We start from the raw sequence: 920,020 nt of genomic DNA, 5'->3' as shown, positions 1-920,020 counted from the left end.
GAGGGACGCGACGAGGTAGCCGATCAGAAGGGCCACCAGGGAGATGAGGAGGCCGGTTTCGAGACTCATGACGTCGAGTCAACGTCGCGGGATCGCCGTTCCCGCTGCCCTTGATGAGGCCTTGACCGGTCTTGATGCGATCTTGACGGTTCGTCGCGCGGGCTTGACGGTTCGCCGCGCAGGGCGGTGCCCGTGTGCTGGACCGGCGGGAGCGCGTCGCATGTCCCGTCCTACGCTGGACGCCGTGCCTGTGACCGCTGACGACGTCGACGCTGCCTACGCACCTGTCTCCCAGGTCGCCGTCCGGACCCCGCTCGAACGCGACCGGCGTCTCGCCGAACGGACCCGCGCCGACGTCTGGCTCAAGCGCGAGGACCTTCAGGTCGTCCGCTCGTACAAGCTGCGCGGCGCCTTCCACATGATCTCCCGTCTGGACCCGGAGGAACGCGAGCGTGGCCTCGTCGCCGCCAGCGCGGGGAACCACGCGCAGGGCGTCGCGTACGCCGCCCGGGCGCTCGGGACCTTCGCCCGCATCTACCTCCCGCGCACCACGCCGCGGCAGAAGCGCGACCGGATCGCGACCCTCGGCGGCGACGCGGTCGAGGTCATCGTCGGCGGCGAGACGTACGACGCGGCGAGCGCGACGGCGCTCGAGGACTCCTCGCTCACCGGCGCCACGGTCGTCCCCGCGTTCGACCACCCGGACGTGATCGCGGGGCAGGGCACCGTGGTGCGCGAGGCCTGCGAGCAGCTCGCGGAGCAGCACCCTGGCTCCGTCCCCGACGTGGTCGTGGTCCCGGTCGGGGGCGGCGGCCTGGTCGCGGGCGTGGCGGCGTGGCTCGCCGCGCGCCACCCCGAGACGCGTGTCGTGGGTGTGGAGCCGTCGGGCGCGGCGAGCATGGCGGCAGCGATGGCGCGCGGCGGTCCGGTGACGCTGGACGAGGTGGACGCGTTCGTCGACGGCGCCGCGGTCCGTCGCGTGGGGGACCACCCGTACGAGGTCCTCGCGGAGCTGGCGCGTGCCGGGCGTCCGGTGGAGCTGGTCAGCGTCGACGCCGGCATGGTCAGCGAGGAGATGCTCGACCTGTTCGAGGTCGACGGCGTCATCGCGGAGCCTGCGGGGGCGCTCGCCGCGGCGGCCCTGCGGCTGCCGGGCCTCGTGAGCCCGGGGGAGTCCGTGGTCGCGATCGTGTCGGGCGGCAACCACGACGTGAGCCGCTACGCCGAGGTGATCGAGCGGGCGCTCGTCTCGCGCGGCGTGAAGCACTACTGGCTGGTGGAGTTCCCGCAGGAACCGGGCGCGCTGCGGCGCTTCCTCGACGAGGTGCTCGGCCCGGAGGACGACATCACGCTCTTCGAGTACGTCAAGCGGCACAACCGCGAGACCGGACCGGCGCTGGTCGGCATCGAGCTCGGGTCGCCTGAGGGACTGGGCGGCCTCGTCGCCCGGCTGGCGGACTCGCCGTTGCGCGCCAAGAAGCTGTCCCCGGACGACCCCGCGTTCCAGTTCCTCGTCTGAGGCGCGAGGGAAGGGCGCCGCCGGCGCCACACCGCGTAGCCTCATCGGGCACCGTCTCGCGTCTCCGGGTGACCCGGAGACGCCAGTTGGTGACCCGGGTCAGATGTCGGTGACCGCGGTCAGCAGGAAGACCGAGTCCACGACCGCCTTCACGGAGTGCCGTTCGCGGGGGACCGCCGCGAGCATCCCGGTCTCCAGCGCGATCGTGCCGGACTCGCCCACGATCTCGATCGACCCCTTGAGCACGAGCACGCTCGCGGCCGGCGGCGCGTCGTGCTCGGAGAGCTCCGCGCCCTCGGCAAGCCCGAGCACGCTCTGGCGCAGCGGGCCGTCCTGCAGGACCAGCTCCGCGCTGCGTCCGTGCGGCGCCGAGCTCGCGGCATCGGCGTACTCCTCGGTGAGCGCAGCGACGTCACGCATGGCGAACCTCCGTCTCCCGAACGAGCCTCGGTGCCGCGAGCGTAACCGCCCTCGACGCGCTCCGCTCGCCCGATCGTCGGAGGGCGTCTGCTTCCGGTCGCGCACCCGTCACGGTCGCCCTACGTTGGGGCGCGAGGAGGCTGCGATGACCGAGACCACCCGCGAAGGACGAGCCCGCTCACGGCGCACGCGTGCCGGAGGGGGGACCGACGGGCCCGCCTCGGAGGCGTTGCTGGCCCTCGGCGACTTCTTCACGCGCTGGGACGAGAGCGCCGACCGTCGAGCCGTCTACCGCGAGGGCGGCAGACGCGGCGACGTGTTCTACCGCGACCGGTGGAGCCACGACAAGGTCGTCCGGTCCACCCACGGGGTGAACTGCACGGGCTCGTGCTCGTGGAAGGTGTACGTCAAGGACGGCATCATCACGTGGGAGGCGCAGCAGACCGACTACCCGAGCACGGGACCCGACCGGCCGGAGTACGAGCCCCGCGGCTGTCCGCGCGGTGCCGCCTTCTCCTGGTACACGTACTCCCCGACCCGCGTCCGCTACCCGTACGGACGCGGCGTGCTGATCGAGATGTACCGCGAGGCCAAGAAGCGCCTCGGCGATCCCGTCCTGGCGTTCGCGGAGATCGCCGCCGACCCGGAGAAGCGGCGGCGCTACCAGCAGGCGCGCGGCAAGGGCGGCCTCGTCCGGATCTCGTGGGACGAGGCGATCGAGATCGCGGCGGCCGCGCACGTGAACACGATCAAGACCTACGGCCCGGACCGCTGTGCCGGGTTCTCCCCGATCCCGGCGATGTCGATGGTGTCGCACTGCGTCGGCACCCGGTTCATCCAGCTCATCGGCGGCGTGATGACGTCGTTCTACGACTGGTACGCCGACCTGCCGGTGGCGAGCCCGCAGGTCTTCGGCGACCAGACCGACGTGCCGGAGTCCGGCGACTGGTGGGACGCCTCGTACCTGCTCATGTGGGGCTCCAACGTCCCCGTCACCCGCACGCCGGATGCGCACTGGATGGCCGAGGCGCGCTACCGCGGCACCAAGGTCGTCACGGTCTCGCCCGACTACGCCGACAACACGAAGTTCGCCGACGAGTGGATGCCCGCCCAGGCCGGGACGGACGCGGCGCTGGCGATGGCGATGGGCCACGTGATGCTCAAGGAGTACTACCTCGAGCGTCAGGTGCCGTTCTTCACCGACTACGTCAAGCAGTACACCGACCTTCCGTTCCTCGTCCGGCTCAAGCAGAGCGACGACGGTGCGTGGGTGCCGGAGACCTTCCTGACCGAGGCGGACCTGGTCCCGACGGGATCGACCGGCGAGGCGTCGCAGAACGCGGAGTGGAAGACCGTCGTCCTCGACACCCGGACGAACGACGCCGCCGTCCCGAACGGCTCGATGGGCTTCCGGTACGGCGATGCGGGCGAGGGTCGGTGGAACCTCGACCTCGGCGACATCGAGCCGGCGCTGTCGGTCATCGGGCCGGACGCCCAGCCCGGCGAGGTGCTGATGCCGGCCTTCGACGCGCCGGACGGGTCGGGCAGCGTGATCCGGCGCGGCATCCCGGTGCGCCAGGTCGGCGGTCACACGGTCACGACCGTCCTCGACCTCCTCCTCGCGCAGTACGGCGTCGGGCGCGACGGTCTCCCCGGCGAGTGGCCGAGCGGGTACGACGACGCATCCTCGCCGTACACGCCGGCGTGGCAGGAGGAGATCACCTCGGTCCCCGCGGCGCAGTGCATCCGCATCGCGCGCGAGCTGGCGCGCAACTCCGAGGAGTCCGGCGGACGGTCGATGATCATCCTCGGTGCGGGCGTGTGCCAGTGGTTCCACGGCGACGTGACGTACCGCGCGATCCTCACGCTGCTCATGCTCACCGGGGCGATGGGCCGCAACGGAGGCGGCTGGGCGCACTACGTCGGCCAGGAGAAGTGCCGCCCGATCACCGGCTGGATCTCCCTGGCCAACGCGTTGGACTGGACGCGGCCGCCGCGCACCATGACCGGAACCTCGTACTGGTACATGCACACCGGGCAGTGGCGTTCCGACGGCTCCCGCCAGGACGTGCTGACCTCGCCGCTCGCGGAGGGCCACCTCGAGGGCCTCCACACCGCCGACGTGATCGCGAAGTCGGCGCGGATGGGCTGGATGCCGTTCTACCCGCAGTTCGACCGCAACCCGCTCGACCTCGCCGACGAGGCGACGGCGGCGACCGCCGACGGCGCCGCGAAGGACGCCGGCGCGTGGATCGCCGACCGGCTCCAGGACGGCAGCCTCAACGCGGCGATCGACGACGTCGACGCCCCGCAGAACTGGCCGCGCACGCTGGTGCTCTGGCGCTCGAACCTCTTCGGCTCCTCGGCGAAGGGCAACGAGTACTTCCTCGAGTACCTCCTGGGCACGCAGTCGAACGTCGACGCGCCCGACGCGCCCGAGCCGCCGCGGACGATCCGCTGGCGCGACGAGGCGCCGCGGGGCAAGCTCGACCTCCTCGTGTCGGCGGACTTCCGGATGACGTCGACGACGCTGCTCAGCGACATCGTCTTCCCGGCGGCCACCTGGTACGAGAAGTACGACCTGTCCTCGACCGACATGCACCCGTACGTCCACGCGTTCACCCCGGCGATCGACCCGCCGTGGGAGGCGCGCAGCGACTACGACATGTTCACGGCGCTCGCCCGCAAGCTGTCCGAGCTCGCCACGACGCACCTCGGCACGCGCAAGGACCTCGTGACCGTGCCGCTCCAGCACGACACGCCGGGCGAGATCGCGCAGCCCGGCGGCCGCAGCCTCGACTGGCGCGAGGGGCAGACCGACCCGGTCGCCGGCAAGACGATGCCCGTGGTGGCAGTCGTCGAGCGCGACTACACCGCGATCGCGGACAAGCTCGCGACCATCGGCCCGAAGGCCGAGGACCTCGGGTTCACGGTCAAGAACATCACGTACGACCTCAAGGACGCGGTCGCCTCGCTCGCCGCCAAGCACGGCGTGATGGGGTCGGGCGCTGCGGCCGGCCGGCCGGCGATCGACACCGACGCGCGGCTCGCCGAGGCGATCCTCACCTTCTCCGGGACCACCAACGGCCACCTCGCCGTGCAGGGCTTCCGCGACCTCGAGCGGCGGACCGGGCGCCGCCTCGTCGACCTCGCCGAGGGTGCGGAGGAGAAGCAGATCACCTTCTCCATGACGCAGGACTCGCCGCAGCCCGTCATCACCTCGCCGGAGTGGTCGGGCTCGGAGACCGGCGGGCGACGCTATGCGCCGTTCACGGTCAACATCGAGCGTCTCAAGCCGTTCCACACGCTGACCGGGCGGATGCACTTCTACCTCGACCACGCGTGGATGCGCGACTACGGCGAGCAGCTGCCGACGTACCGGCCGCCGCTGGACATGCACCGCATGTACGGCGACGCGCGGCTGGGTCCCGACGCGTCCTCGCCCAGCGGCTCGGACCACTCGACCGACGGAGGGGACGCGCTCCAGATCGCCGTCCGCTACCTCACGCCGCACAACAAGTGGTCGATCCACTCCGAGTACCAGGACAACCTGCTGATGCTCTCCCTCTCGCGCGGCGGACCGACCGTGTGGATGAGCGTCGCCGACGCGGAGAAGATCGCCGTCGCGGACAACGACTGGGTGGAGTGCGACAACGCCAACGGCGTCTTCGTCGGGCGCGCGATCGTGAGCCACCGGATGCCCGAGGGCGTCGTCTACGTGCACCACGCGCAGGAGCGCACCATCGACGTCCCGAAGTCGCAGAAGACCGGCCGGCGCGGAGGCATCCACAACTCCGTCACGCGCCTGCTGGTCAAGCCGACCCACCTCATCGGCGGGTACGCGCAGCTGTCGTACACGTTCAACTACCTCGGCCCGACCGGCAACCAGCGCGACATCGTCTGCACGGTGCGCAAGCGGACCGCGCCGGTGACGTACTGACCGAGCACGAGCGGGAGGAGCATCGATGAAGGTCATGGCCCAGGTCGCGATGGTGATGAACCTCGACAAGTGCATCGGCTGCCACACCTGCTCGGTGACGTGCAAGCAGGCGTGGACCAACCGTGCCGGCGTCGAGTACGTGTGGTTCAACAACGTCGAGACGCGTCCCGGGCAGGGGTATCCGCGTCGCTACGAGGACCAGGAGAAGTGGCGCGGCGGCTGGGTACGCAACCGTCGTGGGCGCATCTCGCTGCGGACGGGCAGCCGCGGGCGCCGCCTGCTCAGCATCTTCGCGAGCCCGGTCCAGCCGGAGCTGGCCGACTACTACGAGCCGTGGACGTACGACTACGAGAACCTGACCCGCGCCCCGCTCGGCGACGACTTCCCGGTTGCGCGGCCGAAGTCGCTCATCACCGGCGACGACATGGCGATCACGTGGTCGGCGAACTGGGACGACAACCTCGGCGGTGGCCCCGACGCGATCGCCCAGGACCCCATCGTGGAGAAGGTCCGGCGCGAGTCGGAGGACAAGATCCGCACCGACCTCGAGCGGACCTTCATGTTCTACCTGCCCCGCATCTGCGAGCACTGCCTCAACCCGTCGTGCATGGCGTCCTGCCCGAGCGGTGCGATCTACAAGCGGTCCGAGGACGGCATCGTGCTCGTCGACCAGGACCGCTGCCGCGGCTGGCGGCAGTGCATCACCGGCTGCCCGTACAAGAAGATCTACTTCAACCACAAGTCGGGCAAGGCCGAGAAGTGCACGTTCTGCTACCCGCGCGTGGAGGTCGGGATCCCGACGGTCTGCGCGGAGACGTGCGTCGGGCGCCTGCGCTACATCGGGGTCTTCCTGTACGACGCCGACCGGGTCACCGAGGCGGCGTCGGTCGAGGACGACAAGGACCTGTACGAGGCGCAGCTCGACCTGATGCTCGACCCGGAGGACCCGCGGGTGGTCGCGGAGGCGCGGGCGCAGGGCATCCCCGAGGACTGGATCACGGGGGCACAGCGCTCGCCGGTGTACGCGCTGGCCAAGAAGTACCGGGTCGCGCTGCCGCTGCACCCGGAGTACCGGACGATGCCGATGGTCTGGTACGTCCCGCCGCTGTCGCCGATCGTGGACCTGCTCGCGGACCAGGGCCACGACGCCGAGGACACCGGCACGTTGTTCGGGGCGATCGAGGCGCTGCGGATCCCGGTGGAGTACCTCGCCGAGCTGTTCACCGCGGGAGACACCGACATCGTCACCGACGTGCTGCGCAAGCTCGCCGCGATGCGGTCGTACATGCGCGGTCTCAACCTCGGCAAGGAGCCGGACGGGTCGATCCCGGCGTCGGTCGGGATGTCGGAGGAGGCCATGTACGCGATGTACCGGCTGATGGCGCTCGCGAAGTACGACGAGCGCTACGTGATCCCGACCGCGCACACCGAGCAGGCGCACGACCTCGAGGAGATGGGCTGCTCCCTGGACTTCGACGAAGGACCCGGCATGTACGAGTCCGGGCCGGTCGGCGAGGCGAGCGGACGGCCGGTGCCGGTCGCGGTCGAGACCTTCCACGCGCTCAAGCAGCGGCAGGAGTCGGACACGATCGCGGCACCGGACCCGCAGAGCAGCGGTCAGGTGAACCTGCTCAACTGGGACGCGCGCGGTGCACCGGAAGGTCTGTTCCCGCCGGAGCGAGGGGCGCGGTCATGAAGCGGGACGCCCGGGTCGTGCACCGTGCGGCGGCCATCCTTCTCGCCTACCCGTCGCCCGCGACGTACGAGCGTCTCCCGCTGATTCGCGCCGCCCTTCAGGAGGGTCTCGATACGAATCCCGGTGGTCGAGTAGGGCGAGGAACGTCGTCGACCACCGGTGGTCGAGTAGGGCGAGGAACGAGCCCGTATCGAGACCTCCTCGCCTTCGTCGACGCGGCCGGACGCACGCCGGTCGACGCGCTGGCCCGCCGCTACGTCGAGGTGTTCGACCTCGACCGCAAGCACCCGCTCTACCTCTCGTACTTCACCGACGGCGACACCCGGCGCCGCGGAGAGGTCCTCGCCGCCTTCAAGAAGGCCTACCGAGACTCGGGCCTGGTCGTGGACACGCACGGCGAGCTCCCGGACTACCTGCCGATGGTCCTCGAGCTCGCCGCCCACGACCCGGGCCGGGGCGGCGAGCTGCTCGAGCGCTATCGCCCGAGCGTCGAGCTGCTGAGGCTGGCGCTGGAGGACGCGGACACACGGACGCCGACGCCGTGGGTGCACGTGCTGCGCGGCGTGTGCGCGACGTACGACGGGCCGGGACCGACCGACCGGGCGGCCGCGATGGCGATGGCGGGGCCGCCGACGGAGACGGTCGGCCTCGACGCGTACGACCCGCGGCTGCTGCCGTTGGATCTCGATACGTCCTCCGCCAGCGCTTCGGGCTACTCGATCACCGGACACGGGAGGGCGCGATGAGCACGGTGCTCTGGGGCGTGATCCCGTACCTCGTCCTCGCCGTCTTCGTCGGCGGCCTGATCTGGCGCTACCGCTACGACCAGTTCGGCTGGACCACCCGCTCGTCGCAGCTGTACGAGTCGCGGCTGCTGCGGATCGCGTCCCCGCTGTTCCACTTCGGCATCCTCGTCGTGGTCATCGGACACGTCGTCGGTCTGCTGATCCCCGAGTCGTGGACGGACGCGATGGGCGTCAGCGAGCACACCTACCACGTCATGGCGCTCTCGCTCGGCGCCGTCGCGGGCGTCGCGACGCTGCTCGGCGTCGCGCTGCTGATCTATCGCCGGCGCAAGACCGGGCCGGTGTTCATGGCGACCACCAAGAACGACAAGACGATGTACGTCGTGCTGGTCGCGGCCATCGTCGCCGGACTCGCGACCACGGTCGTGAGCGTCTTCGACACCGACGTGACCAACTACCGGGAGACGGTCTCGCCGTGGTTCCGGAGCCTGTTCGTCCTGCAGCCCGACGTCGACGCGATGGCGGCCGCGTCCACGTCGTTCCAGGTGCACGCGCTCGTCGGCCTCGCGCTGTTCGCGATCTGGCCGTTCTCGCGCCTCGTGCACGCGTTCACCGCGCCGCTGCACTACCTGTTCCGTCCGTACATCGTCTACCGCAGCCGCGACGACGTCCCCGCCACCCGCGCCCCGCGGCCCGGCTGGGACCCGGTCGGCACGCGGGACCGCGACCGCTGAGGCAGGGGGCACCATGACCGCCGCGACCGAACTTCCCGCGCTTCCGAAAGCCGCCCAGACCCGCAACCTGATCCTCGCGACGTGGGCGTTCGCGATCAGCTTCTGGGCGTGGAACCTCATCGGCCCGCTCGCGGCGCGCTACGCCGTCGAGATGGACCTGTCCGCGACGCAGAAGTCGTTCGTGGTCGCGGTGCCCGTCATCGTCGGCGCGCTCGGCCGGATCGTCGCCGGCACGCTGACCGACAAGTACGGCGGACGGCTGATGTTCACCGTGCTCCTCGTGCTCTCGTCGCCGTTCGTCGTGCTGGTCGCCGTCGCGGGCAACGCCGACTCGTACCAGATGCTCGTCGTGTTCGGCTTCTTCCTCGGCATCGCGGGCACGACCTTCGCGGTCGGCATCCCGATGGTGAAGGCGTGGTACGAGAAGCCGCGTCAGGGCTTCGCGACCGGCCTGTTCGGTGCGGGCATGGGCGGCACCGCGCTGTCGTCGTTCTTCACGCCGCGCTTCGTGGACTGGTTCGGCTACACGGCAACGCACGTCATCATCGCCGTCGCGCTCCTCGTGACGGCCGCCGTGTGCTGGATGCTGATGAGCGACTCGCCCCGTTGGACGCCGTCCACGCAGCCGGCGACGCCGAAGCTGGTCTCGGCCATGAAGGAGCCCGTGACCTGGCAGATGGCCCTGCTGTACGCGATCACGTTCGGCGGGTTCGTCGCGTTCTCGACCTACCTGCCGACCTACCTCGGCGACGTGCTCACCTACGGGTACGACCTCAAGGAGGCGGGCGAGCGGACCGCCGGGTTCGCCATCGCCGCCGTGATCGCGCGGCCGATCGGCGGGACGCTGTCGGACAAGGTCGGCCCGAGGCTCGTGACGCTCGTGTCGTTGGCCGGCACGTCGGTGATGGCGGTCGTGCTGGCGCTGCGGCCGGAGCCGGAGCTGCCGGCGGGTCTGGCGTTCGTGCTGATGGCGGCGTTCCTCGGGCTCGGGGCCGGGTCGGTGTTCGCGTGGGTGGCGCAGCGCGCGCCGGCGGACAAGACCGGAGCGGTCACGGGCATCGTCGGTGCGGCCGGTGGTCTCGGTGGGTTCTTCCCGCCGCTGGTCATGGGCGCGACGTACAACGAGGAGGACCACACCTACACGATCGGTCTGCTCCTGCTCTGCGTCACGGCCGCGCTCGTCTTCCTCTACACGCTCATCGGCCTGCGGGAGCGCCCCGGTGGCCGCCGCCGGAAGGCCTAGGCGACGGCGAGGTCGGCGCTGCGGGTGCGCTCGAGGATCACCCGGGTGATGAGGTCGGGCGCGTCGATCATCGGGACGTGGCCGCAGTCGGGGAGCGACACGTGGGTCGCGTCCGGGAGCCTGCGGCGGGCCTCCTCGGCCTGGGACGGGACGAGGATGCGGTCCTTCGTCCCCCACGCCACGGTCGTCGGGACGACCGGGCGCGCGCGGTAGTGGTAGCGCGTCCCGGCGCGCAGCACGCGGCCGAACGCCGTGCAGTCGCGCAGGGCGAAGGTGTCGCCGAGGAAGTCGTCGGCGTCGATCCGGCCCGGGTGCGCGAACAGGGTCGACATCGCGGCCGCCCGCGACCATCGGCGGGTCGCGATGCGGCGGACGACCGGCTCGGGGGCGCCCGAGGTCGCCTTGAGACCCAGCAGCAGCGCGAACGCCCGAGCGCGCCCGGGCTCGGTCCAGAAGCCGGCGGGCGAGAGCGCCGTCGCCGTCCGGACGGTCCCGCGGGCGGCGAGCTCGAGGGCGATCGCGCCGCCGAGGGAGTTGCCGACGACGTGCGGCCGGTCGAGCCCGAGCTCGCTGAAGAACGTCTCGAGCGCCTCGGCGAAGTCGTCCATGCCGTCGCGCCGCCCCTTCGCGAGGGCGGGCGACGCCCCGAAGCCGGGCAGGTCGAGGGAGACGACGTCGTGGGTCTCGGCGAGCCGGGTCGCGACCGGGCGCCACGCCTCCTTGCGGTGGCCGATCCCGTGGACGAGGACCACGGTCTCCCCGGTCCCCTTGCGGCTGTAGACGATCTCGCTCACGTCGGGCTCCTGTCAGGATCCATGTGACATCGGTCATGTCACGGTCTGGATCGTAACGCACGCCGGCGGCAGTCGGCGGGATCGGCGTGCAAGCCCTGGGGACAAGTCGGACAAACGCCGTTAATCTGCGAAGGCAGCGACCTCTCGGACACGGAAGCAGGCTCGGATGCTCCCCCGCCCTCGCGTCACCCTCGCCGTCGTCGTCGCCCTGTCCTTCCTCGCGCTCGCCACCTTCGGGGGTCCCGCCGGCGCGGCCGCCACCGCGTACGCGACGTGGGGCCCGTTCGAGGGCACCGCGAACGCCTACCGCACGACCGTCCAAATGTCCGGCGTCGGATTTCCCGCAGCGGCGATGACGTCGGACTCGCGGGCCGGGACGGTCGGGGTCGCGAGCTCGGCCTTCTTCAACGCCGCGACGCCGCTCGGTCAGCAGTACGGGTCGAGCCAGGGCTCCTCGTACGTCGTCCTCCGTCCGCGCGCGGACAACGCCACGGCGCCCTCGGTCACGACCTACGCGTTCGAGAGCCCGACGCCGGCGCAGCAGTGGGGCTTCGCGCTCAGCGACATCGACGCCGACGCGGTGACGGTCGGTGCGGTGGTCCAGACGGCGACCGGCGTCCGCGAGGCGACCGGTGCCGAGCTCGGCTTCCAGGGCGCGTTCAACCTCTGCTCGTTCGGCACGCCTCGCCCCAGCGGCTGCACCGCGAGCATCGCCGACGTGCCGACCTGGGACCCGGCCACGCGTACGCTCACCGGCAACCTCCAGGCGCTCGACACGGTCGGGGCGTCGGGCTGGTTCCAGCCGACCGTACGGATCCGGGCGCTCACCCTGACCTTCACCCAGCGCGCCGGGCTCCCGGCGTACCAGACCTGGTTCGTCAACCGCACCCACGCGCTCGCCGGCTCGGTGACCGACGTGTCGACCGGCGGAGGGGCGTGCCCGGTCGGCGGGGCGGTGGTGCGGCTGGTTGACCAGAACGGGCGCGCCGTCGCGACGACGAGTGCGGCCGCCGACGGGACGTACGCATTCGGAGAGGTCGCCTCGCAGGTCGGCTACCGCGTGATCGTCGAGCCGCCCGGCGGGTGCGCGGTCGTCGGCCCGGTCGAGCAGGTCGCCGACGCGAGCCAGGACGTCGTCGTGCCCGCGTTCGGGGTGCGCGAGATCATCCCGTTCCCGGTGTCCGGCCGGGTCACCGACGACGACGGCCGACCGCTCGCCGGCGTCACGGTCACCCTCGACGGCCCCGACGGCGCGACCGCCACGACGACCGACGGCGACGGGCGCTACCTCTTCGACGACAACCCGATCGGCGATGGCTACGTCGTGAGCGTGCAACCGCCGCCCGGATACACGGGGACGACCGAGCGTCCGTCGTTCGCGGTCGACGACGCGCCGGTGACCGGGCAGGACTTCGTGCTGCAGGCGCCGTCGTCGGTCGGCGGGACCGTCACCGGCGGGGGGCAGGGGTTGCCCGGAGTCGTCGTGACGCTCGACCTGGGGGACGGGAGCGCGCCGCGCACCACGGTGTCCGGCGCCGACGGGTCGTACACGTTCGAGGGAGTCCCGGCCGGGGACGGATACGCGATCTCCGTGCAGCCGCCTGAGGGGTACGACGCCGAGTCGCCGATCACCGGGGTGGCTGTCGGCGGCGCCGACGTGACGGGGCATGACTTCGCGCTCACGAGGCCGGGTGCGCTCGGGGGACAGGTGACCGGCGGCGACGGGCCGCAGCCCGGCGTCACGGTCGTGGTCGACGGGCCGGGTCAGCCGGTGTCGCTGCTCACCGACGAGGACGGTGGCTACTACCTGGGCGACCTGTCACCCGGGACGTACACGATCGAGGTCACGCCACCCGGCGGCTACGAGGTGGTGGGCGAGGCGACGCGGACGGTGACGACCACCGACGCCGGCGAGGTCGTCGGTGGTCAGGACTTCGCGGTCAGGGTCCTGGCTACGCCGCCGACGTCCCCGCCCACGTCGGAGCCGACGACCGGTCTGACGACGGCTCCGACCGTCGCGGCCGGCGGCGGCTCGGCCGATGACGATGCGGACGACGACGCGGCTGCCGGTGACGGGCCGGGTGGCCTCCCCGACACCGGGGGTTCGGCGCTGCTCTCGCTGGTCGTGGGTGCGCTCCTGGCCGCGACCGGCGGCACCGTGCTGTGGGTCGGACGCGGGCGGCGGGGCGGCCCGGCTTGACAACCCTGACAGTACTGCTGTCACAATCGCGGGGTGACCCACACCACTGAGTCGTCCCCGGACCGCGGAGCCGCGAAGGGCCCGCTCGCCGGTGTCCGCGTCGTGGAGCTCGCCGGGATCGGTCCCGGTCCGTTCGCCGCGATGCTCCTCGCCGACCTCGGCGCCGACGTCGTTCGCGTCGACCGCGTGGCCCCGGGTGGGCTCCAGGTGATCCCGCAGGACCGCGACCTGCTCGCGCGCGGCCGGCGCTCGGTCGCGATCGACCTCAAGCGTCCTGAGGGCGTCGCCGTCCTTCTTGACCTGGTGGAGCGGGCCGACGTGCTCATCGAGGGCTTCCGGCCCGGCGTCACCGAGCGGCTCGGGTTCGGGCCCGACGTCTGCCTCGCGCGCAACCCGCGTCTCGTCTACGGCCGCATGACCGGGTGGGGCCAGGACGGTCCGCTCGCTCCGAGCGCGGGCCACGACGTCAACTACGTGTCGGTCGCCGGAGCACTGGACCCGATCGGCCGGGCGGGCGGTCCGCCGCAGATCCCGCTGAACCTGCTCGGCGACTTCGCCGGCGGCTCGCTCTACCTCGTGGTCGGCATCCTCTCCGCCCTGCTCGAGGCGCGGACGTCCGGCCAGGGGCAGGTGGTGGACGCGGCGATCGTCGACGGCGCGGCCCACCTCCTCACGATGATCACCAACCTCCAGCAGGTCGGCGCGTGGAGCGACGCGCGCGGCACCAACCTTCTCGACAGCGGGGCGCCGTTCTACGACGTCTACGAGACCTCCGACGGGCGATGGATGTCGGTCGGCGCGCTCGAGCCGCAGTTCTACGCCGAGATGGAGCGTCTGCTCGAGCTGGGGGACCTTCCCGACCGCAACGACCCGCGGGCCTGGCCCGAGCTGCGGGCGCGGCTCGCGGCCCGGTTCGCCGAGCGGACCCAGGCCGAGTGGGCGGAGGTGTTCGAGGGGACCGACGCCTGCGTGGCCCCGGTCGTCCCGATGCGCGAGGCGCCGAAGCACCCCCACCTCGCGGCGCGCGGCACGTACGTCGAGCACGACGGCGTCGTCCAGGCGGCGCCGGCGCCCCGCTTCTCCCGGACCCCGGCCGCCCTCGGCCGTACCCCCGCCAAGCCCGGCACCCACACCCGCGAGGCCCTCGCCGCCTGGGGCATCGGCGACGTCGACGCCCTCGTCGCCTCCGGTGCCGTCGTGCAGACCGAGGAACCCTCGCCGGTCGAGTAGACCGAGGAACCCTCGCCGGTCGAGTAGGGCGAGGAACGAGCCCGTATCGAGACCCTCAACCCAGGAGCCCGCAGTGCAGCGCAACATCTTCACCCAGGAGCACGATGACTTCCGGGAGGCCTTCCGGACGTTCGTCGCCAAGGAGATCAAGCCGTACCACGACCAGTGGGAGATCGACGGCATCGTCTCCCGCGACATGTGGCTCGCCGCGGGCCGCCAGGGCTTCCTCGGCTTCATGATGCCGGAGGAGTACGGCGGCGGCGGGGTCAGCGACTTCCGCTACCACGCGATCATCGAGGAGGAGCTGGCGCACGCGCACGCGACGGGGGTCGGCTTCGCGCTGCACAACGACCTGGTCTCCGGCTACCTGCTGTCGTACGCGACGGAGGAGCAGAAGGCGCGCTGGCTGCCGGCGTTCTGCACCGGCGAGACGATCACCGCGATCGCCATGACCGAGCCGGGCACGGGATCCGACCTGCAGTCCATCGCGACCACCGCGATCGACCAGGGCGACCACTACCTCGTCAACGGGCAGAAGACGTTCATCTCCAACGGAATCCTCGCCGACCTCGTGATCGTCGCCGTGAAGACCGACCCGTCGGCGGGGGCGCGCGGCGTCTCGCTCCTCGTGCTCGAGCGCGGGATGGAGGGCTTCGAGCGCGGACGCAACCTCGACAAGCTCGGCCTCAAGGCGCAGGACACCGCTGAGCTGTTCTTCACCGACGTCAAGGTGCCGAAGGAGAACCTCCTCGGCGAGGAGGGCAAGGGCTTCATCTACCTGATGGAGAAGCTGCCGCAGGAGCGTCTGACGATCTCCGTCACCGCCGCCGCGGCGTGCCGGGCGGTCATCGACCTGACGCTCGCGTACGTCAAGGAGCGCAAGGCGTTCGGCCGCCCGATCGGCTCGTTCCAGAACAGCCGCTTCGTGCTCGCCGAGCTCGAGACCGAGGCACAGATCGCGCAGGTCTTCGTCGACCGCTCGATCATGGAGCTCAACGCGGGCACGCTCTCGGTCTCCGATGCCGCGATGGGCAAGTGGTGGACGACCGAGCTGCAGAAGAAGACCGTCGACAAGTGCCTGCAGCTGTTCGGCGGCTACGGCTTCATGTCGGAGTACCCGATCTCCAAGGCGTACGCGGACACCCGCATCCAGACCATCTACGGCGGGACGACCGAGATCATGAAGGAGATCATCGGGCGCACGATGGGGATCTGACTCCGGGCCGTACGGCGGTGGTGGCGGCTAGACCCCGGCGGGAACCTGCGGGTGGTTCACGACCACGAGGCTGGTCCGCGCGTGCCGCAGCAGCTCCTGGCTCGCCGACTCCTCGACGAGCGCGCCGAGGTCGCCGGTGGTGCGCGGCGGCCCGATGACGAGGGCGCGTGCGGCCAGCGCGTTCGCGTACTCGGCGACCATGCGTCCCGCGGCACCGTGCCCCGGTGCGTGCAGCAGCACGTGCCCGACGGCGGGGACGCCCGACGCGGCCAGCTGCTCGAGGTGCTCGCGCACGACGGCCTCGGCTGCCGGCAGCTCCTCGGTGTCCGTGGCGCCGTCCGGCGTGATCGCGGACTCCTGCGCGTGGACGACGTGCACCGTGCGGCCGTAGCGCTGCGCGAGCCGTCCCGCCGCAGCGGTCACCTCCGCCGCAAGGGGCGTGCCGTCGATCGCGGCCACGAGGACGCCGTCGGTGTCCGCCTGCAGGCTGGCCGCCTGCGCGACGACGTGGTCGCGCGGGGCTGCGGGCGCAGCGACGTCGACCGCGTGCGGCTCCGCCTGTGCGGCCTCCGCGGCGTTGAGCGCCTGGTGGGCGGTGGCAAGGATGCCGATGCCGATCACGACGACGACCGCGGCGACGTAGAACGGCACGTGCATGTCGAAGCGCTCGACGAGCTTCCCGGCGAAGAACGGGGCGAGGCCGCCGCCGATGAAGCGGACGAACCCGTACGCGGCCGAGGCGATCGGGCGCTCGACGGGCGAGATCGTCATGACGGCCTGCGTGGTGACGGTGTTGTTGACGCCGATCACGACGCCGGTCGCGATGACGGCGACGATGAGGACAGTCCGCTGCTCGACGAACAGGCCGATGAGCAGGACGAGGACGCCGAAGACGGCGAGGTTGGCGTAGAGCGTGCGGGCGATCCCGAAGCGCGCCTGCAGCCGCGGGGCACCCACCACGGAGAAGAACGCGACCAGGAGACCCCAGCCGAAGAACACGAAGCCGAGCTCGATCGCGCCGAGCTCCATCGGGTACGGCGTGTAGCCGAGCACGGTGAAGAACGCCCAGTTGTAGCAGAGCGCGGTCAGCGAGAGCGTGAGCAGCCCGCGGTGCCGCAGCGCGAGCAGCGGCGCGACGAGGGAGGTCTTCTCCGCGGGCTTCGGGGTGGGCTCCACGAGCACGACGGTCGCGATCAGCGCGATCGCCATCAGCGCCGAGACGCCGTAGAACGGTCCCTTCCAGCTGACCTCGCCGAGCAGGCCGCCGATCAGCGGGCCGACCGCGATGCCGAGACCGAGCGCCGCCTCGTACAGGATGATCGCGCCGGCGAACCCGCCGGACGCCGACGCCACGATCACCGCCAGCGACGTCGCGATGAAGAGCGCGTTGCCGACGCCCCAACCGGCCCGGAATCCGACGATCTGGCCGACGGTGTCCGACGAGCCGGCGAGCGCGGCGAACACCACGACGATCACGAGGCCCGCGATCAGGGTCTTCTTGGCGCCGATGCGGCTCGACACCCAGCCGGTGAAGAGCATGGCGATCGCGGTCACCACGAGGTAGCTGGTGAACAGCAGGGACACCTGGCTCGGCGTCGCCTGCAGGTCCTCGGCGATCACGGGCAGGATCGGGTCGACCAGACCGATCCCCATGAACGACACGACGCAGGCGAACGCGACGGCCCACACCGCCTTGGGCTGCTTGAACGGGCTCGCGACCGCGGTCGCAGAGGGGGACGTCACGAACGCTTCCTTCTTTCGGGGGACGGCGCAGCCGTGAGGGGCTGGGCGTCGGGGGACGGGACGACGAGGCGGGTCAGGGCCTCGAACGCCGGACGGGCGTCGGCCAGCGCCTGCTGGTCGGCGGGGGAGAGGTCGGCCAGGAGCGCGCTGAGGAGCTCGGTGCGGGTGGTGCGCCGGTTCGACAGCCACGCGGAGCCGTCGTCGGTGATCGCGACGAGCACGGCGCGGCCGTCCTCGGGGTCGGCCTCGCGGCGGACGAGCCCGGACCTCTCGAGTCGGGTGACCAGCTGGGTCATCGCGGGCTGGGTGACACCCTCGGCGGCGGCGAGACGGGTCAGTCGTGCCGGGCCGGAGCGCTGGAGCGTCGCCAAGGTGCCGACGGCGGTCAGGGACAGGCCGGACGGAGCGAGGTGGCGCAGCAGGCTGGTGAGCCGTTCGAGCGCGACGGCGAGGTCGCGCGCAGCCGCAGATTCCATAAGGACGTTATATCACTTGCTTATGCAGTTCCGGAATCGCCGCCCGCCGAGGTCGCCCGGCGGGCCCGGACCCGACAGGATGGCCGCATGAGCGAGTCACCACAGAAGACCGGGACGATCGTGGTCGGCAGCGACGGGTCCGCCGGGGCCCGCCGAGCCCTCCACTGGGCGATGACCGAGGCCGACCTGCGGGGCGCCGCCGTCCAGGTCGTCGTGACGGTCGACCCCGAGAAGTCGTCCGTCGAGACGATCGCCGAGGGTGAGCGCATCGCCGCCGAGACGGCCGAGGCAGCCGCGCTGCACGACGGCGCCGCGGAGGTGACCGTCGGCGTCCACGAGGGCCTGCCGGTCGACGTCCTGCTGTCGGTCGCCGCGGGCGCACAGATGATCGTCGTGGGCAGCCACGGCACGTCGTCGATCAAGCACAACGCTCTCGGCGCGGTCAGCGACGTCCTCGCGCGCACGGCTCCGTGCCCCGTCGTGATCCTCCCGATGGGGGCCGCCTGACCTCGATCACTCCGGGCGGCGCCTCCGCAGGATCGTGAGCCCGGCGGCGAGCAGGGCCAGCGCCAGGAACGCCATCCAGGACGAGACCGGGCTGCCGGTGCCGGGCAGGTCCGACCCGCCCTCGTCGTCCGATGCCGCGGCGGCGTCGAAGCGGTTGGTCACCACGACCTCGACCGGCTCGTCCGCCGCGCCGACGGTGACCGACCCCGGGTCGATCGTCGTCCGCTCGGCGCCGCCCGCGTCGGTCTCGGTCACCACGCACTCCGCACCCACGGGCAGGTCGTCGTACGTCGCGGTGAGCCGGTCGGGCCGCTTGAGCGTCCGGTCGGCGCCCCCGGGCACCTCGATCTCCTCGTCCTCGCCGTCCACCTCGCGGGTGCAGGCGAGCGACACGGTGAACGCCTTGCCGCCGCGCTCGTCGGCGCCGGGCCCGGTGATCCGCTTCTCGACGACCAGCCCGCCGACGTCGAACGTGTTGGTCACCGTCACCGCGACCGGCTCCTCGGCGTCGTCGGTGATCGTGACGGCGCCGCTCGGGTCGACGGTCGAGCTCGTCGCGCCGCCGGTCGCGGTCTCGGTCACGACGCAGTCCGCCCCCACCGGGAGGGCGTCGACCGTCCACGACGGGTCGGCGCCGCTCAGCGTGTGCGTGCCGTCGAAGACGGTCGTCGGGTCGGCGTCGTCGTACGTGCACTCCAGCCGCACCTCGAAGTCGCCGCCGCCCCACCGGTCGGCCCCGTCCCCGGTGATCTCCTTGGTGACGGTGATCGCCCCGATCGGCATCGTGTTGGTGTAGCCGACGAGCGTGGCGGTCGTGCCGCCTCCGACCAGCGTGAAGGTGCCGCTCGCGGTGTCGGTCTGGTCCTCCGGCGCCACGATGGCGCCGTCCTGGGTCACCTCGACCGCCGTCCCGGTCGCGGACCCCGCGCCGGTCTCCTCGACGGCGCACTCGGTCCCGACCGGGAGACCGGTGAACTCCTTCGTCTGCCCCTGCGTCAGGGTGAACGCCCGATCGGCCTCTGGCAGGACCTCCTCGCCGAGGAAGGTGCAGGTCGCCGTGAACGTGAACTCCGTCGTGTACGTGATCGGCTCGCCCTCGGCGTCGGTGGCGCCGTCGACGGCCTTCGAGACGGTGAAGCCCGTGGCGTCGTACGTGTTCGTCACGGTGATCTCTGCCCGTGGCAGGACGACCGGAGGTCCGGCCGAGAAGATCGGGATCGTGACGGGGCCGCCGAGGTCGACCTCCGTCGCGCCCGAGGCGGCCTCGCTCTCGACCTGGCACTCCGAGTCCTCGGGGATCGGAGCGAGGAAGACGGGGCTCCCGTCGCCGGGGAGGGTCACGACCCCGCCGTTCGGGAGGGCGACGTTGCCGCCGGCGCGGGTGCACACCACCGTCACCTCGAAGTCGTCCGGTGCGAACTGGGCGGCGTCCCCCTCGACGGCCTTGTTGAGCACCAGCCAACCCGGGGCGTAGATGTTGATCCCGCGCAGCACGACCGGCCCGGTCGTCTCGTCGCCGACCGTGAACGTGCTCGGGGTGACCGTCCAGAAGATCGGCGTCGGGGTCCGGACGGTCTCCTCGACCGCGCAGGTGGAGCCCGTCGGGATGCCCTCCCACGTCACGGTCTCGGGGTCGCCGTCGGCGTAGTCGATGGTGCGGGTGTCGCCGCCGGGGATCTCCACCGCGACCGTCTCCCCGTCGACGACCCGGGTGCACGCGATCGTGAACTCGAAGTGGCCGACCTCCCGGACGTTCTCGAGGTCGTTCGCCGCGCCGTACAGCTCCTTGGTGAGAGACACCGAGCCGACGGTGAAGGTGTTCGTGACCGTCACCAGCGCCGGGTCGTCGACGTCGTCGCCGACGGTGAACGTGCCGTTCTCGATCGCGACGTCGGTCGCCCCGGCGTTCTGCGGCTCGGTCACCGTGCAGTCGGCGCCGGTCGGGAGGTTCGTGACCTCCCAGGTCAGGTCGTCGGGCGGCGTCAGCGTGTGCGTCGCGTCGTAGACCGTCGTCGGGTCGGCGTTGTCGAGCGTGCAGACCAGACGCACCTCGAACGGCCCGTCGCCCCACTGGTCGGCGCCGTCGCCGGTGATCTCCTTGGTGAGCGTCATCGCGCCGACGGTGTAGGTGTTGGTCACGGCGACGGCGTTCACGTGGACCCCGTCGTCGTCCGGAGCCAGGGTGAACTCGCCCGACGTTCCGTCGGTCGGTTCGCCCGGCGCTCCCGGCTGCGTGACGACCATCGACGTCGAGGCCGACCCGCCCGTGCCTGTCTCCTCGACGGTGCAGTCCGCCCCGGCGGGCAGCTCGTCGAAGACCTTCTCCTCGCCGTCGTCGAGGCTGAACGTCCGGTCGGCCTCCGGCACGACCTCCTGGCCGTTGAAGAGGCACGACGCGGTGAAGTCGTACGTCGCGTCGTAGACGATCGGGTTGCCGTCCTGGTCGACCGCCCCGCCGTTCTCGACGGCCTTCGAGACGGAGAAGCCGGCCACGGCATAGGTGTTGGTCGCGGTGATCTGCGCGAGCTCGACCGTCTCGGGGAACGCCGGGTCGACGACGTCGTCACGGTCGGTCTGGTCGTTCAACGCCGTGATCGAGCCGGAGGTGCCGTCGGTCCCCGGCGGGTCGTACGTGACCGTGGCGCCCTGCGCGATCGGCTCCTCGGTGAGCGTGCAGTCGGCGTACAGGGGCAGGTTGATCGTCTGGCCGCTGTTGTACGTGACCAGGGTGCCGTCGGCCTGCAGCGTCACCAGGCTCGCGTCATTGCCGTCGGAGTCGACCAGCGGCACGGTCTCCGGCCCGGAGACGCAGCGCACCCGGAACGTGTAGGCGTCGGGGTACGTGACTCCGGGCAGGTCCGCGCCCTCCACCTGCTTCTGCAGCGCGAGCTTGCCGATCGCCGTCGCGACGCCGACGCGGGTGGGCTCGACGACGGGGCTGACGATCGTCTGGTTCCCCGTCACGCCCTGCGTGCCGGACGCGACGGAGTTCCACGCGATCGGGAACTCGCCGTTCACCCCGTTGTCGACCGCCCATGCGGTCCGGGTGTCGAGCGTGAGGTGGATGGCGCTGCCCGGAGCGAGGCCGGTGCCGTCCTCGTCGTAGGTGATCACGAACTTCACGGCGGAGGCCCCGGTCAGCTCGGCCTCGGTGGTGTCGTCCGTCACCTCCGTCCACGCCCGGCCGTTGACCTCGTCGTAGCAGGGGTCGGTGGTCGGGATGCCGCCCGGCGTCGTCTCGTTGAGGATGTCGGCCGCGTTGCACGCCGATGACGGCGTGTCCATGAGGTAGTACCACGTGACGGACTTGGCCAGCTCGTCCACCTCGTCGAGGTTGCTGGTGGGGTTGCCGACGATGGTCGTCTCCCACTCCGACCCGCGCGGCGTACCGGTGATCACGCCGACGTCGCCGTAGCGCGGGAAGCTGTCGATGCCGGCGATCACGTGCGCCGGGACGTTGCCGGCGTTCTGCGCCGAGTACTGCCAGCGCTCGATGCCGCCCGGTCGGGTGATCGGCACGCACGGACTGCGGTAGTAGCCGTTCTGGCCGTTCGGGCTCTCGCACGTCTCCGGCGCGCCCGTCCCGGTGACGAGACGGCCGAGGTCGTCGTAGTTCGGGTCGCCCTCGGCGGCTCCGGCGACGCCCGCGCCGACGCCCTTCACCGACTTCTGGACCACGAGCGGGCTCGCGGCCCGGGGAGTCGTGTGCGTGGTGGCGGTGCAGTCGTCGACGACCTCGCTCGTGGAGGAGATGGTCTGGTTCGTCGTGTACTGGCAGGTGTCGAACGGACGGTCGCTGGTCGCGGTGACGCTGTTGCCGACCGAGGTGCCTGGCGGAAGCCCGGGCCGGAACTGCAGCGGGGCGCGGACGGTGAGCGTGTCGCCGGGCTCGAAGACGAAGCCGTCGGGCACCGTGATGCTCAGCAGGCCCGTCTGCTCGTTCAGGCTCGCCGAGAAGCCCGCGGTCGACTTCGGGGTGCCGTCGGCGCCGACGAGGGTGAAGGAGTAGGCAGGCACGGGCTCGCCGGAGGCGTCTCGCGGCTCGACCAGCAGGGATCCCTGGGCGTCGGTCGCGATCTGGTCGGAGAGCTCCAGGCCGGTCATCGGCCACTGCCCGGTGTTCTGGAACAGCAGGACGTACGGGATCGACTGCGCGGGGACGTACGACGGCGGGTCGGTGTCGCTGCCGTTGCCGGGAGCCTTCGTCACCCTGATCTCGTTCGGCAGGTGCCGCAGCAGCGTGGTCGCGGTGGCGTCGTCGTCGGCCGTCCAGACCGTCCCGTCGGGGTTGAGCCACGTGCCCTCGGCGTGCACGTCGACCGTGTCGGTGGTCTGACCCTGGACGGTCTCGCCGGGAGCCGTCTCCATGCCGGGTCGGGTGGAGGGGACCGGGGTGTCGTCGCCGCCGTCGGGCCCGATCCGCAGCGTGTCGCGCTGCGTCGCCCCGAAGCTGACGACGAGTCGCGGGTTGTTGGGGCGCTCCCACTGCGTGCCGTCCTCGTTGCGCGCGGAGATCCGGAGACCACGCACGTCGTCGGCGGCGACGCCGCTCGGCAGCGTCGGGGTGATCGCGCCGCCCGCCCCGGACTGCACCCAGTCGCCCTCGACCCAGCACGCGGTGAGGTCGGTGGCGCCGTTGCACAGGGCGACCGGCGCGCCGGACCCGTCGAGCTCGTACGTCACGCCGACCAGCGCGTCGACCTTGAGCTGGCGGATCGGGAACTGCAGCTCGAGGGGAGCGAAGGAGTCGAAGTCGAAGGCGTTCCAGAACGTCTCCGTCGTGTCGGTGAGGGTCATCTCCTCCGTGCGGACCGTCCCGGTCGGCTGGCCGCTGAGCGTGACGAGGTACTGGTTCGGCTCGTCCTCGTACCGCTCGGCCGGGGCGATGGTCTTGCCCGGCAGCACGCCGTACGTCGGCTCGGCGAGCGTGAACCCGTCGGTCGCCTGGTCGGTGACCGTGTCGTGCGGGTTGCTGCCCGTGACCCCGGCGACGTTCGGGATCTGCGTCGAGGAGGGGGTCGGCGGTTGCCCGGTCACGCGGTTGGTCACGCGGAGCTGGAAGACGAGCTCGACGTCGGCGGTCGCCTGGGACTCGATGAGCCCGGTGTGCACGACCGAGATGCCGGTGACGTCCGCGAGCTCGTCGGGGGTGAGTGCCTGGGCCGCGGCCACCGAGTACGCCGTCGGGGTCGCGCTCCAGTCGCGGTAGAGGAGCACCACGGTCTCGGTCGCGCCGGCGGGCGTGGTGATCTCACCGATCTCGTAGAGGTTGAGCGTCTGGAACGGCTCGGGCTGCAGCGCAGGGCTCGCGCTCGGGTCGTCGATGCGCAGCGTGCGGAGCTTGGACACGCTGTCGTTCGTCGCGCTGAGGTCGGCGGTGATGAGGGGGTAGTCCGTCTGCGGCGTGTCCACCGGAGGGATGCCGAGGACCTCCTGGTCGAACGTCTTGGTGATGTCGACGTTCACCGGCTCGTCGACGATGAGGATGTCGGCGAAGTCCGTGGTCGAGCGCTCCTCGTCGCCACTGATCATCGTGCCGTCGACGGTGTTGCGGACGAGCCCGGCCTGGTCCGTGTTGTAGGTGTAGTCGTGCGTGTCGCCGAGCACGGCCTGCGTGGGGTCCGAGCGCAGCTGCTGGCGGAGCTGGAAGGTCAGGTCGAGCGGACGGTCGTTGCCCGCGGTCCGGGCGACGCCGGTGCCGACCTGCGGGTCGGTGGGGCTCGTGATGCGCTCGGCCCGGGTGGGGCTCTCCTCGTACGTGATCCGGACGCCGATCGTGGTCGCGCGCTGCTCGTCGGACAGCGTGTAGCCGCCGAACTGGCCGTCGCAGCCGTTCGCGCAGGCGTCGTCGGTGATGTCCACCCAGCCGATCCCGTCGACGTAGAGCTCCACCGACGCGATGGCGTCGAAGGTCATCATCGGGTCGGTGGCCGCCGTGATCGGCTCGATCCGGTACAGGTCCCACGCGTCGAACAGCGACGTCGCCACGTTCTGCGGATCGGTCGCCGGGTCGGTGATCACGTACTGGTCGGCGGGGAAGAGGTTGGTCCCCCAGGAGATCCGTGCGGTCCGCTGGTCGTCGGACAGCGACGGGACGGTGGCGCCGGTCTGCTGCGGCGTGCCGTCGACCAGCCAGCCCTTGTCGATGGTGTCGGGTCCCGGGCCCGGCGGGACGGGGTTGATGACGACGTCGTCGTCGGCGGTCGCGTTGTCGGTGGGATCGACGGCGTTGGGGTTGTGGACCTCGCTGCCGGCCTCGTTGCCGACCGTGATCGGGTCGCCCTCGGGGTCCGGGACGGCGGGGCCGGTCCCGTCCCGCAGCTCCTCACGGAGCTCCACGTTCTGGTAGGTGATGACGTTGAAGCCCGGCGGGAGGAGCTCCCCCTCCTTCGGGGTGAAGGTGTAGCGGATGCCCTGGATCGCGTCCTGCTCGTCGGCCGTCGGCGTGTACGTCCAGGTCGCGGGACCCTCGACCGGCCCGGCGAGCGGAACCCACTCCGTACCGTTCCAGTACTCGACCGTCATGTCGGCGTTCGCGGGGACGTCGGTCGGTCCGAACGAGGTGACGTCGAAGTGGTTCCAGAAATCGCTCGGCACGGCGGACGGGTTGGGCGGGTCGGTGATCTGGAGGTACTCCGAGCCGGTCGTCGAGGGTTCCTTGTCCGCGCACGTGCCGCAGACCTGGCCACTGATGTTGACCGTCGTCCCCGCCCCGGGGACGCCGGGGAGCTCGCCGTTGCCGATGTTCTTGGTGACGTCGGTGGTGACGCGCAGCGGGTCACGGGTGAGGTCGGCGTCGTCGGTGACGACGTCGCTCTCCTCGCCGTTGGACGCGGTGACCTGGGAGGAAGCGGTGTTGGTGGTGGTCACGGACTCGTCGCCCGGCAGCGGGTCGGCGGTCACGGTGAAGGGGAGGTTCGCGTACGCGTTGGCGTCGATGGGCCCGGTGAACGTGATCGTGTAGCCGCTGACGCGGTGGCCCTCGGTCGGACCCGGGATCGTGTCGACGTCGGTGGAGGTCTTCGGGCCCTCGGTGAACCCGTCGTCGTAGGTGTACTGGATCGAGACCCCGGTGGCGGCCACCGGCCACTCGACCCCGTCGGTGAACCCCGTGAAGGTGATCCCCTGCGCGACGAAGTCGGGAGTCCCGGCGGCCGGGTCGGTGATGACCATCTCGGTGACAGGGGTGCTTCCGTTCGTCACGCGGACGGTCGCGGTGGTCGACTGGCCCGGCGTCAGGTGGTCCACCGCGTACGACTTGTCGACCGCGACGCTCGGCGGGTTGCGCTCGAGGACGACGGTGTCGTCGTCGGTGACCGGGGTCGAGGAGTCGTCGCCGAGGTTCACCTGGGACGACGCGGTGTTGGAGACCGTCTCGGTCGTGCCTGGAGGGATGTCGGTGACGTTGTCGCGTGTCTCCGTGTCGAGGACGATCGCCGCCTGGCCGTCCTCCGGGGTGATCGGGACGGTGCCTCCGTCGGCGCTGAACGTGAACCGCAGGCCGTGCACCTCGGCGAGGTCGACGCCGGCCAGGAGCTCGTTCGGGTCGTCGGGGATCGGCGTCGTCGCGGTCCCCGTGTGCCAGACGCCGTCGGCGTCCTGCCAGTCGACCTGGACCGTGTCGGCTCCGGCGGGCGGGGTGATGCTCGCGATGCCCGTGAGCTCGAGGTACTCGAACGGGTCCGCCGCGCCGTCGGCCGGGTCCTGGACGACGAGCTCGTCGACGGCCGCGTTGGACGTGTTGGCGCCGCCGATCTCGAACTGGACCGACTGGCCGGGCACGGCGGGGATCGGCGTGTCCGGCGTGAGGTTCTTCGTGACGGTGGAGTCGAGGACGAGGGGAACCTCGAGGGTGACGTCGGCGCTGTCGGTCTTGGTCTCGGCGTTGTCCGCGGTGACGGTGGCGGTGTTCGTCAGGGTGCCGGCGTCGTCGAACGTGGCGTCCTCGGGGACCATCACACTGACGACGATCTGCACGGTCTGGCCGGTCGGGAGGCCCGTGAGGCCCGAGCCGGTGTCGCCGGTGAAGTCGACCGTGAAGCCGTTGTCGCCGTCGAGGGTGACGTCGCTCGGGGCGGGGCCGACGACGACCACCGGCTCGGGGTTCGACGGGTCGAGGACCAGCGGCGCGGGGAGCGTGTCGGTGACCTGCGCGGCGTCGCAGCCGCTGCCGACGGTGTTGGAGCACCCGACGGTGAGCGTGTAGCTGAAGGTGTCGCCGGGTTGGAAGGGGCCGGGCTGGCTCGCCGACTTGCTGAGGGTGAGGAAGCCGTCGCCGTCAGCGGCGGCCGGGCTCGTCGACAGGAGCCCTCCGAGAAGAAGCACTCCGAACAGCAGCGTGATGAGCTTCCGTCGGCGCGTGCGACCGGCCGTCTGCCCCGTCGAGCGATGCATCCCCTACCCCCGTGTGCGCGGTCCACCGCCGTCCGGGCACGACGGTGTCGGCCCTGCGACCCTATCGGCGATTTCTGCCCCCAGCGACCAGGAAATCCGGTTCGTCCTCGCGGGGCACCCGCCGTCGGCGCGGGTCTAAGGTGCCGACATGGTCCAGGCACATTCCGAGCGCCTCTCCGTCGAGCAGCTCGCTGAGCGCGTCGGCATGAGCGTCCGCACGATCCGGTTCTACGCCGGACGCGGGCTGATCCCTCCGCCGGTGCGCGAGGGGCGCAACGGCTTCTACGGCGCCGACCACCTCGCGCGCCTCGAGCTGGTGCGCGAGCTGCAGGCGCACGGCTTCACGCTGTCGGCGATCGAGGGCTACCTCGAGCGGTTGCCGGAGGCGGCGAGCCCGGGCGACGTCGCCCTGCAGCGCACCATGCTCGCGCCCTGGTTGTCCGACCTTCCGGAGACGGCGGAGCGGGCGACGCTCGAGGCCCGTGCGGGCAGGCCGCTGTCGGACGACGACATCGAGCTCCTCGTCGCGCTGAGGGTCGTCGAGCCGACCCCGGACGAGGACGTCTTCCGCGTCTCGCCCGCCCACCTCTCGATCGGGATCGAGCTGATGGACCTCGGGCTGCCGCTCGACGGCGCGGTCGAGGCCGAGCGCATCTTCGAGACGCACGCGCGGGCGATCGCGGAGGAGCTCACCGAGGTCTTCCGGGTCAAGGTGCTCCCGCACTACCGGGCGAGCGGCGAGTCGTCGGAGGCGATCGCGGCGATGGTCGAGCGCTTCAAGCCGCTCACGGTCCAGGCGCTCGTGACGGCCTACGAGAGCGCGGTGAACGAGACCAAGCGCGAGATCGTACGACGGCGGACGTAGGGTTGCGTTCGGAAACCGTCAGGTCTGTTCGTAACTGAGGAGCCGTCATGCCCGCTTCACCCCGCAGCGCCACGTCGGGCAGCAGGGTGTCGGCCACCACCGCCGTACCCGCCTGGTTCTCCGAGGCGCTCGCCACGCCGTACCAGCGCCACGACCTCGAGGTCGAGGGCGCGCGCATCGCGTACCGGACGTGGGGCAAGGTCGGGGACCCGGTCGTCGTGCTGGTGCACGGCGGGGCCGCGCACGCCGGCTGGTGGGACCACGTCGCGCCGTTCCTCGCGACCTCGCACCGCGTGGTCGCGCTGGACCTCTCGGGACACGGCGACTCCGACTGGCGGCGGGCGTACGACCTCTCGCTCTTCGCGCGCGAGGTGGTCGCGGTCGCCGAGGCGGAGACGGTGGGCGGGACCGGGCCCGCCGAGATGATGCCTGCCGTGATCGGGCACAGCATGGGCGGCTTCGTCACCCTCACCGCCGCGCGCGAGCACGGGGCGCGGCTCTCCGGCGCCTGCGCGATCGACTCGCCGGTCCAGCAGATGTCGCCCGAGACGCGGGCGTGGAAGGAGTCCGGGCGGCACGTCCCCGGCAACAAGGTCTACCCCAGCTGGGAGGCGGTCGTGGGCCGCTTCCGCACCCTGCCGCCGGACGACGCCTCGCTCCCGTACGTGCGCGAGCACGTCGCCGCCGCGTCGGTGCACGAGGTCGAGGGCGGGTGGACCTGGAAGTTCGACCCGCACGTGTTCCTCAGTGCGCAGATGGAGCCCGACGACGTCGCGGAGACCGACTGCCCGACGGCGTTGGTGCGCGGGGAGCGCGGGATGGCGACCACCGACATCACGACGACGGTGGCCGCGCGGCTCGGCGGCCACGTCCCGGTCACGGTGATCCCGGACGCCGGGCACCACATCATGCTCGACCAGCCGGTCGCCCTGATCTCGGCGCTCCAGGCACTGGTCGGGGAGTGGTTCCGCCGCTGAGGCGTACGCCCCTGGCTGGCGCGGGAGGCCGGGTGACACCGTGACAGTGGTGCTGTCATAGTGGTGTGAGTATCATTGACACAGTCGTTACTCGTAAGTAACTTCTTTCGGGCGGTTCCCGCTGGGGACAGCCACCGCCCGTGAACGGTTATTTAGCCGGGTCGTCAACGAATCGAAGGACCGCCATGACTGAGGCATTCATCTACGACGCGATCCGCACCCCCCGCGGGCGCGGCAAGAAGACCGGATCCCTGCACGAGGTGAAGCCCATCAGCCTCGTGACCGGGCTCCTCGAGGAGGTCCAGAAGCGCAACCCGACGCTGGACCCGGCGCAGGTCGAGGACGTCGTCCTGGGCTGCGTGACGCCGATCGGCGACCAGGGTGCCGACATCGCCAAGACCGCCGCGCTCGCCGCCGGTCTCCCCGACACCGTCGCCGGTGTCCAGCTCAACCGCTTCTGCGCGTCGGGCCTCGAGGCTGTCAACCAGGCCGCCCAGCGCGTCCGCTCCGGCTGGGAGGACCTGATCCTCGCCGGCGGCGTCGAGTCGATGAGCCGCGTCCCGATGGCGGCCGACGGCGGCGCCTGGGCGATGGACCCGGCCACCGCGTTCGCCACCGACTTCGTCCCGCAGGGCATCGGTGCCGACCTGATCGCGACCATCGAGGGCTTCAGTCGCACCGACGTCGACACCTACGCCGCCGAGTCGCAGGCGCGTGCCGCCAAGGCGATCGCCAACGGCTACTTCGCGAAGTCGGTCATCCCGGTCCAGGACGTCAACGGCCTCACGATCCTCGACCACGACGAGTTCGTGCGTCCCGGCACGACCGCCGAGTCGCTGTCCTCGCTGGCGCCGTCGTTCGAGGCGATCGGCAACTTCGGCGGGTTCGACGCCGTCGCGCTCGAGAAGTACACGCAGGTCGAGAGGATCAACCACGTCCACCACGCCGGCAACAGCTCCGGCATCGTCGACGGCGCCGCTATCGTCGTGATCGGCAACGAGGAGGCCGGCAAGCGCAACGGGCTCACCCCGCGCGCCCGGATCCTCGCCACCGCCGTCTCGGGCTCCGAGCCGACGATCATGCTCACCGGCCCGGCGCCGGCGACCCGCAAGGCCCTGGCCAAGGCCGGGCTCGAGGCGAGCGACATCGACCTGTACGAGATGAACGAGGCGTTCGCCGCGGTCGTGCTCCGCTTCATGAAGGACATGTCCGTCCCGCACGACATCGTCAACGTCAACGGCGGCGCGATCGCGCTCGGCCACCCCCTCGGCGCCACCGGCGCGATGATCCTCGGCACCGTCGTCGACGAGCTCGAGCGTCGCGACCAGCGCTACGGCGTCGCCACGCTGTGCGTCGGCGGCGGCATGGGCATCGCCACCGTCGTCGAGCGTCTCTGACCTCGCCCACCGACTCACATCTCAACGGAGCAGATCCCCATGACTGAGAACACTGCGACCTCGGCGGTCGAGGCCGTTCGCTACGAGCGCGGCGAGGACGGCATCGTCACCCTGGTGCTCGACGACCCGACCCAGAGCGCCAACACGATGAACGAGGCCTACCAGGCGTCGATGGCCACGGCCGTCGAGCGGCTGGTCGCCGAGAAGGACGACATCACGGGTGTCGTCGTCACCAGCGCCAAGAGCACCTTCTTCGCCGGCGGCGACCTCAAGCTGATGACCCAGATGACCCCGGCCGACGCGCCGGTGGTCTTCGAGAACGTCGAGGCGATGAAGGCGACGCTGCGCCGGCTCGAGACGCTCGGCAAGCCGGTCGTCGCCGCGATCAACGGCGCCGCCCTCGGTGGCGGCCTCGAGATCGCGCTCGCGACGCACCACCGCGTCGCCGTCGACGGCCGCTACGAGATCGGCCTGCCCGAGGTCACCCTCGGCCTCCTCCCGGCCGGTGGCGGCGTCACCCGCACCGTCCGGATGTTCGGCCTGCAGAAGGCCCTCATGGAGGTCCTCCTCCAGGGCCCGCGCATGAAGCCGGCGGTCGCGCTCGACAAGGGCCTGATCGACCACGTCGTCGCGACCCAGGAGGAGCTCGTCCCCGCCGCCAAGGCGTGGATCGAGGCCCACAAGGACGACGCCGAGGCGTTCACGCAGCCGTGGGACAAGAAGGGCTACCGGATGCCCGGCGGCACCCCGTCGTCCCCGAAGCTCGCGCAGTTCCTCCCGGCGTTCCCGTCCAACCTGCGCAAGCAGACCAAGGGTGCGCCCTACAAGGCGCCGCGCAACATCATGTCCGCGGCCGTCGAGGGTGCGCAGGTCGACTTCGACACCGCCTCGCGGATCGAGTCGCGCTACTTCATCGACCTGGTCACGGGTCAGCAGTTCAAGAACATGACGCAGGCGTTCTTCTTCGACCTCGGCGCCATCAACGCGGGCGGATCGCGCCCGGCGGGTGTCCCGAAGTCCAAGGCCAGCAAGCTGGCCGTCCTCGGCGCGGGCATGATGGGCGCCGGCATCGCGTACGTCTCGGCCCGTGCGGGCATCGAGGTCGTGCTCAAGGACGTCTCGCTCGAGGCGGCCGAGCGCGGCAAGGCCTACAGCACCACGCTCCTCGACAAGCAGGTCGAGAAGGGGCGTCTGACCCCGGAGAAGCGCGACGAGGTGCTCGCGCGCATCCACCCGACCGCCGACTACGGCGACCTCGAGGGCGTCGACTTCGTGGTCGAGGCCGTCTTCGAGTCCGTCGATCTCAAGAAGCAGGTCTTCGCCGACCTCGAGAAGGTCGTCAACGCCGACGCGCTGCTCGGTTCGAACACCTCGACGCTGCCGATCACCACCCTCGCCGAGGGCGTGTCGCGGCCGGAGGACTTCGTCGGAGTCCACTTCTTCAGCCCGGTCGACAAGATGCCGCTCGTGGAGCTCATCGTCGGGGAGAAGACGTCGGACGAGGCGCTCGCGCGTGCACTCGACTACGTGCAGCAGATCAAGAAGACGCCGATCGTCGTCAACGACAGCCGCGGCTTCTTCACCAGCCGCGTCATCGGCACCTTCGTCAACGAGGGTCTGGCGATGCTCGCCGAGGGCGTCCACCCGGTCACGATCGAGCGGGCGACCACCCAGGCGGGCTTCCCGGCGCCGGTGCTCCAGCTGTCGGACGAGCTCAACCTCGAGCTCATGACGAAGATCCGCAACGAGACAAAGGCCGCCGTCGAGGCGACGGGCGCGACGTACGTGCCGCACCCGGCCGAGGCCGTCATCGACACGATGATCGCCGAGGGCCGCTCGGGTCGCCTCAAGGGCGCGGGCTTCTACGACTACGCCGACGGCAAGCGCACCGGCCTGTGGGCGGGGCTCCAGTCGACGTTCCCGACCTCGGAGTCGCAGCCGCCGCTGGCCGACCTGAAGGAGCGGCTCACGTTCATCATGAGCCTCGAGACGGTGAAGTGCTTCGACGAGGGTGTCCTGCGCACCGTCGCCGACGCCAACATCGGCTCGATCTTCGGCATCGGGTTCCCGGCGCAGGAGGGTGGCGTCATCCAGTACATCAACGGCTACGAGTCCGCTGCGGGCGAGATCGGCGTCCAGGCGTTCGTCGAGCGCGCGCAGGAGCTGGCCAAGGTGTACGGCGAGCGCTTCAACCCGCCGGCATCGCTGCTCGAGAAGGCTGCGAAGGGCGAGACCTACGCCTGATCTCGCAGGCGAGGCCTGACGACAGCTCAGGGCCCCGGGACCGCACGGTCCCGGGGCCCTCGTGCGTCCGGCGGCGCCCGGCCAGCCGCAGAGTCACGGTTTGGCCGTTTGGTATACCGTTTCGTCATGACCGCCGAACCCTTCCGTCCGCTGCGTGACGACGTCCGTACGGCCATCCGCGAGCGCATCGTCAACGGCGACTACGCACCGGGGACCCGCCTGGTCGAGCGCACCATCGCCGGGGACCTCGGGGTGTCGCGCGTCCCCGTCCGGGAGGCGCTGCACTCGCTGGTCCGCGAGGGGTTCGCCGTCGACCGCGCGACGCGGGGCATCGCCGTCCGGCGGTACGACGCCGCGCAGATCGCCGAGCTCGCCCAGGTGGGCGGCGCACTCGAGGCGGTCCTCGTCCGCCGGCTCGCGACCTCGACACGACCCTCCGACCTGGACCCGGTGCGCACGGTCCTCGACGAGGCGGCCGACGCACTGCGCCGCGACGACCACGACGCCGCTGTCTCCACCAACGCCCGCTTCCACGAGGCGCTCGTCGCGGTGGGCCGCGGCAGCATCGTCAGCGAGGTGCTCGACGGGCTCACCGAGCGTCGCCGCTGGCTGCTGCGCCAGCACACCGATCCCGCGGTGGTGCAGCGCGAGCACGCGGAGCTGTACGACGCGCTCGCCGCCGCGGACGTCGAGCGGGCCGTCGCGCTGATCGAGGCCCACGCCCGTGAGTCGGTGGTGCGGGCCGTGTCCGCGGTGGACCAGGGCGACGCGGAGGACCAGGGCGACGCGGAGGACACGCGATGACGCGCACCTTCGCCGGGCTCGTCGCCGCCCTCGCAGTGGTCCTCAGCGGCTGCTCCGCCGCCGGGCCCGACGCCGGGTCCGACGCTGAGCGGTCGGCGAGCCGCTCGCCCGCCACCACCGCCGTACCCGCTCCGACGACGCCGCCGTCGCCGAGCCCGACCGCTACCGCGACCACGGAGGACCCGTTCGTGAACCTTTCCCAGGACGAGCTCGACGCCCGCCTGCTCGCCGCCGCGTGGAAGAACGACGTGGCCGCCGCCCGGCGGCTGATCGACGCGGGTGCGGACGTGAACGCCAAGGACGACACCGTCCAGAGCGCGTACCTCGTCGCGACCAGCGAGGGCTACCTGCGGCTTCTCGACCTGACGCTGCGCCACGGGGCCGACGTCGCGAGCCTCGACTCGTACCGCGGCACCGGTCTCATCCGTGCGGCCGAGCGTGGTCACGCCGCCGTCGTCGGGAGGCTGGTGCAGGAGGACATCGCGCTCGACCACGTCAACCGGCTCGGATGGGTGGCGCTGCACGAGGCGCTGATCTTCGCGAAGGCCGAGCGTGCGGACGACTACGTCGACACCGTACGCGTGCTGGTCGCCGCCGGCGCCGACGTGACCGTCCCGTCGCGCAAGGACGGGGTGACGCCGCTCGCGCACGCCCGCTCCGCCGGGCTCGACGCGCAGGCAGGGCTGCTGCGCAGGGCGGCCGCGGCCGAGCGGGTGACCAGGGCCGAGGCCGACGCGCGCCTGCTCCGTGCAGCCGAGCGCGGCGACCCCGACGGCGTGGCCCTCGCCCTGCGCGCGGGAGCCGACCTCGAGGCGCGCAACGCCGACCGCCAGACCGCCCTCCTGCTCGCGGCGGCCCACGACCGGACCGCCGTCGCGCGGCTCCTCGTCGCCCTCGGCGCCGACCCGGACGCCCTCGACGGCCGCCACGACACGCCGTGGTTGGTGACCGGTGTGACGGGAAGCGTCGAGATGCTCGAGATCCTCCTCCCGGCCGGTCCGGACCTCACGATCAAGAACCGCTTCGGCGGGCTCTCGCCGATCCCGGCGTCCGAGCGGGGGCACGTCGACTACGTACGCCGCGTCGTCCGCACCGACGTCGACCTCGACCACGTCAACGACCTCGGGTGGACGGCGCTGCTCGAGGCGGTGATCCTCGGCGACGGCTCGCGGCCGTACCAGCAGATCGTCCGCACGCTCGTCGACGCCGGGGTCGACACGTCGATCGCCGACCACGACGGTCGTACGGCGCTGGAGCACGCGCGCTCGCGCGGCTTCGACGCGATCGCCCGCACGCTGGAGGCTGCCGCCCGCTGACAGCGGACGCCGTCCGGGTTGCGGAGGCGCGCAGGGCGTGCGTTTGATCGAACATGGCCGACTCGTTCACCTCGCAGATCTTCCGGCGCATGCCGGTAGGTCGGCAGCCGCACACCGAGGAGGGCCTCAAGCGCACGATCGGGCTGGTCCAGCTCGTGGGCTTCGGGGTGGGCGCGACGGTCGGCACCGGCATCTTCTTCGTGCTGACGACGGCCGTACCCGACGCCGGGCCGGCCGTCGTCGTCTCGTTCGTGATCGCGGCGGTCACGGCCGGGCTGACCGCACTCTGCTACGCCGAGCTCGCGGGGAGCGTGCCCGTCTCCGGCTCGTCGTACTCGTACGCCTACGCGACGCTCGGCGAGGTCGTCGCGATGATCGTCGCGGCCTGCCTGCTGCTGGAGTACGGGGTGTCGGCGTCTGCGGTCGCCGTCGGCTGGTCGGAGTACCTCAACCAGCTGCTCGACAACCTCTTCGGCGTGCAGATCCCGCACGACCTGTCGTACGCGCCGGAGGCCGGCGGCATCGTCAACCTGCCGGCGATGATCTTGGTCGCGCTGTGCGCGCTGCTGCTGATCCGGGGCGCGAGCGAGTCGGCGGTCGTCAACACGGTCATGGTCGCGATCAAGGTCGGCGTCCTCGTGCTGTTCGTCGTGATCGCTGCCACCGGCTGGAACACCGACAACCTCGCCGACTTCGCGCCGTTCGGCCTGGCCGGGATCCAGGCGGCGTCGGCGACGATCTTCTTCTCCTACATCGGGCTCGACGCGGTGTCGACCGCCGGGGACGAGGTGAAGGACCCGGCGCGCACCATGCCGCGGGCGATCATCCTGTCGCTGATCATCGTCTCGACGCTGTACGTCGCGGTGGCGCTCACCGCGGTCGCGGCCCAGCCCTGGGAGGACTTCGAGGGGCAGCAGGCCGGGCTCGCCCAGATCCTCGAGAACGTCACCGGGTCCACGTGGCCGAGCACGGTCCTCGCGGCGGGCGCCGTCGTCTCGATCTTCAGCATCACGCTCGTGGTGCTGTACGGGCAGACGCGCATCCTCTTCACGATGGGGCGCGACCGGATGCTGCCGCCGATCTTCGCGCGGGTGAACCCGCGGACCCTGACACCGGTCCCGAACACGATCATCGTCGCCACCGTGGTCGCGCTCATCGCCGGCTTCGTGCCGCTGGAGTGGCTGCTGGACACGGTGAGCATCGGGACGCTGGTGGCGTTCATGGTGGTCGCCGCGGGCGTCATCATCCTGCGTCGTCGCGCGCCGGACCTCGAGCGCAGCTTCAAGGTGCCGCTCTACCCGGTGCTGCCGCTGCTGTCGATCGCCGCCTGCATCTACGTGATCACCGGGCTCGAGCTCGTGACGTGGCTGGTGTTCCTCGCGTGGGTGGCGGTCGCACTGGCGTTCTACTTCTCGTACGGGTTCAAGCACTCGACGCTGCGGCGCCCGACGGGCGAGGACGAGGCGGTCGTGCCGTGACGGTGCTGGTGGGGATCGGCCCCGACGGGCGCGGAGCGAACGCGGTGCACCTCGCGGGCCGTGTGGCGGTGTCGACGGGGGAGGACCTCGTGCTCTGCTGCGTGGTCGCGGACGCCTGGGGACGGGGTTCCCCGGCGGCGGGCGCCGACGCGGACTGGCGGCGGCACCTCGAGTCCATGGCGCAGGAGGCGGTGGTCGGGGCGCGCGAGAGCCTGCCGCCCGCGGTGGACGCGAGCGTCGTCTTCCGCGCGGCCCGCTCCACCCCGCGGGCGCTGGTCGAGGAGGCCGAGCGGGTCGGGGCCACGATGCTCGTGATCGGGTCGGCCGGTGACGCCCGGATGGGCCACGTCGCCCTCGGCAGCGTCGCGAACTGGCTGCTCCACCGTTCTCCCGTCCCGGTGCTGATCGCGCCGCGCGCCTTCTGGTCGGAGTGGAGCGACCGGGTCGAGCGGCTCGTGCTCGCGGTCGACACGGACGAAGGCGTCGACTCCGCGGTCGCCGAGACGTCCGCCCTCGCGAAGCGCGCGCAGGTCGGTGTCGCGGTGGTCACCTTCGGCGTACGACGTCTGCCGGCGTTCCCGGACGGCGGCGGGCGCCGCGCCGACGACGACGTCTTCCAGGCCTGGTTGGAGCGCATCGACGCCGTCCACGACCGCGCCGCCGACCGGCTGGCGCGCGACGGCGTCGAGGTCACCGAGCGCATCGTCGCGGTCGGCGACTCGTGGCGCGGAGCGGTCGACAAGGTGCACTGGCTCGAGGGCGACCTGCTCGTGCTGGGGTCGAGCCGGGAAGGCCCGCTGCGGCGGATCTTCCTCGGCTCGAACGCCCCGCGGATCATGTCGCAGGTGCCGGTGTCGGTCGTGACGCTGCCCCGACGCTGAGCCCCCCCGCCCCCGCATCCCGCCCCGCCCCGCATCCCGCCCCCCGCATCCCGCCCCGCGATTTGACGCGTTGTCCACCTTTCCGGGTGCGGAATCGGTGGATAAGGCGTCAAATCGCGGGGGCGGGGGCGGGGGCGGGTGCGGGTGCAGGTCAGGCGCGGCCGCTCAGGCCGTGGCGGAACCGGGCGCGACGGGCGGCGCGGCGCGTCCCGTCGTCGGCGGCCCACAGCGTGGCGAGCTCCTCCTCGACCACCGCAGCGACCCGGCGGCAGAACGCCTCGGGCTCCTCCGCGGCGTCCGGCACCTCGGCGACGACCCGGTCGACCACGCCTTCGTCGGTCAGCGCCGCCGCGCCGACGCCCTGCGCACGCGCCATCTCGGCCGCGCGGTCGGGCGTCCGGTGCACGATCGCGCTCGCGCCCTCCGGCGGCAGCGGCGACAACCACGCATGCTGAGCGGCCACGACCCGGTCGGCCGGCAGCAGCGCGAGGGCGCCACCGCCGGTCCCCTGGCCGAGCAGCACGGTCAGCGTCGGGACCGGGAGCGTCACCATATCGGCGAGCGAGCGGGCGATCTCGCCGGCGAGGCCGCCCTGCTCCGCGTCCACCGACAGCGCCGCGCCGGGCGTGTCGATCACGCTGACGAGCGGGAGCCCGAGCTCGGCGGCGAGCCGCATCCCGCGCCGCGCCTCACGCAGAGCGTCGGGCCCGAGCGGGCGTACCGTCGTCTGCTCGCGGCGGTCCTGGCCGAGCAGCACCGCCGGCGCGTCGCCGAAGCGGACGAGGGCGAGGACCAGACCGTGCCCCGCCTCGCCCTGCCCGGTGCCGTTGAGCGGGACGACGTCCTCGGCACCGTTGCGGAGCAGTGCGCGGACGCCGGGACGCTCGTCGCGACGCGACGCCTGCACCGCCTCCCACGCGTCCGCCGGGGGAGCAGGCGTCTCCTCGTCCGCGGCGGGATCGGGGAACTCCGGCGGCACCGCGGCGACCTCGCGTCCGGGCCGCGGCGACTGCAGCACACGAAGCGCGCGGTCGACGATGTCGGCGAGCTCCTCCGGCGGCAGGACCGCGTCGACGATCCCGTGCGCGTACAGGTTCTCCGCCGTCTGGACGCCCTCGGGGAACGCCTCCCCGTACAGCGCCTCGTAGACCCGTGGTCCGAGGAACCCGAGCAGCGCGCCCGGCTCCGCGACCGTGATGTGGCCGAGGGACCCCCACGACGCCATCACGCCGCCCGTCGTCGGGTTGCGGAGGTAGACGAGGTAGGGGAGGCCCGCGTCCTTGTGCGCGCAGATCGCGGCGGTGATCTGCACCATCCGGACGAACGCCGGCGTGCCCTCCTGCATGCGGGTGCCGCCGGAGACCGGCGCCGCGAGCAGCGGAAGGCGCTCGGCCGTCGCACGCTCGACCGCGACCGTGAGGCGCTCGGCCGCGTCCACGCCGATCGACCCGGCGAGAAACCCGAACTCCCCGACCAGGACGGCGACCCGGCGACCCCGGATCGTGCCCTCCCCGGTCAGGACGGCCTCGTCGGTGCCCGCACGCTCCTCGGCGCGGGCCAGGTCGGCCGCGTACGCCTCGTCGACCGCGCCGCGAACGACCGGGGCGTCCCACGAGCGGAACGAGCCGGGGTCGAGGACGAGGTCGATCAGCGCGCGGGCGCCGAGACGTCGGCTCATGAGGGCGCCTCGTCGGCCTCGCGGGCGTCCAGCCACGCCGCGACGGATGCGTTGTGCTGCCCGAGGCGCGGGGGCGCGAGGTGCTTCTCCCGCGCACCGGCGTACGCGTTGTCGTCGAGGCGCAGCGTCGGCCCGGGCAGCTGCACGGAGCCGAGGCTCTCGTGCTCGACGTCGATGAGCAAACCCTGCGAGACCGTCTGGTCCCACGTGTAGACGTCGTCGAGCGTGCGCACCTTGCCGGCGGGGACGCCCGCGTCGGCCAGCTTCGCCAGCCAGACCTCGGCGCCCTCGGACGCGAACCGCTCCTCGATCAGCGCGGTCAGCTCCTCGCGGCGGCGGACGCGGTCGGGGTTCGTCGCGTACGGCGCCGCGGCCGGGTCGAGCCCGATCAGCGGGGCGAACCGCGCCCACAGCCCCTCGCTGCCCACCGCGATCTGCACCGGCGAGTCGGCGGTGCGGAAGAGGCCGTACGGCGCGATCGACGGGTGGTGGTTGCCCATACCGCGCGGGACCTCGCCCGCGACCGTCCAGCGCGTGCCCTGGAACGCGTGCACTCCGACGATGCTGGCGAGGAGGCTCGTGCGCACCACGCGGCCGCGGCCGGTCGTGTTCCGCTCGTGCAGCGCGGCGACGACCCCGTACGCGGCGTTCATGCCGGCGAGCAGGTCGCCGATCGGGACACCGACCTTCGTGGGCTCCTCGGGCGACGGCCCGGTGATGCTCATCAGCCCGGCCTCGCCCTGCGCGATCTGGTCGTACCCGGCGCGTCCGCCCTCGGGACCGTCGTGCCCGAAGCCGGTGATCGAGCAGATCACGAGGCGCGGGTTGAGCTCGTGGAGGCGCTCCTCGGAGAAGCCGAGGCGGGTGAGGACGCCGGGACGGAAGTTCTCCAGCAGGACGTCGGCCTGCCGCACGAGCCGGGTCAGGAGCTCCTTGCCCTCGTCGCTCTTGAGGTCGGCGGTGACCGACTCCTTGTTGCGGTTGCACGAGAGGAAGTAGGTCGACTCCTCGTCGCCCGGCTCGCCCACGAACGGCGGGCCCCAGCCACGGGTGTCGTCGCCGGTCGGCGACTCCACCTTGATGACGCGGGCGCCGAGGTCGCCGAGCATCATCGCGGCGTGCGGGCCGGCGAGGGCACGGGTGAGGTCGAGGACGACGATGTCGGACAGCATGCGGTGCTCCTGGTCTCGCGGATAGGGCGGGTACGGCGGTGGCCGCGGGTCGTCGGGTCAGGGACGGTGGGCGACGGTGAGCTCCCACGTCTGGGTGAACCAGACACCATCCTCGCGCTGCTCCGCGCGAAAGCCGGTGGGGGTGCCTCCGGCGAGCTCGTCGGCGAAGGCCGCGCGGACGCGTGCGGCCCGTTCGGGAGGGGTGACGGCCTGCTCGAGCCAGGGTTCGAGCGGTCGCGTGTAGGTGCGCTGCTCGGTCCGGTCCACCGCGGCCCCGAGCTCCCGCAGGACCTCCGCGGCCTCGCCGAGGACCGGCGCGCGCAGGTGGGAGTCGTCGCGCCAGGTCTCGATCGCGTCCTGCCGCGCCGCGGTCGCGGGCTCGCGGGAGGTAGCGAGGTCGTGGACGACGATGCGGCCGCCGGGTCGGCACGCGTCGACCAGTGCGCGGAGGAGGGCACGAGGATCCGGGACGTGGTGCAGGGAGAAGCGGGTGACCGCGACGTCGATGCTCGCGGGCGGCACGACGGGCGTGGTCGCGTCGCCGAGCACGAAGGCGACGTTGTCGAGACCGGCTGCGTCGGCCGCGGAGCGTCCCTGCGCGACCATGGCCGGCGTCGCGTCGACGCAGATGACGTCGGCGACGTACGGGGCGAGCGCGCGCCCGACCAGACCCGTTCCGGCCGCGAGGTCGAGGCAGCGGTCGGTGGTACGGGGTGCGGCCGCCTCGACGATCCAGTCGAGCGCGGAGGTGAACGCGGCGTTGAGCGACGGCTCCTCGAAGGTCGTCGCCTGGGCGGTGAAGGACGCCCGGAGGCGGGCGGCGTGGTCGCCGCCCGCCTCGCGGGAGTGGTCGGATCCGGTCACGGGGTCGCCCTGCGCATCGGGTCGGGTCGCGTCACGCGCTCGGCAGGACGAGGACCGCCCAGGTGACGATCGGAGCCACGACGACGATCGACATGCCCCACTGCATGAGGCGCTTGAACACCATCTCGCGGTCGGACTCGTCGGAGTTCGCGACGATCAGCGCGCCGTTGGTCGAGAAGGGGCTGCAGTCGACCACCGAGCTCGAGATCGCGAGCGCGGTGATGAGTCCGATCGCGCTGACCTGGTCGGTGAGCAGGAACGGGACGGCGAGCGGGATGAGCGCGCCGATGATGCCGGTGGTGGAGGCGAAGGCGGACACGACGGCGCCGATGAAGCAGATCAGCAGAGCAGCGACGAGCGGTGCGCCCACGTCGGCGACGCGGTCGCCGAGCCAGGTGACGACGCCGTGGTTCTGCAGGAGGTTCACGTAGGTGACGATGCCGCCCACGAGGAGGATCGTGCCCCAGCTGATCTTCTCGACGGCGCCGCGTGCCGACGGCGGGAAGAGCAGCGTCAGCACGACGGCCACGGTCAGCGCCGTGAAGCCGACGTCCAGGTCGAACGCCAGCGCGCCGATGATCAGCGCGACCAGGCCGAGCAGCGTCGTGGAGCGCTCGAGGTTGAGGCGGGTGTCGTCGTCGCCGGTCGCGTCGGGCCCGTCGGCGCGGCCGAGGCCGTGCTCGACGACGGCGCCGGGCGTGCCCGACACCCCGCCGCGCGTCGCCTGGGCGCTGACGGCGTCGGCGGTCGCGCCGATCTCGGCGAGGGCGCGCTCGTCCTTGCCGCGCTGGATCAGCTCGCGGCCGCCGAAGACGACGTAGGTGATCGCGGCGACGACGAACGCGGCGAACAGGGCGGCGAAGAAGAGGATCGTCGGGCTGCCGTCGAGGTCGTTGGAGTCGACGACGCCGTTGGTGATGCTGCCGAAGATGCCGATCGGCGAGAAGCTGCCGCCGGTCGCGCCCTGGACGACCATCATGCCCATCATCACGGGGTGGATCCGGTAGCGGTGCGCGAAGCCCATCGCGACCGGCGCGACGATCGCGACCGCGGCGGGGCTGACCGCACCGATGCCGGTGACGATGGCGCAGACGAAGAACATCGCCCACGGGACGAGCGCGACGCGTCCTCGTACGGCCCGGACCGCGCCGTGGACGATCCAGTCGACGGTGCCGTTGTTCTTCGCCAGCGCGAAGAGGTAGGTGACGCCGACCAGGATGACGAAGAGGTCGCCCGGGAAGCCGGCGATGATCGCGTCCGTGTCGTCGCCGAACACGCTCAGGCCGACGATGAACGCGGCGACCAGTGCCAGCGCGCCCATGTTGATGCTGCGGACGGTCGCGATCAGGAAGACCAGCGCGAGCGCCGCCAGCGCGATGATTTCGGTGGACACGGGGTCCCCTCCCAGGTGAGCTTCGTCATGTGGTCCAGGCCACAGGTTCAGTGGCCTAGCCTCTGGTCCAGTGGCCCAAATGTCAAGTACGCTCCCTCCATGAGCAAGGCGGACGGCCGCAACGGGCCCGGCCCGGTGGCGCGGCCACGGTTGTACGAGCACCTTGCCCAGCACATCTCGGACTTCATCGAGGCGCAGGGTCTGGTGGCCGGTGACCGGCTCCCTCCGGAGCGACAGCTCGCCCGCGATCTCGGGGTCAGTCGGGCGACGCTGGCGCAGGCCCTCGCTGCCCTGGAGATTCAGGGCAGGGTCGAGGTCCGCCACGGCGTCGGGGCGCTCGTGCGGCAGGCGCCGACCGGCGCCCAGGACCTGTCCGGGCGGATCGCGGCGCACCCGCTCGCGGAGGTCGCCGCGGCCCGTGAGGCGGTGATGACGGGCATCGCGCGAGCCGCTGCCGGGCATCCGCAGAAGGCGATGCGGATCGCGATGCTCGCCGACGACGGCACCGTGCCGACGTTCGACGAGGTGTGGCGGTGCGTCCGCAAGCTGGCCGGCAACAGCCTGCTCGGGGAGCTCGAGGACCTGCTCGCGGTGCAGTGCCCCGACCCGCAGGAGTCGCCGCGCCTGCGTGCACGTCTCGACGACCTCGCGGCGGCGGTGGTCCGCGGTGACGCCGACGCTGCGGCGCACGCGTGCATCGGCCTTCTCTCCGAAGGCGCGGCTCCCGCCCCGCGTGACCCGTCGGACGAGGCGTTCACGGCCTGAGGCGAGCTCGCGGGTGACCGCCCTCGAGCCGGACGTCGGCGAGTGATCCTGCCGGTCAGGAGGAGCCGCGGAGCACGAGGCTCGTGGGCAGCACGACGCTGCGCGCCTCCGGCGCGTCGGGGTCGGCGAGATAGGCGAGCAGCATCTCCGCCATCTCGCTGCCCAGCCGCTCGACCGGCTGGTTGACCGTCGTGAGCGGCGGGTCGCTCACCGCCGCCATCGGCGAGTCGTCGAACCCGACCACCGCGACCGACTCCGGCACGGGGCGGCCCGCCTCGCGCAGCGCACGGAGCGCCCCGAGCGCCATCGGGTCCGACGCCACGAACGCGGCGTCGAGGTCCGGGCGCTCGGCGAGCAGCCGGCGCATCTCCTGCCAGCCGCCGAGCTCGGTGAAGTCACCGGTCCGGACCAGGCCCGGGTCGTACGCGACCCCGGCCGCGGCGAGCGCCTCCCGATAGCCCTGGAGCCGGTCGCGTCCGGCCTGCATGTCCGGCGGACCCGCGATGGTGGCGACCGTCCGGCGGCCCCGCTCGAGGAGGTGAGCCACGGCGGCGCGTGCCCCGCCGACGTTGTCGACGTCCACCCAGCTCTCGCCCCCGTCGCTCGGCGGGCGGCCGCCGTACACCATCGTGAGCCCCCGCTCGCGCAGCCGCTGCGGGAGGTCGTCGCCCTCGTGCTGCGAGAGCAGGAGCGCACCGTCGACGTGCTGCGGGCTCAGGTAGGTCGCCGGCTCGTCGCGTCGCTCGCTGGGCCCGTGGACGAGCACGAGCACCAGCTGGCGGTCGCGCTCGTCCATCACCCGCGAGATGCCCCGCACGACGCCCGCGAAGAAGGGCTCGCTGAACAGCCGCTCCTCCGGCTCGGAGATCACCAGCGCGATCGCCCCGGTGCGGCGGGTCACGAGCGAGCGTGCGGCCTGGTTGGGGACGTAGCCCAGCTCGGCGACCGCCTTCATCACCGCGTCGCGCGTCTGCGGAGCGACCGACGGCGACCCGTTGATCACGCGCGACGCCGTCCCGCGTCCGACGCCGGCGAGCGCTGCGACCTGCTCGAGCGTCGGGCGCTTCGGCGTACCGTCCGCCCGACCACCCGTCATGCGCCCAGTATCCCGCCCCCGTGGCCCATCCCGCTGCGGTGCGCGTCCAGAAGGTTGGCGTACCAGCGTGCGCTGGCCTTCGGGGTACGCCGCTGCGTCGCGTAGTCGACGTGCACCAGGCCAAAGCGCTTCTCGTAGCCGTACGCCCACTCGAAGTTGTCCATCAGCGACCACGCGAAGTAGCCCCGCACGTCGACCCCGTCGGCGATCAGCCGCCCGGCCGCGTCGAGGTGGTCGCGCAGGTACGCCAGCCGCTCGGCGTCGTGCACGGTGCCGTCGTCCTCGACCACGTCGACGTACGCCGACCCGTTCTCGGTGAGGAAGATCGGGACGGCGGGGTACTCGTCGTGCACCCTCCGCACCACGTCGTACAGGCCCTCGGGGTCGACCTCCCACCCCATCGCCGTGACCGGCAGGCCGCGCGAGAGGAAGTCGACGCCCGACGACCCCGGGTACGCGGCCGGTGCGACCACGTGGCGCGTGTAGTAGTTGATGCCGAGGAAGTCCAGCGGCGCCGCGATGATGTCGGTGTCCCCGTCGAGGACGAACTCGAGCGCGCTCGTCGACCGCACGTCCTCGACCACGTCGGTCGGGTAGCCGCGCCCGAACACCGGGTCGAGGAACCAGCGGTTGGACAGGCCGTCGATGCGGCGGACGGCGTCGTCGTACGCCGCGCGGTCCGGGCCGTCGTACGACGCGGGCACGGCCGGCGAGGTCGGGTAGAGGTTCAGCGTGATGCCGAACGGCACCGACGGCGCGGCCGCGCGGACCGACTCCGCCGCCAGCCCGTGCCCGAGCAGGAGGTGGTGCGACGCAGCGAGCGCGGCCGCACCGTCGCGGCGCCCCGGGGCGTGCGCACCGTTGCCGTAGCCGAGGAACGACGAGCACCACGGCTCGTTGAGCGTGATCAGCCCGCGCAGCCGGTCGCCGAGGGCGTCGGCGACGATCCCGGCGTACTCGGCGAAGCGGTACGCGGTGTCGCGGACCGGCCACCCGCCGGCGCGCTCGAGCTCGATGGGCAGGTCCCAGTGGTACAGCGTGGCCCACGGCGCGATGCCGTTCTCGAGCAGCGTGTCGACGAGGCGGTCGTAGAAGGCCAGTCCCGCGGCGTTGACCGGCCCGGCGCCGCCGGGCTGCACGCGGGGCCACGCGATCGAGAAGCGGTAGGCCCCCATGCCCAGGTCGCGCATCAGCGCGACGTCGGACGGCATCCGGCGGTAGTGGTCGCACGCGACCTCGCCCGTGTCGCCGTCGTGCACGCGTCCCGGCTCGGCGGAGAACACGTCCCAGATCGACGGTGTCCTGCCGTCCTCGGCGACCGCCCCTTCGATCTGGTACGCCGCCGTGGCGACGCCGAACGTGAAGCTCGGGGGGAACGCCGTGGCCAGCGTGGTGATCGGATCGGTGACGAGGTCCGTCATCCCTTGACTCCACCTTCCATGATGCCGCCGACGATGCGGCGGCCGAACAGGACGAAAACGAGGACCAGCGGCACGGTGGCGAGCAGCGTGCCCGCCATGACCAGCGCCTGGTCGGTGTAGTAGCCGCCGGACAGCCGCGACAGCGCCACCTGGACGGTCGGGTTCTCCGGGGCGAGCGTGAGGTAGGGCCACATGAAGTCGTTCCAGCGCTCCATGAAGGTGAGCAGGCCGAGCACCGCGATCGCGGGCCGCAGCGCGGGGAAGATGACCTGGAAGAAGATCCGCAGCGTCGACGCGCCGTCGACCCGGGCGGCCTCGATCATCTCGTCGGGGATCGCCTGGCTGATGTACTGGCGCATGAAGAAGACGCCGAAGCCGGTCACGAGGAACGGCAGGACGGCCGACCACAGGGTGCCGGCGAGACCGAGCCAGCCCATCAGCATGTAGAGCGGGACGAGGCCGAGCTGGACCGGCACCATCATCGTGCCGATCACCGCGAGCAGGAAGATGTTCTTGCCGCGGAAGCGCAGCTTCGCGAACGCGAACCCGGCCAGCGCCGACAGCGTCACCACGCTGATCGTGGCCACCAGCGAGACCATCAGCGAGTTGACCAGCGACTGGGCGAAGACGACGTCGGGGTTCTCGAAGACCCGCTTGACGTTGTCGTTGAGCTCGCTGCCCGGGGTGAGCGGCGGCGGGTTGGAGGTGATGTCGCTGTTGGGGCGCGAGGCCATCACGACCATGTAGTAGAGCGGTGCCGCCGACGCGAGCACGACGAACGTGAGCGTCAGGTAGGTCAGCGGCGACACGCGACGCAGGCGCGACCGCCGACGCCGGGGCGCGGGCTCCGGATCGTCGGGGATCTGCAGCACGGGCGCGGTCGAGGTCATGGGTGTGGTCATCGAGGGCTCCTCAGTCGACCGAGCGGATGCGGCGTACGAGCAGGGAGTTCACCAGCGACACCACGACGATGACCGCGAACAGGATCCACGCGACGGTCGCGGCGTAGCCGAACCGCTGACCCGTGAACGCCTGCTCGACGACGTACATCGCGCTGGTCTGGAACTGCCGCATGTCGCCACCGGTGATCGCGTTGGCGCCGGGGTTGAACAGCAGCGGCTCGGTGAAGAGCTGGATCCCGCCGATGGTCGACACCGTGACGACGAACATCAGCGTGGGGCGCAGCATCGGGATCGTGATCGACCAGAACTGCCGCGCGGACGACGCGCCGTCGAGGCGTGCGGACTCGTACAGGTCCTTCGGCACGGCCTGGAGCGCGGCGAGCAGGATGAGCGCGTTGTAACCGGTCCAGCGCCAGTCGACCATGGTCGCGATCGCGATCCAGGACGGCAGCCGCTCCTGGTTCCAGGCGATCGGCTCGACGCCGACCAGGCCGATGAGCCAGTTGACGATCCCGAAGTCGCGGGAGAACGCCATCGTGAAGATGATCCCCACGGCCGCGACCGAGGTCGCGCACGGGATGATCACGCCGACGCGCCAGAAGGTGATCGCGCGGAGGCTGGAGTTGAGGACCTGCGCGAGCCCGAGCGCGACCAGCAGCTGCGGGACGGTGGCGATCACGAAGATCGCGAACGTGTTGAGCAGGCTGTTCCAGAAGTAGTCGTCGCTGAGGAGCTCGCTGTAGTTGGCGAAGCCCACCCAGCCCTCGTTGCCGCCGAGCAGGCTCCAGTCGTGCAGCGAGACCCAGAGCGTGTAGCCGAGGGGAAAGAGCCCGAAGACACCGAAGAGCAGGAAGAACGGGGCGATGAACAGGTACGGCGCGCCGTGGATGTCGATCCGGGCGAGCCGGTCACGCAGGTGCATGAGGGCTCCTGGGTCCGAGCGGATGGGTGGTCTCGTGGTGCCCGCGCCGCGGTAGGGGTCGCGGCGCGGGCACCACGGGCTGGGGTGAGGGTCAGCCGGCGGCCTTCTCGGCGTCGCTCACCGCGACGTCCCATCCCTCGGCGGAGCTGCGCTGGCCGTTCTCCACCGAACGCATCGCGTTCTCGACGGCGTCACGCACGGGCTGGTTCTTGGCGCCGAGGAAGACCGGCTCGAGGTTCGCGGCACCGGCCACGAAGAGCTGGCCCACCGGCGCGTCGTTGAAGTACGGGTTCGTCGCCTGCTGCAGCGCGGGATCCTCGTACAGGTTCGGGTTGGACGGCAGGTTGCCGACCGCGTTGAAGGCCGCGAGCTGGCCGTCGGCGCTGCTCAGGAACTTGATGAGCTCGATGGCGATGTCCTGGTTCTTGCTCGCCGCGGGCACGGCCAGCCAGGAGCCGCCCCAGTTGCCGCTGCCGCCGGGGACGGTCGCGATGTCCCACTTGCCGGCGTTCTCCTCGCCCGCCTGGTCCTTGATGTAGCCGGTCATCCACGCCGGGCACGCGATCGTCGCGAAGTCGCCGTTCTTGAAGCCGGCGTTCCACTCCGGCGAGAAGGACTTGAGCTCGGCAGAGATCCCCTTCTCGTCCATCTCGAGCGACTTGTCCCAGGCGTCCTTCACCGCGGGGTTGCTCTCGATGATCAGGTTGTTGTCCCGGTCGAAGTACGTCTCGTCCGCCGACTGCATCAGGATCGAGTTGTACGTGTTGGTGGCGGAGTCGATGAACTTCGCCTTGCCGTCGCCGATGCCCTCCTGGAACTTCTCGCCGGTCGCGATGAAGTCGTCCCACGTCGGCCACAGCGCGGCCACGGCCTCGCGGTCGGTGGGGAGGCCCGCCTTCTCGAAGAGGTCGCGGCGGTAGCACATCGCGAGACCGCCGACGTCGGTCCCGAGGCCGATGGTGGTCGAGCCGTCGGCCGTCGTGGCGCCCTCGAACTTCCAGGGGAGGAACTGGTCCTTGAGGTCGTTGGCCCCGTGGTCCTGGAGGTTGACGAACTTGTCGGCGCTGGCGAGGAAGTTGACCGCCTGGCCCTCCTCGATCGCGACGACGTCGCCGGCGCCGGACCCGGCGGCGATGCGCTGGGTCAGCTGGGTGTTGTACTTGCCGAGGTCGCCCTCGGCCGTCTCGACGATCTTGACGCCCGGGTGCTCCTTCTCGAACTGCTTGTACAGATCGGTGTACCCGAACTTGCCGAAGAGGTTCACGCGGAGCGTGACGTCCTCTCCGGAGTCGCTGCCGGAGTCGTCCCCGCCGCAGGCGGCGAGCGATGACATCGCGATGAGCGCTGCTGCCGCGGCCAGCAAGCGCGAACGGCGTGTGTATGACACGGTGACCCTCTCCTTCGCCGCTCCCGCCTGTGGGAGCGCTCCCACGAACTGTGGCGGCCGTCACAGACGTTGGTCAAGAGCGATTGGGAGCGCTCCCACGAGTCGTTACACAAACGTAACCGCAGGAGTCGGGTGCCTGAAGCGCGGGTTGCCGCCGTCGGAGGTAAGCGACCGCTCGGTACGCTCTGCCGCATGAGCGTCAGCACAGGAGACCGAGTCCTCGTCACCGGAGCGGCCTCCGGCCTCGGGCTCGCCCTCGTCACCCAGCTGCTCGACCGTGGGTGCCGCGTCCTCGCGACCGACGTCCACACCGACCTCCCCGCGAGCATCTCCGCCCTGCACGGCGACCTGACCTACCAGCCGCTCGACGTGCGCACAGACGCCGACTGGGCTCGCGCGCTGACGTGGGTGCAGGAGACCTGGAAGGGGATCGACGTCGTCGTGAACAACGCCGGCGTCGCCGCCGGCGGACGCATCGACCTCACCACCACCGACGAGTGGGAGTGGATCACCGAGATCAACCTCCTCGGCGTCGCGCGCGGGTGCCGGACCTTCGCGCCGCTGCTCAAGGCGCAGCGTTCGGGCACCCTCGTCAACACCGCGTCGGCCGCCGGGCTGGTGCACCCGCCACGGATGAGCGAGTACAACGCGGTGAAGGCCGGCGTCGTCGCCCTCAGCGAGACGCTGCGGTGGGAGCTCGAACCGTACGGCGTCGGCGTCTCCGTGATCTGCCCGTCCTTCTTCCGCACCAACCTCGCCGACTCGATCCGCAGCGCCGACCCCGACGCGAGCGCGTCCGCGCGGCAGCTGATCGACGGCTCCCGGCGCAGTGCGGACACCGTCGCCGCGGAGGTCCTGCGCCAGCTCGACGCCGGGAAGCACGTGATCCTCCCGGACCGCGACGCACGCGTGGCGTACGCGACGAAGCGGTTCGCCCCGTGGCTCTACCGCGCCGCGATGCTGCGCACGGCGCGCAAGGCGGCGGCCGACGAGGAGGCACGCGGCGGAGCGCGGACCCAGGGCGCACGGGTCGCGCGATGAGCGCGATCCACCTCGTGCGCCACGGCCAGGCGTCGTTCGGCTCCGACGACTACGATCAGCTGTCGGAGCGCGGGTACGCCCAGGCGAGCGCGCTCGGGCAGTCGTGGGAGGCGTCCGGGTTCCTGCCGACGCACGCCGTCGCCGGGTCGATGAAGCGGCACGCGCAGACGGCGATCGCCGCGCTCGACGCCGCCGGTCCGTCGGACGGCTACGACGTCGACAACGGCTGGGACGAGTTCCCGCACGAGTCCGTGGTCGAGGCGTACGCCCCCGGGCGGGCCGCCTCGGTGACCGACCCGAAGGAGTTCCAGCGGCTCTTCGTCGCGGCGGTCGCCCGCTGGATCAGCGGCGAGCACGACGACGACTACCCCGAGCCGTACACGCACTTCACCGGCCGCGTCCTCGCGGCGTTCGACCGCCTCTCCACCTCGCTGGGGCGCGGCGAGAGCGCGGTCGTGTTCACCTCGGGCGGTCCGCTGGCGATCGTCGCGGCGCACGTCCTCGCGGGCGACGCCGAGACGTGGACCCCGCAGGCGCAGGCGCTGTGGCCGCGGCTCAACACGGTCGCGATCAACGCCGGCGTCACCACGCTCATCACCGGCTCGTCCGGACGGACGCTCGTCTCGTTCAACGAGCACACGCACCTCCCGCACGACCTCGTCACGTATCGCTGACCTCTCGCCAGGAGCCCCTATGCGCAAGACGATCCTCATCACCGGTGCGAGCTCGGGCCTGGGCGCCGGCATGGCCCGCGTCTGGGCCGCCAAGGGCCACGACCTCGCGCTGACCGCCCGGCGCGTCGACCGGCTCGAGGCGCTCAAGGCCGAGCTCGAGGCGGCGCACCCGTCGATCCGCGTCGTCGTCCACGCGCTCGACGTGACCGACCACGACCAGGTCTTCACGGTGTTCAAGACGGCGGCGAGCGAGCTCGGCGGCCTGGACCGCGTGGTCGTGAACGCCGGGCTGGGCAAGGGCGGACGCATCGGCACCGGCAGGTTCGCCGCCAACCGCGAGACCGCCGAGACCAACTTCGTCGCCGCGCTCGCGCAGTGCGAGGCGGCGATGGAGCACTTCTACGAGCGCCGGTCCGGCCACCTCGTGGTCGTGTCCTCGATGTCGGCGATGCGCGGCATGCCGAGCTCGATGACGACGTACGCCGCCACCAAGGCCGGCCTCGCGCACCTCGCGGAGGGGATCCGCTCCGACCTCGTCAACCGCAAGGGGCACGACATCGCGGTGACGACCGTCTTCCCCGGCTACATCGCCTCGGAGATGAACGACCAGGTCGAGCAGAAGCCGAAGGGCATGGTCGACACCGAGACCGGGTCGCGCGCCCTGGTCGCGGCGATCGACAGCGAGAAGCCCGAGCGGATCGTGCCGTCGTGGCCGTGGCGCCCGCTCGCCTTCGTCATGCGGCACGCTCCGCTCGGCCTCGTGCGTCGCATGGTGTGACCGGCAACGGGTACCGCTCCGGGCGACCGATCCGAGGAGGTCCCGTGCGTGCCACGCTGCTCAACTGCTCCCTCAAGGCGTCGCCCGAACCGTCCAACACCCAGGTCCTCGCGGACGTGGTGGTGTCGGCGATGGAGGGGTGGGGCGTCCGCACCACCAGCTACCGGCTGGCCGACCTCGATCTCGCGCACGGCGTCGAGACCGACATGGGCGAGGGTGACGACTGGCCGCGGGTGCACGGGTCGATCACGTCCAGCGAGATCCTCGTCTTCGCGACGCCGACGTGGGTCGGGCACCCCAGCTCGTACGCGCAGCAGGCGCTCGAGCGGCTCGACGCGATGATCTCCGAGACCGACGACGACGGGAAGCCCGTCGCGTACGACCGGGTGGCCGGCGTCGTCGTCACCGGCAACGAGGACGGTGCCCACCACGTCATCTCCGAGATCGCCGGGGCGCTGGGCGACATCGGCTTCACGGTGCCGGGCCAGGCGTGGACGTACTGGAACCGCGGTCCTGGGCCGGGCCCCAGCTTCACCGAGACCGACGAGGGCCACGAGTGGTCGCAGACGACCGGGGTGACGATGGCGGCGAACCTCGTCGCCGTCGCCAAGGCGCTCGCCGCCTCGCCCATGTCGGCACCCCCGTCCAGCGGTTGAGCCGCGTGCTTCGATGGCTCCATGACGACCGAGAACCCCGACCCGTCCGACCAGTCCGCCCGCGCCATCGCCGCCGCGCAGGAGCTCGGCCTCGAGCACACCGTCACCCGCCACGGCCGCGTGCGGTCGCTCGAGGAGGCGGCCGCAGCCCGGGGGATCGAGCCGCGCGCACTCGTCAAGACGCTGGTCGTGCGCGTGCGCGACGGCGACTACCGGTTCGTCATGGTGCCGGGAGACCGTGAGTTCTCGTGGCCGAAGCTGCGCGCGCTGCTCGAGGTCAACCGCGTCTCGATGCCGGACGCCGAGACGGCGAAGGCGGTGACCGGCTACGAGCGCGGCACCATCACCCCGCTCGGCAGCACCAACGCCTGGCCGGTCGTGATGGACACCGGGATCACCGGCACGATCTCCATCGGCGGGGGAGGGCACGGTGTCGGGATCACCGTCGACGCCGACGCGCTCGCCGACGCCGTCGGGGCGACCCGGGCCGAGATCAGCGAGGCTCCGGCCTGAGCCGACGGTGTGAAGTCATGAGTTAACAGCGTCGATACGTCGTGTCCTGCTCGGGTGACACGACGGAAACCTGTGCTCCTTAGGCTCCGCGACATCCCGACGTCGCCGAACCGCACACAGGAGCCCCGATGACCCGTCGTACCCCCCTCGCCGGAACCGGCCGCATGGACCGGCGCCGCTTCCTCCAGCTCACCGGACTCGCGGGCCTGGCGGTGGGCGCCGCTCCTCTGCTCGCTGCCTGCGGCAGCGACGACGAGGCCAGCGCGGACGGCCTGAAGAAGGTCGCCATGCAGCTGTCGTGGATCAAGAACGTGGAGTTCGCCGGCGAGTACATGGCGATCGAGAAGGGCTACTGGAAGGACGCTGGTCTCGACGTCGAGCTCCTGGCGGGCGGCGCTGCCGGTACGGGCACCGAGGCGGGGCTCGACACCGGCAAGGTCTGGGTCGGCACCTCGACCCCGGACTTCGCCTCGCCGGCGATCCTCAAGGGCCTGGAGGCGAAGACGATCGCCGCGACGTACCAGCGCAGCCCGTTCTGCATCGTCTCCGGAGCGGACAGCCCGATCGCGACGCCGGAGGACATGGTCGGCAAGAAGATCGGCGTGCAGGACACCAACACCCTCGTCTTCGACGCGCTGCTCGCCGCCAACGGCCTGTCGCGCGACGACATGGACATCGTCTCCGTGCAGTTCGACCCCACGCCGCTGGCCAAGGGCGAGGTGGACGGTTGGGTCGCCTACATCACCAACGAGCCGCTGTCGCTGGCCGCCAACGGCTTCGCGAACTCGACCTTCCTGTTCGCCGACCACGGGCTCCCGCTCGTCGGCGAGTCGATCCTCATCAGCCAGCAGGCGATCGACGAGGAGCGCGACCTCGTCAAGGGCTACCTCCTCGGCCTCATCAAGGGCTGGAAGGACGCGATCGCCGACCACGACGCGGCCGCGAAGCTGGCGGTCGAGAAGTACGGCAAGGACCTCGACCTCGACCTCGCCAACCAGGTCGACTACAACATCGCGCAGTCCAAGCTCATCCAGAGCGACGAGACGGCCGCCAACGGGATCCTCACGATCAGCGACGAGAAGATCGCCCAGAACATCGCCGCGCTCGCCAGCGCGGAGATCGAGATCGCGGCGGAGGACCTCTTCGACATGTCGCTGATCCGCGAGGTCTACGACGAGAACCCGGACCTGGTCTGACGTGGACGCCACCACCACCTCCCTCGGCACGGGCGTCAACCTGCAGGGGCTGACGAAGACGTTCTCGATGGGGCGCCGCAAGGTCGAGGCCCTGGCCGAGGTCGACCTCAGGACCGACTCGGGGCAGTTCCTCTCCCTCCTCGGCCCGTCCGGGTGCGGCAAGTCGACGATCCTGCGCATCCTCGCGGGACTGGAGTCCCCGACGACCGGCACTGCGCTGGTCAACGGGCAGTCGCCGCGCGAGCTCGTGCGCGGCCACGAGCTCGGCATCGCCTTCCAGGACGCCGCGCTCCTGCCGTGGCGGTCGGTCGTGGCCAACATCAGGCTGCCGCTGCAGGTGGCCGGCATCAAGCCGGACGACGCGCTGATCCGTGACCTCGTGAGCCTCGTCGGCCTCGAGGGCTTCGAGAAGGCGAAGCCGGCCCAGCTCTCCGGCGGCATGCGCCAGCGCGTGTCCATCGCGCGGGCCCTCGTGGTGAAGCCGTCGGTCCTGCTGCTCGACGAGCCGTTCGGCGCCCTGGACGACATGACGCGCCAGCGACTCAACATCGAGCTGCTGCGCATCTGGACCGAGAAGCCGGCGACGACGCTGATGGTGACCCACGGGATCTCCGAGGCCGTGTTCCTCTCCGACGTGGTGGCGGTGATGAGCCCGCGCCCCGGCCGGATCGTGGAGGTGGTGCCGATCGACCTGCCGCGCCCCCGCACCCCGGAGCTGCTCCGTACGCCCGAGTTCCACGCCTACACCGACCGCCTGTCGGCGCTGCTGTTCGGGCACGACGGCGCGACCTCGGGGGAGCACGCACCGCGGCACGCCGCGAGCGGGGTCGGCGCCTGATGCGGACGGTGCCCAAGCCGGTCGCCGGTGCCGTCGGCGTCCTTGCCGTGATCGCGCTGTGGGCGCTCGCCGGGGTCACGGAGGTCGCCGGAGGCGCCATCCCGACGCCCTGGACCGTCCTCGCGTCGGTGCTCGAGGACGGCTGGGAGGTGTACGGGCCGAACGTCACGGTGACCGCGCAGAGCGCGCTGCAGGGATTCCTGTGGGGCAACGTCCTGGCGATCGCGCTGGCCGTCCTCGTCGTGCTCGTCCCGCCGGTCGAGGGTGTCGCGACGCAGCTCGCGATCATCTCCTACTGCACCCCGATCCTCGCACTGGGTCCGATCGTGCTGGTCATGTTCGGCGGCCGCGCGCCGTCGGTGTTCCTGGCGGCGATCTCGGTCTTCTTCACGACGATGGTGGGCACGCTCGGCGGGTTCCGGTCGGCCGACCGTGCGTCGCTCGACCTCGTCCGCTCCTACGGCGGAGGGCGGTGGCAGCAGTTCCGCCGGATCCAGGTCACGTCGTCGCTCCCGAGCGTCTTCGCGGCGCTCAAGATCGCCGCGCCCGCAGCGGTGCTCGGGACGATCCTCGGCGAGTACCTCGGCGGGATCGACTCCGGCATCGGCGTCGCGCTCACCGCCGCCCAGCAGAACTCGAACATCCCCCGCACCTGGGGCTACGCGCTCGCGGCCGGGCTGCTCGCCGGGGTCGGCTATCTGGTCGTGTCCTGGATCGGCCGCGTCGTCGCCCCGTGGTCGGTGGGCGCCCAGACGAGGAGTGCACGATGACCGTCGTCCGCCCGCTGGTCCGCACCGTCGGACCGATCCTGCTCGCCGGCCTCGTCGTCGTCGTGCTGTGGATGCTGTTCCTGGCCGCGTTCCCGGAGATCGGCCCGCGGGTGGGCCAGACGCCGCAGGCCGTCTGGGACTACCTGTTCGCCGGCGAGAACGCCGCCGCCAACCGGGAGCTCGTCCTCGGTGACCTCGCGATCACGCTGCGCGACGCCGGCTGGGGGTTCGCGGCCGGCATGGCCGCGGCGTTGGTGATGGCGGCGCTCTTCGTCCTCGCGCCGGTGGTCGAGCAGGCGACGATGCCGGTCGCGATGATCCTGCGGTCCGTGCCGCTGGTGGCGATGACCCCCGTGATCGCGCTCGTCTTCGGGCGGGGACAGCTCGGCGTCGCCGTCCTCGGCGGGATCGTCGTGTTCTTCCCCGCGCTCGTGACGATCGTCCTCGGACTGCGCTCGGCCTCGCGCCAGTCGCTCGACGTGGTCGCCGCGTACGGCGGCAGCCGGTGGACCGCCCTGCGTACGGTCGCCGTGCCGTCGGCGACGCCGTCGATCTTCGCCGCGGCGCGCCTCTCGGTCCCCGCGGCCCTGATCGGTGCCCTGGTCGCCGAGTGGCTCGCGAGCGGCGAGGGCCTCGGGTCGAGCATGATCAAGGCGATCCCCGCCTACGCGTACGACCAGCTCTGGGCCAGCATCGTGGTCGTCACCGCGACGTCGATCGTGCTGTACGCGGTGGTGAGCGCGTTCGAGTCGGTCGCGCTCGTGCGGTTCGGTCAGGTCACGGCGTAGCGCCGGGGTCCCCGAGCGCCTCGACCGGCCGGCCCGTGGGTTCGTCGGCCTCGTCGGCCCGCGCCGTACCCTCACCCCGGGACGGAGCGTCGGCACCGCCGGACCCGACCTGGGCGACCAGCGCGTCCACCGTCGCGCGGGGGAAGCCCGCCAGGCCCGCGAACGCCGAGAGCGGCACCTGCGCCGCCATCGCCTGCCCGGCCGCCGTCGGCTCATCCTCGGTACCGCCGAACGCCTTCGCGAGCAGCGGGCCGCCCACCGGGTCGTCGCTCCACTCGGCGAGCGTCGACTCGGCCGACAGCGGGGTCCGGATCTCCGTCCCGCCCACCGTGACCGTGACGCTGCGCCGCAGGTCGGCCGACGACGCGCCGATCGACACGATGAACGTGCCGGGCTCGACCACCCACCGTCGCAGGGTCGGGTGCCAGTAGGCGAAGGCACGCGCGTCGAGCTCCACCGTGACCCGCTCCGAGGCGGTCGGGTCGAGCGTGACGCGCGCGAAGCCCTTCAGCTCCCGCTCGGGTCGGGCCACCGGGGCGTCGAGGTCGGACACGTACACCTGGACGATCTCGGTCCCGCGGCGCGCGCCGGTGTTGGTCACGGTGACGGACACGGTCGCGCGCACGTCGTCGCCCTCGCCGGAGACCTCGACGGAGAGGTCGCCCTGGGCGAACGTCGTGTAGCCGAGCCCGTGCCCGAACGCGTACGCCGGGGGGACCCGCCTGACGTCGTAGTAGCGGTAGCCGACGAAGACGCCCTCGCCGTAGCGCGAGTGCCCGAGGTGGCCGGGGAAGTCGAGGTACGCGGGGGTGTCCTCGAGCCGGAACGGGATGGTCTCCGCGAGCCGGCCGGTCGGCTCGGCACGCCCGAGCAGGATGTCGGCCGCGGCCGAGCCCGCCGCCTGCCCTCCGAGCCACATCTCCAGCAGCGCCGGCACCTCGCGGGACCACGCGACCGGCGTGACGATGCCGCCGTTGGCGAGCACGACCACGACGCGCGGGTTGGCCGACGCCAGCTCCTGCACCAGCTCCTGCTGCGCGGGCGGGAGGTCGAGGTGCGTGCGGTCGTAGCCCTCGGACTCGTAGCTGTCGGGGAGACCCAGGAAGCACACGACGACGCGGTCGCCGTGAGCCGCCTCGACGGCGGCCGCGCGCAGCGTGCGGTCCTCCTCGGGCGTGCCGTCGAGGGTGTAGCCCGGCTCGAAGGCGAGCTCCGTGCCCGCCGCCTCGCGCAGCGCGTCCAGGGGGACGTCCACGCGGGTCGGGTTGACGCGCGAGGACCCGGAGCCCTGGTAGCGCGGGGTGCGGGCGAGCTCGCCGACGACCAGGATCGAGCCTGCGTCGGCGATCGGCAGGACCGGGACGCCACCGACCCGCTCGTTCTTCAGCAGCACGGCCCCGGCCGTCGCGGCCTCGCGGGCGAGCTCGTGATGGGTGAGGTGGTCGTCGGCGGAGGCCGCGTCGTCATGGTCAGGGTCGCCCCTGTCGGCGGGGGCCGCGGCGTGCGCGCGCTCGACCAGCGCCAGCACCCGGCGTACGGACTCGTCGAGAACCTGCTCGTCGAGCGACCCGGAGCGTACGGCGTCCACGACCGCGTCGTCGTCCCCGAACGGCGGCATCGCCAGATCCGTCCCGCCGCGCAGCGCGGCGGCGCGATCGTGGACGGCGCCCCAGTCGGAGACGACCACGCCCTCGAACCCCCAGGTGTCGCGCAGCACCTCGCGCAGCAGCCAGGCGTTCTCGGTGGCGTAGGTGCCGTTGATCCGGTTGTACGACGCCATCACCGTCCAGGGGTCGCCGGCGGTGACCACCCGCTCGAACGCCGCGAGGTAGATCTCGTGCAGCGTGCGCTCGTCGACGTCGGCGGAGACCCGCATCCGGTCGGTCTCGGCGTTGTTGGCGGCGAAGTGCTTCACGGAGGCGCCGACACCTTCGGACTGCAGCCCGCGCACGAACGCGAGACCGAGCTCGCCCGACAGGTGGGGGTCCTCGGAGAGGTACTCGAAGTTGCGCCCGCACAGCGGCGACCGCTTGATGTTGACCCCCGGGGCGAGCACGACGGAGACGCCCTCGGCGCGCGCCTCACGCGCGATCGCGGCGGCGACGCGCTCGACGAGGTCGGTGTCCCAGGACGAGCCGAGCGAGGTCGCCGTGGGGAAGCACGTCGCCGGCACGCTGGAGCTCAGCCCCATCGACAGGCCGGGCTCGCCCGCCTGCTTGCGCAGACCGGTCGGCCCGTCGGCCATCATGATGCTCGCGATGCCCGCGTCCTCGACCGGCTGCGTGTGCCAGAAGTCGCTGCCCGAGGTCAGCGATGCCTTCTGCTCCAGCGTCAGACGTGACACCACGTCGTCGTCCGGTCGGTCTTCCTCGGTCATCCTGCCCCCGCTCCCTCGTACCGGTCCCGACACCGGCTCTGGGGAGCGTAACCAGGGGAGCGGTCAGCCGCAGGTCAGGTGCCGCTTTCGGTCACGAGTGCTGCGGTCACGAGTGCTGCGGTCACGAGTGCTGCGGTCACGAGTGCCGCGGTCACCAGCGGTTGCGCGCCTCCTCGGCCCAGCCGACGAGCCCGTCGAGCGTGAGCGTCGTCCCGTCGTCGCCGCGGGCGGTGCCCGACCAGGTCCCGAACGCCTGGTGCGTGGCGTTGCCGAGCACCACGAGCTCGGTCCGCGCGACGCGGACGTGCTCGGGGTGGAAGGTGGCGTCGACGCCGTCGCCGGTGACGCGCCAGGGCGCCGTCGCATCCGCGGTGTCGTACGCCCAGTGGAGCGTGGCGCCGATCTTGTGCACGGTCCCGTCGACCACGATCGCGTTCTCCGTCGCGCCCGTCCCGTCGGTCCACCGGCCGCCGAGCTGGACCGCGTTGCCGCCCGGTCCGGATCCGGCGCCCCAGTTCCAGGTCATCCGGTACGGCCAGACGCCGCGCCCGTGGTCCAGGACGGCGTACGCGTCGGTGATCGGGTACGCGGTGCCGTCCAGGCTCAGCGTGCCCGTCACCGGCCGGGCGAGGTCCTTGACCGTGTACTGGAAGCGGCGCGCGCTCCACGGCACGACCACGCCCATCGACTCGTGACCGGACGGCTGCTCGACGGTGAGCGACAGCGTGGCGCGCGGCGTCGTCGCGCGGATCGTGGTCGTTCCGCGCGTGCCGTCGTCGGGCTGCCGGATGTCGACCACGAAGTCCTTCGCCGCCGCGGCCACCCGTCCCGTTCCGGCCCGGTCCGGCAGGGCGACACCGCGGCCGGCGACGACCGTCACGTCCGTGCGCCACTCCGTGCCGCTCGCGCGGTCGAGCACGTAGATCCCGTGGACGGCGGCGTAGTCCAACGACGACACCTGGACGCCGATCACGTGGGTGGGCGAGACGATCCCCCAGTACTCCCACCGCTTCGTACGCCCCCAGCCGCGCAGGTTCGCCCGGTGCAGCGGCTGCCGGGTCCAGCCGACGGCATCCGGGTTCAGCCGCCCGGACGGGAGGCAGAGGTCGACAGGCTCGGTGATCTCGCGCTCGACGGACTCGCTCGCAGACATGGCGTCACGGTAGTGGCCGCCACATTGCGGTCGCCTCGGGCGTCGGCGCTGTGGTCGACTGGGCGCGTGCAGGACGAGACGCGTTCCCGGGTCGAGGCCCTGGGGTGCGGTGTTCGGTGGGGCTGGCGAGGACAGGGCCTCGGCGGTCGTCGCCGTCCCCCACGCGGCGTTCCTCGGGGACGAGCGAGGCGTGCTGTGCGTGGTCCGGGACGCGGTCGTCCACGTCACGGCTCCGCCGCACCTCGTCGACCGGGTCCGTCGGTGGGCTCCTTCGGTCTCCGCGGTCCAGGACGCGGGCTGGTGGTCCGAGCACCTCCCAGGCTGGTCCGTGGTCGGGCCGGCGGTCCACTCGTTCGCCGACCGGGTGGAGCCGGTGGCGTCTGCGCGGATCGACGTGACCGTCCGACCCGCGCAGCCGGGCGAGCTCCGACGTCTGCGGGACGCCGTCTCGGAGCCCGAGTGGGTCGAGTCGGGCTTCGCCGGCGACGTGGAGCAGGCATGGGTCGCGCTCGACCCCGGCGGGCGTCCGCTCGCCGCCGCCAACCTCACGCGCTTCGCCGGCATGGACGCCGACGTCGGCGTCCTGGCCGACCCCGCCGCTCGCGGCCGTGGGGTCGCTGTGGTCGTCGCCGCGACGGCCGCCCGCGACGCCGTGCGCCAGCACGGCCTCGTCCGCTGGAGGGCGCTCGCCAGCAATGTCGCGTCGCGACGCCTCGCTCACCGGCTCGGGTTCGAGGACGACGCTGTCGAGGTGGTCGTACGACCACCGAGATGACCGACAGCAGCCCCGGTCCCGTCAGTAGCCGACGGTGAACCGCTCGCGGTAGTGGGTCGGGCTGGCGATCTCGTCGACGAACGCCTGCGCGTAGTCAGGCCCCGAGATCGACGAGGTGCCGTCCGGCTCGGTGAGCAGGACGTCGCCGCCGAGGCGGTAGCTGCCGCGGGCCGGCACGTCCGCGAGGCGGCCGAACAGCGCCGACGGGCTGACGTAGAACCAGTTGACGTCCTCGGTGGTGCGGGTGAGCGCGTCGAGCACCTGGTAGCCAGCGCGCGCCTCGGGCTTCCACGCCTCCTGGAAGTCTGGGGTCTCCATGAGGATCGGACCGTCGGGGGCGACCCGCAGGGAGCCGGCGCCGCCGACGAAGCCGAGGCGCCGCTGGTGCCGGGCGACGGCCGCGGCGAGTCCGGGGACCGCCTCGACGAGGTCGCGGTCGTCGGTGTGGAAGGGGACCGCGACCACGACGACGTCGGCGTCGCGGGCCAGCCCGTCGACGAACTCTGCGTCGTACAGGTCCCCGTCGCGGGTGGTCTGGTGGTCGGCTGGTCCGATGGAGGCGGTGTCCCGGGCGGCGGCGATGACGTCGTACCCGCGCGCCAGCGCCTCGGACGCGATCGCGCCTCCGGCGAACCCCGTTGCTCCGATCACGGCGATGGTGGTCATGCGGCCACGCTATGCCGAGGTGACAACCTCCACCCGGTCACCCACGTGGAGCGTCCCCGCGCCGGTGGGGAGCATCCGCACGCCGAACCACGTGACGCCGTCCCACTTGCGTCGCTGCGCCAGCGTCCGGATCGGCTCCTTGCCGCGCTCGAGCGTGACCGGGTCGATCGTGGTGATCGCGCACCGGTCGCAGAGCTCGGTGAAGCGCAGCTCGACCTCGCCGAGGCGGACCGACCGCCACCCGTCCTCGACGAACGGGACGAGGTCACCGTCCACCACGATGTTGGGGCGGAACCGGCTCATCGCGAGCGGAGCGGGCTCGGGACCGTCGGCGACCCAGGCGTTGAGCTGGTCGAGCGAGGCGGTGGTCGTGAGGAGGATCGGAGCGGCGTCCGCGAGCGAGAGAACATCCCCCGGCAGACCTCCGTGCGACGCCGACACCGTGCGGTCGCGCGGCTCCTGCTGCCACACCAGCCGTACGTCGGTGCCGAGGACCACGGTCAGCCAGGCGGCCGCGGCCGGGCCGGCGTACGTCAGCTCCGGCTGCCGCGTGATGCCGACCCGCACCTGCACGCCGTCGACCGGCGCCGGCACCTCGAGGGTGGGATGTCCCGGTGCGCTCAGTCGGAGGCCGTCCGCGGTCGGGACGGCGCGGACGCCGAGGACCCTTCGGTGCCGGAGCGGGTCGATCTTGGCGCCCGTCGGGTCGACGACGAGCCAGCGGCGGTCGCCGGTCAGGCCCCACGGCTCGACGGCCGCCCGCTCGACGTCGAGGGCAGCGGTCGACTTGACCGGGTAGAGGTGCAGGGACGCGATGCGCATCGGGCCAGGGTAGAGGTGGCCGTCCGGCGTGGGCGATGCGTTATCCCGCCGACGGACGATGCGCGTCTCACAGAAAAAGACAGGGTTGACTGTTTGTTAGTTCGGAGCACATGATGGCGGTGTGACCGCGACCACCCGCACGACCCAAGGGGAGCGCAGCCGGCTGATGCGCCAGCGCCTCCTGGAGGCGACCGTCGAGTCGCTCGTCGAGCTCGGCTGGTCCGGGACGAGCACGACCGTCGTCTCGCAGCGCGCCGGCGTCTCCCGTGGAGCACAGCTGCACCACTTCCCGAGCAAGCAGGCCCTCGTCATCGCCGCCGTCGAGCACCTCACCGAGCGCCGTCGCGACGAGATGGCGACGTCGGTCGCCAACCTCCCGCAGGAGGGGAGGACCCGTGCGGTGCTCGACGCGCTGGCGGCGCAGTTCGTCTCGCCCGTGTTCTTCGCCGCGCTCGAGCTCTGGGTCGCCGCCCGCACCGACGAGGAGCTGCGCGACGCCGTCGCCCCGCTCGAGCGCCGGATCGGCCGCGAGACCCACGCCTATGCGGTGGAGCTCCTCGGCATCGACGAGGGCCGCGGCCGCAACCGCCAGCTCGTTCAGGCCACCCTCGACCTCGTGCGCGGCCTCGGCCTGGCCGCCTCGCTCAGCGACGACACCGCGCGTCGCACCTCGATCCTCGACACCTGGGCCGTCACCCTCGACACCGAGCTGGAGCGCTGAATGAGCACTGAACCGTCCACCACGACCCCGTCGCGCGACGAGGTCCTCGAGTCCGTCCTGACCGACCTCGACGACGAGAGCCGCCAGCTCGAGGCGCTGGTCGCCGACCTCGACGCCGAGGGCTGGGCGCGCCCCACCCCTGCGGAGGGCTGGTCGATCGCCCACCAGGTCGCGCACCTGCACTGGACCGACGAGGCGTCACAGGCGGCGATCGCGGGAGGGGACGCGTTCGGGCAGCTGATGAAGGCGGCGGCCGCGAACCCGACCGGCTACATCGACGAGGAGACCGAGCGGCTGGTGGCGCTCGGACCCGAGGCGCTGCTCGCGGCGTGGCGCGAGGGGCGGGCCCGCCTCGCCGACGCGCTGCGCGCCGTGCCGCAGGGCGACAAGATCGCGTGGTTCGGACCGCCGATGAGTCCCGCCTCGATGGCGACCGCACGCCTGATGGAGACCTGGGCGCACGGCCGCGACGTCGCCGAGGCGCTCGGCGTCGAGCTCCCGCGGACCGGACGTGCCAAGCACGTCGCCTACCTCGGCTTCCGCACCCGCGGGTTCGCCTACCTGGTGCGCGGCCGCGAGGTCCCGGCAGCCCCTGTGCGCGTCGAGCTGACCGGCCCTGACGGCGACACGTGGGCGTGGGGTCCCGAGGACGCCGCCGACCGCGTGACCGGCGACGGCTACGACTTCGCGCTCCTCGCCACCCGACGCCGGGTCCGCGGCGACGTCGACGTGACGGCCGACGGCGCGGCGGCCGACGAGTGGCTCGACATCGTGCAGGCGTTCGCCGGTCTCCCCGGACCCGACCCGAAGCCGCTCTCCGAGCGCGGAGGCGCCGCATGATCAGGATCGGCAACTGCTCCGGCTTCTACGGTGACCGCCTCGCCGCGATGCGCGAGATGCTCACCGAGGGCGAGCTCGACTACCTGACCGGCGACTACCTCGCCGAGCTGACCATGCTCATCCTGGGCCGCGACCTCATGAAGGACCCGTCGCTCGGCTACGCCAAGACCTTCGTGCGCCAGATGACCGAGTGCATGGGCTACGCGAAGGAGCGCGGCGTCCGCATCGTCACCAACGCCGGCGGCCTCAACCCGGCCGGACTCGCGGCCAAGCTGCGCGAGATCGCCGCCGACCAGGGTGTCGACGTCGTCGTGGCTCACGTCGAGGGCGACGACCTGCGCACGCGAGCGGGCGACCTCGGCCTCGTCGGCCACGGCGGCCAGGTGCCCATCACCGCCAACGCCTACCTCGGCGCGTTCGGCATCGCCGCGGCGCTCGAGTCCGGCGCGGACATCGTCGTCACGGGACGGGTCACCGACGCCTCGGTCGTCGTCGGGCCCGCGATCCACGCCTTCGGGTGGAGCCGCGAGGACTACGACGCGCTCGCCGGCGCCGTCGTCGCCGGCCACGTCGTGGAGTGCGGCGCCCAGGCGACCGGCGGCAACTTCGCCGGGTTCGCCGACCTCGACCCCAAGCTCCTCCTGCACGCCGGCTTCCCGATCGCGGAGGTCTCGGCGGACGGCAGCAGCGTCATCACCAAGCACGAGGGCACCGGGGGCGTCGTCACGGTCGACACGGTCACCGCGCAGCTCGTGTACGAGATCGGCGGGCCCGCGTACGCCGGACCGGACGTCGTCGCGCACCTCGACACGGTCGTCCTCACGCAGGACGCCCCGGACCGGGTCGCGATCACCGGGGTCCGCGGGTCCGCTCCGCCGGAGACGACGAAGGTCGCGCTCAACTCCTTCGGCGGGTTCCGCAACAGCGTCGAGCTGGTCCTCACGGGGCTCGACATCGAGGCCAAGGCGGCGCTGGTCCGGGCCCAGGTGGAGGACGCGCTCGCCGGCTCGCCCGCAGGGCTGCCCGCCGAGATCACCTGGCAGCTGGACCGGACCGACGTGCCGGACCCCGACTCGCAGGCGCGCGCGACCGCGCTCCTGCGGTGCCACGTGAAGGATCCGTCTCCGGACCCCGTCGGTCGCGCGTTCTCGTCCGCGGCTGTGGAGCTTGCTCTCGCGTCGTACCCCGGCTTCACGGTCACCCGGCCGCCGGCGGCCGGGACGCCGTACGGCGTGTATACCGCGGGCTACGTCGCGCAGGAGCTCGTGCCGCACACGGTCGTGCTCGCGGACGGGACGCGGATCGAGATCCCGGCGCCGGCGACGTTCGCGGGGGAGGGGGGTCTCGATACGCCCTCCGCTGGCGCTCCGGGCTACTCGACCAGCGAGAGGGCGACCAGCGAGGGGGTGGACGTCGCGCTCGGGCGGGTCCTCCACGCCCGCTCGGGCGACAAGGGCGGCGACGCCAACGTCGGGGTGTGGGTGCGCAGCGACCTCCCGGATCCCGAGGCGGCGTACGCGTGGCTGCTCGGCTACCTCGACGATGCGCGCGTCCGCACGCTGCTGCCGGAGGCGGCCGAGCTCGACCTCGAGATCCACCCGCTGCCCAACCTGCGTGCCGTCAACGTCGTGCTGCACCGCTTCCTCGGCGACGGGGTCGCGGCCTCGACCCGCTTCGACCCGCAGGCGAAGGCCCTCGGCGAGTGGCTGCGCGCCCGCGTGGCCGAGGTCCCGTCGGCCATCCTTCCCACCCACGCCGAGGAGCCGTCATGACGGGCCCGTACGACGCGTGGTCGACGCCCGAGCGCAAGGCGCTGCGGGAGTCCGCGACCCGCTTCACCCGCACGGAGATCGTGCCGCACCTCGCCGAGTGGGAGGACGCCGGCGAGATCCCGCGCGAGCTGCACAAGCGCGCCGCGGCCGCGGGCCTGCTCGGCATCGGCTTCCCGGAGGACGTCGGAGGGGAGGGCGGCGACACCCTCGACATCTCCGTCGTGACCGAGGCGATCATCGAGGCGGGCGGCTCGTCCGGTCTGATCGCTGCGCTCTACACCCACGGCATCGCTCTGCCGCACATCGTCTCGGCGCACCGCGCGAACCCGACCGACCGGAGCGCGGCGCTCGTCGAGCGCTACGTCCGGCCGACGCTGGCAGGGGAGACCATCGGTTCCCTCGGCGTCACCGAGCCCGGCGGTGGCTCCGACGTCGCCAACCTGCGCACGCGTGCGGTCCGTGACGGCGACGGCGACGACGGCGCGTACGTCGTCAACGGCGCGAAGACCTTCATCACCTCCGGGGTGCGCGCGGATTTCGTCACGACCGCGGTCCGCACCGGCGGCGAGGGGTTCGGCGGCATCTCGCTCCTCGTCGTCGACAAGGGCACGCCCGGCTTCACGGTCGCACGCCCGCTGCGCAAGATGGGCTGGCACTGCTCCGACACCGCCGAGCTCGCGTTCGACGACGTCCGCGTCCCGGCCACGAACCTGGTCGGTGACGAGGGCGCCGGGTTCGTGCTGGTGATGCAGCAGTTCGTCAACGAGCGCCTGAGCCTGGCCGTCCAGGCGTACGCGACGGCACAACGGTCCCTCGACCTCGCGGTGGCGTACGCGAAGGACCGGGAGACCTTCGGTCGTCCGCTCGCGAGCCGGCAGGTCATCCGGCACAAGCTCGTGGAGATGCATCGCGCGACCGTGACGGCACGGGCGTACACGCGCCAGGTGGTCGAGCGCGCCGCGGCGGCGTCCGCGGGCGCGGAGGGCATCGACCCGATCCGCCTCGCAGCCGATGCGGCCGTCGCGAAGAACGACGCCGTGGCGGCCTGCGACTTCGTCGTGGACGAGGCCGTGCAGATCCACGGCGGCCACGGCTACATGCGCGAGTCGGAGGTCGAGAGGCACTACCGCGACGCGCGCATCCTCGGCATCGGCGGCGGGGCGACGGAGGTCATGAACGACCTCATCGCCAAGGTCCTGGGGTTCTGAGGACAGGGGACGAGCCATGGTCGCGACGTACACCGAGCCCTCCGACGGCGACTGGGCCGACGTGCGCGCTGCCCGCATGCAGCGGCAGCGCCTCGTCGGCGACCGCTTCGCGGCTCCGGTGGACGTCGTCGCCTCGATCGGTGCGGTCCAGGCGCAGGAGTACGTCGACGCCGGGTGGGCGCTGGCCCAGCGCAGCGACGGCGACGTCACCGCGGCCGAGGTCGAGGCGCGCGTCGCGGACGGCTCGATCCTGCGGACGCACGTGCTCCGACCCACCTGGCACTTCGTCCGCCCCGCCGACGCGCGCTGGATGCTGGAGCTGACCGGGCCGCGCATCATCCGGTCGATGGCGTCGGCGTGGCGCGCGACCGGCCTCGACGAGCCCGCCGAGCGCGCCCGGGTCATCGAGGCGGTCGCCGACGCGCTCGCGGACGGGGACCACCTCACGCGCAAGGACCTGGCCGAGCGGCTCGAGCAGCGCGGGGTGGACACCACCAAGCGCATCAGCTTCATCACGCTCGCCGCCGAGCTGGACCGGGTCGCGATCAGCGGCGCGCCCCAGGGCAAGCAGCAGACCTTCGCCGCCTTCGACGACCGCGTCCCCGCGTCGGACCCGCTGGACCGGGACGAGGCGGTCGCTCGGCTCGCGGAGCGCTACCTGCGGGGCCACGGCCCGGCCACCGCGCACGACCTCGCCTGGTGGGGCGGCATCACCGTCGGTGACGCGCGCCGCGGGTACGACGCGTGCGGCGCGGCGTCGTACGAGCGGGAGGGGCTGACGTACTGGGACGTGGGTCTCGATACGCCCTCGCCCAGGGGCTCGGACTACTCGACCACCGGGGGCGGCTCCTCGACCACCGGGGAGGGCGGGGGGTTGGGCAGCCACCTGCTCCCGCCGTACGACGAGTACCTCATCGCCTACAAGAACCGGCAGGTCGTCGACGCCAGCGAGGACTTCGAGCGCGAGCCGATCGAGGGCCTCTTCTTCTGGGGCCTCGCGGTCGACGACGGTCGTGTCGTCGGCGGCTGGAAGTGGACCCGCCCGACCCGCAAGGCCGACCCCGTCGTCGTCACCCTGACGCTCCTGACCTCTCTGACCCGCCTCGCCCGCGAACGCTTCGCGCGCGAGGCCGAACGCTTCTCCCACTACCTCGGCACCCCTGTCGAGCTGACCCTGGAGGGACCTGCATGACCACGACCGCGGCCGATGCCGCAGCGACCAATCGCGAGGCTCCACCGACCAATCGCGAAGCGATGCTCGCCAAGATCGACGACCTCGCCGAGCAGCACGCGAAGGCGCTGGCCGGCGGCGGCGACAAGTACGTCGCGCGCCACCACAAGCGCGGCAAGCTGCTCGCGCGCGAGCGCATCGAGCTGCTCCTCGACGAGGGTGCGCCCTTCCTCGAGCTCTCGACGCTCGCTGCGTGGGGGACCGACTTCCCGGTCGGTGGCTCGATCGTCACCGGCATCGGCGTGGTCGAGGGCGTCGAGTGCATGATCATCGCCAACGACCCGACGGTGAAGGGCGGCTCGAGCAACCCGCTCACCGTCAAGAAGGGCCTCCGCGCGGCGCAGATCGCCGCCGAGAACCGGCTCCCGACGATCAACCTCGTCGAGTCCGGCGGCGCCGACCTGCCGACGCAGAAGGACATCTTCATCCCCGGCGGCGCGACCTTCCGCAACATCACGCGCGCGAGCGCGGCCCGGGTGCCGACCGTCGCGCTGGTGTTCGGCAACTCGACCGCCGGCGGGGCGTACGTCCCCGGCATGAGCGACTACGTCGTCATGGTGAAGGAGGGCGCGAAGGTCTTCCTCGGCGGACCGCCGCTGGTGAAGATGGCGACCGGCGAGGAGTCCGACGACGAGTCCCTCGGCGGCGCCGAGATGCACGCGCGGACGTCCGGGCTCGCGGACTACCTCGCGGTCGACGAGTACGACGCGATCCGCCTCGGCCGCCAGATCGTGCGGCGGCTCAACTGGCGCAAGCACGGCCCGGTCCCCGCCGCCGACTACGCAGAGCCGGTGCTCGATGTCGAGGACCTGCTCGACATCGTGCCGACCGACCTCAAGGTGCCGTTCGACCCGCGCGAGGTGATCGCCCGCCTGGTCGATGGCAGTGAGTTCGACGAGTTCAAGCCGCTGTACGGCACCTCGCTCGTCACCGGCTTCGCCCAGCTGCACGGCTACCCGATCGGCATCCTCGCCAACGCCCAAGGCGTGCTGTTCAGCGAGGAGTCGCAGAAGGCGACCCAGTTCATCCAGCTGGCGAACCAGACCGACACGCCGCTGCTGTTCCTGCACAACACGACCGGCTACATGGTCGGCGCGGAGTACGAGCAGGGCGGCATCATCAAGCACGGCGCCCAGATGATCAACGCCGTCTCCAACTCGACGGTCCCGCACATCTCCGTCGTCATCGGCGCCTCGTACGGCGCCGGGCACTACGGCATGAGCGGGCGCGCGTACGACCCGCGCTTCATGTTCAGCTGGCCCAACGCGAAGTCCGCGGTGATGGGCCCGGCCCAGCTCGCCGGCGTGATCTCGATCGTCGCCCGCGGCGCCGCCGAGGCCAAGGGCATGCCGTACGACGAGGACGGCGACAAGCAGATGCGCGCCTTCATCGAGAAGCAGATCGAGGAGCAGTCGCTGGCGTACTTCACGTCCGGCCTGCTCTACGACGACGGCGTGATCGACCCGCGCGACACCCGCACCGTGCTCGGCATCTGCCTCAGCGCGATCGCGAACGCGCCGATCGAAGGGGCCCGTGGCTACGGGGTGTTCCGACTGTGAGCGTTTCGACAGGCTCGACCAACGGAGGCGGCATGATCCAGAAGGTCCTGGTGGCGAACCGGGGCGAGATCGCCCGGCGCGTGTTCGCGACGTGCCGAGCGCTCGGCATCGCGACGGTAGCGGTGCACTCCGACGCCGACGCGGACGCCCCGTTCGTCCGCGACGCCGACGCCGCCGTACGCCTGCCGGGCAACGCGCCCGGCGAGACGTACCTGCGAGGCGACCTCGTCATCGCGGCGGCGCTGGCGACCGGTGCGGACGCGATCCACCCCGGCTACGGCTTCCTCTCGGAGAACGCGGGCTTCGCCGCGCAGGTGCGCGCGGCGGGCCTGACGTGGATCGGACCCGACCCCGAGGCCATCGAGGCGATGGGCTCGAAGGTGCGGTCCAAGGAGCTGATGGCACAGTGTGGTGGCCCGGTCGCGGGGCTTCTGGACCCCGACCGGATGAAGGCCACGGACCTCCCGCTCGTCGTGAAGGCGTCGTCGGGCGGCGGCGGGCGCGGTATGCGGGTCGTCCGCGACCTCGACGCGCTGCCCGCGGCGATGGAGCAGGCGGCCGCCGAGGCGGGCTCCGCCTTCGGTGACACGACGGTCTTCGTGGAGCACTACCTGGAGCACGCCCGCCACGTCGAGGTCCAGGTGATGGCCGACGCGCACGGGACGTGCTGGGTCCTCGGCGACCGTGACTGCTCGCTCCAGCGCCGGCACCAGAAGGTCGTCGAGGAGGCGCCGGCCCCCGGTCTGTCGGAGGCCACGCGCACCGCGTTGCACGACGCGGCTCGGGCGCTGGTGAAGCAGGTCGGTTACCTCGGAGCCGGGACCGTCGAATTCCTCGTCGAGGAACGAGACGAGCGTGGGGAGAGCGTCGAGGAACGAGACGAGCAGCACGCGCTGATCTCCTTCCTCGAGATGAACACGCGGCTCCAGGTCGAGCACCCCGTCACCGAGGCCGTCACCGGTCTCGACCTCGTGGCGCTGCAGATCGCGGTCGCCGAGGGGCGGACCCTTCAGGAGGCCGCCGCGCTGTCCGAGCCGCCCGCGCCGCGGGGTCACGCGATCGAGGTCCGTCTGTACGCCGAGGACGCCGCGGACGACTTCGCGCCGCAGACCGGGACGGTCCGGGCGTTCGAGGTGCCGGGTGCGGAGGCGCGCTTCGCAGGACCTGCGTCGTACGGTCTCCGGCTGGACTCGGGCGTCGAGCCGGGCAGCGAGGTCGGCATCCACTACGACGCGATGCTCGCGAAGCTGGTCGCGTACGGTCCCGACCGTGCGTCGGCGATCCGGATGCTCCGCGGCGCGATCGAACGGACCCGACTCCACGGTGTGACCACCAACCTCGACCTGCTCGGCGGCATCCTCGGTGCCCCCGAGTTCGCCTCCGGCGAGCTGAGCACGCTGCTGCTCGAGGGGCGGATCGACGCATGGTCCGCGCCGCGGGCGGACGCCTCGGCCGTCGCCGACTACGCCACCGCGGCCGCGCTCGCCTCCGCGACCGCGGCTGCTCAGGGCGCGCGCGTCCTGTCGCGGATCCCTGCCGGCTTCCGCAACGTCGCGAGCCAGCCGCACACGGCGACGTACCAGGTGCGCGGCGAGGACGTCGTCGTCGCGTACGACGCGGTGGGCGGACGCCTCGTCCCGCGCGCCGGTGCGGGGACCGTCGACGCTGATGGCGGGGAGAGCGCTGCGCCGGTCGCGGCGACCGTCACCGCGGACCGCGTGGTTCTCGAGCGCGACGGGGTCGCCCGGACGTACGCCGTCGCGGTCGGGGCGGGTGTCGTCGACGTCGACGGGCCGTCCGGTCCGCTCGACCTCACGGTCGTCCCGCGCTTCACCGACCCCGCCGACCAGGTCGCTGCCGGGTCGCTGCTCGCGCCGATGCCGGGATCCGTCGTCTCGGTCGCGGTCGAGCAGGGCCGGGCGGTCGCGCAGGGCGACGTGGTCGTCGTCCTGGAGGCGATGAAGATGCAGCACACCATCACGGCGCCGACCGACGGCGTCGTCACCGAGCTCGCGGTGTCCGCGGGTTCCCAGGTCGAGTCGGGCGCGGTGCTGGCCGTGATCGCCGCGGCTGACGAGAGCGAAGGCGCCCCCGCCGGAGGAGAAGAGTGATGACTGAGAGCAACGCGCCGTTCAGCGAGTCCGAGGAGCGCCGCGCGCTCCGCAAGGCGGTCGCCGAGCTCGGCCGCAAGTACGGGCGCGACTACTTCAACGCCGCCTATCGCGAGGGCCGCAAGACGACCGAGCTGTGGGAGGAGGCCGGCAAGCTCGGCTACCTCGGCGTCGCGGTGCCCGAGGAGTACGGGGGTGGTGGCGGCGAGATCGGCGACCTCGCGGCCGTCTGCGAGGAGCTGGCCGCGGCGGGCTGCCCGCTGCTGCTGATGGTGGTCTCGCCCGCGATCGTCGGCACGATCATCGCCCAGTACGGGACGGAGGAGCAGAAGCAGCGCTGGCTGCCGGGCCTGGCCGACGGCACGAGCACGTTCGCGTTCTCGATCACCGAGCCGGACGCGGGCTCGAACTCGCACAGGATCATCACCACCGCCCACCGCGAGGAGGACGGCGGCTGGCGCCTGACCGGTGGCAAGACGTTCATCTCCGGTGTCGACGAGGCGAGCCATGTCCTCGTCGTCGCCCGCACCGCGGACCACAAGACGGGCAACCTCAAGCCGGCGCTCTTCCTCGTGCCGACCGACACCCCCGGCTTCACCTGGCAGGAGATCCCGATGGGGATCGTCAGCCCGGAGAAGCAGTTCACGCTGTTCTTCGACGACGTCCGCCTCCCGCACGACGCGCTGATCGGCAGCGAGGACGCCGGCATCGAGCAGCTCTTCGCCGGCCTGAACCCCGAGCGGATCATGGCGGCGTCCTTCGCGACCGGCACCGCGCGTCTCGCCCTCGAGCTCGCCACGGCGTACGCCAAGGACCGGCAGGTCTGGAAGACGCCGATCGGCGCCCACCAGGCGATCGCCCACCCGCTCGCGCAGACGCACATCGAGATCGAGCTGGCGCGTCTGATGACGCAGAAGGCAGCCGCGCTCTACGCCGCCGGCGACCACATGGGCGCCGGGGAGGCCGCCAACATGGCGAAGTACGCGGCGGGGGAGGTCGTCTGCGCGGCCGTCGACCGCGCGATCCAGACGCACGGCGGCAACGGTCTCGCGGAGGAGTACGGACTGGTGCAGATGCTGGCCGGCTCGCGGCTCTCGCGGATCGCGCCGGTGAGCCGTGAGATGGTGCTGAACTTCGTCGCTCAGTTCTCGCTCGGCCTCCCGAAGTCGTACTGACCGCGATGCAGACGATCCTGCTGATGAAGGGACTCCACCCATGACCGAGCTCGTCCACCTCGAGGTCGCCGACCAGGTCGCGACGATCACGCTGGACAGCCAGCACAACCGCAACGCCCTCTCGGCGCAGCTCGTCGGTGAGCTCGTCGGGCACCTGGAGACCGCCGCCGCGGATCCCGACGTCCTGGCGGTCGTGATCGCGGCTGCGGGACGCGTGTTCTGCTCGGGCGCCGACCTCGCGGAAGCTGCCGGGGGAGGGATGGTCGAGGGCGCGAAGGGCCTGGTCGCCCTGCAGCGCCTGATCGTGACCCTGCCGAAGCCGGTCGTCGTGCGCCTCCACGGGCCCGTCCGCGCGGGCGGGCTCGGGATCGTGGGGGCCGCCGACGTGGTGGTCTGCGCGGACGACGTCACCTTCGCCTTCACCGAGGTGCGGCTCGCGCTGGCGCCGGCGGTGATCTCGCTGACGACGCTCGCGCGGATGACGCCGCGGGCGGCGTCGCGGACCTTCCTCACCGGAGAGACGTTCTCCGCCGCCGACGCCGTCGCGTACGGGCTGGTGACGGAGGCCGTGCCGGCGGAGCAGCTCGATGCGGCGCTGGCGGGGGTGCTCGACGGTCTCCGCAAGGCGTATCCGCAGGGCCTTCGCGAGACCAAGGCCCTGCTCAACGCCGAGCTCGTGGAGCGGATCGACGCGCTCGGCGACGAGGTTGCCGAGCAGTCCGGCCGGCTGTTCGGGTCGGACGAGGCACGGGCGGCGATGCTGGCGTTCCTCAACCGCAAGAAGGCCTGACGCCCTAACGCACGCCGGGCACGACCGGTCCCCCGTCCGGTCGTGCCCGGCGCGCGTGCGTCCAGGGTGCACTGCCCCGTCACGCGGCGCGGGCACCTTGCTCGCGCTGCGACGACTCGCGCATGGCGCGCCTGATCTCGCGGAGCTGGCGCTTCATGAGCAGCCGACGGAACCCGCGCTCGCGGTCATCGGGCTGGCCGAGGCGCGTCCCCAGCTGGGTGCGGAGCACGACCTGACCGGTGACGGGGTCGCGTTGAGCCTGGAGCTTGCCCGCATGCACGAGGTGATGGCAGCGGGGACAGAGCCCGAGCAGGTCGTCGAGGTCGGTGCGCCCGAAGTCGCGGTGCCACCAGTCGAGGTGGTGCATCTCGAGATGGGTGTTGTGACAGCCCGGGTTGGCGCAGCGGCCCTCTTGGCGATGCTTCACGGCGATCCGTTGTCGCTCGGTCGCGAGGCGTTGCGTGCGGCCGACGTTGAGGACGTCGGCACTCCTGCGCGGGCCGGCCGTGCGGATCAGCTGCTCGTCGAGCGTTGCCAGTGCGGCACCCTCGGTCCGTGCGGCTGAGCCCTCGCCCACCTCGACCTCGCCCTCGCTGAGCACCGGAGTCACGTCGGCGTCGCAGAGCAGGCTGCCGAGCAGGGTGTCGGGGATGGTGCCCCAGCCGTAGAGCCGTGCCGGAGCGGCACCCGGGACGTCCTGCAGGCGCTCGAGGTCGACGGTTACGTAGAGCTGCGGGCGGAATCCCTTGCGTGTCGGCAGCCCGTGCTCCAGCACGTGGGTGAGGAGCCGATCGAGGTTGGTGACGCGGCGCTCTGACGGCGATCGGGTGTCGTCGCGATCGCTGGGCGCACCGAGGTGGTCCACGACGGCCTTGAGCCTGGCGCCCGTGAGCACGTCGAGGAAGCCGGTCACCGCGTAGCCGTCGCCGACCTTCGAGACCTGCAGGTCGCGGCGCTCCATGCCGCGGATGTAGGCCGCGTCGAGCTCCTCGGGATGGACGGCCTCGAGGAACTCGCGGATCTCCGCCTTGAGCGCGGCCGGCTCGCCGCGCTCCGCGACGTCCACGAGGTAGTCCTCGACCGCAGGGATCACCCCAGGGGCGGCCTTCTTGAGGCCGGCACTGAACTCGTACACGTGGGCGGGCCGGATCCGCCCGGCCCGCAACGCCTCGAACACGCGGGGCAGGGCCGTGAGCGTCCGGCCGGTGGTGACGAGGCGCCCGGCCTCGCTCGCGTCCATCCGTAGCTCGCGCCGCGCCCACGCCTTCGCATTCGGCGCGCCGGCCTCCTCGGGGCCACCGGCATCGGCGAACGCGGCCAGCGCCCGGGCCTTCACCCCCTCGAGCAGCGACTGAGCCTCCTCCACGGCGACGAGGAGCTCCGCCTGCTGCGCGGTCGTCGCGAGCTCGCACGGAGCGTCGACGACTGCGTGCACTGCCAGCCGCAGGTCGTCGACGCATCCGCTCTCGAACATAGATGGAGTCTATTAGAACGTTTGTACGAAGGTCAAGGGTCTACGATCGCGCTGTGCACGAGCTCTCCCGACGTCGCCTGCTCACGCTTCTCGGGCTGCCTGTCACGGGCGCGCTGGCCGGGTGCGTCGGTCGCGGCTGGGACTCCCCGGGCGAGGCGGTCCTCACGATCGCCACCGGCAACCCCGGCGGCGTCTTCGTACGGTACGGCCGCGCCCTGACGACGGTGATCGGGCGGGACCTGGACGGCGTACGTGCCCGCACGCGGACGACCAACGCCTCCCTCGAGAACCTCCGCCTGGTCGCCGACGGCACCTGCGACGTCGGCTTCTCGCTCGGCGACGCGGCCGCCGACGCCGTGCGCGCGCCCGCCGACGCCGTGCGCGCGGGCGCCTCGACCGCGGGCGCCACCACCCCCGACCTGGTCGCGCTCACCCGCATGTACGACAGCTTCGTCCACCTCGTCGTCCCGGCATCCTCGCCGTACCACCGCGTCTCCGACCTCGCCGGCGCCCGCATCGGCGTCGGCGCGCAGGGCTCCGGGACCCGCGTGATCGCGACCCGCGTGCTCGACGTCCACGACGTCCGCGCGCCAGGGGCCACCTTCGTCGACGCCGCTCTCGAGGCCTCGGCAGGGGCACTCCGGGCCGGCCGGCTCGACGCGTTCTTCTTCGTCAGCGGGCTGCCCAACCAGGCGATCGCCGGGCTGGCCCGCGACACTCCGGTACGCCTCCTCGACCTGGGCGACGTGGTCGAGCCGATGGTCGCCGCCTACGGACCCCAGTACGTCCGCGCACCGATCCCGCCGTCGGCGTACGGGTTGAGCGAGGCGGTGAGCACGCTCAGCGTCAAGAACTACCTCGTCGCGAACCCGGGGTTGGACGAGCGGCTCGCCTACGCGCTGACGCGCCTGCTCTTCGAGCGGCAGGACGAGATCGAGCGCCTCGAGCCGGGAGTGGGGCAGCCGACGCTCGGTGCGGCGATCTTCACCGCGCCGCTGGAGCTCCACGCCGGCGCGCTGCGCTACTACCGCGAGCGGGGGTCCTGAAGCCGACACGGACCTCGAACCCTCCACCCGGCGGGCACCCCACCTCGAAGGACCCGCCGACCTGCACCACGTGCGCCCGGACGATGGCGAGCCCGAGGCCGGTCCCGTGGACGTTCTGGTGCTGCGCGCCGCGGAAGAACCGTGCCCCGACCTTGTCCAGGTCCGCCTCGCGTACGCCCTCGCCGTGATCGCGCACGCGGACCTCGACCGCGTCCGCCGCGACGACCACCTCGACCTCGACCGGCGACGACGGCGCGAACTTCGTGGCGTTGTCGAGGACCGCGTCGAGCACGACGTCGACGACCTCGGCGGTGGCGAGGGCGAGCGCGTGGTCCGGGCCCCGGACGTCGAGGTCGGTGATCGCCGCCTCCCAGATCCGGCAGCGGGTCCGGACCGCGTCCGCCACGTCGACCTCCACGAGCGGAGGCGGGTCCGCGCCGATCTGTCCGAGGTCGAGCAGCGAGTCGACGATCCGGGTGAGCCGGTCGGCCTCGGCGAGGACCAGGTCGAGCTGCGCCGCGTCTCCGGGGGCGGCGTCGGCGCTCAGCGTCTCGACCCGCAGGCGCAGCGCGGTCAGCGGGTTGCCGAGCTGGTGCGACGCGTCGGCCACGAGGTCGCTCTGCCGCCGCTGGGCGACCTGGACGTGGTCGGCCATGTCGTTGAACGAGCCCGCGAGCTGTCGCAGCTCGGGCGGTCCGGCACTCGCCGGCACGCGGGTCGAGAGGTCGCCGTGCGCGACCCGGCGGGCGGCGTCGTCGAGGTCGTGGACCGGTCGCAGGATCCACCGGACGAGCGGCACCGCCACCCCCGCCGCGGCGACGAGCAGCACGGCGAGGCCGGCCACGACCAGCAGCGCGAGACGCGTCGCCACGTCGTCGCGCACCGCCTCCGTCGGGGTCTCCATCACCACCGCGCCGAGGACGTGCGCGTCCCGGCCGATCGGCGACGCGAGCACGAACGTGTCCGCCGACCAGGGCCACAGCGGGGCGGGCTTCTCCGCGCTGTTGCCCGCCAGTGCGCGCGTGACGGGACGGGGGACGGACGCCGGGTCGAGGTCGCCCGCCGATGCCGCGACCGTACGACGGTCCGCGTCGACCACGACCAGGCGCGCGCCGTGCACCTCCTCGTACCGGTCGAGCTCGGCGCGCAGCGACGCCACGGACCCGGTCTCGATCGCGGTCGACGCGACGACCGCGAACCGGTTCAGGTCGGCCTGCCGGGTGACGAACAGCTCTTGTGTCCGGTCGGAGGCGTACGTGCCGATCAGCGGCACGATGAGCGCGGCGAGCAGCACCGAGAGCGCGAGCAGGGAGAGGACCAGCAGCCGCTGACGCACTGCGTCACCTCGCCGCGCGGAGGCGGTAGCCGGTGCCGCGGACGGTCTCGACGAGGTCCGCAGCCCCGAGCTTGGCGCGGAGGTTCGCGACGTGGACGTCCACCGTCCTCGAGCCGCCGACCCACGTCGTCTGCCAGATCCGCTCCATGAGCGCCGCGCGCGACACGACGTGCCCGGCGTTCTGGGCGAGGACGAGCAGCAGGGCGAACTCCTTCGGGGCCAGGTCCAGCGGCGCGTCGGCGTACGAGGCACGCTGCTCGTCGGGATCCAGGACGAGGGATCCGACGCGTACGGCGGTGGCGACCGGCGCCTTCCCGTACCTCCGCATCACCGCGTCGATGCGGGCGAGCAGCACCTGTGTGCTGTACGGCTTGGTGACGTAGTCGTCGACCCCGGACTGGAGCGCCGCCACGACCGACGCGTCCGCGCGCCGTGCCGTGACCGCGATGATCGGGACCGTGCTCGTCTCGCGGATGCGGCGGCACAGCGTGAGGCCGTCGGAGTCCGGCAGCCCCATGTCGAGCAGGACCAGCGTGGCGTCGCCGTGCTTGCGCCAGCCCTCCTCGGCGTCGGCGGCACGGTCGACCGCGAGACCGACGCGTCGCAGCGCGGCGCCGAGCGCGCCGGCGACCGCGTCGTCGTCCTCGACGAGCAGCACTCGCACGGACAGGCCTCCCGGGGGATGTCGAGCGGGGGACGTCAAGTCTGTGTAAAGGCTGGCGTTCGCCCACCCGGATGTGACGTGGCTCACGGTTACGTTACCCGCCATGCCCAGGGCAACCAGCGACACCCCGGTCGACCAGACCGACCTCGACCACCTCGCGGCCGAGTACGACGAGGAGCGGCCCTCGCGGCGCCTGTCGCCCGGCTGGGAGCGCCTGATCACGCTGTGGTGCTTCGTCGTGGCGCTGTTCGTGCTGCGGCAGGTCTTCTTCCCCCTGCGCGAGGGCAACCAGTTCTACCTCGTGGTCTTCCTCGGGGTCACGCTCCCGCTCGCGTTCCTCCTCTACCGCGGCCGGGCGCGACGTCGTACCGACGGCGGTGACGACCCGGGCCCGTTCGACTGGCTGCTCGCCCTGGCGGCGCTCGTCGTCGGCCTCTACCCCGTCCTCCCGCTGCCCGCGTGGGAGCAGGGCGGCGGCGGGTTCAGCGCGTTCCTCGACCGCCAGGGCGCGCTCGGCACGATCGACGTCGTCGCCGGCGTGCTCCTGCTGCTCCTCGTGCTCGAGGCCACGCGGCGTACGACGGGGTGGGTGCTGCCGGTCGTGTGCGTGGCGTTCCTCGCCTACGCCTACTACGGCGGCTTCCTCCCGATCGAGTGGGCGATCTCCCACCGCGGCGAGGACATCGACCAGATCGTCAACGCGCTCTACAACGAGGCCAGCGGGTTCTTCGGGGTGCCGCTCGACGTCGCGGCGACGTACATCGTGCTGTTCACGATCTACGGCGCCGTGCTCGACAAGATGGGCGCCGGACGGTTCTTCGTGGAGTTCAGCTTCTCGCTGTTCCGGAAGTCGGGCACCGCGCCGGGTCGTACGGTCGCGACGTCGGGCTTCCTGCTCGGCACCGTGTCCGGGTCAGGGACGGCCACCGCGGTGACGCTCGGGTCGTTCGCGTGGCCCATCCTCAAGCGTGCCGGCTACCCGCGCGAGGCCGCCGGCGGCATGCTCGCGGCGTCCGGGATCGGGGCGATCCTCTCGCCGCCGACCCTCGGCGCTGCGGCGTTCATCATCGCGGAGTACCTCGGCGTCTCGTACCTGCAGGTCCTCGGCTGGGCGCTCGTCCCGACGCTGCTCTACTACCTCGGCATCTTCCTCGCCGTCGAGATCGACGCGCGCCGTTTCGGGGCGCGGCGGGTCGACGTCGACGTGAACAGCCCGTGGGCGCTGCTCGGTCGCTTCGGCTACCACTTCGTGAGCCTGGGCGTGATCGTCGTCTTCCTCGCGATGGACGTGCCTCCCTTCAAGGCGGTCGTGTACGCGACGGCGGTGGCCGCGGTCTTCGGCCTGCTCGAGGCCGCCCTGTCGCGGCGCCGGTTCGTCGGGAGCATCGACGAGCGCCCCGAGGACGCTGAGCGCCTGCCGCTGGGGGAGTCGCTGCGCGACTACGTCTCGCGGCTGTACGTCGCGCTCGCGACCGGCATCCGCGCCGCCGTCCCGGTCATCGCGGTGTGCGCCGCCGCCGGGGTCATCACGTCGACGATCGCGAAGACCGGCCTCGGCCAGGTCCTGTCGTCGCTGCTCGTCGACGCCGCCGACGCGCTCGCGCCCAACCACGCGACGCTCGTGGTGCTGAGCGCGCTGTTCTCCGCGGTCGCGATCATCGTCCTCGGCCTCGCGGTCCCCGTGACGGCGTCGTTCATCCTGAGCTGGATCATCATCGGCCCGGCCCTGATCAGCCTCGGCGCCGACGGCCCCGAGGTCGCGATGTTCATCTTCTACTACGCGGTGCTCTCCGAGGTGTCGCCGCCGACCGCGCTCGCGGCCGTCGCGTCCGCGGCGATCACGGGCGGCAAGGTCATCGCGACGATGTGGCAGGCGTGCAAGTACACGCTGCCCGCGTTCCTCGCGCCGATGGCGTTCATCATGACCGACAACGGCGCGCACCTCCTCGGTCGCGGCTCGCTGGTCGACGTCGTCTGGACGACCGTCGTGTGCGGTCTCGCGGTGGCCGCGCTGGCCGTCGCGACGTCGGGCTGGATGTTCGGCCCCACCCGCCGGGCCGAGCGCCTGCTGTGCCTGCCCGCCGCGCTGCTGCTGCTCTACCTCGTCCCGGTGTCGATCGGCATCGGTCTCGCCCTCCTCGCCGCCGCCGTTGCCGTCCACCTGGCCGGCCGGCGGGGTGCCACGACCCCTCCCGCCCCGTCCGCACCGATCACCCAGGAGTGAAGCACCCATGAGACAGACCCGTACCCTGCTCGCCGCCGGCGCCCTGACGGCCTCCCTCGCGCTCGCCGCGTGCGGCGGGCAGCAGGACAACGACCAGGCCGGAGGGGACGCCGACAGCTGCGACGCCGGCTCCGGCCGCATCGGCATCGCGACCGGCAACTCGACCGGCGTCTACTACGTCGTCGGAGGCGGCCTCGCGAAGCTCATCAGCGACGAGACCGACCTCAAGGCCACCGCCGCCGAGACCGGGGCGTCGGTGCAGAACGTCCAGCAGCTCGTCGCCGGCGACTACGACCTCGCCTTCTCCCTGGCCGACACGGCCGCCGACGCCGTGGCCGGCACGGGGTCCTTCACGGAGAAGCAGGAGGTGTCCTCGATCGGGCGCATCTACCCGAACTACACGCAGGTCGTCGTCCGTACCGACGCAGGCATCTCGTCGATCGCGGACTTCGAGGGCAAGCGGATCTCCACCGGCTCCCCGAAGTCGGGCACCGAGGTCATCGCGCAGCGGCTCATCGAGGCCGCGGGCCTCTCCCAGGACGACGTGTCCGCGCAGCGCCTCGACCTCACCAAGACCGTCGACGGGATGAAGGACGGCTCGATCGACGGGCTGGTGTGGTCCGGCGGGCTCCCGACGCCGGCGATCACCGACCTCTTCACGTCGATGGGCGACAAGGTGACCTTCCTCGACATCACGCCGGAGCTGCCGGCACTGCAGGAGATCAACCCCGTGTACGAGGAGGCGACGATCCCGGCCGCCACGTACGAGCTGGACGCGGACGTGCCGACCATCGCGGTCCCGAACGTGCTGCTCGCCCGCAACGACATGGCCGACAACGTCGCGTGCGCGTTGACGACCCTCGTCTTCGAGGACACCGACGCGCTGGTCGCGGTGCACCCGGCGGCGAAGGACATCCGCATCGAGGACGCCGCGTCGTCCGACCCTGTCCCCGTCCACCCGGGGTCGCAGCGGGCGATCGACGACCTGCAGTAGCGCGGTCCCGGTGGTCGGGTGGTCGGGTAGCCCGAGCGCCTGGGCGAGGGCGTCGCGAGGCGAGGGTCTCGATACGCGGCCTCGGCTAGCGCCTCGGCCGCTGCTCGACCACCGGGTGCCCGGGCCACCAGGCGGCGCCTCACACTGGGTCCGTGAACCTTCGTACGGCCACCGCAGCCGACGCCGACGACCTGACCGCGTGCGAGGAGGCGGCGTACGGCACGGGGCTGGCGCACGTGTTCGGCGACCTGCCCTGGCCGGAGGCCGAGATCAGGCGCCGATGGGTCCGTGAGCTCGGCGAGGACGGTGTGACGACGCTCGTCGCCGACGCGGCGGACGGCGGTCTCCTCGGGTTCGTGACGTACGACGCGCAGGTCCTGCGGCACCTCGGCGTCGTCCCCGAGCACTGGGGCGACGGACTCGCCGACGTGCTCCACGACGAGGTCCTCGCGCGCCACGGCGGACGACCGCTCCGTCTCTGGGTCCTCGAGGAGAACGCGCGGGCGCGCCGCTTCTACCTGCGGCGCGGCTGGCACCTCGACGGGCGGCGCGAGACCAGCGAGTGGCCGCCGTTCCCCGTGCAGGTCGGCTGCTCGCGAGACGGGGTCACCGCCTCGGCGACGCACAGCCACCTCTTCCGCGGGGCCGTCGTGGAGGTCCACGTCGGTCCTGCGGTCGCTGCGCGCGACCTCGACCGGATCGGCATCAGCTTCGCCGACGGCTCGTACGCGGAGGCGTCGCTGCTCGAGGACGGCCGTCGAGCGCAGGTGCTCGCGGTCGCCGCTTACGAGACCGCGTCGGGGACGGCGATCCCGCCCTCGATGTGGGTGGTGCGGGGCGAAGAGGCGGGCCAGAGCGAGCGCCGGCTCCGGGTGGGTTCGCGTCTCGGTGAGTGAAACGGCGTGGCATCGGTCACGCCACTGAGCCGCGATCGCTGTGTTTCCAGGGTGTTTCGGGGATCACGCGGATCTCGCATGGTGAGATCCCTGGTCACCATGCGAAACCGCCACGCAGTCTCGAAGACGGGCAAACATCCCCGAAACGTCACTCAAGGAGCACACCCATGTCCGAGCAGGTTCCCCAGGTCGCGCCGCCGAAGTCGCGCAAGGGGGTGTGGATCGTCGCCGCCGTCGTGGCCCTGGCCGTCGTCGTCGGCATCGTCCTCGCCGTCCGCGGAGGCGACGACGCGAGCGGCGCGACGAAGGTCCGCCTCGGCGTCGTCGGTGCCAGCGACCCGTACTGGAAGACGTTCAAGGACGAGGCCGCCAAGGAGGACATCGACGTCGAGGTCGTCGACTTCTCCGACTACGCGCAGCCGAACCCCTCGGTCAGCGAGGGCGAGATCGACATCAACCAGTTCCAGCACATCATCTACCTCGCCGACTACAACGTGAAGAACGACGACGACCTCTACCCGATCGGGTCGACGGCGATCTACCCGCTCGGCCTCTACTCGCAGAAGGTCGACGCGGTCGAGGACATCAAGGCCGGTGACACGGTCGTGGTGCCCGACGACGACACCAACCAGGCGCGCGCCCTGCTGCTGCTCCAGTCCTCCGGCCTGATCTCGCTGAAGGACGGCGGCAGCCCGTTCTCCACGCTGAACGACGTCGAGGACGGCTCGAAGGTCAAGGTCCAGGCGATCAAGGCCGACCTCACCCCGACCTCGCTGCCGGACGTGGCCGCGGCCGTGATCAACAACGACTTCGTCGAGAAGGCCGGGCTGAAGTTCTCCGACGCCCTCGTCACCGACGACGCGACCGATCCGAAGGCGCAGCCGTACGTCAACATCTTCGCCGTCCGCGCCGAGGACAAGGACGACGCGACCTACCGCAAGCTGGTCGAGATCTACCAGAACAGCCAGCCGGTCATCGACGGCGTCCAGGAGGTCTCGGGGAACACCGCGGAGATCGTGAAGATCCCCGACACCGACCTCGAGAAGACCCTCGAGGGCGTCGAGTCGCAGATCCAGGGGCAGTAGCCCGCATGGCTCTCGTCGAGCTGCGCGACGTCTCGAAGGTGTTCCCGGCCGCGTCGCGCCACGGCAGTCCCGTGCGCGCGATCGACGGCGTCGACCTCGACGTCGAGGCCGGGGACATCTACGGGATCGTCGGATACTCCGGAGCCGGCAAGTCCACCCTGATCCGTCTCGTGAACGCGCTGGAGACAGCGACCTCCGGGTCGATCACGGTGGACGGCACGGAGATCACGGGGCTGCCCGAGCGTCGGCTCCAGCAGGTCCGCCGGGGGATCGGGATGATCTTCCAGCAGTTCAACCTGCTGCGTTCCCGGACGGTCTACGGCAACGTCGCGTACCCCTTGGAGGTCGCCGGCGTCCCGAAGGCCGAGGCGCACGAGCGCATCGCCGAGCTGCTCCAGTTCGTCGGCCTCGCGGAGAAGGCGCACACCTACACCGACCAGCTCTCCGGTGGTCAGAAGCAGCGTGTCGGGATCGCCCGTGCGCTGGCGACCTCGCCGAAGCTCCTCCTCGCCGACGAGTCCACCAGCGCGCTCGACCCGGAGACGACCCAGGAGGTGCTCGCGCTGCTGCGCCGCGTCAACGAGGAGCTGGGTCTCACGATCATGGTGATCACCCACGAGATGGAGGTCGTGAAGTCGATCGCCAACAAGGTGGCCGTGATGGAGGACGGACGCATCGTCGAGCGCGGGTCGGTCTTCGACGTCTTCTCCGACCCGCAGCAGCCGGTCACGCGCCGGTTCGTGTCGACGATCGTGGACGACGTGCCGGACGCCGAGACCCTCGCGCGGCTGCGCGCCGTACATCCCGGACGGTTCGTCCGGCTCGCGTTCCGTGACCCCGCCGTCCGTCAGGCCGAGGTCTTCGCCGAGCTGATCCGCCGCGACGTCACGTTCGAGCTGGTCCACGGCGGGATGGAGGACGTCGGCGGTCGTACCTTCGGCAACCTCACGCTCTCCCTGCGGGGGAGCGACGCCGACGTCGACGCGGCGCTGCACGCGATCGGAGCACGGCTCGAGACGCGGGAGCTGCGATGACGGCCACGCTCGACTCCACCACCGGCGCGGTGCTCGCCGCCGACACCCAGATGGGCGAGCTGTGGCCGCTCTTCTGGGAGGCGACGTGGCAGACGCTCTACATCGTCGTCATCGCGCTCGTCCTCGGCGGCATCGTCGGGATGGTGCTCGGCATGGCGCTGTACGTGACGCGCCCCTCGGGCCTCTATCCCAACAGGGTCGCGAGCGTCGTCCTCAACGTGCTGGTGAACTTCTTCCGCCCGATCCCGTTCGTCATCCTCATCGCCGCGCTGCAGCCCTTGGCGCGGCTGGTGGTGGGGATCGGGATCGGCAACCGGGCGATCATCTTCGCGATGACGTTCGCGGCGGCGTTCGGGATCTCGCGCATCGTCGAGCAGAACCTCGTCACCGTCGACCCCGGCGTCATCGAGGCCGCGCGGTCGATGGGCGCGAGCCGGCTCCGGATCATCCGGACCGTCCTCGTCCCCGAGGCGCTCGGTCCGCTCATCCTCGGCTACACGTTCGCCTTCGTCGCGGTCGTCGACATGTCCGCGATCGCCGGCGTCATCGGTGGCGGCGGGCTCGGCAACTTCGCCCTGCAGTACGGCTACCGACAGTTCGACACCGTCGTCACCTGGACTGCGGTGATCATGATCGTGATCATCGTGCAGGTGGTGCAGTTCGGAGGGAACTACCTCGCTCGCAAGGTGCTCCGGCGCTGACCCCCGCAGGACGACGAAGGGCCCGGCACGTGCGTGACGTGCCGGGCCCTTCGTACGTTCACTTGCTGGGTTCGATGTTGCAGTCGATCTTCGGGTTGGCGCCCACGTAGTTGAGCGGACCGGCGAGGATCGTCACGGCGATCGTGCTGACCTTGGCGCAGTTGGCGTCCGAGCCGCGGAAGTATCCGCGCTGGGCTGCCGCGAGCGCGCCGATGACGAGCCAGACGACGACGATGACGGTCACGACCTGGCGGGTGGACGCTTTGCGGGACGTGCGAACCATGAGGCCTCCTGGGAGACGGTCCGCCGCGGGGTCGGCGGACAAGGCGTCACGCTAGCGAGGCTCGCGCCGCCGCGCAGATTGCGAGATCAGCCGCGAGCCTGCAGCCCGGAAGGGGCGAGGCGTGCGGCACGGGCGGTCGGGTCGACGAGGGCACGGTAGGTGGTGCGCACCTTCAGCGCCTTCACGTCGTAGCGGCCGCCGTCCCCGGTCGCGATCCCCCAGGCGATCCACCCGTTGCGGTCCACGTAGCGCCGGAGGCTCGTGCCCGAGGCGGAGAACACGGTGCGGGTGCCGTACTTCGCCGACAGGCGACGCGTGCGGCTGATGTCGTCCAGCGAAGCCGTGAGGCCGTAGCCGATCGCGAAGTTCTTGCGGGCCTTCGTGTGGCCTGCACCGACCGCCGTGATCGTGAACGACCGGTAGTCGTAGACGTCCGTCATGCGGGCCGAGAAGTAGGCCTCGGTGATCGAACGAGCGCCCTTGCGGGTGCACTTGTGGTTGCTCGAGACCGAGATCGACTGCTTCCACGCCTTGCCCTTGCGGGCGGGCTTGACGATCTTGCCGCACTTGCCGACGTAGGAGTCCCAGAGGAAGCCGCGAGGGGAGATGGTCTCGCTCACCGTACGGGTCACCAGCCGCTTCGCGGACACGACGACGTTGCGCGTGGGGCTGTAGCCGACGAGCCCGTCGGCGTCGACGAAGCGGGTCCGCACGCGGTACGTGCCCTTCGGCAGGATCGCGCCCGCGCTGGTGCGGCCGGTCCAGCGAGCGCTGCGCGCGGTGCTCGTCCAGACCACGGCACCCGAGCCGTTGAGGACCTGGAGCGCGGAGGTCGTCGTGACCTCGCTCGTCACGCCGGGGCTGGTCAGCGTGACGGCGTCACCGTAGCCGTCGGTCCACGGGAAGACCGTGCCGGCGGAGACGGTCGGAGCCGAGGTCGCGCGCGGGGCGACCAGGTTCACGCGAACCGTCGCCGTGTCGATGCCCGCACCGTCACCCTCGAGCGTCGCGACGTAGCTCCCGTCGGGAACCGCGGTGCCGGCCGTGCTCCGGCCGTCCCAGCTCGCGGCGACGTCGCCAGGCACGAGCGGGAGGGTGAGGTCGAGCGTCCGGTGCGTGACCTCGGTGGACTGCTGGTTGCGGACCGACAGCGCCACGGACCCCGCGGCGGGTGCGGGATCGGGGACCGTGAACGTGAGGGTCGCCGTCTTTCCGGGCGTGATGACCGCGGGAGTCGCCGTGCCGGCGTGGGCGGCGGGCGTCGCCACGAACGGCACCAGCGCAAGGGCGAGGACAGGGAACAGGGAGCGACGCATGGGGGATACCTCGGCGGGGTCGTGCTCGCCGGGGTTGGCGTGCGGCGTCAGCGTACGTTGCGGTCCACGTCCCTGGAACGGTGTTGTCCGAACCGTGACCTGACGAGGGGCGGGGCCTGCCCGAGCAGGTCCCCGCCCCTCACCGGTGAGGCGGCTCGGCGGTCACCGCTTGACGGTCACCGTCCTCACAGCGGACGTGCTCGCGCCGTAGCGCACGTCGCCGCTGTAGACGACCTTCACGCGCAGCTTCCTCGCGTCGGGCGCCTTGTAGGTGACGGTGACGGTCCCCTTCTTCGAGACGGTGAGGCGCACGGTCTTGACGACCTTGTACGACCCGCTGCCCTTCTTGACGTACACCTTCACCGTGCCGGTCGGCTGCGTCCCGGCGACGGCGCCGCGCACCGAGGCCCTGATCGTCAGCTTCTTGCCGCGCTTGACCGACCCCTTGCTGGAGACGGCAGTGGTGGTCGCCTTCTTCGCGATCCGCAGCGTCGCCGTCGCGGTGGCGCTGGGCGCGACCTCGTCGGTGCCGAGGAAGGTCGCCCGGACCGGGTACGTCCCCGGGACGAGCGTCGCGGGCAGCGTGAACGTCGCCTTGCCCGCCCGTGCCGTCAGACGCGCGGTCGTGCTGCCGTAGCGGACCTCCACCGGTCCGGTGGCGGCGCCGGCGACCGCGACCGTGCCGGTGACCCGCGACCCGAAGGTGCTCCGGGTCGCCGACAGCGTCAGCGCGACCGTCGACCTGCCCTTCTCGAGGGTCAGCGTCGTCGTCTCGGAGACCGACGCGTCGGTCGTCGCGGTGGCGGCGTACGACGCGGCGAGGGCGTGCGTCCCCGCCTTGAGGCCGGCGACCTTCAGCGTCGCCGCACCCTCGACGACGTCCGCCGTCCCGAGCGTCGTGGCGCCGTCGGTGAAGGTCACCGTCCCCGAGGTCGCTCCCGACACCGTCGCAGTCAGGGTGACGGGCTGGTTGACCGACGGCAGAGCCGGATCGATCGTCAGCGTCGTCGCGGTGGTGGCGAGGACCGTGAGGTCTGCGGCCGCGGTGCGCAGCGAGCCCGCGCCCTCGGCCGTCACGGTCACCGGACCGGTCGCCGCGTCGGCCGGGACGACCAGGTCGTACGAGACGGCGCCGGTGGCGTCGGCCACCACGTCGGCGACGCGGGCGTCGTCGAGCGTGATCGCGACCGACTCCCCGGCACGGAAGCCGGCTGCGCTCAGCGTCGTGGTCTCGCCGGGACCCGGCGTCGCGTCGCTGACCGTCAGGTCCTGCACGGTGCCGCGTGCGGCGAGCTCGGCGCAGGCGTCACCCGGCGTCCCGACCGCCGGCAGCGGCGTGGCCGAGCCGGTGAGGCCGTCGTCCTCGCGGACCGTCAACCAGTCGAGTGCGCCGGTGCCCATCACGCCGTTGCCGGTGTTGGTGACGCTGACCCGGAAGTCGACGTTCGCCGCCGCGGACGGGTCCGCGTCGCCGTACGTCGGGCCGGACACGACCTTGCACACCTCGCCCGGGGCGAAGGTCACCTTCTGCATCGCGCGGCCGACCTTCGACGTGGCGCTGGCCGTGCCGAGCACCGAGGCGTAGGCGACGACGGGCTCGTCCGACGGGCGGTCGAGCGCGACCGCGACGTCGACGGTTCCCGGACCGCTGCCCTCGTCGACGCGCTGGGCGCCGACGTTCACCGACGAGCGGGTCTTCGACTCGGGGTTGCCGAGCGAGGGCGACTCGAGGGCGAGGTCGGACAGGAGCACCGCGCCGGCGGTCTCCGTGCCGGCGCCGAGGCGGACCTCGCGCAGGTCGGAGACATCGATGCCCAGGCCCTCCAGCGGCAGGTTCACCTGCTGCAGCACGATCTTGCCGAGCATGGCGGCACCGGTGCCCGTGCTGATCGGCATCCGCTGCAGCGCGAGCGGGTTGAGCTCGGAGACCTTCTTCGTCACGGCCTTGCCGGATCCGTCGACCAGGGTGATCGTCAGGTCGGTGGACGCGGCGACCGACTCGTCGGCGGCCACCTTGAGCGACAGGCGCTGGTGCGCCGAGGCGTCACGCGCCGCGCGCGGGACGGTGATGCGGACCTCGCCCGTGGCGCTGGTCCACGAGAGCTTGGCCATCGGCGACGACGGCGCGTCCTCGCCCCAGCGCATCGCGGCCCAGTGCGGGATCTGAGCGCTGGCGAGCGCCGTGGTCGCGCAGCCCGGGAGCTGCTGCGAGACCGGGCGGCCCGACTGGCTCGCGCAGACCGCGATCGACGCCGTGCCGTACGGACGCAGGCCGTTGCCGGCCTCGGTGAAGGTCTCGACGTCCTGGCGCGACGACGGGGCCTGGACGGCGGTCGTGCGGATGTCCTTGCCCACGAGGTCGCCGGCCACGGCACCGGTGCCGTCGAAGATCGGCAGGAACTCCTTCTCCTCGCCCTGCGTCAGGCGGAAGAACCCGGCGACGAGCGCGGTCCCCACGTCGTACTGGTCGGCGGCCGAGAGGCGGATGCTCGTGCCGGCCACCGAGGCGTCCGTGCCGCAGACCGGATCGGTCGTGCGGCTCCAGTCGTCGGAGACGGAGTACGGGTAGCGACCGGGCGTCCAGACGGTGTTGAAGAAGTTGTGGTCGGCGCCCATGACCCAGACGGCCGAGCGCAGCACGTCGTCGTCGAACGCGTAGCGCGAGTCGTCGAACATGTGCTGGCCCTGCTGGTTGGAGACGTCGCCGTCGCAGTAGGGGAGCAGCGTCATCATCGTGACGTCGGGGATCGTGAACCGGTTGAAGTCGACCGGGGCGAGCGGCAGGACGGACCTGATCGCCCACGGCTCGTCCAGAGCGGCGTTGAGCACCGCCGCCGAGGCGACGCCCTCGCCGCCGCGCGAGTGGCCCATCAGACCGATGGAGGAGAAGTCGAAGCGGCCCACGAGGTCCTTCGCGGCGAGCGAGCCCTCGTGCGCGGTGTCGAGCATGGCGTCGTCGGTCTCGGCGAGCGCCTGGTCGAGGGTGACGTCACGGTCGAGCGCGTCGTCGTGCAGGGAGATCTGCTTGCCCTCGTTCGCCTCCTTGAGCAGCGACAGGGTGTCGAGCGTCAGCTGGCCCCGGGTGAGCTGGCCGTAGTCGATCGACAGCTGGTTGTCGTTGGCGTTGATCGCGTTGGCCGAGATCGACACCACCGCGTAGCCGTGGCTGGCGAGGACGCGGGCCGCGTCGTCGTACCCCTGGTAGCTCGGGATGCGGACCTGGTTCGGACCGCACGGCCAGCGGAGCGGGTTGGCGGTGCCCTGCGAGCAGGAGGTGTGGCGGCCGTGCATGAAGATCACGACCGGTCGGGACCCGCCCGTACGGGGCAGGTAGACCTTGCCGCGCACCTCGCCGCGGATGCCGCCGATCGAGACCAGGTCGATGGACTGGTCGCCGAAGTCGTAGATGTCCTCGTCCCACGCGTACGTGCCGAGCGCCGCCGGGTCGTCCGCGATCTCGGTCTGCTCGTCGGTGGCGTCCGGCGCGGCGGCGACGGCCTGGCGGCTGTCTGCCGTGTCCTCCAGGTCGGCGCTCTCGACGCTCGACCAGCCAGGCTCCAGCGTCGTCGCGCTCAGCACGGACCTGTCGGAAGTGATGGCGGTGAGGGTGCTGCCATCGGCGGACTCCGCCGCCAGCCCGATGCTGTGACCGTCGGCCTCGATGGTCGGCGCGTCCGACTTGATGGGGAGCGGTTCGTCGAGCTCGACGGTGACCTCGTACGCGCCGCCGAGGTCGGTGACCGACCAGCCGTCGCCGGACCGCAGCGGTCCGTCCTCGGCCTGGGCGGGGAGGGGGACGGCGACGACGGCGCTCAAGGCGAGACCCGTGGCCACCAGGCCGTGCGTGAGGCGGCGGCCCAGGATGCTGCTTCTCAAGGGTGACTCCAGTTCGGCGTCTGGAAGGGCAGACGCTGACCGCGAGGAGCGCAGGTTCGGCTCCACGCGGCGACGCTAAAAGTCCCCAGGGCATGAATTGAGACGACGGGATGTCAGGAAAGTTAAACCGGTGTCCGGTTTCGGTCAGCCGCGCGTCGGTGTGACGTTCCCGACGCCGTCGATATCTTGCATCGCAGATTCCGATTTAAGTAGCGTCGAGCCATGCAGCTCGCGCAGTTCACCGATCTGGGACTCCGGATCGTGATGCGCCTGGCGGTCCTTCCCGCCGGCGAGACGATGCGCACGCAGGACGTCGCCGACCAGATGGCCGTCTCCGCCACCCACTCCGCCAAGGTCGTCGCCCGGCTCGCCGCGCTCGGCGTGGTCGAGACGCGCCGTGGGCGCACGGGTGGGCTCGCGCTCAGCGACGAGGGCCGCGCCGCCTCCGTCGGATGGCTCGCGCGCCAGCTCGAGGGCGAGGGCGAGGTCGTCGACTGCGAGGGCGGCGTGCCCTGCCCGCTGCGCGACGCCTGCCGGCTCCGCGGCCTGCTCAAGCAGGCGCGCGAAGCGTTCTTCACCACCCTCGACGGACACACGGTGGCCGAGATCGCCGGCCACCCGACGGGATCCGTCCTCCTCACGTTGGCGGCGCCATGACCGCGCCGCCACCGGCACGCCACGGCACATCCGCCGTGCCGTCCGACCAGTCGTCGTCCCCCAGGAAGGGAGCACCCATGCTGTCCGCCGCCTCCACCGAGGTCGTCCGCGCCACCCTGCCCGTCGTCGGCGGGGCCATCGGTGAGATCACCCCGATCTTCTACCGACGGATGTTCGCCGCCCACCCCGAGCTGCTGCGCGACGTCTTCAACCGCGGCAACCAGGCGCAGGGCGACCAGCAGCGGGCGCTGGCCGGCGCGATCGCCGCCTACGCGACCGTCCTCGTCGACCCCGACGCCCCGCCGCCGTCGGTCCTGATGTCGCGGATCGCGAACAAGCACGCCTCGCTCGGCATCCTCCCCGAGCAGTACGGGATCGTCCACGAGCACCTGTTCGCCGCGATCGTGGAGGTTCTCGGGGAGGCCGTCACGCCCGAGGTCGCCGCCGCGTGGGACGAGGTCTACTGGCACATGGCCCACGCGCTGATCGCCGCGGAGCGCGACCTGTACGAGGCGGCCGGCGTCGAGAGCGGGGACGTGTGGCGCGAGCTGGTGGTCGCCGACCGACAGCTCGTCTCCACCGATACGGTCGCCTTCACGCTCGCGGCCAACGACGGTTCCGCCCTCCCGGGCTTCCTCCCCGGCCAGTACGTGTCGGTCCAGGTGGAGCTGCCCGACGGCGCGCACCAGATCCGGCAGTACAGCCTGTCCACCGCCCCCAGTGCCGGAGCGTGGCGGATCGGCGTACGACGCATCCCGGCGCTCGCCCCCGACGGCACCCCGCAGCCGGCGGGCGAGGTGTCCAACCACCTGTACGACAACGTGTTCGAGGGCGACCGTGTGCGGGTGTCGCTGCCGTTCGGCGACCTGACCCTCGACGAGTCGAGCGACCCGCTGGTCCTGGTCTCGGCCGGCATCGGCGTGACGCCGATCCTCGGGATGCTCGACCACCTGGCCACCGAGCGCGTCGAGCGCCGCGTCGAGGTCATCCACGCCGACCGCACCCCGGCACGGCACGCGCACCGCGCGGAGCTGACCGCGCTCGTGGAGCGTATCCCCGGCGCCACGCTGCACACCTGGTACGAGGACCTCGGGACGCGCCCGGCGCAGGACCGGGTCCGTGCCGGCCGGGTGGACCTCGAGACCGTGGAGGTGCCGGCCGGCGCGACCGCGTACCTGTGCGGCCCCTTGCCGTTCATGCTCGGCGTCCGCGACGCGCTGGTCGCTCGGGACGTGTCGGCGGACCGGATCCACTACGAGGTGTTCGGACCGGACACCTGGATCCCGTCGGCGTCCTGACCGGCGTTCGGCTCAGTCGAGCCCGGTAAGCTTCGCCAGCAGGTACGGCTCGGTGCCGGCGAGCCCGACCGAGTAGAAGAGGCACACCTGGTCGTGCGAGGTCCGCCCTGCCGCGGCGCCGTCGAGGACCGCCCCCAGCTCGTGGAGGTGGTCCTCGACGCGCGTCCCGACGACCGTGCTCGGCGGGTCGTACCCGAGCGCCTGCGCGCGCGAGTCGGTCACGACGACGTCCGCGGACTCCAGCACGTCCGACCCGATCTCGTGCCGCCCCGTCTGCTTGGGTCCGAGGGTGGCGACGTACGCACCTGGGCTGAGCCAGTCGTAGGCGATCACCGGGGAGCGGCTCGGCGTCGCGCACACCACGAGGTCGGCGCCGTCGACCGCCTCGCGCGCCGACGTCACGGCGACGCAGTCGAGGCCGAGCTGCTCGCGGGCGCGCCGGGCGAACCCGGCACGGTGTCCCTGGTCGCGCGCGAACACCCGGACCTCGGCGAGGTCGCGGACGGCGTCGATCGCCCACAGCTGTGTCCACGCCTGCGTCCCGGCGCCGATCAGCGCGAGCCGGGAGGCGTCGGGGTTGGCGAGGACGTCCGCGGCGGCGCCGCCGATCGCGCCGGTGCGCCGCGGGCCGAGCTCCGCGCCGATCGCGACCGCGTGGACCCGCCCGGCCTCCGCGTCGTGGACCACGACCACCTGCTCCGCGGCCACCAGTCCGAACGTGTCGTACGCGCGGTAGCCGTACCAGGAGCCGTCGAGGTGGCCGGCGGTGACGACCAGCGCGCCGGCGCCGATGTCGGCGGCTACCCGGGCGGGCGCCTGCAGGTCGCCGCGGTGCGCCGCCACGGCAGCCTCCTTCATCCACCGCACCGCGTCGCGGGGCCGCAGGGTCGCGAGGACGGCGGTGTCGGTCAGCAGCTCGACCATGGGTCCAGCCTCGCAGAACCCGTGCCGAGGTGGGCTGCGCCACGGTGAGGCGGTCCTCGCCGAGATGCCCGTGGGAATGCGGAGGGGCCCGGATAGAATTGTGTGTTCTGTCCCGTGTGTCGTTTCGAGGAGCTCCGTGTCGGACCAAGCCAACCCGCCGTCGGCCGAGCAGCGAGAGATCGCTGACGAGCAGGCGTACGTCGACGTCGTCTACGGGCGTCTCGAGGAGTCGACCAAGGCGGCGCAGGCCCTCGCGCGCGAGGGCTACGCGCGCGGCCACGTCGGCCACGAGGGCGGGCTCGTCGAGCGCGACGCCATGGTCTACCAGGCGTCCAAGCGGATCGCGGCGCTCAACGCGGCGCACGAGGGCCTGGTGTTCGGCCGGCTCGACCTGACCGACGGCGACCGGCGCTACATCGGCCGGATCGGGGTGCGCGACGCCGAGCGCGAGGTGCTCCTCATCGACTGGCGCGCCCCCGCTGCCTCGGTCTTCTACCAGGCGACGGCGCAGGACCCCGCGGGAGTCGTCCGCCGCCGCGTCCTCCGAAGCCGTGGCTCGACCGTCGTCGGTGTCGAGGACGAGCTGCTCGACGGCGACAACGCTCCCGCCGACATGGTCGTCGTCGGTGAGGGTGCGCTGCTGGCGAGCCTCAGCCGGGCCCGCGACGCCTCGATGCACTCCGTCGTCGCGACCATCCAGAAGGAGCAGGACGAGGCGATCCGGGCTCCCAGCCGCGGCGCCACGACGATCGGCGGCGGCCCCGGCACCGGCAAGACGGTCGTCGCGCTGCACCGCGCCGCGTACCTGCTGTACGTCGACCGTCGCCGCTTCGAGTCCGGCGGCGTCCTCGTCGTCGGTCCGTCCGGCGTCTTCATGAACTACATCGAGCGCGTGCTCCCCAGCCTCGGCGAGACCTCGGTGACCCTGCGCTCGCTGGGCGAGGTCGTCGACGGCGTCTCCGGCACGCGCCACGACCCGCCGGCGGTGGCGGCCGTGAAGGGGTCCGCCCGGATGCTCCAGGTGCTGGCCCGTGCCGCCCGCAGCGCGCAGCCCGGCGAGCCGACGTCGTTCCGCTACTTCTACCGCGACGACGTGCTGCGCCTCGACGCCGCCGCGCTCGACCGGCTGCGGCGCCAGCTCCTCTCGGGCCAGCAGCGCAACCGTGCGTACGGCAAGGTCCAGCAGGTCCTGCTCGACGCGCTGTGGGCGCAGGTCCAGGGCGAGCGGGCGCTGGAGAAGGAGCGCGACGAGTTCGACAAGGTGCTCACCACCGACGACGCGTTCCTCGACTTCGCCGCCGCGTGGTGGCCGCCGCTCGACGCGGTCGAGGTCTGGGAGTCGCTCGGCGACGCCGAGACGCTGCGCCGCAACGCCGAGGGCGTGCTCAAGCGCGCCGAGATCGACCTGCTCGCCACCTCGTGGCGCGGGGCCGACGGCACCCCGTCGATCGAGGACGTGCCGTTGATCGACGAGCTGCGCTACCTGCTGGGCGAGGTGCCGCCGGAAGACGCCGACGACGACCCGTACGACGTCAAGCAGCTCATGTCGTTCGAGCGCGAGGACGCCGCCGTACGACGCCAGCGGGCGACGCAGTCCATCGAGGACGACTCGTACGCGCACGTGCTCGTCGACGAGGCGCAGGACCTGTCACCGATGCAGTGGCGCATGCTGGGACGTCGCGGCAAGTACGCCAGCTGGACCATCGTCGGTGACCCGGCGCAGTCCTCCTGGCCGTACCCGGACGAGGCGGCCGAGGCGCGCGCCGCCGCGCTCGACGGCAAGGACGAGCACTACTTCCGGCTGTCGACCAACTACCGCAACTCGGCCGAGATCTACGACCTCGCGGCGGACGTCGCGCGGGTCGCGATCCCCGGCGCGGACACCCCGGACGCCGTGCGGCGGACGGGGGAGGAGCCGCGCCACGAGGTCGTCGAGCGCGACCGCCTGTGGGCGTCGGTCCGCGGCGGGGTCCACGACCTCGCGGGGCGCGTCGAGGGCACGATCGCGGTCGTCGTCCCGGCCGACCGGCGCGACGAGGCGACCGCGGAGCTGGCCGAGGAGCTGCACGACCTCGACCGCCTGCGCGTGCTCGACGGGCTCGACACCAAGGGCCTCGAGTTCGATGCCGTGCTGGTCGTGGAGCCGGACGAGGTCGTGGCCGAGGCGGAGGCGGGGTGGCGCACGCTGTACGTCGTGCTGACCCGCGCGACCCAGCTGCTGCTCACGGTCGGCGCGAGCCGCGACTGGCTGGACCGCGTCGAGGCCTGACCCCGGGTCACTCTCTGGCGTCTCCGGGTCACTCCGGTACGCCGGCGGCGAGCTGGGCGCCCCAGGCGCGGGCGCGCTCGAGCTCGCCGTCCGCGAGCGGTCCCTCGTACCCGTGCACCCCGAAGGTCTTCGGCTTCGCCGCCGGCTCGAAGCCCTGGCTGACGAGCCGCTTGAGCGCCTTCTTGGCCGCAGAGCCAGGGAGGCGGGGTGAGACCGTGCGCGTGTCGAACGTCGCGACGCTCACCGCGTTGCGGGGGAACGGCAGCCCGGCGATCCACTCGCGGATCCCGCTGTCGGGGATCCTCGCCGCACCGCGGTCGCGTGCGGACTCCCGGGTCGCCGCCTTGGACATCCCGAAGGCGTGGGTCGGTCCGCCGACCACGAGCAGGTCGGCCTCCGGGTCGAGCGACGTCTGCGCGGACGCCGGCTGCACCGTCACCGCGTCCGGGCCGAGGCGCGACGCGACCCCGTCCGCGATCGCCCGGGCGACGGACTCGGTGTTGCCCCAGATCGACTCGTAGACCACCTGCACACGCGCCACCGCGACCACCCCCGGCCCACGCTACGCGGGCGTGGGCCGGGGGGCTCGTCAGCTGAAGATGCCGAGCTCGCGGATCGAGATCCCGTACTGCGTCGCGCGCGCGACCCCCTGCACCCGCACGTAGCGGGCCGAGGTCGTCGGCACCCGCACCGTGTCCGACCCGCCGTTGGACGCCTCGACGGTCGCCGCAGTGGTCCACGTCGTGCCGTCGAGCGAGGTCTGGACCCGGTAGCGCGACGCGTACGCGTCCTCCCAGTCGATCGTCACCCGCGAGACCTGCCGCGCCGTCGCGAGGTCGACCTGGAACCACTCGTCGTCGTGGCCCCACCGGCTCGCCCAGCGCGTCGAGAGGGAGCCGTCGACCGCGCGCGGCGGCTTGAGCGTGCCGAGCAGCGTCCACTCGGTCGAGCTCGCCGTCGCCGTCGCGCCTCGGGCGAGATTGAGACCCGGTGCCCACGACGCGCTGGCGGCCCACGTGTCGAGGTACGACTGTGCCCCGGCCATCAGGTCGTCGGTGATCGCCGACCCCGCCGTGCGGCGAAGACTCTCGATCCAGTCGGGGACCATGCCGTAGTGCGCGACGCCGTCGGTGTTGTAGTCCCACACGCGCTGACCCGTACGCTGCCGCTCGAGCACCGCGCCGCCGTCGACGGAGGTGAACGGGTACGTGATCTTCTGGCTGTCGTTCGTCGGCGGTGCGGGCGTCCCGCCGAAGCCGTTCATGTCCGTCCCGTAGCCGTAGCCGACGCCGTACTTCTGGCGCAGCGCGCGCGTCGCCTGCCAGTCGGCGACGTACTCCCCGACCGAGTGGCCGTACTGGGTCGCGAAGCCGCCGAGCTGGTAGAGCCGCTCGGTGGACGTGCCGGCCAGCCAGCTGTGGCTCGACAGCGCGCCCGGGTAGCCGGCTGCCTCCATGACCTCGAAGGCCCGGTCCGCGGACTTCGCGCTCATGTGGTCGAGCTCGACCATCATGTTGCGCTGCATCATGCCCTTGAGCGCGTACTCGCCGAGGTCGCTCAGCCCGCGAGGGTTGCAGTGCGGGCCCGTCGGGTACACCGGCAGCATGGCAGGCAGCCCGGGGATGATCGAGAGCTCCTTCGGGATCACGCCGCCGATCACCGTGTTGTCCGGTGTCTGCCCCGGCTTGCAGGGCTGCGGGTTCCACCAGGTGCCCGTGGTGAGGAACTGGCCGACGTTGACGATGAGGCCCGTCGTGCCCTCGTCGTAGCGCACGCCGCACAGCGCGTTGTCGAACTTGTGGCAGAGGAACATGCTGCTGACGCCGAGGCTCTTGAGCTCGTCGAGCCCGCGGTCGATGTCGCCCTTGTCGCACTGGGCGACGCCGAGCACCTGCTTGCACCCGAACGGCTCGGACACCTCCACGCCGAGCACGACGGCGAGCTTGCCCTGCTCGACGACGCTGCGCGCCTGCTGCGGCGTGGTGACGACGCGGAACCAGCCCTTGCCCGCGCCGCCGTACTGGCGGTCGACGTAGTCCTGGAGCGCGTACGTCTTGCGGGCCTCGCGGCGTACCGCGTCCATGTCGTCGCACGGCGCTTCGTTCGGTCCGGCCACCACGCCGAGGATCGTGCAGAGCCCGGTGTTGGAGACGAGGTCGTTGACCATGATGCGCTGGCCGCCGCGCCACGCCCGCTCGACCCACTTGTAGTACATCTGCTGGTGCGTGAAGGACGAGTACGACGGCCACTCCGGGAACGTCGGCCATCCCGTGGTGTCGTGGCTGTCGAGCGGACCGGCGCCCTTGGCGGAGTTGGTGAGGTTCTCCAGCAACGAGACGCCGTGGCCGTCGCAGTCCTTCAGCGCGTCGGCGATGCCCTGCTCGCTGAACGTCGCGCCGCAGACCGCGTGCCCGCCGAAGCCCTCGTCGGAGAACATGTGGGTGTGCGCGTCGACGTAGCCGCGCACGTCGCCGTTCGCGGCGGTCCCGCGGAACGGCTCGCCCGTCACGTTGACCTCGGACTCGACCGCCGGCGGGTCGGTGGGCTCCCACCAGCCGCCCTGCGCCGACGCCGACGTCCCGACCAGACCGAGGGCCAGCGCGAACGCTGCCCCGACGGCCGTCCCTGCCATCCGTCTCGCCCGACGTGGCCGTCGGTCTTCGCTGCTCCGCATGTGTCCGCCCCTCACTCGGTGTGCAACTGCGCTTCACGAATGTTAGGTGCGTCACATCTTGGGCGCCAGTCCAAGTTGCACGGGTGTCCGAGATCCGCCGCGCCGCGGTGCGCCGTACCGAAGATCACGACACGGCCACCCCCGCGCCACCCACCGGTGCGACAGACTGAACGCGATGCCTGCGAACGTCGAGACCCCCGCGACCGCCGACCGCCCGACCGAGACCGCGCGCCGCCGTCGGCGCGGCTGGCTGCCCGTCCTCCTGCTCGTGGTCGTCGGCCTCGTCGTCTCCGGCACGGTCGCGCTGGTGACGTTCACGAACTCGCACCGGACCGCCGTGGTCGGAGCGCACACCGCGATCGTCACGCCGACCTTCGACGGGCACGCCACGCTCGACTTCGGGTCGGTCCTGCCGCGCATCCGGATGCCCGTCGACACTCCGCTGTCGGTCGGCGTGACGATCGACATCGGTGACACCGAGGCCGACAGCCTGGACGAGGTCGTCGCCCGCGACGCCGTGATCGCGTCCCAGCCGCAGGCGGAGATCGACCAGATCACGGCGGTCGTCCGCGACATCGCGATCGCGTCGGTGCTGCGCGGGCTCGGTGCCGGTCTCGCCGTGGTCCTGATGCTGGTGGCCGGCTGGATGCTGGTCGGGCGGCGCCGTCGCCAGGAGGTCGCGGCTCGGGTCCGCAGCGCCGTACGCCACCGCACCATCCCGCACGGCCCCCTCCGGTCGATGACCGCGTTCGGTCTGGTGGCCGTCCTCGCGCTGATCCTGCTGACCTGGCCCGAGCCGGCCGAGGAGGCCGTCGACGAGGCACGCTGGCGCCCGCTCGAGGAGGTCTATCCCGAGATCCCGGACGACCTCGACCTCGACGACGTCCAGATCTCCTCCGGGTCCGCGACCGACGCCAGCCAGGCCATCGTCGAGTCGGCCATCACGACGTACGACACCTCGGTGAAGTTCTACGGCGCGATGGCGGACCGGGTCCCCGAGGTCGCCGACCAGCTCCGCCAGCCCGAGGACGGCGAGATCGTCGCCGTGCTGGTCGCCGACCGCCACGACAACATCGGCATGGACAAGGTCGTCCGCGCGGTCGCCGACGAGGTCGACGCGTCGCTGCTCATCGACGCCGGCGACGACACCTCGACGGGCGGCTCGTGGGAAGGGTTCAGCATCCGGTCGCTCGCCCAGCAGTTCGGCGACATGCCCGTCGTCGCCGTCGCCGGGAACCACGACGAGGGCGACTTCGTCGCCGAGCAGATGAAGAAGGAAGGCTTCACCGTCCTCGACGGGAAACCGGTCGACGTCGAGGGCATCCGGTTCCTCGGCTACAGCGACCCGCGCAGCTCCGGCCTGACAGCGGGATGGAGCCAGGGGTCGACGTCGATCAAGAAGCAGGGCGAGGAGCTGACCGACACCGCGTGCGAGGACGGTGACGTGAGCACGGTCGTCGTCCACAGCCCGACGACGGGCGAGCAGGTCGCCGGAGCGGGCTGCGTCGATCTCGTGCTCTCCGGCCACCTGCACGTGCAGCGCGGTCCGACGGTCGTCACGGCGGAGGACGGACGGCGGACGGTGACGTTCACGAACGCGAGCACGGGCGGGGCGGCGTTCGCGTTCGCGCTGGGCAGCAAGCTCCGCCGGCAAGCGCAGACGACCCTCATCACCTACCGCGACGGCCGCCCGGTCGGGCTGCAGCCGGTGAACTTCAACCCCGACGGCAGCATCGGCGTCGAGGCCTTCGTGCCGATCGACGTCGCGTCGGAGCCCACGACGCCGACGTCGCCCACGTCGCCGACGACGGAGCCGACGACCGCGGCCACGTCCGAGCCGACGCGGTGACGCCCCAGGGGACGACCCGGGGTCGTCTCCGTGGACTCACCGATGGGCACGGCCGGTGCGCCCGGAGGAGTGTGGGGCCATGACTTCGTTCGTGGCACCCGGACCGCGCCAGCCGCTGGTCGTCGGACCGGCGATCGTGGCACCGCTGCTTCTCCTCCTCGCCGGCCTGCTCCGCGTCGCCGACCGCGTCGACGGTTCGTACGGCGGGGGTGCCGCGTGGGACCTCGGCCACGCGATGCTGCTCTTCGCGTTCCTCCTGCTGGGGGTGCTCGTCGTCGGGCTGGGGCGAGTCGTGGACCGGCGCCGCTCGCCCGCCGCCGTCGCTGCCCTCATCGCCGCCGGGACAGGCGGCGCCGCGGCCACCTCATGGGTGGTGCTCGGCGAGCTCTATCCCTCGGTCGCCTCCGTGACACCGGCGTCGGGTGCGGTGCTCCAGCTCGGGCTGCTGCTCCTGGTGGTGGCGGTCGTGAGCCTGCTCGTGCTGCTCGTGGAGCGGCGCGCGCTGCCCGGCTGGAGCCCGGTCGTGGTCGTCGCCGCAGCGGTGGTCGCCACGATCGACCTGGATCTCACCCCGTTCGCGGCGGCCCTGGTGCTCGTCGGCCTGGCCCCGTTGACCGACCTGCGGCTCCCGCTTCCGGCCCGTCCTCCGTTCGTCCGGGGATGAGACGCGCGCCGGGCGCGGCCACGGGTGCGCTACGCTCTCGCCCATGACCGCACGGACCACGCTCGGTTGGTGGCGCCACCTCTAGGTGGCGTCTCGTGCAGATCCCAGACCCGCCTCCTCGGCCGCGTCTGGTGAGCCCGTCGGCCGACGAACCCCAAGGACCGACGATGCCCCTTCTTCCTGGCGCGGCGCCCGATGCCGCCGCAGCGCTCGAGCACCTGCTGACGCTCCCGTCGTACGCGATCATCCGCGTCCGCGACTCCGACCGCGTCGTGCTGCTCGGCGGGACGCGGACCGACGTCGACTCGCTGCTCGAGGTGCCGCTGGCCGAGCCGCAGGCCGGTGCACCGGCCACCTTCGACTCCCTCGTCCTCGTGCCGTACCGGCAGGTGCGCGAGCGCGGCTTCGAGGCGCACGACGACGGCACACCGCTGTCGGTGATCGCGGCCGAGACGTCGCTCGAGGTGGCCCTGGACGACCTGCTCGCCGCCCTGCCCGACGGCGAGGTGGCGCTGGCCGACAAGGGCGGGTTCGAGACCGACGACGCGACGTACGCGGAGATGGTCCGGACCGTGATCGACTCCGAGATCGGTCAGGGCGAGGGGGCCAACCTCGTCATCGGCCGGCACTACCGTGCGCGCCTGGCCGACTGGGGCCCGACCGGGGCGCTGACCGTGCTGCGCCGCCTGCTCGAGCGCGAGCGGGGCGCGCACTGGACGTTCGTCATCTTCACCGGCGAGCGCTACCTCATCGGGGCGAGCCCGGAGCGGCACGTGAGCGTGGACGCCGGTCAGGTGCGGATGAACCCCATCTCCGGCACGTTCCGCCTCCGCGGCCTGGACACGCAGGCCGACCGCAAGCGAGAGCTGCTGCGCTTCCTCGACGACGAGAAGGAGATCTACGAGCTCTTCATGGTCGTCGACGAGGAGCTGAAGATGATGTGCGACATCTGCAGCGAGGGCGGCATGGTGCTCGGGCCGTACCTCAAGCCGATGACGCACCTCGTCCACACCGAGTACCTCCTCGCGGGGCGGACCCACCGCGACGTCCGCGAGGTCCTGCGCGACTCGATGTTCGCGGCGACGGTGACGGGGAGCCCGGTCGAGAACGCGTGCCGGCTGATCAAGAAGTACGAGGCGCAGGGCCGCGGCTACTACGCCGCTGCCGCCGCGCTGCTCGGCCGCGACGCCGAGGGACGTCCGACCGCCGACTCGCCGATCCTGATCCGTACGGCCGACGTCGACCTCGACGGCAACCTCAAGGTCACCGCCGGGGCGACGCTCGTCCGCGACTCCGACCCGCACTACGAGACGGCGGAGACCCACGCGAAGGCGGCGGGCGTGCTGAGCGCCTTCGGGCTCGTCCCGGCGGCGCCCGCCCCGACCGAGGGGTTCGACGCGTTCGCGCACGACGACGAGGTGCTGATCGCGCTCGGGTCCCGCAATCAGCGGCTCAGCCAGTTCTGGCTGTCGGACCAGTCGGGGGCCGTCCCCGTGGACGCGCTGGCCGGCAAGCGCGCGGTGGTCCTCGACAACGAGGACGACTTCGTCAACATGCTCTCCCACGTGCTGGGCGTGCTCGGGATCAGCACCGACGTCGTGCGGCACGAGGACTACGCGGGGCTCGCGACGTTCGAGGGCTTCGACCTCGTCGTCGTCGGGCCCGGTCCGGGCGACCCGCGAGACCTCGAGGACGCCAAGATCGCGACCGTGCGCCGGGCCGTCGACGACCTGCTCGCCGCGGACCGTCCGTTCCTCGCCGTCTGCCTGGGCCACCAGGTGCTGTGCGGCGCGCTCGGGCTCGACCTCGCGTACAAGGACATCGTGTTCCAGGGCACCCAGTCCGCCCTGCCGCTGCGTGGCCGCACGGAGACCGTCGGGTTCTACAACACCTTCGTCGCGCGGGAGCCGGCGTCGGGGCTGCCGTCGCGGGTGAGCGTGGAGGTCGACGCGGAGACGGGGGACGTCCACACGGTCTCGGGACCGGGTTTCCGCGGCATCCAGTTCCACGCGGAGTCGATCCTGACCCAGCACGGCGACCGCGTCATCGGCGAGCTCGTCGAGGAGCTGCTCGCCTGAGCCGCGTCACGGCACTCGCAGCCGTGCCCAGACCCCGGCGTGGTCGGTGCCGTCGACGACGAACGTCCCGGCGTCGCGCGGGGGCGCCCCGCGGCTGAGCACGTGGTCGAGCGCGACGAACGGCGGCACGACGAGACGCCCCCGCGGCCACGTCGGGGCGAGCCTCGGCCCGGCCGCGTCCACCGCGTCGACGAGGTCGTCGGTCAGCCGCCGGAACACCGGGTGCGCCGTCGACGCGTTGAAGTCGCCGGCGAGCACCAGCGGGACCTCCGGCGGCTGGGCCCGCGCCCACACCCGGAGGTCGTCGAGCTGACCACGCCAGGCGGAGGCGCCGCCCAGGACGGGAGGCCACGGGTGGGCCGCGCGCACGCGCACGGTGCGGCCGGCGAGGGAGATGTCGGCGGCAGGCTGCTCGAACGCGTACGCCCCGGGCTCGGGCGGCTCGACGACCGGGACGATCGGGTGGCCGGTGAGGATCATCGAGCCGGTGACCGGGTTGTCACGCGCGGCGTGCGACCGGTACGGGAGGACCTCCACCATGCCGGCCTCGTCCAGGCGCGCGAGGTAGTCCGCGTTCACCTCGAGCAGCACGAGGACGTCCACGCGGCGGTCCCGCGCGACGCGGACGACCGCGTCCGGGTCGGCCCCGCCGTAGTCGGCGTTGAGCGAGGCCACGACGAGCTCCCGCCCCGGGGTGTCGGCCTGCGCGGCGCCCCCGGAGGCCGTCAGGTCCACCGCCGCGACGTACGCCGCCAGCGCCACCGCGGGGACGTACCAGGCCAGCACGCGCCACCGTCGCGCCAGCAGGACCACGACCAGCGCGACGGCGGTCAGCGCGACCCACAGGGGCGCGAGGGCCTGCACGACCGGGACCGTCCCGCGTGCGGCGACGTCGAGCCACCGTGCCGCCAGAGCCACGGCGAGCCCGACCGGGACGAGCCGGCCGAGGACCCGCAGGACGGTGCGCACGGACACAGTGTGCCGCGCGGAGCGCCCCCGTGGACATGGAAGGGGGCCGTACGCGCGGTGTCGCGCGTACGGCCCTCGGCCGGGGGAGGGTCTGGGTCAGGAACCCAGCGAACCGCCGTCGGAGTCGAGCGTGACGTCGGTCGTCTTCTGCTCGCCACCGCGGGTGTAGGTCAGCTTGACCTTGTCACCGGGCTGGTAGCCGCGGATGGTGGCGACCAGCGCGTCGGAGGACGCGATCGCCTGGTCGTCGATGCGGACGATCACGTCGCCGGCCTCGAGACCCGCCTTGCCGGCGGCGCTGCCGTCGGTGACCGACTTGACCTCGGCGCCGATGGTGGTCATCCCGTCCGACTCGACCGCGTCGGCGACGGTCACGCCGATGCGGGCGTGCTCGACCGTCTTGCCGTCGACCAGCTGCGAGGCGACGTTCTTGGCGAGGTCGACCGGGATCGCGAACCCGAGGCCGATCGACCCCGACTCGCTGCCGCCGCTGGTGCGGATCGCGCTGTTGATGCCGATCACGGCGCCGTTGGCGTCGACGAGCGGCCCGCCGGAGTTGCCCGGGTTGATCGCGGCGTCGGTCTGGATCGCCGGGAAGACGTTGCTCGTCTCGGCCGACTCGCCGGCCTGGACCGGGCGGTTGAGCGCCGAGATGATGCCGGAGGTCACGGTGCTCTCCAGCCCGTACGGCGAGCCGATCGCGATGACCTCCTGGCCGACCCGCAGGTCCGCCGAGCTGCCGAGCGTGGCGGGCTTGAGGCCGCTCTTGCCCTCGGCCTTGACGACCGCGAGGTCGGTCACCGGGTCGCGACCGACGATCGAGGCACGCGCGATCGAGCCGTCGCTGAACGAGACCGTGATCTCGCCGCCGTCGGCTGCCGCCTCGACCACGTGGTTGTTGGTGAGGATCTCGCCGTCGCTGCTGATGATGATGCCGGTGCCGCTGCCGCTGGCCTGCGAACCCTTGACGTTGAGCTGCACGGTCGAGGGGAGGACGGTCTGGGCGACCTTCTCGATCTGGCCCTCGGGGAGGCTGCTGGTCGAGGCGTTCGACGCAGGGTCGAGCGACGACTGCGTGCTGGTCGGGGTGCTGTCGTCGTTCAGCGCGTTGTAGCCGGCGGCACCGCCGACGCCGCCGACCAGGCCGGCCACGAGCGCACCGGTCACGACGGCGGCGGCGAACCCGCCGCCCCGGCGCTTCTTCTGCGGCGGCGTGACCGACTGCGGCGTGAAGCCGAAGGGGTAGGCCTGGGTGTGCTCGCTCGGGCTGTCCTGGGCGGTGCCGGCGGCCGAGCCGTAGCGGTGCGTGTACGCCGAGCCGGCGGGATATCCCGTGCTGCTCGGCGCCGCGTAGGTGGGAGTGGGCTGCGGCGCCGACTGCGGAGCCGGACCCATGGGGTCTGACGGACGGGACTCATCGTTCATGTGCACCAGCATGGCGGGCCCGACTTAGAGGGCGCTGAGACCGGACTAGGAGCCGAGGAAGAGCTGTCTATGGATTGGCTGAGGACGCCGGCGCGCCCTCGGCACGGTGGCCCGGGATCCGCAACGTCATCAGCGCGCCGCCGTTCGGTCCGCGCGACGCGGTCACCGTCCCGCCGTGGCGCTGGGCGGCCTGGGCGACGATCGCGAGGCCGAGTCCGGAGCCGGGCAGGCGGCGGGCGTCGCGCGAGCGGTAGAAGCGGTCGAACACGTGCGGGAGGTCCTCGTCGCTGATCCCTGGCCCCGCGTCCTGGACCGACAGCACCCCGTCGCGCAGCCGCACCTCGACCTCGCCGAGCGGCGGGCTCCACTTCGCGGCGTTGTCGAGCAGGTTGGTCACGGCCCGCTCCAGTGCGCGCGACTCCCCGATCACGATCCACGGCTCCGCGACCACCTCGAACGCCACCCCGGGGGCGCGCCGCTGGACGCGGTCGACGGCGGTCTCGACGACCTCGGCGAGGTCGATCGGCTCGGGGTCGGGCTCGCCCGCGTCGCGCGCCAGCTCGACGAGGTCGCCGACCAGCGTGGTCAGCTCGTCGAGCTGCGCCCGAACGTCGCCGATCAGCTCCAGGCGCGCCTGGCTCGACATCCCGCCGCGCGTCTCGGCCTGGCCGAGCAGCTCGATGTTGGTCTTGAGCGAGGTCAGCGGCGTCCGCAGCTCGTGGCCGGCGTCGGCGACCAGCTGGCGCTGCCGCTCCTGCGACGCGTTGAGCGCGACCATCATCTGGTTGTAGGCGACGGTGAGGCGTGCGAGGTCGTCGTGGCCGTAGACCGCGATCGGGCGCAGCTCCTCGGTGCGGGCCACCTGCTCGACCGCGGTGGTGAGGCGGCGTACCGGTCGCAGACCGCCGGTCGCGACGACCGAGCCGAGCAGTCCGGCGACGAGCACGCCGAAGCCGCTCACCGCCCACAGCACGACCTTCAGCCGAGACAGCGCGGCCTCCACGTTGGCCATCGACTGCCCGACGACCAGTGCCTTGCCGGGCGCGGCGTTGACGGCGACGACGCGGTAGTCGGTGCCGTCGATGTTCGCCGTGCGGAGCGAGTGCGAGGACTCCCCGGCGGCGACCGCCTTCTCCTCGGGACCGATGAACGCCTCGAGCCCGGGGTACGACTGGCCGGCGTAGATCACGGCCATCTGGACGTCCGCGGCGACCAGCGCGGACTGGGGGAGACCCTCGATCTCCCACTCGGTCCCGATGCCGGCGCGGACCGCCGCGGCGGCACGCAGCTTGAGGTTGTCGTCCAGGCTCGAGGTGAACTCCGACTCGACGCTCACGTAGATGATCGCGCTGACGAACGCGAGGGTGACGCCGACGGCGGCGGTGGTCAGGAGCGAGACGCGGGTCGCCAGGGAGACGCGCTGGGCGTGCTCGCGCAGCCAGCGGCGCCACGAACGGGTATGGGCGGCAGCCTCCATCACGCGGACCCGGTCACGGCGCCGTCTCGCGCAGGACGTAGCCGACCCCGCGGACGGTGTGCAGCAGGCGCGGCTCACCGTCGGCCTCGAGCTTGCGCCGGACGTAGCCGACGTAGACCTCGAGCGAGTTCGCCGTCGTGGGGAAGTCGAAGCCCCAGACCTCCTCGAGGATGAACGAGCGCTCGAGGACGCGCTTGGGCCGCTCCATGAAGAGCTCGAGCAGCGCGAACTCGGTGCGGGTGAGCGAGATGTGGCGCTCGCCCCGGGTGACCTCGCGGGTCGCGGTGTTCATGGTCAGGTCGGCGAACTCGAGGACGACCTCCTCCTCGTCCTCGGCGGTCGCCCGGGTCGCGCGTCGCAGCAGCGCCCGCAACCGGGCGAGGAGCTCGGCGAGGGCGAACGGCTTGGTGAGGTAGTCGTCCGCGCCGGCGTCGAGGCCGTCGACGCGCTCGTCGACGGCGTCCTTCGCGGTGAGCACGAGGATCGGGACGTCGTTGCCCGCGGCCCGCAGCGCGCGGGTGGCCTCGAGCCCGTCGAGGCGCGGCATCATCACGTCCATCACGATCGCGTCGGGGCCGATCATCGGCACGCGCGCGAGCGCCTCGGCGCCGTCGGAGGCGACGTCGACGTCGTAGCCGTTGAACTCCAACGACCGCCGGAGCGAGTCACGGACCGCCCGGTCGTCGTCCACCACGAGGATGCGCATGGGGACAGGGTGCCAGGTTCGACCCAGCAGCACCCGGTATCGGGAGCCTCACCCCGCCCGCTCGGCCCGCTGCTGCTCGCCCGCGAGGAGGTGCTCGGCCGCCGCGCTCGCGCGGGCGCCGTAGCCGCCGCCGAAGAGCGCCGCGTGCACGAGGAGCGGGTGGAGCTGGTGCAGCGGGACCCGCTCGTGCCACCCGTCGGCGAGCGGCGCGACCTCGTCGTAGGCGTCGAGGATGCGCTGCAGGTGCTGGATGCCGAAGAGGGAGAGCATCGCGAGGTCGGTCTCGCGGTGGCCCCCGTGCGCCGCCGGGTCGATGAGGAAGGCGCGGTCCTCGGTCGACCACACGACGTTGCCCGACCACAGGTCGCCGTGGAGACGCGCGGGCGGCTCCGTCGGACCTGCCAGGTCGTCGAGCCGGCGCACGACCTCCTCGACGGGTGCCGCCTCCTCGGGCGTCATCGCACCGCGGTCGACCGCGACCTTGAGGTAGGGCAGGACGCGGCGGGTCGCGTAGAACTCCGTCCACGTCGTCGCCGGCTTGTTGGGCAGCGGCGCGAGCCCGATGTAGCCGTCACGGGGGTAGCCGAACTCGTCGGCGCCCGCGCGGTGCGTCGCGGCGAGGGCGCGTCCGAGCTGCTCCGCCGCGTCGGCGGTCGCCTTGCCGGGCTCCACCCAGGAGACGACCAGGCAGTCCTCCGAGACGCCGAGCACCTCGGGCACCGGCGCGCCGCCGTCGGCGAGCCACTGCAGCCCTTCCGCCTCGGAGGTGTAGAAGTCGTGCGGAGCGTGGGGTCGGGTCTTCATGACCGCGCTGCGGCCGTCGGTCAGCCGCAACCGCGTGGCGGTGTTGGTGTCGCCTCCGGCGACGGGTGTGGTCGCGACGACCGCCACTCCCAGCAGTGCCTCGGCCTTCGCTGCGATGCCCCCCATGCGCGCCATGTGCCGACGTTACACACGACGGGGCGTCACTGCCGTCTATCTGGCGAGCTCGGTGACCAGCTCAGGGGCGTTGGCCACGATGGCGTCGGAGGTGCGCTCGATCAGCCGCAGGACGTGCTCGAACCCCTCGGGCCCCCCGTACCAGGGATCGGGGACCTCGTCGTCGCCCGGTGTCGACACCGGGTCGAAGGACCGGAACATCTGCACCTTGCTGCGGTCCTGGGGCGTCCGCGCGAGTGCCCGGACGTCGTCGAAGTTGGACTCGTCCATGGTGAGGATCAGGTCGTGGTCGTCGAACCAGTCGCCGGTCACCTGCCGAGCCCGGTGGCGTGACGGGTCGTAGCCGTGCTCGGTGAGGATCGCCGCGGCCCGCGGGTCCATCGGCTCCCCGCGGTGCCAGTCTCCGGTCCCGCCGGAGTCGACGACGACGGCGTCGCTCAGACCGGCGTCGGCGAGCTTCTGCTCCAGGACCACGTCGGCCATCGGGGAGCGGCAGATGTTGCCCAGGCAGACGACGGCGACGCGCAACGGGTGCTCGGGTGCGGACGGGGTCATGCGATCACCGTAGCCGCGGTGCGTCAGTCCGTGTCCACGAACAGGCGCAGCGCCATGTTGACCAGCGAGATCACGATCGAGCCCCACAGCGCGACCCAGAAGCCGTCGACGTGGAACTCGATCGGCAGGACGTCGGTGACCCATGCGGTGAAGAGCAGCAGGAGCGCGTTGATGACGACCAGCAGGATGCCCAGCGTCAGCACGATGAACGGGATCGAGATGAGCTTGACGATGCGCCCGACGGTCAGGTTGATCGCCGTGAAGACGGCGGCGATGACGAGCAGCGTGCCGGCCTTCTCCCAGCCGTCCTGACCGGCGTCACCGACGCTGATGCCGGCGAAGATCCAGGCCGCGACCGCGATCGCGGCGGCGTTGCACAACCAGGTGAGCACGAGCTTCATGCGCCCATCCAAGCAGACCGGCGGTCACGCTCAGCCTGCCACCTCGGGCACCCGTGCGGGCTCGACGGGACGCGACGCCTGAGCGAGCGCGATGCCGGCGACGACCAGGAGGCCGCCGAGCACCTGCACGGCGTCCAGGGACTCGCCGAACCAAGCCCACCCGAGCGCGGCGGCACCCACCGGCTCGAGCGTCGCCACCATCGTGACGACCGTGGCCGGGAGGTGCTGGAGCGCGCTGAGCTCCATGAAGAACGGTGTGAGCGTCCCGAGCACGACCACCCAGGCGACGGCGGCCCACAGCGGAACCTCGTACGCGTCGAGGGCGCCGAGCAGGTTCGCCGGAGCGGTGAGGTCGGGTGTCGTCCAGACCGGGCTCACGACGTTCATCACCAGCGCGGCGAACGTGAAGGCCCACACCATGACGCGCACCGGGTCGGTGTCGCGCACGCCCTGCTCGCCGACGAGGAAGTAGCACGCGAAGCACACCGCGGCGCCGAGCCCGGCGAGCATGCCGAGCCCGTCGAACGCGAGCCCGCTGGCGATCTGCGCGACGAGCGCCAGGCCCGCCAGGGTCATCGCGACGGCGAGCCACATCGTGCGGCGCACGTGCTGCTTCTGCACGAACCGCGCCCACAGGACGACGAGCACGGGCGCGAGGTACTCGAGCAGCAGCGCCATCCCGACCGGGATGCGGTCGATCGCGATGTTGTAGGTCCACTGCACGCCCGCCACCCCGACGATCCCGAGCAGGAGGAGCAGCGCGAGCTCACGGCCGCGGGGCACGCGCAGCGCGCTGCGGTCGGCCACCAGGGCGAACGCGACGAAGAGCAGCGCCGAGCCGGTGGTCCGCAGCGTCGTCAGGAGCGCCGGGTCGATCCCGGCCCGCATCACGACCCGGGAGACCCCGGCGTTGACGATGAAGAAGCACGCACCGCCGACGACGAGGGCGTACCCGAGACCCACCTTCGACTCCGCTCGTGCCACCCAGGGATGCTCTCACGCGCGGTCGCGCCGGAGGTCAGGCCGGGTGTGCCGACGAGGTCCACACGGTCGCGCCTCCGCGTGCGGTCGACGCGGTGAACGTGCCGGTGTCCGTCTCCCGGACGGGGACCCCCGCCTTGCGGGCCGACCTCGTCAGCCGGTCGCGGAAGTCGAGCCACGCCGCGCCGTCCGGAGCGCCCTCGCGGTCGGGCGCCGTCAGGGCCGCGAAGGCGAGCTCGCCGGCAGGCGTACGCACCCAGCCTGCGGAGGCGTCGTACTCGCCGAAGCCGGTCAGCAGCGACCACCGTCCAGGACCGAGCGGCCTGCTCACCGTCCTGCTCGCGACGTCGTCCACGAGCGACGCGGCCGTCGTGGCGTCGGTCTCGAAGACAAGTCCGGTGCCCAGCGCCTGCTCACGGGTGCGGGCGAGGCCCCGACGTCGCCACGTCCGCAGGAGCACGAGGGCGACCAGGGCCACGAGACCGATGAGGATCGTCGGGTCGGGCACAGGAGCTCCTCGGGCGTGGGTCGGCGGCCGCTCGCGACGCTAGCACCGAGGCCGTGGCAGCGACGGCCCTCGTCTGGCTAGGGTGCGGCCATGGGAGAACCCCGCATCCGAGAAGCCCTCGACGGCGTGCCGGACTACCGTCCCGGTCGCCCGCCGAGCACCACCGACGGCCGTGTGCCGTACAAGCTGTCGAGCAACGAGAACCCGTACCCTCCGCTGCCCGGCGTTCTGGACGCTGTCGACGCCGCCGCACGGCACGTCAACCGCTACCCGGACATGGGCGCGGTCGCGCTGTACGAGGCGCTGGCGCACCACCACGCGGTGCCGACGACCGACCTGGCCGCGGCCACGGGATCGGTCGCCGTGCTCTACCACCTGCTGCAGGCGACGTGCGAGCCCGGCGACGAGGTCGTGTACGCGTGGCGGTCCTTCGAGGCGTACCCGATCGCGGTCAGGCTGGTGGGCGCGACGCCCGTCGAGGTACCGCTCACCATGACCGCCGAGCACGACCTCGACGCGATGCTCGCCGCGATCACCCCGCGCACCCGGGTCGTGCTCGTGTGCACGCCCAACAACCCGACCGGGCCCGCCGTCCCGCCGGGCGCGCTGGCGTCGTTCGTCGCCGCCGTGCCGGACGACGTGCTGGTGGTCGTCGACGAGGCGTACGCGGAGTTCGTCCGGCACGCGCCCGGCGTCGAGGGGCTGGCCGCGCTCGAGCACTACCGCGCCCGCGGCAACGTCGTCGTGCTGCGGACGTTCTCCAAGGCCTACGGCCTGGCCGGCCTGCGGGTCGGCTACGCGGTCGCGCCCGCGCGGATCGCGTCCGCGGTCCGCAAGGTGGCGCTGCCGTTCGGTGTCTCCGACCTCGCGCAGGCGGCCGCGGTGGCGTCCTTGGCGGCGGAGAAGGAGCTGCTCGAGCGCGTCGACGCCGTGGTGGCGGAGCGCGAGCGGACGGTGCAGGCGGTGCGCGCCGCCGGCTGGTCCGTACCCGACACCCAGGCGAACTTCTTCTGGCTGCCGGCGGGCGAGCGGACGCTCGAGGTGGCGGAGGCGTTCGGGCGGGACGGGCTCGCGGTGCGTCCCTTCCCCGGGGACGGCATCCGGATCACGATCGGGGAGCCGGACGCGAACGACCGCGTCGTCGCGGTGCTGCGGCGGACGTCGGCGACCGGGTAGCGGGACCGCCCGGCTGCTATTGCCCGGCGGTCAGCTCGCCCAGTCGGGCTCGAAGCGTGCCTCGATCGCGTCGAGCTGGCCGCGGGAGCAGGAGACGCAGATCCGGTACGCGGTGCCGCGCGCCTTCTCGTACGTCCAGGAGTAGGCGTCGGTGTCGGAGACGGAGGAAGCGCAGGTCGTACAGGTAGCCATGTCTCAGTCTGGGCCGCCGGTGTGACGTCCGTACGCCGTTCGTGCGAACGGCGTGTTGCGAGATCCTCTCGCGCGGCCCCGGCGGGCTCAGCGCATGTCGAGGGGCTGTGCGGTGGACTCGAGCACGCTGAGCCAGAGGTCGCCGTCGGGGGAGACGGAGTGCCGGCGCTCGATCACCAGCGGGATCGGCACGTGCACGAAGCGGTGGCGCCGGCGGCCGACGACCATGTCGGTCCGGCCGGCCATCGCCGCGTGCACCGCCACCTGGGCCAGCCGCGCGCAGTAGACGGAGTCCGAGGCGTCGGCGGGGACGGCGCGGATGCCGTAGCCGGGCTCGAGGAACTTGAGCGTGAGCGGCTCGCCGCGGTCGCGGAAGTCGGCCTCGATGGCTTCGCGCACGATCGTGGCGATGTCGCCGAGGCGGCTGTTGCCCGACGCGTCGGACTTGCCCGTGGCGTCCACGTGCTCCTGGCCGGCGCCCTCGGCGAGCACGATGACCGCGCTGCCGTGCTCCTTCACCCGCCGCTCGAGCGAGCGCAGCAGCCCGTTCTCGCCGTCGATGCTGAACGGCACCTCGGGGATGAGCACGAAGTCGGCGTCGTGGTTGGCGAGCGCCGAGTAGCAGGCGATGAACCCGGCGTGCCTCCCCATCACCTTGACGAGCCCGACCCCGTTCTCGGCCGACTCGGCCTCCACGTGCGCCGCGGTGATCGCCTTGGCCGCCTCGGCGAACGCGGTGGCGAAGCCGAAGCTCTGCCCGATGTGGGGGATGTCGTTGTCGATGGTCTTCGGGACCCCGACGACGCCGATCTCGAGGCCGCGAGCGGCGATCTCCTCGACGATCCGGTGCGCGCCGTGCATCGAGCCGTCACCGCCGATCACGATGAGGGCGTTGATCTCCAGCTCGACCAGGCGGTCCACGATCACGACGGGGTCCTGCGCGCCGCGCGAGGTGCCGAGGATCGTGCCGCCGCGCTCGTTGATGGAGCCGACGAGACCCGGGGTGAGCGTCACGGGCTCGAACCCCAGCTCGGGCACCAGCCCCGCGTAGCCGTTGCGGAACCCGGTGACGCGGGTGACGCCGTAGTGCGTGTAGAGCTCCAGCGTTACCGCGCGGATCACGTCGTTGAGGCCGGGGCAGAGTCCCCCGCACGTGACGACGCCGACGTGCGTGGTCGCCGGGTCGTGGAAGATGCGGGCGCGCGGTCCGCCCGGCTCGAAGGAGGGCCACCGCTCGACCGGCTCGCCGCGCTGCTCCAGGAGGGAGATCGTGTCGTCGTACAGGACGCGGTCGTCCTCGGAGACGTAGTACTCGTTGGTCTTGCGTCCCGCGACGTACGACCCGAGCGGGGAGTCGTACCGGGAGGGGCCGAGCGAGGAGACCTGGAGGTCGGCGAGCGTGGTCACAGCACGAGCGTAGGCAACGCGGGCCCGCTCACGCCTCCTCGTGCGGGGCGGCGAGACTGGTCGATCTGCGGCGTCCGGCGGCGAGACGTCGGTCACACTGCCATCGTCTATGCGGCATCGACGTGCACTTTGTTATCCTTCTGACGGTCTTGGTTTCTACCTTGTGCATTATGTTGTTTCTCAGGAAAAAATGGATCTCTCGCTTCTCGCCGGCTTCGCCGGACTCTGCGTCCTCCTCGCCCTGACCCCTGGCCCGGACACGTTCCTCGTCCTGCGGTTCAGCCTCGGCGGCACGCGCACCGGGCTCGCCGCGGCCGCCGGGTCCGCGACCGGCTCGCTGCTGTGGGCGCTCGCCGTCGCGGCGGGCCTCGCGACGCTGCTCGAGCAGTCCGCCGAGGCGTACCGCGTGGTGAAGATCGCCGGCGGGCTCTACCTGCTGTGGCTCGGGGTCCGGGCACTGGTGCGACGGGGCAGGGGGATCGGCGAGGTCGAGGGCGCGTACGGCGTGCGAGCCGGCGCCGCCCTGCGAGCGGGCCTGCTCTCCAACGTGCTGAACCCGAAGGTGGGGCTGTTCTTCGTCGCGGTCGTGCCGCAGTTCCTGCCCGGTCACCACGCGACGCTCGGCGCCACGCTGCTGCTGGGGGTCATCTTCGCCGCGGTCGGGCTGGTCTACTTCGCCCTGATCGCCGTCGTGGCGGGGCGCGCCGTCGAGTGGCTCCACCGCCCGCGGGTCGAGCGTGCGATCGACCGCGGGACCGCCGGCATCATCGCGACGCTCGGCGTGTCCACGCTGGTGTCCGCGGCGCGCTGATCCGCGGCCGTCAGGGCCCGATCGGGTGCGGCTCCTCGCGGACGACGTCGCGCGGGTCCTTGTCGTCGCGCAGCCCCTGGTAGCGGGGATGACGCAGGCGCCCCGCGCCCGTCCACTCGCTGAAGCCGATCTGGGCGACGAGCTGCGGCTCCACCCAGTGGGTCTGCGCGGCCGACGTCCGGCTGGAGCGACGGATCTCGTCGGCCGACTCGGCGAAGGGGTTGTCCTTGCGTGCGAGCGGAGCGAGCAGGGACCCGAGGTGCGCGAGCGTCTTCTCGTCGAACCCGGTGCCGACCTTGCCGGCGTACCGGAGGGTGTCGCCCTCGTAGTAGCCGAGCAGCAGCGCGCCGAGCCCGCTGCGTGCACCCTGGGGATCGGTCCAGCCGCCGACGACGAGCTCCTGGCCGCGGACGACCTTGAGCTTCAGCCAGTCCGGTGAGCGGCGGCCCGCCTGGTAGGTCGACGCGGCCCGCTTGGCCATGACGCCCTCCCAGCCGACCTTCTCCGCCTGGGCGAACATCTCCGTCCCCGCACCGACCACGTGCTCGCTGAGCCGGATCGCGGACGAGAAGGCGTACGCGTCGCGCAACGCGTCCTTGCGCGCGGTGAGCGGGAGCCGCTGCAGGTCGTGCCCGTCGTAGCGGGGGAGGTCGAAGACGAAGTACGCGAGCGTGACGCCGGCGTTGGCGATGGTGCGGGGGTCGGTGACGTGCATCCGCTTCTGCAGGTCCTCGAAGCTCGTCTGGTCCCCGCGCATCGCGCAGAGCTCGCCGTCGACGACCCAGTCCTTGGCGGAGTCGAACGGGCGCAGCGCCTCGATGATCTCGGGATAGCTGACGCTCACGTCGAGGTGGTTGCGGGTCCAGAGGCGGACCTCGCCGTCCTCGCGGATCGCCATCAGCCGCTCGCCGTCGAGCTTGCGCTCGTACACCCAGGCGGGGTCGTCGAAGCGACGCGAGGTGAGCGTCGCGAGCATCGGGGGGATCCAGAGGGCCGGCACGGGTCGACCGTACGCCGAATCGGGGCGCAGGAACCTGACTCGTGCCTCTTGACCGGGAGGAGTCCGGAGCGGAAGCCTGGGGCCACACAAATGTGGAACGCTGTTCCACCAATTCCCCTGGAGGATCCCCGTGCGCCTGAGACGTGCCGCCCACCTCGCCCTCGTCGCCGCCCTCACCGGCAGTGTCCTGTCGGTGCTCCCGAGCTCCGCCACCGCGACCGACACCCCCGAGATCGCCCACTACTCCAGCCAGGTCGTCAACGACGGCGCCGACGTCTACTACCCCGCAGGCGTGCAGGGCGAGCTGCCGGTCGCGCTGCTGATGCAGGGCGCCAAGGTCCACCGCATGTACTACGCCGCGTACGCCCGGGCGGTCGCCGCGTACGGCTTCGTCGTGGTCGTGCCGAACCACAAGCGGCTCGTCTTCTTCGACAGCAACTACTACCCGTCGCAGAAGATGCCGGCCGAGGCGATCGGCTGGATGGCCGACGAGAACGTCGACGCGAGCTCGCCGCTGGCGGGCCACATCGACACCGACACCCTGGTCCTGCTCGGTCACTCCTTCGGCGGTGCCGCGGCGCTGGGCGTCGCCGAGGAGAGCTGTGGGATCCCGTTCTGCACGACGCTCGGCTACTCGCTGCCCGACGAGGTCAAGGCGGCGTCGCTGTACGGCACCAACAACAAGTCGCCGCTGTTCGGCACCTCGGCGAGCATGGACAACCAGATCCCGGTCCAGCTCGTCCAGGGCACGGTCGACGGCGCCGCGCTCCCGGCCGACGCCGAGACGTCGTACGCCAAGCTCGAGAACGGCCCCAAGCAGATCGTGCGGGTCGGGGGCGCCAACCACTACGGCATCACCGACGTGCAGAGCCCGGCGGGGGCCGAGGCGGAGTCCAGCGCTCAGACGCTCAGCCAGGCCGCCAGCATCGCGACCAGCGCGCGGTGGGCGGCGCTGTTCCTCAAGGCCCAGCTGGGCGACGCCGCTGCCGCCGACTACGTGTACTCGACCGGCGACGCGGCCGACCCCGGCGTGACGGTCACCAGCGCGACGTCCTGACGTCGTGATCGCGGTCCCGGGGTCCGGAGGAGCGCCGCAGGCGTCCCTCCCGACCCTGGGGCCCGGTGCTAGCCTGGCTCCACGGTGTGAGCCCGCTCACACCCGGTGGTGCGTACGCCCAACTACCGTCCGGGTTGCGCTCCACGACTCACATCCGCCGGCGCGGTGACCCCGGGCCGCCGAACGCGAGGAGTGGCCCATGGCCGATCTTGTCGACCCCCCGCTCGTCCAGCTGCTCACCCCCGAGGGAGAGCGTGTCGAGCACCCCGACTACCACTTCGACGGCGACGACGAGATGATCGCGGGCCTCTACCGCGACCTCGTGCTCACCCGGCGGATCGACACCGAGGCCACCGCGCTCCAGCGCCACGGCGAGCTCGGCATCTGGGCCTCGCTCCTGGGCCAGGAGGCCGCGCAGATCGGCTCCGGCCGAGCCCTCGCCCCGCAGGACTTCGTCTTCCCGACCTACCGCGAGCACGGCGTCGCGTGGTGCCGCGACGTCGACCCGATCGCGCTGCTGCGCCTCTTCCGCGGCACCGACCAGGGCACCTGGGACCCCGACGAGCACAACTTCGGCCTCTACACGATCGTCATCGGCGCGCAGACGCTGCACGCGACCGGGTACGCGATGGGCATCCAGCGCGACGGCGCCGTCGGGACCGGCGAGGCCGGCCGGGACTCCGCGGTGGTGGCGTACTTCGGCGACGGTGCCACGAGCCAGGGCGACGTCAACGAGTCGTTCGTGTACGCCGCCGTCATGAACGCGCCCGTCGTGTTCTTCTGCCAGAACAACCAGTGGGCGATCTCCGAGCCCACCACCCGTCAGACCCGGGTGCCGCTCTACCAGCGTGCGGCCGGCTTCGGCTTCCCCGGCGTCCGCGTCGACGGCAACGACGTCCTCGCCGTCCACGCCGTCACCCGCGAGGCGCTGCAGCGTGCCCGCGAGGGCAGCGGGCCGAGCCTCGTGGAGGCGTTCACCTACCGGATGGGCGCGCACACGACGACCGACGACCCGACGCGCTATCGCCACTCCGACGAGGTCGAGCGCTGGAAGCTGCGCGACCCGCTCGAGCGCGTCCGCGCCTACCTCCGCCGCGTGCACGCCGTCGACGAGCAGTTCTTCGCCGACGTCGAGGCCGAGGCCGACGCCCTCGGGGAGGGGCTGCGGGCGCAGGTCCGCGCGCTGCCCGATCCCGACCCCGCCACCCTCTTCGCGCAGGTGTTCGTCGAGCAGACCGACGAGATCGCCGCGGAGCAGGAGGAGTTCCGCTCCTGGTCGCAGTCGCTCGAGACGGAGGTGGCCCGATGAGCACGTCGACGATGACGATGGCCAAGGCGCTGAACGCAGGCCTGCGCCGTGCGATGGACGACGACGCGAAGGTCGTCCTGATGGGCGAGGACATCGGCCGGCTCGGCGGCGTCTTCCGGATCACCGACGGTCTCCAGAAGGACTTCGGCGAGGACCGGGTGATCGACACGCCGCTCGCCGAGTCCGGGATCCTCGGCACCGCGGTCGGCCTCGCGCTGCGCGGCTACCGGCCCGTGGTCGAGATCCAGTTCGACGGCTTCGTCTACCCGGCGTACGACCAGATCGTGAGCCAGGTCGCGAAGTACCGCTACCGCTCGGGCGGCCGAGTGTCGATGCCGATCGTCATCCGGATCCCGTTCGGCGGCGGCATCGGTGCCGTCGAGCACCACTCCGAGAGCCCCGAGGCGCAGTTCGCGCACACCCCGGGCCTCAAGGTCGTGGCGTGCTCCAACCCGCGCGACGCCTACTGGATGATCCAGCAGGCCGTGGCCTCGCCCGACCCTGTCGTCTTCCTCGAGCCGAAGCGCCTCTACCACTCGACCAAGGCGGAGATCGACGTCGAGGCGACGCCGCCGGCGCTGTTCTCCTCGCAGGTCGTGCGACCGGGCGCGTCGGCGACCGTCCTCGCGTACGGCCCGTCGGTGGCCGTCGCCATGGGTGCGGCGGAGGCGGGGGTCGCCGACGGGCTCGATCTCGAGGTCATCGACCTGCGGACCCTGTCGCCGCTCGACATGGCGCCCGTCCACGCGTCGGTCCGCAAGACCGGGCGCGCGGTCGTCGTGCACGAGGCGCACCGCAACCTCGGGATGGGCGCCGAGCTCGCCGCCCGGATCAGCGAGGAGTGCTTCTACTCGCTGGAGGCGCCGGTGCTCCGGGTCGGCGGCTACGACACGCCGTACCCTCCGAGCCGCGTCGAGGAGGCGTGGCTGCCCGACCTCGACCAGGTGCTCGACGCCGTCGACCGCAGCCTGGCGTGGTGAGGACGATGACGACCCACGAGTACAGGCTTCCCGATCCCGGCGAGGGGCTGACGGAGGCCGAGATCGTCTCCTGGCACGTCGCGGTCGGCGACACGGTCAAGGTGAACGACATCGTGTGCGAGGTCGAGACCGCCAAGTCGATCGTCGAGCTGCCGACGCCGTACGCGGGGACGGTCACCGCGCTGCTCGTCGCCGAAGGCGAGACCGTCGCGGTCGGGACGCCGATCATCGCGGTGTCGGAGGGTGCGGACGCCTCCGCGCCGGCCGACGTCTCCCCGGAGACCGCCGCGCCGCCCCCGGCGGAGGAGCGTGCCGAGACCGGTGCGGAGCTTCCGGACGCCGCGGAGCCGGCGCCGGTGGCGACGCTCGTCGGGTACGGCCCGCGCGAGCGCCAGTCGGTCCGCCGACGTCGTCGGTCGGCCCCCGCGGCGACGCAGTCCGAACCGGCGCAGCCCGAGCCGGTGCAGCCGGAGCCGGTGCAGCCGGAGCCGGTGCAGCCCGAACCGACGCAGCCCGCGGCCACCGTCCGTACGCTCGCCAAGCCGCCCGTCCGCAAGCTCGCCAAGGACCTCGGCATCGACCTCCGCCAGGTGCCGCCGGGCGACGGCGGGGTGGTGCGGCGCCCCGACGTCGAGGCGTACGCGCGGCGGATCTCGACGCCCGGAGCCGCGCCCGAGACCGCGTCCGCAGCCGAGACGGTGGCGGCACCCGCAGCCGCGTCCGGTACGGGCGGCGGACGCGAGACCCGCGTCCCCGTCAAGGGGGTCCGCAAGGCGACGGCCGAGGCCATGGTCGCGTCGGCGTTCACGGCGCCGCACGTCACCGAGTGGCTGACCGTCGACGTGTCGCGCTCGATGGAGCTGCTGGAGCGGATGCGCGACGACCGCGCACTGGCCGACGTCAAGCTCTCGCCGCTGCTGCTCGTCGTGCGCGCCGTCTGCCTGGCGCTGCGTCGTACGCCGGAGATGAACGCGACCTTCGACGAGGAGCGGCAGGAGATCGTGCTCAAGCACGACGTCCACCTCGGCATCGCGGCCGCGACGCCTCGGGGCCTGCTGGTCCCCGTCGTGCGCGATGCCGACCGCCGCCCGATGCCCGAGCTCGCGGCGGAGATCGGCGAGGTCGTCCGGGTCGCACGCGAGGGCAAGACGCAGCCGGCCGACCTGGCCGGCGGGACGTTCAGCATCACGAACGTCGGCGTCTTCGGCGTGGACGCGGGCACCCCGATCCTCGTCCCGGGTCAGACCGGGATCCTCGCGGTCGGGGCGATCAACCGTCGGCCCTGGGTCGTCGACGAGGAGGTCGTGCCGCGCTGGGTGACGACGCTCGCGGTGTCCTTCGACCACCGGGTCGTCGACGGCGAGCAGGGGTCGCGGTTCCTCGCCGACGTCGGCGCGCTCCTGGAGGATCCGGCCCGCGCCCTGACCGTCTGACCCCGCACCCGCCACCCGGCCGTGGCGCATCCGTACCGACGTCGATGCGCCACGGCGGTGGCGGAATTGCGTCAATCCCCGGGAATCGCTCACAGCACCGTCGCCGGATCGTTACGTTTCGGCTGATGACCGGTGCCGGGGGGCGAAGGGGTGATCCGGTGACAGGTGAGTCGCGAGAGGTCAGCGCTTACGAGCGCGTCGGCTGGCTCCTGCGCCAGTGGCGGCTGATGTCGGCCGACACCGACCTGCGCAAGCTTCAGCCGTACGCGGAGGTCCTCGCGCAGCACGGCCACCGGGCCGACGCGTCGCGCGTGAGTCGGTGGGAGTCCGGTCGCCTGCGTGTGCCCGAGGCCGTCCTGCGGTCGTACGAGGAGATCCTGGGCCTGCCGCGCGCCGGGCTGGCGGCGACCTGCGAGGGGTTGGCGCGGTCCTGGGGCGCGCGTCCGCCGGCCCGCACCGTCGACGTCTCGGACGCGGCGCTGTCGGAGGCGTTCGCGACGGTGCAGGGCGCCTGCGTCGAGGGCGTCGACTGGTTCGAGTGGGCCGGCTGCGTGGCTGCGGCGGACCCGCTCGACGACCGCTACCTCGCGCTGCTGGACCCGCTCATCACCCGCCTGGTCAGCGAGGCGTCCCGGGCGAACGGGCTCGCGCTCGTCACCCGGTACGAGGCGCTGCGTCGCCTGATCGAGGCCCCGCTGCACCAGTCGCGCGTGATGCGGGCCGTGGGGGCGCAGGTGATCGACCCGCACGCCCAGGCCACCCTGGTGCCCGTCGTGCTCATCGCCGACGTCCGCGCCGAGAAGGCCGTCAACACGCTGATCTCGCTGCTGGGCCAGCCGTCGGCGCAGCTCCAGCTCGGAGCGACGTGGGGGCTGCACCGCAAGCTCAGCCGGCACGAGGTCACGCCCGCGTCGATGGCGGCGCTCGAGGCGCAGCTTGCCCAGATCCTCTTCGACGGGACCAACGAGAGCGCGCTGCTCAAGATCGTGCCGCTGCTCGACGTGCTCCCCAGCCAGACCGCCGACCGGCTCAGACGGCTCCGTCCGCAGCTCTTCCCGTCCCGCCCGCGGGGAGTGTCGGGTTCGGCGACCAGCCGCGCGACGATGCTCGCGACGGCGGTACGTGGCGCCACCGCCCGCATCGAGTCGTTCACGGGGCGCGAGGTCGACCCGGTCGGGCGCGCGATCATCGAGGACGCCTACAGCGCGACCAGCCACGACGTGCGGCACCAGTCCGCGCTGGTGCTCGCGCGCAGCCCGTACGCCGCCGCGCTGGGGGAGGTGCTCATCGAGCAGACCCAGCCCAACCGGTGCTTCGAGGGCGCACCCGGAGTGCTTCCGTACGTCGTCAGCAAGGCCGAGCGCGATGCGCTGATCACCCGCCTCGGTCTCGCCGGTGCCGACGTCCGGCAGACGCTGATCGCGCTCGCCCACGTGCCGGGCGGTCCGGTGCCGGGTGTCGCGGACCTGCTCGACCACGACGACCTCAGCATCGCGCACGCCGCGCTCTTCGCCGCCGGGATGCAGCAGGACCCGGTGCTCGAACGCGTGGCGAAGGATCGCCGGCGCGCTCCCGCGATGCGCAACGGCGCACGCTGGTGGCTCGACCACGGCGGCCGCGTCGACGACGTCCGGGTGGTCTGACCCATCCCGCAGCCCGGCCGTGAGAGGTTGTGGCTGTGTCGTTGAGATTTGCGCTCCTCGCTGCCCTCCTGGAGGGTGACGCGTCCGGCTACGAGCTGAGCAAGGTGTTCGACGTGTCGTCGGCGAACTTCTGGAGCTCGACCCCTCAGCAGCTCTACCGCGAGCTCGAGCGCCTGGAGGCCGACGGTCTGGTGGACGTCGAGGTCGTGCCGCAGGAGCGCCGTCCGACCAAGAAGGTCCTGTCGCTCAATGCCGCCGGCCGCGCGGCGCTGCACGCGTTCGCGAGCGCGCCCGCCAAGCCGCCGGCGATGCGCGTCGAGCTGATGGTCAAGGTGCAGGCCGCCGACGTCGCCGACCTCGATGCGCTGATCGCGTCCGTCGACGAGCTCGCCGTGGGGTCGCGGGCCAAGGTGCGTCTGTTCGAGCGGCTCCGCGACCGCATGCTCGGTGGCCGCGGCGAGGAGGAGTACCTGCGCGACGCGGAGCGTGTGGGACCGTACCTGACGCTCGAGCGCGGGCTGGCGTTCGAGCGGGCGAACGTCGCCTGGGCGGAGCGGGTCCACGCCGTGCTCGCGGCCCGGCGCGACGCCGGCGCCTGACCGGTCCGCCTCGCGGGTCACCACGCGAGGCGGAAGAACACCAGCCAGTCGCGCAACGGCGGGGGAAGCGCGTAGTAGGGCTCCACCTCCACGAAGCCGAGCCTGCGGTAGAGCGCCATCGCCTCCCCCTGGCGCACGCTCGTGTCGAGGTACATCGCGCGGTAGCCGGCCGAGCGCGCCTGCGCGACGACCGCTTCGCCGAGCGCCGTGCCGACGCCGCGGTGCCGGCCTGCGGGGTCGACGAACATGCGCTTCATCTCGCAGGTCGCGTCGGCGAGGCGGCGCGACGCGACGCATCCGAGCGCGCGGTCGTCCTCCCAGGCGAGCAGCAGGGACCCGTCCGGCTCCGCGTACGCCCCGGGCAGCCCGGCGAGCTCGCGCTCGAACGCCGCGTCGTCGAAGTAGGCGTCGATCAGGTCGCGGTCGTCGACGTGCCGCTCGCGGTGCCACGACACGAAGGCGCGGAAGAGCCGACGGGCCTCGTCGAGGTCCGCCGGGGTCGTCGCCGCACGCACGTCCACGGGCCCATCATCACCGGGGCAGGGGTGCCGTGGCATCATGTATGCAACATGTGTGCATCACCCGCTCCTGACCTGCCCGCGCCCGTCGCGCCCGCACCCGCCCGGACCTCGGCGACGGAGCGGACGTACGCGACCCTCAAGCGCGCCATCCTCGTCGGCGAGCTTCCGGGCGGTGAGGAGCTCGGCGAGGTCGCGCTGGCCGAGCGGCTGGGCTGCTCGCGTACGCCGGTCCGCGAGGCCCTGCTGCGCCTGCAGACCGAGGGGCTGGTGCGGATCTACCCGAAGCGGGGCGCCATCGTCCTCCCGGTGACCAGCGCCGAGGCGGAGTCCGTATGGGAGGCGCGCGCGCTCGTCGAGCAGTGGGCGGCGCCGCGCGCGTTCTCCGCCGGCACCCGGATCCGTCCGGAGCTCGACGCGCTCGTCGACGCCGCGGAGCAGCACCGTGCCGACGACGACCTCGCCTCGTTCACCGAGGTCGACCGCCGCTTCCACGAGGTCGTCGTCGACGCTGCCGGCAACCCGCACGTCACGCGCTTCTACCGGAGCCTGCGCGAGCGGCAGATGATGGTCAACGCCACGGCGATGGGCATGTCACCCGAGCGCATGGACTCGGCGGTGCGCGACCACCGGGAGCTCGCGCGGTTGATCGCGGGCGACGACCTGTACGCGTTCCTCGCGGCGAGCGACGCGCACCTCGCGACCAGCCGTCACTCGGTGCTGGGCTCCGCCGGAGCCTCGGCGTGATCGCGCGCGTCTCGCGCCGCCTCGGCCTGCGGCGCAACGCGTACGCGGTGTGGTTCGTCGCGCTGTCGGTCTACGTCCTCGCCGTGTTCCACCGCTCGTCGCTCGCGGTCGCGGGCCTGGACGCGACCGAGCGGTTCGGCATCGGCGCGGCGCAGCTCTCGACGTTCACCGTGCTGCAGCTGGTCGTCTACGCGGGGATGCAGATCCCGGTCGGCCTCGCGCTGGACCGGTTCGGGCCGCGGGCGGTCATCCTCACCGGCGTCCTCACGCTCAGCGGGGCGCAGATCGCGTTCGCCTTCGCCACGTCGTACCCGCTCGCGCTGGCGGCACGCGTCGCGGTCGGAGCCGGAGACGCGATGGTGTTCGTGTGCGTCCTGCGCCTGGTGGCCAACTGGTTCGCGCCGCGGCGGGTGCCTCTCATGACCCAGCTCACCGGGCTGAGCGGGCAGCTCGGCATGATCCTCGCCGCGGTGCCGATGACGTGGGCGCTGCACCACCTCGGCTGGACCCGGGCCTACCTGGTCACGGCCGTCGTCGGCCTCGTCCTCGCGGTGGCCCTCGCCTCCGTCGTCCACGACCGCCCCGGCATGCGCCGCCACCTCGGCCCCCCGCTGGAGCTGCGCGGTCTGCTCGGCCGGATCCGCGACGCCTGGGGCGACGAGGGCACGCGGCTCGGGTTCTGGACGCACTTCTCGACGCAGTTCAGCGGGACGGTCCTCGGCATCCTCTGGGGCTACCCGTTCTTCGTCCGAGGTCAGCACGCGAGCCCGGCGTTCGCTGCGTTCCTGCTCACGCTCCTCACCCTGGCGACGATGGCGACGGGGCCGTTCCTCGCCTGGCTCACGGCCCACCGGCCGTACCACCGGTCGTCGACCACGCTGGCGATCATGGCCGGGATCGCGACGGTCTGGGCCGCGGTGCTGCTGTGGCCGGGTGACGCCCCGTCGTGGCTGCTGGTCCTCATGGTGGTCGTCACCGCCGTCGGTGGTCCGGCGTCGATGGTCGGCTTCGACTTCGTCCGGACGCTGGGGAGCGCGGAACGGGCGGGTCTCGCGACCGCGCTGGTCAACACCGGCGGTTTCATCGCCTCGCTCTGCACGATGCTCGCCGTCGGCGTGGTGCTCGACGTGCTGACGCCGGCGGGGTCGGACGCCTACACGTCCAGTGCGTTCACCTGGGCGATGGCGGTCCAGGTCGTGCCGTGGGCTCTCGGCGCCGTGATGATCGTGCGCCACCGTCGCGCGATCCGGCGCCGGCTCGCGGCGACGGCGCCCGAGGTCCTCGAGGCGATGCGTCGCGGGGAGTCCGTCAGCGTCTGAGCGCCGTCGTGGACGCCGCGCGCGCGGGCCCCTCGCTCAGCCGACCTGCTTGGTCATCATGGCGGCCTTCTTGCCGTCGGGCTGGTCGAGCCGTCCGACCTCGGCGTAGCCGCGCGACGCGTGGAAGGTCAGCGACGGCTCGTTGCGCGGCTCGACGTAGACCTCCAGCGCCATCAGCTCGTGCGCCCGCGCGCGCTCCTCGAGAACGTTGTAGAGGAGCGTCGCGACCCCTCTGCGCCGGAACGCGGGAGCCACCACGACGCGGTCGAGGTAGACGAAGTCGTCGTACTCCTCGCCGAACCAGCGGTAGTTGATGCTGTCGTACGCCGTGCCGGGCGCGATGGTCAGCGCGAAGCCGGACAGCGCGCCGTCGCCGTCCTGAGCGACCACCGCCTGGTCGGTGTAGCCCAGGATCTCCTCGAGGCGCTCCAGGGTCAGGGTCGCGACGCCCTCGAGCGCGCCCTGGTTGAGGGCGAGCACGGCGTCGAGGTCGGCGTCGTCGATCCGGCGTACCAGCATGGGCGGAGCCTAACCGCTGGTGAGGGCACGCGGGAGGTGATCGGCAGGACTCAGGCGACGCGGAAGGTGATCCCCGCCGCCGCCTCCGACGCCGCCCAGAGCGCGGCCGCGAGCTCGGGGTCACGAGCGAGCTCCGTCATCCCCACCGGCCGCGGACGGCCGCGCAGCTGGCGGAAGCCCGACGGGCCGACGTACGCCCCGCCCTCGAGGGTCGGGTCGGTCGCCGCCCGCTCGATCGGCCAGGCCCCGGCGGCCGCGGACTGCCCGACAGCACGGCTGACCTGGTGGACGACGACGCCCTGGAAGCTCCGGCCGCCGAGCTGGAGCCCGGACTGCTGCAGGTGGGTCAGGGCGTAGCCGGGGTGGGCGGCGACGCTCGTCACGTCGACGCCGGCGGCGCGGGTGCGCCGGTCGAGCTCGCGCATGAAGAGGAGGTTCGCGAGCTTGGACTGCGCGTACGCCCTCCACCGGTCGTAGCGCGGGAGCGGCGCACCGGCCTGGAGCGAGCGCAGGTCGATCGTGCGGGCGAACGAGTGCATGAGCGACGACACGGAGACGACCCGCGCGCGGCTCGTGACCAGCACCGGCCACAGCTGCGCGGTGAGTGCGAAGTGCCCGAGGTGGTTGGTCGCCATCTGCAGCTCGAACCCCTGCGCGGAGGTGCGGAACGGCGCCGCCATGATGCCGGCGTTGTTGACCAGCACGTCCACGCGCCCCGCGCGCTGGGTGATCTCGGCCGCCGCCGACGCCACGGAGTCGAGGTCGGCGAGGTCCAGCCGCACGCCGATCGCTCGGGCGTCGTGGACGCCGTGCCGCAGGGACGTCAGCGCCTGCTCGACCCGGTCGAGGTCGCGCCCGGCGGCCACGATGGTGGCGCCGTGGTGGGCGAGCTGGTACGCCGCCTCGGCGCCGAGGCCCCCGGTGATGCCGGTGATCACGACCGTCTTCCCGTGGAGGTCGCCGATGTCGGCCGTGCTCCAGGAGGGTCCCGCAGGCGGCGGGGTCACGGCGTGACCGCGATCTCGGCGAGCAGGTCGCCCACCAGGGTGGAGTCGCCGGTCCAGGTCACCGCGAGCGGACGCAGCGCCTCGCGACCGGCCACCAGCTCGACGAACGTCTCGGTCGCCATGCTCACGCGTGCCGTCGGATCCGCGGTCTCGCCGTCGTGGAGGCGCCCGCGTCCGTCGTCCCCGACCTCGACCGAGACCGTGCGTGCGACCGGGCCGGTGAGCTCGAGGACGAGCACGGTGCCCGGCTCCGCCTTCAGCTTCTTCGCCAGCACGAACGGGATCGCCAGGAGGAACCCGCTGACGACGAGGGGCCCCGTACGACCGTCGTACCCGCCCGGGAGGTCCACGGCCGTGCGGATGTCCTGCTCGTGGACGAAGACGTCGATCATGCGGTTGCGCAGGAGCAGCTCGTTGCTCCAGCCGATCCCGCCGGGGGTCACGTCGGCGGTGGCCCGCGGGTCCTCGGGGAGGGTCTCGAGCGCCTTGCGGCGGGCGGCGACCGCCTCGCGGAGCTCCTCCAGCAGCTCGGTGCGCGAGGCGTCGTCGCGCTGGCGCACGCCCGCCTCGGTGTACGCCGACTCCACCTCGCTGCCGTCCACCGTGAGCTCGGTCGGTGCTCCTCGGCCGGTGCCGGCGAGCTCGGACTCGAGAGCGGCGAGGTGGGCGACGACGTCGCGGACGGTCCAGTCGGGGCAGCCCGTCGGCGCGTGCCAGGCGTCGTCGGTCAGCGCGTCGAGGAGCGCCAGGGTCCGGTCGGCCGACTCGGCCCAGGCATCGACGTACAGCGAGAGATCCATGCGCGGAAGCCTAGGGGACTCCCTCGCCCGCGGTGGACTCCCGTCATGGTGAAATCACGCCGCGGCGTGGTCCTCCCGGTTGCTACGTTCGCGGCATCCCCCTCTCGTGCGGGGAGGCGGACGACATGGTGCGACGAGGCCTGGCTGCGCTGGCGCTGGGGCTGCTGCTCCTCGCGGGCTGCGGCGACGACGAGGGCGGCGGCGGAGACGGCGGCAACGGCGGTTCCGACAACGGCAACACCAACGGCGGCAACGGCGGCAACGGCAACGGCAACGGCAACGGCAACGGTGGCAACGGCAACGGTGCCCCGGGCTCCCCGGTCGACGTCCCGAGCATCCCCGACCCCGGCGTGCCGATCGACGACGTCCGCGACGGGATCATCGGCGTCTGGGCGGACGCGTGCGGCGGCGAGGTGTGCGTCGAGCTCGAGTGGGAGGACGGCACCTGCTTCCAGGGCTTCGACCCCTCCGATGGCCAGGTCGACCGGGGCTCCACGGTCGTCGTGAGGGCGGACGACTCGTGCGGCGGCGAGGAGACGGAGGAGACCGAGGAGACCGAGACGCCGGAGGAGACCGACGGCGGCGACGGCGAGACCTCCGATGGCAGCACCGGAGACTGATGCCGACGAGGGGAGCGCGACCCTCGACGTCTCGCGCCTGACCCGGATCCTCGCCGGCGTCGTCGCTCCGGCGACCGTGCTGACCGGCCTCCTGTTCTTCTTCGGCTGGTCGCGCGCGACCGCGCTCTTCGGCGTCTTCGGGCTCAATCCGACGGTGCTCGGTCTGAGCACCACCGACTACCTCGTCGGGGCGCAGGACGGGCTCTTCCTCCCGCTCGCCGTCGTCGCGCTCCTCGCCCTGGTCGGCAGCTGGTGCGTCACGGTGCTGCCCGGCCCGTTCCGCCGGCTGCTCGCCCAGCCGTGGCTGCCGCCGCTCACGGTCGTCGTCGGGGTCCTCCTGGTGGCCGAAGGGGTGCTGGGGCTGTTCGGAGCCTCGGTGCTCGACGGGGTCGCGGTGGCACCGCTCTGCCTCATCGCGGGCGTCCTCCTGCTCGCGGCGGTGGTCCGCGCCAAGGCCCCGCACCGGACCGTCGCCGAGCGCCGTGCCCGCGCCGTGGAGCTGGTGGCCGTCTTCGTCGTCGTCGCCCTCGGCCTGTTCTGGGCGGTGGCGGACTACTCGTCGGCGGTCGGGCGGCAGCGGGCGGACGAGATCGTGGACGGCCTGGGCACGTCCTCCTCGGCAGTGCTGTACAGCGCTCAGAGCCTCGGGATCCCGGCCGACGAGGTCGACGTCACGGTCTGCACCTCCGCGGACCCGGCGTACCGGATCCGTTACGCCGGGCTCTTCCTCCTCCTCCAGGCCGGCGACCAGTACGTCTTCCTGCCGCAGTCGTGGACGTACGACGCGGGCAGCGCGTACGTCGTCCCGCGCTCCGACGCCGTGCGCCTCGACTTCCGTCCCGCTGACGCGGCCGACGCCCCGCTCGGGGCGTGCTGAGGCGCGGCGGCGCTGGGTGTACGCGGCTAAGGCCGCGGTGTGGACTCCCGGCCGATCAGGCGCTCCAGCAGACGCGGATCGCTCGGCCAGGCCTCGAGGAGGGTCGCCCGGGGGATGCTCCGTGCGGCGTACCGCATCAGCAGGACGACGGCGACCACGTCGTCGAGCGGTCCGATGACCGGCAGGAACTCCGGCAGCAGATCGATCGGTGAGAGCACCCAGAGGACGGCGACCAGCAGCGCGACCTTGGCCCGCCGCGGGACGTCGGGGTGCCGGCGCAACCTCCGGGCCGCCGTCACGCACGCCGGGAGGAACTCCGCGATCTGCCGCAGCAGCCCGTCGGGGAGCCGGGACGCGAAGAGCACCATCGCGAGGCAGCTGAGCGCCCACAGCGCCAGCGCGATCCCCGCCACGAGGAGCAGCTTCTCCACGTCGAAACCGTAGCGCGCAGACCCGCCCGAGCGGTCGGTCGCCGCGGGTGCGACGGGCATGCCTAGGCTCGGAGGGTGAGCGAGAAGCGTCGCGCCCGGGTGAGGGCGCCGGAGCTGGTGGGTCGAGGCTGGCTGAACACCGGTGGGGAGGAGCTCGGGCTGGCGTCCCTCCGCGGCCGGTTCGTCGTCCTGGACTTCTGGACCTCGGGCTGCATCAACTGCCTGCACGTGCTCGACGAGATGCGTCCGCTGGAGGAGAAGTACGCCGACGCGCTGGTCGTCGTGAGCGTCCACTCGCCGAAGTTCACCCACGAGGCGGACGTCGCCGCGCTGACCTCCGCGGTCGCACGCAACGGCATCACGCACCCGGTGCTCGACGATCCCGCCCTCACGACCTGGCAGGCCTACACCGCCCGCGCCTGGCCGACCCTGGTCGTGATCGACCCCGAGGGCTACGTCGTCGCGCAGTACGCGGGCGAGGGGCACGTCCACGCGATCGACGCGCTGCTCGCGTCCCTGCTGCCGGAGTACGAGGAGCGCGGGACGCTGACCCGCGGGCGCTCGCCGTACGTCGCCCCCGTCCCCGAGCCGGGGGACCTCCGCTTCCCGGCGACGGCGATCCGCCTCCCGTCGGGGTCGCTGCTCGTCGCGGACGCGGGGAGCGGGAGCCTGGTCGAGCTGGACGGCGAGGTCGTGGTCCGCCGGTACGCCGGGTTCCGTGAGCCCAACGGGCTGGTGCTCCTCCCGGGCGCGGTGCGGGACGAGGTCGCGTACGACGTGGTCGTCGCGGACACGCTCGCGCACCAGCTGGTCGGCCTGCGCCTCACCGACGGGGCGACCCGGGTGCTCGCCGGCGACGGGCGGCAGTGGATGCAGGGTGACGGAACCGCGTCGCTGTCGTCGCCGTGGGACGTCGTGTGGTGGCGCGACCAGGTGTGGATCGCGATGGCGGGGATCCACCAGCTCTGGACGTACGACCCGCGCTCCGGTGCCGTCGAGGTCGTCGCCGGGACGACGAACGAGGGGCTGGTCGACGGGCCGCTGCCCGAGGCGTGGTTCTCCCAGCCGTCGCGGCTCGCGCCCGACGGCGACACCCTGTGGCTCGCGGACCCGGAGGCGAGCGCGCTGCGGCGCGTCGTCGAGCGCGACGGGGCGCTGGCGGTGGAGACGCTCGTCGGGCGGGGGCTGTTCGACTTCGGGTTCGTCGACGGGCCGGCGGCGTCCGCCCTGCTGCAGCACCCGCTGGGTCTCGCGGTCCTGCCCGATGCCTCCGTCGCGATCGCCGACACCTACAACGGCGCCGTACGCCGCTACGACCCCGTCGCGGACGCCGTGAGCACCCTCGCCACCGGACTCGCGGAACCGTCGGGCCTGCTCCTCGACGCGAAGGACGGCGTGCTGCTCGTCGTCGAGTCCGCCGCGCACCGCATCACCCGCGTACCCCTCGGTGCGTCGGCGCAGGCCAGCGGCGCGAGCCACACGACGGGCCGGCCGACGACGGAGGTCCGGTCGGGCGAGGTCGAGCTGGCGATCGCGTTCACGCCGCCGCCCGGGCAGCACCTCGACGAGCGGTACGGCCCGGCGACCCGTCTCGTGGTGACCTCCACGCCGCCGGCGCTGATCCGCGAGGGGGAGGGGCGCGGTGCCGGACTGGTCCGCCGTCTGGTCCTGGACCCCGCGGTCGGTGACGGCGTGCTCCACGTGGCGGCGATGGCGGCGTCCTGCGACGACGACGGCGGCGTCGGTGCCGCGTGCCACGTCCACCAGCAGGACTGGGGCGTGCCGGTGCGGCTCACGCCCGACGGCGCGGCGCGGATCGACCTTCCGCTCGGCGGGACGACCTAGCGGCGACGGAGCAGCCGCACGACGAGCGCGCCTCCACCGCCGAGGACGAGTCCGCCGCCGCCCGCGAGCGCCGCCGCGACGAACGCGGCGACCACCCAGCCGGTGGCTCCGCGCACGCTCGTCCCCCACGCCTGCACCGCCACCGTGCCCGGGCGGGTCTCGCAGTGCACGACGAGGTCGTCCCCGCGGTACGGCCCGAGGTCCACGGCGTCGAGGGCCGCCACGAGGTGCCAGTCGTCCAGCCGGGCCTGGGTGGTCCGGAAGGTCTGCAACGGGATGCCGAGCGTGGCGTCCGGAACCTCGTCGTCGCGGTCGGCGATCGCCCAGCAGGTCACCCCGAGCGCCTCGCCGGGGAAGGTGCCGCCCTGGTCGTCGTCGAGCTCGACCCACACCGCGAGGCTCCCGACGAGGGGCGCGCTCACCTCGCCGTCCTCGGGGAGCTCGGTCGGGAACACCCGGGTCAGGAGCAGCGCGCCCAGGACCACGAGTACCAGCGCCACGGCGATGCCGATCCCGGCGACCGCCGCGGCCTGCGGGTCAGGCGCGCCGCGGTCGGCGCAGGAACCACACGAGCAGCGCGGCCAGCGCCCCGGCGACGACACCGCCGACCCCGAACCCGAGCGCGCCGAGCGACAGGGCGAGGACGCCGAGCACCTGCGGCTGCTTGCCGGTGCCCCACGTGGCGTCGGCCAGTCCTGCGTCGGTCGCGTCGCAGGAGAGCGTCGCCGGGACACCGACCCAGTCGCTCGTCGAGTCGCGTGCCGACAGGGCGACCAGGTGCCAGCCGTCGAGCGCCGCGGACTGGTTGCGCAGGGCGGGGACCTCGATGACCGGGCCTCCCTGCGGGACGACGTCGCACGCCACCCCGAGGTCCTCGCCGGTGCTCCCCGAGGGCACGTCGGCGCGGACCCACACGGCGAAGCGGTTCTCGGTCAGCGTGAGCGTGCCGTCGTCGGGGAGCGGGGTCACCTCCGCGTCGCGTGCCACGCCGGCCGCGGCGAGGCCGAGGAGGACCGCGCCCACGATCCCGACCGCAGCCAGCACGGCACCGACGGCGTACCAGCCGCGCGAGGGCCTGCGTCGTCGCCGCGGTCCGCTGGTCAGGTCGGCAGCCATGGCGCGAGCGTATCCGGCGCGCGGGTGGGGGGAACGAGGGAACCCGGACGGCCGTGGTGGACTCTTCAGGGTGTGAGCGGAGGAGAGGCGAGTCCCGGGCACCGGTCGGACCGGGCGCTGTGGGAGGACCTGCGGCACGGCAGCGAGCAGGCCTTCGCGGCGCTGTTCACCCGGCACGGCGACGCGGTCTACAACTTCGCGTTCCGCCGGGTGGCGTGCTGGGCGACGGCCGACGACGTCACGCAGGCGACGTTCCTCGCCCTGTGGCGGCGGGCGCGCGAGGGCCGGGTCGAGGAGCTGCGCCGGGACTCGGCGCGGGCGGTCCTGCTCACGATGGCCGGGCACGAGTGCGCGAACGCGGTGCGGGGCCGCAACCGGCTCGCCGCGCTCGTGCTCCGGCTGCCCGTGGAGAGCCACCAGCGCGACCACGCCGAGCAGGTCGACGCCGAGATCGACAGCGAGCGGCGCATGCGGAGCATCCGTGGCCTCGTCGACCGTCTCCCGGCCGGGCAGCGTGCGGTCGTGGAGATGGTCTGGTGGTCCGGCTGCTCGTTGCAGGACACCGCCGACGCGCTCGGCGTCCCCGTCGGGACCGTCAAGTCCCGCCTGGCCCGCGCACGGACCCGGCTGGGCGAGGCAGCCAAACCCGTCGTACGAGAGGAGCTGGCATGACGATCACCCTGCCCCCGGAGCGAGAGCTGGTCGACAAGGAGGAGCGGATCGCCCGGATCCTCGCCGACGACCGAGCACGGCGACGGCAGGCCGCTTCCCGGCGCTGGATCGCTCCGCTCGCGGCGTCGGCCGCCGCCGCCACGGTCATCGGGCTGAGTCTCGGGTACGGCGACGCCGGGGACGGTCCGTCGCCCGTGCCGCCCGTCCCCGACGCGGCAGCGACACCGGCGCCCGACGGGCCGCCCGACGTCGACCTGTGGCTCCGCTCGCTCGGGCCCGCTCGCGCGGCGGCCCTGGCCAACCGGTGCATGGCGCAGATCGGTCGGGACGTCACGATCGAGCCTGCGGAGGTGCTGTCGGCGCAGGTCCTGCGCGCAGCGACCGGGCGCGGCACCGTCACGGTCGTGGTCGCCGACGACGCGACGACCGGGGTGCGGGTCGGCTGCGAGGCGGCCGGGTTCGGCGCCGGGTCGGCCGACGTCCTCTCCGGCGGTGTCATGGGTGGTCCCGGGACCAAGTCGACCGAGAACCGCACCGACGCGACGCACCCGGCGATCCCGACCGACGGGCCGGGCGGCTACTCGCGGGACCGGGTGCACGTGACGAGCAGCGCCACCTACCAGGTGGACGACCGCGTCGCGCGCGTCCGCGTCCGCTACGTCGTCGACGACGTCCCAGGGCCGTGGTACGTCGCGCGGGCCGACTCCGGGTGGGTCCATCCGGCGGCGATGGTGACGACCGCGCAGCTCGAGGGCGCGCACCGGCTGGTCCTCGAGACGCAGGTCCTCGACGCGGACGGCCGGCTGCTGGACGCGCCGGGTGACCAGCTCGGCGGTGGTGGGATCTCGCCGAGCCCGGGGAAGACGCGGCGGGAGGACCGCGCGGCGGACCTGTGCTGGCTCGCGACGGCGGAGCCCGGCCCCTCCACCTGCGTGCCCTGACCCAGGAGCATGCAGGAACGCACGAGGCGTTCCGACCCGGATGTGGTCGGAACGCCTCGTGGTCCTGCGTCAGGTCTGCGTCAGCTCAGAACGCGGCCTCGTCGAGGTCCATCACGTCGAGGTCGGTCGCCTCGGCGATGGCCTTCTCGGCGGCAAGCTTCGGCAGCACCTGGCGGGCGAAGAACTGCGCCGCCGCGATCTTGCCCTCGTAGAAGTGCTTGTCCGCCTCCGAGACGTCGCCCTCGAGCGCCTTGAGCGCGACCTCCGCGCCGCGCAGCAGCAGCCACGCGCACACGACGTCGCCGAGCGCCATGAGGAGGCGGGTGCTGTTGAGCCCGACCTTGTAGACGTTCTTCGGGTCGCCGCCGTCGGCCGGGTTGGCCGACATCATCTGACCGAAGACCGCGCCGAGGATGCCCTGCGCGTCCTCGAGCCCCTTGCCGAGCAGCTCGCGCTCGACCTTCAGGCGGCCGTTGCCCGCCTCGGAGCCGATGAACGCCTGGATCTCCTGCGCGACGTGCGCGATCGCCTGGCCCTGGTCCTTCACGATCTTGCGGAAGAAGAGGTCCTGGCCCTGGATCGCGGTCGTGCCCTCGTACAGGGTGTCGATCTTGGCGTCGCGGACGTACTGCTCGATCGGGTAGTCCTGGAGGAAGCCCGAGCCGCCGAAGGTCTGCAGCGACTCGGTGCCCAGCAGCACCCACGAGCGCTCCGAGCCGTAGCCCTTGACGATCGGGAGCAGCAGGTCGTTCACCCGCTCGGCGAGCTTGTCCTCCTCGCCCGCGGCCTCGGCCTGCATGACGCGGTCCTGCCAGCTCGCGGTGTAGAGGACGAGCGAGCGCAGCGCCTCCGCGAACGCCTTCTGCGTCATGAGCGAGCGGCGCACGTCCGGGTGGTGCGTGATGGTCACGCGCGGCGCGTCCTTGGCCGGGTTCAGCATGTCGGCGCCCTGGACGCGCTCACGCGCGTAGTCGAGGGCGTTGAGGTAGCCGGTCGACAGCGTCGCGATGGCCTTGGTGCCGACGAGCATGCGGGCGTTCTCGATGACCTGGAACATCTGCGCGATGCCGTCGTGGACCTCGCCGAGGAGCCAGCCCTTGGCGGGCGCGCCGTTGCCGACCGACGAGTCGCCGAAGGTCACCTCGCAGGTCGTCGAGACCTTGATGCCCATCTTCTTCTCGACGTTGGTGACGTAGGCGCCGTTGCGGGTGCCGTCGAGCTCGCCGGTCTCGAGGTCGAAGCCGTACTTGGGGACGATGAAGAGCGAGAGGCCCTTGGTGCCGGGGCCGCCGGCGCCCTCGACGCCGACCGGACGCGCGAGCACCAGGTGGATGATGTTCTCGCTCATGTCGTGCTCGGCCGAGGTGATGAAGCGCTTGACGCCCTCGATGTGCCAGGTGCCGTCCTCCTGGAGGTACGCCTTGGTGCGGCCGGCACCCACGTCGGAGCCGGCGTCAGGCTCGGTGAGGACCATGGTGGCGCCCCACTTGCGGTCCACCATGTGCTGGCCGATCCGCTTGTCCCGCTCCGTGCCGTTGCGGTGCACGATGTAGCCGAAGTTGGGACCGGCGGAGTACATCCACACCGGCGGGTTGGCGCCGAGCACCAGCTCCGCCGTGGACCACACGAGCGACGCGGGCGCGGGCTGGCCCCCCATCTCGACCGGCAGCTGGAGGCGGAACCACTCCGAGTCCATCCAGGTCTTGTAGCTCTTCGCGAAGCCGGCGGGCATCGTCACCGTGCAGGCTTCGGGGTCGTAGACCGGGGGAGTGCGGTCGGCCTCGGCGAACGACTCGGCGAGGTCCTCGCGGGCCATGCGGTCGATCTCGCTCAGGATGCTCTTGGCGGTGTCGACGTCGAGGTCCTCGAAGAGGCCCTTCCCGAGAACTTCGTCGCGGCCGAAGACCTCGAACAGGTTGAACTCGATGTCGCGAAGGTTGCTCTTGTAGTGGCTCACGGCGACATGTCCTCAATCGTTTCGTGCTGCCTCGCGCGTGCAGCGGATTACCAGCGAGTAATAACAGTGTCCTACTCGCGGGTAACCGACGCAAGCCCGGGGCGCCCAACTCGAGTTGATGTACGAATCTGGGAGACTTCCCTCATGCGGGTCTCCACCAAGTCCGACTACGCCCTCCGGGGCCTCATCGAGATCACCAGCCGTGACGACGCCTCCCCGGTGTCCGCCGAGGAGATCGGGCGCAAGCAGGAGATTCCGCACGGCTTCCTCCAGGCGATCCTGGCCGACCTGCGGCGTGCGGGGATCGTGGTGAGCCAGCGTGGTCAGTCCGGTGGCTGGCGCCTCGCGCGCCCGGCGACCGACATCACCGTCGCCGACGTCATCCGAGCGGTCGACGGCCCCCTCGTCAGCGTGTACGGCCTGCGGCCGGAGGCCGTCTCCTACACGGGGTCGGCGGAGGTGCTCCAGCACGTGTGGATCGCCGCTCGGGCCAGCCTGCGCGACGTCTTCGAGTCCGTCACGATCCAGCATCTCGCCGACGGTGTCCTGCCCGACGCGATCGAGGCGATGACCGAGGACGACGACGCCTGGCAGCCGCACTGACCTCAGGCGCCCGTCAGCCGGTCAGTGCTCGACCTGGCCGCCGTCCTCGAGTGCTGCGACGACGGCGCCCTGCGTGCGGGTGCGCTCACGTCCGAGCAGCGCTCGGGTGACGAGCAGCGACGACGTCACGAGCCCCATCGCGAGAAGGGCGAGCTGCATCGGGATCGCGCGGAACCCGAGCAGCGAGAGCGTGCCGAGCCACGCGACGGCCAGGGCGAGGTTGGCCGCGACGATGCGGACGACGAGCACGGGGACCTCCTCGGGGGGAAGGATCGTCCCAAGCCTAGTAGTGGCCTTCTGTGGCCTGGGTCTCGGGGCGGCTACGGTGCTCCCATGGCCCCCGTGAACCCCTGGCGCGACGCGCTGAACACCCTCGGCAGCACCTTCATGACGTCGGCGATGATCCGGTCGACGTCCAAGGAGGTCGGCATGCCGTCGTCGGCCCTCTACTTCCGTGGACGGGTCGGCGTCCTCGGGGACGTCTCGACCGACGCGGCGTACGACGTGCTGGGCATCTTCCCCCGCCGCGTGGTCGACCTGATCTGGGAGCGGAGTGCGGAGACGGCGGCCGAGACGGCGGCAGACGCCTACCTCGACGTCTGTCGACGGTGGGGCCGCGAGAACCTCGTGGACGACGAGGCGGCCGGTCGCGCGGCGACGCTGCTCGAGCAGGTGCTGGACGAGGTCGACCTGCCGCCGATGCTCCTCGCGCAGGCCTGGCAGCGCGCGGACCGCCCCGACGACGTCCCCGCTCGGCTCGCCCAGGCGACGATGGCGGTCCGCGAGGTCCGTGGCGGCCAGTACTTCGCCGCCCTCGGGCTCGTCGGGCTCTCGGTGCCGTCCGCGATGCTGGTCGACCCGGGCGCGGGCCCGAAGCGGATGGCGCAGCTCGGCTGGAACGAGGACGAGATCGCCGAGGCGAGGCTGCGGCACCGCCCGAGCGACGCGGGTCGCTGGCGCGACGCCGAGAGCGCGCTCGACGGGGCGTTCGTCGGTCTCCTCGGAGACGTCCTCGGCGAGGAGGGCGTCACCGCGCTCGCCGAGGCGCTCCTCGCGGTCGAGCGCGTCGAGACAGACTGACGCCCCTCCATCCGGGGGGGACGGAGGGACGTCAGCCCTTCGACCGGAGACCGGTCAGGTCGCGATCACCGGGCTGCCGCGTGACCGCCGTACGGCGAGGACTTCGGCGCGGAGAACGCCTTCGCCTTGGCGGCGTCGGACTTCTTCGCCGCGAGGCTGCCGTCGGGGTAGAGCCCCGTCCTCGACTTCGTCAGCGTGAGCGTCGCGTGCGCGGCGGCGTCGCCGAGCTCGTTCAGGGACTTCACGCTGAGGTTGGTGATCGTGTCGCACGCCTGGTGGTAGCACGGGTCGTACGCCTCACCGGCCGTGCCGCCGTAGACCTCGGCCTGCTCCTCGGTCTTGATCCCCTCGGCTCCGGAGAACAGTCCGCCCGCGGGGATGCCGGCCTCGATGAACGGTCCGTAGTCGGAGCGTCCGTCGAAGTCGGTCGGCTCGCTGGCCAGACCCTGGCTCTCGAAGTAGTCGGTGAAGATCGTCTCGATCACGTCGGATCCGGGCGGGCCGGACTCGCCGCCGTCGGAGCCGTCGCCGTCGTAGACGAACCGGACGTAGTTCGGCGAGCCGATCATGTCGAAGTTGAGGTTCGCGTAGAGCTTCGACCGCTGGTTGTCGGTCAGCGAGGCGACGTAGTGCTCGGAACCGAGCAGACCTGACTCCTCGGCGCCCCAGAACGCGAAGCGCACGGGTCGCGTGAGCTTCTTCGTGAGCTTCAGGTCGGCCATCTTCTGGGCGATCGTGAGGATGCCCGCCGTGCCGCTGCCGTTGTCGTTGATGCCCGGGCCCGCGGCGACGGAGTCGAGGTGCGCCCCGACCACGACGACCTCGTCCTTGTTCTTGACCTTCTTGAGGTCCTTCGGGGAGAGGTTCGCGATGACGTTCCACGTCGTACGGTCGGGATCGTTCTCGACGTCGGTCGTCACGCGCAGCGTGACGGGGCCGGTCTCGAGCTGCTCGATGATGGCGACCGCGTCGGCGTACGAGAGTCCGACGACGGGGATCGGCTTCTCGCCGCCGAGCGTGCCGATGGTCAGGTCCGTACGACCGGGGTTGCCCTCGTTGAAGATGATGAGCGCGTCGTAGCCGGCGGCCACCGCGTTGTCGGCCTTGACGGCGAAGTCGCATCCGCCGCGCTGGACGAGCGCGATCGCGTCCTCGGCGGGTGCCGGGTCGAAGTCGCCGGGCTCGCAGCCTGCGGTGCTGCTGGGCTCCGGGGTGGCCGGGATGACGTTGTTGTTCGCCGGGACCACGACACCGGTGACGTCACCGTCGCCGGAGTAGTCGAAGACGTCGGTCGCGTAGTCGGTCGGCGTCGGCGAGACCTGCGAGAGCGTCGGGTCGGACAGCGAGTGGAAGAACGGGAAGCTGAACGCCTGCTTCGTGACCTGGTAGCCCGAACGGCGGAGCTGCTTGGTGACGTAGTCGACGGACGCCTCGTAGCCGGGGAGCCCGGACGCACGTGTGCCGTCGTTCTGGTTGGCGATGACCTGGAGTGCGCGGGCGTGCTTGAGCATGCCGTTGACCGTGACCGCGTTGCGGAGCTTGGTCGTGTTGACGTCGTCGATGGCCGCTGCGGGTGTGGCGGTGATGACCATGGTGGTGGCTACCACTGCTCCCAGGGCTCCGGTGAGTGCTTTTCGCACCTCGGACCTCCTCGTTGAGTCGTGTCGGACCCGCCTCAACCTAGGCGTGTCGACCCCGGGAGCGACAGGGCTGATGCGTGAAAAACCGGGACCGGAGGCGGATTGACGTGGGCTCGCCGTGTGGCCGACGAGGCCCCCTGACGGATCGGCGCCACGGACGCATGAGCCGCGCGCGAGTGGGGATGAGGCGGCGCCGACATGACGAAGGGCCCCGGAGTCCGGGGCCCTTCGCGTGCGGAGCGGGCGACGGGAATCGAACCCGCACTATCAGCTTGGGAAGCTGATGTTCTGCCATTGAACTACGCCCGCGAGGCGTCGCCGCCGTAGCGACGCGGACCACTCTATACGAGGGCCTCAGCCGACCGTCACGTGGACGTGGTCGTAGTGGTTGGCCGTGGTCGACCCCCGGTCCTCCATCGAGCGCCACCCCTCGGAACCACGCTGCGTGGTCCAGATCTTCTGGGCCCAGATGACCTCGGTCACGCCGAGGTCGCCGGCGTTGGCCCGGACGAAGTCGGCGATCGCGTCGCCGGTCGAGCCGGACACCATGATGTCGAGCGCGTGGCCGGTGCCGTGCTCGCCGCCGTCACCCGAACGCACGCCGCCGTACGACGTGACGCTGGGGAACTCGGCGCACACCGCGCGGTGCACGGCGATCGCGTTGGAGGACAGTCCGCTCTCGACGTCGGACCCGCTGGCGCAGGGCTTGCCGGAGACCGGGCCGCTGGGGGTGCCGGACGTGGAGTCGTCGTCGGAGGCCCGCGCCTCCTCCTCGGGCTCGGCGGTCGCCTCACCGATGCCGGCGACGACCTGAGGCTTGGCGTCGACGAGGGCCTGCCGCTCGCTCGAGCGGCTGACGGCGACCTCACGGCGCTCCTCGATGTGCTGCGCGAGCGAGGGGGCCGAGCGGACGACCTGCGTCTCGGCCGGGGCGCCGTCGACGCTCGCTGCGGTCGTGGAGAGTGCCTGGGGCGCGGATGCGGCGACCGTCGCGACACCGGCGATCAGCAGCCCGGCGAGGGCGGCGGGCCGGCGACGGGTCGACCGCAGCGGAAGGGCTTCGAGTCGCTCCTGGGGGGTCGCGCGCGTGCCCGTCGGTGCAGAGCGGGTCGTGAACGACGTGGGGTTCACCAGGCGCCGGCGGGGCGCGCGGTGCGCCTTCCTGCGGCCGGGGGTAGCCACAAGATTCACCTTCCATCGACTGCGGGGGACCCCGGCAGTCAAGCACACCCCTGGGGGGTGAGCCAAGGCTCCCTACGCGGTGGCTGTGGGAAGAAGGCGGTGAAGAAGGGCGCGTACGCCCTTGTCGGACGCCCGGCGGTGGGCGGCGCGAGCGGGGCGCCGCGCGGGCGTGGCGGCCCGTCCCGTACCGGTCGCCCGTCCTCGGTTCCCCTTGTCGTGCAGGCCGATCGTGGTGAAGGCCTCGTACGTCGCCCAAGCTCTGCTCGGCGGCTGCGTCGTCCCCATCGGACGTCCCCCTGGTGCTGCCGCGGACGGTCCTCCCGGTCCGCGAGATGTGAGTTGAATGACACTGTTTGTCCGAGATGTCCACGACCGTACGGAGGCTCGGGGGTCACCTCCCGCCGGCTTGCAGCGCGAGACCGCCGGGGGACCCTGCGCTACGGTCGGTCTGTGCTGCTCTCCGACCGCGACATCCGCACCGAGCTCGACAACGAGCGGATCGTCCTCGACCCGTACGACGAGGCGATGATGCAGCCCTCGAGCATCGACGTCCGCCTCGACAAGTACTTCCGCGTCTTCGAGAACCACCGCTACCCGCACATCGACCCGGCCGAGGACCAGTCGGACCTCACCAAGGAGGTCACCGCTGCGGAGGGGGCGCCGTTCATCCTCCACCCCGGCGAGTTCGTCCTGGGCTCGACGTACGAGCGTGTGGCGCTGCCGGTCGACATCGCGGCCCGCGTCGAGGGCAAGTCCTCCCTCGGGCGGCTCGGCCTCCTGACCCACGCGACCGCGGGCTTCGTCGACCCCGGCTTCGACGGCCATGTCACGCTCGAGCTCGCGAACGTCGCGACCCTGCCGATCAAGCTCTACCCGGGCATGAAGATCGGGCAGCTCTGCTTCTTCCGTCTCTCGTCGCCGGCCGAGCACCCGTACGGTTCGGAGAAGTACGGCTCGCGCTACCAGGGCCAGCGCGGTCCGACGCCGTCGCGCTCGTACGCGAATTTTCATCGCACCAAGATCTGAGGGGACACTGGGGGGATGAACATCCACCCCGAGGTGTCCGCCGCCCTTGAGGCCGGCCGTCCCGTCGTCGCGCTCGAGTCCACGATCATCTCCCACGGCCTGCCGCGGCCCCGCAACCTGCAGGCGGCCCGCGACTTCGAGGCGATCCTGCGCGAGCGCGACGTGGTCCCGGCGACGATCGCCGTGGTCGACGGAGAGCCTCACGTGGGCCTGGACGAGGCGGCCCTCGAGCGCATCGCGCTCGACGACGCGGTCGTGAAGGTGTCCGTGCGCGACCTGCCGGTCGCGATGGCGACGGGTGCTTCCGGTGCGACCACGGTCGCGGCGACCGCGTTCCTCGCCGCGAAGGCCGGCATCCGGGTGTTCTCCACCGGGGGGCTCGGCGGCGTGCACCGCGGGGCGAGCGACACCTTCGACGAGTCCGCCGACCTCACGATGCTCGCGCAGACGCCGATCACAGTGGTGTCCGCGGGCGTGAAGTCGATCCTCGACATCCCGGCGACGCTTGAGCGGCTGGAGACCCTCAGCGTCACGGTGGTCGGCTACGGGACGGACCAGTTCCCGAGCTTCTGGCTGACGGAGTCGGGGGAGACCGTCGACTGGGCCGTGCCGGACGCCGCCACGGTGGCGGCCGTGATGGCCTCGAACGACGTGCTCGGACGCGAGAGCGCGGTGCTCGTCGCGAACCCGCTGCCGTACGAGAAGCAGCTCGACCCGCAGGTCCACCAGGACGCCCTGCGCCAGGCGCTGGCCGAGGCCGAGCGGGACGGCATCACGGGCAAGGACGTGAGCCCGTACCTGCTCGCCCGGATCGTCGAGCTGACCAGCGGCTCGAGCCTGGAGGTCAACCTCGACATCGCGGCCAACAACATCAGGGTCGGCGCCGAGATCGCGACCGCCTGGAGCGCACGAGACCGGTGACACCGGGATGCGGTGCCACCGGTCTCGGTGGTGTCGTGGCCCGTCGGCCCGCGGCGTGAGCCACGGGTCAGCGGGTCGTACGCGCCGGCTGCGGGCGGACGTGACCTCCGTCGAGGCGGTCCGCCAGCCGGTGCAGCGTCCTCGCCGTCCGCGTGCGCAGCGCGGTGCGCTGGCTGCGGTGCGCGGTGAGGAGGTGGCGCTGGTGCTCGATGCGTTCGTTGAGCTCTTTCTCGTGCATCTGCATGAGAAGGAGATGAGTGTACTCGTTCATGATGGTGCCCCTGTTCGCCTGGGTGCAGGCGTCGGCGACGTGCCCCGCACGGGGACGTCGCGTGGTGGTGAAGTCGTGCAGGCCCGTGCGTCACGGGTCGTCGAGCCGACCGCGGGTCAGCGGTGCGCTCAGCAGTACGTCGGTCCGGGGCGACCTGAGGTCACATCGGACGAGTGGGATCGGTGGTCCCTGCGGGGAGGGCGTCCACGGCGTCGGCGAACCGGCGCAGCGTGTCGGCGGCTCGCACCCGCCAGGAGGCGTGGTGGATCGTCCCGGCACGCGCGCGCCCCATCGTGCGGCGCAGCTGTGCCTCCCGCTGACGCGTGAGGATCTCGTGGGTGTAGTCGTCCATCTCGGCCTCCTTCCGGCACTCGTCGGTGTGCGACTGCGACGAGCCTAGAGGGAGGGGCAGGGGAGACGCATCCGATTATTCGCCGAGTAGCGTTCGGCCCATGGCGCGCATCCTCGTGGTCGGCGACGTGGTCGACGACCTGATCGTCCGACCGCTCACGGCGGTCACCCCGGCGAGCGACACCCCGGCGATCATCCGCCGGCGCGACGGAGGCTCCGCCGCGAACGTCGCGGCCTGGCTCGGATGGCTCGGCGCGGACGTCATGTTCGTCGGCCGCGCGGGCGCGGACGGGGCGCGGCGGCACGCCGAGGCGCTCGAGCGGTTCGGGGTCCAGGCGCGGATCGCCGCCGACGGCGAGCACGACACCGCGACGATCGTCATCACGCTCGACGGTGGCGGGGAGCGGACGATGTACGTCGACCGCGGCGCCAACAGCGCGCTCTCCACCAAGGACGTCCCGCTCTCGGCGTGGAAGGACGTCCGGTGGGTCCACCTCACGGGCTACTCGTTCTTCGACCCCGTGACCCGCCCGGTCGCCCAGGAGCTCGTCGTCCGCGCTCGCGACCGGGGCGCGGTCGTGTCCGTCGACCCGGGGTCCGTCGCGTTCCTGCGCGAGGTCGGCGTCGACCAGTTCGTCCGGTGGACGGCCGGCGTGGACGTCGTCCTGCCCAACGTCGACGAGCTGCGCTGCATGACGGGCGTCGACGACACCGACCGTGCAGTGCTCGAGCTCAGCCGCTGGTACCCGACGGTCGTCGCGACGCTCGGACCGGCAGGCGCGGTGCAGATGACACCGGACGGGTTCCTCGTCCGGCAGCGTGCCGAGGCGGCCGAGGTGGAGGACCTGACCGGCGCGGGTGACGCGTTCGCCGCCGGCTTCCTCGCCGCCAGCGCGGACGGGCTCGACGCGCAGCACGCCCTGCGCCGGGGGGCGGAGACGGCTGCGGTCGCGGTGGCGCGTACGGGTGCGCGTCCGCCGCTGGGCGAGGCGCGGACCGTCCTCGGCTGAGGGCTGGACCCTCGCTGACCCCGGGGTCGGCTCAGGGCACCCTCCGGGTGCTTCCCCGATGTCCGCGGGGTGCCGTGCCCGGCACGGTTGTCGCATGGACAACTCAGGCATCCGGGCGGCGATCGTATGATCCGCGCCCAGGCACTCACCAAGACCTTCGGAGACAAGACCGCCGTCGACGCGATCGACTTCACGGTCAAGCCGGGACGCGTGACCGGATTCCTCGGCCCCAACGGTGCCGGGAAGTCCACGACCATGCGCATGATCCTCGGCCTCGACGCGCCGACGGCGGGATCGGTGACGGTGAACGGTCACCGGCACCTGACCTCTCCGGCGCCGCTGCGCTCGATCGGTGCGCTCATCGACGCCCACGCGTTCCACCCGGGACGCTCGGCCCGTGACCACCTGCGCTGGCTCGCCGCGAGCAACGGCATCCCGACGACGCGGGTCGGCGAGGTGCTCGAGCTCGTGGGTCTCGAGTCCGTCGCCGGCCAGCGTGCCGGGCGCTACTCGCTCGGCATGGGGCAGCGGCTCGGCATCGCCGCCGCACTCATCGGCGACCCGCCGGTGGTCGTGCTCGACGAGCCCGTCAACGGACTGGACCCCGAGGGCATCCGCTGGGTCCGTGCGCTGGCCCGCCAGCTGGCGGAGGAGGGCCGCACGGTCTTCATCTCCAGCCACCTGATGTCCGAGATGGCGCTGACCGCGGACCACCTGATCGTCATCGGCCGCGGCCAGATCCTCGCCGACTCCTCGACGGAGGACTTCATCGCCACGCACGCGGCGTCGTACGTCCGGGTGAAGTCGCCCGCGGTTGCCGCGGTCGCCGAGACCCTGCAGCGGGCCGGCCTCGAGGTCGACGGCGTCGAGGACGCGCTCCACGTGCAGGGGCTCGACGCCGCGGCGATCGGCGACCTCCTCCACGGGCAGGGGCTCCCGCTGCACGAGCTGACCCTCGTCCGGTCCTCCCTCGAGGACGCGTTCATGACGCTGACCGCCGACAGCGTCGAGTACCACTCCAAGGACAGCGCCGTCGTCACGGCAGGAGCAGCAGCATGAGCACCGCAACCGTCATCCCCGCCGAGGCGACGACCTCGCTCCCGGACACGCGTCAGGGGTTCGGCGACGTGCTCCGCTCCGAGTGGATCAAGCTGCGCACCGTCCGCTCGACCTGGTGGACGCTGGCAGCGCTCGTCGGTCTCGGCGCCGGTCTCACGATCGTCATGTGCTGGGGCAACGCCGAGTGGCTCGCCTCGGAGGGTGCCGACGAGTCGCCGGGCTCGTTCATCACCTGGGGCATGATGATCGCGCAGATCACCGCCGTGGTCCTGGGCGTCCTCGCGGTCACCAACGAGTACGGCACCGGGATGGTCAGGACGACGTTCGCGGCCGTGCCGCGGCGGGGACGCGTCTTCGCCGCGAAGGCGCTGCTCGTGTCGGGTGTTCTCTTCGTCGTGGGCACCGCGACGGCGCTGATCGGCTACTTCGGCGGGAACTTCTTCCTCGACCGTGAGGGCATCGGCATGGCGCTCGAGGGCGACGTGCTGCGGTCGATGTACGGCAGCGGTCTGTACATGGCGGGCCTCGGGCTGCTCTCGCTCGCCGTCGGCACGCTCCTGCGGCACACGGCGGGCGCGATCACGATCACCATCGCCGTCGTGTTCGTCGTGAGCAACATGGTCGCGCTGATCCCGGGCGACATCGGGCTCTTCATCGAGCGCGTGATGCCGGGCAACGCGGGCTCGTCGGTCGCGGTCCCGGTCGCGTTCAACCCGAACCTCCTCGACCCGTGGGCCGGCTTCGCGATCTTCGCCGCGGAGATCGCCGTCCTGATGACGCTCGCCGCGATCGCCCTGCGCCGCCGCGACGCGTGACCCGTCAGCCCGCCGCCGCGAGGTAGGCGAGCCAGCCCCCGGCATCGGTGATGTCGGGGGCGCTCGCCGCGCTCTCCTGGTCGCAGCCGAAGCCGACGACCCAGCGCCCGTCGGCGAGCTCGACCCGGCCGAGGCTCATCGGGCGCGGAAGCGCGGCGAGGAAGTCGCCGAGCGCTCCGGTTGCGAGCTCCCACATCTCGCCGACGATCGACGCGCCGCCGGCGCCGACCCGGACGAGGCCCGGCTTCGGCGGCGTCGTCGGGAGCGCCTTCAAGGCGTACGCGGGGGCGGTCGTGGCCGGACCGAGCCACCGGGCACCCCGTTCGCGGAGCTGGTGCTCGAGCGGCTGCCCGACGAGGTGTGCGCCGACGACGAAGAGGGTGGCGGTGGGGACGCCTGCCGTGACCGGCCACGGCGCGGCGGCCCCGGGCTCGGCGGAGCGTGCGCCGGCTGCGGCGACCGACGGGGCAGGCACGGAGACGCGGTGGGCGAGGTCGAGCACGGCGGCGTCCTGGAACGCGCGGCCGAGCACCGTGACGCCGAACTGTGCGTCGCCGTCCGCCTCCCTGACCGCGCCGGACGGCACCGCCACCCCGCACAGGTCGAACAGGTTGCAGAAGTTCGTGTAGGTCCCCACCCACGTGTTGACGCCGATCGGGTCGGCGGCGACCGCGGCCCGCGTCGGGTGTCCGGGCGCGGTCGGCACGAGCAGGGCGTCGAACCCGTCGAGCAGCGCCATCGACCGCTGTCGCAGCCGCTCGAGCGCCTCGAGGTCGCGGACCATCGTGCTCGCGGACACCTCGCCGGCACGGGAGACGATCGCGCCGACGGTCGGGTCGACCTCGTCGCGGTGGGTGTCGACGAACCGTCCCACCGCCGCGTGCCGTTCGGCGACCAGCCCCCCGTCGTACAGCAGCCGTGCGGCCTCGAGGAACGAGCCGAACGGGATCGGCTCGACGGTGCAGCCGTCCGCGCGCAGCCGCTCGACGGCCTCCGTGAAGGCCTCGCCCCACCCCGGCGCGAGCGCCGGCAGCGTGGACGGCACGGCCACCCTGGCCGTACGAGGTGCGGCGACCGGAGCGTCCGCCGGCCACGCCCGAGTCCCGGGTCCGCCGGCCATGGCAGCCATCGCGGCGTCGGCGGTCGCCAGGTCCCGCGCGAGGATCGTCACCGCGTCCCACGAGCGGCACGCTGGCACGACGCCGTCCGTGGAGACCGTGCCGAGCGTCGGCTTGATCCCGACGATGCCTTGGAAGGACGCCGGGACGCGGCCCGATCCGGCGGTGTCCGTCCCGATCGCGAGGTCGACGAGACCCAGCGCCACGGCCACCGCGGACCCCGAGCTCGACCCGCCGGAGACGTACGCCGGCCGGCGCGCGTCGCGCACCCCGCCGTACGGGCTGCGCTGGCCGACGAGCCCGGTCGCGAACTGGTCGAGGTTGGTCGTCCCGAGCACTGTCGCCCCGGCGGCCCGCAGCCGTGCCACGGCGCGGGCGTCCTGCGCCGCGGGCTCGACCGCGTACGACGGGCAGCCCGCCGTCGTCGGGTGCCCGGCGACGTCGACGTTGTTCTTCACCGCGAGGAGGAGCCCCGCGAGCGGTCCGGTCGCGGCGACCGCGTCGGCCTCGACCGCGGCCTGGTCCCGGAGGTGGATCCACACCTCCGGGCGGTCGACCTCGGCGATGGCGCGGTACGCCGCGCGGACCCGGGCGCGCCGGTCCTCCGCGAGGCTCTCGGTGTCCGCCGGGCTCATGCCGCCACCTCCGCCACCGGTGCCAGCACGACGAGGGCGTCCCCCGGAGCGACCTGCGCTCCGGACACCGCCGGGACCGCTGTGACGACCCCGGCGGTGGGCGCGTGGACGGCGGACTCCATCTTCATCGCCTCCAGCACGACCACCGTCTGCCCCTCCTCGACCACGTCACCGATCTCGACCTCGACCTTCCAGACGTTCGCCACGAACGGGGCGTCGACCCGGCGTCCCCCGTCGGGAACCTCCACCTCCACCGGCTCGGGGGTCGCGGACTCGGCGGCGCGCTCGGCGCGGGCGAGCTCGCCCGACGCGTGCCAGGCCTGCCGCTCGGTCTCGAAGGCGGCCGACTGCCGCTCCCGGAACGCCGCGATGTCGTCGGCGTTCTCGGCCAGGAAGCGCTCGTGCTCGGCGAGCGAGAACGTGCCGTCGGTGATGTCGACCGTCCCGCGCCCGGCCGCGAGGTCGGCACGCAGGTCGAGCAGCTCCTCCGGCCCGACGGGGTACCAGGTGATCCGGTCGAAGAACCGCAGCAGCCACGGCGTCTCCGGCTCGAACGGCGGCGTGTGCCGGTAGCGGCTCCAGACCTGCGTCGTACGCCCGACGAACTGGTAGCCGCCGGGGCCCTCCATGCCGTAGATGCAGAGGTACGCGCCGCCGATGCCGACGGAGTTCTCCGCGGTCCAGGTGCGGGCCGGGTTGTACTTCGTGGTGACCAGCCGGTGCCGGGGGTCGAGCGGGGTGGCGACCGGGGCACCGAGGTAGACGTCGCCGAGCCCGAGCACCAGGTAGTCCGCGTCGAACACGGTCCGGTAGACGTCGTCGACGGACGGGAGCCCGTTGACGCGGCGGATGAACTCGATGTTCCACGGGCACCAAGGAGCGTCGTCGCGCACGCCGGCCATGTAGCGCTCGATCGCCTCGCGGGTCGCGGGATCGTCCCAGCTGAGCGGGAGGCGGACCTGCCGGCTCGGCACGACCAGCGCGGTCGTCGGCGGCAGCTCGCGCTCGACCTCGAGGAGCAGGTCGAGCAGCCGGCCGGTCGGAAGCACGTCCGGGTCGACGTGGACCTGGAGCGAGCGGATGCCCGGCGTCAGGTCCACGACGCCAGGGACCGCGCGCTCGGCGAGGGCGGTGTGGAGCGCGTGGACGCGGGCCCGCAGGCCGAGGTCGAGCACGATGTCGCCGTACTCGACGAGGACGTTGTCGTCGCCGCTGCGCCGGTAGGTGACCGCAGGGTCGCCGTCCAGTCGGCGCAGGACGCCGCCGTCGCCCGCCCCCGCGAGACGCGGCACGTAGTGCGGGACGTCGGCAGAGCGCCGTGAGGGGAGGGTGCCGCCGTCGACCGGGACGAAGCGGACGGTGTCGCCGGGGCGCAGCTGGCCGAGCTTCCACCGGTCGGCGGTCACGACCGTCACCGGGCAGACGAAGCCGCCGAGGCTCGGTCCGTCGGGGCCGAGCAGGATAGGAGTGTCACCGGTGAAGTCGAGGGCGCCGACGGCGTACGCGTTGTCGTGGATGTTCGACGGGTGCAGCCCCGCCTCGCCGCCGTCGGTGCGGGCCCAGCGCGGCCGCGGTCCGACGAGGCGGACGCCGGTGCGGGCGGAGTTGAAGTGCACCTCGTACGCCGCCGCGTACAGGTCGGAGAGGTCCTCCGGGGTGAAGAACTCCGGCGCGGGCTGCGGGCCCTCGGTGACGGCCAGCTCCCACGCGGTGGTCCCCGTGGCTCCCGTGCCGAGCGCGGGGCGCTGGGCGACCGGGACGGGCGCGGGCTCGCGCGCGCCGGGCGCCGGCGGCGCGACCCGCAGGACGTCACCGGGTCGCAGCGCACGTCCGCCGTGTCCGCCGAACTGGCCGAGGGTGAACGTCGCTGCGCTGCCGAGGTACGCGGGGACGTCGAGGCCGCCCGCGAACGCCACGTACGTCCTCAGGCCGCTGGTCGCGTCGCCGACGTCGAGCGTGCTGCCGGCCGGGACGGCCACAGGCTCCCACATCGCGACCGGCGCGCCGTCGACGGTCGCCGTCGCCGGGGCGCCCGCGACGCAGACCGTGGTCGCGTGCGTGAAGGAGAGTGCGGGACCGGTCGCGGTGCACTCCAGCCCTGCCGCGTTCGGGTCGTTGCCGAGGGCGAGGTTGGCGAGCCGGAGCGACCGGTCGTCCATCGCGCCGCTCGGGGGGACGCCGACCTGCCACAGGCCGGTGCGCCCCTCGACGTCCTGGACCGTCGTCATGAGTCCGGGCCGGTCGACGGTGATGCGGGGCTCGGGGTCCCCGAGGTCGTCGAGCGTGTGCGTCGTGTGCGTGGTCGTGCGGACGGCGGGGAGGTCGACGACCGTGCGCAGGAGCCCGAGGTTGACCTCGATGCCGTCGATCCGGGTGTCGTGGAGTGCGTCCGCGAGCCGTGCGAACGCGTCGGCGCGGTCGGTGCCGGTGGTGATCACCTTCGCCAGCAGCGGGTCGTACGCGGTCGAGACCTCCGTGCCGGTCTCGATCCAGGTGTCGACCCGCGTGCCGGGGCGCTCGGGCAGGCGCACCTGAGTGAGCGTGCCGGCGCTCGGCCGGAACCCGGCGGCCGGGTCCTCTGCGTAGACGCGGGCCTCGACCGCGTGCCCGGACACCGGCACGCTGCCGAGTCCCGACCCGTCCACCCACGGGTCGAGCATCGTCGTGTCGCCGCCGGCGAGCCGCAGCATCCACGCGACCAGGTCGACGCCCGTGACCTGCTCCGTCACGGGGTGCTCCACCTGGAGGCGGGCGTTGACCTCGAGGAACGACGCCTCTTCCCGCTCGGCGTCGTAGACGAACTCCACCGTGCCGGCGGACCGGTAGTCGAGCGTGGCGGCGAGATCCCGGGCCGACGCATGCAGCTGTGCACGCACCGTGTCGGGCAGCGCCGGTGCCGGAGCCTCTTCGACGACCTTCTGGTGGCGTCGCTGGAGCGTGCAGTCGCGGTCGCCGAGCGTCACGACGCGCCCTCGACCGTCGCCGAAGACCTGCACCTCGACGTGACGGGCACGGTCGACGTACCGCTCGGCGAACACCCCGCTCGAGCCGAAGCTCTGCTCGGCGAGGCGCGCGACCCGGGCGTAGCCCGCGCGCAGCTCGTCGGCGTCGTGGCAGACGGTCATGCCGATGCCTCCGCCGCCGCCGGTCGCCTTGAGCATCACGGGGTAGCCGATCGTCGCGACCTCGGCGACGGCATGGTCGGCGTCGCGGAGCAGCGATGTCCCGGCGAACACGGGGACTCCGGCGGCCTCGGCGGCGGCACGGGCGGTGTGCTTCTCGCCGAACGCGCGCAGCTGTGCCGGGGTCGGGCCGACGAACACCAGCCCGCTCGCCTCGCACTGCTCGGCGACGTCGGCGTTCTCGGAGAGGAATCCGTAGCCGGGGTGGATCGCGTCGGCGCCGGTCCTCTTGGCCGCGGACAGGACCGCCTCGACGTCCAGGTAGCTGGCAGCCGGGGCGGTCGGCCCGAGCAGCACCGCCTCGTCGGCGAGGTGCACGTGCGCCGCACCGCGGTCGGCCTCGGAGAACACCGCGACCGTGCGCAGCCCGAGCGTGCGCGCGCTGCGGATGATGCGGACGGCGATCTCGCCCCGGTTGGCGACCAGCAGCGTGCGGATCATGCGGGTGCTCCCGCACTGACGATCATCTCGGCACGGCTGGGGTCGAAGCCGTTGCACGGGTTGTTGACCTGCGGGCAGTTCGAGACGAGCACCAGCGTGTCCTTCTCCGCGCGCAGGCTCACCGACAGACCGGGCGCGGAGATCCCGTCGACGATCCCGAGCGCGCCGTCGGGGTCGACCGGCACGTTCATGAACCAGTTGACGTTGGGGACGTGGTCGCGCTTGCCCATCCCGTAGTGCGAGAGGGCCCGCAGGAAGTTCTCGGCGCAGGCGTGCTGGCCGTAGGTGTGGTGGCCGTAGCGGAGCGTGTTCGACTCCTTCGAGCAGGCGCCTCCGAGCGTGTCGTGGCGCCCGACCTCGTCGGCGACGACGGTCAGCAGCGGGGCGTACTCGTTGTCGCGCAGCACGCTGCCGGTGGTGAGGAAGACCGAGTCCTGACCCTGCAGCGTCGCCTGCGCGGAGTAGGCGCGGGCGGTGTCGTGCGCGTCGTAGGCGAGGAAGTCGACGGCCTGGTTGCCGTCCAGGTCGACGATCGTGAGGACCTGGCCGCGCTCGAGGACGTACGACCAGGGCGCGCGGGGCGCGACCGTCTCGCGGTGGAGGACGGTCGGGTGAGTGGCGGTTCCGAGGGTGGTCATGCGCGGCCCGTGCCCTTCAGGTAGTCGTGGGTGTTCTCGAACGCGCGCCGGCCCTCGGGGGTGGCGGTCCAGAGCGGGTCGTCCGGTGCGGTCGCCGTGCCGCTCCACGCGACGACCTCCAGCGGCGAGACGACGTAGTCGGGGCGCGGGTCGAGCGGGTGCGGGGCGTTGGCGAGCAGGACGACGACGTCCATCTCGGCGCGCAGCGTGACCGCGGTCCCGGGGCCGGCCGAGCCCGTCACCTGCGGGCGACCGGTGTCGTCGACGCGGACACCCTGGAAGAACGAGACCGACGGGGGGACGTCACGCCGCCCGAGTCCGTGCTTCGCGGCTCCCAGCACGAACAGCTCGCGTCCCGCGGGTGAGGGACCTTCGGGTGAGCCGTCGCCGTACCGCTCCTGGTTGCGCGCCAGGCTGGAGGTGCCGAAGACGGTGTCGTGGTGCCCGGAGGTGTCCCCGACGACGGAGGCGAGGACGCGTCCCTGGTCGCTGAGCACGAGCTGCCCGGTGCCGGTGTAGACCTGCCACTGGACCTTGACGGTGTCGGCGACGTTGAGGCGCTCCCACGGCTCGTCGGCGTTGTAGAGGAGCAGGTGCGCGCACGCGTCGCCGAGGACGTCGGTGATCCGGACCGTGGTGCCGCGGGCCAGGCGCCGGTGGGCGTAGCCGCCGCCGGCGACGCGCTCGGCCCACACGACGGACGCGGCGTCGACGTCGTCCGGGGCAGCGGGGCGGGAGAAGCCGGCGCGCAGCGCGTCGTCCTCCTGGGCGCGGGCGTGCGCGCGGGCTCCCGCGGTGGTCGCGGTGCCGTCGGCGACGGGGGCGGTCGGAGTCGCGGTCACGCTGGCGTGCGGCATGCGCTCGGCCTTTCTGTCGGTTGACAGAAAGTCAACGGGGAGCGATCGCGCGATGCGTCTCGGCGGCGTTAAACCCCGGTAAACGGGATCGCGACTGCTACCTTCCCCGCATGAGCTCGGGACTCGGCCGACCACGCGCGAAGGGGCCCTCGACGTCGGGTCTGTCCACCGAGGAGGACATCCTCGTCGCGGCGGCGCGGCTGTTCTGCGAGTCCGGCTACGGGAGCACGAGCACGCACGCGATCGCGCGCGCGGCCGGGATCTCGCAGGCGACCATGTACCACTACTTCGCGGGCAAGCACGCGATCCTGCTCGAGCTGCTGCTGCGCACCGTGCGCCCGTCGGTCGTCGTCGCGTCGGCCCTCGTCGAGGACGAGTCCGATGCCGACGTCCGCCTGTGGGCGCTCTGCGCGTACGACGTGCACCTGCTGCTGTCCGGCGAGGAGAACACGGGGTCGCTCTACCTCCTGCCCGAGCTCGGCGACCTGCGGTTCGCCGAGTTCCACGCCGAGCGGCAGCGCCTGTTCGACGTCTACCGCGCCCTCGTCGCGCAGGTGCTCGGCGTCGACCTGCCGGAGGCGCAGGAGCAGGCGAGCCTCGTCTTCGGGCTCGTCGAGTCGACGATCCTGCGACGGCGCAACGAGCCGGAGATGGTCGTCAGGGGAGCGGGTGAGCGGATCGGGGATGCCGCGCTGCGCATCCTCGGTGTCGGCGACGACCGGATCGCGCGGGTCCGCACGGCGGCGCGGCCGCTCGTCGAGCGCGGTTGAGCGGCCACGTCGGGACCGCCCGTTAACACGAACGTGCGCCATCGAGGCGCGCGGGCGTAACACGGGCACGCCTGAATGGTGCTCACTATCTGTCGACCGACCGAAAGTGGTCCGGAGCGACAGGCGTCCCGCATGAGGAGTGCACCATGATCATCACCGGAGTCGCCTTGACCGTGCTGGTCGTGCTGGTGGTCGGCATCGCCGTCGCCCGCAAGATCGACGGCGACAGCGCCAACTATCTCGTCGCCGGGCGCCAGCTCGGCATCCCGCTGGTCGCGGTCGCGCTCACGACGGCCGCGGTCGACAGCAACGCCACGGTCGGCAACACCGACCTGAGCTCGGCGTACGGGTTCTGGGCCGGGGCCTCGCTCGCCCTCGGCCTCGCGATCTGCCTCACGATCGCCGGGCTCTTCCTCGCCAAGCCGATGAACCGGATGGGCCTGTTCACGCTCGGCGACTTCTTCGCCCGGCGCTACAACCGACCCGTGGAGGTGACGTCGTCGGTCCTGATGATCTTCGCGTTCACGATCCTCCTCGCCGGCAACCTGGTCGCGTGCGGCTTCCTGGTGGAGTACTTCACGACCATGTCGTACGAGGTGGGCGTCGTCCTCGCGGTGCTGCTCGTCCTCGCGTACACGATCGGCGGCGGCATCTACTCCGACGCCTACACCGCCGTCATCCAGGCCGTCATCACCGTCGTCGCCACGGTCACGCTGCTGTTCTGGGTGATGACCGAGTACGGCATCAGCGTGCCGGCGGGCATGGGACCGTTCGACCTCGGTCAGCTCACGGACACGAGCCAGGGCGCGGCGATCAACTGGGCCACGCTGATCTCGCTGGGCATCGGCGACCTGGTCGCGATCGACTTCATGCAGCGGATCTTCGCCGCGAGGTCGCCGGAGGTCGCGCAGAAGTCCTGCTTCATCGGCGCGGGCTTCACGGCCGCCATCGGCATCGTGTGGTCGCTGGTCGCCCTCACCGCCGCCTCCGAGCTCGGACTGTCGGCGGAGAGCGCGCCGATCATGTACCAGCTGCTCGACGACTTCGCGCCCGCGATCCTCGCCGTGCTGGTGCTCTCCGGTGTCGTCGCGGCGTCGTTCTCGACGGCGTCGGGAGCGATCCTCGCGACCTCGGCCGTCGCCGTGCGCAACATCGTCGGCATCCGCCGGGAGGTCGAGCCCGGACAGCCCGACCCGCTGCTGCGCTGGACCCGCGTCGCGATGATCCCCGTGGTCCTCATCGGCATCTTCCTGGCGATCCGGGTCAGCCAGACCGGCATCCTGCTCACCCTCGCCTTCGACCTGATGCTGGCCTGCCTGATCGCGCCGTTCCTGCTGGGCCTGTTCTGGTCGCGGTCGACGTCGACGGCGGCGCTGGTGGGCACCGGTGTGGGCCTCGTCGTCCGCGTCGTCCTGCTCATGCTGACGCCGACGCTGTACGGCGTGCCGAACGACCTGCTGTACGTCGACAACGCGCTCGTCGGGGCCGGCTTCGACGGCTGGGCGACGCTCGTGTCGGCGGCCGCCGGAGTGATCGCGTTCGTCGTCACGTCGCTGCTCACGACCTCCGACCCCGAGGAGGAGAAGGATCTGGTGTCCGCGAACGTCACGGTGTCGCGCGACGCCGAGCCGGACCTCGTCTGAGGGAACCCCCGCCCTCGCGAGAAGGCGAAGCCCCCACCCGGACTCCGGGTGGGGGCTTCGTCGCGAGACGGCGTCCGTCAGGCCTTCGGGTGGCCGTGGCCCTCGTCGTCGACGTGGACGTTGGACTCCTCGGCGATCGCCTCGTTCTCCTCGGCGGTGCCCGAACCCGGCTCGTCCAGCTCGGCGCTCTGGCCCTCCGGCCGCTCGAGGACGGCCGTGGCGGTGGCCGCCATGCCCGCGTCCGCGACGGTCGCGTCGGGGCCGGGTTCCGTGGCGGCCTCGGCGGCGGTGCTGCGCTTGACGCCGGCGAGCAACAGCTGCGCGACGTCGAGGACCTCGACCTCCTCGCGGGCGGCGCCGTCGGCCTGCTTGGCCGTCAGCCCGTCGGCGAGCATCACGCGGCAGAACGGGCAGCCGACCGCGATCTGGTCCGCGCCGGTGTCGATGGCCTCCTGGGTGCGGTTGAGGTTGATCCGCTCGCCGAGCGTCTCCTCCATCCACATCCGAGCGCCACCGGCGCCGCAGCAGAACGACCGCTCGGAGTTGCGCGGCATCTCCTTGAGCTCGGCGTTCGGGATGACGTTGAGCAGCTCGCGAGGCGCCTCGTACACCTGGTTGTGGCGTCCGAGGAAGCACGGGTCGTGGTAGGTGATCGTCTTGCCGGCGACGCCCGCGTCGGTCGGGGCCAGCGGCGTCAGCCTGCCCTCGCGCACCAGGCGGTTGAGCAGCTGCGTGTGGTGGACGACCTCGAGCTCGATGCCGAAGTCCTTGTACTCGTTCTTGAGCGTGTTGAAGCAGTGGGCGCAGGTGGAGACGACCTTCTTGACCTTCGTCTCCTTGAAGACCTCGATGTTCTGCGCAGCGAGCTGCGCGAACACGATCTCGTTGCCCGCGCGGCGTGCCGGGTCGCCCGTGCAGGTCTCGCCGTCACCGAGCACCGCGAAGGAGACGCCCGCGGTGTCCAGCAGCTCGGCGACCGCCTGCGTCGTCTTCTTGGCCCGGTCCTCGTACGCGCCGGCGCACCCGACCCAGAACAGCCAGTCGACCTCGTCGAGGTCCTCCACGTCGACACCGACCTGCTTGACCTCGAAGTCGAGGTCCTTCGCCCAGTCCATGCGGTTCTTGGGCGACATGCCCCACGGGTTCCCCTTGCGCTCGAGCCCCTTGAAGATGTTGTTCAGCTCGGTGGGGAAGTTGGACTCGACGAGCACCTGGTAGCGGCGCATGTCGACGATGTGGTCGACGTGCTCGATGTCGACCGGGCACTGCTGGACGCACGCACCGCAGTTGGTGCACGACCACAGGACGTCCGGGTCGATCACGCCGTACATCGACTCGTCGCCGATGAGCGGGCGCTCGGCCTCCTTGGTGACGTCCTCGGCGAGGCCCTCACGGCCGTCCTCGCCGGCCAGGACGTACGGCGACTTCGCGTACGCGTGCTCGCGCAGGCCCATCACGAGGAGCTTCGGCGACAGCGGCTTGTCGGTGTTCCAGGCCGGGCACTGCGACTGGCAGCGGCCGCACTCGGTGCAGGTGGTGAAGTCCAGGATGCCCTTCCAGGAGAAGTCCTCGACCTTGCCGACGCCGAGCTTCTCGAACGCGTCCTCGTCGAGGTCCTCCATCGTCTCGATCGTCACCGGCGTCTCGCCGACGTAGATCGGCTGGAGGCCGCCGAGCGCGGTGCGACCGGACGACTCGCGCTTGAACCAGATGTTGAACCAGGCGGTGAAGCGGTGCCAGGCGACGCCCATCGTGATGTTGAGCGAGATCGTGATGAGCCAGGTCATCGAGATGACGATCTTGACCATCGCGACGGCGTAGATCGTGGTCTCCAGAGCGCCGACCGACATCCCGGAGAAGATCTCGCCGAGCCAGAAGGTGCCGGGGAAGTGGACGAACGTCGCCTCGGCCGGGTCGTCGTGGGAGAACAGCGCGTACTCGAGGCCGCGCAGGAGGAAGCCGCAGACGACGACGGAGAGGATGACGGCCTCGACGAAGTAGGCCTGCCAGAAGGTCGAGCCGAAGAAGCGCGACTTGCGGCCGAGCTGGTTGGGCTTGTTCCGCTGGCGGACGAAGATCAGGTAGAGGATGCCGATGAGGGTCAGCCACGAGAAGAGGTCGGCCACCCACTGGTAGACCACCCAGTGCCCGATGACCGGCAGGACGGCGTGGGCGTCGAAGACCTGGAAGTACGCGGCGGCGACCATCGAGGACAGCAGGATGAAGCCGGCGAACACGAACCAGTGCATGATGCCGATCCAGTGCCACTGGAGCATCCGCGTGTGGCCGATGGTCTCGACCAGCATGTTCTTCCAGCGCGCGCCCTTGTTGTCGGTGCGTGTGCCCCGTGTCGGGCCGCCCATCCGCACCACGCGCACCATCGCGGTGATCGCCTTGGCGGCGAGTGCGACGGCGACGGCGGTGATGGCCAGCGACACGACGATCGCGACGACCTGCATGCTCAGCTCCTGCCGGTAGTACGGTCAAGCGAACCTTAGCCCGAGGCATCGGGGTCCTCCGGGTAAGGTACGCCAAACACTACCCACGGGTAACTTCCGGGTCCGATCTACTCGAGGGGCGCCTCGCCCTCCACCGGGACCAGCGGAGCGGCGACGACGGGGCAGAGCGCGACCAGGGCGAAGGCGAGCGGGAAGCCGAGGAGCGTCACGGCGCCGCCGATCAGCGGCGGGACCGTGGAGGCCGTGAGGTACTGGCCGGTGTTCTGGATCCCGAGCGCCCGCCCCGACCAGAACGGACCAGCCTGCTCGGCGATCGCGGTGAAGGCGAGCCCGTTGTCCGCGACCGTGACGACCGTGGCCACGACCAGGAGCACCACCGCGACGACGTCCCAGCCGAGTCGGTCGGTGACTGCGAGCCCGACCATCGTGGCGGCCGCGACGATCGCGACCCAGCGCATGGGGCGCAGCCGGCTCCCGACGAGGTCGGACAGCTGGCCGGCGCCGATCCGCCCCACGGCGCCCAGCAGCTGGGTGGCGGCGACCAGGCCGCCGGCGGCACCGGCCGACCATCCGAGGTCGCCGACCAGCCAGACGAGCGCGAAGGTCCACACCGTGAACTGCGGGACGACGAGCAGCATCGACGCGAGGTGGATGCGGACGAGGTAGCGGTTGCCGTACGGGTGGGCGAGCTGGCTGGCTGCCTGGGCGTCGGCGCGGCTCGGGCGCGGAGGGTCGGCGACGACGAGCGCACAGGCGAGCGCGGCGACGGCCGCGGTGACGGCCGGGACCCAGAGCGCGGTGGCGATGCCCTGGGAGATGGCGAGGGGCGCCATCGTCGCGGCGGCGAGCCCGACGCCCAGCGGCTGCGCCATCTGCCGGATCCCCATCGCCAGGCCGCGGCGGTGCGCGGGGAACCAGCCGGCGACGACGCGCCCGCTGGCGGAGTTGGTGCTCGCCGCGAAGGCTCCGGCGAGGAGGAGCGCGGCGCACAGTGCGCCGAGGTGGTCGGCGACCGCGACCGCGAGGGCCGAGCTGAGGGCCACGCCGACGGTCCCGCTGATGAGCACGAGGCGCTCGCCGTACCGGTCTGCCGCCGCGCCCCAGGCGACCAGCGCGAGCATCGTGCCGATCAGCGGCATCGAGGCGACGAGGCCGGCCGTGGACAGCGAGCGCCCCTGCGACTGGAGCGCGGGGATCAGGAACGCGGCCCCGTGCGCGAGGCAGGCGCCGGACACCTGGGCCGCCGTGGCGACGGCGAGCATGCTCCAGTGCCGGGCAGTGACGCGGGGGGCGGCGACAGCGGTGTCCATATGGCGAGACTCCAATCTCGGAATATGGATATCCTACGTCTGGTATCCTGGGCTCAGCCACCCGGCTCCGGACGAGAAGCGACGTACCCGGTCATGCGAAGACGTCGACACCCCTGATCCAGGAGTTCTCGTCATGGCATGGCTGATCCTCGTCCTCTCCGGCATCCTCGAAGCGGTCTGGGCGACCGCGCTCGGACGCTCCGACGGCTTCACCAAGCTCGTCCCGACCGCCGTCTTCGGCGTCGCCGTCGTCCTCAGCATGGTCGGGCTGGCCTACGCGATGCGCACGCTCCCCACCGGCACCGCGTACGCGGTCTGGGTCGGCATCGGCGCCTCGCTGACCGTCGCGTACGCGATGGTGACCGGCGGTGAGCCCGTGAGCGTGCTGCGTCTGCTCTTCCTCGCGATGATCATCGGCGGGGTCGTCGGGCTGAAGGCGGTGCACTGAGGGTGCGACCGGCGGCGGGTCAGCCGCCGAGCACGCCGAGGTGGCCGAGCGCCTGGCGCAGCAGGGCGCCACGACCGCCCTCCATCTCCGCGGAGACCGCGTCCGTCGACGCCTCCTCCGGGGTGAGCCAGGTCAGCTCGAGCGCGTCCTGGCGCGGCTGGCACTCTCCCGACACCGGCACGACGTACGCGAGCGCGACCGCGTGCTGGCGCGCGTCGAAGAACTGCGAGGCCCCGGGGTAGGGGAAGTACTCGGTGACCGCGAACGGCACCGTGCTCACCGGCAGCACCGGGAAGGCCGTCGGGCCCAGGTCCTTCTCGAGGTGGCGCATCAGCGCGTCGCGGATGCGCTCGCCGTGCATCACCCGTCCGGAGACGAACGAGCGGGTGATCGCGCCCGTGTGGGCGGAGCCGCGCAGCAGCAGGCCGACCTCCGTGACGAGCCCGTCGGGATCCATGCGGACCGGGACCGCCTCGACGTACAGCATGGGGACGCGGTTGCGGGTCTCGTCGAGGTCGTGGTCGGAGAGCCAGCCGGGATTCGGGTCGGGCGTGCGTACGGTCATGCCGCCAGTCTTCCGCATGAGGCCACAGCCTTGCGTACGGTGGCGAGGTGGCCGATGCTGTTCGCCTTCGCAGCGCTCCAGGGCGCTGGCTGCTGCTCGCGACCGTGCTCGGGTCGAGCATGGCGATGCTCGACGGCACGGTCGTCAACGTCGCGCTGCCGACGATCGGGGACGATCTCGACGCGGAGGTCGAGGGCCTGCAGTGGGTCGTCAACGGCTACACGCTGGCGCTCGCGTCGCTGATCCTGCTCGGTGGGGCGCTCGGCGACCGCTGGGGTCGTCGCCGGGTGTTCGTGATCGGCGTGCTGTGGTTCGCGCTCGCGTCGCTGCTGTGCGGCGTCGCGCCGAACGTCGAGACGCTGATCGCGGCGCGGGTGCTCCAGGGCGTCGGCGGCGCGCTGCTGACACCGGGCAGCCTCGCCCTGATCTCCGCGTCCTTCGACCCCGACGACCGCGGCGCGGCGATCGGCGCCTGGTCGGGGCTGGGCGGGGTCGCGACGGCGATCGGCCCGCTGCTCGGCGGCTGGCTGGTGGAGGCGGTGAGCTGGCGCGCGGTCTTCCTGCTGAACCTGCCGCTTGCCGCGGTCGTCGTATGGGTGTGCGCGCGTCACGTGCCGGAGAGCCGCGACCCCGACGCGCCTGCGCACTTCGACGTCCTGGGCGTGGTGCTCACCGCCGGCGGCCTCGCCGTCCTCACCTACGGCCTGATCGGTTCCGACACGTGGCTCGCGGTGGCCGGGCTGGTGGTGCTGCTGCTGTTCGTCGCGCAGGAGCGCCGCAGCCCCAACCCGCTGGTGCCGCTCGGTCTCTTCCGCGACCGCGTGTTCACGGGGGCGAACCTCGTGACCTTCGTCGTGTACGGCGCCCTGGGCGCGGTCTTCTTCCTGCTGGTGGTGCAGCTCCAGGTCGTCGCGGGCTACTCCCCGCTGGCCGCCGGCGCGGCGACGCTGCCCGTCACGATCCTCATGCTGCTCTTCTCGTCGTACGCCGGTGCGGTCGGCACGCGGATCGGTCCGCGGATCCCGATGACCGTCGGTCCGCTGGTCGCGGCCGCGGGGCTGCTGCTCATGCTGCGCATCGGGCCGGACGCGTCGTACCTCACCGACGTCGCCCCGGGCGTCATCGTCTTCGGCATCGGGCTCACGATCCTCGTGTCGCCGCTGACCACGGCAGTGCTCGCCGCGGCACCCGACCACCTCGCCGGGATCGCCTCGGGCGTCAACAACGCGGTCGCACGGACGGCGCAGCTGCTCGCCGTGGCCGCCCTTCCGCCGCTGGTCGGGATCGTCGGAGGCGCGCTGTCGGACCCGGACCTCTTCGACGAGGGCTTCGACCAGGCGATGGTCGTGTGCACGGTGATGCTCGTGGCCGGTGGCCTCATCGCGTGGGCGACGATCCGGACCCGCCCGAGCACGCACGCCATCCCTGTCGAGCAGCAGGCGGGGTGCGACGTGTCGGCACCCCGCCCGTACCCGACTACTTCTTCACGCGAAAGATCTTCTTGACCGTCGGGCCGTAGCCCTTGGCGTTGCGGGCCCTGATGGAGACGGTGACCTTGCCGTTGCGCAGCTTGGACCGCTTGACGACCAGGCTGCGACGCGAGCCGGACACGGTCTTGGCCACGAGGGTCTTGCCGCCCTTCCTGACGACGACCCGGTACGCGGTGATCCGCGCTCCGCCGGTGGACGCCGGCGCCTTCCAGGAGATGCGGCGCTTGGCGGCCGTCTGCTTCCCGGAGACCTTGAGGGCGCGGACCTTCGACGGACGCGTCACCACCGGGGCGGCGGGCGTCGCGACGAGCGGGGCGTACGTGCGGACGCTGTTGCCGGCGTACTGCGCGGCCGTCACACGGCCGGCAGCGTCCACGTGGATGCCCCACGGCATGTTGAGGCCGGTGTGGCTGCCCTTGAGGACCACGGTCGGCGTTGCGTTGCCGACGGCGCCCTTGGCGAACACCTTGATCGTGCTGTCGGTGTAGCTGGACGTGTAAAGGTTGCCGCGGGCGTCCTCACCCAGCCCGGAGACGATGCCGAGGTCGGAGACGAGCCCGCCGAGCACCCGGTCGGGCGCGACGTTGCCGGTGTCGGAGGTGGCGAACTGCAGCACGGCCTCGTTCTCCGTACCGACCACCAGGGAGCCGTCTGCCCGCAGCAGGAGGCTCCAGGGGCGGTAGAGCTTCGTCTTGTCGCCGGCGATCAGGCGGTCGGGAGCGACGGTCCCGCTCGCGGTCGAGTCGAAGTAGGCGACGGTGTGGGCCGACCAGCTCGCGGCGTAGATGCCGCCGTGGGCGTCGACCTCGATCGCCGCCACGCCGTCGAGCTGGTTCGCCGGCGCCGTGATGGTGCGGACCGGAGCCTCGTTGGGAGCGCCCGTGCCGGGGGTGGGCGGGTAGACGGTGATGCGGTCGGCGTCGTGGTTGGCGACGTAGATGTATCCCGCCGCGTCGACCTCGATGTCGTCCGGGGTGGCGAGGAGGGTCGCAGCGCCGCTGATCACGCGGACCGGTGCCGCGTTGCCGGTGGCGTTCGCGGCGAACACCAGGATCTTGTGGGTGTCGCGGTTCGCGACGTACAGGCGGCCGAAGCGGTCGCGTGTGACGCCGACCGGATCGGCGAGCTGGGTCGCGGCACCGGCGAGCGTGGTCGCGGGCGCGCGGTCGAGGTCGGCGGCCTGGGCGGCAGGGGCGCTGACGAGGGTGCCGGCGCCGAGGGCCAGCGCCGCGACGACGCCGAGGGTTCGGGGGTAGGGGCTCACGGACGTGCCTCTCTGTCGGGCGGGGTCCCGGGCGGGAGCACGCCACAACGTAGGGGCTCGGACGTCCCTCGCGGCGCGAATTGTCGCGCGGATCGTCGCGCGGGCCGCGGTCGTGCGACGGCGGTCGCTCAGACCGAGGCGGTCCGCTGCTCGGGGCCGGGCTTGACGCCCGCCGCGCCGGCGGAGTCGGCGAGGGAGCAGAGGGCCGTGTGCACCGCGCAGCGCAGCTCGTCGCCGCCGCCGGCGCGTGGGGTCGCGCACCAGGAGCGCACCTGCGCCGCGTCCGGCCGCGCCGGGCTCACCAGCTCCAGGAGGTCGGCTCCGTCGAGGACGGTGACCAGGCCGGCGGCACGCGGCTCCAGCTCCGCGCCCGGCTCCGGAGCCGTCGCGCCTGCGGTGGTGAAGATCTGCTGCAGGTCCTCACGGACGACCGCGCTCGTGTCGGGCGAGGCGGCGTACCAGCGGACCAGGATCTTGAGGACGAGCGTCCGGTGCACCTCGCGGCGCAGCATGCCGCGCTCGGCCATGCTGTCGAGCACCGTCTCGCGGAGCGTCAGCGCCAGGTGCCGGATCGCGTCGCACACCCCGACCGGGAACTGTCCGGTCAGCAAGGAGAGCCCGCTGCCGAGCAGCGGCTCTTTGGGGGAGGTGTCGCCGAGGACGAGGACGTCACCCGGCTCGAGGCGGAGATGACCGGCGGCGGCGAGGTCGAGCAGGAGCGCGCCCGCGAGCGCGTGGTCGACCCGCGCCTCGCGTCCACGCAGCCTGCCGGTCTCGGGATCGAGAGCGAGCAGCGTGAGTTCCTCGGCGAGCAGCATGCCGCGAGGCTACTCGTGATGTTGATCACATGCCAGGGCCTAAGGTCCTGATCTGTCCCACCGACCTCGGTGCACGACCTCGTCGAGCGGACGGCGGCCGCGCCCGCGCGAGGACGGGACATGGTCGTCGGCACGGTAGCCGACCGTGATCGCGCCGACCGGCTCGTAGGCCTCCGGGACCCCGAAGGCCGCACGGAACGCGCCGGTGCGGGTCGGCGGGATCCCGAAGAAGCACGCGCCGAGGCCCTCGTCCACGGCGGTGAGCAGCACGAGCAGCGACGCCATGCCGGTGTCGACGTACCAGTACGGCACGGCCCACCGCGCCTCGTCGCGGTCGGTCCACCCCTTGTCGGGCTCGGCGTAACGGTCGAGGTAGGCGTCCTTGTGCGCCAGCGGCACGATCACGACGGGCGCGGTCGTCATCCCGCGCAGCCAGCGCGAGGGCTCGGCCCCTCGGGCAGGTGGGGTGGTCGCCTCCCAGAAGCGGGCGACGTCGTCGGGGGAGTCGAGGACCAGGAACGCCCAGCCCTGGCTGAACCCGGCGCTGGGTGCGTGGGTCGCGTGCTCGAGCATCCGGTCGACGAGCGCGCGCGGCACCGGCCGGCCGTCGTACGCCCGCACCATGCGCCGTCTGCGGACGACGTCGCCGAGCTCCACGTCAGGCGTCCCGGGTGGTGCTGTCCCGTGCGCTGCTGTCGAGGTCGAAGTGCATGTCCGCGGCCTCGGCCTCCTCGTCGTACCCGTCCTTGGGGCGGCCGAGGCGGCCACGCAGGTTGCGACGGGAGAGGAGCAGCAGGTCCCAGGTGCTCGTGTCGACCATGTCCGGGTCGAGGTGCTCCAGCGCGCGGATGCCGATGTTGAGCCACCGCTCCGCGGCGAGCGGCTCCCCGGCCTCGTCGTACAGGTCCGCCATGTAGTGGGCCGACAGCGGCGTGATCCGTCCCGACCGGCGGTAGCGGTCGGCGTACTCCGCGGGGTCGAGCCCCTGCGCGAGGGCCGCGCCGACGCGGACCACGTCGGGATGGATCGCGGACGCGCCGGCGGCGGAGTCGGCCAGCTCGAGCACCTCCGCCTGGCGCTCCCAGGCACCGTCGAAGCCGAGGAACTCCGACGCGGCGACCAGGAGCGAGCGCGGCGTGACGTCGTCGTCGAGCTCGTAGCCGTCCGCGGTCGCGTACTCGACCAGCTTCTCGGCCTTCTGGCGTGAGGTGAGGTCGGACTCCTCGACCGCGTCGGTGTCGTCCCGCGTGATGCGCATGGCGTCCAGTATCCCGTGCGCCGGCTGCGCCCGGCGCCGCGCACCCGGCAGGATGACGCGCATGGAGGGTGCGTCGAGGGTGTCGGAAGGGCCGGGCTGGTCGTGGTGGCGCACGGCGTCCGGCCGGTGGCTGGAGGTCGCCGACGACGTGGCGGGCGTCCTGCCGCCGGGTGCGGCCGCCGGTGTGGTCGCCGTGGCGTGGCCGCGGGGACGGTGGACGTTCACGTTCCGCGGCGACCCCTTGCCGTACGAGGCGCCGATGCCGGTCCGCGCCGACCCGCTGCTCACGTCGGCCATGACGGTGCTCGCCGCGGCGAAGCAGGCGAAGGTACGAGGCGAGACCGGCGTGCGGGCCGCCTTCGGCGAGCTCGTGTCCTCCGAGCCGGGCGAGGGCCTCACCGCGGCGCGCGTCACCGGGGTCCTGGACGTCAGGGCGCCGTCCGAGCCCGACCGCGACGCGCTCGTCGACGCGGTCCTCTCCCAGGCGCGGGCCCGCGCCGAGCGCGACCGGACCCAGGTCGAGGTCGAGGCGGACGAGATCCACCCGGCGCTGGTCTTCGACATCGTCGCGGTGCGCACGCTGGTCGACGCCCTCGGTGCGGTCGAGGTCGGCACGCCGGGTGCCGACCTCGCCGCACGCGCCGTACGACGAGGAGAGCCGGCGCTGGCGCTCGTCAGACGTGAGCGCGACGACCGGCTCGTCCGCGAGGCGCTCGCGGCGATCGGATGACGGCCGGCGCCCCGCGGGGTCAGCGACGGGGCGGGAGCGGGACGAAGCCGGAGGTGCGGGCCATGTAGTCCCGGTACGCCGGCCGCTTCGCCATCCGCCTCTCCAGCACCTTCTTGCCCGAGCCGAACGCGAGCAGGTAGACCATGATCGCCGGCCCGAACACCGTGAGCGCCCCCGGCCAGCGGTCGGCGCCGACGAGGAAGATCCCGACCCACACGCAGGCGTCGCCGAAGTAGTTCGGGTGCCGCGTCCAGCCCCACAGCCCGCGGTCCATCACCGGTGGCCTCCGGTCCTTCGGCAACGCCTTGTAGCGCTCGAGCTGGGCGTCGCCGACCGCCTCGAACACCAGGCCGACGAGCCACACGGCGATGCCGGCGTACGCGAGCAGTCCCAGCGGGCCGTCGAGGAACATGCCCACCTGGACCGGCGCCGAGATCACCCAGGCGAGCGCGCCCTGGAGCCCGTAGACGACCGCGACGATGCCCAGCTCGCCGCGGTCGCGCAGGAACTCTTCGTAGCGGGGGTCCTCCCCGGCGCCGATGCTGCGACGGCCGATGTGGACCGCGAGGCGCAGACCCCACACCAGCACGAGCACCAGGAGCACCCAGCGCCGGGCGTCGTCGCCGTGCCCGGCCGAGAGCACGAACGCGACGACGGCGACCGCGCAGAACAGCAGCCCCCACGCGACGTCGATGACGGCGTGCTTGCCGGCCACCTTCGCGGCGCCGTACGTGACGGCGAGCACGGCGACGACCGCGAGCGCGGTCCACGGCAGCGCGCTCCAGAAGGCGGGGTCGAGCGACGAGGTCATGCGGCGGCCGCCCGGGTCGCCACGACCTGGTCGACGCCCATCCGACCCTGCTCGAACGCGAGCCCGCCGCCCACGAGGTAGAGCCGCCACATCCGCGCCTGCTCCTCGCCGACGAGCGCGACCGCCTCGTCGAACCGCTTCTCGTACGCCGCCTGCCAGTCCGCGACCGTGCGGGCGTAGTGCTCGCGCATCGCCTCGACGTCGAGGACCTCGAACCCGCCCGACTCGAAGAACGCGAGCGTCTCCGAGAGGGGCCGCATGTGCATGTCCGGCGCGATGTAGGTCTCGATGAAGGGACCACCGCCGGGAGCCGCGCCGGAGCGACGCGACATCTGCTGGACCAGCACGCGACCGCCCGGGCGGAGGTGGCGCCGGAGGACGGCGAGGTAGGTGCCGTAGTTCTCCTCGCCGACGTGCTCGCCCATCTCGATCGAGGCCACGGCGTCGAACCCGGCCCCACCCTCGGTCTGCGCGAGCGCGTCCAGCGAGCGGTAGTCCTGGAGGCGGACCTCCACCTGGTCGCCGAGCCCGCGCCGCTCGATCTCGGCGGTGACGTACGCGTGCTGCTGCTCCGACAGGGTGATCCCGAGGACGCGGGCCCCGTGGCGCGCGGCGGCGTGCAGCGCCAGCGAGCCCCATCCGCAGCCGACGTCGAGCAGGGTCGAGCCCGCAGTGACGCCGAGCTTTGCGCAGACCAGGTCGAGCTTGGCGAGCTGGGCCTGCTCGAGCGTGACGTCGTCGCGGTAGTACGCGCTGGAGTAGGCCATCGTCGGGTCGAGGAACAGCGCGTAGAACGCGTTGGACAGGTCGTAGTGCGCGGCGATGACGTCGGCGTCGCGACGCGTGGTGTGCCGGTCCCCGCGCAGCCGGATCTCGGAAGCGGGAGGACGGGGGCGCGGACCGAGCACGCCGAGGCGCAGCGCGGAGGGGGCCGCCCGGGCCCAGGTCCGCCACCCCGGCCGCGAGGGCGGGTCGACCGCGAGGCCGTCCCAGACCGTCCGCAGCCCGTCGGCGAGCGCCTCGGCGCCGCCCGGCACGTCGAGGTCGCCGCGGATGTAGGCACGCGCGAGCCCGAGCTCGCCCGGCGACCACGCGACGTGGCGGAGCGCACGACGCGAGCGGACGTCGACCAGCGGCGCGTCGGCCGGTCCGGACGTGCTCCCGTCCCAGGCACGGATCCGGACCGGCGGCTCGGCGCCGACGAAGGGGGTGACGAGGTCGCGGAGCCACTCGGCGTACGACGTCATGCGACGCTCTCCTGCTCCTCGGCGGTGGGCTTCTCGAGCGCGTACTGGACGACGTCGAGGTACCCGGAGCGGAACCCGGCCTCCGAGTACGCCAGGTAGAACGACCACATCCGGCGGAACACGGCGTCGAAGCCGAGCGCGGTGACCCGGTCGGCGTGGGCCTCGAACTGGCGGCGCCAGCGGCGCAGCGTCTCGGCGTAGTGGGCGCCCAGCGACCGTTCTGAGTCGATCCGCAGCCCGGCCGACGCGGCGCGCTCCGCGATCACCTCGCGCGACGGGATCGCGCCGCCGGGGAAGACGTAGTTCAGGACCCAGGTGTCGGTGTCCAGGCTGGCGAGCATCCGGTCGTGCGGCATCGTGATCGCCTGGAGCCCGACCCGCCCTCCGGGGACGAGCCGGCGCGACAGCGTCGTGAAGTACTCGTCCCAGTGCTCGGCGCCGACGGCCTCGATCATCTCCACGCTCGCGACCGCGTCGTACACCCCCGCGGTGTCGCGGTAGTCCTGGAGCAGCACCGTCGCCCGGTCCCCGAGTCCGGCGGCGACGATCCTGCTGCGGGCGAGCGACGCCTGCTCCTGCGACAAGGTGATCGTGGTGACGTGCGCACCGCGGTCGGCCGCCTGGACCGCGAGCTCGCCCCAGCCGGTGCCGATCTCGAGGAGCCGTGTCCCCGGGCCGACGCCGGCCAGGTCGAGCACCCGGGCGACCTTGCGGCGCTGCGCGTCGGCGAGGCTCTCCTCGGCCGCCTCGTCCCTCCCGGCGTCGTACGACGCGGGATCCGCCGCGAACAGCGCCGACGAGTAGCTGAGCGTCGGGTCGAGGAAGGTGCGGAAGAGGTCGTTCGACAGGTCGTAGTGGCGGGCGATGTTGGTGCGCGAGCCGGTGCGGGTGTTCGCGTCACCGCGGGGCCGGCGGGGGACCGCGACCCGGCGGAGCCGCTGGAGCGGTCGCGGCACGAGCGTCGCGGCCGAGGAGGCGAGCACGGTCAGCACGCCGGTGAGGTCGTCGGCCTCCCAGTCGCCGGCCATGTAGGCCTCGCCGAAGCCGATCAGGCCCCGCGAGCCGAGCCGTGCGTGGAAGTCGTCCGGTCGGACCAGGCGCATCAGCGGATCCGTCGGCCCGCCGGCACCGCGGACGGTCCCGTCCGGCCACTGCACCCGCAGCGGCAGGCGGCGCACGGCGCTGGCCACGACGGCGCGCGCGGCGGCGCTGCGCACCCGGCTGCGGGGGACCGCGGCCACCTGCGGCCAGCGGTCAGGGTCGATCCTGAGGTCCGCGTCGCCACCAGGCGGGGCGGGCTCCAGCGAGATCATGCGTGTCCTCCTCGGGGAAAGGGGCGTAGGCCCCGTAGGTAGAGCTTGACGCCGTGCCAGCGGATGGCGGCGCTCACGCCGCGGGTGCGCCACGGCCGCCCGAGGGCCGACCAGAGCGACGCGCCCCTGCTGCGGGTGCCGGTCATCGTCGCCGTGAACGGCGCCTGGCCCGGGCGGTGCAGCGTGACCACCACGGCGAGCTCGTCGTCCGGCTCGGGTACGCGGATCGTGTAGTGGCCGTCGACCGGGTTGAACGGCGAGACGTAGAACGCCTTCGCGACGTCGGCGCGCCCCTGACCGTCCGGGCGCAGGAGATAGCAGTGGCGGCCGCCGTAGGTGTTGCGGACCTCGGCGACGACACCGGTGCGGGTGCCGTCGTGGTCGTACAGCGAGAAGAGCGTGAGGGGGTCGAAGGCGTGGCCGAGCACGCGGGGCTGCGCCAGCATCGTGACGCGGGCGGGCCTCGCGACGCCGGACCGGGCGAGCCACGCGTCCACGTTCTCCCGCAGCGTGCGCGCGGGGTCTCCGAGGTGGTCGGCGCTGTGGAACCCCACGAGCCACCCGAGCCCGCGCGGGAGGCGCGGCAGGTCGTCGAGGTCGACGAGCCAGACCGCCCCCTTCGACGCCAGGCCGTACCGGACCGGGCTGTGCCGCTGGTGGCGGATCGTCACGTCGTAGCGCGCGGTCACCAGGAGACCCCCAGGCTTCGCGCCGCCTCGACCCCCGAGCGGCAGCCGTCCTCGTGGAAGCCCCAGCCGTGGTACGCGCCGGCGAACGCGATCACGCCGTCGTTGAGGGAGGGCAGGATCTCGTGGGTGCCGACGGACTCGGGGGTGAACACCGGGTGCGCGTAGTCCATGCGCGCGAGCACGGTGTCGTCGGCGACGTCATGACCGTCGTCGTTGAGCGTGACGAACCACTGCGGAGTGGTGTCGAGGCGCTGCAGCCGGTTCATCGCGTAGCTGACCCGCACCGCTGAGGAGCGCGCGTCGCAGTCCGGCATCCGGTAGTTCCACGACGCGGCGGCGCGGGCCTGCCGCGGCATGACCCGGTCGTCGGTGTGCAGCGTGGTCGCGTTGCGCGAGTAGCGCCACGGGCCTAGCGCGGCGCGCTGCTGGGGAGTCGGGTCGGCCAGCAGGTGCAGCGCGTCGTCGGCGTGGGTCGCGATCACGGCGGCGTCGAACCGCGTACGCCCGCCGTCGGCGTCGTGGACCTCCACGCCGTCGGCCGTGCGGGACACCGCCGTCACCGGGAGGGCGGTGTGCACCGCGGTGAGGCCCTTGACGACGCGCTCGACGTAGCGTGCCGACCCTCCCACCACGGTCATCCAGGGGGGCGAACCGGAGACGGAGAGCATGCCGTGGTGGGAGAGGAACTGGAAGAGGTAGCGCGCGGGGTAGGCGTACGCGGTCTCGGCGTCGCACGACCACACCGCCGACACGAGCGGGACCACGAAGTGCCGGCGCGTGTAGGTCCCGAAGCGGTGCCGGTCGAGGAACGCGCCGAGCGTCAGGTCCTCCTCGTCGCTCGCGAGGTGGACCCGCGCGCGTCGGTGGAACCGGGGCACGTCGGCGAGCATCCGCAGGTACGCCCCACGCCGCGCGTGGGACGCCGCAGGGAAGAGGCCGGTGAACCCGCGCGCCCCCGCGTACTCGAGCCCGCACCCGTCGCAGCGCACCGACATGCTCATCTCCGACGGCTGCGTCGCCACGCCGAGCTCGTCGAAGAGCCGGGTGAGCCACGGGTAGGTCCGCCGGTTGTGCACGATGAACCCGCTGTCCACGCCGACGGTGCGGCCGTGGTCGTCCAGGAGGTCGTGCGTGTGGGCGTGCCCTCCGAGCCGGTCGTCCGCCTCGTACACGGTCACGTCGTAGTCGCGCTGCAGCAGGTACGCCGCGGTCAGTCCGGAGACCCCCGCACCCACGACCGCCGCACGCCGCCTCACCGGCACCACCCCACGCATCGCCTCATGCAGGGTGTTCGGAGCTCAGTCCTCCGTGGATGGGTCCTGCGGTGAGACCGGCTCGACGTGGTCGGCGTAGTTGCGCAGCACGAGGATGGCCTGCTCGAGGAACGCGTGGACGCGGGCGGCCGACTCGTCGTCGAGGTCGCCGGTGAGCTCGCGGATCGCGGTGACGAGCGGGGCCGAGGCACGGCGGGCGTCGGCGTACGCGGAGTCGGTCGGCTGGAGGCTCGTCCGGCGTCGGTCGGTCGGGTGCGGGGTGCGCTCCATGTGGCCGGAGGACACGAGCCGGTCGACGGCGACCGTCGCCGACGCTGAGCGGATGCCGAGGCGGTGGGCGAGGTCGCCGACGCCCATCGGGTCGGGAAGCGACGCCATGGCGTGGTCGAGCGCGAGAGCGTCGGTGACCCCGATGCCGATCTCCGCAGCGAGCCGGGCATGCACCGACGGCGCGAGGCGCAAGAGCTCTCTGAGCTGCATCCCGAGCATGAAGCGGACGTCGGTCCGGTCGACCGAAGGCAGCGAGTCCACGGCATCATGGTACGGGACTCTATAGGTAGATTGTCTACCTATCAGATCGTCGGCGCGGCGGCCCGACGGCTCGGGGAGAGCTGGGTCAGCCGCTCATGACGGTGCTGTGCCACCCCTTGCGCGGCTCGCCCGTGAGGTCCTGCATCACGTGCTTGACCTGGGTGTACTCCTCGAACGAGTACGTGCTCATGTCCTTGCCGTAGCCCGACTGCTTGTAGCCGCCGTGAGGCATCTCGGACACGATCGAGATGTGGTCGTTGATCCACACGCACCCGGCCTGGATCTCGGCCGCAGCCCGCTGGGCGCGGTAGACGTCGCGCGTCCACGCCGACGCCGCGAGGCCGTACGGGGTGTCGTTCGCGAGCCGGATCGCCTCGTCGTCGGAGTCGAAGGGCAGCGCGACCAGGACGGGGCCGAAGATCTCGTTCTGGACCGCCTCGGCGTCCTGCGCGAGCCCGGTCAGGAGCGTCGGCTCGTAGTAGAAGCCCGGCCGGTCCGGCGCGCTGCCACCGCACACCACGTCGGCGCCGGCGGCGCGGGCGCGGTCGACCATCGCGGCGACCTTGTCCCGGTGCGCCGCCGAGCTGAGCGCGCCGAGGTCGGTCGCCGGGTCGGTGGGGTCGCCGACGACGACCTTGCGCATCAGCTCCGCGACGCCGGCCACGAAGTCGTCGAAGCGGCTCGCGTGGACGTACGCCCGGGTGGCCGCCGTGCAGTCCTGACCGCCGTTGATCAGCGATCCGGCGACGGCGCCCCGCACGGCGGCCTCGAGGTCCGCGTCGTCGAACACGACGAACGGCGCCTTGCCGCCGAGCTCGAGGTGGACGCGCTTCACCGAGGCGGCCGCGGTCGTCGCGATCTGCCTGCCGACCGCCGTCGACCCGGTGAAAGACACCATCCGGACGCCCTCGTGGCCGACGAGGGCGGTGCCGGTCGACGGGCCGGGACCGTTCACGACGTTCACGACGCCGTCGGGCAGCCCCGCCTCGGTCGCCGCCTGCGCCAGCATGAGCGAGGTGAACGGGGTGATCTCGGCCGGCTTGAGCACGATGGTGTTGCCGGCGGCGATCGCGGGGAGGACCTTCCAGGCGGCCATCTGCAACGGGTAGTTCCACGGGGCGACCGAGCCCACCACGCCGATCGGTTCGCGGCGGATCGACGAGGTGTGGTCGCCGGAGTAGCGGCCGCTCGCCTTGCCCTCCAGGTTGCGGGCGGCGCCGGCGAAGAACGCGGTGTTGTCGATCGTCCCCGGCACGTCGAACTCCGTCGACATGCGGATCGACTTGCCGGTCTGCAGCGTCTCGGCGGCCGCGAGGTCGTCGGCGATCTCCTCGAGCCGACGGGCGAGCGCGTGCAGGGCGGTGCTCCGCTCGGCCGGGGTCGCTCCAGCCCACTCGGGGTACGCCGCCGCTGCGGCTCCCACGGCGTCGTCGACGTCGGACTGCGTGGCGGAGGCGAACGTCCGGACGACGTCACCGGTCCCGGGGTTGCGCACGACGACGTCGTCGGGGCCTGAGCCCTCGGCGTACCGGCCCCCGACGTACTGTCCGGCCGGGATGGTGCTGGGGTCGAAGGCGCGCGGTGCGGTCATGGCGCGATTCCAGCACGTCCGGGGAACGCGGACAACAGCCGGTGTGTCACCGCGCGGCTGCCGGCGGTGACGTCCTGTCGCCGGTCAGGCGATGGTCTTGGGCAGCGCGATGACGAGCAGGGCCGCGAAGAACGCGAGGACGATGCACGCGACCGCCGTGCCGGCGAGCTTGGCCGCGGTCGAGCGGTCGATCACCAGCGGCAGCATCCCGACACCGGCCACCACGGTGAAGAGGGCGATCTGGCCCCAGGTCGTCATGTCGCTCTCCTCCGGTCCCGCACCCGCGCGTTCGGGCGCGGTCCCAACCTAGCGGTCGCGGAGGTGGTCCGGCGCGCTGGTGCATCTGCTGACCGAGCGGTAAGTAACGGGGGTAGGCTCACGTCATGACGACCCCTGACGCGCCCGGCGTGCCGACGAAGCGACCGCGATCGGCGCGGGTCCCCGCGGACCAGAGGCGTGCCGAGATCCTGGTCGCGGCCCTGGACGTGTTCGGAGCCCGCGGCTACCACAAGGCGGCCCTGTCGGAGATCGCCGAGCGGGTCGGCATCACGCACCAGGGGATCCTGCACCACTTCGGGTCGAAGGACCAGCTGCTCGTCGAGGTGCTGGAGTACCGCGACGCGCTCGACGTCCAGGACTTCGAGAACCACGAGCCCCCGCACGGGCCCGAGCTGATGCGGCACCTCGTCCACACCGCGCGCGCGAACACCCAGCGCGCCGGGCTCGTGCAGTCGTACGCGGTGCTGTCCGCCGAGTCGGTGACCGAGGGGCACCCGGCGCAGGACTCGTTCCGTGACCGGTTCACGCACCTGCGCGGGCTCATCACCCAGGCCCTCAGCGACGCCTGCCCCGACGAGCCGCCCAGCGACGCGGAGCTCGACGCGGCGGCGTCCTCGATCATCGCCGTCATGGACGGCCTGCAGATCCAGTGGCTGCTCGACCCCGAGCACGTCGACATGCCCTACGCGGTCGCGCTCGTCGTCGACGCGCTGCTCGCGCGGCTCGGGTCGCCGTCGCGCACCGACAACACGCTCTAGACACCCCTCCGCCTCAACGGCGCTGGTCGTGCACCATCAGCGCGACCCCGAGGGCGAGGCGGGAGTCGGCGTCGTCGAGGCTGACGCCCAGGATGCGCTCGAGGTGCGCGAGCTTCTTGTAGAGCGCCGGCCGGCTGCGGTGGCTCACGCGCGCGAGCTCGGTCTTGTTGCCGCCCACCGCGAGGTACTGGCGCAGCAGCTCCAGCATCCCGTCCTCGTGGGTGGCCTCGTGGACGAGCAGCCGGTCGAGCTCGGCCTCGGCGAACGCCTGCACGCGCGGGTCGTCGTGGAGCAGCGCCACCAGACCGCGCAGCCGCACGTCGCTGGCCCGGAAGTACGGCTTCTGTCGTCCGGGCGGCATCGCGTGCGCGACCTCCGCGACGTGCTGCGCGTGCCGGAGCGCCGACCCGGCCGCCAGCACCGTGTCGGCGGGGGCGCCGACGCCGACCGCCACCGGGTCGAGGTCGGACTGGCGGTCGCGCTGGGCGTGCAGCGCCTCGGCAAGGGTCGCGACGGCCGTGTCCCCGCCGCGTCCGCCGGTCGCGACGACGGCGGCGACCTCGACCGGCCCGAACGAGCCGAGCAGGACCGGGACGCGGACGTCGCGGCTGGCCTGGGCGACGCGCTCGACCAGGCGTCGCGCGCTGCGGTGCGCGGCCACGGGGTCCGTGCTCGTGCCCGCCCGCGGTGCGGCGCGGACGACCAGCCCGACGTACGGCGGTGCGGCCGGCAGCCCGAGCGCGCGGGCGCGGGCGTCGGCCTCCGCGGCGTCGACCACCCGGGCGTCCGCGAGCTCGGTGAGAAAGCCGCCCTGCGCCTGGTAGGCGATGCCGAAGCGGTCGCTCTCCGCCATCCGTCCCAGCTCGAGCGCCTGCGCGGCACGCTCGAGCACCATCGCGAGACGCTCCTGGTCGGAGGCCGGGTTCACGACCACCAGCCGTCCCCACCGCTGCTGCTGCAGCCCGACCGGAGAGGTCATCCAGCCCTCGGGGCCGGTCACCCCGGTGACGTCGGTGAGGGCGACCAGGCGCGAGCGCTTCTCCCACCCCTGCAGCAGGCCCGCGGCCGGGCGACCCAGGGCGGCGTACGCGACGACGTGCCGCGACAGGTCCTCGAGGACGACCGACGAGCCGGCCAGCTCGGCCGTCGCCTCCACGATCGCCTGCGCGCCCGCGCCCTCGAGGCTGAGCGCGGTGAACCGCTCGTGGACCCGGCGCGCGAAGTCGACCCGCTCGTACTGCTCGGCCACGATCGCGCGGTGGACCTGCTCGGTGATCTCGACGAAGCGGGAGGCCCGGCGCAGGGCGACCACGGGGAACCGGCGCTCGCGTGCCACCGCCAGCGCCGCCTCCGGCACCTCGGGGAACGACTCGCCGACCTCGACCAGGAGTCCGGTCGCGCCCGCGTCGACCAGCTCGCCGACGTACGCTGCCGCGTCCTCGTCGCCGCCGCGCATCGCGAGGCCGGTGGACAGGAGCAGCTCCCCGCCCGTGAGGAGGCCCCGCACCTCGCGGACCTCGCTGACGTGCACCCACCGGACCTGGCGGTCGAGCCGGTCCGCGCCCGCCAGCACGTCCGGCTCGGCGACGCGGAGCGCCTCCGAGGCGAGGACGGCGCGCAGAGTCGGGAGCGGCATGACCGAAGGCTACACTCCGGCACGCGCGACGGATGCTGGGTGACACTTCGTCCGTTGTCGTGAGGCGGGCCGCGGGCTCACCCTCGTACCCATGAGCACTCCGACCCTGATCCCGCACTGGCTCGACGGCGCGCCGTTCCTCGGCAGCTCCGCCGACGGCGCCGCCGGTCGTGCCGGTGACGTCACGAACCCTGCGACCGGCGCCGTGACGGCTCAGGTCGCCTTCGCCGACAACGCCGACGCCGAGCGCGTGATCGGCGCCGCCTCCGCCGCCGCACGGTCGTGGGCGGAGACCTCGATCACCAAGCGCACGCAGATCGTCTTCGCGTTCCGCGAGATCCTCAACGCCCGCAAGGAGGAGCTCGCCGCGATCATCACCTCCGAGCACGGCAAGGTCCTCGACGACGCGCTCGGCGAGGTCACGCGCGGGCTCGAGGTCGTCGAGTTCGCCTGCGGCATCCCGCACCTGCTCAAGGGCGGCTACTCCGAGGGCGTGTCCTCCGGCGTCGACGTCCACTCCAAGCGCCAGCCGCTGGGCGTCGTCGGCATCATCAGCCCGTTCAACTTCCCGGCGATGGTCCCGATGTGGTTCTTCCCCGTCGCCATCGCCGCGGGCAACACGGTCGTCCTCAAGCCCAGCGAGAAGGACCCGTCGGCCGCGATCTGGATCGCCGAGCGCTGGAAGGAGGCCGGCCTGCCCGACGGCGTGTTCAACGTGCTCCAGGGCGACAAGGTCGCCGTCGACGCGCTGCTCGACAGCCCCGACGTCAAGGCCATCAGCTTCGTCGGCTCCACGCCCATCGCCCGTTACGTCTACGAGCGCGCGAGCCAGTCCGGCAAGCGCGTCCAGGCCCTCGGCGGCGCGAAGAACCACATGGTCGTCCTGCCCGACGCCGACCTCGACCTCGCCGCCGACCAGGCCGTCAGCGCGGGCTACGGCTCGGCCGGCGAGCGCTGCATGGCGATCTCGGTCGTCGTGGCCGTCGGCGGTGTCGGGGACGAGCTGGTCGCGAAGATCGCCGACCGCACCCGCACGCTGCGCACCGGCGACGGCACCCAGGGCGCCGACATGGGCCCGCTCGTGACCAAGGTGCACCGCGACAAGGTCGCGTCCTTCGTCGACGCCGGCGAGGAGGCCGGGGCCAAGCTCGTCGTGGACGGGCGCGAGGTCGCGGCCGACGGCGGCGCGGACGGCTTCTGGCTCGGACCGACGCTGTTCGACAACGTCACGCCGGACATGAGCGTCTACACCGAGGAGATCTTCGGGCCCGTGCTCTCGGTCGTGCGCACCGACACCTACGACGAGGCGGTCGCCCTGATCAACGCCAACCCGTACGGCAACGGCGTCGCGCTGTTCACCAGCAACGGCGGGGCGGCGCGCAAGTTCGAGTACGAGGTCGAGGTCGGCATGATCGGCATCAACGTGCCGATCCCGGTCCCGATGGCGTACTACTCCTTCGGCGGCTGGAAGAGCTCGCTCTTCGGCGACAGCCACGCCCACGGCACGGAGGGCGTCCACTTCTTCACCCGTGGAAAGGTGGTCACGTCACGCTGGGGCGACCCGGCCGTGAAGCCCGTGGGCGGGCTCGAGCTCGCCTTCCCGAAGAACAGCTGAGGAGCGCCGATGACCAACCGCACGTACGAGCTCGACCGCGCGCACGTCTTCCACTCGTGGTCGGCGCAGGCCTCGATGAACCCGATGGTCATCGAGAGCGCCGAGGGCAGCTACGTCGTCGACGACCAGGGGCAGCGGTTCCTCGACTTCTCCTCGCAGCTGGTGTTCACCAACATCGGTCACCAGCACCCGCGCGTGGTGAAGGCGATCCAGGACCAGGCAGCGACGCTCTGCACGATCGCACCGCAGCACGCCAACGCGGCGCGCTCGGAGGCGGCCCGCCTGATCGCCGAGCTCGCCCCGGAGGGGATGGACCGCATCTTCTTCACCAACGGCGGTGCCGACGCCGTCGAGCACGCGGTGCGCATGGCGCGGCTGCACACGGGGCGGCGCAAGGTGCTCAGCCGCTACCGCTCGTACCACGGCGGCACCCAGACCGCGGTGAACCTGACCGGTGACCCGCGGCGCTGGGCGAACGACTACGGCGCCGACGGGGTCGTCCACTTCTTCGGGCCGTTCCTCTACCGCTCGGAGTTCCACGCGACGACGGAGGCCGAGGAGTCCGCGCGGGCGCTGGAGCACCTCGAGCACACCATCCGGATGGAGGGCCCGGACACGATCGCGGCCATCATCCTGGAGACGATCCCGGGGACGGCGGGCATCATGCCGCCGCCGCCCGGCTACCTCGAGGGCGTCCGCGAGCTCTGCGACCGCTACGGCATCGTGTGGATCGCCGACGAGGTGATGGCCGGGTTCGGCCGGACGGGTACGTGGTTCGCGCTCGACCTGTACGGCGCCAAGCCGGACCTCATCACCTTCGCCAAGGGCGTCACCTCGGGCTACGTCCCGCTCGGTGGCGTGATCATCTCCGAGCCGATCTACGACACGTTCGCCGAGCGCGTCTACCCCGGGGGTCTCACCTACTCGGGCCACCCGCTCGCCTGCGGCGCTGCCGTGGCGACGATCGAGACGATGAAGGACGAGCGGATCGTCGAGCAGGCGGCGACCCTCGGCACGGAGGTCTTCGGGCCGGGGCTGGCCGAGCTCGCCGAGCGGCACCCGTGCGTCGGCGAGGTCCGCGGCGTGGGGGCGTTCTGGGCGCTCGAGCTGGTCGCCGACCGCGAGACGCGCGAGCCGCTGGCGCCGTACGGCGGGTCCAGCCCGGCGATGAACGAGGTCGTGGCCGCGTGCAAGAAGAACGGGTTGCTCCCGTTCGTGAACTACAACCGCATCCACGTGGTCCCGGCCCTCAACATCACGGTGGACGAGGCACGGTCCGGCCTGGCGATCCTCGACGAGGCGCTGTCGGTCGGCGATGCGCATGCGGCCCGGTAGGGCGTCGCACGCCGGGGAGGGCCGCTCGACCGTCTTCGAGCGCGAGGCGCCGCCGGCGGCACTCGTCGACGCGTCTCTGGAGGGGACGCGCGACGGGTGCTTCTGGCTCGAGGACGTCGGGGACGCGGTCGCGTACCCCGTCCTCGACGGCGCGCACGCGGCTGACCTGCTCGTCGTCGGCGGCGGCTACACGGGCCTGTGGACGGCGGTCAAGGCGAAGGTCCGCAACCCTGCCACCCGTGTGGTGCTGCTGGAGGCGCAGACCGTCGGCTGGGCGGCATCGGGACGCAACGGTGGGTTCTGCGACGCGAGCCTGACGCACGGCGAGGAGAACGGGCGCGCGCGCTGGCCCGACGAGTACGACACCCTCGAGCGGCTCGGGCAGGACAACCTCGAGGCGCTCGCGAAGGCCGTCGAGGCGCTCGGGATCGACTGCGAGCTCGAGCGCACCGGCAGCCTGGACGTCGCCGTGGAGCCGCACCAGGTGGAGTGGCTCCACGAGTCCGGCGGCGAGGTCCTCGACACCGCCGCCGTGCGTGCCGAGGTCAACAGCCCGACGTACCTCGCCGGAGTCTGGCACCGCGACTCCACGGCGATGGTCCACCCGGCGAAGCTCGCGAAGGAGCTCGCCCGGGTCGCGACCGGGCTCGGCGTCGAGATCTTCGAGAACAGCGCCGCGGAGTCGCTGGAGACCGCGGGGCGCACCGGGCCGGTGCTCGTCCGGACGCCGCGCGGGTCGGTCCGCGCCGGCCGCGTCGCGCTCGCGACGAACGTGTTCCCGTCGCTGCTCGCCCGCACCCGGCTGCTCACCGTACCCGTGTACGACTACGCGCTCATGACCGAGCCGTTGTCGGCCGCGCAGCGCGAGGAGATCGGGTGGCGGCACCGTCAGGGCGTCGGCGACATGGCCAACCAGTTCCACTACTACCGGCTGTCGGCCGACGGGCGGATCCTGTTCGGCGGGTACGACGCCGTCTACCACTACGGACGCAAGGTCAGGTCCGCGTACGAGGACCGCCCGGCGACGTACCGGACCCTCGCATCGCACTTCCTCACGACCTTCCCGCAGCTGGAGGGCATCCGGTTCACGCACCGGTGGGCGGGAGCGATCGACACCTCGACGCAGTTCTGCGCGTTCCACGGCCTCGCGAAGCAGGGACGCGTCGCGTACTCGGCCGGCTTCACCGGGCTCGGGGTCGGCGCCACGCACTTCGCCGCCGACGTCATGCTCGACCGGCTCAGCGGCGAGCGGACGCCGCGGACCGAGGTGGAGATGGTGCGCAAGAAGCCCCTGCCGTTCCCGCCGGAGCCGGCCGCGGCGGTCGGGATCAACCTCACGCGGTGGGCGCTCGACCGGGCCGACCACCGCGAGGGACGGCGCAACGCGTGGCTGCGTGCGCTCGACGCAGCCGGGCTCGGGTTCGACTCGTGAGGGGCCCGGCAGGCCCGACCAGCTGACCACCGGGGGAGACGGAAGGTAACGCATGACCACGACCACGGTCTCGCTCCGCGGGATCCGCAAGACCTACGGAGCGGTGACCGCCGTCGACGGGGTCGACCTCGACATCGCCGAAGGGGAGTTCCTCTCCCTGCTCGGGCCGTCCGGCTGCGGCAAGACGACGCTCCTGCGGGTGATCGGCGGGTTCGAGGAGCCCGACGACGGCGACGTCCTCCTCTCCGGGACGTCGGTCGTCGGCGTGCCGCCGAACCGGCGCGCCGTCAACACGGTCTTCCAGGCGTACGCGCTGTTCCCGCACATGACGGTCGCCGAGAACGTCGCGTACGGGCTGCGTCAGCGGCGGGCGGGACAGCCACGCCCGAGCAAGGGCGAGATCGCCGAGCGCGTCCGCGAGGCGCTCGCACTGGTCCGGATGAGCGAGTACGCGGAGCGGCGCCCCAAGAAGCTGTCCGGCGGGCAGCAGCAGCGCGTCGCGCTCGCCCGCGCGATCGTGAACCGCCCCGACGTGCTCCTGCTCGACGAGCCGCTGTCCGCTCTCGACCGCAACCTGCGCGAGCAGATGCAGGTCGAGCTGAAGCTGATCCAGCGCCAGGTCGGCATCACCTTCGTCTTCGTCACCCACGACCAGGCAGAGGCCTTGTCGATGAGCGACCGGATCGTGGTGATGAACGCCGGCCGGATCGAGCAGGTCGGGACGCCGGAGGAGGTGTACGGCGCCCCGGCGACGGCGTTCGTCGCGGGCTTCATCGGCACCCAGAACTTCGCCGACGGCGTCGTGAAGGACGGTGCCGTCGTGGCCGAGGGCGTCACCTTCGCGCCGGAGCCGTCCACGCTCGACGGGGTCGCGGACGGGGTCGCGGCACGGGTCGCGGTGCGCGCCGAGGCGGTGACCGTGACGGCGCAGACGCCGGAGGTCGGTGCGTCCAACGCCGTCGCCGGCACGCTCGCCGGCACGTCGTTCCTCGGCGACGTCGTGCAGCACGTCGTGCTCGCCGAGGACGGACGCGAGGTGCTGGCGCGGACGCCCGCGTCCGCGTCGCGGGCCCTCGCCACGGGGTCGACGGTCTGGGCGACGTGGGAGCCGTCCGCGGTCCACGTCTTCCCGGAGGCGCAGGGATGACGCGCCGGCGCCCGCCCGACACGGTGCGCGTGCTCGCGCCGCGCGCCGAGGCGGGACGGATCAGCAGGCGCGCGCTGCTCGGGGGCTTCGCGGCGATCGGGACCGCGACGCTGCTCGGCTGCGGTGGCAGCCGCACGATGGCGAGCACCGCGAAGCCCGACGGCGCGCTCGAGGACCGCCTCAACGTCTACTCGTGGGGCGACTACGAGAGCCCGGACAACATCCGCGCGTTCCGCGACGCCCACGACATCACCGTCCAGGTCGACAGCTTCGCCTCCAACGAGGAGATGATCGCCAAGATCGGCGCGAGCCGCGGGACCAGCGGGTACGACGTGCTCGTCCCGTCCGGCCAGTTCGTCCCGATGATGGTGGCGAACGACCTCCTGTCTCCGCTGGACCACAGCCTGGTGCCCAACATCGCCCATCTCGAGAAGGCGTTCACCAACCAGCCCTGGGACCCGGGCAACACCCACGCGGTCCCGAAGGCCTGGGGGACGACCGGCTTCGCGTACGACACGACCAAGATCGACGGGAGTCCCCGCTCCTGGCGCGACTTCCTCGACGTGGCCGCCGGCCAGGCGAGCGGCTCCGTGTCGCTCCTCGACGACCCGTGGGAGGTGTCGTCGATCTACTTCGGCGCGGAGGGGATCGACCCGAACACGACCGACCCGAAGGCGCTCGACGCGGCGGAGGGGTACCTGACGACCGAGCTCGCCCCGCACGTGCGCGCATTCAACTCGGCACCGACGCAGAGCATCGTCCAGAACGAGCTCGCGCTGCTGCAGATGTACAACGGCGACGCGCGGCTCGCCTTCACCGAGTCCGACGAGCCCGACCGGTGGCGCTTCGTCTACCCGACGCCGACCGCGAACCTGTGGGTCGACACCTGGGCGATCGCGCGCGGCGCGCAGCACGTCGACGCCGCCCACGCGTTCATCGACTTCATGCTCGACCCCGAGACCGCCATCGGCGAGGTGGACTGGAACGGCTACCCGACCGGGATCACCGGCCAGCGGGCGCTCGCCGAGGAGTGGGAGCTGGAGATGCTCGACCTGATCTTCCCTCCGGACGACGTGGTCTCGCGGCTCACGCCGGCCGAGCTGACCGACGCGCAGGACCGCCTGACCGCGATCCTCGAGCAGGTCCAGGCGAAGGCGGGGTGACGGCGTTGTCCCGACTCCGTCCCCGCGCGACCAGCGCCTGGCTCTCCTTTCCGGTGTGGGCATGGCTGGCGTTCTTCGTGTTCACGCCGCTCGCTCTCGTCGTCTGGTACTCCTTCGGCTACAAGCCCGACCTCTTCACCGCGGTCTCGACCGACCAGCTCTCGTTCGACCGGTACGGCGAGGTGCTCGACGGCGTCTTCATGTCGACCTTCTGGGCGACGCTGCGGATCGCCGGGACCGGCACGCTGCTGTGCCTGCTTCTGGGCGTCCCGTTCGCGTACTGGATGGCGGTCAAGGTCGACCCGCGATGGCGCCCGCTCCTGCTGGCGCTCGTGCTCGTGCCGTTCTGGACGAACTTCCTGGTCCGGACCCTCGGCTGGCAGATCATCCTGTCGCCGAACGGCATGGCCTCGGACGCGCTCCAGTGGCTCGGCGTCCTGAACGGACCGCTCGACGTCCTCTACACACGCGGGGCGGTCCAGCTCGGCGTCGTCTACAACTACCTGCCGCTGATGATCCTGCCGCTCTACGTCGTGTTCGAGCGGCTCGACCCGAGCCAGCGGGAGGCGAGCCGCGACCTCGGGGCCGGACGGTGGAGGACGTTCTTCTCGGTCACCGTCCCCGACGCGCTCCCCGGGATCGCGTCGGGATGCCTCCTGGTGTTCATCCCGCTGATGGGCGACTACCTCACGGCATCGGTGCTCGGCGGTGCGCGCGGGACGATGATCGGCCAGGTCGTCGCACGCCAGTTCACCTCGGCCCAGAACTGGGCGCTCGGGGCGGCGATGGCGGTGACGCTGATGGCGTTCGTGCTCCTGACGGTCGTGCTCGCCGCAGCGGTGTTCCTCCTCGTCCGGACGATCGTCCGACGAGCCCGCCACCTGGACCTGGAGGTGACGCCGTGAGCACCGTCCGTCGTACGCGGCAGCGCCGCGATCCCGTGAACGTCGCGCTCGCGGTGCTGGGCGTGCTCGTCTTCGTGTTCCTCTTCCTGCCGATCCTGGTGATCGTCGTCTACTCGTTCAACACCGGGCGGCTGCTCGGGGCGTGGGACAGCTTCGGGTTCGACGCGTACACGCGGGCCTGGAACAACCCCGTCATCGGTGACGCCGTCCGTACGTCGCTGGTCGCGGGCGTACTCGCGTCGCTGGTGTCCACCGTGCTCGGGACGGTCGGCGGCGTCGCGCTCGCCCGAGCCCGTCCCGGCGCACGCTGGGCGGCGCTGCTGACGGCGCTGCTCGCGGTCACGCTGATCACGCCGGAGGTCATCGACGGCATCTCGATCCTGCCGTGGCTCGTCACGCTGGGGACCGACGGCGGCGTCGCGGTCGTCAACAACGGCATGGTGCGGCTCGTGATCGTGCACACGTCGCTCGCGCTCGCGGTGGTCACGTTCATCGTGCGGGCGCGGATGCGGGGCATGGACGAGCAGATCGAGGAGGCGGCGGCCGACCTGTACGCGACCCCGTGGAACAGGTTCCGTCAGGTCACGCTGCCGCTGGCGTGGCCGGGCATCTTCGCCGGCGCCCTGATGGCGTTCACGCTCAGCCTCGACAACACCATCGTGGCGTCGTTCGTCCAGGTGCCGGGCTACACGCCGTGGCCGGTCTACGTCTTCGGCTCGCTCAAGGTCGGCCTGCGCCCGGAGATTGCCGCGGTGTCGACGGTGCTGCTCCTCCTGACGCTGGCCGCGCTCGCCGTGGTGTGGGCGGTGCTCCGGCGCTCCGGCGACGACAACGCCGCCGTCGCCTCGACCTTCACGGGCGGGTGAGACCGGTGACGCGCGCACAGGACAGGCTGCTGTCGGGCGACGTCGGCACGCACCCGCTCGACGCGGGCGAGCTCGACCCGGCGGACGTCGTGGCCGGGACACCGTCGGTCGCATCCCGCACGCTCTCGACCCTCGGCGACACCGAGGTCGGCCTCTGGGAGATCACCACGGGGACCGTGCGCGACACCGAGGTGGACGAGGTGTTCGTGGTGCTCTCCGGCGACGCGACGGTGCGGTTCGACGACGGCAGCACGCTCGTCCTCGGTCCGGGCGTCGCCGTGCGCCTGCACGCGGGCGACCGGACGGTGTGGGAGGTCCGCGAGACGCTCCGGAAGGTCTACGTGGCGTAGCCCTGCGTCACGAATCGGCATCGGACGGGACGATTCCTCCGAATTCGTTCGTACGGCGCGCGTCTGCGGGCGACCATGGTCCGGTGAGGATCCCAGGGGCGCCCCGGCTGCGCGTGCTCGACACGCGTCGGCGTACCCGTCTCGCCGCGGCGCTGGTCCTCGCGCTGGTCGCCGTCGCGCTCGTCGTCGAGATCGGTGGCGACGCGAGCGGCGCCGAGGGAGAGCGCTGCGCGAGCTTCGCCGCCGCGTCGCAGGCGCGCCGTGCCGCACCGGTCGCGAAGACCGGGCAGGACCTCGTCGTGATCGGCGACTCGTGGGCCGCCGGCCTCGGGCTCGACGACCCCGGCCGCTCGTGGACGTCGCGGCTGGACGGTCGCGTCCACGTCGACGCGTTCTCCGGCTCCGGCTTCAGCCGGCACGCGAGCCCGTGCTCCGGCGCGTGGTTCGCCGCGCGGGCGCCGCGGGCGGTGGCGGCAGGTGCCGACCTCGTGCTCGTGGAGGGCGGCCTCAACGACGTGGACCAGTCCGACGCCGCGCTGCGGGCCGGGTTCGCCCGGGTGATGCGCGCGGTCCAAGGGCCGCCGGTCGTCGTGGTCGGACCGGCCGCCGCGCCGGCTCGCGAGGCGGGCGCCCGGCGGGTGGACGCCGTGCTGGCCACCCTGGCGAGCGAGGCCGGCGCCGCGTACGTCTCGACCGTCGGGCTCGACCTCGACTACCTCGAGGACGGACTGCACCTCACCCTCGACGGCCACCGCGAGCTCGGTGACTTCGTGGCCCGGAGCCTGGCGGAGCTGGCCGGGTAAGGTCACCCTCATGAGCGAGAGCCAGCCCGATCCCGAGGCCGTCGCGCCCGAGCAACGGCTGTTCGACATGGCGCGCGACGGCGACGCCGACACGTTGATGGCCCAGGTCGAGGCGGGGGTCCCGGTCGACCTCACCGACGACGCCGGCAACACGCTCCTCCTGCTCGCCGCCTACCACGGTCACGCCGACATCGTGCAGCGCCTCGTGGACGCCGGGGCCGACCCGAACCGGCTCAACGACCGCGGGCAGGGCGCGCTGGCGGGGGCGATCTTCAAGGCCGAGGAGCTCGTGGTCTCGGTGCTCCTCGGCGCCGGTGCCGACCCCGACATCGGGACGCCGTCCGCGCGGGCCACCGCAGCGATGTTCGGGCGGGAGAGCCTGCTCACCTGACGGCGGGATAGAGTCGGGAGAACGACAGGGGAGCGCACGGTGCCGGACGGCACAGCGCGCTGAGAGTGCGGAAGAGCCGCAGACCCTCCGAACCTGCTCCGGTTAGCACCGGCGAAGGGAGTCATCATGGCTGCTGCCATCCGTCCAACCACGTCCACGACCCGCTACCGCACCATCGACCTCGTCACGGTGGCGATGCTCGGCGTCGCGATCGGCGTCGTCTTCTGGGGCTGGAACCAGCTCTTCGCCGTGGTCAGCGGCACGGCGCTGTTCACGTTCCCCCCGAGCGCCGGCCTGATCTCCGGCGTCTGGCTGATCGGCGGGGTCGTGGGCGGCCTCGTCGTCCGCAAGCCGGGGGCCGCCCTGGGCACCGAGCTCGTCGCCGCCGTCGTGTCCGCCCTGCTGGGCAACCAGTGGGGGATGTCGGTCGTCGTCTCGGGGCTCATCCAGGGCGCCGGGGCCGAGCTCGTGTTCGCGCTGCTGCTCTACCGGCGGTGGGGCGTCGTCGCGGCCGCGGCGGCCGGTGCGCTCGCCGGGGCGGCGGAGGCCGTCTACGAGTGGTTCGCCTACTACGCGGACTGGTCGTTCGGCTACCAGCTCGTCTACCTCGCGTTCTACGTCGTGTCCGGTGCCGTCGTGGCCGGGGCCGGCGGCTGGGCCCTCGTCCGGGGGCTCGCGTCGACCGGCGCGCTCGACGCGTTCGGACCCGGGCGCGAGCACCACGACCGTGCGGCGTCGCCCTCGCGCGACGCCTCGCGGGCGTGACCGGCTCCTTCACCCTCCGAGGCTTCGGCTGGCGCCCGCTCGGACGTCGTGAGCCCGTCGTTGCCGGGCTCGACCTGCGCGTCGAGCCCGGCGAGCGCGTGCTGCTCGCGGGACCGTCCGGCGCGGGCAAGTCGACGGTTCTCCGCGCCGCCGCCGGCGTGCTCGCCTCGACCGGAGACGGCGACGTGCTCGGCGAGGTGTGGGCCGAGGGACGGGTCGGGCTGCTCCTGCAGAACCCGGGCGACGCGGTCGTCGCCGAGCGGGTCGGGCGCGACGTCGCCTTCGGGCTGGAGAACGCGCACGTCCCGCGGGAGGAGATCTGGCCCCGCGTGCGCGAGGCGCTGGACGCCGTGCGCCTCCCGTACGGCACCGGCCACGCGACGTCGGCGCTCTCCGGTGGCGAGCTGCAGCGGCTCGCCCTTGCCGGCGTGGTCGCGTCGCGGGCCGACCTGCTCCTCCTCGACGAGCCGACGTCGATGCTCGACGACGTCAACGCCGACGCGGTCCGCCGGTGCGTGGCCGACGTCGTCGCCGCGACCGGAGCGACGCTGGTCGTCGTCGAGCACCGGCTCGAGCCGTGGCTCGCCCACGTCGACCGCGTCGTCGTGCTCGGGCGCGACGGGGCGGTGGTGGCCGACACCGACCCCGCGAAGTTCGTCCGCGCGCTGAGCGGCGAGCTCACGGCTGCCGGGGTCTGGATGCCGGGGGTGAAGGCCCCCGAGCCGGTCGAGCCGCCCGAGGCGCTGGTGCAGCCCGACGGTCCGGCTCCGCAGCTGGACGCGGTCGCGCTCAGCGTCGACCTGCGGCGCAGCGACATCCGCGGAGCCACCGTGAGCCCGGCGCTGCGCGACGTGGAGGCGTCGCTGGTCCCGCACGAGGTCACGCTCCTCGGCGGTCCGAGCGGTGCGGGGAAGTCGACGCTGCTCGCGGCATTTGGTGGGCTGCGGCGTCCGACCGCAGGCGAGGTCGCGATCACGGGCGACCACGGGGACCGACGATTCCGCGGCTCCGGGCGCCGCCGAAGGCGTGGGGCGGCGAATCGTGTGTCGATGTGGTCGCTGCGCTCGCGCGAGCTCGCCCCGCTGCTCGGGTGGGTCCCCCAGAACCCCGAGCACGGGTTCCTCACCACGCGGGTCCGGGACGAGGTCGCGGCGACGGCGCACCGTGTCGGCGCGACGGTCGACGTCGACGCGGTGCTCGCGCACCTCGGGCTGGACCACCTCGCCGACGCGAACCCGTACCGGCTCTCCGGCGGCGAGCAGCGACGGCTCGCGCTCGGCGCGGCGCTCGCGCACCGGCCTCCCGTGCTGCTGCTCGACGAGCCGACGGTCGGTCAGGACCGGGGGACCTGGGCGGCGGTCGCCGGGTGGATGCGGGCGGCCGCGCGGGCCGGAGCCACCGTCGCCGCCGCGAGCCACGACGACGACCTGGCCGCGCTCGCCGACCGCGTCGTCCGTCTCGACGGCGGACGCGTCGCCGTAGCCGCGCCTGCCGAGGAGCCGCGATGAGGCGGATCGTCCCGGACGCGAACCCGCTGGTCCTCCTCGCCGTCGGGACCCTGGCCATCGTCGCGTCGCTCGCGGTCGACGACCTGCGGACGGCCGCGGTCGCCCTCGGGGCGTACGCGGTGGCGGGCGCGCTGCTCCTCCCGTCGGCCCGGTCCGCGATCGCCCGCTTCGCCGCGATCGCGGTGGCGTCGGTGTCCCTGGTCTGGTCGACCTGGTGGCTCGGCGGGCGCGACGTCGAGGTGGCGCTGACCGCCGGGCTCCGCATCATCGTGCTCGCGCTGCCGGGAGCGGTGCTGGCGGCGTACGTCGACCCGTCGCGCCTCGCCGACCAGCTCGGCCAGCGCCTGCGGCTGCCCGCCCGCCCGGTGGTGGCCTTCGCGGCGGCGATGCAGAGGTTCGGCGCGCTGAAGGAGACCTGGGGTCAGCTCGACCGGACGCGTCGGGCGCGTGGGTTCGGCCCGACCCGCAACCCGGTCTCGCGGTTGCGCCACGCGGTCTCGTTGGCGTTCGCCCTGCTCGTCTCGGCGCTGCGGGACGCGGCGCGGATGTCGGTGGCCATGGACGCGCGCGGGTTCGCCGACGCCCGGACGCGCACGTGGGCCGAGCCGGCCCCCTGGTCGCGCGCCGACTCGGCGCTGCTCCTGCTCGGTGTCCTTCTCGCGCTGGTGCCCTGGCTGGTCCGCTGAGCGCCGACGCGAAGGGGGTGTGCCGACCGTCACGTCGCGTCCTCTAGGATCGGCTCCAGTAAGCGATCGCTTAGTGCGGAGGGATCCGGATGCGCGTCTTCAAGAACCTGGCCGAGCTCACGTCCTGCGTGGGGGAGGAGCTGGGCGTCAGCGACTGGCACGAGGTCACCCAGGAGCAGGTGAACCTCTTCGCGGAGGCGACCGGCGACCACCAGTGGATCCACGTCGACCCCGAGAAGGCGGCGCAGGGTCCGTTCGGCCGGACGATCGCGCACGGCTACCTGACCGTCTCGCTGATCCCGATGCTGTCGGCGGAGACCTACAAGGTCGAGGGCGTCAAGATGGGCGTCAACTACGGCTCCGACAAGGTGCGCTTCCCCGCCCCGCTCCCCGTCGGATCGAAGGTCCGCGGCCGCGCCACCCTCGTCGAGGTCGCGCCCGCAGCCTTCGGCCAGCGCGTCACGGTCGACTTCACCCTCGAGGCCGAGGGTGTCGACAAGCCGGTGTGCGTCGCGCGCACCCTCGCGATCTTCGCGGAGTAGCAGCCTCCGCCGCGACGTCCGTCAGGCCAGACGGAAGTCCGCGAAGTCGAAGCCGGGCGAGACCAGGCACGACACCACCGCCGTACGGTCGCCGGGGACCGTGCGCTGCCACGTGCCCGCAGGCACGACGACCTGCAGCGCCTCGCCGGCGGCCGTGCCCGGGCCGACGACCGCGCGCGTGACGGCGTCGTCGGCCGCAGGCTGCTCGGCGGTGCCTCCGAGCTCGAGCACGACCGGTGCGCCCTCGTTGTGGATCCAGACCTCGTCCGAGGCGACCACGTGCCACGCCGACGACTCGCCCGGCGGAAGGCAGAAGACGATCAGCGTCGCGGTGGGACGGACCCGCCCGTGGGGCAGCGTGACGCTGACCGGCGACGCCCACGTCTGCCGGAACCACCCGCCCTCGGGGTGGGGCTCCAGGGCGTACCGGTCGGCCTCGGGCGGCCGCGACGGCGTGGTCGGCTGCGGTCGTTCGGGTTCGGTCATGGAGATCACCCTGCCCCACTGTGGCGCCCCGAGTCCTCCGCGCTACGGTGGGAATGAAGCCGCGCTCACATAAGTTGATAGGATCAGACTCAACTAACGGAGTGCTGCAAACGGCGGGCGCGCGTTCGATCCAGGACGTGCCCGCCCCACGATCCATCAGGAGGAACTCATGGCCCGTGCGGTCGGAATCGATCTCGGCACGACCAACTCTGTCGTCGCCGTGCTGGAAGGTGGAGAACCCACCGTCATCGCGAACGCCGAGGGTGCGCGCACGACCCCGTCCGTGGTCGCCTTCGCCAAGAACGGCGAGGTGCTGACCGGCGAGGTCGCCAAGCGCCAGGGTGTCACCAACGTCGACCGGACGATCCGTTCGGTCAAGCGTCACATGGGCACCGACTGGTCGGTGAAGATCGACGACAAGACCTTCACCCCCCAGCAGATCTCCGCGTTCGTCCTGCAGAAGCTCAAGCGTGACGCCGAGGCGTACCTGGGCGAGCCGGTCACCGACGCGGTGATCACCGTCCCCGCGTACTTCAACGACGCCCAGCGTCAGGCCACCAAGGAGGCGGGCGAGATCGCCGGCCTCAACGTGAGCCGCATCATCAACGAGCCGACCGCGGCTGCGCTCGCGTACGGGCTCGACAAGGGCGACGACCAGACCATCCTCGTGTTCGACCTCGGCGGCGGCACCTTCGACGTGTCCCTGCTCGAGATCGGCGACGGGGTCATCGAGGTCAAGGCGACCAGCGGTGACAACCACCTCGGTGGTGACGACTGGGACCAGAAGGTCGTCGACTGGATCGTCGACAAGTTCAAGGCGAGCACCGGCCTCGACCTCACCAAGGACAAGATGGCGATGCCGCGTGTCCGTGAGGCCGCCGAGCGCGCCAAGATCGAGCTCTCCAGCTCGCAGTCGACGTCGATCAACCTCCCCTACATCACCGTCGACGCCGAGAAGAACCCCGTGTTCCTCGACGAGACGCTGAGCCGTGCGGAGTTCCAGAAGATCACCGCCGACCTGCTGCAGCGGACCCGCGCGCCGTTCGAGCACGTGATCAAGGACGCCAACATCAAGGTCGCCGACATCGACCACGTCGTCCTCGTCGGTGGCTCGACCCGCATGCCGGCCGTCTCCGACCTGGTGCGCGAGCTGCTCGGGGGCAAGGAGCCCAACAAGGGCGTCAACCCGGACGAGGTCGTCGCCGTCGGCGCGAGCCTGCAGGCCGGTGTCCTCAAGGGCGAGGTCAAGGACGTGCTGCTCCTCGACGTCACCCCGCTGAGCCTCGGCATCGAGACCAAGGGCGGCGTGATGACGCGCCTCATCGAGCGCAACACGACGATCCCGACCAAGCGCTCGGAGGTCTTCACGACTGCTGACGACAACCAGCCGTCGGTCGCGATCCAGGTCTACCAGGGCGAGCGCGAGATGGCGGCGCACAACCAGATGCTCGGCACGTTCGAGCTGACGGGCATCGCGCCGGCCCCGCGCGGCGTGCCGCAGATCGAGGTCACCTTCGACATCGACGCCAACGGCATCGTCAACGTCTCCGCCAAGGACCGGGGCACCGGCAAGGAGCAGTCGATGACGATCACCGGCGGGTCGGCCCTCTCCAAGGACGACATCGACCGCATGGTCCGTGACGCCGAGCAGTACGCCGAGGAGGACCGCAAGGCCAAGGAGGCCGTGGAGGTCCGCAACCAGGGCGAGACCCTGGTGCACTCGACGGAGAAGTTCGTCGCCGAGAACGCCGACAAGATCGCCGACGACGTCAAGTCCGAGGTCCAGGCCGACGTCGACGCGCTCAAGGAGTCGCTGAACGGCGACGACATCGACGCCATCAAGGCCGCGATCGCCAAGCTCGGCGAGTCGAGCCAGAAGATGGGCACGGCGATGTACGAGGCCGCGGCGGCGCAGAACGCCGCGTCCGGCTCGGGTGCCGGCGAGGGTCAGGCCCAGGCCGAGGACGACGACGTCGTCGAGGCCGAGATCGTCGACGACGAGGGTGAGAACAAGTGACGTCGGACCACGACATCACGCCTGAGGCGCAGGCCGAGGGGTCGGAGCAGGAGACTGCTCCGGCCCCCGAGGCCGAGGCCCAGGAGGCGGAGCGGGCCGAGGGCGACCTCGCCCGCCAGCTCGCCGAGCGCACCGCCGACCTGCAGCGCCTCCAGGCCGAGTACGTCAACTACAAGCGGCGGGTCGACCGCGACCGCGAGGTGCAGCGGGTCAACGCGACCGCGTCGGTGCTCGCGTCGTTCCTCCCGGTCCTCGACGACATCGGGCGGGCGCGCGACCACGGCGAGCTCGAGGGCGGCTTCAAGGCCGTCGCCGACTCGCTGGTGCAGGCGACGAGCGCCCACGGGCTGGAGCCGTTCGGCAAGCACGGCGACGTGTTCGACCCGGTGCTCCACGAGGCGCTGATGCACCGCCTCGACGCCGACGCCCCCGAGGGTGAGCCGACCGTCGACGCGATCATGCAGGTCGGCTACCGCATCGGTGACAAGGTGCTGCGCCCGGCGCGCGTCGCCGTCGTCGAGCACGACGACACCCCGGTCGAGACGGCCGAGGTGGAGTCCGACGAGGGCGCGTCGGAGCCGGCGCCCGAGTGACCCGTACGAACGACGTGTGAGGAGGTGGTCTCGTGAACAACGAGTGGTTCGAGAAGGACTTCTACAAGATCCTGGGAGTCTCGAAGGACGCGAGCGCGTCCGACATCAAGAAGGCGTACCGCAAGCTCGCCCGGGACCACCACCCCGACGCGAAGCCCGGTGACAAGGCTGCCGAGGAGAAGTTCAAGGAGATCTCCGAGGCGTACGCCGTGCTCTCCCACGCGGACAAGCGCAAGGAGTACGACGAGCAGCGGGCGATGTTCTCCTCCGGCGGCGGGTTCGGCGGCTTCGGCCGCCAGGGCTCCGGCGGTGGGTTCGGCTACCCGGGCGGCACCACGACGACGGGCGGGTTCGACTTCTCCGACCTGCTCGGCGGGATGTTCGGGGGCGGCTCGCGCACGCGGTCCGCGCCCGCACGACGCGGTGCCGACGTCGAGTCGGAGGCGACGCTGTCGTTCGACGACGCGATCTCCGGCGTCACGGTGCCGCTGCGCACGACGAGCGACGAGCCGTGCCCGACGTGCCACGGCACCGGCGCCAAGGCCGGGACCGTGCCGCGGGTCTGCCCCAACTGCGAGGGCAGCGGCATGCAGACCAGCGCGTCGGGCGGCCTGTTCGCGATGACCGAGCCGTGCGACGTCTGCCGCGGTCGCGGGCTCGTGGTCGACGACCCGTGCGGCACCTGCCACGGGTCGGGGCGCGCCACGTCGTCGCGCACCATGCAGGTCCGCATCCCCGCGGGCGTCAAGGACGGGCAGCGCATCCGCCTGAAGGGCAAGGGCGCGAAGGGCGAGAACGGTGGCCCGAGCGGCGACCTCCTCGTCACCGTCCACGTCCAGCCCCACCGGGTGTTCGGACGCAAGGGCGACAACCTGACGATCACGGTGCCGGTCGCCTTCGACGAGGCTGCCCTCGGTGCGGAGATCGCGGTGCCGACGCTCAACGGTGCGCCGGTCCGCATCAAGGTGCCGGCGGGCACGCCCAACGGCCGCACGTTCCGCGCCCGTGGCAAGGGCGCGCCCCGCAAGGACGGCACCAAGGCCGACCTGCTCGTGACGGTCGAGGTCCAGGTGCCGTCGGCCCTGACCGAGGACGCGCGGGCCGCGGTCGAGTCGTTCCGGACCGCCCGCGACGGCGACGACCCGCGAGCGACGCTGTTCTCCGGAGGTGCGTGATGAACCGCTCGGAGGGTGACTTCGTCCCGCCGGGCCCGGAGGCCAAGGTCTTCGTGATCAGCGTGGCCGCCGAGCTCTCGGGGCTGCACCCGCAGACGCTGCGGACGTACGACCGGCTCGGGCTGGTCAGCCCGGCCCGGACCGGGGGTGGCGGGCGTCGCTACTCGCTGCGCGACATCGAGCTGCTGCGCTCGGTCGCCCAGCTCACCGCCGAGGGGCTCGGGCTCGAGGGCGTCAAGCGCGTCCTCGAGCTCGAGAACCAGGTGCTGGCGCTGCAGGCGCGTGTCGTCGAGCTCGAGGCCGAGCTCGAGGCGCGCGACGTCGCCGTCCCGAAGGTGCGCAACCTGCCGGTGCGGTTCACCGACGCCCAGGCGTTCGTGATCCGGCGCACGCGGCGCTGACCCGGCGATTCTGCGTCACCAACCGCGTGGCCGGTTCCGGACACGAAGGTTGTGCCATGCAATGACCCCCTGATTGAGTGATCACCGTCACATTGAAACGATTCATGTGGGGGAGCTCGTGCAGGGTTCGGGAACAGCCAAGACGTCAGTCCTGATCGCGAGCCTGGCGCTCGTCGGCGCGATCGCCGTCCCGGTGGCAGCGGACGGCGTCACCGCCCGGGGGCCCGACGGGGCATCCGGGATGCTCGGGCTCCCACCCCTCTCCCAGGCGGACCGGTACGTCCTCGCACCGTCGTCCCGGACCGTTCGACCGGTCACGGTCGCCGAGTCCTCAGAGGTCAACCACGACTACGTGACGGCATCCTCCGCCGCGTCGGAGGACGCGGCGCACGGGCTCGACGTGGGCACGAGCGACACCGCGACCGTCGGCGGGCTCAAGGTGCGCCGTGCCGGGGTCGGCGTCGCGGGGGGCCACTTCTCCTACCAGCTCCGGGTCCCCGCGCACCGCGCCTTCGACCTCCGCGTCGAGGAGGCCGGCAGTGCCGGAGCACGGTACGAGGTGCTGGTCGACGGGCAGGTCGTCCACACCCGGACGATGGCGCTGTACGCCGCGCAGGGGCGTCCGATCGGCGCCACCCACTACAGCGTCCGCGTGCCGGCGCGCGCGGTGAGCTCTCCGACCGTCGAGGTCACGTTCCGCAACCTCGAGAACCCCGGCGACGGTGCCCGCATCGCGGGCGTGTGGGCGAGCAGCACCCGGACCGCCGCGGCCGAGCCCGGCTACGGCGGGTCGGCGCGCAACCCCCGCGGTGCGGCCGGGCGCGGCGAGACGCACCTGGATGCCGGGTTCTTCGCGAAGCCGTACGTGATCTACGACTTCGGTCAGGAGGTCGGCGGCACGATCTCGCTGAACGCGTCCGACGTCGAGGGCGCACCGCGCCTCGGGCTGGCGTTCAGCGAGTCCGACACCTACATGACGTCGGTGTCCGACTACAGCCAGGACCCGTCCGGTGTCGCGACGGAGACGCACTACTTCGCCCTCGACAAGGACGGGCCGGTCGAGGACGAGGTCATCCGCGGCGGGTTCCGCTACCTGATGGTCTTCCTCGACAGCCCCGGGTCGGCGACGCTGTCCGACCTCGAGCTGACGTTCACCGCCGACCCGACCAACCCCGATCTGGACGACTACAAGGGCGCGTTCCTCTCCAGCGACCGTGAGCTCAACGAGCTGTGGTACGCCGGGGCGTACACGGCGCAGATGTCCACGATCGCCTCCGACACCGGCCGTCCCTACCCGGCGACCCCCGGGCCGGTCCGCAACGACCAGCTCGTGGCGCAGGGCGAGGCGTTCCTCAGCGACGGCGCCAAGCGTGATCGCTACGACTGGGGCGGCGACAACGTCGTCTCGAACACCGTGGCGTACCTGACGACCGGCGCGAGCGAGCCGGCGAAGAACGCCGTCGAGTGGTTCGCCGCGCACCCGTCGGCCGACGGGCAGATCCCGGGCGTCTACCTGCCCGAGCCTGCCGGGTTCACGTACAACTGGGGCGAGTACGCGTCGTGGTGGATGCAGAACTACTGGACGCACTACCTCTACACGGGTGACAAGACGTTCCTCAGCCGTTGGTTCGACGCGCTGAAGGGCAACGTCGCGTGGGCCGAGAAGAACGTCGACGACGACGGTCTGTGGGACGTGCCCGGCTCGGCCTCCGGCCACTGGGGGTACGGCCAGGCGGGCAAGGAGACGTACAACAACCTCGTGTACGTCAAGGGCCTGCGCTCGGCGGTGTCCGCCGCCCAGGAGCTGGGCGAGGACGATCTCGCCGCGACCTGGACGGCAGCGGCCGACCGCACCGCGAAGGCCGTCGCCGACACGCTGTGGGACGACGAGGCCGGGGCGTTCCGGACGATCGCCGGGTCGAAGGCACACCCGCTCGACGCCAACGCGCTCGCCATCGTCACCGGGGTCGCGACGCGCGAGCAGACGCAGCGGATCCTCGAGTTCTTCGAGGCGAAGCTCGCGACGCCGCACGGTGAGCGGGGGGTCGACACGACCGAGGGCAACGCGGTCCCCGACTACATCAGCCCGTTCGTCGCGAGCCACGAGCTGGCGGCGTACGCGGAGGCAGGCGACGCCGAGGGCGCGCTGAGCGTGCTGCGGCGGACGTGGGGCCACATGCTCGACGGCCCCGACAGCACGAAGACGTTCTGGGAGACGGTGTCGCCCGACGGCGGCCTCGGGCTCGGGGCGTACACCAGCCAGAGCCACGGCTGGGCCGCTGCGCCGACCAACTTCCTGACCCAGGAGGTGCTGGGTGTGACGCCGACCGAGGCCGGGTTCCGGGAGTTCGAGGTCGCGCCGACGCCGGTGGACGGACTGAGCTGGGCGCAGGGGGCCGTGCCGACGCCGCACGGGACGATCACGACCGCGTGGCGTACCGACAAGCGCGGCCTGCGGGTGGCGGTCGAGGCGCCGGACGGGACCACGTACGCCGTACGCCTTCCGGGCGCGGCGGGCAGCGAGGTCACGGTCGACGGCCGCGCGGTCCAGGCCCGCTCCGACGACGGGGCGCTCGTGGTCGAGGGGCTGACCGGAGATTCCACGCTGACGGTGACGAGGAGCGGACGATGAGGCGGACCGGATCGACAGCACGACTGACCGCCGTCGCGAGCGCGCTCGCGCTGGGCGCCGCCCTCGCCGTCTCCGGCGCGGGGTCGTCGGGGGCCGTCACGGCCGCGGCGAAGGGCAGCAGCGCAGGGACGCCCGGCAAGGCGTGGGAGAAGGCCGACTACACGCCGACGCGTGGCAAGTGGCGCGACTACGTCCTCGCCCCGACGAGCCGCACCGTGAAGCCGACCTCCGTCGAGGACGTGCTCGAGCGCGGCGGCGCGGTGAGCGGCAAGGCCGACACCCTGCTCACGCGCGACGGCAAGTCCGTACGCCTCAGCAGCGAGGGCGACCGCACCACGTCGCCCCTGGTGATCCTGGACTTCGGCAAGGAGGTCTCGGGGCCGGTCGCGGCACGTGTCCTCGCGGCGTCGTCGAGCCGCCCGGAGCTGCACGTCTGCTACAGCGAGTCGCTGGAGTACCTCGCACGCTGGACCGGGCAGAACAACGGCCAGACCGCGCTCGCCCCGGGCTGCGACACCGCGAACATCTGGAACGGGTTCCCGGGCCAGCCCTACACGAAGGACACCGACAGCCACACGCTCCCGCTCGCCGACGCGACGCTGCCCGCGGATCTCGAGGATCCCGAGCTGCGCGGCGGCTACCGGTACGCGACGCTCTTCCTCGACGGACCCGGCTGGGTCGACGTCGACGCCGTCTCGATGCGGTTCACGGCCGCGTCGGGGCAGGGCGACGACCTGACCGACTACGAGGGTCACTTCCTGTCGAGCGACGACGAGCTCAACAAGATCTGGTACGCCGGTGCCTACACGGTGCAGATCAACACCGACAAGCCGAACACCGCGAAGTCGTGGCCCTACACCACCGGCGAGCGCGACCACGCCGACGACGACGTGCCGGGGGCCGACCCCGACAAGGACGTCATCTTCGACGGCGGCAAGCGTGACCGGATCGTGTGGCAGGGCGACCTCGCCGTCCAGAACCCGGTCGCGTACGTGAGCACCCACGACCTCGACGCCGTCGAGAACTCGCTCACGAGCCTCGCGGGTCAGCAGCTCGAGGACGGCTACATGCCCGCGGCGAGCCTGGTCGGCGAGCACAACCGCAACGAGCTGCGGACGTACGGCGAGTACGTGACGTGGTTCGTCAGCAACATGGCGGACCACTACCAGTGGACCGGCGACGGCGACTACCTGAAGACGTGGTGGCCGGCGATGACGAAGGCCGTCGCCTGGCTCGAGGGTCAGCGCGACGACAGCGGGCTGATCGGTTTCGCGGCGTCCGGGTCGTGCGGCCACTACGGCTACACCGACTGCGGCCACGAGACGTACGTCAACGCGCTGTACGCCCGCAACCTCGACCAGATGGCGTCGCTGGCGGAGCCCGCAGGTGCCCCGGACGAGGCTGCCGCGTACGAGGAGCGTGCCGCCGAGGTCCGCGACACCGTGAACGACGCGCTGTGGGACGACGAGGTCGGGGCCTACCGGCTGTCGACCGAGACTCGCGGCGCGTTCCCGCAGGACGGCAACGCGATGGCGGTGCTCGCGGGCGTCGCCTCGGAGGAGCAGGCGGGCCGCGCGATGACCTACCTGCGGAAGAACAGCTGGAACGACCGCGGCGCGCTGACCGTGTCGCCGTCGACGCCCAACGCATCGCTGCCTGCCTTCCACGCGCCGCTGCCGAGCTGGTTCGAGGTCGACGCCCGGCTGACCGCGCCCGGCGCGTCGGCGCTGGACGAGGAGTCGGGCTTCACCCTCATGAAGCGCTTCTGGGGCTGGATGCTCGACCAGGATCCCGGATCGACGTTCTGGGAGCACGTCCAAGCCAACGGGCGGCCCAACCTCGAGCAGTTCTCGAGCCTGGCGCACGGCTGGGCGGCGGGCCCGACGGTGAGCCTGTCGACGCAGGTCCTCGGCGTGAAGCCGACGAAGCCCGGCTTCTCGGAGTTCGAGGTACGTCCGCACCCCGGCTCGCTGACCTGGGCCGAGGGCACGGTCCCGACCCCGCACGGCACGATCGCGACGTCGTGGGAGCGCCGTGGCGACACCTTCACCACGCAGGTGGACGTCCCTGACGACACCTCGGCCGACGTGGCGGTGCCGACGTTCGGCCGCGACGTGACGGTGACCGTCGACGGTCGCAAGGTCACGGCGGAGCCGGATGCCGACGGGTACGTCGTGGTCGGCGACCTGGGCGCGGGCAAGCACGCGGTCCGCGCGGTGGCGAGCGGGACGGCGCAGACCGAGGCGACGGTCGTCGTCTCGCCCTCCGCCGCGACCGTCGAGCCGGGCCAGATGCAGGCGTTCGACGCCGTCGTCACGGGCACCGCGCCGAAGCAGCTGGCCGGCACGCTCGAGGTCGACGCGCCGGACGGCTGGAAGGTGTCGGCCCCGTCGCGTCCGGTGTCGCTCGACTCGTCCGGGCGCCCCGTCGAGCACGCGTACCGGTTCTTCGTCCTCGTCCCCGAGGGCACCGCCAGCGGTGAGTTCCCGGTGACGGCACGCCTGCGCTACCGCACGGCCGACGGCGAGACGTCGGTCGAGGACGGCGCGTCCGTACGCCTCAAGCGCACGGTGACGCTGTCCAGCTTCGACGACGGCACCGACGGCTGGAAGGCGGGGGAGAACGTCACCTCCGTCGCTCGGGTGACGGGCTTCGCCAACGGTCCCGGGAAGCCGTTCGCCGGGTCCGGCGCGCTGGAGGCGACGGTGCCGGGCACCTCGGGCGACAAGCCGCGATCGGTGGTGCTGGCGCCCGAGACGGCGATCGACCTGTCCGACGCGTCGTCGCTGTCGCTGCGGTTCGACTCGTACGGCGGTCTGCCGGGAGCGACCGGCTACCAGGTGACCGTCCGGCTGACGCCGACGTCGGGTGACGCGCTGGAGAAGGCGTTCTCGGTGAACCCGGACAGCTGGAACCTCCTCGAGGTCGACCTGCGGTCCTGGGCCGGCAAGGCGGCGGTGAAGAAGGTCGAGGTGGTCTTCCAACCGCAGGGCAGCACCTTCGTCTGGGGTCACCGCTTCCAGATCGACGAGGTCGCGTGGGTGTCATGAGGGCGCTGGTCGCCGGGACGGCGGCGGCGGTCATCGCCGCCCTCGTCCCGGCCGCCCAGGGCCCCGCGCTCGGCGCCGAGACCGCGCCCGAGATCGCGGGTGTCACGTACGGGGCGGAGCAGGTCGAGGTCCGTGGCGTCGCGGCGCCGGGGGAGACCGTCGCGGTCACCGCGTCGAGCGCGGCGACGGACGCAGGTGGGGCCACGGCGGAGGGGACGGCGTCGGTCGGCGCCGACGGGACCTTCCGCGCGGTGCTCCCGCGGGTCACGGACGCGGGTACGGATCTCCGCTACGCCCAGTTCGTCGCTGCGGCGGGAGGTGTCGCGAGCCCTGCGCACTTCGTCGACGACGTGACAGCGCCGGCGCGTGCGGACTTCCCGCCGACGCCGGTCCGGAGCAAGAAGGGTCTGCAGGTCCAGCTGACCGACGACGCCGAGGACCTCGGCGTGCAGTCGGCCGCGATCAACGTCTCGCTCGGCCAGATCATGTGGACCCGGCCCGGCACGGCCGCCGAGACGGTCGAGTACGTCAGCGGGGGGCGTACGTTCTGGTTCTCCCGCTCCGCACTCGAGTCGCTCGACCGGCAGATCCGCGGCTCGTCCGAGGCGGGGTCGTCGGTGGACCTGATCATCCTCGTCTACCGCAGCGGCGACTCGCGTTCTGCGGCGAGCGTGCTCACCGACCCCGGCGCGGGAACGTCCGGCGGCACGGTGATGGGGTTCAACACGAAGACCCCCGAGGGCGTCGCGTACCTGACGGCCGCGATGGAGCTGCTCGCCGACCGCTACACGCGGGAGGACCGCCGGTACGGCCGCGCGGACGGCTTCATCATGGGCAACGAGGTCGACGCGCAGTGGGAGTGGTCGCACTCCGGCGACAAGCCGCTCGACGCGTTCCTCGACGGGTACGCCCGCGCGCTGCGGATCGGCTGGCTGGCGACCACGAAGTTCTCCGCCTCCGCACGGACGTACGTCTCGATGACCCACAGCTGGACCCGCCCGAGCGGCGCGAACCCCGACGAGGCCGCTCCGACGCGCTACTACGCCGGGCGTGACCTTCTCGACGGGCTCGCAGCGCTGAGCGGTCGTACGGGCGACTTCCCCTGGCACGTCGCCTACCACCCGTACCCGCAGGACCTCTTCGACCCGACGGTGTGGGACGACCCGGACGCGACCGACAGCCCCGACGCGCCGGTGGTGACCTTCCGCAACCTGAACGTGCTGACGGACTACCTCCAGCGGCCGGCGCTGACGTACGACGGTGCGGCGCGCCGCGTGATCCTCTCCGAGCAGGGATGCAACACCCGAGGGTCCGACGAGGAGGCGGAGCGACTCCAGGCCGCCTGCTACGCCTACGCCTATTACCGGTCGCGATTCCTGCCGGGGATCGACTCCTTCATCCTGCACCGGCACGTCGACCACGGCGGCGAGGGAGGCTTGAACCTCGGCCTGTGGGCGCGCGACACCACGAGCGCCAACCCCGCGGCACCGCTGCGGCCGAAGCTGGTCTACGACGTCTTCCGCGACATCGACACCGCCCGCTCGCTGGAGGCCACGGCCTTCGCGAAGGACGTGATCGGGATCGACGACTGGAGCGAGGTCATCCCCGGGTTCGACCCGGCGGCCCTCGCCGAACGGCCCGTCACGCGCACCGTCGGCAGCGGAGCGGGTGTGCGGCCGGTGAACGAGTCCGACCTCACGGGTGCGGACTTCGCGGGCTGGACGCTCGGTCACAACGTCAGCGCGGCCACGGTCACGGAGACCGGATGGCAGCTCACCTCCGGCGGCGGGACGTTCGACCAGCAGTGGCGAGGGATCGGGCGCACCTGGGACCAGCCGTTCGCGCTGCGCGGCCGCCGCTGGTTGACCGCGGCCCTCGCGGGCTTCGCCGACGAGGAGGTCGTCGCGCGGCTGCGCGTGACGACGGCGACGGGGCAGGTGGTCCAGTCGGACGCGCGGCTGCCGTCGGACGGGTCCGTCCGTACCGTCGCCGCCGACCTCGGCTCGCTGCTCGCGCACGGCCGCATCGCGAAGGTGCAGGTGTGGGTCCGCGGCACCGGCTCGCGTACCCGTGCGACCACCGTCCGCGTCGTGCGGGTCGGCCTCACCCCGTACGCGTCGCCGTCCACTGCGGCCAACCTGCTCGCGTCGGGCGAGATCGAGGCGAAGGCCGATCTGTCGGCCGTGCTCCGCCTGCACCTCGACGGCCTGGACGCCCGCGGTCAGGACAGCGCCCTCCTCCGCTCGTGCGGGGGGTGGGAGGTGCCCACGACGCGGATCGACCTCCGGTCGCTGCACGTGGGGCGCTCGCGGACCCTCGAGGTGCCGGTCGACGTCTCCACGACGGGCTCCGGAGCGGTCTGCCTCGACGTCGGCGACGACACCGTCGCGGTCCCGGTCGCGGCGCCACGGCTGACGCTCGAAGGGTTCGAGAGCGGCGCGTCGGGGTGGGCGCCGGGGGACCATGTCTCCGCCGTCTCGCGCGTCGGCACGCTGGCCAACGGACCGGGACGGCCGTACGCCGGTGCCTGGGCGCTCGAAGCCGTCGGGACCGCGGCCGCACCGGGAGCGCTTCGGACGGTCACCCGCACGTTCACCGAGCCGCTCGACCTCTCCGCTGCGCGTGCGCTGGACCTTCAGCTGAACGCGTACGGGGGAGCGACCGGGGCGACCGGCTACCGCGCCGTGGCCCGTCTGACCGCCGCCGACGGGACGACCCGCGAGGTCGACGTGGCGTTCTCGCCGGACCGGTGGAACACCGTGTCGGTCCCGCTGGCCGACTGGTCCGGGAGCACGGCGATCACGGGACTGACCGTCGGGATGAGGGCGGTCGGGAGCACGCTGCCCGCCTGGGCGCCGCGCTTCCAGGTCGACGAGCTCGCGGTCTCGCTCGGACGCTGAGCGGGACCGCCGTACGCCGCCCCGCCGAGGTGGTCGCTCAGAGCTGCTGAGCGATCACCTCGGGGAGGGGCGGCACAGCGACGCTCACGATCGCGTCGTACTCCTCCGCGCCGACGAGGCCGAGGTCGCGCAGGATCCAAGCCGCCCTGTCCCAGCACGCGTGCGCGTGGGCGTCGCCGAGCTCGTGCAGCGTGGAGCCCAGGCCCCACAGGTGCTCGGCCTCGTAGTAGGTGCCGTCGTTGCCCACGACGCGGTCGACCGTCAGAGCGTCCTCGAAGTGCGCTCTCGCGCGGGCGGGCTGACCGTCGCGCCGGTACAGGTCACCGAGGTTGCCGAGCACCGCTCCCCGATGCCACTCGTCGTCGACCTCGGTCGCGATCGCGAGCGCCTTCTCGTGGGTCTCGATCGCGTCGCCGAGGCGGTCCTCGTGCGCGTGGATCAGACCGATCGCGATGAGGCAGTCGATCTCGCCCGTGCGCGCTCCCAGGTCTCGGAACAGGGCGAGCGCGCGCGTCGCCTGGTCCCGCGCCTCCTGCGGACGGCCGGTGACCGTCAGCGCCTTGACGAGCGAGCGCCGGCTGTGGGCCTCGCCCGAAGCGTGGCCGGTCCGTTCCCAGTGCTCGAGCGCCTCGGTGAGGTGGGCAACCGCGTCGTCACCCCGCCCCAGGACGGCGTAGGCCCAGCCGAGGTCGTTGTGCGCCAGGGCCCGGGCGTCGCCGAGGTGCTCGGAGTCAGCCGCGGTGGCGTCCAGGACGAAGCCGTTGAGGGAACGGATCTCGTACCACTGGCCACGGGTGTTGAGCGAGGCGAAGAGAAGGTTCGCGAAGAGGGCGCACGCCGCCGGTCCGTCCGAGTCCGACGCGGCGATCTCCCGGGCGACGTCGCGCAGGTTCTGGCGCTCGGCGACCAACCAGGCGGTGACGTCGGCGTCGCTGCGCATCGGGGAACCTCCCTCGCGGAGGGACGCCGGAGCAAGACCGTTGCGCCAGTGGCCGGGACTCTGGAAGTCCGCGACCTGGTAGGCGGTCGCGAGGTAGTGGTGCGCCGCACGGTGGACCACCGCGGTGCGTTCGTCCCGTGCCAGCTCCTCGGTCGCGCGCTCCCGGGCGAAGAGGCGGATGAGGTCGTGCATGCGGAACCGGCCGACCGTCGGCGACTCGAGGAGCTGCGCGTCGACGAGCTCCTCGAGCAGCTCCTCGGCGACGTGCTCCGGCAGGTCGGCGGCGGCCGCTGCGGTGGCGGTCCCCACGTCCGCCACGTCGACCAGGGCGAGACAGGCGAAGACCCGGGCTGCCGCGGCGCGGAGGTCCTCGTGGCTCACACCGAAGCTCGTGCGCACCGCCCGGTCGCCCGACTGCAGCTCGTCGAGCCGGCGCTGGCTGTCGCGCAGGCGCCCGACGAGCGCCGACACCGGCCACTGCGGTCGCCTCGCCAGGCGCGCCCCCGCGAGGCACAGCGCGAGCGGGAGGCCACCGCACAGCTCGACCAGCTCGGCCGTGGCGGCGGGCTCCGCGGCGAGCCGGTCGTCGCCGCACTGGCGGGCGACCAGCGTCGCCGACTCACCGGGGCCGAGCGCGGTCAGCCCGAGATTGACCGCGCCCTCGACCTCGGTGAGGATCTGCCGGCTCGTCACCAGCACGGCGCACGCCTTGCCGCCCGGCAGCAGCGGTCGGACCTGTGCGGCGTCCGCGGCATCGTCGAGCACGACCAGCAGCGTGCGCTCGGCCGTGAGGGAGCGGAACCGGGACGCGGCCTCGTGCAGCCGCGACGGCACCGCCGAGTCGGCGACGCCCAGCGACCGCAGGAACCGCCCGAGGACCTCCTCCGGAGTCAGCGGCGTCGCACCGGGCGTCGCGCCCTGGAGGTTGACGTAGAGCTGCCCGTCCGGGAAACGATCGGCGACCTCGTGGGCCGTCTGCACCCCGAGCGCCGACTTGCCGACCCCGCCGATGCCGGTGATGGCGACCACCGGCGTACGGCCGTCCGTCCGGAGCAGGGCGGCGATCCGCCGGACGTCGGCCTCCCGACCGGTGAAGGTCGCCGTCGGGGCGGGGACCTCCGCCGGCACGAGCGGGGACGCGACCGCGTCGTCGGGCACGAGGCCCGGGTCGTCGTCGAGGATCCGCGCATGCAGGTCCTGCAGCGCGGTGCCCGGCTCGATGCCGAGCTCGTCGACGAGCGCCCGCCTCCCGTCCTGGAACACCGTGAGCGCGTCGACGGCACGGCCCGAGCGGTGGAGCGCGAGCATCAGCTGGCTGCGGAACCGCTCGTGCAGCGGGTGCGCGGCGACGAGCGCGGTGAGCTCCGGGACGAGCGCCGAGTGCTCGCCGCGCGCCAGCTGCGACTCGACCCGCTCGGCGAGGGCGTGCCAGCGCAGCTCCTCGAGCCGCGTGGACTGCTCGCGTGCCACCTCGAGCTCGTCGAGACCGGCGTACGGCGTGCCGCGCCAGAGCGCGAGCGCCTCCTCGTACCTCCCGTCGCGAGCGAGCGTCTCGAACCGCGCCGCGTCCAGCTCGTCGGGATCGACCACGATCGCGTAGCCGTCGGCGCGGTGCACGATGCGGTCGGCACCCAGGCAGCGCCTCAGCCGGTGGACGTACAGCTGGAGGTTCGCCCGCGCCGTGCCGGGCGGGTCGCCGTGCCAGATCTGGTCGACGAGCCGGTCCACGGACACCGGTGCGCCCGCCGAGCAGAGCAGGGCCGCGAGCAGGAGCCGCTGCCGCGTCGGCGGGACCGGGAGTGGCTTCCCCCCGCTGTCGTGGACCTCGAGCGGGCCCAGAACGGCGAACCACATGACCTCGAACATAGGCCGGGAAGGGGTCAGCGCCGGACCGTCGCGGACGCACGGGCGGGTCTCCGTGCCCGTCCACGACGTGCCTCCGCCGATCGCGGCGGCGCGCGTGGTCTCATGATGCTGTGCGCCGGACCAGCCTTCTCGCCCTCACGGTCGCGGGCCTCGTCCTGCCCCTCAGCGCCTGCTCCGGCGGAGGCGGGGAGCAACCTGCCGCGGCGGAGGGCACACCGTCCGCGACCCCGTCCGCGACGCAGGCCGCCAGCGGCACGCGCCCGGCTGCCGAGGACCTGCTGTCGTTCCGCTGCGTCCCGACCGCAGACCCCACCGTGTGGGTCGCCCAGGGCGTGATCGTCAACCAGGCCGGCACCGCGGACTACCGGGTGACGGTGCTCGTCGCCTCGCCGGGATCCACCCAGGCGACGGCCCGTCGGATCGTGATCCCGAAGGTGGTCACCGCGGTCGAGACGCCGTTCACCGTGAACCGCCTCAAGGTGAACCCAGGGAGCTCGCCGTCCTGCCGCGTGCAGCTGGTGAGGCTGGGCTAGGACCCCGTGCTCCCGGTCGGCGGTTGGACGGCGACCGGTACGCTCGACCGCGGTCGAGGGGGGTCTCGACCGCCGACCCCCGTTCGTCAGTCTCGGAAGAAGTCCCGCATGTCCCTGCGCCGCCCCACGGCGCCCGGTCTCGACGGTGTCCGCGCCGTCGCCGTCCTTCTCGTCGTCGCTTACCACGTCGCGCCCGCCTGGATGCCCGGCGGCTACGTCGGCGTCGACGTCTTCTTCGTCCTCAGCGGCTTCCTGATCACGACCGTGCTGCTCGAGGACGCCGACCGCGCCCGCCACTTCGACCTCCCGGGCTTCTGGGTCCGCCGGGCCCGACGGCTCGTGCCCGCCGCGACGCTCATGATCGTGGTCGTCGCGGCGCTGACGCTGGTGGTCGGCCGCGACACCGGCGCTGGTCTGCGGGCCCAGGTGCTGGGCGGCCTGACCTGGACGTCGAACTGGTTCCAGGTGGCGCAGGGGTGGTCGTACGCCGACCACGGCGAGCCGCCCGTGCTCAACCACCTGTGGTCGCTCGGGATCGAGGAGCAGTTCTACCTGCTGTGGCCGGCGGTGCTGGCGCTCGGGCTGCTGGTGCTCTCGCGCCGCCGGATGGCCGCCGCGATGACGATGCTGGCCCTCGGCTCCGCGGTCGCGATGGCGGTGCTGTACGACCCTGCGGACCCGACGCGGGCGTACGTGGGCACCGACACGCACGTCTTCGGCCTGCTGGTGGGCGCGGCCCTGGCGCTGAGCGGCGCGCCGCACCTGCTGCGGTCCGGCTCCCGCGCGATCTCGGCGCGGGCCCGGACGTGGCTGACGGCGACGGGTGCCGCCGGACTGCTCGCCGTCGTCGCGTACGCGCTGGTCGTGCCCTGGTCGACCGCGGCCCCGTACGCCGGCGGGCTCCTTGCCGCCAGCGTGGCGAGTGCCGCCCTCGTGCTGGCCAGCGCGAACCGCACCGCGCTGGCCTCCGTCCTCGCGGCCGGCCCGCTCCGCTGGGTCGGGGCGCGGTCGTACGGGATCTACCTGTGGCACTGGCCGCTCATCGTGTTCGCGACGCGGCTCGCGCCCCCGCAGTGGTCGGTGCTCGCCGGCACGCTCGCGGCGCTCGCCTCGGTCGCCGTCGCCGCGGCGTCGTACCGGTTCGTCGAGATGCCCATGCGGACGGAGGGGATCGGCTTCACGCTGGCGCGGTGGGCCTCTCCGGCTCGGAGGCTCGTCGAGCACCGGCGCCGTCCTCGAGGGCGGTGGGTCCTCGTGACCGCGTCGGCTGCGGTCGTGACGATCGGCGCGGCCGCGGCGGTCGGGACCGCGCCCGACCGGAGCCGCCTCGAGGCCAGCCTGCTCGCGGGGCAGCGGATGCTCGCGTCCGCCCCCGGCCCGTCGCTGGCGGCCGCGGGTGCCGCGGATGGCTCGGCGCCGGCGGAGGTCTCGGCGCCGGCGGAGGTCTCCGGTCGCGCGAGCGCGCCTGCGGATGCGTGCCGGTCGGCCGCGTCCGCGCGGATGAGCGCGTTCGGCGACTCGGTCCTCGTCGCCGCCGCGCCGCAGCTGATGGCGGCGTTGCCGCGGCTGCACGCGACGGCGGAGGTCGGGTGGCAGTACGAGGACGTGGCGGGCGCCGTACGCAAGGCGGCCGCGCGCGGGGCCCTCGGCGAGGTCGTCCTGATCGGCACCGGGACCAACGGCGTCGTCGACCGCGACGACCTCGACCGGCTGGTCGCACGGCAGCTTGCGGGGCGCGAGGTGCTGCTGGTCTCCCCGTACGTGCCCGGCCGGTCGTGGCAGAAGCCGTCGCTGAGCGCCGTACGACGGGTGGCGGCGGACCATGCCCACGTACGGCTGGTCGACTGGAACGGGGCGGTGTCCGGCCGGGAGTCGCTGCTCGCCGCGGACCGGGTGCACCCCAACGCGAAGGGTGCCCGCCTCTACACCCGCGTGGTCCGCCAGGCCCTGGCCGCCTGCTGACGCCCCGACCCCTCCCCGATGTGTGCACGTGGACCAGGTTCTGTGCCGGAGAACCTGGTCCAAGCGCACAAATCGGGGACGAGATCGAAGTTGAGCGGAATCGACTCAACTTTGGCAGCGTTGAACCTGGTACACGTTTGACTTGACACCAGGGAGACTCATGGACGCCAACAAGCTGACCACCCGCAGCCAGCAGGCGATCGCCGCCGCGATCCAGTCGGCTGCCGCTGCGGGCAACCCCAACGTCGAGCCGCTGCACCTGCTCGACGCGCTGCTCGACGCCGACGGCGGCACCGCTGTGCCGCTGCTGCAGGCCGCGGGCGCGGACCCGGCAGCCGCCCGGTCCCGCACCACCGAGGCGCTCGGGAGCCTGCCGTCCGCGGCGGGCCAGAGCGTCGCGACGCCCTCGTACGCCCGCGCGACGCTCGAGGTGCTGCAGCGTGCGCAGGACCTCGCCGGCGAGCTCGGTGACGAGTACGTGTCGACCGAGCACCTCATGGTGGGACTGGCGACCGTGCAGTCGAAGGCCCGCGAGGTCCTCGACGGGATCGGCGCCACCGCCGACGCCCTGCGCGGCGCGTTCCAGACCGTACGAGGCTCCGCCCGCGTGACCAGCCAGGACGCCGAGGACACCTACCAGGCGCTGGAGAAGTACGGCGTCGACCTCACGGCGGCCGCGCGCGAGGGCAAGCTCGACCCGGTGATCGGGCGCGACGCCGAGATCCGGCGCACCGTCCAGGTGCTGACGCGCCGCACCAAGAACAACCCGGTCCTCATCGGCGAGCCCGGCGTCGGCAAGACCGCCGTCGTCGAGGGCCTCGCCCAGCGCATCGTCGCGGGCGACGTCCCCAGCTCGCTGCAGGGGCGCCGGCTCGTGTCGCTCGACCTGGGGGCGATGGTCGCGGGTGCGAAGTACCGGGGCGAGTTCGAGGAGCGCCTGAAGGCCGTCCTGCAGGAGATCAAGGACTCCGACGGCCAGATCATCACGTTCATCGACGAGCTCCACACCGTCGTCGGGGCGGGTGCGACCGGTGACTCCTCGATGGACGCCGGCAACATGCTCAAGCCGATGCTGGCCCGCGGCGAGCTGCGTCTTGTCGGTGCGACGACGCTCGACGAGTACCGCGAGAACATCGAGAAGGACCCCGCGCTCGAGCGGCGCTTCCAGCCCGTGCTGGTCGACGAGCCGAGCGTCGAGGACACCATCGCGATCCTGCGCGGGCTCAAGGAGACGTACGAGGCGCACCACAAGGTCGAGATCTCCGACGCGGCCCTGGTCGCGGCGGCGACGCTGTCCGACCGCTACATCGCGGGGCGCCAGCTGCCGGACAAGGCGATCGACCTCGTGGACGAGGCGAGCAGCCGGCTGCGCATGGAGATCGACTCCAACCCCGTCGAGATCGACTCGCTGCGCCGCTCGGTCGACCGGATGAAGATGGAGGAGCTCCACCTCGCGAAGGAGACCGACGAGGCGAGCAAGGAGCGGCTGGAGAAGCTGCGCGCCGAGCTGGCCGACTCCGAGGAGCAGCTGCGGGGGCTCGAGGCGCGCTGGGAGCGCGAGCGCTCCGGGCTGAACCAGGTCGGCGAGATCAAGCAGAAGATCGACGAGCTGCGTCGTGAGGCCGAGCGGGCCCAGAACGCGGGCGACCTCGAGACCGCCGCGCGGCTGAACTACGGCGAGATCCCCGGCCTGGAGAAGCAGCTCGAGAAGGCGGAGGCCGACGAGTCGGCCGAGCCCGAGGACAAGATGGTCAACGACGAGGTCGGCCCCGACGAGATCGCCGAGGTCATCGCGTCGTGGACCGGCATCCCGACCGGGCGTCTGCTCGAGGGTGAGACCGGCAAGCTGCTCCGGATGGAGTCCGAGCTGGGCCACCGGCTGATCGGGCAGACCGAGGCCGTGAAGGCGGTCTCCGACGCCGTACGCCGTTCGCGCGCCGGCATCGCCGACCCCAACCGGCCGACCGGGTCGTTCCTGTTCCTCGGCCCGACGGGCGTCGGCAAGACCGAGCTGGCGAAGGCGCTCGCGGAGTTCCTGTTCGACGACGAGCGGGCGATGGTCCGCATCGACATGAGCGAGTACTCCGAGAAGCACTCGGTCTCGCGGCTGGTCGGTGCTCCTCCCGGCTACGTCGGCTACGACGAGGGCGGCCAGCTCACCGAGGCCGTGCGGCGTCGCCCCTACTCGGTGGTGCTGCTCGACGAGGTCGAGAAGGCGCACCCGGAGGTCTTCGACATCCTGCTTCAGGTGCTCGACGACGGGCGCCTGACGGACGGGCAGGGGCGTACGGTCGACTTCCGCAACGTGATCCTGATCCTGACCTCGAACCTCGGCTCGGTCTACCTCGCCGATCCCGCGATCGAGGAGAGCGCGAAGCGCGACAAGGTCATGGAGGTCGTCCGGGCGTCGTTCCGGCCGGAGTTCCTCAACCGGCTCGACGAGGTCGTCATGTTCGACGCGCTCTCGGTCGAGGACCTGACGCGGATCGTCGACCTCCAGGTGGACGCGCTGGCGCGGCGGCTGGAGCCGCGGCGCATCCGGCTCACGGTCACCGACGAGGCCAAGGCGTGGCTCGCCCGCACGGGCTTCGACCCGACGTACGGCGCGCGTCCACTGCGTCGCCTGGTCCAGCAGGCGATCGGCGACACGCTGGCCCGCGAGCTGCTCGGCGGGGAGGTGCGTGACGGCGACGAGGTCGTGGTCGACGTCGATCCGTCGGGGGAGGGCCTCAGCGTCGCCCCGCGCGTCCCGCACACCGCCTGACCGCTCGCCGGACCACGGCTCGACCGCTGGTCTGACCGCGCGACGGTGAGCCTGGTCCCACGCTCCGTGTTCGGGGTTGGACCAGGCTCACCGCGGGCGACCGTCCCCGTGATGGGATAGCCCCATGGCGAACGCGACCCCAGCACGTCCGCAGAAGGTGACGATGGCCTGCCTCGCGGCGGGCATCGCCTCCGGCATCGTGCTGGTCAGCATCGTCGCGACCCTGTCCGACTGGGGCTCGATCGAGGTTCGCGAGCAGATCGAGGACGCGCTCGCGTCGGCCCCGATCGACGGCGCGCTCACGGTCGACCAGGCGTTGGGGTGGTTGCGCGGTGTGCTGATGGCCGCCGGCGCGCTCTCCGCGGCCGCGATCGTGCTCGCGATCTGGACGGCGAAGCGGCACCGCGGAGCGCGGATCGGCCTGACCGTCCTCGCCGCGCTGTCGAGCATCGCCTTCGTCGTCGCCGGGACCGCGGGCATCGTCCCGGCGCTGCTCGGTGTCATGGTCGTGGTCTTCCTGTGGGGGAGGGAGAGCCGCGCCTGGTTCGCCGGGGAGCCGGCTCCCGCGACGGCCACGGGCGGTCGGCAGATCCCGCCCTCGCCGCCGCAGCAGCAGCCGCCGTCCGCGCAGCCGCCGCAGCTGCCGCCGTCGCCGCAGCAGCCTGATGCCCCCGCGCCGGTCCGTCCGCCGGACCCGTCCGCGGCGGGCGACCAGCCGGCCCCCGCGGCCCGTCCCTACGCGTCGGGACCTGGCACGGTCTCGCAGCCGCTCCCGCCGCAGAGCTGGCAGCCGCCCCAGCAACCGCCGTACGGACAGCAGCCCCAGCAGTCGCCGTACGGGGCACCTCCGCACCCCTACGCGCAGCCTCAGCGCCCGCCGTACGGGCAGCCGGCGCCGTTCGGCCGCGCCCCGGCACCGGGGAGGCCCCGCCAGCTCACGACCGCCGTCATCCTCGCCGCGACCCTCTCCGGTCTGGCCGCGGTGGTGTTCGGGCTCAACGTGCTGCTCTACCTGGTCTCGCCGGGGGAGTACGCCGACCTCATCGCCGAGCAGCCGCTGATCGCGGACGCCGACGTCCTCGGCGAGCTCGGGATGACCGCGGCCGAGCTCGCACGGATGATGTTCTGGCTCTCGCTCGCGCTCACCGTCCTGGCGGTCGTGGGCGCGGCGTCGGCCCTCACGCTGCTGTCGCGGCGACCGGCGGCGCGCGTCGTGTTCACCGTCGTGGCGAGCCTCGGCATGGTGGCGTCGGTGCTCACCGCGCCGCTCGGGCTGGTGTGGCTGGTCGCCGAGGTGGCCTGCGTCGTCCTGGTCTGGCGTCGCGAGGTGTCGGCGTGGTTCAGGGCGGGCCGCTAGGCGTCAGGAGACCTGGTCGAGCAGCGCCTGCATGCGGGCGATCTCGGCGCCCTGACCCGAGGCGACGTCGGCGGCGATCTCGCTGACGAGGAGGTCGGACCCCTCGGTCTGAGCGGTCTCGGCCATCGCGACCGCGCCGGTGTGGTGCTCGATCATCCCGCGCAGGAACAGCTGGTCGAACGCGGCCCCGTCAGCCTCGGCCAACTCCTCCATGTCCTCCTCGCTGAGCATCCCGTACACCGGGGTCGGCGCACTCGAGGCGCTCCCGTGGCCCCCGTGCCCCTCATGGCCGCCGGCGCCCTCCGGGACCGGGAGCTCACGAGCCTCGAGCCACGCCACCATGCTGTGGATCTCCGGCCCCTGAGAGGCGGAGATGCGCTCGGCGAGGCTGCGCACGCTCGCGTCCTCGGCGCGCGTCTGCGCCAGCTCCGTCATCTCCAGCGCCTGCATGTGGTGCGTGATCATCATCGTCATGAACTCGACGTCGGCCGCGTTCTGGTCGGCCTCGGTGGGGTAGTCCCCGGGCGCCAGGGTCGTGTTGGGCTCGCCGGGCGAGCCCGGCTGGAGGACGGTGCTCTGGGCCGGCGGCGGGGTCGTCTCCTCCGCGTCCGTCGCGTCGTCGTCGCCGGAGCAGGAGGCGAGCGCGAGGCTCGTCAGGACCAGCCCGGCGAGCGTTGCCGCGACTCGGCGGCCAGAGCGTGGCGTCACGAAGATCTTCCCTTCGACGGACGTAAGCGGTTGCAGGAAGCGTTGCGGAATTCGGCGAATGGCGCAATGCTTCGGGGAACCTCACGAGGAAGGTCCGCCCATGAGACCGACGCGTCGTCCACGACTCGCCAGAGTACTCACCATCTCCGCGGGCGCCGGTGCGCTCGTGCTCTCGTCCCTCGCCGGTGCGGCGCCTTCCGTGGGCGTCCCCGACGACGGCAGCTCCCCGGCGCCGGTGAAGGCGCAGCGGCTGGCCGCGGTCGACGACAGCGACACCGAGCTCGGTGTCGGCGAGGTCGCCTCCAGCCCCAACATGAAGCTCCTCGCCAACATCCCCAAGAACGGGGCGTTCGCCGAGGAGGCCGCGTTCAGCACCGACCTCGCCTTCAAGGGCGACTACGCCTACGCGGGCAACTACAACGGCTTCACGGTCTACGACCTCAAGAAGGGCGACCGGCCGAAGCAGATCGCCCAGGTCGTCTGCCCCGGCTCGCAGAACGACGTCTCCGTGAGCGGCGACCTGCTGGTCCTCAGCACCGACTCGAGCCGCAGCAACGACTCGTGCGACAACGTCGCGCAGCCCGCCAGCGTCAAGGAGTCGTGGGAGGGCCTGAAGATCTTCGACATCAGCAAGCCTGCGACACCGAAGTACGTCGCATCGGTCGAGACCAAGTGCGGCTCGCACACCCACACGCTGGCACCGTCGAAGAACAAGAAGGACCTGTTCGTCTACGTCTCGTCGTACTCGCCCAACCTGGCGTTCCCCGACTGCCAGCCGCCGCACGACCTGATCTCGGTCGTGAAGATCCCGGTGAACAACCCCGCTGCCGCCGCAGTGGTCAACGAGCCGGTCGTCTTCCCCGCGCCCGACGGCGGCAACCCGCCGGGCGGCTACTCGTCGGCCACGTCGGGCTGCCACGACATCACCGCGTACCCGTCGAAGGACATCGCGGCCGGTGCGTGCATGGGTGACGGCGTCATCTTCGACATCAAGGACCGGGCCAACCCGAGGGTCATCGAGCAGGTGCGCGACACGACCAACTTCGCGTTCTGGCACTCGGCGACGTTCAACAACGCGGGCACCAAGGTCGTGTTCACCGACGAGCTCGGTGGCGGCGGCGGCCCGACCTGCAACCCGACCGTCGGCCCGCTCAAGGGCGCGGACGCGATCTACGACCTGACCGCGGACAACGAGCTCGTCTTCAAGAGCTACTTCAAGATCCCGCGGACCCAGGCCAACACGGAGAACTGCGTCGCGCACAACGGGTCCCTGATCCCGATCAAGGGCAAGGACATCATGGTCCAGGCCTGGTACCAGGGCGGGATCTCGGTGTGGGACTTCACCGACTCGGCCAACCCGAAGGAGCTGGCGTGGTTCGACCGCGGCCCGCTCAGCGCGGAGCGGCTGATCCTCGGCGGATCGTGGTCGGCGTACTACTACAACGGCTACATCTACTCCAGCGACATCCAGCAGGGCTTCGACGTGTTCGAGGTCAAGGACCGCAGGCTGGCAGGTGCGAAGGGCTACAAGTACCACGAGCTCAACCCGCAGTCGCAGCCCGAGATCCAGCGTGGCTACGGCCGGGGCTGACGCCCTGACCTGACCGTACGAGAGGACCCGACGTCCCAGCCGGAATCCGGCGGGACGTCGGGTCCTTCGTCGTACGGCGGTCCGTCAGAGGTTGATCATGTGCCCCGCGGCGCCGTGGATGACCTCCTGCACGGCCTCCGACAGCGTCGGGTGCGCGTGGACGTTGCGGGCGACCTCGTCCGCCGTCAGGTCCCAGCGCTGCGCGAGCGTGAGCTCACCCAGCATCTCGGTGACCTCGGGCCCGACCAGGTGGGCACCGAGCAGCTCCTTGTAGGTCTTGTCCGTCACCAGCTTCACGAAGCCGGCCGTGTCGGCGAGACCGGGAGCCTTGCCGTTGGCGGTGAACGGGAACTTGTCGACCTTGACGTCGAAGCCCAGCTCCTTGGCCTGCGCCTCGGTGTAGCCGAACGACGCGATCTGCGGGTGGCAGAACGTCGCGCGCGGCATCATCGCGTAGTCGAGCGGGAACGTCTCGACGCCGCCGATCATCTCGGAGGCGATCACGCCCTGGGCCTCGGCGACGTGGGCGAGCATGAGCTTGGCGGTGACGTCGCCGATCGCGTAGATGCCGTCGACGTTGGTCCGCATGTAGTCGTCGATCTCGATCGCACCGCGCGGCGAGACGTTGACGCCGGCCTTCTCGAGGCCGATGCCCTCGCTGCGGGGCGCGAAGCCGATGGCCTGGAGGACCTTGTCGGCCTCGAGGACCTCCTCCTTGGCGTCGCCCTCGGGGTTGCGGGTGACGGTGACCTTGACCTTGTCGCCGGAGTCGTCGATCGCGTCGACCCGGGTCGAGGTGAGGATCTCGATGCCGAGCTTCTTGTACGCCCGGGTGAGCTCCTTGGAGACGTCGGCGTCCTCGTTGGGCACCGCGCGGTCGAGGAACTCGACGATGGTGACCTTCACGCCGTACGAGTTGAGGACGTAGGCGAACTCGACGCCGATGGCACCCGCGCCGGCGATGATGATCGACTCGGGCAGGTTGTCGGCGAGGATCTGCTCCTCGTAGGTCACGACCCGCTCGGACAGCTGCGTGCCGGGGAGCAGGCGCGTCGACGAGCCGGTGGCGATGATGCACGCGTCGAAGGTGACCTCCTGCGTGCCGCCGTCGTTGAGCGAGACCTCGATGGCCTTCGGGCCCGTGAAGGCGCCCGTGCCGTGGATCTCGGCGATCTTGTTCTTCTTCATGAGGAAGTGGACGCCCTTGACGCGGCCCTCGGCGACCTCGCGGCTGCGTGAGTAGGCCTTGCCGTAGTCGAGGGAGACCTCACCCACGCCGATGCCGAAGACCGACTCGGCCTCGTGCTGGATGATGTGGGCGAGCTCGGCGTTGCGGAGCAGCGACTTGCTCGGGATGCACCCGACGTTGAGGCAGACACCTCCCCAGTACTTGGGCTCGATGACAGCCACGGACTTGCCGAGCTGTGCGGCGCGGATCGCGGCGACGTAACCGCCCGGTCCGGCGCCGAGGACGACGACGTCGTAGTGATCGCTCATACCTCAATCGTAGGGAGGTGAGCGAGGTCACGTTCCGGCGGTGGCCGTTTCGACCAGATCCGCGGCGCTTCCGCGCCCGGCGTACGGTGGAAGTCATGGGAGAAACGCAGGTATTGCCGCGCACACGACCTCATGTCGTGGTCGTCGGCGGTGGGTTCGGCGGAGTGTCCGCGGTGCGGGCGCTCAAGCGGGCCGACGTCGACGTCACGCTGGTCGACCGGCACACCTACAACACGTTCCAGCCTCTGCTGTACCAGGTGGCGACCTCGACGCTGAACCCCGGCGACATCACCTGGTTCCTCCGGTCGATCCGCTCCAAGCAGGACAACGTGCGCTTCCTCAAGGGCACGGTCACGTCGATGGAGCACTCGACCCGCACCATCAGCCTGGACGGCGGGCTCACGCTCTCGTACGACTACCTGATCATCGCCTCCGGCGTGACCGCGAACTTCTTCGGCATCCCCGGTGCCGAGGAGTACTCGCTGCCGCTCTACCGCCGGTCGCAGGCCCTGGCCGTCCGTGACCGCCTCTTCGCGATCCTCGAGGACGCGGCCGTCAACGGTCAGGACCGAGAGATCCGCGCCGTCGTGGTCGGCGGCGGCCCGACCGGCGTCGAGACCGCGGGCGCGCTCGCGGAGATGCGCAACGTCGACATGCCGGTGACCTACCCCGAGATCGACAACGAGCGCGTCCACATCACGCTCGTCGAGATGGCCCCGCACGTCCTCGGCCCGTTCGCTCCCAAGCTGCGCAACTACACCAAGAAGTCGCTGGAGAAGCGCGGCGTCGACCTGCGGCTCGAGACCTCGGTCAAGGAGGTCAAGCCGAACGGCGTGGTCGTGAACGACGGCGAGTTCATCCCGGCGGACATGGTGATCTGGGGCTCCGGCATCACGACGCACCCGATCATCGCCAACTGGGGCGTCCCGCTCGGACGCGGCCGACGCATCATGGTCGATGACCACCTGCGGGTGCAGGGCCTGGAGAACGTGTACGCCGTCGGCGACATCGCCGTCGAGGACGGGGACCGTGCCCTCCCGCAGCTCGCCCAGCCGGCCCTGCAGGGCGGCAAGTACGTTGCGAAGGACATCAAGGCCCGCCTGAAGGGCAAGGACCACAAGCCCTTCAAGTACTTCGACAAGGGCACGATGGCGACCATCGGCCGCAGCTCCGCCGTGGCCGAGCTCCGGCCCCTGGGCAAGCTCACCGGGTTCGCCGCCTGGGTCACGTGGATCCTCATCCACCTGTACTTCCTGCTCGGCAACCGCAACCGCCTCGCGACGATGATCAACCTCGGGTCGCGCTACATCTTCTGGAAGGGCGGCCACAACGCCATCGTCGGCGAGACCCCGCCGGTCATCGCGCGGGTCGCCCCTCCGGGTGCGGTGCTGAGCCCGCCGTCGGAGGCGCTGGTCGAGTCGGCGTCCGACGGCGAGGTCGAGGACGAGCCGGCGGCCGAGCCGGAGCCCGCGGCCGAGGCGGAGCCCGCAGCCGAGGCGGTCCGCGAGGAGAGCGTCGAGGCCGACGCCGAGGCCGACGAGGCCGTGGAGCCGCAGCCCCAGTCGTCCGAATCCCGCGCGTGACCTCCGCGGCTCCCTCGGAGCTCCACGTCCCGCTCGGTGACCTGCTCCTGCGCAGGCCGCGGCTGGAGGACGCCGCGGAGCTCGCCGCCGCGTACGACCGCAACAGGGAGCACCTGGCGCCGTGGGAGCCGGTCCGCGACGAGCGGTTCTACGCCGTCGACGAGCAGGCCCGCCGCCTCGCGGGCCGCATCGCCTCCGACGCCGAGGGGCTGAGCATCACCGCCCTGGTCGTCGACGCGTCGGACCGGGTCGTCGCCTCGGTGAACGTCAACGACATCGTCCGCGGCGTCTTCGGCAACGGGCACCTCGGCTACTGGTCGGACGGTGAGCATGTCGGGCGCGGCCTCATGACGCGTGCGGTCGCCGCCGTGTGCGAGTACGCGCGGGCCGAGGGCCTGCACCGCATCCAGGCGGCCACGCTGCTGCACAACGCCGCGTCGCAGCGCGTGCTGCGCCGCAACGGCTTCGCCGCGATCGGGGTCGCCGCCGACTACCTCTTCATCGCCGGCGCCTGGCGCGACCACGTGCTCTTCCAGCGCATCCTCACCGACGCGGCGCCGCACTGACCGTCGCGCCCGACTAGGGTGCGAGCATGCCGAAGATCACCGTCGCGGGGCGTGCCACCCAGAACATCCCCGCTGAGCGCGGCACTGTCCGGGTGACGGTGGCGTTCCGCGGTCAGCGTCGCGAGGAGGTCCTCTCGCGCACCACCGAGGTCCACGCCTGGATCGTCGCGCAGGCCAAGGACCGCGTGACCCACCGCGCAGCGACCTGGTGGGGATCGGACCAGGTGAGCGCGGCGCCCTACGACGAGTGGATCAAGCCGAGCGCGCAGGAGGAGAAGGTCAAGGTGACCCGCTTCCGCGCCAGCGCCGTCGTGCAGGTGAAGTTCCGCGACTTCGGCGCGCTGTCGGCGTGGGTCTCCGAGATCACCGTGGCCGACGGCGTGACCGTCAACGGCGTCGACTGGGCGCTCACCGAGGTGCGCCGCGACGCCGCGGTCGCCGAGGTGCGCCGCGACGCGGCCCGGGACGCTGTCGACCGGGCGCAGGCGTACGCCGACGCGCTCGGGCTCGGCCCCGTCCGCCTCACCGCGATGTACGAGGAGGGCCTGCGGCCGCACGTGAGCCCGGGCGGCGGGTTCAGCGGTGTCGCGATGAGGGCCGCCGCGGCGCCGGGCTCCACCGGAGGGATCGAGCTCCGTCCCGACGACGTCGAGGTCACGGCCCTCGTGACGGCGGACTTCGAGACCTCCTAGGCCAGGACCTCCACCTCGAGCAGGTTCTCGGGGATCCCGAAGGCGTCGACGAGGTCGGCGGCGTACGGCCGCAGGCGCTCGCACAGCGCGTTGACGGAGGTCGTGACGTTCTTCGCCCGGCCGACCGACAGGCGCCGGTGCTCCAGGAACCACGCCTTGTCCTCCTCGACCACGCTCAGCGCGAAGAGGTCCACCACCGCGTCGAGCATCGTGCGGACCTCCTCGTCCTCGACCGCGCCGACCGCGGCGACGAACGACTCGAGGACCACCCGCTCGACGTGCGCGCGGCCGAGGTGGACGAGGTGGTCCTGCGCCCGGTTGAACGCGGCGAACGCCTCCGGCCCGGAGGCCTTGCGCGCCGCCTGCATCCGGCGGGCGAGCGTGTCGAGCAGGTGCTCCTCGCGGTCGGTGAGCAGCGCGAGCTGGGTCCCGCGGTCGAGCAGGTCGGGCTCGTCGCCCTCGCGTCGCGTCGCGTCGCGCAGGCGCGCGACCAGCGGCGCCACAGGCGTGCGCTCGAGGACCACTTCGGCCGCGTTCGAGACCGCGAACGTCGCCATCCCGACCGGGTCGAGGCCGCGGACCTCGTCGGCGTAGCCGGTGAGCAGCTCCTTGCCCACGAGCTGCATGAGCACGGTGTTGTCGCCCTCGAAGGTGGTGAACACGTCGGTGTCCGCCTTGAGCGTGGTGAGCCGGTTCGCGGCGAGGTAGCCGGCTCCGCCGCAGGCCTCCCGGCACTCCTGGATGGTCGCGCTGGCCTGCCACGACGCGTACGCCTTGATGCCGGCGGCGAGCGCCTCGAGGTCGCGCTGCTCCTTCGGGTCGGGCTCTGTGCCGCCGCCCTGGAGGCGGGCGAGCGTCGCCACGAGGTCGTTCTGGGCGGTCTGGAGGGCGTACGCGCGGGCGAGCGCGGGCAGCAGACGACGCTGGTGCGTGCGGTAGTCCAGGAGCAGGACCTCGGTCGGGTCGCCCTCGGCGGCGCCCGGGGCGCCGAACTGTCGCCGGCGCAGCGCGTACCGGACGGCGATCGCGAGCGCCTGCCGCGCCGCGGCACCGCTCGCGCCCGCGATGCTCACCCGGCCGCGGATCAGCGTGCCGAGCATCGTGAAGAAGCGCCGGTTCGGGTTCTCGATGGGGGAGGAGTACGAGCCGTCCTCGGCCACGCTCGCGTACCGGTCGAGCAGGTTCTCGCGGGGGACGCGCACCTGGTCGAAGACGATGCGGCCGTTGTCGACGCCGTTGAGCCCGCCCTTGACGCCGCAGTCGGAGGTGGTGACGCCCGGCAGGTCGCGACCGTCCTCGTCACGGATCGGCACCAGCACGCAGTGCACCCCCCGTGACTGAGGCTCCTCGCCGGGACCTGCCGTGACGAGCTGGGCGAACACCGCCGCGAGCGTCGCGTCGTGCGCGGCCCCGCCGATGTAGTCCTTGCGTGCGGTGGGGGTCGGCGAGTCGATGACGAGCTCGCCGGTCGCGGCGTCGTACGTCGCGGTCGTCTCGAGGCTCTGCACGTCGCTGCCGTGGCCGGTCTCGGTCATCGCGAAGCAGCCGAGGAGGTCGCCGGCGATGATGCGCGGGAGGTACGTGGCGTGGTGCCGCTCGGTGCCGAGGTTCTCGACGGCGCCGCCGAAGAGACCCCACTGGACGCCGGCCTTCACCATCAGGGAGACGTCGGCGTACACGAGCATCTCGAACCCGACGAGCGAGGCGCCGATGTCACCGGTGCCTCCGTGCGCCTCGGCGAACCCCGCCGCGGGCACACCCGTCTTCGCCAGGGCGAGGACGGCTTCGCGGGTCTGTCGACGCTGCTCCTCGAGGGTCAGCGTCGGATCGGTCAGGACGGCCGTGGCGGCGAGCTGCTCACGGGTCGCGTCGCGTGCCGAGGCGAACGGGCCGTCGAGGACGGTGCGGAGGGCGGAGCCGAGATCTGCCATGGGGTCGACGCTACCGGGGCACTCTCAGGGACTCTCGCCCGTTGTGAGGGACGACACTCCTCGCCGCCCTCCCGATCTCGACGATCGCGACCTAGCATCGATACGAAACGGTTTCGTTTCGATAGCCACCAGATGTCTGCGAGGTCCGATGAGTCGGCTGACTCCCGAACGCACCGACGAGCTGTACGCGGCGACGCTGCGACTGCTCGCCGACGTGGGCTACGACAAGCTCACGATGGACCGCGTCGCCGAGGAGACCCGGTCGAGCAAGGCGACGCTGTACCGGCAGTGGGGCAGCAAGGAGGCCCTCGTCGTGGCGGCGATCGACGCCGACGCGCCCTCCGTCCCGGAGTCCGTGGACACCGGCTCCCTGCGGGGCGACCTGGTCGCGCTGATCGAGGCGCTGCCGCGTGACGACGACCGCGACATCGCCCTCGCCGCCGCGATCATCCACGCCTGCAAGACCCACCCGTCCCTGGCGCAGTCGTTCCACGACCGGGTGGTCGGGACCCGCGTTCAGGTCGTCACCACCGTCGTCGAGCGCGCGATCGCGCGCGGCGAGGTGGCGCCTGACAACCCGGCCATCCCGATGGTCGTCCCGGTCCTCATCGGCCCGGCCATCCTCCGCGAGGCGCTCACCGGCGAGCCGTGCGGCCCCGACTACTTCGTCGACGTCCTCGACGCCGTCCTGCTGCCGGCCCTCGGCATCACCACCCCCTGATCCCTCCCACGCGCCTGCGGGCGCACGAACCACAGGAGACACCGTGTCCTGGTACCTCTACCGCCTCGGACGGTGGGCGTTCCGCCACCGCAAGAGCGTGCTCATCGCGTGGCTCGTCGCCCTGGTCCTCGCCGGGACCGGCGCTGCGACGCTCTCGGGCAAGACCTCCGACAACTTCTCGATGCCGGGCCTGGAGTCGGTCGAGGCGTTCGACCTGATGAAGGACCGCAACCCGCAGGCTGCCGCCGACGGCGCGACGGCGCGCATCGTCTTCGAGGCGCCCGAGGGCTCGAAGGTCACCGACCCCGAGTACCAGAGCGTCATCTCCGACACCGTGACCTCGATGGCGTCGGAGGAGGGTGTCCTCAACGCGGTCGACCCGTTCCAGGCGCAGCAGGTCTCCCGGGACCAGACCATCGCGTACACGACGATCACCTACGACACCCAGTCGATCGACCTGTCCGAGGCCCAGGTCTCGACGCTCGAGGAGGCCCCGGAGGCGGGCCGGGACGCCGGCATGACCGTCGAGGTCGGCGGTGACGCCCTGACGTCGATCCCGGAGACGGGGAGCTCGGAGATCATCGGCATCGTCGTCGCGCTCGTCGTCCTGATCATCACCTTCGGGTCGCTGATCGCCGCGGGCATGCCCCTGCTGACCGCCCTGATCGGCGTCGGCATCGGGGTCGCCGGGATCACCACCCTGACCGGCTTCATGTCGCTCGGCTCCACGACGCCGATCCTCGCGACGATGCTCGGCCTCGCTGTCGGCATCGACTACGCCCTGTTCATCGTGTCGCGCTACCGGCACGAGGTCATGATCGGCCGTGACCCGGAGGAGGCCGCCGGTCGTGCCGTCGGCACCGCCGGCAGCGCCGTGGTGTTCGCCGGGCTGACCGTCGTCATCGCCCTCGTCGGTCTGTCGGTCGTCAACATCTCGATCCTCACCGAGATGGGTCTCGCCGCGGCGGCGACCGTCGCGATCGCGGTGCTCATCGCGCTCACGCTGCTGCCCGCGCTGTTCGGCTTCGCCAAGCGCCGCATCGTCAAGGGCAAGATCCCGGGCCTGCGCCAGCACGACCCCGAGGCCGACGACCACTCCGGCAAGCCCGCCATGGGTCAGCGCTGGGCCGGCTTCGTCACCCGACGCAAGAGCATCGTCGCGGTGCTGGGCGTCGTGGTCGCGCTCGTCGCCTCGATCCCGGTCCTCTCGCTGCAGGAGTCCCTGCCCGACGACGGCACCGCGCCGACGACCTCGACGCAGCGCAAGGCGTACGACCTCATCGCCAAGGGCTTCGGCGCCGGTGCCAACGGCCCGCTGCTCGTGGTCGTGGACACGAAGAACGCCGACGACGCCGACGCCGCGGTGTCGGCCGCGACGGCGGCGATCGAGGACATCGACACCGACGTCGCCGCGGTCGTGCCCGGCCAGGCGATCCCGGGTGCGGACCTCGCCACCATCACCGTGATCCCGACGAGCGGTCCCGCGGACGAGGCCACCCAGGACCTCGTCGGCGAGATCCGCGAGGCGGTCCACGCCACCGAGGCCGACACCGGCGCCGACGTGCTGGTGAGCGGGCAGACGGCGGTCTCCGTCGACGTGTCGAAGAAGCTCGCCGACGCGCTGCCGGTCTACCTGGCGCTCGTGGTCGGGCTGGCGTTCGTGCTGCTGATCCTGGTGTTCCGCTCGATCCTGGTGCCGCTGTCGGCGGTGGTCGGCTTCCTGCTGACCATCGGGGTCGCGCTCGGTGCGACGGTCGCGGTCTTCCAGTGGGGCTGGCTCGCCGACCTGTTCGGCGTGGACACGCCGGGTCCGATCATCAGCATCCTGCCGCTGCTCATGGTGGGCATCCTGTTCGGCCTCGCGATGGACTACCAGGTGTTCCTGGTGTCGCGGATGCGGGAGGACTACGTCCACACCAAGGACGCGCAGCGCTCGGTCGTCACGGGCTTCAGCCACAGCGCCCGTGTGGTGACGGCGGCGGCGATCATCATGATCTCGGTCTTCGGCAGCTTCATCATCAGCGACGTCGCGATGATCAAGCCGATCGGCTTCGGGCTCGCCTTCGGCATCCTGGCCGACGCGTTCCTGGTCCGGATGACCCTGATCCCCGCCTTCATGGCGATCGCCGGCAAGTCCGCCTGGTGGCTGCCGAAGTGGCTCGACCGGCTCATCCCGAACCTCGACATCGAGGGCGACGCGCTGGCCAAGCGGCTGGGTGAGCGCTCCGAGCCCGAGGCGGTGCCGGCAGGCGCCTGACGCCGGGCATCAGCCCGCGCGGCCGCCGTACTCGTCCGCAGCGGCGAGCACGGCGGCCACGTAGGCGTCGGAGTGGTTGTACGACCTCACTGCGGCGGTCCACCCGGACCCCGTGGTGAGGTCGTCGCCGTTCGAGCAGAGGTAGCGCGCGGCGGCGTACGCGGCGTCGTCGATGTCGGTCCGGTCCGACGACCCGTCGCCGTCGCCGTCGGAGCCCCACCGCGCCCAGGTGCTGCCGATGAACTGCATCGGACCCACCGCGCGGTCCCACACGGCGTCCCCGTGCACGGCGGAGTCCTCGGGGGAGGACGGCAGCGCGGCGACGCCCTCGCTCCCGTCCAGCGCCGGCCCGAGGATGGGCTCGCGGCTCCGGCCGTCGGCGAGCAGCGCGTTGCCGTCGAGGGTGCCGTGCTGCGACTCGACCCACCCGATGCCGGCCAGCGTGGTCCACCCGAGGCGGCACGCCGGCGCCTCCTCGGCCATCCGCAGCTCCGCCTCCGCGTACGCCCTCAGCGCGACGGCGCCGATCCCGGTCCGGGTCGAGGTGTCCGCGACCCATCCGGCCGCCACGCGCGACGGCGGGCTCAGGGGGCCGGACGGCGGGGCGAAGGCCGGCGCGACGGTGGCCGTCTGCGGTGTCGGCACCGGCATCATGAGGACCGAGACGTCGCCCTGCGCGGGGCCGGACGGCGCAGCGGCGAGCGCCGCCAGCGCGGCGAACCCGGTCGCGGCGACGATCAGGCCGCCGATGGCGGCGGGACGGGTGAGCGAACGGATCACCCGAACCGGCTCCTCACGGGGATTAGGCCGCGCCGGCTCGAGGCCGGACCGGCCGGCTGCACGAGATGCGTGACGATGACGATGGGGACCTCCTCTGCCGGCTCAAGCATCGTCTCCTCGACCACGCGTGTCGATGGGGGGTACCTCGTACGCTGGAACGGTGGAGACCGTGACCGAGCAGCAGGATCTCGCCGACGTCCGCGCGTTGCTCGCTGGACGTCGCGTGGTCGCCCTGACCGGTGCGGGCATCTCCACCGACTCCGGCATCCCCGACTACCGCGGGCCCGACTCCGTGCCGCGCCAGCCCATGACGTACCAGGAGTTCGTCGCCACCCCGCAGGCCCAGCAGCGCTACTGGGCGCGGGCGCACGTCGGCTGGCGCCACATGACGGGAGCGGCGCCCAACGCGGCCCACCACGCGCTCGTCGCGCTCGAGCGGGCCGGCGTGGTCGACGCCGTGATCACCCAGAACGTCGACGGGCTGCACGAGGCCGCCGGCCAGCGCGAGCTCGTCGCCCTCCACGGCCGGATCGCCGACGTCGCGTGCCTCGGCTGCGGAGCCCGTACGCCGCGGGCCGCGCTGCACGACCGGCTGGACACGCTCAACCCGGGCTACGGCGCGGGCGCGTACGCGATCGCTCCCGACGGCGACGCGGTGCTCGAGGAGACCAGCGACTTCCGCGTCGCGCGGTGCGTGAGCTGCGGCGGGATCCTCAAGCCCGACGTCGTGTTCTTCGGCGAGAGCGTGCCCAAGCCTCGGGTAGCGCACTGCCGTGCCCTCGTCGACGGGGCCGAGGCGCTCCTGGTGGTCGGGTCGTCGCTGCAGGTGATGTCGGGGCTGCGGTTCGTCCGCCAGGCCGCGAAGGCCGGTACGCCGGTGGTGATCGTGAACCGGGGGAGGACCCGCGGCGACGACCTGGCGACGCTCAAGCTGGACGCCGGCTGCGCGGAGACGCTCGTGCCGCTCGCGGAGGACCTCGCGGCGTAGCGCTGAGGCGCTGTGCCGTCGATTCGTGCTCGTATCCGGCACCGATCTACGGCACTGAGTCGGCTGACGAGGCACGCGGTCTCGATCGGCGCTGCGGCTGGCGGCCTACGGGATCTCGGCCTCGGTGTCGCCGGACAGCCGCTGCGCCAGCCAGATCGGCACGATCGACACGATGATCATGACGACCGCGACGACGTTGACGACCGGCGCCTGGTTCGGCCGGAACATGTTGTTGAAGATCCAGATCGGCAGCGTCGTCACGCCCGCACCCGCGGTGAAGGTCGTCACGATGATCTCGTCGAAGCTCAGCGCGAACGCCAGCAGCCCGCCGGCCAGCAGGGCCGAGCGGAGCTGGGGGAAGGTGACGAGCCGGAAGGTGGTCCACACGCCCGCGCCGAGGTCCGCCGAGGCCTCCTCGAGGTTGCCGCCCATCCGCCTCAGCCGCGCCTGGACGTTGTTGAAGACCGTGACGATGCAGAACGTCGCGTGCGCCACGATCACCGTGAAGATCGACAGGCGCAGGTCGAGGATCCCGGTGAAGGCGTTGTTGAGCGCGATGCCGGTGATGATGCCCGGCAGCGCGATCGGAAGGATCACGAGCAGGTTGACGGTGCTGCGCCCGAAGAAGTCGTACCGCTGGAGCGCGAGCGACAGCAGCGTGCCGAGGGCGAGCGCGATCGTCGTCGCGACCAGCGCCACCTGGATGCTGGTGAGCACCGCGTCGCGTGCCCCCACGCTGTCGGCGGCGCGGCCCCACCACTCGAGCGTGAAGCCGCTCGGCGGCCACGTCATGGCCTGGTTGGCGTTGAACGAGTTCACGACGACCACGAGCAGCGGCAGGTAGAGGAAGGCGAGGACGAGCACGGTGAGCCCGGCGAGGACCCAGCGGACACGACGGCTGAGGATCATCGCGGCTCCTAGAGGTTCTCGAGCGCGCCGGTGCGGCGGACGGCGGCGAGGAAGATCATGATGATCGCGATCGGGATGAGCGCGATCGCGGCGGCGAGGGGGAGGTTGTTGGCGGCGCCCACGTTGGTGTAGACGAGGTTGCCGAGCAGCTGGTTGGTGCCGCCGACGATGTTCACCGCGATGTAGTCGCCGAGCGTCAGCGAGAAGCTGAAGATCGCGCCGGCGACGACGGCCGGGAAGATCATCGGCATCACGATCCACCGCAGCGTCTGGCCGCCCGAGCCGCCGAGGTCCCCCGACGCCTCCAGCAACGAGTCCGGGACCCGCGCGAAGCCGGCGAAGATCGGCAGGATCACGAACGGCAGCCACAGGTAAGCCTCGGTGATGATCAGCGCGGTCATGCCGTAGCCGGGCGTCTGGATCCCGAAGGGCTGGCCCAGCCACTCGAAGAGGCCGCCGCCCGAGAGGACCGAGCGCCAGGCGTACGCCTTCACGAGGTAGCTCGCCCACAGCGGCGTGAGGACCGCGATCACCAGCAGCCGACGGGCGCGCGGCGAGGCGACCTTGGCCATGAAGAACGCGATCGGCAGCGCGATCGTCACGTCGATCACGGTGACGAGGATCGCGAGCCCGAGCGTCCGCAGGGTCACGGTGCGGTAGAGCGAGGTCGTCAGCACCGTCTCGATGTTGTCCAGAGACCACGTCTTCTGGATCTCGCCGGTGAACGCGTCGGTGGTCCAGAGCGCGGTGACGAGCAGCGCCGCGAGCGCGACGACGTACACGAGCACCAGCCAGAGCAGCGGCGCCGACAGGAGGAACGAGAGCCGCAGGCGCGGGTGGCGGCTCAGGAACGCGGAGATGGCCGCCCCCGTCTCACGAGAGGCGGCCACCTCCTGGCGTCGGACCGTCATCCGGTGCTAGCCCTTGATCTCGGTCCAGGCGGCGGTCCACTGCGAGTAGTCGGTGCACTCCACGTCCGTGCGGCCGTCGAGGCACGCAGCGATCGGCGTGCGCCAGTACCAGAGCTGGTCGGAGAACTCCTCGTCACCGGCGTGGTAGATCGTGCAGTGGTTCGGGTCGGTCGTCTCCTCGCACGCGGCCTCGCTGTTCGGCGCCTCGCCGAAGTACTCGGTCGCGGTCGCGTTGGCCTTCGGGCTCGCGATGTAGTTCATCCATGCGTAGGCGCAGTTGACGTTCTCGGCCTGCGACGACAGCATCCACGTGTCGTTCCAGGCGGTCGAGCCCTCCTCGGGGAGGATCGCCTTGATGTTGGGCTTGTCGAGCGAGTTCACGATGACCTGCCACGAGGTGCCGACCACCGAGTCGCCCGTCTCGAAGGCGGAGATCTGCTTGAGGTAGTCCGACCAGTACTCGCCGATGCTCTGCCGCTGCTCCTTGAGCAGGTCGACGGCCGCGGCGAGCTGGTCCTCGTCGAGCGCGTACGGGTTGGTGATCTCCAGGTCCGGCTGGTGCTTCATCAGGTAGAGCGCCGCGTCGGCGATGTAGATCGGGGAGTCGTACGCGGTGACCTTGCCCTTGTACTCCGAGGCGTCGTCGAAGACCGCCGACCACGAGGTGGGCTCGGGCTTCACGACGTCGGTGTTGTACATCAGCAGGTTCGCGCCGTAGCCGTGCGGGATCCCGTAGTTGACCCCGTCGACGGTGTTCCACTCGGTGTCCTTGAGGAAGTCGAAGATCCCCTCGTAGTTGGGCACCAGGTCGGTGTTGACCGGGGCCGCCTCGTCGGCGGCGACGAGGCGGAGCGACAGGTCGCCCGACGCGGCGATCACGTCGTACTCGCCGGTCTTGGCGAGGTTGAACGCCTCGTCGGAGGTCCCGTAGACCTTGGAGGTGACCTGGCAGCCGGTCTCCTCCTCGAACGGCGTCACCCAGTCGACGTTCGGGTCGTTGCTGCCGTCCTCGACGTAGCCGGGCCAGGTCAGGATCGAGACCTGCCCCTCGTTCTCGCCGAGCTTCTCGACGGCCTGCGGGGCGTCGTCCGAGCCGCTGTCGTCGTCGCCCCCGCAGGCGCCGAGCAGGCTCAGGGAGAGGACGACCGCGAGGACGCCGAGGGTGCGCCTCCCGGTCCGTCGGCTAGTGCTGGTGCTCACGATCGTCTCCTCTGGTCGTGGGATCGGTGCGGTGGTCGAGCGCGACGACGTCGTCGAGGGACCAGCGGGTCCAGACGGTGTCGCCGCGGTGCTCGCGCTCGGCGAGCGCGCCGGTGGTCTGCTCGAGGACCACCAGGCGGGGGCCCGCGTCGAGGTCGACGATGACCCGGTTCGCCGAGCCGAGGTAGATGGTCTCCGCGACGACGCCGCGGGCCTCCACGACGTCGCCGGAGATCCGGACCGGCTCGGAGCTGGTGACGCCGCCGGCGTCGGCGAGGCTGATCTTCTCCGGCCGCAGGGCGTGGGCGCCGTTGCGGCCGAGGATCAGGTGGGAGGTGGCGGCGTCGAAGAGGTTGGAGGTGCCGACGAACGAGGCGACGTAGGGGTCGCGCGGCTCCTCGTACACCTCGCGCGGGGTGCCGAGCTGGACGATGCGCCCGTCGCGGAAGACGGCGATGCGGTCGGACAGCGTCAGCGCCTCCTCCTGGTCGTGCGTGACGAAGACGAAGGTGATGCCGAGGTCGCGCTGCAGCTCCTTGAGCTCGACCTGCATCTGCTCGCGGAGCTTGAGGTCGAGCGCGCCGAGCGGCTCGTCGAGCAGCAGCACCGAGGGCTCGACGACGATGGAGCGGGCGAGGGCGACGCGTTGCCGCTGGCCCCCCGAGAGCTGGGTCGGGCGGCGGTCGGCGAGGTGCGCGAGCTGGACGGTGCCGAGCGCCTCGAGGGCCCGGGCCCGCCGCTGCGCCTTGCGGACGCCTCGCACCCGCAGGCCGTACGCGACGTTGTCGAGGACGTTCATGTGCGGGAAGAGGGCGTAGTCCTGGAACACCGTGTTGACGTCGCGCTCGAACGGAGCCCGCGCGGTCACGTCGGTCCCGTCGAGGGTGACGGTGCCGGCGTCGGCCTGCTCGAAGCCCGCGATCAGCCGCAGGACGGTCGTCTTGCCCGACCCGGACGGCCCGAGCATCGAGAAGAACTCGCCGTGGTCGATGTCGAGGTCGACGCCGTCGACCGCGACGACGCTCCCGAACTCCTTGCGCAGGCCGCGCAGGCTGATCGCGGCCTGCGCCGGACCTCGGCGGGCAGCTCCGTCGGCGACGTCCGTCACGGTCATTCAGCCTCCTGAGGAGTCGGTGCACAACGACATAAAGATATGGAACCAGATGTTAGATAATCAATGCTGCTCCGTTAGGGTTTTGTGACGATCTCGGGCGAGGAGGACACGCGTGGCACGGACCCGCAGACCTGCTGCCCATCCCCGGTCCGCGATCTTCGCCCCGCTCGGGGACGAGGGGCGTGCCACCCGCGTCGAGAAGCGGATCGCGGAGGCCATCTACTCCGGAGTCCTCGCCGACGGTGAGCGCCTGCCGAGCGAGCCCGAGCTCGCCGCGATGCTCGGCGTCGCCACCGTGACGGCTCGCGAGGCGCTCGTCGCCCTGCGTGCCCAGGGCCTCGTGACGACCACGCGGGGTCGCGGTGGAGGCAGCTTCGTCAACCGCCCGCGTCACCCGGACGAGGCGGTGCTCAACGGCCGTCTCGCCTCGACCTCCAACGTGGAGCTCCGCGACCGCGCCACCCTCTACACGGTCGTGGTCGCGGGGTGCGCCGAGGTCGCCGCCGCGTACGCCGGTGCGGACGACGTCGCGCAGCTGCGAGAGCTCGTGCCGGACGAGGACGTGGCGGACCCCGCCCGCTGGCGTCACGCGGACGCCGAGCTGACGCTCTCGATCGCCGCGCTCACGCAGTCGGCCCGCCTGACCCGGGAGCTCGTCCGCCTCGAGGCGGCGTTCGGCTCGCTGGTCAGGCTGCCGTTCATGGACCCCGCGTTCCGCTCCGCGGCGCGCGGGCGTCAGGTCGCCCTGCTGGCCGCGCTGGAGGGTGGTGACGGGGACGCGGCCCGGGCGCAGGCCCGCGAGCATGTCGCGCAATCCCTTGCGTGGTTGCTCGAGCAGAAGGCAGCATTGCCTGGTTCGGGCACCACCAGCGACTCTGGCGGACTCTGACGCAGGAGGGCGCATGGCGGTCCACGCTCCCCACGACCTCGAGGCGCCGGCCTCGGTCGTCTCGGCGTACTTCTCCGACGTCTTCCTCCACCTCGACGAGATGCGCGTCCGCATGGAGGCGCTGTTCGCCGCCGGTCCGGTGAGCGCCGGCGAGGTCTCGGCCGCGATCGCCCCGCTGGTCGGGCGCACCCTGGCCGACCAGCGGCTGATGGGATCGGGGTTCGTCGCCGCGCGCCACGTGCTCTCCGACAAGGCGCTCTACCTCGCCTGGTGGCAGGGCGAGAACCGCCAGCTCCTCGCCGAGGCGGAGGCGCCCGACAGCGGCGACCCGCTCGACTACACGCGGCACGAGTGGTTCCGGGTGCCGGCGCGCACCGGCCTGCCGCACGTCGCGGGGCCGTACGTCGACTACGTCTGCACCGACGAGTACGTCCTCACCGCGACCGCGCCGGTCGTGGTCGACGGGGTCATGGTGGGCGTCGTCGGGGCGGACACCCTCGTGGAGACGCTCGAGCTCATGCTCCTGCCGTCGCTGCGTGAGGCCGGCGACGGGGCGACGGTCGTCAACGGCGCGGGCCGTGCCGTGGTCTCGCAGTCGCCACGGATCGCCACGGGGTCGCTGGTCGACGTGCAGGGCTCGCGCGAGGTGCTGCCGTGCGGCGACCTTGAGCTCGCCGTCGTCATCCCCGACTGAGCTCGCACGCCTCCTCGTGCGAGACCAGTGCGGTCGCCTCGTCCGGAGTGAGCACGAACAGCCGCCGGTCGGCCATCGCCAGGTGCGTGACGTGGGGCTGCGGGAGCTGGGTCGCGGACCAGCGCGTCAGGTCGGCCGACACCAGCGCCGTACGGGATCCGGCGCCGACGGCGATCGCGGCGCACGCCCCGTCGTACGCGGCCCGCGCCTTGGCGACGTACGGCTCGACCGCGACCGCGGGCAGCGGAATCCGACGGACGTCCCGCGCCGTCGGGTCGCCGGGGGCGCGGCCGCGCTCGGCCTGCGTGTCGACGTTCCAGCCGGCGAGCCGGCCGCCCACCCAACCGGCCACGACGCACGTGTCGGCGGAGCAGGCGACGTCGGTCGCACCGCTGGAGGAGCCCGTGCGCGGCCCGAGGGCGAGCCGCCGCCACCGGCCCAGGTCGGACGTGGTCCACGCGACCGCGGCCTGATGGGTCCCCGCGCCGTCGGTCACGGTCTCCGTGCCGACCACGACCACCGCGGTCGCGGTCGCCGCCACCGCCGTCGGCAGCGCCTGGACGTCGTCGTGGCTGGCGAAGGAACCGACGTCGGTACGGCGGACCCAGCGCGCCGCATCCTCGTGCCACACCGCGGGGGACAGGCGTGACGGCGAGGTCGCCCAGCTCCCGACCACCGAGGGGACCGGGGACGCGGTGACGCCGGTCAGCCCGCCCGCGGACGGCCCTCCGAACGTCTCGAACACCTGCGGCGCCTCGGCCACCTCGTCGACCGTGCCGGCCCAGGCGGTCCAGCGCGGCATGAGGTGCGCGCCGCCGATGGCGTTGCCGAGGGCGACGACCTCGCCCGTCGGCGCCAGCGCGAGCTGGACGAGCGACGCCACCTCGCCGTACCCGGTGGCGGGCTCGAGCGGTACGTCCTCCCAGGACGCGCCGTCGTGCAGGAGCAGGCGCGGACGAGTCTCGTCGGCGCTGCCGGTCGAGCCGCCGACCAGTACACGACCGCCGCTCGCGACGAGCGACGCCGGGAGCGTGCGACCGGGGAGCGGCTCGGCGAGCCAGCCGCCGGGCAGCGTCGCGGGGGAGGCGGTGGTGGACCCCGAGGTCGCCGGCGGCGCAGGGGTCCTGGTGTCCTCGGAGGCTGCGTCGCCGGCGCGGTCGGCCGCGGACGAGCACCCCGCGAGCACCGTCGCGAGCGCCGCCGCCAGCACCACGGCCGGGGCCGGCCCCATCCCGGTCATGGTGACGACCGTACGACCTCGGGCCGTCCCGTGTCTGCGACGTGAGACCCGGGGGTGCGTCCGAGGAGCCTCCGTGCGACGCTGCCCGAAGCGGACGAAGCAGGACGACCTTCGCGGGGCCGAGAGGGGCGGACATGAGTCGTAGGGTGCTGGTGACCGGAGGTGTGCGCTCCGGCAAGTCGACGTACGCGGAGTCGCTGCTCGCGCACGAGCCGCACGTCACCTACATCGCGCCGGGTCCGATCCCGGACGACAGCGACCCGGAGTGGCGGGCGCGGGTGCTCGAGCACCAGAAGCGCCGCCCCGCCGGGTGGACGACGGTCGAGACCGCCGAGGTCGCGAGCGCCCTGCGGGGGACCGAGACACCGGTCGTGGTCGACTGCATCGGGACCTGGGTGACGGCGGTGCTCGACGAGCTCGCCGCCTGGGACGCCCCCGACGCGCAGTGGCGCCCGGAGGTCGGCAAGCGCATCGACAGCCTCGCCGAGGCGTGGGCCGCGCGCGACCGGCTGAGCGTGGCGGTGACCAACGAGGTCGGGTTCGGCGTCGTGCCGGGGCACCGGTCAGGACGCATCTTCCGTGACGTCCTCGGGATCACGAACCAGCGGCTCGCCGAGGCCTCCGAGGAGGTCGCGCTCGTGGTCGCGGGTCGCGTCCTGCACCTCTGACCGGGTCGCGACGTCAGGCGCTCGCCGACGCGACCACGCAGAGCGCGACCAGGGCCACCTCGATCGAGGCGCCGATGACGTCGCCGGTGATCCCGCCGAGCTGCGTGACGGCACGGCGGACGAGGAGCAGGACGGCGAGCGTGGCGACGGCGGTGGCCACGACCCCGTACCACCACGCAGCTCCCGTCGCCGCGACCGCCGTCGCGATCACGGCAGCGCAGGCGATCCCGACCGCGAGGCCGGCCGGCACCGGGACGGACCCCGCGACCGCCGCGCCGAGTCCTCCGGGTGTCGCCGCAGGCACCGGCGCCGCGCACGCGACCAGCACGGCGGCCCGGGCGACGCAGACCAGCACGCCGACGAGGAGCCACCCGTAGGGACGCGTCGCGACCGCGCCCAGCGCCGCCGCCTGGACGAGCAGGGCGAGCGCGAGCGCGACCGCACCGGCCGGCCCCACGTCGCCGGACTTCATGATCGCGAGGCGCCGCTCGCGCTCGTACGGCGCGCTCAGCCCGTCGACGGTGTCCGCAAGCCCGTCGAGGTGCAGCGCACGGGTGCCGAGCGCGACCACCGCCACCGCGAGGGCGCCCGTCACGAGTGCCGGGAGCGACGTCGCGTCACCGGCGGCGGCCACCGCCGCGGCGGCCACGCCCAACGGCAGCGCAGCAAGGGGCGCGACCAGCATCGCCACCCGGGCGCGGGCGCGGTCGACCGACGACGGCGCCGGGAAGCGCACGGTGCTGAACGTCCCCGCCGCGAGCAGCACGCCGTCGGCGACGACGCCGCGGGTGGGCCGCTCGGTCACCACGGTCCGGTCAGGCGTCCTGCGCACCGAGCACGTCGGCGAGCAGCGAGACCTCGGCCAGCAGGGCGGCGGCGGAGCGCAGCACCGGGATCGCGGCGACGGCCCCGCTGCCTTCCCCGAGCCGCATGCCGAGGTCGAGCAGCGGCTCGAGACCGAGCTTCGACAGCGCGAGCGCCTGGGCGGGCTCCGGCGAGCGGTGCCCCGCGGCGAACCAGGCCGAGCACCCCGGCGCGTAGTCCTCCGCGACCAGCGCGCACGCCACCGAGATCACCCCGTCGAGGAGCACCGGCACGCCACGCTGGGCTGCCTCGACGAGGAATCCGACCTGTGCGGCCAGGTCGGCCGATCCCAGCGCGGTCAGTCGGTCGAACGGGTCGGCCACGCGGTCCCCGGCCCGCTCCAGCGCCTGGGCGACGACTATCTCCTTGTGCGCGAGGGCCTGGCCGTCCACGCCGGAGCCGCGGCCCGTGACGTCCGCGGCCGACAGTCCGAGGGACGCCGCGACGAGTGCCGCCGACGGCGTCGTGTTGCCGATCCCCATGTCGCCGGCGACGAGCAGGTCGGCGCCGGCCGCGATCTCCTCCGCCGCGACCGCGGCACCGGCGGCCAGGGCCGTCGCGGTCTCCGACGCGGTCAGCGCGTCCTCGAGGTGGATCGCCCCTGATGAGCGGCGCACCTTGTGCGCGGTGACCTCCGGCGGGAAGGCGTCCGGCTCGACGTCCACGCCGAGGTCGAGCACGCGCAGCGTCGCGCCGTGCTCGCGGGCGAGCACGGCGACGCCGGCTCCCCCGGAGAGGAACTGGTGGACCATGAGCGCGGTGATCTCCGCGGGGTACGCCGAGACGCCGTGACGCGTGACGCCGTGGTCGCCGGCGAACACCACCACCCGGACGTCACGCGGACGGCGCGGCGGGCACTGCCCCTGCACCGCGGCGAGCCAGACGGCGGCCTCGCCGAGCCGTCCGAGCGCTCCGGCAGGGGTCGCGAGACCGGCCAGACGGTCCGCGGCCTGGCGTCGTACCGGCTCCGAGGGGGCGGCGACGCGGTCTCGGCCGAGTGGGGCGTGGGTCATCGGAAGCCTTCCGCGAGGTCTGTACGAGGCCTCCTCACCCTAAGCCTCCCGCCGTCGGGCGACCCACGCCGACCGTCCGGCGCCGCATCGCGACCGTTCGGCGACGCGGTGGCCCGCCGCCGTGGACCCGTGTCGGTCGCGCTGGCAAGGTGTGTGACCGCTGTCACAGGGGTACTGCTCAGTCGCCCCTCTGTGCGGCCCGCTCCGGGCCCTGACCGGGCCCCGACACGAAAGGTTGTCGATGACCTCTGGACCACCTCCCACGGCCGAGGACCCGACCGTGCACGAGACAACGCCGCCGGCGAACAAGGCGCTCCTGACGCTTGCCGCCGTGCTGCTCGCCATCCCCGTGATCGCCCTGCTCTGGGTCGACTCCTACGCCCGTGAGGACCCGAAGCTGGGTCCGTGGCCGTTCTTCTTCTGGTACCAGTTCCTGTGGGTGTTCCTCACCGCCGGACTGACCTACACCTCCTACCGGATCGTGCTGGTCGCGCGACCGCACCGGCCGATGACGACACCGGGCGCGCACATCGGCGACCGGACCGACGCGGACCTGTTCGACGGCGACCCCTGGGACGCCGACGAGCCTCGTGACACCGATCCGCGGCGCGACGGGGAGGAGGGCCGATGAGCGACGTCAACGGGGTCGCCCTGACGGTCCTGATCCTCCTGTTCGCCCTCGTCACGGTGATGGGCTTCTACGCGTCGCGCTGGCGCCGCCCGGCCTCGATGGAGTCGCTGGACGAGTGGGGCCTGGGCGGACGCAAGTTCGGCACCTGGGTCACCTGGTTCCTGCTCGGCGGCGACCTCTACACGGCGTACACGTTCGTGGCCGTGCCCGCGGCGATGTTCGCCACCGGCGCCGTGGCCGGCTTCTTCGCCGTGCCCTACACGATCATCCTGTACCCGATCATCTTCGTCTTCATGGCGCGGCTCTGGTCGGTCAGCCACCGCCACGGCTACGTGACCCCGGCCGACTTCGTGCGCGGCCGCTACAGCAGCCGCGGCCTGTCGCTGGCTATCGCGATCACCGGCTTCCTGGCGACCATGCCGTACATCGCGCTCCAGCTGGTCGGCATCCAGGCGGTGCTCGAGGTCGCCGGTCTCGGCGGCGGCTCGAACTGGGTCGCGAAGGACGCGCCGCTGTTCATCGCGTTCGCGCTGCTGGCGGCGTACACGTACTCGTCGGGCCTGCGGGCGCCGGCGGTGATCGCGTTCGTGAAGGACACGCTGATCTACCTCGTGATCATCGTCGCGATCGTCTACCTCCCCGGCAAGGTCGGCGGCTGGGACGCCGTCTTCGGGTCGGCCGCGGACAAGATGGCGTCGGAGAACCCGGCGACCGGGGCCCCGACCGGCGTCTTCATCCCGACCGGGATGGACAACCACTGGGCGTACGCGACGCTCGCGCTCGGGTCGGCGCTGGCGCTGTTCATGTACCCGCACTCGATCACGGCGACGTTGTCGAGCCAGAGCCGCAACACCATCCGGCGCAACGCGTCGATCCTGCCGGCGTACTCGTTCATCCTGGGCCTGCTCGCGCTGCTCGGGTGGGTGGCGATCGCGGCCGGGACGCAGCCGGTCGGCCTTGACGGCGAGCCGAACGCGCAGCTGGTGATCCCGCAGCTGTTCGAGGACATGTTCCCCTCGTGGTTCGCGGGCGTCGCGTGGGCGGCGATCGCGATCGGAGCGCTGGTGCCCGCGGCGATCATGTCGATCGCGGCGGCGAACACGTTCACGCGCAACATCTACAAGGAGTTCATCAAGCCCCACGCGACGGCGAAGCAGGAGGCGCAGGTCTCCAAGCTGGCGTCGCTGGTGGTGAAGATCTTCGCGCTGGTGTTCGTGCTGTCGCTGGACAAGCAGAACGCGATCAACTTCCAGCTCCTGGGCGGCATCTGGATCTTGCAGACGCTCCCGGCGATCGTGTTCAGCCTCTACACGAAGTGGTTCCACCGCTGGGGCCTGCTCGTCGGCTGGGCCGTCGGCATGGTCTACGGCACGATGAGTGCGTACGACGTGATCAACCCGATCACCGGCAAGCACTTCGGAGGCTCGCTCGCCGAGATCCCGGTGATCGGGACGCTGGGCTACATCGCCCTGACCGCGTTCGTGATCAACGTCGTCGTCGCCGCCGTGATCACGCTGGCCCTGCGCGCCGGCAAGGTCGACAACGGCGTCGACGAGACCATCGCGGGCGACTACTTCGCCGACGCCGGGGATCCGCGCGTCATGAAGCGGCTGCCGGAGGTCGGGGAGCCCGCAGGAGGATCGCCGACGACCTGACCCGAGCCGCTCAGGTCCGTTGGGAGACCGCGCCCCCGTACGCGACAGCGCGCGGGGGCGCGGTCGACTCAGGGGACGGGTGCGTCCGGTGCGAGCGGCGGGAGCCCGGTACCGGCACCCTCGCGGGCGCCGGTGATCATCGCGTCGAGCGCGTCCGCCGCGGAGTGCTGCGGCTGCCACCCGAGCTCGGCCTTGGCACGTGACGTCGCCATCACGGGGATGCGGAGGAGGGCGTCGAAGAGATCGCCCGGGGCACCGGCCAGGCGGACCCGCCATGCCGCCTCGATGCCCCCGCGGACGAGCCGGGACGGCACCTCCACCGTGCGCGCCTCGAGCAGGTGCCCGAGCTCGTCGCGGCGCAGCAGGTCGTCGGCGGCCACGTTGAACGCCCCGTGGACGGGCCGCTCGAGGGCCTCGGCGTAGGCGCGGGCGAGGTCGCCCGCGTGCACGGCCTGCAGACGCAGCCCGCGTGGGACCGGGACCACCGGCAGCAGCCGGCGGTCGAGCATCCACGGGCGCAGCGCCGGTGCGCCGAAGATGCGGCGCTGCTCCGACGCCGCGGAGCGCTGGAAGACGAAGGCGGGGCGGATCCGTACGACGCGGACGTCCGGGCGCTGGGCCTCGAAGGCGTCGAGCAGCCGCTCGACGTACGCCTTCTCCCGGCAGTACGCCGCGGGTGACGGACCGTCGGTGGGCCAGTCCTCGTCGACGGGGCGGTCGTCCTCGGCGGGGGAGTAGGCGGCGACCGACGACGCGCACACGACGACCGGCACCTTCGTGCGTGCCGCCGCCTGGAGGACGCTGCGGGTGCCGACCGCGTTCGCGCGCCACGTCGTGTCCGGGTCGTGGGTCGGCTGGAACATCCACGCGAGGTGCACGAGGGCGTCGCAGTCCGCCAGCACGGGGTCGAGGACGTCTTCGGCCACGTCGGCGGCGTGCCAGCGGACCGAGCCGTGCTCGCCCGGAGGGAGGTCCGGAGCACGGCGGGCGACGCCGACGAGGTCGTGGCCGCGGCTGCCGAGCTCGCGCAGCAGCGCGCTGCCGACGTTCCCGCTGGCTCCTGTCACCACGACGCGCACGGCACGCTCCTTCCGTCGCGCAGGGGTTACCCGCGCGGCGGAACGGTCAAACGCCGGGGTCGAATCCCGCCACGCGACCGACCACGGTGATCGCGGGGGCCTTGATGCCGGCCTCGGCGACGCGTGCCGCGATGCTCGCGACGTCGGCGCGCACCACCCGCTGCGTCGGGAGCGCGGCGTCGGCGACTGTGACGGCGGGCGTCGCAGGATCGAGGCCCTCGGCGACCAGAGCCTCCGTGATCGCGGGGAGCGTGGCGACGGCCATGAGGAGCACCAGGTCGGTGCCGGACCGCGCGAGCGCACCCCAGTCGAGCGTGGAGCGGGGGTCGCCCGGCGGCACGTGGCCCGAGACCACGGTGAAGCCCTGGCTCAGCCCGCGGTGCGTCACCGGGATGCCGGCGAGGGCGGGACCGGCGATCGCGGAGGTCACGCCTGGGACGACCTCGACGGGGATGCCGGCGGCGACGCACGCCTCGAGCTCCTCGCCCCCGCGCCCGAACACGAAGTTGTCCCCACCCTTGAGGCGCACCACGCGCTTGCCGCTCTTGGCCTGCTCGACGAGGACCCGGTTGATCTCCTCCTGCGGGGTGAACCGGCCGCGGGGGATCTTGCCGACGTCCACGACCTCGACGTCCAGACCGCTCAGCACCGCCAGCGGCGCCAGCCGGTCCGTCACGACGACGTCGGCGCTGCGTACCGCCTCCATGCCCGCGACCGTGATCAGTCCCGGGTCACCGGGTCCGCCCCCGACCAGGACGACCGAGCCGCCGCCGTCCCGTCCCCTGCTCGACGGCGTCGACGAGCGTGCGGGGGCCGTGAGCCTTGTCGAAGCGGTCGGGTCGGGGACGGAGCACCAGCGCCCTGCGGCCGCGGCGTCGGCGGCGACCCGGGCGTCGAGGGCGGCGTCACCCGAGGCGGCGACGACCAGGTCCGGACCGGACACGTCCCCGGCGTCGTACGACCGGGGGTGCCACCGCAGGACGCCCCGCTCGGCGAGGTCCTGCACGGACTGCACGACCTCGGGCGCCACGACGGTGACCCGCGCCCCGGCGTCGCGGAGCGCGGCGATCCGACCGAGCGCCTCGGGTCCTCCGCCGACCACGAGGACGTGGCGGTCGGAGACGGGCAGGGTCGCTCGGAACCCGTCGTCGCGTGTCATCGACCAGGCCGTCCTCTCGAGGCGTTCGGGGTCCGCGCCGGTCGCGGCCTCCGCCGCACGATCGTAGGCACGGGTCACCGGTACGCTCCTCGGCGCGCCGCATGGCGGACGTGTGCTGGATCACTTCCGGGTCGGGCTTGGGGCGGGACCTCCCTGACGGATAGCGTCTGCCACCATGCAGCGGATCACGGTCGTAGGCATCGGTGCGGACGGCTGGGACGGGCTCGCGATGGAGTCGCGGCGTCTCGTCCGGGAGGCCGAGGTCGTCATGGGCGGCAAGCGGCACCTGGAGACGGTCCCGTGGGCCTGGTGGCAGGTCCGCGTGGAGTGGCCGTCCCCGCTCGCGGAGGCGCTGCCCGGCCTGCTCGAGGAGTACGAGGGCAAGCGCATCGTGGTCCTCGCCTCCGGTGACCCCTTCGTCGCGGGGATCGCGAGCACGCTGGTGAGCATCGTCGGGCCTGACGACGTCGAGGTGATCCCGACCGTCTCGTCGGAGTCGCTCGCACGCGCCCGGATGCGGTGGTCCTTCGAGGAGACGTCGCTGGTCTCGCTCGTCGGGCGCGACGTACGCCGCCTGCTCCCGCACCTCGCTCCTGGCCGCAAGCTCGTGGTGCTGTCGTCCGACGGAGGTACGCCCGCGTCGGTCGCGGCGCTGCTGGTCGCGCAGGGCTACGGCGAGACCGCGATGACCGTCCTCAACGACCTCGGCGGTCTTGCGGAGTCGCGGACGGAGTCGACCGCCGCGGGCTGGAAGGACCGCGTCTCCGCCGAGCTCAACGTCATCTGCCTGGCCTGCGTCGCGGACGCGTCCCGCCGCTCGGCGACGTCGAGCGTGCCGGGTCTCCCGGATGCGGCGTTCGGGTCCGGTACGACGGTGGCGGGCCGGGACGCCCGCGCCGCGGCGCTCGCGCGGCTGGCGCCGGCCGGGGGCGACCTCCTGTGGGCGGTGGGGCCGGGCGCGCCCTCGGTCGCGATCGAGTGGCTGCGCAGCGAGCCGCTCGCGTCCGCCGTCGTCGCGGTCGTCCCAGAGGAGGTGGCGGACGTGAAGGAGAGCGCCGCCGACCTCGGGGTCCCCGAGCTGCGCGTGGTCGAAGGGACCGGTCCGGAGGCGTTCGACGGGCGCGAGGCCCCCGACGCGGTGTTCGTCGGGAGCAGGGCGGCCGACGCCGCACTGCTCGACGCCCTCCACGACGCACTCCGACCCGGGGGCCGTCTCGTGGTGCACGCGGTGACGGTCGAGGACGAGGCCGCGCTGGTCAGGCGGTTCGGCCGGCACGGCGGCGAGCTGGTCCGGATCGGCGTCGAGGAGGTCGTGGCGGGCGAGACCGCCACGTGGACGCCACGGCGCACCCTCGTGCAGTGGAGCGTCGTGCGCTGAGCCCCTGCGGGCGGAGCTACGGCAGCAGCCGGTCGACCACGCGCCGCGAGAGCTCGAGCGACACCCCGAACACCACGTGGCTCGCGGACTCCCAGACCACCGCCGAGCGGGGCAGGTCCCAGGGCGACTCCTGGATCCCCAACGCGGGCAGCGCGGTGGCGTGCGTGATCCCGTAGAGCGCGAGTCCGGCCGGAGCTCCGGCGCCGCGGGTCACCCACGGCAGCCACTCGGCCTTCGCCCCGTACGCGGCTCCGACCACGACGCCGAAAGCGTAGTGGATCGTGCGGCTCGCCCGGATCTTCTGCTCGGCGTCGAGCCCGGCGCCCCCTCGGAGCTCGTCGACCTCCGAGGCCACCACCGCCGGCGGCATGTTCTCGGGGCGGCCCGACGGGTCCGCGCCGACGAGCCGCTTCTGCCACGACTCGGGTGGGAGGAGGCGCTCGGCGGCCCGCTGGAGCGGCGGCTCCGTGACGGCCTTGACGTACGACGCGGGGAGCGACGCGAGGGCGCCGACCACGGCGCCGCGCAGGATCCGTCTGGCGCTCATCCGGTCACGGTACGCCGCTCGCGTCGCCGGCGCCGCGCGGCGCGATCGTGACGCCGACCGGGAGGTGGTCCGAGGCCTGGGACGTGCCGACCACCGGGTTCGACGGGGCCAGGTCCGGCGTCACCAGGAGGTGGTCGATCTGGACCGTGGGAGCGTCGGCCGGCGAGGTCGGGCCGGCTCCGTCGAGGGCGTCGACCAGCCCGAGGTCGAGGAGCACCTCGTACGACGCGCTGCCGGGTCGCGTGTTGAGGTCGCCGCCGAGCACGAGCGGGATGCCGTCGTCGAGGCGGGCGCGTACGGCCGTCGCGAGGTCGTCGGTCTGGTCGCGCACGCCCTCGTCACCGTCGTTCGGCTGCAGGTGCGTGGACACGAACCACGTCGGCACGCCCTCCACGGAGATCCGTGCTGCCAGGGCCTGGGCCCCCGTGACCGCACCGTACGACGGCAGCGGCGTCCCGACCGTCTCGCCGACCGGCGCCACGGAGAGGACCGCGTCGCCCCACACCGGGTCGGCCGCCGGGGCGAACACCGCCTCGCGGTCCAGCAGCCGGGACAGGATCGCGAGGTGGTCCTGACCGCCGTTGAGGTACCAGCCGCGGTCGACCTCGCTCAGCAGCGCCACGTCCGACCGGAGCAGCACCTCGGCGACCTCGTCGGGGCGGAAGGTGCCGTCCATGCCGTAGCCCATCCGGACGTTGTACGCCGCGACCTGCGTGGTCTGCTGCGCGTCGGACATCTCGTCGACGAGCGGCCGCACGGTGAGGTCGGGGCCGAACCAGGCGGCGAGGGCCGCGACCGCGCCGGCGGCGACGAGCGTCGGCAGCCGGAGCACCGACGTGGCCGGCCCGGCACCGCTCGCCCGGGACCCGACTCCCCAGGCGGCCACCACGCCGATCACCGCCGCCGCTGCGACGACCACGAGGTCGGCGCGGTAGCCCAGGTCGTACCCGGCGTAGTAGACGAACAGCAGGGCGACCCACACGAGGCCGCCCAGGGCCACCGCGACGGGAGAGGTGCCGGTGCCCTGGGCCGCCGCGGCCCAGACCGTCGTGAGCGCGGGCAGCCCGACCGCGAACGCGACCACCGCCCAGGAGGGCGTGACCTCCGGGATGCCGTCCCGCTCGACGGTGACCAGCAGGACGAGCGCGACCGACGCGACCAGGACGCCGGCGGCCGTCCACGCCACGACCGGACGCGGACGCAGCGTCGCGGTGCCGACGGCCACCACCGACGCCGCCGCGACCACCGCCAGCCCGAGCGTGCCGGCGACGGCGCTCGCCCGTCCCGCGTTCGCGACGACGATGCCGGCGAGCAGCAGGCCCGGGAGGAGGAGCCAGGCGAACCGCCTCCCCGGGCTCGCAGGGGTGTCGCCGCCCCGTGCCGCGTACGCCGCTCCGAGCGCGGTCACGACCTGCGCGACCAGCAGCACCCACCCCCACGCGTCGCGGTGCCACACCGCGCCCCAGGTGCCGAGCGCCGCGTGGGTCGTCACCGACAGCGCGAGCCCCGTCGCGACACCGACGACGGCGACGTCGCCGTAGCGTGCGACGGCCAGCGACAACCAGGTGAGCGACGCGGCCACGCCGACGGAGGCGAGGACGAGCTGCGGACGGCCGCCGTCGGTGAGCTGCAGACCCGCGCGGGCCGCGACGGCGACCACGAGGGCCGCCGCGAGGGTGGGTGTCGCGGCGCGGCGAGCCGTCACCGCGACGACGACCACGGCGACCGCCACGCACCCCAGCGCGTACGCCCCCATCGGCTCCGGCGGCGTCGAGGCGGCCTGGCCGAAGATCGTGATCAGCGACGGCGACCACACCCGTACCACGTCGACGAGGATCCAGACCCCCGCGGCGACGGCGAGCAGGGCTGGCGTGCGCGAGCGGGGGAGCGGCATGCCCGAGTTCTACCGGAGGTGCCGCGGTTGCGCTAGGTCCGCGGCGGACCAGGCGGCTGCTGCGGCCAGGACGGCCCGGGCTGCTGCTGCGGGTGCTCGCCGTAGGCCTGCGCACCCCCGTGCTGCGCCTGCCACGCCTGCCACTGCTGCCACTGCCGTGAGGCGTCCGCGTCGCGGCGCCGCTTGGACTCGGTGTTGCCGACGACCAGCTCGACGAGCAGCCAGAGCCAGGCGGCCGCGGCGACCGCGCCCGCCACGAGCGAGAGGGTCGTCGAAAGGTCGCGCAGCGTCTCGCCACCGTCCCCGGCCACCGTCAGCACGGAGTTGGCGCTGTCCGAGGCGTCGCCGAAGTCGACGACGAAGAAGCCGAACGCCGCGAGGGCGACCCACAGCAGCAGGTGCGCGCACGCCTGGCGCGTGGTGAGGCGGCCCGTCCCCGCAGGACGGCGCTGCGTGAACGCGAGCACCGTCGTCGCCCCGAGCGTGAGCACGAGGAGCGGGACCACCGTGAAGGCGAAGAAGAGCAGGTACCAGCCGCCAGCGCCGAGGAAGGCGCGACCGAACCACACCCACGGCACGAGGAGGGCCGTGGCGGGGATGATCATCGCGAAGACGGCGTTCTCGAACGCGTACGAGCGCGTCGTCGTGGCAGCGGACGGGTGCATAGGGCCATGGTGCCTGGCGACCGGTTCACGCCGACCGTACGGTGGGGCCGGTGAACGCCTTCGGCCACGACGTCGATCCCGACACCCACCTCCACGACCCGCTGGCACTCCTCGCGGACTGGCTCGACCGCCCGGCCGGGTCGCCGCCGCTCCTCACCACCCTGGCGACCGTCGACGACGACGGCGCGCCCGACGCCCGGACGGTCATGCTCAACGCCTTCGACGGCGTACGGCTCTCGTTCCACAGCGACACCCGCGCGTCGAAGGTCACGCAGCTCGCGACCGATCCCCGGGCCGCGCTCGTGGTGGTGTGGCCCGAGGACGCGCGACAGCTCGTCGCCCACGGAGACGTCGTCCGCGCCGACGACGCGGACGAGGCGCACCCGGACCTCGCGCCGCCGCCGACCTGGGTCTGCTTCCACCTCGAGCCGCGTCGGCTCACGTTCTGGCGCGGGGACGACGAGGGCCCGAGCACCCGGGACGCCTACGTCCGCACAGAGGACGGATGGTCCCACCGGCGGCTCCCCGGTTGACGCGGGGGGCGCGGCGCCCCTCGGATACCCTGAGAGCGGCACCAGGGGAAGCCGGTCGAAGTCCGGCGCTGACCCGCAACCGTAGGCCTCGGCAGAGGCGAGCCGGAGCACCTGCTGCCACTCCGGGACCGAACCGCGCCCCGGAGCCCACCTCCGTACGCTGCCGAGGACAACGGGCCGGTGCCCGTCGCAGCAGGAAGGACGCGCCCATGCGTACGCTCGCTGCTGCCGCCGCGCTCCTGGTCGGAGCGGCGCTGCCGCTGACCGCCGCCCCCGCCCACGCCGCCGACGGGGTCTGCGCCGACGCCACCGGCACGACCGTCGTCGTCGACATGACCGATCTCGGCGGAGACGTCGAGGTCGCGTGCGCCGAGGACTCCGACGGCATGACCGGCATGCAGGCGCTCGAGGCGGCCGGCTTCGAGGTCACGCCGGTCACCGGCAGCGGGATGACCGGCACCTGCCGCATCGACGGGCAGCCGGCCGAGGACGAGACCCTCGACGTCGACGGCCGCGACTACGTCGAGAAGTGCCAGCAGTTCCCGCCCGGCGGCGCGTACTGGTCCTACTACGTCGCACCTGCCGACGGCGCCTGGGCGTACGCGCAGACCGGCGCCGACACCAACAAGGTGGTGCCGGGCGGCTTCGAGGGCTGGCGCTTCCAGCTCAACCAGCCCATGGACTCCTCGCCGATGCCCGACTTCGACCCGGCGAACCCGCCCGCGGCGGACGCGTCGGACAACGCGGCGGACTCCTCCGACGAGCCCGCGGAGGACGACGGCACGTCGATCGTCTGGATCGGCATCGGCGTCGCGGTCCTGCTCGCGGTCGGCATCGCGTTCACGCTGTTCCGGCGCGGCCGCAGCGAGGACGCCTGACCCGTGCCCGAGCGCCGCGCCCGGCGCGACCTGCACCCCGGGGCCTGGTGGGTGTGGGCGATCGGGCTCGCCGTCGCGGCGGGCCGCACGTTCGACGTCGTGCTGCTCGGCCTGGTGATCGGCGTGGCCTCGCTGGTCGTCGTCGCGCGGCGGCCGGTCGCGCCGTGGGCGATGTCGTTCCGGCTCTACCTGTGGCTCGGTGCCGTGGTGATCGTCATCCGGCTCCTGTTCGGCGTGCTTCTCGGGGGCGCGTCGACCGGGACCGTGATCCTCGACCTGCCGCAGGTGCCGCTGCCGTCGTGGGCCGACGGGGTGCGGCTGCTCGGGCCCGTGACGTGGGAGTCGCTGCAACGGTCGTTCGCGGTCGGGCTGCAGCTGGCGGCGCTGATCATCTGTGTCGGCGCCGCCAACTCACTGGCGAACCCGCGCCGCCTGCTGAAGTCGCTCCCTCCCGCGCTGTACGAGGTTGGGGCGGCGGTCGTCGTCGCGCTGACGCTGTTCCCGCAGCTCGCCGAGAGCATCGGCCGCGTCCGCCGGGCGCGTCGCCTGCGCGGTGACACCGGCCGCAGCGTCCGTGCGCTGCGGTCGGTCGTGATCCCGGTGATGGAGGACGCGCTCGAGCGGTCGATGCGGCTCGCGGCGTCGATGGACGCGCGGGGGTACGGGCGACGGGGCGCCGCGAGCCGCCGTACCCGGACCCTGAGCGGTGCGCTCCTGCTCCTCGGTCTGATGGGCGTGTGCGTCGGCGTCTACGCGACGGCGGACCTCACCGCGCCGCGCCTGCTCGCGGCGCCGATGCTCGCGGTCGGGTTCGGCATCGCCGGCGTCGGGTTCTGGCTGTCCGGACGGACGGTCGGGCACACGCGCTACCGGCCGGACCCGTGGCTCGGGTGGGAGTGGTTCACGGCGCTGTGCGGTCTCGCGGCGGCGTCGGCGTTCTTCGTCTCCTACGACCTCGACGCCGTGACGCTGGCCGGGCTCGTCGTCGCGGCGCTGCCCGCGCTGCTCACCCCGGAGCCCACGTCTCCGTACGCCGCGCTGCGGACGCCCGCCCCCGTGCGTACCGGCGAGGGGGTGGCGGCGTGATCGCGATCGAGGGCGTCACGTTCTCCTACGACGGCGCCGCGGCACCGGTCCTGCAGGACGTCGACCTGCACGTCGACGAGGGCGAGCTGGTCGTCGTGACGGGACCGACCGGTGCCGGGAAGTCGAGCCTGCTCGGTCTCGTCAACGGGCTCGTCCCGCACTTCACCGGCGGCCACCTCGAGGGGACGGTCACCGTCGCCGGGCTGCGGACGCAGGACCATCCGCCGCGCGAGCTCGCGGCCACGGTCGGCTGGGTCGGCCAGGACCCGCTGGCGGGCTTCGTCACGGACACGGTCGAGGAGGAGCTCGCGTACGGGATGGAGCAGCTCGGCGTCGACCCGCAGGCGATGCGCCGCCGCGTCGAGGAGACGCTGGACCTCCTGGGTATCGCCGACCTGCGGGCCCGGTCGCTTCGCTCCCTCTCGGGGGGCCAGCAGCAGCGGGTCGCGATCGGGTCGGTGCTCACGATGCACCCGCCGGTGCTCGTGCTCGACGAGCCCACCTCCGCGCTGGACCCGACGTCGGCCGAGGACGTGCTCGCGACGCTGGCCCGGCTGGTCCACGACCTCGGGACCACGGTCGTGCTCGCCGAGCACCGCCTGGAGCGGGTGGTGCCGTTCGCCGACCTGGTCGTCTACGTCGGGACGGACGGCACCGTGTCCGCCGGCGAGCCGGCCGCCCTTCTGGCGACGAGCCCCGTGGCACCGCCGATCGTGGACCTCGGGCGCTTCGCGGGGTGGGACCCGCTCCCGCTCACCGTCCGCGAGGCCCGCCGCGCCTCCCGCACCCTCCGCAAGGCCCTCGCCGACGCACCGCCCCGCCCACGATCTGCGGAGCTGGAGGTTTCGCCACCCGAGTTCCTTGATCAGCTCCGCACATCGGGGACGGGGGCGGTGCTGCTGAGCGCCCGCGGGGTGGAGGTGCGGTACGGCCCGCTGCCCGCGGTGCGGGGGGTGGACCTCGATCTCCCCGCAGGCTCCGTGACCGCGCTGATGGGACGCAACGGCTCGGGCAAGTCGAGCCTGCTGTGGGCGCTGCAGGGATCCGGCGACCGCCACGGCGGCGACGTCCGCGTGAGCGGCGACGACCCGGCGAAGCTCCCGCGCAAGGAGGCCCGGCGCCGCGTCGGCCTCGTCCCGCAGACCGCGAGCGACCTGCTCTACCTCGAGTCCGTCGACGCGGAGTGCGCTGCCGCCGACACCGAGGCCGACGCGCCCGCCGGGACGTGCGCGGCGATCCTCGAACGCCTCGCCGGGACCGTCGACGCCCGGACGAACCCGCGCGACCTCTCCGAGGGGCAGAAGCTCGCGCTCGTCCTTGCCGTCCAGCTCACCGCCGCCCCGCGCGTGGTGCTCCTCGACGAGCCGACCCGCGGGCTCGACTACACCGCGAAGGCGGCGCTCGCGGAGATGCTGCGCGACCTCGCGCGTGGGGGTGGCGCGGTCCTCGTCGCGACGCACGACGTCGAGTTCGTGGCCGAGACCGCCGACCGTGCGGCCGTGATGGCGCAGGGCGAGGTCATCGCCGAGGGCACGGTACGCGAGGTGCTGGCGACGTCGCCCGCCTTCGCGCCGCAGGTGGCGAAGGTGCTCGGGCCTGAGTGGCTGACCCTCCGCGACGTCCGCGAGGCGCTCGCCCAGGCGGAGGGTGCGCCGTGAGCCAGGTGGGTGGGGTGACGACGGCGGTGGCGCTGCGGCCGCGCTCCGTGATGGTGCTCGTGGTGGCGTCGGTCGCCGGTCTCGCGATGTTCGGCTGGCCGCTGCTCTTCGAGCCGGCTCCCGGTCAGCAGGACGCCCAGAGCCCGATGTACTTCGTGCTCCTCCTCCCGCTGCTCCTCCTCGTCGTCCTCGCCGAGCTGTCCGAGGGCGGGATGGACGCGAAGGCGCTCGCGATGCTCGGCGTCCTGTCAGCGATCCAGTGCGGTCTGCGTGCCCTCAGTGCAGGGACGGCCGGGCTGGACCTGGTCTTCTTCCTGCTGATCCTCGCCGGCAGGGTGTTCGGCGCCGGGTTCGGGTTCCTCCTCGGCTGCACCTCGTTGTTCGCGTCGGCGCTGCTCACCGCCGGGGTCGGGCCGTGGCTGCCCTTCCAGATGATGTGCGCCGCCTGGCTGGGGATGGGAGCGGGTCTGCTCCCGAAGCGGGTGACCGGCCGGCGCGAGATCGCGATGCTGGCGGCGTACGGCGTGTTCTCGGCGTACTTCTACGGCGCGCTCCTCAACCTGTGGTTCTGGCCGTTCCTCGCGGGCGTGGACCCGAGCGGCGAGCAGGGGCTCGCGTTCGTCCCCGGCGCCTCCCTCGCGGAGAACCTGCAGCGCTTCTTCTGGTTCACGCTGCTCACCTCGACCGGCTCGTGGGACACCGGGCGGGCGATCACCAACGCGGTCGCGATCGTCGTCCTCGGACCGGCGGTGCTCCTGACGCTGCGGAGGGCGGCGCGCAAGGCGTCGTTCGGACGGGCGCCCACGTTCGGCACCCGTACGGTGAGGCCGGTCACGAGCGGGCCGGAACCCGCGGACGCGCCCGTACGCTCGACGGAGTGACAGCACAGACCTCCACGCTCGGATCCCCGGTCACGGTCGCGATCACGCGACGCATCGACCCCTCCACGGTCGACCAGGTGATCGCGTGGGTGCACGCCGGGTCCGCCCTCGCCGAGCGCTTCGAGGGCTTCCTCGGCACCGGATGGGTACGCCCGAGCGTGACGTCCGACGAGTGGCACATGCTGTACCGCTTCGCCGATGCCGAGAGCCTCGCGCGGTGGGAGGCGTCGCCGCAGCGTCGCTGGTGGCTCGAGGCGGGGACACCCCTCGTCGAGGACCAGCGCTCGGAGCGCCGGACCGGCATCGAGGGCTGGTTCGACCCGCCGCAGGAGTACGACGTCGAGGACCTGCGGCCGCTCCCGCCACCGCCGCCGCGCTGGAAGCAGGCGACGCTCATCTGGGCGGCGTTCTTCCCGCTGTCCCTGCTGCTCGGCACCCTGCTGCACCTCGTGTGGCCGGACCTGCACCTCGTGCTGCGGACGCTCGTCACCACGCTCGTGGCGACGCCGATCATGACCTACGTGCTGCTGCCGTGGATCACCGCGTCGTTCGAGTGGTGGCTGCACGGCAGGCCCGCCCCGTGGCGCCGGCCCCGGTCTAGCTGAAGAACCCGCGCAGCAGCGCCGCCGACCCCGCAAGGTGCTCCTCCATCGCCGCTGCAGCCCGGTCCGCGTCGCCGGCGAGCACCGCGATGACGACCGTCTCGTGCTGCTCGTCGGAGTGCGCGATGTTGCGGGGAAGGAGCGGGATGTCGTCGAGGAAGACGTTGATCTTGGTCCGTACGTCGGCCACGAGCGGCAGCAGGGACGGCGAGCCGGCGAGCTCGGCGAGGGTGAGGTGCAGCCGGGAGTCGAGGCGTCGGTAGTCGGTCGGTGACGCCCCGCGCAGGTCCTGGAGCCGGGACCACAGCCCCTCCCGATCGGCGGCGCTGAGCGTGCGCCCCGCCGCCAGGCGCACCGCACCCACCTCGAGGACCTCGCGCAGCCGCAGGACGTCGTCGAGGTCGATCTCCGTTGCACCGGCCGCACCGTGGTGCGTGGTGGGCGGCAGCTCGTCGACCACGAACGTGCCGCCGTACCGGCCGCGCCGACGGACCAGGAACCCCGCGTCGGTCAGCGTCCGGATCGCCTCGCGCACCGTGTCGCGGCTGACCCCGAGGCGCAGCGCGAGCTCCCGCTCGGCCGGCAGCGACCCGCCAGGCGGCACCACGCCCAGGCGCACCGTCTGCAGGAGTCGCGAGACGGTGTCCTCGAAGGCGTTGCCGGTGCGCACAGGGCGGAGCAGCGCGTCCTCCGCGCCTCCGTCCTCGACCCCGTCGGACGGTGCGGTGCTCATCGCGGTGAGACTACCTCCCGTCCTAGAGCGGCGTGACGTACGCCGAGCTGATCCCGCCGTCGACCAGGAACGACGACGCGGTGATGAAGGAGGCGTCGTCGCTGGCGAGGAACGCCACCGCTGCCGCCATCTCCTCCGGCTCGCCGAAGCGGCCGACAGGGACGTGCACGAGCCGGCGCGCGGCCCGCTCCGGGTCCTTCGCGAACAGCTCCTGGAGCAGAGGTGTGTTGACCGGTCCCGGGCACAGCGCGTTGACGCGGATGCCCTGGCGCGCGTACTGCACGCCGAGCTCCCGCGACATCGCCAGCACGCCGCCCTTGGAGGCGGTGTAGGAGATCTGGGACGTCGCCGAGCCCATCACGGCGACGAACGACGCGGTGTTGATGATCGAGCCGCGCCCGGCCGGCACCATGTGGCGCAGCGCGGCCCGGCACGAGAAGTAGACCGACGTGAGGTTCACGTCCTGGACGCGCTGCCAGGCCTCGAGTCCCGTGACCTCGATCAGGTCGTCCTCCGGGGGCGAGATGCCGGCGTTGTTGAAGGCGATGTCGACCGCCCCGTACGCGTCGGCCGCCGCGTCGAACAGCGCGTCCACCTGGGCCTCGTCGGCGACGTCGACCGGGACGAAGAGTCCCCCGACGGTCTCGGCCGCCTCCTTGCCCGCGCTCTGGTCGACGTCGCCGACGACGATCTTCGCGCCCTCGGCGGCCATCCGGGTCGCGGCCGCGAGCCCGATGCCGCTCGCACCGCCGGTGACGACGGCGACGCGGCCGCCCAGGCGCTGGGTCAGGTCGACGGGCTTCATGCGGACTCCTCTGGTGCTGGGTCCTCGTCGACGTGCACGAAGACGTTCTTGGTCTCGGTGAAGGCGAACGGTGCGTCGGGGCCGAGCTCGCGCCCGATGCCGGACTGCTTGAACCCTCCGAACGGGGTGGCGTAGCGCACCGACGAGTGCGAGTTGACCGACAGGTTGCCGGCCTCGACAGCGCGCGCGACCCGCAGCGCCCGGGAGAGGTCGCGGGTCCAGATCGAGCCGGACAGCCCGTACGCGGTGGCGTTGGCGAGCGCGATCGCGTCCGCCTCGTCGCGGAAGCGCTGCACCGTCACGACAGGCCCGAAGATCTCCTCCACGACGGCGCGGTCGGTGCGCGAGGACGGGGTCAGCACCGTCGGCGGGAACCAGTTGCCGGGACCGTCAGGGGCCGCGCCGCGGAACGCCACCGGCGCGTCGTCGGGGACGTACGAGGCGACCTTCTCCCAGTGCGGACGCGAGACGAGCGGCCCCATCTCGGTCGCGTCGTCGGCAGGATCGCCGACCCGGACCCCCGCGACCGCCGGCTCGAGCAGCTCCATGAACCGCTCGTACGCCGACTCCTCGACCAGGATGCGGCTTCGGGCGCAGCAGTCCTGGCCCGCGTTGTCGAACACGCCGTACGGCGCGGTGGCCGCGGCCCGCTCGAGGTCGGAGTCGGCGAAGACGACGTTGGCGCTCTTGCCGCCGAGCTCGAGGGTCACGTTGGTGACGGTCGGGGCGGCCGCCGCCATCACGCGGGCCCCGGTCTCGGTCGACCCCGTGAACACGACCTTGCCGACGCCCGGGTGGGTGACCATGCGCTCGCCGACCACCGACCCCTTGCCCGGGAGCACCTGCAGCAGCCCGTCGGGCAGGCCTGCCTCCGCAGCCAGCTCGCCGAGGCGGATCGTCGTGAGCGGGGTCCACTCCGCGGGCTTGAGGAGGACGGCGTTGCCGGCCGCGAGCGCGGGTGCGAATCCCCACGAGGCGATCGTCATCGGGAAGTTCCACGGGGTGATCACGCCGACGACGCCGATCGGCTCGGCGAAGGTCATGTCGAGGCCGCCCGCGACCGGGATCTGACGTCCGAAGAGCCGCTCGGGCGCCGCGGCGTAGTAGGTCAGGACGTCCGCGACGTGGCCGGCCTCCCACCGCGCCTGTCCGACCGGGTGCCCGCTGTTGGCGACCTCGAGCGCGGCGAGCTCCTCGACGTGGGCGCGTACGACGGTGGCGAACGCGCGCAGACCCTCGCCCCGCGCGACGGGGGCGAGACGTGCCCACGCCCGCTGCGCCGTACGAGCCCGGTCGACGGCGTCGTCGACGGCCTCGGCGTCGAGCAGCGCGATCGTCGCGAGGTGCGAGCCGTCGGCGGGGTTGTGGAGGTCGGTCGTGGTCATACGGAGAGCTCCTGGCGGTCGTGGGCCGCGGCGACCAGCGCGGCGAAGAGGCGGAGGTCGTCGAGCGTCTCCTCGGGGTGCCACTGCACCGCGACGACGAAGGGTGCCGCCGGCATCTCGACGGCCTCCACCGTGCCGTCGTCGGCCCGGGCGCTCACGACGAGGCCGTCACCGAGCCGGTCGAGCCCCTGATGGTGGTAGCACTGGCCGTCGACGGCGTCGCCGACGATCCCGGCCAGTCGCGTGCCGGGGACGACGTGCGCGGTCGTCGTCGAGAACACCGCGTCGCCGAGCTGGTGGCGCGGGTGCCCGACCACGTCGGGGACGTGCTGGTGCAGCGTGCCGCCGAGCGCGACGTTGAGCACCTGCGCACCGCGGCAGATCCCGAGCACGGGCAGCTCGCGGGCCAGCGCACCGTCCACCAGCGCCCGCTCCCAGGCGTCCCGGTCCCGGCGCGGGTCGTCGGTCAGCGGGTGCGGCTCCTGCCCGTACGACGCGGGGTCGACGTCCTTGCCGCCGGTGAGGACGAGCCCGTCGAGGCCGTCGAGCACGCGGTCCGCTCCGTCGGCCGGCTGCGGCGGGAGCAGGATGACCACGCCGCCGGCGCGGGTGACGCCGTCGAGGTAGATGCGGGGGAGGAACGACGCCTGGACGTCCCACACCCCGGTGACCGACTGCTCGAGGTAGGTCGTCAGCCCGATCACGGGCCGCCTGTCAGAGCCGCTCAAAGCCACGAACCCTCTCCCAGTCGGTGACCGCCGCGTCGAACGTCGTCTGCTCGACGCGCGCGTTGTTGAGGTAGTGCGCCACGACGTCGTCGCCGAACGCCTCGCGGGCCACCTTGGACTCCGCGAACAGCGCGGCCGCCTCGCGGAGCGTGGTGGGCAGGTGCTCGGCGTCGCTGGTGTAGGCGTTGCCCTCCAGGGGGGCGTCGAGCTCGAGCTCGGCGTCGATGCCGTGCAGGCCGCCCGCGATCAGCGCCGCGACGGCGAGGTAGGGGTTGACGTCGCCGCCGGGGGCCCGGCACTCCATCCGCATCCCGAGGCCGTGGCCGACGACGCGCAGCGAGCAGGTGCGGTTGTCGAGACCCCAGGCCACGGCGGTGGGCGCGAAGCTGCCCTCCGCGAAGCGCTTGTAGGAGTTGATGTGCGGGGCGTAGAACAGCGTGAGCTCGCGCATCGTCGCGAGCTGGCCGGCGACGAAGTGCCGGAACATCGGCGACATCTCGTGCGGGCCCTCGTCGTCGGCGAACACCGCGGTCCCGTCCTCGCCGCGCAGCGAGAGGTGCACGTGGCACGAGTTGCCCTCGCGCTCGTCGAACTTCGCCATGAACGTCAGGCTCTTGCCGTGGCGGTCGGCGATCTCCTTCGCGCCGTTCTTGTAGATCGTGTGGTTGTCGCAGGTCGCGAGCGCGTGGGCGTAGCGGAACGCGATCTCCTGCTGGCCGAGGTTGCACTCGCCCTTGACGCCCTCGCAGTACATCCCGGCGCCCTCCATGCCGCGACGGATGTCGTGCAGCAGCGGCTCCATGCGGGTGGAGGCGAGCATCGCGTAGTCGACGTTGTAGTCCGTGGCCGGTGTCAGGTCGCGGTAGCCCTTGGCCCACGCCTCGCGGTAGCCGGTGTCGAACACCATGAACTCGAGCTCGGTGCCCGCGTACGGGACGAGCCCGCGCTCCGCGAGACGCTCGACCTGGCGCTGCAGGATCGTGCGCGGCGCGGCGGCGACCGGGGCGCCGTGGTGGTCCTCGAGGTCGGCGACGACGAGGGCGGTGGCGTTCAGCCAGGGGATCCGGCGCAGGGTGGAGAAGTCCGGTCGCATCACCATGTCGCCGTAGCCGGTCTCCCAGCTCGACATCGCGTAGCCGTCGACGGTGTTCATGTCGACGTCGACCGCGAGCAGGTAGTTGCAGCACTCCGCGCCGTGCTCGGCCACCTCGTCGAGGAAGAGCCGTGCCGAGACGCGCTTGCCGGTGAGCCGGCCCTGCATGTCGGCGAACGCCACGATCACGGTGTCGATGTCGCCCGTGTGGACGTCGTCGCGCAGCTCGTCGAGCGTCAGGTTTCCCGACGTGACGGTCATGGTGTCCTCCTCGGCCGCAGTGTCTCCCAGTGAACCACGCCCGCCCGACCATTGGGACCCGGTATCTGCTGAATCCAGGGCGACGAGCGCGCGACATTGACGAGTCAAAGGTATGTCCAAGCCACCATTGCACGGTCTACTCTCGGTCCAAGCGCGGCCGACGGGAGAGACGAGATGTCCACTGACAAGCTGAACGCGTCTGGGGCGACCTACTCCGCCGCCCAGGAGGGCTACTTCGAGAAACGCCAGCTGCGTCGCGCCGCCGGCTTCTGGGGGCTCTGGGGCATCGGGGTGGGCGCCGTCATCTCCGGTGACTTCTCCGGCTGGAACTTCGGCCTCGACATGGCCGGCTGGGGCGGCCTGCTCGTCGCCAGCATCGTCATCGTCGTCATGTACTTCGGGATGCTGTTCTCGATCGGCGAGATGTCCGCCGCGATGCCGCACACCGGCGGTGCCTACTCGTTCTCCCGGGCGGCGATGGGACCGTGGGGCGGGTTCGTCACCGGTCTCGCGGAGACCATCGAGTACGTCTTCACCACCGGCGTGATCGTGCTGTTCTCCGCCGTCTACGCCAACTCGATCACCGACGAGCTCATCGGGCTCGACCTCAGCGACAACATGTGGATCTGGTGGGTCGTGCTGTACGCGGTGTTCGTCGGGCTCAACGCGCTCGGGGCGGAGATCTCGTTCAAGTTCGCGATCGTCGTCTCGGTCATCTCCATCGGCGTGCTGGTCCTCTTCGCGATCCTCGCCTTCGCCAACGGCGCGGTCGACTTCGACAACCTGATGAACATCGAGCCCGACCCGGGCAACTCCGACTTCCTGCCGTTCGGCTGGGAGGGCGTCCTGTACGCGCTGCCGTTCGCGATGTGGTTCTTCCTCGGGATCGAGGAGCTCCCGCTCGCGGCGGAGGAGGCGCACGAGCCGCAGAAGGACATCCCGCGTGCCGGCATCGGCGGTCTGCTCACGCTGGTCGCCACCGCCGCCCTCGTGCTGTTCCTCAACCCGGCGGTCACGGGGTCGGAGGAGATCCGGGTCTCCGGCGAGCCGCTGCTCGACGGCTTCCGTGCCTTCCTGTCGGCCGACCTCGCCGCGCTCCTGTCGGCGTTCGCGCTGATCGGCCTGCTCGCCAGCCTCCAGGGCATCATGTTCGCCTACGGCCGCAACATGTACTCGCTGTCGCGGGCCGGCTACTACCCGAAGTTCCTCTCGCTCACCGGCGCGCGGCAGACGCCGTGGGTGGCGTTGGTCGCGGGAGCGGTGATCGGTCTGGTCGCCCTGCTCATCGTGGACTGGGTCGGCTCGGCGGCCGGCGACATCGTGCTCAACATCGCGGTGTGGGGCGCGGTCCTCGCGTACTTCCTCCAGATGGTCGCCTTCGTGCTGCTGCGGCGGAAGTTCCCCAACGCGGTCCGGCCGTACGTCAGCCCGGTCGGCATCGCCGGTGCGGTGGTCGCGGGCCTGATCGCCGCGGTCACCTTCATCGGCGTCCTGATCAACGAGACGTACCGGCCGGCCGTGGTCGCGATCGTCGTCATCTACGTCGTGATGCTGCTGCTCTTCGCGTTCTGGGGACGCCACCGCCTGGTGCTGTCGCCGGAGGAGGAGTACGCGGTGACGGGCGGCCTGCACGGGTACGACCCCGAGAAGGAGGGGCTCGGCGGCACGATCGAGGACGAGATCCTCAAGGGCCACACCGACTGACCGGAGCTGGGGTGCGTCTCGCCGAGCCACGGGGGGATTCGGCGCGGCGCACCCCCTTCCCCTCCAGGAAGGACGAGGCATCCCGACCGGATACCGGTCGGGATGCCTCGTCGATGCGCAGCGTCGTACGGGTCAGAGCTCGGGCGCCTGCTGCGCCCCGCCCGTGGCGGCCTCGACGTCCATCCACATGACCTCCCAGACGTGGTCGTCGAGGTCGCGGAACGCGCGGCCGTACATGACCTCGTTGTCCTCGCCCTTGCCCTCGCGCCACTCGTGACCGCCGAGCGCGACCGCCTTGTCGACCAGCTCGTCGACCTCCTCGCGCGAGACGGCCGAGAGAGCGAGCAGCACCTCGCGCTCCTTGGAGGTGTCGGTGATCGCGTCCTCGATGAAGTCCTGGAACTTCGGCCGGTGCATCATCATCACGTACGTCGTCGGGCTGATCTCCATGCAGACGGTGTCCTCGTCGGAGAACACCTCGTTGAAGGTGAATCCGAGGCCGGCGAAGAAGGACTTGGTTGCCGCCACGTCCGAGACGGCGAGGTTCGGGAAGAGCATGCGGGCCATGACGGTCTCCTCTGAAGGGGGTGGAGTCCGGCTCTCGAACTCTCACCCACCAGACCCGCCGCCGGCGAGGAACTCATCGCTCAGTCGAGCCGGGAGGGATAGATCCCGTCGACGCAGATGAAGTACGTCGTGCCGTTCGGCGCGGCGGCCCGCAGGTCGGGGAGCGCGAACGTCGTCTGGCCGTTGCCGCCGTACATCGTCCCGAGCAGGCTGAAGAGCGCCGTGTTCGAGGCGATGGGGAGGATCTGGCCCTTCGCCGGGATGCCCGTGCCGACCGAGCCGGCGAAGAGGCGGACCTCGCCGATGACGCAGTTCGTGCCGGTGCCCGCCGCGAAGGTCCCGGTCCCGGTGCCGAACGCGGTCGTGCCTGCGGGGCCCACGGGACCCACGGGACCTGCAGGCCCGGCAGGACCGCGGGCGCCGGTCGCGCCACGCGGTCCGACCGGTCCGCGGGTGCTGATCGTGACCTTCTTCAGGCCCTTCGCGCACCGACCGGCCTTGGTCGCGCTGACGACCACGTTCTTCTTCGTCGTGCACACCTTCACCGCGCTCGTCGTCGTGGCCGCGTCTGCGACCACGACCCCGCCGAGCACGAGACCTCCCGCCCCGAGCGCCGCCGCTACGACCGATGCTCTGCGCATCTCACCACTCCTGTCTGCAGCGCCACGGACGGACGCCGCAGTCAGGAGTGTGGAGGAGGTGAGGGTCGGTGCAGGGGCGCGTTGTCACTCCGCCGCGGTCAGGGGACGAGCACGACCTTGCCGAGCGCCTCGCGGCCGTCGATCACCTCGAGCGCGCGCGCGGCGTCCTCCAGCGGGAAGGTGCCGCCGATCGGCGGGATCAGCTCGCCCGCCTCGAGGTGCGCGACGAGCTCCTGCCACTGCGACGCGACGTAGCCCGGCCGCTTCATCACGTACGCGCCCCAGCCGACGCCGCGGACGTCGAGGTTGTTGAGGAGGAGGCGGTTCACCTTCACCTCGGGGATCGTGCCGGCGGTGAAGCCGATGACGAGCAGGCGGCCGTCGTCCTTGAGGCTGCGCAGCGAGTCGGTGAAGCGGTCACCGCCGACCGGGTCGACGACGATGTCGACGCCGTGGCCCCCGGTGAGGTCCTTCACCGCGTCCTTGAACCCGTCGGCGAGCACGTACGCGTCCGCGCCCGCGGCCACGGCGACCTCGCCCTTGGCGTCGGTGGAGACGACGGCGATGACCTGGCCGGCCCCGAAGGCCTTGGCGACCTGGATCGACGCGGTGCCGACGCCGCCGGCAGCGCCCTGGACGAGCACGGACTCGCCGTTGCGGAGGTGGCCGCGCTTGAGCAGCCCGAAGTGCGCGGTGAGGTAGTTGAACGGCAGGCCGGCCCCCTGCTCGTACGAGACGTTGTCGGGGAGGTGGAAGGTCAGGTCCGCGTCGGCGACAGCCCGCTCGGCAAACCCGCCGAGCATCGTGAGCGCCGTGACGCGGTCGCCGGTGGACAGGCCCGACCCGGAGGGCGCCGAGACGACCTCGCCGGCGACCTCGGCTCCGGGGAGGAAGGGGAGCGGCGGCTTCATCTGGTACTGGCCGCGGCTCTGGAGGACCTCCGGGAAGGCGACGCCGGCCGCCTTCACGTCGATGAGGACCTGGTCGGGACCCGGCTCCGGGGCGTCGATCTCGACGACCTCGACCGCGGACGGACCGTCGAGCGATGTGATCTGCACTGCACGCATGACCGGAGCCTACCTAAGCGGTCGCTTAGCGTCACCGGGAGTGCGGCGCGTCACCGCGAGTGCAGCGTGACCACGGCCTTGTGCTTCGGCACGTGGGTGATGTTGCGCAGCGTGGAGACCTCTTCGGCGTCGACGCTCACGCGGTAGCGGGTCAGGATCTCCTTGAGCACCGCCGTTCCTTCCATCAGCGAGAAGCCCGCGCCGATGCAGCGTCGTACGCCGCCGCCGAACGGCAGCCACGTGTTCGGGGCGATGTCGTCGTCGAGGAAGCGGCGGGGCCGGAAGCGCGCCGGCTCCGGGAAGTTCGCGTAGGTGAAGTGGGCCCCTGCGATCGAGGGCGAGACCACCGTGCCGGCGGGAAGGTCCCACGGCCCGACCCGCTGCGGCGTGGTGAGGCGGCGGACGACCGAGTCGATCACCGGGTGCCGTCGCATCCCCTCCTTGAGGCAGGCCTCGACGAACGCGTCGTCCCCGGTGTCGGCGGCCCGCAGCGCCTCCTCCTGGACGTCGGGGTTCGCGCCGAGCTCGTGCAGCGTCCACGACAGCGCCGACGCCGTGGTCTCGTGACCGGCGAGCAGCAGCGTGACGAGCTGGTCGCGGAGCTCCTCGTCGGTCAGCGGCGGCAGGTCGCCGTCGCCGCCGGCCTGCAGCAGGCGCGACAGGACGTCGGTCCGGGTGTCGAGGTCCGAGACCTGGCGGCGTGCGGTGATCTCGGCGTACAGCAGGCGGTCCACCTCGGCCTGGTTGTCGAAGTAGCGTCGCCACCGCCCGTACGACCGAAGCCTCGGGAAGATCCAGCCGACGAACATGACCGGGTCGATCTCGACCATCCGGCGGATCCGCGGCCGCAGCGCGCCGAGCGTCCGCTCGTCGGTCACGCCGAAGACGACCTGCAGGATCACCTCGAGGGTGAGCGCGTTCATCCGGTCGTGGGTGACCAGGCGCTGCCCGTCGTGCCACCGGTCGACCTCGGCCTTCGCCAGGGTCTCGACGAGCCCGCGGTAGCTCCGCAGCGAGGCTCCGTTGAACGCGGGCATGAGCAGCTTGCGGGCGCGCAGGTGCTCGGCCTCGTCGGTGAGGAGGACCGAGTGGTCGCCCATCACCGGGCGCAGGACCTGGTTGCCCTCGCCGGCGTGGAAGTCGCGCGGGTCCCCGGCGAAGACCTGCCTGATCTGCTCTGGTGCGCTGATCGTGGCGATCGTGCGCGGCCCCGGGTGGATGCGGATCGTGTACGCCGCGCCGTAGCGGCGTACGAGCATGCGCGTGAACGGCTCCCGGAACGCGAGGAACGCGACCGTCTGCACGGAGGCGGGCCAGCGAGGACCGGGAGGGAGGCTCATGCCGGGATCGTCTCCTCATGCTGGACCTGGTCGCGCCGGGCGCGCTGGAACACGTAGTCCTGCTCCCGGACCTTACGGGTGTCCCACCAGTACTGGAAGGTGAACTTCGGCCAGATCGTGCGGTTGTTGCCCTGGGAGTCGAGGTACCACGAGGTGCAGCCGCCCTGGGTCCAGATGCCCTTCTTGACCCGCGCCTGGATGTCGGCGTTGTACGCGTCCTGGGCGAGCCACGTGGGCTCCATGACGTCGGCGCGCAGGCGGTCCATCTCGGCGAGCGAGCGCACGATGTACTTCGCCTGCTGCTCGATCATGAACACCACCGAGTTGTGGCCGAGGGCGGTGTTGGGACCGAGCATGAGGAAGAGGTTGGGGAAGTTGGCGACGTTGATCCCGAGGTAGGTCTCCACGCCGCCCTGCTGGAACTGCTCGGCCAGCTGCGCCCCACCGCGACCGGTGATGTTGAGGTGGTCGAACGCGTCGGTGACGTGGAAGCCGGTGCCGTAGATGATGACGTCGGCCTCGTGGAGCGTGCCGTCCGCGTCGACCACGCCCTCGGGGACGATGCGGGCCACGCCCGTCGTCTCGAGCGTGACGTCGTCGCGGTTGAACGTGCGGTAGTAGTCGTTGGACTGGAGCACGCGCTTGCAGCCGAGCCGGTAGTCGGGCGTCAGCTTCTCGCGGGTCGCCGGGTCCTCGACCTGGCGCGCGATGTGCGCGTGGACGACCTTCTCGGCGATCTTCAGGAACGCCGGCACGTGGCCGTTGAACGTGATCGCGCGCGACTCCAGCGCCCAGTAGAGCGCGTCGCGGTAGGCGCGGTTGGCTCCCGGCACCTTCTCGAGGATCGCCTGCTTGCGTGGGCTGATCCGGTTGTCGCGCTTGGGCAGGACCCACGGGGGCGTGCGCTGGAACAGGGTGAGGTGCGCGGCCTGCTCGGCGATGATCGGCACGAACTGGATCGCGCTGGCGCCGGTCCCGATGACCGCGACGCGCTTGCCCGTGAGGTCGACGTCGTGGTCCCACTCGGCGGAGTGGAAGCGGGGACCGGCGAAGGTCTCCGCGCCCTCGATGTGCGGGACGTTGGGGATGTGCAGGCCGCCCATGCCGGAGACGAGCACGCGCGCGTCGTACACGTCGCCGTCGGACGTGCGGACCTCCCAGCGGCGCCGGTCGTCGTCCCAGTGCGCGCCGACGACCTCCTTGCCGAAGTGGATGCGCTTGCGGATGCCGCGCTCGTCGGCGACCCGGCGCATGTAGTCCCAGATCTCGGCCTGGCCGGAGAAGGACGTCGACCAGCGCGGGTTGAGCTCGTACGAGAACGAGTACATGTGGCTCGGCACGTCGCACGCGCACCCGGGGTAGGTGTTGTCGCGCCAGGTCCCCCCGACCTCGTCGGCCTTCTCGAGGATCACGAAGTCGTCGCGACCGGCCTCCTCGAGCTTCATGGCCATGCCCATGCCGGAGAACCCGGTGCCGACGATGACGATATCTTGGGTAATCACGACTCAGATACTAACGGTATCCGAGTGGAATGCAACACTCGTGATGTCATATTGGTCGGTAGGAGGGTCGATGTCCACACGGGCGCAACGTCAGGCACAGACGCGGGAGGCGTTGATCGTCACCGCGCGGTCGCTCTTCCTCGACGACGGCTACGCCGCGACGAGCCTCGACCGCGTCGCCCTCGAGGCGGGCTTCTCCAAGGGCGCCGTCTACTCCAACTTCAAGAGCAAGGAGGAGCTCGGGCTCGCCGTCCTCGACGAGATCCACCGCGAGATGGTGGCCGAGGTCGTGGAGGCGCTGAGCGTCGCGACGACGTACGAGGACGCCCTCAACGCGTTCGAGGGGTGGCTCAAGGTGCGGCTCGGACAACCGCGCTGGACGGCGCTCGAGGTCGAGTTCGCCGCCGTGGTGCGCACCAGCCCGTTCGTCGCGACGGAGCTCGCCGCCCGGCACCGGCAGATCCGTGCCGCGATCGCCGCGATGCTGGTCGAGATCCAGGGACGCACCGGCATGCGGCTCGCGCTCTCGGCGGAGCAGGTCGCGCTGGCGCTGCTGAGCCTCGGGATCGGCATGGGGGCGCAGCGCTCGCTCGACCCCGGGCTCGACGTGCACGCGTTCACCGCGACCATCCGGTCGCTGCTGCTGCCCCCGGCCTAGCCATCCCCACCCCACGCGTTGGTGCGTGAGTGGTCACCGCGCGCCGTCGCGTGACCACTGAGCAACCAACGCGTGCGGCGGAGGTGATTCCGGGCGGCACCGATCGACCGCACGACGACCGGGCGCGGCCCTCAGAACGCGCTGATCGTCTCCGGCATCCGCTCCCGCCGGCTCAGCGCGCTCGTCATCGCGGCCTGCCCGTGCCGCTCCGTCGCGAGCTGCGCCAGGAGCTGAAGCACCGGCAGGTAGACCTCGTCGGGGAACTCCGGCGTGCCGACGTCGACGCTGCGCGCCAGGTCGTCGCAGTGCACCACGATCTCGACCAGACGCGTGAGCAGGAAGTCGGGGCGCCGCAGGCTCCAGCCCTGCCACGGGATCGCGACCACGTCGGCAACCTCCCCGGACGCGAGGTCGGCCTGGACCGCGCTGAGCGCCTCGGTGCACGTCGCCCGCAGCGCCTCGAAGCCGAGCGCCGCCTCCTCGGCATCGTTCGTGCGGTCGTTCACCGGGTCGGTGAGGTCGTCCGTCGTCACCCACGCCGCACGCCGGTAGTGCTCGATGGCGCTCGCCAGCGGCGTACCGGTCGCGGCGACCGGGATCAGCTCGTGGGCGCGGACGGTCTGCCGGCCGAGGTGGCAGGCCAGCATGCCGACCGTCATCTCGGGCAGCGCGCTCGGCTCGTCCCACCGGTCGGCGACCTCCTGGCGCGTGACCAGCCCGAGGGAGATGTGTGCTGCCGTCACGAAGGCGTCGTCTCGCGATTCCATGCCACGCGATCCTAGGCGCGGCCCACCGCGTGCGGTCGCGCCGTGCCTTCCTACGCTGGACCTCATGACCGCCCGCTCGCTGATGATCGCCGGCACGACGTCCGATGCGGGCAAGTCCGTCGTGACGACCGGCCTGTGCCGCCTCCTCGCGCGGCGGGGCGTGAAGGTGGCGCCGTACAAGGCCCAGAACATGTCCAACAACTCGATGGTCGTCACGGGAGCCGACGGACAGGGCGCCGAGATCGGGCGGGCCCAGTGGATCCAGGCGGTCGCCGCGGGCGCCGTCCCCGAGCCGGCGATGAACCCCGTGCTCCTCAAGCCCGGGGGCGACCGGCGCAGCCACGTCGTGGTCATGGGGCGACCCGGTGGGACGCTCGACGCGCGCGACTTCACCCGCGGGCGCGAGCGCCTGGCCGAGGCCGCGTTCGCCGCGTACGACGACCTGGCGGCCCGCTTCGACGTGGTCGTCTGCGAGGGCGCGGGCAGCCCAACGGAGATCAACCTGCGCAGCAGCGACTACGTCAACATGGGTCTCGCGCGCTACGCCTCCATGCCGGTGGTGGTGGTCGGCGACATCGACCGCGGCGGCGTGTACGCGGCGCTGCACGGCACGGTCGCCCTGCTCTCGCCGGCGGACCAGGCGCTGGTCTCGGGGTTCGTGATCAACAAGTTCCGCGGCGACGAGTCGCTCCTCGCGCCCGCGAACGAGGCGATCAGCCGCGTCACCGGTCGTCCCGTGCTCGGCGTCGTGCCGTGGAGCCCGCACGTGTGGCTCGACTCCGAGGACGGCATGGACGTCGACGGGAGACGTGCCGAGACTGCGGACCTCCTGCGCGTCGCCGTCGTCCGGCTGCCGCGGATCAGCAACTTCACCGACGTCGACGCGCTCGGTCTGGAGCCGGGTGTCGACGTGACGTTCGTGAGCGACCCGCGCCGCGTCGCCGAGGCGGACCTGGTCGTCGTCCCGGGCACCCGGGCGACGCTCGCCGACCTCGCCTGGATGCGCGAGCGGGGTCTCGACGCCGCGGTCGTCGCGCACGCACGGGCGGGGAGGCCGGTGCTCGGCATCTGCGGCGGCTTCCAGATCCTCGGCCGGACGATCGCCGACCCGGAGGGCGTGGAGGGGCAGGCCGGTGCCGTCGCGGACGGGCTCGGGCTGCTCGACGTCACGACGACGTTCGCCCCCGACAAGGTGCTGCGGCTGCCGACGGGGACGGCCCTCGGGGCCCCGGCGCACGGATACGAGATCCACCACGGTCGCATCGCCCGCGGCGACGACGAGGACTTCCTCGGCGGTGCCCGCCGGGGAGCGGTCTTCGGGACGATGTGGCACGGCAGCCTGGAGGCGGACGAGCTGCGTACCGCGCTGCTCTCGGAGGTCGCCGCGGTCACGGGCCGCTCCTGGCAGCCGTCGGACGTCCGGTTCGCCGCCGCGCGCGGGGCCCGGCTCGACCTGCTCGCGGACCTGCTCGAGCAGCACCTCGACGTCGACGCGCTCCTCGACCTCGTCGAGCACGGCGCGCCGCTGATCCTTCCGATCGTCCCTCCGGCCGGTACGGCGTGAGCGTCCTCGTGCTCGGCGGGACCGCCGAGGCGCGCGAGCTCGCGGCACTCCTCGACGCGGACGGAACTGCCGTCGTGTCCTCGCTCGCCGGTCGGGTCGCACGTCCGCGACTGCCGGTGGGCGAGGTCCGGGTCGGCGGCTTCGGGGGCGTCGACGGGCTGCGTCGCTATCTGCGCGACCGCGGCGTGGGGGCGGTCGTCGACGCGACGCACCCGTTCGCGGAGGGCATCTCCGCGAACGCGGCCGCCGCCTGCGCCGCCGACGCGGTGCCGCTGCTGCGCCTGGAACGACCCGGCTGGGCCGAGGCTCCCGGCGCCGACCGCTGGATCTGGGTCGACGACCACGACGCCGCTGCGCGGGCGACGGCCGAGCGCGGCGTGCGGCCGTTCCTCACCGTCGGACGCCAGCGGCTGGACCGGTTCGTCGGGCCGCTTCGCGACCACCGTGCGCTCGTGCGCGTCGTCGACCCGCCCGAGATCGCGTTGCCCGACGCCTGGGAGGTCCGCCTCGACCGCGGGCCGTACGACCTCGACGGTGAGCGGGCGCTGCTGGGCGATCGGGGCATCGACGTCCTCGTCACCAAGGACTCCGGGGGGCGCTACACGTGGCCCAAGATGGCGGCGGCGGACGAGCTGGGGATCGCGGTCGTCGTCGTCCGGCGGCGGTCGGCGTCCTGCGACGTCACGACCGTCGGCGATGCGCACGCCGCTGCCGCCTGGGTCGGCGAGCGGCTCGACCAGCGGGACTGACGATTCTCGCCGAGACGACGCCGATCGCGCGTCTGCGGCCCGAATCGTCAGTCGACGTGGTCGCGTGCACGGGCGGAGGCGGCGGCGAAGGCGCAGGCGGTCGCGCAGGCGGCCAGGTCGACCAGGCGTGCGAGCCGCGCCGCCCGTGCGACGTCGGCGCCCTCGACCGCCCGCCCGTCGCCGAGCACGTGACGGTTCTCGACGCGGTCGCCGTAGCGGTTGACCCCGCCGAGCCGGATCCCGAGCGCCCCGGCGAACGCCGCCTCGACTGGCCCGGCGTTCGGGCTCGGGTGCCCTGCGGCATCGCGGCGCCACGCCCGTACGGCGTCGGCCGGCCTGCCGCCCACGGCCGGGGCGAGCGCGGCGGCGAGCGCGGCCGACAACCGTGATCCCGGGACGTTGAGCAGGTCGTCGAGCCGCGCCGAGGCCCAGCCGAACCGTGCGTACCGCGCACTGCGGTGCCCGACCATCGCGTCCAGCGTGTTCGCGGCGCGATAGCCCAGCAGTCCCGGCACCCCCGCGACCGCGCCCCAGACCAGCGGCGCGACGACCGCGTCGCTGGTGTTCTCCGCGACGGACTCGACGACCGCGCGGCTGATCTCGGACGCGTCCAGCTGGGTCGTGTCGCGGCCGACGAGGTGCGTCAGGCGTTTCCTAGCGGCGGGAAGGTCCCCGCGGTCGAGGTGTGCCGCCACGGCGAGTGCCTCGCGCTCGAGGGATCGCGCGCCGAGCACGGCCCAGGTCGCGACGGCCGTCACCGCCGCCCGCGCGACCGGTCCTCGGCGGGTCGCTGCCTCGAGCGCGAGTCCTACGCCGACCGCGCCGCCGACGAGGACCGCGGTGTACGCGACGCCGACGCCGCGCCGGTCGGCGTAGGAGCGGCGCTCCAGTGCGCCCGCGAGCTTCCCGAACCCCGCGACCGGGTGCCGGCGAGCAGGCTCGCCGAGCACCCGGTCGAGGGCGAACCCCGCCGCGAGGCCGACGGCACGAGCCGACAGCGCGCGAGCACGGCGTCCGGTCACAGCGCCAGGGCCGCCTCGCGCCGAGCGGCGGCCACCGCCTGCTGGTTCTGCGCACGCCGCACGAGTCCCGTGAGGACCACGCCGAGGACGCCCCACGTCGTGGCGACGGTGAGGAGGGCGTCGCGGCGGAAGAACCACAGCACGTCCGCCGGGAAGTCGCCGACCTCGTTGACGGTCGCGAAGAGGTGCCCGGCGACCACCATCGCGGCGATGTACGCCGCGGTGCCGGCGACGACCGCCGCGTACCCGCCGAGCCGCGGCACGAGCGTCACGGCGAGCACCACCGCGGCGACGGCGACGACCACGGAGACGAGAACGAAGCCGAAGTAGAGCGCCGTCCGCTCGCCGATCGTGTCACCGTCTCCCACCGCGGGGGGAGTCGCGGGGTACTTGAGGAACGGCACGAGCGCGTACGCGACGAAGGCGACCAGCGACACCACCGCCGTACTACCCGCGGCGCTCAGGCGCCCGAGGCGGCCGGCGGCGAACGCCGCGACGAGCCCGAGGACGCCGCCGTACGCGAGCGACAGCGCGAGGATCGCCGTGGCGAGGCCGAACGTGGACTGGTTCGCACGGGAGACCGAGGTGCCGCCGTCCCCGTGCGCGTGGGTGTGACCGCCTGCCCCGGCCTCGTCGCCGTGGTCGTGGTCGGCGTGGTCGTGGTCGGCAGTCGCCGAGGCGGCCTCCTCCAGGTCGATCGCGGCGTCGATCTGGGGCTCGCCGACGGTGTAGGCGACGACGAAGGCGGCGACGGCCGCCACGAGTCCGGCCAGGAGGCCGTGGACGAGGAAGGTACGAGGGTTCACGGGATTCCGTTCGGGTCAGGCCGCGCGGGGTCGCGCGGGCTCCCGCCAACGCCTAGGAGGCGCTGCGGGTCCGGATGGCTCAGGCGGTCAGTGGCAGGGGAAGCCCATGAGGTGGCGTCCGTCGTGGACCCACTCGTGGACGGCGTTGCCTGCCGGGATCGAGACCGCTCCCTGGTCGGCGCTGACGAAGAAGATGACGAGCAGCGCAAGGAGCCCGAACAGAAGTGCCCACGGCGCGAGCTCGCGGACCGAGATCGCGGGGACGGTGGTGACAGGGGTGGCAGCGACGTGCTGGCTCACGATTCCTCCTAGGGATACGGCGTCCCTTGTCGTTGGATCGGCCACGACGTCGGGTCTGGCTCCGCCCCTGGGGGCGTCACAGTAGCGCGACTGCGCCGGAATCTCACCGGCTTCCTCGGTCGTGGGTAGGAGGAGACTATCGGACGCCGGCCCGCTCGCGCAGCACGGCGCGAAGCGTGGACAACAGCCCCTCCGTCGTCGCGGGTGGGCGCACGGCGATGCGGACCCAGTCGGCGCCGAGCCCTGGGAACGTGTCGCAGCGGCGTACGGCGAAGCCCTCGGCGCGGAGGCGCTCGCGCACCCCGTCACCGGGGCAGGCGAGGACGAACGGACCTGCGGGATCGCCGACGTACGGGATGCCGAGGTCGGCAAGGCCCTCGAGGAGGACCCGCCGGTACGCCGCGGTGGTGGCGGCACGCTGCTCGGCCTCGGCCGCAGCCTCGTCCGTCGCGCACGCGACCGTCGCCGCGGCCGCCGTCGTCGACACCGACCACGGCGCCTGCGCAGCCCGGAGCGCAGCGACGACGTCGGGCTCGCCGAGGACGTAGCCGGCGCGCACACCGGGGATCGACCAGAGCTTGGTCAGGCTGCGGACGACGAGCACACCGGGCGTCCGGGCGCCGGCCAGCGACGCGGTCTCGCCGGGGACGAAGTCCATGAACGCCTCGTCCACCACGACGAGCCGCCCTGGTCTGGTGAGGTCGCGGACCGTCGCAGCGGGGTGGAGGCGGCTCGTGGGGTTCGTCGGGTTGCCGACCACCACGAGGTCGGCGTCGTCCGGCACCAGTGCCGGGTCGAGGCGGAACCCGCCGTCGGCGTCGAGCAGGACGTGGGTTACCTGGTGGCCGGCCTCGGCGAGCGCGACGTCGGGCTCGGTGAACTGCGGGTGGACCACGACCGGGCGGCGCCACGGTCGCAGCCGGGCGACGAGGCCGAACGCCTCGGCTGCTCCCGCGGTCGCGAGCACGTCGTCGGGGGCGCGGCCGTGGCGTTGCGCGAGCGCTGCCTCGGCGCGGCTCGCGTCCGGGTAGCGGTGCAGGTCCTCCAGGCTCGACCGCAGCGCGGCGTCGAGCCAGGCCGGGCGCGGTCCGTCCCAGACGTTGACGGCGAGGTCGACGAAGTCGCCGTCGCGGACCTCGGCGTCGCCGTGGTGGCGCAGGTCGGGCCCTCGCGTCGGTGCTTCCGTGGTCACCGCCGCGATCCCGGTGACCACTGAGGCACCAACGCGGGGCTGGGTGGAGGGGGCCGGGGCCGGGGCAGCGGTGGTCGGGGCGGTACGGCGGTGGACCGCGTCGGTGAACGCCTGGGCGAGCGCGGGGTACCCGGCCCAGTGGGTGTGCAGGTACGACGCGTGGACGGTCGGACTGGCGAAGCCGACCGCACGGTCCCCGACCTGCCACGCCGCGACCGCCCCGGCGCCCGGCGCGACGGTCGTGCGGTGGAACTCGTGCGCGGTCACCGTGGTCCCCGCCGGCCCGAGGAGCGTGCCCGCCGGCGCGGTCGCCGTCCGGTAGCCGAGCGTCAGGCGGGGCGTCATCGTCGCGGCCGCGTCCAGGGTGCCGACCATCGGCACGTCGTCGACGCTGCGGCAGAGGTAGAGGAGCCCGGCGCACTCGGCGACGGTGGGTACGCCGTCGGCGACGGCCGCAGCCAGCGCGGAGCGCAGCGGCTGGTTCGCGGCGAGGTCGGCGGCATGCACCTCGGGGAACCCTCCGCCGAGGTAGATCCCTGCGGTGCCGTCGGGCAGCGCGGCGTCCTCAAGGGGGTCGAACGCCACGACGTCGCAGCCCGCCGCCCGCAGCAGCTCCTCCGTCTCGGCGTAGCGGAAGGTGAACGCGCGTCCGCCGGCCATCGCCACGACGGGGCGCGGGCCGTGGGCGGTCGGCGGTGCCGCGACGTGGTCCGAGGCACGCCACGGCTCGGCCTCGAGCGGGACGGCGCTGTCGGCGATCCGGAGGACGGCATCGAGGTCGACGGCCTCGGCGATCCGCGCGGCGAGAACGTCGAGGGTGTGCGCCGCCTCCTCGCGCTCGGCCGCGGGTACGAGGCCGAGGTGCCGCGACGGCGCCTCGATCCCTGCGTCGCGGTGCAGCACGCCGAGCACGGGGACGTCGCGGATCGCGCGGCGTACCTCCTCGGCGTGACGAGCCGACCCCGCCTTGTTGAGGATCACACCGGCGACCGCGACGCTGGGGTCGTACGAGACGAGCCCGTGGACCACCGCGCCGATCGTGCGCGAGGCGTGGGAGACGTCGAGGACCAGGACCACCGGCGTACGCGTGAGTGCGGCGACGTGCGCGGTCGAGGAGAACCCGTCGGCGCCGAGCTGACCGTCGTACAGGCCCATCACGCCCTCGATCACCGCGAGCCCGGCGGCGGGGCGTCCGCCCACCGGGCCGGCACCGTGCAGCAGGAGCGGGGCGATGCGCTCCTCGCCGACGAGGAACGGGTCGAGGTTCCGTCCGGCGCGGCCGGTCGCGAGCGCGTGGTAGCCGGGGTCGATGTAGTCGGGGCCGACCTTGTGGCCGCTGACCTCGTGCCCGGCCCGGCTCAGTGCGGCCATGAGGCCGGTGGCGACGGTGGTCTTGCCGTGCCCGGACGCCGGAGCGGCGATCAGTACGCGTGGGAGCGCCGAGCCGGACGACGGCGCTACCACTCGATCCCTCGCTGACCCTTCTGGCCCGCGTCCATCGGGTGCTTGACCTTCGTCATATCCGTGACGAGGTCCGCGACGTCGACGAGCCGGGGGTCGGCGCGACGGCCGGTGACCACCACGTGCTGGCGTCCCGGGCGGTCACGGAGGGTCTCGACCACGTCGTCGACGTCCACCCAGCCCCACGCCATCGGGTAGGTGAACTCGTCGAGGACGTACAGGTCGTGCCGCTCGGCGGCCAGGCGGCGCTTGATCTCCGCCCATCCGTCCGCGGCGGCCAGCGCGTGGTCGTCCTCGCTGCCGGCCTTGCGGGTCCAGGACCACCCGGCGCCCATCTTGTGCCACTCGACGGGGCCGCCCTGCCCGGTGGTCGCGTGCAGCTCGCCGAGGGTCTCGAGGACGGTCTGCTCGCCGATGCGCCACTTCGCGGACTTCACGAACTGGAAGACCCCGATGTCCCAGCCCTGGTTCCAGCCACGCATCGCGAGCCCGAACGCAGCGGTCGACTTCCCCTTGCCGTCGCCGGTGTGGACGGCCAGGACCGGGCGGTTGCGGCGCTGGCGGGTGGTGAGGCCGTCGTCGGGGACGGCGGTCGGCTGTCCCTGCGGCATCAGGCCACCTCCTCGCGCGGCCCGGTCCGACGTGATCGCACCACGTCGGTCAGACCGTCGGCGGTGACCTCGCCCAGCGGCACGTACTCGGCGCCCAGGTCGTTCGCGAGCTCGCGGGCCAGTCCCATCGTGAAGCGGCCGGTCTCGCAGTCGACGACCACGCTGGCCAGGCCGGTGCCGGCGAGGTGGGACGCGGCCTGGGCGGCGCGTGCGCGCGCGCCGGGCCCCGCGGTCGCCCGGCCGTCGGTGACGACGACCAGGAGCGCACGGCGACGCGGGTCGCGGAGGCGCTCGACGCGGAGCACCTCCGCGGCGCGGAGCAGACCCTCGGCCAGCGGTGTACGCCCTCCCGCCGGCAGCTCCTCGAGCCGGCGCGCTGCGATCTCGACCGACGACGTCGGCGGCAGCGCGACCGTCGCCTCGTGGCCACGGAACGTCACCAGCCCGACCTTGTCGCGTCGCTGGTAGGCGTCGAGCAGGAGGGACAGCACCGCCGTCTTCACCTGCTCCATCCGCCGCCGCGCCGCCATCGACCCGGACGCGTCGACGCACAGCAGCACGAGGTTGGACTCGCGTCCCTCCTTCACCGCCAGGCGGAGGTCGGCCGCCTCCAGGGCCAGCGCGGGGCCGCGGCGCGCGCGGCGGTGCTGGTACGGCGCGGCGGCGCGGATCGTGTCGGGGAGGTGGATGCTGCCGGGTTCGCCGTCGGGGCTGCGCGACCCGATCTGGCGGCCGGTGCGGGTGATCGCGCGCGAGCGGCGGCCCGCGTCGCCGGTGCCGGTGCCGGCGACGGAGAACAGGCGGGCGCGGTACGGGGTGCCGGGGGTCTCGGTACGGTCTCCGCCAGCGCTCCGACCTACTCGACCATCGGGATCCTCGTCTGTGTCGGGGGTCTCGATACGGTCTCCGCCAGCGCTCCGACCTACTCGACCATCGGGACCCTCGTCCGCCCCGGTGGTCGAGTAGTCCGAGCCGCTGGGCGAGGGCGTATCGAGACCCCCGCCCCCACCGCCACCGCCAGGCCCGCCGTCGTCCGGCCCCTCCGGCTCGTCGCCCAGCACCTCGTCCAGCAGGTCCTCGTCGAGCCCCGGCGCGTCGAACGGGTTGCGTCGACGCCGGTGCGGCAGTGCCAACCGGGCGGCCACCCGGATGTCCTCCGTCGTCACGCGATCCTGGCCCTGCCAGGCGGCGTGCGCCACCGCCGTACGCGCCGTGACGATGTCGGCGCGCATCCCGTCGACGTCGAACGCGGCGCACAGCTCGGCGATCGCCAGCAGCGCGGCGTCGTCGAGCACGACGGTGTCGACGCGTTCCTGGGCGGCACGGATCCGGCCCGTGAGCGCGGCCTCGGCCTCGGCGTACCCGGCCGCGAACCCCGCGGGGTCGGCGTCGAACGCCAGCCTCCGCCGTACGACCTCGACCCGAGCTGCAGGGTCGCGGGGAGCGGCGACCTCGACGGTCAGCCCGAAGCGGTCCAGGAGCTGCGGGCGGAGCTCGCCCTCCTCGGGGTTCATCGTGCCGACGAGCACGAAGCGCGCCGCGTGCTCGACGGAGACCCCGTCGCGCTCGACGGTCACGCGCCCCATCGCCGCGGCGTCGAGCAGCACGTCGACCAGGTGGTCGTGCAGCAGGTTCACCTCGTCGACGTAGAGGAGCCCGCGGTGCGCCCGCGCGAGCAGCCCGGGCTCGTACGCGGCGGTCCCCTCGCCGAGCGCCTTCTGCAGGTCGATCGAGCCGAGCACGCGGTCCTCGGTCGCCCCGACGGGGAGCTCGACGAGACGCACCGGTCGCGTCTCGGTCGCGGCGTCGGCCTCGAACGGCCCGTCCGGCGACAGGGGTGCGGGCTCGCGCGGGTCCGACGAGAACCGGTCGCCCGCGACGACCTCGATCGGAGGCAGCACGGCGGCCAGGGCGCGTACGGCGGTGGACTTCGCCGTGCCCTTCTCGCCGCGCACGAGCACGCCGCCGACGCCGGGGGAGATGGTGGTGAGGACCAGGGCCAGCACCATGTCGTCGGATCCGACGACAGCACTGAACGGGTACTGCTGTGGCATGAGGGGCTCCCGCGCTCTGTGCCAACGGTCGGTGGCCGCGGGATTGCGGTCACCGAGAGGCGCGAGGCCGGTCTTCGGACTTCCGTGGTGGCGATCTCTCGCCCCGCGGTCACCGCAGCGGGCCTGTGCCGGACTCTCACCGGCTTCCCGATTCTCCCCGCGAGGGGCACCTCGAGCCTGGGCCGCCAGACTAACCGAGGTCGGAAGGGGCGCCGCCACGGGTGACTAGCCTGGCGTCCATGAGCCCCGCTGCGAGTCCCGAGCTCCGCCCCGCCCGTCCGGAGGACGCGGCCGCCGTCGCCGCGATCTGGCACGAGGGCTGGGGTGACGGCCACCTCGGCCAGGTCCCCGACGCGCTGGTGGCCGCACGGACCCGCGCGTCCTTCGAGGAACGGTCGCTGGCGCGGGTCGGTGACACGACCGTCGCCGTCGTCGACGGCGCCGTGGCGGGCTTCGTCATCGTGCTCGGCGACGAGGTCGAGCAGGTCTACGTCGACCGGGCGTTCCGGGGTGCAGGCGTGGCGCCGACGCTGCTCGCGGCGGCCGAGCGGCGGGTCGCCGAGGGTGGTCACGCCCGCGCGTGGCTCGCGGTGGCTCCCGGCAACGCGCGGGCCCGGCGGTTCTACGAGCGGTCGGGATGGGCCGACGACGGGGGCTTCACGTACGAGGCCGAGGTGGCCGGAGGGCGGTTCGGCGTGCCGTGCCGCCGCTACGTGAAGGACGTGGATCCGTCGCCGGGACCCCCGCAGCCGTGACGTACCGTGACCAGCCATGACCAGGTTGTGCGTGATCGGCATCGGCGCCGACGGGTGGGACGGACTGCCCGAGCCCGTGCGTGAGCGCGTCCGCACCGCCGACGTCGTGGTGGGCGGCGAGCGTCACCTCGGCCTGCTCCCGCCGGTGCCGCGCCAGCGCCGGCACGCGTGGCCGTCGCCGCTGCGCGGACGGCTCCGGTCGTTCCTCGAGGACGTGGCGCACGGCGACGTGGTGGTGCTCGCGTCGGGCGATCCGCTGCTGTCGGGCATCGGGACGACGCTCGTGCGGTTGTACGGCGAGGCGTCCGTCGCGGTCGTCCCTGCCGTCTCGTCGGTGACGCTGGCCCGCGCGCGGATGCGCTGGTCGGCCGAGGAGACGGAGGTCGTCACGCTGGTCGGCCGCGACCCGCACCTCGTGCTCCGCGCCCTCGCGCCGGGGCGGCGCATCCTCGTGCTGTCCTCCGACGAGTCGACGCCGACGGCCGTCGCGTCGCTGCTGGTCGAGGCCGGGTACGCGGACTCGGTGCTGACCGTGCTCGGAGACCTCGGCACCGGTGCGGAGTCGCGTACCCAGGACACCGCGGCCGCGTGGGGCGACCGCACCGTGCCTGGGCTCCACGTGCTGGCGGTGGAGTGCGCGCAGCCGTCCGTGCCCCCGCTCGCCGTCGTCGGGGGACTGCCCGACGAGGCGTTCGAGCACGACGGTCAGCTGACCAAGCGCGACCTCCGCGCCTCGGCGATCGCGCGGCTCGTGCCGCTCCCGGGCGCGCTGCTCTGGGACGTCGGGGCCGGAGCAGGGTCGGTCGGGATCGAGTGGATGCGGGTGCACCCGTCCGCGCAGGCGGTGGCCGTCGAGCGCGACCCCGGCCGGGCCGAGCGGATCCGACGCAACGCGGCCCGGCTCGGCGTCCCCGGGCTCGAGGTCGTCGAGGGACGGGCGCCGGACGCGCTCGCCGGGCTCCCGCGACCCGATGCCGTCTTCGTCGGCGGTGGGGCGACCGGCGAGGGAGTGCTCGACGCGTGCTGGGACGCGCTCGGCGACGGGGGCCGGCTCGTCGTGCACGGCGTGACGCTGGAGACCGAGTCGGTGCTCGCACGCTGGTACGACGAGCGAGGCGGCGAGCTGGCCCGGCTCCAGGTCGAGCACGCGGCGCCGATCGGCGGCTTCACCGGGTGGACGCCGTCGCGGGCCGTCGTCCAGTGGGCCGTCACGAAGAGCGGAGGAGCCGCATGACCGTCCACTTCGTCGGCGCCGGACCGGGCGCCGCCGACCTGCTGACCGTGCGCGCCGTGCGGCTGCTCGAGGGCGCCGACGTCGTCGTCTACGCCGGCACGTACCTCGACGACGAGGTGCTCTCGCACTGCCGCGAGGGCGTCCGCCTGGTCGACACCCAGGACCTCGACCTGGACCGGATCACCGCCGAGCTCGTCGATGCGCACGCGGCCGGGCTCGCGGTCGTACGGCTCTGCTCCGGCGACCCGTCGTTGTACTCCGCCGTGCACGAGCAGGCCCGCCGCCTCGACGCGCACGGGGTCCCGTGGGACGTGACGCCGGGCGTGCCCGCGTACGCCGCCGCGGCCGCGGTCCTCGGCGCGGAGCTGACGGTGCCCGAGGTCGTGCAGTCGGTAGTGCTCACCCGGACGCAGGCGCGGTCGACGGCGATGCCCCAGGGCGAGTCGCTCGCGGCGTTCGCGGCCACCGGCGCCACCCTCGCGCTGCACCTCGCGATCACGCGGACGCGCGCGCTGGCCGCGGAGCTCGCGGCGTCGTACGGGGAGGACTGCCCGGTCGCGGTGGTCGCCCACGCGTCGCAGCCGCGCGAGGTCGTGCTGCGCGGCACGCTCGGGGACATCGCGGACCAGGTCGAGGCCGCGGGGCTGCGCCAGGCGGCGGTCATCCTCGTCGGGCGGGCGCTCGCCGAGGACGTACGGGGGAGCGAGTCGTACCTGTACGACGCGGCGCGCGACCGCAGCGCGAAGCGGGGCTGACGACCGAGGGCTGCGATCAGCCCACGGGAGTGTCGGAGCGACGAGCCTCCCGGCGTCGCCGCGGGCGGACGAGGGCGTACGCCCCGACATAGACGATCCCGATCCAGAACCCGCCGAGGACCACCACGACCAGCAGGATGATCCGCAGCACGGTGACGCGGTCGACCAGCAGACGTGCGGCGAGCAGGACCGCCACGAACCACGGAGCGAGCACACCCAGGATCAATGCGGCCTCGGTCTGACCCACCTGCTCGAGCACGGTGCCCCTCGTCGTACGGCGTCGCCCCGGTGACGTCGCCTGCCGGCAGCGTACTGGTGGTTCGGCCGCGCGCGGCAGGATGGAGGCATGACCTCGACGCCGCGCTGGTTCACCGACACCTCCGACGGGCACTCGCAGTGGTACATCGAGCGCTTCCGGGCGATGGAGCGCGAGGGTGCCGACCTCGGGGGTGAGGCCCGGCTCGTCGACGCGCTCGTGCCGCCAGGCTCTCGGATCCTCGACGCCGGCTGCGGTCCGGGCCGCGTCGGCGCACGTCTGCACGCCCGCGGCCACGAGGTCGTCGGTGTCGACGTCGACCCGGAGCTGATCGCGGCCGCCGAGCAGGACCACCCGGGCCCCACGTGGACGGTCGGCGACCTCGCCACGTTCGACCTCGACGGCGAGCCGTTCGACCTCGCCGTCTGTGCGGGCAACGTGATGGTGTTCGTCGCGCCGGGGTCGGAGGCCGCCGTGCTCGAGCGGCTCCGCGCGCACGTCCGGCCGGGCGGACGGATCGTCCTCGGGTTCCGGACGGACAAGTCGTACGGCCCGGCCGAGCTCGACACCGACGCCGCGGCCGTGGGGCTCGTGGTCGAGCAGCGGTTCGCGACCTGGGACCTCGTGCCGTACGAGGAGGGAGCCGACTTCGCGGTCACCCTCCTCCGCGTGCCCGAGTGACCGTCACTCCTCGACGTACCGTGGCGTCCAGGCGCGCCCGCGCGTGACGCGGGTGGAGGACGCGCCGACGATCAGCAGACACTTCATGTCGATCGTCTCCGGGTCCAGCGCGCCGAGCGTCGTCACGGTCAGCGTCTCCTCGGCCCGCCCGACGTCGCGTCCGACGACCACCACGGTCGCGGCGTCGCGGTGCTCGAGCAGGACCTCGCGCATCCGGCCGACCTGCTCGCGCCGCGACCGCGAGGCCGGGTTGTAGACCGCGAGCACGAGGTCCGCCTCGGCGATCGCGCGCAGCCGCCGCTCCACGACCGACCACGGCTTGAGGCGGTCCGACAGGCTCATCACCGCGAAGTCCGCGCCGACCGGCGCACCCGCACGTGCCGCCACCGCCTGCACCGCCGAGACCCCGGGCAGGACGCGGACCCGCACCTCGTCGTACACCGGGTCCTCCGCGGCCTCGAACACCGCGGACGCCATCCCGAACACCCCCGCGTCGCCCCCGGAGACGACCGCCACGCGCTCGCCCTTGACGGCGAGGTCGAGCGCGAACCGGGCACGGTCCACCTCGACCGTGTTGCCGGACGCGTGCCGCCGGAGCCCCTCGCGCTGCTGGACGCGGTCGACGTACGGCGCGTAGCCGACGACGTGGTCCACCTCCGCGAGCGCGTGAGAGACCTCCGGGGTCAGCCACCCGTCCGGTCCGGGCCCGAGCCCGACGACGAGCAGCTCGGCGGGGCCACGGTGCTCGGCCTCGATACGCGACTCGTTCCTCACCGCTCCTCGACCGGTGGTGGCCGCGTCGTACCGCCGCACGCCCTCGCGTGTGTCCCCGGGCACCACGATCAGCGAGAAGTACGGGACCGTCGTCGCGTCCACCTCGGCGACCGGGAGCCACCGCTGCTCCGTCATCGACGCCCGCTCCACGTACACGGCGCCGTCGAGCCGGCCCGCCTGCGCGAGCGCCGACCGGACCGCCGGGAAGCGGCGCCCGAGCTTCATGATGATCGCGCCGTCGGTGTCGGCGAGCCGGCGCGCGAGCTCCGCCTCGGGCAGCGTGCCGGGCAGCACGGTGAGGACGTCGGTCTGGCGGACGAGCGGGGTCGCCGCGGCGGCGCTCGCGGCCGCGAACGCCGGCACCCCCGGCACGATCTCCGTCGGGTAGCCGCCGGAGAGCCGGTCGTGCAGGTACATGAACGAGCCGTAGAACAGCGGGTCGCCCTCCGCGAGCACCACGACGTCGCGCCCGGCGTCGAGGTGCGCCGCGACGCGGGCCGCGCAGTCGGCGTAGAAGTCCGCCATCGCGCCCGCGTACCCGCCCGGGTGGTCGGTCGTGCCGGTCGTCACCGGATACTCGAGCACCTCCTCGAGGGTGCCCGGCGTGATCAGCGCGTCGGCGATGCGGCGCGCGTTCGAGCGCTTGCCGACGCCCTGGTGGTAGGCGACCACGTCAGCGGCCGCGACGAGTCGAGCTGCTTTCAGCGTGACGAGCTCCGGGTCGCCGGGGCCGAGACCCACGCCGTACAGCCGACCCGTGCCGCTGGCGCCCGCCGCGCTCACTCGCGCTCCTGGGCGAGGGCGTTCAGGGCGGACGCGGCCATCGCGGAGCCACCCCGGCGCCCGCGCACGACCAGGTGCGGGACGTCGATCCCGTGGTCGGCGGCCAGGGAGACGAGGGCGTCCTTCGACTCCGCGGCCCCGACGAACCCGACGGGCACGCCGACGATCGCCGCCGGTCGTGGAGCCCCGTCGACGAGGAGCTCCAGCAGGTGGAAGAGCGCGGTCGGCGCGTTGCCGATCGCGACCACCGCTCCCTCCAGCCGCTCGGCCCACAGCGACACCGCGGCCGCCGACCGCGTCGTCGCCCACGCGGCGGCCAGATCCGGTACGCGCGGGTCGCGCAGGGTGCACACCACCGCGTTGTCCTTCGGCAGCCGGGCGCGCGTGACGCCGGAGGCGACCATGTGCGCGTCGGTCAGGATCGGCGCGCCGGACTCCAGCGCCGTACGCGCTGCCGCGACGAGGCCGGGGTGGATCACGAGGTCGCGCGCGAGGTCGGTCTGGCCGCAGGCGTGGATCATCCGGACCGCGACCTTCTCGGCGTCCGCGGGGACGTGCGCGAGGTCGCTCTCGCGCCGGATCGTGGCGAACGAGTCGCCGTAGATCGCGGCGCCGTCCCCCTCGTACGGGTAGCGGCGGGTCGGCGGGGCGAGCGTCATGCGGGCTCCTCGAGGTCGACGGCGAGCACGGAGCGCCACGGGGTGACCACCAGCGTGCGAGCACCGGTGTCGCGCAGCGGTCGGAAGGTGTCGTGGGTGAGCAGCCCGTCGGGGACGGCGACGTGCAGGGCGCTGCGCCCGTCGTCCTGGACGAGCGGCCCGTACGGCGGTGGTGGCGCGTCGGCGTGCGGAGCCTCCCGCGGCCACGGGGCGAGGAGCGGGCGGCCGTTGCGCTGCAGCTCGTCGACGTGCCACCACGCGGAGGCCCCCTCGCCGCGGCGCGCGAGGAAGGCGCGCGCGAGCGCCACGACGGCGTCGGCGGCCTCGTCGAGCGGGACGACCGGCCCCCACACGTCGGTGCCGGCCCGCAGCTGGGCATGGCCGTCGTCGACCGCGACGAGGCCGAGGTCGAGCGGCCGGTCCGCGACGTCGCCGCGACCGTCGTCGAGCACGAACAGGAACCGGCCTGGCAGGGCGGCGAGCGCGGGGTCGGCGAGGAGCGCGGCGTCGAGCGAGCGGACGACGGGACGGAGGTCGGCGAGCCCGCCGTGGCGGCCGGTCAACGGGGACGCGACGACGTTCCGGACCCGCTCGTGCGTCCAGCTCGGCAGCAGGCCGAGGGCCTCGATCGCGTCGACCACCTCGGCCGGGACGCACCCGTCGGTCGCCGGCAGACCGCGCAGCTGCAGGTTGGCCCGCGAGGTGAGCAGCACGGTCCCGTCGCCCCAGCGCTCGGCCAGGTCGACCAGCACGGCCAGCACCGTCGTACGGACCGATCCGCCGGGCACGCGCACCCGTACGATCGCGCCGTCGTCGGCGAGCCACGGCCGAAGGACGCCCGGGCAGCGGTCGGCGTACGAGCGTGGGGCTGCCGACGAGGAGCTGGTCACGGAGGTCCTTCGAGGTCGGGGACCCAGGCGCGGGATCCGGTCTGACCTCACGGCGAGCGCCGGGAGGGCCAGCAGGTCTTCGGACTCGGGATCGTCCGGTGCGGAGCGCCTTCCCGGGCCGGGGCCCAGTGGCGTCGTGCTCCGCCCGTCACCCTCACCGCTGCGCGTCAGCTCCGGATTCTCACCGGATTCCCTGACCCAAGGTGGGTACGACTGGCAGGGAGAACCTAACATCTCGATCCGATGAGCTCTCGCCTCGTGACGTCGTTCGCCCTCGTGGGCGTGGCTGCCGCCGGTCTGCTGGCACGGGACGTCCTGCCCGCAGGAGTGGGCGGGCCGCTCGGGGACGCGCTCTACGCGACGCTCGTCGTCCTCGCCGTGGTGATGCTCCGGCCACGCACGTCGCCCGTTGTCGCCGCGCTCGTCGGCTTCGCGGTGTGCGTCGTGCTCGAGCTCTTCCAGGCGACCGGCGTCCCGGCGGCGCTGGCCGAGCACTGGCCGCCCGTCCGCCTCGTGCTCGGGACGACGTTCTGGGCGCCGGACCTCCTGCGGTACGCCGCGGGGGCGGTCCTCGGCGGGCTGCTCTGCGCGGTGCTGGCCCGCGCCGGACGCGGGAGGACTCCGTGAGGGAGCTGTCCGCGCTCGGTCCGTACTTCGCGCTCGACGCGTTGCCCGGCGACCCCGGTGCCGAGGGGTGGCGGCCGCTCCGTGTCCTGCTGCAGCCGGGCGCCCTGGAGGACCGGGTCGCGTTCACGGCCGCGTACCTCGGCCGCCTCGCCGGCACCCCGGTCGAGCGGCGGGTGGCAGCGTCGACGGTCTCGCTCGGGCTGTTCGCGCGGGTGCTGTCGCCCGTGGTCGGGGCGGCGGTGCTCGGCGTACGGCTGCCGCCGCCGGCGACGTGGTGGTGGCGTCCGTTCGAGACCGGGCCGTGGCCGCTCGCGGTGGACTGGTCGAGCCACGAGCCCGGGGAGACTGACGCGGTGCCGCTGAGCCCGTGGGTCGACCGGTTCGCCGAGGACTTCACGCTCTCGCGGACGATCCTGTGGGGCAATGCCGCGTCGGCGCTGTTCGGGGCGGTCGCGGCGCTGCGGACGACCCGGCCCGACCTCGCGCCCGCGGCCGCCTCGTACGCGGTCGCCGCCCTGGACCGCGAGCCCTTCGCCGGCACCGGCGACGTGGTCCGCGGGAGGTTCGTACGACGGTCGTGCTGCCTCTACTACCGGGTCCCGGGAGGCGGCTACTGCGGCGACTGCGTGCTCGCCCCCGCGAACCGCTGAGCGACACTCATGTCCGACCTTCTGCGCTGCCGTCCTGGAGGTACCTCAGGACGGCGAGGACGCGTCGGTGGTCGTCGGCCGAGGGCGGCAGGTCGAGCTTCTGCATGATCTGGCGGACGTGAGCCTCCACTGTTCGAGCGCCGAGGCACAGCTCAGCGGCGATCGCATGGTTGGAGCGCCCCTCCGCCATCATCGAGAGCACCTCGCGCTCGCGGGTCGTGAGACGGGAGAGCGCCGTCGTGGGCCGCGGACGGTTGAGGAGCCGGCTGACGATCGTGGGGTCGATGACGCACTCGCCCACGGTGACCCTGCGGAGCGCGTCGACCAGGACACCGACCTCGCTGACGCGATCTTTGAGGAGGTAGCCGGTGTGCTCCGGGGTGTCCTGGAGCAGCCGCGAGGCGTAGTGGGACTCGAGGTACTGGGACAGCACCAGGATCCCCAGTCGCGGATGCCTGCTCCGCAACGCCGCGGCGAGAGCGAGGCCTTCGTCGGTGTGCGTCGGTGGCATCCGGATGTCGACCACGACGGCGTCGAGGTGCGCGTCGGCCTCGACGACCGGCGCGAGACGCTCGGGGCTCGCCACGGCGGCGACGACCTCGCACCCGGACTCGGCCAGCAGTCGCGTCAGTCCCTCACGGATGATCATCGCGTCGTCGACCACCGCGATCCTCATCGCGGTTCCTCCGTCGCGACCGGCACGCGTGCCAGGAGCAGCACGCCCCCCGTCGCGGAGCGCCCGACCGCAAGGTGGCCGCCCAGTGCCTCCATCCGGTCGGAGAGCCCACGGAGACCGGCACCCTCCGGGTCCGCGCCGCCCACGCCGTCGTCCTCGACCTCGGCGAGCACGAACCCGGGGACGCGGCGTACGGAGACCCGGACATGCCCGGCGCCGGAGTGCTTGGCCGCGTTCGCGAGCGCCTCCGCGCAGAAGAAGTAGAGCCCGGCCTCGACCGACGGTGCGAGCCTCCCGGCGGGTGCCTCGACCGTGGTGGGAAGGGGAGAACGCTCGGCGAGCACCGGCAGCGCGGTGGACAGTCCGCCCTCGGCCAGCGCGCGAGGTCGAACCCCGTGCGCCAGGTCCTGCAGCTCCCGTCGCGCGAGCGCGAGCTCGTGTCGCAAGGTCTCCCGCGCCTCCGCGTCCGGGCCGTCGACGGCCAGCTCGTCGAGCAGGGTGTCGACCCGGTCGAGGTGCCCTCGGGCACCGAGGTCCAACCGCCGCGCCAGCGCCGCGCGCTCCAGGTCGGCGGCCTCCTCGAGCCGGCGGCGCGCCTCGGTCAGACGCGCGATCCTGCTGCGGGCTTCCCGGCGCATCGCGGAGTTGTCATGGGCCAGGCGCGCCGCTGCGGAGAGGCCGTCGACGAGCTGTGGGTCGTCCACCACGGGCACGCCGTGCAGCAGGATCGCCGTCGGGCGCTCGTCGTCCGTCAGAGGCGGGGGACCACCACCAGGCGCGTCGGGGACGGGTCGGCCGTGCTCGTCGAGATAGCCCTGTCGGTCGGGCGACCAGTAGCCGATGGTCAGCTCGGGGTCGTCGAGGATGCGGCGCAGGCGTGACTCCACACCGTGCTGCGCGTCGTCCTGCGCGCCCAGTCCCGTCACCAGGTCGACGAGCGCGTCCTCCGTCCACGTCCAGCGGAGCAGCGTGGTGCACAGGGCGACTGCGACGACCGCGACGACGACGTCGTACAGGGCGACGACGGCGAGATCGGCGTCGAGGTCCCCTTGGATGTTGACGGTCGAGATGACGAGGACCGCGGCGACGCTGAGCATCGCCGCGATCACGGGTCCCGCGACGTGACGGGCAGGAGTGGCGAGGTCGCGCGTGCGCTCCACCGCAGAGACGCCGAGCAGGACGGCCAGCAGGAGCTCCGGCCAGCCGCCGCCGACAAAGACCCCGGCGACGGCGAGCGCCCAGCCCAGCACCACCGCAGCGCGGGTGCGGGGCTGGTGCGTCCTGCCCGTGGGGAACGTCAGCAACAGCTGGACGAGCGGGCCGCGGTGGAGCAGTGCGAGCGCGGGAACGAGAGCGCCCACGAACCAGCACACCCCGGTGAGCACGAACAAGGCCCCCACCCGGCTCGCGGGTCGAAATCGCCAGGCCAGGATGCCTCCGACGAGAAGCACCACCCCGACGAGCGGGTCGAGCGCGGTCACCAGCGCCTCCGCGCTCACGTGCCCGCTCCGAGCAGCGAACGGAGCGCGGCCCCGCTCAGCTCGTCCTTCGCCACGAAGCCCAGCGCTGCCGAGGCCGTGAGACTCCTTCCGTACGACGTCGCGGGCCGACTCGACGTCAGCACGACGCTCGGGCACGATCCGCCGGCGGCTGAGAGCCTGCTGCAGACCGCGAACCCATCCTCGTCCGGGAGCACGACGTCGAGCAGGACGACGTCGGGCTGCAGGCGGTCGCACGCCGCGAACGCCGATGCGGCATCACCGGCCTCCCCGACCACGCGGAAGCCGTCGGCCTCCAGCAGCGCACGCGCGAAGGACCGGAACGCCGGGTGGTCGTCGACGATGACGAGGGTGAGCGTCACTCCGTCATGCTGGCACGGATGCGCGGTCGCCTGCTCCGTGCTGGCACGGATCAGACGACCGCCTGGGCGACCGTGCTAGTCGACCCGCGTCCAGTCGTGCGCCGTCCACACGATCACGCCGTCGCACCCTGGGAAGGGCCAGTCGCTGAGCTGGAGCCGCTTGCCGTCCAGGGCCCAGGTCACCGCGAAGGGCTCGGTGGTGCCGGTCTCCAGCAGCTCGAGCGTGTCGCGGTAGGCGCGATACGTCCCTGTCCAGCCGACGGCCTTCTTCTGCGGTTCCCCCGCCGGGAACTCCGACTGCACGACCCGCTCTCCGTCGACGTGGAGCTCCAGGGTCACGCCGTCGGGCGGGACGCTGCCGAGCGGGGCGTCGGGCGGATAGTCGGGACCACAGTGCTTCTCGACATCGGCGGGCGTGACCGTGCCCTGGTACGTCCCGTTCGGAACTGCTCCGGCCGGGTCCGTGTCGTCGTCGCAGCTCGCGACGTCGGGGCCGGCCCCGGTGGTCTCCTTCAGCGCCTCGATCCGCTCGAGGTATCCCGCGGTGGTCTCGTCCTCTCGCAACGTGGTGTAGACCGGTTCCAGCCGCTCTGCGAGGGCGGCCAGGCCGGCCTCGCCGCTTGCGGCGACCGTGAGGTCGGTGTCGCAGACCAGCTCGGCACTCTCCTGGTCGGCCTTGGCGGAGCCGACGAGAGCGTCGGTCGCGGCGAGTCTGCTGGCCTCGCGGAGCGCCTCGAGCTCGCTCGCGTCGAGGCGATCGGCGACCGCCGCGCCGGCGACGATCACCAGCGGGCGAGGCCAGAGGTTGAGATCTCCCGTCACCGCCGCCGCGTCGTCCTGGTAGCCGTTCCCGGTGATCGAGTCCAGCTGCTGCTCGTAGGCGTCGAGCCCGTCGAGGCTGGCACTCGTCGGGACCGCGCGCGCCGTCGCGCCCAGCGTCCGGAAGGTGACCTCGGCGAGAGCGGAGTCCTGCAAACCCACGACCTTGCCGGAGAAGTCCTGGGGGCGGACGTACGCGCCGTCGATCCCGAGGAGCTTGCGCATCGGCCCGGGGAGGACACCGATCCCGGTGAGGTCGATCTCCTGAACACCGGACAGCATCTCTTCGGGGATGCCGTCCTCGAACACGGCGCGCTGAAGGTCGTGGCTGTCGACCAGCAACGGAGCGAGCAACGCCTGGAAGCTCGTCACACCGACCCGGTCGAAGACGCGCGCACCGACCCACGCAAGATCGACGTCGCCGGCCTGGACGTCCTCCAGCGTTCCGGCCTCGTACTCGACCTCACCCACCCGCCAGCCGTTCTCGAAGGCGATCTTGACGGTCCCGTCGGTGAGACGGTCGACCTGGTCGGCCCAGGCCTGCAGCTGCGGGGGCGGGTCCCCGTCGTTCGGCTGTGCGAACGTCAGCGTCGTGACGTCATCGCCCGCGCTCCCTCCGGCGCGGTCCACGGCGCCGCTGCACGCCGACAGCGCTGTCAGCGCCAGCAGCGCAGCGGCGGCGTACGTGAGTCTCAGGCAGCTCATCTCCATGCCTCCTCGCTCGTGCACAACCGACGCTACGAACGAGCCTGCCCCGTGACATCCGGCCTGTCCCGGAAGTTGTGTCCGTGCAGGCACGGTGCCGCTCAGCCCGGTCGTGGTGCACGCTGAACCTGTGCACGCACCGGTCGGCCTGCTCGGTGTCGGGCTCGCGCTCGGTGTCGCCACGTGGGTGGCAGGCGAGCGAAGCCCGCAGTTCTCGCTGGCCGCATCCGCGCCAGAAGGATCAGTGGTCCTGATCGTCACGGCCTGGTTGTGCGTGCTCGCCGCGGCAGCGCACCTGTCGTGGGGGAGCGGTCGCCGGAGCGCCGCGGCTCTGCTGGGCGTGACGGGGCTCGCGTGGCTCGCTCCCGCGTGGGAGACCCCCGATGCCCCGTCCGTCGCTTTCGGGGCAGCGCTCCTGCTCCGGCACGCCGCACCTGCACTGCTTGTCCACGCCGCGCTGGCCTGGCCGACCGGCCGGTTGGAGCGGCCCGCCAGTCGGGTCGTGGTGGCGATCGGGTACGTCGTGTGCGTCGTGGGCGCCGGACTGGCACCGGCGCTGCTGCTCGATCCCGAAGCGCTCGGATGCACGGACTGCGCGACCAACCCGTGGTCGGTGGTGCCGCAGGCGGACGCTGCGACGCTCGCCGCCGTGGAGGACGCCAGCGGGATCGCCGTCGCCGGTTGGCTGGTCGTCGCGGTCGTCGCGCTCGTCCTGGCGCGACGGTCCGACGGGGACCGAGCCGCCGACTCAGCCGTCCGCGCCCCCACCGTCGTCTTCCTCGTGACCGTCATGGCGGGAGAGGTCGCCGCCGTCCTGGGTCTTCCGCGGCTCGATCCGGTCGCGGCCACGCTGTGGCTCACCGCGAGTCTCGCCCTCGCCGCGTGCGCCGTAGGCGCGTTGTGGGAGCTCGCGATGCTCCGCCGCGCGCGTCGGTCCGTCCACCGGATCGTGCTCGGCCTCAGCGGCGACAACCGGCCGGGTCGGCTCCGCGACGTCTTCGCGGCGCGCCTCGGCGACCCGAGCGTGGAGCTCCTCTACGTGCTGAACGACGGCTCGCACGTCGACCGCGAGGGGTGGCCCGTGGCCCCGGGCGAGGACCGGACGCTGGCCCCCGTCCTCATCGACGGTGCGCCGCTCGCCGTCGTCGTCCACGCACCACGTGCGCCTGCGGCTCCCGAGGTGCTGGCTTCGCTGACTCGGCAGACTCGGCTCGGCCTCGAGCACGAGGCCCTCACGGCTCGGGCGCTGGCTGAGGAGCGAACGCTCCGCCGATCGGGAGTCCGGCTGCTTGCCGCGCGTGACGCAGAGCGGCGCCGGCTCGAGCGCGACCTCCACGACGGAGCGCAGCAGCGGCTCGTCGGCATCGCGCTCGGCCTGCAGCTCCTCGCACGCAGCTGTACTGATCGCGCCGTCACACAGGCCAGGCACGAGCTTGCCCTGCTCGTCGCCGAGATCCGGGCGACGGCCCAAGGTCTGGCACCGCCGGTCCTCGTCGACGCCGGCGTCTCGGCGGCCGTCCGGTCCCTGGCCGAGACCCGCGCGCTCGTCGTCGGCCGCACGACGGACGATCGGCTGGATCCGGTCGTGGAGACGACGCTGTACCAGCTGGTCGAGCAGGCGACGCGTCGAAGCGCGGGGCGCGTCGACATCGCCGTGGCCGACAGCGACGTCCGCGCCTGCGTCCGTGTGGACGGCGGAGCACCCGACCTGGCGGAGGTCGCTGACCGGGTGGTCACGCTGGGCGGCCTGATGAGCACCCGCAGCGACGGCGAGGCGACGCGGTTCGAGGTCACGCTCCCGCTCCCCGGCCCGGCCGACTCGCCAGGCCCGGGCTGTCGGCTGGGGTGACGCCGTCGGCGGCCCATCCCGTACGCTCGTGCCCACACCACCCTGCTGCGGATCCAGGAACCCGGTGCGACTCCGGGGCGGTTCCGCCACTGTGACGCCGACGCGCGACGTCGGCACAGCCAGACACTGACCGCGGCAGGTCCGACCCGACGGGGCGAGAACCCCGAGGAGGAGCCCCCGTGCCGCGCATCGTCCTGCTGTCCACGTCCGACACCGACCTGCTGTCCGCACGGGCCTCCGGCGCCGACTACGCGTACGCGAACCCGACCCGGCACAGCTATCCGCTGCCCCTCGACGACGCGGACCTCGTGGTGATCCGGTTCCTCGGGTCGCCGGCAGAGCTCGACGAGTGGTTCGCCCCGTACCGCGACAGCGAGCTGCCGCTCGTCGTCCTCGGCGGAGAGCAGCAGCCGAGCGCCGAGCTGATGGAGCTCTCGACGGTCCCGATCGGCACCGCGGCGGAGGCGCACCGCTACCTGGCCGAAGGCGGCCCGGCGAACCTCGCCCAGCTGCACGCCTTCCTGTCGGACACCGTCCTGCTGACGGGGGAGGGGTTCGAGGCACCGGTGGCGGTGCCGGAGTGGGGGTACGCGGAGCGGGGTCTCGATACGCCCTCCGCTAGCGCTCCGGGCTACTCGACCACCGAGGGGGCTCCGGGCTACTCGACCACCGAGGGGGCTCCGGGCTACTCGACCACCGGGGCGTCGCGCATCGGCGTGCTCTTCTACCGCGCCCACGAGGCCAGCGGCAACAGCGGCTTCGCCCACGCGCTCGCCGACGCGATCGACGCGACCGGGGAGGCCGTCGGGGTCCCGATCTTCAGCAGCTCCCTGCGCTCGGCGCCCGACAGCCTGTACGAGGCGCTCGGCACGCTCGACGCGCTGATCGTCACCGTCCTCGCCGCCGGCGGCACCAAGCCCGGCACCGCGAGCGCGGGGGGTGACGACGAGGCGTGGGACGTGGCCCGCATGTCCGCCCTGGACATCCCCATCCTCCAGGGCCTGTGCCTGACGTCCAGCCGCGAGGAGTGGGAGGCCAACGACGACGGCGTGACGCCGCTCGACTCCGCCAACCAGATCGCGATCCCGGAGTTCGACGGCCGGATCATCACCGTGCCGTTCTCGTTCAAGGAGATCGACCGCGACGGCCTGCCTCGCTACGTCGCCGACCCCGAGCGCGCCGCCCGCGTCGCCGGGATCGCCGTCGCGCACGCGCGCCTGCGGCGTACCGACAACGCTGACAAGCGCATCGCCCTCATGCTCTCGGCGTACCCGACCAAGCACAGCCGCGTCGGCAACGCCGTCGGCCTCGACACCCCTGTCTCCACGATCCGGCTGCTGCGCCGGATGCGGGAGGCGGGGTACGACCTGGGCGCGCCGGGTGCCATCCCAGGCCTGGGCGAACCCGACGGTGGTCCGACGGACGCTGATCCGACTGACGACGCCGAGGCCGGCAACGCGCTCATCCACGCCCTCATCGCGGCGGGTGGTCAGGACGAGGAGTGGCTCACCGAGGCGCAGCTGACGGAGAGCCACGTACGCATCCCCGCGGCGCAGTACGCGGCGTGGTTCGCCTCGCTCGATCCCGTGCTGCGGGCGGGAGTCGAGCAGGCATGGGGCCCTGCCCCCGGCTCGCTCTTCGTCAACGACCAGGACGAGATCGTGCTCGCCACGTTGCAGGCCGGCAACGTCGTGCTGCTCATCCAGCCGCCGCGCGGGTTCGGGGAGAACCCGGTCGCGATCTACCACGACCCCGACCTCGCGCCGTCGCACCACTACCTCGCGGCGTACCGCTGGCTCGAGCAGGGCTTCGGCGCGCACGCCGTCGTCCACCTCGGCAAGCACGGGTCGATGGAGTGGCTGCCGGGCAAGAACGCGGCGCTGTCGGCGTCGTGCGGCAGCGACGCCGCGATCGGCAGCATGCCGCTGGTCTACCCGTTCCTCGTCAACGACCCCGGCGAGGGCGCGCAGGCGAAGCGGCGCGCGCACGCGACGATCGTCGACCACCTGATCCCGCCGATGGCGCGCGCGGAGACGTACGGCGACATCGCGCGGCTCGAGCAGCTCCTCGACGAGCACGCCAACATCGCCGCGATGGACCCGTCGAAGCTCCCGGCGATCCGTGCCGAGATCTGGACGCTCATGCACGCCGCGGAGATGCATCGCGACCTCGGGCTCGACGACCGGCCCGACGACGAGGAGTTCGACGACTTCCTCCTGCACGTCGACGGGTGGTTGTGCGAGATCAAGGACGTGCAGATCCGTGACGGGCTGCACGTGCTCGGACAGGCGCCGGAGGGGCAGGTCCGGGTCGACCTGGTGCTCGCGATCCTGCGGGCGAGCCAGGTGTGGGGCGGAGAGGCGGCGTCGGTACCGGGCCTGCGGGCGGCGCTGGGGCTGAAGGACGGCGCGGACACGACGACCACCGACGAGGTCGAGCAGCAGGCACGTGCGCTGGTCGAGGCGATGGAGGCGGCCGGCTGGGACCCGCGCGCCGCTGGTCGAGTGGCCACCCCCTCCGCGGGTCTCGACACGCCCTCCGCCAGCGCTCCGGGCAGCTCGACCAGCGAGTCGAGGGACGACGTCGTCCGCGTCCTCGAGTTCGCGGCCACGCAGGTCGTCCCGCGCCTCGCCCGTACCACGGACGAGCTCGACGCGGTCCTGCACGCGCTCGACGGTGGCTACGTCCCCGCGGGGCCGTCCGGCTCCCCGCTGCGGGGGCTCGTCAACGTGCTCCCGACCGGGCGCAACTTCTACACCGTGGACCCGAAGGCCGTCCCGAGCAGGCTCGCGTACGACACGGGGCTGGCGATGGCGGAGTCGCTCGTGCAGCGCTACCTCGAGGAGACCGGAACCTACCCGGAGTCGGTCGGTCTGTCGGTGTGGGGCACGTCGGCGATGCGCACCAGCGGCGACGACGTCGCGGAGGTCCTCGCGCTGCTCGGCGTACGCCCGGAGTGGGACGAGGCGTCGCGCCGCGTCAGTGCCCTGGCCGTCGTCCCTCTCGAGGAGCTCGGCCGTCCGCGGATCGACGTGACGGTGCGCATCTCGGGCTTCTTCCGCGACGCGTTCCCGCACGTGGTCGCGATGCTCGACGACGCCGTACGGATGGTGGCCGCGCTCGACGAGCCGCACGACCGCAACTTCGTCCGGGCGCACGCGCAGGCAGACCTCGCCGAGCACGGCGACGAGCGGCGGGCCACGACGCGCATCTTCGGCAGCAAGCCCGGGTCGTACGGCGCCGGGATCCTCCAGGTCGTCGAGTCGGGGACGTGGCGCGACGACAGCGACCTCGCCGAGGTCTACACCGCGTGGGGCGGCTTCGCGTACGGGCGAGGCCTCGACGGCGCCCCTGCGGCCGACGACATGCGGACGAGCTACCGGAGGATCAAGGTCGCGGCGAAGAACGTCGACACCCGCGAGCACGACATCGCCGACTCCGACGACTACTTCCAGTACCACGGCGGCATGATCGCCACCGTGCGTGCGCTGACCGGCGCCGACCCCAAGGCATACGTCGGCGACTCCACGACGCCGGACGCGGTCCGTACGCGCACGCTGCAGGAGGAGACGAACCGCGTCTTCCGCTCCCGCGTGGTCAACCCTCGCTGGATCCAGGCGATGCAGCGGCACGGCTACAAGGGGGCCTTCGAGCTCGCCGCGACCGTCGACTACCTGTTCGGGTTCGACGCGACGACCGGCGTGGTGCACGACTGGATGTACGACCGGCTCGCGAAGGAGTACGTGCTCGACGCGCAGAACCAGGAGTTCATGCGCACGGCGAACCCGTGGGCCCTGCGCGGCATCGTCGAGCGCCTGCACGAGGCCGTCGACCGGGGTCTGTGGGAGGAGCCGGACGCGGCGGTGCTCGACGCGATGCGCGAGGTCTACCTGGAGGTCGAGGGCGACCTGGAGGACGACGGCGCATGAGGCGCGTCGTCCTCATCGGCATCGGCCCCGGCGACCCTGACCAGGTGACGGTCGAGGCGGTCCGGGCGATGAACGCCGTGGACTACTTCGTCGTCTCCAGCAAGCGCAGCGTCGTCTCCAGCAAGCGCAGCGTCGTGTCCAGCAAGGGCCGCGAGGCCGCCGACCCGCTCGTCGCCGCCCGCGAGGCGATCCTCGCCCGACACGTCGACGGCGAGCCGCGCCTGGTCGTCGTCGAGGACCCCGAGCGCGACCGCACGTCCCGGAGCACGGCGACGCCGGAGGGGTACGAGGCCGCCGTCGCGAGCTGGCACGACGCCCGCGCGCAGGCGTACGCGCAGGTGCTGGGCGAGAACCCGGGCGACGTCGGCTTCCTCGTCTGGGGCGACCCCGCGTTCTACGACTCCCTCGTACGGATCCTGCGGCGGGTCGCGGAGACCGAGCCGCTGACCCTCGAGGTGGTCCCGGGCATCTCGAGCCTCCAGCTGCTCGCGGCGCGGCACGCCGTGGTGCTCCACGAGGTCGGGCAGCCGATCCACGTGACCACGGGGCGCCGGCTCCAGGAGGCGGTCGCGCAGGGGCAGGACAACCTCGTCGTCATGCTCAACCGCTCGCTCGACGACCTGCGCGACCTCGACGGCGACGGGTGGCGGATCTGGTGGGGCGCTAACCTCGGCACGGCGCACGAGTCGCTGGTCGCCGGCCGGCTCGGAGAGGTGCTGCCGGCGGTCGAGGCCGCGCGCGCCGCGACGAAGGCCCAGGCCGGCTGGGTCATGGACGTCTACCTGCTCCGCCGCGGGTGACGGGCGCGGCCCTCAGCCCGATCGAGTCGGGGATGCCGATGACCGTGTCGAGGAACGCGCCTTCGACGAACGTGCTGCCCTCGATCTCCGGCCCGAGCCCGGTGAAGAACGCGACGGCCGACGTGAGGTCGGCCACCGTGCCGCCGGCGGGCGCGCGCAGCATGTGTCATGGCAGCCGTCATCGCCGCGCCACCGATGAGTTCGCGGCGGATGCCCGGTCGATCCCCGAGAATGAGTCACCGCACGCGAGCGAGGAGCGCCGATGTCTCTGACACGGGTCCACAACCTGTCCATCTCCCTCGACGGGTTCGCCACCGGGGAGCCCCAGTCGGCCGAGGCTCCGTTCGGCCACGCGGGGGAGCGCCTGCACGAGTGGATGTTCCAGACCGCGTTCTGGGACGCGGGCGGGACGGTCGGCGTCGACAACGCGTTCGCGGAGCGCCACAGCGTGGGCTTCGGCGCCGAGATCATGGGCTCGAACAAGTTCGGCCCGCCCGGGTGGCAGGACGATCCGGACTGGAAGGGCTGGTGGGGCCCCAATCCGCCGTTCCACACCCCGACGTTCGTGCTCACGCACCGCCCGCGACCTCCGATGGAGATGGAGGGCGGCACCACCTTCTTCTTCCTCGACGCCACCCCGCACGAGGCGCTGGCGACGGCCCGGGAGGCGGCCTCCGGCCTCGACGTCCGGCTCGGCGGCGGCCCGACCGTCGTCCGCGACTTCGTCGCTGCCGGGCTCGTCGACCACATGCACCTCGTCCAGGTGCCGATCCTGCTGGGACGAGGGGTCCGCCTGTGGGACGGGCTCGAGGGCATCGAGGACCGGTACGCCGTCGAGGCCGTCTCGTCGCCGAGCGGCGTCACGCACCTGACGTTCACCCGGAAGGGATAGCGCCTGCTACGGTCGACCTGCCAGTCGTACCCAGCGATGGGTCAGGGAACCCGGTGAGACTCCGGGACTGACGCGCAGCGGTGAGGGTGACGGGCGGAGCACGACGCCACTGGACGGGAGTCCGGGAAGGCGCTCCGTACCGGACGATCCCGAGTCCGAAGACCTGCTGGCCCTCCCGGCGACCGCCGTGAGGTCACACGCAGGGCTTCGCGCACGAGCCCCCGACCTCGAAGGACCTGGTGACCGATGCGTCCCGTTGTGCCCGCCCTCGTCTGCACGACCCTCCTGCTCGCCGGCTGCGGCTCCGACCCCGCCGACGACGCCGCGGCATCGGCCGCGGCCGTCGCCGACGGCTACCCGCTCACGATCGACAACTGCGGCCGCGAGGTCGTGGTCGAGGCACCGCCGCAGCGCGCGGTGTCGCTGAACCAGGGGTCCACGGAGATCCTGCTGTCGCTCGGCCTCGCCGACCGGATGGTCGGGACCGCGACGTGGACCGACCCCGTCCGCGCGAACCTTGCCGCCGCCAACGCCACGGTGGCGCGCCTCGCCGACCAGGCTCCGTCGTTCGAGCGGGTGCTGGAGACGGAGCCGGACCTGGTGACCGCGTCGTTCGAGTCGACCCTCGGGGAGGGTGGGGTGACGACGCGTGACGAGCTCGAGAAGCTCGGCGTGCCGTCGTACCTGTCGCCTGCCGAGTGCGAGAAGGACAACGACGGGGACGACGACGGGGCGAGGGCGGAGCCGCTCGCGATCGAGACGGTGTACGCCGAGGTGACCGATCTCGCACGCGTCTTCGGCGTCCCGGAGAAGGGTGAGGAGCTCGTCGCGGAGCTGCGGACCTCCCTCGCCGAGTCCCGCGCCCTCGTCGACGCGCGCGGTGTCACCGCGATGTTCTGGTTCGCGAACGCCGAGTCGCCGTACCTCGCCGGCTGCTGCGGTGCCCCCGGCATCATCAGCGCCGCGCTGGCGCTCGAGAACGTCTTCGACGACACCCGGGCCGAGTGGCCGCAGGTGAACTGGGAGACGGTCGCCGACCGCGACCCCGACGTCCTCGTGCTCGGCGACCTCACGCGCAAGAGCCAGACGGCGGAGACGGCCGCCGCCAAGATCGCGTTCCTCGAGTCCCACCCGGTGACGCGGGAGATGAGCGCGGTGAAGCACCGGCGCTACATCGCCGTGTCCGGCGCGGAGATGAACCCGTCGATCCGCACGGTCGACGGGGTGCGCAACGTCGCGGAGGGGTTGCGCGAGCTCGGCCTCGGCCGATGAGGCGTCCCGGCGCGGCAGCTCGGACGACCGTCGCGACCCGGCGCCCGCGCGTACGGCCCTCGCGGGCGTGGGTGCTCGGGCTCGCGTCGGCGGTGGTCCTGCTCGTGTCGGTCGCCGTCGCGGTGACGATCGGGCCGTCGGACCTGACCGCTCGTGACGTCGCCTCCGTGGTGGTCGCGAAGATCACCGGCGGAGACTCCGGCCTCACGGGGATCCAGGACGGCATCGTCTGGGACCTCCGGCTGCCGCGCACGGTGCTGGCCGCGCTCTGCGGCGCCGGGCTGGCGGTGTGCGGGGTCGTGCTCCAGTCGCTGCTGCGCAACCCGCTGGCCGACCCGTTCGTGCTGGGCATCTCGTCCGGGGCCTCGACCGGGGCGGTGGCGATCGTCGTGCTCGGTGTCGGGGCGGGCTCGGTCGGCCTCGCGACCGGCGCGTTCGCCGGCGCGCTGGTCGCGTTCGGCCTCGTTCTCGTGCTCGCCACCGCGGCCGGTGGGACGACCGACCGTGTGGTCCTCGCGGGCGTCGCCGCCACGCAGCTGTTCTCGGCGCTGACGTCGTTCATCGTGTTCACGGCCGCCGACGCCGAGCAGACCCGGGGAGTGCTGTTCTGGCTGCTCGGCTCGCTGGCGAGCGCGACCTGGACGGATGTGGCGGCGTGTGCCGTCGTGGTCCTCGTGGGGCTGGTCGCGTGCCTGGTGTCGGCGTCGTCGCTGGACGCGTTCACCTTCGGCTCCGACGCGGCCGCCAGCCTCGGTGTCGGGGTCGGGCGTACGCGGCTGCTGCTGCTCGCCGTGACCGCGCTGATGACGGCGGTGATCGTGAGCACGTCGGGAGCGATCGGGTTCGTCGGTCTCGTGCTGCCCCACGTCGCCCGCGCGCTGGTCGGGGTCCGCCACCGGCTCGTGCTGCCGATCAGCGCGCTGGTCGGAGCGGTGTTCCTCGTCTGGGTCGACACGGCGGCGCGGACCGTGCTCGACCCGCAGGAGCTGCCGGTCGGTGTCGCGACCGCGTTGATCGGGGTGCCGGGGTTCGTCCTCGTGATGCTGAGGCGGAGGGCGGCCCGATGACGCTGCGCGCCCAGGACGTGTCGTGGGCGACCGGGGGCCGGCTGATCGTCGACGACGTCAGCCTGCGTCCCGCAGCGGGGTCGACCGTCGGGCTCCTCGGCCCGAACGGGTCGGGCAAGTCGACCTTGCTACGCCTGCTCGCGGGCGTACGGGGACCCAGCGCCGGCGTCGTGACGCTCGACGACGAACCGTTGTCGGCCTGGTCGCGACGCGCTCTCGCCCGCCGTGTCGGGGTGGTGGAGCAGGAGGTGGCGACCGACACCGATCCGTTGGTGCGGGACGTGATCGACCTGGGGCGGATCCCGCACCGTCGTCCCTGGGCACCCAGGACCGCAGGCGACGACGCGGTCGTCCGGCGGGCCGCGAGGGCCACCGGGCTGCTCGACCGGCTGGACCGTGCGTACGCCTCGCTCTCGGGCGGCGAGCGTCAGCGCGTGCAGATCGCCCGCGCCCTCGCGCAGGAGCCGACCGAGCTGCTGCTCGACGAGCCGACGAACCACCTCGACGTCCGCCACCAGCTCGAGCTGCTCGCGCTGGTGCGCGACGCACCGGTGACGACGGTGGTGGCGCTGCACGACCTCAACCTCGCGGCCGCCTTCTGCGACACGGTCGTCGTGCTGGCGGAGGGCCGCGTCGTGGCCGCCGGCCCGCCGGTCGACGTGCTGACCGCCGGTCTGATCGCCGAGGTCTACGGCGTGGACGCGGAGGTGGTCACCGACGAGCACGGGACGCACGTCCGATATCGGGGCGCAGCGCCCCGACCGGGGGTCGTAAGGTCGAACGCATGACCTCTCGGATCCCGACCCCGCTCGACAACCTCGCGGAGGAGTGGCTCGACGAGCTCCTCGACCTCAACCCCGAGCTCCACGTCGAGCTCGGCCGTCCCGGCCGCGAGGGCGACTACACCGACTTCTCGCCCGAGGGAGCCCAGACCCGCGTCGAGGCGGTACGCCGGGTGCTGGCGAAGGCGCGTGACGCGAAGGCGGCCGACGCGACCGACGAGGTCACGCGCGACGAGCTGATCCGCACCCTCGAGCTCGAGGTGGAGCGTCACGAGGCCGGTGAGTGGCAGCGCGACCTCAACGTCATCGCGTCCCCCGCCCAGGAGATCCGCGAGATCTTCGACCTGATGCCGACCGACACGGAGGCCGACTGGGATCACGTCGCGAAGCGCCTGGCCCGGGTCCCGGACGCGGTCGACGGCTACGTCGCGTCGCTGCGCGCGGGCATCGCCGCCGGCAACGTCCCGGCCGTTCGACAGGCCGGCGAGGTCGCGGGACAGGCGCGCTCGCACGCCGCGCCCGACGGCTTCTTCGCCCGGCTGGTCTCCTCCCCGGCGGCGCCGGAGTCGCTGCGGGCCGACCTCGACCGCGGCGCGCGCGCGGCGGCCGAGGCGTACGCGGGGCTGGCCGCCTTCCTCACCGACGAGCTGGCCCCGGTGGCCCCGACCGACGACGCGGCCGGACGGGAGCGCTACGCGCTGGCGTCGCGCGGCTTCATCGGAGTCGAGGTCGACCTCGACGAGACCTACCAGTGGGGCGTGCAGGAGCTCGCCCGGATGGTCTCCGAGCAGGAGGCGATCGCCGACAAGATCCTGCCGGGTGCCAGCGTCCGCGAGGTCGTGGCGCACCTCGAGGCGGACGAGGCGCGCCGGCTGAAGGGGACCGACGCGCTGCAGGCGTGGATGCAGGAGACGAGCGACCGCGCCGTCGCCGACCTCGGCGCGACGCACTTCGACATCCCCGAGGAGCTGCGCCGCCTGGAGTGCATGATCGCGCCGACGCACGACGGCGGCATCTACTACACCGGACCGACCGAGGACTTCTCCCGCCCGGGCCGGATGTGGTGGTCGGTGCCCGACGGCGTCACGGAGTTCGACACCTGGCGCGAGCTCACGACCGTCTACCACGAGGGCGTCCCCGGTCACCACCTCCAGGTCGGGCTCGCGACGTACAACAGCGCCCAGCTCAACGGCTGGCGCCGCCTCTCCTGGAACTCGGGTCACGGCGAGGGCTGGGCCCTCTACGCCGAGCGGCTGATGGCGGACCTCGGCTACCTCGACGACCCGGCCGACCGGCTCGGCATGCTCGACGGCCAGCGCATGCGGGCCGCGCGCGTCGTGGTCGACCTCGGGGTCCACCTCGGTCTCCCGAAGCCTGACGGCAGCGGGCCGTGGACCGGCGACGACGCGCTGCCGTTCATGCTCGAGCACGTCAACATGGACGTCGCGTTCATCAAGTTCGAGGTCGACCGCTACCTCGGCTGGCCCGGCCAGGCCCCGTCGTACAAGGTCGGTCAGCGGCTCTGGGAGCAGCTGCGCGACGCCTGGGTGGCGCGCTACGGCGGTTGGGGCACGGCGGACCTGAAGGAGTTCCACTCGCGGGCGCTGGCGATGGGCAGCGTCGGGCTCGGGACGATGCGCCGCGCGATGCTGGGCGAGTAGCCCGTAAGGGGGTCGTCTCGCGCGCCCGAGTGGCTAGGGTGCCCTCGTGATCACCTTGCGCCCTCCCGCCTCCGACGACCGGGACGCCATCCTCAGCCTGCTGCGCGCCGGGCTCGTCCGCGACGCGGGTGACGACGCCGACGGGCTCGCGCACCTCCTCTGGGGCAGCGAGGACGATCCGGGCCTCGCCGTCGTGGCCGAGCAGGACCGGGAGGTGGTCGGGGCAGCGTTCGGGAGCACGGCCGAGCGCGACGGTGAGCTCCGGGCGTACGTGAAGGTGGTCGTCGTCGCCGAGAGCCACCGGCGTCACGGGTGGGGGAGCCGGCTCCTGACGGCGCTCGAGGCTGCAGCGGTCGGGGCGGGCGCGCGGACCATCCAGGCCGGGGGCAGCGCGCCCGCGTACTGGTGGCCGGGTGTCGACACCCGCGACAGCGCCGCGCTCGCGTTCTTCGCGTCCTGCGGGTACGCCTCGTCCGACGTGCCGCTCGCGACCAACCTCGACGTCGACCTCGTCGCCCACCGCGAGCTCGTCCTCGCACCGACGCCGGCTGAGGTGCCGATGCACCGGCTGACGCGAGCGGAGTGGCCCGCCTTCGAGGCGTGGATGAGCGAGACCTGGGGCGCGACGTGGGCCGCCGAGGCGGGCGCGGCGCTGACCAGAGACCCGGTCAGCTGCTTCGTCGCGGTCGAGGACGGCACCTACCTCGGCTTCGCGGCGTACGACACCAACCGGGCGGGCTGGTTCGGGCCGATGGGCTCGTCCCCGGCCGCGCGCGGCCGCGGTGTCGGGTCGGCGCTCCTGCGGGCGTGCCTGTCCGACTACGTCGAGGCCGGCCGTACGGCGTGCGAGATCGCGTGGATCGGCCCGGTCGACTTCTACGCGCGGACCGTCGGCGCCGAGCCGGGCCGGACGTTCGTCGCTCTGCGCAAGCCGCTGGACGCGGAGGCGTCAGCGTAGTCCCGCGAGGCTTCCGGACAGCCGCGCGAAGACCTCGGAGTCGACGGAGACCCCTCCGTCGCGCAGCGCGAGCACCGCGGCGCCGGCCGTGCCCTCGTCGACGAGGACGGTGGGGCCGGTACGCCCCTGCGCGCGCCACGCCTCCGCGACGGTGCTCGCCACCTGCTCCTGCCGGAGGAGGACGCTGCCGCCCAGGACGAGTGGACCGTCGACCTCGGGATCGACGGCGGCGGAGATCGTCGCCGCCAGCGCCGCGGTCGCCGCGTCCACGATCTGCCGCGCCGTGGGGTCGTCGGGGAACGTGAACGCGAACGGCGCGAACCGGGCCATGCGGACGGGGCGCATCGCGTACAGGTCGTCGACGAGCCGGTGCAGCACCGGGGGCCGGGGTGCCTCCGTGCCGGTGCTGCGGTCCACGACATCGTCCAGACCGAGCGAGGCGAGCACGGCAGCGGTCATCGGCGTGGCGGCGCCGCGGCCGTCGATGTCGGCGACGACGGCCCGGATCACCGCGTGCCCGATCGAGAACCCCGAGCCGGCGTCGCCGAGCAGCCAGCCCATGCCGTCCACGACGTGCTCCGTCTGGCCGCCGCGGACGCGGATCGCGGCGGCGCCCGTCCCCGCCACCAGCGCGTAGCCGTCGAGGGCGAACGTCCCCGCGCAGAACATCGCGAGGAGGTCGGAGCGCAGCGCGAAGCCGGTGTCCACCCCGCAGCGCCCGAGCGCCTCCGCGATGGCGCGGTTGCGGGGGTCGTCCGCGGGGAGGTGGGTCGCCGCTCCGGCCATCGCGATCGTGGTCGAGCCGATCCTGGACGGATCCACCTCCGCGGAGGCCAGCGCGTCGCCGACGGCCGTCCCGAGGGACTCCGCGGCGACCTCGATCCCGGACGAGAGGGGGTTGCCGCCACCCGCGCGGCCGTACCCCGTCGCCCTACCGGTCTCGTCGAGGACGACGGCACGCGTGGACGTACCGCCGGCGTCGACCGCAAGCACGAGAGACATCGTTATCGATCCGATACCGCATGTGACATTGACCACAGCACCATGACGGGAATAGTTTTCAACGAATTTCCAAGCTTGTGAGATGGATTTTCAGAGCGAGGGTTCATGGAAGCACGGATCGATGCCGACAGGGTGGCGCCGAGCGCGCTCGGCGTCGCCGAGCGGATCCAGGCTAGACGCCCGCAGATGTCGAGCGCCATGGCCAAGATCGCCGCGCTCCTGCTCGAGCAGCCGACCGCGCCCCTGGAGCTCTCGATCACCGAGCTCGCCGCGCGCGCCGGCACCTCGCCCGCCACCGTCACGCGCTTCTGCCGGCTGATCGGCTACTCCGGCTACGTCCCCCTCCGCGTCGGTGTCGCCGCCGACGTCGGCCGCGGGGACGTCCAGGCCTCCTGGCACACCGACATCGGGCGCGCGTTCGACCCCGAGGACTCCTCCCGCGACGTCCTGCACTCGCTGCTCCACGCGCACACCCGGTCCGTCCAGGCGACCGCCAGCTCCGTCGACCTGGAGCAGGTCGACCGCATCGCGACGGCGATCGCCGGCTGCGCTCACCTCGACATCTACGGGATCGGCGGCAGCGGGTTCATGGCCGACGAGATGCAGTCGCGCCTCTACCGGATCGGGATCAACGCGCACGCCTGGTCGGAGGTCCACGCGGGCCTCGCGAGCGCGTCCATCCAGGACAAGCACAGCGTGGCGATCGGCATCTCCAACACCGGCCGCACGCGCGAGACGATCCAGATGCTCGCGCAGGCCAACTCCTCCGGCGCCTACACGGTCGCCCTCACCAACAGCCCGGACTCGCCGCTCGCCGTCGTGGCGCGCGAGCACGTCGTCGCCGCTGCCCCGGAGGAGTACCTCCAGCCGGACGACCTGTCCGCGAAGCACTCCCAGCTGTTCCTCCTCGACCTGCTCTACCTCCTCGTCGCCCAGCGGGACTTCTCCCGCACGACCACCAAGCTCGCGGCGTCGGCGATGGCGGTCCTGCCGCACCGCCGGTCCGCACGGTCCCGGCCGCGCCCGGTCGAGACCGCCGCCGTCGCCGCCTCACGCTCCACCGACGCTCCAGGAAACGAGTCGCATGTCTGACACCACCACGCAGTTCCTGCGCGAGACCACCACCCGCCTCGAGCAGCTCTCCCGGCTCGCCGAGGAGGGCGGCCTCGACGAGGCGATCGACCTGATCGCGTCGTCGCTGCGCGCCGGCGGCATCGTCCAGGCCTTCGGCACCGGCCACTCCCAGGCCTTCGCGATGGAGATCGCGGGGCGCGCCGGGGGACTCATCCCGACCAACAACATCGCCCTGCGCGACGTCACCCTCTTCGGCAGCCAGGACGTCTCGATCCTGTCCGACCCCAAGCTCGAGCGCGATCCCGCGATCGTCGACGAGCTGTGGGACATCACCGCGGCAGGCCCCGACGACGTCTTCGTGATCGCCTCGAACTCCGGCGTCAACGGCTCCATCGTCGGCATGGCGCTGCGGGCGAAGGAGAACGGCAACCCCGTGGTCGCGGTGACCAGCATCGACCACACGTCGCGGGTGACGCCGAAGCACCCGAGCGGCAAGCGGCTCAGCGAGGTCGCGGACGTCGTGATCGACAACCTGGCCCCGTACGGCGACACGACCCTCACGCTCGACGGCGACGAGGCCGCGGGCATCGGGGTCGGGGCCGTGTCGTCGCTGACGGCAGCGTTCGTCGCCCAGCTCCTCACGATCGGCGTCGCCGAGCGGCTGGCGGCCGACGGCACGGTCGCGCCGATCTACCTCTCCGCCAACATCCCCGGCGGAGACGACCACAACCACCGGCTCGAGGACCAGTACGGCGGACGCATCCGCCGCCACGCCTGACACCACACCTCCACACGGAAGGCACCCTGATGAGTATCGAGAAGAAGATGGTCGACCGGCGGACGTTGCTGCGCGGAGCGCTCGCTGCTGCAGCGGTCGTCCCGTTCAGCAGTGCGCTGGCGGCCTGCGCCGGGAGCAGCAGCGACAACGACGACGACAACAACAGCTCCGGCGGGACCAAGAGCGAGGACAACCCGTTCGGCATGGCCGACAAGTCGACCACGGACGCCGTGATCTTCGACGGCGGCTACGGCACCGACTACGTCGCGTTCGCGGCGACCCTGATGCAGAAGAACCACCCTGGTTCGACGGTCAAGGTCTCTCCGACGACGGAGATCTCCCAGGAGCTCCAGCCGCGGTTCGTCGCGGGCGACCCGCCCGACCTGATCGACAACTCGGGCGAGAACTCGATCGGCTTCAGCACGATCCTCGACCAGGTGGAGGACCTCTCCGACGTCCTCGACGCCAACAACCTCGAGGGGACCAAGATCCGCGACACCCTCTTCGGTGGCGTCGAGGCGCCGGGCACCTTCGACGGCAAGCTCGCCGCGCTGAACTACGTGATGACGGTGTACGCGGTCTGGTACTCGGCGAGCCTGTTCGAGCAGAACGGGTGGACCCCGCCGAAGACCTGGGACGAGGCGATCGACCTCGGTGCCAAGGCGAAGGCCAAGGGCAAGTACCTCTTCCTCTGGGGCAAGGAAGCCGCGACGTACTACCAGACCCTCGCGATCGGCTCGGCGATCAAGCAGGGCGGTGACGAGGTCCGGCTCGCGCTCGAGAACCTCGAGGCCGACTGCTGGTCGAAGCCTGCGGTCCAGGCCGTGTTCGAGGCCATGGGCAAGATCGTCGCCGAGGGCTACGTCAAGCCCGGCGGCTCGGGCACGCAGTTCACCGCGGCCCAGGCGCAGTGGAGCAACAACCAGGACGCGCTGCTCTACCCGTCGGGGTCCTGGATCGAGAACGAGATGAAGGACCAGACGAAGCCGGACTTCCAGATGACCGGCTTCCCGGAGATGATCGTCGACGACAGCTCGGCGATGCCGTACGAGGCGCTCCACAGCGCGGCCGGCGAGCCGTTCATGATCCCGTCGCAGGGCAAGAACGTGCCCGGCGGCAAGGAGCTGCTGCGGACGATGCTCTCGAAGGAGGCGGCGACCAACTTCGCGAAGACCAAGCTGGCTCCGACCATCGTCAAGGACACCGTCCCCGCCGACGGCTTCGGCTCGACGGCACTGGTGTCCCAGAGCGACATGCTCACCGCCGCCGGCTCGGACGTCTTCACCTGGTCGTTCGTGGATCTCTACGGCACCAACGTCGACCAGCTCGTCGTCTGGAACAGCTTCCTCGCCGGCAAGTCGAGCGTGAAGGAGCTGACTGAGCGCCTGCAGGAGATCACCGACAAGGTCCGTGAAGACGACTCGATCAAGAAGATCCCCGTCACGTGATTGAGTCCCCTCTCGTCCCCACCACGGACACCGAGAAGCCGCGCAAGAAGTCGCGGCGGCCCTGGACGTTCGACCGCATCAGCTTCGTGCTGGTGTTCCTGGTCCTGCCGTTGGCGCTCTTCTTGGTGTTCGTGGTGTGGCCGTTCATCCAGGCGTTCTGGTACTCGCTCACCGACTGGTCGGGGTTCACCCCCGACATGAACTTCGTCGGGCTGGAGAACTACCAGAAGCTGCTCGACGACAACATCTTCATGACGTCGTTGCGCAACAACATCTACCTGGCGATCGTCGTGCCGTTCGTGACCGTCGTGCTGGCCTTCGCGCTGGCCACGATGATCACGGTCGGCGGCTCCTCGTACGGGGCGACGCGGGGCCTGAAGGGGTCGAGCTTCTACCGCGTGATCTCGTTCTTCCCGTACACGATCCCGGCGATCGTCATCGGCCTCATCTGGGCGCAGATGTTCGACCCGTCGAACGGGCTGATCAACGGCGTGCTCACCGGGATCGGGCTCGACGGGTTCGAGTCGTTCCCGTGGCTCGGTGACACCCGCACGGCGATGCCGGTGTCGATGTTCGTCATCATCTGGGGCTTCGTCGGCTTCTACATGGTGCTGTTCGTGGCGGCGATCAAGAGCGTGCCCGGCGAGCTGTACGACGCGGCGCGGATCGACGGCGCGGGCCGGCTCCGTACCGCGTTCTCCGTGACGCTGCCGCTGATCCGCGACAACGTCCAGACGGCGTACATCTACCTGGGCATCCTCGCGCTCGACGCGTTCGTCTACATGGCCGCCCTCAACCCGGGCGGCGGCCCTGAGAACTCGACCCTGGTGATGCCGCAGCGCCTGCTCGTCACCGCGTTCGAGAAGGGCCAGTTCGGACTCGCCAGCGCGATGGGTGTCGTCATGGCGATCGCGACGCTCGTCTTCGCCGCGATCGTCTTCACCGTCAACCGCCTGCTGGGCGGCCGGCAGGAAGGGGTGCGCCGATGAGCGCCGACACCGACACGTCGCAGAGGGTCGCGAAGGAGACCACCCCGCCGTCCGGCGGGACGACGCCCAAACGCGTGGGAGGGCGGTCGGGCGACCGAGGGGTGTCGTCGGTCGCGCACGTCATCCTCGGGATCTGGGCCGCGCTCGTCATCATCCCGCTGCTGTGGACGCTGCTGTCGTCGTTCAAGACCAGCAGCGAGATCTTCTCCTCGCCGTTCTCGCTCCCCGCGCAGTGGAGCTTCGACAACTACGTGTCGGCGTGGACGTCGGAGGGCATCGGCCGCTACTTCGTCAACACCATCGTGGTCGTCGGGACAGCGCTGGTGCTGGTCATGCTGCTGGGGTCGATGTGCGCCTACGTCCTCGCGCGCTTCTCGTTCCCGGGCAACCGGCTGATCTACTACCTGATGCTGATCGGCCTGACGTTCCCGATCTTCCTGGCGATCGTCCCGCTGTTCTTCGTGCTGAAGGGGTTCGGGATCCTCAACACGCTCCCGGGCCTGATCATCACGTACGTGGCGTTCGCGCTGCCGTTCACCGTCTTCTTCCTCTACCCGTTCTTCCGGGTGCTCCCGCAGGAGATCTCGGAGGCGGCGGAGATCGACGGTGCGGGCGAGTGGCGGAAGTTCTTCCAGGTGATGCTGCCGATGGCGCGGCCTGGGATCGCGTCGGTGGCGATCTTCAACTTCCTCGGCCTCTGGAACCAGTTCCTGCTGCCCGTCGCCCTCAACACCAAGCGCGACAACTACGTGCTGTCGCAGGGGATGGCGGCGTTCGCGTCGCGGGCCGGCTACAACACCGACTACGGCCGGCTGTTCGCGGCGGTCGTGATCACGATCGTGCCGGTGCTCGTCGTCTACATCATCTTCCAGCGCCAGCTGCAAGGGTCGGTGTCGCAGAGCGCCGGGAAGTAGAAGCGCGCGGTTTCGGGGACAACGCGGCTCACGGGCCCGTACGATGCGGCAGCCCGACCCCGAGGAGCCCCCGCGTGAACACGCTCGCCCCCGACCGCCTTCTGCCCGCACGGGTACGCCGCCGGGTCACCGCCGCCTACGTCAGCGCCGCGCTGTGCCTGGTCGCGGTCGGCGGAGTCCTGGCCCTGGCGGCGTACGGCATGCTCTGGCAGCCGGCGCGGGCGCCGGCCGGCCCGCTGGCGGCGACAGGTCGCTGAGGAGCAGGTGAAGTGAACGAGTCCCTCCCGGGCCCGCTGCGGTTCCGTGTCGTCGCAGGCGTGGTCGTCGCGGCCGTGATGGCCCTGATCGCGGTCACCTGGAGCGCCGTCGCGGTGCACCACAGCGTGTGGATGCAGGCACAGGCCGAGCGCGCAGCGGCCCACGGTCCTGACGTGAAGGCGACCTATCTCGGGGCTGACGACGGTTCAGACGGGTTCGGCGTCGTCATCTCGTTCGCCGACGACGAGCACGTGCGCCTCGCCGACGGGAAGGTCGTGTCCCTCTTCCACCCGGAGTTCCCTGCTGACGAGGTCTTTCCCGACCTCGGGGAGACGGTCGAGGTCGCCCTCCTCCCGGGAGGCGAGCGCGCGGTTCTCGTCGAGGAGGCGTCGCGAGCGGACGAGGCACTCTGGCAGCTCGTCGTCGACTGGATGCTCCGCATACCCAAGGCGGTGCTCTTCTTCGCCTTCGTCCTCGGCACCGCCTACGCCGTGGTGCGGCTCGTGCTCGGCTTCTCGCCGCTCGCGCTGCCGTCGTTGCTCCGCCGTCGGGAGGGCCGGGACGCGGTGCTCGTCGACTACACGCGCGCGGAGCGGGAGAGCCAGATCGTCGTCACGGCGGCGGTGGGCGACGACGCGTACCGGTGGTCGGTGCGGGTCGCCTCCGATGCGCCGCCCCGCCTCGACGACGTCCTGCGGGTCGTCGGTCACGTCCGCGACGGAGGCTGGGTGGTCGCCTGGACGGAGGAGGCGCGCCTGCTGCCCACGGGGCCGCTGCGCGCGACGGACGCCGAGGTCGTATGCCCGTAGTCCGCCGCACTCAGCGTCGGTACGGACATCTCAGCGACGACGGTCTGCGTCGCTGAGCATGTCGGAACGTCGCTGAGTGCGGTTCGTGCGGCCCCCTGCGGGCAGGAGGCGCGCCTGCTGCCCACGGGGCCGCTGCGCGCGACGGACGCCGAGGTCGTACGCCCGTAGGCTGGGCGACATGGTGGATCCACGGGCCGGGACTCCGGCGCAGCCGCAGGACCTGGTCGACCTCGACGCGCTCGCCGCGGCGTACTACGACCGCACGCCCGACCCCGACGACCCGGCGCAGCAGGTGGCGTTCGGCACCAGCGGGCACCGCGGGTCGAGCCTGGACGGCGCGTTCAACGAGGCCCACATCCTGGCGATCACGCAGGCGATCGTCGAGCACCGCGCGCAGGCCGGGATCGACGGCCCGATCCTCATGGGGCGCGACACCCACGCGCTGTCGCTGCCCGCGTGGCACTCCGCCCTCGAGGTGCTGATCGGCAACGACGTCGTCACGCTCGTCGACACCGAGGACGGCTTCACGCCGACGCCGGCCGTCTCGCACGCGATCCTGCGTCTCAACGCGCTCGGTGCGCACGGCCAGGTCGACGGCATCGTGGTCACGCCGTCGCACAACCCGCCGCGCGACGGCGGGTTCAAGTACAACCCGCCCCACGGTGGTCCGGCCGGCTCCGACATCACGGGGTGGATCCAGGACCGCGCCAACGCTCTCATCCGCGACGGGCTGCGCGGTGTGAAGCGCGCGACGACCGACGAGACGCGCGACCGGGTCCAGAGCTACGACTTCCTCACCCACTACGTGAACGACCTCGGGTCGATCGTGGACCTCGAGGCGATCACGCGCGCCGGGGTGAGGATCGGTGCGGACCCGCTCGGCGGTGCCTCCGTCGCGTACTGGGGACGGATCGGCGAGGAGTACGGCCTCGACCTCACCGTCGTGAACTCCGCCGTCGACCCGCAGTGGGCGTTCATGACCCTCGACCACGACGGCAAGATCCGCATGGACTGCTCCTCGCCGTACGCGATGGCGTCGCTGGTCGAGCAGCGCGAGCGCTTCGACGTCGCGACCGGCAACGACGCGGACGCCGACCGGCACGGGATCGTCACCCCGGACGGCGGCCTGATGAACCCGAACCACTTCCTCGCCGTCGCCATCGGCTACCTCGCCGAGCACCGCGACTGGGACGCGGGGGCGGGTGTCGGCAAGACCGTCGTGTCGTCGAGCATGATCGACCGGGTCGTGGCGGACGCGGGACGCGCGCTGTACGAGGTCCCGGTCGGCTTCAAGTGGTTCGTCGACCCGCTGCTGTCCGGTTCGGCGGTGTTCGGCGGCGAGGAGAGCGCCGGCGCCTCGTTCCTCCGCAAGGACGGCTCGGTCTGGACCACGGACAAGGACGGCATCGTCCTCGCGCTGCTCGCGTCGGAGATCCAGGCGGTCACCGGCCGGAGCGCCAGCCAGCACTACGCCGGCCTGACCGCGCGCCACGGCGACCCGGCCTACGCGCGCGTCGACTCGCCGGCGACCCGGGAGGAGAAGAAGAGGCTCGGCGCGCTGGAGCCGGGCGCGATCACCGCGACGGACCTCGCGGGCGACCCGATCACCCGCGTCCTTTCCCACGCGCCGGGCAACGACGCCGCGATCGGCGGGATCAAGGTCGAGACCGAGCACGCGTGGTTCGCGGCCCGGCCGTCCGGCACCGAGGACGTCTACAAGATCTACGCGGAGTCGTTCCGGGGGCCCGAGCATCTTGCCGAGGTGCAAGATGCGGCTCGGGCTGTGGTGGGCGAGGCTCTGACGTAGAGTGCGAAAACTGCCAGGTCGGCCTCGCTGACCTGGGAGGATGCGGGGAGGAGGATGACGTGAGGCTCGGGGGACCCCGCCAGGCGGGCAGTGCAGCGTCGTGGCGCTGGAGGCGTACGGCGCCGTTGCTCGCTGCCGGCGCGCTCACGTTCACCGGTGTCTCCGCCGTCCACGCCGACGACGTCCCGAGCGCGGAGGACGTGAAGCAGGCCCAGCAGGCGGTCGTCACCAAGGCCGACCAGGTGGCGGCGATCCGGGCCCGCATCGCTGCCGCGACCGAGCGGGTCGAGACCCTCTCGGCGCAGGCGGCCGAGGCTGCGGAGAAGTACAACGGCGCCCAGTACGCGCTCACCCAGGCCGAGCAGGCCGCGAGGACGGCGAAGGGCGCCGCCGTGGCGGCGGAGCAGGCCGCGGAGGCGCAGCGCCTGGTGGTCGAGCGGCTCGCCGTCGGCGGCGTCGCCGCCCGCGCGCCGTACAACCGGCTCCGCAGCTTCTTCTCCGACGGCGGCCCGACCTCGCTCCTCGGCCAGATCGCGGCGTACGACGCGGTCGGCGACGCCAGCCGTGCCGCGCTCGCCACCTATCAGTCCAAGCAGGCGGTCGCCGTCACGCTGAAGCGTCGCGCCGACGCTGCCGTCGAGAAGCAGACGGACGCGGCGGCGGCGGCCAAGGCGGCGAAGCAGGAGACCGAGAAGGCCGTGGCGTCGGCCGCCGCCGCCCGGGCCTCGCTCGCGCGTGACCGCGACCAGCTCATCCGCGAGCTCGCCCACGCCGAAGGCATCTCCGTGACCCTCGCCCGCAAGCGGCAGAAGGCGCTGGAGAAGCTGGCGGAGGAGGCCCAGGAGCAGGCCAACCGTCCGCGCGAGGACGCCCCCTCGCTCCCGCCGGCGGAGGACGACCCGCCGGCAGCCGCGCCCGCGCCGGCCCCGGCACCCGCGCCGATGCCCGATCCGGCGCCCGACCCCGATCCCGCGCCGCAGCCCGACCCGACGCCGCCGAAGCGGCCGAAGGGCGTCGAGGCCGCGATCCGCTTCGCGCTCGCGCAGGTCGGCGAGCCGTACGTGTGGGCGGGTGCCGGCCCCGACGTCTGGGACTGCTCGGGCCTCACGATGCGGGCGTGGCAGGCCGCGGGCAAGAGCCTGCCGCACTTCAGCGGAGCCCAGTACGCGGTGTCGACGCCGATCTCGTTGTCCGACGCCAAGCGCGGTGACCTGCTGTTCTGGAGCCGGGGCGGACCGAGCTCGATCTACCACGTCGCGCTGTACCTCGGCGACGGCTGGATGGTCGAGGCCCCGCGCCCCGGCAAGAACGTGCAGGTCGTGTCGGTCTACTCCTGGACCGCGCCGGACCTCGCGGCCCGCGTGCGCTGAGGCCGTACCCGCCGACACGACGACGGCCGCCGATCCCTCGGGACCAGCGGCCGTCGTACGACGTCAGCGCGGGTGGCTCAGTGGTGCTCGCCCTGGTCGGCGACGCGCTTGAACGACGCCTCGACCTCGTCCTCGGCCTCGCGGCGGCCGACCCACTCGGCGCCCTCGACGGACTTGCCGGGCTCCAGGTCCTTGTAGACCTCGAAGAAGTGCTGGATCTCGAGCCGGTCGAACTCGGGAACGTGGCGGATGTCCTGCAGGTGCTCCTGGCGCGGGTCGTCGATCGGCACGCAGAGGACCTTGTCGTCGCCGCCGGCCTCGTCGGTCATGCGGAACATGCCGATCGCGCGGCAGCGGATCAGGCAGCCCGGGAACGTCGGCTCCGAGAGCAGCACCAGCGCGTCGAGCGGGTCGCCGTCCTGGCCGAGGGTGTCCTCGATGAACCCGTAGTCGGCGGGGTACTGGGTGGAGGTGAACAGGGTGCGGTCCAGACGGATGCGGCCGGTCTTGTGATCGACCTCGTACTTGTTGCGTACGCCCTTGGGGATCTCGACCGTGACGTCGAATTCCAGCACTGTTCCTCCATTGGTTCTCAGCGACCGGTTCGTTGCGAGGGGTCCGGGTCGGTCCGCGCCGACGCCAAAGACCTGTCTAGTCTCTCGCACATGGGCAAAGAGGCAGGACACGGGGTGAGGCACTGTGACGTACGCAACAGCGTACGCCTGCTGTGAGTGCCCGGCTGACCCTCGTCGCGACGACGGACCTGCACGGGCAGATCCGCGACGTCGACTACGGGACCGACGCCCCGTACGAGGACGCCTACGGCAACCGGATCGGCCTCGCCCGCGTCGCCTCCGTCGTCCGTGACATCCGCGCCGAAGCGCCGTACGCCCTGCTGCTCGACGCCGGCGACCTGCTCGAGGGAAGCGCGCTCGCGCACCACTTCTCCCGCCGGCTCGGTGACGCCGACGCTCCGCTCCACCCGATGGCGGCGGTGATGAACCACCTCGGGTACGACGCGGTGGCGCTCGGCAACCACGAGCTCGACTACGGGCTCCGGGCGCTGGAGCGGTTCCGCGAGCAGCTCGACGCGCCGCTGCTCGCGGGGAACGTGCGCGACGCCACCACAGGGCAGCGGGCGTTCGCAGGCTCGGTCCTCCGCGACGTCCCCGTCGCCGAGGGCGCCTCCGTCCGGGTCGGGATCGTCGGGCTGACGACTCCCACGGTGACCGCGTGGAACCGCGACGTCGCCGACCACCTCCGCTTCGACGACGTCGTGCCCGCCGCCGAACCGCTCGTGAAGGAGCTCCGGGCGGCGGGGGCCGAGGTGGTGGTCGTGGTCGTCCACTCCGGGATCGTCGAGCCGCCGACCCGCGAGAACGCCGCCGTCGCCCTGGCACGCATCGTGCCCGGCATCGACGTGGTCGTGGCGGGCCACGCCCACGTCGAGGTCGCCAAGCGCGTCGAGCGCGGACCGGACGGGCGTCGCGTCCTGCTGACCGAGCCGCTCTGCTGGGGGATGCGGGTCGCGCGCGTCGAGCTCGACCTCGCCCTCGACCGAGGCCGGTGGACCGTCGCCGCGTCGCGGTCGCGCCTCGTCGACACCGCCACCGCGCCCGAGGACCCCGAGGTCGTCGCGCTCGTGGCCGCGCAGCACGCGCTCGTCCGGGCGCGGGGCGCTGAGGTGGTCGGGCAGACCCGGGTGGTGATCGATCCCGCGCAGGCCCGCTACCGGCCGACCGACGTGCTCGCGATGGTCGCGCGGGCCCAGGCGGCGGGCGCGCGAGCACGGGTGGACGGGCGCGTCCCGCTGGTGAGCGTCGTCTCGCCGGTGAGCCGGTGCGCGCCGATCCCGGCCGGACCCGTACGCCGCCGCGACGTCGCCGCCCTCTGTCCGTTCGACAGCGGCGTCGTGGTCGTCGCGACGGACGGGCGCGGGTTGCGGGAGCACCTGGAGCACGCAGCCGCCTTCTTCCACAGGACCACCGGACCCGGGCCGTACGACCCCGACGCGCTCACCAACGCGCCCACCCCGCGCACCCCGCTCGGGACGGCGGACTTCGACTACGACGTGGCGTACGGCGTCGACGCCCCGCTCACCTACGAGATCGACCTCGCGCGACCGGTCGGGCAGCGGATCGTCAGGCTCGCGTACGACGGTCGTCCCCTGGCCGACGACCAGCCGCTGCACGTGGTGGTCAGCCGCTACCGCGCCTCGGGCGCCGCGTCGTACCCGGGCATCAGCGCGGCGCCGGTGGTGCACGAGGTCGCGGAACCGCTGCGGACGCTCGTGGAGCGCTACATCGCTGCGGGGCGCTCGTACGCCGCGGTCCCGCCGCACTGGCGCCTGGTCCACGACGGCGTCCCGGTCACGTTCGCGACGCCCGGTGAGCGCGGGAGCTAGATCCCGCAGGTCTCGCCGCGCGGTCCCCGCCAGGACAGGAGGCCCTCCTCGGTCGCCCGGTGGTGGGGACGTCCGAGCGCCTCGATCGTGACCTCGGGGACCTTCACGAACTGGGCTTCGAGGTCGCCGGGGACGCAGTCGCCGGTGGCGAGGAGCCGCGTCCACACCACCACGGACTCGCCGCTCTCGACCCGCAGCCCGTCCCGGAAGGTGAGCAGCGCGTCGGTCTCGAACCCGTCCGCGGGAACTCCCTGCGCCGTCTGGGCCGGGTCGCCCGGGACCGCCTTCACCCCGACGCCGCTGCTCGGCGGGCCGGCCAGGTGCGGCCACTGCATCTCGGTCACCGTGACGGTCACGCCCGAGGCGTTCGAGACGACGACCGGGATCCGGCAGTCGAGGCGCGAGTCGACCACGAGCTTCGGCCACACCGGGACGTTGGATGGGACCGCGCGACCCTTCAGCGAGGCGGGGTCGGCGCACGTGACGTCGGCGCCGGCGGTGACCTGCACGTCGCCGACGGCCTGGGCGGAGGCGTACATCCATCCGCCGACGGCCGCCGTGCCGAGGACTCCGGCAGCGGCGAGGAGGATCAGCGTCGTCCTGCGGGTCAGGCGGTTCACCGCGCGATGGTCGCACGGCACGGCCGCCCTTCGTGGCGGATTCCGCACAACGCCCGGATAGGCTCGCCCGCATGCGATCGCGCGCCTCCGAGGCCGGCCGTGCCTGGCCGTACGTGCTGCTCGCGGTCGTCCTCGTGATCGCCGGCGGCGGTGTCGCGGCGTACGCGCTCGGCTACCTCGACCAGTGGGTCTGCGAGAACGGGACCTGCGAGCCGCGCGAGGCCGACCCGGCCGCGATCCCCGACACCCCGGACTCGCCCGTGCTGCAGCCTGTCCTCCCGGCTGCCGAGGACGCCGGCCTCGATGCCGCCGCGGTCCAGCGCGCGATCGGACCGCTGCTCGGCCGCAAGGCGCTCGGGTCCCACGTCGGGTTCGCCGTCTCGGACCTGGCGAGCGGCGAGCAGGTCTGGTCCTCCGGCACCGGCTCGTTCGCGCCCGCGTCGACGCTCAAGCTCTTCACCTCGCTCGCCGCGATGACGTCGATCGGCTCGGAGCGCCGGTTCCGGACCACAGTCGTGCGCGACACGACCGGCACCGGGGCCGACGGCACCGCCGAGCCCGGCACCGACGCCCCGCCCGAGCCCGGCACACCGGCCGCGGAGCCGGCACGCATCGTGCTCGTCGGTGGGGGCGACCCGTACCTGACGGCCACGTCGGACGCGGCGGCGCGTGCGGCGTACCCGCGCCAGGCCTCGCTCGCCCAGCTCGCCAAGCAGACGGCCACCGCGCTGCGGGCCGACGGCGTCACCGAGGTGTCGCTCGGCTACGACTCCTCGCTCTTCACCGGACCGGCGGTCAACCCGGCGTGGGAGCCGACCTACATCACGTCGTTCGTCACCACGCCGGTGAGCGCGCTGTGGGTCGACCAGGGCGTCGACGGCTGGCGGCGCAGCGCGACCCCGGACCGCCAGGCCGCCCAGCTGTTCGCCCGGCAGCTCAAGGCCCGCGGCATCACCGTGACGGGTGTCGCGGAGGCCGCGCAGCCGGTCGAGGCAGAGCAGGTCGCCGCGGTGAGCAGCGGGACGGTCGCCCAGATCGTCCAGTCGGTGATCGAGCACAGCGACAACCAGGGTGCGGAGGTGCTCCTGCGCCACGTCGCGATCGCGGAGGGCAAGCCCGCCACCTTCGAGGGCGGTACGGCGGCGGTGCAGGAGATCCTGACCGGCCTGGGAGTGCCGTGGGAGGGCAACACCGTGTACGACGGGAGCGGGCTCGCGCGCGCCAACCGCGTCACGCTCGCGTCGATGCTCTCGGTCGTCACGACGGCGTCCGCGCTCTTCGACCGCTATCCCGTCGCCGGGTTCAACGGCTCCCTGTCCGCCCGCTTCACCGCGCCGGGGACCGAGCCCGCGCTCGGCGCGGTGCGCGCCAAGACCGGCACGCTCACCGGGGTGCACAGCCTCGCCGGCACCACGGTCACCCGCGACGGGACCCCGGTCGGGTTCGTCGTGATGACCGACCGTGTGCCGGTCCCGAAGACGCTGGACGCGCGCGCGACGCTGGACCGGATCACGGCGAGGCTGTCGGCCTGCGCCTGCGGCGGCTGACGCCGCGGACGGCCGCGCTAGCCGCCGAGGTCGAGGAGCGAGACCATCACCGGCAGGATCGTGATGATGAGGATCGCGCCGAGCACGTCGAAGGAGAACCCCGAGCGGATCATCCGGGTGATCGGCACGACGCCGGAGCCGTAGACGATCGCGTTCTGCGGCGTCGACACCGGCAGCATGAAGCCGAACGACGCCGCGAACGTCGCCGCGAGCGCCGGCACGAACGGGTTCACGTCGGCGGCCTGCGCGATCGGGATGATGATCGGCACCACGACCGCCGCCGACGCGGTGTTGCTCGTCGTCTCCGACACCAGGATCGCGAGCACGACGGCGAACGCGGTCAGCAGGAACGTGCTGGTGAGGCCCAGCCAGTCGTACGCGCCGTTGCCGATCGTCTCCGCGAGGCCGGTGTCGGCGAGCAGCGAGCCGAAGATGATGCCGGTGCCGAAGAGCACGATCGTGCCCCAGTCGATCTTCGTGGCGTCGCTCCACCGCAGCGTGAACTCGCGCTTCTCCCAGTCGGTGGGCAGCAGGAACAGCAGCGATGCACCGAGCACCGCGACGACGCCCTCGTCGAGGCGCGCCGACACGGTCTCGTACGCGCTCGACTCCGCGCCCGCGACCAGCGCCACGATGCCGGGGAGGATCCAGAGCGCGACGGTGATCGTGAAGGCGAGCAACGTGTTCTTCTCCGCGCGCGAGAACCGGCCGAGCTCCCGCTTCTCGGCGTCGACCCACTGCTCGACGCCCTCGAGCCGCTTGATCTCGGGCTTGTTCAGCAGCAGGAGGACCACCGCGAGGGCGACGAACATCAGCGCGCAGACCGGGATCGCCAGGAGCATCCAGTCGAGGAACGGGATCGTCTCGCCCGTCGCCTCCTCGATCAGGCCGCGGCCGATGAGGTTCGGGGGAGAGCCGACGGGGGTGAGGAGACCGCCGACGCTGGCGCCGTACGCCAGCATGAGCATCAGCGCCACACCCACCCGCAGCCGGAGCGGGTCGAAGTCCTGCTCGACGACACCCTGCGACTGCATGAGCTTGGCGATCACCGAGAGGATGCCGATCGCGGTGGGCAGCAGCATGGCGACCGTCGCGGTGTTGGACACGAACGCCGAGAGCAGGCAGGTGATCAGGCCGAACGCGATGATCACCCGGACCGTCGAGCGCCCGACGCCCGGCAGGTTGAGCACGAACATCGCGAACCGCTTGGCCAGCCCGTGCTTGAGCATCGCCTGGGCGAGGATGAACGCGCCGATGAACGTGAAGACGGTCGACGACCCGAACGGTGCCAGCGCGTCGTCGGCCGGGACGACGTCGAGCAGGACGATCGCCGCGATGCCGAGGAAGCCGCCGACCGGGATCGGGACCGCCTCGGTGATCCACAGGATCACGACGCCCAGGAGGACGGCGGCGAGCTTGTGCTGCGCGGCGGGCAGGTCGAACGGGATCAGCAGCATCACGACCGTCGCCAGCGGCGCCAGGACGAGGCCCGACGTGCGTCTCGCCTTCTCGAAACGCTCCTCGCGGGGCGAGAGCCGCTGCTCTCCGAGACTTCGGTACGTCGCGCTCCCGAGGAACGCCTTGTCGACGTCGGTCGGGGTGCGGCGGGGATCGCGCTCGACCGTGCTCATGGTCCCTCCCTGGGGTCGCCGTCGACGCGCAGGTCACTTCCCGGGTTACCCGCTCGGCAGGCTCGCAAACGCGACTCCGTCACCGGCGTGGAGCGCCGCGTAGGCTCGGCGGCATGACGGAGAGCTTGATCGACTGGGACTTCGCGCTCGCCACGGCCGTACGCATGACCCGCCCGGGTCCTGAGGTCGACAGTGCGGAGGCGGCCGAGGTCGTCGCCGAGCTGCGCGAGGGTGCTGCGCTGTCCGAGGGCCCCGTGCGCGAGTTCACCGGCCTCGCCGCGTCCTCCGCCTCCGCGCCGGTCCTCGTCGTCGACCGGCGCGGGTGGATCGCGGCCAACCTGGCGTCGTTCGAGGTCGTCCTCGCCCCGATGCTCGCGAAGGCGTCGAAGGCGGCGGCGGACCGGGGGCAGACCCCCGGACGGATCGGTCGCTCGGTCGGGTCGCGCGTGACGGGCGCCGAGCTCGGGGCCGCGCTCGCCTTCCTCTCGACGAAGGTGCTCGGGCAGTTCGACCCGTTCCACTCCGCGCCGGCCGCCGCGCCGGGCGGGCTGGACGTCGGCGGCCGGCTCCTGCTGGTGGCGCCGAACGTGGTCCACGTCGAGCGGGAGCTGGACGTGGAGCCGCACGACTTCCGGCTCTGGGTGTGCCTGCACGAGGAGACCCACCGGGTGCAGTTCACCGCCGTCCCGTGGATGCGGGCCCACATCCAGGGCCTGATCGACCAGCTCGTCGACGCGACCGACATGGATCCCGAGGGAGTGTCGCGCTCGCTCGGCGAGATGAGCAAGGCCGCCGGTCGCTTCGTGAAGGGCGAGAAGGTCTCGCTGATGGACGTGCTCCAGAACGACCAGCAGCGCGAGGTGGTTGCGCAGGTCACCGGCGTCATGTCGCTGCTCGAGGGCCACGCCGACGTTGTGATGGACGGCGTCGGGCCGTCGGTGATCCCGTCGGTGAAGCAGATCCGCAAGCGGTTCGACAAGCGCCGCTCCGGCGGCGGGTTCGTCGACCGCCTGATCCGCCAGGTCCTCGGCCTCGACGCCAAGATGCGCCAGTACCGCGACGGCGCCGCGTTCGTCCGCACGGTCGAGCGGAAGGTCGGGCGCGAGGGCTTCGACGCGGTGTGGGCCGCTCCCGAGAACCTCCCGTCGGCGGAGGAGATCGAGAAGCCCGATCTCTGGGTCGCCCGCGTCCACGGGTGACGGTGCTGCCGTGTCGGGCTCAGGGGGCGGTGCCGAGCCGCTCGACCCCACGGTCGCCCGCGGCCGGAGTGCCGTCACCGACGCGCTCGAGGACGTGTCGTCCGGGTCCGCGGTGGTCCTGGGGGTGTCCGGCGGAGCGGACTCCCTCGCCCTGGCGGCGCTGACCGCGTTCGTCGCACCGCGCCGCGAGATCGGGGTGCGGTGCCTCGTCGTGGACCACGGGCTCCAGGACGGCTCCGCGCAGGTCGCCGCGGCCACGGCGGAGACGCTGCGGGGCCTCGGCCTCGAGGCGGACGTGCGGCGCGTGCAGGTCGGCCGCGACGGCGGGCCCGAGGCTGCGGCGCGGTCGGCACGCCGTGCCGCGCTGGCCTCGTACGCACAGGAGCACGGCTGCGTCGCGGTCCTCCTCGCGCACACCCGCGACGACCAGGCGGAGACCGTCCTCCTCGGGCTCTCCCGCGGGTCGGGTGCCCGGTCGCTCGCCGGCATCGCGCCGCGCGACGGTCTGTGGCGGCGGCCGTTGCTCGGTCTGTCGCGCACCGACACCGAGGCGGTCTGCCGGGCCTCGGGGCTGTCGTGGTGGAGCGACCCGCACAACGACGACGACCGGTACGCCCGGGTGCGCGTCCGTCGTGACGTGCTGCCGGTCCTGGAGGAGGCACTCGGCCCGGGAGTCGCGGCGGCGCTCGCGCGGACGGCCGGGATGCTCCGCGACGACGCGGACCTTCTCGACACCCTCGCCGCGCAGTCCCGTGGGGAGCTGGCACGGCCGGACGGGGGGCTCGACGCCGCCGGGCTGGCCGCGCTTCCCCGCGCGCTGCGGACCCGCGTCCTGCGCGCCGCCGCCCTCGAGGCCGGGTGCCCCGCCGGCGACCTCACCGCCGCGCACGTCGTCGAGGTCGAACGCCTCGTCACCCGGTGGCGCGGTCAGGGCGGGCCGGCCCTGCCGGGCGGCGTCACCGTGTCGCGCACCGACGGCGCGCTGGTGTTCCGGAGGGCGAGCACGCGCGGTTGAGATCGCTGTGCGAGGCTGGATCCGTGGACGCATCGCAGATCGAGGGCGACCTCGCGCTGGACCAGACCTTCATCCCCGAGGCCGACATCCAGGCCCGGCTCCGTGAGCTCGCCGCCCAGGTGACGCGCGACTACGAGGGCGAGGACCTGCTCCTGGTGGGCGTCCTCAAGGGTGCGGTGATGGTGATGGCCGACCTCGCTCGGGCGCTCGACCGCGACGTCGAGATGGACTGGATGGCCGTCTCCTCCTACGGCTCGGGCACCACGTCCTCGGGTGTCGTGCGGATCCTCAAGGACCTCGACACCGACCTCACCGACCGGCACGTGCTGATCGTCGAGGACATCATCGACTCGGGCCTGACGCTCTCGTGGCTGACGTCCAACCTCCGCTCGCGCAAGCCGGCCTCGGTCGAGATCTGCACCCTCCTGCGCAAGCCCGAGGCGCTCAAGATGGCGGTCGACGTGAAGTACGTCGGCTTCGACATCCCCAACGCCTTCGTCGTGGGCTACGGGCTCGACTACGACGAGCGCTACCGCAACCTCCGCGACATCGCGACGCTCGCCCCGCACGTCTACGCCTCCTGACGGCCCTCGTCGCCGGGGCTCCCGCAGGGGGCCGGACGGACGAGATCGCCGATTCTGGGAACATGGGCACGGGTGCCGGACGTTGAAGCACCAGGGGACAAGACTCGCCCGGCCGAGATGGCCGAGGCGTGTACCGTCGTTTCCCGTACGCATTCCTACGCAGGAGGAGCGAGGCGCGGCCTCGGATCATGGACGTCAAACGCATCTTCAAGGGCCCGTGGCTCTGGATCATCATCAGTGTCATCGCGGTTCTCGCCCTGCTTCAGCTCGTGTCGTCCAACAACGGCTACCAAGAGGTCAAGACCGCCACGATGGTGCGGTACTTCGAGCAGGGCAAGGTCTCCGAGGCCACGTTCGTCGGCGCGGGCGAGAACGAGATCCGCGCCACGCTCGACGACGACAAGAAGGTGCGGGCCAACTGGCTCGGCAACCAGGGCAACAACCTCCGTGAGCTCGCCGACCAGAGCGTCGCCGACAAGGAGATGAAGTCGTACGACGTCCAGATCCCCAAGCCGAGCTTCCTCGGCAACCTGCTCGGGCTCCTGCTGCCGTTCGCGCTGATCTTCCTCCTCTTCATCTTCCTGATGAACTCCATGCAGGGCGGCGGCGGCCGCGTCATGCAGTTCGCCAAGTCCAAGGCCAAGCTGATCGCCAAGGACACCCCGCAGACCACCTTCGCCGACGTCGCCGGCGCCGACGAGGCGGTGGAGGAGCTCGGCGAGATCAAGGAGTTCCTCGCCGACCCGCAGAAGTTCCAGGCCGTCGGCGCCAAGATCCCCAAGGGCGTCCTCCTGTACGGCCCTCCCGGCACCGGCAAGACGCTCCTCGCGCGTGCGGTGGCCGGCGAGGCCGGCGTGCCGTTCTACTCGATCTCGGGCTCCGACTTCGTCGAGATGTTCGTCGGTGTCGGCGCGAGCCGGGTCCGCGACCTGTTCGAGCAGGCCAAGGAGAACGCCCCCGCGATCGTCTTCATCGACGAGATCGACGCGGTCGGCCGTCACCGTGGTGCCGGTCTCGGCGGCGGGCACGACGAGCGCGAGCAGACGCTCAACCAGCTGCTCGTCGAGATGGACGGCTTCGACGTGCGCGGCGGCGTGATCCTCATCGCCGCGACCAACCGCCCGGACGTGCTCGACCCGGCGCTGCTGCGCCCCGGCCGCTTCGACCGCCAGATCGCCGTCGAGGCCCCGGACCTCAAGGGCCGCCTGCAGATCCTGCAGGTGCACTCGCGCGGCAAGCCGCTCGCCGCGGACGTCGACCTGGAGTCGGTCGCGCGCCGGACCCCGGGCTTCTCGGGCGCGGACCTCGCCAACGTGCTCAACGAGGCGGCGCTGCTCACGGCCCGCTCGTCGCACAGCATGATCGACAACCGCACGCTCGACGAGGCGATCGACCGTGTCGTCGCGGGCCCGCAGAAGCGCACGCGCCTGATGAGCGAGCACGAGCGCAAGATCACCGCCTACCACGAGGGCGGCCACGCGCTCGTCGCCGCGGCCCTGCCCGGCAGCGACCCGGTGCACAAGATCACGATCCTCCCGCGCGGCCGGGCCCTCGGCTACACGATGGTGCTGCCGGACGAGGACAAGTACTCGCAGACGCGCGCCGAGATGCTCGACAAGCTGGCCTACATGCTGGGCGGCCGCGCTGCCGAGGAGCTGGTGTTCCACAACCCGACGACGGGTGCCGCCAACGACATCGAGAAGGCGACCAGCCTCGCCCGCGCGATGGTCACGCAGTACGGCATGACCGAGCGGATCGGCGCGGTGCGCCTGGGCGAGAACGGCTCCGAGCCGTTCCTCGGCCGCGACATCGGCCACTCGCGCAACTACTCCGAGGAGCTCGCCGCGATCGTCGACGAAGAGGTGACGAAGTTCATCTCCTACGCCCACCAGGAGGCGTTCGACATCCTCGCCGAGAACCGTGCCGTGCTGGACGACCTCGTGCTCGCGCTGCTCGAGCGCGAGACGCTCGACAAGGCCGAGGTCGCCCGCATCTTCGAGCCGCTCAAGCGCCGCTCGCCGCGTCCGGCCTGGACCGGGTCGGAGACCCGCAAGCCGTCGGCGCTGCCGCCGGTGATCTCGCCCAAGGAGATCAACGGCCACGAGCCCGAGCGCGACTCCGAGGAGGGCACGATCGTCCTCGCCCCGGGCCAGGGCGGCGGCGACCTGCACGGACCGGGGTCCGACCCCGCGGGCGGCACGCCGGAGCCTCCGAACCCGGGAGCGCTCTGACGTGGCAGACCTCGACGGCACCGCGCCGGCCGTGACGCTGCCGACGTTCGACACCGAGCGCGCCGAGGCGGCGGTCCGTGAGCTGCTGAGCGCGATCGGGGAGGACCCCGACCGCGACGGCCTCCGGGACACGCCGTCGCGGGTCGCCCGGGCGTACAAGGAGATCTTCGCCGGGATGCGTCGTGATCCCGCGGAGGTGCTCTCGCGCACCTTCGAGGTCGACCACGACGAGATGATCCTGGTCAAGGACATCGAGCTCTGGTCGATGTGCGAGCACCACCTCGTGCCGTTCACGGGGGTGGCGCACGTGGGCTACATCCCCGCCGCCGACGGGCGCGTCGTCGGGCTGTCCAAGCTCGCGCGCCTCGTCGACGTCTACGCCCGTCGGCCCCAGGTGCAGGAGCGTCTCACCACGCAGATCGCCGACGCGCTCACCGAGACCCTGAACCCCGCCGGCGTGATCGTCCAGATCGAGGCCGAGCACCTCTGCATGACGATGCGCGGCGTGCGCAAGCCCGGCGCGAAGACGATCACGAGCGCGGTTCGGGGGCAGCTGCGCAACCCGGCGACCCGGGCCGAGGCGATGTCGCTGATCACGGGCCGCTGATGTTCCAGCGCCGCGTGGTCCCCTCCCTGCCGGACGCGGGGCGGTGCCAGGTGATGGGCGTGGTCAACGTGACGCCCGACTCGTTCTCGGACGGGGGCCGCTGGCTCAACGCCGAGGACGCGTTCCGACGCGGCATGACGCTGGTGGAGTCCGGCGCCGACATCATCGACGTCGGCGGCGAGTCCACGCGTCCCGGCGCCCAGCGCGTCGACGCCGCCACCGAGCTGGCGAGGGTCGAGCCGGTGGTCCGCGCGCTGTCCGAGCGCGGGGTCGTCGTCTCCGTCGACACGATGCGCGCCGAGGTCGCCGAGCGCGCGGTCGCGGCCGGTGCCCGCATCATCAACGACGTCTCCGGCGGGCTCGCCGACCCCGCCATCCTCGACGTCGCCGCGAGCACGGGGGTGCCCTACGTCGTCATGCACTGGCGCGGGCACTCCGACGCGATGCAGCGCGAGGACGCGACGACGTACGCCGACCTCGTGCCGGACGTCGTCGCAGAGCTGAAGAACGCGGTCGACGCCGCGCTCGCCGCCGGCGTACGCCCCGAGCAGGTCGTCGTCGACCCCGGGATCGGGTTCTCCAAGCGCGGCGACCAGAACTGGACCGTGCTGGCCCACCTCGCCGCCTTCGCCGAGCTCGGCTACCCGCTGCTCGTCGCCGCCAGCCGCAAGCGGTTCCTCGGCGAGCTGCTCGCCGACGACGACGGCAGCCTGCGCGACCCGCTGCAGCGGGAGGCCGCCACGCTCGCGATCACCGCGCTGTCGGCCGCCGCCGGCGCCTGGGGGATCCGCGTCCACGAGGTCCCGGACAACGCCGACGCGGTCCGCGTCGCCGAGCGGTGGCGCCGTGGCTGACATCGACCCCGTGCTGCGCACCCACCAGGCGTTCTACGACGCGATCGAGCACGGCGACCTGGACCTCATGACGTCGCTGTGGCTGCCCGGCGACGACACCGTGTGCGTCCACCCCGGGTCGGAGCCGATCCTCGGCACGCCCACGATCGTGCGGTCGTTCGCGATGCTGATGGCCAACGTCGGCTACATCCAGTTCATCCTCACCGACGTCGAGGTCGTCCGGCGCGGCGGCGTCGCGATCGTGTCGTGCACCGAGAACGTCCTGTCGGAGGCAGCGGGCGAGGAGCCGACCGTGTTCGCCGGAGGACGCGGTGTCGCGACCGACGTGCTGGTCGAGACCGCCGTCGGGTGGAAGCTGTGGTCCCACCACTCGGGACCCCTGATGGAGGGATGAGCGTGCCGACCGACCTGGACCGGATCACCGTCACGGGGATCGAGGCGTACGGCTACCACGGGGTGCTGCCGCACGAGCGCGAGCGCGGGCAGCGCTTCGTCGTCGACGTCGTCCTCGGCCTGGACCTGGGTCCCGCAGCCGAGACTGGGGACTTAGATGCGTCGGTTCATTACGGTACGTTGTCGGAGAGGGTCGCGGACGCCGTGGCGTCGGACCCCGTGGACCTGATCGAGACGCTCGCCCTCCGGATCCTCCGGATCTGCTTCGGCTTCGAGCCGGTGCAGTGGGCGAGCGTCACGGTTCACAAGCCCGATGCACCGATAGCGGTGACGTTCTCGGACGTCGCCGTGACGATAGAGCGGAGCCGTACGTGACCGAGACGCCCAACCCGCACATGCCCGACGCGGACACGATGACCGGGGGCATGCGCCCGATCCGGCAGGCCGTGATCGCCATCGGGTCAAACCTCGGGGAGCGCCTCAACAACGTCCAGGGCGCCGTCGCCGCGCTCGCGGACACGCCGGAGGTCACCGTGGTGTCGGTGTCGTCGGTGTACGAGACGGTCCCGGTCGGCGCGCCCGAGGGGTCGCGCGACTTCCTCAACCTGGCTGTGCTCATCGACACGACCCTGACCGTGCACACGCTGCTCGACCGCTGCCTCGCGATCGAGGACGCGTTCGGCCGTGAGCGCGGCGAGAAGAACGCGCCCCGCACGCTCGACGTCGACCTCATCGTCGTCGGCAACCGCGTTGCGCAGGACGACCGTCTGACGCTCCCGCACCCGCGGGCGCACGAGCGGGCGTTCGTGCTCATCCCGTGGCTCGAGCTCGACCTCGAGGGCGAGATCCCCGGCAAGGGTTACGTCGTCGACCTCGCGCAGGGCCTCGACACGTCCGGGGTCAAGCGGCGCGAGGACCTCGAGATCCTCCTCTGACGTCGATGGCACGCCGCCCGCTGCGCCGGTCGTCGGCCGTCCAGCTCGCCGTCCTCGGGGTCGTCGGCCTCGCGGTCGGGCGTGCTGTGCGGCCGTTCCTCGAGTGGCGTGACGCCCTCGTCCCGACCGTGTCGTGGGTCGCGGCGGGAACCATGCTGTTCCTCGCTGGCATCCTGACGTTCCTCGCGTGGACGACCTTCCAGTCGCTGCACCGCGAGCACCGCACGATGCACGCGGCGCGCGCCCTGCGACTGCTCGCGCTCGCCAAGGCGTCGGCGATCGTGACCGCGCTGATCGCCGGCTACTACGTCGGTTTCGCGCTGTCGTTCGCCGGCGACATGGAGCTCGCGCTGCCCCGCGAACGCGTCATCAGGTCGGCTGCCGCGGCGGTCGCCGCCCTGCTCGCGCTGGGTGCTGCGCTCGCCCTCGAGCGCGCCTGCGAGGTGCCGAACGACGACGACGACAACGACGCTCCGGCGAAGGCCTGAGGCAGCCGAAAAGCGGCAGGTGTCGGTCTCCGGAGACGGCGGAGCCGTAGCGTACTGTTCTGCCCATGTCGAATGATCGCCGCCGTCAGCGCTCCACGCGCATCCTCGCCGCCAGCCTCTTGCTGGCGGCTTCTGCTGTGTTCGTCGTCATCGCCGTGGTGGCTGCATCGCAGGGGGTGCTGGTCGCGGCGGCGATCACCGCGGTGGTCGTCGGGGCGGCGGCGGCGCGGATCGTCGCCGACGAGGTGATGGCGACCCGCCGCGAGTGGTACAAGGACCGTGCCGAGCAGGCCCAGGCCTACCGCGACATGACCGTCGACCGGACCCGGGAGAACATGGAGTTCGTCGAGGCGGTCAACGAGACGCTCTCGATCACGACCAAGCGCATCACCGAGCTCAACGGCACCCTCCGTCTCGCCGAGGCCCGCGCCGAGGAGACCGACGCGCAGCGCAAGCTGCTGCAGCGCGAGGTCGAGGCGCTGCGGGGCGAGCTCGAGGAGCCGGCTCCCTCCACGATGACGCTGTGGGACGGTGCCGACGTGCCGACCATCGTCGACCTGCTGAGCTGGGAGGCGACGGCCGCCGCGCGTGCGCAGGCGGCCGAGGAGGCTGCGGAGGAGGCGGCCGCCGAGGCGGAGGACGCCGACGAGGAGTCGCTGCCAGAGGCCAAGGAGGCCTGACTCAGGCCGGTGCGGTCACCCGCACCGACCGGCGCAGTGCCGCGTGCAGCGACTCGGGCGTGAGCACGCCGAGCAGGCGGCCGTCGTCGTCGAGCACCGCCACCCAGCCCGCGTCGTAGCGCAGCATCACGGCCCAGGCGTCCTTGAGCGTCGCGGTGCGGTGCAGCGACGCCTCCATCGGCCGAACCCGCAGGGTGCTCGCGCTCGCGAGGTGCTCCGCCGGGGCCCAGCCGACCAGGCGGTCCGCGTCGTCGACGACGATCGCGGACGAGGTCCCGGCCGCCTCGGCGACCCGGCGCGCGTCCTCCACGGACGCGTCCTCGCGCACCGTGGGAGCCTCCTCGAGGTCCTCGACCTCGATCGGTGTGACCGCGAGCCGGCGCAGCCCTCGGTCCGCGCCGACGAACTCGGCGACGAAGTCGTCAGCGGGGGAGCCGAGGACCGCGGCGGGGGAGTCGTACTGGCGCAGGTCGCCGCCGTTGGCGAGGACGGCCACCCGGTCGCCCAGGCGCACCGCCTCGTCGATGTCGTGGGTGACGAAGAGGACCGTCTTGCCGAGCTCGTGCTGCAGGCGCAGGAACTCGTCCTGGAGGCGCTCGCGGACGATCGGGTCCACCGCACCGAACGGCTCGTCCATCAGGAGCACCGGGGGGTCCGCCGCGAGAGCGCGCGCCACGCCGACGCGCTGACGCTGGCCTCCGGACAGCTGGTGCGGGTAGCGGGTCGCGTACGTCGCGGGCTCGAGCCCGACGAGCTCGAGCAGCTCGTCGGCGCGCGACCGTGCTCTCTTGCGGTCCCAGTGCAGCAGCGTCGGGACGGTCGCGACGTTCTCGCGGATCGTCTGGTGCGGGAAGAGCCCCACCTGCTGGATCACGTAGCCGATGCCCCGCCTCAGGACCACCGGGTCGGCCTTCATCACGTCGTCGCCGTCGAGCAGGATGCGGCCCGAGGTCGGCTCGATCAGCCGGTTGACCATCTTGAGCGTGGTCGACTTGCCGCATCCCGACGGCCCGACCAGGGCCACCAGGGCTCCTCGCGGGACGGTGAGGGAGAGGTCGCGCACGGCGACGGACCCGTCGGCGTACCGCTTGCCGACACCCTCCAGCACGATCATCGCGTCCTCGGTAGGTTGCATGTCGTGAGCCTAGCCGCCGGTACGACCTCGTACGCGGCCCTCGGCGCGGCCGATCTCGGCTCGGTCAGCGCGGCGGACGCCCCGTGCTACTCCCGCTCGGTCAACGCGTGGGTGTGCCCGGAGTACGTGAGCCGCTACGCCCCCGAGCTCTGGGACGCCACGGTGCAGCACATCCTGCTGACCGTGGCCTCGGTGGTGCTGGGGCTGGTGCTGGCGGTCGCCCTGGCGCTGCTGGCGCGCAACCGTCCGCGGGCGCGCTCGTTCCTGCTCGGCAGCACGACCCTGGTCTACACGATCCCGTCCCTCGCGATGTTCTCGATCCTCGCCCAGGCGACCGGGCTGAGCCCGACGACGGTGGTCATCGGCCTCGCGCTCTACTCGCTGTCGATCCTGGTCCGCAACGTGCTCGCGGGCCTGGACGGTGTGCCCGACGAGGTCGTCGAGGCGGCGACCGGTCTCGGCTACGGTCGGCTGCGGCTCCTGACGCGGGTCGAGGCTCCGCTGGCGCTGCCCGTCGTGATGGCGGGGCTGCGGGTCGCCACCGTCTCGACCGTCGCCCTGGTCACGCTCGGCACGATCGTGGCGTATGGCGGGCTCGGCAACATGCTGGCGAACGGCATCGACGACAGCTTCAAGGCCCAGGTGCTGACGACGAGCGTGCTGTGCGTGCTGCTCGCCGTCGTGCTCGACCTCCTGATCGTCGGCTTCACCCGCCTGGTGACGCCGTGGACGAGGGGGGCGGCGGCATGAACGAGCTGGGTGGCGCGATCGAGTTCCTCCTCGACCCCGACAGCTGGACCGGTCCGGACGGGCTGTGGACCCAGCTCACCGAGCAGGTGCTGCTCACGGTGACGGCGCTGCTGCTCGTCCTGGTGGTCGGCCTCCCGCTGGGGCTGTGGCTAGGACACCGGGGCAAGGGCGGCACCTTCGCGATCAACGTGTCGAACGTCGGCCGTGCGATCCCCGTCTTCGCCGTGCTCGGCCTGCTCTCGCTGGGCCCGGTCGGCACCGGCACCTTCGGGCCGTACGGGCGCGCCGGCCTGGCCACGCTGATCGCGCTCGTGCTGTTCGGGCTGCCGCCGGTGATCACCAACGCGTACGTCGGGGTTCGCGAGGTCGACCCGGAGATCGTGGAGGCTGCGCGGGGGACCGGGATGAGCGAGTGGCAGGTGTTCCGCCGTGTCGAGCTGCCGCTCGCGTCGCGACTGGTCGCCAACGGCGTACGGCTCGCCCTCGTGCAGCTCTGGGCGACGGCCACGATCGCCGCGCTCGTGGCCGGCCCGGGGCTCGGCAACACGATCACCTACGGCTTCAGCAACAGCTCCTACCAGTACGTCATCGGCGGCGCGATCCTCGTCGCCGCGGGCGCCCTGGTGCTCGAGGGCCTGGCCGCGCTCGTCGAACGGCGTGTCGACCCGATGCGCCGTGTCACCGGCAGCCGACATGATGGTCTGGTCCAGACACCGCAGATCACAGCACCATCGACAGACAGCGCGGCCACCGGGTCGTGACGGAAGGAAGCCCGATGAACAGCACGACACTGCGGCCCCGCCTGACGACCCTGCGGCGCGGGGCTGCCGCGATCGCCTGCGCGGTCGCCCTTGTGGCGCTGCCTGCCTGCGGCGGCGGCGACGACGGCGACGACTCGGGCGGTGGTGGCGAGTCCAAGGGGTCGGTCACGCTGTCCGGCCAGAACTTCACCGAGATGCAGATCCTCGCCGAGCTCTACGCCCAGGTGCTCGACAACGAGGGCTACGACGTGACCCAGAAGCTCGTCGACACCCGTGACATCTACATGGCACAGCTGAGCGACAACAACGTGCAGGTCGTCCCCGAGTACCTCTCGGGCATCGGCGACTTCCTCAACGACCAGGCCAACGGTGCGGGCTCCACGCCGGTCACCAGCAATAACGTCGAGGAGACGCTCGACAAGGTGAGCGTGCTCGCCGAGGCGGCCGGCGTCACGCTGCTCGAGCCGGCCGAGGCGACCGACCAGAACGCGTACGCCGTCACCAAGGAGTTCGCCGACAAGAACTCCCTCACGACGCTCTCCGACCTCGGGACGAGCGGTCTCGCGGTCAAGCTCGCCGCGGCGCCCGACTGCAAGGATCGCCAGGACTGCGCCAAGGGCCTCAAGGAGGTCTACGGGATCGACATCACCCAGGTCCTCCCGCTCGGCTTCGGCAGCCGCGAGGGCAAGGACGCGGCGACGAGCGGCGAGGTCCAGCTGGTGCAGGTCGCCACGACCGACGGCGCCCTCGACGACGACGGCCTCGTGCTGCTCGAGGACGACAAGGGCCTGCAGCCCGCCCAGAACCTCATCCCCGCCGTCAACACCGAGTGGCTCGCCGACAACGACGACGCGGCGACCGCGCTCAACGCGCTGTCCGCCAAGCTGACGACCGACAAGCTCGCCGAGATGAACGTCGCGGTGGACGTCGACCGTGAGAAGCCGGCGGAGGTCGCCAAGCAGTTCCTGGAGGACGAGGGCCTGCTCGATTAGCAGGTCACCCGCGGATCAGGTCTCGCCGAGCTGCACCAGCTGGCACGGCCCACCGAGATAGATCCCGCCGTCGATGTCGAGGACGAGCCCGTCCGCGTAGAGCACGGGCTCGTCCTCGGGCGTCACGGAGCCGCCTCGGATGAGCGCGCCGATGGTGTGGCCGTGGACGATCCTGCTCCCACCGAGGGTCTCGAGGACCTGACGCGCGGTGTCGACCCCGTCCTCCCGCGCGAACGCGTACCGCGACGTCAGCCGCCGCCACATCTCCCACCACGTGTCGAGATCGGGCATCTGGAGCTCGGCGCGGACGGCGGCGTTGATCTCGTCCACGGTGTCGCCCCAGAGCAGGTATGCCGTGGTGTCGGAGTGCAGCAGCAGGTGGTCGGCGGCGAAGCCGAGCGCCGGCCGCGTCGTCAGCCAGTCGAGGCGCTCCTCGTCGAGGCGCTCGATGTCGCTCACGACGCCGCCGTTGCCGACCCAGTTCGCCTCGAAGCTGTAGCGCCCGTCGCTCGGCACCGGCATCGGTCCGTAGCGGTGCATCCCGAGCATGAGGATCTCGTGGTTGCCCAGCAGGGCCGTCGCGGTCCCGCCTGCGCCTGCCGCCTCCTGCTCGAGACGGCGGGCGAGGTCGATCACCCCGATGCCGTCGGGGCCCCGGTCGACGTAGTCGCCGAGGAACCACAGGTGCGCGTCCCCGCCCGACCAGTGCTCGTTCTCGTCGAGGAGGCCGGCCGTCTGCAGGGCCTGGACGAGGACGTCGCGATGCCCGTGGATGTCGCTCACCGCCCACACGTCGCCCACGCCCCGACCCTAGAGCCAACGGGCGGGATGGGCTTGTTGAAGCGTCGCGGCCCGCCTCCGCCACGCCGCCGACGGTGAGCTGGTCAGGTCCCGCCGGGGGCGACGTCGTCGACCCCTGCCCTCACTTGTCGATGTCCCCGACGACGAAGAACATCGACCCGAGGATCGCGATCAGGTCGGCGACCACGCATCCCCGGACCACCTCCGGCAGGACCGCGATGTTGTTGAACGAGGCCGACCGCAGCTTGAGGCGCCACGGGGTCTTGTCGCCGCGCGAGACCAGGTAGTAGCCGTTGATCCCCAGCGGGTTCTCGGTCCACGTGTACGTCGAGCCCTCCGGGACCTTCAGGATCTTGGGCAGCTTCACGTTCACCGGTCCCTGCGGCAGGTCCCGCATCCGGGCGAGGCAGGCGTCGGCGAGGTCGAGCGACACCCGCACCTGCTCGATCAGGCAGGCGAACCGTGCATAGCTGTCGCCCTCCTGCCGCGTGACCACCCGCAGGGTCTTGTCCGCCGCCAGCTCGCCGTACGCGAGGTAGGGCTCGTCGCGTCGCAGGTCGAAGTCGAGTCCCGACGCCCGGGCGATCGGTCCGGAGACGCCGTACGCCTGGGCGAGCGCTGGGGACAGCACGCCGACCCCCCGGGTTCGCGCGATGAAGATCTCGTTGTCGAGCAGCATGTCCTCGATCTGCCCGAGGCGGCTGCGCACCGCGGCCGTCGCGGCGGCCACCCGGTCGAGCCAGCCCGCCGGGAGGTCCTCCTTGAGGCCGCCCACGCGGTTGAACATGTAGTGCATGCGGCCGCCGGAGACCTCCTCCATCACCTCCTGGATCGTCTCCCGCTCGCGGAAGGCGTAGAAGATCGGCGTGATGGCGCCGATCTCCAGCGGGTACGAGCCGAGGAACATGAGGTGGTTGAGCACCCGGTTGAGCTCGGAGAGGAGCGTACGGGCCCAGGTCGCGCGCTCGGGCACCTCGAGCCCGAGCATCCGCTCCACGCCGAGCACGACCCCGACCTCGGACGAGAACGCCGAGAGCCAGTCGTGGCGGTTCGCGAGCACGATGATCTGGCGGTAGTCGCGGACCTCGAAGAGCTTCTCGACGCCGCGGTGCATGTAGCCGACGATCGGCTCGCAGTGGACGATGCGCTCGCCGTCGAGCGTGAGGCGCAGCCGGAGGACACCGTGCGTCGCCGGGTGCTGCGGACCGACGTTGAGGACCATGTCGGTGGTGTCGATGTCGACGCCGCCGCCGCGCTCGTGGCCGAAGCCGGCCGAGCCCGCGCCCACGCCGACGGTGAGCGTGCGGGGCGGGGTGGTGTCGTCGCTCGACATGGCGATCAGCCTAGCGGCGCACGCGCCGGAGGCGAGGCCGGAAGGTGCTGACCCAACGCATGACACAATGGCCGGGCGTTCGGGGGGACGCACCCTACATCTATCGGGAGAGATCGTGCTGACCCTTGCACACAACGCTTCACGGCGCCTGGTCGCCGTGCTCGTCGCGGCCCTGCTGGCCGTCGGCGTCCTTGCCGCCGCACCGTCCGCCCTGGCTGCCGACACCGTCCTGCACTTCTCGGAGGTCGACCCGCGGGTGAGCGCGGACGACCAGTGGTACGTGCAGACCTGGGTCGACGGCCCTGAAGAGGACGGCGACGTCACGGTGACCATTGCCGGGCGCACCGTCACGACGCAGCAGGATGCCGCCTACCCGCACCAGTACAACGTCACGTGGCCCGTCCGGCTCCCGCAGGGCAGCTACCCGGTCACGGCGACGTTCGTCAGCGCGTCCGGCACCTACACGGCGACGACGACCACGACGCTCACGGTCTACGCGCCGCTCCACTACGCCGCGCCGGGTTCGACCTTCGTGTGGGGAGTCGACCCGCTGCGTGCGACGGTGTTCGGCGAGGGCGGGGCCGTGTCGTTGTCGTCCGGTGCCTCCCTGGACCCTGCAGACGCGACCAAGGTCCGCTTCCCGATCACCGACTTCGCCAAGGGCGTCGGACACGTCCAGGGCGGCGGTGTGGCGCGTCTGGCCAGCGCGAAGCGCGACGTCACGCTGTCGGATCTGCAGTGGGTCCGCGCTGGCGACGGCGGCTCACTGCGGGCGAACGCGACCTACCGTCACCCCGGTCAGCCCGTGCGCACCGAGCGCGGTGTCGTACTCGCGACGGCGCCCGTGATCTACGGCGCCGGCGATCCGTACAGCTTCATGAGCTCCGTCGATCTCGTGGCCACGGCAGCAGGCGCTCGCGTCCTCGCAGTGACCACGGGAGCAAGTGTGGGCAGGCTGACGTGGCGGGTCACGCTGGCGGAGAAGCCCGCGCCCGCCACCACCCGGATCGCGGTGAGCCCGACGAGCACGACGTACGGCCGGACCGCGCGAGTCGCCGCGTCAGTCGCCCGCAGCGGGACGTATGCGTCGGGCACCGTCACCTTCCGTGCGGGCTCGCGCACGCTCGGCACCGTCCGCCTGTCCCGCGGTGCGGCCGCGGTCACCGTCCCGGCCGGCATCGCCGTCGGCACCCACGCGGTGACCGCGTCGTACAAGGCGGACTACACGCCGACGACCGCCTCCGCACGGGCGAACCTCCGGATCGTCAAGGCAGGCACCGTCACCAAGGCCCGCCTGGCGAAGAAGAAGGTGACCCGCGCGCAGCGCGCGAAGGTCACCGTCACCGTCGCCGGCCGCGGGACGACGATCCGGCCCACCGGCACCGTCACCGTCTTCGACGGCAAGAAGCGCGTCGGCAAGGCGACGCTGACCGTGTCCAAGCGCGGCACAGTGACCGTGAAGCTGCCGCGCCTGAAGAAGCGCGGCAAGCACACGCTGCGGATCACCTACGGCGGATCGTCGGCCTTCGGCGGATCGTCCACCCGCGTGGTGCTGCGCGTCCGCTGACGCCGCACACCTGCGCAAGAACGCGAGAAGACTCGCAGCTGCGACCCGAGAACGGTCGCAGCTGCGAGTCTTCGTCGTGTACGGCGCGCTTGCTCAGCAGGTCTCGAGCGGCGTGCCCTCGGCGATGCGGTACTCGTGCCGCTCGTCGAAGATCAGCGGCACGAGAGCCCGGTTCGGCTGAGCCAGGCTGACGACCCGACCGGCGGCGTTGCGGGTCGCCGTCAGGTCGTGAAGCCGCAGCGTCTGGCGGAGCGACTGGAAGGTCGCCTCGCTGATCTGGTAGCCGCACATCGGCTCGGGCTCCACCTCGTCGGAGCTGGTCGGCAGCATGTCGTCCTGCCCCGCGAAGTAGACGACACCGCCCTGGGAGGCGCCGAGCTCGGTCTGGCGCTCGGCGGCCGCCGCCGTCTCGCGAGCCAGCGTCTCCCGGTTCTCGGCGACCATCTGCGTCGAGCCGAGCGCGCTCGCGTAGTTGGTGTCGACGCGGCGGTTGTTGAGGACGCGGACGTCGGCCGCCTCCTCGTCGTTGAGCGGACGGGTGGCCGTCTCGCTGAGCATCCCCACGACGTTGACGAGACCGGCGTAGTTGCGCAGGATCCGAACCTGCTCGTCGCCCGCCACCTGCAGGAACGGCTCACCGTTCTTCACGTACTGGCCGTAGATCCCGGCGGTGAAGCCCTCGCTGCGCGCCTGCGCGGCCGAGTACTCCTCGCTCATCTCCTGGCTGAGGGCGTGGATCTGGTCGTCCGCGTTGCGGTTGCGGGGCCAGAGGTGCAGAAGGTCGGTCCGGTAGTACTGGCTCGGACCGTACTCGTGGAGGTCGTTGAGGACGTCGGGGTTCCAGTCGCGGATCACCTTCGTGACGGCGCGGCCCTCGGGCGTGGCGAGCTCGAGGTAGTCGCGGTTGACGTCGACGCCGTCGGCGTTGCCGCGGGTGTTGGCGACCCAGCCGTCGGGGTTGGCGTTGATGAGGATCACCGTGGTGCGCGCGAGGAAGCGCGTCACCGTGGCGTCGGTGCTGGTCGCGAGGTCGCGTGCCAGCTTCATGCACGCCTCACGGCCGGACGGCTCGTTGCCGTGCACCGAGCAGACGAACATCGCGACCGAGCCGTCGGCCGCCTCGGCCTGCGACTTCGGTGCCGGTGAGCCGATCGAGACGAGCTGCAGCGGTCGCCCCTGCGTCGTACGACCGACGTTGCTGACCGCGACGCGCTCGCTGGCCTGGTCGAGCTGACGGTAGAACGTGAGGGACTGCGGATGGGTCGTCCAGGTCGCACCACCGTTCTTCTCGAACGGCGTCTGGAGCGCGGCCGGCGCGTCGTCGGCCGCTGCGGCCAACGCCTTCTCGAGGGCGTCGTCGCGCTGGCCGGCGCCGGCCGACGTCCCGCTCGCGACGAGGACGGACCCCGCGAGCGCGGCACCGGCCGCCAACGCGAGGACCTTGGACATGGGTGTGAAGCGTGTCGAGCGCAAGGTGTTCCTTTCGCCGGTGGCCGCCGCCCCGAGCGATCCCGGGCCCCCACGGCAGCACACATGAGGTTTCCGTCACATTCCCGGCTCGAGGAGTTTCATGCAACCTGAACTCATGCAATTCCCAGACAGAGCCGAAGTCCGAGTGGTATAAGCCGCGCCTTGCCCTCCGATGAGATCGAGGCTGGTCGAGTCTGCGTCGCTCCGGCACACTGTGTGGCCCAGGGCACATCCGTCGGAGGTTCCGAATGCGCAGCACCATGCAGGACGTCCCGCTCAGCCTCGGCAGGCTGATGCAGTACGGCACCACCGCGTACGCCGACGCGACCGTCGTCACCGCCACGGCGGACGGGACGCGCACCCGGACGTACGGCGAGGTGGGCCGTCGAGCGGCTCGGCTGGCGCACGTGCTGCGGGGCCTCGGCGTGACCGGCGACGAGCGCGTCGGCACGTTCATGTGGAACAACGCCGAGCACCTCGAGGCGTACCTCGCGATCCCGTCGATGGGCGCCGTCCTGCACACCATCAACATCCGGCTGTTCCCCGAGCAGGTCGTCTACGTCGTCAACCACGCCGAGGACCGGGTGGTGATCGTCGACGCCTCCCTGGTCACCCCGTTCGCCGCGATGCTGCCGCAGATGGAGACGGTCACGCACGTCCTCGTGGCAGGGCCGGAGGCGGGCGACACCGATCTCGGTCCGCTGGAGGCGGCCGGCAAGACGGTCCTGCGGTACGACGACGCGCTCGCCGACGCGTCCGACGACGACTTCCCGTGGGCCGAGGTGGACGAGCGCGACGCCGCCGCGATGTGCTACACCAGCGGCACCACCGGCAACCCCAAAGGCGTGGTCTACAGCCACCGCTCGGCCTACCTGCACTCGATGTCGGTCGCGATGGGCGACAACGCCGGCCTCGGCCCAGAAGACCGCGTCCTGCCGATCGTCCCGATGTTCCACGCCAACGCGTGGGGCCTGCCGTACGCCGCGGTGCTCGTCGGCGCCTCGCTGGTCATGCCGGACCGCTGGCTGCAGGCGGAGCCGCTCGTCGCGCTGATCGAGGCGACCCGTCCCACCGTCGCCGGCGGCGTGCCGACGATCTTCAACGACGTGCTCGGGTGGATCGACGAGCACCCGGCCGACCTGACCTCCCTGCGCACCGTCCTGTGCGGCGGGTCCGCGGTCCCGGAGTCGCTCCAGCGGGCGCTGTGGGACCGGCACGGGGTCCGGATCCAGCAAGCCTGGGGGATGACCGAGACCTCGCCCGTGGCCACCTCCGGCAAGCCGCCGGTCGGGGTCGGCGAGGAGGAGGCGTGGCGCTACCGGGCGGGTCAGGGGCGTCTGCTCGGCGGCGTCGAGGCCCGGCTCGTCGGAGGCGCGGGCGAGGAGCTGCCGCACGACGGCGAGGCGGTGGGCGAGGTCGAGGTGCGGGGGCCCTGGATCACCGGCGCCTACTACCGCGACGACGACCCGGAGAAGTTCCGCGACGGCTGGCTGCGCACGGGTGACGTCGGCACGATCGACCCCCGCGGCTACATCACCCTGACCGACCGCGCGAAGGACGTGATCAAGTCCGGCGGCGAGTGGATCTCCTCCGTCGAGCTCGAGAACGCGCTCATGGCGCACCCGGACGTGATCGAGGCGGCCGTGGTCGGCATCCCCGACGAGAAGTGGCAGGAGCGCCCGCTCGCCACGGTCGTGGTCCGCGCCGGTGCCACGGTCACCCCGGAGGAGCTGCGCGACCACCTCGCGGGCTCCTTCGCGAAGTGGCAGCTCCCCGACGCGTGGACGTTCGTGGAGGCGGTGCCGCGGACCTCGGTCGGGAAGTTCGACAAGAAGGTGCTGCGCAAGGCGTACGCCGAGGGCGAGCTGGACGTGCGCCGCTGAGCGCAGCGACGAGAAGAGGAGGGGTCCGATGCCGGGACGCAACCCGCTGGAGGAGTACTTCCGGCGCAACACGGGTCGGCAGATCCACAAGTGGCCGCACTACTTCGACGTCTACGACCGCCACTTCCAGCGGTTCCGCGGCCGGCCGGTCACGGTGCTGGAGTTCGGCGTCCAGTACGGCGGCTCCCTGCAGATGTGGCAGGACTACTTCGGGCCGCAGGCCAGGTTCTTCGGGGTGGACATCGATCCGCGCTGCCGAGCGTGGGAGGACGAGCAGACCACCATCCTGATCGGCGACCAGGCCGATCGCGGCTTCCTCGCCGAGGTCGCCGCGATCACCGGGACCGTCGACGTCCTGATCGAGGACGGCGGCCACTTCCCGGCGCAGCAGATCGCCACGTTCGAGGAGCTCTACCCGTTGATGGCGCCGGACGGGGTGTTCCTGATCGAGGACCTCCACACCAGCTACTGGCCGAGCCACGAGGGGAGACGTGGGGGGCCGGACACGTTCATGGAGTACGCGAAGAACCTCACGGACCAGCTGAACGCCTTCCACAGTCGCGAGCCCGGCTTCGAGGTGGACGACTTCACACGGACGACGCGGTCGATGCACTTCTACGACAGCATCATCGTCTTCGAGCGCGGACCCGTGGAGCCCCCGCGCAACAAGAAGACCGGTCTGGCGAGCTGGGACCCGGCCGAGCACGCCGCCCGGGCTCGGGAGCAGCAGGTGTCGCAGCCCCACGACCTGCGCGGGCGGATCAGCGCGATCGTCCCGGGGCCGGTCCACGACGCCTACTGGGCGACCCGACGTCGGGTGCGCCGCGCCTGGAGGCAGGCGCGGCGCCGGATCAGCCGATCTCGCTGACGACCCACCAGAAGTCGCCGAGCCCTCCGGACGCGGTCAGCTCGGCCGCCTCGGAGGCCGCCGCGAGCGCGGCGAGGTACGCCCGCGGGTCGGAGGACGCGAGCGCGAGCGGTGGGCGGGTGCCGTCCACGCCCAGGTCGCGCAGCGCCTCGCGCTGACGCAGCACCGTGCCGCCCACGGCGTCCGCCACCGCGTCCACGGCGACGTGCGCGGTGACGTCGCACGAACCGTCGGGGACCACGTCGACCTCCGCGCCGTCGCGGTAGGCCCGCAGGCTGCCGAAGGGCGGCCGGTCGCCGGCGCGGTGGCCGTAGTCGATCGCGATCGCCGCGCCTCGCGTCACGTGAGCCACCGCGTCGCGCCACCACGTGTCACGCGGCAGCCCGACCTCGGCGCGCTCCCCGGGCACGCTGCACGGCCACCACCGGGCGAGCCACGCCAGCGTCGCGGGATCGCGTACGGGCGGTCCGAGCCCCTCCGCGCCGCTCGCCGGGTCGACCCGCACGTGCCGGAGATCGCCGTCCTCGGCGCGCTCGACCACGTCGCACGGGATGTCGTCGAGCAGCTCGTTGGCGATCAGCAGCCCGTCGATGCCGTCGGGGACCTCGGCGCTCCACCCGATCTCGGCCGGGAGGTCGTCCGGACGCGCACGGACGTCGACGCCGTGGAGCTCCAGCTCGCCGGGCGCGGCCGTCGCCAGCGCCCGCAGGAGCTCGCCGCGCCCGGCACCGACGTCGACGACGGCGCGCAGGCCGGTCCGGCGGGCGTACGCGAGGACCGCTCGCGCGAAGGCGTCGGAGGCGTGGACCGAGGTCCGGAAGTGGTCGGCAGGGTGCTCGCGGCGGTAGAAGCCGTCCCGCCCGTACAGCGCCTCCGTCCAGGCCTCCCGCCACGCGATCACGCCGCGACGCTAGCAGGGAGGGCTCCGCATGGTGTTCGATGTGCTGTGCGCATGAATCGACTCAGACCCTCCCGGTGGCGCGGTCGTTCGTCCGCCTCCGCCGACGGCGAGACCGTGGAGGAGCTCCGGACCCGGCTCAAGCGGACGCGGCGCAGGCTGCGGCGGACCGAGCGTGAGCTCGTCGAGGTACGTGCCCAGCTCGACGCCGCCCGAGACGGGCTCCTCGTTCCCGACGAGGTCGAGAAGGTCGTCGCCGGCGTGCGGCGGGAGGACCTCAGCTACCTCAGCCCCACGTACCTGCGGACCCTGGCGCTGGCCGTGCTCGAGGCAGAGCGCTCCGGGCTGGAGGGTGCCGTGGTCGAGGCGGGCACGGCGCGCGGGGGATCGGCCATCGTGATGGCGGCGGCGAAGGACCCGGGCCGGCCGATGTTCGTCTACGACGTGTTCGGCATGATCCCGCCGCCATCGGACCAGGACGGCAGCGACGTCCACCGGCGGTACGAGAAGATCACCGCCGGCGGGGCCACCGGGGTCGGGGGATCGACGTACTACGGCTACCGCGACGACCTGTACGACGAGGTGCGCGACTCCTTCGCGCGCCACGGCGTGCCGGTCGAGACGTCGTCCGTGGCGCTCGTCAAGGGTCTGTTCTCCGACACGATCGACCTCGACGAGCCGGTCGTCGTCGCCCACCTCGACGGCGACTGGTACGAGTCGACGATGACGTGCCTGGAGCGCCTGGCGCCGTTGGTGGTGCCAGGAGGGCGGATCGTGCTCGACGACTACTACGCCTGGTCCGGCTGCCGGAAGGCCGTCGACGAGTACTTCGCGGGCCGCCCGGGCTGGCGGCGCGAGGAGCGCGCGAAGCTGCACCTGGTCCGCGAGGAGACCTGACCGGCCACGCCCGAGCGGATCAGAGCGGATCAGAGCGACCCGGGCGCCCGCAGGTCGGCGACCCGCGCGGACGCGAGGTCGAACAGCTGCGCCGAGTTCTGCCAGACCACGACGAGCCGTGCCCGGACGACCTGCTCGCCGAACGCCTCGCGCAGCGCCGCCACCGGCACTGCTCCTCGGACGCGCACGCCGTCGCGGGTCGCCGACACCTCCACCGGCGTGCTGAGGACCTCGCCGGTGGCGTCGTCGACCACGTCCAGCGACGCGTCGACCGTCCGTGGCCCGGGGCGCGGGCCGGTCCCGGCGACTCGGACCGTCGCGTCGAGCCGGAGGTCCTCGCGCCCACGCAGCAGCGACCGTCGTACGGCGAGCTCGGCCCGGGTGAGGGCGGAGTCGGTGATCACCGTCCGGGACGCGGCCTGGTCGCGGACGCGGGTGAAGGCGGCCGCCCAGTCCCCGAGCACGCGCTCCGGAGCGTGGTCCGCCGCACGACGCCGGGCCGCGCCGCTCATCCGCTCGAGGAGCGCGGGGTCGCCCGCGAGGGTCAGCATCCGGTCGGCGAGACCCTCGACGTCGCCCTCCGCGAGGAGGAAGCCGTTCTCGCCGTCGGAGACCTGCTCCCGCATCCCGTACCGGACGTCGTACCCGATCACCGGGCAACCGCGGCTCATCGCCTCCAGCGTGGCGAGCGGGTATCCCTCGTGGCTGCTCGTCACCAGCAGCGCGGTCGCGGTCCGCAGGCGCTCGCGAGCGCCTGGGTCGTGACCGTGGAAGGTGACGCAGTGGTCGACGCCGATCGTGCGGGCGTGCTCCTCGAGCATCGAGCGGCGGCTGCCCTCGCCGTACACGTCCAGCGTCACCGTGCTGTCCGAGCGGCGCGCGACGGCCAGCGCGTCGAGCGCGTGGGTGACGCGCTTCTGCGCCTCGAGCCGTCCGAGCACGACGAAGCGCGCCCGGTCCCGCTCGCCGCCCCGACCGTCGTCGGCGACCGGCCAGACCGGGTTGGGCACGGTGAGCAGGTTGGTGGTCGCGCCGAAGCGAAGGGCCACGTCATGACGTTGCCGCTCGGTGAGCAGCACCAGGCCGTCCAGCTCGGCGAGACGGTCGAGCACGCCGCGGAACGTCGGCTGGACCGGCCGGTCCCACCGGTAGTCGGGCACGGTGTGGGGGTTGTGCACCACCTCGAGGACGTGGAAGCGCCGCGAGCGCAGCCCCAGGAGCATCCGGACCGTGAAGCGGCTGTCCGTGACGGCGAAGACCGGCCCGGACGGGGCCAGCCCGCGCAGCCACGAGCGGACCATCCCCGGCCGTCGCCGCCAGCTCCGGACGACGCGCCCGGCGTGGTCGACCAGGCTGAACTCGGCCCTGTCATGGTCGACGGCCTCTCGCAGGAAGACCGAGCCGTCGGGCCGGCGGTGGTCGACCGCGACGACGGCGCCGTCCTCGTCGACGTGGCTCCAGGTGCCGGGCGTCCCGTCGGCGCGGTCGTTCGCACGCGCCCGCGTGCCGGCGAGGAGGGGCAGCGGCGCGGTCCCCGCCCCCAGCGCCTCCGGTGAGCGGGAGCGGTAGTCCTCGAAGAGGTTCACGAGACGCGACGGCGTCTCGAGCACCCCGCGTGCCACCAGCGCGTCACGGACCTCGTCGTAGTCCGGATAGGCGTCGTACGTCGCCACCAGAGATCGCCGGCCCCCGAGCTCACCGAGGATGCGCGCCCGCATCAGCAGGGCGGCGGTGCGTCCGCCCTTGCCCAGCCGGATGCCGCGGGCGACGGAGAGATAGGTCCCGGCGGGGAGCGCGGAACTCGGCGGGCCGGCCTGCGCCTCCGCGTCTCGAGCCACGCGTCATGGTAGCCCGCGCGGACCGAGATGACGGGGATCGGATCACGTCGACCGTTTCTCGCGCGTCGTCGAAGAGGCGTCATCTACGCTTCTCCAGGCCCTACCCGAGGAGAACTGATGTCCAGCACGCCGCGGCGCTCGTCGCTCCGCCGCCTGACCGACCCCTTGCGCGCTGCCCTGGGCCGCCGCAGCGGGGGTTCGCGGCCGGCGAAGCCCGCCCCGTCGCCGCCGCCCGCCCCGTCCCCGGCACCCGATGCCGCTGCGCCGCAGGCGCCGCCCTCGCCCGAGCGGCTGCGCGCCGCGAGCGCGGTCGAGGCGTACGAGGCGGGTCTCGCCGATCTGGCGTGGGACCGCTTCCAGGGGCTGCCGCGGCTGGTGTGGGCGCGGCACGCGATGGCGGCGTACGTCCGGTCCGGGCTGACGCACGACCGGCCGCGCGTCCTCGAGGAGCTGCGCGTCCTCGCCGAGGACCCGGAGGTGCACCTGCGGCCGCGCAGCTGGTACGAGGCGCTCGGGCCGGTCTTCGGCCTCGGCGAGAGCGACCTCGCGCGTGCGCTGTTCGCCCGGCTCGACGAGGAGGTCTCGTCGCGCGAGGTCGTCGGGCAGCGCGTGCGCGACGCCCGCGACTGGATGCGGAGGTGGATCGACCGCGAGCCGACCTCGCCCAGCGCGCCCGCCGTCCCCGACGGTGCCGTGTCCTTCGCCGTCCTGGCGTACGGCCACCCGGGCCGTCGCCGCGCCTCCGCCAACATCGGCGACCACGTCCAGAGCGTCGCCTCGCTCGGTCACCTGGTGCGCCACTCCGGGGTCACCTTCGGAGGCGACAAGGAGCTCGCCGAGGCGCTCACGGAGCTGCAGGACCGCGTGCCGCAGCGGCTGCGCGTGGAGGGCGGGACGACCCGTGTGGAGCTCGTCACCGCCGACCGCGACGCCTCGTCGTACGCCGAGATCCCGCCGAACACGTGGACGCTGGCGTTCGGGTGGTACATGCACGCGCTGTTCGACGTGCGCTACGGCTTCCCGTTCCACACCAACCTGCTGCCGCTGTTCGTGTCGTTCCACTGCAACAAGCGCGACCTCCTGACGCCGGAGGCCGCCGAGTACCTGCGTCGGCACGGTCCGATCGGCTGCCGCGACTGGACGACGGTCGACATCCTGCTCTCGATGGGGGTGCCGGCCTTCTTCTCAGGGTGCCTGACGACGACCGTCAGCACCGTCTTCCCGGACCTGGGGACGCGGCCCGGGCCGAAGTCGCCCCCGGCGTACGTCGACGTGCCGGCCGACGACGTCCCGAAGCGTGCCGTGGTCTACAAGCACAGCAACGACGCGATCCGGACCCGGTCGTTCGTGCACAACCTGCGGGACGCGGTGACCCTCCTCGACACCTACCGGGAGACGCACCAGTCGCTCGTGACCACGCGGCTGCACGCGTACCTGCCCGCGCGCTCCCTCGGTCTCGACGTCGACTTCGTCCCCTCGAACCCGTCCGACCCCCGGTTCGAGGGGCTGGCCGGGATCGACGACGCGGGGTTCGAGGCGATCCGCACGGGCATCCTCGACCTCCTGGAGCAGATGACGACCGCGATCCTGTCGGGTGCCAAGCCCGCCGAGGTCTACGCGTTGTGGCGGACGCTCACGACGGAGCGGGTGCTGGAGGCGGAGCGTCGGCGCCTCGCGCCGAGCGAGGTCGGCGGCATCGCGGCGATCCCCTCGGTCGTCGGCGTCGACCCGGCCGAGGGTTTGCAGTCCGGCGCGGGGGACGAGGGGGCGCACGTCGGGGACCTCGTGGTGCCGGTCGCGGCGGGCACCGGGGCGGCCGCGACCGAGCAGGTGCGCGCCCTCCTGACGTCCCTTACGCAGCACGCCGAGCACCCGCTCCGGGTGACGCTGCTGGGTGCCGGGGCGGGAGAGGTCGACCTCGGGCCGCTCCGCCCGCTGACGTCGGCGACGCTCGCGCTGCGGGCCGTCACGACCGACGGGACGGCCGTGCAGGACGTGCTGGCGCTCGGCGAGCTGCTCCCGGACGTCGACCGTGCCGTGCTGCTCCCGCCGGGAGCCGTCGTCCGCCAGGATCCGGCCACGCTCCTCGGGCTCGAGCTCGTCGGGCACCTCTTCGCCGCGCCCACCGCGATGAAGAAGGGCCGCACCAGCGGCTTCGGGGTCATCGAGGGTGCGGCGCTGCGCCTGCGGTCCGACAGGCAGCGGTCGACCGAGCTGCGCCGCGTCGCGTTCCAGGCCCACGCGTTCGACTTCGACGCGTTCGAGGTCGACGTCCTCGTCCTGGACGTCCACGCGATGCGGGAGACCGGGTTCGCAGCGACCGCGCTGGAGCAGGCGGCGGCCTTCGGGCTCGGGCTGCGGGAGACGCTCCACCTGTACGCCGGGCTGGACCGCGGCGTCGTCCCGGCGGAGTGGGCCGTGGACACGCGCCTCCGTCCGGCCGAGGGAGCCGCGCTCACCTACGGCGGGTGAGCGCGGCCGCCGGTCAGGACAGGTAGGCGTCGAGGGAGACGGCGACCGGGGTCGGGACGAAGCCGGTCGCCTCGATCTTGGCGAGGTCGAGGACGGAGTGCGCGGGCCGGGGCGCGAGCGCCTTGCCCTCGCCGTACGCCGCGGTCGAGGTCGGGCTCACGTCGTCCGGGTCGCGTCCGCAGCGGGCGAAGACCGCGCGCGCGACGTCGTACCAGGACGTCGCGGGGCCCGCGCCGGTCAGGTCGTACGTGCCGTACGGCGGTCGCGTACGGAGGAGGTGCTCGATCCCACGGGCCAGCTCGTCGGTGAAGGTGAGGCGCCCGACCTGGTCGTCGACGACGGCCGGGCTGACGCCCTCGCGGGCCAGCCGCGCCATCGTCCGCACGAAGTTGGGTCCGTCGCCGATCACCCAGCTCGTCCGGACGACGTAGTGACGCTCGAGGGTCGCGACGACGGCGTCGCCCGCCGCCTTCGACTGGCCGTACACCCCGAGCGGGGAGAAGGGCTCGTCCTCGTCGTGGACCTCGCGCGTGCCGTCGAAGACGTAGTCCGACGACACGTGCACGACGGTCAGGCGGTGCCGCCGGGCGACCTGGGCGAGATGGGTCAGCGCCGTCGCGTTCACCGCCCAGGCGGTGCGGCGGCCGTCCTCGGTCTCGGCCGCGTCGACGGCCGTGTACGCGGCAGCGTTCACCACCGTGTCGTACTCCGCCCAGGGGAACGACGCGTACGCCGCGGGATCGGTCACGTCGAACGCGTCCGAGGCCCGCACGTCCGCCGCCGGCAGGGCCGCGGCGAGCGCCCGCCCGAGCTGGCCCCCGCCCCCGAGCACCAGCGTGCGGCGCGGCGCCATCGGCGTCACCTCGGCGAGCGACGGGTTGGCGCGGTCCTTCGCGGAGACCTCCGCCTGGTCCAGCGGGATCGGCCAGGCGATCGCGACCTCCGGGTCGTCCAGCGCGACCGCAGTGTAGGCGACGTCGGGGCGCCAGTGGTCGTTGACGAGGTAGGAGTAGGCGGTGCCGTCCTCGAGCGCCTGGTACGAGTTGCCGACCCCGCGGGGCACGAACACCGCCACCCCCGGGTGCAGGTCGACCGTGACCGTCGTCCCGAACCCGTCGCCGGGCCGCAGGTCGACCCAGGCGCCGAACGCGCGGCCCGTCACGAGCGAGACGAGCTTGTCCCACGGCTCGGCGTGGATGCCACGGGTCGCGCCCGCGGTGGCGTTGTACGAGACGTTCTGCTGGACGGGCTCGAAGTCGGGAAGCCCGAGCGCGAGCATCTTCTCGCGCTGCCAGCCCTCCTTGAACCAGCCGCGGCTGTCCCCGTGCACCGGCAGGTCGAGGACGAGCAGCCCGGCGATCGCGGTGGTGCGGACCTGCAGGTCCGTCACTGGCCCGCCTCGGCGTACCGCGCCTCGACGGTCTCCTTGTGCGGACGCCACCACGCCTCGTTGTCGCGGTACCAGTCGATCGTCGCCGCCAGGCCGGACCGGAAGTCGGTGAAGCGCGGCTCCCACCCGAGCTCCGCGCGGAGCTTGCTCGAGTCGATCGCGTAGCGGAGGTCGTGCCCGGGACGGTCCGTCACGAGGTCGTACGCGTCGCTGGGCTGACCCATCAGCTCCAGCAGGGTCTCGACGACGTCGCGGTTGCTCTCCTCGCCGTCGGCGCCGATCAGGTAGGTCTCGCCGACCCGGCCCCGCTCGAGGATGGTCAGCACGGCGCTGGAGTGGTCCGCGGTGTGGATCCAGTCGCGCACGTTGGTGCCCTGGCCGTACAGGCGGGGGCGGCGCCCGTCGAGGACGTTGGTGATCTGGCGCGGGATGAACTTCTCGATGTGCTGGAAAGGCCCGTAGTTGTTGGAGCAGTTGCTGATCGTCGCCGCCACGCCGAAGGAGCGGACCCAGGCGCGGACGAGCAGGTCAGAGCCCGCCTTGGTCGACGAGTACGGGCTGGACGGGTTGTAGGGCGTCGTCTCGGTGAACCGCTGCGGGTCGTCCAGCGCGAGGTCGCCGTAGACCTCGTCGGTGGAGACGTGATGGAAGCGGGTGCCGTGGCGCCGGACCGCCTCGAGGAGCGTGAAGGTGCCGACGAGGTTGGTCTGCACGAACGGGCTCGGGTCGTCCAGGGAGTTGTCGTTGTGCGACTCCGCGGCGAAGTGGACGACCGCGTCCGCCTCGGCCACGAGCGGGTCGACCACGTCGGCGTCGGCGATGTCACCCACGACGAGCGTGACGCGCTCGGCCGGGAGCACGTCGAGCGCCTCCCGGCTCGCGGCGTAGGTGAGCTTGTCGAGCACCGTCACGTCGGCGTCGGTGCGCTCGACGAGGTGGTGGACGAAGTTCGACCCGATGAAGCCGGCGCCGCCGGTGACGAGGATCTTGGACACTCGAGGAGTCTAGCGAGCAGCGACCTCGTCGGGATCGAGACGAAGGAGCCCGTCGGCGGTGCTCCCGCTGCCGAGCGGCATCTGCCAGGCGGCGTTGTGCCACGCCACCATCAGGCGCACGCGCACCGGCTGGTCGCCGAGCACCTCGGCCGTACGACGGGGGTCGAGCGTCGCGTCGAGGGCGAGCCCGTCCACACGTGGCGACAGGCGCGCGGGGGTGAACGCGACGGGGAACGAGACGACGTCCCCGGTCGACTCGCCGACGACGTCGACGGTGATCGTGGCCGTGTCCGGCGTCGGGGAACCGCCCGAGACCCGCATCCGCAGCCGTCCCTTGAGCCGGTCCCCGCGCAACCCCGGGCCGTGCAGCCGTGCGCCGTGGATGCGGACCCGGGTGGCGGCCTGGTCCTTCACGGCGCGGAAGACCTGCACCCAGTCCTCCACGAACCGGGCGGGCGAGTGCGCCGCGGCCTTCTCGTACGCCGCCGCGCTCATCCGTGCGGCCCGCTCGGGGTCCGACGTGATCGCGAGGATCCGGTCGGCGAACGTCCTGACGTCGCCGTCGGGCACCAGGAAGCCGTCGACGCCCTCGCTGATCTGCTCGCGCGGGCCGAACTTGATGTCGTAGCTGATGACCGGGCACCCGCGGCTCATCGCCTCGAGGGTGGCGAGCGGGTATCCCTCGTACCGGCTGGTGACCAGGAACGCGGACGCGGTCAGCAGCCGGTCGCGCGCGCCGGGGTCGTACCCGTGGAACGTGACGGCGTGCGCGATCCCCAGCTCGCCCGCGGTGCGCTCCAGACCGGCGCGCCCCGGACCGTCGCCGTACACGTCGAGGCGCAGCTCCGGGTCGGTGTCGAGCGCGACCTGCAGGGCACGCAGCGTGTGGGCGACCCGCTTCTGGGCCTCGAGACGGGCGACGGCGACCAGGCGCTTCGGGTCCCGCGCGGGACGCGGGTCGGGCAGCGTCGGCGGCACGACCGGGTTGGCGGCGACGAACAGGTTCTCGGTGCGGCCGAGCCGCAGCGCGATCTCCTCACGCTGCCGCTCGGTGAGCAGCACCAGGCCGTCGAGCGACGCGAGGTTGTCGAGGACCGGGACGTACGGACCCTTCAGCGGCGCGTCCCAGCGTCCCGCCTGCTCGGTGTGGGGGTTGTGGAACGCGGCGACCAGGTGCATCCGCGGGTCGTCGAACGACAGCAGCGAGGGCACCATCTTGCGCGAGTCGGTGATGAGGAACCCGTCGCCGTCGCCCACGAGCTCACCGAGCCAGTGGTGGAGGAGCCGCGACCGGCTCCGGTGGTGCCGGACGACCCGGCCGTCCGGGGCGACGACGTCGTACGCCGTGCGGCCGTCGTGACGGGTGGTGCGCAGGAAGACCGACCCGTCGTCGCGCTGGTGGTCGACGACGACCGGATCGGCGTCGGCCGCGGAGCCGCCAGGACGGTACGTCGTGCGGTAGGGCAGCCCGCCCGCGCCGGTCTCGACCGTCGGGACCAGGCCGGACGGGACGGGCGCGAGCGCGTGCTCGCCCCCGTCGAGGGCGTGCGTCCGCTGCCGGTAGTCCTCGAAGACGTTGACGAGGGAGACGTGCTCGTTGAGGTCGCCGCGGGCGGTCAGCTCGGCCCGCGTCTCGGCGAGGTCCGGCACGTCGGCGACGGTCGCGATGATCGAGCGCGCACCGGCGAGCTCGCCGAGCATCCGTGCCCGCATGAGGATGACCGCCGTGCGTCCACCCTTGTTGAGCCGGACCGCGTTGGCGACGGAGACGTAGGTGCCCGCAGGGAGGCGGACCGGCAGCGCGCACACGACGCACAGGCTACCTGTCGGCGTTTTCCGCTCGTCGTGCGCAGAAGGTCAGCGGATGGCGCGTCGCAGCGCCTTGCGGTGCCGGCGGAGGTCGAAGGAGAAGTCGTCGGCGAAGACCGTCTTGCGCTTGCGGGGATCCTGGGCCGCCTTGTGGGTGCGGCCCCAGAAGTAGTGCACCTCGCTGCCGTTGACCGCCGCGATCAGTGCCTCGTTCTGCGCGACGTAGCCGTCCCCGGAGATGATGACGACCTTCGCGCGCGGCGCGTGCATCATCGTGAAGAGCCCGCTGCCGCCGTACCCGGCGACGACCCGGGCCTGCTCGAAGAGGCGCACCTGCTCGCCGTACGAGTAGTGCTCGGGACGCACGACGGCGAACCCGCGCCGGGCGAAGAACCGCTCGACCTGCGGCGCCTGCAGGCACGCCCGCCGGCCCCCGCGCGAGACGAACACCTTCTCGGCGCGCAGGGGCGAGGTGACGGCGCCGAGACCGTCGCTGATGCGGCGCCAGGTGTCGGCGAGCGCCAGGTCGGCGTACCGCGGGTTCTCGAACTGGGGGTCGGCGGCGAGCAGGAGCGGCACCTCCAGCGCCTCGTCGCCGGACTGGACGACCAACGACTCCGGGTCGATCCCGTACGCCGCGAGGATCTCGAGCTCGAAGGCCGGCACGTCGGTCTGGCCGGGCCGCAGGCTCACCAGGGGCCGGAGGTCGGGATGGGCCGCGCGGGCCTCGTCCCAGGCCCACAGCCGGGACACGACCTCGGTCGTCACGTGCCCGAAGTGGCCCGCGAACTCGCTGTCGAGGTAGAACAGCGGCTCGCCCTCCCAGCGACGGCGTCCCGGCGGACGCCACCGCGGGCGCATGAAGGTCAGGGCGTCGCCGGAGGGCACCAGCCCGTGATGGCGCAGGCGCGGCGCGTGCTGGTGGCGGAAGGTGTCGGGCAGCCAGAACTCCCGCTGCCTCGCGAGCTGACGCGGGTAGGTGACGACGTCCTCGTACGCCCGCAGCGCGCGGGGCGGGACCGACAGCTCACCGCCCAGCACGCGCGGTCCCTCGCCCTCGCTGGTGAGGGTGGCCTGGGACGTGTAGCGGTACGCGGGGCGGGAGGCCAGCGTCGCGACCGGGGCGTCCTCGCCGTACCGGGCGCGCAGGAGCGTCTCCGTCTCGCCCGCCCGCAGCATGCGCAGCATGGCCTCGTTCTTCGTGAGGAGCGCGAGGTCGCCGTCGTAGGCGACCGACGTCAAAGTCCGCGCGACGGTGTCCTGCCACGTGGTCCACCCGCGCTTGGGGAGCCGTCGCGCCGATCGCTCGACCGCGTCCTCGATCACCGCGCGCACGGAAGCGCCGTCGGGGCTCTGCGTCCGGTCGCCCGGGGCACGGTCGATCCCCTCGACCGCGTAGACGCCGCCGGCGCGCACGTAGCCGTGCATCTGGCGCAGCGCGGTCACCTTGGGGGCGGTCTCGGTCCAGAAGGACTCGACGAGCAGGTGCGGTCGCGGCAGGACGGCGAGGAGGTCACGCCGCTCGGCGGCGTCGGCGAACGTGTGGGCGTGCAGGTTGCCTGGCCGATCGTGGGCCCCGGTGCCGGCCGGACCGGTCCCGGGGGAGTGCAGGAGGTGCACCTCGGCGTCCGGATACCGCTCGGCCAACGTGCCCGCGGTGGCGAGGACCTGGTCCCTCAGCACAAGGACGACGACGGGTCGCGGGCCGGCCGCCGCCAGCACCGCCTCGTACGCGCGCAGGTAGTCGCCTCGCCCCGCCATGAGGCCCATCGTGCCGCCTCATCAGGTCGTTCGAAGGTCGACGTGCCAGGCGCGGCCCTACCATGTGCGGATGCGCGGCATCATCCTGGCCGGGGGGACCGGCTCGCGGCTGCACCCGATCACGCTCGGGACCAGCAAGCAGCTCGTCCCCGTCTACGACAAGCCGATGATCTACTACCCGTTGTCCACCCTGATCCTGGCCGGCATCCGGGACATCCTCGTGATCACGACGCCCGAGGACGCCCCGCAGTTCCAGCGCCTGCTGGGTGACGGCTCGCAGTTCGGCGTCGCCCTGTCGTACGTCGTGCAGCCACGCCCGGAAGGCCTGGCGCAGGCCTTCGTCCTCGGTGCGGACCATGTCGGCGGCGACCGCGTGTCCCTGGTGCTCGGCGACAACATCTTCTACGGCGCCGGGCTCGGGACCCAGCTGTCGCGCTTCCACGACCTCGACGGCGCGGCCGTGTTCGGCTACCAGGTCCGGGACCCCAGCGCGTACGGCGTCGTCGAGTTCGACGCCCACGGACGGGCGCTTTCGCTGGAGGAGAAGCCGGAGAAGCCGAAGAGCAGCTACGCCGTCCCGGGGCTCTACTTCTACGACTCCGACGTGGTGGAGATCGCCCGCGGGCTGCGCCCCTCGGCCCGGGGGGAGCTGGAGATCACCGACCTCAACCGGGTCTACCTCGAGCGCGGCACGCTCCAGGTCGAAATCCTCCCTCGCGGGACCGCCTGGCTCGACACCGGGACCTTCGACTCCCTCAACGACGCGAGCAACTACGTCCGCACGATCGAGAGCCGGCAGGGACTCAAGATCGGGTGCCCCGAGGAGGTCGCCTGGCGGGTCGGCTTCCTCGACGACGACGCGCTGCGCGAGCGGGCGGAGCCGCTGGTCAAGAGCGGCTACGGCGAGTACCTGCTTCGACTGCTGGAGCACAGGTCGCGGTGAACAGTCTTCTCCGCCGCGCAGCCTCACGGCTGCGCCGGTCTGCGCCTGCCGCGCCGCCCCGCGCAGACGCCGACGCCGTGGTCGTGCTGGAGCGGGCGTCCTGGGCGCAGACAGGGACGCTCGCTGTTCGTGGCTGGGCCTACCTCGAGGGCGGGGACGCTCTCGCAGTGAGGTCCATCGTCGCGGTCGGTGTCGGTGGTGAGGTGGTCGCCGACGCATCCGTGACCCGCGTCCACGACGAGATCGCCGACCTCCATCCCGGGGACAAGCGGGCGTCCCATGCAGACGCCGTCTTCGAGGCCGAGCTGGACCTCGCGGCGTGGCGGGGTGGACGGGTCGTCGTCGACGTCGTCTCGCGTGACGGGGACCGGCTGGTACGCCGCCCGTTCGCCGTCCGTCCGCCTGGCGCGCCCGCACGACACCTTCGCGCGTCGGGGGCAGAAGGCGGCAGAAACACGCGGCTCAGCTGGTCCGAGACCGACGGCCTGGTGCTCACTCGCGCTGCCGTCCTCGCAACCCTGTCGCGCGTCGAGGCGGATGGCGCAGCGCTGGTTGTCGAGGTCGAGGCGCGGTCCGCTGACGGTCTCGCGCTGGTGGGGGAGGCGCCTGGGGCTGAACCGCGGCGGATCGAGTCGGTCGTCGAGAGGGGTACGGTGCGTGCCCGGCTCACGTGCGACGACGCCCCGTCGGCACGTCACGTGGTGGTGGCGACGCTGGCCGATGGGTCGGTCGCCCGTGTTCTCGTGCGTGCCCACCAGCCCGCCACCGCGGTTGCCGGAACGGGGCTGCGGCTCCTGTCGAAGGCCTCGGGAGTCCTTGAGGTCAGGAGCGGGGGCGTCCTGGCGGTATCCGCGCTCGAGGTCACGGCATCTCAGATCACGGTCGTCGGCCGGGCCGAGGGTCTGCCGGCGGGCGCGGTGCTGGAGGTGCGCGGACCTCGCGGCCGGGTCCAGGTCGACCTCGGCCCCCGGAGTGGAGGGATCGTCCTCACGATCCCGACGTCCGTGCAGGGTTGGTACGGCGGAAGCGTCCCGCTCCCGGCCGGACGCTACGAGGTCTGGGTGGTCTCGGGGAAGGAGGAGGCGCCCGTCGAGCTCGCGGAGGACCTCGTCGACCCGATCGGAGTGTGGGCCCGGTCCGACAGCCTTCACGTCCGGGTGCTGCGCGGACAGGGTGGCCGCATGCTGGTCGAGTCGGCGGCCCCGCTGGCGGACGACGAGCGTGGTGACCGAGCGCAAGCGCTGCTGGAGTACCGCTACGCGAGCTCTCCCCCACACGCCGGACCGATCGCCTACTTCGAGTGCTACTACGGGACCAGCGCCACCGACAGCGCACGGGCCGTCCACGACGAGCTGCGCCGGCGCGGTTCGGACATGGATCTCGTCTGGGGCGTCGCCGACCTGTCGGTCGTCGTCCCCGAGGGGGGCCGGGCGGTCGTCCGAGGGTCACGCGAGTGGTGGGACGTCCTCGCCCGTGCGCGGTTCCTCACGTTCAACGCCGGACTCCCCTACGGGCTGCGAAGGCGCCGCGGTCAGACGGTGGTCCAGACCTGGCACGGGACGCCGTTCAAGCGGCTCGGCAGCGACCGCCCCGGCTTGGACCAGAGAGGGCACGGGAGTGCGGCCACCGCGGCGAGCGTCGCGCGCTGGGACGCGCTGCTCGCCGGCAACCCGCACAGCGCCGAGGTCTTCGGGCGGGTCTGGGGCTACGAGGGACCCATCCTCCAGCTCGGTTACCCGCGCAACGACGCCCTCGCGCGCGCCGGCGAGGCTGAGGTGGCCCGCGCACGGCGCACGCTCGGCATCGAGGACGACCGTCTCGTCGTGCTCTACGTCCCCACGTGGCGGGACGGCAATCGCGTGATGGACCAGCTGCTAGACACCGACGAGGTCGTGCGCGGCGCCGGACGCGACGTGACCGTTCTCGTCCGCGGCCACATGAACATCTCGGGGTGGGCGTCGCGGGTCGGTGGCCGCGACGTCCTCGACGTGACTGGGTACCCCGAGATCAACGACCTCTTCCTGGCTGCCGACGTCGCCGTGACCGACTACTCCTCGATCATGTTCGACTACTCCGTGACGGGGAAGCCGCTGATCTTCCTCGTCCCGGACCTCGACGACTACCGTGACCGCCGGCGTGGGACCTACCTCGACCTGGGAGAGTCGGGTCCCGGGCCGGTCGTCCAGACCACGGGGGAGATCGTCGACGTGCTGCGCGATCTCGACGCGACCCGGGCGGACTACGCGGAGCGGTACGCGGCGTGGCGGGCGGCGTACAACCCGCTCGACGACGGGCACGCGGCGTCTCGTGTGGTCGACGCCTTGTACGACGTCCGTTGAGGCGCCACCTATCATCGACGAGAATGCCCGCACCCCCGACGAAACCCTGAGGTACGAACGACGTGAGCAGCAGGTCGCTGGTCGAGCGCTCCCCGCGGGCGCGCGACGAGCGTGCAGCGTCGGGGACCCGTGCCGACATCCAGGCGTTGCGCGCTGTCGCCGTCTCCCTCGTCCTGATCTACCACCTGTGGCCGAACCGACTCACCGGTGGTTTCACCGGGGTGGACGTCTTCTTCGTCATCTCCGGCTTCCTCATCACCTCACACCTGCTCGGCAAGCCCCCCCGAAGCGGGCGTGACCTCGCAGGGTTCTGGTCACGACGGATCCGCCGCCTGCTTCCGGCATCCCTGCTCGTCCTGGCAGTCACGCTCGTGGCGTCCCGGCTGGTCGCGCCGGAGACGCAGTGGGCCGCGACCGCCAAGCAGGCCGGAGCGGCGGCGCTCTACGTCGTCAACTGGGTCCTTGCCTCGGACGCCGTCGACTACCTGGCTGCGGAGAACTCGCCGACCCCCGTGCAGCACTTCTGGTCGCTGTCCGTCGAGGAGCAGTTCTACATCGGGTGGCCGCTCCTGATCCTGGTGCTCGTGACGCTCTCGGCCCGCGTACGCCGTTCTCCGACCACCGTCGTGGCGGCCGGCCTGGGTGCTGTGGTCGTCGCCTCCTTCGCCTACTCGATCCACGAGACCGTCACCGAACCGGCCAGGGCCTACTTCGTGACACCGACGCGGGTGTGGGAGCTCGGAGTGGGTGGCCTGCTGGCCGTCCTCATCGGAAGGCACGGCTACGGTCGAGGGCGCGCCGTCGAAGCGGTCGCGTGGTCGCCTGCGGCGAGGGCGGTCCTCGCCTGGATCGGTCTTCTCGCGATCGTCTGGACGGGCTTCACCTACACGGGAGCGACCCCGTTCCCAGGGTGGCAGGCCGCAGTCCCCGTTCTGGGTGCTGCTGCTGTGATCGCCGCCAACGCTCCGACTGCGCCCGGCTCTCCTGCGGCGGTGATGGCTACCAGGCCGGTCCAGTGGCTGGGCGATGTGTCCTACTCGGTCTATCTCTGGCACTGGCCGCTCATCGTCCTCCTGCCGTATGCGACAGGATCGGATCTCGGGCTGCTCGACAAGCTGGCGATCCTGGCAGCCTCCCTGGTCCTCGCTGCGCTCACGAAGCACTACGTCGAGGATCCGTTCCGCAGTCCCCGATGGGGAAGGCCGCTTCTTAAGCCGTACGCGCTGGGTGTCGTCGGAATGGCGGTCGTCGTCGCGATGGCCGCAGTCCAGCTCGCCGAGGTCGATCGCAAGGAGACAGCCGCACGCGCGGCCTTGGCGTCGGCCCTCGCCGATGACGACCCGTGCTTCGGTGCCGCCGCGCTCGCTCCTGGTGCCGACTGCCCGCGCACCACTGACGGCCAGGTCGTCCCCGCGCCTGCTCAGGCGCTCAAGGACAAGTCCGACGCGTACGAGGAGGTGTCCGGAGGGAAGGACTGCTGGGCGAGCGCCCCACGATTCCCCGTGACGGTGTGCGAGTTCGGCGATCCGGACGCGAAGACCTCGATCGCCTTGACCGGCAACTCCCACGCGGGACAGTGGCTGCCGGCGCTCCAGGAGATCGCCCGGACGCGGGGTTGGCGCATCACGACCTATCTGGCATCCCAGTGCGGCATGGCCGAGACTCGGCAGCAGTTCGACACGACGGACAAGTCCGCCCGGTGCTCGGCCTGGGTCGAGCGGGTCACGCGGCGGATCGCCTCCGGCGGCTTCGACATGGTGGTCTACACCAACCGGATCTCGGTCCCTGCTGTCGGGAAGGACATCGCCGGAAGCCAGGACGACTACCGCCGGGGCTACGAGAAGGTCCTGTCGAAGGTGAGGGCCGCAGGAGTGCCGGTCATGGTCATCCGAGACACCCCCGCACCTGGCACGATCATCCCGGACTGCCTCGCGGCGAACGCTGCCGACCTGACCCGGTGCTCCGCGCCGCGCCGCGACTGGGAACCTTCCGAGCCCGTCGTGGACGCGGTCCACGACCTGGACGACCGCGGCATCGTTCTCGCGGACCTCAACGACCGGATCTGCCGGCCGGACCGTTGCGACGGCGCGGTCGGGGGTGTCGTCGTCTACTTCGACGGCTCGCACCTCACAGCGACGTACGCGCGGACGCTCGCGCCGGCGCTCGAGCGGCCGCTGACCAGGGCGCTCGCCCGCGGCTGATCGTCTTGTCGTCCGCCGATCTGCACCCGAGCGCTGCCCGAGGGCGGAGATGACGTCGGGACCGTGCCGCTAGGGTGGCGTCCGTGGACCTGCGAACGACGAGCGGACCTCCAGCCCGCCGGGACCCGGCGAGGTGGCGCCAACCCGTTCACGACTACCCGTCGATCGAGGCGCTGTTGGGGGATCCGCACCCGCCGGCCGGCATCCTGGCGGTGCGGACGGCCGACACCGTCATCGACCTGCTCTACGACCCGCGTGGCGCAGCCACCACGATCGTCAACTTCCACGCCGCCATCACGACAAGCGGCGTCACCTTGCCGTACTTCACCGGCGGCAGCCTCCACGGGGACACACCTGTCAACAGGGTCCTCGTCGCCGATCCTGCGCTCTACCGTGACGAGACACTGACCCTTGCCTGGTACGCCGGAACGGACACGCTCGACCTCCAGCACGGGCTTCCCCGACTCATCGATCACCTCCACCGCGCGGCCGGCGGAAGCCGCCGCCTGTACTTCGGCGGTTCGGGCGGAGGATTCGCCGCTCTCTTCTACGGCGCACCGCACGACGACGTGCTCTCGGTCGCCGTCAACCCGCAGACGATCATCGCGAACTACACGCGCGCCCATGTCGAGCGGTACGCACGCACATGCTGGGGTGCGAACGACGATGCCGGGATCTCCGACGCCCTCGAGCGGTTCTCGTCCGATCTTCGACCCGTGTACCGCGAGGCTCGCAACCACGTGCTGTACATCCAGAACACGGGCGACGACCACCGCGTCAAGCACATGGAACCCTTCATGGACTCAGCGCTGGACCGACAGCGCATCTGGACGATCGAGCGGCGTTGGGGTTCGGGTCACGTGGCGGTCCCTGCCGATGAGCTACGCAGGATCGTCTCGACGATCGTGGCGAGACCGGGCGACTGGGCCTCCGTGTTGGGGGCCCTGGAGGTCAGGCCCGCCCGCTGGTGGCGCAAGGGCGCCGATCCGGCAGGCCTCGGAGTGACGTCAGGCGTTCGCTGGGAGGCGTGAGCGGGTGGTGCAGGGTCTGGACCGTCGGCGTTTCGAACGCTACGTTCCTCAGATGCCGAGCACAGGAAGAGTCCAGGCCCTGCGCCGTCAGGCGGCGGCTGCCGTTGCAGACCGACTTCCGCCGCCTCGTGACGAGGCCGCGCGGGCGCTGATGAGATCGACGATGGATCTGGTCCTCGGCCGTCGACCGGCCCAGCCCCGGAAGGCCGTCGATCCGCCCCGACCGAAGCAGCCACCTCCGGAACCACCCAACGAGTCAGGGGCGCCTCTGTTCGTCCCGCCCGGGCACTACTACTCGCCCATCGTCGACGTCCGGCAGCTGCGCGGACGGGGCAGCGACGTCGAAGGGCGCGCAGACATCCCTGGCGTCGAGCTCGACCTCCGTGCTCAGGCCGAGGTATGGAGCACCTGGTTGCCGCACGTGCGTCGGTGGAGAGCGGGAGAAGGCAGCGAGACCCGTCGCTTTCACGCGAACTCGATGTTCGGAACCCAGAGCGCACGTCTGCTGGCGGGAGCGATCGGTGCAGCGAGCCCGCGCCGCTACATCGAGATCGGATCCGGGTTCAGCTCGGCGGTTCTGCTGGACGTCAACGACGAGTGGCGTCGTGACGACCCGATCGAGCTGACCTTCATCGATCCGTATCCCGAGAGGCTGGAGTCGATCCTGCGCGACGACGACCGCGCGAACTGCACCATCATCCCGAAGCAGGTCCAGGCCGTCGATCTCCGGGTGTTCGACCAGCTTCGCCCGGGCGACGTGCTCTTCATCGACTCGACACACCTGGCGAAGAGCGGCAGTGACGTCCTCACCGAGATCTTCGAGATCCTTCCGCGCGTGGCGGTCGGTGTGAAGATCCATCTGCACGACATCCCTTATCCGTTCGACTACCCGGTCAGCTGGCTCGTGGAGCAGAACCGCTCGTGGAACGAGGCCTACTTCCTGCGTGCCTTCCTGATGTACAACGCGCAGTTCGCGGTGCACCTGTGGACCGACTTCGTGGCACGTTTCGCCGGGGAGCTCGAGGGGGTCGAGTCGATCGACCTGATCGGTCCGGGGACCTCGTCGATCTGGCTCACGCGGGTCGCGGACTCAGCCGGCGCCTGACCCAGAACACTGCCGGCCGCCGCGGCGCCTACCCCTCGTCGAGCAGGACGGCAGCTGCTCGCGCGGCCGCTCGCCCGTCGGCGAGCGCGTTGAACGTCGCGTTGACGCGCTCGACCGCGGTGGCGTACTCGGCGACGATTCCGGAGGGGTCCTTGAGGGCGTCGGCGACCTCCCCCGTGGTCGTCACCACCGGACCGGTCTCGGTCGCCTGCCACCCGTCGAGCGGGGGGTGGAGCGCGGTGTACGCCTCACGGTCGGGCTGGTGGAGGACGAGCGGTCGGCCGGTGAGCGCCCACGCCAGCCGCAGCGGCGTGTAGTCGAGGACGGCGGCGTCCGCGGCGAGGAGGAGCTCGGCCTCCTCGGGATAGTCGGTCACGTCGAGCACGCCGGGGACGCCGAGGACGCGTTCGCCTCCCTGGGCGACCGCGTCGCCGCCCCGGACGAGGACCACGGCGGACGGCCCCAGGGAGGTCTGGAGCTCGCGCACGTCGAGCAGGCGCGTGAGCCGGGCAGTGCGTGCCCCGGTCGCGCGGTCGGGGCGGTCGGCCGGCGCGTACAGCACGACGAACGCGTCGTGGTCCAGGCCGAGCCGGTCGCGCACCCGGCGCGCGACCGCGTCGTCGGCAGTCACCAGCAGGTCGGTCGACGGGTCACCGACGACGGCGATCTCGCCCCCGAAGCCCACGTCCGCGTCGATCACGGCCTTCGCGCGCTCGCTCGCGGCGGCCGTCACCGCCCAGCGCGCGAGCCGGCGCTGCTCCTCGTGCACGTGCGCGGCCGACCATCCCGCGGCCGTCCACCGGGCGCGACCCTGCGACGTGAGCGGTTGGACCGGGGCGAGATTCATCCAGCGCCGGTCGGGCGGCGCCAGCAGGACGTCGAGGGGGCCGTCGGCCACGACGAGCCGCGACCGTCGGACCTCGTGCGCCCACTCCGCGCTCCCGACGACCACCTGCCGTGCGCCGTCGGGCACGACGACCGAGCGGTCGACCGTGGACCACACGAGCGGGAGGTCGGGCCGCAGCTCGGCGACGGCCCGGGCGACCGCCGCCGGCGCGCCGCCGCCGGACAGCCCACCCCGTGAGTGGACGAGGAGCTGCTCGACCGCGGGCGCGTCCGAACGCTCGAAGGAGTGGACCACCTGTCTGCGGGCCCAGCGGCTGCGCTCGACCGGTCCGAGCCCGGACATCACGGTCAACCGGATCTCACCCGACCGGGCGAAGGTCCACCGGACGGCGCCGTCCTCCGTCGTCTGCTCCAACGGAAGGCGGGCGCGGAACGCCGGGGTGGCGCCGACGGGCGTGGAGTCAGCGAGGCGCAGCGCGTACGAACCGGACGGGAGCGCGCGCACAGGGCCGCCGAGCACCGCAGCCCGCAGCGGGACGACGACCTCGCCGCGGGGGTCGGCGTCCGCGGCACCCTCCGACGCGACCGAGAGGCGTTCGCCGACGAGCACGACCCCCGCCGAACCCTCGGGGAGACCGACCAGCGTGACCGCGAGCGATCCGTCGGCGGTCCGGGCATCGGTGACGGCAGGGCCTTCAGGAGCGGCCTCCGCGCCCTCCGCCCGAGGCATCGGTGCGACTTCCAGGACGAACCCGTCGCGTGCCTCCCATGCGGGGGTGACGCGGTGCCGGTCCGTGTCGGCGTGCGTGAGCGACTGCGATGCGGCCGATCCGCCGCCGACCGGTCCGGAGAACACGCCCCGCCGGGTCACGCCGTCGATCGCGACCTCGGCCTCGAGGACCCAGCGGTCGGTCGCGCGGCTTCCCGCCTCGTCGCGGAGCAGACGTCCCACCGGGACGACGACCTCGAACCCCGCCGGTGCGTGGTCGGCCTCCGGCTCGGCGATCGTGGCGTTCGCCCGCGGCTCCTCGACGGGGACGGGTGAGAGGACGACGGTCTCCGCTCCGTCCGCCCGCCGCAGCGAGAGGGTCAGCCGGTGCGCAGGACCGCCGTGGCCGACGGCGCGCACGGTGGCCCAGCCGCGCAGCCGCAGGTGCGTGGGGTCGTCCCACGAGGCGCGCAGGAGCCGTGCGTCGAGCGCGGTCTCGCTGTCGGACAGCTCGAAGAGCTCGTGCGGCGTATCGGGGTCCAGGGCGGCCGCGATCTCGAGGTCGGCGACGACGGACCCCCCGCGGACGGCCGCTCGCGGAGGTCGCCCGTAGTCGCGCACCTGCTGCTGGATCACCTCTACGACGTCCCACCGCCCCATCGCGGCGTGCCAGGCCCGCAGCTTGTGGAAGACGCGGACCGACCGCCACGCGTGGGGAGTCGCCATGGCGATGTGGCGGCGGTACGCGGCGGACAGGACCTCGCGGTACTCGTCGTCGGCGATCAGGGCGTGCTTGACGTACGGCGGGAGGTCCAGGTCCAGGACGCGCCCGAGCCAGGTGGAGAAGACCGTCTCCGACGCCTCGCTCTCCAGCAGCTCCTGCGCCTCCGCCTTGACGGCGACCCGGTCGCGCAGGTTGGCCAGCTGGTGCTTCTGCTGACCGGTGGAGGTGCGGTTCTCCCGCACGCGCCAGTAGTAGGTGACCCGCTTGAGCACGTCGAAGCGCCGCGCCCGGACGTACGCGGCGACCATCGGGACGTGGTCCTCGTACGCCCCGCGGCCCTCGAAGCCCCCGACCTTCTCCACCCAGAACCGCCGCCGGAAGACCCGGTTGCACGCGATGACGTCCTGGAGGGCGTCGGGGAAGTCGTCGATCGTGATGCCGAGACGGTCGCGCTCGTGCACCACGTCGGCCCACGGCGGCGCCGAGCGGGAGTCGTTGCGGACGCGCTGCACCTCGCCGACGGCGAAGTCGGAGCCCGTGCGTCGCAGCGTCTGCACGGCGTGCTGGTAGGCCGTCGGGGGGAGCGTGTCGTCGGCGTCGAGGAAGGTCAGGAAGGTGCCGCGGGCGAGCGCGACACCACGGTTGCGCGCCGGGCCCTGGCCCGCGTTGTCCTGGCGGACCACGGTGAGCCGGGCGTCGCGGCGTGCGTAGCGCTCCAGGATCTCGCTCGACCCGTCGGTCGACCCGTCGTCGACCGCGATGACCTCGATCTCGCGCAGCCGTTGCCCCAGCACGCTCTCGAGGCACTCCTCGAGGTACGGCGCGACGTTGTAGACGGGGACCACCACGCTGAGCACCGGCGTACGGCGACGAGCCCGCGCCCGTGCCGCCCGGGCGAGCCGGCGGACGGGGGCCACCGCACGGGCGCGTCGGGCGCTCAGAGCAGGTCCTCGCGGCCCGCGTCCCGCCAGTGGTCGACGAGCGCCTTCACCTGCTGGGCCCGGGCCATGGTCGTCACGAGCAGCGCATCAGGGGTGTCGACCACGACGACGTCGTCGATCCCGAGCACCGAGACGGTCCGTCCCGACGTCACCACGATCCCGCTGCCGTCGACGGCCGCGACCGCTTGCGGGTCGCCGACGATCCCGAGGCCGCCCTTGCCGCCGAGCACCGCCTCGGCGACGGCGGCGAAGTCGCCGATGTCGCTCCAGCCGAACGACGCAGGCACGACCGCGACGCCCCCGGCTGCGGCCACCGGCTCGGCGATGGCGTGGTCGATGGCGATCTTGGTGAGGGTGGGCCACAGCTCGGCGAGGACCTGGTCGCGGTGCGGGCCGTCCCAGGCCTCGGCGATCGCGAGCACGCCCGCGTGCAGCCGAGGCTGCTCGCGGCCGAGGTGGTCGAGGAGCACGTCGGCCCGCACGACGAACATCCCTGCGTTCCACCGGTAGCGCCCGCTGTCGACGTACTCCCGAGCGACGTCGGCAGGAGGCTTCTCGACGAAACGGCGGACGGCGAGCACGTCCGGAGCCCCCGCGATGTCCTCCAGGTGCTCGGCGGCCTCGATGTAGCCGTACGCGGTCGACGGCTCGTCGGGGTCGATGCCGATCGTCACGAGGTAGCCCGCGCGGGCCACCTCGGTCGCCTGGCGTACGGCGTCGTGGAAGGTGTCGACGTCCTCGACCAGGTGGTCGCTGGCGAAGGACGCCACCACGGCCTCGGCGTCACGGCGGTGGACCAGGGCGGTCATCAGCGCGATCGCGGGCATCGAGTCGCGGGGAGAGGGCTCGGCGACGACGTGGTCGGCCGGCAGGTCCGGAAGCTGGGTGCGGACGGCCTCCGCGTGGCGGACGCCGGTGATGACGTGGAGCCCGTCGGTGCCGACCAGTGGCAGGAGCCGGTCGTAGGTCTGCTGGAGGAGGCTGCGGCCGGCTCCGGTGAGGTCGAGGAGGAACTTCGGGTGGCCCGCCCGCGAGACCGGCCACAGCCGGGTCCCGGCGCCGCCGGCGGGGATGATGGCATGCAGCGACGGCACGATTGCTTCCACCGTGGCCTTCCTCCTCAGCATCCTCGACGAGTGCGGGTCCAGCGTAGTCGTCCGCCGATGTACGATCGCCCGTGGTGTGACATCGGCCGCCCGACGATGCGGGCTCGGCGCGATCCACGATCGACGAAGAGGCGCTTGCACGCATGGACCGCACGTCCCACGCCGAACCGAGGACGGTGGCAGTCTTCGGCAGCTGCATCACGCGGGACTGCTTCAACTCGCGGTTCAACCCTGGATACAAGGAAACGTATCGGTGCGAGCTGCTGCAGAACCAGATGTCCCTCCTCAGCCTCATGTCGGATCCGGTCCTCGAGGAGTGGGAACCAACCAGGGTCATGTCGGAGTACGACCTCTGGAACGTCCGCACGGAGTTCAGCAAGGAGTTCCTCGACGAGGTCGTTCGGCTGCAACCGGAGTATCTCATCGTCGACTTCTTCGGTGACGCCCACTTCGGCTGCGTCCGGCTCCCCGACGGTCGCTACGTGACTGACAACCGTTGGAAGGTCAGGCACACCAGCATCTACGAGCGGCTCCATGAGGCGGGGCAGCTCGAGCAGGTGCGGGGCCGCGAGGACCCGGATCACTACTTCGCCCTGTGGTCGGAGGCGCTGGACCGGTTCGCCGTGTTCGTGCGCGAGCACCTGCCATCGTCGAAGGTCATCGTCCACCACGGCCACCACACCGGTTGGCTGGAGCTCCCCGACGAGTCGCGGCCCGTCCCCCTGAGCGGCGTGCATCGCAAGGCACGACGACTTCACAGGATCGATGTCGAAGCCGCGAACGCGCTGTGGAGGCGCATGGACGCACGCGCCGTCGAGGTTCTCGGGGCGGTCTCCATCGATCTCACCGCTGACGTGTTCCCGACCTACGACGAGCATCCGTGGGGTCCGTTCTACGTGCACTATCCCGCTGACTACTACCGGCGTTTCCTCGCCGAGCTGCACAAGATCGTCGTCGCAGACGAGGGAATCGCCTCGGCGCAGATGGTGGGGGAGATCGAGACGGGTGCACGGTCCACCCTCGAGCGCGACCTCCGTGCTCGATCGGTCCAGCTCGACGAGGCGGAGCGAAGGCTCGAGGCACGCGACGAGGAGATCGTGCAGCTGCGGGCGCGCGTCGCCCGGCTGGAGCGGACCCCGTGGCGCCGGGTCGCCTCACGACTGCGCCGCAGCCGCCTGTTTCGCGCACGGCGACCGTAACCTGCGACGCCCGGCGATCCCGGGATCCGCCTCGGGGACCCCCTTATCGGAGGGGGATCGGAAGAGTTAGCATCGTCGGCGATGTCGTCGACCGTCCAGAGCCGCCGAGCTCGCGCCGCGGTCGGGTCCTCGACGTCCGAAGCCACCCGTGTGCGCCCCGAGATCCAGGGTCTGCGCGCCATCGCGGTCGGGCTCGTCGTCGTGTTCCACCTCTGGCCCAACCGGCTCCCGGGCGGCTACCTGGGCGTGGACGTCTTCTTCGTCATCTCCGGCTACCTCATCACCGCGCACATCCTGCGCGAGTCCGACCGGACGGGCACGATCGCACTCGGCGCCTTCTGGGCGCGCCGGGCCAGACGTCTCCTGCCCGCGGCGTACCTGGTTCTCGCCGCGTCGCTCGTCGCGGTCTTCCTCTGGGTGCCGCGCATGCTCTGGCAGCAGTTCGTCCGCGAGATCGGCGCCGCCGCCCTGTACGTCGAGAACTGGGCCCTGGCCGCTGACGCCGTCGACTACCTCGCCGCGGACAACGTGGCCTCCCCGGCGCAGCACTACTGGACCCTGTCGGCCGAGGAGCAGTTCTACCTCGTCTGGCCGCTCCTCGTCGTCGCCGGGCTGTGGCTCGCGCCGGTCCTCTCGCCGCGCCTCGGCCTGCGCCGGCGGGCCCGCCTCGCAGTCGGCGGGGTGCTCGCGTCCGTGACGCTGCTGTCGTTCGCCTACTCGCTCTACCTCACGGCGACCGATCCCGCACGCTCCTACTTCGTGACGACGACCCGGGCCTGGGAGTTCGGCGCGGGCGCGATGCTCGCGTTCGTCCCTGTCCTTGTCGGGCACCGGCACGTGCGGGCGCTCGTCTCGTGGGCGGGGCTGGTCGTGCTGGCGGCGTGCGCACTGCGGATGACCGAGGACACGCCGATGCCGGGGACGGCGGCGGTGTGGGTCGTGGCCGGCACGGCGGCGCTGCTCTGGGCGGGCCACCCCGCCGTCGCGTGGTCGCCGACCCGGGCGCTCGCCTGGCGCCCCGCCCAGTTCGTCGGCGACATCTCGTACTCGATCTACCTGTGGCACTGGCCGCTGATCGTGATCCTCCCGTACGCGACCGGCTCCACCCTCGGCACGCTCGACAAGCTGACGATCGGCGTGACGACGCTGGTCCTCGCCTGGGCAACGAAGCGCTGGGTCGAGGACCCGGTGCGGACCGGGCGGCGCTTCGGGCTCCGCCGGTCGACGGTGACCTTCGGTCTCACCGCGGCAAGCGCCGGTCTCCTCGTCGCCGGGTGCTTCGCGGGCTGGTCGGTCGTCGACCGGGACAACGCGGCGCGAGCCGCGGCCGCCGAGGCGCTGCTGACCCAGCACGGACAGTGCTTCGGAGCCGCGTCGCGCGATCCTGCGAAGGCCGACACCTGCCCCGACCCGGCGCTGGCCGGCGCGATCATCCCGGACCCGTCTGAGATCAAGGCCGACCACGCGACGTACGAGCGGTGCGCCGCCCACCTGCGGGGCAAGACGTTCGAGGGCTGTCCCTTCGGGACCCCGCGCCGAGGCGTCCCGCACGTGGCGGTCGTCGGCGACTCGCACGCCCGGGCGCTGATGCCGATGGTCGAGATCCTCGTCGAGCAGGGTGTGCTCACCGCCGAGATGTTCTCGTCGCCGGGCTGCGCCTGGTCCACGGTCCCGCCCGCGGCCGGCAACACGCAGACCCGCAAGGACGCGTGCGCCGCGCTCAAGGCGAACCTCGACGGCCTGCTCCAGGACGACGCGGACCGCTTCGACTTTATCGTCACCACCAACCGCGCCTCCAGCCAGCGTGCGAGCGACGAGGACAGGGTCCAGGGCCTCCTCGACGTGTGGAGGCCGGCGCTGGACGCCGCAGTCCCGATCGTCGCGATCCGCGACAACCCCGAGGGTGGTCGTCTGCCCGAGGACGACCCCAACATCTGCCTCGGAGAGGTCGGCGCCGCCGGAGCAGAGACGTGCGCGCTGTCGCGCAAGACGGCCGTGACCGACAGCTTCGACCCGTACGAGCCGGCCGTCGAGAAGGTCGTCAAGGAGCGGGGTCGTGGCCGCGCGGTGTACCTCGACATGACCCGGTGGTACTGCGACGACACCACCTGCCCCGCGGTCGTCGGGGGCGCGAACGTCTACCGCGACAGCAACCACGTCTCGATCACGTACGCGCGGACGATGGCGCCGTACTACCGCCAGGCCCTCGCGAAGGCCGGCCTCCTCGAGGACTGACGCGGCTCGTGTGAGGCGCGCCACAGGCTCGTTACAGCCAGGTTTCGCGCACGTAGACTGAAAGCGTCCGTTTGTCTGGTACCCCGCCCGGGGACTGGAACGAAAGGCACTTCGATGAAGTCCCTCCACGCCGTAGGCGTGGTCGGTGCAGGTCGCGTCGGAGCGGTGCTCGCCGCCCGGCTGCGCGAGGCCGGCCACGAGATCGTCGCCGCGAGCGGCCGGTCCGCCGCCTCCCGCACCCGCATCGACACCCTTCTTCCCGGTGTCCCGCTGCTGACGCCTGCCGAGGTCGCGGCCCGTGCCGACGTCCTCCTCCTCGCCGTTCCCGACGACGCGCTCGCGGCCCTCGTCGCCGAGCTCGCGCTCGACGGCCACCTCCGCCCCGGCCAGGTCGTCGTGCACACCAGCGGCCGCCACGGGCTCGGCGTGCTCGCGGCCGCCGCGCACGTCGGTGCACGCCCCGTCGCGCTGCACCCCGCGATGACGTTCACCGGCACCGACGTCGACCTCACCCGGCTCGGCGGCTGCGTCTTCGGCCTGACCGCGGGCGCCGACGACCGTGCGATCGCCGAGTCCCTCGTCGCCGACCTGGGCGGGCGGCCGATGTGGATTCGCGACGAGGACCGGACGACGTACCACGCCGCGCTGGCCCACGGCTCCAACCACCTCGTCACCCTCGTGTCGCAGGCCATGCAGATCCTGCGCCGTACCGGGGCCGAGGACCCGGCCGCGGTCCTGCGCCCGCTCCTGACCGCGGCCCTCGACAACGCCCTCCTGTACGAGGACGCCGCGCTCACCGGGCCGGTCGTGCGTGGGGACGTGGAGACCGTCCAGGCCCACCTCGCCGCCCTCGAGGAGCAGCCCGTCCCCACCATGGACGCGTACGTCGCGATGGCGCGCGCCACGTCGGTCCACGCGGTCGCCGACGGACGCCTCGACGAGAAGCGCGCCCGGGCGATCCGCCAGGTCCTGCGCGAGTCCGAGTGGGACGTCCTCGCCACCCTGGTCGCCGACGAGGACTCGCGGACCGACGCATGAGCCGACCCGCGGTCGCCACGACGCGCGAGGCGCTCGACGCCGCGCTCGGTCCTGCCCGCGTCGCGGGTCGGACCGTCGGTCTCGTCCCGACGATGGGGGCGCTCCACGAGGGCCACCTCGCCCTCGTCGCCCGCGCGCGTGAGCGGAGCGACCTCGTCGTGGTCTCGATCTTCGTCAACCCCACGCAGTTCGGTGCCGGCGAGGACCTCGACCGCTACCCCCGGACGTTCGAGGCCGACCTCGAGAAGCTGTCCGCCGCCGGGGTGGACGTCGTCTTCCATCCCGAGGTCGTGGAGATGTATCCCGACGGCACCGACGCCGTCGGCGTCACCGTCGATCCCGGCCCGCTCGGCTCCGAGCTGGAGGGGACCGTACGACCGACCCACTTCCGCGGGGTCCTGACCGTGGTCGCGAAGCTCTTCGGGCTCGTCCGCCCGGACGTGGCCGTCTTCGGCGAGAAGGACTACCAGCAGCTGGTGCTCATCCGGCAGATGGCGCGCGCCCTCTGCCTGCCGGTCGTCGTGGAGGGGTGCCCGACGGTCCGCGAGGACGACGGGCTGGCCTTGTCCTCGCGCAACCGCTACCTCGACACGACCCAGCGCACGCTCGCCGCGTCGCTCTCCCGTGCACTGCGGGCCGGGGCGGACGCCGGCGCCTCGGGCGCGACCGCCGTGCTGGGGGCGGCCGGGAAGGCGCTCGCGGAGGCCGACGGCGTGGACGTCGACTACCTCACGCTGCGCGCACCCGACCTGTCAGAGCCGGTTCCCGGACGCGAGGCGCGGCTGCTGGTCGCGGCGCGCCTCGGGTCGACCCGCCTGATCGACAACGTCGCCGTCCCGCTCGGCGCGGAAGAGGACTCCTGATGCTGCGGACCATGATGAAGTCCAAGATCCACCGGGCGACGGTGACGCAGGCCGACCTGCACTACGTCGGCTCCGTGACGGTCGACGCCGACCTGCTGGACGCCGCCGACATCCTGCCCGGCGAGCTCGTGCACATCGTCGACATCGACAACGGCGCGCGGCTCGAGACCTACACGATCGAGGGCGAGCGCGGCTCCGGCGTGATCGGCATCAACGGCGCCGCCGCCCGGCTGGTCCACCCTGGCGACCTGGTCATCCTCATCGCGTACGCGCAGGTGACCGACACCGAGGCGCGCGCGCTCGAGCCCCGGGTGGTGTTCGTCGACACCGAGAACCGCATCGTCGGCACCGGGTCGGACCCCGCGGAGCCCGTGCCCGGCACCGCGACGGTGCGAGGAGATGTCACGGCCGCTCCGTCCGCCTGAGCATCCGCTGCGCCATGATGGGGCAGTGACCCTGCTCTGTCTCGACGTGCGCAACAGCCAGACGGTCGTCGGCGTCTTCGACGGTGACGAGCTGACCGCGAGCTGGCGGGTGGCGTCGCTCGACACCCGCACCGCGGACGAGTGGCACCTGCTCATCGAGGGTCTGCTGGCACAGCACGCGGCCGGCCCGGTCGAGGCCGTCGCGCTCGCCTGCACGGTCCCCGCGATCCTGCACGAGATGCGGCTGCTGCTCGAGCACCACTACGCCCGCTGCGCCGTCTCGATCGTCGAGCCGGGGACCCGTACCGGTGTCTCGATCCTCATGGACAACCCGCGCGAGGTCGGGGCGGACCGGATCGTCAACGCGGCCGCCGCAGGGGTCCTCTACGCCGGCCGGCCGTGCATCGTCGTCGACCTCGGCACGGCGACCACCTTCGACGTCGTCGACGCGCAGGGCCGCTACGTCGGCGGCGCGATCTCCGCCGGCATCGGCATCTCGCTGGACGCCCTCGCGCGGCGCGGTGCGCAGCTGCGCTCGGTGGAGCTCGTCCGCCCCCGTGGCGTGGTCGCCAAGAACACGGTCGAGGCCATCCAGTCCGGGATGGTCTTCGGGTTCGCAGGCCTGGTCGACGGCATCGTCACCCGGATGGTCGCCGCGCTCGGCGCCGAGGACGTCGCGGTCGTCGCGACCGGGAGCAACGCCGACGTCGTCCTGGGCGAGTGCACGACGGTCACCGCGCACGTGCCCGACCTGACGCTGATCGGGCTGCGCATCGTGGCCGAACGCAACTCCTGACGCCTCGCGGGCCCCTACTACCCTGGTGGGCATGACCGACGCCGTCCTCCCGCAGCCCGCCGACGACCTCCCGGAGCAGATGCGCGTCCGGCTCGAGAAGCGTCAGCGCATGATCGACTCCGGCGTCGCCCCGTACCCCCTGACCGTCCCGTTCACCCACACGATCAGCGAGATCGTCGGGGCGTACGACGCCGAGGAGCTCGGCCCCGACGCGCACACCGGCGTGGAGGTCGCCACCGCGGGCCGTGTGATCTTCCTGCGCAACACGGGCAAGCTGTGCTTCGTCCGGCTCCGCGAGGGCAACGGCAGCGAGATCCAGGCGATGCTCTCGCTCGCCGACATCGGCGAGGAGTCCCTGGCGGAGTTCAAGGCGCTCGTCGACCTCGGCGACCACCTGGCCGTCGAGGGCGAGGTGATCACGAGCCGTCGTGGAGAGCTGTCGGTCCAGGTACGCCGCTGGCGGATCGCCGCGAAGACGGTCCGGCCGCTCCCCAACGAGCACAACCCGCTGTCGGACGACCTGCGCGCGACGATGCGCTACGTCGACCTCGTGGTCCGGGCGGAGGCGCGCGAGGTCGTGCGCGCCAAGGCCAAGATCCTCCAGTCCCTGCGACGCACCCTCGACGGCAAGGGCTTCGTCGAGGTCGACACCCCGGTGCTGCAGTTCACCAACGGCGGCGCCGCGGCGCGCCCGTTCAAGACGCACATGAACGCGTTCGACCAGGAGATGCTGCTGCGCATCGCGCTCGAGCTGCACCTCAAGCGCGCCCTCGTCGGGGGCGTCGACCGCGTGTACGAGATCGCGAAGACGTTCCGCAACGAGGGCGTCGACAACACGCACAACGTGGAGTTCGCGATGCTCGAGGCCTACCAGGCGTACGGCGACTACCACGCGATGGCCGACCTGCTGCGCGATCTCGTCCGCGATGCCGCGCGCGCGGTCGGACGCACCGTCGTGCCGGGGCGCGACGGGTCCCAGATCGACCTCGAGGCCGAGTGGCGCTGGGCGACCATCCACGAGCTCGTCGGCGAGGCCGTCGGCGCCGAGGTCGACACCGACACGGATGTGGACACGCTGACCAAGCTCGCCGCCCAGCACGACGTCGCCCTGCGCGACGGGTGGGGCGCCGGCGAGATCGTGCTCGAGCTCTTCGAGAAGCTGGTCGAGCACACGCTGGTCCAGCCGACCTTCGTCGCCGACTACCCCCAGTCGGTCCGCCCGCTCGCGAAGCCGCACCGCAGCAAGCCGGGGCTCGCCGAGGCCTTCGACCTCATCATCAACGGCGTCGAGCTCGCGCCGGCCTACTCCGAGCTCAACGACCCCGTCCTTCAGCGCGAGCTTCTCGTCGAGCAGGCCGAGCTCGCCGCCGCGGGCGACCCCGAGGCGATGGAGGTCGACGAGGACTTCCTGCGTGCCCTCGAGTTCGGGATGCCGCCGGCCGGAGGAATGGGCCTGGGGGTGGACCGGTTGGTCATGCTCCTGATGGGCGTCGGAATTCGTGAGGCAATTCTTTTCCCGTCCTCGCGCGAGGTGTGAATTTCCTTTTGCGTGGCGGAATTGTCCGCCGCGCAATTTCGGGCGTATATTCCGGCTCATGGCACAAAAGATTCAGGTGATCCTGGTCGACGACATCGACGGCGGCGACGCGGAGGAAACCATTTCCTTCGCCCTCGACGGCGTTTCGTACGAGATCGATCTTTCGGCGAAGAATGCGAAGAAGCTGAGGGACGCGCTGGCGCCGTACGTCGCGGAGGCGCGCAAGGCCCGAGGCAGCCGTCGCCGTCCCGGGGGAGGGGGCGGCGCCGGACGTCGGCGTGGAGGTGCGGCGTCGTCGGCGTCGGAGATCCGCGAGTGGGCCCGCGAGAACGGCTACGAGGTCTCGGAGCGTGGCCGCGTGTCGGAGGAGGTGCGCGCCGCCTACGAGGCTGCGCACTGACGTTCGCCTGCGCCGCGTTCTGCGGCGCAGGCGAACGGTGGGCCTGTCAGGCGCGGCTCGCCGCCACCCGGGTTGGGACGAGCAGGACGTCCGTCGTCTTTGTGATGCCCGGGATGTCCACGGGCGCGCCATGGAGGTCCTGAGGTCGGTAGCCGAGTGAGATCAGCTCGTCGAACACCGCGAGCTCCAGGTCCCACTGCGGATGGGTATCGCCCCAGCCGATCTCGCACAGGATCACGGGAAGCGTCTCCCAAGCACGCAGCGCCGGGAGAAGTCCGCGCAGGACGAGATACTCGGCACCCTCGACGTCGATCTTCACGAAGTCCGGCGCGTCCTCGATCCCGGTCCCGCTGAAGGCGCGGATCGCGATCGGGGTCTTGGTCATCTCCGGTTGGGTCTTGTCTGCGATCAGGGTGTTCCAGCCGAGGTTCCCGTCGGCGGCGACGAAGATCTCGGTGGTCTCGTCCTGTGCCCCGAGGCCGTACGCGTGCACGACCGCCGTGTACTCCTTGCCGGACAGGTTCTCCTCGCACAGGTCGGCGAGATTGCGCAGCGGCTCGAACAGGTGGACGGTGCCGCGGAACCCGACCGTGTCAGCCAGGACCTCGGTGAAGAACCCGATGTTGCCACCGATGTCGAACACGACTCCGTCGACCGGCACGTGAGGTCGCACCGCTTCCGCCAGCCGTTCGTAGGTCGGTCGCCGCCGTTCGAACCAGGCACGCGCCGTCGTTGCGTCGACAGTGGTGCCCGACGGACGAGTCGCCGGCGGGGACGGCTGGGCACGGGCGGGGCGGGTGGGCGCCTTGGGCGGCTTGGGCGCCGGGGCGCCACCGAGCCGTCTCAGCCGCTGCCAGGCCTTGTCGCCCACGATCGGTTTGACGAACCTTGCCGCGGTCCGCTTCATGGTCGAGCTCACGAGGACTCCGTCCCAAGAGGCTTATGGGTCGGATCACACTATCGATCGAGCGCGGGGCGGGGAAGGACCCTGCTCGGCGTCAGTCGAGAAGATCGACGACGTCGCGGGCGATGCGCTCACCGGCGCGGCCGTCCCACAGCGGGGGAACGGGCCACGTGGCGGGACGGCCTGCAGCGAGAGCCTTCGCGGCTGTCGCGGGCAGCGACTCCGCGGTCACGAGCTGGTTGGTCCCGTCGGTGATGGTGACCGGCCGCTCGGTGTTCGGGCGGAGGGTGAGGCACGGCACCCCGAGGACGGTGGTCTCCTCCTGGATGCCGCCGGAGTCGGTGACGACGAGGGCTGACTCAGCGACCAGGCCGAGGAACTCGGTGTACCCGACCGGATCGGTGGCGTGGATACCTGGATGGGCCAGGAGGCCTGACTGCTCCAGCCGAGCGGCACCGCGCGGGTGGACCGGGAGGACGATGTCGACTTCGTCGGCTACGGCCGAGAGTGCCTGGACGAGCGGCGCCAGGGCGGCCGGATCGTCGACGTTTCCCGGGCGATGGAGAGTCGCGACCGCGTAGTTGTCGGTGAGGCCGAGGTCGTCGCGGACGCGGGAGCCGTCGAACCGGTCCCGGTGCGCCAGGAGCGTGTCGATCATCGGGTTGCCCACGAGCCGGATCTTGTCGGCGTGGACGCCCTCGTTGCCGAGGTGTGCGACGGCGTCGGCACTCGTCGCGTAGAGCCGGTCGGCGAGCCGGTCCGTGACGACCCTGTTGATCTCCTCGGGCATCGTCCAGTCGAAGGACCGAAGACCTGCCTCGACATGAGCGATCGCGATGCCCAGCTTCGATGCCACCAGCGCGGCAGCGAGCGTGGAGTTGACGTCGCCGTAGACCATGACGAGGGCGGGACGATCCTCGAGGACCACTGTCTCGAGCGCGGTCATGATCGCCGCGGTCTGCGATGCGTGGGATCCCGACCCGACCCCGAGGTTGATGTCGGGGTGGGGGAGGCCGAGCTCGCGGAAGAAGACGGCGGACATGTTGTCGTCGTAGTGCTGGCCGGTGTGGACGAGCTTCTGCGCGACGCCACGGTCGGTGAGAGCGGCGACGACAGGAGCAGCCTTAGGGAAGTTCGGCCGCGCACCGGTGATGTGCATGACGAGGTCGGACATGGTTCCTTCTGGGCTGGACGTGCGGACAGGGTGGAGCCCTGTGTCAGACTTGGGCGCGATACAGGGAATGAGGTTTGAGTTGACCACTCTAGTCATCGTGGGCATGGGCTATGTCGGCCTGCCCCTTGCACAGCAGGCCGTGCGCAAGGGGTTGGACGTCATCGGCCTCGATACGTCGGACCGAGTCGTCGGTGGTCTGAGCGCCGGTGTCTCGCACGTCGACGACCTGAGCGATGCCGAGATCTCCGAGATGCTCGACGGCGGCTTCCGCGCGACGACGGACAGCTCCGTCGTGGCGACCGCCGACACGGTGGTCATCTGCGTCCCCACGCCTCTGGGACCGGCGGGTGGACCCGATCTCGGTGCCGTCCTCGCCGCAGGACGCTCGATCGCCCAGCACCTCACCCCCGGCACGCTCGTGGTCCTCGAGTCGACGACCTACCCGGGCACGACCGACGAGGTCCTACGTCCGGTCCTCGAGGAGGGGTCGGGTCTGACTGCCGGTGAGGACTTCGCTCTCGCCTTCTCGCCCGAGCGTGTCGACCCGGGCAACCAGACCTTCACCATCGCCAACACCCCGAAGGTCGTGGGCGGGCTCACAGAGCGGTGCGGCAAGCAGGCGGCGGAGTTCTACGGCCAGCTCGTCGAACGCGTGGTCCCCGCACGGGGAACCCGGGAGGCAGAGATGGCGAAGCTGCTGGAGAACACCTACCGCCACGTCAACATCGCGCTCGTCAACGAGATGGTGCGGTTCTCCCACGAGCTCGGGATCGACTTCTGGAACGTGATCGACCTGGCCGAGACCAAGCCGTTCGGGTTCCAGGCCTTCCGGCCCGGACCGGGCGTCGGGGGTCACTGCATCCCGATCGACCCGAACTACCTGTCGCACCGAGTCAAGGAGCAGCTCGGCTACCCGTTCCGGTTCGTCGAGCTCGCCCAGGAGATCAACGCGGGGATGCCGCGGTACGTCGTGCAGCGCATCCAGACCTTGCTCAACGAGGACGCGGTCGCTCTGCGAGGAGCTGAGGTGCTCCTCCTCGGCATCACCTACAAGCCGGACATCGCCGATCAGCGCGAGACTCCCGCGAAGCCGCTCGCGGAGCAGCTTCTCGCCCAGGGTGCGTCGGTGAGCTACCACGACCTCTACGTCGACGACTGGGAGGTGGAGGGGGCGCGTCCGGTCGGGAGTGGAGCCGTCCTGGAGGCTGCACGGGCCGCAGACGTGGTGGTGCTCGTGCAGAGGCACTCCGGCTTCGATCTCCCCGCACTGTCGGGAGCGGCTCGCCGGTTCCTCGACCTGCGTGGCGCGCTGGACGAGCCGGGCGTCGAGCGGCTCTGACAGCCGCGCGCGCCCGCTGGTGACGGTGGGCTTCGCTGCTGCCAGTGCTGGGGCGGCTCGCCGGGGTCGGTATCCTCGACACTCGTCCGGCCCGGCGCCGGTCGCCCCACTGAAATCCGATGGAAGGTCTTGTCCGAGTGGCCGAATCACCGCGACCACGGTTCTCGATCGTCTCTGCCGCCTTCAACGTGGCACGTTACCTCCCCGAGTTCATCGACTCCGTCGAGGTGCAGATGGAGGAGAACCCCGGCCTGCTCGAGGTCGTCATGGTCGACGACGGGTCGACCGACGAGACCCTCGCGGAGCTGCGGGCCTGGGCGGATCGACGTGCGGGAACGGTGCGGGTCCTGACCCAGCCGAACGCCGGTCAGGGCGCTGCGCGCAACGCGGGCCTCGAGGTCGCGGTCGGCGAGTGGGTCACGTTCCCCGACCCTGACGACATCCTCGAGCCCGGATACCTCAGCAGCGTCGTCGAGTTCCTCGACGGGCGCGACGACATCGACATGGTGGCGACGAACCGCCTTCTGCTGAACGACTCCACGAAGGCGCTCACGGACAAGCATCCGCTGCGCCGCCATTTCGCGGCGGGCGATCGCGCGCGCCCGCTGACGACGTTCCCGGACCACTTCCACGGGAGTGCGCCGGCGGCCTTCTACCGCGTCGACCGGATCCGAAAGCACGAGCTCCGGTTCGACCACCGCATCCGACCCAATTTCGAAGACGGCCACTTCAGCAGCCGCTACCTGCTGCTGGCGCCGGATCCGAAGGTGGCGTTCGTGGCAACGGCCCGCTACCAGTACCGCAAGCGCAGCGACCAGAGCTCGACCTTGCAGGGGTCGTACCGGCATCCTGGACGGTTCACGGCGGTTCTCCGCCATGGCTATCTCGACGTGCTCGAGACAGCCGAGCGTGAGCTCGGACACGTACCAGAGTGGCTGCAGAACTTCGTCCTGTACGAGCTCAGCTACTACTTCGCTGCCGAGGACTCGGGCTCGAAGGTGGTCGCCCCGGCACCCGAGGCCGACGAGTTCCACGCCTTGATGCGACAGATCGTCCGCCACCTCGATCCCGAGGTGGTGGCTTCGTTCTCGGTCGTTCCGCTGAAGGGTGCTGCGCGAGACGTTCTCCTGCACGCCTACCGAGACGAGCCCTGGGTCTCGTCGTACGCCCTCGCCGAGCGTCTGGACTCCCGACAGGGTCTTGTCCGGATCGTCTACCGGTTCACCGGCGACGCCCCCGAGGACCAGATCTTCTCGGGCGGCGACGTCATCCCTCCGGCCTACACGAAGGTGCGCGCCCTCTACTTCCACGGTCGCCCGCTGCTGCGCGAGCGCATCCACTGGGTGCCGGCATCGCGTGCCCTGCGCCTGGTTGTCGACGGACGCGTCCGCGAGCTGAGATTCGCGCAGCCTCCGGTCCCCGCAAGGACTCTCTCGCCCGCACGTCTTCGCCAGGCGCTGCAACCCCGACGAAAGGCCGCGGCCGCAGGCACCATCGGGTGGCGCGACCGTCTCCTCCTCCGCGTGGCCAGAAGCCGCCCGGTCAGTCGCCGGTTGCGGCGTTCGTGGGTGCTGATGGACCGTATCCACAACGCCGACGACAGCGCCGAGCACCTCTTCCAGTACTTGCGGGAGAACCGCCAGGACATCGACGCGCACTTCGTCGTCCAGCGAGGAACGCCGGACTGGAAGCGACTTCGGAAGGCGTACGGGCGCAGGGTCGTGGCGCACGGGTCCCTCCCGTGGAAGATCTTGATGCTCAACTGCCAGCACCTGGTTTCTTCGCACGCCGACATCGCCGTGTGCCGGCCCCCCGCGATCACCTCGCTCGCGTCGCCTGCCTATCGCTTCACCTTCCTGCAGCACGGAGTGATCAAGGACGACCTCTCCAGCTGGCTCAATCATCGACCGCTCGACGTCTTCGTCACGAGCACTCAGCAGGAGCACGCCTCGATCGTCGCTGATGACACGCCGTACATCTACACCGACCGTGAGACGAAGCTGACGGGTCTCCCGCGCTTCGACCTGCTGTTCGAGCAGGGGCAACGCTTCGGTCCGGATCGGCGCGACCTGGTGCTGGTCTGCCCGACGTGGCGCGTGTGGTTGGTGCCTCCGCTGAAGCGCGGGTCCCAGCGGCGCGAGCTCGTCGAGGGAATCGAGGAGACCGACTACGTCCGTGAATGGCTCGACGTGCTGCGCTCCAAGGAGCTCGCCGACGCCGCGGCACGGCACGGCCTCAAGGTGGCGTTCCTGCCCCACCCCAACATGGATGTGCTCGCGGGCAAGCTCGACCTTCCCTCGCACGTCGAGGTCATGAGCTTCGAAGGCCGCGACGTGCGTGAGCTGTTCGCGCGATCGGCCGTCCTGATCACGGACTACTCGTCGGTCGCCTTCAATGCCGCCTACCTCGACCGGCCAGTCGTGTACTTCCAGTTCGATCGCGAGCGCATGACGCAAGGCGGTCACGTCGGTCGCGCCGGCTACTTCGACTACGGCCGCGACGGGTTCGGCCCGGTCACCGAGACCGCCGATGACGCGGTGGCCGCCGCTGTCGGCATCGTCGACCGCGGACCTACGCCGGACCCTGTCTATCTCGATCGCATCGCGGCGACGTTCCCCCTGCGCGACGGACGGTGCCGTGAGCGCGTGGTCGACGCGATCGAGAACTCGACACGGAAGTACCGTACGTCCGCCGCAGACGAGTAAGGGCGGGCTGACCTCGCTACTGGCGGCCCGGCCCGTCGAGCCCGCGATCTGCGAGCATGCGGCGCACCTCGGCGACGGCGGCAGACGAGTCGCCGAGCGGTGAGCGGTACGCCGTCGGCATCGTCGACAGGATGCTGCCCTCCTCGACGATCGCCCACACGTCGCTGCCGCTCCCTGCGTAGTCGGACCACTTCGACGGCAGGAAGGGATTCACGTCGTAGTGATCGCGCGTCCTGGCGTCGTTCACGAGAAGAACGTCCATGCGCGTGGTCAGCTCGAGGAACGCGAAGTATGAGACGTAAGGGTTGGCGACCACGACGTCCGTCAGACCGTGAACGGCAAGCTCCTTCGCCAGCGTCTCCGGATCGCCCGTGAAGACGTGGAGCCGAACCCTGGCGCGTTGACCGGGCTCGAGCGCCTTCAGTGCCTCCACGACCTCGGTGAGGCCGCGAGTGGCATAGAAGGCGCCGAAGTACGCGATGTTGAGCACGTCCGGCTCGAGCTCGTACTCGCCTTCGACCCGGTGGTAGAAGGTCTCTGGCAAGGTCGGGTGGTGGGAGACCACCGACCGGTCCATCACGCGCTCGACGAGCTGCTGCTCGGGTAGGTAGTCGAGCATGAAGGTGCGTTGGTGCTCATTCGTGAAGACGATCTCGTCAGCCAGCGCGTACGCGAGGAGCTCCACGAGATGCGGAATGTTGCGATCGGCGGGGGCTTCGATCCCGGCGGCTGCCAGCCCGTCGGCCAGCTCGCGCCACAGCCCATCCTCCTTCGCCCGCCCGACACGGCGCTGCCCGTAGGCGTTGAAGAGCTGCGGGTCCGAGAACTCCGCGATCCAGCGGAGGTCGGGGCGACGGAGCTTCAGGACGGCTGCGACGAGATTCGAGCCGGGCCACATCGTCCGGCTGTAGACACTGCCGTAGGGGCCCTTCTCGTTCTCCCACTCGGCAACCTTGGCCAGTGCTCGGCGGGTGAACGCCTTCAGCGGCCCCCACTCGAAGGCCGCCGTTCGGGCGCTGACCTCAAACGTCCGGTCCAGCTGCTCGCGTGCGATCACGCCCGCGGCCCAGTCGGTGGGCTTGTCCGCGCCCATCGTGTTGGACACGACGTCCACGACGACTCCGCGGTCGCGGATGCGGCGCGCGGCGACGAGCGCGCTGGTGTCGGCGTAGGGCAGGAACGAGTAGAGGATGCCGAGGTCGCGAGCGAGACCCTCGTTGAGGCGACGCCAGGGGATCGCATCCTCCAGGCCACGGGCGTGAACGTCCGCGACGACCCGCGGGTGGTCGGCCGGGTCGAGACGCAGGTGGGCGTTCACGAGTGAGATCTGACCGGCGGTGAACGACGCGCGGAGCTTGCGGCTGCGCGGATCCACGGCCTGGCGCGACCAGAGCCGTTCGATGACATCGAGGCGCTGGGTGACCGAGAAGTCGTAGGAGGCTGCCTGTCGCGAGACGGAGTTCGCGACGATGTGGCGCAGATAGACCCCGTCGGCGTCGAGGGCGACCGGCTTGATGCGGAACGGAGCTGCCTCGAAGACGTCGAACCAGTAGAGGACGTCCTCCCCGCTGCGGAGCGAGGTGTCGAAGCGACCGGCCCGGGCCACCGCCGTCGGGATGATCTTGCCCGCCACGAATCCCAACGAGGAGGGGATCGTCGTGGGATCGGTGACCTCAGCGGCGTGAGAGACCAAGCGGTTCGACAGGTAGTTGTCGAACGAGGGCGCTGCCCTTTCGGCGGTGACGTCCGCAACCGACGCGACGGGGACGACACCGGGCTCGGTGTGGTCGAGCAGCACCTTCAGATAGCCCGGTGTGACCTCGTCATCAGCGTCCACGAACGTCACGAAGCGGCCGGCCGCGGCGTCCAGACCCAGGTTGCGCGCGTGTCCGGCGCCCGCCACCGGGGACGACACGATGCGCACACGCAGCGCCGGGCTGGCGGTGCGGATGTCGTCGATGACGCGTCGAGACTCGTCCTCTGGTCCGTTGAGGACCACGACTACCTCGAAGGTGCGCGGATCGAGAGTCTGCCGGGCGAGGGATCCGAGACTGGTCGGAAGCACCTTGGCCCCGAGATAGCTCGGGACGATGACGGAGACCGTCGGCTGGTGACTGACGTCGTGCTGAGGCAAGAATTCCCCCGGGCTTTCGAGGCAGGGCCGGTAAGGCCCGCGTCGGAGCCCGTGCAATGCTATCCGAGGCCTGGTTGAGGCCAGCACATCGGCGACGAGGAGGACCCGTGGAGGGGAGAAGCGGCATCCACGTCCGGGGACGGTTGGTCCTGGTCTCGGATGAGCCGGGCACGACCATTCGCGATCTTCGCGACAGCTGCGAGGACGTCGTCGTCGCCGATGGCGAGATCCCGGGAAGCGTCGGAGTCGAGGCGCAGATCCTGCTGTCGGGGAATCTGGCCTCCGACCTCGTCGGGCACGCGGTCGCCCGCGCCGTCGACGACCCGGAGGTCCGGCTCTTCGTCGATGCGTCCCGTCTCGACAGGAACCTGCGTTCGTTCGCCCCCCTCGGTGTCGATGACGTCGGATGGCTGGGCGACGTGCCGGTCGTGGCCCTGTCGGTCCGATCGGATCGCTCGGCGAGCGAGGTCGATGATCTGTGGGCGACGCTGCTGGTGAGTGATCCTCGCCGTGCGACAGGCCGTGAGCCCGATGCCGTGGCGAAGCTGCGCGCGGTCGTCGCAGATCTGAGCAACTCTCTCGAAGAGAAGAACGAACGCCTCGCGGCCCAGCGTGAGCGCGTCCAGCGGATCCGCGAACGCCTCAAGCGGGAGAAGGTGGCTCGTGCCAGGGCGGAGCGTCGGCGTGAGGGGGTCGAGCGCTCCCGTGGCGTCCGCCTCTCGCGCGCGCTCGGGACTGTCTCCAGGCGTGTGGGAGGTCGTCGGGGCGTCGCCGTGGCCGGCGCGCTGGCCTTCGTCCTCGCTGCGATCGTGGTGGGTTGGCTTGCTGCCGTCGGTGGTGTCGGCGCCGGTGTCCTGGCCTCGCTGGCGTTCGTCGGAGCCGTCGTCGCGCTCGGTCTCGTCCTGTGGGCCGTCCGGCGGACAGGGGTCGCCGCCGGAGGCCACCGCCGTTCGGTTCAGAAGGCGCTCGAGAACCTCGTCGAACGGCACCGGGAGCTCGCCGACGAGCTGGAGGTCGAGCGCGCTCGGCACGCGGAGGAGTGGCAGGAGATTCGTGTTGCGGTGCGACGGCTGGAGGCGGGGCAGACCCGCACCGCGACGGCTGTCCGAGCGCTCGACACCGGACTGAGCAAGGACGTCAGCAGAAGGACGGTCGAGAACTCGGCGCAGCTCGCCCAGATCCAGTCGACGATCCATCTCTTCTCGCTGCTCCCCGCGGAGGGGAGGATCCCGCCCATGGGCGGTTGGGCTGCCTCGCCGGATCTCGTCGAGGTGGTGGTCGACGAGCTGGTCTCGCGGCGACCCTCGCTGGTGGTGGAGTGCGGCAGCGGTGTCTCGACGCTCTGGTTCGGTCTCGCGATCCGTCACTTCGGGCTGGACTGCAAGGTGGTCGCGCTCGAGCACCACGAGGGCTTCGCGGAGCAGACTCGTGCGGTCCTCGCCCGGCATGGCCTCGGAGACGTCGCGGAGGTACGCCTCGCACCGTTGACGGAGGTCGAGGTCGGCGGCTACCGCGGCCGGTGGTACGACCCTGACGCGCTCACGACGCTGACAGATGTCGGGTTGCTCCTGGTCGACGGGCCGCCAGCCGCTACTGGCGTTCACGCCCGGTTCCCGGCCGTGCCGATGCTTCGCGAGAAGTTCGCCGATCGCGTCTCCGTCGTGCTCGACGACATGATCCGCAACGACGAGCAAGAAGTCGCTCGGATGTGGGAGGACCTTCTGCCGGGCTTTTCGCGCGAGGACCTGCGGTTGCAGAAGCGCGCGACCATCTTCCGGCGCGGCTGAACGCGGTGTCAGACCGGACACGGCGTTGTGGCACAGTTGGCCGTCGTGTCCCAAGCCTTGCGCGTCCCCTCCCTCCCGACCGCTTCTGAGGTGACACGAGACCCTTACCTCGACAACGTCAAGGGCGCGTTGATCGTCCTCGTTGTCGTCGGTCACGGGCTGGGTCAGGTTCTCGGGGCCCCTGGCGCGTGGGACGTCTACTTCGCGATCTACCTGTTCCACATGCCCGCCTTCGTCCTGGTGTGCGGCATGCTTGCGGGCCGTACCCTCGATGGACGACGGGCCAGCGGCCTCTTCCGCAGCATCGTCATCCCCTACGTCGTGTTCCAGCTCCTGTACCTGGTGTCGTTCCGCGCACTCGGTGACGACAGCGTCGACTACTCGGCCAACCAGCTTCTGACCCCGCTCTATCAGCTGTGGTTCCTCCTGTCGTTGCTGGCGTGGCGCCTCTTGGCTCCGGTGTTCGCCCAGCTCCGCCCTTCGGTCGCGATCGGGATCTCGCTGGTGATCTCCGTCGTGGGCGGCGCCGCGTCGGACCTGGGGCTCCTGCTGTCGCTCAACCGGACGTTCGGGATGCTGCCGTTCTTCGTCATCGGTCTGTGCCTGGGGCGAGGCGCACCGAACCGGATCCCACCGCGAGCCGGTAGGGTCGCCGGCGCCTCAGTGCTCGTCCTTCTGCTCGTACCGCTCGCGTTGTTCGCGCGAGAGCAGGGGATGATCGGGTGGCTGGCCTACATCGCGCCGTACTCCGCCTTCGACATCGCGATCGGAGAGGCCACGCTGACTCGTCTCATCGTCATCGGGGTCGGGCTGGGCCTCGCCGCAGCATTTGTCGCGGTCCTTCCCCGCCGTGCGACGCCCGTCCTCACCGCGGTCGGTGCTGCGTCGATGTACCCGTTCCTCGTGCACGGACTCGTCCTGAGGATCTTCTCTGCTACCCCGCTCAACGAGCGCGTCGACAACCTGCTGGGCCTGCTCCTCGTCGTCGCTGGATGCGTTCTGCTCACGGTCGTCCTCGCCTCCCGGCCGCTGCGTGCGTGCCTTCGCCCGTTTGTCGAGCCTCGCTGTGACTGGCTGTTCCGGGGGCGCGATGCAAGCGCCGAGCACGTGCAGGCGGTCCGCACGCGCTAGACCCGGCGATCTCGGCACGGCTCCTGCGCCGGCGCCGCTCAGGTGTCGGTGGCGTCGTCGCCGAAGACCGCGTCGAGCACGCGCTCGGAGGCGTGGCCGTCGTCGAGCGGTGCGAACCGCGCGCGGAACTCCTCGCGGGCGGCCGCGTAGCCGTCGTCACCCGCGAGCGCCCGCACGAGCGCGTCGGCGACCGCGTCGGTCGTACGGACGAGTGGACCCGGTGCCTGCTCCTCGAACGGGAAGTAGAACCCGCGCAGCTCGTCGCGGTAGTGGTCGAGGTCGTAGGTGAAGAACACCATCGGCCGGTCCAGCGTCGCGAAGTCGAACATCACCGACGAGTAGTCCGTCACCAGCACGTCGGCCGCGAGCAGGAGCTCCTGCGTGTCCGGGTAGCGCGAGACGTCCCGCGCGAAGTCCCGGAGCTCCTCCGGGACCGGCGGCCGGCCCCTGACGACGGAGTGCATGCGCAGCAGGACGACGACGGAGTCGCCGAGCCGGTCGTGGAGCAGCGCGAGGTCGAGCTCGGCCTGCGGCGCGAACCGTCCGCCGCTCGTCCGGTCGTCGCGGAACGTCGGCGCGTACAGCACGACCCGGGTGCCGGCGGGGACGCCGAGGCGCCGACGGACCAGGGCGGCGTGCTCGTCGACGTCGGGGCGGTGGAGCACGTCGTTGCGCGGGTACCCGGTCTCGAGCACCCGACCGGCGTAGCGGAACGCGCTGCGGAAGGCGCCCGTCGCGTACGGGCTGGGGGACACGAGGTCGTCCCAGTAGCCCGTCATCTTCGCGACGCGCTCGAGGTAGCCCTCGGACCTGCCGTGGACGTGCTCGAGGTCGTGCTGCATCTTCTTCAGCGGCGTCCCGTGCCACGTCTGCACGTAGCGGGTTCCCCGCGCCGGCCGCAGGTAGTGCGGGAAGTTCTGGTTGTTGATCCAGTGGCTGGCGCGACCGAGCAACCAGAAGTAGCGCGGCGTCAGGCGACGGACCTTGCGCGTGGTCGGGTCGGGCAGGCGGACCGTCGAGTCGTCGACCCAGACCAGCGTCTTGTCCGTGCCACGCTCGAGGAGCTTCTCGTACAGGTAGCGGGGACTGTCGCCGTACTGCTTCCCGTTCGCGCTCTCGAAGACGACGAGGTCGCGCCGCGGGAGGAGCTTCGCCGCCCGGTAGAGCGCGCGCATCGTCGGGAGGTACGGCCGGCTGTGCCGGAACCGGTTGAACAGGGCTCGGGACGGCGCTGCGCTGCGCAGCCGCAGCAACGGCGTCAGGGGTGACCAGGCCCGGCGCACCTCCTCGTAGATCCGGGCGTTGTTGTCGCGGTCGCGGTGCTCGAGGAAGGCGTCGGCGCGCTCGCGGTTGCGCGCGGAGATCCTCATCCGGTCGCCGATCACCGCGTCGAGACGGTCGAGGACCTCGTCCTGCGTCGTCGCGACATCGCCGGGCAGGTGCGCGTCGAGGTCCAGGTGCGACCCGCGTGCCCCGAGGAAGCGCGCGCGGTCGAACTGGAAGTAGATGACCGGTCGGTGCAGGAAGCTGAAGTCGAACCCGACGCTCGAGTAGTCGGTGATCATGACCGCGCTGCGCTTCATGAGCTCCTGCACGGGAGCGTCGCCCTGCTGGAGGACGAGGACCCCCGGCGCGTGGAAGCGCTCGGCGTAGTCGCGCATGTTCGGGTGGAGGATGAAGCGGACGGTCAGGTCGTGGCGGCGGACCGTCTCCTGGAACCGCGGGGAGTTCAGGAGGCCGTCCCACTGCTCGAAGAACGCGCTCTCCGCGAAGTCGCGAGGCCGCAGCCAGTCCCGCCACGTCGGGATGATCAGGAGCGACCGCTCCACGGGGACGTCGTCGGCGAGCAGCGTGTCGAAGCGCGAGAGGCCGGTGACGCGGACCTGGCTGGGGAAGAACTCGAAGTCGTCGACCACCATCTCGCGCTCGCGCTCGGAGCTGACGAGGAAGAGGTCGGTCCGGAAGTCCGACGAGGCGCGGCGGCCGTAGTTGCCCGTCATGTTCTTGGTGCCCATCACGCCGTGCTGCAGGAACACCCGCACGCCCCGGCACCACCGGACGAAGCGCGGGTTGCGCGAGGCGAGGAGGTACTCGGCGTGGTGCGAACCGACGAGGCGGGAGGCCAGCAACGAGTAGAGGATGTGGCGGCGCGACCGGTGGAGGACGACGTTCCCGAACGGCTCGACGTTGGCCCGCTCGGGAGAGTCGCGCTCGATGACGTAGTACGCGCGGCGTCGTGGGTGGTTCAGGCGGACCCAGCGGAAGAAGTGGAAGCCGGTGTCCTGGGCCTTGTACGGGAGCTCGCCGACGAGCCAGATGCGCGCGAAGGGTCGGGCCACCTCGAACGCCCACGCGAACCGCAGCACGCGGCGCAGGTAGGCGAGGTCGGCGGCGGCGTACGTCTCGATGCGCAGGCAGAGGCGCTGTGCCTTGAAGGTGAAGTACGGCGTGACGAGGTGTCCGACCGGACCGTCGGACACCTCGGTCGCCCGCAGTCGTCGCCGGATCCGGTACGGCGGGATCCTGACGCCGCGCTCGACCGGCTCGTCGAAGCCGTCGAGGGTGAGCACGAGGGTGAGGTCGACGATGTCGCTGTCGTGCTCGCCGCTGCGCGGGAGCGAGAGGACGGGGAGGTCGGCGGCGACCCGGTAGCGCAGAAGACCGTGGACGCGTCGCGTCTCGTCGGCGAGCAGGCGCAGCGCGACGGGGACCTCGGTGCTCGCCCCGCTCTCGCGCGAGGTCACGGTGAGGACGGCGGAGGCGGCGGCGACGTTGTGGGTGACGACGTCGGTGGCGAAGCGGATGCGTCCGTCCCGCAGGGTGATGTCGCGCGTCCACAGCGCGACCTCGCGGGAGCGCTCGGCCTGCACCCGGATGCTGACGTTGCCCTTGTGCGTGATGTGGACCGTGGCCGTGCGCCCGTCCACCTGGACGGGCGTGACGGCGTGCGTCCGCTCGGTCGAGGCGAAGCTTCCGGCGCGTCGTGGTGCGTCCTCGCCCTCGAGCACCATCCAGAGGTCGATCCACTCGCACGACGGGTCGGCCCGTACGACGGCCGGCACGTCGAGGGCGAGGTGAGCAGTGCCGCCGGTGCGACGGTCCGGGGCGAGAGCGGTCTCCTGCGGGGTGTCGCGGTAGCGCAGGAGCAACGTCTGGACCCTCTTCCCCTCCCCGGGGGTGAGGTCCAGGCACAGCCGGTCGCCGTCCAGCCGGAGTTCGACCGAGCTCCTCGGGGAGGGCGGGCTCACGACGCGATGCTGTCCGGCCAGACGGCGTCGACGACCCGGGAGGTCGCGCCGCCGTCGTCCATCGGGACGAAGCGCTCCTGCCACGCGGTGTACGCGGCGCGGTAGTCCTCGCGCAGCGCGGGCAGGTCGGCGAGGGCGTCGGCGACGTCCTCGCTCGAGCGCAGGACCGGCCCTGGGGCGACCTCCTCGAGCGGAAAGTAGAAGCCACGGAGGTCGCCGCCGTAGTCGTCGAGGTCGGGGGTGAAGAAGACGATCGGCCGTCCGGTCACCGCGAAGTCGAACATCAACGACGAGTAGTCGGTCACGAGGGCGTCGGCGACGAGGAACAGCTCGGAGACGTCGGGGTAGAGCGTCACGTCGAGCACGTGCGGACCCTCGATGCGTCGGTCCTTGCGGATGTTCTCCGCGTGCCCCCGGACGAGGAGGGTCATCGCCCCCATCCGTGCGACGAGCGTCTCCGGGTCGGGAGGGCGCGGCGTACGACGCTCGTCGTCCTCGCGCCAGGTCGGGGCGTAGAGGACGACCGGGGCGTCGTCGGCGAGGCCGAGCCGGCGACGGACGCGGCGCGCGCGGTCCACTGCGTCGGCCGCGGTCAGGATGTCGTTGCGCGGGTAGCCGACCTCGAGGATCGGCCCGTCGTACCCGTACGCGCTGCGCAGGGCCCCGGTCATGAACGCGCTCTGGCTGACCAGGACGTCCCACCGCGCAGCCTCTTCGCGGACCAGCCGCCGGTAGTCCGGGTCCAGGCCACGCGGGCGACGGTCCAGCGCCAGCCTCTTCAGCGGCGTCCCGTGCCAGGTCTGGACGTAGGTCTGGAAGGCGCGGTGCTCGAAGCGCCGGAGCCAGTCGTTGGTCACCACGTACCGGGCCGACCCGCGGGCGTCACGCCAGGCGCGCGTCCCGATCACGACCTTCTCGTCGCCGGGCGGCACGGGGACGGAGCTCTCGAACACTCCCCAGACGCGTCGGAGGTCCGGGCGCCGCCGGGCCAGCTCGTTGCGGATCGCCAGCGGGTTGCACGCGGCTCGCTTGCCCAGGAAGCTTTCGAAGAACACCGCGTCCTCGGGTGCGTACGTCCGCGTCCGGTACGCCTCGTCCTCGCGGCGCTGGCCGAGCTCGCTCCACTCCTCGGGCGCACGGGGCGGTGCCAGCCGGACCTCGAGCCGACCTCGCGCACCGCGCTCGGGACGGACCGCGAGCTCGGGCCCGAACGTCCACCGGCCGCAGGAGCGGTCGACCGCCTCCTGGGCGAGCCGCACGTGGAGGACCTCCCCGTCCGGGGTGGTCGCCTCGCTGCGGTACGTGCCGATCGGCAGCGGGAGAGGGTCGCTCGACCAGAGGTCCGACGCTGCGCACAGCGGGACCCGCACCTCGAAGCGTCCCCCGACCACCTGGACCTGGACGGCGCTGTCCGTCCGCGGTCCGACGAGGTCGAGGCTGAACCCGTGCAGGTGCGAGGGCGCCCGTCCGCGCAGGTGCAGGCCGGGCTGTGCTTCGAGGTCGACGGCGACGTCGTCGACGACGACCTCGTCGTCCGGATGGGTGAGCCGCAGCTTGCCGGACGGTGTCACGACGACGGTGACCGCCGATGACGGCGGCGGACCGTCCTGCTCGGACCAGTGCACCGGTCGACGGGTCCCGCCGGCCAGACTGACGTGAGGTTCCCAGTCGCCGCTGCGCGCGGTCGGCAGGGGGAACCGGAGGCGCGCCCTCCAGGCGCCCTCGTCCTTCTCGGCGTCGAGCACCTCGCCGCCGAGCACGGCGCCACCCGCCCCGACCAGGTGCGCCTCGACCGGACGGCGTCCGGTCACGGTGGCCTCGAGCGTCCACCGGTCCCCGTCGACGGACGCGGACCGGGCGGTGACCTGGCGCCGGACGACGCGGAGGACGAGGCCGCGCTCCGGCAACCACGTCGGGACGACCTGGGCGCCCCCGGGGAGGAGACGCCGGGCGATCCAGCCGGCCGTGCCGCGCCGGAAGAGCCCGGTCAACGGACCGGACCACTGGCGCTCGCCGACCTGGAGCTCGACGCGGACGTCCCAGTCGCTCCCGGGCGCCCCGTCCGGCACGGGCAGGTCGGCCTCGAACGCGCCGGCCGCGTAGTCGTGGTCCGGGTCGGCGGCGACGTGGTTGACCTCCGGGTCGCGTCGGCCGGCGGTCGGTGCCTCGACCGTGGCACCGGTCGCCGCGTCGACGAGGAGGAGACGCACCGCGGTCGGGACGGTCGCGGTGTCGACGCCCTCGACGTACGCCCAGCCACCGACCGTGAGGCCACCTGCGGGCGACCAGCGCGCGGACCGCAGCGCGGCGGCCCACGCCGACGGAGGTGGCGGCGGAGCAGACGGCCTGCGCGCTCGCAGTCCCCGGGAGAGCGCACGCGAGCGCTCGAGCACCCATCTCACCCGTACGACCTCCCCCCGCGGAAGCCTCTCGTCGGTAGCCAGCGAGTCTATCCTGAGTCTCGTTCGGTCTCGGGTTGTCGACGTGGCGGGTGGTTGACGGTGGTCGGGGCGGGTTGGTCGGGGTGGGTACGGCGTCGGTTGCCGTGGGCTGGTCCGCGGGTTTCGGTGGTGGTGCCGGTGTTCGATCCGGGTCCGAACGTGGTGCCGTTGTTGGCGTCGTTGGATGCGCAGTCGTTGGGGCGGCGTGGTGTGGAGCTGGTGTTCGTCGACGACGGGTCGCGTGATCCGCAGACGTTGGTGTGGTTGCGGGCGCGGGCGGCGGAGCGTTCGAACATGGTGGTGGTGTCGATCCCGAACTCGGGGTGGCCGGGGCGTCCGCGCAACGTGGGGTTGGAGCGGGCGCGGGGGGAGTATGTGTTCTTCTCCGATCAGGACGACGAGCTGTTTCCTGAGGCGTTGGAGCGGATGGTGGCGATGGCGGATCGTCATGGTTCGGACGTGGTGGCGGGGAAGGTGGTTCGGGTCGGTGGGGGGACGCCGTACTGGAACTTGGCGGGGCGTGATGTCGGGTGTGCGGATCTGGTGGCTGACGGGGTGATGCAGTCGCGGACGGTGCACAAGCTGTTTCGGCGGTCGTTCTTGCTGGAGCGGGGGATCCGGTTTCCTGAGGGTCGGGTGCGGTTGGAGGACCACCACTTCATGGGGCAGGTGTTCGGGTCGTCGCCGGTGGTGTCGGTGCTGGCGTCGTACCCCTGCTACCGCTGGATCGACCGTCGCGACGGGTCCAACACCTCGGCCGCCGCCGTCACCCACGCGGCGTACTGGGACTACTTCTCGCGGGCCGTCGACGCGGTCGACCGGCCCGGCGCGGATCCCGCCGTGGTCACGGGCCTGCGGACGGTCGGTGCGGCGCAGGCGATGGGGCGCGCCGCGGTCTCCGGGTTCGACCGGCTCCCCGCGTCGACCGCCGAGGAGGTCTTCGCGGCGGTGTCCGGCTTCGTGCGTCGCTCCGTCCCCGAGTCGGTCGACCCCCACCTGCCGGTCTGGCGTCGCTCGGAGGTCCGCGCCCTGCGTCGCGGTGACGCTGACGCCCTCGTCGCCGTGCGGCGCGCGGCACGCGCGAGCACCGTCGAGACCGAGCTGCTCGACGCCGGCTGGGAGAAGGACGCGCTGCGTCTGCGCATCCTCGTCCGGCTTCGGACCCACGACCTCGGGACCGTCCGCACGGTCGCGGGCGACGGTCCGGACGGCGTCGGCGGCATCGTCGTGCCGTCCGTCTCCGACGCCGTCCTGCCGGTCGGGGCTCCGGACGCCGGGCACGCCGAGGTGACGATCCGCGAGCAGACGTCCGGGATCGAGTGGCCGGTCGAGACCGTGGCGTGCACCGTGGTCTCACCACCGGACGGCGACACGCTGCAGGTGGCCACGGTCGAGGCGCGCCTCCCCGTCGCGCGCGGCGTGCTCGGGCAGGAGATCCACGCCGGGCGGTGGGTCGTGCAGGTCCGCTCGCGCCTGCTCGGTCGCGGCGCCCTGCGGCAGGTCACGATCCCGCCGGGACATCCGGCGCTCGAGGGACGGGCGCGCGTCCGTTCCGACGGCGTCCTCCGCCGAGCACGGGTGCGCCGGGCCCGGGGAGGCGCGCTCGTCCTCGCCCTGCGTGACGGTGACGCCGGTCGTCCTCGTGGTGACCACAGCCGCCGGGTTGTCGACGTGGCGGGTGGTTGACGGTGGTCGGGGCGGGTTGGTCGGGGTGGGTACGGCGTCGGTTGCCGTGGGCTGGTCCGCGGGTTTCGGTGGTGGTGCCGGTGTTCGATCCGGGTCCGAACGTGGTGCCGTTGTTGGCGTCGTTGGATGCGCAGTCGTTGGGGCGGCGTGGTGTGGAGCTGGTGTTCGTCGACGACGGGTCGCGTGATCCGCAGACGTTGGTGTGGTTGCGGGCGCGGGCGGCGGAGCGTTCGAACATGGTGGTGGTGTCGATCCCGAACTCGGGGTGGCCGGGGCGTCCGCGCAACGTGGGGTTGGAGCGGGCGCGGGGGGAGTATGTGTTCTTCTCCGATCAGGACGACGAGCTGTTTCCTGAGGCGTTGGAGCGGATGGTGGCGATGGCGGATCGTCATGGTTCGGACGTGGTGGCGGGGAAGGTGGTTCGGGTCGGTGGGGGGACGCCGTACTGGAACTTGGCGGGGCGTGATGTCGGGTGTGCGGATCTGGTGGCTGACGGGGTGATGCAGTCGCGGACGGTGCACAAGCTGTTTCGGCGGTCGTTCTTGCTGGAGCGGGGGATCCGGTTTCCTGAGGGTCGGGTGCGGTTGGAGGACCACCACTTCATGGGGCAGGTGTTCGGGTCGTCGCCGGTGGTGTCGGTGCTGGCGTCGTACCCCTGCTACCGCTGGGTCCGGCGCCAGGACGGCACGAACAGCTCGAGCAAGAAGGTCGATCCCGTGGCGTACTGGGACTACTACACCGGCGCTCTCGACGTCGCCGACCGCCGCGGCATCGACCCGGCGGTCAGGCGGGAGCTGCGGGTCGAGGGAGCCCGGCAGTGCTTCAGCCGTGTCTTCATCAACAACTTCGACCGGCGTCCGCCCGCGACACGGCACGAGTACTTCGCCGCCACGGCGGCGTTCGTCACCCGGACCTTCGGCGAGGAGGTCGACGACGAGCTGCCGCTGCTGAAGCGGCTGCGGTTCCAGGCGCTGCGCGCGGGTGACGAGCCGGTGTTCCTCGCCGTGAGCCGGGCACTGCGCAGCCTCGAGCGGAGCGTCGACGTGACGGAGGTGGGCTGGGTCGGTGACACCCTCCGGCTCCGGGTCACGGTGCGGGTGGCGAGCCGTGACGGGCTGGTCGCGCGGACCTCGACACCGGACGCGCTCGCGGTGACGGTCGGTGAGTCGGTGCTCAGCACCTCGATGACGGCCCACGACCGTGCGGTCGGCTCCTTCTCGGTCCGCAGCGTCCAGTCGGGGGTCGAGTGGCCGGTCGTCTCGCGGGCGTCGGCCGTCGAGCCCGGCCCGGACGACCCCTGGCTGCAGGCGGTCGATCTCGAGGCAGAGGTACGCCCGTTCGCCGGATACTTCGGGCCCGTGCTCGAGCCCGGAACCTGGCGTCTGCAGATCCGGACGTGGTTCCTCGGCGAGCGCGCGGTCAACGCCGTGCCGCTCGACCCGGAGCGGCGTGCGCCGGTGCTCGAGCAGGTGGTCAGGAAGAAGGGTCCCGACGAGGTCCTGCGCGCCCGGCTCGCCGTCTCGCCGGCGGGGTCGGCGATGCTCCGCGTCCGGCGGAAGGTGCTGACGCCCTAGCGGTCAGCCGCCGGTCGGCAGCCCGCGCAGCCGGTCCCACAGGTCGTCGAGGTCGGCCCCGACGTCCTCGCGTCGCTTGGCGAGCTCGTGCCAGACGTCGAGCTCCACCAGGCGGGAGGCGTCGACCGCCGACGAGCGGTCGAGGTAGTCCTGCGGGACCACTTGCGGGTCCGCGGCCAGGCAGAAGGCGAGCTCCGCCTCGTACACGGCGTCCATCACCGCCGAGGCCGGGTCGAGACCTGCCACCACGACCGTCCCGGTCGGCTCGGTGTTGACCAGCAGCGTCACGAGATCCGGCCGGTTCCGGCGCAGCACCTCGGCGACCTTGTAGACGTCGCCGGCCCACTGCGACGTGCGGCGTTCGCGCGACGCCTCGAGCGCGTTGCGCGGGAGCATGTCGTCGAGCACCGCGATCCCCGTGGGTGCCATCAGGCGCTCGGTGTTGAGGAAGTCGCGCAGGGCGTACTCCGACAGGTGCATGCCGTCGATGAAGGCGAGGTCGACCGGGCGGCCGCCCAGGTGGGCGAGTGGGGCCTCGCGGGCGAAGAAGTCGTCGCTGGTCGAGCGCACGAGCTGGACGTCGCACTCGAGCTCGTGGTCCACCCGGAAGGCGGGGTCCACACCGATCGACGGAACCCGCGACAGCGCCAGGCTCGCGCCGGTGTTGACGCCGATCTCGAGGTACGTGCGCGGCGTCAGCCTCGCGTGGAGCTCGGCGAGCAGCTGGTGGCGTGACATCGTCGGGGCGGGATGCGGGACGAACGGGTCGGACGGCAGCCAGCGGGAGCGCGGCTTCGGCGTCGAGGGACGCGCCTGCGGGGGGCGCCTCTTCTTCGGCGGTCTCGGGGCGGGTTCGGGGGCCAGGGCCGTGGCCAGCCGGCGGCGTGCCTTCCGCTCCGAGCGCGCCAGCGCTCGGGTGCGCTCCTCGCCGATGACCTTGTCGAGCCCGTTGCGGACGTTGCGCCGGATCCCCATCTGTCTCTCCTCGTCTGACGAGAGGTGCCGCGAGTGCCGGACACGCTATCAGTCCCGGTCGTGTTCGCTCAGGGTGAACACGGCCCGGCGTGGTGTTCGCCCTGCGTGAACACGGGAAGCCCAAACCGCCCGGATCCCTTGTAATCAGGCGTAACCGCAGGTGTCGGGCGGTCCCCCGGCGTTGGTGGTCACGTCTAGCATGGAGTGGACAGAGACCCGACTTGTTCACTGGTCTCGGATCAAGGGGAGTTGCATGTTCGAGAGGTTCACCGACCGCGCCCGTCGTGTTGTCGTGCTCGCCCAGGAAGAGGCGCGCATGCTCAGCCACAACTACATCGGCACCGAGCACATCCTTCTTGGTCTCATCCACGAGGGTGAGGGAGTCGCTGCCAAGGCGCTCGAGAACCTCGGCATCTCGCTCGAGGCGGTCCGCGAGCAGGTCGAGGAGATCATCGGCCAGGGGCAGCAGGCACCGAGCGGCCACATCCCGTTCACCCCGCGCGCCAAGAAGGTCCTCGAGCTCAGCCTCCGCGAGGCGCTGCAGCTCGGCCACAGCTACATCGGCACGGAGCACATCCTGCTCGGCCTGATCCGCGAGGGCGAAGGCGTCGCCGCGCAGGTCCTGGTCAAGCTCGGCGCCGATCTCAACCGCGTCCGTCAGCAGGTCATCCAGCTGCTGAGCGGCTACCAGGGCAAGGAGACCGCGGCGGCCGGAGCGCCGGCGGGGGAGTCCGCCCCGAGCAGCTCGCTGGTCCTCGACCAGTTCGGTCGCAACCTCACGCAGGCTGCCCGCGAGGGCAAGCTCGACCCGGTCATCGGGCGTGAGAAGGAGATCGAGCGCGTGATGCAGGTGCTCTCGCGCCGCACCAAGAACAACCCGGTCCTCATCGGCGAGCCCGGCGTCGGCAAGACGACGGTCGTCGAGGGCCTGGCCCAGGACATCGTCCGGGGCGACGTCCCGGAGACGCTGCGCGACAAGCAGATCTACACGCTGGACCTCGGCGCGCTCGTCGCCGGGTCCCGCTACCGCGGCGACTTCGAGGAGCGCCTCAAGAAGGTGCTCAAGGAGATCCGCACCCGCGGCGACATCGTGCTGTTCATCGACGAGATCCACACGCTCGTCGGTGCCGGCGCGGCCGAGGGCGCGATCGACGCCGCGAGCATCCTCAAGCCGATGCTGGCCCGTGGCGAGCTGCAGACGATCGGTGCGACCACGCTCGACGAGTACCGCAAGCACTTCGAGAAGGACGCGGCGCTCGAGCGGCGCTTCCAGCCGATCCAGGTCGCCGAGCCGTCGATCGCGCACACGATCGAGATGCTCAAGGGCCTGCGCGACCGCTACGAGGCGCACCACCGGGTGACGATCACCGACGAGGCCCTGGTCTCGGCGGCGACGCTCGCCGACCGCTACATCTCCGACCGGTTCCTCCCGGACAAGGCCATCGACCTCGTCGACGAGGCGGGATCGCGGCTGCGGATCCGTCGCATGACGGCGCCGCCGGACCTGCGCGACTTCGACGAGAAGATCGTCGACGTCCGCCGCCGCAAGGAGAACGCGATCGACGTCCAGGACTTCGAGTCCGCGGCGTCCCTGCGCAACGAGGAGCGCGAGCTCCTGACCGCCAAGACCGACCGCGAGAAGCAGTGGCGCGCGGGTGACATGGACGAGGTCGCCGAGGTCGACGAGGAGCTCATCGCCGAGGTCCTCGCGCTGGCGACGGGCATCCCGATCGTCAAGCTGTCCGAGGACGAGTCGGCGCGTCTGCTCAACATGGAGCAGGAGCTGCACAAGCGCGTCATCGGCCAGGACGAGGCGATCAAGGCGCTCTCGCGGGCCATCCGCCGCACGCGTGCGGGCCTGAAGGATCCGCGCCGTCCCGGTGGGTCGTTCATCTTCGCCGGCCCGTCGGGCGTCGGCAAGACGTGGCTGTCCAAGGCGCTCGCCAACTTCCTCTTCGGCGACGACGACGCGCTCATCCAGCTCGACATGAGCGAGTTCTCGGAGAAGCACACCGTCTCGCGGCTGTTCGGTTCGCCTCCGGGCTACGTCGGCTACGAAGAGGGTGGCCAGCTCACCGAGAAGGTCCGGCGCAAGCCGTTCTCGGTGGTCCTCTTCGACGAGGTCGAGAAGGCGCACCCGGACATCTTCAACTCGCTGTTGCAGATCCTCGAGGAAGGTCGCCTGACCGACTCGCAGGGCCGGGTGGTCGACTTCAAGAACACGGTCATCATCATGACGACCAACCTGGGCACGCGTGACATCGCGAAGGGCGTCAACCTCGGCTTCAGCCAGGCCAGCGACGTCCAGGGCTCGTACGACAAGATGAAGGCCAAGGTGTCGGAGGAGCTCAAGCAGCACTTCCGCCCCGAGTTCCTCAACCGTGTCGACGAGATCGTGGTGTTCCCGCCGCTCACGCAGGACGAGATCATCGACATGGTCGACATGATGCTCGACTCGGTCGAGAAGCGGCTCAAGGACAAGGACATGGCGCTGGAGCTCACGCCCGCCGCCAAGAACCTTCTCGCGAGCCGCGGGTTCGACCCGGTCCTCGGTGCCCGGCCGCTGCGCCGCACGGTGCAGCGCGAGATCGAGGACACGCTGGCCGAGAAGCTGCTCTTCGGCGAGGTCCGCCCCGGCCAGATCGTCCTGGTCGACGTCGAGGGCGAGGGTCCGTCCGCGACCTTCACCTTCAAGGGCGAGCCGAAGGCCGAGCTCCCGGACTCGCCGCTCGAGGCGGCTGCCGGCTCCGGCAACGGAGGCACCAACGGCGGGACGACCGCCGCGAGCTGATCCGGTCTCGCACCACCACGAAGGGCCCGCGACCTGCGTCGCGGGCCCTTCGTCGTTCCGCGCGCATCCTTTCGCGCACGATCGGGAACGTCGGTCGTCCGTGCGCGACAGCTGCGATCACGGGCGTCGTACGCGTCCCGACGCCTGAGGATCCTCACAGGCCCGGGTGCTAACGTGGCGGCCAGCCGACCGTCCGCGCGCCCGGTGCGCGGCGCCCGTCCCCGTCCTTGCCGAGGTCCTCGCTGATGCCTTCTTCTCCTGCCCGCTCCGACTCTCGTCTCGTGATCCTCCTGGGTCCAGGACGCAGCGGCACGAGCTCGATGGCAGGAACGCTGGCCCACCTCGGCCTCCTCGTCCCCAAGCCCGAGGTCGCGCCCAACAAGAGCAACCCGCGGGGCTTCTTCGAGCCGCAGTGGGTCGTCGACTTCCACAAGGAGGTCCTCGACGAGGCCGGTGTCCGGACCCTCGACCTGGCTCCGGACGCTCCGGCGCGCGTCGACGAGCTGATCCGGGAGGGCGACTACGCCGACCGTCTGCGCACCTGGCTCTCCGACGCGCTGGGGCAGTCGCCGCAGATCATCGTGAAGGACCCGCGCACGGTCCTGCTGTCGCGCCTGTGGGTCGACACCGCGCGGGAGCTCGGCGTGGAGCCCGGGTTCGTGACGATGATGCGCCACCCGGCCGAGGTGTCGGCGAGCCGGCAGATGCACTACACGAAGTCGGCCGACGAGGACCGCAAGCGCGCGCTCGCCGTCCGGCAGATCGGCGGCTGGATCAACATCGCGCTGGAGTCCGAGCGGGTGACGCGGGGGTCCCGTCGCGTCGTCGTCCGCTACCCCGACCTGCTCGCCGACTGGCGCGCGCAGGCCGCACGTGTCCGCGACGGTCTCGACCTGGCTTACGACCCTGACCTGTCCGTGGATCCGCACCCCGTGGACGACTTCCTCGACGTCGGTCTGCGCCGCAACGTCGTGGACTGGTCGGCGATGGAGCTGCCCGAGAGCCTCGTGGCGCTCGGCGAGGGCGTCTGGCAGGCGTACGCCGAGCTCGCCGAGATGAGCGGCGACGCTGCAGCCGACGCCGACCTCGAGGCGACCTTCGACCGCCTGACGGAGACCTACGCGGCCCAGCACGAGGAGGCTGTGGCGTTCGCGGCCGACTACTACCGCCGCGACCGCGATGCGGCGCTGGCGCGGGTGCGTGCCCGCATGCCGCGTCCGGGCGCGCTGCGCTCGGTGGCGCGTCGCATCCGGCCGCAGCGCTCCAGCTGACCCCGGGTCAGCCCGGCAAGGCGTACGTGTCGGGGCCTGCCGTCACGACCAGCCCGTCGTCCAGCAGCCCGTCGAGCGCGCGCTCGCGCTGGGTCGCGTCGTCCCACACGGCGCGCAAGGCCGAACCCGGGACCGCGCCCTCCGCGTCGCGCAGGACCGCGAGGAGACGACCGCGGCACTGACGGTCGGTGCCGGCGTAGCTCTGCCCCCGCCGAGCGGGTCCGTCGTACGCCGGTCGTCCGGCGGAGTGCCACCGGCACCACCGGCGTACGGGGCAGGTGCCGCACGACGGCGCGCGGGCCGTGCAGACGAGAGCGCCCAGCTCCATCAGGCCGATCGACCACACCGCCGCCGTCTCCTCGTCGGGAGGAAGGACGGAGGCCGCGAGCACGCGCTCGGGAGCGGTGAGCGTCGCCGCGGGCAGCGCGACGCCTTCGAGCACACGCGCCAGCACCCGGCGGACGTTGGTGTCGAGAACGGCGTGCCGGCGGCCGTGGGCGAAGACGGCGACGGCGGCAGCGGTGTACTCCCCGACCCCCGGGAGGGCCCGCAGGTCTTCGAGATCGTCCGGGACGACGCCACCGTGGCGCTCGCACACCGCGACCGCGGCGGCGTGCAGCCGGAGGGCGCGCCGCGGGTAGCCGAGGCGGCCCCACGCGCGCACCGCCTCGCCGCTCGGCTCCGCCGCCAGCGCAGCGGGGGTCGGCCACCGCGCGATCCAGGCCTCGTAGACCGGCGTGACGCGCTCGACCGGGGTCTGCTGGAGCATCACCTCCGACACCAGGACGTGCCACGCGGTCGTCGTGTCGCGGCGCCACGGGAGTGGGCGGGCGTGCGCCGCGTACCAGGTGGTGACGGCGTCGTGCAGGGCTTCGGGCTCCGGGACGGCCGGGTGCGGCGAGGAGGTGGGAGAGACCATGGCGAGTCGATCCTGCCACGGCTCGCGCGACGGTTAGTTTGGTGGGCGTGAGCTCGGTGATGCGCCCCTCGGGCAAGCTGCCTCCCGGTGTCTACTGGCGCCGGCGGCTGGTCGTCCTGACGGTGGTGCTCCTGCTGGTCTGGCTCTTCCTGCGCGTCGTGGGTGGGGGTGACGACCAGAAGGCCGGCGGCGAACCATCGGCGGGCGAGACGACGCCGACCGCCACACCGCCCCCGTCCGCCACGGCCTCCCCGACGGCGACCCGCGCGCCGAAGCCTCGCAAGGCCAAGGACGTCGAGGTCAACGTCCGCCTCGCCGTCGTCGACGGCGCGTGCCCGCCCGACTCCGTCTTCGTGACGCCGTCGGTCGCCGCGGGAGCGTACGCCGGTCGCGCCGTCCCGATCACGCTGCGGGTCACCAGCACCGCGGCCGATCCGTGCACGGTGCGGATCGACCCCTCGACGTTCGTGCTCGGGGTGAAGGCGAAGGACGGCCCGGTGTGGGACACGCAGTCGTGCGGCGGGATCAAGGGACGGACGGTCGACGTCCACCCGACGTGGGCCACCGTGATCGACGTGACCTGGGACGGCCGGGCGAGCGCCGACTCGTGCGACGACAAGGGTGCCTTCGTGAAGGCGGGCTCCTACAGCGCCCAGGCGGCGCTCCTCGGCGGTGAGCCGGCGGTGCGTGAGTTCACGCTGACGACCGCCCCGACCCCGACCCCGACGCCGCCCGCGAGCCCGTCGGTGGCACCGAAGCCCGGCAGCACTGCGTCGGCGTCGCCCACGCCGTCGAGCGCGCCGACCACCGCGGCCACGCCCTGAGCGGCGAGCGCCGGTCAGACGTAGCGCTCGAGGATGCTCGACTCCGCGAGCCGGGACAGCCCCTCGCGCACGCTCCGGGCCCGCAGCTCGCCGACGCCCTCGACCGTCTGGAGGTCCTCGATGCTGGCCGCGAGCAGCTTCTGCAGCGTGCCGAAGTGCTCGACCAGGCGCTCGATGACGCTGTTGGGCAGGCGCGGAACCTTGGCGAGCAACCGGTATCCCCGGGGCGAGACCGCCGACTCGAGGTGCTCCCCGGCGCCGAGGCCGAGCGAGCGGGCCACGGCGGCGAGGTCGACCAGCTCGCCCGAGACGATCTGGGAGAGGTCCTCGAGGACCTCGGCCGGAGGCTTGCCCCGACGGCCGCCCGGGGCGTAGTCGCGCACGATCAGCTCGCGCTCGCTCTCCACACCGGTGACCAGCTCGTCGAGCTGAAGGGTCAGCAGGCGTCCGTCCGTGCCGAGCTCGAGCACGTAGTCCTCGATCTCGGCGGCGATGCGGGTGACCATCTCGAGCCGCTGCGCGACCGCGGCGACGTCGCGGACGGTCACCAGGTCCTCGATCTCCAGCGCCGAGAGAGCGCCGGACACCTCGTCGAGACGGAGCTTGTAGCGCTCGAGCGTGGCCAGCGCCTGGTTGGCGCGACCGAGGATGGCGCCCGCCTCCTCCAGAACACGGCGCGTCCCGTCGACGTACAGGGCGATGATGTGCATCGAGGCCGACACGGAGATGACCGGCACGTTGGTCTGGCGCGCGACGCGGTCGGCCGTCCGGTGACGGGTGCCGGTCTCGTGCGTGGGGATCGAGGGGTCGGGCATCAGGTGGACGCCGGCCTGCAGGATCCGGGTCGCGCCCTTGTCGAGGATGATGGCGCCGTCCATCTTGGCCAGCTCGCGCAGAGCGGTCGGGGTGAACGGGACGTCGAGGACGAAGCCGCCGGTCGAGAGGGCCTCGATGTCCTTGTCCTGGCCGAGGACGATCAGGGCGCCCGTCCGGCCGCGCAGGATCCGCTCGAGACCCTCGCGCAGCGCGGTCCCGGGCGCGACGGAGGCGAGCGTCGCCCGGAGGATCGAGGGCGTCCCGCTCGCGCGATCGTTGATCGACACCTGTTCCCCCGCGAGATTCGGTTCAATGGCTGCGATCAGTGTAGTGGCTGGCACGCGACGCCGAGGGCGCCGCGCGTCAACCCCGGTGGCCGACACCGAGGACGCGAAGCGCGCCGGCGAGGTCGTCGACGGGGAGCACCTCGAGGCCGGGGACGTCGGTGCTGCCTGGAGTCACGTCCGCGCCGTCGCGCGGGACGACGGCGCGACGGAACCCGAGCCGTGCGGCTTCGCGCAGCCGTTGGCCCAGGTGGGTGACGCGCCGGACCTCGCCCGCCAGCCCGACCTCGCCGAGCGCGACCAGGTCGGTCGGCACCACGGTGTCGGTGGCGGCGGACGCGACGGCGACCGCAGCGGCGAGGTCGACCGAGGGCTCGCCGAGCCGTGCTCCGCCGACGGTCGCGGCGTACACGTCGGCACGCGCGAGGGCGAGTCCGCACCGCCGCGAGAGGACGGCGAGGATCATGGCCATCCGCGAGCCGTCGAGCCCGCTGGTCGCGCGTCGCGGCTGGGGGAGCTCGGTCTGCGACACGAGCGCCTGCACCTCCGCCAGCAGCGGGCGTCGCCCCTCCATCGTCACCGTGATGCAGGTGCCGGAGACCGGCTGGTGGTGGCGGGAGACGAACAGCCCGGTCGGGTCGGGGACCTCGACGATGCCCGACTCGGAGAGGTCGAAGCACCCGATCTCGTCGACGGGGCCGAACCGGTTCTTCACCGCCCGGACGAGGCGCAGTCGAGAGTTGCGGTCACCCTCGAACTGCAGCACGACGTCGACGAGGTGCTCCAGCACGCGGGGGCCGGCGATCGAGCCCTCCTTGGTGACGTGACCGACGAGGATGGTCGGGATGTCGCGGGACTTCGCGACCTGCACGAGCGTCGACGTCACCTCGCGGACCTGGGTCACGCCGCCGGGCGTCCCCTCGACCGACGACGAGCCGATCGTCTGGACGGAGTCGACGACCAGCAGCGACGGCTTGACGTCGTCGATGTGCGCGAGGACCGCGCCGAGGTCGGTCTCGCTGGCGAGGTAGAGGCTGTCGTGGACCGCGTGCGTCCGGTCGGCGCGCAGCCGCACCTGGGCGACCGACTCCTCGCCGGAGACGTACAGGGTCGTGGCGAGGCCGCGCGCCCAGCGCGCGGCGACCTCGAGGAGGAGCGTCGACTTGCCGACACCGGGCTCCCCGGCGAGCAGGACCACGGCGCCGGGGACGAAGCCGCCGCCCAGCACACGGTCGAGCTCGGCGATGCCGGTCGGCTGCGAGCGGGAGGTCTCGACGTCGATCTGACCGATCGGCCGGGCGCTGCGCGTGACCGCCGTGGGGGCGGTCCGCGTCGCCGGGGAGGGGGCTCCGACCTCGTCGACCGTGCCCCAGGCCTGGCACTCGCCGCAGCGGCCGACCCACTTGGCGCTGGTCCATCCGCACTCGGAGCACCGGAAGGTCGTCGTGGTCCTCGCCATGACGCACACGCTAGGCGAGCGGACCGACACTCCTGCGGTGGCGCGCCCGGGGCTGGGGACGGGACGTGGCGGTGGATCAGATGCGCAGGTGGATCAGATCCGGCCGCGCCACGACCGTGCGGCTGCGTCCTCGCGGCGCGACTCGAGATGCGCGCGTACGGCCGCGTAGATCGGCACCCAGGTGCTCGGGAGCAGCAGGACGAGCGCACCGACGAGAGGGGAGACGGCGCCCTCGGCTGCGCGGGTCCCGCCCTCGCTCAGCAGGAGGCCGGTGGCGAGGACGGCGACCAGCCCCGGCAGGTAGCCCCACAGGGCGGGACGCAGCCGACCGGTCAGCCGCATCAGCGCGAGCGCGCCGGCGAAGCAGCTGAACGCGACGAGCCCTGACATCACCGCCGCCGCCTCGAACCCGGCGGCGTCGGCGTTCTGCAGGACGAGGATGTTCGCTCCGACGGCGCCGAGCACCGCCGTCACTCCCATGCACGCCACGACGGTGGTCGCGTCGCCCAGGTGTCCGGGGATCCGCAGAACACTGCTCATACGTCCAGGGTGCGGGGCTGGACTGCCTCCGACATCCGCTGTAGTACTCAGTTCAACTAGTCGGCGTCGGCAACGACCTCGACCCGCGGACCGGAGGCGAGCGGTGTCAGACGCGGACCTCGCCGTCGGCCGTCCCGAACGTCGCCGCCACGATGCCCGGCAGCCCGTTCGGCGCGACCCAACGGACGTCCACGTCGGTCAGCGCACCGAGCACCGACTCGCCGAGGTACTGCGTGACGCGGTCGGGCGACCCGGCGATCTCGAGCGAGAGGAGCGCCACGGTGGCCGGACCGGAGCGCGAGGGGTGCTCGTCGTCCGGGACATCCCACTGGACCACGAACGGCAGCTGCGGGTCGGCCTGCGTGCCGCGGACGCCGATCTGCTTCCACTCGAGGTTGAAACCGTCCGGACGACGACGGTTGCCCGGCACCGCGTGGCGGCCCATGCGGTGCTCCACCGGCTCCATGTCGTCCACCCGCACGACCCACCCGAGCCAGCCGCCGCCGAGCTCGCTGCGGGCGCGGACGGCCTGTCCGAACGGGGCCTTGTCCGACGCCGGGTGGTCGAGGACCGTCACGACCTCCACGTACTGGTCGCCGACCAGCGGGAGGATCATGTTGCGGGTCCCGAAACGAGGATGGTTGCCGCCGTCCACGAAGGACGCCCCGAGAAGCTCGCTCAGCCGTGCGGTCGTGGCGGCCAGGCCGTCAGGTCCGGCGGCGAACGAGAGATGGTCCAGTCGCATGTGCGTCATTGTGACCTGCAGCACATCGGCGGCCGGTCACCGGGGTGCACGGCGAGGGGTCAGGCTCCCGGGTCCGCGCGGTGACGCGTACGCCGGTGGTCGCCGGCGAGGTGGTCCTCGCACAGTGCGACGAGCTCGGCGTACGCCTTCGGCCCCATCAGCGCCGTGAGCTCGTCGGCGTTCGAGACGTAGACCGGCTCCAGGCCGACATGCGCCTCGGTGTTGGCCGAGCAGTACCAGTCGAGGTCGTGGCCTCCGGGACCCCACCCCGCGCGGGTGTACTCGCCGATCGCCACCTCGGTGTACGAGGTGCCGTCGCCGCGCTCGACCTCGCGGAACTGACGGCGGATCGGGAGCTGCCAGCACACGTCGGGCTTGGTCTCGACGGGGGAGACGTCGTGCTCGAGCGCCCACTTGTGGAGCGCGCACCCGACGCCCCCGGCGAACCCCTCGCGGTTGTGGAAGATGCAGGCACCCTCGTACGCCCGCGTCTTGAGCTCGCCGTCCTCGTCGGTCTCGGTCCAGCCGTGCTTCTTGCCCTCGGCGCGGTGCTGCCAGTCCTCGGGCCCGAGCTTCTTGACGTACTTCTTCACCCGCCGGTAGTCGTCGTCGTCGGCGAAGTGCGCGCCCAGCGTGCAGCACCCCACGTCGGGCGCGTCGGCGTAGATGCCCCGGCAGCCGCGGCCGAAGATGCAGGTCCAGCGCGACGTGAGCCACGTGAGGTCGCAGCGGAACACCTGGGAGTCGTCGGCAGGGTCAGGGAACTCCGCCCACGCACGGGGAAAGTCGAGCATGACCTCGGGCACGTCCTCACTCTAGTCCGGCCCGTCGCTCCTGGTCGGTACGCTCGAAGCATGCGGATCGGCGTTCTGGACATCGGCTCGAACACCGGGCACCTGCTGGTGGTCGACGCCTACCGGGGTGCCCCGCCGCTCCCCGCGTTCACCTACAAGGAGCCGCTCCGGCTCGCGGAGCACCTCGACGACGACGGCGCCGTCGAGCCGCGCGGCATCAAGGCGCTGGTCCGCTTCGTCGACGAGGCGCGGGCGGTGGCGGCCGACAAGGGCTGCTCCGAGGTGATCGCGTTCGCGACCTCGGCGGTCCGCGACGCGGTCAACGCCGACGCGGTGCTCGCCAAGGTCGAGTCCCAGACCGGGGTGGCGCTCGACGTGCTGCCCGGCGACGAGGAGGCACGGCTGACGTTCCTCGCCGTACGCCGCTGGTTCGGCTGGTCGTCGGGGCGCCTGGGTGTCTTCGACATCGGCGGCGGGTCGCTCGAGATCGCCGCCGGCCGCGACGAGACGCCGGACGTGTGCACGTCGCTCCCGCTCGGCGCGGGCCGGCTGACGCGCGAGTGGTTCCCCGACGGGGTGCCGACCGACGCGCAGTACGACGCGCTGCGGCTCTTCGTGCGCCAGCAGATCGCCGACAGCGTCGGAGCGCTGCGGCGCGGCGGCGGCTTCGACCACGTGGTCGCGACCAGCAAGACCTTCCGCTCCCTCGCACGCCTGTGCGGGGCGGCGCCGTCGGAGGCCGGGCCGTACGTCCGCCGCGTCCTGCCCCGCGACCTCCTCGTCGCCCACCTCGACGAGCTGCGGGTCGCCTCCGTGGACGAGATCGCTCAGCGTCCCGGGGTCTCCCCGACCCGGGCGCACCAGATGGTCGCCGGTGCGGTCGTCGCCGACGCCGTGATGGACCTCTTCGACCTGCCGGAGCTCGAGATCTGCCCGTGGGCCCTCCGCGAGGGCGTGCTGCTCGAGCGCCATGACCACATGTGAGACGACCTCCTTCCGTCCACGGGTCGTCGCGCGCGGCGCGTAACCTGGAGCCGTGCCCGACGACGCCGCTCGCCCCGTCTCCGTGCCCGCCGCACGGGTGACCCTGTCGACCTCGTCGGTCTATCCCGAGTCGACCGAGGTCGGCTTCGAGATCGCCAAGCGCCTGGGCTACGACGGCGTGGAGGTGATGGTCGGGACGGACGCGACGAGCGCGGACATCGACGCGATCGTCGCCCTCCAGGAGTTCCACGAGATCCCGGTTCTCTCGGTCCACGCGCCCTGCCTCCTCATCACGCAGCGGGTGTGGGGCACCGACCACTGGGTCAAGCTGGAGAAGAGCGCCGAGATGGCGCGAGCCTGCGGTGCGGGGCTCGTCGTCGTGCACCCGCCCTTCCGCTGGCAGCGCGAGTACGCCCGCGCGTTCGAGGAGGGCGTCGCGAAGCTCGAGGAGAACACCGGGATCGTGTTCGCGGTCGAGAACATGTATCCGTGGCGCACGGGCCGGCGCGAGTTCCAGGCGTACGCGCCGGGGTGGGACCCGGTCGTCTTCGGCTACGAGCACGTGACGCTCGACGTGTCGCACTGCGCGACGTCCGGCAGCGACCCGCTGGAGATGGCCAGCGAGCTCGGTCACCGGCTCTCCCACGTCCACCTCGGCGACGGCACCGGCTCGCCGCGCGACGAGCACCTGGTGCCCGGGCGCGGCCACCAGCCGGTCGGCGAGCTCCTCGGTGTGCTGGCCGAGCGCGGCTACGCGGGCGACGTCGCCGTCGAGGTCACCACGCGCAAGGCGGCCGACCGCGCGCAGCGCGAGGCCGACCTCGCGGAGGCGCTCGCGTTCACGCGCCTGCACCTCGCGTCGGCGGTGCCGTCGCCCGAGGCGTGACCCTTCTTCCTCATCGCTGTCGGCGAGCATGCACAACTGCCGGTGCGAAGCCTCCGACGGTCGTACGCTGCCGCCATGGCAGGCAGGCGTCCGGGCGCACCCGACACCCGGGGTGAGATCGTCGCAGCGGCGCGGGCCGAGCTCGCGCAGCGGGGCTACGACGGGACGTCGATCCGCGCGGTCGCTCGGCGCGCGAGCGTCGACCCGGCGCTGGTGCACCACTACTTCAAGGACAAGCAGCGGCTGGTGAACGCCGCGCTGGCCCTCCCGGCCGACCCGGTGGCCGTCATGGAGCCCGTCCTCGCGGCACCCTCGGACCAGGCGGGAGAGGCGTTCGTGCGGGCGCTGGTGACCACGTGGGACGACCCCGCCAACCGGGAGTCCGTGATCGCGACGACGCGCAGCGGCCTCGGCAACGCCGAGCAGGGCTCGATGATCACCGAGTTCATCCTGCGCGGGCCGATCGCGGCGGTCGTGGACCGGCACCGGCCGGACGCCCCGGCGGCGGTCTCGGCGATGCTGCTCGCGCAGATGACCGGGCTGGTGGTGACCCGCTACCTGCTGGCCGTCGAGCCGTTGGCGTCGATGTCGGTCGACGAGGTCGTCGCCCTCGTCGGGCCGGAGGTGCAGGACGTGCTCGACCTCGACGCCACGCGCGCACCGGCGTAGCCTGGCGCCGATGGTGAGCACCCCCGGACCCGCGATCGAGGTCGCGCACCTGCACGTCGTCCGCGGCGGTCGCGAGGTGATCCCCGACCTCTCCTGCACGGTGCCGCAGGGCCGCGTGACCGGCCTTCTCGGACCGTCCGGCTCCGGCAAGTCGACGCTGATCCGCTCGATCGTCGGGGTCCAGACGGTGGCCGGCGGCTCGGTCCGTGTCCTCGGCGTGCCCGCCGGGTCGGCCTCGCTGCGCGACCGGGTCGGCTACGTGACGCAGACGCCGAGCGTGTACGCCGGTCTCACGGTGGGGGAGAACCTCCGCTTCTTCGCCCGGGTGCTGGGCGCGCCGTCGGAGGACGTCGACCGCGTGCTCGACGTCGTGGACCTCGCGCGCTACGCCGGCACGCTGGTCGACCGGCTCTCCGGTGGCGAGCGGAGCCGCGTCTCGCTGGCGGCGGCGCTGCTCGGCTCCCCGGAGCTGCTGGTGCTCGACGAGCCGACCGTCGGTCTCGACCCGGTGCTGCGGGTGCGGCTGTGGGACCTCTTCGCCGACCTGGCCCGCCGCGGCATCACGCTGCTCGTCTCCAGCCACGTGATGGACGAGGCCGAGCGCTGCGACAGCCTCCTGCTGCTGCGTGACGGTGCCCTCCTCGCGCAGGGCACGCCGAGCGCCCTGCTCGAACGCACGCGGACCTCCGACGTCGAGGCCGCGTTCCTCGCGCTCATCGAGGAGAGCACGGCGTGACCGGGCGGATCACGGGCGCGATCGCCGCGCGGGTGCTCGGCCAGCTGCGCCACGACCACCGCACGATGGCGCTGATGCTGGTCGTGCCCTGCGTGCTGATCGCGCTCCTGTGGTGGGTCTACTCCGACGCCGGCACGCTCTTCGACCGGATCGGACCGCAGCTGCTCGGCATCTTCGGCTTCGTCGTGATGTTCCTCGTCACGTCGATCACGACGCTCGCCGAGCGCACGTCGGGCACGCTGGAGCGCCTCTTCACGCTGCCGATGGGCAAGCTCGACTTCCTGGTCGGCTACGGACTCGCCTTCGGAGCCGTGGCGCTGGTCCAGGGCTTCCTCGCCGCCGGGCTCTCCGTCTGGGTCCTGGGACTGGACGTGGAGGGCGGCATCGGACGTCTCGTCCTCGTGGCGGTGCTGTCCGGCATCCTCGGCACGGCGCTCGGGCTGTTCGTGTCGGCGTTCGCGCGGACGGAGTTCCAGGCCGTGCAGTTCATGCCCGCGTTCGTGCTGCCGCAGCTCCTGGTCTGCGGGCTCCTCGTCCCGCGCGACCAGCTGCCGACCGTGCTCGAGTGGATCTCGTACGTCACCCCGCTGTCGTACGCGGTGGACGCGACCAGCGAGGTCGCGGCGTACCCGGACTGGACGGCCGAGCTGACGTGGGACGTGCTGGCCCTGGTCGCGTTCACCGTCGGCGCGCTGCTGCTCGGCTCGGCGACGCTGCGCCGTCGCACGGCCTGACGGTCGGCCTCCCCTATCCTCGGAGCCATGACGAACGTGGCTGTGGTCGGCGCCGGCGCGATGGGCGAGGCGATCGTCTCGGGCATGCTGCAGAACGGCTGGGACCCCGCCGACGTGGTCCTCGCCGTCCGTCGCGAGGACCACGCCGCGGCGCTGCGCGAGCGCTACGGCGTCGAGGTGACCGACGCCGTCACCGCCGCGGCCCGCGGCGACGTCGTCCTGATCGGCGTGAAGCCGTACGACGTCGCGGGCGTCCTCGCCGAGATCGGTCCGCACCTGCGGCCCTCCGCGCTCGTCGCGTCCCTCGCCGTCGGTCTCAGCACGTCGGTCCTCGAGAGCGCGCTCCCCGACGGCACCGCGGTCGCGCGGGTCATGCCCAACACCCCCGCGCAGGTCGGTGCCGGGGTGTCGGTGATCTCCGCCGGGTCGCACTGCGACGAGGAGCAGGCCGGCCGCATCGAGGCGATCATGGGTTCGGTCGGGACGGTGGTGCGGGTCCCCGAGTCGCTGCAGGACGCCGCGGGAGCGATCTCCGGGTCGGGACCGGCGTACGTCTTCCTCGTCGTCGAGGCGCTCGTCGAGGCGGGCGTGCACCTCGGCCTTCCTCGTACCACGTCGACCGAGCTCGTGGTCCAGACTCTCCTGGGGTCGGCTCAGCTCGCCGCGCAGACCGGCGACCACCCGGCCGTGCTCCGCGAGCGGGTCACCTCGCCGGGCGGGACCACGGCCGCAGGGCTGCGCGCGCTGGAGGACCGGGGGGTCCGGGCAGCGTTCCTCGCCGCCGCGGAGGCCGCCCGCGACCGGTCGCGGGCGATCGGCGGCTGACCTCCGCCCCGCCCCGGTGCAGGCACGAGACGCGCATCACCCTCGGGCTACGCTGGGTGGCATGGATCACGGACCGACTCCCGCGAGCGTCGTCTGCGACGACCGGCTGACCGGGTACGACTTCGGTCCCTCGCACCCGATGGCGCCGATCCGCGTCGACCTCGCGATGGAGCTCGCCGGCGAGCTCGGGGTGGTCGGCACGGACCTGCTCCGGGTGCCGGCCGCTCCCGCCGACGACGACCTGCTCGCGACCGTGCACACGCCCGCCTACATCGAGGCCGTGCGCGCGGTCAGCGCGGACCCGTCGGTCCCCAACCTGGCGGCCGGGCTCGGCACCGAGGACAACCCGACCTTCGCCGACATGCACGCGGCGAGCTCGCTGATCGTCGGGGCCTCCGTCGAGGCCGCGCGACGGGTGTGGACGGGGGAGAGCCTCCACGCGGTCAACGTCTGCGGCGGCCTGCACCACGCGATGCCCGACCGCGCGAGCGGCTTCTGCATCTACAACGACGTCGCGGTCGCGATCCGCTGGCTGCTCGACCAGGGCGCGCAGCGCGTCGCCTACGTCGACGTCGACGCGCACCACGGCGACGGCGTCCAGCAGGTGTTCTACGACGACCCGCGGGTCCTCACCATCTCGCTGCACGAGACGCCCCAGACGCTCTTCCCCGGCACCGGCCTCGCCTCCGAGATCGGCACCGGCGACGGGGTCGGCAGCGCCGTCAACGTCGCCCTGCCCCCGGGGACCTCCGACGCCGGCTGGCTGCGGGCCTACCACGCGGTCGTCCCGCAGCTGGTCCGCGAGTTCAAGCCCGACGTGCTCGTCACCCAGCAGGGCTGCGACTCCCACATGGACGACCCGCTGACCAACCTCATGCTGAGCGTCGACGGCCAACGCGCGTCGTACCTCGCGCTCCGCGACCTCGCGCAGGAGGTCTGCGGCGGTCGTTGGGTGGCGTACGGCGGTGGCGGCTACGCGGTCCTCGACGTGGTCCCCCGGGCGTGGGCGCACCTGATGGCCATCGTCGCCGGGCACCCGATCGACCCCGAGACCCCGACGCCCGCGCACTGGCGCGAGCACGTCTCGGCACTGAAGAGCGGTGGCTCGGCCCCGCTGCGGATGACCGACGGGCGCTCCCCGTCGTACCGCGACTGGCGCGAGGGCTACGACCCGGCCAGCTGGCTGGACCGGCAGATCCTCGCCACGCGCAACGCGCTCTTCCCGCTGTACGGCCTCGACCCGATGCCCTGAGCGGCTCCTCGGTCGGGGCCGGATTCCGGGTCGGTTCACGTCGACGCCCGCCCAGCCCGTACGCTTGGCGGGGGTCGTCCCACGTCCGGGGCCGCCACTTGTCACAGACTGTGTGAAGCAGAGAAGGTGAACCGTGGGTTCTGTCATCAAGAAGCGCCGCAAGCGCATGTCGAAGAAGAAGCACCGCAAGCTCCTCAAGCGCACGCGCGTCCAGCGTCGTCGTCTCGGCAAGTAGCCGCACGAGCCACCAGATGGGCCGCGTCGTCCTGGTGACCGGCGTAGCGCGCGACCTCGGTTCGAGGCTCGCGCGTCGCCTCGCGGTCACGCCGGGCGTGGACAAGGTGGTCGGGCTCGACGTCCAGCCGCCGACCGGTGACATGCACGGCATCAAGTACGTGCGCGCCGACATCCGTACGCCCGTCGTCGGCAAGGTCCTCGCGGTCGAGGACGTCGACACGGTGGTGCACATGAACGTCGCCGCGCCGCAGCGCCAGCTCGGCTCGCGCAGCGCGGTCAAGGAGATCAACGTCATCGGCACGATGCAGCTCCTCGCCGCGTGCCAGAACTCGCGGACGGTGGAGCGGCTCGTCGTCCAGTCGTCCACCGCCGTGTACGGCACGTCCGCCCGCAACCCGGCGATGTTCACCGAGCAGACGCCGGCCCGGGCGGGCACGACGAGCGGCTTCCCGAAGGACGCGGTCGACGTCGAGGCGTACGTCCGTGGCTTCGGGCGGCGCCGGCCCGACGTCGCCATCGCGACGTTCCGGCTCGGCAACGTGCTCGCGGCCGACGTGCTGACGCCGTTCAGCGAGTACCTCAAGCTGCCGGTCCTGCCGGCGATCCTCGGCTACGACCCGAGGCTGCAGTTCCTCCACCCGTACGACGCGCTCAACGTGCTCGCGCTCGCCGCGACCGGCGACGTCACGGGCACGTACAACGTCGTCGGCCCGCACGTGGTCACGCTCAGCCAGGCCGCACGCCGGCTCGGGCGCCCGATGCTGCGGCTGCCGTCGCTCGGGTTCAACGGCGTCACCCAGCGGATGGTGCGGCTGATGAGCTCCGACTTCACCCCTGAGCTCACGCGGCTGTTCATGCACGGCCGGGTGTGCGACGGGTCCAAGCTCGAGCGGGAGCTGGGGTACGAGGTGCTGTACTCGACCCCGCAGACCCTCGACTCGTTCGCCGAGGCCGCCGAGCCCGGTCTGCTGTCCGCGCTGGGAGGCACGCGTGGCTGACGCGCCGCACGAGGAGTCGCCGATCGGGACCCGAGGGCGACCGGGCCGGGGCACCGGGAGCGCGACGCCGTCGTCGGCGGCGCGCTCGCTCGCGGGGACCCCGGCGAAGAAGGCGGCGGCGAAGAAGGCCGCGCCCGCGAAGAAGGCGCCCGTGAAGAAGGCCGCACCCGCGAAGAAGGCCGCGGCCAAGAAGGCAGCGGCGGTTCCTCCCGAGACCGCGACGCCCGTCCCGCCGGAGCCCGAGGCGCCCGCGGTCCAGATCGCCCCGAAGATCGACGTGCCGACGATCGGCAACCCGGTCGAGGTCATCACGGTGACGCCCGGCTCGGTCGAGGCGGAGGTGGACCCGTCCGAGCTCGTCGGGGCGACCGGCGAGTCCGAGGCGGCGCAGGCACCCGCGTCCGAGGAGCCGACCGACGCTCCGGTCGACGAGCCGCACGAGCGGCCGGCGTTCTCGCTGATCGTGAACGACGACCCGGAGGCCTCCGACGACGGTTCGTCCCCTCAGGGGATCCCGCTCGCCGACTGGATCTCCGCGCTGACCCACGGTGCTCGGACCGTTCTCGGCGAGGACTGGGAGGCGAAGGCCGCCGAGCTCCTCGCCCTGGTACGCCGTCGGATCACCGGGGACTACGAGATCGACGAGTTCGGGCTGGACCCGCAGCTCCACGCGATCGGGATGGCGGCGCTGCGTCCGCTGGCCGAGAAGTGGTTCCGGATCGAGGTGCGCGGCGCCGAGCACATCCCGTCCGACGGTGGCGCCCTCGTCGTCGCGAACCACTCGGGCACCATCCCCGTCGACGCCGCCATGACCACGCTGATCGTCAACGACCACGCGGGTCGTGCGCTCCGGCTGCTCGGCGCCGACCTCGTGTTCGAGCTGCCCTTCATCGGGGAGCTCGCGCGCAAGATGGGGGCGACGCTCGCGTGCAACGAGGACGCGGAGCGGCTCCTTGCCGAGGGGCACATCGTCGGTGTCTGGCCGGAGGGCTTCAAGGGCATCGGCAAGCCGTACAGCGAGCGCTACAAGCTCCAGCGCTTCGGCCGCGGCGGGTTCGTGTCGGCGGCGATGCGGGCCGGGGTGCCGATCGTCCCGGTCTCGATCGTCGGTGCCGAGGAGATCTATCCGCTGGTCGGCAACGTCCCGTCGCTGGCCCGGCTGCTCGGCATCCCGTACGTGCCGATCACGCCGTTCTTCCCCTGGCTCGGCCCGCTGGGGATGATCCCGCTGCCCAGCAAGTGGATCGTCGAGTTCGGGGAGCCGGTGCGCACCGACGCGTACCCCGTCGAGGCGGCCGACGACCCCATGCTCGTCTTCAACGTCACCGACCAGGTGCGGGAGACGATCCAGCAGACGCTGTACGCGCTGCTCGTGGACCGCGGCCACCCTTTCGTCTAGCGAGAGAGCCGCCGCAGAAGGTGGCTCGCGAGGTCAGCGACGACGTGCGCGGGCAGCTCCCAGCGCAGCCCCGGTGACCGCGCCGGCGACCGCGGCCCCCATCAGGCCGGCCTTCGCCGCCTTGCGGCCCGTGCGGTAGTCGACGATCGCCCAGCCGTGCTTGCGGGCGTGGTAGCGCAGGTGCGAGTCGGGGTTGACGGCGCACGGGTGCCCGACCAGCGACAGCATCGGCAGGTCGTTGAAGGAGTCGGAGTAGGCCGAGCAGCGCTCGAGGTCGAGACCCTCCTCGCGAGCCAGCGCCAGCACCGCGTCCGCCTTGGCGGGACCGTGCAGCATGTCGCCGACGAGACGGCCGGTGTAGACGCCGTCGACGGACTCCGCGACCGTGCCGAGCGCGCCCGTCAGCCCGAGGCGCCGCGCGATGATGCGGGCGATCTCGACCGGCGCCGCCGTCACCAGCCACACCCGCTGGCCTTCGTCGAGGTGGCGCTGTGCGATCGCCCGCGTGCCGGGCCAGATGCGACTCGCCATCGTCTCGTCGAAGATCTCGTTGCCGACCAGCTCGAGCTCGCTGACCGCGTGGCCGGCGATGAACGCGAGCGCCGAGGCACGCGCCGACTCCACGTGCTCGGGGTCCTCGACCCCGGCGAAGCGGAAGTAGGCCTGCTTCCACGCGGCACCGGCGATCTCGCGGGTGGTGAAGAACTTGCGCTTGTAGAGGCCGCGCGCGAGGTGGAACAGGGACGCGCCCTGCATGATCGTGTTGTCCACGTCGAAGAACGCCGCCGCTGTGGGGTCGGGCGGCACGGCGAAGCTCGACTCGACCTCGGCGGCGGCCGCGGAGGCCTCGCCGGCGAGCATCGAGCGGGCTCGGAGGTTGCGCGGTCGTCGGTACCCGTTCGCGTCCACGGCACGAGCCTACCGATCAGGCCACCGGCGCACGGACCTCGTGCTGTGCGAGACTCGACGCCATGACGGTGAACGTCGCGGAGCTCGTCCGGCAGCAGGCGGAGCAGGATCCGGACGGCACGGCGCTCGTCGAGGGCTACGGCCAGGGTCGCTCTCTCACGTGGGGGGCGCTCGACGACCAGGTCTCCCGGGTCGCCGCCTGGATCTCCGCCCAAGGTCTCGTGGCCGGGCAGCGGGTCGCCCTCGTCCTGACGAACCGCGTCGAGCTGCCCGTCACCTACTTCGCCGCGCTGCGCCTGGGGCTCGTCGTCGTCCCGGTCAACCCGCGGGCACCGCAGGACGAGGCGACGGCGCTGTGCGCGACCACCGGCGTACGCCTCGTGGTGTGCGACCCCGACTGGGCCTCGGTGTTCGCCCGCGCCGGGCTGCCGACCGTGGTGGCGGGGGAGAGCGACCCGGACCCCAGCGTCAGGCCGTTCGCGGACCTCCTCCAGGTCCGTCCGGGACCGCGGGGCCTCCCGCCGTTCCCGCCGGACCCGGAGACCATCGCGCTCCTGATGTCGACGTCCGGCACGTCGACCGAGCAGCGCATCGTCGCGCTGAGCCACCGAGCCCTGCTGACCAACCTCGACCAGGTCGCCGCGGTCGAGCCGGCAGCGGTCCGCGGCGACGACGTGGTCGTCGTGATGTTGCCGCTGTTCCACGTCTTCGCGCTCAACGCGGTGCTCGGTCAGGCGGTGCGGCAGGGCGCGACGACCGTGCTTCTCGACCGCTTCGACCCCGAGCGGACGCTGGAGGCGATCGTCCGCCACGGCGTCACGGTCGTCCCTGTGGCCCCGCCCGTGGTCGCGGCGTGGAGCGGCCGCCCCGGCGTCCAGGCGGCGCTCGCCGGTGTGCGCGTCGTGCTCAGCGGAGCCGCACCGATCGAGGCCGACCTCGTCGAGGAGTTCGGCGTCACCTCGGGGCACCCGCTCCAGCAGGGCTACGGTCTCACCGAGGCCGCGCCGGTCGTCACGACGACGCTCGGGCGACCCGACGACAAGCCGTGGTCGGTGGGGTCGCCCCTCCAGGGCCTCGAGCTCCGCCTGGTCGACAAGGACGGCGCCGACGCCGAGCTCGGCGACCCCGGCGAGATCTGGCTGCGCGGACCGAACCTGCTGACCGGGTTCTGGCCGGACATGTCGGGCGGCCCGGACGAGGCGGGATGGTTCGCGACCGGCGACGTCGGCATCCTGGACGCCGACGGAGACCTCACGCTGGTCGACCGGCTCCGCGAGCTGGTGATCGTCTCCGGCTTCAACGTCTTCCCGCGCGAGGTCGAGGAGGCGCTCGGGGACGCCCCGGGTGTCGCCGAGGTCGCCGTCGTCGGGGTGGAGGACCGCGAGACCGGCGAGGCGGTGCGTGCGTACGTCGTCCCCTCCCGCCCGGTCGGCGACGAGGAGACGTTCGCCGAGGGCCTGCGCGAGTTCACCCGAGGGCGCCTGGCCCGCTTCAAGGTGCCGCGTGAGATCGTGGTGACGGAGTCGCTCCCGCACACGACGACGGGCGAGATCTCCAAGAGCCGCCTGCGGGCGGCTGAGGCGAGACGAGGGGTTCTGGGACTGCAGGATGAGCGCTGACCCGACGGAGACGGCTCGGGTGGTCGTCTACGCGAAGCCCGGCTGCCACCTGTGCGAGGACGCGGTCGCGGTGGTCGCGCAGGTGTGCGCCGACGCCGGCGAGACGTGGCGCGAGGTCGACATCAGCGGTGACGAGGACCTGATGCGCTCCTACGGCGAGCAGATCCCCGTGACCTTCGTCGACGGCCGTCAGCACGACTTCTGGCGGGTCGACGCGGCGCGCCTCCAAGCGGCCCTGGCGCGCTGACCTCGCAGGACGGTCGGGGCGGTACGGCGGGGGGTGACCCGAGTCACCCTCGCGGGGCGCCGCTCGATTTTGTTCTCACGTTCACAAGCTCTTACAGTGGATCCGCCGGTGTTCACCGGCGTTAACCCGCCGGCAACATCCGGAATCCGTACCGCGGTGCCAGGAGCGATGTGAACCAGCTGCGAGCGCAGGCCAACGGCCGCCCCGTCTCGTCGGGGATCCCCGAGGCGACGGTGGCGCGGCTCCCGGTGTATCTGCGTGCGCTGACCGCTCTCGGTGAGTCCGGCCTGCGGACGGTGTCGTCCGAGCAGCTCGCGACCGCCGCGGGCGTCAACTCCGCGAAGCTCCGCAAGGACCTGTCGTACCTGGGATCCTATGGCACCCGTGGTGTGGGCTACGACGTGGAGTACCTCCGCTACCAGATCGCCCGTGAGATCGGCGTCAACCAGGACTGGACCGTCGTCATCGTCGGCATCGGCAACCTGGGCCAGGCGCTGTCCAACTACGGCGGCTTCCGGTCCCGCGGGTTCCGCATCGTCGCCCTCGTCGACGGCGACCGCTCGCGGGTCGGCGAGGTGCACGGCGAGCTCGCGATCGCGCACATCGACGACCTCGCCGACGTGGTCGCCGAGCACGGTTGCTCCATCGGCGTCATCGCGACCCCGGGCGAGGCAGCCCAAGAGGTCGCGGACCAGCTCGTGGCCGTCGGCGTCACGAGCATCCTGAACTTCGCGCCCGCCGTCCTCGTCGTCCCCGACGGCGTCGACGTGCGCAAGGTGGACCTGTCGATCGAGCTGCAGATCCTGGCCTACCACGAGCAGCGCAAGCGGGTGCCCAGCGCGGAGCGCGAAAGTGTGCCCAGCGAGGAGCCGAGCCAGGAGGTCGAGGCATGAGCGTCCTGGTCGTCGGCGTCTCCCACCGCAGCGCCCCGGTCTCCGTCCTCGAGCGCGTCGCCCTGGACGGCGACTCGGTGGTCAAGGTCGCCCAGCAGGCCCTCGAGGCCCAGCACGTCACCGAGTCGCTCGTCGTCTCGACCTGCAACCGCGTCGAGATCTACGTGGAGGCGGAGCGGTTCCACGGCTCGGTCGAGGACATCTCGGACCTGCTCGTCGAGCACTCGGGCGTGACGCGCAACGACCTGCTCCGGCACATCTACGTCCACTACGACGACGCCGCGGTCGCGCACCTGTTCTCCGTCGCGTCCGGGCTGGACTCGATGGTCGTGGGCGAGAGCCAGATCCTCGGTCAGGTCAGGACCGCGCTCCAGCGCGGCCAGGACGACGCGACCGTCGGCCCGGCGCTCAACGTCCTCTTCCAGCAGGCCCTGCGCATCGCCAAGCGCGGCCACGCCGAGACCGACATCGACCGGGCCGGACCGTCGCTCGTCGCGGCGTCGCTCGAGCTCGTCGCCAAGGCCGGCCATCGTCTCGAGGACATGCGGGTCCTCGTGGTCGGGGCCGGCGCGATGGCAGCGCTCGCGGCGACGACGGCGGCGCGCCGCGGTGTCGCGAGCGTGACGGTCGCCAACCGGACGCACGCCAGCGCGCAGCGGCTCGCCACGACGGTCGACGGCACCGCCGTCCCGTGGTCCGCGCTCGACGCCGCTCTCGCGGAGGCCGACCTCGTCGTCTCGTGCACCGGAGCGACGGGCTCCGTGATCGGCGTGGACCAGGTCCGCGACGCGACCGCGGGCCGGACCACCCCGTACGTCCTCATCGACCTGGCGCTGCCGCGCGACATCGACGAGGAGGTCGCCGACCTGCCGGGTGTGATGATGCTCGGCCTCGGTGAGCTGCAGGAGCAGCTCGCCGACGAGAAGGGCGCCGCCGACGTCGAGGCGGTGCGCCGCATCGTCTCCGGCGAGGTGTCCGCCTTCCTCTCCGCCCGCCACGCCGCCAAGGTGACCCCGACCGTCGTCGCGCTGCGCTCGATGGCCACCGCTGTCGTCGAGGCCGAGCTGGAGCGGCTCGAGGGACGTGTCCGTGACGTCGACCCGCAGGTCGTCGAGGAGCTCCGCCAGACGGTGCGCCGCGTCGCGGACAAGCTCCTGCACCAGCCCACGGTCCGCATCAAGGAGATGGCCGGCCGTCCGGACGCGCTGACGTACGCCAACGCGCTCGCCGACCTGTTCGCGCTGGACCCGGCGGCGATCGAGGCGGTCAGCACCGTGGACCCGTCACGTACCCAGGGAGGTGGACCGGCATGACGCTTCGTGTCGGCACCCGTGCGAGTGCGCTCGCGACCACGCAGTCGGCCCAGGTCGCCGAGCGGCTCAGCGAGCTGACCGGGATCGAGACCGAGCTCGTGACCGTCTCGACCGAGGGCGACCGCACCTCGCGCCCGCTCGCCGAGCTCGGCGGCACCGGCGTCTTCGTGTCCGCGCTGCGCGACGCGCTGCTCGCCGGCGAGGTCGACATCGCCGTCCACTCGCTCAAGGACATCCCGACGACACCCGCGGAGGGGATCGCCCTGGCGGCCGTCCCGCCGCGCGTCGACCCGCGGGACGCCGTCGTCGCCCGCGACGGGATGACGCTCGGCGAGCTTCCTCCGGGCTCCCGGGTCGGGACCGGGTCGCCGCGCCGTGCGGCCCAGATCAACGCGCTCGGGCTCGGCATCGAGGTCGTCGGCCTGCGCGGCAACGTCGACACGCGGATCGGCAAGGTCCGCTCCGGCGAGCTGGACGCCGTCGTCCTCGCCGCCGCCGGTTTGCGTCGACTCGGCAGGATCGAAGAGGCGACGGAGCTGCTCGACCCGCTCCAGGTCCTTCCCGCACCCGGCCAGGGTGCCCTGGCGTGCGAGTGCCGCGCCGACGACCACGAGGTCGCCGGTCTGCTCGCCCGACTCGACGACGACGCGACCCGCGCCGCCGTCACCGCAGAACGCAGCCTGCTCGCCTCGCTCGAGGCGGGTTGCTCGGCCCCCGTGGGGGCGTGGGCCGAGGTCGTCGACGACGACGGCACCCCCCAGCTGTGGCTGCGTGCCTTTGCCGGAGACCCCTCCGGCGCACCGTCCATCCGACTGTCCTCGACCGGATCCGTGCAGGACCCGGTCGGGATCGGTGAGCGTCTCGCTGCCGAGATGCTCGCCGAGGGCGCCGACTCGCTGATGCGGGCCGCCACCCCATGACCACCGACCCCCGTGGGCCAGTCAACCCAGAGGCAGACGAGGAATGAGAACCGTGAGCACCACCACCGCCACCCGCAAGACCAAGGCGACCGAGCCGGAGAAGGCCGCCCCCGCCGCGGTCGCCGACGCGGCCTCCGACGAGACCGTGCCGAGCGCCGCCAAGCGCCCAGTCGGGCACGTGAGCTTCGTCGGCGCCGGTCCGGGTGATGCCAGCCTGCTCACGCTCCGCGCCAAGGAGCTGCTGGACGCCGCCGACGTCGTCATCACCGAGTCGGCCGACCAGGCCGCGCTCGCGCCCGAGGGCGCCGAGGTGGTCGACGGCGGCCACGGCGAGGACGGCGGTGTCCTGACCCCGTCGGCCCGCGGCCGGCTGGTCGTCAAGCACGCCAAGGGCGGCAAGAACGTCGTCCGCCTCCTGGTCGGCGACCCCTTCACCTTCGCGACCGGGCCCGAGGAGGCCCAGGCGTGCGACAAGGCCAACATCTCCTTCGAGATCGTCCCCGGCGTCTCGTCGGCGTCGGCCGTCCCGGCGTACGCCGGCGTGCCGCTGACGAACCGGACGCACCGCGAGGTCTCGGTGATCCGGATGGGCGAGACCAAGATCGACTGGGCGCCGTACGCCGGTGACCAGACGGTCGTGCTGCTGAGCGCGGTCAACACCATCAAGGACGTCGCCAACGGCCTCATCGAGGCCGGCCGGTCCCCGGAGACGCCGGTCGCGATGACCCGCGTCGGCACGACGACCGAGCAGTCCACGATCGTCTCCACGCTGGAGAAGATCGCCGCCGACGCCAAGGCCGCCAAGATGGCCCCGCCCGCGGTGACGGTCGTCGGCGACGTCGTCGACCTCCGCGAGACGCTGTCGTGGTTCGAGACCAAGCCGCTGTTCGGCTGGCGCGTGCTGGTGCCCCGCACCAAGGAGCAGGCCGCCACCCTCGCGAACCGGCTCCGCGGCTACGGCGCCGTGTCCGAGGAGGTCCCCACGATCTCCGTCGAGCCGCCCCGCAACCCGCAGCAGATGGACAAGGCCGTCCGTGGCCTCGTCGAGGGCCGCTACGAGTGGGTGGCGTTCACCAGCGTGAACGCGGTGAAGGCCGTGCGCGAGAAGTTCGACGAGTACGGCCTCGACGCCCGCGCGTTCTCCGGCCTGAAGGTCGCCGCGGTCGGCGAGAAGACCGCTGAGGCGATCGCCGCCTGGGGCATCCGCCCCGACCTCGTCCCGAGCGGCGAGCAGTCCGCCCGCGGCCTGCTGGAGGACTGGCCGCCGTTCGACGAGCTGCTCGACCCGATCAACCGCGTCTTCCTCCCGCGCGCCGACATCGCGACCGAGCAGCTGGTCGCCGGGCTGATCGACCTCGGCTGGGAGGTCGACGACGTGACCGCCTACCGCACCGTGCGCGCGGCGCCGCCGCCGGCGCCGACCCGCGAGGCGATCAAGACCGGCAAGTTCGACGCCGTCGTCTTCACGTCGAGCTCGACGGTCCGCAACCTGGTGGGCATCGCCGGCAAGCCGCACGCGACGACGATCATCGCGTGCATCGGCCCCGCCACCGCGCAGACCGCGGAGGAGCACGGCCTGCGCGTCGACGTGGTCGCGCCGACCCCGTCGGCCGAGGTCCTCGCGGACGCGCTCGCCGACTTCGGCGCGAAGCGCCGTCAGGCGATGGTGGACGCCGGCGACCCGGTCACGAAGCCGTCGCAGCGCACCAAGGGCTCGCGCCGCAGGAGCTGACGATGACCCGCAGCGACGGTTCGTTCCCCGACGTCAGGCCGCGACGTCTCCGGACCACCCCGGCGATGCGCCGGATGGTGTCGGAGACGTCGGTCGAGCCGCGCCAGCTGGTGCTGCCGATGTTCGTCGCCGAGGGTCTCTCGGAGCCCCGGGAGATCTCGAGCATGCCGGGCGTCGTCCAGCACACGCGCGACTCGGCGCGCAAGGCGGTCGCGGAGGCCGCGGAGCTCGGGCTCGGCGGCGTCATGCTGTTCGGTGTCCCCGAGCGCAAGGACGCCACCGGCTCGGGCGCGCTGGCCGAGGACGGGATCCTCAACGTCGCGATCCGCGATGCCCGTGCCGAGGTCGGCGACGCGATCGTGGTGATGTCGGACCTCTGCCTCGACGAGTTCACCGACCACGGTCACTGTGGCGTCCTCAACGCCGACGGCCGGGTCGACAACGACGCGACCCTCGAGATCTACGCCGAGATGGGGCTGGCCCAGGCGCGAGCCGGCGCGCACCTCCTCGGCCCGAGCGGGATGATGGACGGCCAGGTCGGCGTGATCCGGCGTGCGCTGGACGCCGAGGGGTTCACCGACACCGGCGTGCTCGCCTACGCCGCGAAGTACGCGTCCGCCTTCTACGGCCCGTTCCGCGAGGCCGTCGCCTCCACGCTGCAGGGCGACCGGCGGACGTACCAGCAGGACCCTGCGAACGGCCGCGAGGCGTTGCGCGAGGTCGCGCTGGACGTCGCCGAGGGCGCGGACATGGTCATGGTCAAGCCCGCGATGGGCTTCCTCGACGTGGTCGCGTCGGTCCGCGCTGCGGTGGACGTGCCGGTAGCGGCGTACAACATCTCCGGCGAGTACGCGATGGTCGAGGCCGCCGCGGCGAAGGGCTGGATCGACCGCGACGCCGCGATCGCCGAGACCCTGCTCTCCATCCGTCGCGCGGGGGCCGACATCGTCCTGACGTACTGGGCCAGCGAGTACGCCGCGCGCCTCGCGCGCTGAGCAGGTTCCGCAGCCGCTAGGCTCGCGCCGTGACGGTGCGTGAGATCGGTTGGTTGCTCTTCGGTCTAGGAGTCGGTCTCGGCGGTGCGGCCGCCGTGAGCATGCTGACGACGGGCTACCGGGTCGACGAGGAGGGCACGGGCACATGGCCCCCCGAGACCGCGATCCAGCTCGCCGGCGCGGCCATCGCCCTCGTGCTGTTCACGATCGGGTTCGTGATCGTGGTGCGCCGACGGCGCGTGGAGCCGGAGCGCGTCTGACGTCGCTCGGCGTCGTCGCTCAGGCCGCAGCGGCGCGGGCGGCGTCCTGTGCCGCCGCCTCGCCGTTCGGGTACGCCGCGACGTAGGCGTCGACGCACGTCGCGCGGACCTCGTCGCTGACGTCCAGCCCGGCGCAGAACGCCTGTGCCTTCTCCTGGGCGGTCGGCTCCTGTGCGGCGGGCTCGCTCGGGGCGGTCTCCGACGGTGCCGTCTCGCTCGGCGGCGTGGTGGCCGGCGGGTCGGTCGGCGTCGAGGGCTCGGTCGGTGTGGTCGGGTCGGTCGGCGTCGTCGGGTCGGTCGGCGTCGTCGGGTCGGTCGGCGTCGTCGGGTCCGTGGGATCTGTCGGATCCGTGGGGTCCGTCGGGTCGGTCGGATCCGTGGGGTCCGTCGGATCCGTGGGATCGGTCGGGTCCGTCGGCTTGGTGGGCTTGCCCGGCGTCGGCTTCGACGGCGGCGTCAGCACGCCTCCCGGCGACGGGGGCTTCGGCGTCGCCGGCTTGTCGACGCCGATCAGCACGTACATCGGAGTCGGCTGCGACCCGCCGGCGCCCGGGCCACCGGGGAAGGTCGCGGTCGGCGGCTGCGGCGTGACCGGGCCGAGGGGAGCGACCGGGCTGGTCGGGAACGGGAAGTTCGGGAGCAGCGAGAGCGGGTTGGTCGACGCGTACGCGCGGGCGATCGCGAGGACTTGGTCGGCGTAGGCCGTCGAGCGGTTGTAGGACATGAGAGCCGCGCGTGCACCCGCGTCGGTGCTCAGGTCGTGGCCGCCGACGCAGAGGTAGACGGCCGCGCCGAGCGCGGCGTCGTTGATGTTGTTGGGGTCGGCCTTGCCGTCGCCGTCCGCGTCGACCCCGACCGAGGCCCAGGTGGACGGGATGAACTGCATGGGCCCGACCGCGCGGTCCCACTTCGCGTCGCCGTCCCAGGCGCCCTTGTCGGTGTCGGGGATGCTCGCGGTGTTGTTGGTGCCGTCGAGGGGGATGCCGATGATGGCGCGGGTCGTCGCGCCGGTGCTGGTGACGGTGGCGCCGCCGAACTGGCCGTGGTTGGACTCGACCCGCCCGATCGCGGCGAGGAGCTCCCACGACAGCTTGCACTCCGGCTTGGTCGCGGCCATCACGTTGGCAGCCCGCTGGTAGGCGGCGAGCGCCGGCGCGGGGATGTCGGACGGCGCCGCGGTGAGCCCGGCCGGGGCGAGGTTGCTGGTCGACTGCTGCTGCACCGGGTCCTGGAGCGGTGTGACCTGGAGGTCGGGGCCGGAGACCGGCACCTCGGGAGACTGCTCGGTGTAGGCGGAGTAGGCGGCGCTGTCGACCGTGCCCGGCTGCTTGGGCAGCGCGACCGCGGCACCCCAGGCTCCCGCGATCATCGCGCAGGGGAGGAGCGCAGCCGTGGTCTGCCACCAGCTGGTGCGCCTGCCGCCCGGTCTGCGGCTTCCGCGTGCCCCCATGCCGTCGATCACTCCTTCGCGAGCCCGAACTCTCGTGGACGTGCTGTGACACCGCGCGTCCACCGCTCACCCTAGGTGAGGGTGGCGTGTTGTGGCCACCGTCTCAGGACTTCCTTAGGCTCCACCCTAGACGCGATGCCGGCTCAGCGGGTTTCCTCGGGCGAAGTTCACCGACTCTTCATACGTCCGTACATACGTCGTACCGTCGCCCCCTTCGTCCCGATCTCGGGGCGACTTGGGTCGTCAGGGACAATGGCGGGGTGCCTGGATCCGAGATCTCCCAGCAGCTCTTCGACCGCGCTCGTGCCGTCTCGCCGGGTGGCGTGAACTCCCCGGTCCGCGCCTTCCGCGCCGTGGGCGGCACCCCGCGGTTCATGCGTGAGGGCCGCGGCGCGACGCTCACCGACGTCGACGGCAACACGTACGTCGACCTGGTCGCGTCGTGGGGTCCGATGCTGCTCGGGCACGCCCGTCCGGAGGTGATCGAGGCCGTCCGTGAGGCGGCGAGCCGCGGCACCTCCTTCGGGACGCCGAGCGAGCCGGAGGTCGCCCTCGCCGAGGAGATCGTCGCGCGCACCCCGGTCGACCTGGTCCGCATGGTCTCGTCGGGCACCGAAGCGACGATGTCGGCGATCCGGCTCGCCCGGGGGTGGACCGGCCGCGACCTCGTGGTGAAGTTCGCCGGCTGCTACCACGGTCACGTCGACGCCCTCCTGGTCGAGGCGGGGTCGGGCGTGGTGACGTTCGGCCTGCCGGGCACACCCGGCATCCCGTCGGCGTCGACCTCCCAGACGCTCGTCCTCCCCTACAACGACCGCGACGCCGTGGCGGCGGCGTTCGCCGAGCACGGCGCCCAGATCGCCTGCGTCATCACCGAGGCCGCGCCGGGCAACATGGGTGCCGTCCCGCCGCTGCCGGGCTTCAACGCGTTCCTGGCCGAGACCTGCCGCGAGCACGGGGCGCTGTTCGTCTCCGACGAGGTCATGACCGGCTTCCGCGTCAGCCGCAGCGGCCACTGGGGCCTCGACGGCGCGCAGGAGGGCTGGGCGCCCGACCTCATGACGTTCGGCAAGGTGATGGGCGGCGGCTTCCCGGCGGCTGCCTTCGGCGGGCGCGAGGAGATCATGCGCCAGCTGGCGCCCGAGGGCCCGGTCTACCAGGCCGGGACCCTGTCGGGGAACCCTGTCGCGACCACCGCCGGCCTGACCACCCTCCGGCTCGCGACCGACGAGGTCTACGCCCACCTCGACGCCGTCTCGACCAGCGTCCAGGGACTCGCCACGAAGGCGCTCGACGCGGCGGGGGTCCCCCACGTCGTCCAGGCCGCCGGCAACCTGTTCAGCGTGTTCCTGGGCCGCTCGGAGCCGGTCGTCGACTTCGCCGACGCGCAGGCGCAGAGCCAGCCGGCGTACAAGGCGTTCTTCCACGCGATGCTCGACCACGGCGTCTACCTCCCGCCGAGCGCGTTCGAGGCGTGGTTCGTCTCCGACGCGCTCGACGACGACGCGCTCGACGCCGTCGAGCGGGCACTCCGGCCGGCGGCTGCGGCCGCGGCGGAGGCGCTGAAGGCCTGACCACCCGACCAGATCCCCGAACGACCGGCGAGAATGACCCCATGACCACCCAGGACCGCACCACCGTCCACCTGATGCGGCACGGCGAGGTGCACAACCCCGCCGGCGTCCTCTACGGACGTCTCCCCGACTACCACCTCTCCGACCTGGGTCGCCAGATGGCCGAGCGCGGTGCGGAGTACTTCGAGGGCACCGACGTCACGCACCTCGTCGCCTCCCCGCTGGAACGCGCGCAGGAGACGATGGAGCCGATCGCCAAGACGCTCGGGCTCGAGGTCACCACCGACCCCCGCGTGATCGAGGCCGGCAACCAGTTCGAGGGCAGGACCTTCGGCGTGGGCGACGGCTCCCTGCGTCACCCGAGCGTGTGGTGGATGCTGCGCAACCCCACCACGCCGTCGTGGGGTGAGCCGTACAAGCAGATCGCGGCCCGCATGCTCGCCGCGATGGCCGATGCCCGCGACGCCGCGCGCGGCCACGAGGCCGTGATCGTCTCGCACCAGCTGCCGATCTGGGTCGCGCGGCTGACCGTCGAGCGACGCCGCTACCTCCACGACCCGCGCAAGCGCCAGTGCTCCCTCGCCAGCGTCACCTCGGTCACGTACGAGGGCGACGTCCCCGTGGCGGTCGCGTACAACGAGCCCGCCGGCGACCTGATCCCCGCCAAGCTCCGCAAGAAGTTCGTCGGCGGCGCATGACCTCCCGAACCCCCCGTCAGCTCGCCGGCCGTCTGCTCGCCTCCGTCGCCGCGGTGGCCCTGCTCGCCGGCTGCTCGTCGGCGACCCAGGCGGACGAGACCACGGGGGGATTCGTCGCCGGTGACGGCAGCATTACCGTCCCGGCGGCGTCCGAGCGGGAGCCGGCCCCGGAGCTGTCGGGGGAGACCCTCGAGGGCGAGCAGGTCGCGCTGGCGGACTTCGCCGGCAAGACCGTGGTCGTCAACGTCTGGGGATCGTGGTGCGCCGACTGCCGCGTCGAGGCGCCGGCGTTCGCGGCGCTCGACGCCGAGACCGGCGACGACGTGCAGTTCCTCGGCATCAACATCCGCGACTCGCGCGAGGCCGCGCTGGCCTACGACGAGAACTTCGGCATCACCTACCCGTCGATCTACGACCGGACCGGTCAGGCCGTGCTCGGGTTCCGTGACAGCCTCCCGTCGATGGCGGTCCCCACGACCTGGGTGATCGCGCCCGACGGGACCGTCGCCGCACGCGTGCTCGGCTCGATCTCGGAGTCGACGCTGCGCGGGCTGATCGAGGACGCGGGGGCCGCCTGATGGGTGGGTGGGCGACCGACGCGGTCATGTCCGGCTCGTTGCTCGTCGCCACGTGCGTCGCGCTCCTGGCCGGGCTCGTGTCGTTCTTCTCGCCCTGCGTCGTGCCGCTGCTGCCCGGATACCTCTCCTACGTCTCCGGGATGACGGCGGCGGAGGTGGCCGCGGAGGAGAAGTCGGTCCGGCAGCGTGGGCGGCTGGTCGCCGGCGCCGCGCTCTTCGTCCTCGGATTCAGTGCCGTCTTCGTCTCCTACGGCGTCCTGTTCGGCTCGATCGGCTACGAGCTGCGGGAGTACGAGCGGCCGATCTCGATCGTCATGGGCATCGTCGTCATCCTGCTCGGCCTCGGGTTCATGGGGTTCGTCCCGTGGCTCCAGCGAGACGTCCGCGTCCACGCGGTGCCGTCGGTCGGGCTGGCGGTCGCCCCGCTGCTGGGCGTGCTCTTCGCGATCGGCTGGACGCCGTGCATCGGCCCGGCCCTCGGCGCCGTCCTCAGCCTCGCGTATGGCGAGGGGACCGCGGGACGCGGTGCCTTCCTCACCTTCGTGTACTGCCTCGGCCTCGGCATCCCGTTCCTGCTCGCGGCGCTGGCGTTCAGCCGGTTCGCGCGGGCCACCCAGTGGGTGCGCCGGCACCAGCGGACGATCTCGCTGGTCGGCGGCGGGCTGCTCGTGGCCGTCGGCGTCCTCCTCGTGACAGGGCTGTGGGGGCAGCTGATGACCGAGCTGACCTCGTGGGTCGGCAGCTTCAGGCCGGTGGTGTGATGGCGGACGATCGACGGGCTCCGACCAAGAAGGGCCGCGGCGGCGCAGCACCGGCGCTCTCGTTCGTCGAGACGCTGCGGTGGGCGTGGCGCCAGCTCACGTCGATGCGCACGGCGCTCTTCCTGCTGCTCCTCCTCGCGCTCGCAGCCGTCCCGGGCTCGATCGTCCCGCAGCGCTCGGTCGACGCCCGCGCCGTCCAGGCCTACTTCGAGCGCCACCCCGACCTCGCCCCCGTGCTCGACAAGCTCGGCGCGTTCCACGTCTACACGTCGGTGTGGTTCAGCGCGATCTACATCCTCCTGATGGTGTCGCTGGTCGGGTGCATCGTCCCGCGGATCAGCGTCTACGCGAAGGCCCTTCGCGCTCGGCCGCCCCGCGCCCCGCGCAACTTCTCCCGCCTGCCGGCCTCGGCGACGTACGAGACCACGGCGGACGTCGAGACCGTCCTCGCCGACGCGGCGAAGGCCATCGGTCGGGCCCGCAAGGACACCGTCTCCGAGACCGACGACGCCGGCTCCGTCGTCGCGGGCGAGGTACGCGCGGAGACCGGCTACCTGCGCGAGCTCGGCAACCTCGTCTTCCACGTGAGCCTGGTCGTCGTGCTCGTCGGCGTGGCCTCGATGAGCCTGCTGGGCTACCGCGGCAACGCGATCGTCTCCGAGGGCAGCGGCTTCTCCAACACGCTCACCCAGTTCGACGAGTTCACCGCCGGCGGGCTCTTCGACACTGACGACCTCCCGCCGTTCTCGCTCACCCTCGACGACTTCGAGGCGAAGTTCGAGCTCGAAGGGCCGCAGCGCGGCGCGCCGCGCAGCTTCGTCGCCACCGGCACGGTCACCGACGCGCCGGGGGACGAGCCACGGCCGTACGAGCTGAAGGTCAACCACCCGCTGCGCGTCGACGGCGCGTCGGTCTACCTGGTCGGCCAGGGGTACGCCCCGGTGATCCGGGTGACCGACGGCAAGGGCCGCGTCGTGTTCGAGGACGCGGTGCCGTTCCTCCCGGCCGACGCGACGTACACGTCCAACGGCGTCGTGAAGGTCCCCGACGCACGCCCCGAGCAGCTCGGCTTCCAGGGGTTCTTCCTGCCGACCGCGGTCTCGACCGGCGAGGAGGAGATCCCGGTGTCGGCGCACCCGGCCGCGGCCAACCCGCTGCTCGGCCTGTTCGCCTACTACGGCGACCTCGGGCTGGACGACGGTGAGTCGCAGTCGGTCTACGTCCTCGACAAGGACGGGCTGACCCAGTTCATGGGCGACGACGGCAAGCCGCTGCGGATCATGCTCACGCCGGGCGAGAGCGTCTCGCTGCCGGACGGGGCCGGGACGATCGAGTTCGTGGAGCTGCGGCAGTTCGCGCGGTTCCAGTTCAGCGCGCAGCCCGGTGTGATGGTGCCGCTGTGGGGCGTCTCGATCGGCGTGATCGGGCTGATCCTGTCGCTGACGGTGCGCCCGCGGCGGACGTGGGTGCGCGCCCGGCGGCGTGAGGACGGCGTGACCGTCGTCGAGATCGCGGCGCTGGACCGCGTGCCGCGCAGCGACGTCGCGCAGAGCGTCGACGACCTCGCCGAGCGGCTCGCCGGACGCACGGGGCATACTGGCACGGACTACGACGCGGCGTCGGAGACGGGTGGCGCTGCGCAGCGCACGGCCGGCGCGAGCCGCACGAGCGAGGACGAGGGATGACACTCGAGGACTGGGCCAACTTCTCCAACTACGCGATCGCGTCCGCGACGGCGGTCCTGGCCCTGGCGTGGCTGGCGTCGGTGGCGCAGTGGGCCTTCGGCTCCCGGGCCGTACGCGCCCAGCGCTCCGTCGCCGAGCCGGCGCTCGTCGGTGCCGGCGGCAAGGTCGCGACGGGGACCCCGGACGCCGGCGCCGAGACCGGGACGGCGGACGCCGAGCTCGCTGAGGAGCGCTCGGACCTCTTCGGCCGGATCGCCTTCTCGCTGACGGTCCTGGGCTTCCTCGTGCTGCTGGCCGGGGTCGTCGCCCGCGGCCTGGCCGCCGAGCGCGTGCCGTGGGGCAACATGTACGAGTTCGCGACCACCGGCATCGCCGTCGTGCTCGCGGGCTACCTCGTGATGGTCGGGCTCCTGAAGGTCCAGTGGCTCGCGCCGATCGTCCTCGGCTTCTCCGTGATCGTGCTCGGCCTCTCGATGACGGTCTACGTCCCGGCCGGCCCGCTGGTGCCCGCGCTCAACTCGTACTGGCTCGTCATCCACGTCATCTCCGCGATGGTCGCCGGCGCCGGGTTCCTCGTCGGGGCCGGCGCCTCCGTGCTCTACCTGCTGCGGACCCGCGCCGACGCGAAGGGCGGGGCCAAGGGCTACCTGAGCCGGCTCCCCAGCGCCGCGTCGATGGACCAGCTCGCCTACCGCGTCACCGCGTTCTCGTTCCCGGTGTGGACGTTCGCGGCGCTGATCTCCGGGCCGATCTGGGCCGAGCACGCCTGGGGCCGCCCGTGGGGCTGGGACCCCAAGGAGGTCTGGGCCTTCATCACGTGGGTCGCCTACGCGGGCTACCTGCACGCGCGGGCCACGGCGGGGTGGAAGGGCAAGGCCGCCGCGATCCTGGCGCTGATCGCCTTCGCGACGTTCGTGTTCAACTTCGTCGGCGTGAACCTGTTCTTCCCCGGCCTGCACTCGTACGCGAAGTAGCAGGCGGAGGGCCGCCGGGTCAGAGCCCGCGCAGGAAGTCCGGGTCGTCGTCGGGCCCGCGCGCGATCGGGCGCTGCGGGCGCGGGGGACCGGCCGGCTTGGTCCGCACCTTGCCGAACACCAGCCACGTCACGACGCCGAGCGCAGGCACCAGCGCGACGATCGCCCAGAGCGGCTTCGGCAGGTAGCGGACCCGGTCACGCGGCGTGGCGATCACGTCGAACAGTGCGTACACCGCGAACGCGATGACGATGATGATCGGAATCGCCTTCCCCATGCCGCCAGCCTACCCGCGCGGTCGAGCCGTAGTCAGAGCAACCGGCGACCTACGCTGGCTGCATGACTGCCGACTCCCCGCTCGTCTCCCTCGCCGACCTCCGAGCCGCCGCCGAGCGCATCGCGGGCACCTGCCTGCGGACGCCGGTCGTGCCGCTGGTGGCCCCCGACGGGAGGGTCCCGTTCGCGGTGAAGGCCGAGGGTCTCCAGCCCACGGGAGCCTTCAAGCTGCGCGGTGCGACGAACGCGGTGGCCCTCCTCGACGACGAGCAGCGGCGCGCCGGTGTGGTCACCCACTCGTCGGGCAACCACGCCCAGGCCGTCGCGTACGCCGCTCACGCGGCCGGCGTGCGCGCCACGATCGTCATCCCCGAGACGGCGCCCGCGATCAAGGTCGCCGCGACCCGGCGGTGGGGTGCCGAGATCGTGATGGTCGCGCCCTCGGAGCGGCACGCCCGGGCGGAGAAGATCGCCGCGGAGACCGGGGCCGAGCTGATCCCCCCGTACGACGACGCGCGCGTGATCGCCGGGCAGGGCACGGTCGGCCTCGAGGTCGTCGAGCAGGTGCCCGACCTCGGCACCGTCGTCGTACCGGTGAGCGGGGGAGGGCTCGTGAGCGGGATCGCGGCCGCAGTGAAGGCCCTGCGTCCCGACGTCCGCGTCGTCGCGGTCGAGCCGGAGCTCGCGGGGGACCTCGCCGAGGGCTGGGCCGCCGGCGAGCGGCGGGTCTGGTCGGTCGAGGACACCTCGCGGACCGTCGCCGACGGCCTGCGCACGGACTCGGTGGGGGTGCTCAACTGGGAGCACATCACCGCATACGTCGACGACGTGGTCACGGTGTCGGAGGAGGAGATCCTCGCCGCGGTCGGCGTGGTGGTGCGCGGGGCGCGGCTGGTCGTCGAGCCCAGCGGAGCGGTCGCGGCCGCCGCGGTGCTCGCGGGGCGGGTCGGCGGCGGGGCAGGGACGACCGTCGCGATCGCCTCGGGGGCCAACATCGATCCCTCGCTGCTCGCGGCGCTGGTGGGGACGCAGGATCAGACCGTGGTCTGATGGGTGGGCGGCGGACGGCGCCTACCCTGGCGGGGTGAGGAACCCGACGTCGTGGACGCGCGCGCACCCGTTCGCGGTGGACGCGATCCTGACGGGCCTGCTCGCCCTCCCGCTCGTGCCGTTCGCACTGGGCGAGACGGGCGTCGGCCGCGTCGACGCGGCGTACCAGATCCTGATCTTCCTGCCGCTGGCGTGGCGGCGGACCGCGCCGGTCGCCTCCTTCGCCGCGGTCGCCGTGCTGCTGGCCGGGCAGCTGTTCCTGACGGACCTCCCGTACTACGCCGACGTCGCCCTGCTGCTGTCGCTCTACGCGATCGCCGCCTACGGGCCGTCGTGGGCGCGGCGGGCGGGCCTCGGGGTCGGCTTCCTGGGCGCCCTCCTGTCCACAGCCGACTGGTACCGCGACTCCCCGGAGGCGAGCGCGGTCGCGACCGTCGTGATGATGAGCCTGGTCGTCGTCGCGCCGTGGGCGCTGGGCGCGTACATGCGCACCCGTCGCGAGTACGTCGCCGGCCTCGAGGAGCGCGCCCGGCAGCTCGAGCGCGACGCGGCCCAGCAGGCGCAGATCGCGGCGGCCGCCGAGCGCGCCCGGATCGCGCGGGAGATGCACGACGTCGTCGCACACAGCCTGTCGGTGATCGTGGTGCAGGCCGACGGCGCGCTCTACGCCTCCCGGACCCGCCCCGAGACGGCGGTCGAGACCCTGGAGACGATCTCGCGCACCTCGCGCCAGTCCCTCGCCGAGATGCGGCGGCTCCTCGGGCTGCTGCGCGAGGAGGACGACGCCGAGGCGACGCAGCGGGCGCCGATGCCGACCGCGACGGACGTGCCGACGCTGATCGCGCAGGTCCGCAAGAGCGGGCTCGACGTCCGTACGGAGCTGCACGGCGACCCGTCGGTCGTGGACGGAGCCGCCGGTCTGACCGTCTACCGCGTGGTCCAGGAAGCCCTCACCAACACGCTCAAACACGCCGGACCGGGGGTCCGCGCGCGCGTCCAGGTGACCGTCGCCGGCGACCACGTCCTGGTCCGGGTCGAGGACGACGGCGGGACACAGCCGGTTCCGGCCGGGACCACGACCGGGGGCGGCCACGGCATCCGCGGCATCCGCGAGCGCATCGCGATCCACGACGGCACCGTCGTCGCCGGGCCGCTGCTCGGAGGCGGGTTCCGGGTCGAGGCGCGCATCCCGTACGAGACCGGCGCCGACGAGACCAGCCCGTACGAGAAGGAGACCTCGTGACCGCATCCCCCGACGACGGAGCCGCGACACGCCCGCTGCGGGTGTTCCTCGTCGACGACCAGCAGCTCGTCCGGGCTGGCTTCCGGATGCTGGTCGAGTCGCAGCCGGACATGGACGTGGTCGGCGAGGCGGCCGACGGCCTGGAGGCGGTCGAGCGGCTGTCGGTGACCGGTGCCGACGTCGTGCTGATGGACGTCCGCATGCCGCGGCTCGACGGCGTGGCCGCGACCCGGGTCCTCACCGAGCGGGGGACGGCGGCGCGCATCGTGGTGCTCACGACGTTCGACCTCGACGAGTACGTCTACAGCGGCCTGCGCGCGGGCGCGTCGGCGTTCCTGCTGAAGGACGCACCGCCCGAGGTCCTGCTGAGCGCGATCCGCGACGTGCACCGCGGCGAGGCCGTGGTGGCTCCCAGCGCGACCCGGCGGATGCTCGAGCGGTTCGCCGACCACCTGCCCGACGGGGAGGCGGTCCCGGACCCGCGGCTGGAGTCGCTGACCGAGCGCGAGCAGGAGGTGCTGCTCCTGGTGGCACAGGGCCTGACCAACACCGAGATCGCGACCCGCCTGGTGGTGGCGGAGCCGACGGTCAAGACGCACATCGGGCGTCTGCTCTCCAAGACCGGCAGCCGCGACCGGGTGCAGCTGGTGGTCCTCGCCTACGACACCGGTCTCGTCCGCCCCGCGACCTGACCTCGGTCGCGACGGCGTACGACCGCGGTATGACCCGCCGCGGGCGCGGACGGACCTGCGGACCGACGCGCCAGGGGCTGCCGGATTCCTAGCGTGGTCGGCATGCCAACGATCCCTGTCACCGCACCCACCCGGACGGCCGCGCGCGCCCGCGACCTCGTCAAGACCTACGGCCGAGGCCAGGCGCAGGTCCGGGCGCTCGACGGCGTCGACCTCGACGTCGAGCGCGCCCGCCTCACCGCGATCATGGGCCCGTCCGGCTCCGGCAAGTCGACCCTGATGCACTGCCTCGCCGGTCTCGACACCCCGACGTCGGGCGACGTCGAGGTCGCGGGCGTGGAGCTCGGGGACCTCGATGACAACGCCCTCACGCGCTTCCGCCGCGAGCACGTCGGCTTCGTCTTCCAGGCGTTCAACCTGCTCCCGACGCTCACCGCACGGCAGAACATCCTGCTCCCGCTCGACCTCGCCGGGCGCCAGCCGGACCTGCAGCGGCTCGACACCCTCGTCGAGGTCCTCGGCCTGGGCGACCGCCTCTCGCACCGCCCGTCGGAGCTGTCCGGCGGCCAGCAGCAGCGGGTCGCGATCGCGCGAGCCCTGCTGCCGTCGCCGGACGTGGTGTTCGCCGACGAGCCGACCGGCAACCTCGACAGCCGCTCGAGCGCCGAGGTCCTCGGCTTCCTCCGTCGCTCCGTGGACGAGCTGGGGCAGACGGTGGTCATGGTGACGCACGAGCCGACGGCGGCCGCGCACGCCGACCGTGCGGTGCTGCTCCGCGACGGGCGGCTCGCCGGGACGCTCGAGAGCCCGAGCGCCGAGGACGTCGTCGCCGCGATCGCCGGGCTGGGGGCCTGATGCGCACCGTGCTCTGGGGGTCGCTGCGGGCCCACGCACGCCGGTACGTGACGGCCGCTGCCGCCATCGTCATGTCCGTCGCCTTCATGGTCGCGGTGAACGCGCTCAGCGGAGCCGCGCGCGACGGCCTCCGGGCGGACGTCGTCGCCCAGTACGCCGGCGCCGACGTCGTCGTCGACGCGTCGGACGACGACTCGCGCACGGCCGAGGCGCTGGCGAGGACGATCCGAGGGGCCGACGGGGTGGAGGCGGCGGTCGCGAACCGGACCGGCTTCCTCGCGGTGGAGGCCGGATCGGTACGCCGGCTGATGAGCGTGGGCACCGTCGCGACCGACGACGGTCTGCGCTGGCAGGAGATCACCGAGGGGGAGGCGCCGCAGCGGCCCCGCGAGGGACTGATCGCGGCCTCGAGCGCCGAGCGGTACGGCGTGGCGCTGGGCGACACCGTCACGGTCGAGGGGGAGCGCGGCCCGTCGGAGGTCGTGGTCACCGGCTTCACGACCAGCCCGGGCGGCACGCTGGGGGCGTCCCTCTACGTCTCGGAGCCCGTCGCCGCCCGGCTCGGGGACATGCTCACGGTGAGCGACGTGTCGGTGCGCGCAGCCTCGGGCGCCGGCGTCGCGCGGGCGACGGACGCGGTGCGTGCCGCCGTCGACGCCGACGGCATCCACCCGGTCCTCGCGCGGGACGCATGGGTGGACGCCAAGGTGACCGAGGCGACGAAGGACGTGGACGTGCTCCAGCGGCTCGTGCTGGTCTTCGCGGCGATCGCCGCGTTCGTGGGCACGCTGGTCATCGCCAACACGGTCACGATCGTCCTCGCCCAGCGCCGCCGCGAGCTCGCGCTGCTGCGCTGCGTGGGGGCGACGCGGCGCCAGATCGTCCGCTCGCTCCGTCTGGAGTCGCTCGCGCTCGGCGTGGCGGCGGCCACGGTGGGCGTCCTCCTCGGCTGGGGCCTCGGCGGTGCCGCGGTCGCCGCGCTGGGGGCCTGGACCACCGGTCTCGCGCTCGGAGCGGTCTCGCTGAGCCCGCTCGGCGTCGGGCTGCCGTTCGCGATCGGCGTCGTGGCCGCGGTCGGGGCGACCGTGCTCCCGGCCCGCAGGGTCGCGCGCCTCGCGCCGCTCGAGGCGCTGCGCCCGCACGAGACGACCGGCCTGAGCGGGGGAGCGGGCTGGGTACGCGTCGCGCTGGGCGTCGCTCTCCTCGGCATCGGTGCCGCGGGTCTCGCGGTCGGCACTGGCGACCTCCTCCCGGTCGGCCTGGCCGGGGGCATGGCGTCGTTCCTCGGCGTCGTCGTCCTCGCACCGCTCCTGGTGCCGGGCGTCCTGCGGCTCGTCGGGCCGCTGGTCGCGCGGACGGGCGTGGCCGGGCGCCTCGCGTCCGGCAACGTGGTCCGCAACCCGCGCCGTACGGCGTCGACGTCGACAGCGCTGCTCGTGGGCGTCACGCTGATCACGATGGTGGTGATCGGGACCGCCTCGCTGCGCGGGACCGTGGACCGCGAGCTCGACGCCGAGTACGCCCTCGACGTGGGTGTGGTCGCGACCGGCGGCCCGCTGGCCGACGGGACGGAGGCGCGCGTCGCCGACGTCGAGGGGGTCGCGTCCACGACGACGCTGCCAGGTGCGGAGCTCGAGATGGACGGTCGCCGCGTCCTGGCGCTCGAGGTGGGTCCCGAGGCGGCGCGCACCCTGCACGGTGACGCCGTCGCACCCAGGACGGGCGAGCTGGTGGTCGGCGAGGAGCTCTCCGAGGCGCTGGACCTGTCGTACGGCGAGACCGCGCGGCTGCGGACCGTCTCCGGAAGCCTCGATCTCCGTCCACGCGGTGGCGGCTCTCTCGGCGAGGTGGTGCTCGTGGCTCCCGGCGTGCTCGACACGCTCGGCCTGGCCCCCCAGCCGCGCGCGGTGTGGGCCCGCGGGGCCGACGGTGCCCCCGCCGAACAGGTCATGGCCGACACTGCCACCGTGGCTGCCTCCCGTGGCGCCGACGTCGCGGGGAGCATGGCGCAGCGCGCATGGATCGACGTCCAGCTCGACGTGATCCTCGCGGTCACCGTCGGCCTGCTGGCCGTCGCCGTCCTGATCGCGGTGGTCGGGATGGCGGGGACACTGAGCCTGTCGGTCCTCGAGCGCTCGCGGGAGAACGCCGTCCTCCGCGCGCTCGGGCTCAGCCGCCGCGGGCTGCGCCGTACGCTCGCCGGCGAGGCGCTGCTGATGGCGGGCGTGGGGGCGGTCCTCGGCACCACGCTCGGCGGGGCGTACGCCTGGCTCGGCGTGCGGGGGCTCACCGAAGGCCTGATCGACGACGTGACCTTCTCCGTGCCGTGGGCGCAGGTGGCGATCGTCCTCGGCGTGGCGACGGCGACCGGGCTCCTCGCCTCCGTCGTACCGGCGCGGCGTGCGACGCGGGTGTCGCCGGCGGAGGGGATCGCGATGCTCTGACCGGGCGGGCCGCGTGTCGGCTTTTAGCCTCCTGCGCCGCGACCCCCCACAATGGAGGGGGCCGCGTCGCGGGACGCCGGCCGACGACCAGGAGAGGTGGGGCGCCCGTCGATGTCGGAGCCGGTGAACGACCGGGTCGGCGAGCTCGTCGACGGGCGCTACCGCCTGTCGGCGCTCGTCGGACGTGGCGGCATGGCGGACGTCTACCGTGCCCGCGACGAGCTGCTCGGTCGTGTGGTGGCCGTGAAGCTGATGCGCGCGGAGGCCGGGGTCGAGGTCGAGGACGCCCTGCGGCGGCACGAGATGGAGGCCAAGATCGGGGCGGGCGTCTCCCACCCGGGTCTGGTGACCGTCTTCGACGTGCAGGCGCACGGCGACACCCCCTATCTGGTGATGGAGTTCGTCGCCGGCAAGACGCTCAGCCGCGTGCTGGTCGACGGCCCGCTGGACCCGACCACGGCTGCCGACGTGGGGGCGCAGCTCGGTGACGCCTTGGGCGCCATCCACGACAACGGCGTGATCCACCGCGACATCAAGCCGTCGAACGTGATGCTGGTCGAGCGCGAGGACGGGTCGTACGAGGTCAAGCTCACCGACTTCGGGGTCTCGCGCTACCTCGAGGGCACGCGCCTGACGTCGCCCGACCTCCTGGTCGGCACCGCGCGCTACCTCAGCCCCGAGCAGGCGGTGCTCGACGAGGTGGGCCCGCGCGCCGACGTGTACGCGCTCGGGCTGGTGCTGCTCGAGGCGCTGACCGGTGAGGAGCCGTTCCCCGGGTCACGGGTCGAGACCCTCTCGGCGCGGCTGCACCGTCCTCCGCGGATCCCGGAGTCGCTGGGGCCGGACTGGGGCATGGCGCTGGGCGCGATGACGCGGCGCGACCCCGCCGAGCGGCCGGACGCACGCGGTGCGGCGGCAGCCCTGCGGGCGGTGCGCGACGGCGGTGACGTCGCAGCCGTCCTGGCGGCGGCGGGCGTGGCGGTCGCCGATCCCGAGGGTGAGGCCACCGTCGTCGGCGGGACCCCCGTGGACGACGACCCCACGGAGGCGGCGGCGACGGCGCTCGGACCTGCTGCCGCCGCGGCCGGCGGTGCCGCTGCGGGTGCCGCGCTGGGGGCCGGAGCCGCGGCGGCGGACGGAGCGACGAGAGCGCAGGACGCGGTCGCCGCGCAGGAGGAGGCGGCGGGGCCCGCGACCCCGGCCGCGGGGGAGACGGCCGTCGGTCAGACGGCAGCCGACGGTCCGGCCACCGACGGGGCGGCCACCGACGGTACGGCCGTGGGCGAGGCCGGTCGTACGCCCGAGGAGCCCTCGCCCTGGGCCCGGCGGGCACCCTGGATCGTGGTCGCGCTGGTCGTGGTCGCGGCGGTCGCCGCGGTCTGGCTCGTCCTCGCCAGCGCCGACGACCCGGCGGACCCGACGGACACGCCCACGCCGACGGAGACGACCCCGACGCAGACCGCGACCACCACGCCGACGGACACGGGTCGGACGACCCCGACCGAGACTACGCCGACCGAGACCACGCCGACGGAGACGACGCCGACGGAGACGACGCCGACGGAGACCCAGACGACGCCGACCCCGACCCAGACGACCACGACGACACCGCCGACGACCACGCCCACGACGGTGCCGACGACCCCGGCGCCCACCACGACCGCGCCGACGACCCAGCCGACCGACGACGGAGAGGCGCTCCCGACCCCGGGCAGCACGACGCCGCCGGCCGATCCGACGGACGGGTGACGCCACGACCCAGGTACGCTCGAACGGTGAGTGCGTTCGTCCGTTACACCCTCGCGCGACTGGGGTTCTTCGCCGTCGCGTTCGTCGTCGTCGGTCTCGTGTCCTCGATCTGGCTCGAGGTCAGCGACGTCACGGTGCTCTGGGTGGCGCTGATCTCGCTGGCGATCTCCGCCGTCGCGTCGTTCTTCCTGCTCGGCCGCATGCGCGAGGAGGTGGCCGTCTCGCTCAAGGCCCGTGCCGACAAGATGCACGACCGCTTCGAGGCGGCGCGCAGCGCCGAGGACGTGGACTGACCTCCCGTGCCCCGCTCGTCCCCGCAGCGCCGCGCGTGGGTCGACGAGGCGGTCCGGCGGGTCGACGCCGACGCCAACCGCAGCGCTGACACCCACCTGCACGTCTTCCCGCTCCCCGGCTGGTCGGGCATCGAGCTCTACCTCAAGGACGAGTCCGTCCACCCGACCGGCTCGCTGAAGCACCGCCTCGCGCGATCGCTGTTCCTCTACGCCCTCTGCAACGGCTGGATCGGACCCGACACGACGATCGTGGAGGCGTCCAGCGGGTCGACCGCGGTCAGCGAGGCCTACTTCGCCCGGCTGATCGGCGTCCCCTTCGTCGCCGTCATGCCGCGCACCACGAGCGCGCGCAAGATCGCGCTCATCGAGTGGTATGGCGGCCGGTGCCACTTCGTCGACCGTCCTCCCGACATGTACGCCGAGGCGGCCCGGCTCGCGCGCGACTGCGGCGGGCACTACATGGACCAGTTCACCTTCGCCGAGCGCGCGACGGACTGGCGGGGCAACAACAACATCGCGCAGTCGATCTTCGCGCAGATGGCGCAGGAGCGGCACCCGGTGCCGTCGTGGGTCGTCGTGAGCGCCGGGACCGGCGGGACCTCGGCCACCATCGGGCGCTACGTCCGCTACTGCCGTCACGCCACGCAGGTGATGGTGGTCGACCCCGAGAACTCCGCCTTCCTCGACGGCTGGGACCTCGACACGTCCGACTACACGACCGGGAGGTCGTCGCGGATCGAGGGCATCGGGCGTCCCCGGGTCGAGCCGTCGTTCGTCGGCGGCGTCATCGACGACATGATGCGCGTCCCCGACGCCGCGTCGATCGCCGCGATGCGCTGGTGCACCCAGCGCCTCGGCCGCAGCGTGGGCGGTTCGACCGGCACGAACCTCTGGGGCGCGCTGACCGTCATCGAGCGGATGCGTGCGGCGGGGGAGTCGGGGAGCGTCGTGACGCTGCTCTGCGACTCCGGGGACCGCTACACCTCGACCTACTACGACGACGCGTGGCTGCGCGACCACGGTCTGGACCTGACGCCGTACGAGGACGTGCTGACGGAGTACGAGGAGACCGGGCGGTTCCGCGGCGCCTCGGGCTGAGCGGCCTCACGGCAGCAGGCGCTGCTCCTTCGCGACCGCGACCGCACCCGCGCGGGTGTCGACCTCGAGCTTGGCGTAGATCCGGCCGAGGTGCGTCTTGACCGTGGCCTCGCTGATGAACAGGGCTCGGGCGATCTCCCGGTTGCCGACGCCGCGGGCCAGCTGGGCGAGGATGTCGCGCTCGCGATCGGTGAGCCCGGGACGAGGGCGGCGCATCCGGGCCACCACACGGTCGGCGACCGGGGGCGACAGGGTGGTCCGGCCCTCCGCCGCGGCACGGACGGCGTCGAAGAGGTCCGCCGGACGCTCGGCCTTGAGGAGGTAGCCGGTCGCGCCGGCCCCGATCGCTCGCGTCACGTCGGCGTCGGTGTCGTAGGTGGTGAGCACCAGCACCCGGGGCCCGTCACCACTGCCGACCAGACGTCGGGTCGCCTCGACCCCGTCGATGCCGGCGCCGAGCTGGAGGTCCATGAGGACCACGTCGGGGGCGAGCTTCGCCGCCAGGGCGAGCGCCTCCTCGCCGCTGCCCGCCTCGCCGACCACCTCGATGCCCTCGGCGCTGTCGAGCAGCGCGAGGAGGCCCGCACGCACCACCGCGTGGTCGTCGCAGACGAGGAGGCGCACGTGCTCGCTCATGGCGCTCCTGTGAGGGGGACCGCGGCCGAGACGACGGTGCCGTCACCGGGTGCGGACTCGATGGTCAGCGTGCCGCCGACCCGGCGGGCCCGCGCCCGCATGGCGGGGAGTCCGTGGCCTCTCCCGTCCGGTCCGGCGGACCCGCGCGCGGCCGTGGCCTCGAACCCGTGGCCGTCGTCGGCGACGTCCAGCACGGCCTGGTCGTCGCCGAGCGTGAGCGTCAGGGCGGCCGTACGCGCGTCCGCGTGCTCGCGCACGTTCGCCAGGGCGCCCTGCGCGATCCGCAGCAGCGCGGACTGCACCGGCAGCGGCAGGTCGCCGGCCCCGTCGCCGTCGACGTGGAGCCGGACGGCCAGACCGGACCGGGTCTCCCGCTCGGCGAGCGCGCGCAGCGCGTCGTCCAGCCCGGTGTCCGCGGTCAGGTCCGCCGGTGCGAGACCGTCGACCAGGCGCCGCGCCTCCAGCAGGTTGTGGGCGGTCACCGACGCGGCGGTCCTGACGTGGGTGCGGGCCTTGGCGGGGTCGGACTCCCACACCCGCTCGGCCGCCTGCAGCAGCATCTGCTGGCTGGAGAGCCCCTGGGTGAGCGTGTCGTGGAGCTCCATCGCCAGCCGCTGCCGCTCCGCGAGCGTGCCCGCGCGGCGCTCGAGGGCCCGCTGACGCGCCGACTGGCGGTCGATCTGGACGTACACCGCGGTGGCGAGCGCGGCGACCGCCGGCGGCGCGAGGAGGAGGTTCGGGTCGAAGGAGTCCGCGAGCCGCACCTGGGCGGCGACCACGAAGGTGGTCAGGACGGCCACGAGGACCACGGCAGCGCGGGTCGGGAGGGTCCGCAGACCGGTGAAGAAGAGCGGGACGGCGCACCAGGCGAAGCTCGGCGCGAGCACGACGAGCACCATCCACACCGCGACCACGAGGCCCAACCAGGCCAGCAGACGAGGGGAGCGCGCCCCCGCACGGCCGAGGACCGGCCCCACGACGTACAGAGCTGCGAGGACCCCCGAGAGGACGACGACCCACGGTGTGCTCGCCTCGCCGGGGTGGCGGAGCAGGAAACGGACCAGGGCGCCGCCGAGCAGGAGGAAGAACGCCGCGTGCACGACGGCGGCGAGCCACCGGCTCTCGCGCTGGTCCATCGGGCACCCCTCTCCTCGGCTCGCCGCCCGGCCCCGTCAATTCTCCCCGGTCGCCGCAACGGCGGGGTCAACCGATCGGACGACACCGGTGTCCGCCGCCGGTCGCCGCGGGACGAGCCGTCGCGCGGACCCGTCAGGCCTGTCGCGGCGCGGAGGCTGGAGGTCGTCCGAACAACCGAGCCAGGAGTGACCATGACCGTCTCCATCCGTACCTGCGTCGCCGGCGGCGCCGCTGCCCTCGCCGTCGTCGCCGCTGCCTTCGGTGCCGTGTCCGCGAACGCGTCGACCCCGGCGGCGACCGCGTCCCGTGCGACCGTCGCGCCGGGCCTGCACACCACCACCTCGACGCACCTCACGGTCGACAGCGCCGCGAAGGCCGCGCAGGCCGCGCTCGACGCCGCCGAGAAGGACGGTCAGCGCGTCACCGTGGCCGTGGTCGACCGGAACGGGACCACCGTCGTGACCCTGAGGGGCGACGGCGCGGGCCCGCAGTCGTACGAGTCCGCCGAGAAGAAGGCGTTCACCGCCGTCGCCTGGAACGCGCCCACCTCCGCGCTCGTCGAGCGGCTCGCGCAGGCGCCGACGCTCAAGGACATCCCGGGGACGCTCTTCCTCGCCGGCGCCGTGCCGGTGGCCGTGAAGGGCGCTCCCGTCGCCGGCATCGGTGTCGCCGGTGCTCCGTCGGGCGCGATGGACGAGGACTACGCCCGCGCGGGGCTGGCGGCTCTCACCCGCTGACCCGCCCGGTCACACGTCGAGGGCCGCGCGGGCTGCCGGGAGGGCGGCCTCGCGGTCCTCGGCGACGAGCCCGATGCGGGTACGCCGGTCGAGCAGGTCGTCGACGTCGAGCGCACCCTCGTGGCGCACCGCGAACCGCAGCTCGGCCGGCGTCGTGGGGATGTGCGCAGCGATCGGCTCGAGCAGGCGCGGGTCGCCCTCGGCGGCGGCGACCACGGCCATCGCCTCGGTCCCGTAGCGGGCGACGAGACGCCGCGGCGCCGAGATCCCGGCGAGCGTGACGCGGTCGGCTGCGCCGACGAGAGGCAGGTGCCGGGTCTGCGTCGGACCGGCGCTGCGTCGGGAGGCGGTGAGGGCCGCGTCGACGGCGTCCTCGGCCATCCGTCGGTACGTCGTGAGCTTGCCGCCGACCACGGTGACCAGCCCGTCGGGTTCCGTGCGCACGGCGTGCTTGCGGGAGAGGTCGGACGTGACGCCGTCCCCGACGTCGAGGAGCGGACGCAGGCCGGCGAACGTGGCGACGACGTCGTCGCGGGTGACGGGGCGCCGCAGCACGGGCGAGATGGTGTCGAGCAGGAAGTCGATCTCGTCCTCGCTCGCCGTCGGGACGTCCGGGATGTCGCCGTGCACCTCCTCGTCGGTGAGCCCGACGTACACGCGGTCGTCGCCGGTGGGGAGCACGAGCAGGAACCGGGTCGTCTCGCCGGGCACCGGCACGGTGAGGCCGGCGGTCAGGTCGCCGAAGGTCTCGGCGCGCAGCACGAGGTGCGTGCCGCGGCTCGGGCGCATCGCGATGCCCTTGGCGAGGGTGCCGGCCCACACGCCCGCGGCGTTGACGACCATCCGCGCGTCGACCGGGAAGGTCGCTCCGGTGCGCTCGTCGCACAGCAGCGCACCCGTGCCGGTCGCCTCCACCGCCGTCGTACGGGTGAGGACGCGCGCCCCGAGCGACGCGGCCGTCCGGGCGAGGCCGACGACCAGGCGCGCGTCGTCGACGAGCTGCCCGTCCCAGAACACGAGTCCGCCCCGCAGGCCGTCCGCGCGCACCGTGGGGGCGTACCGGCGCACCTCGAGGCCGGAGATGCGGCGCGACCGCGGCAGCGTACGGGCCGACGTGCCCGCCGCCCTCCGCATCGCGTCGCCGGCGAGGTGTCCCGCACGGACCAGCGCCGCGGTGCGGTGGCTGACGGTGTCGAGCAGCGGGAGCACGGTGGGGAGGGGCTGCACGAGGTGCGGCGCGGTCCGCTCGATGAGGACGTGGCGCTCGACGGCGCTCTCGTAGGCGACGCCGACGTCGCCCGTGCCGAGGTAGCGCAGACCGCCGTGGACCAGCTTGGAGCTCCACCGGCTCGTCCCGAAGGCGAGGTCGTGCTTCTCGACCAGGGCCACGGACAGCCCGCGCGACGCCGCGTCGAGCGCGACGCCGGTGCCGGTGACGCCGCCGCCCACCACGAGGAGGTCGACCGGTCCGCCCGTGGCCAGGTCGTCGAGCTCTCGCGACCGTCGTGCGGCGTCGAGCGAGGAGGAGGGAGCAGCCATCGGGTCAGTCCTTCGGGGACTCGGGAGCGAGGTAGCGGTCGAGGGCCTCGGTGAGCTGGGCGTCGAGCGCCTCGAGAGCCGCGCCGGAGCCGGTCGTGGAGCCGGTCACAGCAGGGGCTGTCACGGCAAAGGACCACGCGAGCAGGAGGACCGTGCGGGCCTGGAGGGCGATCTCGAGCCGGCGTACCGACCCGTCCTCGTGGCCCTGGACGAGCCCCTCCTCGAGCACCCGGAGCATGTGCGCGCTGCTGCGGCCCATCCGCTGGAAGACGTAGGGCACGAGGAACTCGGGGTCGGACTCGACGATCGCCCGGTGCAGCGGGTGGGCCCGGATCGTCGCGATCGTGCTCACGACGCCGGCGACGAGGCGCGCGCGACCGGTGCCCGGCGGGCCGGTGGTGGGGTCGGTGGCCCCGGTGGCGACGGCCGACCACTCGCGGGTGAGCAGGGCCGCGACCACCGAGCGGACGTTCTCCCAGCGGCGGTAGAGGGTCGCGCGGGCGACGCCGGCCCGCGTCGCGATGTCGGCCATCGTGACGCGCTCGAGGCCGTGGGCGAGCAGCGCGTCGGCGGCCGCGTCGAGGATGCGGTCCTCCGGGATCGCCTTGCCGGACTCGGCCGGGCGTGCGCGGAGGCGCTCCAGCTCGGATCCCGCGGTGTTCGCTCCAGGATTGAAACGCTTGGGCATGATGTGTTCAACTTAGCACGACATCGTCAGTGTCGAGATCGGAGAGCGTCATGTCGGAGCTGGACCTGCCGGTGGTGGAATTCGCCCCGGACCGCTGGGGCAACCCCGCGCACGCGATCGCGCTGCCGGCGGGGACGCAGGCCGCGCTCGACGCGCTCGGCATCCAGCCCCGCAACGCACCGGTCGCGCCCGAGGACGTCGTGCTGCCCGGTCCGGCCGTGCCCGACGCGGTCCGTACGGCGCTGGAGGCCGCGGTCGGCGCGGCGCACGTCGGCGACGGCGACATGGACCGGCTCCGCCACACCCGCGGCTGGTCCACGCCGGACATCCTCCGGATGCGCGCCGGCGACACGGCCGACACGCCGGACCTCGTCGTCCGTCCCGGGTCCCACGACGAGGTCGTCGCGGTCCTCCGGGCGTGCTCCGACGGCGGCGTCGCCGTCGTTCCCTACTCGGGTGGGACGTCGGTCGTCGGCGGTCTCGCACCCGACCGTGCAGGCTTCGCCGGGGTCGTCGCGCTGGACCTCGGGCGGCTCGACGCCCTGGTCGCGGTGGACCCGGTGTCGCGGACGGCCACGCTGGAGGCCGGGATGCGCGGGCCACGGGTCGAGGAGCTGCTGCTCGCGGAGGGCCTCACGCTCGGACACTTCCCCCAGTCGTACGAGGGCGCCTCGATCGGCGGCTACGCCGCGGCGCGGTCGGCCGGTCAGTCCTCGGCGGGCTACGGACGCTTCGACGACATGGTGGTCGGCCTCGTCCTCGCCACCCCCCGCGGCACGCTGACCCTCGGCACCGCGCCCAAGTCGGCCGCCGGGCCGGACCTCCGCCAGCTCGTGCTGGGGTCGGAGGGCACCCTCGGGGTGATCACCTCCGTCACCGTCCGTGTCCGCCCGGTCCCGCAGGAGCGGGTCTTCGAGGGCTGGCGGTTCCCGTCGTTCGAGGCGGGCACCGAGGCCGTCCGGCGGCTCGCGCAGGACGGCCCGCTCCCGACGGTGCTGCGGCTCTCCGACGAGGCCGAGACCGCGATCAACCTCGCCGACCCGTCGGGTGGCCCGACGGACGCGCCGGGCGGCTGCCTCGCCATCACCGGCTACGAAGGGGAGCCGGACGAGGTTGCGGCCCGCCGGGCGCGGGCCACCGCGGTGATCGAGCAGTGCGGGGGTGAGCCGGCCGGGACCGACGCCGGCGAGGCATGGCGTCGCGGCCGGTTCCACGGGCCGTACCTGCGCGACCCGCTGCTGGATGCCGGGGCGCTCGTGGAGACCCTGGAGACCGTCACCTTCTGGTCCAACGTCCCGCGTCTCAAGGCCGCCGTCACGGAGGCGGTCCAGGGCGCGCTCGGCGAGCAGGGGACGCCGGCGATCGTCCTGTGCCACGTGTCGCACGTGTACGAGACGGGGGCGTCGCTCTACTTCACGATCGCCTGCGCCCAGTCCGACGACCCGCTCGCGCAGTGGGCCCGCGCCAAGGAGGCGGCGAACGCCGCGATCCGCGCCTCCGATGCCGCGATCAGCCACCACCACGGGGTCGGCACCGACCACCGCGCGACCTACGCCGAGGAGATCGGGCCGCTCGGCGTCGACGTCCTCCGCGCCGTCAAGGCGACGCTCGACCCGGCCGGGATCCTCAACCCCGGCGTCCTGGTCTCGCGATGAGCACGCACCCGATCACCGCCCTGGTCAACCCGATCTCGGGCCGGCGCACAGCGCAGCAGGCCTGGGAGCCGGTGGCCGAGCGTCTCCGTGCGGCCGGCGCCGACGTCGAGACCGTGGTCACCACCAGCGCACGGCACGCCACCGACGCGGCGGCGGAGGCGGCGCGCGCGGGCCGGGTGGCCGTCGCGGTCGGGGGCGACGGGATGGTGCGGGACGTCGCCGCAGGCGTGCTCGCGGGCGACGGCACGATGGCGGTCGTCCCCGGCGGACGCGGCAACGACTTCGCCCACAAGCTCGGCGTCCCGGACGACCCCGACGCACTCGCCGCGATGCTGCTGTCGGCCCGGGTCCGGGCGATCGACGTCCTCGACGCCGACGGCGAGATCGTCCCGGGCAACCTCTACGTCGGGGTCGACTCGCGCGCGACCCGGCTGATCAACCGGATGCGCCGCATCCCGGCGATCGTGGCCTACCGCGCGGGCGGGCCGCTGGCGATGATCACCTGGCGCCCGCCGACGTTCACCCTGACCACCGACGACGGGACGCGCTCGGTGCGTGCGCACAGCGTGATCGCGGCGAACTCCGGCTGGTACGGCCACGGGCTCAAGATCGTCCCGTCGGCCGAGGTCGACGACGGCTACATCGACCTGATGGTGGCCCGCGCCGACGGGCTCGGGCGCCGCAACATGGCGGCGTACATGGCGGAGGCCAAGCACGGCACCCACGTCGAGCGGGACGCCGTCGAGGTGGTCCGGACCCGCAGCGTCACGATCGCGGCCGACCGGGCGGTGCCGCTGTGCATCGACGGCGACGAGATCGGCTCCCTGCCCGTGACGGTGCGCGTGATGCCGGGTGCGTTGCGGATGCTGCTGCCAGACTGAGCCGCATGCGGTCCGAGCGCGGCCTCGACCGGCTGCTCGCCTTCAGCGACGCAGTCGTCGCGATCGCGCTCACGCTCCTCGTGCTGCCGCTGGTCGAGGTCGTCTCCGGGGCGGGCGATGCGGACAGCGTGCTCGACCTGGTCGCCGACGACGGCGACGCCTTCCTGAGCTTCGCCATCAGCTTCCTGGTGATCTGGGTGCTGTGGGGCAACCACCACGCGATGATGGAGCACTTCAGCTCCTATGACGGCGTGGTCGTCGGGCTGCACTTCGTGTGGCTGCTCACGATCGTGCTGCTGCCGTTCACGACCCAGCTGCTCGACGCCCCCGACGGCGGGATCGACGGTGCGGCTCCGACGTACGTCGCGACGCTGCTGGTCTCGATCGGCGCGCTCGTGGCCCTCGGGACGTGGGGGCGTCGGCACCCGGGGCTGCTGCGCGACGGCGACGAGACCGCGGCGTGGACCGCTGCGCCGACCGGGCTGGCGACGGTCGCCCTGCTCCTGCTGGCGCTGGTCGTCACGATCGCCGTCCCGGCGGTCGGGGTCCTGGCACTGTTCCTCCTGTTCCTCACCGGGCCGCTGGAGCGCCTTCTCGCCTCGCGCCGCCGACGGCGCTCCGTGGCGGGCTGAGCCGTCGCCCCGACGGACCGCTCAGCGCAGGTGCGTGTCGAGCCCGAGCGCCTCGTGGACGAGGACCACCCCCGGCCAGGGGCCGGGGGTGGTCGGTTCGGCGAGGTAGCCCCGCAGGCGACGAGACGTGTCGGGGACTCCGGTGCGGCTCAGGTCGACCTCGGGCATGCCCGCCAGCTAGGGCTACCGGCGGTGCGGCAACAGGGTCTTCTGGAACAGTGCGCCACCCTCGACGTCGCGCAGCGTGACCGTCAGCGCCGCGGTGTCGCCGTCGATCTCGACCTCCCCGAAGAACTGGAAGCCCTCGGCCGGCGACGTGTTGGCCCGCGGCGGCGCCGCGACGAACTCCGCCCGCGGCCCGAAGGTCGCGTCGAGCGCGTTCGGGCCGAACGCCCCGGCGTTGAGCGGCCCCGAGACGAACTCCCAGAACGGGTCGAAGTCCTGGTGTGCCGCGCGGTCGGGCGAGTAGTGGTGCGCGGCCGTGTAGTGGACGTCGGCGGTGAGCCACACGTGGTTGCGGATGCCCGCCCGCTGGAGGGCGGTGAGCACGGGCGCGATGTCGAGCTCGCGGCCGAGCGGAGCGCCCGGGTCGCCCTGGGCGAGGCCCTCCTGCTCGGTCCCGTCCGGCACCACGAGGCCGATCGGGAGGTCCGCCGCGATCACCTTCCACGTCGCGCGGGACTTCTCGAGCTCTCGGATCAGCCAGCGGGTCTGCTCCGCGCCGAGCACGCCGCCGTCGCGCTCGGTCTCCTTGTCGGCGGTGTTGCGGTCCTTGTGGGTGCGCATGTCGAGCACGAACAGGTCGAGCAGCGGGCCGAGGTGCAGCACCCGGTACACGCGACCCTCGGGATCGGGAGAGATCGGGGCCACCGGGACGTACTCGTGGAACGCCTGCCGTCCGCGCTCGGCCAGCACGTCGACGCGCTTCTCGGTGTAGCGGGCGTCGGCCAGGATCTCGCCGGGGTACCAGTTGTTGGTCACCTCGTGGTCGTCCCACTGCGTCACCTGCGGCGTCTCGGCGAGGAAGCGGCGCCAGTTGTCCGCGAGCAGGTTGTACTTGAACTGGCCGCGGAACTCGTCGAGCGTCTCGGCGACCTTCGTCTTCTCCTCGATGACGAGGTTGTTCCAGAGGGTGCCGTCGGGCAGCGTGACGGTCTCGGCGACCGGGCCGTCGGCATAGACGTTGTCGCCGCTGCTGAGGAAGAAGTCCGGTCGGCGGCGCGCCATCGCGTCGACGATGCGGAACCCTCCGTACGAGGGGTTGACGCCCCATCCCTGGCCGGCGATGTCGCCGGACCACAGGAAGCGGACGTCGTCGGGCCGCTGCGACGCCGTCCGCAGGCGCCCGACCTCGGGGGCGCTGGACCGCCGCGGGTCCCGGAGGTCGACGGCGCGGACCCGGTAGAAGAGGTCGGCGCCGGCCGGGAGCCCGCGCACGGTGAAGCGGCCGGTGAGGTCGGTGTCCGGTGTGACGACCGGTCCCTTGACGGTCACGGCCTTGCGGGACGAGCGGTCGCGGGCGATCTCCGCGACCAGACGGGCGGGTCGGTCGGCGCGCGACCAGAGCGTCGCCTGGCGCGTCAGCACGTCGCCGGCCTGGACGCCGTGGGTGAGGGAGGGACGGCCGCCGCGGACGAACGCGGGGGCGGAGCCGGAGGGCGTACGCGCGGTGGTGGCGGCGGAGGCGGCTCCGGAGCCGAGGACGACGGCTCCGGCACCGACGACGGCCGCACCCCGCAGGAGGGTGCGGCGGCCGAGCTGCGGTGGTTCGGGCTGGGTCTGGGTCATGCCAAGAACGGTCCCGAGCCCGGGAGAACACGAGGTGATCTCACGGTGAGCGTCAGGCATCGGGCTCGCAACCGGCGCGCGGCCGGGCAGCGCCGTACGTTGGCCGCATGCCTACCTCTGCCATCGACCTCGGACGTCCCGTCTCCGGCGACGTGATCGACCTCATCCTCGACGACCACCGCCGGTTCGAGGACCTGCTGCGGCAGCTCCGCGACGCCAGCTCCGACCGCGACGCCGTCCGGCGGGCGTTCGCGACGCTGCACGTGGCGCACGCGGAGGCGGAGGAGAAGGAGGTCTACCCGACGCTGCGCCACCGCGACGCGATCGACGCCCACGAGGAGGAGCACGGCGAGGAGGAGCACGCGGAGGGCAACCAGGCGCTCCTGGCGGTGCTGGAGCTCAAGGGGACCGACACCCAGACGTTCGACGACGCGGTCGAGGAGCTGGCGCGGGTCGTCAACCACCACCTCACAGAAGAGGAGCTGACCATCCTCAACCCCGCCCGCGAGGGGGTCGCGGAGCGCGCGCGGCACGAGCTGGGTGAGGCGTTCGCCCGTGAGCGCAACGCCCAGGTCGACGCCGACTGCGGCCGGCTCGAGAACGTCCGGGCGATCGTCGAGCGGGACCGGAAGAAGGGTCTCCTCGACGAGGAGGAGTGACGTGCGGGCGGCGCGGTCCGCTCAGACGCCGATCGCCAGACCGACGGCGACGCCGAGCGCGTAGACGAGCTCCGCGAGGCCGGTGTCGCGCAGCGTGGGGACCAGGGCGAGGCCGCGCTCGCCGCGGGCGACGGGGGTCGCCGCCCGGAGCGCGAGCGGGAAGGCGAGCAACCCGAGCAGCGCCGGCGGCGTGTACGACGCGAGCCACCACACGGTGAGCAGGGCGACCACCAGCAGGACGACGTAGAAGACGCGCGAGCCGCGGTCGCCCAGGACCACGGCCAGCGTGCGCTTGCCGCTGGCGGTGTCGGTGGGGATGTCGCGCAGGTTGTTGGCGACGAGGATCGCGCAGGCGAGCGACCCGACCCCGATCGCGGCGGCGAGGGCCGGCCACGTGAACGCCCCGACCTGGACGTACGTCGTGCCGAGGACCGCGACGAGACCGAAGAACACGAACACGCTGACCTCGCCGAGCGCGTGGTAGCCGTACGGCCGCGAACCCCCGGTGTAGAACCAGGCGGCGGCGATCGCGGCCACGCCGACGAGCAGCAGCCACCACCCGGACGTGGCGGCGAGGACCAGCCCGAGGAGCCCGCCGATGCCGAAGCAGACGAACGCGGCTCGCTTCACCGCCGCGGCGCTGGCGGCGCCGGAGCCGACCAGGCGCAGCGGGCCGACCCGGTCGTCGTCGGTGCCCTTGATGCCGTCGGAGTAGTCGTTGGCGTAGTTCACGCCGACCTGCAGCGCCAGCGAGAGCAGGAGGCAGAGGGCGGCCTTCCACCACACCGCCTCGTCGGCGTACAGCGCGGCGCCGGTCCCGGCCACGACGGGGGAGACCGCCGCCGGGAGCGTGCGAGGTCGGGCGCCTTCGATCCACTGCGATGCTGTTGCCACGGCTGCTCATCCTTCCACCTGCGGGCGTGGGCGCAGTCGGCGGGACCGGTGGTCGGCGGCGCCGCGCACGCTTCGGCGGGGGTGTCGGTGGCGGGCCCTAGCGTGGTCGTATGACGTCGACCGGCGCGTTCGATCCGGGCCACCTCGCGGAGGTGGCCCGGCGTCGTGCTGCCGCGGAGGCGGCGGAGACCCGGGCGCTGCTCGCGGCCGACGACGCCGCTCACCGCGAGGCGGCGGCTGAGGCGTCGGGCCTGCGACGACAGCTCCACGTGCGTGCCGCGCGGGTGGACATCGCCGTCGCGGCCGGGTTCTCGGAGGGTCAGCTGCGGGCGCGGCTGACCGAGGCGCGGGCGGTGCGCGAGCGGCTGCCGCGGGTGTGGGCCGCAGCGGGAGAGGGGTCGCTCGACGGCTACCGCGTGCACCTGATCGCCGAGACGCTCGGACGCCTGGGCGAGGACGCATCCGTGGAGCGCCTCGACGAGCGGGTCGTGCCCTACGCGGCGTGCCACACGACGGTCGAGCTGAAGGCGTGGCTGCGCCGCTTCGTCGCCCGCGCCGAGCCCGACGCCGACGCGGAGCGCGCCGCGCGCGCTCGCGCCGACCGTCAGGTGAGCGTCCGGCACGGCGACGACGGCATGTCGGAGCTGTGGGCCCTCCTCCCGACGCTGCAGGCGGCGACGCTCGACGCGCGGCTCCGCCGGGAGGCCCAGCGGCTGCCCGACGACGGCCGCACCCTCGCTCAGAAGCGCGCCGATCTCCTGGCGGCGTGGGCGACCGGACCTGCGGCAACCGCCGATCAGACGCCGTCCGTACGCCCCTCGGTGGACGTGGCCGTCCTCGTGACGGCCGAGGCGCTGGCGGGAGCGTCCGACGAGCCCGTCGTCTCCTCCGACGGCGCGTGGGTGGTTCCCGTGCGCGAGCTGCGGGACCTCATCGGTGCCGGCCGGGCCGACAACGTCTTCTGGCACCGGCTCCTCACCGACCCGGTGGGGAGGACGCTCGACCACACCTACCTCGGGCGCTTCGCTCCCGACCTGCTGGCGCGGGCGATCCGGTTCCGTGACGGCGTGTGTCAGGCCCCGGGTTGCACGGTGCCCGCCGAGCGGTGCGACCTCGACCACCGCCGTCCGTGGCCGGACGGCAGGACCCGAGGGGACGACCTCTGGCCGCTGTGCCGCCGTCACCACGTCCTCAAGTCCCACGGCTACCTCGTTCCGGTGTCCCGCGAGGGTCCGGTCGGTGACGGCGGGTCGTACGAGTTCGGCTGGCGTCTTCCGTCGGGCCAGCAGGTGTGGGCGGAGCGTGTGGCGGCGGAGCGGGTGCGGGACGAGCGGGTGGCGCCCGCGCACCCCGCCTCCCGGGTCGAGGCCTACCTCACGCGAATCCTGCGCGACCACGCAGCGGCTCCCGGGTGACGCGGGTCGCCGACTAGCGTGGACGCGTGACCCGTGCTCAGGAGACGACGAGGTGGGCGACGCTGCGCCCGGTGACGGGGACGCCGCGCGAGGTTGACGCGGCGCTGCAGGAGTGGCTCGCCGCCGACGAGGAGCCGCCCGCGCTCGCGATCCGCACCTCGGGGTCGACGGGGCGGCCCAAGGACGTGCTGCTGTCGCGCCGGGCCGTCACCGCGTCCGCGCGCGCCACCCACGCGCGGCTCGGCGGCCCGGGCCAGTGGCTGCTCGACCTCCCGGCGCACTACGTCGCCGGCGTCCAGGTCGTCGCGCGGTCGCTGCTCGCGGCCACGTCGCCGGTGGTGGCGTCGGAGCACGCCGGCCTCGAGGAAGCGGTGGAGGCGATGACCGGCGAGCGGCGCTACGCCTCGCTGGTCCCGACCCAGCTGCACCGCCTCGCCGAGTCAGGACGGCTGGCGGCCCTCGCGGCCCTCGACGCCGTGCTCGTCGGCGGGGCCGCGCTCGACCCGGAGCTGCGGGCGCGGGCGACCCGCGCCGGAGTGAGGATCGTGCGGACCTACGGGATGAGCGAGACCGCCGGCGGCTGCGTGTACGACGGCGTGCCGCTCGACGGTGTGGCCCTCCGGCTCGACGCCGAGCAACGGGTGTGGATCGCAGGACCGGTCCTCTTCGACGGGTACGCCGGCGACGACGCCGCGACGGCCGACGCGCTGCGCGACGGCTGGCTGCGGACCCAGGACCTCGGGCGGCTCGACGAGGACGGCCGCCTGCAGGTGCTCGGGCGGACCGACGACGCGATCATCTCGGGTGGTGTCAACGTCTCCGCGCCCCGCGTCGCGCTCGCCCTGCGCGGTCTGGACGGTGTCGCCGACGCGGTCGTCGTCGGCGTCGACGACCCGGAGTGGGGGCAGACGGTGGTCGCGGTCGTGGTCGGCGAGCCAGGCCGTCCGGTCTCTCTGGACGCGCTGCGTGACGGCGTCGAGGCGGCCGGGCTCGCGCGCTCGTGGGCGCCGCGCCGTGTCGTGGTCGTCGACGCGATCCCGCTCCTGGAGCACGGCAAGGTCGACCGTCTGCGGGTGCGCGCGATCGCCGCCGAGGAGCGCTGACCCGGCTCGAAGGCTGGCCGGGTCGTTGGGTGGCCGGGCTAGGATGGCACCGAAGCTGAGGTTCAGAAGCGTGCCCAGCCGCGACTTTGGCGCGCCGCCGTCGCCCACGCGACGAAGGCTGGGAGAACCGCATGACCAGTGTTTCCGACCCCGTTGAACGCTCGGCCGTCGACACCACCGACCCCGAGATCGCACGCGAGGTCCTCGACGAGGCGTACGGCAGCACCCTGCGGCTCACCGGCGACCTGCACCACGTGAGCTTCGCTCGCGCGGACGCCGGTGCCTTCGCCGTCGACCACGTCGACCTCGGGACCGAGCTCACCTACGACTGCGACCCGCTCGGCTACCTCACCATCCTCGAGGGCCGACGTGGCTGGGCGGAGTACACGCGTGCGGGCGTCACCGACCAGGCCGGGCCAGGGGAGCTCGTCGCCATCGCCGGCCCGGGCGACGCCTACTCGGGTCGTTCGGACAACCTCACCGTCCGGGGGATCAGCCTGGGGTGGGAGCTCGTCGAGGACGCCGTGCGCGACCTCCGGGGAGACCGTCCGAGCGCGCCGGTCCGGTTCCGTCGCTACCAGCCGGCCGACCGTGCGTCGCTGCTCCACTGGGGCAACCTGGTGGACTACGTCGAGGAGCTGCTCGCGGGCCCGGAGCCGGTGTCGCCCCGAGCCCTCGACGCCGTCGGCCGCCTCCTCGCGCGGACGGCCCTGGTGACCTTCGGCACCGACGCCGCCGAGCACTCCGTGGGCGAGGACAACCGCGACCGCCGCGACGCGGCGAGCGACGCCGTACGCCGTGCCGTGGCCCACATCGAGGCGAGCGCCGACGTCGAGCTGAGCCTCGCGGAGCTCGCCGATGCCGCCCGGGTCGCGCCACGGTCCCTCCAGCTGGCCTTCCGGCGGCACCTGGGGACGACGCCGATGGCGTACGCCCGTCGTGTGCGACTCGATCAAGCCCGTCGCCACCTGCTCGCCGCGGTCGACGGCGAGACCGTCACGTCGATCGCCTCGCGCTGGGGGTTCTACAACCACGGCCGCTTCGCCGCGGAGTACCGCGAGGCCTACGGGGAGAACCCCGGGGACACCCTCGCCCGCTGAGAGCCTGGTCACGCCCTGGTCGTTTATCGGCCGGTGCCGGTGCGTTCTGCGGCTGTCGGCCGCGCGCGACAGCAGCCCACACTCAGGTGTGAGTATCAATCGGCCGACGAGCCTCCTCCGTGATATGGCGGTGGCGGCGCGCAGCATCTCCGCGGCCGACACCCTCGAAGCAGCAGCCGAGCAGTCGGTGCAGTTCGTCGCCGCGCACATCGACGGCTGCGCGGCGGCCGGCATCTCGATCGCGAGAAGTGCGGCGATCGAGACGTTCGCCGCGAGCGACGCCCTGGCGCGCAGCGGCGACCAGCTCCAGGCGGACCTCGACGAGGGTCCGGCGCTCGATGCCGTCGTCGAGACGCCCACCGTGTACGCCCCTGACCTGGCGAGCGACCCGCGGTGGCCGCAGTGGGCCCCGCGCGCGGTCGCCGACCTCGGGATCCTGAGCATGGTCAGCTACCGGCTGTTCGCCAGCGACGAGACGATCGGTGCGCTGAACCTCTACGGCAAGGTGCCCGACGCCTTCGACGACGACTCCCGCGAGCTCGGGTACGTCGCGGCCACCCAGATCGCGGTCGTCCTGACCACCCAGCGCAAGGAGCAGAACCTCCGCTCGGCGCTCGTGACACGGTCGGCGATCGGCCAGGCCACGGGCATCCTGATGGAGCGGTTCGACCTCGAGGCGCACCAGGCGTTCAACGTCCTCCGGAGGTCCTCGATGACGCGCAACATCCCGCTGCGCGACGTGGCCGAGGAGCTCGTGACCACCCGACGGATGCCGGGGATCAAGGCGCCCGAGCGGCGCACGGCGGAGCCACGGGTGTGACCGGGGGCCACGGGATACCGTGGCGTGCGTGAACGACCCCGCTCTCGACTGGCTCCCCTACTCCACCCCGATGCGCACCCGCTTCCGCGGGATCACCGTGCGCGACGGCCTGCTCGCCCGTGGTGAGACCGGCTGGGTGGAGCTCAGCCCGTTCTGGGACTACGACGCCCCGGCCTCGCGGCCCTGGTACGACGCCGCCGTGGCCGCCGCGACCCGGGCATGGCCGCGGCCGCAGCGTGACGTGGTGCCGGTCAACTGCACCGTCCCCGCGGTGGATGCGGACGCCGCCCAGCGGATCGTGACGGCGGGCCACGGCTGCCGTACGGCGAAGGTGAAGGTCGCCGAGCCGGGCCAGACGCTGGCCGACGACGAGGCGAGGGTGGCCGCGGTGCGTGACGCGCTCGGGCCGGGCGGCGCGGTGCGGGTCGACGCCAACGGTGCGTGGACCGTCGACGCGGCGGCCGAGGCGCTGGCGGTGCTCGACCGCGCCGGCGGTGGCCTGGAGTACGCCGAGCAGCCGTGCCGCACGGTCGAGGAGCTCGCCGAGCTGCGACGGCGTACTCACGTGCCGATCGCCGCGGACGAGTCGATCCGGCGCGCCGAGGACCCCTACCGCGTCGCGGAGCTCGAGGCGGCCGACGTCGCCGTGCTCAAGGTCCAGCCGCTCGGCGGGGTCGAGGCGTGCCTGGAGATCGCCGAGCGCATCGGGCTCCCGGTCGTGGTGTCCAGCGCCCTCGAGACCTCGATCGGGATCGCGGCCGGGGTGGCGCTGGCCGCCGCGCTGCCGGACCTGCCGTACGCCTGCGGGCTGGGGACGGTCACGCTGCTCGAGCGCGACGTCGTGGACGACCCCCTCGTGCCCCGCGACGGGGTGCTCCCGGTCGTGCGCCCAGAGCCGTCGGCCGCCTTCCTGGCGAGCGAGCCGGACGCAGACCTGGCCGCGCGCTGGGCCGCGCGGCTCGACGCGCTGCGCGCCGTCCCGGCGGTGGTCCGGTGAACCCGTCGACCGCGCTCGGGCGCGTCCTCGTCGACGAGCTCGTGCGCTCCGGGGTCCGGGAGGTCGTGCTGTCTCCGGGATCGCGGTCGGCCGCGCTCGCGCTCGCCCTGCACGCCGCCGACGCCCGGGGCGACCTGCGGCTGCACGTCCGCATCGACGAGCGGAGCGCGGCATTCCTGGCCCTGGGCCTCGCGAAGGGCGCCCACCGCCCCGTCGCCGTCGTGACCACGTCCGGCACCGCCGCCGCCAACCTCCATCCCGCGGTCCTCGAGGCGAGCCACGCCCGCGTCCCGCTGATCGCGATCACCGCCGACCGTCCCGCCGAGCTGCGCGGCACGGAGGCGAACCAGACGACCGACCAGGTGAAGCTGTTCGGCGACGCGGTCCGCGCGTACGTCGAGGTCGCCGCGCCGGAGGTCGTCCCGCCCAGCGCGGCGGGCTGGCGGGCGGTCGTCGCCCGGGTCGTCGCCGCGGCGGTCGGCCCGACGGGCGAGGGACCCATGGCGCGGCCGCAAGGCGGCCCGGTGCACCTGAACGTCGCGTTCCGCGAGCCGCTGGTGCCCGGCCCCGACGACGTCCAGGGCGGTCTGCCGGGCGGGCTCGCGGGTCGCCCGGACGGCGCGCCGTGGCGTCGCCCCGCCCCCGTCACGCCCGAGCCGGCGTCGACGCTGCCGCTCGGGCCCCGGACGGTCGTCGTCGCCGGTGACGACGCCGGACCGGCCGCACGCCTGCTCGCCGAGGAGGCCGGATGGCCCCTGCTCGCGGAGCCGACCTCGGGCGCGCGCAACGGGACGCAGCCCATCGCGACCTACCGGCTGCTCCTCGGGCTGCCCGAGCTCGCCGACCGGATCGAGCGGGTCGTCGTCTTCGGGCACCCCACCCTGTCGCGTCCGATCACTCGTCTGCTGACGCGCGACGACGTCGAGATCGTCGGTGTGGGCGCGGCGCCGTTGACCGATCCCGGCAACCGGGTCGCAGCCTCGTACCCGTCCGTGCGGGTGGAGGGGAGCGACGATCCCGGGTGGTTCGAGGCGTGGAAGCGCGCCGACGTCGCGACCCTGGCGGCGGTGGAGGAGATCGTGCTCGACCCGGTTCCAGGTCAGGGCACGACTCTCGGGCACCCCGTCTTCCGTCCGCCGCTGAACCCGTGGCAGGTCGCCCGAACGGTCTCGCTGGCCGTCGGACCGGGGGATCTGCTCGTGGTCGGGTCGTCGAACCCCGTACGCGACCTCGACCTGATGTCGGTGCCGTACCAGGTCGGGCAGCGCCGGATGATCACCGCCAACCGCGGACTCGCCGGCATCGACGGTGTGGTGTCGACGGCGGTCGGGGCGGCGCTCGGGCGACGGTCGAACGATGCGTACGCGCTGATGGGCGACCTGACCTTCCTGCACGACAGCAACGGTCTCGTGATCGGCCCGGACGAGCCGCGACCCGACCTCACGATCGTGGTCGCGTCGGACGACGGCGGCAGCATCTTCTCGACGCTGGAGCAGGGTGACACCCCGTACGCCGCTGCATTCGAGCGGGTCTTCGGCACACCGACGCGCGTCGACCTCGGGCAGCTGTGCGCGTCGATGGGGATCGACCACGCGGTCGTGGAGGACGCGGAGACGCTCGAGGAGTGGCTCGTCGAGGGGATGCAGGAGGGTATCGAGGTGATCGAGGCCCGCGTCGACCGCACGAACCGGCGGGAGATCGACCTCAAGATCCGCGAAGCGGCACGGTTGCATTAAGACATCGACGATGTAACATAGGGCCCGTCACGTCATTGGAGACTGGAGGGCACCATGACCGCCGCCACCGCGTTCCGTGAGCGCACGACCATCGACGACGTCACTGCTCGTCTCCTCGCCTCGTCCGCCGAGCTGTCGTACGACCCGCAGACCGAGGTCGCGTGGGACCAGCCGATCCCCGAGGACCACTACGGCCTCAACCCGGAGTGGAGCACGCTCTACGGCACGCGGCTGTGGTCGGAGATGAGCGAGGAGCAGCGCGTCCTGCTCACCCGTCACGAGGTCGGTTCGATCATGCAGACCGGCATCTGGTTCGAGATGATGCTGCAGCAGCTGATCCTGCGCGACCAGTACGCCAAGAACCCCGCCGACAGCGAGTTCCGGTTCGCCCTGACCGAGATCGCCGACGAGTGCCGCCACTCGCTCATGTTCGCCCGCACCTGCGACGTCCTCGGCATCCCGAAGTACCTTCCGCCGCGCCTGACCGTCGAGCTCGCGCGGCTCCTCAAGTCGACCGCGCGTGCCGAGCAGGCGTACGGGCCGATCCTCATCGCCGAGGAGATCCTCGACGTCATGCAGCGCGACTGGATGCGCGGCGAGAACGTCGTCCACATCGTGCGGACCACCAGCAAGATCCACGTGGTGGAGGAGGCGCGGCACATGAAGTTCGCGCGCGCCGAGATCATCGACGGACTGGAGCACGCGAGCCGCTTCCGGCGCGAGCGCTCGGCGATGCTGTTCGCGGGTGCGGCCTACTTCATCGTGCGGGCGATGGTCAGCCCCGAGGTCTACACCAACGTCGGGCTCGACCGGCAGCGTGCCCTCGAGGAGGTTCGGACCAACCAGCACCGCAAGGCGATGATGCGCCTGTCGTGCGTGCACCTGATGGACTTCCTGGCCGACGCCGGCCTGCTGACGCGCCGCGCGATGCGGGTCTACCAGTCCGTCGACATGATCTGAGCGAGGACCTCGATGGCATACGCGGTCACGCAGAGCTGCTGCAACGACGCCACCTGCGTGTCGGTCTGCCCGGTCAACTGCATCCACCCCACCCCTGAGGAGCGCGCCGCCGGCGCCGCCGGCGACAGCGCCTCCGAGATGGTCTTCATCGACCCGCAGAGCTGCATCGACTGCGGCGCCTGCGCGGACGCGTGCCCGACGGGCGCGATCGTCCCGGTCGACCTGCTGCGCGGTCCGGACACCGTGTTCGCCGACCTCAACCGGGAGTACTACGAGGCGCACCCGGAGTCCGCGACCTGGGACGCGCTCACCTTCCCCGAGACGGTTCCGCAGGGCTTCGGGACGTTCCGCGTCGCGATCGTCGGCACAGGCCCGTCGGCGGCGTACGCGGCACGGGCACTGCTGACCACGTCGCCGGCGACCGTCACGATGGTCGACCGGCTGCCCGTCGCGGGAGGGCTCCTGCGCTCCGGGGTCGCGCCCGACCACCCCGACACCAAGCGGATCGAGGACACCTTCGCCTGGACGTACGGTCACCCGCGCGTCTCGGTGCAGCTCAACGTCGAGGTCGGCAAGGACGTCACGCACGAGGAGCTCCTCGCGCACCACCACGCCGTCGTGTACGCCGTCGGTGCCGCACGCGACAAGGTTCTCGGCGTCCCGGGCGAGGACCTCCCCGGCAGCGTGGCGGCGAGCGACCTCGTCGCCTGGTACAACGCCCGACCGGACCGCGAGCAGATCGACGTCGACCTCTCCAGCGAGCGCGTCGTCGTGGTCGGCAACGGCAACGTCGCGCTCGACGTCGCCCGAGTGCTCCTCACCGATCCCGACACGCTGGCCCGGACCGACATCGCCGACCACGCGCTCGCGGCGCTGCGGCAGAGCAGGGTGCGCGAGGTCGTCGTGCTCGGGCGCCGGGGGCCCGAGCATGCCGCGTACACGCGGGCGGAGCTGGTCGGGATGCGCACCATCCGGGACGTCGACCTCGTCGTCGCTGACCACCCCGAGACCGCCGCCACCATCGACGAGGCGCCGGTCGGCAGCACGGCAGCCCTGCTGCGCGACCTGCCCAGGGTCGCCATCGACTGGGAGACGGCGCCCGAGCCGGGCAAGCGCGTGGTGCTCGCCTTCGGCGTGGCTCCGACGGCGTTCGAGGGCGGCGACGCGGTCGACGGAGTCCGGGTGACCGGCAGCGTCGAGACAACGATCGCCACCCGGACCGTGATCCGCTCGATCGGCTACCGCGGTACGCCGATCCCCGGCCTGCCGTTCGACCAGGCCCGCGAGAGCGTCCCCAACGCCCAGGGGCGCGTGCTCGGCCGCGACGGCGAGCCCCTGCCCGGGGCGTACGTCGTGGGCTGGGCGAAGCGTGGCTCCACCGGCGGCATCGGGGCCAACCGCTCCTGCGCCCAGGAGACGGTCGCCGCGATCGTGGCGGACGCGACCGCGCGGCGCCTGCCGGAGCCGTCGGGCACGGCCAGCGACTTCCGCGCGCTGCTGCGCTGGAGGAGCAGCGACGTCGTGGGGTTGCGCCGGATGCGGGCGATCGACCTCGCCGAGCGCCGCAACGGTGCGCTGCAGGGACGGCCACGACGCAAGTTCGCGACCGTCCCCGAGCTGCTGGCCGTCTCCGTCCCCGAGCGCTGGGTCGGTCGCCGGCGCTGAGAGCGGGAGGGCGGCGGCCGTCGGTCAGTTGACCTGACGCTGCTGGCCCTCCCAGTACGGCGCCCGCAGCTTGAACTTCTGCAGCTTGCCGGTCGCGGTGCGGGCGAGCTCGTCGCGGAACTCGATGCGCTTCGGGCACTTGTAGCCCGCGAGGTGCTGCCGGGTGTGCGTGATGAGGTCCTCGGCGGTCACCTCGCCGGCCTCCGGGTCGAGGACGACCAGCGCCGTCACGAGCTCGCCCCACTTCTCGTCCGGGATGCCGATCACCGCGACCTCGCGCACCGCCGGGTGGAGCATGAGCGCGTCCTCGACCTCGATCGACGTGACGTTCTCCCCACCGGAGATGATCACGTCCTTCTTGCGGTCGGCGATCGTGAGGTAGCCGTCCTCGAAGGTGCCCCCGTCCCCGGTGTGGAACCAGCCACCCTCCTGCGCGACCGCCGTGGCGTCGGGGTTGTCCCAGTAGGCGTCGAGGTTGTGGTTGGACTGCGCCAGCACCTCGCCGGTGTCGTCGACCATGATCCGGACGCCGACGGCGGGAGCCCCGGCGCGGCCGAGCAGGCGGGCCTGCTCCAGCGGCTCGAGGTCCTCCCACTCCTCGCGCATCCGGCTCATCGTCAGCAGCGGCGAGGTCTCGGTGAGGCCGTAGATCTGGATGAACTCCCAGCCGAGCTCGCTGCGGACCCGCTCGATCGTGCGGGTCGGCGGCGGGGCCCCGGCGACGATGATGCGGACGCGGTCGCGGCCCGGGATCTCGCCGTCCCACGTCTTCGCCGCGTCCAGCACCGCGGCCACGACCGCCGGCGCGGCGCACATGAAGGTGACACCGTGGCGCTCGACGCGGCGCAGGATCTCGGCACCGTCGATCTTGCGGATCACGACGTGGCGCCCACCCATGCCCGTCACCGCGTACGGCATGCCCCACCCGTTGGCGTGGAACATCGGCAGCGTGTGGAGGTAGACGTCGCGGTCGCTGACCGACCCCTGCCAGCCGAAGATGCTCGCGTTCGTCCACAGGTTGCGGTGGGTCAGCTGGACGCCCTTCGGGCGGGCCGTCGTACCCGACGTGTAGTTGATCGTCGCCGTCGCGTTCTCGTCGGGCTCCTCCCACGGTTGCGGGTCGCCGTGCGTGGACCACATCGGCTCGTCGTCCTCACCGATGACGAAGACGTGCTTGGCGCTGACGGAGTCCAGGAGCGAGCGCACCTCGGGATCGACTAGGAGCACCTCCGCGCCGCTGTGCTCGACGATGTACTCGACCTCGGCGGGCGCGAGCCGGAAGTTCACCGGGACCAGGATGCGCCCCCACCCGGAGACCCCGAAGAAGGAGGTCAGGAGCCGTGCCGCGTTCTGGGACACGATCGCGACCCGGCCGCCGCGCGGCACCCCGAGGTCGTCGAGGAACGCCGCCTGCGAGCGGGCCCGGCGGCCCAGCTCCGCGTACGTGATCTCGCCCCAGGAGGCGGCGGGCTGGTCGGGCTCGTCGACGACTGCGATCCGGTCCGGGTAGACGGTCGTCGCGCGGTCGAGGAAGTCGCGGACGGTCAGCGGGAAGAACATCGAGCACCTCGTAGGTCGACGGCCTGGACGCGGGTCGGGTGACCCTGCTCACGTCCTATCACGCGATCCCCGCCGACGGGACCCGGCGATCGACGAACGGCACGCGCTGCGCGCTCGGCGGTCCGCGGCTAGCGTCGGCCGCGTGGACCTCGTCATCGGCCTCGTGCCCGCGGTCGCCTGGGGTCTGCTCCCGATCCTCGCCAGCCTGCACGGCGGGCGGCCGGTCAACCAGATCGTGGGGACGACGGCCGGGACGGCGCTGGTCGCGACGGTCGTCCTCTTTGCCCGCGACCCGCTGATCTCGCCGCGGGTGTTCCTCTTCAGCTTCCTGTCCGGCGCGTGCTGGGCGGTCGGTCAGCTGCTGCAGTACGCCGCGTACCCGCGCATCGGCGTCTCCCACGCCCTCCCGGTCTCGACCGCGTTCCAGCTGATCGGGACGTCGCTCTACGGCGTGGTCGTGCTCGGGGAGTGGGCGAGCGTGGGCGACAAGGTCGTCGGGTTCTCCGCCCTGGTGGTGATCGTGCTCGGCGTGCTGCTCACCTCGGTACGCGACCCCGCGTCGCGGGAGGCGCCGCGGCCGCCCCGCGACATCAAGGTCGGCGTGCTCATGCTGCTCGTCGGCTCGCTGGGGTACGTCGGCTACTCGGCGCTGCCGCGCGTGGCCGACGCGGAGGGCTGGGCGGCCTTCTTCCCGCAGGCCGGCGGCATGCTCGCGCTGGCGGTCGTGGCGGCGCTCGTCCTCGACCGCGGCAGGCCGCTGGTCCAGCCGGCCTCGTGGCAGAACCTCGGGGTCGGGGTGGTCTTCGCGGTGGGCGCGCTGGCGTACCTGATCTCGGCACAGGTCAACGGCATCGCGACCGGGTTCACCCTCACGCAGATGAGCGTGGTGCTGTCGACGCTCGGCGGCATCTTCGTCCTCAAGGAACGGAGGACGCCGCGCGAGATGGCGGCGACGGTGGTCGGTCTCGTGCTCGTGGTCGGCGGCGGGATCGCGATCGGCAGGCTCTGAGCTAGCCGATCTCCGCGATGACGTCGCCCTCCTGGACGATCTGCCCCTCCGCGACCTTGAGGCGGACCGTGCCCGCCTCGCCGGCGTGCACCGGGATCTCCATCTTCATCGTCTCGAGCACCGCCACGAGGTCGCCCGCAGCGACGTGGTCGCCCTCCTGGGCGACCACGCGCCAGACGTTGCCCACGATCTCGGCCTTAGCGGCGTACATCCGCACCGTCCTCGTAGCCGAGCGTCGCCATCGCGTCGACCAGGCGGTCGCGCGTCTCCTCGGGGAGGATCACGTCGTCGACGATGCCGGCCTCGGCGGCGACGTACGGGCGTGCCACGTTCTCGCGGTACTCGGCGGCGAGCTCGTCGCGGGTCGCGACCGGGTCCTCCGCGTCGCGGAGCGTCCGCCGGTGCAGGAGCGCCACCGCCCCTCCGGGACCCATGACGGCGATCTCGGCGCCCGACCAGGCCCACGAGTAGTCGGCGCCCAGCGAGCGCGACCCCATGGCGATGTAGGCGCCGCCGTACGCCTTGCGGACCACGACGGTCAGCAGCGGCGACGTCGTCTCGACGTAGGCCTTGAGGAGCTTCGCGCCGTGCGTGATCACGCCGCGGCCCTCCTCGACGGTGCCGGGCAGGAATCCGGGGACGTCCACGAACGTCACGACCGGGAGGTTGAAGCGCCCGCAGAACTCGATGAAGCGGGCGGCCTTGACCGACGACTTCGCGTCGAGCACGCCGCCGCGCGAGGCGGGCTGGTTGGCGAGCACGCCGACCGGACGGCCGTCGAGGTGGCCGAACAGCGTCAGGACGCTCGGCGCGTGGGCGGGCATCAGCTCCAGGCGCGGGCCGGCGTCGAGGACACCGTCGAGCACCTTGTTCATGTCGAAGACGACGCTGGCCTTGTCCGGCACCACGTACGGGAGGCGCTCCGCGGCCACCGGGTCCGGCCTGCGGGGCGCGACGAGCGGCATCGGCGCGCCGACGTGCGAGGGCAGGAACGAGAGCAGGAGACGCGTCGCGTGGAACGCCTCGCCCTCGTTGGTCACCTCGAGGTGGGCGACGCCGCTGGTCTCGGTGTGCATCTGCGAGCCGCCGATGTCCTCGGCGCTCGCGTCCTCACCGGTGGTCGCCTTGACGATGTCCGGGCCGGTGAGGAACATCTGTCCCTGCTCGCGGACCATGATCGTCCAGTCGGTCAGGGCGGGGGAGTACGCCGCCGCGCCCGCGCAGGGGCCGAGGATCAGGGAGATCTGCGGGACCCGCTTCTGCGCCTTGACGTTGAGCGCGAAGATCTCGCCACAGCCGTGCAGCGCGAGGATGCCGTCGTGGATCCGGGCGCCGCCGGAGTCGTTGATGTAGACGATCGGGTAGCCCTTGTCGATCGCGAAGCGCTGGGCCTTCTGGATCGTCTCGGCCATCACGGCGCCGATCGCTCCGGAGGCGACCGCGGCGTCGTGGCTCGCGATCACGACGCCACGTCCGTCGACACGGCCCCATCCGATGACCACGCCGGCACCGTTGCCGTTGCCGTCGACGCGCATCGGGGTCATCTCGACGAACGAGCCGGCGTCGACGAGCATCTCGGCCCGCTCGCGGGCGGTGTACTCGCGGCGCCCGCGCGGCTCGACGTGGCGGAACCGCTCCTGGCGGCGGCGGGCGAGGCGTGCGCGATGGTCGGAGGTTGCGGTCTCCGTGTTGATCGTGGTCAACTCGGTCTCCTAAAACATGAGGGAAGCCTCAGGACTGCTTACAAAGATGAGGGGTGCCTCATGTTCTTGTCAACCCGAGACCCGGCGTGTCCTGGGTCTCAGTGGCAGATCAGCGGGTGAGCCGAACCCGGTCTACGGTGGCCGCACATCACGCAGATCCCCCGAGACGGCACCCTCCCGAGCCCACCGGCCCGGCGTCGGGCCTGCTCGCGGGCCGACAGCAGGAGGGCACAACCTCATGGTCAGCTCGGCAACACCACCCCCATCTCGTCCCCGGTCCCGGCGACCGCTCGCGGCAGCCGCGCTCTGCGGCATCGGCCTCGTCGCCACCGCTCTGACCGCAGGGCCCGCCGCTGCGGGAGCCTCCGCGGCGGCCCCCACGGCCGCGGCACCGGCCTCGGTCGCCGCCGCGACGCCGGTGGCCGACGGCGTGCTGATGAGCTACGTCGTCAACAGCAAGGCCAACCCGGGCCAGACCCGTCTCGCCGAGCGGGCGGTGCGCGACGCCGGCGGCACGGTCGTGCAGTCCTGGCCCCAGATCGGTGTCGTCGTCGCCCACGCGACCACGGCGTCGTTCCGCGAGGACGTCGTGGCCGTCGCCAAGGGCCACGCGGTCGAGTCGGTCGGCGCGACCCGTACGGCGGCCGTCAAGACCCCGGACGACGCGGCGCCGCAGGCACGCTCGCTCGCGCGCAGCACCGAGACCCGGTCCGCCTTCGAGATCCGCCAGGGCGTCACCGAGACCGAGGCCGTCGCCGCCGACCCGCTCGAGGCACAGCAGTGGGACATGACCCAGATCAAGGCCGACGTGGCCAGCGACGGCAGCCGTGACGTCACCGTCGGCGTCCTCGACAGCGGCATCGACGACACCCACCCCGACCTCGCCCCGAACCTCGACGCGAAGAACTCGGTCGGCTGCACCTCGTACGGGGTCCCGGACACCAGCCGCGCCGCGTGGATCCCGACGACCAGCGACCACGGCACCCACGTCGCGGGCACGATCGCCGCGGCCAAGAACGGCGTCGGCATCGTCGGCGTCGCCCCGAACTCGCTGATGACCTCGATCAAGGTCGTCGACGACGACGGGTTCATCTACCCCGAGTACGCGATCTGCGGCTTCGTGTGGGCCGCCGAGCACGGGGTCGACGTGACCAACAACAGCTACTACGTCGACCCGTGGATGTTCTGGTGCAGCAACGACCCGGACCAGGCTGCCGCCAAGGAGGCCGTGCGCCGCGCGGTCGCGTACTCCGAGCGCAACGGCGTCGTCAGCGCCGCCGCTGCCGGCAACTCGAACTACGACCTGGCCAACAAGACGACGGACACGACCAGCCCGAACGACACGACGCCGGTGACCCGTCCGATCAACGCCGAGTGCGAGGACATCCCGGCCGAGCTGCCGGGGGTCGTGACGGTCGCGTCGAACGACCAGGCCGGCGCCAAGTCGAGCTTCTCCAACTACGGTGACGGGGTCATCGACGTCACGGCGCCGGGCACCCGGATCCTGTCGACGGTCCTCCGTGGCGGCTACGGGCTGAAGTCCGGCACCTCGATGGCGTCCCCGCACGTCGCGGGCGTGCTGGCCCTGCTGAAGGCCTCGCACCCCGACGCGTCGCCGAGCGAGCTCGCGGCGCTGGTCCGGGCGCAGGCCGACGACAAGCCGTGCCCGACGGACGTCCGCTGCACCGGCACCGCCGCGTACAACGGCTTCTTCGGTGACGGGCTCGTCGACGCCCTCGACGCCACCGCAGGCAGCTGATCAGACACGGCAAGGGCGCGGCACGACCTCGTACGGGGTCGTGCCGCGTCGACGTCCTGCCGCAACTCGCGTTTGCATTCGTCGCCGCGCTTGCCGACAACGGAACCTACGCCTCGGTAGGGTTGGGGGCGTGAACGGGACCGTGGAGATCCTCGAGCCGCGGCGCAGGCCGACGCAGGAGCGGAGTCAGAAGAAGTTCGACCTGATCCTGCAGACCTCGCGCGACCTGCTGCTGGAGGCCGGGTTCGAGTCGTTCACGCTCGAGGAGGTCGCCAACCGGGCCGGTATCCCGATCGGCACCATCTACCAGTTCTTCCAGAACAAGTACGTCGTCGTCTGCGAGCTCGACCGGCAGGACGTCGTCGCGGTGCGGGCCGAGCTCGCCCGTCTCGCCGCGGAGCTCCCGACGCTGGACTGGCTCCGCCTCCTCGACCAGCTCGTCGACCACATCGCGGCACTGTGGGTCACCGACCCGTCGCGCCGCGCCGTCTGGCACGCGGTGCAGTCGACGCCCGCGACGCGCGCCACGGCGGCCGTGACCGAGCGCGAGCTCGCGGCGGACGTTGCGCACGTGCTGGCGCCGCTGACGCCGCGTACCCCCCGAGGGCGACGCAAGATCATGGCCGAGGTGCTCGTCCACGTGGCCTACTCGATGCTCAACTTCTCCATCCGCGACGGCCAGGAGCACGCCGAGGCCGTGATCGAGCTCAAGCGGCTGCTCGTGTCGTACCTGCTCGCCTCCGAGCAGTCCGGCTGACCGCGGGGCGACGCACGCCGTTGGCGTGGCAAACCGTGCCGGCGGCGGGTCAGCCGGTGAGGACGACGTACGCGATCGCGTAGTCGCCGTCGTGCGACAGCGACAGGTGGATCGCCGACGCGTCCAGGTGCTCCCGCACGGGGGAGTGCAGCACGATCCGCGGACGGCCCCAAAGGTCCTTGACGACCTCGATCGCGGCCAGCGCCTTCGTCTCCTCCACCACCGGCGGGGAGCCGTGGAGCGAGGCCGACCAGGCCTTCACGACCGCCTCCTTCGCCGCCCACCGCGCAGCGAGGTGACGCGAGCGGTCGGCAGAGCCGTCCGACGCGTCACCTCGCTCGCCGGGGGTGAACAGCTGGTCGAACCGGCTTCCCGGCTGAGCCAGCTGCTCGGCGAACGACGGGACGTGGACCAGGTCCACGCCCACCCCGAGCACGCTCACGGCGTGCTCGGCGTGCCGTCCCCCGCGCCCGGTGCGGACGTTCCCCCAGCGGACGCGGCGTTCCCAACCCCCACCGCGTACGTGCCGTCCGCACCGAGACGTGCCTGCGGGTCGAGGAGGATCGAGGCCTCCCGCTCCCGCACGCCGGAGTCGCCGAGACGGCGTCCGACGGGTCGCTGGTACGGCGCGGGGCCGCCGTACATCGCGCGCACGAGCCGCAGCCGGCCCGAGACCTCACGAGCCCGCGCCGCCCGCTCGTACTCCTCGCGCTCGCTCGCGTCGAGCGTGGCGAGGAACGCCTCCGGGTGGGCGATCGCGACGAGCGCCGCGACGTGGCCGAAGCCGAGGCTCGTGACCAGGCCCGCGCGGATCGGCGCAGGCGCGGCCAGCGGCTCGCGCAGCCACACCAGGTGCGGGTTCTCGTCGAGCGCGTCGTCGACGCAGTCCAGGCTCCGGTTCGGCGGCAGCACCTGGGTGCTCAGGACCTGGCAGAGCCCGATCATCTGGAACGCGGCCGCACCGCCCTTCGAGTGGCCGGTCAGCGTCTTCTGCGACACGACGAACAGCGGGTTGCCGTCGGTACGGCCCAGCGACGCCGCGATCCGCTCGTGCAGCTCGGACTCGTTGGGGTCGTTCGCCGCGGTGGAGGTGTCGTGCTTCGACACGACCGCCACGTCGTCGGCCCCGAGCCCGAGGGCGGCGAGCCCGCGGCCCAGCGGCGACTGGGCGCCGCCACGGGCCGAGGCCAGCGCGCCGAGCCCCGGGGCGGGGATCGACGTGTGCACGCCGTCGGCGAAGGAGCCCGCGTACGCGACCACGCCGAGGACCGGCAGCCCCATCCGCAGCGCGACGTCGCCGCGTGCGAGGAGGATCGTGCCGCCGCCCTGGCTCTCGACGAACCCGCCGCGCCGCCGGTCGTTCGCCCGGCTGACGTAGCGCGGGTCGATGCCCTTGGCGAGCATCACGCCCGAGTCGGCCGTCGCGGACATGTCGGCGAACCCGACGATGCCCTCGGTCGACAGGTCGTCGAAGCCGCCGGCGACCACGAAGTCGGCCTTGCCGAGGCGGATCTTGTCCGCACCCTCCTCGACCGACACCGCGCTCGTCGCGCAGGCGGCGACCGGGTGGATCATCGCGCCGTAGCCACCGACGTACGACTGCATGACGTGCGCCGCGATGACGTTGGGCAGCGCCTCCTGGAGGATGTCGTTCTGCTTGGCCTCGCCGAGGAGCGTGTCCACGTAGAGCGAGCGCATCGACGTCATGCCGCCCATGCCGGTGCCCTGCGTGCTGGCGACCGCGGCCGGGTGGACCCAGCGCATGAGCTCGGCCGGGCTGAAGCCCGACGACAGGAACGCGTCGACGGTGCAGACGAGGTTCCAGACGGCCACCCGGTCCAGCGACTCGAGCATCTCGGCCGGGACGCCCCACACGGCGGGGTCGAAGCCGGTCGGGATCTGGCCGCCGATCGTGCGGGTCAGCGCGAGGCGCCGCGGGACGCGGATCTCGGTGCCGGCCTTGCGGGTCACCGTCCAGTCGCCGTCGGGCCCCGGTGCGATGACCGTACGCTCCGGGTCGGCGTCGTACATCGCCCGCGCGGCCGCCTCGGTCCCGACGGAGAACGTGATGTCCTCGTCCAGGTAGGCCCGCGCCAGCAGCGGCGTCGAGGTGTCGACCAGCGCGCCGTCGTCGGCGTAGCGACGGATGCCGCACCGCTCGACCACGGCGTCGTGGTAGCGCTCGTGCAGCTCGGACTCCGCGACGGGCTCGCCCGACTCCACGTCGTACCAGCCGCCGTTGTCCCACGCCACGAGGCCGGTGGACCACGCGAGCTCGAGGACGCCGGCCGCGGACAGCTCCGCGGACACCTCGTACTCGAAGCGCGTGCGCGCCGAGCCGTACGGCCCGAGCTCGCCGGCGCCGACGATCACCACGAGGTCCTCGGGCCGTGCCGAGATGCTCGGCCACGAGACCGTCGGGCGGGCCGGCAGCTGCGCCGGGGACGGGGCGAGCGCGGCGATCGTCGCCACGGCCTCGTCGGCGGAGCGGGTGCTGCCGGTTGCGGTCGCCGACGCCTCGCGGGCGAGCGCCCCGAGGTCGAGGTCGGCCTCGCCGAGCCCACCCGTCAGATCAGCAGTGACGGGGGCGGTCCGGGCCTGTGCCCGGACGTCGGCTGTCGCCCGCTCGAGCAGCGCGTCGGCCATCTCGTCGGTGGACCACGTGCGGACCCCGGCGCGCTCGACGGCCTCGACCAGCGGGTCGTTGCCGCCCATCAGCCCGGTCCCGCGGACCCAGCCGATGATCGCGTGCACGAGCGTGACGCGCTCGCTCCAGGTCGCCTCCGAGGACCACTTGGCCGTGATCGCGTCGAGGGCCGCCTTCGCCTCGCCGTACGCCCCGTCGCCCCCGAAGGTGCCCCGGTTCGGGGAGCCCGGCAGGACGACGTGCAGCGAGGACGCGAGGTCGTGGGCCCGGCCCGTGGTGGCCAGGGCGGCGACCAGCCGCTCGACCGACCAGAGCAGGATCCGCATGTCGACCTCGGAGCGCGACCCGACCTCGGTGAGGTCGCCTGCCACGCGGCCGGCCGCGAACGGGAACAGCAGCGTCGGCGTCAGCGCGGGCTTCGTCACCGTCGTGGTGCCTCCCGAGGTCGTCGTCTGCTCCTCGGTCACCCAGGAGGCGAGGGCGTCGACGTCGGCGAACGACGCGAGGTTCGCGGGGACCACCCAGAGGCGGGCACCGGCGCGGGCGTGCGTCCGGTAGAGCTCCTTGAACGCGCGCAGCTTGGACTGGTCGAGGCGCGACGTGGTCGCGACCACCGTGGCGCCGCCGGCGAGCAGCCGGCCGACGACCGACGCGGCGATCGAGCCCGTGCTCGCGCCGGTGACGACGGCGACGTCGTCCGACCAGGTGCCCGGAGTCGTGTCCAGGGCCGCCTCGGCGAGGGAGGTGAGCCGGTCGGCGAGGACGGTGTCCTCGGTACGCTCCGCCCACCAGCGCGCCTGCGACGCGACGTCCTCGCCGGTGCCGGCGAAGGTCTCGACCGTGGCGACGACCGGCTCGCCGGACGCGAGCCGCGCGACGTCCTCGCGGGCGCTGGCCCACCGGTCGTCGAGCAGGAGCGCACGCCGGGCGTCGAACGCCGGGGCCGTCAGGCGGGCCCAGTCGTTGCCCAGCTCCGCCTCGACCTGGGCGAGGACGGCGGCGTCGGCCGCGTCCTGGTCGCTGGAGACGGCCGTGGCCTCCGACAGCCCCAGGGTCTTCAGGAGGTGGCGCGCCGTCGACGCGAGCACCCCGTCGGGCCCGGTGATCCCGGCGGTGATCTCGCCCAGCGCGGCGGCGTCGACAGTCACGTCGCCCCCACCGGCGCTCGGCATCGCGACCGCGACGCCGTGGCGGGCGCCGACGGTCTGCACCGCGGCGTCGATCGCGGCGTCGAGCTCTGCGGCGCTGGTGGGCGCACCGAGCTCGCCGAACGCGCCGCCGCGCACGCTGCTGCCCTCACGGGTGGCGAGCGCGAGCTCGGCCGTCACGTGGCTGGCCCAGCCGGGGCCGAGCTGCCACACGCCGGTGACGCGGTCGGTGATCGCCGACGGGCGCTTGCCCGTCGGACCGAGGATCTTGGCGAGGTGGTCGCCGAGGGCGCTGGAGAGGACCGGGCCGAACGGCTTGTACGCCCGTGCGAGGCCCTTGACCTGGCCCGACAGCGTCGGCAGGTCGGCGTCGGCGGCACCGTCGATCGCGCCCAGGGCGAGCTCCCCGCCGAGGTCGACGAGCAGCTGGTTGCGCCGCGAGGACGCGCCGTCGCAGAGGGACTCGATCGAGTCGGCGGCGCCGATCTGGTCGAGGCGCATCTTGGTCCACCAGGCGAGCAGGACCGTCGTCGCGTCCGCGGCGTCGAAGCCGAGGTCGGCGGTGGAAGCTGATGCTGCAGCGGAGGAGGGAACCGTTGCAGCATCAGCCGACTTGGGTGGGGTTGCACCGGCGCTCGGAGGAGCGGTCTCGGCCGCCGGGGCCTCCACCGGCTCGTCCGCCGCCGGCTCGGGGTCGGTGTCGGTCGCGAAGACGACGGACGCCTCGCGCTCGATGTTGACGACCTCGATCGGGCGGTCGGGGGACGTCGGCAGCTTCAGCGTCGCCGACGCGAGGTTCGCCACCGTCGGCGCGTTGGCCACGCCGACCTCGACGAAGCGCTCGACACCGAGGTCGCCGAACATCAGGTCCTGCGTCTCGATCCAGCGGACCGGGCTGGCGAACTGCCACGCGAGCAGCTCGACGAGCAGGCGGCGCGCGAGGCGGCCCGGGGTCGCGGCCCACGCGTCGTAGTCGGCGAGGACCTCCTCCAGCGGCGCGGACGGCACCGTCTCGGCGATCTCCGCGACGAACGCGCGGTCGAGCGTGAACGGCCGCGGCACGAGGTTCGGGACGTAGCGGCCGAGCAGGATCGACGGGTCGATCGTCTCCGGCAGCAGCTCCTCGAGGCGGTGGCGGAAGTCCGGCACGCCTCCGCGCAGGACGCGGGAGTGGAACGGCACGTCGATGCCCGGGACGAGGATGAACGCGGCCTTGCCGCCGAACTCCGCCCGGCGCTTCGCGATGTCGGCCTCGAGCGCCTCGAGACCCTTCACCGTGCCGGCGATCGCGTACTGCGAGCCGCGCAGGTTGTAGTTGGCGATCTCCAGGAACTCGCCGGTCTCCTCCGAGATCCGGGCGACGTACGCCGTGACCTCGTCGTCGGCCAGACCGATCTGGCTCGGCCGGATCGCTGCGAGGCGGTAGTCGCTGCGGCCCTCGGCATCACGGGGGACCAGCGTGTGCATGACCGAGCCGCGCTGGAAGACGACCTCGATCACGGCCTCCAGGCTGATGACGCCCGAGACGGCCGACAGCGCGTTGTACTCACCGACCGAGTGGCCCGCCAGCACCGCGTCGTCGACGAACGCGCCGGCCTCGCGCAGCTCCGCGATCTGCGCCGAGCCGAGCACGGCCATCGCGACCTGCGTGAACTGGGTGAGGAACAGGACGCCGTCGGGGTGCTTGTGCGTGACGCCGTTGGCGACGACCACCGTCGGGTTGTCCTGGACGACGGTGAGGATGGAGAAGCCGAGGACCTTGCGCGTGTGCGCGTCGGCCCGGTCCCAGATCTCGCGGGCGGCCTTGCTCCGGCGGTAGCCCGCCATGCCCATCCCGGCGTGCTGGATGCCCTGGCCCGGGAACGCGTACGCCGTCCGCGGCGGAGCGATCCGCGCCGTGGCGGCGAGCACGAGCTCGCCCTCGCTGCGGGCGGTGACCTCGAGGATCTCCGCACCGGCGTCGAGGCCCGTGCGGACCGCCTTCAGCTCCACCGTCGCGCCGGGGCGGACCGGCGCGAGGAAGCGCGTCGTCCACCCGTCGACGTGCCGGTCGCCGAGCATCTGCTGGGCGGTCGCCGACAGCCACATGCCGTGGACGATCGGGTCGCCCAGGCCGGCGAGGCGCGCGGCGGCGACGCTGGTGTGGATCGGGTTGTGGTCCCCGGTGACCGCGGCGAACGCCCGCAGGTCGGTCGGCGCCGCGAGGGTCTTCTCGGCCCGCGTACGGCGCGGGGTGTCGGCCACCGGGCCACGTGCCGCGCCGCCGGCGACCGCGGGGTCGCTCAGGTCGGCGGCGCCGTTGCGGCCGCGGATCGCGAAGCGCTCGCGCAGCGTCGCCAGGTCGTCGCCGGACTCCGTGCGGACGTTGACGTCGATGGTGACGACGCGGCCGACGCCGGAGTCCTCGACGCCGGCGAGCCGCGCCTCGACCGACAGCGTGGTCGGCTCGGCCGGGAGGTCGGTCGCGAGACGGATCGCGTGGTCGAGGTGGACGAGGTCGAGCATGCCCTCGACGACCTGGACGTCGGAGCCCGGGACGCGGGCCTCGCCGAGGACGGCGAAGACCGAGGGCCAGGCCAGACCGACGAGGGCGTCGGGCGCCGGACGGCTGCCGCGGACGACGGCGCCGTCGGTGACCGCGGCGTGGTCGGATCCGAGGTCGCCCGACCAGGTGACGGTGGCGCGCGCGGTGCCGTCGTGGGTGGCCGGCAGCGACCCGCCCGCGGCGACGCCGACGAGGCTGCGCATCGCGGACACGGCGCTGGTCGCGCTCACGACCGGCGCGCCGCCGTCGGCGGCGTCGGCGACCTCGATCCGGACCGACAGCGACCGGTCGCCGCCGAGCGGCACCTCGAGCACCGCGTCGGGGCCGTCGGTGAACAGCACGGCACCGGTCTCGGGGTGCTCGGCCCGCGAGGGCTCGACGATGACCCAGTCGACGCCGAGGCGGTGGACCGGGTTGCGGACCGTGCGGCCCGCCCAGGCGACGTCCGGAGCGGCGAGCACGAGCCCGAGCACGTCGTCGGCCGCGTCGACCCGGCGGCGTCCCACCACGCGCGAGGTCAGCGCCCCGGCGGTGAGCACGTCGTCGACGGTCTCGTCCTCGAAGCGGCGCAGCAGGTCCGCGACGGGCTCGTCGACGCGGGTGATCCCGCCGACCGCGACCGGGCCGGGGATGATGCAGACGGCGTCGGCGGGGTAGCGGGCGTCGTGCGCCTGCCAGAGGGAGTCCGAGCGGTACCAGCGGCGCACGTCGGCGTCGAGGACCGGCACGAACGGCACCGGCTTGCCCGGGCGACGGCACACCTCGACGAAGAACGCGACGTCGGCCGGGTGCAGGGTGACCTCCGTGGCCTGCGGGTACGCGGCGAGCAGCGCGCCGATCGCGGCGTGCGGGTCGTTCACGGCGTCCGCGTCGGCGAACAGCGTCGCGATGTCCCCGTGGTCGGCGTCGGCGAGGCGGGCCTCGGCACGCTGGACCATCGCGTGGAACCGGTCGCGCAGCGTGACGTCGAGCCAGTTCTCCGCGCCGGCGCCGGTGATCTCGTTCTCGCCCGGCTCCGCGCCCGCCAGCTCGGCGTAGCGCGCCAGCCAGGCGGCGTACGTCATCGTCGTGACGTCGCCGAAGTAGGGCTTGGCGGTCGGGGCGATCGCGGCGATGATCTCGTCGCGCCGTGCGGCGACGGCCTCGGCGTCCCCGGCGACCTCGTCGAGGATGCGGCCGGCGCGCGAGGCGGCGTTGTCGATCTCGTGGATGTCGGCGCCGAGCTGGCTGCGTCCGGAGGCCATCCCGGCCTCGGCGCGACCGGCGCCGACCCACTCCGGGGTGCCGGGCGTGGCGACCAGCATCTCCTTGACCTGCGGCGAGGTGGTGGCCTCGAGCGTCGCCATCGCGGCGGTGCCGACCAGGATGCCGTCGAGCGGCATCGCGGGGTAGCCGTGGCGGCGTGCCCAGGCGCCCGTGAGGTACTCCGAGGCCGCCTGCGGCGTGCCGATGCCGCCACCGACGCAGACCACGACGTTGTCCTGGGCGCGCAGCTGGGCGTACGTGGTGAGGAGGAGGTCGTCCAGGTCCTCCCACGAGTGGTGCCCGCCGGCCTTGCCGCCCTCGACGTGGACGACGATCGGGACCGGCGCGGCCTCGCGGGCGATCGCGAGCACCTCGCGGATCTGCTTGACGGTGCCGGGCTTGAAGACGACGTACGAGATCCCGGCCTCGCGGAGCTCCTCGACCAGCGCGACGGCGTCGGGCAGCTCGGGGATGCCGGCGCTGACGACGACCGCGTCCACCGCGGCGCCGTTGGCCCGCGCGCGCTGGACCAGGCGCTGCTGGCCGAGCTGCATCTTCCACAGGTACGGGTCGAGGTAGAGAGCGTTGAACGCGAACGTGCGTCCGGGCTCGAGGAGCCCGGTGAGCTCGTCGACCCGGTCGGCGAAGATGCCCTCGGTGACCTGACCACCACCCGCGAGCTCGGCCCAGAAGCCGGCGTTCGCGGCAGCGGCGACGATGCCCGCGTCCACGGTCGTGGGCGTCATGCCCGCGAGCAGGATGGGCGAGCGGCCCGTGAGGCGGGTGAACCGCGTCTCGACGACGGTGCGGCCGTCGGGGAGCGTGACGGGCTTCGGCGCGTACGCGGACCACGGGAGGGGGCGGCGCGGGGCGGCGCCGGGGGTGGTGAGGATGCGCTGGCCCTGGCGGGTCGCGGGGGCCACGAGCCCGACGCCGCGGGCGGTCGCCTCGTAGTCGGCGAGGAGCGACGCGAGGTTGCCGGGGCCGAGGTCGAGGATCCACTCCGCGCCGGTGTCGAGGGCCGACTCGAGGTCGCGGACCCAGTCCCCGGGGGCGATGACGGCCCGCGTCGCGACGTCGCGCGCCCAGGCAGGGTCGATGCCGCAGGCGGAGGCCCAGTCGGCGACCAGGTCCCCGGCCTCGGTGAGTCCGTGGTGGTGGAACGCCGCGCGCGGCTCCAGCGTCTCGAAGACCGGCGAGAACGGGGTTCCTCCGGTGACCTTGCGCTCGCGCAGCGCGGCCTGGGTCTGCGCCTCGCGCTCGAGGTGGCGCTGGACGGTGACGAGGTCGTCCGCGGGCCCGCTGAGCACGACCGTACGACGGCCGTTGCGGAGGGCGAGATCGACGTCGACGCCCTCCACCTCGGCCAGGAGACGCTCGACCTCCGCCGGATCGACGCGGCGGACCGCCAGCATCGTGTCGCCGAGCAGTCCCCTGCGCTGCGCGGTGAGCTGGATGGCGGCGCCGACGAGGCGGGCGACGGCCAGGACCTCGGAGGAGTCGTGCCCGGCCAGGGCCTCGGCGGCCAGCACGCCCTGCGAGTGGCTCACGACCGCGGTGGGGGTGCTGGTGGTCGGGTCGAGACCCTGCAGGCGCAGCGCCTCGATGCCGGCGAGCTGGGCGAGCAGGATGCCCGGGACGGACACGGCCGGCTGCGTGAGCAGGTCGGTGTCCGGCGCCGCGGGAGCCTCGTCGCTGGCCGCCGACTCCGCGACCGCGAGCGCGTCGGCCCACGCCAGCGGCGTGAACGGCAGCGGGATGCGGGCGAGGTCCCCGGCGACGGGCGACAGCCGGTGCTCGGCCTCGGCGCAGAGCGCGTGCAGCTGCGGACCCAGCGCGTAGGTTCGCAGGAGGTCGCTCAGCGGCTCCAGCCACGGGCTGCCCTGACCTCCGAACGCGATCGCGTACGGGGTCGCGTCGTTCAAGGCGTCGACCAGCCGCGTGCGGTGGTCGTGCGTCGTCGTCCGGGTGGTCGGGGTGTCGATGATCGTCACGAGTCCCTCGAGCTTCCTGGTGGTACACGGTCGTGGCCGTCATCATCATGGCGCAAACATGAGGGATGCCTCAACATTTACCTGAGGCAAGCCTCATGTTTCATCGGCCGTGGAAGACGCCGCGATCCCTGTTGTCGTCGGGTCGAGCACGGCCTCTCCCGGCCCTCTATGAGGTGTGTCACACTGCGGCATGACGTCGTACGACTACGTGGTGGTGGGCGCCGGGAGCGCGGGCGCGGTGGTGGCGGCACGACTGACCGAGGACCCCTCCGTGAGGGTGCTGCTCCTCGAGGCGGGGCCAGCGGCGGACGCCGACGAGGTGACGATCCCGGCAGCGTTCTCGAGCCTCTTCAAGACCCGCTGGGACTGGAACTACACGACCACCGAGCAGAAGCAGCTCCACGGCCGACGCGCGTACTGGCCGCGGATGAAGGCCCTCGGCGGGTGCTCGTCGATGAACGCGATGATCTACATCCGCGGCAACGCGCTGGACTACGACACCTGGCGCGACGGCTACGGCGCGACCGGCTGGGGCTACGAGGACGTCCTTCCCTACTTCGTCCGCGCGGAGGGCAACACGCGGCTCGCCGGGCCGTACCACGGGTCGGACGGCCCGCTGCGCGTCGAGGACCGCGTCTTCACCCACGAGCTGAGCCAGGCGTGGGTCGACTCCGCGGTGGCCTCGGGCTTCGCGCGCACCGACGACTTCAACGGCGCCGCGCAGGAGGGCGCGGGGCTCTACCAGGTCACCTGCCGCAAGGGACGCCGCTGGTCGGTCGCCGACGCCTACCTCGCTCCCGCGCTCGACCGGCCCAACCTCACCGTCCTCACCGGGGCGCTCGCGACCCGCGTCGTCGTCGAGGGTGGTCGGGCGACGGGCGTCGCGTACGCCCTCGGCGGGGGCGAGCAGGTCGCGCACGCCGACGCGGAGGTCGTCCTCGCCGGCGGTGCGGTCAACAGCCCGCAGCTGCTGATGCTCTCGGGCATCGGGCCCGCCTCGCACCTGCGCGAGCACGGCATCGACGTGGTCGCCGACCTTCCGGGGGTCGGGTCCAACCTGCACGACCACCCGGCGCTGCCGCTGATCTGGACCACCCGCGGGACGACGGACCTCGCGCAGGCGAGCAACCTCGTCAACCTGCTGCGCTGGAAGGCGACCGGCACCGGGCCGCTGGCGTCCAACATCGGCGAGGCCGGTGCGTTCTTCGCCAGCCGGGACGGTCTGCCCGCCCCCGACCTGCAGGTGCACGTCGCTCCGAGCGGCTTCTACGACAACGGGCTCCACGAGCCGCAGGCGCAGATGTTCACCGCCGCTCCGACCCTCGTCAACGTCGCCAGCCGCGGCACGCTGCGCCTGCGCTCGGCCGACCCGACGTGGCACCCGGAGATCGACGCGGCGTACTACGACGACCAGACCGACCTCGACGCGATGCTCGCCGGCGTGCGGCGGGTGCTCGAGACGGTCACGTCGGGGCCGCTGGCGCGCTTCCTCGTCGACCTCTGGATGCCGAGGACGCGCGGCGCGGTGCCCACCGACAGCGAGCTCGTCGAGCACATCCGGGCGCAGAGCCAGACGCTCTACCACCCGGTCGGCACGTGCGCGATGGGCTCGGGCGAGTCTGCCGTGGTCGACCCGGAGCTGCGGGTGCGGGGCGTGGAGGGGCTGCGCGTCGCGGACGCCTCAGTGATGCCGATGGTGCCGCGCGGCAACACGAACGCCCCGACGATCATGGTGGGCGAGAAGGCCGCCGACCTGCTGCGCGGGCGCACGCTGCCGCCGACCCGCGTCGCGGTTGCAGCCGCGGGTGCACGCAGCGGCGGCTAGCTCACGCGAAGAAGTCCGCGAGCACGGGGGCGAGGACCGCGGGGTCGACGTCGTGGGTCTGGTCGGGCAGCGAGCGGTACGCCGCAGCCCGCACCATGCACGCGACGATCCGTGACGGTCGGCGCAGCAGCTCGGGGCTCGCGGCGCCGTCGAGCACGAGCGTGGGCACGTCGACCGCCTCGAGCCGCCGGCGCGGCACGATCCCGTCGTCGAGCACCGCCAGGTCGTACGCCAGGGTCGGCGCGAGCGCCTCGTACTCGCGCCACACCGGCGTGTGCCGCACCAGCGTGACCATCTCCCTCGGCATCCCCGCCAGCGTCATCAGGCTCGCCACCGCGTCGCCGAACCGGGCAGGTCCCCGCTCGTCGTCGGCCAGGATCGCCTCGAGCTCCTTGCGGGAGCGTCGTACGTCGGCCGCCCCGACGACCTCGCCGGTGAACGGGGGCTCGTAGACGGCGAGACGGCGGACCGGGACTCCCGCCGCGACGGCGCGCAGGGAGAGGACGGCGCCGGCCGACATCCCGAACACGCAGACCCCCGGACCCGCCGCGGACGCGACCGCCGCCAGGTCCTCGACCTCCCGCTCCGGGGCGTACGGCGGGGTGTCCGTGCTGCCGCCGCGTCCGCGCCGGTCGTAGTCGAGCACCGTGAACCGGCTCGCGAGGGCGACGGCGAGTCCGCGGTCGGGGTCGGTCCGCCCGCACGCGAGCGCGCCGTCGACCAGCACGACCGGCGGACCGGAGCCGCGACGGGTGACGGCGATCGAGGTGCCGTCCGCGGACGTGACGTGTCCGCGCGCCGCAGGAGGAGCGCTCATGCCGGTACGACCGGGCGTGCGCGCCGAACTCATCGCGCGGCGCTGACGCCGTCCTCGACGATGTGAATCCCGACTAACAAAGCGGGTCTGTGATCTCCCGCTACCGAGCAGTAGGCTGCGTACAGCACGTGCCGTACCTCACAGCCCGGAGGACCCCCATGACCACCACCAGCGAGACCCCGAAGCGCGGACGAGCGCGCAAGGCCGACAAGACCGCGTCCGAGGCGGTGCCGGCTCCCACGACCTTCGACTCGCTGGACCCGGCGACCGGCGACGTCGTCGGCACCTACCCGCTGACCACGCGCGAGGAGGTCGACGCCGCGGTCGAGCGCGCGCGCCTCGCCTCGCAGTGGTGGGCGGAGATCGGGTTCGACGGGCGCAAGGACGTGCTCGGCCGCTGGAAGGGCGTGATCACGCGCCGCATCCACCAGCTCGCCGACGTCGTGCACGCCGAGACCGGCAAGCCGCACAGCGACGCGGTGCTCGAGATCGGCCTCGCGATCGACCACATCGCGTGGGCCTCGGGTCATGCCAAGAAGCTGCTCGGCCGCCGGACGGTCAACCCGGGCCTGCTCATGGTCAACCAGAAGGCCACCGTCGAGTACAAGCCGCTCGGCGTCATCGGGGTCATCGGCCCGTGGAACTACCCGGTCTTCACCCCGATGGGCTCGATCGCGTACGCCCTGGCGGCCGGCAACGCGGTCGTGTTCAAGCCGTCGGAGTACACGCCGGGCGTCGGGAAGTGGCTCGTCGACTCCTTCGCGGAGGTCGTGTCCGACTACCCGGTGCTGCAGCTCGTGACCGGGCTCGGCGAGACGGGCGCCGCGCTCGCCTCGTCCGGCGTCGACAAGGTCGCGTTCACCGGCTCTCCGGGGACCGGTCGCAAGGTGATGGAGGCCGCCGCCAAGAACCTCACGCCCGTCGTCATCGAGGCCGGGGGCAAGGACGCACTGATCGTCGACGAGGACGCCGACATCGAGGCGGCGGCCGACGCGGCGCTGTGGGGCGGCATGTCCAACGCCGGCCAGACCTGCATCGGGACCGAGCGCGTGTACGTCCACGAGAAGGTCTTCGACGCGTTCGTCAGCGAGATCACGGCCAAGGCCGCCGACGTCCGGGCGGGCTCGGACCCGGAGGCGAAGTTCGGGCCGATCACCATGCCCGGCCAGCTCCCCATCATCAAGCGCCACGTCGAGGACGCGGTCGCGCGCGGCGGCAAGGCGGTCGTGGGCGGACCCGACGCGGTCGGCGAGCGGTTCGTGCAGCCGACGATCCTCACCGACGTGCCCGAGGACGCGCCCGCCGTGACGGAGGAGACCTTCGGGCCGACCCTCGTCGTCAACCCGGTGCCGTCGATGGACGAGGCGGTGCGCCGCACCAACGCGACGTCGTACGGGCTCGGGGGAGCGGTGTTCGGCAAGAAGCGTGCGGCGGAGATCGCGCACCGGATCCGCTCGGGGATGACCTCGGTCAACTCGGTGACGTCGTTCGCCGGCGTCCCGGCCCTCCCGTTCGGCGGCGTGGGCGAGTCCGGCTTCGGCAGGATCCACGGCGAGGACGGGCTGAAGGAGTTCACCTACGCCCACGCCGTGACCGTGCCGCGCTTCAAGCCGGCGATGGTGCTGACGAGCTTCGGCCGGACGGCGAAGCAGGACAAGTCGTTCGTGTCGCTGCTCACCGTGCTGCACGGCGGCAAGGCGCTGGACGCGAAGCGGCTCAAGAAGGAGAGCTGAGGCGCTGCTGCGCCTGGATCGCGGTGATGGCCACGGTGTTGACGATGTCGCGCACCGTGGCCCCCCGTGAGAGGTCGTTGACCGGCTTGCGCAGTCCTTGGAGGACGGGGCCGACCGCGACCGCGCTCGCGGAGCGCTGAACCGCCTTGTAGGTGTTGTTGCCCGTGTTGAGGTCGGGGAAGACGAACACGGTCGCCCGACCCGCCACCTCGGACTCGGGCAGCTTCGTCCGGGCGACCGCGAGGTCGATCGCGGCGTCGTACTGGATCGGGCCCTCGATCATCAGCTCCGGCGCGCGCTCCTGCGCGAGCCCGGTCGCGTTGAGGACCTTCTCGACGTCGGCGCCGCTCCCGGAGCTGCCCGTCGAGTACGAGAGCATCGCGACCCGCGGCTCGATCCCGAACGCCGCCGCGGTCCGGGCCGAGGAGATCGCGATATCGGCGAGCTGGGCGGCGTCGGGGTCGACGACGACCGCGCAGTCGCCGTAGACCAGCACCTGGTTCTCGAGGCACATGAAGAAGACCGACGACACGGTCGAGACGCCCGGGACCGTCTTGACCACCTCGAGCGCGGGGCGGATCGTGTGCGCCGTCGTGTGGACCGCACCCGAGACCATCCCGTCGGCGAACCCGAGCTCGACCATCATCGTGCCGAAGTACGACACGTCGGTGACCGTGGTCCGCGCGTCCTCGAGGTCGACACCACGGTGCTTGCGCCGCCGGTAGTACTCCTGCGCGAAGTGCTCGAGGTCGTCGGAGGTGCGGGGGTCGGTGATCCGCGCCGCGGACAGGTCGACCCCGAGGCTCGCGGCCCGCGCCGCCACCGTGATCGGGTCCCCGAGGAGGGTGAGGTCGGCGACGCCGCGCCGGAGCAGGATGTCGGCGGCCTTCAGGATGCGCTCGTCCTCGCCCTCCGGCAGCACGATGTGCTTGCGGTCGGCCGTGGCGCGGTCCAGCACCGTGTGCTCGAACATCAGCGGCGTCACCGCCGTCGTCCGCGACACCTCGAGCCGGTCGAGGAGCGCGTCGCCGTCGACGTGCGCACCGAAGAGGGCGAGCGCGGTGGCGATCTTGCGCGGCGAGTCGCGGGTGAGGCGGCCGCGCTGCCCGGTCAGCGCCTCGGAGGTCGCGTGGGTGCCGAGCGACGTCGCGATGATCGGCATCCGGGTTCCGAGCCCGCGGAGCAGGCGGTCGACCTGCTCGGGCAGCTCGAGCCCGCCGTTGAGCACGATCCCGGCGATCTGGGGGAACTCGGTCGACAGGTGGGCGGTGAGCACGCCGAGCACGATCTCGGGCCGGTCGCCCGGCGTGATGACGACGGCGCTCTCGAACAGCCGGTCCAGCACGTTCGGCAGGGTCATCGCCGCGACCACGTAGCCGCTCGCCTCGCGGCCGAGCAGTCCTTCGTCGCCGCGGACCAGATGCCCGTCGCACGCCGCCATCAGGTCGGCGATCGTCGGCGCGGACAGCAGCGGCTCGTCCGGGATCGCGTACACCAGCACGTCGCGCTCGACGAGCGTCGCGACGTCCCGAGCGATCGCGGCGTCCGTCACCCGGTTGACGACCACCGCGAAGAGCTCGGCGTGGTTGGCCTCGAGCTCGGTGACCGCGACGTCGGAGACGCCGGCCACCTCCGCCCGCGAGCGGTCGGCACCGTTGAGGACGAGCAGCACCGGCGCCGCGAGGTTGGCCGCGATCCGCGCGTTGTAGGCGAACTCGGTCGGCGCGGCGACGTCGGTGTAGTCGGTGCCGACCACGACGACCACGTCGCTGGCCGCCGCGACGGCCGCGTGCCGGTCGATGATGCGCTCCATCGCGGCCACCGGGTCGGTGTGGATCTCGTCGTAGGAGACACCGACGGCGTCGTCGTACGCGGTGGTGACCGCCTCGTGCGCGACGAGCATGTCGAGCACGTAGTCGCGGCCTCCGGTCGCGTCCGCGTCCGCGCGCACGACCGGCCGGAAGACTCCGACCCGCCGGACGCGGCGCGACAGCTGCTCGACAACGCCGAGCGCGACCGTCGACTTGCCGGTGAACCCCTCGACAGAGGCGATGTAGACGCTGGTCCCCACGCACCCGAGCGTAGGGGGGCGCCGCGTCATGCGCCCGCCCGCTCATCCTTCGATGAATCTTCGCGCCGTCGCCGCGTCCTGTTCACCTCCTGCTTGCTGGCGCCGAAAGGCTTCGGATGATTCGTCCCTCTTGACTACGACCTGGGAGAGAAAACCGATGCTGCGAAGACTGTCCAGTCTCGCTGCGGCAGCGGCCATCGGCCTGGGATCGCTGACCGCGATCACTGCGCCGCCGGCCCACGCCGCTGCCGTCCCGACGGCCGACGTCCTCGACGTCGACTTCCGCGACGGCACCACGACCGATGCCGCCCAGGGGCTCGCGCCCGTCACCCACGGCGAGCCGACCCTGACCTCCGACCTCGGCCTCGGCCGGCCCGTGATGGCCTTCGACGGCACCGACGACGCCCTCGGCTACCCGTTCGCCGACCAGTACGCGAAGATCGCGGGCTCGGTCAGCCTCGAGTGCAGCTTCCGGTACGACGGTGAGCGCACCTCCTCCAGCGCCGAGGGTGCCCTGTGCTCCAACAAGGAGTCGGGCGGCCTGGCGACGGTGATGAGCGGCACCAACGTCACGTTCATGATCCACGTCGGCGGCGCGTACAAGAGCGTCAGCTTCCCGGCTCCGACCGGTCGCTGGTACCACACGGTCGCGGTCTGGGACGGCAGCACGGTGAAGCTGTACGTCGACGGCGACCTCGTCCGCGAGACCCCAGCCACCGGCGCGTTCAAGATCCCGACCGGCAACGCCACCTCGATGATGCTCGGCGCTGACAGCAACCCTTCGAACGCCGGCCAGTTCTTCGGCAGGACCACGCTGCGCACGGCCCGCGTCTACAGCAAGGCCCTGAGTGCCGACGAGGTCGTCGCGCTCGAGGCGGCCGACCTCGCCGCACCGACCGCGCCGGCGGCAGACGTGGTCGACGTCGACTTCGCCGACGGGACCCCGGCCGACCGCGCGCAGAACCTCCCGGCCGAGACCTGGGGCAGCCCGGTCGTGGCGGACTACACGCCGCTGGGCAAGAAGGTCGCCACGATGGACGGGTCCTCGGCCTACAGCTACCCGTTCACCGACCAGTACGCGAAGCTGCAGAACGGCTTCGCGGTCGAGTGCGTCTTCAAGTACGACGACGACTTCGAGCCCGGGACGAGCGAGACGCGCGGCAACCTGTGCGCCAACAAGGAGGCCGGCGGCTTCTCGATCACGCTCTACGGCGACTCGCTGTCCTTCAACCCCTACATCGGCGGCTCCTACCGCAACACCGGCACGAAGATCCAGAGCGGCCGCTGGTACCACGCCGTCGGCACCTGGGACGGCAGCACGGTCACCCTCTACGTCAACGGCGTCGCGGCCGCCAGGACCCCCGCGTCCGGTGCGCTCGGTCTCCCCGCCGCGGGGGCCCGCAACTTCACCGTCGGTGCCGACAGTGCTGTGAACCGCCCGCAGTACTACGCGCCCGCGACGATCAGCGCGGCCCGCGTCTACGGCCGGCCTCTGGCGCTGGACCAGGTGCTGGCGCTCGGCCGTGCTGCGCTCGGGCAGCACGCCGGGGCGCACCCGGTGTCGCTCACGTCCTCGGTCCCCGCTGCGGGCGACCGCCTCACGCGCGCGGTCCGCTACCAGGCGGCGTTCGCCAACGGCGAGGCGCTGAGCCGCGACGTCGTCCACACCCTCGACGGAGAGGAGATCGCCCCCGGCGAGACGATCGGCGCCGGTCTGAGGTCCGGCGACCACGTCATCGAGATCAGCGGCACCGACGTGTTCGGTGCCCCGGTCGAGGTGTCGATCCCGTTCACCTCGGGCAACATCCCGACCGGCGGCGGCACAGACACCTCGCAGGGCGACGGCAAGGTCCGGCTGTCCGCCATCGCGACCAACCCCGGTGGCGGCGACGTGACCACCACCTTCTCTGCGGCCGACATCGTCGTGGCGGACAGCGGCGTGCAGGGCGTCGTCGACGACCTCCCGACCACCCGCGCGTTCGACTACTCCGAGGGTGCGCCCATCACGGAGGCGATGCAGCCCGACGACAAGCGTCTCGACAGCGTGTCCAGCGCGAAGATCCCGTTCCAGCAGTTCGACGTGCCGGTCTCGGAGGCCGACGGGCAGCGCCTGGTCTGGACCGGGGCCCTCGACCCGAGCCGCTCGGCCGTGCTGCGGCTGTGGAACGGCGAGGAGTGGGAGAAGGCGGGTGAGGTCCGCGGCAACGCCGAGGGCGACGTCACGATCAGCGCCGACGTCGCGACGCGCCACCACCACGGCGGCGTGGTCCCGGTCCTCGTCACCGGCGAGGACCCGTTCGCCGACGACCTCGAGAACCCGGTCCGCGACGCGTTCGAGGACCCTGCGGACTACGACTTCGCGATCGCTCACCTGACCGACACCCAGTACCTCTCCGAGGGTGCCGTCGAGCAGGAGACCGAGGAGGAGCGCTCGGTGTGGCGCCAGGCCTACACCGACATCACGCAGTGGATCGCCGAGAACAAGACGGACCGCAAGATCGCGTTCGCCGCGCACACCGGCGACATCATCGAGAACTACCACAACGCGCCGGCCTCGGAGGCGTACGTCGCCAACGCCCGCAAGGAGTTCGAGGTCGCCTCGGTGGCGCAGAAGATCCTCGAGGACGCCGGCGTCGTCAACACGGTGCTGCCCGGCAACCACGACAACCTCTACGGCGTGGACACGGGGGAGCAGGCCCTCTACAACGACTACTTCGGGCCGGAGCGGTACGACGCGCAGGCGGCGACGCCGGCGTGGCAGGCCGAGCAGGCGGAGTACCACCCGTGGAAGCCGGGCGACAACAGCAACAACTACGTGCTGTTCTCCGCGGCGGGCCTCGACTTCGCCGTCGTCTCGCTCGGGTTCGGCGTGACCGCCGAGGAGACCGCCTGGGCGGACGAGGTCCTCAAGCAGTACGCCGACCGCAACGCGATCCTGCTGACGCACGCGTACACGACGCCCAGCGTGAACCCGAACGGGCGCGGTGCCGGCTGGTCGTACGACGGCAAGCGCGTCTTCGACAGCGTCGTGAAGAAGAACGAGAACGTGTTCCTGGTGCTGTCCGGCCACGAGCACGGCGTCGACATCGAGGTGCGTCGCAACGTCGGCAAGCAGGGCAACCACGTGGTCGACCTGCTGGCGGACTACCAGTTCTACAAGGTCACGGCCGAGGAGCTGGGCCTCACCGAGGTGGGCGGCTACACGCCTGAGACGCCGCTGCAGTTCGGCTCCAGCTTCTTCCGGATGCTGCAGTTCGACGTGGACTCCTCGGAGATGGCGGTCGACACCTTCTCGCCGCTGCTGGAGAACTTCGGGGCGACGGAGTACGACGACCGCAAGCGCTACGACGGCACGGAGGACGACACGCGCCTCCCCGTCCAGCTCGAGACGCGCCGGACCAGCTTCGGGACCAACGCGCTGGTGGTGGCCGACCCGACCGACGAGGTCATCGGCACCGTGACCACCCGCTCGGGGTGGCCCGCGACCGTGACGTGGGACGGGCTGGAGGCCGGCACGACCTACGCGTGGCACGCCACCAGCGTCGACGCCACCTCGGGCGAGGAGCTGGCGGCCGGCGAGGTCGGGCAGATCTCGATGTTCACCGCGACATCGTCCGGCACGGACCTCACGGCCCCGGTGCTCACCGTCCCGGCGACGACGCGCGTCGAGCTCGGAGCCGAGTTCGACCCGCTCGCGGGCGTCTCGGCGGTCGACGACACCGACGGCGACGTCCTCGCCTCGGTCGTCGTGGTCGGCAGCGTCGACACCGAGAAGCCGGGCGCGTACGCCCTGTCGTACGTGGTCCGGGACCGCAACGGCAACCAGGCGGTCGCCTCGCGGGTCGTCCAGGTCGAGCACGCTCCGGCGCCGGTCAACACGAAGGCGCCGAAGATCTCCGGGACGGCCAAGGTCGGCGGGGTCCTCGCGGTCGACGCAGGCACCTGGGAGAACATCGACGCCGCGGAGCTCACGGTCCAGTGGCTGCGCAACGGGGCGCCGATCAGCGGCGCGAAGGGCGCGTCGTACCGCCCGGTGGCCGCCGACTCCGGCAGCCGCATCTCGGCGCGGGTGACGGCGACGGTCGCGGGCCGCGCGCCGGTCTCCGCGACGTCGTCCGCGGTGACGATCGGCAAGGCCAGGCCGAAGGTCACGGCGACGCTGGCCAAGAAGTCGATCAAGGTCGGCACGAAGGCCAGGGTCACGGTCCGCGTCTCGGCGCCGGGCGTGAGGGCCGCGGGTGTCGTCCGGATCAAGGTCGACGGACGGGTCGTGCGTACGGTCCGGCTGAACGCCGCCGGTACCGCGAAGGTCACGCTGCCGAAGCTCAAGCGCGGCGCCCACCGCGTGGTGGCGACCTATGCGGGCTCGAGCCAGGTGGCCGGGGCCAGCTCCACGGCCAAGAAGGTGGTGGTACGCCGGTAGCCGGCCGCGACCGCGACCGCACCTTCCCTCCATGAGCGGTGAGTCCGGTCCCACCACGAGCAGCGTGCGTGGGACCGGACTCACCGCTCCGGGGGTCAGAGCGGCAGCAGCATGGTGACGTCGTCGCGGTCGTCGTCGGGCGCGACCCGGATCGCCCCGGGGACGCGGCCGACCTCCTTGTAGCCGCAGCGGGCGTAGAAGTCCTCCAGCCCGTGACCGCCTCGCAAGGTCAGCCGGATCGACTCGATGCCGGGCATGCTCCGCGCCAGGCCGGCGACCGCGAGCATGAGCGCGAAGCCCGCCCCACGTCCCTGCGCATCGGGGTGCACCATCACGGTCTTGGCCCACACCCAGTGCTGCATGAGGCGGTGGGTGTTGCGTTCGATGAACGCGGCGGCGCGGACCTCCTCCCCGTCGAGCCCGACCACCAGCCGCATGCGTCCGCGCTGCACGGCCGCGAGCTGCAGGTCGAGCTGGTGCTCGACGTCCTCCTCCGTGACCGGGGGGACGAATCCGATCGCGCCCCCGGCGTTGGACCCGTCTGTCCAGGTCCGCAGGAGACCCCCGCGCAGCGTCGGTGTGAGGTCGGGATCGGAGACGAAGAAGAGAGCCACGGGGAGCACCGTACGAGGTGCCTCGTGGCCTCAGACGGTGGCGTCGGTCTGAGGGCCCACGTCCGTGATCTGCACGACGGCCTCGCCCGCCTCGTCCGACGCGTCGAGGTGCACCGTCGCGAAGATCGCCCAGTCGCGGTCGCCCTCGGGATCGTCCAGGATCTGGCGCACGTGCCAGACACGGGACTCGGCGCCCTCGGGATCGGTGTCGACCACGAGCATCGCCGGACCACGGGCGTCGGGACCGGTGCCGAGCGTGTCGTACTCGGCGAAGTAGTCCTCGACGGCCTCCCGCCACACCTCGGCGGTCCACCCCGCGGCCTCGTCCATGGCTCCGAGGTCGATCCAGCGCCGCAGCGCCATCAGCTCCACCCGCCGGAACAGCGCGTTGCGGACGAGCACACGGAACGCCCGCTCGTTGGCCGTCACCGGAGGCGGCCCCGTGTCGACGGCGTCGTGCTGCGCGATCACCACGTCGACCGACCCGCCCTCGCCGGCCGCGAGCGCCTCCCACTCGTCGAGGAGACTCGAGTCGGTCTGGCGGACGACCTCGCCGAGCCAGTCGGTGATGTCGTCGATCTCGTCGGTCGCAAAGCTGTCGGGGACGGTGTGGCGCAGGGTGCGGTAGACGTCGGAGAGGTAGCGCAGCACGAGCCCCTCCGAACGCGCGAGCTGGTAGAGGCTCACGTACTCGGCGAACGTCATCGACCGCTCCCACATCTCGCGGGCGACCGACTTCGGCTTCAGCTCGTGGTCGGCGACCCACGGGTGCCCGGTTCGGTACGCGGCGTACGCGACCTCGAGCTCGTCGCGCAGCGGCTGCGGGTGCTCGACCTCCTCGAGGAGCTCCATCCGCTCCTCGTACTCCAGCCCCTCGGCCTTCATCTCGGCGACCGCCTCGCCCTTGGCCCGGTTGCGCTGGGCGCTGATGATCGGGCGCGGGTCCTCGAGGATCGCCTCGAACACCGACACGACCTCGAGCGCGTACGTCGGTGAGTCGGGGTCGAGGATCTCCAGCGCCGCCACCGCGAACGGGGCGAGCGGCTGGTTGAGCGCGAAGTCCTCCTGGAGGTCGACGGTCAGCCGCACGGTCCGGCCCTCGGCGTCGGGCTCGGCGAGCTCCTCGACGACGCCCCCGTCGATCAGGGTCTGGAAGATCGCGTCGGCCTCGGCGAGCATCCGTTCCTGGTCGGCCTCCGTCGCGTGGGAGTCGGTGACGAGCGAGCGTACGGCGGCCCGGGCGTCACCGGGACGCGCGACGAGGTTGAGCACCATCGCGTGGGTCGTCCGCATCCGCGACGCGAGCGGCTCGGGCTGGCCGGTCGAGAGCTTGTCGAACGTGCGGTCCGACCAGTTGACGAAGCCCTCCGGCGGCTTCTTGCGCTGGATCTTGCGCAGCTTCTTGGGGTCGTCGCCGGCCTTGCGGACCATCTTGGCGTTCTCGACCTCGTGCTCGGGCGCCTGGACGACGACCCGTCCGATCGTGTCGTAGCCCGCCCGGCCGGCGCGCCCGGCGATCTGCTGGAACTCGCGCACGTGCAGGTGCCGCTGCCGGACCCCGTCGTACTTGGACAAGCCAGAGAACAGCACGGTGCGGATCGGGACGTTGATGCCGACGCCGAGCGTGTCGGTGCCGCAGACGACCTTGAGCAGGCCCTTCTGGGTGAGCCGCTCGACGAGCCTCCGGTAGCGCGGCAGCATCCCGGCGTGGTGCACGCCGATGCCCATCCGGACCAGCCGCGACAGGGTCTTGCCGAAGCCCGTCTGGAACTTGAAGTCGCCGATCTCCGCGGCGATCGTGTCCTTCTCGGCGCGGGTCGTCACGTTGATGCTCGACAGCGCCTGTGCCCGCTCGATCGCCGAGGCCTGCGTGAAGTGGACGACGTAGATCGGCGCCTGCCCGGTCGCGAGCAGCTCCTCGACGGTCTCGTGGACCGGTGTCGTCACGTACTCGTGGACGAGCGGGACCGGTCGCTCCGTGCCCGCGACGAGCGTGGTCTCGCGGCCGGTGCGTTCGGTCAGGTCCTTCTCGAACCGGCCGGTGTCGCCGAGCGTCGCCGACATCAGCAGGAACTGCGCGTGCGGCAGCTCGAGCAGCGGCACCTCCCACGCCCAGCCGCGGTCGGGCTCGGAGTAGAAGTGGAACTCGTCCATCACGACGAGGCCGACGTCGGCGGCGGCACCCTCGCGCAGCGCCTTGTTGGCGAGGATCTCGGCGGTGGCGGCGATGATCGGGGCGTCGGCGTTTACCGAGGCGTCGCCGGTCATCATCCCGACCTTGTCGGCGCCGAACATGTCGACGAGCGCGAAGAACTTCTCCGAGACCAGCGCCTTGATCGGCGCGGTGTAGAAGCTGCGACGGCCCTTCGCCAGCGCCGCGAACTGGGCTCCCGCGGCGACGAGGCTCTTGCCGGACCCGGTGGGCGTGGCGAGGATGACGTTCGACCCGGACACCAGCTCGATGAGCGCGTCCTCCTGGGCGGGGTAGAGGGTCAGGCCCTCGCCCTCGGCCCAGGTGCTGAACGCGTCGAACACGACGTCGGCGTCGTCGGACTCCTCGGCGGCGGGGAGGTGGTCGACGAGGCGCATGATGCCTCCATCCTCCCACGCGGGACCAGGGCGCCGGCCGGTCGCGCTAGCGTCGTACGCGCACCTTCCCGCGGACGGAGCTGCCGAGGACGTTCGCGTCGCCCGAGTAGGTCGCGGTCAGCCGGTGGAGACCGACCTTCTTCCTGACCCGGACGGTGACCGTCACGCGCCCTCCGGCGCTCGCCGGCAGCTTCTTGGTGGCCAGCACGGTCTTGCCGGCTCGCAGGGTCACGGTGCCGGTCGGCCGGCCGCCCGGGGCGGTGACGGCCACGCGGTACGTGACCTTCGCCCCGCGTCGTACCGTCCGGGTCGCCGGCGCCACCCGGACCCGCGAGGCCGCCCGGGCGACGACGACCGTGACCGGCGCCGTCCGCGAGGTGACCCACTTCGTCCCCGCCTTGGGGGAGTACACCGCCACCAGCCGGTGCGTGCCGGCGGCGAGCGTGGCGGGAAGGGCGTACGAGGCGGTGCCGGACGAGCTCACCGGGATCCCGGTGCGCAGCACCCGCGACCCGTCGACAAGGCTGACCGTGCCGGCGGGCCGGGCGGCGTTCTTCACCGCGGCCACGGTCACCGCGAGACGCACCGGGGTCGCGGAGCCGTACGTCTGGCGCGTCGCGCTGGCCCGCAGGCTGGTCGTCGTGGCGTTGCCGCAGAGGCTCGTGGAGTCGATGCGCGGCTCGGCCGGGTCGCCGTTGACGCACTCGCGCCCGAGCGGGGTGAGCGGCGACTGGGCGAGGAAGTCGCGCGGCACGAGCTGGAAGCCCTGCCAGTGGACCGGCATCGGGCTCTGGTCCTCGTCGCGGACGACGTGGTGGAAGCCGACGTTGACCCAGGCGACCGGGTCGGTGATCGTCCGGTCGCCGCCGTACGCAGCCTTGACGTAGTCGACGACGCTGGCCCCGCACGTGGTGTCGGGGTTCTTCGACGGGTACTGCTGGCACTCGTCGTGCTGGGTGAAGGTGATCTCGTTCTGGGTGACCGGGTTCGCCTCGAACGGGTCGTTCTTGTCGAACGCGACCTCGTACGAGCGGGGGTGGCCGTCGGCGTTCAGGCTGGACGGCGCGAGCACGCGGTACCAGCGCCGCTTGGCCGACGTCACCGACCTCGCCGTCGTGATCGCCGTGCGGGTCGCGGCGACGATCGGCGCGGACGTGCCCTGCGCCCCGGTCGGAGCGTGGTCGTACTGCTCGACCCGCTGCGTCGCGGCCTGGTCGATGCCGAAGTCGACCCGCCAGATGGCGTTGTGGTGGTGCGACGCGGCGTGGTCGGTCGAGCCCTCGCCGACCGGCCACCCGTACGCCTCGCCGACGAAGTCGTGCGGGGAGATGTCGCCGGTCGCGCCGAGCCGGGGCGTGATCGTGCCGTTGTCGGAGAAGCGGTACTGGGTCTCGTACTCGTACCAGTCGACCTTCGCGACCGCCGACACCACGAGCTCGGTGCCCTGCGCGGTGAACAGCATCTTGTCCTCGACCGAGCCCCACGCCTGCTCGTGCGCGCGGTAGGCGAGGTCGGAGTCCTGCTCCTGGACGCAGATCGCCGGGACCGTCCGCTGGACGAACCTCGTGCCCTGCTGCCAGCTCTGGGCGACGTCGAGGAGCGTGCCGCCGGGGCACTCGGTCTTGGCGAGCTTCTGCAGGTACTGGTTGCCGAACCCGTACGAGGTGATGTCGTCGTACTGGTGCTGGCCCGAGTCGTACGGGACGTTGAGCTGGCCGAGCGCGATCGAGTCGAGGACCTTGCGGTAGGTCGTCTCCGTCTTGGCCTTGAACCAGACCGACTCCAGCACGAGGCCCTTGTTGCTGTGGACGTTCCAGCACATCCGCCAGGCGGAGCCGGACTCGAGCGTCTTGGCTATCGTGCCGCGCGCGGAGCAGGGGAGGGCCGGCGGGGCGGCCTGCGCGGCCGGCGGGGCGGTCGCGGGGACCAGGGCGAGACCGGCCACGAGCGCGGCGGCGGCGAGGAAGGACCGGAGGGTCATCGTCAGTGCTCCTCGTGGTCGTGGTCGGGGGTCTCGACCGGGAGCACCGCCCCGTCCGAGAGATCGACGACGAGCCCGCTCGCGGCGAGGTAGTCGCCACCGGGGACCCGGATCTGGAGCTCGATGCAGCGGTGGCGCCCCGCGCACTCGACGACGCCGCCCGACGGCATCAGCGTGCCCGGGTCGAGCTCCTCACCGGTGGCCAGGAGGTAGTCGGCACGGAGGTGCTCACCGACGATGGACTCCAGCACGAGGTCGAGGGCGTGCTCGATCTCCCCGGGGCTCGGCGGCGGCTGGCTGCGGAGACGGTCGGTGCCGGTGACCTCGCCGGCGTCCAGGTCCACGGTCTGCACGACGACCTGGTCGCGCGCGTAGTCGTAGAGGACCACGTCCACGAGGCGGCGGCGCGTACCGTCGTCCATGGTCGCGAGGTCGACGGCGAGCAGCTCGGCCTGCGGCTGCCCGAGCACGTCGCGGACCCCGTCCGGCATCGACGGGTCGGTCTCCGCGAGGTGCTTGGCGTAGCCGATCTCGGCGAGGCTCAGCGGGTCGCGCGGCTCGCCGATCGTGCCAGGTCGCGCGGTCGGCAGGGCGGCGCGCGTGGTGAGGGTGCCCTCGGGCTTCTTGGGCGCGGCGTCGACGTCGTCGGCGAGACGGATCGTGACGACCACGGCGAGCGCGAGCACGACCGCGACGACGAGCGCCACCAGGGCGCGAGAAGGCAAGGCGCGAACGGGCATACGGAGCGTCCCTCATCCGGGGTACGAGACCTAGCGCACACTAGGGCACCGCCCGAGCCTACGAGATGCGCGGTTCCTTCGAGGGCCGATGTAACAATCGGGGTCATGGCTAGCGAACCCGTGTACCACCGCTACGTCGCGCTCGGCGACTCGTTCACCGAGGGTGTCGGTGACCCCGACAAGTCCCGGCCGAACGGGCTGCGCGGGTGGGCCGACCGGGTCGCGGAGGTGCTGGCGACGAAGGCGGAGGACTTCGGCTACGCCAACCTCGCGGTGCGCGGCCGGCTGCTCAAGCCGATCATCGCCGAGCAGCTCGAGCCGGCGCTGAAGCTGTCGCCGGACCTCGTGACCGTCTACGCCGGCGGCAACGACATCCTCCGGCCGAAGGTCGACCTCGACCTCCTCGGGGAGCTGTACGACGCCGCGATCGGTCGCCTGGCAGTCAGCGGCGGGCGCGTGGTGCTGTTCACCGGCTTCGACCTCGGGTATGCGCCGGTCTTCGGCAAGCTCCGCGGCCGGGTCGCGGTCTACAACGAGATCGTGCGGGAGATCGCCGACAACCACGGCGCGACCGTCGTGGACTTCTGGCGGTTCCGGGAGTACCGCGACGACCGCTACTGGGACACCGACCGCCTGCACATGTCGAGCCAGGGCCACCAGCAGATGGCGATCCACGTGCTCGACACCCTCGGGATCTCCCACGAGCTGAAGAAGCCGCGGCTGACGAAGGCGACGCCGCTGAGCAAGAAGGCCAAGCGCGACGCCGACCTGCAGTGGGCCAAGGAGTTCGCGGTCCCGTGGGTCCAGCGCCGGATCAACGGCACGTCCTCCGGCGACGCGGTCAAGCCGAAGCGGCCCACGCTCGAGCGCATCTGACGGCAGCGGCCGCGCCAGGACCCGTGACTTCGTCGTCCACAGCCGCGCGATCTGCGCGGGCGGCGGACTCGCCGTAGCGTCGACGGATGGACGTGAGGCGCATCACCACGACCCTGGCCGCCGCCGCGTTGGGCCTGTCCGTGCTGGTCGGCACGAGTCCGGCCGAGGCGCACAGACCCGCGCCGCCGCTGCAACCGACACCCACGTCGTACGGCACGGGCGGCGCGGTCGCCTCGGTGGACGCGACCGCGAGCAAGGTCGGTCGCGACGTGCTCGCGCGGGGCGGGAACGCCGCCGACGCCGCGGTCGCGATGGCGGCGACCCTCGGCGTGACCGAGCCCTACAGCGCGGGGATCGGAGGCGGCGGCTACTTCGTCTACTACGACGCGAAGAAGCGCAAGGTCTCCACGATCGACGGACGCGAGACCGCCCCCGCCGGCATCACGCCCGACGCGTTCATCGACGACGCGACGGGGCAGCCGTACCGGTTCACCCCCGAGCTCGTCACCTCCGGCGTGGCCGTCGGCGTGCCGGGCACCCTCGCGACCTGGGACGCAGCGCTGAAGCGCTTCGGGACGCGGTCGCTCGCGCGCTCCCTCGCACCGGCGATCGGCGTCGCGGCGAAGGGCTTCCCGGTCGACCAGACGTTCCGCAACCAGACGCTGGACAACAAGGCCCGGTTCGCCGCGTTCCCGGACACCGCGGCGCTGTTCCTGCCCGGCGGCGACGCCCCGCAGGTCGGCACGACGTTCCGCAACCCCGACCTCGCACGGACCTACGCCGAGATCGCGCGGCGCGGCCCCAGCGCCTTCTACCGCGGTTCCCTCGCCGAGGAGATCGCGGCGACCGTGCAGGAGCCGCCGAAGGACCCCGCCTCGACGCTTCCCGCGCCGGCCGGCACGATGACCGCCGACGACATCGCGGCGTACCGGGTGCGGCACCAGGCACCGACCAAGGTCCGCTACCGCGGGCACGAGGTCTACTCGATGGCACCCTCGAGCTCCGGTGGCACCACGGTCGGTGAGGCGCTGAACATCCTGGAGAACTACCGGCTGCGCGGCGGCTCGGGCACGGCGCAGAGTCTGCACCTCTTCCTCGAGGCGAGCGCCCACGCGTTCGCCGACCGCAACGCGTACGTCGGTGACCCGGCGTTCGTCGACGTGCCGACGGAGACGCTGCTGAGCCAGCGCTTCGCCGACTCGCGCGCGTGCGTGATCGACCCGGCGACGGCGGCGATCCGGCCCGTGGCGCCGGGTGCGCTCGACGGCAGCGGCTGCGGCGCGGCGGCGCGGAGCGAGAAGCCCGACACCGAGAACGTCTCGACGACGCACCTGTCGGTCGTGGACAGGTGGGGCAACGCGGTCGCGTACACCCTCACGATCGAGCAGACCGGCGGCTCCGGCATCACCGTGCCCGGTCGCGGCTTCCTGCTCAACAACGAGCTGACCGACTTCACCGCCGTGTACGACGAGGACGACCCGAACCGGATCGAGCCCGGCAAGCGACCGCGCTCCTCGATGTCGCCGACGATCGTGCTCGACCACGGCAAGGTGAAGTACGTCGTGGGCTCGCCGGGTGGCGCGACCATCATCACGACGGTGCTGCAGATCCTGATGAACCGCATCGACCTCGGCATGACGCTGCCGGAGGCGGTCGCGGCCCCGCGCGCCTCGAGCCGCAACGCGCCGACGACCCCGGCGGAGCCGGCGTTCATCGACGCGTACGGCGCCGCGCTCGCGCCGTACCAGCAGCGGCTGGTGCCGTCGGGCGACGCCTTCACCTCCGCCGCCGAGATCGGCGCAGCGGCGACGATCGAGGTCGGGCGACGCGGCACGATGATCGCGGCCGCGGAGCCGGTCCGACGCGGCGGCGGCACGGGACTGGTCGTACGCCCGCGCCGGCACTGATCCGGCGGGCGGTCAGCGGCGGAGGAGCCGTCCCCGCTGTGAAGGCTTGCGGTTGGTCTCCGGCACCTGGAACCAACCCGAACCCTTCACAACGGGGACGCCGCTGAACACCGGCGCGCCGCGGAGCACGGTGCCGGTCACGCGACCGCGCAGCGTGAGCCCGTCGTACGGGGACAGCTTGTTCTTGTGGGCGAGCGCGTCGGCGTGCACCGCGTACGACTCGCCGGGCGCCCAGAGCACGAGGTCCGCGTCGTGGCCGACGGCGATGGCGCCCTTGCCCCGGATCCCGGCGATCTCGGCGGGGGCCGCGGACATCCACCGGCCGACCGCGTCGATGCCGATCCCGCGCCGCAGCGCCGCGTCCGCGACGGTGGCGAACCCGACCTGGAGCCCCGCGATGCCGCCCCAGGCCTGCTGGAGGTCGCCGTGGCCGCGCGACTTCTCCGCTGCCGTGGAGGGGGAGTGGTCGGAGACGACGCAGTCGATCACGCCGTCGACGAGCGCGTCCCACAGCGCGTCCTGGTTGCCGCGGTCGCGGATCGGCGGGCAGCACTTGAACTCGGCGGCGCCGTCGGGCACCGAGGCCGCGTCGAGCACGAGGTAGTGCGGGCACGTCTCGACGGTGAGCGGCAGGCCCTCGGCCCGGGCGTCGGCGATCAGGTCCAGCGCGCGGGCCGACGAGAGGTGCAGGAGGTGGGTGCGGGTGCCGTGCTCGCGTACGGCGTCGATGACGGTCGCGATCGCGTCGACCTCGGCGGCGTCCGGGCGCGAGGCGAGGAAGTCCGCGTACGCACGGCTCGGCGGCGCGGGCGCGGCGGCGATGACGCCGGGGTCCTCGGCGTGCACGATCAGCAGCCCCCCGAACCCGCCGACCTCGCGCATCGCGCGGTGCAGCTGCGCCGTGTCGAGGGGAGCGAACTCCGGCACCCCGGAGTCCAGCAGGAAGCACTTGAACCCGAAAACGCCCTCATCCCACAGCGCCTCCAGCGAGCCGAGGCTCTCCGGGACCGCTCCTCCCCAGAAGCCGGTGTCGACCCGGACCTGGCCTTCGGCGCGCTCGCGCTTGCGGGCCAGCGCCTCGGGCGTGGTCGTGGCCGGGATGCTGTTGAGCGGCATGTCGACGATGGTCGTCACGCCCCCGCGCGCGGCGGCCTCCGTCGCGGTCGCGAAGCCCTCCCACGCGGTGCGGCCCGGCTCGTTCACGTGCACGTGGGTGTCGACGATCCCGGGGAGCACGTCGGTGCCGGCGTCGACGGTCATGTCGGCGCTGGGGTCGAAGCCGTCGGCGACCGCGGTGATCCGACCGTCGTCCACGGTGATCGTCACCGGCGCCAGCCTTCCCTCGACGAGGGCCCGCTGTGCGCTCAGGCGGTAGGTGCCCATCGCGTTCAGCAGAAGCCGCCGACCGACGCCCACACCGCATCGGCCGGCTCCGCGTCCTCGCGCAGGACCGCGGCCTCGATCAGGCCGTACGGGCGGTCCGCGGCGTAGAAGACCTCGCCCGGGTTCTCGAGCCCGAACGGCGCGAGGTCGACGAGGAAGTGGTGCTTGTTGGGCATCGAGAACCGGACCTCGACGACCTCCGGCACGGCGTCGAGCACCGCCGACCCCATCGCGTACAGCGTCTGCTGGAGCGCCTTCGAGTGCGTGCTCGCGAACGCGTCGAGCATCGCCGTGCGCGCAGCGGCGTACGCGACGTCGTACGCCTCGTCGTCGTACGACCCCGCGACCGCGGTCGCGTACCGCCAGCGCGCCGTCACCGACGTGGCGAGGATGCGGTCGGTCTCCTCGGGCAGCGTCGTGTAGGAGTCGCGGGGAAAGCCGACGAACTCCGACCCGGTGGACTTGAGCACGACCAGGTCCTTCAGTCCCGCGAGCACCGTCGTCGCGTCGCCGTCGCGGACCACCGCCGCCGTGCGTGTCTCGCCGCCGTCGCGCGAGAAGGCGTGGTCGTGGCCCTGCGGCCTCGAGGCGGTGGGGATCCGGGACCAGGCGTACTGCTCGGCCGTCCAGCGCCCGCCGCTCACCCAGGCGAACGTGCCCGTGAAGTGGTCGGCGAGACGCAGGAGGAACGTCTCCGCAGCGCCGACGCCGTCGCGGGCGAACGCGTACACCGTGTTCTTCTGGGTGTCCGTCGCCACCACGTGGGAGTTGTCGCCCTCGACGTGGGCCCCGGCGAAGTCGCCGACCAGCTGGCTCGTCACCGAGAGGTCGGTGAGCACGTGCCGAGGTGAGACGCGGTCCACGCGGACCAGCCGGACCTCGGCCTTGCCGTACTGGTTGGGCCCGAGCCGGTACGCGGCGGACGACGGGACGGGCATGTCAGCTCCCTCGATAGGTGGAGTAGGCGAACGGGCTCAGCAGCAGCGGGACGTGGTAGTGCTCGTCGAGCGTCGTGACCGTGAACGTGAGCTCGACGGTCGGGAAGAAGGTCGGCCGGTCGTCCCGGGCGAAGTAGGCGCCGGTGTCGAACGTGAGGCGGTAGGTCCCGGCGGGGAGGTGCTTCGGCCCGAGGTCGCCGAGGCGCCCGTCGTCGTCGGTGGTGCCGACGGCCATCGGCTCGACCACGCGCTCGTCGACGAGGCTCAACGTGACGGAGACGCCGGCGGCGGGGCGGCCCAGCGTGGTGTCGAGGACGTGGGTGGTGACGTGGCTGGTCATGCTCCATCCTGGCCGCTCATGCCGGCTCCTCGCCGGTCGACACGATCTCCCGGAGGCGCAGCAGCGCGATCTCGCGCAGCTGCCCCCTGACCACCTCGCGCTCGGTCGCGTCGTCGTTGCCGAGCCGCTGCTCGAGCAGCGCGAGGATCTCCTCGGCGTCGCGCCCGGCCGCGCGGACCAGGAACACCCGGTCGAACCGCTCCTCGTACGCCGCGTTGCCCGCACGCAGGCGCTCGGCGACGTCGGCGTCGGTGGAGACCCCGGACTGCTCGCGCGCCGACATCGCGGCCTCGCTCGCCGGTCGCTGCGAGCGCTCGCCGATCCGCGGGTGCTGGGCGAGGGCGCGGTCGACCTCGTCGTCGGTCCAGGTCCGTGCCGTGCTGTCCGCGTGCGCGAGCAGGGCGTCGACCGACGCGTACGGCCGCGCGTCGACGACCGCGCTCACCCAGCGGGGGACGTCGGCGCAGGTGGTCAACGCCGCCGCGAGGTCCTCCGGCGGGAGCGCGTTGACGGCTGCGAGGTCCATGGTCGTGAAGTTATTCCTTAACGGACGGTGAGGTGTTTCTTCTCGGTGAACGCTGTGTAAGAACGCGCGAGGCGGCACCCGGCCGGCCCGTTCGTGCCTACACTCACGCAGCATGACGCTCGAACCCGCGGCCCCGGAAGCCCCTGGTGGCGACGCCGCACATCTTCCCGTCGGGCCCCGCCTGCGCGAGCTGCGCGAGGCGAGCGGGGTGTCGATGCGGGCCCTGGCGACCCAGCTCGGGATCTCGCCCAGCGCCCTGTCGCAGATCGAGCGCGGTGTCATGCAGCCGTCGGTCAACCGGCTCGTCGAGATCGTGACCGCGCTCGACGTCCCGCTCGCGTCGGTGTTCGACGCGTCGGCGTCGGCCAACGGGGGAGCGGTCGTCGCCCGGGCCGGCCAGACCGGACCGGTCGAGCTCGCCGACGGCGTGACCTACCGGCGCCTGTCGCCGGTGCCGATCACCGGCGCCGAGGTGTTCGAGTCGACGTACCCGCCCGGAGCGGCGTCGAGCCAGCACGACCGCATGCTCGTGCACCGTGGGCGAGAGGTCGGCAGCGTGACCGCGGGTGAGCTGACGGTCGTGGTCGGGGGAGAGCGGTACGTCCTCGGGGTCGGCGACTCGATCACCTTCGCGGCGACCACCCCGCACCGCGTCTCCAACGACGGCGACGTGGTCGCGGTCGCGTTCTGGCTGACGCTGCACGACGTGTGAGCGGCTCCCGCAGATCGCGAGCGGGGAAGATCCGCGCCTTCGGTGACACCAGACTTCCCCGGTCACCGGCCTGTGGACGGCGCCCGCGCGGCTCGGTCCGCCTGCGCCACGCTGCCCGGGTGGACGCGATCACCGACCTGCTCGCCGCGCAGTGCGGCGTGGTTGCACGGCGGCAGCTCCGCGCTCTCGGTCTCGCGCCGCACGAGATCAGGCGACGGGTCCGGCGGCACACGCTGACGCCGCTGTTCCCCGGCGTCTACGTGAATCACACCGGGGCACCGACGTGGATCCAACGGGCATGGGGCGCCGTCCTGTACGCCTGGCCCGCGGCGCTCTCGGGGGCATCGGCGCTGCGAGCCGCCGAACGGCGCGGGCTCGACAGCACCGCCGAGGACACCGTCGAGGTCGCCATCGACCACCGTCGCAAGGTCGTCGCGGTCGATCGCGTGGCGATCCGTCGACGACGTCGCCTCGACGACCTCGTCCAGTGGAACCTCTCGCCCCCGCGTCTGCGGTACGAGGAAGCGGTGGTCGACGAGGCCGTCGACGCCGAGGACGAGCTGGACGCCATCGCCGCCCTCGCCCGCGCCTGCGGGTCACGTCGTACGACGGCAGCACGGCTCGCTGCCGCCCTCGCGCGCCGGTCGCGGGTCACGGACCGCCGGTGGCTCCAGGCGGTGCTGCGTGACGTCGCGGAGGGGACCCAGTCGGTCCTCGAGCATGGCTACCTCACGCGCGTCGAACGCCCGCACCGCCTGCCTCGCGGTCGCCGCCAGCTCGTCGCGAAGACCGTCGAGGGCACCGCGTACCGTGACGTCCAGCACGGCACGGTGGTGGTCGAGCTCGACGGCCGGATCTACCACGAGAGTGCGTCGAAGCGAGACGACGACCTCGAACGCGACCTCGACGTGCTCGTCGAAGGAAGGCCCACCGCTCGGCTCGGCTGGGGTCAGGTGTTCCGGCGGCCGTGCACCACCGCCGTCAAGCTCGCGAGGCTCTTCCAGGCCCACGGCTGGCACGAGGAGCCGACCGCGTGCTCCCCGGACTGCGCAGTGGGGAATTCTGGCGCCACCCGGTGACACCAGACTTCCCCGGTCACGGGGCCAGCGCCACCGCCAGCACCGCCGCCGCGAACGCGTCGATCGCGAGCGCCACGTCGTCGAGCCGCACCGCCTCGTCGGGATGGTGCGAGATGCCGTCGTGGCACCGGACGAACTGCATCGCGACCGGCGTCACCGCGGCGACCGCCATCGCGTCGTGGCCGGCCCTGCTGAACAGCACCCTCGGCTCCTCGCCGGTCGTGGTGCGGATGCCGGCTGCGACGGCCTCGCGGAGCGCACCGTCCATCGCGACCGCCGGAGCGCGGTGCGTCTCGACGACCTCGAAGGTCAGTCCTCGCTCCGCGCACCGCTTCTCCACCGCGTCTGCGATCAGCTCCCAGGCTCGGTCGCGGTCGGCGTCGTGCTCCGCCCGCAGGTCGAGCGTGAGGTCCACCCGGCCGGGGACCACGTTCACCGCGCCGGGGTGCACGTGCAGCGACCCGACGGTGGCGATCACACCCTCGTCCCGCGCGATCCGCTCGACGTCGACGACGGCGTGGCTCGCGCCGACCAGGGCGTCACGGCGCCGCTCGTACGGGGTGCCGCCGGCGTGCCGCGCCTCCCCGACGACGCGCAGCGCGAACCGGCGCGCCCCGGCGATGCTGCTCACCACCCCGAGAGGGAGGTCCTCCTGCTCGAGGGACGGGCCCTGCTCGATGTGGGACTCCAGGTAGCCCACCAGCGACGCCGGGTCACGCGCCGCGTCGCCGACCGCGGCGGGGTCGAGCCCGAACTCGGCGAACGCCTCGCGCAGCGTGACGCCGTCGTCGTCGCGCTGGTCCCACCACCCGTCGTCCCAGGTCCCGGCCAGTCCGCAGCTGCCCATCAGGGCCGAGCCGAAGCGGGTGCCCTCCTCGTCGGAGAACCCGACGACCTCGAGCGCGAACGGCAGCGACGGCATCCGGTCGCGCAACCGCTCGGCGACCGCGATCGCGAGCACGACGCCGAGCGGACCGTCGTACCGGCCCGCGTCGGGGACGGTGTCGAGGTGCGAGCCGAGGAGCAGGCTGGGGAGGCCGGGCGTCGCACCCTCGAGGCGTCCGCAGACGTTGCCGACGGCGTCGGTCCACGTGTCCATCCCCGCCGCCTGCATCCACGACCCCGCCAGCGCGTTGGCCGCGGCGTGCTCCGCAGTCAGGTAGAAACGGTCGATCCGGCCTTCCCGGGCGCTCAGGGCCGCGAGGGCGTCGCACCGCTCCAGCGCCGTACGGGCGTCGGCGAACGCGTCGGTCGCGCTCACGCGGCGTACACCTCCTTGGCGGCAGCCACGCCCGCACCGGGGGTCGGTGCCGTCCCGGCCGCCCGCAGGACCTGCTCGAGCGCGGCCAGCGTGGACAGGACCGCGTCGTGCCGCGCGTTCCAGCCCATCGTGCCGATCCGCCAGACCTTGCCGTGCAGGGGACCGAACGAGGTCCCGATCTCGATGCCGAAGTCGCTCAGCATCGCCGCCCGGGCCGCGTCGCCGTCGACGCCGTCGGGGATCTCGACCGCGACGACGTTGTTCATCTTGTGCGCCTGGTCGCCGAACAGCGCGAGCCCGAGCGCTGCGGCGCCGGCCGTCATCGCGGCACCGTGCAACCGGTGCCGCTCGACCGCCGCGTCCATCCCCTCCTCCACCAGCAGGCGGGCGCACTCGCGCGCGCCGTAGAGCATCGTGGTCGCCTCGGTGTGGTGGTTCAGCCGTCGCGGTCCCCAGTAGTCGAGGATCATCGCGAGGTCGAAGTAGTTGGACCGGATCCGCTCGCCGCGGTCGTCGTCGGACGCCTCGCGGATCCCCGCCTCGACGTGCCGCCGTCCGTCCACGACCTCGACGGCCGCCTCGGACAGGCTGATCGGTGCGCTGCCCGAGGGACCGCCGAGGCACTTCTGCAGACCCGCCGTCGCGACGTCGAGCTGCCAGTCGTCCATCGCGAACGTGTTGCCGGCCAGCGACGCGGTCACGTCGACGTACGTCAGCACGCCGAGCTCGCGGCACGCGGGACCGAGCGCGGACAGCGGCTGGCACATCGTCGTGGAGGTGTCTCCCTGGACGGTCGCGAGCAGCTTCGGGCGCACCCGGCGAACCGCCTCCACGATCTCCTCCTCGTCGAAGACCGTGCCCCACGCGGTCTCGATCGTGTGCACCTCCGCGCCGCAGCGCTCGGCGATCTCGCGGAGCAGGTGCCCGAACCGCCCGAGGACCGGGACGACCACCCGGTCGCCTGGCTCGAGCAGCGACACGAGCGCCGCCTCGATCCCGGCGCGCGAGGTGCCGTCGACCAGCAGCGTCGCCTCGTTGTCAGTCCGGAACACCTCCCGGTAGAGCGCCATCGTCTCGTTCATCGACGCCGTCATCCACGGGTCGTACTGGCCGACCAGCTGCGCCGACATCGCCCGCAGCACCCTCGGGTCGGCGTTCACGGGACCCGGTCCCATCAGCAGGCGCGGGGGCGGGTCGATCGGCGCTACGGGCACGGGCTCCTCCTCGTACGGGGTCGTGGGCGACGGTAGGTGCGCGATGTGTCTGCCTTGTTAACTCTGGCATCGCCGGGCGGGAATCGGCGTCCGAAAAGGTAGGTTGACCGCACCCACCGACAGGAGCGCCCGTGATCGACCAGCCGATCCTGCACCGCGGTACGGGGCCGGTGACCGGCGACCTGTACCTCCCCGCCGAGCGCGGGACGACCCTCTGGGGACGCCTGCCGTGCGCGCGCGACGCCGCCGTGATGCGTGTCGACCCCGGTGCCACGGTGACGATCGACACGATCAGCCACGAGGGGATCCTGGAGGACCAGGGGCGCGATCCTCGCCGGTTCTTCGCCGCACACGGCGTCGCGCCCGACCGGGTCCTCGACGACGCCGTCGAGCTCGCCCGCTCCGAGCACCCGCACACCATGGCGAGCGACGGTCCGCACGTCGTCACCGGCCCGATCGAGGTCCGCGGAGCGGAGCCGGGGGACCTGCTCAAGATGACGGTGCTCGAGACGACGCGGCGCGTGCCGTACGGGGTGGTGTCCAACCGGCACGGCAGGGGTGCGCTCCCGGGGGAGTTCCCGCTCACGCCGGGGACGTTCTCCGCGTTCGCGGCCGTCGAGGACGTCGACGGCATCCCGTGCGGGACGATGCCGCTCACGCCCGGCGGCGAGCCTTCGGTCGCGTTCCCGCTGGCGCCGTTCCTCGGCATCATGGGCGTCGCGGTGTCCGGTGACGAGCGGCCGGACTCCGTGCCGCCGGGACCGTTCGGCGGCAACATCGACCTCAACATGGCGACCGTCGGAGCCGCGATGTACATCCCGGTCCAGGTGCCCGGCGCCCTCGCGTACGTCGGGGACCCGCACTTCGCGATGGGCGGCGGCGAGGTCGCGCTCACCGCCATGGAGGCGTCGCTGCGGGTGACGCTGCGCTTCGACGTGGTGGCGCGCGAGGACGCGGCGCGGATGTTCGGCGACCTCGTGACCCCGCTCGTCGAGACCGCCGAGCACCTCGTGCCGACCGGGCTCGACGAGGACCTCGACGTGGCGCTCCAGAACTGCGTCCGCGCCGCGATCGGGGTCCTCGGTGCCCGCTACGGGATGCACCCGCAGCAGGCCCTCGCGTACCTGTCGGCCGCGACCGACTTCGAGGTCTCGCAGGTCGTCGACGTCGTGAAGGGCGTGCACGCCAAGATCCGGACGGCCGACTTCGAGCGGATGGGGCGGCGCCGGTGAGCGAGGCGGCTGCGCCCGAGGCGCCTGCGCCCGAGGGGCTGCTCGAGGCGTTCTGGGCGTACGAGCGGGCGCTGATGGACGACGACGTGGCGGCCCTCGACGGGCTGTTCGAGCCTGGGCCGGCGACGCTGCGCGGCGACGCGGGCGGGGTGCTCGTCGGGCACGAGACGATCGGCGCGTTCCGCCGGGTCCGCGGCGGTGCGCCGGCACGCACGGTGGAGGCCGTCCACGTCGTCGAGGCCGGTCCCGACGCCGCGGTCGTCGTCAACGCGTTCGCGGCGGCGTCCGGGGGACGCGGGCAGCAGACCCAGCTGTGGCGGCGCGGCGACGACGGGCGGTGGCGTGTGGCCGTGGCGCACGTCGCGGCGCCGCCCTCGACGTACGACCGCACGGTCTGGCGCGTCGTCGGCGACCCACTCGTGCCGCCGACCGGGAGCGGCGTCCTCGACGGGGAGTCGGTCGCGGTGAAGGACCTGTTCGCCGTGCGCGGCTTCGGTGTGGGGGCCGGGGTGCCGGCGTACCTGGCCGAGCAGCCTCCCGCCCCGGCGCACGCCGGCGCGCTCGAGCGGCTGCTCGCGGCCGGGGCGTCGGTCCGCGGCATCGCCCGCACCGACCAGCTCGCGTACTCCATCTCCGGCACCAACGACCCCTACGGCGCCCCGGTCAACGCGGTCGTCCCGGGGGCGCTGCCGGGCGGGTCGTCGAGCGGCACCGCGACCGCCGTCGCCCTCGGCGTCGCGACCCTCGGGCTCGCGACGGACACCGCGGGATCGGTCCGGGTCCCCGCGTCGTACCAAGGGCTGTGGGGTCTGCGGACGACGCACGGCTCGGTCGACGTCGCCGGTCTCGTGCCGCTCGCGCCGTCGTTCGACACCGTCGGGCTGCTCACCCGGACGCCGGCGCGGCTGCGGGCGGTGGCGGCCGTCGCGCGCGGGCCCGAGGCGGTGGACGTCCCCGCGGAGGGCGGCTGGGCCGTCGCGCCGGCGCTCCTGGCGGTCTGCGAGCCGGAGGTCGCGGAGGCGTTCGGGGCGTGGACGGGGTCGCTCGGCGAGCGGGTGACCGAGGTCGCGGTGCCCGACGTGCACGCGGTGTACGAGGCGTTCCGCGTCCTCCAGGCGTACGAGGCGTGGCAGTCGCACGGCGACTGGATCGACGCCCACCCGGGTGCGCTCGTCGGGGCGGCGGCCCAGCGGTTCGAGGTCGCCGCCTGGGTGAGCCCGGCCGAGGCACTGGCGGCGGCGGAGGCCCTGAGCGGCTTCCGTGCGGAGCTCGAGGCGACGCTCGGCGACCGTACGCTCCTCCTGCCGTCGGCCTCGTCGACCGCGCCGCTGGTGTGGGCCGACCCGGCCGAGATCGACCGCGTCCGCGCGGCGACGCTGGCCCTGGGCGCGGTCGCCGGCGTGCTCGGCCGCCCGGCGGTGTCGGCGCCGCTGCTCTCGCTCGCCGGGGGGCCGGTCGGGGTGTGCCTCGTGGGGCCGCGCGACTCCGACCTGGCCCTGGTCGACCGTGCGGCCGCGCTCGCCGCGGTCCGGTCGGCGTGACGCGGATCCTGTGGACGGCGCCGCTGTCGGGACGTCGCTGTGGAGAGCCCGGGGAGCGTCGGCGCCGCCGCCTACTCTGGACAGGTGCTGACCCTCGCCGATCTCGCTGACGAGGCCCTGCTGCGTCTGCACATGGACGAGGGCACGATCGCCCGCGGCAGGGCCTACGCGCGCGACGGCTACGTCATCGACCTCGACATCGCGCGCAACCGCGACGGCTACCTCCTCCAGAGCAGCGTCGCCGGCAGCGGCGCGGGCAGCTACCAGACCGTCGTCTCCGCCCGCAGCGAGCCGGGGCAGCCGGTCGAGCTCTACACGGCGTGCTCGTGCCCGGTGGCGCACCGCTGCAAGCACGCGGTGGCGACCGTGCTGGTCGCCCGCGACCGCGAGGCGCGTCCGGGAGCCGGTTCCGGGGCGACCCCTGGTGCAGGCTGGGAGCGGGTCCTCGACGACCTCGTCGCCGACGTCGGGGACGACGCCGCGCCGCCGGGCCGGGTGCCGGGCCGCGAGGGTCAGGAGCTCGCGCTCCGCCTCGAGGTCGGCCCCCGGAGGCAGACCGAGTGGCGGTTCGGGCAGGGCACGAGCGACACCACGCGCCCGCCGCTGCGCCTGCGGCCCGTCACGCGCGGGCGCCGCGGCAGCTGGGTCAAGACCGGCGTCGGCTGGCGTGACCTCGTGGTCGCCGACCCCCGCGACGGCAGGTTCGTCCCCGAGCACGTCGACGTGCTGCGCGCGATCCACGGCACCCACCGGGCCCGGTTCTCCTACGGGTTCGGGTCCGAGGACACGCTCCCGCTCACCGCGCTCGGCGCGTCGCTGTGGCGGCTGCTGCGGGAGGCCACCGAGGTCGGCCTGCCCCTGGTCACGTCGGGGTTCGCCGAGGTCCGGCTCGCGTCCCAGCCCGCTCGCCTAGCGATGGACCTGCAGGCCGACGGTGCCGGCGGTGCTTTCCTGGTCGCGGGCGCGGAGGTGGGCGGTGCGTGGGCCGCCGCGGAGGACGTGACCTTCCTCGGGACACCGGAGCACGGCGTCGCGCTGTGGGAAGGGTCCGGCGAGGACGCGGTCGCGACGCTCGCCCCGCTCGACCGTGCCCCGACCGCCGCGGTCAAGGAGCTGTTCACCACCGGCCGTCGGGTCGCCGTCCCCCGCGACGGCATGGACGACCTGCTCCACACCTACCTGCCCCGGGTCCGCCGGCTCGTCGACGTGACGTCGCGCGACGACTCCGTGCCGGTCCCGGACCCGCCCGCTCCGCACCTGGTGCTGGCCCTGACCTGGGTCGGAGGCCACGAGGCGCACCTGTCGTGGTCGTGGCACTACCGCAGCCCCGCGACGGGCCAGACGGTGCGTGTCTTCGCGCTCGACGACGAGCCCGCCCCGTACGGGATGCGCGACCTCGGGCTCGAGCGCGTCGCGCTCGACCGGCTCGCCCTCGACGACGACGCGGCCACGCTGCTGCTCCGCACGGGCGCCGCCACGCCGACCCCCTACCCGTCGCTCGTCCTCCGTGAGATGGACGCGGTCAGGTTCGCCCAGGACGTGCTGCCCGGCCTCCGGCGCAACCCCGCCTTCGAGGTCCAGGTCGACGGCCACCAGCCCGAGTTCCGCGAGGTCCTGGGCAAGCCGGAGATCCAGTTCACCACCGCGCCGACCCCGTCGGGCCGCACCGACTGGCTGGATCTCGAGGTCGTCGTCACGATCGGCGGCCGCCAGGTCGGCCTGGCGACGATCATCGAGGCGATCGCCACCGGGCAGGACAAGATCCTGCTGCACCAGACCGAGCGCAAGGGCACCTACCTCTACGTCAGCGTCGACCATCCCGAGCTGGACGCGCTGGCGCGGATGCTCGAGGACGCGCGCGCCCTGAGCGACCAGCCCCGCGACGCCGCGACGATGAGCGTCGCGACGCAGGCGTTCGACCTGTGGGACGAGCTCGACGAGCTCGGGGTGGTCGACGTCCAGGCCGCGCGATGGGTGGCCATGGCGCGCCGCCTCGCGGGGGAGGAGGGCGTGCCGGACGTCGCGGCTCCCACCGGGCTCAAGGCGACGCTGCGCCCGTACCAGCAGAAGGGGTTCTCGTGGCTGGCGTTCCTGGCCGACCACGGGCTCGGCGGGATCCTCGCCGACGACATGGGGCTGGGCAAGACCCTGCAGACGCTCGCCCTGGTGGTCCGTGCCCGCGAGACCGACCCGCAGGCGGCGCCGTTCCTCGTGGTCGCGCCGACCAGCGTCGTCGGCACGTGGGCGCACGAGGCCGCCGAGTTCGCCCCTGACCTCGTCGTCCGCACGGTCACCGAGTCGGCCGCCCGGCGCAAGGAGTCGTTGAGGGAGGTGGCCGCCGGCGCCGACCTCGTGGTCACCTCCTACACGCTGCTGCGGCTCGAGGCCGACGACTACGCCGACCTCGCCTGGTCCGGGCGCATCCTCGACGAGGCGCAGGCGGTGAAGAACCACCGCGGCAAGACCTACCAGGCCGTCCGACGCGTCGACGCGCCCTTCTCGCTCGCGATCACCGGCACGCCGGTCGAGAACGACCTCATGGAGCTTTGGTCGCTCCTCTCGCTCACGGCACCGGGCCTGTTCCCCTACCCGACTCACTTCGCGAAGGACGTCGCCAACCCGATCGAGAAGGGCGGCGACGCCGACCTGCTCGCGCTTCTGCGCCGGCGCATCCGCCCGATCATGCTCCGCCGGACCAAGGAGCTGGTCGCCGCCGACCTCCCGCCGAAGCAGGAGCAGGTGCTCGAGGTCACTCTCTCGGCGCGGCACCGCAAGATCTACGACACCCACCTGCAGCGCGAGCGTCAGCGCATCCTCGGGCTGCTCGAGGAGGCGGGCGACGACGAGGTGGCCCTGCGTCGCCACCGCATCACCATCTTCGCGGCGCTGACCCGGCTGCGTCAGCTCAGCCTCGACCCGGGCCTGGTCGACCCGCGCTACGACGCCGTCGGGTCGGCCAAGGTCGACCTCCTCGTCGAGCAGGTGCTCGAGCTCGCGGCCGAGGGACACCGTGCGCTCGTGTTCAGCCAGTTCACGACGTTCCTGCGGCGGGTCCAGGACCGGCTCGAGCGCGAGGGCGTGGCGACCTCCTACCTCGACGGCAGCACGCGGGACCGACCCGCGGTCATCGACGGGTTCAAGGCGGGCGACCAGCCGGTCTTCCTGATCAGCCTCAAGGCAGGCGGGGTCGGGCTGACGCTCACCGAGGCCGACTACGTCTTCGTCCTCGACCCGTGGTGGAACCCCGCCGTCGAGGCCCAGGCGGTCGACCGGGCGCACCGCATCGGGCAGGACTCGCCCGTGATGGTGTACCGGCTCGTCTCCGCAGGCACGATCGAGGAGAAGGTCGTCGAGCTGAAGGCGCGCAAGGCCGAGCTGGTGGCGAGCGTCCTGGACGACGAGGCGACCGCCTCGGGCGAGCTCACCGCCGACGACCTCGCGGGGCTGTTCTCCTAGCCGGCGGCCTGCTCGGTCCTCCTGTGCGTTTCCCCTCGCCAGTACCGTTGAGGGAGGTCCCTCGCCATGGCAGGGTGCCGCCCGTCGCCTGCCCAGGAATCCTCCATGCCTGCTTCCTCCGCTGCCCCTGCCCCGCCAGCCGTTGCGACGGTGTCCGCACGCGCGCAGGCGTTCGTCGCCCGAGCCCACGGGCTGATCGACCGACTCGAGGCGTGGGCACACGGCAAACGGAGCCGTCGGCTGATCTCCAAGGTTTTCGTCTCGGTCGTCGGCCCTCTCGTGGTGCTGATCGGGTTGGCGATGACGGTTCTTCCCGGGCCGGGCCTGGTGGTCGCGGGTGTCGGCATGGCGCTGCTGGCGCTGGAGTACGCCTGGGCGAGGTCCGCACTGAGCTTCGCCGGGCGGGCGTTGGCCTGGGCGCGAGAAATCGTGTTCCCCAAGAACGGCTCGGGCCTTCGGCGGATCGCCGGTCTCGCCGCCGCCGGCGCGTTCGTCGTCCTCACCACCGCGCTCACCGGTGCGGTCACGACGTTCCTGGGTGCCCAGGCGCTGCTGTAGCCCTCGGCGGCATCGAGCCTCAGTCCGCGGTGAGCGCGTCGCGGACCGGCACGAGCTTGGCCTGCGACTCGGCGCGCTCCGCCTCCGGGTCCGAGTCGGCGACGATCCCGCAGCCTGCGAACAGGCGCACGCGCGACCCGTCGTACTCGGCGGAGCGCAGCGCGATGCCCCACTCGCCGTCGCCGTCGGCGTCGATCCATCCGACCGGTCCGGCGTAGCGGCCGCGGTCCATCTGCTCGATCTCGGCGATCAGCTCGAGCGCGACCGACCGGGGCGTCCCGCCGACCGCCGCCGACGGGTGCAGTGCCGCCGCCAGGTCGAGCGCGGTCGCGGACTCGTGCGCGCCGTCGACGACACCGGCGACATCGGTGGCGAGATGCATCACGTTGGGCAGGTGGAGCACGAACGGGGCCTCGGGGACGTTCGTCGAGGAGCAGTACGGCTCGAGCGCGTCGGCCACCGACCGCACCGCGTACTCGTGCTCCTCGAGGTCCTTGCTGGAGCGCGCGAGCGATCCGGCGAGCGCGAGGTCGCGGGCGTCGTCGCCGGTGCGGCGGATCGTGCCGGCGAGGACGCGCGACGTCACCAGTCCGCGCTCGCGGCGCACCAGCATCTCGGGCGTCGCTCCGAAGAGGTGGTCGACGTGGAAGGTCCAGCAGTTCGGGTAGGCCTCGGCGAGCCGTCGCAGCGGAGCCCGCACGTCGAGCGGCTCGGCGAGGTCGGCGACCAGGTCGCGGGCGAGGACGACCTTGTCGAGCAGTCCCGCCTCGATGCGCCGCACCGCCTCGGACACGATCGACTCCCACTGGGCGCCCGAGGTCGAGCCGTCGGTGAAGACGACGCCCTCGGGAGCTGCCGGCTCGTCGGTGGGACCCACCTCGGCCGACGGTGCGAGCGCGGCGTCGCGGATGGTGGTCACCCAGGTGGTGGTGCCGCGCCGTCCGACGACCACCCGCGGCACGACGAGGACGGAGCTGCCGGGCTCGCGGCCGCGGGTGCGACCTGAGTCGTCGCCGAACGCGAAGGAGCCGAAGGCCACGAGACCGCTGCCCGGGACGTCGACCTTGTCGCGGACGACGGCGTGCGCCGAGATCTCGCGCCACCACGCGCTCGCATCGGCGAACCGGTCCGGTCCGGTGGTCTCGACGCGGGCCGCCTCGCCCCAGGCGACGATGCCGTCGCCGTCGCGCACCCACGCCAGCGCGCTGTCGGTGGGGAGCAGATGGGTGAGGGGCACGCCCTCGAGCGCCGTGGGGTCGAGAAGGACCGACTGCGCCACGAGCCGGAGGGGTCCACGCAGAGGGACGACGGTGTCGGTCACGTCTGCCAGGGTACGACCCGTGCCGTGGAGGGTCGCGCGGTGCGTGACACAGTAGGCGCGTGAGCCGAGCGAGCCTGGACAAGCAGCCCCACGAGGTCGCGTCGATGTTCGACGCCGTCGCGAGGCGCTACGACCTCACGAACGACGTGCTGTCGCTGGGCCAGGACCGGCAGTGGCGACGTCGGGTCCGCAGGCTCGTCGCGGCGGGCCCGGGCGACCGCGTCCTCGACCTCGCCGCCGGCACCGGCACGTCGTCGGTCCCGTTCGCCGAGGACGGTGCGTACGTCGTCCCGTGCGACTTCAGCATCGGGATGCTCCGCGAGGGCAAGCGTCACCACCAGACGCTGCCGTTCACCGCGGGCGACGGGATGCGGCTGCCCTTCGCCGACGACACCTTCGACGCCGTGACGATCTCCTTCGGGCTGCGCAACGTGCACGAGCCGGCGGTCGCGCTGGAGGAGATGCTGCGCGTCACGCGGCCGGGCGGGCGTCTCGTCGTGTGCGAGTTCAGCCACCCGACGTTCGCGCCGTTCCGCACGGTCTACCTCGAGTACCTGATGCGGGCGCTCCCGGCGGTCGCGCGTGCGGTCTCGTCGAACCCCGACTCGTACGTGTACCTCGCGGAGTCGATCATGGCCTGGCCCGACCAGCTCGGGCTCGCCAAGGTGATCGCGGCGACCGGCTGGGGACCCGTCCGCTGGGAGAACCTCTCCGGCGGCATCGTCGCGCTCCACACCGCCACCAAGGGCTGACCTCCGCGCCGTACGCCCCGCCGTACGCCCCGCCGAATTACGCAACGCTTCTGGTGCGTAATCGCAGGTCGGACGGCATCTCGGCCATTCTTCTGTGACCTGAGCCACCCCGTGTCGAGCGGGCTCTCGACCCGTGGCATAGTGACGTGAAACACAAGAACTCACTCGACGGTGAGGGCCTGTGGACAGGCTCGTGAAGGTTTTCACGAAGGGAGGATGCGGTGACCGAGTACACCCCGATCTTGGTGCTCGCCGCCATCTCGGGAGCGTTCGCGCTGTTCTCCGTGCTGATCGCCCCGTTGACGGGACCGAAGCGCTACAACCGCGCCAAGCTCGACTCGTACGAGTGCGGCATCGAACCAACCCCGCAGGCGGTGGGCGGTGGACGCGTCCCGGTGAAGTACTTCATCACCGCGATGCTCTTCATCGTCTTCGACGTGGAGATCATCTTCCTCTACCCGTTCGCGGTGGAGTTCGACCTGCTCGGCTGGTTCGGCATCGTCGAGATGCTGCTGTTCATCGCGACGGTCTTCGTCGCGTACGTCTACGTCTGGCGCCGCGGCGGACTGGAGTGGGACTGACATGGGCCTGGAGGAGAAGCTCCCGAGCGGAGTCCTGCTGACGACCGTCGAGGGTCTGGCGGGCTACTTCCGCAAGGCGTCGTTCTGGCCGGCCACCTTCGGCCTGGCGTGCTGCGCGATCGAGATGATGGAGTTCGGCGCCCCGAAGTACGACTCGTCGCGCTTCGGCATGGAGGTCTTCCGCGCCTCGCCGCGCCAGGCCGACCTGATGATCGTCGCCGGCCGCGTCAGCCAGAAGATGGCGCCGGTGCTGCGCCAGATCTACGACCAGATGGCCGCGCCGAAGTACGTCCTCGCGATGGGCGTCTGCGCGAGCTCGGGCGGCATGTTCAACAACTACGCGATCGTGCAGGGCGTCGACCACGTCGTCCCGGTCGACATGTACCTGCCCGGCTGCCCGCCGCGCCCGGAGATGCTCATCGACGCCGTCATGAAGCTGCACACCAAGATCCAGGAGACCAAGCTCGGCGCGCACCGCCAGGCCGAGATCGCCTCCGACGAGAAGATCGCCCTCGAGGCCGTGCCGACGTCGGCGATGAAGGGGCTCCTGCGATGAGCGAGAGCGAGCGCACCGGCACCGGCACCTCGACCGGTGGCACCCAGGACCCGAGCAGCACCGCCGTCGGTGGCGAGGAGGTCGTCCCGTCGGAGGCCCGCACGCTCGAGGTCATCGAGGTCCGCGAGGGCATGTTCGGCGTCCGTGGCTCGGGTGACACCACCGGCTACGGCGGCCTGCAGCGCCCGGTCGCGATGCCCGCCGCGTCGCGTCGCCCGTACGGCGGCTGGTTCGACGAAGTGGCGGACCACCTCGAGCGGGCCCTCGGCGAGACCGTCGGCGACGGCGCTGTCGAGTCCGTCGTCGTCGACCGCGACGAGCTCACGCTGCACGTGCGCCGTGAGCGGATCCGCGAGGTGTGCCAGCACCTGCGCGACGACGCGGGCCTGCGCTACGAGCTGTGCAGCGGGATCTCCGGCGTGCACTACCCGCACGACACCGGGCGCGAGCTCCACGCCGTCTACCACCTGCTGTCGATGACCCACAACCGGCGCATCCGGCTCGAGGTCGCGGCGCCCGAGGAGGACCCGCACATCCCGTCCGTCGTCGCGGTCTACCCGACCGCCGACTGGCACGAGCGCGAGACGTACGACTTCTTCGGGATCGTCTTCGACGGCCACCCGGCCCTGACCCGCATCCTCATGCCGGACGACTGGCCCGGTCACCCGCAGCGCAAGGACTACCCCCTCGGCGGCATCCCCGTCGAGTACAAGGGCGCAACCGTCCCACCGCCGGACGAGCGGAGGTCTTACTCGTGAGCACCACCAGCACCGATTTCCCGCAGGCGGGTGGCGACCCGTACGCCCAGAGCCAGGACACCACGTCCGGCCCGGTCTACACCGTCACCGGCCAGGACTGGGACACCGTCGTCGCCGGCGTCGATCCCGACGCGTCCGAGCGGATCGTCGTCAACATGGGGCCGCAGCACCCGTCCACGCACGGCGTGCTCCGCCTCATCCTCGAGATCGAGGGCGAGTCCGTGACCGAGGCCCGCTGCGGCATCGGCTACCTGCACACGGGCATCGAGAAGAACATGGAGTACCGCACCTGGACGCAGGGCGTCACGTTCTGCACCCGGATGGACTACCTGTCGCCGATGTACAACGAGGCGGCGTACGTCCTGGCGGTCGAGAAGCTCCTCGGGATCACCGACGACATCCCGGAGAAGGCCAACGTCCTGCGCGTGATGATGATGGAGATCAACCGGATCTCCTCGCACCTGGTCGCGATCGCCACCGGCGGCATGGAGATCGGCGCGCTGACGGTGATGACCGTCGGGTTCCGTGAGCGGGAGCTGTGCCTCGACATCTTCGAGATGTTCTCCGGGCTCCGCATGAACTCGGCCTACCTGCGCCCGGGCGGCGTCTCGCTGGACGTCCCCGAGGGTGGGCTCGATGCCGTCGACCGCTTCATCAAGCTCATGCGCAAGCGGCTCCCCGAGCTGGCGGCGCTGTGCAACCAGAACCCCATCTTCAAGGGGCGGCTCCAGGAGGTCGGCTACCTCGACCTCGCCGGCTGCCTCGCGCTCGGGGTCACCGGTCCGCCGCTGCGCGCGACCGGCTATGACTGGGACCTGCGCAAGAAGCAGCCGTACTCCGGCTACGAGACGTACGACTTCGACGTCATCACCCGCGACGAGCCTGACGCGTACGGTCGCTTCCGCATCCGTCTCGACGAGATGGACGAGTCGCTGCGGATCGTCGAGCAGTGCCTCGCGCGGCTGCGCGGGCTCGAGGGCGCGCCGGTGATGGTGGCCGACAAGAAGATCGCGTGGCCGGCGCAGCTCGCGGTCGGCCCCGACGGTCAGGGCAACTCGCTCGACCACATCCGCCACATCATGGGCGAGTCGATGGAGGCGCTGATCCACCACTTCAAGCTGGTGACCGAAGGCTTCCGCGTCCCGGCGGGCCAGGCGTACGCCAGCGTGGAGTCGCCGCGCGGCGAGCTCTCGTGCCACCTCGTCTCCGACGGCGGCACCCGTCCGTACCGTGCGCACTTCCGCGACCCGTCCTTCAGCAACCTGCAGGCCACCGCGGCGATGTCGGAGGGCGGCATGCTCGCCGACGTGATCGTGGCGATCGCCAGCATCGACCCCGTGATGGGAGGGGTGGACCGGTGAGCGGTCTGGACTCCGCACGCGTCCGCGACGACCTGCAGGCGATCATCGCCCGCTACCCGCAGAAGCGCTCGGCGCTGCTGCCGATGCTCCACCTCGTGCAGTCGGTCGAGGGTCGGGTCACGCCCGAGGCGATCGAGCTGTGCGCCGAGCTGCTCGACGTCTCGGCGGCCGAGGTCAACGGCGTTGCGACCTTCTACACGATGTACAAGCGCCGCGAGGTCGGCGACTACCACGTCGGCGTCTGCACCAACACGCTGTGCGCGGTGATGGGCGGCGACGCGATCTTCGCCCGCCTGCGCGAGCACCTCGGCGTCGGCAACGACGAGCGGACCGCCGACGGCAAGGTGACGCTGGAGCACATCGAGTGCAACGCCGCCTGCGACTACGCGCCCGTGATGACGGTCAACTGGGAGTTCTTCGACAACCAGACGCCCGACTCCGCCGTCGAGCTGGTCGACGACCTGCGCTCCGGCAAGCCTCGTACGGCGACCCGAGGCGCGCGCATCACGACCTGGCGCGAGGCCGAGCGGGTCCTCGCCGGGTTCCCCGACGGCCGCGCCGACGAAGGCCCCGCTGCGGGCGACGCCTCGCTGGCGGGGCTCCGGCTCGCGCACGAGCACGGATGGACGGCGCCGGGCGAGGAGGGTGGCCGCGACACGCAGGCTCGCCCCTCCGGCCAGGAGCCCGCCACCGGCCAGGAGCCGCCCACCGGCGGGTCCGCCGAGGCCGCGGTCGCCCAGGCCGACACGCAGCGTGCCGAGTCCGAGACCAAGGTCGACGACAGCACCACCCCGCCCGCGCAGCGCGAGGAAGCCGAGGAGGCCGAATGAGCGTCGCACCCCTCACCCCGGTCCTCACCCGAGGGTGGGACCACGAGCGCGCGTGGACGCTGGACGCGTACGGCGAGTACGCGGCCCTGCGCTCGGCGCTGCGGATGGATCCCGACACGGTCATCGAGACCGTCAAGGACTCCGGCCTGCGGGGCCGCGGCGGTGCCGGCTTCCCGACCGGCATGAAGTGGGGCTTCATCCCGCAGGACCCGAGCCAGCCGGGCGGTGACAAGCCGCACTACCTCGTGGTCAACGCCGACGAGTCCGAGCCGGGCACCTGCAAGGACATCCCGCTCATGATGGCGAGCCCCCACACGCTGGTGGAGGGCGTCGCGATCACCTGCCACGCGATCCGGGCCAAGAAGGCGTTCATCTACGTCCGCGGCGAGGTGCTGCACGTGATCCGGCGGCTGCAGGCCGCGGTCGCGGAGGCGTACGAGGCCGGGTTCCTCGGGACCGACGTCTTCGGCTCCGGCATCGACATCGACGTGGTCGTGCACGCCGGCGCGGGAGCGTACATCTGCGGCGAGGAGACCGCGCTGCTCGACTCGCTCGAGGGCCGGCGCGGCCAGCCGCGGCTGCGTCCGCCGTTCCCCGCCGTCGCCGGCCTGTACGCCGCGCCGACCGTGATCAACAACGTCGAGTCCATCGCCTCGGTGCCGTGCATCGTCGAGCGCGGGGCGGACTGGTTCGGGTCGATGGGCACCGAGAAGTCCAAGGGCATGACGATCTACTCGCTGTCGGGGCACGTGAAGAACCCCGGACAGTACGAGGCTCCGCTCGGCATCACCCTGCGCGAGCTCCTCGACCTGTCGGGCGGGATGCGGGAGGGCTCGGAGCTCAAGTTCTGGACCCCCGGCGGCTCGTCCACGCCGCTGCTGACCGCCGAGCACCTCGACGTCCCGCTGGACTACGAGGGTGTCGCGGGCGCCGGCTCCATGCTCGGCACCAAGGCGCTGCAGCTGTTCGACCAGACGACGTCGGTCGTGCGCTGCGTGCTCCGTTGGACCGAGTTCTACAAGCACGAGTCCTGCGGCAAGTGCACGCCGTGCCGCGAGGGCACCTGGTGGCTCGTCCAGACGCTCGAACGCCTCGAGGCCGGCAAGGGCACCGAGGGCGACATCGAGCTGCTGCTCGACCAGTGCGACAACATCCTGGGTCGCGCGTTCTGCGCGCTCGGCGACGGGGCGACGAGCCCGATCACGTCGGCGATCGAGCACTTCCGCGACGAGTTCGAGGCCGGGATGCACACCCCGGCGTGGGACCTGTTCCCGTACGAGGGCTCGACCGCCTGGGCGAAGCCCACGTCCGGCACGGCGCGGAAGGGAGTCTCGGCATGACCGTCACCCAGGGCAACGACCCGGGCACCGAGCTGGCCGACCAGAACCTCGTCACGCTGACGATCGACGACGTCGAGGTGAGCGTCCCCGAGGGCACGCTGGTGATCCGCGCCGCCGAGCTGATCGGCGTCGAGATCCCGCGCTTCTGCGACCACCCCCTGCTGGCCCCGGTCGGGGCGTGCCGCCAGTGCCTCGTCGACGTCCCCGACGCCGGAAACGGGCGCGGGTTCCCCAAGCCTCAGGCGTCCTGCACGCTGCCGGTGTCCCCGGGCATGGTCGTGAAGACGCAGGTGACCTCGCCGGTCGCCGACAAGGCACAGACCGGGATCATGGAGTTCCTCCTGGTCAACCACCCGCTCGACTGCCCGATGTGCGACAAGGGCGGCGAGTGCCCGCTGCAGAACCAGGCGATGAGCCACGGCCGCGGCGAGTCCCGCTACGTCGAGGCCAAGCGCACCTACCCCAAGCCGCTGAGCATCTCCCCGCAGATCCTGCTCGACCGGGAGCGCTGCATCCTGTGCGCCCGGTGCACGCGCTTCTCGGAGCAGATCGCGGGCGACCCGTTCATCGCGATGGCCGAGCGCGGCGCCCTGCAGCAGGTCGCGATCTACGAGAACGAGCCCTACTCGTCGTACTTCTCCGGCAACGTGATCCAGATCTGCCCGGTCGGTGCGCTCACCAGCAGTGCGTACCGCTTCCGCTCGCGGCCCTTCGACCTCGTGTCGACGCCGTCGGTGGCCGAGCACGACGCCTGCGGGTCCGCGATCCGCGTCGACCACCGTCGCGGCAAGGTCATGCGGCGGATGGCGGGCGACGACCCCGAGGTCAACGAGGAGTGGATCAGCGACAAGGACCGCTTCGCGTTCGCCTACGACCGGCAGCCCGACCGTCTCACCCGGCCGCTCGTCCGCGACCCCGAGACGGGGGCGCTCGAGCCGGCGTCGTGGCCGGCCGCCTTCCTCGCCGCCGCCCGCGGGCTGACGGCAGCGGCGGGAGTCGGCGTCCTCACCGGGGGCCGCCTCACGGTCGAGGACGCGTACGCGTACGCCAAGCTCGCCCGGACCGTCCTCGGCACCAACGACATCGACTTCCGATCACGGCCGCACTCCGAGGAGGAGGCCGCGTTCCTGGCGCACGCGGTGGCGGGCACGGGGGTCGGAGTCACGTTCCGCGACCTCGAGCACGCGAAGAAGGTCGTGCTGGTCGGCCTCGAGCCCGAGGACGAGGCCGCGACGATCTTCCTGCGGCTGCGCAAGGCGTGGCGGCACAACGGCACCGAGGTCGTGGCCCTGGCCAGCCACGCGACGCGCGCGCTGGAGAAGGTCGGCGGCCGGCTGGTCCGCACGGTCCCCGGCGACGAGGCCAAGGCGCTCGGCGAGGCGGGGCTGGAGGCCGGCACGATCGTGCTCCTCGGCGAGCGCCTCGCGACCGTCGAGGGTGCCTTCACCTCGGCGCTCGCGGCGGCTGCCCGCAGCGGAGTCCGCCTCGCGTGGGTCCCGCGCCGTGCCGGTGACCGTGGCGCCGTCGAGGCCGGGTGCCTCCCGGGTCTCCTGCCCGGCGGCCGCCCGGTCGCCGACGCCGAGGCGCGCGCAGACGTGTCCGCCGCCTGGGGAGTCCCGTCCGTCCCGAGCACCGCGGGACGCAGCACCGACGCGATCCTCGCCGCCGCCCGCGCGGGCGAGATCGGTGGACTCCTCGTCGGCGGCGTCGAGGTCGACGACCTCGCCGACCCGCAGGGCGCCCTGGACGCCGTCGAGGCCGCCGGGTTCGTGGTCAGCCTCGAGGTCCGCGCCAGCGCGGTCACCGAGCGCGCCGACGTGGTGCTCCCGGTCGCGGCCGCGATGGAGAAGTCCGGCTCGTACTACACGTGGGAGGGCCGCCGCCGCCCGTTCGGCGCGGTCCTCACCCCGCCGCACGCGCTCCCCGACACGCGCGTCCTCGCCGGGATCGCCGAGGCCGCGGGGCGCGACCTCGGGTTCCGTACGCCCGAGGGGGCGGCCGCGGAGCTGGCCGAGCTCGGCGACTGGGACGGTGCTCGCGCGCCGAAGCCCGAGGTCGTCCCGGGTCGTGCGCCGCGGACCGACCCCAGCGATGTCGTCCTCGACACCTGGCGTCGCCTGATCGACGACGGCCGCGGGCAGGACGGCGACCGGCACTACCAGGCGACGGCGCGCCCGTCGGTGGCGCTGCTGTCGGCCGCCACCGCGCGCGCGACCGGAGTCCGCGAGGGCGACGAGATCGTGCTGCGCACCGACCGCGGAGCCGTGGCCGTGCCGGTGGACGTCGCCGACATCGCCGACGGCGTGGTCTGGACGCCGGCCAACTCCAACGGCCTGTCGCTGCTGCGGATCCTCGGCGCGGCGTACGGCGACGTCGTCACCGTCGAGCGGTCGACCGGCGACGCGTCCGACGCGCTCTCGGGACCGCCGCACCCGCATCCGCACGCTGCGCCGCTCGACGAGCGCGGGCCTGACGAGACGGCGGCCCCGGCGGAGGACGCCGCGCCTGCGGACGAGGAGGAGCTGTGAGCGACATCTTCGGCAACGAGGCCTGGTGGGTGATCATCCTCAAGGCCCTCCTCGTCTTCGTCGTGCTGGTGGTCTTCACCCTCTTCAACATCTGGTTCGAGCGACGCGTCGTCGCGCGGATGCAGCACCGCGTCGGCCCCAACGTCTGGGGTCCGTTCGGTCTGCTCCAGAGCCTCGCGGACGGCGTCAAGCTCGCGCTGAAGGAAGAGATCTTCCCCAAGCACGCGCACAAGGTCGTCTACTTCCTCGCGCCGGTGATCGCGACCATCCCGGCGTTCCTCGCGTGGGCGGTGATCCCGTTCGGCCCGGAGGTCACGATCCCGTTCACCGACACGGTGACCCCGCTGCAGCTCACCGACCTCCCCGTCGCGGTGCTCTACATCCTCGCCGTGACCTCGATCGGCGTGTACGGCATCGTGCTGGGCGGCTGGGCGTCGGGCTCGACGTACGCGCTGCTCGGCGGCGTCCGGTCGTCGGCGCAGATGATCTCGTACGAGGTCGCGATGGGCCTCTCGCTCGTCACGGTCTTCATCTACGCGGGCTCGATGTCGACCTCGGAGATCGTGGCCGCGCAGGCGGAGGACGGCTGGTTCGCGCTGCCGCTCCTGCCGTCGTTCATCATCTACATGATCGCGATGGTCGGCGAGACCAACCGCGCGCCGTTCGACCTCCCGGAGGCCGAGGGCGAGCTCGTCGGCGGCTTCCACACCGAGTACTCCTCGCTGAAGTTCGCCCTGTTCTTCCTCGCCGAGTACATCAACATGGTCACCGTGTCGGCGCTGGCGACGACGATGTTCCTCGGCGGCTGGCGGGCGCCGTGGGGCATCTCGCAGATCGACGGAGCCAACGAGGGCTACTGGCCGTTCCTGTGGTTCATCGGCAAGACCCTGCTGTTCATCTTCGTGTTCATCTGGCTGCGCGGCTCGCTCCCGCGCCTGCGCTACGACCAGTTCATGAAGTTCGGCTGGAAGATCCTCATCCCGGTCTCGCTGGCCTGGATCGTCGTGGTCTGCGTGATGCGTCGCCTCATCACCGACGGTGACCTGGACCCGACGATGATCCTGATCCTCGCCGGCGTGGTCGTGGCCGCGCTGCTGGTCGTGCAGTTCATCCCCGAGCGACGGACGCCCGAGGTCGCCGAACCCGAGCACGACGCGTTCGCCGGCGGCTACCCCGTACCCCCGATGCCGGGCCGGCAGACGTCCTCCACCGGGGCGTCGGCCGGTGGCTCCGGCAAGAAGGAGGCCTGATCGCGATGGCGACGCTGAAGGAGCAGCTCTGGGACCCGATCGCCGGATTCGGCGTGACGTTCCGGACGATGTTCAAGAAGCCGGTCACCGTGCAGTACCCGTTCGAGAAGCGGCCGACCGCGCCGCGGTTCCACGGGCGTCACCAGCTCAACCGGTGGCCGGACGGGCTCGAGAAGTGCATCGGCTGCGAGCTGTGCGCGTGGGCGTGCCCGGCGGACGCGATCCTCGTCGAGGGCGCCTCCAACACCGAGGACGAGCGCTTCTCGCCCGGTGAGCGCTACGGCCGCGTCTACCAGATCAACTACCTGCGCTGCATCCTGTGCGGCCTGTGCATCGAGGCGTGCCCGACGCGTGCGCTGACGATGACGAACGAGTACGAGCTGGCCGACACCAGCCGCGAGTCGTTGATCTACGAGAAGTCCGACCTCCTCGCGCCGCTGCTGCCGGGGATGGAGGCGCCGCCGCACGCGCTGCGCCTGGGCGACACCGAGCGCGACTACTACCGCGGCGACGCGGCTGCACGGGCGGTCGCTGAGGGCGCGGTCGCGGGCGGGCCCGCAGCGGGAGGCGACCAGTGACCGCGTTCTGGCTGCTCGCACCGATCATGGTGCTGGCCGCGCTGGGCGTCGTGCTGTCGCGCAAGGCGGTGCACTCGGCGCTGTGCCTGGCGGTCGTGATGATCTCGCTCGCCATGATGTACGCGATGCAGGACGCGCCGTTCCTCTTCGCGGTGCAGATCATCGTCTACACCGGCGCGATCATGATGCTGTTCCTCTTCGTCCTCATGCTCGTCGGCGTCGACAAGACCGACTCGCTGGTGGAGACGATCCGGGGACAGCGGCTGGTCGCCGTCGTGATCGGCGTCCTCTTCGGCTTCCTCTTCGTCACCGTCGTCGCGCAGACGACGGTCGGCCCCGTGGTCGGGTTGGGCGAGGCCAACGCGGATGGGAACGTGCACGGCCTCGCCCGGCTCCTCTTCAACCGCTACGTGTTCGCCTTCGAGGCGACGAGCGCGCTGCTCATCACGGCGGCGCTCGGCGCGATGGTGCTGGCGCACCGCGAGCGCCTCGAGCCCAAGCCGACGCAGCGCGAGCTGGCCGTCGAGCGGATGCAGCGCTACGCCGAGCACGGCGAGCACCCCGGCAACCTGCCGACCCCGGGCGTCTTCGCGCGTCACAACGCCGTCGACGTGCCGGCGCTGCTGCCCGACGGCACCCCCGCGGAGTCGTCGACGTCGAAGACGCTGCGCGAGCGCGGCGTGGTCCGCGACGGTGCCTTCGCCGGAGACGTCGGCGTCACGCTGCGCCGGCTCGAGGCCGACGGCCCTGAGCGAGGCGTGATCGAGTCCGCGCCGATCTCCGTCGCCGGCCCGCGCGCCCCGGAGCACGAGGACCACCGACCCGGCGGCACGGGCTCGCAGGCGGGCACCGCTCAGGAGGAGGACGAGTGAGCGTCGAACCCTTCATCGGTCTCTCGACCCTGCTGTTCACGATCGGCGCGATCGGGGTCCTCGTCCGCCGCAACGCGATCGTGGTCTTCATGTGCGTCGAGCTGATGCTCAACGCCTGCAACCTCGCGTTCGTCACGTTCGCGCGGGCGCACGGCAACCTCGACGGGCAGATCGCGGCGTTCTTCGTGATGGTGGTCGCCGCCGCCGAGGTCGTGGTGGGCCTCGCGATCATCGTGTCGATCTTCCGTACCCGTCGCTCGGCCTCGGTCGACGACGCCAGTCTGCTGAAGCTCTGAGGGGGCGGGAATGACGAGTATGTCCACCGTCGTGCTGGCGGCGACCGAGCACGCGGACGTCGTGCCGGTCGCCGCCGACGGCGTGTTCTCCTGGCTGTGGCTCGTGGTGGCGATCCCCGCGGTGAGCGCCGCGATCCTCCTCATCGGCGACGGTGCGGGGGACCACGGTCCGCTCGACCGGTTCGGTCACCTCCTCGGCACGCTCGCCTCGATCGCGTCGTTCGTCGTCGGGCTGGTCGCGTTCATCGCGCTGCTCGGCCAGGACGTGTCCGACCGGGCGGTCACGCAGGACCTGTGGACCTGGATCCAGGTCGGTGGCTTCGACGTGACGATGAGCATCTACTACGACCAGCTGGCGGCGCTGTTCGTGCTCCTGATCACCGGCGTCGGGTCGCTGATCCACGTCTACTCGATCGGCTACATGGCGCACGACCCGCGCAAGCGCCGCTTCTTCGGGTTCCTCAACCTCTTCGTCGCGGCGATGCTCGTCCTCGTCCTCGCCGGCGACTACCTGGCGCTCTTCCTCGGCTGGGAGGGCGTCGGCCTGGCGTCGTACCTGCTGATCGGCTTCTGGCAGGAGAAGCGCTCGGCCGCGGTCGCCGCCAAGAAGGCGTTCATCGTGAACCGGGTCGGCGACCTCGGCCTGGCGCTCGGCATCATGCTGATGTTCGCCCAGTTCGGGACGACCAACATCCACGCCGTCGGCCTGAACGTCGCGAACGCCTCCCAGGGCGTGGCGACCGCGCTCGGTCTGCTCCTCCTGCTCGGCGCCTGCGGCAAGTCCGCCCAGGTGCCGCTGCAGAGCTGGCTCCTCGACGCGATGGAGGGCCCGACCCCGGTGTCGGCGCTGATCCACGCGGCGACGATGGTCACCGCGGGCGTCTACCTGGTCGTGCGGTCCGCCGCGATCTACGACCTGTCGGAGGTCGCGCGCACCGCCGTGATCGTGGTCGGCGCCGTCACCTTGCTCTTCGGCGCCTGGATCGGCTGTGCGAAGGACGACATCAAGAAGGCGCTCGCCGGCTCGACCATGAGCCAGATCGGCTACATGATGCTCGCCGCGGGTCTCGGCCCGGCGGGCTACGCGTTCGCGATCTTCCACCTGATCACGCACGGCTTCTTCAAGGCCAACATGTTCCTCGGCGCCGGCTCCGTGATGCACGGCATGGACGACGACGTGAACATGAGGCACTACGGCGCGCTGCGCAAGATGATGCCGCTGACGTTCGTGACCTTCGCGATGGGCTACCTCGCGATCATCGGGTTCCCCGGCTTCTCCGGGTTCTTCTCCAAGGACCGGATCATCGAGACCGCGTTCGCGACCAACTTCTGGGCGGGGCTGGCGGCGCTGCTCGGCGCCGGCGTCACCGCGTTCTACATGACGCGCGTGATGATCTTGACCTTCTTCGGAGAGAAGCGGTGGCGCGAGAACGTGCACCCGCACGAGTCGCCGAAGATCATGACCGTGCCCCTGATCGTGCTGGCGGCACTCTCCGTCGTCGGCGGCGCGCTGACGTTCTCGAACTGGATCGAGGACTGGCTGGCCCCGGTCACGGGGGAGGAGCACCACGAGCTCGCGGTGCCCGCCTGGGTGATCACGCTGATCATCGTCGCCGTGGTCGCGATCGGGATCGCCCTGTCGTACGCGCTCTTCGCCCGGCGGTCGGTCCCAGACACCGCCCCGCAGAAAGTGTCGGTCTTCACCCGGGCCGGACGGGCTGACCTCTACGGCGACGCCGTCAACGAGGCGCTCTTCATGCGGCCCGGCCAGTACCTCACCCGGTCGCTCGTCTACGTGGACGGGAGCGGCATCGACGGTGCGGTCAACGGCACCGCCGAGCTCGTGGGCGACGGCGCACGTGGTCTGCGCCGGCTCCAGACCGGTTTCGTCCGGACGTACGCCGCGGAGATCTTCGGCGGCGCCCTCGTCCTCGTCCTGGCCCTCCTGGCGGTGAACCTCGCGTGAGTGACATGTCCTTCCCCTGGCTGACCGTCCTGATGGTCGTCCCGCTCGTCGGGGCGGTGCTCGTGGCCCTGCTGCCGCGCCGCCGTCCCGAGCTGGCGAAGTGGACGGCTCTCGGGGTCTCCCTGGTCTCGCTCGGCGTCTCCCTCGGCGTGCTGTCCCAGTACGACCTCGACGGGGGCGGCGGCTACCAGCTGACCGAGCAGCACGAGTGGATCGAGCCGCTCGGCGTCCACTACGCGCTCGGCGTCGACGGCATCGGTCTCACGCTGATCCTCATGACGACGATCCTCGTGCCGATCGTCATCGTCGCGGGCTGGAACGACGCCGACGACGCGCGCTGGAGCGTCCGCACCTTCTTCGCGCTCATGCTCGCGCTCGAGGGGCTCGTCATCGGCGTCTTCGCCGCGACGGACGTCTTCCTCTTCTACGTGCTGTTCGAGGCGGCGCTGGTCCCCGCGTACTTCCTCATCGGCGGCTACGGCGGTGCGCGGCGGTCGTACGCGGCCCTGAAGTTCCTCATGTTCTCCCTCGCCGGCGGTCTGCTGATGCTCGCCTCGGTGATCGGGCTGTGGGTCCTCTCCAACGACCAGGGCGACCCGTCGTTCCTGCTCGCCGACATGCAGAACCTGTCGATCGGGACCGTCGAGGGCCGGTGGCTCTTCATGGGGTTCTTCATCGCCTTCGCCGTGAAGGCACCGATGGTGCCGCTGCACACGTGGCTCCCCGACGCCGCGTCCGCCGCGACGCCGGGCACCTCGGTGCTGCTGGTGAGCGTGCTGGACAAGCTGGGCACGTTCGGCATGATCCGCTTCTGCCTGGGACTGTTCCCCGAGGCCTCGGACTGGGCGAGCCCGGTCGTGATCACCCTGGCCGTCATCAGCATCCTGTACGGCGCGCTGCTCGCGATCGGCCAGGACCACATGATGCGCCTGATCGCGTTCACGTCGGTGTCGCACTTCGGCTTCATCGTGCTCGGGATCTTCGCGCTGACGACGCAGTCGGCGTCGGGCTCGACGTTCTACATGTTCAACCACGGTCTCTCGACGGCTGCGTTGTTCCTGATCGCGGGCTTCCTGATCCAGCGGCGCGGTTCGGCCCGGATCTCCGACTTCGGCGGCGTCCAGAAGATCGCTCCGATCACGGCCGGCCTGTTCCTGATCGCCGGTCTCGCGTCGCTGTCGCTGCCGGGGCTCTCGACGTTCGTCGGCGAGTTCCTCGTCCTCGCGGGCACGTTCACCCGCTCGACGACGGCCGCGGTCTTCGCGACCCTCGGCATCGTCCTCGCGGCGCTCTACATCCTGCTGATGTACCAGCGGACGATGACGGGCCCGCTGCGCGAGGACAACCGCGGCGTGACCGACATGGTGCCGCGCGAGATCGTCGCGATCGCGCCGGTCGTCGTGCTGCTCATCGGGTTCGGGCTGTTCCCGCAGCCGATCCTCGACGTGGTCAACCCCGCGGTCGCGGAGACGCTCGACCACGTCCAGATCGGTGATCCCGAGCCCCAGACCCCGTCCTTCCCGACCGCCGAGGGGAGCTCCAAGTGAGTGCCGTGAGCGTGCAGGCCGCCCTCCCGCTGGCCCCGTCGCCGATCGATGCCCCCGACATCGACTACGCCACGCTGTCGCCGCTGCTCATCGTGCTCGGCGCGGCCGTGCTGGGTGTCCTGGTCGAGGCGTTCGTCCCGCGGGCGTACCGGTTCGTCACCCAGGTGGTCGTGGGGGTCGTCGGCGTCGTCGCCGCCTTCGGGGCGACGGTGTGGGTCGGGACCGACCTCGCCCCGGTCGACGGTGACGTGACCGCGCGCGGCGGCCCGACGACCATGGGCGCGCTGAGCGTGGACGGCCCCGCCGTCGTCGCGTGGGGGACGCTGCTCTTCTTCGGCCTCCTCGGGGTCCTCCTGTTCGCCGAGCGTCGCCTCGACGGCGGACTCAGCGCCTTCACGAGCCAGGCGGCGACCCCGCCGGGCAGCGCCGACGAGCGCAAGGCCACGCGACTGCGCATCGAGCACAGCGAGGTCTTCCCCCTCGCGATGTTCGCGCTGGCCGGGATGATGTTCTTCGCCGCGGCCAACGACCTCCTCGCGATGTTCGTCGCGCTCGAGGTGCTGAGCCTCCCGCTGTACCTGATGTGCGGACTGGCGCGTCGTCGCCGGCTGCTCAGCCAGGAGGCGGCGATGAAGTACTTCCTGCTCGGCGCGTTCTCCTCCGCGTTCTTCCTCTACGGCATCGCGATGGTCTACGGCTACGCCGGTTCGTTCGACCTCGGAGCCATCTCCACCGCGGTGACCAACCGCATCGGCGGCGAGACCATGCTGCTGGCCGGGATGGCGCTGATCCTCGTCGGGCTCCTCTTCAAGGTGGCAGCGGTGCCGTTCCACGCGTGGACGCCCGACGTCTACCAGGGCGCCCCGACGCCGGTCACCGCGTTCATGGCGGCCGGCACCAAGGCAGCGGCGTTCATCGCGATGCTGCGGATCTTCTTCGTCGCCTTCGGCGGTGCCCGGTGGGACTGGACGCCGGCCGTCTGGGTGATCGCGATCGTGACGATGCTGTTCGGCGCGGTCGTCTCCATCGCCCAGACCGACGTCAAGCGGATGCTCGCCTACTCGTCGATCGCGCACGCGGGCTTCCTGCTGGTCGGCATGGCGGGCATGACCACCGGCGACGGCGTCACGAGCGTGTCGGCGGTGCTGTTCTACCTGGTCGCGTACGGCGCAGCGGTGATCGGCGCGTTCGCCGTCGTGATGCTGGTACGCGACGCCGGCGGCGAGACGACGCACCTCGGGCGCTGGGCGGGCCTCGGCAAGGAGTCGCCGGTGGTGGCGCTCGCGTTCACGATCTTCCTGCTGTCGTTCGCCGGGATCCCGCTCACGGGCGGGTTCATCAGCAAGTGGTCGGTGTTCGCGGCAGCCTGGGAGGGCGGCGCCTGGCCGCTCGTGGTGGTCGGTGTGGTGGCGTCGGCGATGGCGCTGTTCTTCTACGTCCGCGTCGTCGTGCTGCTCTTCTTCGCGGCTCCGCAGGGCGACGGACCGTCGGTCGCCGTGCCCAGCCCGCTGACCTGGTCGGTCATCGGTGTCGCGGTGGCTGTCACAATCGTGCTGGGAGTTCTTCCTGGTCCGCTGCTCGAGCTCGTGCAGCAGGCCGGGGCGTTCGTCCGTTGACCTGCCGCACGACCGAGGGAGCAGCAGCCGTGGCGTCACACGCCTGGGGCATCGCCGAGTCCGACTCCGAGCTGGAGGAGCGCGTCCGCGTCCGGATGGACGAGGTGGAGAAGCAGCTGAGTGCTGCCGTCCACGACGACGACGGGTTCCTGGGCGAGACGGCGAGCCACCTGCTCGCGGCGGGGGGCAAGCGGTTCCGGCCGCTTGTCGTGATGCTCGCCGCCGAGTTCGGCGACGACCCGGACGCCGACGACGTCGTGCCGTCGGCAGTCGTCATCGAGCTCACGCACCTGGCGACCCTGTACCACGACGACGTGATGGACGAGGCCGCGCTGCGTCGCGGGGCGGTCTCGGCCAACGCCCGCTGGGACAACTCGATCGCGATCCTCACCGGCGACTACCTGTTCGCCGTGGCCTCGCGGGTGGTCGCCGGGCTCGGCACCGACGCCGTACGGATCCAGGCCGAGACCTTCCAGCGGCTCGTCCACGGCCAGATCCACGAGACGATCGGTCCCCGCGACGGCGACGACCCGCTCCAGCACTACCTCGACGTCGTGGCGGACAAGACGGGCTCGCTGATCGCCACCGCGGCCCGCTTCGGCGCGATGATGAGCGGCGCGAACCCTGGTGTGGTGTCGACGCTGACCGAGTTCGGCGAGCGGATCGGCGCGGCCTTCCAGCTCGCCGACGACGTCATCGACATCGCCAGCGAGACCGCCGACTCGGGCAAGACCCCGGGCACGGACCTGCGTGAGGGCGTGCCGACGCTCCCGACCCTGCTCGTGCAGCAGGCGGCGCGTCGGGAGGACGCACGGCTCCTCGACCTGCTGAGCCGTCCGCTGAGCGACGACGCCGAGGTCGAGGAGGCGCTCGCGCTGCTGCGGGCCAACCCCGCGCTCGACGACGCGCGCGTCCTCGTCCGCCGCGAGGCGGACACCGCGCGCGGGCTCCTCGAGCAGCTCCCGGACAGTGCGGCCCGCACCGCGCTGCTCGCGGTCTGCGACCGCGTCGTCACCCGCGTCGGCTGACCGAGCGCGCCGGCGCGACGGCCCAGGCCTCACCCGTCGGCCGCGACTCCGCCCGCTGAGCGACCCTGCCGAGACCTTGACGGCGCATACTGGCATCACGCGGTCGCGGAGGTCGGATGTGAGCAAGCAGAGGTCGTACGTACGCCTGTGGGCGTTCGTCGTGCTCTCGTTGGCGGCTGCGGCCGCCCTGTCGTTCTTCTGGTGGACCGCCGACCTCGGGCCGGACCGGACTCTGCCCTGGGCGTGCCTGCCCGTGCTCGTGATCGCGGTCGCCGCCGCCGAGCACTTCCAGGTCGAGGTCAGGGGGCCGGCCAACCCCGCGCGGTTCACGCTGATGACGTCGACGATCGCGCCGCTGATGTACGGCTACGGAGTGCCGGTCGTCGCCGGGGCCGTGCTGCTCGCGCACGTCCCCGGACTGTTCAACCGCAGCTACCCGCGCCTGCGCGCGTTCGCGCTGATGGCGCGCTGGACCCTCGGCGCCGCGGTGGGCACCGCGGTGGCCGACATCCTGGGCGTGCAGGCGGAGCTCACCGGACCGGTCGTCGGCGTGATCGTCGTCGCGGTCATCGTGGTCACCGCGGTGAACCTCTCCTGGGTCCTCGTCGAGGCGGCGATCACCGATCCCGCGAGCTGGCCGTACGTCGTGCGCAAGCCGGGCTTCCTCGCCGTCGCGGCGCTGATCCACGTGGTCGTCAACACGCTGTTCGGGCTGCTGTTCGTCTTCGCGCTCGCCGGCAGCCCGCTCGGCGTCCTGCTCGTGCCGCTGCCGCTCGTGCTGATCTTCGCGGCGGCCCGGCTGTACTCCGGCGCCTTCGCCGACCGGGCACGGGTCGAGACGCTGAGCGAGACCATCCGCATCCTGTCCGAGCCGGTCGACCCGATGACCGCGATCCGTCCGTTCATCGCCGAGATCCGCGAGCGGTTCGGCGCCCGGACGGTGTCCCTCGTCGTCGTGCGGGAGGACGGGCGCCCGACCGCGTTCCGCTACAACATCGACGGCTCGTACGACGACGACGTGCCGGTCGGGCCGCTGGAGCGTCGCCTCGTCCGTCGCGGCGTCCTGACGCAGGTGTCGGTGGACGACAACTCCGCGCTCGCGCGGCTCCTCCGTGAGGACCACCGACGGTCGTGCCTGTCGGCGCCGATGCAGATCGGCCCCCGCGACGTCGGGGTCATCGCGCTCTTCGACGTGACGCGCTCCAGCATCGCCGTCGCCCGCGACCAGGCCTCGATGATGGAGACGCTCGCCCGTCAGACCGCACACACGCTCACCCGCGGCTGGGCGGTCGCGAAGGTCGTCCAGAACGAGCGGTCGATCGCGGAGATCCTCCAGAGCACGTCGGACGGGATCTTCACCGTCGACGCGACCGGGATCATCACGACATGGAACCCCGCGTGCGAACGCATCACCGGGCTGTCCGCCTCGGAGGCGCTGGGGCGTCGCGACGCGCTGCAGCGCCTGCAGGCCCGCACGGCGAACGGCCGCCCGGTCGATCTCGAGAACTGGCGCGAGTTCCGCGACTTCCCGCGGGAGATGGTCGTCACTGCGACCGACGGCCGGGTCCAGCAGCTGGCGTGCTCGTTCACCCGGGCCGAGGACACCGCGGGCACCCCGCGTCTGGTCGTGATCGCGCGCGACATCACGCCCGCCACGGAGTTCCACGAGCTGCGGGAGCAGTTCAGCCAGCTCGTCGAGATGCAGGCCGCGCAGCGCCTCGTGGTCGACCACCTCCAGCAGGCCGTCGCCCCGGAGCCTCCCGGCATGGAGGGCGTCGACATCGCGGTCGCGTACGTCGCCTCGGACCCGACGGCGCCGACCGGCGGCGACCTCTTCGACTGGCACCGGCTGCCGACCGGCGAGCTGCACGTCGCGGTCGTCGACGTCCTGGGGCACGGCGTCACCGCCACCCGCGACGCGCTGACGGTGATCCACACGCTCCGGTACGTCGCGGTGGAGGGCACGCCGCTGGAGGACCTGGTCCTGCGTGCCGACGAGCTGCTGGGAGCCCAGGACTCCGAGCTCGTGGCGACGGTCGTCGTCGCCCGCTTCAACCCGTGCACGGGCGAGCTCCGCGTGGCCTCCGGCGGTCACCCGCCGGCGATCATCGTCGCGCCCGACGGGACGGTGCGCCAGGTCGCGGGGAGCGGCGGCGCGATCGGATGGCCCGGGGTCGGCAGCAGCGGGGTCGCGGTCACCGTGCTCGAGGAGGGCGAGTCCCTCATCCTCTACACCGACGGCCTCGTGGAGGCGCGCCGCGACATCATCGCCGGGATGGAGCAGCTGGAGCGGATCGCCTCCGAGGTCGCGGACCTCCCGGCGCAGGAGCTGTCCGACGCGCTCGTCGTCCGCTCCCTCGAGGGTGCCGAGCGGCACGACGACGCCCTGGCCCTCGTCGTACGACGGGCGACCAGGCCCGCTCTGTCGCCGCGGGTCCGGTGGGAGCTCGGACCGCAGGCCATGTCGATGATCGGCCACGTCCGGCGGGAGATGCGGGAGTGGATGGGAGCCCACGAGGTGACCAGCGAGGACGCGCTCCTGGTCGCCGACGAGCTCCTCGCCAACGCGCTCACCGCCGCGCGGACCCGGGCTGTCCTGTCGGTCGAGGTCGCCGACGGGTCCCTCGTGATCGAGGCGACCGACGACGGCCGCGGCGATCCGCACCTGAACGAGCACGGCCGTACGCCGCCGCCGGCCGGGCGAGAGCACGGGCGAGGTCTCTACATCGTCCGGAGCCTGAGCCGCGACGTCGAGGCGCTCAGTACCGCCGGGGGATCGGTGGTCCGCGCGCGGGTCGTCACCTCCCGGTCGCCGGCGACGACCCGCGACCTCGTCCCCTGACCCGGACGCCGGCTCACACGACGTTGTCGGCGGCGTCGCGCAGCGTACGCCGGTGGTGCTGGGTCGCCTCGACGGTGATGAGGACCAGGGCCACCCACACGAGCACGAAGCCGACCCACCGCCCGGTCGTCATGGCCTCGTGCATGACGAGCACGCCGAGGAGGAACTGCAGGATCGGCGCGAGGTACTGCAGGAGCCCGAGCGTCGTCAGGCTGAGCCGGGTCGCCGCACCGCCGAAGAGCAGCAGCGGCACCGCGGTGACGACGCCGGTGCTGGCCAGGAGGAGCGCGTGGCCGACGCCCTCGTTCCCGAAGGTCGAGGCGCCGGTCGCCGCCAGGTAGCCGAGGTAGGCGAGCGCGAACGGCGCGACCGCCACCGTCTCGAGGGCGAGGCCCTCCACGGCCCCGATGCCGGCCTTCTTCTTCAGCAGGCCGTAGACGCCGAAGGAGAACGCGAGGGTCAGCGCGATCACGGGCAGGTGGCCGTACTCCCAGGTCAGCTCGAGGATGGCGACGAACGCGAGCGCGAGCGCGCACCACTGCACCGTCCGCAGCCGCTCGTGGAGGAACACGACGCCGAAGGCGATCGTCACCAGCGGGTTGATGAAGTAGCCGAGCGACGCCTCGACGACGCGGTCGGAGTTGACCGCGTAGATGTACGTGCCCCAGTTGAGCGCGACGACGAAGCCGCCCGCGACCACGTACGCGAGCCGGCGCGGGTCACGGGTGACGGCGAGGGCGTGGGACCAGCGGCGTACGGCGAGCAGCAGGACGGCGACGGTCACCAGCGACCAGACCACGCGGTGCGCGAGGACCTCGGTCGCCGATGCGGGCTCGAGCAGCGGCCAGTAGAGGGGGACGAGCCCCCAGAACAGGTACGCGCCGACTCCGAGTGCCAGTCCTTCGGCGGTCTCGGAGCGTCCCCGTCTCAATCCGCCCCGCGTCACCCGGGTAGGTTACGCGCCGATCGTCCAGGTGTCGTTGCCGGTCAGCAGCTGCTGCAGGTCGCCCGCTCCGGAGGTGTCGACCGCGGTGCGGAGCTGCTCGCGGGCCCGGTCGTCGTACGTCGCGTGCTCGACCTGGCGGAAGATGCCGATCGGTGCCCGGTCGAGGTGTCCGGCGTCGGTGAGCCGGCTGATCGCGAACGCGAGCGTCGGGTCCTCGGCGTGGGCGTCGTGGACGATCAGCTGGTCGCGGTTGGCGTCGGTCACCTCGACGGCCTCGACGGCACCGGTGGCCGGGTTGCGGACGAGGCCGTGCTCGCGGTCGGGGCCGTAGGTGATCGGCTCCCCGTGGACGAGCGGGATCACGGCGTGGTCGCGCGTCTCCGGGTCCTTGATGGTGTCGAACGCGCCGTCGTTGAAGATCGGGCAGTTCTGGTAGATCTCGACCAGCGCCGTACCGCGGTGGGCGGCGGCCTCGCGCAGCACCCCGGTGAGGTGGTTGCGGTCGGTGTCGATCGTGCGGGCCACGAAGGTCGCCTCGGCGCCGAGCGCGAGCGAGATCGGGTTGAACGGGTTGTCGAGCGAGCCCATCGGCGTGGACTTGGTGACCTTGCCGATCTCGGAGGTCGGCGAGTACTGGCCCTTGGTGAGGCCGTAGATGCGGTTGTTGAACAGCAGGATCGTCATGTTGACGTTGCGGCGCAGCGCGTGGATCAGGTGGTTGCCGCCGATCGACAGCGCGTCGCCGTCACCGGTGACGACCCACACCGACAGGTCCTCGCGCGAGGTCGCGAGCCCGGTCGCGATCGCCGGGGCACGGCCGTGGATCGAGTGCATGCCGTAGGTGTCCAGGTAGTACGGGAACCGTGACGAGCAGCCGATCCCGGAGACGAACACGATGTTCTCGCGCTTGAGCCCGAGGTCGGGGAGGAAGCCCTGCACGGCCTTGAGGACGGCGTAGTCGCCGCAGCCGGGGCACCAGCGGACCTCCTGGTCGGAGGTGAACTCCTTGCCGGTCTGCTTGGCCTCCGCCGCCGGGATGCCGGTGAGCCCGTCGCGGGCGAGGACCGGAGTCGGCAGGCTGGTCGTGTGGGTGCTCATCGGTCGTTCTCCAGGCGGTGGGTGTCGATGCTCTTGGCGGCCTGCGCGATGACCTCGGCCAGCTCCTCCGACCCGAAGGGCATGCCGGTCACCTTGTCGTATCCCTTGACGTCGACCAGGAACTCGGCGCGCAGCAGCAGGGCGAGCTGGCCGAGGTTCATCTCCGGGACGATCACGTGCTCGTACGCCCGCAGGACCGCGCCGAGGTTGCGCGGGAACGGGTTGACGTGGCGCAGGTGCGCGTGCGCGACGTCGATGCCCTGGGCCCGGGCAGAGCGGACGCCCGCACCGATCGGGCCGTAGGTCGAGCCCCAGCCGAGCACGAGCACGCGCGCCTCGCCGGACGGGTCGTCGACCACGAGGTCGGGGATCGAGTCGGCGACACGGGCGACCTTGGCCGCACGGTTGCGGACCATGCGGTCGTGGTTCGCCGGGTCGTACGAGATGTTGCCCGTGCCGTCGGCCTTCTCGATGCCGCCGACGCGGTGCTCGAGGCCGGCGACGCCCGGAGGCGCCCACGACGGGGCGTGCGTCTCGGGATCGCGTGCGTAGGGGAGGAACTCCTCGCCCTCGGCCGGCGGCGTGGCGAAGGCGGGCTCGATCCTGGGGAGCGACTCCACGGCCGGGATGTTCCACGGCTCGGAGCCGTTGGCCAGGTAGCCGTCCGAGAGCAGCATCACGGGCGTGCGGTAGGTCACGGCGATCCGCGCGGCCTCGAGGGCGGCGTCGAAGCAGTCGGCGGGGGACTGGGGTGCGATCACCGGGAGCGGCGCCTCGCCGTTGCGGCCGAACATCGCCTGCAGGAGGTCGGACTGCTCGGTCTTGGTCGGGAGCCCGGTCGAGGGCCCGCCGCGCTGCACGTCGACGATCACCAGCGGGAGCTCCAGCATGACGGCGAGGCCGATCGTCTCCGACTTCAGCGAGATGCCCGGGCCGGAGGTGGTCGTCACCCCGAGCGCGCCGCCGAAGGAGGCGCCGAGCGCCGCGCCGATGCCGGCGATCTCGTCCTCGGCCTGGAAGGTCGTGACGCCGAAGGCCTTGTGCTTGCTCAGCTCGTGGAGGATGTCGGAGGCCGGCGTGATCGGGTACGCGCCGAGGAACACCGGCAGGCCCGAGCGCTCGCCCGCGGCGACGATGCCGTACGCGAGGGCGGTGTTGCCGGTGATGTTGCGGTAGCGGCCCGTCTCCATCGGCGCCGGCGCGATCTCGTACGAGACGGCGAACGCCTCGGTGGTCTCGCCGAAGAACCAGCCGGCCTTGAACGCGGCGACGTTGGCGTCGCGGATCGCGGGCTTGCCGGCGAACTTCGTCTCGAGGTAGGCCAGCGTCGAGTCCGTCGGGCGGCCGTACATCCAGGACACGAGCCCGAGGGCGAACATGTTCTTGGAACGGGCGGCGTCCTTGCGGCCGAGGCCGAACTCGGCGACCGCCTCGACGGTCATGCCCGTGAGGTCCAGCGGGTGGACCTGGAAGTCGGCGAGGGTGTCGTCGTCGAGCGGCGAGACCTCGTAGCCGGCCTTGGCCAGGTTGCGCTTGGTGAAGTCGTGGCTGTCCACGATCACGATGCCGCCGGGGCGGAGCGCGTCGACGTTGGCCGCGAGCGCCGCAGGGTTCATCGCCACCAGGACGTCGGGGCGGTCGCCCGGCGTGAGGATGTCGTGGTCGGCGAAGTGGACCTGGAACGAGCTGACGCCCGGCAGCGTCCCCTGGGGTGCGCGGATCTCCGCGGGGAAGTTCGGCAGCGTGGAGAGATCGTTGCCGAACGCGGCGGTCTCCTGGGTGAAGCGGTCACCGGTGAGCTGCATCCCGTCGCCGGAGTCTCCGGCGAACCGGATGACGACCCGGTCCAGCTTCTCGACCTGCTTGCTCTCGCTCGCCAAGGCCCGGCCCTTCTGTGCGTTGTCTCTGGTGAGTGGTACCCCATCGAGCAGGTTAGCCACACCTTCCAGGGTAAGGGGAGTGAATTTGGAACACTGTTCCAGATCAGAGTTTGGGCATGTCGCGCGGGGTGCCTCCGATGTGCTTCCCGTCCTGGCCACGGACGCAGCAGCGGCTACCGACTCCCGACGCGGCCACCGGAGTCCGGTGGCCGTGTCGGGGCGGTCGGTAGCCGCCGCCGGGCAGGAGCCCGCCTACTGCGTGAAGCGGTCCCGCATCGCGTCCGCGCTCTTGCCCGCACCGTGCGACTTGCCCGGCTTGCGGACCCCGTTGACGGTCGAGGTGTCGAACGCGAACGTGATCGTCGCCGCGGCGACCGCGTCGGAGTTCACGTCGAGCGCGTACTCGTTGACGTTGCCGACCAGCGTGTAGTCCTGCTCGAGCTGGTCGTACAGCGCCACGTTCTGGCCTGCACCGGTGAGGTTGTCGCAGAACGCGTGGTAGCACGGGTCGTACGCCGCGCCGGCGACGCCGCCGTACAGCTCGGCCTCCGCTGCGGTCTTCACGCCCTCCGCGCCGGTGAACAGGCCGCCCGCCGGGATGTCGACCGCGATGAACGGGCCGTAGTCCGACCGACCCGAGAACTCGGTGTCCTGGAACGGGATGCCACGGTCGGCGTAGAACTTCTCGAACACGTCCTCGATCTGCGCCGAGCCCTCCGGGATGAAGCCGGCGGGCGCGGTGCCCCCGGAGTTGTCGCCGTCGTACACGCCGAACATGTAGTTCGGGGAGCCGATCATGTCGAAGTTCAGGTACAGCGCGATGTCCTCCGCCTCGGCGGTGCTCAGGTTCGCGACGTAGTGCTCGGAGCCGAGCAGGCCGGACTCCTCAGCACCCCACCACGCGAAGCGGACGGTGTTGTTCGGCTTCACCTTCTGCATCTGGATCGCGGTCTCGAGCAGCGCTGCGCTGCCTGTGCCGTTGTCGTTGATGCCCGCGCCGCCCTGGACGCTGTCGAGGTGGGCCCCGACCATGACGGTGTTGCTGTCGTCGCCGTGCGCGGTCTCCGCCAGGACGTTGTACGCCGTGCGGGTCTCGGCGACGTAGTCCACCGTGACCGTCACCGTGGCTCCGGGCGTCGCGGCGAGGTTCTCACCAGCGGCGGACGTGGCGAAGACGGCCGGGATGTGCAGGCCGGTCGCGTCGCCGATCATGTTGATGAGACCCGTACGACCGGGCTGGCCCTCGTTCATCACGACCACGCCGGCCGCACCGGCCGCCTGGGCGTTGAGGACCTTCACGTTGAAGCCGCAGGTCCCGCGCTGGACGAGGGCGATGCCGCCGGCGGGGAAGCCGGCGAAGTCGCTCGCCTCGCACCCGCTCGTGTTGCTGTTCGGCGGGAGGCCCGCAGCGGGCACGACGAGGCCCACGGGGACGAGCGGACCGGTCGCGGTGCCCTCGGGGCTTCCGGAGTCGAAGGTGTTGCGGAGGAAGTCGGTCTCGTTCACGAACGTCCGGGGGTTCGGGCTCACCCGGATCAGCTTGCTGTTCTCCTCGAAGTAGTCGAACGCGAAGGGCTGGACGACCGGGTCGTAGCCGGCTCCTTCGAGCTGGTCGACGACGTACGCGACGGAAGCGCCGTACCCGGGTCGGCCGGCGGCGCGGTCGCCGTTCTCGTCGGCGATCTCCTGCAGCGCCTCGAGATGGTCGAGCACGCCCTCGACCGTGACGGCCTTGGTGAGCTTGGTGACGGAGTTGTTGTTGGATGCGGCGTTCGCCGGTACGGCGCCGGCGACGCACAGCGCGGCGATCGCGATCCCGGCGCCGACGGTCTTCGTTGACATTCGTGACACAGGACGAGCCTTCCTCGTGACGCGGCCGGCCCTGGCCCGAGACTGCCGGACCGTCCTGAGACTAGGGGTACGCACGCGCCCGCGCCCGTCCGTTGCGAACAGACCCGTAGCGTGGAGCCATGGCAGCTGATCCCGTGGTCTTCGACATCGGCAACGTGCTCGTCCGCTGGGACCCGGTCCCGGCGGTGGCGGCGGGCGTGGGGGAGGAGCGCGCCCTGGCGTTCCTCGGTGACCCGGCGTTCGACTTCCCGACCTGGAACCACGCGCAGGACGAGGGCCGGTCGTGGGAGGAGGCGGAGCGCACCGCGACGGAGGCGTTCCCGCACTACGCCGAGGAGATCGCGGCCTACCGGGCGAACTTCGACGCGTCGCTCCTCGGGGAGGTCGAGGGATCCGTCGCGATCGTGCACGAGCTGCGTGACGCAGGGGTCCCGCTGGTCGCGCTCACGAACTGGTCGGCCGAGCTCTTCGGGCAGGCACTGGCGCGCTTCGACGTGCTGAAGGCGTTCGACGACATCGTCGTGTCCGGCGTCGAGGGGTGCGCCAAGCCGGACCCGCGCATCTTCGCGGTGCTCGGCGAGCGGCTCGGCCGCCCGCTCGACGGGGTCGTCTTCACCGACGACTCGCCCCGCAACGTGCTCGCGGCGGGTGTCGCCGGTCTGGACGCGATCCCGTTCACCACGCCGGAGGACCTGCGCGTCGAGATGATCGCCCGCGGCCTGCCGCTCGCCCCCGCTGGTTGAGCGAGCGCAGCACGTCGAGACCGCCTACGTTCCTGGCGCCGACGCCCGCACCGTCGTGTCGCCGGCCGCGATGAGCGCCTGGACGTCCACGAGGGCCTCGCGGATCGACGCGCCGTAGCCGTCGTCGGCGAGCACGGCGACCCGTGCCGCGGTGTGGTCCGCGTGGACCGCCGCCTCGTCGAAACGCCCGAGCCGTCGCAGCACGTCCGCGAGGTTGAGGTGCAGCGAGGGGAAGAAGCCGGCGATCGCCAGCGAGGAGTGGTGCTCCTTGGCCCGCTCGTCGGTCGTCTCCAGCGCGGCGGCGAGCGCCCGCCGGTCCCAGGCGAGCTCGTCCTCGGGGTCCTGGGCGACGTCGGCGAGGTAGTGCGCCACGACGCAGCGGTGGAACGGGTCGCCGTCGTCACCGACCTGGTCCCAGATCTCCTGAAGCCCGTCGTGGGCGCCGGCGCGATCGCCCTGGTGGCCGAGGGTCACCGCCTCCATGACGCGCTGAACGACGGGGTCGGGAGTGGTGCTCGCCTCGGTCATGGCCCGAGCGTACGAGAGGGCGGGGACACGATCCGTGTCCCCGCCCTCGGTCGTCGGTGCCCGCTCCGGGCTAGCGCACCAGCAAGGTGACCGGACGCGACGTCGCCCGCTTGAAGGCGGGGTGCTTCGCGACGTACCGGGCGGTGATCTTGTGCTTGCCGCGCTTGAGCTTCGTCGACGACAGCTTGAGCACGGCCTTGCCGTTCTTGACCTTGACGGTCTTGATCTTCTTCTTGCCGTCGCGGAACACGACCTTGCCGCGGATCGGCCCGGCCGCGACCTTGACGACGGCGACGAGCCTGGCGCCGGACCGGCCGTAGGTCGTCTTCCGCGGCTTCACCTTCAGCCGGACGGCGGTGGCGATCTTGGGGACGCGCAGGCCGTTGGAGCTGCGCCACAGCGCGGGCGAGCCGGCACCCTTGCGTCCCGCGACCTGCGACTGGATCAGGGCCCCGCCGTCGGCGGCCGTGACGCGGTACGAGGTGCCGTAAGCGCCGGGGATCGGCCGGCCGTTGCGCAGCCAGCGGTAGCTGTAGGACGTGGCCCCGCTCGTCCACGTGCCGCGGGTCGTGGTGAGGGTGTAGCCGATGCGCGCGTAGCCGCGGGCGACCGGCGACGCCGTGGCCAGCGACAGCTTGGAGACGTCGAGGATGCCACGACCGCAGTCGGCCGGCACGCAGTTCACCCGGCCGTTCGCGACCTGCGGGAACGGCTTGACCGCCCACCGCAGCGCGCCCTCGATCGTCGCGGCGGGGTAGGAGCCGTTGGACGCGATGAGCGCGGCGGCGGCCGCGACGGCCGGGGCCGCCATGCTCGTGCCCGCCTGCTCGGCCCAGCCGGGCGCCGACGGCGTCGTCGTGCCCGTGTTGACCGACGACAGGATCGCGTCGTTCTGGACCAGGTCACCGCCCGCGGCCGAGAGGTCGAGCGTGGTGCCGAAGTTGGAGTAGGGGACCCAGGTCGAGCCCGAGTAGCCGCCGGCGACCTGGCCGAGCCTGTTGGTGGAGCCGACCGTGATCACGCCCGGGCAGTTGGCGGGCGTGTAGAGCGCGGCGTTCATGTCGTCGTTGCCGGCCGCGACGACGACGACGGTGCCGCGGGCGCGTGCCCCCGCGATGGCGTTGCGAAGGGTGGCCGGGCAGATGTCCGAGCGACCCGACAGGGACAGGTTGAGCACCTTGGCCGGTGTCCGGTTGCGCGGCAGCTTCGGCACCTTGCCACCCGAGCCCCAGGTGATCGCGGCGGCGATGTCCGACGTGGAGCCGCCGCAGCGTCCGAGGATGCGCAGGTGCTGGATCCGCACGCCCGGCGCGTTGCCGGCGACGCCCTTGGCGTTGTTGGCGCGGGCGCCGATGATGCCGGCCACGTGCGTGCCGTGCCAGGAGCTCGGGGTCGCTGCGCCGCAACCCTCGGTCCCCGTGACCCAGTCGCCCTCGTCGCGAGGGTTGGAGTCGCGGCCGTGGCCGTCCCGGGCCATCCACGGCGTGGAGATGAAGTCGAAGCCGGCCACCATCTTCCCGTCGAGGTCGGGGTGAGCGCTCTGACCCGTGTCGATCACGCCGACGACGACGCGGCCGGTGCTGACCGGCCACGCGGTGTACGCGTGCGTCCCGTAGGTCCCGTGGATGCTCCACTGGCGGGACCAGTAGGTGTCGTTGAGGACCGGCGCCGCGGCTGCGGTGACAAGCACGTCCGGCTCGACGGAGGCGACGCCCGGGACGCTCTCGAGCTCCGCGGCTGCCTTCTCCGCGGTCGCGAGGCTGGTGGGGGCGTCGAAGGGCAGGGACGCGACCCCGTCGGCGACGGGTGTGGTCCCGGCGACGGTGTCGACGCCGGCCGCCTCGACGGCGTCCCGCGACGCGGCCGTCGACGGCTGCGCCCCCTTCTCGTAGGTGATGATGAGGCCGGCGGCGCGCGCCTTCGGGGGCGCGGCGGCCGGCGTCGTGGCGGTGCCGGAGGTCGCGGCACGGCCGTCAGGATCCCCAGGAGCGGCGGCGGCGGGGGCGACCGCGGCGAGGACGAGGCTGGCCGAGGCGAGCAGGCCGAGAGGCCGGATCAGACGTGGCATGGGCCATAGTGTGCCGGGTCGAGGGGTCGCCGCCGTCCGCGGCCCGAGGCCGTGGCCACGGACCGGCACGCGCCGTCCCGCGCTGCGCACGCGAGGGGCGCGCGACCCCCTAGACTCAGGCGCATGTCCGACTACCCCGGCTACCTCGCGACGTACGCAGCGGTCGCCGCGATCATCGGGGTCGGCGTGGTTCTCGCAGCCGGCATGCTCGGGGTCAACCGGCTGTTCCGCCCCGCGCTGACCGATCCCGTCAAGCTGCTCACGTACGAGTCCGGCGTGGACCCGGTCGGCTCCGGCTGGGCGCAGAGCAACGTGCGCTACTACGTGTACGCGTTCCTCTACGTGATCTTCGCCGTCGACGCGGTGTTCCTCTTTCCCTGGGCGGTCGTCTTCGCGGAGATCGGGTGGGCGGCCGCGATCGAGATGGCGGTGTTCCTCGGCTTCATCGCCGTCGGTCTGGTGTACGCGTGGCGCAAGGGGGTCCTGTCGTGGACGTGAGCAAGGGAGCGGTCGACCTCGGCGTCCCGTCGCTGCAACGTCTCGGCGAGGCCGACCTCGGCGTGGGCTCGGCGCTCGCGCCCCGCCCGGTGCGCTACCTGCTCAACTGGGGGCGCCGCTACTCGCTGTGGGTCTTCAACTTCGGGCTGGCCTGCTGCGCGATCGAGTTCATCGCGTCGTCGATGGCGCGCCACGACTTCATCCGTCTCGGCGTGATCCCGTTCGCGCCCGGTCCCCGCCAGGCGGACCTCATGGTCGTCTCGGGCACGGTCACCGACAAGATGGCGCCCGCGATCGAGCGCCTGTACGCGCAGATGCCCGACCCGAAGTACGTCATCTCCTTCGGCTCCTGCGCAAACTCCGGGGGCCCCTACTGGGACTCCTACTGCGTGACGAAGGGCGTCGACCAGATCATCCCGGTCGACGTCTACGTCCCCGGGTGCCCGCCGCGCCCCGAGGCCCTCCTCCAGGGCATCGTCACGCTCCAGGACAAGATCGCCGGGGAGGACCTCGCCCAGCGCTACGGACGCACCGGCCTGCGGCGGTCGCTGTCCTCGCTGCTGCGGCCCCCTGTCACGCCCGAGCAGGACGGGTAGGCACGGATGGGATGGGCATCTGACGTCCTCGACCTCGGCCGGGTCATCGGCGGCGACCGCGTGTCCGCGTCCGAGGACCTCGGCCAGCTCGCGCTGACGGTCCCGTCGGGATGGTGGCGGCCGATCGTCACCGCACTGCGCGACCGGGCCGGTTGCGGCTACTTCGACTGGCTGAGCGCCGTCGACGAGGCCGGCGGCCCCAGTCCGTACGCGGACGAGCCGGAGCTCGCTGGCGGGCTGCGTGTGGTGTGCCACCTCGCCGCGCTGTCGCCGGGGGTGGGCAGGACGGCCGTGCGCCACGTGCTGGTGCAGACGACGGTGCCGCGGGCGGAGCCGGTCCTCGACTCGCTCGTCGGCGTGTACGCCGGGGCGGCCTGGCACGAGCGCGAGACGCACGAGATGTTCGGCATCGACTTCCGCGACGGCGTCCCGCTCGAGACGCTGCTGCTGCCCGACGCCTTCGAGGGCCACCCGCTGCGCAAGGAGTTCGTGCTGGCTGCCCGCGTCGTGAAGCCGTGGCCGGGTGCCAAGGAGCCGGGGGAGTCCGACCACGACGTGTCGTCGGCGGAGTCGTCGCCGGGACGTCGTCGGATGCGCCCGCCGGGGGTGCCGGACGCCGAGCAGTGGGGGCCGCGCGAGCCGGGCACCCCCGCGCCCGACCCGCTCGCCCACGCGACCGCGGGACCCGCGGCCGGACCGGCCCGCCCGCGTCGTACGCGCCGGGCGGCGCCGCCCCGAGAGGCGCAGGGCGGCGCGGAAGGCGGCAGCGACGCCGGCACCGGCGGCGAGGGGGGCGGCAGCGATGCTGGCTGACGTCCTCGAGGTGGCACTGCGATGCGTGCTGGTGCTCGTCGCGTTCCTCGTGCTGCCGCTGGTGGTCGGCCAGCTGGAGCACAAGACGATGGCGCACATGCAGTCGCGGGTCGGCCCGATGTACGCCGGGGGGTTCCACGGCTGGGCGCAGCTCGTCGCCGACGGCGTGAAGTTCGTCCAGAAGGAGGACGTCACGCCCCGGGCCGCAGACCGACCGGTCTTCGCGCTCGCGCCGGCGGTGGCGCTGGTCCCGTACCTGATCGTGCTGTTCGTGATCCCGCTCGGTCCGAGCGCGGTCGGGGCCGACCTCGACCTCGGCCTCTTCTTCGCGCTCGCGGTGATGAGCGTCGGTGTCCTCGGCACCCTCATGGGCGGCTGGGCGAGCGCCAACAAGTACTCGCTGCTCGGCGGCCTGCGGACGGCGTCCCAGCTGATGAGCTACGAGCTTCCGATGGTGCTCGCCGCGGTGTCGGTCGCGATGATGGCCGGGTCCTTGTCGCTGGTCGGGATCGCCCAGGCGTGGGAGTGGTCGTGGCTGCTGTGGCAGCTGCCCGCGCTGGTGGTCTTCGTGGTGGCGGGGCTGGCCGAGCTCCAGCGTCCGCCGTTCGACATGCCGATCGCCGACGCCGAGCTCGTGCTCGGCCCCTACACCGAGTACGGCGGCATGCGCTTCGCGATGTTCCTGCTCGCCGAGTACGCGGGCATCGTGGTGCTGGCCGCGCTCACCACGGCGCTGTTCCTCGGCGGATGGCGCGGCCCGTCCTCGGACGACGTGGGCTGGCTGTGGGTCCTCCTCAAGACGATGGCGGTGGCGTTCCTCGTGGTGTGGTTCCGGGTGGCGTGGCCACGGATGCGTGAGGACCAGCTCAACGCCCTCGCCTGGAAGGTCCTCGTGCCGGTCGCCCTCGGGCAGCTGGCCCTGACGACGGTGGTGGTGCTGGCATGAGCAGGCTCGGACGCGCGGTCAAGGGCAGCGGACTCGTCAAGGGTCTGCGGGTGACGTGGCACAACCTCACCCATCGGGCCGTCACCCAGCAGTACCCCGACGTCCTCCCCGACCTCCCCCCGCGCAGCCGCGGCGTGATCGCGCTGCAGGAGGAGAACTGCACCTCGTGCATGCTCTGCGCGCGCGAGTGCCCGGCGTGGTGCATCTACATCGACTCGCACAAGGAGACGGCGCCCCCGGTCACCGAGGGCGGGCGTGAGCGCTCGTTCAACGTGCTCGACCGCTTCGACATCGACTACTCGCTCTGCATGTACTGCGGGATCTGCATCGAGGTCTGCCCGTTCGACGCGCTGCACTGGTCGCCGGAGTTCGAGTACGCCGAGCTCGACATCCGTGAGCTGACCCACGACAAGGAGCGGCTGCGCGAGTGGATGTGGACGGTCCCGCCCCCGCAGCCGCTCGACCCGGCGGCGGAGGACCCCAAGGAGATCGGGGTGGCGGAGAAGGCTGCCCAACGAGAGGCGGAGAAGGCGGCGCGTCCCCCGGAGCCCGACGCATGACGGCCGTCACCGTGGTGTTCGCCGCGCTCGGCCTGGTCGCGCTCGTGTCGGCGTTCCTGGTGGTCACCAGCGACCAGATCGTCCACGCCGCCCTGTGGCTGGTGCTGACGCTGGGGGCGGTGGCCGGGCTGTACGTGCTGCTCGCCGCGGAGCTCGTCGCGTGGGTCCAGGTGCTCATCTACATCGGCTCCGTCGTCGTGCTGCTGCTCTTCGCGCTGATGCTCACGCGGGCGCCCACCGGACCGGGCTCGGCGACGGCGACGCGCAACCAGCCGCTCGCGGCGCTGGTCGCCGCCGCCGTCACGGTCGCCCTCGGTGCCGTCATGTGGGCGGGCTTCGGAGGCGAGGTCATCGACGAGGACGAGATCCGCATCGGCACGGCCGAGCGCCTCGGCGGTGCGATCTTCCGGACCTGGGTGCTCCCCTTCGAGGTGCTCTCGGTGGTGCTGCTCGCCGCGCTGGTCGGCGCGATCGTCCTCACGCGCAGAGGTGAGCGCTGATGCCCCTGATGCTCCCCCTCACGGTCTCGTGCGGCCTCTTCGGGCTCGGCCTGTACGCCGTCCTCGCGCGCCGGCACGCGGTGATGGTGCTGCTCGGGGTGGAGCTGATGCTCAACGCGGTCAGCCTCAACCTGGTCGCGTTCGACACCTGGTGGGCCGACACGCTGCACACGGGGCAGTCCCTGACCCTCTTCGTGATCGCGCTCGCCGCGGCGGAGATCGGGCTGGGACTGGCGATCGTCCTCGCGCTCTTCCGGACGGTGGGCAACGCCGACGTCGACGCCCAGGAGGCGCCGACGACGCTGCTCGCCGAGGGAGGTGACGAGCTGTGAGCCGCCGCTACTCGACGTCGGCCGTCGGCATCACCGCGGTCCTGGCGCTGTGCGCGGCGATCGTCGCGTTCCCGAGGCTCGGCGACGACACGGGCCCGTACGGCGAGCCGGCCGGCAGGGTCACGACGCTGGTCGACGGCGGCGACCTGCTGGGTGTCTCGCTGACGTTCTACGTCGACCACCTGAGCGCGGTGATGCTGCTGCTCGCCGCCGTGGTCGGGCTCATGGTGCAGACCTACTCCGTCGCCTACCTCGCCGGCGACGCCCGCTACCGCTCCTACACGACGATCATCCAGCTCTTCCTCGTCGCCATGGCGACGGTCGTCGTCGCCGACAACCTGTGGATGCTGCTGGTCGGGTGGGAGGTCATGGGCCTCTGCTCGTACCTGCTGATCAGCCACCACTGGGAGCTCGCCCCCGCCCGCGCCGGTGCCGTGAAGGCGTTCCTGCTGACCCGCATCGGCGACCTGGGCCTGCTGGTCGGCATCTTCGCGATCGGGCAGACGTTCGGGACGTACGAGATCAGCGAGGTGTTGACCGCGATGGCCTCGCCGGACGCGCCGGAGGGCCTCACCGCGATCGGGCTGCTCATCGTCGTCGCCGTGGTCGGCAAGTCGGCCCAGTTCCCGCTGCACACCTGGCTGGCGGACGCGATGCCCGGTCCGACCCCGATCAGCGCCCTGATCCACGCCGCGACCATGGTGGCGGCCGGCGTGTTCCTCGTCGCCCGGCTCTACCCGGTCCTGGCGGAGTCGGCCGTGACGATGACGGTGCTCGCGGCGATCGCGTGCGTGACCATGCTGCTCGCCGCCCTGCTCGCGCTGACCTCCGGCGACCTCAAGCGGGTGCTTGCCTGGTCGACGGTGAGCCAGCTCGCGTACATGTTCGCGGCGCTGTCGGTCGGCGGCTATGACGCCGGGATCGAGCACCTGGTCTCCCACGGGGCGTTCAAGGCGTTGCTGTTCCTGGTCGCCGGCTCCGTGGCGCACGCGATCGGCTCGACGGCGCTGCGCGACATGGGCGGCCTGCGCGCGGCCATGCCGTGGACCTTCGTCACCGGGACCATCGGGTTCGCCGCGCTCGCAGGCGTCGTGCCGACCGTGGGGTTCTTCAGCAAGGACGCCGTGCTCGAGGCGGCGTGGCACGCGATCGGCCACGACGCGCCGGTCGCGCCCGTGGTCGCGGTCGTGGTCCTGGTGGTCGGGCTCGTGACCGCCGCGGTGACGGTCGTGTACGCCTTCCGTGCCTGGTTCATGGCGTTCGTGGGGGAGGGCGCCCCGGTCCGCGCCTCGGTCGCGGTCCACGAGGCCCCGCCGCTCATGGTCGGCCCCCTCGCGGTCCTCGCGGCGGCGACGGTGCTGCTGAGCGTCTTCATGCCGTTCGACCTGCTCATGGGCCTGGTCACGACCGCGATCGTGGTCGCGGCCGGCTGGCTCGCCTGGAGGACCACCGCGGCGGGCCGTGACCCGGCCGACCTGCTCGGGCCCGCCCGCCCGGCGTTCACCCGCGAGCTCGGCTGGGACCTCGCGTACGACGGTGCCGCCGTGGCCGCGCGGGAGGCGGGTGACGTCGTGGTGGCGACCGACCGCGACGTGATCGGCTTCTACCCGCGTGCGGCCGCCTGGGTGAGCCTCGCCGTCTCCCGCGGACTGGCGCGGGCGCAGACGGGCAACGCCCAGACGTACGTCACCGTGCTCGCCGTCGGCGTGCTCCTCGGGACCGTCCTGGTGGTGGTCCGGTGAACGGCCTCCTGGTCGCGCTGGCCCTGCCGGCCGTCGCGGCGCTCCTGCTCGTCGTGGCGCGCAGCCTGGTCACCGACCGGGTCGCGGCGCGCATCGGTGTGACGACGTCGCTGCTGGTCGCGGCGCTGCTGCTGGTCACGTGGATCGCCGACGACGGCGACGGCGGCGGGTACGTCGCGGAGATCGACGTCGTGTGGGTCCGGTCGCTCGGGGTGCACCTGCACCTCGGGATGGACGGCATCTCCTTCCCGCTGCTCCTCATGACCGCGCTGCTCTCGGCGCTGGTGTGCTGGGCGCTCGTCGACGACCCGCCGAAGGGCGACAACGCGACGCCTGGCCTGGTCGGGCTGGTGATGGTGGTGCTGACCGCGGCGGTCGGCGTCTTCGCCGCGCTCGACCTGCTGCTGTTCTTCGTGTTCTTCGAGCTGGCGCTCATCCCGATGTGGTTCGTGATCGCCCGCTGGGGCGACCCGCACGACCCGGTCGGACGGCGGACGGCCGCGACACGGTTCCTCCTCTACACGGTCGTCGGCTCGGCGTTCATGCTCGTCGGCTTCGTCACCGTGTGGGCGCTGACCGGCACGCTGCAGATCCCGGAGCTGGCCGAGCGGGGCGACGCGCTGACCGGTGGCTGGCCCCTCTTCGCCGCCTGCATGATCGCCGTCGGGCTGGCGGTGAAGACGCCGGTCTGGCCGCTCCACCTCTGGCTGCCGGACGCGCACGCGAAGGCGCCCACCGTGGGATCGGTCCTGCTGGCGGCCGTCTTCCTCAAGCTCGGGACGTACGGGCTCCTCCGCGTCCTGGTCTCGGTCCTTCCCGACCCGGCCCGCGAGCTGGCGCCCTGGCTGGGTGCGCTCGGCGTGATCGGCATCGTCGTCGCGGCGCTCGCGTGCCTGCGCCAGACCGACCTCAAACGCCTGATCGCCTACTCGAGCGTCGGCCACATGGGCTTCGTCGTCCTCGGCATCGCGACGCTCACCGACATCGGCGTCGCCGCAGCGGTGTTCGCGAGCGTCGCGCACGGCGTGGTCACGGGGCTGCTGTTCTTCAACGCGGGCTCGCTCAAGCGCCGGTTCGGCACGGCGGAGGTCGCGGTCCTCGGGCGCGGCCTGTACGCGCGGATGCCGGCGTTGGCGGTCGTGCTCGCCTTCGCCTCCTTCGCGAGCCTGGGGCTCCCCGGTCTCGCCGGGTTCTGGGGCGAGATGATGGCGCTGCGCGGGACGTACGAGGCGTCTGCCGGCGCCGTGGACGCGGGGCTCGTGCCGGCGCTCGCCGCCGTGCTGCTCGTCGCGGCGCTGATCGGTGTGCTGCTCACGTCCGCCTACTTCCTGCGGATGATCCGCCGCACGCTCCAGGGCGTGCCGACGCCGCACGAGCACGACCTCGACCTCGACGGCTCCGAGCGCGGCATCGCCGCGGTCCTCGTGGTCGCCGTGCTCCTGCTCGGGCTGGCGCCCGGCATCGTCATGGGCGTGGTCGAGCCGAGCATCCCGGCGATCCTGGGAGGCACCCGATGAACGTCTCCGACGTGGTCGACTGGTCGTCGGCCGGGGTCCCGCTGCTGGTCGCGGTCGGAGCCATCGCCGCCCTGGTCGTCGACGCGTTCTGGCCCGCCGGGGGCTGGCGCCGCAGCGGGACCATCGCGGTCGCGTCGTTGGTCGCGGCCGGCGCGTGGCTCGCCGACTCCGGGTCCACCGGCCCGGTCGTCGCCGGCTTCTCCTGGGTGATCCTGCTGTCCGCGCTGGCCGTCGTGCTGCTCGCGCAGGTGCTCGAGGACGACGCGCGGATGCCGGCGGGGGAGTCGGTCTTCCTCATGCTGTCGGCCACCGCGGGGGCGCTGACCCTCGCGGCCGCGAGCGACTTCGTGACGCTCGCTGTCGCCCTGGAGCTGCTGTCGCTGCCCTCGATCGCCCTGGTCGCGATGCGTCGCGACCAGCCCGCGGCCGTGTCTTCGGCATGGACCTTCTTCCTCGCCTCCGCGACCGCCACGGCCGTCACCCTCATGGGCCTCTCGCTGCTGTACGGGCTCACGGGCACGCTCACCTACGAAGGCGTCCTCGTGGGCCTGCAGGCCGAGCGGGCGCCGGTGCGCGTCGTGACCGCCGTCGTGGTCCTCGTCCTGATCGGCCTGGTGTTCAAGCTCGGCGCGGTGCCGTTCCACCTGTGGATCCCCGACGCCTACCGGGGGGCGTCGGTCCCGGTGGCGGCGTTCCTCTCGGTGGTCTCGAAGGGAGGCGCGCTCGCCGCCCTCCTTGTGGTGCTGGCGTACCCGTTCGTGGCACTGCAGTCGCGGTGGGACCTCTTCGTCGCGGTCGTCGCCGCACTGACGATGACGGTCGGCAACCTGGGTGCGCTCGCGCAGCGCGACGTCGTCGGCATGCTGGCCTGGTCGTCGATCGCCCAGAGCGGCTTCGTCCTGGCGCCGCTGGTGGCCGTCGCCGTCCGTACGGAGGACGTCCTGACCGCCCCGCTGCGCTACCTCGCGGTGTACGCGATCGCGAACCTGACCGTCTTCGCCGTCGCCGCCGTCGGCGTACGCCGGTTCGGCGGCACCTCGTACGCGCACTACGCGGGTGTCGCCCGACGCGACCCGCTCGTCGGTGTCGCGCTCCTGATGGGCCTGCTCGCGCTCGCCGGGTTCCCGCCTGCGGTCATCGGCCTGATCGCGAAGTACGTCGTGCTGCAGCCGGTCGTCACCGGCGGGTACGGCTGGCTGGCCGCGGTCATGGCGGTCAACGTGGCGCTCGGGCTCGTGTACTACCTGCGCCTCGTCGTCGTGGCGTTCGCCCCCGCGGCCCGGGCCCCCGAGGCGGAGGCGGAGGCCACCGGAGCGGCCACCCGCAGCGCCGCGACGCGCAGCGGGCGAGGCGCCGCGATCGCGTACGCGGTGGTCGTCGCGGGCCTGGTCGTGCTCGTCGCGACGTCGGTCTACCCGACGCTCCTGCTGGGTCCGCTGCCCTGACCGACCCGGCGCCGGCAGAGGGGTCGGCGCGACTAGGGTTCCTGGTGTGCCCGACGACCCGATCGTGACCATCCACACCGACGGCGCCTGCCTGGGCAACCCGGGTCCGGGCGGATGGGGCGCGGTGCTGCGCTACGGCGAGCACGTCGCCGAGCTCCACGGCGGAGACCCGGCCACGACCAACAATCGGATGGAGCTGATGGCGGCCATCCAGGCCCTCGAGGCGCTCACCCGACCGGTCGTCGTGGACCTGCACACCGACAGCAGCTACGTCCGCAACGGGATCCTGTCCTGGGTCACGAAGTGGAAGGCCAACGGGTGGCGCACCTCCGCCAAGCAGCCGGTCAAGAACGAGGACCTGTGGCGCCGCCTGGACGAGGCCGCCGCGCGCCACGAGGTGCGGTGGCACTGGGTGAAGGGGCACGCCGGCGACCCGGGCAACGAGCGCGCCGACCAGCTCGCCGGCCGAGGCGCGCTCGAGGCGAGGGCCGGCACGCCCCGGTCGGCCGCGAGGCGTGCCGCGCCGCCGTCTCAGCGGTAGTTGACGAACTGAACCGCGAAGTCGAGGTCGGCGCCCTTCACCAGCGCGATCACGGCCTGGAGGTCGTCGCGCTTCTTGCTCGTGACCCGCAGCTCCTCGCCCTGGACCTGGACCTTGACGCCCTTGGGGCCCTCGTCGCGGATGAGCTTGGACACCTTCTTGGCCTGCTCCTGGGTGATGCCCTCGGAGAAGGTGCCGTTGATCACCGACTCCTTGCCGGACTGCTTGGGGTCGCTCGACTCGAGGGTCTTCAGCGAGACGCCGCGCTTGACGAGCTTCTCCTTGAGCACGTCGAGGACGGCGAGCGCCCGCTCGTCGGCGTTGGCCTTGATGACCAGGCCGGTCGGGCCGCTCTTCTCGATCGACGCGCCGGTGTTCTTGAAGTCGTACCGCGTCGAGATCTCGCGCGCCGCCTGGTTGATGGCGTTGTCGATCTCCGCGTGGTCGAGCTTGCTCACGATGTCGAACGACGAGTCGGCGGCCATGATGATCCTCTCGGTCGGGACCCGAACCCGGTTTCGGGCGGGCTGGAGTGCTGCGCTAAAGTCGTGCTGTTGCTCGGACAGAGTAACGACCCCCCGGCAGGTTGCCCGAGCGGCCAAAGGGAGCTGACTGTAAATCAGCCGGCACAGCCTACAGAGGTTCGAATCCTCTACCTGCCACGTCACGAGCCCGGTCCCGCGAGGGGCCGGGCTCGTCTCGTTCCGGCACCGGTCAGCGCAGCGTGGCGAGGACGTCCGTGGTGAAGTCGCCGGGCGACAGGGCGTCCGGGTCCTGCGGCGCCGACCCCATCCGTACCGCGACGAGGCCCTCGGACGGGACGACGGCCACGATCTGCTTGCCGAGCCCGAGCGCCCAGAAGGCGTCGGCCGGGACGCCCGGAGCGAGACGTCGTACGCCGCCGGTCCCGGTGTCGGCGGTGTTCCCGCCGGTGGCCGCGAGAGCCCCGAGGACCGGGCCCTTGCGGTTGACCCACCAGAGCAGCCCGTACGCCGCGTTGAGCCGCGACGAAGACCTCCCGACGGCCTGCGCGACGTAGTCCGCCGAGACCACCTGGTCCCCGCCCCAGCTCCCGCCCCGCAACATCAGCAGGCCGAGGCGCGCAAGGTCGAGGCAGGAGGCGTTGACGCCGGAGAACGTCGTGGTGTTGCCGGACGGATCCTCTCCCCAGTACGTGCGCGACATCTGCAGCGGCTCCAGCAGCCGGGTCCGGGCGTACTCCCGCGGCGTCGTCCCGGTCGCCTTCGTCAGGACCTCGTCGAGGGTCTGGATGGCGGCGTTGTTGTAGCGCCAGACGGTCCCCGGACGGGCGTCCTGCGGCAGGCCGATCGCGTACGCGGTCTTGTCGCGGGCCGCGATCGCCATCTGCTGGTAGTCCGTGCTGAAGTCCCAGTGCCGGCCCGAGACGTTCGCGAGGAGGTCCCGGACGGTGATCGTCGCGGCGGCGGTGCCCTTCCACGCCGGGATGTAGTCGGAGGCCCGGTCGTCGAGGTCGAGCAGCCCTTCGTCGGCGGCGATCCCGACGAGCACCGAGGTGAACGACTTCGTCACCGAGAACGCCGCGCCCATCGCCTCCTCGTCGCTGCCGCCGAAGTACGCCTCGTGGACGACCTCGCCGTCGCGCGTGACCACGAAGCACGACGACCCCTGGCGGTCCAGGCGGCGGTCGAGGGCGCGGAGCGCGGCCGCGTCGAACCCGGCCGCGCCTGCGTCGGTGCGCTCCCAGTCGGCGCCGGGGACGGTCGGGCCGGTCGTCGCGGCGTCGCTGGTGGGGGCGGGCGACGGGGTGCCCGTCCGCTCGGACGTCGCGGCGCCGCCCCCGCCGCTGCACGCGGCCAGGAACGCTGCCGCGGCGAGCACGGCAGCCGCACGTCGGAGGGCCATGTGCCCATTGTGTCCGCCGCCCCCAGGAAGGCTCAGCCCTTCCGTCGTACCGGCCAGCACCGCGCCGTGACGCCGATGGCGTTCCAGGCGTTGATGCTGACGAGGAGTGCCAGGAGCGCCGCGGTCCCTTCCTCGCCCCACGCCGCCGTCGCCTCGGCCACGACCTCGTCGGGCACGTGCGTCTCCGACAGGCGGGTCACGGACTCGGTCAGCGCGAGCGCGGCCCGCTCCGCGGCTGTGAAGAGGCCGGAGTCGGGCCAGATGGCGACCGCGTGCACGAGCTGCGCGGGAACGCCGGCCTCGCCCGCGGCGCGGCTGTGCAGGTCCACGCAGTACGCGCAGCCGTTGATCTGAGAGGCGCGCAGGCGCACGAGCTCGCGCAGGCCGGCCGGGATGCCGGCACGGTCGAGCTCGGCCGTCGCGGCGTCGTCGAGGGCGGTGACGGCGCGGGAGAACGCGGGGACGAGTCCGTCGAAGTCGAGGCGGACGGGGATGAGGGGGAGGGTCTCGGTCGAGGTCATGCCTCGACGCTACGGATCCCATGGCGCAGGTTCATGGTCCAATCAGAGGGTGCGAACCTGGGCCATCGGCGATCTCGACCTGCACGTCCGGCTGTCGCCGACGCGGCCGACCCGGTCGCTCGCGCAGGCGATCCGCGAGGCGGTCGTCGACGGACGGCTGCGACCGGGCACGCGGCTGCCCGCGTCCCGCCGGCTCGCCCAGGACCTCGGCATCGCCCGCAACAGCGTCGCCGACGCGTACGGCCTGCTGGTGGCCGAGGGGTGGCTCGAGGCCCGCGCCGGCGCCGGGACGTGGGTGGGCGAGCGGGTCGGGGGCGGCCCTGCCCCGAGCCCCGCACCGCCGGTGCCGGCACCGTCCCTGGACCTCCGCGCGGGCATCCCGGACGCCTCCACCTTCCCGCGAGCGGAGTGGGCTGCGGCCGTCGGCCGCGCGCTCGAGGCGGCTCCGGACACAGACCTCGGCTACACCGACGTCCAGGGCACGAGGGCGCTGCGCGAGGCGCTCGCGGACTACCTCGGGCGTGCGCGCGGGGTGCGGACCGACGCCGACCGCCTCGTCGTCGGGAACGGCTTCGGCGACCTTCTCGGGATGCTGTGCCGGGTCCTCGCCGCGCGCGGCGCACGGCGGTTCGCGGTCGAGGAGTACGGCCACGAGGCGCACAGACGGATCGTCGCGGCCGCGGGGCTGGAGGTCGTCGCCGTGCCGGTCGATGGCGAGGGCATCGACGTCGAGGCCTTGGCGCGGCTCGACGTCGCAGGCGTGCTGGTGACGGCGGCGCACCAGTTCCCCACCGGGGTCCCGCTGTCGGCGCGCCGGCGCGTCGCGCTCACCCGGTGGGCCGAGAGAACGGAGGCGCTGGTCGTCGAGGACGACTACGACGGTGAGTTCCGCTACGACCGTCGGGCGATCGGCGCGCTGCAGGCGCTGGCGCCGGACCACGTCGCCTACGTCGGGACGGCGAGCAAGGCGCTCGCGCCGGCTGTCGCGCTCGGGTGGGCCGCCGTCCCGGCCGGCGCCGTCGCGGAGGTGAGGGCGCTGCGGTCGGACGAGGGGCGGCGCCCGGCCGCCGTCCACGAGCTGACGCTCGCCCAGCTCCTCCGCGACTACGGGTACGACCGCAACGTCCGCCGGCTGCGCCAGCACTACCGCCGCCGCAGGGAGGCCCTCGATGCCGCCCTGCGTGCCGGTGCTCCCGGGTGCGCGCTGGTCGGCCTCTCGGCCGGGCTGCAGGTCGTCGTCGCCCTCGCCGACGGTGCGGACGAGGACGCGGTGGTCGCCCAGGCCCGCCTGCGCGGCGTACGGGTCGAGGGGCTCGCGCACTACGCTGCGGGCGCCGCCGTCCGCGGCAGCGCCGGTGCGCGAGCACCGGCCGTCGTGGTCGGGTACGGGGCTGCGTCGCCGAGCCGCTTCGATGCCGCGATCGCCGCTCTGGTCGACGCGATCACGGCCGCGCGGCCCGGCTCCGCGGGCGCGTGAGCGTGACGCAGGTCATCGAGGGGACCCCGGATTTCGGTTCCCGCGGCGCGCCATGTATCTTTACTTCTCGGTTCGCCGATCGCCCCTTTAGCTCAGTCGGCAGAGCGTCTCCATGGTAAGGAGAAGGTCTACGGTTCGATTCCGTAAAGGGGCTCTGAGTCTCACCCGCTCCCTCCGCCTCTGTCATCAGCACAGCACCGGCAGGGTGCGGGCGGACGTATGGCGGGGTAGCTCAGGTGGTTAGAGCACACGGCTCATAATCGTGGTGTCGCGGGTTCGAGTCCCGCCCCCGCTACAAAGACGACAGAAGCAGTTCCAGCGAAGAAGAGGCAGACTCGTGGCCAGCAAGAGCTCTGACATCCGCCCCAAGGTCACCTTGGCGTGCACCGAGTGCAAGCGGCGCAACTACATCACCAAGAAGAACCGCCGCAACGACCCCGATCGTCTCGAGCTCAAGAAGTTCTGCCCGCACGAGCGTCGTCACACGGTCCACCGCGAGACCCGCTGACCTCGCTTCGCGTCACACACTCCACTGGGGTCCCGCCGTCTCGGCGCGGACCCCGGTGTCATGTTGGGAGCTCCCTCGATGCGTGACCTGAACGTCCTCGCCCCGCTGACCACGCTGCGGATCGGCGGGCCGGCGCGCGACATCGTCGAGGTGGACAGCGTCGAGGACCTCGTCGACACCGTGCGCGAGCTCGACGACGCCGGCGAGCCCCTCCTGCTGCTCGGCGGCGGCAGCAACGTGGTCGTCGCCGACGAGGGGTTCGACGGGACCGTCGTCGTCGTCCGGACCCAGGGGCTCGTGGCCGACGTCTCGTCCTGCAGCGGGGCGACCCTGACCGTCGCGGCCGGCGAGGTCTGGGACGACTTCGTGGCGCACGCCGTCGCGCAGGAGTGGACGGGCGTCGAGGCGCTCTCCGGCATCCCCGGCCGGGTCGGCGCGACGCCGATCCAGAACGTCGGCGCCTACGGGCAGGAGGTCTCGCAGACCATCGCCCGGGTCCAGACCTACGACCGGGTCACGCAGCGCATCGTCACCTACAGCGCCGACGACTGCGGCTTCGGCTACCGCACCAGCCGCTTCAAGCAGGAGCCCGGACGCCACGTCGTCCTCGAGGTGACGTTCCAGCTGCGGCTGGGGTCCCTCGGCGCCCCCGTCCGGTACGCCGAGCTGGCGCGCACCCTCGGCATCGAGGTGGGGGAGCGGGTCCCGTCGTCCGACGTCCGCGAGGCCGTGCTCGCGCTGCGGGCCGGCAAGGGCATGGTGCTCGACCCGGACGACCACGACACCTGGAGCGCCGGGTCGTTCTTCACCAACCCGATCCTCCCTGCCGACGCGGCCGCCTCGCTGCCCGCGGACGCCCCGCGCTTCGCCCAGCCCGACGGGCGGGTCAAGACCAGCGCCGCGTGGCTGATCGAGCACGCGGGCTACGGCAAGGGCTACGGCACCACCGCCGCCCGGGTCTCGAGCAAGCACAGCCTGGCCCTCACCAACCGCGGCGGGGCCACCGGCTACGAGCTGCTGGCCCTCGCGCGCGAGATCCGTGACGGCGTCGAGGCGAAGTTCGGGGTGCGGCTGGAGAACGAGCCGGTCCTGGTCGGCGCCGCGCTCTGACGGCCACCCCTGCCACCGCCGTACGGCCGCCCACGCCGTACTCACCCACTCAGCGACGCTCCGACCAACTCGGCGACGCCCCCCGCCGCCGCCGAGTAGTCCCAGCCGTCGCTGAGTGCGGGCGTGCCGGACCTCGCCAGAGCTCACCGAGTGCCGAAGGTCCGTGCCGACCGCGCGAGGTCCCGCTTGATCCGTGCGGCCGTCCGAGCCTGGTTCGCCTCCGTCAGATCGGCCCACGTCAGGCGCGTGACGCCGTAGCCGAGGTCGCGGATCTCCCGCTCGCGGCGCTTCTCGGCGAGGATCTTGTCCCGCGCGGTCATGCCCTGCGCGGGGTCGTCCTCGTACTTCATCGCCCCGTCGAACTCGAGGACGTGGCGAACCGACGGCCACCCGAAGTCGGCCTCAGCGTGCCGTCCGCCCGGCAGGGCGATGACGTACTGGGGTTCGGGTCGCGGGATGTCGAACCGCCAGCACAGGACGAGCACCCGGACCTCGGCCGGACTGTCGCACCGTGCGTCGGTGATCTCGACGGCGTCCTTGGCGTCCCTCGTCCCGGGGCGCTTGCCGAAGCCGACAAGGACCTCGCGTAGCTCTGCCTTCGCAGCCTCCTGCGAGAACTCCTCCGGCATCCCGCCGAGCAGGGCTGCGCTCCGGCGACTGGCGAGCCAGGCCCACGCCACGATCGCGGCGTCGTCGAGCGACGACGTGCACATCACCTGCGCGGTCGCCCTCGGCGCTCGAACGACACGGATCTCGTCGACGACCACGACGTCGGCGGCACCGAGCGCGTCGCGGTGCCGGTGGATCCCGTTGCGCCGCCGACTCGTCGTCCCACCGACACGGGCGACGTGGACCACGTCGGTGTCGAGGTCGTCGAGCATGACGCCGTGCACCACCAGCGCGGAGTCGTGGCTCGCGGCGTACTCCGGTCCCAGGGCAGCCAGGACGCTGCGGATCACGACGAGCTGCTGCTCACGCGGTGACGCTGCTGCCTGCGTCGAGGCAGGAGCGTAGACCCCGCGCCGCAGCTTGACCCACCCTCCGTCCGCGACCTGGCGTGCGAGGTCGTTGGAGCCGTAGCCGAGGTCCTTGGCCTGGCGGCGCGTGGCGTACCCGCGGTTCCGGCGGGCCACCTTCTCGAGTCGTTCCATGGCGGACAACCCTGGCCCAACAGCGCTGACACCTGCGGGAGCGCCTGTGGATAACCCACGGCGTCCCTACTCGGCGACGCATCGCCCTACTCGGCGACGCATCCCGGCGGCGCTGCGTTGTCGCGACCGTCGCTGAGTCGCGCGCTGGCGGCCGTCAGTCCGGCGTCGCGGCGAGCCAGGCGTCGATCGCCGCGAGCGCATCGTCGCGCAGCGCGTCGGGGGCGTACGAGCCGCGCAGCGACATGCGTGCCAGCTCGGCGAGCTCCTCGTCGCTGAAGTCCTGCGCGGCGCGCAGCGCGGCGTACTGGCCCGCGAGCCGCGCCCCGAACAGCAGCGGGTCGTCCGCGCCGAGCGCGACGCCCACGCCGGCCTCCATCAGCGTCCGGACCGGCACCTCCTCGAAGGTGTCGTAGACGCCGAGCGCGACGTTCGACGACGGGCACACCTCGAGCGTGATCCCGGCCGCGGCGACGGCTGCGAGGACGGCGGGGTCCTCCACGCAGCGCACCCCGTGCCCGATCCGGTCGGGGTGGAGGTGGTCGAGCACGGCGGCCACGCTGGCGGCCCCGCGCAGCTCGCCGCCGTGGGGCATGCTGTGCAGTCCGGCGCGCCGCGCGATGGCGAACGCGGGGGCGAACGCTGCCGTGTCGCCACGTCGCTCGTCGTTCGAGAGCCCGAAGCCGACCACGCCCCGGCCCTCGTACTGCGCCGCCAGCCGGGCCAGCGTGCGCGCGTCCAGCGGGTGGCGGGTGCGGTTGGAGGCGATGACGACGGCCATCCCGATGCCGTACGCCGCGCTGGCCTGCTCGACGCAGGCGAGGACGAGGTCGGTGAACGCGGTGATGCCGCCGAAGAGCGCTGCGTACCCGGACGGGTCGACCTGGATCTCGGTCCACACCGAGCCGTCGGCCGCGTCGTCCTCCGCGACCTCGTGGACGAGCCGTCGGACGTCGTCGGGGGTCCGCAGCACCGAGCGCGCCGTGTCGTACAGCCGCTGGAAGCGGAACCAGCCCTTCTCGTCGGTCGCGCGCAGCCGCGGCGGCCACTCCTCGACCAGCGCGGGAGGCAGGCGTACGCCGTCGCGCTCGGCGAGCTCGACCAGTGTCCGGTGGCGCATGGACCCGGTGAAGTGGAGGTGGAGATGGGCCTTGGGGAGGCGGTCGAGGGAGCGTGTCACGGGCTCAGTCCCGCCCGTCGCGGGTCCGGTCGGCTACGGCCATGCGGTCATCGTGCCAGCCGGTTCGACTCCGCGCCGGGCCACCCCGTACACTTGACGACCGGTGGAAGTTTCCACTGTGTCGTCATGCCCTCCGGACTGTTCCAGAGGTGCACGGCGCCGCGGCGGGAGCGATCATCGAAGGGCAGTAGCTCAACTGGCAGAGCATCGGTCTCCAAAACCGAAGGTTGGGGGTTCAAGTCCCTCCTGCCCTGCAACACAAGCCCGGTCCGTCCCGACGGCGGACCGATGACGGGCACCACGATCGAAGGGAACGGTCACATGAGTGAGACGTCGAGTGCGTCGACCGAGGGCACACGCTCCGGCCGCACGTCTCCGGTGACCTTCTACCGCCAGGTCGTCGCGGAGCTCCGCAAGGTCGTCTGGCCGACCCGCTCGCAGGTCGCCAACTACTTCGTGGTCGTGCTCTTCTTCGTGCTCGTCATGATGGCCATCGTGGCGGGCCTGGACTACGGCTTCGGCAAGCTGATGTTCTGGGTCTTCGCCTGACCCACGGGTCGAGGAGGCCCTGGGCCGTGAGATCCAAGGGCCGAGAAGAGACGAGGAAAGAGGCGCTGTGACCCAGCCGTACGACGAGAACGAGGGCGACGAGCTCCGCGACCTCATCGGCGAGGACGACCGCGCGCCGCTCGACTTCGACGAGAACGAGCTCGAGGCGCAGGAGTTCGAGGACGGCATCGACGCCGCCGCCGATGCCACCGAGGCCGACGTGCCCCAGACCTTCGAGGCGTACGAGGTGCGTGGCGAGGACGAGGGCGAGCCCGACGTCCCCAGCGCGTCCGAGGCCGCTGAGGCGGAGTTCGAGGGCGAGGCGTCGACCGACCCCGAGACCGAGGACCAGATCGCGGAGACGACCACCGACGGGGCCTACCTGGGCGACGGCGAGGACGTGACCGAGGCGCTCGCCGCCGACGCCGCGATCCAGCGCGGCGAGACCGTCGATCCGGAGGCCGAGGCGCTGGTCGCCGCTGCCGCCTCCGACGACGAGGCCGCCGCTGCCGCGGCCGAGGACGCCGCTGAGGTCGAGGCCGAGATCGAGGACGAGGCCGAGGAGGTCGTCGAGGAGGCGCAGGACATCGCCGACGCCGCCGGTGTCGTCGAGGACGCCCTCGAGGCCGTCGCCGCGGAGTCCGACCCGCTGGCAGAGTTCCGCGAGAAGCTGCACAACCAGTTCGGTGACTGGTACGTCGTCCACACCTACTCCGGCATGGAGAACAGGGTGAAGTCGAACCTCGAGAACCGGACCACCTCCATGCACATGGAGGACTACATCTTCGAGGTCGTCGTGCCGACCGAGGAGGTCGCCGAGATCAAGAACGGTCAGCGCAAGCTCGTCAAGCGCACCGTGCTTCCCGGCTACGTCCTGGTCCGCATGGACCTCACCGACGAGTCCTGGTCGACGGTGCGCAACACGCCGTCGGTCACCGGCTTCGTGGGCAACGCCCACCAGCCCGTCCCGCTGACCCTCGCCGAGGTGGAGAGCATGCTCGCTCCCGCCGTCGAGGCGCAGGTCGCGGTCGAGCAGCCGGCAGCGGCATCGGCGGCGGCGCAGTCGCAGGCGCCGAAGGTCGAGTTCACCGACTTCGCGGTCGGCGACTCGGTCATGGTCGTGGACGGGCCGTTCGCGACCCTGCACGCCACGATCACCGAGATCAACGTCGACGCCCAGCGTGTGCGGGCGCTCGTCGAGATCTTCGGTCGGGAGACCCCGGTCGAGCTGAGCTTCGCGCAGATCCAGCGGGTCTGAGCACCCGGTACGCTCGAACGGGTGCTTCCGAGCACCACCAGTGGGAGGGCCGAGGCAGGCCCACCGTGACCACGATAAGGAAAAGAGATATGCCTCCGAAGAAGAAGATCGCTGCCCTCGTCAAGGTGCAGCTGCAGGCCGGTGCCGCCACGCCGGCCCCGCCGGTCGGTACCGCCCTCGGTCCGCACGGCGTCAACATCATGGAGTTCTGCAAGGCGTACAACGCCGCGACGGAGTCCATGCGTGGCAACATCGTCCCGGTCGAGATCACGATCTACGAGGACCGGTCGTTCACCTTCATCACCAAGACGCCGCCGGCTGCGGAGATGATCAAGAAGGCCGCCGGCCTCCAGAAGGGCTCGTCCGTCCCGCACACGGACAAGGTCGGCTCGATCAGCAAGGACCAGGTCCGCGAGATCGCCCAGACCAAGCTGCCCGACCTGAACGCGAACGACATCGACGCCGCGATGGAGATCATCGCCGGCACCGCCCGTTCCATGGGCGTCACCGTCGACTGACCTCGTCGTCCCGACCGACCGAACTGTGGCAGGGCCAGCTGGGCCCGACGACCACGACTGGTAGAGAGAGAAGAACCAGAATGCCTCAGCACAGCAAGGCGTACGACAACGCCGCCAAGAAGATCGACAAGGACGCGCTGTACGCCCCCCTCCAGGCGATGACGCTCGTCAAGGAGTCGGGGTCGAAGAACTTCGACTCGACCGTCGACGTGTCCATGCGCCTCGGCGTCGACCCCCGCAAGGCCGACCAGATGGTCCGCGGCACCGTCAACCTCCCCAACGGCACCGGCAAGACCGCTCGCGTCCTCGTGTTCGCGACCGGTCCGAACGCCGACGCCGCTCGCGAGGCGGGCGCCGACTACGTGGGCGCCGACGACCTGGTCGAGAAGATCCAGGGCGGCTGGCTCGACTTCGACGCCGTCGTCGCGACGCCGGACATGATGGGCAAGGTGGGTCGCCTGGGTCGCGTGCTCGGCCCCCGCAACCTGATGCCCAACCCGAAGACCGGCACCGTGACGCCCGACGTCGCCAAGGCCGTCTCGGACATCAAGGGCGGCAAGATCGAGTTCCGCATCGACCGTCACGCGAACCTCCACTTCGTGATCGGCAAGGCCTCGTTCAGCGCCGCTGCGCTGGCCGAGAACTACGCCGCCGCGCTCGAGGAGATCCTGCGTCTCAAGCCGTCGAGCTCGAAGGGCCGCTACCTCAAGAAGGTCACCGTCTCCACGACGATGGGCCCGGGTGTCCCGGTCGACCCGAACCGCACCCGCAACGTCGCCTCCGAGGAGGAGTGACGTCCACGCGTCCCGTACGCGTGAGCTGAACGACGCCAGGCGCCGTCTCCCTGAGGGAGGCGGCGCCTGTGCGTTGAGGGGCGGCGCCGCGGGGCGGCACCGCGGGCAGGGGATACACGGTTCGGAGTGGTCGGTCGACGGGGTAGCGTGGAGGCATGCGCACGCGAACCCTGACGACCGCCCTGGCGGCCCTCGCCCTCGCCCTGACCGCCGGCTGCGGGAGCAGCGCGGACGTGGCAGGGGACGACGGTGGCAGCACCTCCTCCTCCTCCTCCTCAGGCTCGACGACGAGCGGCGGCGGAGGCGACGAGGGCGCGACGGTCCTCACCTCGGAGAACTTCGCGTCGGTGGTCTCCGGTGCGCAGCTGAAGGCGCAGACGGCGCACATGACCTTGACGATGAACGTCGCGGGCCAGAACGTGAAGGCCGAGGCCGACGTCAAGACCGACAGCGACCCCACCAAGGGCGCCATGCACATGACGATGGACGTCGCCGGTCAGTCGGTCGACATGATCATGGTCGACGGCGTGATCTACATGAAGGCGCCGGGGATGCCCGACGGCAAGTGGATGTCGATCGACCTCGACGAGGCGGCGGGTGCCGCGGGTGCCTCCTTCGAGCAGATGCGGGAGTCGATGGACCCCTCCCAGAGCATCAAGAACCTCGAGGACGCGATGAGCTCGCTGAAGGACACCGGCGAGACCGCGACCATCGACGGTGTCGAGGCCCGGCGCTACGACGCCGTCCTCGACACCAGCAAGATCGCCGGGATGGAGGGCGGCGCCGCCGCGCAGATCCCGGACCAGATCACGTACCAGTACTGGGTCGGTCCGGACCAGCTCCCGCGCAAGATCGTCGTCGACCTCGCCGCGACGCCGATGGAGATGACGTTCACCAAGTGGGGCGAGGACGTCGACGTGCAGGCTCCGCCGGCAGCGGACGTGGTCGACGGCTCCTCGATGATGGACGGCCTCCCGACCCCCTGACGGGCCCGCATCCCGACGATTTGGATCTGCGCGGGTCGGTCACGTACGCTGGACGACGCCGAAGACCGCCGGTCGTCCGCGACAGCCCCGCAAGGGAGTGTCACGGATCGAAGGTCCCGCGATTGCGGGCGGCCCGCGCAGGTTCACAGAGTTTCTCGCACTCAACCGTGCGACACGCCCCGTGCCCTGCGCCGGGGCGTTCGTCGTTTTCCGGGCCGGATGCGCCGGTGGCCTTCGTACGAACCAGGTGCTCGTCGCACGGCGAGCACGACACGAAGGAGAACCATGGCGCGACCGGACAAGGCCGCAGCGGTTGCCGAGCTGACGGACGAGTTCCGCAGCTCGAACGGCGCTGTGCTGACCGAGTACCGCGGTCTCACCGTGAAGCAGCTGCAGGACCTGCGGCGCTCGCTCGGTGAGAACGTCAACTACGCCGTGGCCAAGAACACGCTGACCAAGATCGCGGCTCGCGAGGCCGGCGTCGACGGCGTCGACGACCTCCTCAACGGCCCGACCGCCATCGCCTTCATCAAGGGCGATCCGGTCGAGGTCGCCAAGGGTCTGCGTGACTTCGCCAAGGCGAACGACAAGCTCGTCATCAAGGGTGGCTTCCTCGAGGGGAAGTCGCTCGACGCTGCCGAGATCACCAAGCTTGCCGACCTCGAGTCGCGCGAGGTCCTCCTCGCCAAGCTCGCCGGCGGCATGAAGGCGAACCTCTCGAAGGCCGCCGCTCTGTTCCAGGCACCGCTCGCCCAGGCGGCGCGTGCTGTGGGTGCCCTGCAGACCAAGGTCGAGCAGGAGACTCCCGCGACCTCGGCTCCCGCCGAGACCGAAGAAGCCCCGGCCGCGGCCGAGGGCTCCGAGGGCTAGGGCCCGATCACGTATCCGACCCCCCCTCGGGGTCCCCAACAGGAAGGACGCCAACCATGGCGAAGCTCAGCACCGAGGACCTGCTCGACGCTTTCAAGGAGATGACCCTTCTTGAGCTCAGCGAGTTCGTGAAGCAGTTCGAGGAGACCTTCGACGTCACCGCTGCCGCTCCGGTCGCGGTCGCCGCGGCCCCGGCCGCCGGCGGCGCTGCCGGTGACGCCGGCGCTGCCGAGGAGAAGGACGAGTTCGACGTCGTCCTCGAGTCGGCCGGCGACAAGAAGATCCAGGTCATCAAGGAGGTCCGTGCGCTCACGAGCCTCGGTCTCAAGGAGGCCAAGGACCTCGTCGAGGGCGCTCCCAAGCCGATCCTCGAGGGTGTCAACAAGGAGGCCGCGGACAAGGCCAAGGAGTCCCTCGAGGCTGCCGGCGCCACCGTCACCCTCAAGTGACGTCAACCTCCTCGTGAGGTAGTCCGCCTCTCTCGAGGCACCGGAGGCAGCTGTCCTCCACGCTCGACGAACGGGCGTCCACCCAGCAGGGTGGGCGCCCGTTCGCGCGTCTCCGGACGATTTCCGACCCGCCCCGCAGCCGGCGTACGGGAGGGGAGTACCGTCGTCCAGCCGTGCCTGTGAGAAGGGTCACCGTGCGTGTGACCGTGTTGTGACCGAATTGCCCCACCTGTGGGTTGTGTCACAGTGCAACTTCTGGTTACAGTCACGGTTATTACCTGGCAGTAGCAAGTGCGCCGCCGGGAGACCATCAGGTTCGCTTGGGAGGGAGAACCGGATGCGCGTCAGCGCCGCCGCAGCACGTCGAGGACTCGGCCTCGTAGCCACCGCAGGACTGGTCTCTGGGGGGATGCTCGTCCTGGCCCCGGTGGCGGCCGCAGAGCAGTCCGCCGAGATCAACCAGGTGGGCTACACCTGCGAGTCGGACAACGCGATCATCAACACCTCGCTGGGCGGCCCGCAGCAGTTCCTCGTCAACGCGCGCACGACGCTGCCCGACTCCGTGCAGCCCGGCGAGACGATCGCGCAGACCGCGGCCGAGCTCGACCTGATCCTGCCTGCGAAGCTCGTGGACCGGATCCGTGACGTCATGGAGGTCACGAAGGTCGGTGGTGCGGCGACGTCGACCGTCCTGCTGCAGGGTGTGGCCCCGGGCGGCGAGGTCGTCGGCACCCTGGAGCCGCAGGTTCGCGGCCTGAGCTCGCCGATGGTCGCCGTGCCGGCGTCGGGCCAGCTCCTGATCCCCGCGGCGGGCACCGTCGACGAGGTCGTCGTCCCCGACCTGCCGGAGGGGTCGAGCGGGCTGATCTACGTCCAGATGCCCAAGACGTTCACCCTCCAGGCCAAGCTCGACCCGCCGGTTCTCGGCGCGATCAGCGAGACAGAGCTCACCTGCGAGCGCAACAAGGACACCGCGGACGCCCGCGTCATCGGCACGATCCCGGTGGGCGACGGCTGCGAGGAGTCCGAGTGCCCCCTGCCGACGGCCGGCGGGACACCGGGCGGGGGCGGCAGCAACAACGGCGGCGGCGGCAGCACGGGCGGGGAGGACCCGCCGGTGATCGACCCGCCGACCGCGAACGCGACCGACGGCTCCGGCGGCTCCGGGTCGGGCGGCAGCGGGGACGACGACGATGACGACGACTCGGACGTCGCCCCGTACACGACCACGGCGCTCCCGGCGACGGGCTCGCCGGTCGGCGTGGGCCTGATCGCCCTCCTCGGCGTCGCCGCCGCGGGTCGCATCGCCCTCGCCGTCCGCACGCGTCGTCGCGCCAAGGCCTGACGAAGCCTGCTGGTCCTTTGTGGCCCCTCGCCGGTCGAGGAGCCCGTCCCCCCGAAGGAGTCCCTCCATGGGAGTCGAGGTACGCGTCGAAGGTCTGACGAAGTCCTTCGGCAAGCAGACGATCTGGCGTGACGTCTCGCTGACCCTGCCCGCCGGGCAGATCAGCGTCATGCTCGGACCGTCCGGCACCGGCAAGTCCGTCTTCTTGAAGGCGCTCATCGGCCTGCTCAAGCCCGACGAGGGTCACATCCTCATCGAGGGCACCGACATCGCCACCTGCAGCGAGCGGGACCTGTACGACATCCGCAAGCTGTTCGGCGTCCTGTTCCAGGACGGGGCCATGTTCGGCTCGATGACCCTGTTCGACAACGTCGCGTTCCCGCTGCGCGAGCACACCCGCAAGTCGGAGACCGAGATCCGCGAGATCGTCATGGAGAAGATGTCGATGGTCGGTCTCGTCGGCGCGGAGGACAAGCTTCCCGGCGAGATCTCCGGAGGGATGCGCAAGCGCGCAGGACTCGCCCGCGCGCTCGTGCTGGAGCCCGAGATCGTCCTCTTCGACGAGCCGGACTCGGGCCTCGACCCGGTCCGCACGGCCTTCATCAACCAGCTGATCGTCGACCTCAACGCCCAGATCGAGGCGACGTTCCTGATCGTCACCCACGACATCAACACCGCCCGCACGGTGCCGGACAACATCGGGCTGCTCTTCCACCGCCACCTGGCGATGTTCGGTCCGCGCGAGATGCTGCTGTCCAGCGAGGAGCCGGCCGTGCGCCAGTTCCTCAACGCCCAGACGGTCGGCCCGATCGGCATGAGCGAGGAGAAGGACGCCGACGAGCTGGCGATGGAGGACCACAGCACCCTGCCGCCGCTCCCGCCGATCCCGCTCCAGCTGCTGCCGAGCGACGGGCGTCCTCGCCCGACGCAGGCGCCTCCGGGGGCGTGGTGCGCCGCCAACGGCGTGACGCCGCCGCCCGGATCGTTCCTCGACGATGCCGTGTCGCTCGGCTCGGTTCCCCCACCCCAGCCGGTCCGGTCCGGCGGTGCGGCGTGAGTGCCGCGACCGTCGTCACCGCACCGCTCGCGACCGCAGGCAAGCTCTTCGCCTTCGGTGCCGACGTCGTGGTGGGCGTCTTCCGGCGTCCGTTCCAGGTCCGTGAGTTCATCCAGCAGGCGTGGTTCATCGCGTCGGTGACGATCATCCCGACCGCGCTGGTCGCGATCCCGTTCGGTGCGGTCATCGCGCTGCAGTCGGGCAGCCTGATCCAGCAGTTCGGGGCGCAGTCCTTCGCGGGCTCGGCCGCCGTGCTGGCGGTGGTGCGCGAGGCTGGTCCGATCGCGACGGCGCTGATGGTCGCCGGAGCGGGTGGCTCGGCGATCGCCGCCGACCTCGGCGCCCGCAAGATCCGCGAAGAGCTCGACGCGATGATGGTGCTCGGCATCGACCCGATCCAGCGCCTCGTCGTGCCGCGCGTCCTCGCCTGCATGCTGGTCGCCGTCTTCCTCAACGGGCTCGTGAGCGTGGTCGGCGTGCTCGGCGGCTACTTCTTCAACGTGATGCTGCAGGACGGCACCCCGGGTGCCTACCTCGCGTCGTTCACGGCGCTCGCGCAGACGGCCGACGTCTACCAGGGCATGGCCAAGGCGCTGGTGTTCGGCTTCATCGCTGCCATCGTCGCCGCCTACAAGGGGATGCACGCCGACGGCGGTCCCCAGGGCGTCGGTCAGGCCGTCATGGAGTCGGTCGTCATCACCTTCCTGCTCCTCTTCATGGCCAACTTCGTCATGAGCGCGCTCTACTTCCAGCTCGTGCCGGCGAAGGCGTTGTGACGTGGCCGACGTCAGAGCGCTCTACCAGCGACCCCTCGGCGGCGTCGACGCCCTGGGGCGGCACCTCGCCTTCTACCTGCGCGTGCTCGCCTGGGTGCCACGCACGCTGGTGCACTACCCGCGCGAGATCCTTCGGCTGCTGACGGAGGTGACGTTCGGCCGCGGCGCCCTCGCGGTGATCGGCGGCACGGTCGGCGTCATCACGGCCATGTCGTTCTTCACCGGCACCGAGGTCGGGCTCCAGGGCTACGCCGCGCTGGAGCAGCTCGACACGAGCGCCTTCGCCGGGTTCTTCTCCGCCTACTTCAACACCCGCGAGATCGCGCCGCTCGTCGCCGGGATCGCGCTCGCCGCCACCGTGGGCTGCGGGTTCACCGCGCAGCTGGGGGCGATGCGGATCTCGGAGGAGGTCGACGCGCTCGAGGTGATGGCGATCCCGTCGCTGCCCTACCTCGTCACCACGCGCGTCATCGCCGGGCTGGTGGCGATCGTCCCGCTGTACGTCGTCGGGCTGATGGCGTCGTACTTCGCCACCCGGCTCACGGTCACCGCGATCTACGGCCAGAGCGCAGGCACGTACGACCACTACTTCTGGCTGTTCCTGCCGCCGGAGGACGTGCTGTGGTCCTTCGCGAAGGTCCTGGTGTTCGCCGTCGTGGTGATCCTCATCCACTGCTACTACGGCTTCTACGCGTCGGGCGGTCCGGTCGGCGTCGGCGTGGCCGTCGGCCGGGCGGTGCGGACGTCGATCGTCATGATCAACGTCGTCGACCTCATGATGTCGATGGCGATCTGGGGGACGACCACGACGGTGAGGTTGGCCGGCTGATGGCACGCACCCCTGCTCTCGACCGTCCCGGGACGGTCCGCACGCTCGGCATCCTCATGCTGGCGCTCCTGCTCGGTGCCGTCTACGTGACCTACGCCGTGTTCACCAAGCAGTTCTCCGGCGACGTGCCGGTGACGATCCGCAGCCAGAGCGTCGGCCTGCAGCTCAACCGCAACGCCGACGTGAAGCTGCGCGGCGTCATCGTGGGGCGGGTCGACGAGATCACCTCCGACGCCGGGCAGGCCACGATCCACCTGATGATCGATCCCGACTACCAGCCCTTGATCCCCTCCGACGTGGAGGCGCTCATCGTGCCCAAGACGCTGTTCGGCGAGAAGTTCGTCGACCTGCAGCCGGTGTCGGCGTCGGCCGGCACCCCCATCGAGGCCGGCGACGTGATCGCCCAGGCCGACCTGCCCGCCGAGGTGGAGAGCCTGCTGATCGACCTCGACCCGATCCTCACCGCGCTCAACCCCGCCGATCTCTCCTACACGCTCAACGCGCTGGCGGAGGCCCTGGACGGGCAGGGCGAGGCGATCGGCGCCTCCCTGGAGACGCTCGAGGGCTACCTGCAGAAGATCACACCGCTCGCGCCGCGGATCGTCGAGGACATCACGCTCCTCGGCGAGACGGCACAGACCTACGCCGACGTGATGCCCGAGGTGGGGGAGACCCTGCGCAACGCCGTGGTCACGGGCAACACGCTGACCGGTCGCAAGGCCCAGCTCCAGGCCCTGTTCGTCGAGACCGCGGCCTTCGCGACCACGGCGGACGCGTTCCTCGACCGCACGGGCGACGACCTCATCACGCTCGCGCGCCAGTCGCGGCCGACCCTCGAGCTGCTCGCCGAGTACGCCCCGACCATCGGGTGCGTGCTCAAGGGCGTCGACCGGCTCAAGCCGCGGATCGACTCCGCCTTCCGCGACAACCGCGCCCACGTCACCATCGAGTTCGCGGCGCGCTCGCCGCGGGCGTACGACGCGGGAGACGCCGCGACCCTCCCGCCGGCCACCGGCGGTGGGAGCGCGCTCGACGCGACCTGCGCGACCCTGCCCAAGACCCCGTACGACGCCACGACGCCGGCACCGGGGATGAGCAACGCGCTGCTGCGCCAGCTCGGCATCACCGGACCGCTCGGCAAGACCAAGCCGCTGGTGGCGCCGACCGCTGCCGTGACGCCGGCCGGGTCGGCGGCCGAGAAGGCGCAGATCGACGCTGTCCTGGCTCCGGCGCTCGGCGTCGCGGCCGACGACGTGCCCGAGGTCGCGCAGGCGCTGGCCGGACCGGTCCTGCGTGGAGCGGAGGTGAGCTTCGGATGACCAAGCGCCGCCGCCGGCTCGACCCCCGCCTCGACCGCCGGACGACCGGTGCGCTCGCGCGCCTGCTCGTCTTCCTGGTCGTCACCGGCACGCTCACCGGCATCCTCGCGGTGGTGATCGGCAACGTGTCGTTCCTGGACACGAAGAAGTACAAGGCGGTCTTCGCCGACGTCACCAGCCTCGTCGAGGGCGACGACGTCAGGATCGCCGGTGTCCGCGTCGGCAACGTGGAGGAGGTCCGGGTGGACTCCGACGCGACCGCCGAGGTCACGTTCAGCGTGTCCTCCGACGTGACGCTGACGCACAGCACCCTCGCGACGCTGCGCTACCGCAACATGATCGGGCAACGCTACCTGTCGCTGACCGAGGGAGCGGAGGGCTCGAGCAGCCGGTTGGAGCCGGGGGAGACGATCCCGCTCGCGCGCACGCAGCCGGCGCTCGACCTCACCGTGCTCTTCGCCGGGTTCAAGCCGCTGTTCCAGGCGCTCTCGCCGGAGGACACCAACCAGCTCGCGTACGAGCTGATCCAGGTCTTCCAGGGCGAGAGCGGCACCGTGGAGTCGCTGCTCGGCCACACGGCGTCGCTGACCCAGACGCTCGCCGACCGCGACGACCTGATCGGCTCGGTGATCACCAACCTGACCAGCGTGCTCAAGTCCTTCAACGCCCGCGACACCGAGCTGTCGAGCACCATCTCGACGCTCCAGCAGCTGATCAGCGGGCTCAAGGACGACCGTGGCGTGCTGACCGGGTCGCTCGACGACATCGCGTCCCTCACGACCGAGACCGCGGGGCTGCTCAGCGCCGTACGCCCCGACCTGACCGCCGACATCGCGCACCTGCGTGAGCTGACCGCGGAGATCGGCACGAAGCGGGCGCGCAAGGCCCTCGACAGCACCCTGCAGATCCTGCCGATCAAGATCGACCGGATCGGCCGGACCGGCCAGTACGGCTCCTTCTTCAACTTCTACGTCTGCGACGTCGGGATCGACGGCAAGCTGCCGTCCCTGAGCGGCGTGCCTGGCTGGGAGACGGCACGTCCGTTCAAGACGACCAAGCGCGTGACCGTGACCGGGGCGGGGGCGAGCCGATGCGCACGATGAAGCCGTTCCGCGAGCGCAACCCCGTCGTCGTCGGGGCGGTCGGGCTGCTCGTGATCGCGCTGTTCCTGGTCGTGGCGAGCCAGGCCGGCAAGCTCCCCTTCATCGGCAGCGGCCCCACGTACGCCGCGGAGTTCACGGAGGTCGGTGGCCTGAAGAAGGGCGACGACGTCCGGCTCGCCGGCGTGCTGGTGGGTGAGGTCGACGACCTGGAGCTGCGTGGGGACAAGGTCCGCGTCACGTTCCGGGTCAAGCGCGAGCGCGACCGCCTCGGCAAGGAGACCGGTGCGTCGGTCCGCATCAAGACGCTGCTCGGCACGATGTACGTCAGCCTCGAGCCGGCGGGTTCGGGCACCCTCGAGACGGGCAGCGTCATCCCGACCACGCGGACCACGCCCCCGTACGACATCGTGCAGGCGTTCTCCGACCTCAGCGAGACGACGCAGGAGATCGACACCGACCAGCTGGCGTACGCGATGCGCACGCTCGGCGAGGTCACCTCGAAGACGCCCGACGAGTTCCAGAAGGCCGTCAAGGGCGTGACCGAGCTGTCGGAGAACCTCGCCGCCCGCGACGCCGAGATCAAGACGCTGCTCAAGAACATCGACGGCATCTCGGGAGTCCTCGCGAACCGCAACACCGAGGTCGTGAAGCTCTTCGAGGACGGGGGAGTGCTGTTCGACGCGCTCACCGCGCGCCGGCAGGCCATCCACGACGTCCTGGTGGGCGTGACCCGCATGTCCGACGAGATCCAGAAGCTCGTCGCCGACACGCGAGCGGAGCTCAAGCCGGCGCTCGACCGCCTGGCGGGGGTCGTCAAGGTCCTGCGCACCAACGAGAAGAACATCGAGTCCGCCCTGAAGCAGCTGCCGGCGTTCTACAGCATGGTCGCCAGCAACAGCGCGAACGGCCCGTGGCTCGACAGCTTCATCTACAACCTGCTGAGCGTCCTGGGCCTGGAGGAGGGACTGTGAGCGCCGACGTCACCCGTGGTCCGCGCGTGCCGCGCCGCGTCGTCGAGGGCGTCGCCGCGGTGCTCGTCCTCGCGCTGGTCGCGGCGCTCGTGGTCGTGCTGCTGCCGCGGTCGGACGAGCAGACGGCCACCGTGGACTTCGACCGGACCGTCTCGCTGTACGAGGGTTCGACGGTCCGCATCCTCGGGGTCGACGTCGGCACGGTCGAGTCGATCACCCCGCGCGGGTCCACCGTCCGCGTGAAGCTCTCGTGGGACGCGAAGTACGCCGTGCCCGAGGACGTCAGGGCGGTGATCGTGTCGCCGTCGGTGGTCGGCGACCGCTTCGTCCAGCTGACCCCGGCGTACGCCGGTGGTGCCAAGCTCGCCGACGGCGCCCACCTCGACCAGACCCGCACCGCGACCCCCACCGAGCTCGACGAGACCTTCGAGGCGCTCGACCGGGTCGCGACGGCACTGGGCCCCGAGGGCGCGAACAAGGACGGGGCGCTCAGCACCCTGCTCGAGACCTCGGCCGAGAACCTCGACGGCAAGGGGGAGGAGATCCGCCGCAGCATCGCCGCGCTCGCGAAGGTGACGACGACCGCCGACGGGTCGAAGGACGAGCTCTTCTCGTCGATGGAGAAGATCGAGCGGTTCGTCTCGGCGCTGGAGCAGAACGACGCCTCGGTGCGGTCGTTCAACTCCAGCCTCGCCTCGGTCTCGGAGGTGCTCGCGGGCGAGCGGGACGACCTGCAGGCCGCGCTCCGCGAGCTGGCGACCGCGCTCGGCACGGTCCAGACGTACGTCGCCGAGAACCGCGCGAGCCTGCGCAAGAACGTGGACGGGCTGGCGGACGTGACGGAGACGCTGGCCGACCAGCGCAAGAACCTCGCGAAGGTGCTCGAGCAGGGGCCGAAGGCACTGTCGAACCTCGCCGCGGCGTACAACCCCACCACCGGGACGCTGGACGCGCGCGGCACGATCAAGGGCAAGCAGGACGGGAAGTTCCGCACGCTCACCGACGCCGCCTACGTCTCCGCCTACTGCGGGCTGGCGGCCAACCAGAACCCGAAGTACGCCGACACCTGCTACGCCCTCGGCGAGGTGATCGCGTGGATGGCGGACCAGGCCAAGAACACCGGCAGCGGCGGGAGCAAGGCCTCGGCGAGGACGGCACCCGACGGCGCTGCCGCCGGCGACGACGAGGCGGGCTCGGCCGACCTCGCAGCCCTGATGGGGGTGGCGTGATGCGCGACGGTACGCAGCGGCGCTCGGCCGCGGCCCTCGCTCTGGCAGCGGGGCTGACCCTGGTCGCCGGGTGCGGTCGCGGCAGCGTCGGGGACCTCCCGCTGCCCGGCGGTGCCGACGTGGGCGACGACCCGTACACGGTGGTCGTGGAGTTCGCCGACGTGCTCGACCTCGTCCCGCAGAGCGCCGTGAAGGTCAACGACGTCTCCGTCGGCCGGGTGACCGCCGTGGCGCTCGACGGCTGGCAGGCCGAGGTCACGCTCACGGTGAACCGCGACGTCGAGCTGCCCGACAACGCTCTCGCGTCGATCCGGCAGACCAGCATCCTCGGCGAGAAGTTCGTCTCGCTCGAGCCGCCGGCGTCGGGGGCGCAGGGCCGGCTGTCCGAGGGCGACCGGATCCCGCTGGCCCGCTCCGGCCACACCCCGGAGGTCGAGCAGGTCCTCGGCGCGCTCTCCCTCGTCCTCAACGGCGGCGCCGTCGACAAGGTGCAGGTGATCGCTCGCGAGCTCAACGCGGCCACCACCGGGAGGGAGGCCAACATGCGGACGCTGCTGCGTCGCCTCGACGAGTTCGTGGGCACCGCGGAGGAGTCCAAGGGCGAGATCGTCGCCGCGATCGAGCAGATCGACAGGCTCGCGAAGGCGACCAAGGGCCAGCAGGCCGCGATCGACGACGCGCTCGACGACCTCCCCTCAGCCCTCCAGACGGTCAACGCCCAGCGCGCGAACCTCGTCCGGATGCTCGGAGCGCTCAGCGAGCTCAGCGCGGTGGGGACCGAGGTCGTCGTGAAGTCGAAGCAGGCGGTCGTCGCCGACCTCAAGGCGCTGAATCCCGTCCTGGACAACCTCGCCTCCGCCGGCGACGCCCTGGTCAGCTCGCTCGAGGTCCTGCCGACGTTCCCCTTCCCGGACAGCCTCCTCGGCGACGACCCGACCCAGGCGGCGGCCTACCAGATGGGCGACTACACCAACGTGTCCCTGGACTTCACCACGGACTTCACCAAGACGATCGGTCTCATGACCGAGGCCGAGCGCGCCTCGCTCAAGCAGGCGCTCCGTGGTGACGACGTGGCGTCGGTGATGGCGCGGACGGTGGTGGCGCCGTGATCACCAGACGCATGCGGGTGCAGCTGATCCTCTTCCTCGTCATCACGCTCGTCGGCGTCGCGTACGTCGGGGCGACCTACGCGCGCCTGGACCGGCTGGTCGGCGGCAGCGGCTACTCGGTGACGGTCCAGCTGGCCGAGTCCGGCGGGATCTTCACCGGCGCCGACGTCACCTACCGCGGCGTGAGCGTCGGCCGGGTCAAGGACATGTGGCTGACCGGAGACGGCGTCGACGTCGAGGTGCGCGTCGACGACGACGCCCCGCAGATCCCGGCCGACACGCAGGTCGTCGTCGCCAACAAGTCCGCCGTCGGCGAGCAGTACCTCGACTTCCAGCCCGAGAGTGCGTCCGGCCCGTTCCTCGGCGCCGACGACGTCGTGGCCCGAGACCGGACCCGCGTCCCGATCGACACCCGGACCCTCGTCACCGACGTCAGCGCGCTCCTCTCCTCGGTCGACGCCGACGACCTGAGCACCGTCATCACCGAGCTCGGCGACGCGTTCGAGGGGTCCGGCCAGGACATCCGGACGACGATCGATGCGACCAGCGGCTTCATCACGAAGGCCGACCAGAAGTACGCCGTCACCGCCGCGCTGATCCGCGAGTCGACGAAGGTGCTCCAGACGCAGGTCGACGGCGAGGACGACATCCGGACGTTCGCGAAGAACCTCCGCGACCTCTCGACCGCGATGAGGACCTCCGACCGGGACCTCCGCACGGTGCTCGACACTGGGGCGCCGACGGCGGCGACGCTGCGGACCGTGATCGCCGAGAACGCCGACGACATCGCCTCGCTGCTCGGCGACGCCATCCGGCTCAACACCGTGGTCAGGGGGCACCTCGACGGGATCCGGGGCGTTCTCGTGATCGCGCCGTACGGCGTCGAGAGCGCGTTCTCGATCATCGCGAAGGACTCGCGGACGGGCCAGTACGCGGCGCGGATGAGCCTCGTCCTGCAGCCCGAGAATGCGCCGTGCGAGGCCGGGTACGCCTCCGGGTCGCAGCAGCGTACGCCGTTCGACCGGACGCCGGCGGAGTGGAAGCGTACGTTCGCCTGCGCCGAGGGGCAGCCCCGCGGGGCAGGGTCGGCGAAGGGCGCGACGAAGGCGTCGTCGACGTCGGGCGACGAGGGCGTGGTCCTCGGTACGTACGATGTGGCGACGGGGCAGGTGGACGTCACCGACCGGACGACGATCCCCGACGCGCCGGATCTCGGGAAGGAGTCGTGGAAGTGGATGCTGCTCGGACCAGCGGTCGCGCGCTGAGCCGTACCCGCCTGCTCGCCCTGGCTCTCGCCCTCGTGGCGGTGGCCGGGCTCGTGGTCGGCGTCGTCGCGGTCGTGCGTGGCCCGCAGATCCCGGCGTACGCCGACGTGGCGTCCCGCCAGGACGTGCGTGCGGCCGCCGAGAAGTTCGCGACCAGCGTCAACACCTACGACGTGAAGGACCTGGACCCGTACGTGGCGCGCGTCGAGCCGCTGCTGACCGACGAGCTGGCGAGCCAGTTCGAGGCGTCGACGAAGGATCTGCTGTCCCAGTTCGCCGACGCCGGGATCGTGTCGAAGGGCACGGTCGAGCAGGTGGCGATCGAGAGCATCGACGACGACAGCGCGGAGCTCCTGGCCGCGATCACGGTGGCGACGGAGCCCGCTGACGTCCAGGTCGGGCAGCCGCGCCTGCGGTGGCGGATCGCGCTGGTGCGCGAGGGTGACCGCTGGCTCGTCGACAGCTTCTCCAACGTGACCGTCGAGTCCGGTGCCACACCGGCGCCGAGCGCGACCCCGAGTGCCGAAGGAGACGGCTCGTGAACGCCCGACGACCCCGGATCGCGGGGGAGCGGCGGCGTCCGTCGTCCCCTGCGGAGGCGGCCGACGCGACCGACGTCGAGGACGCGGGTGTCGACGGCGCCCCGGCCGCGGAGCCGGAGGCAGAGGAGCAGGCGAAGCCGGCAGTGAAGCCGGGGCCGGCGCCCGCGGCGCGCGCTCCCCGTCCTCCGCTGACGCGTCGGGCCCGGGTCGTCCTCGCGGTGCTCGCCTTCCTCGCGCTCGCCGCGGTCGTGTTCGCCGTGGTCGCGACGCTGGCCGTGCGCCAGACGGAGAACGACGCCGAGGCCCGTGTCGACGCGGCCGAGCGCGCCACGTCCGCGGCGTCGACGGCCCTGGAGACCACGTTGAGCTACCGGCACGCGACGGTCGCCGACGACCTCGAGGCCGCGACCGCGCTCATGACGCCGGACTTCGCCGCGGAGTACGAGCAGCTCGCGCCCCAGGTCGCCTCGGCGGCCCAGCAGCGCAAGATCGACGTGGCGGCGACGGTCCGCGCGATCGCTCCGCTGGAGTGCGGCCAGGAGTGCTCCGACGACAGCGTGCGGCTGCTCGCGTTCGTCGACCAGACCCGGACGATCGACGGCAAGGCCGGCTCGCCCGCCGCGCTGTCGATCGTGGTGCGGATGGAGAAGGTCGACGGCGACTGGCTGGTCGCGGAGATGACCACGACGTAGCCGGCGGTCCGGACGCGCGGGCGGGTACGCCGCCTGCCGACCGTGCCCGCTCAGACGTGGCGGGCGTCGACCAGCGTGCCGAACACGACCGAGCGGTTGTCGGTGTGGAAGATCTCCGAGCACGTGGTCAGCGTCAGGATCGCCTTGGTCGGCTCGGCGCGGCTGTGCTGGCTCTTGGTGCGCTTCGCCTTCTCCGGCACCGGCTGGACGACCCAGATGTCGGTGAAGTCCACGATCGTGTCCGTGCCGGACCCTTCGAGCACGTAGGTGTACACGTGGGTCCGGGTCTCGACGAGGACCTTGTCGCCCGCCTGCAGGTCGGGGAAGTCCTTGAACGGCTGTCCGTTGGTGATCCGGTGGCCCGCGACGGCGAAGTTGCCGAGCTGGCCGGGCCGCTGGGTGTCGGGGAAGTGCCCGACGCCCGAGGTGAGCGCGGAGTCGTCGACGCCTTCGACGACCGGCACCTCGAAGTCCTTGCCGAAGCGCGGGATCCGGAGGACGGCCATCGCCTCGCCGACCCGGAGCTCGTCCGTCGTGGCGTCGCCGCTGCGGTTGCCACGCCAGTCGTCGGCGAGTGCGACCGCCATCTCTCCCTGCCGCTGCTTGGCGACGATGTTGGTCCCGACGTACTTCCACGCGAACCACCCCGCGCCGACGACCAGGACCAGGGACAGGAAGGTCGCGAGCATCCGGGCGGGCCGCAGGTGCGGGGTCGGCTTCAGCTCCGGGCGCTCGCGGCGCGGCGGGGCGGTGTCGACGGGCACGACGGGCTCCTCGGGACTTCTCGGACCGGCTGCGGCGGCCGGCGTAACGCGGGTCACACCCAGGGTGACACACCCCCGGAGGACGCCGTGCGGCGCCGCCGGAACGCGGGCCGCGACACGACGCGTCCACACCGAAATGCTCGACCTGCTTGACCTGAGCGCCGGATGCGTTCATCATCGACGGCGAAGGCTTGACACCCTGGGTTGAAATCTGCCCACTGTGGCGTCTAGACTATTTCTTTGCGCCTCCTGCATCCTGCCCACAGCCCCTTGACCGGGGTCGTTCGGCATGGGTCCCGGACGGTGCCGCAACCGGGAACTGCGAGCCTTCGGAAGGACCCCTCTTGGCTTCCTCGCGCACTGCCGCCACCTCTGCCACCACCAATCCCCGCCGTGTCTCCTTCGCCAAGATCTCTGAGCCTCTCGAGGTGCCGGAGCTGCTGTCGCTCCAGACGGACAGCTTCTCCTGGCTGATCGGGGACGAGAGCTGGAAGGCCTCCGTCGAGCAGCAGCTGGCCGCCGGTCGCACGGACGTCTCCCAGAAGTCCGGTCTGGAGGAGATCTTCGAGGAGATCTCCCCGATCGAGGACTTCTCGGAGACCATGTCGCTGTCGTTCCGCGACCACCGCTTCGAGCCGCCCAAGAACACGGTCGAGGAGTGCAAGGACCGCGACGTCACCTACGCCGCGCCGCTCTTCGTCACGGCCGAGTTCATGAACAACGAGACCGGCGAGATCAAGAGCCAGACCGTCTTCATGGGTGACTTCCCCCTGATGACGGACAAGGGCACCTTCATCATCAACGGCACCGAGCGCGTCGTCGTGTCGCAGCTCGTCCGTTCGCCCGGCGTCTACTTCGAGCGCACGCCCGACAAGACGAGCGACAAGGACATCTACACCGCCAAGGTGATCCCGTCGCGCGGAGCCTGGCTCGAGTTCGAGATCGACAAGCGCGACCAGGTCGGCGTCCGTCTCGACCGCAAGCGCAAGCAGAGCGTGACGGTGCTCCTCAAGGCCCTCGGCATGTCCGAGGCCGAGATCCTCGAGCAGTTCGGCCAGTACGACTCGATCCGCGCCACGCTGGAGAAGGACCACACGTCCGGCCAGGGCGACGCGCTGCTCGACATCTACCGCAAGCTGCGCCCGGGCGAGCCGCCGACGACCGAGGCCGCCCAGCAGCTGCTGGACAACTACTACTTCAACCCGAAGCGCTACGACCTCGCCAAGGTCGGCCGCTACAAGATCAACAAGAAGCTCGGCACCGCCGAGGCCTTCGACCAGCAGACGCTGACCATCGAGGACATCGTCTCGACGATCAAGTACGTGGTCGCGCTGCACGCCGGCGAGACCGAGCTCGAGATGCCGGCCGGCTCGACCTTCGTCGAGGCCGACGACATCGACCACTTCGGCAACCGTCGTCTGCGCAGCGTCGGCGAGCTCATCCAGAACCAGCTCCGCACGGGTCTCGCCCGCATGGAGCGGGTCGTCCGCGAGCGGATGACGACCCAGGACGTCGAGGCGATCACGCCCCAGACCCTGATCAACATCCGTCCCGTCGTGGCGGCGCTGAAGGAGTTCTTCGGCACCTCGCAGCTCAGCCAGTTCATGGACCAGAACAACCCGCTCGCGGGCCTGACGCACAAGCGTCGTCTCTCGGCCCTCGGCCCGGGCGGTCTGTCGCGTGAGCGCGCTGGCTACGAGGTCCGTGACGTCCACCCGTCGCACTACGGCCGCATGTGCCCGATCGAGACCCCCGAGGGTCCCAACATCGGTCTGATCGGCTCGCTGGCGTCGTACGGTCGCATCAACTCCTTCGGGTTCGTCGAGACCCCCTACCGTCGCGTCGACGGCATCCAGGTCACCGACGAGATCGAGTACCTCACCGCGAGCGACGAGGACCGCTTCGTCATCGCGCAGGCCAACTCGCGCCTGAACGACGACGGCACCTTCGCCGAGGAGCGCGTCCTGGTCCGCCAGCGTGGCGGCGAGGCCGAGCTCGTCCCGGCCGAAGAGGTCGACTACATGGACGTCTCGCCGCGCCAGATGGTGTCGGTCGCGACGGCGCTGATCCCGTTCCTGGAGCACGACGACGCCAACCGCGCGCTCATGGGCTCCAACATGCAGCGTCAGTCCGTGCCGCTCATCCGCAACGACGCGCCGCTCGTCGGCACCGGCATGGAGTACCGCGCCGCCGTCGACGCCGGTGACGTGACCGTGGCCAAGGCCCCGGGCGTCGTCACCGAGGTGTGCGCCGACTACGTCGAGGTCATGCAGGACGACGGCGTCTACAAGACCTACCGGATGTCGAAGTTCACCCGCTCCAACCAGGGCACCTGCATCAACCAGCGTCCGCTGGTGAAGGAGGGCGACCGCCTGGAGAAGGGCTCGCCGATCGCCGACGGTCCGTGCACCGACGAGGGCGAGATGGCGCTCGGGTCGAACCTCCTCGTGGCCTTCATGCCGTGGCAGGGCCACAACTACGAGGACGCGATCATCCTGTCGCAGCGGGTCGTCCAGGACGACCTGCTGACCTCGATCCACATCGAGGAGCACGAGGTCGACGCCCGCGACACCAAGCTGGGCCCGGAGGAGATCACCCGCGACATCCCGAACGTCAGCGACGAGATGCTCGCCGACCTCGACGAGCGCGGCATCATCCGGATCGGCGCGGAGGTCTCCAACGGCGACATCCTCGTCGGCAAGGTCACCCCGAAGGGCGAGACCGAGCTGACCCCCGAGGAGCGCCTGCTCCGCGCGATCTTCGGCGAGAAGGCGCGCGAGGTCCGCGACACCTCCCTGAAGGTGCCGCACGGCGAGTCCGGCACGGTCATCGGCGTCCGCGTCTTCGACCGTGAGGAGGGCGACGAGCTGCCGCCGGGCGTGAACCAGCTGGTCCGCGTCTACGTCGCGCAGAAGCGCAAGATCTCCGACGGTGACAAGCTCGCCGGCCGCCACGGCAACAAGGGCGTCATCTCCAAGATCCTCCCGGTCGAGGACATGCCGTTCCTGTCCGACGGCACCGCGGTCGACATCATCCTCAACCCGCTCGGCGTGCCGGGCCGGATGAACGTCGGTCAGGTGCTCGAGACCCACCTCGGGTGGGTCGCGAAGGCCGGCTGGGACATCGGCGACAGCAAGGACGAGTGGGCCGAGCGCCTGCGCCGGATCGGTGCGGACCGCTCGCCGATGGACTCCAACGTCGCCACGCCGGTGTTCGACGGTGCGCGTGAGGACGAGATCCAGGGCCTCCTGGAGTCGACCCTGCCCAACCGCGACGGCGACCGCATGGTCGGGCGCGACGGCAAGGCGCAGCTGTTCGACGGACGTACGGGTGAGCCGTTCCCGGACCCGATCTCGGTCGGCTACATGTACATCCTCAAGCTGCACCACCTCGTCGACGACAAGATCCACGCGCGGTCGACCGGCCCGTACTCGATGATCACGCAGCAGCCGCTCGGCGGTAAGGCGCAGTTCGGTGGACAGCGCTTCGGCGAGATGGAGGTCTGGGCGCTCGAGGCGTACGGCGCCGCGTACGCGCTGCAGGAGCTCCTGACCATCAAGTCGGACGACATCCTGGGCCGCGTCAAGGTCTACGAGGCGATCGTCAAGGGCGAGAACGTCCCCGAGCCGGGAATCCCGGAGTCGTTCAAGGTTCTCGTCAAGGAGATGCAGTCGTTGTGCCTGAACGTCGAGGTCCTCTCGTCCGACGGCACCGCGGTGGAGATGCGTGACGCCGAGGAGGACGTGTTCCGGGCTGCTGAGGAGCTCGGGATCGACCTCTCGCGTCGCGAGCCCGCCAGCGTCGAGGAGGTCTGAGCCGCGGGGGCGCGGCCTCGCCGAGTCCGCGCCCCGCCTCCGACCTCGTTTCACAGATTTTTCATCACGAAGGAAAGAAGACAACGTGCTCGACGTGAACTTCTTCGATCAGCTCAAGATCGGCCTCGCCACCGCCGACGAGATCCGTGCCTGGTCGCACGGTGAGGTCAAGAAGCCCGAGACGATCAACTACCGCACGCTCAAGCCCGAGCGCGACGGTCTGTTCTGCGAGAAGATCTTCGGTCCCACCCGGGACTGGGAGTGCTACTGCGGCAAGTACAAGCGTGTCCGCTTCAAGGGCATCATCTGCGAGCGCTGCGGCGTCGAGGTGACCCGCTCCAAGGTGCGCCGTGAGCGCATGGGCCACATCGAGCTCGCCGCTCCGGTGACCCACATCTGGTACTTCAAGGGCGTGCCCAGCCGTCTGGGCTACCTGCTCGACCTCGCCCCGAAGGACCTCGAGAAGGTCATCTACTTCGCGGCGTACATGATCACGCACGTCGACGAGGACGCGCGTCACCGCGACCTGCCCTCGCTCGAGGCCAAGATCGACGTCGAGCGCAAGAACCTCGAGTCGCGTCGCGACAACAACATCGAGCAGCGCATGACGAAGTTCGAGGAGGACCTCGGCGCGCTGGAGGCCGAGGGCGCCAAGGCCGACGCCAAGCGCAAGGTCAAGGACGCCGCCGAGCGCGAGGTCAAGCAGATCCGTGACCGCGCGCAGCGCGAGATCGACCGTCTCGACGAGGTCTGGAACCGCTTCAAGAACCTCAAGGTCCAGGACCTCGAGGGCGACGAGCTGCTCTACCGCGAGATGACCTACCGCTTCGGCAAGTACTTCGAGGGCTACATGGGCGCGCAGGCGATCCAGAAGCGCCTCCAGGACTTCGACCTCGACGCGGAGGCCGAGAGCCTCAAGGAGACCATCGCGACCGGCAAGGGCCAGCGCAAGACGCGTGCCCTCAAGCGCCTCAAGGTCGTCTCGGCGTTCATGTCCGGCGACAACAAGCCCGCCGGCATGGTCCTCGACGCGGTCCCGGTGATCCCGCCGGAGCTGCGCCCGATGGTCCAGCTCGACGGTGGCCGTTTCGCGACCAGCGACCTCAACGACCTCTACCGTCGCGTCATCAACCGCAACAACCGGCTCAAGCGCCTGCTCGACCTCGGCGCGCCGGAGATCATCGTCAACAACGAGAAGCGGATGCTCCAGGAGGCCGTGGACTCGCTGTTCGACAACGGCCGTCGTGGCCGTCCGGTCACCGGCCCGGGCAACCGCCCGCTGAAGTCGATCTCCGACATGCTCAAGGGCAAGCAGGGTCGCTTCCGTCAGAACCTGCTCGGCAAGCGCGTCGACTACTCGGGCCGTTCGGTCATCGTCGTCGGCCCGCAGCTCAAGCTGCACCAGTGCGGCCTGCCCAAGCAGATGGCGATCGAGCTCTTCAAGCCGTTCGTGATGAAGCGCCTGGTCGACCTGAACCACGCGCAGAACATCAAGTCGGCCAAGCGCATGGTCGAGCGCGGCGCGCGCGCCGAGGTGTGGGACGTCCTCGAAGAGGTCATCGCCGAGCACCCGGTGCTGCTCAACCGTGCACCCACCCTGCACCGTCTGGGCATCCAGGCGTTCGAGCCGCAGCTCATCGAGGGCAAGGCCATCCAGATCCACCCGCTCGTCTGCTCGGCGTTCAACGCCGACTTCGACGGTGACCAGATGGCCGTCCACCTGCCGCTGTCGGCCGAGGCGCAGGCCGAGGCCCGCGTGCTCATGCTGTCGACGAACAACATCCTCAAGCCGGCCGACGGCCGTCCGGTCACCATGCCGACGCAGGACATGGTCATCGGGCTCTACTTCCTCACGCTCGAGCGCGAGGGGCAGCCCGGCGAGGGTCGTGCGTTCGCGTCGGCGGCCGAGGCGCGGATGGCGTTCGACCGTGGCGAGATCTCGCTGCAGAGCAAGGTCCGGATCCGGTTCCCCGAGGTCGTCCCGCCGGCTGGCGTGGAGGTTCCCGAGGGCTGGAGCTACGGCGACCCGCTGACGCTGGAGACGACCCTGGGTCGCGTCCTCTTCAACGAGGCGCTCCCGGTCGACTACGCCTACGTCAACTACCAGGTGGGCAAGAAGCAGCTCGGCACGATCGTCAACGACCTCGCCGAGCGCTACAGCAAGGTCGACGTCGCGGCGTCGCTCGACGCGCTGAAGGACACCGGCTTCCACTGGGCGACCCGGTCCGGCGTCACGATCTCGATCGAGGACGTCGTCACCCCGGAGCGCAAGCAGGAGATCCTCGCCACGTACGAGGACCAGGCGGCCAAGGTCCAGAAGCAGTTCGAGCGCGGCCTGATCACCGACGACGAGCGTCGTAGCGAGCTCATCGAGATCTGGACCCAGGCGACCAACGAGGTCTCCGCCGAGATGGAGAAGACCTTCAGCCAGGACAACCCGATCTGGATGATGATCCAGTCCGGCGCCCGCGGCAACATGATGCAGATGCGTCAGATCGCCGCCATGCGAGGCCTGGTGGCCAACCCGAAGGGCGAGATCATCCCGCGCCCGATCAAGGCGAACTACCGCGAGGGCCTCTCGGTCGTCGAGTACTTCATCGCGACCCACGGTGCTCGCAAGGGTCTGGCCGACACCGCCCTCCGTACGGCGGACTCGGGCTACCTGACCCGTCGTCTGGTCGACGTCAGCCAGGACGTCATCATCCGCGAGGAGGACTGCGGCACCGAGCGCGGTCTGCCCAAGCGGATCGCCGACCGTCTCGAGGACGGCCGCCTCGTGCTCGCGGAGAACGTCGAGACCTCGGCGTACGCCCGCAACGCGGCGACCGAGATCACGCACCCGGAGACCGGCGAGGTCCTCGTCGAGGCCGGTGGCGACCTCGGTGACCCGGAGATCGCCCTGCTGGTCGCGGCCGGCGTGGACGAGATCAAGGTCCGCACCGTCCTGACCTGCGACGCCAAGACCGGCACGTGCGCCAAGTGCTACGGCCGTTCGCTGGCGACCGGCAAGCTCGTCGACATCGGCGAGGCCGTCGGCACCATCGCGGCGCAGTCGATCGGTGAGCCCGGCACCCAGCTGACCATGCGCACGTTCCACACCGGTGGTGTGGCCGGTGACGACATCACGCACGGTCTGCCGCGTGTCGTCGAGCTCTTCGAGGCCCGCCAGCCCAAGGGCCGTGCGCCGATCTCGGACGCGGCCGGACGGGTCCAGATCGACGACAGCGACAAGGCGCGCAAGCTCGTCGTGGTCCCGCACGACGGCTCGGAGCCGCACGAGTACCCCGTCTCCAAGCGTTCGCGTCTCCTGATCGCGGACGGCGAGGAGGTCGAGGTCGGCCAGCAGCTCACGCACGGTACGCCGGACCCGCAGGAGGTCCTGCGCATCCTCGGTGTCCGTCGGGCCCAGGAGCACCTCGTGGACGAGGTCCAGGAGGTCTACCGGAGCCAGGGCGTGGCGATCCACGACAAGCACATCGAGATCATCGTGCGGCAGATGCTGCGTCGCGTCACGGTCATCGACCAGGGCGAGACCACGCTGCTGCCGGGTGACCTGCACGATCGTGCGACGTTCGAGGAGGCCAACCGTCGCGTGGTGGCCGAGGGCGGGCAGCCCGCCTCCGGTCGTCCGGTGCTGATGGGCATCACGAAGGCCTCGCTCGCGGTCGAGTCGTGGCTGAGTGCGGCGTCCTTCCAGGAGACGACCCGCGTCCTCACGGAGGCGGCGATCCAGGGCAAGTCGGACCAGCTCCGCGGCCTGAAGGAGAACATCATCATCGGCAAGCTGATCCCGGCGGGCACCGGCCTCGAGCGGTACCGCAACATCCGGGTGGAGCCCACCGAGGAGGCGCGTCAGGCGGCCTACGCGGTGACCGGTTACGAGTCGTACGACTATGACTTCGGCAACACCGGTGGCCAGTCGGTCGCGCTGGACGACTTCGACTTCGGCAGCTTCTCCGGCTGACCTACGAGGTCCTGACGAGGGCCCTCGGAGCATCCGCTCCGGGGGCCTTCGTGCTGTTCACACGGGGTTTTCAGGGGCTCTCAGGCTGCGCTCAGGAACGGCTGGTTACGTCGAAAGAGATGTCTACGACGCTGATGCAGCCCCGAGCAACGGCCGCCGCCGACACCCACGTCGAGCCGGCGCGACCGAAGGCCCGCGACCCCCTTCTCGACAACGCCCGCTACTGGGTGATGCTCCTGGTCGTCGCCGGGCACGCCCTCCAGTACCTCCTCGACGTTCCGGCGGCACGCGGGACGTACGCGTGGATCTACGCGTTCCACATGCCGGCGTTCGTGCTGATCTCGGGTTACGTGTCGCGGCGGTACGAGGGCTCGCCGAAGCAGACCCGCGCGCTGGTCACCACGCTGGTGCTGCCGTACGTCGCCCTCAACGTCGGTCTCGACGGTTTCCGCGCGCTGCTGGACGGCAAGCCCCTCGACATCAACCTGCTCGACCCGGCCTGGTCGACGTGGTTCCTCATCGCCCTGGTCGCGTGGCGGCTGTCGACGCCGATCTGGCAGGTGCTGCGCGCCCCGGTCCTGGTCGCGATCGTCGTGAGCCTGGTGGCCGGCCTGTGGCAGGTCAGCAACGTCGTGTCGATCCACCGGATCCTCGGGCTCCTGCCGTTCTACGTCGCCGGCATGTACCTCAAGCCCGAGCACTTCGCCCTGCTGCGTCGTCCGGCGGTCCGAGCGGCCTCCGCAGTGGCGCTGGTCGCGACCCTCGGCTGGTGCCTGCTGCGCCACGACCGCTTCTACGTCTCCTGGCTGTACTGGCGCGACGCGTACGCCGACGCGCCCCTCGACGCCGACGCGCTGGGCGGTCTGGCGACCCGGGCCGGTCTGCTGGTGGTCGGGTTCGCGCTGACCGCGGCCGTGCTGTCGGTCGTCCCGCGCCGCGTGGACGCCACGACCGAGCTGGGCAAGCGCACGATGAACGCGTACTTCCTCCACGGGTTCTTCCTGATCGCGCTCGCGCACTTCGGTGCGTTCGACCTGGTGGCGGGCCTCGGCGCCCTCTGCGTCCCGATCGTGGTGGCCGTCTCCGCGCTGCTCGGCACCGCGCTGATGTCGGCCCCGGTCGCTCGGGTGGTCGGGCCGCTGCTCTCGCCGCAGATGGAGTGGGCCTTCCGGCGCGGGGCCGACGAGCCGACCTCGGGTCGGCCCGTCGGGGCCCGTCCGGCTCAGCCGCGCGACGGCGGCGCGTAGAACAGCGCGATGTAGTTGCCGCGGCCGGCCTGCGTGAACGTCGCGGACACGGTCGGGCCGTTGGTGCCGGTCACCGCACGGTAGGTCGTGCTGATCTCGGTCCGGTCCTCGATCACGTCCTGCGTGGGCTCGCCGCCGGTGCTGTACGCGAGGACGTAGCTGCGGGCGATGGCGTCGGCGTTCACGCCGCGCTCCACGAGGATGCTCGCGAACGCCGGCTTGTCGCCGGACAGCAGCAGCGCGGAGTCGTCGCGGAGCCGCCACTTCGGCGCGGCGAGCGTCCCGCCGGTAGAGACGGGGCGTGAGACAGGGAAGTGCGGCCAGGTGGCCTCGACCTCCGGTGCCGCGGGCAGCGGGACGGTCGTCGCGGGGACCTTGGCGGGCTCCGCCAGCTCTGGCCGCTCGCCCTCGGCCGGGGTGTCGGTGTCCTCGTCGAGCGCGTCCCACACCGGGCGCATGTCGGGCGGGTCGGTCGCGACGACCGTGTAGGTCATCACGGGGTCGCCCTGGGACCCGGCCGGGGCCTGCTGGGACTTGAGGCTGCCGGGGTCGACGGTGGCGGCCACGCGCACCCCGACGTCGTCGGTGGTCCGCCCGGTGACGTCGAACGAGCAGCCGGAGTAGACGCCGGCGACCTGGGTGCAGAAGCGCGACCACGCCTCCGGGTCGAGCTCGAGGTCGGGGATCAGCTCGGCGACCTGGCCGAGGACCTCCTGGAAGACCTCGCCGGGGTCGCCGTCGATCCGCAGCAGGGCGGTGGTGGTGTCCGGCTCGGGCGGCTCGCTCAGGAGGGCGAACGTGTCGTCCGTCGGGAGCGGGTTCGGCGGCTCGGTCGGCGTCGGCGTCGTCTCCTCGGGGTTCTCGGCGGCGTCGGCGGCCTCCTCGATCGCCTGGCGCCGTTCAGCCTCGGCGAGCACCGGCTGGTAGGCGGCGACGAGCTGCGGGCTGCGCCGCCGGACGAGCGGGCCGAGCTGCGTCGCGCCGTCGGGAACGGTCAGGGAGTAGGCGATCGGCGTGCCCGAGAAGGTCTCGTGCTGCCCGACGTCGACCTTCAGGCTGCTGTGCGTCGTCTCCGACGGATCAGGCGGTGACGGGGTGAGCGGACTGCACGCACTCAGGCCTCCGACCACGGTCGCCGCGAGCGCAGCGGCCACCACCGACCGATTCATCACGTTCACCTCCACATAAGCCCCCGATCACCCTAGGGCAACGTGGTCGGGTGCCCGACAAGTGCCCGGCACGCCGTATTGTCATCTACGCAACACGCCCCCGTGCACTCTCCGACCCGTCAGGAGCGTCGATGTCGTTCTCCCAGCCGACCACCCCCGAGAGCGTCTTCACCTACGGGTCGCCACGGCTGAAGTTCGGGTCCGGCGCGAGCACGGAGCTGGGCTACGAGCTCGCGTCGCTGGGCGTCCGACGGGCGCTGCTGGTCACCGACCCCGGGCTGGAGGCGACCGGCATCCCGGCGCGGATCGCCGAGCAGGTCGCGGGCGAGGCGGTGGAGCTGGTCGTCTACGGCGACACCCACGTCGAGCCGACCGACGCGAGCCTCACCGACGCGATCGAGTTCGCCCGCGCGCACGGACCGTTCGACGCCGTGGTGGCGCTCGGCGGCGGCTCGAGCATCGACACCGCGAAGGCGGTCAACCTGCTCACCACCAACGAGGGCGAGCTGATGGACTACATCAACGTCCCCGTCGGTGCGGGCCGCGCGCCGGCCAAGGCTCTCCTCCCGCTGATCGCCCTGCCCACCACGACCGGCACCGGCAGCGAGAGCACGACGATCTGCGTCCTCGACGTCCTCGAGCAGCACGTCAAGACGGGCATCAGCCACCCCCGGCTGCGTCCCGAGCTGGCGATCATCGACCCGCAGCTCACGCTGTCGCAGCCGGCCGAGGTCACCGCTGCCAGCGGGATGGACATCCTCTGCCACGCGCTCGAGAGCTACACGGCGCGTCCCTTCACGTCGTACGAGCGCAAGGCGCCCTCCGAGCGGGTCCCGTACTGCGGGGCCAACCCGATCTCGGACGTGTGGGCCGAGAAGTCGATGAGCCTGCTCGCGACGTCGTTCCGCACCGCGGTGCGTGCGGGCGACGACGTCGACGCCCGCGAGCAGATGGCGCTCGCCGCGACCTTCGCGGGCATGGGGTTCGGCAATGCCGGCGTCCACATCCCGCACGCCAACGCGTACCCGATCGCCGGTCAGGTGAAGGGCTTCCGTCCGTCGGGCTACCCGCAGGACGAGGCGATGGTGCCGCACGGCATGGCGGTCTCGCTCACGGCGCCCGAGGCCTTCCGCTACACCTTCGACGCCGCTCCCGAGCGTCATGTGCGTGCCGCCGAGCTGCTCGAGCCCGGGGCGGAGCGGCCGGCCGACCTCGCTGACTTCCTCCCGCAGGTGCTGGTACGCCTGATGCGCGACATCGGCATCCCCGCCGGCATCGGCGCGGTGGGCTTCGAGAAGGACGACATCCCGGCGCTCGTCGAGGGCACGATGAAGCAGCAGCGGCTGCTCGCGACGGCGCCGAAGCCCGTCGACGAGGACGCGGTGACCGGGATCTTCGAGCGGTCGATCAGCCTGTGGTGACGGCGAGCCCTGCGCCGGAGTCGGTCGAGCGCGGGCTCGGCGCGGCGGCGGCGCTGCGGCAGGCCGGTCTCAGCGACGTCGACGACTCGACCCTCGCGCGCGCCCTCTACAGCACCGACGCCTCGCTCTACCGCGTCGTCCCGCAGGTCGTCGTCCGCCCGCGCAGCGTCGAGGAGGTCCTCGCCACGGTCGAGGTCGCTCGGACGACGGCCGTCCCGCTGACCTCGCGAGGGGCGGGCACCTCGATCGCGGGCAACGCGGTCGGTCCCGGGATCGTGGTCGACTTCACGCGGCACCTCAACCGGGTCCTCGAGATCGACGCCGACGGCCGTACGGCGCGGGTCGAGCCGGGCACCGTCCACGCGACGCTGCAGCGCGAGGCGGCGAGGGCCGGCCTGCGCTACGGACCCGACCCGTCGACCCACACCCGCTGCACGATCGGCGGGATGATCGGCAACAACGCCTGCGGGTCGCGCGCGCTCGCGTACGGCCGCTCGGCCGACACCGTGGCGGCGCTCGACGTCGTGACGGTCGGCGGCGAGCGGCTCTCGCTGGTCCGCCCGGCGCGGGGCTCGGCGTCCACCGCGCCGGCGTCGACGACCCTGGACGCGCTGCGCGCCGTCGTGGACGCGGACCTCGCCACGATCCGCACCGAGTTCGGGCGCTTCGGGCGCCAGGTCTCGGGCTACAGCATGGAGCACCTGCTGCCCGAGAACGGCTTCGACGTCGCGACGTTCCTGTCCGGCACCGAGGGCACCCTCGCGGTCACCCTGGGCGCGACCGTCGATCTCGTGTCCGACCCCCGGCACCGGGTGCTGCTCCTCCTGGGGTACCCGACGATGGCCGACGCCGCCGACGACGTGATGGCGATCCTGCCCCACGGGCCGACCGCGTGCGAGGGGCTCGACGCCCGCATCGTCGACGTCGTCCGCGCACAGCGCGGCGCCGGGTCGGTCCCCGAGCTGCCCGCCGGCGCGGGATGGATGTTCGTCGAGCTCTCCGGCGCGTCGCTCGCCGAGCTCGAGGCGCGTGCGGCGGCCGTCGCGGCCGACGTCGGCACCCGGGCGACGCGGCTGGTCACCGACGCCTCCGAGCAGGCGGTGCTGTGGCGCATCCGCGAGGAGGGTGCCGGGCTCGCGGCGCGCTCGCTCTCGCGCCCGGCGTACGCGGGCTGGGAGGACACCGCGGTCCCGCCCGAGCGCCTCGGCACCTACCTGCGCGAGTTCGAGGCGCTGCTGCGGCAGTACGAGCTGGACGGTGTCCCGTACGGCCACTTCGGCGACGGGTGCGTCCACGTCCGCATCGACTTCCCGTTCGCCCAGGCCGAGGGCACGCGGGTGTTCCGTGACTTCCTCCGCGACGCCGCCGTCCTCGTGGCGGGTCACGGCGGGTCGCTGTCGGGGGAGCACGGCGACGGTCGGGCCCGTTCCGAGCTGCTCCCGCTGATGTACAGCCCCGAGGCGATCGCGCTCTTCGGCCGCGTCAAGGCAGCCTTCGATCCCGACGACCTGCTCAACCCCGGCGTGCTGGTCGACCCGGCTCCGCTCGACGCCGACCTGCGAGGCACGGGCGTCGGCCGGGTCCGCGACCGGCTCGCGCTCCGGCTGGTCCACGACGGCGGCGACTTCGGCGCCGCGGTGCACCGCTGCACCGGCGTCGGGAAGTGCATCGCCGACAACACGGGGGCCGGTGGGGTGATGTGCCCCTCGTTCCAGGCGACCCGCGACGAGAAGGACTCGACCCGCGGCCGCGCGCGGGTCCTGCAGGAGATGGTCGACGGCCGTCTGGTCGGCAAGGGGTGGAAGGATCCCGCGGTCCACGACGCGCTGGACCTCTGCCTCTCGTGCAAGGGGTGCGCGCGCGACTGCCCGACCGGCATCGACATGGCGACGTACAAGGCCGAGGTTCTCCACCAGACCTACCGGCGTCGCCTCCGCCCCCGCAACCACTACGCACTCGGGATGCTGCCGCGGTGGGCGCGGCTGTCGGCCCCGGTGGCGCGGCTCGCGAACCGCGTCCTGCGGACGCCCGGCCTGCGCCGGGTCGCGCTCTGGCTGGCGGGGGTCGATCCCCGGCGCAGCATCCCGCGGTTCGCGACCACGACCCTGCGCCGGTGGAGCCGGGGCGAGGGGACGGCCACCCGTACGCGCGACGCGGTCGACGAACCGGCCGGCGCCGCGGACGGGCGTCCCGAGGTGCTGCTGTGGGCGGACTCGTTCACGAACTACTTCCAGACCGCCCCCGGCCAGGCGGCCGTGCGGGTGCTCGAAGGGGCCGGCTACCGGGTCCGCCTGCTCGACGAGTCGGTGTGCTGCGGTCTGACCTGGATCTCCACCGGGCAGCTCGACGGGGCCCGGCGCAACGTCGAGCGGACGGTGGCCGCGCTGCATCCGTACGTGGCGGCAGGCATGCCGGTCGTGGGCCTCGAGCCGTCGTGCCTGTCGGTCCTGCGCTCCGACGCGGTCGAGCTGACCGACGACCCGAGGGCGGCGGAGGTCGCCGGGGGAGTGTTCACGCTGGCCGAGCTGCTGGCCCGCACCGACGGGTGGAGCGCCCCGGACCTGAGCGGGGTCACGATCGTCGCCCAGCCGCACTGCCACCACACCTCGGTGCTCGGATGGCAGGCCGACGCCGCCCTCCTCGCAGGTGCCGGGGCGACGGTGACGCGCCTCGGCGGGTGCTGCGGGCTGGCCGGCAACTTCGGCGTCGAGAGGGGCCACTACGAGGTGTCCGTCGCGGTCGCCGAGCACCAGCTTTTGCCGGCAGTGCGGGAGGCGCCGCACGGCAGCATCGTGCTCGCCGACGGCTTCTCCTGCCGGACCCAGCTCGACGACCTCGCGGGGGTCCGGGCCCTCCATCTCGCCGAGCTCCTGGACCGTCGCGGGAGCGATGCGCCGGACCGTGCCCAGGCGGGCTGAACCCGTTTTGACCCCTCACGGGGCACCCGGTAGTCTTGGACATTGTGCCGTGGACTCGCTGTCCGTGTGCACTGATTCGTGTGTCGCCGCACCGTCGGTCGAGTCGCACGACCGGGTCTCGCGACCGGGGCGTGCGGACGAGGTGCAGCGCCGCGAGCAGCAACACCAACCATCGCACGTCGCGGTGGCGGCACGCCCGAGGCGCGCCGCCCGGACCGACGCCTGTGACGGGGACGAGAGAGCTACACACAAGAGCCGGACAGAAGAAAGAAGCATGTAGTGCCAACGATCCAGCAGTTGGTCCGCAAGGGCCGTCAGGACAAGGTGGCGAAGACCAAGACGCCCGCCCTGAAGGGTTCGCCGCAGCGCCGTGGGGTGTGCACGCGTGTGTACACGACGACGCCGAAGAAGCCGAACTCCGCGCTGCGCAAGGTTGCTCGCGTCCGGCTGAGCAGCGGCATCGAGGTCACGGCCTACATCCCCGGTGAGGGTCACAACCTGCAGGAGCACTCGATCGTGCTCGTCCGCGGTGGCCGTGTGAAGGACCTCCCGGGTGTGCGTTACAAGATCATCCGCGGCGCGCTGGACACCCAGGGTGTCAAGAGCCGCAAGCAGGCTCGCAGCCGTTACGGCGCGAAGAAGGAGAAGAGCTGATGCCGCGCAAGGGCCCCGCACCGAAGCGCCCGATCGAGGCCGACCCGGTCTACTCGAGCCCCCTGGTCACGCAGCTGATCAACAAGGTTCTCGAGGACGGCAAGAAGCAGGTCGCCCAGCGCATCGTCTACAGCGCGCTCGAAGGCACGCGTGAGAAGTCCGGCACCGACCCGGTCATCACGCTCAAGCGCGCGCTCGACAACGTCAAGCCGACCCTTGAGGTCAAGTCCCGCCGTGTCGGCGGTGCGACCTACCAGGTCCCGATCGAGGTCCGCGCCTCCCGCGCGAACACCCTCGCCCTCCGCTGGCTCGTCCGGTTCGCCAGCGAGCGTCGCGAGAAGACCATGGCGGAGCGCCTGATGAACGAGCTCCTCGACGCCAGCAACGGCCTCGGCGGCGCCGTCAAGAAGCGTGAGGACACGCACAAGATGGCCGAGGCCAACAAGGCCTTCGCCCACTACCGCTGGTGACGGTGTGCCGCAGGCTCCGTCCGGAGCCCGCGGCACCCCTCTCCTGATTCGACTCACGACAGCAAGGGAAGTCAGCCAAGGTGGCCGTAGACATCACCACCAACCTCGCCACGGTGCGCAACATCGGCATCATGGCGCACATCGACGCGGGCAAGACGACGACGACCGAGCGCATCCTGTTCTACACCGGCATCACCTACAAGATCGGTGAGGTCCACGAGGGCGCAGCCACGATGGACTGGATGGAGCAGGAGCAGGAGCGCGGCATCACGATCACGTCGGCCGCGACGACCTGCTGGTGGAAGAACCACCAGATCAACATCATCGACACGCCGGGTCACGTCGACTTCACCGTCGAGGTGGAGCGGTCGCTTCGCGTGCTCGACGGCGCGGTCGCGGTCTTCGACGGCGTCGCCGGCGTGGAGCCGCAGTCGCAGACCGTCTGGCGTCAGGCCAACAAGTACCGCGTGCCGCGGATGTGCTTCGTCAACAAGCTCGACCGCACCGGCGCCGACTTCTTCTACTGCGTGGACACCATCGTCGAGCGCCTCAACGCCAACCCGGCGGTGCTGCAGCTCCCGATCGGTGCGGAGTCGGACTTCCTCGGCGTCGTCGACCTGGTCGGCATGCGCGCGCTCACGTGGCGCGGCGAGACCGAGATGGGCGAGGACTACACGGTCGAGGAGATCCCGGCCGAGCTCGCCGACAAGGCCGCCGAGTACCGCGAGAAGCTGCTCGACACCGTCGCGACCGCCGACGACGAGCTCATGGAGCTCTACCTCGAGGGCGAGGACATCGACGTCGACACGCTGAAGGCCGCGATCCGTCGCGCCACGCTGGCCGACAAGATCGTCCCGGTCCTGTGCGGCACCGCGTTCAAGAACAAGGGCGTCCAGCCCCTGCTCGACGCGGTCGTCGACTACCTCCCCTCGCCGATCGACGTGGGCTCCGTCGCGGGCCACAAGGTCGGCGACGAGGAGACCGAGCTCGTGCGTCAGCCCACCGAGGAGGAGCCCTTCTCGGCCCTGGCGTTCAAGATCGCGGCCGACCCGCACCTCGGCAAGCTGACCTACATCCGCCTCTACTCGGGGCGCCTCGAGGCCGGCACCCAGGTCCTGAACTCCGTCAAGGGGCGCAAGGAGCGGATCGGCAAGATCTACCAGATGCACGCCAACAAGCGTGAGGAGATCGCGTCGGTCGGCGCCGGTCAGATCGTGGCCGTGATGGGTCTCAAGGACACCACCACCGGCGAGACGCTGTCCGAGCCGGGCAACCCGATCGTGCTCGAGTCGATGACGTTCCCGGCGCCGGTGATCCAGGTCGCCATCGAGCCCAAGACCAAGAGCGACCAGGAGAAGCTCGGCGTCGCGATCCAGCGCCTCGCCGAGGAGGACCCGACGTTCACGGTCCACACCGACGAGGAGACCGGGCAGACCATCATCGCCGGCATGGGCGAGCTGCACCTCGACATCCTCGTGGACCGCATGAAGCGCGAGTTCCGCGTCGAGGCCAACGTCGGCAAGCCGCAGGTCGCGTACCGCGAGACCATCAAGCGCAAGATCGAGAAGGTCTCCTACACCCACAAGAAGCAGACCGGTGGTTCGGGCCAGTTCGCCAAGGTCCTCATCAGCATCGAGCCCACGGGCCCGATCGTTGGTGGCGAGGGCGGCTACGAGTTCGCCAACGAGATCACCGGTGGTCGCGTCCCGCGGGAGTACATCCCCGCCGTCGACGAGGGCGCGCAGGAAGCCATGGAGTTCGGCGTGCTCGCCGGATACCCCATGGTCGACGTCAAGGTGACGCTGACCGACGGTCAGTACCACGACGTCGACTCGTCCGAGCTCGCCTTCAAGATCGCCGGTTCGATGGCGTTCAAGGAGGCGGCACGCAAGGCAGACCCGGTGCTCCTCGAGCCGATGTTCAAGGTCGAGGTCACCACCCCTGAGTCCTACCTGGGCGACGTCATCGGCGACATCAACTCTCGCCGCGGGCAGATCCAGCAGATGACGGAACGGTCCGGTGACCGGGTCGTCGAGGCACTCGTTCCGCTCTCCGAGATGTTCGGGTACGTCGGAGACCTCCGGTCGAAGACGTCGGGGCAGGCGTCGTACTCCATGGAGTTCGACTCCTACGCCGAGGTTCCCAAGAACGTCGCGGAAGAGATCATCAAGAAGGCCAGGGGCGAGTGATCGCTGGCCTGACCTAGGCTTCGATCAGCTCAACCGCACGGCGCAAGCAACATTCAATCGAGGAGGAGCCCCAGTGGCTAAGGCGAAGTTCGAGCGGACTAAGCCGCACATGAACATCGGCACCATCGGTCACATCGACCACGGTAAGACGACGCTCACCGCGGCGATTACCAAGGTGCTGCATGACAAGTACCCGGACCTGAACGAGGCTTCGGCCTTCGATCAGATCGACAAGGCTCCTGAGGAGCGCCAGCGCGGTATCACGATCTCGATCGCTCACGTCGAGTACCAGACCGAGAACCGTCACTACGCGCACGTCGACTGCCCGGGTCACGCCGACTACGTGAAGAACATGATCACGGGTGCGGCGCAGATGGACGGCGCGATCCTTGTGGTCGCCGCCACCGACGGCCCGATGCCGCAGACGCGTGAGCACGTGCTGCTCGCCCGCCAGGTCGGCGTGCCGGCCATGGTCGTCGCGCTCAACAAGTGCGACATGGTCGACGACGACGAGCTCATCGAGCTCGTCGAGCTCGAGGTCCGCGAGCTGCTCAACGAGCAGGAGTTCGACGGCGACAACGTCCCGGTCGTCCGCGTTGCCGCCTTCCCGGCGCTCAACGGCGACGCCAAGTGGGGCGAGTCGATCCTCGAGCTCATGAACGCGGTCGACGAGTACATCCCCGAGCCGGCGCGTGAGACGGACAAGCCGTTCCTCATGCCGGTCGAGGACGTCTTCACGATCACCGGTCGTGGCACCGTCATCACGGGTCGTATCGAGCGCGGCATCGTCAAGCTCAACGACACCGTCGACATCGTCGGCATCCGCGACGAGAAGCAGACCTCCACGGTCACGGGCATCGAGATGTTCCGCAAGCTTCTCGACGAGGGCCAGGCGGGCGAGAACGTCGGCCTCCTGCTTCGTGGCACGAAGCGCGAGGACGTCGAGCGCGGCATGGTCGTCATCGCTCCGGGCACCACGACTCCCCACACGGAGTTCGAGGCGCAGGTCTACATCCTGAGCAAGGAGGAGGGCGGCCGTCACACGCCGTTCTTCAACAACTACCGCCCGCAGTTCTACTTCCGCACCACGGACGTCACCGGCGTCGTCACGCTGCCCGAGGGCACCGAGATGGTCATGCCGGGCGACAACACCGAGATGTCGGTCCAGCTGATCCAGCCGATCGCGATGGAGGACGGCCTCCGCTTCGCGATCCGCGAGGGTGGTCGTACGGTCGGCGCGGGTCGCGTCACCAAGATCAACAAGTGATCGCAGCCCGGGCCTGACCCGGGACCGATCTCTGCACGAGGCCCCGTCCAGCACCTGCTGGGCGGGGCCTCGTCGTACGTCCGGATGCCGACGGTGAGCGCGAGGGCCACGGCCGACGGACGTATCGTGAAGGGGTGGGACACGACCATGCGCACGGCACCCCGTCGGCCCAGCACCGTCCTCGCCTGGCGTTCGTGCTGGCCCTGACGGTGCTGGTCCTCGTGGTCGAGGTGGCCGCCGCGCTGCTGACCGGCAGCCTTGCGCTGCTCGCCGACGCCGGCCACATGCTGAGCGACACCTTCGGCCTCGCGATGGCCTTGGTCGCGGTGACGGTCGCCCAGCGCGTGGGCAGCCCGCGTCGCACGTTCGGCAACCACCGCTCGGAGATCCTCGCCGCCGGGCTCAACGGGCTCGTGCTGCTCGCGGTGTGCGTGGTCGTCGTGGTCTCGGCCGTACGCCGCCTGGGCGACCCGCCGCACGTCGACTCTCCGTGGATGCTCGCCGCCGGCGTCCTCGGTCTCGCGGCCAACATCGTCGGGCTGGTCGTCCTGCGACAGGGCGCGCAGGAGAGCCTGAACGTGAAGGGCGCCTACCTCGAGGTCCTGGGCGACGCGGTGGGCTCGGTCGCGGTCATCGTCGCGGCGGTCGTGATCATGGTGACGGGCTGGGAGGCGGCCGACCCGGTGGCGTCGCTCGCCATCGCCGCGCTCATCCTGCCGCGCGCACTCGGTCTCCTGCGGGAGGTCGCCGACGTCCTCCTCGAGTCGACACCGCGCGGCCTCGACCTCGACGAGCTCCGGGTGCACATGCGGGAGACGCCGGGCGTCCTCGACGTCCACGACCTGCACGTCTGGACGATCACCTCCGGCATGCCGGTGATGTCGGCCCACGTCGTCGTCGACGACGCGGTGCTCGCCCGCGACGGCGGCCACACGGTGCTCGACCACCTCCGCGGATGTCTCGCGGACCACTTCGACGTCGAGCACTCGACGTTCCAGCTCGAGCCCGCCGACCACGCCGCCACCGAGCACCACACGCACCGCTAGCGCGGAGCGTGGATCAGGGCGACGCCGCCGCCCGCCAAACCCGGTCGCGGGACAGCGGAAGGTCGGTGACCCGGACGCCGACCGCGTCACGGACAGCGTTCGCCAGAGCCGCGGCGACCGGGTTGTACGGCGACTCGCTCATCGACTTGGCGCCGTACGGGCCGAGCGTGTCCGACGTCGAGGCGAAGAGGACCTCCGTCACGGGCACGTCGGCGATCTGCGGGACGTGGTAGGTCCGCAGGACCGGCGTGCGGACGACGCCGTCCCCGTCGATCTGGACGTGCTCGTGGAGCGTGGTGCCGATGCCCTGCGCGACGCCGCCCTCGACCTGACCGCGGCACTGCTCGGGGTTGATGACGACCCCGGCGTCGGCCGCCTGGACCGAGCGGAGGATCCGGACCTCTCCGGTGTCGACGTCCACGGCGACCGCGAAGGCGTGCACGTTGAACGCGACAGAGCGCGGTGACCCGGTCGCCGTCCCGGTGCCGACGAGGCCCGCCGTCTCCACTCCCCGCGCGACTGCGTCGGCGAGCTGGCGGGCGAGGTCCTCGGCGGCGTGGGTGAGCGCCTTCCCTGCGACCACCAGGCCCGTCGAGCCGAAGGCACCCGTGTCGTGAGCGACGGCGCGGGTGTCGCCGGACACGAGCCGTACGCGGTCCGTGGTGGTCCCGAGCGCGTGGGCCACCAGCTGCACGTGCGCCGTCGAGGAGCCGTTGCCGAACTCCGCCGTCCCGACCGAAGCCTCGAACGTCCCGTCCGGCATCGCCCGCACCTCCGCGGCCGCGTGGTGTCCGCGCGGGGGGATGGTGTCGATCATGGCCAGGGCCATGCCGGTGCCGCGGCGCCACTGCGCGCCGTCCGGGACCGGCTCCGCGCCGCGGTCGACGGCCTCCCGTGCGAGCGCGAGGCACTCGAGGGCGCCGTGGCTGCCGTACTCGACGTCGTCGGGCTCGGTCGAGTACGCGACCATCGCGTCACCGGGGAGGACGACGTTGCGCGCGCGCAGGTCGTACGGGTCGATCCCGGCCGAGCGCGCGAGCTCGTCGAGGACCTGTTCGATCGCGAACACCAGCTGGCCGAGCCCGTAGCCACGGAAGGCGCCCGACGGGATCGTGTTCGTGTAGACGGTCTCGCCGCGGACGCGCTTGTTGGGGCACCGGTACGCGGCGACGGACTCGTTGCAGCCGTGGAAGAGGACGCCGGGACCGTGGTTGCCGTACGCCCCGGTGTCGGCGAGCACGTCGACGTCGAGGGCGGTGAGGATCCCCTCGGTGTCCACTCCGGCGCGGACCCGGATCCGCATCGGGTGGCGGACGGTGGTGGCGGTGAGCTGCTCGGTCCGGGACAGCTCGAGCTGGACCGGTCGTCCGGTCTGCAGCACCGCGAGCGCGACCAGGTCCTCGACGAGCATCTCCTGCTTGGCCCCGAAGCCGCCGCCGACGCGGTTGGTGAGGACCTCGACCCGCTCGCGGGGCAGGCCGAGGAGGTGGGCGAGCTCGTCGCGGACCAGGTACGGGACCTGGGTGCTGGTCCGTACGACCAGCCGGTCTCCGTCGAGCCAGCCGACCGCACCGTGGGTCTCCAGGTGGGTGGCCTGGACGCGGGCCGTCGTGAAGGTGGCCTCGTAGGTGTGCGCCGCGTCCGCGAGCCCGGCGTCGACCGAGCCGATCTCGGCGTCGATCGCCGCGACCACGTTGCGCTGCGGGTCGGCGATCCCGGCCTGCGGCCCCTTGTCCGCATGCAGGAGCGGGGCCCCGGGCGTACGGGCCTGCTCGGGATCGACGACCGCGGGCAGCACGGCGTACTCCACCTCGACCAGGGGGAGCGCGCGCAGGGCGTCGGCGGCCGACTCGGCGACGACGAGGGCGACGCGCTGGCCGACGAAGCGCACCACGCGGTCGAGCACGCGGGTGTCGCGAGGGTCGTCCTCCCGGGAGTGGTGGCGTGCGGTGGAGAACAGCACGTCGGGGACGTCGTCCGCGGTGAGCACGGCCACCACGCCGGGCGAGGCGAGGGCCGCTGTCGTGTCGACCCGCACCACGCGCGCATGGGCGTGCGGCGAGCGGACGACGGCGGCGTGGAGGGCGTCGGCCGGCGACTCGTCGAGCGTGAAGGGCTGGCGTCCGCGGACGATCGCGCGCCCGGCGAGGGAGGCCACGCTGCGGCCGAGGGCCTGGCCGACACCGTGGGTTTCGACGTTCTGCTTGCCCGCCACCGCGTCGCGGACCGCGCGGTACCCGGTGCACCGGCAGAGGTTGCCCTTCAGCAGCCGGTCGAGGTCGTGCGTCTCGTCGTGGCCGAAGCAGCCGGTCGTGACGACCATCCCCGAGGTGCAGAACCCGCACTGGAACCCCTGGGCGTCGAGGAACCGCTGGGCGGAGTCGCCCGTGGTGTCGCCGGGGGAGAGGCCCGCCGCGGTGACGACGTCGCGGTCGGCCGCGCGCAGCGCCGGGACGAGGCACGAGTGGACAGGTGCGCCGTCGAGCAGCACGCTGCACGCGCCGCAGTCGCCCGCGTCGCACCCCTTGCGGACGTCGGTCGCCCCGGCGTCGCGCAGGTAGGTCCGCAGGCACTGGCCGGGTGCCGGCTCGGCGTCGTACGGGGTGCCGTTGACCGTCGTCCTCATCGGAGTCCTCCCACCGAGCGCAGGGCGTCGAGCCCGAGGAGATGGCTCGCGTGGCGGCGCCAGTCGGCGGCGCCGTGGACGTCGCCGAGCCAGTCGGACGCCGGGACGGACGCGTCGAGGGCGGCGTGCCAGGTCGCCGCGTCGACCGGGGCAGGGAATGTCAGGACGTACGGCCGCGGGGTCGCGCCCGTGACGGTGACCCGCGCGATCTCGGTGCCGTCAGGGCCGACCGTCCGGCGCGCGACCACCACCGCGGCGGAGCGTCCGCGCACCGACAGCGACACACGGCGGAAGGCGACGGGCTCGACGAGGGCGGTGCGCGGGACGAAGAACGACCGGACGACCTCTCCTGCGGCGAGTGCCGTCGTGCCGACACCCGTCACGAGGTCGGCGACGAGCGCCGTCCGTGTCGTCCCGTCCGGCGACCACACGGTCGCGTCGGCGCCGAGGCCGGCGAGGAGCGAGGTCATCGAGCCCGCGGGGAGGGCGAGGCAGACGTTGCCGCCGACCGTGGCGGTGTGCCAGACCTTGAAGGAGGCGACGAGGGCGTCCACGGCGTCGCGCACGATCGGCCCGAACGTCCATGTGTCGGGGAAGGAGACCGTCGCGCGCGCCCGCACCCCGCCTCGGCGCAGCAGCGGGGCGGTGTCGCCGGCGGCGGCGGCGAGGGTGCCGAGCGTGCAGGTCGCGGCGATCTCGAGCCCGTCGTCGTGCACCACGAGCGGCGCCCAGGCGAGCCGCGTCACGTCGACCAGGCGCCGTACGCCCGGCTGCGGCTCCGAGAAGAGGAAGGTCCCCCCGGCCAGCACGGCGTCACCGGCCCTCCAGTCCGCGAGATCCTCGCGCCGCAGGGGGGTCACGACGGACTGCACGTCCACGAGGTCCATCCGGCGCCTCCTCAGTACTCGATCCGCGCGCCGTGGTCGCGCCAGGCCTCGAAGGGAGCGGTGGCCCCGCGGGTCGGGACCGCCGCCACGGGGCGGGGCCAGGTCTCCCTCGGGGCGGCGAGCAGGTCGTAGAACGCCCGGTCGTCGAACCCGCCGCGGGCGGCGTCGTGCCGGTCGGCGGCGAAGAAGACGCCGTCGACGCGGGCCCACATCGACGCGGCGAGGCACATCGGGCACGGCTCGCACGAGCTGTAGAGCACCGCGCCGAGGAGGGCGAAGGTCGACAGCTCCGCGCACGCGCGCCGGATCGCGACGACCTCGGCGTGCGCGGTCGGGTCGTTCGTCGCCGTCACGCGGTTGACCCCGCTCGCGACCACAATCCCGTCCACGACGACGAGCGCGGCGAACGGGCCGCCTCCCGCGGCGACGTTGGCGGTCGCCAAGGAGACGGTCTGCTCGAGGAAGACCGGCTCGGCGGCGACGCCTGGGGCGACTGGCTCGTGGGTGCTCACGTTGACTCCGTCCATCCCCGCAGGGTGGTACGCCTCGGTTACGGGACGAGACCGTGCGGGTAACCCCCAGATTGCCCCGGGCCGGTGTCGCGGGCCGAACGATTTTGCCGTTTGGCCTGGCCCGATAGTGTGGGATACGTCCAGGTGAGAGAGGTCTCGCGCCCCGATTTGGCAATCGGGGGTGGCGTCTGTCAGACTTGGAAAGTTGCTTCGGCGCGTCCTGTCCACTCCCTCCGGGGAAGCGGTGCGGATGCGCCTGGCTCGAGGAAGGGCAGGCACATCCCTCGCGGATGGGCGGCGTCCCCGGGCCCAACCATCAAACTCCAGAGGTGTGACGAACTCGCGCGCGCGACGTGCCCGCGACACGCCCGACCTCGGGGGTCGGAGGGGAGCGACGCTCTTCCTCGATCCCGAGGTGGAGAGACCGAGGCAGTACGAAGAGAAGGACGAAGCGAGAGCATGGCGGGACAGAAGATCCGCATCAGGCTCAAGGCCTATGACCACGAGGTGATCGACACCTCGGCGCGCAAGATCGTCGACACCGTCACGCGTACGGGTGCCACGGTCGCCGGCCCGGTGCCTCTGCCGACGGAGAAGAACGTCTACTGCGTCATTCGTTCGCCGCACAAGTACAAGGACAGCCGCGAACACTTCGAGATGCGCACCCACAAGCGCCTCATCGACATCATCGACCCCACGCCGAAGACCGTCGACTCGCTGATGCGCCTCGACCTCCCCGCAGGCGTCGACATCGAGATCAAGCTCTGAGGAACGATCGCTGATGAGCAACCAGAAGGCACCCGTCGGGCTGCTCGGGCGCAAGCTCGGCATGACCCAGACGTGGGACGAGAACAACCGCGTGGTCCCGGTCACCGTGATCGCTGCCGACACCAACGTCGTCACGCAGATCCGGACCGCCGAGACCGACGGCTACAGCGCCGTCCAGATCGGCTTCGGCGAGATCGACCCGCGCAAGGTGAACAAGCCGCAGGCCGGCCACTTCGAGAAGGCCAGCGTCACCCCGCGCCGCCACCTCGCCGAGATCCGCACCGAGGCGATCGCCGACTACGAGGTCGGCCAGGCCGTCTCCCCGGAGATCTTCGCCGCCGGTGACTTCGTCGACGTGACGGGCACCAGCAAGGGCAAGGGCTTCGCCGGCGTCATGAAGCGTCACGGCTTCGCCGGCGTCAGCGCCTCGCACGGCGCGCACCGCAACCACCGCAAGCCGGGTTCGATCGGCGGCTGCGCCACGCCGGGCCGCGTGTTCAAGGGTCTGCGCATGGCGGGCCACATGGGCACCGACCGCGTCACCGCGCAGAGCCTCACGGTCCACGCCGTCGACGCCGACAAGGGCCTCATCCTGATCAAGGGTGCGGTTCCCGGCCCCAAGGGCGGCATCGTCATGATCCGCACCGGCGCCAAGAAGGGAGCCGTGAAGTGACCGCGAACCTCATCGACGTCGACCTGCCGAAGGACGTCTTCGACGCGCAGGTCAACATCCCCCTGATGCATCAGGTGGTCGTCGCCCAGCTCGCCGCCGCGCGCCAGGGCACCCACGACACCAAGAGCCGCGGCGAGGTCGCCGGCGGCGGCAAGAAGCCGTACCGCCAGAAGGGCACCGGCCGCGCCCGTCAGGGCTCGATCCGCGCACCCCAGTTCACCGGTGGTGGCGTGGTGCACGGCCCGACGCCGCGCAGCTACGACCAGCGCACGCCCAAGAAGATGAAGGCCGCCGCCCTCCGCGGTGCCCTCACCGACCGGGCGCGCAACGGTCGCCTGCACGTGGTCGAGTCCCTCGTCACCGGCGAGACGCCGTCGACGAAGGCCGCTCTGGCCACGCTCCGCGAGATCACCGCGCGTCCCCGCGTGCTGGTCGTGGTGGAGGGCACCGACGAGCTCACGGTCAAGAGCCTGCGCAACGTCGCCGGCACGCACCTGATCGGGCTCGACCAGCTCAACACGTACGACGTGCTGCTCAGCGACGACGTGGTCTTCACCAAGGCCGCGTTCGACGCCTTCGTCGCGCTCCGCTCCAGCGGGGACGCCGAGACGGTCAAGCTGAGCGAGGCCGCGATCACGAAGGACGGTGACAAGTGAGCACGCTGCAGAAGGACCCGCGCGACATCCTGATCGCGCCGGTCGTGAGCGAGAAGAGCTACGGGCTGCTCGACGAGAACAAGTACACGTTCGTCGTCCGTCCCGACGCCAACAAGACCGAGATCAAGATCGCCGTGGAGAAGGTCTTCGGTGTCACGGTCACGGCGGTGAACACGCAGAACCGCAAGGGCAAGACGCGCCGCACGCGCTACGGCACGGGCAAGCGCGCCGACGTCAAGCGCGCGATCGTGAGCGTCGCCCCGGGCCAGAGCATCGACATCTTCTCTGCGCCGGGCGCCTGAACGAACGAGGACTGAGTACGTATGGCAATCCGTAAGTACAAGCCGACCACCCCGGGCCGTCGCGGCTCGTCGGTGGCCGACTTCAGCGAGATCACGCGCTCGACGCCCGAGAAGTCTCTGACGCGTCCGCTGCCCAAGAAGGGCGGCCGCAACAACCAGGGCCGGATCACCACCCGGCACCAGGGCGGCGGTCACAAGCGCGCCTACCGCATCATCGACTTCAAGCGGTACGACAAGGACGGCGTGCCGGCGAAGGTCGCGCACATCGAGTACGACCCCAACCGCACCGCGCGCATCGCGCTGCTGCACTACGCCGACGGTGAGAAGCGCTACATCATCGCGCCGGAGGGTCTGAAGCAGGGCATGACGGTCGAGGCCGGTCCCGGCGCCGACATCAAGCCCGGCAACAACCTGCCGCTGCGCAACATCCCGGTCGGCACCACGGTCCACGCGATCGAGCTCCGTCCCGGTGGCGGCGCCAAGATGGGCCGCTCCGCCGGCGCCAAGGTGCAGCTCGTGGCTCGTGAGGGCAACCGTGCGCAGCTGCGTCTCCCCTCGGGCGAGATGCGCTACGTCGACGTCCGCTGCCGCGCCAGCATCGGCGAGGTCGGCAACGCCGAGCAGTCGAACATCAACTGGGGCAAGGCCGGCCGCAACCGCTGGAAGGGCAAGCGCCCGACCGTCCGTGGCGTGGCGATGAACCCGATCGACCACCCGCACGGTGGTGGCGAGGGCAAGACCTCGGGTGGTCGCAACCCGGTGTCGCCGTGGGGCCAGCCCGAGGGCCGTACCCGCAAGAAGAAGGCCAGCGACAAGCTGATCGTCCGTCGCCGCAAGTCCGGAAAGCGCTGAGGAAGAACCTGACATGCCACGCAGTTTGAAGAAGGGGCCGTTCGTCGACGGACACCTGCTCAAGAAGGTCGAGACTCAGAACGAGGCCGGCACGCACACCGTCATCAAGACGTGGTCGCGCCGCTCGATGATCCTCCCGTCCTTCATCGGTCACACCATCGCCGTCCACGACGGACGCAAGCACGTGCCGGTGTTCGTCACCGACGCGATGGTCGGCCACAAGCTGGGCGAGTTCGCGCCGACGCGTACCTTCCGCGGACACGTCAAGGACGACCGTAAGAGCCGCCGCCGCTGACGCGGGCGACAACCAAGGGAAGAGTTCAGATGAGCACATTGGAGCGTAAGGGCCTCAGCGCCCGGCGCGAGAGCCTGCTCGGCGACGAGCCCGGTGCTTTCGCGGTCGCACGCTTCGTCCGCGTCACGCCGCAGAAGGCGCGCCGGGTCGTCGACATGGTCCGCGGCCTGGACGTGGACGAGGCACTGGCCCTGCTGCGGTTCGCCCCGCAGGGTGCGGCGCAGGACGTCTACAAGCTGGTCGCCAGCGCCGTCGCGAACGCCGAGACCACCGAGGGCCTCGACCGCTCGACGCTGGTCGTCTCGGCCATCCGGGTCGACGAGGGCCCGACGATGAAGCGCTGGCGCCCGCGTGCGCGGGGTGCGGCCAACCGCATCCTCAAGCGCACCAGCCACATCACCGTCGTCGTGCAGCCGGCTGACGCTGTCGCCGACAAGTCGAACAAGAAGGGTGGGAACCGCTAGTGGGACAGAAGATCAACCCGCACGGCTTCCGTCTCGGTATCTCCACCGACCACAAGAGCCGCTGGTACGCCGACAAGCTCTACAAGAGCTACGTCGGCGAGGACATCAAGATCCGTCGCCTGCTCACCAAGGGCATGGACCGCGCCGGCATCAGCCGGGTCGAGATCGAGCGCACCCGTGACCGCGTCCGCGTGGACATCCACACGGCGCGTCCGGGCATCGTGATCGGCCGCCGCGGCGCCGAGGCCGACCGCATCCGCGGTGACCTCGAGAAGCTCACGGGCAAGCAGATCCAGCTCAACATCCTCGAGGTCAAGAACCCCGAGCTCGATGCGCAGCTGGTCGCCCAGGGCGTCGCCGAGCAGCTCGCCGGCCGTGTGCAGTTCCGTCGCGCGATGCGCAAGGCGCTGCAGACGACCATGCGCGCCGGCGCGAAGGGTGTCCGCATCCAGTGCTCCGGCCGTCTCGGCGGTGCCGAGATGTCGCGCTCGGAGTTCTACCGCGAGGGCCGCGTGCCCCTGCACACGCTCCGCGCGGACGTCGACTACGGCTTCTACGAGGCCAAGACGACGTTCGGCCGCATCGGCGTGAAGGTCTGGATCTACAAGGGCGAGGTCGCCGGCACCCGTGCCGAGCGCGAGGCTCAGGCCGCCGCCCGCGCAGCCGCCCCCGGTGGGCGTCAGCGTCCGGGTCGTGGCGGCGGTCGCCGTCCGGCGCGTGACGGTCAGCGCGGCGAGCGTCCCGCACGTCAGCAGGAGCAGGCCGCCGAGTCGGCTCCCGCGAGCAGTGAGGCTGCTGCCGCCCCGGCGGACGCGGCCAACGGAACGGAGAGCTGAACCATGCTGATCCCGCGCAGGGTCAAGCACCGCAAGCAGCACCACCCCAAGCGTCGTGGCGCCGCCAAGGGCGGCACGTCGCTGGCGTTCGGTGACTTCGGCATCCAGGCGGTCGAGGGTCACTACGTGACCAACCGGCAGATCGAGTCGGCTCGTATCGCCATGACCCGTCACATCAAGCGTGGCGGCAAGGTGTGGATCAACATCTACCCGGACCGTCCGCTGACCAAGAAGCCTGCCGAGACCCGCATGGGCTCCGGCAAGGGTTCGCCGGAGTGGTGGATCGCCAACGTCAAGGCCGGCCGCGTCATGTTCGAGCTGTCGGGCGTGTCGGAGCCGGTGGCGCGTGAGGCGCTGCGGCGTGCGATCCACAAGCTCCCGATGAAGTGCAAGATCGTGACCCGCGAGGCAGGTGACCTCTGATGGCGAACGCCACCACCGCCGCCGACCTCCGCGCCCTGAGCGCAGAGGACCTGGCCGCCAAGCTGGGCGAGGCCAAGGAAGAGCTGTTCAACCTCCGCTTCCAGGCCGCGACCGGCCAGCTCGAGAACAACGCGCGGCTGCGTACGGTGCGCAAGGACATCGCGCGCATCTACACCGTCGTCCGCGAGCGCGAGCTCGGCATCATCGAAAGTGAAGAGGCATGAGCACCAGTAACACCGCAGGCGAGCGCAACCGCCGCAAGGTGCGTGAGGGTCTCGTCGTGAGCGACAAGATGGACAAGACCGTCGTCGTCAGCGTCGAGGACCACGTCAAGCACGCGCTCTACGGCAAGGTCATGCGCCGTACGAGCAAGCTCAAGGCTCACGACGAGGCCAACGAGGCCGGCATCGGCGACCGCGTGCTGATCGCGGAGACGCGACCGCTGTCGTCGACCAAGCGTTGGCGCCTCGTCGAGATCCTCGAGAAGGCCAAGTAACCACTCGTTCCGTCAGGCTCACGGAGACCCCGTGAGAACCGGCGAGACAACAGGAGAGAACCGATGATCCAGCAGGAGTCGCGACTCAAGGTCGCCGACAACACCGGTGCGAAGGAGATCCTTTGCATCCGCGTGCTCGGCGGTTCCGGTCGTCGATACGCAGGGATCGGCGACACCATCGTCGCCACCGTCAAGGACGCGATCCCGGGCGGGAACGTCAAGAAGGGCGACGTCGTCAAGGCCGTCGTCGTCCGCACCGCGAAGGAGCGCCGTCGTCCGGACGGCTCCTACATCCGGTTCGACGAGAACGCCGCAGTCATCTTGAAGAACGATGGTGAGCCCCGTGGCACGCGCATCTTCGGCCCCGTGGGCCGCGAGCTGCGCGACAAGCGGTTCATGCGCATCATCTCGCTCGCCCCGGAGGTGCTGTGATGACTGCCAACAAGAAGAGCCTGACCATCAAGAAGGGTGACACGGTCCGCGTCCTCACGGGCAAGGACCGCGGCGTCGAGGGCAAGGTCATCGCCGTGCTCCCCGAGACCGACCGCGTCATCGTCGAGGGCGTGAACCGGATCAAGCGGCACCAGAAGGCGCTGCAGCCGGGCACGACCAGCTCGATCATCACCAAGGAGGCCCCGATCCACGTGTCCAACGTGGCGCTCCTGGTCGAGGTCGACGGCGAGAAGGTCACCACCCGGATCGGCTTCCGTCGTGACGAGGTCACCAAGAAGCGCCCGGACGGCACCAGCTACAGCGCGCACCGCAGCGTGCGCATCGCCAAGCGCACCGGAGAGGAGATCTGATGAGCGCCGAGACCGCAGAGAAGGTCACGCCGCGCGTGAAGACGCGCTACCGCGAGGAGATCCTCCCCGCGCTGCGTGAGCAGTTCGCGTACGAGAACGTCATGCAGGTCCCCGGCCTGACCAAGATCGTCGTCAACATGGGCGTCGGCGAGGCGGCCCGGGACTCGAAGCTGATCGAGGGCGCGATCCGCGACCTGGCCGCGATCACCGGCCAGAAGCCGCAGGTCACCCGGGCCCGCAAGTCCATCGCGCAGTTCAAGCTGCGCGAGGGCATGCCGATCGGTGCGCACGTGACGCTGCGCGGCGACCGCATGTGGGAGTTCCTCGACCGGCTCCTGTCGATCGCGCTCCCGCGTATCCGCGACTTCCGCGGCCTCTCGCCGAAGCAGTTCGACGGGCGCGGCAACTACACCTTCGGTCTCACGGAGCAGGTCATGTTCCACGAGATCGACCAGGACAAGATCGACCGGACCCGTGGCATGGACATCACCATCGTCACCTCGGCGACCAACGACGAGGAGGGGCGCGCGCTCCTCACCAAGCTCGGCTTCCCGTTCAAGGAGAACTGACCATGGCGAAGACCTCGCTCAAGGTGAAGGCCGCGCGCAAGCCGAAGTACGCCGTGCGCGCCTACACCCGCTGCCAGCGCTGTGGCCGTCCGAAGTCCGTCTACCGCAAGTTCGGCCTCTGCCGGATCTGCCTGCGGACGATGGCTCACCGCGGTGAGCTCCCGGGCGTCACGAAGAGCAGCTGGTAATCCCGACTCGACCCTGAACGCCGCAGGTCCGCACCGCCGGTGCGGAAACCGTGGCAGGAAAGTGGAAACACACTCATGACGATGACTGATCCGATCGCGGACATGCTGACGCGTGTCCGCAACGGCAACCAGGCGTTCCACGACGAGGTGAGCATGCCCTACAGCAAGCTCAAGGCCGGCGTCGCGGAGATCCTGAAGCAAGAGGGCTACATCACGGGCTTCTCCGTGGTCGAGCCGACCGGGGACGCCGTGGGCAAGACGCTCACGGTGACCCTCAAGTACGGCCAGCACCGCGAGCGTGCGATCGCCGGCATCCGGCGCATCAGCAAGCCGGGCCTGCGGGTCTACGCGAAGTCGAACAACCTGCCGAAGGTGCTCGGTGGCCTGGGCGTGGCGATCATCTCCACGAGCCAGGGCCTCCTCACCGACAAGCAGGCCAAGCACAAGGGCGTGGGCGGCGAAGTCCTCGCCTACGTCTGGTGACGGGAGGAGACAACACATGTCACGTATTGGCAAGCAGCCGGTGACGGTTCCTTCCGGTGTCGACATCGCGATCGACGGGCAGGTCGTCACGGTCAAGGGCCCGAAGGGCACCCTGTCGCACACCGTGGCCGCACCGATCACCGCGACCAAGGGCGAGGACGGCGCGATCTCGGTCGAGCGTCCCAACGACGAGCGTCAGAACCGCTCGCTCCACGGCCTGACGCGCACGCTGATCAACAACATGGTCATCGGCGTCACGGAGGGCTACGAGAAGAAGCTCGAGCTCGTCGGCGTCGGCTACCGCGTCCTGGCCAAGGGCCCGGCCGCGATCGAGCTCAACCTCGGCTTCAGCCACCCGGTCGCCTTCGAGGCTCCGGAGGGTGTGACCTTCACGGTCGAGTCGCCGACCAAGCTCACCGTCGCCGGGATCGACAAGCAGCGCGTCGGTGAGGTTGCGGCCAACATCCGCAAGCTGCGCAAGCCGGAGCCCTACAAGGGCAAGGGCGTGCGGTACGCCGGCGAGCACGTTCGCCGCAAGGCTGGGAAGGCTGGAAAGTAATGGCTATCGCTCTCAAGCACCGCAAGCACGAGGCTGCGCGTACCGCGGGTCGTCGTCGCCGTCAGGTGCGCGGTCGCAAGCGGGTCGCCGGGACGCAGGAGCGTCCGCGTCTGGTGATCACGCGCTCCAGCCGTCACATCGTCGCGCAGGTCGTCAACGACCTGGAGGGCCGTACGCTTGCGTCGGCGTCGTCGATGGAGGCCGAGCTGCGCTCGCTCGACGGTGACAAGACCGCCAAGGCCCGTCGCGTCGGTGAGCTGATCGCCGACCGCGCGAAGGTCGCCGGGGTCGAGTCGGTCGTGTTCGACCGCGCAGGGAACAAGTACCAGGGGCGCGTCGCCGCCCTGGCCGAGGGCGCCCGCGAGGGCGGCCTGGCCTTCTAGGCCAGACGAGAGAAGAGGACAGTCGAAATGAGCGGAGCCCAGCGCCGCAGTGGCGGCGGGGACCGTCGGGGTCGCGGCCGCGACTCGGCGGACAAGACCGCATACATCGAGAAGGTCGTCGGCATCAACCGCGTGGCCAAGGTCGTCAAGGGCGGACGTCGGTTCAGCTTCACGGCCCTGGTCGTCGTCGGTGACGGCGACGGCATGGTCGGCGTCGGCTACGGCAAGGCGAAGGAGGTGCCGACCGCCATCCAGAAGGGTGTCGAGGAGGCGAAGAAGTCCTTCTTCCGCGTGCCGCGCATCCAGGGCACCATCCCGCACCCCGTGCAGGGTGAGAAGGCCGCCGGCGTCGTCATGCTGCGCCCGGCCGCTCCTGGTACCGGTGTCATCGCCGGTGGCCCGGTCCGCGCCGTGCTCGAGGCCGCAGGCATCCACGACGTGCTGAGCAAGTCGCTCGGCTCGTCGAACGCGATCAACATCGTGCACGCGACCATCCAGGCGCTGCGTGAGCTCGAGGCTCCGGCCGACGTGGCGTCGCGCCGCGGTCTGCCGGTCGAGCACGTCGCCCCGGCCGCGCTGCTCAAGGCCGAGAAGGAGCCGAACCCGGCTCCGGCCCAGGCGGGTGCGTGATGGCGAAGCTGCAGGTGACCCAGGTGCGCTCCGGTATCGGGCGCAAGCAGAACCAGCGCGAGACCCTGCGCACGCTCGGTCTCAAGCGCATCGGCGACGTCGTCGTCAAGGAGGACCGTCCCGAGATCCGCGGGATGATCGCGACGGTTCCTCACCTCGTCGACGTCAAGACTGTGGACTGAGGGGAGGAACTGACATGACGCTCAAGCTGCACCACCTCCGCCCCGCGCCGGGCGCGAAGACCGCGAAGACCCGTGTGGGTCGTGGTGAGGGAAGCAAGGGCAAGACCGCGGGCCGCGGCACCAAGGGCACGAGTGCCCGCTACCAGGTGCCCGTCGGCTTCGAGGGCGGCCAGGTCCCGATCCACATGCGTCTCCCCAAGCTGGGCGGGTTCAAGAGCCCGTTCAAGGTGGAGTACCAGGTCGTGAACCTGACCCGTCTCGGTGAGCTCTTCCCCGAGGGCGGCACGGTCGACGTGGCCGCGCTCGTCGCGAAGGGCGCGGTCCGCAAGGGCCAGCCCGTCAAGGTGCTCGGCAACGGCGAGATCTCGGTCGCGGTCCAGGTGACCGCCGACAAGTTCTCGGCCTCGGCCAAGAGCAAGATCGAAGCGGCTGGCGGCTCGGTCACCGAGCTCTGAGTCGTACCACTCGAATGAGACATGGCGGTCTCTGACAGTCGCTCACCGAGCGGCTGTTAGAGTCGCCATGTTTTTCGCTCCACCCCCATCCGTACCGCTACACGCACGGGACACCGTCGCCGTTGTCCATAGGAGGACCCGGTGCTCAGCGCCTTCGTCAACGCGTTCAAGACGCCTGATCTGCGCAAGAAGATCTTGTTCGTCTTGTTCATCCTCGTGCTGTTCCGGATGGGCTCCGTCCTCCCCGCCCCGGGTGTGGACGTGGAGAACGTCCAGTTCTGTCTCAACGCGGCCACCACCGGTGACAACGCCAACAGCCTGTTCAACCTGCTGAACGTCTTCTCCGGCGGCGCGCTGCTCCAGCTGACGGTGTTCGCGCTCGGCATCATGCCGTACATCACGGCGAGCATCATCCTGCAGCTGCTGACGGTCGTGATCCCCCGACTGGAGACCCTCAAGAAGGAGGGCCAGTCCGGTCAGGCCAAGATCACCCAGTACACCCGCTACCTGACGCTCGGCCTCGCCGTCCTCCAGGGCGCCGGCATCGTGGCGATGGCCCGCTCGGGTGCGCTCTTCGGCAACCAGTGCCAGCGCGACCTGCTGGTCGACACCGACTCGGTCTCGCTCTTCCTGCTGATCGTCCTCGTGATGGTCGCCGGCACCGCGGTGATCATGTGGTTCGGCGAGCTCATCACCGACCGCGGCGTCGGCAACGGCATGTCCCTGCTGATCTTCACGCAGATCGTCGCGACCTTCCCCGGCACGATGTGGCTCATCAAGGAGCAGCGCGGCTGGGGCGTCTTCGCGATCGTCATCGGCGTCGGTCTCGCCGTCATGGCGGCCGTCATCTTCATCGAGCAGGCCCAGCGCCGGATCCCGGTCCAGTACGCGCGCCGCATGGTCGGTCGCAAGATGTTCGGCGGCTCCTCGACCTACATCCCTCTGAAGGTGAACCAGGCCGGCGTCATCCCGGTCATCTTCGCCTCGAGCCTCCTGTACCTGCCGGCGCTCGCCGCCCAGTTCAACCAGGGCAAGCCCTGGGCGAACTGGATCAACGACAACTTCGTGCGCGGTGACCACCCGGTCTACATGCTCACCTTCTTCCTGCTGATCGTGTTCTTCACCTACTTCTACGTGTCGATCACCTTCAACCCGAAGGAGGTCGCCGACAACATGAAGAAGTACGGCGGTTTCATCCCCGGCATCCGCGCCGGGCGTCCGACCGAGCAGTACCTCGGGTACGTGCTCTCGCGTATCACCTTCCCCGGTTCGCTGTACCTCGGTCTGGTGGCGCTCATCCCGCTGCTGGCCTTCATGCTGGTCGACGCCAACCAGAACTTCCCGTTCGGCGGTACGACGCTCCTCATCATCGTGGGCGTCGGCCTCGACACGGTGAAGCAGATCGAGAGCCAGCTGCAGCAGCGCAACTACGAAGGGTTCCTCAAGTGACGCGTCTCCTGTTCATGGGTCCCCCGGGTGCCGGCAAGGGCACCCAGGCGACTCTGCTCGCCGAGAAGCTCGGCATCCCGCACATCTCCACGGGCGACATCTTCCGTGCCAACGTCTCGCAGGGGACGGAGCTCGGTGTGCTGGCGAAGAGCTACATGGACAAGGGTGAGTACGTCCCCGACGAGGTCACCAACGCGATGGTCCGCGACCGTCTCGGTGAGGAGGACGCCCGCACCGGGTTCCTGCTCGACGGCTACCCGCGGACGGTGGACCAGGTCCACACGCTCGACGGGATCCTCGACGACCTGGGTGAGAAGCTCGACGCGGTCGTGGAGCTCGTGGTGGAGCGCGAGGAGCTCATCGCCCGCCTGCTGAAGCGGGCGGAGACCTCGGGCCGCACCGACGACACCGAAGAGGTGATCCGTCACCGCCAGGAGGTCTACGAGCAGACGGCCTCGCTGCTCTCGGTCTACGCCGACCGCGGCCTGCTCGTGCAGGTCGACGGGGTCGGCGGAATCGACGAGGTGCAGAGCCGCATCCTCGCCGCGCTGCCGCAGGCGGGCTAGCACCCCGATGGGCCTCTTCGGCAGCGGCCTCGAGATCAAGAAGCCCGAGCAGGTCGCGGTGATGCGGCAGGCGGGTGTGATCGTCGGCGAGACTCTCGCGCTGCTGCGCGCGTCGGTGCGGGCCGGCATGACCACCGCCGACCTCGATGCGATCGCGGAGGAGCACATCCGCAGCCGCGGCGCCAAGCCCAACTTCAAGGGCTACCACGGGTTCCCCGCGACGATCTGCACGTCGGTCAACGACGAGGTCGTCCACGGGATCCCCGGCGGCCGCGTGATCGAGGAGGGCGACCTCGTCTCGATCGACTGCGGCTGCGTCTTGGACGGGTGGCACTCCGACGCCGCCGTCACCGTGGCGGTGGGCGAGGTCCCGCAGAGCCGGCGTGAGCTGATGCGCGTCTGCGAGGAGTCGATGTGGCGGGGGATCGCTGCCGCTCGACTCGGCGGGCGGGTCAGCGACATCGGTCACGCGGTGGAGTCGTTCGTCCGCAGCCAGCCCGGTGGCGAGTCGTACGGGATCGTCGAGGACTACGTGGGCCACGGGATCGGCAGCGCGATGCACATGCCGCCCAACGTCCCCAACTTCGGCAGCCCCGGCCACGGGCCCAAGCTCGTGAAGGGCCTGGTCCTCGCGGTGGAGCCGATGATCACCGAGGGGACCATCGACACCACGACCCTCGAGGACGACTGGACCGTCGTGACCGACGACGGGGGATGGTCGGCGCACTTCGAGCACACCTTCACGCTGACCGACGGGGGCGCGTGGGTGCTCACCGCCCTCGACGGCGGCCGGGAGAAGCTCGCCGAGCTCGGCGTCCCGTACGGCGGTCCGTCCGAGGGCTGAGCGCCTCCGGGAGCGGATTTGTCCCGCGGTTGCGGTGCACCGTACTATGGACAGTCGGCCGAGGTCTGCGCATCTGCATGCCTTCGGCCGGTCCGAGAGACGTACGACAGATTGCGGAGGACATGCCGAAGAAGGAAGGCGTCATCGAGCTCGAGGGCTCGGTCATCGAGGCCCTGCCGAACGCGATGTTCCGGGTCGAGCTGACCAACGGCCACAAGGTTCTTGCGCACATCAGCGGCAAGATGCGCCAGCACTACATCCGGATCCTCCCCGAGGACCGTGTGGTGGTGGAGCTGTCCCCGTACGACCTCACCCGAGGTCGGATCGTCTACCGGTACAAGTGACCCGCACCGACGGTCGCCCGTGAGGGCGCCGTCGTCGCGTGCCGCCCAGCCATCCGTCCGTTCAAGATAAGAGAGCTCGATGAAGGTTCAACCGAGCGTCAAGCCGATCTGCGACAAGTGCAAGGTCATCCGTCGCCATGGCCGAGTCATGGTGATCTGCGAGAACCCGCGCCACAAGCAGCGGCAGGGCTGACCAGCCCACCACCCACACGTGGCCGCTCACCCCGTCGACGACGAGGTGCTTCCCCCGGACCGGAGGCCGGGGCCTGGCTGAGGCAGCCGGGACGCGCCACGCCCACACCTCCGCAGTGGAAGGAAACCGCCTGATGGCACGCCTCATCGGTGTCGACCTGCCGCGCGACAAGCGCGTGGTGATCGGTCTCACCTACATCTACGGCATCGGCCGTACCCGCAGCCAGCAGCTGCTCGAGCAGACCGGCATCAGCCCCGACCTGCGCGTCCACGAGCTGAGCGAGGACCAGCTGGTCGCGCTCCGTGACGCGATCGAGGGTCAGTACCAGGTCGAGGGCGACCTTCGTCGCGAAGTGGCCGCCGACATCCGTCGCAAGATCGAGATCGGCAGCTACCAGGGCCGCCGTCACCGCGCCGGGCTCCCCGTGCGCGGTCAGCGGACCAAGACGAACGCGCGCACCCGCAAGGGTCCGAAGCGCACCGTTGCCGGCAGCAAGAAGAAGGGTAAGTAATGCCTCCGAAGGGCACGGGCGCCAAGAAGGTGCGCCGCAAGGAGAAGAAGAACGTCGCCGCGGGCCAGGCCCACATCAAGAGCACGTTCAACAACACGATCGTCACGATCACCGACCCGACCGGTGCGGTGATCTCGTGGGCCTCGGCCGGCACCGTCGGCTTCAAGGGCTCGCGCAAGTCCACTCCGTACGCCGCGCAGATGGCCGCCGAGGCCGCCGGGCGTCGGGCGATGGAGCACGGGATGAAGAAGATCGACGTCTTCGTCAAGGGTCCGGGCTCGGGCCGCGAGACGGCGATCCGCTCCCTGGGTGCGGTCGGCCTCGAGGTCGGCACCATCCAGGACGTCACCCCCAGCCCCCACAACGGCGTGCGGCCGCCCAAGCGCCGCCGCGTCTGATCGCCCGGATCGGAGAGGAGAAACACAGATGGCCCGTTACACCGGACCCCTGACCAAGAAGTCTCGCCGCCTGGGCGTCGACCTCGTCGGCGGCGACGCCGCGTTCGAGCGTCGTCCCTACCCGCCCGGCCAGCACGGCCGCGGCCGGGTGAAGGAGAGCGAGTACCGCACGCAGCTCCAGGAGAAGCAGAAGGCGCGCTACACCTACGGCGTCCTGGAGAAGCAGTTCCGCAAGTACTACGAGGAGGCGCACCGTCGTCCCGGCAAGACCGGTGACAACCTGCTCCAGATCCTCGAGTCGCGTCTCGACAACGTCGTGTACCGCGCCGGCTTCGCCCGGACCCGTCGTCACGCTCGCCAGCTCGTGGTCCACGGCCACTTCCTGGTCAACGGCCACAAGACCGACATCCCGTCGTTCCAGGTCAGCCAGTACGACATCATCGACGTGAAGCCGAAGTCCCTCGAGACGACGCCGTTCATCGTCGCTCGCGAGACGTTCGACGCCTCGACGGTTCCCGGATGGCTCACCTCCGTCCCGGAGAAGGGCCGCATCCTGGTCCACCAGCCGCCGGTGCGCGAGCAGATCGTCGTGCCGATCACCGAGCAGCTGATTGTGGAGTACTACTCCAAGATCTGATCGCTCGAAAGGCTGCCCGGGGCGTTCCCGGGCAGCCACCACCACCTCCACAGACCGTGTCCGTCAAATAGCGGGCGACGCGGAAAGGAATCCAGAAAATGCTCATTGCACAGCGGCCCACCCTGTCCGAGGACGTCGTCGACGAGTTCCGTTCGCGGTTCGTCATCGAGCCCCTCGAGCCCGGCTTCGGCTACACCCTCGGTAACTCGCTGCGCCGTACGCTCCTGTCGTCGATCCCGGGTGCAGCCGTCACCTCGATCAAGATCGACGGTGTCCTGCACGAGTTCTCGACGATCCCCGGCGTGACCGAGGACGTCACCGAGATCATCCTGAACCTCAAGAACCTCGTGGTCAGCTCGGAGCACGACGAGCCCGTCGTCATGTACCTGCGCAAGCAGGGCCCCGGCGACGTCACCGCCGCCGACATCGCGCCCCCGGCCGGTGTCGAGGTGCACAACCCGGACCTCAAGATCGCGACCCTGAACGACAAGGGCAAGATCGAGGTGGAGCTGGTGGTCGAGCGCGGACGCGGTTACGTGTCGGCCGTCCAGAACAAGACCGGCGACGAGGAGATCGGGCGCATGCCGGTCGACTCGATCTACAGCCCGGTCCTCAAGGTCACGTACAAGGTCGAGGCGACTCGTGTCGAGCAGCGCACCGACTTCGACAAGCTCATCATCGACGTCGAGACCAAGCGCTCGATCCTGCCGCGCGACGCCATGGCGTCGGCCGGCAAGACGCTGGTCGAGCTGTTCGGTCTGGCGCGCGAGCTGAACGTCGAGGCCGAGGGCATCGACATCGGCCCGTCGCCGGTCGACGAGGCGCTCGCCGCCGACCTGGCCCTTCCGGTGGAGGACCTCCACCTGACGGTGCGCTCGTACAACTGCCTCAAGCGCGAGGGCATCCACACCGTGGGTGAGCTCATCTCGCGCAGCGAGCAGGACCTGCTGGACATCCGCAACTTCGGTTCGAAGTCCATCGACGAGGTGAAGGCCAAGCTCGCAGAGATGGGCCTGGGCCTCAAGGACAGCCCGGCCGGCTTCGACCCGTCCCAGGTGGTCGACAACTACGGCGACGACGACGAGAGCTTCGCGGAGGACGAGCAGTACTGAGCCGACGCTCAGCACTGATCTCCGCAACGACATCCCAGGAGACACAGCAATGCCCACGCCCACCAAGGGTCCGCGGCTCGGCGGGAGCCCGGCGCACCAGCGCCTCATCCTCGCCAACCTCGCACAGAGCCTGTTCGAGCACGGCCGCATCACCACCACCGAGGCGAAGGCCAAGCGCCTTCGTCCGTACGCCGAGTCGCTGATCACGCGCGCCAAGGTCGACACCGTCGCCAACCGGCGCCAGGTCGTCAAGGTGATCCGTGACAAGGAGATCCTGCACGTCCTGTTCACCGAGATCGCGCCGAAGTACACGACGCGCCCCGGTGGCTACACGCGCATCACCAAGATCGGGCCGCGCAAGGGCGACAACGCCCCCATGGCCGTGATCGAGCTCGTCGAGGAGAAGGACTTCTCCGTCACGACGAAGTCGCCGAAGAAGGCCAAGAAGTCTGAGGCCGCCCCGGTGGCCGAGAGCGCCGACGAGGTCAAGGACCAGATCGCCGCCGCCGACGAGGCCGAGACCGAGGCTCCGGCCGACGAGCCGACCGCGGAGGCGACCGCCGCCGACGAGGCTCCCGCCGACGAGGCGAAGGACGACGCCGAGAAGGCCTGACCTTCACGGTTCTGCGACGCAGGCCGGCACCGCCCCGGAGAGGGGTGGGTGCCGGCCTTCGTCGTCTCCACGGCGCGTTCGGCTGCGGCGGGCCGCGTACGGCCCTAGGCTGCGGTCGTGCTCATCATTGCGATCATCCTCTTCGGCATGCTGGTCGGCGCCATCGCGCAGTTCATCCTGGGCCGCGGCGCGTCCGGCATCGACTGGCCGATGGCGTTCGTCTCGGGACTGGTCGGATCGTTCGTCGGCGGGCTGCTCATCAGCCTTCTGTCCGGCGACGGCCTGGAGCTTCGCGCGAGCGGCATCATCGGGTCCATCGTCGGCGCCGTCATCGTGACCCTGGTCTGGCAGTGGCTGCGCCGCCGCTCGGCGAGCACGGCGCACTGACACGCGTCGGCGTGCCCCGGCGACGGGGCTGAGATGGCCCTCGCGGTCTGCCTGCTCTTCGACCCGGCCACCGAGCGGCGGCTGCGGGCGCTGTGGCGGCGGCTCGAGGACGCCGGCATCCACACCCTCGCCTCGCACACGCACGGACGGCACCATCCGCACCTGTCGTACGCGGTCCTGCGCGCCTGGGACCTGGAGGCCGTGCGGGAGGCGGTCGACGCGCTGCCCGACGGCGGGCCGGTCACGCTGCGGTGCCACGGCACCGTGGTCTTCCCGCGCGGACGGGCGGCGCTGGCACCGGCGGTGACCGCCGACGTGTCCCGACGTCAGGAGTCGGTCACCGCGGCGCTCGTCGCGACCGGGGCCGACCTGCACCGGAACTACGCGCCGGGGGCGTGGGTGCCGCACGTCTCCGTGGCCACCCGCGCCCCGGGCGCGAAGCTCCTCGCGGTCGTCGAGGCCGTCGCGGACGTCCTGCCGATGCCGTTGACCGTCGACCGGGCAGCGATCATCGACAGCGGCACCGGCCAGCTCTGGCCGCTCGCCGCGATCCCTTGACCGCGTGCCCGGTCGCGACGCTCAGCCTGCGCTGCCGTTGTGGCCCGTCGTCACGCCCATGCCGTTGGCGGCCTTCTCCACCGAGCGGTGCAGCAGCGCCTCGAGGTCGAGACCGGTGGAGGTCTTGAGCATCTGCAGGGTCTGCACGACGTTGTCGTTGACCTGCTTGGGGAGCGCGCCGGCGCCCTCGGTGGAGATCACGGTCAGCTGGTCGATGGCGCCGATCGGGGCCGCGACCTCCTTCGCGAGCTGCGGGAGCACCTCGATGAGCATCTGCAGCACGGCCGCGTCGTTGTAGCTCGCGAACGCCGCTGCCCGCTTGTCCATCGCCTCGGCCTCGGCCTGACCGACCGCCAGCGTCGCCGCCGCCTCGGCCTCGCCCTCGGCGCGGGTCGCCTCGGCCTCCGCGACACGGCGTGCCTTCTCGGCCTCACCACGCTTCGCGCCCTCGATGGCCTCGGCCTCGGCGAGGGCGGCACGACGCGCCTTCTCGGCCTCACCGGTCAGGCGGGCCTCCTCGGCCTTCGCCTCGGCGGCGGCGATGGTCGAGGCCTTGCGACCCTCGGCGGCCGCGATCTCCGACGTACGGCGCGCCTCGGCCTCCTGCTCCACCTTGTAGCGCTCGGCGTCGGCGGGCTTGCGCACCTGGGTCTCGAGCTGGCGCTCGGTGAGCGCCGCCTGACGCACGGCGACCTTCTCCTGCTCGGCGAGGATCGCCTGGTCGCGGTCGGCCTGGGCGAGGGGTCCCGCGGATGCGGCGTTGGCCGCGGCCGCGTCGGTCTCGGACTTGATCTCGGCCTGCTTGAGCGCCAGGGTCCGCTGCGCGACCGCGATCTCCTCCTCGGCCTTCAGGCTCGCCTGCTCGGCGGCCTGCCGCGCGGCGGCCTCGGCGATCGCCGCCGCCTGACGGATGCGGGCGGCCTCCGGGCGGCCGAGGTCGGACAGGTAGCTGCCGTCGTCGGTGACGTCCTGGATCTGGAACGTGTCGAGGATCAGGCCCTGACCCGTCAGCGAGTTCTCGGACTCGTCGGCGACGCGCTGGGCGAAGGCGGCCCGGTCACGGATGATCTGCTCGACGGTCAGCCCGCCGACGATCGAGCGCAGCGCACCGGCGAGGACCTCCTGGGTGAAGGGCTCGATGTCGGCCTGCTGGGAGAGGAAGCGCTGGGCGGCCAGCCGGATCTGGTCGGCGTTGCCCCCGACCTTGACGATCGCCACGCCCTCGACGTTGAGCTTGATGCCCTGGCCGGACACGGCGCCGCGGATCTGGACCGAGATGCGACGGCTGGAGAGGTCCATCGTCGCGAGCTTCTGGACGAAGGGGATGACGAAGGTGCCGCCGCCCAGGATGACCTTCTGGCCCGAGAGGTCGGTGGTGAGGGCGCCGGTCTCGGGGTTGAGGACGGCCTTGCCCTTGCGGCCGGTGACGATGAACGCCTGGTTGGGGCCGGCGACCTTGTAGCGGCTCGTCACCAGGAGGACGAGCAGCACGACGAGGACGACGATGCCGACGATGGGGATCAGCACGGGGGATGCCTTTCGGAGCGGGTTGAGCAGGGGATCAGGGGAGCTCGTCCCACACCCGGGCGACCCGTACGGCCGTCGGGGAGAGGACGTCGGTGACGTGCACCTCGGTGCCGGCGTCGATCGCCGCGTCGGCCCGTGCGTTGAGCTGGAGCACGTGGCCGCCGACGGCGATGCGCACCGTGCCGAGGCCGTCGTCCGGGATCGCGGTGACCACCCGCCCGCTGCGGCCGATGCTGTCGTCGGTGGCCGGTGTGCCGTCGCTGCCGCCGCCCCGCACCAGGCCGGTGAGCCAGGCCGCGAACCAGCCGACGACGACGCCGCACGCGACCCCGATCGCAAGGGTGCCGAGCAAGGGGAGTCCCGCTGCGTCGCTCGCCGCGGCGCCGAACCCGAAGGCGGACACGAACCCGCCGATGACGGCGGTCGAGAAGACGTCGCCCGGCAGCGCGTCGAAGACGCCGTCGAGCACCTCGCCGACGACGAGAGAGACGACGAGCAGCGCGAGGCCGACGAGGCCGAGGATCAGAAAGACGGTCAAGCCATGCTCCGTGGGGGTCGGGACGGGCCGCCCGCACCTCGGGGAACCGCTGGCCGGATCGTACTCGACGGAGGGTTCGGCTCCGGGCGCGGTCGAAACCCCGTTGACGCCGGGCGGACACTGGAGGGCGTGGGCCACGTCGAGCTGTCCGGGATCCGTTACGACCTTCCTGACGGGAGGGTCCTGCTCGACGACGTCGGGTTCCGCGTCGGCGACGGCGCGGTGGTCGCGCTGGTCGGGGCGAACGGTGCCGGCAAGACGACGCTGCTGAGGATCGTCACGGGCGAGATCACGCCGCACGGCGGCTCGGTCAGCCGCAGCGGCGGGCTCGGCGTGATGCGGCAGATGGTGACCCGGCACCCCGACGGCTCGCACCTGGAGACGGTGCGCGAGCTGATGCTGTCGATCGCTCCCCCTCGCATCCGGACCGCGGCTGCACGTCTGGACGAGGTCGAGCTCCTGCTGATGGAGCGCGACGACGAGCCGACCCAGCTGCGCTACGCCTCCGCGCTCGCCGAGTACGCCGATGCCGGCGGGTACGACCTCGAGGTGGTCTGGGACGCGTGCTGCACGGCGGCACTCGGCATCTCGTACGAGCGCGCGAAGTGGCGGGACCTGTCGACCATGTCGGGCGGGGAGCAGAAGCGGCTCGTGCTCGAAGGACTCCTGCGGGGGCCCGACGAGGTGCTCCTGCTCGACGAGCCGGACAACTACCTCGACGTCCCCGGCAAGCAGTGGCTCGAGGACCAGCTCAACGCCACGCAGAAGACGGTGCTGTACGTCAGCCACGACCGCGCCCTGCTCGCGAACACCGCGACCCGGGTGGTCACGCTCGAGCTCGGCGCGGCGGGGAGCACCGCCTGGACCCACCCCGGGGGGTTCTCCACCTACCACGACGCCCGCGCCGCGCGCTTCGCCAAGCTCGAGGAGCAGCGGCGACGCTGGGACGAGGAGCACCACAAGCTCCGCGAGCTGATGCTCATGTACAAGAACAAGGCCGCGTACAACTCCGACATGGCGGCGCGCTACCGCGCCGCGCAGACGCGCCTGCGCAAGTTCGAGGAGGCCGGCCCCCCGGAGGCGGTGCCGCACGAGCAGAACGTCGCGATGCGGCTCACGGGTGGGCGTACGGGCAAGCGCGCCGTCGTCTGCGAGCGCCTGGAGCTCACCGGCCTGATGCGCCCGTTCGACCTCGAGGTCTGGTACGGCGAGCGGGTCGCGGTCCTCGGGTCCAACGGCTCGGGCAAGTCGCACTTCCTGCGGCTGCTCGCCGCCGGCGGGACGCGACCCGACATCGAGCACGCGCCGGTGGGGGACCAGGTGGTCGCGCCGGTGGCCCACGAGGGCCTCGCGAAGCTGGGGGCGCGGGTCCGCCCGGGCTGGTTCGTGCAGACCCACACCCATCCCGAGCTCGTGGGTCGGACCCTCCTGGAGATCCTGCACCGCGGAGACGTGGACGCGCGGGGCATCGGCCGGCGGGGGATGGGACGCGAGGAGGCCGCCCGCAAGCTGGACCGCTACGGGCTCGCCCGCTCGGCCGAGCAGCCGTTCGACTCGTTGTCGGGCGGCCAGCAGGCGCGGTTCCAGATCCTGCTGCTCGAGCTCTCCGGCGCGACCCTGCTGCTCCTCGACGAGCCCACCGACAACCTTGACGTGGAGTCGGCCGAGGCGCTCGAGGACGGGCTCGAGGCGTTCGACGGGACCGTCCTCGCGGTCACGCACGACCGCTGGTTCGCGCGTCGCTTCGACCGGTTCCTCGTCTTCGGCGCCGACGGCGCCGTGTACGAGAGCGACGAGCCCGTCTGGGACGAGGGGCGGGTCGCGCGCGAGCGGTGAGGCGTGGCGGCCGCGGTGCTAGCTCGCGAGGTCGTCCGGGGCGAACGCGACGAGCTCCGCGTCGGTCGCGAGGTGGATCGTCTCGAGCGGGACGCGCAGGTAGCGCGCCGTCGTCGCGAGCGTGCGGGCCCACGTCCGGTCGGACTCGTCCATGCCGGCACGCCCGGGCCGGCTGAGCAGCAACGCCACGGTAGTCCCGGGCTCGGAGCCGTCGAGGATGTGCCGCCACGTGCCGAGGAAGCCGGCCACCTGCTCGAGGTCGGCGCGGACGGGGACGTCGTCGATCTGCGTCACGTGCGGGACCATGCGGCGGTCGGGGTCGACCAGGGCGCACCACAGGGCGCGACGGGAGAAGCCGAGCTCTCCCATCAGCGCCGCCCAGCGGGCGTGCAGGTCGGCCTGGCTGTGGATGGGCTCGTCGAGTGAGGCCTGGGTGTCGGTCATGACCGAAGACTGCCGGACTTCCCTCCTCCCGCGTCGCGGTCGTCCACAGGCCCGGCGACGGCGCTCGCCGGGCCCGTGGGCTCCTCAGATCCGTCCGAGCGCCTCCGCCGCCGCGTCGGCGAGCTCGTTCTTGCGGATCTTGCCCGTGGCCGTCATCGGGAAGTCCTCGACGACCGAGACGACGGGGACCTTGTAGCCCGCCATGTTGGTCCTCGCCCACGCGGCGAGCTCCGGCGCGGTCACCGGCTCCTTCACGGTGACGAAGGCGACCGGACGCTGCCCGGTCTCGGGGTCGTCGGTCGGGACGACGGCGACGGACTCCACGGCGGGGTGCTGGCTCAGCAGCATCTCGATCTCGGCCGGGAACACGCTCATCCCCTTCACCTTGATCATCTCCTTCGCGCGCCCGAGGTAGTGCAGGCATCCGTCGGCGTCGAACCGTCCGTTGTCGCCGGTCCGGATCCACCCGTCCCGCAGCTGCGCCTCCGTGGCCTCCGGGTTGTTCCAGTAGCCGGTCGTCACCGAGGGGCTGCGCACGATGATCTCGCCCACCTCGCCGACCGGGAGCGGCTCGCCGGTCTCGGTCGACACGACGGCGATGTCCGTGCCCGGCACCGGGATCCCGCAGAAGACGGGCTCGGAGCGGAGGTCGTGGTCGCCCTCGGCGAAGCCGTACGGGACGCAGTCGATGGTGTGGGTCTCCGTCATGCCGTAGGCCGACTCGCGCAGGACGGAGCCCGGAGCGAGCTTCGACCAGCGCTCGCGGACGTCAGGCGTGAGCTTGCGGACGAACGAGACCGCCTGCGGGTCGACCAGAGTGCCGAGGTCGGTGCTTCCGGCATCGGGGTGGTCGAGCAGCTCGAGGTAGTTCTCGACGGTGCCGACCATGATGCTCACGCGGTGGCGCTCGACGGCGTGGAGCACCTTGGTCGCGTCCCAGCGCGGCATCAGCACGACGGTCCCGCCGAGCACGATCGGCAGGAGGATCCCCAGGTCCTCGCCGGCGATCCAGAAGATCGGGAAGTAGCAGAGGCTGACGAACCCCTCGCCCTCCTCGTAGGCCGCCGCCCCCGCTGCGCTCGCCGCGGTGTAGAGCATGTGCCGCTGGGTGTGCTGGCACCCCTTCGGGAGACCGGTCGTCCCGCCGGTGTAGTTCAGCGCGGCGAGCGCGTCCAGGTCGTCGGCGCAGGGCTCGTACGGGGCTGCCGCGAGCGCCTCGGTCCACTGCGGCCCGTCGACGACGAGCAGCGGCACGTCGCCGATGCGGTCGCGCGTCTGCTCGACCACGGCCGCGAGCCCGGTGGTCGTGACGATCAGGGACGGCGTGCTGTCGTTCACCTCGTACGCCAGCTCGGCCGGCTGGAACATCGGGTTCACCGGGACGTGGACGGCCCCCAGCCGCAAGGTGGCGAGGAACGTCACCAGGAACTCGGGCGCGTTGCCGAGGAACAGGGCGACGCGGTCGCCGGGGCCGACCCCCTGAGCGTGCAGCCAGCCCGCGACGCGGCGGTGCGCGTCGTCGAGGTCGGCGTACGTCCACGTGGTGCCCTCGAAGACGATCGCGGGACGCTCCGGAGCGACGCGCGACCAGTGTTCGACGTGCGCCGGCAGCACGGCCTCGCCCAGCGGGTAGCGCACCTCCCGCGGAGTGTCGGCCGGTCGTACGCGGTCCTGTCGCGCCCGCAGGTCGGCGAGGTAGGTCTCCAGGGTCATCCGTTCTCCTTCGTTGTCACCACGTGTCGACGTAGCCGCGTGCCGGCCGGTCGTCGGGGCGGTGGCCGGCCAGCGTCGCCACCACCCATCGACGCGTCTCGGCGGGGTCGATGACGTCGTCGAGCTCTCCCGTCATCGCCGCGTTGATCGCCTTGCCGGCCTCGTACTGCTGCGCCACGAGCTCCTCGTAGCGCTGCTGGCGGGCGGACGGGTCCTCGATCGCGGCCAGCTCGCGTGAGAAGCCGAGGCGGACCGCACCCTCGAGCCCCATGCCCCCGATCTCGCCGGTGGGCCACGCGACGGTCGCTGCGGGGCGGTGGAACCCGCCGCCGGCCATCGCCTGTGCACCGAGGCCGTACGCCTTGCGCAGGACGATCGTCGTGATCGGGACCCGCAGGTGCGCGCCGATGACGAACAGGCGGCTGAAGTGGCGCACCGTCGCGGTGCGCTCGGCGTCGGGGCCCACCATGAAGCCGGGGGTGTCGCACAGCGAGACGATCGGCAGCCCGTGCGCGTCGCAGAGCTGGAGGAACCGCGCCATCTTGTCCGCGCCGTCGGCGTCGATCGCGCCGCCGAGGTGCGTCGGGTCGTTGGCCACCAGCCCGTACGGTCGGCCCTCGATGCGGACGAGCGCCGTGACCAGGCCCGCACCGAACGGCGGACGCAGCTCGAGGACGGAGTCGTGGTCGGCCAGCGTCTCGACCACGCGCCGCACGTCGTACACCCGCAGCCGGTTCTCGCCGATCACGTGGCGCAGCGCGCGCTGGTCCGGTGCGGACCAGCCGGTGACCGGGCCCTGGAAGTACGACAGGTACTTCTTCGCCACGGCCACCGCCTCGGTGTCGTCGTCCACGAGGACGTCGACCACGCCGTTCGGCCCCTGCACCGACATGGGGCCGACCTCCTCGGGGGCGTACGTGCCGAGGCCGCCGCCCTCGATCATCGCCGGCCCGGCCATGCCGAGGGTGGAGTCCTTGGTCGCGATGATGACGTCGCAGCAGCCGAGGAGCGCGGCGTTGCCGGCGAAGCACCGGCCGTTGAGCACGCCCACCGTCGGCACCGAGCCGCTGAGCGCGCCCATGGCGCCGAACGTCTCCACGTCGAGTCCCGCCGTGTGGACGTGGGTCGTGTCGGTGTCCCCGGGGCGACCGCCGCCGCCCTCGGCGAAGAGCACGACGGGTACGCCGAGCTGCGCGGCCACGGACAGCATCCGGTCGGTCTTCTTGTGGCTGAAGTAGCCCTGCGTCCCGGCGAGGACCGTGTAGTCGTAGGCGAGCACCGCGACGCGGCCGGCGTCCTCGCCGTGGTCGGCGGCGTTGATCGTGGCGAGCCCGGTGACGATCCCGTCGGCAGGCGTGCTCGACACGAGGTCGTCGAGGCTGCGACGGGTGCGCTGGGCAGCGACCGGCAGCGCGCCGTACTCGACGAAGGAGCCGTCGTCGCACAGGGCGTCGATGTTCTCGCGCGCGGTGCAGTGACCCCGCGAGTGCCGCTTCTCGACCGCGCTCGGGCGCGCCTCGTCGCGGGTCAGGCGGTGCCGCTCGAGCACCTCGGCGAGGTCGGCGCGGACGTGGTCGAGGTCCAGGTCGGCGTCACCGGCGGGGGCGGCGACCGACACCTCGGCCGGCTCGATGCGGACCAGCGGGGTGCCGTCGACCACCTGGTCCCCGGGGGCGACCGAGACGTCGCGCACCACGCCGCTGGTCGGTGCCGTGACCGGGTGCTCCATCTTCATCGCCTCGACGACCAGGAGCGTGGTCCCCGCGGCGACCTCGTCCCCCGGCGAGACGGCGACGCCCGCGACGGTGCCGGCGAAGCGGGCGACGACCTCGCCGTGCTCCTCGCGCTCGCCGACCGCGACGTCGTCACCGTGCGCGACCTCCGGGTGCCGCGCGAGGAATCCCGTCGTGGCCCGACCCTCGACGACCTCCGGGTGCGCGAGGAGCCGGCGCAGCGTGGGCAGGTTGGTCGCGACACCCTCGACCGCGGTCTCGGCGAGCGCGGCCTCGGCCGCGGCGCAGGCCTCGGCGAACGTGCCCGTCGTCGTCGTGACGACCTTGGCGAGGAGCGGGTCGAAGGTCCCGTCGAGGACCAGCCCAGGCTGCGCGTGGGTGTCGACCCGTACGCCGGGCGCTGCCGGCGCGGTGAACCTCGTGAGGGTGCCGGTCGCCGCGACGACGGTGCCGTCGGGGGTCTGCTGCTCGGCGTTGACGCGGACCTCGATGGCGTACGTCCCCGGGGCCGGGGCGACGTCGCGGTCCAGACCGAGCTCGGCGAGCGTGGCGCCCGCGGCGACGCGCAGCTGGGCCGCCACGAGGTCGACGCCGGTGACCTGCTCGGTCACGGTGTGCTCCACCTGGACGCGCGGGTTGACCTCGAGGAAGACGAAGCGGCCGGGCTCGTCGGCGTCGACCAGGAACTCGACGGTGGCGAGCCCGCGATAGCCCACCGCCTCCGCGATCCTCACCGCGTGCTCGTGCAGGCTCTTGCGGGTGCTCTCGTCGAGCGCGGGGCTGGGGGCGTACTCCACGATCTTCTGGTGGCGCCGCTGGAGGCTGCAGTCGCGCTCGCCCAGGTGGATCACGGCCCCGGTGCCGTCGCCGAGGACCTGCACCTCGAGGTGACGCGCGCGCGGCAGGAGGGCCTCGGCGTAGACCGTGTCGTCGCCGAACCCGCGCAGCGCCTCCGAGCGGCACCGCTCGTACGCCGACGCGATCTGCGTCGCCTCGGTCACGACGCGCATGCCTCGCCCGCCGCCCCCCGACGTCGCCTTGATCATGATGCCGGCGGGGTGCGTGCCGAAGAACCTCGTGATCTCGTCGAGCGACGCACCGGCGTCCGTGGCGTCGAGGACCGGGACGCCGAGGCCGACCGCGTGGTCGCGTGCGCGGGCCTTGTCGCCGAAGAGCTCGAGCGCGTCGGCGCCCGGGCCGACGAACACCAGGCCCGCCTGCGCGCACCGCTGCGCCAGCACGGCGCTCTCGCTGAGGAAGCCGTAGCCGGGGTGGATCGCCCGGCACCCGGTCGCGAGGGCGGCCTCGACGACCGCGACGGCGTCGAGGTAGCCCGACACGCCGTCCCCGGGGAGCTCGTACGCCTCGTCGGCGAGGGTGACGACCAGCGTGCCGGCGTCCTGGGGGACGTGAGCGGCAACGCTCGGCCACCCCAGCGAGGCGAGGGCGCGGTGGACGCGGACGGCGATCTCGCCTCGGTTGGCGATGAGGGTCTTCACGCAGGGCCTCCGGCTGTGACGATCGGCGCGTTGACGTTCGTGTCAACGGATCCAACCCTATACTTCCCGGCGTGGAGGGCAAGGCATGGTCGACGCGGGTCGACGTGGACCGGGCTGACTCCACGCGTCGCAAGGAGCTGCTGGTCGCGGCGCGCGCGGTCTTCGAGCGCCTGGGGTACGGCGCCACGACGGTCAACGACATCACCCGCGAGGCGGGGGTCAGCCGCGCGACGTTCTACGTCTACTTCGCCTCCAAGCAGGAGGTGTTCGCCGTCCTCGCCGAGGAGGTCAGGGACGCGTTCGTCGCGGCGCAGGCGATCGCCGACATCCCGGAGGAGGACGTGGAGCAGGTCTTCCGCACCACCATCGGCGCCTATCTCGACGTCGTCCTGGAGCACCTCGCGCTGATCACCCTGCTCGACCACCAGTCGCTCGCGGACCCGGAGCTCCACGCGCTCTGGTCAGGGATCCAGGCGCGGGCGGTCGACCGCATGGCTCGCTACCTGTCCCGCGTCGAGGACGCGGGGGTCGTCGCTCTCGACCTCGCGGCGCGGCCGGAGTCGGTCGCGCTGATGTCGGGCGGTCAGACCGAGTCGTTCGCGGCGCTGGTCAAGGACGGGACGCTGTCGCGCGACGACGCCGTCGAGGAGATGCTCGCGCTCGTCATGCGCGCGATCGGGCTGCGCTGACCCGCTCGGGGATCCCCAGGGCGTTGACCCACAGCCGCGTGAGCGTCGCCGTGAGCGTGTCGAGGTCGCGCGCGTCGCCGAGGACGTAGGTGTTGTAGGCGGTGCGCGACACCATCATCGACAGGGCGGTCGCCGCGAGGTCGGCATCGACCTCCGGGTCCGCGAGCCCGCGTTCCTGGAGGGCGCGGATGCTGCGGGCGTTGCGCTCGGTGAAGGCGCGCCCGCGCTGCCAGCGCATGTCGGCGAACCGGTCGTCGATCGCCGCGACCTGCTCGAGGAGACGCATCAGCTGCGCGTTGCGGGCGTACGACTCGAGGTAGGCGCGGTTGCCGGCGGCGATCACGGCCACGGGGTCGTCGGTGCGTGAGACGTCGCGGACGTGGGGGTGGAGCATCTCCTCCTTCACCTCCTCGAGGACGGCGGCGAAGATCTCCTCCTTGCTCGTGAAGTAGGTGTAGAAGGACCCCGCGGCGGTCCCGGCCTCGGTCGTGATGTCGGCCAGCCGCGCGTCGAGGTAGCCGTCGCGCTCGAAGACCCGCCGAGCTGCGGTGACGAGACGTGCGCGGGTGCGGGCGCCGCGGGCCGTGCGCGGGGGCTCGCGGGTCGTGGTGCCGTCCGCGGGCGTGCCGTCGGCCGGGCTCGTTCGCGCCATCGTCGTCCTCTCGTGTGCTCGCGTGGCCATTCTGGCGCGGTGGCGTCGCACGGGCCGGGCCAGACCTTGAAGTTGAAATCGACTTCAAGTATACAGGTGCCATCGACCACGAGGAAGGAACCGTGATGGAGCTCGAGGGTGCGGTGGCCGTCGTCACCGGCGGTGGAGGCGGGATCGGAGGCGCGCTGGCGGCGCGCCTGGTGTCGGCCGGAGCACGCGTGATGGTGACCGATCTCGACGCCGCGGCGGCCGAGGCGGTCGTCGCCGCGATCGAGGAGTCGCACCCTGGTCGTGCGGTCGCGTACGGCGCGGACGCCGCCGACCCCGCGCAGATCCGCGAGCTCGTCACCCGCACGGAGGATGCGTTCGGTCCTGTCGACCTGTACGCCGCCAATGCCGGCGTCGGCGGAGCCCCGGGCCTCGGCGGCGAGGTGCAGTGGGACCTCGCGATCGAGGTCAACCTCCGCGCCCACGTCCGGGCCGCCGAGGTGCTCGTCCCCGGCTGGCTCGAGCGCGGGAAGGGCTACTTCGTCAGCACCGCGTCGGCCGCCGGCCTGCTCACGCAGGTGGGCTCCGCGGCGTACGCGGTGACCAAGCACGCCGCGGTCGGCTTCGCCGAGTGGCTGTCGGTCACGTACGGCGATCGCGGCATCGGCGTCAGCTGCCTGTGCCCGATGGGCGTCGAGACGGCGCTGCTGCGCGAGGGCGAGCGCTCCGGCGACCCGCTCGGGGAGGCGGCCACGCGTGCCGTGACCTCGGCAGGCGACGTCCTCACCCCGGAGCAGGTCGCCGACGACGTCCTCCGCGCCGTCGCGGCGGGCGACTTCCTCGTGCTGCCCCATCCGCAGGTGCTCGACATGTACCGCCAGAAGGGCGCCGACTACGACCGCTGGATCCGCGGCATGCGCCGCTACCAAGCGAGCTTGCTCGCGACCTGAGTGCCGAGCGAGCCTGCCCGCTGACCGTCCCTGAACCGAGGAGTGACCATGTTGGAGACCACCGACCGCGGCAAGAAGTACCAGGAGGAGCTCCTGGACTTCATGGACAGCCACGTCTACCCGGCGGAGCCGGTCTACGCCGCCCAGATGCGCGAGGCCGGCGACCCGCACCACCACCCGCAGATCCTGGAGGACCTCAAGGCCGAGGCCAAGCGCCGTGGCCTCTGGAACCTCTTCCACCCGCACCCCGAGTGGGGACCGGGACTGACCAACTTCGAGTACGCGCCGCTCGCCGAGATCATGGGCCGGAGCCCGCACCTCGCCCCGGAGGCGACCAACTGCGCGGCGCCCGACACCGGCAACATGGAGGTGCTGACGCTGTTCGGCACCGACGAGCACAAGAAGACCTACCTCGAGCCGCTCCTCGACGGAACCATCCGGTCCGCCTTCGCGATGACCGAGCCGGCCGTGGCCAGCTCCGACGCCACCAACATCGAGATGCGCATGGAGCGCGACGGGGACGAGTACGTCCTCAACGGGCGCAAGTGGTTCACCTCCAACGCGATGCACCGCAACTGCAAGGTGCTCATCGTCATGGGCAAGACCGATCCCACCGCCGCGCCGCACCGCCAGCAGTCGATGATGGTCGTCCCGCTCGACTCCCCGGGCATCACGGTGCTCCGCAACCTCCCGGTCTTCGGCTACCAGGACCGCGAGGGGCACGCCGAGGTCGTCTTCGAGGACGTCAGGGTGCCGGCGAGCGACGTGCTGGCCGGCGAGGGCGAGGGCTTCGCGATCAGCCAGGCGCGTCTCGGGCCGGGCCGCATCCACCACTGCATGCGGGCGATCGGCATGGCCGAGCGCGCCCTCGAGCTGCTCTGCAAGCGCGCGCTGTCGCGTGAGACCTTCGGTCAGCCGATCGCCGAGCGGTCCAACATCCAGGACTGGATCGCCGAGGCGCGCATCGAGATCGAGAAGTCGCGCCTGCTCACGCTCAAGGCCGCCTGGATGATGGACACCGTCGGCAACAAGGCCGCGCGGATGGAGATCGCGGCCATCAAGGTCGACGCCCCCAACGTGGCGCTGCAGATCGTCGACCGTGCGATCCAGGTCCACGGCGGCGGCGGCGTGACCGACGACTTCCCGCTGGCGTCGTTCTGGGCCCACCTCCGCACGCTGCGTCTCGCCGACGGGCCGGACGAGGTCCACAAGCGCACGCTCGCGCGCCAGGAGCTGCGCAAGTACGCGGGTCAGACCGCATGAGCGAGGCCGCCGTCGAGGAGCCGGCGGGCACGCTCGTCCTCGCCGAGCGTCGTGGGGGAGTGCTCGTGCTGACGCTCAACCGGCCCGAGCGCCTCAACGCGTGGAACGAGGAGATCGAGGCGGCCTACTTCGCGCTGCTCGACGAGGCGGAGGCTGACCCCGAGGTCCGCGCGGTCGTCGTCACGGGGGCCGGCCGCGGCTTCTGCGCGGGGGCCGACATGGAGGTGCTCGCCCAGGTCGGCGGGGACGTGGAGACCGAGGGCATCGCGTCGCAGCGGCCGCGGCACCGCCCGCTGCTCTTCCGCAAGCCGCTGGTCGCGGCGCTCAACGGGGCGGCCGCGGGCCTCGGGCTCGTCGAGGCGCTCTACTGCGACGTCCGGTTCGCCACGGCGGAGGCCAAGCTCACGACGTCGTTCGCCCGCCGTGGGCTGATCGCCGAGTACGGCATCGCCTGGCTGCTGCCGCGCCTGGTCGGGCAGAGCAGGGCGCTCGACCTGCTCCTGTCGGCCCGCGTCGTGCGCGGCGAGGAGGCCCTCGGGATGGGTCTCGTCGACCGGGTCGTCGGACCGGAGGACCTTCTCGAGGCCGCGGTGGCGTACGCCCAGGACCTCGCGGAGGCCTGCTCGCCGATGTCGATGGCCGTGATCAAGTCGCAGGTCCTCCAGGCGCTCGACACCGACTTCGCCACGGCGACGAGCGAGGCGGAGCGCCAGATGCTCGCGTCGTTCCGACGGCCGGACGTCGTGGAGGGCGTGGCCAGCTATCTCGAGGGCCGGCCGCCGGTGTTCGAGGGCCTGGCGCTCGACTGACCGGCACGAGGCGTTCAGGCGGCCGGCCGAAGGACCGGTCGGCCGCCTGCGCGCGTCACCCGCGGTGCACCAGCAGGACGCGGAACCCCTTGGCGCTCGCTGCCTTCTCCGTCGGCCAGCCCTGCTCGGTGAGCCACCGCTGCAGGGAGTCTGCGCCGAGGTTCTTGCCGACCACCAGCCGGGCGACGCCCTCGGGCGCGAGCCGGGGGAGCCACTGCAGCAGAAGCTCGTGCAGGGCGGCCTTGCCGATGCGGATCGGCGGGTTGGACCAGATCTCGTCGAACACGACGCTGGCCGGGACCTCGTCCGGCGCGCCGACGACGACCCGGTCACCGACGCCCGCCCGTTCGGCGTTGACGCGGGTCAGCTCGCGCGCGCGGGTGTTGGTGTCCACCGCGTGGACCGTGGCGCCCGGCACCTCCGACGCCACCGCCACCGCGATCGGCCCCCATCCGCAGCCGAGGTCGAGCACCGTCCGCGCGTGGTCGGGCGGCTCGAAGCTGCGCAGGAGGACGGCGGTCGCCTTGTCGAGGCCGTCGCGGGCGAAGACGCCCGCCGCCGTCGTGAAGGTGTGGTCGACCCCCCAGATCCGTGCGGTGACGTCGCGGCGCTCCTCGGGCCCGGTGGGGTCGCTGTCGAAGTAGTGCTCAGTCATCCTCGGGACCCTCGGCCGGTCCGCGGAAGCGGCGGCTCTCCTGCGCCCGCGCGGCGAGCTGGGAGTCCGCCGGGTAGACGACCTCCTCCAGCGTGAGGCCGTGGGCCGGCATGACCTTCACCCGGGAGTCGCGCGTCCGCGCCTTGAGCACGCGCGCCATCCACGACGGCTCGTGCCGCCCCTCGCCGACCGCGGTCAGCGCCCCCATGAGCGAGCGCACCATCGAGTGGCAGAAGGCGTCGGCGACGACGGTCGTCTCGACGATCCCCGAGTCGGTCCGCCGCGTGGTCAGCTGCATCAGGCTGCGGATGGTGCTCGCGCCCTCGCGGCGACGGCAGAACGCGGCGAAGTCCTGCTCGCCCAGCACGCCGACGGCCGCGTCGTTCATCAACGAGACGTCGAGCGGCCGGTGGTGGTGCACGACGTGGTTGCGGTGCAGCGGGTCGGGCCCGCTCGGGCCGTCCCAGAGGCGGTAGACGTAGCGGCGGCGCAGCGCCGAGAAGCGCGCGTCGAACCCCTCCGGCGCGATCCGGGCCGCGCGGACGACGATGTCGTCGGGGAGCACGCGGTCGAGTCGGCGGAGGAGGTGCGCCTCGTCGGTCTCGAGGTCGTCGGGGAGGTCGACGTGGACGACCTGCCCGCGGGCGTGGACGCCGGTGTCGGTCCGCCCCGCCACGGTCAGCCGCGCGGGCTTCTCGAGCCGGAGCACCAGGGCGATCGCGTCCTCGACCGTCTGCTGCACGGACGGGAGCGCGGGCTGCGACGCCCAGCCGCGGTACGCGCCGCCGTCGTAGGCCAGGTCGAGTCTCCAACGCACCTGCTCAACCTATCGAGCGCGTCAACCCGCCGTGACGCCCCGTCCGTCCTCCTCGAGGGCGAGCACCAGCTTGCCGGTGTTCGTGCCCTCGAAGAGCCCGAGGAGCGTCGAGCCGAACGCGTCGACGCCTCCGGTGACGACGGTCTCCCGGGCGACGACCGACCCGTCGGCGATCCAGCCGGCGATCTTCTCGACCGCCTCCGGGTAGCGGTCCTCGTAGTCGAAGACGACGAACCCGGTCATGGTGGCCCGGAACACCAGCAACGACATGTAGCGCCGGGGGCCGTCCGGGAGGGAGGTCTCGTTGTAGCTCGCGATCGCGCCGCAGATCACCACGCGTGCGCCCCGGCGGAGGTTCGCGAGGCCGGCGTCGAGGATGTCGCCGCCGACGTTGTCGAAGAAGACGTCGATCCCCTTCGGGGCGACCTCGCGCAGGCGCTTGAGGACGTTCTCGGCCTTGTAGTCGATCGCGGCGTCGAAGCCGATCGACGTGAGCCACGCGCACTTCTCCGGGCCGCCGGCGATGCCGACCACGGTGCAGCCCATCGCCTTCGCGACCTGGCCGACCACGCTGCCGACGGCACCCGCGGCCCCGGACACCACGACGGTGTCGCCGGGCTGGACGCGGCCGACGTCGGTCAGCCCGAAGTACGCCGTCATGCCGGGCATGCCGAGGGCACCGAGCCAGGTCGGGGCAGCGGCGACGTCGAGGTCCATCTTCGTGACACCCGAGCCGTCGGACACCGCGTACTCGGTGACGCCGAAGCTCCCCATGACCGCGTCGCCCACGGCGTACGCCGGGTGCTCCGAGGCGACCACGGTGCCGGTCGCGCCGGCGCGCATGACCTCGCCGATCCCGACCGGAGGCAGGTAGGACCGGACGTCGTTGAGCCACCCGCGCATGGCGGGGTCGAGCGAGATGTGGCTGACCCGGACCACGAGCTCACCCGGTCCGGGTGCCGGGACCTGCTCCGTCACCGTCTCCCACGTCGAGTCGTCCGGGTAGCCGACCGGGCGCTCGCGCAGGCGGACCTGGCGGGTGGTGAACGGCGGGGTCGCGGCGTCGGTCATGGCGTTCCTCCTGTGTCGGCCTCCGGTCACTGTAGGCGGACGTGAGCCGCCACTTGAAACTGGGTTCAAGTTCGACGCCCGCGCGGGTGGCACAGACGCACCGAGGGCCTGCCCGCAGTGCGGACAGGCCCTCGGTGACAGGGCGAGCGGTGCTCGGCCGTCAGGCCCAGCGCTCCTCGCGCGACGGGAACGTGAGGCCACGCCCGCCGGTGTAGATCTGCTTCGGACGCGCGATCTTCTGCTCCGGGTCGTTGACCAGCTCGAGCCACTGCGCCAGCCAGCCGGCCGTGCGCGGGATCGCGAACAGCACGGTGAACATCTCCGGCGGGAACTGCAGCGCCTCGTAGATGAGGCCGGAGTAGAAGTCCACGTTGGGGTAGAGTTTGCGCTTGACGAAGTACTCGTCCTCGAGCGCGATCTTCTCCAGCTCCACGGCGATCTTGAGCAGCGGGTTGACCCCGGTGACCTCGAAGACGTCGTCGGTGGCCTTCTTGATGATCGTGGCGCGCGGGTCGTAGTTCTTGTAGACCCGGTGGCCGAAGCCCATCAGGCGCTCGTTGCCGGCCTTGACGCCCTCGATGAACGCCGGGACGTTGCTGACGTCACCGATGCGGCGCAGCATCTTGAGGACGGCCTCGTTGGCGCCGCCGTGCAGCGGGCCGTAGAGCGCGCCGATGCCGGCCGAGACCGCCGAGTAGGGGTCGACCTGGCTCGAGCCGACCGAGCGCACCGCGTTGGTGGAGCAGTTCTGCTCGTGGTCGGCGTGGAGGATGAAGAGCACCTCGAGCGCCTTGACGAGGCGCGGGTCGGCCTCGTACTTCGCCTCGCTCATCTTGAAGAGCATCGCGAGGAAGTTCTCGGCGTACGACAGGTCGTTGTCCGGGTAGACGTAGGGCTTGCCCTGCGCGTGACGGAACGACCAGGCGCCGAGCGTCGGCATCTTGGCGATCATGCGGACGATCTGGAGGTGCCGGGTGTCCGCGTCGTGGATGTTGCGGGCCTCGGGGTAGAACGTCGAGAGGCCGCCGACCGCCGACAGCAGCATGCCCATCGGGTGCGCGTCGTAGCGGAAGCCCTGCATGAGGGACTTGATGTTCTCGTGCACGAACGTGTGGAACGTGATGTCGTGCACCCACGAGTCGTACTGGTCCTTCGTCGGCAGGTCGCCGTGGATCAGCAGGTAGGCGACCTCGAGGAAGGTGGACTTCTCCGCCAGCTGCTCGATCGGGTAGCCGCGGTACTCCAGGATGCCCTTCTCGCCGTCGATGTAGGTGACGGCCGAGCGGGTGGAGGCGGTGTTGGTGAACCCCGGGTCGTACGAGGCGATGCCGGGTTCGTCGTCGCTGACCCGGATCTTGCCGAGGTCGCTCGCCCGGATCGTCCCGTCGACGATCGGGAGCACGTACTCCTTGCCGGTCCGGTCGTCCCGGACGGTCAAGGTCTGGCCGTCACTCGACGGCGTGGCGTCTGTCACGAGGAGGTCTCCTTGTGCCGTGGCGTGCGCACGCTGGGTCGATGCGCCGCTCGAATCGGGGTCCCCTGGGGTGTTCGGACCCCCTCCAACTTATTGCGTCCGACAAGAGAACGTTCATCCGGGTCCGCTCTCCGGTACGCGAAGTGACCTCCGGGCGCCGGCCCTCTTGGGGTGGCGCGGTAGGATCGAGGCGGTGCGTCAGGCGTACGACGTGCCTTCTGTAGACAGCCCGCGGACGGCCCGTTTTGACCGAGCCCGATGCGGACCGTTATTCTTGTACGTCGTTGTGCCTTGATGCCGATGCGGCTCTGCTGCGTCCGTCTCGGTGCACCATCAGTCCCCATCCATACGAAGGTAGAACTAGCGTGCGCACGTACAGCCCGAAGCCTGGTGACGTCGACCGCAAGTGGCACGTCATCGACGCATCTGACGTGGTGCTTGGGCGTCTCGCCGTCCAGACCGCGACCCTGCTTCGCGGCAAGCACAAGCCGACGTTCGCCCCGCACGTCGACAACGGTGACTTCGTCATCATCGTCAACGCGGAGAAGGTCGCCCTCTCCGGCAACAAGCGCGAGGACAAGCTCGCCTACCGCCACAGCGGCTACCCGGGTGGTCTCAAGCAGGTGGCCTACGGCGACCTGCTCGACAAGGACGCGCGCAAGGCTGTCGAGAAGGCCGTCTGGGGCATGCTCCCCAAGAACCGCCTCGGCCGCGCGCTCATGAAGAAGCTGAAGGTCTACTCCGGCCCCGAGCACCCGCACGCCGCTCAGCAGCCGCAGACCTTCGAGATCACGCAGATCGCCCAGTAGGCCCAGGAAGCAGTGAGGATCAACGTGGCCGAGTCCAGCACCGAGACCGTCGACACGACCGACGAGTACACGACCAACGCCGAGGGCGTTGCCTACACCTCCGAGACCGCCCCGAGCGCGGAGTCGGCGGCTCGTTCGTCGATCATCGCCCCCGCGGCCGCGACCGGCCGTCGCAAGGAGGCCGTCGCACGCGTCCGCATCGTGCCGGGCACCGGCACCTGGACGGTCAACGGGAAGCCGCTCGAGGAGTACCTCCCCAACAAGCTGCACCAGCAGATCGCCAAGGAGGCCTTCGCCTCGACTGGCCTGGGCGAGAGCTTCGACGTCATCGCCCGGGTCACCGGCGGTGGCATGACGGGCCAGGCCGGCGCCCTGCGCCTCGGCGTCGCCCGCGCGCTCAACGCGGTCGACGAGGAGTCGAACCGGCCGACCCTCAAGAAGGCCGGGCTGCTCACGCGCGACGCCCGCGCCAAGGAGCGCAAGAAGGCCGGCCTCAAGAAGGCCCGCAAGGCACCTCAGTACAGCAAGCGCTGACGGCGGAGCCGTGGGTCGGATCTTCGGAACCGACGGCGTCCGCGGGGTCGCCAACGACGACCTCACGGCCGAGCTGGCGGTCGACCTCGCCGTGGCTGCAGCCCACGTGCTGGGGGAGACCGGCGCCTTCGCCGACCAGCGGCCCACCGCAGTCGTGGCCCGCGATCCTCGCGCCTCGGGAGAGTTTCTCGAGGCTGCGGTGGTCGCGGGTCTCGCGTCTGCGGGGGTCGACGTGCACCGTCTCGGTGTCGTCCCCACACCGGGCACCGCGTACCTGACGTCCGCGCTGTCCGCCGACATGGGCGTCATGATCTCCGCGAGCCACAACCCGATGCCCGACAACGGCATCAAGTTCCTCGCGCGGGGCGGTCTCAAGCTCGACGACGCCATCGAGGACGAGATCGAGCACGCCCTCGAGCAGCCGTGGCAGCGGCCGACCGGTGCCTCTGTGGGCCGGATCGGCGACAGCCACACCGCGCTGCGGACGTACGAGCGGCACCTCGTCGCCGCGATCGAGCAGCGGCTCGACGGCATGCGGATCGTGCTGGACTGCGCCAACGGCGCCGCGTCGGAGGTCGGACCGCGCGCGTTCCGCGCCCTCGGCGCCGAGGTCGTCGCGATCCACGCCGAGCCCGACGGGCTCAACATCAACGACGCCTGCGGGTCGACGCACCCCGAGGACCTCCAGCGCGCCGTGCTCGAGCACGGCGCCGACGCCGGCTTCGCCTTCGACGGCGACGCCGACCGCTGCCTCGCCGTCTCCGCCGACGGTGTGATGGTCGACGGTGACCAGATCCTCGCCATCCTCGCGCTCGCGCTGAAGGAGGAGGGCCGCCTCGTCGAGGACACGGTCGTCGCGACCGTCATGTCCAACCTCGGCTTCGTGCAGGCCATGGAGGCGCAGGGCCTGACCGTGGTCCAGACGGCCGTCGGTGACCGCTACGTGCTCGAGGCGATGCGCGACCGCGGGTTCAACCTCGGGGGCGAGCAGTCCGGCCACGTGATCATGAGCGACCACGCGACCACCGGCGACGGCGTCCTCACGGCCCTCGCGGTCGCGAGCCGCATGGTCCGCACGGGGCGCTCGCTGGCCGACCTCGGTGCGGTGATGCGCCGGCTGCCGCAGGTGCTCGTCAACGTCCCCGGCGTGGACAAGTCGCGCGCCGGCACCGATCCGGTGGTCGCGGCGGCCGTCGCCGAGGCGACCGACGAGCTCGGTGCGACGGGACGTGTCCTGCTGCGTCCGTCGGGCACCGAGCCGCTGGTGCGCGTCATGGTCGAGGCGGGGACCAGCGAGCACGCCGAGTCGGTGGCGCACCGTCTGGCCGCCGTGGTCGGCACCGCGCTCGCGCTCTAGCCGCAAAACCCGCGTGCGTCCCGGGCCCCGGTGCTCCTACGGTGACGAGATGCGCATCGAGGAGATCGACGCGGCCGACGACCACGCGCTGGCCGTGTTCCACGAGCACGAGCACCGCGTCGAGTCGGCCCGTCCGTACGGCACGCCGTGGACGCTGACCGAGCTCACGGCAGTGGCACGCACCGTCGACCCGTGGACCGCGCGCACGCTGCTGTGGGCACGCCTCGACGACGGCGAGGTCGTCGCGACCTGCTCGCTCGAGGTGCCGCTGCGCGACAACACCGAGACCGCGTGGGCCGACATCGCCGTCCTGCCCGAGCACCGCAACCACTTCGGCCCGTTCGTCGACCATCTCAAGGAGCGCGTGCGGCTGCTCGGTCGCAGCCGCCTCGAATCCATCGCGAAGTGGGTGCCCGGCGAGGACGAGGGGCCGGACGCCGAGCTCCTGCGCGTGCACGGCTTCCGGCTCGGTCTCGTCGAGGCGCAGCGGGTGCTCGACCTGCCGGCCGACGACGCGCTGCTGGGCCGGCTGGCCGAGTCCGCGGCTGCGCACCACACGGCGTACACCCTGCGCACCTGGCGCGGACCGGTCCCGGAGGACGTCGTCGAGGCGTACGCGGCGATGCGGTCGGTGATGGCGGTCGAGGCGCCGTCGGGAGACATGGGCTGGGAGAAGGAGGACTACCCGCCCGAGCGCGTCCGCACCGAGGAGGCCGAGCTCGCCGCGCAGCAGCGTACGTCGTGGACGACCGTGGCCGTGGCCGACGACGGCACCGCCGCGGGGCACACCCAGATCGTCGTCCCGGCCACCGACCCGGTGAACGCCTTCCAGTGGGACACGATCGTGCTGCCCGGCCACCGCGGTCACCGGCTCGGTCTCGCGATGAAGGTGGCGAACCACCGGGCGGCGGCCGATGAGCTCGCGCCACGGACGCTCCTGCACACCTGGAACGCGGTCGAGAACGCCCCGATGATCGCGGTCAACGAGGCGATGGGGTTCCGGCTCGCCGCGCTGATGGGCGAGTTCCGCTGCGACCTCTGACCCCGCCTCAGACGCCGGCGGCGACGCGGTCGTCGTGGTCGTCACGGCGAACGAGGTAGCGCGTGAGGACGACACCCCATGCCGCCGCGACGAAGAACATGACCAGGCCGTACACCGCGCCCGGGACGGAGATCTCGACCTCGTCGAGCACCTCGACCGCGACGTAGATGGCGAGGGTCGCGTTGTGCACGCCGATCTCGAACGACGACGCGACCGCCTGGCGCTCGGTGACGCCGGCCCACCGCGGGACCAGGAAGCCGACCGCGAGGCTCAGGAGGCAGAACAGCGTCGCGACCGCGCCGACCTTCGCGGCGTACTCGGCGACGTTCTCGCGCTGGTCGACGAGGATGCCGAGGACGAGCACGGCGAGGATGACCGCCGAGGCGATGCGGACCGGCTTGTCCATCCTCGCCGCGAAGGCCGGGCGCGCCGCGCGGACGGCCATGCCGAGCGCCACGGGCAGGAGGACGATCGCGAACACCTCGACAACCTTGGTGAACTGCAGGGACACCGAGCTGTCGGCCTCGAAGTACGCGATGGCGAGGTTGGTGATGAGGGGGAGCGAGACGATCGCGATGATCGAGTTGATCGCGGTCAGCGTCACGTTGAGGGCGACGTCGCCGCGGAAGAGGTGGCTGTAGAGGTTGGCGCTGGTGCCGCCCGGCGACGCCGCGAGCAGCATCATGCCGACCGCCAGCAGCGGCGGGAGGTCGAAGAGCAGGACCAGGCCGAAGCAGAGCGCGGGGAGCAGCAGGAGCTGGCAGCCGAGAGCCACCAGCACGGCTCGAGGGTGTCGTCCGACCCGTCGGAAGTCGTCGACGGTCAGCGAGAGGCCGAGACCGAACATGATGATGCCGAGGGCGATCGGCAGCCCGACCGTGCTGAGCGCGGAGTCCATGGCGCACACCCTAGGGGTGAGGCACCTCACAGCGCGAGAGGGCGGGCCCCGTCACGGGCCCGCCCTCCCCGCGAGCGTTATCCCTTCTTGCCGTTGCCCGTGTTCGTCACGGTCAGGGTGTAGTCGGCGTCGAGGAACGTGAGGTCACCGGTCGGGAGGTTCGACACGATCGTCGCGAAGTCCCGGTTCGGGCCGTTGGCGCACTTCGTGCTGAAGCCGCCCGCGGTGATCTCGTCGCCGTTCAGGCGGTACACGTAGTTGCCGGCACCGTCGGTGAGCTCGCCGGCCGAGGTCGTGCCCGGCGTGAGGTCGCAGCTCGACACCAGCTGAAGCGTCCAGTCGTTGTCCTGGATGCCCGTGGTCTCGAACCAGCCGTCGGCGTCCGACGACAGCGTCGCGTCCGCGCCGTTGACGCGGACGTCGTCGACGAACCAGCCGGTGTCGAGGTACGCGGCGTCGGTCGAGTAGCGCATCCGGACGTCGGTCGTGCCCGCCGGCAGCTGCGCGCTCAGGTGGACGTAGACCGGGTCGTCGACGAAGTACTCGCCGCCGGAGGTTCCCGTCAGCCCGTTGCCCTCGGCGTTGCCGCCGTGCGGGTCGGTGTTCGTCGTGACCACCGTGCCGCTGTCGTCGACGAGCGGGACGGTCTGCCACGTGCCGTCGACCAGGGCCTCGACGAAGCCGTAGTCCCAGCCCTCCTCGATGAAGTACCAGCTCCAGAAGTCCAGCGACGTGACGGCGCCGGAGGTGTCGACGTCCAGGATCTTGTCGCTCTGGCTCTCGTACCCGGCGTACCAGTGGGTCGTCCCGGTGTGCGGCGCGACCTGCGTCTGGTCGTCGCCGTCGAGCGAGACCGACACGTTCGGGCCCGGGTTGCGGAACCGCTCGACCTGCATGCCGAACGGCACCGCCGTCGGGGACTGGCCGTTGGTCCGGTTGCGCCACTTCGGCGCCGGCTGCGCGCCCTGGTTGCTGCCCCGGCCCTCCCAGTAGAGCTCGTCGGCGATGTCGATCGTCCACGAGGTGAACGTCGGGTCCCCGAAGTCGACGGCCTTGATGTCCCACCGCTCGGACGACTCGTCGTCGAGGTACACCGCGACGGACCAGTCCTGGAACAGCTCCCGCGCGCTGCGCAGGTCCGGGCCGGAGGTCTGGGCGTTGAACTGGTCGATCGCCGCCTGGACACCCTCCATGCCGTCGGCCTGGTTCTCGAAGACGAGCTTGATCAGCAGGTCGCCGCCGGCGCCGTCGTAGGTGAGGTCGGGCTCGTACGTCCCGTCGCCGTTGCCGCCCGCCTGCTCCCAGAGGTACTGGAAGTACGTGTAGGCCGCGCCGTAGTTCTCCAGGCCTCCCGCCCAGCGGGTCAGGGAGGTGTCGGCGTAGAAGACCTGCTGGTACGTGAGGTGGGAGCCGCCCACGTCGTAGCCGTTGAGGAAGACCGCGAAGTCCGCCAGGCCCTCGTCGACCCACGACAGCTCGCCGGGGTCGCTGTAGTTGTGGAGGAGGTGCTCGAGCTCGTGCGCCACGACGCCCTCGTAGAGCTCCGGCTGGTCGTTCTCCGGGTCGTCGTCACGCCACTCGGCGTCGTTCGGCCCGAGGCGGTTCGCCCAGTCGAAGGCGTCGATCACGATGACGTTCATGCCGGCCGACTCGATGAAGTCGGGAGCGAAGTAGCCGGCGGTGTAGGTGGTCTCCGCGCAGTCGTAGTAGTTCTCGTCCTGCACGTTGTAGACCATCATCACCAGCGAGTCGCTCGCCGGGTCGGACGGGTCCGCGGCGTCCATCGGCCCGTAGTGCTCCTCGTCGACCGCGACGATCTGGCTCGACAGCTCGTCGCCCAGGGCGTCGATCTGGGCCTGCGTCAGCGTGAAGTCCGCCGCGTCGGCCTCGGAGCAGGGGGTGAAGTCGTCGCCCGGGGTCGGGTCCCACGCGGGATCCAGGCTGGCCACACCGCCCGGGGCGGAGCCGTCGAGCGGCGTGCCCTCCGGGACGTAGATGTAGACGGGGGTGCCGTCGGGGGTCGTGCCGGCGTAGGCGCGGGTGAAGTCCTGGTCGTACGTGCCGCCGGCGGCGCTGTCGTTGATCGGGACGGTGATGGTCGGGTCACCCGGGGAGCCCACGGCCTGGGCGTGGGCGGGGGCCGAGGTGGCGCTGAGCGTCAGCGTGGCCAGCCCGACGGCGGCGGTCACACCGATCACACGGCGCAGGAGTGGTGTGCGCACGTTTCCTCCTTCTGGGACGGACTCCCTCCGCAGGGAGTCCACGGACCAGAGTCGGGGACGTGCTACCCGCTGCGCAACGGATGAAACGTGATCGAGACCGGAGAGCACACGAGTCTTTCCCTCGCGTGCCGGTCCCAGAAGGAGGACGTCCGGCTCAGAGCTTGCGCAGCCGGACCCACCGGACCGAGTGGTCGGCGTCCTTGCGCAGCACCAGGGTGGCGCGGCCGCGCGTCGGCTCGATGTTCTCCTTGAGGTTCGGCCCGTTGATCGAGTCCCACAGCAGCGCCGCCTGCGCGCTCGCCTGCTCGGTGTCCAGCGCGCCGTAGCGGACGAAGTACGAGTCGGGGTCGCGGAACGCGGTCTCGCGCAGCCGCAGGAACCGCTCGACGTACCAGCGCCGGATGTCCTTGCGGGCGGCGTCGACGTACACCGAGAAGTCGAAGAAGTCGCTGATCGCCAGCCCCGGGCGGCCGTCGCCGCGGGTCCGCGCCGGCTGGAGCACGTTCAGGCCCTCGATGAGGACGACGTCCGGCCGGTTGAGGGTGACGACCTGGTCGGTGATGTCGTACTCGAGGTGGGAGTAGACCGGGGCCTCGACCTTCTCGCGCCCGGACTTCACGGCCATCACGAAGCGCAGCAGCGCCTTGCGGTCGTACGACTCCGGGAAGCCTTTGCGCTCGAGCAGCCCCCGCCGCTCCAGCTCGGCGTTGGGGAGCAGGAAGCCGTCGGTCGTCACCAGCGAGACGTTGCTGTGGGCGGGGTTCTTGGCGAGCAGCTCGCGCAGCAGGCGCGCGGTGGTCGACTTGCCGACGGCAACCGACCCGGCGATGCCGATGACGTACGGGGTCCGCTGCGGCTGGGGGCGTCGCAGGAAGGCCTCCGTCGAGCGGTAGAGCTCGCCGGCGTAGCGGATCCGCATGCTGATCAGCTGCGCCAGCGGCACGTAGACCTGGCGCACCTCCTCCAGGTCGAGCTCGTCCCCGAGACCGCGGACCTTGTCGATCTCGGCCTGGGACAAGGGCTGGGGCGCATCACCGGCGAGATCGGCCCAGGCGCTGCGCTCGAGCTCGACGTACGGCGAGGTGTCGCCGGAACCCGGCTGCGTGACCGACATGGACCCCATTGTTGCTGTCAGGCTCTCGGGCGCGGTCGGTACCCTGGTGCTCATGTGTGGAATCGTCGGATACGTCGGTGAACGCTCCGCCCTGGACGTGGTCCTGGGTGGCCTGCGCCGTCTGGAGTACCGGGGCTACGACTCGACGGGGGTCGCCCTCGTGGACGGGGGTGCGATCGCCTCCGCGAAGAAGGTCGGCAAGCTGGCCAACCTGGACAAGGAGCTCGCCGAGCGCCCCTTGCCAGACTCGAGCACCGGCATCGGTCACACCCGTTGGGCCACCCACGGCCCGCCGAACGACAGCAACGCCCACCCGCACGTCTCCCACGAGCGCCGGGTCGCGGTCGTCCACAACGGCATCATCGAGAACTTCGCCGAGCTGCGGGCCGAGCTCGAGGCCGACGGCTACGAGTTCGCCTCCGAGACGGACACCGAGACGGTGACGCACCTCGTCGACCGCGAGCTCCGCGACCACGACGTCGACCTGACCGAGGCCGTCCGCCGCGTCTGCCTGCGGCTCGAGGGCGCCTTCACCCTCGTGGTCGCCGACGGCACCGACCGCGACCGCGTCGTCGGCGCCCGTCGCAACTCCCCGCTCGTCGCCGGGCGCGGAGACGGCGAGAACTTCCTCGCCTCCGACGTGTCCGCCTTCATCGAGTACACCCGGGACGCCGTCGAGCTGGGCCAGGACCAGGTCGTCACCATCACCCGGGACGGCATCGACGTCATCGACTTCCACGGCGACCCGTCGCCGGTCACCGAGTACCACGTCGACTGGGACGCGTCCGCCGCCGAGAAGGGCGGCTACGACTGGTTCATGCTCAAGGAGATCGACGAGCAGCCCAAGGCCGTCGCCGACACCCTCCTCGGCCGGCACGACTCGCAGGGGCGGCTGGTCCTCGACGAGATGCGCCTGTCCGACGACGAGCTGCGCGGTATCGACAAGATCGTGATCATCGGCTGCGGCACCGCGTCGTACGCGGGCATGGTCGCGAAGTACGCGATCGAGCACTGGACCCGCATCCCGTGCGAGGTCGAGCTCGCCTCGGAGTTCCGCTACCGCGACCCGATCGTCGGCCGCTCGACGCTGGTCGTCGCGATCAGCCAGTCCGGCGAGACCGCCGACACCCTCCAGGCCATCCGGCACGCCCGCGTGCAGGGCTCCAAGGTCCTCGCGATCTGCAACACCAACGGCTCGACCATCCCGCGGGAGTCCGACGCCGTCATCTACACCCACGCCGGGCCGGAGATCGCGGTCGCCTCCACCAAGGGCTTCCTCACGCAGCTGGCGGCCTGCTACGTCCTCGGCCTCTACCTCGCGCAGGTCCGCGGGACGAAGTTCGGCGACGAGATCGCCTCGACGGTCGACGAGCTCCAGAAGCTGCCCGCCGGCATCGAGGCGGTGCTCGGGCAGGCCGACGCGGTCCGGGGCCTGGCGCGCGAGCTGTCCGGCCACCGCACCTTCCTCTTCCTGGGGCGCCACGTCGGCTACCCCGTCGCGCTCGAGGGTGCGCTCAAGCTCAAGGAGCTGGCCTACCTGCACGCCGAGGGCTTCGCGGCCGGCGAGCTCAAGCACGGTCCGATCGCCGTGATCGAGCCCGGGCTGCCGGTGTTCGTCGTGGTGCCGCCGAAGGGTCGCGACCAGCTCCACGAGAAGGTCGTGAGCAACATCCAGGAGATCCGGGCCCGCGGCGCCCGCACGGTCGTGCTGGTCGAGGAGGGCGACACCTCCGTCGATCCGTACGCGGACGTCGTCATCCGGCTCCCGAAGGCTCCGACGCTGCTGCAGCCCGTCCTCGCGGTCGTGCCGCTGCAGGTCTTCGCCGCCGAGCTCGCCTCGGTGCTCGGCCACGACGTCGACCAGCCGCGCAACCTCGCGAAGTCCGTCACGGTCGAGTGATCGCCGGGGCCGGCGCCGACGCGTCCGCGGGAGAGGGCTGACAATGCTGCACGCACACACCGTCGCCGACGTCCGCGCTGCCGAGGCGGCGCTGATGGCGCAGGTCCCCCCGGGCTCGCTGATGCGGTGGGCCGCGGCCGGGCTCGCGGCGTACGTCCGCGAGGTCGCGCCCGGGTCGACCCCCGTCGTCTTCCTCGTCGGCACCGGCGACAACGGCGGGGACGCCCTGTACGCCGCCGCGGAGCTGGCCCGCGAGCGCTTCGTCGGCGTCGCGATCGCCGACACGGCCCGGGTCCACGTGGCAGGGGCCCAGGCGGCCCAGGCCGCGGGCTGCCGGCTGGTCGACTCGCCGCGGGGCTTCGCCGTCGTCGTGGACGGCGTGGTCGGGATCGGCGGTGCCCCCGGGCTGCGTCCGCCGGCCGACGGCTGGCGGGCCACGATCGAGGCCGAGCAGCCGTTCGTGATCGCGGTCGACGTCCCCAGCGGCGTCGACGTCGACGGAGCGACGGTCCCGGAGTCGTTCCTCCCCGCCGACGCGACCTGCACCTTCGGGACGTACAAGAACGCGCTCCTCGTCGACCCCGCCGCCCGGTGGGCGGTCCGGGGTGCGCTGCCGCGGCTGGTCGACATCGGTCTTGCCCCGTACCTCCCTGCTCCGTCGGTGGAGGCGCTCGAGGCGGCCGACAACCGCCTCCTGCTGTCGGTCCTCGCGCCGACCCTCGACCAGCGCGGCGAGGCTCCGACGCAGAAGTACGCCCGTGGGGTGGTCGGCGTGGCCGCCGGGTCCGTGACGTACGCCGGTGCCGCTCAGCTCTGCGTCCGCGGCGCTCAGGCCGGGGTGGCGGGGATGGTGCGGTTCGTCGGAGAGCGCGAGCTCGCCGCCCGGGTCGTCGACCGGTGCCCTGAGGTGGTCGCCCACACCGACCCGGCCGAGCGCGGTCGCGTCCAGGCCTGGGTGGTCGGCTCCGGCGGGGGTGACGACGCGGCCGCTCGGCTCGCGATGGCCCTCGAGGACGAGGTGCCCGTCGTCGTCGACGCAGACGCGCTCCAGCACGTCCCGGAGCGCTTCACGGTCCCGGCGCTCCTCACCCCGCACGCGGGCGAGCTGGCGCGGATGCTCGACGTCGACCGGAGCGCCGTCGAGGCCGACCCGCTCGGCCACGCGACCCGGGCCGCCGAGCGCTGGGACGCGGCCGTGCTCCTCAAGGGCGCCCGGACGCTCGTGGCGTACCCCGGCGCGCCGACCCGGGTGAACCTCAGCGGCACCCCCTGGCTCGCCACCGCCGGCGCGGGCGACGTGCTGGCCGGCCTCGCTGGCTCGTTCCTCGCCTCGGGCGCGGAGCCGCGTGACGCCGGCTCGCTGGCCGCCTTCGTCCACGGCGCGGCAGCGGTCGCGGCCTCGGGCGGGGGACCGGTGACCGCCGCGAAGGTCGCTGACGCGGTCCCGGGCGTGATCACCGCCTGGCGCAACGGCGTGCTCGACGAGTCGCAGGTGCGCGACTGGAGGGACCGGTGACGCCGCCCGCGACGCCGCCCTCGGCCGGTCCCGCGGAGGCGCTGGTCGACCTCGACGCGTACCGCGCGAACCTCGCCGTGCTGCGCGAGGCGGCGCCGACCGCGCTCCAGATGGCGGTGGTCAAGGCCGACGCGTACGGGCACGGGTCCGTCGAGGTCGCGGCCTCGGCCCGTGACGCCGGCGCGGAGTGGCTCGGCGTCGCCACGGTCGAGGAGGCGCGGACGCTGCGGCGTGGTGGCGACACCGGCCCCGTCCTCGCCTGGCTCTCGCCGGCCGGGGCGGACCTCGCGCCGGCGATCGACGCCGACGTGGACGTCGCAGCCGGGTCCGTGGCGCAGCTGGACGCCGTGCTGGGCTCGGGGGCGGCGAAGCGTCCCCGCGTCCACCTCAAGGTCGACACCGGCATGGCACGTGGCGGTGTCCGCGGAGCCGAGCTCACCGCGCTCTTCGAGGCCGCGCGCGACGCCCAGCGCGCCGGGCGCCTCGAGGTCGTCGGCGTGTTCTCCCACCTCGCGTGCGCCGACGAGCCGGCGAGCCCCGTCAACGCAGCGCAGGAGCACGCGTTCGCCGACGCCGTCACCGAGCTGGCGGCGCTCGGCGTCGAGCCCGAGCTGCGTCACCTCGCCAACTCGGCCGCGACGCTGACCCGCCCGAGCGTCCACCACGACCTCGTCCGCGTCGGCATCGCGTCGTACGGCCTGAGCCCCGGGCCCCTGCTGGGGACGCCGGCCGACCTCGGCCTGACGCCGGTGATGACGCTGCGGACCGCGCTCGCGCTGGTGCGCCGCGTGCCGCCCGGCACGGGCGTCTCGTACGGGCACACCTACGTCACCAAGCGGGAGACGACCCTCGGGCTGATCCCGGTCGGCTACGGCGACGGCCTCCTGCGCGCGGCGTCGAACACCGCGTCGGCGTGGGTCAACGGGCAGACGGTGGCGATCGCCGGTCGGGTCTGCATGGACCAGGTCGTCCTCGACCTCGGCGACACCCCGGCACGACGCGGCGACGAGGTGGTCCTGTTCGGTCCTGGCGACCGGGGCGAGCCTCTCGCGGAGGACTGGGCGCAGGCGGCCGGCACGATCGGCTACGAGGTCGTCACTAGGCTGGGTGGCAGGATCGTCCGGCGGTACGCCGCGGGGTCGCGACCGGCACAGTGAGGTGCCGGGCGGTCGCGCGGGCACGGGCCGGCGAACGCGCAGAAGGAGCAACGCATGGACTGGCGCAGGCTGGGGACGTACGCCGCGGTGACCGCGGGTGCCCTCGCCGCGGCCGGAGCCACGGCCGCGGCCGCCCGTGTCGCGACGGACCGCCGACGCTCGCGCCGTAGGGCGCGGCGCGGTGACGCGATGGAGTTCGGGACCCTCCACGTCCCCGGTGTGACGGTGCTGGCGACCGACGGCGCACCGCTGCACGTCGAGGTGGAGGAGCCCGACGACGCCGACGCGTACGCCCGTCCCACCATCGTCTTCTGCCACGGCTGGGTCCTCGACCTCGACTGCTGGCACTACCAGCGCGCCGCGCTCCGCGGGCGTGCACGGATGGTGCTGTGGGACCAGCGCGAGCACGGGACCTCCGGCGACAGCACCCCCGAGAGGTGCACGCTCGACCAGCTCGGTGACGACCTCAAGTCGGTGATCGACGCGGTCGCCCCCGAAGGCCCGCTCATCCTCGTCGGGCACTCGATGGGCGCCATGACCGTCATGTCGTTCGCCGCGCAGTACGGCGACCTGGTCCGCGAGCGCGTCGACGGCGTGGTCCTGATGGGCACCAGCGCCGGCGACCTCATCCGGCCCCGTGACCCGGTGGCGCTCCTGCAGCCCTGGCTCCCGCGCTTCGGTCCGCTCGTCGGGGCGGCGCGGCGGCTCGACTCCTACCCCGTCACCCGGGCGTTCGCGGTCGGGCCCGACTCGCCGGCCAAGTACGCGGACATGACCGACGAGATGATCGCCCGGGCCCGCACGCGCGCGCTCTGGGACTTCTCTGCGAACTTCGTCGACCTCGACCTGTACGCCGCCCTGCCTGTGCTGCCCGGTCGGCGCACCCTCGTCATGGGCGGCACGAAGGACCGGCTCACCCCGTTCCGCCACTCGCGCCGGCTGGCCGAGCTGATCGAGGGTTCCGAGCTGGTGGCGTACGAGGGCGCGGGGCACATGATGATGCTCGAGCGCCACGAGGAGGTCACTTCCGCGATCGACGACCTGTGGAGCTCGGCGGAGACCGCCGCGGACCGGCGCGAGGAGGTCGGCGCATGAACGGCTCGACGCTCCCGAACTTCCACGCGCTCAACGTCTTCGACGCACCGCCCGAGCGTGCGGCCGACGTGCTCGCGGTGATCCGTCGCTCGTTCGGCGCCCGGCCCGCCCTCGACCCGCCGTCGACGGCGATGTCGGAGAGCGTGGAGTCGATCCGCGAGGCCCTGGACGAGGGTGGCGGCCTGCTCGTCGAGCGCCGGGGCAAGCCGATCGGGGCGATGCTCTACGACGTGTCGCGTCCGGGGCTGCTCGGGTTCCGCCGCGTGTCGGTCGACCCGGACCACCAGGATCGCGGCGTCGCCTCGGCGATGGTCGGCGTCGCGGAGGACACCGCCGAGGAGCGCGGCCTGGACGGCGTGTGGCTCGACGTCCGCGAGGAGCTGCCCGAGAACGTCACCTTCTGGACGCGCCGGCGCTACTTCCCCGTGCGGCAGCAGGGGACGACGATCGAGTTCGGCAAGACGCTGTGGCTCGCCCGCGAGCTGCCCACGGCCGAGGACGCCCAGGCCTTCGGGGCACGGCTGGCCTCGCTGCTGCGTGCCGGCGACGTGGTCGTGATGTCCGGCGGGCTGGGTGCGGGCAAGACGACGCTCACGCAGGGGATCGGCGAGGGCCTCGGCGTACGCGGTCCGGTCACGTCGCCGACCTTCGTGCTCGCGCGGACGCACCCGAACCTGGTCGGAGGGCCCCTGCTGGTGCACGTCGACGCCTACCGGCTCGGCGGCGCGCTCGAGCTCGACGACCTCGACCTCGACACCGCGACCGAGGAGTCCGTCACGGTCGTCGAGTGGGGCGAGGGCATCGCCGAGGACCTGAGCGACTCGTGGCTCGAGGTGCGGCTCGAGCGACGGGCGGCGACGGTCCTCGACCCTCTGGGTGCCGAGGCGCCTACCCGCGAGGACATCGACGACCACGACGTACGCCTGGTCACCGTCAAGCCGCACGGCGCGCGGTGGGCGCGCGTACCGCTGCGTTCCACCTTGCTCGAGCCCGACGCTCTCGTGCACTCGTTCCAGGCCCGGGGCCTCGACGAGCCGAGGGCCCTGTGAGCCTCCGCACTCCTGGCGTAACCTTGCCCCGATGCTGATCCTCGCCCTCGACACCGCCGCTCCGGCGAGCTCGGTCGCGCTCCACGACGGGGCGACCGTGCTCGCGTCCGAGTCGCGCCCGGGAGCGATGAGCCACGGTGAGCAGCTCGCGCCGGCGATCGCCGCCGTGCTCGAGCGCGCCGGAGCCGGTCTGCGCGAGGTCACCGACGTCGCCGTCGGGGTCGGACCGGGTCCGTTCACCGGCCTGCGGGTCGGGGTGGTGACCGCGCGGACGCTGGCCGTCTCCGTGGGCGCGCGCCTGCACGGCGTGTGCTCGCTCGACGTCGTCGCCGCCGAGGCCGTCGCCGGGGGAGCGGTCGACGAGGCCTTCGTGGTCGCGACCGACGCGCGGCGCAAGGAGGTCTACTGGGCGGAGTTCACGCCGCGCGGCGAGCGGGTCGGCGATGCCGACGTGATGCGTCCCGCCGACCTCGCGGCGCGGCTGCCCGCCAGCATGCCGGTCCTCGGACGTGGCGCCGACCTGTACGCCGACGTCCTCCACCGCGTCGACGGGCCGACCGATCCCGACGCCGGTGTGCTCGCCAGCATGATCGCGGCGGGGACCGCCGTCGAGGTCGGCACCGAGCCGCTCTACCTGCGGCGACCGGACGCGACACCGGCCGCCGAGCGGAAGCGCGCGTCGGCGTGATCCGCCCGGGGTCGCCGGGGGACGTGGACGCGCTGGCCTCGCTGGAGGACGCCGCGTTCGGGGCCGACGCGTGGTCGCCCACGCAGGTCGCCGGCGAGCTCGACGGACCGACGCGGCACGTGGTCGTGGCCGAGGACGACGGTGTGGTCGTCGGCTACGCGAGCCTGATGGTCGTGGGGGACACCGCTGACGTGGCACGCATCGCGGTCGTGCCGCAGCAGCGCAGAACGGGGGTAGGGCGCCGGCTTCTGTCGGCGCTGCTGGGGGAGTCCGAGCGCCGAGGGGCGGAGCGGGTGCTGCTCGAGGTGGCATCCGACAACGTCGCGGCGATCGGGCTGTACGAGGCTGGAGGCTTCGCCGCGATCGCGACGAGGCCGCACTACTACCGGTCGGGCGCCGACGCCGTCGTGATGGAACGTCGCGTGGCGCCTCGAAGGGATGGCTGATGTACCGGGTCGCGTCGGGAACACCCTGGGAGGAGCGGTACGGCTACGTACGCGCCGTCTCGTACGGGCCGCACGTGGCGATCGCCGGGACGACGGCGACCGTGAACGGCACCGTGATCGGGGTGAACGACCCGTACGTCCAGACGATGGTGGCGTTCGGGATCGCGATGGACGCCCTGCGCCGGTGCGGCCTCGACGCCGAGCACGTGGTGCGGACCCGCATGTACGTCGTCGACATCACCGACGCCGACGAGGTGGGACGTGCGCACCGTGAGCTCTTCGGCGCGACGCCGCCCGCGGCCACCATGCTCGAGGTCAACCGGCTCATGCATCCCGACCACCTGGTCGAGGTGGAGATCGACGCCTACGCCGAGCGTCGCTGACGTCCACCTGCGGGTGGACGGTCGTTCACCGGCTGGCGGAACCTACGTGACCGTAGGTCGGTAGGGTTGCCGGATGCGCGACCTCACGTACCCGCCGATCATCGCGACGGCCAAGACCCTGTTCAAGCTGCGCGGCTGGACGTTCCAGATGACCGGCATCGAGAACATCCCGCTCGAGGGCGGTGCCGTCCTGGCCTCCAACCACATCGGGTTCGCCGACTTCGTGCTCGACGGCTTCCCGGCGGAGCGTCGCAAGCGCCTCGTGAGGTTCATGGCGAAGAAGGAGGCCTTCGACCACCCGGTCGGCGGGCCGGTCCTCCGCTCGATGCACCACATCCCGGTCGACCGCGCGGCGGGTGCGGAGTCGCTGGAGGCCGCGGTCGACTACTGCCGCCGCGGGGAGGTGGTCGGGATCTTCCCGGAGGCCACCATCAGCCGGTCCTTCGAGATCAAGGAGGTCAAGTCCGGCGCGGTGCGGATCGCCGCGCAGGCGGGCGTCCCGCTGATCCCGATGGTCCTCTTCGGCACCCAGCGCATCATGACCAAGGGCCACAAGCTGTCGCTGCCGCGGCGCCTCCCGATCGCGATCAACGTCGGTGAGCCGCTGCACCCGACCGGCGAGGACCCCGCGGCCGAGACCGAGGCACTGCACGACGCGATGAAGGCACTCCTCGACCAGGCGATCGCCGCGTACCCGGATCCGCTCGAGGGCCAGTGGTGGGCTCCGGCGCGCTTCGGCGGCACCGCGCCCACCCTCGAGGAGGCCGCGCGCCTCGACGTCGAGGAGCGGGCCGCCCGTGCCGCACGCAAGGCCGCGAAGGCGCAGAAGGGCTGACACCGGCGCACTCCGCAGCACCGCCGGCGGGGACGGAGCGCCGGTTTCGTGCACTGGGCGACGCGGATACCCGGCGCTTCGTGCACGGAAGCGGCGCTCGGTAAGGGGTCACCGCCGGTAGAGACGCGCCGCGACCTCCCGCTCACGCATGATCCGGGCGGCCGTCCGCTCCCGGTTGTGCGGCAGGAGGTCGGCCCAGGTGATCCGGACGACGTGGTAGCGCAGCCCGCGGATGTCGTCCTCGCGCCGCTTCTCCGCCCAGAGCTTCTGCTTGCCGGAGCGGACGATGCGGCCGTCGGGAGCACGCTCGTCCTCGTCCTTGCCCTTCCCGTCGAACTCCAGCACCAGCCGCACGTCGGGCCAGCAGAAGTCGACCTCCGCCCAGCGATCGTCCGGCAGCGCGATCCAGTACTGGGTCTCGGGTCTCGGGACGGCGTGCAGCCAGCAGGTCAGCAGGACGAGCACCTCGCCGACGCTGTCGCACCGCGCGTCGGCGATCTCCAGCGCGCTCCGCGCCGTCCGCCCTCCCGGGCGGCGCCCGAGCCCGTCGAGCACGGCGGTCAGCTCCGCCTTGTGCGCGGGCTCGTCGAACGCCTCGACCATGCCACGGCGCCGGGCGTCGCTGCGGCAGGAGGCGAGCCAGGACGACGCGACGACTGCTCCGACGGCGAGCGGACGGCAGGTCATGACCTGGGCGACCGCCAGATCGGCACGGACGGTCGCCAGTCCGTCGCGGTCGACGACGTCGCCGGCCTCGAGTGCGTCGCGGTGGGTCTGGATGCGGTTGCGTCGCCGGCTCGTCGTCCCACCGACGCGGCTGACATGGGAGACGTCGAGGTCGAGGCGTCCCTCGGGCAGGTCGAGGCCGTCATTGGCGAGCCGGTGCACGAGCAGGGCGGAGTCGTGGCTGGCGGCGTGGCCCGCACCGAGACGCTCGACGGCGTCGCGGGTCGCGAGCACATGGGCGTCGCGGACCGACAGGGTCCGGTGCTCCGCCGCGATGGCGTACACCCCGCGCCGCAGGCGTACGAGGAGATCGGCCTCGACGAGCTCGCCGAGCTCACGGGACCGGTAGCCGAGGTCGTTCGCAGCACGGGCGGTGAACGATCCGCCGTGGTGCCGCGCGAGCCGCAGGAGCGCTTCCATGGCGCGATCCTGCCGCGCGCGGTCACCTCCGTGCCTCGCGTCCTGTGGACAACGGGGCACGGCACGCTCGGTGCGTGTCGGGCGTCAGCGCGCCGGCGCGAAGGACGTGTACGACCAGCGCTCGGCCGGGCGGATGGCGTCCAGCGCGTCGAGGTCCTCCTCGGTCGGCTCCCACTGCGCCGCCGCGACGTTGGCGCGGACCTGCTCCGGTCGCGTGACGCCCGCGATCACGCTCGCGACCGCAGGCTGGGCCGCGAGTCCGCCGACGGCGACGTCGAGGATGCTCCGCCCGCGCTCACGGGCGTACGACTCCAGCGCTTCGACGCGGTCCCAGTCGGCGTTGGCGAGGCGCGCCGCCTGGCTGTCGAGCGCGAGACGCGATCCCTCCGGCGCGGCCTCGCCACGGGAGTACTTGCCGGTCAGCAGCCCGTACGCGAGCGGGAAGTACGGCAGCAGGCCGACGCCCAGCGACTCGCACGCCGGGACCAGCTCCGCCTCCGCCGCCCGGTTGTAGAGCGAGTACTCGTTCTGGGCGGACACGAACGCGGTCGTGCCGGCGGTGCGGGCCGTCCAGTCGGCGTCCACCAGCTCCCACGCCGTGAAGTTCGAGCAGCCGACGTAGCGGACCTTGCCCTCCCGGACGAAGTCGTCCATCACGCTCAACGTCTCCTCGATCGGCGTGACCCGGTCCGGCGTGTGGAGCTGGTAGAGGTCGACGTAGTCGGTGCCGAGACGTGTCAGGCTCGCCTCCAGCGCCCGGCGAAGGTAGCGCCGCGACGCACGGGCGCCCCAGTCGGGACCGTTGGCGCCGTCCATGTCCATGCCGCCCTTGGTCGCCAGCACGACGTCCTCGCGCCGCGCGCCGAGCGCCCGGCCCAGCAGGACCTCGCTCGCCCCGGTGCCGTACGTGTCGGCGGTGTCGAAGAACGTCACGCCGGCGTCGAGCGCGGCGTGCACGACCTCCTTGGTGCGGGCCTCGTCGATGCGCGCGCCGAACGCGTTGCACCCGATCCCGACCACCGACACCATCAGGCCGCTGCGGCCCAGCGGACGTGTCCGCATCAGTCACCCACCTCTCCGTCGGCGAGCTCCCGGAGGACGTCCAGGTGCCCGTTGTGGCGCGCGGTCTCCTCGACGAGGTGCGCGACGACCCAGCGTACGTTCGGCTGGACGTCGTGCCTCGGCCTGGCGGTCGGGGCGTCGAGGTCCAGGCCCGACAGGATCGCGTCGCTCGCCGCGATCTGCTGGCGGTAGCCGGTCAGGACCTCGTCCATCGTCATCTGCGCGGCGACCTCGAAGTCGACGTCGGGGTTCTCCGCGGTCCACGGCGACCGGTCCTCGCCGCCGGCGACGACGACCTCGACCCAGTAGTGCTCGTTCCAGCGCAGGTGGTTCACCACGCTCGCGACCGACATCAGCGGGGACGTCGGCAGCGGCGTCGCGTGCGCGAGGTCGTCCGGGAGCCCCTCGGCCTTCGCCAGCGCCGTCTCCCGCACGTAGCGCAGGAGCGTCATCGCCGTGGTCCGCTCGTCGAAGCGGGATGGAGTGTCGGTACGAGTCATGGGCCCAGCCTGGCACCATGGGGGAGTGAGCACTGCTGAGCCTCGCACCGACGGTCCCCTGGTCCTGGGGATCGAGTCGTCGTGCGACGAGACCGGGGTCGGGATCGTGCGCGGGACCGAGCTGCTGGCCAACGCGGTCGCCTCCAGCGTCGAGGAGCACGTCCGCTTCGGCGGCGTCGTGCCGGAGGTGGCGAGCCGCGCCCACCTCGAGGCGTTCGTCCCGATGCTCGAGAAGGCGCAGGCCGACGCCGGCGTCTCGGTGGCCGACGTGGACGCGATCGCGGTGACGAGCGGACCCGGGCTCACCGGCGCGCTGCTGGTCGGCATCGCAGCCGCGAAGGCGCTCGCGATCGCGTACGACAAGCCCCTCTACGGCATCAACCACCTCGTCGCCCACGTCTGTGTCGACCGGCTCGAGCACGGCGAGCTCCCCGAGCCGACCGCTGCGCTCCTGGTCTCCGGCGGTCACACCAACCTCCTTCTCGTCGACGACGTGACGAGCTCGGTGCGGATGCTCGGCGAGACGATCGACGACGCGGCGGGAGAGGCGTTCGACAAGGTCGCCCGCCTCCTTGGCCTCCCGTACCCCGGCGGTCCGCAGATCGACAAGGCGGCGCGGGAGGGGGACCCGACCGCGATCGCGTTCCCGCGCGGGCTCACCGCGGCGCGGGACATGCAGAAGCACCGCTACGACTTCTCGTTCTCGGGGCTCAAGAGCGCGGTGGCCCGGCACGTGGAGCACGAGGAGCGCATGGGGCGCGCGATCTCGGTGCCCGACGTCGCGGCGTCGTTCCAGGACGCGGTGTGCGACGTGCTCTCGGCCAAGACGGTGCGGGCGTGCCTGGACCACGGGGCGAAGCACCTCGTGCTGGGAGGCGGGGTCGCCGCCAACCAGCGGCTGCGCCAGTTCGTGCTCGAGCGGGCCGGCGAGGCCGGGATCGACGTCCGCATCCCGCCGCCGGTGCTGTGCACCGACAACGGGGCGATGGTGGCGGCGCTGGGCTCCGCGCTCGTCGCGAAGGGCGTGGCGCCGAGCTCCCTCGACCTGCCGGCGGACTCGTCGATGCCGGTCACGCAGATCGTCGCCTGAGTCAGGCGCGTGGACGCTGCCTGAGTCAGGCGCGTGGACGCTGCCTGAGTCAGGCGCGTGGACGCTGCCTGAGTCAGGCGCGTGGACGCTGCCTGAGTCAGGCGCGTGGACGCTGCCTGAGCCCCTCTCGGTGTGCTCCAGACCACATCTCTTCCGTCCTGCCTATTGCAACTGACGGTTACACCTGCGTAGGTTACTGATCCGTAACACCCAGTTACGGGTGTGGGACAAGGGGCGCCAGTGGGGTGCCCCACGAGATCTGGAGGGGATCCAATTGTCCAAGCTCAGAAACCTGTCCGCGTTCAGGAGTCCGTCGGCCCGAAGGCCGTTGTCGCTCGCTGCCTCCGGTGCCCTGGTCGCCGGCATGGCCGTGAGCGTCACCGCCCTCGGGACCGCGGCAGCCCAGGCGGACGACGTCCAGCTCAACAAGGACTTCACCTACACCTGCAACGTCGTCGCCGCGGGACTCCCGCTCGGTGACCACGCGGTGGGTGTCAACGCCAAGGTCGTCATCCCGGACGTGGTCAGTCCGGGTGAGGAGATCCCGGCGCGCAAGACCCAGATCACGCTGACGCTGCCGGAGACCCTGCGCAACGCCACGTACGGGCTGCTCGGCGCACGTCAGGCGAGCGGCTACTCCAACAACGCGAGCATCTCGATCACCGTCCCCGGGATCACCGACCCGTTCGTGTACCCGATCGCCAACCTGGCGGCTCCCTGGTCGCCGGTCCCCGCGAGCTCCACCCCGCCGTGGCAGATCCCGACGGAGGGTGACGTCCCGGTGATCCCGGTCCCCACGCAGGCCGAGTACCCCGGGCTCAGCCTGCCGACGACCGGCACGATCCACATGCCGCGGGCCTTCAACGTGACCGCGTCCCTGCGCAACGCGGCCGGTGACCTGATCGGCGGCGAGGGCGCGGTGACGATGGCGTGCACCCTGCCCGCGGCCAACGACGACACCTTCGGGACGTTCGCGATCGAGGAGGCGGAGGTCCCCAACACACCTCCGACCGCCGGCAACGTGACGGCCTCCACGGAGTTCGGCACGCCCGTCGACGTGACGCTGACCGGGGCCGACGCCGACGGTGACGAGCTGACCTACACCTACGGCACGCCGGCCAACGGCACGGTCTCCGGCACGGGTAGTGCGGTGACCTACACCCCGAACGCCGGCTTCTCGGGCACCGACACCTTCACCTACACGGTGTCCGACGGCGAGGCGCAGGCCACCGGGACCGTGACGGTCACGGTCGCGGAGCAGCCCAACCGGGCCCCGGTCGCGGTCGACGGCTCGGCGACGACCGACGAGGGGACGCCGGTCGACATCACGCTGTCGGCAACCGACCCCGACGGGGACGACCTGGCCTACAGCTACACGCAGCCTGAGAACGGCTCGGTGTCGGGCGAGGGTCCGGACGTCACGTACACCCCCGACGCCGACTTCGTCGGGTCCGACGCGTTCACCTTCACCGTGGACGACGGCAACGGCGGGACCGACACGGCGACGATCGCAGTGACGGTGAACGACGTGGAGGAGCCCAACACGCCGCCGACCGCCGGTGACGTGACGGCGACGACGGACGAGGGCAAGGCGGTCGATGTCACGCTCAAGGGTGCTGACGCCGACGGCGACGCGCTGACCTACACCTACGCCCAGCCCGCCAACGGCACGGTGACGGGTGAGGGTGACAGCGTCACCTACACGCCTGCTGACGGCTTCGTCGGCCAGGACATCTTCACCTACACCGTCTCCGACGGGACCGACTCGGCGACGGGCACCGTCACCGTGACGGTCAACGACGTGGAGGAGCCGAACACGCCGCCGACCGCCGGTGACGTGACGGCGACGACGGACGAGGACACCGCGGTCGACATCACGCTCAAGGGCGCGGACGCCGACGGCGACGCGCTCACCTACACCTACGGCACGCCGGCCAACGGCGCCGTCGAGGGAGAGGGTGCGGACGTCACGTACACGCCGAAGGCTGGCTTCTTCGGCGAGGACTCGTTCACCTACACCGTCTCCGACGGCACCGACTCGGCGACGGGCACCGTCACCGTGACGGTCAACGAGGTCGAGGAGCCCCCGACCAACACGCCGCCGACCGCGCAGGACGTGACGGCGACGACGGACGAGGGCAAGGCGGTCGATGTCACGCTCAAGGGCGCCGACGCCGACGGCGACACCCTCGCCTACACCTACGCCCAGCCCGCCAACGGCGCGGTGACCGGCACGGGGGCGAACGTCACGTACACGCCGAAGGCCGGGTTCTTCGGTGAGGACTCGTTCACCTACACGGTGGACGACGGCAAGGGTGGTACGGCGTCGGCCAAGGTGACCGTGACGGTGAACGAGGTCGAGGAGCCCCCGACCAACACGCCGCCGACCGCGCAGGACGTGACGGCCACGACGGACCAGGGCAAGGCGGTGGCGATCGTGCTCAAGGGCGCGGACGCCGACGGCGACACCCTCGCCTACTCGTACGGCGCACCCGCCAACGGCGCGGTGACCGGCACGGGGGCGAACGTCACGTACACGCCGAAGGCCGGGTTCTCCGGGACGGACACCTTCACCTACAAGGTGGAGGACGGCAAGGGCGGTACGGCGTCGGCCAAGGTGACGGTGACCGTCAAGAAGGTGGACGAGCCGCCGGTCGACAAGTGCGGCCCGATGCCCAACCCGCTGCGCGAGCCGATCAAGTGGCTCAAGTGGCTCGCCTGCAAGATCCTCGGTCACCTGGGGCGCTGAGCAGGAGTGACCAGCCGCTGAGCGGCTGACACGCACGACCGCCGGTGGCGGGGTTCGTACGGGCCCCGCCATCGGCGCGTCCAGGCTCAGGCGACGGGCTCGACGAGATAGGCCCGGCCCTCGCCCTGGACCCGCGTCAGGATGACGGTCGCCGCGGTCGGGCCGGTGAGCCGGAGCCGCTTCACGAGCACCTCGGGCACGACCGACACGCCGCGCTTCTTCACCGTCAGGGTGCCGACGCCGCGGTCGCGCAGTGCGGCGCGCAGCTGCTTCTCGCGGTACGGCAGCTCCTCGATGACGCGGAGCGCGCGGGCGTACGGCGTCGCGACGTGCTCCTCGCTGGAGACGTAGGCGATGTGGGGGTCCACCAGCCAGCCCCCGGTCAGGGCCGCGACAGCGGTGACGAGCCCCGCGCGGATCACCGCGTCGTCGGGCTCGTACAGCCAGCCGCCGGGTGGTCGTACGGCGACGTCGGCCGGGGCGTCGGTGTCGGTGAGCGTCGCGGTGCCGTGGGCGTCGAGGACGGTGGCACGCCGTGCGGGGCCGGCGTACGCGCGCCCCCACAGGCATGCCTCGACGAGGTCGCCGCGGTCGCTGACCCACTCCGCCTCGACCCCCTCGGGAACGAGGTCGTGGGCGATCCCTGGGAGGACCTTCGCGACCCCGCGGTCGGCGAGCAGCCCGACGACGAACGACCACGGCGGGCTGAACGCCTCGGGGTCGAAGGTCCGGCCGCGCCCGTCCCGCCGCGCGGGATCGACGAACGCGACGTCGTACGGCGCCACGTCGACCGCGGTGACGTCGCCGACCGTGACCGTGCCGTCGAGTGCGAGGGCGGCGAGGTTGGCGCGTGCCATCGCCGCGCGCAGCGGGTCGCGCTCGACGCCGTGGACGGCCAGACCTGCTCGCGCGAACGCCACGAGGTCGGCGCCGATCCCGCACCCGAGGTCGACGAGCGAGCGCGCGCCGGACGCGCGCAGACGCTCGGCGCGGTGCGAGGCGACCGTCCGGCGGGTCGCCTGCTCGAGCGCGTCGGGCGTCACGTAGAGCGCGGATGCCTCCGGGCCCAGCTTCGTCGCTGCACGGCGCCGGAGGGCCACCTGACTGGTGGCCGCCGCGACCAGGTCGGCAGGGTGGCCGGCCCTGCGCAGCCGGGTCCCGAGCGTGAGGTCGTCGACGGAGCCGTACACGGCGTCGGCCTCGTGGAGGACCTGCTGGCCCTCGGGGGCGAGGAGCCGTTCGAACGTCGCGACCTCCATGCCACAAGTCTCGCAGCACCGTCGTCGCCGCGGCCCGGCCGCGTGGGGGAGACTGGCGGCATGGGAGATCCCGAGGACGGAGGGAGCCCCGTCGAGCCGTCCGACGACGTCGCGTGGCTGGAGCGCTACGAGGGCCTCGACGTGTCCGCGATCCTGGTCCTCGCCGCGGAGGAGGACCGGGTCGTGCGGATCATCGGCCCGCACGACGCGGTCACCATGGACTACCGCCCCGACCGGCTCAACCTCGACGTCGACGACGCGCGTGCGCTGCTGCGCGTGTGGGCGGGCTGAGCCCGAGGTCCGGTCGAGCTGGCACTCTGCTTGACCGAGTGCCAGCCCCGTCCTACCGTGGGCGTTAGCACTCTCGTATCCTGGGTGCTAACGGTGCAGTGACGCACGGCTCCCGCGACGGCGTGCGTACGAGCACCTCGATGGACCACAGTCCCAGTCCTGTCGTACGGGTCAAACACCGCGTACGGGGTTACACCGAAAGGGGAGGTCGACAAGTGTCGGTCACCATCAAGCCGCTCGAGGACCGTATCGTCGTCAAGATTCTCGAGGCGGAGCAGACCACCGCCTCGGGTCTCGTCATCCCGGACACCGCCAAGGAGAAGCCCACCGAGGGCTCCGTCCTGGCCGTGGGCCCGGGCCGCTTCAACGAGGACGGCGACGAGCGCATCCCCGTCGACGTCAAGGTCGGCGACACCGTCGTGTTCAGCAAGTACGGCGGCACCGAGGTCAAGTACGACGGTGAGGAGTTCCTCATCCTGTCGGCGCGCGACGTCCTCGCGGTCATCGAGAAGTAACGACGTGCTCGCCCCAGCGGTCCCGGACCGCTGGGGCGTCCGCACGCGTCCGCACCACCCGGGCCCGCGGCGTCTCGACGGGTCCGACACCACAGAGAAGGATCCTCATGCCCAAGATTCTTGAGTTCGACGAGAACGCTCGTCGGTCGCTCGAGCGCGGCGTCGACATCCTGGCCGACACCGTCAAGGTGACCCTCGGACCCAAGGGCCGCTACGTCGTGCTCGACTCGAAGTGGGGCGCGCCGACGATCACCAACGACGGTGTCACCGTCGCCCGTGACGTCGAGCTCGACGACCCGTTCGAGAACCTCGGCGCCCAGCTCGCCAAGGAAGTCGCCACCAAGACCAACGACATCGCCGGCGACGGCACCACCACGGCGACCGTGCTCGCCCAGGCGATGGTCCACGAGGGCCTGCGCGCCGTGGCCGCCGGCACCAACCCGATGGCGCTCAAGCGCGGCATCGACAAGGCCGTCGAGGCCGTCTCGCAGAAGCTCCTCGAGCAGGCGCGCGACGTCGACGACAAGCAGGACATGGCGCACGTCGCCAACATCTCCGCGCGCGACGCCCACATCGGCGGCCTGATCGCCGACGCCTTCGACAAGGTCGGCAAGGACGGTGTCATCACCGTCGAGGAGTCCAACACCATGGGCACCGACCTCGACTTCACCGAGGGCATGCAGTTCGACAAGGGCTACCTGTCGCCCTACATGGTCACCGACACCGAGCGCATGGAGGCCGTCCTCGACGAGCCGTACATCCTCGTGAACCAGGGCAAGATCTCGTCGGTCGCCGACCTCCTCCCGCTGCTGGAGAAGGTCGTCCAGGCCGGCAAGGCCCTGCTGATCATCGCCGAGGACGTCGACGGCGAGGCCCTGTCCACGCTGGTCGTCAACAAGATCCGCGGCACGTTCACCTCGGTGGCCGTCAAGGCTCCGGCGTTCGGCGACCGCCGCAAGGCGATGCTGCAGGACATCGCGGTCCTCACCGGCGCCCAGGTCGTCACGCCCGACCTCGGGCTCAAGCTCGACCAGATCGGGCTCGAGGACCTCGGCACCGCTCGCCGCGTCGTCGTCACCAAGGACGACACCACGATCATCGACGGCGCCGGCGGCGACGACGAGGTCTCGGCGCGCGTCAACCAGATCAAGGCCGAGATCGAGGCCACCGACTCCGACTGGGACCGCGAGAAGCTCCAGGAGCGTCTCGCGAAGCTCGCCGGCGGCGTCTGCGTCATCCAGGTGGGTGCCGCGACCGAGGTGGAGCTCAAGGAGAAGAAGCACCGCATCGAGGACGCCGTCTCCGCGACGCGCGCCGCGATCGAGGAGGGCATCGTCGCCGGCGGCGGCTCGGCCCTCGTCAACGCGGTGTCGGTCCTCGACGGCGAGCTCGGTCTGACCGGCGACGAGGCCGTCGGCGTCTCGATCGTCCGCAAGGCAGCCGTCGAGCCGCTGCGCTGGATCGCCGAGAACGGTGGCGAGAACGGCTACGTCGTGGTGGCCAAGGTCCGCGAGAGCGGCCAGGGCTACAACGCCGCGACCGGCGAGTACGGCGACCTGGTCGCCCAGGGTGTCCTCGACCCGGTGAAGGTGACGCGCTCGGCGCTCGCCAACGCCGGCTCGATCGCCGCGATGCTGCTCACCACCGAGACGCTGGTGGTCGAGAAGCCCGCCGAGGACGACGAGCCGGCAGGCGCCCACGCGCACTGACGACACGCTGCTCGGCAGGTCGGCCCGTCCCCTCTGGGGGCGGGCCGACCTCGTTTTCACGAAGCACTGGCGCGCCGCTCGCCGACGTGGGACGGTGTCATCTGGCACGCGCCGTGCCGCCGTCCTCGATGCTGCTGACCCCCGAAGGATCCAGGATGCTTCCCCGCCATCCGACCGGTGAGCCGGACCTCGCCGAGCTCGCGCTGCGCGCCCTCGGCGACGACGCGGTCATGGATGCCCTGATGCGCGACGTCCGCACGGTGTCGCACCGCTACTGCCGCGCCCGTCTCGGCGGCTACCGCGACGGCGCCCAGCTCGCCGACGACGTGGCGCAGGAGATCTGCATCGCCGTCTTCCAGGCGCTCCCGACGTTCCGGCACCAGGGGTTGCCCTTCGAGGCCTTCGTGTACGCGATCGGCAGCCGCAAGGTGGCCGACGCGCAGCGCAGCGCGTACCGGTCGCGCCACATCCTGGTCGACGTCGTCCCCGAGTCCGGAGAGGCCGCCGCCTCGGCCGAGAGCGAGGTGCTCGGGCGCCTGGAGTCGCAGGACGTCCTCGCCCTGCTCGACGCACTCCCCGAGCGGCTGCGCGAGGTGCTCGTGCTCCGGGTCGCGATGGGCCTGACCGCGCACGAGGTCGGCACCACGATGGGCATGACGCCCGGCGCTGTGCGCATCGCCCAGCACCGGGCGCTCCAGCGGCTCCGCGAGCTGCACCGCAACCGCCAGGTGACGCTGGGGGAGGTGCCGGCATGACCCGCCACGACCCCGTCGCCGAGGACGACCACCTGATCGACGAGCTGCTCGCCGGGCGCGTCGCCGACGACCCGGTCTTCGCCGGGCTCGCCGCCTGGCGCACCGACGTGGCCGACAGCGAGCCCTCGGCGGCTCACGACGACCTGGTCGGCGCCGGGCCTGCCCCGACGGCCGTCGAGCCGCTCGCAGCCGGCGGCCGTACGCTCCCGCACCGTGCCGAGGAACGCGCGACGCGGTCCGCGTCGGCGGCCGGTGCCCGTCGGCACCGTGCGGGCAGGGCCGGCGTGCGCACCCGGCGCCTGGGATCGATCGCCCTCGGCGCCGCCGTCCTGCTGGCGATGGGGGTCGGCCAGGCCGTCGCAGGCAACCCCGTCGCCCCGTTCACCTACGTCGTGGCCCGCGCGGTCGGCTTCGGCGAGGGCGTCGCGACCCCGAGGGCGTCCGGCCCCGGCACGCCGTCCACCGCACCGACCCCGTCGGACGTCCCGCGGGCCCTGCACGGGGGACGCGCCGGCGCCGAGGCCCTGACCTCGACCCGGGACGAGGACCTGGCGACCTCGACCCCGCCGAAGTCCAGCCGTGACCGGTCGGACGCCCCCGGCACCGAGGACCAGCCGCCGGCGTCACCGAGCCCCGCGCCCAGGACCGACCCCACGCCGGCCCCCGGCCCGCGGGGCCCGGCTCCGACGTCGCCGGTGCCCGACCACCCGCGCCCGAGCGACCCCGGTGACGACCACGACCACGACGATCGCGGGCGCTCCGACGACCGCGACTCCGACCGCGACCGCGGCTGGGACCGCCACGACGACGACCACTCCCGGGACCACCGGGTGTGGCGCCCCTGGTACGTCGTCAACTGAGGCGTACGCTCCCGCGCCCCGCCGCGCCCGACGTGACCGCCGCCGCATCCCGCGGGTGGAAGCAGAAGCGCCCGTCCGGCGTTGGAACGGTCCACAGGGGTCCTCGTTAGGATGGGGACGTCGGGTGCACGAGGGAAGGACGTCATGGATCTCAACGCTGCGGGTGTGCCGGAGAAGTTCGCACCTCTGGGTCTCACGTACGACGACGTCCTCCTGCTCCCGGGCGAGACCGACGTCATCCCGAGCGAGGTCGACACCACCTCGCGTCTGAGCCGCGGCATCTCGCTGCGGGTCCCGCTGATCTCGGCGGCGATGGACACCGTGACCGAGGCGCGCATGGCGATCGCCATGGCGCGCGAGGGCGGCATCGGCATCCTCCACCGCAACCTCTCGGTCGAGGACCAGGCCTACCAGGTCGACCTGGTCAAGCGCACCCAGACCGGTGTCATCTCCAACCCGATCACGATCACGCCGAAGGCGACCCTGGAGGAGCTCGACGAGATCTGCGGCCAGTACCGCGTCTCCGGGCTCCCGGTCGTCGACTCCGACGACAAGCTCCTCGGCATCGTGACCAACCGCGACCTGCGCTTCGTCCCCCTCGCCGAGTGGTCCCAGAAGACGGTCGGCGAGGTCATGACGCCGATGCCGCTGATCACCGGCCCGGTCGGCATCGACCGTGAGGAGGCCGCCGAGCTGCTGCGCGCCCACAAGAAGGAGCGCCTCCCGCTCGTCGACGAGACCGGCCACCTCCGCGGGCTCATCACGGTCAAGGACTTCGTGAAGTCCGAGCAGTTCCCCGACGCCAGCAAGGACGCCCAGGGTCGGCTGCTCGTCGGCGCCGCGGTCGGCTTCTTCGGCGACGCGTGGGACCGGGCCACCTCGCTGATCGAGGCCGGGGTCGACGTGCTCGTCGTCGACACCGCGCACGGGCACGCGCGCGCGCTGCTGGAGATGATCGCGCGGCTCAAGGCCGACCCGTCGACCTCCCACGTCCAGATCATCGGCGGCAACGTCGCGACGTACGCCGGTGCCAAGGCGCTCGTGGACGCCGGCGTGGACGCCGTCAAGGTCGGCGTCGGGCCCGGCTCGATCTGCACCACCCGCGTGGTGGCGGGCGTGGGTGTCCCGCAGGTCACCGCGATCTACGAGGCGTCGCGCGCGACCAAGCCCGCGGGCGTCCCGCTGATCGGCGACGGCGGCCTCCAGTACTCCGGCGACATCGCCAAGGCTCTCGTCGCCGGCGCCGACACGGTGATGGTCGGGTCGCTCCTGGCCGGCACCGAGGAGAGCCCGGGCGAGCTCATCTTCGTCAACGGCAAGCAGTACAAGAGCTACCGCGGCATGGGGTCGCTGGGCGCGATGTCCTCGCGCGGCAAGAAGTCCTACTCGAAGGACCGCTACTTCCAGGCCGACGTCACCAGCGACGACCAGCTGGTGCCGGAGGGCATCGAGGGCCAGGTCGCGTACCGCGGCCAGCTCGGCGCCGTCGTCCGCCAGCTCGTCGGCGGTCTGCACCAGTCGATGTTCTACGTCGGTGCCCACACGGTCCCGGAGCTGCAGGAGCGCGGCCAGTTCGTCCGCATCACGTCGGCGGGTCTCAAGGAGAGCCACCCCCACGACATCCAGATGACGGTCGAGGCCCCCAACTACGCCCGGCTGTGACGCCGTCGTCGGTGTCCGCGCGCGCTCACTAGACTTCGGGGCATGGACATCGAGATCGGCGCCGCCAAGCGCGGCCGCAGGGCGTACGCGTTCGACGACATCGCGATCGTTCCCAGCCGCCGGACCCGGGATCCGGAGGAGGTCTCGACCGCCTGGCAGATCGACGCCTACCGGTTCGAGATCCCTGTGGTCGCGGCACCGATGGACTCGGTGATGTCGCCGGAGACCGCCATCATGCTCGGCAAGCTCGGCGGCCTCGGCGTCATCGACCTCGAGGGCCTGTGGACGCGCTACGAGGACCCGCTCCCGCTCCTCGAGGAGGTGGCCGGGCTCGAGCCGCGCGAGGCGACGATCCGCCTGCAGAAGATCTACGACGAGCCCGTCAAGGCCGAGCTCATCCACGAGCGGCTCAAGCAGATCCGCGACGCCGGGGTGACGGTCGCGGGTGCGCTGTCGCCGCAGCGCACCAAGCAGTTCGCGCAGACCGTCGTCGACTCCGGGGTCGACCTCTTCGTCATCCGCGGCACCACGGTGTCCGCCGAGCACGTCTCCGGGCAGACCGAGCCGCTGAACCTCAAGGAGTTCATCTACGAGCTCGACGTCCCGGTAATCGTCGGCGGCTGCGCGACCCACCAGGCGGCGCTCCACCTCATGCGGACCGGCGCGGCGGGCGTCCTGGTCGGGTTCGGCGGAGGCGCGGCGCACACCACGCGCCAGGTCCTCGGCGTCGCCGTCCCGATGGCCAGTGCGGTCGCCGACGTCGCGGCGGCGCGTCGCGACTACCTCGACGAGTCCGGCGGCCGCTACGTCCACGTCATCGCCGACGGCTCGGTCGGCCGCAGCGGCGACCTCGCCAAGGCGATCGCCTGCGGGGCGGACGCCGTGATGGTCGGGTCACCGTTCGCCCGCGCCGAGGAGGCGCCAGGGCGCGGCTTCCACTGGGGCGCCGAGGCGTGGCACTCCGACCTCCCTCGCGGTCAGCGGATCGACCTCGGGACCGTCGGCTCGTTCGAGTCGGTGCTGTTCGGGCCTTCGACGGTCCCTGACGGCACGATGAACCTCGTCGGTGCGCTGCGCCGCGCGATGGCGACCACGGGCTACACCGAGCTCAAGGAGTTCCAGCGCGTCGAGGTCGTCGTCCAGTAGCCGTCGCCTCCGGGCGGTGCTCGGCGGACTCGGCGTGACAGGCCGTCGTGTCGGCGGTTGGATGGGCGCATGACCGACGAGGCGGAGGACGCCCGCAAGGCAGCGGAGGAAGCCGAGAAGGCCGCTGCCGAGGCGCAGGCGCGTGCGGACGAGGCCCGTCGCAAGGCCGACGAGCTCGCGGCGGCCGCGACCACCGACGTACCCGCGAGCGCTCTCGTGACCACGGTCGCCGAGGCGTACGCGTTCGCGGGCCCCGCGCTCCAGATCGGCGCCCTGGTCGACGGCGGGCAGGCGCGTCCCGAGGCCCAGGTCCGCATCCCGCTCGCCATGCTCAACCGCCACGGCCTCGTCGCCGGCGCGACCGGCACGGGCAAGACGAAGACCCTTCAGGTGCTCGCCGAGCAGATCGCGGCGCAGGGCGTCCCCGTCTTCGCCGCGGACATCAAGGGCGACCTCTCGGGCATCGCCGTTCCCGGGACCGCGAGCGAGGCGCTGACCGCGCGCTGCGCCAGCATCGGCCAGGACTGGGTGCCGACCGGCAGCCGTACCGAGTTCTTCAGCCTCGGCGGGGTGGGGGTCGGCGTGCCGGTCCGTGCGACGGTCGAGGAGTTCGGTCCGACGCTGCTCGCGAAGGTGCTCGGCCTCAACGAGACCCAGGAGTCGTCCCTCGGGCTGGTCTTCCACTACGCGCGCAAGCACGAGCTGAGGCTGGTGACCCTCGAGGACCTGCGCGCGGTCGTCCAGCACCTCACCAGCGCCGAGGGCAAGGCGGACCTTGCGGAGCTCGGCGGGCTCTCGAAGGCCACGGCCGGCGTCATCCTGCGCGAGCTCATCGCGTTCGCCGACGCGGGAGCGGACAGCTTCTTCGGGCAGCCGTCGTTCGCGGTCGACGACTTCCTGCGCACCGCCGACGACGGCACGGGCGTCGTCTCGCTCCTGGAGGTCCCCGGGGTCGCCGACAAGCCGGAGCTGTTCTCGACCTTCCTGATGCATCTCCTCACCCGGCTCTTCTCGGCGCTGCCGGAGGTCGGGGACACCGAAAAGCCCAAGCTCGTCTTCTTCTTCGACGAGGCGCACCTGCTGTTCAAGGACGCCTCGGACGACTTCCTGGACACGGTCGTCCAGACCGTACGGCTCATCCGCTCCCGCGGTGTCGGCGTGTTCTTCGTGACGCAGACCCCGAAGGACGTGCCGGGGGACGTCCTCGCGCAGCTCGGCTCGAGGGTCCAGCACCAGCTGCGCGCGCACACGCCGGCCGACGCGAAGGCGCTGAAGGCGACCGTCACGACGTACCCGACCTCCTCGTACGACCTCGCCGAGGTGCTGACGCAGCTCGCGACCGGCGAGGCGATCGTGACGGTGATGGACGAGAAGGGCGCGCCGTCGCCCGTCGCGTGGACCCGCGTGCGCGCGCCCCAGGGGTCGATGGAGCCGATGCCAGCCGAGTCGATGCAGGCCGCGGTCGCTGGATCGGCGCTCCAGGCCACGTACGGGACCGCGACCGCCCCCGACGGCGGCGCCGCGAGCGTGCTCGCGCAGCGGGAGGCGGAGCGTGCCGCGGAGACGGCCGCGGCGACTGCCGAGGCGCCGCCGAAGGAGTCGCGCCGAGGTCAGCCGGGGGAGATGTATCCCGAGGGGTGGGACGAGGCGCCGAAGCCCAGGAGCCGTCGGCGGAGCAGTTCGCGCTCGACCCGGATGTCGCCCCTCGACCGGGCGGTGGGGGAGGCGAGCAGGACGTTCGCGCGCGAGGTCGCCAAACGGATCTTCGGCAAGCGCTGAGCGCCGCCGCCCGTACGACGTCGTGAACGTGCCATCCGCTGTGGCGTATTCGTTACCGCAGGGTAGCAATCGCGTCACACCCCCTCTACAGTGACGGCATGTCACGCCGCGACTCCAGCGCTCCGTCGCACGGTGCCCTTCCTGCCGACCCCGAGCACGACCCGTCGGCCTCCTTCGCCGTCGACCCCGCACTCGTCCGCCGGCTGACCGCGGCACTGCGGGCGACCTCGGGCGAGACCGAGACGACGTACGCGCCCTTCACCGGGCAGCCGATCGCCACGCTCCCGCTCTCCGACACCGGGGACGTCGACGACGCGTTCGCCGCCGCCCGCACCGCTCAGAAGATGTGGGCGCGCACCGAGCTGTCGCACCGCTCGGCGCTCCTGCTCGACCTCCACGACGCCGTGCTGGACCACGCCGACGACCTGATGGACCTCGTCCAGTGGGAGTCCGGCAAGGCGCGCGCGCACGCCTTCGACGAGGTCCTCCACGTCGCCCTGACCGCCCGCTACTACGGGCGGACGCTCGAGAAGCGCCTCAAGACGCGTCGCGTCCCGGGCGTCTACCCGCTGCTCACCCAGGCGCGCATCAACCGCGTGCCCAAGGGCGTCGTCGGCATCATCTCCCCGTGGAACTACCCGCTCACGCTGGCGATCTCCGACGGCCTCCCCGCGATCGCCGCCGGCAACGCGGTGGTCCACAAGCCCGACGCCCAGACGCCGCTGTCGGCGCTGGCCGCGATCGACCTGTTCCGCGAGGTGGGCTTCCCCGCGAGCCTCTGGCAGCTCGTGAACGGTCCGGGGCCGCTCATCGGCGGCGCGATCATCGACCGTGCGGACTACGTCTGCTTCACGGGCTCCACCGCCACGGGCCGCCGGGTCGCGGCGCAGGCCGCCGAACGGCTCGTCTCCTGCTCGCTGGAGCTCGGTGGCAAGAACCCGATGCTGGTCCTCGCCGACGCCAACGTGGACCGTGCCGTCGAGGGGGCGGTCCGTGCCTGCTTCTCGTCGGCCGGGCAGCTCTGCGTGTCGGTCGAGCGGCTGTTCGTCGCGGACGCGATCTACGACCGCTTCGTCAGCAAGCTCGTCAAGCGCGTCGAGCGCATGCGGCTGTCGGCGTCCCTGGCGTACGACGGTGACATGGGGTCGCTCGTGTCGCAGCGCCAGCTCGACACCGTGACGGCCCACGTGGCCGACGCCGTCGCCAAGGGGGCGAAGGTGCTCACGGGCGGCAGCCCGCGGCCCGACGTGGGGCCGTACTTCTTCGAGCCCACCCTGCTCGAGGGCGTCAGCCCCACGATGGAGTGCTTCGCGGAGGAGACCTTCGGGCCGGTCGTGTCGCTCTACCGGTTCGGCAGCGAGAGCGAGGCGATCGACCGCGCCAACGCCGGGTCGTACGGCCTCAACGCCGCCGTCTACACCCGTGACGTCGCCCGTGGCCGGGAGATCGCCCGCCACATCAAGGCCGGCACGGTCAACATCAACGAGGGCTTCGCCGCGACCTTCGGGACGATCGACGCACCCATGGGCGGGATGCGCGAGTCGGGCACCGGACGCCGCCACGGTGCCGAGGGCATCCTCCGCTACACCGAGACCCAGTCGGTCGCCAACCAGCGGCTGCTGCCGTTGACCGCACCACGGTTCGTGAGCGACGCGGCGTACCAGAAGGCAGTCACCGCGGCGCTGCGCGTCCTCAAGAAGAGCGGCAGGGCCTGACATGGCGAGCAGCACCGCGCCGCCCCGCACGGCGCCCACCCACTACGACGTCCTGGTCATCGGCTCCGGGTTTGGGGGCAGCGTGACCGCGCTCCGACTGACCGAGAAGGGCTACCGGGTCGGCGTGCTCGAGGCCGGCGCGCGCTTCCGTGACGAGGACTTCGCGAAGAACTCGTGGGACCTCAAGCGCTACCTGTTCGCGCCCGAGGCCGGCTGCTACGGCATCCAGCGGATCAACGTCCTCAAGGACGTCATGATCCTGTCCGGCGCCGGGGTCGGCGGTGGGTCGCTGGTGTACGCCAACACCCTCTACGAGCCGCTCGAGCCGTTCTACCGCGACCGGGCGTGGGGCCACATCACCGACTGGAAGGCGGAGCTCGCGCCGTACTACGACCAGGCCAAGCGGATGCTGGGCGTGACCACGTACCCGACGGTCTCGCCCGCCGACGAGGTGATGCGCGAGGTCGCCGAGGACATGGGCGTCGGCGACACGTTCCACCCCACGCCTGTCGGGGTCTTCTTCGGCGGCCCGGGGGAGACGGTCGCCGACCCGTTCTTCGGGGGCGCGGGGCCCGAGCGTGCCGGGTGCACCGACTGCGGCGAGTGCATGACGGGCTGCCGCCACAACGCCAAGAACACCTTGGTCAAGAACTACCTCTACCTCGCCGAGCAGGCGGGTGCGCGCGTCCACGAGCTGACCACCGTCACGTCCGTCAGCCCGCTGCCGGGCGGCGGCTACGTCGTCGACACCCGGCGTACGGATCGTCGGCGCAAGGTCGCGCGGCGCTTCACCGCCGACCAGGTCGTGTTCGCGGCAGGGTCGCTCGGCACGCAGAAGCTGCTGCACCGGATGCGCACCCGCGGGGTCCTCCCGCGGATCTCGTCCCGCCTCGGCGTCCTCACCCGCACCAACTCCGAGTCGCTGCTCGGCGCGATCGCCGGCAACCGCGACGTCGACTACTCGAAGGGCGTCGCGATCACGTCGTCGTTCCACCCCGACGAGGTCACGCACATCGAGCCGGTCCGCTACGGCAAGGGCTCCAACGCGATGTCGCTGCTCCAGACCGTGCTCACCGACGGGGACGGGCCCCGGCCGCGCTGGCAGTCGTGGCTCAAGGAGCTGTGGGCGCAGAAGGGCAACGTGCGTGAGCTGTACGACCTCAAGCACTGGTCAGAGCGGGTCATCATCCTGCTCGTCATGCAGTCGGTGGACAACTCGATCACGACGTCGATGAAGCGCAGCCGGCTGACCGGACGCCTGCGGCTGACCTCGGAGCAGGGCCAGGGCGAGCCCAACCCGTCGTGGATCCCGAAGGCCAACGAGGCCGTGCGGCGGACGGCCGAGAAGGTCGACGGCTGGCCCGGAGGCACGATCGGCGAGCCGTTCAACATCCCGCTCACCGCCCACTTCATCGGCGGGTGCGCGATCGGCGACTCGCCGAGCACCGGCGTGATCGACCCGTACCACCGGCTCTACGGCCACGACGGTCTCCACGTCGTCGACGGTGCGGCGATCTCGGCGAACCTCGGGGTCAACCCGTCGCTGACGATCACCGCCCAGGCGGAGCGGGCGATGGCGTTCTGGCCCAACAAGGGCGAGGAGGACACGCGGCCGGCGACGGGGGAGGCGTACGCGCGCCTCCCCGCGGTGGCACCGAAGAACCCCGTCGTGCCCGCCGACGCCCCCGCCGCCCTGCGCCTCCCGATCGTCGGCGTCAGCTGACCCCCGGAGCCCACACCAGGTGGTCGAGTAGCCCGAAGCCGGTGGTCGAGTAGCCCGCAGCAGGTGGTCGAGTAGCCCGGAGCGCTAGCGGAGGGCGTATCGAGACCCACAGCAGATGGTCGAGTAGCCCGGAGCGCTAGCGGAGGGCGTATCGAGACCCGGAGGGCGTATCGAGACCCGGAGGGCGTATCGAGACCCGGAGGGCGTATCGAGACCCGGAGGGCGAATCGAGACCCGGAGGGCGACCGGGCCTCACGCCTTCCTGCGCGACCAGTCCTTCTTTGCGAGCGCCGGAAGCGCGGCGTAGTCACCGCGGATCAGGGCTTCACGCTTGGCCCGCGACCATCGCTGCACGCGCTTCTCCCACCAGAACGCCTCGTCGACACTCTCGAACTCCGCGGCGTACACCAACGCGACGGGCAATCGTCGCCTCGTGTAGGCCGCACCCTCGCCGTCGCTGTGCTGCTTGAGCCGACGGTCGATGTCGCGGGTGCTCCCGACGTAGTAGCTCCCGTCGGCGCACTCGAGGATGTACATCCAAGCCATGCCGAGAGTGTGGCGTCTCGGGTACGACAGCCGCCGCGGCTGTCCACAGGGCGCGGGGTGCCGGGTCTCGATACGCCTCCGCTGGCGCTCCGGGCTACTCGACCACCTGCTCGGGGTCTCGATACGCCTCCGCTAGCGCTCCGGGCTACTCGACCACCTGCTGCGGGCTACTCGACCATCTGCTGCGGGTCTCGGGGCGGCGACGGCGGCTCGATAGGATCGGGGCGTGACCGAGATTCCTGACCACGACCTGGTCCTCGTCGTCGACTTCGGAGCGCAGTACGCGCAGCTCATCGCCCGCCGCGTCCGCGAGGCCAAGGTCTACTCCGAGATCGTGCCGCACACGATGCCGGTCGAGGAGATGCTCGCGAAGAACCCGAAGGCCGTGATCCTGTCGGGCGGCCCCTCGTCGGTGTACGAGGACGGGGCGCCGCGGCTCGACCCGGCGCTGTTCGCGCAGCAGACCCCGGTCTTCGGCATCTGCTACGGGTTCCAGGCGATGGCCCAGGTCCTCGGCGGCACGGTCGCCAACACCGGTCAGCGCGAGTACGGCCGTACGGACGTCGCGGTCGGCGAGCACGGCGTGCTCCTGGCCGGGCTCCCGGACAGCCTGCGGGCCTGGATGTCGCACGGCGACGAGGTCACGATCGCGCCCGAGGGATTCTCCGTCACCGCCTCCTCGCCGCGTGCCACGGTCGCCGCGTTCGAGGACGTCGAGCGCGGGCTGGCCGGGGTCCAGTGGCACCCCGAGGTCCTGCACAGCGAGCACGGCCAGCAGGTCCTCGAGCGGTTCCTCGTCGAGATCGCCGGCTGCCGTCAGACCTGGACGATGGTCAACATCGTCGACGAGCAGGTCGACCGGATCCGCGAGACCGTGGGCGACGCCCGCGTGATCTGCGCCCTGTCCGGCGGTGTCGACTCCTCCGTCGCGGCCGCGCTCGTGCAGCGCGCGATCGGCGACCAGCTCACGTGCGTCTTCGTCGACCACGGGCTGCTGCGCAAGGGGGAGCGCGACCAGGTGGTCCGCGACTACGTGGCTGCCACCGACGTCAACCTCAAGGTCGTCGACGCCAGCGAGCAGTTCCTCGGCCACCTCGCGGGCGTCACCGACCCGGAGGAGAAGCGCAAGATCATCGGGCGCGAGTTCATCCGCACCTTCGAGGCGGCCGAGCGCGAGATCCTGGAGACGCCCGGAGCACCGGTCAAGTTCCTCGTCCAGGGCACGCTCTACCCGGACGTGGTCGAGTCCGGCGGCGGCGAGGGCGCGGCCAACATCAAGAGCCACCACAACGTGGGCGGACTCCCCGAGGACCTCGAGTTCAGCCTGATCGAGCCGCTGCGCACGCTCTTCAAGGACGAGGTCCGCCAGGTCGGCGAGCAGCTCGGACTCCCGGCGGCGATGGTGTGGCGCCACCCGTTCCCCGGACCGGGGCTGGCGATCCGCATCGTCGGCGCGGTCGACTTCGAGCGCCTCGAGATCGTCCGCGAGGCCGACGCGATCGCCCGCGAGGAGCTGACCGCGGCCGGTCTCGACCGCGACGTCTGGCAGTTCCCGGTCGTGCTGCTCGCCGACGTGCGGTCGGTCGGGGTCCAGGGCGACGGTCGCACCTACGGCCACCCGGTCGTGCTGCGTCCGGTCAGCAGCGAGGACGCCATGACGGCCGACTGGAGCCGCCTCCCGTACGAGCTCCTCGAGCGCATCTCGACCCGCATCACCAACGAGGTGCGCGAGGTCAACCGTGTCGTCGTCGACATCACCAGCAAGCCGCCCGGCACGATCGAGTGGGAGTGACGATGCCGATCGTCCCTGACAGCAAGGACTGGACCTGGACGGCGCGGGAGGTGTGCCCGGAGTGCGGGTACGACCCGGCCGCGGTCGACGTCGCCGAGATCGGCGCGCGGGTCCGCGAGTACGCCGCCCCGTGGCCCGCGGTGCTCGCGCGCACGGACGTCCGTGACCGTCCCGACGACAGCACGTGGTCGCCGCTGGAGTACGCGTGCCACGTCCGCGACGTTTTCGCCCTCTACCGCTACCGCCTCGGCCTGATGCTGGACGAGGACGACCCGCTCTACCCGAACTGGGACCAGGACGCGACCGCGGAGGCCGAGCGCTACGGCGAGCAGGACCCTGCCGTCGTCGCGGAGGAGCTCACCCGCGAGGCGGCGCTGGTGGCGGCCGCGTTCGACGCGGTCTCCGGCGACCAGTGGGAGCGTACGGGGCGGCGCAGCGACGGTGCGTCGTTCACCGTGGCGACCTTCGGGCGCTACTTCCTCCACGACGCGGCGCACCACCTGCACGACGTCGGCGCGTAGCCGGTCACCCGCCGAGCGCGTCGAGCCGGCCCTTGAGGAACCGCCGCTGCGCGTCGTCGCCAGCGACGGCGATCGCGCGCCGGTACGCGTCCGCCGCCTCGTCGCGCCGTCCGACGTCGGCGAGCAGCCGCGCCCGTACGGCGGGGAGGTAGGCGTACTCGCGCAGGCTCGGCTCGTCCAGCACGGGCTCCAGCGCCACCAGCGCAGCGTCGGGACCTTCGACGTACGACACCGCGACCGCGCGGTTGAGCCGTACGACGGGGGTCGGCCACTCCTCGACGAGCCGGTCGTAGAGCCGCAGCAGCGCCGGCCAGTCGGTCGTCTCCACGCTGGCGGACTCCGCGTGCACGCCGGCGATCGCGGCCTGCAGGGCGTACCGGCCCGCCCTCCCGTCGCGGGCGAGCGCCCGCTCGAGGGCACGGCTGGTCGCCTCGCGTCCGCCCGCCGTCAGCCGCAGGTCCCACGAGCCGCGGTCCTGTCCGTCGAGCAGGACGACGTCCGCGGCGCGGCGGGCCCGCGTACGCGCCTGTGTGAACAGCACGAGCCCCAGGAGCCCCAGGACCTCCGGCTCGTCGGGGAAGATCTCCGCGAGGCTCGCCGCGAGGGACCGCGACGCCTCCTCGAGCGCGTCGGTCTCGGGATCGCGCGGCCGTTCGTGGGCTGCGGTCGCGACGAGGTGCACCACCTCCAGGACGGTGCCGAGACGCGCAGGGAGGTCGTCCGCGGCCGGGACCGCGTACCGGATCCCCGCGGCGGTGATCTTGTGCTTCGCCCGGGTGATGCGGGCCGCCGCGGTCGACGGACGGAGCAGGAGCAGACCCGCAGCGGTCGGTGTCGGGATGCCGCAGACGACGCGGAGCGTGAGCAGGACCCGGTCGGGCTCCGACAGCGCAGGGTGGCAGCAGGTGAACACCAGGCGCAGCAGGTCGTCGTTCCACCGGGCGGCCGCGTCCTCGGCGTGCCGGCTCTCCTCCCGCTGGGCGAGATCCGGCATCCGCTCGCGCAACGACCCGGCCCTGCGGTGCAGGTCGAGCGCGTGGTTGCGCGCCGTCCGGACCAGCCATGCCACCGGGTTCGGAGGCACCCCGTCGCCCCACGACCCGAGCGCACGCTCGAACGCGTGCTGCGCGCAGTCCTGGGCGGTGTCGATGTCGCCGGCCGTACGGACGGTCGCCGCCACCACGCGGCCCCAGTGCTCCCGGTGCAGCGCGGCGACGGCGTCGTCGACCGTCACGGGCATCGGCTCAGGCGACGTCGACGGTCACTCCCCGCCGATCTCGAGGATCGGCCGCACCTCGACGACCGCGCTCGGGCACTGCTTGGCCAGCGCCAGCGCGGCGTCGAGACCGTCGCACTCGATGACGTAGTAGCCGCCGAACGCCTCCTTGGACTCGACGAACGGTCCGTCGGTGACCACCGGCTCCGGCCCGTTGCGGACGGTGGTCGCGGTCGTGGTCGGCTGGAGGGCCTCACCGCCGTGGTCGACGGCGCCCGCGGCCGCGACCGCCTTCGAGAACCGGTCGTGGGCGGCCATCAGGCGGTCCCACTCCTCCGGCGGAGCATCGACCCAGGTGGCCTCGTCGTCGAACAGGATGAAGAGGTAGCGCTCGCTCATCGGACTCTCCTTCGGTCGGCCCCGCCGGTCGGGGCCTTCACCCAGGTAACGAACAGCATGTCCCGAGATCGACACGGCGCGCCAGGCGTTCGTGACTCGTGCTCCAGCGGGCTACCCCTCCGTACGACGCAGCTGCCACTGCGCGGACACGCTCGCGGTGCGGAAGCCGAGCGCGGTGTTGATCGCGAGCATCGGGGCGTTCTCGGCCGCGTTCCAGGTGTGGATGCGGCGGGCCTGCGGGCGTACGGTCGCGAGCGTCCGCAGCAGAGCGGTCTTGACGAGCATGCCGAGGCGGTGGCCGCGGTGCTCGGACAGCACGAGCGTGTCCGCCTGCATGGCCGCCTCCGGTCGCGCGTCGGTGAACTCGGCGACCGAGTAGCCGGCCAGGCTGCCGGACGGGCGGTGCTCGACGACCGCGATGACAGCCACCCGGCCGCTCGCCCTCCGCCGCGCGGCCGCGTCCCGCAGGCGGGCGACGTCCCAGAGGTCCTCCCCGTGGTCCATCCCGCCGGTGGGGACGGCCGTCGACATCCGCGTCATCAGGACGGCGTACTGCTCCTCCCACCCGGTCGGGATGTCGTCCACCCACACGTGGGTCCGGTAGGTGTCGCCCGCCGCGTCCGCAGCCTCGTGCGCGAGGCGCGAGAGGAGCTCGGGATCGACCGGGAGCGCGAGCGTCGTCTGCTGCTCGACCTGCTCCAGGGTGAACCCGAACCGTCGGGCGAACCGGCTCGACGCATCCAGAGGCACGGCGCCGACGCCGGTCGACGGCGTCAAGGCGTCCTCGCCGGGGCGGGGAGCCTGAGGGTAGGACGTGTCCGCCTGGAGGATGCGACGCCCGGCCTCGCGCACGTACGCGTCGGCCTGCTCGGCGAGCAGCGTCCCGATCCCGCGTCCTCGCCACCGGGGATCGACGCCGACGTCGACGATCGCCACGTCGGTGTCCCCGACCTGGGGGAGGCGGACCGAGGCGTGCCCGACGACGGACTCGGGGGTCCGTGAGTCGTCGAGGACGGCGACCCACCGGTCGAGCGGTCGGTACACGCGGTCGACCATCATCTCCGTCGTCAGCGCGAGATCAGGGGTCAGGTCGGCGTGGCCACGGATCTCGCGCTCGATCGCCTCGCGGACCCGGACAGACCCGCGCAGGGCCCACAGGTCGGGAGAGTCCGGCGCCGTCGCGCGCGAGGGGACCGGGACGCGTTCGAGATGAGGTGGCATGGCCGCGAGTCTCGCCGCGGCCGGCGAGGAGGTCAATCGGGATTCGCCGGGCGCTCGCGGTCCTCGGGCCGCTGGTACACGTCGGGGATGCCGTCGTGGTCGGCGTCGACGCTCTCCGCCTCGTGCACCAGACGGTAGCGCCGGTTGCGCAGGCGCAGCAGCACCGCCGCGAGGAGGGCGGAGAGGACCGACCCCTCGAGGACCCCGATCTTGACGTACGCGTCGCGCGTCGACTCGAGCCCGTACGCGAGGTCGCCGATCAGCAGGGAGACGGTGAAGCCGATCCCGCCCAGCATGCCGACGCCCACCACGTCGATCCAGGCGAGGTCGGGGTCCAGGCGCGCCCGGGTGAACCGCGCCATGAGCCACGTCGCCCCGAAGATGCCGACCGTCTTCCCGACGACGAGGCCGAGCAGGATGCCGTACGTGATGGTGCTGCGGTTGGCCTGGAGGAGCCCGCTGAGGCCACCGACGTCGACCCCGGCGGCGAAGAACGCGAAGACGGGCACCGCGATCCCCGCGGAGATCGGGCGCCAGACGTGCTCGAAGTGCTCGGCGAGACCCGGGCCGGCGTCGGGACCGCCGGCGGCCTCGCTGCGCAGCACCGGGACGGTGAACCCGAGGACGACACCGGCGATGGTGGCGTGGACACCCGACGCGTGCACGAACGCCCAGGCGAGGAACGCGAGCGGGAGCAGGATCCAGGCGGAGCGGACGCGGCGCTGGACGAGCACCGCGAAGAGCGCGATCGGGACCACCGCGGCGGCGAGCCAGCCGATCGCGAGGTGGTCGGTGTAGAAGAACGCGATGACGATGATCGCGAGGAGGTCGTCGACGATCGCGAGCGTCAGGAGGAAGGTCCGCAGCGCGGTCGGGAGGAACGAGCCGAGGACCGCCAGGACGGCGAGGGCGAAGGCGATGTCCGTCGCCGTCGGGATCGCCCACCCGCGCAGGGCCCCGTCACCGGTGCCGAGGTTGACGGCGACGAAGATCAGTGCCGGGACCACCATGCCGCCGACCGCGGCGACCATCGGGATCGCCGCCCGGCGCGGGTCGCGCAGGTCGCCCGCGACCAGCTCGCGCTTGAGCTCGAGGCCCGCGACGAAGAAGAAGATCGCGAGCAGCCCGTCGGCGGCCCAGGCGCCGATCGAGAGGTGCAGGTGCAGTGCCTCGGGGCCGACCTCGAAGTCGCGCAACGTCGCGTACTCCGCGCCAAGCGGCGAGTTGGCGAGGACGATCGCGAGCGCGGCCGCGCCGATGAGCAGGAAGCCGCCGACCGTCTCTTGACGCAGCAGGGCGGCGATGCGCGAGGTCTCGGACCACGAGCCTCTGCCGAGGACGGTGTTCTGCGGCACGGTGCTCCTCCAGGGGTCGTCGAGAATGACGCCGACCAGACTTCCCGGCACACCGTGGGCGAGTCTACCGACGGTGCTCCCACAACGCCGGGGAGACCCACGTCACAGCACCGTCCGGACGGGAGATATTCGGTCGCGGGTCGTCTGAGCGGGTCCTTACGCTTGACCGTTGTGAAGAACCTCCCGCTGGCCGATCCCGGCACCCCAGACCTTCGGTCGTCGGTGCGCTACATGGCGTGGATCCTTCGCGTCCAGGGATGGACCCTGGTGGGCGCGATCGGGTTCGGGATCACCTGGATGGTGGCCCAGGCGACCGTGCCCGCCGTCATCGGTGCGGCGATCGACGCGGTGGTCGACGACGGCTTCGGCCGAGGCCTGCTGCTCTGGTCCGCCCTTCTGCTCCTCGTCGGCGCGATCCAGGCCGCCTCCGGCATCGTCCGCCACCGCCTGTCCGTGCAGATGTGGCTCGACGCCGCCTACCGCACCGTGCAGCTGGTCAGCACCCACTCCGGCCGGCTCGGATCCGAGCTCAACCGCCGCGTCGCACACGGCGAGGTCGTCTCCGTCGGGGCGACGGACATCGCCAACATCGGCAACTCGGTCGACGTGATGGGCCGCTTCGTCGGCTCGATCGTCGCCTACCTCGTCGTCGCGGTCATCCTGCTGCGCTCGTCGCCGACGCTCGGTCTCGTGGTGCTCATCGGCGTCCCAGTCCTGATGCTCGCCACCGGCCCGCTCCTGCGTCACCTCAACCGCCGCAACCAGCACGCGCGTGCGCTCCAGGGCGAGCTCAACACGCTCGCCAGCGACATCGTGGCCGGCCTGCGGGTGCTGCGCGGGATCGGCGGCGAGGCGATGTTCGACCGCCGCTACCGTGCTGCCTCGCAGGACGTGCGCCGGGCCGGTGTCCAGGTGGCGCGGGTGCAGTCCGTGCTGGACGCGCTGCAGGTCCTGCTGCCGGGCGCGTTCGTCGTGCTCGTCGTGTGGCTGGGTGCTCGCTTCGCCGCGTCGGGCCAGATCACCGCGGGCGACCTGGTGGCGTTCTACGGCTACGCGACGTTCCTCATGCTGCCGCTGCGGACGTTCACCGAGGCCGCCAACAAGCTCATCCGCGGCAACGTCTCCGCCCGGCACGTGATCCGGATCCTCGGCATCGTCCCGAGCGTCACCGACCCTGCAGACCCGATCAGCCCGCCCGACGGCGACCTGGTCGACGCACGCACCGGCTTCGTCGCGCGCAAGGGCGTGCTCACCGCGATCGTCAGCGACGACCCGCGCGACGCGGTGGCGCTGGCGGACCGGCTCGGCGGCTACCTCGAGCCCGGTGGCGACGTCGACGACGTGACGTACGGCGACGTGCCGCTGGGGGCGGTCGCCCGCGACGAGCTGCGCCGCAGGATCGTGGTCAACGACACCGGCTCGGCCCTGTTCAGCGGGCGGCTGCGCGACGCGCTCGACGTCCGCCGTGCGACCACCGACGACGAGGTCGCGGCGGCGGTGACGACGGCGTCCGCCGACGACGTCCTCGAGACGCTGGCCGACGGCCTCGACTCCGAGCTGGCCGAGCGCGGTCGCTCGTTGTCGGGCGGGCAGCGCCAGCGTGTCGTGCTCGCTCGCGCTCTGCTGACCGACGCCGACGTCCTCGTCCTCGTCGAGCCGACCTCGGCGGTCGACTCCCACACCGAGGCGCGGATCGCCGGCCGGCTGCGCCGCCACCGCGCGGGGCGGACGACCGTCGTCGTCTCGAGCAGCCCGCTCGTCCTGGACGTCGCCGACGAGGTCGTCTTCGTCGCCGGCGGCCGTGCCGTCGCGAAGGGCGAGCACCACCACCTGATGACCACCGACCGTGCCTACCGCCAGGTCGTGACCCGAGAGGAGGGAGAGGACGTTGCGTGACGCCCTGCCCATCGCCGGCAGCAGCCTCTTCCGCTCCTACCTGCGTCAGGTCGCGCGCGACCACCGCCGCGACCTGCTCGTGATCGTCGTGCTGCACGGTGCGGCGGCCGGAGCGGGACTCGTCGTCCCGTGGCTGATCGGCGACCTCGTCGAGGCGGCGACCGACGGTGGCGGCTACGGCACCATCGACCGCATCGCGCTGTTCGTCGCGGGCTGCCTGCTCGTCCAGACGGTGCTGACGCGGTGGGCCCGTCTGCGGTCGTCGGTCTTCGGCGAGACGGTCCTCGCGCGGCTGCGGGAGGACTTCGTCGACGAGGCGCTGACGCTGCCGATCGGTGTCGTCGAGAGCGCGGGCACGGGCGACCTGCTCACCCGGACCTCGCGCGACGTCGACACGCTCGGATGGTCGGTCCGCTTCGCGGTCCCCGAGACCGTGGTCGCGCTCGTGACCGCGGTGTGCACCGTCGTCGCCGCGCTGCTGGTCGGCGGCTGGGTCGCCGTGCCGCTCGTGCTCGGCGTGCCCGTGCTGTGGGCTGCGACCCGCTGGTACCTCAAGCGCGCCCGCGACGGCTACATCCGCGAGCACGCCTCGTACTCGCGGATCAACGCGACGCTCGCCGAGACCGTCGAGGGTGCGCGCACCGTCGAGGCCCTGGGCCTCGGCTCGCAGCGCCGCGAGCGCATCGACGCCGACATCGCGGAGTCGTACGCAGCCGAGTCCTACACGCGCAACCTCCGCACGGTGTTCTTCCCGGCCGTCGAGATGGGCTACCTCGTGCCGGTCGTCGCGACGCTGGTCTTCGGCGGCTGGCTGCTGTCGCAGGGCTCGATCACGCTCGCGGAGCTGACGGCGGCCGTGCTCTACATCCGGTTCCTCATCGACCCGGTGGACCGCATCCTCAACTGGATGGACACCCTCCAGGTCGGTGCGACCTCGCTCGCGCGGCTGCTCGGCGTGGCCGAGGTCCCCGACGACCGGACGCCGACGGGCCGTACGCCCCAGGGCGAGGAGATCGAGCTCGACGACGTGCGCTTCTCCTACGTCGAGGGACGCGAGGTGCTGCACGGCGTGGACCTGGAGCTGGCGGCCGGGGAGCGGCTCGCCGTCGTCGGGCCGTCGGGTGCCGGCAAGTCGACGATCGGACGCCTGATCGCGGGCATCCAGGGCCCGACCGAAGGTGCGGTCACGGTCGGCGGCGTCGGGGTGACCGAGCTCGAGCTGGACGACCTGCGACGACGGGTCGCGCTGCTGACCCAGGAGCACCACGTGTTCGTCGGGACGGTCCGCGACAACCTCCAGCTCGCGCTGGAGGAGCCCGGCACCGCTGCGGACGACCGCCTGTGGGCGGCGCTGGACGCGGTCGACGCGCGCGAGTGGGTCGAGCACCTGCCGCACGGGCTCGACACGATGGTCGGCTCCGGCGGCCACCGGCTCACCGACGCACAGGCCCAGCACCTCGCGCTCGCGCGGGTGGTGCTGACCGATCCCCACACCCTCGTGCTCGACGAGGCGACGTCGCTCATCGACCCGCGCGCCGCGCGCGCTCTCGAGCGGTCGCTGAGCGCGGTGCTCGAGGGGCGGACCGTGGTCGCGATCGCGCACCGCCTCTACACCGCGCACGACGCCGACCGCGTCGCGGTGGTGGAGGACGGTGAGATCAGCGAGCTCGGGAGCCACGACGAGCTGGTCGCGCGCGGTGGTTCGTACGCGGCGCTGTGGAAGTCCTGGCAGAGCTGACAGGACTGTCGGTGCCGCACGCCATGGTGGACCCATGGAGGCAACGGAGGTCGTGCGTGCTCTCGAGGAGCGGATGGAGTCACGCGACTGGGACGGCGCCGCCGCCCTCGTCGCGCCCGACGCGGTCATCGAGTGGCCGCGGACGGGTGAGCGGTTCAGCGGGGCGTCGTTCGTCGCGATGAACGCGGCCTATCCCGAGGGGTGGTCGATCCGGGTCCGCGAGGTCGTCGGGAGCGGCGAGCGCGTGGCGTCCGACGTCGAGGTGACGCAGGAGGGTGTCGACGGCGTGTTCGTCGCGACGGGGTTCTGGACCGTGCGCGACGGGCGCGTCGTCGAGGGCCGGGAGTACTGGTCGGGCCCCGCGCTCGACGAGGCTCCCGCCTGGCGCGCGCCGTACCAGCTCGGCGACGACGCACCCTAGGCTGGCTGCACACCGTGCCGATGCCGTGAGGAGGACCCGATGGACGATGTCGACCGCCAGATCATCGGGCACCTGATGCGCGACGGACGGGCGACGTACGCCGAGATCGGCTCCGGTGTCGGACTGTCGGCGCCCGCGGTGAAGCGCCGGGTCGACCAGATGCGGGCGCGAGGGCAGATCACCGGGTTCACGGCGCTGACCGATCCCGCGGCGCTCGGCTGGACGACCGAGGCGTACGTCGAGATCTACTACGACGGCAACGTCTCCGTCGCCGAGCTCAAGCGCAACCTCGCGGCGATCCCGCAGATCGTCGGGGCCTGGACGGTGGCGGGCAACGCCGACGCGATCGTCCACGTGATGGCGACGAGCATGACCGAGATCGAGCAGGTGGTCGAGCGGATGCGCGAGCACGCGAAGGTCGAGCGCACCCGCAGCGCGATCGTGATGTCCCGGCTGTTCGAGCGCCCGCGCTCGCGCTGAGCCTCGCCGCCGACCGCGGACTGCCTGCGCGTCCCCGTTTGCGGTGCTCCCACCGAAAGCAACGGGATCCCACCGCACAGGTGCGGTGGGATCCCGGCATCTGCGGTGCGAGCACCGCAAACGGGAGCCGGTCAGATGTCGGTGGGCATCAGGAGCCAGGCGACGAGGTAGACCAGGACCATCGACCCCAGCCCCAGGACCGTGAGGACGACGAAGGCCAGCCGGACCACCGTCGGGTCGACGCCCAGGTAGCGGGCGAGGCCGCCGCACACCCCCGCGATCCACTTGTCGTCGGTGGTGCGGACGAGCTTCTTGGAGCGGGTCATCGTGGGTCCTCTCGGTCGTCGGAGGGCCGGGTGAGGTCCTCCAGGGTGAGTGTGTCCGTCGGGGTGTCGACGGGGTCGGTGGGCGCGTCGGACGTCTCGCGGTCGCTGACGTCGGTGGTGCTGTCGTCGGTCGTGCTGTCGTCCGTCCCAGGCTCGGGGTCCGGCTCGAGGTCCGGCTCGGGGTCCGGCTCCGTACGGGGTGCCGTCGCGCCGGTCGGCGTCGTCGCCGGCGGGGCGACCGCGGTGCGCTGCTCGCGCTGACGGCGACCGGCCTGTCGTGCGGCGATCAGCGTCGCGACGAGGCCGACCGTACCGAGGAGCACGAGCAGGAGCGGTGCGGCGATCGCGAGGGAGACAGGCTCCCAGCCGGCGTACCACATGCCCCACAGGGCCCCCGCGACCAGCACGAAGGTCAGCGCGACCAGGGTCAGGGCGTCGAGCGGATGGCGCTTCACGAGCGGATCACCTCCACGTCACCGACGGTCACGTCGATGTCCAGGATCAGGTCGGGGCGGGCGGTGTGCTCGGCGACCTCGAGCGAGGTCTGCAGACCGCCGCGCTGGAAGCCGAGGGCCGAGATCGAGCCCGCGCCGACGGAGGCGTCGAGATCGATGTCGAGGGTGTCGGGGACGTACACGCGCACCGTCCCGATCCCCGCCTCCAGGTCGAGGCGTCGCCCGTCGAGAGCGGCGGGGTCGGAGATCTCGCGCAGGTCGACGACGACCTCGCCGAAGCCGACCTCGTAGTCGTCGCGCAGCGCGGCCGCCTCGCCCGGCCGGGCCTCGACGCGTCCGGCGTCCCACTGGGGGAAGGCGGTCGTGAAGGCCAGGAGGACGACGGCGAGGATCGCCGGCACGATCAGCGGGCGGGCGTTGCCGAAGACGGTGCCGACCAGCATGCCGACGGCGAGCGTGCCGAGGGCGGTCGCGACGTACACCGACGGCGCGAGCTCACCCTGGGTCGCGACGAGCGTGACCCCGGTGACGATCAGCACCAGCGACAGCGTGATGACGGTCAGGGTGCCGCGGTCGTGGCGCGGGTTCGGGCGCTTCTGCGGCTTCACCGGCGGGGGGCTCGGCGGCACGGGCGGCCCCGGAGGGGCGGGAGGCGTCGGAGGCGTCGGCCCGTACGACCGGGGTGCGGCGGGCGCGGTCGGTGCCGGGGCCCACGGCGGGGGAGCGTACGGAGCGGGCGCGGACGGGGCCGGCGCGTACGAGGCGGACGTCGCGGACGCGTACGGGACGGCGGGCTGACGCGGTGCCGGCGGCGGCGTCCCCGGGCCGTACGGCGGGACGCCCTGCGCGTACGGCGGCTGCGCGGGTCCGTAGGGCGGCTGCGCCGGTCCGTACGGCGGGGGGTTGCCGAAGCTGCGGCGACGCTTGCGCTCCTGGTGCTCGCGGTAGGCGACCCAGGCGATCACGACCACGGCGGCGATCCAGATCGGGCCGACCGGCCATCCCCAGCCCCAGGTCCAGGTCACAGCGACCAGGGCGGCGGCGCCGAGGCCGACCAGGCGGATCTGCGGCTCGTTGTCACCGAGGCCGAGCCAGCGCTTGAGGTAGCTCTCACCGGTCTGCTCGTCGGGCAGCAGGATCCATGCCGCGACGTAGGCGAGGACGCCGCCGAACCCCACGAGCGTGAGGACGGCGAAGAGGATGCGGGGGATGACGGGGTCGATGCCGAGGTAACGGCCGATGCCCGCGCAGACGCCGGCGACCATCCGTCCGTCCTCGGTCCGGCGGATGTCGGTCAGCGTGCCGGCGTTCGGCGAGCGGGGGCCGTCCTGCGGCGCCGCTGCGGGTCCCGCGCCCGCGTCGGCTCCTGCGCCGGCCCCGGACCCGGCCGAGGGGCCCGGTCCTGCGGCGGCGGGACCGCCGAGCGGTGTGGTCGTGTCGTCCATGGCTCCATCCTGCTGCGCGTCCTCTCCTCGGAGTATGGGTGAGACCCCTGATCCGTACCGGGCCGTCAGGGTGCCTCACCAGGGTCGGTCCGGGGTCGATCCGGCTGGTCCGGAGCCCGTGCCGCGTGTGACGATCGGTGTCGTGACCATCAGTGCGACGCCCGTGCGGCGGCTCTACCGCTCCCCGAGCCCGCGGGTCCTCGGTGGCGTGGCCCAGGGGCTCGCCGACCACCTCGGCGTGCCGGTGCTGTGGGTGCGCCTCGCGTTCGTCGTGGGCACGCTGTTCCAGCTGGCCGGCGTCCTCGCGTACGTCGCGTTCTGGATCTTCGTCCCGCTCGGCAGCGCGGAGGCGTCACCGGGCCTGGCCAGCGCCACCCGCCGCGGTCTGCGCACCGGCGACGAGGAGGACAGCGGTCCGGCCTCCAACCGCAGCACGCTGCAGACCGCCGCGCTCGTCGTCCTCGGGATCGGCGTCGTCTGGTTCGTCGTCGGCAGCGACACGGTGTCCAACCTCCTGTTCCCCGCGGTCCTCGCGATCGCCGGGTTCGCGCTGATCTGGCGCCAGGCCGACGACAGCTCGCTGCAGCGCTGGGTGCGGGTGACGTCGGGCTGGCAGGCCGTCCTGCGGATGGCGGCCGGCACGCTGCTCGTGCTCATCGCGTACGGCGTCTTCGTCGCACAGCTCGGCGGCGGCATCGAGTCGGCCGCCCAGCTCCTCGGCGCGATCGTCGTGGCCCTCGCGGGCGCGGGACTGCTGCTCGGCCCCTGGATCGTGCGCCTGGCCAGCGACCTGGCCGCCGAGCGCCGCGAACGCGTCCGGTCGCAGGAGCGCGCCGACGTCGCGGCCCACCTCCACGACTCCGTCCTCCAGACCCTCGCCCTGCTCCAGAAGAACGCCCACGACCCCGCCCAGGTCGCGACGCTCGCCCGTCGGCAGGAGCGGGAGCTCCGCGACTGGCTGTACGGCGAGCCCGCCGACGACGGGACGACCCTGCGGACCGGGCTCGTGGCCGACGCCGCGGAGATCGAGACCACCTACCGGATCCCGATCGAGGTGGTCGGCGTCGGCGACGTCGACCCGGATCCGGACGTCGACGCGCTGCGGGCCGCGGCGCGGGAGGCGATGACGAACGCGGCCAAGCACTCCGGCGCCGACCGCATCGACGTGTACGTCGAGGTCGGCGGTGCGGCGGCGGAGGTGTTCGTGCGCGACCGTGGTGCCGGCTTCGACCCGTCGGACATCCCCGAGGACCGGCTCGGCATCCGGCGCTCGTTGGTGCAGCGGATGGAGCGGCACGGCGGGACGGCCGACGTACGCTCGGCACCGGGTGACGGCACCGAGGTGCGCCTCGCGCTGTCGCTCGTACGGGACAAGCAGCCGAACGGCGGCCGCGAGGGTGCGCCGAACGGCGGACGAGACGATGCGCCGCGAGGCGCCGACGGAGGAGGAGACGCGTGAGCACACCGACGCCCACCGGTGGTTCGAGGGACCTCGCCGTCCTGCTGGTCGACGACCACGCGATGTTCAGGACCGGCGTGCGCGCCGAGCTCGGCAGCACGGTGCGGGTGGTCGCGGAGGCGGGCGACGTCGACGAGGCGGTGCGCGCGGTGGAGGCGTACCGTCCCGACGTCGTGCTGCTCGACGTGCACCTGCCCGGCGGCGGCGGGGCCGAGGTGCTGCGGCGCGTCGCGACCCGCTACCCCGACACGAAGTTCCTCGCGCTGTCGGTGAGCGACGCGGCCGAGGACGTGATCGGCGTGATCCGTGCCGGCGCCCGCGGCTACGTCACCAAGAACATCACCGGCGACGAGCTGGTCGACGCGATCCGGCGGGTCGCCGGCGGCGACGCGGTCTTCTCGCCGCGGCTGGCCGGGTTCGTGCTCGACGCGTTCGCGGGGACGATCGAGGTCGCGCAGGTCGACTCCGACCTTGACCGGCTCACCGAGCGCGAGCGCGAGGTGATGCGCCTGATCGCCCGCGGCTACGCCTACAAGGAGGTCGCGAAGGAGCTCTTCATCTCGGTGAAGACCGTCGAGACCCACGTGTCCTCCGTGCTGCGCAAGCTGCAGCTGTCGAGCCGCCACGAGCTGACCCGCTGGGCGAGCGACCGCCGCCTGATCTGAGTCCCGACCGGTCGCCGGTGTCACCGGTGCGCGGTAGACAGGGTGGATGACGTGCCAGTTCGTCCCTCCGTACCTCCTCGACCGGCTCGCCGAGGCGACCGACGACCCCTACCTGACGGGCTGCTGCGGTCAGACCCGGGCGCTCGACGCGGGGCTGCGCGAGCGCCGGGCCACGGCGCCGCCGTCGATGGCGCAGCCGTCGGACGCCGACGGCACCAAGACGATCTACAGCGCGGGCGGCGCGACGCAGCTGCCCGGTGCGAAGGTCCGCGGCGACGCCGACCCGCCCACGGGCGACCCCGCGGTCGACGAGGCGTACGACAGCAGCGGCATCGTGCACGAGCTCTTCTTCACCGCCTTCGGGCGCAGCGGCATCGACGACGCGGGCAGCACGGTCACGGTGACGGTGCACTATGGCGAGGACTACGACAACGCGTTCTGGGACGGCGAGCAGCTGGTCTTCGGTGACGGCGACGGCCGCGTGTTCGAGCGCTTCACCAAGCCGCCGGACGTCCTGTTCCACGAGTTCGCCCACGGCGTCACGCAGTTCACCGCCGACCTGCGCTACTCGGGCCAGTCCGGTGCGCTCAACGAGTCGATGTCGGACTGCTTCGCGGCCATGGCCCTGCAGCGGATGCTCGACCAGACGGCGGAGGAGGCGCACTGGCTGATCGGCGAGGGCCTGTTCAAGCCGGGGATCCAGGCCGTCGCGCTGCGGTCGATGCGCGAGCCCGGGACGGCGTACGACGACCCGCTGCTCGGCAAGGACCCGCAGGTCGGCTCGATGCAGGACTACGTCGAGACCACCGCCGACAACGGCGGCGTCCACATCAACTCCGGCATCCCCAACAAGGCGTTCGCGCTGGCCGCGCTGCGGCTCGGCGGCTACAGCTGGGAGCGGACGGGCCAGATCTGGTACGCCGCGCTGACCGGGGGAGCGGTCGGGCGCGACACCCGCTTCGCGGGGTTCGCCGCCGCCACGGTCGCCGCCGCGCAGGAGCTGTACGGCGAGGAGGAGGCGGACGACGTCCGTGCGGCGTGGTCGGAGGTGGGCGTCGAGCCGGGACAGGACGCGCCCGTGTCGGGTGAGCTCCCGCCGGCCGAGGGGCGGGTGGTGGTGTCACGGTCTGGAGGGTTCGCCGGGATCGGGCGCGAGGTGACGCTGGACCTCGACGAGGGCCCGCTCGGTGCCGAGGTCGCGGCGCTCCTCGAGCGGACCGACTTCGCGGGGCTGCCGAGCCGGGACGAGGACGATGCCGGTGCGGACCGGTTCGTCTACACGTTCTCCTACGGCGCCCAGCAGGTGACGGTGCCCGAGAGCGCGCTGACGCCGGAGCTGGAGCAGGTCGCGTCGCTCGTCCTCGGGCACGACGGCACGGGGTTGTCGGATACCCCCTAGGGGTATATGGTCAGCGTCATGAGCACGCACGAGCACGATCACGGCAACCACGATCACGGCAGCGGCGCGTCCGGCGTCATGGAGGCGCACGCCGAGCACGCCGCCCACGACATGAGCGCCCACGCGGGGCACGACATGAGCGCCCACGCGGGGCACGGAGGCCACGGTGGTCATGCCGGTCACGGCGACCACGTCGGGCAGTTCCGCCGGCTGTTCTGGATCATGCTCGTCCTCGCGGTGCCCGTGGTCGGGTTCTCCGCCATGTTCGCCTCGATCCTCGGCTACGACCTTCCCGACGCCTCCTGGGTCGCGTGGGTCTCGCCGCTGCTCGGCACGGTGATGTACGCCTGGGGCGGGCGCCCGTTCCTCACCGGTGCCGTGAGCGAGATCCGGTCCCGCAAGCCGGGGATGATGCTGCTCATCGGACTTGCGATCACGGTCGCCTTCGTGTCGTCGTGGGGTGCCAGCCTCGAGATCCTGCACCACGAGCTCGACTTCTGGTGGGAGCTCGCGCTGCTGATCGTGATCATGCTGCTGGGCCACTGGATCGAGATGCGGTCGCTGGCCCAGACCACCTCCGCGCTGGACTCGCTCGCCGCGCTCCTGCCGGACGAGGCCGAGCGGGTCGAGGGGGACCAGGTCGTGACCGTCGCTCCGTCCGACCTGCGGGTCGGCGACCTGGTCGTCGTCCGTCCCGGCGGCAGCGTGCCGGCCGACGGCAGGGTCGTCGAGGGCGCGGCCGACATCGACGAGTCGATGGTGACGGGGGAGTCGCGGCCGGTCCGCCGCGAAGCCGGCGACGACGTCGTGGCCGGCACGGTCGCGACCGACTCCGGCCTGCGGGTCGAGGTCACCGCCGTCGGCAGCGACACCGCGCTCGCGGGCATCCAGCGGCTGGTCGCCGAGGCCCAGAGCTCGTCGTCGCGGGCGCAGCGCCTCGCGGACACCGCAGCCGGGTGGCTGTTCTGGTTCGCGCTCGGAGCGGCACTGATCACGGCCGTGGTGTGGTCGCTGATCGGGCAGCCGGACGAGGCCGTGATCCGCACGATCACCGTCCTCGTGATCGCGTGCCCCCACGCGCTCGGCCTCGCGATCCCGCTGGTCGTGTCGATCGCGACCGAGCGGGCGGCGCGCGGCGGCGTCCTCGTCAAGGACCGGCTCGCGCTCGAGAGCATGCGCACCGTCGATGCCGTGCTGTTCGACAAGACCGGCACGCTGACCAAGGGGGAGCCGGCGGTCACCTCGGTCGCGACCGCGGGCGACCACGCCGAGGACGAGGTCCTGGCGCTCGCCGCCGCTGCCGAGTCCGACAGCGAGCACCCGCTCGCCAAGGCGATCGTCGAGGCGGCCCGCACCAAGGACCTCACCGTCGCGGCCTCCTCGGACTTCCGCTCGTCGCCCGCGGTCGGCGTCACCGCCACCGTCGACGGGCGCCGCGTGCAGGTCGGCGGGCCGGCGCTCCTCGAGCAGGAGCACGCGCACGAGCTGGAGGTCGCGGAGACCTGGCGCGCGACCGGCGCGATCATCCTCCACGTCCTGGTCGACGGGGAGGTGGTCGGTGCGCTCGAGCTCGCCGACGAGGTGCGCGAGGAGTCGCGCCAGGCGGTCGACGCGCTCCACCGCAGGGGCGTGCAGGTCGTGATGATCACCGGCGATGCCGAGGCGGTCGCCCGGTCGGTGGCAGACGAGCTCGGCATCGACCGCGTCTACGCCGGCGTCCGGCCCGAGGACAAGGCCGCGAAGGTCGCCGAGCTGCAGCACGAGGGACGCAAGGTCGCGATGGTCGGTGACGGCGTCAACGACGCACCGGCGCTGGCGCAGGCCGACGTCGGCATCGCCATCGGGGCCGGCACGGACGTCGCGATCGCGTCGGCCGGGGTGATCCTCGCGAGCTCGGACCCACGCTCCGTCCTGTCGGTCATCGAGCTGTCGCGGGCGACGTACCGCAAGATGAAGCAGAACCTCTGGTGGGCCGCGGGCTACAACCTGATCTCGGTCCCGCTCGCGGCGGGCGTCCTCGCGCCGGTCGGGTTCGTCATGCCGATGTCGGTGGGCGCGATCCTCATGTCGGCGTCGACGGTGGTGGTGGCGCTCAACGCGCAGCTCCTGCGGCGGCTCGACCTGAGTCCGGAGGCCTCGGTCCGCGCCGCGGGCTGACGCGCGTACGACGCCGCAGAACGCCGATGCGTCCTGACCCGCGGGTGGTCAGGACGCATCGGCGTTCGCGCAGAGGGACCCTCAGGCGTTCGCCATCGCCTCGCGGGCCGCCTTCTCCGCCTCGCGCTTCTCGCGACGCAGCGCCTTGGACTCGGGCGAGTTGCCGACCTTGTACGGGTCGGAGGGCTTGCGGCCGAGCGCGGCGAGCTGCTGGGCGACGCTGCCGATCTGCTTCGAGAGGCGCCCGGTGTTGTACTTCAGGCCGTACTTCTCGACCAGCCGGTGCACGTCCTTCGCCACCTCCGGGTAGCGGCGCGCCGGGATGTCGGGGAAGAGGTGGTGCTCGATCTGGTACGACAGGTTGCCCGTCATCACGTGGAACACCGGGGTGCCGGTGATGTTGGCCGAGCCGAGCAGCTGACGCAGGTACCACTGGCCGCGGGTCTCGTTCTGCGCCTCCTCCTCGGTGAAGGTCTCCACCTCCGCAGGGAAGTGGCCGCAGAAGATGACGATGAACGTCCAGATGTTGCGGATGATGTTGGCCACGAAGTTCCCGCCGAGAACGGCCAGCGGGACCCACCACGAGGTGAACGGCACCAGCGCCACCGCGAGCAGCGGGTACGCCACGTAGTCCTTGACGACCTGACGGCGGACCTTCTGCCAGGCGCGCTTCTTGCGGGCCTTGAACTCGGACTTGCTCATCCGCCCGCCGAGGTACTCGTCGAGCTCGATGCCGTGGTACATCACGCCCCACTCGAAGAACAGCATGAGCATGAACGCGAGCGGCAGGTTGAACCGGTGGCTCGGGTACCACGGCTGCTCCTCGTCGATCCGGAACAGGTTGTAGCCGATGTCCCGGTCCATGCCGTGGATGTTCGTGTAGGTGTGGTGGATGTAGTTGTGGCCGTGCTTCCAGTCCTGCGCCGGCGCCACGTTGTCCCACTCGTACTTCTTGCCGTCCACGACCGGGTCGTTCATCCAGTCGTACTGACCGTGCATCACGTTGTGCCCGATCTCCATGTTCTCGAGGATCTTGGAGATGGCGAGGCACGCGATGCCCGCGATGAAGACGGGCAGGAAGAACGGCATGAAGATGCCGATGCGGCCGAGCACGTCGAAGACCCGCTGCGCCTTGATGACGCGGCGGATGTAGTCGGCGTCCTTCTGACCGAGGTCGTCGAGGACGCGCTGGCGCACCGCGTCGAGCTCGTCGCCGAACTCCTCGAGCTGCTCGTACGTCATGAGGTCGAGGCCGATGGTCGCGCGGACGCTGGTGTCCTCGCCGACGAGGGGGACCGGCGCCTTGTTGTGGTTGCTGGCGCTCAGCGGCTCGATCGGAGCGCGCTTCTTGCGGTGGTGGGACATGGCGTTCCTCTCAGAGGGCGACGTTGACGTCGCCGACGGGGACCTGGACGCAGATCTTGACGGTCTCGTCGGTGTTCGCGGCCACCTCGCCGGTGATGACGTGGCGGACGGCACCGTGGTTCTTCTTGATGGCGCAGGTGTTGCAGACGCCCATCCGGCAGCCGAAGTCGGGCGTGAGCCCCGCAGCCTCGGCCTGCTCGAGGATCGTGGCGCCGGAGTTGTCGGCCTCGATCCCGCTGTCGTCGAACGTCAGCGTGCCGGTGGCGTCGGCGGCGTCGAGGTCGACCGTCGGGACCTTGAAGTACTCCGCGCGCAGCTGCTCGGCCGCGCCGAGCTCGTCGTACGTGTCCCGCACCGTGGCGATGAGCCCGGCCGGACCGCACACGTAGGAGAGCGTGCTCGCGGCGTCGACGCCCAGGTGCTTGAGGTGCTCGATCGTGAACCGGCCGGCGAGCTCGGATCCGTCCTCGGGCTCGCGGGTGTAGATGCGCACGACGCGGAGGGAGCCCGTCGGGTCGGACTCGGCCACGGCGGCGAGCGCGTCGAGCTCGTCGGAGAACATCTCGTCCTCGCGGCTGCGCGCATAGTGCAGGAACGTGACGCGTCCGGTGTGGCCGTCGTCGCGCAGCGTGCGCAGCATCGACATCACGGGTGTGATCCCGCTGCCGCCCGACAGCAGGAGCAGGTCGTCGGGGACGGCCGCCGGGAGGACGAACTCGCCGTCGGCCTGCGACAGGTGCACGAGGGTCTTCGGGACGAGCTCGTGGTGCAGGTACTGGGACACGTAGCCGTCGGGGTGCGCCTTGACCGAGACGCTGAAGAGCCCGTCCTTGCGCCGCGCCGAGCTGGACACCGAGAAGACCCGGACCCGGCGCTTGCCGTCGACCTCGACGCCGAACTCGACGTGCTGACCGGGAGCGAAGCCCTTCCAGGCGCCGTTGGGGCGCAGGACGACGGTGCTGGCGACACCGGTCTCGTGGATCACCTCGACGACCCGGGCGCGGACGTGGTGGACCGCGAGCATCGGGTGGACCTGGTCGAGGTAGTGGTCGATGGTGTGGGGCGAGGTCAGGGCTGCGATCGGACGCGAGGCGAGCGCCTTGCGGACGATTCCCATAGGGCCTCCGAGGGATTCAGTGAACGGCCGTGCACCCACAACCTACGCAACCGTAGGTTGGGTCGCAAGTCCGAGGCTCTGTGACGCAGGTCACGCGATCGCCCGACGTCCGCCGCCGTGCCCTGCGAGACTCCTGCCATGACGGTGCTCCTGACCACCGCGCGCGTCCGCCTCCGCCAGTTCACCGCGGACGATGCGGACCTGCTGACGGCGCTCGACAACGACCCGGCGGTCATGCACTTCATCAACAACGGTCTCCCCGTCCCGCGGGAGGAGATCGTCGACGAGGTGCTGCCCGCCTTCCTCGCCTGGCACGCACGTCACCCGTTGTACGGCTTCTGGGCCGCCGAGGACCTCGAGACGGGGCGCTTCCTCGGCTGGTTCCACCTGCGTCCGGGCGAGGATGCCGGTCCCCGCGAGCCCGAGCTGGGCTACCGGCTCCAGACGTTCGCGTGGGGGCAGGGCTATGCGACGGAGGTCTCGCAGGCGCTCGTCGACCACGCCTTCGCCTCCTCTGACGTCGAGCGCGTCACGGCCGAGACCATGGCCGTGCACCTCGCGTCGCGCCGGGTGATGGAGAAGGCGGGCATGCGGCTGGTGCGGACGTTCCACGCCGACTGGCCGGTGCGGATCGAGGGGGACGAGCACGGCGACGTCGAGTACGCGATCACCCGCGCCGAGTGGGAGGCGGCGCGCTCCTAGCCGTACCTTCGCCACCGTCGGGATCGCCCGTTGCGGACTACGCTGACGGCATGGAGTCGCAGCCGTACGTCATCGTGCTCTTCGGGGCGACGGGGGACCTCGCGCGGCGCAAGCTGCTCCCGGGGCTGCTGCACCTGTGGCAGGCCGGGCTGCTCCCCAACGCGCGCATCGTCGGCACCTCGCTCGACGACATGGACCTCGACAAGTTCCGTTCGCTCGCGCGTGACGCCGTCGACGAGTTCAGCCACCCGGCGCCGACCGACGAGGCCTGGGCGGACTTCGCCGACATGCTGCGCTGGGCACCGGGCGACGGGGGCGCCGAGGCGCTCGCGTCGACCGTGCACCGCGCCGAGTCGGAGATCGGCGGCGAGCCCCAGCTCCTGCACTACCTCAGCGTCCCCCCGAAGGCCGCGCTCGCGGTGGTCCACGAGATCGAGGAGGCCGGCCTGGCCGCGCGCTCGCGGATCATCATGGAGAAGCCGTTCGGCACCGACCTCGCGTCGGCGCGCCGCCTGAACGCGGCGCTGCACGAGGTCTTCCGCGAGGACCAGATCTTCCGGATCGACCACTTCCTCGGCAAGGAGGCGGCGCAGAACATCCTCGCGTTCCGCTTCGCCAACGGTCTCTTCGAGCCCATCTGGAACCGCAACCACATCGACCACGTGCAGATCGACGTGCCCGAGACGCTGGGTCTTGGCGGGCGGATCGGGTTCTACGAGGAGACCGGTGCCTACAAGGACATGGTGGTCACGCACCTGTTCCAGGTCCTCGGGTTCGTCGCGATGGAGCCGCCGACCGAGCTCGCGCCGTACGCGATCACCGAGGAGAAGAGCAAGGTCTTCCGCTCGATGCTCCCGATCGAGCCGAGCGACGTCGTCCGCGGCCAGTACGCCGGCTACCGCGAGGAGCCCGACGTCGCCGACGACTCCGACACCGAGACGTTCGTCGCGCTGCGGTGCTTCGTCGACAACTGGCGGTGGGCCGGCGTGCCGTTCTATCTGCGCACCGGCAAGCAGCTCGCCGAGGGCGCCCGGATCATCTCCATCGCGTTCCGGGAGCCGCCGAAGAGCATGTTCCCGGAGGGCTCGGGCGTCGGTGCCCAGGGACCGGACCACCTGACGTTCGACCTCGCCGACCACGCGCGGCTGTCGTTGTCCTTCTACGGCAAGCGTCCTGGGCACGGCATGCGGATGGACAAGCTGTCGATGCAGTTCTCGTTCACCGAGACCGACGGCTACGCCGCGCTCGAGGCGTACGAGCGGCTGATCTACGACGCGATGCGCGGCGACCACACCCTGTTCACGACCGCGGAGGGCATCGAGCAGCTGTGGAGCCTGTCGCAGCAGCTGCTCGACCACCCTCCGCCGGTCCGTGTCTATCCGGTGGGCTCGTGGGGGCCGAACGCGATCCATCAGCTGGTCGCGCCCCACGCCTGGCGGCTGCCCTTCGAGCGTCCCTGGCGCGAGCACAAGGACGACTCCAAGAGCCAGCTGCGGCACTAGGCCGTCAGCCGCGTCGCCTCCAGGGCCCGCTGGGCGTCGTCGGCCACCAGGTCGGCGTTGAGGTGCGCTCCGGCGAGCGCGCCTGCGGCGGCTGCCGCGCCGACCTGGGCGGAGAGGTCGGTGACGTTGCCTGCGACCCAGACGCCGGGGACGTCCGTACGCCCCGTGGCGTCGCTCGGCACGTGCTCGCCCATCCCCGACGGGTGCTCGACCGCGCGCAGACCGAGGTCGGACAGGACGCCTGAGCGTGCCCTCATCCGCGCCCCGACCGCGACGACGTCGCGCTCCACCACCCGACCGTCGGTGAGCCGCACCCCGACGATGTGGTCGTCCTCGATCACGAGCGCGGCGACCTCACCCGTGACGACGTCGACGCCGCGGGCCGCGAGCAGCGCGGCCTGGTCCTCGGGAGGGCCTTCGGTCGTGTGCGCGAAGAGCACCACGTCGTCGCTGAGCTGCCGGAAGAGCATCGCCTGGTGGACCGCCGCCGGGCCGCTCGCGAGGATGCCGATCGCCCGGTCGCGCACCTCCCACCCGTGGCAGTACGGGCAGTGCACGACGTCGCGCCCCCAGCGCTCGCGCAGCCCGGCCACGTCCGGGAGCTCGTCGACGAGCCCGGTGGTGACGAGCAGGCGCCTCGCCCACGTCGTACGCCCGTCGGCCAGCGTGACCGCGAACCCGTCGCCGTCCTTGGTCGCCGTCGTGACGTCTCCGTCCACGACCTCCCCGCCGTAGCGGCGTACCTCGGCGCGGCCGCGCCGGAGCAGCTCCGTCGGCGGGAGCCCGTCGTGCCCCAGCAACCCGTGCACACCGTCGGCCGGCGCGTTGCGCGGCGCGCCGGCGTCGATCACCACGACCGACCGTCGTGACCGCGCCAGCATCAGGGCGCCGTTCAGCCCGGCCGCGCCTCCGCCGACCACGACGGCGTCGTACTCGTCCTTCAATCCTTCGGTCACGTCGACCACCTCCGCGGTCCACTGTGCGAGGCGTTCGCGTTGCGAGCAAGGACTCTTGCCAGATGCGCAAGATGCCGTCGGTGCCCGCAGGCGCGCGAATCCGGTGGACGAGGGTGCCAGGATGGAGCTGTGCAGGTGCAGCTCCTCGGTCCCGTCGCGGTCACCGTCGACGGCGAGGCGGTCGATCTCGGTGGTCCGCGCAACCGTGCGCTCGTGGCCAGGCTCGCTCTCGCGGCCCCGCACGCCGTGGCGACCGAGACCTTGGTCGACGACCTGTGGGGAGCGGACCCTCCCCGCCACGCGCACAACGCGCTGCAGTCCGTCGTCTCGCGCACCCGCAGCCGTCTCCCGGCCGGCGTCCTGACGTCGAACGGCGCCGGCTACCGCCTCGCCGTGGCGGCCGACGACGTGGACGCCCACCGTTTCACGCGCCTCGCCGGCGAGGGCCGCCGCCGCGAGGCGCTCGCGGTCTGGACCGGCCGCGCGCTCGAGGGGCTCGACGACGCGCCGTTCGTCCTCCCCGCCATGACCGCGCTCGAGGAGCGGCGGCTCGTCGTCCTCGAGGACAGCCTCGAGAGCGAGATCGCCAGCGGTCGGTACGAGGCGGGCGCCGTCGTCGCCGAGCTCACGGCGCTGGTCGACGAGCACCCCTACCGCGAGCGCCTGTGGGCCGCGCTCATGCGGGTCCTCGCTGCGACCGGCCGCACCGCCGACGCGCTCGCGGCGTACGAGCGTCTCCGCCTCCGGCTCGTCGAGGAGCTCGGGCTCGACCCCGCTCCGGCCACCCAGGAGCTCCACCAGCGGATCCTCAGCGGCGACGTCGGCACCGTGCCGGCAGCGACCGAACGACCCCGCACCAACCTGCGCCTCGCCCTGACGAGCTTCGTCGGCCGCGACGCGACCGTCGCGGAGCTCACCTCCCTGGTCGGCGACAACCGTCTCGTCACCCTGGTCGGTCCGGGCGGCGCCGGCAAGACGCGACTCGCGGTCGAGACCGCCTCGCGCCTCGCGTCGCGATTCCCCGACGGCGTGTGGATCGTCGAGCTCGCCACCGTCACCGATCCCTCCGAGCTCCTCGACGCGATCGTCGGCGCGCTCGACCTGCGCGAGGTGGTCGTGCTGGACCGTCCCAACGAACGACGCACCGACGACCGCACGCGCCTGATCGACGCGCTCGCGGGCCGCCGGACGCTCGTCGTCATGGACAACTGCGAGCACCTCGTCGCCGACGTCGCCGCGGTGACCGAGGACCTGCTCCAGGCAGTGCCCACCCTTCGGGTCGTCGCGACGAGCCGTGAGCCCCTCGACCTCCTCGGTGAGGTGGTCCTACCCGTCGCCTCCCTCGAGGTGCCCGAGGACGGCGCGACCCCGACGGAGGCACTCCGGCGCAGCGCCGTCGACCTCTTCGTCCAGCGGGCCCAGGCGGCCTCGCCAGGCTTCCGGCTCGACGAGACGACGCTGCCGTCGGTGCTCGAGATCTGCCGCCGCCTCGACGGTCAGCCGCTGGCGCTCGAGCTCGCCGCGGCGCGGCTGCGGAGCCTCACCGCACCCCAGGTCGCGGCGCGCCTCGGGGACCGGTTCCGCCTGCTCACCGGCGGCAGCCGCACCGCCCTGCCGCGCCATCGGACGCTGCGCGCGGTGGTCGAGTGGAGCTGGGACCTGCTCGACGACGCCGAGCGTGCGCTCGCCGAGCGCGCGGCCGTGTTCCCGGCCGGCATCTCCGTGCCTGCGGCCGCCGCGGTCGCCGGGACCGACGAGCTCACCGCGCTCGACCTGCTGACGGCGCTCGCCGACAAGTCGCTCCTGGTGCCGGTGACCGACAACCTGGGCGAGCCCCGGTTCCGGATGCTGGAGACGCTGCGCGAGTACGGCGTCGACCAGCTCGTCGAGCGCGGCGAGGCCGACGACGTCCGCCGCGACCACCTCTCCTACTTCCGTCGGCTCGTCCACGAGCTCGAGCCCCGGCTGCGCCGCCGCGACCAGGTCCGGGCCCTCGCCGTGCTCGACGACGAGCGCGGCAACATCCTCGCGGCGATGTCGTACGCGATCGACACCGGTGACGGCGCTTCCGCGGCCTGGATCACCGCCGACCTCGCCTGGTACTTCTCGCTGCGCGGCCAGCACGACGAGATCGCCGATCTCTGCGCCCGCACCCTCGCGATGGGCGTCGCGCTGCCGCCGACCCCGGAGCTGGTGTGCGTGGCGATGCGCTTCGTGGCCGGCCTCGACGATGCCTCGCACGACTCCGGCCGGGCCGCGCTCGTGGAACGGATCACCGCGCTGCGCCAGGACCCCGGCCTCGACCGCGAGGCACCGACCATCACGGTGATCCTCGTCGCGGCGGACCTCTTCTCGACGATGGGGGACGAGGTCGGGCGCCCCGACGTGAGCACCGTCGACCTCTCGGGAGCTCTCCAGCACCCGGATCCATGGGTGAGGTCGGCCGTGCGGTTCGTCCGGCTCGCGTGGCAGGACAACGCGGGAGCCGCGTCGCGCGGCGACGAGGACGACCTCGCCGACGCACTCGAGGGGTTCCGCGAGGTCGGGGACCGGTGGGGGCTGGCGATGGGCGAGTCGACGCTCGCGGCGGCGTACGAGCGCGCGGGTCAGTTCGACACCGCCCGCGACCACCTGCGCTCGGCGCTGGCCCTCCTCACCGAGCTCGGCGCCGACCGCGACGCCGGCCAGCTCCGCGCACGGATCGCCTGGATCGGGATCGGTGACGTCGCGCGCGCCGGCGACGGCGCCGACGTCGCGACGCTGCGCAAGGAGGTGGCCGAGGTCGCCGAGGAGGCCCGGAGATCGGGTTACCGCGACACCGAGGCGTACGCGCTGGTGGCGGCGATCGACCTCGAGCGTTGGGCGGGCGACCCCGAGACCGCACGGCGCCTGGCGTCCGAGCTGGTCGCCGAGCTCGACGGGGACGCGTCGGCGTTCCGGGCGCCGCAGTTCCGCGCGATCGCCCTGAGCGTGTCGGCCCTCGCGCTCCTCCCGTACGACGCCTCCGCCGCGCGGGCCGCGCTGCACCGCGCCGCGGCCGAGTCCCGACGGGCACGGGACATGCCGATCGCCGCGATGGTGGCCACGGCCTCTGCGTCGTACGCGGCGCACGTCGGCGAGCCGGAGCTCGCGGCCCGGCGCCTCGGAGCGGCCCGTCAGATCCGTGGGGCCGAGGACCGCGGCAACGGCGACGGCGTCGTCCTCACCCGTACGCTCCCCGAGGCGCTCGGGCAGGAGCGGTTCGACGCGCTGTTCGCCGAAGGGGCGGCGCTCTCGCGCGGGGACGCCCTCGAGCTCGCCCTCCCGGCGGGGTGATCCACGGTCCATAGCCACCGCGTCGGTGCGCCCGTGGTCACCGCGCCGACGACGGTGACCCCGGGCGCACCGACCGAGGCGCCAGACCGCGCCCCCGGGTGCGAGCCAGACGTCAGGCCTTGCGGCGGTACGCCCGCACCGCCAGCGGGGCGAACACCGCGATGATCGCGCCGGCCATGCCGAGCGTGACGGCCACGTCCGCGGTCTGGACACCGCCGGTGAAGAGGCCCCGGACCGCGTCGGTCAGGTGCGTGACCGGGTTGATGTTGACCCAGCCCTGGAGCCAGCCGGGCATCGTGTCGGGGTCGACGAACATGCTCGACCCGAACGTCAGCGGGAACAGCGCCAGGAAGCCGATGCCCTGCACCGAACCCGACTCGCGCAGCACCATGCCGAGGAAGACCGCGATCCAGCAGAGCGCCCACGCCACCAGGAGCACGAGCAGGCAGCCGGCGACGACCGACCACAGGTTGGTGCTCGCCCGGAACCCGATGACGTACCCGAAGCCGAGGGTCACCACGATCGAGGTCGTGTAGCGGATCCCCTCAGCGGCGACCGCGCCGACCAGGGGTGCCGAGCGGGGGATGGGCAACGACCTGAACCGGTCGAACACGCCCTCCTTGATGTCGGTGTTGAGGTTCACGCCGATCGCGATCGTGCTGAACAGCACGGTCTGCGCCATCAGACCCGGCAGGACGAACTGCAGGTAGTCGTGGGTGGAGCCGGAGATCGCCCCACCGAACAGGTACACGAACGTGACGATGAACAGGATCGGCTGCAGCGTCACGTCGATGAACTGCTCGGGGGTGCGGATCATCTTCTTCACCGACCGGCCGGCCAGCACGAGGGCGTGCCGGACCAGCGGGAGAGGTGCGGCGTCCCCGCGCGTGGGGACGAGGGTCGCGGCGGACATCAGACGAGCTCCTTCTCGGGAGTGGCGGGGGAGGAGGTGGTCTTGCCGGTGAGGGCGAAGAACACCTCGTCGAGGTCGGGCAGGGCGAGCGCGAGCTCGGCGACGGCGATGCCGCGCGCGTCGAGGTCGCGGACGACCGTGCTGAGGACGCGGTCGTCGTCGACCGGGACGGCGACGGTGCCCTTCGTCGGCTGGTCGGCCGGGCGGCCGGCGATGCCGGTGAGCAGCGCGGCGACGTCGCCGAGGTCGCGCGGGTCGCTCGGACGGACCTGCAGGCTGCGGCCACCGACGAGGGACTTGAGCTCGTGCGGGGTGCCCTCGGCGATGACGCGACCGTGGTCGATCACGGTGATCCGGTCGGCGAGGGCGTCGGCCTCCTCGAGGTACTGGGTGGTCAGGAGGACGGTCGTCCCGGCGTCGGTCAGCTCGCGCACCACCGCCCACATGTCGTCGCGCTTGCTCGGGTCCAGGCCGGTGGTCGGCTCGTCGAGGAAGATGACCTGGGGCCGACCGACGAGGCTGGCCGCAAGGTCGAGGCGTCGGCGCATGCCGCCGGAGTACGTCCGCGCACGGCGGTCGGCGGCCTCGGTCAGCCCGAACTGCTCCAGCAGCTCGTCCGCGCGGCGCGCGGCGTCCCGCCGGGAGAGGTCGAGCAGCCGCGCGACGAGCACGAGGTTCTCGCGGCCGGTGAGCTGCTCGTCGACCGCGGCGTACTGGCCGGTGAGGCCGATCGCGCGGCGCACCTCGTCGGGCTGGCGGGCCACGTCGTACCCGGCGACCGTGGCGTGACCGCCGTCGGCCTGCAGGAGCGTCGCGAGGATGCGGACGGCGGTCGTCTTGCCGGCGCCGTTGGGGCCGAGGACGCCCAGCACCGTCCCGGCCGGCACGGCGAGGTCGACGCCGGCGAGAGCCTGGGTGTCTCCGAAGCGCTTGGTGAGCCCTTCGGCGAAGATCACATCGTTCATGCTCCTACCGTCGGCGGGAGCGCTGTCGCGCCGCTGTCAGCGCACGCACCGCGGCGTCGGCCCGCTGACAGCGGCGGCTGTCAGGCCTGCCTCGTACGGTCAGGCCTGGCGGGCCTCACGGCCAGCGGTCCTCGACGAGGCGTACGGCCTCGGTGCGCGCCAGCCCGAGACGGCGCAGCTCGCCGACGTACGCGTCCGCCGCGTCGCCGGCAGCGCGGGCCACGTCCTCGGTGAGCACCGAGGAGCGGATGAACGTGCCGCGGCGCCCGAGCGTCTCCACGACGCCCTCGGTCTCCAGGGCACGGTAGGCCTTGGCGACGGTGTTCACCGCGAGGCCCAGATCCTCGGCGAGCGCACGCACCGTCGGGATGCGGGTGCCCGGGCCCAGGACGCCGTCGGCGGCCTGCGACGCGATCTGCCGCCGTACCTGTTCGTACGGGGGTTCGCTCGCGTCGGGATCGATGACGATGCGCACGTCGGCGCCTCCTTGCTTCGGGGTCGGCCCCCACGTCAAGGGTAGGTCGCGGCTGGTGACGTTCGGGCCGGGTTGTCCCGGTACGTCGGGGGCGAGGTTGTCCGCCGCGACCCGTAGGCTGGGAAGCACGATGAGCCTCTCGTTCCCCGTGCCCTCAGACCGCCTGCCGGGCAGCTCCCGCCCCGGCGACGCCCGCGCCGCCTCCGCGCTCGGCGAGCCCGGTGGCGGCGGTCACGACCGCCCCAGCGACGAGGAGATCGAGGCGCGACGCGCCGCGCAGGCCGAGCGGCTCCTCGAGGGGCTCAACGAGCCGCAGCGCGCGGCCGTCACGCACACCGGCGGCCCGCTCCTGGTCGTCGCCGGCGCCGGCTCGGGCAAGACCCGCGTGCTCACCCGGCGCATCGCCTGGATGATCTCGCAGCACCGCGTCCACCCCGGCTCGATCCTCGCCATCACCTTCACCAACAAGGCGGCGGCGGAGATGAGGGAGCGCGTCGCGGACCTCGTCGGCGGGCGGGCGCGCCTGATGTGGGTGTCGACGTTCCACTCGGCGTGCGTGCGCATCCTCCGCAAGGAGGCGCAGCGCTTCGGCTACTCGTCCACCTTCACGATCTACGACGCCGCCGACTCCAAGCGGCTGATGACGCAGGTCTGCCGCGACCTCGAGCTCGACCCCAAGCGGTTCCCGCCGCGCGGAGTGCTCAACTGGGTCTCCAACCTCAAGAACGAGCTCGTGGACCACGAGCAGGCGGCGTCCAAGGCGCACAACGACACCGAGCGGGCGTACGCGTCGGCCTACTCGGCCTACCAGGAGCGCCTGCGCGCCTCCAACGCCATGGACTTCGACGACCTGATCATGACGACGGTCCACCTGTTCCAGGCCTTCCCGGACGTCGCCGACGTCTACCGCCGCCGGTTCCGTCACGTCCTCGTCGACGAGTACCAGGACACCAACCACGCCCAGTACGTCCTCATCCGCGAGCTGTGCACCGAGCCCGACTCCGACCTTCTCGTGGTGGGCGACTCGGACCAGTCGATCTACGCGTTCCGGGGCGCCAACATCCGCAACATCCTCGAGTTCGAGGCCGACTTCCCGACCGCGACGACGATCCTGCTCGAGCAGAACTACCGCTCGACGCAGTCGATCCTCGACGCGGCCAACGCCGTCATCTCGCGCAACGAGGGCCGCAAGAAGAAGAACCTCTGGTCGGCACAGGGCAAGGGCGAGGCGATCGTCGGCTACGTCGCCGACGACGAGCACGCCGAGGCCCAGTACGTCGCCGACGAGGTTGACCGGCTCACCGACGAGGGTCTCGCCAAGCCGAGCGACGTCGCCGTCTTCTACCGGACCAACGCGCAGTCACGTGTGTTCGAGGAGGTGTTCATCCGCGTCGGCCTGCCCTACCGCGTCGTCGGCGGGGTGCGCTTCTACGAGCGCAAGGAGATCAAGGACGCCATCGCGTACCTCCGCGTGCTGGTCAACCCGGCCGACTCCGTCTCCCTGCGACGTATCCTCAACACGCCCAAGCGCGGCATCGGCGACCGGGCCGAGGCCGTCGTCGGGGCGTACGCCGACCGGCTCCGCATCACGTTCTGGGAGGCGCTCCAGCGGGCCGAGGAGGCGCCCGGCATCGCCACCCGGTCGCTCAAGCAGATCGCGGGCTTCGTGGAGACCATCACCGGCCTGCAGGAGATGGCGGCCTCCGGCGAGCCCGTGGACGTCGTCATTGAGGCGACGCTCGCGCGCTCGGGATACCTCGACGAGCTCGAGAACAGCACCGACCCGCAGGACGAGGCCCGGGTGGAGAACCTCTCCGAGCTCGTCGCCGTCGCCCGCGAGTTCGTCTCCGACGCCGCGACGCTCGCGGCCGACGCCGTCGACACCGAGGACGACGTGCTCGAGCCGGGGTCGGTCGCGGCCTTCCTCGAGCGTGTCTCGCTCGTGGCCGACGCCGACTCCATCCCCGACTCCGGCGACGGCATGGTCACGCTGATGACGCTGCACACCGCCAAGGGCCTCGAGTTCCCGGTCGTGTTCCTCACCGGGCTCGAGGAGTCGGTGTTCCCGCACATGCGGTCGATGGGCGACCCCAAGGAGCTCGAGGAGGAGCGCCGGATCGCCTACGTGGGCCTGACGCGTGCCGAGCAGCGTCTCTACGTCACGCGGGCCCTGGTCCGCTCCGCGTGGGGCGCGCCGTCGCACAACCCGCCGTCGCGGTTCCTCGACGAGATCCCGGACGCGCTGGTCGACTGGAAGCGCACCCAGGCCGACACGACGACGTGGTCGGGTGGCTACCTGCCGCGCCGGACGGCGGCGGCTCCGCTGCGGTCGGCGACGGCCGACAAGGCGAGCAAGACCAAGCGCGACGTCCCGAGCCTCTCGCCGGGCGACCGCGTCTCGCACGACACCTTCGGTCTCGGCACCGTCGTGGCCGTCGAGGGCGCCGGCGACCGGGCCGTGGCGTCGGTCGACTTCGGGTCCGAGGGCGTCAAGCGGCTGCTGCTGCGCTACGCGCCCGTCGAGAAGCTCTGACTCCTCGCCCGCGGGCCGCCGTCTGGCGCTCGTGGGTGACGTCGCTAAGCGGTCCCGTCCGACGCTCGTGAGGTCGTACGAGCAGGTTCACGCCGGCCCTAGCAGCTCGCTCTTGTGGGAAACCGCGGCCACCAGAGGCCAGGAACAGCGAACGGTGGCTCGGGAGTGCGCGCAACATGGCTCGCGGGTGCGCCGAGAGTGGCTCGCGGGGTCAGGGGTTGACGTTGTGCTCGCGCAGCGCGGTCAGTGGGTCGACCGGCGTGTCCGGGGTCGGACGCACCTCGAGGTGGAGGTGCGGGCCGGTGACGTTGCCGGTCGAGCCGACGTAGCCGATCAGCGTGCCGGGCTCGACCGAGTCCCCGACGCTGGCCTTGATGGAGGACTGGTGGCAGTACCAGATCTCCGTGCCGTCCTCGAGCGTGAGCACGGTCTTGTTGCCGTACGCGCCGTCGTAGCCGGTGCTCGTGATCGTGCCGCGGGCGATCGCGACCAGCGGCGTGCCCGACGGGGCGGCGAAGTCGAGACCGGTGTGGACCGTGGACCACAGCGAGCTCGACTGGCCGAAGCGCGCGGTCAGGCGGTAGCCCGTCAGCGGGAGGACCCACTGGTTCTTCTTGATCTCCTTCGAGCGCGCCTCGGTCTTGTCGGCGAGCTGCGCGAGCGCGGAGCTGAGCTGCGCGGCCTGCTGCTCGGCCTGCTTCGCGATCAGGGCGCGGTCGAAGTCACGGGTCACGTCGACGTTGTTGGGGTCGTAGCGCTTCGCCGCCGCGCCGCCGGTGCCGCTCGCATCGGCGGAGAGCGCCTTGAAGTCGGCGGTCTCCATGACGGGCGGCTTCGCCGACGACATCGCGACGGCGCCGAAGCCCGCGACCACGAGGGCGGCCGCACCGATGACGGCCGGCGTCGGGAGGCCGAAGCGGCGATCACGCGTGCGGGTGCGCGAGGAGCGCGAGCCGGGCGGTGTCGCGCGACGCGACGCCCGCAGCTCGCCGGAGCGGCGCTCGGTGATGGTGGTGTGCTCCGAGACCGCGTCGATCGTCGCCGTCGCCTCGGCGGGGATCGGGGGGAGCTCCGCGGCGCGCTTGCCGCGGTAGGACGAGGAGGTGGTGGAGACCGGCGGGGCGCTCTCACGAGGGGCGCTCTCTGCGGCCGGCTCCGCGCGACGCGAGCGGCGGCCGGGGGCCGAGGACTCGGACGGGGCCGAGGGCTTGTGCGGGTCGTGCGAGGCGGTGAACCCGACCGGGGTCGCCGCCTGGGGAAGGGCGGTCAGCGGGGGGCTGACCTCCGTATGCGCCGGGACCTCCGTGTGGACCGCGGTGATCTCGGTGCGGATCAGGGTCGTCTCTGCGGGAGAGGCCGGCATCGGTGTCGGGGTGACCTGCGGGGAGCGTGTCGCTTCACCGGCCGGGGAGGCCGTACGGCCTGCTACTCGGCGCCCGCTCGTGCTGGCGGAGACGTTGGCGGTGGGGGAGTCCGTGGATCGCGAGATGCCCCTCTTGGGCTTCTCGGCGCGGCGCTTGGGCGCGGGGCGCGACGTCACGGACTCAACCTCCAGGTTCGGGTGTCAGCTGTCGACCCTAGCGGAAGCGCCCCCGTTACCGAAGAGTGACAACTGGACCACTGTCCAGCATCTTGGGCAGATGGTCAAGGACGGTGGTCGGATCGCCGCGATTGCAGGAGACGACCACCGTTCCGTGACCTGTGTCTCACTCCGAGGACATGCGGGGGCCCTCTTCACGAGCCGCCCGGGACGGCCCGACGGCGGTCGCCGACACCGTCGCGCGCACCGCCGCGGCCACCTCGTCCGGACGTGTCCAGGGCACCCAGTGGCCGGCGTCCAGCTCGTGCCGCGTGTGGTGCGGGGCGTGGCGTGACAGCCCGTCGTACAGAGAAGGGGAGAGGAAGTCGTCCTTCGTGGGGACGACGAGCGTCACCGGGACCTCCGTGCGCGAGGGGAGTGGCGCGGACGCCGAGCGGAACGCGTTCGCGCGGTACAGGTTGAGGCCGTTCGCCGCGTTGCGCGCGAAGTCCCCCGACCAGTGGTGGTCGGTCAGGCCCTGCGACCGCGTCAGCGTCCGCCGTACGCGAGTCGTCGCCCGGCGGATGACCAGCTCGGGGACGAGGGGCAGCTGGAACGCGAGGATGTACCACGACTTGGTGAGCTGGTCGGCGAGCTGCCTCCAGCGCCGCTCGCGGAGGGCGGTCCGCAGGTAGGCGCCGTACAGACGCAGGTCCGGCCCGCTGATGGAGACGTACGACGCCACCCGGCCCTTCAGGCGGGGATCGTCGCCGGCGGCGAAGACCGCCGCCCACAGCTGCACCGATCCCCAGTCGTGGCCGACCAGGTGGACCGGGCCGCCGTCGGGACGGACCGCGTCGAGCACGGCGACGAGGTCGTCGACGAGTCGCTCCACCCGGTAGCCGGCGCGGTCGCGAGGAGCGGACGAGCCGCCGGTGCCGCGGACGTCGTAGGTGACGACGTCGTGGTCGTCGAGGAGGGGTACGACGCGGTCCCACACGTGGTGGTCGTCGGGATAGCCGTGGACCAGCACGACCGTCGGCCCGTCGGGGTCCCCGCTCCGGTTGGCCGCGAGAGTCACGCCGGAAGAAGGCACACTGAACGCGAGCGCAGGGAAGGACGGGCTGTCGACGTCGGTCATGCGCGGATGGTAGTCCGTGCACCCCGTGAGGCTGTGACCAGGATCACGGGACTACAGTCCAAAAGGTTGTACGGCAGCGTACCTGTACCAAAGGACGGCATCACCGTGGATCTGATGGAGTACCAGGCGAAGGAGCTCTTCGCCAAGCACGGGGTTCCCGTGACGCTCGGCGTCGTGGCGAACACCCCCGAAGAGGCGCAGCAGGGCGCCGAAGACCTGGGTGGCGCAGTCGTCGTCAAGGCCCAGGTCAAGGCCGGCGGCCGTGGCAAGGCGGGCGGCGTCAAGTTCGCCCCGACCCCGGCCGAGGCTCGTGACCGTGCCGCGGACATCCTCGGGATGGAGATCAAGGGACTCACGGTCAACCGGGTCCTGATCGCTCCCGCTGCCAGCATCGAGGACGAGTACTACTTCTCGTTCCTGCTCGACCGCGCGAACCGCCAGTACCTGTGCATCGCCTCGGTCGAGGGCGGCGTCGAGATCGAGGAGGTCGCCAAGACCAACCCCGATGCCGTCAAGCAGATCCCGATCGACCCGGGCACCGGCGTCGACGAGGCGAAGGCTCGTGAGATCGCGACCGAGGCCGCCTTCCCGGAGCCCGTCTTCGAGCAGGCCGTCACGATGATCCAGGCGCTGTGGAAGGTCTTCGTCGAGGAGGACGCCACCCTCGTCGAGGTCAACCCGCTCGCCCGTCTCGCCGGGGACCAGCTCGAGGCCCTCGACGGCAAGGTGTCGCTGGACGACAACGCCGACTTCCGTCACCCCGAGCACGAGGCGTTCGTCGACAAGAGCGCGGAGAACCCGCTCGAGGCGAAGGCCAAGGAGCTCGACCTCAACTACGTCAAGCTCGAGGGCCAGGTCGGCATCATCGGCAACGGTGCAGGTCTCGTGATGTCGACCCTCGACGTCGTCGCGTACGCCGGCGAGGCCCACGGCGGCGTCAAGCCCGCCAACTTCCTCGACATCGGTGGCGGCGCCAACGCCCAGGTGATGGCGAACGGCCTCGACGTGATCCTCGGCGATCCCGACGTCAAGGCGGTCTTCGTCAACGTCTTCGGCGGCATCACGGCGTGCGACGAGGTCGCCAACGGCATCGTGGGCGCTCTCGACCTGCTCGGCGACGCGGCGACCAAGCCGCTCGTGGTCCGCCTCGACGGCAACAACGTCGAGCTCGGCCGGCAGATCTTGAACGAGCGCAACCACCCGCTGGTCACCCTCGTCGACACCATGGACGGCGCGGCCGACAAGGCCGCCGAGCTGGCGAACGCCTGAGAGGGGACGAGGACATGTCCATCTACCTGAACAAGGACTCCAAGATCATCGTCCAGGGCATCACCGGCGGGATGGGTGCCAAGCACACCGCCCTGATGCTCGACGCCGGCTCCAACATCGTCGGCGGCGTCAACGCCCGCAAGGCCGGCACCACGGTGACGCACAAGAAGGACGGCGCGGACGTCGAGCTGCCCGTGTTCGGCACCGTCAAGGAGGCGATGGCCGAGACCGGCGCCGACGTGTCGGTCGTCTTCGTGCCGCCGGCCTTCACCAAGGACGCCTGCGTCGAGGCGATCGACGCCGGCATCGGCCTGCTCGTCGTCATCACCGAGGGTGTGCCGGTCCAGGACACGGCCGAGGTCTGGTCGTACCTGCAGGGCAAGCAGACCCGCATGATCGGCCCGAACTGCCCCGGCATCATCACGCCGGAGGAGTCGCTCGCCGGCATCACGCCGCACACCATCGCGGGCAAGGGCCCGATCGGTCTCGTGTCGAAGTCGGGCACGCTGACCTACCAGATGATGTACGAGCTGTCGGACTACGGCTTCTCGACCGCCATCGGCATCGGCGGCGACCCGGTCATCGGCACGACCCACATCGACGCGCTCGAGGCGTTCGAGAACGACCCCGAGACCAAGGCGATCGTCATGATCGGCGAGATCGGCGGCGACGCCGAGGAGCGGGCCGCGGCCTACATCAAGGCCAACGTCACCAAGCCGGTCGTCGGCTACGTCGCGGGCTTCACCGCCCCGGAGGGCAAGACGATGGGCCACGCGGGCGCGATCGTGTCCGGCTCGTCCGGCACGGCCGAGGCCAAGAAGGAGGCCCTCGAGGCCGCCGGCGTCAAGGTCGGCAAGACGCCGTCCGAGACCGCCGAGCTCATGCGCGAGATCCTCAAGGGTCTCTGACGCAGGACCTCGTACGAGGCGCCCCGACCGCTCGCCGGTCGGGGCGCCTCTGCGTGTGCGGGGTCGGCGCCGTACGGGCTCGCGCCCCGGAGGCCTGCGGTGGGACCAGGCTCACCGCCCGGGGTCGGAGGGGGTCAGCGCCAGTACGCGAGGCGCTGACCGGCGCGGTCGGCGACCTGCACGAACTGCGCGGAGCTGAGGTCCGCGCGCTTCGTCCCGGACTGCGCGACCTCGGTGACCGTGGCACCGCGCACGACCAGCGCGAGGCGGTAGCTGATCACCGACTTGCGGCCGGTCTCGAAGGACATCCGCCACGTCTTGCCGCTGTAGCCCGCTCCCCGGACCGCCTTCCCGGCGACCACCGTGGCCGCCTGGTTGCGGTCCTCGCACTTCGCGATCCGCTTCTCGAGGCCGCGGACGAACGTGCGCGCCTGCGCCGGGGTACGGAACGTGGCGATGGACTGCCCGATGCCGAACGTCCGCGGCGCCGCCTTGTCGTTGGGCACGACGTACAGGCGCCCGCGCGCCTTCGCGACGCCACGCGTGAGGAAGTTGGCCCGGTCGCACATGGTGGCGGCGGGGTTGTCGCTGGGAGCCTTCGGCTCGGTGCCCGCCCAGGGCTGCGTCTGCGCCCCGACCGGGGGGAGGTCGGCGGCGGCGAGGAAGCCGGGGTTGGACGAGGTCCGGGGCAGCGGGGCGCCGACGACCTTCGTCGAGGTCGTGCAGGGGCCGCCCGACGAAGCACAGGCGAGCCGCATGCCGTCGACGAGGGTCTGGCCGAACGCGACGACGGACGGCGCGGCAGTGCCGTCCGTGCGGTGCACGAGCATCGTGTTGACCACGCCGGTCTGCATCAGGCCGATCGTGAGCGTGCGGGTCGGCGAGGTGAGCTCGCGCAGCCGCACGATCGTGACCGGGGACGCCGCGCCGTCGATCGTGGCGGTGCCGGAGGTGATCTGGACGCGCGGCACGGCGCAGTCGGCGTACCACTGCAGCCGGCGCTTGAAGGCCTGCTGCGCCGCCGTGGCGTCGTGCGCGACCTCGAGGACGTGGACCGCCTGCTCGGGCTGCCCGTACGCCTCGAACTCGCGCACGTAGGTCTTGACCGGGTTGCTGGTCGCGAAGCGTCGCGGCGCGCAGGAGGTCAGCGGGTCGCCCTCGGAGGCGCGCGCGCTCTCCGCAGCGGCGGTGTCGGCGGTGGCCGCCTCCTTCTCCTCGTCGCCGCTCGGCTCGTCGGCGGAGGTGGTGACGGTGGTCCAGTCGCGGGCCGGGTTGATCCGGCCGACCTCGGTGGCGTTGAGGAGCGACCGCGCGGTGACCGCGTCGCCGGGGCGGGCGGCCTCGACGGGCCGCTCGCCGACGCGGTTGCGCTCCTGCGCCTGGGCCTGGCTCATCGGCGAGGCCGGCGCGACCGCCAGCCCGGCAGCGACGACGGCGGCAGTGGCCGCGGCGACGGCGCCGAGCGTACGGCGTCGGCTGCGCTTGCGCGCCTTGGCGCGGATCGCGCTCGGGCGGGGGAGCGTGATGCGCTCGGAGATCTCCGAGAGACCGAGGAGCCGGCTCTCGACCTGCCCGATGCTCTGACCGAGGGCCTGCTCGAGGGCGGTGACGGCCTGCTGCGTCTCGGTGACCGCCTCCGCGTCGGTGATGGCCAGGTCACGCGCCGCGGACGACAGGTCGAGCTCGCCGAGGGTCTGGAGGATGATCAGGCGCCGCGTGCGGCTCGGGAGGTCCTGCAGCGCCTCGATGAGCGCCAGGTCGCTGTCGTCCTCGTGCCGCCGGCGCCACGGCCGGGTGCCCCGGGCCAGCCGGGCGTGGCGGAACGCCTCGCCGCGGACGAACGCGAGCGGGTCACGGGAACGCTGCTTGCCCCAGCCCTGCCACGCCTTCTCGTACGCCTCGGTGACCGCTTCCTGGGTGAGGGCGCGGTCTCCGCTCTCGGCGTACGTGAGGTGCGTCACGTACCGGCTGGTGGAGTCGTAGAAGGTGTCGAACTCTTCCACCTTCGGCATGACTCGGATCTCCCTACGGTCGGGGGTACGGTGCTCGGTCTGTCGGGCGGTCCCCCTGGCGGCGCGCGCGGCGTGCCTCCGTCCCGGCGACCCAGGCTACAGGGACGATGGTGATGATGATCCAGACTCTGAGGCCTTCTCCTTCGCTCACCTCCCGAGGGCGCCCCGGCGCGGACGGGAGGCCCGGCTGGGCGGCCGGGGCGACCGGTGCCGTGCTCGCCGCGGCGGTCGGGCTGCTGCTGTGCGGCGGGCTCACCGTCGTCGTGTGGCTGTCGGCCGACACGGGCACCGCAGGAGGTGCGTTGCGCGGTGGCGCGATCGGGTGGCTGGCGGCGCACGGCAGCGGCGTCGCGGTGGGGAACACCGTCATCAACGCCCTGCCGCTGGGGCTGCTCGCCCTGGTCGTGGGGCTGCTGCACGGGGCGGTGGCGCGGCTGGCCGCCGGCTACGGCGTCGCGGACTCGGCGCGCGAGGTGGCGAGCGCGGCTGCGGCCTGCGGGGCGGCGTACGCGGGGATCCTGGCCCTCGTCGCCTGGTGGTCGACGCTGGCGGCGGTGCACGTCGAGCCGTGGCGCGCCGCGATCGCCGGTCTGGTCGTGGGCACGCTCTTCGGGGCGACCGGCTGCGCCCAGGGGACGGGGTTCGCACGACGCCAGTACGAGGCGCTCCCGCCGCTGGGGCGCTCCGCGCTCCAGGGGGCGCTGATCGGAGCCGCGGTGCTGGTCGTCACGGCGGCCCTGCTCGTCCTCGGCGGTCTCGTCGTCCGCCTCGACGCGGCCGGCGCCCTCTGGGACGGGCTGCGGCCGGACCTGCTCGGCGGCCTCGGCCTGCTGCTCCTGTGCCTCCTCGTCCTGCCGAACCTCGTCCTGTGGAACGTCGCCGCCCTCCTCGGCCCGGGGTACGCCGTGGGTGCGGGCACCTCGGTCACGTTGACCTCGAGCACGCTGGGCGCCGTGCCGGGTCTGCCTGTGCTGGCTGCGTTGCCGCCGACGGGTCCGCGGCCGGGATGGCTGATCGCCCTCGCCGCGGTGCCGCTGGTCGCGGGAGCGATCGCCGGGTACGCCGCCGTCACCCCCCGGTCGGGCCGGACGTCGGTGCCCGACCTCAGGACGGCCGTCACCGCGGGAGGCGGCTCCGGAGCCCTGGCGGGATCCGCCGTCGCGGTCGGCCTCCTGCTGTCGGGAGGGGCGATCGGGCCCGGCCGGCTGGGTCACAGCGGCCCTGACGTGGGACTCGCCGTCCCGCTCGCGATCGTCGTCCTCGCCGTGGGCGGCGCGGTCGGGGGCGCGGTGGCGCACTATCGTGGTCGCCGTGGAGCAGACGACGACGCCGCCGCCACCGCGGGCCCAGACACGCCGGACTCCACCCCCGCCGACTGACCGCCCCGCGCGGCTGGTCGTGCTGGTCTCCGGGTCCGGCAGCAACCTCCAGTCGCTCCTCGACGCCTGCGCCGACCCGGCGTACGGGGCCGAGGTCGTCGCGGTTGGCGCCGACCGGGACGGGATCGAGGGGCTGGCGCGCGCCGAGCGTGCCGGTGCGGCGACGTTCGTGCACCGGGTCCGTGACCACGAGGACCGGGCCGGGTGGGACGCCGCGCTGACCGCGAGCGTGGCGTCGTACGAACCGGACCTGGTCGTCTCGGCCGGGTTCCTCAAGCTGGTCGGCGCGGAGTTCCTGGCCGCGTTCGCCGACCGCTACGTCAACACCCACAACTCGCTCCTGCCGAGCTTCGTGGGGATCCACGGCCCGCGCGACGCCCTCGCGTACGGGGTGAAGGTCGCCGGGGCGACGCTGTTCTTCGTCGACGACGGCGTCGACACCGGGCCGATCATCGCCCAGGTCGCCGTCCCCGTGCTCGACGACGACAGCGAGGACACGCTCACCGAGCGCATCAAGGAAGCAGAGCGTCGTCAGCTCGTCGACGCCGTCGGAGCGATGGTCCGCGGAGGGTGGACCATCGCCGGAAGAAAGGTCACCATCGGATGAGCGAGGCCACCCTGGGCGAGGACCGCCGCCCGATCAAGCGGGCCCTGATCTCGGTCTACGACAAGACGGGGCTCGAGGCACTGGCGAACGGCCTGCACGCCGAGGGCGTCGCGATCGTCTCCACCGGCTCCACCGCCGAGCGCATCGCCGATGCGGGCGTGCCCGTGACGAAGGTCGAGGAGCTCACCGGCTTCCCCGAGACGCTCGACGGGCGCGTCAAGACGCTCCACCCGCGCGTGCACGCTGGGATCCTCGCCGACCTCCGGCTCGACAGCCACGTCGAGCAGCTGACCGAGCTCGAGATCGAGCCGTTCGACCTGGTCGTCGTCAACCTCTACCCGTTCCGCCAGACGGTGGCCTCCGGTGCCGCGCCGGACGACGTGGTCGAGCAGATCGACATCGGCGGACCGTCGATGGTGCGGGCGGCCGCCAAGAACCACCCGTCCGTGGCGGTCGTGGTCGACCCGCGGCGCTACGAGACGCTGCTCGAGGCCGTCCGCGGCGGCGGCTTCACGCTTGCGCAGCGCAAGCGCCTCGCCGCCGAGGCGTTCACGCACACCGCGTCGTACGACATCGCGGTCGCCTCGTGGTTCGAGAGCGTCTACGCGCCGCAGTCCGCGCAGCAGTTCCCCGCGTGGATCGGGGGCGACTGGGGCCTCTCGACGGTGCTGCGCTACGGGGAGAACCCGCACCAGGCCGCGGCGCTCTACCACGGCGACCGGGCGGGCATCGCCAACGCGACGCAGCTGCACGGCAAGGAGATGTCGTACAACAACTACGTCGACGCCGACGCGGCGCGCCGGGCCGCGAACGACTTCGACGAGCCGGCGGTCGCGATCATCAAGCACGCCAACCCGTGCGGCATCGCGGTCGGCGACGACATCCTCGACGCCTACACCAAGGCGCACGCGACCGACCCGCTGTCGGCCTACGGGGGAGTGATCGCGGCCAACCGCCCGGTCACCGTCGCGATGGCGGAGAAGGTCGCAGAGGTGTTCACCGAGGTCATCGTGGCTCCGGAGTTCGAGCCGCGTGCGGTCGAGGTGCTGACGCGCAAGAAGAACATCCGCATCCTCGTCGCGCCGCTCGACGAGCACCCGCAGCGCATCGAGCTGCGGCTCATCTCCGGCGGCGCGCTGATGCAGGCCCGCGACCACGTCGACGCGCCGGGCGACGACCCGTCGACCTGGACGCTCGTCGCGGGCGAGCCTGCCGACGAGGCGACGCTCGCGGACCTCGCCTTCGCCTGGAAGGCGTGCCGCACCGTGAAGTCCAACGCGATCCTGCTCGCGAAGGACCGCGCCGCCGTCGGTGTCGGGATGGGGCAGGTCAACCGCGTCGACTCCTGCAAGCTCGCCGTGGAGCGGGCCGGCGAGGAGCGGGCGCGGGGCTCCGTGGCGGCGTCGGACGCGTTCTTCCCCTTCGCCGACGGCCTGCAGGTGCTGATCGACGGCGGCGCCAAGGCCGTCGTGCAGCCGGGCGGGTCCGTCCGCGACGAGGAGGTCATTGCGGCGGCGAACGCGGCCGGCGTGACGATGTACGTCACGGGGTCGCGGCACTTCTTCCACTGACGCACAACCCGACATCAGGACCCGACGTTCCAGCCAGAATCTGGCTGGAACGTCGGGTCCTTTTGTCGGGTCCTGGGTTTCCACAGGGGCTTCAGCGGAGTCGGGCGGACCACGGCAGGATCTGCGGATGCTGGACGACGCGACGCTGCTCCTGGAGACGCAGTGCGGTGTGCTCACCACCGCGCAGGCACTGGCCGTCTTCGGTGAGCGGCTCTTCCGTTCGAACGTCCGTGGCGAGCGATGGCAACAGCCGTACCGCGGTGTCGTCGTCACCCACAACGGCCCGCTGACCGACGCGCAGCGCGAGTGGGCGCACCTGTTGGCCTGTCCACCGGGCACGGTGCTGGGCGGGTTGAGCGCGCTCGAGAAGGATGGGCTGAGCGGATTCCCTCCGAACGCGACGTACGCGGTCGTTCCCGACCACGCACGTCGGCCCGAGCTTGACGGGCTCGTCGTGCACTCCAGCGTCTACCTCGATGAGCGTGACGTCCATCCGCTCCGCACGCCACCGCGGACGCGCACCGCACGGAGCGCGATCGACGCCGCAAGCTGGTCGGACGCGCCGCGTCGAGCGCGTGCGATCATCCTGGCCAGTGCACAGCAGGGACTGATCCGGACGCGCGAGCTGCGCGAGACTCTCCCACGCCGCGGGACCTGCCGGCACCGCGCACTGATCATCGAGTCCTACCTCGACGCCGCCGGCGGGATCCAGTCGTTGCCGGAGCGTGACTTCGACGGTCTCCGTTGCTCGTTGCGTCTGCCGGAGCCGACGCGGCAACGCCCGGTCCGCCGCAAGGACGGCAGGTTCTACCTCGACGTCACCTGGGACGAGTACGACGTCGCCGTCGAGATCCACGGGATCCCGCACATGCGCGTGCTGCAGTGGGACGCGGACCTGCTGCGCGCCAACGAGATCGTCATCGGCGGTCCGAAGCTGCTCATCTTCAGCTCGTACGCGGTCCGCCATGAGCACGCTGTCGTCGCGGACCAGCTCCGCCGTCTCTTCGCAAGCGCCGGCTGGCGGCCCTGACCAACGACCCGACATCACGTCCCGACGTTCTTGTCACCATGTGGCGACAACGTCGGGACGTGATGTCGGGTCCTGCGTCAGAGCGCGTACGGACCGACCTCGGCCCCCGGGAGCGCCGCGAGCAGCGTCCCGGGGACGACCAGCTTCGAGCGGCGCACGCCGGACCCGATCAGCGCCCACTCGATCGCGGCGGCCCGCTCGTCGACGAGGAGGGGCCAGTCCTTCGGGGCGCCGACGGGCGTGATGCCGCCGTACTCCATCGCGCTGGTCCCCGTCGCCCAGTCCATCGGCGCGAACGACAGCTTGCGCACGTCGAGCCGGCGCCGTACTGCGCCGTTGACGTCGGCCCGGGTGTCGGCGCGCACGACGCACGCCGCCGCACGCTCCTCACCGGCGCGCTTGCCGAGCACGACGACGCAGTTCGCCGACGCCTCGAGCGGGACCTCGTACGCCGCGGAGAACGCGGCCGTGTCGGCGAGCCCGGGATCGATCTCGCACACCCAGGCGGTCTCGGCGCCGGATCCGAGGGCGGCCAGCGCGGCGGCGACGGGTTCGGCGAGGAGGTCGGGCCGGTCGAGGGCGGGGACGAGGTCGAGGGTTCCGAGGCGAGGGGTCACCGTCGAATCCTCGCATGGCAGACTTCTCGGAGTGAGCGCACAGATTCTCGACGGCAAGGCGGCCGCCGCCGCGATCAAGGCCGACCTCACCGAGCGCGTCGCCGCACTCGCCGAGCGGGGCGTACGCCCGGGGCTCGGGACGCTGCTCGTCGGCGACGACCCGGGGAGCCAGATCTACGTCGCAGGCAAGCACCGTGACTGCGCGCAGGTCGGCATCGAGTCGATCCGTGTCGACCTCCCCGCCACCGCGACGCAGGCCGAGGTCCTCGAGGCCGTGGCGACGCTCAACGCGGACCCCGCGTGCACGGGCTACATCGTGCAGCTGCCGCTGCCGAAGGGCATCGACGAGAACGCCGTCATCGGCAGCATCGACCCGGCGAAGGACGCCGACGGTCTGCAGCCGACCAACCTCGGGTGGCTCGTCCTCAACGAGCCCGCGCCGCTGCCGTGCACCCCGCGCGGCATCGTCGAGCTGCTCCGCTGGGGCGGCGTCGAGATCGCGGGCGCGCACGTCGTCGTGGTCGGGCGCGGCGTCACGGTCGGCCGCCCGCTCGGGCTGCTCCTGACCCGCCGCTCCGAGAACGCCACCGTCACGCTCTGCCACACGGGCACGCGCGACCTCGCGGCCGAGGTGCGCCGCGCCGACATCGTCGTGGCCGCCGCCGGCGTCCCGTCGATCGTCACCGCCGACATGGTCAAGCCCGGCGCCGCCGTGCTCGACGTGGGAGTGAGCCGCGACGCCGACGGCAAGATCGCCGGCGACGTCGACGCCGGTGTCGCCGAGGTGGCCGGGTGGGTCTCGCCCAACCCCGGCGGCGTCGGCCCGATGACGCGCGCGATGCTCCTGCAGAACGTCGTGGAGGCCGCCGAACGCGCAGCCGGCCTGGCATGACGCGTCCGGAGGGCTTCGTCGCCGGGACGCAGATGTACGTGGCGCTGGTCGGTGCCCTCGTCGTCGGCCTGGTCCTCGTCGCCTTCGGCGCGTGGCGTCAGGGCATCATCCTGCTCGGTGGGGCGCTCGTGGTGGGAGCCGCCGTCCGCGCCGTCCTCCCCGAGACCCGAGCCGGTCTGCTGCGCGTGCGCGGGAGGGTCTTCGACACCGGGTGGATGCTGCTCCTCGGTGCCGCGCTGGTGACTCTCGCGTTCGCCGTCCCCCGCGGAATCGGCGGCTGAGCACGAACGCAGCGCAGGGGGTCGTACGTCGCTAGGCTGCGGCCATGATCCGCCTGCTGATCAACGCTGCCATCGCCCTCGGGTCGAGCGCCGTCGGGATCCTCGTCGCGACGTGGCTGCTGGACGACATGAACGTCGAGGCGAGCGGATTCGTCACCGCCGTCGTCGTGTTCACCCTGGCCCAGGTGATCCTGTCGCCGTTCATCATGAAGGTCGCGGCGCGCAACGCGCCGGCGTTCCTCGGCGGGATCGGGCTGGTCTCCACGCTCGTCGCGCTGATCATCGCCAACGTCTTCACCGACGGGCTCTCGATCTCCGGCGTCGCGACCTGGGTGCTCGCCTCGCTGATCGTGTGGCTCGTGACCGCGGTGGCGGCGTTCTTCCTGCCGATGATCTTCCTCAAGCGCCGCCTCGGCGACGAGCAGGGCCGTCGGCGCGCGGCCTGACGCCGACGCGGGTCCGATGGGAAGGACCAGACGAGAAGGACCCGACGTCCCGGCCCGATGGGCGGCGGGACGACGGGTCCTGTCGTGCGTCAGTGGCTCAGATCAGGCCGAGCTTGGTGACGGCGTCGCGCTCCTCGGCGAGCTCGGCGACCGAGGCGTCGATCTTCGCGCGCGAGAAGTCGTCGATCTCGAGGCCCTGGACGATCTCCCAGTCGCCGTCCTTGGTGACGACGGGGAACGACGAGATGAGGCCCTCGGGCACGCCGTAGGAGCCGTCGGACGAGACGGCCATCGACACCCAGTCGCCGTCGGCGGAGCCGCGCAGCCAGTCACGGGCGGCGTCGATCGTGGCCGACGCGGCCGAGGCGGCCGACGACGCGCCACGTGCCTCGATGATCGCGGCGCCGCGCTTGGCGACGGTCGGGATGAAGTCGTTCTCGATCCAGGCCTGGTCGCCGACGACCTCGGCGGCGTTACGGCCGCCGATCTCGGCGTGGAAGATGTCGGGGTACTGCGTCGCGGAGTGGTTGCCCCAGATCGTCAGCTTGGTGATGTCGCTGACCCTGGCGCCGGTCTTGGCGGCCAGCTGCGAGATCGCGCGGTTGTGGTCGAGACGCGTGAGCGCGGAGAACCGCTCGGCCGGGATGTCGGGCGCGTTGCTCTTGGCGATGAGCGCGTTGGTGTTGGCCGGGTTGCCGGTCACGCCGATGCGGATGTCGTCGGCCGCGTGGTCGTTGAGCGCCTTGCCCTGCGCGGTGAAGATCGCGCCGTTGGCCTCGAGGAGGTCGCCGCGCTCCATGCCCTTGGTCCGGGGACGTGCGCCGACGAGGAGCGCGAGGTTGGCACCGTCGAAGATCGTGTTGGCGTCGTCGCCGATCTCGACCGAGTCGAGCAGCGGGAACGCGCAGTCGTCGAGCTCCATGACGACACCCTCGAGCGCCTTGAGCGCGGGCGTGATCTCGAGCAGACGGAGCTGGACCGGGGTGTCCGGGCCGAGCAGATCGCCGGCGGCGATCCGGAAGAGCAGGCTGTAGCCGATCTGACCGGCGGCGCCGGTCACGGCGACCTTCACGGGTGTTGCGCTCACGACATCTCCTTGGAAGTGCAGGGCGTACGACACGTACGTGCACATGACGCTAGCAAGCCGGGTCCCCACCCCGGTTTGAGGGGTGCGGACCCGGCTGGCGGTGGTCGGGAGGTCGGTCAGGCGGTGGTGTCGCCGACGATGTCAACGTCGGAGCGGTCGACGCCGGTGATGAAGACGAACGTCGCGCCGGCGATGGCCGCCCCGATCAGCGGGGCGACGAAGAAGAGCCACACCTGCGCGAGTGCGTCCGCCCCGGCGAACCACGCCACGCCGAGCGACCGGGCCGGGTTGACCGAGGTGTTGGTGACCGGGATCGAGATGAGGTGGATCAGGGTGAGCCCGAGGCCGATCCCGAGCGGGGCGAACCCGACGGGTGCACGCTTCGAGGTCACGCCCATGATGATGTAGAGGAACATCGCCGTCATCACGACCTCGCACACGAAGCAGGCCCACAGGGCGTACCCGCCGGGTGACCGGTCGTCGTAGCCGTTGGTCGCGAAGCCGCTGTCGACCGCCGAGAAGCCGTCCACGCCGTTGGCGATGACCAGGAGCACGGCCCCTGCGATGCTCGCGCCGACGATCTGGGCCACGGCGTAGGGGAGCACGTCCCGCCACGGGAACCGCTTGGCCACCGCGAGTCCCACGGTGACCGCCGGGTTGAAGTGCGCGCCCGAGATGTGGCCGAGGGCGTACGCGCCGGTCAGCACGGTGAGACCGAACGCGAACGCGACACCGAGGTGCCCGATACCCAGGTTGCCTGCCTCGGGGTTGACGAAGATCGCCCCGAGGACGGCGGCGCCACAGCCGCCCAGCACGAGCCAGAACGAGCCGAGCACCTCGGCGCCGAGTCGAGACCGTAGATCGGGCGTCATCATTCCCCCTACGTTCGCGGCCGTCCCCTGACGGGCCGTCGTCTCGCATTGTGCTCGCCCGGGGCCGCGCCCGCGCGCGACACGCCCGATATGTCTCGGGACGATGAGAATGTCCGACTCGGCCGCTCGGTACGTCGGCGCCGCGGCTCAATCGGCCGGCAGCACCCAGATCGCGGCCGCGGCCCGCAGGCCCAGGTCGGTCGACGACCCGGCGATCTCCAGCGCCAGGGTGCCGGCGAAGTCGTGGCGCTCCAGCAGCGTCAGGGGAGCGTCGAGGAGGACGCCGAGATCGGTGAGGTGGCGCAGGAGGTCGGGATCGGCGTCGGAGACGCGGGCGACGGTGTACGCCGCGGGCTCGTGCGCCTCGCTCAGCCGCACGGCCTCCAGGCCGGGGACGGAGCCGTCCCGCGAGGGGATCGGGTCGCCGTGCGGGTCGCGCGTGGGACGGCCGAGCCGGTCGTCGAGGCGCTCGACGAAGTGGTCCGACACCGCGTGCTCGAGCACCTCCGCCTCGTCGTGCACCTCGTCCCACGCGTAGCCGAGGTAGTCGACGAGGAACGTCTCCAGCAGCCGGTGGCGACGGACCATCTGCACGGCGGCGGCACGACCCGCGTCGCTCAGCGCGATCGTCCCGTACGGCGCGTGGCGCAGGAGGCCTCGGTCGGTGAGGCGGCGCACGGTCTCGGACACCGTCGACGCGGGCTGGCCGAGCTTGGCGCCGAGGGCCTTGGAGGTGACGGGCTCCGTGTCCCACTCCGTCATCGCCCAGATGGCCTTCAGGTAGTCCTGGTGGGCGGGGGAGAGGTCGGACACGGTCACGCCGATCAGCGTAGCGGCGGGGGAGATTTCGGCGTACCGAACTTCTTGCTTCGCCATGGCGTACGATGCCGTCATGGCACCGGAAACCGTACGCCGTGGCGTGACCGGCGTGCTGCGCACCGCGGCGTTCGTCGCGGCGTTCGTCATGGTGGTCGCGGTGCTGTCTGCCTGGCAGGGGTAGCCGCGAGCGGGTGAGCGACTTCACCCTGGAACCACGGGAATTGTTTTCCTCTCCAACTTATTGTGGAAGGGATGCAGCTCACCACCCCCGCACCCCGTCGTACCCGCACGCCGCGCGTCCTCCGCGAGCGGCACGACGGGCGTCCCCACAACCTCGTCCTCGCGCTCCTCGCGCTGGCGCTGGGCGGCTTCGCCATCGGGACCACCGAGTACGTGACCATGGGTCTGCTGCCCGAGATCGCCGACGGCGTCGGGATCTCGATCCCGAGCGCCGGGCACGTCATCTCGGCGTACGCGGTCGGCGTGGTGGTCGGCGCTCCCGTCATCGTGTCGCTCACCGCACGGCTGCCCAAGCACGCGCTCGCGATCGGGCTCGTCGCCGCCCTCGCGCTCGGCAACCTCCTGACCGCGGTCGCACCGTCGTACGAGACGCTGCTCGCGGCGCGGTTCCTGGCGGGGCTGCCCCACGGCGCGTACTTCGGCGTCGCCTCGCTCATCGCGGCCTCGATGGTCTCGCCGCAACGGCGCGGCCGGGCGGTGGCGTCGGTGATGCTCGGCCTGGCCGCCGCGAACCTGATCGGCGTCCCGGCGAGCACGTTCCTCGGTCAGCACCTCGGCTGGCGCTCCGCCTACTGGGTGGTGGTCGGCCTCGCCGTCGTCACGATGGGGTTCATCGGTGCCTTCGTCCCGCAGCAGCAGCGCGACACCTCGGCGACCGTACGGCGCGAGCTGCGCGCCCTGCGCCAGCCCCAGGTCCTGCTGACCGCCGGCGTGGGTGCCGTCGGGTTCGGCGGCCTCTTCGCGGTCTACAGCTACATCGCCCCGATCACGACCGACGTCACCCGCCTCGACGCCGGCTTCGTCCCGTGGGTGCTGCTCGTGTACGGAGTGGGCTCGATCCTCGGCACCGAGCTCGGCGGCCGCCTCGCCGACCACGCGCTGTTCGCGTGGCTCTGCGCCGTGCTGGTGTCGATGGCGCTGCTCCTCGCGCTGTTCGCCTACACCGCTCAGCACGGCATCCTGCTGCTGGTCGGCGTCTTCCTTCTGTCGACGGCCGCGGCGGCTCTCGGTCTGCTGCTCCAGATGCGTCTCATGCAGGTCTCGGGCAGCGCGAAGATGCTCGGTGCCGCGCTCAACCACTCCGCGCTCAACGCGGCGAACGCACTGGGCGCGTGGCTCGGTGGCGCCGCGATCGCCGCCGGGCTCGGCTACCTGTCGACCGCGTGGGTCGGGGTCGGCCTGTCGCTCGCCGGCCTGGCGATCCTCGTCGTGTCGGCGTGGCTCTACCGCGGCGAGCGGCTCTCGCTCTCGCTCGCGCACTGACACACCGCCCGCCCGTCCCCGGACCGGCGACGGGCGGGCGGATGCCAGGCGTCAGGCAGGCACGGGGGCGTGGGCCCCGTTGACGGGTGCTGACTCGCTGAGCCAGACCGTCACGCCCTCCGCGATGCCGCGGTGCAGGGCCTCGTTGCGCGTGAGCTGGACGAGGACCGGATCACCGCCGCCGGTGGGCATGACCTCGAGCCGCACCTCGTACCCGATCCGGGTCCAACGCGACACCGTGCCCGGTACGGCGTCCGGGACGGAAGTCGTGGAGACCTCGATGTCGTGCGGGCGCACGAGGCGGCCACCGAGCGACGTGACCGGACCGAGGAACGACAGCACGAAGTCCGACGAGGGCTGGTCGTAGAGCTCGTCCGGCGTCCCGATCTGCTCGATCCGGCCCTGGTTGATCACCACGATCTGGTCGGCGACCTCCAGGGCCTCCTCCTGGTCGTGGGTCACGAACACGGTGGTCACGTGCACCTCGTCGTGGAGGCGCCGCAGCCAGTCGCGCAGCTCCTTGCGGACCTTGGCGTCCAGGGCGCCGAACGGCTCGTCGAGCAGCAGCACGCTCGGCTCGATCGCGAGCGCACGGGCGAGCGCCATGCGCTGGCGCTGACCACCGGACAGCTGAGCCGGATAGCGGTCGGCGAACTGCTCGAGGTGCACGAGCTCGAGCATCGCGCGCACCCGCTCGGCGACCTGCTCCTTGGACTGCTTGCGGATCTCCAGGCCGAACGCCACGTTGCGCGCGACCGTCATGTGCTTGAACGCGGCGTAGTGCTGGAAGACGAAGCCGACGTTGCGCTTGCGGGCCGGGAGCCGGGTGGCGTCGTTGCCCTCGATCTCGACGGTGCCGGTGTCGGCGTTCTCGAGACCGGCGATGATCCGCAGCAGCGTCGACTTGCCGCCGCCGCTCGGCCCGAGGAGGGCGGTGAGCTGCCCGGTGGGGACCGACAGGTTGATGTCCTCGAGGGCCACGAAGTCGCCGAAGCGACGGCTGACCCCTGCGATCTCGATGCTCATGCTGGGTTCCTTTCGCCTGCGCGGTCCGTCTCGGTGGGCAGGGGTGTGGCGAGCTGCGCTGCCGCGGCTTCGCTGGAGGCGGTGTGGCCGGGCCGGAGGAGCGTGACGACGACCAGGGCCAGGACGGCGGCCGCGGCCAGGACGAACGACGACGCGTACGCGGCGGTCTGCTCGAAGTTCTGGTACTTCTCCTCGACCACGAGCGTGGCCGTCTGGGTCTGGCCGACGACGTTGCCGGACACGATCTTGACCGCGCCGAACTCGCCGAGGGAGCGGGCGAGGCTGAGCACGACCCCGTACACCAGCGCCCACCGCATCGCGGGGAGCGTGATGCGGCGGAAGGTCTGCCACGCGTTTGCCCCGAGGCTGCGGGCGGCCTGCTCCTGCTCCGTCCCGATCTCGGTGAGCACCGGGACGACCTCGCGGATCACCAGCGGCAGCGACACGAAGGCCGTCGCCATGATGATGCCCGGGGTCGCGTAGATGACCTGCAGGCCCGCGTCCTCCAAGGCCGGCCCGAACCAGCCGCTGTTGCCCCCGTAGGCGAGCAGCAGCGCGAGACCCACGACCACCGGCGACACCGACAGCGGCAGGTCGATGAACGCCGACAGGAGCCGGCGCCCCGGGAAGGTGTAGCGGACCAGCAGGATCGAGATGAGGACGCCGAACACGGTGTTGATGACGACGGCCCACGCGGCCACGATCAGCGTCAGCTGGAACGCGTACGCGGTCGTCGGCTCGGTCAGGGCGTCGACGAACGTGCCGAGTCCGTCGGCGAACGCGTTCTTGGCGACCAGGAACACCGGCCACACGATGAGCATCGCCAGGTAGACGAGCACGATCGAGCGCAGGGTGTAGCGGACGAGACGGTTGTCGCTCATCGGCGTGCCACCCTTCGCGCGATGACGTCCAGCACCACGATCGCGATCAGGGCGACCAGGAGAAGCAGCGACGCGACGGAGGCGGCGGCCGCCATGTTGCCGTTCTCGATGTAGGTGAGGATCCGGACCGACGTGACCTCCGTGCGCATCGGCAGGTTGCCCGACAGCAGCACGAGCGAGCCGTACTCGCTGATCGCCCGTGCGAAGGAGAGCGCCGCGCCGGCAGTGATCGCCGGGGTCAGCGCCGGGAGGATGATCCGGCGGAACGTCGTGAACTTGCTGGCGCCGAGCGAGGCTGCGGCCTGCTCGGTCTCTGCGTCGAGCTCGAGCAGGACCGGCTGGACCGTCCGGACCACGAACGGCGTGGTCACGAACAGCAGCGCCAGGTAGACGGCGATGCGGGTGTTGGCGACGTCCACGCCGATCGGGCTGTTGGGCCCGTACAGGCTGAGGAGCACGAGCCCGGCCACGATGGTCGGGAGCGCGAACGGGATGTCGATGATGACCTCGAGGATCCCCTTGCCCCAGAACCGGTCGCGGACGAGGACCCAGGCGATGAGGGTGCCGAAGACGACGTTCGTCAGCGTCACGAGGATCGCCTCGCCGACGGTGAGCTGGATCGCAGCCCACGTCTGCGGCTGGCGGATCGTCTCGACGAACGTGTCCCAGCCACCCTCCGTCGTGGTGAGGACGACGGCCGACAGGGGCAGCAGCACGAGGATGCTGAACCAGATCAGCGCGACGCCCAGCCCGACCCCCGCGGCGGGGGTCAGCGCCGTGGCCGCGCGGGCCCGGCGCCGGGGACCACCCCGGCGCCGAGCCCGCTCGAGAGCGGGAGCCGTCACGACTTGCCCGTCTCCTGCTGGATCTTGGTCACGATGCCGTTGTTCTCGTCGAAGAACTTCTTGTTGATGGCCTCCCAGCCGCCGAGGTCACCGTCGATGGTGAAGAGCTTCGCCGGCGTCGGGAACGGGTTCTCGGGGTCGTTGGCGCCCTCGACGGTGCCGACCTCCACGCTGTCGCTGATCGGGCGGAAGCCCTTCGACACGTACTGCTCCTGGCCCTCGTCGCTGAGGACGAAGTCGAGGAAGTCCTGCGCCTTCGGGTCGGCGTCCTCCAGGACGGCGCCCGGGTTCTCGATGAGCAGGGTCTCGTCCGGGACGACGTACTCGAACTTCTCGCCCTGCTGGCGGGCCAGGATCGCCTCGTTCTCGTACGAGATCAGGACGTCGCCCGTGCCGGCCTGGAAGGCGGCGGTGGCGTCACGGCCCGAGCCCGGGAGTGCGGCCACGTTGTTGAAGAACTTCGTCAGGTACTCGGTGCCGGCGGCATCCCCGCCGTCGTCGGCGGCCTGCTGCCAGCCGGCGAGGATGTTCCAGCGGGCGGCACCCGAGGAGCCCGGGTTGGGCGTGACGATCGAGACGCCCGGCTTCACCAGGTCGTCCCAGGTCTGGATGTTCTTGGGGTTGCCCTCGCGGACGACCAGGACCACGACGGAGTCGGTCACGATGCCCTTGTGCTCGCCGTCGTCCCAGGTGTCGGCGACGAGGCCGGCGTCGACGAGACGGGTGACGTCGGGGCTGATCGAGAAGTGGACGTAGTCGGCCTTGAGGCCGCCGGCGACGGCGCGGCTCTGGTCGCCGGACGCGCCGTACGACTCCTTCCACGTGACGCCCTTGCCCTCGTCGGTCTTCGCGAACTCCTTCTGCGCGGCGTTGTTGCCGGCCTTCGGGACCGCGAACCCGACCAGCGACAGCGTCGTGCTCGAGCTGTCGGCGTCGGCCCCACCGCACGCCGACAGCCCCAGCGCGGCGGCGAGCGCGGTGGTCGCGGCGATCAAGCGGGTGGTCCGCTTACGAGTGAACATGTCGTGCCTTTCGCAGGGGCGCTTGTGCGCTGTTGTGAGTGAGTTACTAATCCCGAGTGGATTACTGGACTATAGCGAGAGAAATCCCCGCTGGCGAGGATTCTCACGATGTGGGCGCGGCTGGAGGAGCCCGAGACGACGGCATCCTGGTGCGCGACGGATCGCGGACCAGGATGCCGGTACAGCGGGCCCTACTGCCGGGTGGCCGTCCAGGGAATCTGGTGGGGCTCGGTCCGGCAGTAGTCGAAGTGGTCCGGATCGGCGTACTCCTCGCTGTAGGAGAAGAGCGCGGAGGCGGCCGAGCCGCCGCGGAACAGCGCCCGGACGTGCGCCCTGCGGTCGTAGTCCGGCTCGTCGTCGGGGAGGTCGACGTACGCCTTCGCCACGCCGTCTGCGCCGATCGCAGCCTCGGGAATCACGACGGTGTCCAGTCGCGCCGGGCGCTGCGTGCCGCCGTCCCACCAGTTCGCGCACACGCCCGGCGCTCGGAGGACCGTGAAGTTGCGCAGCGTCCGCCCGTCGGCGCTCACGGTGAAGCTGATCGGCTCGCCGCCCTCAAGGGTGCCCTTCCAGGTCGTGGCGCGGGGTGCGATCCGGACCTGCGCGGTGCGCGTGCGCGCGGCGCGGGCCTTCGCGGAGAGGGTGAGCGTCCGCGACGCGGTGACGTCGAGACGCACACGGACGAGCACCGTTCGGCTCGTTCCAGGCCGGAGCGCGCCCACGCGCAGCGCGCGCTTGCGGAACGTGAGACCGCTTCGTTTCCCCACCCGTACGCGCACGCCGCGTGCCGTGGCCCGGCTCGCGTTGCGGACCTTCACCTTGATGGTCGCCCAGTGCCCGGGCACGAGGTGACGGTCGCGGTCACGGACGGTCACGCGCGGTCGCGGGCGCGCTCGTGCGCTGCGCTCGCTGACGGCGACCACCGGTGTGCGGACTGCGGGAACGGCGGTCCGTGCCGCCGGTACGGCGGTCGTCGGGGCGGCGGAGGCGTTGGCTGCCTCGACCCCGGGAGCGGCGACGAGGAGCACTGCCGAGGCCAGGGCGGCGAGAAGTCGACGGAAGCTCATCGTGGCACCGTAAGCATGTCGCGGTGTCACGGACCGCTGAATTTTGGCCGGCGGAAGGTCAGGGGAAGACGACCGTACGGGTCCCGTTGAGCAGGACCCGCTGCTCGGCGTGGAGTCCGACCGCGCGCGAGAGCACCCGCGTCTCCACGTCCCGACCCGCCTGGACCAGCGCGGACGGGTCCTGCTGGTGACCGACCCGCGTGACGTCCTGCTCGATGATCGGCCCCTCGTCGAGGTCGGCCGTCACGTAGTGCGCCGTCGCACCGATCAGCTTGACGCCCCGCGCGTGGGCCTGGTGGTACGGGCGGGCGCCCTTGAAGCTCGGCAGGAAGCTGTGGTGGATGTTGATCGCGCGGCCCTCCAGCCGGCGGCACGCGTCGTCGGAAAGGATCTGCATGTAGCGAGCCAGGACCACCAGGTCGATGTCGAGCTCCTCGACGAGGGCGAACATCCGCTCCTCCGCCGCACCCTTGGTGTCTGCCGTGACGGGCACGTGGTGGAACGGCACGTCGTACGACCGGGCGAGCCGCTCGAGCGCGGTGTGGTTCGAGACGACGGCCCCGATCTCGATGTTGAGCGCCCCGATGCTCTGCCGGAACAGCAGGTCGTTGAGGCAGTGTCCCTCCTTCGAGACCATCACCAGCGTCCGGCACGGCGCCTCGGCCACGACCAGGCCCCAGGTCATCGTGTGCCGCTCGGCCACCGGGGCGAAGTCGCTCCGCAGCGCCTCCACCTCGTACGGCTCTCCGACGCTCTCGAAGTGCACGCGCAGGAAGAACCGCCCGCCCGTGGCGTCGGTGAACTGCTGCGCGTCGAGGATGTTGCCTCCGCGGTCGACGATCCACGACGAGATCGCGTGCACCAGACCCGGGCGGTCGGGGCAGGTGAGGGTCAGGACGTACGTGGAGGAGGCGCTGGACATGCCCGCAAGAGTACGGCGCGGCTACCCGGCCGAGACGTCCACCGTCGGCTCCGCGGCCGCCGGGCGGGTCGCGAGGTGCCGCGGCGCCTGGTAGAGCAGCACGGCGACGAGCCCGACCACCAGCACCGCGGCAGGAAGCAGCAGCGACTGGGCCATGGCGGTGCTGAACCCGTCGCGCGCCGCGTCCGGGACAGCACCCGCGGCGCCGGCAGACGCGCCGCCGCTCAGGTGCAGCTCGGCGGTCAGGCGCGCCTCCATGAGAGCTGCGATCGCCGCGCTGCCGAGCACGCCTCCGACCTGCCGCGTCGTGTTGTAGACCCCGGCGCCCGCACCGGCACTGCTCATCGGCAGGTTGCGGGTCGCCGTGGACGCGATCGGTGCCCACATGAAGCCGTTCGCGACGCCGAGCAGCGCGATGGGCAGCAGCACCTGCCAGACGGGGGCGTCGGGGGCGAGCACGACCGCGAGCCAGACCAGCGCGCCGATGAAGGCCGCGAGGCCGGTCCCGGCGAGGATCCGGGGGTGCATCCGGTCGGCGAGACCGCCGACCCACGGCGCCAGGCCGGCGGCGATCACGGCCATGGGGAGCAGGAGCAGGCCGGACTGCGTCGGCGACCAGTCGCGTACGCTCTGGGCCCACAGCATCAGCGGGAACGCCATCGCGGTGATGCCGAAGCCGATCGTGCTGATCGCGAGGTTCGACAGCGAGAAGTTGCGGTCCTTGAAGAGGCTCAGCGGGACCAGCGGCTCGGCGCGGTTGACGGCCTGCCAGACGACGAACGCGACGAGGACCAGCACACCCGCGCCGATGAGCCCCCACACCGTCACGAACCCGGTGATGGTGCCCCAGTCGTACGTCTCGCCCTCCTGGATCCCGTAGACCAGGAGGAACATGCCGACCGCGCTCAGCACGACGCCGAGGATGTCGAACCGGTGCGACAGGGTGGGCAGGTCGGGCACGAGCCGCACGGCGAGCACGAATCCCACGACGCCGACGGGGACGTTGACGAAGAAGATCCACTCCCACCCGAGGGTGTCGACCAGCACGCCGCCGAGGACCGGGCCGACCAGCATCGCGACGCCGGCGACGGCACCCCACAGGCTCATCGCGCGGCCGCGCTTGTCGGCCGGGAAGGTACGGGTGATGACGGCCATCGTCTGCGGCGTCATCATCGACGCGCCGAGGCCTTGGAAGACCCGGGCGACGATGAGCTGCTCGATGGTCCCGGTCAGGCCGCACCACAGCGACGCGGCTGTGAAGAGCACCAGACCGGCGAGGTAGAGCCGCTTCGGGCCGACGCGGTCACCGAGGCGGCCCGTGATGAGGAGCGGCACCGCGTACGCGAGCAGATAGGCGGAGGTGACCCAGACGACCGACGCGACGTCGGCGTCGAAGCTCTCCATGATCGACGGCGTCGCGACCGAGACGATCGTCGAGTCGACGAGGATCATGAAGAACCCGATGACCAGCGCCCACAGGGCGGGCCACGGGGAGCGGGTGGGAGTGTCGGTCACGGCAGGTGAGGCCACGGGAGGTCCTTCGTGCGGAGGCGTTCGAGCAGGGCGTCGATCCAGGCGAGCTCGGAGGCCTGGCGGGTGCGGAGGTAGTCGGCGACGAACCAGTACGCCTCGTGGACGTGGCGTTCTTTGGCCGTCGAGACGACGGTGTCGAGCGCGGCGACCTCGGCGGCGAGGGCGTCGCGGCGTTCGGTCAGCAGCTCGAGGACGGTGTCGAGCGGGAGGTTGTGCGCCTCGCTGAGGGCGAGCGGGAACCGGGGGTACTCGTTGACCGGCACGCGCAGCATCTCGGTGACGGTCTCCCGCAGCGCCGTACGACCCTCGGGCGTCATCGCGTACGTCGTGCGCTCGGGCCGGTTGCCCGCTCGGTCGGTGCCGACGACAGTGACGAGTCCGTCGCGGTGGAGTCGCTCGACCGTGTGGTAGAGCGACCCGGCGCGGACCTTGACGAGCCAGTCGTCACGGCGCTCGAGGAGCAGCTGGTACATCTCGTACGGGTGCATCGGGCGCTCGACGAGGAGCGCGATCGCGGCGAGGCCCAGCGGGGTCAGCGACGACGCCATGGTCGACCCCCTTGTTCCGCACTGATTATTCCGCGTGGAATATACCGCTCCGAGGGTGCAGTGCGCAACCATCGCCACCCGCAAGACGTGCTGTTACGACCACCCTCTGGTCGCAACTGCACGTTCTGACGGCACGTCCTCGGGCGGACGCACGACAGCCCCTCCGCCGTGTCGGCGAAGGGGCTGTCGACGGTGCCGAAACGGCACCGGTGCCTCGGTCAGGCCTGCGCGGAGCCCTCCTGGGCCTGCTGCTCGGCGACCTGGGCGCGGACCTCGTCCATGTCGACCTCGCGCACGGCGTCGATCACCTGGTCGAGCGCCTGCGCGGGCAGGGCGCCCGGCTGGTTGAAGAGGAGGATGCCGTCACGGAAGGCCATCAGCGTCGGGATCGAGGTGATCTGGAGGGCACCGGCGAGGTCCTGCTCGGCCTCGGTGTCCACCTTGGTGAAGCTGATGTCCTCGTTCTTCTCGGCGGCGGCCTCGAAGACGGGAGCGAACTGGCGGCACGGGCCGCACCAGGAGGCCCAGAAGTCCACCAGCACGATGCCGTCGCCGGAGATGGTGTCCATGAAGGTATCGGCGGTCAGGGCAGTGGTTGCCATGTCACGTCCATTTCGATCGGGTACGTCTGGGGTTCTGCCGTGTGTAACGCCGCGGCTCGCCGGGGGATTCCCCGCCGGATCGCTCGGTTCCCGCCAGCGTACGGACCGCCGGGCTCAGGCGTCGGGAGGCGACCCGCCTCCGCTCGGGTACCCGAGCCAGCCTCGTCCGACCCGACCGTGCACGGTCGGGTGAGTGGGGCTTTCCCGGGGTACCCCAGTCGAGGTCAATAAGCGCACGGCGCTCGGCGCGAAAGAAGCGGAGCCTCGTACGCCGTCCACCTGCGATCCGTGCCCGGGTTGCCGCGGCCGGCGCCGAGAAGACGTCCGGGCGAGGGAGGCTACGCGTCCGCGAAGCGGTGAGGGTGGGCCGGATACACGCCCATGACCTGCACCTCGGTCGAGAAGAACGTCAGCTCCTCCAGCGCGCGGGCGAGCGCCGGCTCCTCGGGGTGCCCGTCGACCTCGGCGAGGAACATCGTCGCCGCGAACGTGCCGCCGACCATGTAGCTCTCGAGCTTGGTCATGTTGATCCCGTTGGTCGCGAACCCGCCGAGCGCCTTGTAGAGCGCGGCGGGGATGTTGCGCACGTTGAAGACGAACGTCGTCACCGTCGGCCACTCGCCCGGCGGCGGGACCTCGGGGTGGCGCGAGAGCACGACGAAGCGGGTCGTGTTGTGGTCCTCGTCCTCGACAGTGGTCGCCAGGGTCTCGAGGCCGTACGTCTGGGCCGCGAGCGGCGTCGCGAGCGCCGCCTTCGTCGGGTCGCCCCACTCGGCGACCTCGCGTGCGGCTCCCGCGGTGTCGCCCGCGATCACCGGGGTGAGACCGTGCTCGCGGATGATCCTGCGGCACTGGCCGAGCGCGTGGACGTGGCTGTGGACCTCGCGGATCGTCTCGATCGTCGCGCCGGGGACGGCGAGCAGGTCGAAGTGGATCGGCAGGAAGTACTCGCCGACGATGTGCAGCCCCGACGTCGGGAGGAAGTGGTGGATGTCCGCGACGCGTCCGGCGAGCGTGTTGTCGATCGGGATCATCGCGAGCCCCGCCCGCCCGTCGGTGACCGCGGCGAAGGCGTCCTCGAACGACGCGCAGGCCAGCGGCTCCCAGTCGGGGTAGGCGTCGGCGCACGCGATGTGCGAGTTCGCGCCGGGCTCGCCCTGGTAGGCGATGCGGCGGGGGAGATCGAGGTCCAGGCTCACGGCGCCCATCATCGCACCGGGTGCTTGCGCGTACGGCGAGGGCGGGCCGTCAGGAGACGCGGCGGGCGCCGTCGGCGGGGTCGACGACGAACGTGCGCGGCTCCTTGAACTCGACGCGCGCGAACGCGGCCGCGACCGCCGCGGTCAGGGCGTCGACCCGCTCGGCCTCGACGAGAGCGATCGCGCTGCCGCCGAAGCCGCCGCCGGTCATCCGCGCCCCGAGCGCACCGTGCTCCAGCGCCGTCTCGACGGTCAGGTCGAGCTCCGGCGCGCTCACCGCGTAGTCGTCGCGCAACGACGCGTGCGACGCCGTCATCAACTGGCCGAGCTGCGGCCAGTCACGTGCCGCCAGGGCGCGTACGGCGGAGCGCACCCGCTGCGTCTCGGTGATGACGTGCCGCAGCCGCGCCTTGAGCTCGGGGTCGTCGACCTTCAGGACGGCGTCCGGCGGCGCCTTCGCGAGGACCTCGAGGCCGAGCAGCGTCGCGAGCTCCTCGGTCTGCGCCCGCCGCGCGCCGTACTCGCTGGTCGCCAGGCTGTGCTTCGCCCGCGTGTCGACGACCACCAGCGCGTAGCCGTCCTCGACCCAGTGCGCCGGCACCGGCTTCACGGTCGGCGGGGTCGCGGCGGTCTCGATCAGCAGCGCGTGCCCCTTCTCCCCGCACATCGAGGCGAGCTGGTCCATCGACCCCGTGGGCGCACCGGCGTAGTCGTTCTCGGCCCGCTGGCACAGCAGCGCCATCTCGACCGGGTCGACCTCCCACCCCTCGAGGCCCGCGAGCGCCACCGCGACACCGCACTCGATCGCCGCCGAGCTCGACAGCCCCGCGCCCAGGGGCACGTCGGAGGAGATCACGAGGTCCGCGCCCCCGGTCGTACGGCCCGACTGCGCGAGCGCCCACACCGGCCCCGCGGCGTACCGGCCCCACCCCTCGACGTCCCCCGGGACGGTGTCGGCGCCGAACTCGACCGACCGGTCCGTGATCGACGACCACACGCGGACCCGCCCGTCGGTACGGCGGCGCGCCTTCACCGTGGTCTGCAGGTCGATGGCGATCGGGAGGACGGGGCCGCCGACGTAGTCGAGGTGCTCGCCGATGAGGTTGACCCGCCCGGGAGCCGCCCAGACGCCGATCTCACCGTCGGGGACGGGCTGCGCTGCGGTCATGCGAGCCATCCTTCCGCATGCCGTCTGGCTACGCTGGCAGGGTGGACGAGACCCTGTGGAACGTCGCCCTCGTGCTGGTGTTCATCCTGCTCGGCGGCGTGTTCGCCGCGGCGGAGATGGCTCTGGTCTCGCTGCGCGACTCCCAGCTCCCCGAGATCGCGACCCGCGGCAAGCGCGGGGCGACGGTCGCGCGGCTGGCCTCGGACCCCAACCGCTTCCTGTCCGCGGTGCAGATCGGCGTCACGCTGTCGGGCTTCCTGTCCGCGGCGTTCGGCGGCGCGACCCTCGCGAACGACCTCAGCCCCGTCCTCGAGGACCTCGGCATGTCGTCCGGCGTCGCCTCCGTCGTCGCCCTGATCCTCATCACGGTCGTCATCTCGTACCTGTCGATCGTCTTCTCCGAGCTCACCGCCAAGCGGCTCGCGATGCAGCACGCCGTGACGTTCTCGCTCGCGCTTGCTCCGGGAGTCGACGCGATCGCCCGCTTCGCGACACCGGTGATCTGGCTGCTGTCGGTGTCGACCAACTTCGTCGTGCGGATGCTGGGCGGCGACCCCTCCGCGGCGCGCGAGGAGATCACCGACGTCGAGCTGCGCGGCCTGGTCCAGACGACCCAGGGGCTCTCCGACGAGGAGCGCAGCATCGTGGAGGACGTCTTCGCCGCCGGCGACCTCCAGGTGCGCGAGGTGATGCTGCCGCGCACCGAGGTGGACTTCATGGACGCCTCGCTGCCGGTCTACAAGGCCGTCCAGCTCGCCCGCGAGAAGCCGCACTCCCGCTATCCCGTGATCCGGGGGACCGCCGACGAGATCGAGGGCTTCGTCCACGTCCGCGACCTGTTCGACCCCGGCATGCACGACCGCTCCGTACGCGTCGGCGAGCTCGTGCGCGAGGTCGTGATGATCCCCGGCACGCGTGCCGTACTCGCGGCGATGACCGACATGCGCCGGGCCAAGATCCACCTCGCGATCGTGCTCGACGAGTACGGCGGCACCGACGGCATCGTCACGCTCGAGGACCTCGTCGAGGAGCTCGTCGGCGACATCCGCGACGAGTACGACACGGTCGACGCCGAGACCACCCGCCTCCTCGGGGGCGCGATCGAGGTCGACGGGCTGCTCAACCGGGACGCGTTCGCGGACGAGACCGGCATCGAGCTGCCCGAGGGCCCGTTCGAGACCGTCGCCGGCTACGTCGTGGCGCGGCTGGGCCGGATCCCGGAGGTCGGGTCGTCGGTACGCATCGACGCGCACCGCCTGACCGTGACCGCGATGGACGGGCGGAGGGCCTCGCGGCTGCGGGTCGAGCCGGAGCCCGACGAAACCCGCTCGACCGGGCTGGCAGAATCGGAGCATGCCTGACGCCACCTCCGCCCGCCGTGTCCTCTCCGGGATCCAGCCGACCGCGGCCTCGTTCCACATCGGCAACTACCTCGGGGCACTGCGGCACTGGGTGGCGCTGCAGGACGGCTACGACGCGTTCTACTTCATCCCGGACATGCACGCGATCACGGTCGACGTGGAGCCCGCGGTCGTCCACGACCGGACCTACCGCGCCGCCGCGCAGCTCATCGCGCTCGGCCTCGACCCGCAGCGCAGCACGCTGTTCGTGCAGAGCCACGTCCCCGAGCACGCGGAGCTGGCCTGGGTCCTGAACTGCCTCACCGGCTTCGGTGAGGCGCGCCGCATGACCCAGTTCAAGGACAAGTCGGCCAAGGGCGGCGTCGAGCAGGCCTCCGTCGGTCTCTTCACCTACCCGATCCTGATGGCGGCCGACGTGCTGCTCTACCAGGCGGACGGGGTGCCGGTCGGGGAGGACCAGCGCCAGCACCTGGAGCTGACGCGCGACCTCGCGCAGCGCTTCAACAGCCGCTACGGCGACACGTTCACGGTGCCCGAGCCGTTCATCGTCGCCGACACCGCGAAGATCCTCGACCTGCAGGACCCGACCATCAAGATGAGCAAGTCGGCGTCCTCCCCGAAGGGCATCCTCGAGATCCTCGAGGAGCCGAAGGCCGCCGCGAAGAAGATCCGGTCGGCCGTCACCGACTCCGGGACCGAGGTGCGCTTCGACGCCGCGGAGAAGCCCGGTGTGTCCAACCTGCTCTCGATCTACTCCGCGCTCACCGGCCGCACGGTCGACGACATCGTCGCGCAGTACGCCGGGGGACAGGGCTACGGCGCGTTCAAGGTCGACCTCGGCGAGATCGTCGCCGACTTCGTCGCGCCGCTGCGCGAGAGGACCGACGCGCTGCTCTCCGACAAGGCGGAGCTCGACGCGATCCTGCGCGACGGAGCACAGCGCGCCCGCGAGGTCGCGTCGAAGACTCTCGGCGACGTCTACGACCGCGTGGGCTTCGTCCGCGCCCGCTGAGTCTCGTTCTCCTCGCGCGTCGACCGACGGGGGCGCGCTGGCGCTAGGGTGGGCGCCATGCCCACGATCGGCGTCGCCATCCCCGTCCCCGAACCCTGGGGAAGCGAGCTGCGCGAGCATCGCGCGGACTTCGGCGACACCCAGGCGGCGCTGATCCCGTCGCACGTGACGCTGCTCCCGCCGATGGACGTCCCCGACCACGCGTTGGAGACCGTCTACGCCAAGCTTGCGGTGGACGCGACCAACATCGAGCCGTTCGTGATGCGGCTGCGCGGCACGGGCACCTTCCGCCCGGTGTCGCCGGTGGTGTTCATCGCGGTGAGCGAGGGGATCTCGAGCACCGAGCAGCTCGCCAAGCACGTGCGCGACGGGCTGCTCGACGAGGGCGAGCTCGAGTTCCCGTACCACCCGCACGTGACGGTCGCGCACCACCTGAGCGACGAGGCGCTCGACCGGGCGTACGAGGTCCTCTCCGACTTCGCCTGCGAGTTCGAGGTGCGGGCGTTCGCGGTCTACCGGCACGATGACGAGGCGGGCTGGGTCCCGTACCGGGAGTTCGAGCTGGGCTAGTGCGCAACGCGCGGACGGGGGAGCGTCGTTGGGAAGGCTGATCGCGCGGGGCAAGGAGTGGTTCGCGCGGCTGCGTCGCCGTCGTCCCTTCGTGGACCACGTGGTCCGCACCGTGCAGCACTTCGGGGTCGTCCGCGGCAGCATCCTGTCGGGCGGCATCACCTACTTCGGGTTCCTGTCGGTCTTCCCGATCCTCGCGCTGGCCTTCTTCGTGGTCGGCTACATCGCGGAGTACTTCCCGGGCGCCGAGGACGCGCTCGAGACGGCGATCGACCAGATCCTTCCCGGCATCGTGACCACCGAGGACCCGCCGCCTCCCGGTCAGATCTCGTTCGACCAGATCGCGGCCACCCGCAACATCGCCGGGATCATCGGTTTCCTCGGTGTGCTCTACACGGGCCTCGGGTTCGTCTCGAACCTGCGGACGTCGCTCGAGGCGGCGTTCGACGTGCCGACCACGCGCTCGTACGGGTTCGTCCCCGGCAAGCTGCGCGACCTCGCGACGCTCGTCCTGGTCGGACTCATCCTGCTGCTCTCGGTCGGCATCTCCGGCATTGTCACCCAGTACGCCGGAGACCTCCTCGGTGAGATCGGGGTGGAGAGCCTCCCCGTCTCGATCGCCGTCGGCGTGCTGAGCGTCGCGCTCGGCGTGGCGTCGAGCACCCTGCTGTTCTTCGCGCTCTACAAGCTCCTCCCGCACACCGACGTGCCGGACCGTGCGCTCTGGCAGGGTGCGCTGCTCGCGGCGGTCGGCTTCGAGGCGATCAAGCAGCTCGCCTCCTTCATCCTGGGCGCGGCCGCGGGCGGTGCGTTGGCGTCCCTCGCGCTGTCGGTCACGCTGCTGGTCTGGATCTACTACTTCGCGCAGCTGACGATCTACGGCGCCTCCTGGGCGCTGACGTCGCGCGAGGCCCGCAACCGCGGCACGGTCGTCGTCCCTCACCTCGTCCCGTCGATCGGCGGCAGCGTCAGTCCGGCCGGGCGCTCGCTGCTGCCGGAGGTCCAGACCGAGCGGGACGAGGCGGTGGCCACCTCGCGCACCCTCCTGGTGATCGGCGGGCTGGCCGTGGCAGCGTGGGCCTGGGTACGGCACGACAAGGGGAGGAGCAGGACGTGACGGTACGGCTGCCCGGGCGCGAGCAGATCGAGGCGGCGTACGCACGGGTACGGCCGATGGTGCGGCGCACCCCCGTCGTGGAGGTCGCCGGCGGTGACCTCGGTGTCGCCGGCCGTGTGCTTCTCAAGCTGGAGCTCCTCCAGCACACCGGCTCGTTCAAGGCACGCGGCGCGCTCAACACCGTCCTGTCGATGCCCGACGGGACCACCGGCGCCGTGGCCGCGTCCGGCGGCAACCACGGTGCGGCCGTGGCGTGGGCATGCGGCATCGCGGGGATCGAGGCCGACGTCTTCGTCCCCGCGACGTCTCCGGTGGAGAAGGTGCGGCGCATCGAGCAGTACGGCGCGACGGCGCACGTGGTCGACGGCTACTACGCCGCGGCGTACGAGGCCTCGCAGGAGTGGGCGCAGGGGCGTGCGGTCGTGCCGGTGCACGCCTACGACGCCGGCACGATCGTCGCGGGCGCTGCGGGGGTCGGGATCGAGATCGGCGACCAGGCGCCGTACGCCCGGCGTGTCCTCGTCCCCTGCGGCGGAGGCGGGCTCTACAGCGGCACTGCTCTCGCGCTGCGCGACCAGGTTCCCGTCGTGCCGGTCGAGCCCGAGCGCTGCCCGTCGCTGGCGTCGGCGCTGGACGCGGGCGAGCGCGTGGAGGTCGAGGTGTCGGGCGTCGCCGCGGACTCGCTCGGCGCAGCCGTGATCGGCGAGCACGCGTTCGCCGTGGCGCGCGAGCTCGAGGCGTCGCCGCTGCTGGTCAGCGACGACCAGATCCTCGCGGCGCGGCGCCTCCTGTGGGACGAGTGCCGGGTGCTGGCCGAGCCGGGCGGCGTCACCGCGCTGGCGGCGCTGGTCGCGGGCAAGGTCGACGTGCGCGACGGCGAGACCGTCGTCGTCGTGATCTCCGGCGCCAACCATCCGACGATCCCGGAGGACGTCGTCCGCCCGGTGTCGGGCTGACGTCAGCCGACCAGGTCGACGTCCACGCCGAGGTCTTCGGCCGCGAGACCGTGCAGGTGGTCCACCAGCAGGTCGCGGAACGCGCGGGACGCCAGCGGCAGAGCCTCCGTACGCCGGTGGGCGAGCGCGATCGTCCGGGTCAGCTCGGGCTCGCCGATCGGGGTCGCGCGCAGGGAGGGGCGCGACGCCAGGACCATGCTCGGGACCACCGCGTACCCCAGCCCGGCCTCGACGAACCGCAGGACCGCGTTCATCTCGCCGCCCTCGATCGCCAGCGTCGGTTCGAACCCGGCGTCGAGGCAGGCGCTCATCGTCGTGTCCCGCAGGTCGTACCCCTCGCGGAACATCACCAGGGGTACGCCCTCGAGGTCTCGCACCCTGATCGCTCCGTCGGCGAGGGGGCCGTCGCCGGACCCCGTACCGTCGGCCGGGCCCGCGACGACGAGCCGCTCGCGCAGCAGCGGCGTCGCCACCAGGTCCGGGTCGTCGCTGCGCAGCGGCACGATCACGAGCGCGAGGTCGAGGTCGCCCCGCCCGAGCGCGCGGGTCAGGGTGCGGGACCCGCCTTCGGTCACCTCGAGCTCGATGCCCGGGTACGCCGAGCGGAAGGCGATCAGCGCGTCGGCCATCAGGCCGTCCCACATCGACGGCGTCGCGCCGACCCGGACGCGTCCGCGCTGGAGCCCGGTCACCTCCCGGACCGCCCGCAGACCCTCGTCCATCTCGATGAGGATCTCCTGGGCATGGGGGAGCAGCGCCTCGCCGGCGGGGGTGAGGCGTACGGCCCCGCGCTCCCGCTCGAACAGCGCGGTGCCGAGCGAGTTCTCCAGCACGCGGATCTGCTTGGAGAGGCTGGGCTGGGAGACGCCGCACTCCTCGGCGGCCTGCGTGAAGTGCCGCGTCCGCGCCACGGCGACGAAGTATCCGAGCTGATGGATCTGCACCCCTCCAGTGTTCCATAGCCATTGGCTATGAAAGTGAGCCTCAGTATGACTTGGCGCACTCGCGAGGTCGCGGCCTATCGTGATCGGGTGGCGACAACTGAGATCACCAAGCAGCGGGTGGGCGCACGGCGCTCCACGGTCGCGCTCAAAGCGCTCATGGCGGTCAGCGGCCTCCTCATGGTGCTGTACCTCCTGGTTCACATGTACGGCAACCTCAAGGTCTTCAGCGGCCAGGTCGCCTTCGACGAGTACTCGCACCACCTGAGGACGCTGGGGGAGCCGATCCTCCCGTACGAGGGGGCGCTCTGGATCATCCGCGTGGTGCTCCTCGCCGCGATCCTCGCCCACATCTACTCGGCGGTGGTGCTCACGATCCGCGACCGGAAGGCGACCCGCGTCGGCTCCGGCCCGCGCTACAAGTCGAAGCAGAACAAGCGCGGCTTCCAGCGCTCGTACGCCTCGTTCACCCTGCGGTGGGGCGGCGTCATCATCTTCCTCTTCATCATCTTCCACCTGCTGAACCTGACGACGAACGACATCGCCCCGGGCGGCGCCTCGCCGAGCCCGTACGAGCGGGTCATCAACACGTTCAGCGAGTGGTACATGGTGCTCGTCTACACGATCGCGCTGCTCGCGGTGGGCTTCCACCTGCGTCACGGTGTCTGGGCCGCGGGCATGACCCTCGGTGCCAACACCAGCGCCAAGGCGCGCCGCAACCTCAACGTCCTCGCGTACGCGGTCTCGGGAATCATCACCATCGGGTTCCTGATCCCGCCGTTCGCCATTCTCTTCGGATGGGTGGGCTGACCCCATGACCGTGACCGTCAACGTCGATGAGCGCACCGACGACTTCACCGACATCTACGACCTCGGTGCCGCGATCGCCGACACGAAGGCCCCCGACGTCGCCGTGACCGAGCGCTGGGACACCCGGCGCTTCGAGGCGAAGCTGGTCAACCCGGCCAACCGCCGCAAGCTGCGGGTGATCATCGTCGGCACCGGCCTGGCCGGAGCCTCGGCCGCTGCCACGCTCGGCGAGGCCGGCTACCACGTCACCAGCTTCTGCTACCAGGACAGCCCGCGCCGCGCGCACTCGATCGCCGCGCAGGGTGGCATCAACGCCGCCAAGAACTACCGCAACGACGGCGACTCGATCTACCGCCTGTTCTACGACACGGTGAAGGGCGGCGACTTCCGCAGCCGCGAGTCCAACGTCTACCGCCTGGCGCAGGTCTCGGTCGAGATCATCGACCAGTGCGTCGCGCAGGGCGTGCCGTTCGCCCGCGAGTACGGCGGCCTCCTCGACAACCGCTCCTTCGGCGGCGTCCAGGTCTCCCGCACGTTCTACGCCCGCGGCCAGACCGGTCAGCAGCTGCTGATCGGCGCCTACCAGGCGCTCGAGCGTCAGGTCGCCGCCGGCACGGTCATCAACCACACCCGCCACGAGATGCTCGAGGTCATCGTCGCCGACGGCCGCGCCCGCGGCGTGATCGTCCGCGACATGGTGACCGGCGAGATCGAGACGCACTTCGCCGACGCGGTCGTGCTGGCGACCGGCGGCTACGGCAACGTCTTCTTCCTGTCGACGAACGCGATGGGCTGCAACGTCACCGCCAACTGGCGTGCGCACCGCAAGGGCGCCTACTTCGGCAACCCCTGCTACACGCAGATCCACCCGACCTGCATCCCGGTGTCCGGCGACTACCAGTCCAAGCTGACGCTGATGAGCGAGTCGCTGCGCAACGACGGCCGCATCTGGGTGCCGAAGAAGGCCGGCGACGACCGACCGGCGTCGCAGATCCCGGAGGAGGACCGCGACTACTACCTGGAGCGGCAGTACCCGTCCTTCGGCAACCTCGTGCCGCGCGACATCGCCTCGCGTGCCGCGAAGTACGTCTGCGACGAGGGTCGCGGCGTCGGGCCGGGCGGCCTCGGCGTCTACCTCGACTTCGCCGACGCGATCACGCGGCTCGGGCGCGACACCGTCGAGGCGAAGTACGGCAACCTCTTCGACATGTACGCCCAGATCACCGGCGAGAACCCGTATGAGACCCCGATGCGGATCTACCCGGCGGTGCACTACACGATGGGCGGCCTGTGGGTCGACTACGACCTGCAGAGCTCGATCACGGGTCTGTTCGTGACCGGCGAGGCCAACTTCTCCGACCACGGCGCCAACCGTCTCGGGGCGAGCGCGCTGATGCAGGGCCTGGCCGACGGCTACTTCGTCCTCCCGTACACGCTGGCGAACTACCTCGCCGACGGCCCGTTCGACGCGATCGACGAGACGCACCCCGCGGCCGTCGAGGCGAAGCAGCAGGTCACCGACCGCATCGAGAAGCTGCTGTCGATCAACGGCACGCGCACGGTCGACTCGTTCCACCGCGAGCTCGGCAACATCATGTGGGAGTACTGCGGCATGGCGCGCTCCGAGGGCGGCCTGCTCAAGGCGATCGAGCTCATCCGCGAGCTGCGCACCGAGTTCTGGCGCAACGTGAAGGTGACCGGCGTCAACGAGGACCTCAACCAGACGCTCGAGCGTGCGGGTCGCGTCGCGGACTTCATCGACCTCGGTGAGCTGATGTGCATCGACGCGCTGCACCGTCGCGAGTCGTGCGGAGGCCACTTCCGCGTCGAGAGCCAGACCGAGGACGGCGAGGCGCTGCGTCACGACGACGAGTTCGCCTACGTCGCCGCATGGGAGTTCGGTGGGGACGGCGGCAAGCCGATCCTCCACAAGGAAGCCCTGATCTACCAGAACGTCGAGATGAAGCAGCGGAGCTACAAGTGAAGATCACCGTTCGTGTGTGGCGTCAGGCCAACCCGTCCGACGAGGGCAAGATGGTCGGGTACGACCTCGACGACGTCTCGGAGCACATGTCGTTCCTCGAGATGCTCGACGTGCTCAACGAGCGCCTCACCCTCGAGGGCGAGGAGCCGATCGCGTTCGACAGCGACTGTCGCGAGGGCATCTGCGGCATGTGCGGCCTGGTCATCAACGGCCTGGCGCACGGCCCGGAGCGTACGACGACGTGCCAGCTGCACATGCGCTCGTTCAAGGACGGCGACGTCATCGACATCGAGCCCTGGCGCTCGTCGTCGTTCCCGGTCGTGAAGGACCTGGTCGTCGACCGCGGCGCGTTCGACCGCATCATCCAGGCCGGCGGCTACATCAGTGCGCCCACCGGCTCGGCGCCGGAGGCCAACAACCTCCCGGTCCCGAAGGAGGACGCGGACCACGCGTTCGAGGCGGCGACCTGCATCGGCTGCGGCGCCTGCGTCGCGGCGTGCCCCAACGGCTCGGCCATGCTGTTCACCGCGGCCAAGATCACCCACCTCGGCCTGCTCCCGCAGGGTCAGCCCGAGCGCGCGGCGCGCGTCGTCGGGATGGTCGAGCAGCACGACCACGAGGGCTTCGGCAACTGCACCAACATCGGTGAGTGCACGGCGGCCTGCCCGAAGGGCATCCCGCTCGAGACGATCTCGCGGCTCAACCGCGACCTGCTCGGCGCGCTCGCGAAGGGCAAGGCCTGACGGTCTCCCGTACGACGGCCCGTCCCGGTTCACGCCGGGGCGGGCCGTCGTCGTACCCGTGTCCGGTGCGCACGACTCCCACCGCGCCGGGGTCGTACGACGCCGCCCGGCGTCGTACGACATCACGGCGCCGCGCGCTCGTCGTGCGTCTCGCGGTCCGTCGGCCGGTCAGGCACCGCCCCGCGCGGGCGTTAGCCTGGGGGCATGCCCACGCCCGCGGACCTGGTCGCGGCCGTCGACGCACTCGTGCCCGACCTGCTCGACGTCCGCCGCGACCTCCATGCCCATCCCGAGCTCTCCTGGCAGGAGCAGCGGACGACCGAGGTCGTCGCGGGGTGGCTGGACAAGTTCGGCATCGAGGCGACGCGGTTCGACCCGACCGGGCTGGTGGCCGAGGTGGGCGACTCCGACGGCCCGGTGGTCGCGCTGCGTGCCGACCTCGACGCCCTGCCCGTCGCGGACAAGACCTCCGACCCCTGGCGCTCGACCGTGCCGGGTGTCGCGCACGCGTGCGGCCACGACGTCCACACCACGGCGCTGCTCGGCGCCGCCGGTGCGCTCGCCCGCCACGCCCACGACGGCGGGCTGCCGGTCCGGGTGCGGCTGGTGTTCCAGCCGGCCGAGGAGGTGATGCCGGGCGGAGCGCTGTCGGTGCTCGCGGCGGGAGCGCTGTCCGGCGTCTCGCGCGCCTTCGCCCTGCACTGCGACCCGTCGCTCGACGTCGGGCTGGTCGGGCTCCGTGAGGGCTCGATTACCGGTGCCGCCGACCGCGTGCGCGTCCAGCTCAGCGGCCGCGGGGGGCACACGTCCCGCCCGCACCTCACCCAGGACCTCACCTTCGCCCTCGCGACGCTGTGCACGCAGCTCCCGGCGGCGCTCTCGCGGCGCCTCGACCCCCGCGCCGGCGCGAGCCTGGTCTGGGGCAGCATCAACGCCGGCAGCGCCCCCAACGTCATCCCCGCCACCGGCGAGGTCTCGGGCACGCTCCGCATGCTCGACGCCACGGCCTGGCACGAGGCCGAGCACCTGGTCCGGGCGCTGGTCCGCGAGATCGTCGCCCCGTACGGCGTCGACGCGGAGGTCACCTACACCCAGGGAGTGCCCCCGGTCGTCAACGACGTCGAGTCCACGGAGATCCTGCGCGACGCCGTCGCCGTGGCGCTGGGCCCGAGCGCCGTCACGACGACCAGCCAGAGCCTCGGTGGCGAGGACTTCGCGTGGTTCGTGGAGTCCGTCCCCGGCTCGATGGGGCGGCTCGGCACCAGGACGCCCGGCGGGCCGACGTACGACCTGCACCAAGGCAACCTGCGCATCGACGAGCGGGCGGTGGCGATCGGGGCGAAGGTGCTCGCGATGGCCGCGCTGGCGAGCGCTGCCGCCTGACTCTCGCCGCGAGCGAAGGGTGCCGTCGCGGCATAGTGTCGAGGTGTGCCGATCCCCGCGCCTTCCCCGCGCGAACGAGGCAGCGCAAGCCGTCGTAGCCACTCCGCTGCCCTGGCCGCGGCCGCCCTCCTGACCGCCGGTGTCCTCGGCGCCGCCGTCTCACCCTCCGCCCCAGCGGCCGAGGCGGCCCCCGTCCTCCCCGCCGTCGTGCCGGACCCGACTGCGACCACGGCGGTGGTGAACGTCGACGTGGGCGGCGACCGTGACGGCGACCGGACGTCGGCACCCTCGCCCGTCGGGGCGGTTCTCGTCCTGTTCGCGTCCCAGGACGCGAGTGACCCCATCGTCGGTCCGTGGGCGACCTGCACGTCCGACGCCGACGGCGACTGCAGCTTCGAGGTGCCGATCGGCGAGGGTGGGGTGGCGGCCGGGACCCCGCTCTGGGTCGGCCAGGTCTCAGCGCCGACCGGCTGGTACACCAACCCGGAGCTCCGCACCGGTCCCGGGCAGCGGCTCGTCCGACACCGTCCTGCCGTACCGCTTCCAGACCCCGGGCCTGCAGGCAGCGACGCTCTACCAGTCGGGCACCGACTTCATGGTCGACAACGGCGGCGGCTCCTCCGAGCTCACCGCGTCTGAAGGCGTCTGGCAGCAGTCGCGCGACAACCCGACCCTCCCCGACCAGTGCGGCATCGACGTCGCGCTCCTCCTCGACCTCTCGGCCTCCGTCGGCAGCTCGGGTCTGCCCCAGCTGAAGGCGGCCGCGGACACCTTCGCCGACGCGCTGGTGGGCACGCCGTCGCAGATGGCGGTCTTCTCGTTCGACGCTGACTCGCCCAGCACCTCGGTCGCGCAGGACTTCCCGGACCTGGTGCCGGTGACGACACCGGCCGGTGCCGCCACGTTCAAGGCGCAGTACGCGGGCTGGACGTTGGGCTCGGGGACCAACTGGGACGCCGGCCTGTGGGCGGTCGCCAACGCCGCGCCGGCATACGAGGTCGTCGTCGTGATCACCGACGGCAACCCCACGTCGTACAGCAGCAACCCACCGATCTCGGACGGGTCGGCGACCCGGTTGCGCGAGGTGGAGAACGGAGTGTTCTCCGCGAACGCCGTCAAGGCCGAGGGGGCCCGCGTGCTCGCGGTCGGCGTGGGGCAGGGAGTGCAGGGGCCGACCGGCCTGAACCTGCGGTCGATCTCCGGCCCGGTCCTGTTCGACGGCAGCAACGTCACGGACGCGGACTACTTCCAGACCGCCGACTTCGCCAGCGCCGGGGAGGCGCTGCGCGACCTCGCGCTCGCACACTGCGAGGAGCGGGTCGCGGTCACCAAGATGATCGTGCCGCCGGGCAACGCCGGCGAGGACGTCACGGGCGCGGTCCCCGCGGGACCGGGTTGGCAGTTCGACGCGAGCACGACCACGCCCGGCGTCACGGGTCTGCCCGCGACGGCGACCACGCCCGACGACGGGACGGGCACGGTCGGCTTCGACGTCGGGTTCCCGGCGGGTCTGGAGTCCGCCGACGTCACCGTCGACGAGACCCAGCAGGACGGGCACACGCTGGTGACCCAGGGCGGTGACAACGCCGTCTGCGTGAACCGCACGAGCGCCGACGACCCCGTGCCGATCACCGCCAACGAGGGCGACGGGTTCACGATCGACCTGGCGGCCGGAGCGTTCGTCGCCTGCACCGTCTACAACCGCCCGGCGGCGACGCTGACGCTGGTCAAGGAGGTCGAGGGCGGCGACGCCGTTCCCGGTGACTGGACGCTGGCAGCCGACGGCGCGACCGACCTGAGCGGCACCAGCGGGAGCGCCGACGTGACCGACGTGTCCGTCGCACCGGGCGACTACGACCTCTCGGAGAGCGGCGGCCCGGGCCAGTACGTCGACGGTGACTGGGAGTGCACCGTCGACGGAGGCCCGCTGGCGGTCGAGGACGCGACCGTGACCGTGTCGAGCGGCCAGGCCGTCGTCTGCACCGTCACCAACACCTTCAGCCCAGCCCAGGTCACCGTCGAGAAGCAGTGGGTGATCAACGGGCAGGAGTACGCGCACGACGAGCGCCCCGACGGGTTCGACGCGACCGCGACCCTGACCGGGCCCGACGGCGCCGAGGCGACACCGCAGCCCTGGGACGATCCGAGGGAGGGCTACACGGTGGGCGACGAGGTGAGCGTCGGCGAGTCGGCCGTCACGGTGCCGGAGGAGCGCTGCGAGGAGCCGGTGCCGTCCGTCACCGCGGTGGACGGCGACCCCGTGGCCGAGCCGGCCGCCCTCCCGTACGACGTCACCCTCGCCGGTCCGGCGACGACCGTCACCGTCACCAACACCGTCGAGTGCCACCCGCACCTGACGTTGGTGAAGGTGGTCGACACCACCGGCGGCGGGACCGCGGAGCCGGACGACTGGACCCTGTCCGCCAGCGGCCCGACCGACCTGTCGGGCACCTCGGGCTCGCGGGAGGTCACCGCCGCGACCGTCGACCCCGGCGACTACACCCTCGCCGAGTCCGGCGGCCCCGTCGGCTACGAGGCGTCGGACTGGCAGTGCGAGGCCGACGGCGAGCCCCGCGAGGTCGTCGGTGCGACGGTGGCGATCGCCGACCCGGAGATCGTCGTCTGCACGATCACCAACACGTTCCAGCCCGCGTCGGTCGTGGTCGAGAAGCGCTGGGTCGTCGACGGGACGGCGTACGACCACGCTGACCGCCCGGACGGCCTCGACGCGACCGCCACGCTCACCGGCCCGGGCGCCGCCGGGGCGAGCGCACAGCCGTGGGGCGAGCCGCGGTCGGCCTACGGGGTGGGGGAGACGGTGACGCTCGACGAGGACGCCGCCGTCGACCGCGCCGGATGCACGCTGACCCAGGCGCGGGTCACCGCGGTCGACGGAGAGCAGGCGGACGCGGCGCTGCCGTACACGCAGGAGCTGGCCACTCCCGCGACCGAGATCGTGGTGACGAACACGGTGGAGTGCGAGGAGACGCCGCCCACGACGAGTCCCCCGACGACGTCGCCCACGACCGCGCCGGGCGCCGGCGGGGACGCCGGGGGCGGCGGCACGGGCGGCCTCCCCGCGACGGGTGCCGCCGCCGGTCTGCTCGCTCTGCTCGTCCTCGGCGCAGCGGCCGTGACCGGGGGAGCAGCGCTCCTTCGCGGCGCCGGGCGCCGTCGCCGCGGCACCGCGGACGGCTGAGGAAGGCCTGGATCCCCTCCGCCTACGGCAAGTGCCGACGACTCCGGGCCCGTCACGTCGTCAGCAACTGACGACCCGCGAGGACGACCTGTCTCCCCGGCTCGCTGCACGGGTAACAAGTGAGTATCGGGTCCGGACATCGAGCAGCGTTCATGCACGTGTCAAGGGTTGTCGGGGTTATGGTTCGAAAATCCTCCGGGGCTGGCCCGGACTTGGACGATATTCATGACTGAGGAGTGTCCCCTTGCGTCGAATGGGCAAGATCACCGCGCTGGCCGCGGTGGCCGTGCTGGCTCTGGCCGGCTGCGGCAGCGACGATGACAACGGCGGCGGCGACGACAACAACGCCGGCAGCAGCAACACGCTGGACTGCGACGCCGCCGACGGTGACGGTCCCAAGGTCGGCGTCGCCTACGACGTGGGCGGCCAGGGCGACAAGTCCTTCAACGACGCGGCCGCGGTCGGCGTGAAGAAGGCTGTCGACGAGCTCGGCGCCACCTGCACCGAGGCCGAGGCCCAGGACAGCGAGGCCGAGTCGGCCCGCGAGGACCGCCTCCGCCAGCTCGCCGACGCGGGCCACAACCCGATCATCGCGGTCGGCTTCCTCTACAGCGAGGCCGTCAACAAGGTCGCTCCGGACTACCCGGACGTCAGCTTCGACGTCGTCGACGGGTTCGACCCCGACGACCAGCCGAACGACAACGTCGCCTACCTCGGCTTCGCCGAGAACGAGGGCTCGTTCCTCGTCGGCGCGGCGGCGGCCGAGAAGTCCCAGTCCGACCACGTCGGCTTCGTCGGCGGCGTCAACTCCGACCTCATCAAGAAGTTCGAGGCCGGCTACGTCGCGGGCGCCAAGGCCGTGAACCCCGACATCACCGTCGACGTGAAGTACATCGAGGAGTCCGACCCGAGCGGCTTCAACGATCCTGCCGGTGGCAAGGCCGCCGCGACGGGCATGTTCGACCAGGGCGCCGACGTGGTCTACCACGCCGCCGGTGGTTCGGGCGCGGGCGTCTTCCAGGCCGCGGTCGAGGCCGGTGACGGCATGTGGGCCATCGGCGTCGACTCCGACCAGTGGCAGACCGCCTCGGAGACCGAGCAGCCGCACATCCTGACCTCGATGCTCAAGCGCGTCGACGTCGCGACCTTCGACGCGATCAACGCCGTCAACGACGGCTCGCCGCTGGTCAGCTACCAGGTGTACGACCTCAAGGTCGACGGCGTCGGCTACGCCACCTCCGGTGGGTTCGTCGACGACATCAAGGGCGACCTGGACGGCTACGCCGACCAGATCAAGAGTGGCGAGATCAAGGTCCCCACGGCACCGTGATCGCATGATAGGGACGATGGCCCTATCGTGACCGTCGAGGCGGGGGGGGGGGGGGGGGGCCCCCCCCCCCCCCCCCCCCCCGCCTCGTCTCGGCAAGCACGGCATCCGGAGCCAGAAGGAGCACGATGACGACCTCCGCGGTGGAGCTCCAGGGGATCGAGAAGCGATTCCCCGGCGTGATCGCGAACCACGACGTCAACCTGAGCATCGCCGCCGGCACGATCCACGCCCTCGTGGGCGAGAACGGCGCCGGCAAGTCCACCCTGATGAAGATCCTGTACGGCGTCCAGAAGCCCGATGCCGGCACGATCACCGTCAACGGTCAGGTCGTCGAGTTCTCCAGCCCGTCCGACGCCATCGCCCAGGGCATCGGCATGGTGTTCCAGCACTTCATGCTCGCCGACAACCTCACGGTCCTCGAGAACGTCGTCCTCGGTGCCGAGAAGCTGTACGGCACGGGGCCGAAGGCGCGCGAGCAGGTGCGGACCATCTCGCAGCGCTTCGGCTTCGACCTCGACCCGGACGTGCTCGTCGAGACGCTCGGCGTCGCGGCCCGTCAGCGGCTCGAGATCCTGAAGGTCCTCTACCGCGGGGCCAAGATCATCATCCTCGACGAGCCGACCGCCGTGCTCGTGCCGCAGGAGGTCGAGGCGCTCTTCGCGAACCTCGAAGGGCTCAAGAGCCAGGGCCACACCCTCCTCTTCATCTCCCACAAGCTCGACGAGGTCCTCGCCGTCGCCGACGCGATCACCGTGATGCGCCGCGGCACGACCGTCGGGGACCCCGATCCCTCGAGCGTCACCAAGCGCCAGCTCGCGGAGCTCATGGTCGGCTCCGAGCTGCCGTCGCCGGAGACCGAGGAGTCGACCGTCACCGACGTGGTCGAGCTCTCCGTGAAGGACCTCACGATGGTCGACGCGTTCGGCCGGACCGTCCTCGACGGGATCGACCTCGAGATCCACCGCGGTGAGGTGCTCGGCATCGCCGGTGTGGAGGGCAACGGGCAGACCGAGCTGGTGGAGGGCATCCTCGCGATGCGCCCGACCACCGGCGAGGTGCGTCTGGGCGGCGAGGACATGTCGCGCTGGGGGACGCGCAAGCGGCGCGCGGCCGGCGTCGGCTACATCCCCGAGGACCGCCACCGGCACGGCCTGCTCCTCGACTCGCCGCTCTGGGAGAACCGCATCCTCGGTCACGCGTACGAGGAGGTCGCGGTCAAGCGCGGCTGGGTCAACCGCACGGGAGCGCGGCGCGACTCCGAGCGGATCGTCGAGCAGTACGACGTGCGTACTCCCGGCATCGACACGATGGCGCGCGCCCTGTCCGGCGGCAACCAGCAGAAGTTCATCGTCGGCCGCGAGCTGTCGGGGGAGCCGAGCCTGCTCATCGCCGCCCACCCGACGCGCGGTGTCGACGTCGGGGCCCAGGCCGCGATCTGGGACCAGATCAAGGACGCCCGCCGGGCCGGTCTCGCGGTGCTGCTGATCTCCGCGGACCTCGACGAGCTCATCGGCCTCTCCGACCGGATCGAGGTCATCCTGCGCGGACGCCTCGTCGGCACCTTCAACCCCCGCACCGTCACCCCGCAGGACCTCGGCGAGGCCATGACGGGCGGACAGGAGGAAGCATGAACCGCCTGCGCAACTTCGGCGTGGCGGTCGCCGCGCCCCTCCTCGCGATCGCGTTCTCGCTCGCGGTCACGAGCCTGGTCATCGAGATCTCCGGCGGCTCGGCCTCCGACTTCATCAGCATCATCTTCTCGTGGCCGGCCGACCGGATCCTGGTGAACATCGCCAACCAGGCGTCGCTGATCTACCTCTCGGCGATCGCCGCCGCCGTCGGCTTCCGCATGAACCTCTTCAACATCGGCGTGGAGGGCCAGTACCGCATGGCGGCCTACGCGGGCGCCCTCTTCGCCGGTGCGGCATTCCTGCCCGGTGCGCTCAACGTGCTCGGCGCACTGCTCGTGGCGGTCGCCGCGGGTGCCGCCTGGGCCGGGATCGCCGGCCTGCTGCGCGTGACCCGCGGCGTCAGCGAGGTGATCTCGACGATCATGCTGAACGCGATCGCGGTCACCATCACGGGCTACCTGCTCAACACGTACGGCTTCAAGGCCGGCGACTCGCGGCGTACGACGGTGATCCCGGAGTCCAGCCAGGTCCCGGGCTGGCAGCCGTTCGAGAAGGCCGCGGGCGAGGTGTGGACGCTCGGCCTGCTCGCCGTGATCGTCGGCGTCGCGTTCTGGCTGGTGCTCAACAAGACCCGCTTCGGGTTCGACCTGCGGGCCACCGGTCAGTCGGAGTCGGCGGCGGTCGCCAGCGGCGTCAACAACAAGAAGATGACGATGGCCGCCATGCTCATCTCGGGCGGCATCGCCGGCCTGATCTGGATGCCGTCGTTGTTCGGCAGCGCCCACTACTACGGCACCACGTTCCAGGTCGGGCTCGGCTTCACCGGCATCGCCGTGGCGCTGCTCGGCCGCAACCGGGCCCTGCCGATCGCGTTCGCCGCGCTGCTGTTCGCCTACCTCAACGAGCAGTCGAACCGCCTCACGATCGAGGCGGGCATCTCGGTCGAGGTCATCCAGATCACGCAGGGCATCATCGTCCTCGCCGTCGTCATCGCCTACGAGCTGGTCCGCCGCTACCGCGTCCGCGCGGAGGAACGGCAGGTGGCTCAGGCTCCTCGGCCCGGCGCTACCCCTGAGGAGGTCTCGGCATGAGCACGGTCGTCACCGAGACGGCGCCCCCGCCGCCGCCCCCGAGCCCGTCGGCCTCGCTCGGACGCTCCTACCGCTGGCTCCTGATCACGATCGGGTTCCTCGCGATCGTCTCGTCCGTCCGCGTGATCAGCGGCGCCAACGAGATCGACTCGGTCGGCACGATCCAGGCCGCGCTGATCGCGACCTGCCCGATCCTGCTCGCCGCGCTCGGAGGTCTGTGGGCCGAGCGCGCCGGCGTCGTCAACATCGGCCTCGAGGGGCAGATGATCCTCGGCACCTGGGGCGCGGCCTACTTCACCTACTACTACGGCCCGTGGGTCGGTCTGATCGGCGCCGCGCTCATGGGCGCCGTCGGGGGCATCCTGCACGCGATCGCCACGGTCACGTTCGGCGTCGACCACATCGTCTCCGGCGTCGCGCTCAACATCATCGGCGCGGGCGCGGTGGCGTTCCTCGCCGAGGCCTACTTCCGCGACCTCGAAGGCGGTGGCATCAAGCAGCTGACCGGCCTGGAGACGCCGCCGAGGGTGGACATCCCGTGGCTCGGCGACGCCGCCGCCGATCTCGCGGCCAAGCACTGGTTCATGATCTCCGACCTTGCTGCCGTGGTCGCCGCGCTCACCCGCAACATGTCGATCATGGTCTACCTGGTCGCCGCGCTCGTCTTCTTCACCGCGTGGGTCCTGTGGAAGACGACGTTCGGCCTGCGGCTGCGCTCGTGCGGCGAGAACCCGCAGGCGGCGGAGACGCTCGGGGTGAACGTCTACGTCTTCAAGTACGTCGCGGTGATCATCTCCGGAGTGTTCGCAGGTCTGGGCGGCTACATGCTGGTCCTGGTCTCGTCGAGCGGGTTCGTCACCGGCCAGACCGGAGGCCGTGGCTACATCGGCCTGGCGGCGATGATCTTCGGCAACTGGCGTCCGTTCGGGGCGGCCGGGGCGGCCACGATGTTCGGCTACACCGATGCGATGCAGCTGCGCAACGCCGACGCCGTGCACGCGCTGCTGCTCCTCGTGGCGGTGCTGCTCTTCGTCTTCACCCTGCTGCGTGTGCGCCAGGGCGACCGCAAGAACGCGATCCTGTTCGGCGCCGTCGGCATCGCCTTCCTGGTCTGGTACCTCCTCAGCGACGAGGTCCCGCGCGAGTTCGCCGGCATGACCCCGTACGTCGCCACGCTGCTCGTGCTCGCGCTCGGGACACAACGCCTGAGGATGCCCGCGGCGGACGGCAAGCCGTACCGCAAGGGACAAGCAGGATGACCGGCCAGGCCGCGTCGGGGGCGGCGCAGGACGTCGACTGGGACGCCCTCCGAGAGGCCGCCGTCGACGTCATGCGGCGGGCGTACGCGCCGTACTCGCGCTACCGCGTGGGTGCCGCCGGCCTGGTCGACGACGGCCGGGTGGTCGTCGGGTGCAACGTCGAGAACGCGGCGTACGGCGTGGGTCTGTGCGCCGAGTGCGGGATGGTGTCCGCCCTGCACGCGGGCGGCGGCGGCCGGCTCGTCGCGGTCGTGTGCGTCGACGGCGACGGCAATCCGGTGATGCCGTGCGGGCGGTGCCGCCAGCTCCTCTGGGAGAACGGCGGCCCCTCGATGCTGCTCCGGGCGCCGCGCGGCGTCGTCCCGATGACCGAGGTGCTCCCGGACGCCTTCGACGACGGCGACCTCGCGACCCAGGCCTGAGGCCCGGGAGCGATGATGGACGCGTGAAGACCGACGTCGACCTCAGCGATCCCGGGTTCGTCGCAGACCCGTACCCCGTCCTGGCCGAGCTCCGTGCCACCGGCCCTCTGCTGTGGCACGAGCCGTCCGGACGCTGGCTCGCGACCACGCACGACGCGGTCAGCCAGACGCTGCGCAACCGCCGGCTCGGGCGCCTGTGGCAGGACTGGGAGCCGGTCGAGGACATGGAGCCCTTCAACGCCCTCCACCGCAACCAGATGATGGAGAACGAGCCGCCCGCGCACACCCGGTTGCGCCGCCTGGTCGCCGGCGCGTTCGGGCGCGGGCACGTCGAGCGCATGCGGCCGCGGGTCGAGGTGCTCACGGAGCGCCTCCTCGACGGCCTCGGAGGCACCACCGACATCCTCGGCCAGTACGCCGAGCCGCTGCCCGTCTACGTCATCTGCGACCTGCTCGGCGTCCCCGGGGACGACCACGCCCAGCTGCGCACGTGGTCGCAGGGCATCGTGCACATGTACGAGCAGGGCGTCGACGAGGCGACCAAGCAGGAGGCCATCGCGGCCAGCGTCGCGTTCAGCGCGTACGTCGCGGAGCTGGTCGAGGAGCGCAAGGCGCAGATGCGGCGCGGCATCCGCGGGGAGGACCTGCTCACCGACCTCATCGCCGAGCGCGACACGGCGTCGGGAGGCGCGGCGCGACTCAGCGAGGACGAGCTGGTCGCGACCGTCGTGCTGCTGCTGAACGCCGGCCACGAGGCGTCGGTGAACGTGTTCGGCAACGGGCTGTACGCGCTGCTCTCGCACCCCGAGCAGCGCGACCGCGTCCTCTCGGGCGAGGTGTCGGTGGCGACGGCGCTCGAGGAGCTGATCCGCTACGACGCCCCGCTGCAGCTGTTCGAGCGGACCGCGACCGAGGACGTCGAGGTCGCCGGGACGACGGTGCGTGCCGGCGAGAAGGTCGCGTGCCTGATGGGGTCGGCCAACCGTGACGCAGCCGTGTTCGCCGACCCCGACGCGTTCGACGTCGCGCGCGACCCGAACCCGCACGTCGGGTTCGGGATGGGACTGCACTTCTGTCTCGGGGCGCCGCTGGCGCGGATGGAGCTGGAGATCACGCTCTCCCGGCTCCTCGAGCGGTTCCCGCGGCTGGAGCTGACCGGCGTGGCACCGCGTCGGCCCACGTGGGTCCTGCGAGGGTTCGAGGGCGTTCAGGTCGACCTGGGAGAGGCAGCATGACGGTGGCGAAGCACGACGCGGTCGAGGTGATCGCCGCGAAGCGGGACGGGCACGTCCTCACCGACTCGCAGATCGACTGGGTCGTCGACGGGTTCACCACCGGCGAGGTCGCGGACGTGCAGATGGCGTCGCTGGCGATGGCGATCGTGCTCAACGGCATGGAGTTCGACGAGATCGCGCGCTGGACCGACGCGATGATCCGCAGCGGCGAGCGCATGGACTTCTCCGGCCTCTCGTGGCCGACGGCCGACAAGCACTCGACCGGGGGAGTCGGTGACAAGATCACGTTGCCGCTCGCCCCGCTCGTCGCAGCCTGCGGCGTCGCCGTTCCGCAGCTGTCCGGGCGCGGGCTCGGGCACACCGGGGGCACGCTCGACAAGCTCGAGTCGATCCCGGGCTGGCGGGCGGACCTCTCCAACGAGGAGATGATGACGCAGCTCGAGGAGGTCGGCGCCGTCATCTGCGCCGCGGGCTCCGGGCTCGCGCCGGCCGACAAGAAGCTGTACGCGCTGCGCGACGTCACCGGCACCGTCGAGTCGATCCCGCTGATCGCCAGCTCGATCATGAGCAAGAAGATCGCCGAGGGGACCGGCGCGCTGGTCCTCGACGTCAAGGTCGGGTCGGGCGCGTTCATGAAGGACCTCGGTGCGGCGCGCGAGCTCGCGCGCACCATGGTGGCGCTCGGCAAGGCCGCCGGTGTCGACACGCGCGCACTGGTGACGGACATGGCGACGCCGCTGGGCCTGACCGCGGGCAACGCGCTCGAGGTCCGCGAGTCGGTCGAGGTGCTCGCCGGCGGCGGGCCGGCCGACGTCGTCGAGCTCACCCTGGCCCTCGCGCGGGAGATGCTGTCGGCCGCCGGGCGCGAGGACGTCGATCCCGCGGACGTGCTCGCCTCCGGGCGCGCCATGGACGTGTGGCGCCGCATGATCGCGTCGCAGGGCGGCGACCCCGACGCCGAGCTCCCGCACGCCCGCGACATCCAGGTGGTCGCCGCCGACCGCGACGGCTACGTGACGCGCCTCGACGCGATGGCGGTCGGTCTCGCCGCGTGGCGGCTGGGTGCGGGGCGCTCGCGTCCGGGTGAGTCGGTGCAGGCGGCCGCCGGCGTGGAGCTGCACGTACGACCGGGCGACGCCGTGCGCGCCGGTCAGCCGCTGATGACGCTGCACACCGACACCCCCGAGCGCTTCCCGCGCGCGCTCGCCGCCCTCGACGGCGGGTACGACGTGGAGGACGCCGCACCCGAGCCGCGGACGTCGCCGGTCCTCGAGCGCATCGTCTGACCCGTCCGACCCGCACTAGGCTGTCCCGATGGTTACCGCCGACGACATCGCTCGAGTCCCGAAGGTCCTTCTGCACGACCACCTCGACGGCGGAGTCCGGCCGCGGACCGTCGCGGAGATCGCCGAGCGGACGGGGCACGAGCTGCCGGTCGCCGACCCCGACGCGCTCGGGCAGTGGTTCGCCGACGCCGCGACCTCGGGGAGCCTCGTGCGCTACCTCGAGACGTTCGAGCACACCGTCGGCGTCATGCAGACCACCGAGGACCTGGTGCGCGTCGCCCGCGAGTGCGTCGAGGACCTGGCCGACGACGGCGTGCTCTACGCCGAGGTGCGCTGGGCCCCCGAGCAGCACCTCCGGGAGGGCCTGACGCTGACCGGTGCGGTCGACGCCGTGCGCGAGGGGTTCGCGCAGGGCGCCGCCGAGGCACAGCGTCGGGGGCGCACGATCCACCCCCGGCAGATCCTCACCGCGATGCGGCACCAGGCGCGGTCGCTGGAGATCGCCGAGCTCGCCGTCGCCTACCGCGACCGCGGGGTGGTCGGCTTCGACATCGCCGGTGCCGAGGCCGGCTACCCGCCGACCCGGCACCTCGACGCGTTCGAGTACCTCCACCGCGAGAACGCGCACTTCACGATCCACGCCGGCGAGGCGTTCGGGCTGCCGTCGATCTGGCAGGCCATCCAGTGGTGCGGCGCCGACCGGCTCGGGCACGGCGTCCGCATCATCGACGACATCGACACGAGCGACCCCGAGCGTCCGCGCCTCGGCCGGCTGGCGGCGTACGTCCGCGACAAGCGCATCCCGCTCGAGCTGTGCCCGTCGTCGAACGTGCAGACTGGTGCGGCGGCGTCGATCGCCGAGCACCCGATCGGGACGCTGGCCGCGCTGGGCTTCCGCGTGACGGTCAACACCGACAACCGGCTCATGAGCCAGACGTCCATGTCGCGAGAGATGTCGCTGCTCGTCGACGCGTTCGGATATGATCTCGACGACCTCAGATGGTTCACGGTGAACGCCATGAAGAGTGCGTTCCTCCCGTTCGACGAGCGCTTGGCCTTGATTCAAGATGCGGTCAAGCCGGGCTATGCTATATAGCCCCTTTCGGACTCTGCTACCTTGTGCGCAGTCGTGTGTGAAACATGCCACGAAGTAGGGAGATTGAATGGGCGGGCGTCACGCCGTGGCCAAGGAGTCCGATTCCGGCCGTAAGTGGCAGTACGGCATCGGACTCGTGGTCATCGCCACCATCCTGACCGGGGTGTTCGTCCTCAGGGACGAGGACACCCCGGCTGTTGCGTCGTGCTCCACGACGCACGACATCACGGTCGCTGCAGCACCGGAGATCGCACCGGTCGTCGAGGCCGCCGCGAAGCGCGTCGGCGACGACGCGTGCGCGACGTACACCGTCGAGCCGCAGGCTCCGGCGCTCGTCGCGCAGGCGCTCGCGATCGGTGACGGCGCTCCGGACCTGTGGATCCCGGACTCCTCCCTCTGGGTCGCGCGCGTCCAGTCGCAGCTCGTCGAGGGTGCCCAGGGCCCCGAGACGGTCGCGAAGTCCGTCGCGACGTCGCCGGTCGTCCTGGCACTGCCCAAGGACGGTCCCGGTCGTCCGGACACCTGGCTCGAGGCGATGTCGGACGCGAAGTTCACCACCGGTGACGCGCTCGCGACCACGCCCGCCGCGGTGCCGCTGCTGGCCGCCCAGGCCGAGGCCGCGAAGGGTCTCACGAGCGCCGACACCGTCAGCGCCACGATGGTCACCATCGCGCAGCGCCAGTCGGTCGCGGCTCCGAAGACGAACCCTGCGGAGCTCCTCGCGGACGTCGCCAAGGCCGGCGGCAGCACGGTCGTCAGCGAGCAGGCCTTCGCGTCGGCGCCGCAGAGCAGCGCGTTCGTCGAGGTCGTCCCGCAGACCGGCAGCCTCGTGCTCGACTACCCGATGGCGGCGACGTCCGACAACCCGGGCAACGCCGACGCCGGCAAGGCGCTCGCGACCGCGCTCGGCTCTGCCGACGGCGTCAAGGGTCTCACCGAGGCGGGCTTCCGCTCGCCGACCGGCGAGCCGCTGCCGGAGGGCAAGGGTGTCGGTCAGTTCACGCCGATCGCGATCGACAACCCGCAGCTCGTCGCGCAGACGCTGCGCAAGTGGTCCGTGATCGCGCTCCCGGCGCAGATGCTCTCCGTGGTCGACGTCTCCGGCTCGATGGAGGCGCAGGCCGGCGACTCGACGCGCATGGGCCTGACGGTCGAGGCCGCGCTGACCGGCCTGTCGCTGATGCCGGACTCGTGGGCGGTCGGCTCGTGGGCGTTCTCCCACCAGCTCGACGGCGAGCAGGACTGGAAGAAGCTCGCGCCGATCCGCAAGCTCGGCGCCGTCACCGGCGGCGTCAAGCAGCGCGACCTCGTCGTCCAGAAGACCCGCGAGATGCCGTCGCTGGTCGGTGGCGGCACGGGCCTGTACGACACGACCCTCGCGGCGTGGCGCACGGTCCAGGCGCAGTACGACCCGAAGGCGATCAACTCGGTCGTGATCCTGACCGACGGCAAGAACGAGGACGCCAACAGCCTCTCCTTGTCGGAGCTCCTCGCGACCCTGCAGCGTGAGCGCGACCCGGCGCGTCCGGTGATCGTCATCGCGATCGGCATCACCGAGGACGCCGACGCGTCGGCCCTCGAGAAGATCGCCAAGGCGACCGGCGGGCAGTCCTACATCGCCCGCGAGCCGGCGGAGATCTCCCAGGTGTTCGTCAAGGCACTGGAGTCGCGCGGCTAGCTCACCCGTACGACGCCGCGCCCCGCGGTCCCGTGGGGCGCGGCGTCGTCGACGAGACGCCGCCGGCGCCATCACCAGTCAAGGAGCAGAGATGGGCGGGCGACACGCCGGGGACAAGGACCCGGGTGATCGCGGGGGACTGAAATACGGGATCGGCGTGGTCGCGGTCGCGGCGGTGCTCGCCGGCGTGTTCGTGCTGCGCAACGACGACCGGCCCGCGGCGGCGGACTGCGAGGCGACCGCACCGGTGCGCGTCGCCGTCGCACCGGAGATCGAGGAGATCGTCGCCGACGCGGCACGACGTGCGGGGGCCGACGCGTGCTTCGCGTACGAGGTGGTCGGCGAGGCTCCGGCACTGACCGCGCAGTCGGTGACGATCGGGGACGGCGCACCGGACCTGTGGGTGCCCGACTCGTCGGTGTGGCTGTCGCGCGTCTCGAGCCAGCTGGTGGAGGGAGCGGCGCCGCCGAGGACCGTCGTCCGCTCGGTCGCGACGTCGCCGGTCGTGCTGGCGTGGCCCAAGTCCGACGCGGAGCGGCCGTCCTCCTGGCTCGCCGTCCTCACCGACCCGACGTTCACCGCCGGGGACCCGCTCGCGACGGCGACGGCGACGGCTCCGCTCCTCGCCGCGTACGCCGAGGCCTCCCGCGGTGTCTCGCCCACCACGTTCTCGACCGTCAGTGCCGCCCAGGTCACGCTCGCGCAGCGCCAGTCCGGCAGTCCGCCGCCGGTGGATCCCGCCGCCCTGCTCACGGCCGTCGCGAAGGCGGGCGGGAGCACCGTCGTCAGCGAGCAGGCGTTCAACGCGGCCGCCGGCGCCTCCGCTGCGTTCGACCCGGTGCTGCCCGACTCCGGCAGCCTCGCGCTCGGCTACCCGCTGGTGGCGATCGAGAGCGAGACGAGCAACGACGCAGCCGCGGAGGCGCTCGGCGAGGCGCTGCGGTCGGCGAAGACCCAGTCGGCCTTCGCCGACGCAGGGTTCCGCTCGCCACTCGGCGAGCCCCTTGACGAGGGTCGCAGCGTGGGGGCGTTCGAGGCGATGACGATCAGCGACGACACGATCGTCGCCGACACCATCCGCCGCTGGTCGCTCATCGCGATGCCGGCGCGGGCGCTGGCCGTCGTCGACGTGTCCGCGCCGATGAAGGCGCGCGTGGGCGGCTCGACCAAGATGGCGCTGACCGTCCAGGCCGCGCTCAAGGGTCTCGGTCTGATGCCGAACTCGTGGGCGCTCGGGTCGTGGGTCTTCTCCAAGAAGCTCGACGGCAAGAAGGACTGGAAGGTCCTCGCGCCGATCCGGCCGCTCGACGCGAGGGACGGCGCGGGCACGCAGCGCGACCGGATCGTCCGCGAGACGCAGCGTCTGACCAACAAGGCGGGCGGACGCACCGGCCTCTACGACACGACGCTCGCGGCCTACCGCCAGGTCCAGGCGGAGTACGACCCCAAGGCCGTCAACTCCGTCATCATCCTCACCGGGGGCCGCAACGACGACCCGGGCAGCATCTCGCAGGCGAAGCTGCTCGAGGCGCTCGCGCGTGAGCGCGACCCCGCGCGCCCGGTCGTCGTGATCGCCATCGGCATCACCCAGGACGCCGACGCGTTCGCGCTGCAGAAGATCGCCCAGGCGACCGGCGGGCAGGTCTACCTCGCCCGGGAGCCGGAGCAGATCGCCGACGTGTTCATCAACGCGCTGCAGGCCCGCTACTGAGCCTCCCGGCCTGCTAGCGGGCGCGGGTCGCGGACGCCACCACGGCGACGTGACGCTCGGCCTGCCGCGGCGTCATCGGCCGGCACCCGTGGTCGACGGCCTCCGCGACGACGGCCGGCTCCTCGCGCATGAGGTGCCAGCCGCGACGGAGCAGGACGGGGAGCGGCTTGCGCTTCTCACGCAGGTCCCGGACCAGTCGCAGCACGAAGGTCACCACGCGGTGGTGACGCACGCAGATCGCGTCGGCGAGGAGGCCGCGGCGCGCGAGCTCGGCCACGACGGCGTGCGCGAACAAACCCTCGGCCGCCACCGTCGTCGCGTCCCCGAGCATCAGCGTGTGGGTCCCGGTACGGCGGCTCAGCGCGATGTCGTACACCGGCACCTCGACCGTGCCCGTCGTGCAGAGCACCTCCAGGGCGTCGCACGCGGCGCCGGCGTCCCACGAGCGGACGTCGTCCCAGTCGACCACCTCGGTGTCGCCGAAGGTGATCGTGGGCAGCAGCGGGTCGTCCCCGTCGCGGTAGAAGTCGTCGAGCCGGACGACGGGGAGACCGCTGCGCTCGGCCACGCGGGACTTCCCGGAGCCGGACGGTCCGGTGAGGACCACGACCCCGGTGGCGGCGCGGGCGCTCACACGCCGACGGGGTGCCAGACGGTCTTCGTCTCGAGGAAGGCCGTCATGCGGGCGAGCGACGGCTCTGCCGTCCAGTCGGGGCTGCTCGGGCGTACGACGCGCTTCAGGTTGACCGCGGCCTCGGCCTCGAGCTCGGCCGCGACCGCAGCGTCCTCGATGCCGGTGAGGTCGAGCGCGTTCACGTCGAGGTGGCCCGCGAGCCAGGGTCCCAGCTCGTTCGCGTCCGCGGTGAGGACGTTGACGACGCCACCGGGGAGGTCGGAGGTTGCGAGGACCTCGGAGAGCGTGACCGCCGGCAGCGGACGGGCGTACGAGGTGACGACGACGGCGGTGTTGCCGGAGACGATCACCGGCGCCAGCACGCTCACGAGACCGAGCAGGCTGTCGTCCTCGGGTGCGACCACGGCGACGACGCCGGTCGGCTCGGGCGAGGACAGGTTGAAGAACGGGCCTGCCACCTGGTTGGCGTTGCCGGTCACCTGGGCGAGCTTGTCGGCCCACCCGGCGTACCAGACCCACCGGTCGATCGCGGCGTCGACGACCTTCGCCGCCTGGGCCTTGGTGAGCCCTTCGGCGGCGACCACGTCGGCCGTGAACTGGTCGTGGCGGCCCTCGATCATCTCGGCCACGCGGTAGAGGATCTGCCCGCGGTTGTACGGCGTGCGTCCGCTCCACCCGCCGAACGCCTTGCGGGCCGCCGAGACGGCGTCACGGGCGTCCTTGCGCGAGGCCTTGGCCGCGTTGGCGAGGAAGCGCCCCTGGGTGTCGAGGACCTCGTAGGTGTGACCCGACTCCGAGCGCGGGAAGGCGCCGCCGATGTAGAGCTTGTAGGTCTTGCGGACGTCGAGCCGGCTCACAGGCCCTCACCTTCCTGCAGGTACGCGGCGAGCCCGTGGCGCCCGCCCTCGCGGCCGTAGCCGGACTCCTTGTAGCCGCCGAACGGCGACGCGGGGTCGAACTTGTTGAACGTGTTGGCCCACACGACCCCGGCGCGGAGGCGGTCGGCGATCGCGAGGATGCGCGAGCCCTTCTCGGTCCACACCCCGGCCGACAGGCCGTACGGCGTGTTGTTGGCCTTCGCGACCGCCTCGTCGGGCGTGCGGAAGGTCAGCACGGAGAGCACCGGCCCGAAGATCTCCTCGCGAGCGATGCGGTGCGCCTGCGTGACGCCGGTGAAGACGGTGGGGGCGTACCAGAAGCCGGCGCTCGGCAGCTCGCACGGCGGCGACCAGCGCTCCGCTCCCTCGGCGTCCCCGACCTCGGCGAGCTCGGTGATCCGCTGCAGCTGCTCGCGGGAGTTGATCGCGCCGATGTCGGTGTTCTTGTCGAGCGGGTCGCCGACGCGCAGCGTGCTCATGCGGCGCTTCAGGCGCTCCATCACGTCGTCGTAGACGTTCTCCTGGACCAGCAGCCGCGACCCGGCGCAGCAGACGTGGCCCTGGTTGAAGAAGATGCCCGAGACGATGCCCTCGACGGCCTGGTCCATCGGGGCGTCCTCGAACACGATGTTGGCGGCCTTGCCGCCGAGCTCGAGGGTGAGCTTCTTGTGGGTGCCCGCGACCGAACGTGCGATCTGGCGCCCGACCTCGGTGGAGCCGGTGAACGCGACCTTGTCGACGTCGGGGTGCGACACGAGCGCCTGGCCCGTGGCGCCGGCACCGGTGACGATGTTGACCACGCCCGGCGGCAGGTCGGCCTGCTGGCAGATCTCGGCGAACAGCAGCGCCGTGAGCGGGGTGGTCTCGGCCGGCTTGAGCACGACGGTGTTGCCGGCGGCGAGCGCGGGCGCGATCTTCCAGCTGAGCATCAGCAGCGGGAAGTTCCAGGGGATGACCTGCGCGGCCACGCCGAGCGGGCGGGGGGTCGGGCCGAGCCCGGCGTACGACAGCTTGTCCGCCCAGCCCGCGTAGTAGAAGAACCACTGCGAGACCAGCGGGATGTCGACGTCGCGCGACTCCTTGATCGGCTTGCCGTTGTCGAGCGACTCGAGGACCGCGAGCTCGCGGCTGCGCTCGGCCAGGATGCGGGCGATGCGGTAGAGGTACTTCGCGCGCTCGCGGCCGGGCATCCGCGACCAGGTGCGGAACGCACGGCGGGCGGCGGCCACGGCGAGGTCCACGTCGGCGTCGGTCGCCTCGGTGACCTCCGACAGGACCTCTTCGGTGGCCGGGTTGACGGTCTTGAAGGTACGGCCGTCGGCACCCTCGGTGAACGCGCCGTCGATGAACAGCCCGTACGAGGGCTCGAGGTCGACGATCGCGCGGGACTCGGGTGCGGGGGCGTAGTCGAGGCCGGTGGGAGGTACTGCGGGGGGATCGTTGCGTACAGCCATGTCGTCGCCTCAGTCGATCGTCACGTAGTCGGGGCCGGAGTAGCGGCCGGTCTCGAGCTTCTGGCGCTGCATGAGCAGGTCGTTGAGCAGGCTCGAGGCGCCGAACCGGAACCAGGTCGGCGTCATCCAGTCGAGTCCGGCGGTCTCGTTGACCGTCACGAGGTACTTGATGGCGTCCTTCGTGGTGCGGATCCCGCCGGCGGGCTTCACGCCGACCTGGCGGCCGAACGCGTCGCGGTAGTCGCGGACCGCCTCGAGCATGAGCAGCGTGACCGGCAGGGTCGCCGCGGGGGAGACCTTGCCCGTGCTGGTCTTGATGAAGTCGGCGCCGGCGAGCATCGCCAGCCACGACGCCTTGCGGACGTTGTCGTACGTCGCGAGCTCGCCGGTCTCGAGGATCACCTTGAGGTGGGCGTGCGAGCCGTCGCCGCGCTCGCAGGCGGCCCGGACGGCGACGATCTCCTCGTACACCTTGAGCAGGTCGCCGGCGAGGAAGGCGCCGCGGTCGATGACCATGTCGATCTCGCTCGCGCCGGCCGCGACGGCGTACTCGGTGTCGGTGACCTTCACCTCCAGCGGAGCGCGCCCGGACGGGAACGCGGTCGCGACGCTCGCCACGCCGATCGGCGCGTCACCGAGGGCCTCGCGCGCGGTGCCGACGAGGTCGGGGTAGACGCAGACGGCCGCGACCTGCGGGCACGTCGGGTCCGACGGGTCGGGGCGCAGGGCCTTCGCGGCCAGCGAGCGGACCTTGCCGGGGGTGTCGGCCCCCTCGAGCGTGGTGAGGTCGACCATCGAGATCGCGAGGTCGATCGCCGTGCGCTTGGCGTCCTTCTTGATGGAGCGGGTCGAGAGCGCGGCGGCACGTGCCTCCAGCCCGACCTGGTCGACCCCGGAGAGGTCTCCCAGCACGGACCGGACGTCGGCGGCGCTGCCGAGGTCGGTCGGTGTGATGGTCACTCCGACAGTCTAGGTGGGAAAGGTGGGTTGCCGGACGGGCGTGGCTCAGCCACTGCGGGGAAGGCATGCTGGGGGCATGACTGACGCAAAGGCACCCGTCCTGGTCGGGATCGATGGTTCGGACGACAGCATCCGCGCGCTGCACTGGGGCGTGCGCTACGCACGAGCGGTCGGAGCACCGCTGCACGCGATCGGGGTCATACCCGAGGACCTGGCGCGCTCTGAGGCCGCCGACGACGTCGAGGAGAGCCTCCTCGCGGAGGCGCGCTCGATCCTGGCGGCCGACGGCGCCCCGGAGTCCGTCGTCGACGTCCGCACGGGAAAGCCGGCCGAGCAGCTCGTCCGCTACGCGGCGGACGCGTCGGCGGTCGTCATGGGCAGCCGCGGGCACGGCAGGATCGCCGACCTCGTGGTCGGCTCGGTGAGCCAGCACGTCGCCCGGCAGTCCGCGTGCCCCGTGGTGGTCGTCCGCGAGGCGCAGCGCCCTGAGGCGACGCGGGTCGTGGTGGGCACCGACGGGTCGGAGGAGAGCGGGCACGCGCTGGAGTGGGCCTTCGCCTACGCCGACGCCATGGGCGTGGAGCTCACGGTGATCTACGGGTTCCACACCTCGGCCTCGAGCCCGGCGATCCTCTCGGGCTTCATCCCGACGCAGGTCGGCGACGAGATCGCGGTCGCCGAGGACATGCTGAAGGAGGTCGTGGCGCCGTACGAGGCGCGCTACCCCGACGTCACGGTGCAGCGCGAGGCCATCACCGTGCCGGGCGCTGTCGCGCTCGCCGACGCCTCCGAGACGGCGGCGCTGGTCGTCGTCGGGTCGCGGGGGCGCGGCGCCTTCGAGGGGATGCTGCTCGGTTCGGTGAGCCAGGGCCTGCTGCACCGTGCGCGGTGCAGCGTCGCCGTCGTGCGCTGATCCGCAGCGGGGCCGCGCATCGTGGTTGCGACGTCGACCACGATGCCCGGTCTCCTGCCCACCCCGCGTGTTGCTTGTCCGATTTGGGTTGATATGTACGCTCGTCCAAGTGGAGAGACGGCCGAGCTGGGCCGTGTGTGCTGCACCCCGTCCCCCGACGGGTGCCTGACGGCCGCAGGGCGATGACCCGCTCCTGACATCTGGCGCACCTGCGCCGGCCATGTCGTACGCCGTGACCCCCGGAGCGTACGAGCGCGCACGAGAGCCGAGGAGCCTCGGCGGCTCCTGCCTGCTCTCCCGAGGTTGCGGAACCCCCGCCCTCGGACAGGAGCAGTACATGGGAACCCTCGTTCTCGCCACCACCGCGCGACGCGCCCTCGTCGTCGTGCTCGCCGTGGTCGCCGCACTCGTGGCGGCCTCCCTCGCCTCGGCGGCGCCGGCCTCCGCCGCCATCGACGACTCGGCCCGCAAGGGAGCCGTGCGCGGCATCGACGTGTCGGGTCATCAGCACCCGCGCGGCCGCGCCATCGACTTCGCCAAGGTGCGCAAGTCCGGCTACGGCTTCGCCTTCGTGAAGGCGACGGAGGGACGGACGTTCGTCAACGAGTACGCGAAGGCCGACGGCCGGGCCAGCTCGCGCGCCGGGCTCGCGACCGGGTTCTACCACTTCGCACGCCCCGGGACCTCGGCCCGTGCACAGGCCCGACACTTCGTGACCGAGGTCCGTCGCACCGGCGTCCGGGCGCCCATGCTCGTGCTCGACCTCGAGGACGCCGACGGTCGCTCGGCCGCCCACGTCCGGCGCTGGACGCAGACCTGGCTCCACGTCGTCGAGCGCGCGATGGGGCAGCGTCCGATCATCTACACCGGCCCCGGATTCTGGAAGAGCAACGTCGGCGCGCGGCACACCTTCGCCCGCTACCCGCTGTGGATCGCCCACTACGAGACCAGGCTCCCGACCGTTCCGGCGCCCTGGAACGCCTACGCGATCTGGCAGCACTCCGACTCGGGCCGCGTCCCGGGCGTGCCCGGCCGCGCCGACGTCAACGTGGCTCCGCGCAAGGTCCTGGCCGCGCTGACGGCGTCCGACACGCTTCCCGGCCGGGCCGCGAGCGCTCCGGCCGCGGCCGGTCGGGATGCAGCCCCGTCGGTGAGCCGTGGCGCGGCGCGCCCGGCAGCCGGTGCTTCGGGCACGGCGAAGCCTGCTGCCAAGAAGCCCGCCGCCGAGCCTGCGGCGAAGAAGCCGACCGACGACCAGCAGGAGTTCGTCCGCCGGTCGCCGGTGCCCGACTTCCTCTCGCACGTCGGCCCCCACCTCGGGATCTCGGTGCCCGGTTTCGTCCGCTGAAGCCGGGGACCCGGGCGGCGCGACGCCGGCGGCAACCTCCTCGAACGGCCCCTCACCTCCGGGTGGGGGGCCGTTTGCGTTCCTACCCTCGTCGTAATACTCTGAGTCGAGTAATCGAGATCGAGGGAGGACGCCATGGCCGTGCGACGACCGACCAACGCGTTGGCGCTGGCGGTGCTCTCCCTGCTCTCCGAGCGCCCGATGCACCCCTACGAGATGTCGAGCACGCTCCGACAGCGCCACAAGGAGGAGAGCATCCGACTCAACTATGGGTCGCTCTACTCCGTGGTCGAGTCGCTGCACAAGAAGGGGCTCATCACCGCCCGCGAGACGGTGCGCGAGGGACGGCGTCCCGAGCGGACGGTCTACGAGATCACCCCCGAGGGCGAGGTGATGATGACCGACTGGCTGAGCGAGCTCCTCAGCGAGCCGACGGCTCAGTTCACCGACTTCGAGGCGGCGCTGTCCCTCGTCGCGACGCTGCCGCCGGACGACGTCGTGCCGCTGCTCGAGCGCCGCGTCGCCGAGCTCGCCTTCCAGACCCGGGCGTACGACGCCATCCGCGCCGCGGTGCCCGACGGCTTCCCCCGGCTCTTCGTCGTCGAGAGCGACTACCAGCAGGCGCTCCGCGACGCCGAGCAGGCGTTCGTCACCGAGCTCCTCGACGAGCTGAAGGACGGGACGTTCGGTGGGGTGGCGGTGTGGCGACGCATGCACGAGCTGCGCGACGAAGGCCTCTCGCCGGAGGAGACGCAGCGCAGGCTCGTGGCTGAGTTCCCCGAGCTCGCGGCGCTGATGCCCGAGCCGTGACCCAGACCCCGTACGACCCGCACCCGCGGGCGTACGGACAAAAGAGCGGTCCCCGACCGACTGCCATCGACCGGGGACCGTGACCATCGAGTCCGACGCTGACGCCGAGCCACGACGGCTGCACCTCAAGGCTACGGCACCAGCGGTGGACTCCTCGTCGGAAGGAGAACCCACCGTGCCCAGCACGACACGGTCCGGCCCCGCGATCGCGGTCGCCGGACTCACCAAGACCTACCGCTCCCGAGACCGGGAGGTCCGCGCCCTCGACGGCGTCGACCTCGCCGTCGAGCCGGGGACGGTGCTCGGCCTGCTCGGACCCAACGGCGCCGGAAAGTCGACCACCGTCAAGATCCTGACCACGCTCTCACGGGCGGACTCCGGCACCGCGACCGTGGCCGGGTACGACGTCGCCCGCGACGCCCGGCACGTCCGCCACGCGATCGGGTACGTCTCCCAGAAGCCGGGGTTCGACCCGATCGGGACCGGCGTCGAGAACCTCGTCCTCTCCGCACGCGTCTACGGGATGTCGGCCCGCGCCGCCCGTGAGCGCGCCGACGAGCTCCTGGAGCGCTTCGGTCTCACCGACGCCGGGCGCCGGCTCGCGCGGACGTGGTCCGGCGGGATGCAGCGCAAGCTCGACGTGGCGATGAGCCTGATGCACCGGCCCCAGGTGCTCTTCCTCGACGAGCCCACGACCGGGCTCGACCCCGAGGCGCGGGCCGACCTGTGGGCCGAGATCGCGCGGCTGGCCTCCGACGACGGGCTCACCGTCCTGCTCACGACGCACTACCTCGAGGAGGCCGACCACCTCGCGCAGCGGCTGGTGATCGTCGACCACGGCCGCGTCGTCGTCACCGGGACGCCTGCGGAGCTCAAGCACGGACTCTCCGGCGACGCGATCGCGGTCGAGCTCGCGGACCGTGGCGACGTCGACCGCGCGAGCGTCGTCCTCGCCGGGCTGACACGCGTGCACGAGCTGACCCGCGACCGCGACACGCTGCGGGCGCGGGTGGACGACGGCGCTGCTGTTCTTCCTCAGGTGATGGCGGCGCTCGACGCGGCCGACCTGCGGCTGGCCGCGGTCACGGTGTCGCGGCCGTCGCTCGACGACGTCTACCTGCGCTACGCCGGACGTGCGTTCGCCTCCGCGCAGGCCGCGGCGCCGACCGGGCGCGAGGCCGAGGGGGTGGCGGCATGACGACCACGCTCGTGCACACCCGTCTGCTCACCGAACGGTCGCTGCGGACGCTCGCCCGCCAGCCGGCGTACCTCGCCTTCACGCTCATCCAGCCGCTGGTCTGGCTCCTCCTGTTCGGCCAGCTGTTCCGCAACGTCGTGGAGCTCCCCGGCTTCGGGGGTGAGAGCTACCTGACGTACCTCACCCCGGGGATCGCCGTGATGACCGCGATGTTCTCCGCGGGCTGGGCCGGCACCGGCTTCATCGTCGCGATGGACCGCGGTGTCATGGATCGCGACCTCACCTCGCCGGTCGGGCGCGGGGCGCTGATGGCGAGCTCGCTGGCGTCGCAGTCGGTCACGATCGCGGTCCAGACGGTGATCGTGCTGGCGGTCGGGGTCGTCGCTGGCGCCCGCTTCGACGGCGGTCCGCTCGGCTGGCTCGTCGTGATCGTGGCCGCGGTGCTCCTGGGCTGCGTCTTCGCGGCGCTCTCGAACGCCGTCGCGCTCCTCGTCCGTCAGCAGGAGGCGCTCATCGGCATCTCGCAGTTCCTCACGCTGCCGCTGACGTTCCTCTCGTCGGTGATGCTCGCCCCGGCGCTGATGCCGGAGTGGGTGGCGACCGTGGCGCGGTTCAACCCGGTGGACTGGGCTGCGGTGGCGTCCCGCGAGGCGCTGTCAGCGGCGCCGGACTGGACGGTCGTCGGCACACGGCTCGGTCTCCTGCTCGTGCTCGCGGTGCTGATGGCGTGGCTCGCGACGCGGGCGTTCCGGGCGTACCAGCGCTCGGTCTGATCGGCAGCGGCCGCGTCGCCCCGTCCGTCCCCGATTTGTGCACTGAGGCTCGTTCTCGCGCCCCAAAAGGCTGATCACCTGCACAAATCGGGGACGGGACGGGACGGGCCCTCAGGCGCCGAGCTCCTCGCGCCAGCCGCGGAGGACCTGATGGAGGGCATCGGCGCCGAGGATCTCGGCGGGCGGGGCGGTGAGGTCCGCCGGTGCGAGGAGCACCGCGCGGTCCTGCCATCCGCCCAACCCGCCGTGGCTGCCGACCAGCTCCTCGAACGCGTGCACCGTGCCGGTCGCTGCGTCGCAGGCGCTGATGACGTAGAGGTCCGGAGCCATCGGTCGTTCCGCCGCGGGAAGGAGCCGGTCGCGGGCGCCGTCGCCGTACGCGGCGAGCGGGTCGCAGTCGCCGACCACCGCGCCGGTCCGCAGGGCGTGGATGCCGTCCGGGCCGATCGCCACAGGGCCCTCGGCGACCGTCATCGCGACCACGCACCCGATCGTCGGGTTGTTGACCAGCCCGGGGATGAGCCGCGGCCACCGCTCGTCGATCTCGTGGAGGAGGAGGCGTCGGTCCGTGCGGGCGTGGACGAGGCCGAGGTTGCCCGAGGCGAGCACGATGAGGTCGCTGTCCGACGTCTCGCCGGGGGCGCGTACGCCGGGGGCGCCGCTGCGGGCAGCCGCGCCGTCGCCGTCGGTCTCGGTGCCGGCACGGGTCCGGCGGTCGAGGCGCTCCGCAGTCCGACGAGCCGTGCCGGAGCCCGCTCCGGAGCCGGCCATGTCCTCGGCCAGCGCGCGGAGCCGCGCGTAGTCCTCGCCGGTCGTCTGCACCGCCTCCACCGACCCGGAGGTGAGGGTGGCCACCGCGTCGGCGAGGGTGGCGCCGTCGAGCTGGAGGAACGTGTCGCCCTGGGACTGGCCGTGGTCGCTCACCACCGCGATCCGATAGCGCCGCGGTGCGGACTCCGCGACGGTCGCGAGCGTGGCGAGCACCCCGTCCAGCGCCTCGAGCGCCGCCAGCGACTCCCGCCGGAAGACACCCGCGTGGTGCGCCACCTCGTCGTAGTCGACGTAGTCCACGTACAGGATCGGCGTGCCGCGCAGCATCTCCTGCGCGACGACGGCCGTCGAGAGGTCGCGGATGACACCGTTGGACACCGCGCGCAGCAGCGCGAACGTCCAGTCGCGCACCACCCGGGGCCGCAGGTCGCGGCGGACCTGGCGGGCGGCCTGCGCACGCTCGCGGACGACCTCGCCGATCGCGCGGAACAGGCTCCGCGCGAACCCGTCCGGTCGCAGCACGAACCAGCCGACCGCCTCGCGGGTGATGGTGGTCCCGCGTCCGGTCCGCAGCCGCGACATCACCATCGCCGTACGGTCGGCGCCGCCGCTGAACAGGTTGGAGACCGAGACGCCTCCGTCGGACAGGAGCCCCGGCCCCTCGGCACGCTGCTCGATGATCGCCGCGTCGGCGGGGTGGTTCGCGGTCAGGACGCGACCCAGCTCGCGGTCGTACCAGCGGAACGCGGGGACCCACTCGACGGTGCCGTGGAGGATCCCGAGCTGGCTGGCCGGCGTGGTGCACGGCACCGTGGGACGCCACTCGTGCAGGGTGTGGCTGCCGCCGCGCAGCCAGCGGTCGAGCGTGGGGGTGTTGCCGGCGGCGAGCGCCCAGGTCAGGACGGGGTACGGGACGCCGTCGAGCTGGACGATCAGCAGTCCCTCGGGGAGCGGACCGTCCGGATGTCGGCGCGACCGGCGACCGCGGCGGGCGAGGGAGACGGCGAAGCCCTCGTCGGTGCCCGCCGTCCCGAGCCACGCGAGCACCGAGCCGACCAGCGCCGCGAGCCACGCAGCGACCAGGGGAGCCCACCACGACTCGACCTCGACGCCGGGGACGATCGCGAGCGCGACGCCGATGACGACCGCCTGCCCGACGACGGCGAGAGCGATGACCGCGAGCCATCCGACGCGCGCAGCGACCGCGACCAGGAGCGGGTGAAGGACGAGGCCTACGACGCCGATGACGGCCGCGGCGACCGCCGGTGCCCACCACGTCGTGAACCGGAGCTCGTCGAGGAGCACGTCGACCAGCACCAGCGTGAGCGTCCCGGCCACCCACGCGACGAGGAGCCGCGCGACGTCTCCCCAGCGGACGCGGTAGCTCCTCGGTGCGGTCATGGCGTCATACCCCCAGTGCGCCCGACAGGTCGGTGCGGATCGCGTCCAGCCGTGCCGCCGCCGCGATCCTGGCGGCCTCCACCCCGTCGGGCGTGGGGACCACGACCTCGAGGTAGCACTTGAGCTTCGGCTCGGTCCCGGACGGGCGTACGACGACCCGGGCGCCCTCCGCGAGCACGAACCGCAGCCCGTCGGTCGGCGGCAGCAGGTCGGAACCCTGCTCCAGGTCGTCCACGCGCTCCACCGCGAACCCGCCGAGCCGCGTCGGTGGCGCGTGCCGCAGCCGCGCCATCGCCTCCGCGATCACCGCGAGGTCGTCGACGCGGACCGCGAGCTGCGCGGTCGCGTGGAGCCCGAACCGCTCGGCGATCTCGTCGAGCCGGTCCACGAGAGTCTGTCCCGCGGCGCGCAGCTCGGCCGCCAGCTCGAGCACCCGCACCATCGCCGAGATGCCGTCCTTGTCGCGGGCGATCGACGGTGCGACGGCGTAGCCGAGCGCCTCCTCGTACCCGAAGGCGAGTCCCGGCACCCGGCCGATCCACTTGAAGCCGGTGAGCGTCTCGGCGTACGGCTGCCCGTACGCCGCCGCGAGCCGACCGAGCAGCGACGACGACACGATCGTGGTGGCGTACGTCCCCTCGACCCCGCGACGCAGGAGGAAGTCGGCGAGCAGCACCCCGACCTCGTCCCCGGACAGCTGGTGCCAGCCGTGCATCGTGGGCACCGCGACGGCGCACCGGTCGGCGTCGGGGTCGTTCGCGACCGCGAGGTCCGCTCCGACCTGGTCGGCGAGGGCGAGCAGCAGGTCGGTCGCGCCGGGCTCCTCCGGGTTGGGGAACGCGACCGTCGGGAACGCCGGATCCGGGTCTGCCTGCTCGGCGACCACGTGGAGCGACGCGAACCCGGCCGCCTCCACGGCGCTCTCGGCGGTCTGGCGCCCGACGCCGTGCATCGGCGTGTACGCGACGACCAGCCCGCGTGGCCCGGGGGAGGGCAGGGCACCGACGGCAGCCACGTACGCGTCGCGGACCTCGTCGCCCAGCACCTCGTACGACGGGTCGCGCGGGAGCGCGTCGACCGGTCCCACGGCGGCGATCGCGGCGGCGATGTCCAGGTCGGCGGGGGGCACGATCTGGCTGCCGTCACCGAGGTAGACCTTGTAACCGTTGTCCTGCGGCGGGTTGTGCGACGCCGTCACCATCACGCCGGCGTCGGCACCGAGGTGCTGGATCGCGAATGCCAGCACGGGCGTCGGCAGCGGCTCCGGCAGCAGCAGGGCGCGGACCCCCATGGCCTGGGCCACCTCGCAGGTGTCCCGCGCGAACACCGCCGAGTTGTGGCGCGCGTCGTAGCCGACGACGAGCGTCGGGCGAGCGTCTGCGGCGCGGGATGGCAGAACGCCCTCGGCGCGGGAGAGGACGTACGCCGCGAGTCCCGCGGCGGCCTGGGCGACGACGACGCGGTTCATCCGGGTCGGGCCGGCGCCGAGCGGACCGCGAAGCCCTGCCGTGCCGAACTCGAGGCGACCGGCGAAGCGCTCGGCGAGGGCCTCCTGGTCACCCGCGCTCAGCAGCTCCTCCAGCTCCGCGCGCGTCTGCGGATCGGGGTCCTGCGCGATCCACGCGCGGGCCTCGTCCTCGAGCGGTGCGGCCATCACAGTGCCTTCCTGAGCGGCATCACGGCGAACGGACCGCCGACGTACGCTCCCTCGGCCTCGTCCTCCTCGCGCTCGCCGATGCGACCGGCGTACGCCTCGGCGTCGTCGCGCGGCTCGTAGCCCAGCCTGCGCCCCGGCTCGAGGTCCCACCAGGCGCGAGTGTTGGCCGAGATCCCGTAGACCGGCGTGAAGCCGTCGACCGGGCCGGTGAGCGCGGCGTCGACGAGGCGTACGGCGTCGCCGTAGGAGAGCCACGTCGCGAGCTGCCGGCGCGTCGTCGGCTCGGGGAGGAACGAGCCGATCCGCAGCGCGACCGCCTCGATGCCGAAGCGGTCTGCGTACAGGCTGAGCAGCCCCTCCGCCGCGACCTTGCCGACGCCGTAGAACGTGTCGGGCCGCGGGAGCACGTCGGTGCGGAGCACCTCGCCGCGCGGGACGAGGCCGACCGCGTGGTTGCTGCTGGCGTAGACGATCCGCCGGACCTCGTGGGAGAGCATCGCGTCGAGCAGCGACGCGGTCGTGAGCGCGTGCGAGGCGAGCGCCTCGGGCAGCGGCGCCTCCGACGGGTTGCCGGCGAGGTGGACCACGGCGTCGACCCCGGACACGGCATCGGCGGCGACGACCGGGTCCGTCACGTCGCCGATGAACGCGCCGAGGGGGAGCAGGGCCGCGAGACCGCGCTCCGGCTCGAGCACGTCGATCCCGCGCAGGGTGTGGCCGCGCGAGAACAGGCCCGACACGACCGTCCGCCCGATCGCGCCGGACGAGCCGGTCACGAGGACCCGCATCAGATCCTGCCCACCACGCTGGCGAGCAGGTGGCCCATGGTCTCGGCGGAGGCGGCGCCTGCGGCCAGGACCTCCTCGTGGTCCAGCGGCTCTGCGGAGACGCCGGCGGCGAGGTTGGTGACGAGCGAGATGCCGAGCACCTCGAGTCCGGCGGCGCGGGCCGCGATCGCCTCGAGCCCCGTCGACATCCCGACGAGGTCGCCGCCGATCGCCCGCACCATGCCGATCTCGGCCGGCGTCTCGTAGTGCGGTCCCGGGAACTGGACGTACACGCCCTGGGCGAGCGTCGGGTCGACCTCGAGGCACAGGGCGCGCAGGCGCGAGGCGTAGAGGTCGGTCAGGTCGACGAAGGTCGCGCCGTGCAGAGGGGACGTCGCCGTCAGGTTGATGTGGTCGCTGATCAGCACCGGCGTGCCGGGCGTCCACTCGGTGCGCAGGCCGCCGCAGGCGTTGGTGAGGACGACGGCGCGGCAGCCGGCCGCGGCGGCGGTCCGGACGCCGTGCGCGACCGCGTCGACGCCGTGACCCTCGTACAGGTGGGTCCGGCCGAGGAAGACCAGCACGCGCACGTCACCGACACGCACCGAGCGGATGGTGCCGCCGTGGCCGGCGACCGACGGGGCGCGGAAGCCGGGGAGGTCGGTCGCGGGGAGCTCGTGGTCGGGGGTGCCCAGGACGTCGGCGGCCGGGCGCCAGCCGGACCCCATCACCAGGGCGACGTCATGGTCCCCGCCGGTGCGCTCGCGCAGCACCTCCGCCGCCGCGGCGGCCATCTCCTCGGGCGATCGGGCACGGTTGCTCTCGGATGCGACGCTCACGTCGGCACACTAACGCAGGCGGACCCCGACCCCGGTAGATTGTCGGCGTGCCCAAGATCATCGGGGAGAGCCTCGCCGAGCACCGCGCCGAGACCCGGCGTCGGGTGCTCACGGCGTTCGGCGACCTCCTGAACGAGCGCGGGTACGACGCGGTGCGTCTGGCGGACGTGGCGTCGCGGGCGGAGATCGGCCGCACCGCCATCTACAACCACTTCGCCGACAAGGAGGCCGTCCTCCTCGCGTTCGCGATGGACGAGACGGAGCGCTACGTCGAGGCGATCCGGTCCGCGCTCGAGGAGGTCGAGGGCCCGGTCGAGCGGCTGCGCACGTACGTCCGCATGCACGTCGCGCTCTCCCGCGAGATGCACATGGGCCTCGGGCCGCAGCTCTACTCCGTGCTGTCGCGCGACGCGCTGCTCCACATGCGCGAGCACGTCATCGTCGTCGAGGACCTCCTGCGCGACGTGCTCGAGGACGGCATGGCCCAGGGGACGTTCGCCCTCGAGGACCTGCGGGCGACGACCGGTCTGGTGCTGGCGTGCCTGCAGAGCCGGCAGGTGACGCATCCCGAGACGCCCGAGCGGGACGCGGCGGTCGCGATGACGGAGCGGTTCGTGCTGCGCGCGGTCGGCGTGCCGTCGCTCTGACGCCAGCCCACGCCGTACGACGCCGTCCGCCGTACGGCCTGGACTCGGGTACCCCGTCGAACGCCGACTGCCCCGAGTCCCCACGCTCGGGGAGGTTCGCCTTCGCTCGGGTACCTCAGCGGAGCCGGTACGACGATGGACCCGACGCCCGCGCCGTCACGTGGCGCGAACGTCGGGTCCTCTTGTCGGGACCTGCGTCCTGACTAGTGGGTGACCTTCACCTTCACGGCCTTCTTCGCCGCGGTGTGGGTCGCGCTGCCGGCGTACGTCGCGGTCAGGGTGTAGGTGCCCTTCTTCTTGAGCTTGGGCAGCTTCACGACGACCTTGCCGTTGCGGACCGTCGCACGGACGGTCTTCTTGATGCCCTTGCCCTTGATGACGATCGTCACGCGACCGTTGGCCTTCGGGGTGCCGGACACCGTCACCGTCGCCTTGCCGGCCCCCTTGCGGGTCGGCTTCTTGGTGACCTTCACGGCCGCCTTGGTGCTGACCTTGGCGACGGCGAGGTTCCGGACCGACGTCGACGCCTTCACGACCTTCGCATCGGCGGGCGTGAAGCGGGCGGTCAGCCGGTGGGTGCCGACGGTCAGCGTCTTCGGCAGCACGAACGTGGCCTTGCCGCCGGAGACGCCCTTGACGCCGAGCGAGCGCGCCCCGTCGAGGAGCTGGACCTTGCCGGTGACGGCCTTGGAGGACTTCACCGTCACGGTGGCCAGGCCGCCGCGGCCGTACACGACCTTGACGGGCGCCGCGATCGCGGTCGTCGACGCGACGGCCGGGACCGGCTCCGGCTCGGGCTCCGGCTCGGGGTCGACGAAGGTGATCGGCGTGAACGTCTCGTACGCGGCGACCGTCTGGCCGTGGGCGCCGAAGGTGTAGACCCCGTAGCTGCCCTCGGTGGCGACGGCATCGACCTTGGACTTGTCGACCGTGATCGTCGTGCTGAACGTGCCGTCGGCGGAGATGCTCGCCTTCGGGACGTACGCCGCCCCCGGGAACTGCGCGGCGTTGAGCGCCACGCCCTCGGACGGCTTCCACGCCGCGGGCTGACGGCTGACGCCGGCGTACAGGCCGAACGTGCCGGCGTTAGGGTCGAACCCGGTCCCGGAGACGGTGATCTCGTGCTCACCCTCGGAGGAGATAGTGGTGTTGCTCAGCGTGACGGTCGGAGTCGGAGCCGGATCCTCGAACGTGATCGGCGTGAACGTCTCGTACAGCGGCTGCGTCGCGCCGCTGCCGGCGTAGGTGTAGATGCCCAGCTTGGCCAGCCTGTCGGGAGCGGCGTCGACGGCGGCCTTGGAGACGGTGAACGTCGTCGTGAAGGTGCCGTCGGCCTTGAGCTCGATCGCTCCTGCGGCGGCGCCACCGATGGTGGTCATGTCGGCCGAGGTCACGGCCCACTTCTGCGTGATCGCCTTGCGAGCGGTCGAGGGGGCGCCGGCACTGGGCTTCCAGCTGTCGGCGACGGTACCGAGCACGACGTACGCGCCTGCTGCCTTGCCCGCGAGCGGGGGGCGTGCGCCGGTCGCGAGGGCCGGGGCGAAGCCGGAGCCGGAGACGGTGATCTCGTGCTCACCGGTCGACGGGATCGTCGTGTCGCTGACCGTGACCTTCGCGGGGCTGGAGTAGCTGACCGTGAGCGGCAGCGGAGTCTTGTTCTTGTCGACCGAGCCACCGGTCGTGTACCAGTACGCCGCCTGCCCCGTCGGCTCGATGGCCGAGATGAACGTGGCCGGCCAGGCACCCCACCCGGCAGCGGTGCGGTTCTGCGGCGTGTTCGGCGAGTCGTAGGTGACGCCGCTGTACGCCGGGGTGACGGTGAAGCCGTTCTCGGTGACGTCGACGCCGCTCAGGGTTGCCAGCGTGACCTGCGTGTCCGGGAGGCTGGTCCACTCCGTCATGTCGTCCATGCTCGTGCCGTAACCGCCGACGGTGGCGGTGACCGTGCCGACGCCGTCATCGACGGTGAGCGTGGGGTCGGAGACGTAGAAGAAGGTCATGCCGGAGTAGCCGATCACCGTGAAGTCGCCGTCCCACGTGATGCTGGCGTCGTTCGCCGCGGCGTCCGCGGTTCCCGTGCCCTTCTTGATCGTGACCCGGTGGTCGCTGAAGACGTTCGAGGTCGGGGGTGAGATGCTCGCGCCCGTCGGGCTCGTCTTCAGGCCTTCCCAGGTCGCGGGCGCGTACCCGCCGTCGGCCGTCTTCTTCTGGATCTCGACGTTCCCGTTCGTCGCGCTCCAGTTGGCGGTGGTGCCGTTGTACCAGGTTGTCGCCGACGTCAGCGTCTGTCCGCCGGCGCCGGGGTTGCTGATCTTGCCGGCCGAGAAGAAGTTGGCGGTCTGGGGTGCGAAGCCCGCGTTGTTCGCCTCGTTGGACAGGCCCCAGGCGAAGACGGCGTCGGTCACCGGGCTGGGCGCGGCCTGCGCGGGCCCGGCCACGAGGACCAGGGAGCCCGCTGCGAGGGCGGTTGCGGCGGTGCCGGCGACAGCGCGCCGGAACCTCCGCGAGAGGGACGTGGACATGGTGCTTCCCTTCGTTTCTTTTCCGAGACGTGGTGCTCAGAGGGGTGGGGGTCAGGACGTGCGTCGGGTCAGGAGGCGCGAGCCGACCGTGACCAGGAGTGCTGCGACGGCCATCGCGCCGCCGGCCCACCAGGGCCATGACGGGGGCGAGGCGTCGAGTGGTTGCGCGACGGGGAGGACACCCTCGGTCGTGCCGACCGGGACGGCGGCGCCGACGACGGTGGCAGGCGCAGGCGCAGCGGCGGGCACGGCAGCCGGGGCGGCGGACGGGGTGCCCGTACCGGATCCGGTGCTCGCACCGGTGGACGGGCTGCCGGTGCTTGGGCCGCCGCTCGAGGCGTCGTCGCCCTTCGGCGCGGCGACCGGCTTGTCGGCGTCGTAGCTGAACGTGATCGGCAGCGCCGCCTTGAAGCGGTCCGTGGAGGCGCCGCTGGTGTACCAGTACGACGCGGTGCCGACCTTCTCCTGGAAGCGGAGGAACGACGTCGGGAACGCACCCCAGCCGGAGACCCCGCGCTGCTGGGCGACGGCGCCCGCCGGGGCGTCGTACCGGACCCCGGCGAAGCGGGGCGTGACCGTGAAGCCACGGGCGTTGCTCAGGCTCTTCACGGCGGCGTCGGCGAGCCGGACCTTCGTCGGCGCGAGCGCCTTCCACACCGAGGTGTTCTCCCGGTCGGTCGCGTAGCCGCCGAGCGTCGCGTCGATCCGCGCGGACCCGCCGCTGACGGTCAGGACCGGGTCGGTGACGGTGAAGTAGGACATCCCGCTGTACAGCAGGGCCGTGAAGGTGCCCTTCCACCGGATCGTCGCCGTCCGCTTCTTCGGGTCGACCGTGCCCTTGCCACCCTCGATGACGACCGTGTGGTCGCTCAGGAGGCCGTTGGTCGCGGCGCCGAGCGGCTGACCGTCAGGTGTCGTGCCGAGGCCCGACCACGTCGCGAGCCGGTGTCCGCCCGCGCTGGTCTCCTTCTCGATGCGGACGTTGCCGGAGGTGGCACGCCAGTCCTTCTGCGCGAGCGTCTGGCCACCCTTCCCGGGGTTCGGCACCGTCCCTGCCGAGAACATGTTGTAGGTCCCGGGCGCGAACGCGGAGTTGCTCATCTCCTGGTTGACGCCCCACCGCAGCTGGGCGTCGGAGACGGTGAAGGCCTTCGAAGCGGAGCCACCGCCGGAGCCACCGCCCGTACCGCCGCCTCCCTCGCCTCCGCCGGTCGACGGCGTCGGCACCGTCGGCGCCGGCGTGGTCGGCTCCGGGTCGACAGGCCCGCTGGGATCCTCGGGATCCTCCGGGAGGGTGTCGCCGAGCTCCCAGGCGAACGTGATCGGGAGCGGGGGCTTGTTGGCGTCGACCGAGCCGCCCGACGAGTACCAGTACGACGCGGAGCCGGCGTCGGCGAGCCATCCGATGAACGACGTCGGCCAGGAGCCCCAGCCGGGGTTGCTCGTGCTCTGGTCGACGGCGCCGTTACGGACACCCTCGTACGCGGGGGTGACCGTGGTGCCGTCGGCGTCGACGGAGACCGACGGCAAGGTCGCGAGCGTGACCTTCTTCGCGGGGACCGTGGTCCACACTGACGGGTCCGCGAGCGACGATCCGAATCCGCTCAACGTCGCCGTCAGCACCCCGCTGCCGTCCCGGCCGACGCTCAGCTCGGGATCGGAGACGAAGAAGAACGACATCCCCGAGTAGAAGACGACCGTGAAGTCGCCGTCCCAGGCGATCTTCGCCCGCCCGGTGTCAGGATCGGCCCAGCCGGAGCCCCCCGAGAGGACCACGCGGTGGTCACTGAAGACCTTGCTGGTGGGCGGGCTGATCGAGGCGCCGCTGGGCGACGTCTTGAGCCCGTCCCAGGTCGCCGGCGCGTACGACCCCGAGGCGGCCTTCTTCTCGATCGCGACGTTGCCGGCCGTGGCCTTCCACCCGGCAGGCTTCCCGTTGAGCCAGGTCGCGGCGTCCTTGAGCGTCTGGCCCCCGACGCCGGGGTCCGCGACCTTGCCCGCGGAGAGGAAGTTGTACGTCCCGGGGGCGAACGCTGCGTTGTTGGCCTCGTTCGAGACCCCCCAGCGCAGGGTGGCCCCGTCGATCTCGCGCGCGGTCGTGGCGTCGGCGGCAGCCGGGACCAGCGGGGTGACGAGCGCGACCAGCGCGACGGCCACGCCGAGGGCGATTCGGCGGATCATCGCGACACCCTCCCGCCCTGGGTGGGCTCGTCGACGGCGGTGTCCCCGCGCTCGAACGATGCCAGCGAGTCGGGGACGAGCGGGGCACCGTCCTCGGGGGCAGCGACCTGTTCGGTACGGCGCGCGCGGCGGCTGCGGCGTACCTGCAGGACGGCGCCGACGACCGCGCCGAGCAGGAGCAGCCCCGCTGCGGCGAGGAAGACCCAGGCCGCGGTCGACGGGCCCTCGTCTGCCCCCACGTCGGCGGCGGTCGCGTCCACCACCGCGGCGGCGGGCGCGATCGGGAAGGTGACCTCAGGAGCGGCGCCGCTGGCCGCGCCGGTCAGCCGCAGCACGTGGGTGCCGGCCTGCGTCGTCGCCGGGAGCTGGAGCACCCCCGCAACCTCGCCGGACTGCCCCGCCGACAGCGGTCCGACCGCGGCGACCCCGTCGTCGAGCGTGGCGACGACCTGCTCGCCCGGCGTGAAGCCCTTGCCGGTGAACGTGAGGACCCGCCCGACGACCGCGGTCGCACGGTCCACCCCGACCGTCGGCTTGCCCGTACGCACGGGGGTGGCCGCCGCCGGCGTACTCGAGGCAGCGTGGGGGGCGGCGCTCGGCGCGGAGGTCGCGGGCGCGGCGGCGGCCCCCGACCCCGACCCAGCGACGAAGCGCACCGGAGTGAACGTCTCGTTGCGGGGGTTCTTGATGCCGTGGGCGCCGATCGTGATGACACCGCAGGTGACCTGGGTGCAGTCCACGTCGACGGCGCTGCCGGAGCGGTCGACGGCCTGGAACCGGGCGCCGGGCACGCTCACCGTGGTGCTCCAGCCACCCGAGGCGCTCATGGTGCCGTTGGCCGAGTCGGCCGTGTCCGCGCCGGGGAAGGCGATGAAACGCTGGTGCCCGGCGTTGTCGGCGCTCTCGCTGTCGGGGACGTAGCGGTAGTCGTCGCCGGTGGTGCCGCCCTTCGACGGCTTCCACGCGCCGCCCTCGGGGTCGGACACCCACCCGAACGCGACGTAGATGCCGCCCGCTCCGCCCTTGATCGACTGGAACCCGCGCCCGGTCACGGTCAGGGTGGTCGCGCCGTCGACCGCCGCGGTGGACGCGCCGTCGCCGTTGGAGACGGTGATGCGGGCGGCCGCACCCGCGGGGGCCGCGGTGAGCCCGACCGTCGGGACGGCGAGGGTGACGGCCACGCCCAGGGCGGCGAGCCGAGTCGTGCGGGTCATCGGACGACCTCCTCGACGGGGGTCCGCAGCGGGGTGACCACGAGGTCGCCGGTGCGCGGGTGGGTGAAGACGTCGACCGGGTGGCCGTAGACGTCGGACAGCAGCTCGGGTCGCATCACCTCGAGCGGTGGCCCGTCCGCGCGGACCCGGCCCTCGGCGAGGACGCAGACGCGGTCCGCGTAGGCGGCGGCCAGCGAGAGGTCGTGCAGGACGGCGACGACGGCACGGCCTTCGCGGGCGAGCCTGCGCGCCTCGGTGAGCAGGGCCTCCTGGTGCGCGATGTCGAGCGCGGCGGTCGGCTCGTCGAGGAGCACGATCGGGGCCTCCTGCGCCATCACGCGGGCGAAGCTCGTACGCCCCTTCTCGCCGCCGGACAGCGTCGGGAAGCGGCGCGACGCGAGACGCTCGACGTCGGTACGGCGCATCGCGTCGGCCACGACGGCCTCGTCCGCGTCGGACTCGTCGCGACCGTGCCACGGGGCCCGGCCCATCGCGACGACCTCGGTGACCGTGAACGGGAACGACAGCCGGTGCTCCTGGAGGAGGACCGAGCGGCGTCGCGAGAGCTCGCCGGCGCGCCGGGACGCGAGCGGCTCACCGTCGAGCAGCGCTCGTCCCCGGGTCAGTGCGACGTCGCCGGCCAGCACACCGAGGAGCGTCGACTTGCCGGCGCCGTTCGGTCCGACGAGGACGAGCAGCTCGCCCGGGCGTACGTCGAGGTCGACCTCGCGAAGGATCTTCGCCGGGCCGTACTCGACGCAGGCGCCGATGACCTGGAGGATCGTGCGCGTCGTCGGCGCGGGCGTGGCGCTCATGCCCAGCCCCCTGCCGTACGACGGGTGCGGCGCAGCAGCCAGAAGAACATCGGCCCACCGATCAGCGAGGTGAGCATGCCGATCGGCAGCTCGGCGTACGGGACGGCGGTGCGGGCGACGAGGTCCGCGGCAAGCAGCAGGACGGCGCCGCCCAGGACGCTGGCCGGCAGCAGGAGCCGGTGGCCCGGTCCGACGACCATGCGCATGAGGTGCGGCACGACGAGGCCGACGAACGCGATGATCCCGCAGAACGCGACGGCCGCCGCGGTGAGGAGCGCGACCAGCGTGATCGCGCCGATGCGCAGGCGCTCGACGTCGACGCCGACGTGCCGGGCGGCCCGGTCGCCGAGCGCGAGCAGGTCGAGCTTGCGGCTCAGCAGCAGGGCGCCGGTCACGCCGACCACGGCGAGCGGCGCGACCACCCAGACGTACTGCCAGCGGGTCCCGTTGAGCGACCCGAGCTGCCAGAACACGATCTCCTCACGGGCCTGGGTGTCGGCGAGGAACATCATCAGCGCGAGGAGCGCGCCGGTGACCGCGTTGACCGCGATGCCGGTGAGTACGAGCGTGACGACCTCCGTCCGCCCGTCGGAGCGCGAGAGCAGGTAGACGGCGACGGTGGTGATGAGCCCGCCGACGAACGCGAGAGCGGGGACGGTCCAGGTGCCGAGCGCGGCGAAGCCGAAGACCATCGCGCAGGCCGCGGCCACCGCGGCCCCGGAGGACACACCGATCACGCCGGGCTCGGCGAGCGGGTTGCCGAAGACTCCCTGCATCAGCGCGCCGGCGGCCGACAACGAGGCGCCGACCAGGATCGCCATCGCGACGCGGGGGAAGCGGATGCTCCACAGCGCCGCGTCGCCCTGCGGGTGCGTCGGCATCGGCCCGACGTCGATGCCGATCCGGTGGAGGAACGAGCCGAGCACCTCGGCGGGAGGGATCGCGAGCTGTCCGGTCCCCGCGGAGACGAGCGCCAGCACGACGAGGGCGACGGACAGGCCGCAGAACAGGACGACCGTCGCGCTCAGCCGGAACCGCGCCGAGACGGTGGGGTCGACGACCGTCATCGCAGCGACTCCGGCGCGTACATCGCGACGGCGAGGGCGTTGATCACGTCGGCGCTGCGCGGTCCGAAGCTCAGGATCTGGCTGTCGGGCATCGTGATGAAGCGGCGGTTCTGGCCCGCTGGGGTGTTGGCGAGGGCGGGGTAGCGCTCGAGCAGCCCGTCCACGCCGCCCGCCGAGTCGAGGCCCTTGCTCATCATGAGGATCGCGTCGGGCTGCGCGGCGACGATGCCTTCGTCGTTGAGCGGCTTCATGCCCTTCCAGCCGATCTCCTTCGAGACGTCGTACGCCCCCGTGGCCGAGATCAGCGCGTCGGCGCCGGACCCCTCACCGAACATGTAGTAGACGCCGCTCTGCCCCCGGACGTAGAGGAAGACGGTGCGGAGCTGGTCCTGCACCGCCGAGGGTGCCTTCTCGGCGACGGTCGCGCGGACCGCCGCGACCTCGTCGGCCGTCCGCTTCGCGAGCTGCTTGCCGACCTGCGGGACACCGAGCGCGGTGGCGACCTGGTCGGTCAGCTCCGCGACGTTGTCGAGGTTGCGCTTGCTGTCCACGACGACGACCGGAACTCCCGCGTCGCGGACCTGCTCCACGACGTCCCAGGGGCCGAGCGAGGTGTCGGTGATGATGAGGTCGGGGGAGAGGTCGAGGATCGCCTCGCCGTTGAGCTCGTGCCCGTTGTGGGTGACGAGCGGGAGGTCCTGGGCCTGCGTGAACTGGGTCGAGATGTCGCGCCCGACGAGGAGGTCGCCGAGGCCGAGCTCGAAGACGATCTGCGACAGCGTCCCGTACTGGTCGAGCGCGAGGACGCGCTCGGCGGACTTCACCGTCGTCTTCGTGCCCTGGGCGTCGGTGAGCGTGACCGGGAACGCCTGCCGCGGGTCGTCCGTGACGGGCTCGGGCTCCTCGGCGCCGAGGTCGACCGCGACCTCGCCGGAGAGCGACTTCGGGTCGTCGGAGACGGTGACGGCGCTGAGCGGCGGGATCGTCGTCACCGCGTCCTGGCTGCCGGTGTCGCTGTGTCCGGCGGGCCCGCAGCCGGCAGCGAAGAGGCCGGAGACGCAGAGGAGGGCGACGGTGATCACACGACGGCGTTGCACGGGGACTGCTCCGTTTCCGAGGGAAGTCAGGTTTACCTAACCTCGATGGAACGTAGCATAGGTAAGCCTTGCCTCGCTAGCAGATCCGGGGTTAAAGTGACGCAACGTCACGTTGGTCCTGACGCGATGTCCTGTCGATGATGACAGTGTGTCATATTGTTCGGGACGTCCCTGTCCACCCCTCGCCCACCTCGTGGAGGCCCCTCGATGACCGTCACTGCCGCGCAGGAGACCGTCCCCAGCACCGCGCTCTCGACCCTCATGCGGGAGGGATCGCGCGCCGAGCACACCTCGGCCGAGAACTCGAGCTTCATGTCCGACCTCCTCGAGGGGCGCTCGTCGGTCGAGCGCTACGCGGTCTTCCTGCGTCAGCTCGCCGTCGTCTACGAGGCGATCGAGTCCGTCGGCGACGCCCTCGCCAGCGACCCCGTCGGATCGGCCGTCGTCGACGCGGCGCTCGTCCGCTCGGCGGCGATCGAGGCCGACCTTCGGTTCATCGCCGGTGAAGACTGGCGCGAGATCCCCGTCGGTGCGGCCGCGACGGCGTACGCCTCCCAGGTCCGCGAGACGACGGGAGACCCGGTCCGTTTCGTGGCGCACCACTACACGCGATACCTGGGAGACCTGTCGGGCGGCCAGGCGATCGGGCGGATCCTGCAGCGCGAGTACGGGCTCACCGAGGGGGGCGTCACGTTCTACGACTTCCCGCTCGTGCCGAAGCCGAAGCTCTACAAGGACGCCTACCGGGCACGGCTCGACGCTCTGCCGCTCGACGACACCGCGAAGCAGCGGGTGGTCGACGAGGTCAAGGCGGCGTTCGCCCTGAACGAGGCGCTCTTCGCCGAGATGGCCGCCTGAGCGACGAGCGCCACACCGGGCGCCGGGGCCCGAACGCCGCCGCGTGCCGGTCGCCGCAGGTGCGAGACAATGACGGCGTGAATCGCGTCGTGATCGTCGGTGGTGGACCTGGTGGGTACGAGGCTGCGCTGGTCGCGGCACAGCTCGGGGCGGAGGTCACCGTCGTCGAGCGCGACGGCCTCGGCGGCTCGACCGTCCTCACCGACTGCGTGCCCAGCAAGACCCTGATCGCCACGTCCGACCTCATGACCGACGTGTCCGGCTCCGACGAGCTGGGCATCGTCGGGTCTGGCGCCACTTCCGTCGACCTGATGCAGGTCAACCAGCGGGTGAAGCGTCTCGCCGTCGCGCAGTCCGATGACATCCGCCGCCGCGTCGAGCGGGAGAACGTGCAGGTCATCGCCGGGACGGCGCGCCTCGACGGACCGGAGACGGTGCTCGTCGAGCGGGCCGACGGCGGCGCCGACGAGCTGCACTCGCAGATCGTGCTGCTGGCGACCGGCGCCCACCCGCGCGTCGTGGACACCGCGATCCCCGACGGCGAGCGCATCCTGACCTGGGAGCAGGTCTACGAGCTCGACGAGCTCCCCGAGCACCTGATCGTCGTCGGGTCCGGCGTCACCGGTGCGGAGTTCGCAGGGGCGTACAAGGCCCTCGGCAGCCAGGTCACGCTCGTCTCCAGCCGCGACCGGGTGCTCCCGGGCGAGGACTCCGACGCGGCCGTCGTGCTGGAGGAGGTCTTCACGCGGCGCGGCATGAACGTGCTGTCCCGCTCGCGCATGGAGTCCGTCGAGCGCAAGGGCGACTCCGTCGTCGTCCGCCTCACCGACGGCCGCGAGGTCGAGGGCTCGCACTGCCTGCTCGCGCTCGGGTCGATCCCCAACAGCGCGGACCTCGGGCTCGAGTCGGCCGGCGTCAACGTCGACTCCGGCGGCTTCATCGAGGTCGACCGGGTGTCGCGGACGTCGGCGCGTGGCGTGTACGCGGCCGGCGACTGCACCGGCGTGCTGATGCTCGCGTCCGTGGCCGCGATGCAGGGCCGGATCGCGATGGCGCACGCGCTCGGCGACGCGGTGCACCCGCTGCGGCTGCGTACGGTCGTCTCCAACGTCTTCACCGCCCCCGAGATCGCGACCGTCGGCATCAGCCAGAAGGACGTCGACGCCGGCGAGGTGGACGCGGAGACCGTCACCCTGCGCCTGTCGGGCAACCCGCGGGCCAAGATGCAGGGTGTGCGCGACGGCTTCGTCAAGCTGTTCTGCCGTCCGGGTGGCGGAGCCGTGATCGGCGGTGTCGTGGTCGCGCCGCGGGCGTCGGAGCTGATCCACGCGGTCTCGCTCGCCGTCTCGACCGGGCTCACGACCGACCAGGTCGCGAACGCCTTCACCGTCTACCCGTCGATGAGCGGCTCCGTCGCCGAGGCCGCCCGCCGCCTGCACCAGCCCCGCTGACGCCTTGTCCCGCCCGCCCCCTCCCGCCCCGTCCCCGTTTCGAAGGGTTCGGGTTGGTTCGCGCCGGCCGGAATCAACGCCAACCCTTCGAAACGCGGACGGGACGGGGCGGGGCGCGGACGCGGGCTCAGGCGAACCAACGCGTCCACATCGCGTTGAACTGCGGGCGCGGGCCGTCGTACCCGTTGTCGCGCAGTGCCCCGTCGACCCGCCAGACGATCGACTTCGTGTTCGTCAGGTCGTCCTCGAGCACGACGATGACGGTCCACCCGAGACGCTCGAGTGCCTCGCGCCGCGTCCGGTCGCGGGCGCGCTGCTTCTTCGAGCGCTCGTGCCACGCGCCGTCGTACTCGACGATCACGCGGAAGCGCCAGTAGACGAGGTCGCATCGCGCCACGAACCGGCCCTCGGGATCGAGCACGTCGGGATTCGTATCTGGCTCCGGCAGCCGGGCGAACACCAGCATGAGTCGTACGAGAGTCTCCATCGGCGACTCCACGCGCTCACGCACGTACGCGAAAGCGCGCCGTGCCCGGACGACACCGTGGATGTGGGTGTCGTCGAGGTACGCCGCCAGCTGACTCAGCGTCGTATGGCCCGCGTGGACGAGATGGTCCGCAGCCTGGACCAGCTCGGGCAGGGTGAGGCGCAGCGCCGAGCAGTCGACGTACGTGCGATCTGGTCCCGTGCACGCGAGGCATTCCCGTACGTACGCCCGTAGCCGCCCGCGCCGGCGATGGAGTCGGATGCCGTCACGCTCGGTGACCAGTGAGGAGTTCGTCGAGAAGTGCAGCGGATACAGCTGTCGGATCTCCAGGCCCCACAGCCGCAGGGCCGTCAGGTGGCTGACCAGCGCGTCGCTGGGGAGTGCGAGCAGGGCCGCGCCGATCCGTACGACGAGGGTGAGCGGCAGGTCAGCGCAAACGTAGATCCCGCGGTGCAGCCGGAGGAACCGGCGTCCGCGCAGCTGCTGGGGCGTGACGCCGAGGCGGCCCGCGTGACCCGTCGTGAACGGACGGCAGCGAAGTTCGTGAGGGATGGGCTTCATGCCCTCCAGGTGGGTCCTCGGCGTCCGTTCGGGACACGCGGACCCGGTGCCTGGGGAGAACCCGTCCGCGTTGCGAAGGGTTGTGCGTGGTTCCGCTGTGGCAGAACCAACCGCAACCCTTCACAACGGGGACGGGGCGGTGCGGGACGGGGCGGGAGGGCGGACGGGGGGCTAGCCGAGGACGAGGAGCAGGTCGCCGCCTTCGGACTGGCGCGGGCCGTCGATCACGAGGCGCGACACGGTGCCGCCGTTCGGTGCGGTGATCGACGCCTCCATCTTCATCGCCTCGATCGTCGCGACCTGCTGCCCCGGCTCGACGGTGTCGCCGACAGCGACCGACGGAGTCACCACGCCGTCGAACGGGACCGCGACGTGCAGCGGGTCGGACGGGTCGGCCTTCTCCGCGGTCACGACCTCGCTGGCCACCGAGCGGTCGCGCACCGTCACCGGACGGAGCTGGCCGTTGAGGGTGCACAGCACGTTGCGGAGCCCGCGCGCATCGGCGTCGCTGATCGCCTCCAGCCCGAGGATGAGCGTCTTGCCCTCCTCGAGCGCCACCTCGACGTCGGCGCCGGGACGCAGCCCGTACCAGTACGCCTCGGTCGGCAGGACCGACAGGTCGCCGTACTCGCCCCGCGCCTGCTCGAAGTCGCGCGTCGGACCGGGGAACAGCAGCCGGTTGAGCGTCGGACGCGGGTCCGCTGCGAGACCGTCGCGGTCACCCGCCGCGAGCTCGGTCTCGCCGAGCTTGACCGTACGACCCTGGAGCGCCTTGGTGCGGAACGGCTCGGGCCAGCCGCCCGGCGGGTCGCCGAGCTCGCCGGCGAGGAACCCGATCACCGAGTCGGGGATGTCGAACGCCTGCGGGTTGTCGGCGAACTCCTTCGGGTCCGCGCCGACCGCGACGAGGTGGAGCGCCAGGTCGCCCACGACCTTCGAGGACGGGGTCACCTTCACGATGTCGCCGAGGATCGCGTTCGCGGCGGCGTACATGTCCTCGATCTGCTCGAAGCGGTCCCCGAGCCCGAGCGCGATCGCCTGCTGCCGCAGGTTGGAGAGCTGGCCGCCGGGGATCTCGTGCCGGTACACGCGTCCCGTCGGCGACGGCAGGCCGGCCTCGAACGGCGCGTAGAGCTTGCGCACCGCCTCCCAGTACGGCTCGAGGTCGTTGACCGCCTGCAGCGACAGGCCCGTCGTACGGTCCGTGTGGTCCGTGCTCGCGACCAGCGCCGACATCGGCGGCTGCGAGGTGGTCCCGGACAGCGAGGCCGACGCGGTGTCGACCGCGTCCACCCCGGCGTCGATCGCGGCGAGCAGCGTCGCGAGCTGGCCGCCGGCGGTGTCGTGGGTGTGCAGGTGGACCGGCAGGTCGAACCGCTCGCGCAACGCCGTCACGAGCCGCGCCGCGGCCGGCGCCCGCAGCAGGCCTGCCATGTCCTTGATCGCGAGCACGTGCGCACCGGCCTCGACGATCCGCTCGGCCAGCCGCAGGTAGTAGTCGAGCGTGTAGATCGGCTCGTCCGGGTCCATCAGGTCACCGGTGTAGCAGAGCGCGACCTCCGCGACCGCGGTGCCGGTGGCGCGGACCGACTCGATCGCCGGCCGCATCTGCGCGACGTCGTTGAGCGCGTCGAAGATCCGGAACACGTCGATGCCCGTCGCGGTCGCCTCGGCGACGAACGCGTCGGTGACCTCGGTCGGGTACGGCGTGTAGCCGACCGTGTTGCGCCCGCGCAGCAGCATCTGGAGGCACACGTTGGGGATCGCCTCGCGCAGCTCCGCGAGGCGCTGCCACGGGTCCTCCCTGAGGAACCGCAGCGCCACGTCGTACGTCGCCCCGCCCCATGCCTCGATCGACCACAGCTGCGGCGTGGTGCGCGCGACGACCGGGGCGGCCGCGAGCAGGTCGAACGTCCGCACCCGGGTCGCGAGCAGCGACTGGTGCGCGTCGCGGAAGGTCGTGTCGGTGACGGCGACCTGGGTCTGCTCGCGCAGGTTCCGCGCGAACGCCTCGGGCCCGACCTCGAGCAGCTGCTGGCGCGTGCCCGCCGGAGCCGCCGTGCCGCGGTCGATCGCGGGCAGCTTCTCGCGCGGGTCGAGCAGGTCCGGCGCTGGACCGTGCGGGCGGTTCACCGTCACGTCCGCGAGGTAGCTCAGCAGCTTGGTACCGCGGTCGGCCGACGGCTGCGTGTCGAGCAGCTCGGGATGACGCTCGATGAACGACGTCGTCACGCCTCCCGCCACGAACTCGGGGTTGCTCAGCACCGCCTGGAGGAACGTCAGGTTGGTCGTCACGCCGCGGATCCGGAACTCGGCGATCGCGCGCCGCGCCCGCTCCACCGCCGCCTCGAAGGTGCGACCGCGGCACGTGAGCTTGGTGAGCAGCGAGTCGAAGTAGGCGCCGATCTCCGTGCCCGAGTAGGTGGTGCCGCCGTCGAGGCGCACGCCGGCACCGCCGGGGGAGCGGTACGTCGTGATGCGACCGGTGTCCGGACGGAACCCGTTGGCCGGGTCCTCGGTCGTGATCCGGCACTGCATCGCCGCGCCGCGGATCGTGATCGCGTCCTGCCGCAGCCCGAGGTCGGCGAGCGTCTCCCCGGAGGCGATGCGTAGCTGCGCCTGGACGAGGTCGACGTCGGTCACCTCCTCGGTGACCGTGTGCTCGACCTGGATGCGCGGGTTCATCTCGATGAAGACGTAGTTGCCCTGCGGGTCGAGCAGGAACTCGACCGTGCCCGCGCAGGTGTAGCCGATCGACCGGGCGAACGCGACGGCGTCGGCGCACATCCGGTCGCGGATCGCCGGGTCCAGGCGCGGCGCGGGAGCGATCTCGACCACCTTCTGGTGGCGCCGCTGGACGGAGCAGTCGCGCTCGTAGAGGTGGATCACGTCGCCGGTCGCGTCGGCGAGGATCTGCACCTCGATGTGCCGGGGGTCGACGACGGCCTGCTCGATGAAGCAGGTCGGGTCGCCGAACGCGCCCTCGGCCTCACGCATGGCGGCCTCGACGGCCTCGCGCAGTGCTCCGGGCTCCTCGACGCGCCGCATGCCGCGTCCGCCGCCACCGGCGACGGCCTTGACGAACAGCGGGTACGGCAGGGCCTCCGCCGCGGCCACCAGCTCGTCGGCGTCGCGGCTCGGGGGGACCGAGGCCAGCACCGGCACGCCGGCCGCACGCGCCGCCTCGATCGCGCGCGCCTTGTTGCCGGTCAGGCGCAGCACGTCTTCCGACGGGCCGACGAACGTGATGCCGGCCTGCGCGCAGGCGCTGGCGAGGGCAGGGTTCTCCGACAGGAACCCGTAGCCGGGGTAGACGGCGTCAGCACCGGCGCGTACGGCGGTGGCGACGATCTCGTCGGGGTCGAGGTAGGCGCGGACAGGGTGGCCGACCTCGCCGATCTGGTAGGCCTCGTCGGCCTTCAGGCGATGCTCGGAGCCGCGGTCCTCGTACGGGAACACGGCGACGGTTCGCGCGCCGAGCTCGTAGGCGGCGCGGAAGGCACGGATCGCGATCTCGCCACGGTTGGCGACGACGACCTTGCGGAACATGGGGGTACTCCGATCGGGAGTGCGTCAGGTCCGTCGGTCGCCACGTCGGTGGAGCGACCGGCTCTCACCGTAACGGGTGCTGGCCGGGCTTGGCCGCGAAGACCGGGACGTGGGCATCGAGCAGCAGCTTCTGCGCGACGCTCCCCATGATCAGCTTGCCGACCGCGGACCGGTGACGGATGCCGATGACGAGCAGATCGGCCTGCTCCTCGTCGACGGTCTGGAGGATCAGCTCGGCGATCGCGGGACCGACCGGCTGCCGGACCCGGTGCGGCGCGACGCCCGTCTCCGCGAGGCGGTGCTGCAGCTGCTCCAGGTCGTAGCCGTGGACGAAGTCAGGGTCCTCCTCGAACCGGGAGTGCTTCGCCACGTTCACCAGCACGAGGCCGGTGGCGCGCGAGCGGGCCCACGCGATGCCGTGCTCGAGCGCCGTCTCGCCGTACTGGTCAGGGGTGTACGCCACTGCGATCGTCATGCGGGCACGATGGCACATCGTCGGTGTCACGGTCACCGCCGGTCTCAGGTCGCGAGCAGGCGGCGCGTACGACGAGTCAGCGGTGCGTACGACGGGTCAGCGGCGGGTGCGGTGCAGCTGGGTGACGAGGTCCAGCTCCAGGGAGCCGTAGCCCGTGCTCGCCCACGGCTCGACGCCGGAGTCGAAGTAGTGCACCGGCCTCCCGTTGCGCACCACGTCGAGGATGTCGGGACGTCGATGGGCCTTGAGGTCGCGACGGCACGCGGCGCACAGCGGGACGGTGACCTTGCCGCGCTCGGTGTCCAGCGTCGTACGGCCGGTGGCCGCGCCGTGGAGAGGGTTGAGGTAGCAGGGGGCAGTCGGCTGGTACGCCTTGCCGGCCGTCGCGGCGTCCAGCGCTGCGCTGCCGCGCTCGACGAGGACCAGGGCCCCGACCACGTCGAGCACGTCCGGCTTCGCGCCCTCGCCGCGGACCCGCTTGGCGGCGTCGTAGTGGTCGAGCACCGCCTGCCAGGCCGCCGTGTCGCCGCCGAGGTCGGTCTCGTCGATCAGCTCGCCGAGCGCCAGCAGCTCCCGGTCGGCACGCGCGATGAGCGCGCTGTCGTGGGCGTCGCGGACCCGCTCGACGACAGACGCCGGGAGGGCGAACGCCTTCTTGCGCCCCGGGATGTCGCCACGCTCGATCTTGAACCGACGCCACATCACGGCACCCGCGACGAGCACCGCCACGATCGCGACCGTGAGCGAGACGCCGACGATGGCCCCGGCGTTGTCCTCGCTGGCGTACGACGGCGGTGAGTACGTCGAGGACGACTCCGACTTCTCGGTCGTCTTCTCGTACTTGGCGTACGCGGTGTCGTAGCGCTCTTGGGTGGTCCCGTCGGCGATCATCTCGGTGGCAGCGACGATCTGCGCACCGAGGTCGTCGGGGTGTTCGATCTGCGCCGCGAACGTCGCGTGGTAGAGGGGATCGCGGTCCTCGGTCCTGACGTCCCAGGACGCGCCGCCGAGCTCGGCGCGGTCCCACCGCACGTCCGTGGCAAGGAAGATGCCAGGCTCTGGGTTCTGGTCGTGCAGGGTCGCGACCAGGTCGGCGGGGTCACCGTTGAACTCGTCCTCGGGGTTCAGCGGGTAGACGACGACGTAGGTGGGCACCTCGGAGCGCTCGATGTTCGCCTTGGCCTGCGCGAGCTGCTCCGGGGCGACCTCGTCGGCCATCTGAGGATGGACATAGATGCTGTCCTGCTCCAGGGCCGCCCAGATCGCGTCCGGGTCGAAGCCCGTCGTGCCGCCGCTCATGCCTTGCCTCCGACGAAGAAGTCACGCCAGCGACCGGGGAGGAGGAACGACGATCCGGCGAGCGCGCGGAGGGTGCCCAAGATCAGCATCAGGACCGCGTAACCACCGACCACCATGAGCAGCCCCGCCGAGATGCCACCACCGACGCCGCCCCAGTAGTCGAAGGGCTCGACATCCGGGTCCACGGGCGCGACCTCGGCCTCGACCCGTTCGATGAAGCGCAACAGGGCCTGATCGTCCTGGCCGGTCATCTCCGGCGAGACGATCCCCGACAGACCGGGTGACTCGTCGGAGTAGCCAGTCCCGGGCCTGCCGTCCCAGGTGAGGAAGACGGCCTTGTCGTCGACGCGCTCGACAAGCTGCGCCAGGAGATGGTGGGTGCTGTCGTAGCCGGCGTAGAGGTGGCTGCCGACCAGCGCGACGTACACCGGCGGGTCGGAGGCCTCGGCAGCGGCTTCGACCTGCTGCACCTGCTCGGGCGTCAGCAGCGCCGACATCTCCGCCCCGACGAACACGTGATCGCCGGAGGCGAAGGTGTCGATGATGGCGCTCGCGCGGTCACCCGGGGTGCCCGCGCGGTGTGCCGTGGAGCCCGGCTCGACCTCGGCGTACTGGACGGCCAGGTACGCCGCTCCGGCAGCCAGGGCGATGACGACCAGCGTGCCGACCGCGCGGACGGCCCTCATCGGCTCGCTCCCGCGCGCTCGTCGAGGACCGTGCTCCACAGCTCGCCGTCGAGCGCGCCGTAGCCGGTCCGTGCCCAGACGGTCCGCTCCTCGTAGTACGGCCGGGGACGGCGACGGGCCGGAGAGCCGAAGACCAGCGCGTCCGGCTGTCCGCCGTCCCGGGCGGCTGCTGCGCAGCGGCGGCACGCGGGCACCTCGACGGCGGTGCGTCCGGGGACCTCGACCGTGCTCTCGGCGCGGCCGTGCAGCGGGTCGAAGAAGCAGGGGCGGTAGCGGCCCGGATCAGTCTTGCGCTTGGCGCGGCCCAGCTCGAACTGTCCGGACTGCGCAAGCACCAGCGCCCCGACAGCGTCGCGCAGCTGGACCCCGTACTGCCGGTCCTCCGGCTCGGCCAGCGTCTCGAGGTCGCGCAGCACGGCCTCGGCGGCGCCAAGGAATCCGACCGCCGCATCGGCGTTCGGGCCGGTCGGCGCGTCCGCGACCTCGCGCGACAGGCGCGTCGTCTCCCGGTTGGCGCGCGCGACGAGCGGCGCCAGCTCGAGCTCCCTCGTCGTCCGCGCGACGGTTCGGGTGGGCCGACGGCGCTTCGGTGCGGTCAGCCACAGCAGGAGCCGGAGTCCGACGAGGAGAGCGCCGACGCCGACGACCGTCGCGACGACCGCGCGGCTGCCCGGGGTCGACGGATCGGGGTCGTCGTCGAGCACCGAGTACGCGGGCGGCGCGACGTTGCCAGGGAGCTTCGTGATCTCGACCGCGCGGTCGGGGTCGATCTCGAAGGGTTCGCCACCGGTCGCGAGCTCCGCGGCGATCTGCGCGTCGGCGGGGGGCGTCACCCGCGGCCGGCCCTCCTCGAGGTGATCATTTGCCACGCGGGCCACCTCGGTGGCGTCGTTGCGCGCGAGCGAGAGGCTGGTCGGGTCCGGAACACCCCAGCCGTCGATCATGAGGATCGACTCCGAGACCTGGACGATGTAGTAGCCGTCGCCGAGCCGCTTGTGAAGCTTCGTGGAGAGGTCCTGCGAGGGAAACCTGTCGGCGAGCCCGCCGGGATCGGCGACCAACGCCACGTAGATCGGGACGTCGGCGTCTGCGATCGCCTCCCGGATCCGTTCCTCCGCGCCGTCCGCGTCGCCGTTGCCGAGGACCTGCTGGACGAGGACCGGATCCTGCTCCAGGCGTGCGGCAAGCTCGTCGACGGTGAACAGCCGCTCGTCAGGGTCGTCGGGAGTGGCGGCGGCGTGCGCGGGGGAACCCACGGCCAGCGCCAGCGCGGCGACGAGCCCCGCCAGCGCCGTACGCGCAGCCCTTCTGACGGCGCGTGCCCGCGCCGCTGCGTCCCCCCGCAACGGGGTCAGTCCTTGATCTCTGCCACCACCGCGCCGGCGGTGACGGTCTCGCCGGGGGTGGCGGCGAGGCCGGTGATCGTGCCGGCCTTGTGGGCGTTGAGGGGCTGCTCCATCTTCATCGCCTCGAGGACGACGATGAGGTCGCCCTCGGCGACGGTCTGGCCGTCCTCGACGGCGACCTTGACGATCGTGCCCTGCATCGGGGAGACGAGCGCGTCTCCGCCGGCGGCCGCGCCGGCCTTCTTGCCCGCGGCGCGCTTGGGCTTCTTGGCGCCACCCGCGGCGGAGGCGCCGGCGACGGCGCCGAGCCCGGCGGGGAGGACGACCTCGAGGCGCTTGCCGCCGACCTCGACGGTGACCGCGTCGCGCTCGCCCGCCTCGGGCGCCTCGGCGGCGCCACCGGCGTACGGCTCGATGGTGTTGTCGAACTCGGTCTCGATCCAGCTGGTGTAGACGCTGAAGCGCTCGCCGTCACCGAGGTACGCCGGGTCGTCCAGCACGCGGCGGTGGAACGGGATGACGGTGGGCATGCCGTCGACACCGAACTCGTCGAGCGCGCGCCGCGACCGCTCGATCGCCTGGGTGCGGCTGGAGCCGGTGACGATGAGCTTGGCGATCAGGGAGTCGAACGAGCCGGGGATCGTCTCGCCGGCGACGTAGCCGGAGTCCATCCGCACGCCCGGGCCGGCCGGCGGCTCCCACTTCGTGAGCGTGCCGGGGGCGGGGAGGAAGTTGCGGCCGGCGTCCTCGGCGTTGATCCGGAACTCGATCGAGTGGCCGCTGATGGCGGGGTCGTCGTAGCCGAGCTCCTCGCCGGCGGCGATGCGGAACATCTCGCGCACGAGGTCGAGGCCGGTGACCTCCTCGGAGACCGGGTGCTCGACCTGGAGGCGGGTGTTGACCTCGAGGAAGGAGATGGTGCCGTCGCGGGCCACGAGGAACTCGCACGTGCCGGCACCGACGTAGCCGGCCTCGCGCAGGATCGCCTTGGAGGAGCTGTAGAGGCGCTCGATCTGGTCGTCGCTGAGGAACGGTGCGGGCGCCTCCTCGACGAGCTTCTGGTGGCGGCGCTGCAGCGAGCAGTCGCGGGTGGAGACGACCACGACGTTGCCGTGGGCGTCGGCGAGGCACTGGGTCTCGACGTGGCGCGGCTGGTCGAGGAACTTCTCGACGAGGCACTCGCCGCGCCCGAACGCCGTGACGGCCTCGCGGACGGCGGAGTCGAACTGCTCGGGGATCTCCTCCAGCGTGCGGGCGACCTTGAGGCCGCGACCGCCGCCGCCGAAGACCGCCTTGATCGCGACCGGGAGGCCGTGGTCCTTGGCGAAGGCGACGATCTCGTCGGCGTCCTTGACCGGGTCCTTGGTGCCCGGGGCCAGCGGGGCGTTGGCGCGCTCGGCGATGTGCTTGGCCTTGGCCTTGTCGCCGAGGGCCTCGATCGCGTGCGGCGGCGGGCCGATCCAGATCAGCCCGGCGTCGATGACGGCCTGGGCGAAGTCGGCGTTCTCGGCCAGGAACCCGTAGCCGGGGTGCACGCTGTCGGCGCCGCTGCGGGCGGCGACGTCGAGGATCTTCTCGATCGAGAGGTAGGTCTCGGCCGGGGTCGCGCCCCCGAGGGCGTACGCCTCGTCGGCGAGCCGGACGAACAGGGCGTCGCGGTCGGCGTCGGCGTACAACGCCACGCTGCCGATCCCGGCGTCCTTGCAGGCGCGGATGACACGGACCGCGATCTCGCCACGATTGGCGATGAGGACCTTGGTCAGCGGGCGGATGCCCTGGTCGTTGCTCACGGATGCTCCTCGGGGTGCCTTGGCTGCCCGTCGAGTCTAGAGCGCCCCCTCCGCGCCTCCGGCAGGAGTCCACGTCCCGCGCCTCTCGATCGCCTGGTTAACGGCTGTTAACATCGCGCTATGACGTACAGCACGCTCTCCGCAGAGCACGAGGCCTTCCGCTCCGTCGTCCGCGAGTTCGCCCGGGCGGAGATCGCTCCGCACGTCGCGCAGTGGGACCGCGACCACCACTTCCCGGTCGACCTGGTGGCGAAGATGGGCGACCTCGGGCTCTTCGGGCTCACGGCGCCCGAGGAGTACGGCGGCTCCGGAGGCGACTTCACGAGCCTCTGCGTCGCCATCGAGGAGTTGGGGCGCGTCGACCAGTCGATCGGCATCACGCTCGAGGCCGCGGTGGGGCTCGGCATCAACCCGATCCTGACGTTCGGCAACGACGAGCAGAAGGCGGCCTGGCTCCCCGACCTCGTGGCCGGCCGCGCGCTCGCCGGGTTCGGGCTGACCGAGCCGGGGGCCGGCTCCGACGCGGGCGCCACACGGACGAAGGCCGAGCTCGTCGAGGGGGAGTGGGTGATCGACGGCGCGAAGCAGTTCATCACCAACTCCGGCTCCTCGATCACGTCCCTCGTGACGGTGACGGCGCGGACGGGGACCCGTACCGCCGCCGACGGGACCGAGCGCCCGGAGATCTCGACGATCGTCGTCCCCTCGGGCACGCCCGGCTTCGTGGCGGAGGCGGCGTACGACAAGCTCGGCTGGCACATCTCCGACACGCACCCGCTGTCGTTCGAGGGGTGCCGGGTGCCGGAGGAGAACCTCCTCGGCGAGCGGGGTCGCGGCTACGCGCAGTTCCTCGCCACGCTGGACGACGGCCGCATCGCGATCGCCGCGCTGGCCGTCGGGTGCATCGAGGCGTGCCTGGAGATGGCGCGCGAGTACGCGCTGGAGCGCGAGACCTTCGGCGGACCGATCGGACGCAAGCAGGGGGTCGCGTTCCAGATCGCCGACCTCGCCGTCGCGGCGCGGGCGGCGCGCGCCCTCACGTACGAGGCGGCCGCCATGAAGGACGCGGGCGTCGGCGGCCAGGAGCTGAAGCAGGCGGCGTCGATCGCGAAGCTGTACGCCACCGAGCAGGCCGTCACCGCGACGCGGATCGCGACCCAGGTGCTCGGCGGCTACGGGTTCATGGAGGAGTACCCGGTCGCGCGGTTCTACCGCGACGCCAAGATCCTCGAGATCGGCGAGGGGACCTCCGAGGTGCAGCGGATGCTGATCGCGCGAGGCCTCGGGCTGCCGGTCGAGTAGGTTCGACCACCGTGGCGTACGAGGTGGTCCGACCGGCCGAGAGCGAGTGGGAGCAGCTGCGGGAGCTGAGGCTCCGGGCGTTGAGGGACACGCCGATCGCGTACGGCGAGCGGTACGAGGAGGCCCTCCGCGTCGGCGAGGACAACTGGCGTGCCCGTGCGGCGCGCAGCGTCTCGCCGGGCAACGTGCAGGTCGTCGCGCGGCTCGTCGACGGCGACGATGCCGGGCTCTGGGTCGGGTCGATGGCGGGATTCGTCTCGCGCGGCGTGCCGGCGTACGCGACCGACGGCGTCGTCGCCGACCCGGACGCTCCGCCCCGCGCGAACCTCGTCGGCGTCTTCGTCGACCCGCGGGTGCGCGGGCGGGAGACCGGCGTGACCGACGCCCTGCTCGACGCCGTCGTCGCGTGGGCGCGCGACGAGCAGGGCCTCGACCGCCTCTACCTGCACGTGCACGAGGACAACCCGCGGGCGGCCGGCTACTACCGGCGGCGGGGATTCGTCGCGACCGGCGCGTCGTTCCCCGCCGTCCTCCACGGCGGCCTCGAGCAGGAGATGGTGCTGGCGCTCGCGTGAGCGCCCGGTCTCAGGCGACGGCGGCGCGCCGCCGCGTCCAGTCCAGCACGACCGTGAGGACCACGGCGACGACGATGCCGATCAGCGGCGGGATGCCGATCTCGAGCTCACCGGACAGCCACGCAAGGAACCCTGCGACCGCGTAGACGCCGAGGTGGCGCCACTCGAACGCCGGGACGCGGGCCGTGTCGGCGTCGCCGATCCCGCGGCGCCAGCGGCAGAAGTAGTCCGCGATGATCACGCCCCCGAGCGGCGGGATGAAGGTGCCGAGCAGCGTCAGGTAGTCGACGAGGTGGTTCTGGACACCGGTGAGCGCCAGCACCGTGCCGATGACCGAGCCACCGATCACGAACGGGATCTTCGTCGGCCGCTCGAACAGCTCAGCGCCGGCGACCCCGAACGCGTACGCGGTGTCGGCGTTGCTCTTCCACAGGTTGCCGAACAGGAGGAACACGCCCCACCCGACGAGGCCGAGGTTGTAGAGGACGAGGACGAAGTCGCCTTCGCCGAACGTGATCGCGCCGATCGCGCCGAACAGGATCATCAGCCCGTTGCCGACGAGGAACCCGATCACGCAGGCCCAGACGGCGTTCGAGCCGCTGCGGGCGAAGCGGGTCCAGTTGGGCGCCTGGGTCCCGGCGGAGACGAAGGTGCCGACCACCGTCGTGATCGCGACCGCGATCGTCATCGTCGCGGTGGGCTCGACCTCCGTCAGGCCGGAGAAGCCGCCGACCTCCTCGAGCGACCGGACGACCACCCAGACCGCGAGGATCAGGATGAGCGGCGTCGAGATCAGCGACACCCAGTACATCCCGCGGTAGCCGTAGCAGGCGGTGAGGCACATCAGCGCGCTCGTCGCGACCATGATCGAGGCCTTCGCGCCGTACGACTCCCAGCCCGCCGCCTGCGCCGTCAGGTCGCCGATGGTGCCCACCACGACGCCGTACCAGCCGATCTGCGTCCCGCCGAGGAGGATCGAGGCCAGCTTCGAGCCGCGGTTGCCGAAGCTGTAGCGCGCCATCACGACCGTCGTCAGCCCCGTCCGGGCGCCGACGTAGCCCATGAAGGCCACATAGGTGCCGAGGATCGCCGAGCCCGCGAGGATGACCGCGATCAGACCCCAGAACGAGAACGCCGGACCGATCGCGGCGCCGGCCAGCATCGTCGGCGTGAAGACCGTGAACCCGAGCAGGACGACGGCGAGGGAGAAGAAGGACTTGCGGGCGTGCGCAGGGACCGGCGTGACGGGATAGTCCGGGTCGATCGGGTCGTCGGTCGCAACGCCCTGCCGGGCGGCCCCGGTCTCGGCCGACCCGCTCACGCCTCCTCCCCGATGTCCTCGGCCCACAGCGCGGGTCGCTCGTCGAGCATGCGCTGCATGAGTGCGAGGCACTCGGGGTCGTCCACCACGTCGACGGTCGTGCCGTGCGACCGGAGCCAGTCCTCGGAGGCCTCGAACGTCCGGTTCTCCCCGACGACGATGCGCGGGATCTCGTACAGGATCGCCGTGCCCGCGCACATCGTGCAGGGCGACAGCGTCGTGTAGAGGACGCTGTTGCGGTAGACGCTCGCCGGGAGCCGCCCCGCGTTCTCGATGCAGTCGGTCTCGCCGTGACGGATCGCGCTGCCCATCTGGACGCGCCGGTTGCGCCCGACGGCGAGCACCTTCCCTTCGTGGACCAGGGCGGCACCGATCGGTACGCCTCCCTCCTCCCAGCCGATGCGGGCCTGCTCGATCGCCAGACCGAGGAAGTAGCGGTCGTCGTGGGCGTCGGTCGGTGTCGTCATGCGGTCCTCCTGGGTGGATGGGGTCTACGAGACCAGGAGTCGTGGAGACCTCACAAGAGACGTTCTGTCCGTCTGGCAGGGGCATCCGTACGACGGAACGTCCCGTGTCAGCCATCCTGGGGGCATGCTCCCGACCCTGCGCGAGGTCCTCGAGACGCCGTCGTTCCGTGCCGCTGCCGTCAAGGTGGTGACCGGCGACCCCGACACCACGACGGTCCGGTGGGTGCACTCCTCGGAGGTGTACGAGATGGGAGGGCTGCTGGCGGGCGGCGAGGTCCTCCTCACCAGCGGACTCGGCCTGCACGGCCGGTCGGCGGCGCAGCTCACGGCGTACGTCGACCAGCTCGCGGACGCCGGGTGCGTGGCGCTCGCGCTCGAGGTGGGCCGGTCGTTCTTCGAGGTGCCCGCCGAGCTGGTGGCCGCGGCGGAGCGGCGGGGCGTCGTGTTCCTCGCGCTGACCGCCGTCGTGCCGTTCGAGCGGATGGTCGAGGACTTCCACGACCTCCTCGTACGGCGGCGGATGAGCACGTCACGGTCGGGCGAGCCGATCTGGCAGGAGCTGCTGGGGACGGTCGTCGCGGGACAGGGCATGGTGGCGCTCCTCGACGCGACCGCGCGCCTGGCGGGGTGCGCTGTCGCGCTGCACGACGAGGACGGACGCCTGGTGGAGCGGAGCAGGATCAGCGTGGGCGCCCTCCCGGGCGGACCGACGGAGGCCGACGTGCGGGGATCCGGCGGGGTGCTCGGGCGACTGGCGCTGCAGGGGTCGCCGAGCGCGCGCAGGAACGCGGTCGCCCAGCGGGCGGCGGTCGCCGTCGCTCTCGAGCTGGCGCGCCACCTGGGACCGGGCGACCGGCCGTCGGCGGCGCAGTCGCTGGTCGCGGACCTCGCTGCGGGGGTGGTCGGGTCGGCCCGGGAAGCTGCCGAGCGGCTCGGGTCCGCCGGATGGACGCCGGAGCCGGGGCGGCACGTCCTCGTCGCCGCGCTCGACGTGGATCCGCGTACGCCGGTGGGTGACGCCGTCCCGGCCTTGCGCGAGGCGGTCCAGGCGGTCGTCGGTCCGTGCGTCGTCGGTACGGCGGGCAGCCACGCGGTGGTCGTCGCCCAGGGGTGGACCCGGGGCGAGCCGATGCGTGTGCGCCGGGCTTTCGAGGACGTGTACGCGCGTCTCGTGGCACGCGACGGGGGCGACGTCGTCCGCGCGCTGGGCGTCGCGGCACCGGTGGAGGACCTCGCGGACCTGCACGACGCGGTCGGCCGGGCGCGCGACGTCGTGCGCCTTGCTCGACGGCTCGGGACCCGTCGAGGTGTCGTGCTGGCGCGAGACGTCGGGGTGCACCGGCTCCTCGCTGCGGAGTCGTCGTCGGCGCTCGTCGCGGAGCTCGTAGCGGATCAGCTCGGCGCCCTGATCGCGTACGACACCCAGCACTCCGCCGACCTCGTCCGGACGCTCGACGCGTACCTCGCGACGGGCGGCAGCAAGGCGCGGTCCGCCGCGATCCTGGGCATCCGGCGCCAGTCGCTGTACGCCCGGCTCGCACGGATCGAGCGGCTGCTCGGGACGCCGCTGGACGACCCGGCCCAGCTCGTCACCCTCGGAGTGGCGATGACGGGGTGGCGGCTGCGGACGGGGCTCGACCCGCAGGCGGCGTTCGACCGGGCCGGTCGATGAGCGTGGGAGCACGGGACGATGGGGGTATGACGAACGAGCTGACGATGCGGCCTGCGCGGACCGACGATGCGAGCGACCTCGTCCGCTTCTGGTCGCGGGCCGGGGAGAACGACTCCCGGCCGGCCGACACCGAGGACGCGGTTCTGCGTCTCCTCGATCGCGACCCGGAGGCGTTGGTGGTCGCCGAGCGGGCTGGCCGGATCGTGGGGTCGCTGATCGTGGGGTGGGACGGATGGCGCTTCCACCTGTACCGGTTGGCGGTCGACCCGGCGGAACGGCGGAGCGGGGTGGCTCGGGCGCTGATCGCGAGCGCGGAGCAGCGCGCCCGGGAGGTGGGTGCCGGACGGATCGACGCGATGGTGCTCGAGGGCAACCGGCACGGCGCGGCGTTCTGGGCGGCGGCGGGCTTCCGTCCCCAGGACGAGTGGCGGAGGTGGGTACGCACAGCTCCGTACGAGGGGTAGCGCTCTGACCTCACACGCGGGTAGTATCGAACACATGTTCGACACAGTCGAGATGCTTGATCAGCTGGAGGCGGCGCTGGATGCGCTCGCCGCCCAGCCGGTCGCCTTGGCGACGGACGAGCAGACGTGCGAGACGATGCGGCGCCTGGGTCGCGTCGAGGACCGCCTGGCCGGTCTGCAGGCGACGTGGTTCGACCACATGCAGGAGCAGGCGGCCCACGAGGCCGAGGGTGCGTCCACCGCGGCGGCCTGGGCTCGGCGCGAGATGTGCTGGGACGCCGGGCAGACACGCAAGGCGGTGGCTGCGGGGCGGACCATGCGCGTCCTGCCCGCAGTCGGCGCGGCGCACCGGGCCGGCGAGATCCGCCGGGGGCACGTCGACGCGTTCACGGTCGCTCTGAAGAAGGCGGATCGCGCGATCGTCGAGGCTGCCGAGGACGTCATGCTCGACGTCGCCCGGGTGTGCGAGCCCGGTGAGCTGACCGAGCAGCTGACGATGCTCGTCGAGGTCGCTCACCCGGAGGAGCTGGACCGTGCCTACGTCGCAGGCATGGACAAGCACGACCTGACGATCGCGCGGTGCGGCGAGGGCTACCACGTCAACGGCTTCCTCGACGCGGTCAACGGCTCCCGGTTCAAGACGTGGCTGACCGCTGCGTCGGCGCCGCGTGGGGCCGACGACGAGCGCACGCCCGCGCAGCGCCGCGTCGACGCCATCGGTGATCTGGCCGCCTCGGTGCTCGACCACGGGCTGCCGTCCGACCGTGGTGTGCGTCCGCAGGTGGGGGTGCTGGTCAGTGCGGAGTGGCTCGCCGGACAGCCTGGAGCAGAGCCGCCGGTCCTGGCGGGATGGGGACCTGTCGGCCCGAAGCTCTTCGACTACCTGAGCTGCGGCGCCGATCGGACCGACTTTCTGGTCGACGGCGTCACGGCCGGGCCGACGCCGCAGGCCGACATCCTCAATGTCGGGCGCACCCACCGGCTGGCGACGTACAAACAGCGTCAGGTCGTCCTCGCCCGCCAGGGCGGGATCTGCGCCAACCCGTCGTGCCGAGGCACGCACCTGGAGCTACACCACGCGGCATGGTGGGATCGCGACGGCGGCCGGACCGACCTCGACAACCTCGTGGGCCTGTGTCCGCGGTGCCATCAGCTGATCCACGCCGGCAGGCTGTGGGTGGAGTCCGACGGTGCACGAGGATTCGTGTTCAGTCGGCGCAAGGGTGCGAGGATCCTCGAGATCGAGGACCGCCATCGCATCCAGCGGCAACGGCTCAGCGATCGGTTGCGCGGGCTGCGTCGTCTCCTGCGCGATCCTTCTCCCGTGCCGGCTGACCCGGTGCCAGCCAGCCCTATGCCAGCGACGCCGGTGCCAGCCAGCCCGATGCCCGGCAAGCCGGTGCTGGTTGACGCGGTGCTCCCGGTGCTGGGCCGCGCCACCGTCGCGCTCCGCTCCCACGAGACGGACCACGCGCGCGTCGTCGTGCGTGCCCGCGTTCCCGAAGGCGCTCGCGGTGGCGAGCGTGCTCGCGGTGGCGAGCGTGCTCGCGGCGGCGCGCACGCCCGCCGCGGTCGGCGCGGACCGACGACTACGCGGCGCGCGCTCCGGCCCGATCCGCACTCACCACTCGAGGGGCACCTGCACCGGCTCCTGCGTCTGCGGACGTGAGGGCTCAGGCGCTCCGCGTCGCCCAGAAGTCGGTCCACCGGACGCCGAGTCCGGCGAGCATGCTGCGCACCAGCGGCAAGGAGAGCCCGACGACGTTGTGGTGGTCGCCCTCGATCCGCTCCACGAACGCGCCGCCGAGCCCGTCGATCGTGAAGGCTCCGGCCACCTGGAGCGGCTCGCCCGTGGCGACGTAGGCCTCGATCTCCGCGTCGTCGATGTCGGCGAAGTGCACCGTCGTGGCCGCGTCGTCGGAGACCTCGCGCTCACCGATCCGGACACAGTGCCCGGTGTGGAGCACTCCGGCCTGCCCACGCATCGCCCGCCATCGAGCCGTGGCCGTCGCGGCGTCTTCGGGCTTGCCGAGCACCTCGCCGTCGAAGGCGAGCACCGAGTCACACCCGATGACGATCGCGTCGTCGTCCTTGAGGCGGTGGGTGACGGCGCGTGCCTTCATCCGCGCCAGCTCCGTCGCGACGACCACAGGGTCGTCGGACACGATCACCGACTCGTCGACGCCGGAGACGACGACCTCAGGGTCGATGCCGGCGCTGCGCAGGGTCGCGAGACGGGCAGGGGACTGCGAGGCGAGGACGAGACGCGGAGGCACCCGGTCAGCGTAGGCGAGGTGTCACCGGTACGGCTGGTCCCGGTGCGGGTCGGCGTGCACGACGTCGAAGCGGTCGTCCGCGTGCAGCTCGTCGATGAGCGCCTGCGATCCACCGATGCCTGTCCACGGGAGATCGATCTCGGTTGCGGCGCACCAGGCGCGGTCGGCGGGCCAGAAGAGGTTCGGACTGTTGATCCAGCCGTGGGCCGGATGTCCTCCCCAGTGGCCGGCCTCGGCGAGCGGCCCCTCGAAGAGCAGGTACGAGCGGCCGTGGCTGAGCCCGAGACGCGGTCCCTTCATGACCTCGGGCGGGAACGCGGGAGGCAGCTGGCCACTCCCCGCCTTGCCCTCCGAGCGCAGAGCCGCCTCGGCTGCCGCGCGAAGCTCGGATTCGCTCGCCGGAGCTGTCGGGCCATCGTCCTCGGCGCCAGCGATCAGCACCCAGGTGCCGCCGTGGAGACTCCCGTACCCGTCCCACAGAGCGAAGTAGGCGTCGTCGGGCGTGGTCGTGTGCCGCGCGAGCACCTCGCACAGCGCGATCAGCTGCGCCTCACCGAGCTCGCCCTCGACGTTGAGCGTCGCCTGGTCGCCGGACAGGTCCGGATCGAGCGCGTGGAGCAGGCGCACGTACGCCTCGAACCCCGGTGCGCCGAGACTGATGACGTCGAACCCGCCCGCGTCGGCGGCCGACAACCAGTCAGCGGGTCCGAGATCGGTGAGCGGACGAAGCGGCATGCCTCAGGTCTAGCGCGATCCGTCCGTGCCGCGCCACCCGTGACTCGCTGCGGCCGTCCTTAGCGCGGGAAGGCCGACCGGCGCCAGCCGTCGGGACCGTGGTGGTGCGGGGGACGGGTCGCCAGCGCCGGGTCGCCCCAGGCGGAACGACGCCGGGGCTGGGCCGACGACGCCGCGGCGGCAGCGGCGGCCGCGCCGCGGGCTGCGACGACGGCGACGAGCGCTGCGAGCTCCTCGGGCGTCGGGTCGCCCTTGACGACGCGCAGGAGGGGAGTGCTGTCCCGACCCGTGTCGTTCGCCGGGCTGTCGGACTCCGGGGCGGTGCCGTCGGCGGTCACAGCGGGATGTTCCCGTGCTTCTTGGGCGGCAGCGTCTCGCGCTTGCTGCGGAGCAGGCGCAGGGCCCGGATGATCTCGACGCGGGTCTCGTGGGGCTGGACGACCTGGTCGACGTATCCGCGCTCGGCCGCGATGTAGGGGTTCGCGAGGGTCTGCTCGTACTCGTCGATCAGCTCGACGCGGGTGGCCTCGGGATCGTCGGCGGCGGCCAGGGTCTTGCGGTGCAGGATGTTGACCGCGCCCTGGGCGCCCATGACCGCGATCTGGGCGGTGGGCCAGGCGATGTTGAGGTCAGCGCCGAGGTGCTTGGACCCCATGACGTCGTACGCGCCGCCGTACGCCTTGCGGGTGATGACGGTGACCAGCGGGACGGTGGCCTCGGCGTAGGCGTAGATCAGCTTGGCGCCGCGGCGGATGATGCCGTTCCACTCCTGGTCGGTGCCCGGAAGGAAGCCGGGGACGTCGACGAACGTCAGGACCGGCACGTTGAACGCGTCGCAGGTGCGGACGAACCGGGCGGCCTTCTCGGAGGCGTCGATGTCGAGGGTGCCGGCGAACTGCATCGGCTGGTTCGCGACGACGCCGACCGAGCGGCCCTCGACCCGGCCGAAGCCGATCAGGATGTTGGGCGCGAACAGCGGCTGCACCTCGAGGAACTCACCGTCGTCGAGGACGGACTCGATCACCGTGTGCATGTCGTACGGCTGGTTCGGCGAGTCCGGGATCAGCGTGTCGAGCGCACGGTCCTCGTCGGAGATCTCGAGGTCGGCATCCTCGGCGTACGCCGGCGCGTCCTCCATGTTGTTCTGGGGGAGGTAGGAGAGCAGCGCCTTGACGTACTCGATGGCGTCCTCCTCGTCGGCGCCCATGTAGTGGGCGTTGCCCGACTTGGTGTTGTGGGTGCGCGCGCCACCCAGCTCTTCCATCGACACGTCCTCGCCGGTGACGGTCTTGATGACGTCGGGGCCGGTGATGAACATGTTGGAGGTCCCGTCGACCATCACGGTGAAGTCGGTGACCGCGGGGGAGTAGACGTGACCGCCGGCGCAGGAGCCCATGATCAGGCTGATCTGCGGGATCACGCCCGAGGCGTGGACGTTGCGGCGGAAGATCTCGCCGTACAGGCCGAGCGAGACCACACCCTCCTGGATGCGGGCCCCGGCGCCCTCGTTGATCCCGACGATCGGGGAGCCGGTCTTGATCGCCAGGTCCATGATCTTGGTGATCTTCTCGCCGTAGACCTCGCCGAGCGAGCCGCCGAAGACGGTGAAGTCCTGGGAGAACACGCAGACCTGACGCCCGTCGACCGTGCCGTAGCCGGTGACGACGCCGTCGCCGTACGGCCGGTTCTTCTCCAGCCCGAAGGCCGTCGACCGGTGCCGGGCGAGCTCGTCGATCTCCACGAACGAGCCCTCGTCGAACAGCATCTCGATCCGCTCGCGCGCGGTCTGCCGACCCTTGGCGTGCTGCTTCTCGACGGCCTTCGCCGACCCCGCGTGGACGGCCTCGTCGAGGCGCCGGTCGAGATCGGCCAGCTTGCCGGCCGTCGTGTGCGTGTCGATCTGCCCCGTCTCGGGTGCCACTGCTTCGCTCACGGGGTCAGGGTAGCCGTCGGGTCACGCGCCCCGACGAGGGGCGCAGATCGTGGGACAGTAGGCCCATGAGCGACTGGACCGTCGATGACTCACCGCTCGCCCGACGTCCGCTCGACGCGGCCGGGCTCGAGCAGGCCCTGATCCGTGCGACGTCCTGGTGGCAGGACGTCCGGGTGGTCCCCGAGACCCCCAGCACCAACGCCGACCTGGCCGCCCTCGCCCGCGAGGGTGCGCCCGAGGGCACCCTGCTGACCACCGACCACCAGACGGCGGGTCGCGGCAGGCTCGACCGGACGTGGGAGATGCCGCGCTACTCCGCCCTCGCGGTGTCGATCCTGGTCCGCCCGCGGGTCGAGGGCTACCGCTGGACCTGGCTCCCGCTGCTGACCGGCGCGGCCGCCGTCGCGGCGGTCCGCCAGGCGGGCGTGAGCGCGCACCTCAAGTGGCCGAACGACGTCGTCGTCGAGGACCGCAAGCTCGGTGGCATCCTCGTCGAGCGGGTCGACACGCCGACCGGCCCGGCCGCCGTGGTCGGCTGCGGGATCAACGTGTCGGTCACGGCGGAGGAGATCGGCGTCCCGAACGCGACCTCGCTGACCGAGGAGGGGTCTCCGACCGCGGAGCGGACCGGGCTGCTGAGCGAGTACGCGCGAGCCTTCGAGGCCCTGTACGCGGCGTGGGTGCGCGCCGACGGCGACCCGGACGCCGGCATCCGGCAGGCGTACGAGCGTAGCAGCGCCACGCTGGGTCGTGAGGTGTCGGTCGACTTCCCCGACGGCAAGCGCCTGGAGGGCACCGCGGTGGGCCTGGACGAGAGCGGACGGCTCCAGATCTCGGCCGACGGGGACGTCACCACGGTGAGTGCGGGCGACATCACCCACCTGCGACCACGGGCATGACACGATGACCCCGTGGGTGTCTCCAGGAAGCTGTTGATCGAGGGCGAGCACGAGATCCTGACCGTCAGGACGCACGTGAAGGCTCTGTTCGGCGCTGTTCTCGTCCTCGTGGTCGTGGCCGGTGCCGGAGGTTTCGGCGGGGCGGTGACCGACGGTCCGGTGCGCGGGATCGTCCTCGTCGTCGCGCTGCTCGTGATCCTGCTGTGGGCGGTGCTGCCGTTCCTCCGCTGGTTCACGTGGACCTACACGATCACCAACCGACGCCTCATCGAGCAGAAGGGTCTCCTGACCCGCACGGGTCGGATCATCCCGCTCACGCGCATCAACGACGTCTCGTACGAGAAGCACCTCACCGACCGCATCCTGGGCTGCGGCACGCTCATCGTGCACGACGCCAGCGAGCAGGAGGGACTGCGGATCCGCGACGTCCCGCACGTCGAGGACGTGCACCGCCAGCTGACCACCCTCGTGTTCGAGGCACACCACCCGACGACGAGCGACGAGCAGATCTGACGTGCCCGACGACCTTGCCCGCGCCATCCTCGGCGCGGATCCCACGTTCACCAGCGACGAGATCGCGGCCGCGGCCGGAGTCCCGTACGAGGAGGCGCGTCGCCTCTGGCGGGCGCTCGGCTTCCCGGACTCCGCCGACTCCAAGGCGTTCGTGCCGGCCGACCTCGACGCTCTGAAGACGGTGCGCGCGGTCGTCGGCTCCGGTGTGATCGACGACGACACCGTCGTGCGGCTGACCCGTGCGCTCGGCACCACGATGTCGCGGCTGGCGGACTGGCAGGTCTCGACCCTCGCCGAGGTCCTCGAGCGGCGCGGGGAGAACGGCGACGACCGGCTGCCCTGGCCGAGGTCGGGCCGCGCCGTCGCGGAGGCGATGGGGCCGGTGTTCGAGCGTCTCCTCGTGTACGCCTGGCGGCGGCACCTCGCCGCGTCGGCGACGCGGGCGGAGGCGCTGGCCGCCGACGAGGAGGACGTGCTGCGGATGGTCGTCACCGTCGGGTTCGCCGACCTCGTGGCGTTCACCAAGCTGTCCAACGGTCTCGACGACGACGGCCTGGCCGACCTCGTCGAGGAGTTCGAGACGCGCTGCATCGACGTCGTCACCGAGGGGGGCGGGCGCCCGATCAAGACCTTGGGCGACTCGGTCCTCTACGTCGCGGAGACCCCGGAGGTGGCGGCGGACATCGCGTTCGCGATCGTCGCCGAGATCGGCGGCGACAAGGACCTGCCCGACGTCCGTGTGGGGCTCGGCACCGGTCCGGTGATCTCGCGGCTCGGCGACGTGTACGGCCCGCCCGTCAACCTGGCGGCCCGGCTCACCGGCGTCGCCCGCCGCAACCGTGTGATCATCGACGGCGCCACCGCCCAGGGGTTGAGCGACCGTTTCGAGACGCGGGCAATGGCTCAGCGCAACCTGCGCGGCTTCGGCAACGTCGAGCCGCTCACGGTGCGCCACCGCTGGTCGTACAACGGCTGACGCCTCACCGCAGGCGCGCGGGCGTCACTCGCGGAGGCCGTCGACCTCGGGGAACACGAAGCGGCGGTACGCCCAGAACCGGAACAGGGTGCCGAGCGACAGCCCGACCACGTTCGCGGAGATGTTGTCGGCGAGCGCGCTGTCCAGCCCGAGGACGTAGTGCGAGAACGCCAGGCACCCGACCGCGATCAGCATGCCGATGCCGTTCATCAGCACGAACAGCGCCACCTCGCGGCGCACCGTGTGCGTGCTGCGACCGCGCCACGTCCACTGGCGGTTGCCGAGGTAGGTCACGACCATGGCGACGGCCACCGAGATCACCTTCGCGGTCAGCGGCCTGTCCTCGAGCAGCCCCGGGTCCCCGGCGTAGCGGAGGAGGTTGAAGACCGCCACGTCGGTGAGATAGCCCGCGAGGCCGACCACCCCGAACGCCCCGACCTCACGGACGCGGTTGCGCGCCCGCACCACGGTGGTCGTCATGCCCCGAGCCTACGCGGGGCGTGGTGGCGCTCGGCCGCGACCGCCGAGGCCGCCGGCGCCGCCCCGTACGATGTCTGCGTGCAGAGCCCCATCGACAGCCCGGTCCTCGCGATCATCGGCGGCGGACAGCTCGCCCGCATGATGGAGCAGGCCGCCGTCTCCCTCGCGGTCCCGGTCCGGCTCCTCGCGGAGGGGCCCGACGTGAGCGCCGCCCAGGTCAACCCCGCGACCACGGTCGGGGACTACCGCGACCTCGCCACGCTGCAGGCGGTCGCGGCCGACTGCGCGGTCGTCACCTTCGACCACGAGCACGTGCCGCCGGAGCACCTGTGCACGCTCGACGCCGAGGGTCACGCGTGCCGTCCGGGCCCGCACGCGCTGCTCTACGCGCAGGACAAGAGGGAGATGCGCGAACGTCTCACCGCTCTGGGCGTGCCGTGCCCGCGCTGGGCCCCGGTCGCCGAGGCCGCGGATCTCGACCGGTTCGCCGCGGAGGGGTCGGGCTATCCCGTGGTCGTGAAGACGACCCGCGGCGGCTACGACGGCAAGGGCGTGTGGGTGGTCGACGACGCCGCCGAGGCAGCGGACGCCTTCGCCGCCGGCGTGCCGCTCATCGCCGAGGAGAAGGTCGAGTTCCGGCGTGAGCTGTCGGCGCTGGTCGCGCGATCCGCGTCGGGCCAGGTCGCGGCGTACCCCGTCGTCGAGTCCCGCCAGGAGAACGGCATCTGCCGCGAGGTGATCGCGCCGGCGCCGGGCCTGGCGGCCGAGCTCGCCGCCGAGGCCGAGATGCTCGCGATGAAGGTGGCCGGCGAGCTCGACGTCGTGGGCATCCTCGCCGTCGAGCTGTTCGAGACCGTCGACGGACGGATCCTCGTCAACGAGCTCGCGATGCGCCCGCACAACACGGGTCACTGGACGATGGACGGCGCCGAGACGAGCCAGTTCGAGAACCACCTCCGGGCCGTGCTCGACCTCCCGCTCGGCTCGCCGCGAGCACGCGCGACATACACGGTGATGGTCAACATCCTCGGGGGCGAGGTCGGACGCCTGTACGACGCGTACCCGCACGTGATGGCCCGCGACCCGGGGCTGAAGGTCCACCTCTACGGCAAGGCCGTGAAACCGGGGCGCAAGGTCGGGCACGTGAACGCCTACGGCGACGATCTCGACGACCTGCTCGAGCGGGCGCGACACGCGGCAGCGTGGTTCGAGGGTCGGTTGGACGACGAGGAGAGCACGGATGAGTGACGCACCGCAGGTCGGCATCGTGATGGGGTCGGACTCGGACTGGCCGACGATGAAGGCCGCCGCCGAGGCGCTGGAGGAGTTCGGCGTCCCGTACGAGGCCGACGTGGTCTCCGCGCACCGGATGCCGGACGAGATGATCGCGTACGGCCGCGACGCGCACGGCCGCGGGCTGCGCGTGATCGTCGCCGGCGCCGGGGGAGCGGCGCACCTGCCGGGCATGCTCGCGTCGGTGACCCCGCTGCCGGTGATCGGTGTTCCCGTCGCGCTCAAGTACCTCGACGGGATGGACTCGTTGCTGTCGATCGTCCAGATGCCGGCCGGGGTGCCGGTCGCGACGGTGGCGGTCGGCAACGCGCGCAACGCGGGCCTCCTCGCCGTACGCATCCTCGCAGCCTCGGACCCGGCCCTCGCGGAGGCGATGGTCGCGTTCCAGGGCCGTCTCGCCGACGCGGCTCGGGCCAAGGGCGCCGTCGTACGGGGCGAGACCGGCGGCTGACGCTGTAACTGATGGTTACATCGGGCTTTACAGGGTGATCGGCGTCACAGTACAGTCCTGACGACGCCCTTCCCTCGGTGTCCGGCCACCCGGCCGCGCGCCCGGCGTCACCCGCCGACCCGAGGTGACGCACCGTGAAGACTCCTGCTCTCGTCAAGTCCCGGCTCCTCCGTCTGCTCGCGGCCTTCGCCGCGGCGCTGCTCGGTCTGACCGCGATCCCGGCGCCTGCCGACGCCGCCTGGGTCAACCCGCTGCCGCGTCCGATGCGCTTCGCGCCGCTCGGAGAGGACTCGTCCTTCCCGGCGGCCTTCGGCAAGACGCTGATCGCCCCGAACCTCAACCCGCTCGGCGCGAACGACTGGACCTGCAGGCCGAGCGCGAAGCACCCGTACCCCGTCGTGCTCGTCCACGGCACGTGGGAGAACGCGTACAACAACTGGAACGGGCTCTCACCGGTCCTGAAGGACCAGGGCTACTGCGTGTACGCGCTGAACTACGGCAACACGACGGGCATCGCCTTCCTCAACGGCACGGGCGACATGATCGAGAGCGCCCGCGAGATCGGTCCGTTCGTCGACCGGGTCCTCGCGTCGACCGGCGCTGCGAAGGTCGACCTGATCGGACACTCGCAGGGCGGCGCGACCGCCCGCTACTACGCCAACAAGATCGGCGGCGCCGCGAAGGTGAACCAGGTCATCGGCATCGCGCCGTCCAACCACCCGACGACGCTGTCGGGCATCACCGAGCTGGGCAAGACCCTCCGGCTGTTCGGCCTCGCGATGGACTTGCTCGAGCTGGTGAACATGCCGGCCGCGCAGCAGCAGGCGGACAAGAGCCCGGCACCGCAGTCGCCGTTCTACCAGGAGGTCAACGGCGCAGGGGAGACCGTGCCGGGGATCGACTACACGGTGATCGCGACCCGCTACGACGAGGTCGTGACGCCCTGGCGGCAGGCGTTCCTGGTCGGAGGGGCCGAGGTCGACAACATCGAGCTCCAGAAGGTCTGCCCGATCGACCTCTCGGAGCACCTGTCGATCACGTACTCGAAGAACGTCGCGCAGATCGTCATGAACAAGCTCGAGCCCGCCAAGCAGCACCGGGTCTGGTGCTACGCGCAGGCACCGATCACCGGCAACATGCAGCTGATCGGCTGACGCGCGGCGGGGGCGGTCCCTGGGCACGCCCCGCAGGCGCTCGCTCAGTAGAGGTTCTTCGAGTACGCGTCTCCGTAGTACGCCTCCAGCGCCCCGAGCGACTCCTCGGGGCGCTCGAGGCGCTGGGCGATCTCGGCGCGGGTCGCGAGGACCTCGGGGTGCCAGGAGTCCTGGTTCCACAGGCGCGAGCGCAGGAACGCCTTCGCGCAGTGGAAGAAGACCTCCTCGATCGCGACCTCGAGCGCGAGGATCGGGCGGTGTCCCTTGACCGTCAGGTCGTCGAAGTACGGGGCGTCCGCCACGATCCGCGCGCGGCCGTTGATGCGCAGCGTGTCACCGCGTCCGGGAACGATGAACAGCAGGCCGACGTGCGGGTTCTCGAGGACGTTGAGGAAGCCGTCGACGCGGCGGTTGCCAGGGCGTTCGGGGATCGCGACGGTGGTGGAGTCCACGACGAAGCCGATCCCGGCGGGGTCGCCCTTCGGGGAGACGTCGCAGCGGCCTGAGGCGTCCGACGTCGACACGAGGCAGAACGGCGAGGCGCCGAGCCAGGCGACGTGGTCCTCGACGAGCTCGGTGAGGACCTTGTCACGGACGCGGGGGAGCGGCTCGCCGACGAGGGCACGGAGCTCCTCGACGGTGGTGATCTCGGTGACGGGCGCGGAGGGCTCTGCGGTCGCGGTCATGCCCCAAGCGTAGGGGCCTGCCGATGGCGGGTTAACACTTATTAGCATGGGGGCGTGACCACTGACCAGCCCATGTTCGCTCTGTCCGAGGAGCACCAGGCCATCCGCGAGGCCGTGCGCGCCGTCTGCGACGCCAAGGTTGCCCCGTACGCCGCCGCGGTCGACGAGGAGGCTCGCTTCCCGCAGGAGGCCTACGACGCGTTGGTCGCGTCGGACTTCCACGCACCCCACGTCGGTGAGGAGTACGGCGGCGCGGGCGCGGACGCACTCGCGACCGTGCTCGTGATCGAGGAGGTGGCACGCGCCTGCGTGTCGTCCTCCCTGATCCCCGCCGTCAACAAGCTCGGCAGCCTCCCGGTGATCCTGTCGGGGGGCGAGGAGCTCAAGAAGAAGTACCTCACGCCGCTCGCCGCGGGCACGTCGATGTTCTCGTACGCGCTGTCCGAGCCCGACGCGGGCAGCGACGCCGCAGGGATGAAGACCCGCGCGGTCCGCGACGGCGACCACTGGGTCCTCAACGGCGTGAAGCGCTGGATCACCAACGCCGGCGAGTCCGACTTCTACACCGTCATGGCGGTCACCGACCCCGAGAAGCGGTCGAAGGGCATCAGCGCGTTCGTCGTCGAGAAGGCTGACGAGGGCGTGTCGTTCGGGGCGCCGGAGAAGAAGCTCGGCATCAAGGGCTCGCCGACGCGCGAGGTCTACCTCGACAACGTACGCATCCCCGCCGACCGCATGATCGGCGACGAGGGCACCGGCTTCGCGACCGCGATGCGCACGCTCGACCACACCCGCGTCACCATCGCCGCGCAGGCGGTCGGCGTCGCGCAGGGCGCGCTCGACTACGCCCTCGGCTACGTCAAGGAGCGCCAGCAGTTCGGCAAGGCCATCGCCGAGTTCCAGGGCCTGCAGTTCATGCTCGCCGACATGGGCATGAAGGTGGAGGCCGCGCGCCAGATCACGTACGCCGCCGCGGGCCGCAGCGAGCGCGGGGACAAGGACCTGACGTTCTTCGGCGCCGCAGCGAAGGCGTTCGCGTCCGACACCGCGATGCAGGTCACGACCGACGCGGTGCAGCTGCTCGGCGGCTACGGCTTCACCCGTGACTACCCGGTCGAGCGGATGATGCGCGACGCGAAGATCACCCAGATCTACGAGGGCACCAACCAGGTGCAGCGGATCGTGATGGCCCGCCAGCTCCTGGCCGGCATCCAGTCCGAGCTCTGAGCGCGGCGAGTCGCGACGGCCGGTCAGCGTATGCCCGGCCGTCGCGAGGTCCGCGAGCCTCCTCCGATCGTCAGGAGTCGTCGCTGAAGGTTCCTCCGAAGATGTCGGAGTTGCCGAAGGTCGCCGGGCAGTCGTTGTTCGGCCCGGGGCGCAGCGCCGTGGAGTGCGTGGCCGGCAGCTCGGCTGCCGCCTCCTGGTCCTCCTTCTCGTCGCCGACGAGCGGCTCCGTCGTACCCGCCAGGACGTCCTCCACGAACGCCTGCCGGTAGGTGTTGATGGCGGGGCAGACCGCGCCGTTGCGCATGTCGTTCCAGACCGCGGAGCCGTAGTCCCGCGTGGCGACGGCGTAGTTGTAGTCGCCGAGGAACTCCGAGGTCAGGCCGTTGGCGCTGGAGGCACGTCCGTCACCCACCGCGCCGCGCAGCACCGTGGTGAACGCGCCGACGGTGCCCGTGCCGCCGATGTCGGCGTGCCGGACCACCCCCAGCATCCGTCGCGGTGACGTGGTGTCGTTGCGCCAAGGGTCGAGCCACGCGTTGTAGACGAGCCACGCGTCGGTGCCGTCGGGTGAGATCGCCACCGCCGGGAAGTTCGCCCGGTCGGTGCCCTCGCTGACCACGACCTTGGCCGAGTAGCTTGCGCCGCCGTTCGTCGAGCGCACGAGGAAGGCGCGCTCCTGGTTGGTCCCCAGGCTCGCGTCGGACCAGGTCAGCAGGATCTCGTCGGTCGCGTCCGCGCCGCTCGGCGCACCGTTGGCGATGTCGAACGACGGGAAGGTGTCGGTCCGCGCGCCGGCGATGCCATCGATGGTGAACCGTCCCTGCGCGGGATCGAACTGCCCGATCCCGCCGAGCCCCGTCACCACGGCCCGGGGCCGCTCGAAGGTCCGGCCACCGTTGAAGGACCGGGCCTGGAAGAAGACTCCCTGCCGCGTGCGGATGTCGGTGCCGACCCACACCACGTACACGACGCCGTCGCTGTCCGTGCGGATCGCGCAGCCCTGCCGACCGCCCGTCTGGTTGTTGTTGGTGGCCGCGGACAGCTGCCGCGTGGTCCACGAGTCGCCGCCGTCGCTGGAGCGGGCGAAGAGGACCGGCTCGGCCCCGGCGTTCCCGCGGAAGCCGACGTTGCAGACGTAGGCGTTGCCGAAGTACGGGCTGCTCTCGGCGTTGTCGGCCCAGATCTGCTCCTTGTCGCTGAAGAGGGCCGTGTTCTGCCGGGTCACGACGACCGGGTCCATCCAGGCGTCGTTGTCGCCGGCGATGGCACCGGCCAGGTCGTCGGTCCGCGAGACCGCGATCGCGGCCGGGCCGCGGAACCCCGGGCTGCCCGGGAAGGGTGTGGCGATGTTCGCGTAGTACAGCCGCTGCCCGTTGGCCCAGGAGAAGTCGCCCGACGCATCGGGGACGGGACCGAAGACGAGCTCGGGGTCGCCGTTGGAGACCATGCCGTTCTCGTCGTAGTTCGGCAGCGTCCCGATCGGGCCGTCAGGGTCGGGGACGCAGCCGGTGTCGCCTGCCGGTGGCTGACCGGGAGCGAGGTCCGGTTGCCCCAGGCAGGAGGGCGTCACGCGCGCCGAGAAGCCCGTGTACGTCGGTTGGGTCCAGGTCCGGCCGGAGTCGGTGGAGAACTGGATGCCCGAGACCCCGACACCGGGCGTGAAGGGACAGGTCCGGTCGTCGCCGGCGTTGCAGGCCTCGAGGTCGATGTTGTCGTTCGCCCCGGCCGCGAGGATCGCGGTGTTCACGGGGTTCACGGCCAGGCCCGGCTCGTTCTGCTTGTTCTGCGAGAAGAGCAGGTCGTTGCTGCCGACGGTGACCTCCGTCGAGCCGCCTGGGGTGATGGGCGCCGCCTGGGCGAGCGCCGGGAGGACGAGGAGTGAGAATGCCGCGGCGACCGTCGCGGCGACCTTGATTCTGCGCATGACGTTCCCCAATCGATGGATCGTTCTGCGCGGCGCGCCCGGCTGCTGGACAGCAGGAGACGGGTGGTCGCAACTCCTCAGTCTCGTCCTGCCCGGAGGACCGGACAAGACCCCTTGCGGGGCGGCCCGGTCAGCTCGCGGGCAGCCCGTCCTTGGTGCACACGGCCTTGGTGATCTTGTCGGCCTGGTCGGCCTTGAGGTAGCCGAACAGCTCGAGCGCCCGCTCCTTGTCCCACCGGACGGAGGCGTCGGCGATCGGGACGGTGCAGTTGTGGCCCGAGCCGCCCATCGCGGCCGAGAGGTTCCACGCGAAGCGGCCGAGGGAGAGCGGCCCGACGTTGTCGCCGATCCGCAGCGAGTCGGTCGCAGAGCTGACCACGCCGGCGTAGCGGAACGGGTTGAGGAACGTCGACGGCGACTTCACCTCGCCGGCGATCGCGCCGAGAACCTCACGCTGGGACTGGACGCGCTGCAGGTCCTGCGTGGCGTACGTGTGCCGCGACCGGGCGTAGCCGAGCGCCGTCGCCCCGTCGACCTCCTGGCACCCCTTCTTGAGGTTGATGCCGGCGTCCTTGTCCTTGATCTTCGTCTTCGGGCAGATCTCGACACCGCCGACCGCGTCGACCATGTTGACGAACCCGCCGAAGCCGATCTCGACGTAGTCGTCGATCCGCAGGCCGGTGGTGTTCTCGAGGGTCTCGACGAGCAGCTTCGGACCGCCGTACGCGTACGCCGCGTTGATCTTGGTGCGCCCGTGGCCGGGGATCGGCACGATCGAGTCGCGCGGGATCGACACGAGCGTGGTGGGGCCGCTGCCGGTGTGCATCAGCATGATCGTGTCCGTACGACGCCCCTCGGCGTCACCGGTCGCGAGCTCCTTGCGCTGCGCGGCGGTCAGGCCCTCACGGCTGTCCGAGCCGACCAGCAGGTACGTCGTGCCCGGCTGGTCGGCCGGGCGCTCGCCCTCCGGCGTCGCGTCGACCTTGTCGATCTTGCCCCAGGCCCAGAACGGGACCGCGATGAGGAAGACCAGCCACGCGACCAGCAGGAGGGGGATGATCCGGCGCGGCCGCAGCCACCGGCGTCGCCATCCGCCGCCCCCGGAGGAGCGGGTGGCGCGAGCGGGCCGACCCTGCTCGGGGAACTGCATGGGAGGCAGGTCCGACGGGCGCTGCGGCGGCGGACCCGGAGGCTGCTGCTGGTAGGGCGAACCGTACGGTGCGGCGCCCCCGTAGGGCTGCGACGACGGGGCTCCGACGACCTGGGTGGCGTCGTCGCCGGGGCCGTAGAGCCAGTCGTAGTCGTCGCCGTCGCCACGGCGCGGATCGCGATCAGGCATGCGTTCGAAGGTACCGGACGCGTCCGGGCGACCCGCGGACCCGTCGGCGCGTCGTCCCGGGGAGCCGCCCCTCCGGTGGTGATACTGACGAGGCGTCCACCGGGTTGGGGGCAGCACGACAGCGACGTCATGGGGGTACATGTCCGACCACGCAGACGGCTACGGACGGACGCAGGCCGAGATCGAGTCGGCCCGCGTGCGGTTCCGGCGCGCACTCTCGCTGATGGTGATGACGCTCGTCGCGCCGGGCTCGGCGCAGCTCGTCGCCGGCAACAAGCGCGTCGGGCGTCTCGCGCTGCGGATCTGGGCGACCCTGTGGGGTCTGGCGCTGCTGCTCGTTCTCCTGGGCCTGCTCGACCGGGGCATCGTGATCACCCTGCTGACGTCGCCGGGGATCCTCTGGGTCCTCCGGTTCGGGCTGATCGCCCTCGCGCTCGGTTGGGTCGCGCTCTTCGCCGACGCCTGGCGCCTCGGGTCGCCGCTGCGTCTCGAGCGTGGGCACCGCCTGGCGCTGAGCGGCGTCAGCGGCGTCCTCTGCTTCGTGACCGCCGGGCTGCTGTTCGTCGCGTCCAACCTGATGGCTGTTCAGCAGGACTTCATCACCACGGTCTTCGGGTCGTCGGTGGTCCACGAGGCCGAGCAGGGGCGCTACAACGTGCTGCTGCTCGGCGGCGACTCCGGCAAGGGCCGCGAGGGCCTGCGCCCGGACTCGCTCACGGTCGCGAGCATCGATGCCGAGACCGGTGACACCGTCCTCGTCGGCCTCCCGCGCAACCTCGCGGACGTCCCGTTCCCCGAGGACTTCCCGATGCACGAGGAGTTCCCGGACGGGTTCGACTGCGAGGGGTGCTACCTCAACAGCGTCAACACCTGGGCCGACGACCACCCGGAGCTGTTCGGCGGCAAGGGCCACGAGGGCATCGCCGCGACGCAGGCCGCCGTCGAGGAGGTCACCGGCCTCCAGATCAGCTACCACGTCCTGATCAACATGAAGGGCTTCGCCTCGCTCGTCGACGCGGTCGGCGGCGTCAAGGTCCGGGTGCGCCAGCGTACGGCGATCGGCGGCATCGGCTCGCCCATCACCGGCTGGATCCCGAAGGGCCGCCAGGTCCTCGACGGCCGCGAGGCGCTCTGGTACGCGCGCAGCCGGGTGCAGAACTCCGACTACTCGCGGATGGCCCGGCAGAAGTGCGTGATGAACGCGATGCTCCAGCAGCTCGACCCCAACACGGTGCTGCTGAAGGCGACCGGCATCGCCGAGTCGAGCAAGAAGATGCTCAGCACCGACATCCCTGCCGGCGAGCTCGACACCTTCGTGGACCTCGCGCTGAAGGCGCGCGAGGCCAAGGTCTCGACGGTCTCGCTCGTTCCGCCGAAGATCGACACCGGCGACCCCGACTTCGACAAGATCCGGAAGATGGTCGCGAAGGCGGTCGAGCGGTCCGAGAAGGGCGACGAGAAGTCCGCGGGCGCCAAGCCGTCCGGGGGTGCGACGTCCGCAGCGACGGCGAAGTCCGGTGGCTCTGCCGAGGGCTCGACGGGCGGCGGTGACCCGGACAAGGAGCGCGCGGCCCGGGTCAACGAGTCCGAGGACCTGTCCTCGGCCTGCTGACCCTCCGCGACCTGCTGACCCTCAGCGAACGGTGACGCGCTCGGTCTCGGCGATGCTCGCGATCCGCTCGGCGTCGCCCTGCGGCGCGGTCGAGCGCACGAGCACCAGCGATCCCTGGGCGTGCAGGACGGCGAGCATAGTCCGCATCAGCGTGCCGGCGTCGCGATCGCCCACGAGCAGCACACGAGAGCCCTCCGGGTAGCGGTCGGCGGCCTCGGTGACGAGGTCGGCGTGCGTGAGGACCTGACCGTCGTCGCGGACCGCCACGGTGGAGCTGCTCGGGGGGTAGTAGGCGGTAAAGCGGTCTCCGTGGGACGGGACCTCCGCGTTGTAGTCGATGACGCCTGGCGGGAGCGGCGTCGTGAACCGGCCCGCGAGCGGCCGCAGGGAGAGGGCGACGACGTCGTCGGCGTTGCCGGCCTCGTCCATCGTCTGCGGGTCGACGACCGCGATCCGGTCGCCCGGGGCGAGGCTGACGGCCGAGCCGGCGACCCAGATCGCGAGCAGCCAGACGGCGGTCTCCCAGTGGAGCGGGAGCAGCACGTCGACGGTCGTCTCGTCGTCGGTGCCGAGCGTGTCCTGGAGCATGTTGGCGGTCTTGGCCACCCAGTTCATCGTCGTGGTGAGGCTGAGCTCGATGCGCTCGCCGCTCTCCAGGTCGTAGAAGGTCACCACCGGCCGCGACGGATCGGTCCGCGCGGCGCTGGCGAGCAGGTCGGCGATGGTCACGAGGCCACCCTAACGGCCGGTGGCGACCGCGGTCCTCACCTCGACACTCACCTTGAGACGGTGCGCCGCGGCGCCGACGCGCAGCCGCTCGGCCACCCGCCCGGCCGCGATCAGCGCGGTCGCGTCGTCGCGCAGCGGCGTCACGCGGAACACGGCGCCGTCGAGGTCGACGGCGACGACGCCGGGATCGGCGTCCGCGAGCTCCTGCACACGTTCGGCAGCACCGCTCTCGGCCGGGGGGAACCCTGCGGGTTCGTCCTGCTCGAGCACGGCCTCGACCGCGTCGCGTGCCCCCAGCCCGAAGAGGTCCTCGTCGTCAGGACGCAGGAGGTCGCGTGCGCCCGTGCGAGCCGTCGCCCAGTGGTCGCCGACCCAGTGGCGCGGCAGCCCGCGGACGACGACGAACGGGGTGTGGCTCGTCTTCCCCGCGACGAGCTCTGCGGCACCGGCGATCTCGTCGGCGACGGCGGGCTCGGTGACGTGCAGCGCGTTGCCGTACGCGTCCTGCGTGCCCGACAGCGAGTTGACCACCTTGAGTCCTGCGCTGCCGATCGCGATGTCGGTCTGGCCGCGGCGCCACGCGCGTCCGGCAGTGTCGGAGAGCACGACGGCGACCTCGACGCCGGCACGACGACGCAGCGACGTCCACAGGTCGTACGCCACCGCGTCCGGGTCCCGCGGCAGCGTCAGGACCGTGCCGGGCGTGGTGTTGCTCGCGTCCACGCCCGCGGCCGCCATCGTCAGGCCCGCACGGTTGCGGACGATGCGCGTCGCTCCCCGGCGGGCGACGAGGCGCACGGTCTCGCGGGTGATCACCGCCTCGCGGTCGCCGGTGGTGACCAGCCCGAGGGCCTTGCTCACGACCTTGCTGGTCACGACCACCACGTCGCCGTCGCGCAGCGGCTCGTCGAGACGGCCCAGCAGCAGCGCCACCAGGTCGTCGCCCTCGCGGACCTCGCGCACACCGGTCACCGGCCACAGCGTGAGGCTCATCGCGCCGCGCCGATCTCCCGCGCGAGCGCGAGGCTGTCGGCGGCGAGGGTCCGCGTCGTCGCCGGGTCGGACATGTAGAGCGGGACCGCGCGGGCGACGAGCCCGGAGCCCTCGAGCGCGGCGACCTGGTCCGCGTCGGCAGTGTCGACGAGCCAGCCGTCGAGGAGGCCGCCCGCCGTGCGGGCGCCGTACCGTGCCCCCACCGCGCCGGCGCTCACCTCGACGCCGAGCGCGGTGAGCAGCTGGTCGGCCATCCCTCGGACGGCGCCGCCGCCGATGATCGGCGAGACGCCGACGACCGGGGCCCGTGTCGCCCGCAGGGCGTCGGCGACGCCCGCGACCGCGAGGATCGGGCCGACCGAGACGACGGGGTTCGACGGCGGCACGAGCACGACGTCGGCCTCCGCGATCGCCTCGAGGACGCCCGGGGCCGGCTTCGCCTCGTCGATCCCGATCATGACCACGTCGTGCGCGGGGACGGCCGCGCGGTGGCGCACCCAGTACTCCTGGAAGTGGATCGCGCGCCGCTGGTCGCCGTCCTCCACCACGACGTGGGTCTCGACCCGCTCGTCGCTCATCGGCAGCAGGGTGACGCCCGGCTGCCAGCGCACGCACAGCGCACGCGTGACGTCGCTGAGAGCGTAGCCGGCCTGCAGCATCTGGGTGCGGACGAGGTGGGTCGCGACGTCGCGGTCGCCGAGCCCGAACCACGTCGGCTGCGCGCCGTACGCCGCCAGCTCCTCCTTGACGCTCCAGGTCTCGTCCGACCGGCCCCAGCGCCGCTCGGCGTCGATGCCGCCGCCGAGGGTGTACATGAGCGTGTCGAGATCCGGGCACACCTTCAGCCCGAACAGCCAGATGTCGTCCGCCGTGTTGCCGACGACGGTCACCTCCGCGTCGTCGCCGACCTCGTCGAGCAGGCCGCGGACGAAGGTGGCGCCGCCGATGCCTCCGGACAGAACGGTGATCCTCATGGGGACCATTCTCCCTTTCCGTGCGCGAACGCCCGCACGCCCGGGGGAGACGGGGTGACCATCGGCTGCGTAGGGTAGGGCCGTCCGACGGGACGGAGCACGGCTCCGAGCCCGAACCAGGAGATGGGGATCCGTGATCGACTCACTACGCAACTACCGCGACATCTTCTCGTACGCGCTGCTGGGTGTGGCCGCTGCGACGCTGCTGGCGAACTTCATCGCGCTGCTCGACGACCGCATCTTCGACGCCGGCCTCGGTGCTGGGCTCGTCCTCGTGGTCGCGCTCGCGGTGGCGATCGCCGCACCGCGCAAGGACGACCTGAGCCCCAACGCGCGCATCGTCACCATCGTGGCGATCGCGGTCCTCGGCGTCAGCCTCGTGCTGGGCCTGTGGGGTCTGTTCAAGGCCCTGGGGGAGGACCTCTTCCCGGCGAAGGGCTCGTTCGTGATCGGAGTGCTCGCGACGCTCGTCCTCAACGCGCTCGCGCTCTTCGCGTCGGTGACGGTCCTCAAGGTCCTCCCGGCGCCAGTCCGCGCGCAGCAGCAGCCGCAGCAGTGGGGCGGCCCGCAGCAGTCCCCGTGGGGGCAGCAGGGTGGCCAGCAGCAGGGCTGGCCGCAGCAGCCCGGGCAGCAGCAGTGGGGCGAGCAGGGCGGCTGGCCGCAGCAGGGTGTCCCGCAGCAGCCGTCGTCGCAGCAGGCGCCGGCGCAGCAGAGCTGGCAGCCGTACGCCGCGGGTGCCGCCGGCGCCGCGGCCGGCTACGGCGCCGCCGAGGCCGCGCAGCAGGCGCCCGCGTGGGGCGCCCCGGCGCAGCAGCAGCCGCAGAACCCCGAGACGCCCGCTCCCGTGGAGCCCGCGGAGCAGTCCACCGCGGTGTGGACGCCGCCGTCGGAGCAGCAGCCGAGCACCGACCGCTGGTCGCAGAGCCCGAGCCAGGAGCAGCAGTCCCCGGCGTGGGGCGCCTCGCAGCCCGAGCAGCAGTCCGGGTCCGGATGGGGCGCCACGCAGGACGCCGGCTGGGGCGGCTGGTCGCAGCAGGCCGAGCAGCCCGCTCCGAACGCGTGGGCGCAGGAGGCGACGGAGCAGCCGACGTGGCAGCCGCCAACGGAGTACGGCTCGACGTGGCCCCAGGCACCGCAGGAGCAGCAGTCGTACGGCTCGACCGAGCAGCCCGCGCAGCAGGGCTGGCAGTCCGACAGCGGCGGCTGGGGGAGCACCCCCGCGAGCGGGTGGTCCGCGCCCGCCGCGGAGCCCGAGGCCGAGCAGCCCGTGTCGCGTCTCGGCGACGCGACGTTCGACACTCCCGAGACCGAGACGACGTACGAGGCGGGCTCCGTGGCCCCCGAGGCGTCGGAGTCCTCCTCGGAGAGCGCGAGCGGTGAGAACGGGGACGACGACGAGCCTCGTCCGTCCTCCTGGTGGTCGCCGGGAAGCCCCTCCTGACCCACCTCTGTCCGCCGACGAAGGCCCGTACCACACCGGTACGGGCCTTCGCATTAGCACTACTCGGCTTGACGGATGGGTATTGACAGGCTTGTAATTTCACTAGTGTCGTCCTCTTGGACGGCTCGGGTGCACGATCCGGGGCTCGTCGAGCTCCTGATCACGGTCCACGAGGGGTCGGGGACCGGTGCCGGGGTCAGGGGCGACGCGGACCACGGGGACTACGAGGGGTAGGAGGCGAGACTGATGGAGGATCTCTTCCACGCAGACGCCGAGGAGATGGGTTGGCAGGACCGTGCGCTGTGCGCACAGACCGACCCGGAGGCATTCTTCCCGGAGAAGGGCGGCTCGACGCGTGAGGCGAAGCGGGTCTGCCTGACCTGCGACGTGCGCGACGAGTGCCTGGAGTACGCGCTCGAGAACGACGAGCGCTTCGGCATCTGGGGCGGGCTGTCCGAGCGCGAGCGTCGCAAGCTCAAGAAGCGCGCCATCTGAGCGCTGCCGCCGCGCCGGTCGGGGTCGGTGCGGCGGACCGGCGCGGGCTCCGCCACGCGCCATGGCTAGACTCGCCCACCTATGATCGAAGGCGTCGACGAGGGCCTCGTCCCCTCCCGTGACTGGATCGCCTCGCCCCCCAGCGTCACCGCCGTGATCGTGTGCCGCAACGGCGCGCGGTGGCTCCCGCAGGTGCTCGACTCGTTGGCATCGCTGCCGCACCTGCCGCACGCGGTCGTCGCGGTCGACGTCGCCTCGACCGACGAGACCCGCGAGATCCTCGGTCGCTACCTGCACCCCGCCTCCATCCGCACCGCCCGCGCGGGCACCGGCTTCGGCGACGCGGTGCGGATCGCCCTCGACGGTGCCGCGCCGACGGAGTGGGTGTGGCTCCTCCACGACGACTCCTCCCCGGGGGAGGACGCGCTCGCGCACCTCCTCGACCAGGCGACGCAGTCGGACGACATCGGCATCGTCGGCCCGAAGCTGCGCGAGTGGCCGTCCCTCAAGCGCCTGCTCGAGGTCGGCGTCACGATCACGGGCACCGGGTCGCGCGAGACCGGTCTGGAGCGCGGCGAGCCCGACCAGGGCCAGCACGACCGTCCGCGCGACGTGCTTGCGGTGAGCACCGCCGGCATGCTCGTACGACGCCGCGTGCTCGACGACCTCGGCGGCTTCGACCCGAACCTCCCGCTCTTCTTCGACGACGTGGACCTCGGGTGGCGCGCCGCCCGGCGCGGCTACCGCGTCAGGGTGGTCCCCGCCTCGGTGTTCTTCCACGTCGAGGCGAGCGCCACCGCCGTACGCCCCGGCTCCCTCGCGAAGCGTCCGCGGCGCGACGTCCGGCGTGCCGCGACCTACACGCTGCTCGCGAACGCGAGCCGTCCCGGCTTCTGGTGGCAGTCCGTCCGGCTGCTCCTCGGCACGGTCCTGCGCGCGCTCGCGCTGCTGATCGGCAAGGCGCCGCGCGAGGCGGCCGACGAGATCGCAGGCGTCCTGAGGGTGTTCACCCGGCCCGGGACGATGATCGCCGCACGCCGCCGCCGCGCGGCCGCCGCACGCGTCGACCAGAAGACGGTCCGCGAGACGCTGCTGCCGTCGCCCCTGATCCCGTACCGCCACGGTCTCGACGCCGTCGGGGAGCTCGTCAACACCCTGGTCGGCCCGGCGCCGGAGATGACCGGACGCCGTGCCGCGGTCGAGGCGCGCTCGGACGACGAGGACGACGCGCTGCCCGTCACCGGGTCCTTCCTGTCCCGTCACCCGTGGGCGGCGACGGTCCTGGTGCTCCTCCTGGTCGCGCTCGTCGCGGCGCGGTCGGTGATCGGGTCCGGCTTCCTGGCCGGCGGCGCCCTGCTCCCGGCACCCGACGGCACGGGAGCGTGGTGGTCGTTCTTCACGTCGGGCTCCCACGACGTCAGCATCGGCAGCGACGTGCCCGCCCCGGGGTACGTCGTGCCGCTCGCGCTCCTCGGCACGCTCCTCGGCGGCAACGCCGACCTCGCGGTCTCCCTTCTCGTGCTCGGCGGCGCGGTCCTCGCCGCGCTGACCGCCCACCGTCTTGCGCGCAGGCTCTTCACCTCGCCCGGCGTCCAGCTGTGGTGGGGAGCGACGTACGGCGTCCTGGTGGCGACGTCCGGTGCGGTCGCCCAGGGCCGCATCGGCACGGTCGTCGCGCTGGCTGCGGCGCCGGCGATCGTGAACTCCGCCTACCTGCTGATGACCCGCCCGAGGGTCACCGACGGCCTGCGGCTCGGACTGTGGCTCACGCTGGCGACCGCCTTCGCTCCCCTCGCGTACGTGCTCACCGCCGTACCGCTGCTGCTCGCGGGCGGACTGCTCCTGCGGCGGCGTGGCTGGCCGAGCATCTCGACGGCGCTCGTGCTGCCGTGGCTGCTCCTCGGCTCGTGGATGTGGCGTCGCGCGCTCGACCCCGGCGCCTGGTGGTGGGAGGCCGGGCGTGCCGACGCGGGGGTCGGCGACCTCGACCCGCCGACGTGGCAGCTCGCGCTCGGTCACGCCGGCGGTCCCGGCGCGGCGACGTACGCGACCGGTGCGCTGGTCGTCCTCGGACTCCTCGCCCTGCTGCGCACCGACCGGCGTGCCCCCGTCCTCGTGGCGTGGGCGGCCGGCCTCTGGGGGCTCGGCTGGGCGAGCTTCGGTGCCGGTGCGCGCTTCACCGACGGCGTCTCCAGCGGTCCGGCCTGGGTCGGTGTCCCGGCGACGCTGTGGGTGGCCGCGCTCGCGGCAGCCGCGGGCATGGCGGCCGACGGCCTGCCCGAGCGCTGGTCGGAGCGGCCGCTGCGGCGCCGGATCTACGCGATCGGTGTCGTGCTCGCGGTCGCCGGCCCGCTGCTGGCGACCGGGTGGTGGGTCGTGCGCGGTGTCGACGACCCGCTCGAGCGCGGTCCGTTGACCGAGGTTCCCGCCTACCTCGCGGCGCGAGCGGAGGACGGGGCGTCGACGCTCGTCCTGTCCGGCTCCCGCGAGGCCGGCGTGACCCAGCAGGTGGTCTCCGGGGACGGGACGCGTCTCGGAGACGAGGCCGTGATGCCCGAGCGGGAGGCGTTCCGTGCGCTGGACACCGACATCCGCCTGCTCCTCTCCAACCCGTCGTCCGGCGTGCTGGAGCGACTCGGCTCGTACGGCATCCAGGCGATCTACGTCCCGGCGCCGGCCGACCCCGACCTGGTCGACGCGCTGGAGGTCGTGCCCGGGCTGATGCCGTCGGGCAGCCCCGAGGGCTCGAAGGTGTGGACCTTCACGACGACCGCCGAGCCGCAGGAGCCGCCGGACTCGGCGCTGCGACCGGTGATGGCCTGGATCCAGCTCGGCCTGCTGCTCGTGGTCGTCGTCGCAGCGGCACCCGGACGGACGAGGGAGGTCCGATGAGCCCGCGCAAGTCGAAGCGGCAGGCCGGCGGCCGTCGCGTCAAGGACCAGGTCGTCGAGACCACCTCGGCGGCGCTCGCCCTGGGCGCGCAGTCGGGCCGGCTCGTGATCGGAGCGATCGTCCTCGCCGTGCTGCTGCTGGTCGTCGGAGAGATCCGGACGGCCTCCTCGGGCGAGCCGCCCGCTCCGCCGTCGGAGCAGCGGGTCGGCGCCCTGGCGTACGGGTGCGCCCCGTTCGTGCAGTCCGGTGCCGCCTCCCCGACGACCGTGGCGGTGACCTCCCTGCCCGGCGAGCAGCGCGACGGCGGCGAGCGCACGGTCGTCCGGCTCCCCGGCGAGGATCCCGTCGCCGCGCTGGCCGACGCGCCGCGCGGCACGTGGGCGTCGGCTCTGGCCGGACGCCGGACGCGCGCGGTCGTCGCCGAGGCACAGGGCGCCCAGGCGCCCGGCACGGTCGCGTACGTTGCCTCGCGCGCGGTGGCCGCCGACGGGGGCGGGCTGGCCGTGGGCGCGTGCCCCCGCCCGGCCCCGGAGCGCTGGTTCGTCGGCGCCGGCAGCACCGCCCAGCGCAGCACCACCCTCGTGCTGACCAACACGTCGACCTCGCAGGGCGTCGTGGACCTGACGCTCTACGGCGACGGCGGTGAGGTCGAGGGCGTCGGTACGCGTGGCCTCGTCGTCGAGCCGCGCAGCGCGCGCGTGGTCCGGCTCGCCCAGCTCACCTCGAGCGAGTCCGAGCTCGCGGTGCGGGCGGTCGTGCGACGCGGCGCGGTCGCGGTCGCGGCGACGGACGTCTCGGCGACGGTGGCGGCGACGGCGGGCAGCGAGTACCTGCCCGGAGCCGCGCTGCCGGCGACCGAGCAGACCATCGCCGGCGTGCCCGCCCAGCGCAGCTCCCGGACGCTGCTCATCGCGAACCCGTCCGACCGCACCGCGACGGTCGGGATCTCGATCGCGACCAACGACGGCATCTTCACGCCGACCGGGCTCGAGTCGGTCGACGCCGCCCCCGAGTCCGTGACCAGCGTGACGCTCCCCGCCGGCATCAGCCCGCGGGCGTACGCCGTGCGGCTGAGCTCGGACGTCGCGGTGACGGCGTCGGTGCGCAGCCGCGCCGGAGCCGACCACGCCTACTCGGTCGCCGCTCCGGCCTGGCAGGGAACCGCGGTCGTGCCGGTGCAGATCGGCGCCTCCCTGCGTGCCGGCGGGTCGAGCCTGGTCGTCACCGCCGACGGTGACCGGGCCGCTGCCGTCCGGGTGACGGCCCACGCCGAGGACGGCAGCGAGGTCGGGACGACCGACCTCGAGGCGCCGGCGGGTGCGACGGCCTCCCTCGACCCGTTCGGCTCCGGCGGGGTCGGCGTCGACGCCGACCGTGTCTCCTACCTGACCGTCGAGACGTCCAGCGGTGCCGTCCGTGCTGCCGCCGCGTACACGACCGGTGGCATCGCCGTCACACCGCTGACCGCCGCTCCGGTGCGCGAGGCCGCCCCGGTCGTACGCCCCGGGGCTCCCTGAGCATCACGCCCGCGGGTCGAGCTCCTCGGGGTCGCACCGCCACAGCGCGGCGAGCTGGTCGACGAGGACGCTGAGCACGAGGTCGTCGAGGTCGGCCCGCGACGTCGCGCGGTGCTGGACGGGCTGACGGAAGAGGACCACCCTCGGCCGCTCCCGGTCGGGGACGACCGTGCCGAGCGGCACCTCGTCGCGCCACCGGCGGGGCAGCACCGGCACGTCCTCGACCGCGACGTCGAGCTGTTCCAGCGCGGCCGCGTGCCGGGGCCGCAGCCGGGCGACGGCGCCGAGGACGGCGGTGTCGAACTGCGCGCGCCGGTCCCAGCCGCCGGGGACGCCGCGCGGCGACAGCGGGCCCGGGATCGCCACCGGGCCGCGGAACCCCCGACCGCGCCGGTCGCGCCGGCTCCCGCCGCGGACGGTGTCGAGCGGTGGCACGCGGGGGTTCGAGCGGGAGGTCACCTCCTCCTTCTACCCCGACCGGTCGAGGCCCGCAAGGACGCCGCCGAGCCCGCGCGGCCCACCCTGCGAGGCGGTGCGCCGCGTCCCGGCGAGCGGGTGCGGCACGCTACCCTCGCGGGGTGAGCCCCCTGCGCCGATGCACCCGCCCCGCGTGCCTGCGCTCCGCCGTCGCGACGCTGACCTACGTGTACGCCGACAAGACCGCGGTGCTGGGGCCGCTGGCCGTCTACGCCGAGCCGCACAGCTACGACCTGTGCGAGCACCACGCCGAGCGCCTCTCCGCCCCCAAGGGCTGGGAGGTGCTCCGTCTGGAGATCGACCTCGCCGCGGCGCAGGCGCCGACGGCCGACGACCTCGAGGCGCTCGCCGACGCGGTGCGCGAGGCGGCCCAGGTGCCGCCGCCGGTGGCAGGCCCGACCGACACCCCCCGACGCGGGCACCTCCGCGTCCTCGGACCCCAGGACTGATCGCATGACCCCTGACAACCTCGCCGAGCGCCTCACGGAGCTCGTCAAGTCGTACGACGTGCGCGGCGCGTCGCCCGAGGTGCTCGACGCCGACGTGGCGCGGGCGCTCGGCGCCGCCTTCGCCGTCGAGACCGGGGCCGCCCCGGGCGACGACGGGGCTGCCGGATCGGTCGTCATCGGCCACGACATGCGGGTCACGTCCCCCGACCTGGCCGAGGCGCTCGCCGCGGGCGTGACGAGCACCGGCGCGGACGTCGTCGCCATCGGTCTCGCGTCCACCGACATGCTCTACTTCGCCTCCGGCGCGTGGGACCTGCCGGGGATCATGGTCACCGCGAGCCACAACCCGAGCGGTGACAACGGTCTCAAGCTCTGCCGTGCCGGCGCCCGGCCGATCGGGCGCGACACCGGTCTGTCCGCGATCGCCGACCGTGCGGTCGCGGGTGTCGAGCCGGTGCTCGCGCAGGGATCGGTGGTGGCGCGCGACGCGCTCACGGCCTACGCGCTGCGGGTCACCGAGCTGGTGGCCGTGCCGTCGGGACCGCGTCCGCTCAAGGTCGTCGTCGACGCGGCGAACGGCATGGGCGGCCTCATCGTGCCGGCGGTCTTCGCCCACCTCGACGTCGAGCTGCACGGGCTCTACATGGACCTCGACGGCACCTTCCCCAACCACCCCGCCAACCCGCTCGACCCGACCAACCTGGTCGACCTCCAGAAGGCGGTGCGCGAGCAGGGCGCCGACCTCGGCCTGGCCTTCGACGGCGACGCCGACCGCTGCTTCGTCGTGGACGAGCGGGGCGAGCTGGTCTCGCCGTCGGCAGTGACCGCGATGATCGCCGCCCGCGAGCTCGCGAAGCACCCCGGCGAGACGATCCTGCACAACGTCATCACCTCCCGCGCCGTGCGCGAGGTGATCCTCGAGAACGGCGGCACCCCCGTCCGTACGCCGGTGGGCCACTCCTTGATCAAGGCCGAGATGGCACGCACGGGCGCCGTCTTCGGAGGCGAGCACTCGGGTCACTACTACTTCCGGGACTTCTCCCTCGCCGACTCGGGCATGCTGGCCGCGCTGCACGTGATGGCCGCGATGAACGCCGCCGGACAGCCGCTGTCGGAGGTCGTCGGCCAGTACGAGCGCTACCCGTCCTCGGGCGAGCTCAACAGCCGCGTCGCCGACGCCGCCGCGGTCACCGCACGGGTCGCCGCGGCGTACGCCGACCACGACCAGGACCGTCTCGACGGCCTCACCGTCACGGCCCCGACGTGGTGGTTCAACCTCCGCAGCTCCCAGACCGAGCCGCTGCTGCGTCTCAACGTCGAGGCCGACGACGAGGCCACGATGACCGAAGTCCGGGACGCCGTCCTCGCCCTCGTCCACCAGGAGGAGCCCTCATGAACCTCGATCCCGCGCTGCTCGAGATCCTCGTCTGCCCGCAGTGCCGCGCCACGCTCGCCGTGGACGTGGACCGCGACGAGCTCGTCTGCCACCTGTGCCGGCTCGCCTACCCGGTGCGCGACGACATCCCGGTGATGCTCGTCGGCGAGGCCCGCAGCCTGACGGACTGACGCGGACGACGGGGGAGTCATGTTCCACGATGGGTCCTTCGACGACGGGCTGCTGGACGACGAACGGGCCCTGACGCGGGCCGACCCCGTCCTGCGCGACCTCGCCGAGTCGGGCGCTCGGGTCCGCATGGACACCCACACCGCGGGCGAGGTCGTCGCGACGCTCGGGAACGACGCAGACCAGCGTCCGCGTGCCGTCGTGGCCGCGGGCCAGCCCGCGCGGCTGCTGCGCGCCGTCCTCGAGCCGGTCTGCCCGGTGCCGTTCCTGGCGTGGCCCGGCCCCGGTCTGCCCGGATGGGCCGGGAGCCTCGACCTCGTGGTGGTGCTCGGTGCACCGGACGGCCCGGCGGCGCACTCGGCGGCGGCCGAGGCCGTACGCCGCGGGTGCCCGCTGCTGCTGGTCGCGCCGGCCACCTCCGCGCTCGCCGAGGTCGCCGCGTCGCGGTGGACCACCGTGCTCCCGACCGCCACGGCCGACCCTCTCGCCACCTCGGTGGTTGCCCTCCAGGCGCTCGCGGCGCTGGGCCTCGCGCCGCCCGTCGACTCCGAGGAGGTCGCCCGCGCGCTCGACTCCGTCGCGGTCGGCTGCTCGCCGTTCCACGACCTCGGCAGCAACCACGCCAAGCAGCTCGCGAGCGGGCTCGGCGACACGGTCCCGCTGGTCTGGGGCGGGAGCGTGCTCGCGGCGCGTGCGGCCCGCCGGTGGGCGGAGGCCCTGCGACGCGTCTCGGCGCGCCCGGCGCTCGCGGCAGAGGCCGAGGACCTGGTCGCCGTGCTGCAGGCGAGCCCGCAGCGCGACGTCTTCGCCGACCCGTTCGAGGACCCGGTCGGCGGGCCGTCGCCCTTCCTCGTCCTGCTCGACGACCGCGTCGAGGCGCCGACCGTGCGCGTCGACCGGAGCCACCTCCTGGGGGCGGCCGAGACCCAGGGTGTCCGGCACGACGACGTGGTGTCGGTCGAGGGTGGCGAGGTCGCACGGTACGCGTCGCTGGTGGCGACCGGGAGCTACGCGGCGGCGTACCTCGCGATCGGGCTCGGGCGGTGAGCACGCCCGACGAGCCGCCCGACGCGCCGCCCGGCGAACGGGCGGTGTCGCGTCGACGGCGCACGTCGGACTGGTGGCGCTCCGGTGTCGCGGCGGTCGCCCGCAGGATCCTCAAGCAGCCCGACGAGGTCGAGCCGCCCGACGCCGCGCCGTCCGGTGCCGAGATCCTCGCGATGCTGCGTGCGTTCGCCGCCGCGCAGCTCGAGGTCGGACAACCCGCGAACCTCGTCGAGGAGAGCATCCGCACGATCGCGAAGGCGTACGGGGTCGAGACGGTGCGCGCCGTGGTCCTCCCGACGGTGGTGATCATCGAGATCGAGAGCACCGACGGCGACGAGACGGAGCACCGGACCGAGATCGAGCCTATCCGCTCCACGGACTCGCGCCTCGACCAGGCGGGCGCGATCGAGCAGCTCGTGACCGAGGCGATGGCGGGCCACCTCGTCCCTGCCGAGGCGGTCGAGCGGATCGACGCGGTGCGCGCGTCGGACCCGCGGTTCGGGACGTTCACCGCGACGGTCGGCTACGTCGTGCTGTGCGTCGGGTTCGGTCTGAGCCTCAACCCGCACGCTGCGGCGCTGGGGGCGTACGCCGCGCTCGGCCTCGTCGTCGGCGTGCTCCGCCTGATCGCCCGGGCCGTCCCGACGCTGCAGGCGGCGCTGCCGGTGTTCGCCGCTTTCACGGTCACCGTGATCACCTGCGCGTTCGTCGCCGGCACGGTGGGGGACGAGCCGCTGCGCATCATCGCGCCGTCGCTGGTCACGTTCCTTCCCGGCCTCACGCTCACCGTCGCCGCGGTCGAGCTGACCAGCAACCAGGTCGTCGCGGGCGCGTCACGGATCGTGTACGGCACGGCGCAGCTGCTGCTGCTCACCTTCGGCGTCGTGGTCGGCGTGCAGGTCGCGGGCGGCCTCCCCGACACCACGACCGGCGAGCCCCTCGGTGCGTGGGCGCCGTTCGCGGGCGTCGTGTGCGTGTCGGTCGGCTACCTGCTGTTCCAGTCCGCGCCGCCGCGCTCGCTCGTGTGGCTCGTGCTCGCGCTGCTCGTCGCGTACGTCGCGCAGCGCATCGGCGGCGAGCTCTTCGGTGCCACGCTGTCGGGCTTCTTCGGGGCGCTCGCGGTCGTCCCGTTCACGCGGTTCGCCGCGGCGTTCAGGACGGCACCGACGTCGATGGTGATGCTGCTCGCCGCGTTCTGGTTCCTGGTCCCGGGGGCGATCGGGTTCATCAGCCTCGGCGAGGCGGCGAGCGGGTCGGCCGCGGGCGTGCAGGCGCTGCTCACGACGTTCCTGTCGCTCTTCTCGATCGCGCTCGGCTTCCTCGTGGGGACCGCGCTGACGCGCGAGGTGCGCGACCTCCAGGCAAGGACGGCCGCACGCCCGAGGCAGTGAGCGCCGGCGTGCGCACGGCACGCCTGGCCGATCGCCTCCACCGCGCGGCTACGATGGTGCAATGGACTTTTCGGTTGCTGATCTGACCCTGGCCGAGCGCGGCCGCACGGAGATCACCCTCGCCGAGCACGAGATGCCCGGCCTCATGGCGATGCGTGCGCGCTACGGCGACAGCAAGCCGCTCTCGGGCGCCCGGATCGCCGGCTCGCTCCACATGACGGTGCAGACCGCCGTCCTCATCGAGACGCTCGTCGACCTCGGCGCCGAGGTGCGCTGGGCGAGCTGCAACATCTTCTCGACGCAGGACGAGGCCGCGGCCGCGGTCGTGGTGGGACGCAACGGCACCGTCGACGACCCGCAGGGTGTCCCGGTCTTCGCCTGGAAGGGCGAGACCCTCGCCGAGTACTGGGACCTCGCGGAGCAGATCCTCGTCTGGCCCAACGGCGAGACCCCCAACATGATCCTCGACGACGGCGGCGACGCCACGATGCTCCTGCACCTCGGCGTGGAGTACGAGAAGGCCGGCGAGGTCCCGTCGCAGGACTCGACCGACAACCTGGAGCTCAAGGAGGTCCTCCGGGTCCTCGCGCGCAGCCTCGAGGCCGACCCGCAGCGCTGGACCCGCATCGGCAACAGCGTCCAGGGCGTCACCGAGGAGACCACCACCGGCGTCCTGCGCCTCTACGAGCGCTTCAAGGAGGGCACGCTGCTCTTCCCGGCGATCAACGTCAACGACTCGGTGACCAAGTCGAAGTTCGACAACAAGTACGGCTGCCGCCACTCGCTCATCGACGGCATCAACCGCGCCACCGACGTCCTGATCGGCGGCAAGGTCGCGGTGGTCTGCGGCTACGGCGACGTCGGCAAGGGCTGCGCGGAGTCGCTGCGCGGCCAGGGTGCGCGCGTGATCGTGACCGAGATCGACCCGATCTGCGCGCTGCAGGCCGCGATGGACGGCTACCAGGTCGCCCGCCTGGACTCGGTCATCGAGCAGGCCGACATCGTCATCACGGCGACCGGCAACAAGGACGTCGTGACCGCCGAGCAGATCGGCCGGATGAAGCACCAGGCGATCCTGGGCAACATCGGCCACTTCGACAACGAGATCGACATGGCCGGTCTCGCGGCGACGGCGGGCGTGACCAAGAAGAACGTGAAGCCGCAGGTCGACCTCTGGACGCTGCCCAACGGCAACTCCGTCATCGTGCTGAGCGAGGGGCGACTGCTCAACCTCGGCAACGCCACCGGCCACCCGTCGTTCGTGATGTCCAACTCGTTCACCAACCAGGTGCTGGCGCAGATCGAGCTCTTCACCAAGAACTCGGAGTACCCGGTCGGCGTCTACACGCTGCCCAAGCACCTCGACGAGGAGGTCGCACGCCTCCACCTCGGCGCGCTCGGGGTGGAGCTGACCGAGCTCACCGGTGACCAGGCGAGCTACCTCGGTGTCGCGGTGGAGGGCCCCTACAAGTCCGACCACTACCGGTACTGAGGCTGCGGCGAGGAGATCAGGCGTGGACGGCAACGACGCTGTCAGGGAGCCGGCGGTGACCGAGGACCCGCCGGCACCCACCCGCTACGGGGGCAAGATCCTCGTGGTCGACGACGACCGTGCGCTCGCCGAGATGCTGACGATCGTGCTGCGGGCCGAGGGGTTCGACACGTCCGTCGCGTCCACCGGGACGGCGGCCATGGACGCCTTCCACTCCTACCAGCCCGACCTGGTGCTGCTCGACGTCATGCTCCCGGGCATGAACGGCATCGACGTCGCGAAGCAGATCCGCGCCGAGTCCGGCGTGCCGATCGTCATGCTCACGGCCAAGAGCGACACGGTGGACGTCGTGCTGGGGCTCGAGTCCGGCGCCGACGACTACGTCGTCAAGCCGTTCAAGCCCAAGGAGCTGATCGCGCGCGTGCGAGCGCGGACCCGGGTGCACCACCAGCCCGACCCCGAGCTCCTCACCGTGGGCGACCTCGAGATCGACGTCCGCGGCCACGCCGTGCGCCGCGGCTCGGAGGAGCTGTCGCTCACGCCGCTCGAGTTCGACCTGCTGGTGTGCCTCGCCCGGAGTCCGCGCCAGGTCTTCACCCGTGAGGTGCTGCTCGAGCGGGTGTGGGGATACCGCCACGCCGCCGACACGCGGCTGGTCAACGTGCACGTCCAGCGGCTCCGGTCGAAGGTCGAGCCCGATCCCGACAACCCCACGGTCATCGTGACGGTCCGCGGGGTCGGCTACAAGGCCGGGGGCTCCTGAGGGCCATGGCGTCGCGGGCGCCGAGATGGTTGCGCCGCGGGCTGTTGAGGGTTCGCGGTGCGCTGATGCCTGCGGCGTCGCTGTGGCGGCGCTCCATCCAGGCGCGCGTGGTCATCACCACGATCGCGATCAGCACCCTCGTGATCGGCGGCGTCGGCTGGCTGATGCTCCAGGGTGTCGCGGACGGCATGGTGGAGGCGCGGCGCACCGTCGCGCTCTCCGAGGCCCGCGCCGGCTTCAGCGCCGCGCAGCAGACGCTCGACGTCAGCGCGGTCTCCGACGCGTCCTCGGAGACCGACGTCCTGCGCACGCTCGTCACCGACCTCGCGTCGCGGTCGGGGTCACCACCGTCGTACCAGGTCCTCCTCGAGGGCCCGCTCGACCCGACCGGCGACGGTGACCCGGCCGTCGTCTCGTCGTCGGGCATCGCGTCCCAGAGCATCCCCGACGACCTCGCCAGCACCGTCGCCGAGGGGGAGGGCATCGCGTACACGTTCAGCACCATGCAGCTCGGCGACACCGGCGAGGAGTCCTCGGCCATCCTCGTCGGCGACGTGCTGCGGATGCCCGACGGGACGCAGACGTACGCGCTCTACTACGCGTTCCCGATGGCCGACCAGGAGCGGACGCTCGCGCTGGTGCGCAACTCGCTGCTGTACGCCGGGCTGGCCCTGATCGTCCTGTCGTCCGGGGTCGCGTGGCTGGTGACCCGCCAGGTCGTCACGCCGGTCCGGCTCGCGCGACGGATCGCGGAGCGGCTCGCCGACGGCCGGCTCGAGGAGCGGATGGTCGTCCGCGGCGAGGACGACATCGCCCGGCTGTCCGTGTCGTTCAACCGGATGGCCGAGAGCCTGCAGCGCCAGATCCGGCAGCTCGAGGAGCTGTCGCGCCTCCAGCACCGGTTCGTCTCCGACGTGTCGCACGAGCTGCGGACGCCGATCGCGACCGTGCGGATGGCCGCCGACCTCCTGTACGACAACCGCGACCACTTCGACCCCAGCTCGCAGCGGTCCGCCGAGCTGCTCCAGGCCGAGCTGGACCGCTTCGAGTCGCTGCTCAGCGACCTGCTGGAGATCAGCAGGTTCGACGCGGGTGCCGCACGGCTGGACCTCGAAGCCGTCGACCTCGTCGAGCTGGCCGAGCGGGTGTGCGTCCAGTACGGGCCGCTCGCCGAGCGGCACGGGGTCCGGCTCCGCGTCGTCGACCACGACGGCCCTGCGGTGGTCGAGGCGGACGTCCGCCGCATCGAGCGGATCGTGCGCAACCTGGTCGCGAACGCGATCCACTACTCCGGGTCGGAGTGGGTCGAGATCGTGGTCGCCCACGGCACGACGAGCGCGGCGATCGCGGTGCGCGACTACGGGGTCGGCCTCGAGCCGGGGCAGTCGCAGCTCGTGTTCAACCGGTTCTGGCGTGCCGACCCGGCCCGGGAGCGCAGCCGCGGCGGCACCGGCCTCGGGCTCGCGATCGCGCTCGAGGACGCCGTGCTGCACGGGGGCTGGCTGCAGGCCTGGGGCGAGCCGGGGCTCGGTGCGCAGTTCCGCCTCACGCTCCCGAAGCAGGCCGGCGAGGACCCTCAGCGCTCGCCGCTGCCGCTGGTGCCCGACAGCGGGCACGCGTACGACCGCACGGGAGGCGTCCGATGACCCGCACCGCCGCGCGACGTCGCCCCAGCCGTACGGCCGGCGTCCTGCTCGCGCTCGCGACGGTCCTCGCGGGGTGTGTGTCCATCCCGGACCAGGGACCCGTCCGCACGGTCGAGGGCGGGCGCCCCGAGCAGGTGTCCCCGGCCCGGTTCCGCCCCGCGGGCCCGGTCGACGGGGCATCCCCGAACGAGATCGTCAACGGCTTCCTCCAGGCGATGATGGCCTCGCCGGTGCGCTACGACATCGCGCGCCGGTTCCTCACCAAGGGCGCGTCGGAGGACTGGCGTCCCCGTGACTCGGTGACCGTCTACTCGCAGACCTCCGTCTCGTTGCCGGAGGCGCGGACCGGGGGCGAGAGCGTCGCCGTCGACCTCGTCCGCGAGGCGGTGCTGACCGACCAGGGACGGTTCACCGTTCCGGCGTCGCGGGAGGAGCGGCTCGACCTCACGCTGGTGCTGGAGGACGAGCAGTGGCGCATCGCCGACCCGCCGCCGGGGGCGATGATCAAGCAGGACTTCTTCGAGGACTACTACGACTCGCTGAACAGCTACTTCTTCGACGCCGCGGGCAAGCAGCTCGTCGCGGAGCCGGTGCACCTGCCCGACGACGAGAACCTCCCGACGTACCTCGTGTCGTCGGTGCTCAAGGGTCCGCGCGGCGCGGTCGGCGGCCAGGCGCGCACGTTCCTGCCCGACACCTGGGCGCTCGCCCGTCCGGTCGAGATCGACGACGAGGGCGTGGCCGTGATCCGGTTCGACGGCTCCGACTCGGGGATGCCGCTCGACGACCGCGAGCGCCTGTCGGCCCAGCTGGTCTGGAGCCTGCGGCAGGTCCCGACCGTCACGGGCGTCGAGATCCTCCTCGGTGACCGTGCGATCTCGCTGCCCAACACGCCGCAGGTGCAGCGGCTCGACACGTGGACGCAGTACGACCCTGCCGCGGACCGCTCCACCCAGCTCTTCGCGATGATGGAGGGCCGGCTGGTCGTCGTCGGGCGGACCAGCACGAGCCCGTTCGCCGGGACGTGGGGGACGGAGCCGGTCCGGTCGGAGGACTTCCGGGTCTCGCTGGACGCCGAGCGCATCGCCCTCGTCAACGACGGCCGTCGGGTCGTCCGCGTGTCGCCGCTCGCGGGGGAGCCGCAGCTGGTCACGGTGCGCCAGGGGACCGACCTGCTGCGCCCGAGCTGGGACGAGGCGGGGCGGTTGTGGACCGTCGACAGGACCGCTGCCGGGTCTCAGCTCACGGTCGGGCCGACGGACGCCGCGCCCCGCGCGATCGCCCTGGGGCCGCTCGCGAAGGGGCGGGTGACCGGGTTCGAGCTGTCGCCGGACGGCGCGCGCTTCCTCGCCACCGCCCGGGTGGGCGGGAGCGACGGACTGTACGTCGGCGCGATCCGCTACGACCCCGAGACAGGGGAGGTGATCGGGCTGGTCGACATCGGCGAGATCCCGACTCCGGCCGACACCGGCGTCCCGCTCTCCGCGGCATGGCGCACGAGCACGTCGATCGCCCTCCTCGCGCAGGCGAACGAACGTGCGCCGCAGGTGACCCTCGTGGCGATCGACTCCTCGAGCCCGGTCACGGGAGCGGTGCAGGTCGGGCTGCTCCCGCAGGACAGCGCACGGCAGGTCCTCGCCGCCGGGCTGGTGTCCGCCCCGGTGTACGTCCTCGACGCCGAGGGCCTGCTCTGGACGCAGAACAACGACGGCCGCTGGCAGCAGGCGGAGGGCGACCCGGTGAGCACGGCCGGCTTCGCGGGCTGAGCCTCTCCGCAGGGCGCTCTCGCCCCGGGCAGCGTCTCCCCAGGCAGGTCGTCCCCAGGGGAGCGCCGTCCCCAGGGGAGCGTCGGCCGGGGCAGAGCGTCTCGCGAAGCTCCACCCTGAGGGCGTGCGGGATCTTCTGACGGCGGCCGGCGACCTGGTGCTCGGTGTGCGGTGCGCGGGCTGCCAGGCGCCGGGTCAGGTGCTCTGCGCCGCCTGCCGTCGTGTCGTCGGAGCCCGCCCCGCGGTCCGCGCTCCCGATCCCGTGCCGGAGGGTCTCCTCGTGCCCTCCCTCGTGGTGCCGGTGTCGCTGACGTCGTACGACGGTGTGGTCGTGGACGTGCTGCACGCCTACAAGGAGGAGCCGCGCACGGCCCTCGCGGGGCCGCTGGGCCTGCTCCTGGCCGGCGCGGTGCGCGTCGCCCTCGCCGCCGCACGAGGTGACGGGGAGCCTGTCGTGCTCGTCCCCGTCCCGTCACGGCGCCGGGCGGTGCGGGCACGGGGCTTCGACGCCGGGGCCCAGCTGGCGCGCGCGACGGCGGCAGCCCTGCGGCGCCAAGGCCTCCGTGCCCGGGCAACGCCGGTCCTGAGCGTCGGGCGGGTCGCCGACCAGGCCGGGCTCGGCGCGGCGGAGCGCGCCGCCAACCTCGCCGGCGCGTACCGTGCGCGGCGGCTTCCGGGACGCGTGAGCGTGGTCGTCACCGACGACGTCCTGACGACCGGTGCGAGCGCTGCGGAGGCGGTTCGGGCCCTGTCGGCGGCCGGGTCACGACCCCTCGCCGTCGCGACGATCGCGGCCACCCGGCGTCGTCGACCGTCATCTCGGGGGTCTCCGGTGTGAGTCGCGACCGGTTCTGTCGCTCCTGTGGAGAAATGTCACGGACCGGTCTACGGTCGAGACATGTGAACGTCACCCGCCGCGCCTCGGTCACCGGTCAGCGGTGGCCGTCGCTCACCCGAGGAGGCCTCGTGGAAGTTGTCGTCAAGGGCCGAAACTGCGAGATCAGCCAGCGTTTCCGTGACTACGTGGACGAGAAGACGCACCGCATAGAGAAGTACGACCAGCGGAAGAAGATCCAACGCGTCGAGGTAGAGCTGACCAAGGAGTACAACCCCCGCCAGAGCGGACGCTGCGAGCGTGTCGAGATCACCCTCCGAGGACGCGGGCCCGTCGTACGCGCGGAAGCCTGCTCCGACGATCCCCTGGCGGCCCTCGACAAGGCGGTCGACAAGCTCGAGGCGCAGGTGAGGAAGGTCCAGGACCGCAAGCGGGTCCACCGCGGCAGCCGTACGCCGATGTCGGTGGCGGAGTTCGCCTCGACCGCCAACGGCGACGGCACACCGAGCGAGGAGGACGAGCCGATCGACGCCGTCCACTACGCGGGTCCTGTCGAGGTCCGGGGCGAAGGCCCTCTGGTGGTCCGCGAGAAGACGCACACGGCGAGCCCGATGACGCTCGACCAGGCGCTGTACGAGATGGAGATGGTCGGGCACGACTTCTACCTCTTCGTGGAGAAGGACTCGGGCCACCCGAGCGTCGTCTACCGCCGCCACGGCTACGACTACGGCGTGATCCACATCGACCAGGCCGGCGCTGTCGACGGCCTGGACGCAGCGGTGGGCTGACCCGGCTCATGGCATGATCGGCTGCGATGACCTCCGCAGCCGATCATGCCGAGACGATCCGGGTCCTCCTGGTCGATGACCAAGAGCTGTTCCGGCGCGGACTCCGCATGGTCCTCGAGGCCGACCCGGGCCTGGAGATCGAGGAGGCGGAGGACGGGTTGTCCGCGGTCGCCAAGGCGACGGCCAGCCCGCCGGACGTGGTCTTGCTCGACGTCCGGATGCCCGGGATGAACGGTCCCGAGGCAGCCGGGGCCATCAAGGAGGCGGCGCCGTCGGCCCGCATCGTGATGCTGACCGCCAGCGACGAGGAGAGCGACCTGCTCGACTCGATCCGCAACGGGGCGGCCGGCTACCTGCTCAAGGACTCCTCCGTCGACCAGGTCAGCGACGCCGTCCGCAGGGTGGCCTCGGGCCAGTCGCTGATCAGCCCGCAGGTCGCGACCCGGCTGCTCGAGGAGTTCCGCCAGCTCGCCACCCGCGGAGAGCCGGAGCCGCGCGGCACCAAGCTCAGCGAGCGCGAGCTCGAGGTGCTGCGGCTGGTCGCGCTGGGCCACAACAACCGCGAGATCGCACGCGCCCTGTTCATCAGCGAGAACACCGTCAAGAACCACGTCCGCAACATCCTGGAGAAGCTCCAGCTCCGGTCGCGCGTGGAGGCGGCGACGTACGCCGTCCGGGAACGGCTGCTCGACCTGCCGTGAGCCGCCCTCAGGAGATGTCGGCGGCAGCCGCGCGTCGTACGGTCCTCGCCGCCCAGGGGTTCACCGACCGCCCCCACAGCCGGGTCACGCTGCGCACCCTCGACCGCGCGCTCACCCGCACCGGGGTGCTGCAGATCGACTCGGTCAACGTGCTGCAGCGCGCCCACTACCTGCCGCTGTTCAGCCGGCTGGGCCCGTACGACACCGCGCTGCTGCACCGCGCCGCGGAGAAGCGGCCGCGCCGCCTCGTGGAGTACTGGGCGCACGTCGCCGCGTACATGCCCGTCGAGCTGTGGCCGACGATGCAGCACCGGATGCGGCACTACCGCGACAGCGGTCACGCCTGGGGTGGCCGCAAGGGACGTCCGGCGATCGCCGACGACCTGCTGCACGAGGTGGCCGCCCGGGGCGCGGTGACCGCACGCGACCTCGATCCCGCGACCGACCGGTCCCGCGACAACTGGGGCTGGAACTGGTCGGAGACCAAGTTCGCCCTCGAATACCTCTTCCTCGCCGGCGAGCTCGCGGTGGCGCGGCGCAACGGGGCGTTCGAGCGGGTGTACGACCTGCCGGAGCGCGTGCTCCCGAAGGCGGTCCTGGACGTCCCGGAGCCCGACCCGGCCGACGCCGCGCGCGAGCTCGTCCGGCGGGCCGCCCTCTCGTCGGGCGTCGCGAGCGAGGCGAGCCTGCGCGACTACTACCGGATGAGCGTCGCGGCGACCCGTACGGCGGTCCGCGAGCTCGTCGAGGAGGGCACCCTGGAGCCCGTGCAGGTCCAGGGCTGGCGGCGCCCGGCGTACCGGCACACCGCCGCCACCACGCCCCGCAGGGTGCGGACGGCGGCGCTGCTGAGCCCGTTCGACCCGCTGGTGTGGGAGCGCGCGCGGACGGAGGACCTGTTCGGCTTCCGCTACCGCATCGAGATCTACGTGCCCGCCCACAAGCGGGTGCACGGCTACTACGTCCTGCCGTTCCTCCTCGACGACGCGATCGTGGCGCGGGTCGATCTCAAGGCCGACCGTGCGACGCGGCGGCTGCTGGTCCGGGCGGCCTGGGCGGAGCCGGGCGTGGCGGTGGACCGGGTCGCCGTGGCGCTGGCCGAGCAGCTGTGGTCCGCGGCCGGGTGGCTCGACCTGGACGCGGTCGAGGTCGAGCCGCGAGGGGATCTCGCGGACGCCCTGGCGGGCGTGGTCGACGACGTCCTGCCCGGTGGCGGAGGGACCGCGCCGGCTGCCGTGTGACCGTGATCTCCGATGCGGTTACGGTTGCAACCCCGGGTCGCCTAGGATGGTCGAGGTTCTGCCGTCGGACGGCCGCCCTGCTCGAGGGCCCCCGGCGACGGCTCGGCGAGCAAGTTCTCAGGAGTGCGATTCCGTGCCCAAGGTGATCGACAAGATCCTGCGCATGGGCGAGGGCAAGATCCTTCGTCAGCTGCAGGCCATCGTCAAGCAGGTCAACGCCCTCGAGGACGACTTCGTCGCGATGAGCGACGACGAGCTCCGCGCGATGACCGACGAGTTCAAGGAGCGGCTCGCCGGGGGCGAGAGCCTCGACGACATCATGCCCGAGGCGTTCGCGACCGTCCGCGAGGCGGCCAAGCGGGTCCTCGGCCAGCGCCACTTCGACGTCCAGGTCATGGGCGGTGCCGCGCTGCACCTCGGCAACATCGCCGAGATGAAGACCGGTGAGGGCAAGACCCTCGTCGCGACCCTGCCGAGCTACCTCAACGCGCTGTCCGGCAAGGGCGTCCACGTGGTCACGGTCAACGACTACCTGGCGAAGTACCACGCCGAGTGGATGGGCCGCGTCTACGGCTTCCTCGGCCTGACCACCGACGTGATCCTGCCGTCGATGACCCCGGCCCAGCGGCGCGAGGCCTACAAGGCCGACATCACGTACGCGACCAACAACGAGCTCGGCTTCGACTACCTGCGCGACAACATGGCCGACTCCATCGAGGAGTGCGTCCAGCGCGGGCACAACTTCGCGATCGTGGACGAGGTCGACTCGATCCTGATCGACGAGGCGCGGACCCCGCTGATCATCTCCGGTCCCACGCAGGACGAGGTGAAGTGGTACGGCGAGTTCTCCTCGATCGTCGCCCCGATGGAGCGCGACGTCGACTACGAGGTCGACGAGAAGAAGCGCACCGTCTCCGTGCTCGAGCCGTCGATCACCAAGGTCGAGGACCACCTGGGCATCGAGAACCTCTACGACGCCGTCAACACGCCGCTGATCTCGTTCCTCAACAACGCGATCAAGGCCAAGGAGCTCTTCAAGCGCGACAAGGACTACGTCGTCATCGACGGCGAGGTCCTCATCGTCGACGAGCACACCGGCCGCATCCTGGAGGGCCGCCGCTACAACGAGGGCCTCCACCAGGCGATCGAGGCCAAGGAGAGCGTGCGGATCCGCGAGGAGTACCAGACCCTCGCCACGATCACCCTCCAGAACTACTTCCGCCTCTACGACAAGCTCTCCGGCATGACCGGTACGGCCATGACCGAGGCGGCCGAGTTCGACAAGATCTACAAGCTGGGCGTCGTCCCGATCCCGACCAACAAGCCGATCGCCCGTGCCGACGAGCGCGACCTCGTCTACCGGACCGAGGAGGCCAAGTTCGACGCGGTCGTCGACGACATCGCGGAGCGCCACGAGATCGGGCAGCCGGTCCTGGTCGGCACGACGAGCGTCGAGAAGTCCGAGCGGCTCTCCAAGATGCTCAAGAAGCGCGGCATCGCCCACCAGGTCCTCAACGCCAAGCAGCACGAGCGTGAGGCCTCGGTCGTCGCCGTCGCCGGTCACAAGGGCGCCGTCACGGTCGCGACCAACATGGCCGGTCGAGGCACCGACATCATGCTCGGTGGCTCGGTGGAGTTCCTGGCCGACCAGGCGCTGCGGGCCAAGGGTCTCGACCCGGTCGAGACGCCGGACGAGTACGAGGCCGCGTGGCCCGACATGATCGCCGAGGTCGAGAAGCAGGTCGAGGCCGACCACGACGAGGTCGTCGAGCTGGGCGGTCTCGCGGTCATCGGCACCGAGCGTCACGAGTCGCGACGCATCGACAACCAGCTGCGTGGTCGCTCCGGCCGTCAGGGCGACCCGGGCTCGACCCGCTTCTACCTGTCGCTGCAGGACGACCTGATGCGCCTCTTCAAGGCCGACTGGGTCGACTTCATCCTCACGACGATGAAGGTCCCCGACGACGTCCCGATCGAGAACAAGCGCGTGACCAACGCGATCGCGTCGGCACAGTCGCAGGTCGAGGGCCAGAACTTCGAGACTCGCAAGAACATCCTCAAGTACGACGACGTGATGAACCGTCAGCGTGAGGTCATCTACGCCGAGCGCCGCAAGGTCCTCGAGGGAGAGGACCTCTCCGAGTGGGTGCGCGAGATGATCGACGACACTGTGACGGGGTACGTCAACGGCGCCACCCAGGGCTTCCCGGACGAGTGGGACCTCGACGCGCTGTGGACGGCGCTCAAGACGCTCTACCCGGTGTCGGTCACGGTCGACGAGCTCGAGGGCGAGCACGGTGGCCGGTCCGGACTGACCCGCGAGATCCTCGTCGAGAAGATCACCGCCGACGCCAGCGCGGCGTACGAGATCCGCGAGGCGGAGCTGGGTGCGGAGGTCACGCGCGAGCTCGAGCGCCGAGTCGTGCTGTCGGTGGTCGACCGCAAGTGGCGTGAGCACCTGTACGAGATGGACTACCTGCGCGAGGGCATCGGCCTGCGCGCGTACAGCCAGCGCGACCCGCTCGTCGAGTACCAGCGCGAGGGCCACGAGTTCTTCACCGCGATGATGGACTCGATCAAGGAGGAGTCGGTCGGCTACCTCTTCAACGTCGAGGTCCAGGTCGAGCCCGAGCAGGACGGCGAGGTCGAGCTGTCGGCCAAGGGCCTGCAGGAGAACGTGCCGCAGCAGCTCACCTACAGCGGGCCGACCGAGACCGGCGAGGTCGAGGTCGACGTCGTCGAGGAGGAGGACGACCCGTTCGCGCTGTCCGAGACGGAGAAGACGCGGCAGGCCAACCTCAAGGCGAAGGCCCGTCAGAAGGCGAAGCAGCAGCGCAAGTCGCGCAAGAAGAACCGCTGACGCGCGGCGCCCGTCGTACGACGAAGGACCCGACATCCCGGCCGCCAACCGGTCGCGATGTCGGGTCCTTCGCATTCACGCGTCACACCCAGCAGTGCCGTCTTGTGCTGGGTGCTGCGGGGCTCGGCTGCGGCGGGCGGCTCGTTCCTCGCCGACCACCTCCGCCTCACTCCTCACACCCAGCAGTGCCGTCTTGTGCTGGGTGCTGCGGGGCTCGGCTGCGGCGGGCGGCTCGTTCCTCGCCGACCACCTCCGCCTCACTCCTCACACCCAGCAGAGGGCCACGCAGACCCACGTCGGGTCACGGCGGTCCGTGTCGAGCTCGAGCCGTGCGGCGATCGCCCGTGACAGTCCGTCGCGGACGACGCGCGCGGTGACCTCGGCGGCGTCCTCGCGTGGTCGGTAGACGCGGATGCTCGCGACGCGGCCGGCAGCCGGGACCCGAGGGGCGCGGGTCGACGCGCGCGCGAGGACGGCGAGGCGGTGCTGCATCTCCTCGTACACGTCAGGACGGACGACCCGCACGAGCTGCTGCAACGGTCGCGTCCCCGCCGTCACCTCCAGCACCGCCTGGACGAACCTTCCAGCGCGCTGCTCGAGCTCGCGCTCCGGTGGCGGCACGAGGCTCAGGCGCGGTCGCTCCGCGATGGCAGCGGCATGGGGGTCGGCCAGGGGAGCCGTCGCCAGGGCGAGCGACCCCTCGACCAGCGGCAGCGACCACTGGACGGCTCGGGCTGGGGGCTTGCGACCGGCGCGGTCGAGCGCGTACAGGTCGGCTCCGGAGGCGGGAGCGGTCATCGAGGATCTCCTTCGTCGGGTCGGTTGAGCGCGGGAGTGTCGGTCGTCGAGGCGGTGCCTGGTCGGCGGAGCAGGAGGCCGGCGCGGAGGGCGTCGGGGTCGTCGCCGATGACGGCGCGGTTCGCGGCGTACCAGCGACGCCACGAGCGGTCGACACGTGTCGCGTCCGCCGTGCGGCCGCTCGCACGGAGCTCGTCGGCGGCGATGGTCCACAACGTCTCTCCCGGTTGCACCCGATGGACGGATCGCTCGGCACGGGGTGCGGCGACCACCCGGACTGCGCGGGGAGCGGGAGCGTCCGGCGGCATGGCCGCGCGGGGGGTGGCAGGCGCGCCGCGCCCCTGGAGCGGGTCGGCTACGACGAACCGCGCGGGCCGGTCGGGGAGCGGAAGTCCCTCCAGCACCGACGACGGGGGCCGGACGCCGGCGGCCGAGGCTGATGACGCGCCGGTCGAGCCAGGGGAGGCCGACCCGCCCGTCGTCGCCGCGGCCGGGGTCGCGACGAGCACTGCCGCGCCCGCGAGCGCCGCGACCACCGGTCGCCACGACCGGGGAGCCGCGGACACGACCCACGCGGGGACCGGCGTACGGGCCGCCCGGAAGGCGAGAGCCACGGCGCTCAGCAGCGTGAGCCAGGCCGTCGCCGCGACGGCCGCCAGCACCGCGACGTCGCCGAGCAGGGTCTCGAGGCGAGGCGGGTACGGCCCGGTGGACGAGGTGAGGCTCGTGCAGGCCTCCGGCACGCGGCGGACGAGGAGCACGAGCACGGCGAGCGGCAGCAGCGCGACCAGGCCGGTGCGGCGACGTGCGTCCATCAGTTCCCTTCCGTTCATGACGTTTGCTTACGTTTGCGTACGCCAGATAACGGAGTCAACCTTTCGTCCACAGATTCGCTCGCTCGCTAGAGTGCCCGCATGACGTGGGACGAGCGGTTCGCCGCCGTGGAGGCCGACCTGGCCCTGCAGGCCGACGGCGAGTCACAGACGGAGCGTGACCGTGCGATCGAGGACCTCGCCGTCGAGAGGTCGGCGACCGTGTCCTGGGTGGATCGTTGCCTCGGTCGCGAGGTGGTGCTGCGGGTGGTGGCCGTCGGCGCGGTCCGCGGCGAGCTCGCGATCGCCACGGCGGACTGGCTGCTCCTGCACCACGACGCGACAACCGACTGGGTCGTCGCGGTCGACCAGGTGCTCGGCGTCACGGCCGGCAGCGCGGTGCCGCGGGCGACGCGCAGCGAGGTGCAGCGACGGATGACGTGGCGGCAGGCGTGGTCGGCCTTCGTCCGCGACCGCGACGCGGTCGTGGCGCTCCTCGTCGACGGCAGCACCGTGCGCGGAGTGCCCTCTCGGGCAGGCAGCGACTACGTCGAGATCGCCGGTGAGCTCGTGCCGTACGCCGCGGTGTCCGCGATCAGGTGTCCGCGCTGACGTCGTCGTCCGCGTCGGCGTCCTCGACGAACGGATGCGCGGCGATGTGGTCGCGGGCGGCGGCGTACTGGTCCGTGATGAAGCGCTCCAGCGCGTCGGCCTCGACCCTCCAGACCCCACGGCCGCCGACCCTGATCGCCGGCAGGTCACCGCGGCGGACCAGCGCGTAGACCTGCCGCTCCGAGACGTTGAGCACGTCGGCCACGTCCGAGAGCCGCAGGAACCGGGGTGACTCGGATCCGAGAGGCATGGCTCGATTCTGCCAGTCGCGCGCCGGTCCGGTCGCGCCTGCACGGATGTGCTGTGGACGGAGCATCCGGCGGACGCTCTGTGGACAGAGGGTGGACGGATCGTCGGCGGTGCGGCATGAATAGGGCGCATGCCCCCGCTCTCGCGGCCAGGAGCCGCGGCGACACCGCGCGCCGACACGCGCCGCCTGCAACGACCTCGCTGGACGCACCCGCGCGCGGTGGCGGGCATCGCGCTCGTGGCCGTGTCGATGCTGCTCGGAGGTGTGCTCGTCACGAGCGTCGCCCGGACGACGGAGGTGTGGGCGCTGTCCGCCGACGTCCGGGCGGGCGAGCCGGTGCGGGTCGGCGATCTCGAGCGGGTCGACGTGCGGCTCGACGGCGACGTCGTCTCCGCCTACCTCACCGAGCCCGATGCCGAGGCGCTCGCGCAGCGCGTCACCGACGCGGCCTGGGCGCGGGACCTCGCTGCCGGTGAGCTCGTCCCCGCGGCGGCGATCACGACAGGCGACCGGCGGAGCGGCGTGGAGGTCCCGCTCCAGGTGGCGGGCACCGCCCTCCCCGCCGACCTGGGGCCCGGCCACCGGGTCGACGTGTGGGTCGCTCCCGCCGATCCCGGCGTGGACGCGCGGGATGCGGCGGCGCGTCGTGTGCTGGACGACGTCACGGTCGTCGCCGTGCACGGCGACGGCACGGCGTTCGGCGAGTCCTCGGTGCGCAGCGTGGTCGTGCTGGTCGAGGACGGTCACGGGCAGGTCCTGCCACGGGCGCTCGCGGCACTTGCGGGTGGCAGCGCGACGCTGGTGCGGCGGACGGGCACCTCGTGAGCGTCCCCGTCCTCATCGCCGCCGGTGGAGAACCGTGGGAGGCCGACCTCGTGGCCGCAGCGGTGCAGACCGACGGGATCGACGTCGTACGCCGTTGCGTCGACGTCGCCGACGCCGTGGCTACGGCCGCGAGCGGTGCCGTCGGGGTGGCCCTCGTGTCGGTCGGCCTGGCCGGGCTGGACGCGGACTCCGTCCGGCGGATCGCCGGCACCGACGTGCTGGTGGTCGCCGTGGTGGACGGTTCGATGCCGGCTCCGGACGCGGACCGCCGCGCGTCGGCGCTCGGCATCGTCTCCGTGATCCCGTGGACACGGCTGTCCGCGGTGCCCCAGCTCGCGACCGCGGCGCGGAGCGCGACGCCCGAGCACGGGGTGCCCCCGATGACCACGAGTCGTGACGATGCGGCGGTCCCCGACGCCGGCGTTGCGCGCGACGGCGTGCTCACGGCGGTCTGGGGGCCCGCGGGCGCCCCGGGTCGCAGCACGATCGCCCGGGCCGTCGCCGCCGAGCTCGCGGCACGGGGGAGACGCACGGTGCTCGTGGACGCCGACGTCGACGGCGGCACGCAGGCGGCGGCGCTGGCTCTGCTGGACGAGGTCAGCGGCCTGCTCGCCGCGACGCGCGAGGCCAACGCGGGGACGCTGGCCCCGGAGGTCCTCGCCGGCTGCCTCCGGTGGATCGATCCCGACCTCGGCGTCCTCACCGGGCTGCCGCGAGCCGACCGGTGGCCGAGCCTCCGGGCCGCGGCGTACGAGGCGGTGCTGGAGACGGCGCGCGAGCTGGCCGACGACGTCGTCGTGGACGTCGGGTTCGCCGTCGACGAGGCCGAGGATCAGGGCTACGACTCCGCGGCGCCCCGCAGGACCGCGGTCACGCACCACACCCTCGTCGTCGCCGACCGTGTGCTCGTCGTCGGCAGCCCTGATCCCGTCGGGCTGTCACGCCTGACCCGTGCGGTGCTCGACCTGCGGACGCGGTTCGGCATCGAGCCCGAGGTCGTCGTCAACCGGATGCGGCCGACGCTCGGGTGGAGCGCGCGCGAGGTCGCGGATGCCGTCGAGCGCTTCACGGGCCGGCGCCCGTGCGCGTTCGTCCCTGACGACCGCGCGGCGATCGACCACTGCCTCGTCCACGGCTACACGCCGGTCGAGGGGGCGCAGGGGTCGGCGTTCCGTACGGCGTTGGTCACGTTGGTCGACGATGTCGCGGCCCGCCGTCCCGAACTGGCGTAGCCTCTACCCGTGCCCCGACGTCTCGATGCGCTCGACATGACGTTCCTCGACGAGGAGACGTCCACGGCGCCGCGACAGGTGATGACCCTGGCGGTGATCGAGCCGGGAGAGCGCACCTTCGACTACGACACGCTCGTGCGGGTGGTCAACGAGCGCATCGGTCTCGTCCCGCGCTACCGCCAGCGCGTGGCGACCGTGCCGGGAGGGTTCGGTGCGCCGGTCTGGGTCGACGACGAGGCGTTCGACCTGACCTACCACGTACGCCGCTCCGCTCTGCCGAGCCCGGGCACCAACGCGGCGCTGCGCGAGCTCGTCAGCCGGCTCATCGCCCGGCGCCTGGACCTGTCGCGCCCGCTGTGGGAGGCCTACTTCATCGAGGGACTCGAGGGCGGCCGCGTCGCGGTGCTCATCAAGTCCCACCAGGCGCTCGTCGACGGGTCGGTCACCGTGGACCTCGCCCAGGTCCTGCTCGACGAGACCCCGCACGACCGCGACGTCCCGTCCGACGGATGGGTTCCTCGCAGCGAGCCCGGCGGCATGTCGCTGGTCGCCGGATCGCTCGTGGACGCGGCCCTCAACCCGCGTCGGGCCGCGGTCCGCCTCTCCTCGGGGTTCGACCGGGTCCAGTCCAGGGTCGGCAAGGTCGTCCAGACGCTGCCGGTGGTCGGTCCGGTCGCCGCCGACGCCGCCGGTCCGTTCAGCGGGCGGCTCAGCCAGCACCGCCGCTACGTCACCGTGAGCACGCGGCTCGACGACTACCGTCTCGTGCGCGACGTGCACGGCGGCACGGTCAACGACGTCATCATGAGCACGATCGCCGGCGGCATCCGCGGCTGGATGCTCACGCAGGCCGAGCCGGTGAGCGACAAGACGCGGCTGCGCGCGATGGTCCCGATGTCGGTGGCGGCTCCCGACGGCGCCCCGACCTCGTACGGCTCGACCGTGCGCGGCCACCTGCTGACCCTGCCGGTCGGCGAGACCAACCCGGTCGTCCGGCTGCACCAGGTCTCGTACGCGCTCAAGGCGCACAAGGAGACCGGTGTCGCCGTGGCCGCCAACACGCTCGCGTCCCTGCCCGGCTTCGCGCCGACCACGTTCCACGCGGTCGGAGCCAGGGTCGCCGAGACGCAGGCCCACCACCCGTACGACCTCGTGGTGACCAACGTGCCGGGGCCTCAGGAGCGGATGTTCATCGCCGGGTCGCCGATCGTCGAGACCTATCCCGGCATCCCGCTGTCGCCGGGGCGGACCTTGTCGATCGGGGTGACCTCGTACGCCGGTGGTGTCTACTACGGGCTGGTCGCCGACCGTGAGGCGGTCGCCGAGCCGGAGGTGCTCGGGCAGTGCCTGGAGGAGGCGCTCGCCGAGCTGGTCGAGACCGCGAGCCCGACGCGGGTGCGGGCCCCGCGCGGACGCGCGCCGGTCCGTCGCGACTCCGGGTCCGGCGCCGCCGGGGCGCCGTCATGAGCCGGCGTGCCTACCTCGCCGTGCCGGCCACCGCACTGCGGGCCCTCGCCGAGGACGGCGAGCTGCCGGCCGATGCGTACGCGTGCGTGGTGGCCGAGAGCGACGACGAGCAGGACGAGTACGACGCGATGGCCGTGGCCGGGGAGATCGCCGAAGAGCGGTGGGGCGCGGTGCTCGTCGTCGCCACCGACGCCGGCGACGGACCGGACGGTGAGGTGACCGGCGCCGTCGCCCTTCGCGAGGTCGCCGCGATCCACGTGGGGGACGACCTCGCCTGGTACGCGACGCAGGAGCTCGACGCGGTCCTCGCCGACGTCGCCGGCTGAGCGTCGGGTCGGTCGCCAGGTGCTCGTCGGGTTGGTCGCTGGGTGGTCACCGTCGGGGCTCGGGTGACGTCGAGAGCACCGACGCGACGGCCTCCTCGAACACCGCCGTGTGACGGTCGACGTCCTCGTCGCCGGTGGTGGGACTCATCAGTGCCATGTTGTGGAACGGCGTGAGCATGATGCCGCGGTTGACCAGGAACACGTGCAGGTAGTCCTCGAGCGGGCCGTCGGCGGCCGCGGCCGACTCGGTCCCGTTGCGCGGTGCCGGCCGCGTGAAGCGGTACTCCGCCCGGGCCCCGAGCCGGCTCACCGACCACGGCAGGTCGTACCGGTCGATCACCGACTGCACCCCGGCGGCGAAGCGCTCCGCCCGCGCCGTCATCGCGGTGAACGCCTCGGCGGTGAGCACCTCGCCGAGGGTGGCGCGCATCGCCGCCACCGAGAGCGGGTTGCCGGCCAGGGTGCCGCCGACGCCGCCCATGTCGACGAGGTCCAGGTCGGTACGGGCCAGCGCCCGCGCCGCGAGGTCCTCCGACAACCCGTACGTGCCGCTGGGGACCCCGCCGCCGATCGCCTTGCCCACGACCACGACGTCGGGCTCCAGCCCCCACGCCGCCGTCGCACCGCCCGGTCCGGCCGAGAACGTGTGCGTCTCGTCGTTGATGAGCAGGGTCCCGTGCGCGCGGGTGAGCTCTCGCACGCCCGCGAGGTAGCCGGGCTCCGGCAGCACGATGCCGATGTTGGTGAGCGCCGGCTCCATCAGCACCGCGGCGACGTCGCCGTGCGCGAGCTCGCGCTCGAGCATCGCGAGGTCGTTGAACTCCGCGGCCCGGCTGGTGAGCGTCACGTCGACGGGAGCGCCGACGTTGCCGGGGCGGTCCGCGCCGCGGCCGTCGGGGCCGACGACGATGAGCGACTCGTCGACCGTGCCGTGGTAGCAGTACGGGTTGACGAGGATCTTGGGCCGCCCGGTGAGCGCGCGGACGAGCCGGATCGCCCACCGGTTGGCGTCGGTCGCGGTCAGCGAGAAGCTCCAGCGCGCGGCGCCGAACCGACGCGTCAGCTCGCCGCCGACCCACTCGGCGTCCTCAGTCGGCATCATCGTGGTGATGCCGCCGAGCTCCTCGACGCGACGGCGGACGGCGCGGACCGTCGGCTCGGGGGAGTGACCCGCCATCGCGCCGGTGTCACCGAGCGCGAGGTCGAGGTACTCGTGGCCGTCGACGCAGCGCACCGTGTGGCCGCGCGCGTGGTCGAGGTAGAGCGGGAAGCCCGTCGCGAGCTTGTTCATCCACGTCATCGGCACCTGGCCGAACAGGTGCGTCGCGGACGCGTACGCCTCGCGCGAGCGTGGGTGCGCGGCGGCGAACGTCTCCAGCTCGCGCGCGTACGCCTCGGCCAGCCGCCGGCGGTCGATCACGGTGCTGTCGTGCGAATCTGCGGACATGACCGCAGCCTAGGTGCCCGGCCGGACCCGCGCGGAGAGAACGCGAGCCCGGCCGGGCAGGCCGTCACGCCTGGCAGAAGGGCTTCTTGCCCATGCTGCTGAGGAGACCGTTGACGACGTGGCTCTTGAACAGGCGCGCCTGCTCGTCGCCGGCGGTGTCACGCCACAGCGAGACCTCGTGGCCCAGCGAGGTCACCCATGCCCGCCCGCCGTCGTAGTACTGGCACCACGTGACCGGGTGCTCGTCGGGGTGGCCGGGGTGGCCGTTGAAGCCCTTGCCGCCGCCCTCGAGCGTCTCGGGATCGACCTCGGCGAGGACGCGGACGCCGGTCGGGAACGGGACGAGGTTGTAGAACTCGTCCTTGAGCGTGAACCGGTCCGGCAGCTCGGCGACGGAGACGTCGCGGCGGCTGGTCTTCTCGACCACGCCGTTGCGCGAGGGGCCGTGGTCGTAGAAGTTCGCCCCGCCGAGCAGACCCTGGAAGTACGGCCAGTGGTACTCGGCGCCGAGCGTGTTGTGGACCGCGACGAAGCCGCCGCCGGCTCGGACGTACTGCATGAGCGAGGTCTGTGCCGCGTCGTCGAGGATGTCGCGGGAGTTGCTGAGGAAGACGACCGCGTCGTAGCGCAGCAGCTTCGCCGGGGCGTCGAGCTGCGCGACGTCCTCGGTCCAGTCCACGGCCAGGCCGTTCTCGGCACCCCAGCGACGCATCGCCTGCTGGGCGACGTTCGCGTCGGTCAGCGGCGGGTTCATGCCGGTGGCGAGCCGGGGCCCGAGGTGCGCGTGCCGGGACACCCCGGTCGCGCTGTAGACGAGCACGCGGTCGACGCCGTCGTTCTTGAAGGCGGTCTCCCAGTCGTGGTAGCAGTCCGCGTCCGTGCCGCGACAGACCCCGTAGTCCGCGCGGGTGTCGTCGTCGACCGCCCAGCGAGGCCCGTTGCGGTCGGCGACCGACGGCCATGCGGCCAGTACGGTCGCGCCGACCAGCAGGGCGAACGCACCGGCCAGGATTTTCCTCGTCCTCATGAGACTCCCCTTGATGTGAGACGTCCTTGACGCATCGGGATGCGATCGCCCGACGAGCGCAAGCGCTTTCGGGAAGCGCTTGCGACGGAACGATCCTCCTCCGTTCGACCGTCGTCAAGAGGAGCGTTCACGACGGCGTCACGCCCAGGTGATCTCGCCTTGACGTGACGTACGTCATACCCGTACCGTTCACGAAAGCGTTTACGAAAGCGCTTCCAGCAGCACAACGGCACGTTCTCGGGGAGGCTCCGGTCGGCGGAGGAACGTCTCTGCGACCCCGGCCTCGGGCGGATCCGCGAAACCCTCTGACAACACACGGACGGTGGATGGAATGACCCAGCGAAGGTGGAGTCTCCTCGCCGCGGCCGCCCTGGTCGCAGCGACGATGACCACAGCCACGACCGCGGCAGGTGCGGACGATCCCGCGCCACCCGCACCCCTGACCGACCCCCTTCCCGAGCCGGTCCTGGCGGACTTCGGACTCGTGGTCGAGGAGGTCGCCCAGTTCCCCAAGTCGGACCCGGTGCCGGCTCCGACCGACCCGCGGTTGATGCGTCACGCGCGCATCAACTACCTCGGCGAGATCCCTGACGGCTCCGACCGGCTCTACGTGCCCGACCTCAACGGCACGCTGTACTTCATGGCCGGCGGCGGCAAGCACGGCACGATCGGCCAGCCGTACCCCTACCTCGACGTCAGGGCGAAGGTCGGCGCCGACTTCTTCGCCAGCGCGGGGATGGGCAGCGGCTTCGGCTTCGTCACGTTCCACCCGGAGTTCCGCACGAACGGCACGTTCTACACCGTCCACACCGAGGCGTACGGCGCACTGCAGACCAAGACGCCCGACCTCACGCCGCAGCCGAACACGGCGTTCCACGGCGTCATCACCGAGTGGACCGCCGACGACCCGAAGGCGAACACCTTCACCGGCACCCACCGCGAGGTCCTCCGGCTCGGCTTCGCCACGCGGATCCACGGGATCCAGCAGATCGAGTTCAACCCCACGGCCGAGCCCGGCGACGAGGACTACGGCCTGCTGTACGTCGCGGCCGGCGACGGCGGCATCGGCGTCAACACCGACGAGCCGCAGACGCTGTCGACGCCGCAGGGCAAGCTGCTGCGGATCGACCCGGCGGGGACCGACAGCGACAACGGCGAGTACGGCATCCCGGCGAGCAACCCGTTCGTCGGCACCGCGGGCGCGATCGGCGAGATCTACGCGTACGGGTTCCGCGACCCGCACCGCTTCTCGTGGGACACCGGCGGCGACAACCGTCTCCTCCTCGGGCACATCGGGGAGAAGGACGTCGAGGCGATCTACGACATCAAGGCCGGCGACAACTCCGGCTGGAGCGAGCGCGAGGGCTCGTTCCTCTACGACAAGAACGACCGCTGCAACCTCTACCCGCTGCCCGAGGGCGACGAGGAGAACGGCTACAACTACCCGGTCGCGCAGTACGACCACAACCCGCCGCCGGGCCTCGCCTGCGGTGCCGACGTCGGCCACGCCGTCAGCGGGGGCTTCGTCTACCGCGGCAAGGACGTGCCGAGGCTCAAGGACAAGTACCTCTTCGCCGACCTCGTCGACGGACGGGTGATGTACACCGAGGACGACGAGATGGTGCGCGGCGAGGCTGCTGCGCAGATCCACGAGCTGACGCTGTTCGACCGCGACGGCAACGAGGTCACGGCGCCGGTGCTGGCCGGCGACCGACGCGTCGACCTGCGGCTGGGACGCGACGGTGACAACGAGCTGTACCTGCTCGCGAAGGCCAACGGCAAGGTCTGGAAGATCGTCGGGACCAAGAAGGTCAAGGACGACCGTGACGTGCACCCGGCACTGTCGCCGTACGTGGTCGCGCACTACGACTTCGAGCGTCCGAACGGCGATGTCGAGGCGGACCGCGGACCGTCGGGTACGGCCATCGACCTGATCAACGGCGGCTCCGACCTGCGCGTCAAGGACGGGGCGTTCGCCGCGAGCAAGCGGTCGATCCAGCTCCGCGAGGCCGACCCGGCCGCGGGCGAGCTGCCGTGGAAGGCGGGCGTCTACGAGGACGACGCCGACGGCGTGGAGTCGCTGTCGCGGTTCAACGCGGCCAAGGGCATCACGGTCATGGGCTGGGTGAAGATGACCGGGGACGGGCCGTCGCTCAACACCAACACGCCCGACCCGAACGACCGCTACAACGCGATCGGCCTGGCGGGCGTCCTCTCCGGCAACTCCGACGGTCACGGGGTCCGGGCGCTGCTCGAGCTGATCGACGTCAACGGCGAGCTCCGCCTCGTCGCGCTCGGCCGCCGCGTCGACACCGGGAACTCCCAGACGTTCGCGGCGTCGGAGGACTGGCGGACCCTGCTGCCGCAGGGCGAGTGGGTCCACCTGGCGGCCACGTTCAACTACGCCAACGGCACGATGGCGCTCTACAAGAACGGCAGGCCGATCCCGGGGTTCTACACCCGGACCGACGACCCGTGGGGCAACAACGCGCCCGGCGAGGAGGTCACCTCGGCGACGAACCCGCGCGGGATCAAGATCGGTGGTTCCTTCCCGCAGAACGGCTCCGAGCGGAACCCGTGCAACTGCCGCATGGACAGCCTGATGTTCCTCGACAGCTCCCTGACGAAGCTGGAGGTGAACCAGCAGTACCGCCGCGTCCAGGACTGACGCAGCAACGTTGGTGCGTGCGGGTTTCGGGCGGGGACGGGTCAGGAGCGAGCGGGCCCGGTCGAGTCGCGGACCATCAGCTCGTGCCCGGTGTGGCGACGGCGCGGGCGCGACGACGGGTCCTTGAGCGCCATCTCGAGCGCGGACGCGCCCATGTCGGTCATCGGCAGGCGCACCGTCGTGAGGCTGGGCGCGAGGTCGGCGGCGACGGAGACGTCGTCGAACCCGACCACCGACATCTCCGCGGGCACTGCGACGCCCCGCGTGCGCAGCGTCGCGAGGACGCCGATCGCCATCGCGTCGTTCAGCGCGATGATCGCCGTGGTCTCCGGGTGGTCGGCGAGGATCCGCTCGGCCGCGTACGCGCCGCCGTCGCGGGTGAACTCGGCCTCCACCACCGGCAGGTCGTCGATCGCGATGCCGTGCGCGGCAAGCGCTCGCTCGATCCCTGCGAGGCGGTCCACGACGGTCGTGAGGTTCACGGTGCCGGACGCGATCGCGATCCGCCGGTGCCCGAGCTCGACCAGGTGCTCCGCCAGCGCGGCACCGGCGTCCTCGTTGTCGGGGAGCACGGCGTCGGCGCGCAGGGCGTGCCGGCCGATCACCGCGACGCGTCCGCCGCTCTCCTGGAAGGCCGAGAGCTCACGCTTGGCCGCCGCCTCCACCCCCTCGCCGAGGTAGCCCGAGCCCGCGACGATGATCGCGCGCACGTTGTTGGCGACGAGGGTGCGGATCTGGCGCAGCTCGTTCTCGGGGTCGCGCGCGGAGTGGCAGATCTGGACGGTGATGCCCTTCTCGTACGCCACGGAGATGACGCCGGCTGCGATCTCGGAGAAGTACGGGTCGTCGATCTGGTGCACGATCAGCCCCACCACGGAGGCGGATCCGCCCGCCAGCGAGCGCGCGTGGGCGTTCACCACGTAGCCCAGCGCGTCGGCGACCTCGTGCACGCGCTCGGCGACCGCCGGACTCACGCCTTCACGCCCCGACAACGCTCGGGAGGCGGTCGCGAGGGACACCCCTGCGCGCTCCGCGACGTCCACGAGCCGCGGCGCGGATCGAACTCTCGCCATTCGGATGCCCCTTCTCCTACCGCTTGCTCCATGTGACCCTTGCCACACGCGTCTATCCCTGTCTATCCTACGTAAGCGCTTACGAAAGCGCTTACGGCGGCTCCGGGACACGCGGACCTCAAATCGTAGGAGTGTCATGTCGACCAAGACAACGAGCATCATCAGGATCGGCGCCCTGCTCGGCGCTGCCACCCTCGCCCTCAGCGCCTGCGGCGGGTCGGACTCCGACGGCGGCGACGAGGACGGCCCGATCACGATCGGCGTCTCGCTCCCGCTGACGGGAGACTTCGCCGAGCCGGGCAAGGGCGTCCAGCGCGGGTACGAGGCCTGGGCGGCCGACGTCAACGAGGCCGGCGGCCTCCTGGGACGCAAGGTCGAGCTGAAGATCCTCGACGACCAGTCGAACGCCGACCGCGTCGTCGCCGACTACGAGTCGCTGATCGCGCAGGACGAGGTCGACCTCGTCTTCGGCCCGTTCTCGACCCGCCTGGTCGTCCCCGCGGCACGCGTCGCCGACGAGTACGGCATGTTGTTCGTCGAGCCCGCCGGCGCGGCGCCCGAGGTGTTCGAGCAGGGCTTCGACAACCTCTTCTACGCCGCTCCCGCGGTCGCGAACGACCACTACAACTACCTGGCCGAGTGGATCGTGGCGCTGCCCGAGGACCAGCGGCCGAAGACGGCGGCGTACGCGGCGATGGACGACCCCTTCGCGATGGGGACGGCGTACGGCCTCAAGGAGAAGATGGAGGCGGCCGGCATCGAGACGGTCGTCGACGAGAAGTACCCGCCGAACACCACGGACTTCAGCAGCATCGCGGCCAAGATCGAGAGCTCGAACGCCGACATGGTCGTGGGCGGCACGCAGTACCAGGACGCGGTCAACCTGATCGTGGCGCTGCAGCAGCTGGACTACCAGCCCAAGCTGGCGGCGTTCTCGACCGCGCCGACCAACCCCGAGTTCCCGGAGGCGATCGGCGACAAGACCGAGGGCATCCTCTCGCCCACCGGCTACACCGAGAAGGCCGACGTCCCCACCAACAAGGAGTTCGTCGAGAGCTACACCAAGCGCAACGGCACCGCGCCCGGCGAGGACGAGGCCAACGCGTACACGACCGGCCAGGTCGTCGCCGCCGCCGTCGAGGCGGTCGGTTGCGCCGAGCAGGGCGACTGCCAGCAGGAGCTCATCGACTGGCTGCGCGACAACGAGGTCGACACGGTCGTCGGCCCGCTCACGTGGGACGACGCGGGCCGTCCGGAGGGCGCCCACATGATCCAGCAGTACGTGAACGGCGAGATCCAGATCGTCCTCCCCGAGGACGTCAAGGAAGCCGACATCATCTACCCGAAGCCGGCCTGGTGACGCGCTGATGGATGGCTCCCTGATCTTCCAGAGCCTGGTGCTCGGTGTGCTGCTGGGAGGGCTCTACGCCCTCCTGGCGGCCGGGCTCACGCTCTACTTCGGGATCATGCGGGTGGTGATGATCGCGCACTCCGCGTTCCTCATCCTCGCCGCGTACCTCGCGTGGTGGTTCCACCGCGAGACCGGCATCGACCCGCTGCTCTCGCTGATCGTCACCGTGCCGCTGTTCTTCGCGGTCGGCGTGCTGATGCAGCGGCTGCTGGTGGCCCGGCTCCGGCCGGTCACGCTGACGATGATGTCGGTGCTGCTGACGTTCGCGATCGCGCTCACCATCGAGGGCATGCTCGGGTTCGTCTTCTCGGGCACGCAGCGCCGTATCCAGCTCGGCTACTCCGGCGCGAGCCTCGAGCTCTTCGGGGCGCACATCGCGGTGGTCAAGCTGATCACGTTCGTCCTCGCGGCGGGCTCGCTCGCGGCGCTGTACGGGATCATGAAGTACACGCGGTTCGGCCAGTCGCTGCGCGCGACGATCCAGCACAAGGAGGCCGCGCAGCTGGTCGGCATCAAGACGGACCGGGTCGCGGGCTACGGCTTCGGGCTCGGTCTGGCCACCGCGGCGATCGGCGGCACCGCGCTGTCGCTCGACGCGACCATCTACCCGTCGTTGCACTGGCACTGGATCGGCCCGCTGATGGCGATCATCGTCGTGGGCGGCCTGGGGAGCATCCCCGGTGCCGCGATCGCGGCGATGGTCCTCGGCATCGGCCAGAGCCTGCTGCAGATCCCGATGGGGACGACGTGGGCGCAGACCATCTTCTACGTGGCGCTGTTCGCCACGTTGATGCTGCGGCCGCAGGGATTCTTCGGAGGTCGCCTTGCCCAGCGTTTCTAAGGTCCTCGTGGCGAAGGTGGTGGTGTTCGCCGCGTGCGCGGCCGCACTGCTCACCTTCCCCGGCTGGGCCGCCAACCCCTACATCCTCTCGGCCGGCATCGTGGTGCTCAGCTACGCGGTGCTCTCCACCTCGTGGAACTTCGTCGGCGGGTTCACCGGCTACATCTCGCTCGGTCACGCGGCCTTCTTCGGTCTCGGGGCGTACGGGACGGCGCTGCTGATCACCCGGCTCGAGCTCCCGAGCTTCGTCGCCTGGGCGCTCGCGGGCATCGGGGTCGCGCTGTTCGCGATCCCGGTCGGCTGGGCGGCACTGCGGGTGCGCGGCGCGTCGTTCGTGATCGTGTCGATCGCGCTGGTCCTGATCCTGCTGCTGGTGTTCCAGAGCTGGAGCGGGCTGACCGGCGGCTCGAACGGCCTCGTGGTGCCGCGTCCGTTCCCGGACATGCTGCGCCCCGAGCACCACGAGACGTTCTTCTACCTCTTCGCGGCGCTCCTCGCGGTGACGCTGCTGGCGTGGTGGGCGATCGACCGCTCCCGCTTCGGGATGGGCCTCAAGGCGATCCGCGAGGACGAGGACAAGGCGGAGGCGCTCGGCGTCCCGACGTACGCCTACAAGCTCGTCGTGTACGTCGTGTCCGCGTTCTTCACCGCCCTCGGTGGCGGCATGTACGCGCTGTGGTTCGGCGACCTGGACCCGGTGTTCCAGTTCTCGATCCTCATCGGCTCCTACATGGTGCTGATGGCGCTGCTCGGCGGCGTCCGGCAGCTGTACGGGCCGCTGCTCGGCGCGCTCATCGTCGGCAGCGCGCTGGAGTACTTCAAGCTCGAGTTCGGCGACACGCAGTTCCACCTCGTGGCCACCGGCCTCCTCCTCGGCGTCGTCGTCCTCTTCATGCCCGACGGCATCATCCCGGCCGGCATGAAGCTGGTCGACCGGTTCACCCCCGAGCGCAGCTCGATCAGGGAGATGACCGCTGCCGAGCTGCTCGAGCGCGACCAGGGCGAGCAGGGCGCGAAGCGCGACGAGGCGGGCCGGCACGCGGCGACGCCCACGACCCGAGAGAAGGCGAAGCGATGACCACCACCGCTGCCCCTCCCCGCGAGAGCCTCGCCACGGTCTCGCTGAGCAAGGCCTTCGGAGGCGTCAAGGCGGTCGACGACGCGACCGTGACGTTCCACGACGGCAAGGTGAACGCGCTGATCGGCCCGAACGGCTCCGGCAAGACGACGTTCTTCAACTGCGTCACCGGGATGATCCGCCCCGACTCCGGCACGGTCACCTACCGCGGCAACGACGTCACCCGGCGATCGCCGCACCGGATCGCGCGGGCGGGGATCGGGCGCAGCTTCCAGCTGTGCCGGGTCTTCCCCCGGATGACGGTCCTCGAGAACGTGCTGGTCGCCCACCGCACGGACGGGATCCGCTCGCTGCTCAAGGGCGCCCGTGACAAGGACGAGATCGACCGAGCGCGGCACTGGCTGCGCCGCGTCGGCATCGACCACCTCGAGCGCTCGGAGGCGGCCGACATCTCGTACGGCCAGCAGAAGCTGCTCGAGCTGGCGGGCGTCCTGATGGCCGAGCCGGACCTGATCATGCTCGACGAGCCCGCCGGCGGTGTGAACCCGGCGCTGATCGGGCGGATCGGCACCCTCATCCGCGAGCTCAACGCGGAGGGCCGGACGTTCGTCGTCGTCGAGCACAACATGGAGATGGTGATGAGCCTGAGCGACCACGTCGTCGTCTTCGACCGCGGACGGCCGATCGCCGAGGGACCGCCCTCGCAGGTCCAGTCCGATCCTCGAGTGCTGGAGGCGTATCTCGGTGTCTGACTACTTGCTGGAGCTCAACGACATCGAGGCCGGGTACGGGCGCGCGGCGCTCGTGCTGCGCGGCCTCACCGTGAAGGTCCCCGCCGGCTCGGTGGTCTGCCTGGTCGGACCCAACGGCGCGGGCAAGTCGACCGTCCTCAAGGTCGCGAGCGGCCTGCTGACGCCACGCTCGGGCTCGATCATGGTCGACGGCGAGGACGTCACCGGCCAGGGGCCGCAGGCGATGCTCGCCTCGGGCCTCGCGCACGTCCTGCAGGGCCACAGCGTCTTCCGCGAGATGACGGTCGAGGAGAACGTCATGCTCGGCGCGTTCACCGTGCGCGACAAGGCGAAGGTCGCCGAGCGGGTGGACTTCGTCCGGTCGCTCTTCCCGATCGTGGGGGAGCGGTGGAAGCAGCTCGCCGGCCTGCTCTCCGGCGGCCAGCAGAAGCAGGTCGAGTTCGCGCGCTCGCTCATGGTGAGCCCGAAGGTGGTGCTGCTCGACGAGCCGTCGATGGGGCTCGACCCCAAGACGACCGCCACCGTCTTCGACCAGGTCGTGCGGATGCGCGACGCCGGCATCGCGGTGCTGCTCGTCGAGCAGAACGCCCGGCGCGCCCTCGAGACCGCCGACGTGGGCTGCGTGCTCGACCTCGGACGCGTCCACATCTCGGGTCCCGCGCCCGAGCTCCTCGCCGATCCGCAGCTCGGTGCGCTCTACCTCGGTGGGCGTCCGTCGGAGCCTGCGCAGACCGCCTCTACCAAGAACGGGTGACTTCCATGGCACAGCAGAACGTCCGGATCGTCATGAACGGCGTCACCGGCCGGATGGGGTACCGCCAGCACCTGCTCCGCTCGATCCTCGCGATCCGCGACGCCGGGGGCGTGGCGCTTCCCGACGGGGACCGTCTCCAGGTCGAGCCGGTGATCGTCGGCCGCAACGCCGACAAGCTCGCCGAGCTCGCGGCGCGGCACGACATCGCCGAGTGGACGGTCGACGTCGACGAGGCGCTGGCCGACGACAGCGCGCCGATCTACTTCGACGCGCTGGTGACCTCGGAGCGCAAGAAGTCCCTGCTCAAGGCGATCGCGGCGGGCAAGGCGATCTACACGGAGAAGCCGATCGCCGAGACGGTCGGGGAGGGCATCGAGATCGCCCGCGCCGCCGACGCTGCCGGCGTCCTCAACGGGGTCGTGCACGACAAGCTCTACCTGCCCGGTCTGCTCAAGCTGCGCCGGCTGGTCGACGCCGGCTACTTCGGGCGGATCCTGTCGGTGCGCGGCGAGTTCGGCTACTGGGTCTTCGAGGGCGACCTCATCCCCGCGCAGCGGCCCAGCTGGAACTACCGCGCCCAGGACGGCGGCGGCATGGTCCTCGACATGTATTGCCACTGGAACTACGTGCTCGAGAACATCCTCGGACGCGTCGAGACGGTGACGACCCGCGCCGTCACCCACATCCCGAAGCGCTGGGACGAGAAGGGCGAGGCCTACGAGGCGACCGCGGACGACGCGGCGTACGGCATCTTCGAGCTCGAGGGCGGCATCGTCGCCCAGATCAACTCCTCGTGGGCCGTGCGGGTCAACCGCGACGAGCTCGTCGAGTTCCAGGTGGACGGTACGGAGGGCTCCGCGGTCGCGGGGCTGTTCGGGTGCAAGGTCCAGTCGCGGGTGCAGACGCCGAAGCCGGTGTGGAACCCCGACCTCCCCACCGACCAGGTCTTCCGCGACCAGTGGGCCGAGGTGCCCGACAACGCCGACTTCGGCAACGGCTTCCGGGCGCAGTGGGAGGAGTTCCTCCTCGACTGGCACGCCGGCCGTCCGCACCGTCACGACCTCTGGTCCGGCGTGCGGGGGCTGCAGCTCGTCGACGCAGCGCTGGAGTCGTCGCGGGAGGGACGCACCGTCGCGATCGAGGAGATCGCGTGACGACGACGCGGGGAACGGTGGCGGTCCCGCGGGCGGACGGCACTTGGCAGGGTGTGGAGCTGCGCGCGCCGCGCGCGTGGGCCGAGCACCCCACGCCGTACCAGAGCCGTGCGGTCTTCGCCGCCGCCCACGTCGTCGCGGACCCGTTCGGCGAGAACGTCCCGGGTGCTCCCGCGGCGGTCGACTGGGAGTCCACGCTCGCGTTCCGGCGCCACCTCTTCCGCTACGGGATGGGCGTCGCGGAGGCGATGGACACCGCGCAGCGCAACATGGGTCTCGACTGGCCGGCGGTCGTCGAGCTGGTCACCCGCAGCGCGGAGCAGGCGCGTGCGGCGGGCGCGCGGATCGCCTCCGGCGCCGGCACCGACCACCGCACCGGGCTGCGCACCCTCGCCGAGGTCACCGACGCCTACCTGGAGCAGGTCGCGGCGATCGAGGGTGCCGGGTCGCAGGTGATCGTGATGGCGTCGCGGCACCTCGCGGCGCTGGCACGCACCCCGGAGGACTACCTGGCGGTGTACGACACGGTGCTGCGGCAGGTGAGCGAGCCCGTGATCCTGCACTGGCTGGGCGAGGCGTTCGACCCGCAGCTCGCGGGCTACTGGGGCTCGCCCGACGTGGACGAGGCGACGGCGACGTTCCTCCAGCTCGTCGGCGACCACGCCGACCGGGTGGACGGCGTGAAGGTGTCGCTGCTGTCGGCCGAGCACGAGGTCGGCCTGCGGGCGGCGCTGCCCGCAGGCGTACGCCTCTACACCGGCGACGACTTCCACTACCCCGAGCTGATCAGGGGCGACGGCACGCACCACTCCGACGCGCTCCTCGGCGCGTTCGCCGCGGTCGCCCCCGCGGCGTCGGCCGCGCTGCGCGCGCTCGACGACGGCGACCTGGCGACGTACGACGAGGAGATGGCGCCCACCCTGGCGCTGTCGCGGCACGTGTTCAGCGCGCCGACGTACTACTACAAGACAGGGATCGCCTTCCTCGCGTGGCTGTCGGGCCACCAGCCCGGCTTCACGATGGTGTCCGGTCTGCAGTCGGCCCGCAGCGTCGTCCACCTCGCCGAGGTCTTCGCCCTCGCGAACGAGGCGCGGCTGCTGCCCGACCCCGACCTGGCCGCCCACCGGCTCGGTCTCCTGCTCGAGACGGCGGGAGCACGTCCGTGACGGCGGTGCTCGACGTCCCCAGCGGCGACGCGGCGCGGCTCGACACCCCGGCCGCCGGCGACCCGCGGCTCGCCCGGCTCTCGCTCAACCAGCGCACGACCGCGCAGTGGTCGCTGCGCGAGGCGCTCGACGGCGCCCGCGCCGCGGGGCTCACCGCGGTCGGGCTCTGGCGCGAGCCGGTCGCCGAGGTCGGCCTCGACACCGCCGCGCGCTGGGTCGCCGACAGCGGGCTGCGGGTCTCGTCGCTGTGCCGCGGCGGCTTCTTCACCGCGGAGGACCCCGACGCCCGCGAGGCCGCGCACGCCGACAACCTGGCCGCGATCGACGAGGCGGCCACGCTCGGCGCGCCGACCCTGGTCCTCGTGCCCGGCGGCCTCCCGGAGGGGAGCAAGGACCTCGCCGGGGCGCGGGAGCGGGCGGCGGAGGCGATCGCGAGACTCGCGCCGTACGCGGGGGAGCGCGGGGTGCGGCTCGGGATCGAGCCGATGAACCCGATCTTCGCCGCCGACCGCGGCGTGGTCTCCTCGCTGCGCCAGGCTCTCGACATCGCCGAGCAGCACCCGGCCGACCAGGTGGGTGTCGTCGTCGACACCTACCACCTGTGGTGGGAACCGGGCGTGGTCGAGCAGATCGCGCGGGCGGGCGAGCGCATCGTGTCGTACCAGGTCTGCGACTGGATCCTCCCGATCCCCGCCGACAACCTGCTCGGGCGCGGGATGATGGGCGACGGGCACGTCGACTTCGCCGCGTTCACCCGAGCGGTCGCGGCGACCGGGTACGCCGGCGACGTGGAGGTGGAGATCTTCAACGCCGCCGTGTGGGCGGCACCGGGAGGGGACGTGGTGGCCACGATGGCGCGTCGGTACGTCGAGCTCGTCGAGCCGTACCTGTGACGCGGGTCCTCGTCGCGCCGGACAAGTTCAAGGGGTCGCTCGACGCTGCCGGGGTCGCCGCGGCGCTGGCGCGCGGTCTTCGTACGGCGGGTGCGGAGGCGGTCGAGCTGCCGGTCGCCGACGGGGGCGACGGGACGGTGGCCGCCGCCCTCGCGGCAGGCTGGCACGCGGTCCGGGTCACCGTCGCCGGGCCCACGGGGTCACCGGTGGAGACCACGATCGCCCGCCGCGGCGACGACGCCGTGGTCGAGATGGCCGACGCCTGCGGGCTGGTCCGGCTCGACGGCACCCTCGCCCCGATGACCGCCACGTCGCGCGGCCTCGGGGAGGCGGTGGCGGCGGCGGTCGCCGACGGCGCGACCCGCGTCGTCGTCGGCATCGGCGGGAGCGCGTCGACCGACGGCGGCACGGGCATGCTCCGGGCGCTCGGCGCGGGCGTGCTCGACGCGGCCGGGGCGCCGGTCGCCGACGGAGGAGCGGGGCTCGGCGCCGTCGCCGCGCTCGACCTGGCCGGGCTGCGCCTCGACGGCGTGACGCTGGTGGTCGCGTGCGACGTCGACAACCCGCTCACCGGGCCGCACGGCGCCGCCGCGGTCTACGCGCCGCAGAAGGGCGCCGGTCCGGCGCAGGTCGAGGAGCTCGACCACGGTCTCACCAGGTGGGCGGACGTCGTCGCCTCCACGACCGGGCACGACCTGCGCGACGCCGCGGGCGCGGGGGCGGCGGGCGGCGTCGGCTTCGCGGCGCTCGCCGTTCTGGGCGCGACGATGCGGTCGGGTGCGGACCTCGTGCTCGACCTCGTCGGCCTCGACGACGCGCTCGACGCCGCGGACCTCGTCGTGACGGGAGAGGGGTCGTTCGACGAGCAGACGCTGCGCGGCAAGGCCCCCGCCGTCGTGGCGTCGCGCGCCGCCCGGCACGGCGTCCCCGTCGTCATGGTCTGCGGCCGCACGACGCTGTCGGAGGGGCAGGCCCGGGAGGCGGGATTCGTCGCGGTGCACGCCCTCGCGACGCTCGAGCCCGACCCCGCCCGGTGCATGGCCGACGCGCCCGCGCTGCTCGAACGTGTCGGAAGCTCAGCCGTGGCGACGCTGGTGCTCTAGATTCGAGCCGTGGACGAGGGAGTCGAGGGCTCAGGCCCGGACGGCGGCCCTGCCGACTCCGAGCGGCCGGGGAGCTCGCCCGCGCCCCTGCTCGACCTCGCGATCGGCACGGTGGACCTCGCCGTCACGCTCGGCGCACGCGGATTCGGGATCGCCCGCGCGGTGCTGGGTCCGGCGACGGTCGCGATCGCCCGCCGCGTCGCGTACCCCCCGCTCGTCCCGCGCGACCGCGCTCCCGGCACGCTGGTGGGGCACCTCGTCGCCCGAGGCGCACGACGCCGGCAGGAGACCGAGGAGGTCGCGGTCCGCACGGCGCGGCTCACCGTCCCCGTCGTCACCGATGCGGTCCTCGACCAGATCGACCTCACGTCCCTGGTGATCGCGCGCGTCGACGTCGCGACGATCGTGTCGTTCGTGCTGGACCAGCTCGACCTGACCGCGCTGGTCACGAAGCGGGTCGCGCTCGGCGAGGTCGTGGAGGCCGCGCTCGACGACCTCGACCTGACCGACGTGGTCATCGACCGGGTCGACCTGCACCGCGTCGTGATGCAGGTCCTCGACGGGCTCGACCTGACCGAGCTGGTCCGCGAGCGCGTCGACCTCGACGCGCTGGCCAACCAGGTCATCGACGACGTCGACCTGCCCGAGATCATCCGCGACTCCTCGAGCGGCGTGGCCGCAGACCTCGTGGTCGAGGCGCGCTCCGGGGCGGCCACCGCCGACGAGGCCGTCGCCCGCGCGGTCGACCGCGTGCTCGTCTGGCGCCGCAACCGCGAGAGGGGCGAGCGATGAGCGTCGCGCACAGCCATCCGGTCGGCCCCGGCGCCGACCTGCAGGGAAAGCCCGCCGGCGTGGTGACGCGGACGATCGCCGGCGGGATCGACTACGCCCTCGCGGGGCTGGCCGTGGCCAGCACGTACGGGGGGATCGCCGCGCTGACCTTCCTGTACAACCCGGTGAGCTGGCACTGGCCACGGTGGCCGTTCATCGTCCTGCTGGCGCTCGGAGCGGTGTACCTCGGCGGCTACCTCACCGCCTGCTGGGCGACCAGCGGCAAGACCCTCGGCGGTCAGGTCATGGGGACGCGGGTGCTCAGCCACAGCGGCCGGCGGGTCCGGCTGTGGCGTGCCGTGCTGCGAGCCGTGGTGGTCGTCGTCTTCCCGATCGGGCTCTTCTGGTCGGCCGTCGACGGGAGGTCCCGCTCGGTGCAGGACCTCGTGACCGCGACGAAGGTCGTCTACTCGTGGCGCACGGAGGTCACCGGTCGGTGACCCCCGGGCGCGCTCAGGCGCCCGCCGCGAACTTCGCGCGGCCCTCCTCGGACTCCACCCGCAGCGCGGCGACGACGGCCTTGGCGATCTCGGGCTCGACCTTGCGCCCGATGAGCGGGATCTTGACCTTCAGGTCGCCGTCGACGACGAGCTCCGAGCCCGTGGCCGTGGCGCGGATGGCGGTCGTCCCGTCCATCGAGGCGGGCTGGCCCTTGATCGTCAGCCGGACCGTGCCGGTGCGCGAGCCGTCGGCGGCGGGCGGTCCCCAGTCCTCGACCTGACGGACCTCGACCGTCTCGCCGGTGAGCTTCTTGATGAAGTCCGGCATCTCGGCGGGCATCGTCCGGTCGATCTGGATCCGGACGCGGTCTCCCTGCTCGTCGACGGTGACCTCGTACGCGATCGCGTGGATCTTCTCGCACACCTCGGCGCGGAACTCGTCGTCGCGGATGATCGCGAAGACCTGCTCGGGGGTGGCCTCGGGGTAGTCGGCGGTCTCGTGCAACCTCATCCCGACATCATGGCAGGAGGCGGTCCGAAGGTGGGCAAGTAGTGTGCAGAGAGTCACAACGATGTGCACCCGAAGGAGTCCGATCTTGTCCGTGGAGGAAGGCGAGCTGTCCGCCGACGTCACCGACGCGCTGGTGGAGGCGTACTACCAGCACGTGCCGTCGGACGAGCGGGAGGAGCGGTCGCCGGACGCGTTGCGCGGCGCCGTCCTCAGCCATGCCGAGCTGGCTCGTGTGCGCGAGCCCCGACAGACGTTGCTGCGGGTCTGGGAACCCACCGTCGAGGTCGACGGGTGGGATGCGAGAGGGCACCTGGTCCTCCAGGTGGTGACCGACGACCGGGCGTTCCTGGTCGACTCCACCGCCGGCTTCCTGACCACAGGGGGCTACGGCGTCGACTGGCTGGTCCACCCCCAGCTCGACGTCGTGCGCGACGAGGACGGTGAGCTGGTGTCGGCGCGGGTCGCCGGGTCCGGGGACGGCAACGGCGCCGTCCGCGAGTCCTGGATGTACTTCGAGATCGACCGCAGCGACCTGCCGGACGCGGCCGAGGCGATCGTCGCCGGGGTCCGCAGGGTCCTGCACGACGTGGAGCTGGCCAACGACGACTGGGCTCCCATGCGCTCGCGCGCGCTCGAGATCGTCGCCGAGCTTCGGTCCGACCCGCCGGAGGGGATCTCCTCCGACGAGGCGGCGGAGGCGGCCCAGCTCCTGGCCTGGCTGGCCGACGACAACTTCACGTTCCTCGGCTACCGCGAGTACGACCTCGAGGGCGAGGTGGGCGACGAGCGTCTGCGGTCGGTGCCGACCAGCGGGCTCGGCATCCTGCGTCGCGAGCGCAGCGACACGGCGTCGCTCAACCAGCTGCCTCCGCGCTCGCGCGCGCGTGCGCGGGAGAAGACGGTGCTGGTCATCACCAAGGCCAACTCGCGCTCGACGGTCCACCGCAACAGCTACCTCGACTACATCGGCATCAAGACGTTCGACGCCGCGGGCGAGGTGGTGGGGGAGCGGCGCTTCCTCGGGCTGCTCGCCTCCTCGGCCTACACCGGCAGCATCACCCGCATCCCGATCCTCGACCGCAAGGTCGAGCAGGTCATCTCGACCCTCGGGTACGACGCGGAGAGCCACGCCGCGAAGGAGATCCTCGACCTGCTCGAGACCTACCCGCGCGACGAGCTGTTCCAGATCCCCGTCGACGGGCTCAGCGAGATCGCCGAGGCGCTGATCCACCTGCAGGAGCGCCGGCACGTCCAGCTCTTCGTCCGCCGAGACCCGTACGACCGGTTCCTGTCGTGCCTGGTCTACCTGCCGCGCGACCGCTACACGACCGCGGTGCGCCTGACGATCGAGGAGATGGTCGCCGAGCGCGTCGGCGGCGAGCCGATGATCGACTACGGCGTCTGGGTGAGCGAGTCGCAGCTGGCCCGGGTCCACCTCGTCGTACGCCCGCGGCCCGGGGAGGAGCTCGGCACCGTGGAGCCCGCGGAGCTCCAGACGGAGGTCGCCGAGGCCGTGCGGTCGTGGGGGGACGCCCTCGGCGAGGCGGTCGACGTCCGCTTCGGCAAGGCGAGCACCACGTCGGTCCTCGCCGGCTTCCGCGACGCGTTCCCCGCGGCGTACAAGGAGGACGTCCCCGCGGCTGACGCGGTCGACGACGTGCTCGCCGCCCGGGAGCTGCTCGACGGTGACGAGCGCGTCGGCCTGACCGTCGAGCCCGACCCCTCCACCGACGACCCGCACGCGCTCCGGCTGCGGCTCTACACCCGCGAGCCCGCGGCGCTCACCGACGTGCTGCCGGTGTTCGCCTCGCACGGCGTCGACATCATCGACGAGCGGCCGTACCGTCTCGCGACACCGAAGCCGGTCTGGGTCTACTGGTTCCACGCGCGCTCACGCACGGTCGCCGACGCCGTCGGCCGGCAGCGCCTCACCGACGCCTTCGTCGCGTGCTGGGACGACCGTGCGGAGGTCGACGGGTTCAACCGGCTCGTGCTCGCCGCCGAGCTCGACTGGCGGCAGGTCGTCGTCCTGCGGGCGTACGCGCGCTACCTGCAGCAGGCCGGGACGCCGTTCAGCCTGGAGTCCCTGCAGAACGTGCTCATGGCCGAGACCGACGTGGTCCGCCGCGTCGTCGACCTCTTCGAGACGCGCTTCGACCCGCGGATCGCCGACGGCGACCGCGAACGCCTGACCGAGGAGGTCGAGGACGACCTGCGCAAGCGCCTCGAGGCCGTCGAGGGGCTCGACGCCGACCGCGTCCTGCGGTCGTACCGGACGCTGGTGCGGGCCACGGCGCGCACGAGCTACTACCAGCGCGACGACGAGGGCCAGCCACGGTCGTACGTGTCGTTCAAGCTCGCGCCGCGCGACATCCCCGACCTCCCGGAGCCGAGGCCCGCGCACGAGATCTTCTGCTACTCGCCCCGCGTCGAGGGCGTGCACCTGCGCTTCGGTGCGGTCGCCCGCGGTGGGCTGCGCTGGTCGGACCGCCGCGACGACTTCCGGACCGAGATCCTCGGGCTCGTCAAGGCGCAGATGGTCAAGAACGCCGTCATCGTCCCGGTCGGGGCCAAGGGCGGCTTCTACTGCAAGCGGCTGCCCGACCCCAGCGACCGCGAGGCCTGGATGGCCGAGGGCGTCGCCTGCTACAAGACGTTCATCTCCTCGATGCTCGACCTGACCGACAACCGGGTCGGCGACGAGGCGGTGCCGCCGCCGGACGTGGTGCGCCACGACGGGGACGACACCTACCTGGTGGTCGCTGCGGACAAGGGCACGGCGACGTTCTCCGACATCGCCAACCAGATCGCGACCGACTACGGCTACTGGCTCGGTGACGCGTTCGCCTCCGGCGGGTCGGCGGGCTACGACCACAAGGCGATGGGCATCACGGCCCGCGGTGCGTGGGTGTCGGTCCAGCGCCACTTCCGCGAGCTCGGCGTCGACTGCCAGCGCGAGGACTTCACCTGCGTCGGCATCGGCGACATGTCCGGCGACGTCTTCGGCAACGGCATGCTGCTGTCGGAGCACACGCGGCTGGTCGCGGCGTTCGACCACCGGCACATCTTCGTCGACCCCAGTCCCGACGCGGCTCGGGCGTTCGTCGAGCGGCAGCGGCTGTTCGCGATGCCGCGCTCGAGCTGGGCCGACTACGACCAGGAGCTCATCTCCGAGGGCGGTGGCGTCTTCCCGCGGTCGGCGAAGTCGGTGCCGGTGAGCCCGCAGATGCGCGAGGCGCTGGGGATCGAGGAGGAGGTCTCCAGCATGAGCCCGCCGGAGCTGCTGCGCGCGATCCTCCTGGCGCCGGTGGACCTGCTGTGGAACGGCGGCATCGGGACGTACGTGAAGGCGTCGACGGAGTCCCACGCCGACGCCGGCGACAAGGCCAACAACGCCATCCGGGTCAACGGCGACCAGCTGCGCTGCAGGTGCGTCGGCGAGGGAGGCAACCTCGGGCTGACCCAGCGGGGGCGCATCGAGTACGCGCTGGCCGGTGGTCGGATCAACACCGACTTCATCGACAACTCCGCCGGCGTCGACACCAGCGACCACGAGGTCAACATCAAGATCCTCCTGAACCGGGCCGTCGCACGTGGCGAGCTCCCGTCCGGGGAGCGCGACGCGCTGCTGGCCTCGATGACCGACGAGGTCGCACGGCTGGTGCTCGACGACAACTACGAGCAGAACCAGTCGCTGGCCGGGTCGGTCGACGCAGCGGTGAGCCTGCTCCACGCGCACGCGAGCTGGATGACCCGGCTCGAGCGGGCGGGCTACCTGGACCGGGCGATCGAGTACCTGCCCAACGAGAAGCAGGTCGCCGAGCGCCGTGCGCAGGGCGTGGGGCTCACCGCTCCCGAGCTCGCGGTGCTGCTCGCGTACACCAAGATCGTGCTCGAGGCGGAGCTCCTGAAGTCCGACATCGCGGACGACCCGTACTACCGGGTCCACCTCTTCCGCTACTTCCCGACGCCGTTGCGCCAGCGGTTCCGGCCCGACATGGCCGACCACCCGCTGCGCCGCGAGATCGTGGTCACGGCGATCGTCAACGAGATGGTGAACCGGGGCGGGATCTCGTACTTCCACCGGCTGTCCGGGGAGACCGGGGTCTCGGCCGACGAGCTGGCGCGCGCCCGATCGATCGCGGCGGAGATCTGCGGTGAGGGTGCACTGCTGGAGCGGGTGGCCGAGCTCGACAACCAGGTGCCCGCCGACATCCAGGAGCGGATGCGCGGCACGCTTCAGGCCCTGGTCGAGCGGATGTCGCGCTGGCTGGTGAACCACCGCAGGTTCACCGACGTCGAAGGCAGCGTCGAGTACTTCGGCACGACCGTGCAGCACCTGCTGCGCGACCTCCCGGAACTGATGGTCGGCCGTGAGCGCGCTGCCTGGCACGAGCGGGCCGACGAGCTGGAGAAGGCCGGGGTGGCGCCGCAGGACGCGGAGATCTTCGCCGTGCTCGGCCCCGCGTACGGCGCGATCGAGATGGCCGACATCGCACTCTCGACGGGGATCCCGGCGGCCACGGTCGCGCAGGTCTTCGGTGAGCTCGGCGAGCAGCTCGGTCTGGACCGGCTGGCGCACCGCATCCAGGCGCTCCCGCGCGACGACCGCTGGCGCTCGATGGCGCGCGCCGCGCTGCGCGACGACCTGATGGGCGTCCAGGGACAGCTCGTCCGCAAGGTCCTCGCGACGACCGACGACGCGCAGACGCCGCACGAGCGGGTGCGCTCCTGGGGCGAGTCTGAGGCGCTGGTGCTGGAGCGGGCCGAGGAGACCCTCGAGGAGATCTGGAGCGAGGACACCCCCGATCTCGCGCGGCTGTCGGTCGGCCTGCGGGTCGTCCGAACGCTCCTGGCCTGAGTCGATGACGCGGGGCCGGCCCGCCCATCCGGCGGGCCGGCCTTGACCCTTGCCACACGCTATGGTTCATTAGTCTACTAATGAACTAGCGAAGCGGGAGCAGACGATGGGCATGAAGGTCGAGGCGCACGACCTCGTGATGACCTACGGCGATGTGCGGGCCGTGGACGGGATCAGCTTCACCGTGGAGCCGGGGGAGTTCTTCGGGCTCCTCGGCCCCAACGGGGCCGGCAAGACCACGACGCTGGAGATCCTCGAGGGCCTCCGCCGTCCCGACTCGGGCCGGGCGTCCGTCGACGGCGTCGATCCCGGCCGACGCGATCCGCGGCTCCTCCGCAGGATCGGCGTCCAGCTCCAGGCGTCGGCGTTCTTCGAGAAGCTCACGGCCCGGGAGCAGCTCGACACCTTCGGCTCGCTCTACGGGGCGCCGCGCGAGCGGACCGACGCCCTGCTGGAGACGGTGGGCCTGACCGAGCACGCGGGCATCCTCGCTGACAAGCTCTCGGGCGGCCAGCGACAGCGCCTCTCGATCGCCTGCGCGCTCGTGAACGACCCCGATCTCGTGTTCCTCGACGAGCCGACCGCGGCGCTCGACCCGCAGGCGCGGCGCAACCTGTGGGACGTGCTCGCCCGGCTCAACGAGTCCGGCCGCACGGTCGTGCTCACCACCCACTACATGGAAGAGGCCGAGACCCTCTGCGACCGGGTCGCCATCGTCGACCGTGGCCGCGTCCTGGCGATCGACTCGCCGGCCGCGCTGGTCCGCGGGCTCGACCGTCCGGTGCAGATCAGCCTGGCCCCCGGCACGCTCGACGCGGCCCAGGCGCGGGCGCTGCCCGGTGCGGAGGCGGTCGACGTGGACGAGGTGGCGGTCCGGGTCTCCACCCGCAACCCCGCCCCGGTGCTCACCGCCCTCGCCGAGCGTGACGCCCTCGACGGGCTGTCCGTACGAGGCGCCACCCTCGAGGACGTCTTCCTCGACCTGACCGGACGGGAGTACCGCGCATGAGCGCGCCGACCGAGACCGCGCGCCGCGAGGAGGCCGCAGGGGCCAACGCCCGGACGCGTCCGTTCCGCAGCCTGTCCGCGGCGATGGCCAAGGGCTTCCTGCGCGACCGGATGGCCCTCTTCTGGGCCGTGGTGTTCCCGCTGATGTTCCTGTTCCTGTTCGGCGGCCTGCTCGCCGACACCGGGACGCCACGCAGCGACGTCATCCAGGTCGGGGCGGTCCCGCTGCTCGACGACCCGGACCCGGCGACCGAGGCGACGATCGAGGAGACCCTGGACATCACGACGTCCGACGACCAGGACGCCGCGGTCGCCGAGGTCCGCAAGGGCGACGCCGACGCCGCGGTCGCGATGGACGGCGACACCCTGGTCGTCTGGTACTCCGCCGCCGACCAGGTCAGCGCCGGCATCGTCCAGGGCACGTTCAACGGCATCGTCCAGTCCGCGAACGCCGCCGCGTCCGGCCAGCCACCGACGTACACGATGCAGCCGCAGCAGGTCGAGGACGAGTCGCTCAGCGCGATCCAGTTCTTCACGCCGTCGCTGCTGGGATGGGCGATCGCCATGGGGGCCACGTTCGGGGCCGCGGCCAACCTCGTGCTCTGGCGCCGCAACGGGCTGCTCCGGCGGCTGCGGCTCGCGCCGGTCGCGACGTCCTCGGTGGTCGGCGCGCGCGTCGTCACGGCGCTGATGCTGGCGGGGATCCAGATGGCGGTGTTCCTGGTGCCGGCGGTCGCGTTCATGGGCCTCGAGCTCACGGGCTGGTGGTGGTTGTCCGTGCCGCTGCTCGCCGCCGCCACGCTCGCGTTCCTCGCGCTCGGCCTGCTGGTCGGTTCCTTCAGCAAGACCGAGGAGGGGGCGACCGGCGCGGCGAACTTCGTGATCCTGCCGATGGCGTTCCTGTCGGGCTCGTTCTTCCCGCTCGACGCGGCACCGCCGTGGATCGTCGCCCTGTCCCGCGTCCTGCCGTTGCGCTGGGTCAACGAGGGCATGCTCGACGTCATGGTCCGCGGCGAGGGTCCTTCGGCGATCGTGCTGCCGATCCTCGCGCTGCTCGCGTTCGCCGCGGTGGTGACCGCGATCGCGACGAAGCTGTTCCGGTGGGAGCAGGCCTGAGCGGCGCCCGCTCCCCGCCCGGTCAGCGCGGCTGATCGGGCGGGTTCTCGCCTCCGCGGGGGCGCAGCGGGAAGACCTGTGCACCGCCGGAGTCGTCACGGGCGCCCGGAGGGTCGAGGAAGCTCGGGTGCGCCGGTCCCTGGGTCGGGTCGTACGCGATGTCGTACGCCGTCGGCACCCCGGGGTTGCGGATCTCGCGGGACCGGCGCGCGCGGCGGCGGGCGAGCGCGTCGCCGTCGTCGTCGGACGGCTCCTGCGGTGGTACGGCGCGGGGCGCGGGATCGACGAGCGGGTGCTCCTCGGGCTCGGCGAGCGCCGCCGCGCTCGCGGGCCCGCCGAACGTGTCGAACCGGATCGCGGGGTACTCGGCCGTCGGCAGCTCGTCCTCGTCGCGCCCCTGCGGCGCCGTCGTGAACGGACCGGGGGTGGAGGGTCCCGACGGGAAGGGGCCGGGGGCGAACGGCATCGGCTCCGGAGCGGCGGGCGGATCCGCGGCGAAGGGCGCGGCGAACGCGCTGGGCCCGGGCTCAGGCTCGTCGACGAAGGCGGGGAGGTCCCACTGGGTCTCCTCCTGCGCCCGTGCGAGCCGGTACGCCGCCTCGACGTCGGCGATGCCCGCGAGCGGGTTGGTGCGCGGGAACGGGTCGTTCGGGTGCATCGAGAAGCCCTGCGGACGCGGGGGCTCCGGGTCCTGCTCGACGGGAGCCTGGTCGGCCTCCGTGGGCGGCGTCGGCTCCGGCTCGGGGGTGGGCACGGGTGGCGGCGCCGGGGCGGGTGCTGGGTCCGCTGTGGCGGCCGCCGGGGGGACGTACGGCTCGTCGTCGGGACCCCTGACCGGGACGTTCGCGCGTCGACGGCCCCCGACCGGGCGTGAGCGCTCCTCGGGGAACACGAACGACTCCGGCTCGTCGTCCGACGTCGCCGGTGCGACGTCGTCCGGCTGCTGCTCGTCGCGCGAGGGCTCCGCCTCGGCCACCGGCTGCGCGGGCTCGGCCGCAGGCTCAGGCTCCGGTGCCGCCTCCGGCGCGGCCTCCGGCTCGGGCTCGGCAGCTCGCTCGGCTGCCGACTGCGCCACGGTCTCGGTCTCGGGCTCGGTCTCGGGCTCGTCGTCCGCCGCCGCCGTGGTCGGGGCCGAGCCGGCCCACGGCTCCTCGCTGTCGTCGGACCCCTCGGACCGGTCGGCGCGGGGCTCGTCCGCGACGGTGAACGGCTCGACGGCGTCCTGCTCGACCACCACGTTGGTCTCGACGTCGTCGACGATCTCCGGCTCGCGCGCGTCCTCGGACGAAGGCTCCTCGGCGGCGGGCTCCTCGGCGGCCTCCTCGGCCGGTGGCGTCGCGGTCTGCGGCTCGTCGGTGCCTGCCGTCACCGTGCCCTGCACGTCGGCGTCCGCCTCCGCCTCGACCGGCTCGGCGTCCTGCGCGCCCTCGTCGACCGGCTCAGCCTGCGCGGCAACGTCGGCACCCGGCTCGGCCGGCGCCTCCGCCGGCTCGTGCGCCCGCGGCGCCTCCGCCGGCTCCTCCTGCGGCTCCGGCTCGACCCCCGCGTCCTGCTCGGCCTCCGGCTCGACGGGCGCTGCGTCCTCCACCGGCAGGTCGTCGACGATCACGTCGGCCGAGGCGTGCTGCGCCTGTGCGGCCAGCCGCTCGGCCTCCTCCGCCACCCGCTCGGCCTCGGCGGAGGCACGTGCCGCGAGCGCGGCCACGAGCTCGTCCTCGTCCGGGCGCAGCAGCTCGAGGCGACGCTCGACCTCCGACCGCAGGGCGGGATCGACCGACTCGGTGAACCGGCCGTCGAGGTACGACGGAGCCTCGAGCGTCGAGGACTGGCGCTCGTCCTCGCGCAGGAGCTTCTCCTCGAAGGTCCGCAGCTCGGTGTCGGGATCCAGCACCTGGGCGGTCTCCGGGTCGAGGATGCGGCCGTCCTCGGGCTCGAGGTGCCCGATCTGGTGCGCCCGGCGCTCGTCGAGCAGCGCGAGGCGGTCCTTGGCGAGGTCGAGCTGCTCGCGCAGCGTGTCCACGTACGACGCGAGCGCCGCCACCACCCCGGCAGCATCGGCGACGGCCCGCTCCGTGGTCAGCTGCCGCTCCAGGGCCGTACGGGCGAGGTCGTCGAAGACCGCCGCGCCGCTCATGTTGCCCTCGATCCGCAGCTCCGCGGCGTGGTACGCGGCGGTGGCCGCGTGGATGCCCCAGTCGTCGGCCGTCTGCTGGTCCTCAGCCCGGTCGTGCTCGGTGAGCCGCTTGGCCGCCAGCGCGGCCGCCAACGCGTCCTCGGCCTCGGCGAGCGTGGTCGCGAACGCGCGCCCGAGGGCGAGGAACAGTGCCTCGGGATCGGCGGAGTCGTCGATCAGCGTCTGGACGTCGGCCTGCGCGAGTGCGGTGACGCGGCCGAGGACGGACTGCTTCTCAGCCATGCTGCTCCCTCGAAATGTTGGGGTCCTCCGATGAGCCGGTGGGAACTCCGACTATCTCGCAATCAGCTCGGGGTCACGTGCGTGGGGTCGAGGACGCGGCGGAGGAACTCCTTCGTCCGGGCCTCCTTGGGGTTGCCGATGACCTCGTGCGGGTCACCCTGCTCGACGATGACCCCGCCGTCCATGAAGACGACCCGGTCGGCGACCTCGCGGGCGAACGCCATCTCGTGGGTGACGACGAGCATCGTCATGCCCTCCTCGGCGAGCTTGCGCATGACGGTCAGGACCTCGCCGACGAGCTCGGGGTCGAGGGCCGACGTCGGCTCGTCGAACAGCATGAGGTTCGGCTCCATCGACAGCGCGCGGGCGATGGCGACGCGCTGCTGCTGCCCGCCGGAGAGCTTCGCCGGGTAGGCGTCGTGCTTGTCGGTCAGGCCCACGCGGTCGAGGTTCTCCTCGGCGATCCGCCGGGCCTCCTTCTTGTCCCGCTTGAGGACCGTCCGCTGCGCGAGCATGCAGTTGCTCAGCGCCGTGTGGTGCGGGAAGAGGTTGAAGCTCTGGAACACCATGCCGATGTGGCGGCGGGCCGCGTCGATGTTGCCGTCGGGGTCCGTGAGGTCCTCGCCGGCGACCAGGACGGTGCCGCTCGACGGCTCCTCGAGGAGGTTCACGCAGCGCAGCAGGGTCGACTTGCCCGAGCCCGAGGGCCCGATCACGCACACCACCTCGCCCTGGCCGACGGTGAAGTCGATGCCCCGCAGGACGTGGTTGTCGCCGAACGACTTGTGCAGGTCCTTGATCTCGACGAGCGTCTCGGGCATCAGCGAGCCTTCCCGGCAGAGGCTTCCATCCTGCGCACGATGACGGAGAGCGGGAGCGTGATGATCAGGTACGCCACGCCGGCCACGACCAGGGGCGTCATGTTGGCGTACTGGACGGACAGGTCGCGTCCGTACTTCGTGAGCTCGGCCTGGGTGGCGGCGAGCCCGATGATGTAGACGAGCGACGAGTCCTTGACCAGGAGGATGAGCTCGTTGGTCAGCGGCGGCAGCATCGTCCGGAAGGCCTGCGGCAGCACGACCTTGCGCATGGCCTGCCCGGAGGACATCCCGAGCGAGCGCGCCGCCTCGGTCTGGCCCTTGTGGACCGCCTGGATGCCGCCGCGGATCGTCTCGGCCATGTAGGCGCTCGCGACGATGCCGAGCGCGAGCCACACCGTGCCGTACGGGTCGAGCGGGATGCGCAGCGTCGGGAACGCCAGCGGCAGCAGCGAGAACATCAGGAAGACGATCAGCGCCGGCAGGCCGCGGAAGAACTCGATGTAGGCGGTGGCGATCCACCGGTACGGACCCACCTCGGAGAGCCGCATGATCGCCAGGATCGTCCCGACCACGAGGCCGAAGACGAAGGCGCCGGCGGTGTAGACGATGGTGTTGACCAGCGCCCGCCCGAGACCCTGCGTGACGGCGGTCTTGATCAGCTCGGGCCGGAAGAAGACGTCACCGATCTGCTGCCAGTCGGCGGCGAAGATCGCGATCACGACGACGGCGATCAGGACGGCGTACTGGACGACCCGGATCCGCTGAGCCCGCTTGCGCGGGCTCAGCGGACGTCGAGCCGCCACCTTCGTGGGGGTGCTCATCGCTCTCCTGTGAGGTGGGCGGACGTGCTGGGAGGGGTGACGTTACCCCTGGACGGCCGACTCCCCGAAGTACTTCTTCGTGATCTCGTCGTACGTGCCGTCCTCCTGCGCCGTCTTGAGGACCCCGTTGAGGCGCTCGATGAGCTTCTCGCCGTTGGCGTCCTTCTCGGCCGCGAAGCCGTACTCCTCGCCGGTGTCGAACTCGGTGGCGACCGCCGTGTCGGGGTTGTCCTTCACGAAGTCGTAGAGCACGCCGTTGTCGTTGATCGCGGCGTCGACGCGGCCGGCCTTGAGCGCGGTGGCCTCGAGCGAGAGGTCGTCGAACGCGACCGGGGTGTAGCCGTACTTGGCGGCGTTCTCGTTGGCGTAGACCTCGCCGGTGGTGTCGGTCTGGACGCCGAGCTTCTTGCCCTTGAGGTCCTCGAGGCCGCCGATGCCGGAGTCGGCCTTGACGAGGAGGGCCTGCGTGGCCTCGAAGTACGGGTCGGAGATGGCGATCGCGGCCTCGCGCTCGGGCGTGATCGTCATGCCGCCCATGCCCACGTCGCACTTGCCGGCCTTGAACGCGGCACCGGAGGTGACCTGGTTCCAGTCGACGTCCACGATCTCGGTCTCCAGGCCCATGTCGTCGGCGAGCAGGCCGAGCAGGTCGGTGTCGAAGCCGACGATCTCGCCGGAGTCGTCGGGGTACTGGAAGGGCTTGTACGGCAGGTTGGTGCAGATCGTCAGCGTGCCCGACTTGACGATGTCGATGCCGTCGACCGAGGCGGCCGAGTCGTCGCCGTCGTCCCCGCCGCAGGCGGCCATCGTCACGGTGAGAGCGAGTGCCCCGGCGGCGGCCGCAGCCGCGCGTCCCAGGCGTCGTCCGGTGACCTTCATCGGTGATGCTCCTTGAGCTTGATGGATCGTGAGACTGAGTCCCTTGAGTCTGGGATGTTCCCACACCAAGAACACGGAATTGTTACGGCGTCGGAGGCCTGTTGTCGAGAGGTCTCCTGCGGCGCCGTACGAGTCCGGCCGACGTGTCCTGAGCGGGAGCGCGCCGTCAGCCCGCCGCCGCGCGGACCCGGGCGGCCTCGCGCTCCGCTGCCTCGTTGGGCACCCCCGCCCGCGATCCCGCGAGCTTGGCGGCGATGTGGTCGGCCACGGTGATCGGGGCGTAGCGGCTGCCGTCGCCGACGCAGGAGGGCAGGGTGCTGATCAGCGCGTCGACGTTGCCGTCGTGGAAGTACGCCGCCGAGCGCCGGCGCTGGATCGTCCCGTCCACGATCGGGGGCTTCACCCGGTGCAGCGTCGACATCCAGCGCTCGTTGGTCCAGCGGGCCATCAGGTCACCGAGGTTGACCAGCAGGGCGCCGTCGGCGGGGCTCACGTCGTGCCAGACGCCGTCGTGGCCGAGGACCTGAAGACCGGGCGCCTGGTCGGCCCACAGGACGGTGACGATCCCGTAGTCGGTGTGCTCGCCCATGCCGGTGAGGTCGCCGTCGAGCTCGACCTCGCCCGGCGGGAGGGCGTAGTTGTTCATCCGCAGCACGTCGAGCGAGTGGTCGGTGAAGGCCTCGAAGAAGTCGTGCGGGAGGTCGAGCGCGTCGGCGAAGACGTGCGTCAGCGTCCGGGCGACCCGGCCGGCCTCGGCGAAGTACGCCTCGACGCTCTCCCGGAACCCCGCGAGCCCGGCCGGCCACAGGTTGTCCGCGTAGTCGTCGGCCGGCAGCGACAGCTTCGGGAACGCCTCGGCCGTGACGCCGACGTTGAACGCCTCGAAGAAGTCGTTCATCCGGTTCGCGGACTCGACGCCGAGGCTCAGCGAGAGCGACTCGGTCTTGGGCGGCGCGTACCCGCGGTTGATCCGCGGCGGCGTGCGGTACTCCTTCTTCTCCGCGAGCGGCAGCGCGAAGAAGTCGTCCAGCGCCGAGGCGAACCCCTGGACGACCGCGTCCGGGACGCCGTGGCCGACGACCTGGACGAACCCGACCTCGGCGAAGGCGGCGTCGATCGCGGCGGCGGTCCGTGCCCGCTCGTCGGGCGTGCCGCCGTCGACGTACGGGGTGAGGTCGACGAGGGGGACGACGAAGGCGGGCGCGTGGTCTTCAGGAAGCGGCACGGTGGGTCCTCTCGAGGTCGGCCGCCGACGCCAGGACGCGTCGACGGAGGGTGTTCCGGTCGTCGTGGTCGAGCCAGCAGGCGTCGGCACCGTTGACGGCGAAGCGGGTGAGGTCGGCGGTGTCCAGGCCGAGCGCTGCGGCGACGACCTCGTGGTCACGGGTCGGGTCGGTCCCGAACATCGGCGGGTCGTCGGAGTCGATCGTGATCCGCAGTCCCGCGGCGTCCATCGCGGCGATCCGCTCGTGCGTGCCGTCCCCGGAGCCGCTGTAGCGCCCGATGTCGGAGCTGACAGGAGTGCAGGTGAAGGTCACGCCCTCGTCGATGCACCGCTGGGTGATCCGGGGGTCGTCGACGACGTGGTAGCCGTGGTCCACCCGGGTGCACCCCAGCTGGTCGAGGATCACCTCGATGTGCGGCGGCGGTCCCGACTCGGAGTGCGCCGTACGCCCCAGGCCGTGGCGACCGGCGAGCGCGAAGGCCTCGGTGAACAGGTGCGGCGGACCGTTGACCTCGGCGTAGTCGAGCCCGATCCCGACGACCTCGTCGACCCGGTCCGCGACGACCGTCTCGACCAGCGCGACCGCCTCCGCCGCGGAGCGCTCGCGGTGCAGCGCGACCACGATCCGGCTGTCGATTCCGGTGTCGGTGCGGGCGTCGGCCATCGCGGCGCGCATGCCGTCGAGCAGCGTCCGGTACGGCACGGCGACCGGGTGGGGGCTCACGAAGATCTCCCGGTAGAGCACGCCGTGGTCGGAGCCGAAGGTCGTCAGGGACTCGTACGTGACCCGGTGGACGTCGTCGGCGTCGCGCACCAGCGACCCGACGACGTCGTAGACGGCGAGGAACGCGCCCAGGTCCTCGTACGCCGGGATCTCGTACAGGTCGTCGGCGGTCCGCCCGCCGGGCAGGGCGACCCCGTGCTTGCGGGCGAGGTCGACCACCGTCGGGGCGCTGACCGACCCGAGGAGGTGGCAGTGGAGGCTGACCTTCGGCCACGCCCGGACCAGGGGCGTCGGGATCGGCTCCCGCGGGGGGAGATCTGTCGTCATGGCGCCTCTCCGTGTGCGAAAGTGATTGCTGATGCTTATCAAGCCTGCTGGTCGCGTGTCTCCTCCCGATCAGCGGCCGATGACGAGGGGGTTACGGCGTGCACGAGGACGACGGGGTGCTGGCGCGCCGGATCGGGTCGGTGCTCCGGCGGCACCGTGAGAAGGCTGGGCTGTCGATGCGCGAGCTCGCGGGCCGTGCCGGGATCAGCCAGCCGTTCCTCAGCCAGGTCGAGCGCGGTCAGAGCATGCCGTCGATGGTCACCGCCTACCGGCTCGCGGAGGCGCTCGGCGTCCCGCCCGGCGACCTGCTGCCCGTGGGGACCGACGACCGGGTCGAGGTCGTCCGGCACGACGAGGGACGCCTGGTCCCGGTGGCGGACCGGCCGGACGCGGCGCTCGGTCGGCTCGTCATGCTGCACCCGACCAGCGGGCTGGAGGTGACCGAGTACCGGATCGAGCCGGGCCAGCACATCGCGGAGTGGTTCGCCTCGCCCGGCATCCTCACGGTCTACCTCGTCGACGGTGCGCTCGACGTCGAGGTGGAGGGTGAGGGCACCTACCGGCTCGGCCCGCGCGACCTGCTGACCCACCCGGCACCGCTGCGCCACCGCTGGCACCTCGTCGACGACGGGCCCGCGCACGTCCTCCTCCTGATGGGTCATCCGCCGGTCTGACGCCGTCCGTCGGCTGGCCGATGATCGAGGAGGACGGCCGACTCGACGAGGGGGACAGATGCGCGTGCTCGTCACCGGCGCGACCGGGTTCATCGGGCGGCGCCTGGCGCCCGCCCTGGAGGAGGCCGGGCACGAGGTCGTCGCGATGACCCGCCACCCCGAGGCGTACGACGGAGCCGGTCGGCCGGTCTTCGGCGACGTGCACGACCCGGAGTCGCTCGCTCCGGCGCTCGAGGAGGTCGAGGCGGCGTACTACCTCGTGCACTCCCTCGGCTCGGACGACTTCGTCCGGCGCGACGCGGACGCGGCGTCGGCGTTCGGTGCGGCCGCGGCCGACGCGGGGCTCCACCGGATCGTCTACCTGGGCGGCCTCGGCGACGACGCCGACGACCTGTCGGACCACCTCCGCAGCCGCCGCCAGGTCGAGGCGCTGCTCGCCGGGGGCGGTGTCCCCGTCACGACGCTGCGCGCCGGGATCGTCGTGGGGCACGGCGGGATCTCGTGGGAGATGACGCGCCAGCTCGTCGAGCACCTGCCCGCGATGGTCACGCCGCGGTGGGTGGCGACGCGGACGCAGCCGATCGCCGTCGACGACGTGATCCGCTACCTCGTCGGCGTGCTCACGCTGCCCGAGGGCACCGACCGGGCGTACGAGATCGGTGGTCCGGAGGTCCTCGAGTACGCCACGATGATGCGGCGGCTCGCCGACATCGAGGGCCGCCACCCGGTGATCGTCCCCGTGCCGCTGCTCAGCCCCGGGCTCTCTGCGCGCTGGCTCGCGCTGGTCACCGACGTCGACACCCGCACGGGGCGGTCGCTGGTCGACTCGATGGTGAACGAGGTCGTCGTCCGCGACGACGCCATCCGCGAGGCCGTCCCCTTCGAACCCCTGTCGTACGACGAGGCCGTGCTGCGGGCGCTCGCCGAGCGGGCTCGCGAACGGGCGGACGCGGAGGAGCGGGCGTGAGCGGCGGCCTGCGCGGGGCGCTCGACGCGCTCCGGGCCCGCTCGCGCGGCGTGCTCCCTCGAGGACTCGGGCACGCCGTCGCGCCCCGGGGCCCCGAGCCCGCGGCGGTCGTCGCCCGCCGGCGCCGTACGGTCGGCGCGGTGTGCCTCGCGGGCTCGGGGATGCTCGGGGTCTCGCTGGCGGCCAAGCCGGACTCGCCGCGGTTCTACGGCCTCGCGTTGGCGACCGCGGCGACCTGGACCGTGGGCTCGCTCGTCTCCGGCCCGCTGCACCAGGGGTGGATCGAGATGCAGGACGGGGTACGCCGCCGGCCGGTCGTCGTGCCCGTGCTCACCGGGGTCGGGGCCTTCGGGTGCTTCCTCGTCGGGGCGCAGGTCGCGCGCCGGGTGCCCGCGCTCGACGCCGCGGTCCGGCGCGTCCTGCGCTTCGCCGACGAGGGCAGCACGCCGCTCGTCGTGCTCACCACCCTCGCCAACGGCGCGGCGGAGGAGCTGTTCTTCCGCGGGGCGCTGTTCGAGGCGGTGGGGGAGCGTCGTCCGGTGCTGGTCTCGACGCTGGCCTACACCGCGACGACCGCCTCCTCCCGCAACCCGTCGCTGGTGCTCGCGGGCGCGGTGATGGGCACCCTCTTCGGGCTCCAGCGACGCGCGACCGGCGGGGTCCAGGCGCCGCTCCTGACGCACCTGACGTGGTCGGCCCTGATGCTGCGCTATCTGCCGCCGCTGTTCCGGGAGCCGCGTTTCCGCGACGTTTCCTGACGGTCGCCGCGGGTTAAGACCTGGCTTCACGCCGTGCTCTGGGATTCCCAACGTGGTGAATCCGGGCCAGACTCGGTCCAACCGTGCCGCCGTGGCGTCCTGCGTCACGTCGGCTCCGTCCCTCCGAGAGGACATCCCTGTGCGATCGCCACGTCTGGTGGGCGCCGTCGCGAGCCTCGCCCTCGCTTCAACGACCCTGCTGACGGCACCGTCCGCCGTCGCCGAAGAACCTCCCGTCCCGTCGCCCCTCACCACGCGCTCGGCCAAGGAGCCGACCGCGACCGGGTCGCTGACCGCGAAGGCCGCGCGCTCCGCGGCGCACCGCGAGACCGTCGGCGACCCGCTGCCGATGCCCACCTCGTACCCGACGCAGCCCGACCTGCGGGTCTTCCCCGAGGCCGAGAACGACGCCGCGGACAGCGGCGACATGGTGCGCTACGACGACATCGCCCCGACGCTGAACGCGCTGATGGACGTCTCGGACCGCGTCTCGGCACAGGTCGTCGGGCAGTCGGCGCAGGGCCGCGACCTCTACCTCGTCACCGTGACCGCGCCGGAGAGCCGGCGCGAGACCGCGCAGCAGACCACCTGGCGCGAGGAGATCGCGAACGACCCGTCGGCGGCCGCGAAGGACAGGCGGCTCGAGAAGGACTACAAGACCCCCATCTGGATCAGCGCGAACATCCACGGCAACGAGTGGGAGGGGACGGACGCCGCGCTGCAGTACATCGACCAGCTCGCGACGGCGCCCTGGGACGACGTGAAGTCCCTGCTGTCGGAGCACCGGATCTACTTCAGCCTGACGCTCAACCCGGACGGTCGCACGATCGGCCAGCGGGCGACGGCGCTGAACCTCGACGCGAACCGCGACATGATCACCAACACCACACCGGAGTCGATCTCGTTCATCCGCACCGCGCAGGCCGTGCAGGCGCTCTACGCCGCGGACTTCCACGGCTACACCGGCGTGCTCCAGATCGAGCCGTGCGGGCCGCCGCACGGTGACGACTACGAGTACGACCTGTTCATCCCGCACGCCTACGCGCTCTCGCTGCAGGTCGAGAAGGACGTGGTCGACGCCGCGATCCCGGGCAACACGTACTACGACGTCAGCACGGGAAGCGTCGTCCCCGAGGTCACCGGCCCGGACACCGCGCACATCAAGATCCCCTACCGCGACACCCCGTCGGGCTGGGACGACTTCCCGCCGGTCTTCACCGCGCAGTACGCCGCGTTCGCCGGTGCCGTCACCTCGACGGTCGAGCTGCCGAAGTCGCGCCCGAGCGGCAGCACGCAGTCGCCCGCCAACGCCGTCGTCAACACCGCGGTCGCCCTGCAGACCATGCAGAGCCTCGTCGACTACGTCGAAGCCAACGACGCGGCGATGCTCGACGACCAGATCGAGTTCTTCCGCCGCGCCGACGTCGGTGCTCCGCGGACAGCGCTCACCTCGGCCACCATCGCCGACGTCCCGGGCCCGCAGGAGTGGAAGGCGGAGTGGGACGCGGCGGACGACCAGAACCCGGTCACGTACCCGCGCGCGTTCGTGATCCCCGTCGGGGACGGGCAGCGCTCGCTGTCCGACGCCCGGTCGCTCGTGAAGGCGCTGCAGCTGCACGGCATCGAGGTCGACCGGCTCACGCGGTCGGCGACGCTCGACGGGACCACGTACCCCGCCGGGTCGTACGTCCTCGACATGCACCAGCCGCGCCGCAACCTGGTGCACGCGCTGCTCGCGCCGGGCACCGACATCTCGGCGAAGTTCCCGAGCATGTACGACATCTCCGCGTGGAGCTGGGGCTACCTGTGGGGTGCGACGGTCGACCCCGTCGGCACCACCGGCTCCGGCCGCCTGCCCCGGACGGTCGCCGCGGGCGGCTCCGCCGACGGCGAGGTTCCCGAGCGCGGGGCGTACCTGACCCTCGAGCTCGCCGGGGTCCACGACTACCGCGCCCTCAACGCGCTCCTCGAGGACGGCGTCGCGGTCTCGCAGCTGGCCGACGGCTCGGCGATCGTCGGTGCGGACAAGGCGTCGTACGCCGCGGTCGAGGAGGTCGCCGACGAGCTCGGCGTCGACTTCTCCGAGGCGACGGCGTCGGAGGTCGACCAGCTGCGGGCGGGGACCGCCAAGGGCCTGGACGACCTCACGGTCGGCTACACGGGCAACCAGGACGACCTCCTGTCGCTCACGCAGCTCGGCTTCGACGACCTCGTCGCGCTCAGCGCGGCGACGATCAGCGCGTCGCCTGCCGTGCTCGACGACGTGGACGTGCTCTGGCTGGGCTCCGCGCTGACCTTCAACGCCTCGCAGGCCGCCGGCAGCGCGGCTGTGCAGGCGTACGTCGACGGTGGCGGCAGCATCGTCGGCCGCGGTGCGGGTGCGTTCAACACCGCTCGGACCTTCGGGCTCGTGAGCGGGACCGCGGTCGCGGGGAACGGCTCCGGCAACGGGATCGTCGCGGTCGACACGGCTGAGGGCGGCGTCCTCGCGCCGTACGCCCAGGACCACTCCTTCATCTATCCGGCGACCTGGTTCACCGGGCTGGGCAGCGGGGTGACGGTCGAGCAGTCGTACGCGGCGGGCAACCCGCTGGTCGCCGGCCACTGGCGCCGTGGCGGCGCCGGCGGGACGACCCCGAACGGGCCCCAGGACGCCGCGGGGCAGCCTGCGGTCGTGTCCGCGACGGCGGCCTCGGGGGCGAAGGCGTTCGTCTTCGGCACGTCGGTGTTCTTCCGCACCCACCCGAAGGGTGGCCAGAGCCAGGCCGCGCGCGGCCTGTTCTGGGCGGCGCCGGAGGGCGAGGGCGTCGCGGCGCCGGTCGCCACCACGACCACGCTGGAGGTCGGCCGCGCCCACCCGGGCTCGGTCGAGGTCGAGGTCGCGGTCACCGCGGCCGACCCGGCAGCGGGAACGCCGTCCGGAGCGGTCGAGGTCCGCGAGGGCGGTTCGCTCCTCGGGACGGCGCAGGTCCGTCGCGACGGCACCGCTGCGCTGACGCTGCGGGGCCTGCGGCCGGGCACGCACGTGCTCACCGCCTCGTACGCGCCGTCGGCGGGCGCGGGGTTCGACGCGTCGACCTCGGCGCCGGTCGCCGTGCGGGTGTCCGCGGGTCCGCGCGGCTGACCTCGGTGCAGTGACGCGGCGGTCGTGACGCCGCATGGGTGGGCCGTCGTTCCGGCGACGGAGCGGCGGCCCACCCCCTAGACTCGCCGCCATGCTGCACGCCGCCGCGGTCCTGGCCGGCACCCTCGTGAGCCTGGTGCTGCTGGGACTGGCGACGGGGTTCAGCCCGACCTTGATCGCACTGCAGGTCGCGGTCCTGGCCCGGACCAGCGGGTCGGCGCGCCGAGGGCTGGTCGTCACGGCCGGCGTCGCCACCGGGGCCCTGGTGCTCACGGTCCTGATGCAGGTCACGAATCCCGATGCCTGGGAGAACCTGCTGAGCGGTCGCGTGAAGGCGCTGCTCGTGCAGCGCGCCTTCGACCTCGTGGCCGGGGTCCTCTTCGTCGTCGCCGGCGCATGGGTCCTGCGGCACCGTCACGAGACCGTGGACCACTCCGCCTCGCGTACGGCGGGGCGCCTGCTCGACCGGCCCGGTGGGCTGTACGGCTTCTCCGCCGCCAACACGGTGATCAGCGTGAGCGGCGCGGCCAGCGCGTACCTCGTCGTCCGGATCGCGCGCGAGGCCGGCTCGGTCGGTGCCCTGCAGTGGGTCGTGTACGCCGGTTTCGCCGCGGCCGCTGCAGTTCCGTACCTGCTGATGGCGTGGGGGAGCGACAAGCTCCCTGGCCTCTCGCGGCAGGTCGACCGCATGTCGGCCTGGGTGCGCTCCCGGAGCTGGCGCACGCTCGGCGGGGTGCTGCTGATCGGGGTCGGGGCCTTTCTCGTGGTCGCGGCGCTGACGCGCTACTTCGGGCGCGGCTGACCGTCCCTCGCGCGACGGGCCGGCGCGACCACGGCCAGAAGTACTTGACATTTCGTGCAACCACGCGTGACGGGCTTCCGGCGAGATCTGGCTCACAGATAGGTTCGCACTCGCCACACCGGTTCGCTGTCGCAACACTCGTGCGTTGAGCGAACAAGGGCGAGACCCGCCCCGCTGCTCCCGGGTGGCACATCGTCGCGTCGTCGTGACGCTCGACGTCCCCCCGAGCACCGAGGAGAACTCACCATGGACACGGATCCCAGCCCTTCGACCGGCTACTCGCGCCGCTCGTTCCTCCAGACCGTCGGCATGGGGGCCGTGGCCCTCGGCGGAGGCTCGCTGCTCTCCGCGTGCGGCGGCCTCAAGGGGACCGGCTCGTCGGGGAGCGACGTCCTCAAGATCGGCTTCGTGTCGCCGCAGACCGGGCCGCTGGCGAGCTTCGCCTCCTCCGACTCCTTCGTGGTGAAGCAGATCAACGAGGCCGTCCGCAAGGGCTTCACCGTGGGCGGCAAGAAGCGCAAGGTCGAGATCGTCGTCAAGGACACGCAGTCCAACCCCACGCGCGCCACCGAGGTCACCCAGCAGCTCATCAGCGCCGACAAGGTCGACCTCATCGTCGGCTCGGGCACCCCGGACACGACCAACCCGGTCGCCGACCAGTGCGAGGCGTCGGGCGTCCCGAACGTCACCACGATCGCTCCCTGGGAGGCGTGGTTCCACGGTCGCGGCGGCAAGTCGGGCGAGGGCTTCACCTACACGACCCTCTTCTTCTTCGGCATGGACCAGTTCGCCGAGTGCTTCTTCCCGATGTGGGACCGCATGGGTGTGCAGTCGCGCGACGTCGCGGCGCTGTGGCCCGACGACACCGACGCGAACGCGTTCCGCGAGGGCCTCGGCGCGGCGATGAAGGCCGAGGGCTGGAACCCGGTCGACGGCGGCAAGTACCAGAACGGGGCCGCGGACTTCAGTGCGCAGATCGCCAAGTTCAAGAAGTCCGGCGCCGAGCTCTTCACGACGACGCCGATCCCTCCGGACTTCCAGACCTTCTGGAAGCAGGCGCAGCAGCAGGACTTCCGGCCCAAGCTCGCGACGGTCGCGAAGGTCATGCTCTTCCCGGCCGAGGCCGAGGCGCTCGGCGAGCTGTCGAACAACATCGCCACCGACATCTGGTGGAGCCCGTCGCACCCTTACACCTCGAGCCTCGACGGCACCACGAGCAAGGAGCTCGCCGACGCCTTCGCGAAGGACACGGGCAACCAGTGGACCCAGGCGCTCGGCTCGGTGTACTCGCTCTTCGAGATCGCGATCGAGGCCTTCAAGAAGGCCGACGACCCGAAGGACAAGGACGACGTCGCCGAGAAGCTGCGGACCATGTCGTACGTGGGCATGAGCGGCGCCCTCGACTTCACCGCGGGGCCGGAGCCGGGCATCGCGATCCAGCACCCGGTCGGCGGCCAGTGGCGTCCGGGCACGGACTTCGCGTGGGACATCTCGATCGTCGACAACTCGGCGAACACGGAGGTCCCCGTGGGTGCGGACCTCGAGCCGACGAACGCCTGATGCCCGACGACCTGCTGCGCCTCGACGGCCTGTCCAAGAGCTTCGGACAGGTCGTCGTGGCCGACGCGCTGGACCTGCGCCTCGCGCCCGGCGAGACCCTCGGGATCGTCGGGCCCAACGGCGCCGGTAAGAGCTCGCTGTTCGCGATGATCTCCGGCGACCTGGCACCCGACAGCGGCCGCGTCGTCTTCGACGGGGAGGACGTGACCCGCGTGCCGCCGCACCAGCGTGCGCGCGCCGGGATGGGTCGGACCTACCAGATCCCTCGCCCGTTCGAGGGGATGACGGTGTTCGAGAACGTGCTCGTCTCGGCGACGGGCGCGGCCGGGCTGCGGGGCCGTGCAGCAGCCGACGCCGCCGCCGACACCCTCGAGCGGGCCGGCCTGCTGGCAGTCGCGAACACCCGCGGCGGCGCCCTCACGCTGCTGCAGCGCAAGCGGCTCGAGGTGGCGCGCGCGATGGCGGCCTCGCCCAAGGTCCTGCTCCTCGACGAGGTCGCCGGCGGGCTCACCGACCCCGAGGTGGTCGAGCTCGTGGAGCTCGTCCGGGCGGTCAACGCGACCGGCGTCGCGATCGTCTGGATCGAGCACGTCGTCCACGCGCTGACCGCGACGGTCGACCGCCTGGCCTGCCTCGCCGGCGGCCGTCTCGTCGCCGACGGCGAGCCGTCCGCCGTGCTCGCCGACCCGACCGTGCGCGAGCTCTACCTCGGGCACGCCCTCACCGTGGAAGGAGACGTGGCATGAGTGCCGAACCCACCCAGGACGCCCTGCTGAGCGTCCGGGGCCTGGCCGTCCGTCACGGCCAGCTCCAGGCCCTGCACGACTTCGACCTCGACGTCCGCGAGGGCGAGAAGGTCGCCGTGATCGGGGCCAACGGAGCGGGGAAGTCCACGCTGCTCCGGACGCTCGCCGGCGTCCTCAAGCCGGTCGCGGGCACGATCTCCCTGGCCGGCACGGACGTGACCGGCACGCCGACCCACAGCCGGGTCGAGCAGGGGATGGTGATGGTCCCCGAGGGTCGGCGCCTCTTCCCGTCGCTCACGCTCGAGGAGAACCTCCTCTCCGGCGCGTACCGCCGCCGGCCGGGCCGCTGGGACCTGGCCGCGGTCTACGAGCTCTTCGACTGGATGCCCGACCGGCGGGACCAGGCGTCGACGCAGCTCTCCGGCGGCCAGCAGCAGGCGGTCGCGATCGGGCGCGCCCTGATGGCGAACCCGCGGCTGCTGCTGATCGACGAGCTGTCCCTCGGTCTGGCCCCGGTCGTCGTCCAGCGGATCTACCAGGCGCTGGACGAGATCGTCCGCAGCGGCTGCGCCGTGCTGCTCGTGGAGCAGGACGTCAGCCAGGCGATGGCCGTCGCCGACCACGTCCACTGTCTGCTCGAAGGACGGACCGTCCTCTCCGGGCGGCCGAGCGAGCTCGCGCTGCCCGACGTCGAGGCGGCGTACTTCGGCATCGACACCACTCCGAAGGCGGGTTGACCCGATGGATCTGCTCAACGCCGTGATGCAGGGCCTCCTGCTCGGCGGTCTCTACGCGCTGTTCGCCTGCGGCCTGTCCGTGATGTTCGGCGTGATGAGGATCGTGAACCTCGCCCACGGCGATCTCGCGATCGCCGCCTCGTTCCTCGCGTTCGTGCTGGTCAGCTCGACGTTCCTGCCACTGTGGGCAGTGGTCGTGGTGTCGATCCCGCTGTTCGCGGCCGTCGGCTACGCCACGCAGCGCTTCCTCTTCCAGCGCAGCCTCACCGCGGGTCCGCTCGCGACGCTGCTGGTGACGTTCGGTCTGTCGATCGTCCTCCAGAACGTGCTGCTCGAGACCTTCTCCGCCGACACCCGCACGCTCGACGCCGGGGCGCTGGCGACCAGCTCGCTGAAGGTCGGCGAGATCTCGCTGTCGTACCTGGGCATCCTGGGTCTCGTCGCCGCGCTGGGCTCGATCGCGGCGATCCAGATCTTCCTGTCGCGCACCCGCAACGGCCGCATCATGCGCGCCGCCTCCGACGATCCCGAGACCGCGGCGCTGGTCGGCGCCAACTCGCGGCACGTGTACGGGATCGCGACCGCGATCGCGTTCGGGACGGTGGCGCTCGCGGGGATGATCTTCGCGATGCGCTCGTCGTTCGACCCGGCGCTCGGCCCGTCGCGGCTGATCTTCGCGTTCGAGGCCGTCGTGATCGGCGGGCTCGGGTCGCTGTGGGGCACGCTGGCCGGCGGGCTCGCGCTCGGGCTGACGCAGAGCGTCGTCGCCCTGTACGACCCCTCGAGCGCGGTCCTCGCGGGCCACCTGGTGTTCCTCGCCGTGCTGGCGTTCCGTCCGCAGGGCATGATCCCGAAGCGGGTGGTCGCATGAGCGCCCTGATGGCGCACCCGGGTGCGCGCGGGGCCGTCGTACGCCGCTCCGCCCGCGGCTCGCGCTGGAGCACGGTCGCGCTCGGCGCGGTCCTCGTCCTCCTCGCGGCGCTGCCGTTCCTCGTCTTCGAGTCCGTGACGAGCAGTCTGTTCACGCTGTTCGTGCTGATCATCATCGCCAGCATGTGGAACCTCCTCGCGGGGTTCGGCGGCATGGTCTCGGTCGGCCAGCAGGCCTTCATCGGCGTCGGCGCCTACACGGTGGTCGGGCTTGCGGACCAAGGGCTGTCCCCGTTCCTCGCGCTGGTCTTCGCGGCGCTGACGGCGGCGGTCCTGGCGATCCCGACCTCGTGGCTCGCGTTCCGGCTGCGCGGTGACTACTTCGCCGTCGGCACGTGGGTGATCGCGGAGGTCTACCGCCTCGTCGTGATCAAGATCGACGCGCTCGGCGGACCCAGCGGGCGCTCCCTGACCGGGATGAGCGGCATCGACCAGACGCTGCGGTCCGCACTGGTCTACTGGTCGGCGCTCGGGGTCGCGATCCTCACCGTCGGCGCCTGCTACTGGCTGCTGCGGGGACGCGTCGGACTCGCCCTGACCGCGGTGCGCGACGACGACGTCGCCGCCCGTGCGTCGGGGGTCGACGTGGCGCGGGCGAAGCACATCGTCTACCTCGCCTCCGCCGCAGGCTGCGGCGCCGCCGGCGGCTTGCTCGCGATCAACGCGTTGAGCGTGCAGCCCGATGCCATCTTCAGCGTGCAGTGGTCGGCGTACATGATCTTCATCGTCGTGATCGGCGGCATCGGCTACCTCGAGGGCCCGATCGTCGGCGCGATCGTGTTCTTCGCCCTGCAGCAGCTCCTCGCCGACTCCGGCAGCTGGTACCTGATCGTGCTCGGCGTGCTCGCTGCCGCCTCGGCGATCTGGATGCCCCGGGGCCTGTGGGGTCAGGTCATCGACCGGACGGGCTTCCGGGTCTTCCCCGTCGGCTACCACCTCGACCTGCCGACGCCCGCCGCGACCGCTCCCACCCCGACCACCGCCCAGGAGGACCGTCCGTGAGGATCACCGCAGCCGTAGTCGAGAAGACCGGGGCGCCGTTCGTCCTGGAGGAGGTCGACCTCGACGCGCCGGGGCCGGGGGAGGCCCTGGTCCGCATCGTCGCGACGGGCCTGTGCCACACCGACGAGATCACCCGGCACGGCGACCTCCCGCAGCCGCTCCCCGCCGTGCTCGGGCACGAGGGCGCCGGGGTCGTCGAGGCCGTCGGGGACGACGTCACGTCGGTCCGCCCGGGCGACCACGTCGTCATCGGGTGGCCCTCGTGCGGCGCATGCGCCCACTGCCGCGGCGGCGAGCCCCGCTACTGCGACCGGCTGGGGGAGGCGCTGGTCGCCGGCGTCCGCCTGCTCGGCCCGCGCGCCGGCGACTCCGCGCTGCGCCGCGGCGACGGCTCCGAGCTCTCGAGCCACTTCTTCGGCCAGTCCTCCCTGGCGACGTACGCCCTGACCTGGGCCGACGCGCTGGTCGTCGTCCCGGAGGAGGTGCCGCTGGAGATCGTCGGCCCGTTGGCCTGCGGGATCTCCACCGGCGCCGGCGCGGTGCTCAACACCGCACGGCCGAAGATGGGCGACTCCCTCGTCGTGTACGGCGCGGGTGCCGTCGGCCTGTCCGCCGTGATGGCGGCGCGCTGCACCCCTGCGACCACGATCATCGCCGTCGACCGGCACCCGTCGCGCCTCGCGCTCGCGGAGTCCTTCGGCGCCACCCACACGGTGGACGTCCGACACGAGGACGCGGTCGCCGCGGTGCACGAGATCTGCGACGGGCCGGCGACGTTCGCCCTGGAGTGCACCGGGGCGATCCCGGTGGTGCGTCAGGCGGTCGACTCGGTGGGCATGCTCGGCACGTGCATCCTCGTCGGTGGCGCGCCCGCCGGGGCGGAGTTCTCCGTCGACCACCTCACGACGCTGTGGGGCAAGCGGATCGTCGGCGTGCTCGGAGGGGGCGGGACCAGCCGCCAGGTGATCGGGAGCCTGCTCGCGCTGCACGCGCAGGGCCGGTTCCCGTACGACCGGCTCATCCAGTACTTCGCACTCGACCAGGTCGAGGACGCGATCGCCGCCAGCCTGTCGGGCGAGGCGATCAAGCCCGTCGTCTGCATGCCGCGATGAACGACGACGCGCTCCTCGCGCTCGACCTCGTCGGCGCCGCCGACGCGCTCGCCGCCGGCGACGTCGGCGCGGTCGAGCTGACGGCTGCGTACCTGCGGAGGATCGAGGAGACCGAGCCGGGGCTCAACGCGTACGTGACGGTCGACCGCGACGGGGCGACCGCGCAGGCGAGGGCCGCGCAGCAGGAGATCGCACGGTCGGGTCCACGCAGCCGGCTCCACGGCATCCCGGTCGGGGTCAAGGACCTGTTCGACACCGCGGCCCTGCGGACGACGTACGGGTCGGTGCGGTTCGCCGACCACGTCCCGGGCACCGACGCGGCCTCCGTGACGGCCCTCCGCGAGGCGGGGGCCGTCGTGCTCGGCAAGCACGCCACGCACGAGTTCGCCTGGGGCGGTCGCACCGACAACCCGCACTTCGGGCCCACGCGCAACCCCTGGGCGTACGACCGGGTGCCGGGCGGCTCGTCGGGCGGCGGCGGCGCGTCGGTCACGGCCCGCAGCAGCCTGCTCGCGCTCGGCTCGGACACCGCCGGCAGCGCGCGGATCCCGGCAGCGCTCTGCGGGTGCGTCGGGCTCAAGCCCAGCGCGGGCTGGCTGAGCACCGCCGGCGCGTACCCGCTCGCCCCGAGCCTGGACCACGTCGGCCTCCTCGCGCGCACGGTCGCCGACGTCGGGACGGCGTACGAGGCGCTCGCAGGATCCGGGACCGTCCCCTCGGGCGATCCCGCGGGGCTGCGCGTCGGCTGGCTGGTCGACGGCGGCGCCGGGGCGTCCCCCGAGGTCCGCGCCGTGTGCGAGCCGGCGCGCGATTCCCTCGCCGGGCGCGTCGGAGCGGTGGTCGACGTCGACGTGCCCGACCTGGTCGGACGGGCGTACGCGATCCTCACGCTCGTCCGCGACGAGGCCGAGCGCATCCACCGGGAGGCGTTCGCGGCCGATCCTGCGTCGTACGGCCCCGACCTCGCCGAGCTGCTCGGGATGGGGCCGGTCGAGGGCGCCGACCTGGCCGCGACGCGCGACGCCGTGGCGAGGGTGAAGGCCTGGTTCGCGGCGACGCTGAGCCAGGTCGACGTCCTCGTGAGCCCGACCGTGCCGGTCGTCGCGCCCCCGATCGGGGCCATGACGGTCTGCGTCGGCAGCGAGCCCGAGCCGATCGAGCCCGTCCTCACCCGCAACACCTCGCTGGCCAACGTCACGGGGGCCCCCGCGGTCTCGGTCCCGGTCGGTCCGGCCGACGGTCTGCCCGTCGGGCTGCAGGTCCTCGGACGGCCCTCGGAGGAGGCGATCGTGCTGATCGCCGCCGCTGCGGCGACTTCCGGCCTATGATGCGGCACCAGGGCACCGGCGCCGACCCCCGGCGACGCGTGCGCCGGACGTCCGAGGTGGCCAACGTGTGGAACGACCGATCGCGAGGCGGGTTCGACGAGCTCGACACCCGCCGTTCGTCGGTGGCCAGCACGACCCAGATGTGGACCGAGGCGTGCTCGCGGATGCTCGTCCCGCTCACGATCAGCGGCCCTGACCGCGTCGTCCACGGGCACATCACGATGCGGGAGCACGACGGCGTGCGCGCCTGCACGCTGCAGGGCACCGCGCACGTCGCCCGCCGCAGCCCCGAGCTCGCCGCGGCCGGGGGCGACTACGTCAAGCTCTGCCTCGGCCTCGGCGGCCACATGGCGCTGCGTCAGCACGACCGCGTCCACACCCTCGCGCGCGGGGACGTGGTCGTCTACGACACCGCCGACCCGTACGAGGCGGGGAGCACGCTGCCGTTCGGCATCCTGCTGCTCCTCGTCCCGCGCAGCGCCCTCGGGGTGTCGCGCGACCAGCTCGCGATGAAGGCCGCGCGGCCGCTCACCGGCGACAACCTCGTCCCGCTGCGGGAGGCGATGCTCGCGAGCGCGCGGGGCGAGTTCCGCTCCGCCGGGCAGCTGGCCGACCTCGCGGCGCGGGTCGTCCGGGACACGCCGGCGTTCCGGCTGGCGCCGGGGACCGACCACCGCCAGATCGTGGAGGCCGCGCAGCAGCACGTCGAGACCCGGCTCGCCGACCCGACGCTCGACGCGGCCGCCGTCGCCGCGCTCACCGGTGTCTCGCGGCGTCGGCTGTACGAGGCGTTCGCGGCCGAGCTCGGGCCCGTCGCGACCTACATCCGCGACCGCCGGATCGCGCGCGCCCGCGACCTGCTCCTGAGCGCGGAGCACGCCAACACCTCCATCGCCGAGATCGGCGCCGCGGTCGGGCTGCCGGACCCCTCGCACTTCAGCCGGGCGTTCCACCGCGAGAACGGCCTCTCGCCCCGGGCGTACCGCGCCCGCGGGCTCGGCTGAGCCCCGCCCGCGCCTGCTCGACGCCATCGCCGGCTCCGACGGGGTTGTCCACAAGGTGGGCTCGGGGTCTGTTCGTGTGACACCCGTTTACGGCAGTATTCCCGCACGAGAACCGCCGTGGGGAGTCCCGTGACGACGAGCAGCCTGGCCGACGAGGTCCGCGCGCACGTGCGCGCCCAGGGCGTCGACCCGCTCCGTGACGCCGCCACCGTGCGGCGCATCGCCGAGCAGGTCGCGGCCGCGCACGACCAGCGCAGCCTCACGGGCGCGGTCGCGCCGCTGACCGATCCCGACGCCACGATCGGCGAGCTGGTCGCCGCCGTGGCCGGGCTCGGCCCGCTCCAGCCCTACCTCGACGACCCCGAGGTCGAGGAGATCTGGATCAACGAGCCGTCCCGCGTGTTCGTGGCGCGCGGCGGCCGGCACGAGCTGACCTCGGTGATCCTGACCCCCGTCGAGGTGCGGGAGCTGGTCGAGCGGATGCTCGCGACCAGCGGCCGGCGGCTCGACATGAGCCAGCCGTTCGTGGACGCGACACTGCCCGGCGGGCACCGGCTGCACGTCGTGCTCGAGGGCATCGCGCGCGGGTTCGCCGCCGTCAACGTGCGCAAGTTCGGAGCGCGGTTCCGCGGTCTGGGCGACCTCGTCGCCGCCGGAGCGCTGACCGAGCACGCGGCGGCGTTCCTGCGGGCGAGCGTGGTCTCGGGCCACAACGTCCTCGTCTCGGGCGGGACGCAGTGCGGCAAGACGACCTTCCTCAACGCGCTCGCCGCCGAGGTGCCCGGCACGGAGCGCATCGTGTCCGCGGAGGAGGTCTTCGAGCTCAGGTTCTCGCACCCGGACTGGGTCGCGCTGCAGACCCGCCAGGCCGGGCTCGAGGGCACCGGCGAGATCCGGCTGCGGACCCTGGTCAAGGAGGCGTTGCGGATGCGGCCCTCCCGGCTGGTGATCGGCGAGGTGCGGGCGGAGGAGTGCTTCGACCTGCTGCTCGCGCTCAACGCGGGCCTTCCCGGGATGGCCACCCTGCACGCGTCGTCGGCCCGGCAGGCCCTGGTCAAGATGTGCACGCTCCCGTTGCTGGCCGGCGAGAACATCTCCGCGAGGTTCGTCGTCCCCACGGTCGCGACGTGCGTCGACCACGTCGTCCACCTCGGCATGGACGCGCAGGGGCGCCGCAGCGTGCGCGAGATCGCCGCGGTCAGCGGCCGGGTCGAGAACGAGGTCATCGAGACCGAGTCCCTGTTCGTCCACCGCGACGGCGCGCTCGTCCGTGCGAGCGGCACGCCCGCTCGTACGGAGCGGTTCGTCCAGGCGGGCATCGACGTGGCGGCTCTCCTGCGGACGGAGGACTGATGGGCTATCTCGTCGGGCTCGGCGTGGGGGTCGGGCTCCTCATGGTGTGGTCCGGCCTGACCGCGCCTCCCCGTGTCCACGACCCGCACGACCGCCGGCCGGGGCGCCTCGACGAGCTCCTCGCTCGCGCCGGCGTGGACGGGACCACGGCACGGGGCCTCCTCACGGTCTGCGTGTTGTGCGGCCTGCTCGGGCTCGTGCTCGCGCTGCTGATCACCGCGACGCCGACCGTGGCGCTGGTCGCCGCCGCGGGAGCCTCGTACCTGCCGCTCGCGGTGGTCCGCAGCCGCGCGGGTCGCGTCGCCGAGGAGCGTGCGGCGGCGTGGCCGGAGGCGGTCGACCATCTCGCCTCCGCCGTCCGCGCCGGGATGTCGCTCCCGGAGGCCGTCGCAGGGCTCGGCGAGCGCGGGCCCGAGCCGTTGCGCGAGCCGTTCGCCGCGTTCGCCCGCGACTACCAGGCGAGCGGGCGGTTCTCCGAGAGCCTCGACGCCCTCAAGGCGCGGCTCGCCGATCCCGTCGGGGACCGGGTCGTCGAGGCGCTGCGCGTGGCGCGCGACGTCGGGGGCGGCGACCTCGGGCGGATGCTGCGGACGCTGTCGGCCTTCCTCCGCGACGACCTCCGGACCCGCGGCGAGCTCGTCGCGCGTCAGGCGTGGACCGTCAACGGTGCGCGGCTCGCCGTGGCCGCTCCGTGGATCGTGCTCGCGCTGATGTCGTTGCAGCGTGACGCGATCACCCGGTTCGGGTCGGGGACCGGGCTGGTCCTGCTCGTGGTCGGGCTCGTCGTGTGCGTGCTGGCCTACCGGCTCATGCTCCTCATCGGGCGCCTCCCTCGAGAACCACGGGTCCTGCGGTGACGGCCCCGCTGCTCGGCGCGGTCCTCGCGGCCGGCATCGCCCTCGGACTGCTCGAGCTCGTCCGCGTCGCCCGGCTGCGTCGACGCCCGTCGTTGGAGAGCCGGGTCGCGCCGTACGTCCGCGACGTGACGGTCGGGACGCCCCGACCGCGTGACGGCCCGGAGCCGTGGACGGCCGGCCGGGCGGTCTTCGGCCCCGCCGTACGCGGTGGGGCGGACGTAGTCGAGCGGGTCCTGGGCGGCAGCTCCTCCGTACGGCGGCGTCTCCGCAGGCTGCGGTCCCCGCTCACCCTCGAGGAGTTCCGGGCGAGCCAGGTCGTGTCGGGGGTGGCGGCCTTCGGCGCCGCTGCCACGATCCTCCTCACCTGGGGTCTCGTGGCGGACGTACGCCCGCTTGCCGGCCTGGTCCTGTGCCTGGCCGCAGGAGTCTCGGGGGTGCTTGCGCGCGACGTGGCGCTGACCCGCGCGGTGCAGCGCCACGAGGAACGCGTCGCTCGGGAGTTCCCCTCGATCGCCGACCTCATGGCGCTCGCCGTCGCCGCCGGCGAGGGGCCGGTCTCCGCGTTGGAGCGCGTCGCCGACGTCAGCGACGGCGCCCTCTCCAGCGACCTCCGTGCCGTCGTCGCGGACGTCCGCACCGGCCGTCCGCTCACCGATGCGCTCGACGACCTGTCCGCGCGGACGGGCGTCCCGGCCGTCGCGCGGTTCGCCGAGACCCTCGCGGTCGCCGTCGAGCGAGGGACCCCGCTGGTCGACGTCCTGCACGCCCAGGCAGCAGACGTCCGCGAGGCGGGCCGCCGCGAGCTGGTCGAGTCCGGCGCCCGCCGCGAGGTGCTGATGCTCGTGCCCGTCGTGTTCCTGGTCCTTCCCGTGACCGTGCTGTTCGCGTTCTACCCCGGCCTGGTGAGCCTCTCGCTCACCACGCCCTGACCCTTCGAGGAGCGTCCATGTCCGTCACCACCCCCGCGCGTCCGTCGCGTGCCGTGCGCGCCTTTCGCGCCGTTCACTGCAGGCTGCGCCACCGCGACGAGCGCGGCGACGTCCCCGGATGGGTGATGATCACTGTGATGTCGGCCGGACTGGTCGCCGGCCTCACCGCAGTCGCGGGCCCGCGGCTGAAGACGATGCTCGAGGCCGCGCTGACGTCCGTCGGAGGATGAGCCTCGTACGCCCTCGCGTCCGCCGCGGTCGGGGACGGAGCCCTGACGACGGGTCCGCTGTCGCGGAGTTCTGCCTCGTCATGGTGGTCCTGGTGCCGCTCGTCCTCGCGATCGTCCAGGTGGGCCTCGTGCTCCACGTCCGCAACACCTTGACGGCGGCGGCCGCGGACGGAGCGCGGGCCGCGTCGCGCGACGGCGCCTCACCACAGCTGGGATCCGCACGAACCCGCGACCAGATCACCCAGGCGCTGTCCGCGCGCTACGCCCGCGACGTCCGTGCCGAGCGGAGCACCGTCGGCGGCCAGCCGGTCGTGGTGGTCCGTGCCCGCGCGAGCGTCCCGGCCCTCGGGATGTTCGGTTCGACGGTCGAGGTCGAGGGCGTCGGTCGCGCCGTCGTCGAGGCGGGGTCAGCGTGACGTCGCGCCGTCGTCGCGACCGGGGAGACCGGGGCTCCGCGGTGGTGGAGACGACGTGGCTCGCGCTCCTCCTTCTGATCCCGCTCGTGTACGTGGTGATCGCGGTCTTCGAGGTCCAACGCGCGGCGTACGGCGTGAGCGCCGCCGGCCGGGCCGCGGGACGCGCGTTCGTGCAGGCGCCCGATCCCGGGGTCGCCGAGGCGCGCGCCGTCCGCGCCGCGGAGCTGGTCCTCGAGGACCACCGGATCTCTGCGTCGGAGGGTTCGGTCCGCGTCCGCTGCACGGGCGGACCGTGCCTCAGCCCGGGGTCCTCGGTCGTGGTGACGGTGAGCTCCCGTGCACCGCTGCCCTTCCTGCCCGACGTCCTCGGCGGTGCGCGTCCGAGCGTGCGCGTCTCCAGCACCCACACCGAGCCGTACGGCCGCTTCCGCGAGGACCGTTCGTGAGCGCAGCGAGACCGGCAGGGACGCCGGTACGGAGCGAGGGCGGCCAGGTGACCGTCATGATCGTCGGGTTCTTCGTCGTCGCTGGTCTCGTCGTCGCGATGGCGGTCAACGCCTCGACGGCCTACCTCGCTCAGCGGCGTCTCGCCGACCTTGCCGACGGCGCAGCGCTCGCGGCGAGCGAGGGCGTGGCGCGCGCGAGCCTGTACGGCGCGGGGGAGGGGACGATCGCGCTGGACGCCGGAGCGGCACGGGCCGTCGTCGGCGACTACCTCCGTACGACGGGTGCTGACGCGGGGGTCGACAGCCTGGTGTGGGACGTCGAGCAGACGGGGGACGCGGTGCGGGTGCGCCTGCGCGGCACGGTCCGGATGCCGCTGGCGCCGCCGGGGTGGGACGGGACGACGCAGGTCGACGCGGACGCCGTCGTCGAGCTGCGGATCAGCTGATCGGCCGTCTCCGCTCGTGCCGTGCGCATCACCGCAGGTCAGAGGGTGTTTTCGCGTTAAGGGGTACCCCCGGTTTGACCGCCAAAAACCGACCCTGTAATGTTCTTCTTGTTGCCGGGGACGGCGGCGGGCAAGGCCGAGAGGCCGGGCACGCGGCCCTGGCGATAATCACCTCAAGCAAGAACCTAGCCGGTTCCGCACGCGTGGAACAGGTGAGGGTCGCTGCTCGGTGCGCTCCGGGAGCCCGGTTTGGGAGCCTGTGAAGCACCTGGTAGGTTTGGGGGTCGCGCCTTGATCTGATGCCTGTGTGGGTTGAGGGTTTTGTGTGTCTGATGTTTGAGAACTCAACAGTGTGCTAAAAGTCGACGAGATAATCAGTAGACCCTTTTGGCAGGCCGGTTTGGTCTGTCGGGTCAGATTCCGTGACAAATTATTTGTCAGCAAATAGTTAGTCCGGGTCAACAGAAGTTGTTGCCCTGCTTTTGGTGGGGTTTTCGACGGAGAGTTTGATCCTGGCTCAGGACGAACGCTGGCGGCGTGCTTAACACATGCAAGTCGAGCGGTAAGGCCCTTCGGGGTACACGAGCGGCGAACGGGTGAGTAACACGTGAGTAATCTGCCCTCCACTCTGGGATAACCATTGGAAACGGTGGCTAATACCGGATATGACCTTTGCCCGCATGGGTGTTGGTGGAAAGTTTTTCGGTGGGGGATGAGCTCGCGGCCTATCAGCTTGTTGGTGGGGTGATGGCCTACCAAGGCGACGACGGGTAGCCGGCCTGAGAGGGTGACCGGCCACACTGGGACTGAGACACGGCCCAGACTCCTACGGGAGGCAGCAGTGGGGAATATTGGACAATGGGCGAAAGCCTGATCCAGCAACGCCGCGTGAGGGATGACGGCCTTCGGGTTGTAAACCTCTTTCAGTAGGGACGAAGCGCAAGTGACGGTACCTACAGAAGAAGGACCGGCCAACTACGTGCCAGCAGCCGCGGTAATACGTAGGGTCCGAGCGTTGTCCGGAATTATTGGGCGTAAAGGGCTCGTAGGCGGTTTGTCGCGTCGGGAGTGAAAACTTGGGGCTTAACCCCATTCGTGCTTCCGATACGGGCAGACTAGAGGCAGGCAGGGGAGAACGGAATTCCTGGTGTAGCGGTGGAATGCGCAGATATCAGGAGGAACACCGGTGGCGAAGGCGGTTCTCTGGGCCTGTTCTGACGCTGAGGAGCGAAAGCATGGGGAGCGAACAGGATTAGATACCCTGGTAGTCCATGCCGTAAACGTTGGGCGCTAGGTGTGGGATCCATTCCACGGGTTCCGTGCCGCAGCTAACGCATTAAGCGCCCCGCCTGGGGAGTACGGCCGCAAGGCTAAAACTCAAAGGAATTGACGGGGGCCCGCACAAGCGGCGGAGCATGCTGATTAATTCGATGCAACGCGAAGAACCTTACCTGGGTTTGACATACACCAGAAGCCTGCAGAGATGTGGGTCTCTTTGGACACTGGTGTACAGGTGGTGCATGGCTGTCGTCAGCTCGTGTCGTGAGATGTTGGGTTAAGTCCCGCAACGAGCGCAACCCTTGTCCTATGTTGCCAGCACGTAGTGGTGGGGACTCATAGGAGACTGCCGGGGTCAACTCGGAGGAAGGTGGGGATGACGTCAAGTCATCATGCCCCTTATGTCCAGGGCTTCAAGCATGCTACAATGGCCGGTACAAAGGGCTGCGAAACTGCAAGGTGGAGCGAATCCCAAAAAGCCGGTCTCAGTTCGGATTGGGGTCTGCAACTCGACCCCATGAAGTCGGAGTCGCTAGTAATCGCAGATCAGCAACGCTGCGGTGAATACGTTCCCGGGCCTTGTACACACCGCCCGTCACGTCATGAAAGTCGGCAACACCCGAAGCCGGTGGCCTAACCCCTTGTGGGAGGGAGCTGTCGAAGGTGGGGCTGGCGATTGGGACGAAGTCGTAACAAGGTAGCCGTACCGGAAGGTGCGGCTGGATCACCTCCTTTCTAAGGAGCATTGCTCATCTGCTCGCATCCTGGTGGTGTGGGTGGGTGTGTTCCCGGCTTGATCACGCGAGTGTCGTGGTGGTCGGGTGCTCAGATGGTGGAACGTCGATTATTCAGTCTGGTTCTGCTGGCCTGGTCTTAGTACTGCTTGCCTTTCGGGGTGGGTGTGGAAGGGGCGTGGGTTGGTGGGGTCGGGTTGGGCACACTGTTGGGTCCTGAGGCATCAGGCGCTCCTGGTTCCTGCCGGTTGGTGGGGGTTGGGGGTGCGGTTGTCTTGGTTCCGGCCATGTCGGCCACGGAGTTGGTTCTGTGGTGCGGGGTGGTTGCGGGTTGTGGTTTGAGAACTTCACAGTGGACGCGAGTGTCTTTGTAGTGTGTGTATTTTGCAAGCTACTAAGGGCACATGGTGGATGCCTTGGCATCGAGAGCCGATGAAGGACGTAGGAGTCTGCGATAAGCCCTGGGGAGCTGACAACCGAGCTGTGATCCAGGGGTGTCCGAATGGGGAAACCCGGCCAGAGTTATGTCTGGTCACCGGCGCCTGAACACATAGGGCGTGCGGAGGGAACGTGGGGAAGTGAAACATCTCAGTACCCACAGGAAGAGAAAACAACCGTGATTCCGTGAGTAGTGGCGAGCGAAAGCGGATGAGGCTAAACCGTGCAGATGTTAAAGACGGCAGTCGTTGTCTGTGCGGGGTCGTGGGAGCGTGCTTGCTGGTTCTGCCGAGCCGGCGGGAAGTGATAAAGCTCAGTTGAAGTCGAAGGGCCTGGAATGGTCCGGCGTAGAGGGTGAGACCCCTGTAGACGTAAGTCTGAGCCTTCCTTGCATGTTTCCCGAGTAACGCGTGACTCCTGGAATTGCGCGTGAATTTGGCGGGACCACCCGTTAAGCCTAAATACTCCTCGATGACCGATAGCGGACCAGTACCGTGAGGGAAAGGTGAAAAGTACCCCGGGAGGGGAGTGAAATAGTACCTGAAACCATGTGCCTACAATCCGTCGGAGCCTTGACTTTGGTCGGGGTGACGGCGTGCCTTTTGAAGAATGAGCCTGCGAGTTAGTGGTACGTGGCGAGGTTAACCCGTTGTGGGGTAGCCGTAGCGAAAGCGAGTCCGAACAGGGCGTTGAGTCGCGTGCTCTAGACCCGAAGCGGAGTGATCTATCCATGGGCAGGTTGAAGCGCGGGTAAGACCGCGTGGAGGACCGAACCCACTTAGGTTAAAAACTGAGGGGATGACCTGTGGATAGGGGTGAAAGGCCAATCAAACTCCGTGATAGCTGGTTCTCCCCGAAATGCATTTAGGTGCAGCGTCGTTTGTTTCTTGCCGGAGGTAGAGCACTGGATGGTCTAGGGGGCCTACAAGCTTACCGAAATCAGCCAAACTCCGAATGCCGGCAAGTGAGAGAGCGGCAGTGAGACTGCGGGGGATAAGCTCCGTAGTCGAGAGGGAAACAGCCCAGACCATCAGCTAAGGCCCCTAAGCGGTTGCTAAGTGGAAAAGGATGTGGAGTCGCAGAGACAACCAGGAGGTTGGCTTAGAAGCAGCCACCCTTGAAAGAGTGCGTAATAGCTCACTGGTCAAGTGATTCTGCGCCGACAATTTAGCGGGGCTCAAGCAATCCGCCGAAGCTATGGCATTCACATGTGTACTCGGCCCCTTGTGGGTCCAGGTGTGTGGATGGGTAGGGGAGCGTCGTGTGGCGTGTGAAGCGGCGGGGTGACCCAGCCGTGGATGCCACACGAGTGAGAATGCAGGCATGAGTAGCGAATGAAGAGTGAGAAACTCTTCCGCCGAATGACCAAGGGTTCCAGGGTCAAGCTAATCTGCCCTGGGTAAGTCGGGACCTAAGGCGAGGCCGACAGGCGTAGTCGATGGACAACGGGTTGATATTCCCGTACCGGCGTTGGTGCGCCCATGCTGAATCAGTGATGCTAAGCACCCGTCCTGCGCGTGACTGCCCTTCGGGGTGGCGTGTTGCAGGTTCGCGTGTGACCCGATCTGGTAGTAGGCAAGTGATGGGGTGACGCAGGAAGGTAGCTCATCGCGGCGATGGTTGTCCGCGTGTAAGGATGTAGGGCGGCAGATAGGTAAATCCGTCTGCCATGTGCCTGAGATCTGATGCCGAGCCGTTTCAGGTGAAGTGAGTGATCCTATGCTGTCGAGAAAAGCCTCTAGCGAGTACCAGAGCCGCCCGTACCCCAAACCGACACAGGTGGTCAGGTAGAGAATACCGAGGCGATCGAGTGAATCGTGGTTAAGGAACTCGGCAAAATGCCCCCGTAACTTCGGGAGAAGGGGGGCCTGATTCGTGAACACCCTTGCGGTGGGAGCGTTGATGGCCGCAGAGACCAGGCCCAAGCGACTGTTTACTAAAAACACAGGTCCGTGCGAAGAAGTAATTCGATGTATACGGACTGACTCCTGCCCGGTGCTGGAAGGTTAAGGGGACGCGTTAGCACTTCGGTGCGAAGCGCTGAACTTAAGCCCCAGTAAACGGCGGTGGTAACTATAACCATCCTAAGGTAGCGAAATTCCTTGTCGGGTAAGTTCCGACCTGCACGAATGGAGTAACGACTTGGGCGCTGTCTCAACCGCGAGCTCGGCGAAATTGCACTACGAGTAAAGATGCTCGTTACGCGCGGCAGGACGGAAAGACCCCGGGACCTTCACTACAGCTTGGTATTGGTGTTTGGTTCGACTTGTGTAGGATAGGTGGGAGACTGTGAAGCGGCCACGCCAGTGGTTGTGGAGTCGCTGTTGAAATACCACTCTGGTCGTACTAGATATCTAACTTAGGTCCGTGATCCGGATCAGGGACAGTGCCTGGTGGGTAGTTTAACTGGGGCGGTTGCCTCCTAAAATGTAACGGAGGCGCCCAAAGGTTCCCTCAGCCTGGTTGGCAATCAGGTGTTGAGTGTAAGTGCACAAGGGAGCTTGACTGTGACACCGACGGGTGGAGCAGGGACGAAAGTCGGGACTAGTGACCCGGCGCTGGCATGTGGAAGCGGCGTCGCTCAACGGATAAAAGGTACCCCGGGGATAACAGGCTGATCTTCCCCAAGAGTCCATATCGACGGGATGGTTTGGCACCTCGATGTCGGCTCGTCGCATCCTGGGGCTGGAGCAGGTCCCAAGGGTTGGGCTGTTCGCCCATTAAAGCGGCACGCGAGCTGGGTTTAGAACGTCGTGAGACAGTTCGGTCCCTATCCGCCGCGCGCGTAGGAAACTTGAGAAAGGCTGTCCCTAGTACGAGAGGACCGGGATGGACGAACCTCTGGTGTGTCAGTTGTTCTGCCAAGAGCACTGCTGATTAGCTACGTTCGGGAGTGATAACCGCTGAAAGCATCTAAGCGGGAAGCACGTTTCAAGATGAGGTTTCCCACCCCTTGTGGGTTAAGGCCCCCAGTAGACCACTGGGTTGATAGGCCGGAAGTGGAAGCGCAGCAATGCGTGTAGCTGACCGGTACTAATAGGCCGAGGGCTTGTCTACACACACTTCAATGACACTTATGCGTCCACTGTGAGGTTCTGGGATCACAACCCAGAACCCAAAACCGAATACTTCAGTTTTGGGGTTGTAACCCGAAGGGTTACGGCGGCCATGGCGAAGGGGAAACACCCGGTAACATTCCGAACCCGGAAGTTAAGCCCTTCAGCGCCGATGGTACTGCACGGGAGACTGTGTGGGAGAGTAGGACGCCGCCGGACAAAATTTAGGCTGAAGGCCGTCACCTGTGGTGACGGCCTTCAGTCATTTCTGCGTTGTCGCCCGAGTGACCTCTGCGTCAGCGCCAGAATGCGGTGAGGTGCTCCGCGACGGCCCTGCCGTGCTCGTGGCCGGCCTGCGCCGCGTCGGGCCGCAGAGACCCATCCATCGCGCGCGCGCCGAACAGGTGCGCGGCGCTGCTGTCGGGAACGACCGTCTCCACCCTGCTGCCTCCAGTGCGCAGCGCGGCTACCTGTGACGCCAGGTCCAGGCCCCAGTCGGGCGGCGTCCGTGTTCTGCCTCCGAAGGGCGAGAGGACGAGTACCCGTGCGTAGCCCGCCGCGAGATCGGCGTTCTCGGCGTTGGTCCGGTAGCCCCCGTCGATGTACTGGGCCTTCCCGATCGTGTACGCGGAGCCGCTGGAACAGCTGGCCGCGACAGCGTCCGCCAGGTCGACGCCACTCTCGCGGTCGAACACGACCGGCTCACCGGTGCGGGCATCGACAGCCGTGATGAGGACGGTGCGCTGCGGCCACTGCTGGCTCGGCAGCCGTGCAGCGACGGTCGCCCGCCATCGTGACTGCGTGCTCCTGTCGGAGGCAGCCGCCCGCTCGATCGCCGCCGCACCCATCCTGCGGCGCAGGTCGGCCGGGTCTTCTGCGGAGGCGATGATCCGCCGCGTCCGCTCGAGGTGGTCCAGCGTCGGCCTGACGGCCGCGCCTCGTCGGTCGTGTGCGTGCGACGGCGGCCGCGGTGGAGGTGGCGCGTCGAGGATGGCCGCGAGCAGGTCCGGCGGCGACGCGCCGGCGATCTGGGCCGCGGCCGTCGAGCCGGCCGACGTTCCGACGGTGACGTCGGCGGTGGTGACGTCCAGCCCGGCGTCGTACAGACCGGCGAGGACGCCGATCAGCCAGGCGTTTCCGGTCGATCCGCCGCCACCGAGGACCAAGGCGTGCTCCCCGGCGGCGGTCAGCCGCGGAGTGGCGTCGATCTGGGGCTGTGAAGCAGGTGTGGTGTTCATGGGAGTCGCCTTTCGCGAGGTGCGAGACGGGCGCTCCCGGTGGCGACTACCTCGGTCGCTCGATCGTGGACGGCAGGGGAGCACCCACTGGGGACACTGCGGACATGGGTCTCACCTCCTGCCGGTCGAGCACGATCGCGACGACGCTAGTCGTGGGGTCGCGGTGACGCAACCGAGTTCACGCCCAGCGCCGCATGACCATGCCGACGCGCGGCTTCGGACGGAACCATGACGACTTGTGCGGCAGCAGCCGGCCCGTCGTCGCCGCGCGCGTCACCGTGTCGAGCAACGGCGTCGAGAGCAGGAGGGCGACACCGCCCTCGACGGCCGCCGTACGCGCAGCCATCCGGAGGTCCGGCTCGTAGCTGACCGCCTCGGACTCGAGACCGTGGTGAGGGGTGAAGACGTCCTCCACCCAGCAGGGGGCGCACTCGTACGCGTTGACGCCCAGGAACCGCCGGCCGTCGGTGAGGACGCAGCGCGTCTCCCCGTGCTCCACGAACGCGGCTGCGGTGTCGACGTCGTCGAGCTCCACCACGGGCAGGGGGAGTCCCTTGAGCGCGTCGTCGAGGTCCAGCCTCGCGACCACGCGGTGGATCGGCCCCACGTCGAGCGCGGGCGGGTCGAGCACGAGTGTCAGCGCCAGCCGGCCCTCGCGGTCCGGTGCGGTGCGCCAGGCCGCGTACCGGTGGTGGCCGTCGGCGATGACCAGCGACTGGTCCGCCAGGCGCTCGCCGAGGGCGTCGAGCGTCGGGGGGTCCGTGATGGCCCAGACCTCGTCGGATCGTGCGTCGTCGAGGGCGACGTGGTCCGCAGGGCGCGTGAGGGTCGCCGCGAGAAGGGGGCCGACGGGCTCGTCGGTGGTGTACGCGGTGATCGGCTCCCACTGCGCACGCGTGGCCTCGGCGAGACGGGCCTGGCGGATCGCGTACGCGGCGATCACGTCCTCGTGCGGGCGCAGGCGACCGGCCTCGAGGTCGACGAGGACGACGACGCCCACCGCCTCGCGGCCGGCGTCGACCGTCCGGTACGCGTAGAAGGAAGGCTCGGCGTCGACCGCGAGCACGCCCTCCGTGAGCCAGGCCGCGGCGGTGCGCGCGGCCTCGTACGGGTCGTCGTCGCGGAACGCGGGCTCGAGGAGCCGGAGCACGTGGTGCTCCGGGAGCTCCTGGGGGACGCGCGACCAGCTGACGGAGGGAACGTAGGTCCGGGAGGAGACGGCCTCGGTGCCGCCCGCGAAACCCACAGCCCGGAACGGTCGGATCGCGGCGTTGTCCACCGGTGCATCGTAGGACAGGCGCCCGGGCCCTACGCTGGTCGACGATGCGCGACCACACGATCAGACCCGGCTCGTCGGCCTGGCCGCCCCCGTCCTCCGACCCCCGGCGCCGCCCGACGCTGCGCCTCGCGGCCTCCGAGACGCCGTTGCGCGAGGGCTACGACGTGGCGATGCTCGACCTCGACGGCGTCGTCTACCGCGGCGAGGAGGCCGTCGACCACGTCGCCCAGAGTCTCGAGGAGGCGCGCGAGGCAGGACTGCGGCTGGCCTACGTCACCAACAACGCCGCCAGGACGCCCGAGGCGGTCGTCGACAAGCTGCGGGGTCTCGGCATGCCGACCGACGACGACGGCGTCGTGACCTCGGCGCAGGCCGCCGGTCGGCTCGTGGCCGGCCTCGTCCCGAAGGGGTCCAAGGTCCTCGTCGTCGGCGGCGAAGGGCTGCTCAGGGCGCTCGACGAGCACGGCCTGGTGGCGGTCACCTCGGCCGAGGACGAGCCCGACGCTGTGGTGCAGGGGTTCTCGCCCGACCTCGGGTGGCCGCAGCTGGCCGAGGGCGCGTACGCGGTGGCGCGCGGGATCCCGTGGGTGGCGAGCAACACCGACGGCTCCATCCCCACCGCACGCGGGATCGCGCCGGGCAACGGGACGCTCGTCGCTGCGGTCGCCACGGCGACGGGACGGAGTCCGGAGGTGGCGGGCAAGCCGTACCCTCCGCTGTTCGACGAGACGGTCCTGCGCGTCGGCGGCTCGCGTCCCCTCGTGGTCGGTGACCGCCTGGACACCGACATCGAGGGCGCCAACAACGTCGGTGCCGACAGCCTGCTCGTGATGACCGGGGTCAGCGACCTCGACGCGGTCGTCTCGGCGCCGCCGCCGGCACGTCCGACGTACGTCGCGCCGGACCTGCGGGCGCTCGCGCTGCCCCAGCCGGCGGTGGAGGTGGGCGCGGACGCGGCACGGTGCGGACGGCACGCGGTGCTGTACGACGACGGAGCGCTCGTCGTGGACGGCGCGGGCGCAGCGGACGACACCCTGGCCGCCGTGGAGATCCTGCGGGCCGCGGTGGCCCTCGCGTGGCACCGGCGTGACGAGGTGGCAGGGGAGTCCGCGGCCCGGCTCGACCTGTCCGCGATCCGTGCCGCGCTCGACGGCTGGGGAGTGCGATGATCGAGCCGGTGAGACGAAGGAGCGCGAGATGACCGAAGGCGCATCGGAGCGCGATCAGCCGCCGACGCAGACGCCCACGCCCGGGCCTCGACCGGGGCCGCCGACGACGCCCGGGCCGCGGCCAGGCCCGCCGCCGCCGCCGCGGCCGCAGGCGACGGCGGCGTCCGAGGACGAGGGTCCCGACCCGCGCGTCGAGGCGGTGCTCGCTGACCTCGAGAAGCTTGCGGACCTGCCGGTCGACGAGCACCTCGCGGTGTATGAGCGGGTTCACGCCAAGCTCCGCGAGGTCTTGCAGACGGCCGGCCAGGACCGGCCCGGCTCGTCGTGAGCCGACGGATCCGTCTGGACGCCGAGCTCGTACGGCGGGGGCTGGCACGCTCGCGGGAGCAGGCCAGCGAGCTCATCGCCGCAGGGCGCGTGACCGTCGACGGCGCCAGGGCGTCCAAGCCCGCGACGCAGGTGACGACCGACCAGGCCGTCGTGGTGAAGGACGCGGAGAACGATCCGGGCTACGCGTCGCGCGGAGCGTACAAGCTGCTCGGCGCGCTCGAGGCGTTCGAACCGCTCGGGCTCACCGTGGCCGGGAGGCGCTGTCTCGACGCCGGCGCGTCGACGGGCGGGTTCACCGACGTGCTCCTGCGGCGGGGCGTCAGGGAGGTCGTGGCGGTCGACGTCGGCTACGGCCAGCTGGTCTGGGCGCTGCAGCAGGACCCACGGGTGGCCGTCCACGACCGCACCAACGTCCGGGAGCTCGAGGTCGACACGATCGGCGGTCCGGTGGACCTCGTGGTGTCGGACCTGTCGTTCATCTCGCTGACGCTCGTGATGCCCGCCCTCGCGCGGGTGTGCGACGCCGGCGGCGACATGGTGCTGATGGTGAAGCCGCAGTTCGAGGTGGGCAAGGACCGGGTCGGCAAGAAGGGCGTGGTCCGCGACCCGGCGCTCCACGTCGAGGCGGTCCTCGGGGTGTGCCGCGCTGCGGAGGCGGTCGGGTGGGGCACCCGCGCGGTGGCTGCCAGCCCGTTGCCAGGCCCGACCGGCAACGTCGAGTACTTTGGGTGGTTCCGGCGGGACGCCCCGCCCGTCGCCGAGGACGAGGTCCGCGCGGCGGTGGACGCGGGTCCGCTGGGGTCGCCGAACGGACGGGAGCACCAGTGAGCACTGCGCCATCGATGAGCAGTGGGCGACGCGTGCTGATCCTCGCCCACACCGGCCGCGACGAGGCGAGCAAGGTCGCCGCCGAGTTCGCCCGCGCGATGGTCTCGGAGGGCATCGCGGTGCGGGTCGTCACCGAGGACGCGCCGGCGCTCGAGCGCTGGGGGCTCCCCGACGCGGAGGTCGTGCCGGTCGAGCCGGCGGCAGGGCGCGGGTGCGAGCTCGCGGTCGTCTTCGGCGGCGACGGCACGCTGCTGCGCGCGGCCGAGCTGGTCCGCGAGTGCGGGACGCCGCTGGTCGGCGTCAACCTCGGCCACGTCGGGTTCCTCGCGGAGGCCGACGTGGACGACCTCGACTACACCGTCCGCAGGGTGGTCGAGCGCCAGTACACCGTCGAGGAGCGCATGACCGTCGACGCGCGCGTCTTCGTCGACGACCAGGAGGTCGCCCGCAGCTGGGCGCTCAACGAGGCCGCCGTCGAGAAGGCGTCCCGCGAGCGGATGCTCGAGGTCGTGGTGGCGATCGACGACCGGCCCGTCTCCCGCTGGGGGTGCGACGGCGTCGTCTGCGCGACGCCGACCGGCTCCACGGCGTACAACTTCAGTGCCGGCGGCCCGGTGGTCTGGCCCGAGGTGCAGGCGCTGCTGATGGTGCCGATCAGCGCGCACGCGCTGTTCGCCCGGCCGATGGTGGTGTCGCCGACATCGCTGCTCTCGATCCAGGTGATCCCCGAGGCGCCGGCGTCGGGGGTGCTGTGGTGCGACGGACGGCGGACGTACGACCTGCCGCCGGGCGCACGCGTCGAGGTGCGGCAGGGGGAGAAGCACATCCGCCTTGCCCGGCTCCACCAGGCGCCGTTCACGGACCGGCTGGTCCGCAAGTTCGACCTGCCGGTCAGCGGCTGGCGCGGCGCCGCCGCGCACCGCATGACGGCGGAGGACCGGCGCGGCTCCGCCGACGACGTCCGACCCGAGGAGGGGTGAGGCTGCCGTGTGGCAGGAGATCCGGCTGTCGTCGCTGGGCGTGATCGCCGACGCCGAGCTCGAGCTCGGTCCGGGACTGACGGTGATCACCGGCGAGACCGGCGCCGGCAAGACCATGGTCGTCACCGCCCTCGGGCTCCTCCGCGGGGCGCGGGCGGATGCGGGACTGGTGCGGCACGGCGCCGACCGGCTCCGCGTCGAGGCGACCGTCGACGTGGGCGCGCTCCCCGCCGTACGCGCGGTCCTCGAGGAGACCCCCGCGGAGACCGACGGCGACGCGCTGGTCCTGGCCCGCACCATCGGCAAGGACGGGCGGTCGCGCGCGTACCTCGGCGGCGCGTCGGTCCCCGCGGGAATGCTGGCGCGGCTCAGCGAGCAGCTCGTCGCGGTGCACGGCCAGTCCGACCAGCACCGGCTGCTGCGCACCGGGGCCCAGCGCGAGGCGCTCGACCGCTTCGGCGACGTCGAGGGGCTGCTCGACGCCTACCGGCCGGCGTACGCACGGCTGCTGGAGGCGCGCCGGACGCTCGACGAGCTGACGTCGGCGAGCCAGGAGCGCGCCCGCGAGCTCGACGTCCTGCTGTTCGGGCTCGACGAGATCGCGGCCGTGGCGCCGGAGGAGGGCGAGGACGACGCCTTGCGTGTCGAAGAAGGACGGCTCGCGCACGCCGAGTCGCTGGTGCTCGCCGCGGCCCAGGCGCACGGCCTCCTCTCCGACACCGACGACGCTGCGGACGTCCTCGACCTCCTGGGACGGGCGAGCGCGCTGCTCGAGGGGGTCCGTGAGCACGACCCCGCGCTGGACGCGCAGGCGCGCCGGCTCGACGAGGTGCGCTTCACCGTCAGCGACGTCGCGGCGGAGCTGGCGTCGTACTCCGACGGGGTCGAGGTCGACCCGGCCCGGCTGGCGGCGGTCTCCGAGCGCCGGGCCGCGCTCGCCGGGCTGACCCGCAAGTACGGTCCCGAGCTCGCCGACGTGCTCCGCTGGGCCGAGGAGGCGCAGGTCCGGGCGACCACGCTGCAGGGCGACGACGGCCGGATCGCCGAGCTGCGCGACGAGATCGACGCCCTCGAGCGCGATCTCCTCGAGCAGGCGGCGGGGATCACCGAGCGGCGACGGGAGTCCGCCGTACGGCTCGCCGCCGAGGTCGGTGCCGAGCTGGAGGCGCTCGCGATGCCGCACGCGCGGATCGAGGTCGAGGTCGAGGCGCCGGCGTCGCCTGAGGCGGCCGACCTCGGTCCCGACGGCGTCGACGCGGTCGAGATGCTGCTCGCCGCGAACGCCGGCGCGGCTCCCCGCCCGCTCGCCAAGGGTGCGAGCGGGGGCGAGCTCTCCCGGGTCATGCTCGCGCTCGAGGTGGTGCTGGCCGACCGCGCCAGCGTGCCGACGTTCGTCTTCGACGAGGTCGACGCCGGGATCGGCGGACGCGCGGCGATCGAGGTCGGACGACGGCTCGCCCGGCTCGCGGCCAACGCCCAGGTCCTCGTGGTCACCCACCTGCCGCAGGTGGCGGCGTTCGGGGACCGGCACTACCACGTGCTCAAGTCCGACGACGGCACCGTCACGACGAGCGGGGTCGGGCTGCTGGACGACGACGCCCGGGTGGCGGAGCTGTCGCGCATGCTCGCCGGGCTCGAGGGGTCGGCGACGGCCGAGGCGCACGCGCGTGAGCTGGTCGATCTCGCCGCGGAGGACCGCGCGCTGCGCTGAGCCGCCCGATCCGGACATCGCGCGCGAGAACCGGACACGCCACGCCCCGTCGGGTGCGCCGATCCCAGCGGATCCGGTGGCAGCATGACGACGGTGAGCCTGCTGAATCTTCGCCGAACGGCCCGCGACACCGAGCTCGACGTCATGGGGTCGGTGCGTGTCGTGCGCAGCCCGCGCGACGTGAGACGCGTCCGCGCCGGCGACGTCGCCGTCGTCGACCTTCCCGATCTCGACCGCAGCACCGCCGAGGAGCTTCGCGAGCGCGGCGCCGCCGCGGTCGTGAACGTCGCTGCCTCGAGCACGGGGCGCTACCCGAACCTCGGCCCCCAGGTCCTCGTACGGGCCGGCGTCCCGCTTCTCGACGCCGTCGGGCCCGACCTGCTGAGCGTCGTCAAGGACGGGGAGAAGGTCGGGCTGGACGGGGCGACCCTCGTCCGCGGGGGAGAGCCCGTCGTCGAGGGCACCCTGGTGGACGAGGCGCTGGTCGACGAGATGCTGTCGCGCGGCCGCAACGGCATGTCCGTGCAGCTCGAGACCCTTGCGGCCAACAGCGGCGAGTACCTGCGACGCGAGCACGCGCTGCTCCTCGAGGGCGTCGGCGTGCCCGACCTCGCCACCGACCTCGAGGGCAAGGAGGTCGTCGTCGTCCTCCCGGGCGCGGACGCGCGCGCGGAGATCAAGGCGATGAAGCGCTACCTCAAGGAGCGCAAGCCGGTGCTCGTCGGCGTGGACTCCGGCGCGGACGCGTTGATGGTCGCGGGCTACGAGCCAGCCGTCGTGGTCGGGGACATCGGCCAGATGAGCGACCGCACGCTGCGCGCCGCCGGCGAGATCGTCGTCACGGCGTCGCGCCGCCACGCCGAGCTGGAGGAGCGCCTCGAGCGGCTGCAGCGGACCTCGGTCGAGTTCCCGGGGACCAGCGGCTCGGAGGAGGCGGCCCTACTGCTCGCTGACGCCCGCGGTGCGCGGGTGGTCGTGACGGTCGGTGGCTTCGGCACGCTGGAGGAGTTCCTCGACTCGGCACGCTCCGGCGGCGCGACCCGCTACCTGACCCGGCTGCGGCTGGGCGCCAAGCTCGTGGACGCCAAGGCGATCACCGGGCTGCACCGGCCACGGTTCACCTGGCTCCAGGTGCTCCTGATCCTGCTCGTCGCCGTGGTCGCGCTCGGTGCGGCGATCGCGACGACTCCGGTCGGCGAGGAGTGGTTCGACTCCGCGCGCGACTGGATCTCCACCACGATCCAGGAAGTCCGAGGCTGATGCCCGCACGCTCGTTGCTCGTCGCCGTCGCTGCTCTCATCCTCGCGGTTGCTGGTGGCGTCGCGCTCGGCGCCGGGGTGCTGGACGGCGCCGACGCCGAGCCGGCCGCTGCCGAGGGGACGCGGGTCGTGGAGGAGACGCCGGAGGACACCGCGGCGCGTGGCCTTGCCGACGCGTACCGCGAACAGCTCGGCGCCACCCCGCTCGCCGGCCGCCTCACCGGGAAGTCCGTCACGATCGTCGCCCTCCCGGGCGCCGGGGACGCGACGGTGGAGAGCGTCGACACCGCGCTGCGGGCCGCGGGCGCGACCGTCGTCGGCACGGTCGGCCTCACCGACCGGCTCCTCGACCCGGCTGACCGCCAGTTCACGGTGGGCGTCGCCCAGCAGACCCTCAAGGGTGTCGCCGACACGCCCACCGACGGGCTCAGCAACTACGAGGTCGTCGCCGCAGCGCTCGGGCGCGGGCTCGCGGCGAAGGCCACGACGCCGGTCGACGCGACGGCGCAGACCATCGTGTCCGCGCTGGTGGAGGCGAAGCTGGTGACGGCGCCGCAGGCACCGACCGACCGTGCGCAGCTGACGGTGGTCGTGACGGGAAAGGACCCGGACTTCGAGAGCGGCCGGGGAGAGCTCGTCGCAACGTTGGCGTCCGGGATCGACGCCGCGGGCGTCGGCACCCTGGTCGTCGGTCCGGTGGGATCGGGCGCCCCGGACGGCGCCGTCGAGGCCGTCCGCGACTCGGCCGACGCCGAGAAGGTCTCGACGGCAGACGTCGCGGGCGTCCCGTTCGGTGACGTCGTCCTGGTCGCGGCCCTCCAGCAGGAGAGCACGGGAAAGACCGGACATTTCGGGACATCGGGAGCGGTCGACGGCGCACTTCCGCCGCTCGGCTGACCGACCGTGTCCCAGGTCGCACCGACGCCACGCCGCACGGTGGCTCGCGTCGTTGGCGGACCTTGATAGGGTGAAATCCCGTGAACATGTGCACTGACCCGCCTGTGTTCCACTGACGTGCCGCACGACGTCAGATGCCTCCCGAGGCCGACCTGGCGACAACGCGGCGACACACACGATCACGGGAGTTCTCTTGGCAAACTCGGTGCCCACCAAGCACGTCTTCGTCACCGGCGGCGTGGCTTCCTCCCTCGGCAAGGGGCTCACGGCGTCCAGCCTGGGCCGGCTCCTCAAGTCCCGCGGGCTGCGGGTCACGATGCAGAAGCTCGACCCGTACCTCAACGTCGACCCGGGCACCATGAACCCGTTCCAGCACGGCGAGGTGTTCGTCACCAACGACGGTGCGGAGACGGACCTCGACATCGGCCACTACGAGCGCTTCCTCGACGAGGACCTCGTCGGCCGCGCGAACGTGACGACGGGCCAGGTCTACTCCGACGTGATCGCGCGCGAGCGCCGCGGCGACTACCTCGGCGACACCGTCCAGGTGATCCCGCACATCACCAACGAGATCAAGGACCGGATGCTCTCGATGGGCGGCCCGGACGTCGACGTGGTCATCCACGAGATCGGCGGCACGGTCGGCGACATCGAGTCCCAGCCCTTCCTCGAGTCGGCGCGTCAGGTGCGCCACGAGATCGGGCGCGACAACTGCTTCTTCCTGCACGTCTCGCTCGTCCCCTACATCGGCCCGTCCGGCGAGCTCAAGACCAAGCCGACGCAGCACTCGGTCGCCGCGCTGCGCTCGATCGGCATCCAGCCCGACGCGATCGTGTGCCGCTCCGACCGGGAGATCCCGGCCAGCGTCAAGCGCAAGATCTCGCTCATGTGCGACGTGGACGCCGAGGCGGTCGTGAACGCGATCGACGCGCCGTCGATCTACGACATCCCGAAGGTGCTGCACACCGAGGGCCTCGACGCGTACGTCGTGCGCCGTCTCGACCTGCCCTTCCGTGACGTCGACTGGACCCAGTGGGACCAGCTCCTGCGGAGGGTCCACGAGCCGGAGGAGGAGGTCACCGTCGCCCTCGTCGGCAAGTACGTCGACCTTCCCGACGCGTACCTGTCGGTCGTGGAGGCGCTGCGGGCCGGCGGCTTCCAGCACGACGCGAAGGTGCGCGTGAAGTGGGTCCCGTCCGACGAGTGCGCGACGCCGGCCGGGGCACAGCAGTGGCTGTCCGACGTCGACGCGGTCTGCGTCCCGGGCGGGTTCGGCATCCGCGGCATCGAGGGCAAGCTCGGCGCGCTCACCTGGACCCGCGAGCACCAGGTCCCGACCCTGGGCCTGTGCCTCGGGCTGCAGTGCATGGTGATCGAGTACGCCCGCGAGCTCGGCGGCATCCCCGACGCCAGCTCGACGGAGTTCGATCCCGCGACCGAGCACCCGGTGATCGCGACGATGGCCGAGCAGGAGGCGTACGTCGAGGGTGCGGGCGACCTGGGCGGCACGATGCGGCTCGGCCTCTACACCGCTCGGCTGACCCCGGGCTCCGTGGTCGCGCAGGCGTACGGCGCCACGGAGGTCGAGGAGCGCCACCGGCACCGCTACGAGGTGAACAACGGCTACCGCGACGCGCTCGAGAAGGCCGGGCTGACGTTCTCGGGCGTCTCGCCGGACAACCACCTCGTCGAGTTCGTGGAGCTGCCGCGCGAGGTGCACCCGTACTACGTCGGCACCCAGGCGCACCCGGAGCTGCGGTCGCGCCCGACGCGTCCGCACCCGCTCTTCGCGGGGCTGGTCGGCGCCGCCCTCGACCGGCAGCGCGAGCTGCGGCTCCCGGTCGACGAGTCGGGGCTGCGACGCCACCCGGCCGAAGCGACCGCGTGAGCGGCGCGCGGGTCGCCCACCCGACGCTGCCTGGGCTGCTCCTCGGCGCGGGGGAGCGGCTCGGCGACCGGTCGGAGTCCTGGACCGTCCGTGCGAGCGAGACCCCGTACGCGTCGTCGTTCGTCGACGTCGTCCTGGACGAGGTCGCGACGCCGCAGGACGGCACGATCCACCGCACCACCGTCCGGCACGCGGACGCGGTCGGCGTCGTGGTCCTGGACGAGCAGGAGCGCGTGCTGCTGCTCGAGCAGTACCGTCACCCGGTCCGCCAGCGGCTCGTCGAGCTGCCGGCCGGGCTCCTGGACGTCGAGGGTGAGCCGGCGCAGGACGCGGCGGCCCGCGAGCTCGCCGAGGAGACGGACCTCGTCGCGGCGCAGTGGTCGCACCTGGTGAGCCTGCGCTCGTCGCCCGGGTTCACCGACGAGCGCGTCGAGGTCTACCTCGCCCAGGGCCTGGAGCCGGTGGCCGACGACGCCCGGACGGAGCGCCTCGACGAGGAGGCGGACATGACCGCCGTGTGGGTGCCGCTCGCCGACGCCGTCGCCGCGGTGCTCGACGGCCGCATCACCAACTCCCTGGCCGTCGCGGGCCTGCTGGCGTGTCAAGTTCGCGCAGGCGGGGGTGCCTCGGCCTAGGATCGGCTGTGTCGGCGCGCCCGTCACGAGCGGTCGCGCGGGAGGAGAGCACGATGAAGGTCGGCGTCCCACGCGAGGTCAAGGTCCACGAGTACCGCGTCGCGATCACCCCTGCGGGCGTGCGCGAGCTCCGCGACGCGGGGCACGAGGTGCTCGTCGAGGCGGGAGCGGGCGAGGGGTCGTCGATCTCCGACGACGAGTTCGTCCGCGCCGGTGCCGACATCCTTCCGGGTGCCGACGACGTCTGGGCCGCGGCCGACCTGCTCCTCAAGGTGAAGGAGCCGATCCCCGAGGAGTACGCGCGACTGCGCCGCGACCAGGTGCTGTTCACCTACCTGCACCTCGCCGCGTCGCGTGAGTGCACCGACGCCCTCCTGGAGTCGGGGACGACGGCGATCGCGTACGAGACGGTGCAGACACCCGATCGGGCACTGCCGCTGCTGGCCCCGATGAGCGAGGTCGCGGGGCGGCTCGCCTCCCAGGTCGGCGCCTACCACCTGCTCGCACCGGAGGGCCGGGGCGTGCTCATGGGCGGCGTTCCGGGAGTGCACCCAGCCGACGTCGTGGTCCTCGGAGGCGGGGTCTCGGGTCGCAACGCGGCCGCCGTGGCGCTCGGGATGGGCGCCCGGGTCTCGCTGTTCGACATCAACGTCGGGCGGCTGCGCCAGCTCGACGCGGAGTTCGGGGGACGGCTCCAGACGGTCGCCTCCAACCGCTACCAGATCGAGGGCGCCGTCGCCGAGGCCGACCTCGTGGTCGGCGCCGTGCTCGTCCCCGGCGCGAAGGCGCCGCACCTGGTCACCCACGAGATGGTGGCGACGATGCGCCCGGGGAGCGTGCTCGTCGACATCGCGATCGACCAGGGTGGCTGCTTCGAGGACTCCCGGCCGACGACGCACGTCGAGCCGACGTTCCTCGTGGAACGCTCCGTCTTCTACTGCGTCGCCAACATGCCGGGCGCGGTGCCGCACACGTCGACGTACGCGCTGACCAACGTCACGCTGCCGTACGTCCTGGCGCTGGCCGAGAACGGCTGGCGGGAGGCGCTGCGGCTCGACCCGGCCCTGCGCGCCGGGCTCAACGTCCACGACGGGGCCGTCACCAACGAGGGCGTCGCGGAGGCGCACGCGATGGCGTACGTCTCACCGGACGACGTCGTGGGCGCTTCGTGAGCGAAGGCGGTCGGAGCGACGTCGGCCGGCTCGTCGACGAGTACCTCAGCCACCTCGGGGTAGAGCGCGGCCTCGCCCTGAACACCCTCACCTCCTACCGTCGCGACCTGCGCCGCTACGCCGCCTACCTCCACGACCGGGGCATCGGCTCGCTCGACGAGGTCGCCGAGGCCGACGTCACTGACTTCCTCGCGGCGCTGCGCGAGGGCGACGAGGACCACCAGCCGCTGAGCGCCCCGAGCGCGGCGCGGACGCTGGTGGCGGCCCGCGGGCTGCACAAGTTCGCCGTACGCGAGGGCGTGGTCGGACGCGACGCCGCTGCGGACGTGAAGCCGCCGGCCCCGCCGCGCCGGCTCCCGAAGGCGCTCGCGGTGGACGAGGTCGAGGCGCTGCTGGAGTCCGCGGGCTCGGCCGGCACCGCGCTGGCGGTCCGCGACCGGGCGCTGCTGGAGGTGCTGTACGGCACCGGCGCGCGGATCTCGGAGGCGGTCGGGCTCGACGTCGACGACCTCGATCTCGAGTCGGGAGAGGTGCTGCTGCGCGGCAAGGGCGGCAAGCAGCGGGTCGTGCCGGTCGGGAGGTTCGCGCGCGAGGCCGTACGCGCGTACCTCGAGACCGCGCGTCCCGGCCTGGTGAGCGCCCGGACGACCGGGGGAGCGGTGTTCCTCAACTCGCGCGGTGGCCGGTTGTCGCGGCAGAGCGCGTGGGCCGTGCTCGCGAAGGCGGCCGAGCGGGCCGGCATCACGGCGGACGTCTCGCCGCACACGCTCCGGCACTCGTACGCGACCCACCTGCTCGACGGCGGCGCCGACGTCCGCGTCGTCCAGGAGCTGCTCGGGCACGCGTCGGTGACCACGACGCAGGTCTACACGCTGGTCACGATCGACAAGCTCCGCGAGGTGTACGCGACGGCGCACCCTCGCGCGCTCGCGTGAGCCCCGTCCCTCCCGTCCACGACACCCCGCGCGGCGTCGAGGTGGAGACTTGTCGACTTGGTACAGTCCAACCAGTCCCAGCGTGGGACAAGCACAGCCACGGGATCGAGAGCGCATGAACCACCACAGCGATCTGCTCGGCGAGCTCGGACCGTCGGCCGGCGCCGAGATCGGCCCGACCGGCCGCCCCTTGCCGGAGTTTCCAGCTCCGAGGCCTCCCAGCGGGGGCCCTGCGTACGTCATCGCCCTCTGCAACCAGAAGGGCGGCGTCGGCAAGACCACGACCACGATCAACCTGGGTGCCGCCCTTGCCGAGGCCGGGCGCCGCGTCCTCCTGGTCGACTTCGACCCGCAGGCGTCGCTGACCGTCGGGCTCGGATTCCCCGCGCACGACCTCGACGCGACCGTCTACCACCTGCTGATGCACGACGACGTCGACGTGTCCGACGTGCTGCTCAAGACCCGGACCACCAACCTGCACCTGCTGCCGTCGAGCATCGACCTGTCCGGCGCCGAGATGCACCTGGTCCACGAGGTCGGCCGCGAGCAGACGCTGGCGCGCATGCTGCGTCCGGTCCTCAACGACTACGACGTCATCCTCATCGACTGCCAGCCGTCCCTCGGCCTGCTCGCCGTGAACGCGCTGACCGCGGCCGACGGCGTGCTGATCCCGCTGG

General features: G+C 72.1%; 801 protein-coding genes, 5 tRNA genes, 3 rRNA genes, 1 pseudogene and 6 riboswitches (2 of these 816 cut by a window edge). Of the genes and pseudogenes, 519 read left to right on the top strand and 291 right to left on the bottom strand.

The annotated features are described in order from the left end of the window. Positions 1-69 carry the 5' portion of a potassium-transporting ATPase subunit F gene (locus ACQSSQ_RS15230; protein ID WP_431327930.1) on the bottom strand. 21 nt of this gene lie to the left of the window's left edge, so the window shows 69 of its 90 coding nt (coding positions 1-69); it begins with the start codon at positions 67-69; its stop codon lies off the left edge, out of view. 175 nt (positions 70-244) lie between these two features. Here ACQSSQ_RS15230 and ilvA point away from each other — a divergent pair, with 175 nt between their 5' ends. Continuing rightward, entirely contained in the window at positions 245-1,519 is a 1,275-nt protein-coding gene (ilvA, locus tag ACQSSQ_RS15225; protein WP_431327929.1) for a threonine ammonia-lyase IlvA, read from the top strand. Between the two features lie 99 nt (positions 1,520-1,618). Here ilvA and ACQSSQ_RS15220 read toward each other — a convergent pair whose 3' ends face one another. Continuing rightward, positions 1,619-1,939: a cupin domain-containing protein gene (locus ACQSSQ_RS15220; RefSeq protein ID WP_431327928.1), complete on the bottom strand. Its 321-nt coding sequence runs from the start codon at positions 1,937-1,939 to the stop codon at positions 1,619-1,621. A 145-nt stretch (positions 1,940-2,084) separates the two neighbouring features. Between ACQSSQ_RS15220 and ACQSSQ_RS15215 the strand changes: the two genes are divergently transcribed. The 5 genes from ACQSSQ_RS15215 to ACQSSQ_RS15195 are packed head-to-tail and all read left to right on the top strand — an operon-like array spanning position 2,085 to position 10,298. After that, positions 2,085-5,879, top strand: coding sequence for a nitrate reductase subunit alpha (locus ACQSSQ_RS15215; protein ID WP_431327927.1), 3,795 nt, complete (start codon positions 2,085-2,087; stop codon positions 5,877-5,879). Between the two features lie 25 nt (positions 5,880-5,904). Next, entirely contained in the window at positions 5,905-7,575 is a 1,671-nt protein-coding gene (gene narH / locus ACQSSQ_RS15210) for a nitrate reductase subunit beta (RefSeq protein WP_431327926.1), read from the top strand. Next, positions 7,572-8,321, top strand: a complete 750-nt coding sequence (narJ, locus tag ACQSSQ_RS15205) for a nitrate reductase molybdenum cofactor assembly chaperone (RefSeq protein WP_431327925.1) — start codon at positions 7,572-7,574, stop codon at positions 8,319-8,321. Before narH ends, narJ begins: the two co-directional genes overlap by 4 nt. After that, positions 8,318-9,055 carry a respiratory nitrate reductase subunit gamma gene (narI, locus tag ACQSSQ_RS15200; RefSeq protein WP_431327924.1) on the top strand — a complete coding sequence of 246 codons (738 nt, stop codon included), beginning with the start codon at positions 8,318-8,320 and terminating at the stop codon, positions 9,053-9,055. Before narJ ends, narI begins: the two co-directional genes overlap by 4 nt. A 13-nt stretch (positions 9,056-9,068) precedes the next feature. After that, entirely contained in the window at positions 9,069-10,298 is a 1,230-nt protein-coding gene (locus tag ACQSSQ_RS15195; protein WP_431327923.1) for an MFS transporter, read from the top strand. Here ACQSSQ_RS15195 and ACQSSQ_RS15190 read toward each other — a convergent pair. Next, positions 10,295-11,092 (bottom strand): alpha/beta fold hydrolase, encoded by a 798-nt coding sequence (locus ACQSSQ_RS15190; protein ID WP_431327922.1) that lies wholly within the window; start codon positions 11,090-11,092, stop codon positions 10,295-10,297. The genes ACQSSQ_RS15195 and ACQSSQ_RS15190 overlap by 4 nt on opposite strands. A 166-nt stretch (positions 11,093-11,258) precedes the next feature. On the opposite strand from ACQSSQ_RS15190, the gene ACQSSQ_RS15185 reads away from it, so the two are divergent. The 3 genes from ACQSSQ_RS15185 to ACQSSQ_RS15175 all read left to right on the top strand — a co-directional run bounded on the left by ACQSSQ_RS15185 (position 11,259) and on the right by ACQSSQ_RS15175 (position 15,738). Beyond that, positions 11,259-13,292 (top strand): MSCRAMM family protein, encoded by a 2,034-nt coding sequence (locus ACQSSQ_RS15185; RefSeq protein WP_431327921.1) that lies wholly within the window; start codon positions 11,259-11,261, stop codon positions 13,290-13,292. Between the two features lie 33 nt (positions 13,293-13,325). Continuing rightward, a complete protein-coding gene (locus ACQSSQ_RS15180) occupies positions 13,326-14,522 on the top strand; it encodes a CaiB/BaiF CoA transferase family protein (protein WP_431327920.1) in 1,197 nt (398 codons plus the stop codon). A gap of 73 nt (positions 14,523-14,595) precedes the next feature. Beyond that, entirely contained in the window at positions 14,596-15,738 is a 1,143-nt protein-coding gene (locus tag ACQSSQ_RS15175) for an acyl-CoA dehydrogenase family protein (protein ID WP_431327919.1), read from the top strand. A 27-nt stretch (positions 15,739-15,765) separates the two neighbouring features. Here ACQSSQ_RS15175 and ACQSSQ_RS15170 read toward each other — a convergent pair whose 3' ends face one another. After that, positions 15,766-17,481, bottom strand: a complete 1,716-nt coding sequence (locus ACQSSQ_RS15170) for an MFS transporter (protein ID WP_431327918.1) — start codon at positions 17,479-17,481, stop codon at positions 15,766-15,768. Beyond that, complete coding sequence (locus ACQSSQ_RS15165) at positions 17,478-17,957, bottom strand: MarR family winged helix-turn-helix transcriptional regulator (RefSeq protein WP_431327917.1); 480 nt, start codon at positions 17,955-17,957, stop codon at positions 17,478-17,480. Before ACQSSQ_RS15165 ends, ACQSSQ_RS15170 begins: the two co-directional genes overlap by 4 nt. Before the next feature lie 87 nt (positions 17,958-18,044). On the opposite strand from ACQSSQ_RS15165, the gene ACQSSQ_RS15160 reads away from it, so the two are divergent. Next, positions 18,045-18,464, top strand: a complete 420-nt coding sequence (locus ACQSSQ_RS15160; RefSeq protein WP_431327916.1) for a universal stress protein — start codon at positions 18,045-18,047, stop codon at positions 18,462-18,464. 6 nt (positions 18,465-18,470) lie between these two features. Here the strand turns inward: ACQSSQ_RS15160 and ACQSSQ_RS15155 are convergent, their stop codons facing one another. Then, on the bottom strand, positions 18,471-26,858 hold the full coding sequence (locus ACQSSQ_RS15155) for a DUF5979 domain-containing protein (protein ID WP_431327915.1): 8,388 nt from the start codon (positions 26,856-26,858) through the stop codon (positions 18,471-18,473). A 148-nt stretch (positions 26,859-27,006) separates the two neighbouring features. Here ACQSSQ_RS15155 and ACQSSQ_RS15150 point away from each other — a divergent pair, with 148 nt between their 5' ends. From ACQSSQ_RS15150 to ACQSSQ_RS15115, 8 genes are all read left to right on the top strand, one after another. Further along, complete coding sequence (locus ACQSSQ_RS15150) at positions 27,007-27,723, top strand: MerR family transcriptional regulator (protein WP_431327914.1); 717 nt, start codon at positions 27,007-27,009, stop codon at positions 27,721-27,723. Positions 27,724-27,770: 47 nt separating this feature from the next. Further along, positions 27,771-28,700, top strand: coding sequence for an alpha/beta fold hydrolase (locus ACQSSQ_RS15145; RefSeq protein WP_431327913.1), 930 nt, complete (start codon positions 27,771-27,773; stop codon positions 28,698-28,700). Between the two features lie 185 nt (positions 28,701-28,885). Beyond that, positions 28,886-30,097, top strand: a complete 1,212-nt coding sequence (locus ACQSSQ_RS15140; RefSeq protein WP_431327912.1) for an acetyl-CoA C-acetyltransferase — start codon at positions 28,886-28,888, stop codon at positions 30,095-30,097. A gap of 39 nt (positions 30,098-30,136) precedes the next feature. Further along, positions 30,137-32,341 (top strand): 3-hydroxyacyl-CoA dehydrogenase NAD-binding domain-containing protein, encoded by a 2,205-nt coding sequence (locus ACQSSQ_RS15135; protein WP_431327911.1) that lies wholly within the window; start codon positions 30,137-30,139, stop codon positions 32,339-32,341. 126 nt (positions 32,342-32,467) lie between these two features. Beyond that, positions 32,468-33,145 carry a GntR family transcriptional regulator gene (locus tag ACQSSQ_RS15130; RefSeq protein WP_431327910.1) on the top strand — a complete coding sequence of 226 codons (678 nt, stop codon included), beginning with the start codon at positions 32,468-32,470 and terminating at the stop codon, positions 33,143-33,145. Beyond that, positions 33,142-34,461 (top strand): ankyrin repeat domain-containing protein, encoded by a 1,320-nt coding sequence (locus ACQSSQ_RS15125; protein ID WP_431327909.1) that lies wholly within the window; start codon positions 33,142-33,144, stop codon positions 34,459-34,461. The genes ACQSSQ_RS15130 and ACQSSQ_RS15125 overlap by 4 nt, the downstream gene beginning before the upstream one ends. A gap of 53 nt (positions 34,462-34,514) precedes the next feature. Then, positions 34,515-35,939 carry an amino acid permease gene (locus ACQSSQ_RS15120; RefSeq protein ID WP_431327908.1) on the top strand — a complete coding sequence of 475 codons (1,425 nt, stop codon included), beginning with the start codon at positions 34,515-34,517 and terminating at the stop codon, positions 35,937-35,939. Continuing rightward, on the top strand, positions 35,936-36,820 hold the full coding sequence (locus ACQSSQ_RS15115) for a universal stress protein (RefSeq protein ID WP_431327907.1): 885 nt from the start codon (positions 35,936-35,938) through the stop codon (positions 36,818-36,820). Before ACQSSQ_RS15120 ends, ACQSSQ_RS15115 begins: the two co-directional genes overlap by 4 nt. Positions 36,821-36,971: 151 nt before the next feature. Here ACQSSQ_RS15115 and ACQSSQ_RS15110 read toward each other — a convergent pair whose 3' ends face one another. From ACQSSQ_RS15110 to ACQSSQ_RS15095, 4 genes are read right to left on the bottom strand one after another with little or no spacing between them, the layout of a single operon-like run. Further along, entirely contained in the window at positions 36,972-38,498 is a 1,527-nt protein-coding gene (locus ACQSSQ_RS15110) for a carboxyl transferase domain-containing protein (protein ID WP_431327906.1), read from the bottom strand. Continuing rightward, on the bottom strand, positions 38,495-39,670 hold the full coding sequence (locus ACQSSQ_RS15105; RefSeq protein ID WP_431327905.1) for a CaiB/BaiF CoA transferase family protein: 1,176 nt from the start codon (positions 39,668-39,670) through the stop codon (positions 38,495-38,497). The genes ACQSSQ_RS15110 and ACQSSQ_RS15105 overlap by 4 nt, the downstream gene beginning before the upstream one ends. 57 nt (positions 39,671-39,727) lie before the next feature. Continuing rightward, entirely contained in the window at positions 39,728-40,534 is an 807-nt protein-coding gene (locus ACQSSQ_RS15100; protein ID WP_431327904.1) for a class I SAM-dependent methyltransferase, read from the bottom strand. 31 nt (positions 40,535-40,565) lie between these two features. Then, positions 40,566-41,927 carry an SLC13 family permease gene (locus tag ACQSSQ_RS15095; protein ID WP_431327903.1) on the bottom strand — a complete coding sequence of 454 codons (1,362 nt, stop codon included), beginning with the start codon at positions 41,925-41,927 and terminating at the stop codon, positions 40,566-40,568. Between the two features lie 99 nt (positions 41,928-42,026). Between ACQSSQ_RS15095 and ACQSSQ_RS15090 the strand changes: the two genes are divergently transcribed. Beyond that, entirely contained in the window at positions 42,027-42,692 is a 666-nt protein-coding gene (locus ACQSSQ_RS15090; protein WP_431327902.1) for a FadR/GntR family transcriptional regulator, read from the top strand. 55 nt (positions 42,693-42,747) lie between these two features. On the opposite strand, the gene ACQSSQ_RS15085 is transcribed toward ACQSSQ_RS15090, so the two are convergent. The 5 genes from ACQSSQ_RS15085 to ACQSSQ_RS15065 form a co-directional block, all read right to left on the bottom strand. Continuing rightward, positions 42,748-43,788, bottom strand: coding sequence for a LacI family DNA-binding transcriptional regulator (locus tag ACQSSQ_RS15085; protein WP_431327901.1), 1,041 nt, complete (start codon positions 43,786-43,788; stop codon positions 42,748-42,750). Further along, positions 43,785-45,209 (bottom strand): GH1 family beta-glucosidase, encoded by a 1,425-nt coding sequence (locus tag ACQSSQ_RS15080; RefSeq protein WP_431327900.1) that lies wholly within the window; start codon positions 45,207-45,209, stop codon positions 43,785-43,787. The genes ACQSSQ_RS15085 and ACQSSQ_RS15080 overlap by 4 nt, the downstream gene beginning before the upstream one ends. Beyond that, positions 45,206-46,111, bottom strand: coding sequence for a carbohydrate ABC transporter permease (locus ACQSSQ_RS15075; RefSeq protein WP_431327899.1), 906 nt, complete (start codon positions 46,109-46,111; stop codon positions 45,206-45,208). The genes ACQSSQ_RS15080 and ACQSSQ_RS15075 overlap by 4 nt, the downstream gene beginning before the upstream one ends. Before the next feature lie 10 nt (positions 46,112-46,121). Then, the gene (locus tag ACQSSQ_RS15070) at positions 46,122-47,033 is read right to left on the bottom strand and encodes a carbohydrate ABC transporter permease (RefSeq protein WP_431327898.1); all 912 of its coding nucleotides are present in this window, start codon (positions 47,031-47,033) and stop codon (positions 46,122-46,124) included. A gap of 91 nt (positions 47,034-47,124) precedes the next feature. Beyond that, positions 47,125-48,420 (bottom strand): extracellular solute-binding protein, encoded by a 1,296-nt coding sequence (locus ACQSSQ_RS15065; protein ID WP_431327897.1) that lies wholly within the window; start codon positions 48,418-48,420, stop codon positions 47,125-47,127. Between the two features lie 192 nt (positions 48,421-48,612). Between ACQSSQ_RS15065 and ACQSSQ_RS15060 the strand changes: the two genes are divergently transcribed. The 9 genes from ACQSSQ_RS15060 to ACQSSQ_RS15020 all read left to right on the top strand — a co-directional run bounded on the left by ACQSSQ_RS15060 (position 48,613) and on the right by ACQSSQ_RS15020 (position 55,674). Continuing rightward, the gene (locus ACQSSQ_RS15060) at positions 48,613-49,461 is read left to right on the top strand and encodes an SDR family NAD(P)-dependent oxidoreductase (RefSeq protein WP_431327896.1); all 849 of its coding nucleotides are present in this window, start codon (positions 48,613-48,615) and stop codon (positions 49,459-49,461) included. Beyond that, a complete protein-coding gene (locus ACQSSQ_RS15055; protein WP_431327895.1) occupies positions 49,458-50,135 on the top strand; it encodes a histidine phosphatase family protein in 678 nt (225 codons plus the stop codon). Before ACQSSQ_RS15060 ends, ACQSSQ_RS15055 begins: the two co-directional genes overlap by 4 nt. A 19-nt stretch (positions 50,136-50,154) precedes the next feature. Continuing rightward, positions 50,155-50,913 (top strand): SDR family oxidoreductase, encoded by a 759-nt coding sequence (locus ACQSSQ_RS15050; protein ID WP_431327894.1) that lies wholly within the window; start codon positions 50,155-50,157, stop codon positions 50,911-50,913. A 44-nt stretch (positions 50,914-50,957) separates the two neighbouring features. Beyond that, positions 50,958-51,569: a flavodoxin family protein gene (locus ACQSSQ_RS15045; RefSeq protein WP_431327893.1), complete on the top strand. Its 612-nt coding sequence runs from the start codon at positions 50,958-50,960 to the stop codon at positions 51,567-51,569. A gap of 21 nt (positions 51,570-51,590) precedes the next feature. Then, entirely contained in the window at positions 51,591-52,082 is a 492-nt protein-coding gene (locus tag ACQSSQ_RS15040; protein ID WP_431327892.1) for an aminoacyl-tRNA deacylase, read from the top strand. Between the two features lie 128 nt (positions 52,083-52,210). Further along, positions 52,211-53,278: an ABC transporter substrate-binding protein gene (locus ACQSSQ_RS15035; RefSeq protein ID WP_431327891.1), complete on the top strand. Its 1,068-nt coding sequence runs from the start codon at positions 52,211-52,213 to the stop codon at positions 53,276-53,278. A 1-nt stretch (position 53,279) separates the two neighbouring features. Then, a complete protein-coding gene (locus tag ACQSSQ_RS15030; RefSeq protein WP_431327890.1) occupies positions 53,280-54,116 on the top strand; it encodes an ABC transporter ATP-binding protein in 837 nt (278 codons plus the stop codon). Next, on the top strand, positions 54,116-54,886 hold the full coding sequence (locus ACQSSQ_RS15025; protein WP_431327889.1) for an ABC transporter permease: 771 nt from the start codon (positions 54,116-54,118) through the stop codon (positions 54,884-54,886). Before ACQSSQ_RS15030 ends, ACQSSQ_RS15025 begins: the two co-directional genes overlap by 1 nt. Then, entirely contained in the window at positions 54,883-55,674 is a 792-nt protein-coding gene (locus ACQSSQ_RS15020) for an ABC transporter permease (RefSeq protein WP_431327888.1), read from the top strand. Before ACQSSQ_RS15025 ends, ACQSSQ_RS15020 begins: the two co-directional genes overlap by 4 nt. Here the strand turns inward: ACQSSQ_RS15020 and ACQSSQ_RS15015 are convergent. Together ACQSSQ_RS15015 and ACQSSQ_RS15010 are read right to left on the bottom strand one after the other, a co-directional pair. Beyond that, positions 55,664-58,051 (bottom strand): glycoside hydrolase family 3 C-terminal domain-containing protein, encoded by a 2,388-nt coding sequence (locus ACQSSQ_RS15015; protein WP_431327887.1) that lies wholly within the window; start codon positions 58,049-58,051, stop codon positions 55,664-55,666. The two genes, ACQSSQ_RS15020 and ACQSSQ_RS15015, sit on opposite strands and share 11 nt — an antisense overlap. A 151-nt stretch (positions 58,052-58,202) precedes the next feature. Continuing rightward, positions 58,203-59,204, bottom strand: a complete 1,002-nt coding sequence (locus tag ACQSSQ_RS15010) for a DUF2804 domain-containing protein (protein WP_431327886.1) — start codon at positions 59,202-59,204, stop codon at positions 58,203-58,205. A gap of 190 nt (positions 59,205-59,394) precedes the next feature. On the opposite strand from ACQSSQ_RS15010, the gene ACQSSQ_RS15005 reads away from it, so the two are divergent. Continuing rightward, entirely contained in the window at positions 59,395-59,979 is a 585-nt protein-coding gene (locus ACQSSQ_RS15005; protein ID WP_431327885.1) for a GNAT family N-acetyltransferase, read from the top strand. Between the two features lie 21 nt (positions 59,980-60,000). On the opposite strand, the gene ACQSSQ_RS15000 is transcribed toward ACQSSQ_RS15005, so the two are convergent. Beyond that, entirely contained in the window at positions 60,001-60,645 is a 645-nt protein-coding gene (locus tag ACQSSQ_RS15000; RefSeq protein ID WP_431327884.1) for an NAD(P)-dependent oxidoreductase, read from the bottom strand. A gap of 9 nt (positions 60,646-60,654) precedes the next feature. Continuing rightward, positions 60,655-61,467, bottom strand: a complete 813-nt coding sequence (locus ACQSSQ_RS14995; RefSeq protein WP_431327883.1) for an MOSC domain-containing protein — start codon at positions 61,465-61,467, stop codon at positions 60,655-60,657. A 121-nt stretch (positions 61,468-61,588) separates the two neighbouring features. Between ACQSSQ_RS14995 and ACQSSQ_RS14990 the strand changes: the two genes are divergently transcribed. Genes ACQSSQ_RS14990 through ACQSSQ_RS14950 form a run of 9 tightly spaced genes read left to right on the top strand, consistent with a single transcriptional unit; the run spans position 61,589 to position 72,874 of the window. Further along, on the top strand, positions 61,589-62,188 hold the full coding sequence (locus ACQSSQ_RS14990; protein WP_431327882.1) for a TetR/AcrR family transcriptional regulator: 600 nt from the start codon (positions 61,589-61,591) through the stop codon (positions 62,186-62,188). Next, positions 62,189-63,028, top strand: coding sequence for a TIGR03084 family metal-binding protein (locus ACQSSQ_RS14985; RefSeq protein ID WP_431327881.1), 840 nt, complete (start codon positions 62,189-62,191; stop codon positions 63,026-63,028). It begins immediately after the preceding gene. Next, complete coding sequence (locus tag ACQSSQ_RS14980) at positions 63,025-64,800, top strand: acyclic terpene utilization AtuA family protein (protein WP_431327880.1); 1,776 nt, start codon at positions 63,025-63,027, stop codon at positions 64,798-64,800. The genes ACQSSQ_RS14985 and ACQSSQ_RS14980 overlap by 4 nt, the downstream gene beginning before the upstream one ends. Continuing rightward, positions 64,797-66,008 carry an acyl-CoA dehydrogenase family protein gene (locus ACQSSQ_RS14975; protein WP_431327879.1) on the top strand — a complete coding sequence of 404 codons (1,212 nt, stop codon included), beginning with the start codon at positions 64,797-64,799 and terminating at the stop codon, positions 66,006-66,008. Before ACQSSQ_RS14980 ends, ACQSSQ_RS14975 begins: the two co-directional genes overlap by 4 nt. Before the next feature lie 16 nt (positions 66,009-66,024). Further along, on the top strand, positions 66,025-67,200 hold the full coding sequence (locus tag ACQSSQ_RS14970; RefSeq protein ID WP_431327878.1) for a winged helix DNA-binding domain-containing protein: 1,176 nt from the start codon (positions 66,025-66,027) through the stop codon (positions 67,198-67,200). Further along, positions 67,197-68,798 carry an acyl-CoA carboxylase subunit beta gene (locus ACQSSQ_RS14965; protein WP_431327877.1) on the top strand — a complete coding sequence of 534 codons (1,602 nt, stop codon included), beginning with the start codon at positions 67,197-67,199 and terminating at the stop codon, positions 68,796-68,798. The genes ACQSSQ_RS14970 and ACQSSQ_RS14965 overlap by 4 nt, the downstream gene beginning before the upstream one ends. Before the next feature lie 32 nt (positions 68,799-68,830). Continuing rightward, entirely contained in the window at positions 68,831-70,909 is a 2,079-nt protein-coding gene (locus ACQSSQ_RS14960) for an acetyl/propionyl/methylcrotonyl-CoA carboxylase subunit alpha (protein ID WP_431327876.1), read from the top strand. Then, on the top strand, positions 70,909-72,084 hold the full coding sequence (locus tag ACQSSQ_RS14955) for an acyl-CoA dehydrogenase family protein (RefSeq protein WP_431327875.1): 1,176 nt from the start codon (positions 70,909-70,911) through the stop codon (positions 72,082-72,084). Before ACQSSQ_RS14960 ends, ACQSSQ_RS14955 begins: the two co-directional genes overlap by 1 nt. 40 nt (positions 72,085-72,124) lie before the next feature. Beyond that, positions 72,125-72,874, top strand: coding sequence for an enoyl-CoA hydratase-related protein (locus tag ACQSSQ_RS14950; protein ID WP_431327874.1), 750 nt, complete (start codon positions 72,125-72,127; stop codon positions 72,872-72,874). Between the two features lie 79 nt (positions 72,875-72,953). Here ACQSSQ_RS14950 and ACQSSQ_RS14945 read toward each other — a convergent pair whose 3' ends face one another. After that, positions 72,954-74,348 (bottom strand): HNH endonuclease signature motif containing protein, encoded by a 1,395-nt coding sequence (locus ACQSSQ_RS14945; protein WP_431327873.1) that lies wholly within the window; start codon positions 74,346-74,348, stop codon positions 72,954-72,956. A 53-nt stretch (positions 74,349-74,401) separates the two neighbouring features. Here ACQSSQ_RS14945 and ACQSSQ_RS14940 point away from each other — a divergent pair, with 53 nt between their 5' ends. Further along, a complete protein-coding gene (locus ACQSSQ_RS14940; protein WP_431327872.1) occupies positions 74,402-75,394 on the top strand; it encodes a TAXI family TRAP transporter solute-binding subunit in 993 nt (330 codons plus the stop codon). On the opposite strand, the gene ACQSSQ_RS14935 is transcribed toward ACQSSQ_RS14940, so the two are convergent. Beyond that, a complete protein-coding gene (locus tag ACQSSQ_RS14935) occupies positions 75,333-76,730 on the bottom strand; it encodes a sensor histidine kinase (RefSeq protein ID WP_431327871.1) in 1,398 nt (465 codons plus the stop codon). The genes ACQSSQ_RS14940 and ACQSSQ_RS14935 overlap by 62 nt on opposite strands. A 4-nt stretch (positions 76,731-76,734) precedes the next feature. Then, a complete protein-coding gene (locus tag ACQSSQ_RS14930; RefSeq protein WP_431327870.1) occupies positions 76,735-77,394 on the bottom strand; it encodes a response regulator transcription factor in 660 nt (219 codons plus the stop codon). A 103-nt stretch (positions 77,395-77,497) separates the two neighbouring features. On the opposite strand from ACQSSQ_RS14930, the gene ACQSSQ_RS14925 reads away from it, so the two are divergent. From ACQSSQ_RS14925 to ACQSSQ_RS14900, 6 genes are all read left to right on the top strand, one after another. After that, positions 77,498-79,618, top strand: coding sequence for a TRAP transporter permease (locus tag ACQSSQ_RS14925; RefSeq protein WP_431327869.1), 2,121 nt, complete (start codon positions 77,498-77,500; stop codon positions 79,616-79,618). Positions 79,619-79,625: 7 nt separating this feature from the next. Continuing rightward, the gene (locus ACQSSQ_RS14920; RefSeq protein WP_431327868.1) at positions 79,626-80,612 is read left to right on the top strand and encodes a TAXI family TRAP transporter solute-binding subunit; all 987 of its coding nucleotides are present in this window, start codon (positions 79,626-79,628) and stop codon (positions 80,610-80,612) included. A gap of 152 nt (positions 80,613-80,764) precedes the next feature. Further along, a complete protein-coding gene (locus ACQSSQ_RS14915; protein ID WP_431327867.1) occupies positions 80,765-81,508 on the top strand; it encodes a GNAT family N-acetyltransferase in 744 nt (247 codons plus the stop codon). Positions 81,509-81,675: 167 nt separating this feature from the next. Next, positions 81,676-82,593 carry a MetQ/NlpA family ABC transporter substrate-binding protein gene (locus tag ACQSSQ_RS14910; RefSeq protein WP_431327866.1) on the top strand — a complete coding sequence of 306 codons (918 nt, stop codon included), beginning with the start codon at positions 81,676-81,678 and terminating at the stop codon, positions 82,591-82,593. A gap of 5 nt (positions 82,594-82,598) precedes the next feature. Further along, complete coding sequence (locus tag ACQSSQ_RS14905; protein WP_431327865.1) at positions 82,599-83,627, top strand: methionine ABC transporter ATP-binding protein; 1,029 nt, start codon at positions 82,599-82,601, stop codon at positions 83,625-83,627. 50 nt (positions 83,628-83,677) lie between these two features. Next, a complete protein-coding gene (locus ACQSSQ_RS14900) occupies positions 83,678-84,328 on the top strand; it encodes a methionine ABC transporter permease (RefSeq protein WP_431328007.1) in 651 nt (216 codons plus the stop codon). Between the two features lie 58 nt (positions 84,329-84,386). Here the strand turns inward: ACQSSQ_RS14900 and ACQSSQ_RS14895 are convergent, their stop codons facing one another. The 3 genes from ACQSSQ_RS14895 to ACQSSQ_RS14885 form a co-directional block, all read right to left on the bottom strand. After that, on the bottom strand, positions 84,387-84,611 hold the full coding sequence (locus tag ACQSSQ_RS14895) for a hypothetical protein (RefSeq protein ID WP_431327864.1): 225 nt from the start codon (positions 84,609-84,611) through the stop codon (positions 84,387-84,389). 86 nt (positions 84,612-84,697) lie between these two features. Further along, on the bottom strand, positions 84,698-85,927 hold the full coding sequence (locus tag ACQSSQ_RS14890; RefSeq protein ID WP_431327863.1) for a FlgD immunoglobulin-like domain containing protein: 1,230 nt from the start codon (positions 85,925-85,927) through the stop codon (positions 84,698-84,700). A 162-nt stretch (positions 85,928-86,089) separates the two neighbouring features. Beyond that, on the bottom strand, positions 86,090-89,803 hold the full coding sequence (locus ACQSSQ_RS14885; protein WP_431327862.1) for an Ig-like domain repeat protein: 3,714 nt from the start codon (positions 89,801-89,803) through the stop codon (positions 86,090-86,092). A 222-nt stretch (positions 89,804-90,025) separates the two neighbouring features. Between ACQSSQ_RS14885 and ACQSSQ_RS14880 the strand changes: the two genes are divergently transcribed. Together ACQSSQ_RS14880 and ACQSSQ_RS14875 are read left to right on the top strand one after the other, a co-directional pair. Then, positions 90,026-90,460, top strand: a complete 435-nt coding sequence (locus ACQSSQ_RS14880; RefSeq protein WP_431327861.1) for an RrF2 family transcriptional regulator — start codon at positions 90,026-90,028, stop codon at positions 90,458-90,460. 77 nt (positions 90,461-90,537) lie between these two features. Further along, positions 90,538-91,758, top strand: a complete 1,221-nt coding sequence (locus tag ACQSSQ_RS14875; RefSeq protein WP_431327860.1) for a globin domain-containing protein — start codon at positions 90,538-90,540, stop codon at positions 91,756-91,758. Positions 91,759-91,770: 12 nt separating this feature from the next. Here ACQSSQ_RS14875 and ACQSSQ_RS14870 read toward each other — a convergent pair whose 3' ends face one another. Then, entirely contained in the window at positions 91,771-92,682 is a 912-nt protein-coding gene (locus ACQSSQ_RS14870) for an ornithine cyclodeaminase family protein (protein WP_431327859.1), read from the bottom strand. A 136-nt stretch (positions 92,683-92,818) separates the two neighbouring features. Between ACQSSQ_RS14870 and ACQSSQ_RS14865 the strand changes: the two genes are divergently transcribed. Next, positions 92,819-94,951 (top strand): HelD family protein, encoded by a 2,133-nt coding sequence (locus ACQSSQ_RS14865; protein WP_431327858.1) that lies wholly within the window; start codon positions 92,819-92,821, stop codon positions 94,949-94,951. Between the two features lie 28 nt (positions 94,952-94,979). Here ACQSSQ_RS14865 and ACQSSQ_RS14860 read toward each other — a convergent pair whose 3' ends face one another. Both ACQSSQ_RS14860 and ACQSSQ_RS14855 read right to left on the bottom strand, forming a co-directional pair. Continuing rightward, complete coding sequence (locus ACQSSQ_RS14860; RefSeq protein WP_431327857.1) at positions 94,980-95,492, bottom strand: flavodoxin family protein; 513 nt, start codon at positions 95,490-95,492, stop codon at positions 94,980-94,982. Between the two features lie 48 nt (positions 95,493-95,540). Next, a complete protein-coding gene (locus ACQSSQ_RS14855; protein WP_431327856.1) occupies positions 95,541-97,583 on the bottom strand; it encodes a discoidin domain-containing protein in 2,043 nt (680 codons plus the stop codon). Between the two features lie 217 nt (positions 97,584-97,800). On the opposite strand from ACQSSQ_RS14855, the gene ACQSSQ_RS14850 reads away from it, so the two are divergent. From ACQSSQ_RS14850 to ACQSSQ_RS14840, 3 genes are all read left to right on the top strand, one after another. Next, the gene (locus ACQSSQ_RS14850) at positions 97,801-99,474 is read left to right on the top strand and encodes a metallophosphoesterase family protein (RefSeq protein ID WP_431327855.1); all 1,674 of its coding nucleotides are present in this window, start codon (positions 97,801-97,803) and stop codon (positions 99,472-99,474) included. Positions 99,475-99,553: 79 nt separating this feature from the next. Next, positions 99,554-100,138: a hypothetical protein gene (locus ACQSSQ_RS14845; RefSeq protein WP_431327854.1), complete on the top strand. Its 585-nt coding sequence runs from the start codon at positions 99,554-99,556 to the stop codon at positions 100,136-100,138. Positions 100,139-100,305: 167 nt separating this feature from the next. Then, positions 100,306-102,216 carry an anthranilate synthase family protein gene (locus tag ACQSSQ_RS14840; RefSeq protein WP_431327853.1) on the top strand — a complete coding sequence of 637 codons (1,911 nt, stop codon included), beginning with the start codon at positions 100,306-100,308 and terminating at the stop codon, positions 102,214-102,216. A gap of 6 nt (positions 102,217-102,222) precedes the next feature. On the opposite strand, the gene ACQSSQ_RS14835 is transcribed toward ACQSSQ_RS14840, so the two are convergent. The 9 genes from ACQSSQ_RS14835 to ACQSSQ_RS14795 form a co-directional block, all read right to left on the bottom strand. Next, positions 102,223-103,185 carry an endonuclease/exonuclease/phosphatase family protein gene (locus ACQSSQ_RS14835; protein ID WP_431327852.1) on the bottom strand — a complete coding sequence of 321 codons (963 nt, stop codon included), beginning with the start codon at positions 103,183-103,185 and terminating at the stop codon, positions 102,223-102,225. Between the two features lie 96 nt (positions 103,186-103,281). Further along, the gene (locus ACQSSQ_RS14830; protein WP_431327851.1) at positions 103,282-104,610 is read right to left on the bottom strand and encodes a S1C family serine protease; all 1,329 of its coding nucleotides are present in this window, start codon (positions 104,608-104,610) and stop codon (positions 103,282-103,284) included. A gap of 67 nt (positions 104,611-104,677) precedes the next feature. Continuing rightward, positions 104,678-106,087: a sensor histidine kinase gene (locus ACQSSQ_RS14825; RefSeq protein WP_431327850.1), complete on the bottom strand. Its 1,410-nt coding sequence runs from the start codon at positions 106,085-106,087 to the stop codon at positions 104,678-104,680. A gap of 13 nt (positions 106,088-106,100) precedes the next feature. After that, positions 106,101-106,793 (bottom strand): response regulator transcription factor, encoded by a 693-nt coding sequence (locus ACQSSQ_RS14820; RefSeq protein ID WP_431327849.1) that lies wholly within the window; start codon positions 106,791-106,793, stop codon positions 106,101-106,103. Between the two features lie 48 nt (positions 106,794-106,841). Next, positions 106,842-107,732 (bottom strand): fructosamine kinase family protein, encoded by an 891-nt coding sequence (locus ACQSSQ_RS14815; protein ID WP_431327848.1) that lies wholly within the window; start codon positions 107,730-107,732, stop codon positions 106,842-106,844. A 36-nt stretch (positions 107,733-107,768) separates the two neighbouring features. Beyond that, positions 107,769-108,287 (bottom strand): low molecular weight protein-tyrosine-phosphatase, encoded by a 519-nt coding sequence (locus tag ACQSSQ_RS14810; protein WP_431327847.1) that lies wholly within the window; start codon positions 108,285-108,287, stop codon positions 107,769-107,771. Positions 108,288-108,310: 23 nt separating this feature from the next. After that, positions 108,311-108,688, bottom strand: coding sequence for a phage holin family protein (locus tag ACQSSQ_RS14805; protein ID WP_431327846.1), 378 nt, complete (start codon positions 108,686-108,688; stop codon positions 108,311-108,313). 30 nt (positions 108,689-108,718) lie between these two features. Continuing rightward, entirely contained in the window at positions 108,719-109,672 is a 954-nt protein-coding gene (locus ACQSSQ_RS14800) for an EamA family transporter (RefSeq protein WP_431327845.1), read from the bottom strand. A 34-nt stretch (positions 109,673-109,706) separates the two neighbouring features. Further along, complete coding sequence (locus ACQSSQ_RS14795) at positions 109,707-110,177, bottom strand: hypothetical protein (protein WP_431327844.1); 471 nt, start codon at positions 110,175-110,177, stop codon at positions 109,707-109,709. Between the two features lie 90 nt (positions 110,178-110,267). On the opposite strand from ACQSSQ_RS14795, the gene ACQSSQ_RS14790 reads away from it, so the two are divergent. Further along, positions 110,268-111,353, top strand: a complete 1,086-nt coding sequence (locus tag ACQSSQ_RS14790) for a histidinol-phosphate transaminase (protein ID WP_431327843.1) — start codon at positions 110,268-110,270, stop codon at positions 111,351-111,353. Between the two features lie 30 nt (positions 111,354-111,383). Here the strand turns inward: ACQSSQ_RS14790 and ACQSSQ_RS14785 are convergent, their stop codons facing one another. Both ACQSSQ_RS14785 and ACQSSQ_RS14780 read right to left on the bottom strand, forming a co-directional pair. Continuing rightward, positions 111,384-111,545, bottom strand: a complete 162-nt coding sequence (locus tag ACQSSQ_RS14785; RefSeq protein ID WP_431327842.1) for a hypothetical protein — start codon at positions 111,543-111,545, stop codon at positions 111,384-111,386. Positions 111,546-111,632: 87 nt separating this feature from the next. After that, positions 111,633-112,952 (bottom strand): ATP-dependent 6-phosphofructokinase, encoded by a 1,320-nt coding sequence (locus ACQSSQ_RS14780; protein WP_431327841.1) that lies wholly within the window; start codon positions 112,950-112,952, stop codon positions 111,633-111,635. 190 nt (positions 112,953-113,142) lie between these two features. Here ACQSSQ_RS14780 and ACQSSQ_RS14775 point away from each other — a divergent pair, with 190 nt between their 5' ends. Further along, positions 113,143-113,763, top strand: coding sequence for a LysE family translocator (locus ACQSSQ_RS14775; protein WP_431327840.1), 621 nt, complete (start codon positions 113,143-113,145; stop codon positions 113,761-113,763). Between the two features lie 10 nt (positions 113,764-113,773). Here ACQSSQ_RS14775 and ligD read toward each other — a convergent pair whose 3' ends face one another. Next, positions 113,774-114,763, bottom strand: coding sequence for a non-homologous end-joining DNA ligase (gene ligD, locus ACQSSQ_RS14770; protein WP_431327839.1), 990 nt, complete (start codon positions 114,761-114,763; stop codon positions 113,774-113,776). 130 nt (positions 114,764-114,893) lie between these two features. Between ligD and ACQSSQ_RS14765 the strand changes: the two genes are divergently transcribed. The 6 genes from ACQSSQ_RS14765 (at position 114,894) to ACQSSQ_RS14740 (ending at position 121,784) form a co-directional block, all read left to right on the top strand. Beyond that, positions 114,894-115,820, top strand: coding sequence for an alpha/beta hydrolase family protein (locus tag ACQSSQ_RS14765; protein WP_431327838.1), 927 nt, complete (start codon positions 114,894-114,896; stop codon positions 115,818-115,820). A 199-nt stretch (positions 115,821-116,019) separates the two neighbouring features. Next, entirely contained in the window at positions 116,020-117,129 is a 1,110-nt protein-coding gene (gene pdhA / locus ACQSSQ_RS14760; protein ID WP_431327837.1) for a pyruvate dehydrogenase (acetyl-transferring) E1 component subunit alpha, read from the top strand. Further along, on the top strand, positions 117,126-118,109 hold the full coding sequence (locus ACQSSQ_RS14755) for an alpha-ketoacid dehydrogenase subunit beta (protein ID WP_431327836.1): 984 nt from the start codon (positions 117,126-117,128) through the stop codon (positions 118,107-118,109). The genes pdhA and ACQSSQ_RS14755 overlap by 4 nt, the downstream gene beginning before the upstream one ends. 5 nt (positions 118,110-118,114) lie before the next feature. After that, positions 118,115-119,542, top strand: coding sequence for a dihydrolipoamide acetyltransferase family protein (locus ACQSSQ_RS14750; RefSeq protein WP_431327835.1), 1,428 nt, complete (start codon positions 118,115-118,117; stop codon positions 119,540-119,542). A 158-nt stretch (positions 119,543-119,700) separates the two neighbouring features. Further along, positions 119,701-121,185, top strand: coding sequence for a hypothetical protein (locus ACQSSQ_RS14745; RefSeq protein WP_431327834.1), 1,485 nt, complete (start codon positions 119,701-119,703; stop codon positions 121,183-121,185). A gap of 35 nt (positions 121,186-121,220) precedes the next feature. Then, on the top strand, positions 121,221-121,784 hold the full coding sequence (locus tag ACQSSQ_RS14740; protein WP_431327833.1) for a PadR family transcriptional regulator: 564 nt from the start codon (positions 121,221-121,223) through the stop codon (positions 121,782-121,784). Positions 121,785-121,801: 17 nt separating this feature from the next. On the opposite strand, the gene ACQSSQ_RS14735 is transcribed toward ACQSSQ_RS14740, so the two are convergent. After that, positions 121,802-122,305 (bottom strand): GNAT family N-acetyltransferase, encoded by a 504-nt coding sequence (locus ACQSSQ_RS14735; protein ID WP_431327832.1) that lies wholly within the window; start codon positions 122,303-122,305, stop codon positions 121,802-121,804. A 48-nt stretch (positions 122,306-122,353) separates the two neighbouring features. On the opposite strand from ACQSSQ_RS14735, the gene ACQSSQ_RS14730 reads away from it, so the two are divergent. Then, positions 122,354-123,049: a GntR family transcriptional regulator gene (locus tag ACQSSQ_RS14730; protein ID WP_431327831.1), complete on the top strand. Its 696-nt coding sequence runs from the start codon at positions 122,354-122,356 to the stop codon at positions 123,047-123,049. Beyond that, a complete protein-coding gene (locus tag ACQSSQ_RS14725) occupies positions 123,046-124,368 on the top strand; it encodes an MFS transporter (RefSeq protein ID WP_431327830.1) in 1,323 nt (440 codons plus the stop codon). Before ACQSSQ_RS14730 ends, ACQSSQ_RS14725 begins: the two co-directional genes overlap by 4 nt. A 36-nt stretch (positions 124,369-124,404) precedes the next feature. Here ACQSSQ_RS14725 and ACQSSQ_RS14720 read toward each other — a convergent pair whose 3' ends face one another. The 3 genes from ACQSSQ_RS14720 to ACQSSQ_RS14710 are packed head-to-tail and all read right to left on the bottom strand — an operon-like array spanning position 124,405 to position 126,694. Then, positions 124,405-124,887 (bottom strand): GNAT family N-acetyltransferase, encoded by a 483-nt coding sequence (locus ACQSSQ_RS14720; protein WP_431327829.1) that lies wholly within the window; start codon positions 124,885-124,887, stop codon positions 124,405-124,407. A 50-nt stretch (positions 124,888-124,937) separates the two neighbouring features. Then, positions 124,938-125,894 carry an oxidoreductase gene (locus ACQSSQ_RS14715; RefSeq protein WP_431327828.1) on the bottom strand — a complete coding sequence of 319 codons (957 nt, stop codon included), beginning with the start codon at positions 125,892-125,894 and terminating at the stop codon, positions 124,938-124,940. Beyond that, positions 125,891-126,694, bottom strand: a complete 804-nt coding sequence (locus ACQSSQ_RS14710; protein WP_431327827.1) for a maleylpyruvate isomerase family mycothiol-dependent enzyme — start codon at positions 126,692-126,694, stop codon at positions 125,891-125,893. Before ACQSSQ_RS14710 ends, ACQSSQ_RS14715 begins: the two co-directional genes overlap by 4 nt. Positions 126,695-126,819: 125 nt before the next feature. Between ACQSSQ_RS14710 and ACQSSQ_RS14705 the strand changes: the two genes are divergently transcribed. Beyond that, the gene (locus ACQSSQ_RS14705) at positions 126,820-127,314 is read left to right on the top strand and encodes a hypothetical protein (protein WP_431327826.1); all 495 of its coding nucleotides are present in this window, start codon (positions 126,820-126,822) and stop codon (positions 127,312-127,314) included. Beyond that, a complete protein-coding gene (locus ACQSSQ_RS14700; protein ID WP_431327825.1) occupies positions 127,295-128,191 on the top strand; it encodes a hypothetical protein in 897 nt (298 codons plus the stop codon). The genes ACQSSQ_RS14705 and ACQSSQ_RS14700 overlap by 20 nt, the downstream gene beginning before the upstream one ends. A gap of 26 nt (positions 128,192-128,217) precedes the next feature. On the opposite strand, the gene ACQSSQ_RS14695 is transcribed toward ACQSSQ_RS14700, so the two are convergent. Then, on the bottom strand, positions 128,218-128,622 hold the full coding sequence (locus tag ACQSSQ_RS14695; RefSeq protein WP_431327824.1) for a YkvA family protein: 405 nt from the start codon (positions 128,620-128,622) through the stop codon (positions 128,218-128,220). A 75-nt stretch (positions 128,623-128,697) separates the two neighbouring features. On the opposite strand from ACQSSQ_RS14695, the gene ACQSSQ_RS14690 reads away from it, so the two are divergent. Next, complete coding sequence (locus tag ACQSSQ_RS14690; protein WP_431327823.1) at positions 128,698-130,467, top strand: NHL domain-containing thioredoxin family protein; 1,770 nt, start codon at positions 128,698-128,700, stop codon at positions 130,465-130,467. Here ACQSSQ_RS14690 and ACQSSQ_RS14685 read toward each other — a convergent pair. Together ACQSSQ_RS14685 and ACQSSQ_RS14680 are read right to left on the bottom strand one after the other, a co-directional pair. Then, positions 130,464-130,967 (bottom strand): hypothetical protein, encoded by a 504-nt coding sequence (locus ACQSSQ_RS14685; RefSeq protein WP_431327822.1) that lies wholly within the window; start codon positions 130,965-130,967, stop codon positions 130,464-130,466. The two genes, ACQSSQ_RS14690 and ACQSSQ_RS14685, sit on opposite strands and share 4 nt — an antisense overlap. A 37-nt stretch (positions 130,968-131,004) precedes the next feature. Then, positions 131,005-131,583: a hypothetical protein gene (locus tag ACQSSQ_RS14680; RefSeq protein ID WP_431327821.1), complete on the bottom strand. Its 579-nt coding sequence runs from the start codon at positions 131,581-131,583 to the stop codon at positions 131,005-131,007. Between the two features lie 72 nt (positions 131,584-131,655). Between ACQSSQ_RS14680 and ACQSSQ_RS14675 the strand changes: the two genes are divergently transcribed. Beyond that, on the top strand, positions 131,656-132,255 hold the full coding sequence (locus ACQSSQ_RS14675) for an RNA polymerase sigma factor (RefSeq protein WP_431327820.1): 600 nt from the start codon (positions 131,656-131,658) through the stop codon (positions 132,253-132,255). Then, positions 132,252-133,196 (top strand): hypothetical protein, encoded by a 945-nt coding sequence (locus ACQSSQ_RS14670; RefSeq protein WP_431327819.1) that lies wholly within the window; start codon positions 132,252-132,254, stop codon positions 133,194-133,196. Before ACQSSQ_RS14675 ends, ACQSSQ_RS14670 begins: the two co-directional genes overlap by 4 nt. Before the next feature lie 85 nt (positions 133,197-133,281). On the opposite strand, the gene ACQSSQ_RS14665 is transcribed toward ACQSSQ_RS14670, so the two are convergent. Next, entirely contained in the window at positions 133,282-135,153 is a 1,872-nt protein-coding gene (locus tag ACQSSQ_RS14665) for an acyl-CoA dehydrogenase (RefSeq protein WP_431327818.1), read from the bottom strand. Between the two features lie 144 nt (positions 135,154-135,297). Here ACQSSQ_RS14665 and ACQSSQ_RS14660 point away from each other — a divergent pair, with 144 nt between their 5' ends. Next, positions 135,298-135,756, top strand: coding sequence for an RrF2 family transcriptional regulator (locus tag ACQSSQ_RS14660; RefSeq protein WP_431327817.1), 459 nt, complete (start codon positions 135,298-135,300; stop codon positions 135,754-135,756). A gap of 21 nt (positions 135,757-135,777) precedes the next feature. Here ACQSSQ_RS14660 and ACQSSQ_RS14655 read toward each other — a convergent pair whose 3' ends face one another. Next, positions 135,778-136,005 (bottom strand): hypothetical protein, encoded by a 228-nt coding sequence (locus ACQSSQ_RS14655; RefSeq protein ID WP_431327816.1) that lies wholly within the window; start codon positions 136,003-136,005, stop codon positions 135,778-135,780. A gap of 84 nt (positions 136,006-136,089) precedes the next feature. Here ACQSSQ_RS14655 and ACQSSQ_RS14650 point away from each other — a divergent pair, with 84 nt between their 5' ends. After that, positions 136,090-136,836, top strand: a complete 747-nt coding sequence (locus tag ACQSSQ_RS14650) for an SCO6745 family protein (RefSeq protein WP_431327815.1) — start codon at positions 136,090-136,092, stop codon at positions 136,834-136,836. Positions 136,837-136,901: 65 nt separating this feature from the next. Here ACQSSQ_RS14650 and ACQSSQ_RS14645 read toward each other — a convergent pair whose 3' ends face one another. From ACQSSQ_RS14645 to ACQSSQ_RS14635, 3 genes are all read right to left on the bottom strand, one after another. After that, positions 136,902-138,476, bottom strand: a complete 1,575-nt coding sequence (locus ACQSSQ_RS14645) for a M20/M25/M40 family metallo-hydrolase (RefSeq protein ID WP_431327814.1) — start codon at positions 138,474-138,476, stop codon at positions 136,902-136,904. 238 nt (positions 138,477-138,714) lie between these two features. Further along, positions 138,715-138,785, bottom strand: a tRNA-Gly gene (locus ACQSSQ_RS14640). A 45-nt stretch (positions 138,786-138,830) separates the two neighbouring features. Then, positions 138,831-139,658: a VldE C-terminal domain-containing protein gene (locus tag ACQSSQ_RS14635; RefSeq protein WP_431327813.1), complete on the bottom strand. Its 828-nt coding sequence runs from the start codon at positions 139,656-139,658 to the stop codon at positions 138,831-138,833. 450 nt (positions 139,659-140,108) lie between these two features. On the opposite strand from ACQSSQ_RS14635, the gene dcd reads away from it, so the two are divergent. Both dcd and ACQSSQ_RS14625 read left to right on the top strand, forming a co-directional pair. Then, positions 140,109-140,684 (top strand): dCTP deaminase, encoded by a 576-nt coding sequence (dcd, locus tag ACQSSQ_RS14630; RefSeq protein ID WP_431327812.1) that lies wholly within the window; start codon positions 140,109-140,111, stop codon positions 140,682-140,684. A gap of 15 nt (positions 140,685-140,699) precedes the next feature. Beyond that, positions 140,700-141,605 carry a pseudouridine-5'-phosphate glycosidase gene (locus tag ACQSSQ_RS14625; protein WP_431327811.1) on the top strand — a complete coding sequence of 302 codons (906 nt, stop codon included), beginning with the start codon at positions 140,700-140,702 and terminating at the stop codon, positions 141,603-141,605. A 67-nt stretch (positions 141,606-141,672) separates the two neighbouring features. Here the strand turns inward: ACQSSQ_RS14625 and ACQSSQ_RS14620 are convergent, their stop codons facing one another. Continuing rightward, the gene (locus ACQSSQ_RS14620) at positions 141,673-141,876 is read right to left on the bottom strand and encodes a hypothetical protein (protein WP_431327810.1); all 204 of its coding nucleotides are present in this window, start codon (positions 141,874-141,876) and stop codon (positions 141,673-141,675) included. 160 nt (positions 141,877-142,036) lie between these two features. Further along, positions 142,037-142,228, bottom strand: a complete 192-nt coding sequence (locus ACQSSQ_RS14615; RefSeq protein ID WP_431327809.1) for a hypothetical protein — start codon at positions 142,226-142,228, stop codon at positions 142,037-142,039. A 100-nt stretch (positions 142,229-142,328) separates the two neighbouring features. Between ACQSSQ_RS14615 and ACQSSQ_RS14610 the strand changes: the two genes are divergently transcribed. The 3 genes from ACQSSQ_RS14610 to ACQSSQ_RS14600 all read left to right on the top strand — a co-directional run bounded on the left by ACQSSQ_RS14610 (position 142,329) and on the right by ACQSSQ_RS14600 (position 145,111). Beyond that, positions 142,329-143,237 carry a carbohydrate kinase family protein gene (locus ACQSSQ_RS14610; RefSeq protein WP_431327808.1) on the top strand — a complete coding sequence of 303 codons (909 nt, stop codon included), beginning with the start codon at positions 142,329-142,331 and terminating at the stop codon, positions 143,235-143,237. 126 nt (positions 143,238-143,363) lie between these two features. Beyond that, positions 143,364-144,296, top strand: coding sequence for an ABC transporter ATP-binding protein (locus ACQSSQ_RS14605; protein ID WP_431327807.1), 933 nt, complete (start codon positions 143,364-143,366; stop codon positions 144,294-144,296). Next, on the top strand, positions 144,293-145,111 hold the full coding sequence (locus tag ACQSSQ_RS14600; protein WP_431327806.1) for an ABC transporter permease: 819 nt from the start codon (positions 144,293-144,295) through the stop codon (positions 145,109-145,111). The genes ACQSSQ_RS14605 and ACQSSQ_RS14600 overlap by 4 nt, the downstream gene beginning before the upstream one ends. 4 nt (positions 145,112-145,115) lie before the next feature. On the opposite strand, the gene atzF is transcribed toward ACQSSQ_RS14600, so the two are convergent. Genes atzF through ACQSSQ_RS14580 form a run of 4 tightly spaced genes read right to left on the bottom strand, consistent with a single transcriptional unit; the run spans position 145,116 to position 151,982 of the window. Next, a complete protein-coding gene (gene atzF, locus ACQSSQ_RS14595; protein ID WP_431327805.1) occupies positions 145,116-146,864 on the bottom strand; it encodes an allophanate hydrolase in 1,749 nt (582 codons plus the stop codon). After that, the gene (gene uca / locus ACQSSQ_RS14590) at positions 146,861-150,487 is read right to left on the bottom strand and encodes an urea carboxylase (RefSeq protein WP_431327804.1); all 3,627 of its coding nucleotides are present in this window, start codon (positions 150,485-150,487) and stop codon (positions 146,861-146,863) included. The genes atzF and uca overlap by 4 nt, the downstream gene beginning before the upstream one ends. Further along, entirely contained in the window at positions 150,484-151,125 is a 642-nt protein-coding gene (locus tag ACQSSQ_RS14585) for an urea amidolyase associated protein UAAP2 (protein ID WP_431327803.1), read from the bottom strand. Before ACQSSQ_RS14585 ends, uca begins: the two co-directional genes overlap by 4 nt. Further along, positions 151,122-151,982, bottom strand: coding sequence for an urea amidolyase associated protein UAAP1 (locus ACQSSQ_RS14580; RefSeq protein ID WP_431327802.1), 861 nt, complete (start codon positions 151,980-151,982; stop codon positions 151,122-151,124). The genes ACQSSQ_RS14585 and ACQSSQ_RS14580 overlap by 4 nt, the downstream gene beginning before the upstream one ends. Before the next feature lie 110 nt (positions 151,983-152,092). Between ACQSSQ_RS14580 and ACQSSQ_RS14575 the strand changes: the two genes are divergently transcribed. Continuing rightward, on the top strand, positions 152,093-152,752 hold the full coding sequence (locus ACQSSQ_RS14575) for a TetR/AcrR family transcriptional regulator (RefSeq protein ID WP_431327801.1): 660 nt from the start codon (positions 152,093-152,095) through the stop codon (positions 152,750-152,752). 146 nt (positions 152,753-152,898) lie between these two features. After that, positions 152,899-154,395: a sodium:solute symporter family transporter gene (locus tag ACQSSQ_RS14570; RefSeq protein ID WP_431327800.1), complete on the top strand. Its 1,497-nt coding sequence runs from the start codon at positions 152,899-152,901 to the stop codon at positions 154,393-154,395. Between the two features lie 77 nt (positions 154,396-154,472). On the opposite strand, the gene ACQSSQ_RS14565 is transcribed toward ACQSSQ_RS14570, so the two are convergent. After that, positions 154,473-156,854, bottom strand: a complete 2,382-nt coding sequence (locus tag ACQSSQ_RS14565) for a (Fe-S)-binding protein (protein WP_431327799.1) — start codon at positions 156,852-156,854, stop codon at positions 154,473-154,475. 107 nt (positions 156,855-156,961) lie between these two features. Next, on the bottom strand, positions 156,962-158,164 hold the full coding sequence (locus ACQSSQ_RS14560; protein WP_431327798.1) for an MFS transporter: 1,203 nt from the start codon (positions 158,162-158,164) through the stop codon (positions 156,962-156,964). Between the two features lie 51 nt (positions 158,165-158,215). Continuing rightward, positions 158,216-158,275: riboswitch (guanidine-III (ykkC-III) riboswitch) on the top strand. Positions 158,276-158,297: 22 nt separating this feature from the next. Between ACQSSQ_RS14560 and ACQSSQ_RS14555 the strand changes: the two genes are divergently transcribed. Continuing rightward, positions 158,298-158,612, top strand: a complete 315-nt coding sequence (locus ACQSSQ_RS14555; protein ID WP_431327797.1) for a DMT family transporter — start codon at positions 158,298-158,300, stop codon at positions 158,610-158,612. A 19-nt stretch (positions 158,613-158,631) separates the two neighbouring features. Here the strand turns inward: ACQSSQ_RS14555 and ACQSSQ_RS14550 are convergent, their stop codons facing one another. Continuing rightward, a complete protein-coding gene (locus ACQSSQ_RS14550; protein WP_431327796.1) occupies positions 158,632-159,177 on the bottom strand; it encodes an NUDIX hydrolase family protein in 546 nt (181 codons plus the stop codon). A 47-nt stretch (positions 159,178-159,224) separates the two neighbouring features. Between ACQSSQ_RS14550 and ACQSSQ_RS14545 the strand changes: the two genes are divergently transcribed. Then, positions 159,225-160,682 (top strand): MFS transporter, encoded by a 1,458-nt coding sequence (locus tag ACQSSQ_RS14545; protein WP_431327795.1) that lies wholly within the window; start codon positions 159,225-159,227, stop codon positions 160,680-160,682. On the opposite strand, the gene ACQSSQ_RS14540 is transcribed toward ACQSSQ_RS14545, so the two are convergent. The 4 genes from ACQSSQ_RS14540 to ACQSSQ_RS14525 form a co-directional block, all read right to left on the bottom strand. After that, the gene (locus tag ACQSSQ_RS14540; RefSeq protein WP_431327794.1) at positions 160,654-161,931 is read right to left on the bottom strand and encodes a fibronectin type III domain-containing protein; all 1,278 of its coding nucleotides are present in this window, start codon (positions 161,929-161,931) and stop codon (positions 160,654-160,656) included. The genes ACQSSQ_RS14545 and ACQSSQ_RS14540 overlap by 29 nt on opposite strands. Before the next feature lie 128 nt (positions 161,932-162,059). After that, positions 162,060-162,749: a GPP34 family phosphoprotein gene (locus ACQSSQ_RS14535; protein WP_431327793.1), complete on the bottom strand. Its 690-nt coding sequence runs from the start codon at positions 162,747-162,749 to the stop codon at positions 162,060-162,062. Positions 162,750-162,788: 39 nt separating this feature from the next. Continuing rightward, complete coding sequence (locus tag ACQSSQ_RS14530; RefSeq protein ID WP_431327792.1) at positions 162,789-163,406, bottom strand: nitroreductase family protein; 618 nt, start codon at positions 163,404-163,406, stop codon at positions 162,789-162,791. A gap of 1 nt (position 163,407) precedes the next feature. Beyond that, positions 163,408-164,007 carry a hypothetical protein gene (locus ACQSSQ_RS14525; protein ID WP_431327791.1) on the bottom strand — a complete coding sequence of 200 codons (600 nt, stop codon included), beginning with the start codon at positions 164,005-164,007 and terminating at the stop codon, positions 163,408-163,410. A 61-nt stretch (positions 164,008-164,068) separates the two neighbouring features. On the opposite strand from ACQSSQ_RS14525, the gene ACQSSQ_RS14520 reads away from it, so the two are divergent. Further along, complete coding sequence (locus ACQSSQ_RS14520; protein WP_431327790.1) at positions 164,069-164,737, top strand: hypothetical protein; 669 nt, start codon at positions 164,069-164,071, stop codon at positions 164,735-164,737. A 19-nt stretch (positions 164,738-164,756) separates the two neighbouring features. Here the strand turns inward: ACQSSQ_RS14520 and ACQSSQ_RS14515 are convergent, their stop codons facing one another. From ACQSSQ_RS14515 to ACQSSQ_RS14480, 8 genes are all read right to left on the bottom strand, one after another. After that, complete coding sequence (locus ACQSSQ_RS14515; RefSeq protein WP_431327789.1) at positions 164,757-165,548, bottom strand: DUF1295 domain-containing protein; 792 nt, start codon at positions 165,546-165,548, stop codon at positions 164,757-164,759. Then, a complete protein-coding gene (locus ACQSSQ_RS14510) occupies positions 165,545-166,795 on the bottom strand; it encodes a class I SAM-dependent methyltransferase (protein ID WP_431327788.1) in 1,251 nt (416 codons plus the stop codon). The genes ACQSSQ_RS14515 and ACQSSQ_RS14510 overlap by 4 nt, the downstream gene beginning before the upstream one ends. Then, positions 166,792-168,108, bottom strand: a complete 1,317-nt coding sequence (locus ACQSSQ_RS14505; protein WP_431327787.1) for a class I SAM-dependent methyltransferase — start codon at positions 168,106-168,108, stop codon at positions 166,792-166,794. Before ACQSSQ_RS14505 ends, ACQSSQ_RS14510 begins: the two co-directional genes overlap by 4 nt. Continuing rightward, on the bottom strand, positions 168,105-168,797 hold the full coding sequence (locus ACQSSQ_RS14500; protein WP_431327786.1) for a DUF1365 domain-containing protein: 693 nt from the start codon (positions 168,795-168,797) through the stop codon (positions 168,105-168,107). The genes ACQSSQ_RS14505 and ACQSSQ_RS14500 overlap by 4 nt, the downstream gene beginning before the upstream one ends. Further along, a complete protein-coding gene (locus ACQSSQ_RS14495; protein ID WP_431327785.1) occupies positions 168,794-170,053 on the bottom strand; it encodes an NAD(P)/FAD-dependent oxidoreductase in 1,260 nt (419 codons plus the stop codon). The genes ACQSSQ_RS14500 and ACQSSQ_RS14495 overlap by 4 nt, the downstream gene beginning before the upstream one ends. A gap of 42 nt (positions 170,054-170,095) precedes the next feature. Continuing rightward, entirely contained in the window at positions 170,096-170,602 is a 507-nt protein-coding gene (locus ACQSSQ_RS14490; protein ID WP_431327784.1) for a MarR family winged helix-turn-helix transcriptional regulator, read from the bottom strand. An 85-nt stretch (positions 170,603-170,687) separates the two neighbouring features. Beyond that, a complete protein-coding gene (locus tag ACQSSQ_RS14485) occupies positions 170,688-172,193 on the bottom strand; it encodes a gamma-aminobutyraldehyde dehydrogenase (RefSeq protein ID WP_431327783.1) in 1,506 nt (501 codons plus the stop codon). Positions 172,194-172,277: 84 nt separating this feature from the next. Beyond that, positions 172,278-172,451: a hypothetical protein gene (locus ACQSSQ_RS14480; protein WP_431327782.1), complete on the bottom strand. Its 174-nt coding sequence runs from the start codon at positions 172,449-172,451 to the stop codon at positions 172,278-172,280. Between the two features lie 125 nt (positions 172,452-172,576). Between ACQSSQ_RS14480 and ACQSSQ_RS14475 the strand changes: the two genes are divergently transcribed. Continuing rightward, entirely contained in the window at positions 172,577-173,230 is a 654-nt protein-coding gene (locus ACQSSQ_RS14475) for a TetR/AcrR family transcriptional regulator (protein ID WP_431327781.1), read from the top strand. Between the two features lie 13 nt (positions 173,231-173,243). On the opposite strand, the gene ACQSSQ_RS14470 is transcribed toward ACQSSQ_RS14475, so the two are convergent. Continuing rightward, on the bottom strand, positions 173,244-174,866 hold the full coding sequence (locus ACQSSQ_RS14470) for a PucR family transcriptional regulator (protein ID WP_431327780.1): 1,623 nt from the start codon (positions 174,864-174,866) through the stop codon (positions 173,244-173,246). Between the two features lie 91 nt (positions 174,867-174,957). On the opposite strand from ACQSSQ_RS14470, the gene ACQSSQ_RS14465 reads away from it, so the two are divergent. From ACQSSQ_RS14465 to ACQSSQ_RS14400, 14 genes are all read left to right on the top strand, one after another. After that, positions 174,958-176,481, top strand: a complete 1,524-nt coding sequence (locus ACQSSQ_RS14465; RefSeq protein WP_431327779.1) for a CoA-acylating methylmalonate-semialdehyde dehydrogenase — start codon at positions 174,958-174,960, stop codon at positions 176,479-176,481. Between the two features lie 9 nt (positions 176,482-176,490). Beyond that, positions 176,491-177,816, top strand: a complete 1,326-nt coding sequence (locus tag ACQSSQ_RS14460) for an aspartate aminotransferase family protein (RefSeq protein ID WP_431327778.1) — start codon at positions 176,491-176,493, stop codon at positions 177,814-177,816. Further along, positions 177,803-179,248: an NAD(P)/FAD-dependent oxidoreductase gene (locus tag ACQSSQ_RS14455; protein ID WP_431327777.1), complete on the top strand. Its 1,446-nt coding sequence runs from the start codon at positions 177,803-177,805 to the stop codon at positions 179,246-179,248. Before ACQSSQ_RS14460 ends, ACQSSQ_RS14455 begins: the two co-directional genes overlap by 14 nt. A 52-nt stretch (positions 179,249-179,300) precedes the next feature. Further along, positions 179,301-180,395, top strand: a complete 1,095-nt coding sequence (locus ACQSSQ_RS14450) for an ABC transporter ATP-binding protein (protein WP_431327776.1) — start codon at positions 179,301-179,303, stop codon at positions 180,393-180,395. Beyond that, positions 180,392-181,558, top strand: a complete 1,167-nt coding sequence (locus ACQSSQ_RS14445) for a polyamine ABC transporter substrate-binding protein (protein ID WP_431327775.1) — start codon at positions 180,392-180,394, stop codon at positions 181,556-181,558. The genes ACQSSQ_RS14450 and ACQSSQ_RS14445 overlap by 4 nt, the downstream gene beginning before the upstream one ends. Next, a complete protein-coding gene (locus ACQSSQ_RS14440) occupies positions 181,555-182,463 on the top strand; it encodes an ABC transporter permease (protein ID WP_431327774.1) in 909 nt (302 codons plus the stop codon). Before ACQSSQ_RS14445 ends, ACQSSQ_RS14440 begins: the two co-directional genes overlap by 4 nt. Next, a complete protein-coding gene (locus tag ACQSSQ_RS14435; protein ID WP_431327773.1) occupies positions 182,460-183,329 on the top strand; it encodes an ABC transporter permease in 870 nt (289 codons plus the stop codon). Before ACQSSQ_RS14440 ends, ACQSSQ_RS14435 begins: the two co-directional genes overlap by 4 nt. Before the next feature lie 5 nt (positions 183,330-183,334). Then, positions 183,335-183,679 carry a cupin domain-containing protein gene (locus ACQSSQ_RS14430; RefSeq protein ID WP_431327772.1) on the top strand — a complete coding sequence of 115 codons (345 nt, stop codon included), beginning with the start codon at positions 183,335-183,337 and terminating at the stop codon, positions 183,677-183,679. A gap of 83 nt (positions 183,680-183,762) precedes the next feature. Beyond that, positions 183,763-184,482: a GDSL-type esterase/lipase family protein gene (locus ACQSSQ_RS14425; RefSeq protein ID WP_431327771.1), complete on the top strand. Its 720-nt coding sequence runs from the start codon at positions 183,763-183,765 to the stop codon at positions 184,480-184,482. Positions 184,483-184,492: 10 nt separating this feature from the next. Beyond that, on the top strand, positions 184,493-184,873 hold the full coding sequence (locus ACQSSQ_RS14420) for an ankyrin repeat domain-containing protein (RefSeq protein WP_431327770.1): 381 nt from the start codon (positions 184,493-184,495) through the stop codon (positions 184,871-184,873). 16 nt (positions 184,874-184,889) lie between these two features. Then, positions 184,890-185,010, top strand: a riboswitch (TPP riboswitch). Further along, positions 185,000-185,638, top strand: a complete 639-nt coding sequence (locus tag ACQSSQ_RS14415; RefSeq protein WP_431327769.1) for an ECF transporter S component — start codon at positions 185,000-185,002, stop codon at positions 185,636-185,638. Its footprint overlaps the riboswitch before it by 11 nt. Then, positions 185,635-187,146 carry an ABC transporter ATP-binding protein gene (locus ACQSSQ_RS14410; RefSeq protein ID WP_431327768.1) on the top strand — a complete coding sequence of 504 codons (1,512 nt, stop codon included), beginning with the start codon at positions 185,635-185,637 and terminating at the stop codon, positions 187,144-187,146. Before ACQSSQ_RS14415 ends, ACQSSQ_RS14410 begins: the two co-directional genes overlap by 4 nt. Further along, positions 187,143-187,832, top strand: coding sequence for an energy-coupling factor transporter transmembrane component T family protein (locus ACQSSQ_RS14405; protein WP_431327767.1), 690 nt, complete (start codon positions 187,143-187,145; stop codon positions 187,830-187,832). The genes ACQSSQ_RS14410 and ACQSSQ_RS14405 overlap by 4 nt, the downstream gene beginning before the upstream one ends. 89 nt (positions 187,833-187,921) lie before the next feature. Further along, the gene (locus tag ACQSSQ_RS14400; protein ID WP_431327766.1) at positions 187,922-188,374 is read left to right on the top strand and encodes a MaoC family dehydratase; all 453 of its coding nucleotides are present in this window, start codon (positions 187,922-187,924) and stop codon (positions 188,372-188,374) included. Between the two features lie 21 nt (positions 188,375-188,395). Here ACQSSQ_RS14400 and ACQSSQ_RS14395 read toward each other — a convergent pair whose 3' ends face one another. Then, the gene (locus tag ACQSSQ_RS14395; protein ID WP_431327765.1) at positions 188,396-188,860 is read right to left on the bottom strand and encodes a cupin domain-containing protein; all 465 of its coding nucleotides are present in this window, start codon (positions 188,858-188,860) and stop codon (positions 188,396-188,398) included. A 169-nt stretch (positions 188,861-189,029) separates the two neighbouring features. On the opposite strand from ACQSSQ_RS14395, the gene dnaK reads away from it, so the two are divergent. From dnaK to ACQSSQ_RS14360, 7 genes are all read left to right on the top strand, one after another. Further along, positions 189,030-190,877 carry a molecular chaperone DnaK gene (gene dnaK, locus ACQSSQ_RS14390; protein ID WP_431327764.1) on the top strand — a complete coding sequence of 616 codons (1,848 nt, stop codon included), beginning with the start codon at positions 189,030-189,032 and terminating at the stop codon, positions 190,875-190,877. Further along, on the top strand, positions 190,874-191,470 hold the full coding sequence (gene grpE, locus ACQSSQ_RS14385; RefSeq protein WP_431327763.1) for a nucleotide exchange factor GrpE: 597 nt from the start codon (positions 190,874-190,876) through the stop codon (positions 191,468-191,470). Before dnaK ends, grpE begins: the two co-directional genes overlap by 4 nt. Before the next feature lie 32 nt (positions 191,471-191,502). After that, positions 191,503-192,645: a molecular chaperone DnaJ gene (gene dnaJ / locus ACQSSQ_RS14380; protein ID WP_431327762.1), complete on the top strand. Its 1,143-nt coding sequence runs from the start codon at positions 191,503-191,505 to the stop codon at positions 192,643-192,645. Continuing rightward, the gene (locus tag ACQSSQ_RS14375; protein ID WP_431327761.1) at positions 192,645-193,046 is read left to right on the top strand and encodes a heat shock protein transcriptional repressor HspR; all 402 of its coding nucleotides are present in this window, start codon (positions 192,645-192,647) and stop codon (positions 193,044-193,046) included. Before dnaJ ends, ACQSSQ_RS14375 begins: the two co-directional genes overlap by 1 nt. A gap of 106 nt (positions 193,047-193,152) precedes the next feature. Continuing rightward, positions 193,153-195,678, top strand: coding sequence for an alpha-L-rhamnosidase C-terminal domain-containing protein (locus ACQSSQ_RS14370; protein ID WP_431327760.1), 2,526 nt, complete (start codon positions 193,153-193,155; stop codon positions 195,676-195,678). Next, on the top strand, positions 195,675-198,728 hold the full coding sequence (locus ACQSSQ_RS14365; RefSeq protein ID WP_431327759.1) for an alpha-L-rhamnosidase C-terminal domain-containing protein: 3,054 nt from the start codon (positions 195,675-195,677) through the stop codon (positions 198,726-198,728). Before ACQSSQ_RS14370 ends, ACQSSQ_RS14365 begins: the two co-directional genes overlap by 4 nt. Next, a complete protein-coding gene (locus ACQSSQ_RS14360) occupies positions 198,725-201,628 on the top strand; it encodes a DUF5722 domain-containing protein (RefSeq protein WP_431328006.1) in 2,904 nt (967 codons plus the stop codon). The genes ACQSSQ_RS14365 and ACQSSQ_RS14360 overlap by 4 nt, the downstream gene beginning before the upstream one ends. Before the next feature lie 37 nt (positions 201,629-201,665). Here the strand turns inward: ACQSSQ_RS14360 and ACQSSQ_RS14355 are convergent, their stop codons facing one another. Further along, a complete protein-coding gene (locus ACQSSQ_RS14355) occupies positions 201,666-204,422 on the bottom strand; it encodes an AfsR/SARP family transcriptional regulator (RefSeq protein ID WP_431327758.1) in 2,757 nt (918 codons plus the stop codon). 122 nt (positions 204,423-204,544) lie between these two features. Between ACQSSQ_RS14355 and ACQSSQ_RS14350 the strand changes: the two genes are divergently transcribed. The 4 genes from ACQSSQ_RS14350 to ACQSSQ_RS14335 all read left to right on the top strand — a co-directional run bounded on the left by ACQSSQ_RS14350 (position 204,545) and on the right by ACQSSQ_RS14335 (position 211,050). Further along, complete coding sequence (locus ACQSSQ_RS14350; protein ID WP_431327757.1) at positions 204,545-204,967, top strand: hypothetical protein; 423 nt, start codon at positions 204,545-204,547, stop codon at positions 204,965-204,967. A 108-nt stretch (positions 204,968-205,075) separates the two neighbouring features. Next, positions 205,076-206,929 (top strand): acyltransferase family protein, encoded by a 1,854-nt coding sequence (locus ACQSSQ_RS14345; protein ID WP_431327756.1) that lies wholly within the window; start codon positions 205,076-205,078, stop codon positions 206,927-206,929. 160 nt (positions 206,930-207,089) lie between these two features. Then, positions 207,090-209,693, top strand: coding sequence for an ATP-dependent chaperone ClpB (gene clpB / locus ACQSSQ_RS14340; protein WP_431327755.1), 2,604 nt, complete (start codon positions 207,090-207,092; stop codon positions 209,691-209,693). A 124-nt stretch (positions 209,694-209,817) separates the two neighbouring features. Next, a complete protein-coding gene (locus ACQSSQ_RS14335; RefSeq protein ID WP_431327754.1) occupies positions 209,818-211,050 on the top strand; it encodes a hypothetical protein in 1,233 nt (410 codons plus the stop codon). Between the two features lie 3 nt (positions 211,051-211,053). Here ACQSSQ_RS14335 and ACQSSQ_RS14330 read toward each other — a convergent pair whose 3' ends face one another. Then, on the bottom strand, positions 211,054-211,758 hold the full coding sequence (locus ACQSSQ_RS14330) for a DUF305 domain-containing protein (RefSeq protein WP_431327753.1): 705 nt from the start codon (positions 211,756-211,758) through the stop codon (positions 211,054-211,056). 100 nt (positions 211,759-211,858) lie between these two features. Here ACQSSQ_RS14330 and ACQSSQ_RS14325 point away from each other — a divergent pair, with 100 nt between their 5' ends. Continuing rightward, complete coding sequence (locus ACQSSQ_RS14325; RefSeq protein ID WP_431327752.1) at positions 211,859-213,349, top strand: LVIVD repeat-containing protein; 1,491 nt, start codon at positions 211,859-211,861, stop codon at positions 213,347-213,349. Between the two features lie 84 nt (positions 213,350-213,433). On the opposite strand, the gene lpdA is transcribed toward ACQSSQ_RS14325, so the two are convergent. Beyond that, on the bottom strand, positions 213,434-214,846 hold the full coding sequence (gene lpdA, locus ACQSSQ_RS14320) for a dihydrolipoyl dehydrogenase (RefSeq protein ID WP_431327751.1): 1,413 nt from the start codon (positions 214,844-214,846) through the stop codon (positions 213,434-213,436). 95 nt (positions 214,847-214,941) lie between these two features. On the opposite strand from lpdA, the gene ACQSSQ_RS14315 reads away from it, so the two are divergent. Genes ACQSSQ_RS14315 through ACQSSQ_RS14305 form a run of 3 tightly spaced genes read left to right on the top strand, consistent with a single transcriptional unit; the run spans position 214,942 to position 217,687 of the window. Further along, the gene (locus ACQSSQ_RS14315; protein WP_431327750.1) at positions 214,942-216,429 is read left to right on the top strand and encodes an NAD(P)/FAD-dependent oxidoreductase; all 1,488 of its coding nucleotides are present in this window, start codon (positions 214,942-214,944) and stop codon (positions 216,427-216,429) included. Continuing rightward, positions 216,426-216,995, top strand: a complete 570-nt coding sequence (locus tag ACQSSQ_RS14310) for a GNAT family N-acetyltransferase (RefSeq protein ID WP_431327749.1) — start codon at positions 216,426-216,428, stop codon at positions 216,993-216,995. Before ACQSSQ_RS14315 ends, ACQSSQ_RS14310 begins: the two co-directional genes overlap by 4 nt. Before the next feature lie 26 nt (positions 216,996-217,021). Beyond that, complete coding sequence (locus tag ACQSSQ_RS14305) at positions 217,022-217,687, top strand: SIMPL domain-containing protein (protein ID WP_431327748.1); 666 nt, start codon at positions 217,022-217,024, stop codon at positions 217,685-217,687. Here ACQSSQ_RS14305 and ACQSSQ_RS14300 read toward each other — a convergent pair. Next, on the bottom strand, positions 217,684-219,618 hold the full coding sequence (locus ACQSSQ_RS14300; RefSeq protein WP_431327747.1) for an acyl-CoA dehydrogenase family protein: 1,935 nt from the start codon (positions 219,616-219,618) through the stop codon (positions 217,684-217,686). The genes ACQSSQ_RS14305 and ACQSSQ_RS14300 overlap by 4 nt on opposite strands. A 148-nt stretch (positions 219,619-219,766) precedes the next feature. On the opposite strand from ACQSSQ_RS14300, the gene ACQSSQ_RS14295 reads away from it, so the two are divergent. Both ACQSSQ_RS14295 and ACQSSQ_RS14290 read left to right on the top strand, forming a co-directional pair. Further along, positions 219,767-220,339, top strand: coding sequence for a TetR/AcrR family transcriptional regulator (locus ACQSSQ_RS14295; RefSeq protein WP_431327746.1), 573 nt, complete (start codon positions 219,767-219,769; stop codon positions 220,337-220,339). Positions 220,340-220,382: 43 nt separating this feature from the next. Further along, the gene (locus tag ACQSSQ_RS14290) at positions 220,383-222,596 is read left to right on the top strand and encodes an MMPL family transporter (protein ID WP_431327745.1); all 2,214 of its coding nucleotides are present in this window, start codon (positions 220,383-220,385) and stop codon (positions 222,594-222,596) included. Positions 222,597-222,605: 9 nt separating this feature from the next. Here ACQSSQ_RS14290 and ACQSSQ_RS14285 read toward each other — a convergent pair whose 3' ends face one another. Next, the gene (locus ACQSSQ_RS14285; RefSeq protein WP_431327744.1) at positions 222,606-223,376 is read right to left on the bottom strand and encodes a lytic murein transglycosylase; all 771 of its coding nucleotides are present in this window, start codon (positions 223,374-223,376) and stop codon (positions 222,606-222,608) included. A gap of 160 nt (positions 223,377-223,536) precedes the next feature. Between ACQSSQ_RS14285 and ACQSSQ_RS14280 the strand changes: the two genes are divergently transcribed. Then, entirely contained in the window at positions 223,537-224,364 is an 828-nt protein-coding gene (locus ACQSSQ_RS14280; RefSeq protein ID WP_431327743.1) for an NAD-dependent protein deacetylase, read from the top strand. Between the two features lie 105 nt (positions 224,365-224,469). On the opposite strand, the gene ACQSSQ_RS14275 is transcribed toward ACQSSQ_RS14280, so the two are convergent. From ACQSSQ_RS14275 to ACQSSQ_RS14260, 4 genes are read right to left on the bottom strand one after another with little or no spacing between them, the layout of a single operon-like run. After that, positions 224,470-225,273 carry an ABC transporter permease gene (locus ACQSSQ_RS14275; protein WP_431327742.1) on the bottom strand — a complete coding sequence of 268 codons (804 nt, stop codon included), beginning with the start codon at positions 225,271-225,273 and terminating at the stop codon, positions 224,470-224,472. A gap of 8 nt (positions 225,274-225,281) precedes the next feature. Next, the gene (locus ACQSSQ_RS14270; RefSeq protein WP_431327741.1) at positions 225,282-226,184 is read right to left on the bottom strand and encodes an ABC transporter permease; all 903 of its coding nucleotides are present in this window, start codon (positions 226,182-226,184) and stop codon (positions 225,282-225,284) included. A 6-nt stretch (positions 226,185-226,190) separates the two neighbouring features. Beyond that, complete coding sequence (locus ACQSSQ_RS14265; protein WP_431327740.1) at positions 226,191-227,384, bottom strand: ABC transporter substrate-binding protein; 1,194 nt, start codon at positions 227,382-227,384, stop codon at positions 226,191-226,193. Beyond that, positions 227,368-228,498 carry an ABC transporter ATP-binding protein gene (locus ACQSSQ_RS14260; protein WP_431327739.1) on the bottom strand — a complete coding sequence of 377 codons (1,131 nt, stop codon included), beginning with the start codon at positions 228,496-228,498 and terminating at the stop codon, positions 227,368-227,370. Before ACQSSQ_RS14260 ends, ACQSSQ_RS14265 begins: the two co-directional genes overlap by 17 nt. Before the next feature lie 112 nt (positions 228,499-228,610). Here ACQSSQ_RS14260 and ACQSSQ_RS14255 point away from each other — a divergent pair, with 112 nt between their 5' ends. Both ACQSSQ_RS14255 and ACQSSQ_RS14250 read left to right on the top strand, forming a co-directional pair. Continuing rightward, positions 228,611-229,387 carry a FadR/GntR family transcriptional regulator gene (locus ACQSSQ_RS14255; RefSeq protein WP_431327738.1) on the top strand — a complete coding sequence of 259 codons (777 nt, stop codon included), beginning with the start codon at positions 228,611-228,613 and terminating at the stop codon, positions 229,385-229,387. A gap of 13 nt (positions 229,388-229,400) precedes the next feature. Then, complete coding sequence (locus tag ACQSSQ_RS14250; RefSeq protein ID WP_431327737.1) at positions 229,401-230,081, top strand: PDC sensor domain-containing protein; 681 nt, start codon at positions 229,401-229,403, stop codon at positions 230,079-230,081. On the opposite strand, the gene ACQSSQ_RS14245 is transcribed toward ACQSSQ_RS14250, so the two are convergent. Next, positions 230,068-231,321 carry a hypothetical protein gene (locus ACQSSQ_RS14245; protein WP_431327736.1) on the bottom strand — a complete coding sequence of 418 codons (1,254 nt, stop codon included), beginning with the start codon at positions 231,319-231,321 and terminating at the stop codon, positions 230,068-230,070. The genes ACQSSQ_RS14250 and ACQSSQ_RS14245 overlap by 14 nt on opposite strands. Positions 231,322-231,455: 134 nt before the next feature. On the opposite strand from ACQSSQ_RS14245, the gene ACQSSQ_RS14240 reads away from it, so the two are divergent. After that, positions 231,456-231,989: a bifunctional adenosylcobinamide kinase/adenosylcobinamide-phosphate guanylyltransferase gene (locus tag ACQSSQ_RS14240; RefSeq protein WP_431327735.1), complete on the top strand. Its 534-nt coding sequence runs from the start codon at positions 231,456-231,458 to the stop codon at positions 231,987-231,989. Between the two features lie 13 nt (positions 231,990-232,002). Here ACQSSQ_RS14240 and ACQSSQ_RS14235 read toward each other — a convergent pair whose 3' ends face one another. Together ACQSSQ_RS14235 and cobT are read right to left on the bottom strand one after the other, a co-directional pair. After that, the gene (locus ACQSSQ_RS14235; protein WP_431327734.1) at positions 232,003-232,821 is read right to left on the bottom strand and encodes an adenosylcobinamide-GDP ribazoletransferase; all 819 of its coding nucleotides are present in this window, start codon (positions 232,819-232,821) and stop codon (positions 232,003-232,005) included. Continuing rightward, a complete protein-coding gene (gene cobT / locus ACQSSQ_RS14230; protein WP_431327733.1) occupies positions 232,805-233,866 on the bottom strand; it encodes a nicotinate-nucleotide--dimethylbenzimidazole phosphoribosyltransferase in 1,062 nt (353 codons plus the stop codon). The genes ACQSSQ_RS14235 and cobT overlap by 17 nt, the downstream gene beginning before the upstream one ends. Positions 233,867-234,107: 241 nt before the next feature. Here cobT and ACQSSQ_RS14225 point away from each other — a divergent pair, with 241 nt between their 5' ends. Next, entirely contained in the window at positions 234,108-234,497 is a 390-nt protein-coding gene (locus ACQSSQ_RS14225) for a DUF3311 domain-containing protein (RefSeq protein ID WP_431327732.1), read from the top strand. Next, positions 234,494-236,152, top strand: a complete 1,659-nt coding sequence (mctP, locus tag ACQSSQ_RS14220; protein WP_431327731.1) for a monocarboxylate uptake permease MctP — start codon at positions 234,494-234,496, stop codon at positions 236,150-236,152. The genes ACQSSQ_RS14225 and mctP overlap by 4 nt, the downstream gene beginning before the upstream one ends. A 68-nt stretch (positions 236,153-236,220) precedes the next feature. On the opposite strand, the gene ACQSSQ_RS14215 is transcribed toward mctP, so the two are convergent. Next, positions 236,221-237,231 carry an NAD-dependent epimerase/dehydratase family protein gene (locus tag ACQSSQ_RS14215; protein WP_431327730.1) on the bottom strand — a complete coding sequence of 337 codons (1,011 nt, stop codon included), beginning with the start codon at positions 237,229-237,231 and terminating at the stop codon, positions 236,221-236,223. 46 nt (positions 237,232-237,277) lie between these two features. Further along, complete coding sequence (gene cobA, locus ACQSSQ_RS14210) at positions 237,278-238,468, bottom strand: uroporphyrinogen-III C-methyltransferase (RefSeq protein WP_431327729.1); 1,191 nt, start codon at positions 238,466-238,468, stop codon at positions 237,278-237,280. A 97-nt stretch (positions 238,469-238,565) separates the two neighbouring features. Here cobA and cbiE (ACQSSQ_RS14205) point away from each other — a divergent pair, with 97 nt between their 5' ends. Then, the gene (cbiE, locus tag ACQSSQ_RS14205; RefSeq protein WP_431327728.1) at positions 238,566-239,768 is read left to right on the top strand and encodes a precorrin-6y C5,15-methyltransferase (decarboxylating) subunit CbiE; all 1,203 of its coding nucleotides are present in this window, start codon (positions 238,566-238,568) and stop codon (positions 239,766-239,768) included. Between the two features lie 16 nt (positions 239,769-239,784). Here the strand turns inward: cbiE (ACQSSQ_RS14205) and ACQSSQ_RS14200 are convergent, their stop codons facing one another. The 3 genes from ACQSSQ_RS14200 to ACQSSQ_RS14190 are packed head-to-tail and all read right to left on the bottom strand — an operon-like array spanning position 239,785 to position 242,874. After that, complete coding sequence (locus tag ACQSSQ_RS14200) at positions 239,785-240,315, bottom strand: DUF1440 domain-containing protein (RefSeq protein ID WP_431327727.1); 531 nt, start codon at positions 240,313-240,315, stop codon at positions 239,785-239,787. A 4-nt stretch (positions 240,316-240,319) separates the two neighbouring features. Continuing rightward, positions 240,320-242,209 carry an endonuclease/exonuclease/phosphatase family protein gene (locus tag ACQSSQ_RS14195; protein ID WP_431327726.1) on the bottom strand — a complete coding sequence of 630 codons (1,890 nt, stop codon included), beginning with the start codon at positions 242,207-242,209 and terminating at the stop codon, positions 240,320-240,322. Positions 242,210-242,241: 32 nt separating this feature from the next. Then, positions 242,242-242,874: a hypothetical protein gene (locus ACQSSQ_RS14190; RefSeq protein WP_431327725.1), complete on the bottom strand. Its 633-nt coding sequence runs from the start codon at positions 242,872-242,874 to the stop codon at positions 242,242-242,244. A gap of 50 nt (positions 242,875-242,924) precedes the next feature. Here ACQSSQ_RS14190 and ACQSSQ_RS14185 point away from each other — a divergent pair, with 50 nt between their 5' ends. The 6 genes from ACQSSQ_RS14185 (at position 242,925) to ACQSSQ_RS14160 (ending at position 248,515) form a co-directional block, all read left to right on the top strand. Then, on the top strand, positions 242,925-243,407 hold the full coding sequence (locus tag ACQSSQ_RS14185; protein WP_431327724.1) for a pyridoxamine 5'-phosphate oxidase family protein: 483 nt from the start codon (positions 242,925-242,927) through the stop codon (positions 243,405-243,407). Positions 243,408-243,616: 209 nt separating this feature from the next. Next, positions 243,617-244,285, top strand: coding sequence for a hypothetical protein (locus ACQSSQ_RS14180; protein WP_431327723.1), 669 nt, complete (start codon positions 243,617-243,619; stop codon positions 244,283-244,285). A 3-nt stretch (positions 244,286-244,288) separates the two neighbouring features. Continuing rightward, positions 244,289-245,371 carry an energy-coupling factor transporter transmembrane component T gene (locus tag ACQSSQ_RS14175; RefSeq protein ID WP_431327722.1) on the top strand — a complete coding sequence of 361 codons (1,083 nt, stop codon included), beginning with the start codon at positions 244,289-244,291 and terminating at the stop codon, positions 245,369-245,371. Next, on the top strand, positions 245,368-247,029 hold the full coding sequence (locus ACQSSQ_RS14170; RefSeq protein WP_431327721.1) for an ABC transporter ATP-binding protein: 1,662 nt from the start codon (positions 245,368-245,370) through the stop codon (positions 247,027-247,029). The genes ACQSSQ_RS14175 and ACQSSQ_RS14170 overlap by 4 nt, the downstream gene beginning before the upstream one ends. Continuing rightward, positions 247,026-247,910, top strand: coding sequence for an ECF transporter S component (locus ACQSSQ_RS14165; protein WP_431327720.1), 885 nt, complete (start codon positions 247,026-247,028; stop codon positions 247,908-247,910). Before ACQSSQ_RS14170 ends, ACQSSQ_RS14165 begins: the two co-directional genes overlap by 4 nt. After that, positions 247,907-248,515: an antibiotic biosynthesis monooxygenase gene (locus ACQSSQ_RS14160; RefSeq protein ID WP_431327719.1), complete on the top strand. Its 609-nt coding sequence runs from the start codon at positions 247,907-247,909 to the stop codon at positions 248,513-248,515. The genes ACQSSQ_RS14165 and ACQSSQ_RS14160 overlap by 4 nt, the downstream gene beginning before the upstream one ends. Here the strand turns inward: ACQSSQ_RS14160 and ACQSSQ_RS14155 are convergent. The 5 genes from ACQSSQ_RS14155 to ACQSSQ_RS14135 are packed head-to-tail and all read right to left on the bottom strand — an operon-like array spanning position 248,508 to position 253,517. Beyond that, positions 248,508-249,245, bottom strand: coding sequence for a FadR/GntR family transcriptional regulator (locus tag ACQSSQ_RS14155; protein WP_431327718.1), 738 nt, complete (start codon positions 249,243-249,245; stop codon positions 248,508-248,510). The genes ACQSSQ_RS14160 and ACQSSQ_RS14155 overlap by 8 nt on opposite strands. Positions 249,246-249,267: 22 nt before the next feature. Then, positions 249,268-250,050, bottom strand: coding sequence for a 3-oxoacyl-ACP reductase (locus ACQSSQ_RS14150; protein WP_431327717.1), 783 nt, complete (start codon positions 250,048-250,050; stop codon positions 249,268-249,270). Then, a complete protein-coding gene (locus ACQSSQ_RS14145; RefSeq protein WP_431327716.1) occupies positions 250,047-251,435 on the bottom strand; it encodes an aldehyde dehydrogenase family protein in 1,389 nt (462 codons plus the stop codon). Before ACQSSQ_RS14145 ends, ACQSSQ_RS14150 begins: the two co-directional genes overlap by 4 nt. After that, a complete protein-coding gene (locus ACQSSQ_RS14140; RefSeq protein ID WP_431327715.1) occupies positions 251,432-252,139 on the bottom strand; it encodes a gamma-glutamyl-gamma-aminobutyrate hydrolase family protein in 708 nt (235 codons plus the stop codon). The genes ACQSSQ_RS14145 and ACQSSQ_RS14140 overlap by 4 nt, the downstream gene beginning before the upstream one ends. A 10-nt stretch (positions 252,140-252,149) precedes the next feature. Then, positions 252,150-253,517, bottom strand: coding sequence for a glutamine synthetase family protein (locus ACQSSQ_RS14135; protein ID WP_431327714.1), 1,368 nt, complete (start codon positions 253,515-253,517; stop codon positions 252,150-252,152). 174 nt (positions 253,518-253,691) lie between these two features. On the opposite strand from ACQSSQ_RS14135, the gene ACQSSQ_RS14130 reads away from it, so the two are divergent. Beyond that, positions 253,692-255,221, top strand: coding sequence for an amino acid permease (locus ACQSSQ_RS14130; RefSeq protein WP_431327713.1), 1,530 nt, complete (start codon positions 253,692-253,694; stop codon positions 255,219-255,221). A gap of 132 nt (positions 255,222-255,353) precedes the next feature. On the opposite strand, the gene ACQSSQ_RS14125 is transcribed toward ACQSSQ_RS14130, so the two are convergent. The 5 genes from ACQSSQ_RS14125 to ACQSSQ_RS14105 all read right to left on the bottom strand — a co-directional run bounded on the left by ACQSSQ_RS14125 (position 255,354) and on the right by ACQSSQ_RS14105 (position 260,338). Then, positions 255,354-255,788 (bottom strand): VOC family protein, encoded by a 435-nt coding sequence (locus tag ACQSSQ_RS14125; protein ID WP_431327712.1) that lies wholly within the window; start codon positions 255,786-255,788, stop codon positions 255,354-255,356. An 80-nt stretch (positions 255,789-255,868) separates the two neighbouring features. Then, entirely contained in the window at positions 255,869-256,429 is a 561-nt protein-coding gene (locus ACQSSQ_RS14120; RefSeq protein WP_431327711.1) for a phage tail protein, read from the bottom strand. Between the two features lie 98 nt (positions 256,430-256,527). Continuing rightward, positions 256,528-257,496: an NADPH:quinone oxidoreductase family protein gene (locus ACQSSQ_RS14115; RefSeq protein WP_431327710.1), complete on the bottom strand. Its 969-nt coding sequence runs from the start codon at positions 257,494-257,496 to the stop codon at positions 256,528-256,530. A gap of 50 nt (positions 257,497-257,546) precedes the next feature. Continuing rightward, positions 257,547-258,836, bottom strand: a complete 1,290-nt coding sequence (locus tag ACQSSQ_RS14110) for a cytochrome P450 (protein WP_431327709.1) — start codon at positions 258,834-258,836, stop codon at positions 257,547-257,549. Continuing rightward, a complete protein-coding gene (locus tag ACQSSQ_RS14105) occupies positions 258,833-260,338 on the bottom strand; it encodes a flavin-containing monooxygenase (protein ID WP_431327708.1) in 1,506 nt (501 codons plus the stop codon). The genes ACQSSQ_RS14110 and ACQSSQ_RS14105 overlap by 4 nt, the downstream gene beginning before the upstream one ends. A gap of 70 nt (positions 260,339-260,408) precedes the next feature. Here ACQSSQ_RS14105 and ACQSSQ_RS14100 point away from each other — a divergent pair, with 70 nt between their 5' ends. After that, a complete protein-coding gene (locus tag ACQSSQ_RS14100) occupies positions 260,409-260,996 on the top strand; it encodes a TetR/AcrR family transcriptional regulator (protein ID WP_431327707.1) in 588 nt (195 codons plus the stop codon). Positions 260,997-261,127: 131 nt separating this feature from the next. Here ACQSSQ_RS14100 and ACQSSQ_RS14095 read toward each other — a convergent pair whose 3' ends face one another. After that, a complete protein-coding gene (locus ACQSSQ_RS14095; protein ID WP_431327706.1) occupies positions 261,128-261,763 on the bottom strand; it encodes a maleylpyruvate isomerase N-terminal domain-containing protein in 636 nt (211 codons plus the stop codon). Between the two features lie 64 nt (positions 261,764-261,827). Between ACQSSQ_RS14095 and ACQSSQ_RS14090 the strand changes: the two genes are divergently transcribed. Then, on the top strand, positions 261,828-263,327 hold the full coding sequence (locus tag ACQSSQ_RS14090; protein WP_431327705.1) for a cobyric acid synthase: 1,500 nt from the start codon (positions 261,828-261,830) through the stop codon (positions 263,325-263,327). Continuing rightward, a complete protein-coding gene (locus ACQSSQ_RS14085) occupies positions 263,324-264,076 on the top strand; it encodes a cobalt-precorrin-6A reductase (protein ID WP_431327704.1) in 753 nt (250 codons plus the stop codon). The genes ACQSSQ_RS14090 and ACQSSQ_RS14085 overlap by 4 nt, the downstream gene beginning before the upstream one ends. A gap of 47 nt (positions 264,077-264,123) precedes the next feature. Here the strand turns inward: ACQSSQ_RS14085 and ACQSSQ_RS14080 are convergent, their stop codons facing one another. The 6 genes from ACQSSQ_RS14080 to ACQSSQ_RS14055 form a co-directional block, all read right to left on the bottom strand. After that, positions 264,124-265,098: a cobalamin biosynthesis protein gene (locus tag ACQSSQ_RS14080; RefSeq protein ID WP_431327703.1), complete on the bottom strand. Its 975-nt coding sequence runs from the start codon at positions 265,096-265,098 to the stop codon at positions 264,124-264,126. Beyond that, positions 265,095-265,904 (bottom strand): CbtA family protein, encoded by an 810-nt coding sequence (locus ACQSSQ_RS14075; RefSeq protein WP_431327702.1) that lies wholly within the window; start codon positions 265,902-265,904, stop codon positions 265,095-265,097. Before ACQSSQ_RS14075 ends, ACQSSQ_RS14080 begins: the two co-directional genes overlap by 4 nt. A gap of 87 nt (positions 265,905-265,991) precedes the next feature. Further along, positions 265,992-266,204 (bottom strand): CbtB domain-containing protein, encoded by a 213-nt coding sequence (locus ACQSSQ_RS14070; RefSeq protein ID WP_431327701.1) that lies wholly within the window; start codon positions 266,202-266,204, stop codon positions 265,992-265,994. A gap of 136 nt (positions 266,205-266,340) precedes the next feature. Further along, positions 266,341-268,860: a bifunctional hydrogenobyrinic acid a,c-diamide synthase/histidinol phosphate aminotransferase CobBC gene (gene cobBC / locus ACQSSQ_RS14065; protein ID WP_431327700.1), complete on the bottom strand. Its 2,520-nt coding sequence runs from the start codon at positions 268,858-268,860 to the stop codon at positions 266,341-266,343. After that, positions 268,854-269,468: a cob(I)yrinic acid a,c-diamide adenosyltransferase gene (cobO, locus tag ACQSSQ_RS14060; RefSeq protein ID WP_431327699.1), complete on the bottom strand. Its 615-nt coding sequence runs from the start codon at positions 269,466-269,468 to the stop codon at positions 268,854-268,856. The genes cobBC and cobO overlap by 7 nt, the downstream gene beginning before the upstream one ends. After that, complete coding sequence (locus ACQSSQ_RS14055; RefSeq protein ID WP_431327698.1) at positions 269,468-271,522, bottom strand: magnesium chelatase subunit D family protein; 2,055 nt, start codon at positions 271,520-271,522, stop codon at positions 269,468-269,470. The genes cobO and ACQSSQ_RS14055 overlap by 1 nt, the downstream gene beginning before the upstream one ends. Positions 271,523-271,570: 48 nt before the next feature. Then, positions 271,571-271,711: riboswitch (cobalamin riboswitch) on the bottom strand. 50 nt (positions 271,712-271,761) lie between these two features. Here ACQSSQ_RS14055 and ACQSSQ_RS14050 point away from each other — a divergent pair. Genes ACQSSQ_RS14050 through cobM form a run of 3 tightly spaced genes read left to right on the top strand, consistent with a single transcriptional unit; the run spans position 271,762 to position 274,266 of the window. Next, positions 271,762-272,277 (top strand): GNAT family N-acetyltransferase, encoded by a 516-nt coding sequence (locus ACQSSQ_RS14050; RefSeq protein WP_431327697.1) that lies wholly within the window; start codon positions 271,762-271,764, stop codon positions 272,275-272,277. Positions 272,278-272,293: 16 nt separating this feature from the next. Further along, positions 272,294-273,511: a precorrin-6y C5,15-methyltransferase (decarboxylating) subunit CbiE gene (cbiE, locus tag ACQSSQ_RS14045; RefSeq protein WP_431327696.1), complete on the top strand. Its 1,218-nt coding sequence runs from the start codon at positions 272,294-272,296 to the stop codon at positions 273,509-273,511. After that, the gene (gene cobM, locus ACQSSQ_RS14040; protein ID WP_431327695.1) at positions 273,508-274,266 is read left to right on the top strand and encodes a precorrin-4 C(11)-methyltransferase; all 759 of its coding nucleotides are present in this window, start codon (positions 273,508-273,510) and stop codon (positions 274,264-274,266) included. The genes cbiE (ACQSSQ_RS14045) and cobM overlap by 4 nt, the downstream gene beginning before the upstream one ends. A 16-nt stretch (positions 274,267-274,282) precedes the next feature. On the opposite strand, the gene ACQSSQ_RS14035 is transcribed toward cobM, so the two are convergent. Further along, complete coding sequence (locus ACQSSQ_RS14035; protein WP_431327694.1) at positions 274,283-274,525, bottom strand: hypothetical protein; 243 nt, start codon at positions 274,523-274,525, stop codon at positions 274,283-274,285. Positions 274,526-274,612: 87 nt separating this feature from the next. On the opposite strand from ACQSSQ_RS14035, the gene ACQSSQ_RS14030 reads away from it, so the two are divergent. Continuing rightward, on the top strand, positions 274,613-275,203 hold the full coding sequence (locus ACQSSQ_RS14030) for a class I SAM-dependent methyltransferase (protein ID WP_431327693.1): 591 nt from the start codon (positions 274,613-274,615) through the stop codon (positions 275,201-275,203). Between the two features lie 3 nt (positions 275,204-275,206). Here ACQSSQ_RS14030 and ACQSSQ_RS14025 read toward each other — a convergent pair whose 3' ends face one another. From ACQSSQ_RS14025 to ACQSSQ_RS14015, 3 genes are read right to left on the bottom strand one after another with little or no spacing between them, the layout of a single operon-like run. After that, positions 275,207-276,760, bottom strand: coding sequence for a precorrin-2 C(20)-methyltransferase (locus tag ACQSSQ_RS14025; protein WP_431327692.1), 1,554 nt, complete (start codon positions 276,758-276,760; stop codon positions 275,207-275,209). Further along, the gene (locus tag ACQSSQ_RS14020; RefSeq protein WP_431327691.1) at positions 276,757-277,419 is read right to left on the bottom strand and encodes a precorrin-8X methylmutase; all 663 of its coding nucleotides are present in this window, start codon (positions 277,417-277,419) and stop codon (positions 276,757-276,759) included. The genes ACQSSQ_RS14025 and ACQSSQ_RS14020 overlap by 4 nt, the downstream gene beginning before the upstream one ends. After that, positions 277,416-278,309 (bottom strand): nitrite reductase, encoded by an 894-nt coding sequence (locus tag ACQSSQ_RS14015; RefSeq protein ID WP_431327690.1) that lies wholly within the window; start codon positions 278,307-278,309, stop codon positions 277,416-277,418. Before ACQSSQ_RS14015 ends, ACQSSQ_RS14020 begins: the two co-directional genes overlap by 4 nt. 53 nt (positions 278,310-278,362) lie before the next feature. After that, a riboswitch (cobalamin riboswitch) is annotated at positions 278,363-278,542 on the bottom strand. 10 nt (positions 278,543-278,552) lie between these two features. Here ACQSSQ_RS14015 and ACQSSQ_RS14010 point away from each other — a divergent pair. Then, positions 278,553-278,936 (top strand): ribosomal maturation YjgA family protein, encoded by a 384-nt coding sequence (locus ACQSSQ_RS14010; protein WP_431327689.1) that lies wholly within the window; start codon positions 278,553-278,555, stop codon positions 278,934-278,936. After that, positions 278,933-279,586: a (2Fe-2S)-binding protein gene (locus ACQSSQ_RS14005; protein ID WP_431327688.1), complete on the top strand. Its 654-nt coding sequence runs from the start codon at positions 278,933-278,935 to the stop codon at positions 279,584-279,586. The genes ACQSSQ_RS14010 and ACQSSQ_RS14005 overlap by 4 nt, the downstream gene beginning before the upstream one ends. A gap of 7 nt (positions 279,587-279,593) precedes the next feature. Here ACQSSQ_RS14005 and ACQSSQ_RS14000 read toward each other — a convergent pair whose 3' ends face one another. The 4 genes from ACQSSQ_RS14000 to ACQSSQ_RS13985 form a co-directional block, all read right to left on the bottom strand. Beyond that, on the bottom strand, positions 279,594-280,262 hold the full coding sequence (locus ACQSSQ_RS14000) for a LuxR C-terminal-related transcriptional regulator (protein WP_431327687.1): 669 nt from the start codon (positions 280,260-280,262) through the stop codon (positions 279,594-279,596). Further along, positions 280,259-281,761 (bottom strand): sensor histidine kinase, encoded by a 1,503-nt coding sequence (locus tag ACQSSQ_RS13995; protein WP_431327686.1) that lies wholly within the window; start codon positions 281,759-281,761, stop codon positions 280,259-280,261. Before ACQSSQ_RS13995 ends, ACQSSQ_RS14000 begins: the two co-directional genes overlap by 4 nt. Further along, positions 281,758-282,123: a response regulator gene (locus ACQSSQ_RS13990; protein WP_431327685.1), complete on the bottom strand. Its 366-nt coding sequence runs from the start codon at positions 282,121-282,123 to the stop codon at positions 281,758-281,760. Before ACQSSQ_RS13990 ends, ACQSSQ_RS13995 begins: the two co-directional genes overlap by 4 nt. Before the next feature lie 75 nt (positions 282,124-282,198). Continuing rightward, on the bottom strand, positions 282,199-283,647 hold the full coding sequence (locus ACQSSQ_RS13985) for a TRAP transporter substrate-binding protein (RefSeq protein WP_431327684.1): 1,449 nt from the start codon (positions 283,645-283,647) through the stop codon (positions 282,199-282,201). Between the two features lie 130 nt (positions 283,648-283,777). On the opposite strand from ACQSSQ_RS13985, the gene ACQSSQ_RS13980 reads away from it, so the two are divergent. The 3 genes from ACQSSQ_RS13980 to cobF all read left to right on the top strand — a co-directional run bounded on the left by ACQSSQ_RS13980 (position 283,778) and on the right by cobF (position 290,225). After that, the gene (locus tag ACQSSQ_RS13980) at positions 283,778-285,496 is read left to right on the top strand and encodes a histidine kinase (RefSeq protein WP_431327683.1); all 1,719 of its coding nucleotides are present in this window, start codon (positions 283,778-283,780) and stop codon (positions 285,494-285,496) included. Positions 285,497-285,527: 31 nt separating this feature from the next. Then, positions 285,528-285,645: riboswitch (cobalamin riboswitch) on the top strand. Between the two features lie 30 nt (positions 285,646-285,675). Continuing rightward, positions 285,676-289,425, top strand: coding sequence for a cobaltochelatase subunit CobN (gene cobN / locus ACQSSQ_RS13975; protein ID WP_431327682.1), 3,750 nt, complete (start codon positions 285,676-285,678; stop codon positions 289,423-289,425). Next, positions 289,422-290,225 carry a precorrin-6A synthase (deacetylating) gene (gene cobF, locus ACQSSQ_RS13970; protein ID WP_431327681.1) on the top strand — a complete coding sequence of 268 codons (804 nt, stop codon included), beginning with the start codon at positions 289,422-289,424 and terminating at the stop codon, positions 290,223-290,225. Before cobN ends, cobF begins: the two co-directional genes overlap by 4 nt. On the opposite strand, the gene ACQSSQ_RS13965 is transcribed toward cobF, so the two are convergent. After that, entirely contained in the window at positions 290,194-290,388 is a 195-nt protein-coding gene (locus ACQSSQ_RS13965; RefSeq protein WP_431327680.1) for a VOC family protein, read from the bottom strand. The genes cobF and ACQSSQ_RS13965 overlap by 32 nt on opposite strands. A 99-nt stretch (positions 290,389-290,487) precedes the next feature. Here ACQSSQ_RS13965 and ACQSSQ_RS13960 point away from each other — a divergent pair, with 99 nt between their 5' ends. The 6 genes from ACQSSQ_RS13960 to ACQSSQ_RS13935 all read left to right on the top strand — a co-directional run bounded on the left by ACQSSQ_RS13960 (position 290,488) and on the right by ACQSSQ_RS13935 (position 296,857). Next, positions 290,488-291,117 carry a dihydrofolate reductase family protein gene (locus tag ACQSSQ_RS13960; protein WP_431327679.1) on the top strand — a complete coding sequence of 210 codons (630 nt, stop codon included), beginning with the start codon at positions 290,488-290,490 and terminating at the stop codon, positions 291,115-291,117. Between the two features lie 4 nt (positions 291,118-291,121). Continuing rightward, positions 291,122-291,302: riboswitch (cobalamin riboswitch) on the top strand. Positions 291,303-291,363: 61 nt separating this feature from the next. After that, positions 291,364-292,389, top strand: a complete 1,026-nt coding sequence (locus ACQSSQ_RS13955; protein WP_431327678.1) for an ABC transporter substrate-binding protein — start codon at positions 291,364-291,366, stop codon at positions 292,387-292,389. Beyond that, the gene (locus ACQSSQ_RS13950) at positions 292,386-293,456 is read left to right on the top strand and encodes a FecCD family ABC transporter permease (protein ID WP_431327677.1); all 1,071 of its coding nucleotides are present in this window, start codon (positions 292,386-292,388) and stop codon (positions 293,454-293,456) included. The genes ACQSSQ_RS13955 and ACQSSQ_RS13950 overlap by 4 nt, the downstream gene beginning before the upstream one ends. Then, complete coding sequence (locus tag ACQSSQ_RS13945) at positions 293,453-294,244, top strand: ABC transporter ATP-binding protein (protein WP_431327676.1); 792 nt, start codon at positions 293,453-293,455, stop codon at positions 294,242-294,244. Before ACQSSQ_RS13950 ends, ACQSSQ_RS13945 begins: the two co-directional genes overlap by 4 nt. Next, a complete protein-coding gene (locus tag ACQSSQ_RS13940; RefSeq protein WP_431327675.1) occupies positions 294,241-295,899 on the top strand; it encodes a DUF885 domain-containing protein in 1,659 nt (552 codons plus the stop codon). Before ACQSSQ_RS13945 ends, ACQSSQ_RS13940 begins: the two co-directional genes overlap by 4 nt. A 46-nt stretch (positions 295,900-295,945) precedes the next feature. Then, positions 295,946-296,857, top strand: a complete 912-nt coding sequence (locus ACQSSQ_RS13935; RefSeq protein WP_431327674.1) for a GNAT family N-acetyltransferase — start codon at positions 295,946-295,948, stop codon at positions 296,855-296,857. On the opposite strand, the gene ACQSSQ_RS13930 is transcribed toward ACQSSQ_RS13935, so the two are convergent. Further along, positions 296,849-297,859: an N-acetylglucosamine kinase gene (locus ACQSSQ_RS13930; RefSeq protein ID WP_431327673.1), complete on the bottom strand. Its 1,011-nt coding sequence runs from the start codon at positions 297,857-297,859 to the stop codon at positions 296,849-296,851. The two genes, ACQSSQ_RS13935 and ACQSSQ_RS13930, sit on opposite strands and share 9 nt — an antisense overlap. Before the next feature lie 105 nt (positions 297,860-297,964). Here ACQSSQ_RS13930 and ACQSSQ_RS13925 point away from each other — a divergent pair, with 105 nt between their 5' ends. From ACQSSQ_RS13925 to ACQSSQ_RS13885, 9 genes are all read left to right on the top strand, one after another. Then, positions 297,965-298,951 carry a MurR/RpiR family transcriptional regulator gene (locus tag ACQSSQ_RS13925; RefSeq protein WP_431327672.1) on the top strand — a complete coding sequence of 329 codons (987 nt, stop codon included), beginning with the start codon at positions 297,965-297,967 and terminating at the stop codon, positions 298,949-298,951. Further along, entirely contained in the window at positions 298,944-299,711 is a 768-nt protein-coding gene (locus tag ACQSSQ_RS13920) for a sugar isomerase domain-containing protein (RefSeq protein WP_431327671.1), read from the top strand. The genes ACQSSQ_RS13925 and ACQSSQ_RS13920 overlap by 8 nt, the downstream gene beginning before the upstream one ends. A gap of 29 nt (positions 299,712-299,740) precedes the next feature. Beyond that, complete coding sequence (gene ngcE, locus ACQSSQ_RS13915) at positions 299,741-301,159, top strand: N-acetylglucosamine/diacetylchitobiose ABC transporter substrate-binding protein (protein ID WP_431327670.1); 1,419 nt, start codon at positions 299,741-299,743, stop codon at positions 301,157-301,159. Then, complete coding sequence (locus tag ACQSSQ_RS13910) at positions 301,156-302,148, top strand: carbohydrate ABC transporter permease (protein WP_431327669.1); 993 nt, start codon at positions 301,156-301,158, stop codon at positions 302,146-302,148. Before ngcE ends, ACQSSQ_RS13910 begins: the two co-directional genes overlap by 4 nt. Further along, positions 302,145-303,062, top strand: coding sequence for a carbohydrate ABC transporter permease (locus tag ACQSSQ_RS13905; protein WP_431327668.1), 918 nt, complete (start codon positions 302,145-302,147; stop codon positions 303,060-303,062). The genes ACQSSQ_RS13910 and ACQSSQ_RS13905 overlap by 4 nt, the downstream gene beginning before the upstream one ends. 74 nt (positions 303,063-303,136) lie before the next feature. Beyond that, the gene (locus ACQSSQ_RS13900; RefSeq protein ID WP_431327667.1) at positions 303,137-303,319 is read left to right on the top strand and encodes a hypothetical protein; all 183 of its coding nucleotides are present in this window, start codon (positions 303,137-303,139) and stop codon (positions 303,317-303,319) included. Between the two features lie 12 nt (positions 303,320-303,331). After that, the gene (locus ACQSSQ_RS13895; RefSeq protein WP_431327666.1) at positions 303,332-304,129 is read left to right on the top strand and encodes a hypothetical protein; all 798 of its coding nucleotides are present in this window, start codon (positions 303,332-303,334) and stop codon (positions 304,127-304,129) included. A gap of 178 nt (positions 304,130-304,307) precedes the next feature. Further along, entirely contained in the window at positions 304,308-305,936 is a 1,629-nt protein-coding gene (pgm, locus tag ACQSSQ_RS13890; RefSeq protein ID WP_431327665.1) for a phosphoglucomutase (alpha-D-glucose-1,6-bisphosphate-dependent), read from the top strand. 59 nt (positions 305,937-305,995) lie between these two features. Beyond that, positions 305,996-307,306, top strand: coding sequence for a C40 family peptidase (locus ACQSSQ_RS13885; protein ID WP_431327664.1), 1,311 nt, complete (start codon positions 305,996-305,998; stop codon positions 307,304-307,306). A 77-nt stretch (positions 307,307-307,383) separates the two neighbouring features. Here the strand turns inward: ACQSSQ_RS13885 and ACQSSQ_RS13880 are convergent, their stop codons facing one another. Next, entirely contained in the window at positions 307,384-307,878 is a 495-nt protein-coding gene (locus ACQSSQ_RS13880) for an inorganic diphosphatase (protein ID WP_431328005.1), read from the bottom strand. Positions 307,879-308,033: 155 nt separating this feature from the next. Between ACQSSQ_RS13880 and ACQSSQ_RS13875 the strand changes: the two genes are divergently transcribed. Then, entirely contained in the window at positions 308,034-309,710 is a 1,677-nt protein-coding gene (locus tag ACQSSQ_RS13875) for a bifunctional metallophosphatase/5'-nucleotidase (protein WP_431327663.1), read from the top strand. Here ACQSSQ_RS13875 and ACQSSQ_RS13870 read toward each other — a convergent pair. After that, positions 309,707-310,330 carry a hypothetical protein gene (locus ACQSSQ_RS13870; protein ID WP_431327662.1) on the bottom strand — a complete coding sequence of 208 codons (624 nt, stop codon included), beginning with the start codon at positions 310,328-310,330 and terminating at the stop codon, positions 309,707-309,709. The genes ACQSSQ_RS13875 and ACQSSQ_RS13870 overlap by 4 nt on opposite strands. A gap of 71 nt (positions 310,331-310,401) precedes the next feature. On the opposite strand from ACQSSQ_RS13870, the gene dacB reads away from it, so the two are divergent. Continuing rightward, complete coding sequence (gene dacB, locus ACQSSQ_RS13865; protein WP_431327661.1) at positions 310,402-311,877, top strand: D-alanyl-D-alanine carboxypeptidase/D-alanyl-D-alanine endopeptidase; 1,476 nt, start codon at positions 310,402-310,404, stop codon at positions 311,875-311,877. A 17-nt stretch (positions 311,878-311,894) separates the two neighbouring features. Here dacB and ACQSSQ_RS13860 read toward each other — a convergent pair whose 3' ends face one another. Then, positions 311,895-313,508 carry an SLC13 family permease gene (locus ACQSSQ_RS13860; protein WP_431327660.1) on the bottom strand — a complete coding sequence of 538 codons (1,614 nt, stop codon included), beginning with the start codon at positions 313,506-313,508 and terminating at the stop codon, positions 311,895-311,897. Positions 313,509-313,621: 113 nt separating this feature from the next. Here ACQSSQ_RS13860 and ACQSSQ_RS13855 point away from each other — a divergent pair, with 113 nt between their 5' ends. The 11 genes from ACQSSQ_RS13855 to ACQSSQ_RS13805 all read left to right on the top strand — a co-directional run bounded on the left by ACQSSQ_RS13855 (position 313,622) and on the right by ACQSSQ_RS13805 (position 322,494). Then, positions 313,622-314,707: a zinc-dependent metalloprotease gene (locus ACQSSQ_RS13855; RefSeq protein ID WP_431327659.1), complete on the top strand. Its 1,086-nt coding sequence runs from the start codon at positions 313,622-313,624 to the stop codon at positions 314,705-314,707. Between the two features lie 10 nt (positions 314,708-314,717). Further along, positions 314,718-315,722 carry a tRNA lysidine(34) synthetase TilS gene (tilS, locus tag ACQSSQ_RS13850; protein ID WP_431327658.1) on the top strand — a complete coding sequence of 335 codons (1,005 nt, stop codon included), beginning with the start codon at positions 314,718-314,720 and terminating at the stop codon, positions 315,720-315,722. Between the two features lie 23 nt (positions 315,723-315,745). Further along, positions 315,746-316,306, top strand: coding sequence for a hypoxanthine phosphoribosyltransferase (hpt, locus tag ACQSSQ_RS13845; RefSeq protein ID WP_431327657.1), 561 nt, complete (start codon positions 315,746-315,748; stop codon positions 316,304-316,306). A 188-nt stretch (positions 316,307-316,494) separates the two neighbouring features. Next, a complete protein-coding gene (ftsH, locus tag ACQSSQ_RS13840) occupies positions 316,495-318,537 on the top strand; it encodes an ATP-dependent zinc metalloprotease FtsH (protein ID WP_431327656.1) in 2,043 nt (680 codons plus the stop codon). Between the two features lies 1 nt (position 318,538). Beyond that, a complete protein-coding gene (folE, locus tag ACQSSQ_RS13835) occupies positions 318,539-319,144 on the top strand; it encodes a GTP cyclohydrolase I FolE (RefSeq protein WP_431327655.1) in 606 nt (201 codons plus the stop codon). Then, positions 319,144-319,998 (top strand): dihydropteroate synthase, encoded by an 855-nt coding sequence (folP, locus tag ACQSSQ_RS13830; RefSeq protein WP_431327654.1) that lies wholly within the window; start codon positions 319,144-319,146, stop codon positions 319,996-319,998. Before folE ends, folP begins: the two co-directional genes overlap by 1 nt. After that, positions 319,991-320,392: a nuclear transport factor 2 family protein gene (locus ACQSSQ_RS13825; protein WP_431327653.1), complete on the top strand. Its 402-nt coding sequence runs from the start codon at positions 319,991-319,993 to the stop codon at positions 320,390-320,392. The genes folP and ACQSSQ_RS13825 overlap by 8 nt, the downstream gene beginning before the upstream one ends. Then, entirely contained in the window at positions 320,389-320,766 is a 378-nt protein-coding gene (gene folB / locus ACQSSQ_RS13820) for a dihydroneopterin aldolase (protein WP_431327652.1), read from the top strand. Before ACQSSQ_RS13825 ends, folB begins: the two co-directional genes overlap by 4 nt. After that, complete coding sequence (gene folK, locus ACQSSQ_RS13815) at positions 320,763-321,326, top strand: 2-amino-4-hydroxy-6-hydroxymethyldihydropteridine diphosphokinase (protein ID WP_431327651.1); 564 nt, start codon at positions 320,763-320,765, stop codon at positions 321,324-321,326. The genes folB and folK overlap by 4 nt, the downstream gene beginning before the upstream one ends. 5 nt (positions 321,327-321,331) lie before the next feature. Beyond that, positions 321,332-321,814 carry a DUF3180 family protein gene (locus tag ACQSSQ_RS13810; protein WP_431327650.1) on the top strand — a complete coding sequence of 161 codons (483 nt, stop codon included), beginning with the start codon at positions 321,332-321,334 and terminating at the stop codon, positions 321,812-321,814. Positions 321,815-321,879: 65 nt separating this feature from the next. Then, positions 321,880-322,494 carry a hypothetical protein gene (locus ACQSSQ_RS13805; RefSeq protein ID WP_431327649.1) on the top strand — a complete coding sequence of 205 codons (615 nt, stop codon included), beginning with the start codon at positions 321,880-321,882 and terminating at the stop codon, positions 322,492-322,494. A 1-nt stretch (position 322,495) separates the two neighbouring features. Here the strand turns inward: ACQSSQ_RS13805 and ACQSSQ_RS13800 are convergent, their stop codons facing one another. Further along, positions 322,496-323,629: a betaine/proline/choline family ABC transporter ATP-binding protein gene (locus ACQSSQ_RS13800; RefSeq protein ID WP_431327648.1), complete on the bottom strand. Its 1,134-nt coding sequence runs from the start codon at positions 323,627-323,629 to the stop codon at positions 322,496-322,498. Positions 323,630-323,632: 3 nt separating this feature from the next. On the opposite strand from ACQSSQ_RS13800, the gene ACQSSQ_RS13795 reads away from it, so the two are divergent. The 3 genes from ACQSSQ_RS13795 to ACQSSQ_RS13785 are packed head-to-tail and all read left to right on the top strand — an operon-like array spanning position 323,633 to position 326,132. After that, positions 323,633-324,379: an ABC transporter permease gene (locus tag ACQSSQ_RS13795; RefSeq protein WP_431327647.1), complete on the top strand. Its 747-nt coding sequence runs from the start codon at positions 323,633-323,635 to the stop codon at positions 324,377-324,379. Continuing rightward, complete coding sequence (locus ACQSSQ_RS13790) at positions 324,376-325,140, top strand: ABC transporter permease (protein ID WP_431327646.1); 765 nt, start codon at positions 324,376-324,378, stop codon at positions 325,138-325,140. The genes ACQSSQ_RS13795 and ACQSSQ_RS13790 overlap by 4 nt, the downstream gene beginning before the upstream one ends. A gap of 14 nt (positions 325,141-325,154) precedes the next feature. Beyond that, entirely contained in the window at positions 325,155-326,132 is a 978-nt protein-coding gene (locus tag ACQSSQ_RS13785) for an ABC transporter substrate-binding protein (protein ID WP_431327645.1), read from the top strand. Between the two features lie 15 nt (positions 326,133-326,147). Here ACQSSQ_RS13785 and ACQSSQ_RS13780 read toward each other — a convergent pair whose 3' ends face one another. Next, positions 326,148-326,933 (bottom strand): metallophosphoesterase, encoded by a 786-nt coding sequence (locus ACQSSQ_RS13780; RefSeq protein WP_431327644.1) that lies wholly within the window; start codon positions 326,931-326,933, stop codon positions 326,148-326,150. A 121-nt stretch (positions 326,934-327,054) separates the two neighbouring features. Continuing rightward, positions 327,055-328,266 (bottom strand): NADH-quinone oxidoreductase subunit D, encoded by a 1,212-nt coding sequence (locus ACQSSQ_RS13775; protein ID WP_431327643.1) that lies wholly within the window; start codon positions 328,264-328,266, stop codon positions 327,055-327,057. A 115-nt stretch (positions 328,267-328,381) separates the two neighbouring features. Between ACQSSQ_RS13775 and ACQSSQ_RS13770 the strand changes: the two genes are divergently transcribed. Then, positions 328,382-329,833, top strand: coding sequence for an Ig-like domain-containing protein (locus ACQSSQ_RS13770; protein WP_431327642.1), 1,452 nt, complete (start codon positions 328,382-328,384; stop codon positions 329,831-329,833). 93 nt (positions 329,834-329,926) lie between these two features. On the opposite strand, the gene ACQSSQ_RS13765 is transcribed toward ACQSSQ_RS13770, so the two are convergent. Next, a complete protein-coding gene (locus ACQSSQ_RS13765) occupies positions 329,927-331,282 on the bottom strand; it encodes a M14 family zinc carboxypeptidase (protein ID WP_431327641.1) in 1,356 nt (451 codons plus the stop codon). 269 nt (positions 331,283-331,551) lie between these two features. Between ACQSSQ_RS13765 and ACQSSQ_RS13760 the strand changes: the two genes are divergently transcribed. Continuing rightward, positions 331,552-333,186 (top strand): long-chain fatty acid--CoA ligase, encoded by a 1,635-nt coding sequence (locus ACQSSQ_RS13760; protein WP_431327640.1) that lies wholly within the window; start codon positions 331,552-331,554, stop codon positions 333,184-333,186. A 28-nt stretch (positions 333,187-333,214) separates the two neighbouring features. Continuing rightward, positions 333,215-334,054, top strand: coding sequence for a class I SAM-dependent methyltransferase (locus ACQSSQ_RS13755; RefSeq protein WP_431327639.1), 840 nt, complete (start codon positions 333,215-333,217; stop codon positions 334,052-334,054). Here ACQSSQ_RS13755 and ACQSSQ_RS13750 read toward each other — a convergent pair. Further along, on the bottom strand, positions 334,038-334,955 hold the full coding sequence (locus ACQSSQ_RS13750) for an SAM-dependent methyltransferase (protein WP_431327638.1): 918 nt from the start codon (positions 334,953-334,955) through the stop codon (positions 334,038-334,040). The genes ACQSSQ_RS13755 and ACQSSQ_RS13750 overlap by 17 nt on opposite strands. Before the next feature lie 51 nt (positions 334,956-335,006). On the opposite strand from ACQSSQ_RS13750, the gene ACQSSQ_RS13745 reads away from it, so the two are divergent. Then, complete coding sequence (locus tag ACQSSQ_RS13745) at positions 335,007-335,849, top strand: TylF/MycF/NovP-related O-methyltransferase (protein ID WP_431327637.1); 843 nt, start codon at positions 335,007-335,009, stop codon at positions 335,847-335,849. 29 nt (positions 335,850-335,878) lie between these two features. On the opposite strand, the gene ACQSSQ_RS13740 is transcribed toward ACQSSQ_RS13745, so the two are convergent. Further along, complete coding sequence (locus ACQSSQ_RS13740; protein ID WP_431327636.1) at positions 335,879-337,687, bottom strand: glycosyltransferase; 1,809 nt, start codon at positions 337,685-337,687, stop codon at positions 335,879-335,881. Positions 337,688-337,804: 117 nt separating this feature from the next. Here ACQSSQ_RS13740 and ACQSSQ_RS13735 point away from each other — a divergent pair, with 117 nt between their 5' ends. Then, positions 337,805-340,159 (top strand): glycosyltransferase family protein, encoded by a 2,355-nt coding sequence (locus ACQSSQ_RS13735; protein WP_431327635.1) that lies wholly within the window; start codon positions 337,805-337,807, stop codon positions 340,157-340,159. Positions 340,160-340,172: 13 nt separating this feature from the next. Here ACQSSQ_RS13735 and ACQSSQ_RS13730 read toward each other — a convergent pair whose 3' ends face one another. The 4 genes from ACQSSQ_RS13730 to ACQSSQ_RS13715 are packed head-to-tail and all read right to left on the bottom strand — an operon-like array spanning position 340,173 to position 346,114. After that, positions 340,173-341,549 carry a sugar nucleotide-binding protein gene (locus ACQSSQ_RS13730; protein WP_431327634.1) on the bottom strand — a complete coding sequence of 459 codons (1,377 nt, stop codon included), beginning with the start codon at positions 341,547-341,549 and terminating at the stop codon, positions 340,173-340,175. Next, positions 341,546-342,544: a dTDP-glucose 4,6-dehydratase gene (gene rfbB, locus ACQSSQ_RS13725; RefSeq protein ID WP_431327633.1), complete on the bottom strand. Its 999-nt coding sequence runs from the start codon at positions 342,542-342,544 to the stop codon at positions 341,546-341,548. The genes ACQSSQ_RS13730 and rfbB overlap by 4 nt, the downstream gene beginning before the upstream one ends. Positions 342,545-342,553: 9 nt before the next feature. Then, positions 342,554-344,353, bottom strand: coding sequence for a glycosyltransferase (locus ACQSSQ_RS13720; protein ID WP_431327632.1), 1,800 nt, complete (start codon positions 344,351-344,353; stop codon positions 342,554-342,556). 48 nt (positions 344,354-344,401) lie between these two features. Then, entirely contained in the window at positions 344,402-346,114 is a 1,713-nt protein-coding gene (locus tag ACQSSQ_RS13715) for a glycosyltransferase family 61 protein (RefSeq protein ID WP_431327631.1), read from the bottom strand. A gap of 70 nt (positions 346,115-346,184) precedes the next feature. Between ACQSSQ_RS13715 and rfbA the strand changes: the two genes are divergently transcribed. From rfbA to ACQSSQ_RS13690, 5 genes are all read left to right on the top strand, one after another. After that, positions 346,185-347,057, top strand: coding sequence for a glucose-1-phosphate thymidylyltransferase RfbA (gene rfbA, locus ACQSSQ_RS13710; protein WP_431327630.1), 873 nt, complete (start codon positions 346,185-346,187; stop codon positions 347,055-347,057). A 167-nt stretch (positions 347,058-347,224) separates the two neighbouring features. After that, on the top strand, positions 347,225-349,396 hold the full coding sequence (locus tag ACQSSQ_RS13705; protein ID WP_431327629.1) for a CDP-glycerol glycerophosphotransferase family protein: 2,172 nt from the start codon (positions 347,225-347,227) through the stop codon (positions 349,394-349,396). Between the two features lie 62 nt (positions 349,397-349,458). Further along, positions 349,459-351,597 carry an acyltransferase family protein gene (locus ACQSSQ_RS13700; RefSeq protein WP_431327628.1) on the top strand — a complete coding sequence of 713 codons (2,139 nt, stop codon included), beginning with the start codon at positions 349,459-349,461 and terminating at the stop codon, positions 351,595-351,597. 176 nt (positions 351,598-351,773) lie between these two features. Then, on the top strand, positions 351,774-352,628 hold the full coding sequence (locus tag ACQSSQ_RS13695; RefSeq protein ID WP_431327627.1) for a hypothetical protein: 855 nt from the start codon (positions 351,774-351,776) through the stop codon (positions 352,626-352,628). Positions 352,629-353,106: 478 nt separating this feature from the next. After that, on the top strand, positions 353,107-353,733 hold the full coding sequence (locus tag ACQSSQ_RS13690) for a class I SAM-dependent methyltransferase (RefSeq protein ID WP_431327626.1): 627 nt from the start codon (positions 353,107-353,109) through the stop codon (positions 353,731-353,733). 28 nt (positions 353,734-353,761) lie between these two features. Here the strand turns inward: ACQSSQ_RS13690 and ACQSSQ_RS13685 are convergent, their stop codons facing one another. Both ACQSSQ_RS13685 and ACQSSQ_RS13680 read right to left on the bottom strand, forming a co-directional pair. After that, positions 353,762-356,929 carry a glycosyltransferase gene (locus tag ACQSSQ_RS13685; protein ID WP_431327625.1) on the bottom strand — a complete coding sequence of 1,056 codons (3,168 nt, stop codon included), beginning with the start codon at positions 356,927-356,929 and terminating at the stop codon, positions 353,762-353,764. A 20-nt stretch (positions 356,930-356,949) separates the two neighbouring features. Next, positions 356,950-358,059 (bottom strand): mannose-1-phosphate guanylyltransferase, encoded by a 1,110-nt coding sequence (locus tag ACQSSQ_RS13680; RefSeq protein WP_431327624.1) that lies wholly within the window; start codon positions 358,057-358,059, stop codon positions 356,950-356,952. A gap of 143 nt (positions 358,060-358,202) precedes the next feature. Here ACQSSQ_RS13680 and ACQSSQ_RS13675 point away from each other — a divergent pair, with 143 nt between their 5' ends. The 8 genes from ACQSSQ_RS13675 (at position 358,203) to ACQSSQ_RS13640 (ending at position 366,552) form a co-directional block, all read left to right on the top strand. After that, positions 358,203-359,258, top strand: coding sequence for a DUF6270 domain-containing protein (locus ACQSSQ_RS13675; protein WP_431327623.1), 1,056 nt, complete (start codon positions 358,203-358,205; stop codon positions 359,256-359,258). An 81-nt stretch (positions 359,259-359,339) separates the two neighbouring features. Then, on the top strand, positions 359,340-361,493 hold the full coding sequence (locus tag ACQSSQ_RS13670) for an acyltransferase family protein (protein ID WP_431327622.1): 2,154 nt from the start codon (positions 359,340-359,342) through the stop codon (positions 361,491-361,493). Positions 361,494-361,607: 114 nt separating this feature from the next. After that, positions 361,608-362,531, top strand: coding sequence for a Rossmann-like and DUF2520 domain-containing protein (locus ACQSSQ_RS13665; RefSeq protein WP_431327621.1), 924 nt, complete (start codon positions 361,608-361,610; stop codon positions 362,529-362,531). Continuing rightward, positions 362,528-363,394: a pantoate--beta-alanine ligase gene (gene panC / locus ACQSSQ_RS13660; RefSeq protein ID WP_431327620.1), complete on the top strand. Its 867-nt coding sequence runs from the start codon at positions 362,528-362,530 to the stop codon at positions 363,392-363,394. The genes ACQSSQ_RS13665 and panC overlap by 4 nt, the downstream gene beginning before the upstream one ends. Further along, entirely contained in the window at positions 363,394-363,819 is a 426-nt protein-coding gene (panD, locus tag ACQSSQ_RS13655; RefSeq protein WP_431327619.1) for an aspartate 1-decarboxylase, read from the top strand. The genes panC and panD overlap by 1 nt, the downstream gene beginning before the upstream one ends. 25 nt (positions 363,820-363,844) lie before the next feature. Beyond that, on the top strand, positions 363,845-364,615 hold the full coding sequence (locus tag ACQSSQ_RS13650; protein ID WP_431327618.1) for a type III pantothenate kinase: 771 nt from the start codon (positions 363,845-363,847) through the stop codon (positions 364,613-364,615). 31 nt (positions 364,616-364,646) lie between these two features. Continuing rightward, positions 364,647-366,152: a lysine--tRNA ligase gene (gene lysS / locus ACQSSQ_RS13645; RefSeq protein ID WP_431327617.1), complete on the top strand. Its 1,506-nt coding sequence runs from the start codon at positions 364,647-364,649 to the stop codon at positions 366,150-366,152. A gap of 58 nt (positions 366,153-366,210) precedes the next feature. Continuing rightward, entirely contained in the window at positions 366,211-366,552 is a 342-nt protein-coding gene (locus ACQSSQ_RS13640; protein ID WP_431327616.1) for a histone-like nucleoid-structuring protein Lsr2, read from the top strand. Between the two features lie 46 nt (positions 366,553-366,598). On the opposite strand, the gene ACQSSQ_RS13635 is transcribed toward ACQSSQ_RS13640, so the two are convergent. Both ACQSSQ_RS13635 and wecB read right to left on the bottom strand, forming a co-directional pair. Beyond that, positions 366,599-367,213, bottom strand: a complete 615-nt coding sequence (locus ACQSSQ_RS13635) for an FkbM family methyltransferase (RefSeq protein WP_431327615.1) — start codon at positions 367,211-367,213, stop codon at positions 366,599-366,601. 337 nt (positions 367,214-367,550) lie between these two features. Then, on the bottom strand, positions 367,551-368,630 hold the full coding sequence (gene wecB, locus ACQSSQ_RS13630; protein ID WP_431327614.1) for a non-hydrolyzing UDP-N-acetylglucosamine 2-epimerase: 1,080 nt from the start codon (positions 368,628-368,630) through the stop codon (positions 367,551-367,553). Between the two features lie 79 nt (positions 368,631-368,709). Here wecB and ACQSSQ_RS13625 point away from each other — a divergent pair, with 79 nt between their 5' ends. After that, on the top strand, positions 368,710-369,969 hold the full coding sequence (locus ACQSSQ_RS13625) for a nucleotide sugar dehydrogenase (RefSeq protein ID WP_431327613.1): 1,260 nt from the start codon (positions 368,710-368,712) through the stop codon (positions 369,967-369,969). Positions 369,970-370,088: 119 nt separating this feature from the next. Continuing rightward, positions 370,089-372,674 (top strand): bifunctional glycosyltransferase/CDP-glycerol:glycerophosphate glycerophosphotransferase, encoded by a 2,586-nt coding sequence (locus ACQSSQ_RS13620; protein WP_431327612.1) that lies wholly within the window; start codon positions 370,089-370,091, stop codon positions 372,672-372,674. A 16-nt stretch (positions 372,675-372,690) separates the two neighbouring features. On the opposite strand, the gene ACQSSQ_RS13615 is transcribed toward ACQSSQ_RS13620, so the two are convergent. Together ACQSSQ_RS13615 and ACQSSQ_RS13610 are read right to left on the bottom strand one after the other, a co-directional pair. Continuing rightward, positions 372,691-374,808 (bottom strand): glycosyltransferase, encoded by a 2,118-nt coding sequence (locus ACQSSQ_RS13615; RefSeq protein ID WP_431327611.1) that lies wholly within the window; start codon positions 374,806-374,808, stop codon positions 372,691-372,693. A gap of 59 nt (positions 374,809-374,867) precedes the next feature. Further along, positions 374,868-375,839, bottom strand: a complete 972-nt coding sequence (locus ACQSSQ_RS13610) for a hypothetical protein (RefSeq protein WP_431327610.1) — start codon at positions 375,837-375,839, stop codon at positions 374,868-374,870. A 30-nt stretch (positions 375,840-375,869) separates the two neighbouring features. On the opposite strand from ACQSSQ_RS13610, the gene ACQSSQ_RS13605 reads away from it, so the two are divergent. Then, positions 375,870-376,595: a class I SAM-dependent methyltransferase gene (locus ACQSSQ_RS13605; protein WP_431327609.1), complete on the top strand. Its 726-nt coding sequence runs from the start codon at positions 375,870-375,872 to the stop codon at positions 376,593-376,595. A 90-nt stretch (positions 376,596-376,685) separates the two neighbouring features. Continuing rightward, positions 376,686-377,726 carry an acyltransferase family protein gene (locus ACQSSQ_RS13600; RefSeq protein WP_431327608.1) on the top strand — a complete coding sequence of 347 codons (1,041 nt, stop codon included), beginning with the start codon at positions 376,686-376,688 and terminating at the stop codon, positions 377,724-377,726. Between the two features lie 38 nt (positions 377,727-377,764). Here the strand turns inward: ACQSSQ_RS13600 and ACQSSQ_RS13595 are convergent, their stop codons facing one another. Beyond that, complete coding sequence (locus tag ACQSSQ_RS13595) at positions 377,765-380,974, bottom strand: CDP-glycerol glycerophosphotransferase family protein (RefSeq protein ID WP_431327607.1); 3,210 nt, start codon at positions 380,972-380,974, stop codon at positions 377,765-377,767. Then, a complete protein-coding gene (locus ACQSSQ_RS13590) occupies positions 380,971-383,376 on the bottom strand; it encodes a CDP-glycerol glycerophosphotransferase family protein (protein WP_431327606.1) in 2,406 nt (801 codons plus the stop codon). The genes ACQSSQ_RS13595 and ACQSSQ_RS13590 overlap by 4 nt, the downstream gene beginning before the upstream one ends. 99 nt (positions 383,377-383,475) lie before the next feature. On the opposite strand from ACQSSQ_RS13590, the gene ACQSSQ_RS13585 reads away from it, so the two are divergent. Together ACQSSQ_RS13585 and ACQSSQ_RS13580 are read left to right on the top strand one after the other, a co-directional pair. After that, the gene (locus tag ACQSSQ_RS13585) at positions 383,476-385,101 is read left to right on the top strand and encodes a glycosyltransferase family 2 protein (protein WP_431328004.1); all 1,626 of its coding nucleotides are present in this window, start codon (positions 383,476-383,478) and stop codon (positions 385,099-385,101) included. A 2-nt stretch (positions 385,102-385,103) separates the two neighbouring features. Then, positions 385,104-386,675: a glycosyltransferase family 2 protein gene (locus tag ACQSSQ_RS13580; protein ID WP_431328003.1), complete on the top strand. Its 1,572-nt coding sequence runs from the start codon at positions 385,104-385,106 to the stop codon at positions 386,673-386,675. Positions 386,676-386,678: 3 nt separating this feature from the next. Here ACQSSQ_RS13580 and ACQSSQ_RS13575 read toward each other — a convergent pair whose 3' ends face one another. Further along, positions 386,679-387,650, bottom strand: a complete 972-nt coding sequence (locus ACQSSQ_RS13575) for a class I SAM-dependent methyltransferase (protein ID WP_431327605.1) — start codon at positions 387,648-387,650, stop codon at positions 386,679-386,681. A 253-nt stretch (positions 387,651-387,903) separates the two neighbouring features. On the opposite strand from ACQSSQ_RS13575, the gene ACQSSQ_RS13570 reads away from it, so the two are divergent. Both ACQSSQ_RS13570 and ACQSSQ_RS13565 read left to right on the top strand, forming a co-directional pair. Next, entirely contained in the window at positions 387,904-390,441 is a 2,538-nt protein-coding gene (locus ACQSSQ_RS13570; RefSeq protein WP_431327604.1) for an ATP-dependent Clp protease ATP-binding subunit, read from the top strand. Between the two features lie 245 nt (positions 390,442-390,686). Beyond that, the gene (locus ACQSSQ_RS13565; RefSeq protein WP_431327603.1) at positions 390,687-391,712 is read left to right on the top strand and encodes a sulfotransferase family protein; all 1,026 of its coding nucleotides are present in this window, start codon (positions 390,687-390,689) and stop codon (positions 391,710-391,712) included. Between the two features lie 7 nt (positions 391,713-391,719). On the opposite strand, the gene ACQSSQ_RS13560 is transcribed toward ACQSSQ_RS13565, so the two are convergent. Further along, the gene (locus ACQSSQ_RS13560) at positions 391,720-392,631 is read right to left on the bottom strand and encodes an HhH-GPD family protein (RefSeq protein WP_431327602.1); all 912 of its coding nucleotides are present in this window, start codon (positions 392,629-392,631) and stop codon (positions 391,720-391,722) included. 47 nt (positions 392,632-392,678) lie between these two features. Between ACQSSQ_RS13560 and ACQSSQ_RS13555 the strand changes: the two genes are divergently transcribed. Further along, positions 392,679-393,455: a hypothetical protein gene (locus ACQSSQ_RS13555; protein ID WP_431327601.1), complete on the top strand. Its 777-nt coding sequence runs from the start codon at positions 392,679-392,681 to the stop codon at positions 393,453-393,455. Positions 393,456-393,469: 14 nt separating this feature from the next. Here the strand turns inward: ACQSSQ_RS13555 and disA are convergent, their stop codons facing one another. From disA to ACQSSQ_RS13530, 5 genes are all read right to left on the bottom strand, one after another. Continuing rightward, entirely contained in the window at positions 393,470-394,558 is a 1,089-nt protein-coding gene (disA, locus tag ACQSSQ_RS13550; RefSeq protein ID WP_431327600.1) for a DNA integrity scanning diadenylate cyclase DisA, read from the bottom strand. Positions 394,559-394,634: 76 nt separating this feature from the next. After that, positions 394,635-396,014 carry a DNA repair protein RadA gene (gene radA / locus ACQSSQ_RS13545; RefSeq protein WP_431327599.1) on the bottom strand — a complete coding sequence of 460 codons (1,380 nt, stop codon included), beginning with the start codon at positions 396,012-396,014 and terminating at the stop codon, positions 394,635-394,637. Positions 396,015-396,107: 93 nt separating this feature from the next. Next, on the bottom strand, positions 396,108-396,554 hold the full coding sequence (locus tag ACQSSQ_RS13540) for a hypothetical protein (protein ID WP_431327598.1): 447 nt from the start codon (positions 396,552-396,554) through the stop codon (positions 396,108-396,110). A gap of 106 nt (positions 396,555-396,660) precedes the next feature. Beyond that, on the bottom strand, positions 396,661-397,299 hold the full coding sequence (locus ACQSSQ_RS13535; RefSeq protein ID WP_431327597.1) for a VOC family protein: 639 nt from the start codon (positions 397,297-397,299) through the stop codon (positions 396,661-396,663). 59 nt (positions 397,300-397,358) lie between these two features. Further along, positions 397,359-398,105, bottom strand: a complete 747-nt coding sequence (locus ACQSSQ_RS13530) for a DUF3109 family protein (protein ID WP_431327596.1) — start codon at positions 398,103-398,105, stop codon at positions 397,359-397,361. Positions 398,106-398,153: 48 nt separating this feature from the next. On the opposite strand from ACQSSQ_RS13530, the gene ACQSSQ_RS13525 reads away from it, so the two are divergent. The 10 genes from ACQSSQ_RS13525 (at position 398,154) to ACQSSQ_RS13480 (ending at position 406,813) form a co-directional block, all read left to right on the top strand. Next, positions 398,154-399,077 carry a Ppx/GppA phosphatase family protein gene (locus ACQSSQ_RS13525; protein WP_431327595.1) on the top strand — a complete coding sequence of 308 codons (924 nt, stop codon included), beginning with the start codon at positions 398,154-398,156 and terminating at the stop codon, positions 399,075-399,077. Between the two features lie 52 nt (positions 399,078-399,129). Then, positions 399,130-399,963: a sugar phosphate isomerase/epimerase family protein gene (locus ACQSSQ_RS13520; RefSeq protein ID WP_431327594.1), complete on the top strand. Its 834-nt coding sequence runs from the start codon at positions 399,130-399,132 to the stop codon at positions 399,961-399,963. 75 nt (positions 399,964-400,038) lie between these two features. After that, on the top strand, positions 400,039-400,632 hold the full coding sequence (locus tag ACQSSQ_RS13515) for a TetR/AcrR family transcriptional regulator (RefSeq protein ID WP_431327593.1): 594 nt from the start codon (positions 400,039-400,041) through the stop codon (positions 400,630-400,632). A gap of 10 nt (positions 400,633-400,642) precedes the next feature. Next, on the top strand, positions 400,643-401,368 hold the full coding sequence (locus ACQSSQ_RS13510) for an ABC transporter ATP-binding protein (RefSeq protein WP_431327592.1): 726 nt from the start codon (positions 400,643-400,645) through the stop codon (positions 401,366-401,368). Then, a complete protein-coding gene (locus ACQSSQ_RS13505; protein ID WP_431327591.1) occupies positions 401,365-402,102 on the top strand; it encodes an ABC transporter permease in 738 nt (245 codons plus the stop codon). Before ACQSSQ_RS13510 ends, ACQSSQ_RS13505 begins: the two co-directional genes overlap by 4 nt. A gap of 27 nt (positions 402,103-402,129) precedes the next feature. Next, positions 402,130-402,927 carry a pyrroline-5-carboxylate reductase gene (gene proC / locus ACQSSQ_RS13500; protein ID WP_431327590.1) on the top strand — a complete coding sequence of 266 codons (798 nt, stop codon included), beginning with the start codon at positions 402,130-402,132 and terminating at the stop codon, positions 402,925-402,927. Between the two features lie 61 nt (positions 402,928-402,988). Beyond that, positions 402,989-404,179 carry an acetoin utilization protein AcuC gene (locus tag ACQSSQ_RS13495; protein WP_431327589.1) on the top strand — a complete coding sequence of 397 codons (1,191 nt, stop codon included), beginning with the start codon at positions 402,989-402,991 and terminating at the stop codon, positions 404,177-404,179. A 133-nt stretch (positions 404,180-404,312) separates the two neighbouring features. After that, positions 404,313-404,414 (top strand): 30S ribosomal protein bS22, encoded by a 102-nt coding sequence (locus ACQSSQ_RS13490; RefSeq protein ID WP_431327588.1) that lies wholly within the window; start codon positions 404,313-404,315, stop codon positions 404,412-404,414. A gap of 16 nt (positions 404,415-404,430) precedes the next feature. Next, complete coding sequence (locus ACQSSQ_RS13485) at positions 404,431-405,414, top strand: NAD-dependent epimerase/dehydratase family protein (protein ID WP_431327587.1); 984 nt, start codon at positions 404,431-404,433, stop codon at positions 405,412-405,414. Beyond that, the gene (locus tag ACQSSQ_RS13480; RefSeq protein ID WP_431327586.1) at positions 405,407-406,813 is read left to right on the top strand and encodes a lysophospholipid acyltransferase family protein; all 1,407 of its coding nucleotides are present in this window, start codon (positions 405,407-405,409) and stop codon (positions 406,811-406,813) included. The genes ACQSSQ_RS13485 and ACQSSQ_RS13480 overlap by 8 nt, the downstream gene beginning before the upstream one ends. A 33-nt stretch (positions 406,814-406,846) precedes the next feature. Here the strand turns inward: ACQSSQ_RS13480 and ACQSSQ_RS13475 are convergent, their stop codons facing one another. Then, positions 406,847-407,722: an HAD family hydrolase gene (locus ACQSSQ_RS13475; RefSeq protein WP_431327585.1), complete on the bottom strand. Its 876-nt coding sequence runs from the start codon at positions 407,720-407,722 to the stop codon at positions 406,847-406,849. A gap of 62 nt (positions 407,723-407,784) precedes the next feature. Between ACQSSQ_RS13475 and ACQSSQ_RS13470 the strand changes: the two genes are divergently transcribed. The 8 genes from ACQSSQ_RS13470 to ACQSSQ_RS13435 all read left to right on the top strand — a co-directional run bounded on the left by ACQSSQ_RS13470 (position 407,785) and on the right by ACQSSQ_RS13435 (position 415,701). Next, positions 407,785-409,341, top strand: coding sequence for an AMP-binding protein (locus ACQSSQ_RS13470; protein WP_431327584.1), 1,557 nt, complete (start codon positions 407,785-407,787; stop codon positions 409,339-409,341). Continuing rightward, positions 409,331-409,588 (top strand): glutaredoxin family protein, encoded by a 258-nt coding sequence (locus ACQSSQ_RS13465; protein WP_431327583.1) that lies wholly within the window; start codon positions 409,331-409,333, stop codon positions 409,586-409,588. Before ACQSSQ_RS13470 ends, ACQSSQ_RS13465 begins: the two co-directional genes overlap by 11 nt. 170 nt (positions 409,589-409,758) lie before the next feature. Continuing rightward, positions 409,759-410,481, top strand: a complete 723-nt coding sequence (locus ACQSSQ_RS13460) for a redox-sensing transcriptional repressor Rex (protein ID WP_431327582.1) — start codon at positions 409,759-409,761, stop codon at positions 410,479-410,481. After that, entirely contained in the window at positions 410,478-411,794 is a 1,317-nt protein-coding gene (locus tag ACQSSQ_RS13455) for a glutamyl-tRNA reductase (RefSeq protein ID WP_431327581.1), read from the top strand. The genes ACQSSQ_RS13460 and ACQSSQ_RS13455 overlap by 4 nt, the downstream gene beginning before the upstream one ends. Further along, complete coding sequence (gene hemC / locus ACQSSQ_RS13450) at positions 411,791-412,714, top strand: hydroxymethylbilane synthase (RefSeq protein ID WP_431327580.1); 924 nt, start codon at positions 411,791-411,793, stop codon at positions 412,712-412,714. Before ACQSSQ_RS13455 ends, hemC begins: the two co-directional genes overlap by 4 nt. 43 nt (positions 412,715-412,757) lie before the next feature. Continuing rightward, positions 412,758-414,446, top strand: coding sequence for a bifunctional uroporphyrinogen-III C-methyltransferase/uroporphyrinogen-III synthase (locus tag ACQSSQ_RS13445; RefSeq protein WP_431327579.1), 1,689 nt, complete (start codon positions 412,758-412,760; stop codon positions 414,444-414,446). Between the two features lie 2 nt (positions 414,447-414,448). Next, entirely contained in the window at positions 414,449-415,441 is a 993-nt protein-coding gene (gene hemB / locus ACQSSQ_RS13440; RefSeq protein ID WP_431327578.1) for a porphobilinogen synthase, read from the top strand. Between the two features lie 29 nt (positions 415,442-415,470). Continuing rightward, complete coding sequence (locus tag ACQSSQ_RS13435; RefSeq protein ID WP_431327577.1) at positions 415,471-415,701, top strand: hypothetical protein; 231 nt, start codon at positions 415,471-415,473, stop codon at positions 415,699-415,701. Positions 415,702-415,720: 19 nt separating this feature from the next. Here the strand turns inward: ACQSSQ_RS13435 and ACQSSQ_RS13430 are convergent, their stop codons facing one another. Beyond that, a complete protein-coding gene (locus tag ACQSSQ_RS13430; RefSeq protein WP_431327576.1) occupies positions 415,721-417,151 on the bottom strand; it encodes a lytic transglycosylase domain-containing protein in 1,431 nt (476 codons plus the stop codon). A 260-nt stretch (positions 417,152-417,411) separates the two neighbouring features. Between ACQSSQ_RS13430 and hemL the strand changes: the two genes are divergently transcribed. Genes hemL through ccsB form a run of 6 tightly spaced genes read left to right on the top strand, consistent with a single transcriptional unit; the run spans position 417,412 to position 423,421 of the window. Continuing rightward, the gene (gene hemL, locus ACQSSQ_RS13425) at positions 417,412-418,725 is read left to right on the top strand and encodes a glutamate-1-semialdehyde 2,1-aminomutase (RefSeq protein WP_431327575.1); all 1,314 of its coding nucleotides are present in this window, start codon (positions 417,412-417,414) and stop codon (positions 418,723-418,725) included. Between the two features lie 41 nt (positions 418,726-418,766). Then, positions 418,767-419,423 carry a histidine phosphatase family protein gene (locus ACQSSQ_RS13420; RefSeq protein WP_431327574.1) on the top strand — a complete coding sequence of 219 codons (657 nt, stop codon included), beginning with the start codon at positions 418,767-418,769 and terminating at the stop codon, positions 419,421-419,423. Next, positions 419,420-420,001 carry a TlpA family protein disulfide reductase gene (locus tag ACQSSQ_RS13415; protein WP_431327573.1) on the top strand — a complete coding sequence of 194 codons (582 nt, stop codon included), beginning with the start codon at positions 419,420-419,422 and terminating at the stop codon, positions 419,999-420,001. The genes ACQSSQ_RS13420 and ACQSSQ_RS13415 overlap by 4 nt, the downstream gene beginning before the upstream one ends. Beyond that, on the top strand, positions 420,001-420,762 hold the full coding sequence (locus tag ACQSSQ_RS13410; RefSeq protein WP_431327572.1) for a cytochrome c biogenesis CcdA family protein: 762 nt from the start codon (positions 420,001-420,003) through the stop codon (positions 420,760-420,762). The genes ACQSSQ_RS13415 and ACQSSQ_RS13410 overlap by 1 nt, the downstream gene beginning before the upstream one ends. Then, complete coding sequence (gene resB / locus ACQSSQ_RS13405) at positions 420,762-422,447, top strand: cytochrome c biogenesis protein ResB (protein WP_431327571.1); 1,686 nt, start codon at positions 420,762-420,764, stop codon at positions 422,445-422,447. Before ACQSSQ_RS13410 ends, resB begins: the two co-directional genes overlap by 1 nt. Beyond that, positions 422,444-423,421: a c-type cytochrome biogenesis protein CcsB gene (gene ccsB, locus ACQSSQ_RS13400; RefSeq protein WP_431327570.1), complete on the top strand. Its 978-nt coding sequence runs from the start codon at positions 422,444-422,446 to the stop codon at positions 423,419-423,421. The genes resB and ccsB overlap by 4 nt, the downstream gene beginning before the upstream one ends. A 19-nt stretch (positions 423,422-423,440) precedes the next feature. Here ccsB and ACQSSQ_RS13395 read toward each other — a convergent pair whose 3' ends face one another. After that, positions 423,441-423,698 (bottom strand): PLDc N-terminal domain-containing protein, encoded by a 258-nt coding sequence (locus ACQSSQ_RS13395; RefSeq protein ID WP_431327569.1) that lies wholly within the window; start codon positions 423,696-423,698, stop codon positions 423,441-423,443. 62 nt (positions 423,699-423,760) lie between these two features. On the opposite strand from ACQSSQ_RS13395, the gene ACQSSQ_RS13390 reads away from it, so the two are divergent. The 8 genes from ACQSSQ_RS13390 (at position 423,761) to cds1 (ending at position 433,121) form a co-directional block, all read left to right on the top strand. Next, complete coding sequence (locus tag ACQSSQ_RS13390) at positions 423,761-424,747, top strand: threonine ammonia-lyase (RefSeq protein WP_431327568.1); 987 nt, start codon at positions 423,761-423,763, stop codon at positions 424,745-424,747. Between the two features lie 34 nt (positions 424,748-424,781). Further along, positions 424,782-425,990, top strand: a complete 1,209-nt coding sequence (locus ACQSSQ_RS13385) for a sensor histidine kinase (protein ID WP_431327567.1) — start codon at positions 424,782-424,784, stop codon at positions 425,988-425,990. Then, complete coding sequence (locus tag ACQSSQ_RS13380; RefSeq protein WP_431327566.1) at positions 425,987-426,682, top strand: response regulator; 696 nt, start codon at positions 425,987-425,989, stop codon at positions 426,680-426,682. Before ACQSSQ_RS13385 ends, ACQSSQ_RS13380 begins: the two co-directional genes overlap by 4 nt. A 102-nt stretch (positions 426,683-426,784) precedes the next feature. After that, on the top strand, positions 426,785-427,537 hold the full coding sequence (locus tag ACQSSQ_RS13375) for an ABC transporter ATP-binding protein (protein WP_431327565.1): 753 nt from the start codon (positions 426,785-426,787) through the stop codon (positions 427,535-427,537). Next, entirely contained in the window at positions 427,537-429,981 is a 2,445-nt protein-coding gene (locus ACQSSQ_RS13370) for an ABC transporter permease (protein WP_431327564.1), read from the top strand. The genes ACQSSQ_RS13375 and ACQSSQ_RS13370 overlap by 1 nt, the downstream gene beginning before the upstream one ends. A gap of 111 nt (positions 429,982-430,092) precedes the next feature. Further along, positions 430,093-431,730 (top strand): serine/threonine-protein kinase, encoded by a 1,638-nt coding sequence (locus ACQSSQ_RS13365; protein WP_431327563.1) that lies wholly within the window; start codon positions 430,093-430,095, stop codon positions 431,728-431,730. 26 nt (positions 431,731-431,756) lie between these two features. Further along, positions 431,757-432,023 (top strand): DUF4229 domain-containing protein, encoded by a 267-nt coding sequence (locus ACQSSQ_RS13360; RefSeq protein ID WP_431327562.1) that lies wholly within the window; start codon positions 431,757-431,759, stop codon positions 432,021-432,023. A gap of 6 nt (positions 432,024-432,029) precedes the next feature. Then, complete coding sequence (gene cds1 / locus ACQSSQ_RS13355) at positions 432,030-433,121, top strand: L-cysteine desulfhydrase Cds1 (RefSeq protein ID WP_431327561.1); 1,092 nt, start codon at positions 432,030-432,032, stop codon at positions 433,119-433,121. Between the two features lie 6 nt (positions 433,122-433,127). Here the strand turns inward: cds1 and ACQSSQ_RS13350 are convergent, their stop codons facing one another. Both ACQSSQ_RS13350 and ACQSSQ_RS13345 read right to left on the bottom strand, forming a co-directional pair. After that, positions 433,128-433,757 (bottom strand): response regulator, encoded by a 630-nt coding sequence (locus ACQSSQ_RS13350; protein WP_431327560.1) that lies wholly within the window; start codon positions 433,755-433,757, stop codon positions 433,128-433,130. Then, the gene (locus ACQSSQ_RS13345) at positions 433,754-434,893 is read right to left on the bottom strand and encodes a sensor histidine kinase (protein WP_431327559.1); all 1,140 of its coding nucleotides are present in this window, start codon (positions 434,891-434,893) and stop codon (positions 433,754-433,756) included. Before ACQSSQ_RS13345 ends, ACQSSQ_RS13350 begins: the two co-directional genes overlap by 4 nt. A 192-nt stretch (positions 434,894-435,085) precedes the next feature. Between ACQSSQ_RS13345 and ACQSSQ_RS13340 the strand changes: the two genes are divergently transcribed. Beyond that, on the top strand, positions 435,086-435,631 hold the full coding sequence (locus ACQSSQ_RS13340; protein ID WP_431327558.1) for a GlcG/HbpS family heme-binding protein: 546 nt from the start codon (positions 435,086-435,088) through the stop codon (positions 435,629-435,631). Between the two features lie 9 nt (positions 435,632-435,640). On the opposite strand, the gene ACQSSQ_RS13335 is transcribed toward ACQSSQ_RS13340, so the two are convergent. Together ACQSSQ_RS13335 and ACQSSQ_RS13330 are read right to left on the bottom strand one after the other, a co-directional pair. Continuing rightward, a complete protein-coding gene (locus ACQSSQ_RS13335) occupies positions 435,641-437,170 on the bottom strand; it encodes a glycerol-3-phosphate dehydrogenase/oxidase (protein ID WP_431327557.1) in 1,530 nt (509 codons plus the stop codon). Positions 437,171-437,174: 4 nt separating this feature from the next. Continuing rightward, positions 437,175-437,858, bottom strand: a complete 684-nt coding sequence (locus ACQSSQ_RS13330; protein ID WP_431327556.1) for a TetR/AcrR family transcriptional regulator — start codon at positions 437,856-437,858, stop codon at positions 437,175-437,177. A gap of 50 nt (positions 437,859-437,908) precedes the next feature. Between ACQSSQ_RS13330 and ACQSSQ_RS13325 the strand changes: the two genes are divergently transcribed. From ACQSSQ_RS13325 to ACQSSQ_RS13315, 3 genes are read left to right on the top strand one after another with little or no spacing between them, the layout of a single operon-like run. After that, positions 437,909-439,513, top strand: coding sequence for an FAD-binding oxidoreductase (locus ACQSSQ_RS13325; RefSeq protein WP_431327555.1), 1,605 nt, complete (start codon positions 437,909-437,911; stop codon positions 439,511-439,513). Continuing rightward, the gene (locus tag ACQSSQ_RS13320; protein ID WP_431327554.1) at positions 439,510-440,394 is read left to right on the top strand and encodes a diacylglycerol/lipid kinase family protein; all 885 of its coding nucleotides are present in this window, start codon (positions 439,510-439,512) and stop codon (positions 440,392-440,394) included. Before ACQSSQ_RS13325 ends, ACQSSQ_RS13320 begins: the two co-directional genes overlap by 4 nt. Before the next feature lie 5 nt (positions 440,395-440,399). Further along, positions 440,400-441,026: a TMEM175 family protein gene (locus ACQSSQ_RS13315; protein ID WP_431327553.1), complete on the top strand. Its 627-nt coding sequence runs from the start codon at positions 440,400-440,402 to the stop codon at positions 441,024-441,026. Positions 441,027-441,047: 21 nt separating this feature from the next. On the opposite strand, the gene ACQSSQ_RS13310 is transcribed toward ACQSSQ_RS13315, so the two are convergent. Together ACQSSQ_RS13310 and ACQSSQ_RS13305 are read right to left on the bottom strand one after the other, a co-directional pair. After that, positions 441,048-441,194, bottom strand: coding sequence for a dienelactone hydrolase family protein (locus ACQSSQ_RS13310; RefSeq protein ID WP_431327552.1), 147 nt, complete (start codon positions 441,192-441,194; stop codon positions 441,048-441,050). 15 nt (positions 441,195-441,209) lie between these two features. Then, on the bottom strand, positions 441,210-442,814 hold the full coding sequence (locus ACQSSQ_RS13305) for an alkaline phosphatase D family protein (RefSeq protein ID WP_431327551.1): 1,605 nt from the start codon (positions 442,812-442,814) through the stop codon (positions 441,210-441,212). Between the two features lie 107 nt (positions 442,815-442,921). On the opposite strand from ACQSSQ_RS13305, the gene ACQSSQ_RS13300 reads away from it, so the two are divergent. Beyond that, positions 442,922-443,473, top strand: a complete 552-nt coding sequence (locus tag ACQSSQ_RS13300; RefSeq protein WP_431327550.1) for a hemerythrin domain-containing protein — start codon at positions 442,922-442,924, stop codon at positions 443,471-443,473. A 21-nt stretch (positions 443,474-443,494) separates the two neighbouring features. Here ACQSSQ_RS13300 and ACQSSQ_RS13295 read toward each other — a convergent pair whose 3' ends face one another. Continuing rightward, on the bottom strand, positions 443,495-444,367 hold the full coding sequence (locus tag ACQSSQ_RS13295) for a 1,4-dihydroxy-2-naphthoate polyprenyltransferase (protein WP_431327549.1): 873 nt from the start codon (positions 444,365-444,367) through the stop codon (positions 443,495-443,497). A gap of 110 nt (positions 444,368-444,477) precedes the next feature. Between ACQSSQ_RS13295 and ACQSSQ_RS13290 the strand changes: the two genes are divergently transcribed. The 8 genes from ACQSSQ_RS13290 to ACQSSQ_RS13255 all read left to right on the top strand — a co-directional run bounded on the left by ACQSSQ_RS13290 (position 444,478) and on the right by ACQSSQ_RS13255 (position 454,163). Beyond that, entirely contained in the window at positions 444,478-445,782 is a 1,305-nt protein-coding gene (locus ACQSSQ_RS13290) for an HNH endonuclease signature motif containing protein (RefSeq protein WP_431327548.1), read from the top strand. A gap of 26 nt (positions 445,783-445,808) precedes the next feature. After that, a complete protein-coding gene (locus tag ACQSSQ_RS13285) occupies positions 445,809-446,885 on the top strand; it encodes an AMP-binding protein (protein ID WP_431327547.1) in 1,077 nt (358 codons plus the stop codon). Positions 446,886-447,016: 131 nt separating this feature from the next. Further along, entirely contained in the window at positions 447,017-447,985 is a 969-nt protein-coding gene (locus tag ACQSSQ_RS13280) for a helix-turn-helix transcriptional regulator (RefSeq protein ID WP_431327546.1), read from the top strand. Between the two features lie 88 nt (positions 447,986-448,073). Beyond that, a complete protein-coding gene (locus ACQSSQ_RS13275; RefSeq protein WP_431327545.1) occupies positions 448,074-448,805 on the top strand; it encodes a GAF and ANTAR domain-containing protein in 732 nt (243 codons plus the stop codon). Between the two features lie 70 nt (positions 448,806-448,875). Then, positions 448,876-449,802: an o-succinylbenzoate synthase gene (locus tag ACQSSQ_RS13270; protein WP_431328002.1), complete on the top strand. Its 927-nt coding sequence runs from the start codon at positions 448,876-448,878 to the stop codon at positions 449,800-449,802. After that, positions 449,799-451,538, top strand: a complete 1,740-nt coding sequence (menD, locus tag ACQSSQ_RS13265; RefSeq protein WP_431327544.1) for a 2-succinyl-5-enolpyruvyl-6-hydroxy-3-cyclohexene-1-carboxylic-acid synthase — start codon at positions 449,799-449,801, stop codon at positions 451,536-451,538. The genes ACQSSQ_RS13270 and menD overlap by 4 nt, the downstream gene beginning before the upstream one ends. Before the next feature lie 54 nt (positions 451,539-451,592). Continuing rightward, positions 451,593-452,498: an AurF N-oxygenase family protein gene (locus ACQSSQ_RS13260; RefSeq protein WP_431327543.1), complete on the top strand. Its 906-nt coding sequence runs from the start codon at positions 451,593-451,595 to the stop codon at positions 452,496-452,498. Positions 452,499-452,510: 12 nt separating this feature from the next. Further along, entirely contained in the window at positions 452,511-454,163 is a 1,653-nt protein-coding gene (locus ACQSSQ_RS13255; protein WP_431327542.1) for an FAD-dependent oxidoreductase, read from the top strand. A gap of 24 nt (positions 454,164-454,187) precedes the next feature. On the opposite strand, the gene ACQSSQ_RS13250 is transcribed toward ACQSSQ_RS13255, so the two are convergent. Then, on the bottom strand, positions 454,188-455,723 hold the full coding sequence (locus ACQSSQ_RS13250) for an AMP-binding protein (RefSeq protein WP_431327541.1): 1,536 nt from the start codon (positions 455,721-455,723) through the stop codon (positions 454,188-454,190). Positions 455,724-455,865: 142 nt separating this feature from the next. Between ACQSSQ_RS13250 and ACQSSQ_RS13245 the strand changes: the two genes are divergently transcribed. After that, positions 455,866-456,732, top strand: coding sequence for a GRP family sugar transporter (locus ACQSSQ_RS13245; RefSeq protein ID WP_431327540.1), 867 nt, complete (start codon positions 455,866-455,868; stop codon positions 456,730-456,732). A 1-nt stretch (position 456,733) separates the two neighbouring features. On the opposite strand, the gene ACQSSQ_RS13240 is transcribed toward ACQSSQ_RS13245, so the two are convergent. Further along, positions 456,734-456,943 (bottom strand): biotin/lipoyl-binding carrier protein, encoded by a 210-nt coding sequence (locus ACQSSQ_RS13240; RefSeq protein WP_431327539.1) that lies wholly within the window; start codon positions 456,941-456,943, stop codon positions 456,734-456,736. Continuing rightward, entirely contained in the window at positions 456,930-458,435 is a 1,506-nt protein-coding gene (locus tag ACQSSQ_RS13235) for an acyl-CoA carboxylase subunit beta (protein WP_431327538.1), read from the bottom strand. Before ACQSSQ_RS13235 ends, ACQSSQ_RS13240 begins: the two co-directional genes overlap by 14 nt. 238 nt (positions 458,436-458,673) lie before the next feature. Between ACQSSQ_RS13235 and ACQSSQ_RS13230 the strand changes: the two genes are divergently transcribed. Beyond that, complete coding sequence (locus ACQSSQ_RS13230) at positions 458,674-460,194, top strand: S8 family serine peptidase (protein WP_431327537.1); 1,521 nt, start codon at positions 458,674-458,676, stop codon at positions 460,192-460,194. Positions 460,195-460,324: 130 nt separating this feature from the next. Next, positions 460,325-460,951 (top strand): TetR/AcrR family transcriptional regulator, encoded by a 627-nt coding sequence (locus tag ACQSSQ_RS13225; protein WP_431327536.1) that lies wholly within the window; start codon positions 460,325-460,327, stop codon positions 460,949-460,951. Positions 460,952-461,000: 49 nt separating this feature from the next. Here the strand turns inward: ACQSSQ_RS13225 and acpS are convergent, their stop codons facing one another. Together acpS and ACQSSQ_RS13215 are read right to left on the bottom strand one after the other, a co-directional pair. Further along, positions 461,001-461,393, bottom strand: coding sequence for a holo-ACP synthase AcpS (gene acpS, locus ACQSSQ_RS13220; RefSeq protein WP_431327535.1), 393 nt, complete (start codon positions 461,391-461,393; stop codon positions 461,001-461,003). Further along, on the bottom strand, positions 461,390-470,530 hold the full coding sequence (locus ACQSSQ_RS13215; protein ID WP_431327534.1) for a fatty acid synthase subunit beta domain-containing protein: 9,141 nt from the start codon (positions 470,528-470,530) through the stop codon (positions 461,390-461,392). Before ACQSSQ_RS13215 ends, acpS begins: the two co-directional genes overlap by 4 nt. A 190-nt stretch (positions 470,531-470,720) precedes the next feature. Here ACQSSQ_RS13215 and ACQSSQ_RS13210 point away from each other — a divergent pair, with 190 nt between their 5' ends. Then, positions 470,721-472,355, top strand: a complete 1,635-nt coding sequence (locus ACQSSQ_RS13210; protein WP_431327533.1) for a GMC family oxidoreductase — start codon at positions 470,721-470,723, stop codon at positions 472,353-472,355. 1 nt (position 472,356) lies between these two features. Here ACQSSQ_RS13210 and ACQSSQ_RS13205 read toward each other — a convergent pair whose 3' ends face one another. Beyond that, positions 472,357-473,172 carry an alpha/beta fold hydrolase gene (locus ACQSSQ_RS13205; protein ID WP_431327532.1) on the bottom strand — a complete coding sequence of 272 codons (816 nt, stop codon included), beginning with the start codon at positions 473,170-473,172 and terminating at the stop codon, positions 472,357-472,359. Positions 473,173-473,330: 158 nt separating this feature from the next. Between ACQSSQ_RS13205 and ACQSSQ_RS13200 the strand changes: the two genes are divergently transcribed. Next, positions 473,331-474,905, top strand: a complete 1,575-nt coding sequence (locus tag ACQSSQ_RS13200) for an aldehyde dehydrogenase family protein (RefSeq protein WP_431327531.1) — start codon at positions 473,331-473,333, stop codon at positions 474,903-474,905. Here the strand turns inward: ACQSSQ_RS13200 and pta are convergent. Next, positions 474,889-476,976 (bottom strand): phosphate acetyltransferase, encoded by a 2,088-nt coding sequence (gene pta / locus ACQSSQ_RS13195; protein WP_431327530.1) that lies wholly within the window; start codon positions 476,974-476,976, stop codon positions 474,889-474,891. The two genes, ACQSSQ_RS13200 and pta, sit on opposite strands and share 17 nt — an antisense overlap. A 157-nt stretch (positions 476,977-477,133) precedes the next feature. Here pta and ACQSSQ_RS13190 point away from each other — a divergent pair, with 157 nt between their 5' ends. Continuing rightward, positions 477,134-481,399: a LamG-like jellyroll fold domain-containing protein gene (locus tag ACQSSQ_RS13190; protein ID WP_431327529.1), complete on the top strand. Its 4,266-nt coding sequence runs from the start codon at positions 477,134-477,136 to the stop codon at positions 481,397-481,399. Between the two features lie 95 nt (positions 481,400-481,494). Here ACQSSQ_RS13190 and ACQSSQ_RS13185 read toward each other — a convergent pair whose 3' ends face one another. From ACQSSQ_RS13185 to ACQSSQ_RS13170, 4 genes are read right to left on the bottom strand one after another with little or no spacing between them, the layout of a single operon-like run. After that, the gene (locus ACQSSQ_RS13185; RefSeq protein ID WP_431327528.1) at positions 481,495-482,013 is read right to left on the bottom strand and encodes a GNAT family N-acetyltransferase; all 519 of its coding nucleotides are present in this window, start codon (positions 482,011-482,013) and stop codon (positions 481,495-481,497) included. A 30-nt stretch (positions 482,014-482,043) separates the two neighbouring features. Beyond that, a complete protein-coding gene (locus ACQSSQ_RS13180) occupies positions 482,044-484,602 on the bottom strand; it encodes a DEAD/DEAH box helicase (RefSeq protein WP_431327527.1) in 2,559 nt (852 codons plus the stop codon). 46 nt (positions 484,603-484,648) lie between these two features. Beyond that, positions 484,649-486,583, bottom strand: coding sequence for a copper amine oxidase (locus ACQSSQ_RS13175; RefSeq protein ID WP_431327526.1), 1,935 nt, complete (start codon positions 486,581-486,583; stop codon positions 484,649-484,651). Between the two features lie 2 nt (positions 486,584-486,585). Then, positions 486,586-487,308, bottom strand: coding sequence for a hypothetical protein (locus ACQSSQ_RS13170; protein WP_431327525.1), 723 nt, complete (start codon positions 487,306-487,308; stop codon positions 486,586-486,588). Positions 487,309-487,428: 120 nt separating this feature from the next. On the opposite strand from ACQSSQ_RS13170, the gene ACQSSQ_RS13165 reads away from it, so the two are divergent. Further along, complete coding sequence (locus tag ACQSSQ_RS13165) at positions 487,429-488,199, top strand: SGNH/GDSL hydrolase family protein (RefSeq protein ID WP_431327524.1); 771 nt, start codon at positions 487,429-487,431, stop codon at positions 488,197-488,199. An 86-nt stretch (positions 488,200-488,285) separates the two neighbouring features. Then, the gene (ggt, locus tag ACQSSQ_RS13160; RefSeq protein ID WP_431327523.1) at positions 488,286-490,106 is read left to right on the top strand and encodes a gamma-glutamyltransferase; all 1,821 of its coding nucleotides are present in this window, start codon (positions 488,286-488,288) and stop codon (positions 490,104-490,106) included. A 12-nt stretch (positions 490,107-490,118) separates the two neighbouring features. Here the strand turns inward: ggt and allB are convergent, their stop codons facing one another. Genes allB through uraD form a run of 4 tightly spaced genes read right to left on the bottom strand, consistent with a single transcriptional unit; the run spans position 490,119 to position 493,293 of the window. Continuing rightward, positions 490,119-491,489: an allantoinase AllB gene (gene allB / locus ACQSSQ_RS13155; protein ID WP_431327522.1), complete on the bottom strand. Its 1,371-nt coding sequence runs from the start codon at positions 491,487-491,489 to the stop codon at positions 490,119-490,121. 5 nt (positions 491,490-491,494) lie between these two features. Continuing rightward, on the bottom strand, positions 491,495-492,427 hold the full coding sequence (gene pucL, locus ACQSSQ_RS13150; RefSeq protein ID WP_431327521.1) for a factor-independent urate hydroxylase: 933 nt from the start codon (positions 492,425-492,427) through the stop codon (positions 491,495-491,497). A gap of 1 nt (position 492,428) precedes the next feature. Beyond that, positions 492,429-492,767, bottom strand: coding sequence for a hydroxyisourate hydrolase (gene uraH / locus ACQSSQ_RS13145; protein WP_431327520.1), 339 nt, complete (start codon positions 492,765-492,767; stop codon positions 492,429-492,431). 16 nt (positions 492,768-492,783) lie between these two features. Beyond that, entirely contained in the window at positions 492,784-493,293 is a 510-nt protein-coding gene (uraD, locus tag ACQSSQ_RS13140) for a 2-oxo-4-hydroxy-4-carboxy-5-ureidoimidazoline decarboxylase (RefSeq protein ID WP_431327519.1), read from the bottom strand. A gap of 112 nt (positions 493,294-493,405) precedes the next feature. Here uraD and ACQSSQ_RS13135 point away from each other — a divergent pair, with 112 nt between their 5' ends. Both ACQSSQ_RS13135 and ACQSSQ_RS13130 read left to right on the top strand, forming a co-directional pair. Next, positions 493,406-494,005: a cupin domain-containing protein gene (locus ACQSSQ_RS13135; RefSeq protein ID WP_431327518.1), complete on the top strand. Its 600-nt coding sequence runs from the start codon at positions 493,406-493,408 to the stop codon at positions 494,003-494,005. Positions 494,006-494,124: 119 nt separating this feature from the next. After that, positions 494,125-495,084, top strand: a complete 960-nt coding sequence (locus ACQSSQ_RS13130; RefSeq protein ID WP_431327517.1) for a type IV toxin-antitoxin system AbiEi family antitoxin domain-containing protein — start codon at positions 494,125-494,127, stop codon at positions 495,082-495,084. A gap of 16 nt (positions 495,085-495,100) precedes the next feature. Here ACQSSQ_RS13130 and ACQSSQ_RS13125 read toward each other — a convergent pair whose 3' ends face one another. Beyond that, a complete protein-coding gene (locus tag ACQSSQ_RS13125) occupies positions 495,101-496,345 on the bottom strand; it encodes an allantoate amidohydrolase (RefSeq protein WP_431327516.1) in 1,245 nt (414 codons plus the stop codon). Then, positions 496,342-497,559, bottom strand: a complete 1,218-nt coding sequence (locus ACQSSQ_RS13120; RefSeq protein ID WP_431327515.1) for a pyridoxal-phosphate-dependent aminotransferase family protein — start codon at positions 497,557-497,559, stop codon at positions 496,342-496,344. The genes ACQSSQ_RS13125 and ACQSSQ_RS13120 overlap by 4 nt, the downstream gene beginning before the upstream one ends. 131 nt (positions 497,560-497,690) lie before the next feature. Between ACQSSQ_RS13120 and ACQSSQ_RS13115 the strand changes: the two genes are divergently transcribed. From ACQSSQ_RS13115 to ACQSSQ_RS13100, 4 genes are all read left to right on the top strand, one after another. Beyond that, positions 497,691-498,791 carry an acetamidase/formamidase family protein gene (locus tag ACQSSQ_RS13115; RefSeq protein ID WP_431327514.1) on the top strand — a complete coding sequence of 367 codons (1,101 nt, stop codon included), beginning with the start codon at positions 497,691-497,693 and terminating at the stop codon, positions 498,789-498,791. Beyond that, a complete protein-coding gene (locus tag ACQSSQ_RS13110; protein WP_431327513.1) occupies positions 498,788-500,332 on the top strand; it encodes an AtzH-like domain-containing protein in 1,545 nt (514 codons plus the stop codon). The genes ACQSSQ_RS13115 and ACQSSQ_RS13110 overlap by 4 nt, the downstream gene beginning before the upstream one ends. An 84-nt stretch (positions 500,333-500,416) precedes the next feature. Next, positions 500,417-503,788 (top strand): DEAD/DEAH box helicase, encoded by a 3,372-nt coding sequence (locus ACQSSQ_RS13105; protein ID WP_431327512.1) that lies wholly within the window; start codon positions 500,417-500,419, stop codon positions 503,786-503,788. 105 nt (positions 503,789-503,893) lie between these two features. Beyond that, the gene (locus tag ACQSSQ_RS13100; RefSeq protein ID WP_431327511.1) at positions 503,894-504,346 is read left to right on the top strand and encodes a PGPGW domain-containing protein; all 453 of its coding nucleotides are present in this window, start codon (positions 503,894-503,896) and stop codon (positions 504,344-504,346) included. 19 nt (positions 504,347-504,365) lie between these two features. On the opposite strand, the gene ACQSSQ_RS13095 is transcribed toward ACQSSQ_RS13100, so the two are convergent. Beyond that, on the bottom strand, positions 504,366-505,676 hold the full coding sequence (locus ACQSSQ_RS13095) for an isochorismate synthase (RefSeq protein ID WP_431328001.1): 1,311 nt from the start codon (positions 505,674-505,676) through the stop codon (positions 504,366-504,368). A 50-nt stretch (positions 505,677-505,726) separates the two neighbouring features. Between ACQSSQ_RS13095 and ACQSSQ_RS13090 the strand changes: the two genes are divergently transcribed. The 17 genes from ACQSSQ_RS13090 (at position 505,727) to ACQSSQ_RS13010 (ending at position 526,368) form a co-directional block, all read left to right on the top strand. Beyond that, positions 505,727-506,419, top strand: a complete 693-nt coding sequence (locus ACQSSQ_RS13090; RefSeq protein WP_431327510.1) for a demethylmenaquinone methyltransferase — start codon at positions 505,727-505,729, stop codon at positions 506,417-506,419. A gap of 221 nt (positions 506,420-506,640) precedes the next feature. Beyond that, positions 506,641-507,000 carry an NADH-quinone oxidoreductase subunit A gene (locus tag ACQSSQ_RS13085; protein WP_431327509.1) on the top strand — a complete coding sequence of 120 codons (360 nt, stop codon included), beginning with the start codon at positions 506,641-506,643 and terminating at the stop codon, positions 506,998-507,000. A 1-nt stretch (position 507,001) separates the two neighbouring features. Then, on the top strand, positions 507,002-507,556 hold the full coding sequence (locus ACQSSQ_RS13080) for a NuoB/complex I 20 kDa subunit family protein (RefSeq protein WP_431327508.1): 555 nt from the start codon (positions 507,002-507,004) through the stop codon (positions 507,554-507,556). After that, on the top strand, positions 507,553-508,314 hold the full coding sequence (locus tag ACQSSQ_RS13075; RefSeq protein WP_431327507.1) for an NADH-quinone oxidoreductase subunit C: 762 nt from the start codon (positions 507,553-507,555) through the stop codon (positions 508,312-508,314). The genes ACQSSQ_RS13080 and ACQSSQ_RS13075 overlap by 4 nt, the downstream gene beginning before the upstream one ends. Beyond that, entirely contained in the window at positions 508,311-509,675 is a 1,365-nt protein-coding gene (locus ACQSSQ_RS13070) for an NADH-quinone oxidoreductase subunit D (RefSeq protein WP_431327506.1), read from the top strand. Before ACQSSQ_RS13075 ends, ACQSSQ_RS13070 begins: the two co-directional genes overlap by 4 nt. Further along, the gene (gene nuoE / locus ACQSSQ_RS13065) at positions 509,672-510,505 is read left to right on the top strand and encodes an NADH-quinone oxidoreductase subunit NuoE (protein WP_431327505.1); all 834 of its coding nucleotides are present in this window, start codon (positions 509,672-509,674) and stop codon (positions 510,503-510,505) included. The genes ACQSSQ_RS13070 and nuoE overlap by 4 nt, the downstream gene beginning before the upstream one ends. After that, positions 510,502-511,845 (top strand): NADH-quinone oxidoreductase subunit NuoF, encoded by a 1,344-nt coding sequence (gene nuoF, locus ACQSSQ_RS13060; RefSeq protein WP_431327504.1) that lies wholly within the window; start codon positions 510,502-510,504, stop codon positions 511,843-511,845. Before nuoE ends, nuoF begins: the two co-directional genes overlap by 4 nt. Continuing rightward, the gene (locus tag ACQSSQ_RS13055) at positions 511,842-514,373 is read left to right on the top strand and encodes an NADH-quinone oxidoreductase subunit G (protein WP_431327503.1); all 2,532 of its coding nucleotides are present in this window, start codon (positions 511,842-511,844) and stop codon (positions 514,371-514,373) included. The genes nuoF and ACQSSQ_RS13055 overlap by 4 nt, the downstream gene beginning before the upstream one ends. Next, a complete protein-coding gene (gene nuoH, locus ACQSSQ_RS13050) occupies positions 514,370-515,623 on the top strand; it encodes an NADH-quinone oxidoreductase subunit NuoH (RefSeq protein ID WP_431327502.1) in 1,254 nt (417 codons plus the stop codon). Before ACQSSQ_RS13055 ends, nuoH (ACQSSQ_RS13050) begins: the two co-directional genes overlap by 4 nt. Before the next feature lie 5 nt (positions 515,624-515,628). After that, the gene (nuoI, locus tag ACQSSQ_RS13045) at positions 515,629-516,201 is read left to right on the top strand and encodes an NADH-quinone oxidoreductase subunit NuoI (RefSeq protein ID WP_431327501.1); all 573 of its coding nucleotides are present in this window, start codon (positions 515,629-515,631) and stop codon (positions 516,199-516,201) included. Positions 516,202-516,227: 26 nt separating this feature from the next. Then, entirely contained in the window at positions 516,228-517,073 is an 846-nt protein-coding gene (locus ACQSSQ_RS13040; RefSeq protein WP_431328000.1) for an NADH-quinone oxidoreductase subunit J, read from the top strand. After that, complete coding sequence (gene nuoK, locus ACQSSQ_RS13035; protein WP_431327500.1) at positions 517,070-517,369, top strand: NADH-quinone oxidoreductase subunit NuoK; 300 nt, start codon at positions 517,070-517,072, stop codon at positions 517,367-517,369. The genes ACQSSQ_RS13040 and nuoK (ACQSSQ_RS13035) overlap by 4 nt, the downstream gene beginning before the upstream one ends. Before the next feature lie 10 nt (positions 517,370-517,379). After that, positions 517,380-519,335, top strand: coding sequence for an NADH-quinone oxidoreductase subunit L (gene nuoL, locus ACQSSQ_RS13030; protein ID WP_431327499.1), 1,956 nt, complete (start codon positions 517,380-517,382; stop codon positions 519,333-519,335). Positions 519,336-519,340: 5 nt separating this feature from the next. Beyond that, complete coding sequence (locus tag ACQSSQ_RS13025; RefSeq protein ID WP_431327498.1) at positions 519,341-520,882, top strand: NADH-quinone oxidoreductase subunit M; 1,542 nt, start codon at positions 519,341-519,343, stop codon at positions 520,880-520,882. Next, positions 520,879-522,498, top strand: coding sequence for an NADH-quinone oxidoreductase subunit NuoN (gene nuoN / locus ACQSSQ_RS13020; RefSeq protein ID WP_431327497.1), 1,620 nt, complete (start codon positions 520,879-520,881; stop codon positions 522,496-522,498). Before ACQSSQ_RS13025 ends, nuoN begins: the two co-directional genes overlap by 4 nt. Before the next feature lie 29 nt (positions 522,499-522,527). Beyond that, positions 522,528-523,526, top strand: a complete 999-nt coding sequence (locus ACQSSQ_RS13015) for a polyprenyl synthetase family protein (RefSeq protein WP_431327496.1) — start codon at positions 522,528-522,530, stop codon at positions 523,524-523,526. Positions 523,527-523,644: 118 nt separating this feature from the next. Further along, the gene (locus ACQSSQ_RS13010; protein WP_431327495.1) at positions 523,645-526,368 is read left to right on the top strand and encodes an ATP-binding SpoIIE family protein phosphatase; all 2,724 of its coding nucleotides are present in this window, start codon (positions 523,645-523,647) and stop codon (positions 526,366-526,368) included. A gap of 13 nt (positions 526,369-526,381) precedes the next feature. Here ACQSSQ_RS13010 and rarD read toward each other — a convergent pair whose 3' ends face one another. The 4 genes from rarD to ACQSSQ_RS12990 form a co-directional block, all read right to left on the bottom strand. Then, entirely contained in the window at positions 526,382-527,314 is a 933-nt protein-coding gene (gene rarD / locus ACQSSQ_RS13005; protein ID WP_431327494.1) for an EamA family transporter RarD, read from the bottom strand. A gap of 9 nt (positions 527,315-527,323) precedes the next feature. Then, the gene (locus ACQSSQ_RS13000) at positions 527,324-528,412 is read right to left on the bottom strand and encodes a 2-oxoacid:ferredoxin oxidoreductase subunit beta (protein WP_431327493.1); all 1,089 of its coding nucleotides are present in this window, start codon (positions 528,410-528,412) and stop codon (positions 527,324-527,326) included. Further along, positions 528,409-530,292 carry a 2-oxoacid:acceptor oxidoreductase subunit alpha gene (locus ACQSSQ_RS12995; protein ID WP_431327492.1) on the bottom strand — a complete coding sequence of 628 codons (1,884 nt, stop codon included), beginning with the start codon at positions 530,290-530,292 and terminating at the stop codon, positions 528,409-528,411. Before ACQSSQ_RS12995 ends, ACQSSQ_RS13000 begins: the two co-directional genes overlap by 4 nt. A 252-nt stretch (positions 530,293-530,544) precedes the next feature. Then, positions 530,545-532,134, bottom strand: a complete 1,590-nt coding sequence (locus tag ACQSSQ_RS12990; RefSeq protein WP_431327491.1) for a M20/M25/M40 family metallo-hydrolase — start codon at positions 532,132-532,134, stop codon at positions 530,545-530,547. A gap of 128 nt (positions 532,135-532,262) precedes the next feature. Between ACQSSQ_RS12990 and ACQSSQ_RS12985 the strand changes: the two genes are divergently transcribed. Beyond that, positions 532,263-532,886, top strand: a complete 624-nt coding sequence (locus ACQSSQ_RS12985) for an HAD-IA family hydrolase (protein ID WP_431327490.1) — start codon at positions 532,263-532,265, stop codon at positions 532,884-532,886. 24 nt (positions 532,887-532,910) lie between these two features. Here ACQSSQ_RS12985 and ACQSSQ_RS12980 read toward each other — a convergent pair whose 3' ends face one another. Together ACQSSQ_RS12980 and ACQSSQ_RS12975 are read right to left on the bottom strand one after the other, a co-directional pair. Next, the gene (locus tag ACQSSQ_RS12980) at positions 532,911-533,414 is read right to left on the bottom strand and encodes a hypothetical protein (RefSeq protein ID WP_431327489.1); all 504 of its coding nucleotides are present in this window, start codon (positions 533,412-533,414) and stop codon (positions 532,911-532,913) included. A 70-nt stretch (positions 533,415-533,484) separates the two neighbouring features. Further along, positions 533,485-535,482 carry a S8 family serine peptidase gene (locus tag ACQSSQ_RS12975; protein WP_431327488.1) on the bottom strand — a complete coding sequence of 666 codons (1,998 nt, stop codon included), beginning with the start codon at positions 535,480-535,482 and terminating at the stop codon, positions 533,485-533,487. Between the two features lie 123 nt (positions 535,483-535,605). Here ACQSSQ_RS12975 and ACQSSQ_RS12970 point away from each other — a divergent pair, with 123 nt between their 5' ends. The 11 genes and pseudogenes from ACQSSQ_RS12970 to rnhA all read left to right on the top strand — a co-directional run bounded on the left by ACQSSQ_RS12970 (position 535,606) and on the right by rnhA (position 544,972). Further along, complete coding sequence (locus ACQSSQ_RS12970; protein ID WP_431327487.1) at positions 535,606-535,980, top strand: NADH-quinone oxidoreductase subunit A; 375 nt, start codon at positions 535,606-535,608, stop codon at positions 535,978-535,980. Then, a complete protein-coding gene (locus tag ACQSSQ_RS12965; protein WP_431327486.1) occupies positions 535,971-536,576 on the top strand; it encodes an NADH-quinone oxidoreductase subunit B in 606 nt (201 codons plus the stop codon). The genes ACQSSQ_RS12970 and ACQSSQ_RS12965 overlap by 10 nt, the downstream gene beginning before the upstream one ends. A gap of 6 nt (positions 536,577-536,582) precedes the next feature. Next, positions 536,583-537,389 carry an NADH-quinone oxidoreductase subunit C gene (locus tag ACQSSQ_RS12960; protein ID WP_431327485.1) on the top strand — a complete coding sequence of 269 codons (807 nt, stop codon included), beginning with the start codon at positions 536,583-536,585 and terminating at the stop codon, positions 537,387-537,389. Next, the gene (gene nuoH, locus ACQSSQ_RS12955) at positions 537,379-538,335 is read left to right on the top strand and encodes an NADH-quinone oxidoreductase subunit NuoH (protein WP_431327484.1); all 957 of its coding nucleotides are present in this window, start codon (positions 537,379-537,381) and stop codon (positions 538,333-538,335) included. Before ACQSSQ_RS12960 ends, nuoH (ACQSSQ_RS12955) begins: the two co-directional genes overlap by 11 nt. Before the next feature lie 134 nt (positions 538,336-538,469). Further along, a pseudogene (locus ACQSSQ_RS12950) lies at positions 538,470-538,697 on the top strand (4Fe-4S binding protein); the annotation flags it as partial. Between the two features lie 194 nt (positions 538,698-538,891). After that, entirely contained in the window at positions 538,892-539,395 is a 504-nt protein-coding gene (locus ACQSSQ_RS12945; protein ID WP_431327483.1) for an NADH-quinone oxidoreductase subunit J family protein, read from the top strand. Further along, positions 539,395-539,727, top strand: coding sequence for an NADH-quinone oxidoreductase subunit NuoK (nuoK, locus tag ACQSSQ_RS12940; RefSeq protein ID WP_431327482.1), 333 nt, complete (start codon positions 539,395-539,397; stop codon positions 539,725-539,727). The genes ACQSSQ_RS12945 and nuoK (ACQSSQ_RS12940) overlap by 1 nt, the downstream gene beginning before the upstream one ends. Next, positions 539,724-541,469, top strand: a complete 1,746-nt coding sequence (locus ACQSSQ_RS12935; RefSeq protein ID WP_431327481.1) for an NADH-quinone oxidoreductase subunit 5 family protein — start codon at positions 539,724-539,726, stop codon at positions 541,467-541,469. The genes nuoK (ACQSSQ_RS12940) and ACQSSQ_RS12935 overlap by 4 nt, the downstream gene beginning before the upstream one ends. Beyond that, positions 541,466-542,986: a complex I subunit 4 family protein gene (locus ACQSSQ_RS12930; RefSeq protein WP_431327480.1), complete on the top strand. Its 1,521-nt coding sequence runs from the start codon at positions 541,466-541,468 to the stop codon at positions 542,984-542,986. The genes ACQSSQ_RS12935 and ACQSSQ_RS12930 overlap by 4 nt, the downstream gene beginning before the upstream one ends. After that, positions 542,983-544,431 (top strand): NADH-quinone oxidoreductase subunit N, encoded by a 1,449-nt coding sequence (locus ACQSSQ_RS12925; RefSeq protein WP_431327479.1) that lies wholly within the window; start codon positions 542,983-542,985, stop codon positions 544,429-544,431. Before ACQSSQ_RS12930 ends, ACQSSQ_RS12925 begins: the two co-directional genes overlap by 4 nt. A 46-nt stretch (positions 544,432-544,477) precedes the next feature. Beyond that, on the top strand, positions 544,478-544,972 hold the full coding sequence (gene rnhA, locus ACQSSQ_RS12920; RefSeq protein ID WP_431327478.1) for a ribonuclease HI: 495 nt from the start codon (positions 544,478-544,480) through the stop codon (positions 544,970-544,972). Here rnhA and ACQSSQ_RS12915 read toward each other — a convergent pair. Continuing rightward, positions 544,963-545,457 carry a YajQ family cyclic di-GMP-binding protein gene (locus ACQSSQ_RS12915; RefSeq protein ID WP_431327477.1) on the bottom strand — a complete coding sequence of 165 codons (495 nt, stop codon included), beginning with the start codon at positions 545,455-545,457 and terminating at the stop codon, positions 544,963-544,965. The two genes, rnhA and ACQSSQ_RS12915, sit on opposite strands and share 10 nt — an antisense overlap. 95 nt (positions 545,458-545,552) lie before the next feature. On the opposite strand from ACQSSQ_RS12915, the gene ACQSSQ_RS12910 reads away from it, so the two are divergent. Further along, a tRNA-Tyr gene (locus ACQSSQ_RS12910) sits at positions 545,553-545,634 on the top strand. A 52-nt stretch (positions 545,635-545,686) separates the two neighbouring features. Here ACQSSQ_RS12910 and ACQSSQ_RS12905 read toward each other — a convergent pair. Together ACQSSQ_RS12905 and ACQSSQ_RS12900 are read right to left on the bottom strand one after the other, a co-directional pair. Beyond that, positions 545,687-546,856: a serine hydrolase domain-containing protein gene (locus ACQSSQ_RS12905; protein WP_431327476.1), complete on the bottom strand. Its 1,170-nt coding sequence runs from the start codon at positions 546,854-546,856 to the stop codon at positions 545,687-545,689. Positions 546,857-546,888: 32 nt separating this feature from the next. Next, positions 546,889-547,377: a carboxymuconolactone decarboxylase family protein gene (locus ACQSSQ_RS12900; protein ID WP_431327475.1), complete on the bottom strand. Its 489-nt coding sequence runs from the start codon at positions 547,375-547,377 to the stop codon at positions 546,889-546,891. A gap of 49 nt (positions 547,378-547,426) precedes the next feature. On the opposite strand from ACQSSQ_RS12900, the gene pdxR reads away from it, so the two are divergent. The 5 genes from pdxR (at position 547,427) to ACQSSQ_RS12875 (ending at position 550,472) form a co-directional block, all read left to right on the top strand. After that, positions 547,427-548,854: a MocR-like pyridoxine biosynthesis transcription factor PdxR gene (gene pdxR, locus ACQSSQ_RS12895; protein WP_431327474.1), complete on the top strand. Its 1,428-nt coding sequence runs from the start codon at positions 547,427-547,429 to the stop codon at positions 548,852-548,854. 81 nt (positions 548,855-548,935) lie between these two features. Continuing rightward, a tRNA-Thr gene (locus ACQSSQ_RS12890) sits at positions 548,936-549,008 on the top strand. Positions 549,009-549,075: 67 nt separating this feature from the next. After that, a tRNA-Met gene (locus ACQSSQ_RS12885) sits at positions 549,076-549,149 on the top strand. A gap of 42 nt (positions 549,150-549,191) precedes the next feature. Beyond that, complete coding sequence (gene rpmG / locus ACQSSQ_RS12880) at positions 549,192-549,362, top strand: 50S ribosomal protein L33 (protein WP_431327473.1); 171 nt, start codon at positions 549,192-549,194, stop codon at positions 549,360-549,362. A 78-nt stretch (positions 549,363-549,440) separates the two neighbouring features. Beyond that, positions 549,441-550,472, top strand: coding sequence for a UDP-N-acetylmuramate dehydrogenase (locus tag ACQSSQ_RS12875; RefSeq protein ID WP_431327472.1), 1,032 nt, complete (start codon positions 549,441-549,443; stop codon positions 550,470-550,472). Positions 550,473-550,615: 143 nt separating this feature from the next. Here ACQSSQ_RS12875 and ACQSSQ_RS12870 read toward each other — a convergent pair whose 3' ends face one another. Further along, positions 550,616-551,623, bottom strand: a complete 1,008-nt coding sequence (locus ACQSSQ_RS12870) for a type IV toxin-antitoxin system AbiEi family antitoxin domain-containing protein (protein ID WP_431327471.1) — start codon at positions 551,621-551,623, stop codon at positions 550,616-550,618. A 154-nt stretch (positions 551,624-551,777) separates the two neighbouring features. Beyond that, complete coding sequence (locus ACQSSQ_RS12865; RefSeq protein WP_431327470.1) at positions 551,778-552,800, bottom strand: adenosine deaminase; 1,023 nt, start codon at positions 552,798-552,800, stop codon at positions 551,778-551,780. A gap of 181 nt (positions 552,801-552,981) precedes the next feature. Here ACQSSQ_RS12865 and ACQSSQ_RS12860 point away from each other — a divergent pair. The 20 genes from ACQSSQ_RS12860 to ACQSSQ_RS12765 all read left to right on the top strand — a co-directional run bounded on the left by ACQSSQ_RS12860 (position 552,982) and on the right by ACQSSQ_RS12765 (position 570,461). After that, positions 552,982-553,054: transfer RNA gene (locus tag ACQSSQ_RS12860), tRNA-Trp, on the top strand. Positions 553,055-553,121: 67 nt separating this feature from the next. Beyond that, a complete protein-coding gene (gene secE / locus ACQSSQ_RS12855) occupies positions 553,122-553,349 on the top strand; it encodes a preprotein translocase subunit SecE (RefSeq protein WP_431327469.1) in 228 nt (75 codons plus the stop codon). A 352-nt stretch (positions 553,350-553,701) separates the two neighbouring features. Then, complete coding sequence (nusG, locus tag ACQSSQ_RS12850; protein ID WP_431327999.1) at positions 553,702-554,607, top strand: transcription termination/antitermination protein NusG; 906 nt, start codon at positions 553,702-553,704, stop codon at positions 554,605-554,607. An 89-nt stretch (positions 554,608-554,696) separates the two neighbouring features. Further along, entirely contained in the window at positions 554,697-555,125 is a 429-nt protein-coding gene (gene rplK / locus ACQSSQ_RS12845; protein WP_431327468.1) for a 50S ribosomal protein L11, read from the top strand. 80 nt (positions 555,126-555,205) lie between these two features. Continuing rightward, positions 555,206-555,919 carry a 50S ribosomal protein L1 gene (gene rplA / locus ACQSSQ_RS12840; RefSeq protein WP_431327467.1) on the top strand — a complete coding sequence of 238 codons (714 nt, stop codon included), beginning with the start codon at positions 555,206-555,208 and terminating at the stop codon, positions 555,917-555,919. 155 nt (positions 555,920-556,074) lie between these two features. Continuing rightward, on the top strand, positions 556,075-556,905 hold the full coding sequence (locus ACQSSQ_RS12835; RefSeq protein ID WP_431327466.1) for an SCO4651 family lipoprotein: 831 nt from the start codon (positions 556,075-556,077) through the stop codon (positions 556,903-556,905). A 285-nt stretch (positions 556,906-557,190) separates the two neighbouring features. After that, a complete protein-coding gene (gene rplJ, locus ACQSSQ_RS12830; protein ID WP_431327465.1) occupies positions 557,191-557,775 on the top strand; it encodes a 50S ribosomal protein L10 in 585 nt (194 codons plus the stop codon). 56 nt (positions 557,776-557,831) lie between these two features. Continuing rightward, positions 557,832-558,224 (top strand): 50S ribosomal protein L7/L12, encoded by a 393-nt coding sequence (gene rplL / locus ACQSSQ_RS12825; RefSeq protein ID WP_431327464.1) that lies wholly within the window; start codon positions 557,832-557,834, stop codon positions 558,222-558,224. A gap of 337 nt (positions 558,225-558,561) precedes the next feature. Next, positions 558,562-559,569, top strand: coding sequence for a DUF6801 domain-containing protein (locus tag ACQSSQ_RS12820; RefSeq protein WP_431327463.1), 1,008 nt, complete (start codon positions 558,562-558,564; stop codon positions 559,567-559,569). 67 nt (positions 559,570-559,636) lie between these two features. Continuing rightward, the gene (locus ACQSSQ_RS12815) at positions 559,637-560,626 is read left to right on the top strand and encodes an ABC transporter ATP-binding protein (protein WP_431327462.1); all 990 of its coding nucleotides are present in this window, start codon (positions 559,637-559,639) and stop codon (positions 560,624-560,626) included. Next, the gene (locus ACQSSQ_RS12810) at positions 560,623-561,402 is read left to right on the top strand and encodes an MlaE family ABC transporter permease (protein ID WP_431327461.1); all 780 of its coding nucleotides are present in this window, start codon (positions 560,623-560,625) and stop codon (positions 561,400-561,402) included. The genes ACQSSQ_RS12815 and ACQSSQ_RS12810 overlap by 4 nt, the downstream gene beginning before the upstream one ends. A gap of 1 nt (position 561,403) precedes the next feature. Then, a complete protein-coding gene (locus tag ACQSSQ_RS12805; protein ID WP_431327460.1) occupies positions 561,404-562,231 on the top strand; it encodes an MlaE family ABC transporter permease in 828 nt (275 codons plus the stop codon). Then, on the top strand, positions 562,231-563,550 hold the full coding sequence (locus ACQSSQ_RS12800) for an MCE family protein (RefSeq protein ID WP_431327459.1): 1,320 nt from the start codon (positions 562,231-562,233) through the stop codon (positions 563,548-563,550). Before ACQSSQ_RS12805 ends, ACQSSQ_RS12800 begins: the two co-directional genes overlap by 1 nt. Then, positions 563,547-564,653, top strand: a complete 1,107-nt coding sequence (locus ACQSSQ_RS12795) for an MCE family protein (RefSeq protein ID WP_431327458.1) — start codon at positions 563,547-563,549, stop codon at positions 564,651-564,653. Before ACQSSQ_RS12800 ends, ACQSSQ_RS12795 begins: the two co-directional genes overlap by 4 nt. Next, complete coding sequence (locus ACQSSQ_RS12790; protein WP_431327457.1) at positions 564,641-565,624, top strand: MCE family protein; 984 nt, start codon at positions 564,641-564,643, stop codon at positions 565,622-565,624. Before ACQSSQ_RS12795 ends, ACQSSQ_RS12790 begins: the two co-directional genes overlap by 13 nt. After that, positions 565,621-566,853: an MCE family protein gene (locus ACQSSQ_RS12785; RefSeq protein WP_431327456.1), complete on the top strand. Its 1,233-nt coding sequence runs from the start codon at positions 565,621-565,623 to the stop codon at positions 566,851-566,853. Before ACQSSQ_RS12790 ends, ACQSSQ_RS12785 begins: the two co-directional genes overlap by 4 nt. After that, positions 566,853-567,962: an MCE family protein gene (locus ACQSSQ_RS12780; protein ID WP_431327455.1), complete on the top strand. Its 1,110-nt coding sequence runs from the start codon at positions 566,853-566,855 to the stop codon at positions 567,960-567,962. Before ACQSSQ_RS12785 ends, ACQSSQ_RS12780 begins: the two co-directional genes overlap by 1 nt. Beyond that, complete coding sequence (locus ACQSSQ_RS12775) at positions 567,959-569,227, top strand: MCE family protein (protein ID WP_431327454.1); 1,269 nt, start codon at positions 567,959-567,961, stop codon at positions 569,225-569,227. The genes ACQSSQ_RS12780 and ACQSSQ_RS12775 overlap by 4 nt, the downstream gene beginning before the upstream one ends. Further along, positions 569,194-569,769 (top strand): hypothetical protein, encoded by a 576-nt coding sequence (locus ACQSSQ_RS12770; RefSeq protein WP_431327453.1) that lies wholly within the window; start codon positions 569,194-569,196, stop codon positions 569,767-569,769. Before ACQSSQ_RS12775 ends, ACQSSQ_RS12770 begins: the two co-directional genes overlap by 34 nt. After that, on the top strand, positions 569,766-570,461 hold the full coding sequence (locus ACQSSQ_RS12765) for a hypothetical protein (protein ID WP_431327452.1): 696 nt from the start codon (positions 569,766-569,768) through the stop codon (positions 570,459-570,461). The genes ACQSSQ_RS12770 and ACQSSQ_RS12765 overlap by 4 nt, the downstream gene beginning before the upstream one ends. 50 nt (positions 570,462-570,511) lie before the next feature. Here the strand turns inward: ACQSSQ_RS12765 and ACQSSQ_RS12760 are convergent, their stop codons facing one another. After that, the gene (locus ACQSSQ_RS12760) at positions 570,512-571,225 is read right to left on the bottom strand and encodes a class E sortase (RefSeq protein ID WP_431327451.1); all 714 of its coding nucleotides are present in this window, start codon (positions 571,223-571,225) and stop codon (positions 570,512-570,514) included. Positions 571,226-571,569: 344 nt separating this feature from the next. On the opposite strand from ACQSSQ_RS12760, the gene rpoB reads away from it, so the two are divergent. From rpoB to ACQSSQ_RS12745, 3 genes are all read left to right on the top strand, one after another. Next, entirely contained in the window at positions 571,570-575,040 is a 3,471-nt protein-coding gene (gene rpoB / locus ACQSSQ_RS12755; RefSeq protein WP_431327450.1) for a DNA-directed RNA polymerase subunit beta, read from the top strand. Between the two features lie 85 nt (positions 575,041-575,125). Beyond that, on the top strand, positions 575,126-579,004 hold the full coding sequence (locus ACQSSQ_RS12750; RefSeq protein ID WP_431327449.1) for a DNA-directed RNA polymerase subunit beta': 3,879 nt from the start codon (positions 575,126-575,128) through the stop codon (positions 579,002-579,004). Between the two features lie 119 nt (positions 579,005-579,123). Continuing rightward, positions 579,124-580,251 (top strand): acyltransferase family protein, encoded by a 1,128-nt coding sequence (locus ACQSSQ_RS12745; protein WP_431327448.1) that lies wholly within the window; start codon positions 579,124-579,126, stop codon positions 580,249-580,251. Here the strand turns inward: ACQSSQ_RS12745 and ACQSSQ_RS12740 are convergent. After that, the gene (locus ACQSSQ_RS12740; protein WP_431327447.1) at positions 580,227-581,420 is read right to left on the bottom strand and encodes a hypothetical protein; all 1,194 of its coding nucleotides are present in this window, start codon (positions 581,418-581,420) and stop codon (positions 580,227-580,229) included. The genes ACQSSQ_RS12745 and ACQSSQ_RS12740 overlap by 25 nt on opposite strands. A gap of 131 nt (positions 581,421-581,551) precedes the next feature. Here ACQSSQ_RS12740 and ACQSSQ_RS12735 point away from each other — a divergent pair, with 131 nt between their 5' ends. The 7 genes from ACQSSQ_RS12735 to ACQSSQ_RS12705 all read left to right on the top strand — a co-directional run bounded on the left by ACQSSQ_RS12735 (position 581,552) and on the right by ACQSSQ_RS12705 (position 591,385). Then, positions 581,552-582,841 (top strand): hydroxyacid-oxoacid transhydrogenase, encoded by a 1,290-nt coding sequence (locus tag ACQSSQ_RS12735; protein WP_431327446.1) that lies wholly within the window; start codon positions 581,552-581,554, stop codon positions 582,839-582,841. Beyond that, the gene (locus ACQSSQ_RS12730) at positions 582,838-585,759 is read left to right on the top strand and encodes an FAD-binding and (Fe-S)-binding domain-containing protein (RefSeq protein ID WP_431327445.1); all 2,922 of its coding nucleotides are present in this window, start codon (positions 582,838-582,840) and stop codon (positions 585,757-585,759) included. The genes ACQSSQ_RS12735 and ACQSSQ_RS12730 overlap by 4 nt, the downstream gene beginning before the upstream one ends. Positions 585,760-586,038: 279 nt before the next feature. Next, a complete protein-coding gene (gene rpsL / locus ACQSSQ_RS12725) occupies positions 586,039-586,413 on the top strand; it encodes a 30S ribosomal protein S12 (protein ID WP_139087780.1) in 375 nt (124 codons plus the stop codon). Next, complete coding sequence (gene rpsG, locus ACQSSQ_RS12720; protein WP_431327444.1) at positions 586,413-586,883, top strand: 30S ribosomal protein S7; 471 nt, start codon at positions 586,413-586,415, stop codon at positions 586,881-586,883. Before rpsL ends, rpsG begins: the two co-directional genes overlap by 1 nt. Positions 586,884-586,963: 80 nt before the next feature. Then, positions 586,964-589,072, top strand: a complete 2,109-nt coding sequence (gene fusA, locus ACQSSQ_RS12715; RefSeq protein ID WP_431327443.1) for an elongation factor G — start codon at positions 586,964-586,966, stop codon at positions 589,070-589,072. Between the two features lie 73 nt (positions 589,073-589,145). Further along, complete coding sequence (gene tuf / locus ACQSSQ_RS12710; protein ID WP_431327442.1) at positions 589,146-590,339, top strand: elongation factor Tu; 1,194 nt, start codon at positions 589,146-589,148, stop codon at positions 590,337-590,339. Positions 590,340-590,473: 134 nt separating this feature from the next. Then, positions 590,474-591,385: a cation diffusion facilitator family transporter gene (locus ACQSSQ_RS12705; RefSeq protein WP_431327441.1), complete on the top strand. Its 912-nt coding sequence runs from the start codon at positions 590,474-590,476 to the stop codon at positions 591,383-591,385. A 13-nt stretch (positions 591,386-591,398) separates the two neighbouring features. Here ACQSSQ_RS12705 and ACQSSQ_RS12700 read toward each other — a convergent pair whose 3' ends face one another. Genes ACQSSQ_RS12700 through ACQSSQ_RS12690 form a run of 3 tightly spaced genes read right to left on the bottom strand, consistent with a single transcriptional unit; the run spans position 591,399 to position 595,425 of the window. Further along, on the bottom strand, positions 591,399-594,011 hold the full coding sequence (locus ACQSSQ_RS12700; RefSeq protein ID WP_431327440.1) for a molybdopterin-dependent oxidoreductase: 2,613 nt from the start codon (positions 594,009-594,011) through the stop codon (positions 591,399-591,401). Then, entirely contained in the window at positions 594,008-594,898 is an 891-nt protein-coding gene (locus ACQSSQ_RS12695) for an FAD binding domain-containing protein (protein ID WP_431327439.1), read from the bottom strand. Before ACQSSQ_RS12695 ends, ACQSSQ_RS12700 begins: the two co-directional genes overlap by 4 nt. A gap of 11 nt (positions 594,899-594,909) precedes the next feature. Beyond that, on the bottom strand, positions 594,910-595,425 hold the full coding sequence (locus ACQSSQ_RS12690) for a nucleoside deaminase (RefSeq protein WP_431327438.1): 516 nt from the start codon (positions 595,423-595,425) through the stop codon (positions 594,910-594,912). Between the two features lie 444 nt (positions 595,426-595,869). Here ACQSSQ_RS12690 and rpsJ point away from each other — a divergent pair, with 444 nt between their 5' ends. From rpsJ to ACQSSQ_RS12525, 33 genes are all read left to right on the top strand, one after another. Then, on the top strand, positions 595,870-596,178 hold the full coding sequence (rpsJ, locus tag ACQSSQ_RS12685; protein ID WP_039345402.1) for a 30S ribosomal protein S10: 309 nt from the start codon (positions 595,870-595,872) through the stop codon (positions 596,176-596,178). A 13-nt stretch (positions 596,179-596,191) separates the two neighbouring features. Continuing rightward, on the top strand, positions 596,192-596,851 hold the full coding sequence (rplC, locus tag ACQSSQ_RS12680; RefSeq protein WP_431327437.1) for a 50S ribosomal protein L3: 660 nt from the start codon (positions 596,192-596,194) through the stop codon (positions 596,849-596,851). Beyond that, the gene (rplD, locus tag ACQSSQ_RS12675) at positions 596,848-597,507 is read left to right on the top strand and encodes a 50S ribosomal protein L4 (RefSeq protein ID WP_431327436.1); all 660 of its coding nucleotides are present in this window, start codon (positions 596,848-596,850) and stop codon (positions 597,505-597,507) included. The genes rplC and rplD overlap by 4 nt, the downstream gene beginning before the upstream one ends. Further along, a complete protein-coding gene (rplW, locus tag ACQSSQ_RS12670) occupies positions 597,504-597,809 on the top strand; it encodes a 50S ribosomal protein L23 (protein WP_431327435.1) in 306 nt (101 codons plus the stop codon). The genes rplD and rplW overlap by 4 nt, the downstream gene beginning before the upstream one ends. Before the next feature lie 21 nt (positions 597,810-597,830). Beyond that, positions 597,831-598,661 carry a 50S ribosomal protein L2 gene (rplB, locus tag ACQSSQ_RS12665; protein WP_431327434.1) on the top strand — a complete coding sequence of 277 codons (831 nt, stop codon included), beginning with the start codon at positions 597,831-597,833 and terminating at the stop codon, positions 598,659-598,661. A gap of 13 nt (positions 598,662-598,674) precedes the next feature. Further along, on the top strand, positions 598,675-598,956 hold the full coding sequence (gene rpsS / locus ACQSSQ_RS12660; RefSeq protein WP_431327433.1) for a 30S ribosomal protein S19: 282 nt from the start codon (positions 598,675-598,677) through the stop codon (positions 598,954-598,956). Between the two features lie 29 nt (positions 598,957-598,985). Further along, entirely contained in the window at positions 598,986-599,420 is a 435-nt protein-coding gene (gene rplV / locus ACQSSQ_RS12655) for a 50S ribosomal protein L22 (protein ID WP_431327432.1), read from the top strand. Beyond that, positions 599,420-600,256 carry a 30S ribosomal protein S3 gene (gene rpsC, locus ACQSSQ_RS12650; RefSeq protein ID WP_431327431.1) on the top strand — a complete coding sequence of 279 codons (837 nt, stop codon included), beginning with the start codon at positions 599,420-599,422 and terminating at the stop codon, positions 600,254-600,256. The genes rplV and rpsC overlap by 1 nt, the downstream gene beginning before the upstream one ends. Positions 600,257-600,259: 3 nt before the next feature. Beyond that, positions 600,260-600,679 carry a 50S ribosomal protein L16 gene (gene rplP / locus ACQSSQ_RS12645; RefSeq protein ID WP_431327430.1) on the top strand — a complete coding sequence of 140 codons (420 nt, stop codon included), beginning with the start codon at positions 600,260-600,262 and terminating at the stop codon, positions 600,677-600,679. After that, entirely contained in the window at positions 600,679-600,903 is a 225-nt protein-coding gene (rpmC, locus tag ACQSSQ_RS12640) for a 50S ribosomal protein L29 (RefSeq protein WP_431327429.1), read from the top strand. The genes rplP and rpmC overlap by 1 nt, the downstream gene beginning before the upstream one ends. After that, positions 600,900-601,175, top strand: coding sequence for a 30S ribosomal protein S17 (gene rpsQ, locus ACQSSQ_RS12635; protein ID WP_431327428.1), 276 nt, complete (start codon positions 600,900-600,902; stop codon positions 601,173-601,175). The genes rpmC and rpsQ overlap by 4 nt, the downstream gene beginning before the upstream one ends. Positions 601,176-601,238: 63 nt before the next feature. Next, on the top strand, positions 601,239-601,607 hold the full coding sequence (gene rplN / locus ACQSSQ_RS12630) for a 50S ribosomal protein L14 (RefSeq protein ID WP_139087795.1): 369 nt from the start codon (positions 601,239-601,241) through the stop codon (positions 601,605-601,607). After that, positions 601,607-601,978 (top strand): 50S ribosomal protein L24, encoded by a 372-nt coding sequence (rplX, locus tag ACQSSQ_RS12625; protein WP_431327427.1) that lies wholly within the window; start codon positions 601,607-601,609, stop codon positions 601,976-601,978. Before rplN ends, rplX begins: the two co-directional genes overlap by 1 nt. Next, entirely contained in the window at positions 601,978-602,547 is a 570-nt protein-coding gene (gene rplE / locus ACQSSQ_RS12620) for a 50S ribosomal protein L5 (protein ID WP_431327426.1), read from the top strand. Before rplX ends, rplE begins: the two co-directional genes overlap by 1 nt. 2 nt (positions 602,548-602,549) lie before the next feature. Beyond that, positions 602,550-602,735 carry a type Z 30S ribosomal protein S14 gene (locus ACQSSQ_RS12615; RefSeq protein ID WP_139087798.1) on the top strand — a complete coding sequence of 62 codons (186 nt, stop codon included), beginning with the start codon at positions 602,550-602,552 and terminating at the stop codon, positions 602,733-602,735. Positions 602,736-602,810: 75 nt separating this feature from the next. Beyond that, the gene (gene rpsH, locus ACQSSQ_RS12610) at positions 602,811-603,218 is read left to right on the top strand and encodes a 30S ribosomal protein S8 (RefSeq protein ID WP_431327425.1); all 408 of its coding nucleotides are present in this window, start codon (positions 602,811-602,813) and stop codon (positions 603,216-603,218) included. A gap of 16 nt (positions 603,219-603,234) precedes the next feature. Beyond that, positions 603,235-603,777 carry a 50S ribosomal protein L6 gene (rplF, locus tag ACQSSQ_RS12605; protein WP_431327424.1) on the top strand — a complete coding sequence of 181 codons (543 nt, stop codon included), beginning with the start codon at positions 603,235-603,237 and terminating at the stop codon, positions 603,775-603,777. Beyond that, the gene (gene rplR / locus ACQSSQ_RS12600) at positions 603,777-604,160 is read left to right on the top strand and encodes a 50S ribosomal protein L18 (protein ID WP_431327423.1); all 384 of its coding nucleotides are present in this window, start codon (positions 603,777-603,779) and stop codon (positions 604,158-604,160) included. The genes rplF and rplR overlap by 1 nt, the downstream gene beginning before the upstream one ends. Positions 604,161-604,187: 27 nt before the next feature. Next, positions 604,188-604,790, top strand: a complete 603-nt coding sequence (gene rpsE, locus ACQSSQ_RS12595) for a 30S ribosomal protein S5 (protein WP_431327422.1) — start codon at positions 604,188-604,190, stop codon at positions 604,788-604,790. Beyond that, complete coding sequence (gene rpmD, locus ACQSSQ_RS12590) at positions 604,790-604,972, top strand: 50S ribosomal protein L30 (protein ID WP_431327421.1); 183 nt, start codon at positions 604,790-604,792, stop codon at positions 604,970-604,972. The genes rpsE and rpmD overlap by 1 nt, the downstream gene beginning before the upstream one ends. 14 nt (positions 604,973-604,986) lie before the next feature. Continuing rightward, positions 604,987-605,427 (top strand): 50S ribosomal protein L15, encoded by a 441-nt coding sequence (gene rplO, locus ACQSSQ_RS12585; protein WP_431327420.1) that lies wholly within the window; start codon positions 604,987-604,989, stop codon positions 605,425-605,427. Positions 605,428-605,568: 141 nt separating this feature from the next. Further along, the gene (gene secY / locus ACQSSQ_RS12580) at positions 605,569-606,876 is read left to right on the top strand and encodes a preprotein translocase subunit SecY (protein ID WP_431327419.1); all 1,308 of its coding nucleotides are present in this window, start codon (positions 605,569-605,571) and stop codon (positions 606,874-606,876) included. Beyond that, on the top strand, positions 606,873-607,442 hold the full coding sequence (locus ACQSSQ_RS12575; protein WP_431327418.1) for an adenylate kinase: 570 nt from the start codon (positions 606,873-606,875) through the stop codon (positions 607,440-607,442). Before secY ends, ACQSSQ_RS12575 begins: the two co-directional genes overlap by 4 nt. Before the next feature lie 7 nt (positions 607,443-607,449). After that, positions 607,450-608,286, top strand: coding sequence for a type I methionyl aminopeptidase (gene map / locus ACQSSQ_RS12570; RefSeq protein ID WP_431327417.1), 837 nt, complete (start codon positions 607,450-607,452; stop codon positions 608,284-608,286). A gap of 122 nt (positions 608,287-608,408) precedes the next feature. Next, positions 608,409-608,630 carry a translation initiation factor IF-1 gene (gene infA / locus ACQSSQ_RS12565; RefSeq protein WP_039345467.1) on the top strand — a complete coding sequence of 74 codons (222 nt, stop codon included), beginning with the start codon at positions 608,409-608,411 and terminating at the stop codon, positions 608,628-608,630. A 79-nt stretch (positions 608,631-608,709) separates the two neighbouring features. Then, a complete protein-coding gene (gene rpmJ, locus ACQSSQ_RS12560) occupies positions 608,710-608,823 on the top strand; it encodes a 50S ribosomal protein L36 (protein WP_068116313.1) in 114 nt (37 codons plus the stop codon). Positions 608,824-608,956: 133 nt separating this feature from the next. After that, positions 608,957-609,334: a 30S ribosomal protein S13 gene (rpsM, locus tag ACQSSQ_RS12555; protein ID WP_431327416.1), complete on the top strand. Its 378-nt coding sequence runs from the start codon at positions 608,957-608,959 to the stop codon at positions 609,332-609,334. Then, positions 609,334-609,732 carry a 30S ribosomal protein S11 gene (gene rpsK / locus ACQSSQ_RS12550; protein WP_139087808.1) on the top strand — a complete coding sequence of 133 codons (399 nt, stop codon included), beginning with the start codon at positions 609,334-609,336 and terminating at the stop codon, positions 609,730-609,732. Before rpsM ends, rpsK begins: the two co-directional genes overlap by 1 nt. Before the next feature lie 28 nt (positions 609,733-609,760). Continuing rightward, the gene (gene rpsD, locus ACQSSQ_RS12545) at positions 609,761-610,369 is read left to right on the top strand and encodes a 30S ribosomal protein S4 (protein ID WP_431327415.1); all 609 of its coding nucleotides are present in this window, start codon (positions 609,761-609,763) and stop codon (positions 610,367-610,369) included. A gap of 98 nt (positions 610,370-610,467) precedes the next feature. Further along, positions 610,468-611,481 carry a DNA-directed RNA polymerase subunit alpha gene (locus ACQSSQ_RS12540; protein WP_431327414.1) on the top strand — a complete coding sequence of 338 codons (1,014 nt, stop codon included), beginning with the start codon at positions 610,468-610,470 and terminating at the stop codon, positions 611,479-611,481. Between the two features lie 49 nt (positions 611,482-611,530). Next, entirely contained in the window at positions 611,531-612,094 is a 564-nt protein-coding gene (rplQ, locus tag ACQSSQ_RS12535) for a 50S ribosomal protein L17 (RefSeq protein WP_431327413.1), read from the top strand. Between the two features lie 117 nt (positions 612,095-612,211). Continuing rightward, positions 612,212-612,481, top strand: a complete 270-nt coding sequence (locus ACQSSQ_RS12530; protein WP_431327412.1) for a GlsB/YeaQ/YmgE family stress response membrane protein — start codon at positions 612,212-612,214, stop codon at positions 612,479-612,481. A 33-nt stretch (positions 612,482-612,514) separates the two neighbouring features. Further along, the gene (locus ACQSSQ_RS12525) at positions 612,515-613,039 is read left to right on the top strand and encodes a 2'-5' RNA ligase family protein (RefSeq protein ID WP_431327411.1); all 525 of its coding nucleotides are present in this window, start codon (positions 612,515-612,517) and stop codon (positions 613,037-613,039) included. A gap of 21 nt (positions 613,040-613,060) precedes the next feature. Here the strand turns inward: ACQSSQ_RS12525 and ACQSSQ_RS12520 are convergent, their stop codons facing one another. After that, entirely contained in the window at positions 613,061-614,566 is a 1,506-nt protein-coding gene (locus ACQSSQ_RS12520) for a flotillin family protein (protein ID WP_431327410.1), read from the bottom strand. 34 nt (positions 614,567-614,600) lie between these two features. Next, positions 614,601-615,104: an NfeD family protein gene (locus ACQSSQ_RS12515; RefSeq protein ID WP_431327409.1), complete on the bottom strand. Its 504-nt coding sequence runs from the start codon at positions 615,102-615,104 to the stop codon at positions 614,601-614,603. Between the two features lie 129 nt (positions 615,105-615,233). Here ACQSSQ_RS12515 and ACQSSQ_RS12510 point away from each other — a divergent pair, with 129 nt between their 5' ends. Next, the gene (locus ACQSSQ_RS12510; protein ID WP_431327408.1) at positions 615,234-616,940 is read left to right on the top strand and encodes an ABC-F family ATP-binding cassette domain-containing protein; all 1,707 of its coding nucleotides are present in this window, start codon (positions 615,234-615,236) and stop codon (positions 616,938-616,940) included. Positions 616,941-616,958: 18 nt separating this feature from the next. Here ACQSSQ_RS12510 and ACQSSQ_RS12505 read toward each other — a convergent pair whose 3' ends face one another. The 3 genes from ACQSSQ_RS12505 to ACQSSQ_RS12495 all read right to left on the bottom strand — a co-directional run bounded on the left by ACQSSQ_RS12505 (position 616,959) and on the right by ACQSSQ_RS12495 (position 622,329). Further along, positions 616,959-617,384: a hypothetical protein gene (locus ACQSSQ_RS12505; protein WP_431327407.1), complete on the bottom strand. Its 426-nt coding sequence runs from the start codon at positions 617,382-617,384 to the stop codon at positions 616,959-616,961. Positions 617,385-617,468: 84 nt separating this feature from the next. Continuing rightward, complete coding sequence (locus tag ACQSSQ_RS12500; RefSeq protein ID WP_431327406.1) at positions 617,469-619,097, bottom strand: AMP-binding protein; 1,629 nt, start codon at positions 619,095-619,097, stop codon at positions 617,469-617,471. Between the two features lie 16 nt (positions 619,098-619,113). Beyond that, a complete protein-coding gene (locus tag ACQSSQ_RS12495; protein WP_431327405.1) occupies positions 619,114-622,329 on the bottom strand; it encodes a carboxyl transferase domain-containing protein in 3,216 nt (1,071 codons plus the stop codon). A 71-nt stretch (positions 622,330-622,400) separates the two neighbouring features. On the opposite strand from ACQSSQ_RS12495, the gene ACQSSQ_RS12490 reads away from it, so the two are divergent. After that, positions 622,401-623,018 carry a TetR/AcrR family transcriptional regulator gene (locus ACQSSQ_RS12490; RefSeq protein ID WP_431327404.1) on the top strand — a complete coding sequence of 206 codons (618 nt, stop codon included), beginning with the start codon at positions 622,401-622,403 and terminating at the stop codon, positions 623,016-623,018. Here the strand turns inward: ACQSSQ_RS12490 and ACQSSQ_RS12485 are convergent. Then, positions 622,993-623,670, bottom strand: coding sequence for a TetR/AcrR family transcriptional regulator (locus tag ACQSSQ_RS12485; protein WP_431327403.1), 678 nt, complete (start codon positions 623,668-623,670; stop codon positions 622,993-622,995). The two genes, ACQSSQ_RS12490 and ACQSSQ_RS12485, sit on opposite strands and share 26 nt — an antisense overlap. A 125-nt stretch (positions 623,671-623,795) precedes the next feature. Here ACQSSQ_RS12485 and ACQSSQ_RS12480 point away from each other — a divergent pair, with 125 nt between their 5' ends. The 3 genes from ACQSSQ_RS12480 to ACQSSQ_RS12470 are packed head-to-tail and all read left to right on the top strand — an operon-like array spanning position 623,796 to position 626,680. Further along, positions 623,796-624,608, top strand: a complete 813-nt coding sequence (locus ACQSSQ_RS12480; protein ID WP_431327998.1) for an SDR family oxidoreductase — start codon at positions 623,796-623,798, stop codon at positions 624,606-624,608. 48 nt (positions 624,609-624,656) lie between these two features. Then, entirely contained in the window at positions 624,657-625,871 is a 1,215-nt protein-coding gene (locus ACQSSQ_RS12475; RefSeq protein WP_431327402.1) for an acyl-CoA dehydrogenase family protein, read from the top strand. After that, positions 625,868-626,680, top strand: a complete 813-nt coding sequence (locus ACQSSQ_RS12470) for an enoyl-CoA hydratase-related protein (protein ID WP_431327401.1) — start codon at positions 625,868-625,870, stop codon at positions 626,678-626,680. The genes ACQSSQ_RS12475 and ACQSSQ_RS12470 overlap by 4 nt, the downstream gene beginning before the upstream one ends. 55 nt (positions 626,681-626,735) lie before the next feature. Here ACQSSQ_RS12470 and ACQSSQ_RS12465 read toward each other — a convergent pair whose 3' ends face one another. The 4 genes from ACQSSQ_RS12465 to ACQSSQ_RS12450 all read right to left on the bottom strand — a co-directional run bounded on the left by ACQSSQ_RS12465 (position 626,736) and on the right by ACQSSQ_RS12450 (position 630,697). Beyond that, a complete protein-coding gene (locus ACQSSQ_RS12465) occupies positions 626,736-627,335 on the bottom strand; it encodes a class I SAM-dependent methyltransferase (protein ID WP_431327400.1) in 600 nt (199 codons plus the stop codon). Beyond that, positions 627,328-628,152 carry a tRNA pseudouridine(38-40) synthase TruA gene (gene truA, locus ACQSSQ_RS12460; RefSeq protein ID WP_431327399.1) on the bottom strand — a complete coding sequence of 275 codons (825 nt, stop codon included), beginning with the start codon at positions 628,150-628,152 and terminating at the stop codon, positions 627,328-627,330. Before truA ends, ACQSSQ_RS12465 begins: the two co-directional genes overlap by 8 nt. Before the next feature lie 21 nt (positions 628,153-628,173). Continuing rightward, entirely contained in the window at positions 628,174-629,223 is a 1,050-nt protein-coding gene (locus ACQSSQ_RS12455; protein ID WP_431327398.1) for an NADP-dependent oxidoreductase, read from the bottom strand. Positions 629,224-629,383: 160 nt separating this feature from the next. After that, positions 629,384-630,697, bottom strand: a complete 1,314-nt coding sequence (locus ACQSSQ_RS12450; RefSeq protein WP_431327397.1) for a citrate synthase — start codon at positions 630,695-630,697, stop codon at positions 629,384-629,386. Between the two features lie 365 nt (positions 630,698-631,062). On the opposite strand from ACQSSQ_RS12450, the gene rplM reads away from it, so the two are divergent. Genes rplM through ACQSSQ_RS12430 form a run of 4 tightly spaced genes read left to right on the top strand, consistent with a single transcriptional unit; the run spans position 631,063 to position 634,439 of the window. Beyond that, positions 631,063-631,506 carry a 50S ribosomal protein L13 gene (rplM, locus tag ACQSSQ_RS12445; protein WP_431327396.1) on the top strand — a complete coding sequence of 148 codons (444 nt, stop codon included), beginning with the start codon at positions 631,063-631,065 and terminating at the stop codon, positions 631,504-631,506. A 24-nt stretch (positions 631,507-631,530) separates the two neighbouring features. Next, complete coding sequence (gene rpsI / locus ACQSSQ_RS12440; RefSeq protein WP_431327395.1) at positions 631,531-632,040, top strand: 30S ribosomal protein S9; 510 nt, start codon at positions 631,531-631,533, stop codon at positions 632,038-632,040. A gap of 10 nt (positions 632,041-632,050) precedes the next feature. Next, the gene (gene glmM / locus ACQSSQ_RS12435) at positions 632,051-633,397 is read left to right on the top strand and encodes a phosphoglucosamine mutase (RefSeq protein ID WP_431327394.1); all 1,347 of its coding nucleotides are present in this window, start codon (positions 632,051-632,053) and stop codon (positions 633,395-633,397) included. A gap of 49 nt (positions 633,398-633,446) precedes the next feature. Continuing rightward, positions 633,447-634,439, top strand: a complete 993-nt coding sequence (locus ACQSSQ_RS12430; protein ID WP_431327393.1) for a GNAT family protein — start codon at positions 633,447-633,449, stop codon at positions 634,437-634,439. Between the two features lie 7 nt (positions 634,440-634,446). On the opposite strand, the gene ACQSSQ_RS12425 is transcribed toward ACQSSQ_RS12430, so the two are convergent. From ACQSSQ_RS12425 to coaA, 3 genes are all read right to left on the bottom strand, one after another. Then, positions 634,447-635,337 (bottom strand): bile acid:sodium symporter family protein, encoded by an 891-nt coding sequence (locus tag ACQSSQ_RS12425; protein ID WP_431327392.1) that lies wholly within the window; start codon positions 635,335-635,337, stop codon positions 634,447-634,449. Positions 635,338-635,414: 77 nt separating this feature from the next. After that, entirely contained in the window at positions 635,415-637,559 is a 2,145-nt protein-coding gene (locus ACQSSQ_RS12420) for a hypothetical protein (protein WP_431327391.1), read from the bottom strand. A 154-nt stretch (positions 637,560-637,713) separates the two neighbouring features. Next, positions 637,714-638,682 (bottom strand): type I pantothenate kinase, encoded by a 969-nt coding sequence (gene coaA, locus ACQSSQ_RS12415; protein WP_431327997.1) that lies wholly within the window; start codon positions 638,680-638,682, stop codon positions 637,714-637,716. Between the two features lie 43 nt (positions 638,683-638,725). Between coaA and glmS the strand changes: the two genes are divergently transcribed. The 9 genes from glmS to ACQSSQ_RS12370 all read left to right on the top strand — a co-directional run bounded on the left by glmS (position 638,726) and on the right by ACQSSQ_RS12370 (position 647,742). Beyond that, positions 638,726-640,573 carry a glutamine--fructose-6-phosphate transaminase (isomerizing) gene (gene glmS, locus ACQSSQ_RS12410; protein WP_431327390.1) on the top strand — a complete coding sequence of 616 codons (1,848 nt, stop codon included), beginning with the start codon at positions 638,726-638,728 and terminating at the stop codon, positions 640,571-640,573. A gap of 43 nt (positions 640,574-640,616) precedes the next feature. Then, entirely contained in the window at positions 640,617-642,089 is a 1,473-nt protein-coding gene (locus tag ACQSSQ_RS12405) for an NAD(P)H-hydrate dehydratase (RefSeq protein WP_431327389.1), read from the top strand. Further along, positions 642,086-643,246 (top strand): alanine racemase, encoded by a 1,161-nt coding sequence (gene alr / locus ACQSSQ_RS12400; RefSeq protein WP_431327388.1) that lies wholly within the window; start codon positions 642,086-642,088, stop codon positions 643,244-643,246. The genes ACQSSQ_RS12405 and alr overlap by 4 nt, the downstream gene beginning before the upstream one ends. Before the next feature lie 54 nt (positions 643,247-643,300). After that, positions 643,301-644,341 carry an alpha/beta fold hydrolase gene (locus tag ACQSSQ_RS12395; RefSeq protein WP_431327387.1) on the top strand — a complete coding sequence of 347 codons (1,041 nt, stop codon included), beginning with the start codon at positions 643,301-643,303 and terminating at the stop codon, positions 644,339-644,341. Further along, entirely contained in the window at positions 644,338-645,390 is a 1,053-nt protein-coding gene (gene tsaE, locus ACQSSQ_RS12390) for a tRNA (adenosine(37)-N6)-threonylcarbamoyltransferase complex ATPase subunit type 1 TsaE (protein WP_431327386.1), read from the top strand. Before ACQSSQ_RS12395 ends, tsaE begins: the two co-directional genes overlap by 4 nt. Before the next feature lie 31 nt (positions 645,391-645,421). Beyond that, the gene (gene tsaB, locus ACQSSQ_RS12385; protein WP_431327385.1) at positions 645,422-646,078 is read left to right on the top strand and encodes a tRNA (adenosine(37)-N6)-threonylcarbamoyltransferase complex dimerization subunit type 1 TsaB; all 657 of its coding nucleotides are present in this window, start codon (positions 645,422-645,424) and stop codon (positions 646,076-646,078) included. Next, positions 646,075-646,524 (top strand): ribosomal protein S18-alanine N-acetyltransferase, encoded by a 450-nt coding sequence (rimI, locus tag ACQSSQ_RS12380; RefSeq protein WP_431327384.1) that lies wholly within the window; start codon positions 646,075-646,077, stop codon positions 646,522-646,524. Before tsaB ends, rimI begins: the two co-directional genes overlap by 4 nt. Beyond that, the gene (locus tag ACQSSQ_RS12375; RefSeq protein WP_431327383.1) at positions 646,524-646,907 is read left to right on the top strand and encodes a Rid family hydrolase; all 384 of its coding nucleotides are present in this window, start codon (positions 646,524-646,526) and stop codon (positions 646,905-646,907) included. The genes rimI and ACQSSQ_RS12375 overlap by 1 nt, the downstream gene beginning before the upstream one ends. A 73-nt stretch (positions 646,908-646,980) precedes the next feature. Next, the gene (locus ACQSSQ_RS12370; RefSeq protein WP_431327382.1) at positions 646,981-647,742 is read left to right on the top strand and encodes a lysophospholipid acyltransferase family protein; all 762 of its coding nucleotides are present in this window, start codon (positions 646,981-646,983) and stop codon (positions 647,740-647,742) included. 108 nt (positions 647,743-647,850) lie between these two features. Here the strand turns inward: ACQSSQ_RS12370 and ACQSSQ_RS12365 are convergent, their stop codons facing one another. The 3 genes from ACQSSQ_RS12365 to ACQSSQ_RS12355 form a co-directional block, all read right to left on the bottom strand. Then, positions 647,851-648,888 carry a type IV toxin-antitoxin system AbiEi family antitoxin domain-containing protein gene (locus ACQSSQ_RS12365; RefSeq protein WP_431327381.1) on the bottom strand — a complete coding sequence of 346 codons (1,038 nt, stop codon included), beginning with the start codon at positions 648,886-648,888 and terminating at the stop codon, positions 647,851-647,853. An 84-nt stretch (positions 648,889-648,972) separates the two neighbouring features. Beyond that, the gene (locus tag ACQSSQ_RS12360; RefSeq protein ID WP_431327380.1) at positions 648,973-649,950 is read right to left on the bottom strand and encodes an aldo/keto reductase; all 978 of its coding nucleotides are present in this window, start codon (positions 649,948-649,950) and stop codon (positions 648,973-648,975) included. After that, complete coding sequence (locus tag ACQSSQ_RS12355; RefSeq protein WP_431327379.1) at positions 649,950-650,450, bottom strand: DinB family protein; 501 nt, start codon at positions 650,448-650,450, stop codon at positions 649,950-649,952. The genes ACQSSQ_RS12360 and ACQSSQ_RS12355 overlap by 1 nt, the downstream gene beginning before the upstream one ends. Before the next feature lie 25 nt (positions 650,451-650,475). Here ACQSSQ_RS12355 and tsaD point away from each other — a divergent pair, with 25 nt between their 5' ends. Further along, entirely contained in the window at positions 650,476-651,540 is a 1,065-nt protein-coding gene (gene tsaD, locus ACQSSQ_RS12350; RefSeq protein ID WP_431327378.1) for a tRNA (adenosine(37)-N6)-threonylcarbamoyltransferase complex transferase subunit TsaD, read from the top strand. A gap of 274 nt (positions 651,541-651,814) precedes the next feature. Then, positions 651,815-654,289 carry an Ig-like domain-containing protein gene (locus ACQSSQ_RS12345; protein WP_431327377.1) on the top strand — a complete coding sequence of 825 codons (2,475 nt, stop codon included), beginning with the start codon at positions 651,815-651,817 and terminating at the stop codon, positions 654,287-654,289. Between the two features lie 86 nt (positions 654,290-654,375). Here ACQSSQ_RS12345 and ACQSSQ_RS12340 read toward each other — a convergent pair whose 3' ends face one another. Continuing rightward, positions 654,376-655,548: a class I SAM-dependent methyltransferase gene (locus ACQSSQ_RS12340; protein ID WP_431327376.1), complete on the bottom strand. Its 1,173-nt coding sequence runs from the start codon at positions 655,546-655,548 to the stop codon at positions 654,376-654,378. A gap of 60 nt (positions 655,549-655,608) precedes the next feature. On the opposite strand from ACQSSQ_RS12340, the gene ACQSSQ_RS12335 reads away from it, so the two are divergent. The 10 genes from ACQSSQ_RS12335 to ACQSSQ_RS12290 all read left to right on the top strand — a co-directional run bounded on the left by ACQSSQ_RS12335 (position 655,609) and on the right by ACQSSQ_RS12290 (position 667,703). After that, positions 655,609-655,839 carry an I78 family peptidase inhibitor gene (locus ACQSSQ_RS12335; RefSeq protein ID WP_431327375.1) on the top strand — a complete coding sequence of 77 codons (231 nt, stop codon included), beginning with the start codon at positions 655,609-655,611 and terminating at the stop codon, positions 655,837-655,839. A gap of 215 nt (positions 655,840-656,054) precedes the next feature. After that, the gene (groES, locus tag ACQSSQ_RS12330) at positions 656,055-656,354 is read left to right on the top strand and encodes a co-chaperone GroES (protein WP_431327374.1); all 300 of its coding nucleotides are present in this window, start codon (positions 656,055-656,057) and stop codon (positions 656,352-656,354) included. A 107-nt stretch (positions 656,355-656,461) separates the two neighbouring features. Further along, positions 656,462-658,063, top strand: a complete 1,602-nt coding sequence (groL, locus tag ACQSSQ_RS12325) for a chaperonin GroEL (protein WP_431327373.1) — start codon at positions 656,462-656,464, stop codon at positions 658,061-658,063. 155 nt (positions 658,064-658,218) lie between these two features. After that, positions 658,219-658,818, top strand: coding sequence for a sigma-70 family RNA polymerase sigma factor (locus ACQSSQ_RS12320; protein WP_431327372.1), 600 nt, complete (start codon positions 658,219-658,221; stop codon positions 658,816-658,818). After that, positions 658,815-659,678, top strand: coding sequence for a hypothetical protein (locus ACQSSQ_RS12315; RefSeq protein WP_431327371.1), 864 nt, complete (start codon positions 658,815-658,817; stop codon positions 659,676-659,678). The genes ACQSSQ_RS12320 and ACQSSQ_RS12315 overlap by 4 nt, the downstream gene beginning before the upstream one ends. Positions 659,679-659,822: 144 nt before the next feature. Next, a complete protein-coding gene (gene guaB / locus ACQSSQ_RS12310; protein WP_431327370.1) occupies positions 659,823-661,340 on the top strand; it encodes an IMP dehydrogenase in 1,518 nt (505 codons plus the stop codon). Positions 661,341-661,382: 42 nt separating this feature from the next. After that, entirely contained in the window at positions 661,383-662,486 is a 1,104-nt protein-coding gene (locus ACQSSQ_RS12305; protein WP_431327369.1) for a GuaB3 family IMP dehydrogenase-related protein, read from the top strand. A gap of 69 nt (positions 662,487-662,555) precedes the next feature. Further along, positions 662,556-664,265 carry a helicase HerA-like domain-containing protein gene (locus ACQSSQ_RS12300; RefSeq protein ID WP_431327368.1) on the top strand — a complete coding sequence of 570 codons (1,710 nt, stop codon included), beginning with the start codon at positions 662,556-662,558 and terminating at the stop codon, positions 664,263-664,265. Positions 664,266-664,363: 98 nt separating this feature from the next. After that, positions 664,364-665,980, top strand: coding sequence for a succinic semialdehyde dehydrogenase (locus ACQSSQ_RS12295; RefSeq protein ID WP_431327367.1), 1,617 nt, complete (start codon positions 664,364-664,366; stop codon positions 665,978-665,980). Position 665,981: 1 nt separating this feature from the next. Continuing rightward, the gene (locus ACQSSQ_RS12290) at positions 665,982-667,703 is read left to right on the top strand and encodes a GMC family oxidoreductase N-terminal domain-containing protein (protein WP_431327366.1); all 1,722 of its coding nucleotides are present in this window, start codon (positions 665,982-665,984) and stop codon (positions 667,701-667,703) included. A gap of 252 nt (positions 667,704-667,955) precedes the next feature. On the opposite strand, the gene ACQSSQ_RS12285 is transcribed toward ACQSSQ_RS12290, so the two are convergent. After that, positions 667,956-668,249 (bottom strand): GIY-YIG nuclease family protein, encoded by a 294-nt coding sequence (locus ACQSSQ_RS12285; protein ID WP_431327365.1) that lies wholly within the window; start codon positions 668,247-668,249, stop codon positions 667,956-667,958. 235 nt (positions 668,250-668,484) lie between these two features. On the opposite strand from ACQSSQ_RS12285, the gene guaA reads away from it, so the two are divergent. Together guaA and ACQSSQ_RS12275 are read left to right on the top strand one after the other, a co-directional pair. Further along, the gene (gene guaA, locus ACQSSQ_RS12280; RefSeq protein ID WP_431327996.1) at positions 668,485-670,041 is read left to right on the top strand and encodes a glutamine-hydrolyzing GMP synthase; all 1,557 of its coding nucleotides are present in this window, start codon (positions 668,485-668,487) and stop codon (positions 670,039-670,041) included. 2 nt (positions 670,042-670,043) lie between these two features. Continuing rightward, a complete protein-coding gene (locus tag ACQSSQ_RS12275) occupies positions 670,044-670,562 on the top strand; it encodes a DinB family protein (RefSeq protein ID WP_431327364.1) in 519 nt (172 codons plus the stop codon). A gap of 4 nt (positions 670,563-670,566) precedes the next feature. Here the strand turns inward: ACQSSQ_RS12275 and ACQSSQ_RS12270 are convergent, their stop codons facing one another. From ACQSSQ_RS12270 to nhaA, 4 genes are all read right to left on the bottom strand, one after another. Then, a complete protein-coding gene (locus ACQSSQ_RS12270) occupies positions 670,567-671,802 on the bottom strand; it encodes an RNA polymerase sigma factor (RefSeq protein WP_431327363.1) in 1,236 nt (411 codons plus the stop codon). A 21-nt stretch (positions 671,803-671,823) separates the two neighbouring features. After that, a complete protein-coding gene (locus ACQSSQ_RS12265; RefSeq protein ID WP_431327362.1) occupies positions 671,824-672,177 on the bottom strand; it encodes a YciI family protein in 354 nt (117 codons plus the stop codon). A gap of 111 nt (positions 672,178-672,288) precedes the next feature. Next, positions 672,289-673,398, bottom strand: coding sequence for a GNAT family N-acetyltransferase (locus ACQSSQ_RS12260; RefSeq protein ID WP_431327361.1), 1,110 nt, complete (start codon positions 673,396-673,398; stop codon positions 672,289-672,291). Positions 673,399-673,430: 32 nt separating this feature from the next. Next, complete coding sequence (gene nhaA / locus ACQSSQ_RS12255) at positions 673,431-674,753, bottom strand: Na+/H+ antiporter NhaA (RefSeq protein WP_431327360.1); 1,323 nt, start codon at positions 674,751-674,753, stop codon at positions 673,431-673,433. Positions 674,754-674,924: 171 nt separating this feature from the next. On the opposite strand from nhaA, the gene ACQSSQ_RS12250 reads away from it, so the two are divergent. The 4 genes from ACQSSQ_RS12250 to ACQSSQ_RS12235 are packed head-to-tail and all read left to right on the top strand — an operon-like array spanning position 674,925 to position 679,288. Further along, positions 674,925-676,649: an ABC transporter ATP-binding protein gene (locus tag ACQSSQ_RS12250; RefSeq protein ID WP_431327359.1), complete on the top strand. Its 1,725-nt coding sequence runs from the start codon at positions 674,925-674,927 to the stop codon at positions 676,647-676,649. Then, positions 676,642-678,387 (top strand): ABC transporter ATP-binding protein, encoded by a 1,746-nt coding sequence (locus tag ACQSSQ_RS12245; RefSeq protein WP_431327358.1) that lies wholly within the window; start codon positions 676,642-676,644, stop codon positions 678,385-678,387. Before ACQSSQ_RS12250 ends, ACQSSQ_RS12245 begins: the two co-directional genes overlap by 8 nt. A gap of 34 nt (positions 678,388-678,421) precedes the next feature. Continuing rightward, entirely contained in the window at positions 678,422-678,808 is a 387-nt protein-coding gene (locus tag ACQSSQ_RS12240; RefSeq protein WP_431327357.1) for a nuclear transport factor 2 family protein, read from the top strand. A 39-nt stretch (positions 678,809-678,847) separates the two neighbouring features. Continuing rightward, complete coding sequence (locus ACQSSQ_RS12235) at positions 678,848-679,288, top strand: Lrp/AsnC family transcriptional regulator (RefSeq protein ID WP_431327356.1); 441 nt, start codon at positions 678,848-678,850, stop codon at positions 679,286-679,288. Between the two features lie 131 nt (positions 679,289-679,419). On the opposite strand, the gene ACQSSQ_RS12230 is transcribed toward ACQSSQ_RS12235, so the two are convergent. The 3 genes from ACQSSQ_RS12230 to ACQSSQ_RS12220 are packed head-to-tail and all read right to left on the bottom strand — an operon-like array spanning position 679,420 to position 681,514. Then, entirely contained in the window at positions 679,420-679,614 is a 195-nt protein-coding gene (locus ACQSSQ_RS12230) for a PspC domain-containing protein (RefSeq protein WP_431327355.1), read from the bottom strand. Further along, positions 679,611-680,069 (bottom strand): hypothetical protein, encoded by a 459-nt coding sequence (locus tag ACQSSQ_RS12225; protein ID WP_431327354.1) that lies wholly within the window; start codon positions 680,067-680,069, stop codon positions 679,611-679,613. Before ACQSSQ_RS12225 ends, ACQSSQ_RS12230 begins: the two co-directional genes overlap by 4 nt. Further along, complete coding sequence (locus tag ACQSSQ_RS12220) at positions 680,066-681,514, bottom strand: PspC domain-containing protein (protein WP_431327353.1); 1,449 nt, start codon at positions 681,512-681,514, stop codon at positions 680,066-680,068. The genes ACQSSQ_RS12225 and ACQSSQ_RS12220 overlap by 4 nt, the downstream gene beginning before the upstream one ends. 142 nt (positions 681,515-681,656) lie before the next feature. Here ACQSSQ_RS12220 and ACQSSQ_RS12215 point away from each other — a divergent pair, with 142 nt between their 5' ends. The 4 genes from ACQSSQ_RS12215 to ACQSSQ_RS12200 are packed head-to-tail and all read left to right on the top strand — an operon-like array spanning position 681,657 to position 687,194. Beyond that, a complete protein-coding gene (locus tag ACQSSQ_RS12215) occupies positions 681,657-682,973 on the top strand; it encodes an ATP-binding protein (protein WP_431327352.1) in 1,317 nt (438 codons plus the stop codon). Next, the gene (locus ACQSSQ_RS12210) at positions 682,970-683,638 is read left to right on the top strand and encodes a response regulator (RefSeq protein WP_431327351.1); all 669 of its coding nucleotides are present in this window, start codon (positions 682,970-682,972) and stop codon (positions 683,636-683,638) included. Before ACQSSQ_RS12215 ends, ACQSSQ_RS12210 begins: the two co-directional genes overlap by 4 nt. 46 nt (positions 683,639-683,684) lie before the next feature. Beyond that, positions 683,685-685,037, top strand: a complete 1,353-nt coding sequence (locus tag ACQSSQ_RS12205) for a protealysin inhibitor emfourin (protein ID WP_431327350.1) — start codon at positions 683,685-683,687, stop codon at positions 685,035-685,037. Between the two features lie 18 nt (positions 685,038-685,055). Then, positions 685,056-687,194, top strand: coding sequence for a heavy metal translocating P-type ATPase (locus ACQSSQ_RS12200; RefSeq protein ID WP_431327349.1), 2,139 nt, complete (start codon positions 685,056-685,058; stop codon positions 687,192-687,194). An 81-nt stretch (positions 687,195-687,275) separates the two neighbouring features. Here the strand turns inward: ACQSSQ_RS12200 and ACQSSQ_RS12195 are convergent, their stop codons facing one another. Both ACQSSQ_RS12195 and ACQSSQ_RS12190 read right to left on the bottom strand, forming a co-directional pair. Further along, positions 687,276-688,559, bottom strand: a complete 1,284-nt coding sequence (locus ACQSSQ_RS12195) for a fatty acid desaturase family protein (protein ID WP_431327348.1) — start codon at positions 688,557-688,559, stop codon at positions 687,276-687,278. A 10-nt stretch (positions 688,560-688,569) separates the two neighbouring features. Then, entirely contained in the window at positions 688,570-689,676 is a 1,107-nt protein-coding gene (locus ACQSSQ_RS12190; protein WP_431327347.1) for a ferredoxin reductase, read from the bottom strand. Positions 689,677-689,814: 138 nt separating this feature from the next. Between ACQSSQ_RS12190 and ACQSSQ_RS12185 the strand changes: the two genes are divergently transcribed. Both ACQSSQ_RS12185 and zwf read left to right on the top strand, forming a co-directional pair. After that, positions 689,815-690,378 (top strand): GNAT family N-acetyltransferase, encoded by a 564-nt coding sequence (locus ACQSSQ_RS12185; RefSeq protein ID WP_431327346.1) that lies wholly within the window; start codon positions 689,815-689,817, stop codon positions 690,376-690,378. A 50-nt stretch (positions 690,379-690,428) separates the two neighbouring features. Further along, positions 690,429-691,880 (top strand): glucose-6-phosphate dehydrogenase, encoded by a 1,452-nt coding sequence (gene zwf / locus ACQSSQ_RS12180; protein ID WP_431327345.1) that lies wholly within the window; start codon positions 690,429-690,431, stop codon positions 691,878-691,880. On the opposite strand, the gene ACQSSQ_RS12175 is transcribed toward zwf, so the two are convergent. Continuing rightward, entirely contained in the window at positions 691,877-692,836 is a 960-nt protein-coding gene (locus ACQSSQ_RS12175) for an NAD(P)/FAD-dependent oxidoreductase (RefSeq protein ID WP_431327344.1), read from the bottom strand. The genes zwf and ACQSSQ_RS12175 overlap by 4 nt on opposite strands. Before the next feature lie 129 nt (positions 692,837-692,965). Between ACQSSQ_RS12175 and ACQSSQ_RS12170 the strand changes: the two genes are divergently transcribed. Continuing rightward, positions 692,966-696,151, top strand: coding sequence for an ATP-binding protein (locus tag ACQSSQ_RS12170; protein WP_431327343.1), 3,186 nt, complete (start codon positions 692,966-692,968; stop codon positions 696,149-696,151). Positions 696,152-696,263: 112 nt separating this feature from the next. Here the strand turns inward: ACQSSQ_RS12170 and ACQSSQ_RS12165 are convergent, their stop codons facing one another. From ACQSSQ_RS12165 to ACQSSQ_RS12155, 3 genes are all read right to left on the bottom strand, one after another. Further along, a complete protein-coding gene (locus ACQSSQ_RS12165) occupies positions 696,264-697,064 on the bottom strand; it encodes an ABC transporter permease (RefSeq protein WP_431327342.1) in 801 nt (266 codons plus the stop codon). Next, positions 697,064-698,029, bottom strand: coding sequence for an ATP-binding cassette domain-containing protein (locus ACQSSQ_RS12160; RefSeq protein ID WP_431327341.1), 966 nt, complete (start codon positions 698,027-698,029; stop codon positions 697,064-697,066). The genes ACQSSQ_RS12165 and ACQSSQ_RS12160 overlap by 1 nt, the downstream gene beginning before the upstream one ends. A 115-nt stretch (positions 698,030-698,144) precedes the next feature. Continuing rightward, positions 698,145-698,504 (bottom strand): GntR family transcriptional regulator, encoded by a 360-nt coding sequence (locus tag ACQSSQ_RS12155; RefSeq protein ID WP_431327340.1) that lies wholly within the window; start codon positions 698,502-698,504, stop codon positions 698,145-698,147. Positions 698,505-698,634: 130 nt separating this feature from the next. Between ACQSSQ_RS12155 and pcrA the strand changes: the two genes are divergently transcribed. Then, on the top strand, positions 698,635-701,037 hold the full coding sequence (pcrA, locus tag ACQSSQ_RS12150; protein ID WP_431327339.1) for a DNA helicase PcrA: 2,403 nt from the start codon (positions 698,635-698,637) through the stop codon (positions 701,035-701,037). 211 nt (positions 701,038-701,248) lie between these two features. On the opposite strand, the gene ACQSSQ_RS12145 is transcribed toward pcrA, so the two are convergent. Then, positions 701,249-702,577 (bottom strand): M23 family metallopeptidase, encoded by a 1,329-nt coding sequence (locus tag ACQSSQ_RS12145; protein WP_431327338.1) that lies wholly within the window; start codon positions 702,575-702,577, stop codon positions 701,249-701,251. Positions 702,578-702,743: 166 nt separating this feature from the next. Further along, positions 702,744-703,697, bottom strand: a complete 954-nt coding sequence (locus ACQSSQ_RS12140) for an alpha/beta fold hydrolase (RefSeq protein ID WP_431327337.1) — start codon at positions 703,695-703,697, stop codon at positions 702,744-702,746. Positions 703,698-703,802: 105 nt separating this feature from the next. On the opposite strand from ACQSSQ_RS12140, the gene sucC reads away from it, so the two are divergent. Both sucC and sucD read left to right on the top strand, forming a co-directional pair. Further along, positions 703,803-704,966 carry an ADP-forming succinate--CoA ligase subunit beta gene (sucC, locus tag ACQSSQ_RS12135; protein ID WP_431327336.1) on the top strand — a complete coding sequence of 388 codons (1,164 nt, stop codon included), beginning with the start codon at positions 703,803-703,805 and terminating at the stop codon, positions 704,964-704,966. Between the two features lie 14 nt (positions 704,967-704,980). Beyond that, complete coding sequence (sucD, locus tag ACQSSQ_RS12130) at positions 704,981-705,874, top strand: succinate--CoA ligase subunit alpha (protein WP_431327335.1); 894 nt, start codon at positions 704,981-704,983, stop codon at positions 705,872-705,874. Between the two features lie 134 nt (positions 705,875-706,008). On the opposite strand, the gene ACQSSQ_RS12125 is transcribed toward sucD, so the two are convergent. Continuing rightward, positions 706,009-707,886, bottom strand: coding sequence for a hypothetical protein (locus ACQSSQ_RS12125; protein WP_431327334.1), 1,878 nt, complete (start codon positions 707,884-707,886; stop codon positions 706,009-706,011). Positions 707,887-708,002: 116 nt separating this feature from the next. Between ACQSSQ_RS12125 and ACQSSQ_RS12120 the strand changes: the two genes are divergently transcribed. The 4 genes from ACQSSQ_RS12120 (at position 708,003) to ACQSSQ_RS12105 (ending at position 712,473) form a co-directional block, all read left to right on the top strand. Further along, complete coding sequence (locus ACQSSQ_RS12120; RefSeq protein ID WP_431327333.1) at positions 708,003-709,265, top strand: cell division protein PerM; 1,263 nt, start codon at positions 708,003-708,005, stop codon at positions 709,263-709,265. Positions 709,266-709,284: 19 nt separating this feature from the next. Further along, on the top strand, positions 709,285-709,872 hold the full coding sequence (gene purN, locus ACQSSQ_RS12115; protein WP_431327995.1) for a phosphoribosylglycinamide formyltransferase: 588 nt from the start codon (positions 709,285-709,287) through the stop codon (positions 709,870-709,872). After that, positions 709,869-711,443, top strand: coding sequence for a bifunctional phosphoribosylaminoimidazolecarboxamide formyltransferase/IMP cyclohydrolase (gene purH / locus ACQSSQ_RS12110; protein WP_431327332.1), 1,575 nt, complete (start codon positions 709,869-709,871; stop codon positions 711,441-711,443). The genes purN and purH overlap by 4 nt, the downstream gene beginning before the upstream one ends. Positions 711,444-711,570: 127 nt before the next feature. Then, a complete protein-coding gene (locus ACQSSQ_RS12105) occupies positions 711,571-712,473 on the top strand; it encodes a hypothetical protein (protein ID WP_431327331.1) in 903 nt (300 codons plus the stop codon). A 77-nt stretch (positions 712,474-712,550) separates the two neighbouring features. On the opposite strand, the gene ACQSSQ_RS12100 is transcribed toward ACQSSQ_RS12105, so the two are convergent. Beyond that, positions 712,551-713,090 carry a YbaK/EbsC family protein gene (locus ACQSSQ_RS12100; protein ID WP_431327330.1) on the bottom strand — a complete coding sequence of 180 codons (540 nt, stop codon included), beginning with the start codon at positions 713,088-713,090 and terminating at the stop codon, positions 712,551-712,553. A gap of 31 nt (positions 713,091-713,121) precedes the next feature. Between ACQSSQ_RS12100 and ACQSSQ_RS12095 the strand changes: the two genes are divergently transcribed. Genes ACQSSQ_RS12095 through ACQSSQ_RS12085 form a run of 3 tightly spaced genes read left to right on the top strand, consistent with a single transcriptional unit; the run spans position 713,122 to position 714,709 of the window. Then, the gene (locus ACQSSQ_RS12095) at positions 713,122-713,982 is read left to right on the top strand and encodes a bifunctional methylenetetrahydrofolate dehydrogenase/methenyltetrahydrofolate cyclohydrolase (protein WP_431327329.1); all 861 of its coding nucleotides are present in this window, start codon (positions 713,122-713,124) and stop codon (positions 713,980-713,982) included. Next, the gene (locus tag ACQSSQ_RS12090; RefSeq protein WP_431327328.1) at positions 713,979-714,263 is read left to right on the top strand and encodes a DUF3017 domain-containing protein; all 285 of its coding nucleotides are present in this window, start codon (positions 713,979-713,981) and stop codon (positions 714,261-714,263) included. Before ACQSSQ_RS12095 ends, ACQSSQ_RS12090 begins: the two co-directional genes overlap by 4 nt. A gap of 44 nt (positions 714,264-714,307) precedes the next feature. Beyond that, complete coding sequence (locus tag ACQSSQ_RS12085; RefSeq protein ID WP_431327327.1) at positions 714,308-714,709, top strand: phage holin family protein; 402 nt, start codon at positions 714,308-714,310, stop codon at positions 714,707-714,709. 97 nt (positions 714,710-714,806) lie between these two features. On the opposite strand, the gene ACQSSQ_RS12080 is transcribed toward ACQSSQ_RS12085, so the two are convergent. The 3 genes from ACQSSQ_RS12080 to ACQSSQ_RS12070 all read right to left on the bottom strand — a co-directional run bounded on the left by ACQSSQ_RS12080 (position 714,807) and on the right by ACQSSQ_RS12070 (position 717,487). Continuing rightward, entirely contained in the window at positions 714,807-715,796 is a 990-nt protein-coding gene (locus ACQSSQ_RS12080) for a malate dehydrogenase (protein ID WP_431327326.1), read from the bottom strand. 116 nt (positions 715,797-715,912) lie between these two features. Beyond that, the gene (gene aqpZ / locus ACQSSQ_RS12075) at positions 715,913-716,668 is read right to left on the bottom strand and encodes an aquaporin Z (protein ID WP_431327325.1); all 756 of its coding nucleotides are present in this window, start codon (positions 716,666-716,668) and stop codon (positions 715,913-715,915) included. 147 nt (positions 716,669-716,815) lie between these two features. Further along, a complete protein-coding gene (locus ACQSSQ_RS12070; RefSeq protein ID WP_431327324.1) occupies positions 716,816-717,487 on the bottom strand; it encodes a metal-dependent transcriptional regulator in 672 nt (223 codons plus the stop codon). A gap of 252 nt (positions 717,488-717,739) precedes the next feature. Between ACQSSQ_RS12070 and ACQSSQ_RS12065 the strand changes: the two genes are divergently transcribed. Next, a complete protein-coding gene (locus tag ACQSSQ_RS12065; RefSeq protein ID WP_431327323.1) occupies positions 717,740-718,990 on the top strand; it encodes an MFS transporter in 1,251 nt (416 codons plus the stop codon). A gap of 51 nt (positions 718,991-719,041) precedes the next feature. Here ACQSSQ_RS12065 and ACQSSQ_RS12060 read toward each other — a convergent pair whose 3' ends face one another. The 11 genes from ACQSSQ_RS12060 to galK all read right to left on the bottom strand — a co-directional run bounded on the left by ACQSSQ_RS12060 (position 719,042) and on the right by galK (position 729,803). Beyond that, the gene (locus ACQSSQ_RS12060) at positions 719,042-720,016 is read right to left on the bottom strand and encodes a sulfate/molybdate ABC transporter ATP-binding protein (RefSeq protein WP_431327322.1); all 975 of its coding nucleotides are present in this window, start codon (positions 720,014-720,016) and stop codon (positions 719,042-719,044) included. Next, positions 720,013-720,897 (bottom strand): sulfate ABC transporter permease, encoded by an 885-nt coding sequence (locus ACQSSQ_RS12055; RefSeq protein WP_431327321.1) that lies wholly within the window; start codon positions 720,895-720,897, stop codon positions 720,013-720,015. Before ACQSSQ_RS12055 ends, ACQSSQ_RS12060 begins: the two co-directional genes overlap by 4 nt. After that, a complete protein-coding gene (cysT, locus tag ACQSSQ_RS12050) occupies positions 720,894-721,742 on the bottom strand; it encodes a sulfate ABC transporter permease subunit CysT (RefSeq protein WP_431327320.1) in 849 nt (282 codons plus the stop codon). Before cysT ends, ACQSSQ_RS12055 begins: the two co-directional genes overlap by 4 nt. Then, on the bottom strand, positions 721,739-722,764 hold the full coding sequence (locus ACQSSQ_RS12045; protein WP_431327319.1) for a sulfate ABC transporter substrate-binding protein: 1,026 nt from the start codon (positions 722,762-722,764) through the stop codon (positions 721,739-721,741). The genes cysT and ACQSSQ_RS12045 overlap by 4 nt, the downstream gene beginning before the upstream one ends. A 191-nt stretch (positions 722,765-722,955) precedes the next feature. Then, positions 722,956-723,831 carry a COG1470 family protein gene (locus tag ACQSSQ_RS12040; RefSeq protein ID WP_431327318.1) on the bottom strand — a complete coding sequence of 292 codons (876 nt, stop codon included), beginning with the start codon at positions 723,829-723,831 and terminating at the stop codon, positions 722,956-722,958. Between the two features lie 58 nt (positions 723,832-723,889). Beyond that, entirely contained in the window at positions 723,890-724,753 is an 864-nt protein-coding gene (purU, locus tag ACQSSQ_RS12035; protein ID WP_431327317.1) for a formyltetrahydrofolate deformylase, read from the bottom strand. Between the two features lie 21 nt (positions 724,754-724,774). Beyond that, complete coding sequence (locus tag ACQSSQ_RS12030; protein WP_431327316.1) at positions 724,775-726,283, bottom strand: DHA2 family efflux MFS transporter permease subunit; 1,509 nt, start codon at positions 726,281-726,283, stop codon at positions 724,775-724,777. Continuing rightward, positions 726,265-726,834 carry a PadR family transcriptional regulator gene (locus ACQSSQ_RS12025; protein WP_431327315.1) on the bottom strand — a complete coding sequence of 190 codons (570 nt, stop codon included), beginning with the start codon at positions 726,832-726,834 and terminating at the stop codon, positions 726,265-726,267. The genes ACQSSQ_RS12030 and ACQSSQ_RS12025 overlap by 19 nt, the downstream gene beginning before the upstream one ends. Positions 726,835-727,052: 218 nt before the next feature. Further along, a complete protein-coding gene (gene trxA, locus ACQSSQ_RS12020; protein WP_431327314.1) occupies positions 727,053-727,436 on the bottom strand; it encodes a thioredoxin in 384 nt (127 codons plus the stop codon). A gap of 338 nt (positions 727,437-727,774) precedes the next feature. Continuing rightward, entirely contained in the window at positions 727,775-728,629 is an 855-nt protein-coding gene (locus tag ACQSSQ_RS12015; RefSeq protein WP_431327994.1) for a prephenate dehydratase, read from the bottom strand. Between the two features lie 55 nt (positions 728,630-728,684). Next, a complete protein-coding gene (galK, locus tag ACQSSQ_RS12010) occupies positions 728,685-729,803 on the bottom strand; it encodes a galactokinase (RefSeq protein ID WP_431327313.1) in 1,119 nt (372 codons plus the stop codon). Between the two features lie 41 nt (positions 729,804-729,844). Here galK and ACQSSQ_RS12005 point away from each other — a divergent pair, with 41 nt between their 5' ends. From ACQSSQ_RS12005 to ACQSSQ_RS11985, 5 genes are read left to right on the top strand one after another with little or no spacing between them, the layout of a single operon-like run. After that, complete coding sequence (locus ACQSSQ_RS12005; protein ID WP_431327312.1) at positions 729,845-731,164, top strand: hemolysin family protein; 1,320 nt, start codon at positions 729,845-729,847, stop codon at positions 731,162-731,164. Further along, positions 731,157-732,176 carry a tryptophan--tRNA ligase gene (gene trpS, locus ACQSSQ_RS12000; RefSeq protein WP_431327311.1) on the top strand — a complete coding sequence of 340 codons (1,020 nt, stop codon included), beginning with the start codon at positions 731,157-731,159 and terminating at the stop codon, positions 732,174-732,176. The genes ACQSSQ_RS12005 and trpS overlap by 8 nt, the downstream gene beginning before the upstream one ends. 57 nt (positions 732,177-732,233) lie before the next feature. Continuing rightward, positions 732,234-732,746 carry a 2'-5' RNA ligase family protein gene (locus tag ACQSSQ_RS11995; RefSeq protein ID WP_431327310.1) on the top strand — a complete coding sequence of 171 codons (513 nt, stop codon included), beginning with the start codon at positions 732,234-732,236 and terminating at the stop codon, positions 732,744-732,746. A 28-nt stretch (positions 732,747-732,774) separates the two neighbouring features. Further along, complete coding sequence (locus ACQSSQ_RS11990; protein ID WP_431327309.1) at positions 732,775-733,863, top strand: YihY/virulence factor BrkB family protein; 1,089 nt, start codon at positions 732,775-732,777, stop codon at positions 733,861-733,863. Further along, positions 733,860-734,819 (top strand): serine/threonine dehydratase, encoded by a 960-nt coding sequence (locus ACQSSQ_RS11985; protein WP_431327308.1) that lies wholly within the window; start codon positions 733,860-733,862, stop codon positions 734,817-734,819. Before ACQSSQ_RS11990 ends, ACQSSQ_RS11985 begins: the two co-directional genes overlap by 4 nt. Before the next feature lie 2 nt (positions 734,820-734,821). Here ACQSSQ_RS11985 and ACQSSQ_RS11980 read toward each other — a convergent pair whose 3' ends face one another. Continuing rightward, on the bottom strand, positions 734,822-735,763 hold the full coding sequence (locus ACQSSQ_RS11980; RefSeq protein ID WP_431327307.1) for a LysR family transcriptional regulator: 942 nt from the start codon (positions 735,761-735,763) through the stop codon (positions 734,822-734,824). Positions 735,764-735,850: 87 nt separating this feature from the next. Here ACQSSQ_RS11980 and ACQSSQ_RS11975 point away from each other — a divergent pair, with 87 nt between their 5' ends. The 15 genes from ACQSSQ_RS11975 (at position 735,851) to ACQSSQ_RS11905 (ending at position 756,618) form a co-directional block, all read left to right on the top strand. Next, positions 735,851-736,570: a succinate dehydrogenase cytochrome b subunit gene (locus tag ACQSSQ_RS11975; RefSeq protein ID WP_431327306.1), complete on the top strand. Its 720-nt coding sequence runs from the start codon at positions 735,851-735,853 to the stop codon at positions 736,568-736,570. Positions 736,571-736,574: 4 nt separating this feature from the next. Further along, positions 736,575-738,554, top strand: a complete 1,980-nt coding sequence (locus ACQSSQ_RS11970) for a fumarate reductase/succinate dehydrogenase flavoprotein subunit (RefSeq protein ID WP_431327305.1) — start codon at positions 736,575-736,577, stop codon at positions 738,552-738,554. Further along, complete coding sequence (locus tag ACQSSQ_RS11965; RefSeq protein WP_431327304.1) at positions 738,551-739,297, top strand: succinate dehydrogenase/fumarate reductase iron-sulfur subunit; 747 nt, start codon at positions 738,551-738,553, stop codon at positions 739,295-739,297. Before ACQSSQ_RS11970 ends, ACQSSQ_RS11965 begins: the two co-directional genes overlap by 4 nt. 204 nt (positions 739,298-739,501) lie before the next feature. Beyond that, positions 739,502-740,680 (top strand): amidohydrolase, encoded by a 1,179-nt coding sequence (locus ACQSSQ_RS11960; protein ID WP_431327303.1) that lies wholly within the window; start codon positions 739,502-739,504, stop codon positions 740,678-740,680. A 595-nt stretch (positions 740,681-741,275) separates the two neighbouring features. Continuing rightward, positions 741,276-743,879, top strand: a complete 2,604-nt coding sequence (locus ACQSSQ_RS11955) for a hypothetical protein (protein ID WP_431327302.1) — start codon at positions 741,276-741,278, stop codon at positions 743,877-743,879. A gap of 253 nt (positions 743,880-744,132) precedes the next feature. Continuing rightward, positions 744,133-745,209 (top strand): BMP family lipoprotein, encoded by a 1,077-nt coding sequence (locus tag ACQSSQ_RS11950; protein ID WP_431327993.1) that lies wholly within the window; start codon positions 744,133-744,135, stop codon positions 745,207-745,209. A gap of 125 nt (positions 745,210-745,334) precedes the next feature. Then, positions 745,335-746,840, top strand: coding sequence for an ABC transporter ATP-binding protein (locus ACQSSQ_RS11945; RefSeq protein WP_431327301.1), 1,506 nt, complete (start codon positions 745,335-745,337; stop codon positions 746,838-746,840). Further along, positions 746,837-747,931, top strand: a complete 1,095-nt coding sequence (locus tag ACQSSQ_RS11940; RefSeq protein ID WP_431327300.1) for an ABC transporter permease — start codon at positions 746,837-746,839, stop codon at positions 747,929-747,931. Before ACQSSQ_RS11945 ends, ACQSSQ_RS11940 begins: the two co-directional genes overlap by 4 nt. Next, positions 747,928-749,190: an ABC transporter permease gene (locus ACQSSQ_RS11935; RefSeq protein ID WP_431327299.1), complete on the top strand. Its 1,263-nt coding sequence runs from the start codon at positions 747,928-747,930 to the stop codon at positions 749,188-749,190. Before ACQSSQ_RS11940 ends, ACQSSQ_RS11935 begins: the two co-directional genes overlap by 4 nt. Then, a complete protein-coding gene (locus ACQSSQ_RS11930) occupies positions 749,187-749,612 on the top strand; it encodes a cytidine deaminase (RefSeq protein WP_431327298.1) in 426 nt (141 codons plus the stop codon). Before ACQSSQ_RS11935 ends, ACQSSQ_RS11930 begins: the two co-directional genes overlap by 4 nt. Positions 749,613-749,635: 23 nt before the next feature. Continuing rightward, positions 749,636-750,847 (top strand): cytochrome P450, encoded by a 1,212-nt coding sequence (locus tag ACQSSQ_RS11925; RefSeq protein ID WP_431327297.1) that lies wholly within the window; start codon positions 749,636-749,638, stop codon positions 750,845-750,847. Next, positions 750,844-752,133 carry a thymidine phosphorylase gene (locus tag ACQSSQ_RS11920; protein WP_431327296.1) on the top strand — a complete coding sequence of 430 codons (1,290 nt, stop codon included), beginning with the start codon at positions 750,844-750,846 and terminating at the stop codon, positions 752,131-752,133. The genes ACQSSQ_RS11925 and ACQSSQ_RS11920 overlap by 4 nt, the downstream gene beginning before the upstream one ends. Positions 752,134-752,161: 28 nt before the next feature. Further along, positions 752,162-753,229, top strand: a complete 1,068-nt coding sequence (locus tag ACQSSQ_RS11915) for an adenosine deaminase (protein WP_431327295.1) — start codon at positions 752,162-752,164, stop codon at positions 753,227-753,229. A gap of 67 nt (positions 753,230-753,296) precedes the next feature. After that, entirely contained in the window at positions 753,297-754,907 is a 1,611-nt protein-coding gene (locus ACQSSQ_RS11910; RefSeq protein ID WP_431327294.1) for a substrate-binding domain-containing protein, read from the top strand. Between the two features lie 91 nt (positions 754,908-754,998). Further along, complete coding sequence (locus ACQSSQ_RS11905) at positions 754,999-756,618, top strand: substrate-binding domain-containing protein (protein ID WP_431327293.1); 1,620 nt, start codon at positions 754,999-755,001, stop codon at positions 756,616-756,618. A gap of 13 nt (positions 756,619-756,631) precedes the next feature. Here the strand turns inward: ACQSSQ_RS11905 and ACQSSQ_RS11900 are convergent, their stop codons facing one another. From ACQSSQ_RS11900 to deoC, 4 genes are read right to left on the bottom strand one after another with little or no spacing between them, the layout of a single operon-like run. Beyond that, the gene (locus ACQSSQ_RS11900; protein ID WP_431327292.1) at positions 756,632-757,252 is read right to left on the bottom strand and encodes an ATP-binding protein; all 621 of its coding nucleotides are present in this window, start codon (positions 757,250-757,252) and stop codon (positions 756,632-756,634) included. Further along, positions 757,249-758,109, bottom strand: a complete 861-nt coding sequence (locus ACQSSQ_RS11895) for an aldehyde dehydrogenase family protein (protein WP_431327291.1) — start codon at positions 758,107-758,109, stop codon at positions 757,249-757,251. The genes ACQSSQ_RS11900 and ACQSSQ_RS11895 overlap by 4 nt, the downstream gene beginning before the upstream one ends. After that, complete coding sequence (locus ACQSSQ_RS11890; RefSeq protein WP_431327290.1) at positions 758,106-759,584, bottom strand: aldehyde dehydrogenase family protein; 1,479 nt, start codon at positions 759,582-759,584, stop codon at positions 758,106-758,108. Before ACQSSQ_RS11890 ends, ACQSSQ_RS11895 begins: the two co-directional genes overlap by 4 nt. Before the next feature lie 9 nt (positions 759,585-759,593). After that, positions 759,594-760,544: a deoxyribose-phosphate aldolase gene (gene deoC, locus ACQSSQ_RS11885; protein ID WP_431327289.1), complete on the bottom strand. Its 951-nt coding sequence runs from the start codon at positions 760,542-760,544 to the stop codon at positions 759,594-759,596. Positions 760,545-760,620: 76 nt separating this feature from the next. Between deoC and ACQSSQ_RS11880 the strand changes: the two genes are divergently transcribed. The 5 genes from ACQSSQ_RS11880 to ACQSSQ_RS11860 all read left to right on the top strand — a co-directional run bounded on the left by ACQSSQ_RS11880 (position 760,621) and on the right by ACQSSQ_RS11860 (position 765,586). Beyond that, positions 760,621-761,457, top strand: a complete 837-nt coding sequence (locus tag ACQSSQ_RS11880) for a universal stress protein (protein ID WP_431327288.1) — start codon at positions 760,621-760,623, stop codon at positions 761,455-761,457. A gap of 337 nt (positions 761,458-761,794) precedes the next feature. Continuing rightward, positions 761,795-762,805, top strand: a complete 1,011-nt coding sequence (locus tag ACQSSQ_RS11875; protein ID WP_431327287.1) for a glycoside hydrolase family 25 protein — start codon at positions 761,795-761,797, stop codon at positions 762,803-762,805. A gap of 135 nt (positions 762,806-762,940) precedes the next feature. Further along, complete coding sequence (locus tag ACQSSQ_RS11870; RefSeq protein ID WP_431327286.1) at positions 762,941-763,615, top strand: PadR family transcriptional regulator; 675 nt, start codon at positions 762,941-762,943, stop codon at positions 763,613-763,615. 175 nt (positions 763,616-763,790) lie between these two features. Continuing rightward, positions 763,791-764,813, top strand: coding sequence for an ATP-binding cassette domain-containing protein (locus ACQSSQ_RS11865; RefSeq protein ID WP_431327285.1), 1,023 nt, complete (start codon positions 763,791-763,793; stop codon positions 764,811-764,813). Continuing rightward, positions 764,810-765,586 carry an ABC transporter permease gene (locus ACQSSQ_RS11860; protein WP_431327284.1) on the top strand — a complete coding sequence of 259 codons (777 nt, stop codon included), beginning with the start codon at positions 764,810-764,812 and terminating at the stop codon, positions 765,584-765,586. Before ACQSSQ_RS11865 ends, ACQSSQ_RS11860 begins: the two co-directional genes overlap by 4 nt. A gap of 111 nt (positions 765,587-765,697) precedes the next feature. Here the strand turns inward: ACQSSQ_RS11860 and ACQSSQ_RS11855 are convergent, their stop codons facing one another. From ACQSSQ_RS11855 to ACQSSQ_RS11840, 4 genes are read right to left on the bottom strand one after another with little or no spacing between them, the layout of a single operon-like run. After that, the gene (locus ACQSSQ_RS11855) at positions 765,698-767,758 is read right to left on the bottom strand and encodes an alkaline phosphatase family protein (RefSeq protein ID WP_431327283.1); all 2,061 of its coding nucleotides are present in this window, start codon (positions 767,756-767,758) and stop codon (positions 765,698-765,700) included. A gap of 4 nt (positions 767,759-767,762) precedes the next feature. Then, entirely contained in the window at positions 767,763-769,412 is a 1,650-nt protein-coding gene (locus ACQSSQ_RS11850; protein ID WP_431327282.1) for a phospho-sugar mutase, read from the bottom strand. Continuing rightward, positions 769,412-770,203: an NAD-dependent epimerase/dehydratase family protein gene (locus ACQSSQ_RS11845; protein WP_431327281.1), complete on the bottom strand. Its 792-nt coding sequence runs from the start codon at positions 770,201-770,203 to the stop codon at positions 769,412-769,414. The genes ACQSSQ_RS11850 and ACQSSQ_RS11845 overlap by 1 nt, the downstream gene beginning before the upstream one ends. Beyond that, on the bottom strand, positions 770,203-770,976 hold the full coding sequence (locus ACQSSQ_RS11840) for a purine-nucleoside phosphorylase (RefSeq protein ID WP_431327992.1): 774 nt from the start codon (positions 770,974-770,976) through the stop codon (positions 770,203-770,205). The genes ACQSSQ_RS11845 and ACQSSQ_RS11840 overlap by 1 nt, the downstream gene beginning before the upstream one ends. Positions 770,977-771,068: 92 nt before the next feature. Between ACQSSQ_RS11840 and ACQSSQ_RS11835 the strand changes: the two genes are divergently transcribed. Then, the gene (locus ACQSSQ_RS11835; protein ID WP_431327280.1) at positions 771,069-771,668 is read left to right on the top strand and encodes a TetR/AcrR family transcriptional regulator; all 600 of its coding nucleotides are present in this window, start codon (positions 771,069-771,071) and stop codon (positions 771,666-771,668) included. 203 nt (positions 771,669-771,871) lie between these two features. On the opposite strand, the gene ACQSSQ_RS11830 is transcribed toward ACQSSQ_RS11835, so the two are convergent. The 6 genes from ACQSSQ_RS11830 to ACQSSQ_RS11805 are packed head-to-tail and all read right to left on the bottom strand — an operon-like array spanning position 771,872 to position 780,564. Continuing rightward, a complete protein-coding gene (locus ACQSSQ_RS11830) occupies positions 771,872-774,190 on the bottom strand; it encodes an Ig-like domain repeat protein (RefSeq protein WP_431327279.1) in 2,319 nt (772 codons plus the stop codon). A 51-nt stretch (positions 774,191-774,241) separates the two neighbouring features. Next, on the bottom strand, positions 774,242-776,371 hold the full coding sequence (locus ACQSSQ_RS11825) for a hypothetical protein (RefSeq protein WP_431327278.1): 2,130 nt from the start codon (positions 776,369-776,371) through the stop codon (positions 774,242-774,244). Continuing rightward, positions 776,368-777,585, bottom strand: coding sequence for a hypothetical protein (locus tag ACQSSQ_RS11820; protein WP_431327277.1), 1,218 nt, complete (start codon positions 777,583-777,585; stop codon positions 776,368-776,370). The genes ACQSSQ_RS11825 and ACQSSQ_RS11820 overlap by 4 nt, the downstream gene beginning before the upstream one ends. Further along, on the bottom strand, positions 777,582-778,400 hold the full coding sequence (locus tag ACQSSQ_RS11815) for a heme ABC transporter ATP-binding protein (protein WP_431327276.1): 819 nt from the start codon (positions 778,398-778,400) through the stop codon (positions 777,582-777,584). Before ACQSSQ_RS11815 ends, ACQSSQ_RS11820 begins: the two co-directional genes overlap by 4 nt. After that, entirely contained in the window at positions 778,397-779,467 is a 1,071-nt protein-coding gene (locus ACQSSQ_RS11810) for a FecCD family ABC transporter permease (protein ID WP_431327275.1), read from the bottom strand. The genes ACQSSQ_RS11815 and ACQSSQ_RS11810 overlap by 4 nt, the downstream gene beginning before the upstream one ends. Further along, positions 779,464-780,564, bottom strand: a complete 1,101-nt coding sequence (locus tag ACQSSQ_RS11805; RefSeq protein WP_431327274.1) for a heme/hemin ABC transporter substrate-binding protein — start codon at positions 780,562-780,564, stop codon at positions 779,464-779,466. Before ACQSSQ_RS11805 ends, ACQSSQ_RS11810 begins: the two co-directional genes overlap by 4 nt. 207 nt (positions 780,565-780,771) lie before the next feature. Here ACQSSQ_RS11805 and ACQSSQ_RS11800 point away from each other — a divergent pair, with 207 nt between their 5' ends. Next, positions 780,772-781,422 (top strand): biliverdin-producing heme oxygenase, encoded by a 651-nt coding sequence (locus tag ACQSSQ_RS11800; protein ID WP_431327273.1) that lies wholly within the window; start codon positions 780,772-780,774, stop codon positions 781,420-781,422. A 77-nt stretch (positions 781,423-781,499) separates the two neighbouring features. Next, positions 781,500-782,873 carry an NAD(P)H-quinone dehydrogenase gene (locus tag ACQSSQ_RS11795; protein ID WP_431327272.1) on the top strand — a complete coding sequence of 458 codons (1,374 nt, stop codon included), beginning with the start codon at positions 781,500-781,502 and terminating at the stop codon, positions 782,871-782,873. 127 nt (positions 782,874-783,000) lie between these two features. On the opposite strand, the gene ACQSSQ_RS11790 is transcribed toward ACQSSQ_RS11795, so the two are convergent. From ACQSSQ_RS11790 to ACQSSQ_RS11760, 7 genes are all read right to left on the bottom strand, one after another. After that, positions 783,001-783,921, bottom strand: a complete 921-nt coding sequence (locus ACQSSQ_RS11790) for a DUF559 domain-containing protein (RefSeq protein WP_431327271.1) — start codon at positions 783,919-783,921, stop codon at positions 783,001-783,003. A gap of 171 nt (positions 783,922-784,092) precedes the next feature. Next, positions 784,093-787,470 carry a pyruvate carboxylase gene (locus tag ACQSSQ_RS11785; RefSeq protein ID WP_431327270.1) on the bottom strand — a complete coding sequence of 1,126 codons (3,378 nt, stop codon included), beginning with the start codon at positions 787,468-787,470 and terminating at the stop codon, positions 784,093-784,095. A gap of 64 nt (positions 787,471-787,534) precedes the next feature. Beyond that, entirely contained in the window at positions 787,535-787,945 is a 411-nt protein-coding gene (locus ACQSSQ_RS11780) for a universal stress protein (RefSeq protein WP_431327269.1), read from the bottom strand. Positions 787,946-788,041: 96 nt separating this feature from the next. Beyond that, positions 788,042-789,244, bottom strand: coding sequence for a hypothetical protein (locus ACQSSQ_RS11775; protein ID WP_431327268.1), 1,203 nt, complete (start codon positions 789,242-789,244; stop codon positions 788,042-788,044). Beyond that, positions 789,241-789,930: a hypothetical protein gene (locus ACQSSQ_RS11770; RefSeq protein WP_431327267.1), complete on the bottom strand. Its 690-nt coding sequence runs from the start codon at positions 789,928-789,930 to the stop codon at positions 789,241-789,243. The genes ACQSSQ_RS11775 and ACQSSQ_RS11770 overlap by 4 nt, the downstream gene beginning before the upstream one ends. Further along, positions 789,927-791,276: a hypothetical protein gene (locus tag ACQSSQ_RS11765; RefSeq protein WP_431327266.1), complete on the bottom strand. Its 1,350-nt coding sequence runs from the start codon at positions 791,274-791,276 to the stop codon at positions 789,927-789,929. The genes ACQSSQ_RS11770 and ACQSSQ_RS11765 overlap by 4 nt, the downstream gene beginning before the upstream one ends. 5 nt (positions 791,277-791,281) lie before the next feature. Next, complete coding sequence (locus ACQSSQ_RS11760) at positions 791,282-793,066, bottom strand: acetyl/propionyl/methylcrotonyl-CoA carboxylase subunit alpha (RefSeq protein WP_431327265.1); 1,785 nt, start codon at positions 793,064-793,066, stop codon at positions 791,282-791,284. Positions 793,067-793,186: 120 nt separating this feature from the next. Between ACQSSQ_RS11760 and ACQSSQ_RS11755 the strand changes: the two genes are divergently transcribed. Together ACQSSQ_RS11755 and ACQSSQ_RS11750 are read left to right on the top strand one after the other, a co-directional pair. After that, entirely contained in the window at positions 793,187-794,368 is a 1,182-nt protein-coding gene (locus tag ACQSSQ_RS11755; RefSeq protein ID WP_431327264.1) for an acyl-CoA dehydrogenase family protein, read from the top strand. Positions 794,369-794,379: 11 nt separating this feature from the next. After that, a complete protein-coding gene (locus tag ACQSSQ_RS11750; RefSeq protein ID WP_431327263.1) occupies positions 794,380-794,943 on the top strand; it encodes a GNAT family N-acetyltransferase in 564 nt (187 codons plus the stop codon). 10 nt (positions 794,944-794,953) lie between these two features. Here ACQSSQ_RS11750 and codB read toward each other — a convergent pair whose 3' ends face one another. Next, positions 794,954-796,264: a cytosine permease gene (codB, locus tag ACQSSQ_RS11745; protein WP_431327262.1), complete on the bottom strand. Its 1,311-nt coding sequence runs from the start codon at positions 796,262-796,264 to the stop codon at positions 794,954-794,956. Continuing rightward, positions 796,261-796,731, bottom strand: coding sequence for a nucleoside deaminase (locus ACQSSQ_RS11740; protein ID WP_431327261.1), 471 nt, complete (start codon positions 796,729-796,731; stop codon positions 796,261-796,263). The genes codB and ACQSSQ_RS11740 overlap by 4 nt, the downstream gene beginning before the upstream one ends. A 124-nt stretch (positions 796,732-796,855) precedes the next feature. On the opposite strand from ACQSSQ_RS11740, the gene ACQSSQ_RS11735 reads away from it, so the two are divergent. From ACQSSQ_RS11735 to ACQSSQ_RS11725, 3 genes are read left to right on the top strand one after another with little or no spacing between them, the layout of a single operon-like run. Further along, on the top strand, positions 796,856-798,403 hold the full coding sequence (locus ACQSSQ_RS11735) for a PucR family transcriptional regulator (protein WP_431327260.1): 1,548 nt from the start codon (positions 796,856-796,858) through the stop codon (positions 798,401-798,403). A gap of 26 nt (positions 798,404-798,429) precedes the next feature. Further along, positions 798,430-798,867 carry a GNAT family N-acetyltransferase gene (locus ACQSSQ_RS11730; RefSeq protein WP_431327259.1) on the top strand — a complete coding sequence of 146 codons (438 nt, stop codon included), beginning with the start codon at positions 798,430-798,432 and terminating at the stop codon, positions 798,865-798,867. A gap of 34 nt (positions 798,868-798,901) precedes the next feature. Then, the gene (locus ACQSSQ_RS11725; RefSeq protein ID WP_431327258.1) at positions 798,902-800,536 is read left to right on the top strand and encodes an HNH endonuclease; all 1,635 of its coding nucleotides are present in this window, start codon (positions 798,902-798,904) and stop codon (positions 800,534-800,536) included. Positions 800,537-800,540: 4 nt separating this feature from the next. Here ACQSSQ_RS11725 and ACQSSQ_RS11720 read toward each other — a convergent pair whose 3' ends face one another. Genes ACQSSQ_RS11720 through ACQSSQ_RS11705 form a run of 4 tightly spaced genes read right to left on the bottom strand, consistent with a single transcriptional unit; the run spans position 800,541 to position 803,811 of the window. Next, positions 800,541-801,143: a Maf family protein gene (locus ACQSSQ_RS11720; RefSeq protein WP_431327257.1), complete on the bottom strand. Its 603-nt coding sequence runs from the start codon at positions 801,141-801,143 to the stop codon at positions 800,541-800,543. A 21-nt stretch (positions 801,144-801,164) separates the two neighbouring features. After that, entirely contained in the window at positions 801,165-801,878 is a 714-nt protein-coding gene (locus tag ACQSSQ_RS11715) for a hypothetical protein (protein ID WP_431327256.1), read from the bottom strand. A 59-nt stretch (positions 801,879-801,937) separates the two neighbouring features. Beyond that, positions 801,938-802,216, bottom strand: coding sequence for an acyl-CoA carboxylase subunit epsilon (locus ACQSSQ_RS11710; RefSeq protein WP_431327255.1), 279 nt, complete (start codon positions 802,214-802,216; stop codon positions 801,938-801,940). After that, positions 802,213-803,811 carry an acyl-CoA carboxylase subunit beta gene (locus ACQSSQ_RS11705; protein ID WP_431327254.1) on the bottom strand — a complete coding sequence of 533 codons (1,599 nt, stop codon included), beginning with the start codon at positions 803,809-803,811 and terminating at the stop codon, positions 802,213-802,215. The genes ACQSSQ_RS11710 and ACQSSQ_RS11705 overlap by 4 nt, the downstream gene beginning before the upstream one ends. 65 nt (positions 803,812-803,876) lie before the next feature. On the opposite strand from ACQSSQ_RS11705, the gene ACQSSQ_RS11700 reads away from it, so the two are divergent. The 3 genes from ACQSSQ_RS11700 to ACQSSQ_RS11690 are packed head-to-tail and all read left to right on the top strand — an operon-like array spanning position 803,877 to position 806,199. Continuing rightward, complete coding sequence (locus tag ACQSSQ_RS11700; RefSeq protein WP_431327253.1) at positions 803,877-804,710, top strand: biotin--[acetyl-CoA-carboxylase] ligase; 834 nt, start codon at positions 803,877-803,879, stop codon at positions 804,708-804,710. A gap of 12 nt (positions 804,711-804,722) precedes the next feature. Further along, complete coding sequence (locus ACQSSQ_RS11695; protein WP_431327252.1) at positions 804,723-805,223, top strand: PH domain-containing protein; 501 nt, start codon at positions 804,723-804,725, stop codon at positions 805,221-805,223. Between the two features lies 1 nt (position 805,224). Further along, complete coding sequence (locus tag ACQSSQ_RS11690) at positions 805,225-806,199, top strand: adenylate/guanylate cyclase domain-containing protein (protein ID WP_431327251.1); 975 nt, start codon at positions 805,225-805,227, stop codon at positions 806,197-806,199. 24 nt (positions 806,200-806,223) lie between these two features. Here ACQSSQ_RS11690 and ACQSSQ_RS11685 read toward each other — a convergent pair whose 3' ends face one another. Next, positions 806,224-806,679: a GtrA family protein gene (locus ACQSSQ_RS11685; protein WP_431327250.1), complete on the bottom strand. Its 456-nt coding sequence runs from the start codon at positions 806,677-806,679 to the stop codon at positions 806,224-806,226. Between the two features lie 78 nt (positions 806,680-806,757). On the opposite strand from ACQSSQ_RS11685, the gene ACQSSQ_RS11680 reads away from it, so the two are divergent. The 3 genes from ACQSSQ_RS11680 (at position 806,758) to ACQSSQ_RS11670 (ending at position 809,577) form a co-directional block, all read left to right on the top strand. Next, positions 806,758-807,927 carry a 5-(carboxyamino)imidazole ribonucleotide synthase gene (locus tag ACQSSQ_RS11680; protein WP_431327249.1) on the top strand — a complete coding sequence of 390 codons (1,170 nt, stop codon included), beginning with the start codon at positions 806,758-806,760 and terminating at the stop codon, positions 807,925-807,927. Further along, entirely contained in the window at positions 807,842-808,423 is a 582-nt protein-coding gene (purE, locus tag ACQSSQ_RS11675) for a 5-(carboxyamino)imidazole ribonucleotide mutase (protein WP_431327991.1), read from the top strand. The genes ACQSSQ_RS11680 and purE overlap by 86 nt, the downstream gene beginning before the upstream one ends. A 134-nt stretch (positions 808,424-808,557) precedes the next feature. After that, entirely contained in the window at positions 808,558-809,577 is a 1,020-nt protein-coding gene (locus ACQSSQ_RS11670; RefSeq protein WP_431327248.1) for an esterase/lipase family protein, read from the top strand. 44 nt (positions 809,578-809,621) lie between these two features. Here the strand turns inward: ACQSSQ_RS11670 and ACQSSQ_RS11665 are convergent, their stop codons facing one another. Next, complete coding sequence (locus tag ACQSSQ_RS11665) at positions 809,622-810,263, bottom strand: pyridoxamine 5'-phosphate oxidase family protein (protein ID WP_431327247.1); 642 nt, start codon at positions 810,261-810,263, stop codon at positions 809,622-809,624. Between the two features lie 72 nt (positions 810,264-810,335). On the opposite strand from ACQSSQ_RS11665, the gene ACQSSQ_RS11660 reads away from it, so the two are divergent. Further along, positions 810,336-811,490 carry an acyl-CoA dehydrogenase family protein gene (locus tag ACQSSQ_RS11660; RefSeq protein WP_431327990.1) on the top strand — a complete coding sequence of 385 codons (1,155 nt, stop codon included), beginning with the start codon at positions 810,336-810,338 and terminating at the stop codon, positions 811,488-811,490. 70 nt (positions 811,491-811,560) lie between these two features. Here ACQSSQ_RS11660 and ACQSSQ_RS11655 read toward each other — a convergent pair whose 3' ends face one another. After that, positions 811,561-813,414, bottom strand: a complete 1,854-nt coding sequence (locus tag ACQSSQ_RS11655; RefSeq protein ID WP_431327246.1) for a sialidase family protein — start codon at positions 813,412-813,414, stop codon at positions 811,561-811,563. Positions 813,415-813,544: 130 nt separating this feature from the next. Continuing rightward, on the bottom strand, positions 813,545-814,753 hold the full coding sequence (locus ACQSSQ_RS11650; protein ID WP_431327245.1) for an LCP family protein: 1,209 nt from the start codon (positions 814,751-814,753) through the stop codon (positions 813,545-813,547). Between the two features lie 139 nt (positions 814,754-814,892). Here ACQSSQ_RS11650 and ACQSSQ_RS11645 point away from each other — a divergent pair, with 139 nt between their 5' ends. Then, positions 814,893-816,365, top strand: a complete 1,473-nt coding sequence (locus ACQSSQ_RS11645; RefSeq protein ID WP_431327244.1) for an LCP family protein — start codon at positions 814,893-814,895, stop codon at positions 816,363-816,365. A gap of 21 nt (positions 816,366-816,386) precedes the next feature. Here the strand turns inward: ACQSSQ_RS11645 and ACQSSQ_RS11640 are convergent, their stop codons facing one another. Genes ACQSSQ_RS11640 through cofD form a run of 3 tightly spaced genes read right to left on the bottom strand, consistent with a single transcriptional unit; the run spans position 816,387 to position 819,061 of the window. After that, entirely contained in the window at positions 816,387-817,094 is a 708-nt protein-coding gene (locus ACQSSQ_RS11640; RefSeq protein WP_431327243.1) for a TIGR03089 family protein, read from the bottom strand. Between the two features lie 9 nt (positions 817,095-817,103). Beyond that, on the bottom strand, positions 817,104-818,087 hold the full coding sequence (gene cofE, locus ACQSSQ_RS11635; RefSeq protein ID WP_431327242.1) for a coenzyme F420-0:L-glutamate ligase: 984 nt from the start codon (positions 818,085-818,087) through the stop codon (positions 817,104-817,106). After that, positions 818,084-819,061, bottom strand: a complete 978-nt coding sequence (gene cofD, locus ACQSSQ_RS11630) for a 2-phospho-L-lactate transferase (RefSeq protein ID WP_431327241.1) — start codon at positions 819,059-819,061, stop codon at positions 818,084-818,086. Before cofD ends, cofE begins: the two co-directional genes overlap by 4 nt. A 133-nt stretch (positions 819,062-819,194) precedes the next feature. On the opposite strand from cofD, the gene ACQSSQ_RS11625 reads away from it, so the two are divergent. From ACQSSQ_RS11625 to ACQSSQ_RS11610, 4 genes are all read left to right on the top strand, one after another. Further along, on the top strand, positions 819,195-820,502 hold the full coding sequence (locus ACQSSQ_RS11625) for a hypothetical protein (protein WP_431327240.1): 1,308 nt from the start codon (positions 819,195-819,197) through the stop codon (positions 820,500-820,502). A 246-nt stretch (positions 820,503-820,748) separates the two neighbouring features. Continuing rightward, a complete protein-coding gene (locus tag ACQSSQ_RS11620) occupies positions 820,749-820,997 on the top strand; it encodes a WhiB family transcriptional regulator (protein WP_431327239.1) in 249 nt (82 codons plus the stop codon). Between the two features lie 81 nt (positions 820,998-821,078). After that, the gene (locus ACQSSQ_RS11615; RefSeq protein WP_431327238.1) at positions 821,079-823,889 is read left to right on the top strand and encodes a glycosyltransferase; all 2,811 of its coding nucleotides are present in this window, start codon (positions 821,079-821,081) and stop codon (positions 823,887-823,889) included. Then, positions 823,886-825,406 (top strand): DUF5719 family protein, encoded by a 1,521-nt coding sequence (locus tag ACQSSQ_RS11610; protein ID WP_431327237.1) that lies wholly within the window; start codon positions 823,886-823,888, stop codon positions 825,404-825,406. Before ACQSSQ_RS11615 ends, ACQSSQ_RS11610 begins: the two co-directional genes overlap by 4 nt. Before the next feature lie 3 nt (positions 825,407-825,409). Here the strand turns inward: ACQSSQ_RS11610 and ACQSSQ_RS11605 are convergent, their stop codons facing one another. Beyond that, entirely contained in the window at positions 825,410-825,865 is a 456-nt protein-coding gene (locus tag ACQSSQ_RS11605; protein ID WP_431327236.1) for a metallopeptidase family protein, read from the bottom strand. Between the two features lie 119 nt (positions 825,866-825,984). Here ACQSSQ_RS11605 and ACQSSQ_RS11600 point away from each other — a divergent pair, with 119 nt between their 5' ends. From ACQSSQ_RS11600 to secA, 14 genes are all read left to right on the top strand, one after another. Next, the gene (locus ACQSSQ_RS11600) at positions 825,985-826,332 is read left to right on the top strand and encodes a DUF3499 domain-containing protein (RefSeq protein ID WP_431327235.1); all 348 of its coding nucleotides are present in this window, start codon (positions 825,985-825,987) and stop codon (positions 826,330-826,332) included. Positions 826,333-826,336: 4 nt separating this feature from the next. Next, entirely contained in the window at positions 826,337-827,728 is a 1,392-nt protein-coding gene (locus tag ACQSSQ_RS11595) for a phosphomannomutase/phosphoglucomutase (RefSeq protein ID WP_431327234.1), read from the top strand. Further along, positions 827,725-827,898, top strand: coding sequence for a Trm112 family protein (locus ACQSSQ_RS11590; protein WP_431327233.1), 174 nt, complete (start codon positions 827,725-827,727; stop codon positions 827,896-827,898). The genes ACQSSQ_RS11595 and ACQSSQ_RS11590 overlap by 4 nt, the downstream gene beginning before the upstream one ends. 19 nt (positions 827,899-827,917) lie before the next feature. Beyond that, positions 827,918-828,943, top strand: coding sequence for an SIS domain-containing protein (locus ACQSSQ_RS11585; RefSeq protein ID WP_431327232.1), 1,026 nt, complete (start codon positions 827,918-827,920; stop codon positions 828,941-828,943). Further along, positions 828,940-830,334 (top strand): threonine/serine exporter family protein, encoded by a 1,395-nt coding sequence (locus ACQSSQ_RS11580; protein WP_431327231.1) that lies wholly within the window; start codon positions 828,940-828,942, stop codon positions 830,332-830,334. The genes ACQSSQ_RS11585 and ACQSSQ_RS11580 overlap by 4 nt, the downstream gene beginning before the upstream one ends. 61 nt (positions 830,335-830,395) lie before the next feature. Beyond that, positions 830,396-831,826, top strand: coding sequence for an adenosylhomocysteinase (gene ahcY, locus ACQSSQ_RS11575; RefSeq protein WP_431327230.1), 1,431 nt, complete (start codon positions 830,396-830,398; stop codon positions 831,824-831,826). A gap of 55 nt (positions 831,827-831,881) precedes the next feature. After that, positions 831,882-832,589, top strand: a complete 708-nt coding sequence (gene mtrA, locus ACQSSQ_RS11570) for an MtrAB system response regulator MtrA (protein ID WP_431327989.1) — start codon at positions 831,882-831,884, stop codon at positions 832,587-832,589. A 65-nt stretch (positions 832,590-832,654) separates the two neighbouring features. Continuing rightward, positions 832,655-834,235 carry an MtrAB system histidine kinase MtrB gene (mtrB, locus tag ACQSSQ_RS11565; RefSeq protein ID WP_431327229.1) on the top strand — a complete coding sequence of 527 codons (1,581 nt, stop codon included), beginning with the start codon at positions 832,655-832,657 and terminating at the stop codon, positions 834,233-834,235. Continuing rightward, positions 834,232-836,001, top strand: a complete 1,770-nt coding sequence (locus tag ACQSSQ_RS11560; protein ID WP_431327228.1) for an LpqB family beta-propeller domain-containing protein — start codon at positions 834,232-834,234, stop codon at positions 835,999-836,001. Before mtrB ends, ACQSSQ_RS11560 begins: the two co-directional genes overlap by 4 nt. Positions 836,002-836,125: 124 nt before the next feature. Next, on the top strand, positions 836,126-836,839 hold the full coding sequence (locus ACQSSQ_RS11555) for a ComF family protein (protein WP_431327227.1): 714 nt from the start codon (positions 836,126-836,128) through the stop codon (positions 836,837-836,839). 128 nt (positions 836,840-836,967) lie between these two features. Beyond that, positions 836,968-837,624, top strand: a complete 657-nt coding sequence (hpf, locus tag ACQSSQ_RS11550; protein WP_431327226.1) for a ribosome hibernation-promoting factor, HPF/YfiA family — start codon at positions 836,968-836,970, stop codon at positions 837,622-837,624. Positions 837,625-837,650: 26 nt separating this feature from the next. Beyond that, positions 837,651-838,325 carry a response regulator gene (locus ACQSSQ_RS11545; protein WP_431327225.1) on the top strand — a complete coding sequence of 225 codons (675 nt, stop codon included), beginning with the start codon at positions 837,651-837,653 and terminating at the stop codon, positions 838,323-838,325. Further along, a complete protein-coding gene (locus ACQSSQ_RS11540) occupies positions 838,322-839,566 on the top strand; it encodes a winged helix-turn-helix domain-containing protein (protein ID WP_431327224.1) in 1,245 nt (414 codons plus the stop codon). Before ACQSSQ_RS11545 ends, ACQSSQ_RS11540 begins: the two co-directional genes overlap by 4 nt. 133 nt (positions 839,567-839,699) lie before the next feature. Continuing rightward, positions 839,700-842,426, top strand: coding sequence for a preprotein translocase subunit SecA (secA, locus tag ACQSSQ_RS11535; RefSeq protein ID WP_489685683.1), 2,727 nt, complete (start codon positions 839,700-839,702; stop codon positions 842,424-842,426). 264 nt (positions 842,427-842,690) lie between these two features. Here the strand turns inward: secA and ACQSSQ_RS11530 are convergent, their stop codons facing one another. Together ACQSSQ_RS11530 and ACQSSQ_RS11525 are read right to left on the bottom strand one after the other, a co-directional pair. Next, entirely contained in the window at positions 842,691-843,224 is a 534-nt protein-coding gene (locus tag ACQSSQ_RS11530; protein ID WP_431327223.1) for an Rv3235 family protein, read from the bottom strand. Then, a complete protein-coding gene (locus tag ACQSSQ_RS11525) occupies positions 843,221-844,039 on the bottom strand; it encodes a LysM peptidoglycan-binding domain-containing protein (RefSeq protein WP_431327222.1) in 819 nt (272 codons plus the stop codon). The genes ACQSSQ_RS11530 and ACQSSQ_RS11525 overlap by 4 nt, the downstream gene beginning before the upstream one ends. Positions 844,040-844,138: 99 nt before the next feature. On the opposite strand from ACQSSQ_RS11525, the gene ACQSSQ_RS11520 reads away from it, so the two are divergent. Then, positions 844,139-844,648, top strand: coding sequence for a hypothetical protein (locus ACQSSQ_RS11520; protein WP_431327221.1), 510 nt, complete (start codon positions 844,139-844,141; stop codon positions 844,646-844,648). Here the strand turns inward: ACQSSQ_RS11520 and ACQSSQ_RS11515 are convergent. Next, a complete protein-coding gene (locus tag ACQSSQ_RS11515) occupies positions 844,632-844,898 on the bottom strand; it encodes a helix-turn-helix domain-containing protein (protein ID WP_431327220.1) in 267 nt (88 codons plus the stop codon). The two genes, ACQSSQ_RS11520 and ACQSSQ_RS11515, sit on opposite strands and share 17 nt — an antisense overlap. A gap of 129 nt (positions 844,899-845,027) precedes the next feature. On the opposite strand from ACQSSQ_RS11515, the gene ACQSSQ_RS11510 reads away from it, so the two are divergent. The 4 genes from ACQSSQ_RS11510 to ACQSSQ_RS11495 are packed head-to-tail and all read left to right on the top strand — an operon-like array spanning position 845,028 to position 848,748. Continuing rightward, complete coding sequence (locus tag ACQSSQ_RS11510) at positions 845,028-845,723, top strand: hypothetical protein (protein ID WP_431327219.1); 696 nt, start codon at positions 845,028-845,030, stop codon at positions 845,721-845,723. Continuing rightward, positions 845,720-846,955, top strand: a complete 1,236-nt coding sequence (locus ACQSSQ_RS11505; RefSeq protein WP_431327218.1) for a CpaE/TadZ family protein — start codon at positions 845,720-845,722, stop codon at positions 846,953-846,955. Before ACQSSQ_RS11510 ends, ACQSSQ_RS11505 begins: the two co-directional genes overlap by 4 nt. Before the next feature lie 9 nt (positions 846,956-846,964). Further along, on the top strand, positions 846,965-848,422 hold the full coding sequence (locus ACQSSQ_RS11500) for a WS/DGAT/MGAT family O-acyltransferase (RefSeq protein ID WP_431327217.1): 1,458 nt from the start codon (positions 846,965-846,967) through the stop codon (positions 848,420-848,422). Then, positions 848,419-848,748 (top strand): hypothetical protein, encoded by a 330-nt coding sequence (locus ACQSSQ_RS11495; RefSeq protein WP_431327216.1) that lies wholly within the window; start codon positions 848,419-848,421, stop codon positions 848,746-848,748. The genes ACQSSQ_RS11500 and ACQSSQ_RS11495 overlap by 4 nt, the downstream gene beginning before the upstream one ends. Before the next feature lie 46 nt (positions 848,749-848,794). Here the strand turns inward: ACQSSQ_RS11495 and ACQSSQ_RS11490 are convergent, their stop codons facing one another. Both ACQSSQ_RS11490 and ACQSSQ_RS11485 read right to left on the bottom strand, forming a co-directional pair. After that, on the bottom strand, positions 848,795-850,195 hold the full coding sequence (locus tag ACQSSQ_RS11490) for a transaminase (protein WP_431327215.1): 1,401 nt from the start codon (positions 850,193-850,195) through the stop codon (positions 848,795-848,797). 64 nt (positions 850,196-850,259) lie between these two features. Beyond that, positions 850,260-851,222, bottom strand: a complete 963-nt coding sequence (locus ACQSSQ_RS11485) for a ThuA domain-containing protein (RefSeq protein ID WP_431327214.1) — start codon at positions 851,220-851,222, stop codon at positions 850,260-850,262. Positions 851,223-851,553: 331 nt separating this feature from the next. On the opposite strand from ACQSSQ_RS11485, the gene ACQSSQ_RS11480 reads away from it, so the two are divergent. After that, on the top strand, positions 851,554-853,890 hold the full coding sequence (locus tag ACQSSQ_RS11480; protein ID WP_431327213.1) for a PQQ-dependent sugar dehydrogenase: 2,337 nt from the start codon (positions 851,554-851,556) through the stop codon (positions 853,888-853,890). A 41-nt stretch (positions 853,891-853,931) separates the two neighbouring features. Here ACQSSQ_RS11480 and ACQSSQ_RS11475 read toward each other — a convergent pair whose 3' ends face one another. Next, complete coding sequence (locus ACQSSQ_RS11475; RefSeq protein WP_431327212.1) at positions 853,932-854,963, bottom strand: LacI family DNA-binding transcriptional regulator; 1,032 nt, start codon at positions 854,961-854,963, stop codon at positions 853,932-853,934. Between the two features lie 136 nt (positions 854,964-855,099). On the opposite strand from ACQSSQ_RS11475, the gene ACQSSQ_RS11470 reads away from it, so the two are divergent. Genes ACQSSQ_RS11470 through ACQSSQ_RS11420 form a run of 11 tightly spaced genes read left to right on the top strand, consistent with a single transcriptional unit; the run spans position 855,100 to position 865,386 of the window. Continuing rightward, entirely contained in the window at positions 855,100-856,323 is a 1,224-nt protein-coding gene (locus tag ACQSSQ_RS11470) for an amino acid ABC transporter substrate-binding protein (RefSeq protein ID WP_431327211.1), read from the top strand. A gap of 7 nt (positions 856,324-856,330) precedes the next feature. Next, complete coding sequence (locus ACQSSQ_RS11465; protein ID WP_431327210.1) at positions 856,331-857,215, top strand: branched-chain amino acid ABC transporter permease; 885 nt, start codon at positions 856,331-856,333, stop codon at positions 857,213-857,215. Beyond that, positions 857,199-858,293, top strand: a complete 1,095-nt coding sequence (locus tag ACQSSQ_RS11460) for a branched-chain amino acid ABC transporter permease (RefSeq protein ID WP_431327209.1) — start codon at positions 857,199-857,201, stop codon at positions 858,291-858,293. The genes ACQSSQ_RS11465 and ACQSSQ_RS11460 overlap by 17 nt, the downstream gene beginning before the upstream one ends. Continuing rightward, on the top strand, positions 858,290-859,045 hold the full coding sequence (locus tag ACQSSQ_RS11455) for an ABC transporter ATP-binding protein (protein WP_431327208.1): 756 nt from the start codon (positions 858,290-858,292) through the stop codon (positions 859,043-859,045). The genes ACQSSQ_RS11460 and ACQSSQ_RS11455 overlap by 4 nt, the downstream gene beginning before the upstream one ends. Further along, the gene (locus ACQSSQ_RS11450) at positions 859,038-859,799 is read left to right on the top strand and encodes an ABC transporter ATP-binding protein (protein WP_431327207.1); all 762 of its coding nucleotides are present in this window, start codon (positions 859,038-859,040) and stop codon (positions 859,797-859,799) included. Before ACQSSQ_RS11455 ends, ACQSSQ_RS11450 begins: the two co-directional genes overlap by 8 nt. A 5-nt stretch (positions 859,800-859,804) precedes the next feature. After that, positions 859,805-860,953 (top strand): Gfo/Idh/MocA family protein, encoded by a 1,149-nt coding sequence (locus ACQSSQ_RS11445; protein ID WP_431327987.1) that lies wholly within the window; start codon positions 859,805-859,807, stop codon positions 860,951-860,953. Then, positions 860,950-862,119, top strand: a complete 1,170-nt coding sequence (locus tag ACQSSQ_RS11440; protein ID WP_431327206.1) for a dihydrodipicolinate synthase family protein — start codon at positions 860,950-860,952, stop codon at positions 862,117-862,119. Before ACQSSQ_RS11445 ends, ACQSSQ_RS11440 begins: the two co-directional genes overlap by 4 nt. Continuing rightward, positions 862,116-863,012: a sugar phosphate isomerase/epimerase family protein gene (locus tag ACQSSQ_RS11435; protein ID WP_431327205.1), complete on the top strand. Its 897-nt coding sequence runs from the start codon at positions 862,116-862,118 to the stop codon at positions 863,010-863,012. Before ACQSSQ_RS11440 ends, ACQSSQ_RS11435 begins: the two co-directional genes overlap by 4 nt. Then, a complete protein-coding gene (locus ACQSSQ_RS11430) occupies positions 863,009-864,115 on the top strand; it encodes a glycerate kinase (RefSeq protein ID WP_431327204.1) in 1,107 nt (368 codons plus the stop codon). The genes ACQSSQ_RS11435 and ACQSSQ_RS11430 overlap by 4 nt, the downstream gene beginning before the upstream one ends. A gap of 9 nt (positions 864,116-864,124) precedes the next feature. Beyond that, positions 864,125-864,907, top strand: a complete 783-nt coding sequence (locus tag ACQSSQ_RS11425; protein ID WP_431327203.1) for a hypothetical protein — start codon at positions 864,125-864,127, stop codon at positions 864,905-864,907. Then, the gene (locus ACQSSQ_RS11420; protein ID WP_431327202.1) at positions 864,904-865,386 is read left to right on the top strand and encodes an RDD family protein; all 483 of its coding nucleotides are present in this window, start codon (positions 864,904-864,906) and stop codon (positions 865,384-865,386) included. The genes ACQSSQ_RS11425 and ACQSSQ_RS11420 overlap by 4 nt, the downstream gene beginning before the upstream one ends. Positions 865,387-865,399: 13 nt before the next feature. On the opposite strand, the gene ACQSSQ_RS11415 is transcribed toward ACQSSQ_RS11420, so the two are convergent. Beyond that, positions 865,400-865,897 carry a DUF2505 domain-containing protein gene (locus tag ACQSSQ_RS11415; RefSeq protein WP_431327201.1) on the bottom strand — a complete coding sequence of 166 codons (498 nt, stop codon included), beginning with the start codon at positions 865,895-865,897 and terminating at the stop codon, positions 865,400-865,402. Positions 865,898-865,988: 91 nt separating this feature from the next. Here ACQSSQ_RS11415 and ACQSSQ_RS11410 point away from each other — a divergent pair, with 91 nt between their 5' ends. From ACQSSQ_RS11410 to ACQSSQ_RS11400, 3 genes are all read left to right on the top strand, one after another. Beyond that, positions 865,989-870,758, top strand: coding sequence for an NAD-glutamate dehydrogenase (locus ACQSSQ_RS11410; protein WP_431327986.1), 4,770 nt, complete (start codon positions 865,989-865,991; stop codon positions 870,756-870,758). Positions 870,759-870,870: 112 nt separating this feature from the next. After that, positions 870,871-871,767, top strand: a complete 897-nt coding sequence (locus ACQSSQ_RS11405; protein ID WP_431327200.1) for an ABC transporter ATP-binding protein — start codon at positions 870,871-870,873, stop codon at positions 871,765-871,767. Further along, complete coding sequence (locus ACQSSQ_RS11400) at positions 871,764-872,882, top strand: ABC transporter permease (RefSeq protein WP_431327199.1); 1,119 nt, start codon at positions 871,764-871,766, stop codon at positions 872,880-872,882. The genes ACQSSQ_RS11405 and ACQSSQ_RS11400 overlap by 4 nt, the downstream gene beginning before the upstream one ends. Positions 872,883-872,904: 22 nt before the next feature. Here ACQSSQ_RS11400 and ACQSSQ_RS11395 read toward each other — a convergent pair whose 3' ends face one another. From ACQSSQ_RS11395 to ACQSSQ_RS11370, 6 genes are all read right to left on the bottom strand, one after another. Beyond that, the gene (locus tag ACQSSQ_RS11395) at positions 872,905-875,298 is read right to left on the bottom strand and encodes a hypothetical protein (RefSeq protein ID WP_431327198.1); all 2,394 of its coding nucleotides are present in this window, start codon (positions 875,296-875,298) and stop codon (positions 872,905-872,907) included. 62 nt (positions 875,299-875,360) lie between these two features. After that, on the bottom strand, positions 875,361-876,119 hold the full coding sequence (locus ACQSSQ_RS11390) for an amino acid ABC transporter ATP-binding protein (RefSeq protein WP_431327197.1): 759 nt from the start codon (positions 876,117-876,119) through the stop codon (positions 875,361-875,363). Further along, positions 876,119-876,940 (bottom strand): amino acid ABC transporter permease, encoded by an 822-nt coding sequence (locus tag ACQSSQ_RS11385; RefSeq protein ID WP_431327196.1) that lies wholly within the window; start codon positions 876,938-876,940, stop codon positions 876,119-876,121. The genes ACQSSQ_RS11390 and ACQSSQ_RS11385 overlap by 1 nt, the downstream gene beginning before the upstream one ends. A gap of 42 nt (positions 876,941-876,982) precedes the next feature. After that, a complete protein-coding gene (locus ACQSSQ_RS11380; RefSeq protein ID WP_431327195.1) occupies positions 876,983-877,819 on the bottom strand; it encodes a transporter substrate-binding domain-containing protein in 837 nt (278 codons plus the stop codon). 166 nt (positions 877,820-877,985) lie between these two features. Next, positions 877,986-879,044 carry an isopenicillin N synthase family dioxygenase gene (locus ACQSSQ_RS11375; RefSeq protein ID WP_431327194.1) on the bottom strand — a complete coding sequence of 353 codons (1,059 nt, stop codon included), beginning with the start codon at positions 879,042-879,044 and terminating at the stop codon, positions 877,986-877,988. Then, positions 879,031-880,095, bottom strand: coding sequence for an adenosine deaminase family protein (locus ACQSSQ_RS11370; RefSeq protein WP_431327193.1), 1,065 nt, complete (start codon positions 880,093-880,095; stop codon positions 879,031-879,033). Before ACQSSQ_RS11370 ends, ACQSSQ_RS11375 begins: the two co-directional genes overlap by 14 nt. Positions 880,096-880,193: 98 nt before the next feature. Here ACQSSQ_RS11370 and ACQSSQ_RS11365 point away from each other — a divergent pair, with 98 nt between their 5' ends. From ACQSSQ_RS11365 to rrf, 23 genes are all read left to right on the top strand, one after another. Beyond that, positions 880,194-880,769, top strand: coding sequence for a helix-turn-helix domain-containing protein (locus ACQSSQ_RS11365; RefSeq protein WP_431327192.1), 576 nt, complete (start codon positions 880,194-880,196; stop codon positions 880,767-880,769). A 58-nt stretch (positions 880,770-880,827) separates the two neighbouring features. Next, positions 880,828-881,736, top strand: coding sequence for an NAD(P)H-binding protein (locus ACQSSQ_RS11360; protein WP_431327191.1), 909 nt, complete (start codon positions 880,828-880,830; stop codon positions 881,734-881,736). Further along, positions 881,733-882,494: a CPBP family intramembrane glutamic endopeptidase gene (locus ACQSSQ_RS11355; protein ID WP_431327190.1), complete on the top strand. Its 762-nt coding sequence runs from the start codon at positions 881,733-881,735 to the stop codon at positions 882,492-882,494. Before ACQSSQ_RS11360 ends, ACQSSQ_RS11355 begins: the two co-directional genes overlap by 4 nt. Positions 882,495-882,633: 139 nt before the next feature. After that, the gene (locus ACQSSQ_RS11350; RefSeq protein ID WP_431327189.1) at positions 882,634-885,618 is read left to right on the top strand and encodes a M14 family metallopeptidase; all 2,985 of its coding nucleotides are present in this window, start codon (positions 882,634-882,636) and stop codon (positions 885,616-885,618) included. Between the two features lie 91 nt (positions 885,619-885,709). Next, positions 885,710-886,420 carry a hypothetical protein gene (locus ACQSSQ_RS11345; RefSeq protein ID WP_431327188.1) on the top strand — a complete coding sequence of 237 codons (711 nt, stop codon included), beginning with the start codon at positions 885,710-885,712 and terminating at the stop codon, positions 886,418-886,420. Positions 886,421-886,666: 246 nt separating this feature from the next. Further along, positions 886,667-887,980: an ABC transporter substrate-binding protein gene (locus ACQSSQ_RS11340; protein WP_431327187.1), complete on the top strand. Its 1,314-nt coding sequence runs from the start codon at positions 886,667-886,669 to the stop codon at positions 887,978-887,980. Continuing rightward, a complete protein-coding gene (locus tag ACQSSQ_RS11335; RefSeq protein WP_431327186.1) occupies positions 887,980-888,726 on the top strand; it encodes an ABC transporter ATP-binding protein in 747 nt (248 codons plus the stop codon). Before ACQSSQ_RS11340 ends, ACQSSQ_RS11335 begins: the two co-directional genes overlap by 1 nt. Next, positions 888,723-889,463 carry an ABC transporter ATP-binding protein gene (locus tag ACQSSQ_RS11330; protein ID WP_431327185.1) on the top strand — a complete coding sequence of 247 codons (741 nt, stop codon included), beginning with the start codon at positions 888,723-888,725 and terminating at the stop codon, positions 889,461-889,463. The genes ACQSSQ_RS11335 and ACQSSQ_RS11330 overlap by 4 nt, the downstream gene beginning before the upstream one ends. Before the next feature lie 4 nt (positions 889,464-889,467). After that, positions 889,468-890,334: a branched-chain amino acid ABC transporter permease gene (locus tag ACQSSQ_RS11325; protein WP_431327184.1), complete on the top strand. Its 867-nt coding sequence runs from the start codon at positions 889,468-889,470 to the stop codon at positions 890,332-890,334. Next, positions 890,331-891,395 (top strand): branched-chain amino acid ABC transporter permease, encoded by a 1,065-nt coding sequence (locus ACQSSQ_RS11320; RefSeq protein ID WP_431327183.1) that lies wholly within the window; start codon positions 890,331-890,333, stop codon positions 891,393-891,395. Before ACQSSQ_RS11325 ends, ACQSSQ_RS11320 begins: the two co-directional genes overlap by 4 nt. Then, positions 891,392-892,507, top strand: coding sequence for an NAD(P)-dependent alcohol dehydrogenase (locus tag ACQSSQ_RS11315; protein ID WP_431327182.1), 1,116 nt, complete (start codon positions 891,392-891,394; stop codon positions 892,505-892,507). Before ACQSSQ_RS11320 ends, ACQSSQ_RS11315 begins: the two co-directional genes overlap by 4 nt. Beyond that, the gene (locus tag ACQSSQ_RS11310; protein WP_431327181.1) at positions 892,504-893,835 is read left to right on the top strand and encodes an amidase; all 1,332 of its coding nucleotides are present in this window, start codon (positions 892,504-892,506) and stop codon (positions 893,833-893,835) included. The genes ACQSSQ_RS11315 and ACQSSQ_RS11310 overlap by 4 nt, the downstream gene beginning before the upstream one ends. 65 nt (positions 893,836-893,900) lie before the next feature. After that, positions 893,901-894,839, top strand: coding sequence for a helix-turn-helix domain-containing protein (locus ACQSSQ_RS11305; RefSeq protein ID WP_431327180.1), 939 nt, complete (start codon positions 893,901-893,903; stop codon positions 894,837-894,839). Between the two features lie 129 nt (positions 894,840-894,968). Further along, complete coding sequence (locus ACQSSQ_RS11300) at positions 894,969-896,192, top strand: TadA family conjugal transfer-associated ATPase (protein WP_431327179.1); 1,224 nt, start codon at positions 894,969-894,971, stop codon at positions 896,190-896,192. Further along, positions 896,192-897,049 carry a type II secretion system F family protein gene (locus ACQSSQ_RS11295; RefSeq protein WP_431327178.1) on the top strand — a complete coding sequence of 286 codons (858 nt, stop codon included), beginning with the start codon at positions 896,192-896,194 and terminating at the stop codon, positions 897,047-897,049. Before ACQSSQ_RS11300 ends, ACQSSQ_RS11295 begins: the two co-directional genes overlap by 1 nt. After that, positions 897,046-897,978 (top strand): type II secretion system F family protein, encoded by a 933-nt coding sequence (locus ACQSSQ_RS11290; protein WP_431327177.1) that lies wholly within the window; start codon positions 897,046-897,048, stop codon positions 897,976-897,978. The genes ACQSSQ_RS11295 and ACQSSQ_RS11290 overlap by 4 nt, the downstream gene beginning before the upstream one ends. A 17-nt stretch (positions 897,979-897,995) precedes the next feature. Continuing rightward, positions 897,996-898,208 carry a hypothetical protein gene (locus ACQSSQ_RS11285; RefSeq protein ID WP_431327176.1) on the top strand — a complete coding sequence of 71 codons (213 nt, stop codon included), beginning with the start codon at positions 897,996-897,998 and terminating at the stop codon, positions 898,206-898,208. Continuing rightward, a complete protein-coding gene (locus ACQSSQ_RS11280) occupies positions 898,205-898,624 on the top strand; it encodes a TadE/TadG family type IV pilus assembly protein (protein WP_431327175.1) in 420 nt (139 codons plus the stop codon). The genes ACQSSQ_RS11285 and ACQSSQ_RS11280 overlap by 4 nt, the downstream gene beginning before the upstream one ends. After that, positions 898,621-899,070 (top strand): hypothetical protein, encoded by a 450-nt coding sequence (locus ACQSSQ_RS11275; protein WP_431327174.1) that lies wholly within the window; start codon positions 898,621-898,623, stop codon positions 899,068-899,070. Before ACQSSQ_RS11280 ends, ACQSSQ_RS11275 begins: the two co-directional genes overlap by 4 nt. Next, on the top strand, positions 899,067-899,516 hold the full coding sequence (locus ACQSSQ_RS11270) for a pilus assembly protein TadG-related protein (protein ID WP_431327173.1): 450 nt from the start codon (positions 899,067-899,069) through the stop codon (positions 899,514-899,516). The genes ACQSSQ_RS11275 and ACQSSQ_RS11270 overlap by 4 nt, the downstream gene beginning before the upstream one ends. Before the next feature lie 494 nt (positions 899,517-900,010). Continuing rightward, positions 900,011-901,529: ribosomal RNA gene (locus ACQSSQ_RS11265) — 16S ribosomal RNA — on the top strand. Positions 901,530-901,912: 383 nt separating this feature from the next. Next, positions 901,913-905,023 (top strand): 23S ribosomal RNA (locus ACQSSQ_RS11260). A gap of 101 nt (positions 905,024-905,124) precedes the next feature. Further along, positions 905,125-905,241: ribosomal RNA gene (rrf, locus tag ACQSSQ_RS11255) — 5S ribosomal RNA — on the top strand. Together the 16S, 23S and 5S rRNA genes form the textbook arrangement of a ribosomal RNA operon. Positions 905,242-905,318: 77 nt before the next feature. Here rrf and ACQSSQ_RS11250 read toward each other — a convergent pair. Together ACQSSQ_RS11250 and ACQSSQ_RS11245 are read right to left on the bottom strand one after the other, a co-directional pair. Next, on the bottom strand, positions 905,319-906,260 hold the full coding sequence (locus tag ACQSSQ_RS11250; protein ID WP_431327172.1) for a patatin-like phospholipase family protein: 942 nt from the start codon (positions 906,258-906,260) through the stop codon (positions 905,319-905,321). A 178-nt stretch (positions 906,261-906,438) separates the two neighbouring features. Further along, positions 906,439-907,539, bottom strand: coding sequence for a DUF1015 family protein (locus ACQSSQ_RS11245; RefSeq protein ID WP_431327171.1), 1,101 nt, complete (start codon positions 907,537-907,539; stop codon positions 906,439-906,441). Positions 907,540-907,583: 44 nt separating this feature from the next. Between ACQSSQ_RS11245 and ACQSSQ_RS11240 the strand changes: the two genes are divergently transcribed. From ACQSSQ_RS11240 to ACQSSQ_RS11185, 12 genes are all read left to right on the top strand, one after another. Further along, the gene (locus tag ACQSSQ_RS11240; protein WP_431327170.1) at positions 907,584-908,708 is read left to right on the top strand and encodes an HAD-IIA family hydrolase; all 1,125 of its coding nucleotides are present in this window, start codon (positions 907,584-907,586) and stop codon (positions 908,706-908,708) included. A gap of 28 nt (positions 908,709-908,736) precedes the next feature. Next, complete coding sequence (locus tag ACQSSQ_RS11235) at positions 908,737-909,036, top strand: hypothetical protein (RefSeq protein ID WP_431327169.1); 300 nt, start codon at positions 908,737-908,739, stop codon at positions 909,034-909,036. Further along, the gene (locus ACQSSQ_RS11230; protein WP_431327168.1) at positions 909,033-909,866 is read left to right on the top strand and encodes a TlyA family RNA methyltransferase; all 834 of its coding nucleotides are present in this window, start codon (positions 909,033-909,035) and stop codon (positions 909,864-909,866) included. The genes ACQSSQ_RS11235 and ACQSSQ_RS11230 overlap by 4 nt, the downstream gene beginning before the upstream one ends. Further along, positions 909,863-910,846, top strand: coding sequence for an NAD kinase (locus ACQSSQ_RS11225; protein ID WP_431327167.1), 984 nt, complete (start codon positions 909,863-909,865; stop codon positions 910,844-910,846). The genes ACQSSQ_RS11230 and ACQSSQ_RS11225 overlap by 4 nt, the downstream gene beginning before the upstream one ends. Positions 910,847-910,853: 7 nt before the next feature. After that, positions 910,854-912,557 carry a DNA repair protein RecN gene (gene recN, locus ACQSSQ_RS11220; RefSeq protein ID WP_431327166.1) on the top strand — a complete coding sequence of 568 codons (1,704 nt, stop codon included), beginning with the start codon at positions 910,854-910,856 and terminating at the stop codon, positions 912,555-912,557. Between the two features lie 93 nt (positions 912,558-912,650). Then, the gene (gene steA, locus ACQSSQ_RS11215) at positions 912,651-913,817 is read left to right on the top strand and encodes a putative cytokinetic ring protein SteA (RefSeq protein WP_431327165.1); all 1,167 of its coding nucleotides are present in this window, start codon (positions 912,651-912,653) and stop codon (positions 913,815-913,817) included. Further along, the gene (locus tag ACQSSQ_RS11210) at positions 913,817-914,713 is read left to right on the top strand and encodes a copper transporter (RefSeq protein WP_431327164.1); all 897 of its coding nucleotides are present in this window, start codon (positions 913,817-913,819) and stop codon (positions 914,711-914,713) included. The genes steA and ACQSSQ_RS11210 overlap by 1 nt, the downstream gene beginning before the upstream one ends. A 205-nt stretch (positions 914,714-914,918) precedes the next feature. Further along, positions 914,919-916,601 (top strand): CTP synthase, encoded by a 1,683-nt coding sequence (gene pyrG, locus ACQSSQ_RS11205; protein WP_431327163.1) that lies wholly within the window; start codon positions 914,919-914,921, stop codon positions 916,599-916,601. Next, positions 916,598-917,236, top strand: coding sequence for an NUDIX domain-containing protein (locus ACQSSQ_RS11200; protein WP_431327162.1), 639 nt, complete (start codon positions 916,598-916,600; stop codon positions 917,234-917,236). The genes pyrG and ACQSSQ_RS11200 overlap by 4 nt, the downstream gene beginning before the upstream one ends. Positions 917,237-917,289: 53 nt before the next feature. Then, the gene (ald, locus tag ACQSSQ_RS11195; protein ID WP_431327161.1) at positions 917,290-918,408 is read left to right on the top strand and encodes an alanine dehydrogenase; all 1,119 of its coding nucleotides are present in this window, start codon (positions 917,290-917,292) and stop codon (positions 918,406-918,408) included. Next, positions 918,405-919,343 (top strand): site-specific tyrosine recombinase XerD, encoded by a 939-nt coding sequence (xerD, locus tag ACQSSQ_RS11190; protein WP_431327160.1) that lies wholly within the window; start codon positions 918,405-918,407, stop codon positions 919,341-919,343. Before ald ends, xerD begins: the two co-directional genes overlap by 4 nt. Before the next feature lie 115 nt (positions 919,344-919,458). Next, positions 919,459-920,020, top strand: the 5' portion of a protein-coding gene (locus ACQSSQ_RS11185) for a ParA family protein (RefSeq protein WP_431327159.1). Its footprint extends 326 nt past the window's final position; the window shows 562 of its 888 coding nt (coding positions 1-562); its start codon is at positions 919,459-919,461; its stop codon lies off the right edge, out of view.

The organism is Mumia spirodelae, from assembly GCF_050632745.1.
Classification (GTDB): Bacteria; Actinomycetota; Actinomycetes; order Propionibacteriales; family Nocardioidaceae; genus Mumia.
The sequence above is the reverse complement of the archived record's forward strand: the minus strand, read 5'-3'. Positions and strand labels throughout refer to the sequence as shown.

Bases quoted from the DNA above. Each gene is read 5' to 3' on its own strand.
- ACQSSQ_RS14705 (WP_431327826.1), top strand. From the start codon at position 126,820: ATGGTGCGACGAGGCCTGGCTGCGCTGGCGCTGGGGCTGCTGCTCCTC.
- ACQSSQ_RS14445 (WP_431327775.1), top strand. From the start codon at position 180,392: ATGACGCGCCGGCGCCCGCCCGACACGGTGCGCGTGCTCGCGCCGCGC.
- ACQSSQ_RS14360 (WP_431328006.1), top strand. From the start codon at position 198,725: ATGAGGGCGCTGGTCGCCGGGACGGCGGCGGCGGTCATCGCCGCCCTC.
- ACQSSQ_RS12270 (WP_431327363.1), bottom strand. From the start codon at position 671,802: ATGCCCGTGACGGTCGACGACGCCGTCGCCGCGCTGCACCGGGAGCAC.
- ACQSSQ_RS14090 (WP_431327705.1), top strand. From the start codon at position 261,828: ATGACCGCCCGCTCGCTGATGATCGCCGGCACGACGTCCGATGCGGGC.
- ACQSSQ_RS11730 (WP_431327259.1), top strand. From the start codon at position 798,430: ATGACGAACGAGCTGACGATGCGGCCTGCGCGGACCGACGATGCGAGC.
- ACQSSQ_RS14600 (WP_431327806.1), top strand. From the start codon at position 144,293: ATGAGCACCGCAACCGTCATCCCCGCCGAGGCGACGACCTCGCTCCCG.
- cobF (WP_431327681.1), top strand. From the start codon at position 289,422: ATGAGGCGCGTCGTCCTCATCGGCATCGGCCCCGGCGACCCTGACCAG.
- ACQSSQ_RS11480 (WP_431327213.1), top strand. From the start codon at position 851,554: ATGACCCAGCGAAGGTGGAGTCTCCTCGCCGCGGCCGCCCTGGTCGCA.
- resB (WP_431327571.1), top strand. From the start codon at position 420,762: ATGGCGGACGATCGACGGGCTCCGACCAAGAAGGGCCGCGGCGGCGCA.
- ACQSSQ_RS11875 (WP_431327287.1), top strand. From the start codon at position 761,795: ATGGGAACCCTCGTTCTCGCCACCACCGCGCGACGCGCCCTCGTCGTC.
- ACQSSQ_RS15040 (WP_431327892.1), top strand. From the start codon at position 51,591: ATGACGACCGAGAACCCCGACCCGTCCGACCAGTCCGCCCGCGCCATC.
- ACQSSQ_RS13735 (WP_431327635.1), top strand. From the start codon at position 337,805: ATGTCCAGCACGCCGCGGCGCTCGTCGCTCCGCCGCCTGACCGACCCC.
- clpB (WP_431327755.1), top strand. From the start codon at position 207,090: ATGGACGCCAACAAGCTGACCACCCGCAGCCAGCAGGCGATCGCCGCC.
- ACQSSQ_RS14470 (WP_431327780.1), bottom strand. From the start codon at position 174,866: ATGCCGCTCCCGACTCTGCGCGCCGTCCTCGCCTCGGAGGCGCTCCGC.
- ACQSSQ_RS12960 (WP_431327485.1), top strand. From the start codon at position 536,583: ATGGGATGGGCATCTGACGTCCTCGACCTCGGCCGGGTCATCGGCGGC.
- ACQSSQ_RS13135 (WP_431327518.1), top strand. From the start codon at position 493,406: ATGACGCTCGAACCCGCGGCCCCGGAAGCCCCTGGTGGCGACGCCGCA.
- rplX (WP_431327427.1), top strand. From the start codon at position 601,607: ATGACTGCCAACAAGAAGAGCCTGACCATCAAGAAGGGTGACACGGTC.
- ACQSSQ_RS11825 (WP_431327278.1), bottom strand. From the start codon at position 776,371: ATGATCCGCCGAATCGCCCTCGGCGTGGCCGTCGCGCTGGTCGCGCTC.
- ACQSSQ_RS12485 (WP_431327403.1), bottom strand. From the start codon at position 623,670: ATGGCGCGAACGAGCCCGGCCGACGGCACGCCCGCGGACGGCACCACG.
- ACQSSQ_RS11510 (WP_431327219.1), top strand. From the start codon at position 845,028: ATGCCCCCGCTCTCGCGGCCAGGAGCCGCGGCGACACCGCGCGCCGAC.
- ACQSSQ_RS12360 (WP_431327380.1), bottom strand. From the start codon at position 649,950: ATGCGGACACGTCCGCTGGGCCGCAGCGGCCTGATGGTGTCGGTGGTC.
- ACQSSQ_RS14965 (WP_431327877.1), top strand. From the start codon at position 67,197: ATGACCACGACCGCGGCCGATGCCGCAGCGACCAATCGCGAGGCTCCA.
- ACQSSQ_RS11610 (WP_431327237.1), top strand. From the start codon at position 823,886: ATGAGCCCGCGCAAGTCGAAGCGGCAGGCCGGCGGCCGTCGCGTCAAG.
- ahcY (WP_431327230.1), top strand. From the start codon at position 830,396: ATGGACTTTTCGGTTGCTGATCTGACCCTGGCCGAGCGCGGCCGCACG.
- ACQSSQ_RS14970 (WP_431327878.1), top strand. From the start codon at position 66,025: ATGGTCGCGACGTACACCGAGCCCTCCGACGGCGACTGGGCCGACGTG.
- ACQSSQ_RS13960 (WP_431327679.1), top strand. From the start codon at position 290,488: ATGTCTCTGACACGGGTCCACAACCTGTCCATCTCCCTCGACGGGTTC.
- ACQSSQ_RS13055 (WP_431327503.1), top strand. From the start codon at position 511,842: ATGACCGTCACCCAGGGCAACGACCCGGGCACCGAGCTGGCCGACCAG.
- ACQSSQ_RS13390 (WP_431327568.1), top strand. From the start codon at position 423,761: ATGACTGCCGACTCCCCGCTCGTCTCCCTCGCCGACCTCCGAGCCGCC.
- ACQSSQ_RS14110 (WP_431327709.1), bottom strand. From the start codon at position 258,836: ATGAGCCTCCCTCCCGGTCCTCGCTGGCCCGCCTCCGTGCAGACGGTC.
- ACQSSQ_RS14200 (WP_431327727.1), bottom strand. From the start codon at position 240,315: ATGAGCGCCAGACGGATCCTGCGCGGCGCCGTGGTCGGCGCCCTCGCG.
- ACQSSQ_RS11960 (WP_431327303.1), top strand. From the start codon at position 739,502: ATGCCCACGCCCGCGGACCTGGTCGCGGCCGTCGACGCACTCGTGCCC.
- ACQSSQ_RS15125 (WP_431327909.1), top strand. From the start codon at position 33,142: ATGACGCGCACCTTCGCCGGGCTCGTCGCCGCCCTCGCAGTGGTCCTC.
- ACQSSQ_RS13315 (WP_431327553.1), top strand. From the start codon at position 440,400: ATGCGGTCCGAGCGCGGCCTCGACCGGCTGCTCGCCTTCAGCGACGCA.
- secE (WP_431327469.1), top strand. From the start codon at position 553,122: ATGAGTGAGACGTCGAGTGCGTCGACCGAGGGCACACGCTCCGGCCGC.
- ACQSSQ_RS14920 (WP_431327868.1), top strand. From the start codon at position 79,626: ATGAGACAGACCCGTACCCTGCTCGCCGCCGGCGCCCTGACGGCCTCC.
- zwf (WP_431327345.1), top strand. From the start codon at position 690,429: ATGGAGTCGCAGCCGTACGTCATCGTGCTCTTCGGGGCGACGGGGGAC.
- ACQSSQ_RS11775 (WP_431327268.1), bottom strand. From the start codon at position 789,244: ATGAGCGGCGGCACGACGGGCTTCGACCCGGACGCGATCTGGGCGGCC.
- guaB (WP_431327370.1), top strand. From the start codon at position 659,823: ATGGATCTCAACGCTGCGGGTGTGCCGGAGAAGTTCGCACCTCTGGGT.
- ACQSSQ_RS12970 (WP_431327487.1), top strand. From the start codon at position 535,606: ATGTCCGACTACCCCGGCTACCTCGCGACGTACGCAGCGGTCGCCGCG.
- pgm (WP_431327665.1), top strand. From the start codon at position 304,308: ATGGTGGATCCACGGGCCGGGACTCCGGCGCAGCCGCAGGACCTGGTC.
- ACQSSQ_RS12190 (WP_431327347.1), bottom strand. From the start codon at position 689,676: ATGGGAATCGTCCGCAAGGCGCTCGCCTCGCGTCCGATCGCAGCCCTG.
- ACQSSQ_RS11880 (WP_431327288.1), top strand. From the start codon at position 760,621: ATGACTGACGCAAAGGCACCCGTCCTGGTCGGGATCGATGGTTCGGAC.
- ACQSSQ_RS14000 (WP_431327687.1), bottom strand. From the start codon at position 280,262: ATGAGGATCGCGGTGGTCGACGACGCGATGATCATCCGTGAGGGACTG.
- ACQSSQ_RS14710 (WP_431327827.1), bottom strand. From the start codon at position 126,694: ATGGATCTCTCGCTGTACGTCGATGCCTGGGCCGAGTCGGCCGACCGG.
- ACQSSQ_RS12290 (WP_431327366.1), top strand. From the start codon at position 665,982: ATGGCGAGCAGCACCGCGCCGCCCCGCACGGCGCCCACCCACTACGAC.
- ACQSSQ_RS14875 (WP_431327860.1), top strand. From the start codon at position 90,538: ATGCTGTCCGCCGCCTCCACCGAGGTCGTCCGCGCCACCCTGCCCGTC.
- ACQSSQ_RS12615 (WP_139087798.1), top strand. From the start codon at position 602,550: ATGGCGAAGACCTCGCTCAAGGTGAAGGCCGCGCGCAAGCCGAAGTAC.
- narJ (WP_431327925.1), top strand. From the start codon at position 7,572: ATGAAGCGGGACGCCCGGGTCGTGCACCGTGCGGCGGCCATCCTTCTC.
- ACQSSQ_RS13745 (WP_431327637.1), top strand. From the start codon at position 335,007: ATGAATCGACTCAGACCCTCCCGGTGGCGCGGTCGTTCGTCCGCCTCC.
- uraD (WP_431327519.1), bottom strand. From the start codon at position 493,293: ATGGACCTCGCAGCCGTCAACGCGCTCCCGCCGGAGGACCTCGCGGCG.
- rplF (WP_431327424.1), top strand. From the start codon at position 603,235: ATGTCACGTATTGGCAAGCAGCCGGTGACGGTTCCTTCCGGTGTCGAC.
- ACQSSQ_RS14100 (WP_431327707.1), top strand. From the start codon at position 260,409: ATGTCCACACGGGCGCAACGTCAGGCACAGACGCGGGAGGCGTTGATC.
- ACQSSQ_RS12220 (WP_431327353.1), bottom strand. From the start codon at position 681,514: ATGGACGACACGACCACACCGCTCGGCGGTCCCGCCGCCGCAGGACCG.
- ACQSSQ_RS13940 (WP_431327675.1), top strand. From the start codon at position 294,241: ATGACCTCTCGGATCCCGACCCCGCTCGACAACCTCGCGGAGGAGTGG.
- rplA (WP_431327467.1), top strand. From the start codon at position 555,206: ATGCCTCAGCACAGCAAGGCGTACGACAACGCCGCCAAGAAGATCGAC.
- ACQSSQ_RS15085 (WP_431327901.1), bottom strand. From the start codon at position 43,788: ATGACGGGTGGTCGGGCGGACGGTACGCCGAAGCGCCCGACGCTCGAG.
- rpsK (WP_139087808.1), top strand. From the start codon at position 609,334: ATGCCTCCGAAGGGCACGGGCGCCAAGAAGGTGCGCCGCAAGGAGAAG.
- ACQSSQ_RS14525 (WP_431327791.1), bottom strand. From the start codon at position 164,007: ATGCGCATCACGCGGGACGACACCGACGCGGTCGAGGAGTCCGACCTC.
- ACQSSQ_RS11645 (WP_431327244.1), top strand. From the start codon at position 814,893: ATGTCCGACCACGCAGACGGCTACGGACGGACGCAGGCCGAGATCGAG.
- ACQSSQ_RS14615 (WP_431327809.1), bottom strand. From the start codon at position 142,228: ATGGACGACTACACCCACGAGATCCTCACGCGTCAGCGGGAGGCACAG.
- ACQSSQ_RS11415 (WP_431327201.1), bottom strand. From the start codon at position 865,897: ATGAGGTTGCACGAGACCGCCGACTACCCCGAGGCCACCCCCGAGCAG.
- ACQSSQ_RS12480 (WP_431327998.1), top strand. From the start codon at position 623,796: ATGGAGCTCGAGGGTGCGGTGGCCGTCGTCACCGGCGGTGGAGGCGGG.
- ACQSSQ_RS13670 (WP_431327622.1), top strand. From the start codon at position 359,340: ATGTCGTCGACCGTCCAGAGCCGCCGAGCTCGCGCCGCGGTCGGGTCC.
- rpmD (WP_431327421.1), top strand. From the start codon at position 604,790: ATGGCGAAGCTGCAGGTGACCCAGGTGCGCTCCGGTATCGGGCGCAAG.
- rpsS (WP_431327433.1), top strand. From the start codon at position 598,675: ATGCCACGCAGTTTGAAGAAGGGGCCGTTCGTCGACGGACACCTGCTC.
- allB (WP_431327522.1), bottom strand. From the start codon at position 491,489: ATGGGCACCTACCGCCTGAGCGCACAGCGGGCCCTCGTCGAGGGAAGG.
- atzF (WP_431327805.1), bottom strand. From the start codon at position 146,864: ATGAGCCCGGCGGACACCGAGAGCCTCGCGGAGGACCGGCGCGCCCGG.
- ACQSSQ_RS13465 (WP_431327583.1), top strand. From the start codon at position 409,331: ATGAGCGCTGACCCGACGGAGACGGCTCGGGTGGTCGTCTACGCGAAG.
- ACQSSQ_RS11405 (WP_431327200.1), top strand. From the start codon at position 870,871: ATGAAGGTCGAGGCGCACGACCTCGTGATGACCTACGGCGATGTGCGG.
- ACQSSQ_RS12525 (WP_431327411.1), top strand. From the start codon at position 612,515: ATGGCCCTCGCGGTCTGCCTGCTCTTCGACCCGGCCACCGAGCGGCGG.
- hemB (WP_431327578.1), top strand. From the start codon at position 414,449: ATGACCCGCAGCGACGGTTCGTTCCCCGACGTCAGGCCGCGACGTCTC.
- folB (WP_431327652.1), top strand. From the start codon at position 320,389: ATGAGCGTGCCGACCGACCTGGACCGGATCACCGTCACGGGGATCGAG.
- ACQSSQ_RS13920 (WP_431327671.1), top strand. From the start codon at position 298,944: ATGTCTGACACCACCACGCAGTTCCTGCGCGAGACCACCACCCGCCTC.
- ACQSSQ_RS11515 (WP_431327220.1), bottom strand. From the start codon at position 844,898: ATGCCTCTCGGATCCGAGTCACCCCGGTTCCTGCGGCTCTCGGACGTG.
- rplJ (WP_431327465.1), top strand. From the start codon at position 557,191: ATGGCGCGACCGGACAAGGCCGCAGCGGTTGCCGAGCTGACGGACGAG.
- ACQSSQ_RS11590 (WP_431327233.1), top strand. From the start codon at position 827,725: ATGAACCTCGATCCCGCGCTGCTCGAGATCCTCGTCTGCCCGCAGTGC.
- ACQSSQ_RS11815 (WP_431327276.1), bottom strand. From the start codon at position 778,400: ATGAGCGCCACGCCCGCGCCGACGACGCGCACGATCCTCCAGGTCATC.
- ACQSSQ_RS11525 (WP_431327222.1), bottom strand. From the start codon at position 844,039: ATGGACGCACGTCGCCGCACCGGCCTGGTCGCGCTGCTGCCGCTCGCC.
- ACQSSQ_RS14775 (WP_431327840.1), top strand. From the start codon at position 113,143: ATGGATCTCTCGCTTCTCGCCGGCTTCGCCGGACTCTGCGTCCTCCTC.
- ACQSSQ_RS13965 (WP_431327680.1), bottom strand. From the start codon at position 290,388: ATGCTGCGCGCGCCCGCCGGCGGCACGGTGGCCGACCTCACGTCGGCC.
- ACQSSQ_RS12365 (WP_431327381.1), bottom strand. From the start codon at position 648,888: ATGGAAGCGCTCCTGCGGCTCGCGCGGCACCACGGCGGATCGTTCACC.
- ACQSSQ_RS13165 (WP_431327524.1), top strand. From the start codon at position 487,429: ATGGCTAGCGAACCCGTGTACCACCGCTACGTCGCGCTCGGCGACTCG.
- ACQSSQ_RS12200 (WP_431327349.1), top strand. From the start codon at position 685,056: ATGAGCACGCACGAGCACGATCACGGCAACCACGATCACGGCAGCGGC.
- ACQSSQ_RS12045 (WP_431327319.1), bottom strand. From the start codon at position 722,764: ATGTTCACTCGTAAGCGGACCACCCGCTTGATCGCCGCGACCACCGCG.
- ACQSSQ_RS11395 (WP_431327198.1), bottom strand. From the start codon at position 875,298: ATGGCTGAGAAGCAGTCCGTCCTCGGCCGCGTCACCGCACTCGCGCAG.
- ACQSSQ_RS11855 (WP_431327283.1), bottom strand. From the start codon at position 767,758: ATGACCGCACCGAGGAGCTACCGCGTCCGCTGGGGAGACGTCGCGCGG.
- uraH (WP_431327520.1), bottom strand. From the start codon at position 492,767: ATGACCAGCCACGTCACCACCCACGTCCTCGACACCACGCTGGGCCGC.
- cbiE (WP_431327728.1), top strand. From the start codon at position 238,566: ATGCAGCGGATCACGGTCGTAGGCATCGGTGCGGACGGCTGGGACGGG.
- ACQSSQ_RS11800 (WP_431327273.1), top strand. From the start codon at position 780,772: ATGACCGTCACTGCCGCGCAGGAGACCGTCCCCAGCACCGCGCTCTCG.
- ACQSSQ_RS14825 (WP_431327850.1), bottom strand. From the start codon at position 106,087: ATGGAGGCTGCCGCCCATACCCGTTCGTGGCGCCGCTGGCTGCGCGAG.
- ACQSSQ_RS11870 (WP_431327286.1), top strand. From the start codon at position 762,941: ATGGCCGTGCGACGACCGACCAACGCGTTGGCGCTGGCGGTGCTCTCC.
- ACQSSQ_RS13675 (WP_431327623.1), top strand. From the start codon at position 358,203: ATGGACCGCACGTCCCACGCCGAACCGAGGACGGTGGCAGTCTTCGGC.
- ACQSSQ_RS11725 (WP_431327258.1), top strand. From the start codon at position 798,902: ATGTTCGACACAGTCGAGATGCTTGATCAGCTGGAGGCGGCGCTGGAT.
- ACQSSQ_RS13535 (WP_431327597.1), bottom strand. From the start codon at position 397,299: ATGCGACTGGACCATCTCTCGTTCGCCGCCGGACCTGACGGCCTGGCC.
- ACQSSQ_RS12505 (WP_431327407.1), bottom strand. From the start codon at position 617,384: ATGACCGACACCCAGGCCTCACTCGACGAGCCCATCCACAGCCAGGCC.
- ACQSSQ_RS11465 (WP_431327210.1), top strand. From the start codon at position 856,331: ATGGATGGCTCCCTGATCTTCCAGAGCCTGGTGCTCGGTGTGCTGCTG.
- rpsH (WP_431327425.1), top strand. From the start codon at position 602,811: ATGACGATGACTGATCCGATCGCGGACATGCTGACGCGTGTCCGCAAC.
- ACQSSQ_RS14115 (WP_431327710.1), bottom strand. From the start codon at position 257,496: ATGCGTGCAGTGCAGATCACATCGCTCGACGGTCCGTCCGCGGTCGAG.
- rpmJ (WP_068116313.1), top strand. From the start codon at position 608,710: ATGAAGGTTCAACCGAGCGTCAAGCCGATCTGCGACAAGTGCAAGGTC.
- ACQSSQ_RS11585 (WP_431327232.1), top strand. From the start codon at position 827,918: ATGTTCCACGATGGGTCCTTCGACGACGGGCTGCTGGACGACGAACGG.
- ACQSSQ_RS11770 (WP_431327267.1), bottom strand. From the start codon at position 789,930: ATGAGGGCCGTCCGCGCGGTCGGCACGCTGGTCGTCATCGCCCTGGCT.
- ACQSSQ_RS14830 (WP_431327851.1), bottom strand. From the start codon at position 104,610: ATGAACGATGAGTCCCGTCCGTCAGACCCCATGGGTCCGGCTCCGCAG.
- ACQSSQ_RS14240 (WP_431327735.1), top strand. From the start codon at position 231,456: ATGAGTCGTAGGGTGCTGGTGACCGGAGGTGTGCGCTCCGGCAAGTCG.
- ACQSSQ_RS15195 (WP_431327923.1), top strand. From the start codon at position 9,069: ATGACCGCCGCGACCGAACTTCCCGCGCTTCCGAAAGCCGCCCAGACC.
- ACQSSQ_RS11280 (WP_431327175.1), top strand. From the start codon at position 898,205: ATGAGCCTCGTACGCCCTCGCGTCCGCCGCGGTCGGGGACGGAGCCCT.
- ACQSSQ_RS14335 (WP_431327754.1), top strand. From the start codon at position 209,818: ATGGCGAACGCGACCCCAGCACGTCCGCAGAAGGTGACGATGGCCTGC.
- ACQSSQ_RS12695 (WP_431327439.1), bottom strand. From the start codon at position 594,898: ATGGACCTCGTGGACGTGCAGTCCGTCGTGACCCCCCTGCGGCGCGAG.
- ACQSSQ_RS14700 (WP_431327825.1), top strand. From the start codon at position 127,295: ATGGCAGCACCGGAGACTGATGCCGACGAGGGGAGCGCGACCCTCGAC.
- nuoI (WP_431327501.1), top strand. From the start codon at position 515,629: ATGGCGACGCTGAAGGAGCAGCTCTGGGACCCGATCGCCGGATTCGGC.
- ACQSSQ_RS14010 (WP_431327689.1), top strand. From the start codon at position 278,553: ATGAGCTCTCGCCTCGTGACGTCGTTCGCCCTCGTGGGCGTGGCTGCC.
- ACQSSQ_RS12085 (WP_431327327.1), top strand. From the start codon at position 714,308: ATGATCCGCCTGCTGATCAACGCTGCCATCGCCCTCGGGTCGAGCGCC.
- ACQSSQ_RS15010 (WP_431327886.1), bottom strand. From the start codon at position 59,204: ATGTCTGCGAGCGAGTCCGTCGAGCGCGAGATCACCGAGCCTGTCGAC.
- trxA (WP_431327314.1), bottom strand. From the start codon at position 727,436: ATGGCAACCACTGCCCTGACCGCCGATACCTTCATGGACACCATCTCC.
- ACQSSQ_RS12235 (WP_431327356.1), top strand. From the start codon at position 678,848: ATGGACGATGTCGACCGCCAGATCATCGGGCACCTGATGCGCGACGGA.
- ACQSSQ_RS14650 (WP_431327815.1), top strand. From the start codon at position 136,090: ATGGCCCCCGTGAACCCCTGGCGCGACGCGCTGAACACCCTCGGCAGC.
- rplB (WP_431327434.1), top strand. From the start codon at position 597,831: ATGGCAATCCGTAAGTACAAGCCGACCACCCCGGGCCGTCGCGGCTCG.
- ACQSSQ_RS14810 (WP_431327847.1), bottom strand. From the start codon at position 108,287: ATGACCCCGTCCGCACCCGAGCACCCGTTGCGCGTCGCCGTCGTCTGC.
- ACQSSQ_RS14955 (WP_431327875.1), top strand. From the start codon at position 70,909: ATGACTGAGAGCAACGCGCCGTTCAGCGAGTCCGAGGAGCGCCGCGCG.
- ACQSSQ_RS13570 (WP_431327604.1), top strand. From the start codon at position 387,904: ATGTTCGAGAGGTTCACCGACCGCGCCCGTCGTGTTGTCGTGCTCGCC.
- ACQSSQ_RS13080 (WP_431327508.1), top strand. From the start codon at position 507,002: ATGGGCCTGGAGGAGAAGCTCCCGAGCGGAGTCCTGCTGACGACCGTC.
- ACQSSQ_RS14785 (WP_431327842.1), bottom strand. From the start codon at position 111,545: ATGGCTACCTGTACGACCTGCGCTTCCTCCGTCTCCGACACCGACGCC.
- ACQSSQ_RS14750 (WP_431327835.1), top strand. From the start codon at position 118,115: ATGACGACCCACGAGTACAGGCTTCCCGATCCCGGCGAGGGGCTGACG.
- ACQSSQ_RS12185 (WP_431327346.1), top strand. From the start codon at position 689,815: ATGACGGTGCTCCTGACCACCGCGCGCGTCCGCCTCCGCCAGTTCACC.
- ACQSSQ_RS14880 (WP_431327861.1), top strand. From the start codon at position 90,026: ATGCAGCTCGCGCAGTTCACCGATCTGGGACTCCGGATCGTGATGCGC.
- ACQSSQ_RS14560 (WP_431327798.1), bottom strand. From the start codon at position 158,164: ATGGACACCGCTGTCGCCGCCCCCCGCGTCACTGCCCGGCACTGGAGC.
- ACQSSQ_RS14485 (WP_431327783.1), bottom strand. From the start codon at position 172,193: ATGACCGCACCGCGCGCCTTCGACCCCAGCACCATCCCGGCCGGACAG.
- ACQSSQ_RS12740 (WP_431327447.1), bottom strand. From the start codon at position 581,420: ATGAATCGGTCGGTGGTGGCCGCTGCGCTCGCGGCGACCGTGGTCGGA.
- ACQSSQ_RS11485 (WP_431327214.1), bottom strand. From the start codon at position 851,222: ATGAGGACGAGGAAAATCCTGGCCGGTGCGTTCGCCCTGCTGGTCGGC.
- ACQSSQ_RS14620 (WP_431327810.1), bottom strand. From the start codon at position 141,876: ATGAACGAGTACACTCATCTCCTTCTCATGCAGATGCACGAGAAAGAG.
- rplN (WP_139087795.1), top strand. From the start codon at position 601,239: ATGATCCAGCAGGAGTCGCGACTCAAGGTCGCCGACAACACCGGTGCG.
- ACQSSQ_RS12745 (WP_431327448.1), top strand. From the start codon at position 579,124: ATGTCTACGACGCTGATGCAGCCCCGAGCAACGGCCGCCGCCGACACC.
- ACQSSQ_RS13270 (WP_431328002.1), top strand. From the start codon at position 448,876: ATGCGCACCCGCTTCCGCGGGATCACCGTGCGCGACGGCCTGCTCGCC.
- ACQSSQ_RS12835 (WP_431327466.1), top strand. From the start codon at position 556,075: ATGCGCACGCGAACCCTGACGACCGCCCTGGCGGCCCTCGCCCTCGCC.
- ACQSSQ_RS11385 (WP_431327196.1), bottom strand. From the start codon at position 876,940: ATGAGCACCCCCACGAAGGTGGCGGCTCGACGTCCGCTGAGCCCGCGC.
- ACQSSQ_RS12925 (WP_431327479.1), top strand. From the start codon at position 542,983: ATGAACGTCTCCGACGTGGTCGACTGGTCGTCGGCCGGGGTCCCGCTG.
- ACQSSQ_RS15080 (WP_431327900.1), bottom strand. From the start codon at position 45,209: ATGACGGACCTCGTCACCGATCCGATCACCACGCTGGCCACGGCGTTC.
- ACQSSQ_RS14355 (WP_431327758.1), bottom strand. From the start codon at position 204,422: ATGTGGTTCGCCGTTCTGGGCCCGCTCGAGGTCCACGACAGCGGGGGG.
- ACQSSQ_RS13905 (WP_431327668.1), top strand. From the start codon at position 302,145: ATGAGCGCCGACACCGACACGTCGCAGAGGGTCGCGAAGGAGACCACC.
- ACQSSQ_RS15160 (WP_431327916.1), top strand. From the start codon at position 18,045: ATGAGCGAGTCACCACAGAAGACCGGGACGATCGTGGTCGGCAGCGAC.
- ACQSSQ_RS14820 (WP_431327849.1), bottom strand. From the start codon at position 106,793: ATGCGCATCCTCGTGGTGGACGACGACCGGGCGGTCCGTGACTCGCTC.
- tsaE (WP_431327386.1), top strand. From the start codon at position 644,338: ATGAACGGCTCGACGCTCCCGAACTTCCACGCGCTCAACGTCTTCGAC.
- ald (WP_431327161.1), top strand. From the start codon at position 917,290: ATGAAGGTCGGCGTCCCACGCGAGGTCAAGGTCCACGAGTACCGCGTC.
- ACQSSQ_RS14985 (WP_431327881.1), top strand. From the start codon at position 62,189: ATGAGCACTGAACCGTCCACCACGACCCCGTCGCGCGACGAGGTCCTC.
- ACQSSQ_RS15165 (WP_431327917.1), bottom strand. From the start codon at position 17,957: ATGGAATCTGCGGCTGCGCGCGACCTCGCCGTCGCGCTCGAACGGCTC.
- ACQSSQ_RS14300 (WP_431327747.1), bottom strand. From the start codon at position 219,618: ATGGCAGATCTCGGCTCCGCCCTCCGCACCGTCCTCGACGGCCCGTTC.
- ACQSSQ_RS11250 (WP_431327172.1), bottom strand. From the start codon at position 906,260: ATGAACACCACACCTGCTTCACAGCCCCAGATCGACGCCACTCCGCGG.
- ACQSSQ_RS12090 (WP_431327328.1), top strand. From the start codon at position 713,979: ATGACGCGTCCGGAGGGCTTCGTCGCCGGGACGCAGATGTACGTGGCG.
- ACQSSQ_RS14475 (WP_431327781.1), top strand. From the start codon at position 172,577: ATGACGACCCCTGACGCGCCCGGCGTGCCGACGAAGCGACCGCGATCG.
- ACQSSQ_RS11335 (WP_431327186.1), top strand. From the start codon at position 887,980: ATGCCCGACGACCTGCTGCGCCTCGACGGCCTGTCCAAGAGCTTCGGA.
- ACQSSQ_RS13950 (WP_431327677.1), top strand. From the start codon at position 292,386: ATGAGGCGTCCCGGCGCGGCAGCTCGGACGACCGTCGCGACCCGGCGC.
- narH (WP_431327926.1), top strand. From the start codon at position 5,905: ATGAAGGTCATGGCCCAGGTCGCGATGGTGATGAACCTCGACAAGTGC.
- ACQSSQ_RS12315 (WP_431327371.1), top strand. From the start codon at position 658,815: ATGACCCGCCACGACCCCGTCGCCGAGGACGACCACCTGATCGACGAG.
- ACQSSQ_RS13765 (WP_431327641.1), bottom strand. From the start codon at position 331,282: ATGTCCAAGGTCCTCGCGTTGGCGGCCGGTGCCGCGCTCGCGGGGTCC.
- ACQSSQ_RS11360 (WP_431327191.1), top strand. From the start codon at position 880,828: ATGCGCGTGCTCGTCACCGGCGCGACCGGGTTCATCGGGCGGCGCCTG.
- ACQSSQ_RS11475 (WP_431327212.1), bottom strand. From the start codon at position 854,963: ATGGCGAGAGTTCGATCCGCGCCGCGGCTCGTGGACGTCGCGGAGCGC.
- ACQSSQ_RS12430 (WP_431327393.1), top strand. From the start codon at position 633,447: ATGCGCATCGAGGAGATCGACGCGGCCGACGACCACGCGCTGGCCGTG.
- ACQSSQ_RS12700 (WP_431327440.1), bottom strand. From the start codon at position 594,011: ATGAGGACGACGGTCAACGGCACCCCGTACGACGCCGAGCCGGCACCC.
- ACQSSQ_RS11850 (WP_431327282.1), bottom strand. From the start codon at position 769,412: ATGGCCGCACCGCTCGAGGACGAGGCCCGCGCGTGGATCGCGCAGGAC.
- ACQSSQ_RS12465 (WP_431327400.1), bottom strand. From the start codon at position 627,335: ATGACTGAGCACTACTTCGACAGCGACCCCACCGGGCCCGAGGAGCGC.
- ACQSSQ_RS13810 (WP_431327650.1), top strand. From the start codon at position 321,332: ATGGCACGCCGCCCGCTGCGCCGGTCGTCGGCCGTCCAGCTCGCCGTC.
- ACQSSQ_RS15035 (WP_431327891.1), top strand. From the start codon at position 52,211: ATGACCCGTCGTACCCCCCTCGCCGGAACCGGCCGCATGGACCGGCGC.
- ACQSSQ_RS13690 (WP_431327626.1), top strand. From the start codon at position 353,107: ATGTTCGGAACCCAGAGCGCACGTCTGCTGGCGGGAGCGATCGGTGCA.
- ACQSSQ_RS13330 (WP_431327556.1), bottom strand. From the start codon at position 437,858: ATGCCCAAGCGTTTCAATCCTGGAGCGAACACCGCGGGATCCGAGCTG.
- rplV (WP_431327432.1), top strand. From the start codon at position 598,986: ATGAGCACATTGGAGCGTAAGGGCCTCAGCGCCCGGCGCGAGAGCCTG.
- ACQSSQ_RS12470 (WP_431327401.1), top strand. From the start codon at position 625,868: ATGAGCGAGGCCGCCGTCGAGGAGCCGGCGGGCACGCTCGTCCTCGCC.
- ACQSSQ_RS11970 (WP_431327305.1), top strand. From the start codon at position 736,575: ATGACCGTGACCGTCAACGTCGATGAGCGCACCGACGACTTCACCGAC.
- ACQSSQ_RS13255 (WP_431327542.1), top strand. From the start codon at position 452,511: ATGGCATACGCGGTCACGCAGAGCTGCTGCAACGACGCCACCTGCGTG.
- glmS (WP_431327390.1), top strand. From the start codon at position 638,726: ATGTGTGGAATCGTCGGATACGTCGGTGAACGCTCCGCCCTGGACGTG.
- ACQSSQ_RS13260 (WP_431327543.1), top strand. From the start codon at position 451,593: ATGACCGCCGCCACCGCGTTCCGTGAGCGCACGACCATCGACGACGTC.
- ACQSSQ_RS13240 (WP_431327539.1), bottom strand. From the start codon at position 456,943: ATGTACGCCGCTAAGGCCGAGATCGTGGGCAACGTCTGGCGCGTGGTC.
- ACQSSQ_RS14845 (WP_431327854.1), top strand. From the start codon at position 99,554: ATGACTTCGTTCGTGGCACCCGGACCGCGCCAGCCGCTGGTCGTCGGA.
- ACQSSQ_RS14605 (WP_431327807.1), top strand. From the start codon at position 143,364: ATGATCCGCGCCCAGGCACTCACCAAGACCTTCGGAGACAAGACCGCC.
- ACQSSQ_RS13365 (WP_431327563.1), top strand. From the start codon at position 430,093: ATGTCGGAGCCGGTGAACGACCGGGTCGGCGAGCTCGTCGACGGGCGC.
- ACQSSQ_RS14670 (WP_431327819.1), top strand. From the start codon at position 132,252: ATGACGATCACCCTGCCCCCGGAGCGAGAGCTGGTCGACAAGGAGGAG.
- ACQSSQ_RS14660 (WP_431327817.1), top strand. From the start codon at position 135,298: ATGCGGGTCTCCACCAAGTCCGACTACGCCCTCCGGGGCCTCATCGAG.
- cobO (WP_431327699.1), bottom strand. From the start codon at position 269,468: ATGCCGCAGGGACAGCCGACCGCCGTCCCCGACGACGGCCTCACCACC.
- mtrB (WP_431327229.1), top strand. From the start codon at position 832,655: ATGCCTGCGGCGTCGCTGTGGCGGCGCTCCATCCAGGCGCGCGTGGTC.
- ACQSSQ_RS11945 (WP_431327301.1), top strand. From the start codon at position 745,335: ATGACGACCTCCGCGGTGGAGCTCCAGGGGATCGAGAAGCGATTCCCC.
- rfbA (WP_431327630.1), top strand. From the start codon at position 346,185: ATGCGCGGCATCATCCTGGCCGGGGGGACCGGCTCGCGGCTGCACCCG.
- ACQSSQ_RS14625 (WP_431327811.1), top strand. From the start codon at position 140,700: ATGAACATCCACCCCGAGGTGTCCGCCGCCCTTGAGGCCGGCCGTCCC.
- ACQSSQ_RS12375 (WP_431327383.1), top strand. From the start codon at position 646,524: ATGTACCGGGTCGCGTCGGGAACACCCTGGGAGGAGCGGTACGGCTAC.
- ACQSSQ_RS15020 (WP_431327888.1), top strand. From the start codon at position 54,883: ATGACCGTCGTCCGCCCGCTGGTCCGCACCGTCGGACCGATCCTGCTC.
- ACQSSQ_RS11455 (WP_431327208.1), top strand. From the start codon at position 858,290: ATGACCACCACCGCTGCCCCTCCCCGCGAGAGCCTCGCCACGGTCTCG.
- ACQSSQ_RS11530 (WP_431327223.1), bottom strand. From the start codon at position 843,224: ATGACCGCTCCCGCCTCCGGAGCCGACCTGTACGCGCTCGACCGCGCC.
- ACQSSQ_RS12540 (WP_431327414.1), top strand. From the start codon at position 610,468: ATGCTCATTGCACAGCGGCCCACCCTGTCCGAGGACGTCGTCGACGAG.
- ACQSSQ_RS11380 (WP_431327195.1), bottom strand. From the start codon at position 877,819: ATGAAGGTCACCGGACGACGCCTGGGACGCGCGGCTGCGGCCGCCGCC.
- cofD (WP_431327241.1), bottom strand. From the start codon at position 819,061: ATGAGGATCACCGTTCTGTCCGGAGGCATCGGCGGCGCCACCTTCGTC.
- ACQSSQ_RS14520 (WP_431327790.1), top strand. From the start codon at position 164,069: ATGGAGGGTGCGTCGAGGGTGTCGGAAGGGCCGGGCTGGTCGTGGTGG.
- wecB (WP_431327614.1), bottom strand. From the start codon at position 368,630: ATGTCCGACCTCGTCATGCACATCACCGGTGCGCGGCCGAACTTCCCT.
- ACQSSQ_RS14020 (WP_431327691.1), bottom strand. From the start codon at position 277,419: ATGACGCTCGCCCCGCCGACCCGCCGCTACCCGTACGAGGGGGACGGC.
- ACQSSQ_RS13230 (WP_431327537.1), top strand. From the start codon at position 458,674: ATGGTCAGCTCGGCAACACCACCCCCATCTCGTCCCCGGTCCCGGCGA.
- ACQSSQ_RS14460 (WP_431327778.1), top strand. From the start codon at position 176,491: ATGACCAACCGCACGTACGAGCTCGACCGCGCGCACGTCTTCCACTCG.
- ACQSSQ_RS15105 (WP_431327905.1), bottom strand. From the start codon at position 39,670: ATGCTGTCCGACATCGTCGTCCTCGACCTCACCCGTGCCCTCGCCGGC.
- ACQSSQ_RS11240 (WP_431327170.1), top strand. From the start codon at position 907,584: ATGCGCGACCACACGATCAGACCCGGCTCGTCGGCCTGGCCGCCCCCG.
- ACQSSQ_RS13415 (WP_431327573.1), top strand. From the start codon at position 419,420: ATGACCTCCCGAACCCCCCGTCAGCTCGCCGGCCGTCTGCTCGCCTCC.
- ACQSSQ_RS14455 (WP_431327777.1), top strand. From the start codon at position 177,803: ATGCGGCCCGGTAGGGCGTCGCACGCCGGGGAGGGCCGCTCGACCGTC.
- nuoL (WP_431327499.1), top strand. From the start codon at position 517,380: ATGACGAGTATGTCCACCGTCGTGCTGGCGGCGACCGAGCACGCGGAC.
- infA (WP_039345467.1), top strand. From the start codon at position 608,409: ATGCCGAAGAAGGAAGGCGTCATCGAGCTCGAGGGCTCGGTCATCGAG.
- ACQSSQ_RS14910 (WP_431327866.1), top strand. From the start codon at position 81,676: ATGTCCGAGCAGGTTCCCCAGGTCGCGCCGCCGAAGTCGCGCAAGGGG.
- ACQSSQ_RS11390 (WP_431327197.1), bottom strand. From the start codon at position 876,119: ATGCCCGAGACGCTCGTCGAGATCAAGGACCTGCACAAGTCGTTCGGC.
- ACQSSQ_RS13040 (WP_431328000.1), top strand. From the start codon at position 516,228: ATGGTGCTGGCCGCGCTGGGCGTCGTGCTGTCGCGCAAGGCGGTGCAC.
- ACQSSQ_RS14325 (WP_431327752.1), top strand. From the start codon at position 211,859: ATGAGACCGACGCGTCGTCCACGACTCGCCAGAGTACTCACCATCTCC.
- ACQSSQ_RS14135 (WP_431327714.1), bottom strand. From the start codon at position 253,517: ATGACCGTCACGTCGGGAAACCTGACGCTCGACGAGCTGCGCGACGAC.
- ACQSSQ_RS14125 (WP_431327712.1), bottom strand. From the start codon at position 255,788: ATGGCCCGCATGCTCTTCCCGAACCTCGCCGTCTCGGACGTGGCGGCA.
- ACQSSQ_RS14315 (WP_431327750.1), top strand. From the start codon at position 214,942: ATGGGAGAAACGCAGGTATTGCCGCGCACACGACCTCATGTCGTGGTC.
- ACQSSQ_RS11890 (WP_431327290.1), bottom strand. From the start codon at position 759,584: ATGGCTGTACGCAACGATCCCCCCGCAGTACCTCCCACCGGCCTCGAC.
- ACQSSQ_RS12265 (WP_431327362.1), bottom strand. From the start codon at position 672,177: ATGAGCGAGCGCTACCTCTTCATCCTGTTCGACGACGAGGCCACCTGG.
- ACQSSQ_RS13540 (WP_431327598.1), bottom strand. From the start codon at position 396,554: ATGAGCAGTGTTCTGCGGATCCCCGGACACCTGGGCGACGCGACCACC.
- ACQSSQ_RS11495 (WP_431327216.1), top strand. From the start codon at position 848,419: ATGAGCCGGCGTGCCTACCTCGCCGTGCCGGCCACCGCACTGCGGGCC.
- ACQSSQ_RS11295 (WP_431327178.1), top strand. From the start codon at position 896,192: ATGGGCTATCTCGTCGGGCTCGGCGTGGGGGTCGGGCTCCTCATGGTG.
- ACQSSQ_RS14855 (WP_431327856.1), bottom strand. From the start codon at position 97,583: ATGGCAGGGACGGCCGTCGGGGCAGCGTTCGCGCTGGCCCTCGGTCTG.
- ACQSSQ_RS12055 (WP_431327321.1), bottom strand. From the start codon at position 720,897: ATGAGCGACAACCGTCTCGTCCGCTACACCCTGCGCTCGATCGTGCTC.
- ACQSSQ_RS14890 (WP_431327863.1), bottom strand. From the start codon at position 85,927: ATGCGTCGCTCCCTGTTCCCTGTCCTCGCCCTTGCGCTGGTGCCGTTC.
- ACQSSQ_RS14050 (WP_431327697.1), top strand. From the start codon at position 271,762: ATGAGCCCCGCTGCGAGTCCCGAGCTCCGCCCCGCCCGTCCGGAGGAC.
- ACQSSQ_RS15150 (WP_431327914.1), top strand. From the start codon at position 27,007: ATGGTCCAGGCACATTCCGAGCGCCTCTCCGTCGAGCAGCTCGCTGAG.
- rpsE (WP_431327422.1), top strand. From the start codon at position 604,188: ATGAGCGGAGCCCAGCGCCGCAGTGGCGGCGGGGACCGTCGGGGTCGC.
- ACQSSQ_RS11700 (WP_431327253.1), top strand. From the start codon at position 803,877: ATGAGCGACTGGACCGTCGATGACTCACCGCTCGCCCGACGTCCGCTC.
- ACQSSQ_RS11665 (WP_431327247.1), bottom strand. From the start codon at position 810,263: ATGACCGCGACCGCAGAGCCCTCCGCGCCCGTCACCGAGATCACCACC.
- ACQSSQ_RS11655 (WP_431327246.1), bottom strand. From the start codon at position 813,414: ATGCGCAGAATCAAGGTCGCCGCGACGGTCGCCGCGGCATTCTCACTC.
- hemC (WP_431327580.1), top strand. From the start codon at position 411,791: ATGACGCTTCGTGTCGGCACCCGTGCGAGTGCGCTCGCGACCACGCAG.
- ACQSSQ_RS14095 (WP_431327706.1), bottom strand. From the start codon at position 261,763: ATGGAATCGCGAGACGACGCCTTCGTGACGGCAGCACACATCTCCCTC.
- ngcE (WP_431327670.1), top strand. From the start codon at position 299,741: ATGAGTATCGAGAAGAAGATGGTCGACCGGCGGACGTTGCTGCGCGGA.
- ACQSSQ_RS11560 (WP_431327228.1), top strand. From the start codon at position 834,232: ATGACCCGCACCGCCGCGCGACGTCGCCCCAGCCGTACGGCCGGCGTC.
- rpsG (WP_431327444.1), top strand. From the start codon at position 586,413: ATGCCGCGCAAGGGCCCCGCACCGAAGCGCCCGATCGAGGCCGACCCG.
- ACQSSQ_RS13025 (WP_431327498.1), top strand. From the start codon at position 519,341: ATGTCCTTCCCCTGGCTGACCGTCCTGATGGTCGTCCCGCTCGTCGGG.
- ACQSSQ_RS12945 (WP_431327483.1), top strand. From the start codon at position 538,892: ATGACGGCCGTCACCGTGGTGTTCGCCGCGCTCGGCCTGGTCGCGCTC.
- ACQSSQ_RS13340 (WP_431327558.1), top strand. From the start codon at position 435,086: ATGACCGTCTCCATCCGTACCTGCGTCGCCGGCGGCGCCGCTGCCCTC.
- rplR (WP_431327423.1), top strand. From the start codon at position 603,777: ATGGCTATCGCTCTCAAGCACCGCAAGCACGAGGCTGCGCGTACCGCG.
- ACQSSQ_RS14250 (WP_431327737.1), top strand. From the start codon at position 229,401: ATGGCGGTCCACGCTCCCCACGACCTCGAGGCGCCGGCCTCGGTCGTC.
- ACQSSQ_RS14145 (WP_431327716.1), bottom strand. From the start codon at position 251,435: ATGACCACGACCGACCTCCACAACCCCGCCGACGGCTCGCACCTCGCG.
- ACQSSQ_RS13485 (WP_431327587.1), top strand. From the start codon at position 404,431: ATGGGCCGCGTCGTCCTGGTGACCGGCGTAGCGCGCGACCTCGGTTCG.
- ACQSSQ_RS14150 (WP_431327717.1), bottom strand. From the start codon at position 250,050: ATGAAGCCCGTCGACCTGACCCAGCGCCTGGGCGGCCGCGTCGCCGTC.
- ACQSSQ_RS14570 (WP_431327800.1), top strand. From the start codon at position 152,899: ATGATCATCACCGGAGTCGCCTTGACCGTGCTGGTCGTGCTGGTGGTC.
- pdhA (WP_431327837.1), top strand. From the start codon at position 116,020: ATGGCCGATCTTGTCGACCCCCCGCTCGTCCAGCTGCTCACCCCCGAG.
- ACQSSQ_RS14895 (WP_431327864.1), bottom strand. From the start codon at position 84,611: ATGGTTCGCACGTCCCGCAAAGCGTCCACCCGCCAGGTCGTGACCGTC.
- ACQSSQ_RS12900 (WP_431327475.1), bottom strand. From the start codon at position 547,377: ATGACCTCGACCGAGACCCTCCCCCTCATCCCCGTCCGCCTCGACTTC.
- ACQSSQ_RS13495 (WP_431327589.1), top strand. From the start codon at position 402,989: ATGGATCACGGACCGACTCCCGCGAGCGTCGTCTGCGACGACCGGCTG.
- purU (WP_431327317.1), bottom strand. From the start codon at position 724,753: ATGTCCAGCGCCTCCTCCACGTACGTCCTGACCCTCACCTGCCCCGAC.
- ACQSSQ_RS13945 (WP_431327676.1), top strand. From the start codon at position 293,453: ATGACGCTGCGCGCCCAGGACGTGTCGTGGGCGACCGGGGGCCGGCTG.
- ggt (WP_431327523.1), top strand. From the start codon at position 488,286: ATGGACGTGAGGCGCATCACCACGACCCTGGCCGCCGCCGCGTTGGGC.
- ACQSSQ_RS12370 (WP_431327382.1), top strand. From the start codon at position 646,981: ATGCGCGACCTCACGTACCCGCCGATCATCGCGACGGCCAAGACCCTG.
- ACQSSQ_RS13665 (WP_431327621.1), top strand. From the start codon at position 361,608: ATGAAGTCCCTCCACGCCGTAGGCGTGGTCGGTGCAGGTCGCGTCGGA.
- ACQSSQ_RS13375 (WP_431327565.1), top strand. From the start codon at position 426,785: ATGCCAACGATCCCTGTCACCGCACCCACCCGGACGGCCGCGCGCGCC.
- ACQSSQ_RS13310 (WP_431327552.1), bottom strand. From the start codon at position 441,194: ATGCCCGAGGTCGACCTGAGCCGCACCGGAGTCCCCGACACGTCTCGT.
- ACQSSQ_RS14400 (WP_431327766.1), top strand. From the start codon at position 187,922: ATGCGCGTCTTCAAGAACCTGGCCGAGCTCACGTCCTGCGTGGGGGAG.
- ACQSSQ_RS14365 (WP_431327759.1), top strand. From the start codon at position 195,675: ATGAGGCGGACCGGATCGACAGCACGACTGACCGCCGTCGCGAGCGCG.
- dnaK (WP_431327764.1), top strand. From the start codon at position 189,030: ATGGCCCGTGCGGTCGGAATCGATCTCGGCACGACCAACTCTGTCGTC.
- rplQ (WP_431327413.1), top strand. From the start codon at position 611,531: ATGCCCACGCCCACCAAGGGTCCGCGGCTCGGCGGGAGCCCGGCGCAC.
- ACQSSQ_RS14575 (WP_431327801.1), top strand. From the start codon at position 152,093: ATGAGCTCGGGACTCGGCCGACCACGCGCGAAGGGGCCCTCGACGTCG.
- ACQSSQ_RS12295 (WP_431327367.1), top strand. From the start codon at position 664,364: ATGTCACGCCGCGACTCCAGCGCTCCGTCGCACGGTGCCCTTCCTGCC.
- rplE (WP_431327426.1), top strand. From the start codon at position 601,978: ATGAGCGCCGAGACCGCAGAGAAGGTCACGCCGCGCGTGAAGACGCGC.
- ACQSSQ_RS13290 (WP_431327548.1), top strand. From the start codon at position 444,478: ATGACGTCGACCGGCGCGTTCGATCCGGGCCACCTCGCGGAGGTGGCC.
- ACQSSQ_RS12475 (WP_431327402.1), top strand. From the start codon at position 624,657: ATGTTGGAGACCACCGACCGCGGCAAGAAGTACCAGGAGGAGCTCCTG.
- ACQSSQ_RS13350 (WP_431327560.1), bottom strand. From the start codon at position 433,757: ATGAGCGAGCACGTGCGCCTCCTCGTCTGCGACGACCACGCGGTGGTG.
- ACQSSQ_RS11910 (WP_431327294.1), top strand. From the start codon at position 753,297: ATGGGCGGGCGTCACGCCGTGGCCAAGGAGTCCGATTCCGGCCGTAAG.
- rpmC (WP_431327429.1), top strand. From the start codon at position 600,679: ATGGCGAACGCCACCACCGCCGCCGACCTCCGCGCCCTGAGCGCAGAG.
- ACQSSQ_RS11935 (WP_431327299.1), top strand. From the start codon at position 747,928: ATGAGCACGGTCGTCACCGAGACGGCGCCCCCGCCGCCGCCCCCGAGC.
- ACQSSQ_RS12905 (WP_431327476.1), bottom strand. From the start codon at position 546,856: ATGGCCCTCCGACGTGCGGCTGCCGTGCTCGCCGCGGCAGCGTTCCTG.
- ACQSSQ_RS11915 (WP_431327295.1), top strand. From the start codon at position 752,162: ATGGTTACCGCCGACGACATCGCTCGAGTCCCGAAGGTCCTTCTGCAC.
- ACQSSQ_RS13190 (WP_431327529.1), top strand. From the start codon at position 477,134: ATGCTGCGAAGACTGTCCAGTCTCGCTGCGGCAGCGGCCATCGGCCTG.
- ACQSSQ_RS12355 (WP_431327379.1), bottom strand. From the start codon at position 650,450: ATGACTCGTACCGACACTCCATCCCGCTTCGACGAGCGGACCACGGCG.
- rpsD (WP_431327415.1), top strand. From the start codon at position 609,761: ATGGCCCGTTACACCGGACCCCTGACCAAGAAGTCTCGCCGCCTGGGC.
- ACQSSQ_RS12795 (WP_431327458.1), top strand. From the start codon at position 563,547: ATGACCAAGCGCCGCCGCCGGCTCGACCCCCGCCTCGACCGCCGGACG.
- ACQSSQ_RS11210 (WP_431327164.1), top strand. From the start codon at position 913,817: ATGCCCGCACGCTCGTTGCTCGTCGCCGTCGCTGCTCTCATCCTCGCG.
- tsaB (WP_431327385.1), top strand. From the start codon at position 645,422: ATGCTGATCCTCGCCCTCGACACCGCCGCTCCGGCGAGCTCGGTCGCG.
- folP (WP_431327654.1), top strand. From the start codon at position 319,144: ATGTTCCAGCGCCGCGTGGTCCCCTCCCTGCCGGACGCGGGGCGGTGC.
- ACQSSQ_RS11345 (WP_431327188.1), top strand. From the start codon at position 885,710: ATGCTGCACGCCGCCGCGGTCCTGGCCGGCACCCTCGTGAGCCTGGTG.
- ACQSSQ_RS14905 (WP_431327865.1), top strand. From the start codon at position 82,599: ATGGCTCTCGTCGAGCTGCGCGACGTCTCGAAGGTGTTCCCGGCCGCG.
- rpsM (WP_431327416.1), top strand. From the start codon at position 608,957: ATGGCACGCCTCATCGGTGTCGACCTGCCGCGCGACAAGCGCGTGGTG.
- ACQSSQ_RS11595 (WP_431327234.1), top strand. From the start codon at position 826,337: ATGACCCCTGACAACCTCGCCGAGCGCCTCACGGAGCTCGTCAAGTCG.
- ACQSSQ_RS12425 (WP_431327392.1), bottom strand. From the start codon at position 635,337: ATGGACTCCGCGCTCAGCACGGTCGGGCTGCCGATCGCCCTCGGCATC.
- radA (WP_431327599.1), bottom strand. From the start codon at position 396,014: ATGGCGAGGACCACGACGACCTTCCGGTGCTCCGAGTGCGGATGGACC.
- ACQSSQ_RS12980 (WP_431327489.1), bottom strand. From the start codon at position 533,414: ATGACCGAGGCGAGCACCACTCCCGACCCCGTCGTTCAGCGCGTCATG.
- ACQSSQ_RS13860 (WP_431327660.1), bottom strand. From the start codon at position 313,508: ATGAGCACGGTCGAGCGCGATCCCCGCCGCACCCCGACCGACGTCGAC.
- ACQSSQ_RS13955 (WP_431327678.1), top strand. From the start codon at position 291,364: ATGCGTCCCGTTGTGCCCGCCCTCGTCTGCACGACCCTCCTGCTCGCC.
- panC (WP_431327620.1), top strand. From the start codon at position 362,528: ATGAGCCGACCCGCGGTCGCCACGACGCGCGAGGCGCTCGACGCCGCG.
- ACQSSQ_RS11520 (WP_431327221.1), top strand. From the start codon at position 844,139: ATGACGTGGGACGAGCGGTTCGCCGCCGTGGAGGCCGACCTGGCCCTG.
- lysS (WP_431327617.1), top strand. From the start codon at position 364,647: ATGACCGACGCCGTCCTCCCGCAGCCCGCCGACGACCTCCCGGAGCAG.
- ACQSSQ_RS14420 (WP_431327770.1), top strand. From the start codon at position 184,493: ATGAGCGAGAGCCAGCCCGATCCCGAGGCCGTCGCGCCCGAGCAACGG.
- ACQSSQ_RS12875 (WP_431327472.1), top strand. From the start codon at position 549,441: ATGCGTGACCTGAACGTCCTCGCCCCGCTGACCACGCTGCGGATCGGC.
- ACQSSQ_RS13100 (WP_431327511.1), top strand. From the start codon at position 503,894: ATGCCTGCTTCCTCCGCTGCCCCTGCCCCGCCAGCCGTTGCGACGGTG.
- ACQSSQ_RS14055 (WP_431327698.1), bottom strand. From the start codon at position 271,522: ATGCCACAGCAGTACCCGTTCAGTGCTGTCGTCGGATCCGACGACATG.
- ACQSSQ_RS11860 (WP_431327284.1), top strand. From the start codon at position 764,810: ATGACGACCACGCTCGTGCACACCCGTCTGCTCACCGAACGGTCGCTG.
- ACQSSQ_RS14510 (WP_431327788.1), bottom strand. From the start codon at position 166,795: ATGACGTCGTACGCCGAGTGGCTCCGCGACCTCGTCACCCCCTTCGTC.
- panD (WP_431327619.1), top strand. From the start codon at position 363,394: ATGCTGCGGACCATGATGAAGTCCAAGATCCACCGGGCGACGGTGACG.
- ACQSSQ_RS12800 (WP_431327459.1), top strand. From the start codon at position 562,231: ATGGCACGCACCCCTGCTCTCGACCGTCCCGGGACGGTCCGCACGCTC.
- ACQSSQ_RS13455 (WP_431327581.1), top strand. From the start codon at position 410,478: ATGAGCGTCCTGGTCGTCGGCGTCTCCCACCGCAGCGCCCCGGTCTCC.
- ACQSSQ_RS13210 (WP_431327533.1), top strand. From the start codon at position 470,721: ATGACGTCGTACGACTACGTGGTGGTGGGCGCCGGGAGCGCGGGCGCG.
- ACQSSQ_RS14925 (WP_431327869.1), top strand. From the start codon at position 77,498: ATGCCCAGGGCAACCAGCGACACCCCGGTCGACCAGACCGACCTCGAC.
- ACQSSQ_RS11545 (WP_431327225.1), top strand. From the start codon at position 837,651: ATGACCTCCGCAGCCGATCATGCCGAGACGATCCGGGTCCTCCTGGTC.
- cofE (WP_431327242.1), bottom strand. From the start codon at position 818,087: ATGAGCCTCACGCTGTGGCCGGTGACCGGTGTGCGCGAGGTCCGCGAG.
- ACQSSQ_RS12120 (WP_431327333.1), top strand. From the start codon at position 708,003: ATGATCCAGACTCTGAGGCCTTCTCCTTCGCTCACCTCCCGAGGGCGC.
- ACQSSQ_RS13250 (WP_431327541.1), bottom strand. From the start codon at position 455,723: ATGTTCTTCCCGCTGACCGTCCGCGACTTCCTCGACCGCGCGACGACC.
- pucL (WP_431327521.1), bottom strand. From the start codon at position 492,427: ATGCCCGTCCCGTCGTCCGCCGCGTACCGGCTCGGGCCCAACCAGTAC.
- ACQSSQ_RS11400 (WP_431327199.1), top strand. From the start codon at position 871,764: ATGAGCGCGCCGACCGAGACCGCGCGCCGCGAGGAGGCCGCAGGGGCC.
- ACQSSQ_RS11830 (WP_431327279.1), bottom strand. From the start codon at position 774,190: ATGTCCACGTCCCTCTCGCGGAGGTTCCGGCGCGCTGTCGCCGGCACC.
- ACQSSQ_RS15070 (WP_431327898.1), bottom strand. From the start codon at position 47,033: ATGCACCTGCGTGACCGGCTCGCCCGGATCGACATCCACGGCGCGCCG.
- ACQSSQ_RS15155 (WP_431327915.1), bottom strand. From the start codon at position 26,858: ATGCATCGCTCGACGGGGCAGACGGCCGGTCGCACGCGCCGACGGAAG.
- ACQSSQ_RS14850 (WP_431327855.1), top strand. From the start codon at position 97,801: ATGCCTGCGAACGTCGAGACCCCCGCGACCGCCGACCGCCCGACCGAG.
- ACQSSQ_RS11325 (WP_431327184.1), top strand. From the start codon at position 889,468: ATGGATCTGCTCAACGCCGTGATGCAGGGCCTCCTGCTCGGCGGTCTC.
- ACQSSQ_RS11790 (WP_431327271.1), bottom strand. From the start codon at position 783,921: ATGAAGCCCATCCCTCACGAACTTCGCTGCCGTCCGTTCACGACGGGT.
- ACQSSQ_RS12260 (WP_431327361.1), bottom strand. From the start codon at position 673,398: ATGCCACCTCATCTCGAACGCGTCCCGGTCCCCTCGCGCGCGACGGCG.
- trpS (WP_431327311.1), top strand. From the start codon at position 731,157: ATGCCTGACGCCACCTCCGCCCGCCGTGTCCTCTCCGGGATCCAGCCG.
- ACQSSQ_RS14720 (WP_431327829.1), bottom strand. From the start codon at position 124,887: ATGCTGGTACGCCGGATCGACGACGCCGACCTCGACGCCGTGCTCGCC.
- ACQSSQ_RS13620 (WP_431327612.1), top strand. From the start codon at position 370,089: ATGGAAGGTCTTGTCCGAGTGGCCGAATCACCGCGACCACGGTTCTCG.
- ACQSSQ_RS11620 (WP_431327239.1), top strand. From the start codon at position 820,749: ATGGAGGATCTCTTCCACGCAGACGCCGAGGAGATGGGTTGGCAGGAC.
- ACQSSQ_RS11285 (WP_431327176.1), top strand. From the start codon at position 897,996: ATGTCCGTCACCACCCCCGCGCGTCCGTCGCGTGCCGTGCGCGCCTTT.
- ACQSSQ_RS13755 (WP_431327639.1), top strand. From the start codon at position 333,215: ATGCCGGGACGCAACCCGCTGGAGGAGTACTTCCGGCGCAACACGGGT.
- ACQSSQ_RS12870 (WP_431327471.1), bottom strand. From the start codon at position 551,623: ATGGAACGACTCGAGAAGGTGGCCCGCCGGAACCGCGGGTACGCCACG.
- ACQSSQ_RS13760 (WP_431327640.1), top strand. From the start codon at position 331,552: ATGCGCAGCACCATGCAGGACGTCCCGCTCAGCCTCGGCAGGCTGATG.
- ACQSSQ_RS12205 (WP_431327350.1), top strand. From the start codon at position 683,685: ATGACGTGCCAGTTCGTCCCTCCGTACCTCCTCGACCGGCTCGCCGAG.
- ACQSSQ_RS13325 (WP_431327555.1), top strand. From the start codon at position 437,909: ATGTCGGAGCTGGACCTGCCGGTGGTGGAATTCGCCCCGGACCGCTGG.
- ACQSSQ_RS14450 (WP_431327776.1), top strand. From the start codon at position 179,301: ATGACCACGACCACGGTCTCGCTCCGCGGGATCCGCAAGACCTACGGA.
- ACQSSQ_RS14980 (WP_431327880.1), top strand. From the start codon at position 63,025: ATGATCAGGATCGGCAACTGCTCCGGCTTCTACGGTGACCGCCTCGCC.
- ACQSSQ_RS12060 (WP_431327322.1), bottom strand. From the start codon at position 720,016: ATGAGCATCGAGATCGCAGGGGTCAGCCGTCGCTTCGGCGACTTCGTG.
- ACQSSQ_RS11735 (WP_431327260.1), top strand. From the start codon at position 796,856: ATGCTCCCGACCCTGCGCGAGGTCCTCGAGACGCCGTCGTTCCGTGCC.
- ACQSSQ_RS12275 (WP_431327364.1), top strand. From the start codon at position 670,044: ATGCCGATCGTCCCTGACAGCAAGGACTGGACCTGGACGGCGCGGGAG.
- ACQSSQ_RS13370 (WP_431327564.1), top strand. From the start codon at position 427,537: ATGCGCACCGTGCTCTGGGGGTCGCTGCGGGCCCACGCACGCCGGTAC.
- ACQSSQ_RS11235 (WP_431327169.1), top strand. From the start codon at position 908,737: ATGACCGAAGGCGCATCGGAGCGCGATCAGCCGCCGACGCAGACGCCC.
- ACQSSQ_RS12105 (WP_431327331.1), top strand. From the start codon at position 711,571: ATGCTGGACGACGCGACGCTGCTCCTGGAGACGCAGTGCGGTGTGCTC.
- ACQSSQ_RS12125 (WP_431327334.1), bottom strand. From the start codon at position 707,886: ATGCCGAAGGTGGAAGAGTTCGACACCTTCTACGACTCCACCAGCCGG.
- ACQSSQ_RS13800 (WP_431327648.1), bottom strand. From the start codon at position 323,629: ATGCAACCTACCGAGGACGCGATGATCGTGCTGGAGGGTGTCGGCAAG.
- ACQSSQ_RS11840 (WP_431327992.1), bottom strand. From the start codon at position 770,976: ATGGCCGCCGCGGCGGCGGAGGTGCTGCGCGAGCGCACCGGCGGGGAC.
- ACQSSQ_RS14790 (WP_431327843.1), top strand. From the start codon at position 110,268: ATGGGAGAACCCCGCATCCGAGAAGCCCTCGACGGCGTGCCGGACTAC.
- ACQSSQ_RS12160 (WP_431327341.1), bottom strand. From the start codon at position 698,029: ATGAACGATGTGATCTTCGCCGAAGGGCTCACCAAGCGCTTCGGAGAC.
- nuoH (WP_431327484.1), top strand. From the start codon at position 537,379: ATGCTGGCTGACGTCCTCGAGGTGGCACTGCGATGCGTGCTGGTGCTC.
- ACQSSQ_RS14120 (WP_431327711.1), bottom strand. From the start codon at position 256,429: ATGCGCAGAGCATCGGTCGTAGCGGCGGCGCTCGGGGCGGGAGGTCTC.
- sucD (WP_431327335.1), top strand. From the start codon at position 704,981: ATGTCCATCTACCTGAACAAGGACTCCAAGATCATCGTCCAGGGCATC.
- ACQSSQ_RS11420 (WP_431327202.1), top strand. From the start codon at position 864,904: ATGAGCGTCGCGCACAGCCATCCGGTCGGCCCCGGCGCCGACCTGCAG.
- ACQSSQ_RS15110 (WP_431327906.1), bottom strand. From the start codon at position 38,498: ATGAGCCGACGTCTCGGCGCCCGCGCGCTGATCGACCTCGTCCTCGAC.
- ACQSSQ_RS11685 (WP_431327250.1), bottom strand. From the start codon at position 806,679: ATGACGACCACCGTGGTGCGGGCGCGCAACCGCGTCCGTGAGGTCGGG.
- ACQSSQ_RS14375 (WP_431327761.1), top strand. From the start codon at position 192,645: ATGAACCGCTCGGAGGGTGACTTCGTCCCGCCGGGCCCGGAGGCCAAG.
- rplK (WP_431327468.1), top strand. From the start codon at position 554,697: ATGCCTCCGAAGAAGAAGATCGCTGCCCTCGTCAAGGTGCAGCTGCAG.
- ACQSSQ_RS12240 (WP_431327357.1), top strand. From the start codon at position 678,422: ATGGAGGCAACGGAGGTCGTGCGTGCTCTCGAGGAGCGGATGGAGTCA.
- ACQSSQ_RS13715 (WP_431327631.1), bottom strand. From the start codon at position 346,114: ATGGCGGGGCGAGGCGACTACCTGCGCGCGTACGAGGCGGTGCTGGCG.
- ACQSSQ_RS15135 (WP_431327911.1), top strand. From the start codon at position 30,137: ATGACTGAGAACACTGCGACCTCGGCGGTCGAGGCCGTTCGCTACGAG.
- ACQSSQ_RS14245 (WP_431327736.1), bottom strand. From the start codon at position 231,321: ATGACCGGGATGGGGCCGGCCCCGGCCGTGGTGCTGGCGGCGGCGCTC.
- ACQSSQ_RS11615 (WP_431327238.1), top strand. From the start codon at position 821,079: ATGATCGAAGGCGTCGACGAGGGCCTCGTCCCCTCCCGTGACTGGATC.
- ACQSSQ_RS13075 (WP_431327507.1), top strand. From the start codon at position 507,553: ATGAGCGAGAGCGAGCGCACCGGCACCGGCACCTCGACCGGTGGCACC.
- ACQSSQ_RS14130 (WP_431327713.1), top strand. From the start codon at position 253,692: ATGTCCACTGACAAGCTGAACGCGTCTGGGGCGACCTACTCCGCCGCC.
- ACQSSQ_RS14270 (WP_431327741.1), bottom strand. From the start codon at position 226,184: ATGACGGTCCGACGCCAGGAGGTGGCCGCCTCTCGTGAGACGGGGGCG.
- ACQSSQ_RS15120 (WP_431327908.1), top strand. From the start codon at position 34,515: ATGGCCGACTCGTTCACCTCGCAGATCTTCCGGCGCATGCCGGTAGGT.
- rplC (WP_431327437.1), top strand. From the start codon at position 596,192: ATGAGCAACCAGAAGGCACCCGTCGGGCTGCTCGGGCGCAAGCTCGGC.
- ACQSSQ_RS14870 (WP_431327859.1), bottom strand. From the start codon at position 92,682: ATGGTCGAGCTGCTGACCGACACCGCCGTCCTCGCGACCCTGCGGCCC.
- ACQSSQ_RS12230 (WP_431327355.1), bottom strand. From the start codon at position 679,614: ATGACCCGCTCCAAGAAGCTCGTCCGCACCACCGACGACAAGTGGATC.
- ACQSSQ_RS15060 (WP_431327896.1), top strand. From the start codon at position 48,613: ATGAGCGTCAGCACAGGAGACCGAGTCCTCGTCACCGGAGCGGCCTCC.
- groL (WP_431327373.1), top strand. From the start codon at position 656,462: ATGCCCAAGATTCTTGAGTTCGACGAGAACGCTCGTCGGTCGCTCGAG.
- ACQSSQ_RS14345 (WP_431327756.1), top strand. From the start codon at position 205,076: ATGTCCCTGCGCCGCCCCACGGCGCCCGGTCTCGACGGTGTCCGCGCC.
- ACQSSQ_RS15025 (WP_431327889.1), top strand. From the start codon at position 54,116: ATGCGGACGGTGCCCAAGCCGGTCGCCGGTGCCGTCGGCGTCCTTGCC.
- ACQSSQ_RS14515 (WP_431327789.1), bottom strand. From the start codon at position 165,548: ATGACCTCGTCGCTCGACCCCGCCTTCTGGAGCGCGCTGCCGTGGACC.
- ACQSSQ_RS13430 (WP_431327576.1), bottom strand. From the start codon at position 417,151: ATGGGGGCACGCGGAAGCCGCAGACCGGGCGGCAGGCGCACCAGCTGG.
- ACQSSQ_RS14730 (WP_431327831.1), top strand. From the start codon at position 122,354: ATGTGTGCATCACCCGCTCCTGACCTGCCCGCGCCCGTCGCGCCCGCA.
- ACQSSQ_RS15015 (WP_431327887.1), bottom strand. From the start codon at position 58,051: ATGACCGAGGAAGACCGACCGGACGACGACGTGGTGTCACGTCTGACG.
- ACQSSQ_RS11995 (WP_431327310.1), top strand. From the start codon at position 732,234: ATGCCCACGATCGGCGTCGCCATCCCCGTCCCCGAACCCTGGGGAAGC.
- rpsJ (WP_039345402.1), top strand. From the start codon at position 595,870: ATGGCGGGACAGAAGATCCGCATCAGGCTCAAGGCCTATGACCACGAG.
- galK (WP_431327313.1), bottom strand. From the start codon at position 729,803: ATGACCGCAGCGCAGCCCGTCCCCGACGGTGAGATCGGCGTCTGGGCG.
- ACQSSQ_RS11340 (WP_431327187.1), top strand. From the start codon at position 886,667: ATGGACACGGATCCCAGCCCTTCGACCGGCTACTCGCGCCGCTCGTTC.
- ACQSSQ_RS13565 (WP_431327603.1), top strand. From the start codon at position 390,687: ATGCCTTCTTCTCCTGCCCGCTCCGACTCTCGTCTCGTGATCCTCCTG.
- ACQSSQ_RS11785 (WP_431327270.1), bottom strand. From the start codon at position 787,470: ATGTTCCGCAAGGTCGTCGTCGCCAACCGTGGCGAGATCGCGATCCGT.
- ACQSSQ_RS14975 (WP_431327879.1), top strand. From the start codon at position 64,797: ATGACGGGCCCGTACGACGCGTGGTCGACGCCCGAGCGCAAGGCGCTG.
- ACQSSQ_RS14180 (WP_431327723.1), top strand. From the start codon at position 243,617: ATGCGTACGCTCGCTGCTGCCGCCGCGCTCCTGGTCGGAGCGGCGCTG.
- ACQSSQ_RS14580 (WP_431327802.1), bottom strand. From the start codon at position 151,982: ATGCCGCACGCCAGCGTGACCGCGACTCCGACCGCCCCCGTCGCCGAC.
- ACQSSQ_RS13560 (WP_431327602.1), bottom strand. From the start codon at position 392,631: ATGGTCTCTCCCACCTCCTCGCCGCACCCGGCCGTCCCGGAGCCCGAA.
- ACQSSQ_RS11820 (WP_431327277.1), bottom strand. From the start codon at position 777,585: ATGACCCGCACGACTCGGCTCGCCGCCCTGGGCGTGGCCGTCACCCTC.
- rplL (WP_431327464.1), top strand. From the start codon at position 557,832: ATGGCGAAGCTCAGCACCGAGGACCTGCTCGACGCTTTCAAGGAGATG.
- ACQSSQ_RS12780 (WP_431327455.1), top strand. From the start codon at position 566,853: ATGCGCGACGGTACGCAGCGGCGCTCGGCCGCGGCCCTCGCTCTGGCA.
- ACQSSQ_RS11955 (WP_431327302.1), top strand. From the start codon at position 741,276: ATGGTCGACAACGGCGGCGGCTCCTCCGAGCTCACCGCGTCTGAAGGC.
- ACQSSQ_RS15215 (WP_431327927.1), top strand. From the start codon at position 2,085: ATGACCGAGACCACCCGCGAAGGACGAGCCCGCTCACGGCGCACGCGT.
- ACQSSQ_RS11470 (WP_431327211.1), top strand. From the start codon at position 855,100: ATGTCGACCAAGACAACGAGCATCATCAGGATCGGCGCCCTGCTCGGC.
- ACQSSQ_RS15000 (WP_431327884.1), bottom strand. From the start codon at position 60,645: ATGACCACCATCGCCGTGATCGGAGCAACGGGGTTCGCCGGAGGCGCG.
- narI (WP_431327924.1), top strand. From the start codon at position 8,318: ATGAGCACGGTGCTCTGGGGCGTGATCCCGTACCTCGTCCTCGCCGTC.
- rpsQ (WP_431327428.1), top strand. From the start codon at position 600,900: ATGAGCACCAGTAACACCGCAGGCGAGCGCAACCGCCGCAAGGTGCGT.
- ACQSSQ_RS14900 (WP_431328007.1), top strand. From the start codon at position 83,678: ATGGGCGAGCTGTGGCCGCTCTTCTGGGAGGCGACGTGGCAGACGCTC.
- nuoF (WP_431327504.1), top strand. From the start codon at position 510,502: ATGAGCGTCGCACCCCTCACCCCGGTCCTCACCCGAGGGTGGGACCAC.
- ACQSSQ_RS12455 (WP_431327398.1), bottom strand. From the start codon at position 629,223: ATGACCGACGCCGCGACCCCGCCGTTCACCACCCGCCAGGTCCGCCTG.
- coaA (WP_431327997.1), bottom strand. From the start codon at position 638,682: ATGGGGTCCATGTCGGTCACGCAGCCGGGTTCCGGCGACACCTCGCCG.
- ACQSSQ_RS13200 (WP_431327531.1), top strand. From the start codon at position 473,331: ATGACCACCACCAGCGAGACCCCGAAGCGCGGACGAGCGCGCAAGGCC.
- ACQSSQ_RS15075 (WP_431327899.1), bottom strand. From the start codon at position 46,111: ATGACCACACCCATGACCTCGACCGCGCCCGTGCTGCAGATCCCCGAC.
- ACQSSQ_RS13395 (WP_431327569.1), bottom strand. From the start codon at position 423,698: ATGGGGAAGGCGATTCCGATCATCATCGTCATCGCGTTCGCGGTGTAC.
- ACQSSQ_RS13575 (WP_431327605.1), bottom strand. From the start codon at position 387,650: ATGGGGATCCGGCGCAACGTCCGCAACGGGCTCGACAAGGTCATCGGC.
- ACQSSQ_RS14805 (WP_431327846.1), bottom strand. From the start codon at position 108,688: ATGAAGCTCGTGCTCACCTGGTTGTGCAACGCCGCCGCGATCGCGGTC.
- ACQSSQ_RS11370 (WP_431327193.1), bottom strand. From the start codon at position 880,095: ATGACGACAGATCTCCCCCCGCGGGAGCCGATCCCGACGCCCCTGGTC.
- cobM (WP_431327695.1), top strand. From the start codon at position 273,508: ATGACCGTCCACTTCGTCGGCGCCGGACCGGGCGCCGCCGACCTGCTG.
- ACQSSQ_RS14585 (WP_431327803.1), bottom strand. From the start codon at position 151,125: ATGACCACCCTCGGAACCGCCACTCACCCGACCGTCCTCCACCGCGAG.
- ACQSSQ_RS15185 (WP_431327921.1), top strand. From the start codon at position 11,259: ATGCTCCCCCGCCCTCGCGTCACCCTCGCCGTCGTCGTCGCCCTGTCC.
- ACQSSQ_RS13420 (WP_431327574.1), top strand. From the start codon at position 418,767: ATGACCACCCAGGACCGCACCACCGTCCACCTGATGCGGCACGGCGAG.
- ACQSSQ_RS13445 (WP_431327579.1), top strand. From the start codon at position 412,758: ATGAGAACCGTGAGCACCACCACCGCCACCCGCAAGACCAAGGCGACC.
- ACQSSQ_RS13930 (WP_431327673.1), bottom strand. From the start codon at position 297,859: ATGTCTCTCGTGCTTGCGGTCGACGCCGGCGGTACGTCCACGCGTGCC.
- ACQSSQ_RS12195 (WP_431327348.1), bottom strand. From the start codon at position 688,559: ATGTCCCACCACCGCAAGAAGCGCGCTCCGATCGAGCCGCTGAGCGCC.
- ACQSSQ_RS13785 (WP_431327645.1), top strand. From the start codon at position 325,155: ATGAACAGCACGACACTGCGGCCCCGCCTGACGACCCTGCGGCGCGGG.
- cobT (WP_431327733.1), bottom strand. From the start codon at position 233,866: ATGACCCACGCCCCACTCGGCCGAGACCGCGTCGCCGCCCCCTCGGAG.
- map (WP_431327417.1), top strand. From the start codon at position 607,450: ATGGGCCTCTTCGGCAGCGGCCTCGAGATCAAGAAGCCCGAGCAGGTC.
- cbiE (WP_431327696.1), top strand. From the start codon at position 272,294: ATGACCAGGTTGTGCGTGATCGGCATCGGCGCCGACGGGTGGGACGGA.
- ACQSSQ_RS11330 (WP_431327185.1), top strand. From the start codon at position 888,723: ATGAGTGCCGAACCCACCCAGGACGCCCTGCTGAGCGTCCGGGGCCTG.
- ACQSSQ_RS11940 (WP_431327300.1), top strand. From the start codon at position 746,837: ATGAACCGCCTGCGCAACTTCGGCGTGGCGGTCGCCGCGCCCCTCCTC.
- ACQSSQ_RS12040 (WP_431327318.1), bottom strand. From the start codon at position 723,831: ATGAGCTTCCGTCGACTTCTCGCCGCCCTGGCCTCGGCAGTGCTCCTC.
- ACQSSQ_RS11715 (WP_431327256.1), bottom strand. From the start codon at position 801,878: ATGCCGCTTCGTCCGCTCACCGATCTCGGACCCGCTGACTGGTTGTCG.
- ACQSSQ_RS15050 (WP_431327894.1), top strand. From the start codon at position 50,155: ATGCGCAAGACGATCCTCATCACCGGTGCGAGCTCGGGCCTGGGCGCC.
- ACQSSQ_RS12140 (WP_431327337.1), bottom strand. From the start codon at position 703,697: ATGACCGACGTCGACAGCCCGTCCTTCCCTGCGCTCGCGTTCAGTGTG.
- ACQSSQ_RS14555 (WP_431327797.1), top strand. From the start codon at position 158,298: ATGGCATGGCTGATCCTCGTCCTCTCCGGCATCCTCGAAGCGGTCTGG.
- ACQSSQ_RS14030 (WP_431327693.1), top strand. From the start codon at position 274,613: ATGACCTCGACGCCGCGCTGGTTCACCGACACCTCCGACGGGCACTCG.
- ACQSSQ_RS12340 (WP_431327376.1), bottom strand. From the start codon at position 655,548: ATGGAGGTCGCGACGTTCGAACGGCTCCTCGCCCCCGAGGGCCAGCAG.
- ACQSSQ_RS14505 (WP_431327787.1), bottom strand. From the start codon at position 168,108: ATGATCTCGCTGGAGCCCGCCCCGCCTGGTGGCGACGCGGACCTCAGG.
- rplP (WP_431327430.1), top strand. From the start codon at position 600,260: ATGCTGATCCCGCGCAGGGTCAAGCACCGCAAGCAGCACCACCCCAAG.
- ACQSSQ_RS11950 (WP_431327993.1), top strand. From the start codon at position 744,133: ATGGGCAAGATCACCGCGCTGGCCGCGGTGGCCGTGCTGGCTCTGGCC.
- ACQSSQ_RS13335 (WP_431327557.1), bottom strand. From the start codon at position 437,170: ATGGCTGCTCCCTCCTCCTCGCTCGACGCCGCACGACGGTCGCGAGAG.
- ACQSSQ_RS13305 (WP_431327551.1), bottom strand. From the start codon at position 442,814: ATGACCCAGACCCAGCCCGAACCACCGCAGCTCGGCCGCCGCACCCTC.
- ACQSSQ_RS11905 (WP_431327293.1), top strand. From the start codon at position 754,999: ATGGGCGGGCGACACGCCGGGGACAAGGACCCGGGTGATCGCGGGGGA.
- ACQSSQ_RS13775 (WP_431327643.1), bottom strand. From the start codon at position 328,266: ATGTCGAGCGACGACACCACCCCGCCCCGCACGCTCACCGTCGGCGTG.
- ACQSSQ_RS13925 (WP_431327672.1), top strand. From the start codon at position 297,965: ATGGAAGCACGGATCGATGCCGACAGGGTGGCGCCGAGCGCGCTCGGC.
- ACQSSQ_RS15220 (WP_431327928.1), bottom strand. From the start codon at position 1,939: ATGCGTGACGTCGCTGCGCTCACCGAGGAGTACGCCGATGCCGCGAGC.
- ACQSSQ_RS12065 (WP_431327323.1), top strand. From the start codon at position 717,740: ATGCAGCTCACCACCCCCGCACCCCGTCGTACCCGCACGCCGCGCGTC.
- ACQSSQ_RS11930 (WP_431327298.1), top strand. From the start codon at position 749,187: ATGACCGGCCAGGCCGCGTCGGGGGCGGCGCAGGACGTCGACTGGGAC.
- ACQSSQ_RS13300 (WP_431327550.1), top strand. From the start codon at position 442,922: ATGCCTACCTCTGCCATCGACCTCGGACGTCCCGTCTCCGGCGACGTG.
- rplO (WP_431327420.1), top strand. From the start codon at position 604,987: ATGACGCTCAAGCTGCACCACCTCCGCCCCGCGCCGGGCGCGAAGACC.
- ACQSSQ_RS14815 (WP_431327848.1), bottom strand. From the start codon at position 107,732: ATGGCGCGCATGGGGGGCATCGCAGCGAAGGCCGAGGCACTGCTGGGA.
- ACQSSQ_RS13510 (WP_431327592.1), top strand. From the start codon at position 400,643: ATGGTGAGCACCCCCGGACCCGCGATCGAGGTCGCGCACCTGCACGTC.
- pcrA (WP_431327339.1), top strand. From the start codon at position 698,635: ATGAGCCTCTCGTTCCCCGTGCCCTCAGACCGCCTGCCGGGCAGCTCC.
- ACQSSQ_RS13175 (WP_431327526.1), bottom strand. From the start codon at position 486,583: ATGACCCTCCGGTCCTTCCTCGCCGCCGCCGCGCTCGTGGCCGGTCTC.
- ACQSSQ_RS12915 (WP_431327477.1), bottom strand. From the start codon at position 545,457: ATGGCCGCCGACTCGTCGTTCGACATCGTGAGCAAGCTCGACCACGCG.
- ftsH (WP_431327656.1), top strand. From the start codon at position 316,495: ATGGACGTCAAACGCATCTTCAAGGGCCCGTGGCTCTGGATCATCATC.
- ACQSSQ_RS13320 (WP_431327554.1), top strand. From the start codon at position 439,510: ATGAGCACGCACCCGATCACCGCCCTGGTCAACCCGATCTCGGGCCGG.
- ACQSSQ_RS11320 (WP_431327183.1), top strand. From the start codon at position 890,331: ATGAGCGCCCTGATGGCGCACCCGGGTGCGCGCGGGGCCGTCGTACGC.
- ACQSSQ_RS11445 (WP_431327987.1), top strand. From the start codon at position 859,805: ATGGCACAGCAGAACGTCCGGATCGTCATGAACGGCGTCACCGGCCGG.
- aqpZ (WP_431327325.1), bottom strand. From the start codon at position 716,668: ATGACGCCCGATCTACGGTCTCGACTCGGCGCCGAGGTGCTCGGCTCG.
- ACQSSQ_RS12975 (WP_431327488.1), bottom strand. From the start codon at position 535,482: ATGCCACGTCTGATCCGGCCTCTCGGCCTGCTCGCCTCGGCCAGCCTC.
- dacB (WP_431327661.1), top strand. From the start codon at position 310,402: ATGCGATCGCGCGCCTCCGAGGCCGGCCGTGCCTGGCCGTACGTGCTG.
- ACQSSQ_RS12320 (WP_431327372.1), top strand. From the start codon at position 658,219: ATGCTTCCCCGCCATCCGACCGGTGAGCCGGACCTCGCCGAGCTCGCG.
- ACQSSQ_RS14275 (WP_431327742.1), bottom strand. From the start codon at position 225,273: ATGATCCTCAGCCGTCGTGTCCGCTGGGTCCTCGCCGGGCTCACCGTG.
- ACQSSQ_RS11780 (WP_431327269.1), bottom strand. From the start codon at position 787,945: ATGACGATCGCAGTGGCGTACACCCCTGACCAGTACGGCGAGACGGCG.
- ACQSSQ_RS14755 (WP_431327836.1), top strand. From the start codon at position 117,126: ATGAGCACGTCGACGATGACGATGGCCAAGGCGCTGAACGCAGGCCTG.
- ACQSSQ_RS12985 (WP_431327490.1), top strand. From the start codon at position 532,263: ATGGCAGCTGATCCCGTGGTCTTCGACATCGGCAACGTGCTCGTCCGC.
- ACQSSQ_RS13525 (WP_431327595.1), top strand. From the start codon at position 398,154: ATGCGGATCGGCGTTCTGGACATCGGCTCGAACACCGGGCACCTGCTG.
- ACQSSQ_RS13280 (WP_431327546.1), top strand. From the start codon at position 447,017: ATGACCAGTGTTTCCGACCCCGTTGAACGCTCGGCCGTCGACACCACC.
- ACQSSQ_RS13855 (WP_431327659.1), top strand. From the start codon at position 313,622: ATGACGGAGAGCTTGATCGACTGGGACTTCGCGCTCGCCACGGCCGTA.
- nuoK (WP_431327482.1), top strand. From the start codon at position 539,395: ATGCCCCTGATGCTCCCCCTCACGGTCTCGTGCGGCCTCTTCGGGCTC.
- ACQSSQ_RS12990 (WP_431327491.1), bottom strand. From the start codon at position 532,134: ATGTCAACGAAGACCGTCGGCGCCGGGATCGCGATCGCCGCGCTGTGC.
- ACQSSQ_RS14260 (WP_431327739.1), bottom strand. From the start codon at position 228,498: ATGACCGTGACGGACGTCGCCGACGGAGCTGCCCGCCGAGGTCCGGCG.
- purH (WP_431327332.1), top strand. From the start codon at position 709,869: ATGAGCGAGGCCACCCTGGGCGAGGACCGCCGCCCGATCAAGCGGGCC.
- ACQSSQ_RS13790 (WP_431327646.1), top strand. From the start codon at position 324,376: ATGAACGAGCTGGGTGGCGCGATCGAGTTCCTCCTCGACCCCGACAGC.
- ACQSSQ_RS11920 (WP_431327296.1), top strand. From the start codon at position 750,844: ATGACGGTGGCGAAGCACGACGCGGTCGAGGTGATCGCCGCGAAGCGG.
- ACQSSQ_RS11310 (WP_431327181.1), top strand. From the start codon at position 892,504: ATGAACGACGACGCGCTCCTCGCGCTCGACCTCGTCGGCGCCGCCGAC.
- ACQSSQ_RS11810 (WP_431327275.1), bottom strand. From the start codon at position 779,467: ATGACGGTCGTCGACCCCACCGTCTCGGCGCGGTTCCGGCTGAGCGCG.
- ACQSSQ_RS12690 (WP_431327438.1), bottom strand. From the start codon at position 595,425: ATGGACGGAGTCAACGTGAGCACCCACGAGCCAGTCGCCCCAGGCGTC.
- ACQSSQ_RS13640 (WP_431327616.1), top strand. From the start codon at position 366,211: ATGGCACAAAAGATTCAGGTGATCCTGGTCGACGACATCGACGGCGGC.
- ACQSSQ_RS11650 (WP_431327245.1), bottom strand. From the start codon at position 814,753: ATGCCTGATCGCGATCCGCGCCGTGGCGACGGCGACGACTACGACTGG.
- ACQSSQ_RS14415 (WP_431327769.1), top strand. From the start codon at position 185,000: ATGGCTGCTGCCATCCGTCCAACCACGTCCACGACCCGCTACCGCACC.
- ACQSSQ_RS12735 (WP_431327446.1), top strand. From the start codon at position 581,552: ATGTCGTTCTCCCAGCCGACCACCCCCGAGAGCGTCTTCACCTACGGG.
- ACQSSQ_RS14190 (WP_431327725.1), bottom strand. From the start codon at position 242,874: ATGCACCCGTCCGCTGCCACGACGACGCGCTCGTACGCGTTCGAGAAC.
- ACQSSQ_RS11660 (WP_431327990.1), top strand. From the start codon at position 810,336: ATGTTCGCTCTGTCCGAGGAGCACCAGGCCATCCGCGAGGCCGTGCGC.
- ACQSSQ_RS14610 (WP_431327808.1), top strand. From the start codon at position 142,329: ATGGCGCGCATCCTCGTGGTCGGCGACGTGGTCGACGACCTGATCGTC.
- ACQSSQ_RS12285 (WP_431327365.1), bottom strand. From the start codon at position 668,249: ATGGCTTGGATGTACATCCTCGAGTGCGCCGACGGGAGCTACTACGTC.
- lpdA (WP_431327751.1), bottom strand. From the start codon at position 214,846: ATGAGCGATCACTACGACGTCGTCGTCCTCGGCGCCGGACCGGGCGGT.
- ACQSSQ_RS12815 (WP_431327462.1), top strand. From the start codon at position 559,637: ATGGGAGTCGAGGTACGCGTCGAAGGTCTGACGAAGTCCTTCGGCAAG.
- ccsB (WP_431327570.1), top strand. From the start codon at position 422,444: ATGACACTCGAGGACTGGGCCAACTTCTCCAACTACGCGATCGCGTCC.
- ACQSSQ_RS14945 (WP_431327873.1), bottom strand. From the start codon at position 74,348: ATGTTCGAGAGCGGATGCGTCGACGACCTGCGGCTGGCAGTGCACGCA.
- ACQSSQ_RS15090 (WP_431327902.1), top strand. From the start codon at position 42,027: ATGAGCAAGGCGGACGGCCGCAACGGGCCCGGCCCGGTGGCGCGGCCA.
- ACQSSQ_RS13410 (WP_431327572.1), top strand. From the start codon at position 420,001: ATGGGTGGGTGGGCGACCGACGCGGTCATGTCCGGCTCGTTGCTCGTC.
- ACQSSQ_RS13515 (WP_431327593.1), top strand. From the start codon at position 400,039: ATGGCAGGCAGGCGTCCGGGCGCACCCGACACCCGGGGTGAGATCGTC.
- ACQSSQ_RS14480 (WP_431327782.1), bottom strand. From the start codon at position 172,451: ATGACGACCTGGGGCCAGATCGCCCTCTTCACCGTGGTGGCCGGTGTC.
- ACQSSQ_RS14395 (WP_431327765.1), bottom strand. From the start codon at position 188,860: ATGACCGAACCCGAACGACCGCAGCCGACCACGCCGTCGCGGCCGCCC.
- ACQSSQ_RS14405 (WP_431327767.1), top strand. From the start codon at position 187,143: ATGAGGCGGATCGTCCCGGACGCGAACCCGCTGGTCCTCCTCGCCGTC.
- ACQSSQ_RS14155 (WP_431327718.1), bottom strand. From the start codon at position 249,245: ATGAGCACCGCACCGTCCGACGGGGTCGAGGACGGAGGCGCGGAGGAC.
- ACQSSQ_RS14305 (WP_431327748.1), top strand. From the start codon at position 217,022: ATGCCGAAGATCACCGTCGCGGGGCGTGCCACCCAGAACATCCCCGCT.
- ACQSSQ_RS15140 (WP_431327912.1), top strand. From the start codon at position 28,886: ATGACTGAGGCATTCATCTACGACGCGATCCGCACCCCCCGCGGGCGC.
- ACQSSQ_RS12300 (WP_431327368.1), top strand. From the start codon at position 662,556: ATGACCGACGAGGCGGAGGACGCCCGCAAGGCAGCGGAGGAAGCCGAG.
- ACQSSQ_RS14225 (WP_431327732.1), top strand. From the start codon at position 234,108: ATGACCTCTGGACCACCTCCCACGGCCGAGGACCCGACCGTGCACGAG.
- ACQSSQ_RS14960 (WP_431327876.1), top strand. From the start codon at position 68,831: ATGATCCAGAAGGTCCTGGTGGCGAACCGGGGCGAGATCGCCCGGCGC.
- ACQSSQ_RS15145 (WP_431327913.1), top strand. From the start codon at position 27,771: ATGCCCGCTTCACCCCGCAGCGCCACGTCGGGCAGCAGGGTGTCGGCC.
- ACQSSQ_RS12790 (WP_431327457.1), top strand. From the start codon at position 564,641: ATGCGCACGATGAAGCCGTTCCGCGAGCGCAACCCCGTCGTCGTCGGG.
- ACQSSQ_RS11740 (WP_431327261.1), bottom strand. From the start codon at position 796,731: ATGACGACACCGACCGACGCCCACGACGACCGCTACTTCCTCGGTCTG.
- ACQSSQ_RS14565 (WP_431327799.1), bottom strand. From the start codon at position 156,854: ATGCAGGTCGTCGCGATCGTCGTGTCGCTGGCCATCACCGCCGTCGCC.
- ACQSSQ_RS13985 (WP_431327684.1), bottom strand. From the start codon at position 283,647: ATGAGCTGCCTGAGACTCACGTACGCCGCCGCTGCGCTGCTGGCGCTG.
- ACQSSQ_RS12395 (WP_431327387.1), top strand. From the start codon at position 643,301: ATGGACTGGCGCAGGCTGGGGACGTACGCCGCGGTGACCGCGGGTGCC.
- ACQSSQ_RS11845 (WP_431327281.1), bottom strand. From the start codon at position 770,203: ATGCGGGTCCTCGTGACCGGCTCGTCCGGCGCGATCGGGCGGACGGTC.
- ACQSSQ_RS14195 (WP_431327726.1), bottom strand. From the start codon at position 242,209: ATGCCGCTCCCCCGCTCGCGCACGCCAGCCCTGCTCGCCGTCGCCGCG.
- ACQSSQ_RS13205 (WP_431327532.1), bottom strand. From the start codon at position 473,172: ATGAGCGCTCCTCCTGCGGCGCGCGGACACGTCACGTCCGCGGACGGC.
- ACQSSQ_RS12500 (WP_431327406.1), bottom strand. From the start codon at position 619,097: ATGACCCTGGAGACCTACCTCGCCGACCTGCGGGCGCGACAGGACCGC.
- ACQSSQ_RS14465 (WP_431327779.1), top strand. From the start codon at position 174,958: ATGAGCACTCCGACCCTGATCCCGCACTGGCTCGACGGCGCGCCGTTC.
- ACQSSQ_RS14680 (WP_431327821.1), bottom strand. From the start codon at position 131,583: ATGGCTGCCGACCTGACCAGCGGACCGCGGCGACGACGCAGGCCCTCG.
- ACQSSQ_RS12305 (WP_431327369.1), top strand. From the start codon at position 661,383: ATGGACATCGAGATCGGCGCCGCCAAGCGCGGCCGCAGGGCGTACGCG.
- ACQSSQ_RS15055 (WP_431327895.1), top strand. From the start codon at position 49,458: ATGAGCGCGATCCACCTCGTGCGCCACGGCCAGGCGTCGTTCGGCTCC.
- ACQSSQ_RS15130 (WP_431327910.1), top strand. From the start codon at position 32,468: ATGACCGCCGAACCCTTCCGTCCGCTGCGTGACGACGTCCGTACGGCC.
- ACQSSQ_RS12165 (WP_431327342.1), bottom strand. From the start codon at position 697,064: ATGTCCGCCGCGACCCTCGTCCCCACGCGCGGGGACGCCGCACCTCTC.
- uca (WP_431327804.1), bottom strand. From the start codon at position 150,487: ATGATCCGCACGCTGCTGGTCGCCAACCGGGGCGAGATCGCCGTCCGC.
- ACQSSQ_RS14550 (WP_431327796.1), bottom strand. From the start codon at position 159,177: ATGACCGTACGCACGCCCGACCCGAATCCCGGCTGGCTCTCCGACCAC.
- mctP (WP_431327731.1), top strand. From the start codon at position 234,494: ATGAGCGACGTCAACGGGGTCGCCCTGACGGTCCTGATCCTCCTGTTC.
- ACQSSQ_RS12335 (WP_431327375.1), top strand. From the start codon at position 655,609: ATGGGAGATCCCGAGGACGGAGGGAGCCCCGTCGAGCCGTCCGACGAC.
- ACQSSQ_RS14535 (WP_431327793.1), bottom strand. From the start codon at position 162,749: ATGCTGCTCGCCGAGGAACTCACGCTGCTCGCTCTCGATCCCGAGACC.
- ACQSSQ_RS13470 (WP_431327584.1), top strand. From the start codon at position 407,785: ATGACGGTGAACGTCGCGGAGCTCGTCCGGCAGCAGGCGGAGCAGGAT.
- proC (WP_431327590.1), top strand. From the start codon at position 402,130: ATGACGAACGTGGCTGTGGTCGGCGCCGGCGCGATGGGCGAGGCGATC.
- ACQSSQ_RS13345 (WP_431327559.1), bottom strand. From the start codon at position 434,893: ATGGACCAGCGCGAGAGCCGGTGGCTCGCCGCCGTCGTGCACGCGGCG.
- ACQSSQ_RS11490 (WP_431327215.1), bottom strand. From the start codon at position 850,195: ATGTCCGCAGATTCGCACGACAGCACCGTGATCGACCGCCGGCGGCTG.
- ACQSSQ_RS12405 (WP_431327389.1), top strand. From the start codon at position 640,617: ATGCTGCACGCACACACCGTCGCCGACGTCCGCGCTGCCGAGGCGGCG.
- ACQSSQ_RS13805 (WP_431327649.1), top strand. From the start codon at position 321,880: ATGTCGAATGATCGCCGCCGTCAGCGCTCCACGCGCATCCTCGCCGCC.
- ACQSSQ_RS14950 (WP_431327874.1), top strand. From the start codon at position 72,125: ATGACCGAGCTCGTCCACCTCGAGGTCGCCGACCAGGTCGCGACGATC.
- ACQSSQ_RS12025 (WP_431327315.1), bottom strand. From the start codon at position 726,834: ATGGCGTCGTCGCTGACCCCGCTGGGCCTCGCCGCGATCGCGCTCCTC.
- ACQSSQ_RS14840 (WP_431327853.1), top strand. From the start codon at position 100,306: ATGCCCCTTCTTCCTGGCGCGGCGCCCGATGCCGCCGCAGCGCTCGAG.
- ACQSSQ_RS14295 (WP_431327746.1), top strand. From the start codon at position 219,767: ATGAGTCGGCTGACTCCCGAACGCACCGACGAGCTGTACGCGGCGACG.
- ACQSSQ_RS13000 (WP_431327493.1), bottom strand. From the start codon at position 528,412: ATGAGCACCCACACGACCAGCCTGCCGACTCCGGTCCTCGCCCGCGAC.
- ACQSSQ_RS11755 (WP_431327264.1), top strand. From the start codon at position 793,187: ATGACGTACAGCACGCTCTCCGCAGAGCACGAGGCCTTCCGCTCCGTC.
- ACQSSQ_RS14995 (WP_431327883.1), bottom strand. From the start codon at position 61,467: ATGCGCATCGCGTCCCTGCACCTCTACCCGGTCAAGTCGACCGCTGCC.
- ACQSSQ_RS13180 (WP_431327527.1), bottom strand. From the start codon at position 484,602: ATGCGCCTCGTCGACCACCTCCCCGCCGCCGAGGAGTCCGACGACGCC.
- ACQSSQ_RS12820 (WP_431327463.1), top strand. From the start codon at position 558,562: ATGCGCGTCAGCGCCGCCGCAGCACGTCGAGGACTCGGCCTCGTAGCC.